This is a genomic window from Xylophilus sp. GW821-FHT01B05, assembly GCA_038961845.1.
GTDB lineage: Bacteria > Pseudomonadota > Gammaproteobacteria > Burkholderiales > Burkholderiaceae_C > Xylophilus.
The window spans coordinates 1641984-2561246 of sequence record CP152408.1 but is presented as its reverse complement, the minus strand read 5'-3'; the positions used below and the strand labels follow the sequence as shown (position 1 = coordinate 2561246).

The window sequence follows — 919263 nt, the reverse complement described above, 5'->3', positions numbered from 1 at the left end:
CGCACGGTGCACCACGTGGGCGTGCCCATCCACTGGGGTTTCAAGGGCGTGACCAAACCCGGGTTTATCGCCAACACGCTCACGCCTTTTGTGGGCGACGGCAATACCAATACGCCGGAATTCAAGACCTTCCTGGTGAAGGTCGAGAAGGTCTAAGGAGGCCGTATGTCCCTGCAATCCCTGGATATCAAGCGCCGCTCTGCCACCACCCTGCCCTCGCCCAGCGTGCGCGCGCCGGCATCGGGCGAGGTGGCCAAGCTGATCGATGTCTCCAAGTGCATAGGCTGCAAGGCCTGCCAGACGGCGTGCATGGAGTGGAACGATCTGCGCGATGAGGTCGGCACCACCAGCGGCGTCTACGACAACCCGACGGACCTGACCGAGCACTCGTGGACGGTGATGCGCTTCTCCGAGTACGAGAACGAGGAAAGCGGCAACCTCGAATGGCTGATCCGCAAGGACGGCTGCATGCACTGCGAGGACCCGGGTTGTCTCAAGGCCTGCCCCTCGCCTGGCGCCATCGTGCAGTACACCAATGGCATCGTGGATTTCCACGAAGAGAACTGCATAGGCTGCGGCTACTGCGTGAGCGGCTGCCCGTTCGATGTACCGCGCATCTCCAAAAAGGACCACAAGGCCTACAAATGCACCCTGTGCTCAGACCGCGTGGGCGTGGGGCAGGAGCCGGCCTGCGTCAAGACCTGCCCCACAGGCGCCATCATGTTCGGCACCAAGCAGGCCATGAAGGACCAGGCCGAGGAGCGCATCGAAGACCTGAAGGAGCGTGGCTTTGCCAAGGCCGGGCTCTACGACCCGGCCGGCGTGGGCGGCACCCATGTGATGTACGTGCTGCACCACGCCGACAAGCCCTCGCTTTACCACGGCCTGCCCGACAACCCGAAGATCAGTCCGATGGTCAGCTTCTGGAAGGGCGCAGCCAAGCCGCTGGCGCTGGCCGGCATCGCACTGACTGCCCTGGCCGGCTTCTTCCACTACACGCGCGTTGGCCCCAACGAGACCAACGAGCACGAGGAAGACGATGCCAATGACGAGGCCATCGAACGCCGCGAGGATGCGGGTGTGGACACCAATCCACTGGCCCAGGTTCACCAGCAGGAGGCTCGCCATGAGCAGCACCCACGAGGCTGAACGCCCCACTGCCCGCGACTTTGCCACCATGCACGACCAGCCGGTGATCCAGCGCTATACGCCCAACGAGCGCAGCAACCACTGGATCACCGCCATCTGCTTTGTGCTGCTGACGCTGTCGGGCCTGGCGCTGTTCCATCCGGCCATGTTCTGGCTTACCGCCCTCTTTGGCGGCGGGCCGTGGACGCGCATCCTGCATCCGTTCATAGGCCTGGTGATGTTCATGTCGTTCATGCTGCTGGTGCTGCGTTTCTGGCGCCACAACTTCCTGGAGCAGAACGACGTGCAGTGGATGCGCCAGATCGGCGACGTGCTCACCAACCGCGAAGAAAAGCTGCCGCCCATCAGCCGCTACAACGCCGGGCAGAAGATTTTGTTCTGGGTATTGTTGGGCTGCATGCTGGGCTTGTTGCTCACCGGGCTGGTGATCTGGCGGGCGTATTTCAGCCACTTCTTTCCCATTGGCGTGGTTCGCGCCGCATCGCTGCTGCATGCGTTCTTCGGCTTTGCCATCATCTGCTCCATCATCGTCCACATCTATGCGGCGATCTGGGTCAAGGGCTCCATCCGCGCCATGACCCAAGGCTGGGTGACCTATGCCTGGGCGCGCAAGCACCATGCAAAGTGGTATGGCGAGGTAGTGGACCGTGAACGCTCGCTGGCGCAAGAGCGGCGTGATGTCTAAACTGGCCTCTCCCTAGTGCACAGCGCCGGGTTTGCCCCGGCGTTTTGTCTTCGGCCTGTTCCTTTATTTTGGACATTGCCTGTGCAACGCATTCTCCAGCCCGGCGAGATCGAAGCCCTCGACCACATCAACTTTCCGCGCGTGCGCCTGCCGCTGCCGGCCACGCTGTTTCAGGAGCGCGCCGCGCGCCTGCGGCAGTTGGCGGATGGCCATGTGATTGCGGACTACCTGCGCTTTGCGGCGCGCCTGGTCGAGGCACAGCAGCACCTGGCATCCCGCGCGCCCACGCCCGCGCCGCTCGACGCCGGCGTGGCGCAGCGGGCCAGCGCCCATGGCATGCCGCTGCTGCCGGCATCCCAGAACCTGCCTGCCGCATGGCACGACACGCTGCGCGCGCTGCTGGCCGAGCTGACAGGCGATGCCGCCGTGCCCGCCGGCTTGTCGCCTGTCTTCACCCAGCTTGCGGCGCTGGACGATGCTGCCCTCGACGCGTTGGCCCGCCAGGTGCTGGCCGACAACATCGGCCGCGAAGAGCTGGCCGCCGCGCCCTTGGTCATGGCCGCGCTGCAGGTGGGGTTTGCCAGCCGCGCCGCCGCGCTGTCCGTGAAGGACGTGCCCTTTGCCGAGCCCGCCACCATCTGCCCCGTCTGCGGCAGCGCGCCTGTGGCCAGCGTGCTGCGCATCGGCGGTGAGGCCGGCGGCCACCGCTACCTGCACTGCGGCGCCTGCGCCACCGAGTGGCACATGGTGCGCGTCAAGTGCAGCCACTGCGAATCCACCAAGGGCGTGCGCTACCAGGGCGTGCAGGGTGCAGAGGCGGAGCCGGCCAGCAAGGCCGACACCCGGCATGCCGTACTGGCCGAGACCTGCGACCAATGCCACACCTACCGCAAGTTGGTGAACCAGGAGCAAGACCCGTTTGTCGACCCCGTGGCCGACGACCTGGCCAGCATCACGCTGGACCTGCTGATGGGCGACACCGAATTTGCGCGCGCCAGCAGCAACCCGCTACTGGCCATAGAGAAACCACTGATTGCCTGATGGATCGCCCCGTCTCCCCAGCCCTGCGCCTGCCCTCGGTCGACCGGGTGCTGGCGGCCGCACCGCTGCAGACGCTGGCCGAGCGCTACGGCCACAGCGCTGTCGCCGATGCCCTGCGCGCCGAATTCGACGTGCTGCGCCCGGCGGTCCTGGCCGGTGAACTGACGCCGCAGGCCATTGCCGACGACGCGCTGGCCGCCGCCTGCGAGCGCCGCCTGGCGGCCCGCTTTGCCCCGCATCTGCGCACGGTGTTCAACCTGACCGGCACGGTGCTGCACACCAACCTGGGCCGTGCCCTGCTGCCCGACGAGGCGGTACAGGCCGTGCTGCAGGCGCTTACGGCACCGGTCAACCTGGAATTCGACCTGAACACAGGTGGGCGCGGCGACCGCGATGACCTGGTCGAAGACCTGTTGTGCGAGCTGACCGGCGCCGAGGCCGCCACCGTGGTCAACAACAATGCGGCGGCCGTTCTGCTCACGCTCAATGCGCTGGCGGCGCGCAAGGAAGTGATCGTTTCGCGCGGCGAGTTGGTGGAGATCGGCGGCGCCTTCCGCATCCCCGACATCATGGCGCGCGCAGGTGCCAAGCTGGTCGAGGTGGGCACCACCAACCGCACCCATCCCCGGGACTATGAAGAGGCCATCACCGCCCGCACCGCGTTGCTCATGAAAGTGCATTGCAGCAACTACGCGGTCACCGGCTTCACCTGCGATGTGGCAGAAGCCGAGGCCGCACGCATCGCCCATGCGCATGGCTTGCCGCTGGCGGTGGATCTGGGCAGCGGCACTCTGGTCAACCTCACACGCTGGGGCCTGCCGCACGAGGCCACGGTGCGCGAGACGATTGAGGCTGGTGCCGATCTGGTCACCTTCAGCGGCGACAAGCTGCTGGGTGGCCCGCAGGCCGGGCTGATTGTGGGCCGCAAAGACCTGATCGCCGGCATCAAGAAGAACCCGCTCAAGCGCGCCCTGCGCGTGGGCAAGCTCACGCTCGCAGCGCTAGAGCCAGTGCTGCGCCTGTACCTGGCGCCCGAACTGCTGGCCGAGCGCCTGACGACGCTGCGCCTGCTGACCCGGCCGCAGGCGCTGATCCAGGCTCGCGCCGAGGCCTTGCTGGCCCTGGTGCAGCAGGCAGTTGGCCCGGCCTTCAATGCCGAAGCCACCCCGCTGTTCAGCCAGATCGGCAGCGGCGCCCTGCCCGTGGATACGTTGCCAAGCCATGGCCTGGCGCTGCGGCCCGCAGAGGGCAAGCGCAGCGGCCGTCAGTTGGCTCGGCTGGAGGCAGCGCTGCGCGCCCTGCCCCGCCCGGTGATTGGCCGCATCACCGACAACGCGCTCTGGCTCGATCTGCGCTGCCTGGAGGCCGCCGACGAAGCCGCCTTCACTGCGCAACTGCCGCGCTTGGCGGAGCTGCTAGCGGCATGATCATCGGCACCGCGGGCCACATCGACCACGGCAAGACCACGCTGGTGCGCGCACTCACCGGCGTGGACACCGACCGGCTCAAGGAAGAGAAGGCGCGTGGCATATCGATCGAGCTGGGCTACGCCTACACGCCACTGGCCAATGGCGACGTGCTGGGCATCATCGATGTGCCTGGACATGAGCGGTTTGTACACACCATGGCCGCGGGCGCCGTGGGCATAGACCATGCGCTGCTGGTGGTGGCCGCTGATGATGGCGTGATGCCGCAGACGCGCGAGCATCTGGCCATTCTGGAGTTGCTGGGCGTCACGCAGGGCACGGTGGCGCTGACCAAGGCGGATCGTGTGCCGCCAGCACGACTGACCCAGGTGCGTGCAGAGCTGCAGGCGCTGCTCGCGCCCACGCCGCTGGCCCAGGCCGAGGTGTTCGAGACCGCCGCCACCCAACCCGCCGACGCTGGCGTTGCTGCACTGCGGGCCCATCTGCACGCCCTGGCGCAGGCCCAGCCGGCACGCCGAAGCGACGGCCTGTTCCGTTTGGCGGTGGACCGCGTGTTCACGCTCGCCGGCCAAGGCACGGTGGTCACCGGCACGGTGTTTGGCGGCACGGCGCGGGTGGGCGACACGCTGCTGCATTCCGCCAGCGGCACGCCGGTGCGCATTCGCAGCATCCACGCCCAGAACCGCGAAAGCGCCACCGGCAGCGCGGGACAGCGCTGCGCGTTGAACCTGGCGGGCATTGCGCGCGAGGCGATTGCGCGCGGCGACTGGATCGCAGACGCACGCGCGCTGCAGGCCACGCAGCGCATCGACGTGCGCCTGCGCCTGCTGCCCGATGCGCCGCCGCTCACGCAGTGGGCGCCGGTGCATGTGCATCTGGGGACTGCGCACCATCTGGCGCATGTGGCCCTGCTGGAGGGCGAGCGCCAGGCGCCTGGTGCGCAGGCGCGTGTGCAACTGGTGTTCGACACGCCTGTTTTTGCCTTGCCCGGCGATCGCCTGATCCTGCGCAACGCCCAGGCCAGCCAGACCATTGCGGGTGGCGGCGTGATCGACCCGTTCGCGCCCGCGCGCAAGCGGCGCAGTGCCGAGCGCTGGGCCTATCTGGATGCGCTGGAGGCCGCAGTGGCGACAGGCGACCCTGGCCCCTTGCTGGCCTGTGCCGCACACGGCTTGCCACGCGCGCTGCTGGTACTGCTGCTGGGGCGTCCGCCCGAACACATCACATTGCCAGACGGATTGATTTCACTGCCCTTGAGCGGCGACGATGCCTTGCTGCTCGCACCGGCTCACTGGGAGCTCTTGCGCAGCCTGGTACTGGCCACGCTGACACGCTTCCACGAGCGCATGCCGGACGAACCCGGTGTGAACACTGCACGGCTGCAGCGCATGGCATTGCCAGGTCGGGTGCAGGCCGAGCATGCGGCGCTATGGCGCGGGTTGGTGGCGGCCTTGCTGGCCGATGGCAGCCTGGCCCAGAGCGGGGCCTGGCTGCACTTGCCGGGCCACCAGGTCACGCTCAACCCCGCCGAGCAGGCCCTGGCAGAACGCGTATTGCCGGCGCTGCTGGCTGGCGGTTTTGACCCGCCCTGGGTGCGGGACTTGGCGCGCGAGCACCAGGCGGCGGAGGAAGCGGTGCGCCAGTTGCTGCGCAAATTGGCACGCAGTGGCGCGGTGTTCCAGATCGTGAAGGACCTGTTCTATGCGTCGGACCAGATAGCAGCGCTTGCGGCCATCGTGGCGCAGCTGGCCGCGCAGGCACCGCGCGGTGAAGTCGAGGCGCATGCGTTCCGCGATGCGACCGGCCTGGGCCGCAAGCGCGCTATCCAGGTGCTGGAATTTTTCGACCGTGCGGGCTACACGCGGCGCGTGCGTGATGCGCATCTGCTGCGGCCTGATGCGGTCTGGGCGGCTTAGGGCCCTCGTCCTACACGGCCTGCGGTTTTCCACCCTGGTCTTTTTGCCCTGCGCCGGTTAAAAAACGCCTCAGCCTGGGCGCTTGCCGCGCCCGGCTTCTTCGTGCGGGATGTCGTTGTTGCAGGTCTGCATACGACAGATGCGCCATGGCCCGAGGGCCGGCTTCGCATCTTCGTGTCGCACGCTCCGGGCTACGGCGTTTGGCATGCCTCATAGCCCAGGAGCCCATCCATGTCTTTTCTTGAAGTTCTGGAGCCCATCGTCCGCACGACGATTGCACCGGCCGCCACCGACACCGACCAGCAAGCGCGCTTTCCGCGCGCCGCCATCGACGCCTTGGGCAAAGCCGGCCTGCTGGGCCTGGTCAGCGCCAAGGAGGCCGGCGGCCTGGGCCAGGGCCTGCCTGCGGCGGCGCAGGTGGTAGAGCGCATCGCGCAGGACTGTTCCTCCACCGCCATGGTGCTCACCATGCACTACGCCGGCACCGTGCTGGTCGAGAAATACGGCCCCATGGAAATACGCCGCGCCATCGCCGCAGGCCGCCACATCACCACCCTGGCCTGGTCCGAGACCGGTACGCGCAGCCACTTCTGGGCGCCGGTGGGTACGGCGCAGGTCGAGGGCGACAGCGTTGTGCTCAATGGCAGCAAGAGCATGGTGACCTCGGCGCGCGAAGCGGACTCTTACGTCTGGTCGTCGCGCCCCGTTGCGGCCGAGGGCGCGAGCACGCTCTGGCTGGTGGACAGCCGTCTGCCCGGCCTGCAGCGCCCACAGCCCTTTGACGGCCTGGGCCTGCGCGGCAATGACTCCGCGCCGGTGCGCGCCGAGAACCTGCGCGTGCCGGCCAACAGCATGCTGGGCGCGGATGGCGAGGGCGGCAACATCATGAACAACGACGAGCTGCCGGTGTTTGCCACGCTGATCGCCTCGGCCTCCATCGGCCTGATGGAAGGTGCCTTGCAGCGCAGCATCGCCCACATCACCGCCAGCCGCTTTGCCGAGAGCGACAGCACGCTGGCCGATCTGCCCACCATCCGCGCCTATCTGGCGCGTGCCCGCATCCGTACCGACCAGGCCCGCGCGCTGCGTGACGACACCTTGGCCGCCATGGCCGGCGGCCGCGCCGACACCATGCTGCGCGTGCTGGAGGTGAAAGCCTCTGCCGCCGAGGCCGCGCTGGAGGTAACCGACACCGCCATGCGCATCTGCGGCGGCGCGGCCTTTCGCAAGGAGGTGGGCATAGAGCGCCTGTTCCGCGATGCGCGCGCGGCGTCGATCATGGCGCCGACATCGGACGTGCTGTACGACTTCATTGGCCGTGCGCTGTGCGACATGCCCTTGGGTTGAGCGGACCATGAGCACACCCCAACCCCTCATGCTCGGCGCGGTGGCCTACGCGCCCAAGGTTGTCACTATCTGGGAAGGCTTCAAGGCCTACTTTGCGGAGCGCGGCTTTGCCTTTGACTACCTGCTTTACTCCAACTACGAGGCGCAGGTAGAGGCCCAGTTTGCAGGCGACATCGCCTTTGCCTGGAACTCGCCGCTGGCCTGGGTGCGCGCCGATCGCATGGCGCGGGCGCGCGGCCAGCAGGTGCAGGCCCTGGCCATGCGCGATACCGACATGGACCTGCACTCGGTGCTGGTAGTGCCCGCCGCCAGCCCGGTGCAAGACCTGGCCGGCCTGCGCGGCAAGACCGTGGGCATGGGCGCCATCGACTCGCCGCAGGCCACGCTGATCCCGCTGGACCATCTGCGCCACGCAGGCAACTTGGTGGCCGGGCCCGACTACACGGCGCGCCGCTTCGACGTGCTGGGCGGCAAGCATGGCGACCACATCGGCGGCGAGCGCGATGCCGCCCAGGCCCTGCTGGCCGGCCAGATCGATGCGGCCTGGATGATTGCGGGCAACCACCGAGCCTTTGCGCATGAAGGCACGCTGCCCGCGGGCAGCACACGCATCCTGGCCACTACGGGCGCCTTCGATCACTGCAACATGACCGTGAGCCCCGGCGTGCCGGCCGAGGCGGCGCAGCGCTTTGGCGAGATCCTGCTGGCAATGGACTGGGGCGATGCCTCCGTGCGCCCACTGCTGGAGCTGGAAGGCCTGAAGGCCTGGCAGCCGGGGCGCAGCAGCGGCTATGCGCTGCTGGAACGCGCCGTGACGCAAGAGCGCTTTTATGACGACCAAGGCCGCATCACCGAACCCGCTTATCGATATTGAAGCCTTGGGCTTTGACGCCGGGGCGCACCTGCTGGTCAAGCACGCCCTGGCCGCGCTGGCGCCGGGCGACGTACTGCGCGTGGCAGGCCGTGCACCGGGCTGGCAGGTGCAGTTGGCCGACTGGTGCCGCAGCCAGGGCCATGCGCTGCAATGGGTGGACAGCAGGGCCCAGGTGCTGCGCGGCGGCGCGCAGGCCGGCCGCTGGCGCGGTGCGGCCGACACTGGCCACAGCGATCCGCATGCCGACGGTGCAGTGGCCGAGCAGGCCGCACCCGGCTGGGGCCTGGCCGCACGCGGCGCGCGGGTAGAGGCGGGCTCGCCGCCCTTCGCCTTCAGGCTCGACCGCAAGCAGGATCTATGGACCGACGGCGCCGCCGACCTCTACGCCCAGGCCGTGGCTGCGCAATGGGACCCGGACCAGGCCATCGACTGGAGCGTGGCCTTCGAGCTGCCCGCGCCGGTGGAGGCGGCCATCGTCCAGCTCATGACCTACATGGTCGAGAACGAGAACGCCGCGCTGCTGGTGCCGGCGCGCTTCCTGGGCCAGCTGCACCCGCACTACCGCGAACTGCAAGCGGCACTGGCGATCCAGGTGGCGGACGAGGCGCGGCACATCGCCGTGTTCACACGCCGCATCCGCCACAAGGGCGGCGAGCCATCGCTGTCCACCGCTGGTGGCCAGGCCTCGCTCAAGAGCCTGCTGGATGAGCCGGACTTTTCTGTGGCGAGCTTTCTGCTATCAGTGCTGGGCGAAGGCACTTTCGTGAACCTGCTGCAGTTTCTGCAACTGCACGCACCTGACCCGCTGACGCGCCAGATCGCCCGTCTGGCCGCACGCGACGAGGCACGCCACGTGGCCCTGGGCATGTCGCACCTGCTGTACCGGCTGGAGCGCGAGCCGGCCTTTCGCCACCGCCTGGCGCAGGCCGTGGAGCAGCGCCACGATGCGCTGGCCGGCAGCAGCGGCCTGAATGAAGAAGTGTTTGACGCGCTCATCCTCATTGCCGCAGGCGAGCTGAGCCCCGCCGCCGTGGCCAGCGGCTATGCGCGGGTGCAGCAGCTCATGCGCGACATGGCAGATGGCCGCTACGCCAAGCTGGTGCGCCTGGGCTTTGAGCGCGCGCAGGCCGAGCGGCTGGCGGCGCTGCACACGCGCAACTTCATGTAGAGCCGCTGCAAGGCCATATTTTTATGAAAAGTGCCTCTAGCCTTTATGCCACCTGGGCTATTAGCTATATATTTTGAAGCATTGAGATGCATCCGCCCCCTACAATTTCCGCAGACCCTCTGGAGGGCATACGCACCCGGTGGTGCGCCCGGGCTTCAAACCCGGTAGGGGGCGTCAGCCGCTCCCTGGTAGGTTCGACTCCTGCTGCCTTCCGCCCTCATCTGGGTTTGTGAGAACCCGCAAGGATTCGCTGCATGGTCCATCCCTCCCCTAGCCCTAGGCTGACCTCGCTCTCGCACGGTGGTGGCTGCGGCTGCAAGATCGCGCCGGGGCTACTGGCCGATCTGCTGCGCCGCAGCAGCCTGCCGCCGCAGTTCTTCCCCGATCTGCTGGTGGGGACGGAGACCGCCGACGATGCCGCCGTCTACCGCATCAACGAGCGCCAGGCCATCGTCGCCACGACCGACTTCTTCATGCCCATCGTGGACGACCCGTTCGACTTTGGCCGCATTGCCGCGACCAATGCGCTGTCGGATCTCTACGCCATGGGCGCCCAGCCCTTGATGGCGCTGGCCATCGTCGGCATGCCGATCAACGTGTTGCCGCACGAGGTGATTGGGCGGATTCTGGAAGGCGGCGAGTCGGTGTGCCGCGCGGCGGGCATACCGCTGGCGGGGGGCCACTCTATCGACTCGGTGGAGCCTATCTACGGCCTGGTGGGCATCGGCATCGTCGACCCGGCGCGGCTCAAGCGCAATGCTTCCGCCCAGGCGGGTGATGTGCTGATCCTGGGCAAGCCGCTGGGCGTGGGCATTCTGTCGGCCGCCTTGAAGAAAGGCGAACTCACGGCTGAAGGCTACGCGGCCCTGATTGCCAGCACCACCCAGCTCAACCGGCCGGGCACGGAGCTGGCGCAACTGGATGCCGTGCATGCGCTGACCGATGTGACCGGCTTCGGGCTGCTGGGCCATGCGCTGGAGATGGCCCGCGGAGCGGGCCTTACAGCGCAGATCGACAGCCGCCGCCTGCGCCTGCTGCCGGGCGTGCAGGCCCTGGCTGACCAAGGCGTGGCGACGGGTGCGTCTGGCCGCAATTGGGCGTCTTACGGTGATGCGGTGGCGCTGCCGCCCGGGGCCACGCCCGCGCTGCGCGCGCTGCTGACCGATCCGCAGACCTCGGGCGGCCTGCTGGTGGCCTGCGCACCCGAGGCTGCGGCCCAGGTACTGGAGCTGTTCGCACGCCAGGGCTTTGCCAGCGCGGCGCTGGTGGGGCGGATGCAGGCCGGGCCGGCGTGGGTGGAGGTCGTTTAGAACGCCGTCAGGCGCCGCCGGCTCTCAAAGTGCCTGGGCGCGCCCGTCACCGGGTCGGTAAAGGCCACGGCCCGCGCCAGCAACTGCAACGGCCGCGAGTAGTCGCCCTCGGGCGGGTCATTGACCTCGGGGTACCAGGCGTCGTTCAGGATGGGCAAGCCCAGCGCCGCCATGTGCACCCGCAGTTGGTGCTTGCGGCCGGTGTGCGGCTGCAGGCGGTAGCGGGCCAGCGCGTCCTGCTGTTCCAGCAAATCGATGCGGGTTTCGGTGTTGGGCTCGCCGGGCACCACACACTCGCGGAAGAACTGCTCGGCCGGCGCCATGCGCAGGCGCAGGGTCATGGGCAGTTGCAGATCAGGCCGCCAGGGGGCGATGGCCTCGTATTCCTTGTCTACGCTGCGTTCGGCAAACAGGCTCTGGTAGGCGCCGCGGTGCTGCGGCTGCACCGAGAACAGCACCAGCCCGGCCGTCTCGCGGTCGATGCGGTGCATGGGGGCCAGCGTGTCCAAGCCCAGGCGCTGCTTCAGGCGCACCAGCAGGCTGCGCTGCAGGTAGGGGCCACTGGGCACCACGGGCATGAAATGCGGTTTGTCGGCGACGACCAGGTGCTCGTCCTGATACAGCACCTCTTCCTCGAAGGGCAGCGCCGGCTCGGTGTCCAGCGTACGGTAGTAGAAGACGCGGCTTTGGGGCCGGTAGGCCGCGGCGGGTGACAGGGGCTGGCCATTTTCATCGACCACCTCGCCCTGCGCCATGCGCTGTGTCCAGACTGCGCGGGTGACGATGGGCAGGCGCTCGGCCAGATAGTCCAGCACCGTGGGCCAGGGACCGGAAGGCAGCGCGACACAGCTCGGGCTCACGCCTGCGCGTGTGGGCAGCTTGCGGGTCTGGCGAAAGAGCTTGGGCACGGCGGGCGATTGTAGGCAGAGCGCTACGATGCCACGACTGCATGACCCATCCCACACCCACAACCAAACCCGAAGGCGGCAACGGCCTGCTCTGGATACTGCTGGCCGTGGCAGTGCTGTTTGCCGTGCTGCGGCCGCGCGCCCCGCTGGACTATCTGCAGTTGGTGGATTGGCAGACGGTGGGCGCGCTGGCTGGCCTGCTGGCCATTACCCAGGGCGTGGAACGCAGCGGCATGCTGCAGTCCGCCGCCCAGCGGCTGCTGACGCATGTGACCGATCTGCGCCAGTTGGCGCTGCTGCTGGTGGCCGTGGCGGCGGGCTTGTCAGCCCTGGTGACCAATGACGTGAGCCTGTTCCTGCTGGTGCCGCTGACCCGGGTGCTGGCCGCGCAGGCGCACCTGCCGCTGGCGCGGCTGGTGGTGCTGGAGGCGCTGGCGGTCAATGCTGGTTCGGCCCTGACGCCCATTGGCAATCCGCAGAACCTGTTCCTGTGGCACCGCTCGGGCCTGGGCTTTCCGGCCTTCATGGAGATGATGGCGCCGACAGTGGCAGTGATGCTGGTCTGGCTCTTCATCGCCACCTGGGTGCTGGTGCCGCGCAGCGCCATAGCGCTCAAGCCCGCAGACGAGCCGGCACCGGTGCGGCCGCGCTTGCTGCTGCTGTCAGGCCTGATGTTTGTCGGCTTTGTGGTCGCGCTGGACCAGCGCTGGTTGCTGGCGGGGCTGGCCGGCGTGTTTGGCGCTTTTCTGCTGTTGGAGCGGCGCGTGCTGCGCGGAGTGGACTGGGCCTTGCTGGCCATCATTGCGCTGATGTTTGTGGACCTGCGGCAACTGGCAGAGCTGCCCGTGATTGCGCAGTGGCTGAACGGCTTGGATATCGGCGCGGGCTGGCGCGCCTATCTGGCGGGCATCGTCGCCTCACAGTTCATCAGCAATGTGCCGGCCGCCATCCTGCTGGACCGCTATGTGCACGACCTGCCCGCGCTGGCGGCGGGAGTGAGCGTGGGCGGCTTTGGCTGCGTGCTGGGCTCGCTGGCCAACCTGATCGCGCTGCGGCTGGCCAAACTGCCAAATGGGCTGCGCGAGTTTCACCGGATCAGCATTCCCTTTTTGCTGGTGTGCGCCGCGACGGCGCTGCTGTTGCGATTGGGCTGACGGCCTAGACCGGCGGCCGCAGCGGCAGCGTGAGTTCTGCCTCCAGTCCCCCGCCCTGGCGATTGGCAAGCACCAGGCGTCCACCGAGCGCCAGGCTGAGCTGGTGCGCAATCGCCAGGCCCAGGCCAGTGCCACCGGTTTCGCGGTTGCGCGAGCCCTCGATCCGGTAGAAGGGCTGCAGTACTGCCTCCAGTTGGTCAGGGGGAATACCGGGCCCGCGGTCGCGCACGGCGATATGCAATTCATCACCGGCACACTCAACAACCACCTGTGCCTGCCCGCCAAACTTCAGGGCGTTGTCGAGCAGGTTGGTCACGACCCGGCGCAGTGCCTGTACGCGGGTGACCAGGGGCGCGTCATGGCGCCCCAAGAGTTCAACCCGCTGGCCGGCATCAGTGGCATCGCAGACCAGCCCGTCCAGCAGCGCATGCAGGTCGACGGCGCGCGGCACCTCTTGCGCGGCTTGCGCGGTACGCGCGTAGGCCAAGCCTTCCTCCACCAGCGCCTGCATGCCGTCCAGGTCGAGCTGCAGTTTGTCGCGCAGCGCGCGGTCAGAGACCAGATCCGCCCGCAGCTTCATGCGGGTGATCGGCGTCTGCAGGTCGTGCGAGATGGCAGCCAGAAGCTGCATGCGTTCGGTCAGTTGGCCTTCGACGCGCTGCTGCATGGCATTGAAGGCCCGCGCCGCCTGCGCCACCTCACGCGGGCCAGCGTCGTCAAGGGGCGGGCCACCGGCCCCTGGTTTGAGCGCGTCGGCGGCTTGCGCCAGCCGCGCCAGCGGGCGAACCGCGAGCCGCACGCCGCCCCAGGCTGCCAAGGCCAGCGCCGCAAACTGCAGCAGAAGCAACAGCACCGTAGTGCGCGACACCGTCGGATGCGGCGGCGTGAGCAACAGCGAAAGTGGCGCCCCGTCGGCCAACCGCAGCGGCAACACCATGGCGGAATCGGTCTGCATCAGGCGGCCGACGCGGGCCGCCCCGATCTCCGCCACCACACTGTGTACCAGTGCTTCGGCCTGATTGTCATCAGCGGGCTTGCCGGGCAATGCTGCGCCCAGCGCATAGCGGTAGTTTTGCCGCGCCAGGCGTGGTAGCCAGGCGGGGCGCTCGGCGGGCGGGACCCGGTCAAGAATGGCCACAGCACTGGCCACATCACGCCCGAGGTAGGCCAGCATCATGCTTTTCCCCTGGTCGCCGCGCTCGCGCAGGATGATCAGGAAGGTGAGCGCATGGGCCAGCGCCAAGCCGCCACACACCACCAGCGCGACGCGGCCGAACAGCGATCTGGGCCACCAGCTCACAGGAAAGCCCGACTCATGGCGGCTCGCCGGCCGCGTGCACTTCAGCGCAGAACACGTAGCCCTCGTTGCGCATCGTCTTGATGTAGCGCGGCTCGCGCGAGTCGTCGCGCAGACGCTGGCGCAGCCGGCTTACCAGCAGGTCTATCGACCGGTCGAAGGCGTCGGCATCGCGGCCCTGCGTGAGATTGAGCAGTTGGTCGCGGGTCAGAACCCGCTGCGGGTGGTCGAGCAGCACGCGCAGCAATCGATATTCACCACCGGTCAGCGGCACCAGGGTGTCCCGCGCGTCCAGCAGATGGCGTGCGGTGGTGTCCAGCCGCCAGTCGCCAAAACGCAGTTCACGCGCCTGCGGCATGGGCTGCAGGTTGGGCGGCAACATGCGCGTGCGGCGCAGCACGGCACGGATGCGCGCCAGCAGTTCGCGCGTGGCGAAGGGTTTTGTCAGGTAGTCGTCGGCGCCCATTTCCAGGCCCAGGATGCGGTCGGCCTCCTCGCTGCGCGCGGTCAGCATCAGGATCGGAACCGGCGCTGCCCGGCGTGCGCGCAACTCGCGGCAGATGGCCAGGCCGTCCTCACCCGGCAGCATCAGGTCCAGCACCACCAGATCGATGCGCGCTGCCGCCAGCACCGCGCGCATCTGTGTGGCGTTGCCTGCCGTGCTCACCCGGTAGCCGCCAGCTTCGAGATAGCGGGCCACCAGATCGATCAACTGCCGGTCATCGTCCACCAGCAGCACGTGGTCAGGGTTCTCCATGGCGGCACGTTAACTGAAGCGCTGGGTCATGGCTGTTCGGCGCGGCGCCAGATTTGTATCGCTCTTTGTCTGCGGCCAGCCCGGACACGCCATGCGACGCAATACCCCGGCCATGAAACATGCGCGATACGCCGGGGCGCTGCAATGGCGGCCTTGTTCCACCCTTTGAGAGTCCACCATGGCCACAACCCTTCGATCCCTCCTGTTCTCGGCCGCCACAGCGCTTGGCTTGGCGCTGGTGGCACTGCAGGCATCCGCGCAACCAGCGTCAGCGCATGACCCGCGTGGCCGCTGGGTCACCGCCAGCGGGAACCTGGTGGTCGAAATCGCCCCGTGCGGCCCGCAGTTGTGTGGCACCGTCGTGCAGGTGCTCGGCAACCGCTCCATGAGCCGGGACGGAGCCGAGATGGCCCCTGTCGATGCCCGCCCTGCACTAGGTATGACGCTGCTGCAGAGCTTCACCCCCACCGAAACGGGCGATGCCACCTTACCCGCCACGGAATGGGACGGAAAAATCTACAACCGCGAAAACGGCAAGACCTACCGCTGCAAGATGTCGGTCACTACCGCCGCCAACGCAGCAGGCGAACTGGTGTTGCATGCCTATGTTGGCATTCCGCTGTTCGGCAGCACGCAGCGCTGGCACCGTGCTGCGGCCGATGCCGCAGCGCCGGCGCAACAGTGAAGGAGCGCCCACCATGCTGCAAACCGCATTGGCGCTGGGCGCCGGTATCGCAACCATCGCCAGCCCCTGCGTACTGCCGATGCTGCCCATCCTGCTGGGCGCAACGGTGGCGCGGTCGGGGAGCGCCAGCGGCCGTTACCGGCCGCTGTTCATCGCGCTGGGGTTCGTGCTTTCCTTCTCTGGCGCGGCCTGGCTTTTTGGTGCGTCCACCCGGGCGCTCGGACTGTCGCCAGACGCGCTGCGCACGGCCAGCATCGTCGTGCTGGCCTTGTCCGGCCTGCTGCTGATCTGGCCCACGCTGCTTGAGCGCGCGATGGCCCCGCTCGGCGGCCTGGCCAATCTGGCGCAGCGCCTGGGGGACCGCGCCGGCACCGGGTACGTCGGGGGCCTGCTCATCGGTCTGAGCCTTGGCCTGCTGTGGACACCCTGCGCCGGCCCGGTACTGGCCTCTATCCTGGCGCTGGTCGCGACCGAGCAGCAGCCCCGGCAGGCTGCGGCCCTGCTGCTTGCCTATGCGGTAGGGGCGGGGCTGCCGATGCTGCTCATTGCCTACGGTGGGCAGGCCGTGACGGCGCGCGTGCGCGGGCTGTCGCGCCATGCCGGGGTGCTGCGGAGAGTCTTTGGCCTTGGGGTCATCGCCACCGCGCTGGCCATGCACTGGCAGGTCGATGCGGCGGCCTCGGCCTGGCTGTCGCGCGCCATCTCTGCGGCGCCCACGGAGAGTGCAGGCACCTCTGCAAACATAGAGGCAACACAGGCGCCGGAATTCACCGGCATAGACACTTGGCTCAACACCGCGCCGCTCACCTTGGCCCAGCTGCGAGGCAAAGTGGTGCTGGTCGATTTCTGGACCTACTCCTGCGTCAATTGCCTGAACACCTTGCCGCAGCTCAAGCGCTGGCATGCGCAGTACCGCGACCAGGGGCTGGTGGTGGTGGGCGTGCATACGCCGGAGTTCGGGTTTGAGCGCGACACCGGCAATGTGCGGGCGGCCATCCAGCGCCTTGGCATCGACTATGCCGTGGCACAGGACAACCGCTACAAGACCTGGACCGCCTGGCACAACCAGTACTGGCCGGGCCTCTATCTGGTGAACCGTGAAGGACGCATCGTCTTCCAGCACGCGGGCGAAGGGGACTATGCGCAGATCGAGCAGCAAATCCAGGCGGCGCTACGCTAATCGACCGGCACCGGCGCCGGTGCGTCACGCGCCGTGGCGGTGCAGCCAATGGCCGCGGCCATGATGAAGGCAATGCCCAGCCATTGCACTGGCGTGGGTAGCTCGGCCAGGATGAAAACGCCGGCCAGGGCGCCCACCGCCGGTTCCAGGCTCAGCAGGATGCCGAAGGTGCGGCGCGGCAGGCGCTTCAGGGCCACCATCTCCAGCGAATAGGGCAGCGCGCTGGAGAAGATGCCCACCAGCAGCCCGGCCACCAGCAGGGACGGGTCTAGCAGCGCGGTGCCGGCGTGCGCGGCGCCGAAGGGCATGGTGACCAGCGCCGCGCACAGCAGGCCGATGGAGGTAGCCTGCCCGCCATGCGCGTTGCCGGCCTTTTGGCCGAACACGATGTACAGCGCCCACAGCGTGCCCGCCCCCAGCGCACAGACCGAGCCCAGCAGATCCGGCCGGGCGGCGGTGCCGTCGAACAGCAGCAGAAAGGCCAGCCCGATCACGGCCAGCCCGACCCAGATGAAATCCGCCCGGCGCCGCGACGACAGCACGGCCAGCACCAGCGGCCCGGTGAACTCCAGCGCCAGCGCAATACCCAGCGGCACGGTGCGCAGGGACAGGTAGAACAGCAGGTTGGTAAAGCCCAGCGTGGCGCCATAGAGGCAGATCCAGAGCGCATCGCGCCGCGCCAGCGGCCTGCGCCAGGGCCGCCACAGCGCCAGCAGGATCACCGCGGCAAAGGTGCAGCGCAGCGCCACCGTGCCCTGGGCACCAATCGCCGGGAACAGGCTCTTGGCAAAAGAGGTGCCGACGCAGAGCGAGATCAGGCTGCCAACCAGGCAGGCCACGGCGACGGGAACAGAGGGCTGGGACAGGCGGAAGATGGACAAGAGCGGCTCGCGGGTGGCGTGAATGGGCGCGGAGGGATGTCAGTGAGCGTAACCCGCCATCATAGAAAGACGGCGGCACTCGCAGCGTCTCAATGAAAGTCCCGGCTGCGCAAACTCTCGCCATCCAGCGCCCCCAGCAGCGCTGACAAGTCCTTGCAGCGACGCGCCAGCAGGTGGCGCACCACGCCCGCGCCCTCTTCTTCCTCGCTGCACTGCCATTGGCCTTCGACGGCCAGCAGGCGGGACTTGAGCAGTGGCTCGCGCTGCGCCTCCAGCACGTGCTGCCAGACGATGATGTTGACCACGCCGGTTTCGTCTTCCAGCGTGACGAACAGCGTGCCCTTGGCCGTGGGCGGGCGCTGGCGCATGGTGACGATGCCGCAGGCGCGCACGCTGCGGCCGTGCGGCACGTTGCGCAGTTGCTGGGCGGTGAGCAGTTGCATGCGCGCCAGCCGTGGGCGCAGCAGTGCGAGCGGGTGGCGGCGCAGGCTCAGGCCCAGCGATGCGTAGTCGCCCACGATCTCTTCGCCCTCCCCGGCCTGGGGCAAGAGCAGCGGCGCCTCGTCTACCGGCGCATCCTGCAGCAGCGCGGGCGTGCGCTGCTGGGCGGTGGCGTCCCAGACCTGTTGGCGGCGGTGGCCGGACAGCGGCAGCAAGGCATCGGCTGCGGCCAGCGCGCGCAGGTCGGCCGGCTCCAGCCGGGCGCGCTGGGCCAGGTCTTCGGTGCTGGTGAAGGGCGCCTTGGCGCGCGCGGCCAGCAGGCGCTGTGCGCCGGCCTGGCTCAACTGGCCGACGCGGCGCAGGCCCAGGCGCACGGCGGGCTGGGCAGCGTCTGGCGCGGCGGGCTCCAGCGTGCAGTCCCAATCGCTCGCCGTGACATCCACCGGCCGCACCTCCACGCCGTGGCGCTGCGCGTCTTGCACCAGCTGCGAGGGCGAGTAGAAGCCCATGGGCTGTGAATCCAGCAGCGCGGCCAGGAAGGCGGCGGGCTCGTGGCATTTGAGCCAGCTGCTGACGTACACCAGTTGGGCAAAGCTTGCGGCATGGCTCTCGGGGAAGCCGTATTCGCCAAAGCCCTCGATCTGCTTGAAGAGGCGCTCGGCAAAACTGCGCTCATAACCGTTGGCTTCCATGCCTTCGACCAGTTTGTCGTGGAAGGCCGAGATGCCGGCGCTGCGCTTCCAGGCCGCCATGGAGCGGCGCAGGCGGTCGGCCTCGTCAGCCGTGAAGCCGGCGGCGATCATGGCGATCTGCATCACCTGCTCCTGGAAGATGGGCACGCCCAGGGTGCGCTCCAGCGCGTCGTTGAGCGCTGGGTACTCGTACTCGATCTTGTCGCCCTTGCGCAGCCGCGCCCGCTGCCGCAGGTAGGGGTGCACCATGCCGCCCTGAATGGGGCCGGGCCGCACGATGGCGACTTCCACCACCAGGTCGTAATAGGTACGTGGCTGCAGGCGCGGCAGCATGGACATCTGGGCCCGGCTTTCGATCTGGAACACGCCCACGGTGTCGGCGGCGCAGATCATGTCGTAGGTGGCGGGGTCTTCTGCCGGCAGGTTGTGCAGCGCCCATTGCGTGCCGCGCCAGTGGTTGACCAGGTCCAGGCCACGGCGCAGCGCACTGAGCATGCCCAGCGCCAGCACGTCGACCTTGATCATGTGCATGGCTTCGAGGTCGTCCTTTTCCCACTGGACGATAGAGCGCTCCTTCATGCTGGCGTTTTCTACCGGCACCAGGCGGGTGAGCTTGGCCTGGGTCAGCACAAAGCCGCCCACGTGCTGGCTCAGGTGGCGTGGGAAGCCCTTCAACTGGGCCGTCAGCCCGAGCCACAGCGTGAGCAGGCCGGGCGCCACCGGCAGGCCTGCGCGCGCCACCGCCTCTTGCAGGCGCTCGGCCTGCAGGTTTTCGTCGAACCAGTAGTGGTCTTTGGCGAACTCGTCCACCAGCGCTGGCGGCACACCCAGCGCCTTGCCCACGTCGCGCAGCGCGCTGCGGGTGCGCCAGCAGATGACGACGGCGGCGATGGCGGCGCGCTCGCGGCCGTATTTGCGGTAGATGTACTGGATCACCTCCTCGCGCCGCTGGTGCTCGAAGTCGACGTCGATGTCAGGCGGCTCACGCCGCTCGCGGCTGACGAAGCGCTCAAACAGCAGATGGCTGTTGGCCGGGTCGACCGCGGTGATGCCCAGGCAGTAGCAGACGGTGGAGTTGGCAGCCGAGCCACGGCCCTGGCACAGGATGTTCTGGCTGCGCGCAAAGCGCACGATGTCGTCCACGGTGAGGAAGAACATGGCGTAGTCCAGCTCGTCGATCAGGGCCAGTTCCTTGTCGAGGTTGGCTTTGATCTTGTCTGGCACGCCCGTGGGGTAGCGCTCGGCCGCGCCAGCCCAGGCCAGGCGGGTAAGGGTCTGCATGGGCGTCTCGCCGCCGGGCACGTTTTCATGCGGGTACTGGTAGCGCGGCTTGATTTCTTCCAGGTCGAAGCGGCAACGCCGGGCTACTTCCAGCGTGTTGGCCAACAGCGCGGACGGGTAGAGGCTGGCCAGTTGATCGCGCGGGCGCAGATGGCGCTCGGCGCTGGGCTGCAGCGCAAAGCCGCAATCGGCCACGCTGCGGCCCTGGCGCACTGCCGTCAGCACGTCTTGCAGGCGCTTGCGTGAGCGCCGGTGCATATGCACGTCGCCCGCCGCGACCAGGGGCAGGCCGTGCGCGGCGCCGGCCTCTTGCAGTGCGGCCAGCCAGAGTGCGTCGTCCATCTGCTGGTGCAGTTCGGCCGCCAGCCATAATTCTTGGTCAAATATGGATCTAGCCCTTGTTGCACCTAGGCTGATAGCTACGGTATCAATAGCATCCGTTGGCAGGCGATTGGGCACATACAGCAGCTCGCAGCCGCGCAGCAGCCGGGCGTTGCGGCGGCCCAGGTCCACGCGGTAGTCGCCCTTGGCGGCGCCGCTGCAGCGCGCGGCGGTGATGAACTCGCACAGATTGCCCCAGCCGTCGATGTCGCGCGCCAGCGCCACCAGGCGAAAGCCGGCATCGGGGAAGGCGAACTCGCTGCCAAAAATTAGGCGCAGCGGTGTGTCATTGGCGGGCTGGGCCGCGGCGCACTCTGCCAGGTGATCGCGCAGGCCCAGGTGCGCGCGCACCACGCCGGCCACCGAGCATTCATCGGTGATGGCCAGCGCGCTATAGCCCAGCGCATGGGCGCGCTCCACCAGCTCATGCGGGTGCGAGGCGCCGCGCTGAAAGCTGAAGTTGCTCAGGCAGTGCAGCTCTGCGTAGGCCGGCGGTACGGGGGCGCTTGGTGGCCGTGGCGGCAGGCGGTAGAGGCTCATGGCGGCTCAGGCGTAGAAGCCCTGCAAGAACCAACGCCCTGCCCCGCCGCCCACAGGCGGGTGTTCCCGAAACACCCAGAGCAGCCCGGCCTCTTCGCTCTCGGCAATGAAGTAGTCGCGCAGCGCGCGCTCTTCTGGCGCGCACCACCAGCCGCTTTCGATGCGCTGCGGGCCGCACAGCAGGCGCAGCGGGCCGTGGTACTGGGGCAGGTCCTGCCCCGCCAAAGGCAAGGGTTGCGGCAGCAGCCAGGGCGGCGCCAGCGCGTCGGCCGTGCTGCCCTCTTGCAGGCCGCCGCCCGCCGCAGCCTTGGCGCCGGCCGGCACCCACTGCTGGCGGCATTCGGGCCGGTGGTCGGCGTGCAGCACCGGCACCTGGACCCGGTCTGCCCCCAGCCTGGCCTGCAGGCGTTCTACCAACTGGTGCAGGCGGTCGCCCTTGGTCTCTTCGCCGGGCAGCAGGCTGGTGGCGGCGCCGGCCCAGGGGTCGGTGTCGATCGAGCGCAGCCGCAGGCGATTGGCCGGCGCCTGCAGCACGCTGCGCGCCAGATGCTCGGCCGTGAGCCGGCGCAGATAGGCCATGTCGCGCGTGGGCTGGGCGGTACGCAGCAGCAGTTGGCCGTGGCGCGGCAGGTCTACGCCGTCCATGCGGCGCAGGTCCAGCGTCCACTCCAGCTCAAACGCGCGCACACCGCGCTGGCGCGCCTGCAGCCAGACCTGCAACTGGGCCAGCAGGCGGTGGGCGCTCCACATCAGCTCGGGTGCGCTGGTGGCCAGGGCGGGCAGCTCCAGCGCGGTATCGAAGGTCTCGGGCAGCGTGCACCAGGGGTAGTGCTCGGGGCGCTCGCCATAGGCGGTGTCGAGCGCATCGAGCAGCGCCGCGCCAAAGCGCCGTGCCAGCCCGGCGCGCGGCAGCGCCCGCAACTGGCGCCAGGTACGGCAGCCCATGTGGGCCAGGGTGCTGGCATGGGCGGCGGCGGCGCTTAGCGTGGCGATGGGCAGTGCGTCGGGCGCATCCCCGCGCCCCAGGCGCAGCCGCGCCAGCGCAAGCAGCCCGGTCGGCCCTTGGGCGCTGCGCAGATGGCCGGCCGCGTCGGCGGCACCAAACACTGCCTCCAGCGGCGCCTGGGCCAGCAACTGCTGAAGCAGTTGCTGGCGGCCGCCCCAGAGGCGCTCAGACACCGACACCTCCAGCAACAGTGCCTCGTCCAGCCGGGCCACGCGCGGCGTGAACTGCAGTGCCCACCAGGCCAGCGGCAGCAGGTCGGGCGTAGCCGGTGCGGCTTCAGCCCAGGGCTGCAGTGCGATCCAGTGCATGGCGGTTAGCCACAGTGCGCAAGGAGGCACGCCGGGTGGATGGAAACGGCAGCACCGCCGCTGGCGCAGGCGCGGCCCGGGCACGGCGGGCGGTGAGCAGCGCTGCCAGCGCTGCGGGATGGGCGGGCAGCCGCAGCTCTGCGTCCACCGGCGGGCCACGGCGCTTGAGTACCTGCACCCGCAGCGTGTCGGTGCCCGCCACTTGCAGCCGCAGGCGCGCGGGCGAGGCATCACGCTCGGCCGACGCATCACGAAAGACAAACAACAACCGCCCCTGCTGCTGCGCCGCCAGTTGCAGGCGCCGCAGCTCTGCGCTGCGCGCGTGGGGCAGCCAGGCCAGCACGGCGCAGACATCGGCGCAGCGCAGCGCCTGCTCGCCAGCCCAGAGCGCGCCGGCCCCGCGCTCTGGCCGCACCAGCAGCAGGCGCGATGCGGGCAGGCCCTGCCCTTGCAGGTAAGGCATAAAAGGCCGCCAGGGCGGCGCCACCAGCACCACCGGCCCCGGCGCCTGGCGCAACTGCTGGGCCAGGGCGGGCAGCAGCAACTGCCACACGTGCTGGCCAGGGCGGGCCTGCAGGATCTCGGTCAGGCTGCCCAGGGGCCAGCCGCCACCGGGCAGCACGGCATCGAGCGCATCAAAGCCCGTGGCCACCACGCCCGCCTGCGCGCTGCCGAGCTGGTCGGCACGCCAGACGGACGCCAGCGGGTCGGGCAAAGCAGGGGTTGCGGGGGCAAGGGCGGGCATGGTGTGGCGCTGAAAGTCGTTCTAGAATACTGTAAATTCATCCAGTATTTCAAGCCGATGATACAAAAGCCCTATGGCACTAGCCGTCACCCGCGCTGCCTATGATGGCCGGCTTGCCTGCTGCCTATAGCCATCTAAAAGATGGCCTCACCGTCTTGCGGAGACTCCGTTTGTTTGACTTCTTCGAGCGCCGCCTCGACCCCTATCCCGCCACCGATCCAACGCCGCCACCCAACAGCTTCCCGCGCTTTGTGTGGGCTTGCACCGCCGGCCTGCGCGGCTGGATCCTGGCCCTGACCTTGTTGACTGCCGCCATCGGCGCCTTTGAGGCGCTGTTGTTTGCCATGCTGGGCCGCGTCGTCGACTGGCTGGGCCACACCGCGCCTGCGCGTTTGTGGGCCGAGCAGGGTTCGACCCTGTGGCTGCTGGGTGGCGTGCTGGCGGGCAGCGTCGTGCTGGTGGGCCTGCAGACCGTCGTCAAGCACCAGACATTGGCGGGCAACTTCCCGATGCGGCTGCGCTGGAACTTTCACCGCCTGATGCTGGGCCAGAGCATGTCCTTCTACCAGGACGAATTTGCCGGCCGCATCTCCACCAAGGTGATGCAGACCGCGCTGGCCCTGCGCGACATGATCTTTACCGTCACCGATGTGCTGGTGTCGATGGCGGTGTACTTCATCACCATGGTGATCCTGGCCGCCAGCTTTGACCTGCAGTTGATCTGGCCCTTCCTCGGCTGGCTGGCGCTGTATGTCGCCGCCAGCTTCTGGTTTGTGCCGCGCCTGGGCAAGGTCGGCAAGGCGCAGGCCGATGCACGCTCATTGATGACCGGGCGCATCACCGATGCCTACACCAACATAGCCACCGTCAAGCTGTTCTCGCACCACCGGCGCGAGGCCGACTTTGCCCGCTCGGCGATGAAAGAATTTTTGCTCAGCGTGCACGGCCAGATGCGGCTGGTAAGCGCCTTCGAGGTCGTCAACCACATCCTCAGCATGGTGCTGATCGTCTCGGTGACCGGGTTGGCGCTGTGGCTGTGGACGCAGGGCACCATTGGCGTTGGCGCGGTGGCCGTGGCCACTGCCATGGCGCTGCGCCTGAACGGTATTTCGCAGTGGCTGATGTGGCAGTTGTCCGGGTTGTTTGAGCAGATCGGCACGGTGCAGGACGGCATGGGCATCTTCACCCGCCCGCGCGCCATCCTCGATGCGCCCAAGGCGCTGCCGCTTACGGTGCCGGCCGGTGCCATCCGCTTCGAGCAGGTGGATTTCGGCTATGGCCGCAGCCGCAAGATCATCGACAACTTCTCGCTCAGCATCCGTCCGGGCGAGAAGATCGGGCTGATCGGCCGCTCGGGCGCGGGCAAGTCCACCCTGGTGAACCTGCTGCTGCGTTTTTATGACGTGGAAGCCGGCCGCATCCTGATCGACGGCCAGGACATCGCCCAGGTCACGCAAGACAGCCTGCGCGCCCATATCGGCATGGTCACGCAAGACACCTCGCTGCTGCACCGCTCGGTGCGCGACAACATCGGCTATGGCCGCCCGGACGCCGACCACACCTTGGTCGAGGCCGCGGTGCAGAACGCCGAGGCGCAAGAGTTCATCGCCGCGCTGGGCGATGCCAAGGGCCGCACCGGCTACGACGCCCACGTGGGCGAGCGCGGCGTGAAGCTCTCGGGCGGCCAGCGCCAGCGCATCGCCATTGCCCGCGTGATGCTGAAAGATGCCCCCATCCTGCTGCTGGACGAGGCCACCAGCGCACTCGACTCAGAAGTAGAGGCCGCCATCCAGCAAAGCCTGTACCGCCTGATGGAAGGCAAGACCGTGATCGCCATCGCCCACCGGCTCTCCACCATCGCTGCCATGGACCGGCTGGTGGTGCTGGAGCATGGCCGCATCGTCGAAGAAGGCGACCACCGCAGCCTGCTGGCGCAAGGCGGCGTCTATGCCCGACTTTGGGCGCACCAGAGCGGCGGCTTTTTGGGGGAAGAGGCGGACGACGAAGCGGCGGTGGCCGAGTCGGCTTAAAGAGCGGCGGCGGCGGCGCCCTGGCGCACGGCGGGCAATTGCTTCAGCAATGCCGGCAGCGCCGCCTGTACCGTCTCCCAGACCACCTCAAGGTTGATGTCGAAGTAGCCATGCGCGATGCGATTGCGCATGCCACGCATGCTGCGCCAAGGCACTTCGGGGTGGGCCTGGGTGAACTCGGCGTAGCTGTCCATCAGCTTTGTCGCCGCCTCACCAATGATGACGAGACTCATGACAACGGCTTGCTGGGTGCGCTTGTCTTCAAGGAAATCGGCTTTGCCCAAGCCCTCGACGAAGCTGCAGGCATCCTTTGCTGCCTGTTGCATATGGTCAAGGTAATCAAGAAGGCGGCCCTCGCTCATACCGGCTGCGCTTCTGCAAGCACCTGAGCACGAAACTTCACCGGCAGGTCGGCGGGGGTCAGCAGATCGACGTGGATGCCCAGCAAGGCCTCCAGCTCGACTTGCAGGCCGCCCAGATCGAACAGCGTTGCGCCTGGCAGCGCATCGACCAGCAGATCGAGGTCACTGCCGTCCTGGTCAGTGCCGCGCAGTACCGAGCCGAAAACCCGCGGGTTTGCCGCGCGAAAGCGGCTGGCCGCTTCACGGACAGCACTTCGCTTGAGTTCAAGCACAAGTGAGGGTCGCATGGGCACTCTCCTGGTCACTGGTGGAATGCAGGCATTTTGCTTGAGTCCGTCTTCCAAAGATGAAAGCATGCGCAAGCTCTTGGCATACGATTTCTTATATGGATACGCCCCACCCCCTGCCCTTCCTCATCATCAAGCTAGGCGACACCCTGGACGCCCTACGCTCTGAGCGCGGCGATTTCGACTGCTGGATTGCCGAGGGGCTGGGTGCCACTGCCGTGCCGGTGCAGGTCTGCGATCCGCGGCGCGGTGATGCGTTGCCGGCGCATGCCAGCATCGCCGGCGCGGTGGTGACCGGCTCGCACGCCATGGTTACGCACCGCGCCGACTGGAGCGAGCGCACGGCGCAGTGGCTGGCTGAAGGTGTTGCCCGTGGCACGCCCTTGCTGGGTATTTGCTACGGCCACCAACTGCTGGCGCATGCGTTGGGCGGTGTGGTGGACGACCATCCGCAGGGCCTGGAGATGGGCAGTGTCGACATTGCGCTGCACCCTGCGGCGTCAGACGATCCGCTGTTCCACGGCCTGCCCAGCCACTTCCGCGCCCATGCCGTGCACCGCCAGACAGCGCTGCGCCTGCCCGAGGGCGCCGTGGCGCTGGCCAGCAATTCGCACGAGCCGCACCATGCCTTCCGCGTGGGCGACTGCGCCTGGGGCGTGCAGTTTCACCCCGAGTTCAATGCCGATGCGATGCGTGGCTACATAGATGCGCTGGCAAGCGACCCGGCGCCGTTGCGCGCAGGCGTGTCCGATACGCCCATCGCCGCCGGCCTGCTTGGCCGCTTCGCCCGCTGGGCCGAGGCACGTGGCTTCGCGCCTTGACCGTCACTCAGCCCAACTGCGGCGCCACCTCGACCGTGATGTGCACCAACTCCTCATGCACCGCGATCAGGCGGCGGAAGTCCTCCGGCTGCGCCGGCCCGGCAGACTGCAGCGCCACGATGCAGGCATAGCGGCCCTTGCCCACGCGCCACACATGCAGGTCGGTGATGGTGGCGGGCACCGGGCTGGCGGCGATGGCCTCGCGCACTTCTTGCACCACGGGGGCATCCATCTCTGCGTCTAGCAGCACCCGGCCGGCGTCGCGCAGCAGGCCCCAGGCCCAGACGGCGACCAGTGCCGCACCGACGATGCCCATGGCCGGATCAAGCCAGGACCAGCCCCAGAGCCAGCCGCCGGCCAGCGCCAGGATGGCCAGCACGGAGGTGGCCGCGTCCGCCAGCACGTGCAGGTAGGCTGAGCGCAGGTTCAGGTCATGGTGGTGGTCGTGTCCATGTCCCTCGTGGTGATGCTCATGTGCATGGCCGCCGCCATGCAGCATGCGCGCGCAGACCAGGTTCACCAGCAGGCCGACGATGGCGATGGCAATGGCCTGCTCGTAGTGAATGGGCTGCGGAGCCACCAGCCGCTCGACCGACTGGAACAGCATCAGAGCGGCAATGCCCACCAGCAGCATGGCGCTGGTGTAGGCGGCCAGCACCTCGATCTTGCCGGTGCCAAAGCAGAAGCGCCGGTCTGCCGCAAAGCGCCGCGCCGCGCCATAGGCCAGCACCGACAGGCCCAGCGCCAGCGCATGCGAGCCCATGTGCCAGCCGTCGGCCAGCAGCGCCATGGAGTTGAAGTACCAGCCGCCGGCGATCTCCGCGACCATCATGGCCGCCGTCAGCCAGACGGCGCGGCGCGTGCTGCGCTCGGCCATGGGGTTGACGACATCGAACTGGTGACTGTGGCTGCCGGGAATGGGGGCGGCAAGGGACATGGCGGGCTCCTGAAGAGTCGCCAAATATACTCCCCCCTAGTATTTTTTCAAGGAACGCGGAGACAATCGCACCATGGGCCATACGATTCGCGATCAGAAAAAACTAGTGGCCCGGGTGCGCCGCATCCGGGGACAGTCCGAGGCATTGGAGCGGGCCTTGCTGGCTGGCGTTGGCTGCGGGCCGGTGCTGCAGCAGATCGCGGCCATCCGTGGCGCGGTGAATGGCCTGATGGCCGAGGTGCTAGACGGCCATCTGCGCGAGCACCTGACCGACGAAAACCACACGCCGCAAGAGCGTGCGGAAGAGCTGGACGAGGTGCTGGGAGTGCTGCGCTCTTATCTGCGCTGAGGATGCGCAGAATTAAAAATGATAGCTATAAGCCCAGGCGTGGCCTGGGCTAAAGCCACTTTTTCCTTAAAAATCCAAAAAGACCTCAGAGCAGCGGTGCGCCAGTCTTGGCCTGCAATGCTTCGCGCGTCACGCCAGGCGCCAGCTCCACCACCTTCAGCCCCTCAGGCACCACATCCAGCACGGCCAGATCCGTGATGATGCGGTCCACCACGCCCACGCCGGTCAGCGGCAGGCTGCAGGTTTTCAGGATCTTCAGGTCTTCGGTGCCGTCCTTCTTCTTGGCCACGTGCTCCATCAGCACGATCACGCGCTTGACGCCGGCCACCAGGTCCATGGCGCCGCCCATGCCCTTGACCATCTTGCCCGGGATCATCCAGTTGGCCAGGTCGCCCTTCTCGCTCACCTGCATGGCGCCGAGGATGCTCAGGTTGATCTTGCCGCCGCGGATCATGGCAAAGCTGTCGTGGCTGCCAAAGATGGACGAGCCAGGGATGGTGGTCACCGTCTGCTTGCCGGCATTGATCAGGTCGGCGTCCACCGTGTCTTCCGTGGGAAACGGGCCGATGCCGAGCATGCCGTTCTCCGACTGCAGCCAGACTTCCTTGTCTGCGGGCACATGGTTGGCCACCAGCGTCGGGATGCCGATGCCCAGGTTCACGTAGAAGCCGTCTTCCAGCTCCTGGGCGGCGCGCGCCGCCATCTGGTCTTGGGTCCAGGGCATGTCAGGCTCCTTTTTTCTTGTCGACGGGAACGGTGGGCAGCGGCACGCCGCTGCCTGCGGCGGCTTGCGCGATGGCGGTCTGGGCCTCGACCTTGGCGGCGGCGGCATCCACCGGCGCAGCGGCCGAGAGCGTGCGCTTCTCGATGCGCTTCTCAGGTGTCGGGTTGAGCACGATGCGGTGCACGTAGATGCCCGGCAGGTGGATGTCGTCGGGCTCAATCTCGCCCACTTCGACGATGCGCTCTACCTCGACGATGCAGACCTTGCCGGCCATGGCGGCGGCCGGGTTGAAGTTGCGTGCGGTCAGCCGAAAACGCAGGTTGCCGGATTTGTCGGCCACGTCGGCCTTGACCAGCGCCACGTCGGGCACCAGCGAGCGCTCCATGACATAGGTCTCGCCGTCGAACTCGCGCAGCTCCTTGCCCTCGGCCACCTGCGTGCCCACACCGGTCTTGGTGAAGAAGGCCGGGATGCCCGCGCCGCCGGCGCGCAGCTTCTCGGCCAGCGTGCCCTGGGGCGTGAACTCCAGCTCCAGTTCGCCCGCCAGGTACTGGCGCTCAAACTCCTTGTTCTCGCCGACGTAGCTGGAGACCATCTTCTTGATCTGCCGCGTCTCCAGCAGCTTGCCCAGGCCAAAGCCATCGACACCCGCGTTGTTGGAGATGACCGTCAGGTCCTTCTTGCCGGAATCGCGCAGCGCGTCGATCAGGGCTTCGGGGATGCCGCAGAGGCCAAAGCCCCCGACAGCGAGCAATTGGCCGTCTTGCACCACGCCTTGCAGCGCGTCACGGGCCGAGGGATACAGCTTGTTCACGACAAGAGCCTCCAAGGGGGAAAAATCGGAAGCCCAGACGATACTACCTATCGCCATACGTAGAAGCGCCTAAGCAGAATCCCGAACGCCTCTTTCGCACACTCCCATCTCATGGACATTGATTACCGCCTGGCCTTCGAGCTGGCGCCCGTGGGCCTGGCGCTGTCGCGCGAGCGCACCATCGTGGATTGCAACCAACAGCTCTGCGACACCTTTGGCGCCACGCGCGGGCAGCTCATAGGCCAGTCCTTTCGCATCCTCTACCCCAGCGCCGACGAATACGAGCGCGCCGGCGAGCGCATCGCCCCGGTCATGAACGCCGCCGGCCGCTATGCCGACGACCGCGTGATGCGCCGGGTAGACGGCCGCCACAAGGGCGAGGTGTTCTGGTGCCACGTCACCGGCCGCGCCTTCGACCGCGCCCAGCCGCATGGCGCCGGCATCTGGAGCTTCGAAGACCTGAGCGCGCGCCGCACCGTGCGGGCCGAGCTCACCCCGCGCGAACGCGAGGTGGCGGCGCACCTCAGCTCGGGCGGCCGCACCTCAAAAGAGATTGGCCGCGCGCTGGGCATCAGCCACCGCACGGTCGAGATCTATCGGGCGCGGCTGATGCGCAAGTACGGGGCCAGCAGCGCGGCGGATTTGCTGCAGCGGCTGATGGCGGGTTGACCCGGCATCGCCAAGCCGGCAAGAACGTTCTCAGCCCTTGCGGTAGCGGATCGCGGATTTGCCCAGCGGCGCCCGGGCCGGCGCAGGTGTGCTGGCGGCGGCGGGGCCGGGCTTCTTCAGGCTGCCGTAGATCTGGTCGGGCGAGGCGCCCAGCGCGCGTGCCGCACGCGCCACCTTGCCGCCGCAGGCCTGCAAGGTGCGCTTGATCTGCTCGGACTGGTAGCTGCGCAATGCAGAGAGAAAGCGCCGCGATGAACCCTTCTGCTGCCGATCCGCCATGGGAAGCCTCCTACGGTGTTTCAAGCGCATTCTTGTCGGGACGCCGCGCCAGCAGCATAGGGTCAGACCCGATGGTCTAACGCTTAGCTGCGGCGCGCCGTGAGCCACTTGCCAGAGGGCAAGGCTTCGGCCGCGATACGCACTTCACCGATCTTGCCAAAGAAGCCGTCGGCGCGGTCGCCATCCCAGGAGCCGGCGCCGACCACCCAGGGCGAGCTGGCAGACAGTGCGGCCAGGCCGGGCACATTGCTGGTGTTGCGCAGCACCGGCGCACCTTCGACATACATCACGGTGTCGTGCGTGCTGGGGTCGTTGACGATGGCAATGTGCACCCAGGTGTCGGCAATGATTTCGCCCGACCAGCTCGCGTCGCCTTCGCGCGCGCCGGTGACGTCGGGCACCACTTCCCACTGCACCTCGCGCAGGCTGGAGATGGCAAACAGCAAAGGCGGGGATTCCGGGTCGCCACCGTCGAAACCGGCCAGGTCGCCGCGCTTGCCGTCGCGCGTCATGATGTTCATCCAGGCGTTCTTTGACTTGTCCCAGGCCTTGTCGATCTTGATGAAGGCCTCGATGGTGTAGCCCGTGCTGGTGAAGGTCTGCGCGTTGATGGCGGCCGTGGTGTCGGTCAGGAAGTAGCTCATGCGCGGCGTGTTCTTGTCGGTGTTCAAGAACGCCACCGAGCCCGGCGCCGCAGACAGGCGGTGGTGGTCGCTGCTCCAGACGATGTCCCCCACTTCTGCGCCGACGATGTCGCTGGTGTTGAGCTGGTCGCGCTTGAGCGGGTTGGCGCCGGTGACGTCGGCGATCTGCGTGCCCGGGGCAATGGCCGCGCCCTCGGCGCCACCAAAGAAGCGCCAGTGCGCCACGGTGGAGGCCACCTTGGGATAGTCGTCGCTGTCCTTGGCCGCCACCTGGACCAGGGCTGCGGGCTCGGTGAAGCCCTTCAGCACCAGGGCCTTGGCCTGGTCCACCAGCGACGAGGCCACGGTGGCCGTGCCGGTGCCGAAGTTCGCATTGAAGCGCGCAAAGCGCTTGGCGAAATTCATGCTGATGTTGAAGGTGTGGTTGGTCTCGGTCAGCACGGCCTGGTCGAACGCATTCAGGGTGTCTGCCGGCTTCATCGGCACCCAGGGCGAGAACGACAGCACCTTGATCAGGTTGTTGGTCAGGTCGAACTCATACAGCCGCATCAGGCCGTTGCCGCCCTGGTAGGCCATCTGGTAGTCCACCACCATTTCTTCGACGGGGTTGCCGAAGTCATTGGTCTTGGTCAGGTGGGCGCCGCCATGGTGGTGGCCGTTGAGCGTCATGAAGATCTGATCGTTGTCGCGGATCAGCTTCTCCCACAGCATCTTGCCGTAGCCGGTCTCCAGCGGGCTCACGGCGTCTGGCGCAATGTTCAGCAACTGGTGGTTGACCAGGATGACGGGCAGCGTGGGGTGCGCGGCAATCACGCTGCGCGCCCAGGCAATGCCCGCATCCGAGATGCGCCAGGACAGCGACAGCACCAGGAACTGCTGGTCTTGCGCCTTGAAGGTGTGGTACTCGTGGAAGCCGGTGCTGTCGCGCTCGCCAAAGGTGGACTGGCGCTGGGCGCGCTTGGTGCCAAACCATTGCAGATAGGGCTCGTTGGCCAGCACGCGCTGGGTGTCGGTGCCGGTGCTGGGACTGAAGTCGTAGTCCACGTCGTTCAGCACGTCGTGGTTGCCGGCCAGGATCGAGTACGGCACCTTGGCCACCTCCAGCACCTGCATGGCGGTGTCGGCCACCTTCCACTGCTCGGGCTTGCCGACCTGGTCCACCACGTCGCCCAGGTGGATCAGGAAAGGAATGTTGAGCTTGGCCGCGTTGTCGGCCACCCATTTGGTCTGCGCAAAGTACGGCTCGCTGCCGTAGTGGCGCTCGTACTGGCTGCTTTCCGTGGACGTGGCGTAGCGTGAATAAAACTGGGTGTCAGGCAACACCGCCAGTGCAAAGCTGGAGATCTGGGCGGAAGCCGCCGTGGCGGCGCCACCGCTGGCAGCGCTGTCATTGCCATCGCTGCCGCCGCCGCAGGCGCTCAGCAAGCCCCCCGATGCCACCGTGGTGGCCGACGCCAGGCCCATTTTCAGCAAGTTGCGGCGATGGAAGCCCCCGCGTGAAATGTCAGGAGTCGACGCGTCGATCTGGGTGTCGGGCGCGGCGCCGTCCGGGCGTTGGGATTCAAAATTTTTCACCAAAGGGCTCACATCAAGGAAGGAAGCGAGCGAATGTATTCAGGACATATGACCTACATATGACGTTTGTAAATGGTCATCAAACACCTGAAAACACCGGCGTGCGGCGCTCTGCGAAGGCCTGCAGGCCTTCGGCGAAATCAGCGCTGGCCTGGCACAGCGCCACGCGCGCCTGGATGACGGCCGTATCAAAAACCTGCCGCGCGATCTCGTTGATCGACTGCTTGATGCCTTGCGCGGCCAGCGGCGCCAGTTGCGCCAAGCGGGCCGCCAGCGCCTGCACCGCCGCAGGCAATTCAGCCGCCGGCAACAACTGGTCCAGGTAGCCCATGGCCAGCAGCGCCTCGGCATCGACCGCCTCGGCCCGCAGAAACAGGCGCTTGCTGGCATTGGTGCCCAGGCGCGACACGTAGCGCACCAGCCCGCTCGGGTAGTAGTGCAGCCCCAGCGCGGCGGCCGGCATGCGCAGCTCCATGCCCTGCACGCCCAGGCGAAAGTCGCAGGCCAGCGCCAGGTCGGTGGCGCCGCCATAGACGCTGCCATTGAGCGCGCAGATGGTCAGCGGCCGCAGCCGCTCCAGCGCGTCGGGCACGGCCTCGAACGCGAGCGGCGTGCCGGCCTGCGCGCCCGGCGCCACGTCAAAACCGCCCACGTGGTAGCCGGCGCTAAAGACCGGCCGCGCGCCCTCAGCCACTGCGGCCAGCACCAGCACGCGCACGGCGGGGTTGGCGTCCACCTGCGCGAAGTGGGCCAGCAGGGTTTGCAGGTCTTCGTCCTGCAGCCGGTTGCGGTGCGCCGGGCGGTTGAGGGTGATGGTGGCCACGGCGCCGTCAATGGACAGCAGCGGCACGGATGGAGCGGGTATGGAAGAAGACATGGCCCGGATTATTCGTTGCCGGACCTGTTGCGTTGCGCCACAAGGTGACAGCACAACTGTTGCACAACGAAACACTGTGCGCCGCAGAGCACGCCGCAGCGCGCCCTGCGGCGCACTGGCATGTGACTTGCCATAAACAACTGCGGCACAACGCATCCGCATCCATTTCGCACTACAGGAGACACCCTCATGGACATGACCGAAATCCGCCACCTTGGCCTGGACAACCCCTACAAGAAGGAATACGGCAACTACATCGGTGGCCAGTGGGTGCCGCCGGTGGACGGCCAGTACTTCGACAACATCACGCCGATCACGGGCAAGCCCTTTACCCGCATCCCGCGCTCCAACGCCAAGGACATCGAGGCCGCGCTGGACGCCGCCCACGCCGCCAAGGCCGCCTGGGGCAAGACGCCCGTCACCGAACGCGCCAACATCCTGCTGAAGTTTGCCGACCGCATGGAGGCCAACCTGAAGCTGCTGGCCGTGGCCGAAACCATAGACAACGGCAAGCCGCTGCGTGAAACCATGGCCGCCGACCTGCCGCTGGCGGTGGACCACCTGCGCTACTTTGCCGGCTGCATCCGCGCGCAGGAAGGCGGCATCAGCGAGATCGACCACGAGACCGTCGCCTACCATTTCCATGAGCCGCTGGGCGTGGTCGGGCAGATCATTCCGTGGAACTTCCCCATCCTGATGGCGATATGGAAGCTGGCACCCGCGCTGGCCGCCGGCAACTGCGTGGTGCTCAAGCCCGCAGAGCAAACGCCCGCCTCGATCCTGGTGCTGCTGGAGCTGGTAGGCGACCTGCTGCCACCCGGCGTGCTCAACGTGGTCAACGGCTTTGGGCTGGAGGCGGGCAAGCCGCTGGCGTCCAGCAGCCGCATCGCCAAGATTGCCTTTACCGGTGAGACCACCACCGGCCGGCTGATCATGCAGTACGCCAGCCAGAACATCATCCCGGTGACGCTGGAGCTGGGCGGCAAGAGCCCCAACGTGTTCTTCGAAGACGTGATGGCCGCAGACGACGCCTTTCTGGACAAGGCGCTGGAGGGCTTCACCATGTTTGCGCTGAACCAGGGCGAGGTCTGCACCTGCCCAAGCCGCGCGCTGATCCAGGAATCGATCTACGAGAAGTTCATGGAGCGGGCCTTGAAGCGCGTGGCCGCCATCAAGCAGGGCCATCCGCTGGACGCCGCCACCATGATCGGTGCGCAGGCCTCGCAGGAGCAGATGGAAAAAATCCTCTCCTACATCGACCTGGGCAAGCAGGAAGGCGCACAACTGCTGGCCGGCGGCGCGCGGCAAGAGCGCCCGGGCGACACCCAAGGCGGCTACTACATCCAGCCCACGGTCTTCAAGGGGCACAACAAGATGCGCATCTTCCAGGAGGAAATCTTCGGGCCGGTGCTGTCGGTGACCACCTTCAAGGACGAGGCCGAGGCGCTGGCGATTGCCAACGACACGCTCTACGGCCTGGGCGCCGGCGTCTGGAGCCGCGACGGCAGCCGCGCCTTCCGCATGGGCCGTGGCATACAGGCCGGCCGAGTCTGGACCAACTGCTACCACGCCTATCCGGCGCATGCGGCCTTTGGTGGCTACAAGCAGTCAGGCATTGGCCGCGAGAACCACAAGATGATGCTGGACCACTATCAGCAGACCAAGAATCTGCTGGTGAGCTACAGCCCCAATAAATTGGGCTTTTTCTAGCCCATCCGGTATGAGTACTGCCACTGCACCGACCCGCGTGTCGGCCACACCGGCCGCCGAGGCGCTGATCGCGCAGTTGACGGCGCAGCATGGGCCGCTGATGTTCCACCAGTCAGGCGGCTGCTGCGATGGCAGTGCGCCCATGTGCTTTGCGCTGGGCGAGTTCATGGTCGGCGACGCCGACGTGAAGCTGGGCGAGATCGGCGGCGCGCCCTTCTACATGAGCCGCTCGCAGTTCGAATACTGGGAGCACACGCATCTCATCATCGACGCCGTGCCCGGCAACGGCGGCATGTTCTCGCTGGAGCGGCCGACCGGGCTGCGCTTTCTGACCCGGTCACGATTGTTCGAGGATGCCGAGTGGGCGGCATTGCCGGCGCTAGACGTGCAGCACTGACGGCCCATACCCAATTGCGTTCCTTCGGCAAGAACCGTTCACGACACCATACCGTTCGGGCTGAGAAGGCGTGAAAAAATCAACTCCCATGCGCCAACAGGCGGCTTGAAGGCCGCGGTGGCCAATTGAACGGGGCGGGGCGAGCTCCTGGCCTCTCGGAGGTCCCAGAGCGCCCAGCCGCAGTCTTGGGGGCCTTGTGGAGGCTGCAGGGCGAGCCTGCAAGCGCGCTCAGTTCACCCCCCGAGCGCAAACCCCAGCGAGCGCATGCGCATCAAGTTATGCGCCAGCGCGTGCCACAGCAGCACCGCGCGTGCCTTCAACTTGCCGCACACATTCAGGCGGTACAAGCCCCGTCGCCTGAGCTGCGCATTGGCGCATTCGATACTTGCGGCGCGGCGCCTGTAGAGCTTCTGGCCCTCGTCACTGGCCATGAACGCGCGCCACTGCGCAATCAACGGTGAGTCACTGGCCTTGGGGCTGAGCGGATCGAAGCCAGGTTTGCGGCTGCGCGAGGGCGGCACCACCGGCTGCGTGCCGCGACGGCTGAGTTCCTCGAGTGCGTCGTACTGGGGGTAGCCACCATCGGCCAGCCAGTGCGTGGGCGTGCGGCCGTAGCGCTGCTCGATCTGGCGATGCATGGGCGCCATCTCATGCATATCGCTGCCCGCGCAGACCACCGCGATACCGGCGATCAACTGCGTGGCCTCGTCCACCAGCACCTGCGCGTTGTAGGCCGGACGGAATCCTCCGTCGGCCATCTTCATCACCCGGGCGTCTGCATCCGTGGTGCTGACCCGCTTGGGCGCGCCTGCGCTGGACTTCGGCTGCGCCTCGCCGCTGGCGGGGCGTGGCTCGGCAGGTGGGGCGTCGGGTTCGGGCAGGGCGCTGGGAGCATCCCCGGCGGGGCTATCACCTACTGGGGCCTGGCCAGACTTGCCTCGCCTGGCACGCGCACTGGCCTTGTTCTTGATCTTGTCGAGTGCGCCCCGCTCGATCTCGCCGAAGGTCTGCAGTGCCCGGGCCAGGCGCTCCTCGCGCTCCCGTGCGGCGCGTTCGCGCGCGGCGGCCTTGCGCCGCGTGCTGGCGCCCGCATCGGCCTCGAGTTCGCTCTTGAGGGCGTTGACCTGGGCGAGCGCCAAGGCATGCAGCTCGCCCAGGCGCTCCTTGCGCCGGAAGCTCGAGGCCTTGGCGTGGGCGCGAACGCGCAGGCCGTCCTGGGCGACTACGTCGAGCGTGACCAGCTTGCGCTCCATGAGCGCGGCGATGCTGCGGGTGAGTTGCGCATCGAGCCATTCGGTGTTGGCTGTGCGAAAGCTCGCCAGCGTGTGGTAGTTGACCCCGACGCCACCGCAGAGCCAGCGGTAGATGTCGTCGCGCTCGCACAGCCGGTCGATCTCGCGGGCCGAGCCCACGCCCTCGACGGTGGCCCACAGCCACAGCGCCATGAGGATGGCCGGATCGATGGCGGGTGCGCCGGCCGAGCCTTGCACCGACTTGACCTGGGCGTAGAGCGGCGCGAGGTCCAGCGCCTGCACAAAAGCCCAGACGCTGCGCGCGGGATGGTCTGCGGCGACAAGGGCATCGAGGTCGCAGGGGCGTAGCTCGATCTGCTGGCGATCGGCGTGCAGCAGGCGTGGCGTGCCTGCTGTGTGCGCCGGCTTTGCTGGCCGTGGCGTTGCAACTACGGCGCCATCTGCGGGCGCTTCGTGGAACAGGGCCGCTTGTTCGGATGTCTTGGGGGCGTTGCTTGCGTTGGCCATTCGCTATCAACGCACGGGGGCGGATATTCGTTCACACCTTCTGAGCTTGTCGAAGCCCTTCGACAGGCTCAGGGCGAACGGCCATGTCAATGCCGCTGCAGGTGCCGATAAACAGTATTGCGCGACACCCCCAGCGCGCGCGCCGCCGCCGACACATTGCCGCCATGTGCGGCCAGCGCCTGTTGCACCGCATCGGTCGCCCGCTCGCGCAAGCCAGCGGGTGGCGGGGGAGCACCGTCAGATGCGGTGGCGTCCAACGCCTCCAGAAAATCCTCGGGCAGGTGGCTGCGGCGGATCAGGGCCTCGCCATCGGCCAGCAGCAAGGCGGTGCGCAGCACGCCGGCCATCTGCCGCAGGTTGCCTGGCCAGCGGCAGCGCGCCAGCAGGGCCTGGACCTCGTCGTCCAGTGCCGGCACCGGCCCGCCCTCGGCGGCGCTCTGCAGCAGGCGCTGCACGATCACCTGCAGATCGGTGCGTTCGCGCAGCGGCGGCAGCCGCACGGTCAGGCCGTTCAGGCGGTAGTACAGGTCTTCGCGGAAACTGCCGGCCGCCATCATCTCGCGCAGGTTGCAGTGCGTGGCGCAGACCACCGCCACATCCACCGGCAGCGGCTGGGCGCCGCCCAGCGGCGTTACCGCGCGCTCTTGCAGCACGCGCAGCAGCCGCGCCTGCAAGGCCAGCGGCATGTCGCCGATCTCATCCAGAAACAAGGTGCCGCCATGGGCCTGCTGGACCAGCCCGGTGCGGCCCTTGCGGCGCGCGCCGGTGAAGGCGCCGTCCTCGTGGCCGAACAGCTCGGACTCGATCAACGCCTCCGGGATGGCCGCGCAGTTCACCGCCACAAAGGGCGCGGCGCGGCGTGGCGAATCTTGGTGAATGGCGCGCGCCAGCAGCTCCTTGCCGGTGCCGGTCTCACCCAGGATCAAGATGGGCACGTCGCGCCCGCGCAGCTTGCCCACGCGCTCCAGCACACGCGCCACCTGCGGGTCGCCGGTGGCCAGATAGCGCAGGCCGGACAGGGGCGGCGCGCCCATACCTGCGCGCGCGGGGCGCAGTTTCACCGCCGGCTCGTGCGCGGGCCCATCGGCCAGCACCCGTACAGGCGGCCGTTGCAACGCCAACCGCGCCATCACCTTCCCGCCGTGTGGCAGGTAGAGCGACAGGATCTGCGCCGGGTCGCGGGCAGCGCTGTCGCGCAGCGCCTCCAGCGCCACGCCAAACAATGCGCCAAAGCTCTGCTCCTGCAAGGCGCGCAGTGACAGCCCTCCCAACTGAAACCGCGCACTGCGGTTGGCCGACAGCAAGCGCCCATCTGGCGTAAAGGCGGCAATGCCCTCCATCAAGGTGCCCAAAAAACCCGCCTGGCTGTGAAAGTGCACGCGTACCGCCTGCGCAAAGCGGGTGTTGAAGAAGTGGTTCTCCACCATTTGGGCCGACATGCGCACCAGCGCCAGCGTGTGCGGGTGGCCGTCGCGGTGGTCGCTGCTGACATCCAGTGCCCCCACCACTTGCCCCATCGGGTCCAGGATCGGTGCGCAGGTGCAGCTCAGGAAGTGGTTGGCGCGCAGGTAGTGCTGGTCGGCATGGACCTGGGTGGCCGTGCCCTCGACCAAAGCGGTGCCGATGGCATTGGTGCCACGGTAGCGCTCCGACCACAGGCCGCCGGGCTGCAGGGCCACACGCTGCGCCTTGGCCAGAAAGTCATCGTCGCCCAGCGCATGCAGGATGGCGCCTTCGCAGTCGGTCAGCAGCACCATGCTGCGTGTGCCGGCGATCTGGCCGTAGAGCGTTTCCATGACCGGGCGCGCATGCACGAACAGGTCGCGGCTGCCATCGAGCAGGTCGGCCAAGTCAGAGCGCGACAGCGGCGCCACGTCGGGCGCGTCTTGCTGCCGCAGGCCAAAGGCCAGCGAGCGCTGGTGCGACAGCGCGATGACATCCTGGCCCTGCACCAGGGGGGCGGGTGAAAGCTCGGTACGCATGTCTCCTCCAAAGAGGCTCACCGTGAAGAGCAGTTCTACGGCGAGGTGAAGGGCACGGTAGCACGGGCAGCTGACAGCGGCGACCGATAGAACCAGCCCGCATCAAGGGCTTTGCGGCACAGCCTTTTGCAAGGCTGGCCGCAATTTAAGAGAAATAGGCCTCTAGCCCTTATTGCATCTGGACTTATAGCTATCTATTTAATAGCTACCTCTTCAGCTTGCGCGCCACGGCCGCGCCATAGGCCGGGTCGGCCTTGGTGAAGTGCGAGACCTGCAGGTCTTGCACGTCCTTGGTCACTTCCTTCAATTCGTCGGCGATGTTGGTGGTCAGGCGGTCTTGCGCGTCGGGCTTCAGCAGGCGGTACAGGTTGCCGGCCTGGGTGAAGTCATCCGACTGGCCGCGCTCGTCGTAGTAGCCCGCTGTGCCCTGCAGTGCCCAGCCCGGGTCGCCGTGGCCAAAGCCGGTGGTGTCGGTGCCGGCGGCCTGGACGTTGGCGTAGTTCTTGGCCGAGTGGTCGTTGCTGACCGACGTGGCCATGGCGCCGTCGCGCTGCTGGTTGTGGAAGGGGCAGCGCGGGCTGTTCACCGGCAGGTGCTGGTGGTTGGTGCCCACGCGGTAGAGCTGGGCGTCGTGGTAGCCAAACAAGCGGCTTTGCAGCATCTTGTCCGGGCTGTAGCCCAGGCCGGGCACGATGTTGGCGGGCGAGAAGCCGGCCTGCTCCACGTCGGCGTGGTAGTTGTCGGGGTTGCGGTTGAGTTCCAGCACGCCCACGGGGATGCGCGGGAAGTCCCCATACGGCCAGACCTTGGTCACGTCGAAGGGGTTCCAGCCGGTCTTCTTTTCCCAGGCCACGGCGGCGGCCTCGGTCATGACCTGGATCGCCACATCCCACTTGGGGAAACGGCCGGCGGCGATGGCGTTGAACAGGTCGCGCTGGGCGTAGTCCGGGTCGCTGCCGGCCAGGCGTTTGGCCTCGTCGGCGCTCAGGTTCTTGATGCCCTGCTGGGTCTTCAGGTGCCACTTGACCCAGACCCGCTCGCCCGCAGCATTGATCAGGCTGAAGGTGTGGGTGCCAAAGCCGTCCATGTGGCGATAGCCGTCGGGCGTGCCGCGGTCGCTGTACAGCATGGTGACCTTGTGCGTCGATTCGGGCGCATGGCTCCAGAAGTCCCACTTCATTTGCGGCGACTTCAGGTTGGTCTGCGGGTCGCGCTTTTGCGTGTGGATGAAGTCCGGGAACTTGATGCCGTCCTTGATGAAGAACACCGGCTCGTTGAGGCCCACCAGGTCCCAGTTGCCGTCTTCCGTATAGAAGCGCAGCGCAAAGCCGCGTGGGTCGCGCTCGGTGTCGGCGCTGCCTTTCTCACCCCCGACGGTAGAGAAGCGCAGAAAGGTCTCGGTTGTTTTGCCCACCTTGTCGAGCAGCCTGGCCTTGGTGTACTGGCTGATGTCGTGGGTGACGGTGAAGGTGCCAAAGGCGCCCGAGCCCTTGGCATGCACCACGCGCTCGGGGATGCGCTCGCGGTTGAAGTGCTGCAGCTTCTCGATCAGGTGAAAGTCCTGCAGCAGCACCGGGCCACGAGGGCCTGCGCTTTGCGAGTTCTGGTTGTCGGCTACCGGGATGCCAGACGCCGTGGTCAGCTTGGGGCTACGGTCATTCTTCTTGCTCATCGGGGGTGCTCCTCTGTTGCGGTGGAAAAAAGCGTTGGATGACAGGTGGAAATGCGCTCCTTATTCAGCAAAAGCAGACAGCCAATGACTCAAGACTTGCCCGCATCGATCTTGCCGCCGGCCACCAGTTGGTTGCGCCAGTCACGCAGCTTGGCTTTCAGCCGCCGTTCGTTCACCGGCCCCATGCGCACCAGCAGCTTCTGGCCGGCGGAAAGCGACTGCAGCGCCGGGTCGGCAAATTCGTAGCGCACCCAAGGCCGCACCGAAGGCACGTCGCCCTTGACCTCGGTCAGTTGCACCGCGATCGGGCCGGTCGGCTCGGGTGTCTGCAACAAGTGGTCTATCACCCCCACCAGGCGGTCGTTGAAATAGCGGCCCGGGTAGCCCAGCTCTTCGTACGCTTCCTGGAACAGCGGGTAGAGCCGGCGGTACAGCGCCACCGACTTGGCCGTGTCCACCGACTCCGCGAACTGCACAAAGGGCGTGTAGCGCGCGGCGTTGTCCAGCGCGATGTACTGCGCCCCGCCCTGCTGCCCGCTCACGCTGAAGCGCTGCGGCGCCGGCTGCACCGGCCACATGCGCGAAGGCGCCTGTTCACGCGTGAGGTTGTCGACCGTGGCCACCGCGCGGCGCACAAAGCCGTCCATCTGCAGCCACGACAACACCGACTTGCGGCTCAGCAGGCCTTCCAGCGCCGAGCCCACGGTGCCGTCGGAGTCGGCCAGCGCCGGCAGCTTGGCGGCGGGCTCTGCGGCCGGCGGCTCGACCGGGAATTGCGGCCCGGCGGGCGCAGCCGGTGCGGGCGCGGGCTCTGGCGGGGTCTCTGGCGCGGCGGCCTGGGGCGGCAGCGCATCCGGCACGGGCGCGCGCTGCTGCCAGTACCACCAGCCGGCAGCGGCGGCCAACAGCAGCACAACAACGGCAATGACGGGCTTCAGGGCAGAAGGCTTTTCACGCGGCGGACGAAAGTCGGAATCAGACATGGGCAATCGCTCCTTCAAAGGCAGGGCCGCCCGCACAACCGCGGGCGCTGTGCGTCCCATGGTAGACCCGGCATACGGCGCCAGCGTGCCGCACGAGCCCTGTGCCGCAGTGACAATAGGTAAGCAAAGGAGACACCCATGACCAGCCGCTACCCGCTTGCCGAACTGCACAAGCTGCCCGACGACATCCGCGCCCGCATCCTTGCGGTGCAAGAGAAAGCCGGCTTCATCCCCAACGTGTTCCTGGCACTGGCGCGCCGGCCGGCCGAGTGGCGAGCCTTCTTCGCCTACCACGACGCCTTGATGGAAAAGGAAGAAGGCCACCTGAGCAAGGGCGACCGCGAGATGATCGTCACCGCCACCAGCGCGGCCAACCAGTGCCTGTACTGCGTGGTGGCGCACGGCGCGCTGCTGCGCATCTACGAGAAGAAGCCGCTGGTGGCCGACCAGGTGGCGGTCAACTGGCGCAAAGCCGACATCACCCCGCGCCAGCACGCCATGCTGGCCTTTGCCATGAAGGTCTGCGACCAGTCGCACGCGGTGGACGACGCCGACTTTGCCGCGCTGCATGCCCATGGTTTTGATGACGAAGACATCTGGGACATCACCGCCATCACCGCCTTCTTCGGGCTGTCGAACCGCATCGCCAGCGTGACCGGCATGCAGCCCAATGCAGAATTTTTTCTAATGGGCCGGCTGCCGCGCGAGAAGAAGGCTTAACTCCTGAATTGATAGCTAATAGCCCAGTCTACACCTGGGCTACAGCCACTTTTTCTTTAAATTTCCGATCGCAGCAGCCCCCACACCATGCGCACCAGCTCGTCTTCAAAAGCCGGCGTGCCCAGCAGCGGTGAATCCTCCAGCGAAGCGCTGCGGATCGCGCCCATCACCGCGCGGGTGATGACAAACATCATGGCCGGGTTGGGCGGGCGCACGCCTGGGGCTTCACCGGTGTCTATCAGTTGCGCCAGTGCCATGGCGTTGCGGTCTGCGCCTTCGCGCAGCGCCTGGGTGATGTTGTCGTGGTGGTCCAGCCGCCAGGCCATGCGGATGAAGGCGCGCCGTGGCCGCGAGGTGCCGCCAAAGGCCTGCACCAGCAGCCGCACCAGCTCGCGCACGGTGGCCCGCACCTCGCGCCGCTCGGCCACGGCGCGGTCCAGCATGGACTGCAGCTCTTGCTGCACCTTGTCGCGCTGGCGGTGGATCATGGCCACCAGCACCGCCTCTTTCGACGGGAAGTACTGGTAGAGCGTGCCAATGGAGAAGCCCGCCTTCTGCGCAATGCGGTTGGTGGTCAAGGCGCCCTCGCCTTCGCTCTCCACAATCTGAGCAGTGGCGTCAAAAATGGTCTCTATGGTGCGCTGCGCGCGCGGCTGCGTGGGCTGTTTGCGCATGCGCGGCGCGGCTTCGCCGGTGCTGGGCTTCTTCATGGCGGGCTCCTGCAAAAACTGAGCACAAGGCGAGTAGCGGCCCGCGCTCAAAACTGAATAATGCTCAGAAACGCGCCGCACATCAAGCCGCGCCGCCACCGGAGAACACCATGCGCCCCACTGCCCCGCCACCTGAACGCCTGATCGTGCGCAAGCTCGAAGTCGACCTGCAACGCGGCTTTGCCCGCCACTGGCATGGCGGGCGCGCCTACCGCACCCAGTTCTTCAACGCGCTGTCGATGAGCTTCCCGGTGGGCGAGCAGTTCTTTATCGATGCGGTGCGCGACGCCGCCCGCGCCCTGCCCGCCGGGCCCGAGCACGACGCCATGCGCGAGACCGTTGCCGGCTTCATCGGCCAAGAGGCCACGCACCGCCGCATCCACGGCCTGTACAACGCCCAACTGGAGCAGCAGGGTTTGGTCAACCGCTGGCAGCACTGGGCCACGGCACGCATCGCGCGCTTTCGCAAGATGGTGAATGACCCGCGCCACGCGCTGGCCGTGACCTGTGCCTACGAGCACTTCACCGCCCTGCTGGCCGACGGCACCCTGCGCCACAGCCGCTGGCTGGACGGCGCCGATGCCGACATGCAGACCGTCTGGCGCTGGCACGCGGCCGAAGAGACCGAGCACAGCGCGGTCGCCTACGACCTCTACCAGGCGCTGGGCGGCAGCCACCAGTGGCGCGTGCGCTGGTACCTGTATGTGAGCCTGGTGTTCGCGGTGGATGCCACGCGGCAGACCGTGTCCAACCTGTGGCATGACCGCACGCTGTTCAAGCCCGGCACCTGGGCCGATGCCCTGCGCCTGTTCTGGGGCCGCGACGGCCTGGTGTGGCGCTGCGCCGGGCCCATGCTGGCTTACTTCCGGCGTGACTTTCACCCCTCGCAAGACGCGCACCCCGTGCCCGCGCAAACCCTGGCCGCCCGTTGGCTGGCCGCGCATGCGGCGGTGCTGCGGCCGGTGCGTGCACCGCAAAGTTAACGCCGCAAGCCCACCCGCTTGGCACGCCAGGCCGCCCCGCCCAGCAACAGCGTCAACAGCCCCAGCATCCACGGCGCATCCACCGGGATCGCGGTCACGCCGCCGCCGGCCACGGCCAGCACGCCCACGCCGCCCGGGTCGGTGATGCTGCCCGGGGCCGGGTCAGAGTCGCCGTCGCCGTTGTCGGTGATGCTGAAGGTGACGGTGTTGCCATTGATCGTGGCGCCCGGCAGCACAAACCAGTGCGCCGTGGCATTGGCCGCCGTGGGGCCAAACTTCCAGTACTGCGCCCCGGCCGGCAGGGCTTGCGGGTAGGTCAGTGTCAAGGTCACGCTGCTGCCGGCGGTGCAGCCGCTGGCGCTAAAGGCAAACACCCCTTGCGGGAAGCTCACCCCCGGCGGCGTGCTGGCCGGGCTGGCAAAGCCGGTGTTGCCGGGCACCAGCGTGCAGCCCGCGCCTCCCCCCGCCAGCGCCGCCGTGGCATTGCCGCCACCAGGCAAGCCGCCGGTGAAGCTGCTGAGGACGAAGCTGGCGGTCACGCTGCGCGCCTGGTCCATCGTGACGGTGCAGGTGCCGGTGCCGATACAGGCACCGCCCCAGCCGAGGAAGGTCGCGCCCGCATCGGGCGTGGCGGTCAAGGTGACGCTGGCTGCGGGCGTGGAGTCGATCGCATAGCCGGCCGTGCAGGCCGCACCACCGGCAGTTGTGCAGTTGGTGATGCTGCCTACAGCGGGCACAGGCGCAGCCCCCGCGCTGACACTGCCTGCGCCCGTCACGGCAACGTCCAGTGTGTAGTTGCCCTGTCGCCGCTCCACCGCACCCAGATCGCAGGCACTGCCCTGCGGGCGGGCCACGCCGCGCTGGTCGCTACCGGTGCAGGCGCCGCCCGCATCGATGACCGGGCTATTGGCCGCCGGCAGCATGGTGGGCGTGGGGCCACCGTTGTCCTGCAGGGGGCCGAGTAGCGGGTCAGCGGTCAACAGCGGGCCGGGGCCGGGGCACGCACCGCCGCCGCCGCCGTCACCATCGCTGGCGCAGCCCCCTTGGATCAGGCTGTTGTTGAAGGTGATCTGGGCGTTGCTACTAGTCCACGCCTGGGGACCTCTGCCAGCCGTATTGCCCCAGAACACCGAGCGGGTCACGCTGGGGCGGCTGGTGGTCGAGCCACCGCCAACGGTGTAGATCGCCCCGCCGTAGTAGACGGCTGAATTGCCGCTGAAGGTGGCGTTGGTGATGGCGGGGCTGCTGCTGCCGCTGGAGTTGCCATAGCTGTAGATCGCCCCGCCGTAGGCGGCTAAATTGCCGCTGAAGGTGGTGTTGGTGATGGCGGGGCTGCTGCTGCCGCCGGAGTCGCCATAGTTGTAGATCGCCCCGCCGTAGGTGGTGGCTGAATTGCCGCTGAAGGTGGTGTTGGTGATGGCGGGGCTGCTGCTGCCGGAGTCGCCATCGTTGAGGATCGCCCCGCCGTAGGTGGCTGCATTGCCCTGGAAGACCAGCCCGGTCAGCAACGGGCTGCACACCCTGCCCGCCCCGCGGCCATTGCAGTAGAGGCCGCCGCCCCAGTTGTTGGAGCCCCCCCCATTCGCCCGCCCCGCCGTCACCGTGAAGCCATCGACCACGGTATCGGCGCTGGTGTAGCTGCCGTTGCCGGTAGTGCGGTCCGTCCCGCCTATGACCAGCACGTGGTAGCTGTTGTCGCTGCTGTCGCCCTCCGTTCCGATGTCGCCCGAGAGCGTGGTGCTGCTGCTATCGCCGCTGCGCTCTGCCAGCGCGGTTTCCCGGCCGGTGAAGCCGCCGTAGAGCTTGAGCGGGCGGTTGATGGCAAAGCTGACCGTGCGGTCGTCGTCGGTGGTGGGTTTGTACAGGCCCTGCTGGACCCAGATCTCGTCGCAGTTGGCATTGCCCAGCGCCGCCTGCAGCGTGGTGGCCGGGGTCCAACTGCTGCCGTCGGCGGCGGCGTCGGCGTCAGCACTGCCGTCGGCGGCCACGCGGCAGATGGCGGCCTGGGCGGCGCCGTGCAGGCCCAGCAGCAGGGCCAGGGGGATGAGGAAGCGGTGCAAGGCGGGCATGGGACGGTCCTGCGCGCGCGCCCGGGATGGACACGCCAATGCCGCCGATGCTGCCCAGCTTGCAACAAGCTGTACATCCCCGAAACTAGGTAGGCCGCTGCCTGGCCGACGCGGTGGCTGCGAGGCGTTCTCGCCGGCCTTGCGTACCAAGCGTGAACCGGCGCTGTATGCAGAGAATCAAAAAAACATAGCGCTATGCCGGTGCATATCCTTCGTTTCAGGTACAAAAGTACCTGAAGTGCAGGATATATGCCGGCTTGCAGCTATTGATTGGCTAGCGCCATCTTCGTGCCACCAGGGCAATCGCATCTAAATAGGGAGCGCCATCCCCAAGAGGTGCTCCAGATAAGACGTGCTCCACCCCGCGCGCTTGCGCTTGGCCTGGACGCCGACCTTCACCGATGTATCGCTCTTGAGCATCTGCAAGGCCATGCTCCGCAGCAGGGTCTGGTTATGCGGGCCCTGGTCCTTATAGGACTGCGCAGCATCCTCGCGCAGGCCCACATCCAGGCTCCAGTGCAACTGGTTCTCCACACTCCAGTGCGCACGGATGCTGTGCGCCAGCACATGTACAGCCGTGTGCGCCGGCAGGCTTGAGGGTAGTAGCTGACTTCTTCGCTCATGGGTTTGTCTGCCCGCTGGCGCTGGCGTACCACCTGTACCACGCTCGATAGCCCCGGCCAGTGGGCTGCAGCCCGCTGCAGCGCCGCAGGAATGGGGCTCACCCGGTAGCTGCGCTGCTCACGCCTCCCATGGCCCACGCAGCTTTCGGCATAGGTATTGCCCTCCTGCGCGTCGCTCACCGCTGCAAAGTGCTTTTGCACGACGCCGTGCATGTGCGGCTGGTTGGCCTTCAGGCTGAGGACATAGTCCGCACCATGTGCGTGTAGTTGCCCGGCAATGCTCTTTTGGCAACCGATGGCATCGATGGTGACGATGCAGCCCTTCAGGTGCAGCAAGCGCAGTAGCTCAGGGATGGCGGTGATCTCGTTGCTCTTGCCATCGACCTTGCGCTGCCCCAGCAGCAGTCCCATGTCGGCGGCCCAGGCGCTGACCATGTGCAGTGCCTTGGGGGCATCGCCCTTGCGGCTGCCGCGTACGCTTTTGCCATCAATGGCAACGCTGCCTTGCACCTGGCCTGCGAGCTGCTGCAGCCAGCGCTGGCAGGCTTGTTCCAGCTCCTGGGCATCGAGCAGGCGAAACACCCGGGCAAAGGTGTCGTGTGAGGCGATGCCCGAGGGCATGGGTACGAAGCGGGCGAACCAGTCCTGGTGCAGTTCCCCAAACTCGGCCACTTCCACCCAGTTGTCTGCCCCTGCGAGGGTGGCGCACAGCGCTATCGCCAGGATGGACTGCAGCTCATGGCGGCGCGTGCGAGGGGTGCGGGGATCGGGGATCGGGGATCGGGGATGCTTTGCAGGTGTTGCAGCAGGCTCATCGGGGTAGCGCTTGGGGGACTCATCAAGCGCTGCAGTTTCCCTCAGCTTGGAGGACCGATTTTTTTAGATGCGATTGCCCTGCGTGAGGGTGCCGGCCTGGGCCGCGCCGGCAACGCCTGCCAGCAACGTCAGGGCCAGAGTGCGGAGTGCGGCGGGCGGGGCGAGAAGGCTAGTGTCGTGTCAAGCGTGAGGTGACGGATGGGTGCGAAGGCATCGGCGTGCAGCGCAAGGCGCAGGCCGCCGCCCAGGCTTTACGCCTGGGCAAGGGCTGCAACGCAGCGATGCGCGGCGAGGGCAAGCGCACACCGGCAGATCATGCTTGACGCGACACTAGAGTTCATGCGGGGCTGCCTTGCGAAGGTTGGCGAAAAGTTTTTGGTCAAAAATGGCATTAACCCATACCCCACCTGGGCTACCAGCTATCAATAGATGAGCATGACCCCGGTGGCACCGGGCCGCAGCCGGTCGGCGTGGGGCCCCGCCTCCAGCATGGCTGGGCGGCTGCAGGTGGCGCAGCAGTCTCCCCCGGCGGCGCCGGGAGGGAAATACCTAGAACTAGGTAATTTGCACGGCGGGTAGCGTGTGCGGTGCCCCCGCCAGCAACGCGGCTACGGCAACGGCCGCGCGCCGTGTAGATCGCCTGGCGCCCGGGTATGGGTGCAGCTCAGGGCGCCAATGCGCTGGCCGGCCAGGGCATGCACAGTGCGACCACGGTCTGGCCGGGCCGGGAGGCCAAGCTGAGGCGGCCGTCCAGGCGCTGCGCGCGCAGGCGCAGGCTGTGCAGGCCGGTGCCAGAGTGCGCCGGGTCGGCGTTGGCGTCAAAGCCCACGCCGTTGTCGGTGACGGTGAGCACCAGGTTGGCCGCGTCTTGCCGGATGTCGATGTCGACCCGGCTGGCGCCGCTGTGCTTGAGCACATTGGTCACGGCTTCTTGCAGCACCCGCACCAGGTCCAGGCCCTGGGCCGCGCGCACCGAGCGCTGGGCCGCGGCGTCGTCAATGTGCCAATGGCAGGCGATGCGCTGGCCTTCGCACAGACGCGTGAGGCGGTGGCGCGGCGGAGCGAGCAGCTCGCCCAGGGCGTGGTCGCCCAACTGCTGGCTGGCGCCGATGTCGACGGTAATGCGCAGTTCGTCGCGCAGCTCCTTCAAGATGCCCAGAAAGCGCGCGGCCGGCACGCCGCCTTCGGCGTGTTCCATGGCGGCGATGCTACTGACCAGGGTGCCGCCCAGCCCGTCGTGCAGGTCATGCGCCAGGCTGTTGCGTTCGGTGAGGCGGGCATTGGCCACCTCCAGCGTGTGCTGGCGCTGCAGGGTGAGGGCCAGTTCTTCGCGGGCGGCAGCGACCTTGGCCGCGAGTTCGTCGCTGAAGCGCTCGATGCGCCCCAGGCTGGCAGCAAAGCGCCAGGCCAGCACCAGGGCCATGCCCAGCATCTCCAGCTGGGAGGTGTAGACGGTGTAGTGGATATCGCTGTTCACCCAGCCGGCCAGCAACAGGATGTCGTGCACGCCGGCGACGATGGACACGGACATGACCAGGCTCAGGATGCGGTGGTCGGTGCGCCGGCTGTACCAGGTGTGCCGCAGCAACAAGAAGCAAGCGCCAAAGAAGGTGAAGCAGACCGACCACGAGATGAGCTGCTGCACGCTGGCAATCTGCGCAACGGGCACCCAGGCTATCAATGCCACGCCAGCGGCCACGGCCAGCCAGAGTGCCCGCTCCAGGCGGCGCCAGCGCTGTTCACAGAAGCGCAGCATGAAGACCAGGAACAGCGCGTTGTGCAGCAAGAACAGCGTGATGACGCCACGGTGCCAGGCGTAGGTGTCGGCGAATGGCCAGGGGCTGGTGGTGTAGTTCTGCAGAAAAATCTGCCACCACCACACCCCGGCCATCAGGCTGAACCAGCCGTGGACCACCTCTTGGCGGCGCATCAGCCACAAGACCAGGAAGAAGCCCCAGAGGGTGAGGGTCATCGCCAGGTTGAAGACTTGTTGGTCGCGGCTTTGCTGCAAGGCCTCGTAGGCGGCCTGGAGCTGCGCCGGGTCGCCCAGCCGCACCGGCCCCAGGCCCGGCCGGTACGCCGCCAGCCCCGACACGCGCACCAGCAGCGTGTTGGGGCCGGCCCGCAGGGTGGGAGCGGAGAGCAGCCAGTAGCGCGGGATGCTGCGGGCGCGGGTAAGCGGCTCGACCAGTTGCGGGTCGCGCCCCAGCAGGCTGCCGTTGAGCGACACCGCGCCGGCCATGCTCAGGTAGTCCAGCAGCAGGCCCAATGGGGCGTCGGTGCTTGCCTGGGACCAGGTCAGCCGGTACCAGACCACGCCGTCAAAGCCGGGCCAGCGCGTGGTCCAGGCATCAGGCAGTGTGGCTTCGGTCCAGCCGGTGTCGGGCGGCTGCTGCGCCGACCAGTCGGCGCGCACGGCTTCGATGCGGTCGAACGCCGGTGCGCTGGCGGCAGCCGGCAGGGCCCACAGCAGCATCAGCAGCGCTGCGGCCCACGCGACCTGCCAGCGGACGCTCTTCATTTAAGGCAGCAGCCCGGAGCCGCGCGCCTCGAACACCGCCTGGGTGCGTGAAGTCACCGCCAGCTTCTTGTAGATGTTCTTGATGTGGCATTCCACGGTCAGCCGCGACAGGGCCAGGCTCTCCGCGATGTCGCGGTTGGTCAGGCCCTGCCCCACCAGGTCGAGGATCTCCAGCTCGCGCCGGCTGAGCCGCGGGCTGGGCACGGCCGGGCGGACTGGGCTTGCCGGGTCCAGCAGCGCCAGGATGCGCTTGGCCACAAAAGGGTCTATCGGTGCGCCGCCGCGCAGCGCGCTGCGTATCGACAGGGCGATCTCTATGTCCTCGCGCTCCTTGAGCAGGTAGCCGGTGGCGCCGGCCTGCAGCGCCGTGACGATGACCTGTTCAGAGCGCCAGGCCGAGACCACCAGCAGCGGCAGGGCCGGGTCGCGCAGGTGCAGTTCGCGGATCAGGTCGATGCCGCTGCCGTCGGGCAGGCCGATGTCGATCAGCGCCATGGCAAAGGGCTGCTCGGCCAGCAGGCCATGGGCCTCGACGATGCTGCCGGCAAAGCTCAGTGCCTCTGCGACATAGCCCAGGGATATCAGGATGGCGGCCATCCGCTCTTGCATGATGGGGTCGTCCTCCACGATGAGCAGCGGGCCGGGCAGCAACGGCTCCAGGGCAGCAGGCGCGGCCGGGGCAGGCAGGTGCGACGAAGAGGTAGGCAAGGTCATAGGCTATGAAGCGGCAAGGCATGCCAGCCTGACACAGTTGGCCCCATCGACCAATCCCTGAAATCAGGTAATTTGCAAGCGCCAAGGGAAATCCCGAGGCTGCTCGTGCACGGATGCTGCAGGCCATGGAGCGGGATCTTTTGACGGGCTTGAATATGAGCGCAGCGCATGGGCCTTGGCCTGCCGAATAAAATCAGTCGCACAGTAGAGCGTGTTATGCACTGCATTTCTGCAGACCTGAAGAAAGTGCATGACATATGGCCCAGGAGCCGGCCAAACCCATAACCCGATTACACGACGAGAAGAGACTTTCATGACCCACGACGAGATCCTTGCCCAGTTCGGTCCCCGCGAAGCCATGGAGTACGACGTAGTTGTCGTCGGGGGCGGCCCCGCTGGGCTGTCTACCGCCATCCGGCTCAAGCAGCTTGCGGCAGAGAAAGGGAGCGAGATCTCCGTCGTGGTGCTGGAGAAGGGCTCTGAGCCCGGCGCCCACATCCTCTCGGGCGCCATCATGGACCCGCGCGCGCTGACCGAGCTGTTCCCCGACTGGAAGGCCATGGGCGCACCGCTGAACCAGCCGGTGACCGAAGACGCCTTCCTGCTCTTTAGCGAGAAGAGCGCCATCCGCACGCCCAACGTCCTGCTGCCGCACTGCTTCCACAACGAGGGCAACTACATCATCAGCCTGGGCAACGTCACGCGCTGGCTGGCGCAGCAGGCCGAGAACCTGGGCGTGGAAATCTTCCCCGGCTTCCCCGCGGCCGAAGTGCTCTACAACGAAGACGGCTCGGTCAAGGGCGTGGCCACCGGCAACATGGGCATAGGCAAGGACGGCGAGCCGACCGAGAACTTCCAGCTGGGCATGGAGCTGCACGCCAAGTACACGGTGTTTGCCGAAGGCGCGCGCGGCCACCTGGGCCGCCAGTTGATCGAAAAATTTGCGCTGGCCAAGGACAGCGACCCGCAAAGCTACGGCATTGGCATCAAGGAGCTGTGGGAGATCGACCCGGCGCGCCACCAGCCCGGCCTGGTGGTGCACGGCGCGGGCTGGCCGCTGGCGGCCGACACCTATGGCGGCGGCTTCCTCTACCACGCAGAAGACAACAAGATCGTCGTCGGCTTTGTCGTGGGCCTGGATTACCAAAACCCTTACCTGAGCCCATTCGAAGAGTTCCAGCGCTTCAAGACGCACCCCAACATCCGCTGGTACTTCGAGGGCAAGGACGGCGCCAAGCCAGCCAAGCGCATCAGCTACGGCGCGCGCGCCATCACGGCGGGCGGCCTGCTGGCCCTGCCCAAGACGGTGTTCCCGGGCGGCGCGCTGGTGGGCTGCGAGGCCGGCTACCTGAACGTGAGCCGCATCAAGGGCAGCCACGCCGCGATCAAGACCGGCATGCTGGCCGCAGAAGCCGCGTTTGACGCCGTCACCGCCGGCCGCCAGCACGACGAGCTGAGTGCCTACCCCGAGGCCTTCAAGAAGAGCTGGCTGTTCGAAGAGCTCAACAAAGACCGCAACTTCAAGACCTGGTTCAAGAAGGGCCGCACGGTCGCCATCATGATGACCGGCATCGAGCAAAAGCTGCTGGGCGGCAACATCCCCTGGACCATCCACCGCCGCGAGGCCGACCATTCGCGGCTCAAGCCGGCCTCGGCCTTCAAGCCGATCCGCTACGCCAAGCCCGACGGCAAGCTGACCTTCGACCGGCTCTCCAGCGTGTTCGTGAGCAACACCAACCACGAAGAAAACCAGCCGGCGCACCTGACGCTGAAAGACCCCACGGTGCCCACGCGCATCAACCTGCCCGAGTACGCCGGCCCAGAAGGCCGCTACTGCCCGGCCGGTGTCTATGAGTTCGTGCCGGACGAAGCCACCGAGGGCAAATCCGACCGCCTGCAGATCAACGCGCAGAACTGCGTGCACTGCAAGACCTGCGACATCAAGGACCCCACGCAGAACATCGTCTGGGTCACGCCCGAGGGCGGCGGCGGGCCGAACTACTCGGGCATGTAATCCACGAAAACCCCGATGCTGCACTGCGGCAGCGCTCCCCATAATGCTTTGCATTACAACAAGGAGACTCCGCATGTCCTTTTCCCCGCGTGCCTTCCCGCATGCCACGCGTGCGGTGCTGTCCGCCGCCGCGCTGGCGCTGCTCCAGGGCCTGCTGCCTGCGGCGGCGCAGGCCCAGACCACCACGCTCAAGATCGGCTACGCCACCTCCAAGGATTCGCACTACGGCGTGGGCTCCACGGTGTTCTGCGACGAGGTCGAGAAAAACACCCAGGGCCGCTACAAGTGCCAGCACTTCGCCAACTCGGCGCTGGGCGGCGAGCGCGAGCAGATCGAGGCAATCCAGCTCGGCACGCTGGACCTGCTCAACACCTCCACCGGGCCGGTCGGCAACTTCGTGCCAGAGATGCGCATCGTCGACCTGCCCTTCCTGTTCCGTGACTACGGCCATGCACGCAAGGTGATGGACGGCCCGATCGGCCAGGGCATGCTGGCCCAGTTCCCCAAGCACGGCATCATCGCGCTGGCCTGGACGGAAAACGGCTTTCGCCAGATGACCAACAGCAAGCGCGACATCGTCAAGCCCAGCGACGCCGCCGGCCTGAAGATGCGCACCATGGAGAACAAGGTGCACATGGAGGGCTACCGCACCTTCGGCATCTTGCCCACGCCCATGGCCTTCCCCGAGCTGTTCGGCGCGCTGCAGCAGGGCACGGTGGACGGCCAGGAGAACCCGGTGCCGGTGATCCTGTCGTCCAAGTTTGCGCAGGTGCAAAAGCACATGTCGCTGACCAACCACGTGTATTCGCCCGCGCTGCTGCTGATGTCGCCGCGCACCTGGAACAAGCTGTCAGACGCCGACAAGCAGGTGTTCCTGGCGGCGGCCAAGAGCGGCTCCACTGCGCAGCGCAAGAAGGTCAACGACGACGAGGAAAACGGCATCGCCCAACTGGAGAAGGCCGGCATGACGGTCACCCGCAACGTCGACGGCGCGGCCTTCCGCGAGGCGATCAAACCCGCCTACGTCAACTACGCCAAGGAGTTTGGCGCGGACAACATCAAGAAGATCCAGGACGTGCAGTGAAGGGCGCGTTCTAACTGCCCCTGTCGCCGCCCGATGGTCACCAAACCGTCGGGCGGCTTTGTTTTGACCTGTCACAAAGAACACGCAACGTGCAAGCCTTCGAACGCTACTTCCTTGGCGCCAACCGCTGGGCGCTGATCCTGCTGCTGGCGGCCATGTCGCTCATCATCTTCGTCAATGTGGCGCTGCGCTACCTCACCAACCAGTCGCTCGAATGGGCCGAAGAGGTGTCGCGCCACATGATGATCTGGCTCACCTTCCTGGGTGCCGGCCCGGTGCTGCGCTACGGCGGCCACATCGCCGTGGAGAACCTGCAGGACGCGCTGCCGCGCGCCGGCGGCATTGCCATCCGGGTGCTGGTGGCGGCACTGCTGTTTGGCTTCTTCGGCTTCATGGTCTGGTATGGCTGGCTCTATATGGAGCGCACCATGTTCCAGCTGACGGCCGTGACGCAGATCCCGTTTGCCTGGATCTATGCCGCCATGCCCATCGGCGGCGTGCTGCTGATCGTGCACCTTCTGCTGGTGGTGCGCGGCTACGTGCTGCGCCGCGAATTTGCATCAGACGAGCACTTCGACGCCAATGCGTCGGCGTCGCTGTAGGGGCTTCGCCATGGATGCAAGCGTTGTTCTGATCGTTTCCGCCTGCGTGTTTCTTGCCATTGGCGTGCCGGTGGCCTTTGCGCTGGGGCTGGCCACTGCGGCCACGCTGATCCTGGCCGAGAGCTACCCGCTGCTGGTGCTGCTGAAAGAGACCTTCACCGGCGTCGACAGCTTTCCGCTGATGGCCGTGCCCTTCTTCATCCTGGCGGCAGAGCTGATGAGCGGCGGCTCGCTGACCGAGGTGCTGCTGAAGTTCGCCGGCCAGTTCGTGGGCCACAAGCGCGGCGGGCTGGGCTATACCAATGTGGTGTCGCTGACCTTCTTCTCAGGCATATCGGGCTCGGCGCTGGCAGATGCGGCGGGCCCGGGCTCGATGCTGATCAAGATGATGGACCGCGCTGGCTACGACCGCTCTTATGCGGCGGCGCTGACGGCTTCCACCGCCATCGTCGGGCCGATCATCCCGCCCTCGATCATCATGATCATCTACGCGCTGCAGGACGAGACGGTGTCGGTGGGCGCGCTGTTCGTCGCCGGGATCCTGCCCGGCATCTTGATCGCGGTGGCCATGTGCGTGGTCAATTTCTACGTCTCCAAGAAGCGCAACTACCGGGGCGATGGCAAGTTGCCGCCGCTGGCCGACATCCTGCGCACCACCTGGAAGGCGCTGCCCGCCATTTTGCTGCCGGTGGTGATCCTGGGCGGCATGCGCGCGGGCTGGTTCACGCCCACCGAGGCCTCGGTGGTGGCGGTGTTCTATGCGCTGATCTGCGGCAAGTACGTCTACCGCACGCTGCAGTGGAAGGCGGTGCCCGAGATCCTCTCGCGCTCGGCGCTGCTGTCGGCCTCGGTGCTGATCATCATCGGGCTGTCGGCCTCGTTTGCCTGGGTGCTGACCATCGAGGGCGTGCCGCAGGCCATGGCCGAATGGCTGGTGGGCATGAACCTGTCGCCGTGGATGTTCCTGATCATCGTGAACGTCTTCCTGCTGCTGTTTGGCATCTTCATCGAGCCGCTGCCGGGCGTGATGGTGCTGGCGCCCATCCTGGCGCCGGTGGCGGTCAAGCTGGGCGTGGACCCGGTGCACTTCGCCATGATCGTCATCTACAACCTCACGCTGGGCATGATCACGCCGCCGGTGGGCGGGCTGCTGTTTGTCACCTGCAACGTGTCCAAGGTGCCGATGACGCAACTGGTGCGCGAGCTGGTGCCCTTCCTCTGGGCGCATGGGGCGGTGCTGGTGCTGCTGACCTTCGTCCCGGCGTTCTCCACCTGGCTGCCAAGGCTGTGGGGCTTCCAATAGCTTGACAGCGGCATACTTGGCGGTTTTGGCTGGCCGTGCGCGCCGGCCACGTTCTTCCAGGAGCCCCGCCATGACCGTCAAATATTCCCGCGAGCACCAATGGATCGACAGCGCCGACCATGAGTCGGCCACCGTCGGCATCACCTTGCACGCCCAGGAGACCCTGGGCGACATCGTGTTTGTCGACCTGCCGGAGATCGGCAAAGTCTTCAAGCAAGGCGAGATTGCCGCCGTGGTCGAGTCGGTCAAGACCGCCGCCGACGTGTTCATGCCAGCGTCCGGCCGGATCGTCGAGGTGAACGAAGCCCTGCGCGACGACCCCGCCCTGGCCAACCGCGACCCTATGGGCCAGGCCTGGTTCTTCAAGGTATCGCTGTCGGACACGCTGGAGCTGGACGCCCTGCTCGACGAGCCCACCTACACGCAGTTCGCCAAGGACGCTTGAGCGGCTCTGTCCCATGGCCAAGGTATCGCAGCACAAGCCCAGGCCGGGTGCCACGCCGCGGCATGAAGAACTGCGGCGGCTGGTAGGCGAGCTGGAGGCGCAGAACAAGGTGCTGCGCTACAGCAGCGCCGCGGCCGAGGGCGCCTCCGAGCGTTTCGAGACCTTGTTTGCCAGCGTGCCACTGGCGCTGATGGTGCTCGACGGGCACGACATGGTGACCCAGGGCAATGCCATGGCGCAGCGCATGTTCCAGCCCACCGAGCGCGACCGCCCGCTGATCTCGCTGATGCCCTTCGTCAGCGCCGGCCATGCGGCCAAGGTCAGGCATTGCTTCGAAGAGGCGCTGCACCAGGGCCACGGCGAGGCAGCCGAGGTGGTGTTCAACATCGGCAATGCCGCCATCACCGGCGACCTGCACGTGCGCCGGCTCGACACACCGCACGAGGCCGGCGACACCACGGCGCATTTCATCTGCGCGGTGGTGGACCAGGGCCCGCTGCTGGCCGAGCGCCGCGCGCTGCAGCAAAGCGCCATGGCGCTGCAAGAGCGCAACGAGCAGCTCTACCAGGGCGAGCGGCGGCTGGAGGCGGTCATCAACTCCGCGCTGGACGCCATCATCTGCGTCGACCAGGACCAGCGCATCACGGTGTTCAACCCGACCGCCGCCGCGCTGTTCCAGTGCTCGCCGGCCGACGCGCTGGGCAGCCCGCTGGAGCGCTTCTTGCCGGACTCGGCCCAGGCGCTGGCCTTTGCGCAGATATCGACCCAGGCGATGCTGGGCGAGCGCACCGCGCGCACCGCAGGCGGGCGCGAGCTGTCGGTGGAGATCAGCGTGTCTTTCGAGCGCCACTCCGGCGGCGAGACCACCACCGTCTTCGCGCGCGACCTGACCGGCCGCAAGAAGGCCGAGGCGCACCGCGCGGTACTGGAGGCGCAACTGCGCGAGTCGCAAAAGATGCAGGCCATGGGCACGCTGGCCGGCGGCATTGCGCATGACTTCAACAACATCCTCTCGGCCATCCTGGGCAATGTCGAGCTGGCCCGGGCCGACCTGAACGCCGACTCGCCCGCCCTGGAAAGCCTGGAAGAAATCGGCAAGGCCGGCCGCCGCGCGCGCGACCTGGTGCGCCAGATCCTGACCTTCAGCCGCAACGAGCCCACCCAGCACGCGGCGGTATCGCTGGAAGACGTGGTGCAGGAAACCGAGCGCCTGCTGCGCGTCACCCTGCCGCCAGCGGTGGGCCTGCACATACAGATCGCCCCCGACCTGCCGCCCGTGGCGGGCGACGCCACGCAGATCGAGCAGGCCCTGCTCAACCTCTGCACCAACGCCATTCAGGCGATAGGCGATGCACGCGGCACGGTGCTGGTAGAGCTCCAGACCACACGCCCCGACGCCCGCCTGTGCGAGCGCCTGGGCCTGGCGCCCGGCGTCTATGCCACGCTGGCCGTGCATGACACCGGCGCCGGCATAGACGCCGCCACGCTGGCGCGCATCTTCGAGCCCTTCTTCACCACCAAGGACGTTGGCAAGGGCACCGGCCTGGGCCTGTCGGTGGTGCACGGCGTGATGCGCAGCCACCAGGGCGCCACCGACGTGCGCAGCGTGCCCGGGCGCGGCAGCGTCTTCACGCTGTACTTCCCGGCCGCCTCTGCCATGGGCCTGCCCCCCCGCAGCACGCCAGAGCGGCCCGCCCCGGCCAGCAACGCCGCCCATTCCGGCCGCCATGTGATGTATGTGGACGACGACCACGCGCTGGTGTTTCTGGTCGAGCGCCTGCTGCGCCGCCGGGGCTTCAGGGTCACCGGGTTTTCTGACCCGCGCGAGGCCGAGCGCGCGCTGCGCGCCGAGCCGCACAGCTTCGACCTGCTGGTGACCGACTACAGCATGCCGGGCTACAGCGGCATCGACCTGCTGCGCGAAGCGCTCAGCATCCGCGCCGACCTGCCGGTGGCACTGGCCTCGGGCTATGTCACCGCCGAGATCGAAGCCGCCGCGCGCGAGGCCGGCGCGCGCGCCCTGATCCACAAACCCAACGACGTGGAAGAGCTGTGCGCCACCGTGCAGCGCCTGGTACAGAAGGGAGATGGTGTCTGAGCCGGCGGCGCCCGAGGCGCTGTACCTAGACGACGACCTGCTGGTGGTCGACAAGCCCGCCGGGCTGCTGGCCGTGCCCGGCCGCGGCCCGGACAAGGCCGACTGCCTCAGCGCCCGGGTACAGGCCGCCTGGCCCGGCGCGCTGGTGGTGCACCGGCTGGACATGGCGACCTCGGGCCTGGTCGTCTTCGCCCGCCATGCCGAGGCCCAGCGCCGCCTGGGCCACGCCTTTGCCACGCGCGCCGTGGACAAGCGCTATGTGGCGGTGGTCGATGGCGCGCCGGCAGCCGCACCGCTGGATGCCGAAGACTGGTCCCTGATAGACCTGCCGCTGGCTGCCGACTGGCCCAATCGCCCGCTGCAAAAGGTCGATACGCAAGACGGCAAACCCAGCAGCACCCACTGGCGCCTGCTGGCCCTGGAAGACGCGGGCCGCGCGGCGCGCCTGGAGCTGGCCCCACTCACCGGCCGCACCCACCAGCTACGCGTGCACCTGCAGGCCATCGGCCACCCGATTTTGGGCGACATGCTCTATGCCGGCGCGGCAGCGCAATTGCGCGCGCCGCGCCTGCTGCTGCATGCTGCGGCCCTGGCTTTTGCGCAGCCCATGAGCGGCGCCCCACTACGCTTCAGCAGCCCCGTGCCGTTCTAGGAACACACCATGACGCTCCCGCACCTCTACATCCTCACCGGCGCATCGCGCGGCATGGGCCGCGCCATGGCCGAGCAATTGCTGCAGCCGGGCCAGCACGTGATCGGCATCTCGCGCAGCACAGACGCGGCGCTGGCCAGCCATGCGCTCCGCTACAAGGTGGTGCTGGAGCAATGGGAGCACGACCTGCAGGACGCCGGCCCCGCCGTGCAGCAACTGCAGGACCGCCTGGCCGGCAGCAGCGCGCCCTGGTCCGGCGCCACGCTGATCAACAACGCGGGCGTGATCCCGGCCGTGGTGCCGCTGCACGACGCGGGTGACGAGGAAACGGCACGCGCCCTGCGCGTAGGACTGGAGGCCGCAATGCGGCTGACCGCCGCCTTTCTGGGCGCCACGCGCAATTGGAAGCTGCCGCGCCGGGTGCTCAATATCTCGTCCGGCCTGGGCCGGCGGCCGATGGCCTCGCAGGCCGCCTATTGCGCGGCCAAGGCCGGCATGGACATGTTCACCCGCTGCACCGCGCTGGACGAAGCCCGGCTGCCCCACGGCGCCCGCCTGTGCGCGCTGGCCCCGGGCGTGATCGACACCGACATGCAACAGCACCTGCGCAGCGCCAACGCCAGCGCCTTCCCCGACCGGGCGCGCTTTGAAGCCCTGCGCGCCGAACACCGCCTGCTGTCGCCACCGGAAGCCGCCACGCGCGTGCTGGCCTACCTGGCACGCGCAGACTTTGGCGACGAGGCGGTGGCCGATGTGCGGGATTGATGCCGGCTAGCTATCGAATAAATAGCTAATAGCCCAGACAGGTATTGGGCTACAGGCACTTTTTCTTCAAATTTCCGAATGCAGATCAGTCTCGGACTACAAGCACCGGAATGTGGACATCCCCCAGCACACGCTGGGTAACACTGCCCAGCACCAGCTTCTCCAGCCCCTTGCGGCCGTGCGAGCCCATCACGATCAGGTCGGCGTCCACGCTGTCGGCGGTTTCGACAATGCCGCGGTGCACGGCGTGGCCTTCCACCACCATCACGTTGGCATCCACGCCCTGCTTGGCAGCCAGCTGTTGTGCGGCTTCCAGTGCGCTGTTGGCTTCGTTGGTGGCGGCGCTCAGGTACTGGTCCTGGCCATAGGCCAGATCGGTGCCCACGCCGGTGAAGGGATAGGGGTCGATCACATAGACGACAGAGACCTCGCTGCCAAAGGCCTTGGCCAGGCCTGCCGCCTTAGCCACGGCCTGCTGCGCGGTATCGGAACCATCGACGGCGACCAGGATGTGCTTGAACATGGTGTGCTCCTCTGTATGGACGACGGCCCCACCCTACACCATCGCCGCGCCAGCAGGAACCCGCGCGATCCCGGTTACATCAAGGGCCTTGGAAGCCGCTGGCGCGGCAAGTCACCACCAGCGTATCGCGATGGCCACCTTCGGCCAGCGGCTGGATCGGGGTGGACTCATGGATCATGCGTGCGTCGTCCAGCAGCAGCACCGACCAGGGCTCGGTCAACGTGAAGCGCTGGCCGCTGGGGCCGGCCGCCTCGAACACGCGGGTTTCGCCGCCCTTGATGCCTTCGCGCCCAATCATGAACACCGCCACCAGGTCCACGCCGTCGCGGTGCGCGCCCTCGGGCGTGGGCCGGCCGATGCCGTCGGTGGTGTCGATACGGAACTGGTGCGCCTCCAGGTACCAGGGCTGCGCGCCGCGCAAGGCGCTGGCCAGGCCACCCAAAGCGCGCAGCAGTTGCAGCCAGCCGGGCGAGGCGACGGTGGCCGGCAGCATGGGCGCAAACCAGCGCTCCATGCCGCCGTGCAAGGCGTTGTACTCCAGCGGCTGCCAGTGCGCGCGGTGCGGCATGTGCGCCACCGTCTGGCCGTCGACCTCGAAGCAGGCATGGCGGCGGCGCCGGTAGCGGCCGCCGTCCTTCAGGTACTGGTCGGTCTCCAGGCTGTCCCAGTCGGTGCGCATGGCCTCGAGCGCCAGCGGGTCGCAGCCGCTCCAGCGGCGCACGTCGGCGGCAGAGAGCACGGCATGGCCGAGCATGCGCAGCTGGGATTCCAGGCGATCAAACGGCGTGTACGGGGGGTCGAACGTGGCGGTCATGCGTCGAGCTTAAACCCAACGGTTTGTTGCAGCCGGCAAGAGCGCTGGTGCATGATTCCCCACATGACCGAACCCGCTCCCACCACCCCGCAGCGCCCCCACATCGTGATCATCGGCTGCGGCTTTGGCGGCCTGGAAGCCGCCCGCGCGCTAAAGGCTGCGCCGGTGGACATCACCCTGGTGGACCGCAACAACCACCACCTGTTCCAGCCCCTGCTCTACCAGGTCGCCACCGCCGGCCTGGCCGCGCCCTCTATCGCCGCACCCATCCGCCACCTGTTCCGGCGCCAGGCCAATGCCACGGTGCTGCTGGGCGAGGTGGTGGGCATAGACCCGACCGCGCGCTCGCTGGCGCTGGCCGACGGCGGCGAGCTGCGCTATGACCACCTGATCGTCGCCGCAGGCGCCACCCACGGCTACTTCGGCCACGACGAATGGGCCGAGCACGCGCCCGGTCTGAAGACGCTGGACGATGCCTTTGCCATCCGCCGCCGCGTGCTGTTGGCCTTTGAGGCCGCAGAAAAAGAAACCGACCCCGCCCGGCGCGCCGCTTGGCTCACCTTCGTGGTGGTGGGCGCTGGCCCCACCGGCGTGGAAATGGCCGGCACCCTGGCCGAGATTGCACGGCGCACGCTGCCGGGCGAGTTCCGCAACTTCGACCCGGCCAGCGCCCAGGTGCTGTTGGTGGAAGGCGGCCCGCGCGTGCTGCAGGCCTTCCCCGAAGCCCTGAGCGAGCGCGCACGCGAGCAGCTCCAGCGCCTGGGGGTAGAGGTGCGCACCAGCGCCCGGGTGACCCAGATCGATGCCGATGGTTTACAGGTCGAATCGCCCTCCAGCCCAGGTGGGACCTTGGCAAGTAGCTACCGAATCAATAGCAAATGCATGATCTGGGCCGCCGGTGTGGCCGCCTCGCCCCTGGGCCGCCTGCTGGGCGAGGCCACGGGCGCGCAGATCGATCGCGCCGGCCGCGTCGTGGTCGAGCCTGATCTATCGCTGCCCGGCCACCCGGAAGTCAGCGTGATCGGCGACCTGGCCGCCGCCAAGAGCTACGTCCCCGGGCAAGAGCCTGCACCAGTGCCGGGCGTCTCACCCGGGGCCAAGCAGATGGGCCGCACCGCCGCAGCCAACATCCTGCGGCGCCTGGCCGGCAGCACCGGCCAGCCGTTTCGCTACGCCGACTACGGCAACCTGGCCACCATCGGCCGCCGCGCCGCCGTGGTCGATCTGGCCTCGCCCATGGGGCCGATCCGCTTCTCGGGCACGCTGGCGTGGCTGTTCTGGCTGTTTGCCCACATCTGGTTTTTGATCGGTTTCCGCAACCGGGTAGCGGTGCTGGCCGACTGGGCCACGGCCTATTTCCGCTACCACCGGCCGGCGCGCATCGTTACCGGCGTGCGGCACCCGCGTGCCGGGGCGGCAGAGGCGCCTGAAGAGGCAGACTGATCGCAGCGCTTCGTATCATCGTGTCTCTTTACATATAGGAGACACACCATGCGCCTGAAGACCGTTCTGCTCCCCCTGTTGGCCGCCCTGGGCCTTGGTGCCGCCCAGCAGGCGCTGGCGGCCTACCCCGACAAACCGATCAAGGTCGTGATCGGTTTCCCCGCAGGCGGCCCGTTGGACCAGCACGCGCGCCTGCTGTCAGACCGGCTGCAGGCGGTGCTGGGCCAGCCCATCCTCGTGGACTACAAGCCCGGCGCCGGCGGCTCGGTAGGCGCAGAGTTCGTGGCCAAGAGCACGCCCGACGGCTACACCCTGATGCTGGGCAACACCGGCGCGCTGGTGATCAACGGCGCGCTCTACCAGCGCCTGCCCTACAACACGCTGCGCGACTTTGTGCCCATCGCCCGCACGGCCCAGCAGCCACTGGCGCTGCTGGTGAACAACGCCGTGCCGGTCAAGACACTGCCGGACTTCATCGCCTATGCCAAGGAACACCCCGGCAAGGTCAACTACGGCTCGGCCGGCAACGGCGGCATCTCGCACCTGGTGCCCGAGATGTTCAAGAACGCCACCGGCACCTTCATGGTCCACATTCCCTACCGTGGCAGCGCGCCGGCCTTCACCGACCTGATGGGCGGCCAGGTGCAGTTCATGGCCGAATCCATCCCGCAGGCCGCCAGCTACGCCAAGCAGGGCAAGGTGCGCGCGCTGGCCGTCACCAGCCGCGAGCGCAACCCCGCCCTGCCCGACGTGCCAACCGCCATCGAGTCGGGCCTGAAGAATTTCGAGGTGGTGGGCTTCTACGGCTTCATGGCCCCCGCCGCCACACCCAAGGACGTAGTCGCCCGGCTCAGCGATGCCTTCCGCCAGGTGCTGTCCCAGCCCGAACTGCGCAGCCGCATGGTGACCCAGGGCGCCGACCCGGCCTTCCTGGGCAGCGAGGACTTCGCGCAGTTCCTGGCGGCGGAGACGCCGCGTTGGCAAGAGGCGGTGAAGGCGTCGGGCGCGCGGATGGATTAGGACCACCCCCAGGCTACGCACTTCGTGTCTTCGCCTCCCCCCTTCGAGGGGGCAACACCTGCGGCCTGGCAAAGCCAGTTCCGCGGTGTTTTTGGCATGACTCAGCTCCGAATTTTTCCGCCGAGCACCGAAGGCCAGGCGCTGCTGACTACACCACGTCGGCAAACAGCTGCGCAGCCGTGATGCTCAGCTCCACGCTTGCCAGCGTCACCACCTCGCCTGCGGCAAAGGGGTGCAGCACCCACAGGCCGTCCTCGCCCTTGCGGTAGACGTCGGTGGCGCGGGTGTCCAGGTCTACCAGCAGGTATTCCTGGAGGCTGGCGATGCTGCGGTAGTGCGAGAACTTCACGCCACGGTCATAGGCGGCGGTGCCGGGCGAGAGCACCTCGGCGATCAGGGTGGGCTCGGTCCTCACCATGGCGCTGGCCTGGTCGGCGGCGCTGCAGGTGACCAGCACGTCGGGATAGAAATAGGCGTTGGCCGTCGCGATGTGCAGGCGCATATCGCTCATATAGGTGCGGCATGGGGTGCCGGTGAAATGCTGGCGCAGGAAGATGTAGAGATTTCCTGCGGCGGTCACATGCCGGTCTTCAGCCCCAGCCATGGCGAACACTTCGCCATCGAGATACTCATGGCGCTCGGGCTGCTCGGCTTCCCAGCTCAGGTAATCAGCCGGACTGAAAGGTTTCTTGGGTACGGGATGTGCCATGGCGTCCTCACGGGGCGGTTCGCACGATTATGCGGCCAGGCCTGCCCTGCGCCTGGCCCATTTCGGTGCACCACGGCCCGGGCCTTGAACCGTTCCGGTGCACATAGCTTGTATACCAGTGGCACGGAATCTGCTGTACCGGTTACATGCCTTCCGCCACCGAGATCAGCAGCCGCATCATCGAAGCCGTGATGGCGCAAAAGCTTGCGCCCGGCACGCGGCTGGGTGAGCAGCAACTGGCCGTGTTGTTTGACTGCAGCCGCACCATCGTGCGCGAGGCGCTCACACGGTTGTCCACGCGCGGCATCGTTACGGTGAGCGCGCGGCGCGGCTGGTTCGTGGTCGAGCCCTCGCAAGATGAGGCACGCGAGGCCTTCGAAGCGCGCCGCGTGATCGAGCTGGGCCTGATCCGCCAGATGCCCAGGATTGGCAAGGACGCCATCCGCCAGCTCAAGCAGCACCTGCAGCGCGAGAAAGCCGCCGTGCGCGGCAGCGACGTGGGCGCGCGCAGCTTTCTGTTGGGCGACTTCCATGTCTGCCTGGCCGACTGCCTGGGCAACCACCTGCTGGCCGACACGCTGCGCGACTTCACCGCGCGCACCACGCTGATTGCCATGCTCTACCAGTCGTCGCACGATGCGGCGCAGTCCTGTGAAGACCACGTGCGCATCGTCGCCGCACTGGAGGTGGGCGACACCGCCCTGGCCGAGCAGCTGATGTCCGAGCACATCGGCACCGTGCAGGCCGCGCTGCGGCTCAAGCCCGTGGCCACCGAAGAAGACCCGCTGCGCGAACTGCGCGACGCATTGGCACCGGTCGCCAAGTCGCCGGCCGGCACCAAGACACCTGTTTCCGAAACCCCCTCCACTTACCTGGGAGCCTTGCTATGACCTTCGCCCGCCGCCCGCTCGCCCTTGGCCTTGTCACCCTCGCCGCTTTCGCCGCCTGCGGCGTGCATGCACAGTCCGCCCTGGACGACGTCATGAAGGCCAAGACGATCAAGATCGCCATCCCGACCGACTACCCGCCCTATGGCTTCGTCGGCACCGACCTGCAGCCCCAGGGCCTGGACATCGACACCGCCCGCCTGATCGCCGCCAAGCTGAGCGTGAAGGTTGAGCTGGTGCCGGTGACCAGCGCCAACCGCATTCCCTACCTGCAGACCAAGAAGGCGGACCTGGTGATCTCCACGCTGGGCAAGAACCCCGAGCGCGAGAAGGTGATCGACTTCACCGCCGCCTACTCGCCCTTCTTCCAGGCCGTGTTCGCGCCCAAGAGCCTGCCGGTCAAGAGCTTTGCCGACCTGGCCGGCAAGAGCGTGGCGGTGACCCGTGGCGCCATGGAAGACCAGGAGCTGTCCAAGGTCATCCCGGCCGGCGTGGACGTCAAGCGCTTCGAGGACAACAACGCCACCATCGCAGCCTTCGTCGCGGGCCAGACGCAGGTGATTGCCACCAGCGCCTCGGTGGCCGGCAACATGATGGCCAAGAACCCGCAGATCGGCGCCGAGTACAAGCTGCTGCTCAAGGAAAGCCCCAACTTCATCGGCGTGGCCAAGGGTGAAGACGCGCTGCGCGGCAAGGTCAACGAGATCCTGGCTGACGCCAAGAAGACCGGCGAGCTCGACAAGCTGTCGCAGAAGTGGCTCGGCCGCCCGGCCGGCGATCTGCCGCAGTAAACGCCCCCGCAAGCTGCACGACAAGGACGCTTCCCCATGCGCATCCAGTTCGACTTTGGCGCGGTGCTGAGCGAGTGGCCGCTGCTGCTGCACGGCATCTACTGGACCATCGGCCTGACCGCCGTGGCCACGGTGATCGGCCTGGCGCTGGGCATTGCCTTTGCCTGGGCGCGCGCCAGCGGCCCCACCTGGCTGCGCTGGGTGGTCGGCACCTATGTAGAGCTGGTGCGCAACACGCCCTTCATCGTGCAGTTGTTCTTCATCTTTTTCGGCCTGCCGGCCGCGGGCGTGAAGCTCTCGCCCGAGACGGCATCCGTGATTGCCATGGTGGTGAACCTGAGCGCCTACGCCACCGAGATCATCCGCGCCGGCATTGCCGCCACGCCGCGCGGCCAGATCGAGGCCGCGCAAAGCCTGGCGCTGGGCCGGGTGCAGATCTTTACGCGGGTGGTGCTGCCGCCGGCGCTGGCCAAGGTCTGGCCGGCCATGACGGGGCAGATCATCATCGTGATGCTGGGCTCGGCCGTGTGCGGGCAGATCTCCACGCCCGAGCTGAGCTACGCCGCCAACCTGATCCAGAGCCGCAACTTCCGCGCGTTCGAGTCCTACATCGTCGCCACGCTGCTCTACCTGGCGCTGGCCATTGCCCTGCGCCGCCTGCTGCAGTGGGCAGGCCCGCGCCTGCTGTTCGGAAAATAAGAGATCGCCATGGTTGAATTCACCCTCTGGGACATCCTGCGCAACCTGCTGCTGGCGGCACGCTGGACGGTGGCCCTGTCGCTGATTGCCTTTATTGGCGGTGGCCTTGTCGGGCTGGCGCTGCTGGTGCTGCGGCTGGCGCGCGGCAAGATCGCGCAGCGCTTTGTGGCCGGCTATGTGCAGCTATTCCAGGGTACGCCGCTGCTGATGCAGCTGTTTTTGGCGTACTTTGGCGTTGCGCTGCTGGGCATAGACACCTCGCCCTGGTTTGCGGCTGCGCTGGCGCTCACGCTCTACAGCAGCGCCTATCTGACCGAGATCTGGCGCGGCTGCGTCGAGGCCGTGCCCAAGGGCCAGTGGGAGGCCTCCGGCAGCCTGGCGCTGTCCTTCTCCGAACAACTGCGCCACGTGGTCTTGCCGCAGGCCTCGCGCCTGGCCATCGCACCCACGGTGGGCTTTCTGGTGCAGGTGGTCAAGGGCACGGCGCTGGCCTCGGTCATTGGTTTTATCGAGCTGACCAAGGCCGGCAGCATGATCTCCAACGCCACCTTCAAGCCCTTCGTGGTCTACAGCTGCCTGGCGCTGATGTACTTCGCGCTGTGCTTCCCCATCAGCCTCTACGCCCGTGTGCTCGAAAGGAAACTCAATGCCGACCGTCGCTGAAACCTCCTCCCCCGTTGTCACCGACGCCGCGCTGCCGCATGCCGCGCCGGGCGCGCCCATCGTCGCCATCCATGGCCTGCGCAAGTCCTATGGCACGAACGAGGTGCTCAAGGGCATAGACCTGCAGGTGGCGCGCGGCGAGGTGATCGCCATCATCGGCAAGAGCGGCTCGGGCAAGAGCACGCTGCTGCGCTGCATCAACGGCCTGGAAGCCTTCCAGGACGGCGCGCTTACCGTTGATGGCCAGCCGCTGGTCTATGACAGCCCGCAGGCCATGCGCGCGCTGCGCCAGCGCGTGGGCATGATCTTCCAGGGCTTCAACCTGTTCCCGCACCTATCGGTGGGCCGCAACATCATGCTGGCGCCCACCCTGGTCAAGAAGAAGTCGCAGCAAGACGCCGCCGAGCACGCACGCAAGCTGCTGGAGCGCGTGGGCCTGGGCGAGAAGTTCGACGCCCGGCCCGAGCAGCTCTCTGGCGGCCAGCAGCAGCGCGTGGCCATCGCCCGCGCGCTGGCCATGGAACCCGGCGTACTGCTGTGCGACGAGATCACCTCGGCCCTTGACCCGGAACTGGTCGGCGAGGTGCTGCGCGTGGTCGAGTCGCTGGCGCTGGAGGGCATGACCCTGCTCATGGTCACGCATGAGATGAGCTTTGCCCGCAAGGTGGCCGACCGCGTGATCTTCATGCACCAGGGCCGCGTGCACGAGGCCGGCTCGCCTGCAGAGCTGTTTGGCAACCCGCAGACGCCGGAGCTGAAGCAGTTCCTGTCTTCGCTGCACGACTGACACTCGGCCGCCGCAGCGCCCGGAACGCCACCAGCGCCGACACCACAGAGATCCCCGCCAGCAGGTACAGGAGCGACTGAAAGGCCTGCGCGTAAGCGGCGTGCAGCACCGGCGCGGGCACGCCCGGCAGCAGTGCTGCAGCCTGCACCAGATCCCCCGCCGCGGCCTGGTGCGCCGCGCTTGCCGTGGCGCCGTGCGGCAACTGCGCCTGCACCAGCGCTGCCAGCAAGGTGCCAACCAGCGCCACCGCAATGCCCTCGCCCGCCACGCGCAAGGTGTTGAAGATGCCAGCCGCCATGCCCGCCTGCTCGCGCGGCACCACGCTCACCGCCAGCCCATCCATCAGCCCCCAGGGCAGCCCGATGCCGCAGCCGATCAACAGCAGCGGCGGCAACAGGGCAGCGGGCGCATCGCCGGGCATCCACTGCGCCAGCCAAGCCAGCCCGGCCGCGCAGCCCAGCAGGCCAACACCCGACAACACGCCCGCCGACACCCAGCGCACCAGCCAGCCCGACAGCAGCGGCACCACCAGCATCGGCCCCGACAGCGCCAGCATCCACCAGCCAACCTGCACCTCGGGCCAGCCTTCGGCGCCGATAAAGCGCAGCGGCAACAGCACCAGCAAGACCACAAAGGACCAGGCCGGCGCCACCGCCAGCCACTGCACGCCGGCAAAGCGCGCGCTACGGAACAGGCGCAGGTCCAGCATCGGGTGCGCCACGCGCAGCTCGGTACGCACAAAGAACAGCAACAAGCCAGCGGCAACCACCAGCAAGGCCAGCACCGAGGCATCAGCCCAGCCCCGCTCCGGCGCGCGCAACACCGCCCAGGTGAACAGCGCCAGCCCCAGGGTGAAGCTGCTGGCGCCCAGCCAATCGACTCGCTGCGCCGCCGCAGCCGGGTTGCGCGATTCGCGCATGGCATAGGCGCCCAGCAAGCCGGCGCCAGCCGTCAGCGCCGCCAGCACCAGGAAGAAGCTGCGCCAGCCCACTCCATGCACCAACGCCCCGGCCAACAAGGGGCCAAAGGCCAGCCCCACGCCAAAGCTGGCGCCCAGCAGGCTGTAGGCGCGCGGCCGCGCCGGCTCGTCGAACACCTGGGCCAGCGCCGCCGGCCCGCTGGAGAGAATGGCCGCCGCGCCCACGCCCTGCAAGGCGCGCAGCAGGTCCAGCGCCACGATGCCGGGCGCGGCCCAGGCCGCGACGCTGGCCGCTGCAAACAGCGCCGTGCCGCTCAGAAACCAGCGCCTGCGCCCCTGCCGGTCGGCCAAGGTGCCAAACACCAGCAGCAGGCTGCCGAATGCCAGCATGAAGGCGTTGTTGACCCACATCAGCGCCTCGGGCCCGGCACCAAACTCCTGGCCGATGGCGTGCAGCGCCACCGCCGCACCGGTAAAGCCCAGCGGCAGACACAAGGCCGCCAGGCAGACCGCGGCCAGGGTCAGCCGGGCCTCCACCCGCGACGGCACAGCGCCAAAGCGGGTGGGCAAAGAGATCGCAGACATGGTTTCTTCCCGTTGTATGTTCAGGGATAGAAGATAAAAACTCTGCAAAATAAGATAAACAGGCCATTCAACCGCTCTTAACGGAATTATTTTCTTCAATGCCCAGCACCGACCATCTCCTGAACGGCCTGCAGGCCTTTGTGCAGGCGGCGGAAACCCGCAGCTTTGTGGCCGCCGGCCAGCGCCTGGGCCTGTCGGCCTCGGCCATAGGCAAGAGCGTGGCCAAGCTGGAAGAAAAGCTGGGCGTGCGCCTGATGCAGCGCAGCACGCGCCGCATCCACCTCACACCCGAGGGCGAGCTGTTCCTGGCGCGCAGCCAGCGCATCCTGGCCGACCTGAACGACGCACGCGAAGAGCTGGCCCACCACATGGACACCCCGCGCGGCCGGCTGCGGGTCAGCCTGCCGGCGGTCGGCTACCGCCTGCTGCTGCCGGTGCTGCCGGAATTCACTGCGCGCTACCCAGACATCGCACTCGACCTGGACTTCAGCGACCGCATGGTCGACGTGATCGACGAAGGCTTCGATGCCGTGGTGCGCAGCGGCCCGCTGCGCGACTCGCGGCTGCAGGCCCGCACCCTGGGCAGCTTTCGCTGGGCCATCGTCGGCACGCCCGATTACCTGGCGCAGCGCGGCACGCCGCAGCGCCCACGTGACCTGCTGCAGCACGCCTGCCTGCAATACCGCTTTGTCACCACCGGCAAGCTGGAGGAATGGCGGCTGCAGGCCGACCCCAACGACCCCGAAGGCCCGCTGCCGCCGCTGCCCGTGGTCCTGACCAGCAGCAACCTGGAGGGCCTGATCCACGCCGCCCTGCGCGGCCTGGGCCTGGCCTTTTTGCCGGACTTCGCCGTGCGCGAAGCCCTGGCCGCCGGCACGCTGCAGGCCGTGCTGGCCGACTACACACAGGACAGCGGCCACTTCTCTGTGCTGTGGCCCGCGCACCGCCAGCTCTCGCCCCGGCTGCGGGTGTGGCTGGATTTCTTGTGTGCGCGGCTGTTTCCGGAGTCGGCTTGATTCGCCCAGCCCCGTTACCCATGGATGCCACGCAAAAGGAACGATGCCAGCCCAGCGCCGTCGAAGCGAGCATGGCTTCTTCCACATTCCCCCGCCGCAGCCTGCTGGCCGTGGCTGCCCTGCTGCCCTTGCTGGCCCGCGCGGGCTACAACATCTGGACGGGCGAATACACGCTGAGCCGGGAGCAGGTCCAGGCCGGCATTGCGCGGCGCTTTCCGGTGAGCCTGCGCTATGCCGAGTTGATCGAGGTGCGCCTGAGCAACCCGCGCATCGCCCTGAACCCGCAAGCCAACCGGCTGACCATCACCACCGACACCTTGCTGCGCAACCCGCTGCTGTTTCCCACGCCCTTGCCGGGCCTGCTGGCGATCAGCAGCGGCCTGCGCTTTGATGCGGCCACGCGCAGCGTGCGGCTGAACGAACCCACCACCGAGCGGCTGGAGCTGCAAGGCCTGTCGGCCAATGACACGCGCAACCTGCAATCGGTCGGCGCCATGGTGGCGCAGCAGGTGCTGCGCGACTACCCGCTGCACACCTTCACGCCCGAGGAACTGCGCTTTGGCAACCGCCCGGTGGAGCTGGGCGCGATCACGGTGACGGATGAGGGCTTGAAGGTAGAAGTGCGCTAGCCAGCCACAACTATCAAATAGATAGCTATAAGCCCAGGCTGCACCTGGGCTAGAGGCATATTTCCCTCAAAACCCGAAAAACCTCAACGCGCCAGCAGCACCAGCGCGATCCCCAGCAAGGCCGGCACGGCCTGCACCCACAGGATCTTGCGGCCCACCGTGGCCGCGCCGTAGAGGCCGGCGACCAGCACGCAGCCCAGGAAGAACAGCTTCACGCCCTCGCCCGCCGGCCCCAGCCACACGCCCCACAGCAAGCCCGCCGCCAGAAAACCGTTGTACAGCCCCTGGTTGGCCGCCAGCACGCGGCTGGCGCGGGCAGACTCCGGCGTTTGCCGGAAGGTGCGCAGGCCGATGGGTTTCTCCCAAAGGAACATCTCCAGCACCAGGATGTAGATGTGCAGCAGGCCCAGCAGGGCGGCCACGGCATTGGCCAATAGAGACATGAAGATCCTCCCGTTGTGCGTCGTCAGTGAATGGCCTCGGACTCTTGCAATGTGCGCCACATCACCTTGCCGCTGCCACTCTTGGGCAGCGCAGCGACCAACTCCACCACGCGCGGTGCCTTGTAGACCGCCATGTTCTCGCGGCACCAGGCAATGATGTCTTCGGGCGTGGTCGCCTCGTGGCCGCGGCGCAGCACCACCACGGCCTTGACGCTTTCGCCGCGGTAGGCGTCGCGCGTGGCGATCACGCAGGCTTCTTGAATGGCGGGGTGGCGGAACATCAGCGCCTCGACCTCGGCCGGCCAGACCTTGAAGCCCGATGCATTGATCATGCGCTTGAGCCGGTCGGTCATGAAGAAGTAGCCGTCTTCGTCCACGCGACCCAGGTCGCCGGTGCGGAAGAAGCGCTTGCCCTCCAGCTCGATGAAGGCGGCGGCGGTGGCGTCGGGGCGCTTCCAGTAGCCCTGGAACACCTGCGGGCCGTGGATGACGATCTCGCCCGCCTCGCCCGTGGGCAGTTCGGCCAGGGTGTCGGGGTCGATGATGCGGGCCTCGGTGCTCATGATGGGGATGCCCAGGCACTGCTGCTTGGGTGCATCTGGCGGGTTGGTGTGCGAGGGCGCGGCGGTTTCGGTCAGGCCGTAGCCTTCGCAGTAGCGCAGGCCAAACTCTTCCAGCAGGCGCTGCGCCACTGGCTGCGGCATGGCCGCCCCGCCGCCGCCGATCTGCACCAGGCTGGACAAATCAAAGCTGGCCATGTTCGGGCTGGCCAGCAGGTCGATCACCATGGTCGGGATGTTGGTCCAGTGGGTCACGCCGTAGCGCGATATCAGGCGGCCCGCCAGGTCGCGCTCCCAGCGCGGCATGATCACCAGCGTGGCCCCGCCGTAGATGGCCGTGTGCATCAGGCTCACGATGCCGGTGATGTGGAACATGGGGATCACCGCCAGCGTCACCGTCTCCGAGCTGCCGCCGCCCCAGTGCGATCCAGAGATCGCGTTGTGCACGACGCCCGCGTGCCGGTGCATGCAGCCCTTGGGCAGGCCGGTGGTGCCGCTGGTGTAGGGCAGCAGCGCCATGTCTTCCGGCCCCGCCGTGTAGGCCGGCGCCGGCTCGGCGCAGGCGATGGCGTCGACCCACGCATGCGCCTGGCCACCATCGAGCTGCGGCGGCGCATGGCGGGTCAGCAGCCATTCGCGCCAGGATTCGGGGGGCGCGTCCGGCCCCTGGATGCCGGCGTCAAAGGCATCGGTGAAATGGGTGATGACCAGGTGCTGCAGCCGCTCCTGCGCCGGCAGCGCGTTGCTGGCGCGCGCCAGCTCGGGTGCCAGGTCGGCAGTGGTGAGCGCCACGCGCGCGTCCGGGTCGGTGATGTAGTGCTTGAGCTCTTCCGCCCGGTTCATGGGGTTGACCGGCACCACCACGGCGTTGGCACGCAGGATGGCGAAGTGCGCAATGACCAGCTGCGGGCAGTTCTGCATGTCCAGCAGCACCCGGTCGCCCTTGCGCACGCCCAGGCCATGCAAAAAGGCCGCCAGCCGCTCAACCTGCTGCGCCACTTCGGCATAGCTCAGGCTGCGGCCAAAGAACACCAGCGCTGCCTTGTGCGGATAGCGCCGCGCAGAGATGTCGAGGTTGTCCCACAGCGAGGTGGCGGGCAATGTCAGGCGGTGCGGCAGGCGCTTGGGCCAGAACGAGTGATGCGGGCGCATGAGGTCTCCTTTGCAGCGCCCTAGCCTAACGTTGCGTCGGTGGACCGGCATTGGGGCCGGCCCTGAAACCCTGGTGCGCGCGTCACCTGCGCGACCTGCGTCAAGCCACCAATCGAGCCGGCAACCAGCCGCGCAGGCTGTTGAAGAAAGCCAGGCCCTCGGCGCGCTGCAGGTCGCCCCGGGTCAGGCGGGTTTCCGTGATGCGGCCGCTGCGCAGCCAGTGCGCGCGGCCTATGCCGGGCAGCAGGCCGGCGCCCAGGGGCGGTGTCAGCCAGTGCCCGTCCAGGCACACGGCGACGTTGCCACGGGTGAACTCGGTCAGTTCGCCCTCGGCATTCCAGAGCAACACATCGAACACCTCGGCACCCGTGGGCGTGAACTGGTCGTAGTGCGCGCGCCAGGTGGTCTTGAAGCGCACAAAGTCAGGGTGGCCGGGCTGCAGCGCTGCACCGGCCAAACGCACGTTCACGGGCACGGCAGACTCTTCCATGTGAAAGGCCTGCGCCTCGACCTGGCCCGCCGCCGTCAGCAGCAGGCGCACGCGCCACAGGCCTTCTGCATGCGCCGTTGCCAAGGCCTGCGCAGCCGCCCGCACTTCAGCGGCGCGCTCGGGAAAGCCGAAGTGCCGGGCCGCATCGGCCATGCGCGCCAGGTGCTCGTCCAGCGCGGGCCAGCGGCCGTCTTGCAGGCGCAGGGTTTCCAGCAGATCGAAAGGCGCCTGGGCGCGCTGCAAGAAAGCGCGCTTGTTGCGCCACTCTTGCCATTCGCCATCCGCCTGGGCGTCTATGGTCACGCCGCTGCCGATGCCGCAGGTGGCGCTGCCGTTGCGGACTTCGACGGTGCGGATCGCCACGCTGAAGGTGGCGTCGCCGCCCGGGCGCAGCACGCCGATGGCGCCGCAGTACACGCCGCGCGGGCCGGGCTCGAGCGAGCGGATCAGCTCGGTCGCACGCACCTTGGGCACGCCAATGACCGAGCCGCAAGGAAAGATCGCGCCAAACAATTGCGCCAGCGTGGTGCCCGGCCGCAGCGTGGCCGTTACGTCGGATGTCATTTGCCAAACCGTGGGCCAGGCACGGGTCTCGAACAGCGCCGGCACCCGCACCGAGAACGGCTGCGCCACGCGCGACAAATCGTTGCGCAGCAGGTCAACAATCATCAGGTTCTCTGCGCGCTCCTTCTCTGACGTGCGCAGGTGCCGGGCCTGGGCCGCGTCGTCCTCTGGCGTGGCGCCGCGCGGCGCGGTGCCCTTCATGGGGCGTGCCAGCACCTGCTGGCCCCGGCGGTCAAAGAACAGCTCGGGCGAGACCGACAGCACCTGCTCGGTGCCGGTGTCGATAAAGGCGGCATAGCTGCCGGGCTGGGCGCGGTGCAGCGCATGGAACAGCGCCAGCGGGTCGCCCGCAAAGCGGCTGTAGAGGCGCGAGGTCAGGTTGATCTGGTAGCTCTCGCCGTCCACGATGGCCTGGTGGATGCGCGCAATGCGGGCATCGAAATCTTCGCGTTCCAGCGAGTCTTGCCAGTCCATCGGCTCCCAAGTGCCGGCATGCGGCTGCTCGGGCCAAGGGGCTGCGGTATCAAAGACGGCGAACCAGGCCAGCGGCCCTTCGGCCGGGTGCACGGCAAAGGCGGCATCAAAGGCGGGCGCCGCCTCGTAGCGCAGAAAGCCTATGCACCAGGCGCCTGCGGCGGCGGCGCCTTCGGCCGCGTCCAGCACACCGCGCACCTCGGCCAGCGTGTCGGCGCGCAGCACCTGCCGGCAGTCGCTGAAAGCCAGGCGCAGTGGCGGCTCGCCGGCGTGGCTGCCAACAAAGTCTATGAAGGCGCTTGGCATCAGCTGTTCAGCAAGGCCCAGGCCTTGTCCAGCCGCTTGACGCTGACCGGCTGCGGCGTGCGCAGCTCTTGCGCGAAGAAGCTCACGCGCAGTTCCTCCAGCAGCCAGCGCAGCTCTTGCATGCGCGCATCGACCTGGCCTTTGCGCTCTGCCGCCAGGCGCCAGTAGCGCTGCTCTTGCGGGCGCAGCTCGGCCAGGCGCTGGGCGTCGCGCGCCGGGTCGGCGCGCAGCTTGTCCAGGCGCAGCGTGATCGCCTTCAGGTAGCGCACCATGTGCTGCAGCTGCGGCCAGGGCGTGGCGGCCAGGAAGTTCTTGGGTACCAGGCGCTGCAATTGTTGCTGGGCGTCGGCCACGGCGTCGGGCTGGATCTTGGTGTCCTTGATCTTGCGGGCGGCGGTGGCGTATTCGGCCAGCACGCCGGCGGCCAGGCGCGCAACTTCATTGGCGATGAGCGTCAGGCGGCCTCGGCCTTCGTCCATGCGCTTTTTGAAGTCTGCGGCGTTGGTGGGCAGCGGGTCGAGCAGGAAGGCGCGGTCCAGTGCCACATCGAGGATCTGCGCACGCAACTCTTCCTGCGTGCCCAGCGGCATGTAGGCGACGGCCATCTTCTGCAGATCGGGCACGTTCTTTTCCAGGTACTTGAGCGCGTCCTTGATCTGCAGAGAAAACAGGCGGCGCAGGCCGGCGCGGTGGCGCGCGGCGGCCATCTCGGGCTCGTCGAAGACTTCGATGCGCACGGCGTCTTGTGCGTCTATCAGCGCCGGGAAACCGACCAGGGTCTGGCCGCCCTTGCGGATTTCCATCAGCTCGGGCAGCTCGCCGAAAGTCCAGGCGGTGTAGCGCTGCTCGGCCGGCGCGGCGGGTGGCGCTGCAGCCTTTGCTGCATTTTTTATAGCTACTTGCCCAGGTGGGACCTGGGCTAGAGGCATATTCGGCTCAGATTTTGATTCCGCCACGCGCAAGCCCGCCAGCGCCTGGAAGGCGCCGCGCGCCTTGGTGCCCAGCTCGGCCTTGAGCGCGGCCAGGCTGCGGCCGGCGCCCAGTTGGCGGGCATGCTCGTCCACCACGCGCAGGTGCATAAACAGGTGCGGGCTGACCATGTCGGGCTTGAAGTCAGCGCGCTTGACGTCGAGCTGGGTGATCTCGCGCACCACCTTCAGCAGCGCATCGACCAGCGCGCCGTGGCCAAAGACTTCAGGTGCGCTCAATTGCTCGGTGATGCGCGTGGCGCTCTCGGGCAGCGGCACCAGGCGCGCGCGCGGCTTCTGCGGCAGGCTCTTGAGCAGGGCCTGCACCTTGTCGCGCAGCATGCCGGGCACCAGCCAGTCGCAGCGGTCTTCGCTGACCTGGTTGAGCACAAACAGCGGCACGGCTACCGACAAGCCATCCTTGGCATCGCCCGGCGCATGCAGGTAAGTGGCGCTGCAATCAACGCCGCCCAGGCGCAGGCTGCGCGGGAAGGCATTGCCGGTGATGCCGGCGGCCTCGTGGCGCATCAGCTCGTCGCGGCTGAGCAGCAGCAGATCAGGCTTCTCGCGCGAGGCCTGGCGGAACCATTGCTCAAAGCCGTGGCCGTTGAAGACATCGGCGGGCAACTGCTGGTCGTAGAAGGCGTAGATCAGCTCGTCGTCCACCAGCACGTCCTGGCGGCGCGCCTTGTGCTCCAGCTCTTCCACCTGGCGAATCAGCTTGCGGTTGGCAGCGAGGAAGGGCAGCTTGGTCTCCCACTCGGTGCCGACCAGCGCCTCGCGGATGAAGATTTCACGCGCATAGGCCATGTCGACCCGGCCATAGACCATGCGCCGGCCGCTGTAGACCACCAGGCCATAGAGCGTGGCACGCTCGAAGGCGACGACCTCGGCCGAGCGCTTTTCCCAATGCGGGTCCAGCAACTGCTTTTTCAGCAGGTGCGCCCCCACCTCTTCCAGCCAGGTCGGCTCGATGTTGGCAATGCCACGGCCATACAGGCGCGAGGTCTCGACCAGCTCGGCCGCGACGATCCAGCGCCCGGGCTTCTTGGACAAATGCGCGCCCGGGTGGCGGTAGAACTTGATGCCACGCGCGCCCACGTACACGTCTTCGTCCTCGGGCTTCCAGCCGATGTTGCCGAGCAGGCCGGCCAGCATGGCCTTGTGCAGATCCTCGTAGCTGGCGGGCTGGCGGTTGAAGACCCACTTCTGCTCGTTCACCACGGTAAGCAACTGGCTGTGGATGTCGCGCCATTCACGCACCCGGCGCACGTTGACAAAGTTCTGCCGCAGCAGTTGCTCGTACTGGCGGTTGCTGATGCGGTGCGTGGCCGGGGCCGCCGGCTGCAGGATGACGGGCGGCGGCGCCATGCGCTGCGCTATCGGCAGCACGGCGGCGCTGGCGCGCTTTTGCGGTGCGCCGCTGGCCACGGCCATCTCGCGCCGGGTGGCGGGCGCATGGCCGCCGCGCGCGTCGTCCAGCCATTTCCACAACTTGAGGTAGCCGCTGAACTCGCTCTTGTCGTCGTCGAACTTGGCGTGCGCCTGGTCGGCCTGGGTCTGCAGCTCCATGGGGCGGTCGCGCACGTCCTGCACGCTGAGGGCGCTGGCGATCACCAGCACCTCTTCCAACGCGCCGCGATCGCGCGCCTCCAGAATCATGCGGCCAATGCGCGGGTCCAGCGGCAAGCGCGACAGCTGGCGGCCGACCTCGGTCAGCTCATTGGCCTCGTCCACCGCGCCCAGCTCGCCCAGCAACTGGTAGCCATCGGCGATGGCGCGGCCCGAAGGCGCTTCCAGAAACGGAAAGCGCGCCACGTCGCCCAGGTGCAGCGACTTCATGCGCAAGATCACACCCGCGAGCGAGCTGCGCAAAATCTCCGGATCGGTGAAGCGCGGCCGGCCAGTGAAATCCTTCTCGTCATAAAGCCGGATGCAGATGCCATCGGCCACGCGCCCGCAACGGCCGGCGCGCTGGTTGGCCGCGGCCTGGCTGATCGGCTCGACCAGCAGTTGCTCTACCTTGCTTCGAAAGCTGTAGCGCTTGACGCGGGCCGTGCCCGCATCCACCACATAGCGAATGCCCGGCACGGTAAGCGAGGTCTCGGCCACGTTGGTGGCCAGCACAATGCGCCGGCCGGTGTGGCCGTCGAAGATGCGGTCTTGCTCGGCCTGCGACAGCCGCGCAAACAGCGGCAGCACCTCGGCGCTGCGCATGACCGGCTGGTGCGACAAGTGCTTGCGCAGGTGGTCGGCGGCCTCGCGGATCTCGCGCTCGCCGGGCAAAAAGACCAGGATGTCGCCCGACTGGCGCGGGTCCTGCCACAACTCGTCGACCGCGTCGGCAATGGCCTCGTCCAGGCCATAGTCGCGCGACTCCTCGAAGGGGCGGTAGCGCTGCTCCACCGGGAAGGTGCGGCCCGACACATAGATGATTGGCGCCGGCCCGTTCTTGGAGGCGAAGTGCTGCGCAAACCGGTCCGCATCGATGGTGGCCGAGGTGACCACGATCTTCAGATCCGGCCGGCGCGGCAGGATCTCGCGCAAGTAGCCCAGCAAGAAGTCGATGTTGAGGCTGCGCTCGTGTGCCTCGTCAATGATGATGGTGTCGTAGGCCTTCAGCAGCGGATCGGTCTGGGTCTCGGCCAGCAGAATGCCGTCTGTCATGAGCTTGACCGAGGCGTCCTTGGACAATCGGTCCTGGAAGCGCACCTTGAAGCCCACGACATCGCCCAGCGGCGTCTTCAGCTCCTCGGCAATGCGCTTGGCCACAGAGCTGGCCGCAATCCGCCGCGGCTGCGTATGCCCGATCAACCGCCCCTGCCCCGGCGGCTTGCCCAGCTTGCCCCGCCCCATCTGCAGCGCGATCTTGGGCAACTGCGTGGTCTTGCCAGAGCCGGTCTCGCCACAGACGATCACCACCTGATGCGCCTCCATGGCGGCGCGGATTTCGTCCCGGCGGGCGGATACGGGAAGGGATTCGGGGAATTCAATGAGAAGGGTCACGGGCGCCATTATCTCACCACACGTAAACACGTGCTACACTTGAATTCGTGCCAACCTTGCAGGTGCCGCCATGACCAATCTGACCATCACCCTTGACGACGCCATCGTGAAGAAGGCCCGCGTGCGCGCCATCCACGAGGGCACCTCCGTCAGCGCCAAGGTGCGTGACTTCCTGGCCGACTATGCCCAAGGCGGCAACCGGCAGTTGGCTGCGGGGCAGGCCTTTATTGCCGCGGCACGCCGCAGCAAGGCCAACAGCGAAGGCGCCCGCTGGAGCCGAGACGACGCCTACGACCGCCCCTATCCCGCGCCAGATGCCACGGGTGTATCTGGCAAAGGCCCATGAGCTGCTTCTTCGACACCAACATCCTGGTCTACACCGTCGATGCGAGTGACCCCGAGCGGCAAGAGAAAGCCATCGACCGCTTCTCCCGCTCCATCACCGAAGGCAGTGTTGTCATCAGCACCCAGGTGCTGCAAGAGTTCTACAACATCACCACGCGCAAGCTGCGCCCGCCTTTAAGCGAGCGCGAGGCGCAACAGCAGGTCAGCAACCTGTGCGCACTAGAGGTGGTGGGCAGCAGTTCGCACAGCATCCTCTCTGCCATGGAGCTGGCGCGCGAACACCGCCTGCAATGGTGGGACGCCCTGATTCTTGAAGCCGCCCTGCGTGCCCACGCGGATATCCTCTACTCCGAGGACGGACAACATGGCCGCCGCTTTGGCAGCCTTACCGTGATCAACCCTTTTCTTGACGCCCCAGCCTGACCCATGTCCGCCGTCTTCAATTTCACCTTCGTCCCCTGGTTTCGCTCGGTCGCGCCCTATATCCACCTGCACCGCGGCAAGACCTTTGTCGTGGCCATCGCGGGGGAAGCCATTGCCGCCGGCAAGCTGCAGACCATTGCCCAGGACATCGCGCTGATCCAGAGCATGGGCGTGAAGATCGTGCTGGTGCACGGCTTCCGGCCGCAGGTCAACGAGCAGTTGCTCGCCAAGGGCCATGAGCCCAAGTACTCGCACGGCATCCGCATCACCGACAGCGTGGCGCTTGATTGCGCACAAGAGGCCGCCGGCCAGTTGCGCTACGAGATCGAAGCCGCCTTCAGCCAAGGCCTGCCCAACACGCCCATGGCGGGCTCCACGGTGCGCATCATCTCGGGCAACTTCCTGACCGCACGGCCCGTGGGCATCGTCGACGGCGTGGACTTCAAGCACTCGGGCCTGGTGCGCAAGGTGGACACGGCCGGCATCCTGCGCTCGCTGGATTTCGGCGCCATGGTGCTGCTTTCGCCGTTTGGCTTCTCCCCCACCGGCGAAGCCTTCAACCTGACCATGGAAGAGGTCGCCACCAGCGTCGCCCTTGAGCTGCAGGCCGACAAGCTGATCTTCCTGACCGAAGTACCCGGCATCCGCCTGCGCCCCACCGAGCCCGAAGGCGAGAACGACGACAACCCGATCGACACCGAAATGCCCCTGGCCACGGCCGAGCGGCTGCTGGCCGAACTGCCCGCGCCGCTGCTGCCGACCGACCCCGGCTTCTATCTGCAGCACTGCGTCACGGCCTGCAAGGGCGGCGTGGAACGCAGCCACATCCTGCCCTTTGCGGTGGATGGCGCGCTGCTGCTGGAGGTGTATGTGCATGACGGCATCGGCACCATGGTCATCGACGAAAAGCTCGAAGAACTGCGCGAGGCCACCGCCGACGACGTGGGCGGCATCCTGCAACTGATCGAGCCCTTCGAGAAGGACGGCACCCTGGTCAAGCGCAGCCGCACCGAGATCGAGCGCGACGCCGACCACTACTCCATCGTCGAGCACGACGGCGTGATATTTGCCTGCGCCGCGCTCTACCCCTATGCCGAGGCCCGCACCGGCGAAATGGCCGCCCTCACCGTCTCGCCACAAAGCCAGGGCCAAGGCGATGGCGAAAAGATCCTGCGCCGCGTCGAGCAGCGCGCTCGCGCCATGGGCCTCAGCAGCATCTTTGTGCTCACCACGCGCACCATGCACTGGTTCTTGAAGCGCGGCTTCCAACCGGTCGATCCAGACTGGCTACCCGAGGCGCGCAAGCGCAAGTACAACTGGGACCGCAAGAGCCAGGTGCTGGTCAAGAAACTGTAAGTCATGCAGCAGCCCTTCCTGACCGCAGCGCTCTACAAGTTCGTGGCGCTGCCCGACTACGCCGCGCTGCAGGCGCCGTTGCTGGCCTGCTGCGAGGCGCAAGGCGTCAAGGGCACGCTGCTGCTGGCAGAAGAAGGCATCAACGGCACCATCGCCGGCCCGCCAGCGGGCGTGCAGGCCGTGCTGGCCTGGCTGCGCAGCGACCCGCGCCTGGCCGACCTGCAGCACAAGGAAGCCAGCGCACAGCTCATGCCCTTCTACCGCATGAAGGTGCGGCTCAAGCGCGAGATCGTGACCCTGGGCGTACCCGGCCTGAACCCGGCCGAGCATGCGGGCACCTACGTCAAGCCACAAAACTGGAACGCGCTGATTGAGCAGCCGGGCGTGGTGCTGGTCGATGTGCGCAACGACTACGAAGTGGCCATTGGCAGCTTCGAGGGCGCGGTCGATCCCCTGACCAAAAGCTTTTCAGAACTGCCTGCCTGGGTCGCGCGTGAATCGCAGCCTGGTGGCGTGCTGGCTGGTGATGGCGCCACCAAGCCGCGCGTGGCCATGTTCTGCACTGGCGGCATCCGTTGCGAGAAATCCACCGCCTACCTGCGCACCCAGGGTTTCGACGAGGTCTACCACCTGGAAGGCGGCATCCTCAAGTACCTGGAGACGGTGCCCGAAGACCAAAGCCGCTGGCATGGCGACTGCTTTGTGTTCGATGAGCGGGTGTCGGTAGGCCACGGCCTGGCGCCGGGCCACCACGAGCTATGCCGCTCCTGCCGCTGGCCGCTGGGCGCAGCGGAGCTGGCCTCGCCGCTGTTCCAGCGCGGCATCAGTTGCCCCTATTGCCACGGCACGCGCAGTGAAGAAGAAATGCAAGGCTTGGCCGAGCGCCAAAAGCAGGTCGAGCTGGCACGGCAGCGGGCCCAGGCGCATATCGGCGCACGCATGCCCGGCAAGCCAGACCCCGATGGCTGAGCTGCCGGTGCTGTATTCGTTTCGGCGCTGCCCCTACGCCATGCGCGCCCGGCTGGCCATCGCCATCAGCGGCCAAGCCTGTGAGTTGCGTGAAGTGGTGTTGCGCAACAAGCCACAGCAGTTGCGCGACGCATCGCCCAAGGCCACGGTGCCGGTGCTGGTGGATACCGACGGCACAGTGCTAGAGCAAAGCCTGGACATCATGTACTGGGCCTTGCAGCGCCATGACCCGGAAGGCTGGCTGGCCCACGATGCACAGGCATTGATTGCCGAGTGCGACGGGCCTTTCAAGTACCACTTGGACCGCTACAAATACCCGGAGCGCTATCCGGGCGCCGATGCCCTGGAACACCGCTGCGCTGGTGCGCAGTTTGTGCTGCGGCTCGACACACAACTGGCCAGGACACCGCAACTCTGTGGCCCGCTAACGAGCCTCGCGGATATGGCCATTGCGCCATTCGTGCGGCAGTTTGCCTTGACCGATGCCGCCTGGTTCAGCACTGAGCCGTGGCCACATGTGCGCGGCTGGCTGGAGGCCTGGTGGTCATCGGCATTGTTCGCATCCGTGATGCAGAAATACCCGCCATGGCAGCTAGGCGACGCACCAATGCTATTTGGTGGTGATGCGCCAAGCTTGCCATCCGGGCAAGCGAAACTCAGCGTGGCGCAGCCTGTTCAGCCACTGCGCTGAGCTGGTCCAGCAAGGGCCACAGATCCGGCTGCTGCGCTTCCTGCTCGGGCGTGCTGCGCAGCAAACCCGTGATCGTGCCGGCCTTGTCTATCAGGCGTTTGGTATACAGCGCACCGGCCGTGCTGCTACTCTGCCCCGACTGCCAATCGCCCTCACCATCATTGACGCTGTAGCGAAAGAAGTAGGCCTTGTCGAGCGCATTGGAGGCAGTGAGCTTGACGCACAGCACCCAACCCGCTGCGCTACCGAGCACTTGCTGCTCACAGCCAAAACGCCCATCGCGCGTCGAGATCAGGCCATTGCCGTTTGCCGTGCTGCTCCCGGTGAACTGCAGGTCCACAACTTCGCTGGTCCAGTTATTACTAGCGGCCGTGCCGGTGGTCATGATCCAAGCGCCCCTGAGGCCAGAAGCATCAGCGGGATAGCCGAAGTTGAAGCGCGAGATGGCGACCTCCGACTCGCCCGGGAAGGTGATGAAGCCGTTGGCTCCATCGACAAAGCGGATCGTCATCTGGCCTGCATTGCCCTTCACCACGCCCGAACGAGGGCCGCTGCCGAAGTAACGGCCGCCTTCGTAGTGAAACAGGTCCGTGCTGAGCCGATTGTTGGCGAGCGTACCCGTGGCTTGGTAGAAGGTCGGCTTGCCGCTGCTGTCATAGGCGTACATGGTCAATGCCAGTACGCCGTTCTGCACATCCACGGTCATGCCGCGGCCGGGCTGGCCATTGAGTTCAGCAGGAATGGCCCAGGTACCAGCCTGTGGCACGAAAGCATGGGCAACGCCCGCAACAAACACCGCCGCAGCGGCAACCAATTTCTTAAGCACGACTAACGCCCCCTCAAAGGTACGAATGGATCTTTGGCTTGCATACCCGCAGAAGCACTGTCGTGCCCTGCATGCTCGGACTTTGTGATGTTTTGCGCGGATTGGACGTATGCCAAATGAGGTACACCGGCCCGCTTGCGTGAAGCCTGTTGATTCCCACCCGACTGGCCATGCCTCCCAGCAACCAGCACGAAGGTGATGCGTTGCCATGCATCACAACCCGCAATTGTAACCAAATACAAATTAATGTAAACATCTTGCATCAAAAATTCCACGCAAGACGTGGCCGCGTGCAGATGCGTTGACTGGCGGGCTGCAGCGTGGAGCCACCGAACCGCGTCATTGATGCGGAGGGAAGGAAGAAGCCGGGGCAAGCCAGTTGGCCTTGGCCTGCCTGAATGGGTGCTTTCGCAATCTTGCGGGAAGCACCGCGAGACACCGCCGTGATCGGTGGGCTCGCTTTGACGGGGCTAGCCTTGCGCTGCCCCGCTGCCGTTACGCGCGGCGAAAACTGCGTGCCAGCAAGACCAGCAGCGCCAGGCCCAGCACGACAAAGGCCACGAATGCCCAGTTGGCGATGGAGCCGCCCAGGAAGGTCCAGTCAATCGCCGTGCAGTCGCCGCTGCCCTTGAAGATCATGGGGATCGCGCGCTTGAGCGGGAAGGTCTCGATCATTCCGTAGAAGTCGCGGCTGCAGGAGGCGAACTCCGGCGGGTACCACTGCAGAAAGCTCTGCCGCGCTGCGGTAAAGGCGCCAAAGCCTGCTGCCAGCACAGCCAGCAAGGCCAGGACCCGGCGGCCGCCACGGCCACGCAGCATGGCCGCAATCGCCGCAAAAACCGCCACCAGGATCAGCGCATAGCGCTGCACGATGCACATAGGGCAAGGCTCCAGCCCCACCACGTGCTGCAGGTAGAGGCCAAAAGCCAGCATGGCCACACAAACCACGCTGATGGCGGCCAGCACCCGGCGCGGGTGCGTGTCAAACAAGGTCCACAAGATCGAATCTCCCAAAGAGTGTGCAATTGTCACGTTCTTTGGGTGGACTTGCGGGCAATGGTTCCCTGCTCAATCGACAAACACGCGCGCGCGCCGCGGCGTCAGCACCACGGTCTCGCCCTCGCGCAGGCCCAGGGCACGGAACTGCTCGGCCGGGATCTGGGCCTCGATCAGCGTGTCCTTGCCATCGCCCACCGCCGCCTTGGGTTCGACGGCCACCAGCTCCAACCGGGCGGTAGGGCCGACCACGATGGCGCGCTCCAGCACAGCGACGATGCCGCGTGCATGGCCGTCTGCGTCTTTCTCGGCACCGGGCGTATAGCGCTGCACATCGAGATCATGCGGGCGCACATAGGCGTAGGCTTTTGCGTCCTGCGCGCCAGCGTGCTCGGGCGCATCCAGCCGGATGCCTTCGACGTGCACCTGGCCTTGGTCGGCGCGGCCATGGAACAGGTTGACGTCGCCCAGAAAACCGTAGACGAAGGGGCTGGCCGGATGGTCCCAGACCTCTTGCGGCGAGCCGCTTTGCTCGACGCGGCCGCTGTTCATCAGCACCACGCGGTCGGCCACCTCCAGCGCTTCTTCCTGGTCGTGGGTGACGAAGATGCTGGTCACGTGCAATTCATCATGCAGCCGGCGCAGCCAGCGGCGCAGTTCCTTGCGCACCTTGGCGTCGAGCGCGCCAAAAGGCTCGTCCAGCAGCAGTACCTTGGGCTCTACCGCCAACGCACGCGCCAGGGCGATGCGCTGGCGCTGGCCGCCGGAGAGCTGCGACGGATAGCGGTCGGCCAGCCAGTCGAGCTGCACCAGGCTGAGCAGCGAGTGCACCTTCTCCTTGATCTGCGCCTCGCTCGGGCGCAGGCTGCGCGGCTTCACGCGCAGGCCGAAGGCCACGTTCTCGAACACGGTCATGTGGCGAAACAGCGCGTAGTGCTGAAACACAAAGCCCACCTGCCGGTCGCGCACATGCACGTCGGTGGTGTCTGCGCCGGCAAACAGGATGCTGCCGGCGTCGGCCGTCTCCAGGCCCGCGATGATGCGCAGCAACGTGGTCTTGCCACAGCCCGAAGGGCCCAACAGCGCGATGAGTTCGCCAGAATCGATGTCCAGGCTCACGTCGCGCAGCGCGTGGAAGTTGCCGAACTGCTTGCTGACGTTGCGGATTTCAATGCTCATGTTCTTCCTTGTTCAGACCAGGGCGCCGGCCTGCGGCCGCTCGGGCGGCAGCTCGGCGATCGCCTTGCGCTCTTGCTCGCTGCGCCACTCCACCACGGACTTGATCAGCAGCGTGACCAACGCCAGCAGCGCCAACAACGAGGCCACGGCAAAGGCCGCCACCGACTGGTACTCGTTGTAGAGAATTTCCACATGCAGCGGAATGGTGTTGGTCTGGCCGCGGATATGGCCCGACACCACCGACACCGCACCAAACTCACCCATGGCGCGCGCATTGCACAGGATCACGCCATAGATCAGGCCCCACTTGATGTTGGGCAAGGTCACATACCAGAAGGTCTGCCAGCCCGAGGCGCCCAGCACCGTGGAGGCCTGTTCTTCGTCATTGCCCTGCGCCTGCATCAGCGGGATCAGCTCGCGCGCGATGAAGGGAAAGGTGACGAAGACCGTGGCCAGCACAATGCCCGGCACCGCGAAGATGACCTTGATGTTGTGGTCCGACAGCCAGTTGCCAAACCAGCCGTGCGAACCAAACACCAGCACATACATCAGGCCCGCGACCACCGGCGACACCGAGAACGGCAGATCGATCAGCGTGGTGAGAAAGGCCTTGCCACGAAACTCGTACTTGGCAATGGCCCAGGCCGCAGCCACGCCAAACACCAGGTTCAGCGGCACCGCGATGGCCGCCGTCAGCAGCGTGAGCTTGATCGCCGCCCAGGCATCAGGCTCGAACAGGCCATCAAAGTAAGGGCCAAAGCCCTTGCGCAGACCTTCGGTGAAGACCGCCGCCAGCGGCAGCACCAGGAACAGCACCAGGAACACCAGCGCGATGCCGATCAGGGTACGGCGCACCCAGGGCGACTCGGTGGTGCCCGCGCGCACGCGGCTCAGGTTGGTGGCCGTGTTGTTGGATGCGCCGCTCATGCTGGCATCCCCGCGCGGCGGCGCTGCCAGGCCTGCAGGCCATTGATGACCAGCAGCAACAGGAAGGAGATCACCAGCATCACCACGGCGACCGCCGTGGCGCCCGCGTAGTCGTACTGCTCCAGCTTGCCGATGATGATCAGCGGTGTAATTTCAGAAATCATGGGCATGTTGCCGGCGATGAAAATGACCGAACCGTATTCACCAATCGCCCGCGCAAAGGCCATGGCAAAGCCGGTGAGCAAGGCCGGCGCGATGGACGGCAGGATCACCTTGGTGAAGGTCTGCAGGCGCGTGGCGCCCAGGCAGGTGGCGGCCTCTTCCAGCTCCTTTTCGGTGTCTTCCAGCACGGGCTGCACGGTGCGCACCACAAAGGGCAAGCCAATGAAGATCAGCGCAATCACCACGCCTGCAGGCGTGAAGGCGAGCTTGATGCCCATGGGCTCGAGGTACTGGCCGACCCAGCCGTTGCCGGCCAGCAAAGCCGTCAGCGAGATGCCGGCGACCGCCGTGGGCAGGGCGAACGGCAAGTCCACCAGCGCATCGACAATCTTCTTGCCCGGGAACTTGTAGCGCACCAGCACCCAGGCCAGCAGCAGGCCGAACACCAGGTTGACCAGCGCCGCCAGCAGCGATGCGCCAAAGGTCAACCGGTACGAGGCCAGGACGCGCGGCGAACTCACCGCGGCCCAGAACTGCTCGCCCGTCAGGCTGAAGCTGCGCAGCACCAGCGCCGACAGAGGCACCAGCACGATCACGCTCAGCCAGAACAGCGTATAGCCCAGCGTCAGGCCAAAGCCGGGCAGCACGCGCTTGGCGCTGCGACGGCCAGAGCGCTGCACCGCCGCAGGCGGTGCGATGGTGGAGGCCGACATTTAGCGGCCGACGGTGTAGAGCTTGTCGAACTGGCCGCCGTCGTTGAAGTGCACCTTCTGCGCTTCACCCAGGCTGCCAAACAGTTCCTGCACCGTGAACAGCTGCAGCGGCTTGAACACGTCGGCGTGCTTCTTCAGCACCGCCGCCGAACGCGGGCGCAGCGCATGCTTGGCGGCAATCTCTTGTGCCTCATCCGAGTACAGCCAGTCCAGGTAGGCCTTGGCCAGTTCGCCCGTGCCCTTCTTGGCCACCGTGCGCTCAATAACCGCCACCGGGTTCTCGGCCACGATGCTGATCGACGGGTAGACCGCATCCACCTTGCCGTCGCCGAACTCGCGGTTGATCGACACCACTTCGGATTCGAAGGTGATCAGCACGTCGCCCACGTTGCGCTGCAGGAAGGTGGTGGTCGCGTCGCGGCCGCCCTTGCCCAGCACCGGCACGTTCTTGTAGAGCTTGCCGACGAACTCTGCGGCCTGCGCGTCGCTGCCGCCCTTCTTCTTCACGTAGCCCCAGGCGGCCAGGTAGGCGTAGCGGCCATTGCCACCAGTCTTGGGGTTGACCACCACCACCTGGATGCCGGGCTTGATCAGGTCGTCCCAGTCCTTGATGTTCTTGGGGTTGCCGTTGCGGGTCAGGAACAGCATGGTCGAGGTGGTGGGCGATGCGTTGTCGGGGAAACGCTTGGTCCAGTCCTTGGCGACCACGCCGCGCTCGGCCAGGAAGTCGATATCGGTGGAGGTGTTCATGGTCACCACGTCCGCGTCCAGGCCGTCGGCCACGGCGCGCGCCTGGGCGCTGGAGCCGCCATGCGACTGGTCGATCTTCACGTCCTTGCCGGTGGTCTTCTTGTACTGGGCAATGAACGCCGCGTTGTAGTCCTTGTAGAACTCACGGGCCACGTCGTAGGAGGCGTTGAGCAGGGTCTGGGCAGAGGCCAGGCCGCTGGCGGCCAGCGCGGCGGCAGCAAGCGCGATCTTGAGTCGGGAGTTCATGCGGATTCCGTTGCGAAGGTGGAAGAAGAAAAAGGGGTGGATGTTACGGGTGTAACGCTCAGCGACAAAGCACCCGTAAGCGACTGCAGCAGCGCCAATCCCAACGGCCAGTCGCCATGGCCGGATTCGACGTTGATGTGGCCGGCCTCCTGCAGGCGCACGAACTCGCTGCCCCACGAGCGCGCATAGGCACCGGCCAGGCGGATCGGGCAGTACGGGTCATTGCTGCTGGCCACCACGATGCTGCGGTAAGGCAGGCGGGCATGCGGCACCGGCGCGAAGTCGCTCAGCACGGCGCGGCGCTCCGGGTCGGCCGGGGCCACCAGCAAGGCGCCGCAGATGCGCTCCTGCGCCTGCGGGCCCAGATGGCTGACTGCTATGCATCCCAGGCTGTGCGCGGCCACCACCACTGGCCCGGGGGCCTCTTGGACGGTGCGCTCCAGCGCGGCCACCCAGGCCTTGCGGCTGGGCGTGACCCAGTCGTCTTGCTCGACGCGGTGGGCATCGGTCAAGTGCGTGGCCCACAGGCTCTGCCAGTGGCCTTCGCCAGAGCCGCGCCAGCCCGGCACGATGACGATGGTGGGCTGTGCGGCGCCGCTGCGCGGGGCCATGGAAGGCGCGGCGCTGCCAGTACCAGTCTGCGGCTCGGCCGCGGATGCCGCTGTGCTGCTCACTTGTTCGGCTGGGGCGTCAGGCGCAGGTAGGGCTTGACGGTCTTGTAGCCCTTGGGGAAGCGCTGGGCGATCTCCGCCGGGTCTTGCAGGCTGGGCAGGATCACCACGTCGTCGCCGTCCGTCCAGTCGGCCGGCGTGGCGACCTTGTGGCTGTCGGTGAGCTGCAGCGAATCGATCACGCGCAGCAGCTCGTCAAAGTTGCGGCCAGTGCTGGCCGGGTAGGTCAGCGTGGCGCGCACCTTCTTGTTCGGGTCGATGAAGAACACGCTGCGCACCGTGGCCGTGGCAGATGCGTTGGGGTGGATCAGGTCGTACAGCTCGGACACCTTGCGATCGGCATCGGCCAGGATCGGGAAGGTGACCGTGGTGTTCTGCGTCTCGTTGATGTCGCTGATCCACTCTTTGTGCTTGCCGACCGGGTCCACGCTGATCGCGATCGGCTTCACGCCACGCTTGGCAAACTCGCCCGACAACGCGGCCGTGCGGCCCAACTCGGTGGTGCACACCGGCGTGAAATCGGCCGGATGGGAGAACAGCACCACCCAGGAATTGCCAGCCCACTCATGGAACTGGATCGTGCCAAGGGAAGATTCTTGCGTGAAATCGGGGGCGGTATCGCCCAGTCGAAGGGTGGCCATCTGCGCTCCTTTGGGATGAATGGAGCGATTGTGGGGAGCGGCCCCTAATAAGAGAACAAATTAATTCTTCTTTCCTTATCGCATTTTTCGCATATGCGCGTGCGGTGATCGCGCGTTTGGAGCGGCGTGGCCGTCACAGCAGAAAACTACTAAATTGATAGCTAATAGCCCAGGCAGCGCCTGGGCTAACGGCATATTTCATCAAAATCCTCAAACCCGTGCGCGGTCGGCCTCAGCCCTGATGGCGCTTGACCCAGGCCACGTACTGGTCCACCCAGGTCTGCAGAAACTTCTTGCTGCCTTCGCCGATATGGCCCTGCCCGTCGAACAGGCCTTCTTTGTTCTGGATAAAGGCCTCTGGCTGGCCCAGCGTGGGCACGTCGAGGTAGGCCAGCACATTGCGCAGGTGCTGTTGCGCCAGTGCAGTGCCGATGGCACCGACCGACACACCCAGCACCCCGGCAGGCTTGCCGGCCCAGGCGTTCTGGCCGTAGGGGCGCGAGGCATGGTCGATCGCGTTCTTGAGCACGCCCGGGATGGAGCGGTTGTATTCCGGCGTGACAAAGAGCAGGCCCTGGGCCGCCTTGACCTCCCCGCGCAGACGGATCACCGCCGCTGCCGGGCTGCCGTCGTCGTCCTGGTTGTAGAGCGGCAGATCGTCTATGCGCAGGTGCTCGAAGGTGAAACCGGCCGGAAACAGCGGCTCCAGCGCACGCGCCAACTGGCGGTTGAGCGAATCCTTGCGAAGGCTGCCGACGACGACTGCAATGCGGTACTGGCTCATGCGGGCTCCAGGAAAAATGGCGGGGCGCCATTATGCGAAGCACCGCATGCCGGCACCATTACAAGATGCATGCGCGAAGCCTGCACATTGCGCAAAGTCGGCTAAGCAGTGCAGGCGCGCCAGCGGCACACTGGCGCCATGAAAGCCCGCCGTGCCGACCAGAACTACCGCGAGCGCGTAGCGCGCGTCGTGGCGGCCATCGTGGCCGACCCGATGGCCGAGCACCGCCTGGAAGACCTCGCGCGCCTGGCGCATTTCTCGCCCTTCCACTTCCATCGCGTCTACAGCAGCATCGCGGGCGAGACCGTGGCTGCCACGGTGCGCCGCGTGCGGCTGGCGCTGGCCACGCGCTTGCTGACGCAGGGCGGCCAGAGCATCACGCAGGTGGGACTGGCGGTGGGCTATGAAAGCCCGCAGGCGTTCACGCGCGCCTTTGGCCAGTTCACCGGGCAGTCGCCGCGCGAGTTCCAGTTGCAGATGCGCGAGGCGAGTCTCGACGTCGGCCCTGCGCTACAGGACAAGGATGCCGGCACACCGTCGCCCGTGCGGATCGTAGAACGCCCCGCACAGCCGGTGCATGCGCTGCTCCATCGCGGGCCCTTCACCACCATCCCTCACACCCACCGGCGGCTGCGTGCGCATATCGGTGCACGGGCCATATCGGACTGGTTTGGCATCTCTTGCGGCGATCCGGAGGTACGGACCGAATTCAGGTACTACGCCGCAGTGGCATCGCCCGACGCCTGGCCCGCGGATGATGCGGAGATCGAGACGCTCGACATCCCCGGCGGCCTCTACGCCGTGCACTGCCTTGCCGGCCCCTACACCCGCATCAACGCCGCCGTGCAGGCGCTCTACACACACTGGCTGCCCGGCAGCGGCTACGAGCCGGACGACCGGCCCACGCTGGAGCACTACCTGAACTCGCCACGCCAGGTCGCGCCGGCCGCACTGCGCACCGATCTGCTGATTCCCATTCGCCCAGCCAGTTGACGCCCCACCTTTGCTCAGGATCTGACATGCCCTTCCTTCGCCTGCTCTTACTCACGGCCCTTGGTCTCTTGGCGACACTCGCCCAGGCCGCCGGCTTCAGCACCATCGAGGTACCGGCCGACGCGCAAGGGCCGGCGCTGCACGGCGCCGTATGGACGCCCTGCGGCACGCCTGACGGCCAGATCAAGCTCGGCCGCGCTGTCATTCCCGGCGTACAGGGTTGCCCGGTCGCAGGCGCGCAGTTGCCATTGATCGTGCTGTCGCATGGATATGGCGGCTCCTTCCTCGGTCATCACGACACGGCCGAAGCGCTGGCCAATGCGGGCTTTGTGGTCGCCGCCATTGGCCACTCGAACGACAACCACCTGATCCGGGGTGGCCCGAACGACAGAGTCCTGGCGCTCGCCACGCGGACCACCGACATCAAGCGCCTGATCGACTACATGCTCCAGCAGTGGCCGGCACGCACTGCCTTGGCGGCAGACAGGATCGGCTTCTTTGGTTTTTCAAGGGGCGGCTACACGGGCCTGGTGCTGGCCGGTGCCCAGCCGGATTTCGAACGGCTCCCTCCCCTGCCAGGGTCCCCCTGCGCGTCGGCGCCAGAAAGCCCGGCCTGCGGCCAGATGCGGCAGAGCTTCCGCGAACTGCTCGCAGCGCCCCTGGCGCATGACGCGCGCATCAGGGCGGCCGTGATCGCCGACCCGCTCAGCATGGTCTTTGATGCCGAGGGGCTGAAGAACGTCACCATTCCAATCCAGCTCTGGGCCTCGGAGCAAGGCGGCGACGGTGTACTGCCCAAGCATGTGGATGCCGTGCGGCGCGGCCTCCCATCACCGCCCGACTACCGGGTACAGCCCGGCTCCGCGCACTTCGCCTTCCTTGCCCCCTGCTCTGCAGCGCAGACTGCGGCAGTGCCCGACATCTGCAAGGACGCGCCAGGCTTCGACCGTGCTGCCTTCCACGACAAGCTGAACGCCGAGGTGCTTGCCTTTCTACGGGCGCAGCTTGTGCAGACGCCCAGACCTTGAAGCCCCTGCGCGAACGCCAAAAGCCCTACGCGTGCAGCCAGCGCGCATGCAACCAACGCGCCAAATGGTCGAGCAGGTAGCCCAGTGCACCGATCAGCACGATCACGGCCATGAGCTCTGAATAGGCCAGGCGATCCCGCGTGTCCAGGATGAAGTAGCCCAGGCCCGCGGAAACGCCCAGCATCTCGGCCGGCACCAGCACGATCCAGATGATGCCGATGGCCAGCCGCACGCCGGTCAGGATGTGCGCCGTGATGCCCGGCAGAATCACCCGCAACACCAGCTCGCGCCGCGTTGCCGACAGGCTGCGCGCCAGCAGCAGCCAATTGGCATCGAGCTGCGCCACCCCTGCGGCGGTGTTCAGCAGGATCGGCCAGACTGCGGCGAACGCCAGCAGGAAGTACACCGGCGCATCGCCCACGCCCAGCACCATCACGGCAATCGGCATCCACGACAGCGGCGAGATCATGCGCAGGAACTGAAACACCGGCGTGGTGGCCTGCGCAAAGCGGCGCCACACCCCGGTGAGGATTCCCAGCGGCACGCCAAAGGCAAAAGCCAGCAGCAAGCCGACCGCCACACGCTGCAGGCTCAGCAGGGTGTGGTACCAGATGTCGGGCCCGGTAACCAGCCGCCACAGCGCCTCCAGCGACGGCAGCGGCGCGAACGCCGCGGCCACCGGCGTGCGCTGCACCAGCAGCGTCGCGCCCGCGGACCACAGCAGCAGCACCAGTGCAATGCCACCCAGCGGCAGCAGGATGCGCCTCACCTCAGGCCACAATGGTTTCGCGCCGCGTGTAGTCGGCCGGCACACCGAACACCTGCGGGCCACCCACGCTCGCGATGGCCTTGCGCACAAAGCGGTCGTCTACCAGATCGCGCGCCACGAACTTCGGATCCAGCGCGTTCAGGAAGGTGGTGTCGCCCTCGACCTTCGTGGCCTTGATGGCGCGCACCAACTCTTCGGTGTAGGACGCGTAGGGGTAAGGCTGGAAGTCGATGCGGTGCTGCGACCACCCCTTGTTGCGTACCACACCGCTGGCCTCGTAGTCGGCATAGTCAGTCGCGGCCAGCACCTTGGCCAGCGTGCGCTGCGGGTGCGGCATGTACTTGTGCTCGCCCGCACTCGACAGCAGCGTAGCGGTTTCCAGCCGGTTGCCGCGCGTCCACAATTGCGCCTTCACGATGGCGCTGGTGACGCGTTGCGCCCATTCGGGTTTGTCGACCACGTCGCGCTCGGCCAGGAAGGTGACGCAGCAGGCATGGTCGCGCCATACGTCGCCGGAGAAGCGCAGGACCTTGCCCACCCCGGCGATCTCGGCCGCTGCGTTGAACGGATCGGCCACGATGAAGCCCGCGATCGACTTGCCCGCCAGCGCCGACACCATCTCGGCGGGCGGCAGCACCACCAGGTTGACCTCCTTCGGACCGATCGCGTTGCCGCGCGCGCGGGTCACGGCGGTCAGCCCCTCCTTGCGCAGCAGATCCTGCAGCAGGATGTTGTGGATCGAATACCAGAACGGGATGGCCACCGTGCGCCCGCCCAGGTCCGCGACCGTCTGCACCTCAGGCAACACCGTCAGGGCCGAGCCGTTGAGGTGGTTCCAGGCCACGATCTTGGCCGGAAATTTCGAGCCGTAGCGCACCCACAAGGTGGCAGGCGAGAGCAGGTGCACCACGTTGACCTGGCCAGAGACAAAGGCCTCGACGATCTGCGCCCAGGAGCGGAACAGCCGCGGCGCCTCTGCCTTCAGGCCCTCCTTCTCGAACAGTCCGCGGCCATGCGCCACCAGCAGCGGCGTGGCGTCGGTGATGGGCAGGTAGCCGATCTTCACGGGCTGATCATCGCCCTTAAAAGCCTGCGCGCGCGCATCACCGGCCGCCAGCAACGGCGCGGCCACGCCCGCACCGACCAGTGCCGAGAGCCGCAGCATGTCGCGCCGTGTCAGGCCGCAGTCGCAGGACGAGGAGGCGCAGACATGCGTGGGGAACGCGTGACCGGGTATGAGGTTCTTCATGCGGTGAGCCTTTCAGGATTGCGGGAAGAGGCAAGCTGCCGCGCGCCGTTCAGCGCAGCCAGAATGTCCAGCCGTAACGCGGTGACGGCGACCGGGTCAGCCTCACGCGGGCGGCCAATATCGACGCGCCATTCGCGCACAATGCGCGCGGGCTGTCCGGACACGGTGCCCATCAGGAGAATGCGGTCGCCCACGGCAATCGCCTCGTCAATGTCGTGCGTGACCAGCAGCGTGGCGGTCTGCCAGCGATGCACCAGCGCTACCAGCAGCTCCTGCATCTCGGTGCGCGTGATGGCGTCCAGCGCAGAGAACGGTTCGTCGGCCAGCAGCAGCAAGGGCTCGCGCGCCAGGGCACGGGCCAAAGCCACGCGCTGTGCCATGCCGCCTGAGAGTTGCCGTGGATACAGGCCGCCCTGCCCCGCCAGCCCTACCGCCGCCAGCGCCTCGTCCACGCGGCGGCGCAGCTCCGCGCGCCCAACCGGGGGCTGGCTGGCGAAGTCCAGCCCAAAGCCCGCGTTGCGTGCGGTATCAAGCCAGGGCAGCAAGCTGGGCTGCTGGAACACCAGCGCCGCACGCGGGTGTGGTGCCCGCAGCGGTTGGTCCATGAAATGCACCTCGCCCGTAGTGTGTGCACCGCCGGGATCTTCCAGACGGCCCAGCACACGCAGCAGGGTGGATTTGCCGCAACCGCTGCCACCGAGCAGGCAGACTATCTCGCGCGGCGCGACCTGCAGCGACACGCCGGCGAACACCGGCGAGCGTGCGTTGTAGCCAAAGCTCAGATCGCGCGCCTGCAATACAGGCAAGGTGCTGCTCATACCACCGCGGCCTGAAAGGCCTGGGCCTGCTTTGCCAATGCCCCCTGCAGTTGCATGACACTGGGCGTCACGATGGGAATGAAAGCGGCCTCGCGCCAGCGCCGCGCGAAGGTCAGCGACTGGTCCCGGTGGTAGGCACGGCCACCGCCTGCTTGCAGCTCCAGCAGCAAAGCCTGTTGCACGATGTCCGCCAGCGCCAGACGCAGACGAAAGAGCGCGGCGGGCTGGGCCACAAAGCGGCCGCCGTCGCGGCTGTCCGCCAGCCCTTCGCGCAACGAGGCCGTTGCAGCGTCCAGCGCCGCCCGCTGGGTGCTTACCGGCGCCTCAAGCACCTCGCGCCCCGCGCCGCCAGTACGCTGCGCGGTCGCAAGCGCCGACCGCGCCAGCCCGATTGACAGCGCGCACTGCAAACCAAGGAAGGCTGGCCTCACGCGCGGCAGGAAGAAGTTTGCGTCCTCGTGAATCAGGTCTGCCGGCTCCAGCAACAGGCTGTCGATGCGCAGCGATGCGGTGTTGCTGCCGCGCAGGGCGATCAGGTCAAGGTCGTCGCTGCGCGTGAGCCCACTGCGCCCCGATACCAATGCGGCTACCACGGGCTTGGCAGTTCCCGGCGCGGCCACCGCAGCCGCCGCAATGAAGCCATCCGGCCGCAGGTTGGTACACCAGGGAACGCTGCCCTGCAAGTGCCAGCCCTGCGCCACCGACTGGGCCGTAATGCCCAGCGTCTCAATGCCGCCCAGGTACTTCATGGCATTGGACAAGCCGGTGGCGCCCGCCTGCGTGCCGGCGAGCAGCAGCGGCAGCCAGCGCTCGCGTAGCGCCGTGTTGGGCGACTGCAGCAAATACTCGATGAAGGCTCGTTGCCCCCAGAACGTGAACGCTGCCGCGAGCGACTCGCCCGCAACAGCCGCTATGGCCTCGACCCCGTCCCATACGTCACCGCCCTGCCCGCCCCACTCACGCGGCACGCCCAGGCCAAACAGGCCTGCGGCAGCCAGGCGTGGCACGACCTCCGGCGCCAGCGCGTTGTCCGCATCCAGCGATTCGGCACTGGACGCGAGCCAGGCGCGGTCAGCCTCAGCCAGCATGCGCCACCCCGTCCTGCGCAAGGTTCTGCGGAAGGTAGGGCTGCAACTGCGGGTTCACCGGGCTTTGTGCAAGGCTGTTGGCGAAGTTGCACAGTGTGGCCAGGCTGATGCCAAGCACCACTTCCAGCGCCTGCTGCTCTGAAAAGCCCGCAAGGCGGAAGGCCACCAGCGCCGCATCGTCCACCGCGCCACGCCGGGCAATGACGGCCTCGGCAAACTCGCGCACGGCATCCAGCCGCGCATCGCCGGTCGGCTGACCGTGCTGCAGTGCCGCGACCGACGCCGTAGATAGTTTGCCCTGCTTGAGCGCCACCGCCGTATGGCCCGCCACGCAAAAGTCGCAGCCGTGGATACGGGCGGCGGTGATCTGCACCACTTCGCGCTCGGGCAGCGGCAGCTCGCCGCGCGCGTTGATCTGCGCAACCGTGAGGTAGGTTTCCAGCGCCTGCGGTGAACTGGCGAGGACGCCGATCAGGTTCGGCAGGAAGCCGTTGTTAGCTTGCGCGCGCTGCACAAAGGCGCGGCTCGCTTCAGGCGCGGTGGCTTCGGTGTGTAGGGTCAGGCGTGCCATTGAGGCTTCTCCGGTGAGGACATGGCACCGATTCTTCGCGCTGCGCGCCCTGCCATCAATGACCGGGCGTCGCGCTTTTGTGCTCGTTCGTGCCGGCCTGGCGCGGGTCGCGCGTGTGGGCACGCTGCCAGGCGCCCGGCTGCTCACCGAGCGTCCGCTTGAAGGCACGCGAGAAAGCCGCATAGGATTCGTAGCCCACGGCCTGCGCCACCTGCCCGATGGATTCACCCTGCTCCAGCCGGCGCGCCGCAAGCTGCATGCGAAGCAGCAGCAGAAATTGCAGTGGCGACTGCCCGCAGGCCTCGCCGAACTGACGAAAAAACGCCGCGCGCGAGAGGTGCACGCGCTGCGCCATGTCCTGCACCGACCAGGGTCGCGCCGGGGCCTGCAGCAATTCCGCCACCAGCGGCGCAAAGCCCGGCCGCCGCAACAGCGTCCACAGTCCGCGTGCATACGGGTCGTTCTTCGCCACGTGGCGCAGGGCGTAGAAGAACAGCAGGCCCGACAAGCGGTCCATCACGGCCGAGGGCTCCGCGGCGCCGCGCCGTGCCTCCTCCAGCATCAGGTCAAACAGAGCACCCACCGACACCATTGCCGGGTCGGCAGCACGCAGTACAAGGCATTGCGGAAAAGCATCCGTCACCAAGCCCCGCATCGCGCCATCGAATGAGAAAAATCCGCAGGCCAGGCCCGTCTCACCCAGCACGCCGCTGGCCGCCAAAGGCTGTATCGGCTGCGCCATGCAGTCGATCGCCGGATCGGCATAGGGTGAGAGGAAATGCGGCACATCGCGCATCAGGAACACGCCGTCGCGCGCCGCCAGCGGCACTGGCGCACTGCCCTGCAGGTGCAGCCAGCAGCGGCCCTCCAGGATCAGGTGAAAGCTCGCGCGTGCATGGCCGGCGGTCGAGGCCCGCCAGCGCCCGCAGTACTGACCCACATGGAAAACGCTGGCATTCCACTCCAGCCCGTCCAGCAGCCAGCCGACGACGCGGTCCGTCTGCACGTTGCCAGCATCGGATATATCTTGCGGATGGTCCGGAACAGGATGAAGCAGCGCCATAGGCTGCGGAGTGTCTAGTCAGGCGGCGCGATTGGCAACGAAGGAGTTGCTTGAAGCTTATGCGCCAGAGGCACACAAGCGGCAATCGTCAAGTCGGACCCGGGCCAGAACGGCCCGGGTCGGATGACAAGAGTGTTCAGCCCTGCCGCCGCTGCCCCGCCAACCGCCGCACCACCGCCACCAGCCGATCAATCTCATCGAAGGTGTTGTAGAACGCCAGCGAAGGCCGCACCGTGGTCTCGACGCCGAAGCGCCGCAGGATGGGCTGCGCGCAGTGATGGCCCGTACGCACCGCGATGCCTTCATCGTTGAGTGCCTGGCCCACCTCTTCGGTGCTGTAGCCGGCCAGCACAAAGGACATCACGCTGGCCTTGTCGGCCGCCGTGCCGATCAAGCGCACACCCGGAATCGCGCCGAGTTGCGCCATGCCATACACCAGCAGGTCGTGCTCGTAGCGCGCGATGTTCTCTATGCCCACCCGGTTCACGTAGTCGATGGCAGCGCCCAGGCCCACCGCGTCGGCGATGTTGCCGGTGCCGGCCTCGAACTTGTTCGGGATCGGCTGGAACACGGTCTTCTCGAAGGTGACGTCGGCAATCATGTTGCCGCCGCCCTGCCACGGGGGCATGTCTTCGAGCACCTCGCGCTTGCCCCAGACCACGCCAATGCCGGTCGGGCCGAACACCTTGTGGCCGGAGAACACGAAGAAGTCGGCGCCGATGTCCTGCACATCCACCCGCATGTGCGAGATGGATTGCGCACCATCAACCAGCGCCTTCGCGCCAGCGCGGTGTGCCAGCTCGACGATCTCTTTCACCGGCACCACCGTGCCCAGCGCGTTGGAGACCTGCGTGACGGCAACGATCTTGGTGCGGTCGTTGAGCAGCTTGCGGTACTCGTCCAGCAACACCTGGCCTTTGTCGTCAACCGGGATCACGCGCAGCTTCGCGCCCTTGGCGGCAGCAAGCTGCTGCCAGGGCACGATGTTGGCGTGGTGCTCCAGGTTGCTGACGATGATCTCGTCGCCCTCGCCCACATGCTGGCCGCCCCAGCTCTTGGCCACGAGGTTGATGGCCTCGGTGGTGCCGCGCACGAAGATCACCTCTTCCACTTCCGGTGCGTTGATGAACTTTCGCACGCGCTCGCGGGCGCCTTCATAGGCGTCGGTGGCGCGCGCAGCCAGCTCATGCGCTGCGCGGTGGATGTTGGAGTTCTCGTGCTCGTAGAAGTAGGCGATGCGGTCGATCACCGACTGCGGCTTGTGCGTGGTGGCGGCGTTGTCGAACCACACCAGTTGCTTGCCGTTCACGCGCTCCTGCAGGATCGGGAAATCGCGGCGGATGGCGTTCACGTCGAAGGGCGGGTGCTGGCCCTGCCCCGCGAGCGGCACCGTGCCATGCGGCGCTGGCTTGGCCGGCGTCACATAGCCGCTGGGCAGCACCACGGCATCGACGAAGTAGTACTTCGGCTCGCCCGACGGTGCCGTTTGCGGCACGGCAGCGCCTGCCGGGGCAGCAGACACGCGCGGTGCCTCGGGCGTGGCAAACGGCTGGCGCGCCAGCGTATCCAGCGAACTGCTACGCCCGCTAGGTGAAGGCTGGCCGTGGTTGTCGCCGAGGAAATAGAACGGCGACGCCGGATGGCGCGCAGCACTGGATGCACCCGCGGCCTGGGCCTCGGGTACGCCCAGCACGGCGCTGCCAAAGCGCGGCTCGTAGGCCGGCACGGTGCTGGTCACCGTATCCGGCAAGCCGTTGGCGGCGGTCGCATGCGGCAGCAGCGCGGGCGCGCGGTTGGCCAGCGACAGCACGGGCGTGGGCGATGCCGGCAACAGGTTGGTGCCAGGCACCTGCCCTTGCGGAATCGGCGTGCCCGGCACGCCAGGGCCGAAGCCCGCCGGGCTCGTCAATGGCGAACCTGGCGGGGCAATATTGACCGGCGCCTGCAGGCCGACCGGGCTGGGCGATTCGCCAGGCAGCGCAGCAAACAAGGCTGTCGCCATGCGTGCAAGCACCGCCGGGTCGAATGGCGCCTCGGGCGCCTGCGGCACGCTCACAGGGGAAGAAGCGGGGGTCATCGCCACGGCTTCTTACTTGTAGGTGTCCGGGTAGTCGTGGTACTTGTTGACCTCGACATCGTCCAGCACCGCCAATGCATCGGTGGTCAGCACGGCGAGCGAGCAGTACAGCGAGATCAGGTAAGAGGCGATGGCGTGGTTGTTGATGCCCATGAAGCGCACCGACAGGCCGGGTGCCTGCTCGCCTGGCAGGCCGGGCTGGAACAGACCGACCACGCCCTGGCGCTTGTCGCCCACGCGCAGCAGCAGGATCTTGCTCTTGCCATCGGCCACCGGCACCTTGTTGGATGGGATCAGCGGGATGCCGCGCCAGGTGATGAACTGCGAGCCAAACAGGCTCACGGTCGGCGGCGGCGTGCCGCGGCGCGTGGCTTCACGGCCAAAGGCAGCAATGGCCAAGGGGTGCGCCAGGAAGAAGGCGGGCTCTTTCCAGACCTTGGTCAGCAGCTCGTCCAGGTCGTCGGGCGTGGGCGCGCCGGTCAGCGGGAAGATGCGCTGCTCGTCCGTCACCTGGGCCAGCAGGCCGTAGTCGGGGTTGTTGATGAGCTCGCTCTCCTGGTTCTCCTTGATCGTCTCGATCGTCAGGCGCAGTTGCTCCTTGATCTGGTCGTGCGGGCTGCTGTAGAGGTCAGAGATGCGGGTGTGCACGTCCAGCACGGTGCTGACGGCATTCAGGTAGTACTCGCGCGGGTTTTCTTCGTAGTCGACGAAGGTGCGCGGCAGTTGGTTCTCGCTCTCCTTGGCGGTGCAGGTGACCTTGATCGACTCGGGGTTCTTGACCTTGTTCAGGCGGTAGATGCCCGCCTCCACCGGCACCCATTGCAGCAGGTGCGTCAGCCAGCGCGGGCTGATGGTCTCCAGCTGCGGAGCGGTCTTGGTGGCATTGGCTAGTTGGCGGGCTGCGTTGTCGCCCAGGGCGGTGGTGCCGCCTACGGTTGCCGTCATGGAAATCTTCCGATCTAGGGGTTGGAAAAAGGAACGGTTCGCAGTGTCTGGTGGCGTCAGCCGGCCATCAACATGCTATAGCCGCCAAGTTGATGCCACGCACGGTACGTGCCCGCGTGATGGCATCGCAATGCCCGAACAGGCCAATGATGTTCACGCCCAGCGCCAGCGCCAGTTTCTCTGCGGTGACCAGCGAGGCAATGGCGCGGCCACGCTCGACCTCGCCCACATAGGAACGGTTCAGGCGGGAGCGCTCGGCCAGCTCTTCTTGCGACCAGCCACGCGCCTCACGCAATTGCCGCACCGCCAAGCCAAAGATCTGGACCAGCTCCGACGCGGTCGCGGCTGGCTCAGGCGCGCGCATCGCCGTCGCTGCGCGATATGGCCTGGGTCACGTGCGCGCCGGGCAGCACATCCTGCGTCAGCCAGACATTGCCGCCGATGGTCGCGCCACGGCCCAGCGTGACGCGGCCGAGGATGGTGGCGCCCGCATAGATGACCACCTCGTCTTCCACCACCGGGTGGCGCGGCAGCCCCTTTTGCAGGTGGCCATCGCCATTGGTGGGAAAGCGCTTGGCACCCAAGGTGACCGCCTGGTACACGCGCACCCGCTGGCCGATCACCGTGGTTTCGCCGATCACGACACCGGTGCCGTGGTCAATGAAGAAGCTGGCGCCAATCTGCGCGCCGGGGTGGATGTCGATGCCGGTCTGCCCGTGCGCCAGCTCGGCCACGATGCGCGCCAGCAGCGGCAGCTCCAGTTGGTAGAGCCGGTGCGCCAACCGGTGGTGGATCATGGCCAGCACGCCGGGGTAGCACAGCAGCACTTCGTCCACGCTGCGCGCCGCCGGGTCGCCGTGGTAGGCCGCCAGCACGTCGCTGTCGAGCAGGCGCCGGATGTCGGGCAGCGATGCCGCAAAGGCTTGCGCGGCGGCTTCTGCCCGCGCACCGATGTCGCCTGCCGCATCGCGGCCCAGGTGGCGCGTCTGGTAGCGCAGCTCAAGGCGGATCTGCGCCAGCAGCGCGTGCAGTGCGGCGTCCAGCGTGTGGCCAACGTAGAAGTCTTCGCTCTCCTGGCGCAGGTCGGTGGGCCCCAACCGCATCGGGAACAGCGCGCCCTTGAGCGACTCCACGACTTCCGCCAGCGCGTCGCGCGAGGGGAACTCGCGCCCGCCGGGCTCGTTGGAGCGGGCCTGCGCCTCGCGCCAGTCCTGCCGCACGGTATGCAGCGAAGCCACGATCTGCTTGATATCAAAAACGGTCACAGGGGATTCTTTCTGGCGGATCGTTGGCAGTCAGCGGGGTCAATCAATCTTGTACCCAGGGCAGGCCATGAAAACGCCAGCCGTCACCCGCACCACGGTGCTGGTGCGTGTCGATCTCGCCCTCGAAGCCTTCTGCCACGTTGAAGACCTGGGTGAAGCCGGCCTTGGTGGCGGCCTCTGCGGCCAGGGCCGAGCGCTTGCCGCTGCGGCACAGCAGCAGCACCACGGCTTCCTTGCCGCCTTCTTGCGCCAGCTTGGCCTCCAGCTCGCGCACAAAGCGCGGGTTGCGCGTCAGGCTGGTGCCGGTGGCCCAGGCCACGTGCAGGCTGCCGGGCACATGGCCGACAAACTTGCGCTCTTCGCCGGTGCGCACGTCGACAAGCGCGGCGGCGCCGGAGTTGAAGAGTTCCCACGCCAGGCCTGGCGGGACGCTGCCGGCATAGGGCAAACCGGTGGAAAGTGCGACGGCACGGGCAGATTCAAGGCCCGGTGCCAGAGTGGTGGATGCGGTGGTCATCATGCGGCTCCTTGTGCCGCAGGCCGTGTCTCTCTCGGCCTGCTATGCACTGAATGTAGGAGTCGCGCCGCACTGCATCAAAGAATAAAAATGGCGGCACTTAGCAGAATTCCACATAAGCAGCAGCCGCTTAGCGCGCCCCTGCGCTACAAGGCAGCGTAACTATCAAATAGATAGCTATAAGCCCAGGCCACACCTGGGCTAGAGGCATATTTCACTAAAAAACCAACTACTGCGAAGCAAACCCTCGAAAGGACTTGTTCTAGCGCGGCTTGCGCGCCACGGGCTTGCCGCCCGGCTTGCCCGAGCCGTTGTCGCGGGGCGGCAGCCCGGTGTGCTGGGTCAGCATGCGGCCCTTCACCGGTGCGGCAGTCGCTGCGGTCTTGAGTGGCGTCGAATTTTTGCGGCGCGCGCTCTGGTAGCTGCCATCGGTCAGCGGCTGGAAGGTCGGGATCAGGTGGTGCTTGCCATTGCCGATCAGGTCGGCGCGGCCCATGGCCTTGAGCGCCTCGCGCAGCAGCGGCCAGTTGTTCGGGTCGTGGTAGCGCAAGAAGGCCTTGTGCAGGCGCCGGCGCTTCTCGCCGCGCACGATGTCAACCGCCTCGCTGTCGCGCGTGATCTTGCGCAGCGGGTTCTTGTTGCTGTGGTACATGGCCGTGGCCGTGGCCATGGGGCTGGGATAGAAGGTCTGCACCTGGTCGGCACGGAAGCCGTTCTTCTTGAGCCAGATGGCCAGGTTCATCATGTCGCCGTCGCTGGTGCCCGGGTGCGCGGCAATGAAGTACGGGATCAGGTACTGCTTCTTGCCCGCCTCGGCCGAGAACTTCTCGAACATCTGCTTGAACTTGTCATAGCTGCCGATGCCGGGCTTCATCATCTTGGTGAGCGGGCCGGTCTCGGTGTGCTCGGGCGCGATCTTCAGGTAGCCGCCAACATGGTGCTGCACCAGCTCTTTCACGTACTCGGGCGACTGCACGGCCAGGTCGTAGCGCAGGCCGGAGCCGATCAGGATCTTCTTGATGCCCTTCAAGGCCCGCGCACGGCGGTAGATCTTGATCAGCGGATCGTGGTTGGTGCCCAGGTTCGGGCAAATGCCCGGGTAGACGCAACTGGGCTTGCGGCAGGCCGATTCGATCTCAGGGCTCTTGCAGCCCAGACGGTACATGTTGGCGGTCGGGCCGCCCAGGTCCGAGATGGTGCCGGTGAAGCCGCTGACGCTGTCGCGGATGGCCTCGACCTCTTTGATGATGGATTGTTCAGAGCGGCTCTGGATGATGCGGCCCTCGTGCTCGGTGATCGAGCAGAAGGTGCAGCCGCCAAAGCAGCCGCGCATGATGTTCACGCTGAAGCGAATCATTTCCCAGGCCGGGATCTTGGTGGCGCCGTCGTGGCTGCCCTGCTCATCCGCATAGCGCGGGTGCGGGCTGCGGGCGTAGGGCAAGTCAAACACGTGGTCCATCTCGGCCGTGGTGAGCGGGATGGGCGGCGGGTTGATCCACACGTCGCGCGCGGTGGCGCCTTCGCCATGCGCCTGCACCAGCGCGCGGGCGTTGCCGGGGTTGGTCTCGAGGTGCAGCACGCGGTTGGCGTGGGCGTAGAGCACCGGGTCGCTGCGCACCTGCTCGTAGCTGGGCAGGCGGATCACGCTGCGGTCGCGCGGCGGCACCTTGAGCTTGACCGAAGGGTTGGCCACGAACTTGATCGGCTGGATGGCCGCGCCGGCCAGGCTGCCAGCGACGGCGCCCTTGCCCTTGGCTGCCGCCTCGGCTTGGGTGGCGACGGCCTGGGCCTCGTCCTCTTTGGCGCAGGTGGCGCCGTTGGCCTTGGCCTGGTCGGACACCATCAGGTAGGGGTTCACATGCGCCTCGACGCGGCCTGGGGCATCGACGCTGGTGGAGTCGATCTCGAACCAGGGCTCGCCCGGCGTCTCGCGCCGCACGAAGGCGGTGCCGCGCACGTCGGTGATTTGCTGCACCGGCTCGCGCGCGGCCAGGCGGTGGGCGATCTCGACGATGGCGCGCTCGGCGTTGCCATACAGCAGCAGGTCGCACTTGGCATCGACCACGATGCTGCGGCGTACCTTGTCAGACCAGTAGTCGTAATGGGCGATGCGGCGCAGGCTGCCTTCGATGCCGCCCAGGATGATGGGCACGTCGTTCCAGGCTTCCTTGCAGCGCTGCGAGTAGACGATGGCCGCGCGGTCGGGGCGGCTGCCGCCCACATCACCGGGCGTGTAGGCGTCGTCGCTGCGGATCTTCCGGTCGGCGGTGTACCGGTTGATCATCGAATCCATGTTGCCGGCGGTCACGCCGAAGAACAGATTCGGCTTGCCCAGCACCTTGAACGGGTCGGCGCTCTGCCAGTCAGGCTGGGCAATGATGCCCACGCGAAAGCCCTGCGCCTCCAGCATGCGGCCGATCACCGACATGCCAAAGCTCGGGTGGTCGACATAGGCATCGCCGGTGACCACGATGATGTCGCAGCTGTCCCAGCCCAGCGCGTCCATCTCGGCACGGCTGGTGGGCAGGAATTTCGCGGTACCAAAACGCGCCGCCCAGTACTTGCGGTAGCTGGTCAGGGGCTTTGCGGCACGCGCGAAAAAGGAAACGTCAACGGGGGCGTTCATCGCGGAGCTTTCTGGGGGGAACCCACGATTTTAAGTCGAGCGCCCCTTTTCCCCTAACGAAAGGGTTTGGGCAACAGGCAAGCACCCCACAACAAGCCCCAGCCCAACCCAAAAACACCACGGATCTGGCTTTGTCAGGCCGTAGAGGGGGTTGGCGGAGGCACGAAGTGCGAAGCCTGGGGGAGAGCTACTGAACAGTCACCTGCCCACGAATCTCCCCGCCCGGATGCTGCTGGGTATGCACATTGACATACCAGCGGCCCGCCAGCAGATCGCTGGCCTGGGCCGGCGTGATCGCAGACACGCCCTCCTGGCTGCCGGTGTAGGGCGCGCCAATCGGCACCAAGACGCCGGCATTGGCGCCCACCGCCGCCGGGCCGTGGAAGTGCGCCGCCGTGGCCGCGCCGCTCAGGCCCGTATAGGTCAGCCGCCAGCGCAGGCTGCCCGTTTCCTTGCTGTACCAGGCCTGCAGCGTGCCCGTGCCTGACGACTGCACCGGCGGCACCTCTGCCGCGCCGGTCAGCGTGGCGCCCAGCGTCACCGGGCTGGAGGAGGTTTTCCACGCAACGCAGCCAGATGCCAAGGCCAGTACGGCGACAGACGCCAGGGCGGCGCAGGCCCTACGGCGGGGTGAGGAAAGCAGGAAGGACATGGCAAATCTCCAAGGGTGGATGAGGCTGCGCACAAGGCAGGGCGCCACGATCTTGCGGCCCGGCCTGCGCCTGTTTGCAACCGTATGCTACCAAGGCCTTGTTTTAGATATTAATTAGATATATCTTATTAAATCTAAATCACATCGAAAGACAGCCATGCTGGATGACTTCTCCCCCGCTGCCGGGCGCGGCGGACGCGGCGGCGGCCGGGTGTTTGGCCATGGCGGCCTGCGCCTGGTGCTGCTGCAGCTCATTGCCGACAAACCGCGCCACGGCTACGAGCTGATCAAGGCCATTGAAGAGCGCCTGGGCGGCCGCTACAGCCCGAGCCCCGGCGTGGTCTACCCCACGCTCACCTTGCTGGAAGAGCTGGGCTACGCCAGCGTCGACACTAGCGAAGGCGGCACCCGCAAGCGCTACACGGTGACAGCCGCCGGCACCGAGCACCTGGCGGCCCAGCGCACAGAAACCGATGCGCTGCTGGCCCGCATGGACGCCACCGACACCGTGCACGGCCTGCGCCCGCCGCCGGTGGTGCGCGCGGTGCAGAACCTGAAGCTCGCGATGCACATGCGCCTGTCCCGCACCCCTCTGACCGAGGAACAGGTGCACGCCATCGCCGCCGTCCTGGATGACGCGGCCCAACGACTGGAGAAAATTGGATGACCGCCCCTCTCACCACCACCGAAGACCCGCGCGCCACGCAGCGCGTGCGCCACGCAGCGCGTGCGCCACGACACACGCTTTCGCCTGCTGACCGTGCGCAGCGCCACGCACCTGACGCCGCACATGGTCCGCGTCACGCTGGCAGGCGACGAGCTGCAAGGCTTTGCCAGCCCCGGCTTTGACGACCACGTGAAGCTCTTCTTCCCCGATGCCGCTACCGGCCGCATCGACCGGCCCAGCATGGGCCCCGACGGCATCAACTGGCCCGGCCCGCGCCCGCAGATGCGCGACTACACGCCGCGCCACTACGACGCCGCTGCTGGCACGCTGACGATCGACTTCGCGCTGCACGACGCCGGCCCCGCCACGCGCTGGGCCGAACAAGCCCAGCCCGGCCAGACGCTGGGCGTGGGCGGCCCGCGCGGCTCCATGCTGATCCCTGCCGCCTTCGACGGCTACCTGCTGATCGGCGACGACACTGCCCTGCCCGCCATCGCCCGCCGGCTGGAAGAGCTGCCCGCCGGCGCACCAGTGACCGTGCTGGCCGAGGTCGACAGCCCGGCGGATGAGATCGCCTTCAGCACCCGCACTGACCTACGCATCACCTGGGTTCACCGCCAAGGCGCCGCGCCCGGCAGCACCTCGCTGCTGCTGGATGCACTGCCCACACTGGCCCTGCCACCGGGCGACTTCCACACCTGGATCGCCTGCGAAACCGGCGCAGCCAAGCAGTTGCGCGCAAGCCTGATCGCCCACCACGGCGCCCGCCCGGCCTGGACCAAGGCGGCGGGCTACTGGCGCGTGGGCAGCGCCGATGCGCATGAGCGCATCGAATAATGGCGAAAAGTGCCTTCAGCCCAATAGACACCTGGGCTTATAGCTATCATTAAAGAAGCGCCATCGGCGTGACCCAGCAGGCGCAGCGCAAAGCAGCAAGAATGTGTGGTTCCCGAATACACACAACGAAAGGCTCTCGCATGTCTCTCCGCCCGCTCGGCCGCTCTGGCCTTCAGGTGTCGCCGCTGACTTTTGGCGGCAATGTTTTCGGTTGGACGGTGGATGAAGCCACCTCCTTCTCCCTGCTCGACACCTGGCTTGATGCCGGCATGAACTTTGTCGATACCGCCGACGTCTATTCGCGCTGGGTGCCCGGCCACAGCGGCGGCGAGTCAGAAACCATCATCGGCAAGTGGCTCAAGAAAAGCGGCCGCCGCAACCAGCTGGTGCTGGCCACCAAGGTCGGCAAACCCATGGCAGACGACAAGGTCGGCCTGCGCCCGGCCTATATCCGCCAGGCGGTGGATGCATCGCTCAAGCGCCTGCAGACCGACCACATCGACCTCTACCAGTCGCACGACGACGACCCCAGCGTGCCGCTGGAAGACGTGCTGGGCACCTTTGGCGACCTGATCAAAGAGGGCAAGGTGCGTGCCATCGGCGCCTCCAACTTCACGGCCGATCGCCTGAAGGAAGCGCTGGACGTGAGCGAGCGCCACGGCCTGGCGCGCTACGAAAGCCTGCAGCCGCTCTACAACCTGTACGACCGCAAGGTGTTCGAAGACGCGCTGGGCCCGCTGTGCCTGGAGCGCAAGGTCGGCGTCATCAACTTCTATGCACTGGCCGCGGGCTTCCTCACCGGCAAGTACCGCACCGAGGCCGATGCCGCCAAGAGCGCACGCGGCCCCAAGACCACCAGCACCTACCTGAACCCGCGCGGCCTGCGCATCCTGGCCGAGCTGGACGAAGTAGCCGAGCGCTACGACGTCACGCCCGGCCAGGTCGCCCTGGCCTGGCAGATCGCCCGCCCCGGCATCACCGCGCCCATCGCCAGCGCCACCTCGCTGCCGCAGTTGAAGGAACTGGTGGATGCCGCGCAGTTGGAGCTGGACGCCGAAGCCATCGAGCAACTGGACCAGGCCAGCGCAGAGACGGCTTAAACCAGCGGCGGTGCTGACGATTCAGGCACCGCCGTTCGCGCCGCATTCATCACCATCGACAAGAAGCTGTAGTAGCCGGTGATGCCGATCAAATCGACCGCGCCGCGCTCGCCAAAGCGCTGCACGGCGCGCGCCCAGGTGGCGTCGGATACGGCCTTGTCGCGGTGCAGTTCCAGGCAGAAGTCATAGACCACGGCCTCGTCGTCCTGCAAACCCTGCGGGCGCTGCCCTTGTGCAATGGCGCGCACCGTCTCCGGCGCCACGCCCTCGCGCTCGGCAATGGGCGCGTGGATCGCCCACTCCACCTGCTGCGACCATTCCCGCGCAGTCAGCAAAATGGCAAATTCCGACAGCCGCTGGCCCAGCACGCTGCGGTAGCGCAGGTACTCGCCCATGCGCTGCGCGTGGGCCATCAGCTCGGGGCTGCGCAGCAGCGGCACAAAGGGTGACACCAAGGCGCCGCGCGGGCCACGGATGATCTCTTCGGCATACTCGCGCTGCTCTGGCGTCCACTGCTCGGGTGGCAGTGGTGGCAGGCGGTCTTCCTGGGTACTGGCGCTCAACGGTAAGCCTCTGGATCGGGCGAGTCGGTAGGCGTGGCAATCACGTTCTTCAGCGCCGCGCCCATGGGGAAGTTGAGCGTGATGTTCTTCGGCGGGATCGGCTGGACAAACCAGCGCTCGTAGATCGGCTTGATCTCGCCGCTGCGGAACAGGCCGGTCAGCACACCATCGGCCAGCTTCTTGAACTCGGCATCGCCCTTGGGCAGCATGATGGCGTAGGGGTCGGCGCTATAGCCCTCGGTGCTCAGCGCAAAGTCGTGCGGCGTGTTGGACACGGCGGCCATGCCGGTCAGCAAAATATCGTCCTCAAAAAAGGCCACGGCGCGGCCCGAGGTCATCAGCAGCATCGAGTCTGCGTGGTCCTTGCCGTAGAGCATGTTCAGGCCCAGGCTGCGCGCGGTGTTCAGGTCACGCACGCGCTTCACGGTGTTGGTGCCGGTGGTCATCACCACGGTCTTGCCCTTCAGGTCGTCCAGCGTCTTCAGGTTGTCGGCCTTCTTGCCAATGAAGCGCGTGGCCACCACGAACGTGGTCACGCTGAAGTTGACGATGGGCTGGCGCTCGGCGTTGTTGACGGTAGAGCCGCATTCCATGTCCACCGTGCCGTTGGACACCAGCGCGATGCGGTTCTGCGAGGTCACCGGCTGCAGCTTGACCTGCAGCGCCGGCAGGCCCAGCTCCTTCTTCACGCCATCGACGATGCGCTTGCACAGCTCGATCGAGTAGCCCACCGGTTGCGCCTTGTCGTCCAGGTAAGAGAAGGGCACCGAGCTTTCGCGGTAGCCGAGCGTGATCTGCCCGCTGTCCTTGATTTTCTTGAGCGTGCCAGTGGGCTCGGCGGCCGAGGCGGCCTGCAGGCCCAGCGTGGCCAGGCAGGCGGCCATCAAGCCATGGCGTAAAAAAGATCCGGGGTGGAATGGGCGGGTCATGGCGTGCTCGTAGGTTGAGGAAGGGAAGTGAAAAGGCTCAGCGGGAAGGAAGACCGTCGATGGCCTGCTGGATGGCCGTCGTCAAGCGGTCGGTGATCTGGTCCAGATCGGCTTCGGACACGATGAAGGGCGGCGCCAGCAGCACGTGGTCACCGCTACGGCCGTCGATGGTTCCGCCCATCGGGTAGACCAGCAGGCCATTGGCCATGGCGCGCTCCTTGATGCGCGCATGCAGCTTCAGCGCCGGATCAAAGGGCTGCTGACTGTCGCGCTCTTGCACCAGCTCCACGCCCATGAACAGGCCACGGCCACGGATGTCGCCCACATGCGGGTGCGCGCCCAGGCGCTGCACCAGCGCCTGGCGCAGGTAGTCGCCGCGCGCACGTACCGCCGCCAGCAGGCCGTCGCGCTGGATCACCTCTTGCACCGCCAGCGCGGCAGCGGCCGCCGTTGGGTGGCCGATGTAGGTGTGGCCGTGCTGGAACAGGCCACTGCCCTGGCGGATCGGCTCCATCAGCGCGCCGCGCGCCAGCACCGCGCCAATCGGCTGGTAGCCGCCGCCCAGGCCCTTGGCGATGGTGAGCAGATCAGGCACCACGCCCTCTTGCTCCACCGCATGCAGCGTGCCGGTGCGGCCCATGCCGCTCATCACCTCGTCGGCGATCAGCAAGATGCCGTAGCGGTCGCACAGCGCCCGCACGCCACGGAAATAGCCGGGCGTGGGCGGCACGGCGCCAGCGGTGGCGCCCACCACCGTCTCTGCCACAAAGGCAATCACGCGCTCGGGGCCGATGCGCTGGAACTCGGCATCCAGCTCGGCCAGCAGGCGCTGGGTATAGGCGTCCTGGGTTTCGCCGGGCTGGCGGTCGCGGTACTCGTAGCAGGGCGCGACATGGCCCACGTCCATCAGCAGCGGCGCGAACTGCTGGCGCCGCCATTCGTTGCCGCCCACCGCCAACGCGCCCAGGGTGTTGCCGTGGTAGCTCTGGCGCCGCGCCACAAAGCGGGTGCGCTCGGGCTGGCCGATCTCGACAAAGTACTGGCGCGCCAGCTTCAGCGCCGCCTCGACCGCTTCCGAGCCGCCAGAGACAAAGTAAACCTGGTCCATCCCCGCTGGCGCATGGCGCACCAGGTGGTCGGCCAGCGCCTCAGACACCTCGGTGGTGAAGAAGCTGGTGTGGGCATAGGCCAGCTTGTCGATTTGCGCATGCATGGCCGCCAGCACGTCCGGATGGGCATGGCCCAGGCAGGACACGGCCGCGCCGCCGCTGGCATCGATGTACTGCTTGCCGTTCTGGTCGGTGATCTGGATGCCCTTGGCGCCCACGGCGGTCAGGGGCGTGGAGCGCAGGGAGCGATGGATGACATGTGACATGAGAGCGCGCGAAGTAAAGCCAGCACAACCCCGCTGTCGGCGGGGAATGAAACACACGATTCTTTAAATTAATCAAAGAAACGAATGTTGCAGACTATAGAAAATTTGGCGCAGTGTTGCAAGCACGTCTTAACCGCAGGGGAATCAGAAGCGCCCCAGCCGTGCGGCCGGGCGCCAGGGCTCAGGCTTTGCCGGGCGCGCGCAGGTAGGCGCCGGAGTCAAACAAGTGCTGCTCGGTGCGCTCGATCTGCTGTGCCACACCAGCGCCGGCATCGGCCACCAGCAGCTCCAGCAGCGCTTCGGTCACGGCCACCGCCGCCGCCACCGAGGGGAAGAATGACGGGCTGGCGACCGAGAACAGCACCGTCACCTCAGCCGCCAGCGCCAGAGGCGAGGCATGGCTGTCGGTCAGCGCGACGATGCGCGCGCCTGCGGCCTGCGCTGCCGCCACCACGGCCAGCACCTCGCGCGAGTACGGCGCAAAGCTGATCGCCACCACCACGTCCTGCCGTGCAATCGGGCGCAGCTGCATCTCCAGCCCGCCGCTCTGGCCGTCGATCAAATGCACCGAATCACGAAACAGGCGGTAGCCATAGACCAGCGAATAGGCCACCGGAAAGCTGGCGCGGAAACCCGCCACATGCACCGCCCTGCCCCGCTTCAGCGCCCGCGCCGCCTCATGCAGCGATGCCGCGCACTGCGCCTCGGTCAGCGCCAGGTTGTTGCGCTGCACCGCAAACATCTCGCCCAGCAGATCGGCATCGCCGCCGCGCGCCGCCAGGCTCTGGGCACGTTGGCCGTAGCCCTCGGCATGCAGGCCCAGGTCCTCGGCAAAGGCAGACTTCAGCGCTGGCCAGCCCGAATAACCCAGCTGCTGCGCCAGCCGCACCAGCGTGGCCGGCTGCGCCCCGGCGCGCTCGGCCAGGGTTCGCATGGAGGCGATCACCACCTCGTTCGGGTGGTCCACCACAAAACGCGCCGCCGCCTGCAGCGTGGGACTGAGCGCCGAAAAGCGCTCCAGCATCAGGTCGCGGGCTTTCATGGGGATATCAAGAGCGTTGGCGCAGAGCTTCGTATAGGCAGACGCCGCTGGCGACAGAGACGTTCAGGCTCTCCACCGCGCCGCGCATCGGGATGCTGATCAAGGCATCGCAGGTCTTGCGCGTGAGCTGGCGCATGCCCGGGCCCTCGGCGCCCAGCACCAGCGCCACCGGGATCTTCAGGTCGGCCTGGTACAGGGTCTGCGGCGCGTCTTCAGCCGTGCCTATGCACCAGATGCTGCGCTCCTTCAGCTCGTTCATCGTGCGCGCCAGATTGGTCACCATGAAGTAGGGAACCGTCTCGGCCGCGCCGCTGGCGACCTTGGCCACGGTCGCATTGACGCCCACAGCGTGGTCCTTGGGCGCGATCACCGCATGCGCGCCGGCGCCATCGGCCACGCGCAGGCAGGCGCCCAGGTTGTGCGGATCGGTGACGCCATCGAGCACCAGCAGCAGCGGCACGGTGCCGGCCTCTTCCAGCCCTTCCAGCAGCTCATCAAGCGAGCGCGCCTGCTGCACCGGATGCACCCGCGCCGCCACGCCCTGGTGGCCCGCGCTGCCGGCCAGCTTGGTGATGCGCAGACCGTCGGATTCGATCAGCCGGGCGCCGGCCTCGGCGGCGCGCTCTAGAAACTGCCGCATGCGCACATCGCGCCGCGTGGCTTCGTAGTAGATCTCGATGATGGAGGCAGGCGCCGTCTTCAGACGCACGCCGACGGCGTGAAAGCCGAAAAGCACTTTGGGGGAGGACATCGGGGGATTATCGCGGGCCGACCGCTGCCGCAACGGCTCGTCAGCTTCTACGAGAATTCCGGGCCTGACTGAACGCTTCGGCGAAGTCGTCCGAGAAGATCTCGGCCAGCGCGAAACGCAAGGCAGCGGCGCGCTCGGCGCCATAGACCTCTTCAAAACAGCTCTGCGCCGTGCGCCACAGGCGGTTGGACTCCGTCAGCTTGGCGCGCCCTGCGGGCGTCAGCGCCACCCGCCGGCTTCGACCATCGAGCGCGTCCTTGGTCTGCACGACGTAGCCGTCACGCTCCAGCGGCTTCAGGTTATGGGCCAGCGCAGACCGGTCGAGCACCATGGCCTGCGCAAGCTCGGTCATGGTGGGGTGCCCCGCACGCTCGATATGCACCAGCACCGACCGCTGCGACACGCCCAAGCCGCAAGGCGCGAGCGCAGCATCGTAGAGCTGCGTCACCCGACGCGTCGCCTTGCGCAGTGCGGCGCCGTTGCAAACGAGAGGATCTTTGGCACTGGCCGGTGGCATGTCGAACTCCGCAATCTTTTGGGCTGCCGCGCACTGCGGCGTCTTGCTGCCGCCTCACGCGCCTCAGGCCGGCCGCCCACTCTAGTCGATCTTGACTGATATTGGCATATGCACCTAGACTCGCGCCGAATTAGTTGCATATGCCAATACTTCGCACGCAGCCACATCTTGCCTGGCCAGGTTTGCCATGAGCTCCCTTCCACAGTCTTTGCCCACCCACAACCCACGCCTGCAGCGCATGCTGGAAGCACCCATTGCCTCCACGCTCATGCGCATGGGCTGGCCGAACATGCTGATGATGCTGGCCCAGTCCTCCACCGGGCTGGTCGAGGCATGGCTGCTGGCCAAGCTTGGCACCGACGTTCTGGCCGGTGTCGCCGTGGTGGTACCAGTGCTTATGCTGATGCAGAACATGTCGCAAGGCGCCATGGGCGGCGGTATCTCTGCGGCCGTGGCCCGCGCACTCGGTGCGGGCAACTCGCCATTGGTTGATTCGCTGGCGCGCCATGCGCTGGCGCTCAACGCCGCCATCGGCCTGGTCTTCGCGGTGTTGCTGCTGTCGTTCAGCACACCGCTGCTCCAGTTGCTGGGGGCACGAGAGGCGGCCCTGGACGCCGCCCGCACCTACGGCCATGTGGTTTTCGCCGCAATACCGCTGATGTGGGTCATGAACGCCCTGGCGAGCGTGATCCGCGGCACCGGCAACATGCTGGTGCCTGGGGCCGTGATCTGCGGCGGCGCGCTGCTGCTGATCCCGGTGTCGGCTGGCATGATTTTCGGCATCGCCCCCCTGCCTGCCATGGGCGTCGCCGGAGGCGCCTGGGCTCTGCTGGTCTATTACGCGGTCGGCTCCTTGGTACTGGGCTGGTACTGCCTCAGCGGACGCAATGCTGCGCGGCTTATCCCCGGCCCGTTGCACTGGGCGCCGATGCGCCGCATCCTGACCGTAGGCGGCCTGGCATGCCTCAACGCCTTGCAGACCAATGGCCTGATAGCACTCACCGCCGCCATGGTCGGCGCCTACGCCGGGACCTCGGCGCTGGCGGGCTACGCCAGCGCGGCGCGCCTGGAGTACCTGCTGATGCCCATCGCCTTCGGCCTGGGCGCCCCCATGGTGGCGCTGGTGGGGGCCAACATCGGCGCCGGGCAGCCCCGGCGCGCCCAGCGCATCGCGCTGACCGGGGGCGCCATGGCATTCGTGCTGGCAGAGATCGTCGGTCTGGTCGCCGCCCTATGGCCCGAGACATGGCTGCGACTGTTCAGCACAGACGAGCAACTGATCAGCGCCGGAGCGAGTTACCTGCGCATCGTCGGCCCCTTCTACGGATTTTTCGCCCTGGGTTTTTCGCTTTACTTTGCCTCGCAGGGCGCCCAGCGCCTGAAATGGCCCTTGCTGGCCGGCTCACTGCGTCTGCTGGTAGCAGCCGGGCTCGGCTGGGTTGGGCTGGTCGCGACCGGCTCCTTGGCGATGCTTTTCGCACTGGGCGCTCTTGCCATGGCTTTGTACGGCCTGCTGGTCCTCTGGTCGGTAGCGTCCGACCATCAGTTCCTGGGCACCCCGGGCGACCAGCGCTAACTGGCTGTTCAGGCGCCCTGCTTGTTTTTCCACTCTGGAGAGTTCTGATGAAGATTCTGGTTGTCGGCGCCGGCGCCATCGGCGGCTACTACGGTGCTCGTCTGCTCCAGGCGGGCGCAGACGTGCACTTTCTGGTGCGGCCCAAGCGCGCCGCATTGCTGGCATCGCGTGGTTTGCGCGTGCACAGCGAGCTGGGCAATTTTTCAGCCCTGATTCAGACGGTCCTTCGGGAGAATTTGAGCTCCACGTACGACCTGATTCTGCTGAGCTGCAAGTCATATGACCTGACAGCCGCCATGGACGACATCCGGGCGGCCGTGGGCACATCCACCGGCATCCTGCCATTCCTCAACGGCCTGTCGGTCTACGACCAGCTCGACGCCAGCTTTGGCCGCGACCATGTGCTGGGTGGCGTGGCCTATATCGCCACGATGCTCGACCGCGAAGCAGATATCCGCCATTTCGGCACCAACGACATCGTGGTGGTGGGCGCGCGGTCTGCCGCCACTGCTACGCTGGCTCAAGATTTTCACGACTTGATCGCGCAGTCGCCTGGCGTTCGCACCTTATCTGCCGATGTCACGCAAGCGCTATGGAACAAGTGGGTGATGCTTGCCGCGGGCGCCATGATGAACTGCCTGATGCGCGGCACCATCGCCGACATCCTGTCCAGCCAGAATGGCGCCAGCCTGATGCAACAGGCCATCGCGGAATGCCGATCGGTTGCCACTGCCGAAGGCCATCCGCTCTCACCCGACGAGGTCCAGCGCCTGGATGCCCGGTTGCTCGACAGACAATCGACCTGGGCCGCATCGATGATGCGTGACATCGCACAGGGCGCGCCACGCCTGGAGGCCGATGCCATCATCGGCGACATGATCGTGCGGGCGGCGCGCCATGGGCTGGAGGTGCCGCTGACACGGACGGCGTATTGCCATCTGCAAGTCTATGCCCACCAGCGCGCGACAGAGTTGGCGGCATCCGACCCAACCCGGTAGCTATTCTATTTATAGCTATAAGCCCAGGCCACACCTGGGCTAAAGGCATATTTCATCAAAAAACTCAGAGCAGAGCGACTTGCCCGGCCTCGATGGTGATGCAGTGCTCGCAGCGCCCGGCAATGGCGCGGTCGTGCGTGACCAGCACCAGCGTCGTGCCGCGCTCGCGATTCAGCTCGAACATCAGCTCCATCACCGTCTCGCCGGTGGCGAAGTCCAGGCTGCCGGTGGGCTCGTCGGCCAGCAGCACCAGCGGCTCGACCACAAAGGCACGCGCCAGCGCCACGCGCTGCTGCTCGCCGCCCGACAACACCTTGGGGTAGTGCCCCAGGCGCTGGCCCAGGCCGACACGGCCCAGCATCTCGGTGGCGGCCCGGCGCGCATCGCGGCGGCCGGCCAGCTCCAGCGGCAGCATGACGTTCTCCAGCGCGCTCAGGTTGGCCATCAACTGGAAGCTCTGGAACACAAAGCCCACCTGCTGCGCGCGCAGCGCGGCGCGGTCGTCCTCGTCCAGCGCAAACATGTCCTGCCCGTTCAGGCGCACCGTGCCGCGCGTGGGCGTATCGAGCCCGGCGATGATGGACAGCAGCGTGCTCTTGCCCGAGCCCGAGGCGCCAACGATGGCGGCAGTCTCCCTGGCCTGCAGTTGGAAGTCGATATCCCGCAGAATGTCGAGCGTGCCGGTCGAATCGCTGACGGATTTGTAGACATGTTCGACCGCAATGATCGCCGGCGCACCAGCATTCGACTCCGACATTGAAAGGCCTTGTGTGTTAGATCGCCGCGACTTTAGCCTGTTTGCCACCAGCCTCGCGCTTCTAGGGATACCCGCCCAGGCCGCCCGGGCGGCCGCGTCCAGGACGGTGCTGGTGCTGGGCGACTCGCTCAGCGCCGAATACGGGCTGGCGCGCGGCACCGGCTGGGTGGCCTTGCTGCAGCAGCGCCTGGCCACACAGCAGATCGCCGCGCAAGTGGTCAACGCCAGCATCAGCGGCGACACCACGGCCGGTGGCCGCTCGCGGCTGCCCGCCCTGCTGCAACAGCACAAGCCGGATGTGGTGGTGATCGAGCTGGGGGGCAACGACGCCCTGCGCGGGTTGCCCTTGTCGGGCACCGAAGACAACCTGACCCAGATGGCCAAGTCGGTGCAGGCCGCCGGTGCCAAGGTGTTGCTGGTCGGCATCCAGGTGCCACCCAACTACGGCAGCGACTATGCGCGCCGCTTCGCGGAGGCGTTCGACAAAGCCGCCAAGGCGACCCGAAGCCCGCTGGTGCCGTTTCTTCTCAAGGGGATTGCCGACGGGCCGAATGCCGTGGCGATGTTTCAGTCCGACCGCATCCATCCGGTGGCCGCAGCGCACCCGATGATGCTGGACAACGTCTGGCCGGCGCTGCGCAAGCTGCTCGGCTAGACGACATAGAGGCGTGGTTTATTCGACCTTGGGCGCGCCGCCGTCAGGCGCCCCGCCATCTGCCGGACCGCCCTGTTGCGCGTCGCTGTCATAACCAGAACCTGGTTTGCGCTCGGCCTTGGCCTTCAGCTTGTCTTCTTTTTTGCGCTTCTTGGCCAGTTCCTTCTGACGCTTCTCATATCCGTAATTCGGTGTAGCCACTCGTTCTTCCGTTTCTGTGCAGCGAACTGCGGTGCACTCAATGTATGCGAAAAATGCGGGCGATCGCCCTTGGGACGAGGCAGCCCGTCGGCCTCACCCCGCAGCAGCCAGTGTAGCCAGCGCCTGCTCCAGGTCAACGCGCAGGTCCTCGCCGGCCTCCAAACCGATGGAAAAGCGCACCAACAGGCCCGCGTGCGGCCAGCGGGTTACCGCCGGATCGCGCATATCGCCGATGTCGTAGGGCACGACCAGGCTGATCGGGCCGCCCCACGAGTAACCGATGCGAAACAGCCGCAAGGCATCGCAGAACGCGTGCACCTGGGCACGCGCGTAGCGTGCATCAAAGACCACAGAGAACAGGCCCGCCGCCCGGTCGCGCCCACCGCATAGCGCCTGCCAGTGCTCATGGCCAGGCGCGCCGGGCAGCGCCGGGTGCAGCACCTGCACGATCTCGGGCCGCCCCTGCAGCCAGCGCGCCAGGCCACGCGCCGTGGCATCGTGCGCGGCATAGCGCAGCGGCAGGCTGGGCAGCGAGCGCAGCAGCGTCTCGGCATCGTTGCCCCCCACGCCCAGGCCCAAGCGCATATGGGTCATGTTGAGCCGCATGTGCAGGCCCGAGTCACGCGTGACGATGCTGCCCATCAGCACATCGCCGCCGCCGCTCGGGTATTTGGTAAGCGCATGCACGGACACATCCACCGCCAGCCCCTGCGCATCCAGCGCAAACGGGTCAAAGGCCAGGCCCGCGCCCCAGGTGTTGTCCAGCGCGCACAGCGCGCCACGCGCCCGGCACAAGCGCACCAGCGCCGGTAGATCGGGGAATTCCATGGTCACCGAGCCCGGCGCCTCCAGCCACACCAGCGCCGTGCGCTCCGACAGCTTGGCCGCCAGGTCGGCCGGGTCCGTTGCGTCGTAGAGCTGGTGGGTGATGCCGTAAGCCTTCAGCTCGCCCTGCACCAGGGACTTGGTTGGGCCATAGGCGTTGTCGGGCAGCAGTACCTCATCGCCCGTTTTCAGCAGTGAAAGCGAAACGGTAGCGATCGCGGCGAGCCCGCTGGGCACCAGCAGGCAATGCCGGCCGCCTTCAAGAGTGGCCAGGCGCTCTTCGAGCAGGAAGGTGGTGGGCGTGCCGTGCAGGCCGTAGGTGTAGCCCTCTTTGTGCTTCCAGTCGCGCGCATACATGGCGGCAACGTCGGGAAAAAACACGGTCGAGGCCTTGTGCACCGCCGGCTGCGGTGCCTCAAAGCCCGTGGGCGGAACGTAGGGATGGTGGATAAGGCCGGTAGAGATATCACGCATCGGCCCATGGTAGCCGCTCGGTTCCGCGGCACCGGCACCTTCAGCCGAAGACCAGGTGTGCCAAGGCCGGGCGCTGCAGCATGCGCGTGGTCCAGGCCTCAGAGCCAGCGCGGCTCGCGCCGCCCTCCTCCCTGTCGCCTACCGGCAAGGCGGACAGGTCCAGCAGTTCCACCCCATGTTGGGCGCACAGGTCGCGCAGCGTGCGGCATAGCCACTGGTGCCGGCGCTGCAGCGGCCGGGTGATGTCGCCAGCCTCCTCGCGCGCGAGCTGTGCCGCATCGAAAGCGGTGATGACAAACACCTGCCGCGCCCGCATGCCCAGCGATGCCAAGGCATCGCTGGCCACCGGCGCGTAGCGGCAGCAGGACGCCAGCCGCAGCACCTCGGCATTGCCCAGGAACACCACCGCCAGGTCGAAGTTGCGTCGCGGAGCCTCACGCGCAGCGCTCGCCGCCTCTGCCAGGCCGGCGGCGGGCTGGCAGGCGTCGACGATGTCCAGGCGCGGATTCAGCGTGGCCAGACGGCGCAGCGCCTGTCGGCTGCGCTCGCCCTCGTCCGGCACATCGACCGTATCGCCTACCGCCAGGACCGCAGGCGCACGGCCCATGCGCAAGATGCCGGCCAAGGTCCGCCCGGCCCAGCCACTACCGTGGGGGCCAGGGCTGGCTGGTGCGTGCAGGGCGTGAGAATGGGGCAGTCTCATATCAGTGCTCCAAGGCGCTGCGCGCCAGCCACGACAACGAAGGGGCCCAGGCCAGGCCACGAGGTGCGGAGCCTGGGAGGCGCCGCATGTCACCCAGCCTGAACGACCAACTGGTTACGCACCTGCTGGACACCATCCACGGCCTTGGCAAGGTCCGCGGCGCGATCCTTGGCGGCCTGCGAGGGTGCCGGGCCGGTCAGCGTGACCTGGCCCTTCTCGGTATCAACGCCGATCTTGAGCGCGCTCAGGTCCGGGTCCTTGGCCAAGGCGGCAGACACCTTCACCGTGATGCTGGCGTCGTCCACTGCGGCCTTGACGGCGGTGCCGGCCTGCTGGGCGTCGGCCTGGATGGCCGGCACCTGCGCTCCGGCCGCAGACAGCGCCGACGAAGCCTGATCCTTGGCATCGGTCGCCGCCTGCTTGGTGCTGTCTATGGCCGCATCGACCTTCTGGCCCACCGTGCTGTTGTCGTCGGCACGGTTGCACCCGGCCAAAGCCAGGCCCGCGCCCACCAGCAGCACGGCCAGCACCTGACGGTGACGTGCAGCGGAATGGGTATTGCATTCGAGAGATGGCATGGGTTCCTCCTGGATAAGGCGCAGGGCTGCGCCGCTATGGTCTCGAGCGGGCGACGGGGTGATCGATCTGCCGCCGATCCGGCTGGACCGGCTCTTTCACCGGTATGGGCGGCTCGCGCGAGGGGGCCTTGTGCGGCACCGACTCGCTCGGATCGGAGGGCTTGGGCGTCGAGACGCCCTCGTTGCCAATGCACATCGGGTCAAGCACCGTCAAAGCTTGTCGGCAGTACGCTTGATCCCATCCTTCACGGCTTCCTTGGCATTGCCATAGGCGGCCCGGGCCTTGCCCTCGGCCTGCTCTGCCAACCCTTCGCCTTGAAGGCGCTGGTTGCCGACCATCTTGCCGGCCAGTTCCTTGATCTTGCCCTTGGCCTGCTCTGCACGGCCTTCGACTTGGTTCTTGTTCATGGCGATTCCTTTCGCTGGTTCTGGATAGATACGGGTGACCTCTGTGGCCCCCTCCAGCGACTCTAGGCAGAGGCCTGGCGCCACCGGGTGGGACGCCGCTGAACCTGCTGTAGGACAAGAAGCGATGGCAACCAGCCCGCCACCTGCTGTGGTAGCGTCGCAAGGCTTGGCTCAGGCGGTATGCGCCGCCACGCCCTTTTCGATTTCAGCCGCCCGTCCAACCTTGACCGCTTTCGCACGCCTGTCCCGCCTGCTGCCATTCCTGCAATGGCCGCGCCCCAGCAAAGCATTGCTGGCCGGCGAACTATGGGCCGGGCTCACCGTCGGCCTGATGCTGGTGCCCCAAGGCGTGGCCTATGCGGCCGTGGCCGGCATGCCGTTGGTCACGGGCATCTATGCCTCGTTGCTGCCGGCGCTGGTGGCGGTACTGTTCAGCTCATCCCAACGGCTCGGCGTAGGCCCGACCGCGCTCACCAGTCTGCTGATAGGCGCCTCGCTCACCGGCCTGGCCATGCCCGGTAGCCCGCAATGGGTGCATCTGGCGGTCTGGCTATCGCTGCTGGCCGGCGGGCTGCAGGTGCTGCTGGGCTTTGGGCGCTTTGGCTGGCTGCTGAGCCTGGTGAGCTCGCCTGTCATGAACGGCTTCACGCAAGCAGCTGCCTGGCTGATCCTGACATCGCAGTTGCCGGCCCTGGTGGGCGCGCACGGTGGCTTTGGCGAATGGGTGCGCGCGCCACAGATTCGCCCTGAAGCACTGGCCTACGGTGTCGGCGCCATCCTGGCGCTGCTGGCATTCAAGCGCTGGGCCTCGCGGGTGCCTGCGGCCATTGTGGTGGTGGGCGCGGGCGGCTTGCTGAGCCTGCTGACGGGTTACGAAGCCCGCGGCGGCGCGGTGGTCGGTCACCTGCCGGCCGGGCTGCCCGCAATCACTCTGCCAGGCATGATCGGGGCCGACACGCTCAGCGCACTGGTGCTGCCGGCACTGGTCATCACGCTGATGAGCTTTCTGGAAACCGCCTCGAGCGCCCGCGTGGACCACCAGCGTTCCGGCACGCGCTGGGACGAAAACCAGGACCTGATCGGCCAGGGCCTGGCCAAGATCACCTCCGGCCTGTGCGGGGCCTTCCCGACCAGCGCGTCGTTCTCGCGCTCGGCGGTCAACCTGTACGCCGGCGCACGCACCGGGTGGGCCACGGTGTTCGCGGTGTTACTGGTACTGATAGCGCTGCTCTGGGTCGCCCCCGCGCTACACCCGGTACCGCAGCCCGTGCTGGCCGCAGTAGTCATTACCGCCATATTCAACCTGATCCGACCGGCGCAATTGCTGGGCCTGTGGCGCATCTCGCGCACGGAAACCGTGATCGGGGTACTGACCTTCGTGCTGACCCTGGCCACGGCTCCGCGCATTTACTGGGGCGTGCTGGCCGGGCTGCTGACCAGCCTGAGCCATTTCCTCTACCAGCGGCTGCACCCGCGCATCATCGAGGTCGGCCAGCATCCGGATGGCAGCCTGCGCGATCGCCACTTGTGGCAGCTCCCGCCGATTGCGCCAGACCTGTACGCATTGCGCATGGATGCAGCGCTGGACTTCGCCTCGGCCAGCACCTTTGAGCGCACGCTGACCGACCATCTGGCGCTGCACCCGGAAGTGCGGCGGGTATGCATCTTTGCCCATCCGATCAACCGCATTGATGTCACCGGCGTGGAGGTCTTTGGCCAATTGCGCCGTCTGCTGCATGCGCGCGGCATCGCGCTGCACCTGAGCGGATTGAAGCTGCCGGTCGATCAGGCGCTGCGGCGCGCGGGCGCGCTGGCCGAAGGCCCTCTGCTGCACAGCTACCGCACCGACACCGAGGCCCTCCAGGCACTTGCCGGGCAACGCACAAGCCCGCTTCCACCATCCACCGAATAAGCCCTGGAAGCCGCACCACTACGCACTTTGCGACAAGTGGTTACTGTTAAACTCCGGCAACTTTTGCCCCAGAACGTGCCGCTATCGGAAGCCCCCCCTCTCGTCGATCTTCGCGATCTGCGCCTGGACGCGGCACGTGCCTTGCTCGAACAGACCGAACCGTCGGCAGCGTCTGCCATGGGGTCGCCCAGCGACTACCTGCAGGACATGATCGACGGCCTGTGCGAGCTCTCCCTGCGTGACCCGCTCACAGGCCTGTCCAACCGGCGGCAATTCCGCGCCGTGCTGGACCGCGAGATCGACCGCGTAGCCCGCAGCGGCGAATTCGCACTGCTGCTGATGCTCGACATCGACCACTTCAAGGTCGTCAACGACACCTATGGCCATCTGGCCGGCGACCAGGTGCTGCAAGCCGTGGCGCGCCTGCTGTCTTCCTGCATACGGCCGATGGATGTGCTGGCGCGCTATGGCGGCGAAGAATTCGCCGTGGTGCTGCCGGGCTGCCAGGCGTCATTCGGGCGGGTGGTCGCCGAGCGCATCCGCAGCGTGATCGAGTCCGCGCCGCTGCGCATCTCGCCCACACTCGAATTGCATGTGACGGTCAGCATAGGCGGGGCCTTTGCCCAGCCCTGGATTCGCTCCACCGCCCTGCTCTGGACCGACCGGGCCGATCACCAGCTCTACTGCGCCAAGGCCCAGGGCCGCAATTGCATTTGCCTGGAGGAGCCGCCCGACAGCACGGTCAGCGCGGAAGAAAAGAGCCTTCTATTCGGCCTTGGGAGCGTCAATACCCCCGAGATCACACTCCAAGCGCCTCTCTCCAGTTCCAGCGGCAGCGCCATTTGAAAGCAAAGGACACATGAGCGACGTGCCGATCCCCTCCCCTGCCCGCCCCGGTGCGCCAACAGCGAAAGTGCTGGCCATCACCAGCGGTAAAGGCGGTGTGGGCAAGACCTTCGTATCGGCCAACCTGGCGGCTGCGCTGGCCCGTCGCGGCCACCGCGTGCTGGTGCTCGACGCCGACCTGGGCCTGGCCAATCTCGACGTGGTGCTCAACCTGCATCCCAAGACCACCCTGCACGACGTCTTCACCGGCAAGGCCTCGCTCGAAAGCGCCATCATCACCGCGCCGGGTGGCTTCTCGGTGCTGCTGGCCGGCTCGGGCATGGTCGAATACTCACGCCTCACCCCCGAGGTACGGACCGAATTCCTGCAGGTATTGCAGAGCATCATCCCGCGCTATGACGTGGTGCTGCTCGACACCGGCGCCGGCATCTCCGACGTGGTGCTGTTTGCCGTCTCGCTGGCCTCCGAGGTGCTGGTGGTGGCAACACCCGAGCCCACCTCGCTGACGGACGCCTATGCCGCCATCAAGGTACTGGCCATGCAGCAGAAGCGCCAGCAGGTGCGCATGGTCATCAACCAGACCACCCGCGCTGGTGATGGCCGGGCCATCACCGGCCAGCTGCAGCAGGTGCTCGACCGCTTCGTGGTACCCGAGACCGGCCGGCCAGTCCGGCTGCTGCATCTGGGCGACATTCCCAGCGACCCTGCCGTGCGCGAGGCCGTGATGCGCCGCCAACTGCTGCTCAACAGCCTGCCCGGTTCACCGGCTGCGCTGGCCGTCGCGCAGTTGGCCAACAAGATCGAGGAAGCAATCATCAGGCGCGCCTGAAGAACCCGCAGATGCAAGAAGGGCCTGGAGGATGCATCCTCCAGGCCCTTCTTGCATCTCATCGACCAGCGCGGGGCCGGCTCAGATCTTCCACTTCTCGATCAGCTTGGTCGGCCCCAGGCTGTCGTAGCTTTCGAAGGGCTGGTGGATCCAGGGATTGGTCGGCAGGAACTCCACCGAATAATCCGGCGTGAAGATCGAAACGCCCTTGGTCCAGATCACGGCGCTGCGCAGCTCGGTGATCGGCTTGTAGCTGTCCTTCAGGTTCTGCATCACCGCCGACAAGGTGTGGCCAGAATCGGCCAGATCGTCCACCAGCAGCACGCGGCCGGCGATCTCGCCCTTGGGCGTGGTGATGAAGCGGGCAATATCCAGATGCCCCTGCACCGTACCGCTCTCAGCCCGGTAGGAGCTGGTGGACATGATGGCCAGCGGCTTGTCAAAAATGCGGCTCAGGATGTCGCCGGGCCGCAGGCCACCGCGCGCCAGGCACAGGATGGTGTCGAACTCCCAGCCCGACTGGTGCACCTTGATGGCCAGCTTTTCGATCAGGCTGTGGTACTCGTCGTAGCTCACATAGAGATGCTTGCCGTCTTCCGTCAGCATGAGAAATGCTCCTGAATTAATAGCTAAAAGCCGGCACCAGCTATGGGCTACAGGCCTTTTTTATTGAAAAATCGTGGTGACCCGCTCAGGCCAGATAGGGGTGCCGCATCATGATCGTGTGGTCGCGATCAGGGCTGGTCGACACCATGTGGATCGGCACGCCCGTGACCTGCTCGATGCGCTGCAGATACAAACGCGCATTGACCGGCAGCTTGTCGTACTCCGTCACGCCAACGGTGGAGTCGCTCCAGCCTTCGATCGTTTCGTAGATCGGCTTGCAACGCGCGATTTCATCTGCGCCCATGGGCAGGATGTCGGTTTCTTCGCCATCCAGCTCGTAGCCGATGCAGAGCTTGAGTTCTTGCAGGCCATCGAGCACATCGAGCTTGGTGATGCACAGACCCGACAGGCCATTGACCTGGGCCGAGCGCTTGAGCAGCGCCGCATCGAACCAGCCGCAACGGCGGCTGCGCCCGGTGGTCACGCCCTTCTCGGCACCCACCGTGCTCATGTGGTAACCCGGGGTACCCGGCGCCTCCCACTCCAGCTCGGTCGGGAACGGGCCGCCGCCCACGCGGGTGCAGTAGGCCTTGGTGATGCCCAGGATGTAGTGCAGCATGCCCGGTCCCACGCCCGCACCTGCGGCGGCATTGCCGGCCACGCAGTTGCTGGAGGTGACGAAGGGATAGGTGCCGTGGTCCACATCCAGCAGCGTGCCTTGCGCGCCTTCGAACAACAGGTTGGCGCCATTGCGGTGGGCATCGTTGAGCTCGCGCGAGACGTCGGCCATCATCGGCTTGAGCAACTCGGCGTGGCGCATGGCCTCGGCGTAGACCGTGTCGTAGTCAATCGGCTGGGCGTGCAGATAGGTCACCAGCACATGGTTGTGCAGGTCCAGCAGCTCACGCAGCTTGGTGGCGAAGCGTTCCGGGTACTTCAGATCCTGCACGCGCAGGGCGCGGCGTGCGATCTTGTCTTCATAGGCTGGGCCGATGCCGCGGCCGGTGGTACCGATCTTCTCGGTGCCGCCCTTTTCGAGGGCAATCTCGCGCGCCACGTCCAGCGCCGCATGGAAAGGCAGGATCAGCGGGCAGGCCTCGCTGATGCGCAGGCGCGAGCGCACTTCAACGCCAGCCTTCTCCAACCCTTCGATCTCCTCGAACAGCTTGGCCGCCGACAGCACCACGCCATTGCCGATGTAGCACTTCACCCCCGGGCGCATGATGCCGCTGGGGATCAGGTGCAGCGCCGTCTTCACACCATTGATGACCAATGTGTGGCCGGCGTTATGGCCGCCCTGGAAGCGCACCACGCCCTGGGCGCTCTCGGTCAGCCAGTCAACCAGCTTGCCCTTGCCTTCGTCACCCCATTGGGTGCCGACCACGACCACGTTGCGGCCGGCAATCGGCCCGTTCGTCTTGCTCATATCGCTTCAGTCAGTTCTAAGGTGATTCAAAGGGCACGCACGGCCCACTGTCCGGCGCCGTCTGGCACCAGTTCGCGATCGCAACGGAATTCGTCGACTTCGCTCTCGTGGCCCGGCATGACGCAGACCACGGTTTCACCGGACGCACGCAGTGCGCCGATGGCTCGGCCCAAGGCCGCATCTTCTGCCCAGGGAGCGCGCACCGCAGCACGCAGCTCGCGTGGCTCCAATACGCTTACCAGTTCGCGCAGGTCCAGGCTGAAACCCACCGCCGGGCGGTTGCGCCCAAATACGGCACCGGCCTCGTCGTAACGGCCGCCGCGCACGATCGCATCGCTGGCGCCCGGCACATACATCGCAAAGCGCGCGCCGCTGTAGTAGGCATAGCCGCGCAGATCCGCCAGGTCGAAGCTGGCGCTGCCGGACGGCAGCGCTGCACCCAGGCGACGCAGGTCGGCCAGCACCGGCAGCAGCGCCGGAAACGCGGCAAACACGCCGCCCGCCTCATCCAGCACCTTGGCATCACCGTACAGGTGCACCAGCGCACGCAGCGCCTCGCGCGCCGGGGCGGGCAGATCCTGCGTCAGCACGGCCAGGCCGCTGGCATCCTTGGCGGCCAGGGCGGCATGCAGCTCAGCCAGGTGCGCCTCAGGCAAGGCAATGCCCTGCAGCAGCACACGCGGGATGCGGGCGTCGCCCAGATCCACCTGCACGCCGTCCAGTTGCGCAGCACGCAAGCAGTCGAGCGTCAGGCGCAGCACCTCCAGATCGGCCTCCAGGCCGGCATGGCCGTAGATTTCTGCGCCAAACTGCAGCGGCTCGCGTGTCGCGTGCGGCCGGCTGGGCCGCGTATGCAGCACCGGCCCGCAGTAGCACAGGCGCGCCACACCATGGCGATTGAGCAGATGGGCGTCGATACGAGCGACCTGAGGAGTGGTATCGGCGCGCAGCCCCAGCATGCGACCGGAGAGCTGGTCAACCAGCTTGAAGGTCTGCAGGCCGAGCGCCTCGCCAGTCCCTGTCAGCAGGGACTCCAGGTGCTCCAGCAGCGGCGGCATGACCAGCTCGTAGCCATAGCCACGAGCAGTGTCGAGCAGGGCACGGCGCAGTTCTTCGATGTGCCGTGCCTCGGACGGCAAGACATCGGCAATGTGATCCGGCAGGACCCAAGCGGACATGGAAAGAGGGAGGCTGTTAAAAACGTGATTCTACCGACACGCCCCGCCCTCTTTTGGGGAATGCCGCATCGGCGATCAGGACAGGAGCCAGAGAAGCACCAGACCGCAGGCCACGCTGATCAGCCCGAAGAAGCGGATCTGGCCATCACGCAGCTGCACCAGCCGGGTGAAGGCCTGGCGCCAGCCACGCGGTGAAGCGAAGGGCAGCAGCCCTTCGATCACCAGGACCAGCGCCACCGCCGTCCAGACGGTATCGAAATCCACCGCCAGGCTCAGGGGCGGGAACGGGCGCCCGCAGCTGGCGCTGCTGCCGAGGCAGGATTGCCACGGAAGGCGCTGAAGAAGTCAGACGAAGACGGATCGACCACCATGAAGTCCCCCTTCTTGCCAAAGCTGGCCTTGTAGGCATCCAGGCTGCGATAGAACTTGGCGAACTGCGGATCACGGCCGAACGCCTCAGCGTATACGCGCGCCGCGTCAGCGTCACCGTCGCCCTTGGTCTTCTGCGCGTCGCGGTAAGCGTTGGCCAGCGTGACTTCGCGTTGACGATCAGCGTCGGCGCGGATCTTCTCGCCTTCTGCGGCACCGGTGGAGCGCAGTTCGTTGGCCACGCGCTTGCGCTCAGCCTCCATACGGCGATAGACGGATTCGGTGATCGCTTCCACATAGTCGACTCGCGTGATGCGCACGTCCACTATGTCCATCCCCCAGGGGCGACCGCCCTTGACCACCTCGATCACCTGACGCTTCACGTCGTTCATGAGGTCGTCGCGCTTGGACGAGATCAGGTCGCGCACCGTGCGGCGATTGATCTCGGTCTGGAACGCATTGCGCACCACGCGGTTGAGCTGCAGCGCGCCTGCGTTCTCGTCCAGGCCGACATTGCGGATGTACTCCGAAGGGTCAGAAATGCGCCAGCGCACATACCAATCGATCACCACACGCTGCTTCTCGGCCGTCAGCATGGATTCGGTGTCCGAGCTGTCGAGCGTCAGCAGGCGCTTATCGATGTAGGAGACGTTCTGGAACGGCGGCGGCAGCTTGAAGTGCAGGCCAGGCTCCGTAATGACGTCCTTGATCTGTCCAAGGGCGTAGACCACGCCGAACTGGCGTTGGTCAACGACAAACAACATGGAACTGAGCAGCGCCAACACCACCAGGATGGACGATGCGATGAAACCGATTCTGTTCACGGCGGCTCCTAGCGGGACTCGCGGTCACGCGTACGGGAAGAGGAAATCTCCCGCGTGCGAGCATCGCTTGAATAAGGCGGCGTCGAAGCCGAGGTCGCGGGCACTGAACCACTGCCCGAAGAAGTAGCAGCTGCTGCTGCGTCGGCGCCTGCGGCCGCCGGGGAAGACTGCATCTGCATGATCTTATCGAGCGGCAGGTACAGCAGATTCGAGCCCTGGCGCGAATCCACCAGAATCTTCGTCACGCCGCTGTAGATGCCCTGCATCGCGTCAAGGTACATGCGATCACGGGTCACCTGCGGCGCCTTCTGGTACTCGGCAAGCACAGAGCCAAAGCGCTGCGCATCACCCTGGGCCTGGGCGACGATGCGCGCCTTGTAGCCGTCAGCCTCTTCCTTGATGCGTGACGCCGAGCCGACTGCGCGCGGCACCACATCGTTGGCATAGGCCGCTGCATCGTTCTTGGCGCGTTCGCGTTCCTGACCGGCCTTGAGTACGTCATCAAATGCAGCTTGCACCTGCTCCGGCGGCCGCACGCCACCCTGTTGCAGGTTGATGCCAACGACTTCCACGCCCACCTTGTAGCGGTCGAGAATGTTCTGCATGAGCTCACGCACGCGCGGTGCGATCTGGTCGCGCTCCTCGGCCAGGGCCGAGTCCATGTTCATCTTGCCGACCACTTCGCGCACCGAGCTTTCAGCCGCCTGCACCACAGCGGCGCTGGGGTCCTTGCTCTCGAACAGATAGGCGCGCGCATCACTCAGGCGGTACTGCACGGCGAACTTGATCTCTACGATGTTCTCGTCCTGGGTCAGCATGGCCGACTCGCGCAAGCCAGTGGACTTGATGATGCTGTCGCGACCGACATCGACCGATCGGATCTGCGTGACGAACACCAGCTCATGCCGCTGGATTGGGTATGGCAGCCGCCAATTGAAACCGGCGCCCACCGTCGACTTGTATTTGCCAAACTGCGTGATGACAGCCTGCTGGCCTTCCTGCACGATGAAGAAGCCCGTCCCCAGCCAGATCAGCACAGCAATGGCACAGATCAGGCCTACACCAAAGCCGGCATTCTTCATGTCGGGCTGGAAGCCACCGTTGCTACCACCGCCATTGCTGCCGTTGCCGCGCCCGCGACCTCGCCCAGCGCCAAGCAGGCCGCCCAGCTTGCGGTTGAAATCACGCCACAGTTCATCGAGATCAGGCGGCCCCTGGGTGCCCCCCTGTGGTCGGCCACGTGGTGGCTGCGGAGGCGGCGCATCATCTTCCGGCCGCTGGCCGTCGTTGCGAGCGCCATCCTCCGGGGTATCGCCGCGGCCCCAGCGTGGGTCGTTCAGGTTGAACATCCCCCTGATACGGCCTGGTATCCCCATCCAGCGCGAGGCCTGTGTTGTGAGAGTCATGCGCAAATTCTCGTTGTCAAGTTGACTGATTGTGCCGAATCAACCGGGAACCTCAGCCAATGACGGATCATTGGCAAGGGTCATCTCCGCACGTCGCGCAGCAGCCGCTGCCGCCAACGCCAGGCGCAGTGCGGGCAAGCCCTCGCCGCTACGCGCGCTCACGAAGATTCGCGGCACCTGTACGCCATCCACCTCATAGTGATCTTCCCGCTGCAACGGCTGCGCTTCTGGCGCCACCGCATCCAGCTTGTTGAAGACCAGCAACTGCGGCACCTCGGAGGCACCGATCTCTGCCAACACCCTCTGCACCTGGGCCATCTGCTCCGGAAAGCCCGGGTTCGACGCATCTACGACATGCAGCAACAGGTCGGCATCCACCGCCTCCTGCAGCGTCGCCTGAAAAGCGTCTACCAGACCGTGCGGCAGATCACGGATGAAACCCACGGTGTCGGACAACGAAGCCGACCCTCCGGCTTCGCCCAGGTAGAGCTGGCGCGTTGTGGTGTCGAGCGTGGCAAACAATTGGTCCGCGGCATAGGCGCGAGCCTTCACCAGGGCATTGAACAGCGTGGACTTGCCTGCGTTGGTATAGCCAACCAGCGATATGTTGAAGGTCTCGCGCCGCTCACGCTGCCGGCGCTGCGTGCCGCGCTGGCGCTTGACCTTCTGCAACCGTTCCTTGGTGCGCTTGATGGCCTCGCCGATCATGCGCCGGTCTAGTTCGATCTGTTTTTCACCAGGGCCGCCGCGCACGCCAGCGCCGCCGGTCTGGCGCTCAAGGTGAGACCAGCGCCGGACCAAGCGGGTGCTGACATACTGCAGCCGCGCCAGCTCGACCTGCAGCTTGCCCTCATGACTGCGGGCGCGCTGCGCGAAGATCTGGAGGATGAGCAGCGTGCGGTCGTTCACCGGCAGCCCGATGTGGCGCTCCAGATTGCGCTGCTGCGCAGGCGAGAGCGACTGATCGAACAGCACCTCGACAGCGCCGTGGTGCTCGGCCAGCATGCGGATCTCGTCGGCCTTGCCGCTGCCCACAAACAACGCCGCGTCGGGCGCCTTGCGTTTGGCGGTGATGCGCGCGACCGGCTCCAGCCCCGCGGTCTGCGCGAGCAGGCCCAGCTCTTCAAGCTCGGCGTCGAAATGCGGCAACCCCAGATCGACCCCCACCAGCAGCACGGGTGCTGCGGCCTGGCCGGGGGAATCGTCGAAGCTCAAGTCAGCGAAGGGACAGGCTCAGTGCCCCGTCCGTCGCAAGTTGTGCAGTGGCTACCGCTCACGCGGCAGCGTCGCCATCCGCGCTGTCGGCGGTGGAGAAGTTCACGGCACGACCCGGCACGATGGTGGAAATCGCGTGCTTGTAGACCATTTGCGTCACGGTATTGCGCAGCAACACCACGTACTGGTCGAAAGATTCGATTTGACCTTGCAGCTTGATGCCGTTGACCAAATAAATGGACACCGGAACGTGCTCGCGGCGCAGCGCGTTCAGAAAAGGATCCTGCAAAAGTTGGCCTTTATTGCTCACGATATTCTCCGTGTTCAAAGAATGTTGTTGTAAAACGTCACCTTACCACACCCCATTCGCTTAACTGGGAATCCATAACGAATTTCCACAAGAAAACAAGGGCACTTACGCCGCTTTTCGGCGCGCAAGAAATCAAGCACGGTCTTTGTCTGCGTACGGATTTTCGGAGGTCTTCATCTCTATGCGCAGGGGCGTGCCGACCAAGTCGAACTCCTTGCGGAAACGGCCCTCAAGAAAGCGCTTGTAGGCATCTGTCACATGCTCCAGCGAGTTGCCATGGATCACGATGACCGGCGGGTTCATGCCACCCTGATGCGCGTAGCGCAGCTTGGGCCTGAACATGCCGCCGCGCTGCGGACTCTGGAACTGCACAGCCTCCAGCAAGAGCCGCGTGAGCACCGGCGTGGACATCTTGCAGGTGGCCGAGCGGTGCGCCTGCGCAATGGAACCCCATAGCGGTCCAAGCCCTTGGCGCTTCTTGGCCGAGATGAAGTGAATGGCGGCAAATTTCAGGAAAGCCAGCCGCGTCTCGATGGAGCGCTGCAGCAGCTCGCGCTGGTAGTCATCCACCGCATCCCACTTGTTCACGGCCAGCACCACGGCACGGCCGCTCTCCAGGATGTAGCCGGCGATGTGCGCATCCTGGTCGGTCACGCCCTGCGTGGCATCAAGCAGCAGCAGCACGACGTTCGCCGATTCGATGGCCTGCAGCGTCTTGACGACCGAGAACTTTTCGATCGCCTCGAACACCCGGCCCTTGCGACGCAAGCCTGCCGTATCGACCAGCTCGAAGCGCTGGCCATCACGCTCGAAAGGCACGCTGATGGCGTCCCGCGTGGTGCCCGGCATGTCGAATGCCACCAGGCGCTCTTCGCCAAGCCAGGTATTGATCAACGTGGACTTGCCCACATTGGGCCGCCCGGCCACCGCGAGCTTGATGACGCCGTTGTCGGCTTCGCCCTCGGCATCGTCTGGGTCGGGCAGGTGCAGCGGCTCCAGTGCGATTTCAACCAGGCTGCGAATGCCCTGGCCGTGCGCGGCGGAGACCGGGTAGACCTCCCCCAGGCCCAGTTCAAAGAACTCGACCAGTTGCATGCCTTCACGCATGCCTTCGGCCTTGTTGGCCACCAGCACGCAGGGCTTGCCCAGGCGGCGCAGGTAGCGCGCGATATCGTGATCCTGCGCCGACACGCCCGCGCGGGCGTCGACCACGAAGACGACGACGTCGGCCTCGGCCACGGCCTGCTGGGTCTGCTTGGCCATCTCCTTGAAGATGCCCTCGGACGCATCCGGCTCGAAGCCACCGGTGTCGATGACGATGTACTCGTGCTTGCCCTGCCGACCATTGCCATAGTGGCGGTCGCGTGTGAGGCCCGCATAGTCGGCAACGATAGCGTCGCGCGATTTGGTGAGGCGATTGAAGAGCGTCGATTTACCGACGTTGGGACGCCCTACGAGCGCGATGACGGGTTTCATGGATCCTGTTCTGGCGGCGCTCAGTCCGGCACGAAGCCGAACACGCCACCGTTCTTCGTCACGACGACCAGCGTGCCGCCCACTTCCACCGGCGCGGTGGTGATGGCGGAGCCGTCGGTCGTCAGACGGTTGAGCGGCGCACCGTCTTCGCGCGCAAAGAAGTGCACCAAGCCATCGCCATCACCAAAGATGACGGAGCGTCCCAGCACCAGTGGCGCGGAGAGATGGCGGTATTGCAGTCGGTCCACGCTCCAGGCGCGTTCGCCATCGCGGCGGCGCCAGGCATTCACGACGCCATTGGACTCGGTACCGAAAATATTGGCGTCGTCGCCATCCACACCGGTATAGCCACTGGCCGGCCGGCTCCAGAGCGTTTGCCCACGGGTGGCATCCACGCAGCCAACGGCCGCCTGGAAGGCACGGGTGCAGATCACGCCATCGCGGCGGTTTACCCGGCCGACCAGGTCCACCAGGCGCTCCACATCATTGGTGCCGCGCGATGCTGCGACGGGCGCCTCCCAGCGCAGGCTGCCGTTGTCGGGATCAAGCCCGGACAGGCGCCCGGACAGGCCAACCACCAGCGTGTTGCCCACCGCCAGCAGCACGCCGCCATGGCGCAACACCAGCGGCTCGCCACCGGGGCGCTGCTGCGTCCACAGCTTGCGGCCGCTCTGCCCGTCATAGGCGGACACCGAGCGGTCGGCTGCCAATACGAATACGCGCCCGCCCGCCACGAGCGGCGCAGTGAAGGCTTCCGCAACCAGCTTGGAGCGCCAGCGCTGCTTGCCTTCTGCAAACGCAATGACCTCGTTGCTGCGGCTGACGACGGCGGTCAAGCTGCCGTCAGTGCCGACGCCTGCAGACAGCGGTGTGCCCGCGCTGGCGCGCCACAGTTCGCGGCCGGTGCGGGCGTCAAGCGCCGTGACCGTGCCGTCGTCGCTGGCCAGCGTCAGGGAGTCGCCGGACACGGCGGGTGCCAGCGAGATGCTGACCGGTGCGATCTTGGCCGTCCAGGCCTGCCGCACACTCACCACGGCCACGTTGGTGCCCAAGGGCTTGGGCCCAACCTTCTTGCTGCCGAACCAGCCACTCACCGTGGAGCATCCCGCCAGGGATACTATCAAAACAATAGCTGACAGCCGGCACCCAACCTGGGCTAGAGGGCTAAAAGGCTTGGATTTTTTTGCAGACGTCACGGCTTTTTCTCCACTGCCGCTGCGGCAGGAGCAACCAGGGATGCACCAGCGCGCGGGTCGACGCCGAGAGCGTTGAGCTTTATTTCGATCAGTTGGCGGTAGTCGCCGCTGTCGTCCAGCGCCTTCCAGGCACGGCTGTAGGCGGCGACGGCCTCGTCCTTCTTGCCTTGGGCCATCAGTACGTCGCCCTTGCGATCATCGGCCAGCGGCACAAAGGACGGCGGGAAGCTGGCATCGAGTTGGCGCATCGCATCGTCATAGGCTTTGGCGTCGAGCAGCACGGCCGCCAAGCGCAGCCGGGCCAGCGCTTGGTAGCCAGCGTCGCCAGACTTGTCTGCGACCCAGCCCAGCGCGCCCTTGGCTGCGTCGATCTGGCCCTTCTCGTAGAGCGTCTTGCCTGCCAGCAGGCCGCCTTGCGAAGCGTAGACAGTACGCCCGAACTTGTCCTTGAGGTCATTGAAGGCGCGCTCCACGCGCGCAGCATCGCCCGCTTGCGCAGCACGGTCGACTTCGTCGTAGAGCACCGAGGCCTGGCTGGCCTGGCGGCGCTGCCAGTACTGGTAGCCATTCCAGGCTGCCAATGCGCCAAACACCACGATCAATACCCAGGTGATGAGCGTGCCCCAGCGTTTCCAGAAATGCTTGAGCTGGTCGAGCTGTTCTTGTTCTTCGAGATCGAGATGGGAGGCCATGAATCGGGTACGTCCTTCGGTTAAGGGCGGGATTGTAGGGTGGGCGCCCAGGCGGCCACGGCGTTGAGCGCCTCCAGGCGCTGGCTGCCGGTACCGTCGCGCAGCGACTTCACGGTGAGCTCGCCGCGCGCCATCTCATCGGCTCCAAAAACCAGCGCATAGGCTGCGCCGCTGGCATCGGCTTTTTTGAACTGCGATTTGAAGCTGCCGAGGCCATCGACCGTGGCGCCGTGCATTTGCACTCGCACGCCGGCGTCCCGCAGTTGCTGGAGCGTGCGCAGCGCCAGCGGCATGGCCTCGGCACTGGGCACGACCGCATAGGCGTCGGGCACGGGCGCGGCAATGGCCGTGCCCTGCTCTTTCATCAGGTCAAGCACACGCTCGACGCCGATCGCCCATCCCACCGCGGGCGCCGGCTTGCCGCCGAGTTGCTCGAACAGGCCGTCATAGCGGCCGCCGGCGCACACCGTGCCCTGCGAGCCGAGCCGGTCGGTCACGAACTCGAACACGCTGAGGTTGTAGTAATCCAGGCCGCGCACGAGTCGCGGGTTGATGGTGTAGGCAACGCCGTTGGCATCGAGGATGGCCTTCAACCCCTCGAAGTGCGCCAGCGATTCGGCACCGAGGAAGTCCATCAGTCTCGGCGCTGACTCGACCACGTCCTTCATCGCAGGGTTCTTCGTATCGAGGATGCGCAGCGGGTTGCTGTGCAGGCGGCGCTTGCCGTCCTCGTCGAGCTTGTCGGCATGTGCCTCGAAGTGCGCGATGAGCTGGGCGCGGTGCTGCGCCCGCTCTGCCGGTTGGCCAAGGCTGTTGAGTTCCAGCCGCACGTCGGTCAGGCCGATCGCCTTCCAGAGCGCGCTCGCGAGCAGGATCAATTCAGCGTCAATGTCGGGACCGGCAAAGCCCAGCGCCTCGACGTCGATCTGGTGGAACTGCCGAAAACGCCCGCGCTGCGGCTTCTCACGCCGGAACATCGGCCCGATGGCCCACAGGCGCTTGCCGCCGTCATAGAGCATGTTGTGCTCGATCGCGGCCCGCACGATGCCGGCGGTGTTCTCGGGCCGCAGCGACAGGTGGTCGTTGTCGCCGTACTTGTCGGAGCGGTCGTGGAAGGAGTACATCTCCTTCTCGACGATGTCCGTCACTTCGCCGATGCCGCGCACGAACAGTGCCGTGTGCTCGAGGATGGGCGTGCGGATGTTGCGGTAGGCATAGCGCGCCATCAGCTCGCGCACGGTGGCCTCAAGCCACTCCCAGCGCGCCGATTCGAGCGGCAATATGTCGTTCATGCCTTTGACGGCATTCAGTTTGTCAGCCATGGATCTGGAGGTATCAGGCCGCGACGGCGTGTTCGCCACCGAAGCGCTTTTCAATGTAGTTTTCGACGAGCTGGTGAAACTCGTTGGCGATATTGTCGCCACGCAAGGTAAGTGCCTTCTCGCCGTCGATGAACACCGGCGCCGCCGGGGCCTCGCCGGTACCCGGCAGGCTGATGCCGATGTCAGCGTGCTTGCTCTCGCCTGGACCATTGACGATGCAGCCCATCACGGCCACTTTCAGTGCCTCGACGCCCGGGTATTTCTTGCGCCACAACGGCATCTGCAGGCGCAGGTAGTCGTCGATCTGCTTGGCCAATTCCTGGAAGGTGGTACTGGTGGTGCGGCCGCAGCCGGGGCAGGCGGTGACACTTGGCACAAAGATGCGCAGGCCGAGCGCCTGCAGAATTTCAGAGGCGATCACCACCTCTTGCGTACGCGACTCACCGGGTTGCGGCGTCAGGGACACGCGGATGGTGTCGCCAATGCCCTCTTGCAGCAGGATCGACAACGCCGTGGCCGACGCCACCGTGCCCTTGGTGCCCATGCCGGCTTCGGTGAGGCCCAGGTGCAGCGGATAGTCGCAGCGACGGGCAAGTTCACGGTAGACCGAAATCAGATCTTGCACACCGCTGACCTTGCACGACAGGATGATCTGGCTGCCGTCCATGCCCATCGACTCGGCCAGCTTGGCGGAATCGATGGCCGAGGTGATCAGCGCCTCGTACATCACCTGCTTGGCATCCCAGGGCGTGGCACGCCGGCTGTTGATGTCCATCAGGTCGGCCAGCAACTCCTGATCGAGGCTGCCCCAGTTCACACCGATGCGCACCGGCTTGTTCCAGCGCATGGCGGCGTCGATCATCTGGCCGAACTGCTTGTCGTGCTTGTCGCCCTTGCCCACGTTGCCGGGGTTGATGCGGTATTTGGACAGGGCCTCGGCGCAAGCCGGGTAGTCGGTGAGCAAGCGGTGGCCGTTGTAATGAAAGTCACCGATCAACGGCACATCAATGCCCATGCGGTCGAGTTGCTCGCGCACATAGGGCACTTGCGCAGCGGCCTCTGGCGTGTTGACCGTCAGGCGCACCATCTCGGAGCCGGCCAACGCCAGCTCCTTCACCTGGATGGCGGTACCAATAGCGTCGACCGTATCGGTATTGGTCATGGACTGCACGCGCACGGGCGCATCGCCGCCAATCGTGACCACACGCGGCCCCCAGACCACACGCGCCTGCCGCGAATGCCGTGGCAGCGGCTGCGCAACGGCAACCGGCAAGGCGCCGGCAGGGGACATCACGGTCATATTCATTTCACCTCGAAGCGCGCCACATTGCTGCGCACAATGGGTGCCAGATCGAACGGCTGGCCATGCACCTGCACCTCGGTGGTATCGGCTCGCCCCACGATGACGGACAGGGGCAATACACCGGTCACGTCCTGCGACTCACCCTCTGCAAGGGTCTTCTGCAGCACGACGGTGCCACGCGCATCCGTCACCTTTACCCAGGACTCCCCCCGTGCGTGTAGAGACAAGGGCACGCCCGCGCCCACAGGAGCTGCGGCGGCTTGCGCCGGCGGCTTGTCGGGCACGACAGGTGGCACAGCGGCGAGTGCAGGCTGGGCTGCAGTGCCGCCGACATCCGCTGGTGCGGCCGGCTCCACCGGCGGCGCGACGGGCGCCTGCACCTCGGCTTCTGTGTGTTCTGCACCCATGCGCTCACGCAGCGCGTCCACCCAGCCATGCATGGTGGCCTGGGGCAGCAGCATGAGCGCCGCCGCCGCCAGCAGCAAGAGCAGCACACCCCACAACAGCGGACGCGGAAACTGCTGCGACAACCCAGCCTTGCGGCCGGTCGCCGAGGGAATATTGCCCGAAAGCGCCCGTACGTCGTCAGCCAGACGCCCTGCCCCCACCCTTGGCAACTGAGCCAGGATCGGCGCTGACTCAACCCGCAGCAGCCGGCAGATGCTGGCCACCAGCGCCCGGGTAAAGGCGGCATCCGGCAGCAGATCAAAACGGTCGGCTTCGATGGCCTCCAGCCGGGCCACCGGGACCTTCAAGGCCGCCGCCAGCGCCGCAATGTGCACGCCTGCGGCTTCTCGCACTTGGCGTAACTGCGCGCCAGGCGCCAGAACAGCCTCAGTTTGCATCTGCACGTCTTCACTCATTGAACGCTCCACGATCCAGGGCCGCACGCTCGGACGACAAGGGAAAACGCTTGCGCAATTGGTCGCCTAGCTGTCCCATGGCAACCTGGTCGCCAAGCCCACGCTCCACCTTGATTCCCAGCCACAGCGACTCTGCCGTCGCGTAGTCGCTGTTGTTGATTCGTCGCATGTAGAACTGCGCCCGCGAAGCCTCGCCCCGCTGGAACAACAGCTTGGCCAGCGTATAGCCTGTGATCGGATTGCCTGGATCGAGCTTGTAGGACTCTGCCAATGTCTGCTCCGCCAGCGCGAGTTGGCCGGCGCGCACCTCGCACAGGCCTTGCGTCATCAGGGTTTTTGCCTTGTCGGCATACGTCGGCTGCGCAGCAGCCTGGCTAAACAGCACGTCGGCCTCGGCATAGCGCTTTTGCTGACACAACAGCCAGCCATGGTTGTGCATGGCATCCGCATCCCGCGGGTTGAGCAGCACGGCGCGCTTGAAGCTGTCCTCGGCCAAGTCGAAATCGCCGAGCCGCATGTAGATCAAGCCACGCAGGTTGTAGGCCTCGCCATAGGTCGGGTCAGCCACCAGCGACTGCTTGATCTCATCAAGGGCAATGGTGGCCTTGTCGCCCTGGAAGTAACTGGCCGCCAGTTCAAGCCGGATGCGCGCGCGGCGCCGTTCGGGTTTCTCATCGGAGGCAGTGACCAGATCCTGACGCTCCGCGGCGGCATCACCGCCCCCCGCAGCGCCGCCAGATCGGCCAGCACAGGCTTGCAGCAAGGCGCAAACCCATAGCGCCAACACCACGCCCCCGAACGCCCGCCCAGCCCTCGACAGGCGCACTGCACACGTCATCTCAAACCTCCTTGGTGGTGCCGGCCACAAACTTGGCCGGCATGAGCATCACGGTACGTTGCCGTGCGATGCGCTCACCCACGCGGGTACGGTCCTTGACGTCTCCGGCCAACTGGCCACAGGCAGCATCGATATCGTCCCCCCGGGTCTTGCGCACGGTGGTAACAATACCAGCATCACTCAGCGCTTTGGCGAATGCCACCACACGCGGCGCAGGCGAGCGCAGCAGGCCGGAAGCCGGGAATGGATTGAAGGGAATGAGGTTGAATTTGCAGGAAACGCCACGCCCGGCGTGCTTGCGCACGAGCTGGATCAACTGCTCGGCATGCTCGGGCTGGTCATTCACGCCATCGAGCATGCAGTATTCGAAGGTAATGAAATCGCGCGGTGCGTGCACCAGATAGCGATTGCAGGCATCCAGCAGCTCGGCAATCGGGTATTTGCGATTGAGCGGCACAAGATTGTCCCGCAGCGCATCGTTGGGCGCATGCAGCGATACCGCCAAGGCCACTGGGCAATCCTCGGCCAGGCGATCCATCATGGGCACCACCCCCGAGGTGGACACCGTCACCCGCCGCCGCGAAAGGCCATAGGCATGGTCGTCCAGCATGGTTCGCAAAGCTGGCACCAGGGCACTGTAATTCTGCAAGGGCTCGCCCATGCCCATCATCACCACGTTGGAGATGACTCGCTCACTGGTGTTGCGGCGCTTGCGCAGGAAGTGCTCGGCATACCAGAGCTGCGCCACGATTTCTGCGGTGGACAGATTGCGGCTGAACCCCTGGTGACCGGTAGAACAGAAGCGGCAGTTCACCGCGCAGCCGGCCTGAGACGATACGCACAAAGTGCCGCGGTCGTCTTCGGGAATGAACACGGCCTCGACCGCGTCACCGGCGCCGACATCAAATAGCCATTTGATGGTGCCGTCCGCCGATACGTGCTCGGCTACGACTGGCAAGGCACGCACTTCGGCTGTGCCCTGCAGCTTTTCGCGCAACGACTTGGCCAGATCGGTCATCTGGCTGAAGTCTGCTGCCCCGCGCTGGTGAACCCAGCGGAACAGCTGCGTGGCGCGAAAGCGCTTCTCCCCCAACCGCTCGCAATAGGCGGCCAGCCCTTCCAGATCGAAGTCGAGTAGGTTGACCGTCATGCAAGCGATAGCCGCCCTTAGCGGCTGTAAACGTTCAGCGAGGGGAAGAAGAAGGAGACTTCAACAGCAGCAGTCTCAGCAGCGTCAGAGCCGTGCACGGCGTTGGCGTCGATGCTATCGGCGAAGTCGGCACGGATGGTGCCGGCCTCGGCCTTCTTCGGGTCGGTGGCGCCCATGAGGTCACGGTTCTTCAGGATGGCGTTTTCGCCTTCGAGCACTTGCACGAACACCGGGCCGGAGATCATGAAGTCCACCAGGTCCTTGAAGAACGGGCGGGCCTTGTGCACGGCGTAGAACTGTTCTGCTTCTGCGCGGGAGAGCTGCACCAGGCGCGCTGCGGCAACCTTGAGGCCGGCGGCTTCAAAGCGGGACACGATCTGGCCGATGACGTTCTTGGCCACGGCGTCGGGCTTGATGATGGAGAGGGTGCGTTCGATTGCCATTGCTGAAATTTTCCTACTGGATACTTGAAATTTTTGCCCTATTGGACAAAGCCGTCTATTTTAGCCTGCGACATTGCTGTCGAGCTGCTCGGACTGGCGCAATACCGCTCACGACGAGGGCTTACAGCGCTTTAACGCCCTCGCCCACCGCGGCGAAAACCACCGCCACCGCCGCCTGCGGGCCCACCTTGCCGCCCGCCCTGGCGCTGCCGGGCAAAGCTATCGGCCCCGATATAGCCCACCGAGGTCTTCATCGGATCCGGTTGACTGGCGCCCCCAGCGTCCTGCCGATCACCACCGCGCGCAGGCTTTCCGGCCTTACCCTTGCCTGCAAAGCGGGCACCCCCACCGGCCCCTGCTGCGGGCGGCAGACCCGCGCCGCGCGGACCACCCTCCCGGCGGTTGCGGTCATTTCCACCACGACCGCCAGGCGCTGCAACCTGAGGCTCGCGCCGCTCAGCGCCAGCCGCCCGCATCAGAGCGTCAATATCGCGCTCGTCCAGCTCCATCCAAGCTCCGCGCTTGAGCCCGCGCGGCAGCAGCATGGCGCCGTAGCGGATGCGGATCAGGCGACTGACCGCGTGCCCGACCGCCTCCAGCATGCGACGCACCTCACGGTTGCGCCCTTCGGAGATCGTGACCCGATACCAGCAATTGGACCCCTCGCCACCGCCATCCTCAATGCTGCCGAACTGCGCCTTGCCATCCGACAGCGAGACACCGTCGAGCAGGCGCTGCTTTTCGTCATTGCTGAGCGCGCCCAGCACGCGTACCGCGTATTCGCGCTCCAGACCGAAGCGGGGATGCATCAACTGGTTGGCAAGCTCACCCGAGCTGGTGAAAAGCAGCAAACCTTCGGTATTCAGATCAAGCCGGCCAACCGATTGCCACTTGCCATGCTGCAGGCGCGGTAGCTTGCGAAACACGGTCGGGCGGTTCTGCGGGTCATCATGCGTGACCACCTCGCCCACTGGCTTGTGATAGGCAATCACACGAGCCGGCGGCGGATCGATGCGAAAGCGGATCGGCTTGCCATTGACCTTGACCTGGTCGCCGTACTGGATGCGCTGGCCGACATGGGCCGGCTCGTTGTTGACGGAAATCCGCCCCTCGAGGATGAGCTGCTCCATCTCCAGGCGCGAACCCAAGCCAGCCTGGGCCAGGACCTTGTGCAGCTTCGGCGTCTCCTGCTGTGGCGCGAGGACCCGCTTGGCGGGCAGCAACACCTCTGCATCGCCCTCCTCCGCATCGAATTTGCCAGAGACCACATCGTCAAAGTTGATTGCAGCAGGCAGGCCCGCTGGCGCCGCCGCCGCGACGGCCTTCACCGCCCCTGCAACCGGCACGCCGCTGGCGTCGTTTGGCTCAGATGCAGCCTCGGCCGCAAGGCCTTTGTGTTCCGGCGGCAACTGGTCGTCGGGAGTGGAATCGTTCATACGGCGTTGGGAGAAGAGGATTGGTCAGGAGCGGGCTCGGAAGCATCGCTGGAAAGGGGTGGCAAGGCCGGCATCGGGTCGGCCACGGGCAACGCGGGCTCATCAGCGTGCGCAGCGGGAGCCGCCTCAACATCACTCCCGTCGATAGCAAGTGCCGCCTGCCCATTGGCATCGGCACCACCAAGGGCTGCACGCATCGCCTCCTCTGCGGCAGCGCTGTCAGCCAAAGGCAATTGATCCAGCGAGGCAATCCCCAGATCGTCGAGAAACTGCCGCGTCGTCGCAAAAAGTGCGGGCCGGCCAACGGTATCCCGGTGGCCGATGGCCTCGATCCAGCCACGATCCTCGATCTGCTTGAGCACCAGGCTGTTGACCGCGACCCCACGAATGTCCTCGATGTCGCCGCGCGTGACTGGCTGACGATAGGCAATGATGGCCAGCGTTTCCAGCACCGCACGGGTATAGCGCGGCGGTTTTTCCGGGTGCAAGCGGTCAAGGTAGGGCCGCATGGCGGGACGACTCTGAAAGCGCCAGCCACTGGCCACCTGAACCAGCTCCACACCACGCTGCACCCAGTCGGATTGCAGATCTTCCAGCAACTGGCGCACCGTATCAGCGCCGATGGCATCGTCGAACAGCACGCGCAACTCACGCAGAGCCAACGGCTGCTGCGAGCAGATCAGAGCGGTTTCGAGGATGCGTTTGGCATCCGCCGTATTCATGGGTCGTCGGTCCGGATGAACGCACGCCGTGCGCAAAAGGGCACTGGTGCGTAGGGGTCGAAAGGCGATGGACGGAGAGCTTTACAAGCCGCCAGGGCATCGGGTCGGGTGCCCTGGCCACATCTTGCGCGAACGGCCGCACGTGGCAAGACCAGTGCTCGGCGTTAGTCTGGATTGTAATCCAGCCCCCACTCGGCAAGGGCCTGCTGCATATCTGCGGGAGGCGCAGCCCGAAAGACCAGCGATTCGCCCGTGACCGGATGCTGAAACGCCAGACGGCAGGCGTGCAGCGCCTGCCGCGTCAAACCCGCGGCCGGCACACCCCCATAGACCGTATCGGCCACCAGCGGATGGCCGATGGATGCCAGGTGCACGCGAATCTGGTGTGTGCGCCCGGTATGCAGCGTGCAGCGCAGCCAGCAGCCCTGCGCCGCGTTCTGCAGCAGCTTGACCGTGGTACGAGCAGTTTTGCCGGCATGCGACGCCAGATCGACCACCGCCATGCGCAGGCGGTTGCGCGGATCACGGCCGATGGGCGCCTCGACATCCCGGGTCACGGCCCCGACCCAGGCCTTGTGGGCCAGGGCCAGGTACTGGCGGCTGACCTCGCGTGCGGCAATAGCCTGCACCAGGGCATCCATGGTGGCACGGCTGCGCGCGACGACCATCAGGCCACTCGTATCCTTGTCCAGTCGGTGCACGATGCCAGCGCGCGGCAACAGGGCCGCGCCAGCATCTCGGCCCAGCAGGGCATTGAGCAGCGTGCCACTCCAGTTGCCGGGCGCCGGGTGCACCACCAAGCCCGCCGCCTTGTTCACCACCAGCAGGTGCTCATCCTCAAAAACCACGTCGAGCGGCAGGCTTTCCGGACGGAACGCCTGGCTTTGCGGCGTCGGGCGCAGTTCGACCTGCAGGGCATCCCCCGCACGGACACGGGCTGCCGCCTTGAGGACCGGCACGCCGTTATTCTGCACCCCTCCCGCAGCCAGCAACTGCTGCAGATAGCTGCGGGAAAATTCGGGCACGGCCAGCGCCAGGGCGCGGTCTACGCGCTGCCCGTGCAGGTCCTCGGAAACGACCACGCGGCGCGTTTCGCTTTCCGGGCCTGGATCGCCCGCCTCCTCCTGGGCATCTTCGAAACCGGTCGGCAAAAGGGGGGTCGATATAATCGGAGAGGTTTTTCTCAAGAAGGTCTTCCGTGATGCGTCGAGTGAAATTATCGGTTCAGCCCATGCTCGCAGTAGCCCTTCTGGCGGGTCTGCTAGCAGGCTGCTCCAGTACCGTCGAGGACAAAACCGCAGGCTGGAGCCCCAACCGGATTTATTCGGAAGCCAAGGACGAACTCAATTCCGGCTCCTTTGACAAGGCTGTGCCCCTGTTCGAGAAGCTCGAAGGGCGTGCCGCCGGCACTGCGCTCGCCCAGCAGGCCCAGCTTGACAAGGCCTATGCCCAGTACAAGGGCGGCGAGCAGGCCCAGGCGCTGGCGACGCTTGACCGTTTCATCAAGCTCCACCCGGCCAGCCCGGCGCTGGACTACGCGCTCTACCTCAAGGGATTGGTCAACTTCAACGACAACCTGGGGCTGTTCTCGTTCATCTCCCGGCAAGACCTCTCGGAGCGCGACCAGAAGGCCGCCAAGGACTCTTTTGAATCCTTCCGCGAACTGAGCACGCGCTTTCCGGATTCGCGCTACACCCCGGATGCGCGCCAGCGCATGACCTACATCGTCAATTCGCTGGCTTTGTACGAAGTACATGTGGCGCGCTACTACTTCAGTCGGGGCGCCTATGTGGCTGCCATCAATCGCGCCCAAATCGCGATATCCGACTACCGCGACGTGCCCGCCATCGAAGAAGCGCTCTATATCCTGATGCGCTCGTACGATGCGCTTGGCATGGCGCAGTTGCGGGACGACACGCGCCGCGTACTCGACAGCAACTACCCGAAGAGCGAATACCTGACGCGCGGCTTCAAGGGAAGTACGGATCCTTGGTGGAAGGTGTGGTGAGCGACTCCAGCTCCGCATAAAAAGCTTCATCCGAATCCAGGCGCCGCATTGGTGGCAGCGCGGCCAGTAGCCGGCGCCCATAGGACATGGTGGTGAGCCGGCTGTCGCCCACGACCAGAATGCCGCGATCCGTTTCGCGGCGTATCAAGCGCCCGGCGCCCTGCTTGAGCGCCACCGCTGCCTCAGGTATCGAATAGTCGCGAAACGCGCTTCGCCCAGCCGCCTCCAGTCGATGGCTGCGGGCCTCGACCAAGGGATCATTCGGCGGTGGGAACGGCAACTTGTCGATCACCACCAGCTGCAATGCATCACCCGGCACGTCGACGCCCTCCCAGAACGAGGCCGACGCGACCAGCACGCAACCACGCGCGCCCTCTCTGCTGCCCTCGCGAAAACGCTCCATCAAGCGCCGCTTAGGCCACTCTCCCTGCACCAGCACCTCGATGGCACCGCTCGCATCAAAGTACTGCCGCAGCGCATCCCCGATGGTGCGCAGGGCGCGCAGCGTGGTCGTCAGCACCAGCGTGCGGCCGCCCAGGCGCTCGGCCGCATCGGCGCACAACCGCGCCAGTGCGGCGGCATGGCCCGGATCGGCCGGGCGCGGCAACCACGACGGTACATAGATGGCCGCCTGCGCCGCATAGTCGAAAGGGCTGCTGACCCGCAGAATGCGCGCCGCCCCCACCAATCCGCAGGGCTCGGTAAACCAGCGCAGCTGCGGGTCGTCGCCCAGTGTGGCCGAGGTAAAGACCCAGGCCCGCGGCCGATCGCCTTGCGCTGGCGCAGCAACAGGCCCCTGCGCCGCTTCATCCGCCTCCGCGGGCAGGCGCAGCAAGCGCGTACGGACCGCGGACGCGATGTCCAGCGGTGACTCGATCAGGCGCAGTTGCGCGCCCACATCCACCCAACGCACGACACCCGTGCCGCAGGCCTCGGCGAAATGCGTGGCTTTGCGCAGCAGCTCCGTGCCGCGTTCATGCAGCCGCTGGAAATCCGGCGCCATCTCGAGGGTCGCCTCCAGCGTCTGCAGGGCCGCTTTGCAGGCATTGCACGCGCCCTGCAGGGCCTCATCCCACTGGAGCTGCGCCACCTCGTCCGGTGCGGCACCAGACCACCGAAGCCTGCCACCAGGCCCGCCGACATTGCCTATCGCCAGCCGCAAATCACGGGCCGCATGCTCGATGGCACGGCCCGCCCCCGGCCAGTCGGCCAGCCCACGCGCAAGCTGCAAACCGGTGGCCAGCAAATCACGCGCGAAATCCAGCAACTGCCCGGTACTGAGCTGCATGCCAAGAAACTGCACCCCCGTCTCATTGAGCTGGTGCGCCTCGTCGAAGATCGCGACCCGCACCGTGGGCAGCAGCTCGGCCATGCCGGACTCGCGCACGGCCATGTCGGCAAAGAAGAGGTGGTGGTTCACCACCACCAGATCCGCAGCCAGGGCATCGCGCCGCGCCAGATTGACGTGGCAGGCGCGCAATTTCGGGCACTGCGCGCCCAGGCAGTTGTCACGCGTGGAGGTGACCAGGGGAATGACTGGCGAGCGCTCATCCAAGCCGGGCAGCTCGGCCAGGTCGCCGGTGCGCGTGGCCTGTGACCATTGCTCGACCTTTGCCAGCGCGCGCGCCACCAACGGATCTGCATCTGCTGACGCCTGCCGGGCACCTTCCAGGCGATGCAGGCACAGGTAGCTGCCCCGCCCCTTCAACAGGGCCGTGCGCACCGGCACGCCCAGCACCTGCACCAGGCGCGGCAGGTCTCGCTGGAACAGTTGGTCCTGCAAGGTCTTGGTGGCGGTGGACACCAAGGCACGCTCCCCGCTGAGGATCGCCGGCACCAGATAGGAGAAGGTTTTGCCGACGCCTGTGCCGGCTTCCACCACCAGCACGCCGCCCTGCGTGATCGTCTCTGCCACGGCCAGGGCCATGTCAGTCTGGCCTTGTCGCGCCAGGAACTGGTCGTCAGCCCGTGCCAGGGGCCCCTCTGGGTGAAACACCTCGGCGACCTGGGGCACCAGGTCTGCCAGCGCGTGTCCCGCGGGCCATTCAGTCAAAGGCGGTGCAACGGCGGGCTCTGGAAGTGGGGTCAAGAAAGGTCCGCCAAAAGATGCTAACGGCTTGGTTTGATAATGGAAGCAGAGGACGAGCACGCAGGCGATTCCGCCCGCATCTACCACCAGCATGAATACAGGTTACCGGCTTGTCGGCACCACCGGCATCCACAAGGGCGACCGCCATTATCAGCAAGACCAGGTCGTGCTGCTGCCCCACGCGCAGAGCCACGGTTGCTTGCTGGGGGTGATCGCCGATGGCATGGGCGGGCGCAGCGGCGGACGCAAGGCCGCCGACCAGGTCATCCTGACCGCGCGGCAACTCTTCGAGCGCTACTCGCCGGCCCAGGACGACCCCGCCGCCTTCTTGCGCAAGCTGGTAGACGAAGCGCATCTGGTCATCCGCTTGATTGCGACCTCGTCCGAGGAGGAGCCGCACAGCACGCTGGCGGCGTTCCTGATCAGCCCACGCGGCGAGTGCCACTGGGTGCACGTGGGGGACTCGCGGCTCTACCACTTCCGCAAGCGCCTACTGGCCTTTCGCACGGTCGATCACTCGTACGTGCAGGCGCTGGTAGACCGCGGTGAAATCAGCGAGGCAGAGGCCGAAAGCCACCCCAAATCCAACATCTTGCTGGGCTGCCTGGGCATGGAGACCGAGCCTCCGGTGGGCACCCACACCATTGATCGCCTGCAACCCGGCGACGTGATCATGGCCTGCAGCGACGGGGTCTGGCACTACCTGCGCCCACACGAGATGGCAACTGCCCTCAGCACCTCAGCACCACGAGAAGCCGTGCAATGGCTGATCGACACCGCCCGCAGCCGCTCGCACGGCAGCGGCGACAACCTGTCGATGGCCGTCATCAAGGTGGAGCCGCTGGACACCGAGGCCTGAGCCTCGCCCCAAAGTCCAGCAAGACAAATTGCTACAAAATATATAGCTTCTAGCCCAGGCCACATAAGGGCTAGAGGCACTTTTCGCTTGAAAAACCTTACGCAAGAAACCGACGCAAGGTGCTTTCAGTGATCAGGGTGGGATGGGCAGTGGTTGCGCCGGCGGCTTGCCGCTGTCCTTCTGCTCCTGCAGCCGGCGCTGCAGCGATTGCCGGCGCGCTTCCGCCGCGCGCTGGTTTTCATCGAAGCGCCGCCGCTGCTCAGGCGCATCGGCCGCGCGCTGCGCGCGGGAGGCCGCGGCATCAGCCTGGCTGCGCTGCTGTTGCGCGCGCTCCGCACGGGCGCGCTCGGCCTGGCCCGGAGCTGCGGCATCGCGCTCCTGGCGCTGACGGTCGGCATCCGCCTGGCGCTGCTCTGGAGACGCCGAGCCCTGGGCGCGCTGGGCCGCACTTTCCTTGTTGCGCAGGTCCTGCTGGCGCTGTTCTTCCAGGCGGACCTGGCGCTCGCGCTCCTTGCGCGCACGCTCGCCATCACGCACGCCCAGTTCCTGCTGGCGCAATTCCCGCAGGGGCACCCGGTAGTGCTCCTTGACGCTGCTCACGCAGTCGTTCACCGCAAATTTCTGATAGCAGGCCGTCTGCTCCGTCAGTTGCCGCGCCTGCAACTGCCCACGGGCCTCTTCAATGCTGCGCAGCTTGGCCTGCGCCACATCCGCTTCGGCAGACGAGGACACGGCATCAGCAGGCACTTGCGCCATGGCAGTGCCGCCGCAGAACAGGCCAACAAGCAGCAAATATTTCATCAGGTCAGGCTCGTGTCGACGGTGCGGCGCTCCAACGCCAGGAATTCCGCCGACTGCATCTCATTGAGGCGCGACACCGTACGGGGGAACTCATGGGCCAGCGGGCCTTCCGTATACAAATCATCCGGCGGGACTTCCGCCGAGAGGATGAGTTTGACACGTCGGTCATACAGCACGTCCACCAGCCAGGTAAACCGCCGCGCCTCGGAGGCCATGCGCACCGGCATGTGCGGCACATTGCTCAGCAGCACGGTGTGGAATTGCGTGGCGATTTCCAGGTAGTCATTCTGCGAGCGCGGGCCGCCGCATAGGGCACGGAAATCGAACCACACCACGCCACCGGCGCGGCGTCGTGCCTGGATCTGGCGCGCCTCGATGGTCAGCACCGGGTCTTCGTCCCGGGTCTCGGCCAACCGATCAAACGCCTCGCCCATCTCCGCGTCGGCCTGCGGCCCCAAGGGCGTGTGATAGAGCTTGACGTGTTCCAGCGTGCGGCTGCGGTAGTCCGTGCCGTTGTCGACGTTGATCACCTCCAGCCGGGTCTTGAGCAATTCGATCGCCGGCAAGATCCGGTCGCGGTGCAGGCCGCCCGGGTAAAGGTCGTCCGGCTTGAAGTTCGACGTCGTCACAAAGCCAACGCCGTTCTCGAAAAGCGCCGCCAACAAGCGGTGCAGGATCATGGCGTCGGTGATGTCTGCGACATGGAATTCGTCGAAGCAGATCAGGCGGTAGCGCTGGGCAATGCGCTCACCCAGGACATCCAGCGGATTGACCGTGCCCTGCAGCCCGGCCAGCTCGCGGTGCACCTCACGCATGAACTCGTGGAAATGCAGGCGCACCTTGCGCTGCAAGGGCACGGCGCTGAAGAAGCAATCCATGAGAAAGCTCTTGCCACGCCCCACGCCGCCGTACATGTAAACGCCGCGCGGAATGTCGATGCGCCCCAGCAGGCGACGAAAAGCGCTGGAGCGCTTCTCTTTGTAGGCCGCCCAATCCTGCGCGCAGCGCTCCAGCGCATCGACCGCACGCTCTTGCGCCGGGTCACTCACAAAGCCGCGCGTACGCAGCTCGGCCTCATAGGCTTCCCGGACAGACATGCGAGCCGCCACCTCAGAAGTTGAGGGTGCGCTTGTCCACCGCCAATGCGGCTTCCTTGGTGGCTTCGGACAAGGACGGATGCGCATGGCAGATGCGGGCGATGTCCTCGGCGCTGGCCTTGAACTCCATGGCCACCACGGCTTCGGAGATCAGTTCGCTGGCCTGCGGGCCGACGATGTGCACGCCCAGGATTTCGTCGGTCGTGGCGTCGGCCAGGAACTTGACGAAACCGGTCGTGTCACCCAGCGCCCGGGCCCGGCCGTTGGCCAGGAAGGGGAAGGAGCCCGCCTTGTAGGCCACGCCGTCAGCCTTGAGCTGCTGCTCGGTCTTGCCGACCCAGGCGATCTCAGGGCTGGTGTAGATCACCCAGGGGATCGTGTTGAAGTTGACATGCCCGTGCTGGCCGGCAATGCGCTCGGCCACGGCAACGCCCTCTTCCTCGGCCTTGTGCGCAAGCATCGGGCCGCGCACCACATCGCCCACCGCCCAGACGTTGGGCAGGTTGGTCTTGCATTCGTCATCGACCACAATGGCGCCGCGCTCGTCGAGCTTCAGGCCGACCTTGTCGGCGTCCAGGCCGATGGTGTTGGGCACCCGGCCGATGGAGACCACCAGCTTGTCGACATCCAGCGTTTGGGCTTCGCCCTTGGCGTTGGTGTAGGCGATGCTGACGCCCTTCTTGCCAGACTTGATCTCGCCGACCTTGACGCCGAGTTCGATCTTCAGGCCTTGCTTGGTGAAGGCCTTGTGGGCTTCCTTGGCGACCTGCTCGTCCACCGCGCCGAGGAAGGTCGGCAGGCCTTCGAGAATGGTCACATCGGCACCCAGACGGCGCCAGACCGAGCCCATTTCCAGACCAATGACGCCAGAGCCGATCAGGCCCAGCTTCTTTGGCACTGCGCCGATGCGCAGGGCTCCGTCGTTCGACAGGATGTTTTCCTCATCGAAGGGCGTGCCAGGCAGCGCGCGGGCGTTGGAGCCGGTGGCGATGATGACGTGCTTGGCGCTGATGGTTTCTTCTGCGGCGCCAGCGACCTTAAGCTCGTAGCCGCCATCCTTCGCAGCAGCGAACGAAGCGCGGCCGTGGAAAAAGGTGATCTTGTTCTTCTTGAACAGGTACTGGATGCCGTCGTTGTTCTGCTTGACGACGGTGTCCTTGCGGCCGAGCAGCGTAGGCAGGTCGAGTTCAACACCCGACACCTTCACGCCGTGTTCGGCAAGGTGCTTGTGGGAGAACTCGAAGTGCTCAGACGACTGCAGCAGCGCCTTGGACGGGATGCAGCCAACATTGGTGCAGGTGCCGCCCAACGCAGGGCCGCCCTTGGCGTTCTTGGCCTCATCAACCGCAGCGACATTGAAGCCCAGCTGCGCTGCACGAATAGCGGCCACATAGCCGCCGGGGCCGCCGCCGATGACGACCACATCAAATTGTTTGGACATTGCGTTCTCTCATTTGCTTGTCACCAGCGCCAGTCGGAAGTCTTTCGCAAAACACCGCGGAACCGGCTTTGCCGGGCCGCTGGTGTTGCCCCCTGAAGGGGGTTGGCGAAGCGACACGAAGTGCGCGAAGACTGAGGGTGAGTTAGATTTAGATATCAAACAGCAGACGCGACGGATCTTCCAGCGCATCCTTCATGGCGACCAGGCCCAGCACGGCTTCGCGGCCGTCGATGATGCGGTGGTCGTAGGACAGTGCAAAGTAGTTCATCGGGCGGATGACGATCTGGCCGTTCTCCACCACGGCGCGGTCCTTGGTCGCGTGCACGCCCAGGATGGCCGACTGCGGCGGGTTGATGATCGGGGTCGAAAGCATCGAGCCGAAGGTGCCGCCGTTGGAGATGGAGAAGGTGCCGCCGGTCATGTCGTCGATGCCGAGCTTGCCGTCTTGCGCCTTCTTGCCGAACTCTGCAATCTTCTTCTCGATGTCGGCAAAACTCATCTGGTCAGCGTTGCGCAGGATAGGCACCACCAGGCCGCGCGGGCTGCCCACAGCAATGCCGATGTCGAAGTAGCCGTGGTAGACGATGTCGGTGCCATCGACCGAGGCGTTGATCACCGGGTACTTCTTCAGCGCATGGACCGCGGCCTTGACGAAGAAGCTCATGAAGCCGAGCTTGACGCCATGCTCCTTGGTGAAGCTGTCCTGGAAGCGCTTGCGCATCTCCATGACCGGCGCCATGTTGATTTCGTTGAACGTGGTCAGGATGGCATTGGTGGACTGCGATTGCAGCAGGCGCTCGGCAATGCGGGCGCGCAGGCGGCTCATGGGCACGCGCTGCTCGGGGCGATCGCCCAGTTCGGCGAAATTGGCGGTCTGCGTCGCAACTTGCGGCAATGCTGCCTTGGGTGCGGCGGCCGGAGCCGGCGCAGCCTTGGGCGCGGCCACGGCGGCCAGCACATCACCCTTGGTGACGCGGCCATCCTTGCCGGAGCCGGCGACATCGCCCACAGCCAGCTTGTTGTCTGCGAGCAGCTTGGCGGCAGCGGGCATGGCAACGTCAGCCTTGCTGCTGGACGTTGCCGCGGCGGCGACCGGTGCAGCAGCCGCCGGAGCAGCGGCAGCAGGCGCCGATGCCGGTGCCGCAGCCGAGGCCTTGGCTTCGGTATCGATGCGCGCGATGACCTGATCAGACACCACGGTGCCGCCGTCAGCGACCACGAGTTCGGTCAGCACGCCGGCCGACGGTGCGGGCACTTCGAGCACGACCTTGTCGGTCTCGATTTCGATCAGGATTTCATCGGCAGCGATGGCGTCGCCGATCTTCTTCTTCCATTGCAGCATGGTGGCCTCGGCCACGGACTCGGACAGCTGGGGAACTTTGACTTCTACGATAGCCATTTGATTTCTTTCGTTTGATCGGGAGAGTGGACTTGGCGTGCGGACTTACTTGGTCAGCACGAAGCCCTTGAGCTTGGCGAACGCACCGTCGACCAGCGCCTTTTGCTGCTCTTGGTGAAGGTGCGAATAGCCCACCGCGGGCGACGCGGAGGCCGCGCGTCCCGAATAGCCCAAACGCTGCCCATCAGCCATGTTTTCGTGGATGTAGTGCTGCACGAAGAACCAGGCGCCCTGGTTCTGCGGCTCGTCCTGGCACCACACGATATCCGTGACGTTGGGGTACTTCTTCAGCTCAGCAGCAAATGCCTTGTGCGGGAAGGGGTACAGCTGCTCGACGCGCAGGATGGCGACATCGTCGGCACCCTTCTCTTCGCGCTTCTTGGCCAGGTCGTAGTAGACCTTGCCCGAGCAGGCGATGACGCGCTTGACCTTGTCGGCCTTCAGATCACGGCTGTCGCCGATGATCGTCTTGAAAGCACCTTGCGTGAAATCGGTGATCGGCGAGGTGGCGTCCTTGTTCCGCAGCAGGGACTTGGGCGTCATGATGATCAGCGGCTTGCGCAGGTCGCGCACCATCTGCCGACGCAGCACGTGGAAGATCTGCGATGCCGTGGTCGGCTGGACCACTTGCATATTGGTGTCGGCCGACAGCTGCATGAAGCGCTCCAGGCGTGCCGAGCTGTGCTCCGGGCCCTGGCCTTCGTAGCCGTGCGGCAGCATCAGCGTCAGGCCGTTGACGCGGCCCCACTTCACTTCACCAGAGGCGATGAACTGGTCGATCACCACCTGGGCGCCGTTGGCGAAGTCGCCGAACTGCGCTTCCCAGATCACCAGGGTGTTGGGGTCGGTGGAGGCATAGCCGTACTCAAAGCCCAGCACCGCTTCTTCCGACAGGATGGAGTCGATGACAACGAAGGGCGCCTGCTTGTCGGCCACGTTCTGCAAGGGCGTGTAGATGCCTTCGTCGAACTTTTCGCGCTTCTGGTCATGGATGACCGAGTGGCGGTGCGTGAAGGTGCCGCGGCCGCAGTCTTCGCCCGACAGACGAATCGGGTAGCCGCTGGCCACCAGCGAGGCGTAGGCCATGGTCTCGCCCATGCCCCAGTCCACGTTCACGTCGCCACGGCCCATGGCAGCGCGGTCGTCGTAGACCTTCTTCACGAGCTGGTGCGGCGTGACCGATGCAGGGATGGTGGTCACGCGTTCTGCCAGGCGCTTCCACTCAGCCAACGGGATGGCCGTGTCACCAGCGTCAGTCCACTTCTTGCCCAGGTAGGGGCTCCAGTCGACTGCGTACTTGCCCTTGAAGTTGGTCAGCACCGGGTCGGCCGTGTGCTTGCCCGCTTCCATGGCGGCGCGGTAGGCCTTGACCATGTCGTCGCCCAGCGTCTCGCCCAGACCTTGGGCCGTGAGCTTGTCGGCGTAGAGCTTTCGCGTGCCGGGGTGGGCCGCGATCTTCTTGTACATCAGCGGCTGGGTGAGCGAAGGCGTGTCTTGCTCGTTGTGGCCCAGTTTGCGGTAGCAGATGATGTCCACGACCACGTCCTTCTTGAATTCCATGCGGAACTCAAGCGCGAGTTGGGTGGCCAGCACCACGGCTTCTGGGTCGTCGCCGTTGACGTGCAGCACCGGCGATTCGATCATCTTGACGACGTCGGTGCAGTACAGCGTAGAGCGGCTGTCGCGCGGATCGCTGGTGGTGAAACCGATCTGGTTGTTGATGACGATGTGCACCGTACCGCCGGTGTGGTAGCCACGCGTCTCGGCCAGCGCCAGCGTTTCCATGATGACGCCTTGGCCAGCAAAGGCGGCGTCGCCGTGCACCAGCACCGGCAGCACCTGGCGGCCTTCTGGGTCACCACGACGGTCCATGCGGGCACGCACCGAGCCTTCAACCACCGGGTTCACGATTTCCAGGTGCGAGGGATTGAACGCCAGGCTCAAATGCACCGGACCGCCAGGGGTGGTCACGTCGGAGCTGAAGCCCTGGTGGTACTTGACGTCACCGCTGGGCAGGTCTTCCGGTGCGGTGTGATCAAACTCTGCGAACAGATCGGCGGGCAGCTTGCCCAGCGAGTTCACCAGCACGTTCAGGCGGCCCCGGTGGGCCATGCCGATCACGATTTCCTGCACGCCCTTGGCGCCGGCATCCTGGATCAGGGCATCCATCGAGGCGATGAAGCTTTCGCCGCCTTCGAGCGAGAAGCGCTTTTGGCCGACGTACTTGGTGTGGAGGAAGCGCTCCAGGCCTTCGGCAGCCGTCAGGCGGTCAAGGATCTGCTTCTTCTGGTCGCCATTGAAGCTGGGTTTGCTGCGAATGCCTTCGAGCCGTTGCTGCCACCACCGCTTCTGGTTCTGGTCGGTGGTGTGCATGTACTCGGCGCCGATGGTGCCGCAGTAGGTCTCGCGCAGCGCATTCATCAGCTCGCGCAAGGGCAGCGTGTCCTTGCCGAAGAAGGTATTGCTGGTGTTGAACACGGTTTCCTGGTCGGCATCGGTGAAGCCGTAGAAGGAAAGCTCGAGTTCAGGGATGTTGTCGCGCTCGGTGCGCTTGAGCGGATCGAGGTCGGCCCAGCGCACACCGACGTTGCGGTAGGCGGCGATCAGTTGCTGGACGGCGGTGCGCTTGCGACCCAGTTCGGAGTCGGCACTGGCAACCACCACCTTGGTCTGGCCCTGCTTGGCGCGGTCGGCAAAGGCATTGACGACCGGCAGGTGCGGCACGTCGCGGGCATCGCTGCCATCCGTGGCCGGCACATGCTGCAGTGCATCAAAGTATTCGCGCCAGTTGTCCGGAACGCTGCCAGGGTTGGCTAGATAGTTCTCGTACATCTCTTCGACATAGGGGGCATTGCCGCCGAAGAGATAGGTATTGCCTTGATAGGCGCTGTAAAGAGACGTGGTCTCACTCATGATGCGCTACTTTCGTTTCCCTTGAGAAAACATTAGCTGGTTTGAAACCTTCCGCGACACGGCTGAACCGGTTGGCGGATGCGACTGTGGCTGTGGAAGGGCCTTGTACGGATGCGGATTGTGCCACTGAAAGCCTTTCCGGCTGGCCCGCATACGTAAGGCTTTGCCTCTGTGTCGGACTTTGACGGATTGGCGCCACAGCTGCGTTTGCGGCAGATTCAAGCGCCGTTAGCTGAGCAGCCTGATCGTTCTTATGCGCGTATGCCCCCACTCGACAGGCGCCGCACGGCCGAGGCACATTCAGGCCAACGTCTGGCGCGGCGCCTATGCCCGCGACCGGACACCGCAGGAGACAGCCCATGCCACGCCCGTCCGCCCCCATGCCCAGGCAGCTTTTCTTCTCCACGCCCGAGCAGCGCCTGGCACTGGCACGCGAGCGCTTCTTTGAGCGCGGCGAGAGGCCCTCGGGCCTCGTCAATGACGCGGTGCTGCAGTCGTGGAGCCGCTGCCTGGCACTGGGACGCAGGCCGCACGAAGAGCCCAACGCCGAGTCAGTGAGCCGCACACGGCTGCATTCGGCGCTGCGACTGAGCCGCCAGTTGCGCGAGGCGTCCACCGGCGGCCTGCAGCAACTGGAGGCCGCCATTGCCGGCACGCCATGCCGGGTGATCCTGACCAATCCCGAAGGCGTGGTGGTCTACATCAGCCCACGTGGCGCGCAACCGCATGAAACGACGATGCTCCGGTTGGGCGGTGTAGGCACGGACCTGTCGGAGGCCAACATGGGCACCAGCGCGCCGGGCATCGTGGCCAAGACCGGGCACGGCTGCTCGGTGCAGGGGGGCGAGCATTTCAGCGAGGCGGTGGGTCGCGTGCATTGCGCGGCCGCACCGATCCGTGACGTGCACGGCCAGCTCGCTGGCGTGCTCGACCTCACGGTAGAAGGGCATGGCTTCGGCTTCGACGCGTTTGCGCTGGTGGGCTCCTATGCCTCCACCATCGAGAACCATCTGCTGCAGTTGCAGTCGGACGACCTGCTGGTGCTGGCCTTCCAGGCTGACCCGAGCCTGCTGGGCACGCCACTGGAGGCACTGGCCGGCGTGTGCAGCGACGGCCGGCTGCGCTGGGTAAATACCACGGCCATACGACTGGCCAGGGCCTCCGCCGGCCAGCCTGTAGCCGATGCGCTCGGCCACGAACTTGGCACGCTGCTGGGACTGTTGCGGCAGTCCCGCCCGCAGCCATTGCGACTGTCCAGCGGACTGACCGTCTGGATGCAGGCGCGCCTGCGCAGCGGCGATGGCGCGGGGCCGCTGCTGCCGGCACCGGTGCCGCAAGCGGCATTGGTGACTGAGCCCCCTGCCCTGACCGCCGAAGCCCCCGCCACGCTCGACATGCAACGCGCCCACCAGATTGCACACACGCTGCAGGCCTGCGGCGGCAATGTGGCACGGGCGGCGCGGCAGTTGGGGGTCTCGCGCGGGCTGATCTACCGCAACATGAAGCCAGCGCCCGCGCCATGTGTTCCAAACGGGAACACTTCCGGCCCTGGGTAATTCCCGGGTTCAGGGGCGTACACCCCGCTTCCTACACTGCCTCGCGTCACCCCGGCGTGACCTGCGCGCCGCGTCCTGCGGCGCCGGACAGCACATCACTGGAGGCAGCCATGAACCTTTCCGACATCCATCACCTTGTCTCGGAGAAAGCGCTTGCGTTCCTGCAGCGTGAGACGCACCCCATGCTGATCGACGGCCAATGGGTAGCTGCGGCAGACGGCCGTACGCTGGAGGTGCTCAACCCCGCCAACGAGCAAAGAATCGCCCGCGTGCCACTGGCCGCCGCCACCGACGTGGACCGTGCCGTGCAGGCCGCGCGCCGCGCCTTCGACTCCGGCCCCTGGTCCCGGCTGCGCCCGGTAGACCGGCAGCGCCTGCTGTTGCGCCTGGCCGACCTGCTGGAGCAGCAGGCCGAGGCCATTGCGCAGATCGAATCACTCGACAACGGCAAATCGGCCGCCATAGCGCAGGCGGTGGACGTGGCCATGGCGGTCGACTTCCTGCGCTTCATGGCCGGCCAGGCCACCAACATCGAGGGCATCACGCGCGATGCATCCATCCCGCACGCGCCGCAGGCGCAGGTGGTGACCTTCACGCGCCGCGAGGCGGTGGGCGTGGTGGCGGCCATCGTGCCGTGGAACTTCCCGCTGCTGATGGCGGTGATGAAGCTGGGCCCGGCCCTGGCGGCCGGCTGCACCGTGGTGCTCAAGCCGGCCGAGCAGACGCCGCTCTCCGCGCTGTTCCTGGGCGAGCTGCTGCAAGAGGCAGGTTTCCCGCCCGGCGTGGTGAACATCGTCACCGGCGACGGCCTGGGCGCCGGCGCGCCGCTGGCGCAGCACCCACTGGTGGACAAGATCAGCTTCACCGGCTCGACCGAGGTCGGCAAGATCATTGGCCGCACCGCGATGGACCGGCTGGCGCGCGTGACGCTGGAGCTGGGCGGCAAGTCTCCCGTGATCGTGCTGGACGACTGCGACCCCGCCACGGCGGCGGCCGGCGCGGCGCAGGCCATCTTCTTCAACCACGGCCAGGTCTGCTGCGCCGGCTCACGCCTCTATGTGCAAAAGAAGATGTTCGACCGCGTGGTGGCCGACGTGGCGCAGATCGCCGCGGCCATGCCGCTGGGCCACGGGCTGGACCCGGCGGCGCAGATGGGGCCGCTGGTCTCGCGCGAGCAACTGGACCGCGTCTGCGGCTACATCGAATCCGGCCGCAGCCAGGGCGCAGAGGTGGTGACCGGCGGCGCGCGTGCGGGCAGCAGCGGCTACTTCGTGCAGCCCACCATCCTCGCCAACGTGAACCACGCCCACCGCGTGGTGCAGGAAGAAATCTTTGGCCCGGTGCTCACCGCCATGCCCTACGACGACCTGGACGAAGTAGCCGCGCAGGCCAACGACACGCCCTACGGCCTGGGCGCCAGCATCTGGTCCAACAACCTGTCGCGCGTGCACCAGTTGATTCCCAAGATCCGCGCCGGCTCGGTCTGGGTCAACTGCCACACCATGCTCGACCCTGGCATGCCCTTTGGCGGCTACAAGCAGTCGGGCATCGGCCGCGACCTGGGGCGCGACTCGATCAATGGCTACCTGGAGACCAAGTCGGTCTATATCGCCATCTAGTCCAGCGCACCAAAAAAGAGGCAGGCGCGGCCTGCCTCCATCCGAGGAGACAAGCATGACCCACGACAAGAAAAGACATCCGCCCCGTTTGATCTGGCTGGCTTGCGCGGCCCTGTGCGCGGCCTCAGCGGCCCAGGCGGCCGGCGGCGCGGCAACGCAGGTGGATGGCGCCTGGATCCAGGCCAACGGCGCCAAGACCGAGAACTGGCCCAGCTACGGGCTTAACTACGCTGAGACCCGCTTCAGCAAACTCGACCAGGTCAACGCCGGCAACGTGAAGAAGCTGGGCCTGGCCTGGTCCTACAACCTTGAATCCACACGCGGCGTTGAAGCCACGCCGCTGGTGGTCGATGGCGTGATGTACGTGAGCGCCGCCTGGAGCGTGGTGCATGCGATTGACGTGCGCACCGGCAAGCAGCTCTGGAGCTTCGACCCGCAGGTGGACAAATCCAAGGGTTACAAGGGCTGCTGCGACGTGGTCAACCGCGGCGTGGCGCTGTGGAAGGGCAAGGTCTTTGTCGGCGCCTTCGACGGCCGGCTGATCGCGCTGGATGCGGCCAGCGGCCAGAAGGTCTGGGAGAAAGACACCATAGCCAACCCCAAGTTCTCCTACACCATCACCGGCGCGCCGCGCGTGTTCAAGGGCAAGGTGTTCATCGGCAACGGCGGCGCTGAGTTTGGCGCGCGCGGCTACATCACCGCCTACGACGCCGAGACCGGCGAGCAGAAATGGCGCTGGTTCACCGTGCCGGGCGACCCGTCGCAACCGTTCGAGAACGAGGCCATGGCCGCCGCCGCCAAGACCTGGGACCCGAGCAACAAATACTGGGAAGCCGGTGGTGGCGGCACCGCATGGGACACGCTCACCTTCGACCCCGAGCTCAACCTGATGTACGTGGGCGTGGGCAACGGCTCGCCCTGGTCGCAGCGCAAGCGCAGCCCCAAGGGCGGCGACAACCTCTACCTGGCCTCCATCGTGGCGCTGGACCCTGACACCGGCAGCTACCAATGGCACTACCAGGAGACGCCGGGCGACAACTGGGACTACACCTCGACCCAGCCCATGATCCTGGCCGACCTGAAGATTGCCGGCAAGCCGCGCAAGGTGATCCTGCATGCGCCCAAGAACGGCTTCTTCTTTGTGATCGACCGCACCAATGGCCAGTTCATCTCGGCAAAGAACTTTGTGCCGGTGAACTGGGCCTCGGGCTACGACAAGAACGGCCGCCCGATCGAGACCGCGCAGGCCCGCCCTGACGGCAAGCCCTTCGATGCCATCCCCGGCCCGTTCGGCGCGCACAACTGGCACCCGATGTCGTTCAACCCGCAGACCGGGCTGGTCTACCTGCCGGCGCAGAACATTCCCTTCAACCTGATGGACGACAAGAGCTGGAGCTTCAACGGCAACACGCCGGGCCAACCCATGTCGGGCATAGGCTGGAACACCGCCATGTTCGCCAACATGGAGCCGCCCAAGAGCAAGCCTTTCGGTCGCCTGATCGCCTGGGACCCGGTGAAGCAGAAGGAAGTCTGGCGCCAGGAGCATGTCTCGCCCTGGAACGGCGGCACGCTGACCACTGCCGGCAACCTGGTGTTCCAGGGCACGGCCGACGGCAGATTTGTGGCCTACGATGCGCGCAACGGCAAACAGCTGTGGGAGGCGCCCACCGGCACCGGCGTGGTCGCAGCCCCCGCCACCTACACGGTGGACGGCAAGCAGTACGTCTCCATCGCGGCGGGCTGGGGCGGTGTCTACGGCCTGGCGCAGCGTGCCACCGAGCGCCAGGGCCCGGGCACGGTCTATACCTTTGTGCTCGACGGCAAGGAGCCGATGCCGGCCTTTGTGCAGCAACAGGCCCAGAAGCTGGTGCAGGGCGTGCCCTACGACCCGAAGGACGTCGCCGCCGGCACCGCGCCGTACGTGAGCAACTGCGTGTTCTGCCATGGTGTGCCGGGCGTGGACCGCGGCGGCAACATCCCCAACCTGGGCTACCTGGATGCCGCCTACATCCAGAACCTGCAGGCCTTCATCTTCAAGGGCCCGGCCGTGGCGCGTGGCATGCCGGACTTCACTGGCAAGCTCAGCAGCGCCGACGCGGACAAGATCAAGGCCTTTATCCAGGGCACGGCAGACGCGGTGCGGCCCAAGGCTGCGGCAAAGTGATCTGGCGGCGCTATGCGCCGAACACCATACTATCAAATATATAGCTACTATCCCAGGCTACACCTGGGCTAGAGGCATATTTCATTAATATTTTGGCTGAATGGGGTCGCCTCCTGTGAACAGGAGCCGCCCCTGGTCGGCATCCGCTGCGAGATGGCCGCGCGCCAGCGCATGATGAAGAAACGGGCCGCAGCCTTGCGGCTGCGGCCCGTAGACCCTGGCTCTGGTCAGTCAGTCCCGAAGTTCCAGCGCCCGGCGATTGAGCCGCAGCGCCGCCAAGGTGCAAATGGCGCCGGAGAGCAGATAGATGCTGACATACGCCAGCCCGAAATTGGCCGACAGGCCCAGCGCCACCAGCGGCGCAAAAGCAGCCCCGATCAACCAGGCCAGGTCCGAGGTCAGCGCCGCACCGGTATAGCGGTACTTGGAGGCGAAATTGGCAGTCACGGCGCCCGCAGCCTGGCCATAAGACAGGCCCAGCAAGGCAAACCCCACCAAGATGAAAACATCCTGCGCAAACGGGCTGCCTCCCAGCAGCACAGGTGCAAACAGGCTGAACACCCCGATCAAGCAGGCCAGAATGCCCAGCGTGCTACGCCGACCGATCCGGTCCGCAATCAGTCCCGAGACGATCATGCCGCCCATTGCGATCACCGCCCCCACCATCTGCACAGCCAGCACGTCGTTGATTGGCTGCGTTGCGTACAAGGCGATCCATGACAGAGGGAAAACCGTGACCAGGTGAAACAATGCGTAACTCGCCAATGCAGCAAACGCACCGATGAACAAGTTGCCACCTTGGGTGCGCACCAGCTCACCCACATTGGTCGGCTCCAGCTCGCGCTCTTCCAGCAGCCGGGCATATTCACTGGTTTCCACCAGCCGCAGGCGGGCAAACAACGCCACTACATTGATCGCAAATGCGACATAAAACGGATAGCGCCAGCCCCACTCCAGGAAGTCCTCCGCCGAGAGCTTGGAGTGCAGGAACAGGAACAGGCCGCTGGCCACCATGAATCCGATCGGCGCACCGAGTTGGCCCAGCATGGCGTACCAGCCACGCCGGTTCTGGGGCGCGGTCAGCGCCAGCAAGGAAGGAAGGCCATCCCAGGCCCCGCCCAGAGCAATACCCTGGCAGAAGCGAAACACCGACAAGAGCACGACCGAAGCGAATCCCAGGCTGGTATAGCCCGGCAAAAAGGCCATGCCTGCGGTGGAGATGCCCAGCAGGAACAGCGCCACCGTCAGTTTGGTGCTGCGCCCCCATCTGCGCTGGATGGCCATGAACGCCACCGAGCCCAGCGGCCGGGCAATAAAGGCGAAGGAGAAGATGATGAATGCATACAGCGTGCCCTCCAGCCGCGGCTCGAATGGAAAGAACACCGCGGGGAACACCAACACCGACGCGATCCCGTAGACGAAGAAGTCGAAATATTCGGACGCTCGCCCAATAACCACGCCAATGGCGATTTCACCCGGGGCAATCCCGTGGTCGCCGTGATCGCCATGGCCAACAGCAGCTGGTGTACCGCGTTCCGCCGCATAGGACGAAAGCTCAGAAGGATCCGGACTCACACTGAACGTCATGCCTGCTCCTGGTTGTGATTCTTGTCTTGTATTGCGCCGCCTGAAACGTCGCAAAATCGCATCGATCTCTGGCTCTCACTATAGGACAAAACGTCCAATTCCCACGGGCCATCAATAGTCGTACATTCGGCAGGTTTTCGCCCTCCGTTTCCCCCTCCTTAGCCCGGCATGCCTCCCCTTAAAAAATTCCGCGGACTGCTCCTGCTTCCTGTCATCGCTCTGTTGGCAGGCTGTAACGCGGTACTGCTGCGTCCATCCGGCGACATCGCGACCCAGCAACGCGACCTCATCTATATCTCCACCGGCCTGATGCTGATCATCATCATCCCGGTGATCGTGCTCACGCTGTTCTTCGCCTGGCGCTATCGCAGGTCCAACACCAAGGCGACCTACTCCCCGGAATGGGACCACTCCACGCAGCTGGAGCTTGTGATCTGGGCCGTTCCCCTGCTCATCATCATCGCCCTGGGCGCGCTTACCTGGATCAGCACCCACACGCTGGACCCCTACCGCCCCTTGAGCCGCCTCGATGCCCAGCGCGAGATCCCGGCAGGCACCAAGCCCCTGGTGGTCGAAGTGGTGGCGCTCGACTGGAAATGGCTGTTCTTCTACCCGGAAGAAGGCATTGCCACCGTGAACGAACTGGCCGCCCCCGTGGATCGGCCCATCACCTTCAAGATCACGGCCTCGTCGGTGATGAACTCATTCTTCATCCCGGCCCTGGCTGGCCAGATCTACGCCATGCCCGGCATGGAGACCAAGCTGCACGCGGTCATCAACGAACCGGGTGAGTTCGAGGGCTTTTCCGCCAACTACAGCGGCGCGGGCTTCTCCGGCATGCGCTTCAAATTCCATGGCCTGAGCAACGGCGACTTCAATCAGTGGCTGCAAAAGGTCAAGGCCGATGGCGGCGAACTGAGCCGTGACGGCTATCTGCAACTTGAGCGCCCGAGCGAGCGCGAACCTGTGCGCCACTACGCTGGCGTGGCCCCGGGCCTGTACGACGCCATCCTGAACCGCTGCGTTGAGAACAATCGCATGTGCATGAAGGACATGATGGCCATCGACGCTGGCGGCGGCCTTGGCATGCCAGGCACCTACAATCTCGCCTCGCTTGACCCCGCGACACGCAATCGCCTGGGCATCGGCGATGCCCCCACCCGAACCTACGTCGCCGCGATGTGCACCGCCAGCGACCCGACCGGCGCCCTGGTTTCGTCCAGCGCCGACCGGCCTCTGTAACACGCCGGCCTGGCAGCCTCTGTTCACCACGCTGCCAGCCCACTGCGCCGCCTCGCGTCGCGTCACTCTTGCTCTCCGGACCTACGATGTTCGACCACCTCGATCTTACGAAGCTCATCTTCGGCCGCCTCACTTGGGAGGCGATTCCGTTTCACGAACCGATTCTGCTGCTGACCTTTGCCGCCGTGGCGCTTGGCGGCTTGGCACTGGTCGGTGCGCTGACCTACTTCCGCGTTTGGGGCTACCTCTGGCGTGAGTGGTTCACCAGCATCGATCACAAAAAGATCGGCATCATGTACATGGTGCTGGGCTTGGTCATGTTGCTGCGCGGCTTTGCCGATGCACTCATGATGCGCCTGCAGCAGGCCATCTCCTTCGGTGACTCGACTGGCTTCCTGCCGCCGCACCACTACGACCAGATCTTCACCGCGCACGGCGTGATCATGATCTTCTTCGTAGCCATGCCGCTGGTCACCGGGCTCATGAACTTCGTCGTGCCGCTGCAGATCGGCGCCCGCGACGTGGCCTTCCCCTTCCTCAACAACTTCAGCTTCTGGATGACCGCCAGCGGTGCTGCGTTGGTGATGATGTCGCTGTTCGTTGGCGAGTTTGCACGTACCGGCTGGCTGGCCTACCCGCCACTCTCCGGCATCCTCTACAGCCCGGACGTGGGGGTTGATTACTACATCTGGTCATTGCAGATCGCAGGCATTGGCACCTTGCTATCAGGCATCAACCTGATCGCCACCATCGTGAAGATGCGCGCGCCCGGCATGAAGATGATGCGCATGCCGGTGTTCACCTGGACCTCGCTCTGCACCAACATCCTGATCGTTGCCGCTTTCCCGGTGCTGACCGCCGTGCTTGCACTGCTGTCGCTGGACCGCTATGCCGGCACCAACTTCTTCACGAACGACTTCGGCGGCAACCCGATGATGTACGTGAACCTGATCTGGATCTGGGGCCACCCAGAGGTCTACATCCTGATCCTGCCGCTGTTCGGCGTGTTCTCTGAAGTGGTCTCCACCTTCAGCCGCAAGCGCCTGTTCGGCTACGCCTCCATGGTGTACGCAACGCTGGTGATCACCATCCTGTCCTACCTGGTCTGGCTGCACCACTTCTTCACCATGGGCTCGGGGGCCAGCGTCAACTCCTTCTTCGGGATCACGACGATGATCATCTCGATCCCCACGGGAGCGAAGATCTTCAACTGGCTGTTCACCATGTACCGTGGCCGCATCCAGTTTGACGTACCCATGCTGTGGACCATCGGCTTCATGGTTACCTTCACCATTGGCGGCATGACCGGCGTGCTGCTGGCCGTGCCCCCGGCAGACTTCGTGCTGCACAACAGCCTGTTCCTGATCGCCCACTTCCACAACGTGATCATCGGTGGCGTGCTCTTCGGCATCTTTGCCGGCATCACCTACTGGTTCCCCAAGGCCTTTGGCTACAAGCTCGACCCGTTCTGGGGCAAGTGCTCGTTCTGGCTCTGGCTGTCGGGCTTCTGGTTCGCCTTCATGCCGCTCTACGTGCTTGGCCTGATGGGCGTCACACGCCGCATGAGCCACTTCGAGGACCCGTCCTTGCAGATCTGGTTCCAGATTGCAGCCTTTGGCGCGGTCCTGATCGCGCTGGGCATCCTGGCCTTCATCATTCAGTTGGTGGTGAGCTTCGTGCGCCGCGAATCGCTGCGCGACCATACGGGCGACCCGTGGGACGGCCGCACACTGGAATGGTCGACCTCGTCGCCTCCGCCCGCCTACAACTTCGCCTTCACGCCCCGCGTGCATGACAACGATGCCTGGTGGGACATGAAGCAGCGCGGCTATGTCCGCCCGAAAGAAGGCTTCCTGCCGATCCACATGCCCAAGAACACTGGCGCAGGCATCATCCTCGCCGGCATGAGCGCCGTCGTGGGCTTTGCCCTGATCTGGCAGATGTGGGCGCTGGCAGGACTGTCCTTTGTTGCCCTTCTGGTTGTGGCCATCAGCCACACCTTCAACTACAAACGCGACTACTACATCCCCGCGGATGAAGTCGTTCGTACCGAAGCCGATCGCACCCGACTGCTGGCCAGCCATGTCTGATATCACCGCCCCCTCCCCTCTCGGCGCCGCGGGCAACCCCGGCACCCCGCACTTCTACGAGACCAAAGAGCACCACGTAGAGAACGGCACCTTGCTCGGGTTCTGGCTCTACCTGATGAGCGATTGCCTCATCTTTGCCTGCCTGTTCGCGGTGTACGCCGTACAGGGCCGCAGCTACGCCGCCGGCCCCTCTGGTGCGGACCTGTTCGACCTGCCATTGGTCGCGCTCAATACCTCGATGCTGCTGCTGTCGTCCATCACCTATGGCTTCGCCATGCTGGAGATGCAGCGCAAGCGCCTGCGCCCAACGCTCGTCTGGCTGGCCGTCACCGGCCTGCTGGGCGCGGCCTTCATCGGCCTTGAGCTCTATGAGTTCGCCCACCTGATCCATGAAGGTGCCGGCCCGCAACGCAGTGCCTTCTTGTCCTCGTTCTTCGCGCTGGTCGGCACGCACGGCCTGCACGTGACCTTTGGCATCGTCTGGCTGATCACGCTCATGTTCCAGCTCAAGAAGCACGGCCTCATCCCCGAGAACCGCCGCCGCCTGATGTGCCTCTCGATGTTCTGGCACTTTCTGGACGTTGTCTGGATCGGCGTCTTCACCTTCGTCTACCTGATGGGAGTGCTGCCATGAGCGCGCACCACGACTCCAACCACCACGACTCCCATGATCACCATGATCATGACGATGGAGCCAGCCACAGCACCCTGAAGGGCTATGCAACGGGCTTCATCCTGTCGGTGATCCTGACGGCCATCCCGTTCTGGCTAGTGATGGCCAAGGTGTTCGACTCGTCCAGCACCACCGCCATGGTCGTGCTGGGCTTTGCTGCCGTGCAGATCGTCGTCCACATGGTGTACTTCCTGCACATGAACACCCGCTCCGAAGGCGGCTGGAACATGCTGGCGCTGGTCTTCACGATCGTGGTCGTCGTCATTACGCTGAGCGGCTCGCTGTGGGTGATGTACCACCTCAACCACAACATGATGCCCATGTCGGTCCACGACATGAAGAACATGCCTTGACCCTGCCAGGACGCAACGCGATGGAGGCCGCTGAGCGCGATCTGCGTTCTGTGGCCTCTTTGTATATCGGGGCCGCATGTGCAGCCCTGCTCTTCGCCGGCTTTGTCGCTCTGGGCACCTGGCAGGTTGAACGCCGGGCATGGAAGCTTGATCTCATAGCCCGTGTTGAACAGCGCGTGCATGCACCAGCAGCCCCTGCCCCAACGCCTGATCAATGGGCGCAGATGAGTGCCAGCACAGATGAGTACCGGCATCTGCGCATCAGCGGCAACTTTCTTCCAGAACACGAAACCCTGGTGCAGGCCACGACCGCACGTGGCGCCGGCTTCTGGGTTCTGGTGCCACTGCGTATGGCTGACGACAGCGTGGTACTGGTCAACCGTGGCTTCGTCCCGCCCGAGGGCCGGGACCGCGCCCTGCGCACATCACCAGAAACCCAGGGCGGGACCACCATTACCGGACTGGTGCGCATGACAGAGCCCGCTGGGGCCTTCCTGCGCCGCAACGATCCAGCCGCTGATCGCTGGTACTCGCGCGATGTGCAAGCCATTGCCCAAGCCCGCGGCCTGACCCGGGTCGCCCCCTACTTTCTGGATGCGGATGCCACAACACAACCAGAGGCCACACTCCCCGGCGTTCCGGTCGGCGGCCTGACGGTCATCAGCTTCCCCAACAGCCACCTGGTCTACGCCATCACCTGGTATGCCCTTGCCCTGATGGTTGCGGGCGCCACGTGGCGCGTTGGGCGTGAGGAGTGGCGTCTACGCAAATGCCGCAGCACGACGCTGGGGACTGACGATGCCAATGCAAAGCGCAAAGTTGCCTCGCAAGATTGACACCAACGGAGCAGGCGCGCAGCCTACCCTTAACGGGGCCGCGCGCCTGGATGATGCGACCGGCCTGAAGAACATGCTGCAGCTGATCCAGCTGCGCTGGATTGCGGTCATCGGGCAGGTTGTCACGATCGAAGTCGCGCACTACGGCTTTGGCATTCGGCTCCCACTCAACAACATGCTGACCTTGCTGGCCTGCCTTGCGGCCTTCAATGTGGCAAGCCAGTTGCGCTACCGCAGTCGACGCGAGGTCACGAATGGCGAGCTGTTCCTGGCACTCCTCGTCGACGTGGGCATGTTGACGGCGCAGCTCTACCTGAGTGGTGGCGCCACGAATCCGTTCACCTTCCTCTACCTGCTGCAAGTCACGCTCGGCGCGGTACTGTTGAAGTCCTGGTCAACCTGGACCATGGTGGCGATCACCGCCGCCTGCCTTGCCGGCCTGGCCCTGTTCGGCAGGCCGCTTGCGCTACCACCCGATCATGACCGCGGCCTGTACAGCCCCTACATCCAGGGCATGCTGATCTGCTTCGCGCTGAATGCTGCCCTGCTGGTAATTTTCATCACCCGCATTGGCCGCAACCTGCGCGAACGCGACGCGCGCCTGGCAGACCTGCGCCAGCGTGCAGCTGAGGAAGAACACATAGTGCGCATGGGCCTGCTGGCCTCCGGCGCCGCACACGAACTAGGCACGCCACTTTCCACGCTGGCCGTGATCCTGGGTGACTGGCGGCATCTGCCGCACTTCAGCTCCGACCCTGAATTGCTGCAAGAAGTCACGGAGATGCAGGCCCAGGTCCAGCGCTGCAAGTCCATCGTGAGCGGCATCCTGCTGTCTGCAGGGGAAGCGCGCGGGGAGTCCTCTGAAGAGACGACGATAGGCACCTTCCTCGACGACTTGGTCGAGGAGTGGCGCGCCACGCGCCCGGTCGTCGCCTTCACCTACGAGAATCGGTTCGGGCACGATCTGCCCATGGTTTCCGACACCGCCCTGCAGCAGATGATCTGCAACGTCCTGGACAATGCACTAGAAGCCTCTCCACGCTGGACGGGCCTGGAAGTCATGCGCAACGCCGACGCCCTGGCATTGATCGTCACGGATTCGGGTCCAGGCTTTGCGCCCGGTATGCTCGCGCAATTTGGCAAGCCCTACCAATCGAGCAAGGGACGGCCTGGCGGTGGCCTGGGCCTGTTCCTGGCGGTCAATGTGGCCCGCACGCTCGGCGGCAGTGTGGCGGCACACAATCGCCCCGAAGGCGGTGCCAGCGTCACCATCACCCTGCCGCTGTCGGCTATCACCCTAGAGGAAGATGAAGGACATGCCAGTTGAGCGCCTGCTGCTGATCGTCGAAGACGATGCGGCGTTCGCCCGCACTCTCGGCCGCTCTTTTGAGCGGCGTGACTACACAGTGGCACTGGCCGCCAGCCTGGAGGAAGTCACCCAACTCCTGCGCGAGCGCTCTCCAGGTTACGCAGTCGTCGACCTCAAGCTGAACGGTGATGCCTCGGGGCTTGCCTGCGTGCAGGCGCTGCACGCGCATGACCCGGACATGCTGATCGTGGTACTGACTGGCTTTGCCAGCATCGCGACGGCGGTGGAGGCCATCAAGCTTGGCGCCTGCCACTATCTGGCCAAGCCATCCAATACAGATGACATCGAGGCGGCCTTTGGCCGATCCACGGGCGATACCGAGGTGGGGCTTACCAACCGCTCCACGTCGATCAAGACGCTGGAGTGGGAGCGCATTCACGAAACGCTGGCGGAAACCGGCTTCAATATTTCCGAGACGGCGCGACGCCTAGGAATGCACCGGCGCACGCTGGCACGAAAGCTGGAAAAGCAGCGCGTCAAGTAACGATTGCGCGCTTCCCACACAGCAGGATTTTCCGCCCATGAGCAAGAGCCAGCAACGAAAAACGGGCTGCAGCTTGTGGCTGCAACCCGTTGATCTATTCGAAGAAATTGGTCGGCGTGGCGGGATTCGAACTCGCGACCCCTTGCACCCCATGCAAGTGCGCTACCAGGCTGCGCTACACGCCGACAAGCCTCATATTATAAGGCGGAATCAATCAGAGACGGCCAGCAACTCTCGAATTTCGAACAATTCCTTGCGCAGGGCCGGAAGGTCATGCAATCCCGACTCTTGAACAAAGTGCGAGGCCTTCAAACCTTGCAAATCCAGCTCCGGCACGGTCCAGGAGGCGAACTCATCTTCAACACCAGGCGGCACCAGCGTCGCCGTCCGCGTACCGCCACGCTCAGCCTGCATCCACTCTTGTAGCTTGCTACGAGCCCCGCTGATCGTGAAGCCCTCGTCATACAACAAGTCCCGTATGCGACGAATCATGAGCACTTCGTGGTGCTGGTAGTAACGTCGATTGCCACGTCGCTTCATGGGACGCAACTGCGCAAACTCCTGCTCCCAGTACCGCAGTACATGCGGCTTCACCTCGCACAGGTCACCGACCTCGCCAATCGTGAAGTAGCGCTTTGCAGGAATGGAAGGGAGCGTCTTGGCCATGGGTTAACAACGAGGCGGGCAATCCGTAAAGGGTACTCCAACTCGTCGCCAGCAGGAAGAACAAGACGTACCCAGTACGGGCTGGTATTCAGCCCTGGATTCGCTCCTTGAGCTTATGGCTCGCATGGAAGGTGACCACACGACGTGCCTGGATGGGAATCGACTCCCCTGTCCGAGGATTACGCCCAGGACGCGGGGCCTTGGTCCGGATCTGGAAGTTGCCAAAGCCCGAGAGCTTCACATCCTCGCCCTCGACCAACTGGGCCGAAACAAGATCGAAGAATGCATCGATCATGTCCTTGGACTCACGCTTGTTCAGTCCGATCTGATCAAACAGGAGTTCGGCCAATTGCGCCTTGGTCAAGGCCGGCATTTCCAGGCTCTCGACAGATAGCATCTTGTCATCGTCCATGCGTCGCTTCTCCTCAGGCACGCAGCCGCGCACCGACCTCGGTAGACAGTGCAGTCAATACGGCTTGAACGGCTGCATCAATGCGCGCCTCATCCAACACCACCTCACCGCCATTGAGGACCAGCCTCAATGCCAGACTCTTCTCGCCCTCAGCCGGCGCGCCAACAGCGACGGACTCCGTCTTTCCCACCTTGGGTCGGTAGATGTCAAAAAGCGTGACGTCGCGCAACACGTCCCCTTGCGCCGCGAACCGCACTGCTGCTTGCACCTGCGCATGCGTCACCGCCTCAGCCACCACCACGGCAATGTCTCGCTCGACATCCTGCTGCTTGGCAACCGGCTGCGGTGTCGGAATCCGGCGCTGCAAGACGGCGGCCAACTCCAATTCGAACAGTACCGGAGCCTGCGAAAATCCGTAGGCCTGCCGCCAGCGAGGATGCAGTTCGCCGACGAACCCAATGGCCTTGCCACCAAGTAACACACGAGCACATCGACCTGGGTGTAACGCCGGGTGCTCGCAGGGCTCGAATACCGGCACAGCCGGCGCCAGCAGCGCCTCGACATCACCCTTCACATCGAAGAAATCTACGGCCGCTTCTGGACGCCCCCATTGCAGCACATTAGCGGCCCCTTGGGCCGCGCCCGCCACGCGCATGGGCTGATCGAAGCCCTGCACGGTGGTGTCGCTGTCGGGAACCGAAGGGTTGCGCAAAAACACCCTGCCGCATTCGAAGACGCGTACGCGCGAGGCCTTGCGGTCCAAATTGAACTTCAGCACCTGCAGCAGGGACCCCAGCAGAGACGAGCGCATGACGCTCATCTGACTCGCAATGGGATTCAGCAGTCGGATCGGCTGGTCATTGCCTGCCAGCTCCCGCTCCCACCGCTCTTCCACAAAGCTGAAATTGATCGTTTCCTGGTAACCGAGCGCGGCCAGCGCGCGCCGCACCGCAAATGGATTGCGTTGAGACTCTGCCCGCAACTGAGGAGTGATCGGTGCAAGCGGTGGCGTGACGGGCAGATTCTCGTAGCCGATCATCCGCGCAATTTCCTCGATCAGATCTTCTTCGAGGGCAATATCGAAACGCCAGGACGGCGGCGTGACCGTCAAAGTCCCGTCACCCTGCGCCGCCACCGGCAAGCCCAGAGCGGTCAGCGCCTCAGCGCATTGTTGCTGGGTCAGCGGCATGCCAATCACCTTGGCGGCACGTGCGGCACGCAGGGTTACCGGTCGCGCAACCGGCATGCTCGGCTGCTGATCAGTGATCGGGCCTGCCTCACCGCCGCAGATCGCCTGCACAAGTGCCGTGATGTGTTCGATGTACTCGACCGTGCGTCCCGGATCCACACCCCGCTCAAAACGGTGACCGGCATCCGTGGAGAAATTGAAGCGGCGCGAGCGCCCCGCCACCGCCCGGGGGTACCAGAACGCGGCTTCGATGTAGATGTTGGTGGTCTCATCTGATACAGCCGTGGCATCACCGCCCATGATCCCGGCCAGAGATTCCACCTGAGCCTCATCAGTGATCACCCCGACTTTTTCATCCAAAGCAACCGTACTGCCATTGAGCAGCTTCAATTGTTCCCCGGAACGAGCCCAGCGTACGGTGAGACCTCCATGCAGCTTGTCGAGATCGAAAATGTGCGAGGGCTGCCCCAACTCGAACATCACATAGTTGGAGATATCGACCAGAGGCGAAACACTGCGCTGACCACAACGCGCCAACCGCTCCACCATCCACGTTGGCGTCGCCGCGCGGGGATTCACTCCACGCACCACGCGCCCCGAAAAACGGCCGCACAGATCGGGGGCATCCACTCGAACCGCCACCTGTTGATCATGTGCCACGGCTACAGCCGGAAACTGCGGAGCCTTTAATGGCGTACCAGTCAACGCAGCGAGCTCGCGCGCAACACCGTACACACTGAGGCAATGCGCCAGATTGGGCGTGAGCTTGAGCGTAAAAAGGGTGTCGTCCAGATTCAGCCAACGGCGAATGTCTGCGCCCACAGGCGCATCCGCGGTCAGTTCCAGCAGCCCCTCATTCGCATCGCTAAGTTGCAGCTCGCTCGCTGAGCACAACATACCGAAGCTCTCCACGCCTCGCAGCTTGCCGACCTTGATCAGAAAAGGCTTGCCATCGTCGCCAGGGGGCAACTCTGCGCCCACCAGAGCGCAGGGCACTTTGATACCTGCGCGTGCATTGGCCGCGCCGCAGACGATGGTCAGCGGCGTGGGTTGCCCCACCCCCACCTGACAGACGCGCAGGCGGTCAGCGTTGGGGTGCTGGATGACCTCGAGGATTTCTCCAACCACAATCTTGTTGAAGGGGGGCGCCACGGGCTGGAGCTCCTCCACTTCGAGGCCCGCCATGGTCAGCGTGTTGGCCAGCGCTTGCGTATCTAGCGGCGGATTACAAAATTCGCGCAGCCAGGATTCCGGAAATTGCATGTTCTCGTTCTCGCTTTTTTGTTCTGATGCGGTCGATCTACTGGAACTGGCGCAAAAAGCGAATGTCGCCGTCAAAGAAAAGACGCAGGTCGTTGACACCGTAGCGCAGCATGGTGAGGCGGTCAGGTCCCATGCCAAAGGCAAAGCCGATGAAGCGCTCGGGATCCAAGCCCATATTGCGGACCACGTTTGGGTGCACTTGACCGGATCCAGCCACCTCTAGCCAACGGCCAGCATTGGGGCCGCTCTGGAACTGGATGTCGACCTCGGCACTAGGCTCAGTGAACGGGAAGAAGCTGGGACGGAAGCGAAGCACCAGATCGTCCGACTCGAAGAAGGTGCGGCAAAAATCGGTGAAAACGACCTTCAGGTCCTTGAAACTCACGTTCTCGCCAACCCAAAGGCCTTCGCACTGGTGAAACATCGGCGAATGAGTGGCATCGCTGTCCACGCGGTAGGTTCGACCAGGCGCAATGACGCGAATCTCGGGCATGGCCTGACCGGCATCGATCAACGCCCGATGGCGCTTGACATGCTGCACCGCATGGCGAATCTGCATCGGACTCGTATGCGTGCGCAGCAGCAGCGGCGCAGCCTCGCTACCGCCTTCGACGTAGAAGGTGTCGTGCATCGAACGCGCCGGATGATCCTCGGGCGTGTTGAGTGCCGTGAAATTGAACCAGTCGGTTTCAATTTCGGGGCCGTCTGCGACGGCAAAACCCATGGAGCCGAAAATGCCCTCGATGCGCTCCAGCGTAAGAGAAACCGGGTGCAAACCGCCCTCGCCTTGACGACGCCCGGGCAGGCTCACGTCCAGTGACTCAGCTTTGAGCTGCCGATCCAGCTCGGCGTCAGCCAGCGCCTGACGGCGGGCGTTGAGCGCAGCCTCAATAGACTGCTTTGCCGCATTGATGACCGCGCCGCGAACCTTCTTCTCCTCAACCGGGAGCGCAGCCATGCCCTTCATCAACTCAGTGATTCGACCCGCTTTTCCCAGAAACTGCGCCTTGGCGTTCTCCAGATCGGCAGGGGTCGCGGCGTCCGCAAAGCTCATTTCTGCAGTGCGAACCAGGGCTTCCAACTCGTTCATAGAATCTCTCGTGAAATGAAAAAGGGCTAGTGCTTGTTGCAAGCCCTAGCCCTTGTTTCTGGTGCACAGCCTACGGCGAAATTCGCCGCAGACTGCCGTCGAACATCAAGCTGCCAGCTTGGCCTTGACTTGTTCCACGATGCTGCCAAAGGCAGCTTTGTCATGCACAGCGAGATCAGCCAGCATCTTGCGGTCGATCTCGATGGATGCCTTCTTCAGGCCGTTGGCGAACTGGCTGTAGGTCAAGCCCAGTTCACGGGCCGCCGCGTTAATACGGGCGATCCACAGCTGACGGAAGACGCGCTTCTTGGTGCGGCGATCACGGTAGGCATATTGCCCAGCCTTCATCACCGCTTGCTTGGCAATGCGGAAGACGTTGCCGCGGCGGCCGCGGAAGCCCTTGGCAAGGGCCAGAACCTTTTTGTGGCGGGCGCGAGCCGTTACACCACGTTTGACGCGAGGCATGTGAGTACTCCTTGTTCGTCTGAATTAAATGCCCATGCCGGGCAGCATCGCGGCCATCGAAACCATGTTGGTTTCGTGAACGGATACCGAACCGCGCAGGTGGCGCTTGTTCTTGGTGGTCTTCTTGGTCAAGATGTGACGCTTGAAGGCTTGACCGCGCTTGACGGTGCCACCGGGACGAACGCGGAAGCGTTTCTTCGCGCTGCTCTTGGTCTTCATTTTGGGCATGTAAATGCTCCTTTTACTTGTGCTCGTGAGGCGCCGCGAAACCTTCGCGGACTTGTTGGCCCCGAGCCACTTTTCGGACAGCGGTTCCCCGCCGTCCTGGTTGGGGATGGTTGCCCTCCCCAAAGCCTCACGCTCGCACGCGAGGCCAATCCTCTTACTCGGCCGATGCCGCTTCTGTAGCGGGCTTGGCCACCACCTTCTTGCGGTTCGGCGCGATCATCATGATCATCTGCCGGCCCTCAAGTTTGGGGAATTGCTCCACGACAATAGAGTCAGTCAACTCTTCGCGAATGCGCTGCAGCAAGGCCATGCCGATTTCCTGGTGCGTGATTTCCCGCCCCCGGAAGCGCAAAGTGATCTTGCATTTGTCGCCTTCAGCCAGAAAGCGACGGATATTGCGCATCTTGATGTTGTAGTCACCATCATCAGTGCCCGGACGGAACTTGATCTCTTTGATCTCGATGACCGTCTGCTTGGCTTTCGCTTCCGCCGCCTTCTTTTGTTCCTGGTACTTGAACTTGCCGTAGTCCATGAGGCGACACACCGGCGGATTCGCCGTAGCAGCGATCTCGACCAAATCGACGTCCAACTCCCCGGCCATGCGCAAGGCATCAGCCAAGCTCACAATCCCCAGGGGCTCGTTCTCAGGACCGGAAAGACGCACTTCCGGGGCCATGATTTCGCGATTCAAACGGTGCTTGCGCTCTTCGCGGTGACGGCGGTCACGAAATTCAGTAGCGATGGCTCAAATCCTTTTCAAGAAACACTACAAAAATTGTAGCAACGACCGTACGGCGGGCGCACAAAAACAACTCTCTCGAGGGCTATCAGTTTTTGAGAGCGATGTCACTTTCGAGATGGCGCTTGAACGCCTCGAGTGACATCACACCGAGGTCTTTGTTGCCCCGGGCGCGCACCGCTACGGCTCCAGCTGCCTTTTCCTTGTCGCCAACGACCAAGATGTAAGGGAGCTTTTGCAACGAATGCTCGCGTATTTTATACGTTATCTTTTCGTTGCGCAGATCCAGCTCCACCCTAAACCCTTGATTTAGCAGAGATTTGGCAATTTCGCGACAGTAGTCCGCTTGCGCGTCGGTGATGTTGAGCACCGCAATCTGCACCGGGGCAAGCCAGGTCGGCATAGCGCCAGCGTGGTGCTCAACAAGCATGCCGATGAAGCGCTCCAGGCTGCCAACGATGGCGCGATGCAGCATGATCGGACGATGACGGGCACCATCTTCGCCAACATACTCCGCCCCCAAACGCTCGGGCATGGATGGATCAACCTGGATGGTGCCGCATTGCCACTGACGCCCGATAGCGTCGCGCAAGGTGTACTCAAGCTTGGGGCCATAGAAGGCCCCATCGCCGGGCGCGATCTGGAAATCGCAACCGGACGCGCGCAGACTGTCTATCAACGCCTGCTCGGCCTTGTCCCAGCTCTCCTCCGAGCCGATCCGCTTCTCCGGACGAGTCGCCACCTTGTAGATGATGTCGGTGAACCCGAAGTCCTTGTAGACACGCTGTAGCAATGCTGTGAAGTCAGCACACTCCTGCTGGATCTGGTCTTCGGTGCAAAAGATGTGACCGTCGTCCTGCGTAAAGGCTCGCACGCGCATGATGCCGTGCAAGCCGCCGGTGGGTTCGTTTCGATGGCACTGCCCGAATTCACCGTAGCGCAGCGGCAGATCACGGTAGCTTTTCACACCTTGATTGAAGATCAGGATGTGGCCAGGACAATTCATGGGCTTGAGTGCGTAGTCGCGCTTCTCGCTCTCGGTCGTGAACATGTTCTCGCGATACTTGTCCCAGTGACCAGTTTTCTCCCACAAGCCCTTGTCCAGAATCTGCGGGCCTTTGACCTCTTGATAGCCGTTGTCCCGATAGACACGACGCATGTACTGCTCCACCTCTTGCCAGATGGTCCAGCCTTTGGGATGCCAGAACACCGTGCCAGGCGAATGCTCATCGATATGGAACAGATCGAGTTCGCGCCCCAAACGCCGGTGGTCGCGCTTTTCCGCCTCCTCGATGCGCTTGACGTAGGCCTCAAGGTCCTTCTTGTCGGCCCAGGCTGTGCCATAGATACGCTGCAACTGCTCGTTCTTGGCATCACCGCGCCAGTAAGCCCCCGACACACGGGTGAGCTTGAAGACTTTCAAAAAACGCGTATTGGGCACGTGCGGGCCACGGCACATGTCGACGTATTCCTGGTGGTAGTACAGGCCCATTGCCTGCTCGTCGGGCATGTCCTCGACCAAGCGCAGCTTGTAGTCTTCGCCACGCGACCGGAACACCTCGATCACCTCGGCGCGAGGCGTCATCTTCTTGACGACGTCATAGTCCTGGGCGATCAGTTCCTTCATACGCTGCTCGATGGCCGCGATGTCTTCTGGCGTGAACGGGCGCTCGTATGAAATGTCGTAGTAGAAGCCCTCCTCGATCACCGGGCCGATCACCATCTTCGCCGTCGGATAGAGCTGCTTGACCGCATGGCCAACCAAGTGGGCCGTCGAGTGGCGGATGATCTCAACGCCTTCCTGATCCCGAGGCGTGATGATCTGCAGCTTTGCATCGTGGTCGATCAGGTCGCTGGCATCTACGAGGACGCCATCCACCTTGCCGGCCACTGTCATCTTGGCCAAGCCAGGACCGATCGAGAGGGCCACATCGGCTACGGATACCGGGCCGGGAAACTGGCGTTGCGAGTTGTCAGGAAGCGTGATCTGAATCATGGTGAATGCAAGAGAAAAACAAAAAAGCGCGGAAGGCCCGCGCTTTTGAGGTTGCAGCAAACGTGCAGGCGCGAACTCTCAGCCGCTAGCGGCCGGTACGGGTCTCCGTCATAGTTCGCGGTGTCATAACCAAATTGCCTTTCTCGCTCTTGCTGATGAAATGTGCGCAAGAGTTTAGCACCCGGGCATGAAAATGCCCGGCACGCAGGCCGGGCACAAGGCCCCAGGGAAGGAGCGGGTCAGTGGAACTGCTCTTCCTCGGTAGAACCAGTCAACGCGGTGACGCTCGACTTGCCGCCCTGGATCGCAGTGGTCACCTCGTCAAAGTATCCGGTTCCGACCTCTTGCTGGTGCGAGACGAAGGTGTAGCCGCGGTCGCGCGCCGCGAACTCGGGCTCCTGCACCTTTTCGACATATGCGGACATACCACGCTGCACATAGTCCTGCGCCAGATCGAACATGTTGAACCACATCGAATGGATGCCCGCCAGGGTGATGAACTGGTACTTGTAGCCCATTGCGCCCAGTTCCCGCTGAAACTTGGCGATGGTCGCGTCGTCCAGGTTCTTTCTCCAATTGAAGGACGGCGAGCAGTTGTAAGCCAGCAGCTTGCCCGGGTGTACCTTGTGCACGGCATCGGCAAACTTCTTGGCAAAGGCCAGATCAGGCGTGCCCGTTTCGCACCACACCAGATCGGCATAGTGGGCATAGGCAATAGCGCGCGAAATAGCCTGGTCAATGCCCTTGCGTGTCTTATAGAAGCCCTCTGCAGTGCGCTCACCGGTCAGGAAGGGCTTATCGTTCTCGTCATGATCACTGGTGATCAGGTCGGCCGCCTCTGCGTCGGTACGGGCAATCACGAGCGTTGGCGTACCACACACGTCTGCCGCCATGCGCGCGGCCACCAGCTTTTGCACAGCATCCTGCGTCGGCACCAGCACCTTCCCCCCCATATGGCCGCACTTCTTGACGGACGCCAGTTGGTCCTCGAAGTGCACCCCGCCAGCACCCGCGCGAATCATGGCCTTCATCAGCTCGAACGCATTGAGCACACCGCCAAAGCCCGCCTCGGCATCAGCCACGATGGGGGCGAAGTAGTCCACATGCCCCTTGTCACCAGGATTGACCCCTTTGGACCACTGGATTTCGTCGGCACGGCGAAAAGTGTTGTTGATGCGTTCAACAACCACCGGAACGGAATCCACCGGGTACAGCGACTGGTCCGGATACATTGACGCATAGCTGTTGTTATCTGCGGCCACTTGCCAGCCGGACAGATAGATCGCTTTGATGCCCGCCTTGACCTGCTGCATAGCCTGCCCCCCCGTGAGCGCCCCCAGGCAATTGACGTAGGGCTCGCTATGCACGAGATCCCACAATTTCTCAGCGCCACGACGGGCCAGGGTGTGCTCAATGGGAAACGAGCCACGCAGGCGGACAACATCGGCAGCGCTGTAGCCTCGCTTGATCCCTTTCCAGCGAGGATCGCTGCCCCATTCCTTTTCGAGCGCAGAGATTTGCTGTTCACGGCTCAGTTGTTCAGTGATGGCTTGCGGCATGTTGACACTCCAGGGTTGATGAAACGACGGATTGGATGCAGGACCTGCAGCCGATTCCCTGGAGACAACTTTAAGTCTTATAAAAGACAAAAAATTGTCTTATGTCTTATACAAGATTTATTATTTTCCTCAATAAAATCAATGATCTATAAATTCAATTTCTCAATAAGAAATTGAATTTCTCATATCAAGAAAATTTAGTGCGCCGCAACATTTCAAAATTTCACGATGCAGAAACGAAGTGAGCGCCATGAAATTACGGGGCATCGGGGCCAGCAACAACCTGCCCCGTGACCGCCGAACCAGGACACAGGTACGTCTCGCGCAAACACAAAGCCACAAGAAAGCCCCACCCTCTACCCAAGGGTGAAAAAGTGCGTTTTCGCTTGGAAACCCGTTTTTTCTCCAGTAGCATGCGCACAGCCAGCGGAGAGGCCGCTTTCTTGCTGGCCATAGGACAAAACCAACTTCCAGATAAGGAAAAGATCATGGCAACTGCAAAGAAAGCACCTGCGAAGGCTCCGGCCGAGAAGGTGACACCGGCAAAGAAGGCGCCCGCTGCGAAGCGCACGCCCAACGCCGCATTCATGAAGGCCCTGACGCCCAGCCCTGCGCTGGCTGCCGTGGTCGGCACGGCTCCACTGCCGCGCACCGAAATCGTCAGCAAGCTCTGGATCTACATCAAGAAGCATGACCTGCAAGACAAGGCTAACAAGCGCAACATCAATGCCGATGCCAAGCTCAAGCTGATCTTCGGCAAGGACCAGGTCTCGATGTTCGAGCTGGCTGCGCTCATTGGGAAGCATGTAAGCTGATCCGCAGCGCTACAAGCAAAAGGCCGGCTCTTGCCGGCCTTTTGCTTGTAGCCGAAGAAAGCGGCCATGGACTCCGCCCCAAATGCATTGCCATGGCAACCGTCTGGCATCACAAAATCCTTGCGCGCAGCAGGCTATCGCCCCGCCCTCTATTAATGCGACGAATTCGCATTTATACTTGGCGCACCCATCCACCTGCCCGCCATTTGCCTTGCCATGATTGTCTGCGTATGCCATCGGGTTTCAGACCGCGAAATTGCCCGCCACGTGCGAGCGGGGCTGAGCTTTGACGACATCCAGTTCGAATTGGGCGTAGCCACGCAGTGCGGCCAATGCGAAAACTGCGCACGCGATGTCGTCGCGCAGTGCAGTGCCTCGCATCCGGTCGCTGCATTGCAACGCGATCTGGGGCCTCATGTCATCCAGCTCTCGCCCGCCATCACGGACAGTCAGGCATGGAACTGCTCTCGGTCCTCGGCGGTAGCCTGATCCTGGTGGCAGGCTCGGCGTGGTGGATATTCCGTAAATAAAACTCCCTGCGCGTGACCGTTTCTGCGGATCGCGCCGCCGACATGACAGTTTCACAACGCTACGTTCCTGCACCACGTATCAGCAGGAATGCCGCCATCGTTGGCGGCGTCGTTCTCTTTCACGTGGCTGTGCTCTGGGCCATCCAGTCGGGCTTGGTGCAGCGCGCCATTGAAGTGATAGTTCCCGCTGAGATCATCAGCGAGATCATCACCCCGCCAGAGCCTCAGATTCCGCCTGCGCCGCCGCCACCAACGCCGAAGCCACCGCCGACTCCCGCTCCGCCGATCAAGAAGGCCCCGCCACCGCCGCCCGCGCCGCGCCCGGTTGCTATTGCCGATCCAACCCCGTCGCCCAATGCCCCGGCTGGTGTGACCACGCCACAGCCGCCAGCACCACCGATCGAGGCTCCAGCCACACCACCCTCACCTCCCCCTGCTCCGCCAGCGCCTCCGGCGCCGCCCCAGATCGTCCTGCCGTCGAGCGACGCCGACTATCTGCAAAACCCAAAGCCTGCCTATCCGCCCATCAGCAAGCGGCTGGGAGAGCAGGGGAAGGTGGAGATCCGCGTTTTGATCAATGCGCAGGGCCAGCCCGAACGCGCGGAAATTTCCAAGTCCAGCGGTTACGAGCGGCTGGACAAGCAAGCCTATGACACGGTCTTGAAGTGGCGCTTTACGCCTGGCAAGCGCAACGGCGTGGCAGAAGCCATGTGGTTCAAGGTTCCGATCAACTTCGTTCTCGAATAATTTCTCTGGAGTATTTATGGATTCGCAATTCGGCCTTGCCAACGTCTGGACTCAGGGCGACTTTGTCATCAAGGCAGTCGCAGTGCTGCTGCTGGGCATGTCGCTCGCATCCTGGGTGGTCATACTGATAAAGGCACTGGATGTCGTGCGCTACAAGAAATTTGCCCGCAATGCCGAAGACTTCTGGCATAGCGAGGACTTCGCCGCCGGCCTGACCAAACTGGGCGCCGATGCGGCCAACCCGTTCCGGCAACTGGCAGTGGAAGGCCGCGAGGCCACGGCCCACCACCGCAACACCAAGGCACACCTGCACGACAGCCTGGACGTGAGCGACTGGGTCACGCGCACGCTGCGCAACGGCATCGACGAAGTGACCGCACGGCTGCAATCCGGGCTGGCCATTCTTGCGTCGGTCGGCTCCACTGCACCATTCATTGGACTCTTCGGCACGGTGTGGGGCATCTACCATGCACTGATGAGCATCGGCACCTCTGGCCAGGCCAGCATCGACAAGGTGGCGGGCCCGATCGGCGAGGCGCTGATCATGACGGCACTGGGCTTGGCCGTTGCCATCCCCGCTGTGCTGGGCTACAACACCCTGGTCCGCGGCAACAAGTCAGTGCTGAGCAAGCTCAACAGCTTCGCCCATGACCTGCACGCTTACTTCGTGACCGGCGCCCGCGTCAACATGAGCGGCTCGGCGACAGTGCTGCCGCTCAAGAAGGGGGCCTGAGATGGCCTTCGGAACGCAGGACGACTCTGACGAGGTGATGAACGAGATCAACATGACGCCCCTCGTGGACGTCATGCTGGTGCTGCTCATCATCTTCATCATCACCGTCCCGGTGATGAAGGATGCCGTCCAGATCGACCTCCCACGCGCCTCGAGCCAGCCCGAGGACGTCAAGCCCGAGACGATACGCCTGAGCGTAGCGGCCGACGGCAGCTACTTCTGGAACGACAGTCGCATCGATGATGCGGACCTCGCGCCGCGGCTGGAAGCCGAAGGCCACAAGACGCCGCAGCCCGAACTGCATATCCGCGGCGACAAGGACGTGCGCTACGAACGTGTTGCCCAGGCCATGTCTGCGGCGCAACAGGCTGGCGTGAAGAAGATCGGCTTCATCACCGAACCGAAGAAGTGACGGTGCGCGCCGGCACGCCGCAGCGCGGCCGGTAGCGCGAAGATACAGAAATACCTGAATTCCTTGCTTGACGCATTTTTGAGAATGGTTATCATTAACCAATCGCGAATTCGCAAAGGAACTCCTCCATGCACGCAAGTACCTCCTCTCAGGCCGCTCTGATGTCCACGCAACAGGTCTATGCCGAGATGTCTCGGACCAGCCTGAACTCTTCCGTCGAGCAGGCGGCCGTGGAAAGTGCAGCGCTGCTACGCGGCCGCAAGGCGGTAGAGATCAGCCACAACGGCTCCATCTACCGCCTGCAAGCCACACGGCTGGGCAAGCTGATCCTGACCAAATAAGTTTCATCGTGGGGCGACTCAAAAGACTTTCACAAGTCTCCAAGGGTCGTTTTTGCTAGCCAACGGTTCGCCGTCCAGCCACGCATTTTTTCCCGCCACCATCGCAAAAAAGCCGACCAACAGGTCGGCTTTTTCATGCTCGCCGCATCCATCTCGCGGCGAAACGCTTACAGGCCCAGGGCGGCAATGCCTGCCTTGCCGATCTGCACATCCTCACTGGACTTCACGCCGCTGACGCCGATGGCACCAATGCACTCGCCATCTTTCAAGATGGGCACGCCGCCTTCCAGCAAGCCCTTGAGGTCAGGCGCCGACAGGAAGGACACCCGACCGCCGTTGACCATGTCCTCATAGCTCTTGCTTTCGCGCCGGCCGACTGCCGCCGTATGCGCCTTGGCCGGAGCGATATGGGCAGAGATGGGGGCCGCGCCGTCGAGCCGCTGCAGCCACAGCAGGTGCCCACCGTCGTCGACGATGGCAATGCTCACCGCCCACTTGTTGCGCAGCGCCTCAGCCTCTGCTGCTGCGGCGATCTTCTTGATGTCGGCGAGTTCGAGTGTGGATTTGGTCTTCATGGAAATAGCCCTCTGGAAGGAAAAAAGCGTGCCAGCATAACCGCGCAATCTGCCGCGCGGGCCTGACAATTCCGCAAAGGTATCCTTACAAAAAGTAGGAAGAAAGCCGGAAGGTCTTTCGGCACAGGCGCGCGGCGGCCTCCGCCTAGAATGGCAAAGCCTGCAAGCACTGCCGCAGGTGGTTGTCTGCGCATCCGCAGATGTTCAAGGAGTAGACATGAACGACCAATTGCAAACCATCGGCCGTACAGGCTACGGCTACGACGTCTCGCAAGAACAGCGCCAGCGGGTCATGCGCAATACCTACTGGTTGCTGGCATTGAGCCTGCTGCCTACGGTGCTGGGCGCCTGGATCGGCGTGCAGACCGGCATTACCCAGTCACTGCGCGGTGGCATGGGCATGATCGTCTTCCTGGTGGGGGCCTTCGGCTTCATGTTCGCGATCCAGAAGACCAAGAATTCCGCCGCCGGCGTTCCCGTGCTGCTGGCCTTCACCTTCTTCATGGGCCTGATGCTGTCGCGCCTGATCGCGATGGTGCTGGGCTTCAAGAACGGGTCGGAGTTGATCATGACCGCGTTTGGCGGCACGGCCGGCGTGTTCTTCGTGATGGCCAGCCTGGCTAGCGTGATCAAGCGTGATCTCTCTGGTATGGGCAAGTGGCTGTTCGTCGGCGTGCTGGTGCTGCTGGCGGGATCGGTGATCAATCTTTTCGTGGGCTCTTCGGCCGGCATGCTGGCCATGTCGGTGGCGGCGATTGGCATCTTCAGTGCCTACATGCTGTACGACCTGAAGCAGATCCTCGACGGCGGCGAGACCAACTACATCAGCGCCACGCTGTCGCTCTACCTCGATCTGTTCAATGTGTTCCAGAGCCTGCTTGCCCTGCTCGGCATCTTTGGCGGCGAGCGCGACTGACGCCCACATCCACGGGCTGCTGCGGCAGCCTGATGACCAAGGCCCTGCGGGGCCTTTTTCTTTGGGTCGGGGGGCTCCGCAGGCCTCCAGTTGGCAAGCCTGCTGCCGATAATCTGGAAGAGTCCATTCCCGACAAAGCCGTTTGCCCCAGCCCATGCCGATCCGACTGCTGTGCCTTGCCCTTCTCGCCTTGCTGGCGGGCTGCGATGTCCCCGGCCTGGGGCCCGACCCCCGCATTGCCCAACGCGAGGCCGATGCCCGGGCCATAGGCGGCGCCTGCCGCTATGCCTTGCGCGGCATAGAGGACTGCTACAACCTGAACCCCAAGGCCACCAAGGCTGCAGTGTTCGCGGGCTGGAAGGACATGGACCAGTACATGCGCGACAACAAGATTGCCGGCCAGGCCTCGGTTATTGGCCCGACGACGGCCAGCGCGGAGGCCGACCCTGAAGCCGGCATCGACAAGACGACGGAGAAGCTGCTGTCCACCCCGCCGCGCCCGCGCCAGGCTGGGCGCGCCGCCGCCCTGTGACATGGCCCGGGCTAGGCCGGCTGCTCCACCAGATCGAACACCGCCATGCTCTCCACATGCGCCGTGTGGGGGAACATGTTGACGGCCCCGGCCGCCGTGCAGCGATAGCCGGCCTGGTGCACCAGCAAGCCCGCATCCCGCGCCAGGGTGGCGGGATTGCAGCTGACATAGACGATGCGGCGCGGCGGCTGCCAGGCGGCGACCGCCGCCGGGTCGGGCAAGGCACCCTGCGGCCAGTCGCCGGACGGCGTCTGGCCCGTGCGCAGCTGATGCAGGTCCACCAGCGCCTTGGCCAATGCAAAAGCGCCTTCACGCGGTGGGTCCACCAGCCATTTTTGCGCGACGCCATCCTGCAGCAGTGCGGCAGGTGTCATCTCGAAAAGATTGCGTGCTACAAATTCAGCAGCACAAAGCCGGCTACCACCCTGGACTTGAGCCACATTTCCTTGATAATTTTCGCGCGAGCGCGCGACCAGCGCCTCGCTGCCTTCAATGCCGAGTACGCTGCCGGCCTGCGTGGCCAGGGGCAAGGTGAAGTTGCCCAGTCCGCAAAACCAGTCGATCACGCGCTCGTCGCGCTGCACATCAAGCAGGCGCAGCGCCCGGCCCACCAGGATGCGGTTGATCTGCGGGTTGACCTGCGTGAAATCGGTGGGCTTGAAGGGCATGAGGATGCCGAACTCGGGCAAGGCATAGCTCAGTGTCGGCACCGCATCGTCCAGCAATCGCACCGTCTCCGGGCCCTTGGATTGCAGCCACCACTGCACGTCGTACTGTGCGGCAAAGGCGCGCAGCCGCTCCAGGTCGGCCGCAGACAGCGGCTCCAGGTGCCGCAGGACCAGCGCCGTGACGCTATCGCCGCAGGCTACCTCGATCTGCGGGCAGGTTTCGCGCGCGTCCATGGTGCCCAGCAAGGCGCGCAAAGGCACCAACATGGCACTCACATGGACCGGCAGCACCTCGCAGCTGGGCATGTCGGCGATATAGCGGCTCTTGCGCTCATGGAAGCCCACCAGCACCGTGCCTTTTTTCTGCACGTAGCGCACGGACAGACGGGCGCGGTAGCGGTAGTGCCAGGCCGGTCCTTCGATCGGCCGCAGCAGCATTTCGGGCCGCACCTTGCCCAGATGCCACAGGTTGTCTTCCAGCACGCGCTGCTTCACGGCCACCTGCGCGCCGGCATGCAGATGCTGCATCTTGCAGCCACCGCAAGACCCGGCATGCAGGCCGAAATGCGGGCAACCCGGGCGCACGCGCTGGGACGACTCGCGGTGGATGGTCGTGAGGTTCGCCTGCTCCCAGTTGTTTTTGCGGCGAAAGCTTTGCGCGCTGACAAGCTCGGTCGGCAATGCACCGTCGATGAACACCACTTTGCCGTCGGCACGGCGGGCAACGCCCTGCGCCTCCAGGTCCAGGGAGTCCACCAGCAAGGCATCGGGAAACAGGGGATCGACCGGGTCACCGGCCAGTTGCGTGTCGCCTGAAGCAACAGAGATTCGTGGAGTCGTGTCAGTCATTTGCCCCGATTGTCTCAGCCCCGGAAACCCCGCTTTTGCGCTGCGCCGAAATGCTGGTGCGCAAATTGCTCCTTTTTCGTTACATCCTTTTACGGGAGACCCTATGCGACCGGATACCGCACCGCGCGCCGCGCAGCCTCTGGCAAACGACGTGTTCCTGCCCTACATGCGCGACGTCTCGCTCTGCGAGCAATCGCTCAAGGAGCTGAACCTGATGTGGCGCATCATCGAGTCCTCGGCCAAGATGAACTGCCCCCAAGAGGCCAAGTCCATCCTGCCGACCATGGCGGCAACGCGCAGCGGCTTCACCAAGCTGGAGCACGAGCTGGTGGAAAGCCTGGTGGAAGAGAAGGTACGCAACGTGATGGCCGGCGTCGGCACCAAGGCGCAATACGTGATCGACATCGTGGTGCGCAATCTCTTCGAGCGCACCGCAGACGTGGGCTTTCTGGCCACCGACCGGGAGCTTTGCAGCTTCGTCGCACAACCGACCGATGACGGCGACATTGCCCGCCTGAGGCTGCGCGAATACCGGGACAAGTACACCGTCTACGACGAAATCATCCTGCTCGACACAGAGGGCAACGTGCTGGTGCAGATCGACCCGGCCACGCCGCTGGAGCACAGCAGCGACCCGCTGGTGGCCGAGACTATCGCCAGCGACACCTATGTGGAGACCTTCCGCCACACCGACCTGCGCCCGACCAAGGAGCGTGCGCTGATCTATTCGCGCCGCATGCACCACCCTGGTACCGGTGCCGTGATCGGCGTGCTGTGCCTGTGCTTCAACTTCGAGCAAGAGATGCAGAGCATCTTCGAATCGCACCGCGACGACGAGAAGCGCTCCAACATGCTGCTGCTCGACGGCTCCGGCCGCGTCATTGCCAGCGCCGATCCGGTGTGGATCCCGACCGGCGCGGTGGTGCCGGTGAACCGCGACGCAGAGCCCAGCCTGATGCTCTACTGCGGGCGCGAATACCTGGTGCGGACCTACGCCTCCGATGGCTACCAGGGCTACCCCGGCCCATCTGGTTGGCAGGGCCAGGTGATGATCCCGGTGGACGTAGCCTTCCACGGCAGCTCCAGCAATGTGCTGGCCGGGCTTGACCCGCTGGTGGCCGAGGGGTTGCTTTCCCACGCCGAGAGCTTCTGCCCACCGCTGCACGACATCATGCAGGCGGCCAAGACCATACAGCGCATCGTCTGGAACGGCCAGGTGATGACCGCAGGCCAGGCCGGCGACATGCAGAAGCTCAAGACCGTGCTCGACCAGATCAGCGAAACCGGCAACCGCAGCAACGCGCTGTTCGCACGCTCGATCCATGACCTCTACCAGACCGTGCTGGCCTCCAGCATGCGCGGGGCAGAGTTCACCTCACACCTCATGGTGGACCTGCTGGACCGCAACCTCTACGAGCGCTCCGACGACTGCCGCTGGTGGGCCCTGACGCCGGAACTGCGCGCCGCCCTGGGCGAGGAACACCCAGACCCGGTGGCGCTGGCACGCATCGGCGAAATCCTGACCTACATCAATGGCCTCTACACCGTCTACACCCGCCTGTTTGTCTATGACCGCCATGGCTGCATCCTGGCGAGCACGGGCAGCGCGGACACGGCCGACGGCACCCCGGTGCTTGGCCGCCACGTAGACGCCGACACACTGCAGCATGTGCTCAACCTGCGCACCTCGCAGGACTACCACGTCAGCGCCTTCAGCACGACGCCACTCTATGAAGGCCGCGATACCTACATCTACCACGCTGCCATCCACCATCTGGACGGCAGCGGCACGGCGGTGGGCGGCATAGGCATCGTGTTCGATGCAGAGCCCGAATTTCACAACATGCTGCGCGCAGGCCTTGCCGGCAAGGCCAACTGCAAGGCCTTCTACCTGAACCGCCAGGGCCGCATCCTGGCCAGCACCGATGAGCACAGGCCCGTAGGCTCCACGCTGGAGGTCGACCCCGACCTGTTGGCCCTGAGCAATGGCCAGAGCCGCTCGCGCATCACGGAAAACGATGGGCAATACGCGATCCTGGCCTGCACGGTGTCCAACGGCTACCGCGAGTTCAAGACCAGCGATGGCTACCGGGAAGACGTGATTGCTGCGGTCTACCACTCCTTCGGCGAGGTGCGCCATGGCAAAGCGCTGGCGCGCAACACGGCGCAGGAAATTGACCAGGAAGGCGTTGCTGCGGACGCCCGCGAGTTCGCCACCTTCTTCTGCCAGGACGCGCTCTACGCGCTGCCCGCAGAGCACGTGCTGGAGGCCGTGCCCTTCTCCGATGTGCGGCTTACGCCCCTCGGCGGCAGCGGCCGCATCGGCATTCTGGGGCTGCAGCGTGCCGACATGCACCAACGCTTCATGTGGGTGTTTGACCTGGTGCAGTTGCTGGGCGGCCAGCCCTCGCGCCCGACAGCGGGCAGCCAGGTGATGGTGGTACGCCACGGCGAGCACACGCTGGGTCTGCTGGTCGACGAACTGCACGCGGTGCCGCAGTTCGACGAGCGCCAGATCATCCGCACGCCGCTGGCCGTGCAAGGCCAATCCATGTTCGCCTCGGAGGTGATCAAGGCCAACCATGGTGATCTGCTGATCCAGGCAGTGAACGTGGAGCGGCTCTTTGCCTGGCTGATCGACGGCAAGTCGCCGGCGCCGCCCCAAGAGATGGAAGGCCTGCAGCTCGCGATGGCGGCCTGAACCCCTCCAGCAGATGCCTGTAGCCGCTGCTGCGGCGGGCAGCTACAGCAGCATATCCCGCACCACGCCATGGCGCGCCAGGTAGCGCCGCAGCTTTTGCAGCGCCTCGTTCTGGATCTGGCGCACACGCTCGCGGGTCAGGCCCAGGCGCTGGCTGAGTGTGTCCAGCGTCTCGGGCTCGCGGTCATGCAGGCCGAAACGGCCATACAGCACCTCGCGTTCGCGCTGGGACAGCGCGTCGATCCATTGGTCCAACAGGCGTTCAACCTCGTGCTCGTGCATGCTGCCGCTGGGATCGGCCGCCGCCTCGTCGCGCACGGTATCGACCAGGGTATAGGCCTCGTCGCTGTGGTCCAGCGACGCGTCGAGCGAACGCGGCGTCTCTGCCATCGCCAGCAGGTCGGCCACCTCGTGCACATCCCGGCCCAGCAAGGCGGCAATGTCCTCCACGCGCGGGCCGTCGGGCCGGCGTGCGGCAAGCTCCGGATCGTTCTCCAGAGCGCGGCGCGCACGCAGCACCTGCTGCAATTCACGCACTACATGCACTGGCAGGCGGATGGTGCGGCCCTGGCTCATCGCCGCGCGTTCCACTGCTTGCCGGATCCACCAGGTGGCATAGGTAGAGAAACGAAAGCCGCGTTCAGGCTCGAACTTGGTGGTGGCGCGCATCAGGCCGAGGTTGCCTTCCTCGATCAGGTCCGCCAGCGGCAGGCCGCGGCCCAGGTAGCCCTTGGCGATGCTGACCACCAGGCGCAGGTTGTGCTCGATCATTGACTGCCGGGCCTCGAAATCGCCAGCACGCGCACGGGTGGCGGTGGCAAATTCCTCTTCGGGCGTGAACAGCTCAGTGCGGCGTACTTCGCGCAGATAGTGCGCCAGGGTATCGCCACCTTCCGGGGAGTCGAGGAACTCCTTGGCGTTCAGCTCTGGTTCGGGCGAGGCTGCTGCATCGTCATGCTCTGTCGTGCCGGGCGCCTTGGCAGCAGGGGCAGCAGCGGGGCGGGAGCGAGGAACGCTGCGCCGCCCCATTCGGTCACCGCGCGGCCAGGTAGCGCGAGGGATCGACCGGCTTGCCCTGCCGGCGGATCTCGAAATGGAGCTTGACCCGCCCCCCTTCGCTGTCGCTATTGCCCATCTCTGCGATCTTCTGGCCACGGCGCACCGTCTGGTCTTCCTTGACCAGCAGGGTCTGGTTATGCGCGTAAGCCGTCAGATAGGTGTTGTTGTGCTTGAGGATGATCAGGTTGCCATAGCCGCGCAGGCCAGCGCCCGCGTAGACCACGCGCCCGTCCGCTGCAGCCAGCACCGGATCACCGGCCTTGCCGCCGATGTCGTAGCCCTTGTTCTTGGCTTCGTCGAAGGTGGCAAGCAGGCTGCCGCTGGCAGGCCAGATGAAGGCGACTTCGTCCTCGCTGGCCGCGCCCGGTGGCGGCGTGACCGGCGCCACCACGCCAGGTGCAGCGGCACCCGGTGCCGGCGTATGGGCCGCGGGTTGCGCCGGCGGCAGCGGTGTACCCGTGACTGGTGCGCCACTGGGCCTGTCCGTCGTCGGGGCTGGCGCGGGAGCCTGGGCCACCTGGGTCGGTGCCGGCGGTATCACGCGCAGCACCTGACCGACCTCGATCAGGTCGGGGTTGTCCAGGCTGTTCCAGCGCACGATGTCGCGCCAGTTCTGGTTGGTCTCCTGCCCGATCTTGCGCACCGTGTCACCGGGCTTGACCGTGTAGTAGCCAGGGCGCCCGGCATTCTCGGCCCCGGGCAGCGGCTTGAGCGGCGCAGCCTCCACCACGGCAGGTGCCTGGGCCGAGCCAGGAGCAAAAGCCCCGGCGCCAAGGCCCCGATCCTCCACCGGCGGGGCGCGACGGGGCTTGTCGGTAGAGCATCCGGCAACCACCGCCGCGATGGCCAGCATGCCCGTTGCCACCCACATCCGTCCGCGCATTCCTAGCATAAGCATCCCTTTAAGCAATCCCCGATTTTAGGGGGACAAAGCGCACGTCTTCCAAGACGCTCTGTTTCAAGCCGTGCCGCGTGTGATCGATCACGACCAGCGCCTGTCGGCCGCCACGCATACCCATGGGCGCGACCAGGCGCCCCCCCAGGGCGAGCTGGGCGCACCAGGCGTCCGGCAGTGCCTCGCCGCCCGCCGCGGCAATGATGCCGGCATAGGGCGCGCCCTTGGCATAGCCCGCCATGCCGTCGCCAAACAGCAAGTGCACGTTGGGCAGGCGAAAGGGCCGCAGATTCTCACGCGCCTTGTCGTGCAGGCCACGCAGCCGCTCGATGCTATAGACCTCGCGCGCCACACGGGCCAGCACGGCCGCCTGGTAGCCGCAGCCGGTACCGATCTCCAGCACACGCCCCAGCCGCCCGTCCTGCACGCCTTCGGCGCCCAGCAGCAACTCGATCATGCGCGCCACCACGCTGGGCTTGGAGATGGTCTGGCCCAGTCCGATCGGCAGGCTGGTGTCTTCGTAGGCCTGGTTCACCAGCCCCGAATCGACAAAACGATGCCGCTCGACAGCGCCCATGGCCTCCAGCACGGCCGGCGAACTCAGACCTTGAGCCGCCAGTTTTTGCAGCATGCGCAGGCGCACGGCGCCGGAGTCCAGGCCCCAGCCCGCAGGCGCTGGTGGTGCAGCCTGATTTTTTAAGTGATTTATGCCATTTACCGAGGCTGGGCGCCGGCTTTCAGCTACTTTTTTTATAGCGATCGCAGGTTTGCTTCCTGGCAACGAAGAGGACGCCAGCCTTGCCGGGAAACGCGGCCGCTCGTTCATGCCGTGGCCCTTGCCGCGTCGGCACCCGAATCGGCAGCCAGCGCACCGTCCAGGCGGGACACCGTCTGCCCCCAGTAGCCCAGGTTGTCGTGGTCGGTCAGATCGACCTTGAGCGGCGTCATGGCCACATGGCCCAGAGCTGTCGCGTGGAAGTCCGTGCCTTCGGCATCGTCCTTGGCCGGGCCGGCATTGCCGATCCAGTACATGGTTTCGCCGCGCGGGCTGTTCTGTGTGATGACTTGCTCGGCCGCATGGCGCCGGCCGAGCCGGCACAGGCGCAGCGGCTTGAGCTCCGACAGCGGTCGGTTCGGGATGTTGACGTTGAGCAACCAAGGCGTCTCGCCAATGAGCTGCTGCGCGATCATCCCGCCGATGATCTCGCGCGCCTTCTGCGCTGCGGCCTCCAGTTCAATCCAGCCCTTCTCGACCTGCGAGAAGGCAATGGACGGCACGCCAAAAAGAAAGCCTTCCATGGCCGCGCCGACCGTGCCGGAGTAGATGGTGTCGTCGCCCATGTTGGCGCCGTTGTTGATGCCGGACACCACCAGATCGGGCCGGTAGCCAAGCAAGCCGGTCAGCGCGATGTGCATGCAGTCGGCCGGGGTCCCGTTGACATAGCGAAAGCCGTTGGCGGCGGTGTGCACATAGAGCGGCGAATGCAGCGTCAGGGCATTGGACTTGGCGCTGTTGTTGTGCTCGGGGGCCACTACCTCGACGTCGGCAATGTCCTGTAGCGCGCGGTGCAGCGCCACAATGCCGGGCGCCTGGAAGCCGTCGTCGTTGGAGATGAGGATTTTCATGGGCAAAACAGGGTGCAACGGATTGTAGGTGGCACGCCGCCTCCATGACGGCGCGTCGCACGAGGGACAAAGGCCTTTTGCCACGCGCTCCTATGATCGCGCGGCCGACCACCCTGAATTGACGGAGACACCCCATGCATGCCTGGCTTTGCGAAGACCCGACGGGCGTTGATGCGCTCGCCTGGAAGGAGCTCCCCACCCCCACGCCCGCCGCGGGCGAGGTGCTGATCGAGATCCGAGCCGCCAGCCTCAATTTCCCTGATCTGCTGATCGTCCAGAACAAGTACCAGATGAAGCCCGCCCTGCCCTTTGTGCCGGGCTCGGAGTTCGCCGGCGTGGTGCGCGCGGTAGGCGATGGCGTGACCCATCTGCGCCCTGGGCAGAGCGTTGCCTGCCTGCAAGGCACCGGCGGCTTCGCAACCCATGTGCTGGCGCAGGCGGCGCAGTGCCTGCCATTGCCTGAGGCCTTCGCCCACGTGGACGCCGCCGCCTTCATCATGACCTACGCAACCTCGCACCATGCCTTGCTCGACCGCGGGCAGTTGCAGCCCGGCGAGACGGTGCTGGTGCTTGGCGCAGCGGGTGGCGTGGGGACGGCAGCCATCCAGATCGCCAAGGCCGCAGGCGCGCGCGTGATCGCGGCAGCGTCGTCGGAAGAGAAATGCGCGCTGTGTCGCAGCCTCGGGGCCGATGCCAGCATCGACTACAGCCAGCAGGACCTGCGTGGCGCGCTCAAGGAACTCACCAGCGGCAAAGGCCCGGACATCGTCTATGACCCTGTCGGCGGTGATCTTGCCGAGCCCGCCTTTCGCTCCATTGCCTGGCGCGGCCGCTATCTGGTCGTGGGTTTTGCTGCAGGGCCGATACCGGCATTGCCGCTGAACCTGCCGCTGCTCAAGGGCGCCTCTATCGTCGGCGTCTTCTGGGGCGGCTTTGCCAAGCAGGAGCCGCAGCGCAATGCAGCCATGATGCAGGAGCTTGCCGGCTGGTACGCGCAGGGCCGGATCAAGCCGGTGATAGACCGCACCCTGCCCATGGGCCGCCTCAAGGAGGCTTATGGCCTGATGGGATCGCGCAGCGTGAAGGGCAAGCTGGTGATGGTCAACGAGTAGGCCGGCCAGGGCCTGCCCTCAGGCGGCCTTTGCTGCCGCCAACCGCTCTTGCAACGCCTCAGGCCGCATGGGACACGCAAAGTAGTAGCCCTGGGCATAGGTGCAATGCAGGTGGCGCAACCGCTGCGCCACCGCCTCGGTTTCCACCCCCTCGGCCAGCACATTCAAGCCCAGACTCAACGCCAGCGAGATGATGCCGCGCACGATGGCCGCGTTGTCGGGGTCATCGATCAGGTCGTGCACAAAGGATTGGTCAATCTTGATCTTGTCGAACTTGATGCGACGCAAGTAGGCAAAGCTCGAATAGCCGGTACCGAAGTCGTCTATCGACAGTTTCACGCCCAGCGCCTTGAGCTGGCGCAGCATGGCAGATACGGCTTCGCCGTCGTGCAGCAACACGCTTTCGGTCAGCTCCAGCTCCAGCTTGTCAGGCGGAATACCCGACGCCACCAGAGCCTCTTCCACCTGCTGCAGCAACACGCCGCGCTGGAACTGGCGCGCCGACAGATTGACCGCCACCATGAGTTCGGTATGGCCAGCATCGTGCAACGCCCGCAATTGCTGGCAAGCCGCCCGCAACACCCAGGCGCCCAGCGACACGATCAGGCCACTGTCCTCAGCCAAGGGAATGAAAACCCCGGGCGGCACGCTGCCATGCTCAGGATCGTCCCAGCGGCACAAGGCCTCGACGCCGATCGTGCGCCCGCTGGAGAGATCCACCAAGGGCTGGTATTCCAGCCGCAGGCCCGAGGTATCCAGGGCATGGCGCAGCGCAGCCTCCAGACGCAGGCGCGCCAGCGCCTCCTCATTCATGGCGCCCGCGGCAAACTGGTAGGACGCACGGCCATTTCGCTTGGCCGCATGCAAGGCCGAATCGGCGCGGCCAAACAGGGTGTCAAAGCTGTCGCCATCACCCGGATACACCGCCACCCCCACAGAGATCGAGATGCTCATGGGCAGGTTGGCCACCGCCAGCGGCTCAGCCACGGCCTCCATCAGCGCCTGCGCGCTATGCGCCGCCTCTGCCGTGCCCTGCACTCCCGGCAACACCACCAGGAATTCATCTCCACCCAGACGCCCTACCAGTGCCAGCGGGCCGGCGGCAGCGGCCAGCCGCTGCCCCACGGTACGCAGGATCTGGTCACCTGCGGCGTGGCCAAGCGAATCATTCAGGGTCTTGAAATGGTCGACATCGATCACCATCAGCGCCAATTGGCTGCCCTGCACCTCGGCGCGGTCGAGCGCGAGCGTGGCGCGCAACGAAGACTGGGCCCGATTGGGCAGGCCGGTGACGATGTCCTGCGTAGAGAGCGTCGCGATCTTCGCCTCTGCCGCCTTGGTTGAACTCAGGTCTGATAACACGGCCACGTAATGGCCGATCTCGCCGCTAGTACGGTCGCGCAGCACCGACAGCGTGAGCCACTGGGGAAATACCTGGCCGCTCTTGCGCCGGTTCCAGACCTCGCCGCTCCAGCGGCCATGGTTCTCCAGCATCTCCCACATCTCACGGCTCTGCGCAGCATCCTGCTGGCCTGCGGCCAGATCGCGCGGATCGAGCCGAAGCGCCTCTTCCTGACTGAAACCTGTGATCTCGCAAAAGGCCGGATTGACCATGACCACACGCAAGTCAGCGTCCGCCATGAGCACGCCATCAGTGCTTTGGTCCAGCATGCGCCCCGCTAGCACCAGCTTGGTGGACGCACTGCGGATCTCCGTGATGTCACGTCGCACCACCAGCAAACAACTGCGTGCGCCGTCTGGAAGAAAGGATGGAACACGAAGCACCTCGAAGTACCGCGGTCCCCGGCGCTCGTCGAACACCATCTCTTCAATCTGCGATGGCGCCCCCTGCTGCCAGGCAAATTCCTCGTGCAGCGCAGCCTTGCGCATGGCATCTGCCGCCGGGTGGCCTTGCTCCGCAAGCTTGAAATTGCTCACGCCCTGGTATTGGTCAAGACCGAAGTGCTGCAGAAATGCCGGATTGGCAAACAGCCAACGGCCATCACCATCCTTGAGGCACACCATGTCCTGCTGGTGATCGAACAGGAATCGCAGCAAGCTCGGATCAAGATCAGCAGCCAGCGCCTGCATGCTGTTGGAGAGCGAGGCTGCGCCCACGCCCGAGGCAAGGGACGGGGGCAATCGATATTCTTCAGGTATCGAGGGCAGCAATTGGCGGCTCATTTCCGGGTCCTTCCATCCGGCAGCGCGAGCTTCGCGGTGCATGAACATGTCGATGTCCGCCGCAGCCCGGACGGTCCGCACGGCAAGTCCTCATCGCACCGGCCACTATACAAACAAGCATGCGCCTCACGCGGCCTCGCCAGAAAATTTATGCGGCGAGGACTGCCGTTCACTTGGGCACATACAGAGCATCACTCACTGGCCGAGCCTTCAGATGCCTTGCCGGGCAGGTTGCCACCCGGTTGCGGCTGCAGCCATTGTTCGGCCACCACTTGGCGAAAGAAGTCACGGTCCATCCATAGCCACAACATGATCGGCGCAAGCGTCGGCAATACGAGCGTGCCGAACTGGTAGCCAAAGCCTATGCTTTCCAGTTGCCATTGGTCGATGCCAAGCGCGGCTGCGCCTCCCGCAGCGGCCATGGCCATCTGCTTGAGCAGATCGAAAACAAGGCTGAAGGCCTGGAACGGCAGCAAGAGCAAATAGCCGACGACGGCGCGTCGCCACAATCCGCGGCTGCGTGCAGCCAGCAACAAGGCCAGGAGGATAGGCAGGCCATACGCATAGTGCGCGGTTTTCGCATCCACCATCAACTCTCCACGCGCGCCGGAGGCCGCTCCCGGCACCCGCACTTCAATGCGGGTGTCCGCCTCGATCAGGCCAGGAGTCAGTCGCACGGTACGAACCCAATATGGCGCCGCCTGCTCAAGCGCGACCTGCGCCAGGAAGCCGACAGGCTGCGAAGTCCAACGTGAGACCGTCATCCACCCGGCGGTCAGCACAAGCAACCATGCGATGGCCGCAAGAAAGAAGCGAGAGAGGCGCGATGTGGTCAACATTGGTGGTCGTCTCTTAAGAAGCTGCATCAGCGGCAGGAGCATGGCATTGAGACCCCGGTATGGGCAAGGCCAATCCGCCGATTGTGGCGCCCCAGACAGGACCAACATGGCCAACAGGCAGCGCAAAGCCCGCGCGCAACAAAACACGCGAACGCCGCAACGTCCCAGAGGGACTGACAAGGAACAAAAGCGGAAGTGGCAGGCCCGGTGGACATTTGCTCCCGTGGCGGGAAGTCCGGACTGCCTTGGCTATCGGATCGACAGCCCTAAACAGGGAAAAATACTGGGGTGGCTGATGGGGTACCACTGACCACTCAAAATCACTTCGCCTTACTAGGTAAGCAACAGGCTGCTACACAGCGCTGTGTGACAACCAGTGTATCAGGCTGGGCTTCCTCTTAAGCCTCACCGTATCCCAAGCCAGCCCCCGTTGACACGTGAGAAGCCCCTTCACGCCGAAACCGCTCGCACGGCGTCTGCCCGGCCAGCCGCCCTACAAAGCGCCCCGGGAAGAGCTCTTTCCGACCGGCGGTACTGCAAGACACTCGGCTACATTGGACAGACTTGGACAGACTTGGACAGACGCATGCAAGCGGTTCACCAAGAAAGGCATCGCCACTGGATGCGATAGCCTTCAGGCGAGGGTGCACCGCCGCGTCACAGACTTACGCAATGGACCAAACATTCGCCCCACCGACCCACTTACCTTGGTTACATCTTAGGGTTGCCTCGGCGCTCCGCCTCAGCTAGTAACTACCTAGGTCGTCAACGGTTCCATTAAGTACAATACCATCCTAATTTCGTACTTTTTACGGATTTTAGGACGCCCAATGAAAGTACTTTTCGAGACCAAAAAGGTCCAGAAGTCTGGTCGTATCGCCTTGAGTGAGCAAGTCTTGCGTAATGCTGGGCTGCAAGAAGGGGCCCCTGTCGATGTCTTCTTCGATGCATCGTCAAAATGCATCATCCTGCAACGCCCAGCTGACGCTCCAAAAGAAGCAAGCGAGCCAGCCACCTCCGCAACCAAACAAAAAAGAAAGCTTAGCAATGTCGCTTGAGCAGCGCTTCTCCGGGCATGAGTCGTTCGTTTGCCGTTACGGATGGCTCTCGAAGGTCTACCGTGCCGTATCAACTCAGCAAAACGTGCTGAAGGACGACCTCGAATCCATGGGCACCCTCGGCATTGGGCGCAACATGGTCAAGTCAATTCAGTTCTGGGGCGAGGCAACCGGCGTCATTGAGCCCAATGGTGAAGGCGGCCATCAACCAGGACCTGTCGGGCTAAAGCTAATGTCCGCCGGCGGATGGGACCCATACCTAGAGTCACTCGAGTCGCTATGGCTAATTCACTGGTGGCTGGCCTCCTATGCGGATATGGCCGCATGGAATGAAGTGTTTGCAGAGGACGGCGTGAAGCAGTTTGACCGCAAGGGCCTCATCGATAGGCTGACACTGCGTGCAAGCGAAAAACCTCGCCCGCTAGCGTCAAGCACACTAGAACAGCACGCTAGCATCTTCCTGCAGAGCTACCTAAAAGAAGAGCGAAGCAATGACGATACTTCGTGGTGTCCGCTGCAAGACCTAGGACTGCTCACGTTTAAAGCCGGCGAGGATGGAAAAACTAATTTCCAGGTTGCGAATCGTAACCCGCAAGGCCTGACACTTCGGGTCTTCGCTGTGTGTGTGCTGAACTACGTTCGGCACAACGGGCTGAATGCCAAAAGCATCGCTCTTTCTGAGCTCGTTCAAGGAGTGCGCTCGCCAGGAAGAATTCTGTGCCTCGACGAGCTTCTCATACGCCGAATGATAGATGACCTCGCAGCAGGCCTTCTGCAAGGCTGTCTTCGCTTTAATGACACCGCCGACACCCAAAGCATCGTTGTTACTCTTCCCAATGCACCGGAGGAACTCCTGCTGGTCGCCGACTATGAGGCCCTCAATGCCTGAATTCATTATTGAAGAGCTTGCTGTAAGCGAGGGCTCCGTCCGCTCCATCTCTCTAGAGAGAGACCTGTACGAAAAAACTGCGTTGCAGCGATATCTAGTGACACCTTCTGTCGTCACCGCCTTGAATCAACTAGGTCGAGCTCTAGTCTCTGATTCACCACAGCGCGCATGGCGCGTTGTTGGGCCATATGGCAGTGGCAAGTCTGCGCTTGGTGTTGCTGTTGGGCAGCTCTGCGCTGGCCCAGGTCACTTCGCCTCTATTTCCACTGCGCTAAAAGCGCAGTCCCCAGCAACTCACGACCTATTCAAAAAACTAAATCGATTCCCGGTCGCATTGGTGGGTTCGCGACTCTCCTTAGGTGTTGCACTTGGACGGGCCCTTCAGCAAGGGCTGGAACGCTGGCAAGAAAACAAGTCCGCCAAGAAGTTTCAGCAGCGATTGAACCTCACAAACGGGCAATACGACGGCATTCCGCTCAACGCTGCCGTGAGCCAGATGGTTCACGACTTTGCAGATGCTGCGAACGAAAGCGGATTTCACGGGTTGCTCATCATGGTGGATGAGCTAGGAAAGTTCGTAGAGCATGCAGCGCTCTTTCCCGCTGAAGGCGACATCATGGCACTACAGCAGCTCGCCGAAAGCGCGTGCGGTAGTGGTGATATGCGTTTGTCAGTAGTGACGTTTCTTCACCAGCACATGTCTGCGTACGCAGATGGCCTTGGCAAGACCCTGTCAGATGACTGGGAGAAAGTAGCCTCTAGGTTTGAGGAAATCCCGTTCGATGAACCTATAGAGCGCTATGCGCGGTTTGCTGCGCACGCCCTCGGCGTCTCAGCCAAGCTGAAGAAAAACGCCACGCTTGTCTCGAAGGCGAGAGCTCTGTTCAAAGACTCGCTGCAGAGCGGCCTATTGAAAGCACATTCAGCAGACGAAAAGCAATTGTTCGCCGCCGCGGAGCAGTTGTATCCACTCCATCCAACCGTAATTGCGTCTATGGCAATGGTGGCAAAGCGAATGGGCCAGAGCGAACGGTCCTTTCACGCCTTTTTGAACGGAAATGAACCGTTTGGCCTCCGTGACTTTGCTGGGCGCACAAAAGCTACCCCAGATTCCTGGTACAGGCTAGACAGCCTCTGGGACCACCTAGCCAGCTCAAACAGTCTTCGTTTTAGGGAGCGGAACGCCGAACGCCGTTGGCTCTTCGCTAAATCTTGTATTGCGCGTGAGCACGCGGACAGTCTAAAGACCAAGGTACTTAAAGTCGTAGCAGTCGGGGAGCTCGTTGAACGACACCTGCGCATTCAAACTTCCCTTACATTCATTCAAGAAGCGCTAGACGACATTCCAGCTAGCGCAATCGCGCAAGCGGTAAGTGAGTTGGTGAAAGCTGAAGTGCTTCAATCGCGTCGAGACGGAGCACAGATTGCCACGGCCGTCCCTGAGCTAGCGAACATCGACGCACTCTTTGAGGAGGCGAGTCGAGAAAAAGAGGCAACGCTCATCACTCGTGCTCTATCTACGGCGTTAGCCTCAAGACCAGTGGTTGCGAACCGCCACTACGACACTACTGGAACACTCAGAACCCTTGCCATCCTCGTCGGCTCCACGGACGGCTGGCCGGATACACCAAAACTCAACCCGGACGGAGGTAATCCCGACGGATGGCTTAAGGTAGTCATCGTCGGACCAACTAGCCGCGAATTAAAGCAAGCCACAGACCAATGCAAACAACAGAGTGACCCGCTTGAACTTTCCGTTTGCCTCCAGCCAGACATAGCAGCACGTCAAGCGCTAGCGCAGTATGCTATTTGGCTAGCTGTATCACTGAAACTCAAAACCAAGCAACTGGACCCTTGGGCGAATGAGTATGTTGAACGTCAGCTCGCAACGATGCGCGATGCCGTTGACCTAGTTACATCGCAACTACTGACAAACCAGCTCAATCAAGAAGGTGCATCGAATTTCTGGCGTAAGGGACAGAAGGTGCCGGCAAAGGCCGCACGGAATCTGAGCCAACTTGCGTCATGGCTATTTGACGAACAATTCCCGGAAGCACCGAAATTAGTAAACGAACTCATCAACAAGGAACGGCCCGCCTCCGCAATTGTCCTCGCCCGCCAGCGAATGTTTGACGTATTCCTCTCTGGAAATCCGGAGCAACAGATTTGCGGACCGAAAGAATTTCCGCCCGAGCGCCTAATTCATCAAACCCTTCTTGTTGAGTCTGGCATGTGGCAGGTCAACGATGGACGCTGGAAGCTAGTGGCGCCGAAGCCAGGCGCTGCCGTCGATGTATCGCCGCTTTGGGCCACCATTACGGAAGCGTTGGGGAGAGGACCGAGTCTGTATTTCTCTGACCTGATTGAAATTCTCGCCGCTCCGCCCCTTGGGGTGCGCGCTGGCCCAGCTGGAATCTGGGCGGCGTTGTACCTTCTCATAAACAGGGGTACATGCGCCGTCTTTGAACGGGGTAGTCTCATCCTCGAGATGACTGCAGAACATCTACATCGGCTGTTCAAGGCTCCTCATCTCTTCGAGCTACGCGAAATGACTGCGAGCGAGGTCAACCGTGCGTTGCTCGACGACTACGTAGCCGCTCTGGCGACGGTGGGGGTGCGAGTCGATGGCGAAGCCACGGTGCTGGAAATAACTCGTGCCGTCTATCGCTGGATTAGTCGACTGCCTAACTTTACCATCGAGACCAGTACTCTGGGTAAAGACACAGTGCTATTCCGCACGCACATTCAGCGGTCGCGCGACCACATCGACCTATTGTTGCGAGCGTTGCCAAATGTGCATAAAGAAAGCAAATCCAAGCAAAGCTATCGCGAATGGGTCGCGGCTGCGCTGGCTGACCTTGGCGGTTGCTACCGCCGCTTACAAGACGAGGTTGCTACCATCCTTGGCACGTCTTTCGAGATTGCGGGAACCTTACCGCGCGTGCGCCAACAACTTCAAAAAGAATGCAGTTCGGCAAGCGCCGACTTAGCTGAGTCCAACCTTCGTGCATTTGTCCTACGTTGTGCCGACATCACTCTGCCCGACGAGCGTTGGCTCGACTCCCTGGCCAGTCTCATTGTGCACAAGCCACTCGACGCTTGGGTCGACTCAACTATCACGCAATTTGAGATGGCCGTGATTGACCTTTGTGGGCAATACAAGCGATGGGCGAAGCTTGTAAGTCACCGAGTTCGCAATCCAGTTATGGGGGAACGTTACGTATCCGTTACGATGACTCTACCTTCAGGACACGAGGAGGCAGTATTCGTCGTCGCCGACCCAGCTGCAAAAAGAATGGCTGAGGAGTTACTCTCAATGTTGGAGGCGAAGCAGACGGGCTCACGCGAGCAAATGCTGGCAGCACTTGGGCAAGCACTGCTGACGCTGCAGGCGTCTACCCATTCATCTAGCGAGGAAAATATAGATGTCCAACAAAAAGCCAGTTAGGCACATCCTGAGTTTGTCTGGAGGTAAGGATAGCGCGGCGTTGGCCATCTATATGCGCGACCGAGTGCCTGAGATGGAGTACATCTTCAGCGATACCCTCAAGGAGTTGCCGGAGACCTATGAGTACCTAGACCGCATCTCCAGCTTCCTGGGCAAGCAAGTCATTCGGCTAAACGCGGACCTCGGGTTCGACCATTGGTACCACATGTACGGTGGAATGATTCCATCCAATCACCGCCGTTGGTGCACACGTGCATTGAAGCTCAAGCCATTTGAGCAGCATTGCGGGGATGACGAGGTCATCAATTACGTTGGACTTCGTGCCGATGAGGAACGCAGCGGTTATATCAGTCATAAACCTAACATTACGGCTGTCTACCCATTCAAGGAAGACGGGCTAATCCTGCGTGATATTGAAGGCATTCTCAAGAGTTCAGGGGTTGGCATGCCCCCATACACCAAGTGGGGTCGAACCAGGTCAGGTTGCTTCTTCTGCTTTTACCAGCAAAAAATTGAGTGGGTAAAGCTTAAGGAGACCTATCCTGACCTCTACGAAAAAGCGAAGGAATATGAGGTTCCATACGAAAAGACCGGCAACTTTTTCACCTGGAGCCGTGGGGAAAGCCTCGCAGAAATGGAGAAGCCCGAACGGGTCGAACAAATCAAGCGTGAACATATCATCCGCATTCACCGAAAAGCTGCGCGTAAGGAGAACGCCACGCTAATGGAAGTTTTCTCCAGTGCAGAAACGGCCGAAGAGCCAGATGAAGACGACGACCAAGGCTGCTTGGTTTGCCAGCTCTGAAAGTCATCGAATGTCCTTTGTTGTCACTGCGAGAACAATTCTCCATCTTGGGTCCGACCTGATATCTTCGGACGGCGTTGCAATTTATGAATTGGTAAAAAATGCGATAGATGCAAAGTCACGAGAACCAATCGAAATTGTCTTTGATGTCGTGATAAAGCAAGCCGACTTTGCGACTTGCATAAATCTCACAAAGAATGACGCCGACAAATCACTACAAGACCTAAAGTTGGCGTTCAGGTCGAAAGTGAATCTTGAGGCTGATGAAGCCTTGAAGTCAGAATTTCTACAAGCCATCGGGTCATCACAATCGCGCGAAGAGCTACTAAAAAATGCGACCAATGCATATAAAAGCACCAGTCGCATAGTTTTTACTGACTCAGGGTCAGGCATGTCGGCCACAGACCTGGCGGACATCTACTTAACAATCGGCACGACTCATCGCGCCAAGCAAGTGCGTGCGTCTATCGCGGATGGGGACGAAAAGCCTCCATACTTAGGAGAAAAGGGGGTGGGTCGCCTTTCCGTAATGAGACTAGGTTGGCGAGTGAAAGTCGAAACGGCAACCGACAATGATGAGATTACGAATATCTTAGAAATCGATTGGCGCAAGTTCGAAGAAGCAGACGATGCTGACGCTTCTTCTATTCAACTTCGCCCCGTGCCCGGTCGACCCAAGCCCGTAGGGCCAAAAACTTCAGGGACAATTATTACGGTATCCGACCTGAGGTCAAGTTGGGACGTACCGCGGCTTCAGATTGTCGCACGTGATGACATTGCGCGAATGGCCGACCCATTCTCCGCTGAGGATGGTCGGCGATTCAGGCTAAAAATGTCTCTTAATGGCGTGAACGTCAGCTCACCTCGAAACATTGCCAAGGAACTACTCAAAGAAGCTCATGCCAAATGCATTGGAAAGTACTTTTTTGATGAATTAACGGGAAAACCAGCACTAACGGCAACAATCGAAACTGACCTTTATGATGGTGAACCAAGGGATTTTAGTTTTGATTTGACCGACCTACTCTCGATTTCTGGTCTTAAAGAAAATGGGCAGCCATGGACGGTACTAAAGACTCTGGGCCCATTTGAGTTCGAACTGTATTGGTTCAATCGACAAAGACTCAAAGCAATTCCCGACATCGGAGCAAGAAAAGACGTAGGGGCTTTGATAAAAGCCTGGACGGGCATCGGACTTTACAGAGATGGATATCGCGTTCTGCCATATGGAAGTGAAGGCGATGACTGGCTCCGCTTGGATATGGAGGCCCTGTCAGCAAGCGGCTACAAGTTAAACACAAAGCAGCTCATTGGGCGTGTAAAAATTGGCCGAATAAAAAACCCAGCACTTATTGACCAAACAAATCGACAGGGACTAATAGAGTCTCCAGAACGAGATGCGTTAATTTCAATAATGCACGAATTAGTTTCGGCCTGGTGGCACGACTATCTCAATGATGCAATCAAGAGTCAAAAGAAAAAGAATGAACTCAGCTACGACCCAGTAACAGAATCAACTGTGGTGGAATCATTAGAGCTTCGCGCCACAAATTCGATTAAAGAAATTCGACGCAGCTACACTGGCGAAGGCCGTTTACTGGCTGAAGTAAAAGACGCTTTCCTGGAAATCAAGGATGCGCATCAACGAGCAGTTGAGCGCATCGGTGCAATTGAGGAAGAAAAAGAACGACTCACTCAACTCGCAGGAATTGGATTACTTGTCGAAATGATTGCTCATGAATTGGCCCGGGCAACTGAGCTGACGCAAGCAACGTTAAAAGATTTGAGCAGAAAGAGTATAAGTGCGGATGCAACTGCAGCGCTAAAAACTCTTGGCACACAAATCAAGGTAATTCAAAAAAGACTTGTTGCACTTGAACCTTTATCAATTTCCGCAAGATTTCGCAGAAGTAGGCAAAGCCTCCTTCCAATACTAAAATACATTTTCGAAGGCCATATTTCTCAATTTGGGGAAGAACGCCACAACATTGCCTACACCATCACCTCGCAGGAAAGCGATATTCATGGATTCATTATCGAGGGACACTTTGTTCAGATAATTGAGAACTTAATCATAAACTCTGTTTACTGGATGGATGTGCATAAAAAAGAGCATCCGAATTTCGAACCAAAAATCCTAGTTGAACTACTTTCCCACCCACCACGGGTAAGGTATTTCGACAATGGACCGGGCATTCCTAAAAATAGAATCGACACGGTGTTCGACGCATTTTTTTCCACAAAAAAAGGAACAGGTTCTAGAAGACAAGGGCTAGGACTCTATATCGCGCGACAGAATGCTGAAGCAATGGGGGGGGCCTTGTCACTGATTGATTTAGGGCACCAACATCCTAATCGCTATAACACCTTTGAGTTAGAACTAAAAGAGGAAGCTAATGGAGCTTAAGGATGTCTTTACGGCAGGCGGCGTTAACTGTGCGCACATCGTTGATGACGCTTATGATGCTACGCCCACCTGGAAATTAAGTGACGAAGTAATCCAGAGCTTTATTGAAGCAGCATCTGACGAGGACTTTCTCAAAACGGCAGAGCTTTTTGATTGCGACTCAAACGAAGACGAAATTAGCAAGCAACTTCGCTACTCAGATTCTTTTGGACAATTATATAAAGCAAATTTTGAACTTACTCCAAATGCAAAAAATGCAATTTTTGGAGATTTCGAAAAATTTAGAGATGGCAAGCGTAAGCTACTAGAGCCTCTAATTGAACTCTTAGAAAAAGAAGGGATAACCACTCTTTTATTTGGCGCTGATTATGATATCAGCACAGCACCTATTCCGCAGCTTCTCTTTGTAGATTTAAAGCTCCAAGAAAGCAGTTTGACGTTCGACCATACAGATGCAGTTAGGATTGTTCAGAAACAACAGGTGACATATCCGAGCAGTAAGCCTTTCGTTTTTCTAATGTCATCATTGGAAGTACAGCTTCCACAAATGCGCGAACCCTTTCGGCGAGATGCCAAGCTATTTCAATCTGAATTTGAGGCAATTAAAAAAGATTCTTTAGCGGATACTGAAAACGTTAAAGTAATGCTGGCAGCTTACACAAGAGCAATGCCACAAACAAATACACTTCGCGAAAGCGTAAGTCAATTAAACGATTCATTTAACGAAGCTTTAAAGAACGTCACATCCGAACTGCGCGCCTTAGATTTAGCCGATTACTTTGCCGTTTTTCATAACACAACAAGCGTAGAAAAAACGACTCTTGGCGTTTACATCATTGAATTACTTCTTGAGTATATATCTCATGAAATTGAGGGCACTGATGCCATCTGGAAATTACATGATGGACTGCAAGATTTAAAACTTCAAAAATTACCTCGTGCCAGATTTGGATTGACTCTACCAGCCGCTCAACTTTATTCTGCTGGAATGCTTCATTCAAAGAAGCGCTTACTTGCGGAAGAGAATATTGGCCGCGGCCCAAATAAAGGTTATTTTTATTTAGGTGACATTTTCTGGGAAACTCCTGAAGCTAATCACGCTCTTCCATCGAAAGCATATGTTGTAATAACTCCAGCTTGCGACATCGCTCGCCCTGAAAGCATGGTTGAAAGCCTTATGCTCTGTGAAGGCGATGTGACTGCTTTTGTTCCAGGAGCTATTCCAAATGTGCGCGATGCGTTGCCAGTGGTCGTAGTAAGAAATCCTAAAACCGGGCAGGATGTGCTTATCAACTGGGATAAATCCAGTTTAAAAATTTGGGATGAAGGTAAGCGGGCTACATTTAGGACTAATCAATGCACCTACGAGAGAATTGGGAGATTACGACCGGTATATGCTCTTCAACTCCAACATGCTGTCACATCAAACTTAAGCCGAATTGGAACTCAGAGACCCCCGAGCATTCTTGCACCCCGTCATATTCGCTGTTATGTGAGCGGGGGTAATAGTCGCTGGAAGATTTTATATAACAGTCCCGGCATTGATGCAGGCGCTCTTGCTGAGCTAACAGTTGATGGCGAATCGTCAGTAACCTATATACTTTCTGACCCAACGATACACGAAATTTTACGCTCACTGAAAACGTGGATGGCAGAAAATCCCAATGCCCAAAGTGTTTCCGATTTGATGAAAATTGACGGTGATGAGGTAGTCGATGCCCTGCAGGGATTCAAACAAAATGTACCAAAGCCCGATGGTGACCGTCACGATGTGACAGCATATCCACTAAATCAAGTTAATGGAATTGGTAAGCTGGTCGCTTTTTTGCCAAGCCGGAATGCCACCTCTCCATTCAAAGATATTAGGAATTCATCAAGAACGAAAAAAGACAGAGAAACCAGATTTCTCATCGTTTTCGAAGACAAACCGGAAATTCAAGAGCCTGACGATATAGCCCCGAATGACGGTCCGTCCAATACCAACCTTAATGGAGATACTACAGCCCTTTCCGTAGTGGAACCTGCCGCTGCACCTACAGCTGTCGTATAGACGAATGAGGCAGTGTTGTTGATATTAGAGTGAGCTGTGCAAGTATGGGACTCTTCGGGCTCGAGTGTCTACTAGGCGAGAAACCCTATAGCGGCCCGTATTCACTTTTTTAGCTTGGCGCTCCTGAAATGAAAAAAACTTAGAGCCCCCTTTGCTACGCCACCCCATATGTAGCGATACACCTGGGACACCTCACTCCTTTTTGCAGTACCGAGCAACGGCGCTTTTGGAGATACCGAGAACTTTTGCAATCGTGCGGCAGCTCTGGCCTTCTTGAGCGAGCGTCCTTGCTTGCGTTGCCTTGGCCTCGAACACTGCAAGCCATTCCGGCCTAGTAGGCTTACCCTGCAGACGGCGCTTCACTCTCGCACGCTCTGTGTCCCTTGTCGTCGCCGTCTGCTTGCTGATGATGGCCTTCAGTTCACGCTCTTCGGAAGGGTCTATCGACAGGAGTTCAATCAGTCGCTGATTGGTCCACTTGTATTTGGGCGACACCTGCTTGCCTTCAAACTCTATCGTCTCGCCGCGCGCGGAAGCACGGGCCTTGTCCATGACGGTAGAGACGCAGCTTCGCAATTCATCATGGGACCAGCTCGGCGCGAATTCGGACCTCAGTGCGTACAGCTCGGCTTCTAGTTCCCACAGCGTGCAGCAGTCCGCCAGGAAGCAGGCGGCCAGGAACATGAAGGTGTTACGATGTCCTGCTGGCACGCCCTGCCCCCATGCCGGGTTGGACCAGCGTATGGAGACCAAGGTGCGCAGGTCTGCCAGCCGGTCCCAGGCCAACTGCGACACAGGCAGCGCACGCAAACAACTTTGGCTGCGCGACCGAGCCTTCGAGGGACGGATTTTGGCTATCGTGGCTTGAGCCAGCAGGCGAGCTTCGTGCTCGACCTGCCAAGCCTTGCGGTCCTCTTCGATTTGCCCTCGTGTCTTGGGAAGGATGGTGTCCGCAAATTCATCCCAGGCGTAGCCGACCACCCCTGATGGCAGCGGTTCGCCGCCGAGGGTTGGTACCCGGGTCATGTGGGTTACTCGCACCAGTTCGCCCGAACGAGAGTTGATAGTTCCGGTCAACCGCAAAACCCGTGAGCAGTCCAATGCTCCTGGGTCGGCGCCAAGGTCCTCCAGACGTGTCTGTAAGGTTTGCTGGACGCGAGACCAGCGTGGCAAGGCTGCGCTCTCTGCTGGCCTCGCAAAGAGCCATTTCACCTGCAGGCCACGGCCGGAGCTGACGACCATGCTAGGAGGTGGTATCCCTAAATCGTCGCATGCGGTCAGCAGCCGTTGCGTCAGTATTTCCGGGGACAAGCCACGCAAGGCTGGCAGCTTGTAGGTGTCGAGGTCGATAAAGCACAACGGAATGCGCTTGAGCCCGACTTTGCGCCGACCGGGCAGAAAGAACTCACACTGACCTAGCCAGACATCGGTCTCCCCCCGCAGGCGGTCCATCCAAAACGGCAACTCTGACAGCATGAACGTGGTCTGCTTGCGCACGCCACCATCTTGGCGCAGAACCGACACAAATCCGCTGCGCGCGGGGTCGTGGTAATGCAGAGGCTCGTCGTAGCCGACGTCCTCGAGGAGCTGCAGTTGTGCAGTCATCGCTTTTTCTCCGAAGGGCGGATAAAAAGTGATGGCTATTTGATGATGTAGTCTTCACGTTTCACCCGCACCGCCCCTGCCTCTCATGCCCGCCAAAGCGAAGAGTCAGGGGCGTTGGTTTTAGGGCCACGCCACGCGGCCCGTACCTCGGGTCTAGCCAGCCGGTTTTATCTAGCTTCGCGCGCTCACCCAGTCAAACCGCTGCAGCGCCGTGCGCAAAGCTTTGTGAGCTTCATTGATTCCCTTCCACAAGGCTCCCACATCGGGGTGTCCCTCAGGCGCGTTGGCCCGCCTGGGGTAACCGCCCGCCTCCACAAATACGCACGCTCGCTCCAATGCAACCCGAGCTTCCGCCACGCTATCCCTGGGCTCAGTGGTCACCACGCCTCGCAGCACGGCTACCACCGTGTCAATTTCCGCTTGCGAAACCGGTCGGTCCTGGCTGCGTCGCATGGCCTCCCTGAGCGCCTCTGTCGCCGACCGCAGCGGCCGCAGCGGGTCCACCAAGCTTTCTTGCGCTTGCCGCTCCGCCTCCGCCAGAAGGGCTCGGTTAGGCGTAAACACCTCTGCTTCCAGACGTTGCATCTCGTAGTCACGCAGCGGCTCAGACTGCGATGTGAAGTCAGCGGGTAGTGCCGTTGCCCTCAAGGGGATTTGCCCGACCGCTCGCTCTTCGAATATGAAAGCGGCCGGGGTACCTGGCACTTTGACTTGCTTGCGACGGAAGAGCTTGATGACGGTTTTACGTTTTCGGATGATGAAGGCCATGTTTTCTCCAAGGAGTCGTGAAGGGGATGCGCCGTATAGCAACAGGTGCGCGAAACACCCGCCACCTGGGGCCCGTCGTTATCAGCCACTGCGGACGCTCACGACAGGCCACAGGCGTTGGCCGCCCCCGGCCACGTGAACGCGCACGCTTCGAATACCCTCGCCTTTGAGCAGCCGGCCATCTGCAACACCCGGCCCGACGACACCAAACGGTCAGCCTCGAACGCACCCGCAGGCGGACGGCGCGGCGTCCAGCCGCGTGCCTCCTCGACACGGTGGCAGCGAGAACGAGGGACAAACGGCCTGAAGAATCATTCAAGAGGAGACGCCTGACGCGACCGCCCGAGCTGAGGCGGGGTGCACCCCCGCCGCCGTCCTGCGCGTGAGGCTTTGGGTGGACCGGTCCGGCTCGTCAGAGACGGACGGCGTTCCCGTCGGGGTCCCCGTGCGGGGCTCAGAAACTTTCATTTCTGCCCCGCATGGGGCCAACGGGCCGGCAGGCACGCAGGAAGAAGATTTGGGCCGGCGACCTTTGGTCGGCGGCGGGGGTGCGCGCCGGCGAAGCCGGAGACAGGACAGTCGCTTTGAGCGTACGTCGCGACGGAAACGTGAAGGACGCGCGCCCCAGCGCGCGAGGCGGGACAAGGGGAAAGCACAGTTGACCCCTGCTCTTGGCACGACGTGCCGCAAGACCCCGGCCGCACACCGCAGGTCGGTATCGCGTGGTGGTTGGTCTATTGCGATGGCCTATCGCAATGGACTTCACGACGGCTCGCTATAGGTGGCAAAGCCACCCTCACGCTTGAGCGTCGTGCGACCAGTGGCCCTGAACACGCTCAGCTACCCCAAAAACTCTCATGAACGAACGAGACAATCAACAGGTCTCCCCAACAGGGGCGCTCCACGATAGCGATGAGGATGTATCGGAGGCCCCCCATGAGGGGCGCGCCACGCGCGCCCCGAAGCCCGGTTTAACAGGCGCTTCGCCGCACCAGGGCGCGAAGAGCGCACCAACCGTGGCGCGGACACCGCGCCCCCGTGTCGACCGCGGTCTGACCCGAGAGGTCTCGGCCCACGCGCTCCGGGCGCGCATTCAGGAGCGGATGTTGGCCGCCATTCACCGCTTTCGTGTTGTGCGCACGCTTGACCTGACGGCTTTGTGCTTCCCGGAACGCAACTTCAAAGCAGCCCTGGTGGCCGCGCAACGGGCGATGCGTCAGCTCAAAAAGAACATGTTCGTCCGGCCGTTCATTACCGACCGCAAACAGCATGTCTACGGCCTCACCCCAGCAGGCGCACAACAGCTGCACGAACAAGGGTTGGTTGGAACGGCCTCGGTGCGGCGCGTAGCCGACATGACCAACCCCGAGCACTTGCTCTGGGCCAACTTCCTGGTGATGTGTTGCGAGGCCCGCGGACTCTCGGCGCTAACCGAGACTGAACTCCTGCGTGATGCTCGCTTGAAATCCAAGGGAACAAGTGCTGGCCACGGCCAGACGAACGCACCTGCCATGCCGTCCTTGATGGACGTGCCACAAGCTGCGGGTAGTTCTAAGCATTGGCGCTTGCGCCCGGACGCCATCTGCTACGAGCCCGATGGAGCAACATGGTTTGAAGTCGACCGCAGCCGACGCGGGGCGGACCGTGTCGCCAAACTTGGGGGCCTGATTCGCTGCATCGGACGCTCGCTGAAGAACGGCGAGTCGCTTCGACGCGTAATTCTCTTCGCGAAGACGGCTCGTGTCTGGAACACCGACCTGGCGGCATTGCGCAGCGTGGGCATTGAACTACGTCCAGATGCCAAACCACCGGTCGGTGACCCACCCGGAACGGTGTACTACACCGAGGCGCCTCAAACTGAAGCCAAGGTACGTTGCTTCACTATCTCGGGTTTTCGCAAACATCGCCAAGCAGATGGCCGCACTGCGGAACGCCTCGAGGTACTTGGATATGTCATCGTGCAGGTGCTGCCACTCAATCTTGCGCGCTTCCGTGTCGATGTGCGCAATCGAGAGGGATGCAACGGATGGTTTGACGAGAACTATCTCCCCTACGCCCGTCCCGTTGGTATGGCACCCTGGGCGGTGCCGACATCACCGTTGTTGGAAGGCGAAGGCTGTTGGTAGGCGGTCGCTATAGGTTGGTGGATGGGCTTTCCATCCATCAACCTACAGGACATCAACATGCAAGCATTTGGCAACGTCGCGACGGCGGCGGTCAGAAAAGAATCCAAGACCACGGGCCGCGCGTACTACGAGTTCCGCATTTGCGAGAGCACGCGCGGGGTGGACAAAGACCCAACCTGGTACACGGTTCGGGTCATGAAGGATAACAATCCGCGTTTCGCCAAGGGCGACTTCGTCAAAGTCACCGGCAAGCTCAAAGCGGACTTTTATCTGTCACGCGAAGGCAAACCCACCGGCACCCTGCTCATCATTGCGTTCGAAGCCGTGAAGCTGGCCAAACCAGCCGCACAACCGGCGGAAGCGCCAGAAGGTAGTTGATTCAAAGCGGCCCTCGTGGCCGCTTTACTCTTTGCAGAAGCCCCGTGAGATTCCTAGCCCCATGCAATCCAAGGGAGGTGCTCACCCCCCTCACTGTGAAAAGATTATCAGTTGCTGCAGCCAGCATGGGTCGCCACTTGAATTGACCAAAACGGTTGCACTTGCGACATCGAACCATCTCTTGTCGCTACACGCAGTGCAGGATGTACTGCGACTAGGACATATGCTATGAAGGAATCGGAACGCAGCAGCGCTACACGACGAGTTAAACGAGACAAGTCAGAACGGATGCTGGAGTTGCTGGTGGCAGAAGCCATCAGGCGCGGCGACAGTTTGACCGACTTGGCGCGCCATCTCGGTGTCAGTTATGGGCGCTTGGCGCAATGGCGCCGGGGCGAGGGAAGCATTCGAACCGCGCACCCCCAGGTGCTGACGGCGGCGGCACACTACCTTCGGATACCCAAGGTGTTGGCACTGGCGTTCGCAGGCTACATAAGCTTGGAGGATTTGCAATGGCCCTCACCTCTCGCACAGGAGCAGCGATTGCACGTCGAACTGCAGCTCATCGCGGCTCATCCCATGGTGGGGCCGTTTGTTCCCTACAGCCTCGGCACGGCACCATTGGAAATCAGAGCGTTTGTGGTCTTCTTGTTTCGGGAGTTTCAGGCGAGTGAGTCGTCAAGACAAGCGCCGTGGTTCGCCGGCATCCGCGATGCTTTGAATCTTCTCGATGCCGCCCAATCGAACCGTGATGGTTAGTCCATCGATTTTGTCGTCAAAATCTGAACGCCCCTCCGGGGGCGTTTTTCAATTGCACAGACCAAAGTCGCGCTGTACAGCAACGTTGTCGAGACTTTCAGGTGCGCCATAGAAGCGTCCCGGTCCATTTCCAATCGAGCTCAAGCGCAACGTTCGCGATGACCCAGTTGATTTCTGGACCGCTCATCCAATGGTGCCTCCGCGCCAACGCGCGCCCGACACGCTCTAACACCTTGTCGGTGGAAAGGTCGGCTTGGCCGGCTAGCAATTGGCGACAATGCGCGGGCAACACCCGGACATACTCGGCGCAGTCCGCATGGCGCACATGCAGTTCCTCTTCCGAGGCTCCGACGATGAAGCGCCCGCCGACGAAGTTTGCATTGAACTTGGGTTGCGTCCCCGGCACTGTGGCCACGCCGCAGGGCCTCGGAAAATCCTCGGGCACCACTCCTCCATGGAAGGGCGTTTCGACACTATCGCCGTCGTCCGTCATGCTGGCTCGCTCGCGGCGTTCACCTGCTGAGGCAGCCCATGCAGAAGTGGCCCGCTGAACCACCTGGCCCCGTTCATGAAACGGTGCTTCATATTGCAGCGGCTTTCCTAAGATGGCACTTCATGCAGGGAAGCATGGGGACTGCTCATTTGCGACGTTTGGCATGACCCGATACTGCCGCAATCGCTTTGGACGCTCTCTCAACTGTGAATCGCGGTGAAGTTTCAGCGGTGCTCGCAGGTCCGGCCAGGCTTTGCGTGCGGTTGCCTTGGGGTGATTGAGCCGTGCTGGCTTGCGATGCTGCTGCGAGCCGCACATCAATGTCACGCTGGCCGGTGATAAGGCGTGATGCCATTTCGGCGAGTATCCATCCAACGGTTCTGAATCGCAGCGAGCCTTCGGGCACGAGTCCTTGCGCCTGGGTCCCATCCACATGCGTCAAGACCGCCATCCAGTCGGCGCTATTGACGGATACGACCGTTGCTGGGTCGGCACTGGAGTTTGTGGCAAAAAACTGAGCCCTCGCCTGTTTCCATAGTAATGGCTGAACAAATGGGATTTCTCCGATGGCAGGCTCGGTCACTGCCGCGATGACCATGGCGAACGCCAAGTCCCAGGCATCGACAAACGGGAGGTGCATGTGACGTGGCATTACTGGGGCGTGGTCGAGCGACACCAATACCGTATAACTCGGCGCAAATCGCCCCACCGGCCACACGCTGACCGTTTCGTGACGACCATCGAGCGCTTCGACGTCCACAACGATGAGACCGACCGGCAAATCGGCAGGGGCGTCTGGGTAGCGGGCAATCTGTTCGCGCATAGGTTCTCCTTTTTGGAAAACACTATGCGACTGCTCGCTATGAAACCCAACTTCACATAAGCTCATTACGGTTTAATGGTCCGGTATTCTGCACGCCGGCACGCAGAGCATCTGGGGTGCCGCACATCGATTTTTGTCGGATAAAACCGCGAACTCCGCCCGAGCCAGCATGACCCATAAGCTATCTACATCACCGCGCACGGACATAGCGGTGATAATTTTGCCAGTCGAGCAGGCTAGGCATATCTCGATGCGCATGGTCCACGCACGGTGGCGGCTGAGGCAATGAAGGTGGATACTGGCGTTTCGCGACTATCCACGCACCCCATGTAGCCGCACTACTTGATTCCGACTTCCAGCTACATGTCCCGCATTCGAATGCATTGCCGCGATTTCGAGCCTTCGACTTGTAAACTTACTTATTTAGCTTCATCGCGAGAAAGCTCCAGCGATACAGCGCCTTTACCTGGCTCCCAGGGTAGCGCCGGAATGGGATAAAAAGGCACCTGTCTGAAATATTGCGCCAACTGTTCCAGCGGCAAATCAGAACCGTATCCATCAGTTACCGCGCCATCACCCGTCGTGTGGCCCAGAAGGCGTCGCAAGTATTTGGAAGGCACCCGTCCAGCTTCCAGCAAATCTTTCATCGTGTGGCGGAACGAGTAAAGCACCTTACGTCGGTCTTGGATACCAATCGCACCTTTGTAGCGACCGAAAAACTTGGTAAAAGAACCTCCAAGCTTGCCATGCCAATCTTTCTTCAGAGTGGGGAAGAACATCACCTCGCCCTGGCCGCGAATCCATTCAACGTAATGCAGCAATCCTAGTTCAAGCAACTGAGACGCCACCGGCACACGCCTTTCCGACTGGGCGCTCTTCAGGGTCCGTCGATGACTATCGGGGACTTCGCTTTGCAGCAGGTCATCATCTTCCTGGCTGGGTCGGTCAGTGATGGTTAAGTAGTAGCCCCAGTCAGGGTCTTGACGCAAGTCCGAAAGCGCAAGGCCCGCGACCTCCTCTGGTCGGGCGCCGGTGAAGTACATCAACAAGGGAATCCAATAGCTCGCCTCGCTTGACTGGCCTCTGGAACGTTTGTGCTCCCGGTAAATGCATCTTTCCCTTGGCAACCTTAAATATGGCCCGAACTTTGCGCAGCCGCTCGTTGATGGTTTTGGCTGCGAGCCCATGCTCTTGCATGGAATCGACAAAGCGAGCCATGTCTTCCTCCTTAACAAGGGCCGGCGAAGCCGCCCGACCGCCCTGGCAGTTGTCCATGTATGCCTTGAGTCCCTTCCAGGCTGTCTGCGCCGCAACCCACGTTGCCTTGGGTCGGTTGGTGACAATGTCGCGCCAAACTTGGAAGACCTTGTCCCAAGTCGGAAGGCCGGGGTCCGCTGGCGCGCGCTCTGGTGCAATGACCTCGAGTGGATGCTTGACTGCGGGCACCGCGACGTCTGTTCGAACCACCTCGCCGCGCTGACGAGCCAGTTGCTTGTCGAAGGTCTCCACGATAGTCCGAAGAAAAACGGAGCCGGCACGCTTGGCCTCCATTTCGTCTGGGACGAAATCCAAGCCGCATAACGACAAAAAGCTGCGCAAAGCCGGAACTACCTCAAGCCCCTTGCCGCGGGCCAGCAATTGACCAAATTCTTGACGTTGTGTGGAGAGGTGCTCGCCCAGGGCATCGAAGTCTTCGTCATCGAGTCCCACTTCGCGCTGCTTGTCGTCAGCGAGCAGGACCTGCCGAGACCAGAACTGCGCCAGGCTCCGCAATTCCTCGTCGGTCAGCTTGCTGACCCGCTTTGTGTTCATTGACGCGTTCGAAAGCGTCAACCGTTTGCGGGCTGCCTCGAATTCAGCTTCGATTTTTGTCAGTTCGAAGTGGGCGCGCGTCTTGGCCACCCGCAAATCGGAAGTGCCTAGACTGCGGACGATGTCCGTTTGGTGGGCTGGATAGGCTGCCCGAAGGGCTGCGGGAATACGGCGGCGCACGTATTTCATGCCGTGCACGCCTCGCTCAAAAAGATAGTCGCTGGAGGTTGCTTTTTTCATAGTCTGTTTCACTTCGTTGTGTGACAGACCGTGTAGCAAGTGCTTCAGGCACCTAAAGCGAAAAGTGCCTGATTCCGTTAGAAATCAAGCACTTACTGCGTTATAGCGAAATTTTGGGGTGGCTGATGGGGCTCGAACCCACGACAACAGGAATCACAATCCTGGACTCTACCAACTGAGCTACAGCCACCGTAGTAAGAAAGAAATTATAGCGCGAATCAGACGGGCACCCACAGATCTTTTCTGTGGGTGCTGAGCACGCGCACTACCCGGCTACCGAGGGCGCGGGCTTGTCGGCCTTGATACGCACCTTCATCTGCTGCTTGAGCAGCTCATAGTAGGCAGCAGCCTCGGCGGCTCCCCACGATTGGGCCACACGTGCACGGTCGCGCTGTGCCTCCTCGCCCGTCGGCGGCGTCCGCGGCTCGACCTTGTTCAGGCGTACCACGGCATAACCGTCGGCGGCCAGGTCAACGCCCGTGAAAACCGGCAGATTGGCCGCTGGCATGCGCATGACAGCGCCCACCACCGCAGGCGACTGCTGCAAGGGCTGGCTGCGCGAGACCGTGATCGCAGCCGGCATGCTTGCGCTTGCCGGCGCTGCCTTCCAGGCAGCGAGCTTGGCCTCGCCATCCTGGCGGGCCAATTCGGCAGCGCGCTGATCGGTAGCGAGTCCGCGCACCCGGTCACGCACAGCATCCAGCGCTGGCGTCTGCGCAGCGCTGTAACGCGCGATGCGCGCAGCAGCAAGCTGGTTCGGGCCAATTTCGATGGCTTCGGTGTTGCGTTTCTTCTCGATTGCGTCAGGAGAGAACAAGGCCTCGAGCAAGCGTGCATTGGCAAGCGCACCGACAGCTCCGGGCACGGGCGTACGGATCACGTCCTTTGCCGTTCGCACCGTCAGCTTGAGCTTGTCGGCGGCTGGCTGCAGGCTGTCGGCTTGCTCGTACACAGCGTTGGTGAAGGTCTCAGCCGCTTCGGCGAAGCGCGCCTGCGCCTGTTGCTGGCGCAGTTCCGCCTCCAGCTCGCCGCGCACTTCGGCAAAGCTCTTCTGCTTGGCCGCCTTGATGTCATCCAACTGGATGATGTGGTAGCCGAAATCGGATTCGACCAAGTCGCTGATATCACCCTTCTTCATGGCAAACGCTGCTTCCTCGAAGGGTTTGACCATGGCGCCACGCGCGAAGAAACCCAGATCGCCACCGCTGGGGGCAGAGCCCGGATCCTGCGAGTTCTTGCGTGCCACGTCGGCAAAGGTAGCGGGCGCCTTGCGCACCTGGACCAGCAATTGCTCGGCATGGGCCCGCGCCTTGTCACGCTCGGCCTGAGGGGCATCCTTGGGCACCGAGATCAGGATGTGGCTGGCGCGACGCTCTTCCTGATTCGCCAGGCGCGCCTGGTTCTGCGCATAGTAGGCCTGCAGGTCTTGGTCGCTGACGGTAATGCTGCGCTTCACGCTGTCCAGGTCCAGCACCAGGTATTCAACGTCCGCCTGCTCCGGCACGCGGAACTGGGCCAGATGATCCTGGTAGTAACGCTGCAGATCCGCATCGGACAAGCTGACCTTGGAGACGAAATCCTTGGGGTTGAAGCTTGCAACCTGGATGTTGCGCCGCTCATAGAACGAATCCAGCGCCAGGCTGGACTCCGCACCTGTGGCAAAACTGGTTGTTGGCACGGCCTCCACCACCTGGCGCAGGGCCAGTTCGGCACGTACGCGGGACTCGTAGATTTCGGGCGTCATGCCCTGGCTCGCCAACGCATCGCGGTACTGCGCCATGTCGAGTCGGCCGTCGGCCCCTCGCATGCTGGCGATGACCGGGTCGTCATGCAGGACGCGCGCCAGGCGGGCATCGCTGGGCAGCACATGTTCTTTCTCAGCCACCGCGCGCAGCACGCGCTCGCGCACCAGGCGCTCCAGCGTGCTGTAGCGCGCCTCTGGCGACTCCAGCAGGCGGGAGTCCAGATTGGGCATCTGCGCGCGCATGCGCTCGACATTGCTACGGTGCGCGGCATCCCACTCGCCCTGCGTCACGTCATGGCCATCCACGGTAGCAACAGCCGCGCTTTGCTCCATGGAGCGCCGGTAGCCGTCGACACCGAACAACACGAAAGACGGAATGATCAGCAAGAACAGCACGACCATCACGATCTTGGAGTGCTTGCGGATGGACTCAAACATGGCGGATCTTTCAACAACAGCGCGAGAGCGGATCGGATAAAGAAAAAGGCGAACAAATTGTTCGCCTTTTCATGTCGGTGGTGGTGGGTGCTGAGGGGCTCGAACCCCCGACCTACGCCTTGTAAGGGCGCCGCTCTACCAACTGAGCTAAGCACCCCACCTAAACCGGATCTCAGTTCAAAGCATCCTTCAATGCCTTGCCTGGACGAAACTTGGGTACTTTAGCAGCCTTGATCTTGATGGTTTCACCAGTGCGCGGATTGCGGCCGCTGCGTGCAGCGCGCTTGCCCACGGCGAAGGTGCCGAAACCCACGAGCGAGACGGTGCCGCCCTTTTTCAAGGTGGTCTTCACGGCGCCGATGGTGGACTCCAGCGCGCGGGTGGCAGCAGCCTTGGAGATGTCGGCGTGCTTGGCGATGTGCTCGATCAGTTCGGTTTTGTTCACAGGAACCCCTCTGAAGAAATATGGCGTTGACCGGGTGTCGGTGGAATCTTGACCTCCCGTATCGGCGGGTCCCTGAGGGACGGCTAGGCGATTTGGGAAGGGGCTGCGCGCGATGCGCAGCGAATGCAGATTAAAGCGATGGACCCTGGCGGTGTCAACAGACTTGCCGTCTTGCAACGGCGCGGAGCCGGGATTCTAGACGTTTTTCAGGCCGGCCCCGATCACAGCGCCGATGCGATGGCGCGCCCCAGATCCGAGGTCGATGCCGTACCGCCAATATCGCGCGTGCGCGGTGCGCCGCTCTTCGGGTCGAGCACCTTCTCGATCGTCGCCAGAATGCCGTCGTGCGCCTCCTTGTGACCCAGGAACTCCAGCATCATGGCGCCGCACCAGATCTGCCCGATCGGATTGGCAATACCCTGCCCTGCGATGTCCGGCGCTGAGCCATGCACGGGCTCAAACAGCGATGGGAACTTGCGGTCCGGGTTGAGGTTGGCGCTGGGCGCTATGCCGATGGTGCCGGTGCAGGCGGGCCCCAGATCCGACAGGATGTCGCCAAACAGATTGCTGGCCACCACCACGTCGAAGAAGTCCGGCCGCTGCACGAAATGCGCGGTGAGGATGTCGATGTGGAACTTGTCCACGTTCACGCCCGGGTAGCCCTTGGCCATCTCGGCCACGCGCTCATCCCAGTAGGGCATGGTGATCGCAATGCCGTTGGACTTGGTGGCGCTGGTCAGGTGCTTCTTGGGCCGCGTCTGGGCCAGCTCGAAGGCGAACTTGAGCACCCGATCCACGCCGATGCGCGACATCACGGTTTCCTGCATGACGATCTCGCGCTCGGTGCCCGGGTACATGCGCCCGCCGATGCTGGAGTACTCGCCTTCGGTGTTCTCGCGCACGATGTACATGTCGATCTCGCCGGGCTGGCGCGGGCTGCCGTCACGGCGCACCACAGGCGCGATGATGCCGGGCATGAGGCGTGCCGGACGCAGGTTGACGTACTGGTCGAACTCGCGCCGAAACAGCAGCAGCGAGCCCCAAAGCGACACATGGTCGGCGATCTTGTCAGGCCAGCCGACAGCGCCGAAGTAGACCGCATCGTGGCCACCGATCTGCTCCTTCCAGTCGTCCGGCAGCATCTTGCCGTGGCGCTCGTAGTAGTCCCAGCTCGAGAAGTCGAAGTGGTCGAACTGCAGGTCGATGCCGTACTTGCGCGCTGCGGCATCGAGCACGCGCACGCCTTCGGGCATGACCTCCTTGCCAATGCCGTCGCCGGCGATGACGGCGATGCGGTGCTTCTTGCGGATGGGCTGAACCATGACGGGGTCTCCTGTTGAAAGTCAAAAAGGTGGTCGTTAGGCGCGGGTAGCGCCAAAGAATGGCAAGGCCTGCGCCAGCAAGGCTTGCGGTGCTTCTTCGGCGATGTAGTGACCGCAATCGAGCGCAACGCCCTCTACCTGCAGTGCGCGCTCACGCCACAGCGCGAGCACATCGAAGCATTGGCCGACCGCACCATGGCGGCCCCAGAGCACGCGCAGCGGTTGGGCCAGCTTGCGACCGGCAGCGATGTCTTCGCGGTCGTGCACCAGATCAATGCCGGCCGAGGCGCGGTAGTCCTCGCAGATGGCCTCAGCCGAACCGGGAATGGCCATGCAGCGCTCGTACTCGGCCAGGGCTTCGGGTGCGAAGGCGCCCAGGCCGGCGTGGCGCTTGCCCATCACGCTGCGCAGGTAGCGCACCGGATCGGACTCGATCAAGGCCTCGGGCAGCGGCGGCGGCTGGATCAGGAAGAACCAGTGCCAATAGGCACGCGCAAACGCCTCGGAGGTGTTCTGATACATGGCCAGGGTGGGTGCAATGTCCAGCAACATCAGGCGCTCCACGGCGTCCGCATGGTCCGCCGCCAGCCGATGCGCCACGCGAGCACCGCGGTCGTGCGCCAGTACCTGGAAGCGGTCACAACCAAAGTGCTGCATGGCGGCCAGCGCATCCCGTGCCATCTCGCGCTTGGCATAGGCAGCATGGTCCGCCCCGCCCGCAGGCCGGCCGGCATCGCCGTAGCCGCGCAGATCCGGCATGACCAGGAAGAAATGCTGCGCCAGCACCGGCGCCACGCGGTGCCACATGGCATGCGTCTGCGGATGGCCGTGCAACAGCAGCAGCGGCGAGCCGCTGCCGCCCGCCCGGCCGCTGATGGCCACGCCGTCGCGCTGGAGGGAGAAGGGAGCGAAGGCTTCGAGCATGGCTGAATTGTGCAAGCCGCTGGTCGCCCCATCAAGCAATAATCAGGCAATCAATCATTGCCCAAAAGGAATGAATCATATGGAGCGCAGCGATCTGGAGCTGGTACTGGCGGTGCGCGATCGCGGCAGCCTGGCGGCGGCGGCCGCCGCCCTGGAGGTGGTGCCATCGGCCATCACGCGGCGATTGGCGGCGCTTGAGGCGCAGATCGGACACCGGCTGTTCGAGCGCACCACACGCCGTGTCACGCCCACGGCGGAAGGCGAAATGTTCTGCAGCCATGCAGCCACCTTGGTACAGGGCTTTCGCACACTGGAAGCGGGCCTGCGCGAGCGCCATGCGGAACCCGTGGGTCGCATACGGTTGGCCGCCACTTTTGGCTTTGGCCGCCTGTGGGTCGGGCCGGCCGTAGCGGACTTCCAGGCCCAACACCCGGGCGTGGATGTCCAGTTGCACCTGACTGAGCGCCTGCCAGACCTCGAATCCGAAGGCTTTGATGCTGCGGTATGGCTCTGGGCACCGCGGGCACGGCACGCAGCGGGCTGGACCACGCGCCTGCTGGCACGCAACCAGCGGGTCTTGGTGGCAGCGCCCAGCTACTTGGCGCAACACCCTGCCCCCACGCACCCCGATGAGTTGCAGCAGCACCAATGCCTGGTGGTGCGCGAGAACACAGGGCAGGAGGAGCCACGCGCAGATCACTGGTCGCTGCAGCGTGACCGGCGCGCAGTACAGGTGCGGGTGCGGGGCGCCTTGTCATCCAACTCGGGCGAGTTGGCGCGCGATTGGTGCCTGGCCGGCCACGGCATTCTGTTGCGCAGCCTGTGGGACGTGGCGCCGCAGATCGCCGATGGGAGCCTGGTGCGTGTGCTTCCGGCCTGGGCCGGCCATGATGCCGACATCCATTGGCTGGCGCCGCACCGGCCGCAAATGCCGCGCCGACTCAGGCTGCTGCTGGACTTTATGGCGCTGCACTTTCGCGGTGCGCCGTGGAGGCCTTGAAGGCCTTGAAGGCCTTGAAGGCCTTGAGAAGGCTACCGCACCCGCGCGCGGATCTCGGGCAGCGCCTTCTGCAGGTAGTACACCATCGACCAGATGGTGAGCACTGCTGCGATCCAGATCAGCACCGTACCCCAGAGGTGGGTGTCGATGACGCGCAGCACCCGCCCGTCATAGAGCAGGAAGGGGATCGCGATCATCTGCACCATGGTCTTGACCTTGCCCAACATGTGCACCGCAACGCTGCGCGAGGCACCGATCTGCGCCATCCATTCGCGCAGGGCCGAGATGGCGATTTCACGGCCGACGATGATCAAGGCCACGAACACGTCGGCACGGTGCAGATAGACCAGCACCAGCAGCGAGGCGCAGACCAGGAACTTGTCGGCCACCGGGTCAAGGAAGGCACCGAAGGAAGAAGTCTGGTTCAACCTGCGCGCCAGGAAGCCATCAAGCCAGTCGGTGGCGGCGAACACAACGAACATCACCGTGGCGATGAGGTTGCGCATGGGCTCGGACAAAGGCAGGTAAAACACCCCCACGATCAACGGAATCGCGATGATCCGCGTCCAGGTCATGATGGTGGGAATGGTCCAGAACATGGGGCGATTGTGTCACGCGCAGCCCCGGCACGGCACCGAATCAGTGCAGCGCCCGGTAGATCTCTTCCGCCAGCTCGCGCGAAATGCCCTCGACCCGCTCGATATCCTCCACGCTGGCTGCGGCCACGCCGCGTACGCCACCGAAGCGCTGCAGCAGCCGCGCACGCTTTTTGGCCCCTATGCCGGGAATGTCTTCGAGCTGGCTGCCGCCCACGCGCACCTTGGCGCGGCGCGCGCGCATGCCGGTGATGGCAAAGCGGTGCGCCTCGTCGCGGATCTGCGCCACCAGCATCAGCGCGGCCGAGTCTCGGCCCAGATAGACCTTCTCGCGGCCGTCGGCAAAGACCAGCTCCTCGAGCCCGACCTTGCGGCCCTCACCCTTCTCGACGCCAACGATCAGCGCCAGGTCCAGGCCCAGTTCCTCGAACACGCTGCGCGCCATCGAAACCTGGCCCTTTCCACCGTCGACCAGCACCAGGTCCGGCATGCGTGCCGATCCGCTCGATGGATGGTCTGGGTCTTCTGATGCACGCGCCGCTTCGGCCAGCTTGGCGTAGCGGCGGGTCAGCACCTGGCGCATGGCGGCGTAGTCGTCGCCGCCGGTGATGCCGTCGATGTTGTAGCGACGGTACTCGCTGTTCTGCATCTTGTGGTGGTGGAACACCACGCACGAGGCCTGGGTCGATTCACCCGCCGTATGCGAAATGTCGAAGCATTCGATGCGCAGATCGTCCAGGTTGTCGGGCACCAGATCCAGCGCATCAGCCAGCGCGCGGGTGCGGGCCTGCTGCGAGCCCTCCTCCGCCAGCAGGCGGGCCAGTTGCAGGTCGGCATTGGTCTGCGCCATCTCCAGCCAGATGCGGCGCTGCTCGCGCGGGTTGTGTACGGCAGATACCTTGGTGCCGCTTTGCTGCGTCAAGGCATCGACCAGAGCGCGGTCTACCGCATGGCTGGTGATGAGCGCTGGCGGCACGGGCACGCCCAGGTAGTGCTGGGCGATGAAGGCTTCGAGCACCTGCACTTCGATCGGCGGCAGCACAGATGCGGTGTCCGAGCCTTCGTCGATTTCAACCGCCAGCACGGCGGCGGCGTCTTCCACATGCACGGGGAAGTAGGGCCGGTCGCCCAGGTGCCGCCCGCCGCGCACCATGGCCAGGTTGACGCAGGCGCGCCCGCCCTGGACCTTGACGGCGAGGATGTCTACGTCGCGGTCGGTGGCGGTCTCTATCGACTGCTGGTGCAGCACGCGCGACAGCGCGCTCATCTGGTTGCGCAGCTCTGCCGCCTGCTCGAACTCGAGCTTTTCGGCGTGGGCCATCATGCGTTGCTCCAGCGCGCCCATCACCTCTTGCGTCTCGCCGCGCAGAAAGCGCTCGGCATTGGCCACATCCACGCCATAGGCCTCGGGCGAGATCAGGTCCACGCAGGGGCCGGTGCAGCGCTTGATCTGATACAGCAAGCAGGGCCGCGTGCGGTTGCTGAAGACCGTGTCTTCGCAGGTGCGCAGGCGAAACACTTTCTGGATCAGTTGGATCGACTCCTTCACCGCCCAGGCGCTGGGAAAGGGGCCGAAGTAGCGGTGCCGCTTCTCTACCGCGCCGCGGTAATAGGCCATGCGCGGGAAGGTGGTGGCCGGTGATGCGGCACCGCCGCCGCGGTGATCCGGGTTGCCGGTGATCTTGAGGTAGGGGTAGCTCTTGTCGTCGCGGAAAAGAATGTTGTAGCGCGGGTGCTGGGTCTTGATCAGGTTGTTTTCCAGCAGCAGCGCCTCGGCCTCGGAGCGCACCACGGTGGTCTCCATGCGCACGATCTTGCCGATCATGTGGCCGATGCGCGTGCCGCCGTGGTTCTTCTGGAAGTAGCTGGAAACCCGCTTCTTCAGGTTGGCCGCCTTGCCTACATAAAGCAGCGCGTCGCTGGCGTCGAAATAGCGGTAGACACCTGGCAGCGCGGGCAGCGCCGCGACTTCACTCAGCAATTGGTCGGAATGCACGTCGGACATGGCGCCTATTGTGGCCGTGCCAGCGCTGCCCCATCAGCGCTTCACGCCATAGCGCTCGTGGTAGCGGTGGCACAGCTCCACCAGGTCGCCAAAGGCGATCCCCAGCGTGCCGGCGGCGATGGCAACGGGGCTGCCGCACAGGCGCAGGTCGGCATCGGCCAGGGTGCGGCGGACGGCCGGCGTGGCGGCCAGGTATTTCTGCGGGTCGGTCACTTGCAACACCAGCGTGAACTGATGCCGCACCTTGAGCACGGCCAGCCCAGTGATATCGGCCCATGGAATGCGGCCGGCCTGCGCGCTGCTGATGTGGTCCACCACGCCCTCGGCGTCCAGCACCAAGCCGGGCGAGCGGTCGGCCCAGCGGCGCTGGCCCAGCACGGCGCAGGCGATTGCGCCCAGCAGCGCCAGCCCGGACAGCACGCGCAGAGACGTGAGGCTCTCAAAGTGCGTCTGCGCCGCCAGCCATGCGGCGTCACACGTTACCAACCAGATGGCCAGCAGCACCAGCACGCCGGCCGCCAGTAAAAGCAGCACGGCCTTGGCGCGGCTGCGGGGAATGGCGTGGGTGTCTATAGCAAGCGTGGCAGATGTCATGGCGCGGATTATCCGTGTCGCCCCATGACCGGCCAGGCGCGGACAATGCGCGCCAAAGGACGGCGCATGCACTGGGATATTTTTTGCAAGGTGATAGACAACTACGGCGACATCGGCGTGTGCTGGCGCCTGGCCGCGGACCTGGCGGGCCGTGGCGAGCAGGTGCGGCTGTGGGTGGATGACCCGGCCGCGCTCGCCTGGATGGCACCGCAGGGCGCAGCCGGCGTGACCGTCGTGCACTGGACGCCTGGCACCCTGCACCCGCCAGGCGATGTGGTGGTCGAGGCCTTTGGCTGCGACCCGGAGCCGGGCTTTGTCGCCGCCGCAGTGGCTCGTGGCCAGGCGCCGGTCTGGATCAATCTTGAATACCTGTCGGCCGAAGCCTATGTGGAGCGCTGCCACGCCCTGCCCTCGCCCGTGATGCAGGGCCCGGCTGCGGGCTGGACGAAATGGTTCTTCTACCCCGGCTTTGGCCCGGCCACCGGCGGCCTGCTGCGCGAGCCCGGGTTGGCGGCGCGGCAGGCCGGCTTTGACCGGGCGGCGGCGCGTGCCGCGGCCGGCGCCAGTCCAGAAGAACTGCTGGTCAACCTGTTTTGCTATGAGCCGCCTGCCCTGCCCGCGTTGCTGCAGCGCTTGCAGCAAGGCTCGCAGCCTGCGCGGCTACTGGTTGCAGCAGGACGCAGCCGGGTGGCGGTAGAAACGGCTTTTTTGAATGAAATATGCCTCCAGCCCAGGCAGGACCTGGGCAAGCAGCTATCAATTTCATACCAACCGTATGTCGTGCAGGACGCCTTCGATGAGCGCCTGTGGCTGGCCGACCTGAATTTTGTACGGGGCGAAGACTCGCTGGTGCGCGCGCTCTGGGCCGGCCAGCCCTTTGTCTGGCACATCTACCCGCAGGCCGACGGCGCCCATGCGGACAAGCTCGAAGCCTTCCTCGACTGGCTGCAAGCGCCTGCGGGGCTGCGCCAGTTCCATAGGGTATGGAATGGCACGGCCGATGGCCCGCTGCCGGCCTGGGACCTGCCCGCCTGGCAGGCCTGCGCCCTGGCCGCGCGCGCCCGGCTGTTGGCGCAGCCCGACCTCGTCACGCGGCTGCTGGGGTTCGTGAAGGAAAAACGTTAAAATCCGAGGCTTTGCGCAATTCGGGCAGCGTCTGTAGCACGTGCCTGGTGGCGCCCCCGCCGTCCCGCAGCCAGGCGTTTGCCCGCTGAGTACGGCCTGCAACCCAGCCCCAACAGGCCCAACCTATGAAAATCGCTCAAGAAATCCGCGCCGGCAACGTGATCATGCACGGCAAGGACCCGATGGTCGTCCTCAAGACCGAATACAGCCGCGGCGGCCGCAACTCTGCCACCGTGCGCATGAAGCTCAAGAGCCTGATCGCCAACTTCGGTACCGAAGTGGTGTTCAAGGCCGACGACAAGATGGACCAGATCGTGCTGGAGAAGAAGGACTGCACCTACTCCTACTTCGCCGACCCGATGTACGTCTGCATGGACAGCGAATACAACCAGTACGAAGTCGAAGCCGAGAACATGGGCGACGCGCTCAACTACCTCGAAGACGGCATGGCTGTTGAAGTGGTGTTCTACGACGGCAAGGCGATTTCGGTCGAACTGCCGACCAGCGTCGAGCGCGAAATCACCTGGACCGAACCCGCCGTCAAGGGCGACACGTCCGGCAAGGTGCTCAAGCCCGCCAAGATCGCCACCGGCTTCGAAGTGCCGGTGCCGCTGTTCGTCTCGCAAGGCGACAAGATCGAAATCGACACCCGCACCGGCGAATACCGCAAGCGTGTCTGAGGCCCGGCCTCTTCGCACAAAAGGCTCCTTCGGGAGCCTTTTTTTACGCCTGCATCAGCCCGGTCAGGCGGGGCCGTCTCCGGCCGGCCCGCGTTGAAGGGCGGCGCCTGGGCGTATTCCAGCGTCGATGCCGGCGGTCAACACATGGCCGTCGCGCGCCACGGCCTGATCAGAGATCAGGAATCAGCCGCTTGCCCAAGCTCACCGCTTCGTCCTGGGCATAGCCCAGCCGGCGGTAGAAATCGAGCACGGCGGTATTACCGGTGCGCACCTGCAGGTTGATCTTGGGGCAGCCACGCTCGATCAACAGACGCTCGGCCTCGGCCATCAGGCGCCGGCCGATGGACAGGCGCTGCCGGCCGGGCGCCACAGCAAGGTAGTAGACCCAGCCGCGGTGGCCGTCGAAGCCGACCATGGCCGTGCCCACCAGTACCTCGCCCTCGACCGCAGTCAGGAACAACTCGGGCTGCTCAGTCAGCTTGCGGGCGATGTCCTTGTGCGGATCGTTCCAGGGCCGCACCAGGCCGCAGGCCTGCCACAAGGCCACCACGGCGGCCTCGTCGGCTGGGGCATAGGGCCGCAGCGATACGTCTGGGGCCAGCATGCTCAGGGCTTGAGCAGCGTCTTCAGCACGTTCTGCAGCCGGCGCGCGCTTTGCGCGTCGCTGGCACTGGCCAGCACCTTGGCAGCGTCCTCACCCCAGGTCTGGGCCGGGGACGGCGCGTTGCGGCGCGTGAGCAACTGCAGTTGCAGCATGCGGCGCGCACTGAGGTGGTCGGCCGGCGACGGCACTTCGGCGGCCATCTCCAGGCGCAGCAGCGCTTCTGCGGCATCGCCCTTGTCTTGCGGCGCGGCGCCCAGTGCCTGGGTCCAGGCGCTGCGCGTGGCCGGGCTGACGCGGTTGCCCAGCTCTTGCGCGCTCGGGATGGCGGCGGCGTCGCGCTTGTCCCAGGCGTCGAGCAGATGCGTCAGGGCTTCGCCATGGGCCTGGGCCGCGAGCTTGCGCAGCGTGGCCTGGGCGTGTTCGAGCGCATCGCGCTGGGCGCGGAAGGCGGTGTCGCCCAGGCGCGGGCCACGGTCTTCGCGCTCCGGGCGATCGCCAAAGCGGCCACCGCGATCGTCCGGGCGCCCCGGGCGGCCGGCGTCGCGCGGGCCACTGCTGCGGCCATCGCGGCTGTCACGGCGATCGCCGAACTTGCCGCCACGGCCGGGCACGGCCGGCTCGGCCTTGCGCATGCCGGGGCGGTCGTCGCCACGCACTGCCACCACGGGCTTGGGCGCTGGCTTGGGGGCGGCAATCGGTGCCGGAGCTTCTGCAGCGGCAGCGTCGGGCGCTGCGGCATCGGGCTCGGCCGTTGCTTCACCTTCTATAGCAGCCTGCCCTTGCTCCGCCTGGGCTTCAGCCGGTTTTTGTGATTTTTCTTCACCCGCAGCCGTAACGGCGGCAGCCGCAGCGGCTTGGCCGCGCAGGGCGGCGTCAAGCGCGGCCATGGCGGCGCGGATCTTCTGGGCGTCGCCGCCCGCATTGGCGGCTTCCAGCGCCTTGGAGGCGTCGAGCACCACGCGGTCGTGTTCGCTCAGCGCGGTGGTGGCGCGTTCACGCTCGGAGGTCTTGCGGTTGAAGGCCTCGTCAATGGGTTTGCGGAAGGCGTCCCAGAGCTTCTGCTCCTGGCGGCGGTCCAGCGGCACCGATTGCGCCTCGGCCTGCCAGCGTTGCTGCAGCGCCTTGACGGCGTCGATGCGCAGCATGGGCGCGGCGCCAATGACGGTGGCTTCTTCGATCATGGCGTGGCGCACGGCCAGGCTTTGCTTTTGTGCGGCTTCCAGCGGCGCGGCGGCGGCGGCGTGGGCTTCCTTCCAGAGCGGCTGGATTTCGGCAAAGGCCTTTTCGCCCAGGTGGCCGGCATCGCGCCAGCGGTCGGCAAACTGGTGCAGGCCACGGCTGAGCGACTTCAGGTCACCGCTGGCGGCCTGGGCGGCACCCCAGGCCTTGAGTTCTTCGATCAGCGCCAGGCGTTGGGCCTTGTGCTCGGCGGCGTCGGCCTTGACCTTCTCCAGCCAGGCCTCGACCACCTTGTGGGCTTCGTTGCAGGCTTCGTCGAAGCGCTTCCAGAGCGCGTGGTTGGACGGGCCGCCCTGGTCGGTCTGCTTCCATTGCTCGCGCAACTGGCGCAGGGTTTCCTGCATCTTGCGGCCACCCAGGGCCTGGCCGTCGGGGCGCTTGGTCAGGCCCTCGGCCTTGGCGACCAGCTCTTCGCGCAGCTGGTCGGCGCGCCAGCGCTGCCAGCCTTCGAGCTCACCGGCGGCCGACAGTGCGGCATTCACCTTGGCTTCGAGCGCCGGATCGATATGGCGCCCGTGTTCCTTCAGAACACCGCGCAGTGCACCAGCGGCGCCGGCGCTGGCCTTGCCATGGCCTTCGGCGGTTTCCTGCTCCAGCTTGGCGACGGCCTCGGCCACGGCCTTGCGGGCCTTGTCGCGCACGGCGGGGTCGATCATCTTGACGCGCGGGGCACGGGCGGCAGCGGGGGCGTCGCCAGGAGCGGCGCCATCCGCAGCGGCTTCACGCGCCGGGCCACCACGTGCCAGCGACAGCTCTTCGGCCCAGACCGGTACCGGCGGCAGCGGCGCGGCGGCGTCGGCGGCTGCGGCACTGGCTTGTGCAATGGCGGCCTGGAAGGCGTCCCAGACCACCAGCAGTTGGGCCTTGGAGGCGTCGAGCTGCGGCGGGAACTTGGCTTCCACGCTGGGCCAGGCGGCGTCGCCCGCGATGGCGGCGGCCTGCTCTTGCCAGTGGCCGATGTCGGCGCTCAGCGTGCCCAGCGCGGCCTCGGCGTCGCGCCAGGGCTTGGTGGACAGCACTTCGATGCGCTGGGCCAGCAGCACGGCGGCTTCGCGCTGCACTTGCACGCGGTTCTGCAGGTCTTCGATGACCTTGACGCGGTCGGCCAACTGCACCTTGAGCGCGGCCAGCGGCTCGCGGCTGAGCGGCGCGCCAGCCTTGGCGGCATCACGCTGCCAGGCCAGGGCGTCGGCGATGTTGAGCTTGGATGCCTCCAGCAGCACGCGGGCCTTTTCGGCCCATTCGGCGGCGATGACTTCCTGGCCCTTGGCGCGCTTGATCTCGTCGAGCTTCTCGCGCAGGGGTTTGGCGGCGCCCTTGTCGCGCACGCTCAGTTCCTTGAAGACTTCCTGGATTTGCTCGGCCGAGGGTTGGCGCGTAAGCCACTCGCGCACGCGCGAGGCGCGCTCGCCCGAGGTAGCTGCCGAGAAGGCGCCACCCGTCAACGCGTCCAGCGGATGCGCTTCAGGGGCAGCCTTGGCCGGGGTCGGATTCACGTCGGATGCGTCGGACATTTTGTTGCGGGAGGAAAAAGGAAACATGGGAATGAGGAAGGGCGCACCAGGCGCCACTGCGCCGCAAAGCGCGGGGGAAAACACGGCCACGGGCCCGTGGCCGGCCGCCGCCGATGTGGCGGGGCAAAGGCGCTATTTTCACCGCCTTTTGGCCCGGCCCGTGAAACCCTCAAATAGAGAGGCTTGCCAGCCCCCTCAGCGCGTGGCCAGACTCAGCTCCGCATGGGGTGTGAAACCGTTCGCATCGGCCACCCGGCGCGGTGCGCCGACAAACAGCCGCTCGATGGCCACGCCCTGCTGGGCCAGGTAGTCGCGCACCGCCGTACCGCGCTGCACGGCCAGGGTTTGCAGGCCGTCGTCGCTGACATCGATCTGTGCCAGCAGCATGCGCTCCATCTCTTCCTGGGGCAGCGACTTGGCCATGCCGATCAGGTTGCGCGGCTTGTCCGGCAGCTCGGTGCGGTCGTAGAGCTTGCGCAGCAGCTCGGGGGCCTCCTCGGGCGTGACGCTGATGTCGGCCGCCGACGGCACCGCCTGCTGCCCCGGTGCCTGGCGCAGGCCGCGGCGCTTTTCCTGGCGCAGCAACTGCTGCAGCCGCACGCGGCGCACGCCGTCGGCCTCGGCCTCGCGGCTGACGGTGCCGGTGACGGTCAGGCGCAGGCCCGGGCGCTCGGTCAGCGCCTTGGCGACCTTGGCCAGGTCTTCCTTGGCCGCGGCCGACAGTTCGGCGCTGCCGGGCGCAAACGGCACATTGGATGCCTGCTCGGCACCACCGCCCCCGCCCAGAGCGCTGGAGAGCAGCGAGAAGGGCGAGGTCACCGCACGCACGATCAGGTTGACCAGCGCCTTGAAGATCACCGGCGCCAGGCTGAACTGCGGGTCGTTGAGCGAGCCGCTGATGGGCAGATTCAGGTCGATCACGCCGTTGCGGTCGGCCAGCAGCGCGGCCGCCAGGCGCACCGGCAGGCTGGTGGGTGCGCCGTCGACCTGCTCGCCAAACACCAGTTGGCGCAGCACGATCGAGTTCTGTGCCGTGAGCTGGCCGTCGGGCTGTATGCGATAGGCCACGTCTACGTCCATCTTGCCGCGCTCAATGCCGTGGCCGGCGTACTTCACTGAATAAGGAGACAGCGGCGGCAGCTCCAGGTCGCGCACCTTGCCCTTGATGTCCAGCGCCAGCGGCTTGACAAGCGGATTGAGCTGGCCGCTGATGTCCAGCGATGCCGTGCCCTCGGCCTTGCCACGCAGCTCCAGGTCGGCCATGGCCGGCGCGGCGCCGCCTGCGGGCCGCTCGGAAGAGAAGCCGCCGAGCTGGCCTTGCAGCTCGCTCAGGTTGGCGCTGTAGGAAGGCTTCACAAACTGATCAGAAAACTGCACCTGGCCGTTCACGAAGCGCGTGGGGCCGATGTGCACGATCGGGGCAAGAGAAGGCTTTTCAGCATCATTTTGGCCTCTAGCCCTTTCTGCACCTGGGCTACCAGCTACAGAAACAGGAGCATTCGGCGTTTGCTTCACCACATCCTGCAGGTTGATGCGGCCAGTCGGGTCAATGGCGATGCGGGCAAAGAAGTCGCTCCAGGTCGTGGCCTTCACGTCCACCTGCAGCGCGCTGCCAGGCTTGGAGCTGGCAGAGACGCCGCGCAGGTCCAGCGTCTTCCAGCCCAGCAGCGAAGACGCGCTGCCGGAGAAAGCCCCCGCCGAAAGCATGCCGCGCGACGAGGGGCCGGCCGGGCGCACCTGGGACGCCGGCGCGGTGGCCGGCGCGAGTGGCGCCGCGCTCAGGATGCGGGTGTCTTCCAGCAGCGCATCGCCCTGCACCTGCCAGGCGGGGCCGCGCGCCTCGTCGGCATAGCGCACCTGGCCGGTGAAGCCCACGTCGGCGCGGGCGACCTGCACATTGAGCAGGTCGCTGAAGTAGGAATCAAAAGCCTGCAGCGGTAGCTGCTTGGCCTCGACCCGGCCCTCCAGCGCAAGCGGCATCAGCGCCGCCGTGCCACGCAGGTGCAGCGAGCCCCCACGCGCGGCTGAGCGCCGGCCGCGCGCCGACGCGGCGTCGGCAGCTTCGGCCACGCGCGCCGTCAGCTCCACTGGCGACGGCGCCGCGCCCTTGGCCAGCGGCAGCGCCAGCTTGGCCAGGGACAGCTTGAGTTCCGTCAGGTCCACCGCGACCGGCTGCGGCCGGCCCGCATCGCGGAAGCGCACCACGCCCTGCGACACCTCCAGCGCGGCCAGGTTGATGGTCCACGGCGCCTCGGCCTTGACCTTGGCGGCAGCGGCGGCGGCCGGGGCTGCTGCCGCTGGCGGCAGCCAGTCCTCGAACATCCAGTGGCCCTGCGCGTTGCGGGCGACATCTATCTGTGGCGCGGTCAAGGCCACCTGGGGCAGCAGCACGCTGCGCCGGGCCGTGTCCACCTTGGTGCCGTCGAGCTGCAAACGGCCCAGGCCGGCCAGGGCCTTGCCGCCCTGCTCCAGCGCCAGCTTGTCCAGGCTCAGCGTCTTGGCCTCGACCGTGGCGCCATCGGGCGTCCAGGCCAGCGCCAGTTCGGTATCGAGCATGCCGCCCAGCGTCGGCTTCAGGTAGGGCTTGAGATAAGGCGCCGCCCAGGCCAGCGGCAAGCCGGCCAGCTTGGCCGTGACATGGCCGCCATCCAGCGCCACCTCGCCCTGCGCGGCCAGGCGCGCACCGGCGGCCGGGGCCACCGCGCCACGGCCCTTGGGGGCGGGCGCGTCTGGGCCGCTGAGTTGGGCTTCGAGCTGGACCGGCACCGGCTTGCGCAGCGGCCAGGCCAGGTCCTTGAGCGTGAACTGGACGTCGTGCAGGCGCAGCGGGCGAGTCGCGCCAACGGCGGCGTCGGTCCAATCCACCGCGCCGTCGCGCACCTGGGCCTGGGCCAGCGTGATGGCCCAGGGGGCAGGTGCTGGTGCGCCTGCGGCGGCAGGCGCTGCGGGCGCGGGCGCCGACGGCGCCGGCATGCCGGCAATACGGCCATCCGCCAGGCGGCGCAGTTGCACGCGCGGGCCCACCAATGCGATCTGGTCTATCGCCACTTCCTGCGCCAGCGGGCGGACATGGGCCAATTGCACGTCCAGTTGCTCGGCCTGCAACAGCGGCGCGCCCTGCCCGTCCACCGCCGCCAGCCGGTGTGCCGTGACCCGGCCACGGATGTCGAGCGTCGTGGCCTCGGGTCCGGCCGCCTGGGCAAACGCAAACTGCAGGTCTGCGTCCAGCACACCCGCCGTCAGGCGCACCGGCAGGCCAGCGGGCCAGTAATCCAGATAGGGCGCCAGGTCCAGGCCCTGGAAGCGCAGCGTGGCCTCGCCTTTGCGTACCTCGGCAAAGGGCGTGGCCTGCGCCGCGCTGTCAAAACGGCTGCCGTCGAGCGTGAAGGCCAGGCGCGGCTGCGCCGCTTGATCGCGCTCGCGCTCCAGGCTGCTGAGCAGGGGCAGGCTCAGGGCCATGTCGCGCACCTGGTGCAGGCGGCCGCGGTCGTTGACATCCACCGCGCCGGCACTGAGCTGCACGTCGTGCAGCGCGAACTTCACCGGGGCCGAATCCGGGTCCTTGGGCGCGGCCGCCACACGGGCCAGGATGTCGTCTATGTCGTAATGCCCCCCGCCCGTGTGGGCGAGGCGCAGGTACGGGGAATCGATGCGCAGGGTGTTGATCACCGGCGCCAGGTGCAGCAACGAGGACGGCGCGATGCGCACCCGCAGATGGCTGACGGTGAGCTGCGGCGCGGCTTCTGGCTGGGCGCCGGCCACCGCCAGGTCCTGCAGGGACAGCTCGAAGCGCCAGGGCCGGAAGATGATGCGCCCGGCCGTGATCGCGCGCCCCAGATGCGCCTCGCCCTGCACCTGCATCTGGTGCCGCACCAGTTTCGGCACGCCCCACCAGGCCAGGGCCAGCAGCACGCACAGCGCAGCCAGGACATAGCCGGCAGCCCGCAGGCAGCGCAGGGCCATGGGAACGGAAGGACGCCATTTCATGGCAGCAGGCTCACGCATGGGCAGGGAATCCGGTGAAAGTGGCAGGCACGCCGGCGAAATGAAAAGGCCAGCAAAAAGCCCGGTCGGGAGGCTTGAAACCTGACCCGCCGGGCTCGACGGCGGGCATAAAACCCATGGCCGTCTGGTGTCGCATGAGGGAGGGACAAGTCCCCCATGCGCAGGGGGCAAGAGATTGCCCCCAGGAGGGACCGGCGCTCTGCCGCGGCAAGCCCTTGAAGAGGCCAATCGCGGCGTCCTGCCGGTAAAGCGTCCGATGGCTCGGACGGCTGGAAGATAGCAAAGCTGCGGGAGGGCTTCAAAGCGGATTTTTCAATGGTGCGCCAGCACATCATTGCCTCTTTCATTCGGAAACATCAGTGTTACAGCATTGTCCCGCACCCAGCGGCAGACCTTGTTTCCGAGCTGTTTCAAATTGCAGTTATGACATAAAGGGACATTTCTTTATGCTTGACTTGATATTTGGAAGCCTCCTAGAATCCGCCCGCTCCCGAGTCCGGGACCCTTAACCCGCTGCCGACCCAACGGCTAAGTCGATTCGTCGCCCCTCAACCAACCCCTGCCGCTGCTGCAGGCCTGGCGCGAATCCGATGGCGACCCAATCCAAACGAGGATCCCTTTCCACGAAGTTCGTGTCTGACGCGCAGCTTCCACTGGATGGGTTTCTTGCGTAGAAAGGAACAGCTATGACAGCGTCAGGAAGAGTGGCCAAGGCCCTGCGAACTTTTACCGCAGATGTCGCCGAGGGCTTCTTCGAAATCACGCACAACAGTTTTGCCCTGCTGGGCCTTGTACTGGTTTTTGCCGTCGTCACGCTCACTGTGCGTGCCGATCTGCGCGAGACCAGCGAGGCCCATTTGATGGGCTGGCTGGAGGCCCGCAAGGTCGAAATGATCGGGCTGCCGATCCAACGCGATGCCGTAGAGCGCGCGACGGCAGCCAACCCCAAGGAACTGCCCAAGGCGCAGGCGGCTGTGGCCTATTGGCTCAGCAAGAAGTACCGCGTGGCGCCCGAGCCCATCAGTGCGCTGGTGGTCGAGGCTTTCGAGACCGGTGCCCGCACCAAGCTCGACCCGACCCTGATTCTGGCCGTGATGGCGGTGGAATCGGGCTTCAATCCGTTTGCGCAAAGCCCCGTGGGCGCGCAGGGCTTGATGCAGGTGATGACCCAGATCCACACCGACAAGTACCAGAACTTTGGCGGCCAGATGGCGGCCTTCGATCCGGTGACCAACCTGCGCGTGGGCGTGAAGGTGCTGCAGGAATGCATCGCCCGCGCCGGCTCGCTGGAAGGCGGCCTGCGCCACTACGTGGGCGCGGCCAACCTGCCCGACGACGGCGGCTACGCCGCCAAGGTGCTGGCCGAGCACAGCCGCCTGCGTGCCGTTGCCAGCGGCAAGTCGGTACCGCTCAATTCGCCCATGGTGACGCCGCCGCCCTCCAGCACCACGCCGCCCCCGTCGCTGCAGGTCACGGCACCGCCCGCCCCCGCCGCTGCCAGCAAGATCGTGGCACTGGCCGGCGACGAGGTGGATGCACTCGGCGCACGCTGAGCCTCTGCTGCAGTCATGCGCTAAAATCCCGCAGGTACGCGACTGGCGATAGGCGCGGCGAGCGCCTTCAACGGGCTTCGCTGCCGCTGACGTGGAACAACCGCAGGGCCCGCGCCCTCGACAACCACTGGGAAGCGTACCGCCCGGCTGCCTGCCGGCTTATTTTTCTGCAGGCACCGGAGTGTTTCAGCCGTTCGCCTGGGCAGCCCTTGTTTTCAAAGCAGGGACCATCGTCTTTCAGGACTGCCGCATGTACCACCGCAACCTCCTCGTCGAGCAAATCGACCCCGAAGTCTTTGCCGCCATCCAGGCAGAGAACGCACGCCAGGAACACCACATCGAGCTGATCGCGAGCGAGAACTACGCCTCGCCAGCCGTCATGTGGGCCCAGGGCACGCAGCTCACCAACAAGTACGCCGAGGGCTATCCCGGCCGCCGCTACTACGGTGGTTGCGAGCACGTGGACGTGGCCGAGCAGCTCGCCATCGACCGCGTGAAGCAGCTCTTCGGTGCCGACGCCGCCAACGTGCAGGCGCACTGCGGCGCCTCCGCCAACGAGGCCGTGTTCCTGGCCTTCCTCAAGCCTGGCGACACCATCATGGGCATGAGCCTGGCCGAAGGCGGTCACCTCACGCACGGCATGCCGCTGAACATGAGCGGCAAGTGGTTCAACGTCGTGTCCTACGGCCTGAACGACAAGGAAGAGATCGACTACGACGCCATGGAGCGCAAGGCCCACGAGTCCAAGCCCAAGCTGATCGTGGCCGGTGCATCCGCCTACAGCCTGCGCATCGACTTCGAACGCTTCGCCAAGGTGGCCAAGGACGTAGGCGCGATCTTCATGGTCGACATGGCGCACTACGCCGGTTTGATCGCCGCAGGCGTCTACCCCAACCCGGTGCCGCATGCCGACGTGGTCACCTCCACCACCCACAAGAGCCTGCGCGGCCCACGCGGCGGCATCATCCTGATGAAGGCCCAGCACGAGAAGGCGATCAACAGCGCCATCTTCCCCGGCCTGCAAGGCGGCCCGCTGATGCACGTCATCGCCGCCAAGGCCGTGGCCTTCAAGGAAGCACTGCAGCCTGAGTTCAAGGTTTACCAGCAGCAAGTGGCCAAGAACGCGCAGATCGTTGCCGAGACGCTCACGCAACGTGGCCTGCGCATCGTCAGCGGCCGCACCGAAAGCCACGTGATGCTGGTCGACCTGCGCGCCAAGGGCATCACCGGCAAGGAAGCCGAAGCCGTGCTGGGCAGCGCCCACATGACGATCAACAAGAACGCCATCCCGAACGACCCGGAAAAGCCGATGGTCACCAGCGGCGTGCGCGTCGGCACCCCGGCCATGACCACCCGCGGCTTCAAGGACGAAGAAGCGCGTGCCACGGCCCACCTGATCGCCGACGTGCTCGACAACCCGCGCGACCCGGCCAACATCGAGGCAGTGCGCGCCAAGGTACACGCCCTGACCAGCCGTTTCCCCGTCTACGGCTAATCCAGCACCATGAAGTGCCCGTTCTGTGCCCACCCGGATACGCAAGTCGTCGAGACCCGGGTGGCCGAGGACGGGACTTCGGTGCGCAGGCGCCGCCAGTGCGGTGCCTGCGACAAGCGCTTTACCACCTATGAACGGCCGGACGTCAGCCTGCCTGCGCTGGTCAAGAAAGACGGCCGGCGCGTGGACTACCGGCGCGAGAAGCTGCGCGCCTCCATGAACCTTGCGCTGCGCAAGCGGCCGGTGGGCGTGGAGCAGGTCGATGCAGCAGTGGAGCGCATCGAGGAAACCCTGCTCTCCCTCGGCCTGCGCGAGCTGCCGTCCAGCCGCATCGGCGAACTGGTGATGCGCGAATTGAAGCGGCTCGACAAGGTCGCCTACATCCGCTTTGCCAGCGTCTACCGCAGCTTCGAGGATATCGACGAGTTCAAGACACTGGTCGATGAAGTGCGGCGCTAGGAGCCTGTCGGGCTTGGAACGTCGAAAGCGAAAATCGGCCCCAGCGAGGACAGTTTTTGCCGGATTTGCAGACCCATAGCACAGCTATGGGACAAAAAGACGGTGAAAAATGGACCGCTGCGGTCGATTTGCAGCCGACGCTTTCCAAGCTCGACAGGCTCCTGGGCCGCGCATGGCAGGCACGGTCCCTGCGTGCGATAGTGGCTGATCAGCCTGCCTTCGCGCCCTGCGCTCCCCATGACGCCTGCCTCTCTGCTTCCCCTGCTGCGCCGCCTCTGGGCGCGGGACACCTTTGTCTACAGCCTGCGCGTCTTTATCGCGCTCAGCACCGTCATGACGCTGTGCTGGACACAGGGGCGCATGGAGCTGGTGATGCCGGTGTTCCTGGGCATCATTGCCTGCGCGCTGGCCGAGACCGACGACAACTGGCTGGGGCGGCTGCGTGCGCTGCTGGTCACGCTGGGCTGCTTTGGCGCGGCCGCGTTTGCGGTGCAGTGGCTGTTCCACCACCCATTGCTGTTTGCGCTGGCACTGCCGCTGGCGGCGTTCTGCCTGACCATGCTGGGCGCCATAGGCGAGCGCTACCGCGCCATCGCACAGGCCACCCTGATCCTGGCGCTCTACAGCGCCATTGGCACCGAGCACCTGGCCGCCGGCAGCACGCCGACCTGGCAAGAGCCGGCGCTGCTGTTGTCGGGCGCGGCCTGGTACGGCCTGCTGTCGGTGCTGTGGGCCGCCCTGTTCGCCCACCAGCCGGTGCAGCAGAACCTGTCCCGGCTCTACCAGGTGCTGGGCGACTACCTGCGGCTGAAGTCCACGCTGTTCGAGCCGGTGCGCGGCATCGACGTCGAGCGCCGCCGCATTGCGCTGGCGCGGCACAACGGCGAGGTGGTGCAGGCGCTCAATGCGGCCAAAGAGAGCCTGTTTCGCCGCCTGGGCAGCACGCCGCCGGGGCGCCGCATGGGGCGCTACCTGAGCCTGTACTTCATTGCCCAGGACGTGCACGAGCGCGCCAGCTCCTCGCACGAGGCCTATGGCGAGCTGACGGATGTGTTCTTCCACAGCGATGTGATGTACCGCTGCCAGCGCCTGCTGGCCCTGCAAGGCGGCGCCTGCGAGGACCTGGCCGAGGCGATCCGGCTGCGCCAGCCCTTTGAGAAGCGCGGCGGCAGTCTGCAGGCCATGGCCGACCTGCGTGCCGCCATCCAGCACCTGCGCCAGCAGCCCGCCCCGGATGCCGACGGCGTGCGCTGGCGGCGCCTGCTGCGCTCGCTGCAGGCGCTGGCCGACAACCTGACGGCGTTGGACACGCAGCTGGCCAGCGCCAGCCGCCCGCCCGCGCAAGATGCGCAGCGCGACAGCAGCCTGTTCGATCGCTCGCCGCGCACCGTGCGCGATGCGCTGGAGCGCGTGCGCGCGCAGTTCACCTCAAGCTCGGCCCTGTTCCGCCATGCGCTGCGGCTGGCGCTGGCCTTGGCTGCGGGCTTTGCCGTGCTGCACCTGATCCATGTGCGGCAGGGCTACTGGATTCTGCTGACCACGCTCTTCGTGTGCCAGCCCAACTACGGCGCCACACGGCTGCGCATGGTGCAGCGCGTGGCCGGCACCATTGGCGGGCTGGTGACGGGCTGGGCGCTGCTGCAGCTATTCCCCAGCCTGCTGCTGCAGTCGGTGTTTGCGGTGGTGACCGGCATTGCCTTCTTCGCCACGCGCAAGACGCGCTATGCCTTTGCCACGGGCGCCATCACCCTGCTGGTGCTGCTGGGCTTCAACCAGGTGGGCAACGGCTATGACCTGATCGTGCCGCGCCTGGTGGACACGGTGGCTGGCGCTTTGATTGCCGGCATAGCGGTGTTCTTTGTGCTGCCCGACTGGCAGGGACGCCGGCTGGAGAAGATCGCGGCCCAGGCGATTGCCGCCAGCGCGCGCTACCTGCAAGAGATCATGGCGCAGCACGGCAGCGGCAAGCGCGACGACCTGGCCTACCGGCTGGCGCGGCGCAACGCCCACAACGCCGATGCCGCCCTGTCCACGGCCCTGGCCAACATGGTGCAGGAGCCGAGCTTCTTCTACCGCGGGGCCGAAGCCGGCATCCGCTTCCTGGTGCAGTCACACACCTTGCTGAACTATGTATCGGCGCTGGGCGCGCATCGCCACGCGCTGCCGGGTGATACCGGCCAGGCGCTGGTCGGGCGCACCGCCGGCTTCCTGGCGGGCTCGCTCGCGGACATTGCCCAGCACTTGGCCTCGCACCAGGCGCCTGCGCTGGAGGATGCCGAGGCGCTGGAACTGGCGCAGGCCCTGGAGCAGTTGCCAGAAGAGGCGGACGAAGCCAGCCGCCGCATGCAGATCCAGTTGGCGCTGATCTGCCGCCAGATGGGCCCGCTGCGCGTCTGGGCGGCCAGGCTCGCGGCGCCGCCTGCAGCAGTCCCGGCTACCGCGCCGCGCTGACCGGCGGCACCGCCAGCACCACGTCGCCGCACTGGGCGCGGTGGCGCAGGGCGTGCTCCATGACCACCAGCGCCAGCAGCGCCTCGGCGATCGGGGTGGCGCGAATGCCCACGCAGGGGTCGTGCCGGCCCTTGGTCACTACTTCCACCGCCTGGCCGTGGATGTCGATGGAGTTGCGCGGGCTGATGATGGAGCTGGTGGGCTTGATGGCAAGCGCAACCTCCAGATCCTGCCCGGTGCTGATGCCGCCCAGCACGCCGCCGGAATTGTTGCTGTCAAAACCCTCAGGCGTGATCGAGTCGCCGTGCGTGGTGCCGCGCTGGGTCACGCTGGCAAAGCCGGCGCCAATCTCCACACCCTTGACCGCGTTCAGGCCCATCATGGCGTGGGCGATGTCGGCGTCGAGCTTGTCGTACAGCGGCTCGCCAAGGCCCACCGGCATGTTGTGCGCGGTGACGCGCAGGCGGGCGCCGCAGGAGTCACCGGCCTTGCGCAGCGCGTCCATGTAGTCCTCCAGCGCCGACACGTCGGCCACCGGGGCGAAGAAGGGGTTTTCGCTAACGTGGCGCCAGTCTTCGAACGGGATCACGTGGTCGCCGATCTGCGTCATGCAGCCGCGAAACACCACGCCGTAGCGCTGCAGCAGCCATTTGCGCGCCACGGCACCGGCGGCCACGGTGGGCGCGGTGAGGCGTGCGGAAGAGCGGCCGCCACCGCGCGGATCACGAATGCCGAACTTGTGCCAGTAGGTGTAATCGGCATGGCCGGGGCGAAAGCTCTGGGCGATGGCCGTGTAGTCCTTGCTGCGCTGGTCGGCATTGCGGATCAGCAGCGCGATCGGGGTGCCGGTGGTTTTGCCTTCGTAGACGCCGGAGAGGATCTCCACCGCGTCGGGCTCGTTGCGCTGGGTGACGTGCCGGCTGGTGCCGGGGCGGCGACGGTCCAGCTCGGGCTGGATGTCGGCCTCGGACAGCTCCATGCCGGGCGGGCAGCCGTCGATGACGCAGCCTATGGCCGGGCCGTGCGATTCGCCGAAGTTGGTGACAGAGAAAAGGGTGCCAATGGTGTTGCCGCTCATAGGGCGGCGATTATCCCATCGGCCTCGCTCATCCGGCCGCGCCGGCCAATTGCGGCAGCGCACGCGGCTGCGGCACCGCGATGTGCTGGGCCGGCAGCAGGTCGCCGTCGCGCAGTTGGAAGACGCCGACCATCTCCGTCATCTGCGCCGACTGCTCGCGCAGGGCCTGGGCGGCGGCGGTGGCCTCTTCGACCAGGGCCGCGTTCTGCTGCGTCATGCGGTCGAGCTGGGCCACGGCCTGGTTGACCTCGCCTATGCCCGTGGCCTGCTCGGTGGTGGCAGCCACGATCTCTTCCATGATGTCGCTCACGCGGTGGATGGCGCCGACGATCTCGCCCATGGTGCTGCCCGCGGTCTGCACCAGGGAAGCGCCGGCCTCCACCTTGTCGCCAGAGGCGCCGATCAGGCGCTTGATCTCTTTGGCGGCCTCGGCGCTACGCTGGGCTAGGCTACGCACTTCGCTGGCGACCACCGCAAAGCCACGGCCCTGCTCGCCGGCGCGCGCGGCTTCTACCGCAGCATTCAGCGCCAGGATGTTGGTCTGGAAGGCGATGCCATCGATCACGCCAATGATGTCGGTGATCTTGCGCGAGGCTTCGGTGATGGCCTGCATGGTGCTGACGACCTCGCCCATCACCGCGCCGCCGCGCGACGCCGCCTCGGAGGCCGAGCCCGCCAGCAGGCGCGCCTGGCGGGCCGCGTCGGCATTCTGGGCCACGGTGCTGGTCAGGTGCTCCATGGAGGATGCGGTCTGCTGCAGGCTGCTGGCGGTCTGCTCGGTGCGCAGGCTCAGGTCCTGGTTGCCGGAGGCGATCTCACGGGAGGCGGTGGCGACGTTGTCGGTGGCGCCGCGCACGCCGCCCACCACTTGCGCCAGGAAGGCGTTCATCTGGCCCAGGGCGCGCTGCAGCTCGCCGAACTCGTCGCGCCGCGTGCTGGCGATCTGCTGCGTCAGGTCGCCGGACGCAATGGCCTGCGCCAGGCCCACCGAGCGCGCCAGCGGGTCGCGGATGGAGCGCACCAGCAGCGCCGCAACGCCCATGCCCAGCAAGACCACCACCAGCGCGCCGATGCCGCCGGCCATGGCCAGGCGCTGGCCGGTGGCAGCGGCCTCGGCCGTGACGGCTTCGGAACGCTCCTGGCGGATGCGCACGTAATCCTGGATGGCGCCAAGGTAGGCGTGGGCAGCGGGCTGGTAGGCGCCCTGCAGCTTGGCAGCCACCACGGAGCCGTCGCCGGACTCCTGAGCCTCTAGCAGGATGGCGGTTTTCTCATGCAGGGTGACGGCGATCTTGTCGATCTTGTCGAGCTGGGCGCGGCCGACTTCGGTGTCTTCGGCGGCGCCGAGCTGCTCGCGGAACTTGAGCACGGCGGCAGCGGTTTGCGTCTGCTCGTCCTTGAACATGTCGGCCACCGTCGGGTCGGCGCTCAGCGCGCCGGCCATGGTCTTGGCGATGCTGGTCTCCGACATACCGCGCCACTGCAGCGCCTTGGCGATCAGCTCGTGCTGGCGCGAGGCCTCATGGGCGGCCTCGGCATTGCGGGCCTGGGCTTGCCAGTAGGTCAGTGCGGCAATGGCCAGCATGGCGGCCAGCAGCAAGACGATGGCTCCCCAGACCTTGCGGGCGACACGCATGTTTTCGAAGAAGCTCACGATGTGGATCCGTCCTGTGGCAAGTGGAGCCGACGGCTCCCATGCAGATACAGCAAGAGGCGTACCTGCATGGACTTATCGGCCAAAAGCGGCGCGACTTTACGCGCCGGCGTGCGGCATGGGCCAATGCCAAAGAAAAACAGGCTTATACACAATATGCATAAGCCTGTTGCGCATGCAGATAAGCGTCAGTTGGGCTCTTCTGCGCCTTCGGGCCAGTCGCGGATGTAGGCCTTGAGCATCTTGTTCTCGAAGTTCTGGCTGTCCACCACGGCCTTGGCGACGTCGTATAGGCTGATGACGCCCATCAGCACCTTCTGGTTCATCACCGGCATGTAGCGCGCGTGGCGGTCCAGCATCATGCGGCGCACTTCGTCCAGTTCGGTCTCGGAGGTGCAGGTGAGCGGGTGGTCGTCCATGGCGGAGCGGACCAGCGTGGTGCCGATGCTGCCGCCGTTCTTCACGATGCTCTGGATGACTTCGCGGAAGGTGAGCATGCCCACCAGATCGCCCAGCTCCATCACGACCAGCGAGCCAATGTCGCGCTCGGACATGATGCTCACGGCCGTGGCAAGCGGCTCGTCAGGGGTGACGGTGTAGAGCGTATTGCCCTTGACGCGCAGGATGTCGCTGACTTTCATGGGGGGTCTCCGTGGGGGTGGCGCCGATTGAATATAGCCCACAATCATCCAGATTCCACCCGCCAGCGCGTAGCCGCAAGCGGGTACAAACCAGGAGACTGCATTGCCCGGCTATTCCGACCCCGGTTTCGACACGCTTGCGCTGCACGCGGGCGCCTCGCCCGACCCCGCCACCGGCGCGCGTGCGGTGCCGATCCACCTCACCACGTCCTTTGTCTTCGAGTCCAGCGACCATGCGGCGGCGCTGTTCAATCTGGAGCGCCCGGGGCATGTGTATTCGCGCATCAGCAACCCGACCAATGCGGTGCTGGAGCAGCGCGTGGCGGCGCTGGAGGGCGGTGTTGGCGCGATTGCCACGGCCAGCGGCCAGGCGGCGCTGCATCTGTCGGTGGCCACGCTGATGGGCGCGGGCAGCCACATCGTGGCGTCGACGGCGCTGTATGGCGGTTCGCAAAACCTGCTGCACTACACGCTGCGGCGCTTTGGCATCGATACCACTTTTGTGAAGCCAGGCGACATTGACGGCTGGCGCGCGGCGATCCGGCCCAACACCAAGCTGCTGTTTGGCGAGACGGTGGGCAACCCGGGGCTGGATGTGCTGGACATCCCCACGGTGAGCGCCATTGCGCACGAGGCCGGCGTGCCGCTGCTGGTGGATTCGACGCTGACCTCGCCCTATCTGGTGAAGCCCTTCGAGCTGGGTGCGGATTTGGTCTACCACTCGGCCACCAAGTTTTTGTCGGGCCACGGCACCGTGATTGGCGGCATCGTGGTGGATGCGGGCAGCTTTGACTGGGAGGCGTCGGGGCGCTTCCCCGAGCTGACGGCCGCCTATGACGGCTTTCATGGCATGACCTTCAGCGAGGAGTCGACCGTAGGCGCCTTCTTGCTGCGCGCGCGACGCGAGGGCCTGCGCGACTTTGGTGCCTGCATGAGCCCGCACACCGCCTGGCTGATCCTGCAGGGCATAGAGACGCTGCCGCTGCGCATGGAGCGGCACATGGCCAATACCGAGCGCGTGGTGGAATTCCTGGCCAGCCACCCGCTGGTGGCGCGCGTGGGCCACCCGCTGCTGGAATCGCACCCCAGCCATGCGCTGGCCCAGAAGCTGCTGCGCTTTGGCGCGCGCGGGGCGGGCTCGGTGTTCAGCTTTGACATCAAGGGCAACCGTGAGCAGGGCAAGAAATTCATCGAGACGCTGCGCATCTTCAGCCACCTGGCCAATGTGGGCGACTGCCGCTCGCTGGTGATCCACCCGGCCAGCACCACGCACTTCCGCATGAGCGACGAGGCGCTGGCCGGCGCTGGCATTGCGCAGGGCACGATCCGCCTGTCGATTGGCCTGGAAGACCCGGCCGACCTGATCGACGACCTGAAGCGCGCCCTGAAAGCCGCAGAAAAGGCAGGCGCCTGATGCAGATCGACGTTCTGGGCCACAGCAGCTATTGCTACACCGGCGGCAAGCCCTTCGACCCGGCCAAGCCGACCGTCGTGTTTTTGCACGGCGTGCTCAATGACCACAGCGTGTGGATCTTGCAGACGCGCTACCTGGCGCACCACGGCTGGAACGTGCTGGCGCCAGACCTGCCCGGCCACTGCCGCAGCGCCGGCGCGCCGCCCGCCAGCGTGGAAGACGGCGCGGCCTTTGTGCTGGCGCTGCTGGATGCGCTGGGCGTGGCGCGCGCGGCGCTGGTGGGGCACAGCTTTGGCTCGCTGATCGCGCTGGAGGCGGCTGGCCGCGCGCCGGAGCGCGTGTCGCACCTGGCGCTGGTCGGCACCGCCTTCCCGATGCCGGTGTCGCCGGCCTTGCTGCAGGCCTCGCAAGACGCGCCGCTCAAGGCCATCGACATGGTCAACACGTTTTCGCATTCGATGCTGGCGCCGCCGCCCTCCACGCTGGGGCCGGGCACCTGGCTGTATGGCGGCTCGCGCGCGCTGATGCGGCGTGTGCTGCACAGCAACCGCAAGGCCAACGTGTTTCACACCGGCTTCAGCGCCTGCAACAACTACCGCGCGGGCGAAGAGCGCATGGCCCAGGTGCGCTGCCCGGTGCTGTTTGTGCTGGGCGAGCAAGACCAGATGACGCTGCCGCGCATGGCCGAGCCGCTGGTGCGCGCGGCGGCCAACGCCACGGTGGTGCGCCTGCCCACCGGCCACGCGCTGATGTCGGAGGCGCCCGACGGCGTGCTGTTTGCGCTGCGGGACTTTTTAAAATAGATAGCAGCATGCCCAGGTGCAACCTGCATTTCAGGCATAAAACTACCTGAAGTGCAGGATATACGCCGGCTTACAGCTCCTATATCTATAGCACCTCTTCCAGCCGCAAGCGGGACAACTGGGCCTTCTCCCACAGGTGCCCCACCGCCAACGCACGCGGCAGCAAGAGCCTGTGCACCAGCGGCGCGAGCGGCGTGCGCGCCGGGTCGGCCAGCAGCACATTGCGCGACGGGGTGTCGTCGCCCTCCTCCCGCAGTTGGCCGGTCCAATCGAGCGCGCTCAGGGTTTCCAGCACCGGCTGCAGTTGCAGCGCATCCACCTTCAGCGCCTGCGCCAGCTCCACCGTGGTACGGCCCGCAACGCCGGCCTGCTGCGCCGCGCGCAGTTGCTGCAGCACCTCGATCGCCAGCTGAAACTGCCAGCCGTGCGCGCCGGCACGCCGCGCCACGCCGGTCAGCAGGCTGGGCAAATAGGCCGTCACCACCGCGCCCAGCAGCACGATGACCCAGGCCACATAGACCCAGACCAGCATGATCGGCACCGCCGCAAACGCGCCGTACATCACCGAGTAGGTCGGCACCGCCTTGATGTACAGGCCCAGCAGCTTCTTGGCCGCCTCGATGCCGATCGCCACGAACAGGCCGCCGACCCAGGCGTGGCTCCATTTCACGCGCGTGTTGGGCACGTAGTGGTAGAGCGCGGCCATGCCGGCGGCCAGCAGCACAAATTCCACCGAATCCAGCAGCAGCCGCAGCCCGCCCGGCAGGCCCGCCACCACGTCGCGCGACTGCGACACCGCAAACGAGGTGATGGACAGGCTCACGCCCAGCACCAGCGGCCCGAGCGTGATCGCGGCCCAGTAGATCAGCACCCGCTGCCCCAGCGGGCGCGGCCGGCGCACGCGCCAGATGGCGTTCAGCCGCTGGTCGATGGTGAGGATCAGCGCCAGCGCCGTGATCAGCAAGAAAGACAGCCCCACCACCCCGAGCCGGCTGGCCTTGCTGGCGAACTGGGTCAGGGAGCCCAGCACCTGGCGCGCAATGCCCTCGGGCACCAGGCTGGCCACCAGCCAGTGCTGCAACTGCTCTTGCACCTGGCGAAACATGGGGAAGGCGGTGAACACCGCCAGCGCCACCGTGAAGAAGGGCACCAGCGCCAGCACCGTGGTGAAGGTCAGGCTGCTGGCGGTGAGCGCGAGCTGGTCTTCGCGGAAGCGCTCGCGCAGCGTGAGCGCGGTCACGCGCCAGGGGAAATGGGATAGGTCGTGCAGCAGCGCCTCGACCCGTGCCCGCAAGGCATTCGGCAGGGCTGCGCGCAAATGGTTGAGAGGCGGGGGCGCAGACATGGTCCCGTATGATGCCATCGCCATGATGACCCCCACCCCTCCCGTACACCAGGCCGTGCGCCGCACCCGCTGGCTTGCCGTGGGCAGCCTGCTGGGCCTGATCGTGCTGTCGCTGGCGTGGGAACTGGTGCTGGCGCCGCTGCGGCCGGGCGGCTCGTGGCTGGCGCTGAAGGCGCTGCCGCTGTGCATTCCGCTGGCGGGCCTGCTCAAGCACCGCATGTACACCTATCGCTGGGTGAGCCTGCTGGTGTGGCTGTACTTTACTGAGGGCGTGGTGCGCGCCTGGGGCGACCCGGCGCCGGGCAACTGGCTGGCGCTGATCGAGATCGCGCTGTGCCTGCTGCTGTTTGTGGCCTGCGCGCTGCACGTGCGGCTGCGCCTGCGCCACGCGCGGCAGGCCGCGGCCAGCGCCGCTAGCCTCCCGGCGTAATGCCCGGGTAGCGGCACAGCGCCGCCGCCTGCGCCACGATGGCCGCGCGAAACACCTGCGCCGCCGGCGACAGCGAACGCCGTGGCCGCCGCAGCACCACCACCTGCCGCGTCACCTGCGGCTCGGCCAGCGGCTTGAAGCCCAGGCCCTGCAGCACTGGGTGCTGCGCAATCAGCGCCGGCACCAGCGCCACACCCAGGCCCTGGCTGATTGCCTGCTGCAGCAAGACCGTGTTGGACACGCGCAGCGCCGGCTCCAGCACGCTGGCCGGCATGCCGGGGGCGGCACTCAGCAGCTCGTGGATCGCCGTGTCGGTGGTGTAGCCGACAACGGTGTGCTGCGCCAGTTGCGCAGCCAGCAGGCGGCGCCGGCGTAGCAAGGGCTCGTCGGGCAAGGCCAGCAGGCCCATCACATCGCGCAGCAACGGCTCGGCCTCCAGGTGGCGCGCGCCGGCATGCCAGCCGCCTACGCCGAAATCTGCCAGGCCTTCGCGCACCCAGCGCACCACGGCATCACCGCCCTCCTCGTGCAGCGCCACCCGCACGCCGGGATAGGCCTGGCGCAGCGCTGGCAAACAGGGCATGACGATAGTGGCCAGCACCGAGGGCGCGGCGACGATGCGCACCTCGCCCTCCTGCAGCGAAGACAAGTCGCCCATGCGGCGCATGCCCTGCTCCAGCGTCTCCAGCGCGGCCAGCACGTCCTGCAAGAACACCGCGCCGCCTTCGGTCAGCCCCACGGTGCGCGTGGTGCGGTCCAGCAGGCGCAGGCCCACCGACTCTTCCAACTGGCGGATCGACTCCGACAGCGCCGACTGCGTGATGAACAGCCGCCGCGCCGCCGCCGCAAACGAGCCGCAGCCCGCCACCTCGGCAAAAGCGCGCAACTGGCGCAGGCTCACATTGTTCGGAAATACCCGCATAAACCTTCGAATTCTTCAAATTGCTGCAAGTCTAGCCCGGCGGTAAGCTTGGCCGATCTGTGATTGGAGACACCATGATTCCCGCCCTGCTAGAAGCCCTGCGCACCATCGTTGGCGATGCCCACGTGCTGACCCACCACCACGACCCCGCCATCGACCTCGCCGCCTGGGAGCAGGACTGGCGCAAGCGCGTGCGCGGCAAGGCGCTGGCCGTGGTGCGCCCTGGCAGCACGGCCGAAGTCGCCGCCGTGGTCAAGGCCTGCGCCGCCGCCAACACGTCCCTGGTGCCACAAGGCGGCAACACCGGCCTGGTGGTGGGCGGCACGCCCGACGGCAGCGGCACGCAGGTGGTGCTGAGCCTGACCCGCCTGAACAAGGTGCGCGCGGTCGATGCCGCCAACCTCACCATGACGGTAGAGGCCGGCTGCATCCTGCAAAACTTGCAGGACACGGCCGAGAAAGCCGGCCTGCTGTTCCCCCTGAGCCTGGCCGCCGAAGGCAGCTGCACCATTGGTGGCAACCTGGCCACCAACGCCGGCGGCACCCAGGTCGTGCGCTACGGCAACGCGCGCGAGCTGTGCCTGGGCCTGGAAGTGGTCACCGCCCAGGGCGAGATCTGGGAAGGCCTGACCGGCCTGCGCAAGGACAACACCGGCTACGACCTGCGCGACCTGTTCATCGGCAGCGAAGGCACGCTGGGCGTCATCACCGCCGCCACCATGAAGCTCTACCCGCAGCCCGCCGCCTCGCTCACCGCCTGGGCCGCCGTGCCCTCGCTGGAGCACGCAGTGACGCTGCTCGGCCTGGCGCACAAGCAGCTCGGCGCGGGCCTGACCGGCTTCGAGGTGATGGGCCAGTTCGCGCTGAGCCTGGTCGGCAAACACATGCCGCAGCTGCGCGTGCCCTTCCTGGGTGACGAGGCCTCGCCCTATTGCGTGCTGCTGGAAAATGCCGACAGCGAATCCGAAGAGCACGCGCGCCAGCGCTTCGAGCAGTTGCTGGAAACCGCCTTCGAACAAGGCTGCGTCAGCGACGCGGTAGTGGCAGAGAACCTCACGCAAGCGCACCAGCTCTGGCATGTGCGCGAAAGCATCCCGCTGGCGCAGGCCGAGGAAGGCCTGAACGTGAAGCACGACGTCTCCATCCCGGTGTCGCGCATCCCCGAATTTGTCGCCACCACCGACGCCCTGCTGCAGCGCGAAATCCCCGGCGTGCGCCTGGTCAACTTCGGCCACCTGGGCGACGGCAACCTGCACTACAACGTGCAAGCGCCGGCCACGGGCGATGTGAAGGCCTTCCTGCGTGACTATGAAGAGCGCGTGAACATGCTGGTCTATGAGTCGGTGGCGGCCTTTGACGGCTCGATCTCGGCCGAGCACGGCGTGGGCGAGCTGAAGGTCGACAAGCTGCCGCACTTCAAGCCCGCCGTGGCCCTGGACATGATGCGCGCCGTCAAGCGCGCGCTGGACCCGGAGAACCTGCTGAATCCGGGGCGGGTCGTGCGCATATAATATGCGCATATTTTTTGGAGAACTGCCATGCTGCAATTCGACAAAGCCCCCAAGAAAGCCACCAACCTTTCGCTCAACGCCAAGACGCTGGAGATGGCGCGCGAGCTCGGCATGAACGTCTCGCAGACCGTCGATGCCTTGCTGGCCGAAGAAGTAAAACGCCGCTATTGGGAGCAGTGGAACGAGCGCAACAAGGGCGCCGTCGCCGCGCACAACGCGCGCATCGCCCAGCATGGGCTGCCGTTGGCCAAGTACCGCAGCTTTGGCCACTCGCTGGGTGATGGCCGCGAAGACGGCGAAGACGCCGCCTGACATGCCGCGCTTCGACGTTTACGCCAACCCCGACAGCAGCGAGAAGAAGCAGATTCCCTTCTTCCTCGACGTGCAGAACGGCCACCTGGACGGCCTGAGTACACGCGTGGTGGTGCCCCTGTGGTCGGCCGAGCTCTTGCCCGTTCGCGCCGAGGGCCTGCACCCCGAATTCGAGGTGGCGGGCCAGCGCGTGGTGATGGACACCCCCTCCATTGCCGCCGTGCCTGCAGCCATCCTGCGCCGCGTCGTGGACAATCTGGCGGCACAGCAGTTGAGCGTCCAGAACGCGCTCGACACCCTCTTCGGGAGCTACTAAGCGGGCAGCCGCCCGGCTCCCTCAATTGATCAGCAGCGCACAACCAGGCTGGAAATGAACTCACCCACTGAAAGGCTGCAGCAGCGCCCCGTCCGCACCCAGTACGAAGACTTCGTGCGCCATGTCCTGGCGCACGGCGTGCAAAAAAGCGACCGCACCGGCACCGGCACCACCAGCGTGTTCGGCCACCAGATGCGCTTCGACCTGAGCGAAGGCTTCCCGCTGGTCACCACCAAGAAGGTGCACTTGCGCTCCATCATCCAGGAGCTGCTGTGGTTCCTGACCGGCTCCAGCAACAACAACTGGCTGAAAGAGCGCGGCGTCAGCATCTGGGACGAATGGGCACGCGAAGACGGCAGCCTGGGCCCGGTCTATGGCGTGCAATGGCGCAGCTGGCCCACGCCCGATGGCGGCCACATCGACCAGATCGCGCAGGTGATCGACACGCTCAAGCAAAACCCCGATTCGCGCCGCATCATCGTCAGCGCCTGGAACGTGGCCGAGCTGGACAAGATGGCCCTCATGCCCTGCCACGCCTTCTTCCAGTTCTACGTGGCGCCGCCGCAGGCAGCAGGCGAGCGCGGCAAGCTCAGCTGCCAGCTCTATCAGCGCAGCGCAGACATCTTCCTGGGCGTGCCCTTCAACATCGCCAGCTACGCGCTGCTGACCCACATGGTGGCGCAGCAGTGCGACCTCGACGTGGGCGACTTCATCTGGACCGGCGGCGACTGCCACATCTACAGCAATCACCACGAGCAGGTGGCGCTACAGCTCTCGCGCGCGCCCTACCCCTACCCCACGCTGCACATCAAGCGCCGGCCGGACTCCATTCTTGGCTACGAGTACGAAGACTTCGAGGTCAGGGACTACGAATGCCACCCCGCCATCAAGGCGCCAGTGGCGGTATGAAGATCAACCTGATCTTCGCCCGCGCCGCCAACGGCGTGATCGGCAAGGACAATGCCATGCCCTGGCACCTGCCGGAGGACATGGCGCATTTCCGTGCGCTCACCCAAGGCCATCCGGTGATCATGGGCCGCCGCACCTGGGACTCGCTGCCGCCGCGCTTTCGGCCGCTGCCGGGGCGTAGCAACATCGTCATTACCCGTCAGGAAAATTTTGACGAAAAAGGCGCTAAGCCGGCATCCAGCCTGGGCCAGGCGCTACAGTTATGCGAGCAATCCGCCGAAGTGTGGGTGATTGGCGGCGCGCAGATCTACGCGCTGGCCCTGCCGCTGGCCGACCGGGTGGAAGTGACCGAGATCCATCAAGACTTCGAAGGCGATGCCCACGCCCCGACGCTGGGCCCCGAGTGGCAAGAAGCCGCACGCGAAGCGCATGTGGCCGCCAACGGCCTGCCCTTCAGCTTTGTGCGCTACGAGCGCCGGGCTCGTTAAGCGGCGCCAGCAAACCAGCCAGATCCTCTTGGCTGAACTTGGGCACCGCTTCCCCGTCGCTGCCCAAAACACCCTCGGCCAATAGCGCCTTGCGCGCCTGCAGCTCCAGCATGCGCTCTTCGATGCTGCCCTCTGCCACCAGCCGGTAGACAAACACCGGCCGTGTCTGGCCGATGCGGTGGGCGCGCGCCGTCGCCTGCTGCTCTACCGCCGGGTTCCACCAAGGATCGACATGCACCACCGTATCGGCCGCCGTCAGGTTGAGCCCCGTGCCGCCAGCTTTCAGGCTGGCCAGCAGCAAGGGCACCTCTCCATTCTGAAAGCGCTGCACCAGCGCGCCGCGCTGCGCCGGTGGCGTCTCGCCTGTCAGCGCCAGCCAGGGCAGGCCGAGCCGGTCCAGCTCGGCGCCGATCAGCGTGAGCATGGTGGTGAACTGCGAGAACACCAGCACGCGCCGGCCCTCCTCCACCAAGGCCGGCAGCATCTCGCACAAGCGCTCCATCTTGGCGCGCTCCATGCCCGGCGGCGTGGCGGTGCTGCGCAGCAGATGCGGGTCGCAGCAGACCTGGCGCAGCTTGAGCAGGGCATCCAGCACCGCGATCTGCGCGCCGGCAAAGCCGCTGCGCTGCAGAACGCGGCGCACCTGCTTGTCGGCCGCCACGCGCACGCTCTCGTACAGGTCGCGCTGCATGCCGAGCAGCGGCACGCGCTCTATGTTTTCGGTGAGCGGCGGCAGCTCGGTCGCCACCTCGTCCTTGCGGCGGCGCAGGATGAAGGGGCGCACCCGGCGCGCCAATAGTTCAGCACGCAAGGTCTCGCCGTTGACCTCGATCGGCTTGCGCCAGACACGCTGGAACTGCCGCGCATCGCCCAGAAAGCCCGGCATCAAGAAATCAAACTGCGCCCACAGCTCGCCCAGGTGGTTCTCCAGCGGAGTGCCGGTCAGGCATAGCCGGTGCCGCGCGCGCAGGCGGCGCAGGGCGCGGGCGCTGCGGGCGGCGGGGTTCTTCACGCTCTGCGCTTCGTCCAGCACCAGCAGGTGAAAGGCATGGGCGCGCAGCCGGTCCAGGTCGCGCCACAGCAGCGGGTAGGTGGTGATGACCAGATCGTGTTCAGGGATGCGCGCAAAGGCCTCCAGGCGCTCTTCGCCCTGCAGCGCCAGCACGCGCAGCGAGGGCGCCATGCGCGCGGCCTCGGCCTGCCAGTTGAAGACCAGCGAGGTCGGCACCACCACCAGCGCCGGCAGGTCGAGCCTGCCCGCATCGCGCTCGGCCAGCACATGGGCCAGCGCCTGCGCGGTCTTGCCCAGGCCCATGTCGTCGGCCAGGATGCCGCCCAGGTGCTGGGCGCGCAGGTACTGCAGCCAGGCCAGGCCTTGCAACTGGTAGGGCCGCAGCGTGATGGCCAGGCCGGGCGGCGGTGCCACCGGCGCGGGCGTGCCTGCCGCGCGCAGACGGCGCGCCAGCAGTTGCAGGCCTTCGTCACCCTGCAGTTGCCAGCGGCCTTGCGGGCCGGCGCGCGCGGCCTGGTCTGCTACCAGGCCCTGGTGCAGCGCGTCGAGCCGGTGCAGGTCCCAGCCGCCCAGCGCGATCGGCCCGGGCGCGCGGCGCGGGTCGGTCAGCAGATCCAGCATGGCGCCGACGATGGCCTTGAGCGGCGCGGCCGGCGCCTCGATGCGGCGGCCGCCGGGCGCGCGCAGCAGCACCGGCTCGGCGTCGTCCATGGCCCTCACCTGGCGTGCATCGCGCCAGCGCTTGTCGCGCCGCAGCAGGTCAGCCAGCAGCGGCGCCAGGTCCAGCGATTCGCCTTCTACCTCCACACCCAGCGTGAGCAGCCACGAGCCCTCGCGGCGCGACAGGCCTAGCGGCGCCACGGCAGGCGGGCGGCCGCGCATGGGCTCGGCGGGGGTTTTGCCGGCGATGTCGCCGGTGTCAGGGTCAAGAATCAGCCGCCACTGCGTGACTGGCACGCTCTCATGCGCAAAGCCGGGCCGCACCACCACGGCCCAGCCCTCGGCCTGCAGGGCCGGCAGGCGCTCGGCCCAGAAGTCGCCAAAGTCTTCTTCGCGCAGCAGCGACCAGAAGGGCCCGGCATGCGGCCGCGCGGCGTCTTCGCTGCGCCATTGCAAGGCGTCAACCGACACCGGGTGCAGGCCCAGGCCCCAAAGCGTGTCGCTGGCTAGGGCTTCGGCGGAGAGGTCGCGAGCAAAGGGCTGCTCAGCCTCGCCCGGCGCAGGCCGGGGCGCCAGGATGGAGGTGGGCGCAGGTGTTTCCCAATGCTGGCCGCCGGCTAGCGTATAGGTCCAGTCGATGCAGGCCAGCGTGACGCTGTCGCCACGCGGCCCGAAAGGGCCCTCCGGCCGCATGCCCAGCAACCCGTCGCCGCGGCCCAGGGTCTGCAGCGTGAGGCGTGGACGAAAGCGGGCCGCCGAGGGCAGGCTCACCTCTATTCGACGCGCAGCACCGAGTGCGGCTTGAAGCCCAGGTCCGCCGCCTTGCCCTTGCGGCCACGGTTGCCACGCGCGTTGTTGAGGCTGCGGATCTCCAGCGTCTCGTCGCGCGGCTTGGCGCCACGGCCTATGCCTTCGATGCGCACGCTGCGGGTGTAGGCCGCGGCGCCGGCCAGGGTGTCCTTGGGTTCCAGGTCGATCAGCATCAGGCCGCGACCACCCTTCTCCATGAGCTTCAGCTCGGTGATTTCGAAGGTCAGGATGCGGCCACCGGTGCTGGCGCAGGCCACGTGCGTGGCGGCGGCCAGCACGCTGCTGGGCAGCATGGCCAAGCTGGGGCGGCACAGGGTCTCGCCCTGGCCCAGGGAGACAAAGGTCTTGCCGCCCTTCTGGCGCGACACCATGTTCTCGACATTGGCAATAAAGCCATAGCCGCCCGAGCCTGCCAGCAGCAGCGCCGCACCGGTGGGCCCGGCAAAGTAGTGGGCGATCTGCGTGCCGGATTCGAGCTCGATCAGCGTGGTCACCGGCTGGCCGTCGCCGCGCGCATTGGGCAGCGCCGCCACCGGCAGCGAGTAGACGCGGCCATTGCTGCCAAACACCAGCAGCAGGTCGACCGTGCGGCATTCGAAGGTGCCGTAGAGCCCGTCGCCGGCCTTGAAGGCAAAGCCCGCAGCGTCATGCCCGTGGCCGCCGCGTGCGCGCACCCAGCCTTTTTCAGACACCACGACGGTGACGGGCTCATCGACCACGCGCACCTCGGCCACGGCGCGCTTGTCGGCCTGGATCAGGGTGCGGCGCGCGTCGGCAAACTGCTTGGCGTCGGCCTCGATCTCTTTGACCATGAGCCGGCGCAATGCGGCCGGGCTGCCCAGGATTTCTTCGAGCTTCTTCTGCTCTTCGCGCAGCGCGGCCAGCTCTTGCTCGATCTTGATGGCTTCCAGCCGCGCCAGTTGGCGCAGGCGGATTTCCAGGATGTCTTCGGCCTGCCGATCCGACAGGCGAAAGCGTTCGATCAGCGCCGCCTTGGGCTCGTCGGCCTGGCGGATGATGGCGATCACCTCGTCGATGTTGAGCAGCACGGTCTGCCGCCCTTCGAGGATGTGGGCGCGGTCCAGCACCTTGTCCAGGCGGTGCCGCGTGCGGCGCTGCACCGTCTGCTGGCGGAACTCGATCCACTCCAGCAGTATCTGCCGCAGCGACTTCTGCACCGGCCGGCCGTCCATGCCGATCATGGTCATGTTGATCGGCGCGGAGGTCTCCAGCGAGGTCTGCGCCAGCAGCGTGCCAATGAGGTCGGCCTGCGGCGTCTTGCTGGTCTTGGGCTCGAACACCAGGCGCACGGCCGCGTCCTTGCTGGACTCGTCGCGCACGCCATCGAGCACGCCCAGCAGGCTGGCCTTCAACTGCACCTGATCGGTAGAGAGCGCCTTCTTGCCGGCCTTGACCTTGGGGTTGGTCAGCTCCTCGATCTCTTCCAGCACGCGCTGCGAGCTGACGCCGGGCGGCAGCTCGGTGACGACCAGGTTCCACTGGCCGCGCGCCAGCTCTTCGATCTTCCAGCGCGCGCGCACCTTCAGGCTGCCACGGCCGCCACGATAGGCGTCGGCAATGTCCGAGGCACTGCTGATGATCTGGCCGCCGCCCGGGTAATCGGGGCCGGGCACCAGGGCAAACAGCTCTTCGTCCGGCATCTGCGGCGTCTTGATCAGCGCCACGCAGGCGTCGGCGATCTCGCGCAGGTTGTGGCTGGGGATTTCGGTGGCCAAACCCACGGCAATGCCCGATGCGCCATTGAGCAGCGTGAACGGCAGGCGCGCCGGCAACTGGCGCGGCTCTTCGGTGCTGCCGTCGTAGTTGGGGATGAAGTCGACCGTGCCCTGGTCGATTTCTTCCAGCAGCAGGCGCGTGATCTTGGCCAGGCGCGCCTCGGTGTAGCGCATGGCCGCGGCGCCATCGCCGTCGCGGCTGCCGAAGTTGCCCTGGCCGTCGATCAGCGGATAGCGCTGGCTGAAGTCCTGCGCCATGCGCACCAGCGCGTCATAGGCCGCCTGGTCGCCATGCGGGTGGAAGCGGCCCAGCACGTCACCGACCACGCGCGCGCTTTTGACCGGCCGCGCGCCATTGACGGCATTGGCGCCGCTGAAGCCCAGGCCCATGCGCTCCATCGAGTACAGGATGCGGCGCTGCACCGGCTTCTGGCCGTCGCAGACGTCGGGCAGGGCACGGCCCTTGACCACCGACAGCGCGTATTCCAGGTAGGCACGCTGGGCATAGGCCCCAAGGTTGGGAGATTCGTCGGGGTCGCTTTGGCGCGCGAGGTCGAGGGTGGCTTGGTCGCTCATCGGGAATGGGTCAAGGGGAAAGGTCGCCGTTGCGCAACGGCAGATCGTCGGAAGAGGCCCGGGCCTGCAGGCGGGATGGCGGGACGCTGCGCTGCGCGGCCTCCGGGGCCAGGCCCGGCAGTTCCATGCGCACGCGCTGCGGCGGGCCGCCGGTCGCGCGCAGGGGCACTGGCTGCAGCGCACGGTAGATCTGCATCACCGTCTTCACGTAGTTCTGGGTTTCGCGGAAGTTGGGAATGCGGTTGCCGGCGCGCTGCACCGCGCCCTCGCCCGCGTTGTAGGCGGCCAGCGCCAGTTCGGTCTGGCCGGGAAACAGGTCCAGCAGGTAGCGCAGGTAGCGCGCACCGGCGCCGATGTTGACCGACGGATCGGCCAGTTGCCGCGCCACTGGCGCCTGCGGCCGTGGTGCAACGCCATAGCGCTGGGCGGTGGCCGGCATGACCTGCATCAGGCCGACGGCGCCGCGCGGCGACACGGCCTGGGCGTTGAAGCCGGACTCGGTGACGATCAGCGCCTGCAGCAGCGCCAGGTCAATGTCGTGCTCTTCGGCGGCGGCGCGCAGGTAGCGGCGCACCGATTTATAGGACGGCGAAATGTCGAAGAAGGTCTGCAGCTTCTCCAGCGCGCCAGAGGCGGCCTCGACCGGCGCGGCCGCCAGGTCGCGGGTGTCATAGCTATCGCCAGCACGGAAGAACAGCTGGTAGCGCGGGTCCACCTGCTCGGCGGCGAAGTGGGCGGTGCCCGCCTCGTCCACAAAGCCCCACACATCCGCCCAGGTCGAATGCTGCAAAAAGCATAGCAATAAGCCGGCTAGCAGCCTGGGCTTGAGGCCTAAATGGCTTAAAAAGTGGGGTAATCTCGGCATGGCGGGCTCATTCACACCTTCTCAGATGTCGATCTCCACCGCATCGCCGTGCAGTTCCATCAGCTCGCGGCGCGCCGCGGCTTCCCCCTTGCCCATCAGCTTGGTGATGAGTTGCTCGGTCTGCAGGAAATCCATCGCCCCCAGCTGCACCGGCAGCAGCCGGCGGGTATCAGGGTTGAGCGTGGTTTCCCACAATTGTTCCGCGTTCATCTCGCCCAGCCCCTTGAAGCGGCTGATGGTCCAGGCGCCTTCCCGGACACCCTCCTTGCGCAGTTTGTCGAGCGTGGCGTTGAGCTCGCCCTCGTCCAGCGCGTAGACCTTGGCGGCCGGCTTCTTGCCACGCGCCGGCGCGTCGATGCGAAACAGCGGCGGCCGCGCAACATACACGTGGCCGGCGTCGATCAGCTTGGGGAAGTGGCGGAAGAACAGGGTCAGCAGCAGCACCTGGATGTGCGAGCCGTCCACGTCGGCGTCCGACAGGATGCAGACCTTGCCGTAGCGCAGGCCGGACAAATCAGGCGTGTCGTTCGGGCCGTGCGGATCGACGCCAATGGCCACGGCGATGTCGTGTATTTCGGTGTTGGCAAACAAACGGTCGCGCTCCACCTCCCAGGTGTTGAGCACCTTGCCGCGCAGCGGCAGGATGGCCTGGCTTTCCTTGTCGCGGCCCATCTTGGCGCTGCCGCCGGCGGAGTCGCCCTCGACCAAAAACACCTCGTTGTGGGCGGTGTCGCGGCTTTCGCAGTCGGTCAGTTTGCCGGGCAACACGGCCACGCCCGAGCCCTTGCGCTTCTCGACCTTCTGGCCGGCTTTTTGCCGCGTTTGCGCAGCCTTGATGGCCAGCTCGGCCAGCCGCTTGCCGTACTCGACGTGCTGGTGCAGCCACAGCTCCAGCGCCGGGCGCACAAAGCTGGACACCAGCCGCACCGCGTCGCGCGAGTTGAGCCGCTCTTTGATCTGGCCCTGGAACTGCGGGTCCAGCACCTTGGCGCTGAGCACATAGCTGGCACGGGCAAACACGTCTTCGGGCAGCAGCTTCACGCCCTTGGGCAGCAGCGCGTGCAGCTCGATGAAGCTCTTGACGGCGTTGAACAGGCCGTCGCGCAGGCCGCTTTCATGCGTGCCGCCGGCGCTGGTCGGGATCAGGTTGACATAGCTCTCGCGCACCGGCGCGCCGTCTTCGGTGAAGCCCACGCACCAGCTCGCGCCCTCGCCTTCGGCAAAGCTCTCGTGCTGGCGATCGGCAAAGCCCTCGCCTTCGAACAGCGGGATCACCGGATCGGCGTTGAGCGTCTGCATCAGGTAGTCGCGCAGGCCGCCCTTGTACTGCCAGCTCTGGGTGTCGCGGGTCTTCTCGTTGATCAACGAGACCGTGACACCCGGCATCAGCACCGCCTTGCTGCGCAGCAGATGCGTCAGTTCGCCCATGGGCAGCGCGGCAGATTCGAAGTACTTGGCGTCAGGCCAGACCCGCACCGAGGTGCCTTGCTTGCGGTCGCCTTCGCCCGAAGTGCGCGTGACCAGCGGCTCGATCACATCACCCGCGCTGAACACCAGGCGCGCGGCCTTGCCTTCGCGGTAAGAGGTGGCCTCCAGCCGCGTAGACAGCGCATTGGTGACCGACACGCCCACGCCATGCAGGCCGCCCGAGAAGCTATAGGCGCCGCCCGAGCCCTTGTCGAACTTGCCGCCGGCATGCAGGCGGGTAAAGACCAGCTCGATCACCGGCGCGTTTTCTTCCGGGTGCAGGCCGAAGGGAATGCCGCGGCCGTCGTCCTCGACGCTGACCGAGCCATCCGCGTGCAGCGTGACCTTGATTTTTTTGCCGTAGCCCGCCAGCGCCTCGTCGGCGGCGTTGTCGATCACCTCCTGCACGATGTGCAGGGGGTTGTCGGTGCGGGTGTACATGCCCGGACGTTGTTTGACCGGCTCCAGTCCCTTGAGGACGCGGATGGAGCTTTCCGAATAGACGGGAGGAGTTGCCATGGGTGCGGATTGTAGTGAGAAGATACTGGATGCTCATACAGCATCGTCAGGAACCGGTTGGCGGGGCCTCGGACGGAAACACCCGCGCACCCAGAAAATCGATGAAGGCACGCAGCTTGGGCGACGGGTAGCGGCCAGACGGCCAGAGCGCATGAAACGTGAGCGTGTGCGGCGCCAGGCTGTCATCCAGCACCGTGCGCAGCCGCCCTTGGGCCAGCTCCTCTCGCACCGCGAAGTCTGGCAAGCATGCAATGCCCAGGCCACGCAGCGCAAAGCACAGGCGGGTTTCGATGTTGTTGCAGATCATCGAGGTCGGCAGCTCCGGCATGGCCGCGCCGGCAACACCAGTCGCCGGGCGCAAGGGCCAGACTTCCAGCTTGCCGCTGTTTGGAAAGCGGTAGTGCAGACAGGCATGGCCGGCCAGATCGGCCGGCTGGGCAGGCGCGCCGCGTGCCGCCAGGTAGGCAGGGGACGCCACCAGCACCTGCGAGAAGCTCCCCAGGCGGCGCGCTGACAGTCGTGAATCGGCAGGCTCGCCGGTGCGCACCACGGCATCGAAACCTTCCTCGACCACGTCCACCAGCCGGTCGGTGAAATCCAGGTCAAGCTCGATCTCCGGGTAGGCCGCCATGAAATCGGCCAGCACCGGCAGCAATAGCGCGCTGACCAGCGGCAGGCTCACCCGCAGCCGGCCGCGTGGCGCGCCTGCCGTGTGCGACAGCTCCAGCTCGGCCGCCTCGATCTCGGCCAGCACCCGCCGGCTGCGCGCCAGGAACAGCGCGCCCTCTGCCGTGAGCGTGATGCTGCGCGTGCTGCGGTGAAACAGGCGCACGCCCAGCCGCTCTTCCAGCCGCGCCACGCGCTTGCCCACGGCCGAGGCCGACACGCCCAGCAGCCGCCCGGCCGCCACAAAGCTGCGCGTTTCCGCCACCTGCACAAAAACGGTGAATCCACTGAGGCTGTCCACGATGCGCTCCATTGCGGACATTGGCATCCGCAGAGACTGGAACTCTAACCCTCTTTTTCCGGAGTGGGATAGCTCCTATGGTTCCGGTCTGTGTCACTACTGCCTGGAATTTCCGTGTCTGCCCTGCCTATCTCCCCCGATCCGCTCGACCATCGCGTCGATGCGGCCCTGGACCTCGCCTTGGCCGAACAACGCCTGGTCGGCGCCGTCGTCCTCATTGCCCAGGACGGACAAACTGTCTACCAGCGTGCCGCAGGCTGGGCCGACCGCGAAGCCCAGCGTCCGATGCGTGAAGACGCGCTGTTCCGACTGGCCTCGGTGTCCAAGCCCATCGTCTCCACCGCCGCCCTGGTGCTGGTGGCGCAAGGCCGCTTGAGCCTGGACGACACTGTGCAGCGCTGGTTGCCCGACTTCCACCCCACCCTGCCCGACGGCGGCCCGGCGCAGATCAGCGTGCGCCAATTGCTGACCCACACCGCAGGCCTGGGCTACCGCTTTCTGGAGGCCGATGCCAACGGCCCCTACGCCCGCGCCGGTGTGTCGGACGGCATGGACCGCTCCGGCATCAGCCTGGCAGAGAACCTGCGCCGCATCGCCAGCGTGCCGCTGCTCTACGCACCCGGCAGCGCCTGGGGCTACTCCCTGGCAACCGATGTGCTGGGCGCCGTAATCGAGAGCGTGAGCGGCATGCCGCTGGCCCAGGCAGTGCACACGCTGGTAACCGAGCCCCTGGGCCTGCGCGATACCGGTTTTGCCGTGGCCGATGCGGCCCGGCTGGCCGTGCCCTACGTCAACGACGCCCCGGCGCCACGCCGTATGCCGGCGCAAGTGACGGTGCCCGCTTTCGAGGGCACCGTGGGCATCCGCTTCGAACCGGAGCGCGCCTTCGATACCGACGCCTTTGCTTCCGGCGGCGCCGGCATGGTCGGCAGCGCCGGCGATGTCCTGCGCCTGCTGGAAGCCTTGCGCGCCGGCGGCGCACCGTTGCTGCCCGCCGCGCTGGTAGACAGCATGGGCCACAACCACACCGGCGCCTTCGGCCCACCCGATGCGCCAGGCGCCGGCTTCGGTCTGGGCTTCTCGGTGCTGCACGACCCGCAGCCCACGGCCTCGCCAGAATCGCCCGGCACCTGGCGCTGGGGCGGCGCCTATGGTCACTCCTGGTTCGTCGACCGGGCGCGCGGCCTGAGCGTGGTCGCCTTCACCAACACCGTGTATGAGGGCATGTCAGGCCGCTTTGTCACCGACTTGCGGGATGCCGTCTATGGCCGATAACAGCCTTGCCATCCCCCGGGGCGCAGCTACCGTGCCCACGCCGACCCGGCTCCCGCTGGCCGGCCTGCTGGGCCTGGCGGCCGCGGGCTTCATCACCATCCTGACCGAGGCCCTGCCCGCCGGGCTATTGCCGCAGATGAGCCGCGACCTGGGCGTGTCTGAAGCGCTGGTCGGTCAGCTCGTCACCATGTATGCCCTGGGCTCGCTGCTGGCGGCCATTCCGCTGGTGGCGGCCACCCGCAGTTGGCGGCGGCGCCCGCTGCTGCTGATTGCGATTGGCGGCTTTGCCATCGTCAACAGCATCACGGCGTTCTCGCACCACTACGTGCTTACGCTGGGTGCGCGCTTCTTTGCGGGCGTGTTCGCCGGGCTGCTGTGGGCCCTGGTGGCCGGCCATGCGGCACGCATGGTGGCGCCGGCGCAGAGGGGCCGGGCCATTGCCGTGGCCATGCTCGGGACACCGCTGGCCTTGTCGCTGGGCATCCCGGCCGGTACCTTCCTGGCCACGGTGACAGGCTGGCGCAGCAGCTTCGGCATCATGTCGGTGCTGACCGTGCTGCTGCTGGGCTGGGTGCGCTGGAAGGTGCCGGACTTCCCCGGCCAGCCTGCCGGGCAGCAACTGGGGGTGCGCCGCGTATTCACGCTGCCGGGCGTGCGGCCGGTGCTGTTCGTGATGTTCGCCTTTGTGCTCGCGCACAACATCCTCTACACCTATATCGCACCCTTCCTGCTCCAGGCTGGCCTGGCAGATCGTGTCGATCTGGTGCTGCTGGTGTTTGGCGCGGCCTCGCTGCTGGGCATCTGGTTCACCGGCCATTGGATCGACCGCAGGCTGCGCCGGCTGGTGCTGGCCAGCACGGTGGCCTTTGGCCTGGCGGCCCTGGCACTGGGCCTGTGGAGCAGCACACCGGCCGTGATCTACGCCAGCATCGCCATCTGGGGGCTGGCCTTTGGCGGCTCGCCCACGCTGTTCCAGACCGCGTCGGCCCACGCCGCGGGCGATGCGGCAGACGTGGCCCAGTCCATGGTGGTCACGGCCTGGAACCTGGCGATTGCCGGCGGCGGCCTGGCCGGCGGCCTGCTGCTGGGCATGTTCGGTACGGACTCCTTCCCCTGGGCCTTGTGCGCCCTGCTGGCGGTGGCGTTGGGCGTGGCCTGGCACGCCCGTGGCCACGGCTTTCCGCCGCCGGGGCATTGATGCGCGGCGGGCATCGATGCCCGCTGTAAATGTCAGCAATCAAAGGGACTCCCCGCTGCCGCCGCGCAGCGCATCTGGCTACATTCAAGAGATGTCCGCCCCCGCCCAAGCTCTGTCCCTCAGCCGCGTCCTGCTTTGCGGCGCCGCCATCGTTACCCTGTCCATGGGCATACGCCACGGCTTCGGCCTGTGGCTGCAGCCGGTCACGCAGGAAATGGGCTGGACGCGGCAGACCTTCTCGTTCGCCATTGCCATCCAGAACATCGCCTGGGGTGTGTTCGGCATTTTTGCCGGCATGGTGGCCGACCGCTTTGGCGCGTTCCGGGTGCTGGTGGCGGGCGCGTTGCTGTATGCGCTGGGGCTGGCCGGCATGGCGCTGTCGCCCACACCGCTGATGTTTGCGCTGAGCGCAGGCGTCACCATCGGCGCGGCGCAGGCCGGCACCACCTATGCCGTGATCTACGGCATCCTGGGCCGGCAAATCCCGGCAGAAAAACGCTCCTGGGCCATGGGCGTGACGGCCGCGGCCGGCTCCTTTGGTCAGTTCCTGATGGTGCCGGTCGAGGGCCAACTGATCGCCCAGTTCGGCTGGCACCAGGCCTTGCTGGTGCTGGCGGCGCTGGTGCTGCTGGTCGTGCCACTGGCCATCGCGCTGCGCGAACCGGGGTTTTCCGGTGGCGGCACGCGGCCCGCGCGCGAGCAAACCATTGCCCAGGCGCTGGGCGAAGCCTTTCGCTACCCCAGCTTCCTGCTGCTGATGGCGGGTTACTTTGTCTGTGGCTTCCAGGTGGTGTTCATCGGCGTGCACATGCCCAGCTACCTGCGCGACCAGGGCCTGCCGCCGCAGGTGGCCAGCTATGCGCTGGCGCTGATCGGCCTGTTCAACGTGGTCGGCACCTATGTCGCGGGGACGCTCGGCCAGCGACTGGCCAAGCGCCACATCCTGTCCTTCATCTATGCGGCGCGGGCCGTGGTGATCACGGTCTTCCTGCTGGTGCCCATCACGCCGGCCAGCGTCTATGTGTTTGCGGCCGTCATGGGCACGCTGTGGCTGTCCACCATCCCGCCGACCAATGCGGCGATCGCGCAGATCTTCGGCATCCAGCATTTGTCCACGCTCAGCGGCTTCGTCTTCCTGTCGCACCAGGTCGGCTCCTTCCTGGGCGTGTGGCTGGGCGGGCTGCTCTATGACCGCACCGGCAGCTATGACGTGGTCTGGAAGATCTCGATCGCCCTGGGCGTGTTCGCCGCACTGGTGAACCTGCCGGTGCGCGAAGCGCCGATCCGCCGGCCAGTGGCGGGGCTTGCATGAAGCCGGCACAACGGATCGCCAGCTACGCAGCAGCACTCGCCGCGCTTGGCGCAGTCTTTGCGCTGTATGTCCAGCCCGACTTCCTGGTGCTGCTGGCAGATCGGCTGTGGGCATGCTTCTGAGTCCGGGGACCACGACGCCGTCTGACTGGATCCTGCGCTGGGCACACCTGGTGCCGCCCCGCGGCCCGGTGCTGGACGTGGCCTGCGGCAATGGCCGGCACCTGCGCTGGTTTCATGCACGAAATCACCCTGTAGCCGGCGTAGATATTAGGCAGGAAGCTATCGAAAGCGTAGCAAACCTGGGCGAGATGCTGCAGGCCGACATCGAGGCCGGCCCTTGGCCCTACGCCGGACGCCGCTTTGCCGGCGTGGTGGTCACGAACTACCTCTGGCGCCCCCTGCTGCCGGCCATCGTCGACTGCCTGGCACCAGACGGCGTGCTGCTGTACGAAACCTTCTCAGCCGGCAACGCCGCCTATGGCAAACCGTCGCGGCCCGACTTCCTGCTGCAACCCGGCGAACTGCTGCAGGCCTGCGCCGGCCTGCGCGTGGTGGCCTATGAAGACGGCTTTCTGCCACTGCCCTCGCCGCGCTGCGTGCAGCGCATTGCCGCAGTGCGCCTGAGCGACGACGCGCCGCCTGCGTTAGTGTGAGAACGTAAACACGTTCTGAGGAACGGAACCAAGCGGCCGCATCTTCAGTCCACTGCTACTTGTCCCTAGAACGTCCAGGCCCATGCCGACGCAGCCGACGGCTAAAATCCGCGATTACTCGACAGACAGGCACCCTCCCAGGACATGACCACCCCTACCGGCCCCATTACAGGCAGCATCGTCGCCCTCGTCACCCCCATGCACGAGGACGGCAGCGTGGATTACCCCACACTGCGCAAGCTGATCGACTGGCACATCGCAGAGGGCACGGACTGCATCGGCGTAGTCGGCACCACGGGTGAATCCCCCACGGTGGACGTGGAAGAGCACCGCGAGATCATCCGCGTCTCGGTCGAACAGGCCGCCGGGCGCGTGCCGATCATGGCCGGCTGTGGCGCCAATTCCACCAAGGAAGCCATCGAGCTGGCCAAGTACGCCAAGGGCGTGGGCGCCGACTGCCAGTTGCAGGTCGTGCCCTACTACAACAAGCCGACGCAAGAAGGCCAGTACCAGCACTTCAAGGCCATTGCCGAAGCCGTCGGCGATCTGCCCACCGTGCTTTACAACGTGCCTGGCCGCACCGTAGCCGATATGGCACATGACACCGTGCTGCGCCTGGCCCAGGTGCCCGGCATCGTCGGCATCAAGGAAGCCACCGGCAACATCGAGCGTGCGCAATGGCTGATCCGCGAAGTCCCCAAGGGCTTTGCCGTCTACTCGGGCGACGACCCGACCGCAGTGGCCTTGATGCTGTGCGGTGGTCAGGGCAATGTCAGCGTCACTGCCAACATCGCGCCACGCCTGATGCACGAGCTGTGCGTGGCCGCCATTGCCGGCGACGCGCGGCAGGCCTTGCAGATCCAGATGCAGTTGCTGCCGGTGCACAAGCACCTGTTTGTCGAGGCCAACCCCATCCCGCTCAAGTGGGTCATGGAGCGCATGGGCCTGTGTGGCGGGACCATGCGCCTGCCCATGACGCGCCTTGCCGCCGCCAATGAACCCGTGGTTGAGCAGGCGCTGCGCGCCAGTGGCCTGCTTTGATTCTCCGCACCGAAGCGCTCTCACCTTCACCCAACGCAAGGGATTTTTCCGTGACCCGCATTGCACCTGTCGCCCGCAACATTGGTTTGCTGGGCTTGGCCTTGGCCCTCTCGGCGTGCTCGGTACTCGAGAACGACAAGATCGACTACAAGAGCGCCACCCGCACCAACAAGTCCACCCTGGACGTGCCGCCTGACCTCACCCAACTCACACGCGACACGCGTTATGCGCTGCCCGCCGGAGCACCGGTCTCGGCCAGCGGCTTCGAGGCCGCGCAAGCAATCGCGGCGCCATCCAGCGGTGCCAATGCGGCAGCATCGAGCATCGGCGACGTGCGCATCGCGCGCGACGGCAATACCCGCTGGCTGGTGGTCGACCGCCCCGCGGACAAGCTGTGGGACCCGGTGCGCGACTTCTGGATGGAGAGCGGCTTCCTGCTCACCATCGACCAGTCCAACCTGGGCATCATGGAAACCGACTGGGCCGAGAACCGCGCCAAGCTGCCGCAGGACATCATCCGCAGCACGCTGGGCAAGCTGATCGACTCGGCCTACTCCACCGGCGAGCGCGACAAGTTCCGCACCCGGCTGGAGCGCACCAGCGACGGCAAGACCGAGATCTTCATCAGCCACCGCGGCATGCAAGAGGTCTACTCCGACAAGGTCCAGAAAGACCAGACCGTGTGGCAACCGCGCCCGGTCGACCCGGAGCTGGAGGCCGAATTCCTGCGGCGCCTGATGGTCAAGCTCGGCGGCGCCACCGAAGTGCAGTCCAAGCAATTGCTGGCCAGCGCCCCTGAAGTGCGCAGCACCGTGCGCGTAGCCAGTGACAACGGCGCGCCCGTGGTGCAGCTGGACGAGAACTTCGACCGCGCCTGGCGCCGTGTCGGCCTGACGCTGGACCGCACCGGCTTCACCGTCGAAGACCGCGACCGCAGCCAGGGCCTGTACTTCGTGCGCTACGTGGCACCCAATGCCGACAAGAAGGACCAGGGCTTCCTCGGCAAGATCTTCAACCGCAACCCCGACGCCTCCGCGCCGGTGAAGTACCGGATCTTTGTACGCGGCCAGGGCAACGCCACGACCGTACTGGTACAAGACACCAACGGTGCGCCCCAGGCCTCTGCCGATGCCAGCCGCATCGTGCAGGTCATCGCCGACGATCTGAAGTAGCGCTCCGGGCTGGGCGAACCCTTCGCCCAGCCTGCGCGTTACCCCATCAGACATGCTGCGCTTGCGCAACCTGGGCAGTGGCAGCTCAGGCAATGCGACCCTCATCGAGGGCCGCGGCGGCATCCACACCACACGACTGCTGGTGGACTGCGGCCTTGGCATTCGCCACCTCGGGCAGCGCCTGGGCGCCGCGGGGCTGGCGCCCGACGACCTCGACGCGATCTTCATCACGCACGAGCACGCCGACCACATCGGTTGCGCACAGGCGCTGGCGCTGCGCCACCGCATCCCGGTCTGGATGAGCCACGGCACCCATGTGGCGCTCGGCGCCCCTGACTTCGACGGCCTGCTGCAGATTGCCCACGACCTGCAGCCGATCGCCCTTGGCGCCATTGAGCTGCGCCCCTTCACCGTGCCCCATGACGCACGCGAGCCACTGCAGCTACGCTGCTCTGACGGAGCCTTGCACCTGGGCGTGCTGACCGATCTGGGCCATGCCAGCAGCCATGTGATTGAGCAATTGCAAGGCTGCCATGCGCTGATGCTTGAATCCAACCACGATCCGGAGCTGCTGGCGCAGTCGCGCTACCCGGAATTTCTCAAGCGCCGTGTTGGTGGCCGTTATGGCCACCTGGCCAATGCAGCAGCGGCTGCACTCGCACAGCGCCTGCAGCACCCTGGGCTGCGCTGGGTTGTGGCCGCCCACCTCAGTGAGCGCAACAACCGCCCGGAATTGGCCCGCGCCGGCCTGGCTGCGGCCCTGGGCTGGGAGCCGCAGCAAATCCATGTGGCCGACCCTGTGACCGGAACCGATTGGCTGGATATCCAATAAAAAAGCCACCTTGCGGTGGCTTTTTTACAAACGCTTGTAGCGCGCAGATTACTTCTTGGCGGCTTCTGCTGCAGCATCGGCAGCTTTCTTGGCAGCCTCGCTGGCGGAATCTGCGGCGCTGCTGGCCGCACTCGCCGCGTTGCTGGCTGCATCTGCAGCGGCGCCAGCAGCGGCACCTGCTGCATCCGCCGCTCCGGCAGGACCTGGGCCAAGAGACGCGCCAGGGACAGCCGGCGAAGGAGCGGCTGGAGCTGGTGCTTCAATCGGGGCTGGAGCCGGTACAGGCGCTGGCTCTTCCTTTTTACCGCAGGCAGCGAGGGCCACGGCAGAAACCAGAGTGGCGAGAACGAGCGAGTTCTTCATATCGAGATTCCTTTGGAATGGATAAAACTTGAAACTGCCGGCGTCGTGTACCGCGAACCTTGCCGCGAATATCACCGGTGCGTCGGCTCATTTTCTGCACTAACCAAAAATCGATTGTAGGGGTTCGTATCAATATCAGCCCGTGCCGAAACAGTCCATTTCAAATGGACATCCCGGCTTTTCCACACTGGGTTTGATTCGCCGTCATTCCTCATAAACCCAATATCGACGCGGGAAAAGCGCTGCTGCTGCGCAGCAAATGCCCTTCGATCGCTTCGCGCAGGCCCAGGCGCCGCTCGGGCTCCCGTCCGCAAACCGCCACACAACGCGCCGCGTCTACCCGGCGCATGACCCAATCGGGCGACCAGAATGCGCTGGGCAGGTCTGATACCGCCGCATGGCTGCGGCGGCAACTCACGATCGCATCCCATTGCCGGCGCCATTGCAGCAAACGCGGATGGCCCGTCTCCAGGCGGGCATAGCTCGCAGCCAGCAGCGTGATGCGCCGCCCCGGCCGGGACCAGCCCTGCAGCAACTCGACGGTAGCCGCCTCCCCCAGCCGCCAGTCGGCGAAGTCCGCGTCGACCAACACCAGCTCGGGCCAGCCCTGCTCCTGCGCCGCGCGCAAGCCATTGCGAACGGCATCCTGGAAAGCGACACGCCCCTCGATGCGGCCCTGCGGTAAGGCGAGCGTGGCCGGGCCGGCTGTCATGCGGGCTCTGCGGCCTCGTGCAACCAGCCGGCCTCACCCCAGGACGACAGCAGCTCACGCGCATCGACACTCGCCGCAGCCACCTCCGCGGCCGTCAGCCCGCGCGCATCGGCCAGGCGCTGCATCAGACGCGCATCGCGGCCCGCAGCACGGTAGCTCTCGCCGTTGATGAAGATGTGGCGCGGGTCGTAGAGCATGCGGGTACGCCGGTCCAACCGAACTGCCGCAGGCAGCACCAGTGCCGCGCCCTCATCGAACCAGACCTGCGGTTTGGGCTCGGTCAGGTATTCACCCAAGGCGCGCGGCAGGGCATCGCGGTCGCGCAGCAAATCCTCCAGCGCCGATCGGGCGAAGGCCTGCAGCGCCTCCGGCACCGCCCCCGGGGCCGCCACGGCGGGCTGGCCGGCATCGGCATACAGCCGCTCACTGGCATCGGCCGCGTCTTCGGCCAGTCGCTGCAGCAGTTCCTGCGCCAGCTCGTTCTCGCGCGGCGCGCGAAAGCCGATGGAGCAGGTCATGCATTCGCCCTCAGCCGTGCCGTCGTGGGCATAACGCGGTGGCAGGTACAGCATGTCGCCCGGCTCCAGCACAAATTCCTGCTCAGGCGTGAACTGGGCCAGGATCTTCAGCGGCACATCCTCCTGCAGCGTCAAATCCTTCTGCCGACCTATGCGCCAGCGGCGCCGGCCATGCGTCTGCAGCAGGAACACGTCATAGCTGTCGAAATGCGGCCCGACGCCCCCGCCATCGGTGGCGAAGCTGATCATCACATCGTCGAGCCGCGCATCCGGCACAAAGCGAAATTGCTGCAACAGGCGATGAGCGCCGGCGTGGTGCAGGTCCACGCCCTGCACCAGCAGCGTCCAGTCGGGCGCCGCCAGCGGCGGCAGAGCGCGGCGCGCCAGCGGGCCACTGCGCATCTGCCAGCGGCCGTTGGTGGCGCGGATCAGGCGCGACTCCACGTCATCGCGCGCCGCCAGCGCCAGCAACTCGGCCCGGGCAGGCAGCCATGCCTGCGGGTCGGGCACAGCCTGACGGATCAGCAGGGGCTTGCGCTGCCAATGGCGGCGCATGAAAAGATCAGGGCTGAGGCCGCCCAGCAGGGCCAGCGGCAAAGAGGTATCCATGGAATTGGGGCACAGCCGCGCGTGGCGGCAAGGGCAGAGTCGAACTGCGACAATTCTCGTATGGAAATCTCGGAACAATGCGTGGTCGCTCTGACCTGGAAACTCACCGACACCCTGGGCGAGGAACTTGACGTGCTGGACAGCCCCGTCGAATTTCTCGTGGGTGGCGACGATCTACTCAAGAAAATAGAGGATGCACTGCAAGGCCATGTGGTCGGCGATCAGCTCAAGCTGCATATCGAGCCGGAAGAGGCCTTTGGCGACTACAACGACAAGATGCTGTTCCTGGAGCCTCGGAGCAACTTCCCCGCTGAGCTGGAGGAAGGCCTGACCTTCGAAGGCAGCGCACTGCCGCCCGGCACCAACCCCGATGCGCCCCGCGACGCGCTCTATACGATCGCAGAGATCTACCCCGAACACATCGTGCTCGACGGCAACCACCCGCTGGCCGGCATCGCCATTCGCCTGGAGCTGAAGGTGGAAGGCGTGCGCGAAGCCACGGAGGAAGAAATCGGGCGCGGCACCGCCGGCACCGGCTTCTTCCGCGTGCAGCCGCAAGCGCCTGGCAACTCGACGCTGCACTAAATTTCATTCCAAACAAAAAGGGCTGCCACGGCAGCCCTTTTTTGATGGGTCGAGCCGATCAGAAGCGCTGGATCTGACCGTCCTGGATACGCACGCGATCGCCAATGCGCAGATCGCCCGGCGACGGCACATCGAAGGCCCGGCCACTGCCGTTGTCCAGTTGCACCGAGACCCGGTAGGTCTGGACGATGGGGCCGCGCTGATTGCCTTCAATCTGGTTGCCGGCAACCGCGCCGCCTACAGCGCCGATACCGGTGGCCAGCGCCCGTCCGCCACCGTGACCGATCTGGTTGCCCACCACGGCACCCAGCACGCCGCCAAGGAGAGCGCCAGCACCAGAAGGCGCCCGCGCCTGCTCCGACTGCATGACCTCGATATTGCTGATGCGGCCGTACTCCATATGAGACGGCCGCGGCTGTTGCTGCTGGTAGTAGGGCGCGGGTTGCGCCACAGGTGCCGGATAGGCGACCGGATACGGCGCTGGCCGGGCGTCATAGGGAACGGCGACGCAGGCCGTGAGAGATGCCACGGCAAGGGCGCCGAGGGCTATGGAAAGGCTGCGGGTAAGCTGGGCCATGCTGAACTCCTGTCCTGTATAGGTCGTGTACGGTCTTCGTCAGGTAGACCCGACACTCATCTGAAAAATTAGGCCGGTCCGCCCAACATCGCCCCATCGGGCAAGCGCCTGAGGGCACGTCGGATGTACAACGCACCGATAGTAGGAAACAGCCGACGCGCAGGCACGAAGACCGGGCAAATAAGCGTTACCAGGTGCGTCCTGGCCATCAGCCCCGGCCGGTCGAGCCGTAACCACCCTCGCCGCGTGGTGACACCGGGAACTCTTCCACCACCCGGAAACGCGCCTGCACCACCGGCACGATCACCAGTTGCGCGATGCGCTCCATCGGCGCAATGGTGAAGGCTGTGTCGCTGCGGTTCCAGGCGCTCAGCATCAATTGGCCCTGGTAGTCGCTGTCGATCAGGCCGACCAGATTGCCCAGCACGATGCCGTGCTTGTGACCCAGACCCGAGCGCGGCAGGATCAGTGCGGCGTAGGCCGGGTCGGCCAGGTGAATGGCGATGCCGGTCGGCACCAGTTGCCAGGCGTTGGGGGCCAGCTCCAATGGAGCGTCCAGGCAGGCACGCAGGTCGAGGCCAGCGCTACCGGGCGTGGCGTAGGCGGGCAATTGGTCCGCCATGCGCGGGTCGAGGATTTTTACGTCTAGTTCCATATTCAAGTCATCAGGCTGCCGCACCGATGCGGGCAGCAATCTCGGCCACCAACTGGCGCGCCAGCACCAGCTTGGAAGCTCGTTCGGTCGGCTGCGCACCCTGCGCATCGACCAACAGCAATTGGTTGTCGTCCTGGCCAAAAGCAGCCGGACCGATATTGCCGACCAGCAGCGGAATGCCCTTGCGCTCGCGCTTGGCCTTGGCATGGGCCGCCAGGTCGTGGCTCTCGGCAGCAAAACCGACGCAAAAGAGTTGGCCGCTGCGCGCCCGCTCGCTCTGGGCCAGGGTCTGCAGGATGTCGGTGTTCTCGACAAACTCCAGCACCGGCGTAGCGCCAGAGCCATCCTTCTTGATCTTCTGCGTGCTGGGCGCCGCAGGGCGCCAATCCGCCACCGCAGCAGTAGCGACAAAAACGGTAGCCACATCAGCGGCCGCCACCGTGGCATCGAGCATCTGGCGAGCCGACTGCACGTCGATGCGACGCACGCCGCGCGGCGTCGGCAACGCCACGGGGCCGGCCACCAAAGTCACCTCGGCGCCCGCCTCGCGCGCAGCACGGGCAACGGCAAAACCCATCTTGCCGGATGAATGGTTGGTGATGCCCCGGATCGGGTCGATGGCCTCAAAAGTGGGGCCTGCCGTGACCAGCACATGCTGGCCGGCCAGCCGCTTGGGCTGGAAGTGGGCGATCAGGTCTTCCAGCAGCTCGGCTGGCTCCAGCATGCGCCCGTCGCCGGTTTCGCCGCAGGCTTGCAGGCCATTGCCCACGCCCAGCACCACGGCGCCATCGGCCGCCAGTTGGGCCAGGTTGCGCTGCGTGGCCGGGTGCAGCCACATCTCGCGGTTCATGGCGGGCGCCACCAGCAGCGGTACGCTTGCCACGGGCCTTGCCAGGCACAGCAGGCTCAGCAATTCGTCGGAGCGGCCCTGCACCAGGCGGGTGATGAAGTCCGCGCTGCAGGGCGCGATCAGGATGGCGTCGGCCTCGCGCCCCAGGTTGATGTGGGGCATGTTGTTGGGCTCGCGCGCATCCCACTGCGAGCCATAGACCGGGCGCTGCGACAGCGCCTGCATGGTCACGGCGGTGATGAAATGCTCGGCCGCTTCGGTCATCACCACCTGCACCGTGGCGCCGGCTTTCACCAACAGGCGGCAGAGCTCGGCCGACTTGTAGCAGGCGATGCCGCCGGTCAGGCCGAGGACGATGTGTTTGCCGGAAAGGTCCATGCGCTGCGCCCGGAGAAGGGGGTAAACCAAGGGAGCGGGCAATGTAGCAGACCGTTGCAGCGGCCAGGACTGGTCTGGGCCGACCTCTATAATCTCGCTTTACCACCTCCCGGGAAGCAAGGCTCCCGACCCGACATGACCAAATTCGTCTTCGTCACCGGCGGTGTGGTGTCTTCCCTGGGCAAGGGAATCGCCTCAGCCTCCCTTGCCGCGATCCTCGAATCGCGGGGCCTCAAGGTCACGCTCATCAAGCTCGATCCCTACATCAATGTGGACCCGGGCACCATGTCTCCCTTCCAGCACGGCGAGGTGTTCGTCACCGACGACGGCGCCGAAACCGACCTGGACCTGGGCCACTATGAGCGTTTCGTCGAAACGCGCATGAAGCGCACCAACAACTTCACCACCGGCCGGATCTACCAGTCGGTGCTGGAGAAGGAGCGCCGCGGCGACTACCTGGGCAAGACCGTGCAGGTGATCCCGCACATCACCAACGAGATCCAGGAATACATCAAGCGCGGTGCGGGCTTTGACACGCCCGATGCAGTCGATGTCGCCATCGTCGAGATCGGCGGCACGGTGGGCGATATCGAATCATTGCCCTTCCTGGAAGCCGTGCGCCAGATGAGCCTGCGCATGGGCCCGAACAACACCGCCTTCGTGCACCTGACCTACGTGCCCTGGATTGCGGCTGCAGGCGAGCTCAAGACCAAGCCCACCCAGCACACGGTGCAGAAGCTGCGCGAGATCGGCATCCAGGCCGACGCCCTGCTGTGCCGCGCCGACCGCCGCATTCCCGAAGACGAGCGCGCCAAGATCTCGCTCTTCACCAACGTGCCCGAGTGGGGCGTGATCTCGATGTGGGACGTGGACACCATCTACAAGGTGCCACGCATGCTGCACGAGCAAGGCCTGGACGGCCTGATCTGCGACAAGCTGCGCCTGAACACCCCGCCGACCAGCCTCAAGCGCTGGGACGACCTGGTGTATGAAACCGCGCATCCGCAGCACGAGGTGACCATCGCCATGGTTGGCAAGTATGTCGACCTGTCGGACAGCTACAAGTCGCTGAACGAGGCGCTGCGCCATGCCGGCATGAAGAACCACGCACGGGTGAAGATCGAGTACGTCGACTCCGAAACCATCGCGCCCGACAACGTCGCGCGCCTGGCCCAGTACGACGCCATCCTGGTGCCCGGCGGCTTTGGCAAGCGCGGCGTGGAAGGCAAGATCTGCGCGGCCCGCTTTGCCCGCGAGCACAAGCTGCCCTACCTGGGCATCTGCCTGGGCATGCAGGTGGCCACCATCGAATACGCGCGCCATGTGGCCGGCCTGAAGGACGCCAACAGCACCGAGTTCGAACCGGCAACACCCTGCCCCGTGATCGCCCTGATCACCGAGTGGAAGGACGCCGACGGCACGATCAAGACGCGCACGGCCAGCTCTGACCTCGGCGGCACCATGCGCCTGGGTGCGCAAAGCTCCGACGTGGCCCCCGACACGCTGGCGCACGAGATCTACGGCGACGTGGTGACCGAGCGCCATCGCCACCGCTACGAAGCCAACGTGAACTACCTGGACCAACTGCGCCAGGCTGGTTTGGTGATCTCTGCCCTGACGCAGCGCGAGCAACTGACCGAGATCGTCGAGCTGCCGCGCGCGGTGCACCCCTGGTACATCGGCGTGCAGTTCCACCCCGAATTCAAGTCCACGCCCTGGGATGGGCACCCGCTGTTCAATGCCTTTGTGAAGGCGGCTCTGCAGCATCAGGGCGCGGACAAGAAGGCTCTAAAGGTCGTTGCATGAAGCTTTGCGGATTCGACATCGGGCTCAACCAGCCCTTCTTCCTGATCGCCGGGCCCTGCGTGATCGAGTCCGAGCAATTGCAGATGGACACGGCCGGCACGCTGAAGGAAATCACGACGGCGCTCGGCATCCCCTTCATCTTCAAGAGCAGCTTTGACAAGGCCAACCGTTCCTCGGGCACCAGCTTTCGCGGCCCGGGCCGCGAGAAGGGCCTGGAGATCCTGGCCAAGATCAAGCGCGAGCTGGGCCTGCCGGTGCTGACCGACGTGCACACCGAGGACGACATCACCGAGGCCGCCAAGGTGGTCGACGTGCTGCAGACGCCCGCCTTCCTGTGCCGCCAGACCGACTTCATCCGCGCCGTGGCGCAGTCGGGCAAACCGGTCAACATCAAGAAGGGCCAGTTCCTTGCGCCGCACGACATGAAGAACGTGATCGACAAGGCCCGCGCCGCCGCCAAGGAGGCCGGCCTGCCCGAGGACAGCTTCATGGCCTGCGAGCGTGGTGCGAGCTTTGGCTACAACAACCTGGTGTCGGACATGCGCAGCCTGGCGATCATGCGCGAGACCGGTGCCCCGGTGGTGTTCGACGCCACCCACTCCGTGCAATTGCCCGGCGGCCAGGGCACCAGCTCGGGCGGCCAGCGCGAGATGGTGCCGGTGCTGGCACGCGCGGCCGTGGCGGTGGGCGTGGCTGGCCTGTTCATGGAAACCCATCCCGATCCGGCCAAGGCCTTGTCGGACGGCCCCAACGCAGTGCCGCTCAAGCACATGAAGGCGCTGCTGGAAACGCTGGTGGCGCTGGACGACATCACCAAGAAAAACGGTTTTCTCGAAGAGAGTTTTGCAGCATGAGCGGCTACATCATTGCCTACGTCGAAGTCACCAACCCGGTGCAGTACGAGGACTACAAGAAGTGGTCCAGCGAAGCCATGCGCGTGCACGGTGCCGAGGTCTGCATCCGTGGCGGCCAGGTCGAGGTGATCGAGGGCGACTGGTCGCCCTCCCGCGTCGTCCTGCTGAAGTTTCCGAGCTTCGAGGCCGCCAAGGCCTTCAGTGCCTCCCCTGAATACGAAAAGGCGCGCGCGTCGCGCCAGGGCGCAGCGATCATGCGCATGATCGCCGTCGAAGGCTTCTGACCGACGGCCCTTCGTGCCCGGCTTTGGCTTCCGTTTTTTTAGCATCCAAGGAAAAGAGAAGAACGCATGAGTGCAATCGTTGACATCGTCGGCCGCGAAGTACTGGACAGCCGCGGCAACCCTACCGTCGAATGCGACGTGCTGCTCGAATCGGGCGTGATGGGCCGCGCCGCCGTGCCCTCGGGCGCCTCCACCGGCAGCCGCGAAGCCATTGAACTGCGTGACGGCGACAAGAGCCGCTACCTGGGCAAGGGCGTGTTGAAGGCCGTCGAGCACATCAACACCGAAATCTCCGAGGCCGTGCTGGGCCTGGACGCCTCCGAGCAGGCTTTCCTGGACAAGACCCTGATCGACCTCGACGGCACCGACAACAAGGGCCGCCTGGGTGCCAACGCGATGCTGGCCGTGTCCATGGCTGTGGCGCGCGCCGCAGCCGAGGAATCGGGCCTGCCGCTGTACCGCTACTTCGGCGGCATGGGCGGCATGCAGTTGCCGGTGCCGATGATGAACGTGATCAACGGTGGCGCACACGCCAACAACAGCCTGGACCTGCAAGAGTTCATGATCATCCCGGTCGGCGCGCCCAGCTTCCGCGAAGCCGTGCGCTATGGCGCCGAGGTGTTCCATGCACTCAAGAAGATCCTCAACGACCGCGGCATCAGCACGGCCGTGGGCGACGAAGGCGGTTTTGCCCCCAGCGTGGAAAGCCACGAAGCAGCGATCCAGCTGATCCTCGAAGCCATCGACAAGGCCGGCTTCACCGCGGGCGAGCAGATCGCCCTGGGCCTGGACTGCGCCGCCAGCGAGTTCTACAAGGATGGCAAGTACGTGCTGGCTGGCGAAGGCCTGTCGCTGTCGGCCGAGGAATGGACCAGCATGCTGGCCACCTGGGTCGACAAGTACCCGATCATCAGCATCGAAGACGGTATGGCCGAAGGCGACTGGGACGGCTGGAAGCACCTGACCGAAGTGCTGGGCAAGAAGGTGCAGTTGGTGGGCGACGACCTGTTCGTCACCAACACCAAGATCCTGCAAGAAGGCATCGACAAGGGCATTGCCAATTCGATCCTGATCAAGATCAACCAGATCGGCACGCTGACCGAAACCTTTGCCGCCATCGAGCTGGCCAAGCGCGCAGGCTACACGGCCGTCATTTCGCACCGCTCGGGCGAGACCGAGGACAGCACCATTGCCGACATCGCCGTGGGCACCAATGCCGGCCAGATCAAGACCGGCTCGCTCAGCCGCAGCGACCGTACCGCCAAGTACAACCAGTTGCTGCGCATCGAAGAAGACCTGGGCGACATCGCCTACTACCCGGGCCGTGCTGCGTTCTATAACTTGAAATGACACACCCCCAGGCTGCGCGCACTATGTGTCGCTTCGCCAACCCCCTTGCAGGGGGCACATCCAGCGGCCCGGCAAAGCCGGCTCCGCGGATGTCTGCGCACGGCCTGCTCTGCAGCCTTCGGTGTCGCCTACCGTCTCAAGCCGCCCTGGGGCGGCCCAGAGGGGCCTAGCGTCCTATGGTGAACAGGGCCGTTCCCATCGTACTGATCGCCGTGCTGGCGCTGCTGCACAGCCAGCTTTGGTTTGGCCGTGGCAGCGTGCCTGACGTCAAGCAGATGCAGCGCCGCATCGAGGCGCTCAAGGAATCCAACGCGCAGGCGCAATTGGTCAATGAGCGGCTGACCTCCGAGGTCGAGGACCTCAAGGGTGGCCTGGACATGGTCGAGGAAAAGGCACGCAGCGAACTGGGCATGGTCAAGCCCAACGAGATCCTGGTCCAAATCGCTAGATAAGGCACACCCCCAGGCTTCGCGCACTTCGTGTCGCTACGCCAACCCCCTTGCAGGGGGCACATCCTGCGGACTGGCAGAGCCAGATCCGCGGATGTCTTGGCTTGGCCTGCTCTGCGGCCTTTTGTGCGTAGCACCATTACGAAGCTATATGGCCGACCTTTTCACTGCCGAAGCCTTCACCCTTTGGGGTGCGCCGACCACCTGGGTGGAGGTGCTGGCCTTTGTGCTGGCGCTGTGGATGGTGCGCATGAACATCCGCGAAATCCACTGGGGCTGGCCGCTGGCTATTGTCAGTTCGGTGCTGTATTGCGGCGTGTTCTGGCGCAGCCGGCTGTATGCGGATGCCTCTTTGCAGGTCTTTTTTGCCGTGATCGCCCTCTGGGGCTGGGCGCAGTGGCTGCGTGGCCGGCGAGGAGACGGCGCGCCGCTGGCGATTGCGCGGCTGTCCTGGCGCGGACGCGGGATCGCGGTCTTGGTCACGCTGCTGCTGTGGCCGGCCATTGGCGGCTTTTTGCACCATTTCACCGACAGCGACGTGCCCTGGTGGGACGCTTTCCCGACAGCGCTGAGCCTGGTCGGGCAGTTTCTGCTGGGCCGCAAGTTCATCGAAAACTGGCTGGCCTGGCTGGTGGTGAACGTGGTGAGCGTGGGCCTGTTCGCCTACAAGGGCCTGTGGCTGACGGTGCTGCTGTATGTATTGTTTGCCGCCCTGAGCGTGGTCGGCTGGCGCGCCTGGCAGCGCCGTGCGGCGCTGGTGCCCGCATGACGCCGCCGCCCGCCATTGCCTTGCTGGGGGCCGAGAGCACCGGCAAGACCTCACTTGCCGACGCCTTGGCCGCGCACTTGCGCGCGCAGGGCTTGCGGGTGGCGCTGGTGCCCGAGGTGCTGCGCGCCTGGTGCGAGCGCGAGGGCCGCACGCCGCGCCCGGACGAGCAGCAGGCCATCGCCGAAGAGCAGGCACGGCAGGTGGACGATGCCGGTACCGTCGATCTGGTGATTGCCGACACCACGCCGGTAATGACTGCGGTCTACAGCGACCTGCTGTTTGAAGACCGCTCGCTCTATGCCTTTGCGCTGCAGCACCAGCGCCGCTATGCAGTCACCCTGCTGAGCGGCCTGGACTTGCCCTGGGTGGCGGACGGCCTGCAGCGCGACGGCCCGCATGTGCGCGAGCCGGTGGACGCCATGGTGCGCGCGGCGCTACAGGGCGCGAGCCTGCCCTTTCAGGTGATCTACGGCCAGGGCGACGAGCGGCTACGGCAAGCGCTTATAGCTATAAATAATATAGCTATAAGCCCAGGCCCCGCCTGGGCTAGAGCCACTTTTTCCTTAAAAAAAGAAATGCCCGCCAGTTGGGCCTGCGAAGCCTGCAGTGATCCAGACTGCGAGCACCGGCTGTTTGCCCGGCTGCTGGCAAAGCGGCAGCCGTAGCGCTATTGCACCGAGTTGCTGGCCGGTGGCAGCTGCGTCGGGCCGGTGAAGATCTGCGCGGCGTCCACCGGGTCGAAGCGGTACTGCAGGCCGCAGAACTCGCAGCCGACCTCGATCTCACCGCGCTCCTGGATGATGCCTTCGGCCTCTTCCGCGCCCAGGCTGCGGATCATGTTGGCCACACGCTCGCGGCTGCAGGTGCAGGCAAAGCGCGGGCCGGTGGCGCCGTCTTGCGGCACGAAGCGCAGCAGCTTTTCTTCCCAGAACAGGCGGCGCAGGATGGTGTCCACGTCCAGCGTCAGCAGCTCTTCGCGCGTCAGGCTGGCGGCCAGGTGGGAGATGCGGTTGTAGTCCTCGTTGTGGCCGATCTCGGCCTCGTTCTCGGCGCTGACCATGCTGCCTTCGAGGTTGCGCTCGCCCTGCAGCGGCATGCGCTGCACCAGCAGGCCGGCGGCCACCTTGTCGTCGGCGGCCAGTACCAGGATGGTGTCGAGCTGCTCGCTCTGCAGCATGTAGTGCTCCAGCACCGTGCTGAGCTTCTGCAACTTCTCGCGCCGGTCGCCAAACAGCGGCACCACGCCCTGGTAGGGCTGCTGGCCCGGGAACTTGTCCTTGGGGTCGAGCGTGATCGCGCAGCGGCCCTTGTTGTGCACATTGACCATGTCGCTCAGGCGCGCGTCGGGCGGTATCTCGCCCATCACCGAGGCGGTGGCGCGCAGGCTCAGGTCGGACTGCACCTCGGCTACCGCCAGCTTGAGCGGGCCGTCGCCAAAGATCTGCAGCACCAGGGCGCCGTTGAACTTGATGTTGGCCTGCATCAGCACGCCGGCTGCGGCCATCTCGCCCAGCAGCTCGGTCACGGGCAGCGGATAGGCGCCGGTGCTGGTGTTGGAGGCGCGGCGGCGCAGGATCTCGGTCCAGGCGTCGGTCAGGCGCACGATGGCGCCGCGTACCGGCATTCCGTCGAAGATGAATTTATGGAGTTCGGACACGCGGCTTTCCTGCTGGCAAAACAAACGGGCGGCCGAAGCCGCCCAATAACCGCCAATTGTAGAAAAAGCCGGCGGCCACCGCACCCCGGGCCGACAAAACCCCGCGCTACTTCAGGGCCCTGCCTGCCGCAGCGCCCAGCGGCAGGTGCAGCTGAGACGGCACAAACAGGCCGGTGTTGTCGTCCCGGCCCTGCAGCAGGTAGCGCGTGGCGGGCTTGCCGTAGTCACGCACGGCCTGGGCCGAGAACTGGCCGATGGCGGTCTTGGGGTCGCGCAGGCGGTTGATGATGAGCACCTTCTGCGTCTCCGGGAAGTCGGCCATCATGTTCTGGTCGCCCTCGCTGTCGCCAGCGACAAAGGCCGGCCCATAGCCGTAGCGGCTGACCAGGAAGCGCTGAATGTTCTTGGTCTTGCCCGGCCCCTGGGTCTGGTCGTAGCCGTGGCGGTAGTCGGGCTGGATGGCACCGGCGGCATCGCGCTCCAGCTCCATCGCAATGACGTGGTCGGCCTGCACACCGTAGCCAAAGGCCGGGTTGGAGGCGATCTCGCGCACCACATCGACGAACGACGCCGAGCACACCCAGATGTCAAAGCCCGCACCGCGCAGCCGCGCATAGAGGTCTTGCATCTCAGGCACCAGGCGCAAGCCGTTCTTCCAGCTGACCGAGACCACGCCGGCCTGGCCGGGCAGCGCGGCCGGGGTGGTCCACTTCACTTTCTCAACCGGTTGGCCCAGTTGCCAGGCTGCGGTGTCGGCGGTGAGCTGGCGCACCTGTGGCTCGGTCATGCCGGCGAACAGGTAGGTGACCCAGGGGTAGGCGGTGTCGTGGTCGAAGGTGTCGCCAATGGCCTCGTACAGGTAACGCAGTTTGGTGATGAAGGCCGCGTAGTGCGGGCTCTTCTGCACCTCGGCCAGCGACTGCGTGCCGCGCAGGCCGCTGTAGTGCTGATAGAGCCAGCTGTAGCTGGCGACGATGTCGGGCGCGATGCTGTCGATGCTGACTGGCTGGCCCGCCGCATTGTTGTAGGCCGGCAGGAAAGGCGTGCGCGGGATGTTGCGGCGCAAGGCCACTTCCAACTGGGCCGGCGTTGCGCCAAAGCGCAGGTTCTCCAGCTGGTAGATCAGCGTGGCTTCCTCGATGTCCAGGAAGATGCTGGTGTTGTCCCAGTCAAACACCGCATAGGGCGGCCGTGCTGCGTCATAGCCCGCGCTGCCCTTGCCCAGCCGCGCAATCATGGCGTCGAGCTGCTGGCGGTTGAAGGCATCCCAGCGGCCCGCCGCCAACGGCTGGGCTGCGGCTTGGGTCGGCGCGACGGCGGTCGGCGCCGTGCTGCAGCCAGCGGCCAGTACGGCGGCCAGTGCCAAAGGAAGAAGGCGGTGAAGAGGCAAGGAGCGCATGTCAGGCATTCAGGACAGAGTGGGGACGGAAGCAGGGATCAGGGGCAGCACGGCATCGCTCTCGTCCTTGAGTGCGACGCCGCTCAGGCCCAGGCGCTGAGACTGGCGCAGCAGCCAGGCCAGCTTGCGCGCAGCCGAGAGATAAGACAGCCCCTCGGGCCGCACATTGGAGATGCAGTTGCGCTCGGCGTCGTGGCGGCCACGTCGTGGGCCGTGCGTCAGGTACAGGCCCAGGCTGTCGGGCGAGCTGAGCCCCGGGCGCTCGCCGATCAGCATGGTGGACATGCCGGCGCCCAGGATCTCGCCCACCTCGTCGGCCACGGCCACACGGGCCTGGGTGACGATCACCACCGGCGTCTGCGCGCCGGCGACAGGCCATTGCGCGCGCAGCGCCTCCAGCAAGGGCAGCGCATGGCGCTGCACGGCAAGCGAAGACAGGCCATCGCCAATCACCAGGCACAGCTCGGGCTTGCCGGGCAATTGGGATGCCTGGGCGCGCAGTTGCTGCGCATCGTCTTCGTGCAGTTGCCGCCCCAGGTCCGGCCGGCGCAAATAGGTGGTGCGGTCGGGCGCCCGGCTGCGGGCGCGCAGCACCTCCCAGCCGGCCAGGCGCAGGCCGACCTCCAGCAGATCGACGTTGAGCGGCGCATGGATGGCGTCGCGTGCCATGGCATGGGCCCAGCCAAAGCGCAGCGACTCGTCCGTGGGCGTGGCCACGCCGGCGCGGCCCAGCGCGATGCGCGCCGGCGTGGCGCTGCGCCATTCGGTCCACGGGGTGGCAATCAGGCCGGTGTTGTCCTGGCTCATCGCAGCACCTCGCCCATGCCCGCCAGCAAGCGGTGCCCGGCGCTGGGCGGCAGCAGGCGCCCGCCGGCTCCGGTGATCTGCATGCGCTGCAGCCAGGCCTCGAACTCGGGCGCGCGCTGCAGGCCCAGGGTCTGGCGCAGAAACAGCGCGTCGTGAAAGGACGTGCTCTGGTAGTTGAGCATGATGTCGTCCGCGCCCGGCACGCCAATGACAAAGCTCAGGCCGGCCGCGCCCAGCAGCACCAGCAGCGTGTCCATGTCGTCCTGGTCGGCCTCGGCGTGGTTGGTGTAGCAGACGTCGCAGCCAATTGGCAGGCCCAGCAGCTTGCCGCAGCAATGGTCTTCCAGGCCGGCACGGATGATCTGCTTGCCGTCATACAGGTACTCGGGCCCGATGAAGCCGACCACGGTGTTGATCAGCAGCGGCTGGTAGCGCCGCGCCAGGGCATAGGCGCGCACCTCGCAGGTCTGCTGGTCTACGCCGTGGTGGGCATTGGCCGACAGCGCACTGCCCTGCCCTGTTTCGAAATACATCACGTTGTCGCCCACCGTGCCGCGCCCCAGGGAGCGGGCAGCAGCCCAGGCTTCGTCCAGTATCTCTGGCGTGACGCCGAAGGAGCGGTTGGTTTTTTCGGTACCGCCTATGGACTGGAACACCAGATCCACCGGCACGCCGGACTCAATCAACTGGATGGTGTTGGTGACATGGGTGAGCACGCAGCTCTGCGTCGGAATCTCGAAGCGCTGGATCAGCTCGTCGAACATGCGCGACAAATCCGCCAGCACCGGCATGCTGTCAGACACCGGGTTGATGCCGATCACCGCATCGCCCGCGCCGTACATCAGCCCGTCGAGCGTGGAGGCGGCCACGCCGCGCAAGTCGTCCGTTGGGTGGTTGGGCTGCAGGCGCACGGCCATGTGGCCCGGCAGGCCGATGGTGTTGCGAAAGCGCGTGACCACCCGGCACTTGCGCGCCACGGCGATCAGGTCCTGGTTGCGCATGAGCTTGCTCACCGCCGCCACCATCTCGGGTGTCAGGCCCGGCGCCAGGGCGCTCAGCGCCTCGGTCGTGGCCGCGTCGCCCAGCAACCAGTTGCGGAAATCGCCCACCGTCAGATGCGATACCGGCGCGAAGGCGGCAGCATCGTGGCTGTCGATGATCAGGCGGGTGATGTTGTCTTCTTCATACGGAACCAGCGCTTCGTTCAGGAAGGTCTTGAGCGGCAGCTCGGCCAGCACGTAGCGCGCCGCCATGCGCTGCTGCGCGGTGGCCGCGCCCACGCCCGCCAGGTAGTCGCCCGAGCGCGCCGGGCTGGCCATGGCCATGACCTGCTTCAGGTCATCGAAGGCGAACACCTGGCCGGCGATGGTGGTGCGGTAGATGGGCATGCTGCGTCAGCCGCGCGTGGCCAGCAGCTCGTCGGGCTGCACCTGGGCGCGGCGGCCAGCCGTCAACAAAAAGTAGACATAGGCCAGCGCCATCAGCCCCAGGAACAGCAGCGCCAGCACGCCGTTGAACCACACCATGGCGCCCAGGCAGGCCACGCCCAGCAGCAGCGCAATGAGCGGGAACACCGGGTAGAAAGGTGCACGGTAGGAGCGCTCCAGGAAGGGCTCGGCGCGGCGCAGCTTGAACAGCGAGGCCATGGACATGATGTACATCACGATGGCACCAAACACCGACATGGTGACGATGTTGGCCGTGAGCGTCTGGCCGCCAAAGCTGATCCATTGGTCGCTGAAGATGGCCGCGATCCCCACCACGCCACCGGCCAGCAGCGCGCGGTGCGGCGTCTGGAAGCGCGGGCTGAGCGCGGCAAAAGCACCCGGCAGATAGCCTGCACGCGCCAGCGCAAAGATCTGCCGCGAATAGCCCATGAGAATGCCGTGGAACGAGGCCACCAGCCCGAACAGGCCAATCCACACCATCATGTGCAGCCAGCCGCTGTTGGCGCCCACCACCGCCTTCATGGCCTGCGGCAGCGGGTCATTGATATTGGCCAGCGTGCGCCAGTCGCCCACGCCGCCGGCCATCAGCATCACGCCAAAGGCCAGGGTCACCAGCGTCAGGATGCCGGCGATATAGGCACGCGGGATGGTGCGCTGCGGGTCGCGCGCCTCTTCCGCCGCCATGGCCGCGCCCTCGATGGCCAAGAAGAACCAGATCGCGAACGGGATCGAGGCAAAGATGCCGGAGAGCGCGGCGCCATCAAACACATTGCTGCCAGCCCAACCGTTGGCAACGAAGTTCGCCAGCGACCAGCCCGGGGCGACTACGCCCATGAACACCAGCAGTTCGAAGATGGCCAGCAGGGTCACCACCAACTCGAAGGTGGCTGCAATGCCCACGCCCACCCAGTTCAGCGCGATGAAGACGACATAGGCGCCGGTGGCGATGTACTTCGGGTCCACGCCTGGGAACTGCACATTCAGGTAGGCCCCGATGGCCAGCGCAATGGCCGGTGGCGCAAAGACAAACTCCACCAGCGTGGCAAAGCCGGCGATAAAGCCCCCGGTCGGCCCGAAGGCGCGCCGGGCATAGGCAAATGGGCCGCCGGCGTGGGGAATGGCGGTGGACAGCTCGGTGAAGCTGAAGATGAAGGTGGTGTACATCGTCGCCACCAGCACGGTGGCCACCAGGAAACCCAGCGTGCCGGCCGTGGCCCAGCCGTAGCTCCAGCCAAAGTACTCGCCCGATATCACCAGCCCCACGGCAATGCCCCAGAGGCGGAACGGGCCCAGCACTTTCTGCAGGTGCGCGGGGGCGGATCGAGGTGTGGTCATGGTGGCTTCCCTGAAAAACGCGGCGCCGCCATTTGCGGGCGCCCAGCCAGGATTGCAGCAAAGCCCGGCCGGGGCCGCTATCCGAAATCGGAAATCCGCCGCCCGGCGCGCTGCTTTTTTCCACTTTGGGATAGCCGACAGCGGGGCCAACGGCACTTTTCTTGCTTGGACCCTGGCACACACCCCGACAACACGCACCGTGATGCCCTCCTTCGGCCATATGGGCCGCATCCCCACCGACATGCCCGCAGCCTGGTCCCTGGACCAACTGCGCTACGAAGTGCGCGCCAGCGGCGACGTGGACGAGCATGCCGGCAACATCTCGGCCTGGCAGCAGGAGTACGACCAGCTGTCCTGCGGGCGCTTTGCCGGCCAGGTGCGCGAGCTGTGGATCGACGGCCCGCGGCTGCAGGTCTTCCACGAGCACACGGCCCAGGAAACCAGCCAGCAGTGCATGCCCTGGCAAGGTGCGGTGTGGTTCGGCATCTCTGACGCCCGCCACCGCGAGCCCCTGCATTTCTGCGGCACGCAGCACAGCAACGCCGACAGGACCGTAATGCGCGCCCGGGCCCGCGACGGCTTTGCGCTGCGCACGCCGCGTGATTTCGGTATCTACGGCGTCGTCATGGACGAAGACTGGCTGCACGCCCAGGCCGACGCCCTGGGCCTGGCGCCACTGCCCAGCCTGGCCCAGGCAGCGGCGATTGCCCCCGCCGTGCACACCGCCCTATGCCAGACCATCGAAGCCCTGCTGCGCCTGGGCAGCAGCGGCGAAACAGGCCAGGCCTGGGGCCGGGTGGCGCTCAACGCCCTGTTGTCCCACCTGCTGCGCCTGCTGGCCAGCACTGGCGACGAGAGCGCCGCCCTGCCCGCATTGCGCGCCAGCCAGCGCCGCTTTGCCACGGTGATGGCCGCGCGTGAACTGGCCAGCCGCCCCAACCACGAAGCCCTGAGCGTGGATGATCTGTGCGCCCGCCTGCACCTCACCCGGCGCACGCTGCAGAACCACTTCCAGAGCGTGGTGGGCGAATCACCCGCGGATTTTTTGAAGGCCGTACGCCTGAACGCCTGCCGGCGCCACCTGCGCGAGGCCAGTACGACAGCGCAAACCGTGCAGGACGTGGCCGCCCAATGGGGCTTCTTCCACATGGGCCATTTCTCGCAGGACTACAAGCTGATGTTTGGCGAGCTGCCATCGCAGACGCTGCGGCAGCCGCCGACGCGGCATTAGCCGATGCGGTGTAAGCCGCTCTTGAAGCGGCGCGCATTCTCCACATAGTGCCGGGCGCTCTGCCGCAACCCTTCGATCTGCTCCGGGCTGAGCTGCTTCACCACCTTCGCCGGGCTGCCGATGATCATCGAGCCGTCCGGGAACTCCTTGCCCTCGGTCACCAGCGAACCGGCCCCGACCAGGCAGTTCTTGCCGATGCGGGCCCGGTTGAGCACCACCGCGCCGATACCGATCAGCGTCTCGTCGCCAATGGTGCAGCCGTGCAGCATGACCTGGTGGCCGACCGTGACGTTGTCGCCGATGGTGAGCGGCACGCCGGCATCCGTATGCAGCACGCTCAGGTCCTGGATGTTGCTGCCACGGCCGACACGGATCAGGTCGCTATCGCCGCGCAGCACCGTGCCGAACCAGACGCTGGCGTCCTCGCCCAGCTCTACATTGCCCAGCACCTGCGCACTGTCGGCCACCCAGGCCGAATCGGCGATGCGGGGCACGGTTCCATCCAACTCATAGATAGCCATCGGGGGAGTCTCCTTGGGAAAGGGGCATTGTAGGAACGCGCCCACAAGGTGGAAACCTAGAATCGACCCTCGCTTTTGCCTCGCCCCCATCCATGCCCACGCTCCGCCACCGCGCCCTGTCCGTTCTCCAGCAGTCTGATCCAGACCGCAAGGCCGAGTTGGCGCGCGGGCTTGGGGCCGGCTTGCCAAGTGGCGCGGCACTGGTGCTGGAAGAGCCCGCAGGCCTGCCCGGCCGCCCGGCATTGCCGCCATTGGTCGGCCATACCAAGGTCAAGCAGCGCTCCATCGCCACGCCCGAGGGGCGCGCCATCCTGCTGCATGCGCTGGCGCATATCGAGCTGAACGCGATCGACCTGGCCGCCGATGCCGTCTGGCGCTTTGCCGGCATGCCGGATGCGTTCTACGAGGACTGGGCGCAGGTGGCGCGCGAAGAGGCCTTGCACTTCCAGCTGCTGCGCGACCATCTGCAAGGCCTGGGTTACCGCTATGGCGACTTCCCGGCCCACAACGCGCTGTGGGAGATGGCCGAGCGCACCCGCCACGACGTGCTGGCCCGGGTTGCCTTGGTGCCGCGCACCATGGAGGCACGCGGGCTCGACGCCTCGCCTGCGGTGCGGCAAAAGCTGATCTCGGTCAGCGACCGGGCCGGCGCGGCCATCATCGACATCATCCTGCGCGACGAGATCGGCCATGTGGCCGTCGGCAACCGCTGGTATGGCTGGTTGTGCGCACAGCGCGGCCTGGAGCCGGTGGCCACCTATGCCGAGCTGACCAAGACCTACCAGGCACCACGCCTGCGTGGGCCCTTCAATCTGCCCGCACGGCAGGCGGCGGGCTTCACCGAGGCCGAGTTGCAGGCGCTGGTCGCCACGATCCCCTGAGCCTCACCGACTCTTCATAGAATGGGTCCGCCCCAACCGATTCACGCCCCGCCGCCTCACTGAAAGTTCCATGCTGCCTTCCATCGCCACCGAAACTGCACGCTCCGCCGCCGGGTCTTCGGCCATCATCGCCCGCCAGGCCATCGTCAATGCGCAGCAGGCCATCGTGGGCTATGAACTGTTCGACCGCTCGCAAGGCGCCGGCGCCCATACGGCGGCCAGCGACGTCACGCTGATCTTCCATGCGCTCTCGCATGCCGGCACCGAAGACCTGATCGGGCGCCTGCAGATCTTCATCAACTGCACCCACCACAGCCTGGCCGGCGGCCACCTGGAGCTGATCCAGCCCGACAAGGTGGTGCTGGAGCTGCCGCCGCTCGACCGGGCCGATGCGGACGACATCGAGAACCGCGTGCCCATGCTGGCAAGCCTGCGCGAGCGCGGCTTCCAGCTCGCCTTCACGCCCGACGTGCTGGACGAGGTCTACCGACCCTGGCTGGCGCTGGCCGACTACATCAAGTTCGACATCGCCCGCATGTCGCCGGCCGACATGGCCGAGCGCGTGCGCCGCGCCCAAACACAGTCCACGGCCGAGCTGGTCGCCGAGAAGGTCGAGACCGCCGAGCAGTACGAGGCCGCGCGTGCGCTGGGCTTTGGCCTGTTCCAGGGTTACTGGTTCGCGCGGCCTTCGGTGGTGGAGACACGGCTGGTGTCGCCGTCGCAGATCGCCACCATCGAACTGGTGAACCTGGTACGCCGCCAGGCCAGCACCGCCGAGATCGAAGAGGTGCTGAAGAAAGACGCCGGCCTGGCCTTCAACCTGATGCGGCTCATCAACTCTTCGGGCTTCGGCCTGGCACGCGAGGTCCACTCCTTCCGCCAGGCGGTGATGATCCTGGGCCTGAACAAGCTGTTCCGCTGGGCTGCCCTGCTGCTGCTGGCCTCCAAGAACGGCACGCCGCCCTCGGTCAGCAGCATGGCGGTGGTGCGCGGCCGGCTGATGGAGCTGCTGGTGGGCGAGCGCCTGCCGCAAGAGCAGCGCGAGCATGCCTTTGTCGTTGGCATCTTTTCGCTGCTGGACGTGATGCTGGGCATGTCCATGGAAAAAGCCCTGCAGTTGCTGACGCTACCGCAGCCCGTGGTCGATGCCCTGCTCCACCACACCGGCGCGCTGGGCACCTACCTGCAGCTCACCGAAGCCTGCGAGACCGGCGACGACCAGGCCTTCACCCAGGCGGCGGACGCGCTCGGGCTCAGCAGCCAGGAGGTCAACTGGGCCCACCTGCAGGCGCTGGCCTGGTCCGACGGCTTGCCAAGCGCACCCTAAAAACGACACCGCCCGAAAGGCGGCCGATTTCAGGGGGTCAACCGCGCCGGGTCCGTAAAATCTGCTTTCGCCAGAAACACATTCGAACACCGGACCGGCACGCATCCCATGACCTCCGAGACCTCCGTCAGCATCGAAGCAAGCCCCCTCGACCATCAGGCCAGCGACAGCCCCGCCCCGGTCGGCATGATTGCCCGCCAGGCCATCGTCGACCACAAGCGTGCGGTGTTCGGCTATGAGCTGTTCGACCGCTCCACCCAGGCGCACGGCCACACCGCGGCCTCGGACGCGGCCCTGCTGTTCAACGCCCTGTCCGGCGCCGACGCGGAAATGCTGATCGGCCGCAAGACGGTGTTCATCAACTGCACACACGAAAGCCTGGTGGGCGCCCACCTGGAGTTGATCCACCCCGAAAAGGTGGTGCTGGAGATCCCGACCTTGGCCGGCGACCCGCCGGAAGAGATTGCCGCGCGCGGCCAGGTATTGCAAAAGCTGCATGAGCGGGGCTTTCGCCTGGCCTTCAACCAATCCGTGCTGAAGAAGGCCTACCTGCCCTGGCTGCCGCTGGCCGCCTTCGTGAAGCTGGAGATGAACGCCTTCAAGCCGGAGATGGCCGAACCGCTGGTGCAGTTGGTGCGCAAGCACACCAAGGCGCAGATCATTGCGGAGAAGGTCGAGACCGTCGAGCAGCACCGCCTGATGGCCGACCTGAACGTGCCGCTGTTCCAGGGCTACTGGTTCGCCAAGCCCACGCTGGTGCAGACCAAGACCATCCGGCCTTCGCAGGCGACGATCCTGCAGTTGATCAACCTGGTGCGCAAGCAGTCCGAAATCGCCGAGATCGAGGAACTGCTCAAGCGCGACCCGACGCTGTCCTTCAACCTGCTGCGCTTCATCAACTCTTCGGGCTTTGGCTTGAACGTCGAAATCACCTCGTTCCGGCACGCGGTGATGATCCTGGGCATGAAGAAGCTGTTCCGCTGGGCAGCCCTGCTGCTGACCACCTCGCGCGACGGCACGCCGCCGGCGCTGGGCAGCACGGCCGTGGTGCGCGGCCGGCTGATGGAGCTGCTGGCGGCCGAGCTGATGCCGGCCGAAGAAAGCGACAACGCCTTTGTCGTCGGCGTGTTCTCGCTGCTCGACAGCATGCTGGGCTTACCGCTGGACCAGGCATTGGAATCAGTGGCGCTGCCGCAGCCGGTGCTCGATGCGCTGCTGCGCCGCACCGGCGTATTCGCGCCCCTGCTGGCGCTGACCGAAGCCTGCGAAAGCGGCGACGACAAGACCTTTGCCGAAGCCACCGAGGCGCTGGCCTTGTCCAACCACCAGGTGAACTGGGCCCATCTCAACGCGCTGGCCTGGGCCGAAGAGCTGGAATCGGCGGGCTGACAGGTTCAATCTGTCTTGATGCCCGCTGCGGAAATGATGCGGGCGTTGGCCGCGGATTCCGCCGCGATCTGTTTCGTGAAATCAGCCGCGCTGCCGCCAGCCGGCATGTTGTCGGCGGCGGTCAGCTTGGTGCGGATGTCTGCCTGCGCCAGGGCCGTGTTGATCTCTGCGTTCAGGCGCTCCAGCACTGCGGCTGGCGTGCGGGCCGGCGCGAAGATGCCAAACACCGAAGATTGGTTGGCCGGCGCGTAGCCCAGCTCGGCCAGCGTTGGCACCTGCGGCAGGTTCTCCAGCCGGGCCGGCGCGCCCACCGCCAGCGGCCGCAGCTTGCCGGACTTGATCTGCGCATCCACCGCCGGGCCGGCATTGGTGGACAGGATCTCGAACTGGCCGCCGAGCGCATCGGTCATCTGCTGGCCACCGCCCTTGTAGGGCACGTGCGTGACCGAGACCTTGGCGCTGGCCATGATCTGCTCCAGCATGATGTGGCCGACCGAGGCCTGCCCCGACGTGGCCCAGCGCACCGCGCCGGGCTTGGCGCGCGCCTCTGCCAGCAAGGCGCGGAAATCTGGCGCGCTGCTGGCCGAGGTGGCCAACAGCAGCACCGGCGAATACATCACGCTGGCCACCGGCGCGATGTCGCGCACTGGGTCGAAGGGCGAGCGGCCCAACAACGGGTTGAGCGCCAGCGGGCTGATCGACGAGAAGCCGATGGTGTAGCCATCCGGCGCCGCCTTGGCCACTGCATCCATGCCAATGCTGCCGCTGGCGCCGGCCTTGTTGTCGACCACCACCGTCGTGCCCAACTGCTGGCCCAGCCGCTCGGCCAGCGCTCGCGCCACGTTGTCGCTGACGCCACCGGCCGGGTAGGCCACCACCAGGCGGATCGGTTTGCCCGCAGGCCAGGCCGGTGCCGTGGACTGGGCATGGCCCAGCAGCGGCAATAGGAAAAGAGTGGCAACAAGGGCGCGGCGGGCAGGCGAAGTCATCGGACGAGGCTCAAAAAGTCAGAACAAGGGGAAGGCGCGCGTCTCAAAGACCAATTTCAGCTGGCTTTGAGGCCGCGCGTACGGATCAGGCTCGACCATTTTGCGTTGTCCTCGCGCACGAAGTCGGTAAAGGCCTGCGGCCCGAGCGGATGCACCTCGGCACCGGCGGCAGCAAAGCGGGACTTGACGTCGGCCTGGGCCAGCACGCGCGTCAGCTCGGCGGCCAGGCGCTCCACCACCTCGCGCGGCATGCCGGCGGGGCCGACCAGGCCCTGGAAACCAACCGCCTCCATGCCAGGCAGGCCCAGCTCGCGCACCGTGGGCACATCAGGCAGTTGCGGGTCGCGCGCCGGGCCAGTCACCGCCAGCGCCTTGAGCTTGCCGCCCTTGATCTGCGGCAGCAGCACGGTGCCGGCATCGATCAGGATCTGCGTCTGCCCGCCTATCAGTTCCTGCACCGCAGGCGCGCTGCCCTTGTAGGGGATGTGCGTCATGTCCAGCTGCGCCACCTGGTTCATCAGCTCGCCGTTCAGGTGGGTGGAAGTGCCAGTGCCGCCAGAAGAGAAATTGACCTTGCCGGGCTGCCCCTTGGCCCAGGCGACGAACTCGCGCAGGTCGTGCGCCGGGTGGTCGGGCCGGGTCACGGCGATGTAGCTGCCCTGGCTGATCTGGCCGATGTAGGTGAACTGCTTGAGCGGGTCATAGGGCATCTTGGGCTGCAGGTAAGGCGCGATGGCAAACGGCCCGGTATTGGCCAGCAGCAGCGTGTAGCCGTCAGGCGCGGCGCGCACCAGTTCGCCCGCAGCCAGCATGCCGCCGGCACCAGGCTTGTAGTCGACGATGACCTGCTGGCGCAGCAGTTCCTGCAGCGGCTGCTGCACCGTACGCGCGGCAAAGTCCACGCCGCCGCCGGGCGGGTAGCCGACGATCAGGCGGATGGTCTTGGCCGGATAGGCCTGCTGGGCCAGCGCCGGCAATGCAGCAGTAGCAAGCAGGCCGGCAATGGCGTGGCGGCGGTTGAGTTGGTGCATGGAAGTTCTCCTCTTTGGATCAATTTTCTAGGTTGGAAAGTACAAAAAGCCGCGGAGCAGGCCATAGGCAAACCGCCGCGGAACTGGCTTTTCCAGGCCGCAGGCGGTGCCCCTGCAAGGGAAGCCTGGGGGGGCAGCATCTACCCCCTCGGATGGTGCTGCTGGTGCAGCGTCTTCAGCCGCTCACGCGCCACGTGGGTGTAGATGGTGGTGGTGGAGATATCGGCGTGGCCCAGCAGCAGTTGCACGGCGCGCAGGTCGGCGCCGTGGTTGAGCAAGTGGGTGGCGAAGGCGTGGCGCAGGGTGTGTGGCGACAGCTTGCCGTGGATGCCGGCGGCCAGCGCATGCTTGTGCACGATGAGCCAGAAGGCCATGCGCGTCATGCCGGCGCCCAGGCCGGTGACAAACAAATCCTCGCTCTGCCGGCCCGCCAGGATGGCCGGGCGGCTCTCTGCCATGTAGCGGGTCAGCCAGTCGCGCGCCAGCATGCCGAAGGGCACCAGGCGCTCTTTGGCGCCCTTGCCGGTGACACGCACGATGCCGTCCTGCATCGACAGCTCGAACACGCGCAGCGCCACCAGCTCGCTCACGCGCAGGCCGCTGGCGTAGAGCAGCTCCAGCATGGCGCGGTCGCGCAGGCCCAGCGGCGTGCTGGTGTCGGGCGCGGCCAGCAGGGCCTCGACCTGGGGTTCCGTCAGATTGCTGGGGTTGCGTTGCGGCGTGTGCGCGGCCAGCAGGCGCAGCGTCGGGTCGGCGCTGATGGTGCCTTCGCGCAAGGCCCAGTGGAAGTAGCGGCGGAACACCGTCAGGCGGCGATTGGCGGTGGTGGGCTTGGTGGCCTCGTGCTGCTCGGCGAAGTAGCCCTGCAGGGTTTGTTCGGTCGATTCATCCAAGGCCGGCCCCTGCGCCTGCAGCCAGGCGGCATAGAGCGAGAGATCGCGCCGGTAAGCGGCCAGGGTGTTGCGCGAGAGCCCGTCTTCCAGCCACAGCGCGTCGATGAAAGCGTCGATGCGGTGCTGGCTGGGCGTGGTGGCGGTCATGCGCCGACCATAGCAAAAAAGGCCGCAAAAAAGCCGCCGGCACAGGGCACGGCGGCTTTTTGATGGGCGCCCCGCACGGTGGCGGGCGCGGCTCACTCCAGCGTGAGCTTTTGCTCGGTCACGACCTTCTTGTAGATCGCGTATTCGTCCTTGATTTCCTGGGCGAACTGGGCCGGCGTGTTGCCGATGACGATGGAGTCGGTGTCCTCGATGCGCTTGCGCACGGCCGGGTCTTCAAGTGCCTTGCGCACCGCTGCATTGAGCTTGTCGACGATGTCCTGCGGCATACCCTTGGGGCCCAGGATGCCGTAGTAGGCCATGCGGTTGACGGGCTCCAGGCCCACTTCCTTGAAGGTGGGCACATTGGGCAGCGCGGCCAGGCGTTGCGGCGCCGACACCACGATGGGCACCAGCCGGCCGGCCTTGATGAAGGGCAGTGCGGAGGGCAGGTTATCAAAGATCATCGGCACCTGGCCGGCCACCGTGTCGTTCAGGGCCGGGCCCGCGCCACGGTAGGGGATGTGGGTGACGAAGGTGTGGGTCAGGCTCTTGTAGGTCTCCATCAGCAGGTGGCCAATGCCGCCCGCACCAGAGGACGAGTACGAATACTTGCCCGGCGACTTCTGCAGCTCGGCCACGAACTCCTTGTAGTTCTTGGCCGGGAAATTGGGGTTGACCGCGATGATGTTGGGCGTCGCGGCAATGTTGATGATGGGCGTGAAGTCGGTCACCGGGTTGTACGGGACCCTGGGATTGATGGCCGGATTGGTGGCCGTGCTCGACACTGTGGCCAGGCCCAGCGCATAGCCATCAGGTGCGGACTTGGCCGTATCGTTGGCGCCAACGATGCCGCCGCCGCCGGCCTTGTTCTCGACGATGACGGGCTGGCCCAGCACCTTGCCCAGCGGGTCGGCAATGACGCGGGCAATGATGTCGGTGGTGCCGCCGGGCGCGAACGGGACAACCAGCCGGATCGGCTTGTTCGGGTAGCCCTGCGCAAAGGCCGTGCTCGTGACAGCAGCCATGGCAGCAAGCACCACAAGGTTTCGACGTTGCATAAACACACTCCTCATAAGATTTCGAAACAAGCGCTTGATGCTAATGCGCGCAGCCGCCGCCCTCCCCCCATCAGGGCGGCCAATTTCCTGGGGAAAACCCGTGGTGCGGTGCACAAAAAAGGCAGCAGCGCGGCGCCCGCAAGACGGCTGCTATCCTGCCCGCCGTGAACTACGCGCTGCTGCTCTTCCCCGACTTCTCCCTGATCCTTCTTGGCTACCTGATCTGCCGCTTCACGCCGCTCAATCGGCCCATCTGGGAGGCGGTGGAGGCACTGGTTTACTACTTCCTGTTCCCGGTCCTGCTGTTTCACTCCATCGTGCGCAGCCCGCTGGATTTGCGCGCGGCCTCGGACCTGATCGCCGCCGGGCTGCTGCTGGGCCTGGTGGCCGTGGTGCTGGCCTATGCCCTGCCCAAGCTGCCCTGGCTGGGCCCGCGCATTGACCACCGCGACGCAGCGGCCAGCGCGCAGGTGGCCTTCCGCTTCAACTCCTTCATTGCGCTGGCGCTGGCCGAGCGGCTGGGCGGGCCGCAAGGTTTGCAGATGATCGCGGTGCTGATCGGCCTGTGCGTGCCGCTGTTCAATATCGCTGCAGTCTTGCCGATGGCTCGGCACGGTGGCCACCGCGTGCTGGGCGCCATCGTGCGCAACCCGCTGATCATTGCCACCACGCTGGGCCTGGTCTGCAACCTGGTCGGCCTGCGCGTGCCGGACTGGCTCACGCCCACCTTCGTGCGCATTGGCAATGCCTCGCTGGCGCTGGGGTTGATGTCGGCCGGCGCCGGCATGCAGTTTGCGGCGATGGCCGGTGGCGCGCTGCTGGCCTCTGCGGTGCTGTCGATCCGCCATCTGGTGCTGCCGCTGGTGGCCGTTGTGCTGGCGCGGCTGCTGCGGCTGGAGAGCGCGCAGGCGACCATGCTGATGGCGTTTTCTGCCCTGCCGACCGCCTCTACCTGCTATGTGCTGGCGCAGCGCATGGGCTACAACGGGCCGTATGTGGCGGGGCTGGTGACGCTGTCCACCATCCTCGGCGTGCTGAGCCTGCCGTTTGCATTCTGGCTCGCATCAAGCTATTGATTTAATAGCAATATGCCGGCACCAGTATTGGGCTACAGGCACTTTTCTTCAAATTTTTTGGGTTCCAGCGCCCAGGCCACGTGCTCGCGCACCAGCGCATCGGGGTGCTCTGTGCGGCGTTGCAGCGCGGCGCGCTCGGCCTCGCCGCCCGCACCTGAGCGCAGCGCATTGCCCAGCGCCACCGCCACATTGCGCAGCCAGCGCGCGTGGCCGATGCGGCGGATCGGGCCACCTTCGGTGCGGCGCAGGAAGTCGTCCTCGCTCCAGTCCATGAGGGCCGCCAGCGGCTGGCCGAACAAACCGGGGCGCGCGTCGAAATCCGCCAGCGTGGCCGGCCGCGCGTACTTGTTCCAGGGGCAGGCCAGTTGGCAGTCGTCGCAGCCGTAGATGCGGTTGCCGATCAGGGGCCGCAGCTCGAGCGGGATCGGCCCGGCGTGCTCGATGGTCAGGTAAGAGATGCAGCGCCGCGCATCCAGCCGCTGCGGCGCGATGATGGCCTGTGTCGGGCAGACGTCGATACACGCGCGGCACTGGCCGCAATGCGCGGTGACCGGCGCGCTCGCGGGCAGTGGCAGGTCGAGGTAGATCTCGCCCAGGAAGAACATCGAGCCGCCCTCGCGGTTCAGCACCAGCGTGTGCTTGCCGCGCCAGCCCTGGCCGCTGCGCGCGGCCAGCTCGGCCTCCAGCACCGGCGCCGAATCAGTGAAGGCGCGGTGGCCGATGGGGCCCACCTCTTGCGCGATGCGCTCGGCCAGCTTTTGCAGGCGGCTGCGCAGCACCTTGTGGTAGTCACGGCCCCGGGCATAGACCGAGACGATGCCTTCGGTGGGGCGCTCCAGCCGTGCAAATTCAATGCCCTGCCAGCCCTCTGGCGTGGCCATGGGCAGGTAGTCCATGCGCACCGTCAGCACGCTGACCGTGCCCGGCACCAGCTCGGCCGGCCGCGCGCGGCGCAAGCCGTGCGACTCCATGTAATGCATGCTGCCGTGGAACCCCTGCTCCAGCCAGGACACCAACCCCGCTTCAGCGGAGGACAAATCCACCCCCGTCACGCCGATTTGGGAGAATCCCAGTTCGCGTGCCCATTCCTGAATCCGAGAGAAGAGTTGTTGACTGCTGCTGTCCATCACCCCGGAATTGTAGAAACCAGCCCCGCTGCCCCGCCACAGGCCGCGGGCACGCTGCTTTGGCGCAGCGAGGACGACACCGCCGCCTTCGCCCAACGCCTGGCCGCGCTGCCGGCATTGCGCAACGCCTTCATCGCGCTGCACGGCGACCTGGGCGCGGGCAAGACCACCTTTGTGCGGCATCTGCTGCGCGCGCTGGGCGTGCAGGGCCGCATCAAGAGCCCGACCTATGCGGTGGTGGAGCCGCACGAGGCGGCCGATGGTCTGGCGGTGTATCACTTCGACTTCTATCGCTTCGATGACCCGCGTGAATGGGAAGACGCAGGCTTTCGCGACCTGTTCGCCGGCCCCGGCCTGAAGCTGGCCGAGTGGCCCGAAAAAGCCGAAGGCGTGCTGCCCGTGGCCGACCTGGACCTGCGCATCGAATCCGACGCAGAAGGCCTGCGCACGGTGCACCTCATTGCCGGCAGCGCTGCCGGCCAGACACTGCTGGAGACCATCGCGGCATGACAGGCAACCGGAAACCTCCCGCCCCGCCCACGCGCCGCCGCGTACTGCAATCGGGCAGCCTGGTGCTGCTGCTGGGCGCGGCCGAGATCGCGCGCGGCGCCACCATCGTCGCCGTGCGGGTCTGGCCCGCGCCTGAATACACGCGCGTCACCATCGAATCAGACGGTGCGCTGGTGGCCAAGCAGTTCTTCGTGGCCAGCCCGCCGCGGCTAGCGGTGGACATCGAGGGCATCGAACTCAACCCCGCGCTGCGCGAACTGGTGGCCAAGGTGAAGGGCGACGACCCCTACATCGCCGGTGTGCGCGTGGGCCAGAACGCGCCCAACGTGGTGCGCCTGGTGCTGGACCTGAAACAGCCGGCGCAACCGCAGGTGTTCTCGCTGCCGCCCGTGGCCGCCTACCAGCACCGGCTGGTGTTTGACCTGTACCCGCAGCAGGCACTCGACCCGCTGGAAGAGCTGATCGCCCAGCGCCTGCAGGACACGCAGAGCCAGGCCAGCGTGGCAGCAGCAGCGCCTGCCGCAGCGCCCGACCCCATCGGCGACCTGATCGCGCGGCAGATGGAGCACCCGCGCCCGGTGCCCGGCCTGCCACCGGCCACCCCGGTGCCGCCGGTAGTGGTGGCCAAGGCGCCGCCCTCTGCCCCGGTGGCGCCCGGCAGCCCGCCGCCCAGCCGCACCCGCACCGACCGCCTGATCATCGTCGCCATCGACCCCGGCCACGGCGGCGAAGACCCGGGCGCGACCGGTGCCAGCGGCACGCGCGAAAAAGACGTGGTGCTGCGCATCGCCCATCTGCTGCGCGACCGCATCAACGCCACCACGCTCAACGGCAACCCGATGCGGGCCTTCATGACGCGCGACGCCGACTTCTTCGTGCCGCTGAATGTGCGCGTGGAAAAGGCCCGCCGCGTGCAGGCCGACTTGTTCATCAGCATCCACGCCGACGCTTTCACCACGCCGGCGGCGCGCGGCGCCAGCGTGTTTGCGCTGAGCCAGCGCGGCGCCTCCAGCTCGGCCGCGCGCTGGCTGGCCAACAAGGAGAACGCGGCCGACCTGATCGGCGGCGTGAACGTGGCCGGCGTGCGCGACGCCCACGTGCAGCGCGCCATGCTTGACATGAGCACCACCGCGCAGATCAACGACAGCCTGAAGCTGGGCTCTTCCATGCTCGGCCAGATCGGCAAGTTTGCGCGGCTGCACAAGAACGAGGTCGAGCAGGCCGGCTTTGCCGTGCTGAAGGCGCCCGACATCCCCAGCGTGCTGGTGGAAACCGCCTTCATCAGCAACCCCGAGGAAGAAGCCCGCCTGCGCGACCCGGCCTACCAGCAGCAGTTGGCCGACGCGCTGATGCGCGGCATTGCCGGCTACTTCTCGCGCAACCCGCCGCTGGCGCGCAGCCGCACGCTCTGAACCCTGAGGAGCGTGCCCGCCGCGAGACGACAGGCCTCGGGGCACTTCTCCTACATCATGGGAAACCCTGATTCCCTACGGTGGATGTCTGGGCCTTGGCCAAGGGCGAAACCCGCCATGCCGGAGCCCCCGCCCAAACTACAGAGGTGACCACCATGAAAACCAAACTGCTTCTCTCCGCAGCCGCGGCAGCCCTGATCAGTCTCACGGGCTGCGCCAACAACCAGCAACTGGGTACCGGCACCGGCGCCGTGCTGGGTGGCGTTGCCGGCAACGCCCTGTTCGGTGGCACCGCCGGCACCGTGGGCGGTGCGGCCGCTGGCGCCCTGATCGGCAACGAAGTCGGCCGCCGTCAAGACAATAAGAACTACGGCTACTGAGCCCCGCGCTGCGGCGCATGAATGAAAAAAGGGCCTCTTCAAGAGGCCCTTCTTCCATGTTGCGCTGGCTCAGCTCGCCGCAGATGCCTGCCGCCCGGCGCGCCAGGCGCCAAAGATGGCGATCAGCCCCGGGATCAGGATCATCCCCCAGATGATCTTCTCCAGGTTCTGCCGCACCCAGGGCAGGTTGCCAAAGAAATAGCCGGCCACGCAGATGCCCACCACCCAGAGTACGGCGCCGCCGATGTTGAAGGCGGTGAAGCGGCCACGGTGCATGGCCGCCACGCCGGCCACGAAGGGCGCGAAGGTGCGGATAAAGGGCATGAAGCGCGCCAGCACGATGGTGATGCCTCCGTAACGCTCATAAAAGGCATGCGCCTGGTCGAAGGCGCGGCGGTTGAACAGGCGCGAGTTCTCCCACTGGAACACGCGCGGCCCGATGTGCCGGCCGATGCTGTAGTTGCACTGGTCGCCCAGGATTGCCGCTACCAGCAACACCGGCACCGCAATGCCCAGGTGCAGCAGGCCGGCACCGGCCAGCGCACCGACGATGAACAGCAGCGAATCGCCCGGCAAAAAGGGCATCACCACCACGCCGGTTTCCACGAACACGATCAAAAACAGCAGCGCATAGACCCAGGCGCCGTAATGCACGACGAAGGCCTCCAGGTAGCGGTCTATGTGCAGGATGAAGTCAATGGCAAGCGCGATCAGGTCCATGGGGCTCCTAAGGTCAACCCGCGATTATCTGGGCTATGGGCCACGGCCTAAAATCATCCGGTGAACGCCGTCCTGTCCCCTCGCCCCCGCCGCCCCATCCTTGAACTACCCGACGAGCTGATCAGCCAGATCGCCGCCGGCGAGGTGGTCGAGCGGCCTGCATCCGTGGTGCGCGAGCTGGTGGACAACGCGCTGGACGCCGGCGCCACCCAGATCACCGTGCGCCTGCTGGCCGGCGGCGTGCGCCTGATCGCGGTGGAAGACGACGGCGGCGGCATTCCGCAGGCCGAGCTGCCGGTGGCGCTCAAGCGCCACGCCACCAGCAAGATCGCCAACCTGCACGAGCTGGAATCGGTCGGCACCATGGGTTTCCGTGGCGAGGCGCTGGCGGCGATTGCGTCTGTATCAGAGCTGTCGCTGCTGTCGCGCCCGGCCGACCAGGCCAGCGCCTTTCTGCTGGACGGCCGCAGCGGCGAGCTGCGCCCGGCCGCGCGCGGCACCGGCACCTCGATCGAGGTGCGCGAGCTGTTCTTCTCCACCCCGGCGCGGCGCAAATTTTTGAAGACCGACGCCACCGAGCTGGCCCACTGCATCGAAGCCGTGCGCCGCCATGCGCTGGCGCGGCCCGACGTGGGCTTTGCCATCTGGCACGAAGGCCGGCTGGTGGAGCAATGGCGCCTGTGCACCGGCACGCCAGAAGAGGCCCAAGACCGCCGCCTGGCCGACGTGTTGGGCGAAGATTTCTTGCAGCAATCGGTTGCCGTGGAGTACGCCAGCCACGGCGTCACCGTGCGCGGCCGTGCCGGCATCCCGGATGCGGCGCGCGCGCGGGCGGATCACCAGTTTTGCTACGTCAACGGCCGCTACGTGCGCGACAAGGTGCTGACCCACGCCGCGCGCAGCGCCTACGAAGACGTGCTGCACGGCCAGCGCCAGCCGGTCTATGCGCTGTACGTAGGCATAGACCCAACCCGCGTCGACGTGAACGTGCACCCGACCAAGATCGAGGTGCGTTTTCGCGACAGCCGCGAGGTGCACCAGGCGGTGCGCCACGCCGTGGAAAACGCCCTGGCCGCACCGCGCGCCGGCACCGATGCCATCGCCACGCTGCTGCCGGCGGCAGACACGCCGCCAGCCGTGGCACCCACCTCTTCTGCATTTTTTGAACAAAAAGTGCCTGAAGCCCAGGAGTGGCGCCGGCAGTCAGCTATTAATTTTGCAGCACCCACGCCGCAAATAGGTGTGCGCGTGTCTGACCTGCAGGCACTGTGGCAGCCGGCAGAAAGCCCCGCCCCCGTCGCAGCCCCTGCGCCCACACCGCTGGCCGATGCGCCGCAGGACTGGCCGCTGGGCCGCGCGCTGGCGCAGCTGCAGGGCATCTACATCCTGGCCGAGAACGCCCAGGGCCTGGTCATCGTCGACATGCATGCGGCGCACGAGCGCATCGTCTACGAGCGGCTCAAGCAGCAGATCGACACCGACGTGATCGCCAGCCAGCCGCTGCTGATCCCCGCCACCTTTGCCGCCACGCCGCACGAAGTGGCCACGGCCGAGGCCTGCGTCGAGGTGCTGCGCACTTTGGGCCTGGAGATCACGCCCTTTTCGCAGCGCACCCTGGCCGTGCGCGCCGTGCCCACATCGCTGGCGCATGGCGATGCGGTAGAGCTGGCGCGCAGCGTGCTGGCCGAGCTGGCCCAGCACGACGCCAGCACCGTGGTGCAGCGCGCCCGCAACGAGCTGCTGGGCACCATGGCCTGCCACGGCGCGGTGCGCGCCAACCGCCGCCTGACGGTGGAAGAGATGAACGCCCTGCTGCGCCAGATGGAGGCCACCGAGCGCTCGGATCAATGCAACCACGGCCGCCCGACCTGGCGCCAGTTGTCGGTGCGCGAGCTGGACGGGCTGTTCCTTCGCGGGCGCTGAGTTCAGGCGTCAGCGTCAGTGACGTCCAATCCCGCCAGAAGCTGACGCGCACGCACTTCGGCCTGTTGCGGGTCCGGCACGACCGAGAAATGCAGGCCAAACGCCGCCGCGATCACCACCGCCTGCGCGCGCTTGAGCACCCGCTTGCTGTGCTCGGGCTCGACCGAGACGAAGCCGCGGCAGCACAGGGCCAGGGGCTTCTTGTGCGCTTTCAGCCACATGGTTTGCGCTTTTTGGTCTTCATGCGCGGGATGCTCGGCGCTGTCCAGGAACACAAAAACAAAAGGCTCGCCGTGCGCCAGCAGCGCCTCCATTTCCATGATCCATTGGGGCGCGTAGCCGTGCGGCAGAAGACTGCCCCGGATGCGCACGATCGGGAAATCAGCCACGTGGTAGAGCTTGAAGTCGTCCGGATTCATCGAGTCACTCCTCTTTTGTTGGGGCAGCAGACCCAGAACTGCCGCGAGCGGCCTCGCCAATAAAAACCCACACCGTGCCGACCAGCGCCACGCCGCAGACACCATAAAAGGCCGCCCAGCCCACAAGCGGGATCAGGCCCGGCAGACCGAACAAGGCCAGCGTGCCAATAAAGCGCCCCACGCCGTAGAGCAGCGCGTAGTCGGTCGCCGCTTGGTGGCCGCGGGCCCAGGCCAGGATGGAGGCGCCAAGCACGATGTAGATGGCGCTGACGCAGGCGCCGATCAGCACGGCGCCGGCCATCGCCACCCCCGGCATGTACTGGGCATAAGCCCAGGCGGTGAGCGCCGTGCTGGCAAGGCACAGCAGCACTAGCGCCCACAGCACCTTGGGCCGGGCAAGGCCTTGCATCAGCCAAGGCGCGATGGCGGATGCAGCCAGATTGGCCAGCGGCGCCATGGTGCCCAGCACCCAGCCGATGCGCTCCAGCGGCACCTGCAAGTCCACCAGCATCAGCCGATTGAAGTTGAACAGCGCCATCAGCGCGCAAGTCACCAGCGAGATCTTCAAGAGCCGGCGCTGCATCGCCGGCTGCCGCAGCGTGGCAAGCAGCCTGGGCCGCACTGGTGCCTGGGCTTGGTGGGCGGCGTCGCGCCGCACCAGGGCCAGCACCGGGACGGCTGCGAGTGCGATCAGTGCAGCTATCGACACAAAGGTCCACTGCCAGCCCAGCGTTGGGAACAGCCCCACCAGCACGCCACCGCCCAGCACCGCCCCCAGCGACAGGCCGCCCACCTTGGCGGCGGCCGCCAACGGCCGCTGCTCCGCGTGCACCTGCTCGACCGTCAGCGCATCCAGCGCCAGGTCCATCGTCGCCATCGACACCGTGGTGGCCAGCCCCAGCGCGATCTGCAGGGCCGGCGGCCAGGCTTCGCCAGCGGCCAGCGCGGCGACCAGCACCACCGCCAGGCCTTGCGCGGCCGTGATCCAGCCGGTGCGGCGGCCCAGCCAGGGCATGCGCCAGCGGTCCACCCAGGGCGCCCACAGAAAGGCCACGCCAAAGGGGATGTAGAGCGCAAACACCCAGCGCATGGCCGCCAGCTCGACACCACGCGCGCGCAGGATGGTGGCCACACCGCCCTGCACAAAGCCCAGCACCACGCCAAGCGACACATACATCAGCGCAACCGCCAACAACACCGGCACGGCGCCGCGCTGCACATGGCGATCCAAGGACAGGGATTGCCTCATCACGTCAGAACCTCAGCGTGGCGCCCAAGCCCGCGATGCGCCCCTGCCCCACCCGCACCGAGCTGACGCCTGGTCCCCAGGCCTGGCCAGCCACCGCGTACTGCTTGTTGCGCAGATTCCAGGCAAAGCCGTAGAACTCCCAGTTGCCGTGTTGCCAGCCAAGCCGCGCGTTGAGCACGCCGTAGCCGGGCAGCATGAAGCTTTCACGGACATCGACGGCGCGCGCGCCCACGTACTGCCAGGCCAGGGCGGCCTTGATCCGGCCCGGCAGGCCCAGCGCTTGTGCGGGGGCCTCGAACTGCCCGCCCAAGCTGGCCGTCCAGCGCGGCACATTGGGCACGCGGTTGCCCGACAGCGCGCCGGTGGCGCTGCCGGTGGGCACATCCACCAGCTCCGCATGCGTGTAGCCGGCGCCGCCGGTCAGCTTGAAGGCGCGGGTGATCTGCGCCTCGGCCTCCAGCTCGGCGCCGCTGCTGCGGTAGTCCAGCGCGGCGGGTGTGAACAGCAGTGCACTGGGGTTGAACACGATCAGGTGGCCGTTCTTCACGTCGTTGTGAAACAGCGCGCCATTGAGCGTGGCGCGCCGGTCCAGCCACTGCGACTTGAAGCCCAGCTCATAGGTCCAGCTGGTGGATGTCGGGAACGGTGACTCTTGCTTGCCCGTGGGGCTGTTGACCGAGGTCGCCGGGTAGCCTGCGGCCACTGCGCCGCGCGACACCGTGGCGTAGGTCATGAGCGCAGGCGTCCAGTCGTAGGAGAGGCCCGCGCGGCCGGTGGTGAAGCTGTCGACCAGGCGGCTTTGCTGCAGCCAGTAGGGCACGACCGCAGCGCTGCCATTGCCGACGAACTGGTAACTGGCGTCCTTGCTCTCGCGCGTGTGGCGCAGGCCCAGCGTGGCCTTGAGCGCCTGCGTCAGGGGCAGCGTCGCCTCGCCGAACACCGATGCGCTGCCGCTGCGGATGCGGTTGGTGAAGGCACCGTTCTGCGTCGCAAAGTTGAAGGCCGCCGCCGAGGCCTGCGACGTGGTGTCGTTGCCAAAGGATGAGTGGAAGTAGTTCACGCCGGCGGTCCAGGCCAGCGCGCTGCCCTCAACCGAGCTCAGGCGCAACTCCTGCTGCCAGGTCTTGTCGCGGAAGTTGATGGCCGCGTAGTCGGCATAGGGCACATCAAACAGCGACTGCGGGCGGCCGGTGAGCGCCGAGTAGATCAACCCATCGGTCATGTCCATGGGCTGGAAAGAGCGCGAATCCTCGTAGCTGGTCAGCGAGGTGAGCTTGAAGCGCTCAAAGCCATGTTCGACCTTGAGGCTGGCGCCGGCGTCACGCGAGCGCACTTCGCGCCGTGGGTTGACGGCGCTGCGCGGGAACTGCGGGTCTTGCTTCCAGATGAAGTTCGGCGCCGAAGACTGCTGCTTGTCATAGAAACCAACGAAGCTCACCGTGGTGTCGTTGCCCGGCGTCCACAGCAGCGAGCCGCGCAGGGCACCAATCTGCACCCGGCCGTCCTTGCCGCCGAGCGCGACGTTAGGGATGTTGCCGTCGAGGTTCGAATAGCGCACAGCCAGGCGGCCCGCCAGTTGCTCGGACAAAGGGCCGTTGGCCACGATCTCGCCCAGCCGATAGCCATGCGAGCCGACCTCGGTGGTGGCAGAGAAGCCGCGCTTGAAGGTGGGCAGGTTCGGGATCACGTTGATCGCGCCGCCCTGCGTGTTGCGGCCCAGCAGCGTGCCCTGCGGGCCGCGCAGCACTTCAACGCGGTCGATGTCCATCAGCACCGGGGCCGCGCCGTAAACGGAACGCGGCGCGTCGTTCATGTACATCACGACCGAGGTGTCGTCAGGCGACAGCGGTGCCAGGGAGCCCACGCCGCGCAGATTGAACACGTTTGAATTGAGCCCCACGCCATCGACAAAAGACAGGTTGGGCGTAGCGCGCGCCAGCCCGGCATTGCCGACGACGGGCGAGGCCTGGGTGGCCAGATCGGCGCCCTGGATCGCCTTGATGCTGATCGGCACCTCTTGTGCGCTTTCAGCCCGGCGCCGCGCGGTCACGGTGACCGCCTCCAGGGCGTCAGGCTCGTCCGGCTGCGCGGCGGCGTGATCGGGTTGGGCCAGCACCAACGCGCAAGCCAAAGCAGCCCAGACACCGGTCGGCCGGCGCACCATGGCGGCGCGCTGGGACGGTGGTGGACAGGGGGAAAACGTCATGCCGGGTTCCTTCTTGTGGCGGCGAGGCCAGCAATTTATTGAATGAGAAATCTTCGCAATTGTATTGACTGAACAATCAGTCAGTCAACAAACCGACCAATTTGCGATAGCTAGAATCAGCGCCCTACCGGAGGACCCCATGGCCGAACTTCGCCCCACTTTCACCACCATGGATGCCCGCGACAACATCCTCGAAGCGGCACTGGCCGTGTTTGCGCACAGCGGTTTCAGCGGCACGACCATGCGCGACATCGCCCAGCAGGCCGGCGTGTCGCCCGGGCTGATCCACCACCACTTCAAGGACAAGGAAAGCCTGTGGAACATGGTGGGCGAGCGCATCACCGACGACTTCGCCGCCTCCACCGGCGACTTTCTGGCCGAGCCCCTGGAGATCGACGAAACCACCGTCCCCAAGCTGGTGGCCAACTACATGCAGTACTGGAAGACGCACCCCAGCGCGCTGCGCTTCCAGCTCTGGCGCGTGCTGGGCGCGCCCGACGCCGAGCGCAAGGCACGTTCAGAGCGGCTGAACCGCACCTATGTCCCGGTCTTTTCCAAGGCGCAGCAGGCCGGCTTTGTGCGCCGCGACATCCCGGCCGGCCAGGCCATGTTCACCACCGGGGGCCTGATCCAATTCTGGCTGCACAGCCGCCTGGAAGCCAACGACGCCATTGCCGCCGGCGGCGAGACGCCCCCCGATGACGAGACGTTTCTGCAATACGTGCTCAGCCTGATCCTGGTACGTAAGCACATATAGACACATATGTAAAACACCCGCCTGCCTTCAGTGGCACAGGGTTTGCATGTATGTAAGAACGCAGCGCCAAGACGTTGTAGGGGAAACTTTATCCGGCCTTCCACGATCGACCATCACCATGACTCCACGCTCGCTGCTTGCGCCCGTCGCTGTCGCCATCGTCGTTCTTGCCGGTTGTTCCACGCTTGACTACAAGCAGCGGGAATGGATCTTCCAGCCCAGTGACCGTGCCTGGGGCAATGCCCAGGCCGCACCGGACATGCAAGACGTCTGGATCGACTTCCAATCCCAGGCCGAAGACACGCCCGCGCGCCTGCACGCGCTCTGGCTGCCGGCCGCCACGCAGCCCAACCTGCCCATGGCCCTGCCCGCCGAGCACCAGGCCAACGGGCCGCCGGTGCTGCTGTACCTGCACGGCGCGCGCTGGAACGTCAACGGCTCGGCGCAGCGCATCCGCCGCATGCAGGAAATGGGCTTCTCGGTGCTGGCCATCGACTACCGTGGCTTTGGCAAGAGCAGCGCCGGCCTGCCCTCCGAAGCCACCGCCGCCGAAGACGCCCAGGCCGCCTGGGACTGGCTGGCCCAGCGCTTCCCCGGCCGCTCGCGCTACGTGTTCGGCCACTCGCTGGGCGGCGCCATCGCCATCGACCTGGCCACCCGCGTCCCGGATGCCAGCGGCGTGATCGTCGAAGGCACCTTCACCAACATCGCCGACGTGGTGAGCAGCTTCAAGTGGGGCTGGCTGCCGGTGTCGATGTTCATCACCCAGCGGTTTGAGTCCATCGAAAAGGTCAAGAGCATCCGCGCGCCGCTGCTGGTGGTGCACGGCTCGGAAGACAGCCTGATCCCCGCCGCGCTGGGCCGCCGTCTCTTCAACGCCGCCACAGGCCCCAAGCAGTTCGTGCTGGTGGAAGGCGGCTCGCACTACAGCACCAATTCAGTCGGCGAGTCGCAGTACCGCACGGCACTGCACCAGTTGTTCGGGCTGGATACGCTGCCGCAGCGCGCGGCACCGGGGCTGGTGCCACCCGCCCCGGCCACCATCGCCGCCAGCGAGTAAGAACGGCGGCCCGGCGCGGCGGGCTCTGCTACCCTCGCCCGCATGTCTCTTCTCTCCCCCGCGGGCACGGCCACCGACGCCGCCCGCGCGCTGCCGGCGATCTGCCTGGCCGGCCCCACCGCCGCAGGCAAGACCGCCGCCACCCTGGCCATCGCCCAGCACCTGGCGCCGCGCTGCGCGGTGGAAATCATCAGCGTCGACTCGGCCCTGGTCTACCGCGGCATGGACATTGGCACGGCCAAGCCCAGCGCCGCCGAGCGCGCCGCCGTGCCGCACCACCTGATCGACATCCGCGACCCGCTGCAGGCCTACAACGCGGCCGAGTTCGTGGCCGACGCCGAGCGGCTGATGGCCGAGATCCGCGCCCGTGGCGCCCTGCCCTTGCTGGCCGGCGGCACCATGCTGTACTTCAAGGCGCTGTTCGACGGCCTGGACGATCTACCGCCCGCCGACGCCAGCGTGCGCGCCACGCTGGAGGCCGAAGCCGCCACCCGCGGCTGGCCCGCGCTGCATGCCGAACTGGCCCAGGTCGACCCGGTCACCGCAGCCCGCTTGCCGCCCCAAGACAGCCAGCGCATCCAGCGCGCGCTGGAGGTCTGGCGCCTCACCGGCCGGCCGCTGTCGGATTTCCACAGCACTAGCAAAAACATAGCTAGAAGCCCAGGTGCAGCCAGGGCTACAGCCCTTATTTCCTTGGAACCCGCAGAACGCAGCTGGCTGCACGCCAGGATTGCCGAGCGCTTCGACGCCATGCTGGCCGGCGGCTTCATCGACGAGGTGCGGGCGCTGCGCGCGCGCGGCGATCTCTCGCCCGAGCTGGCCTCCATGCGCTGCGTGGGCTACCGGCAGGCCTGGGAGGTGCTGGACGGCAGCGCCCCCGCCGCCGAGCTGCGCGACCGCGGCATCTTCGCCACGCGCCAATTGGCCAAGCGCCAGATCACCTGGCTGCGCAGCATGCCGCAGCGGCACGCGGTGGCCGCCGATGCGCCGGATGCGCTGGCGCAGGTGCTGCGGCAGGTCGATGCGCTGCTGGGTGCCGTGCCATGAGCGGCCTCTCCATTCGCGGCCTGGCCAAGCACTACGGCAGCGGCGCGGCGGCCGTGCCGGTGTTTGCCGGCGTCAGCTTTGACGTGGCGCCGGGCGAGTTCGTGGCCATCGTCGGCCCCTCGGGCGTGGGCAAGTCCACCCTGCTCAACTGCCTGGCCGCACTCGACACCTGGGACGCCGGCAGCGTGGCGCTGGGCGGCACCGACCTGTCCACGCTCAACGAAACCCAGCGCGCCCTCTGGCGCCGCCAGCACGTCGGCTTTGTGTTCCAGGCCTTTCATGTGCTGCCGCACCTGGATGTGGCGCAGAACGTGGCGCTGCCGCTGATGCTGTTGCAACAGGCCAGCGAGCCGCGCGTGGCCGAGATGCTGCAGGCCGTGGGCCTGCATGGCCTGGGCGCGCGGCTGCCGCAGCAGTTGTCGGGCGGGCAGTTGCAGCGCGTGGCCATTGCGCGTGCGCTGGTGCACCGGCCCAGCCTGCTGCTGGCCGACGAGCCCACCGGCAACCTCGACCCCGGCACCGCCGCGCAGGTGATGGACCTGCTGCTGGCGCAGACGCGGCAGCATGGCGCGGCGCTGGTGCTGGTCACCCATTCGGATGCCGCCGCTGCACGCGCCGACCGTGTGCTGCATCTGCAGAGCGACGGCATTGCACAGGCTCCCACCAACCCATGAGCGACACCCACCCCGCACCCAGCCGCGCGCGCCGCGTGCTGCTGGCCGCCAGCATCGTGCTGATTGCCTTCAACCTGCGGCCACTGTTTGGCAGCCTGTCGGTGCTGCTGCCCGAGATCATGGCCAGCACCGGCCTGAGCCCGGCGGGCGCCAGCCTGCTGACCACGCTGCCGGTGCTGTGCCTGGGCCTGTTTGCGTTCCCGGCGCCGGCGCTGGCGCGGCGCTTTGGCACCGAGCGCACGCTGCTGGGCGCGCTGCTGTTGCTGGTCATGGGCACGCTGCTGCGCGGCCTTGGCAGCCTGCCGCTGCTGTTTGCCGCATCGGCCATGGGCGGCGCGGGCATTGCCGTTGGCAATGTGCTGCTGCCAGGGTTGGTGAAGCGCGACTTCCCCCGGCAGGCGCCACTGCTGACCGGCTGCTACACGCTGGCCATCTGCGCCGGCGCGGCCAGCGCCACCGGGCTTACCGTGCCGCTGGAGCGCGGGCTGCTTGGCGGCTCGTGGCAGGCGGCGCTCGCGCTTTGGGCGCTACCTGCGGCGGCGGTGGTACTGCTCTGGGCGCCGCAGGCCTGGGCTGCCCGCAGCCACCCGCAGCATGCCGGCCCGGCCAGGCCCAGCCTGTGGCGCAACCGGCTGGCCTGGCAGGTCACCTGCTTCATGGGCCTGCAGTCGGCGCTGGCCTATGCCGCCATTGGCTGGCTGGCGCCCATCCTGCGCGAGCGCGGGCTGGAGGCGGCCAGCGCTGGCTATGTGGTGGCCGCCTCTATCGGCATTCAACTGCTGACCTGCTTTGTCACACCGACCATCGCCACGCGGCGGGCGGACCAGCGCGCCATCGGCATCGCCACCACGCTGCTGACCACGGCTGCGTCGCTGGCCTTTTTGTTTGCGCCGTTGGAGGGCGGGCTGGTCTGGCTCTGGGCCGCGCTGCTGGGCGCGGGCCAAGGCGGCGCCTTTGCGCTGGCGCTGAGCCTGATCGTGCTGCGCAGCCCGGATGCGGCCACTGCCGCACAGCTCTCGGGCATGGCGCAGGGCGCGGGCTATTTGATATCGATCAGCGGCCCGCTGCTGGTGGGCCTGCTGCGCGGCTGGACGGGCAGCTTCGATGCCTCCGCCCTGCTGTTCATCACGCTGGGTGTGCTGCTGGCCATGAGCGCCGCCGGCGCCGGCCGGGCGCTGCTGGTGCGGCCGGCGCTGCCCTGATTGCCGGCCATGCTGGCACTGCTCAAGACCTTCTCGTGGCAGGAGATCCGCCACCAGCCCTGGCGCCATGCGGTGGCCGTGCTGGCGGTGATGTTGGGCGTGGCGCTGGCGTTTTCGGTGCAGCTCATCAACAGCTCGGCGCTGGATGAGTTCGCGCAGGCGGTGCGCACGGTAGACGGCCAGCCCGATCTGCAACTGCGCGCGGTGCAAGAGAGCTTCGACGACGCGCTGTTTGGCCCGCTCGCGCACCGCACCGACGTGGCCTCGGCCGCGCCGGTGCTGGAGCTGCCGGCCACCGCCCAGCACGCCGACGGCACACGGCTGAGCGTGCGCGTGGTGGGCGTCGATGCGCTGGCCATGGCACGCACCGCGCCCAGCCTGCAGCCGGTGCTGCTGGAGGGCGCTGACCGGCTCGATCTGTTCGCGCCCGATGCGGCCTTTCTCAACCCCGCAGCCCTGCAGGCGCTGGGCCTGGCCGGCAGCGCCGCCGGCACCCCGTTCACGCTGCAGGACACACGCCTGCACCTGGCAGGCACGGTGAGCGCGGGTGGCGCACCGCTGGTGGTGATGGACATTGCGGCGGCGCAGGCGCTGCTCCAGCGCGCGGGCCGGCTGTCGCGCATAGACCTGCGGCTGGCGCCCGGTGCGTCGCGTGATGCCTTGGTTAAAGCCGTGGCCGGCCTGCCTGGCGTCGTCGCGGTCACGCCGGGCGACGCCGCAGCGCGGGTGGGCGACCTGTCGCGCGCCTACCGGGTCAACCTGACGGTGCTGGCGCTGATCGCACTCTTCACTGGCGCCTTTCTGGTGTTCTCGGTATTGGCGCTGGGCGTGGCCAAGCGCGCGCCGCAATTCGCGCTGCTGGGCGTGCTGGGCCTGACGCCGCGCGGCCGGCGCACGCTGGTGCTGGCCGAGTCGCTGGCGTTGGGCGCACTCGGCAGCGCGCTGGGCCTGGCGCTGGGCACCGCTTTGGCCGCGCTGGCGCTGCGTGTGTTGGGCGGCGACCTGGGCGGCGGCTACTTCGCGGGCGTGGCGCCGGCCCTGCACTTCAGCCTGCCGGCCGCGCTGGCCTATGGCGCGCTGGGCGTTGCCGCAGCGCTGGTAGGTGGCTGGTGGCCGGCGCGCGCCGCCGAGCGCCTGCCGCCAGCGCAAACCCTGAAAGGGCTGGGCCTGGGCACCAGCACCGGCCTGCACCCGGCCTGGCCGCTGGCGCTGCTGGGCGGCGGTGTGGCACTGGCCTTCTTGCCGCCGCTGGCGGGCGTGCCGGTGGCCGCCTATGCATCGGTTGGCCTGCTGCTGGTGGGCGGTATCACCGCCCTGCCCTGGCTGATCGCGCTGCTGCTGGACCGCCTGCAGCCGCTGGCCGCGCGGCGCCTGCTGCCGCTGCTGGCACTGGAGCGCGCCCGCCGCATGCGCGGCAGCGCCGCCGTGGCGGTAAGCGGCGTGGTGGCGGCACTGGCACTGGCCGTGGCGCTGACGGTGATGGTGGCGAGCTTTCGCGGCTCGGTGCTGCAGTGGCTCGATACCGTGCTGCCGGCCGACCTGTACCTGCGCACCGGCAGCACGCCCAGCACCAGCACGCAAACCTTCCCGCCCGCGCTGGTGGATGCGGTGGCGCAGTTGCCCGGCGTGGCGCGGCTGGAGCCGCAGCGCATCGTGCGCCTGCAGCTCGACCCGGCCCGGCCGGCCGTGGCGCTGCTGGCGCGGCCACTGCACAGCATGCCGGGTGGCGTGGCCGCCGTGTTGCCGCTGCGCGCGGCGCCGCTGCCGGTGCCGCCGGGGCGCATAGGCATCTATGTGAGCGAAGCCATGGTGGATTTGTATGGCGCCCGGCCGGGCCAGGACTTTGCGCTACTTTCTGAGGCTTTTATGCCTGAAGCCCAGGCGGCAGGCCGGCCTATAGCTCTATTTTTTGTAGCAGGCGTGTGGCGCGACTATGTGCGCCAGTTTGGCGCCATCAGCATCGACCGTGACGACTTCATTCGCCTGGGCGGCGACCGTGCCGCCAACGACCTGGCGCTGTGGCGCGCCCCCGGCACCGACGCCGCCGCGCTGCAGCAGGCGGTGCGCACGCTGGCCGAGCAGGCGTTGGGCGCCGGCACGCCGCTGGAATTTGCGGCGCCCGAGGCCATCCGCGCCAGCTCGCTGCGCATCTTTGACCGCAGCTTTGCCGTCACCTACTGGCTGCAGGCCGTGGCCATTGGCATAGGCCTGTTTGGCGTGGCGGCCAGTTTTGGCGCGCAGGTGCTGGCGCGGCGCAAGGAGTTTGGCCTGCTGGCGCACCTGGGCCTGACGCGGCGCCAGATCCTGGCCGTGGTGGCGGGCGAAGGCGCGGCCTGGACGGGCACCGGCGCGGCCGCGGGCATTGTGCTGGGGCTGGCGGTATCGGTGGTGCTGGTGCAGGTGGTGAACCCGCAGAGCTTTCACTGGACCATGGACCTGCGCGTGCCCTGGCTGCGCCTGCTGGCGCTGGCGGCGGCGGTGGCTGCCGCCGGCACGCTGACGGCGCGCATCGCCGGTGGCGCCGCAGCCGGGCGCGATGCGGTGCTGGCCGTCAAAGAGGATTGGTGAAAAAACCTATTGCCAAGGGGCAAGGGCGTTACACGAAACGCATCAAGTTGGCGCCGACGCGGTCGAAATAGGTCTGTCACCTGGGCGTCGCACGCTCCCAGGCACGGCACTACAGACACGCTCTCCAGCACCAACCCGCCTACGCCATGGACCTCTCCAAACTCAAGATCAGTACCCGGCTGTCGCTGGGCTTCGGCATTGTCCTTGCCTTTCTACTGACACTTGCCACTGTCGGGGTCGAGCGCCTGGGCATGTTCAAGGAGAACATCACGGTCATCACCGAGGTGAACAACCCTGAAGCGCAATTGGCCAACCAGATGCTCACGATCGTGCTGCGCCAGGAAGTGGCGCTGCGCAATCTGGGCCTGATGAACGACATGGCCGACATGAAGCCAGAGGCCGACCTGCTCGACCAATTGGCCAAGGACTACGACGCGGCCGAAGCCCGGCTCGACAAGATGTTCAGCACCCTGCCCTGGACCGAGCCGCCCGAGCGCGCGCTGATGCAGAAGATCAAGGACCAGAAGGGGCCGGCACTGCCCGTGATCAAGAAGGCGCTTGAACAAGGCCTGGCCAATCAGTTCGAGCTGTCCACCGTCACCCTGCTGAAGGAACTGGGCCCGATCAACAAGGAGCGCACCCGCACGCTGACCGAACTGGTCGACCTCGAGAACCGCATGAACGGTGAAACCGCCAAGCAGACCGCGCAAGACGCCAACGCTGCGCGCGCCCTGATCCTGGTGCTCGCCGTCATCGCCCTGCTCGCCGGTGCGGCGGCCGCCGTCTTCATCACCCGCAGCATCCTGCGCCAGTTGGGCGGTGAGCCGGGCGATGCCGTGGTGGTGGCCCAGGCCATTGCCGAAGGCGACCTGTCGCGCAATATCCCGCTGCGCGCAGGCGACCAGCACAGCATCATGGCCGCGCTGGCCACCATGCAGGAGAGCCTGCGCCGCATCATTGCCGACGTGCGCGGCAGCACCGGCGCCATCGCCACGGCATCGGCCCAGATCGCCAGCGGCAACCACGACCTGTCGAGCCGCACCGAGCAGCAGGCCAGCTCGCTGGAAGAAACCGCCGCCTCGATGGAGCAGATGACCGCCACCGTGCGCCAGAACGCCGACAACGCCCAGCAGGCCAACCAGTTGGCCGTATCCGCCTCCTCCGTGGCGCAGCAGGCCGGCGACGTGGTGCAGCAGGTGATACAGACCATGGATTCGATCCATACCTCTTCGCGCCGCATCGTCGACATCATTGGCGTGATCGACGGCATTGCCTTCCAGACCAACATCCTGGCGCTGAACGCCGCAGTGGAAGCCGCCCGCGCCGGCGAGCAGGGCCGTGGCTTTGCCGTGGTGGCCAGCGAAGTGCGCAGCCTGGCGCAACGCAGCGCAGCCGCCGCCAAGGAGATCAAGTCGCTCATCGACGACTCGGTGCGCAACGTCGAAACCGGTGGCGCCCAGGTCCAGCAAGCCGGCACCACCATGGCCAACGTGGTCGGCAGCGTCAAGCGCGTGACCGACATCGTCGGCGAGATCGCCGCCGCCAGCAGCGAGCAGCGCCAGGGCATCGAGCAGGTGAACCAGGCCATCACGCAGATGGACCAGGTGACCCAGCAAAACGCTGCGCTGGTGGAAGAAGCCGCCGCCGCCACGCAGTCCATGGAATCGCAGGCGCGCAACCTGCAACTGGTGGTGGGCACCTTCCGCCTGCAGGCGGGTACAGAGCCAGCCCCTCAAGCAGCAGCGATCGCCGTTGCACCTGCAACACCGGTGCGCGCCAAGCCAGCAGCTACGCCAGCGCCGGCAAAGCTGCGCGCCAAACCCGCCGCCTCGCCTGCCCCCGCTGCACCGCGCGCCGTGGCACTGGCCGGCGATGCCGACGACGACTGGGAGAAGTTTTGAAGCACCCCCAGGCTACGCGCTTCGCGTCTTCGCCTCCCCCCTCAAGGGGACACATCCTGCGGCCCGGCTAAGCCGGTTCCGCCGATGTCCTGGCATGGCCTGCTCCGCGGCCTTCTGGGGCCGGTGTTGCATGCGGTGTGACGGTCAAGGAAGACCATTGGCAAGGCGAGCGCCTGCGACAATCCGCGCATGCTGCACGCCCCCTCTTCCTCCTGGCTGTATGAGGCCATCGCCCGCATCGAAGCCGACTACCAACGCAGCGCCGATACGCACCTGATCCCGCTGCCCTTGCCCGGCCATGCCCGGCACGGCATCGACCTGTACCTGAAGGATGAGTCCACCCATCCCACGGGCAGCCTCAAGCACCGGCTGGCGCGCTCGCTGTTCCTGTATGCGCTGTGCAATGGCTGGGTGCACGAGGGCTCGACCATCGTCGAGGCGTCGAGTGGCTCCACCGCCATCAGCGAGGCCTATTTCGCGCGCCTGCTGGGCCTGCCCTTCGTGGCGGTGATGCCGCGCAGCACCTCGGCCGAGAAGATCGCGCAGATCGCCTTCCATGGCGGCCGCTGCGAGTTCGTGGACAGCGCCGCCCAGGTCTACGAGCACGCGCGCGCCGTGGCGCTGCAGACCGGCGGCCACTACATGGACCAGTTCACCTATGCCGAGCGCGCCACCGACTGGCGCGGCAACAACAACATCGCCGAGAGCATGTTTGCGCAAATGTCCTGCGAGCGGCATCCGGTGCCGCGCTGGATCGTGGTCGGTGCGGGCACGGGCGGCACCAGCGCCACCATCGGCCGTTATGTGCGCTTTAGGCGCCACGCCAGCCAGGTTTGCGTAGCCGACCCGGAGGGCTCGGTGTTCAGCGCCTACCACCGCACGGGCGACGCCAGCCTTACCGCGCCCGGCTCGCGCATAGAAGGCATAGGCCGGCCCCGCGTGGAGCCCAGCTTTGTGCGCAGCCTGGTGGACCGCATGGAAGAAGTGGCCAATGCAGACTCCATCGCCGCCATGCGTTGTCTGTCGGAGCTGCTGGGCCGCCGCGTGGGCCCCTCCACCGGCACCAACTTCGTCGCCATGCTGAGCCTGGCGCAAGAGATGCGCGCAAGGGGCGAGACCGGCTCGGTCCTGTCGCTGCTGTGCGATGCAGGCGAGCGCTACCTGCCCACCTACCACGACCCGATATGGGTGGCGCAGCACCTGGGCGACTGCAGCGCGGCGCGCGCGCGGCTCAACGCGCTGCTGGAGTAGCGCGTGCCCTCCCTCTGGTCGCGGCGGCAAGGGCTTGGCTTTCTGGCCGCTACGCTGCTGAGCGCGGGGCACTCAGCCCAGGCGCTGCCAGCACGGCAACTGGTGTTCCCCCACGACCTGGGCGCGCACCCGGGCTTTCGCACCGAGTGGTGGTACATCACCGGCCACGCCAGCAGTGGTGGGCGCAGCTTTGGCTTTCAGCTCACCTTCTTTCGCTCACGCGTGGCCGCCACGCAGCAGCTGGCCTCGCGCTTCGCCGCCAAACAAATCGTCTTCGCGCATGCCGCCGTGACCGACCTGCAAGCCGGCCGCCTGCTGCACGACCAGCGCATCGCGCGCTGGTCCGGCCAGCCGCCGCATGCCAACAGCGCCGACCTGGCTGCAGCCAGCGAACAAGACACCGATCTGGTGCTGGGCAACTGGTCCCTGCGGCGTGGCACTGACAGCCTCTACCGCGCGCACTTGCCCACCAGCGACTTCACGCTGGACCTGCAGTTCCGCGAAACCCAGCCGCTGCTGCTGCAAGGCGATGCCGGCCTGTCACGCAAAGGCCCGGACCCGGCGCAGGCCAGCTACTACTACAGCCTGCCGCAACTGGCCGTGAGCGGCGCGCTCACCGTGCAAGGCCAGCGCTTCGCACTCGACGCGCCCAGCGAGCGCGCCGGCGTCGCCTGGCTGGACCACGAATGGAGCGACGAACTGCTGCACCCCGAGGCCGTGGGCTGGGACTGGATAGGCATCAACCTGTTCGACGGCAGCGCCCTCACCGCCTTTCGCCTGCGCCGGCGCGACGGCAGCACGCTATGGGCTGGCGGCTCGTTCCGCGCACGCGGCGGCGCAGCTCAACCCTTTGCGCCCGAGGCCGTGCGCTTCATGCCCGGCCGCAGTTGGCGCAGCCCCCACACCGGCGCCAGCTACCCCATGGCCTGGGACATCACAACACCCGCCGGCCGCTTCAGCCTGCAGGCGCTGCTGGACGACCAGGAGCTGGATAGCCGCGGCTCCACCGGCTCGGTGTATTGGGAAGGTCTGTCAGAGCTGCACGATGCAGCGGGCGCGGTTGTGGGGCGGGGGTATCTGGAGATGACGGGGTATGTGACGGCACTGCGGCTGTGAGGGGCCATCGCCGCCAGGCCCGGCGGACACAATTACGATACATGGCTTACATACTCGAAACAGAGCTAGAGGGGCCATGAATATCCAGAAGTACTTTCCACTATTGGCGTTGGCACTGGCTGCGTGTGGCGGTGGCGGCGGAGGGGACAGCGCCCCACCCGAGCCCACGCCCGCACCCACAGGCCGGGTCGCCCTGGAAATCGTGGCCGGCCCGATCGGGGAACGTGCCAGTTTGTCCTCCGACCCGCAGCGGGGCTGCACGGATGGCGCAGCCGCAAATGCCGTGATGGGTTCCAGCATGTCGCTGGCCGCGGCGGCCGATGGGCAGTCGCTCTACACCGCCGAGCAAGGCGCCTGCGACTCCCGCTTCCGGGTACGCAGGCTGGATCTGGCGGCCAAGACGGTCACCACACTGGCGACCGGCGCTGACATTCCGGCGCAAGAAGCCCCTGGGCCGTTCCAGCTGCAGAGCTTCCTCAGGCCAACTGCCATCGCCCAGGCGCCGGACGGCACCCTGGCCATTGCCGACAGCGATGTCTTCTCCGGAGGCCTGACGACGCCGTCGGGCAGGGAAAGGCAAGGGCTGGGGAACGGCGTCTGGCTGTTGTCGCCAACCGGGCAGTTGCGCCAGCTTGCAGGGTTTGAAAAACCCGCATCGACCCCGCTGGCGGACGGAAGCGGCCCGCAGGCAGTTTTCCAGTCCATCACGGTCATCTGCGCGGGCGCACAGGGGGAGTTCTACGTCAGCGACCTGGGCCGGGTGCGCCAGATCTCCGCCAACGGCGCAGTGACCACCCTGGCGAACGCCGAGGGCCGGAATTTCGAGGGGCTGTACTGTGGCCAGCAGGGAAGAAACCTGACGTTTTCCGTTGCTGCAGACGGCCAGCGCAAGCCGTTCGAGCTACAGGCGCAGCGCCTGTTCGACACGCCCTCGGGCGTGGCTGGCCTCTACAGCGCCATGGCCGGCGCGGACAGCGCATGGGTATCCAGCCCCGCAGGCGGGACGCTGTTCCTGATGGGGCTGGCGGACGGCCGCGTTCTTCCGGGCTCCACGCTGGTCACGGCAGGACTCATGGTCGCCGGCGAGCGCTACACACCGAACTCCTCTGCGCTCCGCGCGGCGAACGCGGGTGTGGCGTACCTGCCGACCGCCTACTCCATCGTTCGGCTGACCTACCAGTGAGCGCCCTTCAGCCCATGTCGGGCTGGCGCTTGGGTTTTTTGATAAAAAGTGGCTTTAGCCCAGGTGCCGCCTGGGCTAAAAGCTATATTTTCAATAGCACAAGTCGACGCATACCGGCACGCATTCAGAGCCCTGAGGCAACACCAACCAGCGCGGCTCACGCGCCACGACCTGCGCGGCGGCGGCACGGACATGGGCAATCGCCCGCGTGCTGACTTCGGTCAATGCCTCGGCCCGGCGGGTGACGATGCCGATGGAGCGCTGCGGTGCGTCCTCGATCTCGGTCACGCAAAAGCCGCCACCCGCCAGCAGCGGCTGTATGCCCAGGTAAGGCATGACGGCAATGCCCACACCCTGGCGCACAAAGCCGCCAATGGTGATGGTCTGGTCGAACTGCATCTTGGGGCGAAACTCCGCGTCGCGCGCCATGAAGGCCGCAATCATGTACTTCTTGGCCGTGCTGGCGTCGGTCATGGAGATCAGCGGCAGGTCCACCAAATCGGCCAGCCGCGCAACCGGCCCCAGGCGCTGCGACAGTGCGCCGGCCGACAGCAGCACAAAGCGGTCGCGCAGGATTTCCTCATACAGCAACTCAGGCTTGGAAGGGTCGGCCGAGGCCAGCGCGAAGTCCACCTGCCGCGTCAGCACGCGCTTGAGCGTAGCCTCGGACGAGCCATCAAACACCGTGACCGCCACCCCGGGCCAATCCTGCTCCAGCGCCTGCACCGCCTCGGGCAGCAGCACGGTGGCCAGTGAGGGCAAGGCGGCGATGTCCACCTTGCGCGCCTCGCTTGCAAGCAGCCGCTGCATGGCCGCCAGGCCGTTGTCGTAGTCGTCCACCACGCGCCGCGCCAGCGGCACCAGGGCCGTGCCCTCGGGCGTGAGCAGAACGCTGCGGGTAGAGCGCCCGAACAGCGCCAGGCCCAGCGTTTCTTCCAGCTCTTTCACGATCTTGCTGAGCGATGGCTGGGTCATGTGGAACTGCTCGGCCGTACGGCTGAAGTTCAGCGACTGCGCCAAGGACAGAAAGATGCGCAACTGACGAGGGGCCACATTCATTCCGTGATTCTATGAATCGATAGCACATTGGAATTTCCCAAGCGCAGGGCCGCTCCCTAGCATCCGCAGCATTCATTCACCAAGCCATGCAGCTCAAAGGAGAGACATCGAATGCTGGACCTGAACGGAAAAGTCGCCCTGGTCATGGGCTGCGGCTCGGTCGCCGAGGGCTGGGGCAATGGCCGTGCCACCGCGGTGCTGCTGGCACGCCAGGGCGCCCGCGTCTACGGCACCGACCTGCAAGCCGCCAACGCCCAGACCACGCACGCCGCCATCACGGCCGAAGGCGGCACCGCCCACGTGGCGGCCTGCGACGTGACCCGCGCAGCCGACGTGCAACGGGTGGTGGATGACTGCCTGGCGCGCTTTGGCCGCATCGACATCCTGGTGAACAACGTGGGGCTGTCCCAACCCGGTGGGCCGGTGGAGATGGATGAGGAGGTGTGGGACCAGCAGTTGCAGGTCAACCTCAAAGGCGCCTTTCTGTCGTGCAAGCGCGTGCTGCCGCTAATGCAGGCACAGGGCGGCGGCTCGGTCGTCAACATCTCGTCGGTGGCGGGCCTGCGCTACATCGGCAAGCCCCAGGTCGCCTATGCCGCGGCCAAGGCCGCGCTGATGCAGTTCACCCGCACCACCGCCGTGATCCACGCGCCGCAGGGCATACGCCTGAACTGCGTGGTGCCCGGCCTGATGCACACGCCGCTGATCGAAGGCCTGGCCGCCAAGTACGCGGCCGGCGACACCGAGGGCTTCATCGCCCACCGCAACCGCCAGGTGCCCATGCAGCGCATGGGCGACGGCTGGGACGTGGCGCACGCCGTGCTGTTTCTGGCCGCAGATGAGAGCCGCTACATCACCGCGACCGAGATCGTGGTCGATGGCGGCCTGGTCGCGGCCACGCGCTAACCAAGCCCCCAAGCCCATCAAAAAAAGAAGGAGACAAACATGCACAAGCTCATCCGTACCACCGCCCTGCTGCTGGCCGCGGCGCTCGCTGCCGCCAGCCCCCGGGCAGAGCCCTATCCCATGCAGCCGATACGCCTGATCGTGCCCTTTGCGCCCGGCGGCGCGGTAGACCAGGTCGCGCGCGTGTTGAGCCAGCCGCTGTCGGAGCGGCTGGGGCAACCGATCGTGATCGAGAACCGGCCCGGCGCCAGCGGCGCCGTGGGCGCGGGCGAGCTGGCACGCGCCAAGCCGGATGGCTACACGCTGCTGCTGGCGCTGGATTCGCAGGCGGTCAACCACCACATGGTGAAGAACCTGCGCTTCGACACCTTCAAGTCTTTTGACTACCTGAGCCTGCTGGTCACGCTGCCGCAGGTGCTGGTGGTGCGCAATGGTGTGCCCGTCCACACGGTGCCCGAGCTGATCGCCTACATCAAGGCGCATCCGGGTCTGTCTTACGGCTCGGCCGGCACCGGGTCGGCTGGCCACATCAACAGCGCATCGCTGGTTACCGCCTATGGTGTGGAGGCCACGCATGTGCCCTACAAGGGCGCGGGCCCGCTGCTCAACGACCTGCTGGGCGGGCATATCGACTTTGCCTTTGCCGGCCTGTCGGTGATGCTGCCCCACATCAAGGCCGGCAAGGTGCGCGCGATTGCGATCAGCTCGGCCCAGCACAACCCACAGTTGCCCGGCATCCCCACGGTGGCCGAGTCCCTGCCCGGCTTCGAGATTCCGACCTGGGTCGGACTGGTGGCGCCGGTCGGCCTGCCGCCCGAGGTGCAGGAGCGGCTGCTGACCGCCGTGCGCCAATCGCTGGAGCTACCCGATACCCGCCAGCGCCTGGCCGACAGCGGCTTTCAGATCCAGGCCAGCACGCCAGCGGCTTTTGCCCAGCGCGTAAAGAAGGATTCAGACGCCATGGCAGAACTGGTGCGCCGCAAAATCATCACCCCCGAGTAAGACGTTTCAAGGAATCAAGCAGATGGCTCGCCTCCCCTACGCAGACCTGCAACAAGCCGACATCCGCCCGCTGGCAGAGCGCATTGCCGCCGAGCGCGGCAGCGTGCTGCACCTCTACCAGATGCTGCTGCACAGCCCGCCCGTGGCCAGCGGCTGGCTCAACTACCTCACCGCCATCCGCCAGCAGAGCAGCCTGCCCGGCGCCCTGCGCGAGCTGGTGATCATGCGTGTCGCCGTGCTCAACGGCGCACCCTATGAGGCCGATCAACATGCACCCATTGCCTTGAAGGAAGGCGTCACGCAAGCGCAACTGGATGCACTAGGCCATTGGGAGACCGCGCCCTGCTTCGATCCCACGCAGCGCGCCGTGCTGGCCTATACCGATGCCATGACCCGCGACGTGCAGGTGCCGCCGGCTGTGTTTGGCGCGGTGCAGGCGCTGCTGGAGCCGCGCCTGCTGGTGGAACTGACCGCCACCGTCGCGGCCTACAACATGGTGTCGCGCTTTCTGGAGGCGCTGCAGATCCACTCGCATGACGCGGTGGGTGTGCTGACGGCAAGCTGAGCGCGGCACTCACGCCAACCTGCACTCACTCTGCAAGAGCCGTTCGGGCTTGTCGAAGCCCTGCCACGCATCACCAAGCCCTTCGACAGGCTCAGGGCGAACGGAGCAGACTCTATCGCCCCGTGCGCAGCCTCAGCTGATTGGGCAGCGGCACCGAGCGGTGCAACACGTCCTCCGCCAGCCAGACCGCGCCGCGCCGTGCGCGCTCGGCCACGGTGGGCAGGGGGATCTGCTGGTAGTCGTCGTTGAAGACTTCAAAGCTGTAGTCGCCACGGTAGCCCAGGCGGTCCAGGCGCAGCACCCAGTCTGCGACCTGCGCGCTGTGCACGCCCTCGCCCGGGAACACGCGGAAGTGGCGCGCGGTGGTGATGCGCTCTTCCACCGAGCGGATCTCGTTCCACATGAAGTCGGCCAGTTGCACCAGGAAGATCTTGTCCGGGTCGATCTCGTCCAGCAACTCGGCCGGGGTCTTGGTGGCAAAGGCGTGGAACGAGTCCAGGCCCAGGCCCAGGTTGGGCATGTCGGCACGACAGACGATGTCCCAGGCGGACGGAAACTCGTTGATGTGGCGGCCCCAGGACAAGCCCTCGTAAGCCACCTTCACGCCCAGCGGCAGCGCCAGCATCGCCAGCTTGCGCAGGTCGCGCGCGATCACTTCTGGATCGTCGGTGGCGTGCACCGAGGTGGACGAGCAGATCAGCAGCACCTTGGAGCCCACCGCATGGCACATTTCCAGCATGGCCTTGGCGATGTCGACCTTGTAGTCGTGCAGGTGGCCCGACAGGCCTTCAAAGTCCCGCAGCACCTGAAAGCCGGTCACGCGCAGGCCGCTGTTGCGCACCACCTCAATCGCGGCCTCGACGCCCTCGGCGTGGCCGGTGAGGTCGCGTGCGGACAGCATCACCTGCGAGAAGCCCGCCGCGCGGATGGCCGCCAGCTTGGCTGGCAAGGTACCGGCCAGCGAGATGGTGTCCATGCCAAAGTCACGGATGTTGAGCGGCATGGAGACATCCGGCGCCACGCGCACCGGCGCTGCCGGCGCCGCCACGGGAATGAGCAGGCTCACAGCCGGCTCCTTGCGGCCACCGGGTCGCCCGTGGGCTCTTCGTGCTGCACCAGCTCAAACATGGCCGAGCCCAGGTAGGTGCGGGTGAGCGCGCCACGCAATTCAGAGTGCACGCCCTGGGATTCGACAAAGCTCACGCCGCGCCCGCGCAGCGCGGCCACGCTGGCCAGCACGTCGGGCGTGCCCAGGCCCACGCGCTGCAAAGACTCTTCGCCCTGCACGTCAAGAATGCCCGGCTCGGGCTCAATCAATTGCAAAAAGAACTTGCCGCAGGGGCTGCGCAGCACGGCACCCTTGGGCAGCACGCCAAAGCGCACTTCGTCGGGCAGCAGCTCGAAGCCGAACAGCTTGGAATAGAACTCGATCCAATCGGCCATGCGGTCATTGCCGATGTACTGGACCACGCCAAACCAGTGCAGGTTGGTGAGCGCGGGCGGGTGCATGTCTACCGTCGGGATCGGCGTGAAGTCGACGTCGTAGATGGAGAACTGCTCCCAGCGGTCCACAAAGTAGATGCGGCTGGCGCCCACGCCGTGGATGGCGGGGATGTGCAGCTCCATCGGCGCGACCTGGGCCGGCACCGGCCAGGCGCCGCGCTCCAGCACGTAGCGGTAGGCGGCGGCGGCGTCGCGCACACGCAGCGCGATGGCGGCGATGGCCGGGCGGTCAGTAGGCTCGGCCGCGCGCGGTATGTTGGCGGCATGGGCGTTGACCACCACGTTCATGTCGCCCTGGCGGTAGAGCAAGACCTCACGCGAGCGGTGCCGCGCCACCGGCCGGAAACCCATGGTCTCCAGCACCTGGCCCAGCGCCTGCGGCGTGCTGGTGGCGTATTCGATGAATTCGATGCCGCACAAGCCCAGCGGGTTGACGGAATCGGACAGGGGTTCTCGGGCGGTAGCGTTCATGCGCAATGGGATCCTTGGTCTTTCCTGCCAATCATGGCATAGCGCCAGACACGCGAACAGGCAGAAACGGCGAGCCTACTCCACGGCATCCAAGGCCTGCAGTGGCCCCAGGTCTTCGCCGGGATTGCCGTTGGCGGCATAGCCGCCATCCACCGGCCAGACCGCGGCGGTGACAAAGCCCGAGCCCGGCTCGGCCAGGAAGCCGACCACCCGCGCGATCTCCTCAGGCCGCGCCCAGCGGCCCACGGCCGAGCGCTGGGCAAACAGGTTGTAGTCGAGCGTGCCAAGCCGCATCTTCTCCTGCAGCACCTCGGTCAGCACGTAGCCGGGGGCGACGGCGTTCACCGTAATGCCGTGGCGGCCGTTCTCCAACGCCAGCCCGCGTGTGAGGCCGGCAATGGCGGCCTTGGCGGTGGAATAGGCAGTGCGGCGCTGCAGCCCCACCAGCCCAATCACCGAAGACAGGTTGACGATGCGGCCAAAGCGCTGCGCACGCATGCCCCGCAGCACCGCCGCGCACATGATGGCACTGCCGGTGACATGCACCGCCAGCATGCGCTGCAGATCGCTGATCGGCAGCGTGTGGTGGTCTGCAGACACGCGCTGCATGATGCCGGCGTTGTTCACCAGCACCGCGACCGGGCCCAGTGCCTCGGCCACGCAGGCGCAAGCAGTGGCCACGCCGGCTTCATCGGTCACGTCCGCAGCCAGTGCCAGGGCGCGCACGCCATGCGTGGCGGCCAGCTCGCGGGCGAAGTCTTCGGGCGCCTCCAGGTCGAACAACGCCAGATCGGCGCCGCGCGCGGCCAGGTCGCTGGCGATGGCGCGGCCGATGCCGCGCCCTGCGCCGGTAACCAGCGCCACGCGGCCAGCCAGGGGGGCCGTGGCCGGCGCGCTCACAGCACCTTGCCCGGGTTCAGGATGCCCTTGGGGTCCAGCGCGGCTTTAAGCGTGTGCATCAGCGCGATCTGCTCGGGCGATCGCGCGTGGCCCAGCCAGCGGCGCTTGAGCGTGCCTATGCCGTGCTCGGCCGACACGGTGCCGCCGTACTGCTGCACCAAACCGTAGACCACTTCTTCCACCGCATCCTTGGGCTGCACGGCGGCGCCTGGCACGGCGGCGACGATGTGCACGTTGCCGTCGCCGATGTGGCCGTAGAACACGGCCTGGCAGCCGGGCACCTGCTCGGCCAACTGCGCCTTGCAGGCGCGGGCGTAGTCGTCCATGGATGCCACCGGCAGGCCGATGTCAAAGGCCAGGTGGCCAGGCCAGAGCTGGTGCAGCTCGCCGCAGGCGTCGCGCACGCCCCACAGCGCTTTTTCGTCGGCCAGCGACTGGGCGACGACGGCGTTGGGCACGGTGCCGTCTTCCAGCAGCTTCTCCAGCCAGGCTTCGAAGCGCGGCAGGTCGGCTGCCGGGTCGGTGCCCAGGGCCTCGATCAGCACGTAGGCGCCGTAGCGCGTGTCGTCGCCGGCAAAGGGGTTGCGCGCACGCAGGTCGCTCACGGCCAGGTCCCAGTAGTCGGGCCACATCACTTCAAAGGCCGACAGCAGCGGGCCCAGGCCGCTGCGCGCGGCCGCCAGCAGCTTGAGCACGGTGCCGTAATCCTCGGCCGCGCACATGGCGACCATGCGCGAGCCCGGCTTGGGGAACATGCGCAGCACCACGCGGGTGATGATGCCCAGCGTGCCTTCGCTGCCGATGAACAGGTGCTTCAGGTCAAAGCCCGCGTTGTTCTTGATCATCTTGTTGAGGCTGGTGACCACGGTGCCGTCGGCCATGACCACTTCCAGGCCCAGCACCATCTCGCGCGCCATGCCGTAGCGGATCACGCGGTTGCCGCCGGCGTTGGTCGACAAATTGCCGCCAATGGCGCAGGAGCCGCGCGCGCCCAGGTCCAGCGGGCAGAAGAAGCCGGCCGCATCGGCCGCCTGCTGCACCGCTTCCAGCGGCGTGCCTGCCGCCACGGTCATGGTGGCGGCGGCGGGGTCGATTTCTTCGATGCCGGTCAGGCGCTCCAGCGACAGCGCGATCTCGCCAGGGCCGGCGCGGCCGCCGCCGCACAGGCCGGTCAGCCCGCCTTGCGGCACCACCGCGATGCCGTGTGCGTGGCAGATGCGCAGCGCGGCGGCCACGCCGGCCGTGTCGGCCGGGCGCACCACGGCCAAGGGCGCGGTGGCGGGCAGGCCGCTGTAGTCGTTGCGGTTGCGCGCCGGCACGTCGCCGCCGGCCATCACCGCCACGGGGCCGAGAAGGTCGCGCAGCGCTTGCAGCGCGGCGCTGGCGGCAGCAGCCGGCGCAGAAGGAATGGCGGAAGAAGCGAGGGCACTCATGGTGAGTTATTCAAAAAAGGAATTAAAAGAAATACGACGTTTTTTGAAGCCTAGGTCCCATACCGGCTATCAAGCTCTTGGTGCTGAGCCAAGCCCACAAGATCAGAGAATTTTGCATAACTTAGCAGCGCCTGCGCACTGCCACGCGGCGTGCCGTCGCGGCGCAGGGCGGCCAGCGCGTCGGCCATGGCCTTGGCGGCGCTGAACAGCGCGGTGACGGCGTAGAAGACCAGCGAGAAGCCCATGTCCTGCAGATCCTGCGCGGTAAGCACGGTGGTCTCGTTGCCATCCACGATGGAGACGACCTTGGGGCCTTGCACGGCGCGCGCCACGGCCTCGACCTCGGCGATCTTCTTGATGCCGTCGACAAAGACCAGGTCCACGCCGGCCTCCTGGTACAGGTGGGCGCGGCGCACGGCCTCTTCGATGCCGGCGGCCGGCAGCGCGTCGGTGCGGCCAATGACCAGCAATGGGTCGCTGCCGCGCGCCTCTAGTGCGCAGCGCAGGCGCAGCACGTTTTCTTGCGCGTCCATCAGGCGGATGCCGGCCATCTGGCCGCAGCGCTTGGGCGCCACCTGGTCCTCCAGGTGCAGCGCGGCAACGCCGGCCTGCACGTACTCACGCACGGTGCGGTGGATGTTGGAGGGGCCGCCGTAGCCGGTGTCGGCGTCGGCAATGACCGGGATGTTGACGGCGCGCACCATGTCGCGCGCGTGGGTGCTCATCTCGGTCTGGCTCAGCAGGCCGATGTCGGGCTGGCCCAGGCGGCTGGCGGTGGCGCCAAAGCCGGTCATGTAGATGGCGGGGAAGCCGGCCTGCTGCACCAGCCGGGCGGCCAGTGCGTCGGGCGCGCCGGGCGCCATGACGATTTCGCCGGATTGCAGGAGCTGGCGCAGTTGTTGGGCTGGGTGCATGGCAGTGGGAAGAAAGAAGTTAGGCGCCCTGGCGCGCAAGGCGCGCCGGCGCGGTGAACAGCCCGTTGTCGGTGGCCAGCCGGAAGGCATCAACCGTGCGGCCGATGTGCTCTTGCAGCAGCGTGCGCAGGCCGTCGAAATCGCCGGCATCGATCAGCGCGATCACCTGGCGGTGCTCGGCCAGCGACACCTCGCGCGAGTCAAAGAACTGCTTGGACATGGCCGTGCGCAGCGCCGATATCTTGCCGGCCACCAGGCCGTAGGCGTCGCCCAGATAGGGGTTGCCGCAGTGGGCAAACAGCGCCTCGTGGAACTGCGAGTCGGCCCGGCCGTAGCGCACGTCGTCATCGGCCTGGGTGGCAGACAGCATCTCGTCCAACACCGCCTGCAGCGCGGCCAGCAGCGCGGCGCGGTGCAGCGCATGGCCGCGCTGGGCGGCCTGCACTTCCAGCATCACGCGGAAGTCGCAGATGGACTGCACGTCCTGCTCGGTCGGCTGGAACACAAAGCTGCCGCGCTTGGGGCGGATCTCCACCAGGCCGGTGGTTTGCAGCAGCGTGAGCGCGTCGCGCACCGGCGTGCGGCTGACGCCGAAGGATTCGGCCAGCGTCTCCTCCGAGATCATCTGGCCCAGCGCGAACTCGCCATCAATGATGGCCTGCCGCACGCGGCTGGCCACGATCTCGGTGAGAGACTTGGGCATCTCGATATCGAATTTACGCGTCATGCGGCACTCCGGTTGGCGTGTGGCGGGAAAGATTCCAAATCAATTTTCCATGGCGCCCGCGCCGCCCGCGGGACACACAACACAACGGTGCCAAAGGCCGCGGAGCGGGCCATGCCGGGAACACGGTGGAACCGGCTTTGCCGGGCCACTGGTGTTGCCCCCTGCAAGGGGGTTGGCGAAGACGCGAAGCGCGTAGCCTGGGGGCGTTTCATGTCAGTTGAATACCAGGCCACCGTCGATATTGATCGACTGGCCGGTCATGTAGTCTGCCGCGGGCGAGGCCAGGTACAGCGCCAGGCCGGCCACGTCTTCAGGTGTTTGCGCACGGCCCATGGGCACGGCCTCGACCCGGCGCGCGAAGGCCTCGCCTTCCTGGCCGTTTTGCAGCGTGCTCAGGTCGCGGTCTATGCGCTTCCACATGTCGGTGGCCACCAGGCCGGGGCACAGCGCGTTGACCGTGATGTGCGGCGCCAGGCTGGCGGCGGCCGACTGCGTAAGGCTGATGACTGCGGCCTTGCTGGCACGGTAAGGCGCCAGGTAAGGCGCCATCGGCCCGCCGCCGTAGCGCCCGGCGATCGAGGCCATCGCCAAAATCTTGCCGCGCGGGCGCCCCGGCGCCAGCGGCGCCTGCTGCAGCATCTGCCGCGCCGCTGCCTGCATGCACAAAAAGCTGCCCTTGACATTGACCGACAGCACCGCGTCCCAGTCCTGCGGCGCCACTTCCATGAAGGGCTTGACCTGCACCATGCCGGCATTGCACACCATCAGGTCGAGCCGGCCGAAGGCGGCGGTGGCTTCTGCCACCAGGCGCTCGCAGGCGGCGGCATCGGTCACGTCGGCTTCTATGGCCAGCGCCTGGGCGCCTTCGGCGCGCAGCTCTGCACACACCGCCTCGCAGGCCTGCAGCCGCAGATCGGCCACGGCCACGCGCGCGCCGGCACGGGCAAACTGCAGCGCCAGGCTGCGGCCAATGCCCTGCGCGGCGCCGGTGATGGCAACGCTCAGGCCGGCCAGTGCTGCGGTGGAAATCGCCGCGCTCACTTGGCCGTGGCCCGGATGCGTTCAAGCTCAGTGCTCACCGCGGCCATGGTGTCTTCACCCACCGCCTTGGCCTGGGCCAGGTACACATCCTTGACCTTGTCGCGCATGCGCTGCAGCTCGGCCGGGCTGACCTCATTCACCTGCATGCCCTGCTTCTTCAGGCCGGCGATGACAGCCGCATCCTGCTCGCGGCCGACGCGGCGCGACTCTTCGCGGCCGGCGGCGGCGCATTCGCGCATGGTGGCCTGCTCTTGCGGCGAGAGCTTGTCGAACTGCTTCTTGGAATACAGCACGGCCAGCGGGCTGTAGGCATGGCGGGTGATGGAGAGGTACTTTTGTACCTCGTAGAACTTCATGTTCTCGATCAGCGCCACCGGGTTCTCCTGGCCATCCACGGTGCGGGTTTCCAGTGCTGAATACACCTCGGAGAAAGCCAGCGGCGTCGGGTTGCTGCCCAGCGCGCTGAAGGTGTCGAGGAACACCTTGTTCTGCATCACGCGCATCTTCACGCCGTGCAGGTCTTCCCAACGCGTCACCGGCCGCTTGGAGTTGGTGACGTTGCGAAAGCCGTTTTCCCAGTAGGCCAGGTTGACCACGCCCGCGCCCTCGAATTTGGGGCCAAACGACTGGCCGACCTTGCCGTCCAGCACCTGGTCGGCCTCGTGCTCGTTGGAGAACAAAAAGGGCAAGTCAAACACCGCCAGCTGCGGGATCGCGCCCACCAGCGGTGCGGTCGATGTCAGCACCATGTCGAGCGAGCCGGTGCGCACCTGCTGCGAGGCCGTGGTGTCATTGCCCAGCGCGCCGTCGTAGTAGGTCTGCAGCTTGAGCTTGCCACCGGACTTGTCGGCGGCGCACTGCGTCATCTTGGTGATGCCAAAGCTGATCGGGTGGCCCTTGCTGACGCCTGAGGACACGCGCACGCTGCGCGCCTCGAACTGGGCATGGGCCAGGCCGGTACAGGCCAGCGCGGCAAGCGCCACGGCGCCAATGCGGGAACGGGACGGGAACATGGTCAGTCTCCTTTTTTTGATTGGGGAATAGCTAGAAAGTCAGCCAGCGCAGGGGCGTGAGCACGATCTGCGGGAACAGCACCAGCAGGAACAGCACCGCCAGCTCGGCTATCAGGAAGGGCATGATTCCGCGCATCAGCTCGCCCATGCTGATCTTGGCGGCGCCGCACACCACGTTGAGCACAATGCCCACCGGCGGCGTCACCAGGCCGATGGCGTTGTTCATGATGAACAGCACGCCAAAGTAGACCGGGTCTATGCCGGCCTCACGCACCAGGGGCATCAGCACCGGGGTCAGGATCAGCAGCGTGGGCGCAAAGTCCAGCGCCGTGCCCACGATCACCACCAGCAGCATCATGATGGCCATCAGCAGGATCGGGCTGTCGATGAAGGGCTGCAGCAATGCGCTGACCTGCTGGGGAATGTCAGAAGCGGTAATGAGCCAGCCCGACACCAGCGCCGTGGCAATCAGGAACACCACCACTGCCGTGGTCTTGGCAGCCGTCACCAGCAGCGGGTAGATGTCACGCCATTTCAGCTCGCGGTAGACGAACATGCCCACCACAAAGGCATAAACGGCGGCGGCCACTGCTGCCTCGGTCGGCGTGAACACGCCAAACTTCATGCCGCCCACAATGCCGGCCGGCATGATCAGCGCCCAGATGCTGTCAAAGGCAACCTTGGCACGCTGGCGCATGGGCATGCGCGGCAGCACCGCCACCTCGTCCTTGCGCGCCACGATCATCCAGGCCACCAGCAGCGACACGCCCATCAGCAGCCCCGGCACGATGGCCGCCATGAACAGCTTGCCGATGGAGACATTGGCCACCACGCCAAACACGATCATGCCGATGGACGGCGGCAGCACCGGCGCGATCACGCCGCCGGCAGATATCAGCCCGGCCGCACGCGGGATGTTGTAGCCGGCCTGCCGCATCATCGGAATCAGCATGGTGGCCAGCGCCGCAGCGTCGGCCGCGGCCGAGCCCGAGATGGCCGCCATGATCACCGCCGCCACGATGGCCACCACGCCCAGGCCGCCACGGATATGGCCGACCCAGGCCAGCGCAAAGTTGACGATGCGCTTGGAGATGCCGCCGGCGTTCATCAGCTCGCCCGCCAGCATGAAGAAGGGGATCGCCAGCAGCGGGAAGCTGTCGGCGCCTTCGATGATCTTTTGCGACAGGATGGTGGTGTCCACCGAACCCTGCAGCATCATCAGCGCCGCGGCGCATACCAGCAGCGCAAAGGCGATGGGCATGCCCAGCGCCATGGCGCCCAGCAGCGAAAAGACAAAGACGCTGATCGTCATGCGCGTTCTCCCCGCAGGACCTGAACCGGAGCAGGCTGCGCGGCGTGGTCGTGGACCACCTCCTCGCTCTCCTGCACCGCGATCAGCTCGGCATCGGTGATCTTCCCGCTCAGGATGCGCCAGAGCTTGTGCAACGCCAGCAGGCCTATGCCCAGGCTGGTGAAGTAGCCCATGCCAAAGACCCAGATCAATGACATGCCAGTGACCGGCGCCATCGTGGTCAGGTTGACCTCATGCTGGCGCCAGGTGCCCCAGAAGAACATGGCGCAGCAGGCCAGGATCAGCGACTCGCTCAAAAACAGGCACACCAGCTTGCCGCCACGCGGCAGCCGCGCCACCAGCGTGTCCACGCCCAGGTGCGCGCCTTCGTGCATGGCAACCACGGCCCCCACGAACACCAGCCAGATAAAGCAAAAGCGCGACAACTCCTCCGACACCACGATGCCCGAGTCAAAGCCGTAGCGCAGCACCACGTTGCCGAACACCATCACCACCATGGTGACCAGGCAGACGGCCAGCAATAGCTCCAGAAAGCGCATGAAGCGCTCCACCCATGGGTTCTTCACCATGCGAGCACTCCCGCACACCCGGCCGGGCAGCGCCGGGCGGGCCATGGCACGGCCATGGGAGATCCAGGGAAATACGGCAAGCGGAAGGTCGCGGGCACCATGTTTGTCTCTCTCTTTTGGAATGGGAATGGCGGACCGGCGGATTGTTGTATGTAAGGTTCGGTATGCAAATAAGGGAAAACCTGGGCACTTTTTTGCAAACGCCCGCGCTTGGGCAACAAAAAAGCAGCCCGAAGGCTGCTTGCTTATGGCGCATGGGCTTGCGCTAGGAGGGCTCGCTGCGGCGCCGCCAACGGCCAAAGAAAGCGATGATCTCGCCCATCACGCCGCGCCGAAACGCCAGCACGCAGATGACGAAGATCAGGCCCGTGACCATGGTGACCGACTCGCCCAGGGTGTTGAACCAGTCGATGGTGGTGAGCGCGGCCAGCAGGTTGCCCAGCTCGCCAATCTTGTTCTCCAGCAGCACCACGATGGCCGCGCCGACGATCGGGCCCGACAGCGTGCCTAGGCCACCAACCAGCGTCATCAGAATCACCTGGCCCGAAGCGCTCCAGTGCACATCCGACAAGGTGGCAAAACCCAGCACCAGGGTCTTGAGCGAGCCCGCCAACCCCGACAGCGCGGCCGACAGCACGAAGGCCAGCAGCTTGAAGCGGTGCGTGTCGTAGCCCAGCGATATGGCGCGCGGCTCGTTTTCCTTGATGCCCTTGAGCACCTGCCCGAAGGGCGAGTGGATGGTGCGCGCAATCAGCAAAAAGGCCAGCACCACGATCACCAGCGCCACGTAGTACATGGTGAGATCGCTGGACAGATCCAGCACGCCGAACAGCTTGCCGCGCGGCACGCCCTGCAGGCCGTCTTCGCCGCCGGTGAAATGCGCCTGCAGACAGATGAAGAACAGCATCTGCGCCAGCGCCAGCGTGATCATGGCGAAGTAGATGCCCTGGCGCCGGATTGCCAGCAAACCAAACAGCCAGCCCAGCGCCGCGCCGGTGGCCGTGCCCAGCAGCAGGCCCACCTCCGGCGTCAGCCCCCAGACCTTCATCGCCTGGCCGGCCACATAGGCCGAGCCCCCCAGAAAGGCCGCATGGCCAAAGGACAGCAGGCCGGTGAAGCCCAGCAGCAGGTTGAAGGCGCAGGCAAACAGCGCGAAGCACATCAGCTTCATCACGAAGATCGGGTAGGCCCCCACGAAAGGGGCCACCAGCAGGGCCAGCAAAAGCAGGCCATAGACGACGGTGGAGATTCTCTTCATGCTGCGGCCTTATTTCTCTTTGCCGAACAGGCCCGCAGGGCGGGTCAGCAGCACCATGACCATGATGACGAACACCACGGTAGACGAGGCCTCGGGATAGAACACCTTGGTGAAGCCCTCGATCACGCCCAGCCCCAGGCCGGTCAGGATGGAGCCAAGGATGGAGCCCATGCCGCCGATCACCACCACCGCAAACACCACGATGATCAGGTTCTGCCCCATTAGCGGCGAGATCTGTATCACCGGCGCGGCCAGCACGCCGGCGAAAGCGGCGAGCGCACAGCCGAAGGCGTAGGTCAGGGTGATCATCAAAGGCACGTTGACGCCAAAGGCCTCGACCAGCCGCGGGTTCTCGGTGCCGGCGCGCAGGTAGGCGCCCAGCCGTGTCTTCTCGATCACGAACCAGGTGGCAAAGCACACCACCAGCGAAGCCACCACCACCCAGGCCCGGTAGTTGGGCAGGATCATGAAGCCCAGGTTGGTGGCGCCGTCCAGCAGCTCCGGCGCGTCATAGGCCAGGCCTGAGACGCCATAGACCGAGCGAAACGCGCCCTCTATCAGCAGCGTCAGCCCCAGGGTCAGTAGCAGCCCGTAGAGGTGGTCCAGCTTGTAGATCCAGCGCAGCAGCAGCCGCTCGATCAGGACGCCAAAGACGCCCACCAGCACCGGCGCGGCCGCCAGCATCACCCAGTAGCTGATGCCGAAGTAGTTCATCGCCATCCAGGCCAGGATCGCCCCCATCATGAACAGCGCACCATGCGCGAAGTTGATGACGTTGAGCAGCCCGAAGATCACCGCCAGCCCCAGGCTGAGGATGGCGTAGAACGAGCCATTGACCAGCCCCAGCAGCAGCTGGCTCAGCAAGGCGGGAAGAGAGATGTTCATGGGCGAAGCTTCACCGGGCCTGTTGTTTCTTCTTCAAGGGGCCGCCGTGCGCGGCCCGGGGTTTACTTCCAGAGACTGCACTTGGTCTCGGCCTTGGTGGTGAACACCTGCTCGCCCGGCAGCTTGGCCACGACCTTCAGGTAGTCCCAGGGCTTCTTGGATTCGGCCGGCGACTTGGCTTCGACCAGGTACATGTCGTGGATGAAGCTGCCGTCGGCGCGGATCTGGCCCTTGCCGTAGAAGTCATCGATCTTCATGCTCTTCAACTGCGCCATCACCTTGTCGGCGTCTGTGGTCTTGGCTGCGGCCACGGCCTTCAGGTAGGTCATGGTGGCGGAATAGTCGGCTGCCTGCACGTCGGTTGGCATGCGCTTGGTTTTCTCGAAGAAGCGGTTGCCGAACTTGCGCGTGTCGTCGTTCAGGTCCCAGTACCAACTGGTGGTGTGCAGCAGGCCCTCGGTGTTCTTCAGGCCCAGGCTGTGGATGTCAGACAGGAACACCAGCAGGCCGGCGATCTTCATCGTCTTGTTGATGCCAAATTCCTTGGCGGCCTTGATCGAGTTGATGGTGTCGCCGCCTGCGTTCGCCAAGCCCAGGATCTGCGCCTTGGAGTTCTGCGCCTGCAGCAGGAAGGACGAGAAGTCCGATGCATTGAGCGGATGCCGCACCGCGCCCAGCACCGTGCCGCCATGCTCCTTGACCACCTTGGTGGTGTCGGCCTCCAGTGCCTGGCCAAAAGCGTAATCGGCGGTCAGGAAGAACCAGCTCTTGCCGCCCTGCGCGACCACGGCCGCACCCGTGCCCTTGGCCAGCGCCACCGTGTCGTAGGCATAGTGCACGGTGTAAGGCGTGCAGGCCTCGTTGGTCAGTGCGGAGGTGCCCGCACCGTTGTTGAAGTAGACGCGCTTCTTCTCTTCTGCCACCTTGGCCGTGGCCAGCGCGGTGCCGGAATTGGTACCGCCAAAGATCATGGTGACACCCTGCGTGTCTATCCATTCGCGGGCCTTGGAGGCGGCGATGTCGGCCTTGTTCTGGTGGTCGGCGGTCAGCAGCTCGATCGGCTGGCCCAGTACCTTGCCGCCGAAGTCGTCAATGGCCATCTGGATGGCCGTGGCCCCGCCCTTGCCTTCCACATCGGAGTAAAGGCTGGACATGTCGGTGACGAAGCCGATCTTCACCTTCTCCTGTGCCTGTGCGGCCTGCGACGCCAGGCCCGCAGCGGCGAGCGTCAAAGTGAGAGCTGTCAAGCGATATTTCATGAGGGTCTCCTGTTGGATAGTGTTGTCAGACGGCAAGAATCAAACGTTCAGCAACTCATGCAGCAGCGGCATCTTGCTTTCCAGCTGCGCGGATACGAACTGCAGGGCGATGCGGCCGTGCTCCATCACATAGAAGCGGTCGGCCAGCGGCGCGGCAAAGTGGAAGTTCTGCTCCACCATGACGATGGTGTAGCCCTTCTGGCGCAAGGTGACGATCATGCGGGCCAGGGTCTGCACGATGACCGGCGCCAGGCCTTCCGATATCTCGTCGAGCAGCAGCAGGCGCGCGCCCGTGCGCAGGATGCGCGCCACCGCCAGCATCTGCTGCTCGCCACCTGACAAGCGCGTGCCAGGGCTGTGGCGGCGCTCGGCCAGGTTGGGGAACATGGCGTAGATCTCATCCAGCGACATGCCCGCGCCGACACCCTTGCCCGCATCCTTCAGCACCGGTGGCAGCAGCAGGTTCTCTTCACAGCTCAGGCTGGCGAAGATGCCGCGCTCTTCCGGACAGTAGCCGATGCCGCAATGGGCGATGCGGTGCGTGGCCATCTCCACCGTCTCCACGCCGCCGACCTTGACCGAGCCGGTACGGCGCCCGACCAGGCCCATGATGGCGCGCAGCGTCGTGGTGCGGCCCGCGCCGTTGCGCCCGAGCAGGGTCACGACCTCGCCCGGTTGCACCAGCATGTCCACGCCGTGCAGCACGTGCGATTCGCCGTACCAGGCCTCGAGGTTGCTGATCTCCAGTGCCGGCACCGGATCGGAGGAGACGATCATCATCCGTGCGCTCCCTGCAACTGGCCTTCAGTGGTGCCCATGTAGGCCTCCATCACCAGCGGGTTGCGCGAGACTTCCGCGTAAGGCCCCTCTGCCAGCACCGCGCCACGCTGCAGCACGGTGATGGTGTCGGCAATGGTCGACACCACGTTCATGTTGTGCTCCACCATCAGCACGGTGCGCCCCGCAGCCACCTTCTTGATCAGTTGGGTCACACGCTCGACATCCTCGTGGCCCATGCCCTGCGTGGGCTCGTCGAGCAGCATCAGCTCGGGCTCCATGGCCAGCGTGGTGGCGATCTCCAGCGCGCGCTTGCGGCCGTAGGGCAGGTTCACGGTTTCCTCGTGCGCCAGCTCGCGCAGGCCGACTTCGTCGAGCAGCTCCAGCGCGCGCCCCTCTAGCTGCGCCAGGATGCGCTCGCCGCGCCAGAACTGGAACGACACGCCCAGGTGCCGCTGCAGCCCCAGCCGCACGTTCTCGAGCAGCGTCAGGTGCGGGAACACCGCCGATATCTGGAACGAACGGATGATGCCCCGGCGCGCGATCTGCGCCGGACGCTCGCGCGTGATGTCCTGCCCGTTGTAGACGATGCGCCCGGAGGTCGGCTCAAGGAACTTGGTCAGCAGGTTGAAGCAGGTGGTCTTGCCCGCGCCGTTGGGGCCTATGAGGGCATGGATGCTGCCGCGCCGCACCGCGAGGTTTACCGAGTTCACGGCAGTGAAGCCCCGGAATTCCTTGGTCAACTGCTCGGTCTGCAGGATCAAATCGTCGGTCATGCGCAATCGGCTCCCTCAGAGTTGGCCCCGGGTGGAAAGAGGTGCTGCGTTGCAGCGCAAGCAGCACCTCGGTGAATGTCTTCCATCCTAGGGAGCGCACGCAGCCTCGTGTATTGGGACAAGTGCCTATGCGTGCAGCGCAGCATTGCGACCCATTTGCAGCGCACCGTAGTCCCGTGCCTACAGGCAGCAAGGCGACGCGCCTATTCGGCCAGACCCAACGCCTCCCTAGAGTTCATTCAAGGCCCGGCCACGCAGACGAAAACCGGGCTTTCCCTCAATCCATCCGAAGGAGATACGCATGAACAACGACCGCATTGCCGGCAACTGGAAGCAGTTCACCGGAAAGATCAAGGAGCAATGGGGCAAGCTCACGGACGACGATCTGGACGTCATCAAGGGCAAGCGCGACCAGTTGCTGGGGCGCATCCAGGAACGCCACGGTGTCCATCAGGACGAGGCCGAGCGCCAAGTCACGGAGTGGCACAAGCGCAACCCGGATTTCTTCTTCGAGAAATCCTGACCAGGCAGCCTCGACCACTATTCGACGTCACTGGCATGACAACCGCATGCTGTAGCCGGGTATTGAATATCGGTGAAGAATAGCCCTCTCGAAACGCAGGCGGCGGGGAAGACCGACTTCCCCGCCGCTCGCTTTTTTCATGCCGTACAGGAGCGCCGGTGATGCAGGATGTCCCACCCACTTCGGCCGCGCGGACATCCCCGCGCGCGACATGGCAACAGCGCTATGCGCAGGTACGCGGGCACACGCTGGCGCTGGTGGCCCCGCTCTCGGCCGAGGACCAATGCGTGCAGTCCATGCCGGACGCCAGCCCGGCCAAGTGGCACCTGGCGCACACCACCTGGTTCTTCGAGACGGTGGTGCTGCCGCAAGGGCAAGCTGATTACCGGCCCTTCGACGCACGCTTTCTTTACCTCTTCAACTCTTACTACGAGGCCCTGGGCCCACGCCACCCGCGCCCGCAACGCGGCCTGCTCACGCGGCCCTCGGCAGCAGAGGTGCAGGCCTACCGGGCCCACGTCGATGCGGCGATGGAGCGGCTGATCCAGCACTGCGACGATACGGCCTGGGAACGGGTACGCCCCCTGCTGCTGCTTGGCCTGCACCATGAGCAGCAGCACCAGGAATTGATCCTGACCGACCTGCTGCATCTGCTGTCCTGCAACCCCCTGCTGCCCGCCTATGACCGCGCATCGGCGCCGGCGCTACGGCTGGCGGCATCGCCGCAAGCGATGCGCTGGCTGGCCATGCCGGGCGGCGTGCTGTCCATCGGCCACCAGCCCGATGCGCGCGACGACGATTTTTCCTTCGACAACGAAACGCCACGGCACGCGGTGCTGCTGGCGCCCTATGCCATCGCAGACCGCCTGGTGACCTGCGGGGAATACGCGCAGTTCATTGCCGATGGCGGCTACCGCCGGCCGGAGTACTGGCTGTCCGACGGCTGGGCCACGGTGCAGGCGCAAGGCTGGCAGGCGCCCCTCTACTGGATTCGGCCAGACGACCCGCGCGTGGCGGCGCTGCACGGCCTGCCGGTCGCCCCCTGGTATGTGTACGGCCTGCACGGCCCGCGCCCGCTGGACCCCGATGCACCCGTCAGCCAGTTGAGCTTCTACGAAGCCGCAGCCTATGCCGAATGGGCCGGCGCGCGCCTGCCCACCGAGCAGGAATGGGAGGCTGCCGCCAGCACCCCAGGCCTGCAACAAGCCACCGGATTCGTGTGGCAATGGACGCGTTCCTCGTACGACCCCTACCCTGGCTTTCGCCCGTTGCCTGGGGTGGCCACCGAATACAACGGCAAGTTCATGGTCGGCCAGTTGGTGCTGCGCGGCAGCAGCATCGCCACGCCCGAGGGCCACACCCGCCCGAGCTACCGCAACTTCTTCCCGCCTGCCACACGCTGGCAGTTCTCTGGCCTCCGACTTGCAAAGGATGCAGCATGACCCCGCTTCACCCCGCCATCTCTGCCGACAGATCCCGCACGGCGCGCAAGCGCCACGCAGACTCCGACTTCGCGCGTGACCTGCTGGTCGGCCTGTCATGCCGACCGCGCAGCATTTCCCCCAAGTACTTCTACGACACCGAGGGCTCTGCCCTGTTCGACCGCATCTGCACCTTGCCCGAGTACTACCCGACCCGCACCGAATGCGCGCTGCTGGCACAGCACGCTGGCGCCATCGCGCAGTTGGCAGGCCCGCGCGCGGAGATCGTGGAGTTTGGCGCCGGCTCGCTGCACAAGGTGCGGCTGCTGCTGGACGCCATGGAGAGCCCGGCGGGTTACCTGCCCATCGATATATCGGGTGAGCACATGACGGCCGCGGCCACCGAACTGCGCCGCGCCTATCCAACGCTGAACGTCAGCCCCCTGGTGGCCGACTACACGCAGCGTCTGCTGCTGCCCGCCCCCGCAGCCGGCAGCGGCCGGCGGCTGGGCTTCTTCCCGGGCTCGACCATAGGCAACTTCTCCCCGGAAGAAGCAGAGCGCTTTTTGCGACTGGCGGCGCAGGTGCTACGCGGCGGCGCCCTGTTGCTGGGTGCCGACCTGGTGAAAGACCCGGCGCTACTGCATGCGGCCTACAACGATGCCGAAGGCGTAACGGCAGCCTTCAACCTGAACCTGCTGGCACGCGCCAACCGCGAGCTAGGCGCCGACTTCGACCTTGACGCCTTCAGCCACTGCGCCTTCTACAACGCACCCCACCAGCGCATAGAGATGCACCTGGTCAGCCAGCGACCGCAGCAGGTCGGCATCTGCGGCGAGACCTTCTCTTTCGATGAAGGCGAGACGCTGCACACCGAACACTCGCACAAGTTCACGGTGAATGGCCTGCATGCCATGGCGGTTCGCGCGGGCTTTCGCCCCGGGCCGGTATGGACCGACCCAGGGCGACTGTTCAGCGTGCACTGGCTGCAAGCGCCAGCGGGCTGATCAATGAGCGCCTGCTGCTGCGTCCGCGCTGTTGGCAGAGGGCGCAGCCGGATGTGCCAGCCATATCAAAGGCAGCAGCAACAAGAAGATCACCGCCGACGCAAAGAAGATGTCGTTGGCCGCCAGCATGAAGGCCTGCTGGTCGATCAGGCGGTTGATCTGCGCCAGCGCCTGCTCTTGGCTCAAGCCACCGGCTGTCAGGCCACTCAATGCCGTAGTGGCCGCGCTGCTGCCCAGGTTGATGGACTCTGACAACTGCGCATGGTGCAGCGCCGCCCGGTTCTCCCACACGGTAGTGACCACCGATGTCCCGATGGCGCCCGCCGTGATCCGCACGAAGTTCGACAAACCCGAGGCCGCGGGAATACGCTCCGGCGGCAGGCCCGACAGCGTGATGGTCACCAGCGGCACAAAGAAGAAGGCCATCGCCACGCCCTGGACCAGCGTCGGGATCAGGATGGTGATGATGTCTGCCTGGGTATTGAAGTGCGAGCGCATCCACAGCACCAAGGCGAACACCAGAAAGGAAAAGGTCGCGTAGCGGCGCGGGTCCACCTTGCCGATGGTCTTGCCCACGAGCGGCGACAGCAAGACCGCAAACAAGCCCACCGGCGCCGTCACCATGCCCGCTTGCGTGGCGGTGTAGCCCATGTACTGTTGCAGCCACAGCGGCAGCAGCACCACGTTGCCAAAGAACAGGCCATAGCCCACTGACGTGGCCACCGTGCCCGCCCAGAAATTGCGGCGCGCAAACAGCGACAGATCCACCACCGGATGCTTGTCGGTGAACTCCCAGATCAGGAAGAAGGCCAGGCCCACCACCGCCACGACTGCCAGTGTCACCACTGTCGCGGAATGGAACCAGTCGTGCTCCTTGCCCAGGTCCAGCATCACCTGCATGGACCCGACCCAGATCACCAGCAGCGCAAGTCCTATCGAGTCGATGGGCAGCTTGCGCACCGGGCTTTCACGGTGTCGGAAGATGCCCCAGGTGACCGAGGCCGCGAGGATCCCCACCGGAATGTTGATGTAGAAGATCCACGGCCAGGTCATGTTGTCGGTGATCCAGCCCCCCAGCAGCGGCCCCATCACCGGCGCCACCAGCGTGGTCATGGCCCACATCGCCATCGCGGTGCCAGCCAGGGCTTTCGGATAGCTGGCCAGCAGCAGCGTCTGCGACAACGGAATCATCGGCCCGGCCACGAAGCCCTGCAACGCGCGAAAGGCGATCAAGGTCTCCATGTTGGGCGCCAGCCCGCATAACCACGAACTCAGCACGAACAGGATCACGCTGGTAATGAACAGGCGCACCTGTCCGAAGCGCTGCGACATCCAGCCCGTGAGCGGCACCGCAATCGCATTGGCCACGGCAAAACTGGTGATGACCCAGGTGCCCTGCGTCGGGCTCACGCCCAGGTCGCCGGCGATGGCCGGCAGGGACACATTGGCGATCGACGTGTCCAGCACATTCATGAAGACGGCAGCAGACAGGGCAATGGTGCCCCAAGTGCGCGCCGAGCCTTCCAGCGGAGCGTGCGCCGCAGGCGTTGAGGCGGAAGCCATTGGCTAGGCCCTCACTCCGCACTGCTGCCTGCGTGCGCCGGCGCCTTGGCCAGCACGCGCGGGGCCAATGTGGCCTTGGTCGATGAAGACGCCAGCGCGCGGTCAGCCCCGCCCCCGAGGTTTGCTGCGATCACACGCTGCACCTCGGCTGCCGCGCCTTCGTCCAGGCGGTGATAGACCTCGGTCTGGGACAAGGCGGCCGCCGCCGAGCGTGGGGCGTCGGCCAGCATCTTGCCGTCCTTCTGCGAGACATCTATCTCTGCATCCATGGACAGGCCCACACGCAGCGGGTTCTTCTGGATCTGCTCCGGGTCCAGCGCGATGCGCACCGGCACACGCTGCACCACCTTGATCCAGTTACCGGTGGCGTTCTGCGCCGGCAGCAGCGCAAAGGCCGCGCCGGTGCCCACGCCCAGGCCTTCGACCGAGCCCTTGTATTCGACCTTCTTGCCGTAGACATCGGCAATCAGCTTCACCGGCTGGCCAATGCGGATGTTGCGCAACTGCACTTCCTTGAAGTTCGCGTCCACCCAGACCTGGTTCAGCGGCACCACCGACATCATCGGCGTGCCCGCGGCCACACGCTGGCCCAGTTGCACGGTGCGTTTGGCAACGTAGCCGTCCACCGGTGCCGGCATGTCGGAACGCTGAGTCGCCAGATAGGCCTCGCGCACCTTGGCCGCGGCGGACAGCACCGAGGGATGGTCTTCCACCCGGGTGCCATCGGTCATGGCCTTGTTGCTGGCGAGCTGCTCGCGCGCCGTGGTCACACCCGCTTGCGCGGCCGCCAGTGCGCTCTTGGCGTTGTCGAGCTGGGTGCGCGCATGGTTCAGTTCCTCCTTGGACACGGCGCCATTGCCCGAAAGCGCCAGACGGCGGTTCAGATCGTCATTGGCCCGCGCGATGTCGGCCTGCGCCTTGGCGACGTCGGTCTGGCGCACGGTGATCTGCGCTGCCAGCGAGCCATTGTTGACATACAGCGTGCGCGCCTGGCGCACGCTCTGGGCCAGGTTGGCCTCGGCCTGCGCCAGCGCCACACGGGCATCGGCCGGGTCGAGCCGGACCAGCGGCTGGCCGGCCTTCACGAAGTCGGTGTCGTCGGCCATGATGGCCATGACCGTGCCCGCGACCTGCGGCGTGATCTGGATCACGTTGCCCTGCACATAGGCGTTGTCGGTGGACTCGTAGTGGCTGGCCACCAGGTATTCGTAGGCGCCCCAGCCGGCGCCTGCGAGCACGACGATGACGGCGAGCGTGGTCAGCGCCTTGCGGCGTTTAGGGCTGCCCGCCGACTCAGCGGCGGAAGCTTGTTGTTGCGGTGCGTTCATGATCGACTCCGAAATCTTCGAGGGGTATTCAGGGGTGGGCAGCAGCGGACACGGAGGCCACGGGCGGCAGGTCGCCAGCGACATAGCCACCACCCAGCGCACGCATCAGGGCCACCTGGTTGTCAAGGCGGCGTGCGGCCAGGTCCACCGCCTGGCGGCGCTGTGCCAGCACATTGCTTTCAGCCGTCAGCACATTGAGGTAATTGCCCAGGCCCGCCTTGTAGCGCTGCACGGCGATGGCATAGGCGCCTTCGGCCGCGGTCTGGGCCTGGCGTTGCTCGGTCTGCTGCAGCCCGATGGAGCGCGAAGACGCGACCTGATCGGCCACGTCATGCACGGCATCAATCAGGCTTGCGTTGTAGCTCTCCACTGCCGCGTCCAGATCTGCGGTCTTGCCGCGCAGATTGGCACGCAGCCGGCCTGAATCGAAGATCGGCAGGCGGATCGCCGGGCCCACGCTCCACTCGCGGCTGCCGCCCTTCAGGAAATCGTCAAAACCCAGGCTATTCAAGCCAACAAAGGCCGTCAGATTCACGTCCGGATAGAACTCGGTCTTGGCCACGTCCACGTCCTTGAGCGCAGCCTCTACACGCCAACGCGCAGCCGCGATATCGGGCCTGCGGCCCAGCAGGTCGGCAGGAATCACGGCCGGCACGGCCACGCCTTGCACGCTGTCCAGCGCTGGCGCAATGAGGCTTTGCGCAGCCTGCGGCTGGCCGATCAACGCGCCGATGGCGTTGCGGGTCAACGCGATCTGCTCATGCAGGGACTCCATCTGCTGGCGTGCCTCGGGCAGGCCGCCTTCGCTCTGGCGCTGCTCCAGTTGGGTGTCCAGGCCGGCAGAGACGCGGTCGCGCACCAGTTGCAGGGTTTCCTTGCGCTGCTCCAGCGTGCGTTCAGCCACCGCCAGTTGCGCCTGCAGCCGGGACAGCTGCAGGTAGTTACGCGCCACATTGCTTGCCAGCAGCAACCTGGCTGCCTGCTCGTCGGCCTTGGCGGCATTGGCCGACCCCAGCGCGGCCTCCAGCGCGGCGCGGTTGCGGCCGAAAAAATCAAGTTCCCAGCTGCCCGTGGCGCGCGCCGTGGCCATGTTGTAGGTGCCGCCACCCAGGGGCGCGGGATAGATGCCATTGGCGCTGAAATGCTGGCGCGTGGCGTCCAGGCCGCCGTCAAGCCGGGGGCCTTCGGCTGCGCGGGCGGAATCGGTCACGGCCTGCGCACGCGCCAAGCGGGCCTCGGCCTGCTTCAGGCTGGGGCTATTCACCAGCGCCTTATCCACCAGGCCGTCGAGTTGGGCGTCGCCAAAGCCGCGCCACCACTCGGCCGGCACGGCAACGTCAGCAAACAGATCCGGCGTACCAGTTGCGGCAGAAGGCAAGCCCAGCGACACACCGTCGCGCATCTGCGCATGCGGCGCAATGCCGGACATGTTGGCGCAGGCGGTCAGGCCCAGCGCCACCACCAGCGTACCGAGATACAGCAAGGCACCGCCACGGCCATGGCGGGCCGGCGCTGCGACCGAGGACAAAACAGTGTTGTTGTTCATGATGCAGAGCTCCCTTCGGAGACGATTGGTGCATTCGATGCCAGCGGCACGACATTGGTCAGGAGACGTGCCAGAAAACCCTTGAGCTGTTGGTACTCCTCGGCACTGAACCCTTCTGCGGCCACGCCCTGGACCCTGTCCAGGATGGCCGGAATCTGCGCAGCGGCGACCAGGCCCTCGGCCGTCAACTCGAGATTGACCACGCGCCGGTCCTCCACCGAGCGGCAGCGCCGGCACAGGCCTTTGGCCTCCAGCCGATCCAGCAGACGGGTCATGGCGCCTGCATCCAGATGGCAGCCCCGGGCCAGCGCCGCCACCGTGCAGTCCTGGTTCAGGTACATGCGCAGCAAGGGCTTCCATTGCGCGTCGGTCAGCCCCAAGGGCTCCATTTGGCGCTCGATTTCGCCGGCGACCAAATTCACGATCCGCCGCATCTGGTAGCCGATGCTTTCCTCTGTCGGCAGTGCGTAGCAGAACGCGGGTACCTCGCCCGCCGCAGGGATGCCGGATGCAGTTTTGATTTCACTCATGCCCGAACAATAACTGCCTAGGCATCATTTGTCAAGATGCTATTTGTACAAGCAAACTTTGACCCAGCAGGTGGGCCGCGACGAAGAGTTGCACTGAATTACAGTCAGGCCATGAAACTCTCCTCCATGCCCCCTCAGCAGCTGATGCTGCGCGGCCTTGCCTGTGCACTGATTGGGGTCGCGGTCCTGCTGGCGCCGCACCTTCTTTCTTCCCCCTCCCTGCGCGCGGCAGTGGCGGACAGCTATTGGGTGGGGTGGATCGCCCTGGCGCTAGGCGCTGGCCTGCTGGTTGCAGGCTGGGTAAAGCAGGGCCGCAACAAGCGCTAACACCACGCGCCCAAGAGCGAGAAAAAGCAAAATGCTGCACCGCAACAAAATGCTTGCTTTCGGTGCACGATGTTCTATACTTCGCTCATGTTGCACCGCAGCAATGCATGCGACAGAACCCATGGGGCAGGGAACATGCCCGAACGTCTATCCATTTTTTAGAGGAGTTTGTGATGCCCCTGACCGCTGACCAATTGCTGGCCGCCCACAAGGCCAATGTCGAAACCCTGTTCTCTCTGACCGCCAAGGCCTTTGAAGGCGTCGAGAAGCTGGTGGAACTCAATGTCACCGCCTCGCGCGCTGCACTGTCCGACGCTGCCACCCATACCCAAGCCGTTCTGAGCGTGAAAGACGCACAGGAACTGGTCGCACTGCACGCCAGCCTGCTGCAGCCGCTGGCCGAAAAGACCGCCGCCTACAGCCGTCACCTGTATGACATCGCCTCGGGCACCGGCGCCGAATTCGGCAAGGCCGCTGAAGGCAAGGTTGCAGAAGCCCAACAAGCCTTCACTGGCTTGGTGGACAACGCCGCCCGCAACGCCCCCGCAGGTTCCGAAACCGCCGTGGCCGTGCTCAAGAGCGCAGTAGCTGCTGCCAACAATGCATTCGAATCGGTGCAAAAGGCTGTGAAGCAGGCCAGCGACGCAGCTGAAGCCAACTTCAATGCCGTGTCTTCCACTGCAATCAACGCTGCCAAGAGCAGCTCTGCCACGGCGACTGCCGCTGCTCGCAAGCGCTAAGCTGCGCCGCCTCTGAAAAGAGGCCGCCTCCCCCATGCCAGTCGGTATTGCCGGCTGGCATTTTTTTTGGGGCGATCGAATCGAATCACAGACGCCGCATGCCGGCATTTACCATCGGCGCTGCCTTCTTCCTTCTGCAGCAGCCTGCTGGTCTCGATGAAGCTGCCGCTGGTGCAGAACTTCCTTGCCATTGCAATTGCCGCAGTCGTCGGAGGCGTCGCGGTTGCGCTGATCAAGCACAAGTCGTCGGCCCCTTCGCACAGCTACGACGCGGGCGCAGTCGGGCAGCGGCTTTGATGCTCGACCTGCTGAGGGTGGGCTATTTGATGGCGAAATCTACTTAACAGCCTCCCCTCTGAGACGCAGCTCGGCGACGGACTGAAGCCGATGACTTGCTCTACGTCCGCCGTCAAGCTTCGGTGTCGATGACCAACTCGGTCGGCACCGCTTTGTCGATCTCGCGCAAAAATCCAAGGAACTCTTGATGTCGATGACGCGGCTTGCAAGTGGCGAGTACGGCGCCGTTGAGGACATTCAAGGCGGCGAATAGCGTGTGTTAGTGCCGATGCAATCTTGACCAGCCAGCAACTGCAGGCCGACATCGGCTTGGTCGAGCGTCGGCTCTCGCAGCAGATGCGGGAAATACCGGCCTGCAAATCTGTCGCCGAAATCCCCGGCGTTGGCCCTCTTACGGCAACGGCGGTCGTCGCCAGCATGGGCACGCCGATATCGTTCAAAGACGCTCGGGAGTTTGCTGCATGGATCGGCTTGGTCCCTCGCCAGACCGGCACCGGTGGGCGGATACGGCAGCTGGGCATCAGCAAGCGCGGCGATGCTTACCTGCGAACGTTGCTGATGCACGGTGCTCGAGCAGTCGTGATCAGATCCAAAGACGGCCCGACATGGCCATGGCAGCAGGCATATCAGCTTGCACTACAGGCCGGATATAGGACTGCAACCCTGCCTCCTGAATCGTCACACACACGGGTTCTTGCAAACCGAGAGGCGCCCATACAAGCATCTCCCTCGGGACATACAACTGCGAAGGGCCAAAACCACGAATTTTCTCAATTGATCAATTGACATCACCGATAGGTCAATCTACCATCGCGGCTCGGGCATCGATCAAAACAACGGGGACGACACATGTGGAAACTCGCATTCACTTTGGCGGCAGCTTTGGGGCTATTGGCTCCCGCATCTGCAGATACTTTTCCCGCCAAACCGGTACGCCTGATCGTGCCATTCCAAGCCGGTGGCTCAGATCAGCTCTACCGTGCGTTGGCAGTAGAACTCTCAAACACGTGGAGGCAGCCCGTGATTGTCGAAAATCGGCCGGGCGCAGACTCCCTCATCGGTGCCGAGTTTGTGGCGCGCTCCCCGGCTGACGGATACACGCTGCTAGCAACCGTTGACACCACTACGGTCATCAACCGATTCCTCTACAAAAAGCTACCGTACGACCCCGACAAAAGCTTCGCACCGATTTCGCTACTCGCGCAGACTGACTTCTTCATCGTCGCGAATTCGAAGTTTCCGGCTTCGAACCTGCGAGAGTTAATCGACTACGCCAAAGCAAATCCCGGCAAGGTGTCCTTCGGTTCGTTCGCTCGCGGGAGCCAGGCGGACCTCATGATCCACGCCATCAACAAGCGTGAGAAAGTCGACATCTTGACTGTTCCGTACAAGGGTGTTTCCCTCTCGATCGGGGCAGCACTCGCGGGCGATGTGCAGTTGGCAAGCGGCGGGTACGGTGTAGTCGGGCAACACTTCAAAGCCGGTAAGCTGAAGCCCATCGCGATGGCCGGCAAGGCCAGGGACAGCTTCTTTCCCGATGTCAGCACGACCGCCGAACAGGGCGCTCCTTATGCGCTCGCCAGCATCTGGTACGGCTTATATGCGCCTGCGGGCACCCCCGAAGTCATCGTCCAACGAATCAGCCAGGACGTCAGAGCTGTACTTCAAGATCGAGAGTTCGCGCAGAAGCACATGGTGGCTCATGGCCTGACTCCAGTCGCGAGCACTCCGCAAGGATTGGCCGACCGCATCGCGGCCGATGTCAAGCTCACCGCTGACCTCGTCGAGAGTGCCAACATCAAGCCGGAATAAGAGCGGGTACGCGCTCACCAGGAGACCTTTATGAGTACCCGTTTTGCAAAATGCGAGTCGATTGCGGACCTCTATGTGCGCAACTGCAGCTGGATTGGACTGCGGTCGTTTTTAGTCGATGACCAGGGCGACAGCTTGAGTGGCGACGAGGCCCTCGATCAGTCGCTGCGATTCGCCTCCGCATTGCGCGAGGCATCACTGGTCCCCGGTGATGTGGTCGCCTTTCTCTGCCTGGGTTCGGTGTCGCACATGGCCGCCTGGTACGGCACGTTCACTGGCGGCTACGTCGCCGCCAACCTGCACACGAGAAACAGTTCGGTCGCTCAACTTGCCGAAGCGCTGCAATGGCTGGGCGCAAAGTTCGTCGTGCACGACGCAGAGTTCACATCGGCCATCGCTGCGGCCGTCCACGAGACCGGCCTCCCCATCCGGACGCTGGCACTCGACGACGGGAAAAGCTGGAAAGCGCTCCTCGATGCAGCCCAACCTCTGGCTTACGCACGCGAACGCCCCGACCCGGACGCCGTGGCAGCAGTCATTCTTTCATCGGGCAGCACAGGAAAGCCAAAGGGTGTCATGCACAGCCAAGCATCCTTGCTGGCCTGTGCCCTCGCGGGTCAGGCGCTCCTGGAGGGCATCCACAGGCATGACACGATCCTGATCCCCATGAACCCGTCCTTTGCCGGTTGGGTCATGTTCGTTCTGCCAGCCTTGGCCGGTCGATCGCGGCTATTGCTCGTCCGGCGCTTCGAAGCTGCGAGTGTTGTCGAACTTGCGGAGCGAGAGCGCGTCACGATCTTGAACATGGTGCCCACGATGTGGCGCATGGTGTTCGACGTCATCACCCCGGAGCGGGACTTCACTTGCGTGCGTCTGACCTGCGTGGGTGGAGAGCTTCCGACGGCTGACGACATCTCGCGCATCACAGCGCGCTTCTGCCCTCGTGTGACGGCGATCTACATGGCAGGCGAGTCGGGCAACGGCTGCGCAGTCACGGTGACTGCAGACGACATGGCCGAGGGCCAGAAGCTCGGTTCAACCGGTTTGCCCACGATTGGTGCTGACGTGCGCATCGTGGCTCTAGACGGTTCAGTCGACGACGTGTTGCCGCCCGGCGAATTGGGCGAAATCGTCGTCACCGGCTCCACGGTAGCGCTAGGCTACTGGCGCGAGCCCGCACTGACCGCGCTGAAGTTCGTAGACGGCTGGTGGCGCAGTGGTGACATGGGGTGCCTCGACAACAGCGGCTATCTTTGGATGAGTGGCCGGGCTGACAACGTCATCAACACTGGCGGCATCAAGGTTCACGCGGAAGAAATCGAGGCCGCGATCATGTCGCTGGATGGCGTGTCGTCATGTGTGGTTGTCGGATGCAAGGACGCGAAGTTCGGGCAGAGGGTCGAGGCGTACGTCGTCACGACCCGTCCGGATGTGTCCGCCGATTCAGTCAGGGCTCATCTTAAAGACGTGCGGCAGTTGAGCGCCTACAAGGTCCCGAAGGCCTTTCACTTCCTCACGGCCATGCCCACCGGCTTGACCGGCAAGGTCGACCGGCGCGCGCTGCAGCTTCGGAGCGAGTCGCAATGACCGGGCCATTGAGCGACCTCACCGTCGTAGAGTTCGCGGGGCTCGGCCCAGGCCCGTATGCGGCCATGCTGCTCGCGGACATGGGTGCAACCGTGATCCGCATCGAACGACCGGGCGCGCAGACCGCGCGGCCGACGGCGATTTCCCAGCGAGGTCGTGCGAAGCGGTACGCCGCCGACCTTAAGAGCTCGGAAGATCTCGCGTGCGTCCGCAAGCTCGTCAGCCGCGCCGATGCTCTGATCGAGGGATTTCGTCCGGGCACCATGGAGCGCTTGGGCCTTGGACCCGAAGTTCTGATCGCAGAAAACCCGCGACTCGTTTACGGGAGGGTGACGGGCTGGGGACAGGCCGGCCCGCTCATGGCGACCGCGGGCCATGACATCAACTTCATCGCTGTCACGGGTGCGCTCGCAGCGATAGGACCACGAGAGCGGCCCGTCCTCCCGTTAAACCTGATCGGAGATTTTGCCGGAGGATCGATGTTCCTCGTCAGCGGCATCCTGGCAGCGTTGATGGCGGCGCGCCGCACCGGAAGAGGCCAGGTGGTCGATGCCGCAATGTGCGACGGAATCGTTTCGCTAATGACTGCGATCCACGAGCAGATCGCCGATGGCGAATGGACAGATGCGCGCGAATCGAACCTGTTCGATGGCGGCCTGCCCGATTACAGCGTCTACGAGTGCGCCGACGGCAAATTCATTGGGGTCGGTCCGCTCGAAGAGCCCTTCTACACCAAGCTGTGCGGCGCGGTGGGCCTCCCCTCTGCTCCGAAGCGTCATACGCCGGCGGATCGCAAGGCCCTGGCGGAGACGTTCTCACGAATCTTCAAAACGCGCACCCGCGACGAGTGGAGCGCGCTGCTCGAGCAGGGCGACCACTGCGTGTCGCCCGTTCTGAGCTATCTGGAGGCGCCGCGCCATGCGCACCTCGCCGCGAGGGGCTCATTCGTCGAGATCGACGGCGTTTGCCAATCGGGTCCGACGCCGCGCTTCTCTCGGGATATCACGCATCCGTCAGCGGGCGCACGTCATCCAGTGCCCATTGCGAAAGCCATGACTGCGGATGTGAACCGGTGATCTTTAGCGGCCGCAACCGGTCGTGATGTGTTTTTCTTTCAATCAAACAGGAGCTGCAAATGAGCAAATCGCGAAACGCAAAATACTGGCACGAGTTCAAGATCGGCGAAGTGATCGAGACGGGCGGCCGTACCATCGAGAGCGGTGATGTGAACCTCTTCGCCGGCCTCTCGGGTGATTTCAATCCCGTTCACGTGAACCAGGTGTATGCAGAGAAGGGGATGTTCGGGGTCCGCATTGGCCACGGCCTCCTGACGCTTGCCGTCACGTCCGGCCAGATGAATCAGACCGGAATGTTCGAAGGAACGACCATCGGCTTCCTCGGGATGGACAACGTGCGCTTCTCCAGTCCCGTACGCTTTGGCGACACCGTGCTCACGACTGCCACGGTCACCAGCACGCGCGAGTCGAACAAGCCGGGCCGCGGTATCGTGGCAATGACCATCACCACAAAGAACCAGCGCGGCGAAACCGTCCTGACATACGACCAGGCACTGCTGATGGCCGGCGAGCCCGCCTGAAAGGCTAGCCACGATGACTGCCGACCGCCCACTGCCTGTACCCACGCCCGAGACCGCCCACTTTTGGGAAGGCACGCGCGTCGGTGAACTTCGGCTTCAAGCCTGCTGCGATTGCGGCAAGACCTACTTCCCTCCCAGGCCCTTTTGTCCTGCGTGCACGTCCAGGCACGTCGACGTGATTCGGGCCAGCGGGCGAGGCACGCTGCATAGCTACATCATTTCCCATTTGCCAGCGCCCGGCTTCCAGCCTCCCTACACCATTGCAGTGGTAAAGCTGGAAGAAGGACCGCAGATGATGACGAACATTGTGGGAACCCCTTGTGATCCCGAACTGTTGCCGCTGGATCATCCCGTAGAGGTCACGTTCCATGCCTTAGACGACAAGATTTCGCTGCCAGCTTTCAGACTATCTGGGAATGTGCAATGAACCGCGCTCGTGCAGCGGTCGTCGGCGCCGCCGAAACGACCGAGATGGGGAAGCTTCCGCACATGTCGCAGCTGCAACTGCATGCCGACGCCGCGTTCAATGCGCTGGCGGACGCGGGGCTTAAGCCGGCGGACATCGACGGGATCGCGACTACGGGTGAAACCCCAGAGTCGCTCGCGCTCTACCTGGGCATTACCCCCACCTGGATCGACGCGACCGGGGTGGGCGGGTGCTCCTTCATGATGCACGTGCGTCATGCGATGGCAGCCATCGAGTCGGGGCTGTGCCGCCACGTCCTCATCACACACGGCGAGAGCGGACGCTCTCGCATTGCCGCAGCCGGGTTTCCCCACCCGGTGGCCGGCAGCCTGCCGCAGCAATTCGAAACGCCGTTCGGCACCTACGGCCCGCCAACGATGTTCACAATCCCGGTGCTGCGTTACCTGAAAGACCGTGGCTACGAACAGGAAGATTTGGCCCGCGTCGCCGTCGTCCAGCGAGAATGGGCGGCGCTCAACCCGCGGGCCAGTCAGAAGGCGCCGATCAGCGTCGACGACGTGATGGGCTCGAAGATGATCGCGTATCCGTTCCGGATGCTGATGTGCTGCCTGGTCACTGACGGAGGCGGTGCCATCGTGCTGTCTTCCGCCGAGCGAGCAGCCGACCTTCACGACCGACCGGTCTACGTGATCGGCACCGGCGAAAGCGTCGAGGGCAACATGATCAGTCAGATGGAGGACTTCAGCTCCTCCAGAGCTTTTCGCGTGTCGGGAAGCAACGCTTTCGCACAGGCCGGTATCACCCACAAAGACGTGGATCACCTGATGATCTACGACGCGTTCGCGCACCTGCCGCTGTATGGCCTGGAAGACCTTGGGTTTTGCCAGCCCGGCGAGGCGGCGGAGTTCATTCGTGAAGGCCATACGCGCCCAGGCGGCAAGCTACCGATGAATACGAACGGCGGCGGGCTCAGCTACATGCATTCGGGCATGTATGGCATGTATGCGCTGCAGGAAAGCATCCGCCAAATGCGCGGGGTCGCGCCTGCGCAGATTCAAGGCGCGAAGATTTCGGTGACTCATGGCGTTGGCGGCATGTTCGCAGCGAGCTCGACAATCATCTTCTCCAACGAGAGAACCTGAACGATGTCTACTTTCGAGATGCGTTTCACCCGAGGCAAATTTCCCGTCGGCGGCGGCTACCCGGGCCACCGGCCCGGCACGAGGACCGACGAGAAGCTCGGCATGATCTGCGAGTACGACGTGCCGGTCACGATGCGCGACGGCGTGAAGATCTACGTCGACATCTTTCGCCCCTTGAAAGAGGGCCACTACCCCGTCGTCCTGGCCTGGGCGCCCTATGGCAAGCATGCCGCCGCGGAAGACTACTACGCGATGCTTCCGGGCTGCGGGCAGTCAAAAGCACTGCACTCCGAATACGGCATGTTTGAAGGACCCGACCCTGCGCACTGGTGCCCGCACGGTTACGTCATCGTGAAGGTCGACCCGCGCGGCGCGTGGGGCTCCGAAGGGGACCTGACCTTCATGAGCCCGCAGGAGGCGCTGGACGGCTACGACGTTGTCGAATGGGCCGGCACGCAAGCCTGGAGCAGCGGCAAGGTGGGGATGAACGGCGTCTCCTACCTGGGCTGGACCCAGTGGAAGATCGCCTCCATGAACCCCCCGCACCTGGCCGCGATCAATCCATGGGAAGGTGCAAGCGACTTCTATCGCGAGCTGTGCTTCCATGGGGGTATCCGCAGCAATTTCACGGCGATGTTTCCGGGAACCATGTGCAGGCCCACAAGGCGTGCGGAAGACCTGCTCGCGATGTGCAAGGAACATCCGCTGTTTGATGATTACTGGGCAAGCAAGAACGCTGACCTCGAGAAGATCACTGTGCCTGCATTCGTCGTTGCGAGCTGGTCCGACCACGGCCTCCATACGCGCGGAACGTTCGAGGGCTACAAGAAGATCTCATCGAGAGAAAAGTGGCTGCGGGTGCACGGCCGCAAGAAGTGGGTGGACTACTACGCCCACGTGGAGATGCAGCGGCAGTTCTATGACCGGTTCCTCAAGGGCATCGACAACGAGGTCAAGTATTGGCCCAAGGTCAACCTGGAGATCAGGGAACGTTCGCACGTCGGCAACTTTCGAGCAGAGAACGAGTGGCCCCTGGCGCGCACGGTCCACACGCCACTATTCCTCGGCGCGCCAGGGGGAAAACTCAGCACAGAGCCATTCAAGGAGGCCGCAAAAGCCACCTACTGCGTCGACAACCCAAAGGACAAGAGCCAGCACGCCGCCTTCGAAATGACGTTCACCCAGAAGACGGAGCTGACCGGTCATGCAAAGCTCAAGCTCTGGGTCGAAGCCGAAGGCGGCGACGACATGGACTTGTACGTGGTGCTCGACAAGATCGACCGCAGCGGAAACAGGGTTCCGCTTCCCTCGCAGAGCGCCTATGACCTTGGCCCGGTCGCCTACGGCTGGCTCCGCGTGTCCCATCGGGAACTGGACCAACAGCGCTCCACGCCCTCGCAGCCAGTGTTGCTGCACCGCCGAGAAATCAAGCTTGCGGCCGGTGAAGTCTTGCCTGTGGAGATCGAACTCTGGGCTGCGAGCATGTTGTTCGAACCGGGCGAGCGTTTGCGCGTCACGGTGATCGGCAGCGACCTGCACGCGCAGGAAGCTTGGGAGCATGACGCGGTCCGCACTGTCAATCGCGGCATGCATGTGATCCATACGGGCGGCCCCTACGACTCGCACCTACTCGCGCCAGTGATCCCGACCAGGTAGCAGCCAGACTCAGGACCTGGACTTCGCTTCCAGGCCCTTGAACAGCACTTCAAGCAAGGTGTCACTGAGCGAGGAAACGGCTTCGGGATCGGTGGGCATTTGCCCATACACCTCATTGAGCAACCGACTCAGCGTGAACGTGAGGACGCAGGCACCGACAATAATGTTCGTCACATCTCGCACCGGCAGCTTGCGCACCACCCCTGCCGCGACTGCCGATTCGATCGCAGCATTGAAGGTCGCGTAACCGCGGACCATGAAGCGCTTTGCAAGCCACTTCAGGCGGGGCGAATCGTTCATGCCCTCATGAATGAGGATACGCGTCAGGTCAGGCTCCGCTGCATTGGCAGAGATGAAACGCCGCAGCATCACTTTGAGACGAGAAAGATCATCCACGTCGCGCAGATCTTCCATGTTCAAGGAGAACATGTTCCCTCGCGCATGCATGAGGTGCTCCACTGCCGCCATCCAGAGCTTTTCCTTCGTGCCGAAGTGGTAGTGCACCATTGATTGAGTGAGGCCGGCGGCAGTTGCCACGGCTCCCGTACTGACCGCATCGAAGCCATGCTGCGCGAAAAGCGCCACTGCAGCTTCGAGCAGCCGCTCAGCAGGCATTTCAGGCATCGGCGCCGCAGCAGGCGCCGATCGGCGCGGCGCGAACTTCGGTTTGGCAAGAAGAGGAGCGTCAGAATTCCGTTTCATTGGTAGCCATTGTAGATTGGCGAATCGAATTTCTAGATAGATCGATCTCGTTGCGAGAAAGTAGAAGATTGCCACCCTACCGCGTTACGTCTCGAGGGATCGTTTGCAAGCTCTCCGGCGGTGCAGCGGGGCTAGAAAGTTGACGCCATCTGTCCGCCATCGACCACGATGCTTTGACCAACGATGAAGCTTGCGTACTGGCTGCACAGGAATGCGCACAGCGCACCCACGTCGCGTGCGTCGCCGAGCTTCTGGGCGGGTATGCCCACCTGCGCAATCCAGCGGTCGATTTCCTGTTTGTGAGTACTGCCGTTCTGCTTGGCCAGGCCTTCGAAACGGTCCTGCATGGCAGCGGTATGGAACATGCCGGGAAGGATGTTGTTGATGGCGACGTTGCTCTTGGCCAAGCCACTGGCGATGGCCGACGAGTAGTTGCACAACGCGGCGCGCGGTGGGCCGGAGAGCAGTCGACTCTCGTGGGGCCGCTTGGCTGCGATCGTCCCAATGTTCACGACACGCCCAAAGCCCCGGCTCGCCATGCCGCCGACGGTTGCACGCATGAGTTCGACCGGGCCAAGGAGCGTGGTCGAGAGCGCGTCAATCCATTCCTCGGGCTCGGGTTCGAGGTAGCTCGAGAGGAAGCGCGGTGGCGAACAGGTGATCACCAAGATATCGGGCTCCGGGCAAGCGGAGAGCAAGCTGGCGCGGCCGGCAGCGCTGCCATGATCGGCAACGACAGGGACGACCCGTGCACCTGTCTCCTTCGATATCTCTGCGGCTGCCGCATGGAGGCGCGCCTCGCCACGCGCCGATAGATAGAGCTCGACGCCGGCCGCGGCCAGCGCCAACGCACTTTCTTTGCCCATCCCGACGCTGCCGCCGGCCACGATCGCCTTTTTTCCTCGGATTCCCAGTTCCATGCATTGCCTCTTCGCTTGATCCAATGAATTGCCGCGTTAGGCACTGCATGCGGTCACGCGCCGTAACTTGACATTGTGGATCGAACAATCTACCAAGTAAATAGATCTATTTGCATACTAGCTAGACTCACGCAGGCGTAGAAACCTGCCGACGTGCGGCCCGAGCACTTCTAAAGACGATCCGCCCGCGCCGCTTGTAAGCTCGAGGGTTTTCGAGAGCAGCAACACGCGCGCCGATATCAGCGTCGGCGTCGTTCCTCCGCGCTTCCCGGCTGATTCGTCGCCCGGAGCCGCCGCTCCAGTGCTCGGCGAAGCCTTGGGCGTCACACGGCACATCACCGTGCAATCGCTCGATGTGACGTGTGCGTTTTACGAGCAGATTCTCGGGTTTCAACGCATCAATGTTCCCGGGCGCCCGACCCTCCCCCAGCGCATGGGCGAGCGCCCCGGTACGCGACAAGCAGCGACGACGCCCAATAGATAATACTATTGACACTACAAATAGACCAATCTACAGTTCGAGCCCTAGGAGACACGTTGCGATGTCGTCGCCAGCCTCTGCAGGCGGGCCGGCTGTCGACTGCGAAAGAAAAAAGGTGCCGAGATGAACTGGAAATTCGTTCTGATGGGTCTGCTGTTGGCGTGCTTCGGCTCGCACGGGCAAGCGGAGTCCTTCCCCCAGAAGCCTGTCAAGATCATCGTGCCCTACCCGCCGGGCGGCATGGACATCCTCTACCGTGCAGTCGCTGCGGAGCTGTCGAACAAATGGGGGCAACCCGTCATCGTCGAGAACCGCGCCGGCGCTGATTCACTCATCGGAGCCGAAGCGGCAGCCAGAGCGGCCCCGGATGGCTACACCCTTCTCGGAACCGCCGACTTCACGTTCATTGCGAACCGATTTCTCTACGCCAAGCTGCCGTACGATCCCGACAAGAGCTTCGTACCCGTCTCGCTGATCGCTCAGACCGAGATGTTCCTTGTGGCCAACCAGAACTTGCCAGTCAAGGACTTGCGCGAACTCGTGGCCTATGCGCGTGCCAATCCCAAGCAACTCAGCTTCGGCTCGTTCTCGCGCGGCAGCCAGGCGGATCTCGCCTTCTCAGCGCTGAACAAACGCGAGGGGATCGACGTGCTTGCCGTGCCCTACAAAGGCGTCGGGCCGGCCATGGCAGCCATCGCGGGCGGAGAAACCCAGCTGGGCATGGGCGGCACCAACGTTGCCGCTCCCTTGATTCAGGCCAAGAAGATCAAGGTCCTGGCCATGACCGGCAGTGCCAGGCATCCGCAGTTTCCTGACGTTCAAACCGCCACGGAACAGGGGTTTCCGTATTTGATCTCGCGCCTTTGGTACGGCTTGTTCGCCCCTGCCGGAACGCCGCAGCCGATCGTGAACAAGATTAGCGCCGACATCCAAAGCATCTTGTCGAACCAGGAATTCGTCGAGTCAAAGATCACCAGCCGCGGCATCCAGGTCTTGAGTGGCAAGTCGGAAGACCTGTCGAAGCGATTGAGCGAGGACGTGGCGCGCGGTGCGCAGGCGTTCAAGGAAGCCGGCATCAAGCCGGAGTGACCCAACTCCCCGATTTAATTTGTGCAAAGGACCCCGGACATGTTGAACACGATCAGCTCGGAATCCCGCCTGGATTCATCTCCACCGCCGACGGATGAAGGGACCATCCGGACCGACCTTGCAGCGTGCTACCGACTCGCGGCACATTTCCGCATGACCGACATGACGTACACGCATATTTCGGCCAGGCTGGACCGCGGCGAAGCGTTCCTGCTCAACGCCTTCGGCTTGTTGTTCGAGGAAGTGTGTGCATCCAATTTGGTCAAAGTCGACGCGAAGGGCACCATCCTGCACGACCCCACGGGCGCGGGCGTGAACGCTGCCGGATTCGTGATCCACAGCGCCGTGCACGCGGCGCGCCACGATGTCCGCTGCGTGATGCACACCCACACCGCAGCAGGCATGGCGGTGTCGACACATCCCGAGGGCTTGCTTCCGATCACCCAGCACGCGATGCGCTTTCACAACCGGATCGGCAGGCACGCCTACGAAGGCATCGCGGTCGACCTTGCCGAACGCGAACGATTGGCGAAGGACCTGGGCGGGCACAACGCCATGATTCTGGAGAACCACGGCATGCTGACCTGCGGCGCCACGGTCGCCGAGGCTTTCGGCAACATGTACTACCTCGAACGTGCCTGCCAGGCACAGGTCGCTGCGCTGGGCGGTGGCGTCAAACCCCTGACGCCTTCGGCGGATGCGATCCAGAAGACGGCGCTCCTGTTTCACGAGAATCGCTCGAAGGCGGACACGCGGGACTGGCCGCCCTTGTTGCGCATGCTCGACCGGGCCGACCCTTCGTACCGCAACTAGCCAGAGACTGGGCAGAAACGATGATTCGCATTGTGGGTCCGGTGCGTGCCGAGCCGCTCATGCGGCAGATCGCAGGCTTGCTTGCGCATGCAGGCAGACCAGCCGTGGTCACGGCGACCGAAAGCCGCGACCTGCTCAGCTTGAGCAACATGACGGGCACGACCCTGCTGGTTTGCTTGATGGTGCCGTGCGGTGCCAGGGAAATGGCTGCGATGCCAGGGCTACGAGGAATCGTTTCGCCGCTCGTGGGCTACGACTGGATCGATATCGACGAGGCCACGCGCCGCTCCATCTGGGTGGTGAATGGCGAAGTCCGCGAGAGCCGCGAGAGCATGGCCGAAGCCACGATCATGCTCATGCTCACCCTGCTCTATCGGCTGCGCGAGACCGAAGCCGAGCTTCGCTCGGGCGGCGACCGCGTGCGCAACCGCAGCATGTTGAAGGGTCGCACGGTTGGAATCGTGGGCTACGGTGGCATCACGCGAGAGATCGTCCAGCGTCTCCAATGCTGGCACGCGAACATCCTCGTGCACACGCGCGAAGCGCCGCCAGATGCACCGGGCGTTTCGTTCGTCTCGCGCGACCACCTGCTCGCCGTCAGCGACGTGGTGTTGCTGATGACACGCCTCGACGACGCGAACCGACACCTGCTCGACAAAGGCCGCCTGGAATGCATGAAGCGCGGCGTGCTGCTGGTGAATACGGCGCGGGGCGGCCTGGTGGACGAGACCGCGCTGGTGGAGGCACTGGAGTCCGGCCAGGTCGGTGCCGCCGCACTGGATGTCTTCGAAGTGGAACCGTTGCCGTCCGATCACCCGTTCAGGCGCTTGCCCAACGTCATCCTGACACCGCACTCCGTAGGGCACACAGCCCAGATGCTGGAGCGGATACCGCACGAGGCTGCGGCCAACATCATTCGATTGCTGGACGGGCACATTCCCGACAGCTGCAAGAACAGGCAAGCAATGGTGAAGCCCGTCCCGCTTAGTGCGGGCCCATGCGCTCGCAGTCCACCAAGTGCTTGAAGGCATGCACCGCTGCGGAAATCGTCCGCTCATCGGCATACAACCAGAACAGGAGAAAACGAATGCAAGGCAAGATCGCCATCGAAGAGCACTGGGAATTCCCGGAAGTCGACACCACGGGAACATGGGGTTTCATCGACCCGACGTACTTCGCGGACCTGAAACTCCGGCTGCTCGATGTGGACCGTCGGCTCGACGACATGGATGCCGCAGGAATCGACATCTCCGTGCTGTCGCTGACGCAGCCAGGCATTCAGGAGATCGACAGCAAAGAGGCTGCCATCGACGCAGCACGGCGCATGAACGATTACGCTGCCAACACGTTGGTCCGAAAGAATGCGGCGCGTCTGAAGACATTCGCCTGCGTTCCCCTGCAGGATCCGGAGGCCGCAGCCCTCGAAGCCAAACGCGCTTGCACGGAATTGGGTAGCTTGGGCATCCTGGTCAACGGCTTCACCAATGTCGGCCCCGATACCGCGCGCTATCTGGACAATCCGGTCAACTTGCCCTTCTGGCAGCAGATCAGTGAACTCGGTGTTCCGGTCTACCTCCATCCGCGCATGCCGTTGCCCAGTCAGCGCAAAAGCTACGAGGGCTATCCAGGGCTCGCCGGATCGGCTTGGGGCTTCGGCATTGAGACAGCAACCCACGCGTTGCGCCTGATGCTCAGCGGTCTGTTCGACCGCTTCCCTTCCGTCAACGTCATTCTGGGCCATCTGGGCGAGGGACTGGCCTTATCGCTCCCGCGAGTGGAACATCGGCTACGGCACCAACTGGCGAGCGCGCATGGCCCGCATCTGCGTACGCCCATGGACTACCTGCGCGAGAACTTCTACGTCACCACGTCGGGAACGTTCAGGACACAGGCGCTGCAGCACACCATGAGCGAGATGGGCGTGGATCGCGTCCTGTTTTCAGTGGACTACCCCTACGAATCGATGCACGAGATCTCGGACTGGTTCGACAACTGTTCGATCAGCCCAAACGACAAGCGCAAAGTCGCGTCGGAGAATGCGCGCCGAATCCTGGGGCTCTCGACAACCAATTGACCGACGCGAGGGGCCGGTGAAACCCGGCGGTTGAAGACCGGCTCGCGCTTCTCGAGAACGCCCGGACACCGTCCGCGCGGGCGCCTGGCCCACGGCCTGCAGGCCGGCGCGTCCTCGTCAACACGCCCGCGGTGATCGGCCCGGAGACGCCATTTGGAGCGGCTAACAAAACCATGTCATCGTCAAACACCTGATCGGCGTTTGACGCTGCACGGGTCGAAACAAGAACAAAGAGATCAGCGCAGCGCTGTTCAAGAAGATCGCACCGCTGTTGCCGGTAGTCGTGGCCTCGACCAAGGGCGGTCACCCGCGAGTGAGCGACGAGATGGCCCTCAACGGCATCCTGTTCGTGCTACGCACCGGCATCCCATGGGAGGAGTTGCCTCAGGAGCTGGGCTTCGGCAGCGGCATGACCTGCTGGCGACGTCTGCGTGACTGGCAAGCCGCGGGCGTGTGGCATCGCCTGCATCTGCTGTTGCTCGATGAGTTGCGCGGCGCCGGCAAGCTGGACTTCAGCCGAGCCAGCATGGATGCGGCCAGCGTGGCCAGCCCCCGGGGGGCCGATACACCGGCCCCAACCCGACGGACAGGGGCAAGCTCGGCAGCAAGCGCCACATCATCACGGACCGCCAAGGCATCCCGCTGATCTTTCGCGTCACGGGCGCCAATCGGCATGACTCGGTAGTGTTCGAGCAACTGGTCGATGCCTTGCCGAAGGTGCGCGGCTGTCGCGGTCGGCCCAGGCGCTAGCCGCACAAGTTGCATGCCGACAAGGGCTATGACTTTGCGCGTTGCCGCGCCCACCTGCGCAAGCTGGGCATCACGGCGCGCATTGCCCGGCGTGGTATCGAGCGCAATGACCGGCTCGGGCGTCATCGCTGGGTGGTCGAGCGCACACACGCCTGGTTGGCTGCCTTCGGCAAGCTGCGTACTCGCTTCGAGCGCCGCATCGACATTCATATCGCGCTGCTTTCTCTGGCTTGCTGCGTCTCGTGAGCTGGCCAACCTTGCGCTCAAGCGCAGCGATCTTGGCTTCGTACTCCGCGATGACCGATGCTTCGGCCTCTTCGGTGCTGAGCTCGCCCCGGTCGTACTGCGCCAGCCACAGCTGAATCAGATTGGTCGACAGGGTGTACTTCCTGGCCGCATCACGGCGCCCGATGGCGCCACTGCGGATGTCCTGGCACAGCTGGATCTTGAACTCCGGCGCGTGGCGCCGATACAGACCTCTCGATGACATGACCTTCTCCTAGTTGAAGGCCCGGCCAGCGTATCAGTTCTGATCTGCCCGATGGTCCAGCCCCAGGGGTTCACTCCACTGACGGATCGATATTTCTATTTGTTCGTCATGCGATCCGAGTCGGGTTTGACCTGAGTCCGCCAGTGCGCAGCCTCCGCTGGACAAACTCGGAGATCCCCCTGCCCGTGCTACGCACCGCCTCGCCCGTGCATGCAGGGAAAACGATAACATGATTTGATAAACAAATAGCATTATCGACCCTATCATTTTGTCTATTCTTTTATCGTAGCCGGCAAGTCGATCATGCGTCGTTTGGCATACCGGCGCCGCGCACTCGTTCACTCATAGAAAAACGAACTCATGTCAACCAACTCATCCTTGCAGGCCACTCAAAGTTCACCTGCATACCCGATCGCAGAGAAATTGATCCGAACCGATCTCGCGGCCTGCTACCGGCTCGCTGCGCACTTTCGGATGAGCGACCTCACGTACACGCATATTTCCGCGCGGCTTGAAGGCCGCGAGGAGTTCCTTCTCAACGCGTTCGGACTGACGTTCGAAGAGATCTGCGCCTCCAATCTCGTGAAAGTGGACCCGGCCGGCGCGATTCTGGAAGACCCGGTCGGCGTCGGCATCAACGCGGCTGGCTTCGTGATTCACAGCGCGATTCACGCCGCGCGGCCGGACGTCGTCTGCGTCATGCATTCCCATACTGCGGCCGGGATGGCCGTATCGGCACACCCCGACGGCTTGCTGCCGATCACCCAGCATGCAATGAAGTTCCACAACCGGATCGGCCGCCATTCCTACGAGGGGATTGCCATCGACTTGGCCGAGCGTGAAAGATTGGCTCGCGATCTAGGCGACCACAACGCCATGATTCTTGAGAACCACGGACTGCTCACCTGCGGCAGCTCCGTGGCTGAAGCTTTCGGGAACATGTATTACCTCGAGCGCGCTTGCCAGGCACAAGTGGCTGCGCTCAGTGGTGGCACGAAACCCTTGATGCCATCGCGAGACGCGATCGAAAAGACGTCGAGCCTGTTCTATGAGCACCGCACGCAGGCCGATTCGCGCGACTGGCCGCCTCTGATGCGTTTGCTGGACCGAATCGACCCGTCGTTCCGAGCTTAGTGTTCCGTGGGCTCTGCACGATCTGAATCCAACAGATTGCGCACTGCGCACGCACCCCATGAGACAAAAAATGATCCGATCTAAAGTTCTTTCGGCGGCGCTCGCTGCGTTGCTCTGCGCAACCAGTGGCATCACCAGCGCGCAAGGAGCGAACCAACCCCGGAACGCGGGCCCCGTGGCAGAGTGGCCTCAGAAACCCATCCGCATCATTGTTTCATTCACGGCCGGCGGGCTCGCGGACATCATGGCGCGAACAATAGGCAACTTGATGGCGCAGAGCACCGGGCAACCGGTCGTTGTTGAGAACAAGCCCGGCGCCAACGGGAATCTGGCTGCGGACTACGTCGCCAAATCGCCGGCCGATGGCTACACGATGTGCCTGTGCTCGACCGTCATCGAATCAGTGAGCCCGTTCCTGTACGAGAAGATGAGCTTCGACCCGCAGAAGGACCTGGCTCCTGTCACGGCCGCAGGGCGCATTCGCCTTCATCTGGTCGTACGCGCGAACTTGCCGGTTTCAAACGCTAAGGAGTTCGTCGAGTACGCAAAGGCGCAGCCCAAGCCACTGACCTTCGGATCGGTCGGCATCGGAAGCACGCCCCATCTCTTGGCGGAAATGTTCACCGGATTCGAGGCGCTGCACGTTCCTTATAAAGGCGGTCCGCCCGCGATTCAGGACCTAGCGGCAGGCCATCTGGATTTCTTCATGGACGGCGGCGTGTCCTTTCCGTTCGTGCGGGAGGGAAAACTTCGAATGCTGGCAGTCTCCAGTGCTCAAAGGTCACCGCAGTTTCCCCATGTGCCGACACTTGGCGAACTGGGCTATCGAGATCTAGATTTCGATTCCTGGTTCACCATCTACGCGCCGGGATCCACCCCGCCGAGCCTGATTCAACGACTGAATCACGAACTGACCGCAGCACTGTCCGATGAAGGCTTGCGCAAACGCTTCATGGAGATTGGAGTGGAAGCTCAAGGCTCGTCCCCCGAGCAGATCAAGGCGATCGCCGACCGGGAGCGGCAGGCTTTCGGACGCGTGATCAAGGAAAGCCGCATCAAAGTCGACTGACGTCGACAGCGCAGCCATCCCTGCAGGCTGCGTGAATACACATGCATAGCCAACGACTCCAATGAAATTGAAAATGCGAACTCAGACCATGCCCCGATTGCTCATCAACGGCGAGTTGCTGGAGGGACAGAGATCCAGCGAAGTCGTCAATCCCGCGACTGGCGCAGCGTTCGCCACCGTAAGCATCGCGAGCGAGGCGCAGCTTGATCAAGCCGTGCAATCAGCCTCTGACGCCGCGCCGAGGTGGGCAAGAACCGAATGGGCGCATCGCGCCTCGGTGCTCAGCTCGCTCGCCGTTTGCATCCGCGACAACGGCGAAGAGCTGGCGCAGCTGATCACGTTGGAGCAGGGAAAGCCGCTGGCCGGATCCCGACGTGAACTGCAGTTCGCGGCTGCTGCCTTCGAGTCGGTCGCGCGCTTGCGTCTAGAGCCACAGCCGTATGAGCGCCAAGCGAATCGATCCATCACGGGCTTTCGCTCGCCACTTGGCGTGGTAGGTGCGATCGCGACATGGAACTATCCCCTGATGACGATGGCATCCAAGATTTCCGTAGCCTTGATGGCAGGGAACACCGTCGTTCTGAAACCCTCGCCGAACACTCCCATTGCAACACTGCGATTCGGCGAGCTTGTCCGGCATCTGCTGCCCGCAGGCGTGTTGAACATCATCACGGATGCCAATGACCTAGGTGCGTTGCTAGTGCGCCATCCGAAGATCGATCTGGTGTCGTTCACAGGCTCCACCAAGGTGGGACGGCAAATCGCCCGCGAAGCCGGCAACGACGTCAAGCATCTGGTGCTTGAACTGGGGGGGAATGACGCCGCCATCGTACTGTCGGATTCCCATCCAACCCAGATCGCAGATTCCATTTTCAGGGCAGCCTTTCAGAATGCCGGGCAGACCTGTCTTGCCATCAAAAGGCTGTACGTGCACGAGCGCATTTATGCACAACTGACCAACGAACTGGTGCTCAGGGCCCAGGCCGCCGTAGTGGGCGATGGCATGGACGCTCGCACGCAGATCGGCCCGGTCCAAAACCAGGGGCAATACGCTCGCGCGCAGGCCATCATTGACGCAGCACGGCAAGAAGGCGTTGTTGCCGCCGGAGGTGAAACGCACGGCCCCGGGTACTTTGTGCGCCCAACCATCGTCACCAACATCGCAGACGGGTCGCAGCTTGTCGATGACGAGCAGTTCTGTCCGGTTCTTCCCATCATCCGATTCAGTGACGAAGAAGATGCCCTCGAGCGCGCCAACGCGTCGTCCCTTGGGCTGGGCGGCTCGGTGTGGTCGCCCGATGTCGAGCGGGCAGGTGCGTTGGCCAGGCGCCTGGAAGTTGGAACGGCGTGGGTGAACAACCACATGGACATCAGCCTGAATGCCCCCGTGGGCGGTGTCAAGCAGTCGGGCTACGGCGTCGAGTTCGGCGGTGCCGAGAGCCTTGCCCAGTTCACTCGCGAGACCGTGCTGCATCTACCGTCTGCTTGAACGTGCCTTCATCCCTTGCCCCCTCGGCCTCGGTCAGGCTTATCGCTGGCCCAGCCATTGACTGACAGTTTGGAAAGAAAGTGACCATGTTCGACTACATCGTGGTGGGCGCCGGATCTGCTGGGTGCGTCGTGGCAAACCGGCTGACGGCGGACGGCAAGCACTCCGTCGCGCTGCTGGAAGCAGGCCCGTCTGATCGAAGCGGAATGTACCGCCATCTCACGCGCATCCCCATGGGCATGATCGCACTTATGCGCCAGACCGCGACGCATTGGGCCCATGAACTGCTCGTCGGCGATGCTTCGAAGCCCGAACGCCGGGTTCCGAGTCCGCGTGGCCGCATTGCTGGCGGTACAAGCGCCATCAATGGCATGCTGTATCTGCGCGGACATCCTGAGGATTACGACGCCTGGGCCGAAGCGGGCAATTCAGGATGGAGTTTTAAAGACGTGCTCCCCTTCTTTAAGTGCCACGAGAATTTCGAGGACGGAGCATCTACCTACCATGGCAGCGACGGCGAACTTCGTGTCGAAGGCATCAAGGACCTGCACCCGCTTTCTGCGTCGTTCATTCAGTCGGCAGTGAATGCCGGGTACCCGTTCAACGGTGACATGAACGGAGCGTCGATTCATGGCTTTGGCCGTCACCATCTGACCATGACCCGAGGTGAGCGCCTGACCAGCGCACGTGCCTTCCTTCATCCTGCGATGGAGCGCAAGAACCTGCACTTGATGTGCAACACGGTCGTTCAAAAGCTTCTGATCGAAGACGACCATGTCGTGGGCGTTTCCGTCTTGCGGGACGGCATGATGGTCGATTTGCGCGCGAGCAAGGAAGTCATTCTGTGCGGCGGAACCATGAATTCGCCCCAACTTCTTATGCTTTCTGGAATCGGTGATGCACAGGAGCTGAACGCCGCCGGAATCACAGTTCGACATGTGCTTGCGGGCGTGGGCCAGAACTACCAAGACCATGCCTGCGCCCTGGTGTCCGCCAGCGAGAGGGGGCACAAGAGCATCGGACTCACATTCGCGGGTGCCCCGAGCCTGGCCAATGCGCCCTTAAAGTATTTGTTTCGACGTAAGGGCGTATTGGCCGAAAGTGTGATCCAGTGTGGAGGTTTTCTCAATCATGACGGGCAGTCGAAAAGTCCGACCATCAAGCTTGAGTTCATGCCGATGCTGAGGACCATCGGTTCCGTGATCCCGAGGCAGCATGGGTTCAATGTGTTCGTTGCCCTGCTGCGTCCGGCGAGTCGCGGCCGGCTACGCTTGCGATCGTCATTGGCGGCCGACCTGCCGATCATCGAGCCGCACTTCTTTGAAGATCCGGCGGACATGGATGTGCTGATCGAAGGACTTCGCATCACTCGGCGGATTCTTGGTCAGGCACCGCTGGCTCACCAAATTCTTGATGAGATCCGACCAGGTCGACAAGTCCAGAGCGACGTAGAGCTGCGCGACTACGTGCAGAACAACTTCGGCACGACCTATCACCCGGTGGGCACTTGCAAGATGGGCCCCTCCACCGACCGTGGGGCAGTAGTCGACCATCGCCTGCGCGTGCACGGACTTAGAGGGCTGAGGGTCGCCGATGCTTCGATAATGCCTACGATCGTGTGCGCCAACACTAACGCGCCATCAATGATGATTGGTGAGAAGGCTGCGTCTTTGGTGCTGGATGACGTTGACTGAAAAGGTTCAGAGGCCCGCTGTTGTCCACGTTGGCGTGACTTCCCAGACCTTTGAAAAGCACCTCGATCAACGTGTCACTGCGATCCGGCGTCACGGTGAGAACTTCTCCTCTTACGAGGTCGAAGCCGAAGTGACTGCACAGGCGAGCAGTCCGGCAGCGGTCTGAGGAAAGTGGTGGCGATCCCGCTGACCTACGAAGCGTTGGCGTTCGGTCGCCGGTTCTCGGTGGATGTACACGCTGTACAAGATGACGGAAACATCCATGCCGCTGGTCTCCGCGATGAATCCTACTTCAACCGGCTCCTGCGGCAGGCTGCGGGCGGGTGTCGAGGCGCGGCTCGTGGACGCGCACGATTTCGATGTGGCAGCGGGCGACCGCGGAGAGCTCGTGCTGAGGACAGAACAGCCGTCGGAGCTGACGCAGGGCTACTACAAGGATACGGCTGTCACTGCGCGCGCCTGGCGCAGTGGATGGTTTCACACGGGCGACAGCTTTCGGTTTTTGCGAGACGGAGACTATTACTTCGTCGACCGGCTGAAGGATGCCATTCGCCGCCGTGGTGAGAACATCCCGTGCGCATCGTGCCCGAGCTTCCCAATACGCCGATCCAGAAGGTCATGAAGCACGTGCTTCGGGATGAGGGGCTGACCGCAGATACGTGGGACCGCGAGCAGCATGGCGTCTTCATCCGCCGCAAGAAATTCGAGCGCGCCATCTTCCGGCACGCCAACAACAGAGGAAACACATGCAAGTAGCAGAAGCTCTTAATGCGCGGGTGTCCACCCGCGCCTTCCTGGACAAGCCCGTGCCGGTCGCGCTCGTCAAGGACATCCTGGTGGCGGCGGGCCGCTCGCCGTCGGGTGGCAATCTCCAGCCCTGGCACATATGGGCACTGACTGGAGAAACACTCAACCGCTTTCGGTCGCTCATCCGGGAGCGCGCGGTGGATCTGCCCATGGGCGAAGGCACCGAGTACAAGATCTATCCGCCGGACCTGTCGGAGCCCTACAAGACCCGAAGGTACAAGAACGGGGAGGATCTCTACCGCGTGCTGGGAATTCCGCGCGAAGACAAGGAGGCACGCAAGGCCCAGTTCAAGCGCAACTTCGAATTCTTCGGGGCGCCGGTGGGGCTGATCCTAACGATCGACCGCCAGATGCAGCCCGGGCAGTGGGCCGACCTCGGCATGTACCTGCAGTCGGTGATGCTGCTCGCGCAGGAACGCGGCCTGAACACCTGCGCCCAGGAGGGCTGGGCACTGTGGCACAAGTCGATCGGCGAGTTTCTCGGTCTGCCGCCGCACCTGATGGTGTTCTGCGGCATGGCCCTGGGCTACGGCGACGCGTCGCACCCCGTCAACTCCCTGCGCACGGACCGGGCCCCCGACGACGAATTCCTGACGATCCTGGAATGAGTGCGCCTGCCCTGGCGCGCGCAGGGGTGCTGTGTCTGCCATGACGATGCAAAGGATTCTGATCGCGAACAGAGGCGAGATCGCCATCCGGATTGCCCGGGCGGCGACCGATCTCGGATTGCAGTCCGTCGCCGTGTATTCCGAAGACGACGTGCAGGCGCTGCACCGCCTGCGGGCCGACTGCTCCGTAGCACTCGCCGGCAGCGCCGCGCCGCCTATCTGAACACCGTGCGCGGCACATCAGGCCACGTCAGCGATGTCGTTGAAGCCAACAGCCTCCTGCACGGGGAGGAGGTCGATGCCTTTGGGGACGCCGGCTACCAGGGAGTAAGCAAGAGGCCCGATGCCAAGGCGGGCGTGCAGTGGCACATCGCCATGCGCCCATGGTTTGCGCTATCCAACCTGTGGACGGTGCGCGGCAAACTGCTGGGAGCGCAGGCATGAGTGCGCCTGCGAAGGGGCGAAAGAGCTCAAAAGGGCTGCATTGCGGCAGAAATGACCACTACTGCACCCCGCTGGCGGCTTCGCGCTGCCGCCACGCGACCTTATAGAAGAGGATTCCAACTGCTCAGAGCACTACCTCGTTCGGCTCTGCTTTATGCAGAACTTCCCCAGCGGATGTTGCTATCCCTTGCCATGCGACGACGGGCCGCTGGCGCCCGCGAGCCGCGCGATCTGGAAAACATTCTCTGGCGAAACCTGAACATAGTCATTCAGCCCCCCGGAACGCATGATCGGATACGCCTCTGCCGTCTGATAGACGCCGTCTTTCAGAAGTGCCATGTCTATGTACACGCCCACCACTTCGCCCAGCACCAGCCAGCCACCTACCTTTTCGCCCGCGGTGTTTCGGAATTGCACGATGTCGATCACCTTGCATTCCATGGCTGCGCGGCTTTCGCCCACCCTCGGGACGTTGACCATGCGGCCCGCCACCGCTGTGAGGCCGGCGAAGGGGAATTCGTCCTCTCCATGCGGAAGCGGTGCCGAGGTCTGATTCATCTGATCGCCGAGTTCTCGCGTGACCAGGTTCCAGGTGAACTCGCCCGTTTCCGATGCGTTCTGAACGCTATCTTTCCAGGCGATCGAAGAAAATCCGATGATCGGTGGATCGTAGTTGAACGCATTGAAGAAACTGTAGGGTGCGAGATTGACCCGCCCCTGGGCGTCGCGTGACGAGATCCAGCCGATAGGCCGCGGCGCTACCAGCGCATTGAGCGGGTTGTGGCTCAGCCCGTGACCCTTGGCGGGCTCGTAGTAGTGAAAGTCTCGAACGGTCATCTGGGAGCCTTTCTGTAGCGGCGCTATTGCGCCACCAAATGAAGCGTCTTGGCGATATTGATGAACTTTTCGTTCTCTGCACGCAAGAAGGTCGCGGCCTGCGGGGGGGTCATGGAGTCCAGCTTGCGCAAACCCTGCGCGGTTGCGAGCGCCAGGAATTCCGGACTGTCATTCCATTCTCGAAAGGCCGTGCTCAGGCGCGCAGCGACGGAATCGGGTGTGCGTGCGGGCGTGAACAGGCCGGTCCAGATGCCGAACTCGAAGTTCTTGAACCGATCGTCCTCGCTCAGCGTCGCCAAGTTCGGCAGGAGCGGATGCCGCTTGGGGCTCGCGATGGCGATGGCCTTGATGCGCCCGGTCTGAATCATTCCCAGAACTGGTCCCGCAAGCGGGACAAAGGCGAGGTCCACCTCTCCGCCGCCGACGGCCGTGGCAATTGGAGCGATGCCTTTGTAGGGCACCTCCAGCAACTTGGCGCCGACACGCCCCTGGAATTCAGCGGCCGCGAGATGAGCGAGCGTGCCTTGACCCCAATGGGCGATGGAAAGCTCCTTCGCGTCAGGCTTTTGCAACTGTTCGACGAGTGCGTTGAGGGTGTTGAAAGGCCGGTCGGGATGGCTGACGAGGACCATGTCCGCAATCCCGAACGAACCAATGAGCTTGAAGCTGTCGAACGTGTACTTGGCCGAAGCGACCGTGAGCGGCGCCACAACGAAGTCCGGACCGGCGGTTGCGAGCAAGGTGTATCCGTCGGGCGACGCGTTCAGCACGTTCATCGCCGCGATGGAGCCGTTCGCGCCAGGCATGTTGTCAACCAGAAGAGACTGTCCAAGGGCGCGCTGCAGCACGGGTACGGATGGCCGCACTGAGGCGTCGACGCCAAACCCGGCAGGATAGGCAACCTTGATCAGGATGGGCTTGTTCGGATAGGGCTGCGCGTTGGCGGTGGCCGCGGCACCACAAAGCGCGACCGCAACAAGGGCGGTCTCAAAGAGTCTGCGGATCGGTGTTTTCATGTTTGTCTCCGTGCGCCAGTCGAAAAGGCCGGCAAAGTGTTGTGATCAGCCATGTCATGGATGCTGCACAGTCAATCTGAGGCGGTGACCCTCCCTTCAAGGCTGCAGTTCAGCGAGGCGTAGACGCTCTTTTCAAAATCGTAGAACAGGTCAAGGGTTCTCGGGTCCGCGAACGGCAGAGCCTGCGTCATGGCCAGGCCTGCGATGCTCAGACTGGGGTCGATCCAGAAGTACGTGTTGACCAGTCCCGCCCACCCCAGGCTGCCGGGGCTGCGGCCGGTGGGCGCCGCGCCCTCGTTGACCATGAAGCCCAGGCTCCAGGTGGTGGGCACGCCAGGGAAAAATTCCACGTCGCGCGAGAAAAAGGGGATCTGCGTTGGCAGCTTCCTCACGCGAAGCGCACCCATGGCATTGCGCGACATCAGGGCCACCGTCTCCGGCTGCAGGATTTGGTTGCCATTGCCCTGCCCCCCATTGAGGATCATGCGCATGAACTTCAGGTAATCGTTGGCTGTGGAGTACAGGCCCGCGCCGCCCGATTCGAACTCGGGATCTTGCACTTTGCCGAGATCGATCACCGACAGTTTTCCGTCATCGCCGCGCAAGTGCATGCCTGCAAGTCGAGTGCGCATGGCCGCGCTGATCTTGAACGCCGTGCTGTCCATGCCCAGCGGACCTGTGATGCTGCGTTGGAAGTATTCACCCAAGCTCAGGCCGCTGGCGGCCTCGACAAGCTGGCCCACCCAATCGATGCCTAAGCCATATTCCCAGCGCGTGCCGGGGTCAAAGCACAGAGGCACGCGCAGCGCCGCTTTCTGTCCCGTCAGCACGCCGGGGATGTTCTGTGTTCGGCAGAAGCGCCCAAGGTTCGCATTCCATATCTCATAGGCGAACCCGGACGTGTGGGTGAGCAGATGCCGCAGAGTGAGCTGCCCCTTGGCATCACGCAGCAGGGGCACACCATTCGCGTCCCAGCCCTGCAGGACCTTGAGAGCGCCCAGCTCGGGGACAACTGCGGCAGCTGGATCGTCCAAGCTCAACCTGCCCTGCTCGACCAGTTGCATGGCTGCGGCGCTCGTGATCGGCTTGGTCATGGAGGCGATGAGCATCACCGTGTCCAGGTCCATTGCGGCGGTGGCGCCGAGCGTGTGCACTCCCTGCGCTCCGACGTAGAGGGTCTGATCGCGAGTAATCACCGCAGCAGCTACGCCGGCTGTGTCGCCGGATGCCACGGCACGGGCCAGCACGGAATCGGCGCCCGCCTTCAGTACGGTGGTTTTTTCTGGTGGCACGCTGAAAGCCGCAGCCGGCAAGGTTGCCAGTGTTGCGGTTGGCCCGAGGAGTGTTCTGCGAACTTGTGCCAAGTTTTGTCTCCGTGCACAGGCCAAGAAGGGCAAGGTGCTGTGGCTGAACAGTCATTCGTTGGGGCTTGGTCAGCTGCGTCAGCTCCGAGCCTGTGTGCATGTATCGCCTACGCCACAAAACGATCGTTTAACAAACGAAGGCTATGTCATCCCTCACTTTGCGTCAACCAGGATTTCCTCCATGGAATCGGTGAAGCGCTGAGCGCATACGCGGAGCACTGCATCGGCACGGACATGACCGTGCGGCCACGAAGGTTTCAAGTACACGAGGCTCCAAACGCGGCGCCTCCGACACAGTCATTGGCACAGACGCAACCCGTATCTGTCAGAAACCCATTCGTGGCACTTCCAAGCAAGTGGTGGCACTGCGCTGCAATCCGCAACGGCTTTGCTCCGAGAGACTGGGGGCCTCAATAGCCCACCTTCCACGGAGACACAAAATGCCCGTCATTGTTTGCGAATGCAAGGCCGGAATCCCAGTTGGCGTCAAGGCCAAGATGGCCGCCGAGTTCACCAGCGCGATCAGGGAAATCATCCTCTCGCCGCTCGACCTGATCAGCGTCGTCTTCCATGAAGCCGCGCCCGAGAACACCTACCGTTCGGGAGAGGCCACTTCCGAAACGCTGATCTTCTGCCACATACGTGATGGGCGCAGCGACGGCGCCGTACTCTCGCTGGCCAAAAGGGTGAGCTCGATCTGGAGCGCGTGCACCGGGGCGTCAGAGGACGAAGTCGAGGTTCTCGTCGCGCTTTATCCCGCCAAGTACGTCGTGCGTGGCGGTGAACGCCTGATGGAATGGCACATCAGCACGGAAAAGGACGACATCGCCTTACCCGAAGCAAATCCGGTGACTGCGATTGCATGCAGCCAGATTTTCGAACAGATGCTGCCGTCCAGCGAGGAACCCACATTGCTGGAGCGCCGCATCGTCGAGGTGCTAATGTTGCGCCCGGGTCGCTTTCGGACGGTAGAGGAAGTGGCCTCAGTTTTGGGATTGACGGTGCGAACGCTTTACCGCCAGATGCAAGCCCAGGAGCTTTCATACCAGCGTCTGGTCGACGAACTGCGGATCAAGCTGGCTACCGACTTCCTGCGGCATACCGACTTCTCGATCGAGCAGATCGCAGAGCAAACCGGCTTTTCGGACGCGTCCAATTTCAGACGCGCGTTCAAGCGTTGGACAAGTTCGACGCCGTCAGAACTCCGAGAATCGACCAGACGCCAAGCACGCGACGGCTTGAGTTGATCTCGGCGAATCTACTTCGCAGAGCGCGGTCGTGCTGACCGCGACGCGCGCGCCGAGTGGGAGATGGCGCATGCCGCTTAAAGACGCGATAGGCTTTGTTGCACTGATGTGCCGCGCTCCACGATTTACAGGCTTGTCCGGGATGGCAATTTGAAACTCGTCACTGTCGGGAAACGCGCCAGCCGCATTACCGAAGTGAGCTTGCAGCAGTACTTAGAAGCTCGCGGCGCGGTTACCCTTTGAGGGTCAATCAAGCGCGCTTGATTCGGGTAGCCAGATGGGTAGCTAGAACAAAAACTAGCCACCCCATACTTTCCAACCAATTGAATAGAACGATATTTTCCATTTATGAAAATCGCAACCTGGAACGTCAACTCCCTCGCTGTCCGCCTGCCGCAGGTGCTGGACTGGCTGGCCGCCAATCCGGTCGATGTGCTGTGCCTGCAGGAGCTCAAGCTGACCGACGACAAGTTTCCGTTCGATGCCTTGCAAGCGGCCGGCTACCAGAGCGCGGCGTTTGGGCAGAAGACCTATAACGGCGTGGCCATCCTGAGCCTGGCGCCGCTCACCGACGTGGTGCGCAACATCGCCAGCTTCGAGGACCCGCAGTCGCGCGTGATCGCAGCGACGGTGCAAACGCCCGAGGGGCCGCTGCGCGTCATCAACGGCTATTTCGTCAACGGCCAGGCGCCGGGCAGCGACAAGTTTGCCTACAAGATGCAGTGGCTCGACGCGCTGCACGCGCAGGTCAAGGCCGAGCTGGCGGCGCATCCACGGCTGGTGTTGCTGGGCGACTTCAACGTGGCCCCTGAGGACCGCGACAGCTTCGACCCGGAAGGCCTGCGCGAGACCATTCACCACACCAGCGAGGAACGCGCGCATTTCCGCGCGCTGCTGGAGTTGGGGCTGACCGATACCTTCCGCATGTTCGAGCAGCCGGAGAAGAGCTTCTCGTGGTGGGACTACCGCATGCTGGGCTTCCAGAAGAACCGTGGCCTGCGCATTGACCACATCCTGGTGAGCGAGGCGCTCAAGCCCCTGGTGACGGCCTGCCGCGTGGACCGTGCGCCGCGCAAGAACCCGCAGCCGAGCGACCACGCGCCAGTGGTGCTGGAAGCCTGAAACTATCAATTTAATAGCTATCATCCCAGTCTGCACCTGGGCTAGAGGCATATTTCATCAATATTTTGTAACTACTCAGGTCCCCGGATTCGCTAATAGACAATAGCGGCAATGCCCAGCCACCCGAGCCAGCCCGACCTCCCAGCGTTGCCCGATCTCAGCACGCTGAGCCACGCGCAGAAGGACGAACTGATCAGGATGCTGTGGCCGCTGCTGGGGCAGGTGCAATCGCTCACCGCCCAGCTCGCAGTGATGCAAGCGCGCATCACCGAGCTCGAAGCCCGGCTGGCCCTCAACAGCCGCAACTCCAGCAAGCCGCCCTCCAGCGATGGCCTGGCCAAACCCGCCCCGAAGTCCCTGCGCCCCAGCGGCCAGCGCCCTCTAGGCGGCCAGAAGGGCCACGGCGGCCACACGCTGCGCCAGAGCGCCGAAGTCGACCAGGTCATCACCCACCAGAGTGCCCCCCGCTGCAACGCCTGCCAGGAGTTGCTGGCCCAGCACGAGGTCATCGCCCAGCGCCAGGTCTTCGAACTCCCGGCGCTGCGCGCCCAGGTCATCGAACACCAACTGATCCGCTCCACCTGCCGCTGCGGGGCCGTGCACCAAGGCAGCTTCCCCGAGGGCATCAGCGCTCCCACGCAATACGGCCCCCGGGCCAAGGCCCTGGCCGTGCATTTGAACCAGCACCACCTGGTGCCCCTGCAGCGCACCTGCGAGCTCCTGCGCGACGCCTTTGGCCTGCCCCTGTCCCAAGCCAGCGTGCTGGCCTTCTGCCACCAGGCGGCCCAGACCCTGGCGCCCACGGTAGCGGCCATCGGGCAGGCCGTACAAGGCGCCCCCGTTGTGCACGCCGATGAGACCGGTATCCGGGTCAAGGGCACCCTGGCCTGGTTGCACTGCGCCGTCACGGCCTCGCTGACGTGGCTGGGGCTGCATGCCAAGCGTGGCAGCGCAGCCTTCGAAGCCCTGGGCATCCTGCCCGGCGTGCGGGGCACGCTGGTGCACGACGGGCTGGCCAGCTACAAGGGGCTGGACTGCACGCACAGCCTGTGCAATGCGCACCACCTGCGGGAGCTGACCTTCGTGCACGAGCAGATGGGCGAGAGGATCTGGGATGGCTGGGCGCGCGAGATGATGGAGCTGCTGCTGCAGGCGCAGCGCGAGGTGGCGCAAGCAGACTCACCACTTCCGCTGGAGCGCCAGGCCTGGTTCGAAGCGCAGTGGGAACAGTTGCTGCAGCGCGGGGAGCGGCTGCACCCGGAGGTCTTGCCCTCGGGGGCGCCCCGCAACAGACAGGGCCGCCACCAGCAGAGCAAGGCGTTCAATCTGCTCAAGCGCCTGCGCGTGCACCGCCGCGAGGTCTGGCGCTTCATGACCGATGCGGACGTGCCTTTTACCAACAACCTGGCCGAGCAGGCCCTGCGCATGTCCAAGGTCCGACAGAAGGTCTCGGGCTGCTTTCGCACGCGGGAGGGGGCCGATACCTTCTTTACCCTGCGCTCCTATCTGGCCACTATGCGCAAGCAGCGCGCCTGCCTCTTTGACTGCCTCATCAGTGTCTTCTCGGGGAACACCAGGCAGCCTGTGCTGTAGGGGCGATGCTGTTCGGTTGCCTGCGCTCGCCCTGCACCGTTCGGCGGGCCTGCCGCTGTACGTAGGCCCCAGGCTTCGACCACCTCTGCCCTCAGGGGGCTGAGTAGTTACAAAAATTTCAGTCCATGCCGCCAGCATTGCTGCGGCCCAGCATGAGAGGCACGGCTTTTATAATTTTGGCCTCCCCCGTCCCTGCGTCCCGCTTCCGGATCAGCCGCCGCCACATCTCAGCATCTGCCTGACGGGATTTGTCCATCCCTTGCTGGGTTTCGCGTGGCTGCGCACTATTACCAGGAACTGCTGAAGTACTTCTCGCGCAAGCTGCGGGACCAGCATGCTGCGGCCGACGTGGTGCAAGAGGCCTATGCACGCGTGCTGGCGCACCAGCAGGCCGGCCAGCCGGTGGAGCATGCGCGCGGGCTGCTCTACCGCACGGCGCGCAACATCCTCATCGACCAGGAGCGCCACGACGCCGTGCGCGCACCCGAGACCGATGCCGTGCTGGCCGACATGCCCGCCCCGGCGCAAAGCCAGCCGGAAGAAATCTACGCCGCCACGCAACGCGCGCGCCAACTGGTGGCTGCCATCGAGGCCCTGCCGCCGCGCTGCCGCGAGGCCTTCATGCTGCACCGCTTCGAGGGCCTGTCACATGCCGAGGTGGCCGCGCGCATGGGCATATCGCGCAACATGGTGGAGCGCCACATCATGCTGGCCGTGCTCGCCTGCAAGCAGCACCGGGACCAGCCCGAGGCCCCAGCCGGGCGCTGACCTCAGGTTTTTCACGCCCCATTCGTCTACCTAAAAGAAGCCCCCGCTTTCGCCATGCCCCACCGCCGCCCTCCTCGCCACCATGCCCTGCCGGCAGCACATGAGGCAGAAGACCCGCTCGCAGGCCTACCGGCCGCAGAGGCGGCGGCGCTGCAATGGCTGGTGCGCCGCGCCGATGGTCTGGATGCGGCCAGTGAAGCGGTATTCAACGCCTGGCGGCAGGCTGACCCGGCGCACCAAGCGGCTTATGACGCGCTGGCCACTACCTGGCAGGCCATGGACGAGATCCCTGCCGTCGAGATTGACCGGCTCCAAACCCATCTGGCGCCCGCCACGCGGCGCGCACGCCGGGGCTGGCGCCTGCCGCGCGCGCTGGTGGCTGGCGTGGCCGTGGTGCTGCTGGGCGGCTGGTTCGCCTGGCACCAGTGGCAGCAGCCGGTGTTCAGCCAGCACTACGCCACCACGCGCGGCCAGCAGATCCAAGCCGCGCTGCCCGACGGTAGCCGCCTGCAGTTGGACAGCACATCAGAAGCCGACGTGCGCCTTTACCGCCAGCGGCGCGAGGTGCGCCTGCCCGAAGGCCAGGCCTTGTTCACCGTGCAGGCCGACGCCGGCCGGCCGTTCGACGTGCTGGCCGGGCCGATGCGCATCACCGTGGTGGGCACGCGCTTCTCGGTGCGCTACACGCCATCGCTAGGCGACGGGCAGGTCCGGGTGGCGGTGGAGCAAGGGCGCGTGCGCGTGGCCCGGGCCGTGGATGGCACCGCCGCAGACACGCTGGAGCTGACTGCCGGCCAGACCGTGGCCGCCGACCGACTGGGCCACCTGGGCCCGGTCGGCCAAGTCAGGGCCGAGGGCATCGCACCCTGGAGTGACAAGCGCATCAGCTTCGACAACACGCCACTGGCCACCGTCCTGGCCGAGCTGGAGCGCTACGGCAGCACCGGCGTGCAAGTGCGCGACCCAGCCGTCGGCGCCCTCGCGGTCACCGGCAGCGTGGACCTGCAGCGCATCCACAACTTCATCCGCAGCCTGCCGCAGGTGCTGCCGGTGCAACTGCGCCTGCAAAACGGCGTGACCGAGATCGTGCCGCTGCAGCGCTAAAAAATCTTTTCGGGGTGACATCAGGTTAGGGCGCAGTGGCCCGTCTTCTTTATGGATAGCACCTGATTCGTGTTCGCATTCCATTCATCAAGAGAGCCCGCATGCACCCGTTTCGCAGCGCCACCAGCGCCCCCATCCTCGCCCCCGCCCGTAACCGACTCCGTTCCCGTTTGGCCCTGGCCGCCGCACTGGCCATCAGCGCCAGCGCCGTGCAGGCCCAACCCGCCAGCAACACGCCGACCGACATCACCATCAGCGCCCAGCCGCTGGCGCAGGCCCTGAATGAGCTGGCGCGCCAGGCCCGCGTCACCCTGGTGGTGGCGCCAGCGCTGGTCGCGGGCAAAAGCGCGCCCGCCCTCTCCGGGCGGCTCACCCTGGAGCAGGCGCTGGAGCGGCTGCTGGCCGGCAGCGGCCTGCAGGCCAGCGTAGACGGCTCGACCGTGGTGGTGCGGCCCGCACCCGCCAGCTCCCACACCAGTCTGGCCGAGGTCACCGTGGCCGCCAATGCCGAGCGGGAAACGCCCTGGGGCACGCTGCACGGCTACATCGCCAAGCGCGGCGCCACTGCCACCAAGACCGACACGCCACTGATCGAAACGCCGCAATCCATCTCGGTCATCACGCGCGACCAGATGGATGCGCAAGGCATCCAGACCGTGGAGCAATCGCTGCGCTACACCGCCGGCGTGCTGACCGAGATCACCGGCTACGACCTGCGCTATGCCAGCCTGAACATCCGTGGCTTTGATGCCTCTCTCTACCGCGACGGCCTGCGGGTGTTCAAGACCGGCACCTACGGCGACTGGCTGGCCGACCCGCAGGCGCTGGAGCGGGTCGAGGTGCTGAAGGGCCCGTCTGCCGTGCTCTACGGGCAAGGTGGCCCGGGAGGGCTGGTCAACCAGGTATCCAAGCGGCCCACAGCCACGCCGATCAACGAGGTGACGGTTTCGGCCGGTAACCATGACCGCTACCAAGCCGCGTTTGACATCGGGCGCCCGCTCAACGATGACGGCAGCCTGCTGTTTCGCCTGAACGGCCTGGTGCGCGACAGCAAGACCCAGACCGATTACTCGCAGGACAACCGGCTGTTCATCGCTCCCGCGCTGACCTGGAAGCCCTCGGCCCGCACCACGCTGACGGTGCTGGCCGACGTGACCCGCGACCGCATGACGCCCAAGAGCTGGTGGCCCAACCAGTCGCTGCTCAACAACTACGCGCAGGGCAAGATCCCTGTGCACACCTTTGCCGGCGAGCCGAGCTTTGACCACTACAACCGCGACATGACATCGATCGGCTACCTGCTCGAGCACCAGTTCGACGACAGCCTGACACTGCGGCAAAACCTGCGCTACGCCCACTACACGCTGGACTACCAGCATGTCTACGCCACGGCCGTCCGCAATGACAACCGCAGCGTCAACCGGGCTTCGCTGATCTCGCGCTCGACCAGCAGCACGACCACCGTCGACACCCATGTGCAAAAGGATTTCAGCAGCGGCGCGTTGCGGCACAAGCTGCTGGTGGGTTTTGACTACCAGGACTTCTCAGGCCGCGAAGACCTTGGCTTTGGCAACGCCCCCACGCTGGACATCTTCAACCCGGTCTACGGCACGCCCTTTACTGCACCGGTGACCGCGCGCAATACCGCAGACGTGCGCCAGTACGGCCTGTATGCGCAAGACCAGTTGCGGCTGGGCCGCTGGATCGTAAACGGTGGCCTGCGCCATGACCGCGCCGACACCGAGCGCTCCGCCGGCACGGCGCAGGTATCGGCGCGCGACGGCAAGACCACCGGCAGCACCGGCCTGCTCTACCTGTTCGACAGCGGCCTGGCGCCCTATGCGAGCTACGCCACCTCCTTTGTGCCGGTGGTTGGCACCAACTACAGCATCACGCCCCAACCCGAGACCGGCAAGCAGTTTGAGGTCGGCATCAAGTACCAGCCGCCGGGCAGCGACAGCTTCATCACCGCCTCGCTGTTTGACCTGCGCAAGCAGAACGTGACCACGCTCGACCCCAACAGTGCCGTGCTGCGCGTGCAGACCGGCGAGGTGCGCTCACGCGGGTTGGAGCTGGAGGCCAAGACCCGCCTGGCGCGCAGTGTGGACCTGATCGCCAGCTACACCTGGCTGGACGCCTGGGTGTCGCGCAGCAACGACCCCAGAGAGCTGGGCAAGAGGCCGTTCCAGACCGCGCGCAACACCGCCAAGCTGTGGATCGACTACGCCTTCCAGAACAACGCCCTGCGCGGCTGGGGTGTGGGCGGTGGCGTGCGCTACACCGGGCCGACCGTGGCCGATACCTACAACCAGTACTTCAACGCGGGCTACACCTTGTTCGACGCCGCCGTGCACTATGGCGCGGGGCCGGTGCGCTTCTCGCTGAACGTGGCCAACCTGGGCAACAAGATCAGCACCGCCAACCGTGCGCAGTTCTATGGGCAGGCGCGCACGCTGACGGCCACGCTGGGCTATCGCTGGTGATTCCAGGATGCTATTAAACATATAGCTACTAGCCTAGGCTGTACCTGGGCTAGAGGCATTTTTTCTTTAAATTCATCATGACGCACCGGCTGGCCGGTGCGTTGTGCTCGCGCACTCAGAACGCCGGGATCACCGCGCCCTTGTACTTGTCCTGGATGAACTTGCGGGCCTCTGCCGTGTGGAGCGCGGCCACCAGCTTGGCGATGGCCGGCGAGTTCACGTTGTCCTTGCGCGAAGCGATGAAGTTGGCATAGGGCGAATTGCGGCCGTCTTCGATGAAGAGCGCGTCCTTGGCCGGATCAAGCTTGGCCTCTAGCGCGTAGTTGGTGTTGATCAGCGCCAGGTCCACGTCCGGCAGCGCGCGCGGCAGTTGGGCCGATTCAAGCTCACGGATCACCAGCTTCTTTGGGTTGTCCACGATGTCGCGTGCGGTGGACTTGATGTTGGACGAATCCTTGAGCTTGATCAGCCCCTGCTTGGCCAGCAGCGACAGCGCGCGGCCCGAGTTGGAGGGATCGCTCGGGATCACGATGATGGCGCCGTCGCGCAGCTCCGAGGTCTTCTTGATCTTCTGCGAGTAGGCGCCGAAGGGCTCGATGTGCACGTCGCTGTTTGGCACCTCGACGATGTCGGTCTTGCGGTCCTTGTTGAAGGAGTCCAGGTACGGCCGGTTCTGGAAGAAGTTGGCGTCCAACTGCTTGTCGCTCACGGCGATGTTTGGCTGCACGTAGTCGTTGAACACCTTGACCTGCAGATCAACGCCCTGCGCCTTCAACTGCGGCCGGATGAATTCAAGAATCTCGGCGTGCGGCACCGGCGAAGCGGCTACGCGCAACACCTCTTGCGCCTGCGCGGTGGCGCCCAGGCCGGCGATAGCAAGCGTCACTACGGACAACGCGCGTTGGAATGAAAGCAACATGATTCTGGAGTCCCTCAAAGATGGATGTGGTCAGCCCGCTCTCTTCAAACTGAGAAAGCGTGGTGCCGCAGATTAGCCGCGCGGCCTCGCCGCCCTAGCGACGAATTGGCGCTTTCATATTCGTTTTTTGCATGCGGCTGCATGCAATGCATGCCCCTCCGCTCATGCGCGCATTGGCTAAGCAACTCCAGAAGCCTTCTTTGGCAAGCGCGCCGCCCACGCGTAGCCTGCTGCTTCCTTCCCCACCGAGGAATCCGCAGATGAACGATCGTTTGAACCCTGCGCGCGCATCGCGCTCCGCCACCGTGAAGGCCGGCCTCGACCATCCCGTGATCGACACGGATGTCCACGTCAACGACTACGCCCCTGTGCTGGAGGACTATGTGCAGCACTACGGCGGCAGCAAGCTCGTCGATGCGCTGCGCAAGTCGCTGGGCGGCCGCTACGCCACGCGCAATGGCGGCGGCAAAGACTGGTACCAGCAGACGGCCGAAGAGCGGCAATTCCATCGCACGCTGCGCGCGCCCTGGTGGGCGCGTGTGACGCGCAACACCTACGACCTGGCCACCTACACCCTGCCCGCGCTGCTCTACGAGCGCCTGGGCGAGCAAGGCTCGGACTATTCGATCCTGTTCCCCAACGACGTGCTCTCACCGGCCGCGGCCGGCAGCGAATACCGCCAGCCGCTGCACCGCGCCATCAACCACTTCCATGCCGACCAGTACCGCCCCTACGCCGACCGCCTGACACCGGTGGCGGGCATTCCGCTGCACACGCCGCAAGAGGGCATTGAAGAGCTGGAATTCGCGGTCAAGACGCTGGGCCTGAAGGTGATCAATATCGCCGGCGGCGTGCGCCGGCCCATACGCGCCATCGCCGAGAAGTACCCCGCCGCCGAGCACCCCGAGATTGCCAAGCAGGTCGGCTACATCGACTTCTACGGCATCGACAGCGAACACGACTACGACCCGTTCTGGGCCAAGGTAATTGAGCTGGGCGTACCCGTCACCACGCACTACGGCAGCCAGGGCTGGACCGGCCGGCAGTCGATCAGCAACTACATGAACAACCACGTCGGCCACTTCGCCGACGGCTCGCAGGCCTTTGCCAAGGCGCTGTTCTTTGGCGGCGTGACGCGGCGCTTTCCGGGCCTGCGCGTGGGCCTGCTAGAAGGCGGCGCCGACTGGGGTTCGCACGTCTACACGCACCTGGTGGACCGCTGGGAAAAGCGCAACAAGAACGCCGTGCGCAACTACGACCCGGCCGAGGCCGACATCGACTTGCTCGCCTCGCTGTTCGAGCGCTACGGCGCCGACTTGCTGAAAGGCCGCACGCTCGACAAGTCGACGCTGCTGCGCGACAGCCTCGGCATCTCAGCATTGCCACACAGCCGCGAGCCGAACGAGTCAGAGATCGACGACTTCGCCCTCGCCGGCATCGAGAAGGTGGAAGACATCCGCGACCGTTGGGTCAACAACTTCTACTTCGGCTCCGAGGCCGATGACCGCACGGTGGCAGCAGCCTTCAACACCAAGGTGAACCCGCTGGGCGCAAAGATCAACGCGATCTGGTCGTCCGACGTGGGGCATTGGGACGTGCCCGAGTTCACCGAGCCGCTGGCCGAAACCTGGGACCTGGTGCAGCAAGGCGTGATCTCCGCCGTGGACTTCAAGGCCTTCGTGTTCGACAACCCGCACCGCTTCTATACCGAAGCCAATCCGCGCTTCTTCGAAGGCACCGAGGTCGGCCGCAAACTCGCCGCGAAAGACGTGAAGTGAACCGAATTCGCACCGTGATCGCCGGCCTGCGCTACTAGACCACACCCTTAGCCTTGCTGGCAGCCACCACCGCGCAGGCCACGCCCGACACCATCCGCATCGACGTCGCCAACACGGGCGGCGGCGATCCCGTCAGCTAGTGATCAACGCGTGCGCTGCTGCGCGACGAACTCCGGCGTCACCGTCCCCTGCTTGTTGCCGAACTGCGCCATGACGTAGTTGGCGAGCGCAGCGACTTCGGTGTCGGTGTAGGCCTTGCCGAAGGCCGGCATGTAGACCTCGTTGTCGCCCACGCGCATGCGCACGCCCTGCAGGATCATCTGCGTGACATTCGAGCCGCCCGGATCGTTCACGCCGCGCGTTCCCAGCAGCGATGCATGGCTGGTCTGCTGGCCCTGCCCATTCCATTGATGGCAGCTCGCACAAGCCGCCGCGAACAGCCTGAGCCCCTGCTCGTGGCCTTCGGCCGTACTGGATGCAGGCGCGGCCGCAGTGGCCACCACGGCCCATGGCGCCTTCGCATCGACATCGATCGGGTCCTTGCCCGACTTCGCGGGCACCGTGCGCAGGTAGCTCACAAGCGCCGCGGTGTCCTCGGGCTTCAGGTACTGCAGGCTGTGCTCCACCGCCTCGCCCATCGGGCCCGAGGCCGAACCGCGCCCGTCGGCATGGCCGGTCGTGAGATAAGCCGCAAGCTCGGCATCGCTCCAGGCGCCGATGCCGTTCTTCGGGTCCGACGTGATGTTGTAGGCGCGCCAGCCCTGGATCGATTCGCCCGCCAGGTCGTTGCTCGATTCCAGCGCGAAGCCGACGTTGCGTGGCGTATGGCATTCCGCGCAATGCCCGAGCGCCGTGGCGAGGTACTTTCCCTGGTTCCAGGCGAGCGGTTTCGAGGCGTCGGCCTCGAAGCGGCTGCTCTTGAAGAAGGCTGCGGTCCAGAAGCCCATCGCCCAGCGCTGGTTGAACGGAAAGCCCAGGTCGGCCTCCTTGTTCGGCTGACTCACCTTGGGCAGACTGAAGAGATAGGCCTTGATCGCCAGCACGTCCTTGCGGCTCAGCGCGGTGTACGCGGTGTACGGAAAGGCCGGATACAGGCGCTCGCCGTCCGCGCGCACGCCGTCGTGGACCGCGCGCACGAACTGGTCGTCGCTCCAGTTGCCGATGCCGGTGGCCGGGTCCGCGGTGATGTTTGACGAGTAAATCGTGCCGAAGGGCAGCACGAAGGGCACGCCGCCCGCGAAAGGCTGGCCCTTGCCGGCGACCGTGTGGCAGGCGATGCAGTCGGCCATCTTGGTGAGGTATTCGCCGCGCACCAGTTGGTCGGCATCGGCAGGCGCCCCGGCCAGCACCGGCGCCTCACCCTCCGACTTGTCGGTGCGATTGAGGAACACATACAGCCCCGCGCCGATCACGAACAGCACGACCACCAGCTTGAGAAGTCGCTTCATGCTGCGCTCCTTTCGTCCTGCCCGCCGGACCCGGTACGGGCGATCTTCTTCTTCAGCGCCTCCTTGTCCTGCGCTAGCAGCGCGCGGTTCACCGGCAGCGACCGCAGCCGTACGCCCGCCGCCGCGAAGATCGCGTTCGCAAGCGCCGGCGCCGCAATCGCGGTGCCGACCTCGCCGAGCCCGCCGGGCGCTTCGCCGCTCTTGATCGTGTGCACCTCGATCGGTGGCGATTCATTGATGCGCAGCGTTCGGTAGTCGTGGAAGTTGCTCTGCTCGATCGCGCCCTCGCGCACGGTGATCTCGCTGAAGAGCGCGGCACTGAGCCCGAACAGCAAACCGCCCTGGACCTGCGCCTCGATCGAGCTGGCATTGACCGCGATGCCGCAGTCGAGCGCGACCACCGCGCGCCGCAGGCGCACCTCGCCCTGCGGCGTGACCTCCACTTCGACCATGGCGCAGACCCGGCTGCCGAAGGGATCGCCCACGGCCACGCCGCGTCCCACGCGCGCCGGCAGCGTGCCCTGCCCCCAGCCAATCTTGCTGGCCGCCAGGTCGAGCACGGCGAGCGTGCGCGGATTCTTCTGGAGCAAGGCGCGCCGGTAGGCCACCGGATCCTTCTTCGCACGCTGCGCCAGCTCGTCAATGAAACTCTCCAGCACGAACAGGTTGTGCGTCGGCCCCACGCCGCGCCACCAGCCGACATTGAGGCCGGGCGGCATGTCGTGCCTCACCCACTCGACCTTCAGGTTCGGCAGGTCGTAGCAGGGCTCGGCGACGCATTCGATCAGATCGCCGTCCATGCCGTCCTTGCCCATGGCCGGGGGCGCCCAGCGGCCCAGCACCGTGCCGCCCGCGATGCGGTCGCCCAGCCAGAGGATCCGGCCCTCGCCGTCGACCACGGCCGAGATGTCGTCGTGGTACATCGGGCGCACGATGTCGTGGCGGATGTCTTCCTCGCGCGTCCACACCACCTTGAGCGGATAAGGCACCTGTTTGGCGAAGGCCACGGCCTGCTCCACCGAATCGGTCTCGAGCCGGCGGCCGAAGCCGCCGCCCAGATACTGGTTGTGCAGCACCACCTTGTCTTCGGCTAGGCCGGTGATCTTGGCCGCCACGCTCACGCAGCGCGTCGGCACCTGGGTGCCTACCCAGATCTCGCACTGGTTGGGCCGCACATGCACCGTGGTGTTGAGCGGCTCCATAGTCGCGTGCGCCAGCATCGGCAGGTCGTAGGTCGCCTGCACCAACGTGCCCTCGGGCCGCTTGCCGATGTCCTTGCCGACAATCGCCTTGTCCTTGGCCAGCGCATCACTCAGCGCCGTACGCAGCTTCTGCGTGGTGAGCTCGGCGTTCTGCCCCGGTGTCCACTCGATCTTCAATGCTTCGAGCCCGCGCTTGGCGGCCCAAAAATGCTCGCCCACCACGGCGACCGCGTCATTGATGCGCAGCACGTCGATCACGCCGGGGATGGCACGCGCCGCCTTGTCGTCCACCGAGGCCAGCACGCCGCCGAAGGTGGGACAGGCCCTGACCGTCGCCACCTTCATGCCCGGCACGCGCACATCGAGGCCGAACTGGGTCGTGCCGTCGACCTTGCCGGCGGAGTCGACGCGCCTCAGCGGCTGGCCGATCAGCCTGAAGTCCTTCGGCTCCTTGAGCGTCACCTTGGCCGGCATCGGCAACTTGGCGGCTGCACCGGCGAGCGCGCCGAAGCCGAGTTGCCGCTTGGACGCCGCATGGCTCACCACGCCGCGCGCCACGGTGCACTCCGCGGGATCGACCTTCCATTGCGCTGCGGCGGCCGATACCAGCAGCGTGCGCGCCACGGCGCCCGCCTCCCTCAGCACCCCGTAGGTGGCACGCGTGCTGGTCGAACCGCCGGTGATCTGGCCGCCCAGCAGAGGGATGCCGTAGAGCGCCTCGTTCGGCGGCGAATGCTCCACGCGCACCTGGTCGAGTTCGACGTCCAGCTCCTCGGCCAGCAACATCGCTGAACCGGTGTAGATCGCCTGCCCCATCTCGACCGTCGGCATCACGAGACGCACGCTGCCATCGGTATCGATGCGAACGAACGCATTCGGTGCGAATGCGGGGTTGCCGTCCGCGAGCGCGACGGCGGCGTCGGCCGGCTGCTGCCGCGCGTTGATCGCGGCGAAAGCCTTGCCGGTGCCGAACCAGGTGAAGGCCAGCGCGAGGCCGCCGGCCTGCAGGGCGTCGCGGCGGCTGATGCCGGCCGGTTTCATGATGCGCTCCTGGCGGGCATCGCCACGATAGACTGCAGCACTTCGGGCTTGCCCGTGGCCGCCTGCTTGATCGCGGCGCGGATCCGCGAGTAGGTACAGCATCGACAGACATTGCCCGACATCGCCACGTCGATGTCGGCATCGCTCGGGTTCGGCGTGCGCTGGATCAGCGCGGCCGCCGACATGATCTGGCCGGACTGGCAGTAGCCGCACTGCACCACGTCGACCTCAAGCCAGGCCTTCTGGATGCTCTGGCCCGCCGGCGTCTGCGAGATCGCCTCGATGGTGGTGATCTTGCGCGTGCCGACCGACCCGACCGGCAGCACGCAGGAGCGCACGGGTTGGCCGTCGAGATGGACGGTGCAGGCGCCGCACTGGGCGATGCCGCAGCCGAACTTGGTGCCGGTAAGGCCGACGATGTCGCGCAACACCCAGAGCAGCGGCATGTCATCGGGCGCGTTGACGGCAACGGGCTTGCCGTTGATGTGGAGGTCGGTCATGGGCCTAGTCCTTTTTATGAACTCATCGCGGAGTGCACGCGAACCATAACTCAACTTTGAAGAACGCGCCTGGGATGAATTCAAGGCGCCGAGGCGGATCGCTCCGGGCCGGCCGGGATCAGGACTGGGAGCACAGGTCCGTGCAGCTCCCCCGGATGTACTCACCCGTCAGCCCGTAGCCACGCACCCTTTTCGCCGCCACCGTGATGGCGGGATTGGCGCCCAGTTCGATCGAGGGGATACCCGGCGGCTTCATCGCGCTGGTGCTGCCGGAACTGCGGCGCGGGAGGCCGAGCTCCCGCCGGTTTAACCGGCCGCTCTCTCCTTGGGCTCGCCCAGTGACAACATCAGCCGGTTGGCCCAATTGAAGAAAGCCGCGCCTTGGATGACGTCGGTAATCGCCAGGTCGTCCAGGCCCTGCGCGCGAAGCTGCTCGATGTGCTCGGGCCCGAACGTGGACGGTGTGGACGACAGCGCAACGCTGGCCGCCACGATCGCATTCCAGCGCTCGCCCAGGTCGGCCTTCACGCCCTCATCCAGCAGGCGCTGCACGTCGTCTGTGCGCCGGGAGAAATGCGAAGCAAAGCGCGCATGCACCGACGCGCAGTAGATGCAGCCGTTGTAGCGCGAAGCCGCCGCAGCCGAAAGCTCGCGCTCGGCGCGCGGCAAGCCGGCTTCGGGGTTGTAGAAGATGTCCTTGTCGGTGCGCGTGCGTGCGCCCAGGATGTCCGGGTCGCGCGCCAGCAGGCGGAAGTACGGCGACTTGGCACGGGCCGCGTCCACCAGGCCGGCAAAGTGCCGCTCGGTCAGCTCGGCCTCGGGCAGCGGTTCAAGCCAGGGCAGCCATTCGAGCTGCGCCTGCGTGAAGGCATTGGGGTGCGTGTTGTCGGGGGGGCTCAGGGCCGATTCGGCGGTCATGGGGTTCCTTGGATCAATCGACAAAGGTGACGGGGCGTTGCGCCAGCGCCTGCAGGCCGGTGACGACACGGATCTGGAACGCAAGAAAAGCCACGAGCTGCGACAGAGTCACGATCTCCGTGCTGGACCACCCCGCATCAAGCAGCGACTGCAGCGCCGCCAGGCTCGCGTCACGCGGGTGAAACACGAGCAGGTGCGCATGCACCAGGGCCGCCGAAAGCCGCTCGCCCAGCACCGCACGGTACGCGTTACTCACCGCGTAGACAGGGCCGGCCGTGTCCTCGGCGCTGAGCAGGCCAGCGGGATAGCGGCCGTACGGCCCTTTGGCAGCACCCCGCTTGGCTTCGGCGGCAACGGCCTCGGCCACACCGGCGCGAGGGCCATGCGCGGTCAGGCCTTCGGCATAGAAGCGCGCCACGTCGGACTGCCCATGCAGCCCGGCAACGAAGGCCGCAACGGCAAAGCGGTCGGCGATCTCGAGATGCCCGAACACGGGTGGCGTAGGCGCGAACAGCGCGAGATAGCTCTGCTGCGCCTGTGCACGCGCCTGCTCGCGCTGCGCACGGACACGGTCAAGGTGAGTGCCCGGCGCGATGCCGACAAGCTGGTCTATGACGTCAGGCACAGCGGACACAGAAGGAGAAGCGATGGCGCTCATGAGGTCCAAGCTAGAGAAGTGCAAGGGAGCTTGCAAGAGATTGAGGGGCCGGCACACCCACATGGCGCGCCCAGCCCATGGCTGGCGCAACCACAGTCGCGGTCAGTTCGATGGAGCGCAGGATCGCCTCCTGCGGCGGATCGACGGAGTGCACCTGGCAGACCAGATCGGTCACGCGCGCGAGCGTGCTGTCGGCGCGCAAGGAGGCAATCACGTCGTCGGGCGACCCCACATGCACGTCGTAGGCGGCTATCAGTTGCTCCAGCGGAGCGTCTGGCCTTGCACGGTCCTCGATGCCGATTTTTTCCGATGCAGCGAAGCGGGCTGCCGAGCGGCGCAGCCCGATGTCGGCCAGGCGCAACGCCTCCTTGCGGGTAGCCGCCACGAAGACGCTGCGCGAGCCCACGATGCGCGGCTTGCCGCCGGGTGGAAGCGCGGCCAGATAGGCGTCAATGATCGGGTTCTGGATATCGGCAAGCGATGCGTCGGGTGCCTGCTCGGGGCGCGGCTGTGTGCGCGACAGCATCAGGCCGTCGCCGGCCTCCCCTGCGCGTGTGCCGCCGCTTACGGAGAACGTGGCCTGCCAGATGCGGCCCAACAGCTGCGAGGCCGCGGGGTACAGCGTATCGCCGCCCGCCAGCGGCTGGCCGGCCCAGGCCGCGCGCACTGCGGCGAGCTGCCGCGCGAAGAGCGCCGAGCGATCGTTGCCGTCCAGCCCGAAGGCCGCAAAGGATTCGGGCGTGCCGCCCGTCCCCACGCCCACCTCGAGCCGCCCGCCGGAGAGCAGGTCCAGCACGATCGCATCCTCGGCCACGCGCACCGCGTTCTCCAGCGGCAGCGTGACGATGCCGGTGCCCAGGCGGATGCGCCGCGTGCGTGAGGCTACATAGGCCAGAAAAACGAAGGGCGACGGCAGTCCGCCCTCGTGCTCGTGAAAGTGGTGCTGCGCCACCCAGGCGGAATCGAAGCCGAAGGCCTCGGCATGGGCAATCTGCGCAGCGACGAGGCGGTAGCGCTCAGCAGCCGTGGCATCGTCAAGCAGACGGCTGAAGAAGCCCAGGCGAAGTGGGCGCGGAGAGGGGGAAAGGCCAGACATCCAAAGAAGACCAGGTTGTCGAAAACTTCCGAGTCTTGCCCGCAACCACCGCCCAGGGGAAATCTGGTTTTCGCGCTTGTTTATGCAAATTGCAAGCATCTCCCTGTCGCTCGTACCCATGGCACTGCATCGGCAGCCTCACCTCCGGTGATCGACCCTGCGCGCCAGCCGTTCCCCAACGAACTGGATCACGGACACCAGCGCGATCAGGATCACGATCACCTCGAACATCACGCGGGTCTCGTAGCGCTCGTAGCCGTAGCGGATCGCCAGGTCGCCCAGCCCGCCGGCGCCCACCGCACCGGCCATGGCCGATGCGTTGACCATGGCGATCACGCTGACCGTCATGCCGCCGATGATGCCGGGCAGTGCCTCGGGCAGCAGCACATGCCGCACGATGTGCCAGCGCTTGCAGCCCATGGCACGCGCGGCCTCGATCAAGCCGCCATCGACGTCGTTCAGGCTGACCTGGGCAATGCGCGCATAGAACGGGATCAAGTTGGCCGCAAGCGGCACCACGGCGGCCCAGGTGCCAAGCGTGGTGCCGACGATGAAGCGGGTGACCGGCAGCAGCGCCACCAGCAGGATGATGAACGGGATGGCGCGGCAGATGTTCACCACGATCGACAGCGCCTTGTGAAAGCGCGGCCGCGGGTACAGATTGCGCGGCGCCGTCACCGTCAGCACCACGGCCAGCACCAGACCCAGCGTGATGGCGATGAAGGCCGACACGCTCACCATCGCCAGCGTCTGGAAGAAGGCCTGGACGTACTTTTCAATCAGTGGTGTGGACATAGCCCAGTACCTCGATGCGATCAGCCGACAAGGCAAGCCGCGCAGCCTCTTTGTCGAAAGGATGCTCCGCGCTGGCCGGCACGGCCACCAGCAGCCGGCCCTGCGCATGCCCGCGGATGCGGTCCAGGCCGCCATGCAACCATGTCGCGCCAGGGCCAAGCGCCGCCAGCGCCTCGAACGGCACGCCCTGCGGGCGCGAGGCGCCGTCAAAGCCCAGGCTCAGCACAAGCTTGCCCGGGCGCCCGTCCAGGCCCCCAACATCAGGCACCAGCGCTGCGGCCAGGTCGGGCGGCAGGTCATGCAGCAACGGCTGCAGCAGCGCGCGCGTAGCGTCGGCCTGTGGCTTTCCAAACACCCGCCATACCTCGCCAAGCTCAACAAGGCGGCCCTGGTCGAGCACCAGCACGCGGTCGCATACCTCGCGGATCACCGCCATGTCGTGCGTGATGAGCACGACCGTCAGGCCGAAGTTGCGGTTGATCTCGCGCAGCAGCGCAAGGATGGACTGCGTGGTTTCGGGGTCTAGCGCCGAAGTGGCCTCGTCGCACAACAGTATCTGCGGTTGATGCACCAGCGCTCGGGCAATGCCGACGCGTTGCTTCTGGCCACCTGAGAGCTGCGCCGGATAGACATCCGCCTTGTCGCCCAGGCCCACCAACTCCAGCAGTGCATCGACACGCTCGCGGATGCGGGCCGGCGCCACGCCCGCCACCTTCAAAGGCAGCGATACGTTGTCGCGCACGGTCTTGGCCGACAGCAGGTTGAAGTGCTGGAAGATCATGCCGATGCGGCGGCGCAGATGGACCAGCGCATCTTCGTCCAGCCCGCCCACGTCAACGCCATCGACATGCACGCTGCCGCCGCTGGCCGCCTCCAGCGCATTGATGGTGCGCAGCAAGGTCGACTTGCCAGCGCCGCTGCGCCCGATGATGCCGAACACCTCACCACGGGCAACCGCAAAGGACACGGCCTCCAGCGCCTTCACGGGGCCCGCCGAGCCCGCGTATTCCTTGCGGACCTGGTCGAAAACGATGTGGGCTGCCTCTGCAGCCACTGCTTCGGTGTTCACAAGGTGTGAAGAAACCGTAGCGAGCGCGTAGTAGGTTTATTCATACCTTGTCAGAAGACGGGCAGGACCGAGCCCTGGTACTTGGTCTGGATGAACTTGCGAACCTCCTCTGACTGATAGGACTTGACCAGCGTCTTGACCCACGGCGCATTCTTGTCCTGCTCGCGCACGGCGATGATGTTGACGTAGGGGTTGTTCTCTTTCTTCTCTACCGCGATGCCGTCGCGCGTGGCGATCAGGCCAGCCTGGTAGGCGAAGGTGTTGACGATGGCGGACGCATCCACGTCCTCCAGCGAGCGGGCGAGCACTACCGAGGCGGCCTCCACCAGTTGCACCTTCTTCTTGTAGGCCGTGACGTCCTTCAGCGTGGCCGTTCCCACTGCGGGATCGAAGCCGTCGCGCAGGGTGAGCACGCCTTGGTCGCGCAGCACCACGAGCGCGCGTGTCTGGTTGCTTGGGTCATCAGGAATGCCAAGCTTGGCGCCGTCCGGCAGATCCTTGAAGGCCTTGAACTTCTTCGAATAGAAGGCGATGGGCGAGATGTAGGTCGTGCCCACGTTGGCCAGCTTGTAGCCACGCTGCTTGATCTGGTCGTTCAGGAAGGGAATGTGCTGGAACGAGTTGGCTTCGAGGTCGCCATTGTTCAGCGCCTCGTTCGGGCTGGCAGATCCGGTGATGACGATGGCCTTCACGTCGAGGCCGTTCTGCTTGGCAACCTTGGTGACCACCTCCCAGATCTCTTCATCGACGCCGCCGCGCACACCCACGCGCAGCGTCGTGGTCTGGGCCACGGCGGTGGTATGGATCCACAGGGCGGTAGAGGCCAGGGCAAGCGCACCGACGGCGCGCAACACATTGCGTTTCTGCATGAGTCTTCTCTCTGTTCTTGAAGTTTTTGATGGCAAGTGGCCGCCGCCAGCATGGCGGCGGCCCAGGCGCTTAGAAGTCCGCGCCGCCGAAGCCAGGCTGCCCGCCGGCAGGTGCTGCCGCTGCGCCTTCTTCCTTCGGCGCCTCGGCCACGATGGCCTCGGTCGTCAGGATCAGGCTGGCCACCGAGGCGGCGTTTTGCAGCGCGGTGCGCGTGACCTTGGCAGGGTCCAGCACGCCTTGTTCGACGAGGTCGCCATAGGTGCCGTTGGCGGCGTTGTAGCCGTAGTTGCCCTTGCCTTCGAGCACCTTGGCCACGACCACGCTGGCCTCTTCGCCGGCGTTGGCCACAATCTGGCGCAGAGGCTCCTCGATCGCGCGCAGCACCAGCTTGATGCCGGCATCCTGCTCGGCGTTGTCGCCCTTGAGCGTGCCCGCCGCCAGCACCGCCTGCTTGGCACGCAGCAAGGCCACGCCGCCGCCAGGCACCACGCCTTCTTCCACGGCTGCGCGCGTAGCATGCAGGGCGTCCTCGACACGTGCCTTCTTTTCCTTCAGCTCAACCTCGGTGGCCGCGCCAACCTTGATCACCGCCACGCCGCCTGCGAGCTTGGCCACGCGCTCTTGCAGTTTTTCGCGGTCGTAGTCGCTGGTGGCGTCGTCGATCTGGATGCGGATCTGCTTGACGCGCGCCTCGATGTCGCCGGCTGCGCCCGCGCCATCGATGACGATGGTGTTTTCCTTGCCCACCTCGATGCGCTGCGCCTGGCCCAGGTCGGCCAGCGTCACCTTCTCAAGCGTCAAACCCACCTCTTCGGCAATCACCTTGCCGCCCGTGAGGATGGCAATGTCTTCGAGGATGGCCTTGCGGCGGTCGCCAAAGCCCGGAGCCTTCACCGCCACCACCTTCAGGATGCCGCGGATCGAGTTGACGACCAACGTGGCCAGCGCCTCGCCCTCGACCTCTTCGGCAATGATCAGCAGCGGGCGGCCGGCCTTGGCCACCGCTTCGAGCGTGGGCAGCAGATCGCGGATGTTGCTGATCTTCTTGTCGAACAGCAGGATGAAGGGGCTCTCCAACACCGCCACCTGGCGCTCGGGGTTGTTGATGAAATAAGGCGACAGGTAGCCGCGGTCAAACTGCAGGCCCTCGACCACGTCAAGCTCGTTGTTGAGCGACTTGCCGTCTTCCACGGTGATCACGCCCTCCTTGCCCACCTTGTCGATGGCATTGGCAATGATCTGCCCCACATCCCAGTCGGAATTGGCCGAGATGGCGCCGACCTGTGCAATCTCCTTGCTGGTGGTGGTGGGCTTGGCCAGGGTCTTGATCTCTGCAACCAGCGCGACCACGGCGCGGTCAATTCCACGCTTCAGGTCGGCCGGATTGAGGCCCGCGGCCACGTACTTGAAGCCTTCGCGCACGATGGCTTGTGCCAGCACGGTGGCGGTGGTCGTGCCGTCACCGGCGTTGTCGCTGGTGCGCGACGCGACTTCCTTCACCAGTTGGGCGCCGATGTTTTCGTAGCGGTCCTTGAGCTCGATCTCTTTCGCGACCGAGACGCCGTCCTTGGTGACCGTAGGTGCGCCAAAGCTGCGCTCGAGCACTACGTTGCGGCCCTTGGGGCCGAGCGTGACCTTGACCGCGTCGGCCAGGACGTTCACACCACGAACGATTTTTGCGCGGGCGTCATCAGCGAACAGGACGTGTTTGGATGCCATGGGTGCTTCTCTCCGGATGGATCAACAGAATTTGAAATGGACAGGCTTGTGCTTCAGGCTTCGAGCACGCCCAGAATGTCTTCTTCGCGCAGCACCAGGACTTCGTCGCCGCCCAGCTTGACGGTCTGGCCGCCGTACTTGCCGAAGATCACCTTGTCGCCCGCCTTGACGTCTGGCTTGACGCGCTCGCCCTGGTCGTTGCGCTTGCCGGGGCCCACAGCCAGCACTTCGCCTTGCTCTGGCTTCTCACCCGCCGAATCGGGGATGACGATGCCGCTGGCAGTTTTGGTTTCAGGGTCGCTGCGCTTGACGATGATGCGATCGTGCAGAGGACGGATGGATGACATGGGAATCGAACTCCTGGGATGAAACTGTTTTTGCGACGCATGCGCGAACAGTGGGTCCCAGGGGGCAGCACTCTTCTGCGCATGCTGCCAATCTTCGAAGGATGCTTCTCGACAGAGAAGGACTCTTTTCGCAGAAGCTATCTCGTGCAGCGACAAAGCCGCAGCCAGGCAGACCGGTGCTCCCCCGGGCATCGGTCACTTGAAGCTGGAATCTCAGCCCAGGCTCGGATCGCGCTCTGGCCCCGCCACCACACCCGCATCGTGCAGGCGGCCAATGGCGGCGCCATCCAGGCCCAGCACCTCGTGCAGCACCTGGTCGGTGTGCGTGCCCAGCAAGGCCGCAGGTGTGGTCGGCTCGCGCTCCATGGCGGGCGCGCGCACTGCGGCACCTGCGGTCAGGTGCTCGCCAATGCCTGGCGTGGCCATGCGCTCGAACACCGGGTTGGCGGCACTCACGCGTGCATCGTGGGCCAGCAGCTCGCCCACCGTGCTGTAGCGGCCCCAGCAGACTTTGTGTTGTTCCAGCACGGCCTCTGCATCGGCCTGGCTGCGGGCCGCAAACCAGGGCTCGACCAGTTCCGCAATCGCATCGCGGCCTTCGAAGCGCTGCGCCTCGTCGGCAAAGTCCAGGCCGCTGCGCTGCTGCAGTTCGGCAATGGCCTGCTCGATGCCGCAGGCCTTGACCAGTGCCTTCCACTGCCCGGCCGAGATCGCCGCCACCATCACGCGCTGGCCGTCGGCTGTGCCAAAGTCCCGGCCGAAAGCGCCGTAGAGGTGGTTGCCGATGGAGGGCCGCTCTTGTTGCAGCAGCTCGGCCTCGGCCAGCACGCCCAGGTGCGACAGCATGGTGAAGGCCATGTCGGACAGCGCCAACTTCAACTCCGCCCCCGTGCCGGTGCGGCGCCTGTGGTCCACCGCCGCCACCACGGCAAAGGCCGCCTGGTAGGCGCAGGCAATGTCCCAGGCCGGCAGCACATGGTTCACCGGCCGCTCACGCGAGCCGCCGCCGGTGATGGCCGGGTAGCCGGTGGCGCAGTTCACCGTGTAGTCCACCGCGGTGCTGCCGTCGCCGTTGCCCTGGATGGTGCAGCTGATGAGGTCGGCGCGCCGCTGCGCCAGCACCTCGTGCGCGAGCCAGGGTGTGCCGATGTTGGTCAGCAGCACGCCGGCATCCGGCCCGGGCGCGGTGGCCAGCGCCTGGATCAGCTCGCGGCCCTCGGGCTTGCGCAGGTCGATGGCGACCGAGCGCTTGCCTTTGTTCAGCGCCGTCCAGTACAGGCTGCGGCCCTTGCCATCGGGCTGCGGCATGCGTGGCATGCGCGCGTAGTCGATGCCGCCGCCAATCATGTCGACGCGAATCACGTCGGCACCAAACTGCGCCAGCGTCAGGCCAGCAAGTGGCGCGGCGATGAAGGCCGAGCTTTCGATGACGCGCAGCTTGTTGAGGAAGGGGTAGGTCATGGCCTCAGGCGCTCTCGAACACCGCCGCCAGTCCCTGCCCGCCGCCAATGCACATGGTCTCCAGCCCGTAGCGCGCGCCGCGCCGCTGCATCTCGCGCAGCAGCGAGGTCATGATGCGCACGCCCGTCGCGCCCACAGGGTGGCCCAGCGAAATACCGGAGCCGTTGACGTTGAAACGCTCCGGATCATTCCAGCCCCAGCCTTTGGCAACCGCAAGGGCCTGGCAGGCAAAGGCTTCGTTCAGCTCGACCAGGCCCATGTCGTCAAAGCCCAGACCATTGCGGCCAAACAGCTTCTTCACCGCTGGCACCGGGCCTATGCCCATGTGCGAAGGCTCGCAGCCTGCGGCGGCCCAACTGTGCAGGTAGCCGATGGGCGTGAGGCCCAACTCTTCGAGCTTGTCTTCAGCCACGATCAGGCAGGCCGCAGCCGCGTCGTTCTGCTGGCAGGCATTCCCTGCGGTGACGGTGCCGTCCTTCATGAGGGGCTTGAGCCTGGCGAGTTGATCGAGGGTGAGGTCGGCGCGAATGCCTTCGTCGCGGTCCACCACCAGCGCGTCACTCTTGCGCTGCGGCACGCTGACCGGCACCACTTCTTCGGCGAACTTGCCGCTGGCCCAGGCGGCGGCCGCGCGCTGGTGGCTGCGCAGCGCAAAGGCGTCGGCTTCTTCGCGGCTGATGTTGTAGTCGCGCGCCAGGTTCTCTGCCGTTTCGATCATGCCGCTGATGCGGCCAAAACGCGCCTCGGGCTGCGAGCGCTCGCGGCCGCGCTCCAGGCGGTCGTGGAACCTGACGCTGCCAGCGCGCTTGCCCCAGCGCATGTCGGTGCTGTAGTACTCGACATTGCTCATGCTCTCGACGCCACCGGCCATGACCACGTCGGCCGCGCCGGTCTGCACCATCATGGCGGCCGTGGCGATGGCCTGCAGGCCACTGCCGCAGCGGCGATCCAGTTGCATGCCCGCAACCTCGATCGGAAAGCCGGCCTGCAATGCCACCCAGCGGCCGGTGCAGGGCACCTCGCCATTGGCGTAGGAGTGGGCGAAGACCACGTCTTCGATCAGGGCCGGGTCCAGCCCGGTCTGCGCCACGACGGCGCGGGCGACGATGGCACCCAGCTCTTCGACCGGCACGCTGCGCAGCGCACCGCCAAAGGCGCCGATGGGCGTGCGCAGGGGGGAGACGATGGCGGCTCTTTTCATGGTGCTATTCCTGGTGCAATGCGTTGGGGAAGTTGGGCGCCTCCTTGGCCAGGAAGGCGCGCACGCCCTCTTTGGATTCGGCCGAGGTAAAGACGCGCTCAGACAACGGCAGCGCGGCGGCAATGGCCGCGTCTTCCGTTGTGTCGAATGTCAGATCGATGGCCTGCTTGCACAGCGCCAGCGCCAGCGGCGGGCGCTGCGCCAGCGTGGCGGCCAAGGCCAATGCGGCATCCAGCGCCGTACCCTGCGGCACCACGCGGTTGATCAGGCCCCAGGCCAGCGCGGTGGGTGCATCGATGGGCTCGCCGAGGAACATCAGCTCCTTGGCCCGCCCCTCGCCCACCCTGCGCGTGACCCGCACCGGGCCGCCGCTGCCGGGGAAAACGCCGAGCTTGATCTCAGGCAGCGCAAAGCGCGCGGCTGCGTCGGCCACGATCAGGTCGCAGCACACGGCGATCTCCAGCCCGCCACCATAGGCCAGGCCGTTGACGGCAGCGACGGTGGGTTTGGGGAAATCGTCCAGGCGCGCAAACACCTGGTGCTGCAGTTCGAGCTTCTCGGGCCCGATGCGGCCGGGCTGCATCAGTGGCTGGAACTCGGCAATGTCCGAGCCCGCGCAGAAGGCGCGCGTACCGGCGCCGGTGACGACCACCGCGCGCGCCGTGGCATCGGCCGCCAGTGCATCCAACGCGCGGCCCAGCGCTTCGGTCAAGCCACGAAAGACGACGTTGAGCGGCGGGTTGTCCAGCGTGAGCACGGCTACGCCGTCGGGCTGCACGCGGCACTGCACGGGTTCAGCCATAGCGGCCCCCGGTCACATGCAGTACTTCGCCGGTGATGAAGCTGGCGCGCTCGGATGCCAGGAAGGCCACAGCATTGGCAATGTCCTCGGGCTTGCCCACGCGCTTGATCGGCTGCATGGCGATAGCGCGCTCCTTGATGGTCTCGTAGGTGGGCAGGGCCTGCACCATCTCGGTTTCCATGAAGCCGGGGGCCACACAGTTCACGGTGATGCCGTAGCGCCCTTCCTCAATCGCCAGCGCCTTGGCCATACCGATCAGCCCGGCCTTGGCGGCCGAGTAATTGGCCTGCGTGGGGTTGCCAAAGTGTGCGCGCGAGCTGATGTTGATGACTCGGCCCCAGCCCTGCTCAATGAACTTCGGCATCACGGCCTTGCAAGCCAGGAAGGCGCCCTTGAGCATGACTTCCATCACCAGGTCCCAGTCGTCTTCGCTCATCTTCACCAGGTACTTGTCGCGCGGGAAGCCGGCGTTGTTGACCAGGATGTGCACGCCGCCAAAGTGGGCAATGGTCTCGTCCACCAGGCGCTGCACTTCAGCGCCCTTGGTGATGTCGGCAACGATGCAGTGCGCCTGCAGGCCATCGGCGCGCAGTGCGGCGGCGGTGGCCTCGGCCTGCTCTTGCAGGATGTCGGTGATGACGACCTTGGCGCCCTCTTGCGCCAGCCGGCGCGCGGTGGCGGCGCCCAGGCCGCGGGCCGAGCCGGTGACGATGGCAACCTTGCCATTGATCTGCAAATCCATTTGAAAACTCCTTCGTTGATTCGATTCAGGCGAGCTCGATGCGGCCTGCGTTGAGCACGAGCACGCCGCGCTCCAGCGCGGTGGTGCGCAGCGACACCACGCTGCCGTCGCGCCACAGCTCGGTGCGCAATATCTCGCCCGGCAGCACCGGCGCGGTAAAGCGCACGCGCATGCCGCGCACGGCCACGGCGTCGTAGCCCAGCACGGTCTTGAGCACCGCATGCAGCGCCACGCCCATGGTCGCCAGCCCATGCAGGATGGGCCGCGAGAAGCCTGCAGCCTGCGCCACGGCCGGGTCTGCATGCAGCGGATTGAAGTCGCCATTCAGGCGGTACAGCAGCGCGGCCTGCGCCAGCGTGGGCAAGTCGCAGACATGGTCGGGCGCACGCTCAGGGATGACGTGCGGCGCAGCCAGCGGCAGGCCATGCGATCCGCCAAAACCGCCATCGGCGCGCAGCATGGTGGTCTGCGTGACGGTGGCCAGCAGCGTGCCGGTGGCGGCATCGGTCACGCGCCGCTGCAGCAGCATCAGCGCGCCTTTGTCTGCGCCCTTGTCGTGCAGCCCGACCACGCGGGTATGGCCGATCACGCGGCCTGCTGCGGGCAGCGGCTGGTGCAGTTCAATGGCCTGCTCGGCATGCACCAGCTTTTGCCAGGTGATGCCGGTATCAGGCTGGTCGGCCCAGAAGCCGCTGTAGCCCAGCACGTTGGCCAGCGTGGGCAGCGCCTGCAGGCCGCCTGCGGCGCGCTCGTAGACGTAGCGCAGCTGCCCCGCATCAAGCGGGTCGGCGCCCAGGCCGCAGCCCAGGGCATAGAGCATGCTGTCGTGCGCGCTGTAGGCCTGCTCTACCGGGGCGAATGGGCGAGACAGCAGGTTCTGGGGATCGAGAGGCATGGCGATTGCTCCGCTTTTTGTAGCTACAAGCCCAGTCAGCACCTGGGCTTTGGCCACTTTTCTTCTAAAAATTGGAATTACGCCAAAGCCTCTGCCACAACTGGCGACTCGGCCGCTGGCGTGGCGAGCAGCAACTCGATCACCGCATCAGCCGCGTAAGCGCCCTGCCCTGCTGGCAAGGCAAACACCGGGTTCAGGTCGATGGACTGCAAGCGTGGCCCAGCCTGGTGCGCAAACACCGACAGGCGCGCCAGCATCGCGGCCAATGCCTTCACATCCACCGGCGGCTTGCCGCGCGCGCCCAGCAGCAGTGGCGCGCCCTTGATGGAGCGGATCATCTTCTCGGCCACGTCTTCGCCAAACGGGCACTGCTGCAGCACCACGTCCTTCATCACCTCGACAAAAATACCGCCCAGGCCAAACATGGCCACCGGGCCAAACACCGGGTCGCGCTGGATGCCCAAGATGCATTCGACGCCACCGCTCAGTTGCTTGGCGACCAGCACGCCTTCGATGCGGGCAGCGGGTGCCGCCCTCTTGCCGCGCGCTATCAAGGTGGCAAAGCCGGCGCGCACCGCGTCTACGTCAGCTACGTTCAGCAGCACGCCACCAATCTCGGATTTGTGCAGGATGTCGGGCGACAGGATCTTCATCACTACGGGCCAGCCCAGCGCCTCGGCCGCAGCCACTGCCACCTCGGCCGTGGCACAAGAGCGCTCGGGCGCCACCGCAATGCCGGCTGCGGCCAGTACGCGCTTGGCCTCGGCCTCGCTCGGCGTATCCGCTGGCAGCGCCATCTGTGGCACCACTGGCGCGGGCAGGCCCGGCTGGCGTGCAAAGGCATCGCCAAAGCGGCCCATGGCCTCGATCGCAATCACCGCGCGCGCCGGGTCTTCGAACACCGTGAAGCCGTCTTCCTCGTACTGGCGCACGCGCTCTTTCGAGGCCAGGATGGACAGCACAAACAGTCGGTCCGGGTGCTTGTCGCGCACGGCCTTGAGCTGCGCGCGCAAGCCATCCGCGATAGAGGCCGCGCCCACGGTGTAAGTGAAAAAACCCAGGATGGACTGGTAGCCGCCCTCTTGCACCACGGCCTCGGCAAAGCGGCCGGCAATGCTCAGGTCGTTCATGAACTGCGCCGTGCAGTCCACCGGGTTGCGCGGCGCGGCGAAGGGGATCAGCGCCTTCAAGTGCTTTTGTGCGGCGGCCGGCATCTCGGGCATGGGCAGGCCCACCACCTCGGCCGCGTCGGACACGATCACGCCAGCGCCGCCGCTCACCGTGATCACGCCTAGCGAGTTGTTGACCGGATAAATGCGCCGCGTGGCCAGCCGCGCCACGTCCAGCATGTGCTCGGTGGAGCGGGCGCGTACCACGCCATAGTCGGCCAATACGGCATCAGTCACCGCGTCGTTGCCGGCGATGGAGGCGGTATGCGACTGCGCCGCGGCGCTGCCGACCGCGCTGGTGCCCACCTTCATCATCACCACCGGCTTGCGCGCGCGGCGCGCGGCCTCCAGCGCCGCCAGCAGGCGCTGGCCGTCGCGGATGCCTTCTGAGTAGACGGTGATCACATCGGTATCACCGTCCTCGACAAAGGCCTGAACCAAATCACCCAGGGTGATGTCGCATTCGTTGCCGCTCATCACGCAGGACGAGACGCCAATGCCAAATTCGCGCGCCAGCCCCAGGATGTGGCTGCCATAGGCGCCCGACTGGCTCGCTATGCCCACGCGGCCCGGCTGCGGAAAGCCCATCTCCACCACCGAGGTGAAGCTGCCATAGAAGCCGATGCGCGGGTTGAGCACGCCCAGCGAGTTGGGCCCCAGCAGGCGTATGCCACTGGCGCGCGCCGCGGCCACCATCTGCTGCTCCAGCAGCGCGCCCTCTTCGCCCATCTCGGCAAAGCCGGCAGAGAACACGATGGCCGCCGGCGTGCCGCGTGCGCCCAGGTCCGCCACCACCTGCGGCGCCAGCCTGGCCGCGACGGCGACGATGGCCACGTCCGGCGTCTCAGGCAACGCAGCCACGCTGGCAAAGGCCGGCAGGCCCTGGATGCTGGGCCGGTTCGGGTTGACCGGCATCAGCCGCCCCTGGTAGCCCTGGCTGAGCATGTAGCTGAGCGGGCGGCCACCGATGCGCAGCGCGTCGTCAGACGCGCCAATCACGGCGACGGAGCGGGGGTTCAGGAGGCGGCTGAGGGCGTGGCTGGCAGGCATGGGACTGAGCGGGTTGGCAGGGATGACGAAGAGCGGCCCGGGTCATTCGACCTTGGCGCCAGAGGACTGGACCACCTGGGCCCAGCGGTCGATCTCGGAATGGATCAGCGCGCCGAACTTCTCCGGCGGCGTCCAGGCGGCCTCGAAGCCCTGGGCCTCGAAGCGCTTCTTCATCTCCGGGTCGGCCAGCACCTTGCGGATCTCGGCGTTGAGCTTGTCGATCACCGGCTTGGGTGTGCCCGCGGGCGCCATCAGACCGTTCCAGACGCCCACCTCAAAACCCGGCAGGCCGGACTCGGCCACGGTGGGTACATCGGGCAGTTGCGGCGAGCGCTTGGCGCTGGTGATGCCGATGGCGCGCAGCCGGCCACCCGCCACCTGCGGTGCGGCCGACAGCATCAGGTCCATCACCAGTTGGGCATTGCCCGACATCACGTCCTGCATCGCCGGCATGCTGCCGGTGTAGGGGATGTGGGTCATCTTGATGCCCGCCATGGACGCCAGCAGCTCCGCCGCCAGATGGGTAGACGAGCCATTGCCGGCCGAGCCGAAATTGATCAAGTTGGGCTTGGCCTTGGAGGCGGTGATCACGTCAGCCACCGTCTTGTAGGGCGAAGATGGATTCACCATGACCAGCAGCGGGCCGCTGGTGAACTCGGTCACCGGCGCCAGGTCGGTCCGGATGTTGTAGCGCAGGTTCTTGTAGAGCGAAGGCGCGATGGTGTGGCCAGTGGTCACCAGGATCAGCGTGTAGCCGTCGGCTGGCGCGCGCGCCACCTGCTCGGCCCCCAGGTTGCCCGAGGCGCCAGGCTTGTTCTCGACGATGACCGGCTGGCCCATCGCATCGGTCAGTTTCTGCGCCACCAGCCGGGCCACGATGTCGTTGGCGCCACCGGGTGCGTACGGCACGACGATCTTCACCGCCTTGCTCGGATAGCTGTCGGCCCAGGCGCTGCCCGCAGCGGCAGCGGCCGTGAGAGCGAAGAAGAAGCCTGTTGCCAGGCGGCGATGGATCTTGCGGATCTTGCTCATGGATATGTCTCCTTGGGTGGCGGGGCGGGGTGCGGCCTACTCGGCGGTGGCCTTGGAGGCCTTCACGACCTCACCCCATTTGGTGATCTCGGCGCGGGTGAACTGGCCAAAATCCTGCGGCGTCTGGCCGGCCACGGCAAAGCCCTGGGCCGCGAATTTTTCTTTCACCTCCGGCTCGGCCAGCACCTTCTGGATCTCGGTGTTGAGCCGGGCGACGATGGCCGCCGGAGTCTTGGCGGGCGCGAAGATGCCGTTCCAGGCCGTGGCCTCGAAGCCCGGCATGCCGGACTCGATCATGGTCGGCAGGTTGGGCGCGGTGGGCACGCGCTGCGCGCTGGTCACGGCCAATGCCTTGAGCTTGCCGGCGGTCACGAAAGGCATGGCACTGAGCATGGTGTCGAACATGAAGTCGACCTGCCCGGCCATGGTGTCGGTCAGCGCGGGACCGCTGCCCTTGTAGGGCACGTGCTGGGCATCCATGCCACTGCGCGACTTGAGCATCTCGCTCGCCAGGTGGGTCGACGCACCCACGTTGGAAGACGCGAAGTTGAGCGGCTTGGTCTTGGACAGCGCGACCAGCTCACTCACATTGGAGGCCGGCAACCGGTTGTTGACCACCAGCACCAACGGCCCGGTGGTCAGGCGCGACACCGGCGCGAAATCACGCAGCAGGTCGTAGTTGAGCGTGGGGTAAAGCGTGGCGTTGATCGCCTGCGTGGTCGAACCCAGCAGCAGCGTATAGCCATCGGCAGGCGCCTTGGCGACGAAGTCGGTGCCGATATTGGCGCCGCCGCCGGGCTTGTTGTCCACGATGATGGGGTGACCCAGCCGCTCACCTAGCCGCTGCGCGACCACGCGCGCCACCGTGTCGGATGGCCCGCCCGCAGACACCGGCACCACCAGCTTGATCGGCCGCTCGGGCCAGTTTTGGGCCTGGGCTGCGCCCGTTGCCGCCAGCAAGCCAGCAGCGGCCAGAACGCTGGCGCAGTGGCGCCTTGAAAGCATGAATCGCATGTTTGTCTCCGTCTTTGTATGAACCAAAGCACAAGGCCGTTCACCGGCCTGCTTGCGCTTGGGTGCACCCTGCGGCAGGTATGCACGCCGCATCGTAGGCAGGCTTCCATATCTGATCCAATACTTTGGATGCAAGCTTCGATACACACGGTGTATAGATGGACCTCAGACAACTGAAGCAATTCGTGGTGCTGGCCGAAGAGCGGAGCTTTCGGGCGGCGTCCGAGCGGCTGTTCATGGCGCAACCGCCGCTCTCGGTGGCGATCCGCAAGCTCGAAGAGGAAATAGGCACGCCGCTGTTCGTGCGCAGCTCGCGCGGAGTGCGCCTGACACCTGCGGGCCTGGGCGCTTTGGAATCAGCGCGCCGCTGCCTCGATGCTGCGGCAGATGTGGCCACCAATGCGCGCTCCGCCGTGGCTGGCGAGGTCGGCACGCTGCACATCGGCTTCAGCGGCTCGGTGACCTTGCGCCTGCTGCCACGGCTGGTGCGTGCCGTCAGCCAGCGCTACCCGAATGTGCGCCTGGAGTTGCGAGAGGGCACGAACCAGGAATTGCTGGCATTGGTGGAGGCGCGCACGCTGGACCTGGGCTTTGTCCGCGTGCCCACCAGCCGGCCGCCAGACGTGCTGTTTCACCCCATAGAGCAAGACGCGTTCTGCGTCGCCCTGCCCCCCGGCCACCCGCTGGCCGCGCAAGAGATGCTGTCGCTGCACGACCTGGGTGGCCAGCCCTTTATCGGCTACGCCCCCTCACCGGTCGGCGGCCTGCATGCGGCGGCAAGCCTGCTGCTGCAGCGCGCAGGCGTGGCACCCCACATCACGCAAGAGGCGGTTCAGGTGCAAACGGTATTGGGATTGGTCGCCAGCGGCCTTGGGCTGGCGTTGGTGCCTGCCGCCAATACGCCGCTGCAATCGTCGGCGGGGGCGGTGTTCAGGCCACTGTCGGATCTGCCGGCCGACGCATCGATAGGCATCGCACTGGCCCGGCATTCCCGCAGTGAGAACCCGGCCGTGCAACGCTTCCTGCAGACCATTGCGGCCGAGGAAGCGGGGGACACAGGAGACGCCGCCGAAGCGGCGCCGTAACCGGACTATTCCAGCCCCAGTTCCTGGATCTTGCGCGTGATGGTGTTGCGCCCGATGCCGAGCTTTTGCGCGGCCTCGATGCGGCGCCCACGGGTGCTGGCCAGCGCGGTCAGGATCAGGCGCGACTCGAAGCGGCGCGACAGCTCATCCCACACGTCGTGGCGGCCCTCGCCAAGCAGGGCCAGCGCCTCGGCCTCCAGGCCCTGCTCCCAGCCCGGACTGGCCGGCACCGCTTCCACGGCAAGAGGGGGCGCCATCTCGCTCGTGAATACCGCGCCTGCCGGAGCATCGGCCAGTACCGCCACCGGCTGCGCCAGGGTGGGCGCTGTCGGCAGGGATGTCAGCGGCATGGAGTGAAACTCCGTGCCAGACACCTCGGGCGGCAAATCCTTGGGCTCGATCACCTGTGCTGGCGCCATCACGGTCAGCCAGTGGCAGATGTTTTCCAGTTGCCGCACATTGCCCGGGAAGCCAAAGCTGCCGAGCCGCACCAGCGCGGAGTCGGCAATGCGCTTGGGCTCGACACCCAACTGCTTGGCGCTTTGCTGCAGGAAGTGCCGCGTGAGCATGGGCACGTCCTCGCGCCGCTCGCGCAGCGCCGGCAGGCGCAGCCGGATCACGTTCAGGCGGTGGAACAAATCCTCGCGGAACACGCCGTCTTTCACGCGCTGTTCCAGGTCCTGATGGGTGGCAGCGATGACGCGCACATTGGCCTTGACGGCGTTGTGTCCACCCACACGGTAGAACTGCCCGTCCGACAACACGCGCAGCAGCCGCGTCTGCAGGTCAAACGGCATGTCGCCGATTTCGTCGAGGAACAGCGTGCCGCCATCGGCCTGCTCGAAACGGCCGCGGCGCATGGTTTGCGCGCCGGTGAAGGCGCCGCGCTCATGGCCGAACAGTTCGGACTCCAGCAGGTCCTTGGGGATGGCCGCGGTGTTGATCGCCACAAACGGCCCGTTGGCGCGCGGCGAATGCTTGTGCAGCGCACGCGCCACCAGTTCCTTGCCGGAGCCGGACTCGCCGGTGATCATCACCGTTACGTTACTTTGTGACAGTCGCCCGATGGCACGGAACACGTCCTGCATGGCCGGCGCCTGGCCCAGCATCTCGGGCGTGGCGGCCATGCGCTCTTCGGCCACTTCTTCGCGCTGGCTTTCTTCCACGGCGCGGCGGATCAGTTCCACCGCCTTGGGCAAGTCGAAAGGCTTGGGCAGGTATTCAAACGCGCCGCCCTGGAAGGCCGATACGGCGCTGTCCAGGTCAGAGAACGCGGTCATGATGATGACCGGCAGGCCTGGAAGCTTTTCCTTGACCTTCTCCAGCAAATCGAGGCCAGAGCCACCCGGCATGCGGATATCGCTCACCAGCACCTGCGGGCCCTGGTTGTCGACATCGTCGTCCTGGGTTTCTTCCAGCGCTGCGAGCACTTCGCGCGGATTGGTGAAGCTGCGGGTGGGCAGGTCTTCGCGCAGAAGCGCTTTCTCCAGCACGAAGCGGATGGATTGGTCGTCGTCTACTATCCAGATCGGCTTCATGTCTTGCGCTTACCTCAGGTCAGTTTGTTATGGATGTCAGGGCAACGGGATCAATAACTTGAAATCCGTCCTCCCCGGGACACTGTCGCACTCGATCAGGCCATGGTGCTGCTGGACAAAAGTCTGTGCCAGCGTCAGCCCCAGGCCGGAGCCGCCCTCCCGTCCCGACACCAGCGGGTAGAAGATACGGTCCTTGATCGAGTCCGGCACGCCGGGCCCGTTATCGATGACATGCAATTCCAATGCCAGTCGGTAGCGCTGCTTGCCGAAAGTGATCTGGCGTGCGATGCGCGAGCGCAGAACGATCTGCGCATCGCCCTCGGCAATGCGTTCGGCCAGGGCCTGCGCCGCGTTGTGCGTGATGTTGAGCACGGCCTGGATCAGTTGCTCTCGGTCACCGCGAAACTCCGGGATCGAGGTGTCGTAGTCGCGCACCACCCGCAGCCCGCGCGGGAATTCGGCCATGATCAGCGAGCGCACTCGCTCGCAGACCTCGTGGATGTTGACGTCACCCACCACATGCGGCCGACGGTGCGGCGCCAGCAGACGGTCCACCAATGTCTGCAGCCGGTCGGCCTCGTGGATGATGACCTGGGTGTACTCGATCAGGTCGCGCGACTCGATCTCCATCTGCAGCAGCTGCGCCGCACCACGGATGCCACCCAATGGGTTCTTGATCTCATGGGCCAGATTGCGGATCAGTTCCTTGTTGGCCTGCGCCTGGTCGATCAGGCGCTCTTCGCGGTCCTGCTTGGCCTGCAGCTCCAATGGCAGCAACTCGACGATGGTCTCGCCGCGGCGCTCGGTCTGGGCCACGATCACATGGACCGGGAAGGTCTCCTGGTTGGCACGCCGCACCAAGGCTTCGTAGCGCAACGCAGAGAACTCGTTGTCGGCCGCCCCCTCAAGCGCGTTGCGCAGGATATGCGGCTCGGTGAAGAAGTCGCTGAAGGGCGTGCCCTGTATGGTCCGGCGCGAGATGCCGATGGCGTCTTCCAACGCCGCGTTGGCAAAGATGACCGAGCCATCGGTGCGCACCACCGCCACTAGCGTGGCCAGCAGGTCGAAGGCTTTGTAGCGCGCCGCGCGCGAAGCGAGCTTGGGCACTCCGGGCAAGCGTAAATTCATCGTGACGACGGTAGCCTCGCTATCTCGCGCTTGATGCCGGCAATGTCGGCCTCGTTGCGCGCCACACTGGCCTTCAGCTCGGCAACACGGTCGCGATAGCGCCCGTCATCCCCGGCCTCGGATGGCTGCCGCTGGGGCTGGCCGTTGTTGTACTGGCGTACCAGGTCCGTCTGCCGCGCTTCGGCACGGCGCAGTTCGCCTTCCAGAATGGCGCGGGCATCCGAGTCGCGGGCTCGCTGCTCGGATACATCGACGCGCGGGGCGTTGGACGGCGCGGTAACCACACTGCTGCTACTGCCGCCACCGCCGCTCGACGCTGCCGGCCGAGTGCCCTGGATGATGGTGATGTTGCCGCCCTCGACCAGTTTGCAGCCACGCTGCTTGGCGCTGGCAGCGTTGTTGGTGTACTCATTGCCACAACGGTAGATACGGTCCTGGGCCACGGCCGGAAGGCCCGCCAGCACCGCTGCGGCAGCGACAAGGGAGACAAGAAAAGGGTGTGTCATGCAGTATCTGCTGAAGGGCCTGGGCCCCAGCCGGAGAAGTTCGCCAGTATCGTGCAAATCCTTGTCGGCACACACAAAAGCCATGCAAAGCCGCCAAGAACCAGCAATGCCGAAGAAATGAAAAAAGGCGGCCGAAGCCGCCTTTTGATCTTGCCGTAAGCAGGATTACAGCGAGTAGTACATGTCGTACTCGACCGGGTGGGTAGCCATGCGCAGACGCGTGACTTCGCCCATCTTCAGCTCGATGTAGGCGTCGAGCATGGAGTCGGTGAACACACCACCCTTGGTCAGGAAGGCACGGTCCTTGTCGAGGTACTCGAGCGCCTGGTCCAGGCTGTGGCAGACGGTCGGCACCAGCGCGTCTTCTTCCGGCGGCAGATGGTACAGATCCTTGGTCGCGGCTTCGCCCGGATCGATCTTGTTTTCCACGCCGTCCAGGCCGGCCATCATCAGGGCCGAGAAGCACAGGTACGGGTTGGACAACGGATCGGGGAAGCGCGCTTCGATGCGGCGGCCCTTCGGGTTGGCAACGTAAGGGATACGGATCGAGGCCGAGCGGTTCTTGGCCGAGTAGGCCAGCTTCACCGGGGCTTCGAAGCCGGGCACCAGGCGCTTGTAGCTGTTGGTGCCAGGGTTGGTGATGGCGTTCAGGGCACGGGCGTGCTTGATGATGCCGCCGATGTAGTGCAGCGCGAATTCCGACAGGCCGGCGTAGCCGTCGCCTGCGAACAGGTTCTTGCCGTCCTTCCAGATGGACTGGTGCACGTGCATGCCGGAGCCGTTGTCGCCAACCAGTGGCTTGGGCATGAAGGTAGCCGTCTTGCCGTAGGCGTGGGCCACGTTCTGCACCACGTACTTCAGCAGTTGGGTCCAGTCGGCGCGCTGCACCAGCGTGCTGAACTTGGTGCCGATTTCGTTCTGGCCAGCGCCCGCCACTTCGTGGTGGAACACTTCAACGGGAATGCCCAGGGATTCAAGGATCAGGGACATCTCGGCGCGCATGTCTTGCGTGCTGTCGACCGGGGGCACCGGGAAGTAGCCGCCCTTGACGGTCGGGCGGTGGCCCTTGTTGCCGCCTTCGATCTTGGCGCCGGTGTTCCAGGGAGCTTCGTACTCGTCGATCTTGTAGAAGCAGCCCGACATGTCATTGCCCCAACGGATGCCGTCGAAGATGAAGAATTCGGGTTCCGGACCGAAGAAAGCGGTGTCGCCCAGGCCGGAGGCCTTCAGGTAGGCTTCTGCGCGCTTGGCGATGGAACGCGGATCGCGGTCGTAGGCCTTGCCGTCGCCCGGCTCGAGCACGTCGCAAGAGAGCAGCAACGTGGTTTCTTCAAAGAAGGGGTCGAGGTTGGCGGTGTTCGGATCGGGCATGAGCAACATGTCCGAGGCTTCGATGCCCTTCCAGCCTGCGATGGACGAACCGTCGAATGCATGGCCCGAGCTGAACTTGTCTTCGTCGAAGTGCGACACGGGCACGGTGACGTGCTGTTCCTTGCCACGGGTGTCAGTGAAACGGAAGTCAACAAACTTGACTTCGTTTTCCTTCACCATCTTCATCACGTCTGCGACGGTCTTAGCCATCAAGAATCTCCAGTTGAATGCGCGTTGAACAAAATGCGACAGGGGTAGGAATGCAGTTTCTGTGCCAAACGTGGTGCATGGCCGATGTCTGTGCAACCCGCTATTCTGCCTTGCCGCGACAGGGGTTTGGGACAGCCGCGCCCTGCCAACCAAGGTTTACATGAGGCGCGCCAAGAGAATGACCCACATTGGTGCAAACAAGGGTTGCACCAAAATAATGCATCAAGGACGCACCAATTCAGGGCCAAACTTCAGATCGAAGCTTTCCAGGCCCTGCCGCAGGGCCGGGTAGGCAAGGTTCACCGCCTCTTCCGGGCCTTTGACGCCCAGCTCGATATGGCGCCCGTATTCCGCATGGTCCACGCTGGGCAGGCTGAAGACCTTGACCTTGGGGTGCTGCGCCTCGATCTGCTCCATCAGCGGCGTGAGCGCCGCCTCCATCGAACCAAAGATCACCACCGAGCGTTCGAGCTGCGTGTGCAACTGATGCAGATGGCTGTAGTGCTGGTCCAGCACCCATTCCATCATCGGCCAGGCCATTACCGGAAAGCCCGGCACGAAATGCACGCTGCCGCCTCCGGCACCGTGGCAGCTGAAGCCCGGGATCTTGTTGTAGGGATTGGGAATGATGCGGGCGTGCTCAGGGAACACGCCCATGTTCAGCCGGTGCACGTTGTCGTGGCGGTCTGGCTCGTAGGCGATGCCTTGCTCACGTGCCGTGTCCTGCATGCGCTCACGGATCAAGGCCTCGGCCTCAGGGTGCAGGCGCAGCGGCTCGCCGAGTGCGCGTGCGGCGCATTGCCGCGTGTGGTCGTCCGGCGTGGCGCCAATGCCGCCACAAGAAAACACCACGTCCGACGTGGCAAAGGCTCGCGCCAGCGTGGCCGTGATGCGGTCAGGCGCATCGCCCACGTACTCGGCCCAGGACAGCTGCAGCCCGCGTGCGCCGAGCAATTCGATCAGCTTGGGCATGTGCTTGTCGGCGCGCTTGCCCGACAGGATTTCATCGCCGACGATGACCAGCCCGAATACGGGCGGCCCCTCCAGCGCCGGGCGCGGCTGGTGGGCCGGGGAATGGGTCGTGGGGGTGATCGGGGGCGTCTTTGGCTGATTCATTCAGCCATCGTAGCCGCTACGGCCGTCCGTTCAGTGACTGCACTCCGTACGCGCGCAGCTCTTGCAGCGCGGCCAGGCAGTAGTGCAGAAACCAAAGTGCAGAGAAGGCAAACACCATGGTGTAGATCCAGACGGCAACGAGGGTGAGCGGCAGCAGCAAGGCCACAAACAGCGCGCCCGACAACCACACCACGCCTGGCGCCGCGCCCAGGTAGCCGCAGATGATGCCCATCGCCAACAACCGACCGCCGTGGCGGCGGAAGATGGCTCGGCGCTCTTCAGTGCTTGCATGCGCTGCCAGTGCATCAAAGGCCATGACCCGGTAGGTGAGCCAGCCCCAGATCAGCGGCGGCAGCACCAGGATCAGCGGCGGCACCAGCCAGAGCGGCACCGACAGCACCAGCGCAACAAGCGCCGCCAGCGTGGAGCCAACCGACCACAGCAGGCTCTGCACAAAAGAGGCGCCACGGCGCCGTTCCAGTTGCGGGAAACGCCGCCCGGCCACCAGCCCGAGCAAGGCCGGCGTCATGGCCAGCGCCACCACCAGCAGCGCGGCCAGTATGACCAGCGGCAGCACGGCCAGTACCACCAGCAGCGGCGCCAGCATGGCATCGGCACGGCCCATGCCCATTCCCCGCAGCCAGGCCCAGAAATCTTGCAGCAGGCCTGCGCCGGTAAGCCAGGCGCTGGTCCACGCCACTGCGCCCTCCCAGTAGAAATGGCCCAGCAACCAAGCGCCCGCCACGATGGCAAACAAAGGCAGCAACGACAGCGCCAACACCCGCGGCTGCAGGCAGTCGGCCAAGGCCCGCCGGAAAGCGTCGAACACGCCTTGCATGCTGTTCAGCCCCGGCCCAGCAGTCGCTTCAGGCCCAGCCACTGCTGGGCCCAGAAGCCGCGCCCGTAGTCGCGTATTTGCCCCGCAGCGTTCGGCTCGACTTGGTCGCGGATGCCGGTGGGGTCGTAGCGATGATCGAAGTTGGCGGTGCCAAACAGCATGTCCCACCAAGGCAGCAATACGCCGAAATTGCGGCCACCGAGCCGGCGACGGCCGGACTGGTCCACCGTCTCATGGCCAATGCCTATGCTGTGGTGCAATCGGTGAAAGCGCGGGCTGACCCACAGCCGCTCGCCCACGCTACCAAACCACAGGCGCAGGTTGGCATGCTGGAAGTTCTCGCTCAGTTGCATGATGGCCACCACGGCCACGAACTGCCCCGGCGCGATGCCGATCAGTTGCGCCACCACCACGACGATGCAGTCATGCAGCAATGAATCCAGCAGGTGGTTGCGGTTGTCGCTCCACATCGTCATCTGCCGCTGCGAATGGTGCAGCGCATGCAGTTGCCACCACCAGTTCAGTTGGTGCTGGCCGCGGTGGATCCAGTACTCCAGGAAGTCGAAGGCCAGCAGGTAGAGCAGCAGGCTGAACAAGGGCTGATCCGTCACGCCAGGCCAGACCTCATCCAGGTGGAAGGTGCTCAGGCCCTGCACCCGCAGTGTGCCAAACCACTCGTCAAAGAACGGGTCCACCAGGAAGAACAGCGCCACCCGGAACAGACCCAGCCGGTGCAGCAAGGTATAGAGAATGTCGACCCGGATCGCCGCCCGGTCCTGCACTGGCTCAACTGGGCGCCAGCGCTGCAGCGGCCCGATCACCGCCAGCAGCACCGTGATCTGCAGCAGGCCGACCAGCAGCCAGCCGGTGGCGTCATAGCCGTCTTCCAGCAGGCTGGCCAGGCCCAGTGCAAACATCGCCGGCTGCACCAGGGTTTCGAACAGCCACTGTTGGGCCAAAGCGAAAGTGTTCGACAAAAATTCCATCAGCGTGGGGGATGCTGGGCGATCCAGGCGCGGTAGTCCGGGTGCTCCCGCAGCGTGGCAAAACAAAAACCCTTGGCCTGCAGGCCAACGATCAGGGGCTCCAGCACGGCCGGTGCCCAGGGGTCCTTGCGCGACCAGATGCCCAGGTGGGCCAGCAAGATGTCGCCGGGCCGGATGTCGCGCAAGGCCTTGTCCAGCAGGGCCTGGTTGCTGAAGCGCTCGCTCGGCAGCTCATCGCCCAGAAAGCCTGCAGGCGCCCAGCCGACATGGGCATAGCCACAACTGCGCGCGGCCGCCAGCAGGGCTGGCGACGTCTTGCCGCCCGGCGCCCGGAACAGCGGCAGGGGCGCCTGCCCCGTGACTTCGCGCAGGCGGTCCTCGGAGCGGCGAACCTCCTCGCAATAGCCCGCCGCATCCAGCACCAGATCGCGCCCCTGCTGCGGCCCGGCGGAGGGGCGGATGCGAAAGCGCTGCGGATGCGTGGCGTCGGCCGGAATATCGCCGCGCCAATAGGCATGGTCGTAGGTATGCGAGGCAAAGGCGTGGCCCTCGGCGGCGCGCGCGCGCCACCAAGGCGCCCAGTGCTGGCCCAGGCTGCCATCGCCCTCCTTCGTGGCCTCGTCAGCCGCGAAGAAGGTCACCTTCACGTCGTGCCGGCGCAGCACGTCGGCCACGAGCGGCGCAATGGCCATGTGGCCGGTGTCAAAGGTCAGGTATACGGGCTTGCCGCAGCTTTCAGAGCCATTTTGGCCTGTAGCCCAGGCTGCAGGCCGGCATATAGCTATCAATACAATAGCAACTGCAAGAATGGAGGCCTGGCGCGGCAACCGCCGCGGGCGCTCAGCGCGGCGCGTGGTCCAGCGTCCAGACACCATGGGGCGACTTTCCGACCTTGACCTGCCGCACCACCTGGCGCGTCTGGGTGTCGATCACGGTGAGCTTCTTGGCCCAGCGCGAGGTAACCAGGATGAAGCGGCCATCAGCCGAGATATCCATGCAGTCCGGCCCGCCCGGCGCGGGATAGCTGGCCACCACCTTTTGCTCCTGCCAGTCGAGCTTGCTGATGGTGTTGGCCACGCGATTGCTCACATAAACGTGGCGCCCATCGCCCGCGCTGCGGAAGGCGTGCGCGCCCTTGCCGGTGGGGATCGTCTTCAGCAGGCGCGGCGCAGCGCCAGAGACGTCATACACCTCCACCCCGCTGCCGCCGGTCAGGCCAATGAACAGCGTGCGGTCATCCGGCGTCAGGAACACGTCGGCCGGCATGGGGCCGGTGCCGGTGCGCCACTTGATGGTCTGGGTCTGCATGTCGATGGCCACCAGCTCGTCGCTGTCTTGCATCGTCGAGTAGAGCGTGCGGCTCTTGCTGTCGATCCACAGATGGCTTGGCGTGCGCGCCGTGGCCACACGCTTGGCCAGCACCAAGTCACGCCCGTCCCAGCGGTAGATATCGATGTGGTTGAGCCGGTTGGCCGCCGTCACGAACCACTTCATGTCCGGCGAGAACTGCAGCTGGTACGGGTCAACGATGCCGCGCACCGTGCGCTGCACCTCGGCGGTCTTTGGGTCTAGAAAGGTCAGCGAATCACTGAGCGCGTTGGCCACGATCAGCGAGCGCTCGTCGGGCGTCAGGTAGAGGTGGTGCGGCTCCTTGCCCGTGGCAATGCGACGCACCTCGGTCCAACTGACGGGATCGATGACGCTGACATCCGCATCCAGCGAATTCAGCACGAAGATCGGATGCCGTAACGACGGTACCGCCGCAGCCGGCGCGGAGGCCACTTGCGCTTGCAGCGGCATGGCCAGCAGCCCCGCCAGGAACGCGACGGCCAACGCAGCAGGCGCTGAAAAACGAACGAGAAACATCAAACCCCACTGCATTCCAGATAGCCGGCCAGTGTAGCCGGGCCCACTGCGCGATCGGCCTGGGGTAAAGACGGTTACCAAAGCCTCAGGGCCGCAGCAGCGCAAGCTCTTCCGGACCCAGCCAGCGCCAGCCGCCGGGCGGCAGATCGGCCGGCAGCTCCAGGCCGCCGATGCGCGAGCGATGCAGGCCTTCCACGCGGTTGCCCACCGCCGCCAGCATGCGTTTGACCTGGTGGTATTTACCCTCGGTCAGCGTGAGACGTAGATGCAGCGATTCGCCGGGGGTGCCGACGATCTCGCAGGCCGCCGCGCGCACCGGCTTCGGGTCATCATCCAACACCACACCGGCCAACAGCTTGGCCACCTGCCCCTCGTCCAGCGGATGTTTTGCCGTCACCTCATAGACCTTGGGCACATGGTGCTTGGGCGAACCCATGCGGTGAATGAACTGGCCGTCGTCGGTCAGCAGCAGCAGCCCCGTGGTGTCCTGGTCCAGCCGGCCAATCGCCTGCACGCCCTGCACCGCCCCCTTGCTCGGGCGCAGCCGCAGAGGCGACGGCAATAGCGTGTAGATGCTGGGATAGGTCGAGGGCTTCTGCGAGCACTCCGTGCCCGCCGGCTTGTACAACATCAGATAGGCTTTGGCATGGACCTGCCACTCAACACCTTGCACCCGCAGGCGCAGGCCCTCAAGCGCAAATTCGGCCCAAGGATCTGTGCAATCGGCAAAAGCGCTGCCCTCTTCCCGGGTAAGAACCTGCACATGGCCCTGCTGCACCAGGCCGCTGCACACGCGGCGCGTACCAAAGCCCTGGCTGAAAAGAATGTCCTGGAGTTCCATCGCGTCAAAGTCACCCAACCCACAGGCACCGATGCGGCGCTGCGGTCAAATAAAAAAGCCTACGAACGGCATCCGCAGGCTTTTCAGAAAATGGGATGCATTCTACGTGCGTGATGGCGGCACCCCCGCCTGCCTGCCAATGCGGCAACCCGAGACGGCGTCAGCGCACTATGGCCTGTTGATCTCTTCCGGCGCGCACCTGGAGCTAAAACCGGTTATCGCCACCCCCAGGCATACGCCCGCGTAGAACGCCGGGGCCGACTCCACTCCACCCTCGGGCCGCTGGAAGACCAAGCCCGTCAAGAATCCCCAAGCATTGACCTTGAAGTCCTGGGTACGGTAAGCCCCTCGGGTCGAATTGGCGCAGCTGTATGTCCCCCTGGATTCGATTCCGTCACCAACAGGAACATATGTTCCGGTGTATTGACATACCGGTGTGGCCTGCCCAAGAGGAGTCTGGCTCATGGTGAATTCGCCGTTCCTGGCGCTGATCCGAAGCGTCTGGGTCTCGAATGTCGGCTGCCCAGGCGAAGGTGGTGCGCTGAATGCCAGCGAGAAACTGTTGTTGAACCTTCCGGCAAGGTTTTCATACTGGAGCCGCGAGATGCGTTGCGGTTGCTCGCCAGGCAGGGTGATCGAACCCACGGTGGGGGAGTCAAACAAGATCGCAACCTTCCCCGCGCTGCCAGCAAGCTCCGCGTCGCGTTGCGAACCGCCAAGTGCAGTGCCACCCTGGTATTCGACCAGATCTCCCTCAAAGCCGTTGCCCACCTGCACACCGCTTGCTTGCAGAAACACCGCAGACCCGTCAGCGCGGTAGCCGAAATACGAAAGGACAAGCAAATCTCCGCCCTGCTTGTCAAGCTGGAAGCCACGACCAGGCTTGCCATTCAATTCCGCATCAAAACCCCACACACCAGGCGATGGCTGCACCGGCAAAGCCGCGTTGGCAAATGAGTTGAAAAGCAGGGCCACCGCCGCTGCAGACAAAAATCTGGACATGGTTCTCCTCATAGGGCAATTTGAGACTTTGGATACAGTGACCATGGCCAGCGCCACCCAACCCTTGCCACCAAATCCAATGCTCCATTCTGCAGGCACTCCGGCCGCACAGAAACCCATGTGAGAAACCCACACCCATCGCTCTTGCCATGAAACAGCAAAGCAAGACGGAAATAAAAAACGGAAGCCGTTGATTTCCAACGACTTCCGTCTAGGTGAATGGTGGAGCTGGGGGGATTCGAACCCCCGTCCGCAAGCCTTCTTCGCACAGATCTACATGTTTAGCGGTCTGATTTAAGTCTCGCCACCGGTGTCGCGCAGTCGCACGCTACACCGGCCGCCAGTACCCTATTTTCTTGCCCCGACCCAAGGTACCCGGATCGGAGCCAGCCCATGTAATTATCTTTGCAGCCGGGAGGCGCTAGATTGCTCTAGAACCCCCTTGCCCAGCCCATCGGCCTGCTGTTGCAAAGCTCACCGGCAATTAAGCGGCGAGTGCGAAACGTTCGTCGTTTGCAGTTAGTTTGTTTCAGTCTGATTTACGAGCGCACTGAGCTCGACATGCACCGCTGCGATTCCGAACCCACGTCGAAACCAATGCAGCCCCAAGCTCGCTATTTTAAGCCCTTGGCAGCCATTGCAAGAGCTCTTGCGGCAAATTGATGACAGCATGCGCATCCCAGGTGGCTGGGCCGCCCTTGTGGCCGAGGTAGCCCCAACCCGCCGCCACAGTCGCCATGCCGGCGGCGCGGCCAGCGATGATGTCGCGCTCGTCGTCGCCCACGTACACACAGCGGGACGGCTCCACCCCCATGCGGCGCGCGGCCTCCAGCAGCGGCGCGGGGTGCGGCTTGGCATGCGGCGTGGTGTCGCCGCTGACCACGGCGCGTGCCGGCGTCAGCAAGGGCATGGCCCGTACCAAAGGATCGGTGAAGCGCGAAGCCTTGTTGGTCACGATGCCCCAGGGCAGCCCGAGGGTGGCCAGCGCCTGCAGCAGGTCGGTCACGCCATCGAACGCGTAGGTGCACTCGGTCATGCGGCGCTCATAGTTAACGAAGAACTCCTCGCGCATGGCGGCAAAGTCGGGATGCTCGGGCGTCATGCCAAAAGCCTCCGCCAGCATGCCCCGGGCGCCAGCACCCGCCATGGGGCGATAACGCTCCAGCGGCAGCGAGGGCAAACCGCGCACGGTGCGCATCTGGTCGGCCGCAGCCCCCAGATCCGGCGCGCTGTCTATCAGGGTGCCATCAAGGTCGAACAGCACGGCATGGATATCAGAGAACTGAGCCATTACTCCGCCACCGCCGGACGCCGGGTCGCCATAAGGTAGTTGACGCTGGTGTCGTCACTCAGCCAGTAACGGCCCGTCAGCGGGTTGTGCTGCAAGCCACGCGCATGGTGCGCCTCCAGGCCCGCCTCGCGGCAGAAACCTGCCAGCTCACTGGGACGGATCAGCCGCGCGTACTCATGCGTCCCGCGCGGCAGCAGATTGAGCAGGTACTCCGCCCCCAGAATTGCCAGCAGGAAGGACTTGGTGTTGCGGTTGATGGTCGAGAAAAACACCCAGCCTCCCGGCTTCACCAGGGTGCTGCAGGCGCGCACGATGGAAGCCGGCTCAGGCACATGCTCCAGCATCTCCATGCAGGTCACAACGTCGTACTGCCCGGGCTGCTCAATGGCCAACGCCTCGGCACTCACCTCACGGTACTCCACGCCACCGGTCTGTGCCTCCAGCGCATGCAGGCGTGCCACCTTGAGCGATTTGGAGGCCAGGTCTATGCCCAGCACCTGCGCCCCGCGACGCGCCATGGCATCAGCCAGGATGCCGCCGCCGCAGCCCACATCCAGCACCTTGCGACCAGCCAGAGCGGCGCTGGACTCGATCCAACCCAGCCGCAGCGGGTTGATCTGGTGTAGTGGCCGAAACTCGCTTTCCGGGTCCCACCAACGGTGGGCCAGCTCGGAGAATTTGGCCAACTCGGCCGGATCAACATTCAGGTTTGCGCTCATAACTGCATTTTCCACGACCAAGAATGAAAAAAGCCCGCAAGCCGAAGCTTGCAGGCTTTTTGTTAATCCTGGAGGGATTAGTTGGCGCGGGTACCGACCACTTCGATTTCCACGCGGCGGTTTTGGGCGCGGCCGGCAGCAGTCTTGTTATCTGCAACTGGCTGGCTCTTGCCCTTGCCTTCGGTGTACACGCGGTTCTTCTCGATGCCCTTGGACACGAGGTAGCCCTTGACGGCTTCAGCGCGGCGGACCGACAGCTTTTGGTTGTAGGCAACGGAACCAACGGAGTCGGTGTGACCGACAGCGATGATCACTTCGAGGTTGACACCCTTGACCTTGCCGACCAGGTCGTCCAGCTTGGCGCGACCTTCTGGCTTGAGCACAGACTTGTCGAAGTCGAAGAACGCATCAGCAGCGTAGGTCACCTTGCTGGCGACCGGCGGTGCGGGCGCTGCGGGTGCTTGCGCAACCGGGGGTGCCGGCGGAACAACAGCAGGTGCAGGAGCAGCGGCTACGGGAACCAGAGCACCGTCGCAACCCTTGGCTGCAGTAGCGGGGGTCCAGTTGGCATCGCGCCAGCAGTACTCATTGGTGCCGTTCTTCCACACCAGTTCGCCCGTGCCGTTTTGCCAGTTGTCGATCGTGCTGCCGTCGTTGGCTGCAGTGACACGGGTCTGGGCGCCAGCGGCGGAGGCGAGCGCTGCAGCGGCAAACAACATCGCTACTTTGTTCAGTTTCTTCATGGTTCTCCTCTTGGGGAAAAAGCCGCAGCCGCGCTGCGATTTCAGTACGTCGTCAGTGACCATCACCAAAAACGTTGAATTCATTGTGCCATAGCCCCCTGGGGAATCGTGGCCAAAACGGCACGCCTATCGTAGGACGGCGACTCATTCACGGCTTTGTGTTGCGGCTGCACGACAGCGACTTGCCCGTAAAATCGCCCCTCCTTCCGCCGTAAAGCCCGCTCTTCATGACCCAGTTCGCCAAAGAAACGCTGCCCATCAGTCTTGAAGAGGAAATGCGGCGCAGCTACCTCGATTACGCCATGAGCGTAATCGTGGGGCGTGCGCTGCCTGATGCACGTGATGGCTTAAAGCCGGTGCATCGCCGCGTGCTGTTCGCCATGCACGAACTCAACAACGACTGGAACCGGCCCTACAAGAAGTCGGCCCGTATCGTCGGCGATGTGATTGGTAAATATCACCCGCACGGCGACAGTGCGGTGTACGACACCATCGTGCGCATGGCGCAGGATTTCTCGCTGCGCCACATGCTGGTCGACGGCCAGGGCAATTTCGGCTCGGTCGACGGCGACAACGCCGCGGCCATGCGCTATACGGAAATCCGCCTGGCCAAGATCGCCCACGAGATGCTGGGCGATATCGACAAGGAAACCGTCGACTTCGGCCCCAATTACGACGGCAGCGAGCGGGAGCCGCTGGTACTGCCGAGCAAGCTGCCCAACCTGCTGGTCAACGGTTCGGCCGGTATCGCGGTGGGCATGGCCACCAATATCCCGCCGCACAACCTGAACGAGGTGGTGGACGCCTGCCTGCACCTGCTGCGCCACCCCGAGGCCACCATCGATGATTTGATGGAGATCATCCCAGCGCCCGACTTCCCCACGGCCGGCATCATCTACGGCATCAATGGCGTGAAGGACGGCTACCGCACCGGCCGCGGCAAGGTGGTGATGCGCGCCAAGTGCCACTTCGAGGACATCGATCGCGGCCAGCGCCAGGCGATCATCGTGGACGAGCTGCCCTACCAGGTCAACAAGAAGACCTTGCAGGAACGCATGGCCGAGCTGGTGCACGAGAAGAAGATCGAGGGCATCAGCCACATCCAGGATGAGTCGGACAAATCCGGCATGCGCCTGGTGATTGAGTTGAAGCGCGGCGAAGTGCCCGAGGTGATCCTCAACAACCTCTACAAGCAGACCCAGCTGCAGGACACCTTCGGCATCAACATGGTGGCGCTGGTGGACGGCCAGCCGCGCCTGTGCAACCTGAAGGACCTGATCTCGGTCTTCCTGCAGCACCGCCGCGAAGTGGTGACGCGTCGCACCGTGTTCGAGCTGCGCAAGGCGCGCGATCGCGGCCACGTGCTCGAAGGCCTGGCGGTGGCGCTGGCGAACATCGATGACTTCATTGCCATCATCCGCAGCGCACCAACGCCGCCAGTGGCCAAGGCCGAGCTGATGGCACGCCCGTGGGACAGCAAGCTGGTGCGCGAGATGCTCACCCGCACGCGCGCCGATGGCGGCGTGATCAATGCCGACGACTACCGCCCTGAAGGCCTGGAAGCCAATTTCGGCATGGGCGGCGATGGCCTCTATCGCCTGTCCGAAACCCAGGCCCAGGAAATCCTGCAGATGCGCCTGCAACGCCTGACCGGGCTGGAGCAGGACAAGATCGTCTCCGAGTACAAGGATGTGATGTCGGTCATCGAAGACCTGCTCGACATCCTGGCCAAGCCAGAGCGCGTGTCGGCCATCATTGGCGACGAACTGACCACCATCCGGACCGAGTTCGGCCAGAGCAAGCTCGGCGCGCGCCGCAGCCTGGTGGAGCACAGCTCCTTTGATCTCTCCACCGAAGACCTGATCACGCCGACCGACATGGTCGTGACGCTCAGCCACACCGGCTACATCAAGAGCCAGCCGCTGAACGAGTACCGCGCGCAAAAACGCGGCGGCCGCGGCAAGCAGGCAACGCAGACCAAGGAAGACGACTGGGTCGACCAGCTCTTCATCGCCAACACGCACGACTACATCCTGTGCTTCTCCAACCGCGGCCGGCTTTACTGGCTCAAGGTCTGGGAAGTGCCGGCGGGTTCGCGCGGCTCGCGCGGTCGGCCGATCGTCAACATGTTCCCGCTGCAGGAGGGCGAGAAGATCAATGTGGTGCTGCCGCTGACCGGCGACAAGCGCACCTTCCCCGCCGACCAGTACGTGTTCATGGCGACCTCGATGGGCACGGTCAAGAAGACCGCGCTGGACGAATTCAGCAACCCGCGCAAGGCCGGCATCATCGCCGTCAACCTCGATGAAGGCGACTACCTGATCGGCGCCGCACTGACCGACGGCCAGCACGATGTGATGCTGTTCAGCGATGGCGGCAAGGCCGTGCGCTTCGACGAGAACGACGTGCGCCCGCTCGGCCGCAACGCCCGTGGCGTGCGTGGCATGACGCTGGAAGACGGCCAGGGCGTGATCGCCATGCTGGTGGCGGAAGACGAGCAGCAATCGGTGCTGACCGCCACCGTCAACGGCTACGGCAAGCGCACGCCGATCACCGAATACACCCGCCACGGCCGTGGCACCAAGGGCATGATCGCCATCCAACAGAGCGAGCGCAACGGCAAGGTCGTCGCCGCCACGCTGGTGCATGCCGACGACGAGATCATGCTGATCACCGACCGCGGCGTGCTGGTGCGCACCCGCGTCTCTGAGATCCGCGAGTTGGGCCGCGCCACGCAGGGCGTGACGCTGATCGGGCTGGACGAGGGCTCGCGCCTGTCCGGGCTGCAACGCATCGTCGAGAACGATGCCAACCCAGGCGCCGCCGAAGAAGGCGACACGGGCACCGAGACGCCGGACGGCAGCAGCCCGTCTGACGGCGACGACGCCAGCTGATTACCCGCCCCTGTCGCGCGGCAACCATGCCGCGCGACACTACATTTTTTATAGCTATAAGCCGGCGCCAGTCAACGGCTTAAGGCATATTTCATTAGAAATTGGTTGCGAGCCCGATGACCCGTCCCTACAACTTCTCTGCCGGCCCGGCAGCCATCCCCGAAGAAGTGCTGCAGCAAGCTGCGGCCGAGATGCTCGACTGGCACGGCAGCGGCATGAGCGTGATGGAGATGAGCCACCGCGGCAAGGAGTTCATCTCGATCTACCAGCAGGCCGAAGCTGATCTGCGCGAATTGCTGGCGGTACCTGCCAACTTCCGCATCTTGTTCATGCAAGGCGGTGGCCTGGCTGAGAACGCCATCGTGCCGCTGAACCTGTCGCGCGGCGGTACGGCGGACTTTGTCGTCACCGGTAGCTGGAGCCAGAAGTCGATCAAGGAGGCACGCCGCTACTGCAGCGCCAACGTGGCGGCGAGCGGCGAGGCCGATGGCTTCCACAGCATCCCGAACCCGGCCAGCTGGAAGCTGAGCCCCGGCGCGAGCTACCTGCACCTGTGCAGCAACGAGACCATTCACGGTGTCGAATTCCAGCAGTTGCCTGACCTGAAGGCGCTGGGCAGCGATGTGCCGCTGGTGATCGATTTCTCGTCCCACGTCGCCTCGCGGCCGGTGGACTGGTCGCGCGTGGGCCTGGCCTTTGGCGGCGCGCAGAAGAACCTCGGCCCGGCCGGCCTGACGCTGGTGGTGGTGCGCGAAGACCTGCTAGGCCACGCCCTGCCCGCCTGCCCAAGTGCCTTCGACTACAAGGTGGTGGCCGAGCACGAGTCAATGTTCAACACGCCGCCGACCTGGGGCATCTACATCGCCGGCTTGACCTTCCAGTGGCTCAAGCGCCAGACCGAAGGCGGCCTGCACGGCGTTGCCGCACTGGAAGCCCGCAACATCGCCAAGGCCAAGCTGTTGTACGACGCCATCGACAACTCGCAGTTGTATGTGAACCCGATCGACCCGGCCTGCCGCTCGCGCATGAACGTGCCCTTTTTGCTGCGCGACGAAAGCCGCAACGAGGCCTTCCTGGCCGGCGCCAAGGCACGCGGCCTGCTGCAGCTCAAAGGCCACAAGTCGGTCGGCGGCATGCGCGCCAGCATCTACAACGCCATGCCCCTGGCGGGCGTGCAAGCGCTGGTTGATTACCTGCACGACTTCGAAAAAACACAGGCATGAGCGAACTACCTACCGGACTCACCCTGGCCGATCTGCGCGTGCAGATCGACTCATTGGATGCACAACTACTACGCCTGCTCAATGACCGCGCGCGCGTGGCCGAGCAGGTGGGCGAGCTCAAGAAACGCGAAGGCACGCCCTTCTTCCGCCCGGACCGCGTGGCCCAGGTGATCGAGAAGATCCAGACCACCAACCCCGGCCCACTCAAGAGCCAGCACGTGGCCGCCGTCTGGCGCGAGATCATGTCGGCCTGCCTGGCGCTGGAGTCGCCGCAGCGGGTGGCCGTACTCGGCCCGGCCGGCACCTTCTGCGAGCAGGCTGCGGTCGAATTCTTTGGCGGCGCAGCCGACTTGGTGTACTGCGCCAACTTCGACGAGGTGTTCCACGCCACGGCCGCCGGTAGCGCGCAGTACGGCGTGGTCGGCGTCGAGAACTCGGTCGAGGGCGTGGTCACCCGCTCGCTCGACCTGTTCCTGCACACGCCCACCCACATCGTGGGCGAGGTCAGCCTGCTGGTGCGCCACAACCTGCTGCGCCAGAGCGATTCGCTCGACGGCATCGAGGCCGTGCTGGCCCATCCGCAAGCGCTGGCGCAGTGCCAGGCCTGGCTGTCCAAGCACCTGCCGCATGCCGAACGCCGCCCGGTGTCCAGCAATGCCGAAGGCGCGCGCCTGGCTGCCACCAACCCGGCCTGGGCTGGCATCGCGAGCGAGCGCGCGGCCACGCAGTTTGGCCTGCACATCGTGTCCCACGCGATCCAGGACGACGCCTACAACCGCACCCGCTTTGCCGTGATCTGCCTGCCGCAAACGCTGGCCACGCCACCGGCCACGGGCAAGGACTGCACCAGCCTGGTGGTGTCCGTGCCCAACCAGCCCGGCGCGGTGCACGACCTGCTGATGCCGCTGAAGAACCACGGCGTGTCCATGACCCGTTTCGAGTCGCGCCCGGCCCGTACTGGCCAGTGGGACTACTACTTCTACATCGACCTCGACGGCCACCCCTCGCAGCCCAACGTGGCCCAGGCGCTGGAAGAACTGCGCAAGATCTGCGCGTTCTACAAGGTGCTGGGCACCTACCCTGTAGGTAGTTGAGATGTTCGAGCAGCTAGGCCTTATCGGCTGCGGCCTGATGGGCGGCTCGTTCGCGCTGGCGCTCAAGCGCGCCGGCCTGGTCAAGCGCGTGGTGGGCTACAGCAAGTCGCCCACGACCACAGAGCGCGCTCGCCAGTTGGGCATCATCGATGTCGAAGCGCCCTCGGCGCTGCTGGCCGTGGCCGGCGCAGATCTGGTGCTGTTGGCCGTCCCGGTTGCCGCTACTGAATCCACACTCAAGGCGATACGCCACCTGGTCACGCCGCAAATGCTGGTGATGGACGTTGGCTCCACCAAGTCCGACGTGGTGGAAGCCGCGCGGCATGCGCTGCGCGACCGCATTGGCTCCTTTGTGCCGGCACACCCTATTGCAGGCGCCGAAACGGCCGGCGTCGGCCACGCCCATGCCGACCTCTACCGCGACCGGCAGGTGATCCTGACGCCAATAGAGCGCACCCTCACCGCCCAGTTGCAGCGCGCCACCGCCGTCTGGCAGGCGCTGGGCTGCCGCGTGCGCCAGATGGCGCCCGAAACCCACGACGCGGCCTTTGCCGCGGTCAGCCACCTGCCGCACCTGCTGGCCTTTGCCGCCGTTAACGCCATCACTGACCAGCCGCAGGGCCAGGAATTTCTCAGCCTGGGCGGCCCGGGCTTTCGCGACTTCACCCGCATTGCCGCCAGCGACCCGGTGATGTGGCGCGACATCCTGCTGGCCAACCGCAACGAGTTGCAGCGCCAGTCGCACGCCTTCCAGACGGCGTTGGCCGCGCTGGAAGAAGCCATGGCGCGCAACGACGGCGCCGCCATCGAGGCCCTGATCGCCCGCGCCAACGACACGCGCAGCGCCTGGCGCATGGGCACTGCCACCGCTCCCGAGTAACGCATGTACGCCACCGAATTCCTCGACCTCCCCGCGCTGGCCACGGCCGGCGGCAGCATTGAGCTGCCCGGCTCCAAGAGCATCTCCAACCGGGTGCTGCTGCTGGCGGCCCTGAGCGAGGGCACGACCGAGGTCCACGACCTGCTCGACTCCGACGACACCCGCGTCATGCTGGCTGCGCTGGCCCAGCTCGGCTGCGGCGTGGATCGCACCGGTAGCAGCGTAGCCATCACCGGCCTGGGCGGACGAGCGCCGACGGCGCCGGCCAAACTGTTCCTGGGCAACGCGGGCACGGCCATGCGCCCGCTGGCAGCGGCGCTGGCCATCCTGGGCGGCGATTTCACGCTGGAAGGCGTGGCCCGCATGCACGAGCGGCCAATTGGCGATCTGGTCGATGCACTGCGCGCGCTCGGCTGCAAGATCGACTACCTCGGCAACCCGGGCTTTCCGCCCTTGGCGATTGGTCAACCCGCACTGAAGCTGGATGCGCCCATTCCGGTGCGCGGCGATGTCTCCAGCCAGTTCCTGACGGCGCTGCTGCTGGCGCTGCCACTAGTCGCCCGGCAGGACATCGTGATCGAAGTCCAAGGCGAGCTGATCTCCAAACCCTATATCGAGATCACGCTCAACCTGCTGGCGCGCTTTGGCATTGCCGTGCAGCGCGACGGCTGGCAGCGCTTCACCATCCCCGCCGGCAGCCGCTACCGCTCACCAGGCAGCATCCATGTCGAGGCCGACGCCTCCTCTGCTAGCTATTTCATAGCTTTAGGCGCAATATCCACGCCGGCTACAGGCCAAAAAAGCATAAAAATCCAGGGCCTGGGCGAGGACTCGATCCAGGGCGACATCCGCTTTGTAGAAGCCGCCCGCCTGATGGGCGCACAGATAGCCAGCGGCCCCAACCACCTGGAGATCACACGCGGCGCCTGGCCACTGAAGGCGATCGACCTCGATTGCAACCACATCCCCGACGCGGCCATGACGCTGGCGGTGATGGCGCTGTACGCCGACGGCCCCAGCACACTGCGCAACATCGCCAGCTGGCGCGTCAAGGAAACCGACCGCATCGCCGCCATGGCCACTGAGGCGCGCAAGCTCGGCGCCACGGTGGAAGAAGGCCCGGACTGGCTGCGCATCCACCCCCTGCCCGCCGGCCAATGGCGGCCGGCCAGCATCCACACCTATGACGACCACCGAGTGGCAATGTGCTTCTCGCTGGCCGCCTTCAACCCGGACGGCGTGCCGGTGCGCATCCTCGACCCGAAATGCGTGGCCAAGACCTTCCCGGACTACTTTGAGGCGCTGTTCAGCGTCACCCAGACGCCGGTCGAGCGCATTCCCGTGCTCTGCATCGACGGCCCGACGGCCTCTGGCAAGGGCACGGTGGCCGCCGCCGTGGCAGAGCAACTGGGCTACCACTTCCTTGACTCCGGCGCCATGTACCGCATCACCGCGCTGGCGGCACTGCGCGCGGGCCTGGCCATAGACCCGGCGCACGAGGCCGCCATCGCCCTGCTGGCGCGCAGCCTGCCCGTGCGCTTTGCCGCCGGCCGCGTCTGGCTGGGCACGGACGACGTGACCGAAGAAATCCGCACCGAGGAAGCCGGCATGAATGCTTCGCGCGTCTCGGCCCTGCCCGCCGTGCGCGAAGCGCTGGTCGCGCTGCAGCACGGTTTTCGCCAACTGCCCGGCCTGGTCGCCGACGGCCGCGACATGGGCACCGTGATCTTCCCCGGCGCCAGGCTCAAGGTCTACCTGACCGCCAGCGCCGCCGAGCGCGCCGAGCGGCGCCATAAGCAGTTGATTTCTAAGGGAATTTCGGCTAATATCAGCGAGCTTCGTGCCGACTTGGAAGCGCGCGACCTGCGGGATGCCTCTCGCAGCGTTGCACCACTCAAGCCGGCACAAGACGCCCTGTCACTGGACAACTCCGGCTTGACCATCGAGCAATCGGTCGAGCAGGTACTTGCCTGGTGGCAGGGCAAACAGCCTTTCGACGCCTTGTCGGCTGGCTGACACGGTCCCTTGCAGTTCCCGCCGCGCAGCATGCGCACAGACTGCAGGGGTTCACAACCTAACCGCGGCAACCCCGCACACCACTGCCGCACACAGCCATAAAAACGATAGCAATTCCGCTGTCGGAAACCTGTCGTGCGGATAGGAAAATCCATGTCTGAATCTTTTGCCGCCCTTTTTGAAGAATCGTTGCAGCGCTCTGAAATGCGCGCAGGCGAAGTCATCACCGCGGAAGTCGTGCGCATCGAGCACAACTTCGTCGTGGTCAACGCCGGCCTCAAGTCCGAAGCCTACGTGCCGCTCGAGGAATTCAAGAACGACAAGGGCGAAGTCGAAGTCCAGGTCGGCGACTTCGTCTCGGTGGCCATCGACGCCATCGAAAACGGCTACGGCGACACCATCCTCTCGCGCGACAAGGCCAAGCGCCTCGCCTCGTGGATGAGCCTCGAGAAGGCCCTGGAATCCGGCGAATTCGTCGTCGGCACCACCAGCGGCAAGGTCAAGGGCGGCCTGACCGTGCTGGTCAACGGCATCCGTGCATTCCTGCCGGGCTCGCTGATCGACACCCGTCCGGTCAAGGACCTGACCCCGTACGAGAACAAGACCCTCGAATTCAAGGTCATCAAGCTCGACCGCAAGCGCAACAACGTCGTGCTGTCGCGCCGTGCCGTGGTGGAAGCCTCCATGGGCGAAGAGCGCGCCAAGCTGATGGAAACGCTGAAGGAAGGCGCCATCGTCAACGGCGTGGTCAAGAACATCACCGAATACGGTGCGTTCGTGGACCTCGGCGGCATCGACGGCCTGCTGCACATCACCGACATGGCATGGCGCCGTGTCCGTCACCCTTCGGAAGTGGTGACGGCTGGTCAAGAGATCACCGCCAAGATCCTCAAGTTCGACACCGAAAAGAACCGTGTCTCGCTGGGTCTCAAGCAAATGGGCGACGACCCATGGATGGGCGTTTCGCGCCGCTACCCGCAATCGACCCGCCTGTTCGGCAAGGTCACGAACATTGCCGACTACGGCGCGTTCGTCGAACTCGAACCCGGCATCGAAGGCCTGGTGCACGTGTCTGAAATGGACTGGACCAACAAGAACATCGCCCCGAGCAAGCTCGTGTCCCTGGGCGACGAAGTCGAAGTCATGGTCCTCGAAATCGACGAAGACAAGCGCCGCATCAGCCTGGGCATGAAGCAGTGCAAGGCCAACCCATGGCAAGAGTTCGCGCAAAACACCAAGCGCGGCGACCGCGTCAAGGGCCCGATCAAGTCGATCACCGACTTCGGCGTGTTCGTGGGCCTGGCTGCCGGCATCGACGGCCTGGTGCACCTGTCTGACCTCTCGTGGAACGAAACCGGCGAAGCCGCCGTGCGCAACTACAAGAAGGGCCAGGAAGTCGAAGCCATCGTGTTGGCAGTGGACGTGGACCGCGAACGCATCTCGCTGGGCATCAAGCAGCTCGACTCCGACGAATTCACGACCTTCACCACTGTCAATGACAAGGGCCAGATCGTGACCGGCAAGGTCAAGACCGTGGATGCACGTGGCGCCGAGATCGAACTCGCCGACGGCATCATCGGCTACCTGCGCGCCAGCGAAATCGGCCGTGACCGCGTGGAAGACGCGCGCAACGTGCTGAAGGAAGGCGACGAAGTCACCGCCGTGGTGGTCAACGTGGATCGCAAGACCCGCAACATCCAGCTGTCGATCAAGGCCAAGGACATGGCTGACGAACAAGGCGCGATGGCCAACCTGAGCCAGCAATCGTCGCGCGAAAGCGCCGGCACGACCAGCCTGGGCGCCCTGCTGCGCGCCAAGCTGGACGGCAACAACAGCTAAGTCAGAGCACCGGGTGCACATGGCGGCCCAGCCGCCTGCGTACCCGGTCGCGCTTTCCGCCCGTACTCTTTGCACCGCTCTTCATGACCCGCTCCGATCTCGTCGAGGAACTCGCCGCACGCTTTGGCCAACTGGCCCATCGCGATGCGGAAACGGCCGTCAAGACCATCCTGGACGCGATAAGCGATGCTCTGGTGCGCGGGCACCGCATCGAGATCCGTGGCTTTGGCAGCTTCTCGGTCAACCACCGGCCGCCGCGCATGGGGCGCAATCCCCGTAGCGGCGAAAGCGTGGCGATTCCCGAGAAGCGCGTCCCCCACTTCAAGCCAGGCAAGGGCCTGCGCGAGGCGGTGGATGAACGCACTGCACAATTGCTGCAGGCGCCAGAGGCTGCAACCCGGCGCTGATGACCAGCGTCGCGTCAAGCGTGATCTGCCGGCGTGCACTTGCCCTCGACGCGCATCGCTGCGTTGCAGTCCTTGCCCAGGCTTCAGCCTGGGCTACGGCCCGCGCCTTGCGCTGCACGCCGATGGCTGCGCGCACTTCCGTCACCTCACCGCTGACACAACACTAGAATCTCCCCGTCACGCACGAGGAGACGATGAAATACCTCTCGTGGCTGCTCAAGGCAGCCATTTTTTTTACGCTGTTCGCTTTCGCCCTGAATAACCAGCAGGAGGCGACGGTCTACTTTTTCTTCGGCACCCACTGGACCACCTCGCTGGTGCTGGTGGTGTTGAGTGCCTTTGCGCTCGGCATCGTGGTGGGCGTGCTGGGCATGGTGCCGCGCTGGTGGACGCACCGCAGCGCCGCTCGCCGTGCACACCTGGCCACGCCACCCGCGGCGGCTCCGGCTGCTCCCGCGACCGAGAGCCCTCCTCCCATTACCCAGATCCCGCATGGACTTTGATATCGGGCTGGGCTGGATCCTGCTGGGCCTGCCGGTGGCCTTTGTGCTTGGCTGGTTCGCCTCGCGCTTTGACCTGCGCCAGCTTCGCATGGAAAACCGGCAGGCACCCAAGGCGTATTTCAAGGGCCTGAACTTTCTGCTCAACGAGCAGCAAGACCAGGCCATCGATGCCTTCATCGAGGCGGTGCAGAACGACCCGGACACCTCTGAGCTGCACTTTGCGCTGGGCAACCTGTTTCGCCGCCGCGGCGAATACGAACGTGCCGTGCGCGTGCACCAGCATCTGCTGTCGCGTGGTGACATCAACCGCGCCGACCGGGAGCGGGCCCAGCATGCGCTGGCGCTCGACTACCTCAAGGCCGGCCTGCTCGACCGCGCGGAAGAAGCCCTGCGCCGACTGGAAGGCACGCCCTTCGAGGAACAGGCCCGCCTGGCGCTGCTGGCCATCTACGAACGCTCGCGCGACTGGCAGCAGGCTGCCGCCATCACCGAGCGGCTGACCGCCTCCGGCCAGGGCAACTTCAGCACCCGACGTGCGCACTACCTGTGCGAGCAAGCTGCCACCCAGGCCGCGACCGGCCAGGTCGATGCGGCGCGGGCGCTGCTGGAGCAGGCCATGGCCTCGGCGCCCACGGCACCGCGGCCACGCATCGAGCTGGCCGCCCTGCAATTGCAGGCGCGCCAACCGGCGGCAGCCTTCGACACCTTGCGCACGCTGGCCGACGTCGCCCCCACTGCGCTGCCACTGGTGGCCGCACAGTTCGTTGAGGCGGCACAGGCCTGCGGTCGCGCCGATGCGGCGCAGGCACTGCTGACCGAACGCCACGCCGAAGAGCCCTCGCTCGACGTGCTCGACGCCATCGTGACGCTGCAGGGCGGCGCCGCCAGCGGCCCGGCGCGCGACTGGTATGTGCGCCACCTGGAGCGCGAGCCCTCGCTGGTGGCCGCCGCCAAGTGGCTGGCCGGCGAGACGCTGGAGCAGGAGCAGTTCCACCCCGTGGTGCAACGCGCGCTGGAGCACGCCACCAAACCGCTGACCCGCTACCGTTGCGCAGCCTGCGGCTTCGAGGCCAAGCAGCACTTCTGGCAATGCCCGGGCTGCCAGACCTGGGACAGCTACCCGCCGCGCCGCGTCGAAGAACTTTAAACATCCGAAAGGCCGCCCATGCTGAAGAAGATCCTGCTCGCTGCCGCAGCGTTCTGCGCCCTCCAGGCCTTCGCAGCGGTCGACGTGAACCAGGCCCGCGCCATGGATCTGGACGGCATCAAGGGCATAGGGCCGGCCACGTCAGACCGCATCCTCAAAGAGCGCGAGAAGGCGCCATTCAAGGACTGGGACGACTTCATCGCGCGGGTCAAGGGCGTGGGCAAGGCCAGTGCCCGCAGGTATTCGACAGAGGGCCTGACGGTCAACGGCCAGCCCTATCCGCAGGAGCCGCATCCGGCCGCCCCTGGCGCAGCGGCCAACTGAAGCAGCAGCACGCACCGGCCGGGTGCACCTGCAAGCCGGGGCAAAGACCCCGCAAACCGACCGGCGCAAGAGCAGACAAGAGGGGGGTGCCCACTAGAATCTGCGGCGAATGTCACAACTCCTTGCGCTTGTCATCCTCCCCTTTGCCGGCAGCCTGATCGCGGCCTTGCTGCCAGCCAACGCGCGCAACCGCGAGTCGACGCTGGCAGGCCTGATCGGCCTGTGGTGCACCATCCAGACCGCACTGTATTTCCCACGCATCGCCAACGGCGGTGTGATCCGCCAGACCTTCTCGTGGATCCCCTCGATCGGGCTGGAGTTCTCGCTGCGCATGGACGGCTTTGCCTGGCTGTTCTGCATGCTGGTGCTGGGCATAGGCACGCTGGTGGTGCTGTACGCGCGCTACTACATGTCGCCGGCCGACCCGGTGCCGCGCTTCTTCTCTTTCTTCCTGGCCTTCATGGGTGCGATGGCCGGCGTGGTGCTGTCGGGCAACCTGATACAGATCGCCTTCTTCTGGGAACTGACCAGCCTGTTCTCCTTCCTGCTGATCGGCTACTGGCACCACCGCAAGGATGCACGGCGCGGCGCGCGCATGGCGTTGACGGTGACCGGCACTGGCGGGCTGTGCCTGCTGGCCGGCATGCTGCTGCTGGGCCACATCGTGGGCAGCTACGACCTGGACGTGGTGCTGGGCGCAGGCGATGTGGTTCGTGCCCACCCGCTCTACCTCTGGACCCTGGTACTGATACTACTGGGCACGCTGACCAAGAGCGCGCAGTTCCCGTTCCAGTTCTGGCTGCCGCATGCCATGGCGGCGCCCACGCCGGTGTCGGCCTACCTGCATTCGGCCACCATGGTGAAGGCGGGCGTGTTCCTGATGGCGCGGCTGTGGCCGGTGCTATCGGGCACGGATGAATGGTTCTGGATCGTGGGCGGCGCGGGCGTGTGCACGCTGCTGCTGGGCGCCTATGCGGCGATGTTCCAGAACGACCTCAAGGGGCTGCTGGCCTACTCGACCATCTCGCACCTGGGCCTGATCACGCTGCTGCTGGGCCTCAACAGCCCGATGGCCGCGGTGGCCGCCGTCTTCCACATCCTGAACCACGCGACCTTCAAGGCTTCGCTGTTCATGGCTGCGGGCATCATCGACCACGAAACCGGCACGCGCGACATCCGCAAGCTCAGCGGGCTGTTCCGCGCCATGCCGATCACCGGCACGCTGGCCCTGGTGGCCAGCGCGGCCATGGCGGGCGTGCCCTTGCTCAACGGCTTTTTGTCCAAGGAAATGTTCTTTGCCGAGACGACCTTCGTCAGCGCCTCGCGCTGGATAGAGATCGGCCTGCCGGTAGCCGCCACGGTGGCCGGCATCTTCAGCGTGGCCTATGCGCTGCGCTTTAGCTGGGGCGTGTTCTTTGGCCCGCGTGCCACCGACCTGCCGCACGAACCACACGAGCCCCCGCACTGGATGCGCGTGCCGGTCGAGCTGCTGGTGCTGGCTTGCCTGGTGGTCGGGGTTGCGCCGCAGTTCTCGGTTGGCCAGGTGCTGGGCGCCGCCGCCCAACCCGTGGTGGGCGGGCCATTGCCGGAGTACAGCCTGGCGGTATGGCATGGCTTCAACCTGCCGTTTGCGATGAGCCTGGTGGCCCTGGCCGGTGGCGTGCTGCTGTACCTGGTGCTGCGCCGCCTGATGGCCAGCGGCCGCATCAGCCACCCGCCGCTGGTCGGACTGCTGGATGGCCAGCGCATCTTCCACGGCCTGCTCACGCTGCTGGGCTTGCTCGGCCGCAGTGGCCGGCGCCTGCTGGGCACGCGCCGCCTGCAGCCGCAGCTGCGCTGGCTGGTGGCCGCCGCCGTGGTGGCCGGCGCCGCCGCGCTATGGGGCCGCGGCCTGCCGTTTGGCGACCGCGCGCTGCTGCCGGTGTCGCCCACCTTCCTGTTGCTCTGGCTGATCGGCATCACCTGCGCCATCGGCGCGGCCTGGCAGGCCAAGTACCACCGGCTGGCGGCGCTCACGCTGCTGGGCGGCGCTGGCCTGGTCAGCTGCATCACCTTCATGTGGTTTTCTGCCCCCGATCTGGCGCTGACCCAGCTCACCGTCGAAGTGGTGACCACCGTGCTGGTGCTGCTCGGGCTGCGCTGGCTGCCGCGCCGCATCGAGGTGCCGCGCGCCTTTGCCCAGCAGTCGCGCCGGCAGCGGCTGCGGCGCGTGCGCGACCTGCTGCTGGCGCTGGCTGCGGGCGGCGGCATGGCGCTGCTGGCCTTTGCCATGATGACGCGGGACTTCCCTCAGAGCATTTCGCAGTTCTTCCTGGAACGCGCGCTGACCGAAGGCGGTGGCACCAACGTGGTCAACGTCATGCTGGTGGACTTCCGCGGCTTCGACACCTTTGGTGAGATCGTGGTGCTGGGCATCGTGGCGCTGACCGTCTACGCGCTGCTGCGCCGCTTCCGGCCGGCCGGCGAAACCATGCAGCTGCCGCCGCAGCAGCGCAACCAGGCCGAAGGCACCTCCACCGACCTGATCAACCCGCGCAACGCGGCCGACACCGCCGTGGGCTACCTGATGGTGCCGGCCGTGCTGGTGCGCCTGCTGTTCCCGCTGGCCGGCGTGGTGGCGGTCTACCTGTTCCTGCGTGGCCACAACGAACCGGGCGGCGGCTTTGTCGCCGGGCTGGTGATGTCGGTGGCGCTGCTGCTGCAGTACATCGTGTCGGGCACGCAGTGGGTAGAGGCGCATCTGCGGCTGGCGCCGCGCCACTGGATTGCCTACGGCATCCTCACGGCCGTAGCCACGGGCGTGGGCTCGTGGTTCTGGGGCTACCCCTTCATGACCACGCACACCATGCATCTGCACTTGCCGCTGCTGGGCGACATGCATATCGCCAGCGCCCTGTTCTTCGACATTGGCGTGTTCACGCTGGTGGTGGGCGCGACGCTGCTGATCCTGACCGCGCTGGCCCACCAGTCGGTGCGCGCACATCGCTATTCGGCGCGCGACGATGATGACGAAGAAGGCGTGCAACTGCCCGGCACTGCCGACCACCGCGGAGAACCGTCCTGATGGAAATCGTGCTGGCCATCGCCATCGGCGTGCTCACCTCCTCCGGCGTCTGGCTGCTGCTGCGGCCGCGCACCTTCCAGGTCATCATGGGCCTGTCGCTGATCGCCTATGCGGTCAACCTGTTCATCTTTGGCATGGGCCGGCTCTCGATAGACCGCGAGCCGGTGCTGCTGCCGCACCTGCCGGCCACGCTGCAGCACTATGACGACCCGCTGCCGCAGGCCCTGGTGCTGACCGCCATCGTGATCGGCTTTGCCATGACGGCACTGTTCCTGGTGGTGATGATGGCGTTGCGCGGGCTGTCTGGCTCCGACCACGTGGACGGCACGGAAGACCTGGGCAAGAACCTGGCCCCGGCCGGTGAGCTGGAGGACGGCCGATGACCGCCTGGCTGATGCCGCACCTGCTGGTGGTGCCGATCCTGCTGCCCATGGCCACCGGCGCCCTGATGCTGCTGCTGGGCGAAGAGCAGCGGCGCCTCAAGGTCGCAATCAACCTGTTTTCCACCGCGCTGTGGTTTGCCATAGCCATCGCCCTGCTGCGCTGGGTCGACGGCCAGGGCCAGGCCGGCCAGGCCGCCGTGGGCATCTACCTGCCCGGCAACTGGCAGGCGCCGTTTGGCATCGTGCTGGCGATCGACCGCTTGTCGGCGCTGATGCTGGTGCTGGCCGGCCTGGTGGCCTGTGCCTCGGTGCTGTTTGCTGCGGCGCGCTGGCACCGTGCCGGGGTGCACTTCCACCCGCTGTTCCAGTTCCAGCTGATGGGGCTGGCCGGCGCCTTTCTGACGGCAGACCTGTTCAACCTGTTCGTGTTCTTCGAGATCATGCTGGCCGCCTCCTACGGGCTGCTGCTGCACGGCTCGGGCCGCATCCGGGTGCAGGCCAGTCTGCACTACATCGCCATCAACCTGGCCGCGTCCTCACTGTTCCTGATCGGCGCCTCCATGCTGTATGGCGTGACCGGCACGCTCAATATGGCGGACCTGGCGCTGCGCATTCCGCAGGTGGCAGCGGCCGACCGTGGCCTGCTGCATGCCTCAGCCGGCATCCTGGCGGTGGCCTTCCTGGCCAAGGCGGCGATCTGGCCGCTCAACTTCTGGCTGGTGCCGGCCTACAGCGCGGCCACGGCGCCGGTGGGCGCGCTGTTTGCCATCATGAGCAAGGTCGGCCTCTACACGCTGCTGCGGCTGTGGACGCTGCTGTTTTCGGCAGACGCCGGCGCCTCGGCCTTCTTTGGCGGCAACTGGCTGATCGCGGGCGGCATGCTGACCCTGGTGTTTGGCGCCGTGGGCATGGTGGCCTCGCAGAAGCTTGGCAACCTGGCCGGCTATGGCGTGGTGGTGTCTTCCGGCACGCTGCTGGCGGCCTTTGGCTTTGGCCAGAGCGCGCTCACGGCCGGGGCGCTGTACTACATGCTGTCGTCCACGCTGGCGGCCTGCGCGCTGTTCCTGGTGGTGGACCTGATCGAGCGCTGGCGCAACGATGGCGCCACCTTCGCGCCGCATGAGCAGGGCGACCACGCGCCCTTCCTCTCACCCGACCTCAAGCCGCTGGTGGGCATCAACCTCGACGAAGAGCAGCAGGTGCTGATCGGCCGGGCCATTCCCGCGGCCATCGCCTTCCTGGGCCTGGCCTTCATGGGCTGCGCGGTGCTGATCGCCGGGTTGCCGCCGCTGTCGGGCTTCATCGGCAAGATGGCGATGCTGTCGGCCCTGCTCAACCCGCTGGGCCTGGGCCATGGCATTACCGATGTGGCCGGCGTGCCGGGGATCTCCAACACGCCGGGTGCGCCGCAATGGACGCTGCTGGCACTGGTGATCGGCTCGGGCCTGTTGAGCCTGATCGCCATGAGCCGCGCCGGCATCCGCCATTTCTGGGCGGCGCAGGGGCGCGGCGTGCCAACGCTGCGCATTGCCGAAGGCGTACCGATCGGCGCACTGCTGCTGGGCTGCGTGCTGCTGACGGTATTTGGCGGCCGGGCGCTGCGCTATACGCAAGACACGGCCGACGCGCTGCGGCAGCCACAGGCCTACCTGCAGGCGGTGATGCAGGCGCGGCCCGTGCCCAACCCGCAGAAGCCGGCGGCAACACCATGATCCGGCGCCTTGTCCCCCATCCGCTGCTGTCGGCAGCCCTGTTCGGCCTGTGGCTGTTGCTGGTGCAGTCGCTGGCCCCGCCTTCGCTGGCGATGGCGCTGCTGATCGCCATTGCCGGCCCGCTGCTGACCGACAGCCTGCGGCCGGCGCCAGTACGCGTGCGCCGGCCCTGGACGGCCTGCCGGCTGCTGGCCACGGTGCTGGCCGATGCCCTGCGCTCCAACCTGCAGGTGGCCTGGCTGCTGCTGACGCGGCGCGCCAGCGACATCCCCTCGGGCTTCGTCCACGTGCCGCTGGAACTGCGCGACCCGAACGCGCTCGCGGTGCTGGCACTGATCCTCTGCGCCACGCCGGGCTCGGCCTGGGCCGAGCTGGCGCTGGACCGCAGCGTGCTGCTGTTGCATGTGTTCGATGCGCGCGATCCGGCCCGGCTGGTGGCCGACATCAAGCAGCGCTACGAACGCCCGCTGATGGAGATCTTCGAATGAGCCCCTTCCTGATCTGGTCGCTGTGGACCGCCATGGGCTGCCTGGCGCTGGCCATGGCCTGCTGTCTGCTGCGCATGCTGCGCGGGCCCACCGCCCAGGACCGCGTGATGGCGCTGGACACCTTCTACATCAACGGCATGCTGGCCATGCTGGTGCTGGGCCTGCGCTATGGCAGCAGCATGTACTTCGAAGCGGCCATGCTGATCGCGCTGTTCGGCTTTGTCGGCTCCACCGCCATGTCCAAGTTCTTGCTGCGCGGCGAGGTGATCGAATGATCCCGGCAGCGCTGCCCTTCTGGGCCGAGATCGCCGTGGGCCTGCTGGCCTTGCTGGGCAGCCTGTTGGCGCTGCTGGGCTCGGTCGGCGTGCTGCGGCTGACGAGCTTCTTCCAGCGCATTCACGCCACCACGCTGGGCGCCACCATGGGCTGCTGGTCGCTGGTGGCCGCGACCATCATCTACTTCTCGGCCCGCGAGGGCACGCTGTCAGTGCACGCGCTGCTGATTGCCATCTTTGTCGCGCTGACGGTGCCGGTGACCACCATCTTCCTGATGCGCGCGGCGCTGTTCCGGGCGCGCCGGGCCGGGCGCACCGATGTGCCGCAAGGCCTGGGCGATGGCCCGGCAGGCGACGCTCAGTAGCTACAAAATATATAGCTAATAGCCGGCGCCAGTCCTGGGTTTCAGGCACTTTTCTTCATAAATTCAGCTGCCCGCGCTGCCGCGTGCGGATAGGGCCTCTCGGCTTGCGGCGATACTGCGCGCTCCGCCGTATTCGTCCCGCCCCGCCGCCATGCTTCCCGTCATCGCCATCTGCATCGGCGCCAGCATTGGCGCCCTCTCCCGCTGGGGCCTGGGCCTCTGGCTGAACACCCATGCGACCACCGTGCCCTGGGGCACGCTGGCCGCCAACCTCATCGGCGGCTACCTGATCGGCATCTGCGTGGCGGTGTTCCAGAGCCTGCCGCAGCTCGACCCGGTGTGGCGCCTGGCACTGGTGACCGGCTTCCTGGGCGGCCTCACGACCTTCTCCAGCTTCTCGGCCGAGGTGGTGGGCATGCTGCTGCAGCAACGCCTGGCCCTGGCCTTTGGCACCGCCTTGCTGCACGTGGCCGGCTCGCTGCTGCTGACGCTGGCAGGCGTCTACACTGCTACGTTTTTTCTAGCACAAAGCCGTTGACCCACCTGGACTTCAGGCCATTTTGACCAATATTTTCGGTAGCGGTGCAGGCTCAGCCTCGCGCTGCCGCAGCGCCGCTTCGCGCTCGGCGACGTAGCCCCGGGTGAGCGGCACGGCCTCTTGCCGGCGCGCCAGCTGGATCTGGAAGATGGCGATGTCCTGGTAGCGAAAGGCCGTCTCCGACATCGACAGATAAAACTCCCACATGCGGCAAAAGCGCTCGTCATAAAGCTCGCGCGCCTCTTCGCGCCGCGCCAGAAAACGCTCGCGCCACAGGCGCAGGGTGCGCGCGTAGTGCAGGCGCAGGATCTCGATATCGGTCACGACCAGGCCCGAGCGTTCTATCGCCGGCGTGCACTCCGACAGCGATGGCAGGCTGCCGCCAGGAAAGATGTACTTCTCTATCCACGGGTTGTTGAAGTCCGGCACGTCAGAGTTGCCGATGAAGTGCAACAGCATCACGCCATCGTCTTCCAGCAGCTCGTAGCACTGGCGAAAAAAGGCGTCGTGGAACTTGTGGCCCACGTGCTCGAACATGCCCACCGAGACGATGCGATCAAAGCGCCCTTGCGTGGCGCGGTAGTCTTCCAGCCGGTACTCCAGCGCGTCGGGCTGCGGCGTGGCGGCGCGCAGGCGCTCGGCCTCGGCGATCTGCTCGGTCGACAGCGTGATGCCGGTGACATGGCCCGCGCCCGCCACCGCCGCCAGGTAGCGCGACAGCCCGCCCCAGCCGCAGCCTATGTCCAGCACGCGCTGGCCCGGCTCCACCAGCAATTTGGCCGCGATGTGGCGCTTCTTGGCCAGTTGGGCCGCCTCCAGGTCCTGCTCGGGCGACTCAAAGTAAGCGCAGGAATACTGCCGATCCTCATCCAGGAACAGGCGGTAGAGCCGGTCGTCCAGGTCGTAGTGGTGGGCCACATTGGCACGTGCCTTGGCCGGCAGGTTGCGCTGCAGAAAGCCGCGCAGGCCCATGCGCACCCGGTCCAGCACGCGCACCGCCAGGCCGGGCCGCACCTGCTTGGAATCGCGCAGCAGCAGCTCGAGCAGGTCGTAGACGCTGCCCTGCTCCACGCACAGGCGCTGGTCCATGAACAGCTCGCCCAGTTGCAGATCCGGGTCGCGCAGCAGCGCACGCACGGCGGCGGCATCGGTGAAGCGGATCGCCACCTGCGGCGTGCCGCCATCGCCCAGCTCCAAGCGCCGGCCCGAGGGCAAGGCAATGGTCAAAGAACCGCGCCGGACCAGCGGCGCCAAGGCCCGGGCGAGTAAGCGTTCGGTAAAGTTCTGCAACATCCCCGCAGTGTGCCGCAAGCACGGCGGGGACGATCAGGCGTCGCCTGTAATTCGGTCGCGCTTCGCTAGCGAAGGGAAGAAGCGGAACCACAGCAGCGCCACAGCCACCGTCCCCACACCACCCAGCACCACCGAGCCGACCGGCCCCAGCAGCGCGGCCGTGGCGCCGGATTCGAATTCACCCAGCTGGTTGCTGGCGCCGATGAAGACCGAGTTGACCGCGCTGACCCGGCCGCGCATGGCGTCGGGCGTCTCCAGCTGCACCAGCGTCTGGCGCACCACCACGCTCACCATGTCTGCGCCGCCGGTCACGGCCAGCGCCACCAGCGACACCCAGATGTTGTGCGACAGCCCAAACACCAAGGTCGCCACGCCAAACAGCGCCACCGCGCCCAGCAAGGACACGCCCACGCGCCGCTCCAGCGGCCAGCGCGTGAGCACGATGGACATGGTCAAGGCCCCCACTGCCGGCGCCGAGCGCAGCAGGCCCAGGCCCCAGGGCCCGGTATGCAGGATGTCGCGCGCGAAGATCGGCAGCAGCGCCACCGCGCCGCCCAGCAGCACCGCGAACAGGTCCAGCGACACCGCGCCCAGCACCGGTTTGCGCTGCCAGATGAAGCGCACGCCCGCCAGCAACGTCTGCACCGACACCGGCTCGCGCGGCGCTGGTGCGTGGGCATAACGCACCTGGGAGATCAGCACGCAGCCGATCACAAACAGCACCGTGCAGGTGGCGTACACCGCAGTCGCCCCCGCCACGAACACCAGCCCACCCAGCGCCGGCCCACCGATGATGGCGGCCTGCTGCCCGGCCGACGAGAAGGCCATGGCACGCGGCAGCATCAGTGCCGGCACCAGCATGGGCGTAAGCGCCTGCTGCGCCGGCATCTGAAAGGCGCGCGCCATGCCCAGCAGCACCGACAGGCCCAGCAACAGATCGCGTCCCACCCAATGGCCTTGTGTGGCCAGCACCAGGGTCAGCGCCACCACGGCCTGCGCCACCAGGCAGGCAGCCACGATGCGGCCACGGTGCACGCGGTCGGCCACATGGCCGGCCACCAGCGTCAGCAACAGCGCCGGCGCGAACTGGTAGAGCCCGACCAGGCCCAGGTCCCAGGCACTGCTGGTCAGCTCGTACATCTGCCAGCCCACGGCCACCATCAGCATCTGCTGCCCTGCGGTGCCAAAGAGCCGGGTGGCCCAGAAACGGATAAAGGCGCGTTCTTGTAGCAGGTCGCGGAATCGATAGGCTGGCGCAGTCATGGCGCGCGAGCATAGTGCAAGCGGCTGACTGCTGCCGGACCTGCGCGCCCCCGCCGCATCCCCGACAATCGGCGGAATGGACAACACCCACAACCTGAACGACCGCCGCATCGCCGATGCCTGGGCAGAACTGCAAGCCTATGCCGACAGCGGCAACGCCCTCCAGGCCGACGCCTACCGGCTGGCCTTTTCCGACCCGGAGTTTTTGATCCGCCGTGAAACCCGCGGCATCCGCCTGCAGCTGGAAATGCTCAAGCCCGACCTGGAACAGCAGGCCCAAGGCATCGACAACACCATCGTCGTCTACGGCAGCGCGCGCTTCCTGCCGCCGGACGAGGCCCAGGCGCTGCTGGCCTCCGCCGAGGCCGCAGGCGACGCAGACGCAGTAGCCGCTGCCCGCCTGAAGGTGAAAAACGCCCACTACTACGAGCAGGCCCGCCTCTTTGCCCGGCTAGTGGCCACCGACAGCCTGCCCCGCCCGCGCGAAGAGCAGCTCTACATCTGCACCGGCGGCGGCCCCGGCATCATGGAAGCCGCCAACCGCGGCGCGCACGAGGCCGGCGCACTCACGGTGGGCCTGAACATCGCCCTGCCGCACGAGCAGAGCGGCAACCGCTTCATCACGCCCAGCCTGTCGTTCAAGTTTCACTACTTCGCGCTGCGCAAGATGCATTTCATGATGCGCGCCAAGGCGCTGGTGGCCTTCCCCGGCGGCTTTGGCACGCTCGACGAGCTGTTCGAGGTGCTGACGCTGGTGCAGACCAAGAAGTCGCGGCAAGTGCCCATCGTGCTGTTCGGGCGCGACTACTGGACGCGCCTGATCAACTTCGACGTGCTGGTGGAAGAAGGCACGATCTCTGCCGCCGACCTGAAGCTGTTCCACCTGACCGACGACCCGCAAGACGCCTGGGACTACATCCAGGCCTTCTACCGGCTGTGATCCTGCTGCTGCGCGGCCGGCAGGCCGTCGCGCAGCGACCAGGCGGCGCGCGAGCCGCCGCCTATCACCAGGCCCACAATCCAGAACACGCCTGATATCCCCACCACCGCGCCGGCCGCGCCAAACAGAACGGGCATGACTACGCTCGAGGCATTGATGGTCATCAGCCGCAGGCCCAGCGCCTCGCCGTGGCGCGCATGCGGCGTCACCTGGTGCAGCATGCTCATCACCATGGGCTGCACTGCGCCCAGCGAAAAGCCCAGCAGCACCGAGCACACACCCATGGCAAAGGCCGAAGGCAGCAGCGGGTAGACCGCAAAGAGCACGGCCGTGACAATGCTGGAGGTGGCGATCACCGCCCACTCGCGCACCCGCGCAGCAACCAACGGCAACACCAGGCGCACCACGGCCGCCGCCACCGCAAACACGCCCAGGATGGTGCCGATGGTGGAGGCACTGAAGCCGCGCTCGTGGCCAATCAGCGGCAGCACGAAGGTATGCACGTCCCAGCAGGACGACTGCAGCCAGTTCACGAACAGCAGGCGCCTGAACATGACGACGCGCAGCAGGTCCCAGACGCGCGGCTTGGGGCCTTTGCCCGACTGCGGCGCCACCACCACCGGCGGCAGTTCGCGCGTGCGGCGCGCCATGTACCAGCACACCAGCGGCAGGCCGGCCATCACGGCAAACGCCGTGCGGTAGCCCGCATGGTCGATCAGCAGCCCGGCCGCGAACGGCCCGACAAAGTTCGCCACCGCAGGCGCAATGCCCAGCCAGCTGAACACCTGCTTGAGCTGCGTGGCGCTTTCGGCGGCACGGCCGACATGGCGCTGCAGCGCGATCACCGCCGTGCCGGTAGCGCCGCCGGTGAGCAGGGCCGCCAGGCACAGCACCGGATAGATCGGGAATGCAGCCGCACTGCCCGCACCGATCACGGCCGCCACCACCGCATAGGACAGCGGCCGGCGCAGGCCATGCCGGTCGGCAAAGCGGCCCGCCGGCAGCGCAAGAAAGACCTGCGCCAGCGCGAACAGCGCCAGCAGGCCACCCACCGCAGCCGGGCTATCGCCCTCGGACAGCGCCAGCAGCGGCGCGGTCATGCGGGTGCCGGCCATGGCGGCGTGCAGAAAAACCTGCGCCAGGATCAGGCGGATCAGCTCAGGCGTCATGGGGCGGGCTCGCCCTCTGCCTCGTCGTCGGTGGCCGGCAGCAATGCCTGGGCCTGCGCATCAGGCAGCGCCTCGACGTTCTTCAGCGCGCGGCGCATCTGCCGGGTGCGGGTGTCGGCCTTGTCCAGCGTGTCGGCGGCCTTGTGCACCTGCTCGCGGATGCGCACCACCCATTCGCCGTAGCGCTCGAACTCGGTCTTGACCGCGCCCAGCACGCGCCAAACCTCCGACGCCTGGCGCTCCAGCGCCAGCGTACGAAAGCCCATGTGCAAGCTGTTGAGCATGGCCAGCAAGGTGGTCGGGCCGGCCAGCGTGACGCGGTAGTTGCGCTGCAGCGCATCCATCAGGCCGGGCCGGCGCAGCACCTCGGCGTAGAGGCTTTCAATCGGCAGGAACAGGATGGCGAAATCGGTGGTGTGCGGCGGCGACAGGTAGCTCTCGGAGATGGTTTTGGCCTCGGCACGGATGCGCGCCTCCAGCGCCTTGGCGGCCGCCTCGGCGCCTGCGGCGTCGGCGCGGTCATGGGCGTCCAGCAGGCGCTCGTAGTCTTCGCGCGGGAACTTGGCGTCGACCGGTAGCCAGACCGGTGCGCCATCGTCGCCACGGCCGGGGAAGCGAATGGCAAAGTCCACGCGCTGGCCGCTGCGCGGCCGGGTCTCGACCTGCTTGCCGTACTGCTCCACCGTCAGCACCTGCTCCAGCAACGCCTCCAGTTGCACCTCGCCAAACATGCCGCGCGTCTTGACGTTGGTCAGCACGCGCTGCAGGTCACCCACGCCATTGGCCAGCGACTGCATCTCGCCCAGGCCCTTGTGCACCTGCTCCAGCCGGTCGGCCACCTGCTTGAAGCTTTCGCCCAGACGGGTTTCCAGCGTGTTCTGCAATTTCTCGTCTACGGTCTGCCGCATCTCGTCGAGCTTGGCGGCGTTGGACTGCTGCAGTTGCGCCAGTTGCGTCTCCAGCGTGGCGCGCACCTCGGCCATGCGCCGCGCGTTGGATTCAGACAAGCCCTGCAGTTGCGTGGCCAGCGTGTTCTGCAGCAACGTGAGCTGCTGCGCAAAGGCATCGATCTGCAGGTTCTGCGTGCGTATGGCTTCTGCGCTTTGCGCGGACAGGCTGCGCTGCAAGGTGGCAAAGGCCTGCGCCAGCTCCTGCCGGCCGCTGCGCGCGTCGCCTGCCAGTTCACGGCGCAGTTCGCGCTCGCCGCGTTCGCTGCGCTCACTGGCGCCGTCGATGGCGCTCAACAACTCATCCCGCCCCTCGCTCCCTGGCCGCCGCAGCAGCAACACGACCAACAACAACACATTGACAAGCGCCAGTAGCAACAGCGCCCAACGCTCCAGGCCGATGTCGGTCAAACCGCCCTCCCCGCCACCGTATTGACCGGCGTAAGCGGGCCATCGCCATGGAAGAAGGCAATCAGGTTGTCCGCCGCCAGCCCGGCCATGGCGCGCCGGGTCGGCACCGTGGCGCTGGCGATGTGCGGCGTGAGCACGACGTTGGTCAGCGCCAGCAGATCAGGGTGCACGCGCGGCTCGCCCTCGAACACGTCCAGCCCGGCGGCGGCAATGCGGCCTTCGCGCAGCGCAGCCGCCAGTGCAGCGTCGTCCACGATGCCGCCGCGCGCAATGTTGATCAGGGTCGCAGTGGGCTTCATCAAGGCCAGCTCTGCTGCGCCAATGGCATGGTGCGATGACGCGCTGTAGGGCAGCACCAGCACCAGGTGGTCGGCCGTCTGCAGCAGCTCTTGCTTGTCGACATAGCGCGCCTTGCATTCGGCCTCCAGCGCCGGGGCCAGGCGCGAGCGGTTGTGGTAGACCACATTCATGCCAAAGCCATGCGCGCCGCGCCGGGCTATGCCCTGGCCGATGCGGCCCATGCCCAGGATGCCCAGCGTGCTGCCATGCACATCGGCACCGGCAAACATGTCGTAGCGCCAGCGCTTCCATTCGCCGCGGCGCAGGAAGTGCTCGCTCTCGGTAATGCGGCGCGCGGTGGCCATCAGCAGCGCAAAGCCGAAGTCGGCCGTGGTCTCGGTGAGCACGTCGGGCGCGTTGGTGCCCTGCACGCCGGCCGCGCTCATGGCATCGACGTCGAAGTTGTTGTAGCCCACGGCCATGTTGGCGCAGATGCGCAGCTCCGGGCAGGCCGCCAATACGGTGGCGTCGATGCGCTCGCTGCCGGTGGTCAGCACGCCCTGCTTGCCCTGCAGGCGCGCGATGAGTTGCGCGGCGTCCCAGGCTTCGTCCGCCTGGTTGTGCTCGACCTCGAAATGCTGCGACAGCAGCGCCACGGTTTCAGGAAACAGCGCGCGTGCCAGAAGAATGCGGGGCTTGCTCATGTCGGGGAAGTCTCCTATCAGAAGAAAACAAAGCTCATGACCAGGAACAGCGGCACCAGGATGGCGCCCGACCAGGCCATGTAGCCAAAGAAGCTGGGCATGCGGATGCCCCGGCTCTCGGCAATCGCCTTGACCATCAGGTTGGGCGCGTTGCCGATATAGGTGTTGGCACCCATGAACACAGCGCCGGCCGAGATCGCCGCCAGCGTGGGCGCGAAGTGGCTCATGAGCGTGGCCGCGTCACCGCCCGCCGTATTGAAGAACACCAGGTAGGTCGGCGCGTTGTCCAGAAAAGAACTGAGCACCCCTGTTGCCCAGAAATACATGACCGGGTCAGGGCTGCCGTCGGCACGGGTCACGGCCGTCACCACTGCGCCAAAGGGCCCGGCCGTGCCGGCGCGCAGCATGGCGATCACCGGGATGATGGTCAGGAAGATGCCGGCAAAGAGCTTGGCCACTTCCTGCATGGGCGCCCAGTTGAACTGGTTGTCTGCATGCACCCGGGCCGGCGTGATGGCCAGCGACAGCAGCGTGATCGCCACCAGGCCGATATCGCGCAGCAGGCCGGGCAGGCCGACCTCGGTGCCGAACACGTTGAACATCACCGGCGACTTCCACAGCCCGCTCATCAGCACCAGGCCGACGACGCCGCCCAGCAGCCAGAAGTTGATGGCGCCATCGAAGCCGAAGGCGGGCGTATCGGGTGTCGGGTCGCGCGGCAGCACGCCCTCGCGGCCGAAGTACCAGCGGTCGATGGCAAAGAACAGGGCCAGCAACGTGCCGACCAGGAACAACGTCTCTGGCAGCAGGTGCGAAACGGTCCAGAAGAAGCTCACGCCCTTGAGGAAACCCAGGAACAGTGGCGGGTCCCCCAGCGGCGTGAGCGAGCCGCCAGCGTTGGAGACGATGAAGATGAAGAAGACGATGACATGCGCGCGGTGCTTGCGGTTGTCATTGGCCCGGATCAGCGGCCGCAGCAGCAGCATGGAGGCACCCGTGGTGCCCATGAAGCTGGCCAGCACCGCGCCTATGGCCAGGATGGCGGTGTTGAGCCCCGGGCTGCCATGCAGGTTGCCCCTAATGAAGATGCCGCCCGACACCGCGAACAGCGCAGCCAGCAGCAGGATGAAGGGCAGGTATTCCGCCAGCAGCGCATGCACCAGGTTCACGCCGGCCGTCGATACGCCAAAGGTCCAGGCAAAGGGCAGCAGAAACAGCAGGCCCCAGCCCGCCGCCACCTTGCCGAAGTGGTGGTGCCAGAAGGCGGGCGCCACCAGCGGCACCAGCGCAATGGACAGCAGCAGGCCCGCAAACGGCAGGCCCCACCACGCGGCCAGCGTGGCGCCGTCCAGATCGGCGGCCCGCGCCAAGGCCGGCAGCAACAACAGGCAGGCGGCGACCGCAGCACGGCTGCAGGGCTTGGCATGGCGCATGGGCGCGCTCCTTGGGAAAGGGAAAGGGAGTGCGCTCAAACCGGCGAAGGGATCTCAAACACCTGCCGCAAATAGGCCAGGTATTTTTCGTCGTCGCACATGTTCTTGGCTGGCGTGTCCGACAGCTTGGCCACCGGCTGGCCGTTGCAGCGCACCATCTTGATGACGATCTGCAGCGGCACGTGGGCCGGCGGGTCGCCCAGGTCGTTGGTCAGGTTGGTGCCAATACCAAAGGCCAGCTGGCAGCGCCCGTTGAACTGCTTGTACAGCTCGATGGTGCGCGGCACCGTCAAGCTGTCGCTGAAGATCAGGGTCTTGGTGCGCGGGTCCACACGGTTGTGGCGGTAGTGCTCCAACAGGCGCTCACCCCAGGCAAACGGGTCGCCACTGTCGTGGCGCGCGCCATCGAACAGCTTGCAGAAGTACATGTCGAAGTCGCGCAGGAAGGCGCTCATGCCGTACACGTCCGACAGCGCAATGCCCAGGTCGCCGCGATACTCCTTGGCCCAGGTCTCAAAGCCAAACACCTGGCTGTCACGCAGCCGCGGGCCCAGCGCCTGGCAGGCCTGCAGGTACTCGTGCGCCATGGTGCCCAGCGGTGTCAGGCCCAGTTGCATGGCATACAGCACATTGCTGGTGCCTGCGAACTGGCCTTGCGGCCCGGTGCCCAGCCGGCCCGACAAGGTAGACAGGACCTCTTCATGCCAGGTGCGGCTGAAGCGCCGGCGCGTGCCGTAGTCGGCAATCTTCAGCGCCTGCAGTCCCTCGCCCTGCAACTGCATGATCTTTTGCTCCAGCCGCGCGCGGCCGTTGCCAAGGTCTGGCGTGGGCTGGGTGTTGCGGAAGTAGACCTCGTTGACGATGGCCAGCACCGGGATCTCGAACAGGATGGTGTGCAGCCACGGCCCTTCGATGGTGATGTCGATGTCGCCCGAGGGCAGCGCAGTAATGGTGATGTTGCGTGGGTTGAGCTGGAACAATCCCAGGAAGTCGACGAAGTCGCTCTTGATGAAACGCATGGAGCGCAGGTAGGCCAGCTCGGCCTCCTGAAAGCGCAGGCCGCACAGCGCCTGGACCTCTTCGCGGATCTCGGCCGCATAGGGTGCCAGCGCCACTCCCGGCGTGCGGCAGCGAAAGCGGTATTCCACGTGCGCCCCGGGGAACTGGTGCAGCACGACCTGCATCATCGTGAACTTGTAGAGGTCGGTATCGAGCAGGCTGTTGATGATCATGGTGCGGTGCAGATCAGGCCGATGCGCCGAAGGCGATGCGGGGCCATCGGGCATTTTCGCATCCCGTGCACAAGCCTGCAGCGCGAGTGGCATCAGGCTTGGAATTTGCATGCCACACTCCCTGCGCTCGAGCGCCGCCACACGGCGCCGCGCACATACCAAAAACGTCTTTGTCTCGCAGGAGGAATTCACCGATGACCCTATCCCCTCAATCCACGTCCACCAAGTCCAGGCACACGCACTGGCGCGCCACACCGCCGCTGCTGGCCCTGCTGCTTGCATTGGCTGGCTGCGGCGGCGGCAGTGGTGATGGCCCCCCCATCCCCGTCGACACCGCGCAGAACTCCTGCACGCTCAGCACCGACACGGGCAGCGTCGTGGTCGGCTCCGGCCAGGCCGGCGACCCGTCCGCCCCTGAACCTGCCAGCGGCTACCGCCTTGGCAAGACCGCCGTCTACGCCACCAAGTACATGGTGGTCACCGCCAACCCCCTGGCCTCCAAGGCCGGTTGTGATGTGCTAAAGAACGGCGGCAGCGCCGCTGATGCAGCCGTGGCCGTGCAAACCGTGCTGGGCCTGGTCGAGCCGCAATCCTCTGGCCTGGGCGGCGGCGCCTTCATGCTGTATTACGACGCCCGGACCAAGAAGGTCCAGGCCTATGACGGCCGCGAAACCGCGCCTGCCGCTGCCACAGAAAACTACCTGCGCTGGGTCAGCGACACCGACCAATCCCTGCCCCAGCCCGGCGGCGCGCGCGCCAGCGGCCGCTCCATCGGCACACCGGGCGCTGTCCGCATGCTGGAGCTGGCCTGGCGCGACCACGGCCACCGCCCCTGGAGCGAGCTGTTCACCCCGGCCATCGGCCTGGCCACCGACGGCTTCCTGATCAGCGGCCGCATGGCTGACGCCATCGCCGGCGGCGCCACCGGCCTCAAGCGTGACGCCGAGGCCACTGCCTACTTCTTCAACGCAGACGGTAGCCCCAAGGGCCTGGGCACGCGCTTGCGCAACCCGGCCTATGCCAGCACGCTCGGCACCATCGCCGCGGGCGGCGCCAACGCCTTCTACACCGGCCCGGTGGCAGCGGGCATCGTCGCCAAGATCAAGGCCACCAGCGGCGGCTCGCCGGCCGTGGCCATCACGCCCGGCCTGACCGAGCTCAGTGACCTGGCCAACTACCAGGCCAAGCGCCGCGACCCGGTCTGCACCACCTACCGCGACTACTGGGTCTGCGGCATGTCGCCACCTTCGTCCGGCGGCATCGCCGTGGCGTCGGCGCTTGGCGTGCTGGAGAACTTCAACCTGGCCCCGCTCAAGCCCACCGGCAGCCTGGCCGAAGGCGGCAAGCCCACGGTGCAAGGCGTGCACCTGGTGAGCGAGGCCGAGCGCCTGGCCTATGCCGACCGCGACAAGTACGTGGCCGACACCGACTTCACGCCCCTGCCTGGCGGTAGCTGGAACACGCTGCTGAACAAGCCCTACCTGAAGAGCCGCGCTGCGCTGATCGACACCACCAAGAGCATGGGCACGGCCCAGGCAGGCGTCTTCGGCTCGGCGGCGCAGGGCGTGTCGCTGATCGAAGAGCGCGGCACCACGCACTTCACCATCGTCGATGCCGCCGGCAACGCGGTAGTGATGACGACCACGGTGGAAGCGGGCATGGGCTCCTACCACTTCACGCAGGGCTTCATCCTGAACAACCAGCTGACCGACTTCTCGGCCGCCCCGACCGACAGCGCTGGCCTGCCCGTGGCCAACAAGCTCGAAGCCGGCAAGCGCCCGCGCAGCTCGATGGCGCCCACGCTGGTGTTCAAGAAGGCAGCCGACGGCTCCATGGGCGACTTCCTGATGGGCACCGGCTCGCCAGGCGGCGGCACCATCATTCAGTACGTCACCAAGACCATCGTCGGCGTGCTCGACTGGGGCCTGGATGCGCAGCAAGCCACCTCGCTGGTGGACTTTGGCGCCAGCAATAGCGTCACCACCAGTCTGGGCGGCGAGCACCCGGTGCTGGACATCACAAACGGGGGCAACAACGACCCGCTGATCGTCGGCCTGCGGGCGCTGGGCCACACCGTGTCCACCTCGGCGCAATCCAGCGGCATCGGTACCGTGATCAGCACCACGCGCAATGGCGGCCCGGTGCTGCAGGGCGGCGCCGACCCGCGCCGCGAAGGCATCGTGTTGGGTAACGCTAACTAGAGCGACAAGGGGGCCTGCGGTATGAACTGCAGCGCCCCCAACACCTCGCGCAGCCGGGCCGGCAAAGGCACCGGCCGGCGCGAGGCCCGGTCCACGTAGACGTGCACAAAATGGCCGCGCGCAGCCGTCAGCTCGCCGCCGGCCGCAAACAAGCCCACCTCATAGCGCACGCTGGACGAACCCAGTGCTGCCACGCGTATGCCGGCCTCCACCGCATCGGGGAAGGCAATCGGCGCAAAGTAATTGCACTGCGTCTCTATCACCAGCCCTATGGTCGCGCCGCCATGGATGTCGAGCGCGCCCTGCTCGATCAGGTGCGCATTCACCGCCGTATCGAACCAGCTGTAATAAACGACGTTGTTGACGTGGCCATACACATCGTTGTCGGCCCAGCGCGTGCCGATGGCGCGAAACGCGCGGTAGGCACTGCGCGGCTCAGGCGCGGGCCGCGTGGCGGAGGAAACGGGCGAGGTATTCATCGCGCCGGATTCTGCCAGCCGGCGCAGCAGGCAGGGCCGCGCACGCGGGACAGCGGCGCCCGCGCAGCAAAACTATGAAATAGATAGCTATAAGCCCAGTCCGCACCTGGGCTAGAGGCATATTTCATCAATATTTTGTAACTACTCAGGTCCCCGGATTCGCTAATAGACAATAGCGGCAATGCCCAGCCACCCGAGCCAGCCCGACCTCCCAGCGTTGCCCGATCTCAGCACGCTGAGCCACGCGCAGAAGGACGAACTGATCAGGATGCTGTGGCCGCTGCTGGGGCAGGTGCAATCGCTCACCGCCCAGCTCGCAGTGATGCAAGCGCGCATCACCGAGCTCGAAGCCCGGCTGGCCCTCAACAGCCGCAACTCCAGCAAGCCGCCCTCCAGCGATGGCCTGGCCAAACCCGCCCCGAAGTCCCTGCGCCCCAGCGGCCAGCGCCCTCTAGGCGGCCAGAAGGGCCACGGCGGCCACACGCTGCGCCAGAGCGCCGAAGTCGACCAGGTCATCACCCACCAGAGTGCCCCCCGCTGCAACGCCTGCCAGGAGTTGCTGGCCCAGCACGAGGTCATCGCCCAGCGCCAGGTCTTCGAACTCCCGGCGCTGCGCGCCCAGGTCATCGAACACCAACTGATCCGCTCCACCTGCCGCTGCGGGGCCGTGCACCAAGGCAGCTTCCCCGAGGGCATCAGCGCTCCCACGCAATACGGCCCCCGGGCCAAGGCCCTGGCCGTGCATTTGAACCAGCACCACCTGGTGCCCCTGCAGCGCACCTGCGAGCTCCTGCGCGACGCCTTTGGCCTGCCCCTGTCCCAAGCCAGCGTGCTGGCCTTCTGCCACCAGGCGGCCCAGACCCTGGCGCCCACGGTAGCGGCCATCGGGCAGGCCGTACAAGGCGCCCCCGTTGTGCACGCCGATGAGACCGGTATCCGGGTCAAGGGCACCCTGGCCTGGTTGCACTGCGCCGTCACGGCCTCGCTGACGTGGCTGGGGCTGCATGCCAAGCGTGGCAGCGCAGCCTTCGAAGCCCTGGGCATCCTGCCCGGCGTGCGGGGCACGCTGGTGCACGACGGGCTGGCCAGCTACAAGGGGCTGGACTGCACGCACAGCCTGTGCAATGCGCACCACCTGCGGGAGCTGACCTTCGTGCACGAGCAGATGGGCGAGAGGATCTGGGATGGCTGGGCGCGCGAGATGATGGAGCTGCTGCTGCAGGCGCAGCGCGAGGTGGCGCAAGCAGACTCACCACTTCCGCTGGAGCGCCAGGCCTGGTTCGAAGCGCAGTGGGAACAGTTGCTGCAGCGCGGGGAGCGGCTGCACCCGGAGGTCTTGCCCTCGGGGGCGCCCCGCAACAGACAGGGCCGCCACCAGCAGAGCAAGGCGTTCAATCTGCTCAAGCGCCTGCGCGTGCACCGCCGCGAGGTCTGGCGCTTCATGACCGATGCGGACGTGCCTTTTACCAACAACCTGGCCGAGCAGGCCCTGCGCATGTCCAAGGTCCGACAGAAGGTCTCGGGCTGCTTTCGCACGCGGGAGGGGGCCGATACCTTCTTTACCCTGCGCTCCTATCTGGCCACTATGCGCAAGCAGCGCGCCTGCCTCTTTGACTGCCTCATCAGTGTCTTCTCGGGGAACACCAGGCAGCCTGTGCTGTAGGGGCGATGCTGTTCGGTTGCCTGCGCTCGCCCTGCACCGTTCGGCGGGCCTGCCGCTGTACGTAGGCCCCAGGCTTCGACCACCTCTGCCCTCAGGGGGCTGAGTAGTTACAATTCCCCCACCACAACCGGCAGCAGCTCGCGCACGGTTTGCAGCAGCAGCGCCTGCAGGCGCTCGGCCGGGGCCTCCAGCGCGGCCTGGGTGCGGTAGAGCGACAGGCCCAGCCCCGGCAAGGGCGGCAGGCCGCTGCGGGCCGGGTCCAGCAGGCACAGGGAAGCCGGCAGGCCGATGCGGGTGCGCAGCGTCAGCCCCAGGCCAGAGGCTGATGCCGCCCACAGCGCGGCCACGCTGGCGCTGCTGAAGGCCGGGCGCCAGGGAATGCCGGCGCCGTCGAGCGCGGCGGTGGCGATCTCGCGCAGCGGGCATGGCGCGTCGAGCAGCACCAGGGGCAGCGGCTCGCCAACCGGCACCGGCTGCGTGGCGCTGCCGGCCGGCCCGATCCAGTGCAGGGGCAGCTCGGCAATGTGCTGGCCGCCCGGGCCGGGCGGGCCGCAGTCCCAGGCCAGGGCCAGATCCAGCGTGCCGGTGGCGATGGCCTCGCGCAGCTCGCTGCTGCGGGCTACGCGCACGTCGATCTGCACCCGGGGATGCGCGCGGGCGAAGCGGCCCAGCACGTCGGGCAGCAGGCGCTCGCCAAAGTCTTCTTGCAAGCCCAGGCGCACGCGGCCTTGCAGGTCGGTGCCGCGCACGGCGGCCACGGCCTCGTCGTTCAGGTCGAGCATGCGGCGCGCGTAGGCCAGCAGGGTTTCGCCGGCCTCGGTCAGGGCCAGGCCGCGGCCGGCCTTGCGCAGCAGCGGCGTGCCGGCCTGCTCTTCGAGCTTCTTCAGCTGCGCGCTGACGGCCGAGGTGGATCGCCCCAGCCGGTCGGCCGCGCGGGCGTAGCTGCCCAGCGCCATGCCGGTGGCAAAGCTGCGCAGCACATCGATGTCGAGGTTGATCGTGCCCATGGCAACCATCCTGTTTAACAAAACCGTAGAGCCTGAATTTTCTGATATTCAGGATCAACGCGCAGCGCAAGACTCCCCATCCCTGATACCGCGCTGGAGTTTTCGATGCCGCACCGCCCTGCCCTTGCCCCCGTGTTTGACCGCCGCCACCGCTGGAAGGTGCTGGGCGTGGGCGTGGCAGCCAATGCCTGCTTCTCTGCCGCCATCAACGGCTTGCCGACGGCTGCCGTGCTGGTGCGCTCTGGCTACCAGTTGGACAACGCCGCGCTGGGACTGGTGCTGGGCCTGATGGGCCTGGGCGTGGCGCTGGGCGAGCTGCCCTGGGGCCTGCTGACCGACCGCTGGGGCGACCGGCCGGTGCTGCTGCTGGGCCTGGGCAGCACCGCCGCCGCGCTGGCGGCCATGGCGCTGTGGGGTTCCCCCTCCGCCGGCCATGTGCCCGGGCTGGCGCTGCTGGCCTGCGGGCTGCTGCTGGTGGGCTTGCTGGGCGGCAGCGTCAACGGCTCCAGCGGCCGCGCGGTGATGACCTGGTTTGGCCCCGAGGAACGCGGCCTGGCCATGAGCATTCGCCAGACCGCCATCCCGCTGGGCGGCGGCCTGGGCGCGCTGGTGCTGCCGGCGCTGGCCCTGCACCAGGGTTTTGCGGCCGTGTATGCGCTGCTGGCCACGGCCTGCGTGGTGACGGCCATGCTGACCTGGCGCTGGCTGCATGAGCCGGCCGGGCCTGTTGCCACGGCGGCCGTGGCCGATGCCGGCAGCCCCGCGCCCGGCCCGCTGCGCGACCGCCAGATCTGGCGCCTGGTGCTGGCCATTGGCATCCTGTGCGCGCCGCAATTTGCCATCCTGAGCTTTGGCACGGTGTTTTTGCACGACGTGCTGCATGCCGGCACCGCCGTCACCACCGCCGCCATGGTGGCGCTGCAGACCGGCGCCATGGTGATGCGCATCGCCAGCGGCCGCTGGACCGACCGCCACGGCCACCGGCGCGGCTACCTGCGCGCCTGCACCGGCCTGAGCGTGCTGCTGTTTGCCGTGCTGGCCGCAGCCGCGCTATATGCCGGCCGCGCCGTGCCGCATACCGCGTTGACGGTGGCAGTTGCCGTGTGGCTGGCGCTGGCCGGCACCTGCGTGTCGGCCTGGCACGGCGTGGCCTATGCCGAGCTGGCCACACTGGCTGGCGCGCGCCGCGTGGGCACGGCGCTGGGCATGGCCAATACCGCCGTGTTCGTGGTCTGCTTTGCCACGCCGCTGGCGATCGGCCAGGGGCTGCCGCTGGCGGGCTGGGGCGGCGTGTGGCTGGGGGCGGCGTGCTGCGCGCTGGCGGCGCTGCCGCTGTTTGCTCTTGCGCGCGGGCAGCGTCAGGCAAAGCTGCGGAACACCTCGTCCAACTGCGCCACATAGCCGCGCTTGGCCTCGTCCGAGGCAAAGCTGCCCTCAAACGCATTGCGCCCCAACTGGTAGGCGTGCCGCGCGGTCAGGCCGGTGGCGGCGAAGGTCTGCAGGAAGTTGTCGTTCATGTAGCCGCCGAAGTAGGCGGGGTCATCTGAATTGACGGTGGCCACCAGGCCTGCGTCCAGCAGCGCGCCCAGGTTGTGGTCGGCCAGGTCGGGGAAGACGCAGAGCTTCTGGTTGGACAGCGGGCAGACGGTGAGGGGAATGCGCTCGCGTGCCAGACGCGCCATCAGGTCCGCGTCGTGGATGGCCTGCACGCCGTGGTCTATGCGCTCTACCTGCAGCACGTCGAGCGCGCTCCAGATATAGGCCGGCGGGCCTTCCTCGCCGGCGTGGGCGACCAGGCGCAGGCCCAGTTCGCGGCTGCGCGCGAAGACACGGGCGAACTTCTCGGGCGGGTGGCCCAGCTCGCTCGAATCCAGGCCGACGCCAATGAACTTGTCGCGAAACGGCAGCGCCGCCTCCAGCGTGGCAAAGGCGTCTTCCTCGCTCAGGTGGCGCAGGAAGCACAGGATCAGCTCGGCGTCTATGCCGAAGTCGGCCTTGGCATCCGTGCAGGCGCGGTGCAGGCCATGGATCACCGTCTGCATCGCCACGCCGCGCGCAGTGTGGGTTTGCGGGTCAAAGAACAGCTCGGCGCGCAGCACCTTGTCGGCCGCAGCGCGCACAAAGTAGGCGCGCGCCATGTCGTAGAAATCCTGCTCCTGCAGCAGCACGCTGGCGCCGGCGTAGTAGATGTCGAGGAAGCTCTGCAGGTCGGTGAAGGCGTAGGCGCTGCGCAGCGCATCGACGCTGGCATAGGGCAGCGCCACGCCATTGCGCTCGGCCAGCGCAAAGATCAGCTCGGGCTCGAGCGAGCCCTCGATGTGGATGTGCAGCTCGGCCTTGGGCATGGCGCGCAGCAGATCGGGCAGGCGGGCGGGGGAAATGGCGTCGGGCGCGAAGGGGAAGTCCGTCATGGCAAGGCAGGTCTCAAAAGAACACAGGGAAATGCCTTGCAGGATACGTGCAAGCTTTTACGGCCTTGGTGGCGGATTTGTATGGGGGCGCTATGGAAATCGTGAATGGGCGGGCTGTGTGGCCTCCGCGCACAGGCCGAAACTACTGAATTGATAGCTAATAGCCCAGGTGGCGCCTGGGCTAGAGGCACTTTTCATCAAAATCCCCCGCCGCGCCGGCTCGCGGCGCGCGCCTTTCGCCTGCTCACCCAGACCAAGAGGCCCGTGCCACACAGCAGGGCCACGGCCAACCCTGTGATGCAGACCAGCACGCGCCCCCACCAGCCCAGGATGCGGCCGGTGTGCAGCGGGTACTGCCAGATCAGGAGCCGGTCTGCGGCCGAGCCGCTGTCATAGCCGCTCATGCCCTTGAGCGCGCCGGTCTGGTCGTCGATGAACACCTGCTCGTAGCGCAGCCGCAGCAGGCGCTCGCGCATGCCGTCTTCCTTGAAGGCGATGCGGTAGGCGCCAAGCTGGGGAATGTGGCTGGCGTACCAGGGCAGGAACGGCTGCGCGGTGGGCGGCAGATGCGCCCGCGCACGCTGCACGGCCTCTTGCGTGGCGAATGCGGGCGGCGCCAGCGGCGGGGCGCGCCGCGGCAGTGCCTGCACGGGGTGCGGCGTGATCGGCGCAAACCAGCGCACAACGGGCCGGAACACCTCGTCGCCCAGGTTGAAGTAGACGCCGGAGACCGCCAGCAGCACGGCGGCCGGCAGGCTCCACAGCCCGGCCGCGCGGTGTAGATCGAAATTGGTGCGCGACCAGGATGCGCCGCGCTTGATCTGCCAGGCCGGCACCCAGCGGCGCCAGAAGCCGCCGGCCCAGCTTGCGGCCCTGGGCAGGGTCAGGCAGGCGCCCACGAGCGAGGACAACAGCCACAGCAGCGCCATGCCGCCCGTCAGCCACATGCCCCATTTGCCGGGCAGGTGGAACTTGCGGTGCAGCACGTCCAGGAAAGCCATCAGGTGCAGGCGGTCGATCTTGAAGGCGCCCCATTGGCGCTGGCCCAGCACGGCGCCTGTGGCGGGGTCTATGAACAAGCGGTCGAAGCCCAGCGCATGGGGCTTGCCGGTGGCGGGGTTGATGCGCGGGACGATCCGCAGCTCAAGCGATTCTCCCGGCTGCCCGTCGAGCGGAAACTGGCCCACGCGCAGCCGTGCGTCCGACTGTTCCACGCGTGCAATCAACTCGTCTGCCGGCAAGGGCGGCCGGGCATGGCCGGTGCGCATCAGCCCGGGGTTGAGCCAGGCGTCAAGCTCGTGCTCGAACGCGATCAGGCTGCCCGTGAGCGCGTTCACGAGCAGCAAGGCCATCAGCACCAGGCCGCAGCAGCGGTGCAGGGCCACCCAGAGCTTGCGCCCCATGGGCTGCCTACCAGCGGTGTGTGTAGCTGACGGTCAGCACGGCGCCGGCGGCCGGCAGGCGGCTGTTGTTGTTGCCGCTGCGCAGCAACTGGCTGTAGAGCGGCAGGTAGTACTTGTTGAACAGGTTCTGCACGCCCACGGTCACCGTGTTCTTGTTGTCCAGCTTGTAGCGGGTCACCAGGTCTACGGTGTAGTAGCTCTTCACGTCGGCCCGGGCAAATTGCGTGCGGCCATCGGCCAGGCGGTAGTCCTTGGCGCCGAACCAGGTCAGCATCACCCGCGTGCTCCAGCGCGCATCGGGTTGGTACTGGACATAGCCGGTGAGCTTGAGCGGTGGAATGCGGTAGCCGGTCATGGGCCGGGAATCGGTCGCGCCCTGCGGGGTTTCGCGGCCCTGCATCCAGGTCAGCGTGCCGCCGGTGGCCCAGATGTCCCTATCGCCATAGTGATCGACCGTGGCCTCCACGCCGCGAATGCGCTCGCTGGTGCGGGTCAGCACCAGGCCGTTGTTGAAGGACTGCACAGCCCCCAGGTCGGAGCTTGAGCGGAACAGCGCCAGCGAGCCCGTGGTGCTGGCAAAGCGCCCGCGCCAGCCGATCTCGTAGTTGTCGGTCTTGACCGGCTCCAGTTGCGAAGAGTTGATGTCGAAGCCCGCCTGCGCATTGCGAAGCTGCAGACCCACATCAGGCAGATCAAAGCCCTGGCTGAACGAGGTGTAGACCTCATGCCCCGCAAAAGGCTTGAACGCCAGGCCGGCGTTGTGCATCACGGCGCTGTAGCTGACCTCGCCGCCCTTGACCGTGGCCGGGTTGGCCAGCCGGGACTGGGACAGCGGCTGGAAGTCGTCGAACGAGGCACTGGCCCGCTCGTAGCGCAGGCCGGCCTCGGCCGACCACTGGTCGTTGAACTTGTGCTGCAACTGGCCGAAAGCGCCCAGGCTGCGCGTCTTGGTCCAGGGCAGGTACATCTGCTGCTTGACGGTGCGAAAGACCAGGCCGCCGCTGGCGTCGTAGATGGCCGGGTCGAACACGTCGATCGGCATGTTGCTGCGCTCCTGGATGAAGTCCGCGCCCCACATCAGCCGGCTGTCGCGCGCCGCCCCCAGCGGGGTGTCTATGGTCACGCGGCCACCAAAGACCTTGTCGTTCTGCATGACCTGGTCGACGTTGCCGCCCCGGTTGGCATTGCTGCGCAAGTCGGATGGCGCAAAGCGCGTGCTGTTGTCGCGGGCATAGGCCAGCACCGACAGCGAGCTGCCCCACAAATCCTTGTGGTCGTAGTTAACGCTCAGCATGGTGTTCTCGACCTGGTTCTGCTCGGCCAGGTCCAGGCCCTTGATGGCCCGTGCCACAGTGCTGCCCAGCGGCGTCCTGGAGACGGCGGGGTCGCTCGCGTAGTCGGTGTTCTGCCTGGCGCGCAGATGGTTGGCGGCAAACTGCAGGCGCTGGTTGGCGTCTATGCGCAGGCCGATCTTGCCGCCCAGGCTGTAGGTGTTGGAGTCGAACAAATCCCCCTGGCTGGCGTCGGGCGCCACGCGGTCGCCATGGCCGTCATAGGAGCCGCCGATGCGGCGGTAAGAGGCATCGACCTCGTAATCAACCACCTCGCCACGCCCCGAGAAATATTGCTGCACCTGGGCGCCCATGCCTTCGCGGCTCAGGTGCGACAGCGCCGTGTCCATGGACACCGTGGTTTCCGCCACGGGCGTGCCGCCCACGGGCCGCGTCGTCACCGACACGATGCCGCCGGTCGCGCCGCTGCCAAAGATGGCGTTGCTGCCGCGCAGCACCTCGATGCGCTCGATGCGGCTGGGCTCGATGTTGATCAGGTTGCGGGAAGAGTCCCGGTTGGTGTTGAGCGGAATGCCGTCGACCAGCACCAGCACGTTGCGCCCGCGCAGGGTCTGGCCAAAGTCGGTGAGGTTGCGGCTGGAGTCCGACAGCCCCGGCACGCTCTTGGTCAGCATGGCGGCCAGGTTGGGCGAGGTGGCGCGCAGGTCGTGCAGCTCCTGGTCTTCGATGACCGTGAGCTGGCGCGTGGGCTGCATCAGGTTGCCGCCGATGCGCTGGGTCATCACGGTCACCTCGGACAGCTTGGCGGGCTCGGCCGGGGCCGGGGGCGGGCTTGCTTCTGCCGCGGTCTTGCGGCGGATGCTCAGGGCCCCGTTGGGCGTGGTGTCCACCGCCAGATCGGTGCCGGCCAGCGCCTGGCGCACGGCATCGTCGGCCGACAGCATGCCCTTGACGGCTGGGGCCTGGCGCCCGCTGATGAGCGCCGGGTCGGCCACGATGGCGCGGCCGCTCTGCTGGCCGATGCGGGTCAGCGTGGCGCCCAGCGGGCCGGCCGGAAGGTCCAGGGCTGCTGCCGGCCCGGCGGCGTGGGCGACTGCTGCGAGTTGGGCGCAGGCCAGCACGGCTACGGCTGCGACATGGCTGAGCTGCGGGCGGATTGACTTGCCGGGATGCATGGAGAGGGTTCCTTTGGTTGGGTCTTCCATAGCCTTGTGGAACGAACCCGCGGAACCCCTCACTCTTTTTTCAGGTTTCTGCAATGGCGCTATGCCTGCCGCAAATCGATAGCGACCATCCAGTCGCCGTAGCGCCGCACACGCAGCGCCAGCGTGTGGGCCAGGGTCTGCAGGACCTGGTCAACATCGCCCAGCGGGAACACGCCAAACACCCGCAGGCCAGCGGCAGCGGGCGAAATGCGGATGAAGCCGGCGTGGTAGGGGCGCAAGTCCTCGATGACCTCGCCCAAGGGCGCGTCGTCCACCGCCAGCATGCCGCCGGACCAGGCGGCGCGGTTGGTGGCGCTGCCTTCCATGCGCTGGATGCGCTCGGCAGAAAAAGCCGCGCCCTCGCCCTCCTGCAGCCTGGCGCGCTGGCCTTCGCGGGTCTCGAGCTCCACGCTGTGTTCCAGCACCACGACCTGGGTCTGGCCATCGCGCAGGCTGGTGAGGAAGCGCGTCCCGAGCGCCCGTGCGCGGCCATGCGCCGTCTGCACGACAAAGGGCCGCGCCGCATCCGGCGCCACCGTGGCAATGATTTCTCCCGCCCGCAGATGCAGCAGCCGCAGGCCATCGCCAAACGCGACATCCGCCGCCGACCGGGCGTTGAGCAGCACGCTGCTGCCGTCGGGCAATGCGAACCGGCGGCGCTCGCCCGTGCCGGTGCGCAGGTCGGCCATGTGTTGCCCGATGGGCGCGAAGCGATCCGCCACCAAGGCTGCGGCACTCCCCACACCGGCCAGCGCCAGCACGCCGCGCAGCATCTTGCGGCGGCGCGCATGCAGCAGCGTCTGCTGGGCCGCCTGGATCTGCCCGGGCGAGCGTGAGCCGAGTTCACGCACGACGGCAAACGGGCTCTCCAGCAGGCTGGCCACGCGCCGCCAGGCCTGCTGGTGCGCGGCATCGGCGGCGCGCCACTGCTCGAAGGCCAGGCGGTCCGCCTCGGTCGCGGCACCGGACTCCAGCCGGACCTGCCAATGCACGGCCTCGTGCAGCACGCGCTCGGCGAGCTCGGGCCTCACGAGGTCCATTTCAGGCATTGCAGCAGCGCGCGCTTCATGTAGCGCTCCACCGTGGCCAGCGAGACGCCAAGCTGCGCCGCGATCTCGGGGTAGGTCAAGCCGTCCAGCCGGCTGTAGAGAAACGCGGTCTTCACCGGCAGGGGCAGGCTGTCGAGCGCGCGGTCGATCTGCTCGATGGCCTCGACCAGCAAGGCGCGTTCCTCGGCCGACAGCGCCACGGACTCCGGCAGGTGCATCAGGGTCTGCAGATAGGCGCGCTCCAGGTCCTGCCGGCGCCACAGGTGGAACAGCACCCGCTTGGCAATGGTGGTCAAAAAAGCCCTGGGCTCGCGGATCTCGGCCGTGCCGCCCTGCTCCACCACCTGGACAAAGGTCTCGGCCGTCACGTCCTCGGCATCGGCGCGATTGGACAGGCGGCGTTGCAGCCGGCCCAGCAGCCACGGCTGGTGCGCCTTGTAGAGCGCCTCCAGAGCGGGGAACGATGGCAATGCGGCAGACACGGTGAGCTGAGGGTTTTGGGAGCAGGCCGGAGGAAATAAGCGGGACGCGCGGGCGCGCCCAGACGCCGCAGCCCATGCGCACCATCAATAATGGTTCTCATTTAAATTATAGATTGCCAGGCTTCCAGCCCCAGCAGATCACGCAGCGCCACCGCACCGGCGCCGGTGATCGTCAACGCACGGGCGCCAGCCTTGCGCGTCAGCCAGCCTTGGTCCAGGCAGTGCGTGCAGATCAGAGCGCCCAGCTTGCCCGCGAGGTGCGACTTGCGCTCGCTCCAGTCCAGGCAGGGACGGCAATACGGCCGCGCCCGGGTGGTGGGGACAGTCTCCAGCGAAATTCCCCAGCGCTGCAACACCTGCGCCGCATCCGCAGTCACCAACCCCGCATCGCCCTCGAAAACTATCGCGCCATCGGCCTGCAGCCGCTCGGCAATCGCCAGGCCGAGCCGCCCTGCGATGTGGTCGTAGCACATGCGCGCCGTGCGCATGGCCTCGTCGCGCGGGCCGGCCACCACGGTGCGGCGGGAGTGCGCATCGCCGGCGATCCGCATGATGCCCTCCAGCACCTTGGCGACCTCGGCCGACGCCAGCCGGTGGTAGCGGTGCCGGCCACGCTGCTCGACGCACATCAGCCCCGCCTCGACCATCTGCGCCAGGTGGCTGCTGGCCGTGGGCGGCGACACGCTGGCCGCGCGGGCCAGCTCATTGGCGGTGAGCGAGCGGCCGTCCATCAGCTCCAGCAGCATCGCGGCGCGCGCGGGCTCGCCCACCAGTGCGGCGATACGGGCGATTTGATTGGTGTTCATGCAGGCGCCAGCTTAAAGGAGGGCCGGCGGGGAATGCTTCGCTCTGCAACGAAGCTTCGGGGCATGTGGCGACGCCACCATCGGCTGTCTTGGGTCTCTAAAACTTCATCTCCATGCACGCTTCCACCCTGCCAGCACCCGCCCGTTCCTACGGCCATACCGTTGTGCGCGCCGCCTTTGTGCTGGCCGTGTTTGGCTGGGGCGTCGGCTTTTATGGGCCGCCCATTTTTCTGCACGCGGTGGTGCTGCGCACCGGGTGGCCGCTGTCGCTGGTGTCGGGCGCGGTCACGCTGCACTTTCTGCTGGGCGCGGGCGTGGTGGCCTGCCTGCCGCGCATCCACCGGCGGGTGGGCATAGCCGCTGCGACAGCGGGCGGGGCCGTCGCGCTGGCCATTGGCATCGTGGGCTGGGCGACGGCCGTGCAGCCCTGGCAGTTGTTGGTGGCCGCAGCGCTGACGGGCGGCGGTTGGGTGCCGCTGGGCGCGGCGGCGATCAACGCCATCGTCTCGCCCTGGTTTGTGCAGCAGCGCCCGATGGCGCTGGCCAAGGCCTACAACGGCGCCAGCGTGGGCGGCGTGCTCTTCTCGCCGCTGTGGGTGGCCTTGATCGGGAGCCTTGGCTTTGTGGCGGCATCAGTCGTGGTCGGGCTGGCCATGCTTTTGGTGGTGCTGCCGCTGGCGTGGCAGGTTTTGCCAAAGACGCCCGCCAGCCTAGGGCAAGCCGCCGATGGCGCGGCCACGGCAAGCGCCGCCATCGCTGCACCCGCCCTGCCCCGCCGGGCGCTGTGGCGCGACCGGGTATTTGTGACGCTTGCCGCCGCGATGGCGCTGGGCCTGTTTGCGCAGATCGGCCTGATCACGCAGCTCTACTCGCTGCTGGTGCCGCGCATGGGCGCGCAGGCCGCTGGCTGGGTGATGGCCCTGGCTACCGCCTGCGGCATTGCGGGCAGAACGCTGGTGGCCCGCCTGCTCGGGCCCGGCACCGATAGGCGCCTGGTCGCCTGCGCCAGCTACGGCATCCAGGCCGTGGGCACTGCCGTGCTGTTGGTGGCCGGGGCGCACGCACTGCCGCTGGTGGTGCTGGGCGTGCTGCTGTTCGGGCTGGGCATAGGCAATGCGACCTCGCTGCCGCCGCTGATCGCGCAACTGGAATTTTCCCGCGAAGAGGTGCCGCGCGTGGTGGCCCGCAGCGTGGCGCTATCGCAGGCACTGTATGCCTTTGCGCCCGCCAGCTTTGCGCTGCTGCTGGTGCATGGCGGTGCCGCTGCGCCAGCCTTGGGGCAAGGCACGGCCACCTACTTTGGCGCGGTGCTGTTGTGCCAGGCCCTGGCGATTGGCTGCCTGCTGGCGGGGCGCGTCGGGCGAACTACAAAATAGATAGCTAGTAGCCCAGGCTGCGCCTGGGCTAGAGGCATATTTAACCAATAAAACTTAACGCAGGTGGGTGGTTTACGCCCTGGGTAAAAAATAGCCTTTGACGCAGCCTTCGTCGCGGACCGCTATCTGGATGTGGTTCTTGTTGAAGAAGCCGGAGCCCGGATACGCCTCCTGGCCTTCATGAAACCCAGATCGCACGGTCTGGTAGGCAGGCAAGTTCACTCTTTTTGCCGTACGCAGCCGGTGCGCGTGCTCAATGACGGCACAGTCCAGACGACGGAAGACGCGGTCTTTGTTCTTGCCGTCGTTCGTGGGCATCTGAACGCCCATCAGGTTCATGTCAAAGGCAAGCTCTTCGTGAGCACGTGCAAGCTCCGCGAGAGCGGGCTGATCAAAGAGGTTCAGGCAAAGGCCCAGATCAATGACGGCGCCGATCACGGCAGGCTTCTTGCCCTTGATCTTCTTCCAGCGCATCCTGGTCGCCGAGAATTCCAGCGCCCGCTCTGGGTCGTTTTCCCAGAAGTAAATGCCACGGCCCAGCCAGTCGTAATCGTTTTCGCTCTTGGCGAGGTGAGCGTTCGGGCTGTTCAGGATTGCTTTGACCGTGTCCTCATCGGTCCCATGGAACCCAAGCACCCAATTGGGCAGCCGCTGGTACAACTCAGCCGCCGAAGCGCTTGGCCAGCTTTCCGCCAGGCGTCAAGACACCTTGCTGGATGTAGAAAGCCTTCAGTTTTGCAGGGTCCTTGCGTAGCGAAGCCATGGCCTGTCCAACTCGCTCCGACATATCAGGGTCGCCGAGGGTCTTGCTGACCAGCCGGCCATTGACCACGCGCACGCCCGATCGTTGCGCTTTCCCCTGAACGGGTGCCGCAAAGTCGTTTGTTGCAATCGCGTGGCTCACATGTCGCTCCTGAATCACCATTGACAGAGGTGTCAACGAAAGAAATTAGAGCACATTGCTAAAAACCAATCAAAAAGCGCTTAGGAAACCGCATCGCTCATCGAAGTGTTCAAAAGCTTCACAGAAACATCCGTTCAGGGAAATCTGAATCTCCCGCTTCTACCACCCGCTGCACCGCCGCACGCAACCACCCCAGCCCCGCATCACCCTGCGTGCGGCTGTGCCAGACCTGCTCGAAGGCGAACGGGGCCAGCGCCAGCGGCGCCTCGCGCACGGCCAGCACGGCTGCTGTTTGCAGCGGCAGTGCGCGCCGCGCCACGGTAAGGATCAGGTCGGTGCCTGCGATCACCATGGGCGCCACCGTCCAGTGCGGCAGGCGCAGCGCGATGCGCCGGGCCAGGCCCTTGCGCGCCAGTGCGGCATCGACCTCGGTCGCGACCTCTGTATCGCCCGCAGCCACCAGCACGTGCGGGCGCGCCAGGTAGGCCTGCAGCGTCAGCGGGGCATCGGCGGGCAGCGTGGCCGGGTCCAGCGCGCAGACAAAACGCTCGTTGAACAGCGTCTCGCGCCGCAGGCTTTCAGGCAGTTGCGTGAACACGCCCAGCGCCAGATCGATCTCGCCGTCTGCCACGCCGGCCGCCATGGCCGCCCGGCTGGCGTAGACCAGGTCCAGGTCCACTCCAGGCGCCTCGGCCCGCAGGCGGCGCAGCAGCCCGGGCAGAACGATGGCCGCACCGTAATCAGACGCCGCCAGCCGAAACACCCGCCGAGCCGAGCCAGGCGCAAACACCGCGCCGCCCAGCACCGAGCGGATGTGCTGCAAGGCATCGGCCAGCGGCCGCGCCAATTCCAGCGCCCGCGCCGTCGGCTGGAAGCCGCCCCGGCCACGCACCAGCAAAGGATCGCCCAGCAAGACCCGCAACCGAGCCAGCGCATGGCTCACCGCCGGCTGGCTCATGTGCAGGCGCTCGGCCGCGCGGGACAAGTGCCGCTCGGCCAGCAGCACCTCCAGGATGGTCAGCAGATTGAGATCCACCGAGCGCAAATTATTCATTCGCTGCATGTTTCACTGACAAAACAAGAATTGGTATTAAAGATAGCGGCATACCAAACTCCAGGCAACACGCATCTATCTGGAGCAACACCATGAACACACAAACCTCTTTGCTGGCCCTGTTGGTCTCATTGGCAGCCGGGGCCGTAGTGCCGATACAGGCCGGCGCCAACGCCGCGCTGGGCCGTGGCCTGGGGCACCCGCTCTGGGCCACGCTGGTATCTCTGGCCGTCAGCGCCGTGGCCGCGGTGGCCGTGGTCCTGCTGCTGCGCGTGCCCGCGCCAGACTTCTCGCAGGCCACCCAAGGCCCGGCCTGGACCTGGCTGGGCGGCATCGTCGGCGTGTTCTACATCACCGCCGCCCTGGTGCTGGCCCCCCGCATAGGCGCCGGCGCCTTCATGGCCACCGTGATCGCGGGCCAGTTGCTGGCGGCGCTGGCGTTTGACCACTACGGGCTCTTTGGCTTTGCTGCGCGTGCTGTTACGCCGGGGCGGTTGGCGGGGGCTGGGTTGATTGTGGTGGGGGTGGTGGTTATGCAGTTTTCGAGTAGTGCTGTGGCGGCGGTTAAGGGTGGGTGAGTATGTGGCGGCCCGCTTGGCGTTGTGTGTGTGGCGGCGAGGGGCCCGGAGCGGCCTTCGATTAATGGCTGTTAACGACCCACAAGAGACATTCATCCGGCAACCTCAAAGCGGTCTGTCATGCTCCGAAACCCATGGTGTCCAGCGGGCTGACCGTTCTGCCCGCACACTTTCAGCACATGCGTGTAGATCATGGTGGTCGACACATCGCTGTGGCCGAGAAACTCCTGCACCGTGCGTATATCGGTGCCAGATTGCAGCAAGTGCGTGACAAAGCTGTGGCGCAGGGTATGCACAGAAACGGGCTTGCAAATGCCCGCCTGGGCCACGGCCCTCTTGATTGCGCGTTGCAACCGCTCTTCAAACAAGTGATGGCGGCGTTCAGAGCCTGTGTGCGGGTCGATGTAGAAAGTCGGCGATGGAAACAACCAGAACCACCCCCAGGTACTGCCGACCCGAGGATATTTTTGCTCCAGTGCATGCGGTGTTTGCACACCGCCGCGCTGCGCCTGCCGGTCCTCTTCCCAAACATGACGGGCGTGCAAAAGCTGCTGACGCAATGCGGGAGCCAAAGCACGCGGCAACATCACCACCCGATCCTTGTTGCCCTTGGCTTCGCGCACGATGATCACATGGCGGTCAAAGTCCACATCCTTGATGCGCAGCCGCAGCCCCTCCATCAGGCGCATTCCCGTGCCGTACAGCAGTTGCGCCAAGAGACGCATGTCCGAGTTGAGAAACTGGAACAGCGCGGCCACTTCCTCCTTGGTCAGCACACTGGGAATGCGGCGCTTTTGCGGCGGGCGGCTCACGCCATCCAGCCAAGGCAAATCGATGCTCAGCACTTCCCGATATAGAAACAACAACGCGCTGAGGGCCTGGTTGTGCGTGGATGCCGATACCCTGCGCTCGGTGGCCAGCATGGTCAAAAAAGCCTCCACCTCTGGCGCACCCATGTCACGCGGATACCGCATACCTCCGGCGCGGCCATGCCAACGAATGAAAAAGCGTACCCAATACAGGTAGGCCTTCTCGGTGCTGAGGCTATATATAGTGCCGGTAACGAACACGCTCCCGGACTTGGTCCAACAGTCGTGTGGAGCGCAAAACAGGTGTGCCGGGTTTCATGGGATTTTTATACCTGTGTTTTTGCACAGCGTATCGATCGCCAACCCAGGCTGCAAGCCACTTTCAGTAGGAAGCCGTGCCCAGAATATCCCGCCTCGTCCAGCTTATTCCGCAGGTTCTGCGGGATATATTGCGTTAGCCACTACAGGGGAAGTATTTTGGCCGATCAGCTTCAGAAATCTCGTCGTCAAATTCTCGTCCAGCTCGAGAGCATCCTCGGCAACGCCTGCTACAACGGAAACATCCAAAACTATGGTCCTGGCGGCGTACGAGAAGCCGAAGGTCGCAGCTTTCGTTATCCACTAACTCTGCGACTACCCGATGGCTCCAAGCAAAAGGTTAGCTCCGGCACCATTCCTGGATCCGTCTCAGACGACGCTCTTCGTAGTGGCTACTATGCTTTTGGCGCCAACCAACTCGATATAATTTCCGCACTCGATCGCATGCTCAAATATCTCGAGCAGCACCACGGCCTTGTCATCGCCGACGGTGGCTAACCATTCGTTCAAGGCGGACGGCTTCGCCGCCGCTTAACTCCAGCGTTAGGCCTCACAATCCTCATCATGCCCGATCAATCCCACCTAGATTCCCGATACTTCGTAGACTCTTGCGTTTACAACTGTCCATTTTGCAATCGCAGAAATGTCGCTTACGTGGTTAGCGCGAAATTTCGGTTCGATTGGACGGATGCAAAACCTTGCTTTGGTTACATCACAAGGTGTTCGTCGTGCGAAAACGATTCGATGCATTTGGCCTTCGTAGAAATTGAAACCAAGTACATCGGGACCGTACGGAACGAGCCCGAGTTTCGATTCGAGATTGACGATGATGATTGCGTTCTGGACGAAGCCTTCTTTTATTCTGTTCCCACGTCGTTCTTCGCCCTCGACGACAGAATTCCACGAGTGCTCCGGCAATTATTGACTGAAGCCGAAGGCTGCCTTAAGAGTAACTTTTTGACAGGTGCTTCCGCCTGCGCCAGAAAATTGGTTTATGAACTTGGCGTTCTTCACAAGGCAGCTGGCGAAAACTACGAGGATCGCATTAAGTCGTTGAAGGGCCTTCATCCTGAAGTCGAGCCGACTTTTTTTGACACCCTTCTGACCATTCAGCAGGTCACGAGCACTAAGGTCCACGAGAACGCTTACGACGGATGGGAGTCTCGGCATCTTCGATTAATCCTGCTTGCGCTATCGGACGTACTTCACGAGCTGTATGTAGTTCCAGCTCTTCGCGCTGATCGCAGAGCCGCCGTTCTGGCGCTAAAGGAGAAACTCGTTCCCAACAGGCCGGAGTGACCGCGCCGTGAGGCCTAGGGATGTCCTGCAAAACACGATTTGCAATGTGACATCCCCTACGCGTGATCTCAATCGTGGATTCCAGGGGCGCATGCCCCTCTCAGAAGGGTCTGCCGCCTGCTTTCCGGTGCATCCAGGGCCTTTTTGACCCTCCCCCGCACCACACAGGCGCACCGATCCCCTCAATCCTTCACCCCATCAGCCGGTAGCGCGCCATCCACAGGTTGGACAGGGCGAACAGCGTGTGCAACTGCTGCGTGTTTTTCTTCAGCCCCCGGTAGCGCACCTTGGTGTAGGCGAACTGGCGCTTGATGACCCGGAACGGGTGTTCCACCTTGGCGCGGATGCCGGCCTTGAGCTTTTCGAGCTGGTGGACCAGTACATCGGATACCTTGTCTTTGCTCAGCTTCTTGCGCTTGCCTGGCTTCATGGCGATGTGCCAGGTGACGCTGTCCTTGGCATCCGGGCGCTTGCCGATCCCCTGGTAGCCAGCGTCCCCGAAGGCGTCTGTTTCCTGTCCGTGCAGCAGGCTGTTGCCTTCGGTGACGTCGCCCACGTGGCCGGAGCTGCCGCGCACGGTGTGGACCAGGCCAGAGTCTGCATCTACCCCGATGTGGGCCTTCATACCGAAGTGCCACTGATTTCCCTTCTTGCTCGAGTGCATCTCGGGGTCGCGTGCTTTGTCTTTGTTCTTGGTGGAGCTGGGGGCTGGGATCAGCGTGGCGTCGACGGCCGTGCCTTCCTTGAGCAACAGGCCTTTGCTCTCCAGCAGGGTGTTGACGGTGATCAGGATCTGTTCGGCCAGCTTGTGGCGCTCCAGCCGGTGGCGAAAGCGCAGGATGGTGCTTTCATCGGGCAGGCGACCATGGGCGTCCAGGCCCGCGAACTCTCGGTACAGGGGGATATCGAAGAGGGCCTCTTCCATCGCCTGGTCCGACAGGCTGAACCATTGCTGGATGAAGTGCAGCCGCAGCATGGTCTCCAAGGCAAAGGGCGGGCGGCCTGTGCGTCCTTCGCTGTAGTACGGGGCGATGAGATCGACCAAGGACGCCCACGGCACCACCTGGTCCATCTCCTGCAGGAACACCTGCTTGCGGGTCTTCTTCGTGCTCAGGTTCAGGTCCAGGCCGGCTTGCTTCATGGGCGCCGAGCATGCCTGAACAAACGGGCGCATCCAGATGCGCGGGGGAGTTTTGCAGGATGTCCCTAACCGGTCGTTCCACCTGACGTCCCTCGGCAAGCCTCGGTCCGCAGGTGAACTTCAACGTTAGCGTCACTTTTATTGGAGTGGTTTGCGCATATGCTGCATTTCAGTGATATACAAAAGAAGCCTGTGGCAGATCAGCTGCTTGTGTTCTCAGACGCCTATCTTGATTCAGCTGCAGCTCTTTGCAAGATGATGTGTGGCGCCAAAAATGAGGCCAACTATGCACATGGGGCCGTAGTTATGTCCCTCACTTTCCACGCACTCGAACTCTTCCTGAAGGCAGCAATTGTTAGAAAGGTGCCTGACGAATCGTTTGGCAAAGGCCTTGGCCACGACCTTGACCATCTTTACAAACGGTACTCTGAGCTTTACCCCGGTAAGCCAATGGAGTTCGATCTACCGTTTAGACAAGAGCCACTCGATGTCTCAGCGCTTGCTTCCCAGTTTGGCGAAGACTTTCTCACCGAAGTTAAGAAGCAAAGCAAGTCCATGCCTCAGGACCAACTTCATCGTTATCCTATTAACCTCAGAGGAGATGAGTGGCGAGCTGCTCTTGGCTTTGAACCTTATTCATTTAGCTTGGTACTTCAGAAGTTGAGGGATGAACTTGGCACGATTAGGAAAAATATGCCATTTGCTAACCCGGCATTGCGGCCGACCGCCTTCGGCGGCGCCTGAATTTAGTCGTTAGACGTCACTAGCTAGACTTACCCATACAACTTCATCGAGGGAGATGGAAATGCCCGATTCATACGCGTACATCATTTCCAACAACAAAATTGAGCCGATCCTCTCGCGAGTGCGATCGGCCGCTAAGCCAGAGCGATTCAGTCGCGAGACGCTTGCCACGTGGGGCTTTACCGCCTCCAACGACCGGGCCATGGTCTCGGTAATGAAGGGGTTGGGGTTTCTTACCGACTCAGGTGCACCAACCGAACACTATGACCGCCTGCGAGATCCAAACGACTGGCGTTACGTGCTCGGCGAAAGGGTTCGTGCGGCATACCCTGATCTTTTCGCGATCGACGCAAATATGAACTCTGCCCCTGAAACCGAAGTTAAGGGCGCAATGCTTCGGATCACTGGGAAAGATGAGGAAACGGTCAGTCGTTACTACGCCACGTTTAAGACTCTCGCCTCTCTAGCGAAGTTTGAACCCAAGCTTGGTCGAGATGCAGTTAAGCCAGCGCCGGAGGAGCCCGAAAGCCCAGTCAAGCTAAGGCTCGAGGCTGTCTCGGATGAACCAATACACCGTCGGCGTTCTGAGTATCACTACAACATTCAGATCCACCTGCCCGTAACGACGGATATCACCGTCTACAACGCGATTTTCAAGAGCCTCAAAGAAAACCTCGGGGTGTAGTCGTGCTCAAACAATTCGTTTTCAACGCAATGCTGGCAGAAAACTCGCTTTCCCAGCTCAATGAGCATGGAATCTCCGTCCGCGGTAGCGTTGCGACACCACCAACTATCAATGTAGAAGAGGCAGGCTTTAGTCCCCGTGTCGTCTATGAAGCCACGCAGATGGCATCTGTTTTCATGGCTTTCTTCTGCTTGGAGAATTCTGTCCGCGAACTGATAACCGAGCGTCTGCTTGCTCGTGTTGGAACAGATTGGTGGTCTTCCGCCGTGCCGCAGAAAATCAAAACCGCCGTAGAGAAGCTGAAAGAGAAGGAATCCGACGCTCGCTATCACACCCCGCGGTCTGCGGCGTTGATCGGGTACACCATGTTTGGCAACTTGGGTCAGATCATCATTGCAAACTGGGAGAACTTCTCCGACCTTTTTCCGGATCAAGCCTGGATCATGTCCCGCTTCAACGATCTGGAGATGTCTCGAAACATCATCATGCACACGGGCACACTTCCTCAGATCGAGATCGATCGCATTGAAAGCATCGTTCGCGATTGGATTCGACAGGTCGGCTAGAGAACTCTCAAGGTGCGAGGGTGATGTCTAACTCATCCATCGAGAGGACGTCACCCGGCAAGCCGGGCGCCGTCTCTCATGTCAAACGTTGAGCGTCCGCTTCGACATCAAACCAATACCTGCTCCTGGCCGATAGCCGTCCATACGCGCAAAAAAGGCCGCTCACAGGCGGCCTCCTTAAACAAGCGCAGAGCCCCGCCCCCCCACCAAAGACACCGCAGATCCGGCTCCGCCGGTCTGCAGGTGTCGCCCCCAGACGGGGGTTGGCGAAGACGCGAAGCGCGCAGCCTGGGGTTGAACTCAGTTACCCGGAACCTTGCCTTCCACGCCCTTGACGTAGAACTTCACGCCGCTCAGGAAAGCGTCATCGGCGACGGCATCCTTGGCCAGCACTTCCTTGCCGGTGTTGTCGACGATGGGGCCCTTCCAGATGCTGTAGGTGCCTGCCTTCAGGCCGGCCTTGATCTCTTCGACCTTGGCCTTGGTTTCTGCTGGCACGTCTTCGGCGATGGAGACGATGTCGATCGCGCCTTCCTTCACGCCCCACCAGCTTTGGCCGGTGGTCCAGGTGTTTTCCAGCGCGTCCTTGACGGCCTTGGAGTAGTAGGGCTGCCAGTTGATGATGGCCGAGCCCAGATGCGCCTTGGGGCCGTAGGCGGTCATGTCGGAATCCCAGCCGAAGGCGCGCTTGCCCTTTTCTTCAGCGGTCTTGAGCACAGCCGGCGAGTCGGTGTTCTGGAACAGGATGTCGGCACCGCCGTTGATGAGCGAGGTGGCGGCTTCGGTTTCCTTGGGCGGGCTGAACCATTCGTTGACCCAGACCACCTTGGTCTTGACCTTGGGGTTCACGCTTTGCGCACCCAGCGTGAAGCTGTTGATGTTGCGGATCACCTCAGGGATGGGCACCGAACCAACCACGCCCAGGGTGTTGGACTTGGTCATGGCACCGGCGATCACGCCAGCCATGTAGGCGCCTTCGTAGGTGCGGCTGTCGTAGGTGCGCATGTTGGCCGCGGTCTTGAAGCCGGTGGCGTGCTCAAACTTCACGTCAGCAAAGTCAGGTGCCAGCTTGAGCATGGGCTCCATGTAGCCAAAGGTGGTGCCGAAGATCAGCTTGTTGCCTTGCGTGGCCATGTCGCGCAGCACGCGCTCGGCGTCGGCGCCCTCGGGCACGCTCTCTACGTAGCTGGTGACGATCTTGTCGCCAAACTCTTCCTGCACGGCCTTGCGTGCCTTGTCGTGCGCAAAAGTCCAGCCGCCGTCGCCCACCGGGCCGACGTAGGCAAACGCCACCTTGAGCGGGTCAGGCTTGGCCGGCGCGGGGGCCTCGGCGGCGGGTGCCGGCGCTGGAGCCGGTGCCGGGGCTTCCGTCTTGCCGCAGCCGACAAGCGCGGCAGCGGCCACGGCGGACAGCGCGGCGACTTGCAGCAGGGAGCGTTTGGACAGATCAGTCATGTGCATCTCTTTCAGGAGGTTGGTGTTGTTGCAAGAAGAAACCGGTGGATCATGAGCCAGGATGGAAGGGCTTGCCAAGCGATGCCGGCATGTTGATGCGGATCCACGCCGGGTTGCGCGAGATCAGCGCCAGCACCACGATGGTGGCCACATAGGGCAGCATGCTCAGCAACTGGCTGGGCACATCCACGCCCATGCCCTGCAAATGGAACTGCAGCATGGTCACGCCGCCGAACAGGTAAGCCCCCAGCAACACCCGTGCCGGGCGCCAGGTGGCAAAGGTGGTGAGCGCCAGCGCGATCCAGCCACGGCCAGCCACCATGCCCTCGACCCACAGCGGCGTGTAGACGGTGGCGATGTAAGCCCCCGCCAGCCCGCACAGCGCGCCGCCGGCCATCACGGCAGCCAGGCGGATGCGCCGCACCGGGTAGCCCAGCGCATGCGCGGACTCGGGCGACTCACCGACCGAGCGCAGCACCAAACCGGCGCGCGTGCGGTACAGGAACCAGATCAGTGCCAGCGCCAGCGCCATCGCCAGGTAGACCAGCGGATGCTGGCGGAACAGCGCCGGCCCGATCAGCGGGATGTCGCCCAGCACCGGCACCGCAAAGCGGGTGCTCTCTGGCAGCTTGGCCTGCACGTAGCCAATGCCGACAAAGGCCGAGAAGCCCGTGCCAAACAGCGACAGCGCCAGCCCGGTGGCGTACTGGTTGGTGTTGAGCCAGATCACCAGCACGCCAAAGATCGCCGCCAGCAGCGCGCCGGCCGCCATGCCGGCGATAAAGCCCAGGGTGAAGCTGCCGGTATGCACGACGGTGGCAAAGCCGGCGATGGCCGAGCACAGCATCATGCCCTCGGCCCCCAGGTTGACGATGCCGGCCTTCTCGTTGATGAGCAGGCCGAGCGATGCCAGCGCCAACACGGTGCCGGCCGACAGCGTGGCCGCCAAAAGCAGTGCGTAGGATTCCATCAGCGCCCCCCCGCCACGGCTGGTGCGCGGGGCTGCCAGCGCACGCGGTAGGCGATCAAGGTGTCGCAGGCCAGCAGCGTGAACAGCAGCAGGCCCTGGAACACGCCGGTCAGCGACTTGGGCAGGCCCAGGCGCGACTGCGCCAGTTCACCGCCGATGTAGAACATGCTCATCAAGATGGCCGACAGCACCATGCCCACCGGGTGCAGGCGCCCGACAAAGGCGACGATGATGGCGGCAAAGCCGTAGCCCACCGGCACGTAAGGCGTGAGCTGGCCGAGCGGCCCGGCCACTTCCAGCGCGCCGGCCAGGCCGGCCGCCCCACCGGATACCAGCAGCGCAATCCACAGCGCCTTGCGCGACGAAAAGCCCGCATAGCGCGCCGCCGCCGGCGCCAGGCCGCCGACCTGCTGCGCAAAGCCGGCCTTGGTGCGGAACAAAAAGATCCACAGCGCCGCCGCGCCCAGCAGCGCAATGATCAGGCCAATGCCCATGCGCGAGCCCTTCATCAGCCGGGGGATCTGCGTCACCGCATCAAAGCTCTTGGTCTGCGGGAAGTTGTAGCCCATGGGGTCTTTCCAGGGCCCGTAGACCAGGTAGCCCAGCACCAGCACGCCCACGTAGACCAGCATCAGGCTCACCAGGATTTCGTTGGCGTTGAACTTGTCGCGCAGCAGCGCCACCAGCCCGGCCCAGGCCATGCCGCCAGCGGTGCCCGCCAGCAGAATGGCCGGCACGATCCAGGGGCCGGTGGTCTTGTCGGCCAGCAGCGCCACGCCGCCTGCGGCGACCGCGCCAATGACAAACTGGCCTTCGGCGCCGATGTTCCAGACGTTGGAGCGAAAGCACACCGCCAGCCCCAGCGCAATGAGCAGCAGCGGCGTGGCCTTGACCATCAGCTCGCCCAGCGCGTAGCTGGTTTTGATGGGCTCCCAGAAAAACACCTGCAGCCCGCGCACCGGGTCTTTGCCCAGCGCCATGAACAGCAGCACGCCGATGACGACGGTCACCGCCAGCGCCAGCAATGGCGAGCCGTAGCTCCAGTGTTTGGAGGGTTGCGGGCGGGGTTCGAGCTTAAACATGGCTCGCCTCCTCCGCAGCTACCGCTGCGGGGGCATCCCACAGGCCGCTCATCCACTGGCCGATCTTCTCGACCGTGGCATCCGCACGCGCGATGGAGGGCGACAGATGGCCCTTGGCCATCACGTGCAGGCGGTCGCTGATCTCAAACAGTTCATCCAATTCTTCACTCACTACCAGTACCGCGCAGCCGGCATCGCGCAGGGCCAGGATCTCGCCCCGGATCTGCGCTGCCGCGCCCACGTCCACGCCCCAGGTGGGCTGCGAGACGATCAACAGTTTGGGCTTGGCGTCGATCTCGCGGCCGACGATGAACTTTTGCAGGTTGCCGCCCGACAGGGATCGCGCCGCCGCGTTGGGGCCGCCGGCCTTGACGTGGAAGCGGGCAATGATGTCGCGCGCCTGCTGCTCTAGTGCGCCCAGCTTGATCCAGCCGCCACGGCCGACCGCGTTGCCGCGCGTCAGCAGCAGGTTGTGCGCCAGGCCCAGCGTGGGCACGGCGCCGCGGCCCAGCCGCTCTTCTGGCACAAAGTGCAGGCCCAGCGCGCGGCGCGCGCCGGGCGCCAGGCGGCCGGCGGGCTGGCCCGCTACTTCGACCATGGCCGGCGCAGCGCGCGTGTCTTCACCCGACAGCGCATACAGCAGCTCTTTTTGCCCGTTGCCCGAGACGCCGGCAATGCCGACCACCTCGCCCGCGCGCACCTCCAGTTGCACATTGCCCAGATCCACGCCAAAGGGCGACTCGCGCGTGAGCGTCAGGCCCTGCACGCGCAGCACCGGCGCGCCCAGCTTGGACGGGCGGTGCTGCAGCGCTGGCGGCTCGGCGCCAATCATCAGGCGCGAGAGCGAGGCATTGGATTCTTCGGCCGGGTTGCACACGCCGGTGACCTTGCCGCCGCGCAATACCGTGCAGGCGCTGCACAGCTCGCGGATCTCGTGCAGCTTGTGGCTGATGTAAAGGATGCTGCAGCCCTCGCTGGCGAGCTTCTTCAGCACCACAAACAGCTTCTCTACCGCCTGCGGTGTCAGCACCGAGGTGGGCTCGTCAAGAATCAGCAGCTTGGGGTCGGTCAGCAGCGCGCGGATGATTTCCACACGCTGCATCTCGCCCACCGACAGCGTGTGCACCGGCCGCGTCGGGTCTATGTCCAGGCCGTACTCTGCCGCCTTGGCGGTGATGCGGCGCGTGACCTCGGCCAGCGCCTGCGATTTGTCCAGGCCGAGCCAGACGTTCTCGGCCACGGTCAGGGTGTCGAACAGGCTGAAATGCTGGAACACCATGCTGATGCCCAGCGCGCGTGCCTCGTGCGGGTTTTTGACCTGCACGGCGCGGCCGTTGAAGTGGATGCTGCCTTCGTCCGGCTTGACCGAGCCGTAGATGATCTTCATCAGCGTGGACTTGCCCGCGCCGTTTTCGCCGAGCACGGCATGCGTCTCACCCGGCTGCACCGTCAGCGATATGCCGCTGTTGGCCACCACCGCCGGGTAGCGCTTGGTAATGCCCGCCAGCACCAGGCGCGGCGGGGAGGAAGAAGGATTCATGCGCGGAATTGTCTCAGCCGACTTGCGGCTGACGTTTTTTATATAAAAAGTGGCCTAAACCTAGGCCACACCTGGGCTACTAGCTATTCTTTTCGGAGCGATGCCGCCACCGACTTGACCCGCTCGCGCAGCCAGGCACCCGAGGTCGATGTGTGGGTGCGGGCATGCCAGAGCTGGTAGTACATGAGGCGGGGGAAATCGATCGGGGGTTTGAGGATGACGAGCGGGGCGGAACCGAGGAAGCGCTCGCAGTACTGGCGCCCGGTAGTCAGCACGAGCAAGCTCTGGGCCACCATGGCCGGGATCAGCCCGAAATGCGCGCAGCGCGCCGTGATGTTGCGCTGCAGGCCCAGCGTATCCAGGTGGTCGTCGATCACGCCGCGCGCGCCCGGGTGCGTGGGCGTGGGCGCCACGTGCTCGGCGTCCAGCCAGGCGGCCTGGTCCCAGCCGCGCCGCGCGGCGGGGTGGTCGGCATTGACCAGGCACACCACCTCGTCGCCAAACAGGCGGCCCATGTGCAGGTCTTCGGGCAGCTCGCGCCAGTTGCCGATCACCAGGTCCACCTCGCCTTGCGACAGGTGGGCGTGGTAGTGGGCGTCGGCCGACAGCGGGTAGATCTCTATATGGCAGAGCGGCGCCTGCGTCTTGATCTGCGCCACCAGTTGCGGCAAAAAAAGCGGGTCGAGGTAGTCGCTGGCGGCAATGCGAAAGGTGGTGCTGGCGCTTTGCGGGTCAAAGCCGCGCGCGTCGGTAAACAGCACCTCGGCCGCACGCAGGATGCGCGCCGCGGGCTCGACCATGCGCAGGCCGGTGTCGGTCGGGATCATGCCGGCGCCCGAGCGCACCAGCAGCGGGTCGCCCGCAAGGTCGCGCAGCCGCTTCAATGCGGCAGACACCGCCGGCTGGTGCATGCCCAGGCGGACGGCGGCCCTCGAAACGCTGCGCTCCATCAACACGGTATGCAAGACCCTTATGAGATGGAGGTCGATCTTGTCGAAAAGGGCTTGGTCTCTCATAGCAGTGCCTGCATTCTCGTCATATGCCATCGCGTATGGCAGGGCGCGCAATGCCGCGCCAAAGACGATGTGGGGGGAGGCGGCACTGTACCTGCAGATACCGCGCCCTTGCGCCCCTTGCGCCACCTGCAGGCGCCGGCCCCGGTTCAGGCCGCCAGGTGCAGGCCGGGGCCGCCTCGGGCCGGGCCGGGCGCGCCAAAGGCCCTGGCGCGTGCCGCCTCGGCCGGGCTGGCTTCATCAGACGCTGGGTGCAGCGGCACCGCCGTCGGGGCCGACCAGTGGTCGTGCTCCTTGCTGCAGGCATACACCAGGCCCTGGTGCGCGCTGGCCGTGCGCCAGGCCACGTACAGGTGGCCGTCCTCGCCGGCCATGACCGCCGGGGTGCTGCGGGTGATCTGGTCGCCGCTGATGCGCTGCGGCTCGGTCCAGCTCGACCCGTAGTGGCTGGAGCCGTCGTGCACCGCATAGACCGGCCGATGGGCATGGGCCGAGCACCAGACCATGTAGAGCCTGTCGCGCCACACCGCCACCGCCGGGCCGGACTCCGAGGCGTGGACGCCCGCGCCCGCGATGAACGCACCCTGCCAGTGGATGCCGTCATTGCTCACGGCATACACCAGTTGGTCCTGGTAGATGGCGCGCCAGAAGACATAGAGCCGCCCCCGAAAGCTGGCAATGGACGGGCAGCTGTGCGTGGCCATGCGCACGCCGTCGCACTGCAGGCGCCATGTGCCCTCGGCGCCGTCGATGGGGGCCACGCAGACGCTGCCCTCGCCATCGGTCGCCTTCCAGGCGACCCAGGCCTGGCCCTGGAACTCGCACATGGCGGGCGCTTCTGCCTCGGCCTCGGTGCCGTCCAGCACCTGGGCCAGCCCCTGCCGGCGGCCACCGGCACCAGGGACCGCCTTGCGGTAGACCAGCCGGTTGCTGCAGGCCGCGCGCCATGCCATGTACACCGGCCTGCCAACCGCCGCCAGCGCAGGGCCGACCGCGCCCGGGCCATCGCCCGGCGTGGCCTGCATGGCATCTGGCGGAATATTGCAGCGGATGATGCTGCGCGCCTTGTCGGCATCCAGGCCGTCGAGCATCACGATGCCGGCGGCCGCGCCACGGTAGCGCGCGCTGCCATGCGGCTCGGCATCGCCCGGCGTGCCCGGCTCGGCGTCGGGCACCGCCTGGGTCACGACAAATCTGGAGGGCTGCCAGCCGGCGTGCACAAGATCGGATACGCGGTGCGGCGCGGCGGGCTCCGCGTGGGCGTCATCGGACCACGGCGCCCCCAGGCAATCGCGCGGCCAGAGCATGTCTGCATGCTGGGCGACCACGCTGCTTTCGTTTTCTGTGCCATAGACCACGATGGCGCGGCCGACGCCGGCAAATTCAGGCTCCAGGTATTCCAGGCTCAGCCGCGCCCCATGCGCCGGGTTCACCAGCATTTTCCCCAGGCGCTTGCGCAGCATATTCACCACCTCGACATGCTGCTGGCCATTGACGCCATGAAAACCCCGGAAATCAATAATGACCACTTCCCGGGTATTGGCGCGCAAAAATACCTCGACCTGCTCCAGCGCGTCAGATACCCGAATGCTGCGAAACGAATGGCACAGCGCCGGCGCGATTCTCTCGGGGCTCATCGAGGGGCCCAGCAATACCTCGCCGGCCACGCGCAGGTCCAGGTAGCGGGCGCCGGCATTCATCTGGTCCAGCAGCGAGCCGGCCTGCGACATCGTCCAGTCGCGCACGGTGGCTTGCAAGCCGCGCGCAAAAAGCGCACGCACAACGGGCGATGCATCGGGGGTGAGCTGCAGCTTGGCGCCCTCGGCCGGGATGCCGTAGGTGCCGGCCCCGTGGGTGCCCGGAAGCGCCATGCGGCACAGCGGAACACGCAGAAAATCCTTGATCTTCAGCTTGTATGCCAGATCGTGCATCCACGTTTTTTCATGGTATTCCACCCGCTGCTCCCGTAAATCGCAAGAGGACTGGATGGCCATATTCACCATTAGCCCAAATACCCCTCTTGCTCGACGCCAAAAAATAATGCGGCCGTGCCCAATATGGGAATTTTCAAAAATCTAACGTTGTGTAACCATTTTCTCAATTACATACTATTACCGTGATTTTTCAGGGGTGTGAATTTCTCTCATCCAGCGCCAAAAAACAGCGCCATGCAGCGGCACCTGCGGCCGGCTCATAGCACCGGCGGCATCGCCGCTATACCCAGCGGCTTATGCTGCTGCCACAGGCCCGGCCTACCCTCGGCAAGGCCTCTTCTTTTCCCCACGACCTGACCGCATGACGACGACCCGCCCTCTTCACTTCATCCGCCGTGGCAAACGGGTGACGCTGCACAACGTGCCGCCCGACCGCACCCTGCTCGACCTGCTGCGCGAAGACCTGCATTGCACCGGCACCAAAGAGGGCTGCGGCGAGGGCGACTGCGGCGCCTGCACCGTGGTGCTGGGCGAGCGCACGCTGCGCGAAGACGGCAGCGCCGCGCTGGAATACCGCGCCATCAACAGCTGCATCCGCCTGGCGCATTCCATCAACGGCATGGCGCTGTGGACGGTAGAAGACATCGCCGCCGCCGACGGCACGCTGCACCCGGCGCAAGAAGCCCTGGTGCAGTGCCACGGCAGCCAGTGCGGCTTCTGCACGCCGGGCTTTGTCATGAGCCTGTTCGGCATGTACCAGAAGCGCGTGTGCCAGGGCGAGACCATTACCCGCGCCGTGGCGCAAGAAGACTTGTCGGGCAACCTGTGCCGCTGCACTGGCTACCGCCCCATCCTGGACGCAGCCCAGCAGATGGCGGCCCTGCCAGCAGTGCCGGTGGACGAAGCTGCGTTGCTATTAAAACTAGAGCTATTAGCCCAGGCAGCACCTGGGCTAGAGCCCGATTTCATTCAAAAACCCACCTACCACGCCCCCACTACCCTGCCCGAGCTGCTGGCGCTGCGCGCCGCCCGGCCGCAGGCGCAAGTAGTGGCCGGCTGCACCGACGTGGGCCTGTGGGTCACCAAGCAGCACCGCCAATTTGCCGAGGTGCTGGACCTGACCCGCACGGCCGAGCTGCGCCGCATCGTGCGCACGCCCGGCAGCGTGCGCATTGGCGCGGCCGTGACGCTGCAAGACGCCTACGCCGCGCTGGCCGCAGACCGGCCGCAGCTGCACGGCTTTGCTGCGCGCTTTGCCGGGCTACCGGTGCGCAACTCGGGCACGCTGGGCGGCAACGTGGCCAATGGCTCGCCCATTGGCGATTCGATGCCCTTGCTGATCGCGCTCGGCGCCCAGGTGGTGCTGGCCAGCGTGCGCGGCGAGCGCAGCCTGCCGCTGGAAAACCTCTACACCGGCTACCGGCAGAACGTGATGGCGCCGGATGAGCTGCTGGCCTATATCGACGTGCCGACGCCAGCCGCAGGCGAGTTTTTGCGCGCCTACAAGATCAGCAAGCGGCAGGACGACGACATCTCTGCCGTCTGCCTGGTGCTGAACCTGGTCTTGCACGGCGGCGTGGTGCAGCGCGCATCCATCGGTGCCGGCGGTGTCGCCGCCACACCGGCACGCGCGTGCCAGGCCGAAGCCGCGCTGGCCGGCCAGCCCTGGACGGCCGCCACCGCACGCGCCGCCGGCGAGGCGCTGCAGGCCGAGTTCCAGCCCATCTCTGACATGCGCGCATCCGGCGCGTACCGGCGCACGCTGCTGGCCAGCCTGCTGCAGCGCTACTGGCTGGAGAGCCAGGGCCTGCAGCAGGTCAGCCTGGACACGCTGCAAATTGCGGAGGCCGCATGAACGCCAAAGAACATTCGCCAGATCTGCCTGCGCTTGCAGCCACGGCAATCGCACCCGACGCCGCAGCGCCCTCCCCCGCCACGCGCGCGGCCGGCCGCTCGCAGCCGCACGAAAGCGCGCGCGCCCAGGTCGCCGGCGGCGCCACCTATGTCGACGACATCCCCGAAGTGCGCGGCACGCTGTACGCCGCGCCCATCCTCTCCAATGTGGCGCACGGCCGGCTGCGCGGCGTGGACACGGCCGCCGCCCTGGCCATGCCCGGCGTGCGCGACGTGCTGCTGGCCGACGACGTGCCCGGCGACAAGCTGCTGGCCGCCTTCGGCCATGACGAGCCGGTGTTTGCGTTTGAGACCGTGCAGCACATCGGCCAGGTCATCGGCCTGGTAGTGGCAGAAACCGTGATGCAGGCGCGCCGCGCCGCGCGCAAGGTGGTGCTGGATATCGAAGTACTGCCGGCCGTGCTGTCGCCGCGCGCAGCGCACGCCGCGCAAAGCTATGTGCTGCCGCCGGTCACGGTGCAGCGCGGCGATGCAGAAAAAGCCATGGTCGCCTCGCAGCACCTGCTGTCGGGCGAGCTGGAGGTGGGCGGGCAAGAGCACTTCTACCTCGAAGGCCAGGTGGCCTATGCGCTGCCGCTGGAGCAGAACCAGTGGTGGATTCACTCCAGCACCCAGCACCCGGGCGAGGTGCAACACTGGGTGGCGCATGCGCTGGGCATAGACAACCACGCGGTGCGGGTGGAATGCCGGCGCATGGGCGGCGGCTTTGGCGGCAAAGAAACGCAGGCCGGCCACCTGGCCGTATGGGCCGCGCTGGCCGCGCGCAAGACCGGCTACCCCGTCAAGCTGCGGCTGGACCGCGACGACGACTTCATGGTCACCGGCAAGCGCCACCCCTTTGCCTACGACTGGCAGGTGGGCTTTGATGACACCGGCCGCATCACCGCGCTGGACCTGAGCATGCTGGTCAACTGCGGCTTCAGCGCCGATCTGTCGGGCCCGGTGGCCGACCGCGCCGTGTTCCACGCAGACAACGCCTACTTCCTGAGCGACGTGGTGATCCGCAGCTACCGCTGCAAGACCAACACGCAGAGCCACACCGCGTTTCGCGGCTTTGGCGGGCCGCAAGGCGTGATCGTGATCGAGGCCATCCTGGGCGACATCGCGCGCCACCTGGGCCTGGACGCCTTCGACGTGCGCATGCGCAACCTCTACGGCATCACCGAGCGCAACGTCACCCACTACCAGATGCAGGTAGAAGACAACATCCTGCAGCCCTTGCTACTGAAACTAGAGCAAACAGCCCAGTACCGACAACGGCAAAAGGCCATTTTGGCTTGGAACGCCGCCAACCCGGTGATGAAGCGCGGGCTGGCGATTACGCCGGTGAAGTTCGGCATCTCTTTCACCGCCACGCTGTTCAACCAGGCCGGCGCGCTGGTGCACGTCTACACCGACGGCAGCGTGCAGGTGAACCACGGCGGCACCGAAATGGGCCAGGGCCTGAACACCAAGGTGGCGCAGATCGTGGCCGACGAACTGGGCGTGCCCTTTGCGCGTGTGCTGGTCACCGCCAGTGACACCGGCAAGGTGCCCAACGCCAGCGCCACCGCCGCCAGCAGCGGCACCGACCTGAACGGCCGCGCCGCCCAGTACGCCGCGCGCAATGTGCGCGACAACCTCGCCAGCTTCGTCTGCGGCCTGGACAGCTGCGGCGCCGGCGCCATCCGCTTCGAAGACGGCCAGATCATCTCGCCCAAGGCCACGCGCAGCTTCGACGAAGTGGTGGGCATGGCCTACGCCAACCGCATACAGCTGTGGAGCGACGGCTTCTACCGCACGCCCAAGATCCACTACGACAAGCACACCCTCACCGGCCGCCCCTTCTACTACTTTGCCTACGGTGCCGCCGCAACAGAGGTCGCCATAGACACCCTCACCGGCGAAAGCCGCGTGCTCAAGGTAGACATCCTTCACGACGTAGGCCGCAGCATCAACCCCGCCATCGACATCGGCCAGATAGAAGGCGGCTTTGTGCAAGGCATGGGCTGGCTCACCACCGAGCAACTGGTGTGGAACGACAAAGGCCTGCTCAGCACCCACGCCCCCAGCACCTACAAAATCCCCGCCACCGGCGACATCCCCGAGCACTTCAAGGTAGACCTCTGGCCCGAGCCCAACCGGGAAGACAACGTCTTCGGCAGCAAAGCCGTAGGCGAGCCGCCCTTCATGCTGGCCATCAGCGTGTATGAGGCGCTGCGCAATGCGATTGCGGCTGCGCGGGGTGGGGATGAGGATGGGGAGCGGCAGCCGGTGCGGTTGGAGGCGCCGGCTACTGCGGAGAATGTTCTGCGGGGGTTGGGTGGGGTTTGAGGGGGACGGTGCGAGCCGTGCTTGACCCGTGGGATGCCGGAGAGCTACTGGACGGTGACCGGGGTCAAGAGTTTGGGCTGAATGTCTGCGGCTGGTGGGCGCGGTCGTTGCAATGACTGCAGTCACCCTGTGCAATCGGAGAAGACCAGGCATTTACGATAGGCGCTCAACGCGATGACCCACTCCGACCTTCCTACTCTAGGCAGGGTGGAGGCACTACTAGACGAGGCGCTACCAATGGCCAAGCTACCCAAGACCCCAACAGAGCGCGCTGTCGCAAAAGCAGCCAAAGCAGCACGCCAACTGGTGCACGAGCGTAAAGCCATTGCGGCCAGTGGATATGCGCTGTCGGACTTGAACAAGACGCGCACCGCGCGCGCGAAGGTGCACAAAGGCTTTGGGCAAACGTAGGATGGATGAGCGCCTGCGTATTCCACCCGCACCGCTAGACCTGAGGTAGCCGAGCAAGCGTGGCGGCGCCTTCTCTAACGTCACTATTTGAGGGGATAAGCAAAGGGCAAAATTTAGCCTCGCCGGGGTGGCGCGAAACTAGCGCCACCCTTGGTGGGCAATAGTCTTCTTCTTTCCGTCTTCCAGAATCACCGCGTCATCCCAAATCTTCTCCAGCACCAATCCCCCTGCACCTTTCACCTCTTTGCGAATGTTGTCCAAGGTGTTGGTCCCGGCTTTGACCATCTCGGTGCTATACCTGAAAACGATGCGCGAACTCAGATGACCACCGATGCGGTACGTTAGATAGCCGTCTTGCCCAACAGGCAATACCTGATCCATGGACTGCTAGAGAGCTAATGAAACCTGCGGCTGGAGAGCAGGGTCGTTGCAACAGCAGCCAGCAGGGTCAAGCATTCGGCGGCTCCGGTGGACTTTGCTCAGCGGGCAAGCTTGCCCGCTGCGCCCACCGCAGCAGACCGAGGGCGTACGAAACATAGTAGCCAGCAAGAGTGCCGAAGATCGCCAAGGTAAGGGGACTGCCGACAAAGGCGGCATGTGACGACGCTGGCACGCCGAAGAGATATAGCTGCACAAAGCGATAGCCGATGCGGCCAATGAAGAGCACAGACAAGGCAATCCCAAGGTGAGCGCTTGGGACGTAGAAAAGGCCAAGCGGTGTTTCTTCGAACTTGGTAAGGCGAAGACCATAGAAGCCCAGCGCTACGCCAAGACCGATACCAGCCGGCAACGCGAGCAGACTTGCCGGATGCGCCAGTGAGCCAAGCGAAATCAGCACAAGCAGCACGGGAAACAAGACGACTGTCGCGCGGGCACGCCTGCGTGAGAACAGCTGGCGTCCCACCATTCGGCGAACGCGCGAGTACATGCGCCAGACGACGAGCATTGCTACGCCAAACGAGACGAGCAAAGAGGGATGAGGTGTTGTGACCATGATGATGGATGTAAATACCTACCGCTTGACTTGCCTAGACCGCCGAAGGCGGGCCGCTTGACCGGCCGCCTCATCCGATCGAGCGGCTGCTGACGTGGAACTGTACAAAGCGCGCAAATGCGCTTCAATGATCTCAATTTTTCGGGCTGCAGGGCTATGTATTGTCCAGATACAGCCCGATCCGGTCTGTGGTCCATGTCGCCACACCTGTTCCGAAGAAGTCCGCATCCTCCGTCCAAACAGGGCAGCCAAGCACCATCGCACAAGCCAGCACCGGCCAGTCGTCGGCATCGCGCATTTCGATGCGCCGCAGCGCTTGCTGCTGCAGCCCACCGTAGACGTCCATGTCCACGGGGTGAACGATGCGTTCCAGGGCATCAAGCACCAGCATGGCGGGGATCGGATCCACACTACGTTTTTGTAGCAGCGCAGGCAGGTATTTCCGTGCGTCCGCATACGCCACATCAGGGGCGAAGAACTTGACAGTGGCGGCATGTGCCTGAATAAGTTCGCGCACCCGCGTGCCAAGCACCGCGCGGATCAGTATGTTGGCATCCAGAACGATGGCCGCGCTGCTCATTTGGCCTTGGCGCTGGGGACGCTTTTCTTACGGGCTTTCTTGAAGTCGGCAACGACGCCCTCTATGTCCACGCCCTGCGCAGATAGCAGCTTATCGAGTGACTGGCTCGCTTTCTGGAGCGCCACCAAATCCGCCTCGGCTTGGCCGTGCACGGGGATGAAGTAGCCGACCGTCTGGCCGTGGCGAGTCACAGCAACAGGGCGGCTTGCCGCGATGTACTCGGCCAAGTCCGCACGGAACTCGCGAATTCCTACCTTTGTAGCTTCCATGGCCGCACTCCTGCGTTGTGAATCAATGTGTACACATTTTAGTCTGTGCGATGACGGCCGCCAAAGCGCATGGGCTATGGATGCGAGATGGAGGGCGAAGAAGTTTGGCCGATGGCAACAGTCACCATGCAACAAGAGCATATGTTTGACGGCGTTGGACCTGTCCTGAGCGGCCATCGGCCCAAGACCGCTCCGAGCCCACAGTCGCAGTGGCCATGACGCTGATGCCGCCGCGTAGGCCCCCGAACCCGACAACGTAGCCACAGCCTCTATCTGGGGCAACAAGGTGCGCCAAGCCGAGACGCAGCCCCTTCACCTCAAACCACACACCCCGCCGTCACAGCCGCATCCACCCCCGCCACGTCATGCCGCGACTTCCCGCCCGACACCTGCACCAGCGCGCTCGGCTGCACGCCGTTCTTCACAGCCACCACCTCAGCCATGATGGACAGCGCGATTTCTGCCGGCGTCTTGCTGCCTATGTACAGGCCCGCCGGCCCGTGCAGGGCCTGCAGCGCGGATTCGGGCAAGTCGAAGTGGGTGTGCAGCCGCTCGCGGCGGTGGGTGCTGTTGCGGCGTGAGCCTATGGCGCCTACGTAGAAGGCCTCGGACTGCAGGGCGTCTATCAGGGCCAGGTCGTCAAGTTTTGGATCGTGCGTGAGGGCGACGACGGCGGTGCGTGCATCGGGCTTCAGGCGGGCGACCAGATCGTCGGGCATTTCGTGGCTGACCGCCACGCCCTGCAGGCTCCAGCTGGCGCGGTGTTCTTCGCGCGGGTCGCAGACGATCACCTCGAAGCCCAGGCTCAGCGCCATCTGGCACAGGTAGCGCGAGAGGTCGCCGGCGCCGATCACGATGAGGCGGGCCTGCGGGCCCAGGTAGGTGGTGAGCTGGCTGTCGTCCAAGCTTGGCACGCCGTCGCGCCGGCCTGGGTGCAGCGCCACCTGGCCGGTCTGCAAATCCAGCACCCGTTCGGTGCTGCGGCGCTGCTGGCAGGCCAGTAGCAGCTCATCCAGCCGGCTGTGCGCGGCCAATGGCTCCAGCACCAGCTCTACCGTGCCGCCGCAAGGCAGGCCAAAGCGGTGCGCCTCGTCGGCGGAGATGCCGTAGCGCAGCACGGTGGGTGTGAGCGTGGCGCAGGCCGCCTGTATGCCGCCTTGCCGAATGCGGTGGATCAGGTCGTCCTCGATGCAGCCGCCCGATACCGAGCCGACCGTCTCGCCCCGGCCATTGATGGCCATGAGCGAGCCGGGTGGTCGGGGCGATGAGCCCCAGGTGCGTGCCACGGTGACCAGCACCACGGGCAGGCCGGCCGCCTGCCAGCGCTGCGCGCTGCGCAGGACCAGCGTGTCGAGGTCTTCCATGCCGTCCATGCGGGGCCGCCTATGCCAGGTTGAAGGGCAACTGGCGCAGCCGCTTGCCGGTGAGCTGTGCGATGGCATTGGCAAACGCGGGCGCCAGTGGCGGCAGGCCGGGCTCGCCCATGCCGGTGGGTGCGTCAGCGCTGGGCACGAGGTGCACCTCGAATTCGGGCACGTCGGTGATGCGGGGCACGGCGAAGTCGCCGAAGTTGCTCTGCTGCACCTCGCCGTCCTTCAAGGTGATGGCGCCGCCTGGCAGGCACATCGACAAGCCCATGACGGCCGCGCCCTGCACCTGCGCCTCTACGCTGCGCGGGTTGATAGCCAGGTTGCAGTGCACGCCGCTGGTGACGCGGTGCAGCACCGGCTGGCCGTCTTTGACCGATGCCTCGACCACGTAGGCCACCACGGTGTTGAAGGACTCATGCACCGCCACGCCCCAGGCACGGCCGGCGGGCAGTTGCCGCTTGCCGTAGCCGCTCTTGTCTACCGCCAGTTGCAGCGCGGCGCGGTGGCGCGGGTGCTTGCTGCCAAAGAGCTGCATGCGGTAGGCCACCGGGTCTTGCTTGGTCGTGCGGGCGATCTCATCGATCAGGGTTTCCATCACGAAGGCGGTGTGGGTGGAGCCCACGCTGCGCCACCACAGCACCGGCACGTTGACATCGGGGTGGTGCACGGTCAGGCGCATCGGCACCGGGTACGGGTCGCGCATGCCTTCGGTGGCCGTGCCGTCGATGCCGTCCTTTATCTGGAACGACTCGAAGACAGAGCCCTTGGTGATGGATTGCCCCACGATGACGTGGTCCCAGGCCAGGACCTTGCCCTTGTCGTCGAAGCCCACGTGCGCGCGGTGCAGGTGCATGGGGCGATAGTAGCCGCCCTTGATGTCGTCCTCGCGGCTCCACAGCAGGCGCACCGGCACGTTCAGGCCGGCGGTGCGCATGGCCTTGGCGACCTGGCAGGCCTCGATGACGTAGTCGTAGGTGGTCGAAAAGCGCCGGCCAAAGCCGCCGCCCGCCATCTGCACATGCAGCTCGACCAGCTCGGGCTTGATGCCCAGCACACGCGCTGCTGCGGCGGCGTCCAGGCCGGCGCACTGGGAACCCATCCACAGCTCGGCGCGGTCGCCCGACAGCTTGACGGTGCAGTTGAGCGGCTCCATGGGGGCATGGGCCAGGTAGGGGAAGACGAACTCGGCTTCGATCTGCCGGGGGGCCTTGGCCAGCGGCGCCATGTCGGCGTCGAACTTGCGCGGGCCCGGCTTGGTGGCCAGTTCGCGGTACTGGACCAGTTGCTTCTCGCTGTCCACCTTCTCTACGGCGGAGGTGTCCCACTGCAGCTTGAGCGCGTCGCGGCCCTGCTTGGCGGGCCAGTAGCCGTCGGCCACCACGGCCACGCCTTCGGCGCCACGGTCCAGCGGTATGCGCAGCACGGCCTTCACGCCCTTGATGGCGCGCGCCGCGCTGTCGTCCACCGAGGACAGGCGGGCGCCAAATACCGGCGGGTGCGCCACCACGGCCGTGAGCTGGCCGGGGTGCTTCACGTCGATGCCGAAGTCCTGGCGGCCACTGCTTTTGGCGCTCGCGTCCAGGCGGGTGGTGGGCTGGCCGATGAGGCGGAAATCCTTGGGGTTCTTCAGCGTGACCTTCTCGGGCACCGGCAGGGCCATGGCGGCTTCTGCCAGCTCGCCGTAGCCCAGCTTGCGGCCACCCGGGCCCAGCACCGTGCCGGCCTGGGTGCGCAGCGTGGCTGGGTCGACCTTCCAGCGCGCCGCAGCGGCAGACAGCAACATGGAGCGGGCGCGGGCGCCCAGCTCGCGGTACTGCGTGAAGCTGTTCTTGATCGAGTTGGAGCCGCCGGTCAGGTGCATGCCAAAGACCGGATCGAAGTAGGCGGAATCATTGGTGCCGCTCTGGCCGCGCACCAGGCTCCAGTCGGCGTCCAGCTCTTCGGCCAGGATCATCGGCAGGCCGGTATGCACGCCCTGGCCAAACTCCAGCCGGTTGATGGTCACGGTAACTTCACCGTTGGGGGCAATCTGCACAAAGGCCGACGGCTGTTGCGTGGGCTTCAAGCCGCCAGCGGCCGGCGCGCCGGCCTGGGCCGTTGCCAGCAAGGGGAAGGCGCCGAGCGCAAAGCCACCGGCGCCGGCCATCTTCAGAAAGCTGCGGCGCGGCAGCGTGGCCGTGTCCAATGCCGGCTCCTGGGCCAGCAGGCGCTGCATGATTTGTGGCAAGTCGCTGTAGTCGATATTGGGCAACATGGCGGCTCCTTCAGGCGAGGGTGGTGGCGGCATCGGCCACCGCGGCGCGGATGCGGGCGTAGGTACCGCAGCGGCAGATGTTGCCGGCCATGGCCGAGTCGATCTCGTCGGGGCTTGGCTTCTTGCCGCGTGGCAGCGATTGCAGGAAGGCCGTGGCGCTCATGATCTGGCCGCTCTGGCAGTAGCCGCACTGCGCCACGTCGTGCTTGACCCAGGCGGCGTGCACAGCAGCACCGACCCGGTCGCTGCCGTCGGTGGCGGCTTCGATGGTGGTGATCTTCTTGCCCTCGGCCGCCGAGATGGGCGTGATGCACGAGCGGATGGCTTGGCCGTCCAGATGCACGGTGCAGGCGCCGCACAGCGCGGCGCCGCAGCCAAACTTGGTGCCGGTCAGGCCCAGCGTGTCGCGCAGGGCCCAGAGGATGGGGGTGCCGGGGTCAAGGTCGACCGAATGTTCACGGCCATTGATGTTGAGGGCGCTCATGTGCAGATCTCCGTGTGGGGGATGGATGAAGCTTGTCGGCCGGTGCGGCGGGCGATCACTTCGCGCCGTCCAGCACCCATTGCGCAAGCGCCTGCAGGTCCGCATCGGGGACCTGGGCCTGCGCCGGCATGGGCATGGCGCCCCACTTGCCCGAGCTGCCGCCCTTGATGCTGGCGGCCAGCTGCGCGGCCGTGGTCTTGCCATCGCCGTACTTGGCGGCAATGTCCTTCCACGAGGGGCCCACCACCTTGGTCGCCGGCTGGTGGCAGGCCACGCAGGTGTACTTCTGCGCCAGCGCCTGGCTGGCCATGGCGGCGGCCGGCCAGGCGGCGCTCACGCCAATACCCAGCGCAACAACGAGAGCGGCGGCCAAGGAGGGCCGGGGGGCGGCGGAGCGGCCAGCGCCGCACGACGGGTTCCAGTCTTTGGTCATTTTTTTCATCCTTTTGTGGGGGTGCGCTCGCGCGCCTGGGCCGGTCTGGGGCCGGCTTTTTGCGGTGTACGGCGAAGAGCGGCGAGCAGTGTGTCCATGTGTGCGCGAGGGGCGCCAGCCAGTGTCTGCCCAAGAGGGCCTGTATCGCTTGCCGAATCCGCGCCAGTTCTTGCCTGAAACGACGAATCTGCGTTGAAAAGGCGGGCGCGCGCCCGGGCCAGCGCTAGACTTTTTTGCAGCACCTTCGAGAGGATTCACATGGGATCGCCCAGCCTGCCCCCGCCAAGCGAGGCCGCGGTTCTGGACAAACTGGTCCGGGCCATAGCCAACACTGCCCAAAACGATGGCGACCACATGACGGCCATCCCGGCGCTCTCTGTACACCGCCGCAGTTCCGCGACAGCGCCGATGCACTGCATCTACGGCTTTGGCGTGGCCATCGTTGCCAGTGGCAAGAAGCGCGCGGCACTCGGCGACGAGGTCTTCAACTACTCCGCCGGTGAATCGCTGCTGACGACGGCCGAGCTGCCGGTGGTCGCGCATGTCACGCAGGCCAGCGCGGCTGAACCCTATCTGGGCGTGATGCTGAGGCTCGACCCCAAGGCCATTACACAAACCGCCGCCGACATGGCTTTGCCGCAGCCGCAAAAGGAGCAGCACGGCTATCGGGCCATGTCGCTCGGCGATATCGAGCCTGCGCTGCTGCGCACGGTGACGCGCCTCGTCGAACTGCTGGACGAGCCCCAACTGATCCACCAGGTGGCGCCGCTGATCCAGCAAGAGGTCATCGTGCGCCTGCTCTCCGGCCGCCACGGCCCGCAATTGCAGCGCCTGGTGGCGGCCGGCTCGCCGGGCTACCAGGTGGCCAGGAGCATGACCTGGCTCAGGCTGAACTTTGCGCAGCCGGTCAGCGCAGACGAGCTGGCGGCCTCGGCACACATGAGCCCATCGACCTTCCGCCAGCACTTCCGCGCCGTGGCCGGCATGAGCCCCATGCAATACCTGAAGCAGCTGCGCCTGCAGGAGGCCCGGCAACTGATGCTGAACCAGGGCCTCGATGCCGGGACCGCAGGGATACGCGTGGGCTACGAGAGCGCGTCGCAGTTCAGCCGGGAATATGCCCGGCTGTTTGGCGCGCCGCCGCTGCGCGACATCAGGCGCATGCGGGATTTGCCCCGGATGAACACTGCGTGATCTGCACCCGCGATGGCCTATCGGCAAACGGTTCGTCAAATTTGGACTCAAGGGCGCCGTTCAGTTCACTCAGGCATGCCGCGCGACGTCGATCACGAGCTTGCCGAAAGGCCCGCGGTCGAGGTGGTCCAGCGCGGCGTGCAGGTCAGCGAACGCGTAGCGCGCGTCAATCTCCGGCGTGATGCCGGTGGCATCAATGGCGCGGACGAAATCCTCCAGCGCACGCCGATGGCCCACGCTTATGCCTTGAATCGTTGGAGACTTCAGCAGCAACGGCCCCGCCGAACACGAGATGTCGAACCCATCCTGCACGCCGATCACGGCGATATGCCCGTGGACGGCAACCGCTTGAAGCGCCTTCTCAAGATGCGCGCCGCCGACGGTTTCCAGGATCTGGTCTGCGCCGCGGTTCGCCGTCAGGCGCCAGACCGCCTCGACCCAGTCCTCGGCACTGCGGTCAATGGCGTGGTCCGCGCCGAGCTTCTTCGCTCTTTCAAGCTTGGCTGCCGAGCCAGAGATGACGATGACCTCAGCCCCATGGGCCTTGGCGATCTGCAGGCCAAAAATTGCCACGCCGCCGGTGCCCTCGACCAACACCGTCTGCCCCGCACAAAGCTTGCCGCGCTCCACCAGCGCGAACCAGGCGGTGAGCCCTGCGCATGGCAGCGTGCTTGCCTGCGCGTCATCCAGCGAAGCAGGCGCACGAACAAACCAGTCTTGCGGAAAGGCCACCTGCTCTGCCAGCACACCGGGGTAAGCGCCACCAAGCGCCAGGTAGGGCGCCGTGCGCGCATCGCCCAGCGGCTTGCCCTCAATCCAGCCCGGCGAAAACGTCGAGATCACCCGGTCCCCCACCTGGAAACGGCCCGCCCCTTCGCCCACCGCGATCACCGTCCCCGCAAGGTCTGACCCGGGCGTGAAGGGAAAGGCAAGATCCAGACCCATGCCGGTCTCGATCATCAGCTTGTCGCGATAGTTGAGCGATACGGCGGCCACCTCAACCAGTATCTCGCCCCGTGCCGGCTGCGGTGCCTCGACCTCGGCAAGCTTCAGGCTCTCCCGGCCAACGGCGTTCATCTGCCAACGTCTCATAGTCTTCCTCATCCATTTTTCCTTTCAGTTCGAACATGCCATCCGCTCTTACCTGAGCGCATTCACTTCGGCTCTGACCTCATCCAAAAGCTGCTCACGGCTCATCTGCCAATAGATGCGGCCGCGGCGCAGGAAGACGTGGTGGACAAACCGCCCACCGTGTGCCTCGATCCGCTTCGAAAAGGCATCAATCTCCGTCTGTTCAAAGCGGCTGTTGCCAGTCGTGAAGAGCACGACCTCCTTGTCTGTCAGGTCGGTTTGCTCCACATAAGCCCACAGCGGCGTTGCGGGCCGGAACATCCAGGTCGGCGAAACCAGGAAGACGCGACGCGCAGGAGCCAGGTCGATGGGCTCGACCTCGATATGCGGAAGCGTCTGTCCATTCGCATCCAGCACGGCCTTGCCCTGGCCTGAGAAATCAAGCGGGTACTCCCGCGCACTGATCCGTGCAATCGGGGCGTTGAAGCTGCGCGCGATCTCGCGTGCGACAGCCTCCGAGTGCCCTGAGCGCGAGTAATACACCACCGCGACCTTGCGGTTCGGTTCGTCTGTTGGTGCGTAAGCAGCGCTCGAGGCATAGCTCTGGTCCTTCACCGCCATGGCAACGAAGGCAGTAACCCCGAGCACGGCGGCCACCACGGCGAACAGGGCCAACTGCTTGCTCCCGGTCATCCGCCGTGTTGCCTGGTGGTGGCTAACTGCAGCCGCGAAGATCGCGGGCCGTTCAGCAGTCATGGCTCACTCGGCCCGATTCGCGCGGGCCGGAATGTGCGGTGGCGCGGCCTGGAGCTTGAACCAACCCGGAGTAGCCTCGATCACGGACCACAGCTTTGGCGGAATGGCGGCCTGCGCAAGCTCCGCCGGGATCAGCGCGGTGTCGATCTGTTCATCCAGGCCGTTCTGCGCAAGCTCCACCCAATCCGGGTTCATCACCAGGGCCTGACCGAGCGCGACAAGAGGCAGGCTAAGACCCAGGGCCTGCCTGGCCTGAGTGGGCAGCCGGATCTGCCCGGCAGCAATGACGGGCACGCGCCCGCCGACGCGCTCCAGAATCAGCTTCGCCGTCGTTTTGTCGCCAGTGCCTCCGGTTGGCACGGTGTCAAGAATGCTCGCCAACGAAACGTGGAGATAGTCGATGCCGCTGTCGACAAGCCTGTCAACGAGCACGTAGGTATCGTCAATCCGCAATCCGCCCTCGCCCGGCTCGTCCGGCGAAACCCGATAGCCAAGAAAGAAGGGCCGGGTGGCATGGGCCTCGATGACCCGTCGCACCTCTTGCACCACAGCCAACGGGAAGCGAATACGGTTCTCAAGCGAACCACCCCACCCATCTGCCCGCTGGTTGAACCTTGGCGAGAAGAAGTTCTGAATCAGAAAGCCGTGGGCACCGTGCAGTTCAATGCCATCAAACCCGGCCTCGATGGCGCGTCGCGTCGCATCGCCAAACGCCCGAATGACGTCCAGGATCTCGCTGTGGGTCAGCGCGCGCGGTGTGAGCGCCGGCACACCGAAGTGACCCGCCTCGGTACGCACGGCGCTGGCGCTGACGAGTTCGCCGCCCGGCACCAAGCCCGGCACAGCCTTGTTGCCCGCATGAAACAACTGGAGAACCGCGGGTGCGCCACCGCTCTTTGCGGCCTCTGCCAAGCGCTGCAGGCTTGGAATGAAGCTATCGTCGTAAGCGGCAAATTCGTCGGTAAAGCCGATGCCGTTTGCCAGGACGTGCGAGCACCCAGTAATGACGAGCCCGACCCCATTCACCCGGCGGCGATAGTAGGCAAGCTCCTCGTCGGACACCGTCCCGTCTGCATTGCCAGCCCAGGTCGTCATGGGCGCCATCGCCACGCGGTTGCGCAGAACAATGCCCTTGGCGAAGGCGAGCGGTTCGAACAATTTTTTCGATTCTTGATTCATCCGGGTACCTGTTAAATCCATCTTGAAGCTATCAATCACAAGCTCGCCAAATGCTGTTTCAGGCGGCTCATATCACGACTTATTTGCGGAGCCTTCATGACATCGAAAGAGCCGAACACCGGCAGAACCTCGATGCCGCAGAACTTGTAGACAGCAGTCGTCGCGGAAAACAGATCCTCCAGAGACCGGCCCGCATGCAGCTGTTGGTTCTTGTCGTCAAATGCCTCTTTGGGCGTATTCATCGTCAGTGAAAGCAGGAACTGCTTGCCCTGCAGCTTTCCGCCCGTGCCGTATTGCTTGCCCGGGTCACCCGGGGCCCTGCCATCGCCGCTGATAAAGCTTTGTTGAAGCATGCCGGCCGTGAACACTTCATCGACGTATTTCTTGTAGATCCAGGGCGGTCCAAACCAGAACATCGGCGACTGGGTGACGATGATGTCTGCCCATAGATGCTTCTGAACCTCTGCGCCGACGTCGTAGCCCTGCTCGATGTAAGTCTCCCGGACCTCGTAGCCCTTCTGCTCCATCTCATCCTTGATCAAGGCCGCCAACGTGCGGTTGAGCCGGCCCTCACTGATGCCCGGATACTTCTGGTGGGCGTTGATGACGAGGACCTTCTTCGTGGCGGTTCGAGGGGCCGCTTCTGCGGCACTGGCGGCAATACCCGGCAGCAAGGCCGCAGCCGCCGCGACCATCCCGGTCTTGATGAATTCACGACGATCACGCCCGGCTGCGTCATCCGCCTCAAGCGGTTCGATAGGTGGCTTGCTCATCAGGCGCCGTCATGGGCAAGCGAAGAAGACAGCTCGCGATGCGCATTGGCCTGGTCGAGCAAGGCCTTTGCCTTGGCCTCGAAGGTCTGCACCGCATCGGCGCCAGCAGCGAAGCGGGCCGGCGGCACGTCAAGCGCTGCGAGCTGCACAATGGCCCGCGCAAGCCTGGCAGGGTCCCCGCCCTGCTTGCCGTCCATACCACTCCAGGCACTGACGGTTTCCCGGGTTCGCTGGGCATAGTCGCCGATGGTGGGCTCGGCGTACGTGGTGGAGCCGGCGCTCAGCAGTTCGGTGCGGAAGAAGCCGGGCTCGACCAGCATCGTGCGGATACCAAACGGTTCGATCTCAGGGATGAGCGACTCGGTCCACCCTTCGATGCCGAACTTCGCCGCGGCATACGCCGTGCAGAACATGCCACCAGCGATGCCTGCGGTCGACGAGATGTTGATCAGCAAGCCAGAGCGCTGCTTGCGCATCACCGGCAACACGGCGCGCGCAACGTTCATCGGGCCAAACAGCAGCGTCTCGATCTGGCTGCGAACCTGCTCAGTGCTGAGCTCTTCAAAAAAGCCCGCGTAGAAATTGCCCGCGTTGTTGACCACAGCGTCGATGCGCCCGAACTTCTCGATGGCCTTTGCCACCGCTGCCTGCGCAGCTTCGGGGCTGGTGACGTCGAGCTGGATGCTCAACAGCTGATCGTGCTCGCCAACGGCCGCGGTGACCTTCTGCGGATCGCGTCCGGTGGCAACAACAGCGTGGCCGGCGGCCAGCGCGGCCTTGGCAAGCTCCACGCCCAAACCACGGCCCGCACCGGTAATGAACCAAACTTTCTTTTCAGACATGGTGTTCTCCTAGATATGACTGTCGAACCAATCCAGCACCAGCTTGGGGTTCTGGCCGAAGTAGTTGTAGCCCTGGAATCGCTGGTCGGTTCCTTCGATCCAGAACAGCTTCTTGTCGCGGGAGGACAAGGTGTCGTAGATCTCCTGGACGTTGGAGGGCTTGGTCAGGAAGTCGTCGCGTACCTGCGCAACGAGCGTCGGGACGGTGACGGCCTTTGCGTATTCCATGGGCCAGACATCCGCCAGGTGATAGCCGGTACGCTTGTGGAAGGCCGCGTCAAACAGCGCAACCCCATTGGCGACCTTCTGGTTCTCCACCGCGGTCTCGACAAACACACGCGGCGTGACAGGCTGCAAGGCAATCATCGCCTTGACGTGCGCGAACTCCTTGGGGTGTTTCTTCATGCCGACGATGCTGGCGTTGGCCCCCAGGCAGCGGCTGTAAAGCGCTGTGCGCATGTTCTTGGTATCGGGGCGCGATTTGGCGTAGCGCAGTGAACCGATCACGTCCCGGTACTCGAGCACGCCATGGCCGTTGACCCCGCCGCTGCCCATTCCGCTGCGGCCATGGTTGCGAATGTCGTAGGCAATGATGTTGTAGCCAGCGTCGTGCAGGATCTTGTATTCCGGCAGGAAGTTGACCTCGAAGCCACCAAAATCCTTCCAGGGGTCAAGGTGCCCTGGATAGCCATAGCGGTTGCAAGGCATGGGGTGGTTGCAGATGATCAGGCGGTCAGATTTGGCCGGGATGAACCAGCCCTCGATCGTCACGCCATCCATTGCCGGGAAGAAGATCTCTTCGTACTCCATGCCGTACTCATTCGGCCACCGCAGGATGGGCGTACGGGTGGAATGCGCCATCAGGTCGGCAAGACCGTTGATGAACTCTTGTGACTTTGCGTCGCCCATGGCGATGTCCTTCACTGCCTGGTTCTCTGCGGCCAATGCACCGCCCGAGCCGGCAATCAGCAGAGGCGTGGTGGCCAAGGCGGCGCTCGCCCTCAGCAGATTGCGCCGGCCATGCGAGGGGATGGCTTGCGGCTCAAGATGGGGCTCACTTTGCTTGCTCATGCCATGTTTCCTGGTATCAGGTTGAGGCTTGTTTCCAGCTGCACTTACTGCTGCGGAAAAGGAGCAAACCCTTCCGTGATGACGACTGAGCCCTCGGTCGCTGCAATGCGGAATTGCTTCGCCGCCGTGTATTCGGGCGAGTGGTAGAAGCGCTGGGCATCCGCCAGGCTGGGGAATTCGGCGATGGCCATGACCGACTTTGGCTTGCCCTCCACAGCGGTCGCGTTCAGGTTGAACACGATGATCTTCCCGCCGAATTTCGGGGCGAGCGAGCCCGCTGCATCCATGTAGCGCTGGTAGCCAGCCTGGTCGTTGATCTGGTAGTTGGCAATCATGTAGCCAAGAGGCTGGGCCTTCTGCGCATAGCTGAATGCTGCGAAGGCCATCGCAACGGCAGCGATTGCACCGGTGATGAGCTTTTTCATTTGGACGTTTCCTCAGTTGGATTTGCAGCTATCGGGAAAACCGGCAGTCGGTCTTCCGTCAGTCGCAAACGAACTGTAGGGACGGGCATTAAAAAGAAAAAGCACCTAACACCGCATGCCTTTTGAAGGAATGCTTCAAGACCGGAGCGGCAAAACCCCCGTCACGGCCCCGAAGATCTGAGACCGCCCGTCAGCGGCGCCCGAACATCGGCGAGCTCCCGCTCGCCAGCGCCAAGCCCTGCGCACAGGCCTGTAGCTGCGGCGCGAGCAGCGCCATGCGCTCTGGCGTCATGCGCACCGACGGCCCGGCGATGCTGACGGTGGCGATGGGCTCGCCGCTGCCCTCCTGGCGGATGGCGGTGGCCATGGCGCTGGTGCCGGCCTCGTAGGCATCGAAGACTACGGCGTAGCCGCGCTCGCGGGTTTCTTCTACCTGGGCCATGAGGGCGCGCAGGGTCTGGGGGGCGCCGGGGCCCATGTCGCGGGTGCGCTCCATGCCTTGGGCGGCGATCAGCTCCAGCGCGCGCTCGTCGCTCACGGCAGCCAGCCAGGCCAGGCCGTTGGCGGTGGCGGGCAGGTAGACGTCCAGGCCGGCGTCTGGGTCATAGCGCAGGCCGGTGCGTGCGCCTTGCGCCTTGGCGACCCAGGTGAGTTGATTGCCTTCGATCACGGCCAGGCGCACCAGCTCGCTGCTGGCTTCGGCCAGGTCGTCCAGCAAGGGCTGGGCGGCGTCGGTGATGCCGGTGGCGGCCAGGTAGCTCAGGCCTAGCGATGCCAGCTTGACGGTCAGCAGGTATTGCGAGGTGTTCGGGTCCTGCTTCACGTAACCGGTGTCCTTCAGGTCGGCCAGCAGGCGGTGCACCGCCGTGCGCGGGATGTCGAGCCGGTCAGCCACCTCGGACATGGGCAGGCCCTGCACGTTGCGCGCCAGCAGTTCGACGATGGAAAGAGCGCGGTCACGCACAGAGGCCATGGGGTTTCCTGAGGGGTCAATGCGGCTGTTTGCCGCGTGGCAGAAATCCTACCCCAGCTGGTTTGGCATTCCATTTGGAATGAAAACTCGGGTTTACCCCATAAATGAAATAGTAATCCACTTGGTAACCTAAACCAATCAAGACCGGATTGCCGGACTTTAGCCCCATGCGCCCAGAGGTTCCCCCGTGAAGATCGCCATTGACTCGTACAGCTACCACCGCTACTTCGGTGAGATTTACCCCGGCCTGGAGCAGGACCCGGGCTCGCGCATGACGATGCACGACTTCCTCCTGCGCGCCCATGCGCTGGGCGTGGCCGGGGTGTCGCTGGAGTCCTGCTTCTTTCCCAACCCAACGGCCGAGGCGGTCACGCAACTGCGCAACCAGCTCGATGCGCTTGGGCTGGAGCGGGTCTGGGCCTGGGGCCACCCGGCCGGCCTGCGCTCGGGCGATGCACCGCACGAGGTGGCCGACCTGAAGCGCCACACCGAGATCGCCGCCGCCATTGGCGCCAAGGTGATGCGCATCTGCTGCGGCGGCCGGCGCACCCGGCCGGCCAACTGGGCCACGCACAAGGCCAAGCTGCTGCCGCTGCTGCAGGACGCGGTGGCCCACGCCCGCGCGCATGAGGTGGTGCTGGCGATAGAGAACCACATCGACTTTTTGGCTGACGAGCTGGTGGAGCTGGTGGAAACCATAGCCTCCCCCTGGCTGGGCGTGTGCCTGGACACCGCCAACAACCTGCGCCTACTGGAGGACCCGGCCGTGGCGATCGAGAAGCTCGCGCCCTACACCCGCGCCACGCATGTCAAGGACATCACGGCCCAGCGCGGCAACCCGCGCGAATTTGCCTTCTGGCCCAGCGTGCCGGTGGGCCAGGGCCTGATCGACATGCCGCGCGCCTTCGAAGCGCTGCGCAAGCAGGGCTACACCGGCCTGCTGGCACTGGAGATCGATTACCTGCACCCGGCCTATCCCAACGACGAGCAGGCCGTGGTCGACAGCCTGAACTACATGCGGGGCCTGTTGGGCTAGCCCCAATGCTGTTCGGTCAGTTCCGTTCGCCCTGAGCCGGTCGAAGGGCTGGTAGCTACGGCACCAGGCTTCGACGAGCTCAGCCCGAACGGGGGTATTGATTTAACTGACCAGCATTGGGCACCGCCCCGCCCTGCCAACCTTCAATCAACGGAGACATAGAGATGCGAGCGTCCCCCCAACTCAACATCCAGGAGTTCCTGGATTCGCGGCCCTTCGGGCCCTTCCAGTGGAAGATCCTGCTGCTGTGCCTGACCATCCTGATCCTCGATGGCTTCGACATCGTGGCCATGGGCTTTATCGCGCCGGCGCTGGTGGCCGACTGGAAGATTCCGCGCGAGGCGCTGGGCCCGGTGCTGAGCATGGGCCTGTTCGGGCTGGCGATTGGCGCGCTCGCAGGTGGCCCGCTGGCCGACCGCTTTGGCCGGCGCAAGGTGATCATTGCCTCGGTGTTCTTCTTTGGCGTGATGAGCCTGGCATCGGCCTGGTCGCCCAACATCGCAGTGCTGTCGGTGCTGCGCTTTCTGACCGGCCTGGGCCTGGGCGCATCGCAGCCCAACGCGGCCACGCTGGCGTCTGAGTACGCGCCCAAGAAGTACCGCTCGCTGATGGTGACGGTGGTGTATTGCGGCTTCACGCTGGGCGCGGCGGGCGGTGGCTTTATTGCCAACTACCTGATCACCACGCACGGCTGGGCGTCGATCCTGGCAGTGGGCGGCGTGGTGCCGATGGCCTTCGCGCTGGTGCTGTGCTTCACGCTGCCAGAGTCGGCCAAGTTCCTGGCCGTGAAGCAGGGCGGGCGTGCCGCGCTGGAACGCATCGTCAACCAGATCGCACCGAACACGGTGAATGCATCCACCACCATCGTCACAGCCGAGCGCGTGCAAGCCGGCAAGGGCGCGATCAAGCTGATCGTCTCCAGGCCGCACACCGCCGTCACGGCGGCGCTGTGGGTGGGCTTGTTCATGAACCTGCTGACGGTGTACTTCCTCAACAGCTGGCTGCCGATCATGGTCAAGGACGATGGCTTCTCGCTGGCCGATGCGGCGCTGGTTGGCGCCATGATGCAGGTCGGCGGCACGCTGGGCAACATCGTGATCGGCTGGGAGATGGACCGCTTCAACCCGCACAAGGTGATGATGGGCACGCTGCTGGGCGCGGGCATCTTCACCATTGCGCTGGGCAACTTGAACCCTGATCTGTACGGCCTGATGGCGCTGGTGTTCATGCTGGGCTTTTGCATCAACGCCACCAACACCGGCTGGACGGCCATGTCCGCCAACTACTACCCCACCGAAATGCGCGCCACCGGTACCAGTTGGATGACCGGCATCGGCCGCTTTGGCGCGATCAGCGGCGCATCGATTGGCGCGGTGCTGCTGAGCTTCCAGTGGAACTTTGGCCAGCTGTTCCTGGCGCTGACGGTGCCGATCGGCATCGCCATCGTGGCGGCCTATGTCAAGGGACGCCAGAGCGCGGCGAGTGCTGCCTCTGCGCACTGAGGGGCACTTGATGCCTGACGCATTGCTGATCCCCAGCCCCACCGGCGCCACCCGCTGGTTCGCCCACCTGGGCGACCCGGTGGCGCAGGTGCAGGCGCCCATGCTGATGAACCGCCTGTTCCAAAGCAAAGGCGTAGACGCCGTGATGATCGCCGTGCACACCAAGCCGGCACAACTGGCGGCCGTGGTCGACGGGCTGCAGCGGGTAGAGAACCTGGCCGGCATCCTGGTGACCATCCCGCACAAGTTCGCCATCTGCGCGCACGCGCAAAAGGCCAGTACCACGGTGCAGCTGGCCGGCTCGGCCAATGCCTTGCGGCGCGAGCCTGATGGCAGCTGGTTCGCAGAAAACTTCGACGGCCTGGGCTTTGTGCAGGGCCTGCGCGCGCAAGGGCATGACCCTGCCGGCCGGCGCGTGGCGCTGTTTGGCGCGGGTGGTGCCGGCGTGGCGATTGCGGCAGCGCTGGCGCAGGCCGGCATCACCCACCTGAGCCTGACCGACACCCGCCTGCCGCAGGCCAATGCACTGGCCGCGCGCCTGAATGCCTACCGGCCCGGCATCGCCACGGCAACGGCTGCGCCGGCGCTGCACGGGGCGGATCTGGTCATCAACGCCACGCCCATCGGCATGCGCGCAGAAGACCCGCTGCCCTTTGCGATTGACGATCTGCCAGCCCACGCCGTGGTAGCCGACATCATCATGAAGCCGGCAGAGACGACCCTGCTCAAGGCCGCTGCGCAGCGCGGGCTGGCGGTGCACGCCGGCCTGCACATGCTGGCGCCGCAGATCGGCATGTATGGGGAATTCTTCGGGGTTTGCTGAAACCCAAAAACTATTAAATTGATAGCTAATAGCCCAGGCTGCACCTGGGCTAGAGGCACTTTTTCCTTAAATTCCGCAATTCCCCCATTCGCCCTGAACCGGTCGCTGGGCGCTGGCCTGCTACAGATCCAGTTCCGGGTAGCAGCGGAAGATGCCTTCTTCATTGAAGGCAATGCGCCGCTCGCTGCGCAGGTAGGCCGCCACCTTGGGCAGCGCCGCCACGCGCTCATGCAGGCCGACCACGCCGGGCGTCTTGGCCAGCACGCGCGCCGTGGCCTTGGGAAACGCATAGCGCAAGCCCTCCACGCACTGGAACAGCGACAGGTCGGCATAGCTCAGCTTGCCGGCCACCAGGTGCCGCTGTCCGGCCGGGTTGCGCGCCACGATGCTCTCCAGCCAGTTCAGGAACTTGGGCAGGCGCGTGCTGCAAAAGGCCTGGGCGCGGCGCAGCGCCTCGGGCTTCTGGTCTTCGTAGTACAGGCCGGAACCAACCGGGTGGTGCGTGTCATGCGCCTCCACCACCAGATCGCACAGCGTGAGCTGGATCTGGTGCGTCCAGATGCGCGCCTGCTCGCTGCGCGCCACCAGCTTCAGCTCAGGCGCCAGGTACTGCAGGATGGCTGCGGTCTGCCCGACCAGCACGTCGCCATCCTTCAGGAAGGGCATCGCAAAAGGCGGATGCACTACCTTCTTGCCCTCCAGGTAGCGCTGGCTTGCCGGCAGCCCCTGCCCCTCTGCCTCGGGGCCGCGGGCCACGTCGATATAGGGCGCGCCCGCCGCCTCCAGCGCCAGCCGGATGAATTCGCCGCGGCCCTGAATGCCGGGCCAGTAATGAAGTTCGTATGCCATGGCGGGGACTATAGGGCCGCCACCACGGTCCCCGACAATCCACCCCATGCCCGCCCCGCAAGCCGCCGACCATCCGCCCCCAACCGACCTCCCCTCTGCCCTGGCCATGATGGCCCGGCTGCAGCAGGCGGCGCAGGCCAGCGGCGTGGCCCTGCGCGCCCCACCGCCCGCGCCCACCAGTTGTTGCGGCCGTGGCTGCAATGGCTGTGTGTGGGAAGGTTGGCAGGCGGCCGTGCTCTATTGGCGTGATGAGGCCTTGCTGCGCTTGTCTGACTGAGCCGCCAGCGGCTCCTGGAACAACTCCGCCACCACCCCGCGCAACCAGGCACCGCCCGGGTCGGCCTCAAAGCGCCGGCTCCAATGCAGGCCAACGAAAAAGTCGCGCAACGGGAACTCGGGCTCGACGATGGCGTAGCCCCCTTCCTCTGCGAAGTTGCGCGCGATGTTGCGCGGCATGACCACGGCCAGGTCGGTGGCGCGCACGATGCTGGGCAGCACCATGAAGTGGTCGGTGACCAGGCGCAGCCGGTCTTCCAGGCGCAGCAGTTGCAGGATGCGCAGCGTGTCGGCATGGCTGCGCACGGCGACGAAGTCCAGCGTCTGCAGGTCGGCCAGCAGGGCGTCGGCGCGGCGCCGCTTGCGCGTGAACGGGTGGCCTTCGCGCAGCAGCACGATGTAGCGGTCGCGCAGCAGGTCTATGCGCTGCGTGTCGCGCACCTCGGGCAGGTAGCCCACGGCCAGGTCGATGTGGCCGCTGTCGAGCGCGCCGGCGATCTCGGCCACCGGCAGCGGCGCGGTTTCTATGCGCACATGCGGCGCGCGCTGCCGCAGCGCGGCCATCAGCACCGGCAGGAAGCGGCCTTCGCCGATGTCGCTCATGTGCAGCCTGAAGCTGCGGCGCGACTGCAGCGGGTCGAACTGCTCTGACTCACCAATCGCCTGCTCCAGCGCCGCCAGCGCGCCGCGCACCATGCCGGCCATGCGCTGCGCGCGCGGCGTGGGCGCCACGCCGCCGGGCGCACGCACAAACAGCGGGTCGTGCAGCAGCGCGCGCAGGCGCGACAGGCCCTGGCTGGCCGCCGGCTGCGTCAGGTTCAGCAGCTCGGCCGCGCGGCTGACATTGCCGCTGCGGTGCACCGCATCGAACAGGCGCAGCAGGTTCAGGTCGATCTCGTTGATATGCATGAGATTGATATTGGATAGTGCGCTTATTTTATTGATGGATGTTGCACCCGCCTGCACACTGCCCCCACAACAAGAGGAGACAGCCATGCAGAACCACCCCCTCCGGCGCGCCGCCGTGGCGGCCACCCTGATGCTTCTGGCCGCAGCCGCTGCGGCCCAGCAGGCGCCCGCGCAGGAAGAACCCTTCTGGGCGCGCGGGCGCCCCAAGGGCGACACCGCCCAGCGCATGGCGCCGGTGCCGGCCTTTCCCATTCCCACCGCTGCAGCGCAATTGCCCGTGGCAAAAATGAAGCTGCCGCCCGGCTTCAAGATCGAGCCCTGGGCCAGCGGCCTGCTCGATGCGCGCGCGCTGCGCCAGGGCGACCAAGGCACGGTCTTTGTCAGCAGCCGCTTTGTCGGCGGCAAGGTCTATGCGGTAACCGACCAGGGCGGCAGCCGCCAGGTCAAGACCGTGATCGACAAGGTGCAACTGCCCACCGGCATCGAGTTCCACAAAGGCGCGCTCTACCTGGCCACGCCACAGCGCGTGCTGCGCTACGACGGCATCGAGGCCAGGCTCGACAACCCCGGCACACCCACGGTGGTCTACGACAAGCTGCCCGGCGACGTGCCGCACGGCTGGAAATACCTGCGCATCCACGACGACAAGCTCTATGTGCCCGTGGGCGCGCCCTGCAACATCTGCGAGCCGGGCGACGACCACGCCGTGATCCTGCGCATGAACCTGGACGGCAGCGGCGTGGAGACCATTGCGCGCGGCGTGCGCAACACCGTGGGCTTTGACTTCGAGCCCGGCAGCGGCGCGCTCTGGTTCACCGACAACGGCCGCGACTGGCTCAGCGAAGACCTGCCGCACGACGAGCTGAACGTGGTCAGCGCGCCGGGCCAGCACTTTGGCTTTCCGTACTGCCACCAGGGCGACTTCACCGACCCCGAATTTGGCTGGGGCAAGCGCTGCGAGAACTACCGCAAGCCAGTGGCGCTGCTGGGCCCCCACGCGGCGGCGCTGGGACTTAACTTCTACACCGGCAGCATGTTCCCGCCCGAGTACCGCGGCGCCATGTTCATCGCGCGGCACGGCCCCTGGAACCGCACCAACAAGTACGCCGACGTGCTAGTGGCCTGGCCCGACGGCAAGGGCGGCGTGGCGCGCACCGAGCCCTTCCTGACCGGCCTGGTGGAGAACAACCGCTACCTGGCGCGCCCGGTCGATTTCCTGGTGCTGAAGGATGGCTCGATGCTGGTCAGCGACGACCACAACGGCGCCATCTACCGCATCAGCTACAGCGGGACCTGAGAGCGTGTTCAGGATCTGTATGGGGATTGCGCTGGCCCTGTGCTTCGCCGGCCCGGCCACAGCACAGCCGGCCAGCGACTACGCCCAGCGCTATGCCAGCCTGTGCGCCGCCTGCCATGGCACGCAGGGCCGCAGCCAGATGGCCATGGCGCCATCGCTGGCCGGCCAGCCCAGCTTCTACGTGGCCACGCAGTTGTTTCTGTTCCGCGATGGCCGGCGCGACAACGCCGCCATGACGGCAGTCGCCAAGACGCTGACGGACGACGACCTGCGCGGCTTCTCTGACCACATCGGCGCCATGCCGGCCGCCAGCGCCACCGCCACCGCCACGGCACCCACGCCCGCTGCCGACGCCACCCGCATGGCACGCGGCAAGACCCTGGCGCAGCAGCACCTGTGCGCCAGTTGCCACGGCGCAGACTTCAGCGGTGGCGAGCAGGTGCCGCGCCTGGCGCAGCAGCGCGAGGACTACCTGAGCACCACGCTGCGCGAGTTCCAGTCTGGCCAGCGCGCCGGCTACACCAATGCCATGGCCGAGGCGCTGCGCGGCATCGCGCCGGCTGACCTCGACACCCTTGCCTACTACCTGGCCCGCTTTGGCGCGCCGGCACGCTGATTCTTCCCCCCGCTCCAAGCAAGCCCATGTCCCACCCCGACGCCCTGCCCTCTTCCGCCCTTGCCGCCGGCAACACCACCACCGTGCGCGAAGCCGTGCTCAACCTGCTGCGTGCCTTTGGCATGACCACCATCTTTGGCAACCCGGGCTCGACCGAGCTGCCGCTTTTCCTCGACTTCCCTGAAGACTTCCGCTACGTGCTGGGCCTGCAAGAGGCGGTGGTGGTTGGCATGGCCGACGGTCACGCGCAGGCCACGCGCAACGCGGCCTTCGTCAACCTGCATTCGGCCGCCGGCGTGGGCCATGCCATGGGCAACATCTTCACGGCCTTCAAGAACCGCACGCCGATGGTGATCACCGCCGGCCAGCAGGCGCGCTCGATCCTGCCGTTTGACCCATTTCTGTTCTCGGGCCAGGCGACCGAGCTGCCCAAGCCCTACGTCAAATGGAGCATCGAGCCCGCGCGCGCAGAAGACGTGCCGCTGGCCATCGCCCGCGCCTACTACATCGCCATGCAACAGCCGCAGGGGCCGGTGCTGGTGTCCATCCCGGCCGACGACTGGACCCGGCCCTGCGAGCCGGTGGCGCCGCGCACCGTCAGCACCGAGCACCGGCCCGAACCGGCCGTGCTGGCGCAGATCGGCGCCGCGCTGGACGCGGCGCAGCGCCCGGCCTTTGTGGTGGGCGCTGCGGTAGACCGCAATGGCGCCTGGGATGCCGTGCGCGCGCTGGCCGAGCGGCACCGCGCCGCCGTCTTTGTCGCGCCCATGTCCGGCCGCAGCGGCTTTGCCGAAGACCACCCGCAGTTCGCCGGCTTCTTGCCGGCCATGCGCGAGAAGATCGTTGGCCTGCTGGCCGGCCACGACCTGGTGTTTGCGCTGGGCGCGCCGGCCTTCACCTACCACGTCGAAGGCTTTGGCCCGCACCTGCCGGCGGGCGCGGCGCTGGTGCAACTGACGGACGACCCGCAAACGGCCGCCTGGGCGCCGGTCGGCACCTCTGCGGTCGGCAGCATCCGCCTGGGCGTGGAAGACCTGCTGGCCCGGCCCGCGCCCACCACGCCGCGCAGCCTGCCCACGCCGCGCACGCCCGCGCCGCGCGCCACACCAGAGGGCGAGCGCATGTCGGTCGCCTGGCTGCTGCAGACCCTGGCCGAGCTGCGCGCGCCGGATTCGGTGATCGTCGAAGAATCGCCCAGCGCCCGCTCGGTGATGCACCGCTACCTGCCCATCCTGCAGAGCCAAACCTTCTACACCATGTGCAGCGGCGGCCTGGGCCACAGCATGCCGGCGGCCGTGGGCGTGGCGCTGGCGCAGCCGCAACGGAAGGTGATCGCGCTGATCGGAGACGGCTCGGCCATGTACTCGATCCAGGCGCTGTGGAGCGCGGCGCAGCTGCAGTTGCCGATCACCTTCGTCATCGTCAAGAACCGGCGCTACGCCGCACTGCAGGAATTTGCGCCCACCTTCGGCTTTGCGCCCGGCGCGCAGCTGCAAGGCTGCGATCTGCCCGACATCGACTTCTGCGCACTCGCACGCGGCCAGGGTTGCGACGCGCTGCACGTAGGCAACGCCCATGCGCTGCACGGCGTGCTGCGTAGCGCACTGGCCGCCACCCGGCCCACGCTGGTCGAGGTCGAAGTGGCCTGAGCCATTCACTCATAAAACAGGAGACACATCACATGCGCCCGCACCAGAAATTTAAAGAAAAAAGGCCTCTAGCCCAGGCTGCACCTTGGCTATTAGCTCTCATATTAGGAGCATCAACACCATTCGCCGCGCTGGCCCAGGCCTACCCGCACAAGCCGGTGAAGGTCATCGTCAACTTCCCGCCCGGCGGCGCGGCCGACCAGATCGCGCGTGCCGTCACCCTGCCGCTGCAAGAGGCGCTGGGCCAGCCGGTGGTGGTAGAGAACCGCGCCGGCGCAGGCGGCAATATCGGCGGCGAGGCCGTGGCCAAGGCCGTGCCGGATGGCTACACGCTGCTCATGAGTTCGGGCGGCATGGTGTCGATCAACCCGGCCATCTACCCCAAGATGAGCTTTGATCCGGCCAAGGACCTGGTGCCCGTGGCCGCCGCCGCGCGGGTGCTGGTGTTTCTAGAGGCCAAGCCCGACTTCCCGGCGCAGACGGTGCAGGAGCTCATCGCCTACGCCAAAGCACACCCCGGCAAGCTCAGCTACGGCTCGCCCGGCAACGGCAGCTCGCCGCATTTGGCCGGCGAAATGTTCCGCGACATGGCCGGCGTCGACACCGTGCACGTGCCCTACAAAGGCGCCGCGCCCGCCATGCAGGATCTGCTGGGCGGCCAGATCGATTTCATGTTCGACCCCGGCATTGGCCTGACCCACGTGCGCGCCGGCAAGCTCAAGCTGCTGGCCGTTGGCAGCCCCAAGCGCTCCAGCGTCTTCCCCGACGTGCCCACGCTCGACGAGGCCGGCCTGAAAGGCTTCGACGCCGACAGCTTCTTTGGCTTCTACGCCCCCGCCGGCACAGCGCCCGAGGTAGTCGCCAAGCTCAACCGCGAGATCAACAAGATCCTGGCCACCCCCGCCTTCAAAGACCGCCTGGCCAGCCTGGGCGGCGAGCCCGCGCCCATGACGCCTGCAGCGTTTGGCGCCAAGGCGCATGAGGATGCGGTGCGCTTTGGCAAGCTGATACGGGAGCGGGGGATTCGGGGGGATTGAGCAGGCCCGGCACCGGCGGGGCGGACCTGGCCCCACCTGCCTGGCTCACGCACGTTTACGTCTTGCTAACGCACGCAAGATACGCTTGGTAACTTTCCAGATACCAACCGGATACTCCCATGCAAGCTTGCTCTGCTCCTGCGGCCATGGCCAGCACCTCCCTTGGGCCTGCCGCCCCACGCCCTCTCTGGCGCTGGGCATTCTTCTGTTTCTGCTGCCTGTGCCTGCTAGGGCTGTGGCACCTGCCCGCGAAAGCGCAAAACGCCAATGACGGGTTTGACCCCAACGCCAACAGCACGGTGTACAGCCTGGCCGTGCAGCCCGACGGCAAGGTACTGGTCGGGGGCAATTTCACCCAGCTGGGCGGCCAGACGCGCAACCGCCTGGCCCGCCTCAACGCCGATGGCTCGCTGGACACGGGCTTTGATCCCGGCGCCAACAGCACGGTGTACAGCCTGGCCGTGCAGCCCGACGGCAAGGTACTGGTCGGGGGCAATTTCACCCAGCTGGGCGGCCAGACGCGCAACCGCCTGGCCCGCCTCAACGCCGATGGCTCGCTGGACACGGGCTTTGATCCCGGCGCCGACAACCTGGTCCTCAGCCTGGCCGTGCAGCCCGACGGCAAGGTACTGGTCGGGGGCTTTTTCACCCTGCTGGGCGGCCAGACGCGCAACTACCTGGCCCGCCTCAACGCCGATGGCTCGCTGGACACGGGCTTTGATCCCGGCGCCAACAGCCTGGTGTACAGCCTGGCCGTGCAGCCCGACGGCAAGGTACTGGTGGGGGGCGGTTTCACCCAGCTGGGTGGCCAGACGCGCAACTACCTGGCCCGCCTCAACGCCGATGGCTCGCTGGACACGGGCTTCAATCCCGGCGCCAACAGCACGGTGCTCAGCCTGGCCGTGCAGCCCGACGGCAAGGTACTGGTGGGGGGCAATTTCACCCAGCTGGGCGGCCAGACGCGCAACAGCCTGGCCCGCCTCAACGCCGATGGCTCGCTGGACACGGGCTTCAATCCCAGCGCCAACAACTCGGTGTACAGCCTGGCCGTGCAACCCGACGGCAAGGTACTGGTCGGGGGCCTTTTCACCCAGCTGGGCGGCCAGACGCGCAACCGCCTGGCCCGCCTCAACGCCGATGGCTCGCTGGACACGGGCTTTGATCCCGGCGCCAACGACCTGGTACTCAGCCTGGCCGTGCAGCCCGACGGCAAGGTACTGGTCGGGGGCTTTTTCACCCTGCTGGGAGGCCAGACGCGCAACTACCTGGCCCGCCTCAACGCCGATGGCTCGCTGGACACGGGCTTTGATCCCGGCGCCAACGACCCGGTGTACAGCCTGGCCGTGCAGCCCGACGGCAAGGTACTGGTGGGGGGCGCTTTCACCCAGCTGGGCGGCCAGACGCGCAACCGCCTGGCCCGCCTCAACGCCGATGGCTCGCTGGACACGGGCTTCAATCCCAACGCCAACAACTGGGTGTTCAGCCTGGCCGTGCAGCCCGACGGCAAGGTACTGGTGGGGGGCGCTTTCACCCAGCTGGGCGGCCAGACGCGCAACCGCCTGGCCCGCCTCAACGCCGATGGCTCGCTGGACACGGGCTTTGATCCCGGCGCCAACGACTGGGTGTACAGCTTGGCCGTGCAGCCCGACGGCAAGGTACTGGTGGGGGGCTTTTTCACCGAGCTGGGCGGCCAGACGCGCAACCGCCTGGCCCGCCTCAACGCCGATGGCTCGCTGGACACGGGCTTCAATCCCGACGCCAACAGCATGGTGTACAGCCTGGCCGTGCAGCCCGACGGCAAGGTACTGGTGGGGGGCTTTTTCACCCAGCTGGGCGGCCAGACGCGCAACTACCTGGCCCGCCTCAACGCCGATGGCTCGCTGGACACGGGCTTTGATCCCAGCGCCAACAGCACGGTACTCAGCCTGGCCGTGCAGCCCGACGGCAAGGTACTGGTGGGGGGCTTTTTCACCGAGCTGGGCGGCCAGACGCGCAACCGCATCGGCCGGTTGAGCGTGCCCGAGGCTGCCTTGCAGGCGCTGGAGCTGTTGCCAGACCGCGCCCGCCTGCGCTGGTGGCGTAGCGGCAGCGGGCCCGAGCTGGCGCAGGTGCGCTTTGCGGTGTCGCAAGACCAGGCCAGCTGGACCAACCTGGGCGCCGCCACCTATGTGCCCGGCGGCTGGGCGCTGGATGGCCTGGATGCCGCCGCGCTGCCGCGCAACCGCAACCTGTGGCTGCGTGCCGAGGGCATGGCCAGCGGCGGCTACTCGAATGGATCAACCTCACTTCACCGCTCGGTGCGCCAGGTCTATCTGGCCGCCCCCACCGTCACGCCCAGCGTGAGCGGTGCCGGTGGGCAGATCAGCCCGGCCACGCCACAAGTGCTGGACCTGGGCAGCGTGCAGCAGTTCACCCTGCAGCCCGCCAGCGGCTGGCGCATAGCCAGTGTTGGCGGTACCTGCGGCGGCACGCTGGTGGGCAGCACCTACACCACGGCCGCGATGGCGCAGGACTGCACGGTGGTGGCGCAGTTTGCACAGTCGGGCTACAGCGCGCCCAGCCCCGGCGGACAGGGCACGCTCACCACCGATATCCAGGGCAACACTTGCGCCTTCGACACGGTGAGCTACCCGGCGGCACCAGCCACGCTGCCGCCGGGCGCCACGGCCATGCCCCATGGCCTGCTGAGCTTCCAGGCCACCTGCGACCAGGCCGGCCGCACGCTGTCGCTGCGCCTGAGCTACCCCGGCAATGCCCTGCCGGCCAACGCGCAGTACTGGAAGTACGGCCCCACGGCGCAGCAGCCGCAGGACCACTGGTATGCGCTGGACGCCAGCCAGGTGCAGATCACGGGCAACACCGTGACGCTGAGCATCACCGACGGCGGCCCCGGCGACAGCGACCTGGCGGCAGACGGCCGCATCGTCGACCCAGGCGGCATTGCCATCATGGCTGCGGCCGGGCCGGTAAACCCAACGGCCATCCCCCTGCTGCAGCCCTGGATGCTGGCAGCCATGAGCCTGGCACTGGCCATGCTGGGCGCGCGCGGGCTGCGGCGGCGGTAGGCGCCTGGCTTGCAGGCACGCCCGCCGGGCTGAGCGGGCGGCGATTTCTGCTTTCACAAAAAAGATAGCAGCAGCCCCTGGTAGATCCTGCATTTCAGATAAAAAAGCACCTGAAATGCAGAGGAATCACGGGCTATAAGCTACAAAATCAGTAGCGCACGGAAATCATTGACGTTGGTATTGGTCGGCCCCGTCACCAGCAGATCCCCCAGCGCCTCGAAGTAGCCATAGGCATCGTTGCGCTCCAGGTGCTCGGCCGCTTTGCGCCCGGCAGACAAGAGCGATCCCTGATCCGCCTGCCGCTGCGCTCGGCCCAGCTCCTGCCGTCAGCAAGACCCGAGAACGACCGAACACATCACAAGACCTTGAAAGGAATGGCTATAAGAAGGTGTTTACGAACTCTATGGGATCGCGCAAGCATCTTGGCGGGATGACGGGTCGCAAACACGTTCTAAGCGGCCAGCAATGCGGCCAGATGCTGACGTCCAAAGAAGGCCTGTCAGTTCTGCGCATCCCCTATCGCAGCCCCGTAGAAGGTTTTGAAAACGTCGATGCCATGGTCCACTTTGGCCAGAATGGCTTTCTCACTCATTGGCTTGCCAACGCCAAGTTTGACCTTCAGGCTGGTGGAACCCATCCAGAGAGCCGTCAAGTCCTCTGCCGCCTGGGCATTGTTCAGGGGGCGCAGGCATCCCAGATCAACGCCGGTCGTCAGGAGTTGCATCAGTAGTCGGTTCCACCGGCCAGGGCCCGCCTCATAGAACCGATGGGGCAACTGGGGAATTCGCTTGGCGCCATGCGCAATCAGGCGGTCCCACCCGGATACGTCCGTTTGGTTGACAAAACGGACGTACTTGGCGCCAAAGCTGCGCAGCACTTTCGCGAACGTGGCACCTGGCCGCACCTGAATGAAGTCGTCCGCAATAACCTGCTCCGACTCTCGCCGGATGACCGCCTCAATCAGCTCATCTTTATCCTTGAAGTTCGCGTAGAGCGTTGCCTTCGCAACGCCAGCGGCTGCGGCGACCTCGCCCGTGGTGACATCTACACCGCAGTCGAGTAAGAGCCCGCGAGCGGCAATCAAGATGGCGTCGCGCTTGCTGGCGTCCTTAGGGCGACCACGGGTACGAGGGCTTGGTTCGGTCATTTTTTCAGTGAAAGAAGTCCTGCGAGGAGCAGGCCGCCCACGACGGTAATGTGCTCCAGGGCGATGTGAAATTCTGCCGTGCGTTTTGGTTCAGAGAAGGTCCAGAAGGCGTGCCCGATGGGAATGGTCAGCAGCGTGAACACGGCAAGCGCTCCGGCGCCAAGCCAGCCCAGCCCGCGATAGTCCGAGATGAGCAGTGCCGAGCCAATGAGCTGCGTTGCAATCGTCGCGACCGCAAATGCCACCGGCGCGGGCAGCTTCTCCGCGACCATCTCGTCGACGATAGCGCTGAAGTTGAACAGACCATAGAGGCCCGCCATCCAGAAGAACGTTGTAAGGACTACACGAAAAGCCACCAATGTGCCTGGGTGGTCGGCAACTGCTGCAAGAAGTTGAGTCATGGCAATCAATAATTAGTAGACCCCATAGTCTACAAAATATTTATCAGACTGAATGGTCTGTTATTGATTGGGGGCAAAGACAGGGCCTGCGAGGTTTGGCAAGTGCCTGAGTAGCGGAATCGGCACCTCGGTGGGCAAGCGTCCACGTCTTCAGCAACCTCGCCTTCTACGGCAGCCGCGCAGCACTACCATCTAGTCGGCAGTGGAGGAGGACTCCCGCAAGCTGGCGAAGTACTGGGTGGGGGACTTCCCCAGAGCCTTCTTGAACATCGTGATGAACGCCGTCACCGAGTCATAGCCCAGAAGTCCTGAGACTCGCTGAACCGACTCGCCGTTGGCCAAATGTCGAAGGGCAACTATGAGATGAAGTTGCTGGCGCCAGCGACCAAATGTCAATCCCGTCTCGCGCACAACGAGCCGCGCCAAGGTCCTGTCGCTCATCGCCAGGCGCGCTGACCATTGCGACAGCGTGGTCCGGTCAGCCGGGTCCGCCGTCAGCGCATCCAATATGCGCTTGATGCTTGGCTCCTGCGAAATTGGGAGGTGCAGTTGTTCAATGGGTGCCGCTGCCAACTGGTCCAGAAGCACGGAGACCAGCCTGTCGGTCGAGCTGCCCCGGCTGTAAGCAGGCTCCTCTTGGGCGAGATGGCGAATCAGTTCACGGATCAGAGGTGTGATCGCCAATGTGCAGCAGTTGTCGGGCATGCGGACCGCGCCAGGCTCGATGAACAGAAAGTAGAGCTGGGCGTTGCTGGACGCTCTGCTGCTGTGGGGCGTGCCACCCGGTATCCAGACCGCGTGCTGCGGCGGCACGAACCACAGCGCCTGAGGAACCTCGCAAGTCACCGATCCTTGCAGCATCAGGATCAACTGCCCTTTGCGGTGGCGATGCAGAGGGTGTTCGGACTGCTTGCCTTCCACATGAACCCGCACAGCGACGGCAGCCTGCCCGAAATGATCAGAGTTGAAGTCATCGGGGGTGCTGACGCGGGGCCTGGACGGTGATGTCATTTTTTAGTGATCATTGGTCAATTCTTCTATATTAATTAAGTCGCAGCTTACCTAAAGTCGGAAGCCCTTTTCCGAGCTTCTTCTTTTCTGTGACCTTTTCAATGACTCAACGGGCGCCGTCCAACATGGCCCTGATCGCTGGAATTCTGCTTCTCGCCATGAATCTCCGCGCACCGTTTACAGGCTTGGCCCCCGTCCTGACCTTTATTCAAAGTGACTTCAGTCTCAGCACAGCGGCTGTAGGGGCACTGACGTCGCTGCCGTTGCTCGCCTTTGCCGCTTTCTCTCCGGTGAGTCCGGCCATCGCAAGAAAGTTCGGGCTTGATCGCACGATTCTTGGAGCATTAATGCTCATCGCGCTGGGCATCGTTATGCGCTCCACCGGCTCCATGTGGCTGCTTTACTACGGCACCGCCGTTATTGGCATTGGGATAGCGTTTGGAAACGTACTGCTGCCGAGCCTGGTCAAACGTGATTTTCCGGGGCGTGTTGCATCGCTCACAGGTGCCTACGCATTGACGATGGGTGCCGGCGGTGCGCTCGGCTCGGCGCTGGTCGCCCCAATGACCCAAGCGTATGGATGGCAACTTGCTCTTGCGGCATTCATCCTTCTGCCCGCAATTGCTCTGGCAGCTTGGGCGCCACGGCGCAATGCGCCTGCGAAGAGCACTCCCGTCAGCGTCCGGCATGGGCGCTCAGCGAACATGTGGCGCTCCGCGTTGGCATGGCAAGTGACGCTGTTCATGGGTTTCAACGCCATGATTTTTTACATAGCCGTCAGCTGGCTTCCCACAATTTTGGTAGACCAGGGCCTGTCCGCCACCCAAGCGGGCTCCATGCATGGCGTTTTGCAGCTCGCTACCGCCATCCCTGGCTTGATTCTGGCCACCGTCATCAGGCGAATGCCAGACCAGCGGCCCGCGGCCATTTCCGCAAGCCTGATCTGCGCAGTTTCTATGCTCGGGCTGATTTTTTTACCGCGCTTGGCGTTGGTCTGGTCTGCGTTGCTCGGGTTCGGTAGTGGGGCAAGCATGATTCTTGGCCTGACATTCATCGGCCTGCGCACCCGATCCGCTGAAGAGGCTGGTGCTCTTTCAGGCATGGCGCAAGGCATTGGGTACCTCATGGCTGCCGCTGGCCCCATGGTATTGGGCGCCATTCGCGATTGGCAGCAGGGCTGGACTGCCGCGCTGACGGTGGCCGCAGCTATTGCGATCCTGGGTGCCTGTGCGGGGATGCTCGCAGGGCGAAACGCACACGTTGGGGATTGATACGCTGACCAGCCGTCGCCCGCCGCAGAAGGCTCTCGCCAGCATCAAGTAGGGCGTGCTCTGCGCAGCGACATAAAGGAGGCGGTGGAAGACCGGGCAGCGCAACACCGAGCCCGGCGCATCCAAGCGCCACGCCCCAAAATCACAACACCAGCAGCGCCCGAAAATCGTTCACGTTGGTATTCGTAGGCCCGGTCACCAGCAAATCCCCCAGCACCTCGAAGTAGCCATAGGCATCGTTGCGCTCCAGGTGATCCGCCACCTTGCGCCCCGCCGCCAGGCCGCGCGCCAGTGTGTCGGGCTGCACGAAGGCGCCGGCGTTGTCCTCCACGCCGTCGATGCCATCGGTATCGGCCGCCAGCGCCCAGACATTGGGCTGGCCTTGCAGCGCGGCATCACGCGCGCAGATCCAGCGCGCTCCACGCCTTGAAGACCTCGACCTGCTTCTGCAGCCAATCCGCAGGCACGTTGCTCGTTCCCCAATGGTGCAGACGGCCCGCCGCCTCGCCGATGTTCCACAGGTGCCGCAACTGTACAAAAAGCGGTAGCGCAGCCAAGTCGCAGTCGCTCACCTCGCCGCCGCCCGCCCGATAGCCGCGCAGGTAGTGCACCCAGCGCTCCCGCAACGCGTCGTCTGCTTGCTTGAGGCTCTTGCGATTCAGGTACGACCACGGCAGCACGCTCAGGTCGTATGCCAGGAAGCCCGGGCCTGCATCGTCGAAGTCGAAGAGTACGGTTTTCTTGGCGCCGGCCGCGTCCGTCGCCACATGGTTGTTGAAGCCATGCATGTCACCGTGGCACAGGACACGCGTGAGCCCCTCTTCGGCTGCAATCAGCTCTGCAAGCAGGCGGGCCACCAGTTGGCTGTATGTCTCCAGCAACTCGGTGGTCATTTCTGGATGTGCCGCCAAGTGCATCAGCGTCCTGCCGGCAAGATGGTGGCCGTCCAGCGCGTAAAGGCTAGGCGGCCCAGCGTAGCCCTGCGCCGCAGCATGCACCCGCGCCAACGCACGGCCGGTCAGTTCGAACTCGTCCAAGGACTCGGGCGTGACGCCCTCAGCATGGCGAAACAGAAGCAACGCACGCGGGCCTTCGGGGAACTGCAATTGAACGTGCGTGCGTTTGTCTGCTGTCAGCACCGCCGCTGCGACCTCTGCGCCTTTGGCCGCCAAGTGCGCCAGCAGTGCAACTTCGAAATCCACGTTGAAGCCGCCTCGCGGCCGGATCGAGCACAGCCGTGCCACGTACTTGCTTCCGTCGACCGACCGAAGCGCGTAGTTGTCGTTCAGCCCGCGACGAATCAGGTGGCACTGCTGCACCGCAATGCCATGGTGCTGGGCTACCCAGCTTGCGATGGAGTCGGCGGCTGTGGTGGTGTGGGTGGGGACAAGATGGGGATTGTGTTTCTGGCTATCGGTCATGGGTCAATGGCCGTCCGGTCAGACGCTTCGATAAGGCGGTTCGCCCATTTTCGACTTGCTGCTGACAAGGCCAGGAATGAGGAAACAGCCAATGGCTGCTTTGGGCCCAAAGCCGACTTTGCGGGGCCTCCAAGGCGGCCGTTCGTACAAGTGACGCGATGACAGTTATACCCCGTCGCGGGGGAAGCCGATGAACTCCGGTGGTACCGCTGCGGTTAGCCAAACGCCATTGTTTGAGAGGAAGAACAACTGCCCGCTTAAGTGCATTGCCTTCGCGTTCACCAACAGGACGCAAGGCTTACCGTGGCGTCGGCCTACGCTTTCTGCCGTCTGCTCGTCTGGCGACAGGTGCACATGCTGTCTCTCCATCGGCTGTAGACCATTGCTCCGAATTAACTCAAGGAACCGAAATGCAGTTCCATGAAACAATTGGTTTGGCGGCTCCTGGGGCGGCAGCCCAAGGTCTATCTCAACGGAATGGCCCTGATTGGCGCGAATGCGCTCTCTGTCGTCGCTGAAAACAAACCGTTGCTTATCGCTGCTGGCCACAATCTGACTTAGCGATTCCCGATTCAGTGCAACGCCGTTGGCATTCGCTCGTTCCAAAAGAACGTCAACCTGCGCCCATCCAGCGCCGTCCAGTGACAATCCGATTTTTTCTGGTGCATGACGAAGTACAAGACTTAAAAACTTGCTCTTTTCAATCACGCTGTTCATACCAATTGTTCCTCTAGTCCTGCCACTCACGGTTCTCCGGAATCATGCTTTTAATTCGCCAGTCTTCAAGGCTTGCAAAGATTGCGGTTCCAGGCCATGGCGGCTTTTGCCTCCCTTGCCAGACAAGATGAACCTGAGCAACGCGGCCTGTACCGTCCTGCAGCTCGAAAAGTGCATCGTCGCCGTTGCCACGGCCGATGAGTTTCACTGGAACCTGGTGCAGTTCATGACCCCGGCTCGTTTCGCGAGCAAGCTGCTCCGCGAAGGTACGAAGGTAGCCGTCGTCCGCGCCAGCGGTCGATGTCCAAGGTTCAAGCCAATCCGTTTCTTGCATCTCAATAGCCAAATTTTCTGTGCCGCTCCATTTGCAAGCTGACTGGGTGCACGAGGCGAAGGTCAGCTTCTGGCCGAATTCTGCCCCAGGCTTTGGAAGCAAAGGGCCAGTTGCCGCCCGTGATTTCGCGCAGGTCGGCGACCGCTTTGCGGCGGTCCTGTTGATCGGATTTCTGACGTGCGGGACAGCTATGGGTCCAGAAGCTGCCACTTAGGTGCTGGACACGATGCAATGTTATTGAGGGAGGCTACATGGGCGGCGAGAGAGAAGGCGCAAAGGCGGCTCGCAAAGATATTCGACGTTTCAAGGAACACATAAATTCAGCACGCCTTGCTCCCGATCAGTGAGACAAAATGTCCAGTGCTACTCGACCACTGGTTTGCTACTATCGAGATAGATAGTGTCAATTAATAGCCATAAAATACTCAAAGATGGATTTTTTCCCTATATTCTTCATTGCATTCAAGGTTCTTGTGTTCGGCACGGGCATGTTTTTCGCCATCAAGTGGCATTACGATCAAGGGAGAAAGAAGAAAAATGAAACCGGCGGACAGTAAGCGCTCGCAGAACACATCCTTGACGCCTCAAATCACAACACCAGCAGCGCCCGAAAATCGTTCACGTTGGTATTCGTAGGCCCGGTCACCAGCAAATCCCCCAGCACCTCGAAGTAGCCATAGGCATCGTTGCGCTCCAGGTGCTCGGCCACCTTGCGCCCGGCGGCCAGGCCGCGCGCCAGCGTGTCGGGCTGCACGAAGGCGCCGGCGTTGTCTTCCACACCGTCGATGCCATCGGTATCGGCCGCCAGCGCCCAGACGTTGGGCTGGCCTTGCAGCGCCTGCGCCAGGCCCATGCAGAACTCGCCGGCGCGGCCGCCGCGGCCTTTGGCGGCGCCGGGCTGGCGTGGGCGGATGGTGACGGTGGTTTCGCCACCCGACAGGATCACGCAGGGCCGCGCAAACGGCTGGCCGCGCAGCGCCACGGCGCGTGCCAGCGCGGCATGCACCTTGCCGACCTCGCGCGACTCGCCCTCGATCTCATCGCTCAGGATGTACGCGGGCAGGCCGGCGGCGCGCACGGCATCGGCGGCCGCCTCCAGCGACTGCTGCGGCGCGGCGATCAGTTGCACCACGTGGCCGTCGAACAAGGCGTCGCCGGGCTTGGGGGTTTCCAGCGTGCCGTCTTGCAGGCGCGCGCGCACGGCGGCCGGCACCTCGATGCCGTAGCGCGCCAGGATGGCCAATGCCTCGGCGCAGGTGCTGGCATCAGGCACGGTGGGGCCGCTGGCGATGATGGACGGGTCGTCGCCCGGCACGTCGCTGATCGCCAGCGTCACCACGCGCGCCGGCGCGCAGGCCGCCGCCAGGCGCCCGCCCTTGATGCGCGACAGGTGCTTGCGCACGCAGTTCATCTCGCCAATGTGCGCGCCCGATTCCAGCAGGGCGCGGTTGATGCGCTGCTTGTCTTCCAGCGTCAGGCCCTCGGCCGGCAAGGTCAGCAAGGACGAGCCGCCGCCGGATATCAAACACAGCACCAGGTCATCGGCCGTCAGCCCCTGCACCATCTGCAGCATGCGCTCGGCAGCGGCCAGGCCGGCCGCGTCGGGCACCGGGTGCGCGGCCTCGACCAGCTCTATGCGCTCGGGCAGGCCGGCCGGGCGCTCAGGGATGTGGTGGTAGCGGGTGACGACCAGGCCCGACAGCGGCGCGCTGGCCGGCCACAGCGCCTCCAGCGCCTGCACCATGGCGCCGCCGGCCTTGCCCGCGCCGATCACCACGGTGCGGCCCTTGGGAGGCTGGGGCAGAAACGGCTCCAGCGTGTGCAGCGGTTGGGCGCGGCGCACGGCCACGTCAAAGAGGTGGCGCAGGAAGGCGCGGGGGTCGGTGCGGAAGTCGGTCATGGCGCGCGGCTTTGTCTCGGTTGGTCAAAACAGCCTGGGATTTTGCCCGGTAGCCAACAGCGCCCCCAGGGGCGCTGTCATGGCCACGTCACGCGCCTGCCACACCATGGGCAGGCCCATGCTTGCCGCTCCTGCCACCGCTCCATTGCATTCCATGCCCGCTGTGCAAAGGCACAAGGAGGCACGCGTGCTCGCGCGGCTGATGCGCTACCACCAGTTGCATGCGGTGTTCCAGCCGCTGGCAGATCTGCGCACCGGCGCGGTCTATGGCCACGAGGCGCTGATCCGCGGCCCGGTCGACACGCCCCTGCACCCGCCCGACGCACTGCTGGCCCTGGCGCGGCGCGCCGGCATGGCGCAGGCCTTTGAGCTGTTCTGCCTGCAGACGGTGCTGGCCGAGTGGCACCGCGCCTGCGGCACTGGCAGGCTGTTTGTGAACATTGGCGCCGACGCGCTGGTGCAGGCGGTGCAGCGGCATGGCCGCGACGCACTGCTGGAGACACTGCGCGGCGTGCGCATGGACCCGCGCCAACTGGTGCTGGAGATCACCGAGCACGAGCGCGTGCCCGACCTGGAAGCGCTGCGCACTGTGGCGCAGCAGGTGCACGCCTGCGGCGCCATGCTGGCGCTGGACGACTTTGGCGACGGCCATTCCAGCTTGCGCGTGTGGTCTGAGCTGCGGCCGGACTTCGTCAAGATCGACAAGTACTTCACCCGCGGTGTGGGGCAGGAAGACAGCGGCCCCGAGAAGCTGCAGGTGCTGCGCGCCATACAAGGCATTGCCGACATCTTCGGCACGCGCCTGGTGGCCGAGGGCATAGAGACGGTGGAAGAGCTGCGCGCCCTGCGCGAGCTGGGCATATCGCACGGCCAGGGCTACCTGCTGGGCCGCCCGGCGCTGGCGCCACGGTTGCGGCTGGAGGCCGCCGCCACCATTGCACTGTCCACCGGCCCCGCCATGCCGCCCATGCTGCCGCAACGCCCGGCGCGCCCCGGCGTGCTGCGCGGCCTGGCGCTGATCGATGCGCCAGCGCTGCCGCCCGACACCTCGCACAACGACCTGGCTGCGCTGTTCCACGCGCGCAGCGAGCTGCATGCGGTGGCACTGGTGGAAGGCGACCGCCCGGTGGCGCTGGTGAACCGCCAGCAGTTCATGGACCACTACGCCACGCTGTACTTTCGCGAGGTGCATGGCAAGAAGCCCTGCATCACGCACGCCAACCGCTCGCCGCGCGTGATCGAGCTGGACGACGACATAGACGACCTGATCGCCATCCTGACCTCGCACGACCAGCGCTACCTGAACGACGGCTTCATCGTCACCGAGCAAGGCCGCTACGCCGGCCTGGGCACGGGCGAGCAACTGGTGCGCTCCGTGACCGAGGCCCGCATAGAGGCCGCGCGCCACGCCAACCCGCTGACCTTCCTGCCTGGCAACATCCCGATCAACCTGCACATCGAGCGCCTGCTGGGCAGCGGCACGCCCTTCGTCGCCTGCCACGCAGACTTGAACGACTTCAAGCCCTTTAACGACCACTACGGCTACTGGCGCGGCGACGAAATGATCCGCCTGGCCGCGCGCCTGTCCGTGGCCCATGCCGACCCGCAGCGTGACTTTGTCGGCCATGTGGGCGGCGACGATTTCATGGTGCTGTTCCAGAGCGTGGACTGGCGCCAGCGCTGCGAGCGCATCGTGGACGACTTCGCCGAGCAGGCGCTGGCATTGTTCGACCCGGCGGCGCGCGCTGCCGGCGGCATCCACGGTGAAGACCGGCAAGGCCTGCCGCGCTTCTTCCCGTGCACCACGCTGTCCATAGGCGCGGTGCCGGTCGGTTGCGGCGCCTTCCGCCACGCAGACGAAGTCGCCAGCCTGGCCGCGCTGGCCAAGCACGACGCCAAGGCCGGCCGGCTGCGGCTGTTTGTGCGCGAAGTGGGTGGCGCGGGGCTGCGGCGCAGCGCCTAGGAACTCGAATTCTTGCGAGTCACCGGTCCTAGCGCAAACGCAGCCGGTAACGCGCAGCAAGCGTGGCGATCACGCTGAACATTGCGCCAACGATCACGTAGAAGGTCACGGCCAGCTTGTTTCCGGTGGCGGCGATCAGCCAGGTGATCGTCATGCCGGCAAAACCGCCAAAGATCATCACGCCGATGTTGTAGCTGAGGGACATGCCAGAGCCGCGTGTCTGGACCGGGAAGATGTCCGACAGCAGTGCCGGCATCGCCGCAAAATACATGCTCATCAGCAGGCCGATGGTGCCTTGCACCAGGAGCAGGTTGACGAAGCTCGGGTTGCGCGACAGCCAGGCGAACAGCGGATAAGTCACCAGCACGAACAGCACGCTGCTGCACAACATGAACGGCGTGCGGCCGTACTTGTCAGACAGATGGCCCACCAATGGCGAAAGCAAAAGCATGAGCAGGCCCGCCAGAATGGTGGCGCTGAACGCTGCGGTAGAGGTCATGCCCAGTTGCTTGACGGCATAGGTCGGCATGTAGACCACCAGATAGACCGACACGGTCGCCATGATGACGCTGCCTGCGCCGATCAACAGACGCAGTTTCTGCCCCGTCATGATGTCGCGCAGGGGTGAGCTGGTGGCGTCGGCCTGGGCGAATTCGGGCGACTCGTCCAGATTCTTACGGATGTAGTAGCCGGCAGGCCCGATCAGCAGGCCGAAGAAGAAGGGAATGCGCCAGCCCCACGACTCCAGTTGCTCGGTAGAGAGCTGCGACGACAGGAGCGCGCCAAAAACGGCGGCCATCACAATGCTGAGGCCCTGGCTGGCGACCTGCCAGCTAGAGAAAAAGCCGCGCCGATGCGGTGCATGCTCAACCAGAAACGCCGTCGAGCTGCCGAACTCTCCACCGGCGGAAAAGCCTTGCAGCAAGCGTGCGACGACGATACCGGCCGGCGCCCACAAACCGATTTGCGCATACGTCGGCATGACGGCGATCAGCAGTGTGCCGATCATCATCAGCAAGATGGACAGAGTCAGTGCGGCCTTGCGGCCCACGCGATCGGAATAGGAGCCGATGACGATCGCGCCCAGCGGACGCATGAAGAACGCCACCCCGAAGGTAGCAAAGGTGATCATCAGCGATACGGTCTGGTTCTCGGTCGGGAAGAACAGCTTGGCGATGGTGACCGCCATGGCGCTGTAAATCAGGACATCGAACCACTCCAGCGCATTGCCGATCGACGATGAAATCACCGCTCGCCAGGTTTGCGGGTGCTGTTTGAATTCCACTTCGGCAGACGTGACGCCGCCAGTACCACCAGAAGGTAAAGTACGTCGCATCGTTGAATCTTTACTCATAGATCACTTCCTTTTCTACTGCTGGATCAATCTGATATAGGCCAAACACGATTCGGGCGGCAGGGGCCTTGCTTATTTCGAAAAGCTTGGCATGGGGTCCAGCAAGCGCAAAAGAAAAGCTTCGCATTGCGCCACCTGCTCCAGTGCCACGAATTCATTCGGTCGATGTGCCTGCTCGATGCTGCCCGGGCCGCAAACTACGGTCGGGATCCCGGCGCGCTGGAACAGGCCTGCTTCGGTGCCGTAGGACACGGCTCCGGTGGCCTTGGTGCGCGACAAGGCTGCGGCCAACTGAGCAATCGCATCGTGCTCTTTGGTGCTCAGCCCAGGCGCGGAGGCCAGCCATTCGAAGGCGATCTTTGCGTTCGGCTCTACAAGCTGCATTTCAGGCAGCAGCCTGGCGGCGAAATCCTGGACCTCCTGGTACAGGTGATTGGCATCGACGCCGGGCATGGTGCGCGCCTCGAATTCGAAGTTGCACTCTTTCGGCACGATATTGGCGGCCAGGCCACCGCGGATCAGGCCGGTTTGCATCGTGGTGTAGGGCACGGTGAAGCCGTAATCGCGCGTTTCCAGCTGCGCGAAGCGGTCCGCCATCTGACGGATGTAGACGATGATGCGCGCCGCATATTCAACCGCGTTCACCCCCAGAGTGGTGTAGCTGGAATGCGCTTCACGCCCGGTGATGCAGCAGCGAAAGCGATGCGTTCCCTTGTGCGCAATGACTGGCTGCATGGATGTTGGCTCGCCCACGATGCAGCCCGCCGTCTTCAGGTTCAGGTCCTGCAGATCGGCGATCAGGCCCTGCACGCCGATACAACCCACCTCTTCGTCATACGAAAAGGCAAAGTGCAGCGGCGCGTCCATCTTGGCGGCCAAAAACTTCGGTGCCAGTGCCAGTGCCGTAGCGATATAGCTCTTCATGTCGCAAGACCCGCGGCCGTACAGCAAGCCATCCTTGATGGTGGCTTTGAACGGATCCGTGTCCCAGGCCTGGCCTTCGACAGGCACCACGTCGGTGTGGCCGGACAAGATCAAGCCAGGCTTGCTGCCTTCGCCGAGCGTGGCAAACAGATTGGCTTTCTTGCCGGTGGCGTCGTAGGTCAGCCGCGAGCGCACGCCCAAGCCGGCCAGGTAGTCGCGTATCCATTCGATCAGGCCGAGGTTGGAGTCGCGAGAGACGGTCGGGAACGCAATCAGGCGCTCGATCATTGCCAGGACGTCGGGCGACGGCTGCAGCAACGCAGGTGAAGTGGTGGTGTTCATGGGATTCCTTGTGGCGAGGTCGCCGCGGGCGCAGGTTCCAGCCTGGCTCAGGTGGCAGGAAAGTTGCATGCGCTCCGATGGCGCACTGCTTTCATGCGCGGGGCCTTGTGATGTTCTGACTTCGGGTTTGCCCCATTGGCTGAATTTTATTCATACAATTCATCGCCATAACCCGCCTAATTTTCTGTCGAAGCTTATTTTATGGAGAACCAGGCTGTAGACAGGATGCAAAATAGTGAGTTATTGGATAAAAATAATTCATGCAGATAAGCCTTAAGCAGGTTCACTACTTTCTGGCGGCTGCCGAGACGGGCCAGTTCTCAGCGGCAGCCGCCAAGGTCTACGTCACCCAGACGGCCATCACCGCCGCCATCAAAGAGCTGGAATCCAGCCTGGGTCTCAAGCTGTTTTTGCGGCATCACGCCTCGGGCGTGTCACTCACGGTAGACGGGCAGAAGTTCCTGCACCATGCCTACAACATAGTGGCCGCAGTCAACTCGGCCATCCATGACCCGGGCTTGATGCGCCAGGACGTTTCAGGCCGCGTTCGTCTGGGCGCCACGCCTTCCATGCTTGGCTCCTATGTGGTGCCAGCCATTGCACGGTTCTCACGCGCCTATCCGCAAATTGAAGTGGAGGTGATCGAGCTGGAACGGCCGGCGCTGGAAAGCGCCCTATTGCGCGGCGAGGTCGATATTGGCGTGCTGTGGCTCATTAACCTTGATGAACCAGGTGCGTTCGGCACAGTGCCCTTGACGAGGTCGCGCCGGCAGTTGTGGCTGCCCGCGTCGCACCCGCTACTGAACAAGCGCAATATTTCCTTGAGCGACATCCGTGAGCTGCCCTACGTGCTCTTCAATGTCGATGAAACCCCGCGCAACACCCTCTTGTTCTGGAAGCAAGCCGGATTGGAGCCCAACATTCGCTACTGTGTCAGCTCGGTTGAGGCGGTACGCAGTTTGGTCGCGCAAGGGATGGGCGTGACGATACTGTCGGACGTAACTTATCGCCCGTTTTCCTGCGAAGGTCTGCGGATCGAGGCACGCTCATTGATTGACGGATTGCCATCGATCGAGATTGGCTTGGCCTGGGATATCAAGGGTCCGCTCTCAGGCGCAGTGGATGCGTTCAAAGTGTTTATGCAACTCACGTTCAGCGGCCCGGGCCTGGACGTCAAGTTTGTCTAGTTCAGCGCAAAGCCAGCCCCGGCGCGCGCCCTGCCACGCTCTTGCCGCCCGCATTGCCCTCTTCCAGGTGGCGGAACTTGAAGCTGCCCACCACCTGCAGCAGCCGTGCAGCCTGCTGCGTCAGGCTGTCGGCAGCGGCGGCAGATTGCTCTACCAGCGCGGCGTTCTGCTGCGTCATTCGGTCGAGCTGCAGCACCGAATGGCTGACCCGGCCAATGTCGCCCGACTGCCCCGCCACCGCCTGGCTGATGCCGCCCACCATTTCGGACACGCGCTGCGCGCTGCCCACGACCTCGCCCATGCTGCGGCCGGCGTCGGCCACCAGTTGCGTGCCACGGTCGGCCCGCTCCAGCGATGCCGCTATCAGGCCGCGCACCTCATGTGCCGCCTGCGCGCTGCGCTGCGCCAGCGCGCGCACCTCGGCCGCCACCACGGCAAAGCCGCGGCCCTGTGTGCCGGCGCGCGCCGCCTCGACTGCGGCGTTGAGCGCCAGGATGTTGGTCTGGAAAGCAATGCCATCGATCACGCCGACGATGTCGGCAATGCGCTGCGCGCTGTCGTGGATGGCATCCATGGTCGACACCACCTGCGATACCACCTGGCCGCACTGGCCGGCCATCTGCGAAGCCGCTGCGGCCAGCTCGCGCGCCACGGTGGCCTCTTGCGCACTGTGCTGCACCGCGCCGTCTAGCTGCTCCATCGAGGCCGCCGCCTCTTGCAGGTGCGAGGCGGTGCGTTCGGTGCGCCGGCTCAGGTCCTGGTTGCCTGTGGCGATCTGCAAGGTGGCGGCCGACACGCTCTCGGCCGCCTGGTGCACCGCCGCCACTGCGGCATCCAGCTGCAGTAGCGCGCGCCGCAGCGCCACACCAGAAGGGCTGCACACGGCCACCGCATGCACGTCCAAAGACAGTTCGCCGCTGGCGTCCAGCGCGCACAGGGCTTGCAGCTCGGCCGACTCCAGCGCGTCGGCGCGCATGCGCTGCGCCATGAAGATCTCTACCCCGGTCTGCACCACGACAAATGCGGCGTGGACCAGGATGCGGCCGAAGTCCGGCTCACTCAGGCAGTAGAAGGGCAAGCCCGCCAGTTGCAGCCGGTCGAACGCAATGTGGTGCACCGCCACCAGCGCAGCGGCAAAGACGATGGGCCGCCAGTCGCGGTAGGCCAGCAGAAAGGCCAGCAGCACGAAGACGCCAAAGTGATACTCCAGCGCGCCCATGGCCAGTTGGATCTGCAGCCCCACCAGCCCGACTCCGGCCAGCGCCATGGCCATGCGCGCCCACAGCCGGCCCGCAGCCAGCAGGTAGGCCAGCAGCGCGCCACCCAACAGCGGCAGCCCCCAGGCCAGGGCCGTGCCCGGCCGGCCGTACACCAGGCCCAGCCACAACGCCACGCCGGTGCCCAGCGCCAGCACCGCCAGCAAGAGCTGGTCTGCCCGGCGGCCAATCACACGCAATGCCGCCTCGCCAGCGGCAGAGGTCGAGAACCGGGGCTCGGACACAGGCGACATGGGAAGGCTCCTTGGGCTGGTGTCTTGACACGTGCAACGTGTGGCGGATCTGTGCGCGGCACCAGTGTCGCGTCAAGCATGATCTGCCGGTGTGCGCTTGCCCTCGCCGCGCATCGCTGCGTTGCACGCCGATGCCTTCGCACCCATCCGTCACCTCACGCTTGACGCGACACTAGGCATGCAGCACAAGGCATGCGCCGCCATTGGTGGCACTTTGTGTGCGTTGTAAGAATTTGCGTTCCGCCGGTCGATTGCAGCGGATTACAGGGGCAGCGCCCCTTGCGGCCTTCAGCCCATTCAGCCCATGGCCAACTGCAGCGCCAGCGCGTTGTGCCGCTGCACCAACGGCGCCAGCTCCAGCGTGGCCAGTTGGCCCTCGCGTACCACGACGCGGCCATTGACCACCGTCCACGCGGCCTGCGCGCTGGCGCACAACAGCAGTGCGCCGACCGGGTCATGCAGCGCGCCGCCGGCAAAGGCCAGCGTGCGCAAATCAAACAGCGCCAGGTCGGCGCACATGCCGGGCGCGAGGTGACCGATGTCAGTGCGGCCCAGCACCTCGGCGCCGCCACGGGTGGCCAGCGCCAGCGCATCGCGTGCCGTCATCTCGGCCGCGCCGTGGTCGCAGCCAAAGGGCTCCAGCGCACGGCCCACGCGTGCCAGCAGCATGGCCTGGCGCGCCTCGCCCAGCATGTGGGCGCCGTCATTGCTGGCGCTGCCGTCCACGCCCAGGCCCACCGGCACGCCCGCATCCAGCATGCGCCGCACCGGCGCAATGCCAGAGGCCAGGCGCATGTTGCTGCAAGGGCAGTGGGCAACACCGGTTTTGCTGCGCGCAAACAGGCGGATGCCGGCCTCATCGAGCTTGACGCAGTGCGCATGCCAGACATCGCGGCCGACCCAGCCCAGGTCTTCGGCGTACTCGGCCGGGGTGCGGTTGAACTTCTCGCGGCTGTAGGCGATGTCGTGGTCGTTCTCGGCCAGGTGCGTGTGCAGGCGCACGCCGTGGGCCCGCGCCAGCGCGGCGGATTCGCGCATCAAATCGCGGCTCACGCTGAAGGGCGAGCAGGGCGCCACTGCGATCTGCAGCATGGCGCCGTGCGCGGCGTTATGGTGCTGCTCGATCAGGCGCTGCGTGTCGCGCAGAATGGCGTCTTCCGCCTCGACCAGCGCATCGGGCGGCAGGCCACCCTGGCTCTGCCCCACGCTCATGCTGCCGCGCGCGGCGGTAAAGCGCATGCCGATGGCGGCTGCGGCCTCGATGCTGTCGTCCAGCCGCACGCCGTTGGGGTAGAGGTAGAGGTGGTCGCTACTCGTGGTGCAGCCCGACAGCAGCAGCTCGGCCATCGCCACCTGGGTCGATACCCGCACCATCTCAGGCGTGAGCCCGGCCCAGATCGGGTACAGGCCGCGCAGCCACGAGAACAGCTCCGCATCCTGCACCGCAGGAATCGCCCGCGTGAGCGACTGGTACATGTGGTGGTGCGTGTTGACCAGGCCCGGCACCACCAGGTGGCCGCGCGCGTCGATCACCTCATCCGCGCTCTGCGGCAGATCGGCGGCGGGGCCGATCGCCTCCACCACGTTGCCGCGTATGAAGACCGAGGCGTCCCGCCACTCGCGGCGGGCGTCGTCCATGCTGGCAACGCAGCTGGCGTTGCGGACCAGCAGGGTGCTCATTGCGTGTTGGCGCCACCCAGAAACCAGCGGCCTATCAGCGCCCGTTCTTCGTCCGTGATGTGCGTGGCATTGTTCATGGGCATGGTCTTGGTCAGTACCGCCTGCTGGTAGACCGCCGGGGCGTGCAGCTTCAACTGGTCGGGCGAATCCAGGCGCACGTTCTTCATCTGCATGGCAGCGCCGTGGCACAGGTAGCAGCGCTGCTCCAGCACCCTCTGCACTTCTGCATAAAAAACGGGCTTAGCCCTTATTGCACCTGGGCTACCAGCTATTGAAACCGTAGCAGACGGCGGCGGTTTCATCCAGACGATGGTGCCCACGATCACCGCCACGCCCACCAGTGCATAGGGCAGCGGATGGCGGTTGCGGCCCAGCTTCCAGCCGTGGCGCATGACGAAGAACTGGCGGATCGCCGCGCCCGCAAACATCATCAAAATCAGCACCAGCCAGTTCTGCGGATGGCTGTAGGTAAAGCTGTAGTGGTTGCTGAGCATGGCAAACAGCACCGGCAGCGTGAAGTAGGTGTTGTGCACGCTGCGCTGCTTGCCGCGCTGGCCGTGCACCGGGTCTACCGGCTGGCCGGCCTTGATTGCGGCAATCACCTTCTTCTGGCCCGGGATGATCCAGAAGAACACGTTGGCGCTCATGCTGGTGGCGATCATGGCGCCCACCAGCAGGAAGGCGGCGCGCCCGGCAAACCAGTGGCAGGCCAACCAGGCAGCGGCGCACACCAGCAGCGCCACCAGGGCGCCGACGATCTTGTCGCCGTTCTTGCGGTGGCCAAACAGCTGGCAGATGCCGTCGTACAGCATCCAGAACACCACCAGGAAGGCAAGCGCCACGCTGATGGCGGCGCCCGGCTGCCAGTCCATCAGCGACTTGTCGATCAGGTAGGTGCTGGCGTTCCACAGGTAGCTGACGGTGAACAGCGAGAAGCCCGTGAGCCAGGTGCTGTAGCTCTCCCAGAAGAACCAGTGCAGGTGCGGCGGCAACTGCGGCGGCTTTACCGCAAACTTGACCGGGTGATAGAAGCCGCCGCCGTGCACGGCCCACAGCTCGCCGGTGGCGCCCTGGCGCTTCAGTTCCGGGTCCTCGGGCGGCGTGAGGCTGCTGTCGAGAAAGACGAAGTAGAAGGACGAGCCAACCCAGGCAATGGCGGTGATGACATGGACCCAGCGCAGCAGCAGGTTGGCCCAGTCGAGAAGATAGCTATCCATGTTCTCTGGCCATGCAGGGCATGGCACGTTGAGGAGCCTGCTCACCACTGCGGGCGCTCTGAGCAGCAATGGCCGCGAACCCGGGGCATTGATGTGCCCCCTGCTCCGCTGCGACCTGTACACGCGAGTGTATGCAATCTGGCGCCGCTAAAGCGCTGTTGCTTAACCGTCGCCTGACGTAGAAACCAATTGCAATAACTGTGCCGCCACCGCCACCGCGATCACTTCAGGCTCCTTGCCGTGGATGCCCGGCACGCCTATCGGGCAGGTGACCTGGGCCAGCTCGGCGTCGGTAAAGCCGCGCATCTCCAACCGGTGGCGAAAGGTCGCCCACTTGGTCTTGCTGCCGATCAGGCCAATGAAGCGCAGGTCGCCCAGCGCCCGCTGGCGCAGCAGGCAGGCCGCGACGATGTCCAGATCCTCGGCGTGGCTGAAGCTCATCACCAGCACGTGCGATCCGGCGGCCAGGCCGGGCACGGCGGCCTGCACCGGGTCGGAGTGTTCGCAGGCCACGTCCTCGGGCGTATCGGTGGGAAAGATGCCGTCTCGGCTGTCTATCCAGGTCAGGGCAAAGGGCAGCGGCGCCAGCACGCGGGTCAGCGCCGCGCCCACATGGCCACCGCCAAACAGCGCCAGCGGGTGCTGCGGCGCGCGCAGTTGCTGGCGCAGTGCCGGCACATCAGGCGCGGCCACACGCTGGTAGCGCAGATGCACCACGCCGCCGCAGCACTGGCCCAGGCTCGGGCCCAGCGCGTAGCGGCGCGATTCGGCCGGCTGCGCTGTGGCTAGGCGCGCGCGCGCTTCATCGATGGCATCAAATTCAAGCCGGCCGCCGCCTATGGTGCCGACCAGGCTGTCTGCAAACACAGCCATCCAGGTGCCGGCCTCGCGCGGCACCGAGCCTTGGGTAGACTCCACGCGCACCAGCACGGCGGGCTCTTGGGCCAACTGTTCGAGCATCCGTTGCAATGTGTCCAAGCGTGTTTCCTCTGTCTGCATTCTGATCCGAAGGCCCTCGCCCCATGCCTCCCAAAGCATCCCGCCGTCCCTGGCTGCTGGCCATGATGTCCAGCGCCGTGGCAGCCCTTGTCGCCGCCTGCGCCCCGCGCCGCGAAGCCCCCGGCGAACCCGGCGCACAGCCGACCACCGGCGGCCCTGCGCCCATCAGCCAAGGCCCGGCTCCCGCCTCCAACGCCAGCACGCCGCGTGCCTACCGGCAGGACGGCGCCGCGCACATCTACGCCCTCAATGCCCATCGCATCTACCCGGGCCGGCTGCCGCCGCTGCTCTATGCCATCGGCACGCTACAGATCTACCTGGATGCCAATGGCCGCGTCACCCGCCTGGACTGGATGCGCGCCCCACGCCACGCACCCGAGGTGGTGGCCGAGATCGAGCGCACCGTGCGCCAGGCCTCGCCCTTCCCGGTGCCGGCACGCCTGGGCAAGGTGGTCTACACCGATACCTGGTTGTGGGACAAGAGCGGCCGCTTCCAGCTAGACACCCTGACCGAAGGTCAGGAGTAGCTCAGGAGCCGCGGTAAGTCGAGTAGCTCCACGGGCTCACCAGCAGCGGCACGTGGTAGTGCTGCCGCGTGTCGGCCACGCCAAAGTCGAGCTTCACCTTGCCCAGGAAGTTGGGCTGCGGCAGCGCCACACCGCGCGCGGCAAAGTAGGCCTCTACGTCGAACTCCAGGCGGTAGGTGCCGGCGCGCAGATCGCCGTCGCTGTAGAGCGGGCCATCGGTGCGGCCGTCCTTGTTGAGGACCAGGCGCTTGACCAGCGTGGCGCTGTCGCCCTCGGTGGTGTAGAGCGCAACGGCCATGCCGGCCGCGGGGCAGCCGTGCATGGTGTCGAGGACGTGGGTGCTGAGGCCCATGGCGGTTCCTTGGCGGAGAGGTGGACGGCTTTGCAGCGCAATTTGGTGAACCAAAAGTGTATACACTTTCTGCCGCTGCCACTATCATTTCCGCCATGGAGACCTCTTCCACCAGCACCATCGTCGACGCCCTGACCCGGGCCATCGTCGAGCACCGGCTGCACCCGGGCACCAAGCTGGCGGAGCAGAAGCTGGCGGATCACTTTGGCGTCTCGCGCACACTGGTGCGGCAGGCGCTGTTCCAGTTGTCGCAAAACCGGCTGGTCACGCTCGAGCCCGCGCGCGGCGCCTTCGTGGCCGCGCCCTCGGCCGATGAGGCGCGCCAGGTGTTCGCCGTGCGCCGCATGGTCGAGGCCGGCATGGCACGCGAATTTGTGCGCGGCGTGACGCCCGCGCGGCTCAAGGCCTTGCGCGCCCATGTGGCGCTGGAGAAGGCCGCGGTGGACCGCGAAGATGTCTCTGGCCGCACCGAGTTGCTGGGCGACTTCCATGTGCGCATGGCCGAGCTGATGGGCAACGAGGTGCTGGCCCAGCTACTGGGCGATTTGATCTCGCGCTGCGCGCTGATCACGCTGATGTACCAGTCCTCCAGCGCCGCCGCGCACTCTTACGCCGAGCACGCCGAGATCGTCAAGGCGCTGGCCGCGCGCGACGAAGACCTTGCGGTGCAGCTCATGGACGAGCACCTGCTGCACGTCGAGCAAAGCCTGGTGTTCGACCGCAAGCTGCCCAGCAATGATTTGGCAAAAGCCTTGGCATAACTCCCCACGCCCTTCCACCATGACCGTCTACGACTCCACCCTTCCCTACCCACGCGACCTGGTCGGCTACGGCCGCAACCCGCCGCAGGCGCAGTGGCCTGGCCAGGCGCGCATTGCGGTGCAGTTTGTCCTCAACTACGAGGAAGGCGGCGAGAACGCCACGCTGCATGGCGACGCCGGCTCAGAACAATTCCTGTCGGAGATGGCCAACCCGCCCAGCTTTCCCGACCGGCACCTGAGCATGGAAGGCATCTACGAATACGGCTCGCGCGTGGGCGTCTGGCGCATCCTGCGCGAGTTTGAGAAGCGCGGCCTGCCGCTGACCGTGTTTGGCGTAGGCATGGCGCTGCAGCGGCACCCTGAGCTGACGCAGGCCTTTGTCGAGCTGGGCCACGAGATCGCCTGCCACGGCTGGCGCTGGATCCACTACCAGGGCGTGGATGAGGCCACTGAGCGACAACATTTGCTGCTGGGCCTGGACACGATCCAGAAGATGACAGGCACCCGCCCGCTCGGCTGGTACACCGGCCGCGACAGCCCGCGCACCCGCCGCCTGGTGGCCGACGAGGGCAGCACGCTCTACGACAGCGACTACTACGGCGACGATCTGCCCTTCTGGATGAAGGTGCAGAAGAGCGACGGCACAAGCGTGCCGCGCCTGGTCGTGCCCTACACGCTGGACACCAACGACATGCGCTTTGCACTGCCGCAGGGCTTTAGCCAGAGCGATGACTTCTTCACCTACCTGCGCGACAGCTTTGATGCGCTCTATGCCGAAGGCGCGGAGTCGCCCAAGATGCTGAGCGTGGGCATGCACTGCCGCCTGCTGGGGCGGCCGGGGCGGATCGTGGCGCTGCAAAAGTTCCTCGACCACATCGCGCGGCACGATCGCGTGTGGGTGTGCCGCCGCATCGACATCGCGCGGCACTGGCAGGCCGTTCACCCCTATTCTGAAAGCGCCTGACCATGGCACTCACCCTGGACCAACTCAACGCCGCCACGCCGGTCGATGCCGCAAAGTTGCTAGACGGCCTGTACGAGCATTCACCCTGGATCGTCGAACAGACCGTGGCCGCTGCCGCGCCCTTTGCATCGCTGGCGCACTTCAAACATGCGCTGGCGCGCACCGTGGCCGCTGCGCCCGCTGAAGCGCAGTTGGGCCTGATCCGCGCCCACCCGGAGCTGGCCGGCAAGGCCATGGTGGCGCAGGCGCTCACGGCGGAATCGACCCACGAGCAGAGCAAGGCCGGCCTCACCCAATGCACGCCAGAAGAGTTCGCGCGCATCCAACAGCTCAATGCCGACTACAACGCGCGCTTTGGCTTCCCCTTCATCCTGGCGGTGCGCGGGCCGCGCGGCGCGGGCCTGGGCCGGCAGCAGATCATCGATACCTTTGCACGCCGGCTGCAGAACCACCCGGACTTCGAGCGCGCCGAGGCGCTGCGCAACATCCACCGCATTGCCGAGATCCGGCTGGGCGACAAGTTTGGCGTGGCGCCGCTGCTGGGCGACACGGTGTGGGACTGGCAGGAAGAACTGGCCCAGTACAGCGACCCCGGCTTTGCCGAGCAAGGCCAGCTCACCGTCACCTACCTGACCGAGGCGCACCGCGCCTGCGCCCGCCGCATCGCGCAGCAGATGCGCGACTGCGGCTTCGATGAGGTCAGCATCGATGCAGTGGGCAACGTGGTCGGCCGCTACCACGGCAGCGATCCTGCGGCCAAGGCATTGCTTACCGGCTCGCACTACGACACCGTGCGCAACGGCGGCAAGTACGACGGCCGCCTTGGCATCTACGTGCCCCTGGCCTGCGTGCAAGAGTTGCACCGCCAAGGCAAGCGCCTGCCCTTCGCCATTGAGCTTGTGGGTTTTGCGGAAGAAGAAGGCCAGCGCTACAAGGCCACCTTCCTGGGTTCTGGCGCGCTCATTGGCGACTTCAAGCCCGCCTGGCTGGACCAGCAGGATGCCGACGGCATCAGCATGCGCGCCGCCATGCAGGCCGCCGGCCTGCCCGGCACGCTGGAATCCATCGCGGCGCTGCAGCGCGACGCTGCCCGCTACCTGGGCTTTGTGGAAGTGCATATCGAACAAGGCCCGGTGCTCAACGAACTGGACCTGCCGCTGGGCATCGTCACCTCCATCAACGGCAGCGTGCGCTGCGTGTGCGAGGTGATTGGCACGGCCAGCCACGCCGGCACCACGCCCATGGCACGGCGCCGCGACGCCGCCGCCGCCGTGGCCGAGCTGGCCCTGTACCTGGAGCAGCGCGCCGCGCAAGACGGTGACTCGGTTGGCACCATCGGCATCCTGCAAGTGCCCAATGGCTCGATCAATGTGGTGCCCGGGCGCTGCCGCTTCACGCTGGACATGCGCGCCCCCAACGACGTGCAGCGCGACGCGCTGGTGGCCGACGTGCGCACGGCCCTGGCCGACATCTGCGCGCGCCGCGGCGTGCACTACACGCTGGAGGAAACCGAGCGCGCCGCAGCCGCGCCCAGTGCGCCCGCCTGGCAGCAACGCTGGGAGCAGGCCGTGGCCGCGCTGGGCCTGCCGCTCTACCGCATGCCCAGCGGCGCCGGCCACGACGCGATGAAGCTGCACAAGCGGCTGCCGCAGGCCATGCTGTTTGTGCGCGGCGAGAACTCCGGCATCAGCCACAACCCGCTGGAAAGCACCACCAGCGCCGACATGGACCTGGCCGTCCATGCCTTCCAGAACCTGCTGGCCCAACTGGCCGCCGACACCCCTACCTGACCCCATGACCGCATCCACCACCGACTACGACCGCCTCGACGCCTGGATCGACGCGCACTTTGACGAAGAAGTGCGCTTTCTGCAGGAGCTGGTGCGCGTGCCCACCGACACGCCGCCCGGCAACAACGCGCCGCATGCAGAGCGCACGGCCGCGCTGCTGCAAGGCTTTGGCTTCGAGGCTGAAAAGCATCCCGTGCCCGAGGCCGATGTGCGTGCCTACGGCATGGAATCCATCACCAACCTGATCGTGCGCCGCCGCTATGGCGAGGGCCGCACCGTGGCCCTCAACGCCCACGGCGACGTGGTGCCGCCCGGCGAAGGCTGGACGCATGCGCCCTATGGCGCAGAGATCAAAGACGGCAGCCTCTACGGCCGCGCCACCGCCGTCAGCAAGAGCGACTTCGCCAGCTTCACCTTTGCCGTGCGCGCGCTCGAATCCTTGGGCGCGCCGCTCAAGGGCGGCGTGGAGCTGCACTTCACCTACGACGAAGAGTTTGGCGGCGAGCTGGGCCCGGGCTGGCTGCTGAAGCAGGGCTTGACCAAGCCCGACCTGCTGATCGCCGCCGGCTTCTCTTACGAAGTGGTGACCGCGCACAACGGCTGCCTGCAGATGGAGGTGACGGTGCACGGTAAGATGGCGCATGCCGCCATTCCAGACAGCGGCGTCGATGCGCTGCAGGGCGCGGTCGCGATTCTGAACGCGCTGTATGCGCAGAACGCGCAGTACAAAAAGGTGCAATCGCAGGTCGAAGGTATCAACCACCCCTACCTGAACGTGGGCCGCATCGAAGGCGGCACCAACACCAACGTCGTGCCCGGCAAGGTGGTGTTCAAGCTGGACCGCCGCATGATCCCCGAAGAGAACCCGGCCGAGGTCGAGGCCACGATCCGCCAGGTGATCGCCGATGCCGCAGCCGGCGTAGCCGGCATCAGCGTGGACATCCGCCGCCTGCTGCTGGCGCGCTCCATGCGGCCGCTGCCGGGCAACCAGCCGCTGGTGGACGCGATCCAGAAGCACGGCGCGCAGCTCTTCGGCCAGCCCATCGCGGCCATGGGCACGCCGCTCTACACCGACGTGCGCCTGTACGCCGAGGCCGGTATCCCCGGCGTGATCTACGGCGCCGGCCCGCGCACCGTGCTGGAGTCGCACGCCAAGCGCTCGGACGAGCGCCTGCTGTTGGAAGACCTGCGCCGTGCAACCAAGGTCGTAGCCCGCACGCTACGCGATCTTCTGGCATGAAGCTGCGCTGATGGCCTCTTCCTCGCCCACCTGGCCCATCCCCGAAGACGAAATCGAGGTCACGGCCATACGCGCCCAGGGCGCGGGTGGGCAAAACGTCAACAAGGTCTCCAGCGCCATCCATTTGCGCTTTGACGTTGCGGCATCGTCCATGCCAGAGGAACTGAAAGAGCGCCTGCGCGCCCTGCCCGACCGACGCATCACCGCTGCCGGCGTGGTCATCATCAAGGCGCAGCGCCACCGCACGCAGGAGCAGAACCGCGCCGATGCACTGGAGCGCTTGCAGGCGCTGGTCGACGAGGCCGCGCTGGTGCAGATCGTGCGCAAACCGACCAAGCCCACGCGCGCATCAGTGCGCCGCCGCGTGGAAGCCAAGGTGCGGCGGTCCGAGACCAAGGCCTTGCGCGGCCGGCCGGGCCACGACTAAGAGCCATCCCTTTCAAGGTCTTGTGATCTGTTCGGTAGCTCTCGTGTCTTGCTGACGGCAGGAGCCGAGCGCAGCGACGGCCCGCGTGGCTGTCCCGGGCCCCCTCGGGATGCGCCGAGGAGCACAGCGGCAGGCGGATCAGGGATCGCTCCTGTCTGAGCGAAGCGAGTTTGAGCGAGACCCCGCCTGGCGCGAGCACCGCAGGTTGCCCCGGAGCGAAGCGCAGGGGACGCAGCACGTGGGGTCGCCTTCTCTTTGGTGACTTTCTCTTGGGCGTTCGCCAAGAGAAAGTTACTCGCCCGCCGGGGCGAACTCCCGGCACCCGCCGCATGCAAGGCACACAGCGCCGAGATATCTCAAAGACCTTGAAAGGGATGCGACTAAGAGCTCGCACCGTACACCGGCTCACCCAGGTTCAGCATCAGCCGGTTGGCCCAGGCGAAGATGGCCACGGCGTGGAACAGGTCCAGCACTTCCAGGTCCGACAGGCCAGCCGCGCGCACGGCTTGCAGTTGCGCGGCGCCAAACTGCTCGGGCCGCAGGGTGAGGTCTATCGACAACTGCACGATGGCGCGCTCGCGGGCGTTGGTGCCTGCGCCCTGTGGCTCGGTGAACACTTGATAGATCACGTCGTTGCGCTTGGCGAGCTGCTCGAAGCGCTGGGCGTGGACCGAGGCGCAGTAGACGCAGCCATTGACGCGCGAGACCACGGCGCTGGCCAGTTCGCGCTCGGCGCGCGACAGGCCGCCGGGCGCGTACATGATGGCGTTGAAGACGATCGAGCGCTCTTCGAGGATGCGCGGCTGGTGCACCAGCACGCGGTAGTAGTCCGAGGTCTTGGCCTTGGGGTGGCTGGTTTCCAGCACCGCCATCTGGGCGGGTGTGGCCTCTTCCAGTTTCACCACCGGCAGCCAGGCCTTCCAGCCCAGGGTTTCGCTGGTGTAGCCGTTGACGCGCACCGGCTCGCCGGGCTTGGGCAGATTGGCCGGGTGCACGAAAGGCTCGGTCGGTGCATCAGCCACGGCCGGCGCGGCCGATGCGCCATCGCCTGCCGCCACCAGGGCCTGCAGGCCGGCCACCACGCGCAGTTGGTAGGCGACGAAGGCGATCAGTTGCGCCAGCGCAATCACCTCGGGCGTGGCCAGGCCGGCGGCGGGCAGCTTGAGCAGCGCGGCCTGGTCGCCATCCACCGGGCGCTCGGTCAGGGTGCGGGTGAAGGCGAGGATGGCTTGCAGGCGCGCATCGCCGGTGGCAGCCTGGCCCGCCAGCGCGGCCTGTTGCGGCGCGGTGAGCGCAGGCAGCGCCAGCAGGCGCTCGCGGTAGTGCGCTTGCAGCAGCGCGCTGCCGGCCAGGCGCGCGATCTCATGGGCGGCCAGCAAGCGCTCGGCCAGCGAAGGGCCGCCTAGCGCCGGATCAAAGATGCTGTCGTAGCTGCCCTGCGTGGCGGCCACGACCTTGTCGCGCTGGTGGCGCACGGCATGCACGGCGCTGGTGGCGGGCAGCGGCACCAGGGTGTCGACCAGGTCGGCCGTGGAGATGGATGAGGACATGGCGAAGTCTCCAAAATTGCTTGCAATAAAAATTTATACGTTTTAGGCCTCTAGCCCAGGTGCAGCCTGGGCCGCTAGCTCTAGAAAACGTAGCACGCCCTGCCAGGATGATTCGTCCGCATGGGCATTGGCAGCGGGTGCGCCGCCCGTGGTGCTGAGGCGTTTGGACACCGGATGCGCGTAGACCAGCTGCGTGGTCGGCACATAGGGGAAGACGATGGAATGCCCCGCGCCTTCAAAGTCCAGGTGCTCCACCGCGTGCGGGTGCTGGAACTGCGCCAGCCGCTCAGTGACCATGCGGCTGTACAGGCTGGAGGGCCAGGAGCCATCGTCGGTGGCCGACAGCAGCAGCACCGGGCCGCGGATGTTCTCCACGCGGATGCGCGCGCGCTCGACCGCGTCCGGGTCTTGCAGCGCGGTGAGCAGTGCGTTGGCATGGCGGCGTGGCTGCGGGCCTTCGTCCCAGGGCGCCCAGGTGGCGGTACGGTTGTTTTCCCACAGATGCGGCAAGGGCTGGCCGCGAAAGATCCAGGCCGGGCCTTCACGACCGGTAGCGGGGTTGCAGGCGTTTTGCGCGCTGTGCACCACGGCGCCGGGCACATAGCCGATGACGGCAGAGACCTGCTCAGGAAACAGCGAGCCCAGCAGCAGCACCAGCTCACCGCCGCGCGATTGGCCGCTCAGGGCGACGAAGCCATGCAGCGGCCGCAGCGTGCGGTGCATCCAGGCCAGCGCGGTTTCGAAGTATTCAAGGTGGGTGTCAGAGATGTAGTCCGAGCGCCCCGGCGCCTTGAAGTAGCCCAGTGCCAGCGCGGCGTAGCCGTGCGAGGCATAGAGCGCGGCGCGCGGCTCGTTGATGCCGCCGCCCGAGCCGTTGAGCACCAGCACCGCCGGGTGCGGGCCGGGGCCCGAGGGCAGGAACAGCGTGCCCACCAAGCCCTCTTCGCGCACCTCGCGCCGGGTCACGCCGGCGGCCGCCAGGCGCTGCACCAGTGGCCCCTGCCAAGCCGTAGCGCCTGCGCGCTGCACGGTTACCTCGGTGGTCAGCGCCGCCGCCGGTTCGGCGGCAAACACCTCGCGTGGCGCACCGGCCTGCTCGGGCGCTTGCGACCAGATCAGGCCCATCGCGTCTACGCCGGCATAGCTGCCCGCGAGCGGCGCGTCGCACTGCAGATCCACCCTGCCCTGCGCGTCGGCGCGGAAGCTGGCGGCCGAGCGCCAGACCACGCCCGGGCCGCGCACAGTGCGGGTGCCGATCGTGATCTCTTCACCCGACGTCAAACCGCTCACGGTGATGTGCCGTGGCACATCGATCAGTGCGTCTTCAGGCGTGATGCTCAGCATGGCGCGGCCTTACTTGGCGACCTTGGTCACTTGCAAGGCGGTGGTGCGGTCGCTCAGCAGCGGCACCACCTTCAGGCCCTTCTTGGCGGCCCAGATGTTCTGGTAGTGGAACAGCGGGATCTGGCCGACGTCGTCGGTCACCAGCTTGACCGAGTGGCGGAAGATGGCCTCGCGGCGCTTGGCGTCGAACTCGACCGTGGCCGCGTCCAGCGCCTTGTCCACGGCCTCATTGCTGTAGCGGCCCCAGTTGTTGGCGCCGCGTCCACGCTTGGCGTCGGTGGTGGCCAGGGTCTGCAGCAGGCCGTAGCCGGCCTCGCCCGTGCCGTTGCCCCAGGCGATCACGCTCACGGCAAACTCGTTCTTGTTGGCGCGGCTGGAGTACACGGCCCAGGGCACCACCTCGACCTTGGTCTTCACGCCCACGCGGCTCCAGAACTGGGCCACGGCCTGCACCGTCTCGGGCGCCTGCGGGTAGCGGTCGCCCGGCACGTGGATGCTGATCTGGAAGCCCTGCGGAAAGCCCGCATCCGCCAGCAGCTTCTTGGCCTGCTCGGGGTTGTAGGCGATGTCCTTGACGTCCGGGTTGTAGCCAAAGCTGCCCTTGGGCATCCACTGGTTGGCCTCGGTCACCGTGCCCTGCAGGATGCGGTCGACGATGGCCTTGCGGTTGATCGACACCGACAGCGCCTCGCGCACGCGCACGTCCAGCAGCGGGTTCTGCGCCAGCGGCTTGCCGGCGTTGTCGGTAATGAACTCATTGGGCCCGGGCTTGAAGCTGGGTTGCAGCAGCAGCGCGCGCAGGCCGGGGTAGGTGTAGACGCTGACGGTGGGCGTCTTGCGCAGCTTCTCTACATCGGTCACCGCGACCTTGTCGATCACGTCCACATCGCCCGCCAGCAGCGCCGCCGTGCGCGCCGCGCCGTTGTTGATGAAGCGGTAGTTGACCTTCTCCCACAGCGGCTTGGGGCCGTAGTAGCTGGGGCTGCGCTCGAACACCGTGCGGTCGCCCGGGGTGTAGGAGATGAACTTGTAGGGCCCGGTGCCCACCACGGCGCGGCCGGCGTTGTAATCCTCGGTCTTGGACTTTTCGCCGATGTGCTTGCTCACGATGTAGATCGATGAGATCTCCAGCGGCAGCATCGGGTTGGGCGTATTGGTCTTGATGATGACCGTGCTCGGGTCCTTGGCCGTGGTGGACTCCACCGTGCGCAGGGCGCCAGCGTAAGAGGCCACCGAGCCCGGCACGCTACGCGCGCGCTGGAACGAAAACACGATGTCGTCCGCGGTGAACGGCGTGCCGTCCTGCCACTTGACGTCGGTGCGCAGCTTGAATTCCCAGGTCTTGTCGTCCAGCGTCTTCCAGCTCGCGGCCAGGCCAGGCTCAAGCTTGCCGCCATCGCGCGAGGCGACCAGCGAATCCCAGAAGTGCAGCGCCAGCGAGCGGTCGCCTGCGTGGTTGTTGAGCTGCGGGTCTACCGACGAGATCGGGTCGGCAAAGCCGATCGACAGGGTCTGGGCCGAGGCGGCCGTGCCCACGGCCAGCAGGGCGGCGGCGATGACGGAAAGCTTGCGATGGTGCATGGCGATACCTTTCAAAGAAAAATCATGGATGACGATGTGCGGCACGCCGCTTCAGTCCCGGAGTCGACACCGTTCGCGGTACATGAGCCACAAAGGTGCAGAAGGCCGCGGAGCAGGCCATGCCAGGACATCCGCGGAACCGGCTTTGCCGGGCCGCTGGATGTGCCCCCTTGAGGGGGTTGGCGAAGACGCGAAGCGCGTAGCCTGGGGGTGTTCATTTATTCAAATGGCAGGCGCTGATGTGGTTGATGGCGATGCCGCGCAACTGGGGTACTTCCGTACTGCAGCGCGGCATGGCCTGCGGGCAGCGCGGATGGAAGTGGCAGCCCGAGGGCGGCGTGATCGGGCTCGGGATCTCGCCGCGAATGGTGCTGAAGCGGGTGCGGCGCGTGGAGATGCGCGGGATCTCTGCCAGCAGCGCCTGCGTGTAGGGGTGGTTGGGCCTGGCAAACAGCTCTTCCACCGGCGCGCTTTCCACCACGCGGCCCAGGTACATCACGGCCACGCGGTCGCACACATGTTCGACCACACCCAGGTCATGGCTGATGAACAAATAGGCCAGGCCCAATTGGTCGCGCAGGTCCATGAACAGATTGAGGATCTGCGCCTGGATGGACACGTCCAGCGCCGCCACGGCCTCGTCGCAGATCAGCATGGAAGGCTGCACCGCCAGCGCCCGCGCAATGCCGATACGCTGGCGCTGGCCGCCGCTGAACTGGTGCGGGTAGCGATGGCGCAGGCTGGGGTCCAGGCCGGCGCGCTGCAACTGGGCGGCAACGTAGTCGTCTTCACCCGCAGCGTCAGTCAGCCCGTGCAGGCGCGCCGCCTCGCCCACGATGCGCGACACGCGCAGGCGCGGGTTCAGGCTGGCGAACGGGTCCTGGAACACCATCTGCACGCGCAGGCGCGCAGCCAGGCGCTGCTCGGCGTTCAGGCTGTCGAGCGGCGCGCCGTTCACCAGCACCTCGCCCTCGGTCGGCTCCAGCAAGCCGGCCGCAATGCGGCCCAGCGTGGACTTGCCGCAGCCGGATTCACCGACCAGGCCCACTACCTCACCCGGGCGCACGGCCAGGTCCACGCCATCCACCGCATGGGTGACCACGGGCGGCTTGGACCAGCCCAGGCGCCGCAGCGCCCGGCCCAGTTTTCCCGGCGGCGGCTGCGCGCCAAAGCGCTTGGTGACGCCTTGCATGTCGATCAGCGGTAGATCGCTCATGCTGCGGCCTCCGCAACAGGCGCTGCGCCGGGATGAAAGCAGCGCACCAAATGCGAGGGCGCGTCTGCACGCGGGCGGCTCATGTCGGGCAGGGTATTGCAGACAGCGCTGGCACGCGCGCAGCGCGGCGCAAAGGCGCAGCCCGCAGGCATCTGCAGCAGGTTGGGCGCCATGCCGGGAATCTGCCGCAGCCGTGCGCCGCGCCGGTTGGCGCTGGGCAGGCTGCCGATCAGGCCTTGGGTGTAGGGGTGCTGCGGGTGGTCCAGCACCTGGTCCACGCTGCCGTGCTCGACGATGCGGCCGGCGTACATCACGGCGATCTCGTCAGCCAGGCCGGCCACCACCGACAGGTCGTGGCTGATCCAGATCAGCGAGGTGCCGCTCTGCTGCACCAGCTTCTGCATCTCCGACAGGATCTGCGCCTGGATGGTCACGTCCAGCGCGGTGGTGGGCTCGTCGGCAATGATCAGGTCCGGCCCGTGCAGCATGGCAATCGCAATGGCCACGCGCTGGCGCATACCGCCCGACAACTGGTGCGGGTAGGCGCGCAGCCGGTCTTCGGGGCTGGGGATGCCCATCAGCGCCAGGGCATCGGCCGCCTGCTGGCGGGCCACGGCGTTGGACACCTTGCGGTGGGCGTGCACGGCTTCCATCATTTGCGTGTCGACGCGCAGCACCGGGTTGAGCGTGGCCATCGGGTCCTGGAAGATCATGGCGATGCGGTTGCCGCGCAGCGCGCGCCGTTCGCCTGGTGTGAGCTGCACCAGGTCCTGCCCCTTGAACAGCACCTGCCCGCCCTCGACCCGCCCCGGCGGATCGACCAGGCCCATGATGGAAAAGCCGGTAACCGATTTGCCCGAGCCCGACTCGCCCACCAGCCCCAGCACCTTGCCGCGCCCCAGCGTGAAGGACACGCCATTGACCACCGGCAGCACGCCGGCGCGGGTGTGGAAGCGGGTCTGCAGATCGCGCACTTCCAGCGTGATGTCGTGCGTACTCATTTCTGCAGCCTTGGGTTGAGTACATCTCGCAACTGGTCGCCTACGAGATTGATCGCCACGATGGTGGCCAGCAGTGCCACGCCAGGGAAGAAGCTGATCCAGTATTCGTTGGACAGCAGGTACTGGTAGCCGTTGGAAATCAGCAGGCCCAGCGATGGCTCGGTGATGGGCACGCCCAGGCCCAGGAAGGACAGCGTGGCCTCCAGCGTGATGGCGCGCGCGATCTGCAGCGCGCCTATCACCAGCAGTGGCGGCAGGCAGTTGGGCAGGATGTGGCCGGTAAGAATGCGCCACTGCGGAATGCCCTGGCCACGCGCGGCCTCTACGTATTCGCGGTTGGTTTCCACCAGCGCCTGGCCGCGCGCGGTGCGGGCGTAGTAGGCCCACTCCAGCAGCACCAGGGTCAGCACCACGTTGCCCACGCCCTTGCCCACATAGGCCAGGATCATCAGCGCCATCAGGATGGTGGGGAAGGACAGCAGCAGGTCGACCAGCCGCATCAGCACGGCATCGACCTTGCCGCCCGCATAGGCGGCCAGCAGGCCGACCAGGGTGCCGATCACCGCCGCCACCAGGGCCGAGCCCACGCCCACCACCAGGCTGATGCGCAGGCCGTAGACGATGGCCGAGTACAGATCCCGCCCTTGACCATCGGTGCCCAGCCAATAGGTGTAGCCGCCCTCGCTGCTGGGCGTGCCGGGATGCAGGCGCGCGTCCATCACGTCGAGCTGCATCAGGTCGTAGGGGTTTTGCGGCGTGATCCAAGGGGCGGCCAGTGCGGCTAGCACCACCAGGACCAGCACCACCAGCCCGGCCACGGCCACGCGGGAGCGCAGAAAATCCGCGCCCACGCGCCACCAGATCGAATGCTCGTCGAAAGTCTTGCTGCGCAGCGGCTTCATCGCGCGGCCTCCAGCCGTACCCGTGGGTCCAGCAGCTTGTAGAGCAGGTCCACCACCAGGTTGAGCGTGACGAAGATCACCACCACCACCATCAGGTAGGCCACCACCACCGGTCGGTCCAGCGAGTTGATGCTGTCGAGGATGAGCTTGCCCGCACCCGGCCAGGCGAAGATGGTTTCAGTGACCACAGCGTAGGCAATGGTCGAGCCCAGCTCCAGCCCCAGCACGGTGACCAGCGGGATCATGGTGTTGCGCAGCACATGCATGACCACCACGCGCGTGTTCGACAAGCCCTTGGCGCGCGCGAACTTCACATAGTCCTGCGGCAACACCTCGCGCACGCCGGCACGTGTCAGACGCAGCACCAGCGATATCTTGAACAGCGCCAGGTTGAAGGCCGGCAGTATCAGGTGGTGCAGGCCGTCTAGCGTGAGCCAGGACCACTGCACGCCAAGCAGCGCGCGCGTCTCGCCACGGCCGCTGGCCGGCAGCCAGCCCAGCTGCACGCTGAACACCATGATGAGCATCAGCGCCACCCAGAAGGCCGGCAGCGAGAAGCCGACGATGCTCACCGCCGTGACCGCCTTGGACAACGGGTGGTCCGGCTTCATGCCCGCGTACAGGCCCAACGGCACGCCGATGACGATGGCCAGCAGCAGCGCCGCCACGGCCAGCTCCATGGTGGCCGGCAGGCGCTGCAGGATGAGGCGGATCGCGTCTTCCTGGTAGACAAAGCTCTTGCCCAGGCTGCCATGCAGCGCGCCATCAATAAAGGCCAGGTACTGGCGCCACAGCGGCTGGTCCAGGCCCAGGCGGGCAATGGCCTGCAGCCGCTCCTGCTGGTTCATGTCGTCGCCGATCAGGATGTCCACCGGGTTGCCGATGGCATGCAGGCCGATGAAGACGATGACCGTCATCAACAGCACGACCAGCGCGGCCTGGCCGATACGGCGCAGCAGCCAGCCGGTCATGGCAGGTGCCCCCCCAGGCTTGCCACTGCGTGTGCAGCGCCACCCCCCTCAAGGGGACCCGCGCCTTCGGGCGGCCGTGCGGCGCTCGCCTCTCCTTCATAGGCCGGAAAGGCCGCCGGCGTCCACTCGTCGCCATCCAGCTCGGGCTCGCTGTAGCGTTCCATGGCGGTGAAGTGCGCCTGCGCGTCCTCGGCCAGCAGGCGGGCAGCCAGGCCACGGGCCAGGCGCTGCGCACCGTCGCTGATCTGCGGGATGTCGCCAGCGGCTGCGCCCTGCGACAGCGAGGCCGCGTAGTTGAAGCAGTGCACATGGTCCAGGCCGGGGCAGGCGCCGGGCGTTTTCTCCTGGAACTCGAACAGGGGGCCGAGGTCAGGGGATTCGGCCAGCTCGGCATCGTCTTCGCCCACCGGCGCCGTGAAGCGGTCGCGCCACAGCCGCACCTGCGGCGCGAAGGCGGCAAATTCGGGGCGCAGGCTCCAGTCGGAGCGAAAGCCGGTGCAGAAGATGATGAAGTCGGCTGCCAGCGGGCCTTTGGCGGTGTCCAGTCGCAGCGCGCCGTCGGCCCGTGGCGTCACCGAGAGCACCGGCGCGCCAAGATGGAAATACGCATTCGGATGGCGCGACACACGCAGCGTGCTGCCGTGCGGCGGCGGCACCTGCTGCACGTTCAGGTAATGGCGGAAGCGCCACTTCCATTCATCGGGCAACTGCCAGAAGCCGTGCGCCATGCCCGGGCTGCCCGCGCCCTTGCCACGGTTGATGCGCGGCAGGTCGGCGCGGCGGATCAGCAGGTCGACGCGAGCGGCGCCGCCTTCCAGCGCCGTGGCCGCACTGTCCATGGCCGAGGCGCCGCCGCCGATCACGGCCACGCGCTGGCCGCGCAGCTGCGCGCCGTCCCAGACATCGGCCGAATGCGCCCAGCGCTCGCGCGGCAGGGCCTGCGCCCAGTCCGGCACCCAAGGGCCGCCCAGGCCGTCGCGGCCAGTGGCCAGCACCGCGTGGCGGGCCAGCACGCGGTAGGCCGCGCCGCCAGCGGCTTCATCGGCCAGGTCCAGTTGCACCAGGCCATCGGCACGCGGCTGCAGCGCCTGTACGCGCTGGCGGTTGTGCACGTCCAGCCCCAGCACCTGGCGGTACCAGCGCAGGTAGTCGGCCCATTGCAGGCGCGGGATCTTGTCCAGCGCGTCCCAGGCCGGCAGGCCGAACTGCGCCTCGAACCAGGCGCGGAAAGTCAGCGCCGGCAGGCCCAGCGCCGGGCCGGTCAGCTCCTTGGGCGAGCGCAGGGTTTCCATGCGCGCGGTGGTGGCCCAGGGGCCTTCGAAACCAGCCGGGGCGCGGTCGAAGATGCGGGCGCGCACGCCCAGGTGGGTGAGCGAGGTGGCCAGCGCCAGGCCGGCCATGCCACCGCCGACGATGGCCACGTCCAGCACATCCGCGCCGTCTTCGGTGCGCTGCGGCACCCAGCGCTTAGCCGGCAGGTTGAGCCACTGCAGGTCCTGGCGCAGGCGCGCTTCCAACGCGGCAAGGCCTGTGGCGGCAGATGAATGAGAGAGGGATGGGCTCATATGTGTTTCATGCCTTGCCATACAGGCTCTGCAGCAGTGATCCGTGCGCGTCCGGGGCATGCTGCACAAAGCCCGGCAGCGCCGAGGCCACGTCCAGCAGCGCATCGGCCACGGCCTGCACCGCCACCGTCACCGGCTGCGATTGCGGCGTGATCACGCCAAAGAAGAAGGGAATGTCGGTGTCCAGCGGCCGTACCACCACGCCCTCGAAGGGGGTGCCCGCGGCCGTGATCGGCTCCAGCACCGCCACGCCCAGGCCGGCGCGCACGGCCGCCAGGGCATTGACCGATGAGTTGGTTTCTATGGCGTTGTGGCCGGCCTCGCCCCAGCGGCCGGCGCGCAGCAGGGCGCGGTCCAGGCGGCCGCGCAGGCGGAATGGGTTGCTCATGGTGATCAGGCGGCGCGCGGCCAGCGCGGCCAGCGGCACCACGGCCTCGGCCGCCAGCGGGTCGTCCTGCGGCAGCACGGCCACGCAGGCGACCTGGGCGATCCAGTGCACCTGCAGGCCACGGTGCTCCAGCGGCAGGCTGGTGGCGCCCAGTTGCACGGCGCCGGTCAGCACCTCGTGCACCACCTGCTCGGGCGAGGCGCTGCGCAGCTGGATGGCGGCACCGCCGGTCTGGGATTCGATGCGCTTGAGCGCCTGCGGCAGCAGGCCCACGGCCAGGGCCGAGGTGGCCGCCAGCCGCAGCGGCTGCGCCTCGCCACGGGCGATCTCGGCGGCGCGGCGCTTGATCTGGCGCAGGCTGCCCAGCGCGCGCTCCACATCCTCATACAGCAGAAAGCCCTGCTCCGTCGGCGTGACGCGCGGGCCGCCGCGCGTGAACAGCGCATAGCCGATCTCGGCCTCCAGCTCTTGCAGCAGGCGGCTGACTGCGGGCTGCGAGCGGTCGAGCAGGCGCGCGGCAGCGGTCACGCTGCCGCTCGACATCACGGCGGCGAAGGCTTCAAGCTGGCGAAGTTCCATGGGGCCTAATTATTCGTATTTAGAAATCATGACGCATCAGTATGTGAATTACAAATACTTAAACAGCATGAGCACATATGAAAAAAGCGCAGCCCGCCAGCCGCCTGGCACGGAAGCTGCGTAATTTTCGGCAGAGAGTAGAAGCGTTCACCGTGCTTCGCGCAGCCTGCCCCCGCTTGGTGCAACTGCCGGACCACGGCCGGAAATTGCTCTCGAAGCGCGCACAGCCGCAGTGCTTCGAGATGCCATGGATGCCGTTCAGCCTGCACGGCCCATTCCACTCGAACTCTGCCGCCTGTGCGTTCCAACCCGTTTCCTGGAGCGCCCCGCCATGCACCGCCGTTCACTCCTCCGCGCCGCCGGCGCCAGCACCCTTGTTGCCGCCACGCCCTTCGTGCGCGCGCAGGGCTCGCTGCAGAAGTTCAAGTTCAACCTGGGCTGGAAGGTCGAGGCCACGGCCGCCGGCTTTCTGCTGGCGCAGCAGCGCGGCTATTACAAGGACGCCGGCCTGGACGTGGCCATAGACACCGGCAACGGCTCGGCCGCAGCCATCAGCCTGGTGGGCAGCGGCGCCTATGACTGCGCCTCGGCCGACCTGGCGACGATGATCGAATTCAACGTCAACAACCCCGGCGCCAAACTGGCTGCGGTCGCCATCCAGTACGACCTGAACCCCAACGCCATCCTGGTGCGCAAAGACGGCCCGATCAAGACCCCGGCGGACCTGGCTGGCAAGACCATCCTGGGCCAGCCCTTCAACGCCTCGCGCAAGCTGTTCCCGGCTTTTGCCAAGGCGCAAGGTTTTGATCCATCCGGCGTGAAGTGGGAGAACGTGTCGCCCGACATTGGCGACACGCGCTTCGTCAAGGGTGACTTCGACGCCTCGGCCTACTTCTATTTCACCGGCCTGCTCAACCTCAAGCTGCGCGGCATGGGCCTGGACCAGATCACCACCTTTCGCTTCTCCGACTACGGCATGAAGTCCTATGGCAACGGCCTGGTCGCCAACAGCAAGAGCATGGAGCAGCAAGACGCCATGAAGGCCTTCGTCAAGGCCAGCACGCGCGGCTGGATCGACGCCATTGCCGACCCAAAAGCCGGCGCTGCTGCCGTCAAGGCGCGCGAGCCGCTGGCCAACGAAGAGATCGAACACGAGCGCCTGAAGCTGGTGGTAGACGGCAGCATGAAAACGCCCGACACCCGCGCCAACGGCTGGGGCGCGGCCACGCCAGCGCGGCTGCAGGCCACCATCGACGAGACCGTGGCCGCCTTTGGCCTGAAGGGCACGCTGGCCGTGGCCGACATGTGGACTGATCGCTTTCTGCCGGCTGCTGCGGATCGCAAGCTCAAGGCTTAAGCGCATGGGCATTCCCGTCATCGACCTGCACGACGCGCTGGCACCCGGCGGCGCGCGCAGTGCCGACGTGGCCGCGCAGCTGCGCGCAGCGGCCATGGAATCCGGCTTTTTCTATGTGCGCCAGCACGGCGTGGCGGCAGCGCTGGTAGAGCGTCAGTTCGGCATCACGCAACAACTGCTGGATCTACCCGCCGCCACACGCCAGGCGCTGGACATGCGCCACTCGCCCACCATGCGCGGCTTTGAGAACATCGGTGCGCAGACGCTGGATGCAGATGCCCGGCCAGACCTGAAAGAGAGCTTCTACTGCGGCATGGCCTACCCCGACAACCATCCTTACGTACAGGCTGGCTACCAGACCTATGGCGGCAACCAGTGGCCCGCCGAGCTGCCCCATGTGCCGGCGGCATGCGAGGAGTACATCCAGGCCATGCTGGCCCTGTCGTGCCGGTTGATGCAGCTGATGGCGCTGTCACTGGACCTGCCCGAAGCCTACTTCGACGGCAGCAGCGAGAACCCCATGCTCACGCTGCGCATGGTCCGCTACCCGCCGCACCCGGCCGATGCCGATGCGCGCACATTCGGCGCCGGCGCGCATACCGACTGGGGCGCCATCACCATCCTGGCGCAAGACGGGCATGGCGGGCTGGAGGTCTGCATGCCCGATGGCAACTGGGTGCCAGCCACGCCCATGGCCGGCTGCCTGGTCGTCAACCTGGGCGACATGATCCCGCGCTGGACCAATGGCCGCTACCACTCCAACCCGCACCGCGTGCGTAACATGCACTCGGGCGGCGCACCGCGCTACTCGATCCCCTTCTTCTACGAGCCCGGCTACTTCGCGCGCATAGAACCCGTGCCGGGCACCGTGCCGGCCGGTGAAGCACCGCGCTACGCGCCCTGCACCGCCGGCGAGCACCTGCGCGAGATGTACGCCAAAACGTATGGACTAAAGGAGCCCGCATGAAGCTGTGGTTCAACCTGCTGTGCCACGACATCGAGGCGCAGATGCAGTTCTACCGCCACCTGCTGGGCTGGCAAGAGGCCGAGCAGAGCCGCTCGCCGATCTACCGCGCGCTGCATTCCGAGGGCGTGCAGTTTGGCTTCAACGCGCGGCCGGCCTACGCGCTGCTGGACCTGACCGACCGCGCACCGGCTGCACACAGCACCGCGCCCGTCACCGCCTACGCCACCTTCATGCTGCCCACGCCCACGGCGGTAGACGACGTGGCCGCGCGCATCGGCAAGCTGGGCGGGCGCGTGCTCAAGTTCCCCTATGCCACCTACTACGGCCAGTGGCAGGCGGTGCTGACCGACCCGGAGCAGCATGTGTTCCGCGTCAGCGCAGAAGCGCTGCCGGCCGGCGTGCAAGCCGCTGCCGCGCCGCGCTAGTTCCACAATTTCCCGTTCCCCGAGAGTAGAAGCGATTCAACCGTTCCCCACGGCAGGTCATTGCTCTTGTTCCTCCCCTGAAAGGACCTCTCCATGCTCACCACCCGCCAACCCGTGTTCAGAAAGTTCTGGCATGCCGTCATGCCGCTCACCGATCTGGCCGACGGCCCCAAGCCCTTCACCCTGCTGGGCGAGAACATCGTGCTGTTTCTGGATGGCGACGGCCAGCCCGCCGCGCTGAAGGACCGCTGCTGCCACCGTACCGCCAAGCTGTCCAAGGGCTGGTGCCACGAGGGCACGCTGCAGTGCGGCTACCACGGCTGGCAGTACGACCGCAGCGGCCGCGTGGTCGGCATCCCGCAGATGGATGCCGGCCAGCCGATCCCGCCGGGCTACTGCACGCCCGCCTACCACTGCACCGCGCGCTACGGCTATGCCTGGGTGGCGCTGGAAGACCCGATAGAAGACATCCCCGCCATCCCCGAGTTTGGCGCCGAAGGCTGGCGCACCATCTTCCAGTTCTACGAAACCTGGGACACCAGCCCCATGCGCGCGCTGGAAAACTCCTTCGACAATTCGCACTTCAGCTTTGTGCACCGCGCCACCTTTGGCGTGGCCTCGCAGCCCAAGCCCAGCAGCTACGAGCTGGTGGAGTCGCCCACCGGGTTCTACGCCGAGACGACCATCCCCGCCAGCAACCCGGAGAAGTTCCAGCGCATCAGCGGCGTGACCGATGCGGTCACCACGCGCCACATGCGCAACGCCTACTTCCTGCCGTTCTCGCGCCGGCTGGACATTGAATACCCCTCCGGTGTGCGCCACATCATCATCAACTGCTTCACGCCCATAGACGACGGCCGCATGCAGCTGTGCCAATGGCTGTTCCGCAACGACACGGAAGCAGATTGCCCGGCGCAGATGCTGATCGATTTCGACGACGCGGTGACGCGCGAGGACAAGGACATCCTCGAATCCACCGACCCCGACGCCGTGATCGACACGCGCCGGCGCGGCGTCGAATACTCCATGGCCAGCGACAAGCCCGGCATGCTGATCCGCAAGAAACTGATGGAGCTGCTGGCCCGCCACGGCGAGCCCGAAGTGCACCGTGGCAATGTCGCCAGCATCCCCATCGTGGCAGCCACGCCGGCCTCCTGCAGCGCCATGGCTGCCGCCAAACCCATCGCAACACCCGTGGCACTGGAGGCCGCAGCATGAACGCCAACACTCCGAACAGCCTGCTACCCGAACCGGTCGAACTCGACGAGCGCGACGGCCTTTATCTGCGCCGCGCCATCGCCCTGGCCGACCATGCCCGCAGCCTGGGCAACCGCCCCTTCGGCGCCGTCGCCGTGCTGCCCGACGGCACCGTGCTGGACGAGGCCTGGAACGCCACCTTCGAGACCGGCGACTGCACCGCGCATGCCGAGACCTCGCTGGTACGCAAGCTCTCGCCGCGCTTCAGCCGCGACGTGCTGGCGCAGGCCACGATGTATGCGTCGGGCGAACCCTGCGTGATGTGCGCCGGCGCCATCTTCTGGTCGGCCATAGGGCGCGTGGTGTACGGCATAGACGCGGTGCGCCTGCGCGTGTTCCGGGGCGATCGCGCCGATCAGGTGGATGCCGAGCTGTTCTGCCGCGACGTGTTTGCGGCGTCACCCAACCCTATCGAATGCGTGGGGCCGGCGCTGCTGGAAGAAGCCAGCGCCTCGCATGTGGGCGCATGGAAAGCCTGAGGCGAAATTTAGAAGAAAAGTGGCTGAAACGCAGGCCACTCTAGGGCACATAGCTATTATTTAAATAGCATCAAGCCGCAACCTTGACGCCCTTCCAGAAGGCGATGCGGCCGCGGATTTCTTCGGCGCCGGACTTGGGCTCGGGGTAGTACCAGGCGGCGTCGGTGTTCAGCTCGCCATCCACCAGCAACGAGTAGTAGCTGGCCTGGCCCTTCCAGGGGCAGGTGCTGCGGTGGTTGCTGAAGGTGACAAAGTCGCGGTTGAGCGACTCGGGCGGGAAGTAGTGGTTGCCTTCGACCAGTACGGTGTCTTCGCTCTCGGCAATGGTCTTGCCGTTCCAGGTGGCTTTCATGGGGTCTCGCTTCGCAGTGGTAAGGGCGCAGCATAGCGCCCCCAGCCCGGGTCGGCGGCAAAGCGCGCCGCCAGGAAATCCAGCAGGCTGCGCAGCGCCGCCGGCATCTGCCGGCGCGAGCTGTAGATACCGTGCACGCCCAGCATCGGCGGCTCAGCCTCGGGCAGCAGCGCCACCAGCGTGCCTGCGGCAATGTGCGGCGCCGCCGCATACGCCGGCTGCATGCAGATGCCCGCGCCCGCTATCGCCGCATGCAGCAGCGCGGTGGCGTCATTGGCGCTGAGCTTGCCGCCGACCGGCACGGCCACCGGCTCGCCAGCGCGCGTGAAGTTCCACAGGCTCTTGCCAAAGTAGGTGTAGGTCAGGCAATCGTGCAGCGCCAGGTCTTCTACCCGGCGCGGCGTGCCGCGCGCGGCCAGGTAGCTGGGCGCGGCGCACACCACCGAGTGGCAGTCCGCCAGCCGCCGCGCGATCAGTTGCGGGTCCAGCGCATTGCTGATGCGGATCGCCAGGTCGATGCGCTCTTCCACCAGGTTCACTGCCTGGTTGCCCAGCACCAGGTCCACCGCCACGCGCGGGTACTGGCGCAGGTAGTCGGCCATGGCGCGTGCCAGCCAGTTCTCGGCCAGCGAGGGCGCACAGGCGATGCGCAGCATGCCCTGCGGGCCGTCTGCGCCCTCGCCCGCCGGGTGTGGCATCTGCTCTGCCAGCGCCAGCAGCTCGCGGCAACGCGGCAGCAGCTCTTCGCCCGCCGGGCTCAGGCCCAGGCGCCGGGTACTGCGGTGCAGCAGGCGCGCGCCAGCCCAGCGCTCCATCTGCGCCAGGTAGCGCGTGGCCATGGCGCGCGACATGTCCAGGCGCTCCGCAGCAGCGGTCAGGCTGCCGCTGTCCACCACGGCGACAAACACCTGGGTGGCAACGATGCGGTCCATGCGGGCTCCTTATTTGATCGATTCAGGCAACAAATCATTGCATGACAAGGGATTTTCATACCGTTTCATGCAACCTACCATGCAGGCCTTGCTTCAACGAGCCATCCAATGACCACCCTGCACTACCTGTTCGACCCCTTCTGCGGCTGGTGCTATGCCGCAGCACCGCTGGTGCGCGCCGCACGCGCCCTGCCCGGCCTCACCTTGGCGCTGCACGGCGGCGGCATGATGGCCGGCGGCAATGCGCAGCGCGTCACGCCGCAATTGCGCGACTACGTGATCCCGCATGACCGCCGCATTGCCACCATGAGCGGCCAGCCCTTTGGCGACGCCTACTTCGACGGCCTGCTGCGTGACAGCACCGCCGTGTTTGACTCCGAGCCGCCCACCACCGCCATCCTTGCCGCCGATGCCTTGGCCGGCCGTGGCGCAGACATGCTGCAGCGCCAGCAGCAGGCGCACTACGTGGAAGGCCGGCGCATCGCCGATCCCGCCGTGCTGCGCGCGCTGGCCACCGACATCGGCCTGGACGCCACCGCCTTCGAGCAGGCCTTTGCCCAGGCCAGCGGCACGCCCACGCTGCAACACATCAGCGCCAGCCGTGCACTGCTCAAGCAGTTGGGCGCACAAGGCTTCCCCAGCTTTGCGCTGGAGGCCGAAGACGGCTCGCTGGAACTGCTCGACGCCGGCCGCTACCTGGGCCGCGCCGAGGACTGGCAGCAACTGCTGACCGCGCGCCTGCCCGCTGCAGCGACAACGGACGCATCCCTGCCGCTGTGCGGCCCGGACGGCTGCGCCATCTAGATTTCTCTCACCCATCCACCAGGAGCAACTCATGAAGATCGCCATCATCGGAATCACCGGCCGCGCCGGTTCACGCATCGCCACCGAACTGCTGGCCCGTGGCCACCAGGTCACCGGCATCGCCCGTGACAGCAGCAAGGCCGCTGCCCAACCCGGCCTGGCCCTGCACAACGGCGACGCATCGCAGCCCGCCACGCTGGCGCCGCTGCTGGCCGGCCACGACGCCGTCATCAGCTCCACCCGCTTCGACGGCAGCGACGCCAACCAACTGCTGCAGGCCGTGCACCAGGCCGGCGTGCCACGCCTGCTGGTGGTCGGCGGTGCCGGCAGCCTGGAGATCGCCCCCGGCAAGGCACTGGTGGATGCCGAAGGCTTCCCCGCCGCCTACAAGGCCGAAGCCCTGGGTGGCCGCGCCTTCCTCAACCGCCTGCGTGAGGAAAAATCCCTGGCCTGGACCTTCCTTTCGCCCTCGGCCGAGTTCAACCCGGGCGAGCGCACCGGCCACTTCCGCCTGGGCGGCGACCAGTTGCTGGCCGACGCCAACGGCAAGAGCCATGTGTCGATGGAAGACTACGCCATCGCCCTGGCCGACGAGGTAGAGACGCCGCGCCATACGGGCAAGCGGTTTACCGTGGGGTATTGAGGCGCGCCCCTGTACTCGCGTGGCATATGCAGGCACAAGGGAATGTTTTGATAGTTAGGCAGTCATTGACTAATGACTAGCAAATGCAACAAACTTGATGGTGGATGAAGCCCCCATCAAGCCCCACGCATGAGCAAGCCACCCTGGCATTGGCCGGGCAGCGCCCGCTGCTGCGCGCGCGAGACCTGGCAGAGCAGGGGCTGCCCACTGCGGCACTCAGCCGACTGGTGGCAGCAGGCAAGCTGGAGCGTGTCGCTCGCGGCGTCTACAGCCTGCCAGGCCGTGCGCTGAGCGAGCACCACTCCCTGGCCCAGGTCGCCCTGCGCGTACCGCAGGGCGTTGTCTGCCTGCTGTCCGCACTGCGCGTCCACGGCATCGGCACGCAGGCCCCCTTCGAGGTCTGGCTGGCCATCCCGCATCACTCGCCCACCCCGCGGCTTGACCAGCCAGCGCTGCGCGCCATGCGCATGTCCGGGCCGGCGCTGACCGAAGGCGTCGAGCACCTGCAAATCGATGGCGTGCAGGTTCCTGTCTTCAACGCCGCAAAGACCGTTGCCGACTGCTTCAAGTACCGCAACAAGATCGGCCTGGACGTGGCGCTGGAAGCGCTGCGCGATGGATGGACGCAGCGCAAGCTGACGATGGATGCGCTGTGGCACTACGCCACCATTGACCGCGTGAACAACGTGATGCGCCCCTACCTCGAGAGCATCACAGCATGAAGGCCCACTCGCGGTGCGAAGCGCCAAGGGGCGTCCATGCGCAATAACCGCGCAGCCTCCATTCGCGCACGCCTCAAACAGCATGCTGGCAGCGCACGGCAGGACTTCAACCTGACGCTCACGCACTACGGCCTGGAGCGACTGCTGTACCGGCTGTCCATCTCTCCGCATGCGCCCAACTTTCTGCTCAAGGGCGCCCTGCTGTTTGCCCTGTGGTACGAGCATCCACACCGGCCAACACGCGATGCCGACCTGCTGGGCTTCGGCCCCGACCACATCGACTCCGCCGTGGCGGCGTTCCGCGATGTCTGCCTGATCGCAGTCGATGACGGCGTCGCGTTCGACCCTGCCGCCTTCCACGCCGAGTGGCCTGAGCGAGGCCTTCGCGACCGACGCGACCAAGCGGCTGCAATGGGCCGCTTTTCTGAAGAAGAACCGCCTCGATGCAGTCTCTTTTGAAGCCATCGTCACACGGCTGCAGGAAGCGTTTCAGAAGGCCGGGGTCTTCTGATGCGTGTGTGCTTCAAAGTGGTGCTTCACCCGCACCACCACCCCTCAAAGCCCCTGCCTGGCAGGTGAATCCTTCACCAAACGACACGCCCGCTTCAACATGCAAATCGAACTCGACGACCTCTCGCGCCCCGCCGTGCACGCGCTGCTGAGCGAGCATCTGGCCAACATGCATGAGTTGACGCCAGCAGACCGGGTGTTCGCGCTGGACTTGTCAAAGCTGCGCTCGCCCGACATCAGCTTCTGGACGGCCTGGGACGGCGAAGTGCTGCTGGGCTGTGGCGCGTTGAAGGAACTCTCGCCAACGCACGGCGAGATCAAATCCATGCGAACCCCGGCAACACAACGCCGCCGCGGTGCCGGCCGCGCGGTGCTGCAGAAGATCATCGAAACGGCCAGACAACGCGGCTACGAATGGCTGAGCCTGGAGACCGGATCGCACCCGGCCTTCCAGGCTGCGCAAGGGCTTTATCAGAGCGTTGGCTTTTCGTACTCCGGGCCCTTTGGGGCCTACCAGGAAGACCCACACAGCGTGTTCATGGCCTTGCAGTTGGCCGAGGGCGCGGCTTCGCCTTGCCGCTCGCCCTCAACAGCTCATGCCCCCAGCAAATAGATGCCGTTCGCGCCGGTCGGGTTTGCACCGGCGGCTGGGCCGATGATTTCCTCGAACTGTGTCTTCAGCCGCTCGATGCGATAGCGGTCCAGCATGAAGCGGTGGAATGCCTGCGGATCTGTGTTGTAGCTCGCCGGGGCGCCATAGCCGCCCGGCGCCGGCACGTCGCGGCGCGCCGACCACTGGCTGGTGCGTGCCACGGTGGCTTCCTTCGAGCACATCCAGCTCAGGTACAGGCGCGCCGCCGCCTTGTTCGGGGCCTCGCGGAAGATCGCGGCCGTTTGCCCCCATGACTGGAAGACGTCGCGGCGCGGCAGTTGAAAGCGCAACGGGCTGCCACTGGCCTGCACGAGTGGCGCAGAGACGGTGAAGCTGGCGGCCTTCTTGCCGTCCCGCACGACCAGGCGCGCCGGGGCTGTGCCGCGAATCCATTGCACGTCCTGCTTCAGCAGCCGGTCCACGTACTCCCAACCGTGGGCCGCAACAATGCGATCGAAGATGAACAGCACAGCGTCGTCGTCGTGCGGATAGGTCAGCACGAGCCGTCCGCGCAGCTTGGGATCGAGATAGTCCAGGGCGTCGCGTGGCGCATCTGCTTCGGCGATCAGGTTTGCGTTGGTGACGTTGCTGAACGCGATCACACCGATCGCGACGAAGGCACCATCCGGGTCCTTGAACTCGGGCAGGATCGCGTCCCAGTCGAGCGGCTTGTAGTGGAGCAATTGCCCCTCTGACTTCCAGCGGTCGTAGTCGTGCAGCGTCTGCAGATGGGCCACGTCGCATTCAAGCCGGCCGCGTGCCAGCTGTTGGTCGATGCGGGCATCGTGGTACTTGCTCAGGTCAGGCAGGATCCTGGCGTTCATGCCAGGGAAGCGCGCCATGAATGACTTCTCCAGCGCGACCTGCGAGTCGGCAGTGTCGCCGCCCGCATAGACGACCAGCTTGCCGCCCTCGGCCAGCGCGGCACGATGCAGCTCGTCCAGGCTGCGGGTCTCCGCCTCTGGCGCCAGACGATGTGGCACGGGGTCGGCCAGCGCACTGGTTGCGGCGGCGCCAAGGGCCAGCCCCAGCAGGTGCCTGCGGTGCAGGTGGGGTTGCAGATCACGCATCACGAACAGCTTTCTTCAGTTTCACGTTGATTGAAGGCGTGGAGTGTTGTCGCAGCCGCTCACCAAAACAAACAAACAATCGGACGGTGCTTTCAAGCGCGGCTTGATAATTTCCCCATGCCGCTGACCCGCTTCACCTTGCGCCAAGTCGAGGCCTTTGCCCTGGTGGCCGAGCTGCACAGCTTCAGCAGCGCTGCAGAGCGGCTTGGCCTGACGGCGCAAGCGGTCAGCCAGCTTGTCGCCGAGCTTGAGGCAACGCTGTCGTTCCGGCTGTTCGACCGCACGACCCGGCGCGTCGACCTTTCCAGCGCGGGGCGCGACTTCCTGCCCTCTGCAGAAACCATGTTGCGGCACATACGTGCTGCCGAAGGTGCCGCCAACGATGTGCGCAACCGCGCCGCCGGCGTCGTACGCATCGGCGCGCCACTCGCCATCGCTGCCACGGCCATCCCGGCGGCAATCAAGGCCTATGCAGCCTTGCGCCCCAAGGTGGTCGTGCGCATCCGCGACATCTCGGTAGACGCGCTGGTCGACGCGGTCGCCGGAGGCGACGTGGACCTTGCCCTTGGCCCCGACCTCGTCACCCCGCCCGACGTCGGCCGCCAGGCCTTGTTCGACAGTCCGTGGGTTCTCTGGTGCTCGCCCGCACACCCGCTGGCCCGGCGGCGCAACGTGAACTGGTCCGACCTGCGGCAAGTGGCGCTGGTCTCCGCCGGGCGCGACCACGAGCGCAGCGTTGCCCAGATGCGCGTCAATGCGCCCGACGATGTGCGCGTCACGCCGGTCGATGTGGTCGACAACGTGACCACAGCACTCGGCCTCGCCGTGCAGGGACTGTCGGCCACCTTGGCACCGGCCTACATCGGCGAGCTGGCCAAGGCCTTTGGATTGAAGATGCTGCGCGTGCTCGAACCCGAGACGGTGCGCAGCGTGTGCCTCTACACGTCACATTCGCGTGCGCTATCGCCGGCCGCAGAGGGCTTTGCCGAACATCTCGCCGCATGGCTGCCAGGCTGGCCGCATGACGCCGGAGCCGGCCCGGGCGCTCGCCCCTCGCCAGTGCGAGCACGGCGCCAGGGCTCGCCATAGAGAGGGGCGCACACCCCGCTCACTTGAAGACGGCTGGGCGCGGGATAAATTCAAAATCTATAGCTAATATCCCAGGCAGGACCTGGGCTAGAGGCATATTTCACCAATATTTCTATATCCACAAAAAGGCCCCCAGACACGCGCAGCCACTATCCTCCAGGGCTTCCCCAAGCCGACACCACCACCATTCCCGCATGAAGAGAAGAAGCTTCCTGGGCAGCGCACTCGGTGCCGCCCTGCTCTCGCCCGCCGCGCAGGCGGCCGGCCTGAAACCACTGGGCGCGCCGCAGGCCTTCGACACCGCCTGGCTCAAGGAGCGCGCCCGCACGCTGGCAGCAGGGGCCTGGCAGGCGCCGGCGGCGCAGGTGCCCGACAGCGTGGCCGCGCTCGGCTTCGACGAGTACCAGGCGATCCGCTTCCGGGACGACCACGCGCTGTGGGGAGACGACCCGGCGCTGCTGTTCCACGTCAAGCTGTTCCACCTGGGCATGTACTTCAAGCGCCCGGTGCAGATCTATGAAGTGGCCAGCGGCCAGGCGCAAGAGCTGGCCTACGACCCGGCCCTGTTCGACTACGGCAACAGCCACCTCGACGCCGACATGCTGCCGCAGGACCTGGGCTTTGCCGGCTTTCGGCTCAACTTCCACACCGCGCCGCGGCAGGACGTGGCGGCCTTCCTGGGCGCGAGCTACTTCCGTGCCGTGGGCGGCACGCGGCAGTACGGCTTGTCGGCGCGCGGCGTGGCGGTGGACACCGCCGTGGCGCGCGATGAAGAGTTCCCGGACTTCATCGAGTTCTACATCGAGCGCCCCGCCACCGGTGCCGCCACCATCGTGGTCCACGCCTTGCTCGACTCGCCCAGCATCACCGGCGCCTACCGCTTTGCCATCACGCCCGGCGACACCCTGGTGATGGACGTGGATGCCGCGCTGTACCCGCGCACGGCCATAGAGCGCCTGGGCCTGGCGCCCTGCACCAGCATGTACCAGACCGGCGAGAACGACCGCCGCATGGCCCGCGACTGGCGTCCCGAGATCCACGACTCCGACGGCCTGGCCATGCACACCGGCGCTGGCGAATGGATCTGGCGGCCGCTGGTCAACCCGCCGCAACTGCGCTTCAACGCCTTTGCCGACAACAACCCGCGCGGCTTTGGCCTGCTGCAGCGCGACCGCAACTTCGAGCATTACCAGGACGACGGCGTGTTCTACGACCGCCGGCCCTCGCTCTGGGTAGAGCCCACCGCCGGCTGGGGCAAGGGCACGGTGGACCTGGTCGAGATCCCCACCACCGACGAGACCTTCGACAACATCGTCGCCTTCTGGGAGCCCGCGCAAAAACCGAAGGCCGGCGACGAACTGCTGCTGGGCTACCGCCTGCACTGGGGCAATGACCCAGCACCCTCGCGCCCGTCGCTGGCGCGCTGCGTGGCCACCCGCACCGGCCTGGGCGGCGTGGTCGGGCAGCCGCGCAAGTATTTCTCCTGGCGCTTCGCGGTGGACTTCGCGGGCGGCAACTTCGCATTGGTAGACCCGGGCACCACGGTAGAGGCCGTCATCACCGCCACGCGCGGCAAGCTGGAAATCACCTCGGCCCGGCCACTGGCATCGGTAAAGGGCTGGCGCGCCATGTTCGACATCGTGCCGCCCGACACCAGTACCGAGCCGATTGGCCTGCGCATGTACCTGCGCGCAGATGGCCAGGCTTTGACCGAGACCTGGGTGTACGAATGGACGCCGCCGCCGGCGGCAGAGCGGCCGCGCTAGGACCCACTCTTTCAAGGTCTTTGAGATATCCCTGCGCTGTGTGCCTTGCAGGCGGCGGGTGCCGGGAGTTCGCCCCGGCGGGCGAGTCCCGGCTCCCGCCGTCAGCAAGGCAACAGAACTATCAAATAGATCACAAGACCTTGAAAGGAATGCCGCTAAGCCCCCTTCTTGCCCGCCAGCCGCACCTCATCCCCCGCCGTGCGCGACAGCCCGCGCACATCCAGCATGGCCAGCAGCGACAGCACGCCCATGGCGACAAAGGCCAGGCGGAAGTCGGCCAGCGATGGCACGCTGCCCACATCGCCCGTGAGCAGCGCGGCCAGCCGCAGCACCACCGCGCCCAGGGCGACGCCCATGCCCATGGCCATCTGCTGCGACATGTTGAGGAGCGTGTTGGCGCCGCTCATGCGCGGTTGCGGCACGTCGGCAAACGCGAGCGAGGCCAGCGTGGTGAACTGCATCGAGCGTGACAGGCCGCTGATGAACAGCACCAGCACAATGACCCAGACCGGCGTGGCCGGCGTCAGCAGCGCGCAGACAAAGATCGACAGCGCATTGATCAGGCCATTGCCCAGCAGCACCGTGCGAAAGCTGAAGCGCCGCAGCACCGCACCGGTCATGGGCTTCATCGCCAGATTGCCGGCAAACACCGCCAGCACCAGCATGCCGGCATGGAACGCATCCAGGCCAAAACCCAGCTGGAACAGCAGCGGCAGCAAAAACGGTATGGCGCCAATCGAGATGCGAAACAACGAGCCGCCATACACCGTGACCGCATAGCTCGGCACCCGCAGCGCCCACAGATCCACCAGCGGATGCGCATGGCCGCGCGCATGGCGCAGCGCCCACCAGCCCAGCAGCAGGCCCGCCACCAGCGCCACTACTGCCGCCGTGCCGTGGCCGCCGTGGCTCAGCAGTTCCACGCCCGCCATCAAGGCCAGGCAGGCGCTACCGGTCAGCACAAAGCCCACGGCGTCGAAGGGCCGGCCCGCACTGCCCTGGCCCTTGGGGATCAGGCGCAGCGCAAACACCAGTCCCAGCAAACCCAGCGGCACATTGAGGAAGAAGATCCAGTGCCAAGACCAATGCGTGGTGATGAAGCCGCCCAGCGGCGGCCCCAGCACCGGAGCGGCCAGGCCGGGCCAGGTGATGGTGGCGATGGCGCGCATCAGCCCGCTCTTGGGCGTGCTGCGCAGCACCACCAGCCGGCCCACCGGCACCATCATGGCGCCGGCTGCGCCCTGCAGCACGCGCGCCGCGGTGAAGCAGCCCAGGTTCGGGCTGATGCCGCACAGCACGGAGGCCAGCGTAAACAGCACGATGGCCGCCGCAAACACCTTGCGCGCGCCCAAACGGTCGGCCACCCAGCCGCTGGCCGGGATCAGCACTGCCAGGGTCAGGATGTAGGCCGACACGCCTATGCTCATGTCCACCGGCCGCACGCCAAAGGATGCGGCCATCTGCGGCAGCGCGGTGACGATCACCGTGCCGTCCAGGTTCTCCATGAAGAAGGCTGCCGCCACCAGCAAGGGCAGCGCACCGCCACCGCGCGCGGCCGTGCCTTCTGCGGTGGCTGCGGGCTTCATGACCGGCGCGCAGCGCGTTCGTAGGCCAGCGACCAGCCAAAAACACCCAAGCCGCCCAGCGCCAGCAACGCCCCCACCCAACCCGTGGATGTCCAGCCCAGGCCGGCGGTAATCGTCACGCCGCCCAGCCAGGCGCCCAGCGCATTGGCCATATTGAAGGCCGAGTGGTTGAGCGCAGCGGCCAGGGTCTGGGCTTCGCCAGCCACGTCCATCAGACGGATCTGCAGTGCCACCGCCAAAGCACCAATGGTGCCGACGAAGAACACCGTGACCGTGGCCGCCAGTGCATGCGAGGCGGTGAAGCAGAAGGCCGTCAACACCAGCACCGCCCACAGCAACACGCCACCAATGGTGCGCATCAGGTTGCGGTCTGCCAGCCGCGCGCCGATCACATTGCCCGCCACCATGCCCAGCCCCAGGACCGCCAGCACCAGCGGCACGCGCGAGGGCGACATGCCAGCCACCTCGATCATCGTCGGCTTGATGTAGCTGAACACCGAGAACAACCCGCCAAAGCCGATGGCGCCAATGCCCAGCGTGAGCCAGACCTGGCCGCGGCGCAGCGCGCCCAGTTCGCGCCAGGGGCTGGCGCCGGGCTCGGGCGTGCTGTCGGGCACATGGCGGCGCACCAGCCAGGCCGCCAGCAGCCCGATGGCGCCCACCAGCGCAAAGGCTGCGCGCCAACCCAATGCCTCGCCCAGCCAGGCCGACAGCGGCACGCCCACCACGGTGGCCACGGTCAACCCCATCATCACCGAGGCAATGGCACGCCCGCGCCGCCCCGGCGGTGCCAGGCCTGCGGCCACCAGTGCGGCCACGCCAAAGTAGGTGCCGTGCGGTAGCCCGGCCATGAAGCGCAGCAGGTTCAGCGACAGGTAGCCCGGCGCCAGCGCGCTGGCGAAGTTGCCAGCCGCAAACACCAGCATCAGCGCCACCAGCAGCGCGCGCCGGTGCCAGCGCGCCAGCAGCACGGCCAGCACCGGCGCCCCGACCACCACGCCCAGCGCATAGGCGCTGATCACATGGCCGGCCTGGGGAATGCTCACGCCCAGGTCATGCGCCACCTCGGGCAGCAGGCCCATGATGGCGAATTCACCGGTGCCAATGCCAAAGCCGCCGACGGCCAGCGCCAGCAGGGCTGCGGCATGCTTGTCGCCCTCAGGCCGGGTGTGGGCGCTGCTGCGCGAAGAAGCGGCCGACGGCGTATCGGCGGCCGTCTGGGGGGCGGAAGAAGAGGACATGCGGGGAGTAAAGAGGCAGAGACCCCGCCGGCCCAAAGACAGGTCCGGCATATACGGGTAACCCCGTATTTTGCGTGAAGCCCCAAGAGCCCGCTTGACGCGACACTAGATCGCCACGAGCCGCCGCACGCCGTCGCGCTGCATGTCTGCCCCGGCGCCACGCGCAATCACCTCGCCGCGCTCCATCACCAGGTAGGCATCGGCCAACTCTTCGGCAAAGTCGTAGTACTGCTCCACCAGCAGGATCGCCATGGGCTGGCCGTTCAAGCCCTCATTGGCCAGCATGCGGATCACGCGGCCTATGTCCTTGATGATGCTGGGCTGTATGCCCTCGGTCGGCTCGTCCAGCACCAGCAGCTTGGGGCCCGCAGCCAGCGCCCGCGCAATGGCCAGTTGCTGTTGCTGCCCGCCCGACAAATCACCGCCGCGCCGGTACAGCATCTGCTTCAACACCGGGAACAGCTCATAGAGCTGCGGCGGGATGGGCGTGCTGCCCGGCTTGGTGGCCAGGCCCATGCGCAGGTTCTCTTCCACCGTCAGCCGCGCGAAGATCTCGCGCCCCTGCGGCACAAAGCCTATGCCGGCGCGGGCACGTTCATACGGCGTGGCGCGCTGGATCTCGCGGCCCTCAAAAACGATGCTGCCGCTCTTGATGGGCACCAGGCCCATGAGCGACTTGAGCAGCGTGGTCTTGCCCACGCCGTTGCGGCCGAGCACGACGGTCACTTCGCCGGCCTTTGCCGTGAGGCTGACGTCACGCAGGATGTGGGAGCCGCCGTAGTACTGGTGGAGGTTTTGGGTGGTCAGCATGGGGTGGGCTTTGTGCGTTGGCATGGGATACCGCGGCTTCCGACTGGAAAGCTGGGGTTGCCTTGCAGGCGGCGGGTGCCGGGAGTTCGCCCCGGCGGGCGAGTAACTTTCTTTCGCGTCGCCGAAAGAAAGTCACCATGGTCGCGAAGCGGGGCTGCGCTCACTTCGCAAAGCGAAGTTATGCGACAGACCAAAGGGCGACCCCACTGTGGCGGTCCGGCTTTGCCGGACTGCTCTGCGGTGCTCGAAGTCGGCAGGCGGCTGCGGAACTCGCTTCGCTCAAACAGTCCTCGCCGTCCCTTCGCTGCGCTGCGGGCAACCTGCCGACTCCTCCGCTCCTCGACGCCACAGAGGGGACCCGGGACTGCCACACGGGCCATCGCTTCGCTCGGCCCCTGGCGCCCCCACCCCTGCCCTCCCCCAAAGGGGGAGGGAGTGTGGAAGTTGGGCCATTCGGTGTTCGGTATTACCCCCTCCCCCGCTGGGGGAGGGTTGGGGTGGGGGCCGGCTGTTGGATGTTCAGGCTGTCCCCCGCCGTTGGCAGGGCCGAGCAGCACAGCGACGGGCGGGTCAGGGATCGCCCTTGTCTGAGCGAAGCGAGTTTGGGCGATACCCCGCCCGGCGCGAGCAGCGCAGGGAAGCCCGCAGGGCCCCTGGCTCCGGCTCGCCTTTCTTTTGCCTACTTTTCTTTGGCGAAGCAAAGAACAAGTAGGTCGCCCGCCGGGGCGAGTCCCGGCACCCGCCGCCTGCAAGGCAGCGCCTAGACCAACAACAAAAAACAAACCCTCAGCGCCCAAGATAAACCTCAATAACCCGTTCATCCGCCTGCACCTGATCCAAGGTCCCCTGCGCCAACACAGCCCCATCACACAACACCGTCACGATGTCCGAGATGGTGCGGATAAAGCTCATATCGTGCTCCACCACCATCAGCGAATGCTTGCCCTTGAGACTCAGAAACAGCTCCGCAGTGCGCGCCGTTTCCTCATCGGTCATGCCGGCCACGGGCTCGTCGAGCAGCAGCAGCTTGGGGTCTTGCATCAGCAGCATGCCGATCTCCAGCCACTGCTTTTGCCCGTGGCTGAGCGTGCCCGCCATGCGCGCGGCGCTGTCGGCCAGCTGGATGGTGTGCAGCACCTCGACCAGGCGGTCTTTCTGCTCGGAATCGAGCCTGAAGAACATCGAGGCCTGCACGCCCTTGTGCGTCTTCAGCGCCAGCTCCAGGTTCTCGAACACGCTGAGCTGCTCGAACACCGTGGGCTTCTGGAACTTGCGGCCTATGCCCAATTGGGCAATGTCGGCCTCCTTGTGGCGCAGCAGGTCTATGGTGCTGCCGAAGAACACGGTGCCGCTGTCGGGCCGGGTCTTGCCGGTGATGATGTCCATCATCGTGGTCTTGCCCGCGCCGTTGGGGCCGATGATGCAGCGCAGCTCGCCGGGCGCGATGTCCAGCGACAGATTGTTGATGGCCTTGAAGCCGTCGAAGCTCACGCTCACGTCTTCCAGGTACAGGATGCGGCCGTGCGTGATGTCCACCTCGCCCGGCACCGCCACGCGGCCAAAGCCGGCCTCTCGGCCACCGGAGGCAGTGTTGGCGGCCAGGCGCTGCGCGCCTTGTTCCATGAGGTCGGGGGTCATCGGGCAGCCTCCGTCACCGGCGCGCCAGGAGCACTCTTGATCTGACCGGCTTCACGCGCCACGCTTTCGCGCAGCGGCGCCGCCACGGGCACGGCCTTGCGCCGCGCCAGCCGGCGCCACAGGCCCACCACGCCATCGGGCAGGAACAGCGTCACCGCGATGAACAGCGCGCCCAAGAAGTACAGCCAGAATTCAGGTGCCACTACGGTCAGCCAGCTCTTGGCACCGTTGACCAGGAAGGCGCCCAGGATCGGCCCCACGAGCGTGGCGCGGCCACCAACCGCCGCCCACACCGCCATCTCGATGGAGGCCGCGGTGCTCATCTCGCCCGGGTTGATGATGCCCACCTGCGGTACATACAACGCCCCGGCCACGCCGCACATCACGGCAGAGATGACCCAGATCGTGAGCTTGTAGGGCAGCGGGTTGTAGCCGCTGAACATGACGCGCGTCTCTGCATCGCGTATGGCCTGCAGCACGCGGCCGAACTTGCTGCCCACCAGCCAGCGCGCGAACAGGAAGAAGCCCAGCAGCGTGCAGCCTGTGAGCACGAACAAGGTCATGCGCATGCCTTGCGTGGCAATCGGCAGGCCCAGGATGCGCTTGAAGTCGGTGAAGCCGTTGTTGCCGCCAAAGCCGGTCTCGTTGCGAAAGAACAGCAGCATCGCGGCAAAGGTCATGGCCTGCGTGATGATGGAGAAATACACGCCCTTGATGCGCGAGCGAAAGGCAAAGTAGCCAAACACGAAGGCCACGACGCCCGGCACCGCCACGACCAGCACCAGCGTGGCAATGAAGCTGTCCGACAGCGCCCAGTGCCAGGGCAGCTCCTTCCAGTCCAAAAACACCATGAAGTCGGGCAGGTCGCTCTTGTAGTTGCCGTCGCGGCCGATCTGGCGCATCAGGTACATGCCCATGACATAGCCGCCCAGCGCAAAGAACACACCGTGGCCCAGCGACAAAATGCCGGTGTAGCCCCAGATCAAGTCCATGGCCAGCGCAACGATGGCGTAGCACATGATCTTGCCGACCAGCGCCACGCCGTAGTCGCTCAGGTAGAGCGCGCTGCCGGGCGGCAGCCACAGGTTCATGACCGGCGCCAGCGCGCATACCGCGATCAGCGCAATGAAGAAGGCGCTCCAGCCCTTGCGGGTCAACAGCGGCGCCTTTGGCGGGAGGATGGAGTGATTCATGGGCACGGAAGCGAACGGGTGCGTGGATTTCTCAAGTGCGTAGCCTGGGGGTGTTTCATGCCTCTCGTCCTTTCATCGCAAAGATGCCCTGCGGCCGCTTCTGAATGAAAACGATGATGAAGACCAGCACGGCGATCTTGGCCAGCACCGCGCCAGTCCAGCCCTCCAGAAACTTGTTGAGAATGCCCAGGCCCATGGCCGCGTACACCGTGCCGGCGAGCTGGCCGACGCCGCCCAGCACCACCACCATGAACGAATCCACGATGTAGCCCTGGCCCAGGTCCGGCCCCACGTTGCCGATCTGGCTCAGCGCGCAGCCCGCCAGCCCCGCGATGCCCGAGCCCAGCGCAAATGCATAGGTATCGATGCGTGCCGTGTTCACGCCCATGCAGGATGCAATAGGCCGGTTCTGCGTAACACCGCGCACAAACAGGCCCAGCCGCGTGCGGCCAATCAGCCAGGCCATGGCCAGCAGCACCAGGCCAGCAAAGATGATGATGCAGATGCGGTTCCACGGCAGCGCCACGTTGCCCAGCATGGTGAAGCCGCCGCTCATCCATGACGGGTTCTCTACGCCCACGTTCTGCGCGCCAAATACCGTGCGCACCAGTTGCTGCAGCATCAGACTGATGCCCCACGTGGCCAGCAGCGTCTCCAGCGGGCGGCCGTAGAGGAAGCGGATCACACCGCGCTCGATCACGGCGCCGACCAGCGCCGATGCCAGAAAGGCCACCGGAATCGCCGCCACCAGGTAGCCGCCAAACCAGGCCTCGGGCAGGTAGCGCTGGAACAGGCCCTGCACCACGTAGGTGGCATAGGCGCCGATCATCATCAGCTCGCCATGCGCCATGTTGATGACGCCCATCAGGCCGTAGGTGATGGCCAGGCCCAACGCCGCCAGCAGCAGCACCGAGCCCAGGCTGATGCCGCTGAAGACCGCGTTGATGCGGTCGCCCCAGACCAGGCGGCCATCGATGCTGTGCACGGCAGCCAGCAGCGCGGCCTTGACGCCAGCGTCCTCTTCCTTGGCCAGGCGCTCGTTGAGCAAAAGCTTGACCTCGGGGCTGCCGCTGTCCGCCAGGCTGGCGGCCGCTTCGAGCCGGTGTGCCTTGTCTGCGCTGTCGAGCATGCTGGCCGCGCGCACGCGCTCCAGCTTGGCCTTGATGGCCGGCACCTGCTCGGCCGCCAGCGCCTTTTCCACCAGCGGCAAGCGTGATTCGTCGGGTTCGTTGAGCAGCACCTGCACCGCGTCGCCGCGCACCTTGTCATCCGGGCTGGCCAATTGCAGTGCGGCCATGGCCGTGTCGAGCGTGCTGCGCAGCAGGTTGTTGTTGACGACATCCTCGGCGTCGTCGGGCAGCTTCAGTTCAGCACCCGTGACCGGGTCGTAGCCCTTGTCGTCCTTCATTAGGTAGACCTGGCTGGCCGTGGTCTTGACGGCATCGTCGGCCATGGCCTGGAAGAAGGCCACGGTCTTGGCGTCTGCGCTCAGCACCGCCTGGTTGATGGCGGTCACGCGGTCGTCGGTGTCGCCGGTGGCCATGGCCGTGGCCTCGGCCGGCGTCAGCGCGTGCGCGGCGCCTGACAACAGCAAGGCGGTAATCAGCGCGGCCTGGATCGATTTCCGCAGCATCAGGAACCTCGGTTGGACATGGTCGAAAGAATCAAGAGAAAAAGGCCCGCCCTCCATGCGGGGAGCGGGCCCGTGCATGCCTATGGGACAGCTCAGGAGGCAGACTTGCCAGCCGGGTAATCAGGCTTCTTGTCGTTGCCTTCGATGAAGGGGCTCCAGGGCTGGGCCTTGATCGGTGCCGGGGTCTTCCACACCACGCCAAACTGGCCGTCGGCCTTGATCTCGCCAATGAACACGGGCTTGTGCAGGTGGTGGTTCTTCGGGTCCATCTCGACCGTGAAGCCGTCCGGCGCCTTGAAGGTCTGGCCGGCCATGGCGGCCACCACCTTGTCGGTGTCGGTGCTCTTGGCCTTCTCCACGGCCTGCTTCCACATGTGCATGCCGATGTAGGTGGCTTCCATCGGGTCGTTGGTCAGCGGCTTGTCCATCTGGCCGGGCAGCTTCTGGGCCTTGGCGTACTCGCTCCACTGCTTGATGAAGGCGGTGTTGGTCGGGTTCTTGACCGACATGAAGTAGTTCCATGCGGCCAGGTGGCCCACCAGCGGCTTGGTGTCGACGCCGCGCAGCTCTTCTTCGCCCACCGAGAAGGCGACCACCGGCACGTCCTTGGCCTTCAGGCCGGCATTGCCCAGCTCCTTGTAGAAGGGCACGTTGGAGTCGCCGTTGATGGTGGAGATCACCGCCGTCTTGCCGCCCTGCGAGAACTTCTTGATGTCGGCGACGATGGTCTGGTAGTCGCTATGGCCGAAGGGGGTGTACTTCTCGTCGATGTCCGCATCCTTCACGCCCTTGCTTTTGAGGAAGGCGCGCAGGATCTTGTTGGTGGTGCGCGGGTAGACGTAGTCGGTGCCCAGCAGCACGAAGCGCTTGGCGCCGCCGCCGGCCTTGCTCATCAGGTATTCCACCGCAGGGATGGCCTGCTGGTTGGGCGCGGCACCGGTGTAGAACACGTTCTTGGACAGCTCTTCGCCCTCGTACTGCACGGGGTAGAACAGCAGGCCATTCATTTCCTCGACCACCGGCAGCACCGACTTGCGGCTCACGCTGGTCCAGCAGCCGAAGATCACCGCCACCTTGTCCTGGCCCAGCAACTGCTTGGTCTTTTCTGCGAACAGCGGCCAGTTGGAGGCCGGGTCGACGATCACCGGCTCCAGCTGCTTGCCCAGCACGCCGCCCTGGGCGTTGATCTCGGCGATGGTCATCAGCGCCATGTCTTTCAGCGCTGTTTCTGAGATCGCCATCGTCCCCGACAGCGAATGCAGGATGCCGACCTTGATGGTGTCGGCGGCAAAGGCCGGCGCAGCGGAAAGACTGGCCAGCGCGACAGCGGCGGTGAGCGCCTTGAGGGTAAATCGACGTTGCATTGCATCTCTCCAGAGGTAGGGATTGGGTCGCCGCCCGGCTGCCCGACGGGGCAGCCATGTGTGGCGATGGGAGGGATGCTATGGACGGCGCCCTGTATGCGAAATACGCCGGGTGGCGTATGCGGTCTCGCTAGCATCCCTTTCAAGGTCTTTGAGATATCCCATGCTCTTTTGCCTTGCAGGCGGCGGGTGCCGGGAGTTCGCCCCGGCGGGCGAGTAACTTTCTCTTGTGTCGCCAAGAGAAAGTCACCAAAGAGAAGGCGACCCCGCTGTGGCGGTCCGGCTTTGCCGGACTGCTCTGCGGTGCTCAGAGTCGGCAGGTGGCTGCGGAACTCGCTTCGCTCAAACAGTCCTCGCCATCCGCGCTACGCGCGGCAACCTGCCGACTCTTCCGCTCCTCGACGCCACAGAGGGGACCCGGGACAGCCACACGGGCCATCGCTGCGCTCGGCCCGGTATTGCTCCCTCCCCCACTGGGGAAGGGTTGGGGTGGGGCCGGCTGTTCGGCTGTCCCACACCGTTGATGAAGCTGAGCAGATCACGAGCCCTTGAAAGGGATGGTCTCACTAGCACGCGGCTTGGCGACCAGTCCCTGGCGACTCAAAGGCCCTGCTGCCAATATGCTGTCACCGACCGTCACACGCGGCACGCTGGAATGGAATAGGGTCGCCGCTTTGCTATTGACCTCTACCGCCATGACTACTGCACTCGGCTACGCCGCAACCGCCCCCACCGCCGCCCTCGCCCCCTTCAGCTTCGAGCGGCGCGCCCCCGGCCCGCTGGATGTGGCGCTCGACGTGCTGCACTGCGGCGTCTGCCATTCAGACCTGCACACCGCGCGCAACGAATGGCACAACACCGTCTACCCCACGGTGCCGGGCCACGAGATCGTCGGCCGCGTCACCGCCGTGGGCGATCTGGTCAGCAAGTTCAAGGTGGGCGACCTGGTCGGCGTGGGCTGCATGGTCGACAGCTGCCAGCACTGCCAGCCCTGCGCCGATGGCCTGGAGCAGTACTGCGACAACGTCTTTACCGGCACCTACAACGGCCCCGAGCAGGGCACCGGCGGCAACACCTACGGCGGCTACTCCGACCACATGGTGGTGCGTGAATCCTTCGTGCTGAAGATCTCGCACGACGAAGCCTCGCTGGCCGCCGTGGCGCCGCTGCTGTGCGCGGGCATCACCACCTACTCGCCGCTGCGCCAATGGAACATCGGCCCGGGCAGCAAGGTCGGCATCGTCGGCCTGGGCGGACTGGGCCACATGGGCGTGAAGATCGCCGCGGCCATGGGCGCGCACGTGGTGCTGTTCACCACCACGGCCAGCAAGCGCGAAGACGCGCTGCGCCTGGGCGCCAAGGAAGTCGTCGTGTCCAAGAACGCCGACGAGATGGCCGCGCACACCGGCAGTTTTGACTTCATCCTCAACACCGTGGCCGCGCCGCACAACCTGGATCCCTTCCTGGCCCTGCTCAAGCTCGACGGCACCATGACCCTGGTCGGCGCCCCCGACAGCCCGCACCCCTCGCCCACCGTGTTCAACCTGATCCTGAAGCGCCGCCGCCTGGCCGGCTCGCTCATCGGCGGCATCAAGGAGACGCAAGAGATGCTGGATTTCTGTGCCCAGCACGGCATCGTGTCGGACATCGAAACCATCCGCATGGACGAGATCAACACCGCCTATGAGCGCATGTTGAAGAGCGACGTGAAGTACCGGTTTGTGGTGGACATGGCGACCTTGAAGGCGGCTTGAACGCCGACGGCCAGCCTGAAACTACCAAATAGATAGCTACAAGCCCAGGTGGCACCTGGGCAAAAGGCATATTTGACCAATATTTAGGCTAAACCCCCAACACCCGATTCCGCTCGCCCCGAAACCGCGCCGCCTGCGCCGCGATCCAGGCCTGCACCAGCACGGTATGCGCCGCCGGCTGCGGGGCCGAGACGAAGTGGTACGACGCCCTGGATAGCACCGGCAGCGCAAAGGGCGCCACCAGCCGGCCGGCCACCAGGTCGTCCAGCACCAGGGCCGCGCGGCCCATGGCCATGCCCTGGCCCGCCAGCGCGGCGGCCAGGGCCAGTTGCGACAGGTTGAAGTGGTGGCCCAGCTCCAACTGCGGCACCTGGGCCCCGGCCTGGTGCAGCCAGTGCTCCCATTCCTCAAAAGGGCTGGCGCCGATCCAGGCGCTGGTGTCGTGCAGCAGCATGGGTGCGCGCAGGTCGGCGGGGGTGCGCAACGTGGGGTGGGCGGCGAGGAAGGCCGGGCTGGCCACCGGCAGCAGCCATTCGTCCAAAAATTCGGTGGCCTGCAGGTCGCGGTAGTCGCCCAGGTCAAAGCGCACGGCCGCGGCCACGCCGTCGCGCGCCATGCGCTCGCGGTCCAGCACATGGAATTCGCCCATGACCCGCAGCCCGACCTCCGGGTGGGCGCGAAAGAAATCACCCAGGCGCGGCGTGAGCCAGCCCATGGCAAAGGATGGCGCACAGCTCAGCGCCAGCGGGCGGTCGTCGCGCGGCGGGCTGCGTAGTTGCGCCAGCGTGCCTTCCATGGCCTGAAAGGATTCGCGCAGCACGGTCGCCAGCCATTGGCCCTCGGGCGTGGGCAGCAGCGCGCGCGGCGTGCGCAAGAACAGCGGGCGCTGCAGCCAGTCTTCCAGGTGCTTGACCTGCTGGCTGACCGCACCCTGGGTAATGCACAGTTCCGAGGCGGCCTTGGTGAAACTCATGCACCGGGCCGTGGCCTCGAAGCACCGCAACCATGCAAGCAGCGAAGGTGTAAGGCGAATGTCCATTTGGCTATTAGTCCAGCTAATTGACGGACGACTATAAATGCGTTGCGGGGCACAGCGGGGCATCCAACAATGGCGGGCCCTGCTCTACCCCCATTGCCATGACTGATCTTTGCGCTCCGCTCGACCACCTGAAGAGCGGCCGCCCCGTGCTCTGGACCTCGGATCAGCGCGGTCGCGGGGGGCACCGGCTGAGCATTAGCAGCGCTGATGTTGATGCCACGGTCGCCCGGCTCGCCCGCTTTGCGCCGCTGCTGGCAGAACTGTTTCCCGAGCTGGCCCCAAGCGCCGGCGTGATCGAGTCCGAGCTGCTGCCGGTGCCCCGGCTGCAGCAGGCGCTGGGCATGGCACCAGACTTTGGCACCCTGCTGGTCAAGGCCGACCATGCGCTGCCAGTGGCAGGCTCGATCAAGGCGCGCGGCGGCATCCACGAGGTGCTGGAGCATGCCGAGGCACTGGCCCAGCGCCACGGCTTGCTGGCGCTGGATGGCGACTACCGCAGCCTGGCCTCGGCCGAGGCGCGCGCGCTGTTCGCCCGCCACCAGGTCGCCGTGGGCTCTACCGGCAATCTGGGCCTGGCGATTGGCGTGATGGCCTCGGCGCTGGGCTTTCAGGCCGTGGTGCACATGTCGGCCGACGCCAAGGACTGGAAGAAGCAGCGCCTGCGCAACCGGGGCGTGGAAGTGGTCGAGCACGCCGGCGACTACGCAGAGGCCGTGGCCGCCGGCCGCCGCGCGGCCGATGCCGACCCGGCCTGCCACTTTGTGGATGACGAGCGCTCGCTCTCGCTGCTGCTGGGCTATGCGGCGGCCGCGCCGCAGCTGGCGCGCCAGCTCGACGCCCTGGGCCGCAAGGTAGACGCCGCGCACCCGCTGTTCGTCTACCTGCCCTGCGGCGTGGGCGGCGCCCCGGGCGGCATTGCCTTTGGCCTGGCGCAGATCTACGGCCCGCACGTGCACTGCTTTTTTGCCGAGCCCACGCGCTCGCCCTGCTTCATGCTGCAGATGCTGGCGGGCACGCCGGCGTTCAGCCACCTGGGCGCCAACCCCTCGGTCTACGACATCGGCCTGGACAACCACACCGAGGCCGACGGCCTGGCCGTGCCGCGCGCTTCTGAACTAGCCGCCGCCGCGGTGCGCCCGCTGCTGGCCGGCGTCTACACGGTCGAGGACGAGGCGCTGTTCCCGCTGCTGTACCAGGCTGCGGCCACGGAAAACATCCGCATCGAACCATCAGCCGCCGCCGGCCTGCCCGGTCCCGCCATGCTGCGCGACAGCGCTGCCGGCCAGGCCTATCTGCGCCAGCACCGGCTGGAGGCGCTGATGCCCCAGGCCACGCACATCGCCTGGACCACCGGCGGGCTGTTTGTGCCCGACGAGGAATACGCCCGCTTCCATGCGCGCGGCGCCGCCGTGCCACCTCTTTCCCCCGTCACCCCAACCCCCAGCAAAGCGCACCCATGAAACACACGTCCTTCCTTGCCTGCGCCGCCCTGGCGACCATGGCCGCCCTGACCGCATCGGCCCCAGCCTGGGCCGATGCGGCCTACCCGTCGCGCCCGATCCAGTTGGTGATCCCGTTCCCGCCGGGCGGCGCCACCGACGTGATCGGGCGCATGGTGGCCAAGGCGCTGGGCGACAAGCTGGGCCAGCCCGTGGTGGCCGACAACCGGGCCGGCGCGGGCACCATCATTGGCGCGGGCTTTACCGCCAAGGCGCCGGCTGACGGCTACACGCTGCTGATCAGCTCGGGCACCACCTTCACCGTCAACCCGGCGATCCAGCCCAAGCTGCCTTATGACCCGGTGAAAAGCTTTGAGCCGATCGGGCTGGTCGGCCGCACCGGCCTGATCCTGCTGGCCAGCAAGGACACCCCCGCCAACAACCCGAAGGAGTTCGTCGCGCTCGCCAAGGCCGCGCCGGGCAAGTACGCCTATGCCTCCTTTGGCACCGGTACCACCGCGCAGTTCGCGGGCGAGCTGATCCTGCACGCCACCGGCACGCAGCTCACGCACGTGCCCTACAAAGGCAGCGCACCGGCCATGACCGACCTGATGGGCGGGCAGGTGCCGTTCTCGGTGGACACCGTCTCGGCCGCCATCCCGCAGCTCAAGACCGGCAAGATCAAGGCGATTGCCGTCACCACCGCCAAGCGCTCGCCCCTGCTGCCCGATGTGCCGACCTTTGCCGAGTACGGCTTTGATGTGGATACCGACACCTGGATCGCCGTGGTGGCGCCGCACGGCCTGCCGCCCGAGGTCAAGGCCAAGCTGGAGAAGGCCCTGGCCGATGCCGTGGCCCTGCCGGAAGTGCGCCAGAAATTTGTCTCCATCGGGCTGGAGGCCACCTACAAGAACGGTGCGGCCGTGAGCGCCATGATCGAGAAAGAACTGCCCGTGATGCGCGCCGTGGCGCAGCGTGCCAAGATCCAGGCCGAATGAAAAACGACGCCCCGCCGATCACCGCCACGCCGCAGCTCTTGACCCTGGCGCCGGCCGCCGTGCCGGGCGCGCCGCTGGCCAGCGTGGATACCCCCGCGCTGCTGCTGGACCTGGCCGCGTTCGAGCGCAACCTGGACCGCATGCAGGCCGCAGCCGTTGCCGCCGGCGTGCAGCTGCGCCCCCATGCCAAGGCGCACAAGACCCCGGCCGTGGCGCTGGCGCAGGTGGCGCGCGGTGCGGTTGGCATCTGCTGCCAGAAGGCGAGCGAGGCGATCCCCTTTGTGCAGGCCGGCATAACCGACATCCACATCAGCAACCAGCTGGCATCGCCCGCCAAAGCCGTGCTGCTGGCGCAACTAGCCCAGCACGCACGCATCAGCGTGTGCGTGGACGACGCCGCGCAGATCAGCGCCTTGGCCGGCGCCACGCATGCCGCAGGCAGCCAGCTGGGCGTGTTCGTAGAGATCGACATCGGCCAGGGCCGCTGCGGCGTGGCCGATGCCGACGCCGTGCTGCGCCTGGTGGAGCAGATCGCGCAGCACCCGCAGCTCAGCTTTCGCGGGCTGCAGGCCTACCACGGCAGCCTGCAGCACCTGCGCGCCCATGCCGAGCGCCGCAGCCGCGCGCAGCAGGCGGCCGAGCGCACGGGCCAGGTCGTGGCAGCACTGGCAAAGGCCGGCGTGGCTTGCCCTACCGTGACCGGCGGCGGCAGCGGCAGCGTGGAGTTCGACCTGGCCAGCGGCGTCTACACCGAGGTGCAGCCCGGCTCCTATGCCTTCATGGACCGCGACTACGGCGACAACGAATATGCCGGCGCCCTGCGCTTCGAGCACGCGCTGTTCCTGGCCACCACGGTGATGAGCGCCACCACCCGTACGCATGTGGTGACCGATGCCGGGCTCAAGTCGCTGGCGGTGGACTCCGGCCTGCCCGCCATCTGGCAGCAGGGCGCGGCCAGCAGCACGCTGCGCTATGTGCAGGCCAATGACGAGCACGGCATCGTCCAGCCCATAGACGATGCAACGCTGCCGCCCTTGGGCAGCGTGCTGCAACTGGTGCCCGGCCACTGCGACCCCACCTTCAACCTGCACGACGAGCTGGTCGGCTTCCGTGGCGACGTGGTCGAATCCGTCTGGCCCATCAGCGCACGCGGGCTCAGCCGCTGAGCCATTTCCATCCAAGAGACAAAGCATGAACCCCGAAGACATCGTCGCCCTCCCCGCCACCGAACTGCGCCGCCTGGTCGGCGCCAAGCAGTTGTCGCCGGTAGAACTGCTGGACGCCTGCATTGCCCGCATCGAAGCCGTCAACCCCTACGTCAACGCCGTCACTGCCACCTGCTTTGAGCGTGCCCGGGGCGAGGCCCGCGCGGCTGAAAAAGCCGTGCTGAGCGGCGCGCCGCTGGGCCTGCTGCACGGCCTGCCGCTGGGCGTGAAGGACCTCGAAGAAACCGCCGGCCTGCTGACCACCTACGGCTCGCCCATCTACCGCAGCAATGTGCCCGCGGCCGACAACCTGCTGGTGTCGCGGCTGCGCGCGGCCGGCGCCATCGTCGCCGGCAAGACCAACGTGCCCGAGATGGGCGCCGGCGCCAATTCGCGCAACCCGGTCTGGGGCGCCACCGGCAATCCGTTCAATCCCAACCTGAACGCGGGCGGCTCTTCGGGCGGCTCGGCCGCCGCGCTGGCGCTGGACATGCTGCCGGTCTGCACCGGCTCGGACACCGGCGGCTCGCTGCGCATCCCGGCCGCCAAGTGCGGCGTGGTGGGCTTCCGGCCCTCGCCCGGCGTGGTGCCCAGCTCGCGCAAGCCGCTGGGCTGGACGCCGATCTCCGTCGTCGGCCCCATGGGCCGCACCGTGGCCGATGCCTGCCTGCAACTGGCCGCCACGGCGGGCCTGTCGGCCAGCGACCCGCTCACCTACGAGCTCGATCCCCTGTCCTTCCTGCTGCCGCAGAACGTAGACCTGGGCAAGCTGCGCGTGGGCTACACCGAAGACTTTGGCGCCTGCGCGGTGGACGACGGCATACGCGCCGTGTTCCGCGACAAGATCGCCGCCATGAAGCACCTGTTCCGCAGCTGCGAGCCGATCAACATCGACCTGGGCGAGGTGCACCGCTGCTTCGACGTGCTGCGCGCCGAGGCCTTTGTGGCCGGCATGCGCGAGGCCTATGAGCGCGACCCGTCCAGCCTGGGCCCCAACCCGCGCGCCAACTACGAGATGGGCGCGGCCATGCGCCTGCTCGACTGCGCCTGGGCCCAGGCCGAGCAGACCAAGATCTTGAAGCGCTTCCAGGCCGCGTTCGAGCAGTTCGACGTGATCCTCGCCCCCACCACGCCGGTCTCGCCCATGCCCTGGACCGAGCCCTACGTGGCCGCCATCAACGGCGAGCAGCAAGAGAACTACTACCGCTGGCTGTCGCTGACCTATGTCACCACGCTGACCACCCACCCCGCGCTCAGCCTGCCCTGCGGCACCGACAGCGCCGGCCTGCCCTTTGGCCTGCAGATCGTCGGCCGCTTCCGTGCCGACCGCCACACACTGGGCGTGGCCCACGCCATGGAACAAGCCTTTGCCGGCAACGCCGCGCTGCGCCGCCCTATCCCCGACGCCAGCAAGCTGCGCCACGCCGAGCCGGCGTTGAACTCCATCGTGACTGCGCCGCCGATCCTGGATGCAAAGGTGAGCACTGGCACCGCATCGGTCGTCTGATATGAACCGCTACGACTTCGCCATCATCGGCGCCGGCATCGCCGGTGCTTCCGCCGCCTACGAGATCTCTGCCCACGCGCCCACCGTGCTGCTGGAGCGCGAGGACCAGCCCGGCTACCACACCACCGGCCGCTCTGCCGCGCTCTACATGGAGAGCTACGGCACGCCCGCGATCCGCGCGCTGACGCGGGCCAGCCGCCCCTTCTTCGACGCTCCGCCCGAAGTCTTTGGCAGCGACCCCATCCTCACACCGCGCGGCGTGCTGCATGTGGCCGGCCCGGACCAGGGCGCGCTGTTTGATGCCGCCTGGCAGGACTTGTCGGAGCGCGGCGGCGACGTGCAGCGCGTAGCGCGCGACGCGCTGCTGGCCGCCGTGCCCTGCCTGCGGCCCGAGGCCGCCGCCATGGGCATTGCCGAAGGCGGCGCCAGCGACATCGACGTGCATGCGCTGCACCAGGGCTACCTGCGCGGCTTTCGGCGCCGGGGCGGCCAGTTGCGCACCGATGCGCATGTCACCGGCCTGCAGCGCAGCGACGCTTATTGGACGGTGACGCTGGCCGACGGCAGCGCGCTGCAGGCGCGCCACATCGTCAACGCCGCCGGCGCCTGGGCCGACACCGTGGCCGACCTGGCCGGCGTGGCGCGCATCGGCCTGGAGCCACGCCGCCGCACCGCCTTCACCTTTGCACCGCCTGCGGGCGTGGACGTAGCGCATTGGCCGGCCGTGGTCGGCATCGACGAAAGCTATTACTTCAAGCCCGACGCCGGCGTGCTGCTGGGCTCGCCTGCCAATGCCGACCCGGTGCAGCCACACGACGTGGTGCCGGAAGAGCTGGACGTGGCCATCGGCATCCACAACATCGAGCAGGCCACCACCATGAGCATCCGCCGGCCGCACCGCAGCTGGGCCGGCCTGCGCTCCTTCGTGGCCGATGGCGACATGGTGATCGGCTGGGAGCCGCAGCAGGAAGGCTTCTTCTGGCTCGCCGCCCAGGGCGGCTACGGCATCCAGAGCGCTGCCGGCGCGGCCCAGTTGGCGCGCAGCTTGTTGCTGGGGCAGGCCTTGCCTGAAGTGCTGCGGGCCGAGGGCGTGGAGCCGGCGCGGCTGGCACCCGAGCGCCTGCGCTGAGGGGCCGTCTGGCCGGCTCCTAGTGCAGGGGGAAGGACGGCTCGGCCGCCAGGGAGGCGAGAAAACGTTCGGCCATCTTGCTCAGGCCGGCCTCGCTCCAGAACGCCCCCACGCGGCGTTCGCTCCATGACTCGGCCAGCGGGATCAGGCGAATGCCCATCTCCGCCTGAAATCTGCAGGCAAAGCTCCAGGGCATGACACCGACGCCGATGCCCGCCGCCGCCATTCGGCACAGCGTCTCCAGGTCGTCCACTTCCACGCGGCGGTTGACCCTTCGGCCCAGCATCTGCACCTGGGCATCGACAAAGCGCTGCAGCGCAGAGCGGGTGCCAAAAGCCAGCATGTCGAATTCGAGCAGCTCGGCGAAGCACACCTGCCGCTGATGCGCCAGGGGATGGCTGGGCGCCACCACGGCCACGAGCCGGTCCACGAAAAGTGGCTTCACCTGCAGGTCTTTGTGCGCCTCACCCAATGCCGAGATGCCCACCGCCACCTCGTGCCGCAGCACCATCTCCAGGGCATCGGTGCTGGTGACCTCCTTCAGGACCACATTCACCCCCGGGTTCTCGCCAAGAAATCGGATGAGGGGCTCTTTCAGGAAGTGCGATAGCGCGACCGAATTCGCGGCAACGCGCACTTCGCCCTGCAGGCCCTGCGCCAGCCGGTCGAGCTCTTGCGCCAAACCATCTGCGTGCCCGAGCATGGCCTGCGCATGCCGCAGAAGCGTAGCGCCCGCGGCCGTGGGCACCACGCCGCGGGGCCGGCGCTCGAACAGCACGGCGCCCGTGGATGCTTCCAGCATCTTCAGCCGCTCGCTGGCCGAGGCCACCGCCAAATGCACCGAGGCCGCACCGGCCGTGATGCTGCCCGTGTCGGCCACCGCCACCACCAGGCGGAGATCTTGTAGATCGAGCTTGAGCATGTCTCTCCTCTTGTGAGCTGGTCGTGGGCGCCGGTGCAGGAAACATGCCGCTTCGGCGTTGCCGAAAGCAGTCGAAGGAAATTCCAGATTGTGATGCGCCGAGTGCCCGGCGAGCATAGCCATGCAGCTGCTTGGCCCCTCAAGCCGCACATCCTGGAGAAGACATGGCAAACGTCAGATTGATTGCAGTTGCCCTGCTTGGAATGGTCCACATCGCCTGTGGCGCAGCAGAGGCAAATGCACCGGGCTATCCGGAGAAGCCGATCCACCTCATTGTGGGTTTCCCGCCCGGCGGGGGCGCAGACACGGTCACACGCCTGATCGGGCAAAAGCTGGCAACGGAGCTGGGGCAGCCGGTCATCATTGAGAACAAGCCCGGCGCTGGCGGCTCCATAGGCTCGGACTATGTCGGCCGTGCCGCTGCCGACGGCTATACGCTGCTGGTCGGGCCGGCCAGCCACGTGATTGCGCCCAACTTCTTCAAAGTGAGCGTTGACCCTGTGACGGGCTTCGTCCCGGTCAGCCAGATGGTGAATGCGCTGATCGTGCTGGCAGCGTCTGGCCGCAGGCCTGAGGCGGACTTCCAGACCTTCCGTGCCAACGTCCAGAAAACGCCCTCTCTTGGTGCCATCGCCAGCTCGGGCTCGGGCACCGTGTTCCACCTGTCTGGCGCTCGACTGGGACATGATGCGGGCATGCCGCTGCAGCATGTTCCGTACAAAGGTGGAGGCCCCGCGGTCGTTGATCTGATCTCCGGGCAGGTGCCGATCATGATCGATACCTACTTCACGTTCCGGCCCTTTGTGGCCTCCGGCAAGGTCAAGCTGTGGGCCACCTTGGGCAGTACGCGCTCCAAGCTGCTGCCCGATGTGCCGACACTGGCCGAACTGGGCTACCCCGGTGTGGTGGCCGAAAACTGGTACGGGCTGTTTGCCCCGGCGGGCACGCCGGCGCCGATCATCGGCACGCTGGCCGCCGGCATCAAAAAGGCGCTGTCGGACCCGGAGACCATCGAGAAACTTGCGGCACAAGGCGCAACCCCGGTGGGAAGCTCGCCCGCGCAATTCGGCGAATTTGTCAGGTCCGAGAGCAAGAAGTGGGCTGACGTCGTCAAGACCAACAACATCAAAGTGGATTGAAAAAGGAGATCCCGAATGGAAAACACCTACGAACTGTCAAAGAGCGACTTGGTACAGCACGCGATCTCCGAGATGTCCCGGCATTTCGGAGACGGCCCCCAATGGAGCACCCGGCAGCGGCTCGCGCTGCTCTGCCGCATGGTGTATGCCTGCGGCCACGACTCGGGCATGTCGGGCCAGATCACCGTGAGGGGGCCGAAACCCCACACCTACTACACCCAGCAATTTGGCATCGGCATGGATGAGGCTACGGCCGAGAATCTGCTGTTGGTTGACGAAGACCTCAATGTGCTCGAAGGGGACGGGATGGCGAACGCGGCCAACCGCTTCCACATGTGGATCTACAACGAAAAGCCGTCGGTCAACTGCATCGTCCATACGCATCCATTCCACGTCGTCGCCTTGTCGCTGCTGGAGGTACCGCTGGAGGTCTCCTGCATGGACTCGGCCGTCCTCTATGACAACTGCGCCTTCCTGCCCCACTGGCCCGGCATACCTGTCGGCAACGAGGAAGGCGAGCTCATCTCCGGCGCGCTGGGCGACAAGAAGGTCATCCTGCTGGCCCACCACGGCCAACTGGTGGCAACGCACTCGATGGATGAAGCCTATGTACTCGCCCACCAGGTCGAGCGCACCGCCAAGCTGCAACTCACGGCCATGGCGGCGGGCACCTTGAAGCCGATCGACCCCGACAAGGGCCGGGAGGCGCGCGACTGGATCCTTACGCCCAAGCGTACGCAGCGAACCTTTGAGTACTACGCACGCAAGCTTCTCCAGTCGGACAGCAGCTTCATGGGTGAGGGCCGGTTCGGCAGTTAAAGCCTTGAGGCGCCGGATGCCCTGCGCCCCACGCGCCTTTTCGCGCCGCACTACCATGCTGCGGTGCCCACCCTCCAAACCCTTCTTGTCACCTACGGCGTGCTGCTGGTGTTTGGTGGCGTGCTGCTGCAGCAGGCCGGGCTGCCGATTCCCACCTCGCCGCTGCTGGTCAGCGCCGGCGCGCTGTGCGCGCAGGGGGCGCTGTTCTGGCCGGTGGTGCTGCTGGCCTGCGTGCTGGCCTGCCTGATCGCCGACAGCGGCTGGTACTGGGCCGGCCGCCGCTACGGCACGCGCCTGCTGGGCAGCATCTGCCGTGTATCGCTGTCGCCCGACTCCTGCGTGCGCCAGACCCAGCAGCGCTACCAGCACGCCGGGCCGCGCGTACTGCTGGTGACCCGCTTCCTGCCTGGCGCCAGCGCGCTGGCCATCGTCATGGCCGGGCAAAACCGCACGCCGCTGCGCCGCTTCCTGCCCTATGACGTGGCGGGCGCGGCGCTTTGGGCGGGCACGGCGCTGGCGCTGGGTGCGCTGTTTTCGCGGCAGGTGGGCCTGGTGCTGGACGCGCTCGACCGCTGGGGCCGCCTGGGCCTGCTCATGGCCGGTGCGGCGCTGGTGGCCTACATCAGCTGGCGCTGGCTGCAGCGCCGCCACCTGCGGCGGCGGCTCAGCCACATCCCGCGCCTGCCCGCCGCCGACTGGCTGCGCTGGCAGGCCGAGGGCCGCGACGCGGTGCTGATCGACGTGCGCCCCAACGCCCCGGCGCGCCTGCCCGGCGCCCGCAGCTTTGACATGCGCCACCCGATCACCGCCCTGGAGCTGGACCCGGCGGCCGCGCACGACATCGTCGTCTACTGCGCCTGCCCGCACGAGATCTCGGCCGCCCTGCTGGCCGAGCGCCTGCACAAGGCAGGCTTCGAGCGGGTCTGGGCACTGGAGGGCGGCTATGCGGCCGCTGCCGGCTACCAGGCCCCGCCGCATACGGCCTCTGCTCTCGCACCCGCCGACTAGCGCGGGGCGCGGCTGCACCCGGAGGTCTTGCCCTCGGAGGCGCCCCGCAACAGACAGGGCCGCCACCAGCAGAGCAAGGCGTTCAATCTGCCCAAGCGCCTGCGCGTCACCGCCGCGAGGTCTGGCGCTTCATGACCGAAGCAGGCGTGCCTTTTGCCAACCCAGCTGCATCCTGGGCTATCAGCTATCAATAAATGAGTGCCCTTGGCCCTGCCTGTAGCCCACCCGCCTGGCACGCCAAGCCGCCCCGCCCAGCAACAGCGTCAACAGCCCCAGCATCCAGGGCGCATCCACCGGGATCGCCGTCACGCCGCCGCCGGCCACGGCCAGCACGCCCACACCGCCCGGGTCGGTGATGGCGCCCGGGGCCGGGTCAGAGTCACCGTCGCCGTTGTCGGTGATGCTGAAGGTGACGGTGTTGCCATTGATCGTGGCGCCCGGCAGCACAAACCAGTGCGCCGTGGCATTGGCCGCCGTGGGGCCAAACTTCCAGTACTGCGCCCCGGCCGGCAGGGCTTGCGGGTAGGTCAGTGTCAAGGTCACGCTGCTGCCGGCGGTGCAGCCGCTGGCGCTAAAGGCAAACACCCCTTGCGGGAAGCTCACCCCCGGCGGCGTGCTGGCCGGGCTGGCAAAGCCGGTGTTGCCGGGCACCAGCGTGCAGCCCGCGCCTCCCCCCGCCAGCGCCGCCGTGGCATTGCCGCCACCAGGCAAGCCGCCGGTGAAGCTGCTGAGGACGAAGCTGGCGGTCACGCTGCGCGCCTGGTCCATCGTGACGGTGCAGGTGCCGGTGCCGATACAGGCACCGCCCCAGCCGAGGAAGGTCGCGCCCGCATCGGGCGTGGCGGTCAAGGTGACGCTGGCTGCGGGCGTGGAGTCGATCGCATAGCCGGCCGTGCAGGCCGCACCACCGGCAGTTGTGCAGTTGGTGATGCTGCCTACAGCGGGCACAGGCGCAGCCCCCGCGCTGACACTGCCTGCGCCCGTCACGGCAACGTCCAGTGTGTAGTTGCCCTGTCGCCGCTCCACCGCACCCAGATCGCAGGCACCGCCCTGCGGGCGGGCCACGCCGCGCTGGTCGCTACCGGTGCAAGCGCCGCCCGCATCGATGACCGGGCTATTGGCCGCCGGCAGCATGGTGGGTGTGGGGCCGCCGTTGTTCTGCAGGGGGCCGAGTAGCGGGTCAGCGGTCAACAGCGGGCCGGAGCAGGTGCCGCCGCCGGTACCACCGCTGGCGCAGCCCCCTTGGATCAGGCTGTTGTTGAAGGTGATCTGGGCGTTGCCATCAGTCCACGCCTGGGCACCGTTACTGCCAGCCGTATTGCCCCAGAACACCGAGCGGGTCACGCTGGGGCGGCTGGTGGTCGCGCCATCGCCAGTGGTGTAGATCGCCCCGCCGGTGGCGGCTGAATTGCCGCTGAAGGTGGCGTTGGTGATGGCGGGGCTGCTGTTGCCGGAGTTGCCGGTGTTGTAGATCGCCCCGCCACTGCCGGTGGCTGAATTGCCGCTGAAGGTGGTGTTGGTGATGGTGGCGCTGCTGTTGCCGAAGCCGCCATAGCTGTAGATCGCCCCGCCGTTGCCGGCGGCTGAATTGCCGCTGAAGGTGGTGTTGGTGATGGCGGGGCTGCTGCTACCGGAGCGGCCATAGTTGTAGATCGCCCCGCCGCTGGCGGCTGAATTGCCGCTGAAGGTGGTGTTGGTGATGGCGGGGCTGCTGCTGCCGGAGGTGCCATGGTTGAAGATCGCCCCGCCGCTGGCGGCTGAATTGCCGCTGAAGGTGGTGTTGGTGATGGCAGGGCTGCTGCTGCCGCCGATGAAGCCATCGTTGACGATCGCCCCGCCGAAGGTGGCTGCATTGCCCTGGAAGACCAGCCCGGCCAGCAGCGGGCTGCACACCTTGCCCGCCCCGCTGCCATTGCAGTAGAGGCCGCCGCCCCAGCCGTTGAAGCCCACCCCATTCGCCTGCCCCGCCGTCACCGTGAAGCCATCGACCACGGTATCGGCGCTGGTGTAGCTGCCGTTGCCGGTAGTGCGGTCCGTCCCGCCTATGACCAGCACGTGGTAGCTGTTGTCGCTGCTGTCGCCCTCCGTTCCGATGTCGCCCGAGAGCGTGGTGCTGCTGCTATCGCCGCTGCGCTCTGCCAGCGCGGTTTCCCGGCCGGTGAAGCCGCCGTAGAGCTTGAGCGGGCGGTTGATGGCAAAGCTGACCGTGCGGTCGTCGTCGGTGGTGGGTTTGTACAGGCCCTGCTGGACCCAGATCTCGTCGCAGTTGGCATTGCCCAGCGCCGCCTGCAGCGTGGTGGCCGGGGTCCAACTGCTGCCGTCGGCGGCGGCGTCGGCGTCAGCACTGCCGTCGGCGGCCACGCGGCAGATGGCGGCCTGGGCGGCGCCGTGCAGGCCCAGCAGCAGGGCCAGGGGGATGAGGAAGCGGTGCAAGGCGGGCATGGGACGGTCCTGCGCGCGCGCCCGGGATGGACACGCCAATGCCGCCGATGCTGCCCAGCTTGCAACAAGCTGTACATCCCCGAAACTAGGTAGGCCGCTGCCTGGTCGGCGCGGTGGCGGTGGGGCGTTCTGGCCGGCCTTGCATGCAAATCGTGAACACGTGCCGCATGCGGGAAATCAAAAAACATAGCGCTATGCCGGTGCATATCCTGCATTTCAGATACAAAAGTGCCTGAAGTGCAGGATATCCGCCGGCTTGCAGCTACTAATTAAGTAGCGCCACTTCCACGCCACACGCGTGCACCGCCATCGCCAGCGACACCGCCGCCTGCAAGACACAAGATCTGCCAACAGATCACACGGCACAGGGGAGCTGAGTGGCCACCACTTTTGGCAACTACTCAGCTTCCCGTACCGTTCGGGTCGAGCTTGTCAAAGCCCTGCCACGCATCACCAAGCCCAACGACCGGCTCAGGGCGAATGGGGCGTGAGTAGTTACCAGAAACCAAAGACTGCGCGCACGCCCCTTTCATGTTGGTTTGGCACAACCCGGCGCCCGGGCGAAGCAGGCCCTTCTTGCCATGTCTTGCGCTGCCAAAATACAATTGCGAACAATTCGCATCTATATTTGGCGATCGGCCAGATCTTTCCAGCATGCCAGCGGCCGCCCCTCCCCTCCAGGCAATCGAAACCCTCTACAGCGACCACCACGGCTGGCTGCGGGGCTGGTTGCGCAAGAAGCTGGGCAACGCCTTTGACGCGGCAGACCTGGCGCACGACACCTATGTGCGCGTCCTGGTTTCGGGCTGCACGCCGCAGCCCGAGCAATCACGCCGCCACCTGAGCCAGATCGCCAATGGCCTGGTCATTGACCTGTACCGCCGCCGCCAGATCGAGGCCGCCTACCTCGAAGCCCTGAGCCTACAGCCCGAGCGGCAAGCGCCATCGGAAGAAGCCCGCGCCCTGGTGATAGAGGCCCTGGTAGAGATCGACACCATCCTGCACCGCCTCCCGGGCAAGGCGCGCACGGCCCTGTTGCTGTGCAAGCTCGACGGCCTGAGCTACCGCGAGATCGCCGCCAAGCTGCAGGTGTCGGTCTCGTCGGTGGAGAAATACATCGCCGCCGGGCTGCAGGCCTGCTACCAGGCGCTGTACGGGTCGCACGCCTGATGGGGCAAGCCCAAGCCCAGCCAACGCCTATCGATCCCGCGATAGTCCAGCGCGCCGCCGAATGGATGGCCCGGCTGTGGTCGGGCGAGGCCAGCGACGGCGACCGCGCCGCCTGCGCGCAGTGGCGTGCCGCCCACCCCGACCACGAGCGCGCCTGGGGCCGCCTGCAGGTAATGGAAGACAAGCTCCACAGCCTGCCGACGGGCATTGCGCGCCACGCCCTGCGCGAGCCCGCCGTGGCGGCCTACGCCGCGCGGCGCCGGGTGCTGCAACTGCTCGGCCTGGCCGCGCTGGCGGGCGGCGTGGCCTACACGGCGCGTGAGACCGAGGCCTGGCAGTTCGCCGCCGCCGACTTCAGCACGCGCACCGGCGAGATCCGCGAAGTAACGCTGCCCGACGGCACGCGCATCGTGCTCAACACCGCCACCGCCATCGACCTGCAGTTCAGCGAGCAAGAGCGCCTTGTGGTGCTGCGCGCGGGCGAAATCCTGGTCACCACCGCGCCTGACCCGGCCACGGTGCACCGCCCCTTCCGCGTGCAAAGCCGGCACGGCACGGTAGAGGCGCTGGGCACCCGCTTCACGGCACGGCAAGACGGCGATGTGTCGCGCGTCGCGGTGTTCGAGGGCGCTGTAGAGATCCGCCCAGCGCATGGCGCGGCCCTGCGGCTCAACGCCGGGCAGCGCACGGCCTTCTCCGCCGAGCAGGTGGAGCCGCCCGTGGCCGTGCAAGAGAGCGCCGCGGCCTGGTCGCGCGGCCTGCTGGTGGCAGAGAACATGCGCGTGGCGGATTTCCTGGCCGAGCTGGGCCGCTACCGGCCCGGCCTGCTGCGCTGCGCCCCGGCCATTGCCGAGCTGCGGGTGAGCGGCGTCTTCTCGCTGCGCGACACCGACCGGGCCCTGCTCAACCTGACGCTGGGCCTGCCGGTGGATGTGGTCTACCGCACGCGCTACTGGGTGGCCGTGAGATCGCGGTGAGGGCGCGCTGAGCCACGCGGGAAGATTTATTTTGAAAAGGCATTGAGGGTTTTGCCTTCTCGTTCGGAAGACCTATTGAGCAACTCATCCATCTTCCGAACCGAAAGACCCCGTCATGGCATGCCGCCGCACGCAACAGCAGATTTCTTCCCCGCCCGCCCACACCCCTGACCGCCGCACGCCAACACTGGCATTGAGCGCCGCCGCCGCAGCGGTACGGGCGACCTTCCTGATGGGCCTGGCGCTCGGCGCGCTGGCTGGCACCGCAGCTTCGGCGCAGGCACAAACCGCGGGCATGGCCGAGCCGCAGCGCAGCTACCGCATTCCGGCCGGCCCGCTGGACCGCAGCTTGAACAGCTTTGCCAGCGCGGCGGGCGTCGAACTGTCAGTCAACGCCGCCCTGATCCAGGGCAAGACCAGCAGCGGCCTGGCCGGCAGCTTCACGGTGCAGGAAGGCTTTGCCGAGCTGCTGCGCGGGCAGGGCCTGCAGATCCTGCGGGGCGCCAACGGCGCCTACTCCTTGCGCGCCGCCGCTGCCACGGAGCGTGAAGACGCCCGCGCCATGCCCGCCGTGACGGTCACCGCCAGCGCCGAGCAGGAAAGCGCCACCGGCCCCGTGCAAGGCTATGTCGCGCGCCGCAACCTGACGGCCACCAAGACCGACACGCCCAACATCGAAACGCCGCAGGCGCTGAGCGTCATCACGCGCGACCAGATAGACGACCAGGGCGCCGCCCCCGCGCTGCAAGACGCCCTGCGCTACACGCCCGGCCTGATCGGCACGCGCGGCGTGAACCTGACCGACGATTCCTTCAACATTCGCGGCTTTGCGGCCGGGCTGGCAACCTCATCCAACACGCCGGTGTTCCGCGACGGCCTGCGCCAGGCGCCGGCCATGTATTCGTCCACGGTCGAGGCCTACGGCCTGGAGCGCATCGACGTGCTGCGCGGCCCGGGCTCGGTGCTGTTCGGGCAGGTGACGCCCGGCGGCGTGATCAACGTGACCTCAAAGCGGCCCACCGATACGCCCCTGCATGAGATCGACGTGCAGGCCGGCAGCTACGACCACAAGCAAGTGGGCCTGGACCTGGGCGGCCCGCTGGGCAATGAAGGCGTGTGGAGCTATCGCCTCACCGCCATGCTGCGCGACTCCAACACCCAGACCGACTACATCCCCAACAAGCGCGAATACCTTGCGCCGGCGCTGACCTGGCGCCCTTCGGCCGACACCTCGCTAACGCTGCTGGCCACCTACCAGCACACCCGCACCGCCTACAACTGGGGCCTGCCGGTGGCCGGCAGCCTGCTGGCCAACCCCAACGGCCAGCTGCCGCGCAGCCGCTTCACGGGGGAGCCGGGCTTTGACAAGTACGACACCAAGACCTGGTCGCTGGGCTACCTGCTGGAGCACCGCTTCAACGACACCTGGAGCCTGCGGCAGAACACGCGCTACTACAAGTCCGACATGGTCTGGGACTCGGCCTACGGCAGCGGCCTGCAGGCGGCCAACCAGCGCCTGCTGAACCGCTTTGGCTTTATCCGCGCCGACCAGTACAAATCCTTCAACGTCGACACCCAGCTGCAGGCCAAGTGGCGCCACGGCGCTTTCGAGCACACCACGCTGGTGGGCATCGACTACGCCAGCATTCCCTGGGTGCGCAACGAGCGCCGCGGCACCGTGGCGGCGCTGGACCTGTTCAACCCTGTGTACGGTGCCGTGGTCACGCCCAACGCGCAGTCCAGCCGTATCCTCGACACCGACACCACCCAGACCGGCCTCTACCTGCAGGAGCAGCTCAAGATCGACAAGCGCTGGGTGCTGCTGGCCGGGCTGCGGCAGGACTGGGCGCGCAGCAACATCAGCGGCGTGCTCACCAACGGATCGGCCAACAGCCCGACCAGCCAGGTCAGCATCCGCAACAACGTGCAGGCCGCCACCGGCCGCGTGGGCGCGGTCTACCTGTTCGACAGCGGGCTGGCGCCCTACGCCAGCTTTGCCACCTCGTTCGAGCCCGAATCCGGCAGCCTGGACTACAGCAACAACCCGTTCAAGCCCACCAAGGGCCGGCAGTACGAAGCCGGCGTGAAGTACGAGCCCAAGGACCAGCCCCTGTCGCTGACCGCCTCGGTGTTCGACCTGCGCCGCACCGACGTGCTGACCGCCGACCCCAGCCACGCCGGCTACTCGATACAGACCGGCGAGATCACCTCGCGCGGCCTGGAGCTGGAGGCCAAGGGCAAGCTCAACCGCAACCTGGAGCTGATCAGCGCCTACACCTATACCGACGCCAGGATCACCCGCAGCAACAGCGGCGACCAGGGCACCGTGCCCTCGGGCATCCCGCGCCACAACCTGGCGCTGTGGGGCGTGTACAAGTTCACGCAAGACGGCTGGCGCGGCGTCAAGATCGGCGCCGGCGCACGCCGCATCATCGGCACCAGCGGCTATGTGCTGGGCAGCACGCCCACCCCGGCCGAGCTGCCCGCCTACAACGTGGTCGATGCCATGGTGAGCTACGAGAACGCCTCGTGGCGCCTGTCGCTCAACGTCAACAACCTGTTCGACAAGAGCTACATCCAGTCCTGCTACTACGCCACCACCAGTTGCTTCTACGGCGAGGGCCGCAGCGTGATTGCACGCGCCACCTACCGCTGGTGAGCGTGATGAAGTGGATGGCGCGCACGCACTTCGTGGTGCTGCACCGCTACCTGGGGCTGGCGATGGCGGCGTTCCTGCTGATCGCCGCCATCACCGGCAGCCTGCTGGCCTTCAACGACGAGCTGGACGCCTGGCTGGCGCCGCAACTGTTCGTCGCGCAATCGCCGCCCGGCGCGCCGCCGCTCGACCCCTTCGCGCTGCGCGAGCGGGTGCAGCAGCAGGTGGCGCCGCAGGGCCGCGTCGATGCCGTGCTGTTCAGGCTGGGCGGCGGTGCCACGGCGCGCTTCCCCGTGGCGCCCAACCCGGACCCGCGCACTGGCAAGTTCCATGTGCTGGGCTATGACGAGGTGTTTGTGGACCCGCACACCGGCCAGATCCAGGGCCGGCGCGCGCGCAACGGCATCAGCCTGCGGGCGGAGCAGCTGATGCCGCTGGTCTACAAGCTCCACCACTCGCTGGCCCTGCCCGGCGTCTGGGGCACCTTGCTGCTGGGCGTGGTGTCTTTGCTGTGGACGCTGGACTGCTTTGTCGGCGCCTACCTGACCTTCCCCAAGGCCCGCCCCTTCCTGCCCAAATGGAAGCCGGCCTGGGCCATCAAGTGGCGGGCCGGCGCCTACCGCGCCACGCTGGATCTGCACCGCGCCGGCGGCCTGTGGCTGTGGGCGGTGCTGCTGCTGTTTGCGTGGTCCAGCGTCATGTTCAACCTGCGCGATCCGGTGTACCGGCCGGTGATGGGCATGGTCTTGCCCTTTGACGATTCATGGCGCAGCGTGCCCCTGCGCGCCAAGCCGGTGCTGCGGCCCAGCCTTGACTGGCAGGCCGCGCACGCCGCCGCGCGCACCGCCTTGCAAGGCATGGCCGCAGAGATCGGCTTTGTGGCCGATGCCGAAGAGCGCCTGGCGCTGGACCGGCGCCGTGGCGTCTACGCCTACATGGTGCATTCGTCAGTGGACCTGCGCAGCGATGCCGGCAACACCGCCGTGCTCATCGATGCCGATACCGGCGAGCTGCGCGGCCATTGGCTGCCCACCGGCGGCACCCTGGGCAACACCGTCAGCAACTGGATGGGCGCGCTGCACATGGCGCAGGTGTTTGGGCTGCCCTACCGGATCTTTGTCGCCCTGCTCGGCGTGGCCGTGGCCATGCTGAGCGTGACCGGCGTGCTGCTGTGGTGGAAGAAGCGGCAGGCCAGGCGGATAGCGCGGGCCCGGTGATCACAGGCTGCCGGCAGACGCGCTACGCTGCGCTCTTTCCCCATCCACTGGAGCCCGCCCATGTCACCGACCCGCACCCTCACCTTGGCCATAGCCGCCGTCAGCACCGCACTGCTGGTGGCCTGCGCGCCGCTGCCCCGCAATGCCGGGGCCCAGGCCACGCCCCAGCAAGAGGCCAACCGCCAGGCCGTGCTGGCCTTCTATGAAAAAGGCCTGAACCAGAAAGACGCCGACGCCGCCCTGCAGTACGTGGGCAACCGCTACGTGCAGCACAACCCTGGCGCGCAAGACGGCCCCGAGGGCTTCCGCAAGTTTGTCGCCTTCCTGCGCGAGAAATTTCCGCAGTCGCGCAGCGAGATCAAGCAGTCCTTCGTCGACGGCGACTACGTGATCCTGCACGTGCACGCGGTGCGCGCGCCGGGCGAGCGCGGCAATGCCATCGTCGATATCTTCAAGCTGGAGAACGGCAAGATCGTCGAGCACTGGGATGTCGTGCAGCCCATTCCGGAGAAGGCCGCCAACACCAATGGCATGTTCTAAGAACCATTCCTTTCAAGGTCTTTGAGATATCCAGGCTTGGTTTGCCTTGCGGGCGGCGGGTGCCGGGAGTTCGCCCCGGCGGGCGAGTAACTTTCTCTTGTGTCGCCAAGAGAAAGTCACCAAAGAGAAGGCGACCCCACTGTGGCGGTCCGGCTTTGCCGGACTGCTCTGCGGTGCTCAGAGTCAGCAGGCGGCTGCGGAACTCGCTGCGCTCAAACAGTCCTCGCCGTCCCTTCGCTGCGCTACGGGCAACCTGCCGACTCTTCCGCTCCTCGACGCCACAGAGGGGACCCGGGACTGCCAGTCGGGCCGTCGCTGCGCTCGGCCTTTGTCTCTGCATTACTCCCTCCCCCGCTGGGGGAGGGTTGGGGTGGGGGCCGGCTGTTGGATGTTCAGGCTGTCCCACGCCGTTGGCAGGGCCGAGCAGCGCAGCGACGGGCGGATCAGGGATCGCCCTTGTCTGAGCGAAGCGAGTTTGGGCGATACCCCGCCCGGCGCGAGCAGCGCAGGGAAGCCCGCAGGGCCCCTGGCTCCGGCTCGCCTTTCTTTCTTTGGCGAAGCAAAGAACAAGTAGGTCGCCCGCCGGGGCGAGTCCCGGCACCCGCCGCCAGCAAGACACCCAAACTACCGAACAGATCACAAGACCTTGAAAGGGATGGTTCTAAGACCGTGTTTGCGATCTCTATGGGGTCGCGCCAGTGTCTTTGCGGGTTGGAGTGAAATCGGGCGCGAATTCGAAAGCCGTGGCGCGGAAGTGACGCTACTTAATTAATAGCTGCAAGCCGGCGAATATCCTGCACTTCAGGTACTTTTGTACCTGAAACGAAGGATATGCACCGGCATAGCGCTATGTTTCTTGATTTCCCGCATGCAGCACGTGTTCACGATTTGCATGCAAGGCCGGCCAGAACGCCCCACCGCCACCGCGCCGGCCAGGCAGCGGCCTACCTAGTTTCGGGGATGTACAGCTTGTTGCAAGCTGGGCAGCATCGGCGGCATTGGCGTGTCCATCCCGGGCGCGCGCGCAGGACCGTCCCATGCCCGCCTTGCACCGCTTCCTCATCCCCCTGGCCCTGCTGCTGGGCCTGCACGGCGTCGCCCAGGCCGCCATCTGCCGCGTGGCCGCTGACGGCAGTGCTGACGCCGACGCCGCCGCCGACGGCAGCAGTTGGACCCCGGCCACCACCCTGCAGGGCGCGCTGGGCAATGCCAACTGCGATGAGATCTGGGTCCAGCAGGGCCTGTACAAACCCACCACCGACGACGACCGCACGGTCAGCTTTGCCATCAACCGCCCGCTCAAGCTCTACGGCGGCTTCGCCGGCACGGAAACCGCGCTGGCGCAGCGCAGCGGCGGCAGCAGCAGCACCACGCTCTCGGGCGACATCGGAACGGCGGGCGACAGCAGCGACAACAGCTACCACGTGCTGGTCATAGGCGGGACGGGCGCTACCGGCAACGGCAGCTACACCAGCGCCGATACCGTGGTCGATGGCTTCACGGTGACGGCGGGGCGGGCGAATGAGGATTCGTCTCCTCACTTCTACGGCGGCGGCCTCTACTGCAATGGCCGCGGGGCGGGCAAGGTGTGCAGCCCGCTGCTGGCCGGGCTGGTCTTCCAGGGCAATGCAGCCACCGTCGGCGGGGCGATCCTCAACGATGGCAGCTCCGGCGGCAACAGCAGCCCCGCCATCACCAACGCCACCTTCAGCGGCAATTCAGCCGCCGTCAGCGGCGGGGCGATCTACAACTTTGGCTACTCCGGCGGCAACAGCAGTCCCGCCATCACCAACACCACCTTCAGCGGCAATTCAGCCACCAACAGCGGCGGGGCGATCTACAACTTTGGCTACTCCGGCAGCAGCAGCCCCGCCATCACCAACACCACCTTCAGCGGCAATTCAGCCGCCGGCAACGGCGGGGCGATCTACAACTATGGCGACTCCGGCAACAGCAGCCCCGCCATCACCAACACCACCTTCAGCGGCAATTTAGCCTCCACCGGCGGGGCGATCTACACCTTTGGCCTTGGCTCGACCAGCCGCCCCAGCGTGACCCGCTCGGTGTTCTGGGGCAATACGGCTGACAGTAACGGCGCCCAGGCGTGGACCGTGGGCAACGCCCAGATCACCTTCAACAACAGCCTGATCCAAGGGGGCTGCGCCAGCGGTGGTAGCAGCGGCGGCGGCGGCACCTGCTCCGACCCGCCGCTGACCGCTGACCCGCTACTCGGCTCCCTGCAGAACAACGGTGGCCCCACGCCCACCATGCTGCCGGCGGCCAATAGCCCGGTCATCGATGCGGGCGGCGCCTGCACCGGTAGCGACCAGCGCGGCGTGGCCCGCCCGCAGGGCAGTGCCTGCGATCTGGGGGCGGTGGAGCGGATCGCCCAGGCCGACCATGCCCTGAGCGTGGCCGCCAGCGGCCCGGGCCGGGTCAGTGCGGCGGCCTTGCCTGCCCCGATCAGCGGCAGCATCGCCCAGTGCCGCGCGGCCAGCGGCAGTTGCAGTGCGAGCTATACCGCCATAGAGACGACCCCGCAGGTCAGCGTCACCCTCACGGCCACGCCCGATGCGGGGCAGGTCTTCACCGGCTGGGGCGGGGACTGCATTGGCACGGGCACCTGCACGGTGGCGATGGACCAGGCGCGCAGCGTGAGTGCGGCCTTTGCCTTGCTGAGCTATACCGGTACGGCGCCTGGCGGCACGGGCAGTACCACGGCGGTGCTGGACAGCGATGGTGCGGGCTGCGTGCTGGACCCGGCGGCGGCATCCTTTACGGCCCCGGCCAACCCGCCGGCCGGGGTGACGTTCCCGCAGGGGGTGTTTGCCTTCCGCGCCACGGGCTGCACCAGCAGCGTGGCGGCGCCGGCGGTGCTGACGGTGACGCTGACCTACCCGCAGGCCCTGCCCCCCGGGGCGCAGTACTGGAAGTTTGGCCCGAGCGCGGCCAACCCTGTGCCGCATTGGTTCGTGCTGGCGGGCGCCACCCTCAACGGCAATACCGTGAGCTTCCAGCTCACCGACAACGGTGACGGCGACAGCGACCCGGCCCTGGGCAGCATCACCGACCCGGGCGGCCCGGGCGTGCTGGCGGTGGCCGCTGGCGGCGTGACGGCGATCCCGGTGGATGCGCCCTGGATGCTGGCGCTGTTGACGCTGTTGCTGGGCGGGGCGGCCTGGCGTGCCAAGCGGGTGGGCTACAGGCAGGGCCAAGGGCACTCATTTATTGATAGCTGATAGCCCAGGATGCAGCTGGGCTAGAGGCATATTTCATTCAAAAACCGTAACTACTCACGCCCCGTTCGCCCTGAGCTTGTCGAAGGGCCACTCCAAGGCGCGCCCTGGCTTCGACAGGCTCAGCCCGAACGGATGGAGAGAGCAATCTGAGGCAGGTACCTAATCAGGCCTATTTTCTTCAAAAGTTGCCAACTACCCAGGTCCCACACCGAACGGTGTGAAGAGCGCCCGACCGGTGTAGCCGGCGCTACCCCTCGAACTGCGGATGCAGCTGCCGGATGCGCGTCATGGCCATGCCGGCGGCTGCCGTGCGCGTCTCCACGCCCAGCTTGGCGAGGATGCGCTCCAGGTGCTTCTTCACCGTGGCCGGGCTGGCGCCGAGGATGTCAGCGATGTCGCGGTTGATCTTGCCCTTGACGACCCAGTAGAGCACCTCGGCCTCGCGCGCGGTGAGCTTGAAGGACAGGCTCATGGCCTCGATCACGGCGGCGTCGTTGGCCTCGCGCATGATGATGAGCCAGTCGCCGCCCACCTCTTGATCGCCGGTCTGGCGGTGCAGGCGAAAGCTCAGGCGCCTGGCGCCCAGCTCGAAGGACAGGCGCGGCGGCTCGATCTGGCGCTCGGCCTCGGCCAGGTGGCGGCGCAGCCAGTCCAGCACGGGCGCGGGCGTGGTCGGGGCGCTGGTGCCGAAGTAATCCAGCAGCAGGTCACGCGCCAGCGGCGTCTGCCACATCAGGCGGCCGTCTTCGGCGCGCACGGTGATGCTGGCGTAGCCAAAGGCATCGAGCGCATTGCGCGCCTGGCCGGCCTGCTGGGCCTGCTGGCGCTTTTCGCGCGCGCCCTGCAGGTGCACGTTCATGCGCGCCAGCACTTCCTTGGGCTTGATCGGCTTGGTGACGTAGTCGACGCCGCCGGCCTCCAGTGCGGCCACCAGGTGCTCGGTCTCGGTCAGGCCGGTCATGAAGATGATGGGGATGTGCGCCGTGGCCGGCGTGGCCTTGAGCCGGCGCGCCACCTCGAAGCCGTCCATGCCCGGCATCATGGCGTCGAGCAGCACGATGTCGGGCCGCGCCTGCGCGGCGCGTGCCAGCGCCGCCTCGCCGCTGGTGGCCACCAGCACGGTGTAGCCGGACTCGTCCAGCGCGTCGTGCAGCACGGCCAGGTTGTCGGGCACGTCGTCCACGATCAGCACCAGGTCGGTGTTGGCGCGGTCCAGCGTGCGGGCCAGGGCGGGCGCGCCGGTGTCAGGCAGAGGTGGAAGGGGCAGCGGGTCCATCGGTGGGGCGGGCCGGGTCGGCAAGGGCGAGGCGACGGCCGATCGTCTCGAACTGGAATTGTCGCGCCAGCGCGCGCATCTCTTGCACAAAGGCGGCGCAGCCGGGTTGCTGCTGCTCGATCTCGTCCAGGGTGTTGAGGATGCCGCGGTAGTAGCCCAGCTCGACCACCTCGCGCAGCGCGGCGCAGGCGGCGGCGTCGGGCAATTGCAGCGCGGCCTGCGGCGCAATTGGTGCGGCCGGCGGCTCGGCGTGCCAGGCAATGGCCAGGTGGCGCTCCAGCCAGTCGAGCAGCTCGCTGTGGCGCACGGGCTTGACGATGAAATCCTCGGGCCGTATGCCGACGTCGTTGTCCAGCCCCTTGTCAAAGGCGTTGGCCGACACCACCGCCACCTGCACGCCGGCATGGCCGGCCGCGCGCAGGCGGCGGATGGTCTCCCAGCCGTCGATGCCGGGCATGGCCAGGTCCATGAGCACCGCGTCGGGCCGGTAGCCGGCGGCCAGCAGGTCCAGGCAGTCGTGGCCGCTGGCGGCCGTGCGCAGCTCAAAGCCCAGCGGCTCCAGCAGGTGCACCAGCAGCTCGCGGTCGGGCTCCTCGTTGTCGACCACCAGGATGCGGCGGCGCGGGCCGTCGTAGCCGCGGCGCGGCGCCTTGGGCGCAGCCACGGGTGCGGCGCGGCCGGGCTCGGCATGCACCTCGGGCAGAAACAGCCGCACGCGGAAGGTCGAGCCGCGCCCGGGTGTGCTGTCCACCGTCAGCTCGCCGCCCATCAGGTCGGTCAGCATCTTGGCGATGGTCAGGCCCAGGCCCGCGCCCGGTGCCGCCGGCGCGGCGGCGCTGCCGGATGACGCACCGCGCGTGAAGGGCTCGAACACCTGGGCCAACTCGTCGGCCGACATGCCGGGGCCGGTGTCGGCGATTTCGATCACCGCCATCTCGCGCACATGGCGCACCGCCAGCCGCACCTCGCCCTGCGCCGTGAACTTGATGGCGTTGCCGATCAGGTTGATCAAGATCTGCCGCAGCCGGCCTTCGTCGGCGCGCACCGTCTCGGGCAGGCTGCCCTGCACGTCGAAGCGAAACGCCAGGCCCTTGGCCTGCGCCTGCGGCTCGAACATGCCGGCCATCTCGTGCAGGCAGTCGGCAAACTGCATGGGCTTGACCGCCAGCGTGAGCTTGCCGGACTCGATGCGGGCGATGTCCAGCGTGCCCTCGATCAGCGACAGCAAATGCTCGCCGCCGCGCTTGATCACGCTCACCGCCTGGCGCCGGTGCGGCGGCACGGCCGGGTCTTCGCCCATCAGCTGCGCATAGCCCAGGATGCTGTTGAGCGGCGTGCGCAGCTCATGGCTGATGGCGCTGATGTAGCGGCTCTTGGCCTGGTTGGCCTGGTCGGCCACGCGGCGCGCCTCTTCGGCCACCACGCGCGCCTGCTGCAGCGCGCGGTCGGTGCGGCGGTGCGACTCGACCTCTTCCACCAGCAAATGGGTCTGGCGGTTGGATTCTTCTTGCGCCACACGGCGGCTCTGGTGCGCCAGCACCAGCCACCAGGCGACCACGCCAGAGATCACCAGCAGCGCCATGTAGGCCTTGAGAAAGCCGGTGCGCAGCGCGGCCTGCGCCCCATGCACCACCGATTCGCCCAGCGCCCGAAGTTCCTGGTGATACAGCAGGCCAAACACCACGCCCAGCAGCGGCACGATCACCAGCATCAGCAACAGGAAATGGCCCAGGCCGGTGTCGAGGTAAGGCCAGATGCGGCGCGGCAGCAGCCAGCGCAGCGTGGCCGACCATTGCGACGCCAAACTGGCGTGCGGCTTGCACAGGTCGCCGCAGCGCGCATCCAGCGTGCAGCACAGCGAGCAGATGGCGCCACGGTAGGCCGGGCACTGCGCCATGTCCGGGCCTTCGTACTCGCGCTCGCAGATCACGCAGCGCAGCGTGCCGCCCAGGTAAGCCCCTTCTTGCGGCTGGCGCGCCAGGTAGTAGCGCCCGCGCGTGGCCCAGGCAATCAATGGCGAGGCCACAAAGGCCGTGCCCAGCGCGATCAGCGCCGAAAACGCCTGCGCCATGGGCCCGAACACGCCCAGGTGCGCCGCAATCGACAAGGCTGATGCCAAGCCCATCGCGCCCACGCCCACCGGGTTGATGTCGTACAGGTGCGCGCGCTTGAACTCTATGCCCGGCGGCGACAGGCCCAGCGGCTTGTTGATGACCAGGTCGGCCACCACCGCCATCATCCAGGCGATGGCGATGTTGGAGTACAGGCCCAGCACATCGCCCAGGGCCTCGAACACGTTCATCTCCATCAGCATGAAGGCGATCAGCGTGTTGAACACCACCCACACCACGCGCCCCGGGTGGCTGTGGGTCACGCGCGAGAAGAAGTTGCTCCAGGCCAGCGAGCCGGCGTAGGCGTTGGTGACATTGATCTTGAGCTGCGACAGCACCACGAAGATGGCCGTGGCCGCCACCGCCAGCCCGTAGTGCGGGAACACGTACTCGTAGGCCGCCAGGTACATCTGGTTGGGGTCTACCGCGCGCTCGGCCGGCACCATGTGCGATATCGCCAGCCAGGCCAGCAGCGCGCCGCCCAGCATCTTGACCACGCCCAGCAGCACCCAGCCCGGGCCGCCGCCCAGCACGCCCAGCCACCAGCGCCGCGCCTTGCCGGGCTGGCGCTCGGGCATGAAGCGCAGGTAGTCGGCCTGCTCGCCCATCTGCGTGATGAGCGCAATGCCCACCGTCAGCGCCGCACCAAACAACGGCAGATGAAAGCCGGCACCCGCGCCATTTTCACCACCGTAGTGCACGATTCCAGAAAACGCACCAGGATCGCGCACCAGCACATAGGCAAAAGGCACCACCAGCATGCACAGCCACAGCGGCTGGGTCCACAGCTGCAGCCGGCTGATGACCGACACGCCATGCGTCACCAGCGGAATCACCACCAGCGCGCACAGCAAATAGCCCCAGCGCGGCGGAATGCCCAGCGCCAGCTCCAGCGCATAGGCCATCACCGCCGCCTCCAGCGCAAAGAAGACGAAGGTAAAACAGGCGTAGATCAGCGAGGTGATGGTCGAGCCGATATAGCCAAAGCCCGCGCCGCGCGTGAGCAAATCCATGTCGACGCCGTAGCGCGCCGCATAGATGCTGATCGGCAGCCCCGCCAGGAAGATGATCAGCCCGGTCGCCAGGATGGCCCAGAAGGCATTGGCCACGCCGTACTGCACCAGCAGCGTGGCCCCCACCGCCTCCAGGATCAGGAAGGACGCCGCGCCAAACGCGGTATTGGCCACCCGCCACTCCGACCACTTGCGAAAGCGCCGGGGCGTAAAGCGCAGCGCGTAGTCCTCCATGGTCTCGCTGCCGACCCAGCTGTTGTAGTCGCGGCGGATCTTCACCACGCGCTGCAGCGGTGCCTGCGGGCGCGGCGGCTCGTCTGAGGGGGTGGACAGCGGGGCTTGGGCGGACATGGGCGTGGAGGGATGGCCCCACTACGGTGCAGCATCCGTGCCACCGCTGTCAGCAAAGTTGGCAGCTATTAAATATGTAGCTATCAGCCCAGTCTGCACCTGGGCTAAGGCCATATTTCATCAATATTCAGGCTAAGCGGCTTTCAGCTCCGGCGCAGGGAAGTCCGCCGCCACACTGATAAAGCTCGCTGTTCCCTGTTCGATCAAAAGTACCGAATCGGCGATGGCACGGACGGTCGCAAGATCATGCGTAATGAACAACACCGCGATCTGCGCCTCGCGTTGCAAGCGGCTGAACAGCGCCAGCACGCTCTGCCCCACCAGCGGGTCGAGTGCCGAGGTCGGCTCGTCGCAGACCAGCACGGTGGGCTCGGCAGCAAAAGCGCGCGCAATGCAGACGCGCTGCTTTTGTCCACCAGACAGCTGATGGGGATATCGGTCCAGGATGGCCGCATCAAGCTCCACCTGCTCGGCGAGCGCGACGATGCGTTGCTCGCGGGCTTCACCACGCAAGCCGAAGTAGAACGTCAAGGGCCGGCCGATGGCCTCGCGCACGGTATGGCGCGGGTTCAGCGCCACGTCTGGCAGTTGGTGGATCAACTGGACAGCACGCAGTTCTGCCTTGCTGCGCTTGCGGTAGTCCGCCGCCAACAGACGCCCGTTCACCCATACGCGCCCCGAGCTCGGCCGCAGCAGCCCGCTCACCACGCGCGCGAGACTCGATTTACCCGAGCCCGACTGCCCCACCACGGCCAGCGTACGACCTGCGGGAATCCCGAACGACACATCTTTCAGCACCGGCACGCCGTTGGCGTAGCTCGCGGTGACATGCTCGACGGCAAGCGCCTGCGGTAGCTCTGCAAGGCCTTCATCCACCACATCGCAAGCCGCACGCGCCACGTGCGACACGTTCAGCAGGCGCTGCGTGTAGTCGCTTTGCGGGGCTTCGATGACTCGGCGCGTCGGCCCGTACTCGACCATCCGCCCGTCGCGCAGCACCAGCATGTCGTCCGCAATGTCAGCGACGGTTGCGAGGTCATGGCTGATATAGAGCGCCGCCGTGCCGGTCTTGTGCAGCGCATGGCGTACGGTCGCCAGCACCTGCTTGCGCGTGTCGGCGTCGAGCGCGGTGGTTGGCTCGTCGAACACGATCACATCGGGTGAACTGCAAAGCGCCATCGCCGTCATCGCGCGCTGCAACTGGCCGCCCGATACCTGGTGCGGGTAGCGCTGGCCAAACCGCGCCGGGTCGGGCAGTCCCAGCAGCTCGAACAAATCCACCGCCCGCATGGCCGCATCGCGCGCCGACATGAGCCGCCGCGCCACCGCCGTCTCCACGACCTGATCCAGCAGCCGCATCGACGGCGTGAACGCAGCCGCCGCCGATTGCGCAACGTAGGCAATGCGGGTGCCGCGCAGCAGGCTCAGGCCTTGCTCGCCCAACGTGAGCAGATCGGTGCCGCCCAGTGCCATCCGGCCACCGGCATGCCGCAGCCCGGCACGAAAGTGCCCAAGCGCGGCCAGCCCCAGTGTGGATTTACCCGCCCCGGATTCGCCAATGATGCCCAGAATGCGTTTGCGCTCGAGCGTGAACGAAACCTGATCGAGTACGCGCCGCGTAGTGCCACGGGCGTTGAATGCATCGATCGTCAGATCGCTGGCAGAAAGCACGATATCGCTCATGCCGTCCCTTCGCGCCGATGGGAAATCCAGTCGAGCAGCGCATTGATGCTCAAGCTCAGCAAGGCGATGGCCGCACCGGGAATCAAGGCGGCCCAGACGCCGAAGAGCACGCCGTCCTTGTTCTCCTTGGCCAGGCTGCCCCAGTCGGTCGCCGGCGGCTGCAGCCCCAGCCCCAGAAATGACAGCGTTGAAATCAACAGCACCGCAAACACAAGGCGCAAGCCGAATTCCGCAACCAGCGCTTGCGCCACGTTGGGCAGTACCTCGCGAAAAATCAGCGCGATGCTTCCCTCCCCTCGCAAACGCGCCACCTCGACATAGTCGAGCGCGCCCGCGTCTGCGGCCAGCGCCCGGGCCACGCGAAAAACCCGCATCGCTTCCAGCGCCGCGACCACCAGGCACACCGTCGCAGCGCCCGACGGCACCACCGACAACACCACCAGCGCAAATACGAGCGTTGGAATCGACATGAACACATCGTTGATGCGCGACAGCGCCGAGTCGACATGGCCGCCCCGCAAACCGGCGAAGAGCCCCAGTACGCCGCCGGTGGCGAACGCCAGCACGGTCGACAACGCAGCGAGCCCCAAGGTGGTACGCGTGCCGAAGATCAGGCGCGACAGCGCATCACGCCCGAGGTTGTCGGTGCCGAGCCATGCCTGCGACGACGGCCCGTCCCAGTTCCCTCCGACGATGTCGTTGATTCCGTGCGGCGCCAGCCACGGAGCCAGCAGCACCAGCAATGCGCAGGCGAGCAGAAACGCGAGTGACAGATAAGGGGTGCGCCTCACCGCGGATACCTCAGGCGCGGGCTGGACGCGAGCGCGATGATGTCGGCGGTCAGATTGAGCATCACGTAGATGGCGCCAAAAATGACGCCGCATGCCTGGACGGCCGGCACATCGCGCTTCACCACGCTGTCGACCATGTACTGCCCAAGGCCCGGGTAGACAAAGATCGTCTCGACGACAACCGCGCCCACCATCAGATAAGCAACATTGAGCGCAATGATGCTGGCAATCGGCGAGACCGCGTTGGGCAATGCATGCCGCCAGATCACGCGAGCGCGCGATAGCCCCTTGAGTTGCGCCATCTCGACAAACGGCTGCGCCATCAGGTCAGTCAAGGCCGTGCGGGTCATGCTGGCCATGTGGCCCAGAATCGCCAGCACCAGCGTGGCGCAAGGCAATGCAAGCGCCGCCATGCTGGCGGACAGGCCCTGCGATGCACCGCCCGCAGCACTGCTCGGCAGCCATTCAAGTGCGACCGAGAACACGAGGATCAGCAGGTACCCGGTAAAAAACTCCGGCAGCGCAACCGACAGCCGCATCACGGAGATGATCGCGCGATCAATCCAGCCGCCGCGATTGAGCACGGCCAACATGCCGAGTGCGAGCGATGCGGGAATCGCGATCGCCGCCGCACTGGCCGCGAGCAGCAGCGTGCTCGCCAGGCGCGGTGCGATGCTCTGCGCCACGCTGGTACGCGTCGTGTAGCTGATGCCCAGATCGCCGTGCGCAAGCTGCCCGAGCCAGCTACGGTAGCGTTCAAGCACGGGCCGATCAAGGCCAAGCTCATGCTCCATCGCCTGCACGGCGGACGGCGTCGCAGACTGGCCGAGGATGGTGGCGGCGATATTGCCCGGCAGCAGATTGGTCCCGGCAAAGATCAGGGTCGCGGCCGCAAACAGCGTCACCACACCCAGCGCCATGCGTCTTGCCACCAGAAGCACCAGTGGCGCGATGCGGTAGTTGCCGCCCCGCGCCCACACACCCGCGCTCAACTCGCGAACCATACCTTCTCCGCCGCACGTGAACCGACCTCGCCGGGGATGTCGATATAGCCGCGCAGGTTCGAGCGTGCCGCCCGCAAGGAGTCGGCATACAGCGGGATCACCGATGCACCCTGCTCGCTATAGAGCACCTGAATGTCGTGATAGATCTGCTTGCGGCGCGCTTCGTTGGTTTCCGCCCGCGCTGCGGCAACGAGCTGGTCGAAGGCCGGGTTCTTCCACTTCGATTCGTTCCACGGCGCGTCAGACACGCAGATCATCGACAGATAGGCGTCGGCGGTCGGCCTGTTCTGCCACGACGATGCGCAGAAGGCCTGCTTCATCCACACCTGGGTCCAATAGCCGTCGGCAGGTACACGGTTCACGCTGAACGGGATCCCGGCCTTGCTCGCCGAGCGCTGATACAACTCGGCAGCGGACACCGCCCCATTGAAGGTCGCCCCATCGGCCGCCGACAACACGATCGGCTGGGACACCCCCGACTTCTTCCAGTAGAACGCCGCCTTGTCCGGGTCGTAGGCGTGCTTCGGTATGTCGGCGGTGTAGAAGCGATTCGACGGATACAGCGGGTTGTCGTTGGCGACCGATCCATAACCACCGAGCAGCGATGTGCGCAACTGCTCGCGATCGATTGCGTACTTGAGCGCGGTGCGGACGTCATTGTTGTTGAACGGCTTCTGGTCCGCCAACATCGGGAAGAGAATGTTGTAGGTATCGCGAGCGCGGTACAGGCGAATGGCGGACACCGACTCGATCCGTTTCGTCAGGCGCGGCTCCAGGCGATGGATCAGATGCACCGAGCCGCTCAACAGCGCGGCAACGCGCGCCGCGCTGTCGTTGTAGGCCACCGTCTCGACCGAATCGACGAAGCCGCGGCCCGTGTCCCAGTAGTTCGCATTGCGGCGTGTCAGCACGCGCACACCCGGCTGGAATTTTTCGAGCACGTAGGCGCCGGTGCCTATGCCCTTGTCGAAATCCGCGCCCTTGGGCGTGATGCCGAAATGCACGTCGCCCAGCAGATAGGGGAAGTCGACATTGGGCGCATTCAGCTTGATCGTGATCTCGCTGGGGCCGGTCACCGCGATGTCCGTTACCGGATCGAGATAGCTCTTGGCCGCAGACTGCGAGTCTTTGCCGCGATGGTGGTTGAGCGAGTACACGACATCGTCTGGCTCCAGCGTCTTGCCGTTGTGGAACTGCACGCCGCGCCGGAGCTTGATGACCCACACGCGCGCGCCTTCGCGGCTGTCCCAGCTCTCGGCAAGGCCGGGGCGCAGCGAGCCGTCGTCGTTCAGATCGGTCAGCGTGTTGAAGATCTGCCGCCCGACGCTGTACATGTAATCTTCAAAGTAGAACGCGGGATCGATCCGGTCGCTGCTCGAAGCGGTATCGACACCGAGCACCAGGTGGCCGCCGCGCTTTGGTGTTTCAGCCGCGTACGCGGGTGCGCCGAGCAATGCAGAACCAGAGAGCGCCGCCGCCGTGGTGCCGGCGCGCTGCAGGAAACGGCGACGCGCAAAGTCGTCGGGGCGCAGCGAATCATCGCTGACATAGTCAGATTGCATGGTGAGACAGATGAGAAGAGAGGGGGCGACTTGCGCGATTACAGGGATTCGGCGCGCACCGCGCTGGCCAGCAGTTCGATGTGCTCGGGGCCGACGCCGCAGCAGCCACCGATGATCGACGCGCCGGCGTCAGACCAGCGGCGCGCAAAGGCTGCATAGCCAGCCGGCTGCAGATCCTCGCGCAAGGCACTCAGGCCAGCGTTGGCCGCGCCGCGCTGGCGCTCGGGAACAAAGGTGTTCGCATACACCCCCAGGGCGATGTCGGCCTTCGCCGCATCCCGCGCAAGCCGTGCGGTACGCACCGCCGCTTCCATGATTTCCGCCTGGCTGCAATTGAACAGGAAGGCTTTGGCGCCTAGCGCCAGCGCCACGGCCAACGCCGCCTCGATGCTCTCCCCCGAGCGCAGCGTGGGGGCAACGCGGCCCGCGACGATCGCCTCGACATCGGCGGTGTCGTCGAGCGTGAACGACAGCCAAAGCGGCCGCGTATCACTGCCCAGTGCTGCATGTGCCGCCACAGCTTCGGCGGTGGAACTGAGCGTCTCGCCAAGCCACAGGTCAACGTGGGGCGAAAGGCCTTCGACCAGCGTCTTCAACAAGGGGGCTGCAGCGGCGGCATCGAACAAATCGGGGCGGTAGGAGCCAAGCACCGGCGGCAACGAGCCCGCCACCTGCACCGGGTGCTGGCTTGCGCCGGCCGCGGCCCGTGCCAGGCTGCCGGCACGATCGGCAAGCTCCCGTCCACGCGCGGCAAACCGCTCGTCGCCGATATGGAAAGGCACCACCGCATAGGAGTTGGTCGTGATGGTGTCTGCACCTGCGCGCACAAATGAATCGTGGGCGGTACGCACAAATTCGGGTGCCTCGATCAGCGCAAGGGCTGACCATTCAGGCTGCTGAAACGGCGCACCGATCCGCAAGAGTTCACGGCCCATGCCACCATCCAGAATTCGTATCGCCATCGCTTGTTTTCTCGAAAAAGGCAGCATGGTACCTATCAAAGCGCAAACAGAAAACGAAGCATTCTTCCTAAGCATATTCAGTCGGCCACACGCGGCCGGCAAAGCCGCATAGCTATTAAATATATAGCTATAAGCCCAGTCGGCACCTGGGCTCAAGGCATATTTCATCAAAAACATGCGTCTGCCCGGTGCGCAGCCAGCCATCCCAGGGTTTGCACCCTTGCCCCCACGGCAGAAGAGGTATTGAGGCACAATCGCGCCTTGGCCAGCGTGGCGTGATCATTGCATCGCCCCGCCGGTCACACACCACACCTCCATGCGCCGCGCCCCCTCGCCCCAGCTGCTTGTCAGCGCCCTTCTGATGCTCGTGCTGGCTTTTGCCGCGCTGGCCGGGTCGGGCTGCAAGCGGCCGTCCGGGCAGCCGCCAACGGCCATCGTGCTGCCGGCACTGAGCATGGCGGCGGCCGAGCAGGCAGACGAGCTCTTCGTCTTCGAGCACCCCGAGCTCAGCACCGCCGACCTCAACGCCGTGGCGGCGCAGGTGGCGCTGGATACCCAGGTCAGCAACGATGACCGCACTGAAATGATCGAGTGGGCGCCCACCGCGCGCGCCACGCTTGTTGCATCGCACGGCCAGCCGCCGGCCGCGCCCCAGGGCTACCCACGCCCATCGCTCCAGGATCTGCTGCGCCCGCCCAGGGCCTGATCCCCAGCGCGCGTCGTTCTGGCGCGCGCAGCCATCCCTTTTCGTGTCCGTGATGCCGGGTGTGCCGGCACGCGTCCCTCGCACGCCCCGCGTGCCCTGACCGAATCGCCTCGGCAACGAGGCGGCATCGCCATGCCTTATCGAGAAATTTCTTCGCGCACCGTGCCCACGGTGCTCCTGGCCGCGCTTGGCCTGCTGCAGGCCGCCACGGCCGCTGCCCAGACGCCGGCCGCACGCGCACAGGCGCTGGATCTGCCGGCCGCAGCCGCCTCCGGCGCCGCCGCAGCCACGCCTGACAGCAGCCTGCCCCGCATCGGGCTGGATGCGCTGACCGACACCGTGCTGCTCTACAACCCGGGCCTGCTCGCGGCCCAGCGCTCGCGCATGGCGGCCACGGCCGGCGTGCAAAGCGCTGGCGCACTGCCCAACCCACGGCTGGAGTACGGCCGTGGCGACCAAAGCGCGCGCTCTGCCGGCAGCATTGGGGGCCGGGTGCAGACCATAGGCGTGTCGCAGTTGATCGAAAACCCCGCGCTGCGGCGCGCCCGCGTGGATGCCGCCCAGTCCGGCGAGCGCGGCAGCACCCAACTGGTTGCCGTGGCGCGCAACGAGCTGGTGGCCCAGGTGCGGCTGCGCGCCTACGACTACCTGCTGCGCCAGTCCGAGGCCGCCGCCGCTGGCGAGGCGCTGGCCTTGCTGGAGCAGGTCAACAGCCGGGTGCGCGCCCGCGTGGCCAGCGGCGAGGCGCCGCGCTACGAGCTGATCAAGGCCGAGGCAGAAATCATCAACGCCCGCTCGCAGCAGCAAACCGCGCTGCTGCAGGCCGAGCAGGCCGCCATCGTGCTCAACCGGCTGGCCGCCGGCGCCCTGCCCCCGCGCTGGGCGCTGGACGCCGCGCTGGACGATGGCCGCCCCGCCCCCGATCTGGCCCTGCTGCGCCAGCAGGCGCGCGACGACAACCCCGAGCTGCGCGTGCTGCGCGCCGAGACCGAGCGCGCCCAGGCCCAACTGGACGGCGCACGCGCCGGCCGCTGGCCCGGCGTGGAGCTGCGCTACAGCCAAAGCCGCGACCCGGACGTGAAGCAAAACATCCTCGGCGTGAGCCTGCAGATCCCGCTGCTGGACCAGCGCAGCGGCCCCATTGCCGAGGCCGGCGCCGAGCTGGAGCGCGCACGCGGCCGGGTCGAAGGCCGCGAGGCCGAGCTGGAGCAGCAACTGCTGCAGGCCAGCAAGTCGCTGGAGATGGCGCAGCTGCGCGCCCAGGCCCTGAGCGAAGGCGCGGTGCGCGACGCCGAAGCCGCCCTGCGCGTGGCCGACGCCGCCTACCGCTTTGGCGAGCGCGGCATTCTGGATGTGCTGGACGCGCAGCGCGTGCTGCGCTCGGTGCGCGCCGACCTGCTCACCGCGCGCTACCAGGTGCAGGCCGCGCGTGTGGACCTTGACCTGCTGGCCGGCCGCTGGGCCGAAGCCCCCGCCGCCACCGCCCCCGTGCCCTACGCACGCTGACCCCATTGCCCTTCGAGGACCCGACCATGTTCCGTTCAATCCCCCGTCTTCCCCAAAGCCGCAGCGCGCAGGCCGCACTGCTGTTGTGCGCCGCGCTGCTGCTGCAGGCCTGCGGCAAATCCGACACGGCCGCGCCAGTCGCGGTGAGCCCGCCGGCCGACCCGATGCTGGTGCAGGTGCCGCCGCAGATGGCGTCCAACTTCAAGGTTGCGCCGCTGCGCACGGCCGAGATCGCCACCGTGCAAGAGGTAGCTGGCCGCATCGAGGCCAATGAGCGCCTGCTGTCGCGCATTGGCGCATCCGTTACCGGCCGCGTGACCGAGGTGCTGGCCGAGCTGGGCGACAACGTGCGCGCCGGCCAGGCGCTGGCCCGCGTCGCCAGCCCCGAGCTGACGCAGGCCCAGCTGGCCGTGCTGCGCGCCAACGCCTCCAGCGCGCTGGCCAGCCGCGCGGTGGAGCGCGCACAGCAGTTGATACAGGCCGACGTGATCGGCACGGCCGAGCTGCAGCGCCGCGAATCCGAACTGGCGATTGCCCGCGCCGAGCTGCGCGCCGCCACCGACCAGTTGCGGCTGATGGGTGTCTCCAACGGTGAGGTAGAGCAACTGCGCCGCCAGGGCACGCTGGCCACGGCCACCGTGGTCAGCGCGCCGCGCGCCGGCGTGGTGATAGAGCGCACCGTGAGCCAGGGCCAGGTGGCCCAGCCGGGCGACCCGCTGTTTACCGTGGCCGACCTGGGCACAGTCTGGGTCGTGGGCGCGCTGCCCGAACAGGCTGCCAGCACGGTAGAGGCCGGCCAGTCGGTGGAGATCGAGGTGCCCGCGCTGGGCGGCACCCGCCTCACCGGCAAGATCGTCTACGTCGGTGCCACGGTGCAGGCAGAGACGCGCACGGTGGCCATCCGCACCCAGGTGGACAACGCCAACCGCTCGCTCAAGCCGCAGATGCTGGCCACCATGTACATCTCTGCCGCGCCCAAGAAGGTGCTGGCCCTGCCCGCCGCCGCCGTGGTGCGCGAGAACGACCGCGACCACGTCTTTGTGCAGGCCGGCGATCAGCAGTACCGCCTGACGCCGGTGGAACTTGGCCCGCAGAGCAATGGCGTGCGCCCGCTGCTGCAGGGCGTGAAGGAAGGCACGGAAGTCGTCGTCGATGGCGCCTTCCACCTCAACAACGAGCGCAAGCGCGCAGAACTGGAATAAGCCCATGATCACTTCCCTGATCCGGGCCGCACTGAGCCAGCGGCTGCTGGTGGTCGTGCTGGCGCTGGTGCTCTGCGCCTTCGGCCTGCGCGAGGCCACGCGCCTGTCGGTCGATGCCTTCCCCGACGTCACCAACGTGCAGGTGCAGATCGCCACCGAAGCCCCGGGCCGCTCGCCCGAGGAGATCGAGCGCTTTGTCACGGTGCCGCTGGAAATCTCCATGACCGGCCTGCCGGGGCTGACCGAGATGCGCTCGCTCAACAAGAGCGGGCTGTCCATCATCACCCTGGTCTTCACCGAAAAAACCGACGTGTACTTTGCGCGCCAGCTCGTCACCGAGCGGCTGATCGAGGTCACGCCGCGCATGCCGGCCGGCATCGTGCCGGTGCTGGGACCGGTATCCACCGGGCTGGGCGAGGTCTACCAGTACACGCTGGACCACCCCGACGACGGCGAGCGCGCGCTCACGCCCGAGGAACTGGCCGAGCGCCGCACCATCCAGGACTGGGTGGTGCGCCCGCTGCTGCGCTCCATCCCGGGCGTGGCCGAGATCAACTCGCAAGGCGGCTACGTGCGCCAGTACCAGGCGCTGGTAGACCCGGCGCGGCTGCGCCACTACGGCCTGTCGGTGCAGAAGGTGGTGGACGCGATTGCCGCCAACAACTCCAACGCCAGCGGCGGCTTCTTGCCAGTGGCCACCGAGCAGTACCTGATCCAGGGCGTGGGCCTGATCCGCACGCTGGATGACATCGGCAACATCGTGGTGAAGGAAGAAAAAGGCGTGCCGGTCTTCGTGCGCGACCTGGCAGAGGTCAAGCTGGGCCATGAGGCGCGCCAGGGCGCGATCATCAAGGGCGGCTATACCGAGTCGGTGTCGGGCATCGTGCTGATGATGCGCGGCGGCAATGCCAAGGAGGTTGTCACGCGGGTGAAGGCGCGGGTGGACGAAATCAACGCCAAGGGCATGCTGCCCGGCGGCCTGCAGATCAAGTCCTTCTATGACCGCACCGACCTGGTCGACTCGGCCCTGTGGACGGTCGGCAAGGTGCTGATCGAAGGCATTGCGCTGGTGGTGGTGGTGCTGTTTGTGTTTTTGGGCGACGTGCGCTCCAGCCTGATCGTGGTGGCCACGCTGATCATCACGCCGCTCACCACCTTCATCATGATGAACCGCTACGGCATCTCGGCCAACCTGATGTCGCTGGGCGGCTTGGCGATTGCCATCGGACTGATGGTGGACGCCACCGTGGTGGTGGTGGAAAACGTCTACCACCGGCTGGGCCAGATGAAGGAAGGCGGCGCCTCCAAGGTGCGCACCATCCTGCAGGCCACGAGCGAGGTGGCCACGCCCACCATCTTCGGCATCCTGATCATCATCCTGGTGTTCTTGCCGCTGATGACGCTGCAGGGCATCGAGGGCAAGATGTTCGGCCCGCTGGCGCTGACCATTGCCATATCGCTGTTTGTCTCGCTGCTGGTGTCGCTGTTTCTGTCGCCGGTGCTGTGCTCTTACTTCCTGAAGGTCAAGCCCGGTGCGGGCGACCACGACACGCGCGTGATCGCCTTCATGAAGCGGCACTACCTGCGCCTGCTCGACGGCGCCAGCGCGCGCAGCCGGCTGACGCTGGGCGTGGCGGTGTTGCTGCTGCTGGGCTCGATGGCGCTGTTCCCCTTCCTCGGCAAGTCCTTCATGCCGACCATGAAGGAAGGCGCGCTCACGCCGCAGATCAACCGCGTGCCCAGCATCTCACTGGACGAATCCATCCGCATGGAAATGGACGCGATGAAGCTGGTGGCCTCGGTGTCGGGTGTGAAATCGGTGGTGTCCAAGCTCGGCCGTGGCGAGTCGCCAGCCGACCCGGCCGGCCCGAACGAGTCGGACCCGATCGTGCTGCTCGACCCCGACAGCAAGCGCAGCCAGGACGAGATCGACGAGGAAATCCGCGAGAAGCTGTCGACCATCCCGGGCGTGCAGATCGTGCTGTCGCAGCCGATCTCCGAACGGGTGGACGAGATGGTGACGGGCGTGCGCTCGCAGGTGGCAATCAAGGTCTTTGGCGACACCCTGCCTGAGCTCAAACGCGTCTCCGAGCAGGTCGCGCGCATCCTGAAAGACGTGCCGGGCAGCCGCGACATCCGCATCGAGCGGCTGTCCGGCCAGCAGGCGCTGATGGTGGACATCGACCGCAAGGCCATCGCCCGCCAGGGCCTGAACGTGGCCGACGTGCAGGCCATCATCGAGGCCGCCATTGGCGGCAAGGTGGTGACCACGCTGTATGAGGGCGAGCGCCGCTACGCCGTGGCGGTGCGCTTCCCCGAGGGCGCGCGCAACTCGGCCGAGGCCATCGGCAACACCATGCTGCCCACGCCCGACGGTGCCCAGGTGCCGCTGTACAGCGTGGCGCGCATCCAGCTGATGGACGGCCCGGCGCAGATCAGCCGCGAAAGCGGCAAGCGCCGCGTGGTGGTGGGCGCCAACGTCGAGGGCCGCGACCTGGCCGGCTTCGTGGCCGAGGTGCAGCAGCGCATCGACCGCGAGGTGCAACTGCCAGAGGGCTACTACTTCGAGTACGGCGGCCAGTTCGAGAACATGGAGCGCGCCATGGCCACGCTGGCCGTCATCGTGCCGCTGACCATTGCCGCCATCTTCTTCCTGCTGTTCATGCTGTTCAAGTCGGTCAAGCTGGCCGGGCTGATCATTCTGGTGCTGCCCTTTGCCTCCATCGGCGGGCTGGTCGGGCTGTTCGTCACCGGCGAGTACGTGAGCGTGCCGGCCTCGGTGGGCTTCATCGCGCTGTGGGGCATTGCGGTGCTGAACGGCGTGGTGCTGGTCAGCTACATCCGCAAGCTGCGCGAAGACGGCTACGACGTGGCCGCCGCCGTGCGCGAAGGCTGCGTGCAGCGCTTCCGCCCGGTGATGATGACCGCCACCGTCGCGCTGCTGGGCCTGGTGCCCTTCCTGTTTGCGACCGGCCCGGGCTCGGAAGTGCAACGGCCACTGGCCATCGTGGTGATCGGCGGGTTGATCTCGTCCACGCTGCTGACGCTGGTGGTGCTGCCTACGCTGTACCGCTGGTTTGATGAAAAGCCTTTGGAGGCTTAAGCCATAGAGACAAGCGTGGCGTCCAAAGCGCCACGCTTCCAACCGCTTATCTGGAGAACACCATGAAAGAAATCCGCGCCATCGTGCGCCCCAGCCGCATCGACCGCCTGCGCGACGCGCTGCGCGCCATCCCCAACTTCCCCGGCGTGACCCTGTTCAAGGCCGAAGGCTTCACCGCCCCCGCCGCCGTCGACAAGCGCACCGTCAAGCAGGAGCTGACCGACTTCTCGGACAAGATCATGCTCAGCGTGCTCGCCGAAGACACCATGGTCCCCGTGATCCGCGAGGCCATCATCGAGAGCTGCCACACCGGCAACATCGGCGACGGGCTGGTGTGGGTGGTGGACATTGGCGAGATGCACCGCATACGCGATCGCAGCGTGTACGAGTGACAACTATCAAATAGATAGCTAACAGCCCAAGCGGGTCCTGGGCTAAAGGCATATTTCATGCCAAACCCCGTACCGCGCGCTACAGCGTGGTCTTGAGCAGCGGCCCCTTGAACAGGATCGGCCCGGTCGGGCCGCTGCCGGGCGGGACACCGCCCTTGGGCTCCAGCGAGATGGCCAGCGTGGGCACGGGCGCGACCTCGCCTTCGGCGGCGGTCAGGCGCACCAGCGGGCCTTCGCCGATCACGCCCAGCGACTTCGGGCCACCGGACACCGGCAGCGCCCAGAGCTGCAGCGAGCGGTCGGATGCCTCCTGGTAGCTGCCCACGCGCTTGAGGGTGAGCGAGCGCTTGGCCGGGTCGAAGGTGACCAGCACCGAGGCGCTGGCCTTGTCGTCTTGCAGCACGGCCACGTATTCCACCTGGGACACCGATTGCAGCTGCGCCAGTTGCACGCCGCTCTGGTCGAGCTGGTGGTCCAGCCGCACACCGACCGCCACGGCGGCGACGGTGGCCAGCGCGCCGGCCAAAGCCGCGCCGCGCCACAGGCCGAGCGCGCGGCGCAGGCGCTGCAGCAAGGCGTCCGATGCGGTTGGTGCTGCCGGCACGCGCCGCACCTGCAGCGCCGCCAGATCGTTTTCTATGCGCTTCCAGACATTGGGGCTGGGCAGATCGGCGGGCTGCAGCTCGGTGAGCGAGGCAAAGCACTCTTGCCACAGCAGCGCGCGGGCGCGCACGCCGGGGTTTTCGCGGGCCAGGGTCTCGAAGCGGCGGCGGGCGCCGCCGCGCAGCGTGCCCAGCGCATGGCTGGCCGCCAGTTGGTCGAGCAGGTCGGGGTGGTCGCGCAGGTTCATGCGAACCTCTGCATGCAGTGGCGCAACTGCTCTATGCCGCGCCGGATCCAGGTCTTGACGGTGCCCAGCGGCAGCTTGAGCTGCTCGGCCAGCTCGCCGTGGCTCAGGTCGCGCAGGTAGGCCAGGCTGACCACTTCGCGCTGCTTGGGCTCCAGCCGCGACAGGCACTGGCGCAGCGCCCAGGCCTGCTCGCTGGCGCTGGCGGCGTCAGACGGGTCAATGCCCTCGCCGGCCATGGTTTCTTGCAGGTAGTCGTCCAGTTCCTGGTTCTGGTCGACGCGCTCGCTGCTGCGGCGGCGCAAAAAATCCAGTGCGCGGCTGCGCACGACCACGCCCATCCAGGCCATGGGCGGGCTCAGGCTGACGCGGTAGTCGGCCGCTATGCGCCAGATGTTGAGGTAGGCGTCTTGCAGCGCGTCTTCGGCCCATTCGCGCTTGCCGGTGACGCGCAGGGCAACGCCGTAGAGGCGGGACGAGGTCAGCTCGTACAGCTCCCGCAGGGCGGCGGCTGCGTCCTGGTCATGGGTGGCGATGCGTTCCATAAGATCGATCAGCGCCTGGTCGGGGTGGTCTGCAGCCATGCACGATTGTGGTCCATGGCTGCCTTACGCGGCAGAGCGGCGCTTGGATGCGTGCCGCCCTCGCCTAAAATTGCGGGTTTTTCCCAGCCGGAACCCCGGCGGGGAAGCCGCCATTCCTCCCATCACCTCCAACCCCAGCCTTCCATGACCACCGAAAAGATCGACGGCGTGTCCGTCTCCACCCAGGCCAGCGTGTACTTTGACGGCAAATGCGTGAGCCATGGCATCACCTTCCCGGACGGCACGAAGAAGTCGGTCGGCGTGGTGCTGCCCGCAACGCTGACTTTTGGCACCGGCGCCCCTGAAATCATGGAATGCGTGGCCGGCAGCTGCGAATACAAGCTGGCCGGCAGCGACAGCTGGGTGAAGTCTTCGCCCGGCGAGAAGTTCAGCGTCCCCGGCAACTCGAAGTTCGAGATCCGCGTGACCGAAACCTATCACTACATCTGCCATTTTGGGTAAACCCCCAGGCTTCGCGCACTTCGTGTCGCTTCTCCAACCCCCTTGCCGGGGGCGATACCAGTGGCCCGGCGAAGCCGGTTCCACGGTATCCGCGGCGCAGAGTCGTGCCACGAATGCCATGAACCATTGAACCGCGCCACCCCCAACGGAACTCCCATCATGTCGACCATCCTCCAAAACGTTCCCGTCGGCCAGAAGGTCGGCATTGCCTTTTCGGGCGGCCTGGACACCAGCGCCGCCCTGCACTGGATGAAGCAAAAGGGCGCCCTGCCCTATGCCTACACCGCCAACCTGGGCCAGCCCGACGAGCCCGATTACGAAGAGATCCCGCGCAAGGCGATGCAGTACGGCGCCGAGCTGGCCCGCCTGATCGACTGCCGCAGCCAACTGGCGGCCGAAGGCCTGGCCGCGCTGCAGGCCGGCGCCTTCCATATCTCGACCGCGGGCGTGACCTACTTCAACACCACGCCGCTGGGCCGTGCCGTGACCGGCACCATGCTGGTGGCCGCCATGAAGGAAGACGACGTCCACATCTGGGGCGACGGCAGCACCTTCAAGGGCAATGACATCGAGCGCTTCTACCGCTACGGCCTGCTGACCAACCCGAGCCTGAAGATCTACAAGCCCTGGCTGGACCAGACCTTCATCGACGAGCTGGGCGGCCGCGCCGAAATGTCGGCCTTCATGACCGCCGCCGGCTTTGGCTACAAGATGTCGGCCGAGAAGGCCTACAGCACCGACTCCAACATGCTGGGCGCCACGCACGAGGCCAAAGACCTGGAGCTGCTGAGCAGCGGCATCAAGATCGTGAACCCGATCATGGGCGTGGCTTTCTGGAAGGAAGAAGTCGCGGTCAAGGCCGAGACGGTCAGCGTGCGCTTCGAGGAAGGCCGCCCGGTCGCGCTCAATGGTGTGGAGTATTCCGACCTGGTCGAGCTGATTTTGGAGGCCAACCGCATCGGCGGGCGCCACGGCCTGGGCATGAGCGACCAGATCGAGAACCGCATCATCGAAGCCAAGAGCCGCGGCATCTACGAAGCCCCCGGCCTGGCGCTGCTGTTCATCGCCTACGAGCGCCTGGTGTCCGGCATCCACAACGAAGACACCATCGAGCAGTACCGCGACAACGGCCGCAAGCTGGGCCGCCTGCTGTACCAGGGCCGCTGGTTCGACCCGCAGGCCATCATGCTGCGCGAAACCGCCCAGCGCTGGGTGGCGCGTGCCGTCACGGGTGAGGTCACGGTCGAGCTGCGCCGCGGCAACGACTATTCGATCCTGAACACCGAATCGGCCAACCTGACCTACAAGCCCGAGCGCCTGAGCATGGAAAAGGTGGAAGACGCGCCCTTCTCCCCCGCCGACCGCATTGGCCAGCTGACCATGCGCAACCTGGACATCATCGATACCCGCGACAAGCTGGGCATCTACCTGAAGACCGGGCTGCTGTCGTCCAGCGCCGACGCGGCCGTGCCGCAACTGGGTGGTTCGGGCAAGCCGGGCAAGAAGGACTGATCCGGTTGCCGGCTGCCGCGAGAGGGACAAAAGCCGGCCTTGTATAGCTGTTACGCAAGCCCCCTCAGAGTTCTGCCCCTCTTGAGGGGATGGGAGTTGCTGTGACTATCCAGGGCTCATGCGAATGCCATCGATGGCGTGGCTCACCTATCGGCGCGCAAGAATTGAACGCGGACCATTGATCGGGTGGAAACAAGTCTCCGAGCATCCGCTCGAACCCGTACGCCGTCAGGGGCTGATGTCCGGAGAGTTATCCCCTGCCGCTGGACCACACTGAGCCATCATCCATTGTCCGCGCTCATTGCTCTGCGGAACAAGGTACGTAACAGGGTCCTGAGTGCTGCGCCCGTCCAGCGGCTGCTTGGATGCCTTCAATTCTGCAATCCGCTGCGGCACGATCACGTCCTCTTTGGGCAACGACACGTTGAAGACTTTCTCGCGATTTGGCCAGCCACCAGAAGACGTAAATGATGAGACGAAAAGGAAATTAGGCGTTCCAATCCGAGAGCGAACGACTACTGGACATACCAAGTTTCCACCCGCCGCATTTTCGGTTTTGCAAACTAGATGACCCGTGCTCCGATTGAGAATGTCGCAACCCCGATCGGTGACGAACAGCTTGGCTGGATAATTCCCCCATCCGGCCTTTTGCAGCATCGCTTTTGAAATGGAAGTCATCCCTCCCGTCCCCACCAACAGCAAGATGGCCGCCAGAAAAGCAGAGGCCAATACGATGCTAATCACCTCCAGAGCTTTGATCCGGACCACAAGTATCGTGACGACGGAGGCATACACCGTCCACAGCACAATGGTAGCTGCGAGATCGCTCACGGCCTGGCTTTCTGGCAAGACGATCAGGAGCGACGCGACAACCAAGTAGGCCGTAAGAACAGTCAGAACGAACGAATTCCACGCAAGCGTCCCCCCTTCAGAAATCAACGTCGTCCGACTCGAAATCGAACGACGCAAGGTCCACATTCGAACGCCGGCCAGAACAGGTCCCAGTGTCATCAATAGCGTAGCGACATATCCAGCACGGCCTTCCCAAAATTGGAACCAGGTTATGGAGGCCCAAAGCAAGAGTGAGACGCTTATGCCAGGCACCACGTAGATGAGCACCGACCACCAGTCCGATTGCCACGCGGGAGCATTGGGTTTGGAGCGGGTCAGCCATCCGCCAGCCATCGGCATGGCAGCGAGGAAAAAGATAAGTAAGAGGCCGCCCAAAGCGATAGTTCCCAGCAGAGGCAACATACTGGGAACATCAAGTTGCGGCAGTTCTCCGATGCCCCAGAAAACAGGCACCAGCAAAAAGGAGCCGAAGATCAATACCGCAGTACTGAGGACCTTGAACGGGTTCTGCTTAAAGTAATCGGCGAGCCACGTGATCAGTGCAGCGAAGGGGCGAGTAGGACTTTGGGCCACGCGTGCGCGCCGTAATCGTTTGGCGGGGGAGCGCTTCAAAAATAGCATCTTGTTGAAAATTACTGGCTTTCCAGTTTTATTGCAGAGCTACGGAGCTGCGCATGATCCTAGCAAAAGCGCGGCTAGAGCTTCGGTCCAGATCTTGCTCACTTGAAATTCGTTCAGGCTGGGATATGTGCATCCGTCGCGGCCGGCCGCTCTTGACGGAAGTTGAGGTCAACAAAAGCGACAAATCCACCTTCGGGTGGATTTGTGGGGAGAATCAGCCTCGATCCCAGAAAAATCCTAGACTTTTAGCTATATATTTTATAGCTCCGCTATTCGTCAAACCACGACCGGCTCCGGCTCCAGGCGGATGCCAAAGCGCTCATACACGCTGGTCTGGATCGCCTTGGCCAGGGTCATGACCTCGCCGCCGGTGGCGCTGGTGGCCGTGCGGGCCACGCCGCGGTTGACCAGCACCAGCGCCTGCTTCTCATAGACGCCGGCATTGCCGACCGACTTGCCCTTCCAGCCGCAGGCGTCGATCAGCCAGCCCGCAGCCAGCTTGACCGTGCCGTCGGGCATGGGGTAGTGCACGATCTTGGGCTCGCGCGCGATGATGTCGGCGCACTGCTCGGGGCTGACGGTGGGGTTCTTGAAGAAGCTGCCGGCATTGCCGATCACGCGCGGGTCGGGCAGCTTGGCGCGGCGGATGTCGCAGACCCAGTCAAACACCTGCTGCGGCGTGGGCGCGGCCACGCCCTCTTCCTGCCGGCGGCGCTCCAGATCGAGGTAGCCCAGCTCGGGCTTCCAGGGCCGCGGCAGCCGAAAGCGCACGCGCAGGATCAGCGCCCGGCCCAGCAGGCCCAGGTCATTGGGGCCGGCGGCCGCGTGCTTGAACACCGAGTCGCGGTAGCCAAAGGCGCACTGGGCGGCGTTCAATGTAAAAACGCGGCCGGTCTGCAGGTCGATGGCGTCGAGCGAATCAAAGCGGTCTTGCAGCTCGACGCCATAGGCGCCGATGTTCTGCACCGGCGCGGCGCCCACGGTGCCGGGGATGAGGGCCAGGTTTTCCAACCCGGGCAGGCCTTGGGTGATGGTCCAGGCCACGGTGTCGTGCCAGACCTCGCCGGCGCCGGCCTCGACCAGCCAGCCGCGCTCGCCGTCTTCCAGCACGCGCCGGCCTTTCACCTCGACCTTGAGCACCAGCGGGCGCACATCGCCGGTCAGCACGATGTTGCTGCCGCCGCCCAGCACGAACTTGGGCAAGGCCGCCATGGCGGGGTCAGCCAGCAACGCGCGCACGTCGTCCTCGCCCGCCACGCGCACCAACTGGTGCGCCCGCGCGACGATGCCGAAGGTGTTGTAGGACTGAAGGGGAACGTTCTTCTCGACTAACATCCCTGGCATTTTCTCACTCTCCTCCGCCCCGCATGGCAGCCCTCCCCCTTCGCCCCGCCTGCCGCTTGCGCCGGGCCTCCCTGGCTTGCTGCGCAGCCGCGCTGGTGCTGGGCATGGCGCCCGCCCGGGCCGCGCCGCCAGCGGTAAGCCTGGCCGGGGTGCTGGGCAAGAAAGCGCTGCTGGTGGTCGATGGCCGGACGATGGCGCTGGCACCGGGCGAATCGACACAGGGCGTGCGGCTGCTGGCCGTGGGCCGCGAAGACGCGCAGGTAGAGGTCGAAGGCCACCGCATGCAGCTGCAGCTGGGCGGCACGCCGGTGCAGGTAAGCGCCGCCGGCACTTCCGGCCGGGGCACGCGCATCGTTTTGGCGGGCGACAGCGCGGGCCACTTCTTTACCCAGGGCAGCATCAACGGCCAGGGGACCCGCTTCGTGGTGGACACCGGCGCCAGCCAGATCGCCATGGGGCAGGACGAGGCCGAGCGGCTGGGCCTGCGCTACCGCGACGGCCAGCGCGCGGCCGTGGGCACCGCCAACGGCGTCACGCAGGGCTGGCGCATCCGGCTGGCGCTGGTGCGCATCGCCGACGTGGAGGTGTATGACGTGGAAGCCATGGTGACGCCGCAGCCCATGCCCTTCATATTGCTGGGCAACAGCTTCCTGAACCGCTTCCAGATGACCCGCACCAGCGACGAGATGGTGCTGACCCGGCGCTTCTGAGCCAGGCCACCCGCCCCGGGCCCGTTCCGGGAGGGCCGGCCTTTGGCATAACATCGCGTGCTGTTTCTGAATATTTCTGGAGTGTTTGTATGCCGTCTTTCGATACCGTTTGCGAAGCCGACCTGGTGGAGGTGCGCAACGCCGTCGACAACGCAGCCAAGGAAATCAGCACCCGCTTTGATTTCAAGGGCACCTCCGCGGCCCTGGAGCTGAAGGAGAAGGAAATCACCATGTTCGGTGACGCCGACTTCCAGCTGGCCCAGGTTGAAGACCTGCTGCGCAACAAGCTCACCAAGCGCAATGTGGACGTGCGCTTCCTGGACAAAGGCAAGGTCGAGAAGATCGGCGGCGACAAGGTCAAGCAGGTGCTGAAGGTGCGCAACGGCATCGAGGCCGAGCTGGCCAAGAAGATCCAGCGCCTGGTCAAGGACAGCAAGCTCAAGGTGCAGGCCGCGATCCAGGGCGACTCGGTGCGCATCACCGGCGCCAAGCGCGACGACCTGCAGGCCACCATGGCACTGCTGAAGAAGGACGTGGCCGACGTGCCTATCAGCTTCAACAACTTCCGCGACTAAGAACCGCCCCTGCCAGCCGATGGCAACCCACCCGACCGCCATCCCAGCCCCAGCCGACGATTCCGGCGAAGACCTGCTGAGCCTGTGGGCCGACCTGGAGTCGGGCCTGTCGGTGGTGCTGACGCGGCCCTTCAACGTGCAGGACTTCCCGCAGAAGGTGCTGCAGTACGACCGCTGGATGCAGGCGCTGGTGCTGCAGGATCTGGATACGGCGCTGTACCTGCTGTTTCAGCTGGCCTCCACCTCGTCGGTGGGCTACAGCGCCTCGCACGCGCTGGTCTGCGCCGCGCTGTGCCACATCGTGGCCGACGAGCTGAAGCTGCCGCGCAACGAGCGCGATGTGCTGGTACATGCGGCGATGACCATGAACATCGCCATGACCGATGTGCAGGACCGCCTGTCCGCACAAAAAGAACGCCCCAACGCCCAGCAGCGCATGGTGATCGAGCACCACGCCGCCGACGGCAGCGCCCTGCTCACGCGCCTGGGCGTGACCGACAGCACCTGGATCGACGTGGTGCGCCAGCACCATGCGGCCAGCGACCACGCCACGGGCCTGACCGAGATGGCGCCGGCCGACCGCCTGGCGCATGTGCTGCGCACCATAGACCGCTACGCCGCCATGATCAGCCCGCGCACCACGCGCACCGGGCGCAGCGCGCTGGACTCGGTGCGCGCCATCCTCGACGGCCGCGACGACTACCGTGACGAGGTCGGCTACGCCCTGGTGCGCGCCGTGGGCCTGTGCCCGCCGGGCACTTTTGTGGAGCTGGACAACGGCGAGACCGCCGTGGTGGTGCGGCGCAGCGAAACCGCCAACCAGCCGGTGGTCGCGGTGGTGCTGGATGCCCAGCGCCAACCCATGCGCCGGCCGCGCCTGCACCGTGTGTCGGCCGGGTCACCCCGCATCCGCTCGGCACTGACCCATGCGCAACTGGGTGCGCCGCTCAACTACCGGGTACTGCTGCAGATCGGCGTGCAGGCCAGCCGCCACATTGCGGCGCTGGATGCGGCGCGGCCGAAGCCGCAGTCTTAAGAACGTGTTTGCGATCTGTATGGGGATCCCATAGAGATCGCAAACACGCTCTAAGACGACCGGGATTTTCCAGCGCGGGAGCCTAGGCGAGATTCAGTTCCGGCCAGCAAGCGCCGGATGTTCTCGCGGTGGCGCCAGGCCAGCAGCAGCCCCATCACCACCATGGCCGCGGTGATGCGCACATCGGCCGTCCAGGCCACGCCGTCGCCAAACCAGTAGAAGAAGGGTGCGAACACCGCCGCCACCAGCGAAGCAAAGGACGAATAGCGGAAGAACACCGCCATGACCAGCCAGCTCAGCGCCGCCGCCAGGCCCAGCAGCGGCTGTATGCCCAGCAGCACGCCCAGCGCCGTGGCCACGCCCTTGCCGCCCCGGAAGCGGAAGAACACCGGGTACAGATGCCCCAGGAAGGCCGCCAGCCCCACCAGCGCCACGGTGCCGCCGTCCAGGCCCCAGGCCGGTCCCCACCAGCGCACCAGCATCACCGGCAGCCAGCCCTTGGCCGCGTCCAGCAGCAGCGTGGCGATGGCCGCCGGCTTGCTGCCCGAGCGCAGCACATTGGTGGCGCCAGGGTTGCCGCTGCCGTAGCTGCGCGGATCGTCCAGGCCCATGGCCCGGCTGACGATGACGGCAAACGACAGCGAGCCGATCAGGTAGGCGGCGACCGTGGCCAGGATGGGAAGAAGAAGGTCCAAGGCGTTTGTCTCGCAGGGAGTGCCGGCATGCAGTGCGCCGGCAAGAGGAGGAAGCCGGCTATTCTGCCAGCGCGCAGTGCACCGGCTGCGCGCCCAGCAACTGCACGCAGACCTGCGGCTCCAGCCCCACCAGGTAGCCGCGCCGCCCGCCATTGATGCAGATGCGCGGCAGCGCCAGGATGCTTTCCTCTATGTAGACCGGCATCTCGCGCCGCGTGCCAAAGGGCGAGGTGCCGCCCACCAGGTAGCCGCTGTGGCGATTGGCCACCTCAGGCTTGCAGGGCTCGACCGACTTGGCACCGATCTGCCGTGCCAGGTTCTTGGTGGAGACGGTGCGGTTGCCATGCATCAGCACCAGCAACGGCTTGGCGTCCTGGTCCTGCATCACCAGCGTCTTGACGACGCTGAACGGGTCCAGCCCCAGCACCTGGGCGCTGTGCTGCGCACCGCCATGCTCCAGGTACTCGTAGGGATGCTCGGTGAACGCCACGCCGTGCGCACGCAGCAGCTGCGTGGCGGGCGTTTCGGAGACGTGCGATTTCTTGGCCATGGATCAATTTGCAGGATCGCGGATCTCCCAGCGGATCTTGTCGATCTCAGCCAGCACCTCGGGCGACAGCTTGGTGCCCCAGGCATTGATGTCCTCATCCAACTGCGCCACCGTGGTCACGCCGATGATGGTGCTGGCGACCTGCCACTTGGTGTAGCAGAAGGCCAGCGCCAGTTGCGTGGGCGTCAGGCCGTGCTGGCGCGCCAGGGCGTTGTAGCGGCGCGCGGCCACCAGGGCTTCGGGGCGGCCCCAGCGCTGCTTGCGTACCGACTCGTAACTGGCGATGCGCGCGCCCTTGGGGGCGTCGGGGCCGGTGGGGCCGCTTTGGTCGTACTTGCCGGTGAGCAGGCCAAAGGCCAGCGGCGAGTAGGCCAGCAGTGATACGCCCAAGCGGTGCAGGCTCTCGTCCAGCGCGTTCTCTACGCCGCGGCTGATCAGGCAGTAGACGTTCTGCACCGAGGCCACGCGCGGCAGGCCGTGCGCCTCGGCCAGGCGCACAAACTCATGCACGCCATAGGGCGTCTCGTTGGACAAGCCAATGGCGCGCACCTTGCCGGCCTTGACCAGGCCGGCGAGTGCGTCGAGCTGCTCGTGGATCGAGGTCTGCGTGCGTTCCTGGGCCGGGTCGTAGTAGAGCTGGCCAAAGGCCGGCACATGGCGCTCAGGCCAGTGGATCTGGTACAGGTCGATGACGTCGGTCTGCAGGCGCTTCAGGCTGGCGTCGCAAGAGGCAACGATGTCGGCCGCCGTCATGCCCTGCCCTTCGCGTACCCAGGGCATGCCGCGCGAGGGGCCGGCCACCTTGGTTGCCAGCACCAATTTTTGGCGCACACCGGGGCGGCGCGCAAACCAGTTGCCGATGATGGTTTCAGTCGCGCCGTAGGTCTCCTTGCGCGCGGGCACGGCGTACATCTCGGCGGTGTCCAGGAAGTCGATGCCGCGCTCCACTGCGCGGTCGAGGATGGCGTGGGCATCGGCCTCGGCGACCTGCTCGCCGAAGGTCATGGTGCCCAGGCAGATGGGGGAAACCTGCAGCTCGCTCTGGCCCAGGCGGACCGGCGCAAACGCGGACGAAGAAGAAGAGGAAGAAGTACTCATGCGCAAATTACAGCAGGTTTGGCAGCGGCTTGTCGGCAGTCGGAGATTGCAAGCAAAAAGTGCCTCCAGCCCTTTATACACAAGGGCATATAGCTATATTTTTGGAAGCAATGCCTGCTGACGCTGTCCGCCAGCGGACTGCCTTTGCGCAGCAGCGTCCCTATGATCCCAGCGCTATGTACCAAGCCCGCCGCCACGCCGACAACCGCTTTGTTCCCCTGCGCCATCTGCGCTACCACGTGCGCACCTGGGGCACGCCGCAGCCCGGCGTGCCGCCGCTGGTGCTGGTGCATGGCTGGATGGACGTGGGCGCGTCCTGGCAGTTCGTGGTGGACGCCATGGCAGAAGACCGCTTTGTGATTGCGCCGGACTGGCGCGGCTTTGGCCTGACCGAGGTGCCGCCGACCGATCAGTTCTGGCATGCCGACTACCTGGCCGACCTCGACTTTCTGCTCGATGCCCTGGTGCCCGAAGGCCCGGTGGACCTGGCCGGCCACAGCATGGGCGGCAACGTGGCCATGCTTTATGCCGGTGTGCGGCCACAGCGCATTCGCCGCCTTATCAACCTGGAAGGCTTTGGCATGCCGGCGATGCGCGCCGACAAAGCACCCCAGCGCCACGCGCAGTGGATCGACGAGCTGAAGGCGCTGGAGCGCGGCGACAAGGCACTCAAGCACTACGCCGATGTAGACGGCGTGGCCCGCCGCCTGATGCGCACCAACCCGCGCCTGACACCCGACAAGGCGGCCTGGCTGGCGCAGCACTGGGCGCGCCCGGTGACGCTGGCCGACGGCAGCACGCAGTGGCAGATCCTGGGCCATGCCGCGCACAAGGTGATCGGTGCCCAGGTCTACCGGGTGGAAGAAGCGCTGGCCCACTTCGCCGCCATTACCGCGCCGGTGCTGGTGCTGGAGGCGTCAGACAACGAGATGGAACGCTGGTGGGGCGGGCGCTACATGCTGGCTGAATTCCACGAACGCCTGCGCGCCGTGCCGGACTGCCGCCGCGCGCTGGTGACCGATGCGGCGCACATGCTGCACCACGACCAGCCGGCACAGGTGGCTAAGCTGATCGAAGACTTCTTGCGCTGAAGTCAGCCGGCCGAGCTGCCGCGCGCTGCGGGCTTGGCCGGTGCCTCTTCATCGTGGATCGGCGCATAGCCCGGCCCAAAGGACACATCGCCCAGCCGCCAGCCCGCCGGCCGGCGGAAGGCGCCCCAGAAGCGCTTGAGCGTGTGCCACTGCATGGCTACCAGACCACGCTCGTTGTCGGCATCGACCACCGGGTCGCTCACGCCCGTGGGGCGCAGCGGCGCGCCGTAGAGCGCGGTGCCAAACAGGCGGTCCCACACCGACAGCACCTGGCCGAAGTTGCAGTTGTGCAGGGTGGGCCGATCCGGGTCACGCAGCATGTGGTGCAGGCGGTGAAAGCGCGGGCCCACCAGCAGGCGCTCGCCCACCCAGCCGATGCGGCCCAGGCGCAGGCGCACGTTGGCGTGCGAGAAGTTCTGCACCAGCTCGCTCAGCAGCCCCAGCAGCGCAAACTCAGACGGCTCCACGCCCAGCGCCAGCCCCACCGTGGCCAGCAGGAAGGACTGCAGCATGCCGTCCAGGTAGTTGCCACGGTCATTGCTCCAGCAGCTCATCTGGCGCTGGCTGTGGTGCATGCTGTGCAGCGCCCACCACCAGGGAATGGCGTGCTGGGCGCGGTGCATCCAGTAATAGAAGCAGTCGTAGGCCACGTAGTAGACGAAGAACATCGCAAACGGATGCTGCTCGAACCACGGGAACCAGTGTTTGAGCCCGCTCGGCTCGGCCGTCGTGGGGCCACCGCCCAGCAGGTGCGCGAAGGGCATCAGCACCAGAAAGCTGAACAGCGGGAACAGGCCCAGCAGCATCAGCAGCGTGTAGTGGCGGTCTACCGTGGTCAGGCGCCGGTCCTCCCAGCGCTCGGCCGGCAGCAGGCTCTCCAGCGGGCGAAAGATGCCGGCAATGATGAAGAGCTGCAGCGCGGCGATCAGCAAGGCCTCGGCAATTTCGCGCGGATCACCGGCCGCCTCGCCGATGTGCAGCAGCGTCAGCGCCGGGACGACCAGATGGCCGCTGGCCCAGGAAATGGCATCGGACCAGAGCAGAGACAAGGACAGCATGGTGGTGAAAAGGTGCGGCAGGCAGGGCAAGCCCGCCATTCTGGCACCGACCACAGAAATTCAAAATGTATAGCACAAATCCCAGGTGGTACCTGGGCTAGAGGCCTATTTCATTCAAACTCAGTGAACGAAGCCGCCCTTGATGAAGCGCACCGGCTCGGCGTCCATGCGGGCGATCAGTGCGCCCATGCCATCGGCCACGGGCGCGGCGGGCGCCTTGGCAGCGCTGGTCTCGGTGCGGCACAGCAGGTCGGAGGCAGACCAGTCGGCCTTGCCCGGCTCGCCGCGTGCGCGCAGCCAGCCCGCGCGGTCGGCGATGAACTGGGTGCCGGCCAGGGCCTGGGGCGAAGTGCCGGCCACCAGCGCCAGCGCCTGCCAGGCCTCGGGCGCGTCGGCCACGCAGTCGATGCCTGCCGGAGCCGTGCCGCCGCTGCGCAGCAGCACGGTGGTGAGGCGCGGGTCTTCCAGCACCGGGGCGGCGGGCTCCGCTCCCGCCACGACGATGCGCAGGCGCTGCCCATGCCAGGCAGAGGCCGGCCGTGGCGCCCGGCCATCGCAGCGCACGCTGAAGTCGGGCACGCCTATCGGCTGCGCCCAGAGCCCGGCCACGCGCAGGCCCTGCCCTGCCCCAAGAGCCTTCATGTAGTCGATCAGGGACCAGACCTGGTCGTCGCGCAATTGGCCATCAAAGCCGGCCATGGTGGTGGCGCCACGGCGGTCGCGCAGGCCATGCAGGATGCGCCAGAACAAATCGCCATCGGCGCGCCGCCACAGCAGCGGCCCGGCCAGGTCTGGCGGCCAGACTGGCAGCGCCGCGGCCTGCGGCCCCTGGCCCCGGCCATCCGCGCCGTGGCAGGCCAGGCAGTGCTGCGTGTACAAGGCCTGCCCGCGCACCACTGACGCTGCCGTGAAACCAGTGGGCGAGCGGTGAAAGCTGGTGGGGTCGGCCGGTGCCAGGGCCACATGGGCATCGGGCCAGGGCGCGAGCACCAGCAAGGCCAGTGCGCCACCGCCCAGCAGCACGCGCGCCACGCGGCGGCGCCAGAAGACCACAGTCAGCAGCAAGGCCAGCACGGCAGCGGCCAGCAGCACCAGCGACAAGGCCAGTTGGCGCGCCTGCCCCAGGTCTATGCGCAGGGTTTCACCCGCGATGCGCCAGGCAAAAGGCCAGGCCGGCTGGCCATGGCTGTCGCCGGCCAGGCCCAGCGCATGCAGCAGCGCGAGCAGGCCCGACTGCGCGCCCTGCAGCAAGGCGAGCAGGCCGTTCAGCCAGTCTTCGGTGGAGATCACAGTCGGCCCCGTGGGGCATTACCAGCTTGCATCGAGCCCCAGATGGCGCAGCGCCTGGTGGCGCAGTTCGGTCAGGCGCGGGTCGCCGCGGTGGCGCGGGTAGGGCAAGTCCACCTTCAGCTCGGCTGCGATGCGCGCGGGCCGGTCGCTGAAGACGATGACGCGCTGCGCCAGAAACAGCGCCTCTTCCACATCATGCGTGACCAGCAGCGCCGAGAAGCCTTCGCGCTGCCACAGGCTCACCAGCTCGCTCTGCATCTGCAGGCGGGTCAGTGAATCGAGCTTGCCCAGGGGTTCGTCCAGCACCAGCAGTTGCGGGTCGTTGACCAGGGCGCGCGCCAGCGCCACGCGCTGCGCCATGCCGCCAGACAGCTGGTGCGGAAAGGCCTGGGCGAATTCCGTCAGGCCGACCAGGCGCAGCGCGTCGTCCACCCGCGCCTGGCGTTCCTTCAAGCGGCCCTGCGCCTGCGGGCCCAGGGCCACGTTGTCGCGCACCGTGCGCCAGGGGTAGAGGGTTGGGTCCTGGAACACCACGATGCGCGACGGATCGGGCCGGGTGATCAGCTCGCCGTCTTGCGTGATCTCGCCCGCGGTGGCCGGCTCCAGGCCCGCGACCAGGCGCAGCAGCGTGGACTTGCCGCAGCCGCTGGGGCCCAGCAGGGCCACGAACTCACCGGGCGCGACCTGCAGGTCTACGCTGTCGAGCACCTGCAGCACGCCGCTGGGCACCTTGAACCAGTGGCTGACATTGCGCGCCTCGATCTGCGCGCCGCGCTGCGCGGCTTCTGCCTGCGGGCGGGCGGTGGCGGTATCTACCATTTGACGGTCCCTTTTTGCCAGGACAGCGCCCGGTCGCGCACGGTGAACAGCAGCGTGATCAGGCCCGAGCACAGCACGGCCATGACCAGCAGCGCCGCATACATGTTGGCGTAGGCAGCCCAGCCCTGCGCCCACTGCAGGTACCAGCCCAGGCCGGCCTTGACGCCCATCATCTCGGCCGTGACCAGGGTCGAGAACGAAGCGCCCAGCGCCATGAACAGGCCAACAAACACCTGCGGCAGCGCCGCCGGGATCGCCACGCGCAGCACCAGGAACCATTCCGACGCGCCCACCGTGCGCGCCACGTCGTAGTAGCTTTTGTTGACACCGGCCACGCCCGACCAGGTCAGCACCGCCACCGGGAAGAACGATGCCAGCGCGATCAGGAACACCGCCGCCGCATAGCTCGACGGCGCAAAGAAAAAGGCCAGCGGCAGCAGCGCCGAGGCCGGCACCGGCCCCAGAAAGCGCAGCAGCGGATGCACCCAGTAACCGGCAATGCGCGACCAGCCGATCCACACGCCCGTGACAAAGCCCACCAACGCGCCCAGCACAAAGCCGTTGGCCAGCAGGCGCAGCGAATGCAGCGTGGACAGGCCGAGCCGGCTCCAGTCTTCGTAGGCCACATCGATCAGGCTTTGCGGCGGGGCAAAGAAAGGTGGCGGCAGCAGCGCGAGCTTGGCCGTCAGCAGCTCCCACAGCGCCAGCAGCAGCGGCGCGGCAATCAGCCATTGGCCGGCCGGGCGCAGGCGCTGGCCCACGCGGTTATGTCCGCCCCACAGCGCCACGGCCGCGAGCGCAAACGCCAGCACCAGCAGGGTCGTGCCCAGCTCGTTGGTGAAAGCCCAGTCGCTGAAGCCCACCACCTTGTTCGGCCAGTAGAGCGTGAGCAGGCCCACCAGCGCCCAGGCGCCAGCGGCCAGCAGGCCGGTGCGCCAGAGGCGTGGTGGCACGGGGGTCTGCAGGGCGGCGGGTGCGGCCGTGCGCGCGGCGGGCGCCTGCCGCGCGGCAGGGCTGCTGGGTAGCGCCAGCGAGGCGTCTGCGGTCGTCGTGCTCATCGCGTGCTCCTATAGCTCAGGCCAGCACGTCGAGCGCGATGTGGTCGGCGAAGCGCACCGGGTCCGTGCTCTTCTTCAGGATGCCGGCGGTCTGGAAATCGCGCGCAAAAAATTCGACCTCGTCGCGCAGGTTCTTGCCGGTGGGGTGGTGCTTGTAGTTGGTGCTGTTGAACAATGCTTGCAGCTCTTCCTGCGACACCTTGGAGTACTTGGCGTAGATACGCGCGGTCTCGTTCGGGTTCTCGACCACGAAGTCAGAGGCCTGCGCCAATGCCCGCACCACGGCTGCTGCGGCTGGCTTGTCGTTGCGCACGAACTGGCCGCGCGCGCCGATCACGCAGCACAGCTTGTCGGCGTACTCGCCAATGCCGCTGTTGCCGATTTCGGCGAACACGCCGGGGTTGCGTTTCTCGATCAGGAACAGGTTGGGGTCGCCGTCGGCAATCGCCTGGATCTCCCCCTTCTTGGCGGCCACGTCCAGCAGGTCGGCCGGGTAGACGCGCCATTCCACATCCTTGCCAAGGCCCCTCTTGGTCAGGTGGATGTCAAAGAAATTCTTGGCCGGGCTGTTCTGGTCGCTCACGCCAATGACCTTGCCGCGCAGGTTGCGCTCATCAGCCACGCCGGCCTGCTTCACCCCCACCAGCCGCAGGCAGCCGCCATGCAGGCTGGACACCACCTTGACATCAAAGCCCGCCTCCAGCGGCTTGAGCCAGCGGTGGATCAGGCCCGCGCCCACGTCAGCCTTGCCGGTGGCCAGCGCTTCCAGCAACTGGTCGGCAGAACCGGCCCAGTTCAGCGACTCGACTTCCAGCCCGTTCTTCTCAAAAAAGCCGCGCTCGATCGCCACCGGGATCGGCGACTGGCAGTAGCCCGATTGGCTCCAGGCAAAGGTGATCTTCTTGAGCGGCTGCTGCGCCCAGGCCCGCACGCCCAGCACGCCGGCAGAGCCTGCAATGCCGGCGGCAGCGGCGCTGCGCAGCGCTGTGCGGCGGGAAACGGAAGGGGTGGGTCGCAGCAGAGTCATCGGGGTTCTCCAGCAATGAAAGATTGCTGCCACGGTAACTAGCGCTTGCGGGGCTTACAACGGATAAAGATGCATGTGCTTATCTGCAAAATCTTTGGGGGCTTCGAGACTGCTAGCTATCCCTGCGCTGTTTGCCTTGCTGGCGGCGGGTGCCGGGAGTTCGCCCCGGCGGGCGAGTAACTTTCTCTTGTGTCGCCAAGAGAAAGTCACCAAAGAGAAGGCGACCCCGCTGTGGCGGTCCGGCTTTGCCGGACTGCTCTGCGGTGCTCAGAGTCGGCAGGTGGCTGCGGAACTCGCTTCGCTCAAACAGTCCTCGCCATCCGCGCTACGCGCGGCAACCTGCCGACTCTTCCGCTCCTCGACGCCACAGAGGGGGCCCGGGACAGCCACACGGGCCATCGCTGCGCTCGGCCTTTGTCTCTGCATTACTCCCTCCCCCGCTGGGGGAGGGCTGGGGTGGGGGCCGGCTGTTCGGCTGCCCAACGCCGTTGGCAGGGCCGAGCAGCGCAGCGACGGGCGGATCAGGGATCGCCCTTGTTTGAGCGAAGCGAGTTTGGGCGATACCCCGCCCGGCGCGAGCAGCGCAGGGGAGCCCGTAGGGCCCCTGGCTCCGGCTCGCCTTTCTTTTGCCTACTTTTCTTTGGCGAAGCAAAGAACAAGTAGGTCGCCCGCCGGGGCGAGTCCCGGCACCCGCCGCCAGCAAGGCTCACCAACACGGATATCTAAAAAACCTCGACGTGCCAGACCTAGGCAAGTACATCCGCCGTCACATGCGCAGCAAACCGCTGCGGATCCGTACTGCCCTTAAGCACCCCCACCGACCGAAAATCCTGCGCATAAAAAGCCACCTCATCCCGCAGGCTGCCACCCACCGGATGGTGGCCATGGGTGAGCGTGCCCAGCAGCGCCTGCAGGTCCTCCACCGACACCTTGGGCGAGTACTTGGCAAACAGCTTGGCCGACTCGTTGGGGTTGTCGGCCACGAAGTCCGAGGCCTGCAGGATGGAGCGCACCAGCGCGGCGACGGTGGCGCGGTCTTTGCGCACCAGCTCGCCGCGCGCGCCGACGATGCAGCAGACCTTGTCGCGGTACTCGCCCGAGAGGTTGGTGGCCAGTTGCACGTAGCGTGCCTTGTTGCGCTTCTCTATCAGGTAGATGTTGGGATCGCCGTCGGCGATGGCCTGGATCTCGCCCTTGTCGACTGCGATGTCGAGCAGGTCGGCCGGGTACTGGCGCCAGGTGACGTCGCGGTCAGCGTCTATGCCGTTCTTCTTGAGCAGGATGGAGAAGAAGTTCTTGCCCGGGCTGGCGATGTCAGACACGCCTATGGTCTTGCCCTTGAGCTTTTGCAGGTCGGTCACCCCCGCCTCTTTCACGCCCACCAGGCGCACGCAGCCGCCGTGCGAGCTGCCGACGATCTTCACGTCGAAGCCCGACTCCAGCGGCTTGAGCCAGCGGTGCACCATGCCCACGGCGGCGTCGGCCTTGCCGCTGGCCAATGACTCCAGCAACTGGTCGGTCGAGCCGGTGTAGTTGATCAGGTCCACCTGCAGGCCGTTCTTCTCGAAAAAGCCGCGCTCCTGCGCTATCACCACCGGCGACAGGCAGAAGGCCGTGGCGTTCCAGGCAAAGGTGAGCTTGCGCGGCTGGCTCCAGGCGCGGCTCGACAGCATCAGCGCCGGTGCGGCAATGGCCGCTGCGCCGCCGGCCTGGAGCAGGCCGCGGCGCGACAAGATGGGGTGGTGTGGCATGGTCCTCGCTCCTTCTTTATCAGTCGAGCACATCCGGCTCTGCTGCCACCAGCCCTTCATACAAGGCCTCGAACGAGAACAGCGCGCCACCCGGGCGGCCAACCTGCTCGTGGGTCAGGCGCGCGGTCTCTGGATCGATCGGGATCGGCGTGCCGGCGGCCTCGGCCAGCAGTTGCACGTGGCAGGCGTTCTCCAGCGCGATGTACCACCAGGCGGCAGCCTCCACGCTGGGCCCTACGGTGAGGATGCCGTGGTTCTTCAGGATCGCGGCCTTGCGATTGCCCAGCGCCTTGGCAATGCGAAAGCCCTCGTCCGTCTCCAGCACCACGCCGCGGAAGTCGTCGAACAGCGCGTGGTCTTCATAGAAAGAGCAGCCGTCTTGCGTGAGTGGGTCCAGCAGGCGGCCGAGCGAGGACCAGGCCTTGCCGTAGGTGGAATGGGTGTGGGCCGCGGCAATGACGTCGGGCCGGGCCTCGTGCAGCGCGGCGTGGATGGCGAAGGCGGCGCGATTCAGCGGGCGCTTGCCGACCACGATCTCGCCCTGGGCGTTGACCAGCAGCAGGTCTGACACGCGGATGCGCGAGAAGTGCAGGCCAAAGGGGTTGACCCAGAAGTGGTCGTGCAGCTCCGGGTCGCGCGCGGTGATGTGGCCGGCCAGGCCCTGGTCGAAGCCATAGCGCGCAAACAGGCGAAAGGCCACGGCCAGGCGCTGCTTGCGGTGCTGGCGCTCGGCCTCCAGCGTGGCGCGCGGCGGGATCTCGTCGAACCAGTCGCGCCGCTCGATCACGGGGTTGCGCAGGCGCTCGATGCTGGGCGGGAAGGTGGACGTGCTGGGGCGTTCTTCAATGACAGTGGACATGATGGGTTCTTGATGGATATGGATCAACCGGCCAGCGCCGACAGCACCGCACCAAAGCGGCGGTCCCAGAACGGCGCCACGTTGGCCGGGCCGTCGAGCACGCCCAGTTTGAGGAAGGTGTCGGCCACCTCCTGGTGGCTGCGCACGGTGGCGTCGGTGACGGGCACCAGCGCGTAGTCGTCGCTGCGGCCGTTGAAGAGTTCGACCAGGTCGCCCACCGGCACCCGGGTATCGGCCGACTGCGCGCGCGCATAGGCCAGGTAGTTGCCGTTGGCCCAGGCATAGGCTTTTTGCAGGCGCAGAAGAAAGTCGGCCGTGGCGGCGCGGCGCAATGGGTCGTCCAGCGCGCGCGGGTTGGCATAGACCGGGAAGTTGCCCGACAGGTAGCCCTTGCCGGTCTTGAGCACCCTGCCCCCAAACCTGAGGCGCCCAAGCTGCCCGTTGTAGCCGTAGATGGCCCAGGCATCGAGGTCGCCGCGCGCAAAGGCCGACAAGCCATCGGCCGGCGTCAGGTTCACCGCCTGGATATCGTTGAAGCCAAGGCCCACCTCGGCCAGCTGCTTGGCCAGGTAGTAGTGGGCCGTGGTGGCGCGCACATAGCCGACGCGGCGGCCCTTTAGATCGGCGATGGAGCGGATCGGCGCATCCTGGCGCGCCAGCGTGACCTGGCTGTTCAGGTCCTCGTGGATGGCGGCAATGAAGCGCACCGAGGCGTTCTGCCGCGCCGCGAAGATCGCCGGGATCTCGCTGCCCGAGCCCACATCCAGCGCATCGCCGTTGATGGCCTCGATGTGCAGCACGCCGTTGTTCAGCTCGCGCCAGTCGATGCGGTAAGGCGTACTGGCCAGCCCGGCGGATTCCAGCAGCGGCCGCCACAGGCCCTTGTAGGTGGCCACGCGCAGGCTCACACCCGACAGATCGGTGCTGGCCGCGCCAGCAGGCAGCGCCAGCAGCGAAGCCCCCGCCGCTGCGGCCGTGGCCTGCAGCCACTGGCGGCGCGAAAAGGCTGGGGAGGATGAGGGCATCGACAGCTCCGGGAAAGCTGCAGACCTTATCTGCGCACCGCCGCGCGCCCAAGGAATGAAAACGCAGTTGCTTATCTGACGCCAGCAGTTGGCCGCCGCGGCGCAGCTCATGCGGTTCCCGGATATGCATGCTCCCGAATATTCCTCGTCGCCATCAATGCCCGTCTCTAGAGTTCCGTGCCTTGTCCACTGGAAGTCCGAAGAGAACCATGCATCGCCGCCACCTGTTGACTTCCACCGCACATGCATCACTGGCCTTGCTGGCCCTGGGAGCGGGCCTGCCGGCTGCCGTGCAGGCACAGGCCGCACGCTCGGCGCCCTTCCCTGCCGGCACGCCGGTGCGCGGCGGCATCCTGAACGTGGCAGTGGCACCGGAGCCGACCATCCTCACCTCGGCCTTCAACACCACCATGAACATCGGCCAGGTGTCGAGCAAGGTGCTGGAAGGCCTGGTCAGCTACGACCTGGACCTGCGGCCAGTACCCGCGCTGGCCACTGCGTGGAACGTATCGCCCGACGGCCTGGCCATCAGCTTCAAGCTGCGCGAAGGCGTGAAGTGGCATGACGGCCAGGACTTCAGCTCGGCCGACGTCAAGTACACGCTGGAAGAGGTGTGGAAGAAGCTCCACCCCTTCGGCCGTGCCGCCTTTGCCAACGTGACCCAGGTCGAGACACCTGACCGCACGACGGTGGTGATACGCCTGTCTTCGCCCGCGCCCTATGTGCTGAACTACATCAACACCTATGGCGCGCAGATCCTGCCCAAGCACCTGTATGAGGGCAAGGACGTGCTCACGCACCCGGCCAACTCGGCCCCGGTGGGTACCGGCCCCTTCGTCTTCAAGGAGTGGGTCAAGGGCAGCCACGTGCGGCTGGAACGCAACCCCAACTACTGGGGCCGCGACGCCCAGGGCGTGCAGCAGCCTTACCTGGATGGCGTGGTCTTCAAGTTCATCCCGGACGCCACGGCGCGCACCGTGGCGCTGGAGGCGGGCGAGCTGGACGTGGCGCTGGGATCGAGCATCCCGCCGTCCAGCCTGAGCCGTTTCCGCGACCCGCAGAAGTACACCATCAACCTCGACGATGGGCGCTACCTGTCGACCATCTTCCTGACGCAGTTCAACGTGCGCCGGCCCTACTTCCAGGACAAGCGGGTGCGCCAGGCCTTTGCCCATGCGATCGACCGCGATGCGCTGCTGAAGGTGGTGTTCCTGGGCTACGGCAAGGCCGCGACCGGGCCGGTGCCTTCGTCGGTGGTCAACTACTACAGCGACGATGTGCGCCGCTACCCCTACGACCTGCAGAAGGCCGCCGCCCTGCTGGACGAGGCCGGCCTGAAGAAAAAACCCGACGGCAAGCGCCTGCAGCTCACGCTCGACTACGACGCCGGTGCCGGCGTGTCGGCCACGCGGCAGGCGGAATTCATCAAGCAGTCGCTGGCCCGGGTGGGCGTGGACGTAGAGCTGCGCGCCGGCGACACCGCCAGCTACCTGCGCCGCATCTTCACCGAGCAAGACTACGACCTGATGGTCTCCAGCCTGCACCGCCTGCCCGACCCAACGCTGGGTGTGCAGCGCCTGTACTGGACGCAGAACATCCGCAAGGGCGTGCCGTGGACCAATGGCTCGGGCTACTCCAACCCCGAGCTGGACAAGGTGATGGAGGCCGCCGCCGCAGAGGCCGACCCGGCGCGGCGCAAGGCCTTGATCCGCCAGTGGCAGCAGATCGTGCAGGAAGACGTGCCGCTGCTGGAGCTGGTCGAGCAAACCTGGGTGACCGTGGCCTCGCGCCGCTTCCACAAGACCAGCACGCAGGGCGATGGCCTGTTTGCTTCTTATGCCGACGCCTGGCTCACGCCGAAATGAAGCGCCCCCCAGGCTACGCGCTTCGCGTCTTCGCCCCCCCTTCCAGGGGCACATCCAGCGGCCCGGCAAAGCCGGTTCCGCGTATGTCTGCGCATGGCCGTGCCTTGCTGTTTCGTACGCTGCGGGTGGCATGCAGCGCTATGGATGGCTGAGATGAAGCCCACTTCTGCTCACAACGCTTGGCGCTTTCTGCGGCGCCGCTTGCCGCAGGCGGTGCCAGTAGTTGTGGGCATTGCGCTGCTCAACTTCCTGGTGCTGCAGATCGCGCCGGGCGACGTGGTGGACGTGCTCGCGGGCGAAGCCGGCGCGGCCACACCCGAGACCATGGCCCAGTTGCGCGCCAGCTTTGGCCTGGACCAGCCGGTGGCGCTGCAGCTGTGGCACTACCTGGGCCGGCTGCTGACGCTGGACCTGGGCTTTTCCTACCGGCAGAACATGCCGGTGCGCGACCTGATCCTGGACCGCCTGCCGGCCACGCTGCTGCTGATGGTGGCGGCCATGGTCATTGCGCTGGTGCTGGGCGTGGCCTTGGGCGTGCTGTCGGCGCGCAAGGTGCATGGCTGGGTCGATCACCTGGTGTCGGTGGTGGTGCTGGTGGCCTATGCCCTGCCCACCTTCTGGCTGGGCCTGATGGCCATCGTGCTGTTCTCTGCCCGCCTGGGCTGGTTTCCCTCGGGCGGCATGGTCGACGTGGCCGCCGCCCACACCGGCTGGGCCCGGGTGCTGGACATTGCCTGGCACGCGGTGCTGCCGGCCTGCGTGCTGGCCACCTTCTATCTGGCGATGTACGCCAAGCTGATGCGCAGCTCCATGCTGGAGATCTACGGCGCGGACTTCATCCGCACTGCGCGTGCCAAGGGCGCGTCTGAGGCCCGCGTGACCCTGGCGCATGCGCTGCGCAACGCACTGCTGCCGGTGGCCACCATGCTGGGCTACCAGGTGGCCTCGCTGCTCAGCGGCGCGGTGCTGGTGGAGTCGGTGTTCTCCTGGCCCGGGCTGGGGCGGCTGGCTTTTGAGTCCATCCTGGCACGTGACCTGAACCTGCTGCTGGGCATTCTGCTGATGAGCGCGGTGCTGGTGACGCTGATCAATATCGTGGTGGACGTGCTCTACGCCTTCCTCGACCCACGGGTGCAGCTGGCATCGGACGCCACCCCGTCAGCACCGGCACAGGGCCTTTCGCCATGAGCCTGCCCGTAGACGCTTTTCCGCTGGCGGCGGCCGCAGTGCCCCGCCCTGTGTCACGCCGCGCGCAGTTTGTGCGGCGCCTGCTGCGCAATCCGGCGGCTGTTGTCGGCGCGGCGCTGCTGCTGGTCGCGTTGTTGGCTGCCGTCGCTGGCCGCTGGTTCTTCCCGGGTGACCCGTGGGACATGGCCGGCAGCCCGCTGCTGTGGCCGGGCGAGGACCCGGCCCACCTGCTGGGCACCGACTTCATGGGCCGCGATCTGGCCACCGGCCTGGTCTCAGGCGCGCGCGTGTCGCTGCTGATCGGCCTGGTCAGCACGCTGGTCGCCACTGGCGTCGGTATTGCGGTGGGCGCGCTGGGCGGCTACTACCGTGGCTGGGTGGACACGGTGCTGATGCGCATCACCGAGGTGTTCCAGACCGTGCCCAAGTTTGTGCTGGCCGTGGTGCTGGTGGCCTTGTTCAAGCCTTCGGTGGCAACCGTGGTGTTCTCCATCGGGGTGGTCTCCTGGCCGCCCACGGCACGGCTGGTGCGTGCTGAATTCTTGGCGCTGCGCGAGCGTGAATTCGTGCTGGCCGCGCGCAGCGCCGGCATGGGCGACCTGCGCATCATCCTCGGCGAGATCCTGCCCAACGCACTGCCGCCGGTGATCGTCGTATCCACGCTGGCCGTGGCCACCGCCATCCAGACCGAGGCCGCGCTGGCCTTCCTGGGCCTGGGCGATCCCAACGTGATGAGCTGGGGAACCATCATCGGCAGCGGGCGCGAACAGGTGATAGACGCCTGGTACATCTGCGGCCTGCCCGGCGCGGCCATCGTGCTCACCGTACTCGGCTTCACCCTGCTGGGTGAAGGCTTGAACGACGCCCTCAACCCACGGCTGCGCGAACGCTAGCCGCCTGCATCAACTCGTCCCCCATGCCTTTCGAACCAGACCTCTCCGACCCGCTGGTCGCCCGTGCCGCCGCATTGCGCGCGGCCTTCCACACCGACGCCGCCGCGCGTGACCAGGCCGGCGGCCGCCCCACCGAGCAGGTGCGCCTGCTGCGCGAGGCCGGCCTGCCCAGCGCCCAACTGCCGCGTGAATACGGCGGCGAAGGCGCCAGTTGGCTGTCGGTGCTGCGCGCCGTGCGCGAGCTGGCCCGTACCGACGGCTCCATGGCCCACCTGTACGGCTACCACCACATGCCGATCCACACCACGCTGGCCTACGCCTCGGCCGCGCAGAAAGAGCGCTGGCTGCGGCCCACGGTGCAGCAGCAGTGGCTCTGGGGCAACTCGGGCAATGCGCTGTCCAAGACCTCCACCGCGTGCCGCGCGCCGGCGCAAGACGGCTGGCTGCTGGATGGCTTCCGGCCCTTCTCCAGCGGCAGCCATGTGTGCAACCTGCTGCACCTGCTGTGGGAAGACGAGCAGGGCCGGCGCAGCAGCGCCGTGGTGCCCAGCGACCGCGCCGGCATCATCATCGAGGACGACTGGGACGGCATTGGCCAGCGCCAGACCGGCAGCGGCACGGTGCGCTTCAACGCGGTACACATCCACGACGACGAGGTGCTGGGCCAGGCCGGCAACCCGCTCACGCCCTTTGCCTCGCTGGTGTCGCTGCTGCAGCAAAGCGTGCTGCTCAATGTGTTCGTGGGCAGCGCCCAGGGCGCGCTGGAGCAGGGCCGCGAATACACCACCACGCAGTCGCGCCCCTGGATCCACTCCGGCGTAGAGCGCCATGTGGACGACCCCTGGATCCAGCGCAAATACGGCGAGCTGACCATACGCACGCTCGCCGCCACAGAGCTGGCCGACCAGGCCGCGCGCAGCCTGGACACGGCCTATGCCCACGGCCCGGCGCTGACGCTTGAGCAGCGCGGCACAGCGGCGATCGACATCGCCACCGCCAATCTCTATGCGGGCGAGGCCGGCCTGGCCGTCTCCAATGATGTGTTCGAGCTGATGGGCGCGCGCTCGGCCACCGTGGGCAACGGCTTTGACCGCTTCTGGCGCAACGTGCGCACCCACAGCCTGCACAACCCGGCTGAGTACAAGAAGCGCAGCGTCGGCCATTGGCTGCTGACCGGCGAATCGCCCGTGCCCGCCATGTACCGCTGATGAAGCTCACCAAAATGTCCGCCAACCTCGCCTACCTCCCCACGCCGGCCAGCCTGCCCGACTTGTTCGCGCCCGCCACCGACAACCCCTGGATCGCGCGCGCCGTGGCGCTGCGCGACATCTTTGCCACCGACGCCATCGAGCGCGACCGCGCCGGCGGCCGGCCGGTGGAGCAAATCCGGCTGCTGAAAGAGCAGCGCCTGCTGGCACTGCTGCTGCCGCGCGCATTGGGTGGCGAGGGCGAGCCCTGGTCCACCGCGCTGCGCATCGTGCGCCTGTTCTCGCAGGTCGATGGCTCGCTGGGCCATTTGTTCGGCTACCACTATTCCGCCCTGGTCGGCCTGCGCCAGCGCCGCGTGCCGCAACAGGCCGAAGACCTGTGGCGCCGCTCGGCCGCCGGCAACTGGTTCTGGGGCAATACCGCCAACAGCTTCTCGCGCAGCCTGTTCGGCCGGCAAGAGGGCGAGTGGTTTGTACTGGACGGCTACCGGCCCTTCAGCTCGGGCACGCACGTGGCAGACATCATTGCCGTGGCCTGGGAAGACCAGCCCGGCGACCACGGCCTGCGCCGCTTCGCCGCGATCCCGGCCAGCCGCGAAGGCCTGGTGATCGAAGACGACTGGGACGGCATAGGCCAGCGCCAGACCGGCAGCGGCCGGGTCAGCTACCACGGCGTGCGCATCCACCAAAGCGAGGTACTGGGCGCACCGGTGCCGCTGCAGGCCACCAGCGCGCCCACCGAGCCCTACCGCACCCTGACGCCGCTGCAGCAGCAAAGCGTGCTGCTCAACGTCTACCTGGGCACGGCGCAAGGCGCGCTACGCGCCGCGCGCAGCTACACCACGCAGCATGCACGGCCCTGGCTGCACTCGGGCGTGGAGCGGCATATCGACGACCCCTGGGTGCAGCGCCAGTACGGCGAGCTGTGGACCCAGACCCGCGCCGCCACCGCCCTGGCCGACCGCGCGCTGGCCGCGCTCGACCACGCCTGGGCACAGGGCGAGGCACTGAGCGCCGAGCAGCGCGGCGAGGCCGCCGTGGCGATTGCCGCAGCCAATGTGCTGGCGGGCGAGACCGCCCTCAAGGTCACCAGCGAGATCTTCGAAGTGATGGGCGCGCGCTCGGCCGTGCGCAGCCACGGCTTTGACCGCTTCTGGCGCAACGCGCGCATCCACACCCTGCACAACCCGGCCGAATACAAAACCCGCAACGTCGGCCGCTGGCTGCTGGGCGAAGGCCACCCAGAACCAGGAACCTTCCAATGAGCGCCCCCAAGCCGCGCCAGCTGCACCTCAACATCAACGCCCTGCACTCGGGCTTTCTGCCCTCGGCCTGGCGCCGGCCGGAGAGCGACCCGGCCGCCTTCATCGATGTGCAGCACTACATCCGCACCGCGCAGATCGCCGAGGCCGGCACTTTCGACGCCATGTTCCTGGCCGACAACGCCGCCATTGCCGACCAGATTCACTTCCGCCCCATCACCGCGCTGGAGCCCACGGTGCTGCTGGCCTGCGTGGCCTCGGCCACCACGCACCTGGGCCTGATCGCCACCGCCTCCACCAGCTACAACGAGCCCTACAACATCGCCCGGCGCTTTGCCACGCTGGACCACGTAAGCGGCGGGCGCGCCGGCTGGAACATCGTCACCACGGCCGACCTGCCCTCAGCCCGCAACTTTGGCCGCGACGCAGCGGTAGACCACCGCCAGCGCTATGCCCGCGCGGCAGAGTTCACCGACGTGGTCAAGGCGCTGTGGGACAGCTGGGAAGACGACGCCTTCATCGGCGACAAGGCCGCTGGCCGCTTCGTCGACCCGGCCAAGGTGCACGCCATTGCGCACCGCGGCGAGCACTTTGCGGTGCACGGCCCATTGAACCTGCCGCGCACGCCGCAAGGCCACCCGGTGCTGGTGCAGGCCGGCGCCTCGGCCGACGGGCGCGACCTGGCGGCGCGGCATGCAGAAGCCGTGTTCTCTGCATCCCAGTCCTTTGACGAATCGCGCGCCTACGCACATGACCTGCGCCAACGCGCCGAGGCCTTCGGCCGCGGCCCGGCGGCCGTCAAGGTACTGGCCGGGCTCACCACCATCATCGGCGCCACCGAGGCCGACGCCATCCGCCGGCGCGACGATCTGATCGATGCCATTCCCTGGGACTACAGCCTGACGCGCCTGGCCGGCATCCTGGGCATCACACCTGACCGATTGAAGCTCGACGAGCGCCTGCCCGAGAACCTGCCGCTGCCCGCGGGCGGCAACGGCAACCACACCTTCTTCCACGCCACGCTGGCCACCGCGCGGCGCGGCAACTTCACCGTGCGCGAACTGATCCGCGAGCTGGCCGGCGGCGGCGGGCATCGCGTGATCGTCGGCACGCCCGAGCAGATCGCGGCCGACATCGAGCACTGGTTTCTGGGCGGCGCGGCCGACGGCTTCAACCTCATGCCCGACACCTTGCCGCACGGGCTGCAGGATTTTGTCGACGGCGTCGTGCCTATCCTGCGCCGGCGCGGCATCTTCCGCAGCGCGTATGAGGGCCGCACCCTGCGCGAACACCTGGGCCTGCCCCGGCCAGACAGCCGCTACGCGGCGCCGCGCCAGGCCGCCTGAACCCTGCACAGCAGACCATGATCGACATCGACATCCCCGGCTTTGGCCACTTGCAACTGGAGCACCTGGTCTCTGACTACAACGGCACCCTGGCGCTCGACGGCCAGTTGCTGCCCGGCGTTGCAGAGGCGCTGACGGCCATCTCTGCGCACTTGCAAGTGCACATCGTCACCGCCGACACCTTTGGCCTGGCGGCGGCGCAACTGAAAGGCCTGCCGGTCGAGCTGTCCATCCTGCCGGTTGAAGGCCAGGCCGAGGCCAAGCGCGACCTGGTACGCCAACTGGACGCCGAGCGCGTGGTGGCCATAGGCAATGGCCGCAACGACCGAAAGATGCTGCACACCGCAGCCCTGGGCATTGCGCTGGTGCAGCAGGAGGGCGGCGCGCTAGAGACCCTGCTGCAGGCCAACGTCGTCGCCACCTCGGTGCTGCAGGCGCTGGAGCTGCTGCAGCAGCCACGGCGACTCACCGCCACGCTGCGCTCATGAATATTGGCCAAATAGGCCTCTAGCCCAGTACCCACCTGGACTTATAGCTATAAAAAGCTGAGCACAAGGAGATTTTTCATGGCACGACGCACCGGCACCATCGCCCTCGGCGCCTTCCTGTACCCGGCCGGCCACCACATCGCCGCCTGGCGCCACCCCGACGCCAAGGCCGACGCGGGCGTGGACTTTCGCCACTACGTGGCGCTGGCGCAGGCAGCCGAGGCGGCCAAGTTCGACCTGGTGTTTCTGGCCGACGGCGTGGGCACGCGCGGCGATGACGTCGAGTTTTTAAGCCGCACCGCGCACAGCTACCAGGCGCAGTTCGAGCCGATCACCCTGCTATCGGCCATTGCCGCGCTTACCGAACGCATCGGCCTGGTCGCCACCGCCTCCACCAGCTTCAACGAGCCCTACCACGTGGCGCGCAAGTTCGCCTCGCTGGACCACATCTCGGGCGGCCGCGCGGGCTGGAACCTGGTCACCACCTCCAGCGAGCACGAGGCGCGCAACTTCAACCGCGACCAGCACATCGCCCACGCCGACCGCTACGCGCGCGCGGGCGAGTTCGCCGACGTGGTCACCGGCCTGTGGGACAGCTGGGAAGACGACGCCTTTGTGCGCGACAAGGCCAGCGGTCGCTTCTACGACCCGGCCAAGCGCCACGTGCTGCACCACCGTGGCACCCACTTCACGGTGCAGGGGCCGCTCAATGTGTCGCGCTCGCCGCAGGGGCACCCGGTGGTGGTGCAGGCCGGCTCGTCAGAGGCCGGCAAGGACCTGGCCGCGCGCACCGCAGAAGTCGTCTTCACCGCCCAGCAAACCTTGGCCGACGCCACCGCCTTCTACGCCGACCTGAAGGGCCGCCTTGCCGCCTACGGCCGCCAGCCCGAATCGCTGAAGGTCATGCCTGGCGTGTTCCCCGTGCTGGGCCGCAGCCGGGCCGAGGCAGAAGACAAGTTCCAGCAACTGCAGGAGCTGATAGACCCGGTGGTCGGCCTGGCCATGGTGGCCGGCCTGACGGGTGGTTTTGACCTGTCGGGCTACCCACTCGATGGCCCGATCCCGCCCCTGCCCGCTACCAACGCCAGCAAGAGCCGCCAGCAGTTGATGCTGGACCTGGCCCGGCGCGAAAACCTCAGCATCCGCCAGCTCTACCAGCGCGTGGCCGGCGCGCGCGGCCACTGGCAACTGGTGGGCACCGCGCAAGAAGTGGCTGACCAGTTGGAAGAGCGCTTTGTGCACTACGGCGCCGACGGCTACAACGTCATGGCCCCCACCCTGCCCGGCGGCCTGCACGACGTGACCGAGCTGCTGCTGCCCGAGCTGCGCCGGCGCGGCCTGTTCCGCACCGATTACCAAGGCCGCACGCTGCGCGAGCACCTGGGCCTGCAACGCCCGGCGCACCCCGCGCAACAAGCGCGTGCCGCTATCCCTTCACTCGCCCTGGCCGCCACAGCATGACCACAGCCACACAAGACCCCGACGCCCTCGCCCGCGAAACCCTGCGCCTGCTCGGCCCCGCGCCCGACAACTGGGTGCCCAGCCATCCGGGCATAGACCACAACGTTGCCGTCATCGGCGGCGGCCAGACCGGCAGCGCCATTGCCTTTGCGCTGCGGCGCGCCGGCATAGGCGGCAGCACGGTGATCGACGCCGCCGTAGACGCCACGCAGGCCGGTGTCTGGCGCACCCGCGCGCGCATGCACAAGCTGCGCACGCTCAAGAACCTGGTGGGCCCCGAGCTGGGCATTACCGCGCTCGGCTTTCAGGCCTGGTTCGAGGGCCGCCACGGCGCCGACGCCTACGCCGCAATCGACCGCATCCCGCGCACCGCCTGGGCCGACTACCTGGCCTGGTTCCGTGAGTTTCTGGCCATCGACGTGCGCTACGGCACGCGGCTGCTGCGCATAGAGCCGGCGCCAGATGCGGCCGTGCCGCACCTGCGCCTACACCTGGAGGTGCAAGGCCAGCCCCGCATAGAGACCGCACGCAAGCTGGTGCTGGCCAATGGCGTGGCCGGCAACGGCGCGCCCTTTGTGCCGCCCTTCCTCACCAGTGCGATTGACGCCGGCCTGGCCGCGCACACCGGCCATGCCATCGACTTCGCCGCCCTGGCGGGCAAGACCGTGGCCGTGATCGGCGCCGCAGCATCGGCCTTTGACGCCGCCGCCGTGGCGCTGGAGGCCGGTGCCGCCGCCGTGCACCTGTTTGCGCGGCGCGACCACATCGCCGCCCAGCCGGTGGCCAAGCTGCGCGGCTACCCCGGCATCTACGACAACTACCTGGCCCTGCCCGACGCCACGCGCTGGCAGCAGGCGCTGCGCTACCGCCGCGCCGGCTCCACGCCGCCGGCGGATTCGCTGGCGCGCGTGCTGCAGTTTCCGCAGTTCCACCTGCACCTGTCGGCGCCCTGGAGCGGGGCGCAGGTGCAAGGCGAACAAGTCCTCACCCAGGTGAGCGGGGAAGACTTCCGCTTTGACTTCGTGATCGCCGGCACCGGCTACAGCACCAACCCGTCAGACCGCCCCGAGCTGGCCGGCATCGCCCCGCAGGTGCTGCGCTGGCGCGACCGCTTCACGCCGCCCGCCGGCCAGCGCGACGACGAGCTGGGCGCCTCGCCCTACCTGGGCGCCGGCCTGGAATATCTGGAGAAGACGCCCGGCAGCGCGCCCTGGCTGCGCCACATTCATATCTACAACCCGGCCGGCTATGCCAGCGTGGGCCTGCCCCTGGGCGACGTGCCCAGCATGCGGCGCGACATCCCGGCGCTGGTGCGCCGCCTGAGCGAAGACCTGGCCCTGGCCGACCTGCCCCTGCACGAGGCCCGCATCGGCGCCGACGTACCGCCAGACTTCGACGCCACGCTCTACGGCCAGGCGCTGTGGCGCGGCCACCAGCCCGTCGAGGCTTGAGGCGAGCCCACGCCAGCGCACCGCCAGCAGCCTGGGGGTGGGCTCACTCAAGCCGCCAGGCGCCGCTCTGCGCGCGGCACGGCGTCGATCAGGCTGCGCGTATAGGGATGCTGCGGCCGCTCCCAGATGTCATGGTGGCTGCCGGATTCGACGATGCGGCCGCCGTGCATCACCAGCACGCGGTCGGCGATGTAGCGCACCACGGCCAGGTCGTGCGAGATGAACAGGTAGGCCAGGCCAAACTCCTCTTTCAGCTCCACCAGCAGATTCAATATCTGCGCCTGTACCGACACGTCCAGCGCAGACACCGGCTCGTCCAGCACCACCAGTGCCGGCTGCACCACCAGCGCCCGCGCAATGCCGATGCGCTGGCGCTGCCCCCCAGAGAATTCGTTGGGGTAACGCTGGCCCGCATCCGCCGGCAGGCCCACCCGGTCGAGGATGGCCGCGATGCGCTGGCGCCGCTCCTGGCGCGACACGGTGCCGTGCACGCGCAGCACGGTGTCAAGAATGTCGAACACGCTGCGCCGCGGGTTGAGTGACGCGTACGGGTCCTGGAACACCATCTGCACCTGGCGCCGCCAGGGCTTGAGCGCGCGCTCGGACAGCGGCGCGATGTCGGTGCCGCCCAGCACGATGCGGCCCGCCGCCGGCGCCACCAACCGCAGCAAGGTCTTGGACAGCGTGGACTTGCCGCAGCCCGACTCGCCCACCAGGCCCAGGGTTTCGCCCGCGCCGATCTCGAACGACACGCCATCCACCGCTCGCAGCACGCCGCCATCGCCCCGTGGGTAGTCGGTGCACAGCTGCTCCACCCGCAGCAGCGGCGGCGCGCCGGCCACGGCCCGGTGCGCGGCCCGCGGCGCCGCCGGTGGCGTGTGCAGCACAAAGCGGCGCTGCTGCGTTGCCGGGTCGTGCCGCACCTGGATCTCGGGCAGCCGGGCCGCGCTGTAGTGCAGCCCGCGCCCGGCATGCAATGAGGCGCCCAGCAGCCCGCGCGTGTAGGCATGGGCCGGCGCGGCAAACAAGCGGGCGGTGGGTGCTTCCTCCACCTTCTCGCCGCCAAACATCACGGCCACCCGGTCGGCCCACTGCGCCACCACGCCCAGGTCATGGGTGATCAGCAGCAAGGCCATGTCCAGCTCGCGCCGCAGGCCATCGAGCAGTTCCAGGATCTGGGCCTGGATGGTCACGTCCAGTGCCGTGGTCGGCTCGTCGGCAATCAGCAGTTGCGGCCGGCAGGCCACCGCCATGGCGATCATCACGCGCTGGCGCTGCCCGCCGGATAGCCGGTGCGGGTGGTCGTCGATGCGGCGCTGCGGCTCGGGGATGCGCACCAGATCCAGCAGCTCCAGCGTGCGGGCACGCGCCGCAGCGGCCGACAGGCCCTCGTGCAGGCGCAGCGTCTCGGCGATCTGCGCGCCTATGGTGTGCACCGGGTTGAGCGAGGTCATCGGCTCCTGGAACACCATGGCCATGTCGCGCCCGCGCAGCGCCCGCAGCTCGGGCGGCGGCAGCTCCAGCACCTCGCGGCCAGCAAAGCGGATGCTGCCGCGCAGCGTGGTGCCAGGCGCCAGCAGCCGCAGCAGCGCCAGCGCCGTGGTCGATTTGCCACAGCCGGATTCACCGACCAGCGCCAGCGTCTCCCCGCGCTGCAGCGACAGGTCCAGCCCGCGCACCGCCTGGACCGGCCCCTGCGAGCCATGGAAGACGATATCCAGGCCGCGTACGTCAAGCAGCGGCGTGGAGGGAAGCACGGGGTGGATGGTCATAGGCGCAGGGCAATGCCCCCGGGCACCAGCGCCCGGGAGTGCAGCGGCATGCTACGGACGGCCGCGCCCGCCGGTCCACCAAGAAAAACGCCTAAGCAAATGCCTTTTGCGGCCATCGCCCGCACCAATGCCGCCTGGCAGCGCAAGGCCATCCGAAAGGACAGAGCCCGCATGAGAAAATCGCCGGTTCATCCCCAATTGCACCCTCAGGACAACAAAATGGAAGCAGAACGCATCAACCTCATCGGCAACACCCTGGCGGACCTGGCAGTCCGGACCGCCGAGTTACGGGGGTATCTTTGACTTCGATGCCAAAAAAGAACGCCTGCGTACGGTAGACGCCTCGCTCGAAGACCCGGCCGTCTGGAACGACCCCAAGCGCGCGCAGGAGCTCGGCAAGGAGAAAAAGTCGCTCGACGCCGTCGTGGTGCTGCTGGAGAAGCTCACCCGTGAGCTGGCCGACAACGCCGAACTCTTCGAGATGTCCAAGGAAGAAGGCGACGACGACGGCCTGGCCGCCATCGAGGCCGATGCCGCGGCGCAAGCCAAGGACATCGAGCAGCTTGAATTCCGCCGCATGTTCAACAACCCGGCCGACCCGCTCAACTGCTTCCTGGACATCCAGGCCGGCGCTGGCGGCACCGAGGCCTGCGACTGGGCCAGCATGCTGCTGCGCCAGTACCTGAAGTACGCCGAGCGCAAGGGCTTCTCCACCCAGGTGGAAGACGAAACCCCGGGCGACACCGCCGGCATCAAGAACGCCACCATCAAGATCGACGGCGAGTACGCCTTTGGCCTGCTGCGCACCGAGACCGGCGTGCACCGCCTGGTGCGCAAGAGCCCGTTTGACTCCTCCGGCGGCCGCCACACCAGCTTTGCCAGCGTCTTTGTCTACCCTGAGATTGATGACTCGATCGAGATCGACATCAACCCCTCGGACGTGCGCACCGACACCTTCCGCGCCAGCGGCGCCGGCGGCCAGCACATCAACAAGACCGACTCGGCCGTGCGCCTGACGCACATCCCGACCGGCATCGTGGTGCAGTGCCAGGACGGCCGCAGCCAGCACAGCAACCGTGACGTGGCCTGGAAGCGGCTGCGCTCGCGCCTGTACGACCACGAGATGCGCAAGCGCCAGGAAGAGCAGCAAAAGCTCGAAGACAGCAAGACCGATGTCGGCTGGGGCCACCAGATCCGCAGCTACGTGCTGGACAACAGCCGCATCAAAGACCTGCGCACCGGCGTTGAAATCTCTGCCACGCAAAAGGTGCTGGACGGCGATCTCGACCCCTTCATCGAAGCCTCGCTCAAGCAAGGCGTGTAAGGCCTAGCGCCACCAGGGCAACGACACTGGGGCGCCGGCTTTTTTCCATTCCGTTTCTTTTTCTCGGGAGTCCCCATGCTGCGTGAAGGCCAACCCAATGCCATCCACCGTGCCGACTACGCGCCACCCGCGTACTGGATCGACACCGTCGATCTGGCATTCGACCTCGACCCCGCCAAGACCCGGGTGCTCAACCGCATGCGCCTGCGCCGCAACCCCGACGTCGCGGCCCAGCCGCTGCGCCTGGACGGCGAAGAGCTGAACCTGGCCCGCGTGCTGGTCAACGGCCAGGGCACCTCCTTCAAGATCGACGGCGACCAGTTGGTGCTGGAGAACCTGCCCGAAGGCCCGGACGCCTTCGACCTGGAGATCTTCACCACCTGCTGCCCGGCCAAGAACACCAAGCTGATGGGCCTGTTCGTCAGCCAGGACACCTTCTTCACCCAGTGCGAGGCCGAGGGCTTTCGCCGCATCACCTACTTCCTGGACCGCCCGGACGTGATGGCCAGCTACACCGTCACGCTGCGCGCTGACCGTGGCCACTACCCGGTGCTGCTGTCCAACGGCAACCTGGTGGAAGAAGGCACGCTGGCCGACGGCCGCCACTTCGCCAAGTGGGTCGACCCCTTCAAGAAGCCCTGCTACCTGTTCGCGCTGGTGGCCGGCAAGCTGGTGGCACGCGAGCAGCGCATTCGCGCGCGCAACGGCAAAGAGCATTTGCTGCAGGTCTTCGTGCGCCGCGGCGACCTCGACAAGACCGAGCACGCGATGAACTCCCTCATCCACTCCATCGCCTGGGACGAGGCCCGCTTTGGCCTGCCGCTGGACCTGGACCGCTTCATGATCGTCGCCACCAGCGACTTCAACATGGGCGCCATGGAGAACAAGGGCCTCAACATCTTCAACACCAAGTACGTGTTGGCCAGCCCGGCGACGGCCACCGACGTGGACTTCGCCAACATCGAATCGGTGGTGGGCCACGAGTACTTCCACAACTGGACCGGCGACCGCGTCACCTGCCGCGACTGGTTCCAGCTGAGCCTGAAAGAAGGCCTGACGGTGTTCCGCGACCAGGAATTCAGCCAGGACCTGTGCGCTGACCCGTCGGCACGCGCCGTCAAGCGCATCGAGGACGTGCGCGTGCTGCGCACCGCCCAGTTCCCCGAGGATGCCGGCCCCATGGCGCACCCGGTGCGGCCCGACAGCTACATCGAGATCAGCAACTTCTACACCGTCACCATCTACGAGAAGGGTGCCGAGGTCGTGCGCATGATGCAGACCCTGGTCGGGCGCGATGGCTTCGCCAAAGGCATGACGCTGTACTTCGAGCGCCACGACGGCCACGCCGTCACCTGCGAAGACTTTGCCCAGGCCGTGGCCGACGCCAACCCGCAGTCCGAGCTGGCGCGCCTGCTGCCGCAGTTCAAGCGCTGGTACAGCCAGGCCGGCACGCCGCGCGTCAAGGCCGAAGGCCGCTACGACGCCGACGCCCGCAGCTACACCCTGACCCTGTCGCAAAGCTGCCCGCCCACGCCCGGCCAGCCCGACAAGCAGCCCTCCGTCATCCCGGTGCAGCTGGGCCTGCTGGCACACGACGGCCGCGCACTGCCGCTGCAACTGGCGCACTGGGCCCAGCCTGAGGCCGGCTCGCGCCTGTTCGTGCTGACCGAAGCCAGCGAGACCTTCCAGTTCGTCAACGTCGATGCCGCGCCCGTGCCCTCGCTGCTGCGCGGCTTCTCGGCCCCGGTGATCCTGGACATCGACTACGCCGACGCCGACCTGCTCACCCTGCTGGCGCACGACAGCGACCCCTTCAACCGCTGGGAAGCCGGCCAGCGCCTGTCGCTGCGCCGCGCTATCAATGCAATAGCTAATAACCCAAGCGCAGCAAGGGCTGAAGGCATATTTGATGCAGAAGTCCTGGATGCGGCCTACATCGACGCCATGCGCAGCGTGCTGCGCCACCCCGCGCTCGACGCCGCCTTCAAGGAACTGGTGCTGACCCTGCCCTCCGAGGGCTACATCGCCGAGCAGCTCGACGTGGTCGATCCGCAGCGCATCCACGCGGTGCGCGAAGCCATGCGCGCCCAGCTCGCCACCGCCCTGCAGGCCGATTGGGCCTGGGCCTGGGAGCAGCACCAGCACAACGGCGCCTACACGCCCGACCCGCTGTCCTCCGGCCGCCGCGCGCTGGCCGGCCTGGCGCTGTCGCAGCTGTGCCTGGCGGCGCGCACGTCTGAAGACACGGTCTGGCCCGGCAAGGCCTACCAGCGCTTCAAGGACGCCGACAACATGACCGACCGCGCCAACGCGCTGCAGGCCCTGGTCGGCAGCGGCCACGCACTGGCACAGCCGGCGCTGGAGCGCTTCCATGCGCTGTTCAAGGACGAGGCGCTGGTGCTGGACAAGTGGTTCTCGCTGCAAGCCGGCGCCCCTGACCGCGGCGGCGATATCCTGCCCGCCGTGAAGAAGCTCATGGCCCACCCCGACTTCAGCCTGAAGAACCCCAACCGCGCACGCAGCGTGATCTTCAGCTTCTGCAGCGCCAACCCCGGCGCCTTCCACCGTGCCGACGGCGCCGGCTACGCCTTCTGGGCCGAGCAGGTGAAGGCGCTGGACGCCATCAACCCGCAGGTCGCCGCCCGCCTGGCGCGCGCACTCGACCGTTGGAGCAAGCTCGCCGAGCCCTACCGCCAGCAGGCACGCGACGCCATCGCCCGTGTTGCTGCTGTGCCCACCCTCAGCAAGGACACGCGCGAAGTGGTCGACCGTGCCCTGACCAATTGACCCCCACAAGGAACCCGACATGGCCCAAAAAATCAGCCTGACCCGCTACCTCGTCGAGAAACAACGCACCGACGGCCACATCCCCGCACAGCTGCGCCTGCTGCTGGAAGTGGTCGCACGCGCCTGCAAAAGCATCAGCCAGGCCGTCAACAAGGGCGCGCTCGGCGGCGTGCTTGGCACGGCTGAGAGCGAGAACGTGCAGGGCGAGGTGCAGAAGAAGCTCGACATCATCTCCAACGAGGTGCTGATCGAAGCCAACGAATGGGGCGGCCATCTCGCCGCCATGGCCAGCGAGGAAATGGACAGCATCCACCTCGTGCCCAGCCGCTATCCGCAGGGCGAATACCTGCTGCTGTTCGACCCGCTCGACGGCTCCAGCAACATCGACGTCAACGTCAGCATCGGCACCATCTTCAGCGTGCTGAAGAAGCCGGAAGACCACCCCGGCGTGCAAGAGGCTGACTTCCTCCAGGCCGGCAGCAAGCAGGTCGCCGCCGGCTACTGCATCTACGGCCCGCAAACCACCCTGGTGCTGACCGTGGGCGACGGCGTGGCCATGTTCACGCTCGACCGCGAGCAGGGCAGCTTCGTGCTCACGCAAGAAGACGTGAAGATCCCCGCCGACACCAAGGAATTCGCGATCAACATGAGCAACATGCGCCACTGGGACGCCCCGGTGAAGCGCTACATCGACGAATGCCTGGCCGGCACCGAAGGCCCGCGCGGCAAGGACTTCAACATGCGCTGGATCGCCAGCATGGTCGCCGACGTGCACCGCATCCTCACCCGCGGCGGCGTCTTCCTCTACCCCTGGGACAAGCGCGAACCCGAAAAGCCCGGCAAGCTGCGCCTGATGTACGAAGCCAACCCCATGGGCTGGCTGGTAGAACAAGCCGGCGGCGCCGCCACCGACGGCCGCCAGCGCATCCTGGATATCGCCCCCACCAAGCTCCACCAGCGCGTATCCGTGGTGCTCGGATCAAAAAATGAGGTCGAGCGCATCACCAGCTACCACAGCACGCTATAATCTTGGGCTTACGCCGGTGTAGCTCAGTCGGTAGAGCAGCTCATTCGTAATGAGAAGGTCGGGTGTTCGATTCATCTCTCCGGCACCAAATGACAAGCCCCTGATTCGCAAGAGTCAGGGGCTTTTCTGTTTTGGCGCCGTCCACCGGCCCTACGCGCGCCGGCCTTGCCGGAACCCGCCCAGGCCCGCTACGCTGCTGCCCTCATCAGGAGCACCATGCACCGCCGCCACCTCCTCCAACTGGCCATCGCCGCCAGCAGCGCGTCCGCCCTGCCACGCTGGGCGCAGTCGGCCACGCTGCGCCCGCGCAGCAACCCGTTTGCGCTGGGCGTGGCCAGCGGCGCGCCCGACCATGAGGGCTTCGTGCTGTGGACGCGGCTTGTGGCCGGGCCGGGCGAGGCGCTGCAGGGCGCGCACCAGGTGCGCTGGGAGATTGCCGAGGACGAGGCCTTCCGGCGCATCGTGCGCAGCGGCCAGTCGCCGGCACTGCCCGAGCTGGGCCATGCGGTGCACGTGGAGGTGCAGGGCCTCGCGCCTGACCGCTGGTACTGCTACCGCTTCATGCTGGGCGACGCGGTCAGCCCTGTCGCCCGCGCCCGCACCATGCCGGCGCCGCAGGTGCTGGCCGCAAGGCTGCGCTTTGGTTTTGCGTCCTGCCAGCGCTGGGAGCATGGCTACTACGCGGCCTGGCGCCACCTGGTGGCGGATCAGCCCGACCTGGTGCTGTTCCTGGGCGACTACATCTATGAGTACGCCATGCCGCGCAACCCCAGGCAGGCGCTGGCGCGCAGCCAGCCGCTACGGCGCGCACAGACCCTGGCCGACTACCGCGAGCGCTACGCCCTGCACAAGAGCGACCTAGACCTGCAGGCCGCGCACCACGCCTGCCCCTGGATCGTTACCTGGGACGACCACGAGGTAGAGAACGACTACGCCGGCCTGAACGGCATGGCCGCGCCGGCCGACTTCCTGGCGCAGCGCAATGCCGGCTACCAGGCCTTCTACGAGCACATGCCGCTGCGTGCCAGCGCGCTGGTGCATGGGCTGGGCGGGCTGGGCCGGCTCGATGGCGTGCGGGTGCACGAGCGCTACGCCTTCGGCCGCCTGGCGCGCTTCCACGTGCTGGACACGCGCCAGTTCCGCGACATCCAGGCCTGCCGCAGCCCAGGCACGCCGGCCCAGGGCGCGGTGCGGGCCGACGCCTGCCCGGCGCTGGACGATCCGGCGCGCAGCCTGCTCGGCCCGCAGCAAGAAGCCTGGCTCGATGCCGGCCTGGCGCAGGACGCGCGCGACGGCGCCACGCGCTGGAGCGTGCTCACGCAGCAGACGCTGTTCTCGCCGCGCCACTACGGCGCGGCCGGCCGTGGCCCGACCCCCACCGACTGCTGGGACGGCTACCCGGCCGCCCGCGCCCGGCTGCTGGGCTCCATCGCCCGCCAGGCGCCGCGCAACCCGGTGTTCGTCGGTGGCGACATCCATCAGAACTATGTTTGCAACGTGCATGCCGACAGCAAGCGCAATGACACGCCGGTGGTCGCCAGCGAGTTCTGCGGCACCTCGATCACCTCGTATTCGGGCGCCACGCAGCAGAAGGTCGATGCGCTGGTGCAACGCAACCCGCAGGTGCTGTTCGCCAATTGCGAGAAGCGCGGCTACGCGCTGGTCGACCTGAGCCCCACGCGCTGGCAGACCACGCTGCGCGCGGTGGACGACCCGCTTCGGGCGGATTCGGGCATCTCGACCCTGGCGCAGTTCGTGGTGGAAGACGGCCGGGCCGGCGTGATCCGGGCCTGACCGGATAATCCGAGGGTGACCATCCCCTCGTCTTTCATCCAGGAACTCCTCGCCCGCACCGACGTCGTCGAGATAGTCGGCCGCCATGTCCAGCTCAAGAAGGGCGGCGCCAACTTCATGGGGCTGTGCCCCTTCCACGGAGAGAAATCACCCTCTTTCTCGGTCAGCCCGACCAAGCAGTTCTATCACTGCTTTGGCTGCGGCGCGAGCGGCGACGCGATCAAGTTCCTGATGGAGCACACCGGCGCCAATTTTGTCGAGGCGGTGCAGGACCTGGCCCAGCAGATCGGGCTGGAAGTGCCGGACGAAGACGTCTCGCCCCAGGACAAGGCCCGCGCTGCGGCCCAGCGCCAGAAGCAGGCCACGCTGGCCGATGTGCTGCTCCAGGCCGGCGATGCCTACCGCAAGCACCTCAAGGCCTCGCCACGCGCGGTGGACTACCTAAAGGGGCGCGGCGTCTCTGGCGTGGTGGCGGCGCGCTTTGGCCTGGGCTATGCGCCGCCGGGCTGGCGCACCCTGGCCAGCGCGTTCCCCGCCTATGACGACCCGCTGCTGGCCGAAAGCGGCCTGGTCATCGTCGGCGAAGAGACCGAAGGCGTGCCCGAATCCGAGCGCAAGCGCTACGACCGCTTCCGCGACCGGGTGATGTTCCCGATCCGCAGCATCAAGGGCGACTGCATAGGCTATGGCGGCCGGGTGCTGGGCGACGAGAAGCCCAAGTACCTCAATTCACCCGAAACACCGGTGTTCAGCAAGGGCCGCGAGCTGTATGGCCTGTTCGAGGCCCGCGCCGCGCTGCGCGAATACGGCTACGTGCTGGTCACCGAAGGCTATATGGACGTGGTGGCGCTGGCGCAACTGGGCTTTCCCAATGCCGTGGCCACCCTGGGCACGGCCTGCACCACCGAGCATGTGCAAAAGCTGTTCCGCTTCACCGAGACGGTGGTGTTCAGCTTCGACGGCGACGCCGCCGGCCGGCGCGCGGCGCGCAAGGCGCTGGACGCCGCCCTGCCCTTTGCCAGCGACACACGCTCGGTGAAATTCCTTTTCCTGCCGGCCGAGCACGACCCGGACAGCTTCATCCGCGCCCACGGCCAGGAGGCCTTTGCCCAGCATGTGACAGACGCCGTGCCGCTGAGCCGCTTCCTGCTGGAGGCCGCGCGCGAAGGCTGTGACCTGACCACCGCCGAAGGCCGCGCCCACATGGCCAGCAATGCCCGCCCGTTGTGGAGCGCGCTGCCCGAGGGCGCGCTGCGGCTGCAGCTGATCGGCGAGATCGCGGCCGAGGTGCAGTTGGACGCTGGCGGCCTCTCCACCCTGTGGGCCGGCGCCGCAGCGGCCGATGCCGCGCGCCGGCCGCGCCAGGCCGAGCGGCGCGCGCCCGCGCCAAACGCGGCCACCCATCCTGACGACGGCGGGCCGCCAGTCTGGGACGGCGGCGGCGAGTCATGGTCCCCGCCCGACTTCGACAACAGCTACCACGCCCCTGCCCACCCACGCAGCCGGCGGGCGCCGCCCATGGGCCGCCCCGAGCATGCCGCCCGCCTGCTGCTGACGCACATGAGCGCACTGGAGACGCTGTCGCACGACGACCACGTGATGCTGGGCGAGCTGCCGGCGCCGCTCGGCCCGCTGTTCGTCTGGCTGGAGCGCGAGCTGCATGAGCACGGCCCGCGCCCCTGGGCCGCCCTGCGCGAGGGCCTGCGCGGCCACGAGAGCGAAGAGGCGGCGGCCCGCATCATGACCGGCGACCACGCCGAGACGGCGACAGAGGCCGACCCGAAAGAGCTGCGCATGGAACTGCGCGGCCTGCTCGACCTGATGCTGCGCGAGCGCATCCAGGTCCAGCAGCGGGAGGCCATTGCGGCGGCGGCCACCGATCCGGCGGCCCTGCAAAGGTGGCGCGAGCTGGAAAAACAGCGCCAGGCCCTTGACTCTGCCCGCCTTGCCCCCAGTTGAAATCCAGTCGCGCGCTATAATGCGCGGTTAGCTGACGGCAAGAGCGACAGCAGTACCTCCGGACCAGGCCAACCGTGACATACGCGCACAACCGGCCCCCCACCGCAAGGGCTGCACTCCAAATGATCGCCCAGACATCTTGCCGTCCGAGGATTACTCCTCACCTGAAGTAAAGCAGTCGGCCCTGCCACTGCCCGCTCACCCGCGCCGGGATACGTGGCGCCTTGCATTTCCTTTGTGTTCGTCTTTGATTCCGAGGTCCTCATGCCTTCTCAAAAGCCCGCGAAGTCTGTCAAGCCCGCCGCTCCCGCCAAGACTGTTACAAAACCCGCAGCCGGCAAGGCGAAAGCCACCGCTGCCAAGTCCGCAGCCCCACGCGCCTCCACCGCTGCGGCCAAGAAAGCCAAGCCAGTGACCGTATCCAAGTCCACGACCTCGAAACTCCTCGCCGCCGCCGATGAATTGCTGAAGAACGCCGCCAAGGCAAGCAAGGCCGCAGCCGCAGCCAGCGGCGACGAAGCCCCCAAGAAGAAGGCTGGCCGCCCGCCCAAGGCCGCCGGCACCGCCACTGCCGTCAAGACCGCTGCTGCCAAGCCCGGCCGCAAGCCCAAGGCCAAGGCTGGCTCCGAGGATGGTGACGACACCGACCTGTCCGACATCGAAGCCGAGTTCGAGGAAGAACCCGCGGTCGCCGACCCCGCCGGAGCCGCCGCTGCTCCCGCCGAGAAGGTCAAGCCGCTGCGCATGAAGATCAGCAAGGCGAAGGAACGCGCCTTGATGAAGGAATTCGGCCTGGACGAAACCGTCCTGTCCGAAGAAGACATGGCCAAGCGCCGCTCGCGCCTGAAGACCCTGATCACGCTGGGCAAGACGCGCGGCTACCTGACCCAGGTCGAAATCTCCGACCACTTGCCCGACAAGCTGGTGGATGCCGAGACCATGGAAGTCGTGGTCACCATGTTGAACGACATGGGCGTGGCGGTGTACGAGCAAACGCCTGACGCCGAGACCCTGTTCCAGAACAACGTGACGCCCACGGCCGCCACCGTCGAAGAAGCCGAAGAAGAAGCCGAAGCCGCCCTGTCCACCGTGGACAGCGAATTCGGCCGCACGACCGACCCGGTGCGCATGTACATGCGTGAAATGGGCACGGTCGAGCTGCTCACGCGCGAAGGCGAAATCGAAATCGCCAAGCGCATCGAAGGCGGCCTGCAGGCCATGATGGAGGCGATCTCTGCATCGCCCGCGACCATCGCCGCCATCCTGGCCATGGGCGAGGAAATCCGCGAGGGCAAGGTCGTCATCTCCACCATCGTGGACGGCTTCTCCAACCCGAACGAGGCCGACGATTACGTGGCCGAAGAAGACTTCGACGAGTTCGACGAAGAAGACGACGACGACGGCAAGGGTGGCTCCAAGGCGCTGACCAAGAAGCTCGAAGAACTCAAGCGCGAAGCACTCACCCGCTTCGACAAGCTGCGCGAGCTGTTCGAGAAGATCCACAAGATCTACGACAAGGAAGGCTACGGCACGCCGGCCTACACCAAGGCCCAGCAGGCACTCAGCGAACAGCTGATGACCGTCCGCTTCACCGCCAAGACCATCGAGAAGCTGTGCGACCTGGTGCGCGGGCAGGTGGACGACGTGCGCAAGAAAGAGCGCGAGCTGCGCCGCATCATCGTGGACAAGTGCGGCATGCCACAAGAGACCTTCGTCAAGGACTTCCCGCCCAACCTGCTCAACCTCAAGTGGGTCGAGAAGCAGGCCGCCGCCGGCAAGCCCTGGAGCACGATCATGGCGCGCAACATCCCGCCGGTCCAAGAGCTGCAGCAGCGCCTGATGGACCTGCAGTCGCGCGTGGTCGTGCCGCTGCCTGAGCTGAAGGCGATCAACAAGCGCATGAACGAGGGCGAGGCCGCGTCGCGCAACGCCAAGAAGGAAATGATCGAGGCCAACCTGCGCCTAGTGATCTCCATTGCCAAGAAGTACACCAACCGCGGCCTGCAGTTCCTGGACCTGATCCAGGAAGGCAACATCGGCCTGATGAAGGCGGTGGACAAGTTCGAATACCGCCGCGGCTACAAGTTCTCGACCTACGCCACGTGGTGGATCCGCCAGGCCATCACGCGCTCGATCGCCGACCAGGCGCGCACCATCCGTATCCCGGTGCACATGATCGAAACCATCAACAAGATGAACCGCATCAGCCGGCAGCATCTGCAGGAGTTCGGCTTCGAGCCCGACGCCTCGATCCTGGCCGAGAAGATGGAGATCCCCGAGGACAAGATCCGCAAGATCATGAAGATCGCCAAAGAGCCGATCTCCATGGAAACGCCGATCGGCGACGACGACGACAGCCACCTGGGCGACTTCATCGAGGACGGCGCCAACACCGCGCCTATCGAAGCCGCCATGCAGGCCGGCCTGCGCGACGTGGTCAAGGACATCCTGGACGGCCTCACGCCGCGCGAAGCCAAGGTGCTGCGCATGCGCTTCGGTATCGAGATGTCGACCGACCACACGCTGGAAGAAGTCGGCAAGCAGTTTGACGTGACGCGTGAACGCATCCGCCAGATCGAAGCCAAGGCGCTGCGCAAGCTGAAGCACCCGAGCCGCTCGGACAAGCTGCGCAGCTTCATCGACACGCTGTAAGCCTGCTGCCGCCCATGCCCAGTCTTTGGGCATAAAAAGCGCCTGGAGCCCTTGTTGCACAAGGACCAGGCGCTATTTTTTTGTGAGCGCGGTGTTCAGCTGCCGGCGGCTTCGGGCAGCGCCCGCGCCTGCAGGCTCTTGACGTAGTTGTCGCGCGTGCCGGTAACGTGGGCGCACATCAGCGCCTCGAAGGCGCTGAAGTCACCGGCGCTGAACAGCGCGCGCATCTGCTGGTGCTGCTGCAAGCCCTGCGGGTGCAGGATGTCGCCAGGCGCGGAGAGGTGGGTGCGCAGCACCGCTATCTTGGCGGCGGCGGTGTCGTAGGCCGCCTGCAGGTAGGGGTTGCCGCAGTGCTCGAAGAAGGCCTCGTGCAGGCGCGTGTCGGCGCGGCCGTAGCGCACCGCATCGCGCGCCTCGGTGGCCAGGCGCATCTCGCCCAGCGCCTGGTCCAGCGCTGCCTCGGTGGCGGCCTGCGCGTTGCGGTGGGCCAGTTGCGCGGCGCGCGGCTCGACCACGCAGCGGAATTCGCAGATGGCGGCGATGTCGCCCTCGCTCGGCTCGAACACATAGGTGCCGCGCTGCGGAATGATCACCACCAGCCCCAGGCGCTGCAGCTGGTTCAGCGCCTCGCGCACCGGCGTGCGGCTGACGCCGAAGGATTCGGCCAGGGTTTCCTCGGCCATCAGCTCACCCAGCCCGAACTCACCACTGACGATGGCCTCGCGCAGGCGCTGCGCCACCAAGGTGGCGAGTGATTGGGGCTGACTGATCTGGAAGCGCTTGGAAGTAGGGGGCACAGGGGTCGATCAGCGAAGGTGGCAGCCGGGAGTGGTGCAAAAGTTTGCCAGAAAGCCAAAGGCCCGCTTGCCTGGGCTGCGGACTGTTTTCAGGGAATATACCAGTACCTTAGTGCCTTACATACAAGCTTAATAGGCGCAACTTCCTGACCACTGCGCATGAAACCGCCCTTCCCTGCTCCCAACCTTCCGGCCGTCGTGGCCTTGCTGGACCTGCAACAGCGCCTGGGCCCGACGGCCGTGCTGCTGGGCGCCGATATCCCGGCCCGCAACGGCAACGACTGGGGGCCGCAGCCGCCGCAGCCGCCACTGGCGGTGGTGCGGCCGCGCGATGCGCAAGAGCTGTCAGACGCGGTGCGCAGTTGCACCCATGCCGGCCTGCCCATGGTGGCGCAGGGCGGCCTGACCGGCCTGTGCGCTGGCGCGCGGCCAGAGGCCGGCTGGGTAGCCTTGTCGCTGGAGCGCATGGTGGGCGTGGAAGAAATCGACCCGGCCAGCGCCACGCTCACGGTCTGGGCCGGCACGCCGCTGGAGGCGGTGCAGCGGGCGGCCGATGCCGCCGGCTTCTTCTTTGCGCTGGACCTGGGCGCACGCGGCTCGTGCTCGATCGGCGGCAACCTGTCTACCAATGCGGGCGGCAACCGCGTGATCCGCTACGGCATGGCGCGCGAGCTGGTGCTGGGCCTGGAAGTAGTGCTGCCCGATGGCACGGTGCTGACCAGCCTGAACAAGATGCTGAAGAACAACGCCGGCTATGACCTGAAGCACTTGTTCATTGGCAGCGAAGGCACGCTGGGCATCATCACCCGCGCCGTGCTGCGGCTGCACCCCAAGCCGGCCTGCAGCATGGCCGCCCTGTGCGCGGTGGACGATTTCGACCAGTTGCTGGGCCTGCTGGGCGCGGCGCGCAGCGGCCTGGGCCCGCTGCTGTCGGCCTTTGAGGTGATGTGGCCCGACTACTGGGAGGTGGTGACCGGCCGCATGGGCGTGCGCTCGCCGGTGGCCGGCGGCCACCGCTACTACGTGCTGGTGGAGGCGCAGGGCGCCGACCCGGTGGGCGACCCGCCGCGCTTCCAGCAGTGGCTGGAGCACCTGCTGGAGCAAGGCCTGCTGGCCGATGCCGCGGTGGCGCAGTCGGTGGCCGACACGCAGGGCTTCTGGGCGCTGCGCGATGCCTGTGCTGAATTCAACATCGCGCTCGGCCCCCACGTGGCCTACGACGTGGGCCTGCCGGTGTCGCGCATGGAGGAATATGTCAGCCGCTGCAAGGCCGCGCTGGCAGCGCAAATCCCGGGCTGCGAGAGCGTGTACTACGGCCACATCGGCGACGGCAACCTGCACCTGATCGCCTGGGTGCCCGGCCTGCCGATCAACGCCCAGCCCAAGGCCGCGATGGACGCGGTGATCTACGGGCTGGTGCAGGAATGCGCGGGCTCGGTGTCTGCCGAGCACGGCATAGGCACGGTCAAGCGCGCCTGGTTGGGCCATTCGCGCACGGCAGAAGAGATTGCGTTGATGCAGACACTCAAGCGCGCATTGGACCCAGCCGGCCTGCTCAACCCAGGAAAAGTGGTGGCCATCTGAATTGGTTTTGCTGCAGTTGAGTTCCCATCCAAAAAAAGGAGACATGACATGACCCGCACACCCCGCATCGCCACACTGGCGCTGGCCGCATTACTCGCGGCCGGCGCCGCCCATGCGCAGTTCAAGGAGCGCACCATCCGCGTCTCCAACGGCGTGAGCAAAGAGCACCCCATGGGCAATGGCCTGGCCAAGATGGGCGCCTGCACGCTGGAGAAATCCGGCGGCAAGCTGAAGATTCAGGCCTACTGGGACGGTGCGCTGGGCAGTGATTTGACGTCTACCCAGAGCGTGCGCAGCGGCTCGCTGGAGATGGTCATCACCTCTACCGCGCCGGTGGTGGCCATCGTGCCGGCGCTGGGCGTGTTCGACCTGCCCTTTCTGTTCAACACCGCGCAAGAGGCCGACCAACTGCTGGACGGCAAGGCCGGCGAATGGTTCTCGGACAAGCTGCCGGCCGTGGGCCTGGTCAACCTGGCCTGGTGGGAGAACGGCTTTCGGCACACCACCAACTCCAAGCGCCCGATCACCCGCACCGAAGATTTCGAGGGCGTGAAGATGCGCGTGATGCAGAACAACATCTTCATCGACACCTTCAAGACCCTGGGCAGCAATGCCGTGCCCATGGCTTTCAGCGAGGTCTATTCCGCGCTCGAGACCAAGACGGTAGACGGCGAAGAAAACCCGCTCTCCAACATCGAGAACATGAAGTTCTACGAGGTGCAGAAGTACCTCACGCTGACCAAGCATGCCTACAGCCCGACGCTGGTGCTGTTCTCTAAAAAGCTGTGGGACACCATGTCGCCGCAGGAGCATGCCGCGCTTAAAGACTGCGCCGTGCTGGCCCGCGAGGAGCAGCGCCGCGCCAACCGCGAGATGGAGGCGCGCAGCGTAGACAAGCTGCGCGGCTACGGCATGGCCGTGAATGAAATCAGCCCGGCAGAGATGCAACGCATCCGCGAGCGCACCAAGGTCATCTACGAGCGCCATGCCAAGGCCATTGGCGAAGAGGCGATCACGCTGGTGTCGAACGAACTGAAGCGCATCCGTGGCAACTGAACACACATCCCCCACCACGGTACTCGCGGGCCAGGTCGCCTGGGTCACGGGCGGCGGCAGCGGCATAGGGCTGGCCGGCGCCACGGCGCTGGCGCAGGCCGGCTGCCGCGTCGTCATCTCTGGCCGCGACCCGGCCAAGCTCGAAGCCGCCCGGCTGCAGGCCGAGGCCGGCGGCGCACCGGCCGGCGCCATCAGCACCGCGCCGCTGGACGTGGCCGACGCCGCTGCGGTCGCGCGCGTGGCCGCCGCGATCGAGGCCGCACACGGCCGCGTCGACATCCTGGTCAACAGCGCCGGCATCAACTTCAGCAAGCGCTACTGGGGCGAGACCGATGCCGCTACCTTTGGCGAGGTGCTGGGTGTGAACCTGCACGGCGCCACCTACTGCACGCTGGCGGTGCTCAAGGGCATGCGCGCGCGGCGCGTGGGCACGGTCATCAACGTGGCCTCTTTTGCCGGCTGGCACTACGAGTACATGACCGGCCCGGCCTACACCGCCAGCAAGGCGGGGCTGATGGCGCTTACGCATTCCTTCAACATCGAGGAATGCGTGAACGGCCTGCGCGCCACCGCGCTGTGCCCAGGCGAAGTCGCCACGCCGATCCTGAAGAAACGCCCGGTCGAGCCCAGCGCCGCCGACAAGGCCCGCATGCTGCAAGAGGCCGACATGGGCCGCACCATCCGCTTCATCGCAGAGCTGCCGCCGCATGTCTGCGTCAACGAGCTGGTGATCTCGCCCGTGTGGAACCGCACCTATGTCGCCGGCGAGGCGCTGCAGCGCAAGCCCGCATTGCCCTGATCCCCATCCCCTTTCTTTTTCACAAAGCCCTGCCGTGTCTGCCCTGCCCCAACCCATCCTGTCCGCCGACCTGTCCCACCCTGTGACCGCGCCCTTCCATGGCATCTGGCCGGCCCTGCTCACGCCGCTGACCGAGACCCTGGCCATCGACGTGCCCGAGCTGGCGCGCCATGTGCTGGCCTTGCTGCACGCGGGCTGCCAGGGCGTGACGCCCTTTGGCACCACCGGCGAGGGGCCGTCTTTCAGCGTGGCCGAGCGCATTGCCGCCATCGATGGCTTGGTGGCGCACGGCGTGCCGGCGCACAGCATCCTTATCTCGACCAGCTGCGCTGCGCTGCCGGATGTGCTGGCGCTCACGCGCCATGCGCTGGCCATCGGCGCGCATGGCTGCCTGATGCTGCCGCCCTTCTTCCTGAAGGGCGTGCCCGACCAGGGCGTGATCGACGCCTACCGCCGGGTGATCGATGCCGTGGCCGACCCGCGACTGCGCATTTACCTGTACCACATCCCCCAGGTGGCGGGCGTGGGCCTGAGCCATGCGGTGATCCGTGCGCTGAAGGCGCGCTACCCGCAGACCATCGTCGGCATCAAGGACAGCGGCTGCGACCGCGCGCATTCGCTGGCGCTGGCCGATGCCTTCATGCCGCATGTGATGGTCTACGTTGGCAACGAGCCCGACCTGCAGACGCTGGGCGCGCGCGGCAGCCAGGGCGCGGTCAGTGGCATTGCCAACGTGCTGCCGCGCCTGGTGCAGCGGCTGGTGGGCGCGCATGCATCGCCCGGCGCTGCGGCCGACCTGCAGCGGGTGCAGGCCTTTCTGGCGATCCTGGGCGGCTATGGCATGACCGCCGCCTTCAAGGGCATCATGGCCCACACCACTGGCCACGCCGGCTGGCGCCGCGTGCGGCCGCCGCTGGTGGCGTTGGAGGATGCTGAGTACACGCGGCTGGTGGCACAGATCGACGCCTTCGGCATACGCCCCGGGCAAGACTGATGCACGCCGCCGCCCTGAGCCCACCCGACGTGGTCTGCGTCGCCAGCTGGAACGCCGACCTGGTGGCCCACGTGCCACGGCTGCTGGCGCGCGGCGAGACGCTGCGGGCCACTGGCTTCGACATCGGCCCGGGCGGCAAGGGATCGAACGCAGCCGTGGCCTGCGCGCGCCAGGGGGCACGCGTGGCATTGATCGCGCGTATCGGCGACGACGAATTTGGCCGCATGGGCCAGGCACTGTGGGCGCGCGAAGGCATTGCCACGCAACACGTGGCCTGCGTGCCGGGCGAGCGCACCGGCGTCGCGCAGATCCTGGTCTATGAAGGCGGCGACAACAGCATTGCCGTGTTCCCCGGCGCCACCGATGGGCTGCGCGCCACGCACGCCACGGCGGCGGCGGGTGCGCTGGCTGGCTGCAAGGTGGTGATGGCCTCGTGCGAGGTGCCGCTGGACTGCACGCTGGAGGCCTTTCGCATTGCGCGTGCGGCGGGCGCGCTGACCGTCTTCAACCCGGCGCCGGCACGCGCCCTGCCCGACGCGCTGCTGGCGCTGGCCGACGTGCTCACGCCCAACGAAACAGAGCTGCATGCGCTGGCCGGCAACGCCGCCAACCACGACGCTGCGGCCCGCGCGCTGCAGGCACGCGGCGCCGGCGCCATCGTGGTCACGCTGGGCGCATCAGGCTGCGTGCTGTACCGCCCCGGCCAAGCGCCGCTGCACATCGCCGGCCACGCAGTGACGGTGGCCGACACCATAGGCGCGGGCGACACCTTCACCGGCGCCCTGGCCGCAGCGCTGGCGCGCGGCGACGCCCTGGCCGAAGCCGTGCGCCACGCCAATGCGGCGGGTGCGCTGTCGGTGCGCGGGCACGGCGCCATCGCCGGCATGCCGCAGCGTGCGGAGGTGCTGGCCTTGCTGGAGCAGGAACTGGGAATTTTGAAGAAAAGTGCCTGAAGCCCAGGTGCAGCCTGGGCTACTAGCTACCATTTACATAGCACTCGCTACAAACGACGGCGCCCGGCGTGGTAGCGCCCGGTGCCACGCGTAAGCACCACGTCGCCCGCCACCACGTCGCCCGGCTCGTATTCAGGCTGGCCCGCAATGCGCGCGTAGAGCGGGCCAAAGTCGATCTTGGCCAGCTCCAGCAAATCCTCCAGCCGGTCCAGCACAAAGTAGCTCTCTTGAAAGTCGTCGATGCGGTAGCGCGTGCGCATGACCCGCTCCAGCTCAAAGCCAATGCGGTTGGGCGAGGCATCGTCCAGCGCAAACACGCTCTCGGTATAGGACGACGCAATGCCCGAGCCATAAATGCGCAGCCCATCGGCCTGCTGCACCAGCCCAAATTCCACCGTGTACCAGTAGACCCGCGCCAATTGCGGCAACACGCCCAGTTGCTGCGCGCGCCGCCCGCCCTGGCCATAGGCCTGCACAAAGTCGGCGATCACCGGGTTCATCAGCATCGGCACATGGCCGAACACGTCGTGGAAGACGTCGGGCTCTTCCAGGTAATCCAGCTGCTGCGGCGTGCGGATGAACTGGCCTGCGGGGAAGCGGCGGTTGGCCAGGTGGTCGAAGAACACCTCGTCGGGCACCAGCCCGGGCACCGCCACGATTTGCCAGCCGGTGTGGCGCATCAGCACTTCGCTCAACTGCTCGAAGTTGGGAATCTGGTCCGCCCCGATGGGCAGCGTGCGCATGCCCTCGACAAACGCCTCGCAGGCCCGGCCCGGCAGCAGCCCGCTCTGCCGCTCGAACAGCGTGCGCCACGTGGCGTGCTCCTGCGGCGTGTAGCGCGCCCAGCCCTGGTCGATGGTCCAGTCCGCCCGCTCGGGCCGACCGGCCTCGCCAGCGGCGGCGCCGTGCAATGCGGCGGGGGTTGTCTCCAATGTGGCGGCCATGCGGCATTCCTGTGTGGCGTTGTGTGGTGCCACTCTAGTCGCGTGGGGAGGCAGGTTGGGTGCAAGTTGTGGCAACCGAGGCTATGTCAGCGCAGGTTTGCTGCGCCAAGACAGTTGGTGAAGTAGCGAAAGCGCAAGAATGGTCGTCCATTCGGGAGTGCACGGCCTTTAACAGGCATTCCCCGAGCAGTTAGCAGCTGTATCAACCCGAAAAATCGCATACATTGGCCCCGCGATTTTTAAGGAGCGACTGCTGTAGCCCAGTCCGACCCATCCAATATGGGAAATTTTATGAATATCAGTTCCTGCTCTCCCCCAATGTTGCCAGCGGGTACACCTACCCAGATGCGAGCGGCGCGCGGACGGTCTCGCGCGATCGGTCTTATTTCCTTGTGCTTGGCCGCGCTCGGCGCGCTTCCTTGGGCAGCCTATGCGCAGACAACGTTCGACTTCTCCACCGGCTGGACAGGCACAGGGGCGAACGTGACTTACCAGACGACGCCGTTCACGACGACGAGTAAGGGCACGCCGTTCACACTGCAAGCGCCAAGCGGCTCTGGCATGTACCGGCTGGTGCCAGTGTCCAGCACTGTGAATGGTGCTGCTGCCGCAGACGCTGCGCTTGCACTAACCAGCGGAACCGTAGATGCGCTTCTCAATCACAACCCGAATTTTTCCGGCAGCGTCACCAACTTCTCGGTTTTGTCGCAGACCATGACTTTGAACGCCGGGACGTATTCTTTTGCATGGGCTCTGAATGTCACCGATCCCGGCTTCAACGACGGTGCCCTGTTTTCTATTTCCGGAAGCGGCATGCAATACATTGAGTCGCTGGCCCGGGCAGGTGGCCCGGGTGACACGACCGGGCCATCGCCAAATACCTACGTGGCTTATAACTACGATCCGGCCATGGGAGTTACACCTTGGCTGACGACTACCTTCAATATCGCCACAACCGGCACCTACCGTGTCAGCTTTGCCACTTACAACTGGGGCGATCAAGCGGTTCCCCCGAACTTCTTCGTCGCCAGTACGCCGGGCACTTACACGGGCAATGCCTTGGCAGGCACCAACGCCCCGCCGCCTGTAACCGCGTCGAACAACAGTATTCCTACGCTCAGCGAATGGGGCCTGATCATCTTGTCTTTGCTGATGGCGATGTTCGGTGCTGTGTACGCTCGAAAGCGCAGTTGATCGCCCGTTCTTTTGATTTTTCGAGCCCGCTGTGAGCGGGCTTTTTTTCGCCTTCTCGAACGCTCAACTGGCGCTTCCAACGCTTACCAGGCTGCTGAAATACCCAACGCGAATGCGTGGCGCATCGCTCGGGCTGTTTGAATTGTCATCTCGCCCTTTCGCATCGTGAACTCCTGGCTCTCTTCGAGGCTGATTTCATCGTTTTGAGCCCGTTTCCCCGCGCTTTTCATCTCTCACGCTGTTTGCAGGCGGATTTGTCCCAGCCTGCGCATGCGTGTGAGGTTGTAGGCGGCCATCGTCAGCACAAAAATCTGATCCACGCGCTGGAGTCCACGCACCATGACTTGGCGAATGCGTCCCACCGTCTTGGCCCAGCCAAAGCCTTGCTCGATGAGTTTTCTCTTCTGCGCCGAGATGGCATACCCCGCACTGGCGGCAATCGTGTCCGGCACCGCCGAGCGACGCCCCGCTTGCGCAGGGTGAACAGGCTTTCGGTGAAGGTGTCGGCTCCGCGCATGGTGTGGACTTTGGATCGCTCAAGGAATAGATGTCAGCATACGGCCCCACCGGGGCCTGCTTGGAACAACGCGGAGGTATTTCAGCAGCCTGTTATGCGGCACCGGGTTCAGGACCTGCGGTCGGCCCACATTTGATTTTCCTGGACGGCAATGCTCCGGGAATTTCCTGTAGCTTGTGCAAACCGTATTAGCCTATCCATCGACTCTTCGTAAGCCATTGCTCACTTCAAACAAAACGCCAATACCTATGAAGCTTTTGGCAAAATGATCGCTTAACAAAAACACAAGGATGCACCAACCATGTGGTTCCGTTTCTTGCAGCCCCTGATCATCGGCTTATCGGTAGCAGCTGTCACTTTTATTGCCTGCCTTGCGTTATCGCAGTTTTTCTTTGCGCTCCTGCCACTCAAAAGCCAGGGGAGACTTGGGATAGATATTTATTCCTTGTTCGCAGTCCTTATGCTTTTCTGCCCATCTTTTTCTGCAGGATATGTAGCAAGAAAGAATGGCGCATTTTATGGAATCCTTTTATCCGGTATACCCATGCTCCTGTTGTCCTTGGTTAACTATGGATTCCCAATAGGCTTCTACATAATGTTTATTTCACTAGCCGTCGTGGGCGGCCATTGCGGGCAACTTTTGGCATTAAGAAAACGTCTATCCTGATATCCGGCCCAAGCCAAAACCACAAGCTCCAATCACCATGCCCAGCCCTGTAGTAATACGCCCCATCCAGCCAACTGACCTCCATGCCTGGCAACCGCTCTGGGATGGCTACAACGCCTTTTATGGCCGCGAGGGCGATACCGCCTTGGCAGCAGAGATCACAGCGGCAACATGGACGCGCTTCTTCGACCCGAATGAACCCGTCTTCGCGCTGGTGGCCGAGTCAGATGGCCAGTTGCTAGGGCTCACGCACTACCTGTTCCACCGCAGCACCACGCGGATCGAGCTCACCTGCTATTTGCAAGACCTGTTCACCGCGCCCGATGCACGGGGCCGTGGAGTTGGTCGATCGCTGATCGAGGGCGTGTACCAGGCAGCAAAGGCGGCAGGAATCAAGCGGGTCTATTGGCAAACCCACGAGACGAACGCTGCTGGCCGCATGCTTTACGACAAGGTGGCCAAGCATGCGGGGTTCATCATCTACGGGCATGACGTATGAGGGGCGCACGCCTCCTGCCAGCAGCCGCGCCGCAATTGCCTTGCGATCCTGGACGCCAGAAATGAACCCCTCGCCCATCTCACCGCATCTGCCCAAAGGCCTGTGGGCACTTGCAGCGCTGTACTGCATTGCCAGCCTGATTCACTTCGCCCACAACGCCGAATACATCGCGTTCTACCCCAACATGCCGGGCTGGCTCACGAGAGAGCAGGTCTACCTTGTGTGGCTGGCGATTAGCGGCTTCGGAGTCGTTGGCATCGCCCTCGCCGCAGTAGGTTGGCGCATGGCTGCCGCCGCATCCCTTGCCGCCTATGGCGCATTCGGTCTTGATGGGCTGGGCCACTACGCGCTGGCGCTGTGTTCAGAGCACAGCCTTGCCATGAACCTGACCATAGGCTTCGAGGCGGTCACGGGCGTGCTGCTGGCCATTGCGGCATGCTGGTGCGTTGCGCGGCAGGCGCGGTTCAGGTTCTGGCGCGTGGGCGCCTGAGTTTTTCATCGAGCGGCCCCACCCAAGGCTGGCCGCCTCCATCAAACCTTGAGTCACCCCGGACTAGCCATGAAAAAAACCGCTCTTGAGATCTACGCGCTCCTCGTCTGTTTTGTGACGGTGATCTGCTTCGCGATCGCCTTCGGCCTTGCGGCTTATGGACTGGTCGGGATTGCCAGCCCCAGCTTCACGATGTCATCGTTCACCTATGCGCAGTACCAAACGAACGACGCGTTCTGGAATGTGCACAGCGGCCCTGCCCCCTCTCGCCGGGGCACCGATGACACGCCCAAGGAACGTCCGAATGAAGCAGCGCTGACGAAGCAGCGTGAGGCAGCGTACGACAGGGCACTCTCAAGCGAGCGCCGCGACAACCTTCAGTCGGTCGTCAAGTCGCTCATCGTCATATTCATCGACGTGATCTTGGGACATCCTGCAAAACTCCCCCGCGCATCTGGATGCGCCCGTTTGTTCAGGCATGCTCGGCGCCCATGAAGCAAGCCGGCCTGGACCTGAACCTGAGCACGAAGAAGACCCGCAAGCAGGTGTTCCTGCAGGAGATGGACCAGGTGGTGCCGTGGGCGTCCTTGGTCGATCTCATCGCCCCGTACTACAGCGAAGGACGCACAGGCCGCCCGCCCTTTGCCTTGGAGACCATGCTGCGGCTGCACTTCATCCAGCAATGGTTCAGCCTGTCGGACCAGGCGATGGAAGAGGCCCTCTTCGATATCCCCCTGTACCGAGAGTTCGCGGGCCTGGACGCCCATGGTCGCCTGCCCGATGAAAGCACCATCCTGCGCTTTCGCCACCGGCTGGAGCGCCACAAGCTGGCCGAACAGATCCTGATCACCGTCAACACCCTGCTGGAGAGCAAAGGCCTGTTGCTCAAGGAAGGCACGGCCGTCGACGCCACGCTGATCCCAGCCCCCAGCTCCACCAAGAACAAAGACAAAGCACGCGACCCCGAGATGCACTCGAGCAAGAAGGGAAATCAGTGGCACTTCGGTATGAAGGCCCACATCGGGGTAGATGCAGACTCTGGCCTGGTCCACACCGTGCGCGGCAGCTCCGGCCACGTGGGCGACGTCACCGAAGGCAACAGCCTGCTGCACGGACAGGAAACAGACGCCTTCGGGGACGCTGGCTACCAGGGGATCGGCAAGCGCCCGGATGCCAAGGACAGCGTCACCTGGCACATCGCCATGAAGCCAGGCAAGCGCAAGAAGCTGAGCAAAGACAAGGTATCCGATGTACTGGTCCACCAGCTCGAAAAGCTCAAGGCCGGCATCCGCGCCAAGGTGGAACACCCGTTCCGGGTCATCAAGCGCCAGTTCGCCTACACCAAGGTGCGCTACCGGGGGCTGAAGAAAAACACGCAGCAGTTGCACACGCTGTTCGCCCTGTCCAACCTGTGGATGGCGCGCTACCGGCTGATGGGGTGAAGGATTGAGGGGATCGGTGCGCCTGTGTGGTGCGGGGGAGGGTCAAAAAGGCCCTGGATGCACCGGAAAGCAGGCGGCAGACCCTTCTGAGAGGGGCATGCGCCCCTGGAATCCACGATTGAGATCACGCGTAGGGGATGTCACATTGCAAATCGTGTTTTGCAGGACATCCCTTGCTTCTCTTGCATGGGCGGATAGTCCGGCGCGAGCGCAGAAGCGCGGCCTGAGGCCGCCGCAAACCCCGCTCAATCCATCTTCACATTCGCGTTCTTCACCACCTGCGCCATGCGCGCCAGCTCGCTGCGGAAGAAGGCCGCAGTGGCCTCGGGCGGCGTGGCCTTGATGGTGTAGCCCTGGGCGATCAGCGCGTCGCGCGCCTCGGGCATGGCCACGGCGGCCTTGAAGCCTTCGTACAGGCGCGTGACCTCGGCCTGCGACAGGCCGGCCGGGCCGATGGCGGCGATCCAGCCTTCCAGGGCGTAGTGCGGCAGGCCCTGCTCGGCAATGGTGGGCACATCGGGCAGCGAGGACACGCGGGTGGTGGTGGTGACGCCCAGCGCCCGCAGCGCACCGGATTTGATGTGCGGCGCGGCCGGTGCCACGGCCACCACGGCGAGCTGTACCTGGCCGCCCAGCACGTCATTCATCAGCGGGCCCATGCCGCGGTAGGGTATGTGCTTGATCTCGACCTGGGCCTCGCTCACGAACATCTCTGCGCCCAAATGCAGGATGGTGCCGTTGCCGGATGAACCGTAGTTGAGTACGCCGGGTTTGGCCTTGGCCAGCGCGATCAGCTCTTGCACATTCTTGGCCGACAGCGAGGGGTTGGCCACCAGCACGAAGGGCGTGGCGCCAATCACGGTGATGGGCGTGATGTCGGCAATGGCGTCGAACGGTATGGACTTGTAGACGCTGGGGTTCACCACGTGGTTGTTGGAGACGATGCCTATGGTCTGCCCGTCCTTGGCCGCGCGCACGATCTGCGCGGTGCCGGTGATGCCGCCGGCGCCGGGCAGGTTCTCTATCACCACCGGCTGGCCCAGCGCCTTGGACACGCTGTTGCTGATGGCGCGCATGGCGCCATCAGCGCCCGAGCCCGCCGACAGCGGCATGATGACCCGCAGCGGTTTGTCGCCAAGCTGCGCCAGCACGCTAGCGGGCGCCGTCAGCGCGCTGGCAGCCAGGGTGGCGAAGGCGCGGCGGCCCAGGGTGGGAGTGAAGAAGGTGCGCATGGTGTTTGTCTCGTCATCGTTATGGGGAAAGCGGCGTACCAGATCCCGTTCGGGCTGAGCTTGTCGAAGCCCTTCTGCAGGCTTCCTTCGACAGGCTCAAGGCGAACGGGTTTTCATCTTTGGACACAAAGCCGGATCACGCCGCGGCAGCGCTCCCGTGCAGCGCGGCGATGCCTGCGGCGTCATAGCCCAGTCCGGCCAGCAGCTCTTGCGTGTGCTCGCCCAGCGTGGGCGGCTGCAGGCGCACGCCCAGGCGCTGGCCGGCCATGTTGAAGGGCAGCAGCGCGGCCCGGGCGGTTTCGCCGGCGCGCTCGCCGTCGGGCAGGCGGATGTCGGCCAGGCCGCCGGTGGCGCGCAGGTGCGGGTCGTCAAACAGCTCTTCTGGCCGGGCGATGGGCGCAAACGGCAGGCCGCGCGCCTCGAAGGTGGCGGATAGTTCTTCTACCGTGAACGCCGCCAACCGCGCCCGCAGCGTGGGCAGCAAGGTGGCACGTGCGTGCACTCGCAGGTTGTTGGTGGCCAGCGCCGGGTCGGCCTTCAAGTCGGCAAAGCCAAAGGCGTCGCAGAAGATGGCCCATTGCGCGTCGCTCACCGCCGCCAGAAATATCTGGCCACCGTCTTTCACCGTGAACACGTCATACACGGCCCAGGCCGAGATGCGATCCGGCATGGGCGCGGCCGCCTGGCCGGTGATGGCGTACTGCAGCATGTGCTGGCCCACCAGAAACACGTTGTTCTCGAACAGCGCGGACTGCACCTCTTGCCCTGCGCCGGTCGTCATGCGCTGCATCAGCGCGCCCAAGGCGCCGATGGCGCCGAACATGCCGCCCATGATGTCGTTCACGCTGGTGCCCGCGCGCAGCGGGTCGCCGGGGCGGCCTGTCATGTAGGCCAAGCCGCCCATCATCTGCACCACCTCATCCAATGCGGTGCGGTGCTCATACGGGCCGGGCAAAAAGCCCTTGTGGCTGACGTAGACCACACGCGGGTTGACCTGGCTCAGGGCGGCGTAATCCAGCCCGTACTTGGCCATGGTGCCGGGCTTGAAGTTCTCGGCCACCACGTCGGCCGTGCCGCACAAACGGTGCGCCACCTCCAGCCCGCCGGGGGTGCGCAGGTCCAGCGCAATGCTTTTCTTGTTGCGGTTGAACATGGGGAAGAAGCCCGCGCCCGCGCCCAGCAGGTGGCGGGTGCGGTCGCCGTCTATGGGCTCGACCTTGATGACCTCTGCCCCCATGTCAGCCAGCACCATGCCGCAGGTCGGGCCCATGACCATGTGGGTGAATTCGACGACGCGTATGCCCTCCAGCGGCAAGCGGTGCGGGGAGGCGGAAGGGGCGGCGGCAGCAGTGGTGGTGGTCATGCGCAGGTAGCAGGTTCAGTCAGAGAGTGGGAGGCCGGCAGAAAGGTCTTGGGGAAGCCGGCGCGCCAGAGTGTGCCCTGCAATGTTTCGCCCTCCAGCCAGCCAGCGATGCGCTGGCGCAGCGCCAGCAGCGCGGGCAGGTCCAGGCCGGTGGCCACGCCCATGCTCTCCAGCATGAAGGCCAGGTCTTCGGTGTTGACGTTGCCGCTGGCGCCGGGCGCATGCGGGCAGCCGCCGATGCCGGCCAGGCAGGCGTCGAAGCGCTGCACACCCACCTCCAGCGCCGCATAGGCATTGGCCAGCCCCATGCCGCGCGTGTCGTGGAAGTGCGCGCACCAGAGCCGCTCGCCCGCGATGCGGCGCGCCGCTTCGAACAGGTCGCGCACGGCGCCGGGGTTGGCATAGCCCACGGTGTCGGCCAGGCTCACGCGGTCGGCGCCGGCGTCGAGCAGGCCTTGCAGGCAGCGCAGCACCTCGGCCGGCGCCACCTCGCCTTGCAGCGTGCAGCCAAAGGCGGTACCGATGCCGCCATCGATCAGGGTTTTGGAGCCCGCAGCGTCGCGCGCGGCGCGGATGCGGCCAACCTCGGCAATCACCTCGTCCGGCGTCTTGCGCAGGTTGGCCAGGCTGTGGGCATGGCTGGCCGACAGCGGCACGACGATGGCGTCGGCACCCTGGGCAATGGCCAGCTCTGCCCCCTTCAGGTTGGGCACCAGCACCGAGGCAAACAGGCCGGGCAGCGTCTGGGCCTCGGCCAGGATGGCGGCGGTATCGGCCAGTTGCGGCAACAGGCGCGCGGGGACGAAGGAGCCCACCTCGATCTCGCGCAGGCCGGCCGCGTAAGCGTCGTGCAGCCAGGCGATCTTGTGCGCGGTCGGCACCACGCGGGCAATGCTTTGCAGGCCGTCGCGCAGGCCGACCTCCCGCAGGATGGCGCGGCGCGGGCGCGCGGCGGGGGCGCTGGAAGGCAGGCTCATGTCTTGTTGTCTCCGTGGGAACGGACACCAGTTTAGGTATTCCCGATGGATTCAGAAAATCAATCTCGGAAGGTTTAGGATTCCAATCCGGAACACCTAAACATCCACAACATTCTCCAAGCCCACAGCGCCCGGACCTGCGCAATCCGCACCAGGAACACCGTGGAACCGGCTTTGCCGGGCCACTGGTGTTGCCCCCGGCAGGGGGTTGGCGGCCACACGCAGTGGGCAAGCCTGGGGGCGAGCGATATACATGCGTGATCTGGACCTGACCAGCCTGCGGCTTTTTGCGGCGGTATGCGAAACCGGCAATATCGCCCGCGCCGGCGAGCAGCAGCGCATTGCCGGCTCGGCCATCAGCAAGCGGCTGGCGCAGCTGGAGCACAGCGTGGGCACGCCGCTGCTGCTGCGCAAGCGGCGTGGCGTGGTGCCCACGCCGGCGGGCGAAACCCTGCTGGAGCACACCCGCGCCATGCTGGCCGGCATGGACCGCATCGAGCGCGACATGGCCGCCTATGCCACGGGAGTGCGCGGCCAGGTGCGGGTGCTGGCCACCGCATCGGTGCTGGCCGAATCCCTGGCCGATGACGTGGCCGCCTTTTTGCAGCTACCAGCACACCGCGACATCCAGGTCCACATGGAAGAACAGGTCAGCCCGGGCGTGGTGCGCGGCATCCGCGAGGGCAGCGCATCGCTTGGCATCTGCTGGGACGCGGCCGACCTGCAAGGCCTGCAGGCGCGCAGCTACCGCCGCGACCACCTGGCCATCGTCACCTACCCGGGCCACCCGGTGGCGCAGCGCGAGCGCCTGTTTTTTGCCGAGGCGCTGGACTACGAGTTTGTCGGCATGCCGGCGCTGAGTGCCGTGCAAGTGGTGCTGCAGCGCGCCGCCGCCATCGCCGGGCGGCCGCTGGTGCACCGCATGCTGGTGTCCAACTTTGACGCCGCGCTGCGCGTGGTGCGCGCCAAGCTGGCGATCAGCATCGTGCCGGTGGAGGTGGCCGAACCCTATGCCTCCACCTACGGCCTGCGCGTAGTGCCGCTGACCGACGACTGGGCCAGCCGGCGCTTTGCGATCTGCTTCAGGGATTTGCAGACGCTGCCGCCGGCGGCGGCGCTGCTGTTGGCGCATCTGGAATCAGTCGTCGAAGGCGCACCTTCGAGATAGCGCGCCTACCAGTTGTTGTCCTTTGGCTCTGCCGCTTTCGGAGCGTCAGCAGCGACTTCCTTCTGCGCCTTGCGTTCTGCCCGCGGTGCCGGCGCATTGGACTTGGCCGTGGGTTGCCGTGGCGGCGCTAGCTCGCTTTGCGCCACCTGCGCTGCGGGCGCCACCTGGGCAAGTTGCGCGCGCAGTTCGATAGCGCCTGGCGTGAAGGTCTTGCCTGCAAGGGCGGCTCCGCCCTCCTCCAGCGTCCCGTACGAGGTCTGCGAAGACACCCGGTCCACGCGGATGGTGCCTGCAGGCACTTCGTTGCGACCCAACGAGCGTCCCGTCTGGGGATCCTTCAACTCCTCCCCAAGGAACACCGCCTTCCAGCGTTGTCCCACCTGCAGGGACTCGCCCCCCTGGCTCAGGACCACCTGGTCGCCATTCAGCGCGACCACGGATACCGGGAATATCTCTGTGACGATGGCGCTGCCGATCCGGCCGGAGAGCGAATCCATCATCTCCGCAGCCATGTTCTTGCCATCGATCACGCGCGGCATGGTGCTGGGATCAGCAGACGCGAGCTTGTGCTCGAAGCTGTCGGACATGACGACCTCACCCGTCGTTGCATTCAGCAGCCGCAACGTGATGCGCCCACCGCCGGAGTATGAGACCAGCTCACGGTCGGACATGCGCAGCTTGCGGACCGACTTCGGGTACTCAAAGCGCTCGATCGTCGGGATCAGCAGCAGATCCGTAGCCAATTGCTGGCCGATGCGCGCCGTATCTTGCACGCGGACGTTGCCACTATTGATGTGATCGATCTCCGCCTGGATATCGCTTCCGAACTCACGGTCCAGCACGATGAAGCGCTTGGTCTGGGTCAGGATGTCGGAGAGACGGGCACGCACTGCACGCGCAACCTCGTCGGCCGGCACTGCGTTGTCACCCACCGGGTAGCCCTTGGCCAGCGTCTTGGGAAGGACAACCACGATCTTGGGCCGCCCTTGCTCCTCAGGCGCGCGGTACTGGGCGATGTCGGCGCGTATGCGCACCTTCCAGTAGCTCCGCATCTTGCGGGAGGTCACGTCGGACGAGTAGGAGCTCGGACCTTGGCGGACATCGAGTTTGGCGCTCTCGCTGTAGACGGCCGAGCCGGAGTACGAACCCGAAGCGCTGACACTGGCGTCGCCGACGCGCGCGCGCTCGTCTGCACTGGCCTTGGCGTTTGTGGAGCCGTCGGAGGATGCCGAAGAGGAATAGCTGAAGCCGCCATCGCTCGCGCGCACCTTGGAGATGAGTTCCTCATCAACCTTGTCGATCTCCTCTTGCGAGAGCACCTCATAACCCAGGATGAGGCCTTGAGACCCTGCGACCACCTGCTGCATAAAGGCCTCGGTGCGAACGGAAGCCGCATTGCGGCCGTCCACTGTCACGTCCAGACCGCCACGCAGACTCTGCAACTGGCTGGCCACCTTCACGCCATTGACCTGTGCCACTGCCGATTGCAGCGCAGACACCGTGGCGAGTTCCGGGGTACTGCCGACCGCCTCTACCTCGCGACTGACCTTGGCAACACCACCAAAATCCGGCGCGGCGCGCTTTGGGGGTTCCGGCGCAGGTGCCGCCGCCACAGATGGCGCAGAGGCCGGCACCTCGACCGCCGCCTTCTCGGACTCCTTCTCGCCGCAGGCAGACAGCAGAGCCATCGCCAAGGTCACGACACCAACACCTACACGTCTTTGCATATCTGGCTCCGCCATCACTCCGGGTTTGAAAGAATCAGAGAAGGCTGGTCGCGTCGCTGGGGACCTCTACACCGTTGTGCCGGGCGAAGTCGATCGCGCTCTTGAGCGAGTCCGTGAGGTTGGCAGCGCTGGTGGGCAAGCTTTTGACAACGTAGACCCCCGACTGGAGCTTGGGCAGTTGCAGGAGCGAGGCGCTCGACAGGCCGGAGGAGAAGTTCTGGACGTCGCCCCGCATGCCCACGTACTTCTTCGCACCCAGAACCAGCGCCGCCAGGCCTTGGGCGTACTTGGCCTTGGCCTCGCTGTCCTTGAGTGTGGCACCGGCCTTGGTGGCTTCAGCGATCGCTTGTGCGTTCGCGCTGATGGCTTTGTCCTGGCCTTCGATATCGCTCGCGGACATCGAATCGGACGTGGCCGCAGCGTTCACCGACAGGTTCTTGATGCCCAGGGCTTCGGCCATGTAGGTATTGGCGCTCAACACGTCCTTGCCCGCCGCCACGTAGTTGCGCACCAGTTGGTCCTGTTGCCCCGTAAGGTCGGTGCTGGCGCCGCCGCTGGAAGAACCTGCGAGGGATTTGACGGAACCGAGGACGTTGCCGAACTGAGCAAAACCGGCGGTGGGAACAAGCATGGCGACGGAGATCAATGCAGCGATGACGGACTTTTTCATGTCGAATTCTCTAGAGATTGGAAAAGGAGGACGCGGTCAAGCGTGGCAGGTGCGCGCACCCACCACAGATGGAGGAGGTGATGGGGTGGTCAGCGCAGACCCATGGTGGCCATGCGGCTGGAGAGCTCCTGCGCAGCACTGTTGGCCGCCAGCTTCAGTGCATTGCCGCGCGCTTCGTCTTCGGTCGGGCCAACACCTGCGTAGGCGACAGGGCCCACGGCCACGCGCGTACGTGGAATGGGCTTGGTGACGTCCAGGACCTTCGCGTTAACCGTGACCGAGACGCGCAGCAAGCCCGTCTGCGGGTCCTTGTCGGCAAGGCCCACGTCCAGCGTACCCAGCGCGATGTAGGGCACCTGGTTCTCCTTCATCCCTGCGGCGATGGCCTTGAGCGTCTTGGGCTGCAGGTCGTTGCCGGACTTGTAGTCGTTCTCGACATCTGCGACCTTGAACGCAGAGGACTCGACCATGGCAGCTTCGATCACGTCATAGCCCGCTTGCGAGAACTTGGAGACAAAGACCTGGTTCAGGTTGGCACTGGGCAGCAAACGCCAGGTGGATTCGCTCGCGCGCCGCGTCGTGCTGCCGCCGGTCTCCGACGTCACGCTCGACTTCTCGGATGCGTTCACGTTGAGGCTGACTTCGCGCACGGAAGAGTCACTGGTGCTGATCTGCGACCTGCCGATGGACTCGCCTTCCGTGGTCTTATTCTTGAGACCCGCCTGCTGCGTGGCGGAGCCAGAGAACTGGGCGCTGTTGTCCTGCCGCTTGTAGACACGATCGTCGAAGGACTTGACCGAATCAACCTGGCGCGACACGAACACGAAGCTCATGGCCGACTTGTCGCCCTCGGCTGCCTTGCCGATGGAAGACCCAGCCTGGACGGCGTTACGCAGATTGGCCACGTTGAGCGACACACGAACCACGACGGTGTACTGGAAATCCCGCGGATCGTCGGTTTCTGCAATCACCGTGCTGTCCAGGATGTAGCGACCCTGGTCCTCCAGCAGCTTCGTACGAATACCGTCGAAGTTGGCGGACTCCGACTGCCCGGCCTCGGCGTAGTAAGCCTCCACCGCCTTGAGCATCGCTTCCTGCTTGGCCTTCTGCTTGACAGCCGCCGGCACTTCCTTGCGGTCGAAGGTGCCGATGGATTCCTTGTAGTTGATAGAGAACTGACCTTTCGCCTGCTGGATCTGCGCGCCTGCGTGCAAAGCAAACGTCGCCACCATGAGGGCAATGAGGTACCGAATTACTTGCATAGCCTGAACAACTCCCTGGTTTGTGAAATCTGCTGGTCAATTCCCTTGGCGGAAGCAGCGCTCTTGAGCCACTTCTCATCGCCCTTTCCATCAATTACCGCAGCCAACTTGTTGAACGTCAGGTTCAACGCGTCGTAGAAGTGCGGGAAGTCGTCCACGTACCTCTGGCTGGCGGGAATGACCCGGGTTTCGCCGTTCTTGAGCCCCGTATCCAAATAAAGCTTGTTGCTCAGGGGCTCCACGATCCGCATCGTCGAATAAGCGCCATAGACAAAGCTGGTTGCGCCGTTCTCCACCTCGCTGAACTTGATCTTCTTGAAGCCGGAAATCTCGGCGCTGATCTCGTAGTCAGGCTTGGGCAAGGTCAGGTCGAATACCGAGCCGTCAGAGATGCTCATCGACATGGTGTTGCCGATCGCATAGCCTTTGGCATAGGGAACGATGGGAACACCGGCGCGTGCGGACAAGGCCTCACTGATCAGATCGGCGGCCCAGGTTTCTGCGGTCCCGGGCTCGGACTTGAGATAGGCGGGCAGCACCTCTAGCGCTTCGGGCTTGAGCTGCACGTTGGTCACCTGGAGATAGCGCGAGACCTGGGCAGGCAATTCGGCATGCGCCACCCGGTCGGAGAAACGCGCGAGTATTCCGGGCTTGCCGCTCGCACCCACGTAGACCAGCCGCACACGGTCCTGGATCTCACTCTGGGTTGGCGAATGGTCGAAAACGTCGATGTAGGCGAAGCTCAGCGGGTATGCACGCACCACATTCATCGACTTGAAGTCGAAGAACATGGACTGCCCCCGGACGAGCACCATCAGCTTGTACACGCTCCCGAACGGCTCGACGGAGACGGTTTCGTTTCCGATCACCAGCGCGACGGCCAATGCTTGGTCGCGGCCCTTTAGTTCATCGATGCGATCGACGATCTGCAGATGCTGCGGGGCATTGGCCTGAAGTTGTTGAGCGATCAGTTGCCGGATGGGCACGCCGTCAGACATTTGCGCCTGCTCATAGCGCCGCGAGTAGGGAAAGCGCGATGCGATCGTGCTCTGCGCACCAGAGTATGCAAAGCCGGCAAACGCAACTTCTACCTGCTGCGCCAGTACCGTTCGCCAAGGCGCCAGAAATAGCACCAGAAGGATGAGTAAGGCGCCCCATCTGGCCGGCCCATGACATTTGACCGTACGGCCCAGACGTGTGCCCGGAGTGGAGGCCGTCGATATATCCACTTGCTCACCTGCTGCCGAAAAACCCGCAGCAAAACCTATGTCCACGACCCATCTCCCCTTTTTTATGTCTAGTCCATCATAACAATTAGACAGACAAGTGACAATTAAACACATATCAAATCAAAGACCGCTTCCGCGCTCTATCGCTTTGCGGAAATGCGCGCCGATGGCAGTGGTCTTCGCCATGGAAGAGGTACCGCGGAGATGTGTTTTGCACACACAAAAAAAAAGCGACCGCCACTACTGGCAGTCGCTCCTTTTCCGCTTTGATCAGCGGCCGATCAGTCGGCCATCGTCACCCACTCGATCATCGCCGCCCCTACTTCGACTTCACAGCGCCGGCCTTGCGTCCGCGTGAGGCCGGCTTGGCCGGCACGCTTCCTCCGTGCTCGGCCCACCAAGCCATGAGCGCCTCCATCGTCGGGCCCAGCCCACGGGCCTTTTGCGTCATTTCGTACTCGACGCGCGGCGGCACTTCCGCGAACACGGTGCGCGACACCAGGCCGTCTGTCTCTAGCTCACGTAACTGCGCCGTCAGCATGTGCTGAGTGATGCCAGGAATGGCCTTGCGCAGTTCCCCGAAGCGGTAGATCCGCTGGTTGAGCAACCACATGATTTCCAGCTTCCATTTGCCTGACAGCAGGGCAAATGCGCGGCGCATTTCCTCGTGCATGTTGATCCCGGCGTTTTCATTAGTCTGGTTTTTCATACTAAGCACCAATTTTTCATCCTACTTGTCAGTAATTATCTTAGGCGACATCCTTGCTGCATATCGAACTTCAATGCTGATTAGCAAAACGCCATGGCTACTACCTACATCTACTGGATCAGCACCGCGCTGCTGTCGCTGCTGTATTTCGCTTCTGCCTCCATGTACATCGCCAAGGGTGACTTTGTGCGCAAAGCGCAGGCGGATTTGGGCTATTCAGCCCCACTGCTGGTGCCGTTCATGATCGTCATCAAGCTGCTCGGGCCCATTGCAATCCTGTGGCACTTCAACGTGGCGCTCAGCGATCTCGCCTACGCCGGCATCTTCTATCACCTGATCTTGTCCGGCCTGGCGCACCTGGGTGTTCGCAAGCCCAAAGGCGCCACTCCAGCGGCGCTGGGGCTCATCTTCCTGGTCGCCTCCTTCGCGACCCAAAACGCGGCCCGCGAACTTCAATCGCCTTACGCGCCTGCAGCCGCAGCGATCCAGGCGCCCCTCAACTAACGGACATGCATATGACCCGACTCAATGGAAAAGTAGCCATCGTCATGGGCGGCGGCCGAGGTATCGGCCGCGCCACCGCCAGGCTGTTTGCAGCCGAATGCGCGAAGGTGGCGGTTCTCTCGCTGACACAGGCGAATATCGATGCTGTCGTGGCCGACATCGAAGCCGCAGGCGGCACGGCCATCGGCGTTCGCTGCGACGTCCGCGACGCGGATCAGATCAAGGCCGCCGTGGACAAGGTGGCCGCTACCTGGGGTGGCATCGACATCCTGGTGAACAACGCGTTCGATCCGTCTGCGGTGTTTTCCCCTGTGATCGAGCTTTCGGCCGAACAGCTCCAGCGCAACTTCGACATCGGGCCAGTCGCCTACCTGCGGACCATGCAGGCCTGCTACCCGCACCTGAAAGCCAGCGGCGAAGGCCGTGTCATCAATCTGGGCTCGGCAGGCGGCCTGCTCGGCATGGTGGGGTATGCGCCCTATGGCATGGCAAAGGAGGCAGTCCGCGCCCTGACACGCGTCGCCGCGCGTGAATGGGGCGCCGACAAGATCACCGTCAACAACGTCATGCCGATTGCCGACACCTTTGGCAGCGACAGGCCACCCTTGCCCAACGTGTTCGATCGCAATGGATCGCCCGAAGAGGACATTGCGCCGGTGATTCTGTTCCTCGCCACCAAGGATGCGCAGTTCATCACCGGCTACAGCCTCACGCCCGATGGCGGGATGGTCATTGACGCCGCGCGCTGAACTCGCGCGCTGGCTTGGGCAAAGCGATGTTCCAAAGCTGCTCATACGGGCTGAGCCTGGCTATCTCTTGGCCAATCGCCTGTACGACGTCGCCAAAGTTTGCGCGGCTAGGCCGCGCAAAAACTGGGGGGGTCTATCTCACGCGGCCAGCGCGCGCATCTCCGCGATGAGATCCGCCTTGCCCTCAAAGCCAATGCCCGGCAGCGGCGGCAGGGTGACGTAGCCGTCTTGCACCTTCACCCCATCGGGGAAACCGCCGTAGGGCTGGAACAGATCGGGGTAGCTTTCATTGCCGCCCAGGCCCAGGCCAGCGGCGATGGCCAATGACATCTGGTGGCCGCCGTGCGGGATGCAGCGGCTGGGGGACCAGCCGTATTCCTTGAGCATGTCCAGCGTGCGCAGGTACTCGACCAGGCCGTAGCTCAAGGCGCAGTCGAACTGCAGCCAGTCGCGGTCCTTGTGCATGCCGCCGTGGCGGATCAGGTTGCGGGCGTCCTGCATGGAGAACAGGTTTTCTCCCGTGGCCATGGGGCCCTTGTAGACCTCGCCCAGCTTGGCCTGCAGCTCGTAGTCGAGCGGGTCGCCGGCTTCCTCGTACCAGAACAGCGGGTACTGCGACAGCGCCTTGCCGTAATCGATGGCGGTCTGCAGGTCGAAACGGCCATTGGCATCCACCGCCAGTTGCTGGCCGGGGCCGAGGATCTTCAGCACGGACTCGATGCGCTCGCAATCTTCGGCCAGCGTGGCGCCGCCGATCTTCATCTTGACCACCGAGTAGCCACGCGCGAGGTAGCTCTCCATCTCTTTCTTCAGCCCATCCAGGCCCTTGCCCGGGTAGTAGTAGCCGCCAGCGGCGTAGACAAAGACGCGCGGGTTGGCCGTGCCGTTGCCATAGCGCTCGGCCAGCAGTTGGTACAGCGGCTTGCCGGCGATCTTGGCGGTGGCGTCCCACACGGCCATGTCGATGGTGCCGACCGCCACCGAACGCTCGCCGTGGCCGCCGGGCTTTTCGTTGATCATCATGCGGGCCCAGATCTTGTGCGGATCGAGGTTGTCGCCGCTGTCGTCCAGCAGGCTGGCCGGCTCGGCCTCCAGCAGGCGCGGCAGAAAGCGCTCGCGGATCAGGCCGCCTTGGCCATAACGGCCGTTGGAGTTGAAGCCGTAGCCCACCACCGGCTTGCCGTCGCGGATCACGTCGGTGACGACGGCCACCAGGCTCAGCGTCATCTTCGAGAAATCAATGTAGGCGTTGCGGATGTCCGACTTGATCGGGCGGGTGGATTCGCGGATGTCGACGATCTTCATGGTCTTGGCTTTGCAGGATGGCAGTGAGGAATTAGTGAGGCAGCGACGATCCGCCGCAGATGGCGATGTCCTGCCCGGTGATGGCTGCCGCTGGTGGCGACAGCAGGTAGCCGACCAGCGCCGCGATTTCTGCGGGCTGGATCAGACGGCCGATGGGTGGCAGGCGCGGCGCGCTGCCGGCGCGGGCCGGGTCTTGCAGCATGCCGGTGGCCGTGGCCGCGGGCGAGACGACGTTGACGGTGACGCCCTGCCCCGCCACCTCGGCCGCCCAACTGCGCGCCAGCGCGATCAGCGCCGCCTTGGTGGCCGCGTACTGGCCGCGCCCGGGCATGCCCTGGGCCACGCGGCTGCCGATAAACACTACGCGCCCCGTGCCGCGCGCGGCCATGGCCGGCACGATGGCATCGGCCAGGCGCGTGGCGGCGTCCACATGCAGGCGCCACATCAGCTCGCCACCGGCGTGGTCCAGACTGCCGAGCGGGCCCACGCGCAGCACGCCGGCGGCATGCACCAGCGCATCCACGTCGGCCAGTTGCGCGGCGGCGCGGGCAATGTCGGCGCCCTGGCTGAGGTCCACCTGCACATGCTGGAAGGCCGCCTGTGTGATGGCAGGCGCGGACACATCCAGCCCACTCACGCGCCAGCCATCGGCCAGCAGCGCTTCGGCAATGGCGCGGCCTATGCCGGAGCTGCTGCCGGTGACCACAGCATGCCGCATGCCAGTACTCACGCTTCCCCCTTCGCGGAACACCGCGGAACCGGCTTTGCCGGGCCGCTGGTGTTGCCCCCTGCAAGGGGGTTGGCGAAGCGACACGAAGTGCGCGAAGACTGGGGGTGTACCCGCCTACTCGACATGGATTTTTCCTTCGGTGATGATTTTTTGCGCGCGTTCCATATCACTGGCCTGGAACTTCACGAAGTCCTGCACGCTGCCCGGCGTGAGCAGCAAGCCTTGCTCCTGCAGCTTGTCCTTCATGTCGGTGGCCAGGGCCTTGTTGACTTCGGTGTTGAGCCTGGCCGTGACATCGGCCGGCAGCTTGGCCGGGCCCCACAGGCCGTACCAGCTGTAGAACTCGTAGCCGGGAATGGTCTCGCCCACGGTGGGCACATCCGGCAGGTTGGGCGCACGCGTGGCCGAGGTGACGGCCACCACGCGCAGCAGGCCGCTCTTGTGGTACTGCAGCGATCCCAGGATGGGGTCGATAAAGCCGTCGATCTGCCCGCCGATCAAATCCTGAAAGGCCGGCGCCGTGCCCTTGTAGGGCACGATCAGGTAGTCCAGCTTGCCGGCGCGCTTGAGCAGCTCGGTAGACAAATGCCCGGCTGAGCCGATCGAGCCAACCGCAAAAGTCATCTTGCCCGGGTTGGCCTGCGCGTAGCTGATGAGCGACTTGATGTCGGTCACCGGCAGGTTCTTGTTGATGGACACCGACAGCGGCGCCTTGGCCACCAGCGCCACCGGCGTGAAGTCTTTCACCACGCCGTAGGGCACCGACTTCATGGTCATGGGCGCGGTGACAAAGGTCGATGCGTTGAACAGCAGCGTGTAGCCATCGGCCGGCGCCTTGGACACCACGTCGGCGCCGATGATGCCGTTGCCGCCCGGGCGGTTTTCGATGATGAAGCTCTGGCCGGTCTGCTCGCCCAGCTTCTGCGCCAGCAGGCGCCCCACGGTGTCCAGCGTGCCGCCCGGCGGGAACGGGATGATGACCCGCACCGGCCGATGCGGGTAGGCCTGGGCCCGCGCCGCCAAAGGCATGAACGCTACCAAAAGTAGAGCTATAAGCCCAGGCAGCACCTGGGCCAGAGCCACTTTTCTCTTAAAAAACCTGCTGCACCGGTGGATCGCTTGCATGGCCGTGTCTCCTGTTATTTTTTTGGATGCGTGCTCAGCGCTGCGGCAAGCCAGCGTGGCGCAGCGCGGCGCGCAGGGCATCCATCTCTTTGGCGGTGGGCGCCTCGGTCGGTGGGCGCACGGTGGCGTCGTCCAGCACACGGGCCAGGTACATGCCGCCCTTCATGCGCGCATGCGCTTCGCCGGTGGGCTCGCCGCCGCCGTAGACGGCATCTTTCAGCGGCGTGATCAGGGCTTGCACCTCGATCGCCTTCTTCAGGTCACCGGCCTTCACCGCGTTCCACAAATCGATGATGAGTTGCGGGATGAAGGTGGCAAAGCCCACCAGCGCGCCGTCCACGCCCTGCACCATCGAGGCCAGCAGGTATTCGTCGTGGCAGGTGAGGATGGCTTTGCTGGCGTCGGCCTCGCGGATCGCCTGGATGTCGCGGGCGTATTTGTTCATGTCGCGCTGGCCGACCTTGAAGGCCTGCAGGTAAGGCAGGCGCGCCAGTTCGGCCAGCAGTTGCGACGAGTAAGAGGCGCGCGTCCATGCGGGGTAGACGTGGCAGACCAGGTCCAGCTCGGGCGCGGCTTGGTGGATGGCCTCGAAATACTGCAGCGCATGGCCGGGCGTGAAGCCAAAACGCAGCCAGTGGTGCGGCGGCATCACGTCCAGCGCGGCGGCGCCGGCGGCCTTTGCCATGCGTGCGTGTTCGGCGGCCTCGGCCAGGCCCTCGCAGACGATGGACGAGATCACCGGCATGCGGCCCTTCAGCTCATCCGCCACGATGCGGGTGACCTCGGCGCGCTCGGTGGGCGTGAGCGAAAACACTTCGCCGGTGTGGCCATTGGTCATGACCGCCACCACGCCCTCGTGGCCGGCAAGCCAGGAGGCGAGCTTGCGCAGCGCGGGCTCGTCAATGCGGTGGTCAGGCGTGAAGGGGCAGGAAATGGCGGGGATGATCCCGCGATAATTCGCGATGGCAGGCATGCTGTCTCCGGGTGTCAGGTGATACGCAGGCCGCATGATTCCCCGGTGGAGACAGCCGGTCCAATACTCGAATCGCATACATCTATCGCATGGGCCCCGGCAACCGACCGCTAGACCTCGAATGGCTTGAAGACTTCCTGGCGCTGGCCGACAGCGGCAGCTTCTCGCGCGCGGCAGAGGCCCGCGCCATCGCCCAGCCCGCCTTCAGCCGCCACATCCGCGGGCTGGAGGATTGGGTCGGCGTAGAGCTGTTTGACCGCAGCGCCCACCCGGCCGCACTCACCGCCGCGGGCAAGCGCTTTCTGCCGCTGCTGGAAGACGTGCTGGCCAGCCTGGAGGCCGCCCGCATCAAGGCCCGCGCCGCGCACGAGCAAGCCGCCGCCAGCCTGCGCTTTGCCGCCACGCATGTGTTGTCGCTGACCTTCTTCCCGCGCTGGCTCAGCGGTGTGGAATCACGGCTCCAGGTGGGCCCGATCCAGATGGTGTCCGACAGCTCGCAGGCCTGCGAAGACCTGATCCTTCAGCGCCGCGTGCAGTTTTTGCTGTGCCACGGCCACCCCGATGTGCCGGGCCGGCTGGACGAAGCGCAGTACCCGGTGCTGCGCCTGAGCGATGACGTGCTGATGCCCGTCACCGCCGCCGACGCGCACGGCCAGCCGCGCCACGCCATAGCCAACGCCGTAAACAACGCCAACACGCCGCTGCCGGTGCTGGCCTACAGCGAGGCCAGCGGCCTGGGCCGCATCATGCGCGCCCGCATGCGCGGCGCCTTTGGCGAGGCGCCCTCCCCGGCCCTGCCCAACGTGAACGTGGTCTTTACCGCCCACCACGCCGTACTGCTCAAGACCATGGCCCTGGAAGGCCGTGGCGTGGCCTGGCTGCCGCGCAGCCTGATCGCAGAAGAGCTGCAGCGCGGACAGTTGGTGGAAGCCGGCGGCGAGCCATGGCAGGTGCCGGTGGAGATCCGCCTGTACCGCCAGCGTGCCGAGATGGCGGCGGCGGCAGAGGCGCTGTGGGCGCTGGCGGGCCAGGGAATCGCAGGCTGAAGGCGCTACCTCAATAGTGCGGAGGTAGTTCGTCGCGCAAGTTTCGCGTGGCGCCGCCACCCTCCGGCATTTGCTGCCGCAACTGGGTGACCTGCAGCACCAGACTGTCGATCTGCTGCTGTTGCCGGTAGATGGTGAGGTTGAGCTGGTCCAGCAGGTCTTCGGTGAAGCTGGCCTTGATTTCGAGGTCGGTCAGGCGCTGGTCGGTGGTGTGGGAAGGGTCCATGGAGCGTATTGGACCGGAAATCCCGCCGCCAGCAGTTAGAGTGCGGGCACAAATCCTGACTACGTCGCCCCTGCTCCCCTCCATGTCCAATCTCGTCGTCCACGGTGGCACGCCTTTGCGCGGTCGCATCACGCCCTCTGCCAACAAGAACGCGGTGCTGCCGATACTCTGCGCCACGCTGCTCACCCGCGAGCCGCTGCGCCTGCACGGCGTGCCCGACATCACCGATGTGCGCAAGATCCTGGAGATCTTCCGCACCCTGGGCAGCGAGGTGCGCATGGACCACGTCAGCGGCACGCTGGAGCTGCACCACCGCAGCACCCACTTTGACGCGGCGCGCCACCGGCTGCCGGAGGAAATGCGCTCTTCCATCATGCTGATACCGCCGCTGCTGGCGCGCTTTGGCATCGCCCGGCTGGAGGACAACATCAAGGGCTGCACGCTGGGCGTGCGCGAGATCGATCCGCATGTGGACGTGTTTCGCCGCTTTGGCGGCCAGGTCGAGCGCGCGGAGGGCTCTTTGCTGGTGCGCTGCGCCGGGCCGCTGACGCCGACCGACCACTGGCTGGACTACGCATCGGTCACCACCACCGAGAACTTCGTGCTGTGCGCGGCGGCTGCAGGCGGCACCTCGACCCTGACCAATGCGGCCTCCGAGCCGCATGTGCAGGAGTTCTGCCGCTTCATGGCGCTGATCGGCGTGCGCATCGAGGGCATGGGCACTTCGCGCCTGACGGTGCATGGCGGCCAGGCGCTGCAGGGCGGCGAGTTCCGGTTCGACGAGGATTTTCATGAGATCACGACCTTCCTGGCACTGGGCGCGATCACCGGCGGCGACGTCGTGGTGCGCAACAGCGCGCCCGAGAACTTTCCGCTGATTGACCGCACCTTTGCCAAGTTTGGCGTACAGATCACGCACGAAGACGGCTGGTCGCGCGCCCACTGCCCCGGCCCGCTGCAGGTGCAGACGCCCTTCACCAGCAACGTGCTGACCAAGGTCGAGGCCGCGCCCTGGCCCTACTTCCCGGTGGACCTGCTGCCGATCTTCATTGCGCTGGGCGTGCGCGCGCAGGGCAACGCCATGTTCTGGAACAAGGTCTACGACGGCGCCATGGGCTGGACCGGCGAGCTGTCGAAGTTTGGCGCCCACGTGTTCCAGTCCGACCCGCACCGGCTGGTGACTTTTGGCGGCAGCCCGTTGACGCCGGCGGTGGTGGAGAGCCCCTACATCATCCGCGTGGCGATTGCGCTGTTCATGGTCGCCGCCAGCATCCCGGGCCGCTCAGAGATCCGCAACGCCACCCCGATCCGCCGCGCCCACCCGCGCTTTGCCGAGAACCTGCGCAGCCTGGGCGCGCAGGTGGAATGGACCAACGAGGAATAAGGCGCACGAGACGCCTTTCATCAAAATAGATAGCTAGAAGCCCAGGCTGCACCTGGGCTAGAGCCACATTTCCTTAAGAAGTGCGCACTACCGCCGGCACGCGCTCCAGGATGAAGTCGATAAAGGTCCGGATCGCGCGCGTGTGCTGGCGGTTGGGCATGTAGAGCATGAACATCTGCGTGCCGAAGATGGAGAGGCGCCAGTCGTCCAGCGTGGTCAGCACCTCGCCGCGGCGCATGTCTTCGTTCACCACGTAGTCAGGCACCAGGCCTATGCCCAGGCCGGCAAGAATGGCCTGGCGCAGGAACAGGAAGTTCTCGGAGATCAGCGTGGGCTCCAGCACCACCTCGCGCCTTGTCTCGCCCTGGTAGGCAGATACGCGCAGTTGCCGGCCGATGACGGCGGCGGTGACCACCGGCGCGCCCTGCAGCTCGTCCAGCTGCGTGGGCAGCGGGTGCTTGGCCGCGTAGTCGCGTGACGCACAAGCCACGTAGCGCACCGGCCCCAGCGCGCGCGCCACCAGGTTCTGCGGCGGCTCGGGGATCACGCGGATCGCAATATCGACCTCGTCGCGCAGCAGGTCTTCGATGCGGTTCTCAAACACCACGTCCAGCACGATGCCCGGGTACAGGCGCTTGAAGTCGATCAGCCAGTCAGCCATGACCAGTTGCCCGTAGCCGCTGGGCACGCTCAGCCGCACGCGGCCCTGCAGGCCTTCGCCCAGCGTGGTGACGGATTCGCGCGCGGCCAGCAGCTCGGTCTGGATGGCCACGCCGTGCTGGTACAGGCGCAGGCCGATCTCGGTCGGCTCGGCGCGGCGGGTGGTGCGGCGCACCAGTTGCGCACCCACCGAGCGCTCTAGCTGGTTCAGGTGGTAGCTGACATTGGCGCGGCTCATCTTGAGCCGGCGCGCCGCCGCGCTGAGGTTGCCGGCGTCGAGGATTTCCACCAACAGGGTGAGCGATTGAACGTCCATGCACCAGATTGTGTCAAAAATCCTTTGACAGTCTGTCAACTGGCTATGCAATTGTCAAAGAGCCGATGCGGGCAAAGAATGAGGGGCTAAGCCCAATACTGTTCGGTTGGTTCCGTTCGCCCTGAGCTTGTCGAAGGGCTAGTAGATGCGGGCCCAGGCTTCGACAAGCTCAGCCCGAACGGGGGTATTGATGTGACTGAACAGCATTGGGGCCAAGCCCCCAATCACCAGGCAAGAGACAAACAAGCACATGGCCACCACCCCCAGCTCCAGCAGCCCCACCACGTCTTCCGGTCCCGTCACCTTTGCGCGCCATGGCGACGTGTTCGTGGTGACTATCGACAACCCGCCCGTCAACGCCCTGGGCGTGGAGGTGCGCCGCGGCCTTGTGGCTGCCATTGAAGCGGCCGAGGCCGACAGCGCCGCCAAAGCGGTGCTGATCGTCGGCGCGGGCCGCAACTTCATCGCGGGGGCCGACATCCGCGAGTTCGGTAAAACGCCGCAACTGCCATCGCTGCCCGAGGTCTGCCTGGCGATTGAGAACTGCAGCAAGCCGGTGGTTGCCGCCGTCCACGGCGCCGCGCTCGGCGGCGGGCTGGAAATTGCGCTGTCGGCGCACTACCGCCTGGCATCGCCCACCGCCAAGCTGGGCCTGCCCGAAGTGGCGCTGGGCCTGCTGCCCGGCTCGGGCGGCACGCAGCGCGCGCCGCGCCTGATCGGCGCCAAGCCCGCGCTGGAATTGATGTTGAGCGGCCGCCACGCCGGCGCAAAGGAAGCCCTGCCGCTAGGCCTGATCGACCGCCTGGGCAACGACGCCGACGCGCTGGCCGAAGGCCTGGCCTACGCGCAAGAACTGGTCGCCGCCAACGCGCCCGTGCGCCGCACGCGTGAAGCCACCGGCCTGGCCGATGTGGAAGCCAGCCGCGCCGCCCTGGAAGCCGCGCGCGCCGACACCGCCAAGAAAAGCCGTGGCCTGTTCTCGCCGATGAAGATCATCGAAGCCGTCGAAGCCGCGCTCACGCTGCCCTTTAACGAAGGCATGGCGCTGGAGCGCAAGCTGTTTCTGCAGTGCATCGACAGCCCGCAGCGCGCCGGCCTGATCCACGCCTTCTTTGCCGAGCGCGAAGTGCTGAAGGCCCCTGAAACCAAGGCCGCCAAGCCGCGCGCATTGGAATCGGCCGGCATCATTGGCGGCGGCACCATGGGCGCGGGCATTGCCGTGGCCATGCTCGACGCGGGCCTGCCCGTGACCATGGTCGAGCGCGACGAGCCCAGCCTGGCGCGCGGCCGCCAGCATGTCGAGAAGGTGTATGACGGCCTGATCAAGAAGGGTCGCATGACGCCCGAGGCCAAGGCTGCGGTGATGGCGCGCTTCAGCGGCTCGACCAGCTACGACGCGCTGGCGCAGGCCGACATCGTGGTCGAAGCGGTGTTCGAGGACATGGCCGTGAAGAAGGCCGTGTTCGCCGAGCTTGACCGCGTGTGCAAGCCCGGCGCCGTGCTGGCCACCAACACGTCTTACCTCGACATCGACGAGATAGCGGCCAGCATCCAGCGCCCGCAAGACGTGCTGGGCCTGCACTTCTTCTCGCCCGCCAACATCATGAAGCTGCTGGAGATCGTGGTGCCGGCCAAGGTCAGCGCCGACGTGGTCGCCACCGGTTTCGCGCTGGCGCAAAAGCTCAAGAAGGTGCCGGTGCGCGCCGGCGTGTGCGACGGCTTTATCGGCAACCGCATCCTGGCCGTGTACCGCCAGGCCGCCGACCACATGATGGAAGACGGCGCATCGCCCTACGAGATCGACGCGGCGCTGCGCAACTTTGGCTACCCGATGGGCCCGTTCCAGGTGGCCGACCTGGCCGGCGGCGACATTGGCTGGGCCACGCGCAAGCGCAAGGCCGCCACGCGCGACCCGCAGGCACGCTATGTACAGATTGCCGACCGCATCTGCGAGCGCGGCTGGTTCGGCCAGAAAACCCAGCGCGGCTACTACCTGTACCCCGAAGGCGCCCGCGCCGGCCAGCCCGACCCGGAAGTGCTGGCCATCATCGACGCCGAGCGCCAGCGCGCCGGCATCACGCCGCGCGCCTTCACCGAAGAAGAAATCTTGCGCCGCTACATGGCCGCCATGGTCAACGAAGGCGCCAACGTCGTGCACCAGCGCATTGCGCTGCGCCCGCTCGACGTGGACGTGACCTTCCTCTACGGCTACGGCTTCCCGCGCCATCGCGGCGGCCCCATGAAATACGCCGACACCGTGGGCCTGTCCCAGGTGCTGGCCGACATCCGCGAGTTCGCCAAGCAAGACCCGGTCTTCTGGAAGCCTTCGCCGCTGCTGGTCGAGTTGGTCGAACGCGGTGCGGACTTCGCCAGCCTCAATCAATCCGAATAAAAAGCCAAGGACATCCGCCATGCGTGAAGCCGTCATCGTTTCCACCGCCCGCACCCCGCTGACCAAGGCGCACCGCGGCGAGTTCAACATCACCTCGGGCGCCACGCTGGCCGCCTTCGCGGTGAAGGCCGCCGTCGAGCGCTCGGGCCTGGACCCGGCGCTGATCGAGGACGCGATCCTCGGCTGCGGCTACCCCGAAGGCACCACCGGCCGCAACATCGCGCGCCAGAGCATCGTCCGCGCCGGCCTGCCGATCAGCATCGCCGGCACCACGGTGAACCGCTTCTGCGCCTCGGGCCTGCAGGCCATCGCCATGGCCGCCGGCCGCATCGTGGTGGACGGCGCGCCGGCCATGATTGCGGGCGGCGTCGAAAGCATCTCGCAGATCCGCAGCCGCAGCGCCACCGATGCCGGCGACAACGGCATGGACCCATGGATCGTGGAGCACAAGCCCGCGCTCTACATGGCCATGATCGAAACCGCCGACATCGTGGCCCAGCGCTACGGCATCAGCCGCGAAGCACAAGACCGCTTCTCGGCCGAGAGCCAGCGCAAGACCGAAGAGGCGCAGATCGCCGGCCGCTACAAGGGCGAGATCGTGGCCTGCACCACCACGATGGCCGTGACCGACAAGGAGACGAAGGAAGTTACCTACCGCGAAGTCACCGCCACCGAAGACAACTGCAACCGCCGCGGCACCACCTATGAGGCGCTGACCAAGCTGAAACCCGTGATGGGCGAAGACAAGTTCATCACCGCCGGCAACGCCTCGCAACTGTCCGACGGCGCATCGGCCTGCGTGCTGATGGAAGCCAAGGACGCCGAGCGCGCCAACCTCAAGCCGCTGGGCGTGTTCCGGGGCCTGGCAGTGGCCGGCTGCGAACCTGACGAGATGGGCATCGGCCCGGTCTTTGCGATCCCCAAGCTGCTGGCGCGCCACGGCCTGAAGGTGGACGACATCGACCTGTGGGAACTCAACGAAGCCTTTGCCTCGCAGTCGATCTACTGCAGGGACTTGCTGGGCATTCCGTCGGAGCGCCTGAACGTGAATGGCGGCGCGATCTCCATCGGCCACCCCTTTGGCATGACCGGCGCACGCCTGGCGGGCCACGTGCTGATCGAAGGCAAGCGCCGTGGCGCCAAGTACGCCGTGGTCACGATGTGCATTGCCGGCGGCATGGGCGCCGCCGGCCTATTCGAAATCTATTGAACTGTGGCTCACCCCCAGGCTTCGCGCACTTCGTGTCGCTTACGCCAACCCCCTTCCGGGGGCAACACCAGCGGCCCGGCAAAGCCGGTTCCGCGGTGTTTTCGCATGAATACGTCCAAACGCAACTAAGAGATACGACATGGACCTGAACTTCACCCCAGAAGAAGAAGCCTTCCGCGCGCAAGTGCGCGCCTTCCTCGCCGACAAGCTGCCCGCACGCCTCTCGGCCAAGGTCAGCGGTGGCCAGATCCTCGGCAAGGCCGACATGGAAGAGTGGCACGCCACCCTCAACGCGCATGGCTGGCTGGCCAATCACTGGCCCGAGCAGTACGGCGGCCCGGGCTGGACGGCGGTAGAGAAGTTCATCTTCGAGAACGAATGCGCGCTGGCCTTTGCGCCGCGCGTCGTGCCCTTTGGCGTGAACATGCTCGGCCCGGTGCTGATCAAGTACGGCAACGAGGCGCAGAAAAGCTACTGGCTGCCGCGCATCCTGAGCGGTGCCGACTGGTGGTGCCAGGGCTACTCGGAACCCGGCGCGGGCTCTGACCTGGCGGCGGTAAAGACCTCGGCCGTGCGCGGCACCGATGCGCAGGGCGAGCACTACATCGTCAACGGCCAGAAGACCTGGACCACGCTGGGCCAGCACGCCAACATGATCTTCTGCCTGGTGCGCACCAACCGCGAGGCAAAGAAGCAAGAGGGCATCAGCTTTTTGCTGATCGACATGAACTCGCCCGGCGTGGAAGTGCGCCCGATCATCACGCTCGATGGCGAGCATGAGGTGAACGAAGTCTTCTTCTCCGACGTGCGCGTGCCGGCCGAAAACCTGGTGGGCGAAGAGAACAAGGGCTGGACCTGCGCCAAGTACCTGCTGACCTACGAGCGCACCAACATCGCGGGCGTGGGCTTCTCGGTGGCCGCGCTGGAGCAGCTCAAGGGCATTGCCGCCAAGCAGACCAAGAACGGCAAGCCGCTGAACCAGGACCCAGCCTTTGCCGCGCGCCTGGCGCGTGTCGAGATCGACCTGGAGAACATGAAGACCACCAACCTGCGCGTGATCGCTGCCGTTGCTGGTGGCGGCGTGCCGGGCGCGGAAAGCTCGATGCTGAAGATTCGCGGCACCGAGATCCGGCAAGAGATCTCGTCGCTGACGCGCCGTGCAATGGGCGTCTACGGCCGGCCTTTCGTCGAAGAGGCCCTGCATGACGGCTATGAAGGCGAAACCTTCGGCCCGGCCTACGCCAAGGCCGCCGCGGCGCGCTACTTCAACAACCGCAAGCTGTCGATCTTTGGCGGCTCGAACGAAATCCAGAAGAACATCATCTCCAAGATGATTCTTGGTCTGTAAATGGCACACCCCCAGGCTGCGCGCACTTCGTGTCGCTTCGCCAACCCCCTTGCAGGGGGCAACACCAGCGGCCCGGCAAAGCCGGTTCCGCGGTGTTCCTGGGTTGGGCCCGTTTTTTATGCCGCGCGTGTTCGCGCGGCATGTGTCGCGCAGAGCGCGGTGGAGAACTGAAATGAATTTTGAACACACCGAAGACCGGCGCATGCTCGCCGACAGCCTGAACCGCTTCATCGCTGAGCAATACGCCTTTGATGCACGCGACCACATTGCCAAGTCGCAGCACGGTTTCAGCAAGGAAATCTTCCAGCAGTTTGCAGAACTGGGCGTGATCGGCGCGCTGTTTACCGAGGCCGATGGCGGCTTTGGCGGCGGCGGCTTTGACATTGCCGTGGTCTTCGAAGCACTGGGCCGTGGCCTGGTGGTCGAGCCGCTGCTGGGCGCGTTGATGGTCGGCGAGGCGATCAGCGCCGCCGGCAGCGCTGCGCAGAAAGAGAAGCTGGCCGACATCATCAGCGGCAGCACCGTAGCGGCCTTTGCACACGACGAGGCCGACACGCACTACGAGCGCACGCGCGTGGCCACCCGCGCCGAACGCAGCGGCAATGGCTGGGTACTGAACGGCGCCAAGGCGGTCGTGGCGCAGGGCGAGCAGGCCGACCTGTTCCTGGTCTCTGCCCGCAGCTCGGGCCAGGTGGACGACGAAGCCGGCATCTCTCTCTTCCTGGTGCCCGCAAAGACCGCCGGCCTCACGGTGCGCGGCTGCCCCGCCGTCGACGGTGGCCGCGTGGCAGAACTCACGCTCGATGGCGTGACGCTGGGCGCAGACGCGCTGCTGGGCGCAGAAGGCCAGGGCCACGTGGCACTGGAGCGCGCCATCGGCCGCGGCGTGCTTGCGCTCAGCGCCGAGGCGCTGGGCGCCATGGAAGCGGCCAAGACCGCCACGCTCGACTACCTGCGCACGCGCAAGCAGTTCGGCCTGCTGATCGGCAGCTTCCAGGCGCTGCAGCACCGCATGGCAGACCTGCTGCTGGAGATTGAGCAGGCGCGCTCGACCGTGATCAATGCAGCGGCTGCCATCGACAGCGAAGACCGCGTGACGCGCGAGCGCGCACTGTCGGCCGCCAAGTTCAGCATCGGCCGCATCGGCGCGCTGGTGGCAGAGGAAAGCATTCAGCTGCACGGCGGCATCGGCATGACCTGGGAGCTGCCGCTGCCGCACTACGCCAAGCGCCTGGTGATGATCGACCACCAGTTGGGCGACGAAGACCACCACCTGCAGCGCTACATCGCGCTCGGTCAAGCATCTGGCCAGGAGACTGCAGCATGAAGGGCACGCTTCCGCTGGCGGGCATCCGCGTACTGGACCTCTCCCGCGTCCTCGCCGGCCCCTGGTCGGCCATGGTGCTGGCCGACCTGGGCGCAGAAGTCATCAAGGTCGAGATCCCCGGCCGTGGCGACGACACGCGCGACTGGGGGCTGCGCGTGGGCAGCACCGAAACCGCCTACTTCAACAGCGTCAACCGCAACAAGCGCTCGATCACGGTCGATCTGCAGACGGCCGAAGGCCAGGAGATCGTGCGTGCGCTGGTGAAGAAGAGCGACGTGGTGATCCAGAACTTCAAGTACGGCGGGCTCGACAGGATGGGCCTGGGCTACGCCCAGCTCAGCAAAGAGCAGCCGGGCCTGATCTTCTGCTCGATCACCGGCTACGACAGCACCGGGCCAGAGGCCACGCGCCCCGGCTACGACCTGGTCGTGCAGGGTGAAACCGGGCTGATGGCCATGAACGGCGAGGCCACCCAGCCACCGCTGAAGTTTGGCGTGGCGGCGGTTGACCTGTTCACCGGCATGTACGCCGCGCAAGCCATGCTGGCCGCGCTGTACGAGCGCGAGAAAACCGGCAAGGGCCGCAACATCGAGATGGCGCTGTTCGACTGCGGCCTGATGATCACCGCCTACTACGGCCTGGAGGCCCTGCTGCTGGGCCAAGACCCGCCGCGCTACGGCAATGCCCACCCGTCCATCGTGCCCTACGGCGTGTTCGACGCCGAAGACGGCCCGGTGGTGATCACGGTGGGCAACAACGCGCAGTTCGCGCGCTTCTGCACCGACGTGATCGAGCGGCCCGACCTGGCCGCCGACGAACGCTTCAAGACCAACGTCCTGCGCGCCGCCAACCGCGACGCCCTGGTGCCCGAGATCCTGCGCGAACTGGGCCAGCGCAAGCGCCAGCTCCTTCTGGAGCGACTGACCCGCGCCGGCATCCCCTGCGGCGAGGTGCTGGGCCTGCACGAGGCCATGACTTCCAAGCGCGCCACCGAGTCCGGGCTGGTAACCACCCAGCCGCACCCCGAGGCCGGCAGCGTCAACGTACTGGCGCCGCCCTACCGCTTCGACGGCGAACGCCTGCCGGTGCGCAGCGCGCCACCGCAGTTGGGCGAAGGCACGCGGGAGGTGTTGCAGTCGCTGCTGGGCTTGTCTGAAGACAAGGTGGCGCAGTTGCAGAGGGATGGGGTTCTTTGATGTCTTGAAGGCTCTTCAGGGCCTCCAAAATTTCAAGGCTTGCTTGCCTTGCAGGCGGCGGGAGCCGGGAGTTCGCCCCGGCGGGCGAGTAACTTTTCTCTTGTGGTCTGCCCAAGAGAAAGTCACCAAAGAGAAGGCGACCCCGCTGTGGCGGTCCGGCTTTGCCGGACTGCTCTGCAGTGCTCAGAGTCAGCAGGCGGCTGCGGAACTCGCTGCGCTCAAACAGTCCTCGCCGTCCCTTCGCTGCGCTACGGGCAACCTGCCGACTCCTCCGCTCCTCGACGCCACAGAGGGGACCCGGGACAGCCACACGGGCCATCGTTGCGCTCGGCCCGGTATTGCTCCCTCCCCCGCTGGGGGAGGGTTGGGGTGGGGGCCGGCTGTTCGGCTGCCCCCCGCCGTTGGCAGGGCCGAGCAGCGCAGCGACGGGCGGATCAGGGATCGCCCTTGTTTGAGCGAAGCGAGTTTGGGCGATACCCCGCCCGGCGCGAGCAGCGCAGGGAAGCCCGTAGGGCCCCTGGCTCCGGCTCGCCTTTCTTTTGCCTTTTCTTTGGCGAAGCAAAGAACAAGTAGGTCGCCCGCCGGGGCGAGTCCCGACTCCCGCCGCAAGCAAAACACCAGCACTATCAAATAGATAGCTATCAGCCCAGCCTGTACCTTGGGAAAATGCACTTTTCATTCAAAATCGCCGCCCAAGCTCAAGGCCGCGACGGCTGAGACAGCACCCACTCCGCCAACACCGCCGCATCCGCCTCAGTCACCAGCGACTGGCGCGGCATGATGACCCGGCCCCATGTGCCCACGCTGCCGTTGCGGATCTTTGCGGCGACCTGCTGCGGCGCGGCGGGGTCGTTGCGGTAGCGCTGCGCGATCTGCGCAAAGCCGGGGCCGATCTGCTTGTGGACCATGCCGTGGCAGGCCATGCAGCCGTTCTTGCGGGCCAGCACCTGCGCCTGTTCCGCAGTGGCGGCCAACCCGAGAGCAGGCAGCAGCAAAGACGCCAGAAGCGCAGACGCTAGATGCCGCAAAAACTTTTTGAAAGAAAAGTGCCCGCAGCCCAGGCAGGGCCTGGGCATATAGCTATAAAACATATAGCAAACCTTACCCGCCACGCCTCAGCGCGCCACGCCCAGCAAGCGATCCACCAAGTCCGGCGCGTCGCGCAGGCTCTGCGCCGTGCCCGCGTGCACCACCGTGCCATGGTCCAGCACCACGGCGTGGTCGGAGATGGCCAGGATGGCCTGGGGGTGTTGCTCGACGATGATGGCGGCCAGGCTTTCTTCGCGGGTGATGCGGCGGATGGCGCGCAGCAGCTCTTCCACGATGATGGGCGCCAGGCCTTCCAGCGGCTCGTCCAGCAGCAGCAGTTGCGGGTTGAGCACCAGCGCGCGGCCCACGGCCAGCATCTGCTGCTCGCCGCCCGACAGCTGGTTGCCCAGGTTGCCCTTGCGCTCGGCCAGGCGCGGGAACATGCGGTAGACGCCCTCCGGGTCCCACTTGCCGGGGCGCGCGACGGCAGTCAGGTTCTCGTGCACGGTGAGCGACTTGAAGATGTTGCGCTCTTGCGGCACCCAGCCAATGCCGGCTGCGGCGCGCTGGTGCGGTGCCAGCTTGTGCAGCGCCACGCCGCCCAGCGTGATGCTGCCGCCATGCTGCTGGGTGGCACCGGCCAGGGTGTTGATGAAGGTGGTCTTGCCGGTGCCATTGCGGCCCAGCAGCGCCAGGGTTTCGCCCGCGCCCAGGCTGAGCGATACACCGTCGATGACCACGGCCTCGCCGTAGCCGGCACGCAGGTTTTCTACTTTCAACAGCTCAGCCATGTGCCGCCTCCTGCTCGGTGCCGTGGCCCAGATAGACCTCTTTCACACGCGGGTCAGCGGCGATCTCTTCAGGGCTGCCTTCTGTCAGCAGCGTGCCGTTGACCAGCACCGTCATGCGATGGGCGAAGCTGAAGACCAGGTCCATGTCGTGTTCGATCAGCAGCACCGACACATCGGCCGGCAGCGCTGCCACGGTCTGCAGCAGCTCTTCGCGCTCGCCGGCCGGCACGCCGGCGACGGGCTCGTCCAGCAGCAGCACGCGCGGCTCGCTGGCCAGGGCGATGGCGATCTCCAGCAGGCGGCGCTTGCCGTAGGCCAACTGGCGCGTGGGCTGGGTGGCGACCTCGGCCAGGCGGAACTGCTCCAGCAACTCGCCGGCGCGCGCGGCCACCGCCGCGTTGTGGCCCACCGGCTGCCACCACTTGCCCCCCAGGCCGCGGCGCTGCGCCACCACCAGGGCCAGCGTTTGCAACGGCGTCATGCTGTCGAACAGCTGGTTGATCTGGAAGGTGCGCACCATGCCGCGCTGCACGCGCTGGTGCGGCGCCAGCGCGGTGATGTCTTCACCGTCGAGCAGGATGCGGCCCTCGCTGGGGCGCAGCACGCCGGTCAGGATATTGACCAGCGTGGTCTTGCCCGCGCCGTTGGGGCCTATCAGTGCGTGGCGCGCGCCCTTTTGCAGATCAATGCTGACGTCGTTGGTGGCGACGATGCCGCCAAAGCGCATCACCAGGCCCTTGGCCGAAAGTACCGCACTCATGCCTTGGCTCCCTTCGCCTTGCGGAACCAGGTCTGCGGCCGCAGCAGGCGCTCGCGGCCGACCAGCACCAGCAGCACCAGGATCAGGCCGATCCAGAACATCCAGTACTGCGGCGTGATGGACGAGAGGCTGTCCTGCAGCACCTTGAACACGATGGCGCCGGCAATGCCGCCATAGAGCCAGCCGATGCCGCCAATGACCAGCATCAGCAGCACATCGGCCGAGCGGTCAAAGGCCAGCACATCGAGCGAGGCAAAGCCCGTGGTCTGCGACAGCAGCGCACCGGCAGCGCCGGCGATGGCTGCCGCCACGGTGTAGACCACGGCCAGCCGCGACACCACCGGGATGCCGATGGCCGAGGCGCGCAGGCGGTTGTCGCGGATCGCCATCAGCGTGGCGCCAAAGGGCGAATGCACGATGCGGCGCATCAGCACAAACAGCAGCAGGAACACGCTGAGCGAATACCAGGCCGCCGTGCGCCCGTACAGGTCAAAGTCGAACAGGCCCAGCACGGGGCCCAGCACCACGCCCTGCAGGCCGTCGGCGCCGCCGGTCAGCCAGTCGAGCTTGTTGGCCAGCTCCAGCAGCAGCAGCGCCGTACCCAGCGTGACCATGAGCCGGGTCAAATCACTCCCGCGCAGGATGGTGAGGCTGGCCACCGCGCCCAGCACCGCCGTGGCGGCCACGGCCACCAGCAGGCCCACGGTCGGGTCAGGCATGACGTGCTTGGCAAACAGCGCCGCGACATAGGCGCCAAAACCGAAGAAGCCCGCATGGCCCAGCGACACGATGCCGGTGTAGCCCAGGATCAGGTCCAGCGACACGGCAAACAGCGCGACGATGGCGATCTCGTTCACCATCAGCGCATGCTGCGGCAACAGCAGCGGCGCGGCAAAGGCCAGCGCCCACAACACGAATTCCCACACCCGTGGGCGCGAGCTGGCGCGCAGGGCGGCCTGGTAGCGTTGTGCGTCCATCAGCGGCCGCCTTTCCGGGTGAACAGGCCTTGCGGGCGCCAGAGCAGGATCAGGATCATCAGCAGGTAGACGGTGAAGGCGCCCATCTTGGGGATGTAGTACTTGCCGGCCACGTCGGCAATGCCCAGCAGCAGCGCGGCCGCCAGCGGGCCGGTGATGGAAGACGTGCCGCCCACGGCCACCACGATCAAAAAGTAGATCATGTACTTGAGCGGGAAGGTCGGGTCCAGCCCCAGGATCTCGGCACCCAGCGCGCCGCCCAGGCCGGCCAGGCCCGAGCCCATGGCAAAGGTCAGCAAGAACACCACGTTGACGTTGATGCCCAGGCCCGCAGCCACGCGCGGGTCATCCACCGCAGCGCGCAGGCGGCTGCCAAAGCGGGTCTTGGACAGCAGCAGTTGCAGCACCACCGTCAGCAGCGCGCAGATGGCGATGATGAAGATGCGGTAGTGGCCCATGCCCAGCAGCAGCGCGCCGTCGCCGATCTCGGTGCGGCCGCGCAGCCATTCGGGGATCTGCACGTTCTGCTGCGAGCCGCCGATGAAGTAATCCACCCCCGCCACCGCCATGAAGGCCAGGCCGATGGAGAACATCACCTGGTCCAGGTGCGGCTTCTTGTACATGGGCCGGTACAGCGTGCGCTCCAGCAGCGCCCCCAGCGCAGCCGTCAGGATGAAGGCCAGCGGCAGACACGCCAGAAAGGGCAGGCCCAAGCGCTGCATGGCCAGCACCGTGATGTAGCCGCCCGCCATGGCGAAGGCGCCATGCGCCAGGTTGATGAAGTTCATCAGGCCCAGCGTGACGGCCAGGCCGACCGCAAGCACAAAGAGCAGCATGCCGTAGGCAATGCCGTCGAAAAGTATGGTCAACATGAGAGCAACTTACCAGAGTGCCGAACGGCCACAGCGCAGCCGACGGCCCTTACCAGGAACACCGCGGAACTGGCTTTGCCAGGCCGCTGGTGTTGCCCCCGGCAGGGGGTTGGCGAAGACACGAAGGGCGAAGCCTGGGGGCGAGCTACTTCTTCGCTGGATCCTTGACTTGTTTGATCGAATCAAATTCGACGTTGTAGAGCTTGCCGTCCTTCTTCTCGACCTTGCGCAGGTAGACATCCTGGACCACGTCACGGGTTTGCGGGTCAATGGTGATCGGGCCGCGCGGGCTCTCGAAGCTCTGGCCCTTCATGGCGGCCAGCAGTGCCGGGCCGTCGCCCTTGCCGTCGGTGGCCTTGAGCGCCTGGTAGATCACGTGCATGCCGTCATAGCCGCCCACGGCCATGAAGTTGGGGCGCATGCCCTTGTTGGCCTTCTCGAAGGCGTCGACAAACTTCTTGTTCACGTCCGAGGGGTGCGCGGCCGAGTAGTGGTGCGAGGTGACCACGCCCAGTGCGCCGTCGCCCATGTCGTTGAGCTGGTCGTCGTCGGTCACGTCGCCGGTGGCGATCATTTTGATGCCGGCCTTGTCCAGGCCGCGCTCCAGGAACTGCTTCATCACCGCCGCGCCATTGCCCGAGGGCACGAAGACGAACAGCGCATCGGGCTTGGCATCACGCACCTTTTGCAGGAAGGGCGAGAAATCCGGGTTGCGCAGCGGCACGCGCAGGGATTCGGTCACCTCGCCGCCGTTGGCGGTAAAGCGCTCCTTGAAGAATTTCTCGGCGTCCAGGCCCGGGCCGTAGTCCGACACCAGGGTGACCACCTTCTTGATGCCGTTCTTGGGCGCCCAGTCGGCCATGGAGACGGTGACCTGCGGCAACGTGAAGCTGGAGCGCACCACGAAGGGCGAGGCCTCGGTGATGCTGGAGGTGGCCGCGGCCATGACGATCTGGGGCGTCTTTGATTGCGTAGCGATGGGCGCCACGGCCAGTGCCAGCGGCGTCAGACCAAAGCCGGCCAGCACGCCGACCTTCTCGTTGACCACCAGCTCTTGCGCGATGCGCTTGCTGACATCGGGCAGGCCGGTGTCGTCCTTGATGATCAGCTCGACCTTGCGGCCGGCCACGGTGTCGCCGTTTTGCGCCATGTACAGGCGCGCGGCGGCTTCGATCTGGCGGCCGGTGCTGGCAGCCTGGCCGGTCATGGGCAGGATCAGGCCAATCTTGAAAGGCGTGGCCTGGGCAAAGACCGGCGCGCTCGCCAGCGAAGCGGACAAGGCCAGCACGGCGAGGCCGGTGGCATGGAGGGCGTGGCGACGTTGCATGAGAGGTCTCCTGATGAAAAACGGGGCGGCGCCCATGGCGCCGGGGCGATGCATTGTCGTGGCACGGCGCAGGATGGCGCTCAGGCAAAAGTACCTAGGCCGGCGCGGCAGTGCACGACTATCAAAAGAGCTGCGCGATCATCGCGCAATGAAGCGAGGCTGAGAAGAATCGCTCAGACCGTATCCGGCCGCCAGGCCGAATCCAGCGTCACCGCCCCGACCACGCGCGAGACGCAGGCGCAGATGCGGCGGTTCTCGGCCTTCTCGTGCTCGCTTAAAAACACGTCGCGGTGGTCGATCTCGCCCTCTACCGCCAGCACATCCATGGCGCACAGGCCGCACTCGCCGCGGCGGCAGTCCGACAGCGTCTGCACGCCGGCACCTTCCAGTGCGTCGATCAGGCTGCAGCCGGCCGGCACCATGATGTCCAGCGCATGGCGCGGCAGCTGCACGCGAAAGGCCTGCGGCGCGAAGCGGCCGCTGCTGCCAAAGGTCTCGAAGCGCAGGTTGGCCGCCGGCCGGCCGGCGGCCTGCCAGGCGTGGCGCGCGGCATCCAGCATGGGCACCGGGCCGCAGACCAGCATCTGCGCGCCGGGCGGCAACGCGGCAATCTCAGCCGCAAAGTCGATCATCTCGCCCCTGCCGGAGATGCGCACGGCCAGTGCCTCGCCCAGCAACTGACTCAGCTCCACGCCATACGCCTGCTCTTCTTCGCTGCGCACGCCGTAGAGCATGCGCACTGGCGCACGCGCGCCGGGCTTTTGCGCCTGCAGCGCCTCGGCCATGCGCAGCAGCGGCGTCACACCGATGCCGCCCGCCACCAGCAGGTAGGCGCTGGCGCTCAGGTCCAACGGAAAGTGGTTTTGCGGGCCGGATACCGGCAGGCGCTCGCCCACGGCCAGGCGCCACATGGCGAGCGAGCCGCCACGGCCGTCGTCCAGCCGCTTCACGGCAATGCGCCAGGCGGTGCCATCCGGCGTGCCGACCAGTGAATAAGAACGCGTCTGCGGCCGGCCATCGACCAGCACCTGGACCTGCAAATGGCTGCCCGGCGCCCAGTCACCGCAATTGGCGGCGCCATCGTGCGCGGGGCGCAGCAAGATTTCACGAACGGTCGGGGTCAGGTCGCGGACGGCCGTGACGACGGCATCGGTCCAGGTGGCATTGGTACGCATGGGAATGTCTCGTGGGGATTTCTAGAAACGTGGTCAGCGGCGGCGGATCAGCTGCACGCCGGGCATCTGGTGCACCTGTGGGCGCATCACCGCCTCGCGCAGGTTGCGCTGGGCAATGCGCGAGTGCTCGCGCATGATGGCCTCGGCCCGACCGCCCTCGCGCCGCTCTATGGCGTCTAGCACCTGCACATGCTGGTCTTGCGCCACCACCAGCATGTCGCGCGCGGCGGGCGACTGCGCCTGCACCGCGACAAAGCCCGAGGGCGAGGCAAAGGGCAGGTGCGTGATGCGGTCCAGCTCGCGCGTCAGGAAGGGGCTGTCGGCCATCTCGCCCAGCAGCGCATGGAACTGCGCATTCAGCGCCACATAGCGCGTGAAGGCATCGTCGCCCAGCACGGGCGGCTCCAGCAGCGTGTCGATCTGGCGCAGGCACTGGCGCGCCTCGGCCAGCACCACGGCGGCCACGCCGCGCTCGGCCGCCAGCCGCGCGGCCAGGCCCTCGACCGTGCCGCGCAGCTCGATGGCTTCGGACACGTCGCGCTCGGAGAAGGTCTTGACCGCGTAGCCGCCGTTGGGCAGCGCCTGCAGCAGGCCTTCTTGCTCCAGCCGCATCAGCGCGGCACGGATAGGCGTGCGCGAGACGCCCAGCTTCTCGACCAGCACCAGCTCGGCAATGCGCGCGCCGCCGGGCAGCTCGCCGGCCAGCACCATCTCGCGCAGCCGCAACTGCGCCTTGACGGCCTGGCTGGAGCCGGCGGCGTCTTCGGGGGTCAGGGCGGGATCAGGCCGCACGGCGGATCGGGATGATGGGTGAGCCGGCGCCTGGGGCTGGCCGTTCCTTGGCCACCAGGCCATCGATCAAACGCCGCGCCCACATGGCGCCGGCGTCGATGTTGAGGTTGTAGAACTTGTGGTCCGGGTGCTCGTCTATGGCTTTTTGCTGGGCTTCGAGCACCAGTTCGTCTTCGCGGAAGATGCCGGCCACGCCTTCGCGCAGTTCGTGTGTCAGGCGCTGCTCGCCCAGGCAGTAGTTGCGCGAGAAGGCCCAGAAGTAGAGGCAGGTCTTGTCGGTCTCGGGCGTGATGGTGTTGAGCACATAACCGTTCACGCCCTTGCTGCGGTCGCCAGCATCGTCACCGTGCGGCACCGCGCCGCTGCCGGCCTCGGCCACGCCAACGTCGATGTTGACGGTGCACGGCCCCTCGAAACGGATGATCTGCCAGCGGTCCACCTTGCCGGTGTAGCCGCGCGCATGGCGGATCTGGCCGGCCCAGAACGGCGGCGCGTCGATGTTCTCCATCCAGCGCGTGACGGTGGCGCTGCGGTCACCGTGGGTGGCCACAAAGGGCGCCTCGGCCACCTCGCGGTTGCCGATGGAAGAGCCATGCACAAAGGTCTCGTGCGTGAGGTCCATCAGGTTGTCGACCACCAGGCGGTAGTCGCAATGCACACGGATCATCTTGCCGTCGCCGGCCCAGGCCGGGTCGTCGTTCCAGTGCATGTCGGGGATCAGCGCCGGGTCGGCCTTGGCCGGGTCGCCGGGCCAGACCCAGGCAAAGCGGTGCTTCTCCACCACCGGAAAGGCGCGCACGCAGGCCGAAGGGTTGAGCGTTTCCTGGCTGGGCATGTGGGTGCAGCGGCCCTGGGCGTTGTAGACCAGCCCGTGGTAGCCGCAGGTCACCTCATCGCCATCCAGCCGGCCCATGGACAAGGGCAGCAGCCGGTGCCAGCAGGCGTCTTCCAACGCCGTGATCTGGCCAGCAACGGTGCGGTAAAGCACCATTTTCTGGTTGCAAATGGTGCGCGGCAGCAGCGCGCGCTTGACCTCTACGTCATAGGCGGCGGCGTACCAGGCATTCAGCGGGAAAGACGGCGTGGGCGTGTTCATGAATACCCAATGTATACAGAAATGCCAAAAAATCCAGCAGATTTGGCCAATACAAGGGAAAACACCAAGCTCCCTGTATTCATGTACTCCGCGAATTGATGATCTACGATGATGGACGTTTAGTCCCAGTTTTCCCACTACGCGAAGTGAGCCAGTCCCCGCCCGCCCCAAAGGCCGCGGAGCAGGCCAAGCGCAAACATCCGCGGAACCGGCTCTGCCGGGCCGCCGGATGTGCCCCCTGCAAGGGGGTTGACGAAGCGACACGCAGTGCGCGAAGACTGGGGGTGTTCCACAAGCCCTGGAGATTCCATGACCCATCCCGTCCTGCCCGCCCGCTACGACCATGTCGGCAGCTTCCTTCGCCCCAAGTACCTGCTGGAAGCGCGTGAGCAAAAAGCCCAGGGCAAGATCAGCGCCGAAGAGTTGCGCGCCGTCGAAGACAAGGCGATCACCGAGATCGTGAAGTTCCAGGAAGACGTGGGCCTCAAAAGCATCACCGACGGCGAATTCCGCCGTACCTACTTCCACGTCGACTTTCTGGAGCAGCTTGGCGGCGTCAAGAGCGACATCCCGGTGACCATCCAGAAGCCCGATGGCACGCAAGAGCTGGCCCCGCCGGTGATGCGCGTGATCGACAAGGTGCGCCATGCCAAGAACATCCAGCTGGCCGACTTCGAGTACCTGAAGAGCCAGGTGGCGGCCGGCAACACGCCCAAGGTCACCATCCCCTCGCCCACCATGCTGCACTTCCGTGGCGGGCGCGCCGGCATCAGCAAGCAGCACTACCCCGAGCTGGATCCCGAGTTCTACGACGACGTGGCCAAGGCCTATGGTGACGAGCTGCGCAGCCTGGCCGCCGCCGGTTGCACCTATGTGCAGATGGACGACACCAACCTCGCCTACCTGTGCGACGAGAAGATGCGCGAGGCGGCCCGCCAGCGCGGCGACGACCCGAACGAGCTGCCGCACCGCTACGCCGCCTTCATCAACAAGGTGGTGGCGCAAAAGCCCGCCGGCATGACCCTGGCCATGCACCTGTGCCGTGGCAATTTCAAGAGCACGCACGCCGCCAGCGGCAACTACGAACCTGTGGCCGAGGCGCTGCTGTCCGAGATGGACCTGGACGCCTACTTCCTGGAGTACGACGACGACCGCAGCGGCGACTTCAAGCCCCTGCGCTACCTGCCCAAGGGCAAGACCGTGGTGCTGGGCCTGGTCACCACCAAGTTCGGCCAACTCGAAGACAAGGACGACCTCAAGCGCCGCATCGACGAAGCCGCGCGCTACGCGCCGCTGGAGCAACTGGCGCTGTCGCCGCAGTGCGGCTTCAGCAGCACGGTGCACGGCAACGACATCGCCGTGGAAGCCCAGCGCGCCAAGCTGCGCCTGGTGATCGACACCGCGCGTGAGGTCTGGGGCGACCGCTGATCGGTTGACTTTGCCCTGAGCTTGCCAAGAGGCGGCAAGCTTGGTCAGCACAAGGGTGGTGACGGCAGCGCATGGCCTTGCGTCTAATTGAATGAGAAGAAATCTCATTTACAATAATGCCCTGCCACCCGCCCAGACTCATCCTGCGCGGACCACCACCCCGCTTCATGAGACACACCGCCCACCCCACCATCTGGTTGGGCCTGGACCTGCGCTGGGCCTACCAAAGCCTGCTGCCCGCCATCTGGCGCAGCACCTATTGCGTGCACCGCGCGCAAGACGTGCTGCACGACGCCTTCCTGCGCTATGCGCTCAGCGGCCGCCATGCGGGCATCGCTCGGCCGCATGCCTACCTGCGCACCGTGGTGCGCTCGGTGTTGGCGGACCACGCAACCGATGCCCAACGCTACGTGGCGCTGCCCATGCCGGGCGACGCCGACACTGGTTCCACGGTGCAGGGTGAAACGCTGGACAGTGCCTTCACCGCGCCATCTGCCGAGGCGCTGGCCGACCTGCAGCAGCGCCTGACTGCCGTGCAACGCGCCATCGAAGGCCTGCCGCCCCGCTGCCGCGAGGTGTTCTGGCTGTGCCGGATAGAGGGGCACACGCAGCCCGAGATCGCCACCCGGCTGGGCATCAGCCTGAATATGGTTGAGCGCCACCTGATGCGCGCCCTGCTGGACCTGCGCGCCGCGCGCGACCTGCTGCAGCGATGACCTCAAGCGTCCGCGCGGAAGCCGCGCGCTGGTTCACCCGCATGCACGGCACAGCCGGTGGCCCAGCCAGCGCAGCCAATACATCAGCCTGGCGCGCCTGGCTGGCAGCCAGCCCCGAACACGCGCGTGAATACGCCGCCTTCGAAGCACTGTGGCGGGACTTTGACTCTGCCCCACGCGCCCATGCCCTGGCCGATGCGGCGCAGCGGCTGGCCGGCCAGCGCCGCCAAGTCCGCCGTCGCACGGTGGTCAGAGGCACGCTAGGGTTTGCCGGCCTCGGGCTGCTTGGCCTGCTCGGCCGCCACGGCTGGAATGCCTGGCAGGACAGCGCCACCTACGCGCAGGCACGCGAAAGCGGCATCGGCGAACGCGTCACGCTCACGCTGCCCGACGGCAGCACCCTGGCATTGGGCCCGGACAGCAGTGCGGCGCTGCGTTACAGCCGGCGCCAGCGCGCCGTGGTGCTGCAGCGCGGCGAGGCCCTATTCGACGTGGCCCGCGACGCAAGCCGCCCCTTCGTCATCGACGCCGGCAGCGCCCGCATCATCGTGCTCGGCACGCGCTTTGTCGTAAGCCGCCTGCCGGGGCTGGTGCGGGTGAGCGTGGCGCACGGCAGCGTGCAGCTGGCGGCGCAAGCCGGTGGCACTCCCCTGTTACTGCAGGCGGGCGAGGTGGGCGAGCTGGCCGACGACGCCAATGCGCTGGCCTTGCCCCAACGCGTGCCGCGCAATGCACAAGACGCCTTCGCCGCCACCGAGCGCGACCTGGTCATCTTCGACCAGGCCAGCCTGGGCGAGATCGCCGCCACCCTCTCGCGCTGGCGCCGCCAGCCGGTGCGCACCGATGCACCGGCTGGCAGCGGCCCGCGCATCACGGCGGCGGTGCAGGCGCGCGATGTGGAGGGCTTCCTCCTGGCGCTGCCGCGCATCGCCGCCGTGCGGGTGCAGGAGCGCGACGGCAGCACCTGGCTGTCCAACCGCCCACCACCGCCCTGAAAAAAATCGACTACGGACATCAGGGATAGCACGCCCTTCTCCGTCAAACAGGACATCGACACCTGTTTTTATCTACGGAAGAAGCTCTCACATGCACCGTCCCCCTCTTGCCCGGCCGCGCCTTGTCGCCCTGGCCTGCGCCGCCGCGCTCACCGCCGCCCTGGCCCAGGCCGCACCCGCAGACATCGACCTGCCCGCTCAGCCGCTGCCCGACGCCATCAAGGCCCTGGCGCGCGCCGCCGGTGTCAGCATTGCGGCAGATAGCGCCCTGCTCGCAGGCAAGACGGCGCCCGCCGTACGCGGACGGTTGGAGCCGGCAGATGCACTCGCCCGCCTGCTGGCGGGCAGCGGGCTGGAGGCCATGGCACAGCCACAAGGCGGCTGGCTACTGCGCCGGGCAGGCACCGAACGCACGAGCACATTGCACGAGGTGCGGGTAACGGCCAAGGGCGAAACCGCTGACGGCCCGGTGCACGGCTACGTCGCCCGGCGCAGCGCCACGGCCACCAAGACCGACACGCCGATCATCGAGACGCCGCAATCCATCTCCGTCATCGGCCGCGAGGAAATGGAGGACCGGGGCGCGCAGAACGTGATGGAAGCCATGCGCTACACCGCAGGCATCGTGACGGAGAGCTACGGGCTCGACCCGCGTGGCTTTGACTACATCAAATCCCGCGGCTTCAGCACCACCAACTCAGGCCAGTACCGCGATGGCTTGCGCCTGTACGGCAGCGACTTTGCGCTGTTCAATGCCGAGCTGTACGGGCTGGAGCGGCTGGAGATACTGCGCGGGCCGTCTTCGATGCTGTTTGGCCAGGGCGATGCGGGCGGCGTGGTTAACTGGGTCAGCAAAAAGCCGACGGAGGAAAGCCGCCGCAGCGCCCAGTTGCAACTGGGCAATCACGACCGGCGCCAGTTGTCAGCAGACCTTGGCGGGGCACTGAATGAGGACGGCTCGCTGCTCTACCGCCTGCCCATCGTGCTACGCGACAGCCACTCCCAGTACACCTACAGCAACGGCGCGCGGCAACCCGATGACCGTGTCTACCTGGCCCCTTCGCTGACCTGGAAGGACGGCGCGAGGACCTCCGTCACCCTACTGACCGAGTTCATGGACGACCGGCGCGGCACCCACTTTGGCCCCTACCAGATCCCCTACGGCGAATCGACCGGCGTCAGTGCGGGCGACCCGGCCTTTGACCGCATGCGGCAGCGCCAGTCCATGATCGGCTACCAGCTCCAGCACACGCTCGCTAGCGATTGGACCTTCAGCCAGAGCCTGCGCTACATGAACAACGACGTGGACTACCGCGCGCTCACGGGCTACGCCGTACAGGACAACAGCCTGTACCGCTACCTCTACGCCGCCAGGCAAGAGGTCTCGCAGTGGGCCGTGGACAACCGGCTTGAAGGGCGCGTTGACTTCGCCGGCCTGCAGCACCGGCTGCTGCTAGGGCTGGACTCCTACCGCGTGCGCAACCGCGTCGACACCTTCTACTCGGCCGCCATTCCTCCGGTCAACATGCTGGCGCCGGTCTATGGCCAGTCCATCGACATGCCCTCGACCCCCAGCACCAGCACGCGCACCAAGCTGCGGCAGACCGGCATCTATCTGCAGGACCAGATCGATCTGGGCGCGCAATGGCGCCTCACGCTGGGCCTGCGCCGGGACGAGACCCGGCAGGACACCTACAACCTGATCGCAGCAGACCAGCAGAAGCAGAGCGACCAGGCCACCACCTACCGCGTGGGCGTCTCTTACGTGCAGAACCCACAGCTCGTGCCCTATGCGAGCTACAGCGAATCCTTCCTGCCCAACACGGGAACCGGCTACGGCGGCCAGGCCTTCCAGCCCTCGCGCGGGCGGCAGTACGAAGTCGGCATGAAGTACGCCCCGCCACAATCGAATGCGCTCTTCACCATTGCCGCCTTTGACCTGCGCAAGAGCAATGTGCTGACCAGCGATAGCGCCCATGCCTGCACCCAGGTGCCAGACGATCCTGCCTGCGGCACCTACCAGAAGGCCGAAGGCGAGGTGCGCACGCGCGGCGTGGAGCTGGAAGCCAAGGCCAATCTGCGCAGCGGGCTCAACCTGGTGGCCAGCTACACATGGCTGGATGCAGAGATCACGCGCAGCGCAGACGGCAACGCCGGCCGCCGCCCGCTCGACGTGCCGCGCCAGCATGCTGCGCTCTGGCTGAACCAGCGCGTGTCCGCATTGCCGGGACTGGAAGTGGGCCTGGGCGCGCGCTACATGGGATCGACCTACAGCGACAGCCTCTACCTTGCGCAAGTGCCGTCCTACCGCGTCTTTGATGCTGCCCTGCGCTACCGGATCGACCCGCAATGGAACCTGGCCGTCAACGTCAGCAACCTCGCGGACAAGCACTATGCGACCACCTGCCCGCTCGGCACCTGCTATTACGGCCCGCGGCGCACCATGCTGGCCACACTGTCCTATGACTGGTAGGCGCCGACTGGCGGGCGCATGGCTCGCCGCCCTGCTCCTGCTGCCGTGCCTGCTGGCAGCCAGCGCCTCGGCGCAGGAGCCGGTAAGCCTGCCCGGCACGCGGCAGATCAGCTTCATGGCCGGGCCCGCCAATGACCGGGAGTACCGGCTGCTGGTCAGCGAGCCGGCCGGCAAGCGCGTCCCACGCGCCGGGCATCCGGTGCTGTTCGTGCTGGATGGCAATGCCCACTTCGCGGCCTTCCACGATGCCAGGCGCGCGCAAAGCGCCTTCGCAGAAGCCATCGTGGTTGGCATCGGCTACCCGACCACCTTGCCGCACGACTTCCTGCGGCGCTCCTATGACTTCTCCCCCGCCGTCACGCCGGAGCGCAACAGCCCGCCCCAGGGTGGCGACGATGAGCTGCTGGGCACGCTGGAGCGGGTCATCGCCGAGCTGGGCCAGCGCTACCCCATCGACCCGCAGCAACTGAGCCTGTTCGGCCATTCATTTGGCGGCATGTTCGCCATGCATGCGCTCTTCACGCGGCCGGCCCTGTTCAGCCATTACGTCGCGGCCAGCCCGTCGCTGTGGTGGAACGATCACTACCTGTTGGCGCAAGAGCAGGCTTTTGCCCGGCGGGTGGAATCAGGTGACTGGAGCCCCCGGCACCAAAGCCTGCTGCTGATCGTGGGAGAACGCGAAACGCCCCAGGACATCCAGGAGCTGGAGGCCTTAGAGCGCCGGCTCCAGCCGCTCTCCCGCTGGGGCTTGCGCACAGCCAGGCACCTACAGCCCGACGAGGACCACATGTCACTGCCGGCCAGCATCGCGCCGCGTGTCTTGCGGCAGGTTTTCACGGCACGGCGCAGGTGAGACGTGGCATGCGGGCGCGCACCATAACTATCAAATAGATAGCTAATAGCCCAGTAAGGACAAGGGCTAAAGGCACTTTTTCCTGATTAGGTACCTGCCTCAGACATGCGGAGGATGAGCAGAGGCTGGGGCTTGGTAGTAACAGCGGCGCGCAGCAAGCGAGCAGGCATGGAGGAGAGATCAAAGCGGCGGTTGAATCGATACGCAAACTCCGCCAGATAGCGCGCCGCATACTTGGCATGATCAAACGAGTGGTAGGTACCCGCCAGCGCGGTCTTCAGATTGCCTAGCATCGTGTTGACCCAGCGCAGTTCGGGCTTCTTAGCCGCCTCCCGTCCGCCACCGGTCACGTAGCGCTCGTGGGTAGCGCCGATCTGGCGCACCTGCGCAAAGCTGCGCAAGCCATCGGAGACCACGTGGGCCGTGGGAGCCAGGCTCTCTGTGGCCCAGACCTTGAGCGCCTCGTTCGTGAAGGCTGCAACGGGACTCAGGCGCATAAACCTCGGATGGCCTTCGGTATCGGTCTGCACCGCTGCCACAAAGGCTGACTTGCGCCAGGCCCCGCGCCCGCCGTGGATATGGCCGGCACGCTCGCCGCCCAGATAGGCGTCATCAATCTCCACCCGCTCATCCAGACGCCGCGGCGCCTCGCGCAACAGCATGGTCTGCATGAGCTTGTGCTTGACCAGCCAGGCCGTCTTGTAACTCACGCCCAGTTGGCGCCCCAAGGCCAGCGCGCTGATGGAGTTCTTGTGCTGGGTCATCAGATACATCGCCAGAAACCACACCCGCAGAGGCAGCTTGGTGTGCTCAAACACCGTGCCGACGATGCTGGAGGACTGGTAGCCACAGATCAGGCACTCCCACAGCTGGCGCCCATGGCCATTGCGCGTTTGAAACGAGCGTGAACATCCGCAGTGCGCGCAACGCCAGCCCTGGGGCCAGCGGGAGGCAAAGAGAGCGCTCTCGCACTGCTCCTCGTTGCCATAGCGCTCGTGGAACTGCAGCAGCGACAGGCCGGGCTGGAACTGGATGAGGTTCATGGACATGGGATGCCTCGCAGATAACTGGACATAAATCCAGTATCAAACATCCCAGCCAGAATTCAAGTCAGTCTGAGGCAGGTACCTAATCAGGCACTTTTTATTCATAAACCATCTGGCGGCCATGCCATTGCGCTGGCCGCCAGGGGCGGCGCTGACCAGTACCGTGGGGCCACGCCTGCCCCCTTCGCCCGGCCCGGCACCCAGCGCCACCGCTGGCTACACTCGCGGCACATCCCCCTTCCCTGCCGCGCCCGCGGCAAGCCCATGTCTGAACGCCAGCCGTCCGAGATCGCCCGCGAAACCCTGAAGCAGCTGGCGATCCGCAAGCTGGTGCCCTCGCCCGAGAACTACCAGGCGCTGTACGAGGAGATCGCCGGCAGCGCATCGCCCGGGGCGTTTCCTGAAGCCGCGCTGCGCCGCATCATGCAAGGCCTGCCCGGGCAGACGCCGGTGCAGAAGCGCCTGCTGACGCAGTTTGGTGCGGCGGTGGAGCAGCGCAGTTGGCCCGAACTGCAGCGCGCCCTGCACGGCTATGCCCAACTGGGCCTGGGCGCGGCAGCGGCCGATGCGGCGCCGCCTGCACCGCCCGCGCCCCTGCTGCCCACTGATCTGCTGGAACAGACCGCGCGGCTGGTCGAGAACATCCTGCCCGCGCTGGGCCCTGACGATGCCCGGCTGCAGGAAGGCGCCGCCCAACTGCTGCAGGCGCTGCGCCAGCCCGCGCCGGATGCGGCGGCGCTGCAGTCCATGCTGGGCAATCTGGCGTTCCGGTTGTCGTTTGCGGCCGAAGACCAGGCCGCCGTGCAGAAGGCGCTGCTGGAGTCGCTGCAACTGGTGTTCCAGAACATCAGCGAGCTCAGCACCGACGACCGCTGGCTGCGCGGCCAGGCCGATGCGCTGAAGGAAGCCGCCACACCGCCGCTGTCGCTGCGCCGGCTCGACGATCTGCAGCGCCGCCTGAAGGACGTGATCTTCAAGCAGTCCGAGGCCAAGGCGCGCAGCCTCGACGCGCAAGAGCAGATGAAGCAGATGCTGGCGAGCTTCATCGCCCGCCTGTCGCAGATGGCCGAGAGCAGCGGCATCTACCACGGCATGGTCGAGCGCTGCGCCGACCGCCTGGGCGCGGCGCGCTCGCTGGAAGAGATTGCACCGGTGCTGCAAGAGGTGATCACCGCCACCCGCGCCATGGCGCTGGACAGCCGCGTGCACCGCGACGAGCTGCAGGCGCTGCAAGAGCGCACCGCCGCCACCCAGACCGAGATCATCCGCCTGCAGCAGGAACTGGTGCAGGCCAGCGCCCAGGCCCGGCACGACCCGCTCACCGGCGCGCTCAACCGCCGCGGCCTGGACGAGGCCATGGAGCGCGAACTGGCACGCGCACGCCGCAGCAGCACGCCGCTGTGCCTGGGCCTGCTGGACATAGACAACTTCAAGAAGATCAACGACCGGCTCGGCCACGACAACGGCGACGCGGCGCTGGTGCACCTGGCCGACGTGGCGCGCGCCTCCATGCGCACCCAGGATTCGCTGGCGCGCCACGGCGGCGAGGAGTTCGTCGTGGTCATGCCAGACACCTCTCCCACCGCCGCCGTCGAGGTGCTGCAGCGCCTGCAGCGCGAGCTGACCAAGCGCTTCTTCCTGGCCAACAACGAGAAGGTGCTGATCACCTTCAGCGCCGGCGTGTCGGCCCTGTCCGCCCAAGAGACCCCGGCCGATGCATTGCGCCGCGCCGACCAGGCCATGTACCTGGCCAAGCGCGCCGGAAAAAATCGCGTGATGCTGGCGTAGTTCACGCACACCCCCAGGCTACGCGCTTCGCGTCTTCGCCAACCCCCTTTGCAGGGAGCACATCCAGCGGCCCGGCAAAGCCGGTTCCGCGGATGTCTGCGCATGGCCTGCTCCGCGGCCGTTGATCTTCGCCCCTGGCAGTCGGGAAACAGTCCTACCGGGTTCACGGCTGTACCGCGCCATACTGGTGCGCATGGCACGCCTGCACCTCGAATGGCTTCCCTCGCTCTCGCAACACATGCTGTTCGGCACGCTGGCCGTGCTGGCTTATGTGGTGACCACGCGCGCGCGCCACGAGCAGCGCGCGCCTTCCTCCGCCATTGCCTGGGTGCTGGGGCTGGCGCTGCTGCCCTACCTGGTGCTGCCGATGTACCTGCTGTTTGGCTCGCGCAAACTGCGCCCCGCCAGCCTGCCGCGCGTGCGCCGCGCCACGCCTTCCGGGCACTGGGCGCCCGAGCTGATCGAGAGCTTTGGCCTGGCGCCGCCTTCGGCCTGCAGCGTGCGCCTGCACCAGGACGGGCGCGAGGCGCTGGCCGCGCTGTGGGACACGATCTCGCTGGCGCGCTCGCGGCTGGACATCTGCACCTTCCTGATCGGTGACGACGACATCGGCCGCGAAACCGTCACGCGGCTGGCCGCGCGGGCGCGCGACGGCGTGCGGGTGCGCGTGATGCTCGACGGCTTTGGCGCCCTGGTGGCACCGCGCCGCTACTTCGACGAGCTGCGCGCCGCCGGCGCCGAGGTGGCCGTGTTCCGCCCCTTCCTGAGCCTGCGCAGCGTCGGCCCGCGCAACCTGCGCAACCACCGCAAGCTGCTGATCGCCGACAACGCCTGGCTCTGGTCCGGCGGGCGCAACCTGGCGGCCGAATACTTCACCGGCCGGCCCGGCGAGGCACCGTGGACGGACCTGTCCTTTGACCTGCACGGCGGCGTGGCGGCGGCCGCCGCGCACCAGTTCGAGCAAGACTGGGCCTCGGCCCGGCGCCAGCCGCCGCGCCCGGTGGCACGCCCGCCCGAGGCACCGCACGGCGCGCTGGCGCAGTTCCTGCCCAGCGGCCCCGACCAAACCGAAGACACGGCGCAGGCGCTGCTGATAGACGCCTGCTTTCGCGCGCAGCAGCGCATCCTGGTGGTCACGCCCTACTTCGTGCCCGACAACTTCCTGTGCGACGCCATGCGCCTGGCCGCGCGCCGTGGCGTGCAGATAACGGTCGCGCTGCCCACGCAATCCAACCACCGGCTGGCCGACTTTGTGCGCACCCGGCCCATGCGCGAGCTGGCACGCACCGGCGTGCGCTTTCGGCTGCTGCCGGCCATGGCGCATGCCAAGGCGGTGGTGGTGGATGACGTGCTGGCCATGTGCGGCTCGATCAACTTCGACCTGCGCAGCCTGCTGCTCAACCACGAGGCGGCGGTAGTGTTCTACAGCGAAGAGGAAATCGCCTGGCTGGAGCGCTGGATCACCGCCCTGGCCGCCACCGGCAGTGACTTCGACGCCAGCCCGCCCGGCCTGCTGCGCGACATCAGCGAAGGCCTGCTGCTGACGGTGGCCTTCCAGCTCTAACCCCTTTCTTTCCACATGCTCCACCCCGCTGAACTGCTTCAGGACTACGGCTACTACGCCGTCTTTTTTGCCGGCCTGCTGGAGGGCGAAACCATTCTGCTGCTGGGCGCCTACGCGGTGCACGAGGGCTATCTGCGCATGCTGCCGCTGATCGCCTGCGGCGCGGCGGCGGCCTTTCTGTCAGACCAGTTCTACTTCTTCCTGGGCCGGCACAAAGGCCAGCAGTTGCTGCAGAAGCATCCGAAGATGCAGGCGCGCTTCAACCGCGCCGTGCGCTTTGTTGCGCGCCACCCCACGGCCACGGTGCTGCTGATGCGCTTTGCCTGGGGCCTGCGCATTGCCTTACCGGTGGCGCTGGGCATGACGCGCATGCGTGCAACCTTCTTCGTGCCGCTGAGCGCGGTTGCCTCGGTGCTCTGGGCCACGGTGGTGGTCTTGCTCGGCGTCTGGGTCAGCGAGACGCTGAAGTCCCTGGTCGGCAGCCTGCGGCCCTATGAATTGGTGCTGATCGGCACGGCCGCAGTCATAGGGCTGCTAGTGGCCATCCGCCATATCCGGATGGCGTGATGAAGCGCTGGCGCATCCTGCTGCTGGCGGCATGCGTCTGGCTGCCGGGCGCGGCACAGGCCGCCGACACGCTGCGTATAGGCTCCAAGCGCTTCACTGAAAGCTACATCCTGGCCGAGGTGCTGGCCCAGCAGGCCGCCACTGCCGGCGCCGCCACGCGCATATCGCAGGGCCTGGGCAACACCGCCATCGTCTATGCCGCGCTGCAAAGCGGCAGCATCGATCTCTACCCCGAGTACACCGGCACCATTGCGCAAGAGATCCTGCGCCAGCCCGGCGCCACCAGCCTGCCCGCGCTGCGGCAGGCGCTGGCGCCGCTGGGCCTGGGCGTGGCGATTCCGCTGGGCTTCAACGACGGCTATGCGCTGGCGGTGCGCGCCGACGACGCCGATCGCCTGCAGCTTCGCACGCTGGCTGACCTGGCGCGCCACCCCGAACTGCGGCTGGGGCTGTCGAACGAGTTCATCGGCCGCGCCGACGGCTGGAAGGGCCTGGCCGGCCACTACCGGCTGCCGCAGACACCGCAGGCGCTGGACCATGGCCTGGCCTACGAGGCGCTGGCGCGGCGGCAGGTGGACGTGATCGACATCTACACCACCGATGCGCAGATAGAGCGGCGCGGCCTGCGCGTGCTGCAGGACGGCGATGGCTACTTTCCGCGCTACGACGCGGTAGTGCTGTACCGGCTCGACGTGCCGCAGCGCTTTCCCGCCGCCTGGGCCGCGCTGCAGCAGTTGGAGGGCCGGATTGACGAGGCACGCATGATCCGCCTCAACGCCCGGGCCGAGGTCGACGGCGCGCCCTTCGATGTGCTGGCGCGCGAAGTGCTCACGCCCCACACGGCAGACGCGCCCGCCGCGACGCGCGGCTTTCTTGGCAAGCTGCTGGGCCCCGACCTGTGGCGCCTGACGCGCCAGCACCTGGGCCTGGTCGCCGCAGCCGTGGCGCTGGCCGTGTTGGTGGGCGTGCCGCTGGCAGTGTTCGCCGCGCACCGGCCCCGGCTGCGCACACTGCTGCTGGGCGCGGCCGGCCTGCTGCAGACCGTGCCATCGCTGGCGCTGCTGGCCATGCTGATCTCTTGGCTGGGCGTGATCGGCACCGTGCCAGCGTTGATGGCGCTGGCGCTTTATGCGCTGCTGCCGGTGATGCGCAACACCGCTACCGGCCTGGCCGGCGTGCCCCAAGGCCTGCGCACCGCCGCACTGGCGCTGGGTATGACGCCGGGCCAGCGCATGCGGCTGGTCGAGCTGCCGCTGGCGCTGCCGGTGCTGCTGGCCGGCGTGCGCACCGCCACGGCGATTTCCATCGGCACCGCCACCATCGCCGCCTTCATAGGCGCGGGCGGCTATGGCGAGCGCATCGTCACCGGCCTGGCGCTGAACGACCGTGGCCTGCTGCTGGCCGGCGCGCTGCCGGCTGCGCTGTTGGCGCTGGTGAGCGAAGCGCTGTTCGAGCTGCTGGAGCGTGCGCTGCGGCCACGGGAAAATTTAGAAGAAAAGTAGCCAGATCCCCCTATACACGCCGGCTATTAGCTATATATTTCATAGCATCACCACCTGCGATACATCGGGCTCCCGCTGGGTCGGGATGAAGCGCTCGAAGCGCAGGCTCTCCATGTTGAAGATGCCGACCCTGTCGTTGGCCTGGCTGACAAAGGCCAGCGGCTGGTGCGGGTGGTAGCTGAGCGCGATGGCGCGGGAATCCATGGGCACGTGCGCCAGCTCTTTCAGCGTGGCCGGGTCCACCACCGACAGGCTGCGCTCGCCGTAGTTGGTGACCACCAGCCGGCCGTCGCGGTACAGGTAGAGGCGCGTGGCGTCGTCGCGCGAGGGGGCGCGGCGCACCACCTGCATGCTGTCGGTGTCGATGGCGCACAGCGTGTTGCTCCAGCGGCAGGTGACGTAGAGCGTTTTCTCGTCCGCACTCAGCGCATAGCCTTCGGGCTTCTCGCCCGGCGCGCAGGCCACCGGCACGGCGGCGGCATCGTGCGGCCGCACCTTGGTGACGGTGTGCGACAGCAGGTTCATGGCATAGGCCGTCTGCCCGTCGCGGGTCAGCGCGAACAGATGGCTCTTGATGCCGCCTACCGACACCGCGCGCCGCGGGGCGCTGTCGGTCTCGGGCTTGTCGATGACGACGAGCTGGGCGCGGTCTTCGCTCAGCACATAGAGCCGGCCGGCGGCGTCCATCTGCATGCCATGCAGCCGGTTGAAAGGCGCGATATCGATGGTGCGCGCCAGCCGCCGCGCCTGGATGTCGATCTGGAAGATCGACGTGCCGCCATGGCCCAGGTGGCCCGATGTCTCCACGCCGTAATGGCCGACATAGGCATAGCGCCGCGCGGCGTCCACCACGAACTCGTGCGGGAACTCGCCCAGCGCAATGCTGGCCATGCGCTCACCGCTGGCAATGTCGTAGTAGCTGAAGCAGTGGCTGCACTTTTCCACCAACAGCAGGGTTTCCTGGGTCATGGGTGTTGCGTTCTTTCGGTAGGAAGAGCGATGCGGTAGAAGCGCAGCGCATTGCCGCACATCACCGCATGGCGCTGCGCCGGGCTCAGGCCGTCCAGCATGCGGTGCACGCCGGTGACCAAGTCGTGGTAGCCAATGCGCAGGCCGGCCACCGGGAAGTTGCTGGCAAACATGCAGCGCTGCCAGCCAAAGATGGCGACGGTGTCGCGCACGATGCGGGCGTTGGCCTGCCAATCCCAGGCCTGGTCGCGCAGGCCAAATTCAGACAGCTTCACATGCACATTGGGCTGGCGCGCCAGCACCTCCATGCCGCTGCGCCACAGGCGCAGGCCCTCTTCGCTGCGGTCCCAGGCAAAGCCATGGTGGTTCAGCACGATGGGTATCTGCGGGAACAGACGCGCCACCTCGGCCGCCTCAGGCAAATGCCAGGCCGGCACCCGCAGGTCCCAGCTCAGGCCATGCCGGGCCAACAGCGAGAAGCCGCGCAGCCAGGCCTCGTCCTGCATGCTGCCGGGCTGGCCGCGCACGCTGTGCGCGGGCGTGGGCGCGGTCACCGGCTTGCTGCGAATGCCGCGCACCAGGGGGTAGGCGCAGTGCTGCTGCAAGCGCTCTTCGGTATCGGGGCGGTCGAACCAGACATGGGCCACCACGGCATTCGGGAAGCCGTGCGTTGCATGCACCTGGTGCAGCCAGGCGGTTTCGGCCACCTGCTGGTCGCGGGAGCGTTCGGCTTCCACATGCACCGTGGCCAGCACCGTAATGCCCTGGGCCGCTTGCCGGTAGTGGGCGGGCAGGAAGTCCTGTTGCAAGGCGCGGTGATCGCCCAGGAAGAAAGCCTGGGCGTCGTAGGCTTCCTGCAACCAGGGGTAGTGGCCCCGCGACAGATCCCAGAGATGGTGGTGGGCATCGACGACCTCGAGACCGGCGTCGATGCCCTCCGCAGCCAGGAGCAGATCAGCGCTCACAGCGTGCCGGCAGGGCCAGGGCGATCAGTGCGGCGATCACCAGCGACACCGCCAGGCTGATCACGCCCACGTTGGCGCTGTACTGCTGGATGAGAACGCCCACCGCATAGGGGCCGCAGAAGCCGCCAAGGTTGCCCAGGGCGTTGATCAGGCCGCGTGCGCCGCCGGCGGTCTCAGGGCTGCAGAGCTTGGGCGGGATGGTCCAGAACACGCCGGCCGCCGCCTGCAGGAAGAAGCCGCTGCCGATCAAGAACAGATAGGACAGCCAGATGGTCGCCTGGTAGTGCACCGACAGGAAAAGGCACAGCGCAAAGCCCAGCAGCGGTGCCGCCACGAAGGCGCGGCGCTGGCCGGTGCGGTCGGACCAGTAGGAGGTGGTCAGCATGCCGCACATGGTGCCGATGTAGGGCAGGATGGCCAGCATGCCGACCTGGCCCATGCCGCCGTGGGTGAGGTTCTTCAGGATGGTCGGCAGCCACAGGGTGTAGCCGTAGATGCCCACCTGGTAGAAGAAATTCAGCGCGATCAGCTGCCAGATGATGGGGTTGCGCAGCACCGCACCGAAGGAGGCCGAGACCACCGCGTTGCGAGCCGCAGCCTCGCGCTCCTCGCGCAGGGAGCTCAGGATGTAGTCCTTCTCTTCCTTGGAGATCCAGCGGGCCTTCTCCGGGTTATCGCAGGCAAAGGGAACCCAGATGGCCAGGAACAGCAGCGAGAGCGCGCCGGTGATGAAGAACAGCCAGCGCCAGTCCCACATCTGCAGTACCACGCCCGACAGTGGCGCGGTGATCATGCCGGCGATGGGCACGAACATGATGACCATGGCGTTGGCCCGGCCGCGCTCGCGGTCCGGAAACCAGTTGCCGACCATGGTGAGCACCACCGGCAGCATGCCGCCCTCGGCCACGCCCAGCAGGAAGCGCAGGGCGAGCAGTTGCCACGTCTCGGTGACGAAACCGGTCAGCACCGAGATGACCGCCCAGCTCACCAGCGACCAGGCGATGAAGCGCTTGCCGCCGCCCAGCGCGGCCAGCCGGCCGCCGGGGATCTGCAGGAACAGGTAGCCGACGAAGAAGATACCGCCGGCCAGGCCCGCCATGCTGGCGGTGATGCCCAGGTCGCTGCTCATGCCCCCGGCCATCGCGAAAGCGATGTTGACCCGGTCCATATAGGAGATGACGCAGGCCAGCAGGATGGGCGGGATGATGCGCAGCCAGCGGCTGCTGGGCACGGACGAATCCATCGCTGCCGCGGGCAGCGTGTGAATCAGGGTATTCATGTTGTCTCCGACTTGTTGTTTGTGCTTTCGGGGTCCGGGCGCCTATGGCCCGGTAGCTTTCTCAGTGCTGGATCACGACCAGCCCATCAGGCTCGCGGCCGGTGTCGAAGGCGTGCTGCAGCTCCAAGGTCTGCAGGTCCAGCCGGGCGACGGTGTTGTCGTTCAGCGGGATGTAGGCCAGGTCCTGGGCGGGGTCGAAGGCCAGGGCGATGGGCTTGTGCACCGTGGGCACCCGGCCCAGCTCGCGCAGGGTGCCGGGCTCATAGATGCCGATGGAGCGCTCGCCGTAGTTGGTCACAAACAAACGGCCGTCGCGCGAGAGGTAGATGCGGGTCGGGTCTTCGCCGGTGGGTACGGTGGCCAACACTTCCATGGTGGTGGCGTTGAGCATCGACAGGGTGGCGTCGTCGCGGCTGGCCACGTAGAGGATGGACTCGTCGCGGCTCAGGCAGCAGCCTTCCGGACGGCCGCCGACCGAGGCAGGCACCGGGGGCTGGCCGGCGTCGTGCGGATGCACCCGGGTCACGGTGTGCGAGCCGAGGTTGGTCACGTAGGCGACCTCGCCGTCGCGGCGCAGCACGAAGAGGTGGCTCTTCACGCCCCCCACCGGAACGGCGCTTTTTGGCGTTTGCTGCTGGTGCGGCTGGTCGAAGACCAGCAGCATGTTGTCGTGCTCGCTCAGGGCGTAGACGCGGTTCTGCCGGTCAATCTGCAGGCCGTGGATGCGGTTGTAGGGCGCGCAGTCCAGGCTGGACACGTGTGTGCCCTGGGCGATGTCGACCACGAAGACCTCGTGGCCGCCCAGTCCTTCGTGAGCGTAAGTCTGCACGCCGTAGTGGCCGACAAAGGCGAAGCGGCCTTCGGAGTCCACCACGAACTCGTGGGGATAACTGGGCAGTTGGGCGCTGAAGGCGCGGGCGCCGGTGTGCAGGTCGTAGCCGCTGAAGCTGTTGCCGAATTTCTCGACGAGCACGGCCTTGGGGGATGTGGTCATGGGGTTTGTCTCCGCAATCCTGTTGAAGTTGTAGAACGTGTTCAGCGCGCCCAGCGCAGCACCAGCGGATCAAGCCGCCGCGCCGTCTCGATCAAGCCCTTGCGCACCTCCGGATGCAGCCCCGGCCACGGGTGGCGCGGTGCCTCGCAGGCGATGACGCCGCCCTCTTTCATCAAGGCCTTGGCCGCGAGAAAGCCGGCCTGCCGGTTCTCGTAGTTGATAAGGGGGAGCCAGCGCTGGTAGAGGTTGAAGGCCTGGTCACGGTCGCCGCTGCGGTGCGCTTCGATGATGGGTCGAATGCCGTCGGCAAAGGCGCCGCCGGTCATGGCGCCTGTGGCCCCGGCGTCCAGGTCAGGCAGCAGGGTGATGGCTTCTTCTCCGTCCCAGGGGCCTTCTATGGCTTCTCCGCCCAGGCGGATGAGTTCGCGCAGCTTGCTGGCAGCGCCTGCGGTTTCGATCTTGAAGTAGCTGAGCTGCTCGATCTCCTTGGCCATCCTGGCCAGGAAGGCGGCCGACAGCACGGTGCCGCTGGCGGGGGCGTCTTGCACCATGATCGGAATCGATACCGCATCCGACAGCCGGGCGTAGAACTCAAAGATCTGCGGCTCGGGGAAGCGGAAGCTGGCGCCGTGATAGGGCGGCATCACCATCAACATCGCCGCGCCCATGTCCTGCGCGCGGCGGCTGCGCTCGGCGCAGACCTGGGTGCTGGTGTGGGTGGTGGTGACGATCACCGGCACGCGGCCGGCGACGTGTTCCAGCACGGCGCGGGTGAGCACTTCGCGCTCGTCATCAGAAATCAAGAACTGCTCGGAGAAGTTGGCGAGGATGCAGATGCCATCGACGCCGGAGTCGATCATGAAGTCTATGCAGCGCTTCTGGCTGGGCAGGTCGAGCGCACCGGCCTCGGTGAAGGTGGTGGGCGCTACCGGGAAGATGCCGCGGTAGCGTGGCTGGGAAAGGCTTGGGCTCATAGGGTGGACGGTGGCATAGGGTGGATGTCACTCCGAAAAGCACCGCGGAACCGGCTTTGCCGGGCCGCTGGTGCTGCCCCCGGCAGGGGGTTGGCGCAGCGACACGAAGTGCGCGAAGCCTGGGGGCGAGCTACTGGATATCGAATTGGTCGAGGAACTCGGTCTTCAGCGTCAGGCCCAGGCCGGGCACGTCGTCCTTCAACTGCACAAAGCCGTTCTCTGCCACCGGCTCACCGTCGAAGATGTAATAGAACAGCTCGTTGCCCACTTCCACGTCGAACATGGGGAAGTACTCGGCCATGGGCGATGCGATGGTGCTCATGGTCAGGTGGTAGTTGTGCATCTGGCCCGCATGCGGAATGACCGGCACGCTGTAGGCCTCGCACAGTGCATTGATCTTGTGCGCCGCGGTGATGCCGCCCACGCGGTTGGTGTCGTACTGCACCACGCTGACCGCCTTCTTGTCGAGCAACTGCTTGAAGCCGTAGAGGCTGAACTCGTGCTCGCCGCCAGAGATGGGGATGCTGGTGAGCTGGTTCAGCTCGGCATAGCCGTCTATGTCGTCGGCGATCACCGGCTCTTCTACCCAGCGCGGCTGGAACTTTTCCAGCTTGGGCAGCATGCGCTTGGCGTATTCCAGGTTCCAGCCCATGTAGCACTCAAGCATCAGGTCACTGTCGTAGCCGATCACTTCACGGATGGCTTCGACCGCCTTCAGGTTCTCTGCCACGCCCTTGGTGCCATGCGCCGGGCCGTAGCCAAAGCGCGACTTGAACATGGTGAAGCCCTGGTCCAGAAACTTCTGCGCCTCGTCCTGCATTTCCTTCAGGTCGGTGCGGTAGAGCTTGCTGTAGTAGCAGGGAATTTTTTCCTTGGTGCGGCCGCCCAGCAGCTTGAACACCGGCTTGTTCACGCTCTTGCCCAGGATGTCCCAGATGGCCAGGTCTACCGCCGAAATCGCCGCCATGGTCACGCCCTTGCGGCCCCAGGCGTGGGTGCTGCGGTACATGCGCTGCCACAGGTATTCGTAGTCCCATGGGTCCTGGCCAATGACCAGCGGCGCCAGGTACTGGTCGATGATGGCCTTGGCAATGGCCGGTGCCAGCGCCACATTGCCCAGGCCGACGATGCCGTCATCGGTCTCGATCTCCACCACCGTCCACGAATGGAAGCGGAAGGTGCTCATGCTCTCGGTGTTGGAGTACACCAGGTCCATGGCGTTGGAGCAGAAGTTGCCCTGCGGCGGAACGGTCTTGCCCTTCCATTGGAAAACACGGGCGCGGACGGACTTGATCTTCATGGCGATATCTTTAAGGGGGATGGAAGGGATCAGGCGGCGGCAAGCGCCTTGCTGCGTTGGGCAATACCCATGCGGCAGGCGATCTGGAAGGCTTGCCAGGTGGCTTCGACACTGGCCTTGCCCTGGCCCGCGATGTCATAGGCGGTGCCGTGGGCCGGCGTGGTGATGGGGATGGGCAGGCCGCCCTGCACCGTGACGCCGCGGCTGAAGCCCAGCAGCTTGATCGCTATCTGGCCCTGGTCGTGGTACATGGTGACGATGGCCTGGTACTCGCCGGCCTGCGCCTTCAAAAAGATGGTGTCGGCTGGGAACGGGCCGTGGAAGGGTGCGTCGGTGGGCCAGCTGCGTGCCTGCAGCGCCTTGACGGCCGGCGCGATGATGTCGATCTCTTCGCGCCCGCAGACACCGCCGTCGCCGCCATGCGGGTTGAAGGCCGCAATCGCCACCTTGGGCGCCGCAATGCCGCTGGCCAACAGCGAGCGGTAGATCAGCTCAGACGCCTGCTGGATGCGCTCCACGCTCAGGTAGCTGGCCACATCCTTCAGGGGCACATGCGAGGAAATGCGCGAGGTCCACAGGTCACCCAGGGTGTTGAACTCGCAGAAGTAGCCAGTCACGCCCAGGTGCTGGGCGAAGTGGTGCAGCTCGTCTTCATGCTGCATGCCACCGATCTTCATGGCCTGCTTGTTCAGCGGCGCGAAGCAGATGGCGTCGATGTCGCCGGCCAGGGCTGCGTCCATGCAAAGGTCCAGCACCTGCAGCACCGAGCGGCCGCCGGGCGCCTCGGCGCGGCTGCGGTGCACATCGGCCTGGGCCACGGTGTCTACGGCCAGGAAGGCCGGGCGCGCGCTGCTGGCGCGGCCACGCACTGCGGCCAGGGAATCGATGGCGTCGGTCGCCACCTGCAGGCCGGCGATCTGCTGGCCTTCTTCCCACAGCCAGCGGTCACCCACCAGCACGATGTTGGCGCGCTGCGCGGCCTCGGGTTTGGCCAGCAGGCGCGCGATCAGCTCGGCGCCAATGCCGGCGGGGTCGCCCAGCGTCAGGGCCAGCACGGGCTTGTCGGAAGAGGTCATGGGCTCAGTCAATCCTGATCTGGTTCTTGCGGATGATGTCGCCGTAGCGTTTGAACTCGGCGTCGTGAAAGGCGGCGAACTGCGCCTGCGTCATGGGTGCGATCTCGGCGCCCACGGCCTCCAGGCGGGTCTTGGTCTCGGGCATGGCGAGCACCTTGTTGACCTCGTCATGCACCTTTTGCTGCACGGCCTTGGGCGTGGCAGCCGGCATGTAGATGCCGTACCAGGCGCTGACCTCCACCGTGGGGAAGCCGGCCTCGGCCATGGTCGGCACGTTGGGCAGTTGCGGGTTGCGTTTGGCCGTGGTCACGGCCAGCGGGCGGATCTTGCCGTTCTTGATCTGGCCAATGACCGAGGGCATGGTGTCAAAGCTCATCTGCACCTGGCCGCCGACCAGATCGATCAGCGCGGCGCTGCTGCCCTTGTAGGGCACGTGCACCAGGTCCACGCCGGCCGCGTCCTTGAACATTTCGGCGGCGATGTGCTGGGTGCTGCCGGCGCCGCTGCTGGCGTAATTGATCTTGCCGGGCTCTTTCTTGGCCAGCGCCACCAGCGCCGGCACCGAGTCGGCCGGCAGGCCGTTGGTGACCACCAGCACGTTGGGCACGGCACCCACAAAGGCCACCGGCACCAGGTCGCGGTTGCTGTCGTAGTTGAGCTTGAGCAGGTGCGGCGCAATCGCATGCGCGGTGACCACGCCCATCACCATGGTGTGGCCGTCAGTGGCCTTGGCGGTGACATCGGCGGCGAGGGTGTTGGAGACGCCCGGGCGGTTCTCCACGATCACGGATTGCTTGAGCAGCGGCCCGAGCCGGTCGGCCACGGCGCGCGCCATGGCGTCGGTGCCGCCGCCGGGCGCGGAGCCCACGAGGATGCGCACGGTGCGCGTAGGCCATTCCTGGGCGGTGGCGCACAGCGGCGCGAGCAGGGCCAGCGCCATGGCTGGCATTGCGAATCGGCGAAGCATTGTCTTGTCTCCTGGATGTGCAGGCAGTGCACTTGTTTATGCCGCCATCGTAGGAAAACAAATGATGTCCGTAAAATGAAATGACCTGATGGATTGATATCCTCAGGTTATCAATTCAATGAGCACAGCCGACCCCGACTCCCCCACTCTTTTGCTCAACCGCCTGCGCATGCGCCAGGTGGCGCTGCTGCTGGCCGTGGAAAGCCGGGGCACGCTGCGCGCCGCGGCGGCCGAGCTGGGCATGACCCAGCCCGCGGCGACCAAGATGCTGCACGAGCTGGAGCACACGCTGGGCCATACGCTGTTCGACCGCGTGGGCCGCGGCCTGCGCCTGAACCCGGCTGGCACCTGCGTGACCCAGCACTTTCGCGGCATGCGCGGCGGGCTCGAAGCCCTGCGCCGCGAGCTGCAGGCGCTGCAACTGGGCAGCGCGGGCAAGCTCTTCATCGGCAGCATCATGGCGGCCTCGCCGGCCGACCTGACGCATGCGCTGATCCGCCTGAAGGCGCTCTACCCGTTCCTGACGGTGGAGATCGCGGTGGGCACCAGCGACCGGCTGATGGAGCAGCTGCGCGAAGGCCAGCTCGACATGGTGATCGGCCGCATGCCGGGCCGCAGCGGCGGCGACTGCGTGTTCCGCCCGCTGGGCGATGAGGCGCTGTCGGTGGTGGTGTCGCCCAAGCATCCTTTGGCCGGGCGCGCCAAGCTGCAGTTCGCCGAGCTGCAGCCCTACCCCTGGATACTGCAGCCCGCCGGCAGCCCGATGCGCGACGTGATCGAGCAGGAATTTGCCACGCACCACTTGCCGCTGCCACCGGGCCTGATCGAGACCGCATCCATCCTGACCACCACCAACCTGATCGCCCGCACCGACATGATCGCTGTCATCCCGTGGTCGATTGCGCAGCGTTACGAGCAGCACGGCCTGCTGCGCGTGCTGCCCTACGCCATCCACCACCGGCTGGCCGCCTACGGCAGCATCGTGCGGCGCGACCGGCCGGCGTCAGCCGCGTTGCAGCATTTTCTGGAGCTGCTGCATACGCCGGCATAGGTTCGTAACTACTCTGCTCCCCACCGTTCAGGCTGAGCTTGTCGAAGCCCTGCCACCTCACCACCAAGCCCTTCGACAGGCTCAGGGCGAACGGGGGGAGAGTTACACGAACCCAAACAAAAAAGGCCGGCAGCCCATAACGGGCGCCGGCCTATAGCTATTAATTTAATAGCTATAGGAGCACAAGCGATTTACGCCAGCGTGTACGCCGTCTTCACCACGGTGAAGAATTCCTGCGCGTACTTGCCCTGCTCACGCGGGCCGTAGCTGCTGGCCTTGCGGCCGCCAAAGGGCACGTGGTAGTCCACGCCCGCCGTCGGCAGGTTGACCATCACCATGCCGGCCTGGCTGTGGCGCTTGAAGTGGGTGGCGTACTTCAGGCTGGTGGTGGCAATGCCGGCAGACAAACCAAACTCGGTATCGTTGGCGGTGGCCAGGGCTTCTTCGTAGTCCTTCACCAGGATCACGCTGGCGACCGGGCCAAAGATTTCTTCGCGGTTCACACGCATGCCCTTGGTGGTGTCGGTAAGCAGCGTGGGCGCCATGAAGAAGCCCTCGTTGCCGCTGCCGGTGTGGCAGGCCACGCGGCCGCCGCCGGCGTACACCGTGGCGCCTTCGGCCTTGCCGATCTCGACATAGCTCAGGTCTTGCTCCAACTGCGCCTGGCTCACGACCGGGCCCACGTCGGTGCCGGCGATCAGCGCGTCACCCACCTTGATCTTGTCCATGCGCGCCTTGAGCGCCTCGATGAACTTGGGGTAGATGCCCTGGGTAACGATCAGGCGGCTGGAGGCCGTGCAGCGCTGGCCGGTGGAATAGAAGCAGCTCTGCGCGCTCAGCTCTACCGCCTGCGCCAGGTCGGCGTCGTCCAGCACGACCTGCGGGTTCTTGCCGCCCATCTCCAGCTGCACCTTCTTGTGGCTTTCAACGCAAGCCTGGGCAATGCGCCTGCCCACGCCGGTAGAGCCGGTGAAGCTGATCGCGGCAATACCGGGGTGCTTGACCAGCGCATCGCCAATCACGCTGCCACGGCCCATCACCAGGTTGAAGACGCCGGCCGGGATGCCGCTGCGGTGGATGATGTCGGCCAGCGCCCAGGCGCTGCCGGGCACCAGGTCGGCGGGCTTCAGCACCACGCAGTTGCCAAAGGCCAGCGCCGGGGCGATCTTCCAGGCCGGGATGGCGATGGGGAAGTTCCACGGCGTGATCAGGCCGACCACGCCGATGGGCTCACGTGTGATTTCCACGCCGATGTTGGGGCGCACCGAGGGCAGCACCTCGCCCGCCAGGCGCAGGCATTCGCCGGCAAAGAACTTGAAGATCTGGCCGGCGCGGGTGACTTCGCCAATGCCCTCGGGCTTGGTCTTGCCCTCTTCGCGCGAGAGCAGCGTGCCCAGCTCTTCCTTGCGCGCCAGGATTTCATTGCCGATCTTGTCGAGCGCGTCGCTGCGCGCCTGGATGCCGCTGGTGGACCAGGCCGGGAAGGCGGCCAGCGCGGCCTGCACGGCGGCGTCGACCTGGGCGGCGTCGCCCTGGGTGTACTCGGCAATCACGTCGGCCAAGTGGCTGGGGTTGCGATTGGGGCTGGCACTGCTGCCGGCCAGCCATTCGCCGTTGATCAGGTTCAGGTGTGGTGCGTTCTGCGTCATGGAGGATCCTGGTTGTCGCATGAGAAATGCGCCGCGACGCTACCACGTCGCGACGCATCGTGTGATGACGGCCGAATTATTGGGGGCCGAGCGTGGCAATCAACGCGGCCAGTTCCGCCACCTCGTTGGCCTTGAGGTCGGTCAGCGGCGCGCGCACCGGGCCGGCGTCGTGGCCGACGATCTTGGCGCCGGCCTTGACGATGCTCACCGCATAGCCCTGGCCCTTGTTGCGGATGTCCAGGTAGGGCATGAAGAAGTCCTTCAGCAGGCGGTGCTGGGTGGCGTGGTCGTCGGTGCGCACGGCCTCGTAGAACTGCATCGCCGTCTTGGGGATGAAGTTGAACACCGCAGACGAATACACCGGCGTGCCCAGTGCCTTGTAGGCGGCGGCGTAGACCTCGGCCGTGGGCAGGCCGCCCAGGTAGGCGAAGCGCTCGCCCATCTTCATGTAGATCGAGCTCATCAGCTCGATATCGCCAATGCCGTCCTTGAAACCGACCAGATTGGCATTGCGCTCGGCCAGCCGGGCCAGGGTGTCAGGCTTGAAGCGGCTCTGGCCGCGGTTGTAGACGATGACGCCGAACTTCACGCTCTTGCATACCGCCTCGACATGTGCCGCCAAGCCTTCCTGGCCGGCTTCGGTCAGGTAGTGCGGCAGCAGCAGGATGCCGTGGGCGCCGGCCTTCTCTGCGGCCTGCGCGCATTCGATGGCAAAGCGCGTGGGGCCGCCCGCGCCAGCAATGATCGGCACCACGCCGCGGCAGGTGTCGACCGCGGTCTTGATGATGCCGGGGTACTCGTCGCCGGTCAGCGAGAAGAACTCACCCGTACCGCCGGCCGCGAACAGCGCGCTGGCGCCGTAGGGAGCCAGCCACTCGAGACGCTTCTCATAGCTGCTTTTGTTGAAGTCGCCGTTCGCGTCGAAGTCGGTCAACGGGAAGGACAGCAGGCCGGAGCCCATGATGGATTTGAGTTCCTGGGGATTCATGGTGTGAGTCGTCGAGAGCTAGGGAAGAAAGAAAACAGGGGAGCCATTGCAGAACACAGATACAGCGGCACAAAAGGCCGCGGAGCAGGCCATGCGCAAACATCCGCGGAACCGGCTCCGCCGGGCCGCTGGATGTGCCCCCTCGAGGGGGAAGGCGAAGACGCGAAGCGCGTAGCCTGGGGGTGCTCCATTTCAGTCGATCTTGAGCTGCGCGTCGGCGACCACCTTGGCCCAGCGCGCGCGCTCCTTGTTGAAGAAGGCGTCCTGCTCGGCCGATGTCATGGTCACCACCTCGGCGCCCTGCCCGGCCAGGCGCGAGCGGATCTCGGGCGAGCGGATGATGCGCACCAGCTCCTGGTGCAGGCGCTCGACGATGGGCGCCGGCGTGCCCTTGGGCACCAGCATGCCCTGCCAGGTGCCGGACTCATAGCCCGGCACGCCTTGCTCGGCAATGGTCGGCACGTCGCCGATCAGCGGCATGCGCGTGGATTTGGACACGCCCAGGATCTTGAGCTTGCCGCTCTGCACAAAGGGCAGCGTGGCCAGCATGCCGTTCATCAGGATCTGGGTCTGGCCGGCCACCGTGTCTTGCACCGCCTGCACGCCGCCCTTGTAGGGCACGTACTGCCAGCGGGCGCCGCTGGCGCGCTCCAGCGCCACGCCGGCCAGGTGCGGCGCGCTGCCGGTGGCGGTAACGGCAAAGTTGAGGTCGCTCTTCTTCGACAGCGCCACCAGCTCCTGCAGGTTGTTGGCCGGCACCGAAGGGTGCACCACCAGCAAATGCGGCGAGTAGGCCAGCATGGTCACGCCGCGCAAGTCCTTGGACGGGTCAAAGGACAGGCGCGTGTAGACCGAGGGCGTGATGGCCAGCGCGCCCACATCGCACAACAGCAGCGTGTAGCCGTCAGGCGCGGCGCGGGACACGGCCTCGGCGCCCAGGTTGCCGTTGGCGCCGGCGCGGTTCTCGACGATCACGTTTTGCTTCAGCGCCTCGGACAGCGGCTGGCTCAGCGCCCGCGCAATGATGTCGGACGACCCGCCCGGCGGGTAGGGAACGATCAGCTTGATCGGCCGCGCGGGCCAGGCTTCGGCCGCCAGGGCGGGCGCGCCAACGGCAAGCGCGCCCAGCGCGGGCAGGGTACGGGTCAGCAAGGTGCGGCGGGAAAAAGTCATGTCATCTCCTGTTGTTGGGCTGGCCTGAGACCGCTGGGCGGCATTTTGGCGCGCGCCTTGGCATGTCATCAGTCATCGTACAACTAGAGAATCAGAAAGTCCAGCCATGAGCGCCCCGGGAAAGCCCCCGGTGCGCCGCCTGTCTTAGGTGCTGCTGCGCGCCGCCTCTTGCGCGTGGCGCAGGCGCTCGCGGCTGTTGGTGAGATGCAGGCGCATGGCGGCGCGGGCCGCGTCCGGGTCCTGGCGCGCGATGGCCTCGTAGATCTCGGCGTGCTCGCGGTTGACCTTCTGCAGGTAGTCGGCCTGGTCTTCTGGTGCCACGCGCGTGGCGGTGATGCGGGTGCGCGGAATGATGGCCGTGCCCATGTGGCGCAGGATGTCGGCGAAGTAGCGGTTGCCGGTAGCCAGCGCAATCTCGTAGTGAAAGCGGAAGTCCGGCGTGACGGTATCGCCCTGCCCTGCCATGGCCACGCCAAACTGCTCCAGCGCCTCGCGCATCACCTGCAGATTCGCCTCTGTACGGCGGACGGCGGCCAGGCTGGCGGCCTCGGTCTCCAGGCTCACGCGCAGCTCCAGCACCTCCAGCGCGTCGATCGATGCCGGCACGTCGGCCGGGTCCAGCCGCAGCAGGCCGGGCGTGGGCGCATCGAGCACAAAGGTGCCCACGCCGTGCCGCGTCTCGACCAGGCCGGCGGCCTGCAGGCGCGACAGCGCCTCGCGCACCACGGTGCGGCTGACGCCGTAGGTTTGCATGATGGCGGTCTCGGTCGGCAGCTTCTCGCCGGGCCGCACCAGGTGCGCGCCGATGCGCCGGCCGATGTCTTCCACCAGCGCCAGCGCCAGCCCGCGCGGACGCCGCACGAAGCCCGCCGCAAGCTCGGCTTGTGGCGCCGCAGCATCTGTAGAAAGCCCCGTTGACATGCGCATGATGGGCTGATGATAATGGCCCAAGCTTGTAAGACAACATATAACAAACGGTACGGAAAGTTCCGATGAGTCAAGAGACAAACCAGGCGCCCAGCCCCTCTTCCCCCGCCCACCTGCCGGCCGAAACACGTCTGGATACCCTGCTGCTGACCGGCGCTGCCGGCGGCCTGGGCCAGGTTCTGCGCGAACGGCTGCGGCCCTTTGCCCGGGTGCTGCGCTTGTCCGACATCTCCCCCATGGCGCCGGCAGCAGGCCCGCATGAAGTGCTGCAGCCCTGCAACCTGGCCGACAAGCAGGCGGTAGACGCGCTGGTGCAGGGCGTAGACGCCATCGTGCACCTGGGCGGCGTCTCGGTAGAGCGGCCGTTTGAAGAGATCCTGGACGCCAACATTCGCGGCACCTTCCACATCTACGAGGCAGCGCGCCGCCATGGCGTGAAGCGCGTGGTGTTCGCCAGCTCCAACCACGTGATCGGCTTTCACAAGCAGACCGACACGCTGGACGCCGCCTCCCCGCGCCGGCCCGACGGCTACTACGGCCTGTCCAAGTCCTATGGCGAGGACCTGGCGCAGTTCTACTTCGACCGCTACGGCGTGGAGACGGTGAGCATCCGCATCGGCTCGTCCTTCCCCGAGCCCCGGGACCGCCGAATGATGAGCACCTGGCTCAGCTACCGCGACCTGACCGAGCTGGTGCGGCGCGCGCTGTTCATGCCCGGCGTGGGCCACACCGTGGTTTATGGCGCATCGGCCAACCGCGATGTCTGGTGGGACAACCACGCCGCCGCGCGCCTGGGCTTTGTGCCGCAGGACACGTCGGAGGTGTTCCGCGACAAGGTCGAGCAGCAGCCCATGCCCGCCGCCGACAACCCCGTGCGCATCTACCAAGGCGGTTCCTTCACCGCCGCCGGCCCATTTGAGGACTAAATGCCCCCCAGGCTTCGCGCTTCGCGTCTTCGCCAACCCCCTTCCAGGGGGCACATCCAGCGGCCCGGCAAAGCCGGTTCCGCGGATGTTCTGGCGTGGCCTGCTCCGCGGCCTTCTGTGCCTTTGTGATTCATGCGCTGCGGGCGATGCCAGCGCCAGGCAGCACACCCTCCGAGTTTCATTCCTAACTGCACACCAGAAAGAGAGACAAACATGAAACTGCACCGCACCTTGCTTGCACTTGCCGCGGCGGCCCTGGTGCCGCTGATGGCGCAGGCCACCGAGTTCCGCTCGGCCGACATCCACCCCGACGGCTATCCCACGGTCGAGGCGGTGAAGTTCATGGGCGAGCGGCTCAAGGCGCTGTCTGGCGGCAAGAACACGATCCGCGTCTACAACAACAGCTCGCTCGGCGGCGAGAAGGACACCATCGAGCAGGCCAAGATCGGCGCGCTGGCTTTGGTGCGCGTGAACATCGGCGCGATGAACAACATCTGCCCCGAGACGCTGGTGCCGACCATGCCCTTTTTGTTCCGCTCGGTCGAGCACATGCACAAGGTGCTGGACGGCCCGGTGGGCGAAGAAATCCTCAAGTCCTGCGAGAAGCAGGGCTTCATCGGGCTGGCCTACTACGACAGCGGATCGCGCTCCATCTTCACCGCCAAGAAGCCGGTAAAGAGCTTTGCCGACATGAAGGGCCTGAAGATCCGCGTGCAGCAGTCCGACCTGTGGGTGAGCATGATCGAGGCCATGGGCTCCAACGCCACGCCCATGCCCATGGGCGAGGTCTATACCGGCCTGAAGACCGGCCTGATCGACGCCGCAGAAAACAACTACCCCACCTACGAAAGCGCACGCGCCTTCGAGGTCGCCAAGTACTTCACCAAGACCGAGCACTCGATGGCGCCAGAGATGCTGCTGTTCTCCAAGCGCGCCTGGGACCGCCTCTCGGCCGAAGAACAAAAGCAGATCCGCCAGGCCGCCAAGGAATCGGTGCCCTACATGCGCAAGATGTGGGCCGACCGCGAGATCAAGTCCTATGAGATCGCCAAGGCCGGTGGCGCCGAGTTCATCGACATCGACAAGGCCCCGTTCCAGGCCGCGATGAAGCCGGTCTACGACAAGTTCATCACCGACGCCCGGCTGAAGGACCTGGTCCGGCGCACGCAGGAAACGCAGTAGTTCCAGCCGCAGCAAGAGCAATAGTCAATTGCTTCATTTTTAATAGCTAGTAGCCCAGGTGCAGCCTGGGTTACAGGCACTCTTTCTTTAAAAACCATGTACACCCGCCTCTGCCGTGCGCTGGCCCGCGCCTGCATGTGGCTGGGCATCTGCGGGCTGGTGGCGCTGATCTGCGCCGTCAGCTGGCAGGTGTTCGGCCGCTATGTGCTCAACAACACGCCCACCTGGGCCGAAAGCCTGGCGCTGCTGCTGGTGCTCTACGTGACCATGCTGGGCGTGGCTGTTGGCGTGCGCGACGCCGGCCACATCGGCCTGGAATCCTTCCTGGTGCTGGCGCCAGACCACGTGCGCATCAAGATGGAGTTTTTGATCCACGTGCTGGTGCTGATCTTTGGCGCGGCCATGGCCTGGAACTGCGCCTCGCTGGCCGAGTCGGTGTGGGACTACCGCCTGCCCACGCTGCCGCTGTCGGAGGGCTGGAAGTACGTGCCGGCCAGCATTGCCGGCGTGCTGATCGTGATGTTCTCCATCGAGCATTTGATTGCCCTCGCGAAGGGCCACGAAGTCGAACCCTCCTGGAGCTGAGCACGCCATGACGATCCCGCTTCTTATCCTGAGCCTGAGCTTCACCCTGTTCCTGCTGCTGGGCGTGCCGGTGGCGTTTTCCATCGGGCTGTCGGCCCTGTGCACCCTGCTGTATGAGGGCCTGCCGCTGGAGGTGGGCTTCCAGCAGATGACCTCGGGCATGGGCATCTTCTCGTTCCTGGCCATTCCGTTCTTTATCTTTGCCGGCGAGCTGATGCTGTACGGCGGCATTGCCGACCGCATCGTGCTGCTGGCCAAGAACCTGGTGGGCCACGTGCGCGGCGGCCTGGGCATGTCCAACGTGGTGGCCTGCACGCTGTTTGGCGGCGTGTCGGGCTCGCCGGTGGCCGATGTGTCGGCCATGGGCGCGGTGATGATCCCGATGATGAAGAAGGAGGGCTACCACGCCGACTACGCGGTCAACGTGACCACGCATGCGGCCCTGGTCGGCGCGCTGATGCCGACCAGCCACAACCTCATCATCTATTCGCTCGCGGCGGGCGGCAAGGTGTCGATTGCGGCGCTGATCCTGGCCGCCCTGCTGCCGGCGGCCATCCTCACCTTCAGCAACCTGGCCGCGGCCTACCTGGTGGCCGTCAAGCGTGGCTACCCAGCCGGCAGCTTCCCGGGCTGGCACATCGTGGCGCGCTCGCTGGCGGCGGCGCTGCCGGGGCTGTTCGTGGTGGTGCTGATCCTGGGCGGCATCCTGTCGGGCGTGTTCACCGCGACCGAGTCGGCTGCCGTGGCCGTGCTGTATGCGCTGGCGCTCACGGTGCTGGTCTACCGCTCGCTCAAGTGGGAGCACTTCATCAAGGCTGCCGCCAAGGCGGTGCGCACCACCGGCGTGGTGCTGCTGCTGATCGGCATATCCAGCACCTTCGGCTACCTGATCAGCCTGTACGGCGTGGCCGAGCTGACCGGGCAGATGCTGTCGCGCATCACCACCGAGCCGTGGCTGATCTTCTTGATGATCAACATCATCCTGTTCTTGCTCGGCACCTTCCTGGACATGGCCGCCACCATCCTGCTGTGCACGCCAATCTTCCTGCCGATTGCGCAGCACTACGGCATGAGCTCGGTGCAGTTCGGCATCGTGCTGCTGATCAACTGCGCGCTGGGGCTGAACACGCCGCCGGTGGGCACCACGCAGTTCGTTGGCTGCGCCATTGGCGGCGTGTCGGTGGGCGCGGTGATGCGCACCATCTGGCCCTTCTATGGCGCGCTGATCTTCGCGCTGATGCTGGTCACCTTTGTGCCGGCGTTCTCGATGTGGCTGCCAAGCATGTTCATGGTGGTCAGGTAAGAGCTCAAAAAAACTAAGGAGACAACGACATGAAGAAGCACCTGCAACAAGCCCTGGCGGCGCTCGCCCTGGGCGCCGCCTGCGCGGCTCCGGCCCTGGCGGCCGACAGCGACTTTCCCAACCGCACGGTCGAGCTGCTGGTGCCCTACCAGCCCGGCGGCGGCACCGACGGCCTGGCGCGCGCCTTTGCCGACGCCAGCCGCAAGCACATGTCGCAGAGCATCGTCATCGTCAACCGCCCCGGCGCGGGCGGCGCCATCGGCTGGACCGAGGTCATCAACGCCAAGCCAGACGGCTACAAGCTCGCCGTGCTGACGGTAGAGCTGCTGACCCTGCCGCACCTGGGCCTAGCCAAGTTCAGCTACGACGACTTCCAGCCCATCGCCCAGCTCAACGCCGACCCGGCCGCGATCACGGTGAAGGCCGATGCGCCGTGGAACACGGTGGAAGAGTTCCTCGCCGCCTCCAAGAAAGACCCGGGCGCGGTGCGCGTGGGCAATTCAGGCAATGGCTCGATCTGGCACCTGGCCGCCGCCGCGCTGGAAGACAAGACCGGCGCCAAGTTCAACCACATCCCCTTCAACGGCGCGGCACCTGCGGTGCTGGCGCTGCTCGGCGGCCACATCGAGGCGGTGGCGGTCAGCCCGGCCGAGGTCACCACCCACGTGCAGGGCGGCAAGCTCAAGATCCTGATGGTGATGGCCGACAAGCGCGTGAAGGGCTTCGAGAAAGTGCCAACCGCCAAGGAGCGCGGCATAGACCTGTCCATAGGCACCTGGCGCGGCCTGGGCGCGCCCAAGAACACGCCGCCCGAGGTCATGGCCCGGCTGCGCGACATCACCGCCAAGACCGCCGCCGAGCCACTGATGCACGAGGTCATGGACAAACAGAACCTGGGCTATGTCTACACCGACGGCACCGTCTTCAAAGACACGCTGGCCAAGGACAACGCCTACTTCAAGGAGCTGATCACCAAACTCAACCTGAAGCCATGACCGCCCCTGCAAAACCATTCCAACACCACCGGGACTTCCCATGCGCACGACATCCGTTTCCCCATCCACACGCCGGCGGCGCCACGGCGCGGCACTGGCCGCTGCGGTGATGGCCGCCAGCATCGCGCTGCCGGCCAGCGCTGCCACCTATGTCTACGTGTCCAACGCCGACAGCCAGGACATCTCGGTGCTGGCGCTGGACCGCGAACGCGGCCAGTTGCAGCCGCTCGACACCGTTGCCGTAGGCGGCTCCGTGATGCCGCTGGCCGTCAGCCCGGACAAGCGCTTTCTGTACGCAGCACTGCGCTCCCAGCCCTACCGCGTGACCAGCTTCGCGATTGAGCCCAGCAGCGGCAAGCTGCGCAAGCTGGGCGAAGCGCCGCTGGCCGACAGCATGGCCAACATCGACACCGACCGCACCGGCCGCTGGTTGTTCGCCGCCTCTTACCCCGGCCACAAGATCACCGTCAACAGCATCGAGAAAGACGGCAGCATCGGCCCGGTGCAGCAGTTGATCCGCACCGCGCCCAACGCGCATGCCATCCACGCCGACGCCAGCAACCGCTACGTGCTGGCCACCAGCCTGGGCGGCGACAACGTGTCGAGCTGGCGCTTCGACGCCGACACCGGCCTGCTCGCCGCCAACGACCCGCCACTGCTCGCCGCCAAGCCCCAATCCGGCCCGCGCCACTTCGTGTGGGACAAGGCCCAGCGCTTTGTCTACCTGGTCGATGAGCTGGACGCCGGCCTGCACGTGCTGGCCTGGGACGCACAACGCGGCACCCTGCGCGAGCTGCAAGCCACCACCACCCTGCCCGCCGGCTTCACCGGCAAGCCCTGGGCCGCCGACCTGCACCTGACGCCGGATGGCCGCTTTTTGTATGCATCCGAGCGCACCTCCAGCACGCTCTCCACCTTCAAGGTTGATGCCGCCACCGGCCTGCTGCAGCCCCTGGGCCAGACCCCCACAGAGAAGACTCCGCGCGGCTTCGCCATAGACCCCAGCGGCCGCTACCTGATCGCCTCGGGGCAAGACTCACACGCCATCACGCTGTATGCAATCGACGGCGCCAGCGGCGCGCTGAAGCCGCTGCAGCAACTGGCGGTGGGGAAGAATCCGAATTGGGTGGAGATTGTGGATTTGCCTTGAGTTGTCTGAGCTTGGGAAAGAACTCCCAAGGCGCAAGTGGCGGCAGCAATAATCGGCTAGCAACGATCTTCTGAGCAGCCCTTCCCATGAGCGCCCCTCTCTCACCCAGCACGACCGCCATTTATCTGTACGGAGCCGAGGCCACATATGACGGATGTGGTGACTTTGAGTGGGAGAGCCCCGCTTTGGGTGCCAGACACAAGCTCATCCTGTTCCTGCCTCAAAGCGATAGAACCTCCCGGGAAGATTTGGCCGCATCGGAGCTTGCGAGGTTCGGCTTTGTCAACATAAGCCTTCTTGCTGGGCAGCCAATCGATGTCGAGTCGCTGAACGACCCAAGGATGCATGCGTTCAAGAAGCACTATGAAGGCGCCTTCTCCGAAGGAAGCTCCCTGGTGTGGTACCCGTAGCTGCGGACCCTGGTAGAGATTTCATGGGGCGCCGCCCTGGTCCTCCGACAGGGCATCTTCCACAGTAACAGCCAAAGGCGTGGTCGGCCTTCCGATCAACCGGCTCAAGTCGCCGGCTTCGCAATACACGTCGCCGTGGGCTGCGCCGGTGTCGGCCAGGGCCAGCGTGTTGGCGAGGCTTTCGGGCAGGCCGTAGCTCACCATCAGCGCGCGATAGTCGGCTGGCGGCAGGTCGACATAGGCCACCGGGCGGCCGGATTGTCTGGATATCTCTGCGGCCATCTCTGTCAGCGTGAAGCTGGTGTCGCCGGCCAGCTCGTAGATGGGCTTGGGTGCGTCGCCAGCGCTCAGCACGGTGGCCGCCGCCTCGGCATAGTCGCTGCGGCTGGCACCCGAGATACAGCCGTTCTTCGCGCAGCCATAGAGCGTGCCCTCTTGCACGGCAAAACCGGCGCTCATGGTGTAGTTCTCGGTGTACCAACCGTGCCGCAAAAAGACATGCGGCACGCCGCTTTCCCTGATCATGCGCTCGGTCTCGCGGTCTTCGCTGGCATAGGGAACGCTGGATGTGTCGGCCCTCAGCATGCTGGTGTAGGCGATCAGCTTGACGGTGCCGCTGCTTCTGACGGCATCGATCACGGTCTTGTGCTGGGACGTTCTGGCGCCGACCTCAGGGGCCGAGATCAGCAAGACCTTGTCGACGCCCTCCAGCGCTGCCGGCCATTGCTCGGGCTGGTCATAGTCGGCCAGGCGCACCTTGACGCCGCGGGCCTGCAGGTTTGCCACCTTCACGGGATGCCGCACGCCGGCCACGATCTGATCGGTGGGCATTCTTGCCAGCAGATGTTCGATCACCAAGCTGCCAAGGTGGCCCGCTGCGCCAGTTACCAGGATCATGAAAGTCTCCAGTCAAAAAGTTTTTTTCTTCAGCCGCCAGCGCCGGGGGCGGCGGACTTTGTCACCGCTGCACTGCGGCTCTCTTCATCCCAGCCACCGCCCAGCACCTTGTACAGCGTGACCAGGTTGGACACCCGCGACAGGCGCGTGCCGATCAGGTTCTGCTGCGCGCTGTAGAGCGAGCGCTGCGAGTCCAGCACCGAGAGGTAGCTGTCTATGCCGCGCGAGAAGCGTGCGCGTGACAGCTCGTCGCTCTCAGTCGTGGCGGCCACCAGTGACTGCTGCGCCTCCAGCTGGTGGTCGATGGTGCTGCGCTGGGCCAGCGCATCAGACACTTCGCGGAAGGCCGTCTGCACTGCCTTCTCGTACTGGGCCACGTTGATGTCGCGGCTGATTTTGGCGATGTCGAGGTTGGCGCGGTTGGCGCCGCCATCGAAGATGGGCAGCGAGATCTGCGGCATGAAGCTCCAGGTGCCCGAGCCGGCGCGGAACAGGTCCGACAGGGCCGCGCTCGACGAGCCCGCCGAGGCGGTCAGGCTGATGCTGGGATAGAAGGCCGCGCGCGCCGCGCCGATGTTGGCGTTGGCGGCCTTGAGCGTGTGCTCGGCCTGCAGGATGTCGGGCCTGCGTTGCAACAGCGCCGAAGGCAGGCCGCTGGGCAGCTCGGGCAGTGCGTTGAGTGAGTCGGCCAGACTGATGGGCATCAGCTCATCCGGCACCTCCGAACCCACCAGCAGCACCAGCGCGTTGCGGTCTTGCATGACCTGCGCGGTGTAGCTCGCCACGTCGACGCGCGCGCTGTCAACGCTGGTCTGCGCCTGCCGCAGCGCCAGCGCCGTCATGACGCCGACCTCGAAGCTGCGCTGGCTGAGCCGGTACGACTCGCTCTGGCTTGCCAGCGTGCTGTACGCCAGCGCCAGGCGCTCCTGGTCGGCAGCAAACGTCAGGTAGGCGTTGGCCACCTCGGCCACCAGGCTGATGTGCGTGCTGCGCCGCGCCTCTTCGGTGGCCAGGTACTGCTCCAGCGCCTGCGTGCTCAGGCTGCGCACGCGGCCGAACAGGTCGACCTCGTAGGCGCTGACGCCCACGCCCGCGCTGTAGCTATGCGCGACCAGCGTTTGGCCGGTGCTGGACAACGCGGCCGGCGTGCGGCTGCCGCTGCCGCTCCCCGTGGCGTTGACGCTGGGGTACAGGTCGGCCTTCTGCACGCGGTACTGCGCACGCGCCTTCTCTATGTTCAGCGCCGCCACGCGCAGGTCGCGGTTGTTGGCCAGCGCCAGCGCCACCACCTGGCGCAGGCGCTCGTCGGCGAAGAATTCGCGCCAACCGATGTCGGCCGCCGCAGCGGCGTCAGCCGGTGCCGGCACGGTCACCGGGTAGGCGGCTGGCACCGGCAGCGCGGGCTGCTCATAGGCGGGCATCAGGCTGCAGCCGGCCAGGGCCGCCGTGCAGGCAAGGGTGATCCAGGTCAAGCGGGTCATGTCAATGGCCTTCCAGCAAGGGGGTATCGGTGCGCGTCTGCGTGGCTGCGGGCTTGGGCCGCTTCTCGAACAGGCGGCGCACGATCACGAAGAACAGGGGCACGAAGAAGATCGCCAACACCGTGCCCGAGACCATGCCGCCGACCACGGCCGTGCCCAGCGCGTTCTGCGCGCCGGCGCCGGCGCCCTTGCCCAGCATCAGCGGCAGCACGCCCAGGATGAAGGCCAGCGAGGTCATCAGGATCGGGCGCAGCCGCATGCGCGCGGCGGTCAGGGCCGCCTCGGCCACGCCCATGCCCTGGGCCGCCAGGTCCTTGGCGAATTCGACGATCAGGATGGCGTTCTTCGACGCCAGCCCCACCGTTGTCAGCAGGCCGACCTGGAAGTACACGTCGTTCATCTTCCAGGTCAGCAGCGCACCGACCAGCGTGCCCAGCACGCCCAGCGGCACCACCAGGATCACCGAGAACGGGATGGACCAGCTCTCGTACAGCGCGGCCAGGCACAGGAACACGACCAGGATGGAAAGCGCATATAGCATGGCCGACTGGCCGCCTGCCGCGCGCTCCTGGCGCGAGATGCCGGTCCACTCGTAGCCGATGCCGGGCGGCAGCTCGGCCGCGTGGCGCTCCACCAGGTCCAGCGCCTGCCCGCTGGACAACTTGCCGGGCATGGCCATGCCCAGGATCTCGACCGAGGGCACGCCGTTGTAGCGCTCCAGCCGCGGCGAGCCAGAGCTCCAGCTGGCCGTGGCGAATGCGTTGAACGGCACCATCGCTCCGCTGCTGTTGCGCACGAACCAGTTGTCGATGTCGCCCGGCAACATGCGGAAGGGCGCATCGGCCTGCAGGAAGACCTTCTTCACCCGCCCCTTGTCAATGAAGTCATTGACATAGCTGCTGCCCCAGGCAGCCGAGAAGGTGTCGTTGACGTCAGACATGGTCAGGCCCAGCGTGCCCACCTTGTGCTCGTCGATATCAAGCCGGAACTCGGGCGTGTCTTCCATGCCGTTGGGCCGCACCGCCACCAGGCCGGGCTCCTTCTTCAAGGCGCCCAGCAACTGGTTGCGCGCCTTCATCAGCGCGTCGTGGCCCAGGTTGGCGCGGTCCTGCAGCATCAGGTCAAAGCCGCTGGCGTTGCCAAGCTCAGATACGGCTGGCGGCGCAAAGGCAAACACCGTGGCGTCGCGCAACTGCGCGAAGTAGCCCATGGCCTTGTTGGCCACGGCCGCGGCCTTCAGGTCGGCGCGCGTGCGCTCGCCCCAGGGCTTGAGCTTGACGAAGGCAAAGCCGGTGTTCTGCCCGCTGCCGGCAAAGCTGAAGCCGGCCACCGAGAAGATGGAATCGACCGCATCCTTCTGGTCTACCAGGAAGTGGTGCTCGACCTGCTCGATCACTTTCAGCGTGCGCTCCTGCGTGGCGCCCGGCGGCAGTTGCACCAGCGCAAACAGCGAGCCCTGGTCTTCGTCCGGCAGGAAGCCGGCCGGGATCTTGGCGAACACAAAGCCCACCATCAGCACCAGCACCGCGTAGCCCGCCATGTAGCGCCAGCCACGGCCAATCATGTGCCGCACCACGCCCTGGTAGCCACGGTTGCTGCGGTCGAACAGGCGGTTGAACGCGCCAAAGAAGCCGGTGGTGGCCAGCGCGTGGCCCTTCTCCACGGGCTTGAGCAGCGTGGCGCACAGCGCGGGCGTAAGCACCATCGCCACCAGCACCGACAGCGTCATCGCCGACACGATGGTGACCGTGAACTGGCGGTAGATCACGCCGGTCGAGCCTCCAAAGAAAGCCATGGGCACGAACACCGCCGCCAGCACCATCGCCACGCCCACCAGCGCGCCGGTGATCTGCCCCATGGACTTGCGCGTGGCCTCGAGCGGCGACAGCCCCTCCTCGCTCATCACGCGCTCGACGTTCTCGACCACCACGATGGCGTCATCCACCAGCAGGCCAATCGCCAGCACCATGGCCAGCATGGTCAGTGTGTTGACCGAATAGCCAAAGGCCGCCAGCACGCCGAAGGTGCCCAGCAGCACCACCGGCACGGCGATGGTCGGGATCAGCGTGGCGCGGAAGTTCTGCAGGAACAGGTACATCACGCAGAACACCAGCACGATGGCCTCGATCAGCGTCTTCACCACCTCTTCGATCGAGATGCGCACGAAGGGCGTGGTGTCGTAGGGCTTGATCACCTCCACGCCCGTCGGGAAGAACTTGCGCAGTTCGTCCACCTTGGCGTCGATGCCGCGCACGGTGTCGAGCGCATTGGCGCCGGTGGCGAGCTTGATCGCCAGGCCTGCCGCCGGCTTGCCGTTGAAGCGGCTGACGTTGGCGTAGTTCTCGCTGCCCAGCTCGATGCGGGCCACGTCGCGCAGGCGCACGGCCGAGCCGTCGGCCTGCGTGCGCAGCAGGATGGCCTCGAACTCCCCCGCCGTCTTCAGCCGCGTCTGCGCGGTGATGGTGGCGTTGAGCTGCTGGTTCTGCACCGCAGGCAGGCCGCCCAATTGCCCGGCCGACACCTGCGCGTTCTGCGCCTGGATGGCGGTCTTCACGTCGAGCGGCGTCAGCTTGAAGCTGTTGAGCTTGCTCGAATCGAGCCAGATGCGCATCGCGTACTGCGCACCAAACAGCGTGGTGTCGCCCACGCCTTCGACGCGGCTGATCGCGTCCTGCACATTGGCCGCCACATAGTCGGAGAGGTCGGCACCGCTGAGCTTGCCATCTTGCGACACAAAGGCCAGCACGTTCAGGAAGTTGCTGGCCGACTTGGTGACCTGCAGGCCCTGCTGCTGCACTTCTTGCGGCAGCAGCGGCGTGGCCAGCGACAGCTTGTTCTGTACCTGCACCTGGGCGGTGTCGGGATCGGTGCCGTTCTCGAAGGTCAGCGTGATGGTCACGCTGCCGGTCGATTCGCTGGTGGAAGACATGTAGGCCAGCCGGTCCAGGCCCTTCATCTTCTGCTCGATGACCTGGGTCACCGTGTCTTCCAGCGTCTTGGCAGAGGCGCCCGGGTAGCTGGCCGATATCGCAACCGCCGGCGGTGCGATGGTGGGGTATTGCGCGATCGGCAGGGTCTTGATGGCCATCACACCCGCCAGCATCACGATGATGGCAAGTACCCAGGCGAAGATCGGGCGATCGATGAAAAAACGAGCCATGGTGCTGAACTCCTGGCGCGCGTCAGTTGGCCGCCGCGTGCGCGGGGACACTGCTGGCCAGCTTCGCTGCCGGCACCGTGGCCAGCGGCACGACCTTCACCGCCTGGCCCGGCTGCGCCTTCTGCTGCCCTTCCACCACCAGGCGGTCGCCGGCCTGCAGGCCGGAGCTCACCAGCCATTGGTCGCCAATGGCGCGCTCGGTGGTGATGGCCCGCGATTCAAGCTTGCCATCGGCATCCACCACATAGGCCACGGGCTTGCCGGTGGCGTCGCGGCTGACGGCCGGCTGCGGCACCAGTAGGGCCTGGTCGTTCACGCCCTCTTCCACCACGGCACGCACATACATGCCGGGCAGCAGGTCGGCCTTGGGGTTGGGGAACACCGCGCGCAGGGTGATGGCGCCCGTGCCCTGGTCCACCGTCACGTCAGAGAACTGCAGCTTGCCGGTGAGCGGGTAGGTGCTGCCGTCTTCCAGCAGCAGCTTGACGACGGCGGAATTGGCGCCGCCGCCCTTCAGGTCGCCCTGCGCCAGCGCACGCTTTAGCCGCAGCACCGCACTGCTGGACTGGGTCACATCGACATAGATCGGGTCCATCTGCTGCACGGTGGAGAGCGACGTCGCCTGGTTGGCCGTGACCAACGCCCCCGGCGTCACCGATGACTTGCCAATGCGCCCGCTGATCGGCGACACCAGCCGGGTGTAGGCCAGGTTGATGCGCGCCGTCTCCAGCGCGGCCTTGGCTGCGGCCACGTCGGCCTCGCCTTGCTGCAGCGCCGCCGAGGCGTCGTCCTGGTCTTGCTGGCTGACGGCCTTGATCGCCACCAGCTCGCTGTAGCGCTCGGACTTCAGCCGCGTCGTGCGCAGGCTGGCCTCGCTCTTGGCCAGCGTGGCGCGCGCGCTGTCATAGCTGGCCTGGTAGCTGGCCGGGTCGATCTGGTACAGCGGCTGGCCCGCCTTCACCAGGCTGCCTTCCTGAAAGCTGCGCGCCTGGATCAGGCCGGTGACCTGCGGGCGCACGTCGGCGATCTGGTAGGGCACGGTGCGGCCCGGCAGTTCGGTATCGAGTGCAAGGCGCTGCGGCTGCACCACCTGCACGCTGACCTGCGGCGGCCCCGAGGGCCCGGGCGGCGGGCCACCCGGAGGGTCTCCGCAAGCCGTGAGCAGCACCGACACCAGCACAAGCATTGCGCTGCCGCTGGCCAGGGAATGGGTCGAAGACATGAGGAAAAGCTCCTTGCACAAGGCGTAAAGGCTGCGTCCACCATCTGGATGCAGCCTCGTTTAAACATACTCGCAAGTTCAGTATAAGCTTTGACTACAATGAAATGCAACCCAATAATGAACTCACGAGTTCAAAATAAAGGCATTGACGTGAGAGTAAAAACCGAGGCAAAGAGGGAATCGATCCTGGAGATCGCGGCGCAGGTGTTCCAGGAAATGGGCTACGAACGGACGTCGATGGACGAGATCGCCGCGCGCATGGGCGGCTCCAAGGTCACGCTCTACAGCTACTTCCCGTCGAAGCAGGATCTGTTTCTGGGCGTCACCATCTACATCGGCAACCGCCACCTGGGCCCCGCCTTCGACGAGCTGGTGCCGGGCGCGGCCGACCTGCCGCGCGTGCTGCGCCGCTTTGGCGAAAAGTTCGTGTCCTTCATCTGCACACCAGAGGCCACCGGCGGCTACCGCATGGTGGTGGCGCAGGCCGGCACCACCGACATCGGCCGCCGCTTCTTCGAGCTGGGGCCGCAACGCGGCGAGGCCACGGTGGCCGCGTTTCTTCAGGCAGAAATGGAGAGCGGCCGGCTCAAGCAGGCGGACCCAGCGATTGCGGCCATGCACCTGCAGGGCTTGCTGAGCAGCGAAACCATGAACCGCACCCTGATGGGCGTAAGCGCCGCACCCACACGCCAACAGATCAAGCAGATCGTCGAACGCACGGTGGCGGTGTTCTTGGCGGCGTACGCTGCCTGAGCATCCTCAAAAATGATAGTGCCATGCCCAAGCACTATCTTCACTTCAGGTACAAAACTGTCTGAAACGTAGTTTTCACCTGGACATTAAGCTATTCATTCAATAGCACTCAAATGACCACCCGCTGGCGCTAAAGCCCCAGCAGCCGCACCGCATTGCCCTTCAGGATGCCGGGCATCACCTCGGGCTTGAAGCCGGCTTCTTCGAAGTCCTTCATCCAGCGCTCGGGCGTGATCAGCGGGTAGTCGCTGCCAAACAGAATGCGGTCCTTCAGCAGCGTGTTGGCGTACTGCACGAGCTGCTTGGGGAAGTACTTGGGGCTCCAGCCCGACAGGTCGATCCAGACGTTGGGCTTGTGCGTGGCCACGCTCAGGGCCTCGTCCTGCCAGGGGAAGCTGGGGTGGGCCATGACGATCTGCATGTCGGGGAAGTCCACCGCCACGTCGTCCAGATGCATGGGGTTGCTGTACTCCAGCCGCAGGCCGCCGCCGCAGCGCATGCCGCTGCCGATGCCGCTGTGGCCGGTGTGAAAAATCGCCGGCAACTTGTGTTCGTTGATCACCTCGTAGATCGGCCAGGCCATCTTGTCGTAGGGGTGAAAGCCCTGCACCGTGGGATGGAACTTGAAGCCCTTCACGCCGTGCTCTTTTATAAGCCGCTCGGCCTCGCGCGCGCCCATCTTGCCCTTGTGCGGGTCGATGCTGGCGAAGCACATCATCATGTCGCTGTTCTTCTGCGCGGCCTCGGCGATCTCTTCGTTGGGGATGCGGCGGCGGCCGAGTTTTGACTCGGCATCCACGGTGAACATCACCAGGCCGATCTTGATCTTGCGGTAGTAGTCGATGGTCTCCTGGATGGTCGGGCGGCGGCCATTTTTGAAGTACTTATCCGCCGCGCGGTCGTACTCCTCGCCGTAGTTGTCGAAGGGGTTCCAGCAGCTCACTTCGGCGTGGGTGTGGATGTCTATGGCGATCAGGTTTTCGTGGTCCATGGGTGTCTCCAGCGCAATGCTTTCTCAGGGTAAATACTGTGCAACAAGATGGGTTCACCCCGTTGAACTAGTTATTTTTTATAACAATAATCCACTCATTTGGCAAATATCTCCATGACATCTTCCAACGCTTCTTCTTCCTTCGTCCAGCTGGAGCTGCGCGGCCCGGTCGCCATCGTGCGGCTGGCGCGCCCGGCCAAGCGCAATGCGCTGTCTGATGGCGTGATCCTGGCGCTGCGCGACACCTTCGACCATTTGCCTGACACCGTGCGCGCCGCCGTGATCGACGGCGAAGGCCCGCACTTCTGCGCCGGCCTGGATCTGTCGGAGCTGAAAGAGCGCGACGCCGGCGCCGGCCTGCACCATTCGCGCATGTGGCACGCCGCGCTGGAGCGGGTGCAGTTTGGCCCGGTGCCGGTGATTGCGGCGCTGCATGGCGCGGTGGTGGGCGGCGGGTTGGAGCTGGCCAGCGCCTGCCACATCCGCGTGGCCGACAGCAGCACCTTCTACGCGCTGCCCGAGGGCTCGCGCGGCATCTTCGTGGGCGGTGGCGGCTCGGTGCGCATCCCCAAGCTGATCGGCGCGGCGCGCATGACCGACATGATGCTGACCGGCCGCGTCTACAACGCAGAAGACGGCGAGCGTGCCGGCTTTGCCCAGTACCTGGTGCCCGAGGGCACGGCCTTTGACAAGGCGCTGGAACTGGCTGCGCGCGTGGCCGAGAACGCACCGCTCACCAACTACGCGCTGATGCACGCCCTGCCCCGCATTGCCGAGCAGCCAGCCGACCAAGGCTTCTTCACCGAAGCGCTGATGGCCGCCATTGCCCAGAGCGCCCCCGAAGCCAAGGAGCGCGTGCGCGCCTTCCTGGATGGCAAGGCCGCCAAGGTCGCCAAGAGCTGAGTCCATCAGCCGCACCAAAGGAAGGAAACCCATGAGCGAGACAAACACCCTGGACCGGCCCGCCACGCCGGCGGCGCCGCGCTACCGCCACGTGGAGTTCGGCATCACCCAGGCCACGCTGCAGCAGGGCGCGCCGGGCGTGCAATACCTGGAGGCCGAGCTGCCACTGGCGCCCTACGCGCACCGCATGACCGACCGCCTGCTGCACTGGGCTGCGACCACGCCAGACCGCAGCTACATCGCGCGCCGCCGCCGCAATGCCGACGGCAGCACCGGCGACTGGGTGCACGTGAGCTATGCCCAGGCGCTGCAGCATGCGCGCAGCATTGGCCAGGCACTGCTGGCACGCGGCCTGTCGGCCGAGCGGCCGGTGGCGATCCTGAGCGAGAACAGCATCGAGCACGCACTGCTGGCGCTGGGCTGCCTCTACGCCGGCATTCCGCACTGCCCGGTGTCGCCCGCCTACTCCACCGTGAGCCAGGATTTCGACAAGCTGCGCCATGTGCTGGGCACGCTCACGCCGGGCCTGGTGTTTGCCAGCGACGCCAAGCGCTACGCCCGCGCCATCGAGGCCGTGGTGGGCGCCGACGTGGAAGTGGTGCTGGCCGAAGGCACGCTACCCGGCCGCGCGAGCACGCCCTGGGCAGAGCTGCTGAGCACCCCCGCCACGCCGGCCGTGGATGCCGCCATGCACGCCATCCACCCGGGCACCATCACCAAGTTTTTGTTTACCTCAGGCTCCACCAAGAACCCCAAGGCCGTGGTCAACACGCACCGCATGTGGTGCGCCAACCAGCAGCAACTGCTGCAGTCCATCCCGGCGCTGGCAGCAGAGCCGCCGGTGCTGATCGACTGGCTGCCGTGGAACCACACCTTTGGCGGCAACCACAACGTGGGCATCGTGCTCTACAACGGCGGCACGCTGCACATCGATGACGGCAAGCCCACGCCCGCCGGCATGGCCGAGACCCTGCGCAACCTGCGCGAGATCGCACCCACCATCTACTTCAACGTACCCACCGGCTTCGAGGCCATCGCCCAGGCCATGCAGGACGACGCGCTGCTGCGCCGCACCTTGCTGTCGCGGGTGAAGATGTTCTTCTACGCCGGCGCCGCGCTGGCCCAGCCGGTGTGGGACAGCCTGCACCGCACGCAAGAGGCCGAGGTGGGCGAGCGCATCGTCATGGGCACCGGCCTGGGCATGACCGAGTCCTCGCCCTTTGCGCTCTACATCACCGGCCCCGAGGTCACCTCGGGCGACCTGGGCCTTCCGGCCGCGGGCATCCGCATCAAGCTGGTGGAGGTCGATGGCAAGACCGAGGTGCGCTACCGCGGCCCCAACATCACGCCCGGCTACTGGCGCAACGACGAAGCCACGCGCGATGCTTTCGATGAAGAAGGCTTCTTCTCCACCGGCGACGCCGTGGCCTGGATAGACCCGGCCAACCACCACCGCGGCCTGCGCTTTGATGGCCGCATCGCAGAAGACTTCAAGCTCGCCACCGGCACCTTCGTGAGCGTGGGGCCGCTGCGCGCCAAGATCGCCGCCGTCGGTGCGCCCTATGTGCAGGACGCGGTGCTGACCGGCATCAACCTGAAGGAGGTCGGCGCCCTGCTGTTCCCGACTCAGGCCTTGCGCGGGCTGTCAGGCCTGCCGGCCGGCACCTCGATGGAAGAAGTCGCCGCCAGCGCCCCCGTGCGCCAATGGCTGCAGCAGTTGCTCGACACCCTGGCCACCACCGCCACCGGCAGCGCCAACCGCATCGCGCGCGCGCTGATCCTGAGCACGCCGCCCTCCATCGACCTGGGCGAGGTCACCGACAAGGGCTCGATCAACCAGCGCGCCGTACTCAAGCACCGCGCTGCGCTGGTCGATGCGCTGCACGACGGCAGCGCACCCGGCATTGCCCAACCCACCGCCCGTTAAACACAAAGGAAGCGTCATGCAATTGCAAGGACAAGCCGCCCTCGTCACCGGCGGCGCATCGGGCCTGGGTGAGGCCACCGCACGCGAACTGGCCCGCCTGGGCGCCAAGGTGGCGGTGCTGGACGTGAACATCGAACGCGCACAGAAAGTCGCCGCCGACATCGGTGGCGTGGCCTGCGGCTGCGACATCACCGACACCGCCAGCGTGGAGGCCGCGCTGGCCCATGCCGCCGCCGCGCACGGCCCGGCACGCCTGCTGATGAACGTGGCCGGCATAGGCAGCGCCAAGCGCGTAGTACAAAAAGACGGTTCTGCCGCGCCGCTGGACGCGTTCGAGCGCGTGATCCGGGTCAACCTGCTGGGCACCTACAACATCAGCCGCCTGTTTGCCGCAGCCTGCGCCAAGCTCGATCCGCTGGACGGCGGCGAGCGCGGTGTGATGCTGTTCACCGCATCGGTCGCGGCCTTTGACGGCCAAGTGGGCCAGCAGGCCTACAGCGCCTCCAAGGGCGGCTTGGTCGGCATGACATTGCCCATGGCGCGCGACCTGGCGCAGCACGGCATCCGCGTCTGCACCATTGCGCCCGGCCTGTTTGCCACGCCCCTGATGCAAGAACTGCCCGAGGCCGTGCAAGAGGCACTGGCCAAGTCCATTCCCTTCCCGCCGCGCCTGGGCAAGCCCGAAGAATTCGCGCAGCTGGCCGCGCACATCGTGCAGAACGGCCACCTCAATGGCGAGGTGATACGGCTCGATGGCGCACTGCGCATGGCGCCACGCTAGACCGCCCCGCGACGGAAATGAATTTGGCGCAGCAGCACTGACTGCCGCGCACACAGAGTGCCACCGCACATGCCGCACCGACCGGGCGGCATTCATGGGGATAGGCGCCCATGGTCCAGGCTGCGCACGACGGCCAGGCCAACCCGCGCCACGACAACGAGGAGACGAGACGATGACAAGCAACAAGAGCACCCGCAGGAACTGGGCCGCTACCCGGGCCGGCCTCGCCGCCCTGGCCGCCGGCGCCGCGCTGGCGCCGCTCGCGGCGCATGCCCAGGGCACACCGCCCACGTCGAGCGTCAGCATCTACGGCTTGCTGGATGTAGGTGTGGAATACATCGACAAGGTCGGTGCAGGCGCCGGGCACCTGACGCGCATGCCCAGCAACACCGGCACGCTGCCTTCGCGCCTGGGCTTTCGCGGCTCGGAAGACCTGGGCGGCGGGCTGCGCGCCGTGTTCACGCTGGAAATGGGCATCGCCCCCGACCAAGGCACGCTGGGCCAGGGCGGCCGCGGCTTTGGGCGGCAGTCCTATGTGGGTCTGGCAGGTCCCTGGGGCAGTGTCATGCTGGGCCGCCAGTATTCGATGCTGTTCTGGGCCGTGCAGGATTCCGACGTGATCGGGCCGGCGGTGTATGCCATCGGCTCGCTCGACGCCTACATTCCCAACTCACGCGCCGACAACGCCCTGGCCTACCGTGGCAGCTTTGGTGCGTTCTCGGTCGGTGCGCAGTACAGCCTGGGACGCGACACGGTCAACGCCGGCCCCAGCCCCGTCGGCACCAATTGCGCGGGCGAGAGCTCCACCGACAAGTCGGCCTGCCGCCAGTGGTCCTTGATGGCCAAGTACGACACGCCGCTGTGGGGCGCCGTGCTGTCCTATGACACCCAGCACGGCCGCACGCCGGCCTCCAGCACCGACCTGATCTTCAACAACCTCAACAGCAGCGACAAGACCGACCAGCGCCTGCTGCTCGGCGCCTATGTGCAGGTGTCGGACGTGAAGATCGGCGGCGGCGTGTTGCGCCGCGAGAACGACGGCGACGCCGTCAAGCCGCGCAGCAATCTCTGGTACCTGGGCGCCTCTTACCCGCTCAGCTCGCAGTTGACGCTGACCGGCCAGGTGTCCACCCTGCGCTACAGCGACGTGTCCGACTACAACTCATCGCTGATCGCGGCGCGACTGCTCTACAGCCTGTCCAAGCGCACGGCCATCTACGCGCAGTACGGCCACATCCGCAACCAGCGCCTGGCCGCGGTATCCGTGAGCGGCGGCGCCGCAGGCAGCAACCCTGCCGCCGGTGCCTCACAGAACGGCGTGAACCTGGGTGTGCGGCACGCCTTCTGACCGCACGCCACCCCTTTCATTCCAAGGAGACAAGCATGACCACCCGCCGCGATTTCGTCCGCACCCTAGGCGCCGCCGCCGCGCTCGGCCCCCTGTTGCAACTGCCGGCCAGCGCCCAGGCGCTGGAGCAGGTGCGCATCTTCTACGGCTTTCCGCCCGGCAGCTCGGGCGACAGCGTGGCGCGCCGCGTGGGCGAGAAGCTGGCTGGCAGCGCCTACACCAAGAACGCGGCGGTGGTCGACAACAAGCCCGGCGCCGGTGGCCGCATCGCGCTGGAGTCGCTCAAGGCCTCGCCGGCCGATGGCTCGGTGCTGGCACTGGCGCCGGTGTCGGCGCTGTCCACCTACCCGCACATCTACAGCAAGCTCAGCTATCGGCCCGAGGACTTTGCGCCGGTATCCATCGGCGCGGTGATGCACCACGGCCTGGCCGTCGGCCCCATGGTGCCGCCCGAGGTGCGCACGGTGCAGGACTTCATCGCCTGGGCCAAGGCCAACCCCAAGGACGCAAGCTACGGCTCGCCCGGTGCGGGATCGCTGCCGCACTTCCTGGGCGCGCTGCTGGGCATAGAGACGCATACCGAGCTCAAGCACGTGCCTTATCGCGGCTCCATCCCTGGCGTGACCGACACCGTGGGCGGGCAGATCGCCGCCATGATGACGCCCAGCGGCGACTACCTGCCGCACATCAAGGGCGGCAAGCTGCGCGTGCTGGCCACCTCGGGCCGCCAGCGCTCGCCCTTCCTGCCTGACGTGCCGACCTTTGCCGAGCAGGGCCTGCCCGGCCTCACGGCAGAGGAATGGTTTGGCTTCTACGCCCCGGCCCGCACGCCGGCAGCCACCCTGGCCGCGGCCAACACCGCGATCAACCAGGCGCTGCGCGAGAAGTCGGTACTCGACAGCCTTGCCGTGGTCGGGCTGATCGTGCAGGGCTCCACGCAAGAGGCCATGGCCGCCTCGCAGCAGGCCGAGTACGAACGCTGGGGCCCGCTGGTGAAAAAGATCGGCTTCAGCGCAGAGTCATGAGCCCCCCCCCAGGCTACGCGCTTCGCGTCTTCGCCAACCCCCTTGCAGGGGACGACACCAGTGGCCCGGCAAAGCCGGTTCCACGGCGTCTTCGGGCTTTGGCCGCGTCGTGCTCATGCGCCGCGGACAAGCGGATGCGCGCCATGGCCTTTCGAGGGGAAATCCGGGGACCGTTGCAAGCCCGCATGCCGTATGGTGCGGGCACCATTTCCAGCTTGATGCTGCAGGAGACTTTTTCGTGAAACTCACCCGTACCGCCCTTGCCGCCGTGCTGCTTGCCGCCTTCGGCGCCGCGCATGCAGACATCACCATCGGCGTCGTGCAGCCGCTCACCGGTCCGGCCTCCGGCCTGGGCATTCCGGTCAAGAACGCCATCGCGCTGTGGCCCAAGACCATTGCCGGCGAGAACCTCAAGGTGATCGTGCTGGACGACGCCAGCGACCCCACCGCCGGCGTCAAGGCCACGCAGCGCCTGATCACCGAAGACAAGGCCGACGTGATCGTCGGCTCCACCGCCACGCCGGTCACCATCCCGATGGCCGACGTCACGGCTGAGTCCGGCACACCGCAGCTGTCCACCGCACCGGCCGGCCTGCCGCCGGGCAAGGACAAGTGGCTGTTCCGCTTGCCACAGTCCAACGGTGTCATGGCCTTCGCCATGGTCAACCACATGAAGAAGCAGGGCGTGAAGACGGTCGGCTTCCTGGGCTACACCGACGCCTACGGCGAGCTGTGGCTGAAGGACTTCAGTGCCGTGGCCGAAAGGAACGGCATCAAGGTGACCGGCGTAGAGCGCTTCGCCCGCGCCGACACCAGCGTGACCGCGCAGGCCTTGAAGCTCACCGCCGCCAACCCTGACGCGATCCTGATCGTGGCATCGGGCAGCGGCGCCGGCATGCCGCAAAAAGCCATCATCGAGCGCGGCTACAAGGGCAAGGTCTACCAGACCCATGCCGCCGCCACGCGCGACCTGATGCGCACCGCCGGCAAGGACGCTGACGGCACCTTCGTCGTCTCCGGCCCGGCCGTGATCGCCGAGCAGTTGCCCGACAGCCATCCCTCCAAGCAGATGGCCATCGCCTTTGTGCAACAGTACGAGAAGGCCTACGGCCCGGGCTCGCGCAACCAGTTCGCGGGCCATGGCTCTGACGCGCTGGTGGTGCTGGAGAAGGCCGTACCGATTGCCCTCAAGAAGGGCAAGCCCGGCACGCCAGAGTTCCGCGCCGCGCTGCGCGACGCTTTTGAGACCATGGGCCGCACCGTGCTGGCACATGGCGTGCTCGACTGGACGGCGCAAGACCACTGGGGCTACACCAACGAGACCGGCGTGATGCTCAAGGTCGTCAACGGCGAGTTCAAGGTCGAACAGTAAATTTCCTCTCCCTTTTCGGGCGGCCGGGTCTGTACAGGCTTGGTCGCCCGCTTGTTTTAAGAACCCACGCCTCCCCCTTATGGACTTCTCCATCGCCAGCATTCTTCTGCTGGACGGCCTGACCAACGGTGCGATCTACGCGCTGCTGGGCATGGCCATTGTGCTGGTCTTCACGGTGACCCGCGTCATCTTCATCCCGCAGGGTGAGTTCGTGGCCTATGGCGCGCTCACGCTGGCGATCTTCCAGACCGGGCAGGTGCCCGGCACCGTCTGGCTGCTGCTGATCGTGGCCGCAGTCGCCGCGCTGATGGATCTGGCCGCAGGGCTGCGCGAAGGGCGCGGTGCCGGTGCGGCACTCAAGGCCGGGCTGCGCACCTTTGCCGCGCCGGCCGTGATCGCGGCGGTGTCGGCCTGGGCCGCGCCGCATGGCCTGCCGCTGCCGGTGCAGGCGCTGCTCACGGTCTGCATCGTCACCGCCTTCGGCCCGCTGGTCTACCGCGTGGCCTACCAGTCGCTGGCAGGGGCCAGCACCCTGGTGCTGCTGATCGTCTCGGTTGGCGTGCACCTGGCCATGACCGGCCTGGGCCTGCTGTTCTTCGGTGCGGAAGGCTTTCGCAACCCACCGTTCTGGGACGTGCGCTTTGCCGCTGGCCCGGTCAACTTCAGCGGCCAGACCATCATCATCTTTGCGGCCTCGGCGGCACTGATCGTGCTGCTGTGGCTGTTCTTCGAGCGCAGCCTGTACGGCAAGGCGCTGCGTGCCACGGCCGTGAACCGGCTGGGTGCGCGGCTGATGGGCATCTCGTCACAAAGCGCGGGCCGACTCACCTTTGCCATGGCCGGCCTGATCGGCGCGCTGTCGGGCCTGTTGATCGGCCCGACCACCACGGTGTTCTATGACTCGGGCTTTCTGATCGGGCTGAAGGGCTTCGTGGCGGGCGTGATCGCCGGCCTGTCCAGCTACCCCGGCGCGCTGCTTGGCGCGCTGGCGGTGGGCGTGATCGAGGCCTTTGGCTCGTTCTGGGCCAGTTCCTTCAAGGAGGTGATCGTGTTCACCATCGTGCTGCCGGTGTTGTTGTGGCGCTCATTGCGCAGTGGCCCGGACGAGGAGCATTGAGATGACCAGCACCACCCTGCCCTCTTCCCCCGTGGCCACGCGCAGCCTGCCACGCCGCTTCGGCGCCCTGGCGCTGGTCGCGGTGCTGATCTCGCTGCCGCTGCTGCCCCTGCCGGATTTCTGGATCATCCAGCTCAACTACATCGGCATCTACGCGCTGCCGGTGCTGGGCCTGGTGCTGCTCACCGGCGTGGGCGGCCTCACTTCCTTCGGCCAGGCGGCCTTTGTCGGCATAGGCGCCTACACCACGGCCTACCTTACGGTGAACCTGGGCCTGTCGCCCTGGCTCACGCTGTTCATCGGCCTGGGGCTGACTGGCATCAGTGCACTGGTGATTGGCGCGATCACGCTGCGCATGTCCGGCCATTACCTGCCGCTGGCGACCATTGCCTGGGCGCTGTCGCTCTATTACCTGATGGGCAACCTGGACGCGCTCGGCAAATACGACGGCATCCTGGGCGTCAAGGGCCTGCAGTGGTTCGGGCTTGAGATCGGGCAACTGCGCGTGTTCTATGCGCTGGTGTGGGCGCTGGTGCTGCTGGCCGCGTTTGCGCTGATCCGGCTGCTGGATTCGCGTACCGGCCGTGCCATTCGCACGCTGGCCGGCGGCACGCAAATGGCCGAGGCCATGGGCATCAACACGCTGCGCCACAAGGTCGGCATCTTTGTGCTGGCAGCGCTGTTCGCCTCTGTCTCGGGCTGGCTGTTTGCGCACTTCCAGCGCACGGTCAACCCATCGCCCTTTGGCCTGAAGATGGGCATCGAGTACCTGTTCATGGCGGTGCTGGGCGGCGTGGCCCAGGTCTGGGGCGCAATTGCCGGCTCGGGCATCGTCAAGCTGCTGGAAGACCAGTTGCAGGTACTGCTGCCCAAGCTGATCGGCACCAGCGGCAGCTACGAGGTGATCGTGTTCGGCATCCTGCTGGTGCTGGTGCTCAAGTACCTGCCCGACGGGCTCTGGGACTTTGTCGACCGGCGCCTGCCGCGCCCACCGCGTGCGGTCGATTGGCAAGACGCCGAGCCACTGCCCGCGCGCGCGCGCCCGGCGCCGGGTTCGGTGGTGCTGCAGGTGGAGGCCATACGCAAGACCTTTGGCGGGCTGGTGGCGGTGAACGACATCAGCTTTAGCGCCCGTGCGGGCGAAATCGTCGGCCTGATCGGGCCCAACGGCGCGGGCAAGTCCACCACCTTCAACCTGATCACCGGCGTGCTGTCCCTCTCTGGCGGCGCGGTGCGCTTTCGCGGTGAATCGGTCGGTGGCCTGGGCGCGCGGCGCATTGCGCAGCGCGGTGTCTCGCGCACCTTCCAGCACGTGAAGATGATCGCCGACATGACGGTGCTGGAGAACGTCGCCTTGGGCGCGCACCTGCGCAGCCGCAAGGGCGCGCTGGCCGCCATGCTGCGCACCGACCGCACCGAAGAGCGCCGCCTGTTCAAAGAAGCCCAACGCCAGCTGGAGCGCGTGGGCATGGGCGAACACCTGCACCAGCTCGCCGGCAACCTGGCCATGGGCCAGCAGCGCCTGCTGGAGATCGCCCGCGCGCTATGCGCCGACCCAGCCCTGCTGCTGCTCGACGAGCCCGCCGCCGGCCTGCGCCACAAAGAGAAGCAGGCCCTGGCCGCCGTGCTGCGCCAGCTGCGCGGCGAAGGCATGGGCATCCTGCTGGTGGAACACGACATGGGCCTGGTGATGGATGTCTGCGACCGGCTGGTGGTGATGGAATTTGGCACGCACCTGATGGAGGGCACGCCCGCCGAAGTGCAGCAAAGCCCCAAGGTTCGGGCGGCTTACCTGGGAACAGAACACTGATGGCCACGACGACGACATCCACCCCACTGCTGCGCGTGCGCGGCCTGCGCGGCGGCTATGGCCGCGCCGAGGTGCTGCACGGCATCGACCTGGACGCCGCGCGCGGCAGCGTGGTGACCGTGATCGGCCCCAATGGCGCGGGCAAATCCACCTTCCTCAACACGCTGATGGGCGTGCAGCCCGGCACCGGCACGCTCGAATACGAAGGCCGCCCCATCGGCGCGCTGCCGCTGGAAGAGCGCGTGATGCTGGGCATTGCCCTGGTGCCCGAGAAACGCGAGCTGTTCGGCAGCATGCCGGTGGAAGACAACCTGCTACTCGGCGGCTTTCGCCAGCGGCGCCTGGGCAACCGGCAGTGGCGCAGCCAGCTCGACGAGGTCTATGCGCTATTCCCGCGCCTGAAAGAGCGCCGCGCACAGCTTGCCGGCACGCTCTCGGGCGGCGAGCGCCAGATGCTGGCCGTGGGCCGCGCGCTGATGTCGCGCCCGCAACTGCTCATGCTGGACGAGCCCAGCCTGGGCCTGGCGCCGCTGGTGATCAAGGAGATCTTCCGCACCATAGAGACCCTGCGCCAGTCCGGCGTCACCATCCTGCTGGTCGAGCAAAACGCCCGCGCCGCGCTGGAGGTGGCCGACCAGGGCTATGTGCTGGAGATGGGTGAGATCGGCCTGCACGGCCCCGCGCGCGAGCTGGCCACCGACCCGCGCGTGATCGACACCTACCTGGGCGCTGCGCGGCCCGCGGCCTGACCCATCCGCCCCCACAAAGCGGCGCCCACTGGCCCTGCCGGTGGGCGCCGCTTGTGTTTACTCGCCCCGTTCTCAGCTAGGGAAACTCCTGATCACCTTGTCGCTTCGGGCTCCTATATTAGTTATGGAAAATAACTTTTTTCCATAACCATTCAGGGCATAGACCCTGCACTGCGAAGGAGACATTTCTCATGTTCCAGCACCCCATTCCACGCCGCCGGCCCGCCGCCTGGCTGGCTGCCGCCGTCCTGCCAGTGGTCGCGCTCGGCGCCTGCGGTGGCGGCAGCAGCGGCAGCTCACTGCCGCAGCTTGCCGCGGCCACCCCTGCCACGCTCCAGTCCTGCGCCGACCTGGCCAGCCGGTTTGCGTATGCCAACACCAGCATCACCGCGGCAACCCTGGTCCCTGCGGGCACGCTGCAGGTCGCTGGCAAGAGCATTGGCGAGCATTGCCGGCTCACCGGCAGCATGTACAACCGCGTGGGCCCGGTCGATGGGCAGAACTACGCCATTGGCTTTGAGATGCGCCTGCCGCGTAACTGGAACGGCCGCTTCTTCTACCAGGCCAATGGCGGCATCGATGGCAGCGTCGTCACCGCCACCGGCGGCATCAACGGCGGCGGCGCGCTGGACAACGCGCTGAACATGGGCTTTGCGGTGCTGAGCTCTGATGCCGGCCACGTCGGCTCCATGGGCCCCTTCTTCGGCATCGACCCGCAGGCCCGGCTCGACTACGGCTACCAGGCCGTGGGCAAGCTCACCCCCATGGCCAAGAGCGCGCTGCAGGCCGCCTACGGCAAGGGGCCGGACCGCTCCTATATCGGCGGCTGCTCCAACGGCGGGCGCCACACCATGGTCGCGGCCTCGCGCTACGCCGATCAGTACGACGGCTTCCTGGTCGGTGACCCGGGCTTTCGGCTGCCGCTGGCGGCCATCGCCAACATCGCAGGCGCGCAGAAGTACGCAGCGCTCGCCAGTACGCCGGGCGACCTGTCGACCGGCTTCACCACGGCCGAACGCACGCTGGTGTCCAACGCGGTGCTGGCCAAGTGCGACGCGCTCGACGGCGTCAAGGACGGCCTGGTCCAGGACGTGGCCGCCTGCCAGACCGCCTTCCAGCTCGACCGCGACGTGCCGACCTGCAGCGGCGCGCGTGATGGCAGTTGCCTGAGCTCGGCACAGAAAACCTCCATTGCCTCGCTGTTCAGCGGCGCGACCACCAGCGCCGGCGCAAAGATCTACACCAGCTTCCCGTATGACGCAGGCTTGGCCACGACCGGCTGGTCCACCTGGAAGTTCAACAACCCGCTGGTCCTGGACTCGGGCGGCGTGGCCGTGATCTGGGGTGTGCCGCCGCAAACCGCCGCCACCTTCAACGGCCCGAACTTCGCCCTGACCGGCAACATCGACAACATGCTGAGCAGCGTCGGCGCGACCAACAGCCTCTACACCGAGTCGGCCCTGTCCTTCATGCTCCCGCCCAACCTCAGCGACCTGTCGGCACTGCGCAACCGCGGCGCCAAGGTGATGCTCTACCACGGCACCAGTGACCCGATCTTCTCCAGCGACGACACCGCCCAGTGGTACGACGCGCTGCGCGCCGCCAACAACGGCGCAGCCAACACCTTTGCGCGCTACTACCCGGTGCCGGGCATGAACCACTGCTCGGGCGGCCCGGCCACCGACCAGTTCGACATGCTCACGCCCCTGGTCAACTGGGTCGAGAAAGGCCAGGCGCCAGAGGCCGTGACCGCCTCTGCGCGCGGTGCAGGCAACGCTGCCGCGGTGAATGCAGACGTGCCGGCCAGTTGGTCCGCCAGCCGCAGCCGACCGCTCTGCCCCTATCCGCAAGTGGCGCGCTACAAGGGCAGTGGTGACGTAGAGAGCGCCGCCAGCTTCAGCTGCCAATAAGCCCAAAGCCGGCAGCCCCCTGCCGGCTTTGTTGCCACAATCCGTGGCATGCCTTCTTCCAAAAAGCCTTTGCCCCCGCCATCCGTGGACCAGGTCGACACCCGGCACCTCCAGGAGTTGGCGGGCTACAACGTGCGGCGGGCCTCGCTGGCGATCATGGATCGCTTCGCCCACCACATGCAGCAGCACGACCTGAAGGTCGCCAGCTTCTCGGTGCTGTCGCTGATCGCGCACAACCCGGGCATCACCTCGCGCCAGCTCTGCGCCACGCTGGCGATCCAGCCGCCCAACCTGGTGGGCATCATCAACGACCTGGACGCGCGCGGCCTGCTGCAGCGCCTGCCGCATCCCACCGACGGCCGCGCCGTCGGCCTGCACCTGACCGATGACGGGCTCGACCTGGAAGCGCGGGCCGAGACCACGGCCCGCACGCTCGAGGTCGAGGCCACGCAGCGCCTGAGTACCGCCGAGCGCAAGACGCTGATCCGCCTGCTGCAGAAAATCTACGTTTAGCCCAGACACTGGCGCCCAGCCCAGGCGCCGGCCATTAGCTATTAAACTTGTAGCATTTGCCGATGTGGGCTATATTGCCCCTTCACGTTCCCGTCCCTTCGCGCCATAGGAGAAACTGCGCATGAGCTCCAAAGAAAACGCATCCATCTACCAGCTGTTCGACCTGCTCGAATCGCGCTACGCGATGCGCGTGCTCTGGGCCCTGAAAGACGGCCACCACCAAACCTTCCGCCTGCTGCAAGACAGCGTGGGCGGCATCACGCCCAACACGCTCAACACGCGCCTGAAAGAGCTGCGCGAAGCCGGTCTGGTACTGCACGGCGGTGACGGCTACGCCACCACCGAAGCCGGCAAGGACCTGCTCAAGCGCCTGAGCGACCTGCACGCGTTTGCCGGCCGCTGGGTGCAGACCCTGCCCAAGAAGGCCTGAGCGGCGGCGGCCGGCCATAGGTCGGCACGCCCTTCCCCCAGCAACCGGGCCCTGCCCGGATTTTTCACGTCATTTTCGGCCGAAGCCGTTGCCTGGCGCCGGCTTATAGCTATTATTTGTATAGCACATCTTTCAAAGGACACACCATGGCATTCACCACCACCGCCTCCGGCCTGCAGTACGAAGACACCCAGATCGGCGAAGGCGCCGAAGCCACTGCCGGCAAGCAGGTCAGCGTGCACTACACCGGCTGGCTCTACAACGACGGCACGCAAGGCGCCAAGTTCGACTCCAGCCGCGACCGCAACAGCGCATTCCAGTTCTCGCTGGGCGCCGGCCAGGTGATCAAGGGCTGGGACGAAGGCGTGCAAGGCATGAAGGTGGGCGGCCAGCGCACGCTGATCATCCCCGCCAACCTGGGCTACGGCGCACGCGGCGCCGGTGGCGTGATCCCGCCAAACGCCACGCTCAAGTTCGACGTGGAATTGCTCGGCTGAACTTCGGCTCGCCCCCAGGCTACGCACTTCGTGTCTTCGCCAACCCCCTTCTGGGGGCTGAGCCCGTACACGAAAGGTCCGGTGGACCTTTCGTGACTGGCGAAGGGCCGGGCCACTGGCCCGGCGCGGTCTGCAAGGCACCGCCAGCGGCCTGGCAAAGCCAGTTCCACGGTGTTTCTGGCGTAGGTCGCTAGCCGTTTAGCGCCTGATCCAGCGGCGCAAACTTGGTGGCGCCCACCGCATCGCGGATCTTGGGGGCCAGTTGCCGCAGCTCTTCCAGCCCGCTTGCCGCCTCCACCGCCAGATTGAGGCGAAAGCCGCGCAAGCCCAGCTCGGCCGTCAGCGCCGTCGCCACCGCATAGGCATCGTGGTAACGCTGCGTCGACGTACGCGACAGCGCGACAACCGGCTCGGGCACGGCCCGCACATCGGGCAATACCTCTTCCAGCAGGCCTGCGTCGACCATCGCGCTTACGTCCTGCTCTGTCACGCCCATACCGGCCGTGGCCTGCAGTACCTCCACCAATGAATGCTGGCCGTCGAACAGGATGAAGGCCGAGCGCTGGCGTGGCGCCAGCGGTACCGAGCGGTCCTTGAGTACGCGCAGGCCAACGGCGGTTTTGGTCAGAATCATGTGGCCCCCTTGGTTGGTGATGAGATCAGTGATCCCGCGGCCCGACCTGGCTCGCGAGCCAGGTTACCAGCAGGCCCACCGGCACGCCGAACACGCCGGCCAGCCCGGGCTGAATGTCCCACCACAAGCTGCCGTGGCCGGTCAGCCCGAACCAGCCGCGCAGCATGGGCGCGTGCACCAGCATGTAATAGAGCGTGGTGCCCAGCCCGGCCAGCATGCCGGCCACCGCACCGGCACGGCTGGCGCCGCGCCAGAAGATGCCCAGCACCATGGCCGGCACAAAGGCCGATGCGGCCAGCGAGAACGATGCCGTCACCAGCGACAGGATCTCCGCCGACTTCAGCGCCGCCACAAAAGCCGCGAGCATGGCCACGCCCAGCAGCACGAACTTGGTCAGGATCACGCGCTGCTCGGGTGATGGCGCGCGACGTATCTCTTGCAGCGCCATGTCGCGCACCAGCGCATTGCTGATGGTGAGCAGCAGGCCATCCGCGGTGGACAGCGCCGCCGCCAGGCCGCCGGCCGCCACCAGCCCCGACACCACATAAGGCAGGCCGCCCAGCTCGGGCGTGACGAGCATGATCATGTCTGCGCCCAGGCGGATCTCGCCAAACTGCAACAGGCCGTCGCCGTTGATGTCCTCGATGGCCAACAGCGATGAATCCAGCCGCGTCCACTGCGTGATCCAGCCCGGCAGCGCGTCGAAGCGTATGCCCACCAGGTTCTGCATGACCTCAAACTTCACCAGCACTGCCAGCGCCGGCGCACTGATGTAGAGCAGCGTGATGAAGAACAGCGACCATGCCACCGAGCTGCGCGCCGCCGCCACCGAAGGCACGGTGTAGTAGCGCGTCAGCAGATGCGGCAGGCCGGCCGTGCCCACCATCAGGCAGAACATCAGCGCCAGGAAGTTGCGCCGCGAAATGTCGAAGGCCTCGCGCTGCGCGGGCGAGCCGTCCGGGTCACCGGCAAAGGCCTGCAGGTGCGGCGGCAGGCCGCCCAGCGGGCGGGCGCGCTCGTAGTCCTCGCGCATGGCGCGGCTCCAGCGGGCACGCGCCACATCGGCATTGGCTGGCAGCGCGCTCAATTCACGGCTGGCGGCCATCACCTCGCCCACATCGGCATTGCCCTGGCGCAGCAGGCGCAGGCGCTCTTGACGGCGCTCGCGCTCTGCCGCCAGCGAGCCATCGACATCGCGCAGCCGGGCCTCGTAGTCTTGCGCGCGCTGCAGGTAGAGCGCCGCCACCTCGCGCTCGGCGGGCGAGGCGCGCAGTGCGTCTTCCAGGCTGCCGATCTTCTCCAGTTGGGTGCCATAGACCAGTGGCGCCAACGGGTTGCCCAACTGCTTGTAGGCCAGCCACGACACCGGGATCAGGAAAGCCAGCAGCAGCACCACGTACTGCGCCACCTGGGTCCAGGTGATGGCGCGCATGCCGCCCAAGAACGAGCACAGCAGCACGCCGCCCAGGCCCAGCATGATGCCGATCTCGAACTGCACGCCGGTCAGGCGCGAGGCGATCAGGCCCACACCGTAGATCTGCGCCACCAGGTAGGTGAAGGAACACAGCACCGCCGACAGCGCCGCAATGCGCCGCGGCCAGCGCCCGCCATAGCGCACCAGGAAAAAGTCGGGCACGGTATAGAGCCCCATAGCGCGCAGCTGTGGCGCGATCAGCATCGCCACCAGGCAAAAGCCGCCGGTCCAGCCCAGCAAATAAGCCAGCCCACCCGCCTGCCCCTGGCTGCCGGAGAAGCCCTGCAGATACAGCGCGCCGGCCAGGCTCAGGAACGAGGCTGCGCTCATCCAGTCGGCGGCGGCGGCCATGCCGTTGTACATGGGCGGGATGCGCCGGCCGGCCACGTAGTATTCCTCCGGGTCGGTGGTGCGGCCCCAGATGCCTATGGCCGCATAGACCATGACGGTCACGAACAGGAACACCGGCCCGATCCAGTGGCGCGACAGGCCCTGCCGCTCGGCCCAGCCCAGCAACAGCAGGAAGGCGATCACGCCGCCAACGTAGGCGATGAAGATGCCGTGCAGGCGCCGTGTGCCGGCCGGGGAATAGCCGCCGTCCGACGCCATGCGCTCAGGAAGCCCTTGCCGCAGCGGCCCGGCGCTCGGCGCGGTTCAGTACCGTGGCATAGACCACGACCACCGCGATGAAGACCAGCAAGGCGCCCTGCGCCGCCATCCAGTAGCCGAAGGGCCAGCCATTGACGTTGAACTGCAGCGCCCGCGCGTGGTAGCAAACACCGAAAGACACCGCGCCCCAGACCAGCAACAGCACGGCCCGCAGGCGCCAATGGCCGGGCGGCGGCAGATTGACCATGGCGGGCACGGGTGGCGCCCCCTCTATCGGTGGCGCAGGCGGGAATGCAGGAAAGGCCATGTCCCATCATCGCCGCGCCAGCCGGTGCGCGCCTCGGTATTTGCGAGCAAGCCCCAGCTAAGCCCGCACACAGTCACCGCCGCTGCGCCGGGCCTGCTGCAGCAGTTCGTCGGCCCGCTGCAGCCAGGACTGAATGCCTTCCATGTCCGGCCCTATCGCGCAGACGCCGAAGCTCACGGTCAGGCGCTCGCCCGCCAGTAGTGGCCGGGCGTCGAGCATCCAGTGCAGCCGCTCGACCGCGCACCGGCCGCCTTCAAGGTCGGTATCGGGCAGCAGGATGCCGAAGCGGCCGGAGCCGCGACAGCCCCGGATGTCGGTCGAGCGCAGCCGTGTGCGCAGCAGATGCCCGAAGGTCCGCAGAGCCTGGTCAGTGGCGGCCTGGCCGCGCAGGTCCTGAACGGCGCGCAGGTGGTCCAGCTCGGCCGCGACCAGCGTGGCCGTGCCGCCCGTGCTGCGGGTGAGCTCGAAGTTGGCCTGCAGCAGCCACTCCCAGTGCTCGCGCAGGTAGAGGCCGGTCAGTGGGTCGCGGACCTCTTGCGGCTCGGCACGCCGGACCGGCCTGAAGTGGCGGGATTCAGCGCCGCCCATGACGGCTCCTCAGCGCCACGGCCCTTGATCTGCCCATTGCTGGAACTGTTTCCATGTCCGGCCCCTCCCTGGGTGTGATTTCAGGTCAATATGTTATCTACTATCACGCAAACGTGACACAGACTATCACACACCCACGCACGGACTTCCTACCGTCGGAAGATGCCCGAAAAGACTCCCCACCCGGAGGCAGAGATCTTTGCAAGGCGCCTGCGCCAAGCCCTCGCCTCCGCCGGTATTGCGCCCTCTCCCACCACGGTCGCCCATGAATTCAATCTGCGCTATTGGGGCAAGGGCGTATCGCTCTATGCCGTACGCAACTGGCTCATGGGCATCTCCATTCCCACCCAGGACAAGCTGCGCGTGCTGGCACAGTGGCTCGACGTGCCGCCGCAGGAACTGCGCTTTGGCACAGAAGGCGGCATGGTGAGCGCGCGCGAGCCCGAAGCGTTGACGCGCCGCCTCACGCCCCTGGACCAGGCCATGCTGACGCGCTACCTGCGTCTGACGCCCCAGCACCGCCACCTGGTGCGCGACATGGTCGAGGCGCTGCCGGTGGCGCAGGAATAGGCAGGCGCCCGCTCAGCGCGGCGCACCACTTTCGATATCTGCCGCAAATTTCTGCAGCAGCCGCACCAGCTCGGCAACGTCCTGCGGCTCCCAGTTTGCGAATATGGCCCGCCCGATGCGCTCCCGCGCGGCGTCCACGGCATCGGTCATGGCCTTGCCCTTGGCCGTCACGATGGCTTCTCGCACTCGGCGGTCTTCGGCGCCTTCCTGGCGCAGCACCAGGCCCAGGCTTTCGAGCTTTGCCACTTGCCGGCTGACCGTCGTGTAGTCGCGCCCGACACGGTCGGCCAGCTCCACCACTCCGATCGGCCCGAGCCGCTCTACCCCCACCAGCAGCGGAAACAAGGCGCGGTCCAGCGAAATGCCCGCCTCCCGCACCATCGCCTCGTCGCGCTGGGGGCGGTTCATTTCGCCCACGATGGTGAGCAAGGCGCCGTGCAGGACTCTTAATTGCGTGGATATATGTGCATCTTGCACATTTTTTTGGGATGCCATAGCATTCACTCCTTTATGTGCATATTACACACATTGGAGTTCACCATGACAAAGCATCTTTCAGTCGACGTCCTGATCTGCGGCGCTGGCGCGGCCGGCCTCACGCTTGCAATCGACCTGGCGCGGCGAGGCCTGTCCTTTCGCCTGATCGAGAAAATGGACGGGCCTTTCCGCGGCTCGCGCGGCAAGGGCATACAGCCGCGCACGCAGGAAGTCTTCGAGGATCTGGGCATCCTCGACCGGGTCGTCGCGGCTGGCGGCCTGTATCCACCCCAGCGGGAATACCGCGCCGACGGCAGCTATGCCGAGTCGCTAGTCATGGAGCATGAGCCCGCGACGCCCGCCGAGCCCTATCACCTGCCACTGATGGTGCCGCAGTTCCTGACCGAGGGCGTGATGCGCGAGCGCCTGACCGAATTGGGGCAGCGGCCGGCGTTCAGCTGCGAGCTGATCGGCTTCGAGCAGGACCAGGACGGCGTGACGGCGCGGCTGACCGGCCCGGCAGGCGAGGAAACCATTCGCGCGCGCTATCTGGTCGGCGCCGATGGCGGGCGCAGCTTCGTGCGGCATGCGCTGGACGTCGGCTTTCCGGGCAAGACGCTGGGCATGCGCGCGGTGGTAGCCGATGTCGTGCTGAGCGGACTGGGACGAGAGGCCTGGCACCGATTCAACGCAGCGGGGATGGACACGCAGGTAGCGCTGTGCCCGCTCGCCGGCACCGAGCTGTTCCAGCTGCAGGCCGCCATCCCGCTGGAAGGCGATGTCGATCTCTCCGCCGCAGGGCTGAGCGCCATGGTGGCCGAGCGCACCGGCCGCAATGACATCCGCATCCAATCGGTCTCCTGGGCCTCGGCCTTCCACATGAACGCGCGCCTGGCCGAGCGCTACCGCGTCGGCCGCGTGCTGCTGGTGGGCGACGCCGCACACACCCATCCGCCAACCGGCGGCCAGGGGCTCAATACCAGCGTCCAGGACGCCTACAACCTCGGCTGGAAGCTGGCGGCGGTGGCCGGCGGCGCATCCGACACCTTGCTCGACAGCTACGAGGCGGAGCGCCGCCCCGTCGCGGCCGGCATGCTCGGCCTTGCCACCAAGCTGCTCGATGCCGCCAAGCGCGGCGATATGCGGCGCGGGCGCGAGGTCCACCAGCTCGACATTGGCTACCCCGGATCCCCATTGGCACTGGAGCAACCCGCCCGTACCCAGGGCCTGCTCGCGGGCGACCGGGCGCCGGACGCTCCCATCATGGGCGCCGCCGGCCAGCCGACGCGCCTGTTCGAGCTGTTCAAGGGCTCGCACTGGACCTTGCTGGGCTACGAGGCGCAAAGCCCCGCCGTGCCAGCGCGGCCAGGCCTGCACATCCACACTGTTGGCGCACACGGCGATCTGCGCGACGAAGGCGGCCACTTCCACCAAGCCTATGCCCTGAGGCCCGGTGATGGGGTACTGGTGCGCCCGGACGGCTACATCGGCGCGATCGTGGCGGCCAGCGATGCCGAGGCGCTGGAGCGCTATCTGGGCGCGGTGGGCCTTGGCGCATAAGCAAAAAAGGCGGGCCGCTTGCGCGGTCCGCCTTCTATTGCATGGAGCCCGGGGCGTCAGCCGGCCAGCTGCTTCCAGGTGTCGATCACGCTGTCGGGGTTGAGCGAGATCGAGGCAATGCCTTCATCGGCCAACCACTGGGCGAAGTCCGGGTGGTCGCTAGGGCCCTGGCCGCAGATGCCCACGTACTTGCCCTGTGCCTTGCAGGCCGCGATGGCTTTGGACAACAGCGCCTTGACGGCCGGGTCGCGCTCGTCGAAGTCGGCGGCCAGCAGCTCCAGGCCCGAGTCGCGGTCCAGGCCCAGGGTGAGCTGGGTCAGGTCGTTGGAGCCGATCGAGAAGCCGTCGAAGAATTCAAGGAACTGCTCGGCCAGGATGGCGTTGCTTGGCACCTCGCACATCATGATGACCTTGAGCTCGTTCTCGCCGCGCTTCAGGCCGTGCTCGGCCAGCAGTTGCGTGACGCGGTCGGCCTGGCCCAGCGTGCGCACGAAGGGCACCATCACCTGCACATTGGTCAGGCCCATGTCGTTGCGCACGCGGCGCATGGCCTCGCACTCCATGGCAAAGGCCTCGCGGAACTCGGCGCTCACGTAGCGCGCGGCACCGCGGAAGCCCAGCATCGGGTTTTCTTCTTCCGGCTCGTAGCGGCTGCCGCCAATCAGCTTGCGGTACTCGTTGGACTTGAAGTCCGACAGGCGCACGATCACCGGCTTGGGCCAGAAGGCCGCCGCAATGGTGGCCACGCCTTCGGCCACCTTGTCGACGTAGAAGGCCTTGGGGCTGGCATGGCCACGGGCAACCGATTCCACCGCCTTCTTCAAATCGACCGCAACGTTCGGGTAGTCGAGGATGGCCTTGGGGTGCACGCCGATGTTGTTGTTGATGATGAATTCCAGCCGGGCCAGGCCCACGCCTTCATTGGGCAACTGGCAGAAGTCAAACGCGAGCTGCGGGTTGCCCACGTTCATCATGATCTTGGTCTTGATCGGCGGCATTTCGCCGCGCACGACTTCGGTCACCTCGGTCTCGATCAGGCCGTCATAGACCAGGCCGGTGTCGCCTTCGGCGCAGCTCACGGTCACCAGGGTGCCGTCTTTCAGCAACTCGGTGGCGTCGCCGCAGCCGACCACGGCCGGGATGCCCAGCTCGCGCGCGATGATGGCCGCGTGGCAGGTACGGCCGCCGCGGTTGGTGACGATGGCGCTGGCGCGCTTCATCACCGGCTCCCAGTTCGGGTCGGTCATGTCGGTGACCAGCACGTCGCCGGGCTGGACCTTGTCCATCTCGCGGATGTCGTGCACCAGGCGCACCGGGCCGGTACCGATCTTCTGGCCAATGGCGCGGCCTTCGGCCAGCACGGTGCCGGTGCCCTTCAGCTTGTAGCGCTGTTCGGCCTTGCCGGCTTGCTGGCTCTTCACCGTCTCGGGGCGGGCCTGCAGGATGTAGAGGTGGCCGTCGGTGCCGTCCTTGCCCCACTCGATGTCCATCGGGCGGCCGTAGTGCTCTTCGATCACCAGGGCGTACTTGGCGAGCTGCTCCACATCAGCATCGGTCAGCGAGTACCGGTTGCGCTGCTCGGTCGGCACGTCGATGGTCTTGACCAGCTTGCCGCTGGCGGCTTTTTCCTCGGCCGTGGCGAAGGTCATCTGGACCAGCTTGCTGCCCAGGTTGCGGCGGATCACGGCGCGATTGCCGGCGCGCAGCATGGGCTTGTGCACGTAGAACTCATCCGGGTTGACGGCGCCCTGCACCACGGTTTCGCCCAGGCCGTAGCTGGAGGTGATGAAGACGACCTGATCAAAACCCGATTCGGTGTCGATGGTGAACATGACGCCAGCCGCGCCCAGATCGGAGCGCACCATGCGCTGCACGCCGGCCGACAGCGCCACCACGTCGTGGGCAAAGCCCTTGTGCACGCGGTAGCTGATGGCGCGGTCGTTGTAGAGGGAGGCAAACACTTCCTTCATCTTGTGCAGCACGTCTTCGATGCCGACGACGTTGAGGAAGGTTTCCTGCTGGCCGGCAAAGGATGCGTCGGGCAGGTCTTCAGCCGTGGCAGACGAGCGCACGGCAAAGCTGGCTTGCGTGTTGCCGGCAGACAGGGTGGCGAAGGCTTCGGCAATCGCCTTTTGCAGGTCGGCTGGGAAGGGCTGGGCCTCGACCATGGCGCGGATTTCTGCGCCGGCTGCGGCCAGCGCGCGCACGTCTTCGGTGTCGAGCGCGGCCAGGCGCTTGCTGATGCGGTCGGCCAGGCCGTCGTGCGCCAGGAACTGGCGGAAGGCGTGGGCCGTGGTGGCAAAGCCAGTCGGCACCCGCACGCCCTGGGGCAACTGCGAGATCATTTCGCCGAGGGAGGCGTTTTTTCCGCCTACCGACTCGACGTCGGTCATTCTCAGGTTCTCAAACGGTACGACCAGGGCGGTCGCGTCAAAGCGTGCAGACATGGGAGAGCTCCAAAGGTTGAATCCTGGCATCCGGGCGCGCGTGCACCAGCGGCCGTGCGGACACGGCGACTTTGGTGTTCTTCTAGGAGGTCGGGGCGGAGCATGGCGCGAATTCGGATAATCGGCCGGATTGTAGGCTGCGCCTTCGCTTCCTGCCGTACCCACCACCGCCCCGCCTCCCTCTGGAGCCCCATGCACACTCGCACCGTTTTTTACATTTCCGACGGCACCGGCATCACGGCCGAGGCCTTTGGCAACGCCATCCTGTCGCAGTTCGAGTTCAAGCCGCGCCATGTGCGCCTGCCCTTCATCGACACCGCGGACAAGGCGCACCAGGTGGTGCGGCAGATCAACCACGTGGCCGAGGTCGAGGGCAACAAGCCCATCGTCTTCACCACGCTGGTGAACATGGAGGTGCTGCACGTGGTGCGCGACGGCTGCAAGGGCATGCTGCTGGACATGTTCGGCACCTTTGTGCAGCCGCTGGAGAAAGAGCTGGGCATCAAGTCGCTGCACCGCGTGGGCCGCTTCAGCGATGTCTCCAAGAGCAAGGAATACAACGACCGCATCGAGGCGATCAACTTCAGCCTGGCCCACGACGATGGCCAGAGCAACCGCGACCTGGAGTCGGCCGACGTGATCCTGGTGGGTGTCAGCCGCAGCGGCAAGACGCCGACCTCGCTCTACCTGGCGATGCAGCACGGGCTGAAGGCAGCCAATTACCCGCTGATCCCCGAAGACTTCGACCGCCGCCAGTTGCCGCCGGCGCTGGTGCCGCACCGCAAGAAGCTGTTCGGCCTGACCATCCTGCCCGAGCGCCTGTCGCAGATCCGCAGCGAGCGCCGCCCCAACTCCAAGTACGCCGACCTGCTCAACTGCCGCCAGGAGGTGGCCGAGGCCGAGGCCATGATGCGCCGCGCCGGTATCCGCTGGCTGTCGACCACCACCAAGTCGATCGAAGAGATCGCCACCACCATCCTGCAAGAGGTGCGGCCAGAGCGCCTGGAGTATTGAGGCGCGGCCACCGCTTGATTTTGGCAAAAAGTGCCTCTAGCCCAGGCTGCGCCTGGGCTAATAGCTATATATCTAATAGCACCATGGTTTGCCGGCCACCTGCGAGGTGGCTCAAACGGCAAACAGCAGCCGTCCGCCAGGCCCCCAGATGCCTTCGGGCCTGGCCCATCGCGCTGCGGCCTGCGCGGCCTCGTCCGCCAGCAGCGCCGCCAACACCTGCGCCGGGACCGGCCGGCTGAAGTGGTAGCCCTGCACCACGTCGCAGTGCAGCGCCTGCAGGCAGGCTAACTGCTCGCCGTTCTCCACCCCTTCGGCCACCACGCCCAGGCCCAGGCTGCGGGCCATGACCAGGATGGCGCGCACGATGGCGTGCATGCCGCTGTCCTGTGCCATGTCGCGGATGAAGGCCTGGTCGATCTTGATGCGGTCCAGTGGCAGGCGGTTGAGCATGCCCAGCGAGGAATAGCCCGAGCCGAAGTCGTCTATGGAGAAGCGGATGCCGCGCTCGCGGCAGGGCCGCATGAAGTCGCGGACCACGTCCGGGTTCTGCATCATGGTGCTCTCGGTGATCTCCCACTCCAGGCAATCGGCCGGCACGCCCTCGGCGTCTATCGTGGCCAGGAAGTCGGCGAGGAAGCCCGGCTCCTGCAATTGGCGCAGCGACAAATTGAGGGCCACGGTGATGCGCGGCAGCCCCTGTGCCTGCCACTGCTGCAGGTCGCGGCAGACCTGCGCAATGATCCAGCGGCCCAGCGGCTGGATCAGCAGCGTGCGCTCGGCCAGCGGGATGAATTCCATGGGTGATACCAGCCCGCGCTGCGGGTGCTGCCAGCGCACCAGCGCCTCGACGCCGACGATGCGGCCCGTTGCCACGCTGACCTGCGGCTGGTAGTGCAGCACGAACTGCTGCTGCTCCAGCGCAATGCGCAGCTCGACCTCCAGCGTGTGGCGGTTCTCGTGGCCGGCCTGCATCGACGGGTGGAACAGGCGGTAGCCGCCGCCGCTCTCCTTGGCCTGGTACATGGCGACGTCGGCATGGCGGGTGAGTTCGCCACGATCGCTGCCGTCGCGCGGATAGACGCTGATGCCAATGCTGGTGCGCACGAACAGGCGCTGGCCGTCCAGCTCGAATGGTGCCTCCAGCAGCGTCTGGATCTTCTGCGCCACCTTGGCCGCGCCGGTCGGCCCGGCCGAGGGCAGCAGCACCACGAACTCGTCGCCGCCCAGGCGGCCCACGGTATCGCCCTGGCGCACGCCCTGCTCCAGGCGCCGGCCGACCTGGCGCAGCAACTGGTCGCCGCAAGCGTGGCCGAGCGAGTCGTTGACCAGCTTGAAGTCGTTCAGGTCCAGAAACAGCAGCGCCAGGTTGCCGCCCTGCTCGCCCGCTTGTGCAATGGCCTGGTCGATGCGCAACTGCACCAGCGTGCGGTTGGGCAGATCGGTCAGCGGGTCGTAGTGCGCCAAGAAGCGGTGCCGCGCCTCGCTGTGGCGCAGCAGCTCTTCTGCGGCGATCAGCTCGGTGATGTCGTTCCAGGCGCCGACGATTTCGCCGCGCCCGTCGGGGCCGGGCGCGGGCACGCGGCGGGCGCGGTCGCGGATCCACTTCCAGTCGCCGTCGGCGCAGCGGAAGCGGTACTTGCGCAGCAGCGTCTCTTGCGGGCCGATGCCGCGCTTCTCCTGCACGATGGCCTCGCGGTCGTCCGGGTGGATGTGGTCGATCCAGAAGTCGGTGCGGCGCACGAAGGCCTCGGGCGCATGGCCGAGCAGCTCCACCACGCTGTGCGAGACAAAGCGCATGCCAAAGTCGCCATCAGGCGCACAGACATAGAGCGTGACCGGCGCGTGGCGCAGCAGGCGCTCCACGTCGAAGAGGGCATGCGTGGCGATGGGGGCGGAAGCGGAGGCGAGGGTCATGTCGGGCGCGGTTCTGCAAGCTTGTTACAGAAGCCGCAGTACACCCCGGCCGCGTAAAAAAGGGAAAGGAGGATTTCTTCTTTCCATATGCTGGCTCAGCTCGCTGGCGGCCAGGTCAGTGCCGGGTGCCCCTCCAGCGCCTCGGTCAGAAAGTCGACAAAGGCCCTTACCTTGGCCGGCACATAGGCGCGGTCGCGGAAGCACACGAAGAAGTCCAGCGTGCCATCGACGAACTGCAGTTGCCCGCGCCGGCCGGGGCGCAGCGACAACGCCTCCAGCCGCCCCTGCGTCACCAACGGGCCGGCCACGAAGCTGCCGAGCCAGGCAATGCCGGCGCCATGCACGGCCATCTGCGCCAGCGTGTCGACATCGTTGGCGACGGCCGCCATGCGCAGCGGCGGGTCGGTGCGCTCGCCGTTGCGCTGGAAGGGCCAGCGCATGAAGCGGCCATCGACCTCGCGCCGGTAGAGCAGGCAGGCGTGCTGCAGCAGGTCTTCGGCCACGGCCGGGCGGCCATGCGCGGCCAGGTAGGCGGGCGCGGCGCACAGCACGCGGGGCACGGCGGCGATCTTGCGCACCACCATGCCGGGCTCCAGCGCGTCGCGGTAGCGGATGCCGATGTCCACGTCTTCCTTCAGTGGGTCGACGTGGCGGTCCACCATCAGCAGCTCCAATTGCACCTGCGGGTGGCGCGCGATGAAGGCCGGCAGCAGCGGCGCCAGCACATGCAGGCCAAAGGCCGTGGCGCAAGACACGCGCAGCCGGCCCTGCAGCGAGCCGTGCAGCAGCGACAGATCGGACTGCGCCTGCTCCAACTGCTCCAGCACCGGCGCCACGCGCGCCAGGTAGTGCTCGCCGGCCTCGGTAAGTGCCATGGAGCGCGTAGTGCGGGTCAACAGCCGCGTGCCCAGGTCGCGCTCCAGCCGCGCGATGTTCTGGCTGGCGGCTGCGGGCGTGATGCCCAGTTGCCGCGCTGCGGCGGCGATGCTGCCGCCCTCCAGCGCCTTGACGAAGGTTTCTATGGCGCGCAGGTTCGGCATAAAAACTGATGAATCGAAATATTGATTCGATACTTTAGCTTGGGAGTGCAGGAACCCGCGCAGGGCTACCGGCCATGCGGCCACGTGCCTACAGTGCGGGCACGGTAGATGCATCCGCCTCTGCCATTCCCTCTCTGTCCATTTCCATGTCCACCTTGCCGACCTCCCCCACCCGCCCGCAGCGCCGCAAGCTGCACCGGCGCCTGGCGCCCATCGCCTTTGCTTTTTATATGTCCAGCATCATGGCCTTCCTGATGTGCTGCGTGATCGTTGCCGCAGAAGGCGGTTTTGGCGGCGGCTTCATCACCCGGGTGCTGCAGGCCTATGCGCTGGCCATGCCGGCCGCGTTCTGCTGCGTGATGCTGGTGCGGCCGCTGGTGATCCGGCTGGTGGCGGCCACGGTGCATCTCTGAGGTTTCTGGTTACTATATTTTTTATAGCTATAAGCCCAATCCTCGCCTTGGCTTAAGGCACTTTTTCTTAAAAATTGCACGCTGGGCCTGACACTACCCAAACAGGTACTGCACCGCGCCATCCGCGCCCTGCACCCGTTGGCAGGGCGTGGCCCAGACATCGGCGATCAGCGCCGGCTGCAGCACCTGGGCCACCGGCCCGTGGGTGCAGCCCGCGCTGCCGCCCAGCACCAGCGCGTCGTCGGCATAGCGCAGCGCCAGGTTCAGGTCGTGCAGCACCGCCACCACGCCTATGCCCTGCTGCCGTGCCCAATCGCGCGCCAGGCGCATGGCCTGGTGCTGGTGCGACAGGTCGAGCGCGGCGGTGGGCTCGTCCAGCAGCAGCCAGCGCGCTGCCCCACCGGCCAGCGGCGACCAGATCTGCGCCAGCGCGCGTGCCAGGTGCACCCGGGCCTTCTCGCCGCCCGACAGGCTATGCATGCCGCGCTGCGCCAGGTGCGTGACCTCGGTCGCGGCCATGGCCTGCGGGACGATGCTGGCCTCGCCCTGATCCGGCTGGCGCCGGTGCGGGAAGCGGCCCAGCTCGACCACGGCCTGGGCCGTGAACTCGAACGCGACCGCGCTCTCTTGCGCCATTACCGCGCGCCGCAGGGCCAGCGCGGCGGCGGGCTGGCGGTGCACGGGCGCGCCGTCCAGCAGCACGGCGCCCGCATGCGGCGCGCGCTGGCCGGCCAGCAATGACAACAGGGTCGATTTGCCCGCGCCATTGGGGCCAAGGATGGCCGTCACCCGCCCGGCCTGCAGCCGCGCGTTGACGGTGGCCAGCACGCGATGGCCGTCGGCCGATACCGCTGCAGCGTCACACACCAGCGTCATGCGCTGCCCCGGAAGCGGCGCAGCATGGCCAGGAACATCGGCGCGCCGATAAAGGCGGTGAGCACACCCAGCGGCAGCTCGGCCGGCTGCACCGCCGTGCGCGCCACCGCGTCGGCCGCCAGCACCAGGGCCGCGCCCAGCAAGGCCGCGCCGGGCAGCACCACGCGGTGGTCCGGGCCGACCACCAGGCGCACCCAGTGCGGCGCGATCAGGCCGACAAAACCGACGATGCCGGTAGTGGCGGTAACCGCGCCCACCGCCAGCGCGCAAGCCAGCACCGCGCGGCGCTTGACCCGCTCCACCGGCACGCCCAGCAGCGCAGCCTGGGCCTCGCCCAGCGCAATGGCATTCAGCGGCCGCGCCAGCGTCAAGCCCCATGCCACGGCCACCGCGACGATGCTGCCCACCAAGGCCACCGCGCTCCAACGCGCACCACCCAGGCTGCCCAGCAGCCAGAACTGCAGGTTGCGCAATTGCTCGTCGGTAGCCAGAAAGCTGAGCCAGCCCAGGCCGGCGTTGGCCAGCGCGTTCACCGCGATGCCGGCCAGCAGCATCAGCCCCATGCGCGTGGCGCCACGGCTTTGCGCCAATGCATAGATCAGCGTGGTCACCGTCAGGCCGCCAGCAAAGGCCATCAACACCAGGCTCCAGCTGCCCAGCGTGTGCGGCAGGCCCGGCCACCAGTAATTGCTGGCGACGATGACCGCTGCCGCCGCCAGCGCCGCGCCACCGCTGACGCCGACCAGCCCCGGGTCTGCCAGCGGATTGCGAAACAGGCCCTGCATCAGCGCGCCCGACAAGCCCAGCCCAGCGCCCGTGGCAATGCCCAGCAGCAAGCGCGGCAGGCGGATATTGAAGAACACCAGCGACTCGGCCGAGGCGCCGGGCGTGCCTGTTATGGCTTCACCCAATAGGCGCAGCAACTGGACCGGCGTGATCGGATAAGCGCCGCTGGCGCTGCCCGCCACCACGGCGGCAAGCAACAACAGCGCGCCCAGGGCCAGGGCGGCCCGTGGCGACAAACGCCAGCTCATATCTTGGCTGTCAGCGCCAGTGCCCGCTCATGCACCTCGCGCACCACGCCCGGCAGGCGCGGGCCAAAGCCCAGCATGCGGTTGGCCTCCATGGCCAGCAGCGCGCGGCGGCGGAAGGCCGGCGTCAGCGCCAGTTCGGGGCGCTGCCAGAAGGCGGCCTCGCCGCCCTGCGCGTCTATGCCCTGGGTGCTGGTCAGGACCAGGTCTGGCGCGGCGCTGGCCATGGCTTCCGCGGTCATGGCGCGGTAGCCCTCAAAGCCCTGCATCACGTTGATGCCGCCGGCAAAGCGGATCAGCGCGTCGGCGGCGGTATTGCCGCCGGCCACCTGCGGGCTGGCCGCGTGGGCCAGGATGAACAGCATGCGTGGGCGGCGCGTGGCGCCCGCCACCTGCTGGCGCACTGCGGCCCATTCGGTATCGAGCCGGGCTTGCAGGGCCGTGGCATCGGCCTCGCGCGCGGCGGCGCGGCCCACGGCGCGCAGCTTGCGCTGCACCTCGTCCCAGCTGTGGTCGGCCTGCACCAGTTCCACCTGCACGCCGGCGCTGCGCACCTGGTCCAGCACCACGGCCGGGCCGGCCTCGGTGGTGGCAACTACCGCATCGGGCCGCAGCGACAGCAGGCCCTCGGCCGACAGCTGGCGCATGTAGCCGACCTTGGCCGTGCGCTGCGCGGCGTCGGGATAAAGGCTGGTGGTGTCGGTGCCGACCAGCAGCGACTCGGCGCCCAGCGCATAGACCATCTCGGTGATGGCACCACTGATGGCGACCAAACGGCGTGGCCGCGCGGCCGGCTGCGCCTGCAGCAGCGCCGGCACGGCCAGCAGGCCACCGGCCATGCGCTGCAGCGCGACGCGACGTGCGGGCGTGCTCATAGCTGGCCCGGCAGGCGCGCGACGATGTGGCGCCAGTCTTCGCGCTCGGCCTGGCCGGGCTTGCGCGCGCCAAAGAACATGGCCATCAGCTCGCCGTCGTGGTCAAAGGCTTCGACCGAGGTGACATGGCCGTCGTCGGTCGGCTTCTCTACCACCCAGACGCTGGCGATGCGGTCTTCGCGCAGGTGCAGGTTGAAGCCTTCGTCCAGCACATTGATCCACTCGGCGCCGGGCGCAGACATGGGCACGATGCGCTGCACCGGCCCGGTATGGATCTGGATGCAGCCGCCGCTGCCGACAAACACCATGATCGGCGTGTCGTCGGCCGCAGCCAGCAGCAGCAGGCGGCGGATCGCGCTGTTGTCCAGGCGCCGGGCAAAACGGCCTTCGACCAACCTGAAGCCCTGCTGCCGCTCGACGCCAAAGCGGCGCGTGATGCCGAAGAACTCGTGCGTGTCGCGCATGCCGGCCCAGGCCTCGGCAAAGCCTGCGGCGTCGATGGCGCTGTCGGGCTGCGGTGGCACGGGTGCGGGCGCGGCGGTAAAGACATAGCCCGCGCTGGGCTGTGCGAAGCGCGCCACCACCGCATCGAACGCGGCGCGGTCGCTGGCCTCGCGCAGGTAGATCTTGTGCACGGCCAGGCCATGCGGGTCGAAGAACTGCAGGCTTTGCGCCGGTGGCGCGGCCGGGTCGCGGCCGGGCTCGGTCACGGCAAAGCCGGCGTGCCAGCGTTGGAAGAAAAGGCGCAGATCGATCTCTTCGCCCAGCGCCAGGCCGACGTGGCCGGTGCTTGAGACCTTGCGGTAGACACCGGTTTTCTCGTGCACGGTGGATTCATTGCGTGTCAGCGCCATCAGCGGGCCGCAGGCCTCCAGTGCCTGCAGCAGCTCCACCCAGGGCCCCGCCAGCGGCACGGCGCGCAGCGGGTAGTCGTGCTGGCCGGCATGCGCGGCAATGGCCGTGCCCTCGGGCAGGCCCAGGCTCTCGGCCGCGTCCTTGGCGCGCTTGCCGCTGGCGCGCGCGGCCTGGAAGCGCGCGCGCACGTCGGGCGCGGGCGGTGCGGCGCTGGGTACGAAGGGCGCGGGTGCGGCGCTGGCGACAGTTGCGCTCATTGCAACGCCTCCGGCGCCACATGCCACAGCTCGCGCGCTGGCGCTTGCGCGGCCACCGCGCCGGCATCCACCAGGCCGTCCAGCCCGGCCTGGCGCAGCCAGCAGGCCTGCAGGTTCTCGACCGCGGTGCGAAAGTGCGGTGTAAAGGCCGCATGCCGCGCCAGGCATTGCAGGCGCACGACCACCTTGCGCGCCATGGTCTCGCGGTGCATGTCGCAGCAGGCCTGCGCATGGCCGGTCATGAGGGCCAGCGTGCCGACCAGCAGGGCTTCGGTGCAGGCGATGTCTTCGTCGCGCACGCTGTCGGCGTCGGTGTCGGATGGCGTCGAGGGAGATGTCATGCAAGGGCTCCGTGCAGGGAAATCAGAAATCGGCCACCAGCGAGACGCGCGCATAGCGGCCCGGCTGGGTATAGGCGTCCAGCACCGTCGACGTGGCGGCCAGGCCGTTCACGTTGGTCCAGTTCCAGTACTTCTTGTCGGTGAGGTTGTAGATGCCGGCCGTCAGGCGCAGGTCTTTGCGGATGCGCCACTGGCCGCTCAGGTCCAGCAGCGTGGCCGAGGGCGTGGCGAACTGCGTGGCGCCGTCGATGTCGCTGGCCTTCTTGGCGGCGATATGGGTCAGGTCGATGCGCGCCGCCCAGGCCGCCGTGTCGTACCTGGCGCCCAGGTTCAGGCGCGACGGGTTGATGCTGTTCACGGGCTTGCCGGTATCGCTGTCGCGGCCCCGGGTCTGGCCGTAGCCAAAGGGCATGCTGACGCTGCCACCGGCCAGCCGGCCCCAGTCCACGTTGCCCTTGACCTCGAAGCCGCTGATGCGCACGCGGTTCAGGTTGACCGACTGGAACACGGCCGGGTTGGTGGGCGTGAAGGCTCCGCCGACCTGCTGGTTGTCGACGATGAAATCCTTGAAGCGGCCGGTGAAGGCTGCCACGTCGAGCGACACGCGCTCCATGCGACCGCGCGCGCCCAACTCGATGTTCTGGCTCTTCTCGGGCTTGAGATTGGGGTTGGCAATGCTCTGGTAGTTGGCGATCGGGTTGGCAAAGAAGCCATTGACCTGTCCCGCCGTCGGCGCCTTGAAGCCCGAGGCGTAGTTGCCGTACACGCTCCAGATCGGCGTGGCGCGGTAGAGCACGCCCAGCTTGGGCGAAGTGGCCGAGCCCGACAGCGACTGGGCCGGCGACGGCGCGGTATAGCCGGCCTGGCTGGCGTCGATGCTGAAGTGGTCAAAGCGCAGGCCGGGCGTGATGCTCCAGGGGCCGGCAATGATCTCGTCCTGCAGGTAGAGCGCGCTGCTGCTCTCCTTGGTGTCGGGGAAGCGCTTGAGCGGATAGGTTTCGCCTGCCGGTGGCGTGACGCCGGTCTGCAGGTTGGCCACCTTTGATTGCACGTAGTCAAAGCCATAGGTGAGTTTTTGCACCAGGCCATTGCCCGAGCGCAGCAGCTTGCCCAACTGCAGGCCGGCCTGGGCCGTGTGCTCCTGGTAGTGCGTGTTGCGGCTGCGGTCGTCGGCGGTGTAGCGGTCCTGGAACTGGAACTCGTCCGAGCGCGCGTTCTGGTAGCTCAGCACCGCCTGGACCTCATCGGCCACCAGCGCGTCGAGCTGCCAGCGGCCATTCCAGGTCAGCCGGTCCCGCGTCATGCGGGTGCTGGCGGTGGCGCCGATGACCGACGTGCTCGCCAGCGGCGGCTTGGCGATGTTGGATAGCAGCTCGTAGTCGGCCTTCTTCTCTACATGCTCGTAGGTCAGCACATGCTTTTGCCCGCCGCCGGGCGTGAGCACCACCTTGCCGAGCAGCGAAGTGCTCTTGTCCTTCTCGGGGTTGGGCGTGGTGCGGTCGGTGTTGGCAGCGTCGTTGCTGCCCTTGTTCTTCAACGCGTCGGCACGGCCGACATTGGCGCCCAGCATCCAGGCCACGGTCTCGTTGGGCCGGCCGGCCAGCGTTGCGCCCAGGTGCTTGCCCTTGTCGTCGCCGTCATAGCCAACAGCGGCGCTGCCGCCAAAGGTCTTGCCGTTCTTCAGGTAGTCGTCCGGCTCCTTGGTGATGAAGTTGACCAGCCCGGCGATGCCGTCCGAGCCGTACAGGGCTGAGGTTGGCCCCTTCACCACTTCGATGCGCTTGACCAGCCCGATGTCGAGGTAGTCGCGGCCAATGGCGCTTTCGCTCTGGAACGTATAGCTGCGCGGCTGGCGAATGCCGTCGACCAGCATCAGCACGCGATTGCCGTCGAGCCCGCGAATGTTGAAGCCGGCGTTCTGGTCGCGCCCGGTCTGCGCGCCAATGGTGAAGCGCGCCGGCGCGCGCTGCACCGACACATTGGGCATGTCGCGCGCGGCGTCGCGGATGTCGCGCACCTGCTGCGCTTCGATCTGCTCGGCGGTCAGCACCTCGATGCTGACGGGCAGCTCGTCCGGGTCCTGCTCGTTGCGCGAGCCGCTGATGACCATCTCTTTCAGCGCAGGCGCGGCAGGCGGCGTCTGCGCCTGGGCGCCAGGAGCAAAAGCACAGGCCAGCAGCCAGGCAAGAGGATGGAGACGGAACGCCGGAGGGCGATGAGCAAGACGGGCCACGGTGCGCTTTCGGTTCTGCAACGGATGTTGAACAGAGCTGGCTATGCGACGGCAATGGGCGCACCGGCTGGCTGGGAGGTGAAATATTGTATGAGAATAATTCTCAATTAACAATAAGTTCGAGACAAGCAAAAGCCCGCGTCCGTGGCAACGGAGGCGGGCTTTGCTTGCTTGGCTATCAAACTATGAAATTTATAGCTATAAGCCCAGGCTGCACCTGGGCTAGAGGCATATTTCTCTCATAAACCATCCAGCGCAATCAGGCTGGTGCCGACGTTCTGATCAGGTGGTCGAATGCACTCAAGGCCGCCTTCGCACCATCGCCCGCTGCGATGATGATCTGCTTGTAGGGCACCGTGGTTGCATCCCCCGCCGCGAACACGCCCGGCACCGAGGTCTGGCCCTTGGCATCGACCACGATCTCGCCGTGCTTGGACAGCTCGACCGTGCCCTTCAGCCAATCGGTGTTGGGCACCAGGCCGATCTGCACGAACACGCCTTCCAGCTCCACGCGCTGCTCGGCGCCCGAGACGCGGTCCTTGTAGACCAGGCCATTGACCTTCTGGCCGTCGCCGGTGATCTCAGTCGTTTGCGCCGACACCGCCACCACCACATTGGGCAGGCTGCGCAGCTTGCGTTGCAGCACCTCGTCGGCGCGCAGTTGCTCGCCAAACTCGATCAGCGTGACATGGCCGACGATGCCGGCCAGGTCGATGGCCGCTTCGACGCCCGAGTTGCCGCCGCCGATCACCGCCACGCGCTTGCCCTTGAACAGCGGGCCGTCGCAATGCGGGCAGTAGGCCACGCCCTTGTTCTTGTACTCGGCCTCGCCGGGCACGTTGATGTTGCGCCAGCGCGCGCCGGTGGAGATCACCAGCGAGCGGGTCTTGAGCGAGGCGCCGTTGGCCAGCTTGACCTCGATCAGGTCCTTGCCCGGCACCAGGGCCTCGGCGCGCTGCAGGTTCATGATGTCCACGTCGTAGTGCTTGACGTGCTGCTCCAACGCGACGGCGAACTTCGGCCCTTCGGTTTCCTTGACCGAGATGAAGTTCTCGATGCCCATGGTGTCCAGCACCTGGCCGCCAAAGCGCTCGGCCGCCACGCCGGTGCGGATGCCCTTGCGCGCCGCATACACGGCCGCTGCCGCGCCGGCCGGGCCACCGCCCACCACCAGCAGGTCGTAAGGGGCGCGCGCGGCGATCTTTTCCGCCTCGCGGGCCACGGCGCCGGTGTCGACCTTGGCCAGGATTTCTTCCAGCTCCATGCGGCCCTGGCCAAAGCTGGTGCCGTTCAAAAACACGGTGGGCACGGCCATGATCTGGCGCTCATTGACCTCGTCCTGGAACAGCGCGCCGTCGATGGCGGTGTGCTTGATGTTGGGGTTGAGCACCGCCATCAGGTTGAGTGCCTGCACCACGTCGGGGCAGTTCTGGCAGGTCAGCGAGAAGTAGGTCTCGAAGTGGAAGTCGCCCTGCAGGTTCTTCACCTGCTCGATGGTGTCCTGCGCCGCCTTGGACGGGTGGCCGCCCACTTGCAGCAGCGCCAGCACCAGCGAGGTGAACTCATGCCCCAACGGCAGGCCGGCGAAGCGCACGCCCGTGTCCACGCCGGGGTTGGTGATGAGGAAGGACGGCTTGCGCTCGCCGTCGTCGCTGCGCTCGACCACGGTGATCTTGTCGGTCAGCGAGACGATGTCGGCCAGCAAGCCCTTCAGGTCCGCGGACGCCTTGCCCTCGTCGAGCGAAGCGACGATCTCGATCGGCTTGGTCACCCGTTCCAGGTAAGCCTTGAGTTGGGTTTTGAGCTTGGCGTCCAGCATGATAGTTACTCGCTATTTAAATTCAGTATCGATAGTTAAGGCTTGTCGGCGGAAAAAAAAGCCCGGGCGCACCCGGGCTTTTTGAGGCGCGAGCCTGAGAGCGTGTCCACGGTCTGTATGGGGTCCCCATAGAGACCGTAGATACGCTCTTAGATCTTGCCAACCAGGTCGAGCGACGGGGTCAGGGTTTCAGCGCCTTCGGTCCACTTGGCCGGGCAGACTTCGCCAGGGTGGGCGGCAACGTACTGGGCAGCCTTGACGCGGCGCAGGGTTTCGGTGGCGTCACGGCCGATGCCGTTGTCGTGCACTTCGATGGTCTTGATCTTGCCTTCCGGGTCGATCACGAAGGTGCCACGGTAAGCCAGGCCAGCGTCTTCGCCTTCTTCGATCATGACCTGGAAGAAACGGGCCAGTTGGCCGCTCGGGTCGCCGACCAGCGGGTACTGCACCTTGGCGATGGTGTCGGAGGTGTCGTGCCAAGCCTTGTGGGTGAAGTGGGTGTCGGTGGACACGCCGTAGATCTCCACGCCCAGCTTCTGGAATTCAGCGTAGTGGTCAGCCAGATCGCCCAGCTCGGTGGGGCAAACGAAGGTGAAGTCGGCCGGGTAGAACACCACCACAGACCACTTGCCCTTGAAGTTCTGCTCGCTCACCGGCACGAACTTGCCGTTGTGATAGGCGGTGGCCTTGAATGCGCGAACTTCAGCGTTGATCAGAGACATTGAGCTTTCCTTGCAATGGGTTGGGAAACAGACAAGCGTCGAGCATAGTAGACCCCACCCCATCAAGCCAATTAATTGAAGGTATGCATCTGATTGGCATCCTCTATGAAGGCGTCATCAAAGCGTCGACTTTGGGGGACAAGTGATAACGCCTATCAACCTCAGCCGCAGACACACCGCCCGCGCATGGGATTACCTTGTCGCTGTCATGGGCAACGCGCACAATCCGGGCCAATCCAGACACTACACAAGGGAAAAAACATGAAGGGCGATGCACAAGTCATCCAGCATCTGCAGGCACAACTCAAGAACGAGCTGACTGCGATCAACCAGTACTTCCTGCACTACCGCATGCTCAAGCACTGGGGCTTCGACAAGCTGTCCAAGAAAGAGTACTCAGAATCCATCGGCGAGATGAAGCACGCCGACTGGCTGATGGACCGCATCTTCATGCTCGACGGCCTGCCCAACCTGCAGGACCTGGGCAAGCTCACCATCGGTGAAGACGTGCCCGAGATCCTGCGTGCCGACCTGGGCCTGGAATACGGCGCCCAGGCCACCATCAAGGCCGGCATGGCCCACTGCGAAAGCGTGCGTGACTACGTCTCGCGCGACCTGCTGCAAAAGATCCTCGACGACACCGAAGAGCACATCGACTTCCTGGAAACCCAGATCGAGCTATCCGAGAAGGTCGGCATCCAGAACTATCTGCAATCGCAGATGGGCGAGATCGAATAAGAAGAGTCAACCAATAGCAAAAACGGCCGCGTCCGACACCCGTCGGGCCCGCCCCACGATGACATTCAAACGGAGCCTTGGGCTCCGTTTTTTTGGTCAAAACTGTCCCATGCCCAGCAATCCCACCATGCTGCCGCCAAACAGCAGCCACAGCGGGTGGATGCGCGTCTGCCAGGCCAGCGTGGCGGTAATGGCGGTGATGACGGTCAGCAGCAGGTTCAGGTCAGAGGCCTCGGCGATGAGCGCGGCGCTGGCGGCCACCAGGCCGGCCGTGACCGGCAGCAGGCCGGTCTGGATGTGGCGGCGCCAGGGCTTGTCTTTCAGGCGCTCCCAGGCATGCAGGGCCAGCACCGTCAGCAGGGAAGATGGGCCAAACTTGGCCAGCGTCGTCACCAACATGCCGTAGAACCCGGCCACGTGCCAGCCGACCAGCGTGACCACCATCAGGTTGGGCCCCGGCGCGGCCTGGCCCAGCGCAAACAGGGCACTGAACTCTTCCGCGCTCATCCAGTGGTGCACCTCGACCACCTGGCGCTGCATCTCGGGCAGGATGGTGTTGCCGCCGCCAAAGGCCAGCACCGACAGCTGGGTAAAGATCTGCGCCAGCGCAAGCAGGGTGTCGTTCATTTCGCCACCTTTGCGGTCAGCCAGATGCTGATGGGTGTCAGCGCCAGCATGGTCCACAGCAGGGGCAGGCGCAGGACGGCGATGGCCACGAAGGACACCATGGCAATGGCCGCCAACAGCGGCTTCTTGCGCAGCGGCAGCGCGATCTTGATCGCCATCGACACCAGCAAGCCGGCGGCGGCCGCGGCCAGGCCGGCAAACAGGTGTTCGACCTGCGGGTCATGTTGGTAGCGCTCATAGACGATGCCCAGCATCACGACGATGGCCGAGGGCGCGGCGATCAGGCCCAGGATGGCGGCCACGGCGCCCCTCACACCCCTGAAGCGCATGCCTATCGCCACCGACAGATTGATGATGTTGCCGCCCGGCAGGAACTGGCACAGGCCCAGCAGCTCGGTGAACTCGACATCGGTCAGCCAGCGGCGCCGCTCCACCACCATGCGGTGCGCCAGCGGCAGCGCGCCGCCAAAAGCCGTCAGGCCCAGCATCAGAAAGCCCAGGAACAAGGCCCTTGCGGTCGGCACCTCCGACTCATGGGCCGGGGTGGCGCCAAGTGTGTTTTCCATGCTTATGTCTTGCCCTTGGTTTCATCGTCTGCATCAACAGAGGGCGAGATTAGCCACGCAGTGCCATCTTGTCTAATATATGAAACCAACAAAAAACATATCTAAAACATATGTCATCCATAGACCTGCGCCTGCTGCGCTACTTCATCGTCGTCGCCGAGGAAGGCCACCTGACGCGGGCCGCCCAGCGCATCGGCATCCAGCAGCCACCACTGAGCCAGCAGATCCGCGTGCTGGAGCATGAGCTGGGCGTGACGCTGTTCCGGCGCCTGCCGCGCGGCATGGAGTTGACCGACAGCGGCCAAGCCCTGCTGGTGGATGCGCGCGCCATCCTGGCGCAGGTGGCGCAAAGCATAGAGAGCGTGCGCCGCATCGCGCAGGGCGAGCGCGGCCGCATCGCCATCGGCTTTACCGAATCCGCATCGCTGCACCCCTTTGTGCCGGCGGTGATCCGCGCCTTTCGGCAGCAGGCACCGGGCGTGGCGCTGACGGTGGAAGAGAGCAACACCGCCGACCTGGTCGAGGCGCTGCGCCACAAGCGCATCGATGTGGCCTTCATCCGCTCGCCGGTGGGCGATGCCTCTGGCCTGGTGATAGAGACCGTTCTGGTGGAAGACATGGTGGTCGCCCTGCCCGCCACGCACCCGCTGGCGGCAGACCGGCGGCGCAAGAACATCGAGCTGTCGGCGCTGGCGGCGGAGACCTTCATCTTCAACCGCAGGCCGAGCGGGCCGGGCCTGTACGACGCCATCATCGCGGCCTGCCGCGCGGCCGGCTTCAGCCCCGTGGTGGAGCAGGAGGCGACCAAGAACCTCTCTACCCTGAACCTGGTGGCCGCCGGCTTTGGCGTCTCGATCGTGCCGGCCTCGATGACGCACGTGGTGCTGGACGACGTGGTGTATCGCGGCCTGAAGACCAGCCACGGCCTGCAGGCGCCGCTGCACCTGGCCTGCCGGCAAGAGGAGCCATCGGGCGCCGTGGCGCGCATGGTGGCCGTGGTGAGGGCGCAGGCAAGCGTTCCGCGCCCGTAGACAATCGGCGCAGCCCACAAGGACCCTGTCATGCCCGTTGCGCTTTCCTTTGCCGATATCCAGTCTGCCGCCAACCGCCTGCGCGGCGAGGTGCAAGACACGCCCTGCCTGCATTCACGCACCCTCTCCGCCCTGCTCGGCTGCGAGGTCTACCTGAAGTTCGAGAACCTGCAGTTCACCGCCTCCTTCAAGGAGCGCGGCGCACTCAACAAGCTGGCGCAACTGAGCGCGCCTGAGCGCGCAGCCGGTGCGCTGGCGGTGTCGGCCGGCAACCATGCGCAGGGCGTGGCTTACCACGCGCAGCGCCTGGGCATTCCGGCGACCATCGTGATGCCGCGCTTCGCGCCTGCCGTCAAGGTAGAGAACACGCGCCGCTTTGGCGCCACCGTGCTGCTGCACGGCGAAACCTTCGATGACGCGCGCGCCTACGGCCTGGCGCTGGCCGCCGAGCGCGGGCTGACCGTGGTGCACCCATTCGACGATGCGGCCATCGCTGCCGGCCAGGGCACGGTAGCAATGGAGATGCTGGCGGCCCAGCCCAGCATCGACACGCTGGTGGTGCCGATCGGCGGCGGCGGGCTGATCGCCGGCATGGCCACAGCGGCGGCTGCGCAGCGCCCGGGCTGCCGCGTCTACGGCGTGCAGACCGAACGCTTTCCCAGCACCTGGAACGCGCTGAACAAGGAGCCGCGCCCCATGGGCAGCGCCACCATCGCCGACGGCATTGCCGTGAACGCGCCGGGCGCGGTGACGCTGCCGGTGATACGCGAGCGCGTGGCCGACGTGCTGCTGGCCTCTGAGGGCGACGTGGAGCAGGCCATCCTGATGCTGCTGGAGATCGAGAAGACGGTGGTGGAAGGCGCCGGCGCCATCGGCATTGCCGCCCTGCTGCGCCACCGCGAGCTGTTTGCCGGCCGGCATGTGGGCCTGGTGCTGTCGGGCGGCAACATCCAGCCGCTGGTACTGGCCGGCATCATCGAGCGCGGCATGGTGCGCTCGGGCCGCTTGGCGCGGCTGCGGCTGGACGTGCGCGACGTGCCCGGCGCGCTGGGCGACATCGCCCACCTGCTGGGCGAACTGGGCGCCAACATCGACCAACTGCAGCACCAGCGCGCCTTCACCGCCTTGTCATTGGGGCGGGTGCAGGTCGAGGTGGTGGTGCAGACACGCGACGCCGCGCATGTGGAGCAGATCATTGCGGCGCTGTGCGCACATGGCTGCCCGGCCGAGCGCATGGCCTAACTCCCGCGCACATTTATTGATAACCATTCTCGTTTATTTACAATGCGCTGACATCGCAAGCCACAGACTCGCATCAGTTCGACCAGGTAGCCAGCGGTATTCCCACCCGCACCTTCCACCTGGAGTATCCCGATGCCTGCGACGCCGCTGCGTTCGACCCTGGGCCGCTTTTGCGCGCCCTTCCCTGCCCATGCCCTTGCCGCCGGCGCCCTGCTGGCCCTGGGTAGCCTGCTGCCCGGCGCCGCCAACGCGCAATCTGAGCAGTCGCTGTCGACGGTCACCGTGACCGATGGCGCCGAGACCGCCGCCGGCCCGGTCACTGGCTTTGTGGCGCGGCGCGCGGCCAGCGCCACCAAGACCGATACCCCGCTGATAGAGACGCCGCAGGCGATCTCGGTGGTGACGCGCGATCAGATCGAGGCCCAGGGCGTGACCACGCTGCGCCAGGTCACCGGCTATAGCGCTGGCGTGGTGTCGAGCTATTTCGACAGCCGGGTCGACAGCTTCACCGCTCGCGGCGGCGCGGTGACGCAGTACCTTGACGGCTTGCTGCGCAGCTACGGCACCTACAACAGCGCGCGGCCTGACCCGTACACGCTGGAGCGCGTGGAGCTGCTGCGCGGGCCGTCCTCGGTGCTGTACGGCCAGGGCCAGATCGGCGGCGTGCTCAACCTGGTGTCCAAGCGGCCACAGGCCGAGGCGCAGCGCGAGGTGCAGGTACAGCTCGGCAACTACGGGCGCAAGCAGGTCGCCGTAGACCTGACCGGCCCGCTGGACGCAGAAGGCAAATGGCTCTACCGCCTGGTGGCGGTAGGCCGCGACAGCGGCACGCAGGTCGACCACGTGCCCGACGACCGCGCGCTGATTGCGCCCTCCCTCACCTGGCGCCCCAGCGCCGACACGTCCCTGACGCTGCAGGCGGTACGCCAGCGCGACAAGAGCGGCTCGTTGATCGGATTCTTCCCCTGGCAGGGCACGCTGCTGCCCAGCGCTTACGGGCAGATCCCTACCTCAGCCTTCATCAGCGAGCCGGGCTGGGACGCCTACAACAGCAGCCAGACCTCTTTTGGCTACCTGTTCAGCCACCGCCTGAACGACAGCTGGACCCTGCGCCAGAACCTGCGCAACACCGAAAGCAAGGTGGACTACCGCACCCTCTACACCAGCTTTGCAGCCGACGCTGCCACCGGCCGGCCCGCACGCCCAGTGTTCAACGCCGACAACCGCACGCTCAATCGCGACCTGTACCAGTACTTCAACACCGGCCGCACGCTGCAGATCGACAACCAGGCCGAGGCCAGGTTCAGCACCGGCGGCCTGCAGCACACCGTGCTGTTCGGGCTGGATGCGCAGCACAACAAAACCGGCCAGGCGTCCGGCCGCGGCAGCGCAGCGCCCATAGATGTCTACAACCCGGTCTACGGCAACTACAGCCCGCCGGCCGCGCTCACCCGCCAGCCGGGCGTGACGCAGCGGCAACTGGGCCTGTATGCGCAGGACCAACTCAAGTGGGACCGCTGGGTGGTCACGCTGGGGCTGCGCCATGACCGCGCCAGGACCGACACCGAAGGGCGCCCCGCCGCCGCTGCGGATGACAAGGCCTGGAGCAAGCGCGCCGGGGTGGCCTACCTGCTGGACGGCGGCTGGGCGCCCTACCTGAGCTACGCCGAATCCTTCTACCCGTTGGGTGGCCTGGACGTCTACGGCACGCCCTACAAGCCCCAGCGCGGCAAGCAATGGGAGGCTGGCGTGAAATGGCTGCCGGCCGATGGCAGCGTGTCGGCCTACGCCGCGCTCTACAAGCTGCGCGACACCAACCGCAAGACCACCGACCCGACCAACCCGCTCAACAGCCTGCAGATCGGCGAGGTCGAGGTCAACGGGCTGGAGCTGGAGGCCAAGGCCAGCCTGGACCGGCACTGGGACTGGACTGCCGCCTACGCCTGGACCGATGCCAAGGTGTCGCGCAGCAATGCGGCCGACCTGGGCAAGCGCCTGTCGGGCGTGCCCGAGCACAGCGCCTCGCTCTGGCTGATGCACCGTTTCTCCAGCGCCGGACGCGCGGGCTTCTCGGCCGGCGCCGGCTTGCGCTACCTGGGCGAGACCTGGGATGGCACCGACACGCTGCGCACGCCCGCAGTCACGCTGCTGGACGCCATGCTGGCCTACGACCAGGGCGACTGGCGGTTGGCGCTCAACGTCATCAACCTGACCGACAAGGTGCAGCTCACCACCTGCTTGACACGCGGCGACTGCTTCTATGGCCAGCGCCGCACCATGACGGCCACGGCCACCTACCGCTTCTGACGCCGGCCGCGTAACGGCTTGGAACGCGCCCCCGCAGCGGGCTCGCTATGGTGGCCGCAGCAGCGCCATTGGCGCGCTGCCTGGAGCGTTGCAGCCATGCAGTACAAGGATTACTACCAGACCCTGGGCGTGGCGCGCGACGCCAGCGCCGACGACATCAAGAAGGCCTATCGCAAGCTCGCGCGTGAACACCATCCGGATGTCTCGGGCAACGCCGCCAGCGGCGAGAAGTTCAAGGAGATCGGCGAGGCCTATGCCACGCTGAAAAACGCAGAAAAGCGCGCAGCCTACGACGCGCTGGGCCAGCAGCCTGCGGGCCAGGAATTTCGGCCACCGCCGGGCTGGGATTTTGGCGGGGCACGCGGCGCGCCGGGCGCGGGCAGTGCCGATGCACAGGCCTTCGAAGACCTGGACCTGGCCGACCTGTTTGCGCAGATGGGCGCGGCGCGCGGCGGCTTCCAGCCGCGTGCCGAGCAGCCAGAGCCGGGCGAGGATTTCGACACACCGGTGGCGGTCAGCCTGGAGGACGCGTTTCACGGCAGCACCCTGCATCTCGACCTGTCCATGCCCGAGCCAGACGAGCATGGCCGCCTGCGCCACGTCACCCGCACGCTGGAAGTGCGCGTACCGCCCGGCACGGTCGAAGGCCAGAAGCTGCGCCTGCGCGGCCGTGGCGGCAAGGGGCGCAACGGCGGGCGTGACGGCGATGTCTACCTGCACGTCACGCTCAAGCCGCACGCACTGTTCCGCGCCAGCGGCCACGACCTGTACCTGGATTTGCCGCTTGCGCCCTGGGAAGCGGTGCTGGGCACCGAGGTCGAGATCCCCGCGCCCGGCGGCGCACTGCTGCTGACCGTGCCGCCCGGCACCCGCGCCGGCCGCAAGCTGCGCCTGGCCAAGCGCGGCCTGCCGCGCGCGGGCGGCACGCCCGGCGACATCCTGGCCGTGGTGCAGATCGACGTGCCACCCCACCCCAATGAGCGCGAGAAGGAGCTGATGGCCGAGCTGGCCAAGGCATCCACCTTCAGCCCCCGCGCCCACTTTGCCAAGGAGACTGCGCGATGAATGCCGACACCTCCAGCGTCTCACTCGACGAACTGGCCCAGGCATCCGGCCTGAGCGAAGCCGAACTGCGCGACCTGGTCGGCTACGGCGCCCTGGTGCCGCACGAGCCCGCCAGCACGCGCTGGACCTTCAGCAGCCACAGCACACTCACGGTGCGCACCGCCAGCCGCCTGCGCAGCGACCTGGATCTGGACCTGTACGCGGTATCGGTCTGCCTGCGCTACCTGGACCGCATCGAGGCCCTGGAGCAGCAGTTGCGACACTTGCAGGCGCAACTTCCAGGCGGGCGCTGATGCACGGCGCTGGTGTGTTCAGCCGGACTTCGGCTTCAGGCCATCTGCGGCAGATAGCTGGGCCGGACCGCATGATGCCGCGTCAGACCTGCCAAGCGCCAGCATCGACCAGTTGCCTTCACCGCGCTGTCATTGAGGCGGGTGCAGATCATCGCGGCGCTGTGCGCGCACAGCGGCCCGGCCGAGCGCATGGAATGAGCGGCGGGAACGTCTAGGCGTCGTCGTTCTAGGTCGCGGGCTTTTGCCGGAAGAGTCCAGGCAGCACCGGTGCGCCTGATCTCGGTCTCGCCCTGTACAAGGGCTTCCTCGTTCGTCAGGCGAAGTCAAAGCGGTCGAGGCGCATGGGCTTTGTCCATGCCACGACGAAGTCGCGCACGAAGCGCGCCTGCGCATCGCTACCCGCTTCAGCGGCAACACGGCCCAGGCCTTGCGCAAGGCCGCCCTGGCCGGGCTCGGCATCGCGCTGCTACCCAATACGGTTGTCCGGCTCGACCTTCACGCGGGCCTGCTCGTGCCGGTGCTGCCTGAGTACTGGCGCAAGGGCTACGGCCTGCATGTGCTCTACCCGAGCCGGCGGCATCTACCGCTTGCGGTGTCGGCCTTTACCGACTTGGTCGTCCGCAAGCTGACCGACCTCAAAACGGCATCGCTCGCTCGCAACGCACAGTCCATCCGCAAGCGGCGGTGACGCCGTTGATGCTCGCGGATCGGCCCATCAGCGCGCCAGAAACGCAAGCGCCTTGGGCACGAAATCAGCGTGGAACTGAAACACCGCGCCGTGCCCGGAGTCGGGGTAGATGATGAGTTCACTATTGGGCAGGCGCCGCGCCAGGTCGTGCGTGTTCTTGCTGGGAACCATGCGATCGCTGTCGCCGTTCGCCACGAGGACAGGGTGATTGACCTTTGACAGGTCCGCGGGCGTCTTCTGGCCCCACAGGCGCAGCGCCTTCAGTTGCGCCTGCAGCGCGGCCACGCTGATGGCCTTGTCACGGTTCTCAGAGCGCTCCTTCAAGCGCTGCAAGAACGCCTTGCCGGCACGGATTCCATCAGCGGTCCTGGTGAAGAACAGGAACTGCTTCGGGTCCTGGAAAGTGAGCAAACCCCGGAGCATGTCGATATAGGTTACGCGCGCCACCTTGCTGATGCCCTCGCCCCCTGCCGGGCCGGTGCCGGTGATGATCATCTTGCGCACCAGTTGCGGCTCCATCAGCACGATCTCTTGCGCGATCATGCCGCCCAGCGAGAAGCCAAAGAGGTCGACCTGGCCCAGGCCCATGGTCTTGATGAAGGTGATTGCGTCCCTGGCCATCTGCTCCATTGACTCGGCCGGCGCCCCGCTTGTTGCGCCGACACCCCGGTTGTCAAAGGTGATGACGCGATGCGTGGCCGCGAGACCGTCGATGACGCGCGGATCCCAATTGTCCAGCACGGCCGCCAGGTGGATGAGGCAGACCAGGGGCGGGCCGGGATTGTCCACCCCCAGCTCCCGGTAGGCGAACTTCACGCCACCGCCCGTGACCGTCTGCGTTGGCACGTTCGCCCACGTGACCTGCAATTGTTGTGATGTGCGCATGTTGCTCTACCTTCGCGGTGTTCATGGGGATAGCCGGGCCGGCCCGGTGGCCATCAGGCCGCCTGCGGCAGGTAGCTGGGCCGGGCCGCCGTCAGGCCCAGCTTGACTTGCAGGGTGAGGTCATCGGCCAGCACCTCATCGAGGCCCAACTCAAGCCCATCGAGCGCGCGTTTGACGATCTGCTCGGGGCTGGACTTCGGCACATCGAAGCCACGCGTGAGGTCGGTATCAACATAGGCCATGTGCAGCCCCAGCACCTGCGTCTTCTGCGCTGCCAGCTCATGGCGCAGGGCATTGGTGAGCGACCAGGCGGCCGACTTGCTGGCCGAGTAGGCGGCCAGTTCGCCACCGTTCACCCAAGAGGCCACCGACAGCACATTGAGAAACGCGCCGCCACCATTGGCCTTGAGGATGGGCGCGAAGGCCTGGCTCAGGCGCAGCACGGCGAAGAAGTTGGTCTCGAAGATGCGGCGTGCCACCTCTTCGCTGTCTGGCGCAAGAAAGCCGCCCGGCTGGGCAATGCCGGCGTTGTTGATCACCAGGGTCACATCCGACGCCAGTGCGGCAGCGGCGGTCACGTCTTGCGGCTGGTTGACGTCGAGTTGCAGGGGCTGAACCCCAGCTTGCGTGACGACCACGGGGTTGCGCGCACCCGCGTAGACCTTGCGGGCTCCGCGGGCCAGCAGCGCTTGTGCGAAGGCCAGGCCAATGCCGCGATTGGCGCCCGTGACGAGGGCAACAGCGTTTTCAATCTTCATGGGAATCTCCGGTGTGTGAAACAAAAATCACTTGATCTTGATGACGACCTTGCCCTTGGCGCGGCCGGCTTTGACGTAGGCCAGGGCCTCGTTGGTGGCTTCGAACGGGAAGACCTTGTCGATCACCGGGCGGATGGCGCCGGCATCGATCAGTTGGGTGATCTCGCGCAATTGGCTGCCCTCCGCCCGCATGAAGAGGAAGGAGTAGCCAAGCCCCAAGCCCCGGGCCTTGCGCCTGACCCCGGCGCTCAGTAGGCGGATGACCAGTTGCACAAAGCCTGGCGCGCTGCGCGCCTTGGCAAATTCCGGGTCCGGCGGGCCGGAGATGGAAATGAGTTCGCCGCCGCTCCTGAGTACGCGCAGGGATTTGTCCAGCGTCTTGCCGTCCTGGCTGTTCAGGACCACGTCATAGCCGTGCAAGACGTCTTCGAAGTCCTGCGTCTTGTAGTCGATGACCACATCCGCACCCAGGCTCTTGACCAGCGCGACATTGCTGGTGCCCGTGGTCGTGGCCACGGTGGCGCCCAGGTGCTTGGCCAACTGGATGGCGATGGTGCCCACGCCGCCAGAGCCGGCCTGGATGAAGACCTTCTGCCCCTTCTGCAGGCCGGCCTGCTCGACCAGTGCCTGCCAGGCCGTCAGGGCCACCAGGGGGATGGATGCCGCTTCCTCCATCGTCAGGCCGCGCGGCTTGAGCGCCAATGAGGCTTCCCTGACGGGAACGAACTCCGCGAAGCTGCCGATGCGGAAATCATCCACCCGCGCATAGACCTCATCGCCCAGCTTGAACTGCCGCGCACGCGGCCCGAGCTTGACGACCACGCCCGCCACGTCGTGCCCCAGCACCAGGGGCAGGCGGTAGGGCAGGATGAGCTTGAACTCTCCGTCGCGGATCTTGGAGTCCAGCAGGTTCACACCTGCGGCGTGGACTTCGACCAGGACCTCGTCGGCGCGCAGTTCCGGCGTGGGTATGTCTGCCGAGCGCAGCACGGACTTCTTGCCGTAGCGGTCGAGAACGAATGCTTTCATGGTGTTTCCTTACTCCTCGCGTATCCAGGTTTGTGATCGGCCCAGAACGGGCACGCCGATGTAGCCGCGCACGCTGAGCTTCTTGCCCTTGTCGGCCAGCTGCACTTTGCTGCTATAGACCTTGCCGTTGTCCGGGTCGAGAATCTGGCCGCCGGCGTATGCGTCACCATCCTTCACCAGGCCATTCGATGGAGCCCGCTTGCTTCAAGCGCAGTCTGGCCATGGCTCCAGCGCTTGCAGCCGCTTGGGCCGTGAACAGCGGCTTGAGGGGGGTGGGGAGCATATGAGTTCCTTTTTTTATGATTGGCTTGCCGGATGCGCGCGACATGCAGGAACAGCACTCATGCGTTGACGTCAACGACGGTACGGCCTCGGACTTGTCCCCCGAACAAGCGCTCAACGACCGCGGGCACCTCGGCCAGGCCAACCACATGTGTCGTTCGCGCGAGCTTGCCCAGATCAAGATCCCGCGCCAGCCGTGACCAAGCTTCGATGCGCACCGACTGGGGCGCATTGACCGAATCAATGCCGGCAAGCGTCACGTTGCGCAAGATGAAAGGCAGCACCGAAGCCGGCAGATCCAGGCCCTGGGCCAGGCCGCAAGCGGTGACCACGCCTCGATACTTTGTTTGTGCCAGCACGTTGGCCAGCGTGTGGCTGCCGACCGAGTCGACAACGCCGGCCCACCTTTCGCTGGCTATCGGCGCCCCCGGTTCTGAGAGCGTCCGGCGATCGATGATGTCGGCGGCGCCCAGGCTGCGCAGATAGTCGCTTTCCTCCAGCCGCCCTGTGGAGGCGACGACCCGGTAGCCCAGACCCGACAGGAGGGCGATGGCGATGGAGCCGACGCCGCCATTGGCACCCGTCACGAGAATGTCGCCCCGCTCGGGCGTGAGCCCGCCATGCTCAAGCGCCAGCACCGACAACATCGCTGTGTAGCCCGCTGTCCCGATGGCCATCGCGTCCTTGGTGGACAAGACGTCCGGGAGCTTGATCAGCCACTCACCTTTCACGCGCGCCCGCTGCGCATAGCCACCGTGATGGGTTTGGCTCAAGCCCCAGCCATTGGCGACGACGCGGTCGCCCGCAACGATGCCGGGGTAGGAGGAAGACTTGACTGTGCCAGCAAAGTCGATGCCGGGAATCAAGGGGAACTGGCGAATGACGTCCGCACGGCCGAGAATGGCCATTGCGTCCTTGTAGTTCACGGTGGAGTAATCGACGTCGACCACGACGTCCCCGGGCATGAGGTCTGGCTCACTCAGCGAGACCACGCTGGTTGTGATCTTGGCTCCTGTCTTGCTGGCGAGCAGTGCTTGGAATGTCATCGTCTTCTTTCAAGTGGAGTGTTATCAAGGACAGCGTGCGAAACAGCTAGCCGCCTAGGCTTGGAGCCGCAGGTCTTTGCGCACGCCCGCATCCAGCACGCTGGCCGGCGCAAACCGGCGCAGCAGGCGCATGCGGCGGGCCAGGCCCGGGGCGTAGCGAATCTTGGGGTGAACCGCTGTGGCCGCTTGCAACACGATGTCTGCGACCACCTCGGGGCCGTCGGCGCCTACCAGCACTTCCTTGACGCGCTTCTCTACGCCGGCGCGGATCTCGCGGTACACGTCCAGCGGGGCGTCGGGCTTTATCAGGTTGGCATCGAAGGGCGTGTTGATGTAGGCCGGCTCGACCAGCGAGACGTGGATGCCCTGGGTGCGCAACTCATGGTCCAGCGCCTCTGAGTAGCCCGCCACCGCATGCTTGGTGGCCGAGTACAGCGCCATATAGGGCATGGGCAGAAAGCCCAGCACCGAGCCCAGGTTGATGATGCGCCCGCTCTTTTGCCGGCGCATGTGCGGCACGACGGCGCGGGTCATGCGGACCAGGCCGAAGAAGTTGGTATCGAAGATCGCCTGGGCCTGCTCGATCGAGCTTTCTTCGGCCGCAGCCGGCGCCACGCCAAAGCCGGCGTTGTTGACAAGCAGGTCGATGCGGCCTTCGCGCTCCATCACCTGCTGGACGGCGGCCTCGACCGATGCGTCACTGGTCACATCAAGCGACAGCATCTCGAAGTTGCGCTGGCCCGCCTGGCCACCGCGCCGGCTGGTGCCGTAGACCTTGTAGCCCGCCTGCGCCAAGAGCTTGGCGGTGGCTTCGCCTATGCCCGACGAGGCGCCGGTGACCAGGGCAACTTTGCTTTTCGTGTTCATGGTGTTTCTCTATCGGCGTGTGGTTGGGGGGCTTGCCGCATGCCGTTTACAGCAACTGGCATTATGATCATCATATTCAATGACGAGCAAATAGGCAGCGTCAATCGGCGCGTTTAGTTTTGCGCGGGGAGCAGGTGCTGCAGCGCGGTTTCGCGCAGGCGGTCGGCCAGTGCGGGCTCATCGACCGCGCGCGCCAGCAGCAAGGCGCCGACCATGGTGGAGATGGTCACCAGTGCCTGTTCATGCGCGCCGGGCTGACCCCAATCGGGTGACTGGCGCGCGGCAAGGTCCACCATGGCCTTGATGTGCCGGGTGGCCACGCGGCGCACTTCAGGCGCCTGGCGCGGCGTCTCCGAACCCAATGCAGCAAGCGGGCAGCCGGTTTCCGCCTGCTCCTGGTGTTCTTTGGAGAGATAGCCACGGAGCATGTATTCCAGGGCTTTATCAGTCGGGGCGCTGGCCACCATCTCTGCGGCTATGGCCGCGGACTCGGCGCAGGCCCGGGAAGAGGCCTCTGCCAGCATGGCCTCGCGTGACTCGAAATGTGCATAGAAAGCGCCATGCGTCAGGCCGGCCTCTTTCATGATGTCGGCCACGCCCGTGCCGTCATAGCCGCTGCGGCGGATGGCGCGCGCGGCGGCCGTCACGATGCGCTCGTGCGAGGCCTCCTTGGCGGCGCTTCTGGCGTTGGCTTTTGAGTTTCGCATGATGTTTATCATATTAAATTTTGGAAAACCACGCCAGCCCAGGTGCCATCAGCCATCAGCGAACTGCTCTACCAGCAGGCTGCGCAGCCACTGGTTGCCCGGGTCGCGGTGAAAGCGCGCGTGCCAGAACACGTTGATGCCTATCTGCGGCAGTGGCACCGGGTGCGCTCGCCACACCAGGCCAAAGGGCTCGGCAATGCTTTGTGCCAGGCGCTCGGGCACGGTTGCCACCATTTGCGTTGACCGCAGGATGTGGCCAATCGCCACGTAGTGCGGCACCGTGAGCCGCACCCGGCGCACGATGCCTTGCGCGGCCATCAGCTCGTCGGCCTGGCCGTGGCCGGTGCCGGCGGCCTTCACCAACAGGTGCTCGGCTGCGCTGAAGTCTTTCAGCGTCAATTTCTTGCGCGCCGCCAGCGGGTGCGCCTGGCCAAACAGACACACATAGCGCTGGCGAAACAGGCTGCGCTGGAACATGCCGGCCTTGAGCTGCGGTAGCAGGCCTATGGCCAGATCGACCCGCGCCGCCTCCATCTCGTCGCGCAGGTTGACGGCCGTGTTGCGCACGGTGCTGATGGTCACGCCCGGCGCGGCCCGGGAGAGCGCCTCCATCAGCAGCGGCGTGAAGTAGATCTCGCCGATGTCGGTCATGGCCACGGTGAAGCTGCGCGTGCTGGTCGCCGGATCGAACTGGGCCTGTTGGTTGAGCGCGCTGTGCAGCGAGCCCATGGCATAGGCCACCGGCTCGGCCAGTTGCAATGCGAAGGCGGTGGGCTCCATGCCGCGCGCGGTGCGCAAAAACAGCTCGTCGCCCAGCAGCCGGCGCAGCCGCGCCAGCGCATTGCTGATGGCGGGCTGCGACAGGCCCAGCGTCTCGGCCACCGCCGACACGCGCTTCTCGGCCAGCATGCGGTCGAACACCAGCAGCAGGTTGAGGTCTATGTCCCGGAGTTCCATATCGCACCTTTGGATGCCAACCATACCGTCACGAATTGCAGGCAAATGGCAAAACCAGCAATTATCAGCGACGCCATATGGATATTTATTTTTGCCCGAAACGCAGGCGTAGCTTGCCAATACCTGCGAGCCAGGCTCCAGTGTATTCAATCAGCCGCATTATTCCCGGATTCCCATTAATTTTCGGATTGGCTCTTATTGCGATCCAGGGAAAAATCGCAGCAGTCCGACGCAATGAAAGCGATATTCTTGCACAGCTCCACTGGTCCATCCACACGGTACATGGCGCTATATGAAATCGAGGGAAGCGGCGGATCCGATCTAACGGCCACCAACTTGCTGCGCTCGGTCAGGGACAGGAAATAAACCGGCAGGTTTGCAATCCCCAGGCCGGCCATGGCCATTCCGCTCAGCGCGGAGTTGCTATTGCTCGATAGATGCTCTCTTGGCACTACGCCGTGGCCTGCCATCCACTGAAGCACCAGATCCCCGATATATGAATCTTCATTCAAGGTCAGCACGACCATATCCTGAAAAGCCGCCAGGGGAAGCGGGCCTTTTGCCGAGTGGATATCAGAGCTAGCCATCCATACCTGTTCCGATCGACCAATATCCTTCTGAACGATACCGTTCGTGCTTTTGTGAGCTGCAACGCCGGGGACGATTATCAGGTCAACCTCCGCGGCGGCAAGCTGCCTCTTCAAATTGACGCTCGAATCTACCCGCGGCACCAAGGTGACGTGTTGGTATTTCAACTTAGAAGCCGCCATGAAGGCAGGCAACCAGGTAAGGGCAATTAATTCGGTCACGCCTATCAGCAAGCGCCTTGAGACTGGCCTGTCAGCGAGCATGAATTCTTCGAGAGCCATGTGCAAACGAAGAATTTCAGAACTCCTGGCCAATACCTCACGCCCCCTGTCGGTAAGGCGGGCGCTTCGCCTCGTCCTATCGAAAATCTGGAGATTGAATGCGGCCTCCACCTCCTGCACCCTCTTGGAGATGGCGGCCTGTGACGTGCACAGCTTTTCGCCCGCCAACTCGAAGCTACCCAGTTTCTCAACCCAGTAAATGGCCTCCATTTGTTTGATGGTCAGCATGGCGAAATGGGCCCTTGGAATTTCAATAAGAAACCCATAACAAAAAGTTATGAGAATTCACAAAATTATATCGCTTTTTATTTTCATTGGCAAACCATAGGATCCATCAGACCTGAAGACTTTCATAAATTCGTACAGCCGTTTATGCCCACCCTTACCCCCGCACCAGACGGGCGCCCAAGAAAACCCGCATTTTTGCTACCTCCAGGCGCAATCGATTCGCACTTTCATGCTTTTGGCCCACCAGAGAAATATCCATTTCATCCGCAAAGCAAATATACGAGCGAGCGCTCATCGATCGACGAATATTTTCATCTGCAGACTGCCCTTGGATTATCCAGAGGAGTTTTTGTCAGCGGCGGCGGCTATGGACCTGATTTCCGCTACCTTGCCGACACCTTGAGGATTCACAGCGATCGCCTGCGTGGCGTAGCACTGCTTCCTGAGAACGTGAGCACCGCTGACCTGAAGCAGCTTGACTCAACAGGGGTGCGTGGCGCCCGCTTTGCCAGCCCCGCCCATGGCGGCGTTATGCCGGTTTTCTCTAAAAAAGTGGCCCGGCTTGTTGCCGATTTCAATTGGCATATCCAGTACTACCCACATGCCAGCGACTTCATCGACATGATTCCGAAGTTGATGGATTTGCCAAATATTATTGTATTGGACCATTTTGCATCGATACCCGCCGCAGGCGGGGTTGGCCAGCCAGCATTCAAGATGCTATTGAAAATGCTGGATACCGGGCGCGTCTGGGTCAAATTATCCGGGCCAATGCGCTGTACAGAAAAAGAGCCCCCGTACAGAGATCTCACACCAATCGCGCGTGCACTGGTTGCTCACGCCCCCGACCGCCTCGTGTGGGGCTCCGACTGGCCTCATGTGAATATGAATGGGAGAACCATGCCAAATGATGGCGATCTTCTAGATGAGCTGGCCGACTGGATACCCGATGAGAACCAACGCAACAAGGTGCTGGTAGAAAACCCGTCCAGACTATACGGATTCTAGATAAATAAATAATCAACGGAGACAAACAATGAATATACCAACCGCCCTGCATAAAGCCATAAATATAATTTTCATTGCCGTGGCAACCATGCCTCTGGCGCTGCATGCGCAAGCCATCTATCCGGCGCGCCCCATAAAACTCGTTGTGGGATTCGTGGCAGGAGGCCCCTCGGACGTGCTGGCCCGAATCATTGCGCACGAACTCAATACAAGCCTCGGCCAGGCGGTCATTGTCGACAACCGCCCAGGCGCCGATGCGAATATCGCCATGGAAACGGTTGCCCGGTCGGCGCCGGACGGCTACACGCTCATGCTTGCGCAGAGCGGCATGACCATTAATCCGGCCATGTACTCCAATTTCAAGCTGAAGCCCGACAAGGACTTCACACTCATCGGCATGATCGGCGAGGCTGCCAATGTTCTCGCCGTGAGCAGCAGCGTGCCCGCCCGGTCGGTCGCGGAATTGATCGACTACGCCAGGAAAAATCCAGGTCGATTGAATTTCGCGTCAAGTTCCAGTCCGACGCGCCTGGCTTCAGAGATGCTCAACAGCATGGCCGGGACAAAGATAGAAATGGTTCCCTACAAGGGCACCCCTCCGGCCATTACCGACCTGCTGGGCGGAACAGTGCAAGTGATGATCAGCAGCATCACCACCTTCCAGCCGCAGAAGCAGGATCCACGTCTGCGCTTCCTCGCCACGACCGGAAGCACGCGTTCAGCCCTCTTGCCTGAATTGCCAACGGTCTCGGAAAGCGGCTTGCCGGGATATGACGCAGTGACGTGGTACGGACTGGCCGGCCCGGCCAATCTTCCCGCCCCGGTGGCGCAAAAGCTTGAGCGGGCGTTGGCAGCCGCGCTGGTCAAGCCGGAGGTGCTGCGGCAGTTGGGCAATCTAAGCATCAACGTCACGCGAAAGAACCCAGCAGAAATGGCTGACTTTCTTCAACGCGATCTCGCCAAGTGGACCGATGTCGTTACGAAATCGGGCGCGAAAGTTCAATGAACCCAGCGGATTGAAAGCATTTCAATCCGACCAAACGCCACCCCCGCCTTCTTCGACCCTGCCGTCATATGAGTAACGGCCAGGAGTGGAATGCCGCATCTGAACCCCATGGCAATGAAGAAACAAAACCTCTCGGACGCTCCTCGTGAATTGAATCCCCTGGATGCAGCGAGGAATTTCAGCCCGGCCCTGAGAAGCATGCTGTCTCTTGCTGATTTTGATGAGGCAGCTCGAAAACTCCTGCCCACGCCGCTCTACGCCTATGTGTGCGGCGGGGTAGAAGACAACCGCTCGCGCCAGGGAAATCTGGACTCATTTCTCGGATATGAGTTCCAGCCCCGCGTTCTTACCGACGTTTCCCGGCGCACAAGCACAACGACGCTATTGGGAAAGCGCTATAGCGTGCCCTTCGGAATAGGCCCCATGGGTATTTCGGCATTGATCGCCTATGACGGCGACAGGGTGCTTGCCAAGGCTGCGGCGGCGGAAGAAATACCCATGGTATTGAGCGGAGCATCACTGACATCAATGGAAGATGTCTTGCAGGCGGGCCAAGGCCACCCCTGGTTTCAAGCCTATCTTCCGGGCGACAAAGGAATGATAGAGGCCTTGGCCAGCCGCGCGGAAAAAGCAGGATACGAAAATCTGGTGCTTACCGTGGACACCGCGGCGCGGGCGAACCGGGAGAACAATATCCGTGCGGGCTTCTCTACTCCGTTGCGCCCGAGCTTCAGGCTTGCCTATGAAGGTGCCACCCACCCGCGCTGGCTGATAAATACATTCTTCAGAACACTTCTGAAGTCTGGAATACCCAGCTTCGAAAACACAGAAATGGGACGCGGGGTTCCCATTATCTCGACACAGGCGACCCGCCAATTCAATCGTGACAACTTGAATTGGGAGCATGTGGAATTCATGCGCAAGGCTTGGCGCGGCAACCTGATTCTGAAGGGCATATTGCACCCGGAGGATGCCCGCAAGGCCGCGGCGCGGGGAGTCGACGCCATCGTTGTCTCGAATCACGGCGGCCGGCAGCTCGACGGCGCGGTGGCGCCGTTGAAGGTTCTTGAATCCGTCGCGGCAGCCTCGGGGGCAATGGCCGTTATCTACGACGGCGGCATTCGGCGGGGCGGCGATGTGCTTAAGGCATTGGCGCTTGGTGCGAATTTTGTATTTGTGGGCCGACCGTTCATCTATGCAGCTGCCGTGGCTGGCGAAGCCGGCGTCAGGCATTGCGTCTCGCTCCTGAAAGAAGAGGTGCGAAGAAACATGGCATCCCTGGGCATTACGAGCATCGCCCAAGTAAACAAATCCATCCTATTGCCATCGGACCACCTTCGCTAATTTTAAATAAATGGAGACCAATATGAAAACGAATAGGCGCAACTTTATATCAGCTTTAGTGGCAGTCGTATCGACCATGCCCTTCTCGATGCAATCCGCCATTGCAGCGGGGTATCCGGACCGGCCGGTGCGCATCGTCGCGCCCTATGCGGCGGGTGGCACGACGGATTTCATCACTCGATTATTTTCGCAGAGCCTGCAGCATGAGCTAGGTGGGAGCTTCATCGTTGATAACCGGCCCGGCGCCGGAGGAAATATCGGCAGCAATATGGTGGCAAAGGCGCCGCCGGACGGCTACACCCTGCTAGCGGGATCACTCTCTACGTTTGCGCTGAATGCCGCGGTTTATTCCAACCTGGGCTACGACCCGCTGACTGATCTGATTCCGGTTGCGATCACCACCATCGTGCCGGGCGCCATTGTGGTTTCTCCGTCGCTGGGCGTGCATGACTTGAATGGTCTGGTGGCCTTGATGAAGGCAAATCCGAACAAGTTCAACTATGGATCTGCGGGCAATGGCACTTCCAGCCACATCGCGCTGGCCCTGTTCCTGGAGCAGACAGGAACGCAGGCAACCCATGTCCCATATAAAGGTGTATCCCAGGCGGTTGTCGATCTGCTTGCCGGCAACATTTCAATTCTCTTCACGTCGCCAACGACAGTTTTGGAGCACGTCAAGCAGGGCAAGCTTATAGCGCTGGCATCCGTTTCCCCCAAGCGCCTGAAAGCCTTGCCGAATGTGCCAACAGTTTCTGAAGCGGGATTCCCGAAATTCGATGCCTATTCATGGAACTGCCTTTTCGCGCCCAAAAACACGCCAAAGAAAATCACCGATGCCATTTTCAAGGCAATCGACAAAGCCTTGAAAGATCCAGGCGTCCTGCATCGGCTTGAAGAACAGGGGATGTTGCCAGTCACGCAGCAAACGCCGGAATCAACCGTGAACTACACGCGCAGCGAATATGCCCGGTGGGTTCCATTTGTCAAGAGCATGAATATCAGGACAGAGTGATAAAATGACCATCTTGCAGAAAGTTGCCGTCCAGCCAGGCCTGACCGAAGCAGTACGCCTGGCGCTCGCCCCTACTGGCGTGTTGCGGGTTGGCGTATATCGGGGCAGTCCTTCTTCCTATCTTCCAGACACCGACGCCGAACGGGGCGTGGGCTTCTTGATGGGACGTGCGTTTGCCGAATATCTCGGCGTCCCGTTCGATCCAGTCGTGTTCCCGAAGAATGCCGAGGTATTGGCGGCGCTGGAGCACGGCCGGCTGGACCTGGTTTTCACGAATGCAACGGCCGACAGGGCCCGGGCCATGGATTTCTCCCCGCGCCTGCTGGACGTGGAGAAAAGTGTGCTGGTGCCGCCAGGATCGGCCTATCCGAGTCTGGAATCACTAAGGGGCGTGCCGGCTCGCATCGGGATCAACGTGGGGAGCACGACCGGGGCGGAGTTGGCCAAGGTTTACCCATCTGCCCGCCTGATTCCCGTGCCCACCTTGCAACAGGCTGCGGACATGCTGGACAGGAAGGAGCTTGATGGGTTTGCCACCAACAAGGCCATTCTGTTTGAGGTGGCGGACAAGGTACCAGGCTCGAAAGTGCTTGCCGGTGCATGGGGCCTGGAACATTTCGCGCTCGGCATCCCCTTGAGGCGCGATGCAGGGCGCAGCATCCTGACGCGCTTCGCCCACTTCGCGCTGTCTAGCGGTCTATTGCACGACGCCGTGCTTGCCTCGCGCCTGCGAGGTACTGTGGCGCCCAACTCCTAGCCCAGACGTGGCGGGGATTTGCAGCGCCGCCCTGGGCATGGGCCGGCAAAGCCGACAGGCAAGGTGTGGTCTGCATTATTCACTGCAGTGATATAGCCAATTCACGAAATTCTATTGGCCAATGCGGCGGGGCTGCGCATCATGGGACAGCAACAACAAGAGACAAGCCCCATGACCGACCCAATCGCCGTGTTCCCCACGGCCCTGCGCTGGGAAGACGAGAACACCAGCCGCATCCCCTTCATGGCCTATACCGGCCCAGAGCAGCACCAGCGCGAGCTGGAGCGCTTCTTCTACCGCGCGCACTGGTGCTACGTGGGCCTGGAGGCCGAGATACCGCAGCCGGGCGACTTCAAGCGCAGCGTGGTGGGCGAGCGCTCGGTGATCATGACGCGCGCCGCCGATGGCGCGGTGCACGTGGTGGAGAACGTCTGCGCGCATCGCGGCATGCGCTTTTGCCGCGAGCGGCAGGGCAACAGCAAGCAGTTTGTCTGCCCCTACCACCAGTGGAGCTACACGCTGGAGGGCGACCTGCAAGGCGTGCCTTTTCGCCGTGGCGTGAAGCAAGACGGCAAGGTCAACGGCGGCATGCCGGCGGACTTCAATACCGCCGAGCATGGCCTGAACAAGCTCAAGGTGGCCGTGCGCGGCGGCGTGGTGTTTGCGTCTTTCGACCATGACGTGGAGCCGCTGGAAGACTTCATGGGACCGGCCATCCTGGGCTACTTCGACCGGCTCTTCAACGGCCGCAAGCTGAAGATCCTGGGCTACAACCGCCAGCGCATTCCAGGCAACTGGAAGCTGATGCAAGAGAACATCAAGGACCCGTACCACCCGGGCCTGCTGCACACCTGGTTCGTCACCTTCGGGCTTTGGCGCGCGGACAACAAATCCGAGCTGAAGATGGACGCGCACGGCCGCCACGCCGCCATGATTTCCACGCGCGGCCAGGCCGGCAAAGCATCGCAGGTCACGCAGGTGTCGAGCTTCAAGGAGAGCATGCAGCTGAAGGACCCGCGCTTTCTGGACATCGTTCCTGAGCCTTGGTGGAACGGCCCGACGGCGGTGATGATGACGCTGTTCCCCAGCGTCGTGCTGCAGCAGCAAGTCAACAGCGTCTCGACCCGCCACATCCAGCCGGTGGGCCACGGCGCTTTCGATTTTGTGTGGACGCACTTTGGCTTTGAGGACGACAGCGAAGAGATGCAGCAGCGCCGCCTGCGCCAGGCCAATCTGTTTGGGCCGGCGGGCTTTGTGTCGGCTGATGATGGCGAGGTGATCGAGTTCTCGCAGCAGAGCTTTGAGAGCAAGCCCTACCACCGCACGCTGGCCGAGCTGGGCGGGCGCGAGGTGGGCGATACCGACCACATGGTGACCGAGACCTTGATTCGCGGCATGTACCGCTACTGGCGCCAGGTGATGGAAGCATGAAGCTCGACGCCAACGCTTACCTGGAGCTGGCGCAGCTCTACGCCGACTACGCCCACGCCGTCGATTCCGGCAATTGGGACCTGTGGCCGGCCTTCTTCACCGAGCAGTGCAGCTACCGGCTGCAGCCGCGCGAGAACCACGAGCGCGGCCTGCCGCTGGCGACCTTGTCTTTTGAGAGCCGCGGCATGCTGGAAGACCGCGTCTACGGCATCCGCGAGACGCTGTTCCACGACCCCTACTACCAGCGCCACGTGGTCGGGCTGCCGGTGGTGCGCGCGGTAGACGCGGATGGCGCCATCCACAGCGAGGCCAACTACGCGGTGTTCCGCACCAAGCTCGACCAGCCCTCTACCGTGTTCAACGTGGGCCGCTATATCGACACCGTAGTGCGCACGGCGGAGGGTCTGAAATTCTCCAGCCGGCTGTGCGTTTACGACACCGAGTTAGTGCCCAACTCCATCATTTACCCCATCTAAAAGCCGCCCATGAGCACACTGACCTGGACCGATGCCGCCGCGCTAGACGAGCTGTTTCCCGACGAAGTGATGGCACTGGACTTCGAGGGCGGCCACGACATCGCCTTCTACCGCCTGGGCGATGAAGTCTGGGCTACTGCCAACACCTGCACCCACGGCCGCGCCCGTCTGTGCGACGGCTTTCTGGAGGGCCATGAGATCGAATGCCCGCTGCACCAGGGGCGCTTCGACATACGCAGCGGCAAGGCGCTGTGCGCGCCGCTCACCGAAGACCTGCGGACCTACCCGGTGAAGATCGAAGAAGGCCGGGTGTATGTGGTGCTGGACTGATGCCTCTGCAGCGCACTACTAAATAGATAGCATATAGCCCAGGCAGCACCTTGATTTCAGATACAAAACTATCTGAAATGCAGGAACGGCCTGGGCATATAGCTATCTTTTTATGGATGACCGACCTGCACCAGCGCCTTCTGCGTGATGGCGCTGAGCGTGCCGCGCGTGGTGATCACCTCTGGGTCCAGCGGCACCAGGATCAGCGTGCCGGTGTCGCGCGCCAGCGCACGCAGCAGCGCGGGCTCGAACTCTTCCGTGCGCACCACCTTCTCGGCCGCGTAGCCGTAGGCCTGGGCCAGCAGGCAGAAGTCGGGGTTGTGCAGGCGCGTGCCGCTGTTGCCGCCGACGTGGGTCGGGTACTCGCGCTCCTGGTGCATGCGGATGGTGCCGAACATGCCGTTGTCCAGCAGCACGATGATGCTTTTGCCGCCGTGCTGCACGGCGGTGGCCAGCTCTTGCCCGTTCATCAGAAAGTCGCCATCGCCGGCAATCGTGAAGGCGGTGCGGCCGGTGGCAATGCTGGCGCCAATGCCCGCCGGCACGCCATAGCCCATGGCGCCTGATGTGGGCGCGAGTTGCGTCTTGTGCCCCTTGGCAATGCCGTGGTGGCGGAAGAAGCGGTGCACCCAGCTGGCGAAGTTGCCGGCGCCATTGGTCAGCACCGCATCGGTGGGCAAATGCTTTTGCAGCGTGGCGACGATGGCCGGCATGTCGATGTCGCCCGGCAGCTTCTGCGGCTGCAGGTTGCCCAGGTAATCGGCAGCAGCGGCGCGTGTCCAGTCGGCCCAGGGCACGGTCTTGGGTGGCGCCAGCGCAGCCAGCGCGGCGGCCAGCGGCGCGGGGCTGGCGTTGATCGCCAGGTCGGCCTGGTAGACGCGGTTCAACTCATCGGCGCCAGCGTGCGCATGCACCAGCGTCTGCACCGGGCGCGGCGCGGCCAGCAAGGTGTAGCCGCCGGTGGTCATCTCGCCCAGGCGCGGGCCCAGCGCCAGGATCAGATCAGCATCGCGCACGCGCTGGGCCAGCGCCGGGTTGATGCCAATGCCCACGTCGCCCGCATACAGCGCGTGGTGGTTGTCAAAGGTGTCCTGGAAGCGAAAGGCATTGCCCACCGGCAGTTGCCAGGCCTCGGCAAAGCGCTCCAGGTCTTGCGCGGCGGCCGGCGTCCAGCCCGGGCCACCGGCGATGACAAAGGGGCGCCGGGCCTGCAGCAGCAGCTCGCGCAGGCGGGCGATAGAGCCGGCATCGGCACCAGCGTGCACCGCTTCCACGCGTGGCAGCGGCAGGGCATCCACCGTCTCGCGCAGCATGTCTTCGGGCAGCACCAGCACCACCGGGCCGGGGCGGCCGGCCATGGCGGTGGCGAAGGCGCGGGCGATGTACTCGGGGATGCGCGAGGCGTCGTCAATGCGCTCCACGCGTTTGGCCATGCCCTTGGTGCTGGGGCCGAAGAAGCTCTGGAAATCCACCTCCTGGAAGGCTTCGCGATCACGAAAATCGCTGCCCACGTCGCCAATGAACAGCACCATCGGCGTCGAATCCTGGAACGCCGAATGCACGCCGATGGAGGCATTGGTCGCCCCCGGCCCGCGCGTGACAAAGCACACGCCCGGCCGGTTGGTGAGCTTGCCGTGGGCTTCGGCCATGAAGGCCGCGCCGCCCTCTTGCCGGCAGGTGACAAAGCGGATGCGGTCCTGGTAGGTGTGGAAGCCATCGAGCACCGCCAAGTAGCTTTCGCCCGGCACGCCAAAGACGTGGGTGGTGCCTTGTGCGGCAAGGCATTCAACGATCAGGTGTCCGGCAAGCTGACGGGTCATGGGGGTCTCTTGGGTATGGATGTGGAACGGGGGCCAACCTGGAATTATGTCTAGCCAATCAGCGCCTGGATCGCCTGCCATTGCGCCTCGGTCACCGGCGTGATCGACAGGCGATTGCCCTTGCGCAGCAACTGCATGTCGGCCAGCGCCGGTTGGGCGCGCAGCTCGGGCAAGGCCAGCAGGCGTGTCTTGCGCAGGGCCTGCACATCGACCAATTGCCAGCGCGGCGCGTCAAGCTTGGCGGCCGCGTCGAAGTAAGGCGATGCGGCGTCGAACTGGGTCGGATCGGTCTTGCTGGCCGAGGCCACGCGCGCCAGGCCGGCAATGCCCGGCTCGGCGCAACTCGAGTGATAGAACAGCACGCCGTCGCCCACCCGCATGCCGTCGCGCATGAAGTTGCGCGCCTGGTAATTGCGCACGCCGATCCAGGGCACGGTGCGCTCGGGCGCGGCCAGCGCGTCGTCGATAGAGCACTCTTCGGGCTCGGATTTCATCAGCCAGTATTGCTTTGCCATGGGTGAATTGTGTTGCCCTGCAGGATTGCAAAGCAAGGCCTACAATCCGTCCGCCTCGACATTCCATCGAGGCACAAGCGTTCTCAGGGCAGGGTGAAATTCCCTACCGGCGGTGATGGCGGGATCAAACCCGCACAAGCCCGCGAGCGCCGGCCGCCCGCCAGGGTGGCCGGGTCAGCAGACCCGGTGTGATCCCGGGGCCGACGGTCATAGTCCGGATGAAAGAGAACGCGCGCCGCCCGGCCAGGGCGCGGGCCAATGGCTCGCGCCCCGGCTGTGCCGGCCCGCGTACGCCCTGACTTTCTGGTCCACCCGATACACAGCAAGCCAACGGGCAATTCCATGAGTCAGTCTGACCAATCCTCCGCATCGTCCCCCCGCCTCTCGCCTGCGCCGCGCATTGCCTATGTGCAGGCCGGCTGGCATACCGACATCGTCGACTGCGCGCGCGACGCCTTCCTGGCCGAGACCGCGCGCCAAGGCGTGCCGGCCAGCGCCATCGACATCTTCAGCGTGCCCGGCGCGTTCGAGATCCCGCTGCACGCCCAGGCCCTGGCCCGCACCGGCCGCTACGACGCCATCGTGGCCTGCGCGCTGGTGGTGGATGGCGGCATCTACCGCCACGACTTCGTCGCCACCGCCGTCATCGACGGCCTGATGCGCGTGCAGCTCGACACCGGCGTGCCGGTGTTCTCTGCTGTGCTCACGCCGCACCACTTCCACGAGCATTCGGAGCACCGCGATTTCTTCCGCGCCCACTTCCGCGTGAAGGGTGCCGAGGTGGCCAATGCCTGCCTGCGCACCGTGGCGGGCCTGCGGGCGCTGACAGCCGCATCCTGAGGCTGGGCCGGCGCTATTCGTCATATGGTTAACTACGGGCATGGAAATACCCGATGACACCACCCCCGGCCCGCGCTCGCGCGACGCCGAGCGATCGCAGCAGGCCATCCTCGACGCGGCCACGGCCGAGTTCGCGCAGCACGGCCTGGCCGGTGCGCGGGTAGACCGCATCGCCGAGCAGGCGGGCCTGAACAAGCGGCTGATCTACTACTACTTCGGCAGCAAGGATGATTTGTTCCTGGCGGTGCTGGAGGCCTCATATGCGCAGATCCGCGCGGCCGAGCAGCAACTGCACCTGCAGGACATGCCGCCCGCGCAGGCGCTGCAGCGGCTGACGGAATTCACCTGGGACTACTACATCGCCCACCCCGAGTTCCTGACCTTCCTCAACAGCGAAAACCTGCACCAGGGCCGGCACCTGGCCAAGTCGCAGCGCGCCCAGGACGTGAACTCGCCCCTGGTCGAAACCCTGGGCAACATCCTGGAGCGCGGCCGGCAGGATGGCTCGTTCCGCGGCGGCATAGACCCGATGCAGCTCTATGTCTCGATTGCCGGCATGGCCTACTTCTACCTCTCCAACCGCTACACGCTGTCGGCCATCTTCGCGCGCGACCTGATGAGCCCCAAGGCGCGCCGCGAGCGCCTGGCCCATATGTGTGACGTGGTGCTGGGCTACGCACTAAGAACCTAGGGCCTGCCCAATTGACGCGGCCCACGCCGCGTTCCTAGAATCCGCCCAATTAACCAAAGAGTTAATTGAGCGGACAGATGGATGCGCCCGCCAGGGCGATCTCCCTTGTCTGCTCGTGTGCCGCTTTCACACGCGTCCAACCACAGGAGACAAGATGAACATCCACTCACACTGCGCGCGCGCCCTGCTGGCCGCAGCCCTTGCGGGCAGCGCCGCCCTGCCCTTTGCCGCCCTGGCGCAAGGCAGTTACCCGAACAAGCCGATCCGCGTGATCGTGCCCTTCAGTGGCGGCAGCACCACCGACATCATTGCGCGCGCCATCGCCGACAAGATGGGGCAGAGCATGGGCCAGACGCTGGTGATAGACAACCGCGGCGGCGCCAGCGGCACCATAGGCGCGGCCGCCGTGGCCGCCGCGCCGGCAGATGGCTACACGGTGATGATCCAGTCGTCCTCGCACACGGTGAACCCGTCCACCTTCGCCAAGCTGCCCTACGACACCACGCGCGACTTTGCCGGCGTCACGCCGATCTCTTCACTGCCCAATGCGCTGGTGATCTCGCCCGCGAAGAACATCAGGACATTGCAGGAGCTGCTGGCCACGGCGCGCGCCAAGCCGGGCAGCCTCAACTTCGCATCGGCCGGCCAGGGCAGCGCCACCCATCTGAACGCCGAGAAGTTCAAGATGGCCGCACAGATAGACGCCACCAACATCCCCTTCAAGGGATCGGCCGAGGCCGTGAACGAAGTGCTGGCGGGCCGGGTCGACTACTACTTCTCGCCGGTGGCGCCGGTGATCGGCCAGATCAAGGAGGGCCAGTTGCTGGCCCTGGCCGTGGGCTCGCCCCGGCGCTCGGCCGCGCTGCCCGACGTGCCCACCACCACCGAGGCTGGCGTGCCGGGCTCTGAGTTCAACTTCTGGATCGGCATGATGGTGCCGGGCAAGACGCCGCGCGACATCGTCAAGCGCCTGCACGACGAGGTCGAGAAAGCGCTGGCCACGCCCGAGGTGAAAGAGCGCTTTGCCCGCCTGGGCGCCGAGGCCTGGACGCTGCCGCCCGAGCAGTTCGACAGCTACATCCAGCAAGAGATACAGAGCAATGCGCAGTTGGTGAAGGCTGCTGGCATTGCCCAGCAGCAGTAGCGGCCCCGCTTGGCCGTAAAGCCTGGTTGTCGGTTTTCCGATATGGGGCGATAGCGCTTTGCTGACCCGGCCCGGGGGACCAAGGGGGCCGTCTTCCCGGGCCAGGGCGTACGAAAGCACGTGGGCGCCCGCATAAACATGAACTAAAGTTCATTTAATACTAGGGTTTCACCTAGTTAAATCGGGTTGATGATGCACTATTGTGCATTCGCCTTCCAGGAGTTGGCACCCACCGCGCTCCAGCCCAGCGTCCCACGACGAAACGTCCTTCGCCCCCTCCGGAGATCACCGATGACAACCGCAAATGTGCGTGATGCAGACGCAGCACGCGTCCGCCTCTCGCTCTTGTTCTCGCTCGCCGCCGTTTCGGCGCTCTCTGCCTGCGGAGGTGGAGATGGCTCGCCCGCTCCGGCGCCGGCGCAGACTGCGCTGGCGTGCGACGACTCGATGAAGACCGCGTTCAAACCCGATGCGAACACGACCGTCTTGCTTGTCAAGGCGTTCAAGAAAGGCGATCCGCTTGCACTCTCGGGAACGCCGGCTTCGCCAGCACCGCCGACGGCCGCAAACGACTTGTGCCTCGTCAAGCTGAACGTCGGCCCAGGCAACCCCGGACCCGCCAGTGCGCCTTCCACGTCGCCGGGCATCGGGATCGAGGTGTGGCTTCCGACAGCCGCCAACTGGAATGAACGCATCCACAACTTGGGCAACGGCGGCTGGGCCGGGGGCGTTCAAGGAGACATCACCCGCATCGATGGCGGGTCAGGAGCCGCACCCGGACTGGCGGGGACAGAAGGCTCGGCCGTCTCCAGCAGTGACGACGGCCACGCGGGGAGCATCCCCGCTCTCGATGCGTCTTTCGCCATGAACCCCGACGGAACCATCAACTCGACGCTCTGGCAGGACTTCTCGGAGCGAGCGCTCCACGAGCAGGCCGTCAAGACCAAGGCACTGGTCCAAGCCTACTATCTCCAGCCGCAGAAATATGCGTATTGGGATGGCTGCTCGACCGGTGGCCGCCAAGGCTACAAGGAGATCCAGAACCATCCCACGGACTACGACGGCTACCTGGTCGGCGCGCCAGCCTTCAACTGGAGCAAGTTCATCACCGCAGAGTTGTACCCGCAGATCGTCAACCAACGCGATCTGGATGGGGTCGGGCCGACCGCTGCGCAAGACGCGTTGGTCAGCGGATCGGCCGTCAGCGCATGCGACGTCGTCGGCGGCCAGCATCTGGGCTACGTGCAGGATCCCTCCGCGTGCGCGTACGACCCCACCAAGGACGCGTCCGTCCTTTGCGCAGGAACGACGGGCAATGGGGTCACCGGAACGAATGCGACCGCTGCATGCGTGAGCCCTGCCCTGGCGCGGGCGTACAACAAGTATTGGTTCGGCCAGACCTCCGACGGCTCTGCGCCAGAGCCAGCGGCCAATAACGGGTTCAACGCGTTTCCCACTGGCAACCAACTCTGGTTCGGGCTCACACGGGGCACGAACACCTTGTCCCTCGCCGGGCCCGCCGCGTTCCCCATTGCCAGCGACCAGGTTGCGCTCGAGCTGCAAAAATCGACCCTGGCGGGGCCGTTCTTCACCAATGCCACTGGCAACGGTGCCAACGGATGGATGAATCTCTCGTATGGCGCGTTGGCGAACGCGTTCGATCAAGGCATCAAGCTGCAGCCCTTCTTCGGCAACATCAACACAGACAACGCAGACCTGAGCGGGGTCAAGCAGTCGAAGGCAAAGATCCTGCACTACCACGGGCTGAGCGACGGCCTGATCTTCCCGCAGGGATCGATCAACTACTACACGCGGGTCGCCAACCTCGACGGCGGCTTTGCCAGCACGCAGCAGTACAACCGGCTCTTCTTGATCCCCGCAATGGGGCATTGCGGCGGGATCGGGTCGCAAAGCGGAACGGCCGGGCCGGCGGCGACCGTCAATTCAGTGCCCCTGCCGGCCACAGGCCAGCTGTATGCGGCGATGACGGACTGGGTGGAGAAAGGCACGGCGCCCGCATCGCTCACCATCAAGTCGGCCGACGCGAGCGCGAGCCAGCTGCTTTGCCCGTATCCGCAGAAGCCAACTTACAGCGGCAGCGGTGCGATCAACGCCACGGGAAGCTATGCCTGCAAGTAGCCGTTTGCCGGTTGCAGAAAGAGGCGCGTGCCTGGGCGCGCGGGAAGCGGCGCGGCGCTCCAGTGCGCGGGCCATGCCAGCATTTCAGGTTTGCCTAAATTTGTGGGCAAGCCAATGGCCCAGGTACCGCCTGGGCTCTGATAAATGGTTTTGCATTAGGCGGCATGCTTGCCCGGACATCGGAAAGACCTTGATCAGAAGCTGTGGCGGATGCCCAGGTCCAACCCGCTCCAGCCGGCGTTGGCCACCCCGGCCACGCCGCCGCCCGAAACCGCCGCGCCATTGCGGTTGCGGATGTGCGAAAGCGTGCTGTAGACCGCCGTGCGCTTTGACAAGTTGTAGACATAGCCCACGGCCAGTTGCGTGGCCTGGCGTTCGGTCGCCGCGTTGTTGTGGATGCGGCTGTAGGCCAGCGGGATGTAGCCCGCGCCCAGCGGCACCGTGGCGCCCAGCAGGAAGCCGGACGAGCGGTTGGGCGCGGCGATCTTGTCCTTGCGGTCCTGAAAGATCTGCGCCATGGGTTTGATGAAGCCCAGGTTGTAGGACGCAGCTGCGTTGGTGGTGGATACGTCGCCCGAGAACAGCGAGGTCTTGCCATGCGACAGCGCCACATCCAACGCGCCCGCGGCATAGCCGGCGCGAAAGCCCGCGTAGTTGCCATCGCGCTTGGTGCCATTGGCTGCGGCCGAGCCGTTTTCCCCCATGGCCACCATCGCCTGCCCGTAGAAGCCGCCCAGCCGGGGCAGAACGTAGCCGATGGAGTTGGAGGCGCGCAGCGCCGTCTGCACGGTCGACACCTGCGACAGATTGCCCTGGATGATGTTGGCCGCCGAGCCCGCGCCGGCGGTGCCAAAGGGATCGAAGAAGGTCAGGTTCCAGTAGGTCGGCGTGAAGTCCCGCCCCAGGCGCAACTCGCCCAGCGAGGTGTGCGCCAGGCTGACGGTAGAGCGCCGGTTAAACACCAGCGCACCGCCCGTGGCCGCCACCGTCTGGTTGTTGGCCGAGATGGCGCCGCCCGTGCCGGTGTCCACATTCAGCCCCATGTCCAGCACAAAGCCGGCAGACCAGCCGCCGCCCAGGTCTTCGGTGCCGCGAAAGCCCAGGCGGCTGATCTGGTTGCCGCCCGTGCCCAGCAAGCGGTTCACCGAAGCGCCGCCCTGGCTGGCGCGCTGCGCGGTGGCATCGACCACGCCAAACAGGCTGACCGACGACTGCGCCGCTGCGGGCAGTGCAATGGCAGTGGCCATGCCGGCCAGAAAAATCACCCTCTTCATCCTCGTCTCCTCTGTTGATGGCAAAAGTGCCTTGCATTCACACAATTAACTAAATGGATAATTGCGGCGCGAGCTTAGCCACCAAGCAGGTACAAAGACCTATAGAAAACCCTTTGAAGAAGGCAAATTTGTTCTTATCAGCAACGAAACATGGGGTTTGCGAGGACGAAGACGGATTGACTCTACAAATCCGGATGCCATACATTCACCATTTAGTGAATTAAGGCGAGACCTGGAAGCAATCGCCCCCTTCACGAAAGACCCGCATCCACCCCAGTTTCAACAGAGAGGCAGCTCCCTCATGGCCACCCAAAGACTCGGACTCATCATGCATGGCGTCACCGGACGCATGGGCATGAACCAGCACCTGATCCGCTCCATCTGCGCCATCCGCGCGCAAGGCGGCGTCACGCTGTCCAACGGCGACAAAGTCATGCCCGACCCGATCCTGATCGGCCGCAACGCCGAGAAGATGGAGGCGCTGGCCAAGAAGCACGGCATTGCGCGTTGGGGCACCGACCTGGATGCGGCGCTGGCCAACCCGGAGGACAGCATCTTCTTCGACGCCGGCACCACGCAGATGCGCCCCACGCTGCTGGCCAAGGCCATCCGCGCCGGCAAGCACGTGTACTGCGAGAAGCCGATCGCCACCAATCTGAACGAAGCGGTAGAGATCGCGCGCCTGGCAGAAGCCTCAGGCCTGAAGCACGGCGCGGTGCAAGACAAGCTCTTCCTGCCCGGCCTGCGCAAGCTCGACATGCTGCGCCGCGCCGGCTTCTTCGGCCGCATGCTCAGCGTGCGGCTGGAGTTTGGCTACTGGGTGTTCGAGGGCGACCTGCAGCCCATCCAGCGCCCGAGCTGGAACTATCGCAAGGAAGACGGCGGCGGCATGATCCTGGACATGATGTGCCACTGGCGCTACGTGCTGGACAACCTGTTTGGCGAGGTGAAGTCGGTCTCGTGCATAGGCGCAACGCACATCCCCAGGCGCTGGGACGAAGCCGGCAAGCCATATGAAGCCACCGCCGACGACGCGGCCTACGCCACCTGCGAACTGACCGGCCACAACGGCGAGCCGGTGATCGCGCAGATCAACATGAGCTGGGTCACGCGCGTGCGCCGCGATGACCTGGTCACCTTCCACGTCGATGGCACCGATGGTTCTGCGGTGGCCGGCCTGTCGAGCTGCCGCGCCCAGTCGCGCGTGGCCACGCCGCGCCCGGTGTGGAACCCGGACGAGAAGCAGACCATGAACTTCTTCGACCAGTGGCAAGAGATCCCAGACTCGCAGGCCTACGACAACGGCTTCAAGATCCAGTGGGAACACTTCATTCGCCACGTGGTCGAGAACGAGCCCTACAAGTGGACGCTGCCCGAAGGCGCCAAGGGCGTGCAGTTGGTCGAGGCCGCCCTGGCATCGTGGAAGGACCGCCGCTGGGTCGACGTGCCCGCACTGAAGGTCTGAAGCGCCATGCCTCTTTCGCTGAACCTTCCCGTTGCGGGCGGCACGCTCGCGCCCTATGCCCTGCGCGGCAGCGCGCCGGTGAAGCCCGATGCGGGCGTCAAGTTCAACCGCATCGCCTACTCGGCCGCGCACGTGGTCGCCGACCCGCTCGCGGCCATCGACCCATGGCTGCAATGCGCGGTCGACTGGGACGCCACCATCGCCTACCGCCGGCATCTGTTCTCGCTCGGCCTGGGCGTGGCCGAGGCCATGGACACGGCGCAGCGCGGCATGGGCCTGGACTGGCCGACCTCGCTGGAGCTGATCCGCCGCTCGCTCGACGCCGCCCAAGACGTGCCGGGCGCGCTGGTGGCATCGGGCTGCGGCACCGACCACCTGGACATCGACAGCGTGAAGAGCGTGGACGACGTGATCCGCGGCTACGAAGAACAGATGGCCGCCATCGAGGCGCTCGGCGGCAAGCTCATCGTCATGGCCAGCCGCGCGCTGGCCCGCGTGGCCAGGAGCCCGGCCGACTACGAGCGCGTGTACGACCGCATCCTGAGCCAGGCAAAGCAGCCCGTGGTGCTGCACTGGCTGGGCGACATGTTCGACCCTGCGCTGGCCGGCTATTGGGGCACGAAGGATGTCGATGCGGCGATGGACACGGCGCTGGGCATCATCGCGGCGCACCCGGACAAGGTCGACGGCATCAAGATCTCGCTGCTTGACAAGGACAAAGAGATCGCGATGCGCCGGCGCCTGCCAAGCGGTGTTCGCATGTACACCGGCGACGACTTCAACTACGCCGAGCTGATTGCCGGCGACGGCTTTGGCAGCGAGCCCATGCACGGCAAGAGCGATGCGCTGCTGGGCATCTTCGATGCCATCGCGCCCGCGGCCAGCGCGGCCCTCGGGGCATTGGCGCAGGGCGACGAGAAGAAGTTCCACGACATCCTCGGCCCCACCGTGCCGCTGTCGCGCCACATCTTTGCGGCGCCCACGCGCTTCTATAAAACCGGCGTGGTGTTCATGGCCTGGCTCAACGGCCACCAGAAGCACTTCACCATGGTGGGCGGCCAGCAAAGCACACGCTCGCTGCAGCACTTGGCCGAACTGTTCCGCCTGGCCGACGCCGCCAACCTGCTGCAGCAGCCAGCGCTGGCGCTGCAGCGCATGAAGACGCTGCTGGCCCTGCACGGCATCGACTGACATCCGCAAAAGGCACCTCATGAGAAAAATCGACAGCTACGCCCACATCTTCCCCAAGGCGTATTTCGACCGCATGGCCGCCATGGCCAAGGACAAGGGCGCCATCAAGCGCTGGCTGACCATCCCCGTGCTGTACGACCTGGACGCGCGGCTGCGCATGATGGAAGGCTTCCCCGGCTACCAGCAGATCCTCACCCTCTCCAACCCGCCGATCGAGCTGATCGCGGGCCCGGATGAATCGCCCGAGCTGGCGCGCCTGGCCAACGACGGCATGGCCAAGATCCGCGACGACCATCCCGAGCAGTTCCCCGCCTTCGTCGCATCGCTGCCCATGAACAACGTGCCCGCAGCGCTTGAAGAGATGGAGCGCGCCATCGTGCAACTGGGTGCGCGCGGCATCCAGGTGTTCACCAACGTCAATGGCCGCCCGCTGGACGAGCCCGAGTTCTGGCCGATCTTTGAGCAGGCCGTGCGCAAGTACGACGTGCCGGTGTGGATGCACCCCGCGCGTGGCGCCGGCATGGCCGACTACGCCAGCGAGAAAAAATCCAAGTACGAGATCTGGTGGACCTTTGGCTGGCCCTACGAGACCAGTGCGGCCATGACGCGCATGGTGTTCTCCGGCTTCTTCGACCGCCTGCCCGAACTGCGCGTGATCACCCACCACATGGGCGCCATGATCCCGTTCTTCGACGGCCGGGTCGGCCCTGGCCTGGACCAGTTCGGCTGCCGCACCTCGGACGAGGACTACGAAGGCCTGCTCAAGAGCATGGCCAAGCGGCCGGTCGATTACTTCCGCATGTTCTACGCCGACACCGCGCTGGCCGGTGGCCGCTCGGGCCTGCGCTGCGGGCTCGACTTCTTCGGCCCAAAGCAGGTGCTGTTCGCCACCGACTGCCCGTTCGACCCCGAGGGCGGCCCCATGTTCTTGCGCACCATCCCCGAGGCCATCGACTCGCTCGGCCTGTCGCAGGAAGACCAGGACGGCATCTACTTCGGCAACGCCTTGCGGCTGCTGAAGCTGCCCTGCTGCTAAGCCGCCCATACAAGAACAAAACGGAGACAAGCATCATGAAGAAACTGCTAGCCGCCCTGGCCCTGCTGGCCACCGCCCTCAGCCCCCTGGCGGCGCATGCGGACACCTACCCATCGCGGCCGGTCAAGATCATCGTGCCCTATGCCGCGGGCGGCACCGTCGACCTGGTGGCGCGCGTGCTGGCCCAGCAGTTGTCCGAGCAGATGGGCCAGCCCTTCATCGTGGACAACCGCGCCGGCGCCAGCGGCATGATCGGCAGCGAGGCCGCATCCAAGGCGGCAGCAGACGGCTACACGCTGCTGCTGCAATCGCCCACGCTCGTCGCCAATGCGCTGATGAGCCGCAACGTGCCCTACAACGTGACGCGCGACTTCACGCCGGTGGCGCTGCTGGGCTCCGTGCCCATGGTGCTGCTCGCCTACCCAGGGCTGCCGGTGCACTCGCTGCAGGACTTTGTCGCTGCGGCCAAGGCCCAGCCCAAAGCCTATTCCTTCGGCACCTCGGCGCTGGGCTCGCCCATGCACGTGGCGCTGGAGGCGATCAAGGCCGAGACGCAACTGCAGATCCCGGTGGTGGCCTACCGTGGCACGGCGCCGGCGCTCAATGACGTGTTGGGTGGGCAGGTCAGCGCCATCATCGACGCCATTCCGTCGTCTTACCCGCATATCACCAGCGGCAAGCTGCGCGCGCTGGCCGTGACCAGCAAGGCGCGCGTACCCTTGCTGCCCGATGTGCCCACGGTGGCCGAGTCCGGCCTGCCGGGCTTCGAGCTCGTAAGCTGGTACGGCCTGTGGGGCCCGGCCAAGCTGCCGCCCGAGATCGCCAACCGCCTGGCAGCCGAAGCCGCCAAGGCCATGAAGTCGCCGCTGGCCGCGTCCCGCCTGGGCGTGCAGGGCTTTGCCGCAGATGGTGGCTCGCCACAGGACTTTGCCGCCTACATCGCGAAGGAAAGCGCTACCTACGAGCGCATCGTGAAGAAGGCCAACATCCATATCGACTGAAACCCTCGGCTTCACCCCACCATGCGCGACTTCTCCCACGACCACCACTGGCTCTCGATCAACACCGCCACCGTGCGCCGCCAGCGTGGCACCGAGGTGCCGCTGGGCACCATCATCGACCAGTGCGCGGAGCGCGGCATCCGCGCCATCAGCCCCTGGCGCGACCAGGTCGCCACCGCCGGCCTGGAGCAGGTGGCAAAGCAACTGAAGGCGCACGGCATCGGCCTGTCGGGCTATTGCCGCGGCGGCTTCTTTCCCGCGCCCGATGCGGCCGGCCTGAAGGCCGCGCTGGACGACAACCGCCGCGCCATCGACGAGGCCAAGACGCTCGATGCGCCCTGCCTCGTGCTGGTGGTCGGCGCCCTGCCCGGCGCGCTCGACGGCAAGGCAGCCTACAAGGACATGGCCCGCGCGCGCGGCGAGGTGCGCGACGGCATCGCGGCATCGCTCGAATATGCGCGCGAGGTCGGCATGCCGCTGGCCATAGAGCCGCTGCATCCCATGCAGGCAGCCGATCGCGCCTGCATCAACACGCTGGAACACGCGCTGGACCTGTGCGATGAGCTTGACCCCGGCAAGAGCGGCATGCTCGGCGTGGCGCTGGACATCTACCACGTATGGTGGGACCCCAAGCTGCAACAGCAGATCGCCCGCGCCGGCCGCGAGCGCCTGCTGGCCTACCACGTGTGCGACTGGCTCACGCCCACGCGCGACCTGCTGAGCGACCGCGGCATGATGGGCGACGGCGTGGTCGAGCTGAAGAAAATCCGCGGCTGGGTCGAAGACGCCGGCTTTGCGGGCTTCAGCGAGGTAGAGATCTTTTCGCAGCGCGACTGGTGGCTTCGGAGCGCCAGGGAAACACTGGACACCTGCATCGAACGGCACCGCAGCGTGGTCTAGCTAACCCAGCCGCTCCGCCTTGTACAGCCGTGCCTGCAAGGCCGTATCGAAGCGCGCAAAGAATTTATCGGTCAGCGAGCGCGAGGCGCCGCTCAGCAGCCAGCGGCCGATCTGCGCCACCTTGCCGCCCACCTGCGCATCGACCACGTAGCTCAGCGTGCAGCCTTCGCCCTCTGGCGTCAGGGTGACCTGCGCACGGCCCTTGCCAAAGCCGGCGACACCGCCCTGCCCCTCGAAGTTGAGTGTGTAGCGCTGAAGGGGTTCAACATCCGTCAGCAGGATGCGGCCCGAGAACCTGGCCGACACCGGGCCGAGCTTGAGCAGCATGCCCACGGCGAAGTCGCCCGGGCCCGTGGCTTCGACCTGGTCGCAGCCCGGGATGCAGGCCTTGAGCACGTCGGCGTCATTGAGCGCGTCCCAGGCTTGTTGCTGGGTCGCGGCGATATAGCGGTTGCCTTGCAGGTCCATGGGCCTAGTGTCGCGTCAAGTGTGATGTGACGTGTGTGCGCGAAGGCATCGGCGTGCAGCGCAAGGCGTAGGCCGCCGCCCAGGCTAAAGCCTGGGCAAGGACTGCAACGCGGCGATGCGCGGCGAGGGCAAGTGCACGCCGGCAGATCATGCTTGACGCGACACTGGTGTCGTCTTCTTCGCCACGCTGCGCAGGCACTCCACCAACTGCTCGGTGCTGGGCGTGCGGCGGCGCCCGCGCAGGGTGATCAGGCCTACCGGCGGCGACTCCACCGGAATAGGCAGCGCCAGCACCTTGACCATGCCCAGCGACGCGAAGTGCTTGGCCACCGAGCGCGCCATGAAGGCCGCCGCGCCGCGCTTGCGCAAGAATTCCAGTTGCGCCAGGAAGGACGCCGTCTCCACGATGTCGGCTGGCGGCTGCAATCCAAAGCGGTAGAAGGTCTGGTCCAGCTTGACGCGCAGCGATGCCCAGGGCGGCGGCATCACGCAGGGGATGGCGGCCAGGTCGGCCCATTGCGGCCGGCGCTTTCTGGCCAGCGCATGCTCGGGGTGCACCACGGCCTGCATGGGCTCTTCGTACAAAGGCTCGGTCTCCAGATCGGGCGCGGCATAGCCGGGCTCCAGCCGGCCCACGAACAGGTCCAGCTCGCCCATGCGCAGCTTGGGCAACAGGCGGGTCAGGTCGCCCTCTTCCACCAGCACGGTGGTCTGCGCCGAACGGGCCTTGAGCAGCTCGACCGCGCGCGTCAGCAGCACCGGCAGCGCCACCACCATCGCGCCCACGCTGGTGCGGCCGGCTGCGCCGCTGGCCACGGCAGCGATCTCGTCACGCGTGCGGTCGTAGTCGGCCAGCACGGTGCGCGCAAAGCGCACCACGCTGTCGCCATAGGGCGTGGGCTCGGTACCGCGGGTAGAGCGCTCGAACAAGCGCAGGCCAAACATGCGTTCAACCTCGGCCAGGGTCTTGGACACCGCCGGCTGGGTGACCGACAAAAACTCCGCCGCGCGGCCCAGGTGGCGGAACTGGTCAAGGGCCACCAGCAATTGCAGGTGGCGCAGCTTGAGGTTGGAGCGCAGTACGCGGTCGATCTGGGTCATGGGGTATTGCGGGCTTTTGTCTTCATAACCAGATGGACATGAAGCCAGTCCGCTATTTCATTGGATGGCAATGATTGTCTGCTGAAGAATCCACTCCGCGTATTTCTATAACGACAGCTGGAGACAAACATGCCCCTCAACCACCCCCTGCAGCGGCGCCAACTCCTTGTGGGTGGTGCCAGTGCGGCCGTGCTGGCCGCCACCACCGGCCGCGCGTTTGCCGCTGGCTACCCCGAGCGCCCGATCAGCTTCATCTGCCCTTGGCCCGCAGGCGGCACCGCGGACCGCTCGATGCGCGCCATCTGCCAGGCCGCCGCACAGGTGCTGGGCCAGCCGGTGGTGCTGGAGAACCGCGCCGGTGCCTCCGGCATGATCGGCACCAAGGCGCTGGCCATGGCCCGGCCTGATGGCTACACCATTGGCCAGATCCCGATCTCGGTCACGCGCTTCTCGCAGATCGGCAGCGTGCAGCTCGACCCGCTGAAAGACCTGAGCTACCTGGCCCGCACCTCGGGCCAGACCTTTGGCATTGCGGTGCCGGCCAGTTCGCGCTTTCAGTCGCTGCGCGACATGGTGATCTACGCCAAGAGCAACCCCGGCCGCGTGACCTACGCCCACGCCGGTGTGGGCGGCGCCACGCATGTGGGCATGGAGCAGTTCGCGCAGGCCGCGGGCATCGAGCTGAACGCGATTGCCTACAAGGGCGGCTCGGCCGCGTTGCAGGACGTGCTGGGCGGGCAGGTCGACATGCTGGCTGACTCCAGCTCCTGGGCGCCGCACGTGGAGGCCGGCAAGCTGCGCCTGCTGGCCACCTGGGGCGAGCAGCGCACGCCGCGCTTCAAAGACGCGCCCACGCTGAAAGAGCTGGGCTACGACGTGGTGGTGGAAGCCCCCAACGGCATAGGCGCGCCCAAGGGCCTGCCGCCCGCGGTGGAGAAGCGCCTGCGCGATGCCTTCCGCATCGCCGTGAAGAGCGAAGAATTCAAGCAGGTGGCCGATGCCATCGACGCACCCGTGATGTACCTGGACGGCCCCGACTACGAGAAGTACGTGCGCAGCGTGTACCGCCAGGAAACCGATCTGATCCAGAAACTCAACCTCAAGGAGCTGATGCAGAAGGGTTGATGGTGAACTGAAAAGCCGTCACACCTTCTGCTGTTTCCCATGACCGCCAGCCCCCTGCTCCGCCTGCATCCCCACGACAACGTGCTGGTGGCCAAGACCCCGATTGCGCTGGGCGAGACCATTGCCGCATTCGGCGTGCGCGCCCGCGCCCAGGTGCCCGCCGGCCACAAGATCGCCGCGCAACGCATTGCCGCCGGCACGCCGGTGAAGAAGTACAACACCGTCATAGGCGTGGCCGCGCGCGACATCGAGGCCGGTGACTACGTGCACAGCCACAACCTGCGCCTGATGGACTTCGAGCGCGACCCGGGTTTTTGCCAGGACGTGCGGCCGGTGGACTACCTGCCCGCCGCGCAGCAGGCGAGCTTCCAGGGTTTTGTGCGTGCCGATGGCGGCGTGGGCACGCGCAACTTCATCGGCATCCTGTCGTCGGTCAATTGCTCGTCCACCGTCATCAAGCGCATTGCCGCGCATTTCACGCCCGAGCGGCTGGCCGCCTTCCCGCATGTGGACGGCGTGGCCGCCTTTGCGCAGACCAGCGGCTGCGGCATGTCATCGCCCAGCGAGCACTTCGACGTGCTGCGCCGCACCCTGGCCGGCTATGCGCGCCACCCCAACCTGGCCGGCGTGCTGATCGTGGGCCTGGGCTGCGAGCGCAACCAGGTCGACTCCCTGGTCGATTCACAAGGCCTGCAGCAGGGCAAGCTGATGCGCACGCTGGTGATGCAAGAGGTGGGCGGCACGCGCGTCACCATCGAGGCCGGCATCCGCGCCATCGAAGAGATGCTGCCCGAGGCCAATGCCGCGCGGCGCCAGGCGGTCAGCGCCCGCCACCTCAAGATCGGGCTGGAGTGCGGTGGCTCGGATGGTTTCTCGGGCATTACCGCCAACCCGGCGCTGGGCGCGGCCATGGACATCCTGGTGCGCCACGGCGGCACCGCCATCCTGTCGGAGACGCCCGAGATCCACGGCGTTGAGTACATGCTCACGCGCCGCGCCATCACGCCCGCAGTGGGCCAGAAGCTGCTGGACCGCCTGGCCTGGTGGGAGCGCTACACCGCCGGCCAGAACGCACAGTTCAACGGCGTGGTCGGCCACGGCAACCAGGCCGGCGGCCTGGCCAACATCTTCGAGAAGTCGCTGGGCTCGGCCATGAAGGGCGGCACCACGCCGCTGCAAGCGGTGTACGAATACGCCGAGCCGATCGATCAAAACGGCTTTGTCTTCATGGATTCGCCGGGCTACGACCCGGTCGCCTGCACCGGCCAGATTGCCAGCGGCGCGCAGCTGATCTGCTTCACCACCGGGCGCGGCTCGATGTTTGGCAGCAAGCCCGCGCCCACCATCAAGCTGGCCAGCAACACGCCCATGTACCGGCGCCTGGAAGAAGACATGGACATCAACTGCGGCGTCATCCTCGACGGCGAGCTGGACGTGCCGCAGATGGGCCAGCGCATCTTCGAAGACATCCTGCGCCATGCCTCCGGCACGCCCACCAAAAGCGAGCTGCTGGGCCTGGGCGACCACGAGTTCGTGCCCTGGCACCTGGGCATCGTCAGCTAAACACCTCAACCTTCATGCCCGCACACAACCCCTTCAAAGCCGCCCTCGCCGCGCGCCAGCCGCAGGTCGGCTTCTGGCTTTCCATGGCCTCGCCCTATTTGTCGGAAGTGGCCGCCACCGCCGACTTCGACTGGCTGCTGATCGACGGCGAGCACGCGCCCAATGACCTGCACAGCACGCTGGCGCAACTGCAGGCCGTGGCGCCCTACCGCGCCCAGCCCGTGGTGCGCGCGGTGCACGGCGATACCGCACTGATCAAGCAACTGCTGGACATAGGCGCCAAGAACCTGCTGATCCCCATGGTCGACAGTGCCGAACAAGCGCGCGCCCTGGTCTCTGCCACCCGCTACCCACCGCAAGGCATACGCGGCGTGGGCAGCGCCGTAGGCCGCGCCTCGCGCTGGAGCGCCCGCAGCGACTACCTGGCCGTGGCCGATGACGAGATCTGCCTGCTGGTGCAGGCGGAGACCGTGGCAGCGCTGGGCCAGTTGGAAGCGATCTGCGCGGTTGATGGCGTGGACGGCGTCTTCATCGGCCCGGCCGACCTGGCGGCCTCCATGGGCCACCGGGGCAACCCTGGGCACCCCGAGGTGCAGGCGGCGATCGAAGCCGCGATCAAGACCATCGTGGCTTCTGGCAAGGCGGCTGGCACGCTCACGTCGGATGCCGCGTTGGCGCGTCGCTACCTGGAACTGGGCTGCACTTTTGTGGCAGTGGGGGTGGATGTGCTGGTGTTTGCTGGCGCTGCGCGGCGGCTGCGGGCGGAGTTTCTGGGTGGCGCGGCGCCGGCTGCGGTGGCTGGTGCTGCCTACTGAATCTCAAGGTCTTTGAGACTCCTGGCTTGCTTGCCCTGCAAGCGGCGGGTCACACGGAAGGTGGAAACGACCCTTTGATTGCAAAGGATCGTTTCAGGTGCGGTGTCACTGCCCCTCATCGGGGCGACATGACCAATGACCCCCCCGAATCTGTGACACCACAATGGAAACTACGAGATCAACTCAACGAGCGCTTTGGGTCGAATCAATCGGCATAGTCTCCCGACGCCTTGATGACCGGTGCCCACCGCTGGATCTCCTTCAACAGAAAACGCTGGTGGCCCGCCGCGCTTGAGCGCTCGTCCGTGACCGGCTCGATCCCGGCGTCAAACAACTGCTGCCGGTAGGCGGTGCCGTTGACCACGGCCGATAGCGCTGCGGAGATTTTTTCGGTGACCTCGGCTGGCGTGCCTTTGGGCGCATACAGGCCGTACCAGACCGTCAACTCATCCAGGGCAATGCCGAATTTCTCCATCGACGGCGTCGTCTCGAGCGCGGTGCCCTTGAGTGGCTGGCGAACCGTGACGGCAAGTGCGCTGACCTTGTGCGCCTGGATCTGCGGCATGGCGTTGGCCGTGAGATCGCACATCAGGTCGACTTGGCCGCTCAACAGATCCAGCATGGCTGGACCGGTGCCTCGATAGGGGATGGTGGTCATCTGGCGCTTGAGCGCAGATTGCAGCAGCAGGCCGCAAAGGTGCGATGCAGAACCCATCCCCGCGTTGGCCAAGGTCACTTGGGGTTGTTTGGCCATCCATCGCTGCAGATCGGCCACACCTCCTGTTGCGATTTCGGGGCGGGAGATCAGTACCAAGGGAGACTCCGCCACCACCCCAAGGGCCTCGAAGTCCAGGGCGGGATTGAAGTCGAGCTTCCGGTACAGCGCAGGCGCCGTAGCCATGTGGACATGGTCGATCAAAAGGGTGTAGCCGTCCGGTGCCGCACGCTTGACCGCGGCCGCGCCGATATTGCCGCCTGCGCCCCCCTGGTTCATCACCACCACGCTTTGGCCTAGCAGTGCTTGCAGGTGCGCACCGATCTGGCGCGCGAGCTTGTCCATCGGCCCGCCTGCGGCATAGGGGACCACCAGGGCGACTGGCCGCTCCGGGTAGCGCGCCTGGGCATTGCCCAGCATCAGCAGGGGCAGCACCAGGGACATCAGCAACCGAAGCCGTGTCGATAGCTGGCTCATGATGCCACCCCCAGTTTCTGCGCTGCGAGGCCCACCGCCGCGGCACGGATGGCATGGCGCGCACGCGTGGCATCCAGGCAGCGCTGGACGATCTCGGGCGGCGAGGTGGATGGCGTGCCCCCCTCGAATGGTGGCTCGGGGTCGTACTCGATCTGCAGCTGAATCTGCCGGGCCGCGTCTTCATCGAGCATGACCCCGACGGCTTTCAGCGCCATGTCGATGCCGGACGTAACGCCGCCCGACGTGAGGATGTTGCCATCCACGCACATCCGGGCATCACTGCGAATGGCGCCGAAGGCCGGCAGGAACTCGCGGGCCTGCCAGTGGCACGACGCGTGCTTACCACGCAGCAGGCCGGCAGCGCCCAGCAGCAGTGATCCGGTGCAGATGCCGAGGATGTAGCGGGCGGTTCTGGCCTGCTCGGCGGTGAAGTCCACCCAACGCTCGTCGTTCAGGACGTCGTCGGTCCCGGGCCCGCCGGGCACGACCAGCAGGTCGCAGGGCTTGGCGGTAGCGAACGTGGCGGTGGGCAGCATCACCAGGCCACGATCCGAACGCACGGGGTCCATCGTTGCGGACACGAAGTCGATGTTTGCGCCAGGAACGCGCGCAAGCACCTCGTAGGGCCCGGTCAGATCGAGTTGCGTAAGCGCAGGGAATAGTAGAAAGTTGACTTGCATGAATGACCTCCGAAAGACCTCAACGATAGAAATCAACGGGGCATCCGGTGTGCCAAAAACAGGCCGTACTGCGCCAATCGATATCGTTTTCCTGGTGTTCGAAGGCTTCCAGCCCATCGACCTGGCGGGGCCGTGGCAGGCGTTTTCCACAGCCAACGACGAGCTGGGGCACGCACGCTATCGGCTGAGGACCTGCGGCACGGCAAGCGTTGCCGCCTCGACCGATGCCGGGCTGCGCCTCCAGGTGGATCTCGACCTGGAGCAGTCCTTGTCCTCACCTATGCATACGGTCATCGTGCCCGGGGGCGAAGGCATTCACCGAGCGAGTTCAGACCCGCAGATGCTCGACTGGGTCCGCGCACAGGACGCTCTGTCGCAACGCACCTGCAGCGTCTGCACCGGGGCATTCCTGCTGGCGGCGGCGGGCTTGCTCGATGGATGCAGGGTCACGACGCACTGGCGCTCAGCAGCGCAGTTGCAGGGGCGCTTTCCGAAACTCATCGTCAACGACGAGTTGATCTTCTGCCAGAGCACAAAGTATTGGACGACCGCCGGCGTCAGCGCGGGCATCGACCTGGCGCTCACCCTCATCGAGAACGACTGCGGCGCGCGCCTTGCTCAGAAGGTGGCCCGCAGGCTTGTGGTCTATCTCAGGCGCGGCGGCGACCAACGCCAGTACAGCCAGACGCTGCGCGCGCAGGACCGCGCGGAAGGTCCGTTCTCGGAGCTTGTCGGGCAAATGGAAGCCCGGCTGTCGCACGCCTGGTCCATCGACGAAATGGCCGACATCTGCAACATGTCGCGCCGGACTTTCCAGCGCAAGTTCAAGTCAGCCTTCGGCATCCCGGCCCTGGAAGTGTTGAACAACCTCCGCGCTGAACGCCGCGAGGTGGTGCAACGATCCGGGCGCCACTCACAAAAGCAGATGGATCGGTTGCTGCAAGATTCTTAGAGTCATCCCTTTCAAGGTCTTGCGACCTGTTCGGTCGTTCTCGTGTCTTGCTGACGACAGGAGCCGGGCCGAGCGCAGCGATGGCCCGTGTGGCTGCCCCGGGCCCCCTCGGGATGCGCCGAGGAGCGCAGCGGCAGGCGGATCAGGGATCGCCCTTGTTTGAGCCGAAGGCGAGTTTGGGCGAGACCCCGCCTGGCGGGAGCACCACAGGTTGCCCCGAAGCGCAGCGCAGGGGACGCAGCACGTGGGGTCGCCTTCTCTTTGGTGACTTTCTCTTGGGCGTTCGCCAAGAGAAAGTTACTCGCCCGCCGGGGCGAACTCCCGGCACCCGTCGCCTGCAAGGCGCACAGCGCAGGGATATCTCAAAGACCTTGAAAGGGATGATCCCTAGAGTCAATAACGGGCCGATATCGGCCATCGCACCGTGTGGATCTGCTTGGCGCCCTACGCCGCCGTCCATCAAATCAATAGCAGCATGCCGGCGTAAAACAACGGCTACAGCCATTTTTCATTCGCAGATTCAAAAATCAGCGCCCAGCCCCAAAAAACCTCAAGCCGGCACCAACAAAGTCCGCCGCGCCCGCCGCACATTGAAGGCGCTGGCAATCAACACCCCCTGCACCAACGCCAGCCCCAGCAGCACGCTGCGGTACTGCCCGTTGTCCATCAGCGCGCCAAACAGCAGCGGCGACAGCGCCTGGCCAATGTCCAAGCCCGCATACACCACGCCATAGACGCGGCCGGTGGCGTTCTCTGGCGTGGAGCGCTTGACCAGCAGGTCGCGCGAGGGCCCGGCGATGCCGGCGAAGAAGCCCATCAGCCCGAACAGCACCGGCACTGCCAGCGGCGGCATGTCGAGAAAGCCCAGCGCCAGGGCAACGCAGGCGGCCACGCCAAAGCCTGCGCCCACGATGCGCTCGCAGCGCGCCGGGTCAGAAGCCAGGAAGCCGCCCAGCACCATGCCGCCGGCACTGCACACCATGTAGATGGTCAGGCACATCGCCACCAATGCCACCGGCACTGCGTGCAACTGGCGCGCGGCCTCGGGCGCGAAGGCCTGCACCACGCTGAGCGATGCGGCATAGAAAAAGAAGAAGCCAAAGCACATCCACACCGCCGGAATGCGCAGGAAGGCCATGCTGTGCTCGGCCGGGCCGGTGTGGCTCGTAGCCTTTGGCACGGCCTTTTTCTCCAGCGACAGGTGGCTGCGGTTGAACCACAGCAGCAACAGCACGGCCAGCGCCAGCACGCCCGCCGCGCCCATGGCCACGCGCCACGAGAAGGCCACGGCCAGCGGCACGACAAAGGCTGGCGCCAGCGCCCAGCCCAGGCTGCCGGTGATGCCGTGCACGCTGTAGGCATGGCCCAGGCGCGTCGGCGCCACCTTGCGGTTGAACAAGGTGTAATCGACCGGGTGGAACACGCCATTGCCCATGCCGCCCACTACCGCGCAGACCAGCAGCATCCAGTAGCTTTGTGCCAGCGCATAGCCAAACGCCGCCAGCGCCAGCAAGGCCAACCCGGCAAACAGCACCGGGCGCGGGCTGTAGCGATCCACGATGAAGCCCGACAGCGCCTGCACCGCGCAAGAGACAACAAAGAACACGGTCAGCACAAAGCCCAGCTCGGCGTAGCCAACGCCGAACGCGTCCTTCAGCCACGGGAACAGCGGCGCCAGCAGCAACTGGCTGAAGTGGCTGATGCCGTGGGCCAGGCCGACCAGGCCGATCAGGGTCGCGTCCTGGCGCAATGCGGGGGTGGAGGGCACAGAGCCCATGGAGGAAGTAGCCATACAAAGATGCGGGCAACGCGGTGGGCCGCGCGCAAGAGGGACATTCAGGAGCCACGATGGTAGGCGTGCCCGCTGCGGCAGAATTGCGACAAAGCGACAACTTTTAGCGAAAACATGCCAACCCAGCCTCCCCGCGCCCAACCCCGCCGCGCCACGGTGGCGCGCGCGCCTGCTGGCCCGAAGGTGGGCTCGCTCACGCCGCACCTGTTCCCGCCCACGGCCGAGCGCCCGGTGCGTGCCAAGCGGCGCGTGCTGGCGGCAGAGACCGTGGTGCAGCCGCACCACCACCCGTGGCCGCAGCTGACCTTCTCCACCACTGGCCTGATCCGCATGGGCACGCAGAGCGGCACTTACATCGTGCCGCCTTCGCGCGCGGTCTGGGTGCCGGCGGGCGTGGAGCACTCCATCACCGTGGTGGAAGACGCCGAGCTGCGCACGGTCTACCTGCGCTTGGCCGACGACGCCTGGGCGCCCTGCTGGCAGCAGTGCCTGGTGCTGGAGATGAGCGAGCTATTGCGCGCTTTGGCGCTGGCGCTGGACACCACGCCCGACGGCGCGCGGCCATCGCCGGACACCGCCCTGCGCCAGCGCGAGGCCCTGCTCTGGCCGCTGCTGTGCGACGAACTGCAGCGCGCGCCGCAGGTGCGCATGGGCGTGCCGCTGCCGCATGCCGAGCACGGCGACAAGCGCCTGCGCGCGCTGTGCGAGGCAGTGCTGCAGGCGCCGGCGCGGCGCGCCACCTTGGCCGTCTGGGCGCGCGAGGCCGGCGCCAGCGAGCGCACCATGGCGCGCCTGTTCCGCGATGAGCTGGGCACCAGCTGGCAGCAGTGGCGCCAGCAGGCCTTGCTGGCGCATGCCCTGCCGCTGCTGGCACGCGGCATGCCGGTGGGCCATGTGGCGGCGGTCAGCGGCTATGCCAGCGACAGCGCCTTCACCGCCATGTTCCGCGCCGCACTGGGGCGCTCGCCACGGCATTTTCAGAACAAGGCGGGGCTTGCCGCGTAGCCCGCGCTATACGCGCTCGAAGATCGCCGCAATGCCCTGACCACCACCAATGCACATCGTCACCAGCGCATAGCGCCCACCGATGCGGTGCAGCTCGGCAATCGCCTTGGTGGTGATGATGGCGCCGGTCGCGCCCACCGGGTGGCCGAGCGAGATGCCCGAGCCGTTCGGGTTGACCTTGGCCGGATCGAAACCCAACTCCTTGATGACCGCGCAGGCCTGCGCCGCAAAGGCCTCGTTCGACTCGATCACATCGAAGTCGCTGACCTTCAAACCCGTGCGCTCCAGCACCTTGCGCGTGGCCGGCACCGGGCCTATGCCCATGTAGGCGGGCTCGACGCCGGCGTGTGCGTAGCCGACCAGGCGTGCCAGCGGCTTCAACCCCAGTGCCTTCACGCGGCCGCCTTCGGCCAGCACCACGGCGGCAGCGCCGTCGTTGATGCCCGAGGCGTTGCCGGCGGTGACCAGGCCGTCTTTTTTGAAGGCCGGCTTCATCTTGGCGAGCGATTCGACCGTGGTGTCGGCACGCACATGCTCGTCGGTGTCGAACAGCACCACGCCCTTGCGCGTCTTCACCTCGACCGCAACGATCTGCTCCTTGAAGCGCCCCGCCGCAATGGCCGCGGCCGCGCGCTGCTGACTGGTGGCGGCCAGAGCGTCTTGCTGCTCGCGCGTGATGCCGTAGCGCGCGGCCACGTTCTCGGCCGTGATGCCCATGTGGATCTTCTCCCACGGGTCGTGCAGGATGCCGAGCATGTAGTCGAGCAGCACCGCGTCGCCCATGCGCGCGCCGTAGCGTGCCGCCGTATCGAAGTAAGGGCCGCGGCTCATCGATTCCGAGCCACCGCCGATGGCGATGTCGCAATCACCCAGCGCAATCGCCTGCGCCGCCGACACGATGGCCTGCAGGCCCGAGCCGCACAGGCGATTCACGTTGAAGGCCGGCGTCTCTATCGGGCAGCCGGCATCTATGGCGGCGACGCGGCTGAGGTAGGCGTCCTTCACGTCGGTGGGAATCACGTTGCCCATGACCACGTGGCCAATGGCGTCGGGCGCCACGCCGCTGCGCTCGATGGCCGCCTTGACCGCCGTGGTGGCGAGCTGCGTATTGGGCACATCCTTCAGCGCGCCGCCGAAGGTGCCGATGGCGGTACGGGCGGTGCCGACCACGAAGATGTCGCGTTGGGTCATGGTGTGGATCTCCTGGATCGAAAAGAAAATGAGGTTCAGCGGCCAGTGAAGGTGGCCGGTTTCCTGTCGAAAAAAGCATCGATGCCGATGCGGAAGTCGTCGGTGGCCGCGCAGGTGCGAAAGGCGGCCGACTCGGCATCCAGCTGGCTCGCCAGGTCGCGCCCGAACGCGCCGCGCATCAGGCGGCGCAGGTTACCCAGCGCCGCGGTCGGCCCCTTGGCCAGCCGCTGCGCCAGCGCCATCGCCTCGGCCTCGAGGTCGGCTGCCGGCACCACGCGGTTGATCAGCCCCATGCGTTCGGCGGCGGCGGTGTCGTAGCTGTCGCCAAGCATCGCGATCTCCAGCGCGCGGCGCATGCCGACCAGGCGCGGCAACGCCCACGACGCGCCCACATCGCAGCTGGTGCCGATGTTCACGTAGGCCAGGTTGAAGCGCGTGCCTTCGGCCGCGAGCACAAAATCGGCCTGCAGCATCAGGCTCAACCCCGCGCCGGCGGCCACCCCGTGCACCTGCGCGACCAGCGGTGCGTCCATCGCGTCGAGCACGGTCAGCGCCTCGTGCAGCGGGCCAATCAGGTCGGAGGCCAGTTCACGCACAGCAGAGAGAAAGGCGCGCGCCATGGGCGGGTCAATGGCGTTGAGGGCCGCCGGCCGGTTGAAGCAGATCACGGCCACCGCGCCGTGGCGCTCGAGCAGTAGGGGGAAATTTGTGGTCATCTGGACTTTCGAGTTTCAGCAAGCGTAGCGCGTGCCGTAATCCAGCGCGTCGCGCGCAGGCCGTCTTTGCCTATGTGTCGGACGGGTGCAAAGACAACATCGCTGAACGCCCGCGCGCCCTGACCGACTTCGCCATCAGCCGCAGCAGAGTCGAACACATGCTCGATCCGCCCCCTGCTCGATCTCCGAAGCAAGTGGGCAGTCATCGGCACCCGTGTCGAGGCCAACTGGCACTGGACCGAGCGCATCCTCGAGTCCGAGGCCAGAGCCTGCGATGGGTGCTGGACAAGGCCACGCGGCCAGACCAGTTGACAAGGCAGCGGTTATCGACCCCGGATGCAATGACTAGTGTCGCGTCAAGCGTGAGGTGAAGGATGGGTGCGAAGGCATCGGCGTGCAGCGCAAGGCGCAGGCCGCAGCCCAGGCTTTACGCCTGGGCAAGGGCTGCAACGCAGCATGCGCGGCGAGGGCAAGCGCACACCGGCAGATCATGCTTGACGCGACACTGGTGCCGGACCGATATTTCTCACATCGCTACCCCCTCACATCCGCTCATGTCCCTATACGCTAGGTCAGGTCCGCTCGATGCCAGCGAAGGTGCGCAAAACCTCGTCCGCATGCGTGGTGGGATCGTATGGTGGGTTGCCAATGCCGTGGGAGGTGGGTTCCGCGGTCACCATGCCCCAAAGCCGGTCACGTCTTCCTGCGGCGAAGTCAAGGAGGGCGTCGCGGACGAATGTGTCCCGGGTGGCTTGCTCGTCGGTGTGTCCGGGGCGTTGCTGGCCGACGATGCCGTACATCTCCGTGCCGTGCACGGCTGGCGCACCCTCGACAGGACCAACGGCGAGCAAGTAGGCCTTGCCGCCTGCGGCGGCGTGAGCGAGTGCTGCGCGGGCGGCGGGTAGGGTGAAGAAGTAGTCGGTGAAGAGGGCCCCACGGACCTCGACCGGCGTGCGTCCGTTGACGTCGTATGCGGCAACGATGCGCCGGGCACGGCTTCGGGGAATGCGTGACTTCGCTACAAGCTCGTCGACGAGGTTGCCGATGCTACCCGGGTCGAACTTTTTGGTCGCGTTGATGACCCACCAGTCTGCCTCATTCGTCGCTGTGCTGAGGAGGATGTCGACGTCGCGGTGACGTCCGGATTCGAGTACACGCAGCGGGGTGCCGGCGAGCACGGCCCCGGTCTGCGAGTGGTCGTTCACGATGCCGATCGTGGTGTTGTCGATGCCGTGCCGATCGCCGATGTCGCGCGGGCTGACCTTGATGAGTGTCTCGGCAAGAAGCTTCGCATCCAGCGAGAGCAGTTGTTGTGGATCGTCCGCGATGCCGAGTTCAGTCAGGAACGTGACCGCGAGTTCTTCGGCCCACCAGGCCGGAACGATCCGGGATGCACCGCCGGAAAACGCCGCGAGACGACGGTAGAGCCCATCGGCGGCCGGCGCGGCAAGGAGCCCGATCGTGGAATACGCGCCGGCACTGTGTCCGGTGACGGTGACGTTCCGAGGATCGCCACCGAAGCGGGCGATGTTCTCCTGCACCCATCTGAGCGCGGTGATGATGTCTTGCAGGCCGAGGTTGGTGGCGTCCGCGAACGCGCCCCCGTACTGGGAGAGCGAGAGCCACCCGAACGGACCGAGCCGGTAGTTCAGGGATACCCCGATGGCACGGCCCGTCGCGGCGAGACCCGAAGCATTCGAGGTGGTCTGGGTGTTCGCGCCAACTTCGAACCCGCCGCCGAAGATGTAGACGATCACGGGGAGCGGTTCGTCCCCCGCGTCTTCAGGTGCCCAGACATTGAGGTTCAGACAGTCCTCGCTGAATCCGCCGTCCGCCTCCAGCCAGCTGGTGTCACCGGCTTGCAACGGGGCGGGTCCTTTCTTGTCGCAGGGAAGGTCCGGGTTAAATGGCAGAAGGGCGGGTCGGCGGAAACGCCCCGCAGTGGCATAAGGAATGCCCAGCCAGGAGCGGACCGCATGGGTCGTGGTATCAGTCAATTTTTCACCTAAGGATGTCCTGCAAAACACGATTTGCAATGTGGCATCCCCTACGCGTGATCTCAATCGTGGATTCCAGGGGCGCATGCCCCTCTCAGAAGGGTCTGCCGCCTGCTTTCCGGTGCATCCAGGGCCTTTTTGACCCTCCCCCGCACCACGCAGGCGCACCGACCCCCTCAATCCTTCACCCCATCAGCCGGTAGCGCGCCATCCACAGGTTGGACAGGGCGAACAGCGTGTGCAGTTGCTGCGTGTTTTTCTTCAGCCCCCGGTACCCCGATGTGGGCCTTCATACCGAAGTGCCACTGATTTCCCTTCTTGCTCGAGTGCATCTCGGGGTCGCGTGCTTTGTCTTTGTTCTTGGTGGAGCTGGGGGCTGGGATCAGCGTGGCGTCGACGGCCGTGCCTTCCTTGAGCAACAGGCCCTTGCTCTCCAGCAGGGTGTTGACGGTGATCAGGATCTGTTCGGCCAGCTTGTGGCGCTCCAGCCGGTGGCGAAAGCGCAGGATGGTGCTTTCATCGGGCAGGCGCCCATGGGCGTCCAGGCCCGCGAACTCTCGGTACAGGGGGATATCGAAGAGGGCTTCTTCCATCGCCTGGTCCGACAGGCTGAACCATTGTTGGATGAAGTGCAGCCGCAGCATGGTCTCCAAGGCAAAGGGCGGGCGGCCTGTGCGTCCTTCGCTGTAGTACGGGGCGATGAGATCGACCAAGGAAGCCCACGGCACCACCTGGTCCATCTCCTGCAGGAACACCTGCTTGCGGGTCTTCTTCGTGCTCAGGTTCAGGTCCAGGCCGGCTTGCTTTATGGGCGCCGAGCATGCCTGAACAAACGGGCGCATCCAGATGCGCGGGGGAGTTTTGCAGGATGTCCTTTACGGCGACGGCGGCGCCGCACGACTTCCTGAATCTGACCGGCGGAGCGATCGGCAGCATGATGGCCGTTTCGATCGGCGCCGCGGTCGCCTGCCCGGACCGAAAGGTCATCACACTCCAGGGCGACGGCAGCGCAATGTATATCCTTCCGGCCCTGTGGACGCAGGCACGGGAGAAGCTCAACGTGGTGACCGTCATCTATGGCAACCGTGCCTACAGCATCCTGAATAACGAGCTGGATCGGGTCGGTGCGACCCACCGCGGCAGCAACGCCGCGTCGTTGATCAGTCTCGAAAATCCCTCGATCGACTGGGTGCTCCTCGCCGCCGGGCTCGGCGTGAAGGCGGTCAGGGCGGAGTCGCGGCAAGAGTTCGAGGACGCGTTTGCCGCCGCAATGCGCGAGCCCGGACCACTGCTTATCGAGGCCATCCTGTAGCGGAGCAATCGGGATCGCGCAGGTTGCATGCCCCCGGAGCCCTTCGATCGCACGCCTGATGCCGCCAGTGGAGTACTTCCTCTGCGTGCGGTGTCCCTCAGTTGAACGAAGCCGAGCGACGGCTACGAGATCTTCCGTGTACAACCGCTTTGCAAAGCACGACGCAAACAAGTGCGTCGTCCTTGAAACAAGCGGCGCACCCCTCTATACAGTCGCCAGAAGCGCTTCCTTTTCCTTCAAGTGCTCGCGAAGCCGGCTGGCATAGTCTTGCGTGACGGCGGCCTGGATGCTCGGACGCCGCGCCAAGGCGAGACGCCAGTTTGCCACCCGCTTCAGCCCATCAAACACATGATGGGTGGGCTCGAAGTCGAGGATGTCGAAGTAGCGAAAGATCGGGGCCATGACGGCATCCACCATGCTGAAGCTTTTTCCAGCGAAGTAAGGGCCGTCCAACATCTCGCCCTCAAACCGTTCCAACTTCTTCCTGAAGGCAGCAGCTTTGGCACGGGCTGTCTCGTGGTCGGTGGCGTTCAGAAAGCCCCATGCATCCGACAACGCAGCAGAAGCGAATTCGATCCATGCACGATGTTGTGCACGAAGCAGCGCATCCTGCGGATGCAATGCCGGACTGGGTTGCAGATCCTCGAAGTATTCGCAGATAGCGACGCTTTCGAACAAAACGGACTCGCGTCCGTCGGCGTGCAAAACCTTGAGCAAAGGAACCTTGCCCATTGGAGAAATGGCGAGAAACCAGTCTGGCTTGTCGTGAAGATCAACATTGACCCGCTCGAAGGCGATCCCTTTTTCGTGCAACACGATGGCGACGCGCTGGACGAAGGGGCAGAGAGGATGACTGATAAGTGTCAACTGTGTTTGTGACATTGGAAGAAGCCCAGTAAAAACAAGGCCCCCACGGATGGGGGCGGTCGCGCGGCAGATTCGTTTGGTCTTACGACTTCAAAAACTCTTGGGTCGAAACCGCATTGCCGTAGAAGGGCAAGATGTCCGTCAGGAACGAGGCCTGCCGCTCCTGCGTGAAGGCCGCAGACGCGTCGTAGATGACGTTGGTGTGGTAGCCAAGGTCGTGCGCATTGCGCAGCGTCGATTCCACGCATTGGCGCAAGGCAAAGCCCATCAGGTAGATAGCTTCGATCCTGTTGTTGCGCAAGTAGCTGTCCAGCGTGGTGGCGGCAAAGGCACTGCTGCCGCCGGTGCGCTCGGTGATCACATGCTCACCGGCAACGGGCTCGAAGCCTGCGAAGAATTCCGTCTACTCGTCGAGGAAGGATGTCGAAAGCGTGCGCATGAGAAAGTTCCTTTTGAGTGTGGATTGCAATCAGCCGTTGAGCGTGCGCCCGCCGTCGACGATGATTTCGGAGCCGACCGTCCAGCGGGACTCGTCGGACGCCAGATAGAGGACCGCCTTGGCGACTTCCTCCGGCGTGCCGAAGCGGCCCAACGGAATGGTGGCGGCGATGTCCTTGTTGAGCTGCTCACGATAGGCGTCGGGAATGCCGAGCTTGTCGTACAGCGGGGTTTCGACCGGGCCAGGGCTGACGGCGTTGACACGAATGCCGCGCCCGAGCAGTTCGCCCGACAGCGTCTTCGACATGTTCAGAAACGCAGCCTTGGTTGCGGCATACACCGACGAATTCTGCGAGCCGACGTGCGCGCTGACCGAGGTGTTGAGCACCACCGATGCGGGGTTCGCGAAGACCGGCAGCAAAGCCTGGATCAGAAAGTACGGCCCCTTGACGTTGATGCCGAACGAGCGATCGAACGCTTCTTCCGTCCACGCTTCGATCGGGATCCAGACGGACACCCCCGCGTTGAGGAAAGCGATGTCGAGCTGGCCGTAGCGCGCCTGGACGGCTTGCGCCAAATCCTTCTGCGCGGCCACGCTGGCTGAATCGGCGCGCAGCACCAGCACTTCGCTGCCCAATTCCGCCTGCGCCTTGGCGAGGGAATCGGGATTGACGCCGGTGACGATCACGCGCGCGCCTTCGGCGAGGAATTGCTTGGCCGTTTCGAGGCCGATGCCGCTGGTGCCGCCGGTGATGAGAGTACGTTTGCCTTGCAAGCGGGACATGAAATTCTCCTTGGGTGTTCGTGGCCAACCACCATGGCTGACCTGCCGTGGGATGAACTATGAACCCATGCTCACAATTAAATAAGTTCCTGTTTTTGCATAGAATTCATTCCGTTTATGCATGAATTGGAGTGTCGCTTTGGACCGATTTCTGTTGATGAATTGCTTCGCTCGCGCCGTGGAGACGGGCAGCTTTTCCGCCGCGGGTCGCGACCTGGGCTTGGGACAACCGAACGTCAGCCGGTACGTGGCGGCACTGGAAGACCATTTGCACACCCGGCTGCTGCATCGATCAACGCGCAAGCTCGCCCTCACGCCGGAGGGAGAGCGCTACTACGCGGAAGTCCGGCGCATCCTTGACGCCGTGCACGAGTCAGAGTCGTCGTTCAAGGAGAACGTGGATCCGTCCGGATTGCTGCGCGTTGCCTGTCCGACCGCGCTGAGCTATGCATTCGTGTTGCCGCATGTGCCCACCTTCCTGGAGCGCTACCCGGGATTGACGCTGGATCTCCAGACCAATGACCGATATGTCAATCTGGTCGATGAAGGGGCTGAACTCGCGATCCGGATCGGACACCTGGCAGACAGCGCACTGCGCGCGCGCCGCATTGGCTTGTTCGATCGCGTGTGCGTTGCCAGCAAGAAATATCTGGCTCAACGCGGAGTGCCCAGCACGCCCGATGACCTGCGCGGGCACGATTGCGTGATCTACACCCTGCTGTCGTCCGGTGCTACCTGGCGTTTCCGGGATACCGAAGTTCCGGTCACCGGCAGGCTTCGGGTCAGCTCCCCCGAGGCCGCGCGCGAATCTGTCAACGCGGGGCTGGGCGTCGGATACGGGCCGGAATGGCTGTTCGAGGAAGGGCTGAAGAACGGCAATTTGCAATTGCTGTTGACGGAACATGCCAACCCGCCTGTGCCCATACAGATCGTTTATGTGGCAAACAGACTTCTTCCGAAGCGGGCCATCGTGTTCATGGATTTCATCGCCGAAGCATTTTCAAAGGTTCCCGCACTCAACGTCCGCGAATGAGTTGCCTCATATTTCGACTCTTCACAGACACAGTGCTCGCTATCACTGCATCAAGAGCATCTTCGACGACCATAGCGGAAGTCTGTCTTGATGCTTTGTGGATCAGCATTGCAAACCGTGTTTGCAGGACATCCTTGGTACAGCCTACGTTTGAGACATGAACAATGCTGAAACACAGGCCACACACCGACATGTAGCTATCTAATCAATAGCGCTTATTTCACGCCAGCACGGCCTCCACCGCCAGTGCCACCGCCGCCAGGCGCGCGTCATCGCCGCGCACCGAGGACAGCATCAGCCCCACCGGCAGCTCGCCCGCGCGCTGGCACGGCAGGCTGAAGGCGCAGCCGTCCAGGAAGTTGATGGCAAAGGTATTGCGCAGCAGCAAGCCGTTGGTGCGGAAGAAGGCCTCGTCCGATGCCACCAGCGCAGCGATCTCTGGCGCCACGATGGGCACCGTGGGGCAGACCAGCGCGTCGAAGCCTTCCAGGCGCTGCTCCACACGCGCGATCCAGTCCTGCCGCGCGTCCTGCATGGCGATGTAGTCGGCCGCACTGGCGCTGGCGCCGGTGTCTATGCGCAGCGCCACGCGCGGGTCGAACTGGGCGCGCTTCTCTGCCAGGCGCGTGCGGTGCACGGCATGCGCCTCGACCGCAGAGAAGCCGCCCGGCGCGTTGATGCGCGAGATCTCCGCCAGCTCGGCCAGCGGCAGCTCGACCACGCGCGCGCCCGCCGCCGACAGGCGCTGCAGCGCCTGCTCAAAGGCCTGGGCCACGGCCGGATCGATGGCGTCGAACATCAGTGTTTGCGGCACGGCCAGGCGCAAACCATCCAGCGGGCGGCGGCGCACGGCCAGCGGTGTGTCGGCAATGGCGGCGTCGGCCAGCAGGCAGTCTTCCACGCTGCGCGCCATGGCGCAGACCGTGTCCAGCGTGCGCGACAGCTCAAACGCCCCGGTACGCGGCACGCGTGACTGCGTACTCTTGAAGCCGACCAGCCCGCACAGCGCCGCCGGCACGCGGATCGAGCCGCCCGTGTCCGAGCCCAGGCCGGCCACCGCCAGCCCCAAGGCCACCGACACCGCCGCGCCAGAAGACGAGCCGCCCGGCACGCGCGCCAGCTGCGCATCCGCCGGGTTGCGCGGCGTGCCGTAGTGCGGGTTGATGCCCACGCCCGAGAACGCGAACTCGGTCATGTTGGTACGACCGACAAGCGCCGCGCCCTGCGTGCGCAGGCGCGCCACTGCCGCCGCATCAGCCGTCGCAGCGGGCTCGCCACGGCAAGCGATGGAACCCGCCAGCGTGGTGGCGCCGGCCACGTCATACAAATCCTTCACCGACACCGGCAGGCCGGCCAGTGGCGGCAAGGCCACGCCCGCGGCCTGGGCCGCATCGGCATGGCGCGCCGCGGCCAGGGCGGCGTCGGCATAGAGGGCCGTGAAAACGTGCTGCGCGGCCGGCGCGGCAGCGCCTTCCAGGGCTTGCTGCACCAGGGCTTCGTGCGTGAGTTCGCCGCGTGCAATGCGCGCGCGCAGGGAGGCAATCGTCGGGGTCATGTCGGGGTTCCGGTGAGGGCGTGTTGGGGCTTCATTTCAAGTTGCGTCACTCAACAAAAAACCGTTCGGGCTGAGCCTGTCGAAGCCTGGGAGCCATTCGACAAAGCTCAGGACAGGCTTTCGACAAGCTCAAGGCGAACGGTTCTATCTGTGAACGCGAGACCGTATCAAGCGACCACGGGCAAGGCCGTGACCGCATAGCGGTGCACGATACACCGGCCACTGCGCGGATCGCGCAGCGTCAACTCCATTTCCAGCGCCGGGCGAATGCCACGGCCTTGCGCATCGGGCAGCGCGCCCAGCGTGCCGCAAGACAGAAAAGTGCCCTCGGCCGCTTGCGCGCCGCCGGCACCAAAGATGCCATCGCGCAGCGACTCCAGCGGCCGCATCGCGGCCAGCGTGCCGCGCTGGTAGTCCACCCACTGGCCGTCTTCCAGGATGTGCGAGCTGAGCTGCAACTCGTCCTGGTAGGCGGCGACATCGGCCCAACGCCAGGCCTCGGTCGCCACCGGCTTGGCGCACATCTGCTTGGAGACGGCGACCGAATAGGTCTCCACCCGGCGGTCGGTGTGGTCCGATCCCACCGTCAGCCACCATTCGCCCTCGGCAAAGAACAGCACCGGCTCGGCCTCGCCCGAGCTGTCGGGGCCCAGCGCCTCGACCTGCGCGGCCTGGGTCAGCAGCGCGGCGCCGGCGCGGTAGTACAGCGGCACGGCCGAGGGCCGGGGCACGCCGAGCGCCTCCAGCTCGGAGATATGGTGGTTGATGGCGGCGGCGTCACGGCCGGTCCAGCCGGCGATGACGAAGCGTGTGGGGGCGACGGCGATGGTGCGTGGGGCACCGGTGGCGGCTTGCCAGAGGAATTGCAGTTGAAGGGGCATGGCACGCAGTGTTGTCCTGCGCGCCCCGACGGATCAAACGGGAAATTTCGTGTGTTGGTGATAGGAAATTCTGATGCACTGAGATGGAGCGTCCTTGTGCGTCATGTCAGGGCTTTGGGCTCTGAGTGCGAGGCCTTTGAGATTTCCAAGACTGCTTTGCCTTGCTGGCGGCGGGAGCCGGGAGTTCGCCCCGGCGGGCGAGTAACTTTCTCTTGTGTCGCCAAGAGAAAGTCACCAAAGAGAAGGCGACCCCGCTGTGTCGGTCCGGCTTTGCCGGACTGCTCTGCGGTGCTCGGAGTCAGCAGGCGGCTGCGGAACTCGCTTCGCTCAAACAGTCCTCGCCGTCCCTTCGCTTCGCTGCGGGCAACCTGCCGACTCTTCCGCTCCTCGACGCCACAGAGGGGACCCCGGGACTGCCAGCCGGGCCGTCGCTGCGCTCGGCCCCGGCACTACTCCCTCCCCCGCTGGGGGAGGGTTGGGGTGGGGGCCGGCTGTTTGCTGCCCACCGCCGTTGGCAGGGCCGAGCAGCGCAGCGACGGGCGGACAAGGGATCGCCCTTGTCTGAGCGAAGCGAGTTGGGGCGAGTCCCGGCTCCCACCGTCAGCAAGACACAAGACCTACCAAACTGAGCACAAGCCCGGCCCTCACCGCTGAGAAGGCAGCTCGCGCGGCTCCACGTCGGTCACATCCGCCGCCTTGCGCGCGGGCTCGGCCGCGCGCCTGGGCGACCACTTGCCGGCCGCGCTATAGGCCTGCCTGGCCTGCTGAAAGCGCGCGCCCGGGTTCAGGCCCATGTGCCAGGGCGCCACCGGCCGGCCGGTGAGACGCGCCCAGGTGCGGCGCAGCCCCCACAGGCACAGCAGCACGGCCACTACAAACAGCACGCACACCGCCAGCACCACGGCGGCGGCCACCAGGGCCAGGCGCAGCACGACGCGGACGATGCCCGCAATGAAGTTGTCCAAACCAGTCACTCGAATTCTTTCCTGTTGGGGCCAGGCCGCCGCGCTCAATGTGCGGGTTCAGCCATGCCGAAATGGAACACGCCGGGCTCGCGCACCGGGTCGACATCCACCGGGATCACATCCTTGGGAGCGAAGCGGCCTTCCAGCAGCAGCTTCGACAGGGGATTTTCGATCCTTTGCTGGATGGCGCGCTTCAAAGGCCGCGCGCCGAACACGGGATCAAAGCCGACCTTGGCGATTTCGGCCAGCGCCGCGGGCGATACCTGCAGCGTGAGGTCGAGCTTGGCCAGGCGCTGCTGCAGCGTCTTGAGCTGGATCGCGGCGATGGATTCGATGTTCTTGGCATCCAGCGCGTGGAACACCACGGTCTCGTCGATGCGGTTCAAGAACTCGGGCCGGAAGTGGTTCTTCAGCTCGTCCCAGACCACGTCCTTGATGTCCTCATACGACTGCCCGACCATGGCCTGGATGTGATGCGAGCCGATGTTGCTGGTCATCACGATCACCGTGTTCTTGAAGTTCACGGTGCGGCCCTGGCCGTCGGTCAGGCGGCCGTCGTCCAGCACCTGCAGCAGCACGTTGAAGACGTCCGGGTGGGCCTTCTCGACCTCGTCCAGCAGCAGCACGCTGTAGGGCTTGCGGCGCACGGCCTCGGTCAGGTAGCCGCCCTCCTCAAAGCCCACGTAGCCGGGCGGCGCGCCGATCAGGCGGGCCACCGAATGCTTCTCCATGAACTCGCTCATGTCGATGCGGATCAGGTGGTCTTCGCTGTCGAACAAAAAGCCCGCCAGCGCCTTGCACAACTCGGTCTTGCCCACGCCCGTGGGGCCAAGGAACAGGAACGAACCTGTGGGCCGATTCGGGTCACTCAGGCCCGAGCGCGAGCGGCGGATGGCATTGGCCACGGCGGCAATCGCCTCGTCCTGGCCGACCACGCGCTCATGCAGCTTGTCTTCCATCACCAGCAGCTTGTCGCGCTCGCCCTGCATCAGCTTGGCCACGGGGATGCCGGTGGCGCGCGCCACGACTTCGGCGATTTCTTCCGCGCCGACCTGGGTGCGCAGCAGCGTGGGGGCGCTGGATTTTCCCTTGCTGGTCTCTGCCGCCTGTGCTTCCTTCAGGCGCTTTTCCAGCGCCGGCAGTTGGCCGTACTGCAGCTCGGCGACCTTGTTGAAGTCGCCCTTGCGGGTGTGTTCATCGATCTGGAACTTGAGCTTGTCGATCTCCTCGCGCACCTGCGCGCTGCCCTGGGCCTGGGCCTTCTCGGCCTGCCAGATCTCGTCGTAGTCGGCAATTTCCTTTTGCAGCTTGGCGATCTCTTCCTCGATCAGGCCAAAGCGCTTCTGCGAGGCTTCGTCCTTTTCGCGGCGCACGGCCTCGAGTTCGATCTGCAACTGGATCAGGCGGCGGTCGAGGCGGTCCATCACCTCGGGCTTGGAGTCCATCTCGATCTTGATCTTGGCCGCGGCCTCGTCGATCAGGTCGATGGCCTTGTCGGGCAGGAAGCGGTCGGTGATGTAGCGGTCGCTCAGCTCAGCCGCGGCCACGATGGCCGGATCGGTGATGTCGACGCCGTGGTGCACCTCGTACTTCTCCTTGAGGCCGCGCAGAATCGCGACCGTGGCCTCGACGCTGGGCTCGCCCACCAGGATCTTCTGGAAGCGGCGCTCAAGTGCGGCGTCCTTCTCGATGTACTTGCGGTATTCGTCGAGCGTGGTGGCGCCCACGCAGTGCAGCTCGCCACGGGCCAGCGCGGGCTTCAACATATTGCCCGCGTCCATCGCGCCTTCGGCCTTGCCGGCGCCGACCATGGTGTGCAGCTCGTCGATAAAGACGATGGTCTGGCCCTCGTCCTTGGCCAGCTCTTTCAGCACGCCCTTCAGGCGCTCTTCGAACTCGCCACGAAACTTGGCGCCAGCCAGCAGCGAGGCCATGTCCAGCGACAGCACGCGCTTGCCCTTGAGCGAATCCGGCACCTCGCCGGCAACGATGCGCTGGGCCAGGCCTTCGACGATGGCCGTCTTGCCCACGCCGGGCTCGCCGATCAGCACCGGGTTGTTCTTGGTGCGGCGCTGCAGCACCTGGATGGCGCGGCGGATCTCGTCGTCGCGGCCAATCACCGGGTCCAGCTTGCCCAGGCGGGCGCGCTCGGTCAGGTCCAGCGTGTATTTTTTCAGGGCTTCGCGCTGGCCTTCGGCGTCGGCGTTGTCCACGCCCTGGCCGCCGCGCACGGCGTCTATGGCCGATTCGAGCGACTTGCGGGTCAGGCCGTTGGCGCGCGCCATCTCGCCGGCGTCGCCCTTGGCGTCGGCCACGGCCAGCAGGAACAACTCACCCGCGATGAACTGGTCACCGCGCTTGAGCGCCTCTTTCTCGGTGGCCTGCAGCAGGCTGTTCAGGTCACGGCCGACGCTGACGTCCTGGCCCTGCACTGCGGGCAGCTTGCGGATCGCTGCCTCGGCCGCCGCCTGCAGCCCGGCCACGTTGGCGCCGGCGCGCTGCAGCAGCGCGCGCGGGCCCTCGTCCTGCCGCAGCATGGCCGCCAGCAGGTGGGCCGGCTCGATGTAGGCGTTGTCGTTGGCCAGCGCCAGGCTCTGGGCGTCGGCCAGCGCTTCCTGGAACTTGGTGGTGAGTTTGTCTTGTCGCATGGGATGGAATCTCCGTCTGCCGTTGCAAATGGGGCTGCACCAGGGCGATTCAAGCACCGGTCCGTTTACGGACCGTAACTGACCTTACCAACGATAAGTAGCCGTCGCTGTCACCCTGCGTTGGTCGCCAAACCAGCAACGGGTCGCATCGCAGTTGGCCATATAGGTCTTGTTGGTGAGGTTGCGCAGGTTCAGCGCCAGCTCCCAGCGGCTGATGTCATAGCCCAGCAGGGCATCGACCAGCGTATAGGCCGGCACCTTGGCCGGCGCCGCCTCTTCGTCGCCCCGGTTGGAGCCTACATAGCGCACGCCCATGCCCAGTTTCAATCCATTGCTGAAACGGTAGTCGGTCCAGAGGGACAGCTGGTTCCTGGAGACAGCTTTCAGTTGCTTGCCCACCTCGCTGGCATTGGCGCTGGCGGTGACATCGGCCTTGGGCGTCCAGGTGTAGGCCACCGACATGTTGAGCCTGCGCACCGGGGACACCAGGGCCTCCAGCTCCAGGCCGCGCACCGTCACCTCGCCTGTTTGCTTGGCCACACCATTGCCGTCATAGCTGATGTAGTTGCGGCGGCGCAGGTCGAAGATGGCGGCACTGTAGCTGTCCTTGCGCCCGGCGGGCTGATAGCGCACGCCCGTCTCGTACTGGCGGCCGGTCTCGGCCTTGAACGGGCTGCCCGATACCGGGTCAATGGTCGCGGTGGGCGTGAAGGATTCCGAATAGCTCACATACGGAGCCCAGCCACCCGGCGCCAGATAGACGATGCCGGCGCGCCCGCTGAACTTGTTGTCATTGATGCGTGTGATCTCGCCTGCGGAGCGGTCGTTCAGCGAGCTGCGGGCCATGTCATAGCGGCCACCCAGCGTGGCCACCCAGCGCTCGTTCCACTTGATCTGGTCCTGGAAGTAGAGCCCCGTCTGCTTCAGGCCGGTATAGGTGTTGATGAAGGGCTCATCGGGATAGGTGAAAGGCCCCGTGTAAGACGGCGCATAGGCATCCACCACGCCACCATCGCCGCCGTAGAAAGACAGCTGATCGACGGTGGTGCGCTGGTAGTCCAGCCCCACCAGCACGGTGTGCTGCCAGTCGCCCAGCGTGACGCGGGCCTGCGCCTGGTTGTCCATGGTGAAGGACTTGAGCTTGTCGCGCGAGGCAAACACCACGCGCTCCAGTTGCCGGAAGTTGGCGGGATCGTTGGCGTTGTCCGGGTTGACCGTGACAAAGCTCGGGGCATGCCAAACCTGCCGGATATTGCCGTCGAGCTGGCCAAAGCGCACGTTCTGGCGCAGCGTCCATACGTCATTCGGGCGGTGCTCCAGCTGGTAGCCAATGCCCCACTGCTTCTGGCGCTGCCGGTTGAAGTTGGCGTCGTCAATGAAGTTGCCTACCGGCAGGTACTGCCCGCTGGGCGTGGGCACCAGCGTGCCCTGCGCCGGCCAGACCCGGCGGGTGATGCCCGCGTTGATGTTGGTGTAGTAGCCCAGGGCCGTGAGCGTGGTGGCACCCGAGGGCTTCCAGGTGAGCGAGGGCGCGAGATACAGGCGGTCGTCCGGCATGCCGGCAAACTGCAGTTGCGCATCCCGCGCCAGGCCGACAAAGCGGTACAGCAACTGGCCCTCTTCATCGATGGGGCCCGAGAAATCCACCGCCACCTGGCGGGTGTTGTGGTTGCCGAGCTGCGTCTGGATCTCATGCAGGGGCTCTTCCGTGGGCTTCTTGCTGACCACGTTGACCAGGCCGCCGGGCGGATTCTGGCCATACAGCACAGAGGCCGGGCCGCGCAGTATCTCGATGCGCTCGGTGCCATAGTTTTCGGTGCGCCACACGCCATACCAGCCGTTGTTGCGCAGCGGCATGCCGTCCAGGTAGTAGCCCGGCGAAAAGCTGTCCATGCCGCGGATATTGATCCAGCTGTCAAAGCGCGAATCAGCGCCCGTGGGCGCAACCACGCCGGGCGTATAGGCCAGCGCCTCCCGCACATTGGTGGCGCCCATGGCGCTGATGCGGTCCTGGGTCAGCACCGAGATCGACTGCGGCGTCTCGATGATCGGCGTGTCGGTCTTGGTGGCCGTGGCGCTGCGCTTGGCGATGTAGCCGCGCACCGGGCCGGTGGCGGTCTCGCGTTCTTCATTGGCCGTTACCCGCACCTCTGACAGCGTCGCCGCACCGGCCGCGGGCGCTGCCCGAACCAGCACCGTGCTGCCCTCCAGCGTCGCCACCAGGCCGCTGCCGGCCAGCAGGCGGTCCAGCGCCTGGCGCGGCGTCAGTTGGCCCGCGACGGCCGGGGCGAGCTTGCCCGCCACCAGCGCGGGCGGAAAGCTCAGCTCCAGGCGCGCCTGCCGGGCCAGTTCGTTCAGCGCCGCCCCCAAGGGCTGGGCGGCGATTGCCAGCGCTACCGGTGCGGCCGCAGCCTGGGCGTGCGCTGCGCCGATGCCGCCGGCCAACAGTGCCGCCAGGGCCAGGGGTGCGAGCTTGAAATGCGGGTTCCGCATGGGTGCCATCTCCAATGAAAAGCAGGTGAATAGAAATCAGTCCTACTTATCTAGACGCACCAGCTTTTGCGATCCTCATGTCCATCCGCCAACTTTTTTGAGCCGGGGTCAGCGGATGCCGACCACTTCCGTGACATTGCCACGCTGCGCCAAGCGCACCGGCAGTTGCTGCGGCAGCGCCTGCACAAAGCTGCGGAAGTTCTTCAAGCTGTAGCTGCCGCCCACGCGCAGCGCCGCCACGGCCGGGTCGCGCACCAGCACGCCGGTGCTGCCGTAGCGTTCGAACTCGGCCAGGGCCTGGGCCAGCGGGATGTTGTCGAAGCTGACCCGCCCATCGCGCCAGGGCGCGGCGCTGCCGGGCGGTACGCTGGCCACGGGGCGCAGTTGGCCGCTGCTGTCAGCCGCAACAGCCTGGCCGGCCGTCAGCTCGACGCTGCCCTCGCCCTGCACGCGTGCCACCCGCACGCGGCCCTGCTCCACCACCACCTGCGTCTCGCCCTCGCCCATGCCGCTGCGCGTGTGGCGCACCGAGAAGCGGGTGCCGACCACGGTGATGCGCAACGCGCCGGCCAGCACGTGGAAGGGCCGCGACGGGTCGGCCTGCACCGTGAAGAAGGCCTGCCCCTCGGGCAGGCGCACCTCGCGCCGGTCGCGAAACAGGCGCACCTCGGCCTGGGTGCTGGTGTCGAGCAGCAGGTGGCTGCCGTCAGGCAGCTCGGCCTGCAATTGCTGGCCGCGCGCGGTGGCGTAGTTTTTCTCGAAGGTCGGCTGGCGGCGCCAGTAGTCCCAGCCCCACCAGCCGCTGCCCGCGACGGTGAAGGCCACAGATGCCGCAGCGGCCTGGGGCAGAAAGCGGCTGATGTCGAGCATCCACGCCCGGCGGCCAGGGGACACCGGGCGTGGTGTGCACGGCTGCGTGGGCGGCGCGGCCAGCGCCTTGAGCGAGCGCCGCTCGGCGGCCGGCATGTCGCGCAGGCGGCCAAAGGTGCCGTCCAGGTCCTCGTAGGCGGCCTGGTGCGACGGGCTCTGGGCCAGCCAGGCGCGCAGCTCGTCTTCAGCGGCGGCGTCAAGGCCGTTGCGCTGGCGCGCGACCCAGGTGGCGGCCTCGATGTCGAGCGGGTCTTGCCCTTGCGCGAACTCGGCGTACTCGCGCTCGTCCAGGTCGTCCTGGACCTGACGCGGATCGGAGGAAGCTGGCTGGTTCATGGGTACGACAAAGGGGCCTTATGGATATAGACGCACGAGCCCCATCGAATCCTCACCTCTTGCAAGACATTCATTGGCGGCCCATCAACTGGCGCTCGCACAGCTTGCAGGCCAGCATGCCGCGCACGATGTGCTTCTCGACCATGCTGCAGGAGATGCCCATGCGCGCGGCGATCTGCGCGTGCGGCAGGTCCTCAAACACATGCAGCAGAAATGCTTCGCGGCAGCGAGGCGGCAGCGCCTCGATGGCGGCGACATAGGCGCGCACCACCTGCATCGAGGCCAGCGCCTCTTCGGGCTGCAAGTGCCGTGGCGCGGCGGGTTGGTCGGACTCGGCCAGTTCGTCGATGTCGTCGTGCTGGCGCACCTGGGCGCGGCGGTGCCGGTCCACCAGCAGGTGGCGGGCGATCTGCCGCAGCACGGCCTGCGGCTGCAACATGGAGACGCCGCCGCGCTGCGCCGCCAGAAAGCGCGCATAGGCCTCCTGGACCACATCGCGCGCGGCGTCGGTGTCCTTGACCGCATGGCTGCAAAAACGCAGCAGGTCCTGGTAATAGCGTGCGACCACAGTTGTTCCAGCCAATGGATGAGCAATGCCCGTCGTGTGGTGGCTGAGATGTGGCGGCGGCTGGATCTGTAGCGCGGGGGGAGACGGGGCGGCGGATTATAGAAGCCGGGCCCCAACGCCCTCGGTGCCCGGGTCTTCCGCTGATAGGCTTGTAGCGGTATGTTTCAGGGTCTGAGAACGTGTTTACGATCTCTATGGGGTCCCCATACAGATCGTAAACACGTTCTTACAGGTACACGGCATCCGGCTTGCATGTGCCCCCGGCCTCTTCCATTTTTGGAGTCTTTTCCTATGTTCTCTGCACAACGACGCACCCTGTCGCTGGCGCTTGGCGCCCTGCTGGCCACCGGCCTCTTCTCGGGCGCGGCCCAGGCGCAAACGCCGATCCGCCTGCTGGTCGGCTTCCCGCCCGGTGGCGGCACCGACGCCATCGCCCGCACCCTGGCCGAGAAGCTGCAGCCGCTGCTGGGCGCAACCGTGATCGTAGAGAACCGCGCCGGCGCCGGCGGCCAGATCGCCGCCCAGGCGCTGAAGGCGGCCCCGGCCGATGGCCACACCTTCTTCGTCACGCATGACCACACCATCTCGGTGCTGCCGCAGGTGGTGAAGAACCCGGGCTTCGACCCGGCGCGCGACTTCGTGCCGGTGGTGGGCTTTGCCACCTTCGCCAATGCGCTGGCGGTGTCGGGCAGCACGCCGGCGCAAAACTTCAACGACTACGTGGCCTGGGTCAAGGCCCAGGGCGGCAAGAGCAGCGTGGGCATTCCGGCGCCGGCCAGCACGCCTGAATTCACGGTGAAGCTGGTGGCCGAGAAGTACAAGCTCGACCTGCAATCCGTGCCCTACCGTGGCAGCGCGCCCATGCTGGCCGACATGCTGGGCAGCCAGATCGCCGCAGGCATTGGCTCGGTGCCCGACTTCATCGAGAACCAGAAGGCCGGCAAGGTGCGCATCCTGGCCGTGGTGGGCGACAAGCGCCAGCCGCTGCTGCCGGATGTGCCCACCTTTGCCGAGCTGGGCCTGAGCGGGCTCGATGACATGCCCTACTACGGCGTGTTCGCCCCGGCCGGCACGCCGCAGGCGGTGCTGGACCGTTTCTCTGACGCCGTCGCCAAGGTGCTGGCGCAGCCCGACGTGCGCGAGCGCTTCACCAACCTGGGCCTGTCGGTGCAGTACCTGCCGCAGCCGCGCTTCACCGCACTGGAGAAGGCCTACACCCAGGCCTGGACGCGCATCATCAAGACCTCTGGCTTCCAGCCCCAGTGAAAGGCGGCTCCATGCGCCTGAGCGCCCTTGCTGCGGCGCTGGCTGCGGCCTGCCTGGCCAGCGCCTGCGCACCGCTGCCCACCACCTCGGCGCAAGAGGTGGGCGACATCTGGCCCGGCTACGTCAAGGGCTACCTGCCGCCCGGCGCCTTGCCCGACAGCCTGGCGCTGCTGCCCGCGCCGCCAGCGCCGGGCTCGGCCGCCTGGGCCGCAGACGTGGCCAGCTTCCATACCCTGGCGGCTTTGCGCAACACGCCGCGCGGCGCGCTGGCGGTGCGGGATGCGGATCTGCACTTTCCGGCGGCGGCGCAAACCTTCTCCTGCGCGCTGGGCGTGCCGGTGTCTGACACCGCCACGCCGCACCTGAACATGCTGCTGCGCCGCACCCTGGGCGACGCAGCCCTCAGCACCGACCGCGCCAAAGAGCACTACAAGCGCCCGCGCCCCTTTGCCGTGCTGAACACGCCCAGTTGCACGCCAAAGGAAGAGGCCGAGCTGGCCAAGAACGGCTCCTACCCTTCGGGCCATTCCTCCATTGGCTGGACCTGGGCATTGGTGCTGGCCGAGGTGGCACCAGAACGCGCCGATGCGCTGCTGCAGCGCGGCCGCGCCTTCTCGCAAAGCCGTGGCATCTGCGGCGTGCACTGGCAGAGCGACATCGAAGCCGGCCGCCTGATCGGCGCGGCGACGGTGGCAAGGCTGCAGTCGAACCCGGTGTTTGCCACGCAGTTGGGTGCGGCGCGGCAAGAGGTGGCTACCGCACGTGCCCAGGGCGCCAAGCCGGCGGGCGACTGCGCGGCGGAGGCGGCGGCCATCGGGTCATCGGCCAGGCTGGCGCCTTGAGCGGGAATAGGTAGCTATCTAATAGATAGCTACCTCCCCTAGTCCAGCCTACGTTTCAGCCACTTTTCGTTCTAAAAACCGTTCAAGCTTCAAGCGGCTTCTTGGCAGTCTCGCGGGCCACCAGCAGCGAGGCCAGCGTCAGCCCCAGCGCCACCACGACATAGCAAGACACCACCACCGTATTGCCATAGGACTTGTACAGCGTGGCGATGATGAGCGGTGCAAAGCCACCGCCGACGATGCCGGCCAGCGTGTAGGCCAGCGACGATCCGGCGTAGCGCACGCGGCTGGGGAACTGCTCGGTCACGAAGGCGGCTTGCGGGCCGTACATCATGGCGTGGATCAGCAGGCCGCCGACCACCGCCGCGCAGATGGCCAGCGGCTGCGCCTTGTCCATCAGCACAAAGAAGACAAAGGCCCAGACCATGCCCAGCAGCGCGCCGGCAATGTAGACCGGCCGGCGTCCCAGGCGATCAGACAAGGCGCCAAAGTACGGCACCGCCAGCGCATTGCAGGCCGCGCCAATCATGGTCGCCGTCAGCGCCATGGGCCGCGACAGGTGCAACACCGTGGTCACGTAGGTCAGCGTAAACACCACCACCAGCGCATACAGCACGTCAGAGCCGATGCGCGAGCCGCCGGCCACCAGCAGGCGGCGCCAGTGCTGGGTCAGCACCTCTTTGATGGGGGTCTTGGCGGTGGCCTTTTTCTCTTCCATCTCGCGGAACACCGGGGTCTCGTCCACACCGCGGCGCAGCCACAGGCCAAACAGCACCAGCGCCACGCTGGAGACAAAGGGAATGCGCCAGCCCCAGGACAGGAAATCCTCAGGGCTCAGGAAGGCCGACACCAGGGCGATGAAGCCGGTGCCGATCAGCGTGCCGCAAGACGGCCCGACCTGCGTGAACGATGCGTTGCGGCCGCGCTCATTGGGCTTGCCGTGCTCCATCGACAGCAGCACCGCGCCGGCCCATTCGCCGCCCAATGCCACGCCCTGCACAAAGCGCAGGGCCACCAGCGCCACCGGCGCCCAGATGCCCCAGCTGGCATAGGTCGGCAGCAGGCCCATCAGGCCGGTGGCCACACCCATGATGACCAGCGTGGCCACCAGCACGAAGCGCCGTCCCAGGCGGTCGCCCAGGTGGCCAAAGACGATGCCGCCCAGCGGCCGCGAGATATAGCCCACCGCATAGGTCGAGAAGGCCAGGATGGTGCCGGTGAGTGGGTCGAACGAGGGGAAGAACACCGCGTTGAAGACCAGCGCGGCCATCAGGTTGTAGACGGTGAAGTCGTACCACTCCAGCGTGGTGCCGACCGAGCTCGCCATGGCGAGCCGGCCCATCTTGGGCGCGGCGTGGGAGGAAGAGGAAGGGGCAATCACAGGATTCACGGCACTCATGGAAGACTCCGTTTCAGCAGACAAAAATCAGGCCAGATCGGCCGCGGCCAGCTTCCAGCCCAGCGCATAGCGCCAGGCGGCTGCGGCATCGGCCTGCAACAAATCGGCGGCGCTTGCCAGTGCGGCATCGCTGCCCGCGTCGTGGCTGGTTTCCACCACCAACATCGGCTGCAGCACGCGGCCTTCGGTCTGCTCCTTGGGCAGCGGCGTGCTCAATGCCACGTCGGGCACCAGCAGATAGGACTGCACAAAGCCCGGCAGCGCCGCCAATTGGCGGCCCGCGTCGTGGGCCTGGGCGACCAGCGCGGCGCGGTCATCGGCCAACGGCAAGGGCAGCACGACAACGCGGCTGCCGCTGCCAAAGCCCACCACAGCCTCTACCGCGCACACGCGGCGCACCGGCTGGCGCATGCGGTCCAGGTTGGTGACGGACCACGGCGTTTGCTGGCCAAAGGCGGCGCGGTAGGCGGGCGAGGTGAAGACATCGAGCGCGGCCGTGCGGTACAGCCCCAGGTATTTGCGGCCGCCCTGCAGCGACTGGTAGCGCGCACCAGACAAGAAGCCGGGCACGCGCACGCGCTCTTCCACATGCTCGCGGTCGTACCACTGGTTGTAGTCGGCATCGTCGGCCGCATCGACGTCGGCAGCGACGAAGAGCATGCCGTGCACGGCCAGACCAGTGGGGGAAAGGGAAACCATAGCGACTCCTGAATGACAGCCTTCGAAAAGAAGGCGCGATCATCAGTCGCAGGCCGGGTCGGCCACAAACGGGTTTTTCTAGCCCGCTGGCAACAAAATTACTTGTCGGGTTTTAAGGAGTTTTTGCACCAACTAGGGGTTGGCCCGATGGTCCCGCGCCCCATACCGATGCATCCAACGACAAGGTAAATTGATCCGAGGCACGACAAGCCAGCTCAGCCACCAAACGGATCGCATCCGAATCCGCCGCGTCCAGATGGCTCACCACGATGCGCTGCGGCGGCAGCGGCGTGTCGCAGTCGATCACGCGCAGGTGGCCAGCGGTGATGTCGTCCAGCACCGGCGGCAGTGGCACCAGTGCATTGCCAAAGCCCGAGCGCACCAGCCGCACGATGGCGGCGATGGAGCTCACGCAGTGCACCTTGCCCAGCGGCATGCCGGCCTCGCGGTGCAGGTACTTGAGCGCCTGGTGCGGCTGCGAGCCCGGGCTCATGGTCAGCACCGGCTCCTGCAGCAAGTGGGCGATGCGGCCCTCGCCTTCCACTGCCGGCCGGTGGCCCGCCCCTACCCAGCCCATGGGCATGGGCAGGCAGGGCGTGCTGACGATGCCGGCGCCGCCGATGTGGTCGGTCTGGAAGGCGATGTCGAGCGAGCCCTCGCGCAGGCTGCGATGCAGCGCCAGCGTGGTCTCGGAAGTCAACTGCACCTCGATACCCGGGTAGGTCGAGCGCAGGTTCTGCAGAAAGCTCACCAGCCAGGTGTGCACTACCGTCTCGATCGCGCCGATACGCACCAGGCCCAGCATCTCTTCGCGCGGGCGGCCCAGCGACACGATCTCGCGTCGCAGCTCCAGCAGGCGCTCGCCATAGTCGAGCAGGCGCAGGCCCACCGGCGTCAGTCGCAGGTCGCGCGGATCGCGCTCGAACAGGCGCGCGCCAATGTCCTGTTCCAGCGATGCAATGCGGTTGGACACCGCCGCCTGCGTGATGTGCAGCCGGTCTGCCGCCGCGCGAAAGCTGCCCAGCCGCGCCACCCACATGAAGGCCTCGACAAAGCGCGTATTCATGCTGCCGGCCCGACCACGCCCCAACGCGCCAGCGCCGCGTCGTCGCTGGTGCGGGCATCGACCCAGCGTGCGCCGGACGGGGTGCTTTCCTTCTTCCAGAACGGCGCCTGGGTCTTCAGGTAGTCCATCAGGAATTCGCAGGCCTGGAAGGCCTCGCCCCGGTGCGCAGAGGCCACCGCCACCAGCACGATCTGGTCGCAAGGCTGCAGCAGGCCCACGCGGTGGATGACCCGCGCCGCGCGGATGTCAAAGCGCGCATGCGCCGCATCCACCATGGCCTCGATCGCCTTCTCGGTCATGCCCGGGTAGTGCTCCAGCTCCATCGCAGATACCGCCTCGGCCCCACCGCGGTCGCGCACCGTGCCGACAAAGCTGCACACCGCGCCCACACCGCCATCGCCCGCGCGCAAGGCCGCCACCTCGGCGGACAGGTCGAAGTCGGCAGTCTGGATGGAGACACGGGTAGCAGCGTTGCGCGGGGACGTCATGCGGCGGATTGTGGCACTGGCCCCTCTGGCGCGGCCCTTTCCGCCTTTTGCCTTGCCCTGGTATCCGGCGTAAGCCTTCGGCCAGAAATGCAAAATAATGCTGAAAACCCTAGGTTTTGCGCCTTGCCGGCAAGTTGATTTATGCAATATATTGCATAAATCCGCACCACATCCTGGTCACGCGGTTTTGGCGGCAACCCATCGCCAGCGCCCGAACAGGGCAACGCCGCCCAGCAAGGCCTATCCGGCCCGCCTGTGGAAACGCGACCTCTCACCCCACACACACAACGGAGACTCCCCATGAAAACCAATCACTGGCGCCGCCGCGGCCTGATGTCATTTGTTAGCGCTGTCGCGCTGGCCGCCAGCGCGACTGGCTGCGGCGGCAGCAGTGCCTCCACACCACCCATTCCGGACAAGTCCGCGCTGGCCCAGGCCTGCGCCGGCCTGCAGGGCAAGGTGGTCAGCGCCAGCACCATCGGCATTGCCAGCGGCGCGGGCACCATCACCTCGGCCAGGCTGGTGCCGGCCGTCAGCACGGCGCCCGCCTTTGCGGAGTACTGCCAGGTGCTGGGGGCGATCGCGCCGCTGACGGCGGCGGCGGATCCGATCAAGTTCCAGATCAACCTGCCAACCACCTGGAACGAGAAGGCGGTGATGGTCGGCGGCGGCGGCTTCAACGGCTCGCTGACCGACGCAACAGCCGCCCTGCGCGACGCCGCGCCCGGCCAGCCCCAGCCCATCACGCAGGGCTTTGCCACCTTTGGCACCGACTCCGGCCACGACGCCAGCAGCTACGTCAACACCGACCCGGCCAAGTTCGCGCTCAATGACGAGATGTTCCTGAACTTCGCCCACCAGGCCTACAAGAAGGTGCGCGACGTGGCCCAGGAAGTGATGCAGGCCTACTACCTGCGCAAGCCCGCGCGCCAGTACTTCTACGGCGGCTCGGAAGGCGGCCGCGAAGGCCTGACCATGGCGCAGCGCTACCCCGCCGACTTCGACGGCATCGTGTCGGTGGTGCCGGTGATCCACTGGACCGGGCTCTTCAATGGCTTCATCAACTACACCCTGCCCCAGTTCAACGGCGGCGCGCTAGGCGCAGCCAAGATCAGCCTGGTGGCCAATACCGTCAACGCCGCCTGCGACGGCCTGGACGGCATCGCGGATGGCGTCGTCAGCAACTACCTGGCCTGCCCCGCCAAAATCGACCTGCAGGCCCTGCGCTGCGCCGCCGGCGCCGACACAGGCAACAGCTGCCTGTCGGACGCCCAACTGGCCACGCTCAACGCTGCCTACGGCCCGACCGTGATGCCCTTTGCGCTGGCCAACGGCCTCACCACCTACCCGGGCCGCCTGTACGGCGGGGAGATCCAGGCCGGTGGCGAAGGCATTGCGCGCTGGGTCAGCAATGGCGCCACGCCGTCACTGCCGCCCACGGCCAACGATGGCCGTGGCGTGATCTACGGCAGCAGCTACGCGCGCTATGTGATCGCACGCGATGCCGGCTTTGACATACGCGGCTACACGCCACAGAAGTTCCAGCAACGCATCCAGGAGGTGTCGGCCTTGATGGACTCGACCAACCCCGACCTGTCGGCCTTCTACGCGCGCGGCGGCAAGCTGATCATTCGGGAGAACAGCGGCGACTGGGCACAGAGCCCGCTGGCCGGCATCCAGTACTACCAGAGCGTGGTGGCGCGCATGGGCGCATCCGAGGTCGACAAGTTCATGCGGCTCTACGTGTCACCCGCCTCCTCGCACGGCGGCTCGGCGGCCAGCCTCACGACCGGGACCGAAGTGCCGACCAACCACGACCTGCTGAGCACGCTGGATGCGTGGGCCAGCGGCGGCACCGCGCCGGCTGATGCGCTGACCCAGGTGCGCAACGCCAAGACCGCACCATTCGCCACCATCGCCACGCGCCCCATGTGCCGCTACCCGGCCTACCCGCGCTATGTGGCGGGCGGTGATCCGCTGCAAGCGTCCAGCTACCAGTGCGTGGCCTCGGCGCCTTGAAAGGCCTGCGCGCTTCTTCACGCATGGCCACACCTCGGCGCTGCCGCAGGTGCTGAAAAAGCCGGGCTTCGGCCCGGCGCGCGACTGCGGGCCCGTGGCCGCCCCAGTCGCGCCCTGATTCCCTCCCCCACAAGCAGCCCTGCGCCGCAGCGGCAAGCCATCCCGCATCAGCCTGCCCGGCCCGGGCGCACGGCGCCAGCGCTCGCCCAGAGTTGCCAATCCAAAAAAATGAGAAACAATTTCATTATTGGAAAATCTTTCCAATATTAGTACCATGCGGGCCGCGACAGCCGCATGGGAAGTGGCGCCTGCGCCGTGCCGGGCACTCCCTGTTGTCGCCCGTCAGCCATCACAAACAAGGAGACCATCTTGAAATACTCGGTACCACCGATCAGGTTCGCCGCCACGACCTCAGCCATGCTGCTGGGCATCACGGCCTGCGGAGGCGGCTCGGACGCCCCGGCCGACAGCGCCAGCGCAGACAGCTTCGACGCCTACTACAACGTCTGCCGCGGTGTTGATCCGGCCTGCTACAACGAGTGGGGCGCATTTGCCAGCACGCCCAACCGGGTACTGGTCTATTCGCGCACGGCCGGGCCGCGGCATGCCAACCTGGGCACGCCCATGGCGCAAGGGCTGAACCCCGCCATGAACGCCGACAACGTCATGCAGGCAGGCCTCAAGCGCATGCTGGAGGCGGCCGACATCAGCGTCGACTGGACCGAAGACGTCACCGTCATCGCCAACCGCATCAACAACTACAAGGCAGTGATCTTCGCCAGCTCCAACCGCGACACGCTGTGGAACGAGGCCGCCACCTCCAGCAACGACGCCGCCCGCACCGCACTGCGCAACTACATGCGCCGGGGCGGCGGCTTCGTCGGCCTGCACAACGCGTTCGGGGCGGAATACAACTGGCCCTACTACGAAGGGCTGCTGGGCAACGCCAACTTCTACAACCACGCGCCCAACCGCAACGGCGACGTTGAAATCATGGCCGACGACCCCTCCACGCAGGGCGTGCCGGCGCGCTTCGCGTTCCAGGACGAGTGGTACAACCTCACGCCCTTCCCGACCAAGGTGAAGTTCCTGGCCAAGGTGGACACGTCCACGCTCAACCCGCTCACGGCCGCCCCGCATCCGGGCCACAAGGACTTCCACCCGGTCGCCTGGTGCCAGTACTACGACGGCGGCCGGGCCTGGCTGACCACGCTCGGCCACAACACCCATTCCTTCCAGGCCAATTCCAGCGGGCCCGGTGCGGACGCATTCCAGAAGCTCGTGGTGCAGGGCATACGGTCGGCCATGGGGCTCACGCCCTTCTGCACCGGCGGCGGCAGCGGCACCGTCACGGCGGCGCAGTAAACGCAGCAAGAACAAGAACACACCAGGCCTGGAGACACCATGCGATCCATATCCGTACCCATACTTGCGCTTTCCACCACCGCGCTTGCGGCCGCCCTGCTGCTGCACGGCTGCGGCGGCAGCGATGGCGCGCCCGGCAACACCCAGGGCGCCGCCGCCGACCTGCTGCACTGCTGCACCGCCGGCGACAAGGACTTCCCCAAAGTGGGCGGCAACCTCGGCAACCAGAACTACTCGGCGCTCACGCAGCTCGACCAGCAGCGCGTGGGCCAGCTCGGCGGGGCCTGGGTCAACCGCATCGAAGGCGGCCTGTCCAGCGGCACCAACCAGAGCACCACGGTGGTGGTCGACGGCGTGATCTACATCGAGTCGGCGCCGGGCAACGTGATCGCCGTCGATGGCAAGACCGGCGCAACCAAGTGGAAATGGACAACGCCCTACGGCGTCATCACGCGCCGGGGCGTGGCCGTGGCCAAGGACCTGGGCCTGGTCTATACCGTGGCCAACGGCAACCGGCTGGTGGCACTCAAGCTGGACAGCGGCGAGGTCGCGTGGATCAAGCAGTACCCCACCGATGCCGGCGACGCCAACTACCTTGGCGCCGTGCAGAAGGTGGCGCTCGTCTACCACAAGCGCCGCCTCTACATAGGCACCAACGACGGCAACCGCGGCGCGGCCTTCTCGGCGGACGCCACCAACGGCAATGTGCTGAACATGTTCTGGGGCGTGCCGCGCCCGGGCGAGATGGGCTACGACACCTGGGGCGGCGCCGAGGAAGCCAACCGCACCGGCGCCACGCCCTGGATTCATCCGGCGGTGGACCCGGACCTCAACCTCGTCTACTGGACCTTCGGCAACGTGCGCGGCGGCTCGTCACAAGACGGCTCCAAGCGTCCCGGCCTGAACCTGTTCGCCAACTCCATCGTGGCGCTGGACCTCACCACCGGCGCCTACAAATGGCACTTCCAGTCGGTGCACCACGACATCTGGGACATGGACAACGTGATGGCGCCGGTGCTGGCCGACGTGCGCATCGACGGCCGCGACCGCAAGGTCGTGATCTACGGCAGCAAGAGCGGCATGTACTACATCCTCGACCGCAAGGACGGCAGTGCGCCGCTCGGCATCGACGAGCGCCCGGTCAAACAGGACCCGCGCCAAGCCACCTGGCCGACACAGCCCTTCCCGCGCCAGGGCGGCTTCACCGAAAGCTGCATCGTGCAGCAGCCGCTGGGCACGCAGGTGCCCGGCGACCCCAACCGCGCCGTGCCCAACTACCAGACCGGCTGCCTGTATGACCCGCACTGGGACACGCCCCTGCTGTCGATACCAGGCCATGGCGGCGGCGCCAACTGGAACCACCAGTCCTTCAGCCCGCGCTCGGGCCTGGTCTACACCGGCCTGGGCTACGCCGGCGCGGCGCACTCGCTGAGCGAGGCCAGCAACGGCCTGCGCCCGCCGGGCTCCTACATGACCGGCGCGGTGGTGGCGGTCGATCCCGCCACCAACCTGGTGCGATGGAAGAAGCAAATGCCCTATTCGCTGGCGCATGGCAACGGCATTCTCACCACCGCGGGCAACCTGCTCTTCATCGGCCAGCCCGACGGCAACCTGCTGGCCATGGCGGCAGACAGCGGCGCAGAACTCTGGCGCTTCCAGACCGGCGCCTCCATCAGCGCAAGCCCCATCACCTACGAGGTCGGCGGCGAGCAGTACATCGCCGTCTACGCGGGCGGCAGCTCCATCCCCTACAGCGACGCACCGCGCGGCGACTTCCTGTGGGCCTTCAAGGTCGGCGGCACGGTGCCACCCGCAGCCACCCCCACCCCGCCGCAGGTCCGCCGGCCGGTGTCAGGCAGTGCCGTCGAAGGCGCAGCCCTGCCCACGCCCAACACGGTGTTCCTGGGCCGCGTACAGACCACGGCCAACGCCCCCGGCACCACGGAATCCACCGCCGTGAACGCGATGACGCCCACCTGGATGCGCGTGCCCGTCAACACCACCGTGACCTTCCGCAACCCAACCGGCAACACCGGCGTGCACTGCGCCACGCAGTTCTTCGAGGGCCTGTTCAATGTGCGGCTGGCACCCGGCGAGTCAGCGCAGTACACCTTCGACAAGCGCGGCGAGTACTTCTACAACGACTGCTACAGCCCCCGGGCTACGGGCAAGATCGTGGTGTATTAGTCTTACTGTGTCATAAATGAAATAATGCGATCCTCTAGTCTTCGCACCGGAGGATTGATGAATGCAGTCGAGCGCTTCGATAGCTACCTGGAGCACCTGAGCGCAGGCTTGGGTCACACGGATCGGCATGCAGGCCTTCGTGGGTACTGCACGGGCCTGATGCTTCCCTTGTCGCGCAAGAGCGTAGAGCCCATGGCCGCGCGGGTGGATCCGACGCATGCCAGCGCGCGGCACCAAGCACTGCACCACTTCGTGGCCAAGGCCGACTGGTCTGACACGCAGATGCTGCGGCGGGTGTGCCAGTGGGTGATGCCCAGGATGGACTTCAGTCAGGGTGGCTGGTGGATCATCGACGACACCGGGTTCCCGAAGAAGGGTCGCCACTCGGTCGGGGTCACTCGTCAGTACTGCGGGATGCTGGGCAAACAGGACAACTGCCAAGTGGCCGTGAGCATCTCGCTTGCAAGCAAACAGGGCAGCCTGCCCGTGGCTTGGCAGCTGTACCTGCCCGAGGACTGGGCGGCAGATGTTGAACGCCGCGCCAAGGCTGGCGTTCCCGAGGAGGTTCGTTTCGCCACGAAGACGCAGATCGCGCTGCAGCAATTGCGCACGTTGCTGGACGAAGGTGCACCCCGCCACTGCGTGCTGGCCGATGCTGGCTACGGCGTGGACAACGCTTTTCGTCAGGCACTCAGCGATATGGGCTTGCTCTATGCGGTAGGTATCACATCTGCCGTCGTGGTCTGGCCGCCTGGCGTTCAGCCGCTGCCACCCAAGCCTTACAGCGGCATGGGCCGGCCGCCAGTGATGCCCAGGCGAACGGCAGCGCTACAGCCCATGAGCGTCAAGGCATTGGCGCAGTCCCTGCCAAGCCGAGCGTTCCAGGACATCAGTTGGCGCGAGGGAACCAACGACACATTGAACGGCCGCTTTGCGGCCGTGCGAGTGCGCCACGCCGGCGGCAATACGGGCAAGGCACGCCTGCGTCCCGAGCAGTGGCTGCTCATCGAGTGGCCAGCAAGCGACGTTGAGCCGAGCAAGTACTTCCTGTCCACAATGCCAGAAGACACGCCGATCAACGACTTGGTCGACGTTGCCCATCAGCGTTGGCGCATCGAGCGCGACTACCAGGATCTGAAGCAGGACTTCGGTCTCGGCCACTATGAGGGCCGAGGGTGGCGGGGGTTTCACCACCATGCCGCCTTGAGCATCGCGGCCTACGGGTTCCTCATGGCTGAACGCCTCGTCGCCGACAAGTCTGTCGGCGGTAAAAAAAACTTCATCGAACGCCAAGTGCCTGCCCTTCCCGAGGATTACGTCCCCCGCGGCAGTCCTGCGCGCGCAGCGCCACGTGCCGACGTCGATCACTACACTGCGCCATCGACTGAGCTATCAGCTGATCGCTCGTCTCGGCCAGTGCCCCTGCTGCGGAAGGGCAAGCGCAAAGCTACTCTTGTGACACAGTAAGATTAGGCCCACCCCCAGGCTGCGCGCTTCGCGTCTTCGCCTTCCCCCTCAAGGGGGCACATCCTGCAGACCGGCGGAGCCGGATCTGCGGATGTTTGCGCTTGGCCTGCTCCGCGGCCTTATGTGCCTTTTGGGTGTGTGCGCTGCTGGCGGTGCGTGTTGTTGTGTATTGAGCCCCCCAGGCTGCGCGCTGCGCGTCTTCGCCTTCCCCCTCAAGGGGGCACATCCTGCGGCCTGGCAAAGCCAGTTCCGCGGATGTTTGCGCATGGCCTGCTCCGCGGCCTTTTGTGCCTTTTGGGTTGTGCGCGCTGCTGGCGGTGCGGGTTCGGTGGGGACTCCCGTGGGCTCGCCTGGGCTCTCAGCGAAAGCTCACGGAACACCGCCGGTGGGCGCTGGCTCCTCGGGCGCCGCCATTCCCCCCACGGTGGCCATCGCTCGATTCATATTGATCTGTTCTATGCGCGGGTCCGGATGCTCATAGAGTCGCAAGAGATCGGAATAGGAAAGCTGTGCGGTGACCACTGCTCCAACAGAGTAATAGGCCACGGATTTCCTTGCGTCCTCACCAAACGCGCTGGCGATGTCCTCAAAGTTTCTTCTCAATGAATCCTCCTGCGACTGCCGCGCGGCGGCGCTCAGGATTCCATGCCGAGGGGTATAGCCCGGCTGCCGCTTAAGGCTGATGGACACCGCAATGGGCCCTTCGCGCCTGGCAGTGGCCAGCGCCTCGTCATCCACTACCAGCACCGGGTTGGAAAACACCACTCTGTTGTTGGCCTTGTCTATGGGCCGGATGGACACGATGTCCTCCCTGTTCTTCAGCTCGTACAGGCCTTCGATGGTGATGCTCGCATCCAGCGAAACATGCTCCCCGCCAACGCCGATCGACGGATTCCCCGCAAGGTCATGGCCCCGCAAAGCAGCAGGCGACAAGGAGTCCACGAATCGCCGCTTCACGTCGATCGCATCCTGGATGGCGCCCGCCGGCACCGAGAAGATGGAGTTCCCATCCCGCCCCAGTTCCCACCGCCAGGCCGGGCTCGCGGGAATCAGGTTCACCCTTGCCACGCCCTCATGCAGGATCTCCTGCTCGATCCTTCTGAGGTCGCCATAGGGATCGTAGATACGCCCCTTGTCATGGGCAGGCATGATCGATCGCACGCCCGGGCTACGCTGAAGCCCATCGAGCCCGGCCTGGGTGACGTAGATATCCATTCCCCCCAAACGACTGCGCCATACGGCCGCCTCCAGGTATTCGCCTTTTATGGAGTCCAGCACGGCGTTCTCTCCTGCAGAGAAGTCCAGCGTGCGTCCTGCGCGGTTGGCCTCCATCAGATCAGCGATGGAGTTCTTCACCTTCAAGCCCACGGAGACGTGGAAGTACCTGCTCTTTGGCGGTGCCGAATCAACGATGGATTTCGCCACCTCCGAAATGCTTGGCTCCATGGCATGTGCATGCGCGCAGGAAAGCAGGCCCGCGATGCCTGCCACAAGGGCCATGCGCATCGCCCTCGCCTTCCCATGAGAACTGCCCCGTTCAAGCGCTCCAGCAAGCATGGCCACACCTCTTTCTCAAGAATGGAACACGACCATAGCGGCTTTTTTCTTCATGGCGAATGAATCCGGACGATGTGCATGGGCTCATGAAAAACACGCACAGGCCCTAGAATCCCGCCGATGCCTCGCCACCCACACCCCCTTCGCACCGCCGCCCCGCGCGCGGCTGCTGGCGTGCGTGGCGCGGGCAAAGCGAAAAAACCAAAGCTCATCTGACCGGAGCTGCGGTTCCGTCCTCGGATGAGCGATGGAACCGCCCTTTCTCCCCTTCTTCTTTCCCTCTGGGCTTTTCGTACGCGCGCATCCGATGGCGGTTGTCCCTCGGTCGTTTCCTTGCAAAGGATGACAGCGTGCCTACTTCTCTTGCCTCCCCCGCCACCGGCTTTGCCGGCCTGTGGATTCCCCTTGTCACGCCCTTCGCCAATGGCGCGGTGGACCATGCCGCGCTGCGCGCGCTGGTGCAGCGCCTGAAGCCCACCGGCATTGCCGGGTTTGTGGCCTGCGGCTCGACGGCAGAAGCCGCGGCGCTCGACGAGCATGAGCAGCTCGCGGTGCTGGACACGGTGCTTGACGCCGCCGCCGGCCTGCCGGTGGTGATGGGCGCCAGCGGCTACCACCTGGGCCAGATGCGGGACTGGATCAGCACCATCACCAACCGGCCGCTGGCCGGCCTGCTGCTGCCCGCGCCCAGCTACATACGGCCGGCGCAAGAGGGCCTGCTGCACTGGTTTCGCAGCCTGGCCGACGCCAGCCCGGTGCCCGTGATCGTCTACGACATTCCCTACCGCACCGGCGCCACGCTGACGCGCGAGACCCTGCTGGCGCTGGCCGCACACGCCAACATCCGCGCCGTGAAGGACTGCGGTGGCGACCCGCTGAAGACGGCGGCCCTGATCGCCGATGGCCGGCTGCAGGTGCTGGCCGGCGAGGACGCGCAGATCTTCGGCACGGTGGCGCTGGGCGGCGCGGGCGCGATCGCGGCCAGCGCGCACTGGCAGACCGGGCGTTTCGTCGAACTGCTGCAACTGCTGGCAGCGCAGCGCCTGGAGGCAGCGCGGCGGCTGTGGCACGAGCTGCTGCCGTGGATGGAGCTGCTGTTCGCCGAACCCAACCCGGCGCCGATCAAGGCCTTGCTGGCCCGGCACGGCCTGCTGCGCAACGAGCTGCGGGCGCCGATGCAGCAAGCCTCGGCCGGGCTGGCGCAGCGGCTGGCGGCAGCCCCTTGGGAATAAATAGATAGCAGGTAGCCCAGGTATCTCCTGCATTTCAGGTACTTTTATACCTAAAGTGTACGATACACGCCGGCTACCAGCTATCAATAAAGAAGCGCCCTCACCCGCCCGTCACGGGCGGGAAGAAAGCCACTTCCGCGCCGTCTTCCAGCGCGGTGGCTTCGCTGCACAGCACCTGGGCCACGGCCACGCGCACCGCGCGGCTGCGCGCCAGGCTCTCGGCCCAGGCGCCGCCGCGGGCGATCAGCTCGTCGCGCAGGGCGCCGGCCGTGGCGGCGTCGGTGCGCAGCGTCTCCTGGCCCGTGCCCACGGCCTCGCGCACCGAGGCGAAATAGCGCACGCTGAGCGTCTTCATGCCATCAACTCCGCGAAGGGCAGGAACTGCACCAGATCGCCATGCGCGATGGCCGTGCCCGCCGGGTTGTCGACCAGGCCATCGCCCCAGACCATGGAGGTCAGCACGCCCGAGCCCTGGTGCCCGAACAGCTCCAGGCCGCCCTGGGCATTGCGCGCCACGCGCAAGAATTCACGCCGGCGCTCGGCCTTGCCCCAGCTGAAGTGCGCGGGCAGTTGCAGCGGCGCGGGCGCGACTTGCGTGGCGCCCTGCAGCTTGAGCAGAAAGGGCCGCACCAGCATCAGGAAGGTGACAAAGCTCGACACCGGGTTGCCCGGCAAGCCGATGAAGTGCGCGGCGCCCACTCGGCCATAGGCAAAGGGCTTGCCCGGCTTGATCGCCATCTGCCACAGCGTGAGCGTGCCCAGCGATTGCACGGCCGGCTTCACATGGTCTTCCTCACCCACCGACACACCGCCGCTGGTCAGGATCAGGTCATGCGACTCGGCCGCGCCGCGCAGTGTCTGCACCGTGGCGTCGAGCTGGTCGGGCACGATGCCCAAGTCGCTCACCTCGCAGCCGGCGCGCTGCAGCAGCGCGCGCAGCAAGAAGCGGTTCGAGTTGTAGATGGCGCCCGGCGGCATTTGCGCCGGCGCCACATCGCCCGGCATGACCAGCTCGTCGCCGGTAGAGAACAGCGCCACGCGCGGCCGCCGCGCCACCTGCAACTGCGCGCGGCCGATGCTCGCGGCCAGGCCCAGTGCAGCAGGCGCCATGCGCGTGCCGCGCGCCAGCACCACGGCGCCACGCGTCACGTCTTCGCCCGCACGGCGGATCGCCAGGCCCGGCTGCGGCGCGATGCCGATGCGCACGGCATTGGTGGCCGGCAGCGCGGTGCACTGCTCCTGCATCACCACGGCATCGGCGCCCGGCGGAATCGGCGCGCCGGTGAAGATGCGCGCGGCCGTGCCCGGCTGCAGCGGCTGCGGTGCCTGGCCGGCGGCAATGCGCTGCGATACCGGCAGCTCGGCACCAGGCGCTGCGCAGTCGGCGCTGCGCACGGCGTAGCCGTCCATGGCGCTGTTGTCCTGCGGCGGCACCTGCAGCTCAGACACAAGGTTTTCGGCCAGCACGCGCTGGTCGGCATCGAAGGTGGAGACGGTCTCGGTATCCGCCAGCGGCGTGGCATGCGACAGCAGCTCGGCCAGCGCGTCGTCGAGCGTGGTCAGGGTCTTGCGCGGGCTGCCGTCGAGCAGCGGCGGCGCGGCGTTGGGGGCAATGGGTTCGGACATCTGGCGATTGTCACGCCAAGCGCCCAACCCTTTAAGGCGCCTGGTAGCTGAAGCGCGCGCCGTTCTCGACCAGCCAGCGCGCAATCGCCGGCACATCGTTCAGATCCAGCAGCGGCAGCGCCGTGGGCACGGGCAGCGCGGCGGGTGCGTCGGTGGCAAGCGCCAGCACGGCGGGGTCCTGCGGGTAGCGCGCCGGGTGGCCAGCGTAGTCGGCCGTGGGCGCGCGCCAGATCTCTATCTTGGGCAGGTCGCTGCCGCGAAAGCCTTCCACCAGCAGCCAGTCCACCGTCGGGTCGATCTCGGTGATCAGCGCGTGCACCTCGGGCTCTTGCGGCGCCGGGTATTCGCGCATCAGTGCCAGCCGCACATCAGAGGCCACCAGCACCTCGCAGGCGCCGGCCTTGCGGTGGCGCCAGCTGTCCTTGCCCTCGTGGTCAATGTCGAAGCGGTGGTGCGCATGCTTGAGCACCGCCACCCGCGCGCCGCCGGCCACCAGCAAGCCGATCAAGGGCTCCAACAATGTGGTCTTGCCCGAGCCGGAATAGCCGGCAAAGCCGACGACATTCATGCCATCAATCGCAGTGCTGCACGATGTATTGTTTGACGATGGCCGCATCCGCCGGCAGCACCGTCACCCGCTTGGGCAGGGATTCGATGCCTTCGAACTGCTTGGGCCGGTCCGGCTCGCAGCCCAGGGCTTCGACGATGGTGGCGGCAAACTTGATCGGCAGCGCCGTCTCCAGCACCACCATGGGCACGCCGGGCTGCAGGTACTCACGCGCCACCTTCACGCCGTCGGCGGTGTGGGTGTCGATCATGGTGCCAAAGCGCTTCCAGGTATCGCGGATGGTGTCCAGGCGGTCGGCATGCGTGCTGCGGCCGCTGACAAAACCGTACTTGCCGGCAGCATCCGCAAAGGCGGCATGCGCATGCAGCTCGAACTTGCCGCTGCTGCCCAGGTCGTCGGCAAACAAGCGCTTGAGCGCTGCACCATCGCGGCCCAGCAGGTCGAACACAAAGCGCTCGAAGTTGCTGGCCTTGCTGATGTCCATCGACGGGCTCGAGGTCTCGTGCGTATCGGCGCTGCTGCGCACGCGGTAGACACCGGTGCGGAAGAACTCGTCGAGCACATCGTTCTCGTTGGTGGCCACCACCAGGCGCTCGATCGGCAGGCCCATCATGCGCGCCACATGGCCGGCGCAGACGTTGCCGAAGTTGCCGCTGGGCACGGCGAAGCTCACCTTCTGCTCGTCGCTACGCGTAGCCTGGAAATAGCCTGCGAAGTAGTAAACAACCTGCGCCAGCAACCGCGCCCAGTTGATCGAGTTGACCGTGCCGATCTTGTACTTGCGCTTGAACTCCGCGTCATGCGACACCGCCTTGACGATGTCCTGGCAGTCATCAAACACGCCTTCGATGGCGATGTTGTGGATGTTGGCGTCCTGCAGGCCAAACATCTGCGCCTGCTGGAACGGGCTCATGCGGCCGTTCGGGCTGGTCATGAACACGCGCACGCCCTGCTTGCCCTTCATGGCGTGCTCGGCCGCGCTGCCGGTGTCGCCGCTGGTGGCGCCGAGGATGTTCAGCTCCTCGCCGCGGCGGCCCAGTTCGTACTCGAACAGGTTGCCCAGCAGCTGCATGGCCATGTCCTTGAAGGCCAGCGTCGGGCCGTTGGACAGGGCCTCCAGATAGAAGCCGTCTTCCAGCTCGCGCAGCGGCACGATCTCTTTCGAGCCGAACACCGCCGCCGTATAGGTCTTGTCGCAGATCGCCGTCAGGTCAGCGGCCGGAATGTCGTCGATGTAGAGCGACAGAATCTCGAAGGCCAACGCCGCATAGCCCTGGCCGTCATAAATGCCGCGCCACTTGGCCAGCGTGGCCGCATCCACCTGCGGATAGGCCTCCGGCAGGTACAGCCCGCCATCAGGCGCCAGGCCCTCCAGCAGGATTTCACAAAAACGCTTGCGGTCGGGGTGGCCGCGGGTGGAGAGGTATTGCATGGCGGTCAGGAAGCGTCGGGGCAGATCAGGGCCACCCCGGGGAAGTAGGTGCGGACACGTGTCGCGTCGCGCGTAAGCAGTGTCCAGCCTTCGGCCAGGGCATGGGCACCAATGAAAAAGTCGGGCAAGGTAGCACTGCGCGCGCCGCCCGCCGCCCGGTAGGCCTGGTGGGCGCGCGACGCGGCAAATGCCGCGCCCAAGGGCACCGGCCGTACGTCGATGGACACATCCGCCAGGAACGCATCCAGCTCAGACTGGCCGGCAAAGGTACGGGCGATTTCGGCATACACGATGGCGTTGATGGCCAGCCCATCGCGCTGGCGCGCAAGCCCCAGCGCCTGAGCGCTCCAGTCCGCCCATTCGCCTTTGTCTTCGATCAGGTCGATCAGCACGTTGGAGTCGATCAGGATCATCGATTCCAGTCGTCGCCGCGCGTCTCGCGCATGATTTCGTCGGCCGTCATGCCCGACACACCGGTGCCGCGCCACTTGAGAAAAGGGTCCTCGCCATCGGGCTGGCGTACCGCAAACATGCGCACGCTGCCATCCGGCAGCGGCTCATAGTCCACCGACTGCCCCGGCTGCACACGCAGATGCTGGCGAATGGCTTTGGGCACCGTGACCTGGCTCTTCACCGTCAGGGCATAGCTCATGGAAGCACTCCAAAAGTAATACCTTCCATTGTATTACCCCGAGAAGTATTACGCCAATTCTTCCTTGCGAATCCGCACGATGGGCGCCAGCACCGTCGGCAGCGCCTGCACCTGGGCGATCACCGCATCCATCGTGCCTTCGCGCGTGTCGTGCGTGAGGATGATCAGGTCGGTCTGGGCTGCGCCCTCGCCGCCCACTTCGTCGGATTCGCGCTGCAGCACCGCGTCGATGCTGATGCCGGCCTCGGCCAGCAGGCCGGTGACCTTGGCCAGCACGCCAGCCTGATCGGCCACGCGCAGGCGCAGGTAGTAGCTGGTGACCACGTCGGCCATGGGCAGCACGCGCAGGTCGCTCATGGCGTCGGGCTGGAAGGCCAGATGCGGCACGCGATGGCCCGGGTCAGCGGTGTGCAGGCGGGTGATGTCGACCAGGTCGGCAATCACCGCGCTGGCGGTCGGCTCGCTGCCGGCGCCCTTGCCGTAGTACAGCGTGGTGCCCACGGCATCGCCCTGCACCACCACCGCGTTCATCGCGCCTTCCACATTGGCGATCAAGCGCTTGGCCGGCACCAGGCTCGGGTGCACGCGCAGCTCGATGCCCTGCGCGCCGCGCTTGGTGATGCCCAGCAGCTTGATGCGGTAGCCCAGTTGCTCGGCGTACTTGATGTCCTGCGCGCCGAGCTTGGTGATGCCCTCGACATAGGCCTTGTCGAACTGCACCGGGATGCCAAAGGCAATCGCCGACATCAGCGTGAGCTTGTGCGCGGCGTCCACGCCTTCGATGTCGAAGGTCGGATCGGCCTCGGCATAGCCCAGGCGCTGGGCCTCTTTCAGCACGGTGTCGAAGTCCAGGCCCTTGTCGCGCATCTCCGACAGGATGAAATTGGTGGTGCCGTTGATGATCCCGGCGATCCACTGGATGCTGTTGGCGGTCAGGCCTTCGCGCAGCGCCTTGATGATCGGGATGCCACCGGCCACGGCCGCCTCGAAGGCCACCATCACGCCCTTCTTGTGCGCGGCCTCGAAGATCTCCGTGCCATGCACCGCCAGCAGCGCCTTGTTGGCCGTGACCACGTGCTTGCCGGCGGCAATCGCCTCCAGCACCAGTTCACGCGCCAAGTCGTAGCCACCGATGAGCTCGATCACGATGTCGATATCGGGGTTGCGGATGATGTCGCGCGGGTCGGCCACCACGGCAGCCGCATCGCCCACGATGGCCAGCGCCTTGGCCTGGTCGCGGCGCGACACCGCCACGATCTCGATGCCCCGGCCTGCGCGTCGCGTGATTTCTTCCTGGTTGCGACGAAGGACTTCGAACACACCGCTACCCACGGTGCCAATGCCCAGCAGGCCTACTTGAATCGGTTTCATATCAACTTTTGGAACAAAATGGGCTCTAGCCCAGGCGGCGCCTGGACTAGGCGCTACGTTTTAGTTACGACATGACTTGGGTACAAGTCAGTCTGCACTAGAGCTCGCCTTGGAGGCTCGCTTGCGATAGCTCTCAAGGAAGCGCGCAATACGGCCAATGGCCTCGCGCAGATCATCCTCGTGCGGCAGGAAGACGATGCGGAAGTGATCCGTCGTCGGCCAGTTGAAGCCCGTGCCCTGCACCAGCATCACCCGCGTCTCTTGCAGCAGTTCCAGGAAGAACTGCCGGTCGTCAGCGATGGGATACACCGCCGGATCAAGCCGCGGGAACATATAGAGCGCGGCCTGCGGCTTGACGCATGTCACGCCGGGGATGGCGGTGATCAGCTCATAGGCCAGGTCGCGCTGGCGGCGCAGGCGCCCGCCCGGGCCCACCAGGTCGTTGATGCTCTGGTAGCCGCCCAGCGCAGTCTGGATCGCCCACTGCCCCGGCACGTTGGCGCACAAGCGCATGTTCGAGAGCATGTTCAAGCCCTCGATGTAATCCTGCGCAGCACGCTTGTCGCCCGACAGCACCAGCCAGCCGGCGCGGTAACCACAAGAGCGATAGCTCTTGGACAGCGAATTGAAGGTCAGCGTCAGCACGTCTTCCGACAAGCTGGCAATCGCCGTGTGCTTGACGTCGTCGAACAGCACCTTGTCGTAGACCTCGTCCGCAAAAATCACCAGGCCGTGCTGGCGCGCGATCTCGACGATGCTCTTCAGCAAGGCATCGGAGTACAGCGCGCCGGTCGGGTTGTTCGGGTTGATCACCACGATGCCCTTGGTGCGCGGCGTGATCTTGGCGCGGATGTCGTCCAGGTCAGGCATCCAGCCGTTGGCTTCGTCGCAGCGGTAGTGCACCGGCGCCCCGCCCGACAGGCTTGTCGCCGCGGTCCACAGCGGGTAATCGGGCGCCGGCAGCAGCAGCTCGTCGCCATCGTTGAGCAGCGCGTTGGTCGACATCGCGATCAACTCCGAGGCGCCATTGCCCAGGTAGATGTCATCCAGCGTCACGCCCTTGATGCCCTGCTCCTGGGTGTAGTGCATCACCGCCTTGCGCGCCGCAAAAATGCCCTTGCTGTCCGAGTAACCCGCCGAATTCGGCAGGTTGCGAATCATGTCCTGCTGGACTTCCTCGGGCGCATCAAAACCGAACACCGCAAGGTTGCCGATGTTGAGCTTGATGATCTTCTGGCCTTCTTCCTCCATCTGTTTCGCGCGGTCCATGATGGGACCGCGGATGTCATAGAGAACGTTGGCAAGCTTGGCGGATTTCTGGATGGCCTTCAAAGTCCCTCCGGGGGTGTGCAAGAGCGGGGAAACCTATAATTGAACCACAAGTCCCACCCGCCTTCCCGGCCCCGCGCCCCTCCCTCTCGCCCCCACATCCCATGAAACTGCAGCCCGATAAATTCGACGTGCCAGCCATCAGCGGCTATGGCCCGGGCTGGATCGCGGTGGACGGCGAGCGGATCGAAGCCAGCGTGGTGATCAGCTCGCGCGGGGAGCGGCTGGCCTGGAACTGCAGCCGCTTCGAAGACCTCACGGCCGAGCACTTTGCGCTACTGGCAACGCTGGATGCAGAACTGGTTATTTTTGGCAGCGGCCAGCGCAACCGCTTTGCGCCGCCAGCCTGGCTGCAGCCCCTGATTGCGCGTCAGGTCGGCCTGGAGGCCATGGACACCGCAGCGGCCTGCCGCACCTACAACATCCTGGCCGGCGAAGGCCGCCATGTGGTTGCCGCGCTGCTGCTGGAAACCACCATCAACCCCTGACGCCTACAGGCCCATATGGCCGCAAAACTGCGGCCAAAGCGGTAGATGGTAAAATCGCAGACTGCGGTTGGGGGCCAGAAGGAAGGGCCAGGTGAAAACCTGGCGCTCGTCCCCCGGCTTTCAACGACCACATCCTGGCACAGGAAATAGAACTCATATGGCGATCGTTGTCAACAAGCCCATTCCCGAATTCGAAGCGAACGCCACGAACGGAATCAAAGTATCCAACACTTCCCACCTGGGCCACACGGTCGTACTGTACTTCTACCCCAAGGACAATACACCGGGTTGCACCACGGAAGCGATGCAATTCCGTGACCGCTACAAGGACTTCGTGAAGGCCGGCGCCACCGTGTTTGGCGTCTCGCGCGACAACATGCGCTCGCACGATGAATTCAAGGCCAAGCTCGAGCTGCCCTTCGAACTCATCGCCGACACCGAAGAAAAAATGTGTCACATGTTCGGCGTGGTCAAGAACAAGATCATGTACGGCAAGAAGGTCAAGGGCATCGAGCGCAGCACCTTCCTGATCGGTGCCGATGGCCTGCTGGCCGCCGAATGGCGTGGCCTGAAGGTGCTTGGCCACGTGGATGAAGTGCTCGCCGCGGTCAAGGAAATCAACCGCAAGGCTGCTTGATCTGCGGGCCTGCGCTACGGAATTTCTGAATTTGCAACGCGGCGCATTCCCGGCCAGCCGGGACATGGCGCTCATGCATAATGAATTCATGACGCAGGCCATTACTACCGCGCTCACCACCAAAAGCCGTCTGGGTTTCCAGGCGGCTTTTTTGTTTTTCGTCCCGCCCTCCCTTGTCCTTTTCGCGAGCTGAACGCCCATGCCCCTGCCTCCCGCTCCCACGAAACGCGCTGCCATTCTTCCTGTTGAAGCCTATGACACGCCGGACCCCGCAGCCTCCAGCCGCGCGGTCGGACGACGCCCCGCTGCGCCACGCAACGACACCCCGGTGGAATTGCATGCCGTACCCGCTGCCAATAGCGCGCCAGCCGACGCACCTGCGGCCGCCACGCCGCCCACGGCGTCCCTGCTGACGGCACACCCCAGCGGCAAACGCCCGCATGCGCCATCAGCGCAAGCCTCGGCACCAGCGCAGACCGAGGCGGCGCCACGCCCCTCAGCCCGTGGCCGCACGCGACCGGCCCCTGCCCCCGCCGTTGTCGCGGTGGCGCCAGTTGCGACGCCAGCACCAGCCCCCGCTGCGCCGCCACAGGCCACGTCCAGCGGCCGCGCGCGCAAGACGCGCACCGCTGGCGCGCCGAGCAAGCTCTTTGTGCTCGACACCAATGTGTTGCTGCACGATCCGATGTGCCTGTTCCGCTTCGAGGAACACGACATCTTCCTGCCGATGATCGTGCTGGAAGAGCTGGACGGCCACAAGCGCGGCATGACCGAAGTGGCGCGCAACGGCCGCCAGGCCAGCCGCACGCTCGATGCACTGGCTGGCGCCCAGGGCGCCGACATCGCCAAGGGCCTGAAGCTCGACGCCACCGGCCACCGCGAAGTCGGCGGCAGCCTGTTCTTCCAGACCGAGCCGCTCAACTACGCACTGCCCACCAGCCTGCCCCAGGGCAAGGCAGACAACCAGATCCTGGGCGTGGTCGAGGCGCTGCGCGACAAGTTCGCGCCGCGCGAGGTGGTGCTGGTGTCCAAGGACATCAACATGCGCGTCAAGGCACGCGCGCTCGGCCTGGACGCCGAGGACTACCAGAACGACAAGGTGCTGGAAGACGGCGACCTGCTGTACTCCGGCGCGCTGGCGCTGCCGCCCGACTTCTGGATCAAGAACGGCAAGAGCGTCGAGAGCTGGCAAAGCGGCGGCAGTACCTACTACCGCATCGCCGGCCCCGTGGTGCCCAGCCTGATGGTCAACCAGTTCGCCTACTTTGAGGCACCGGGCGAGCAAAGCCTGTACGCCCGCGTTACCGAGATCCGCGACAAGACGGCGGTGCTGCAGACGCTGAAAGACTACGGCTCGGCCAAGAACGCGATCTGGGGCGTGAACACCCGCAACCGCGAGCAGAACTTCGCGATGAACCTGCTGATGGACCCGGAGGTTGACTTCGTCACCCTTACCGGCACGGCCGGCACCGGCAAGACGCTGATGGCCCTGGCCGCCGGCCTCACGCAGGTGCTGGACGACCGCCGCTACACCGAGATCATCATGACCCGCGCCACCGTGAGCGTGGGCGAGGACATCGGCTTCCTGCCCGGCACGGAAGAAGAAAAGATGGGCCCCTGGATGGGCGCGCTGGACGACAACCTCGAATTCCTCGCCAAGGGCGACGGCGGCAACGCCGGCGAATGGGGCCGCGCCGCCACCAACGAGCTGATCCGCTCGCGCATCAAGATCAAGAGCCTGAACTTCATGCGCGGCCGCACCTTCCTGAACAAGTACGTGATCATCGACGAGGCGCAAAACCTCACGCCCAAGCAGATGAAGACGCTGATCACCCGTGCCGGCCCCGGCACCAAGATCATCTGCATGGGCAACCTGGCGCAGATCGACACGCCCTACCTCACGGAAGGCTCCTCGGGCCTGACCTTTGCGGTGGACAAGTTCAAGGGCTGGCCGCACGGCGGGCACATCACGCTGGCGCGCGGTGAGCGCTCGCGGCTGGCCGACTTCGCCAGCGAGGTGCTGTAAGGCACACCGGAGAACACGCCATGGGAATCGGATGGATGACCGCGCTGAAACTCGTCCCCTGGGGCGATGTGATCGAGGCCACGCCCAAGATCGTGAAGGGCGCGAAGAAGCTCTTCACCTCCACGCGCGAGGCCGCCAGGCCCGCCGCGGGCGGCGTGGCGACGGTGCCACCCGACAGCAACGACCCGGCGGCCATCGCCCAATTGGCGCATGCACTGCAGGCGCAAGTAGCGGCACTGGAAAAAGAGCAGCGTGACTCGGCCGAGCTGATTGCCTCGCTTGCGGAGCAAAACGCACTCATCGTGAAGGCGGTCGACGCGCTGCGAAAGCGCGTGCGCCTGCTGAGCGCCGTCTGCATCGTGCTGCTGGCCAGCGTCACGATGCTGGTGGTCTGGGCGGCGCAGCGCTGATGCACACGCCGTAGCACTATCAAATAGATAGCTAAAGGCCGGCGCCAATCCTTGGCTTCCGGCCTTTTTTCTTTAAATTTTCAGAAATCCCCGCCACCGCCAGAGGCCAGGCTCTCAAACCGGGTCAGCGGCTTCAGGAAGGCCAGCTTGACGGTGCCGGTCGGGCCGTTACGCTGCTTGCCGATGATGACCTCGGCCACGCCCGGCTCCTTGCTGTCCTTGTTGTAGTAGTCGTCGCGGTAGATGAACATGATGATGTCCGCGTCCTGCTCGATGGCGCCGGATTCACGCAGGTCAGACATCATCGGGCGCTTGTCGGTGCGCTGCTCGACCGAGCGGTTGAGCTGCGACAGCGCGATCACCGGGCACTGCAGCTCCTTGGCCAGCATCTTCAGGCCCCGCGAGATTTCGCCCAGCTCGGTGGCGCGGTTGTCGCTGCCGCTGGAGCTGGAGCCGCTCATCAGCTGCAAATAGTCGACCACGATCAGGCCGAGCTTGCCGCACTGGCGCGCCAGGCGCCGGGCGTTGGCGCGCAGCTCGCTGGGCGTAAGGCCCGGCGTCTCATCGATGTGCAGCGACACGGTGCGCAGCCGCTCGATGGCCTCGGTCAGGCGCGGCCATTCGTCGTCGCTGAGCTTGCCGGTACGCAGATGGCCCTGGTCGATGCGGCCGATAGAGCCCACGATACGCACCGCCAGCTGCGAGGCGCCCATTTCCATCGAGAACACCGCCACCGGCAGGCCCTCGTTGAGCGCCACGTGCTCGGCGATGTTCACCGCAAACGCGGTCTTGCCCATGGACGGCCGCGCCGCCAGCACCACCATGTCGCCGGCCTGCAGGCCCGAGGTCATGCGGTCCAGGTCGATGAAGCCGGTCGGCACGCCGGTGATGTCGTTCGGGTTGTCCGCCATCTCCTGCACACGGTCGAGCAGCTCCACCACCAGGGTGTCCATGCTCTGGAAGCCCTGCTTCATCCGCGAGCCTTCTTCGCCGATGTTGAAGATCTTCTGCTCGGCCTCGTCCAGGATCTTGGCGACCGGCCGGCCCTGCGGGTTGAAAGCGTTGGTGGCGATCTCGTCGCTGGCCGTCACCAGCTTGCGCAGGATGCCGCGCTCGCGCACGATTTCCGCGTAGCGGCGGATGTTGCTGGCGCTGGGCACGTACTGGGCCAGCTGGTTCAGGTACACCAGCCCGCCCACTTCCTCGGCCTTGCCCTGGCTCTGCAGGTGCTCAAAAACCGTGATCACGTCGGCCGGTTTAGAGCCGTTGATCAGCACGCTGATGGCCGTGAAGATCAGCTGGTGCTCAAAGCGATAGAAGTTGTCTTCTTTAAGCAGGTCGCCCACGCGGTCCCAGGCGCCGTTGTCCAGCAGCAAGCCGCCCAGCACGCTGGATTCCGCCTCGATGGAGTGCGGCGGCACGCGCAGCTGCGCCACCTCGTGGTCGGTGGAGGAGTCGCGAGAGCTGAAGCTGGAGACGGCGGGCATGGATTTCTTTGGGGGCATCGCATCCTACGGCGCAAACGCGCAAGCGGCTGTGGATAAAGCTGGGCACAAAGCGTGCACCGGCGGTTGATTGCACGGGACAAGCTGTGGACCCAAAACAAAAGCCGCCCGAAGGCGGCTTTTGCAAAGGCGGTGGACAGCGCTTACGCGGTCTCGCCGTAGACGGTCACGGTGATTTCAACCGTTACGTCGGTGTGCAGTTGCACGCTGACGGTGCTGTCGCCAACGGTCTTGATCGGACCGTTAGGCAGGCGCACTTGCGACTTGGCAAGCTTGTAGCCGTTCTTGGCCAGTTCTTCAGCGACGTCAGCATTGGTGACCGAACCGAACAGACGGCCATCAACGCCGGCCTTCTGGGTCAGCTTGACGGTCGTGCCGGCGAGCTTCTCGCCTTGGCCTTCGGCTTCCGCCAGCTTGGCGGCAGCAGCCTTTTCGAGTTCGGCGCGCTTGGCTTCGAACTCAGCCTTGGCGGCAGCGGTGGCGCGGCGGGCGCGGCCTTGCGGGATCAGGAAGTTACGGGCGTAGCCGTCCTTCACCTTGACGATTTCGCCCAGGGTGCCGAGGTTCACGACCTTGTCGAGCAGGATGATTTGCATGACAGGGGCTCCTTAGTTGGACTTGTGCTGGTCGCTGTACGGGACCATGGCCAGGAAGCGTGCGCGCTTGATGGCGGTGTTGAGCTGACGTTGGTAGATCGCACGGGTGCCGGTCAGGCGCGCCGGGGTGATCTTGCCGTTTTCGCCGATGAAGTCACGCAGGGTGTCGACATCCTTGTAGTCGATTTCTTCGACGCCGGCGACGGTGAAGCGGCAGAAGCGCTTGCGCTTGAACAGCAGCGACTGGGTGTTGCGCTTCGGGCGCTTGTCTTTGTTGAATTTCTTGAACGTGGCCATGGCTGGACCTCTCGAAAATTAATCTTGCTGGAATTCCTGGATATGCAGGACGGCATGCCTGCCGTTGCGGGGAGTGGCCAAAAAGCCGCTGAAGCGCCAGATGCTGCCGACCGCCTGCTTGGCAAGCCGCTCAGCGGTAGAGCCGAAAGCGACCGCCTTGATGGCTGCTTTCACATCCCGCGGCTGGCCGGCTTCTGTGATCTTTGACTCGTGTTCGAGTCGCAGATCCAGTGCGGGCAGCCCGGCGGGTGTGTAGCGCATGGCGTTCACTTCGGCGATGCTGGCACCCAGGATGACCTGGTTTTCCACTCCGTCGCCGGGCCTTAACGGTCCCGGTCGCCCCGGTCGTTGCGCTCGCCGCGGTCCGGACGCTCGCCGCGTTCGCCGGAAGCGGCGAATTCAGCTTGCTGGGCCTTGCGCGCTTCTTCGCGCTCGACGGTCTTCATCATCGAAGACGGGCCGGTGTCGGCCTTCTTGCGCAGCACGGTCAGGTGACGCAGCACGGCGTCGTTGAACTTGAAGGCATGCTCCAGTTCAGCCATCACGGCCTGATCAGCCTCGATGTTGATGCACAGGTAGTGGGCCTTGGCCAGCTTGTTGATGAGGTAGGCCAGTTGACGGCGACCCCAGTCTTCCACGCGATGGACCTTGCCACCGCCAGCGGTGATCATGCCCTTGTAGCGCTCAAGCATGGCGGGAACCTGCTCGCTTTGATCCGGGTGGATCAGCAGGATGATTTCATAATGACGCATAGACTCTCCTTGTGGCTGGGCCGTCGTTGCCGAAAGATCGACGGCTTGGGATAACAGTCGCCCGCTGCGTCAAGTAGCGGTACGACAAGGCAAAGCCGGCGATTATAGCGCGCTATTTATGCGGCTACATTTCTTGCATTCGCGGCAACCGTAGCCATCTGCAAAAAGCCCGCCCATGTCACAAATCGCAAAACCATGCTCTTGAAAAGGTGGATAGCCGCCGTCAAGTTGCGCGCGTGTCAACCTGAAACGTCTGTTGAACTGATGACCGAGAACACCCAACCCCATTCCGACCTGCCCGCCAACGCCAGCCCCGAAGAGATCGAGGCGGCCCTGCACGCCAACGCTGCTGACGCCCTGGCTACCGCCCAGGCCGAGCTGGCCGCCCTGCAGGCCAAGAGCGCCGAGCTGGCCGACCAGTTCCTGCGCGCCAAGGCCGAGGCCGAAAACGCCCGCCGCCGCGCAGAGGATGAGATCGCCAAGGCGCGCAAGTTTGGTATCGAGAACTTTGCGGAAAGCCTGCTGCCGGTGGCCGACAGCCTGGACGCCGCCCTGGCGGTGAAGGACGCCACCCCCGAGCAACTGCGTGAAGGGGCCGAAGCCACGCTGCGCCAGCTCACCGCGGCGCTGGAGCGCAACAAGGTGCTGGCGATTGCGCCGGCCGCCGGCACCAAGTTCGACCCGCACCAGCACCAGGCGATCAGCATGGTTCCGGCCGAACAAGAGGCCAACACGGTGGTGGCAGTGTTGCAAAAAGGCTACTCCATTGCCGACCGCACGCTACGGCCAGCGCTGGTCACGGTGGCCGCACCCAAGTAAGAAACCGGTTTTTTCGTGGATGCCGCGAGGGCGGCACTGCGCGATGGGCCTGGGACGGCCCTTGAATCGCGCGAAGTTATCCACAACTCGGCTCTAAGCCAAATAAACACGGCGGCAACGCCAACTCACATTTCAGATCAGGAGAAATCTCATGGGCAAGATCATCGGCATCGACCTGGGCACCACGAATTCGTGCGTCGCCATCATGGAAGGCAACACCACCAAGGTCATCGAGAACGCGGAAGGTGCGCGCACCACGCCTTCCATCGTCGCCTACCAGGAAGGTGGCGAAATCCTCGTCGGCGCCTCTGCCAAGCGCCAGGCCGTGACCAACCCGCGCAACACGCTCTACGCGATCAAGCGCCTGATCGGCCGCAAGTTCACCGAGAAGGAAGTGCAGAAGGACATCGACCTGATGCCCTACAAGATCGCTGCCGCCGACAACGGTGACGCCTGGGTGGAAGTGCGCGGCGAGAAGATCTCTGCCCAACAGGTCAGCGCCGACATCCTGCGCAAGATGAAGAAGACCGCCGAGGACTACCTGGGCGAAGCGGTGACCGAGGCCGTGATCACGGTGCCCGCCTACTTCAACGACGCCCAGCGCCAAGCCACCAAGGACGCTGGCCGCATCGCCGGCCTGGATGTCAAGCGCATCATCAACGAGCCGACCGCCGCTGCACTGGCCTTTGGCCTGGACAAGAACGAAAAGGGCGACCGCAAGATCGCCGTGTATGACTTGGGCGGCGGCACCTTCGACGTGTCCATCATCGAGATCGCCGACGTCGACGGCGAGAAGCAGTTCGAAGTGCTGTCCACCAACGGCGACACCTTCCTGGGCGGTGAAGACTTCGACCAGCGCGTGATCGACTACATCATTTCCGAGTTCAAGAAGGAACAAGGCGTCGACCTGAGCAAGGACGTGCTGGCCCTGCAGCGCCTGAAGGAAGCCGCCGAGAAGGCCAAGATCGAGCTGTCTTCGTCTGCCGCCACCGACATCAACCTGCCCTACATCACGGCAGACGCCAGCGGCCCGAAGCACTTGAACATCAAGCTCACGCGCGCCAAGCTGGAAGCACTGGTGGAAGAGCTGATCGAGCGCACCATTGCGCCTTGCCGCACCGCCATCAAGGATGCTGGCGTGTCCGTCTCCGACATCCATGACGTAATCCTGGTCGGCGGCATGACCCGCATGCCCAAGGTGCAGGAGAAGGTCAAGGAATTCTTCGGCAAGGAACCGCGCAAGGACGTGAACCCGGATGAAGCCGTGGCCGTGGGCGCCGCCATCCAGGGCCAGGTGCTGTCGGGCGACCGCAAGGACGTGCTGCTGCTGGACGTGACGCCGCTGTCGCTGGGCATCGAGACCATGGGTGGCGTGATGACCAAGATGATCACCAAGAACACCACGATCCCGACCAAGTTCGCGCAGACCTTCTCTACCGCCGACGACAACCAGCCGGCCGTGACCATCAAGGTGTTCCAGGGCGAGCGCGAGATCGCCTCGGGCAACAAGGCGCTGGGCGAGTTCAACCTGGAAGGCATCCCGCCGGCACCGCGCGGCACGCCGCAGATCGAGGTGTCCTTCGACATCGACGCCAACGGCATCCTGCACGTGGGCGCCAAGGACAAGGGCACGGGCAAGGAAAACAAGATCACCATCAAAGCCAACTCCGGCCTGTCGGAAGAAGAAATCCAGCAGATGGTGAAGGACGCCGAGCTCAACGCCGCCGACGACAAGAAGAAGCTCGAACTGGTGCAGGCGCGCAACCAGGGCGAAGCCTCGGTCCACAGCGTGAAGAAGAGCCTGGCCGAGCACGGCGACAAGCTCGACGCTGGCGACAAGGAAGCGATTGAAGCCGCCGCCAAGGATTTGGAAGAAGCCCTGAAGGGTGAAGACAAGGCCGCAATCGAAGAAAAGACCACGGCACTGATGACCGCCAGCCAGAAGCTGGGCGAAAAGGTCTATGCCGCAGAGCAAGCCGCCCAGGCTGCTGCAGGCGCCGCCGCCGGTGGCGAGCAGCCGCAGGCACAGGCCTCTGCTGCTCCGCATGACGACAACGTGGTCGATGCCGAGGTGAAGGAAGTCAAGAAGGGCTGAGCAAGCCCCCTCGATGCGCCGCGCAGGGTTCTGAAAAGGGCCGGCGCGGCGTTCCCGTTCCAGTGAGCAGGCTTGGAAAAGATGGCGAAAAGAGATTACTACGAGGTCCTCGGCCTTGCGAAAAACGCAAGCGAAGAAGACATCAAGAAGGCGTATCGCAAGCTCGCGATGAAGCATCACCCGGACCGCAACCAGGGTGACGCGAGCAAGGCTGCCGAAGAGAAGTTCAAAGAGGCCAAAGAGGCCTACGAAATGCTCTCCGACGCGCAAAAGCGGGCCGCCTACGACCAGTACGGCCACGCCGGCGTGGACCCGAACATGCGCGGCCCGGGCGGCGCTGGCGCGGAAGGCTTTGGCGGCTTCGCCGAGGCCTTTGGCGACATCTTCGGCGACATGTTTGGCCAGCAGCAGCGCGGCCGGGCCGGCGCGGCCGGTGGCCGGCAGGTCTACCGTGGCGGCGACCTCAGCTACGCGATGGAAATCACGCTGGAGGAAGCCGCCAAGGGCAAGGACGCGCAGATCCGCATCCCCACCTGGGACAACTGCGACACCTGCCACGGCAGCGGCGCCAAGCCCGGCACCAAGCCAATCACCTGCACCACCTGCAACGGTGCCGGCTCGGTGCAGGTGCGCCAGGGCTTCTTCAGCGTGCAGCAGACCTGCCCACAATGCCGCGGCACCGGCAAGATCATTCCCGAGCCCTGCACCGCCTGCCATGGCCAGGGCAAGATCAAGCGCCAGAAGACGCTCGAAGTACGCATCCCCGAAGGCATCGACGACGGCATGCGCATCCGCAGCACCGGCAACGGCGAGCCCGGCACCAATGGCGGGCCCTCGGGCGATCTGTACATCGAGATCCGCGTGAAGAAGCACGAGATCTTCGAGCGCGACGGCGACGACCTGCACTGCCAGGTGCCGGTGAGCTTCATCACCGCCGCGCTCGGCGGCGAGATCGAGGTGCCGACCATCGGCGGCAAGGCCGCCATCGACATCCCCGAAGGCACCCAGGCCGGCAAGCAGTTCCGCCTGCGCGGCAAGGGCATCAAGGGCGTGCGCGCCAGCTACCCCGGCGACCTGTACTGCCACATCGCGGTAGAGACGCCGGTCAAGCTGACCGAGCACCAGCGCAAGCTGCTGAAGGAGTTGGACGAGTCCCTGAAGAAGGGCGGCGGCCGGCACTCACCCAACGGCGAAAGCTGGACGGACAAGCTGAAGAACTTGTTTAGCTAAAGCCCGCCCCAGGCCCAGCCCAAAGCCCGCCGTGACCACGGCGGGCTTTTTTATTCGCAACTCCTGAATTGATAGCTACATGCCCAGGTGCAGCAAGGGCTAGAGGCCTAAAAGGCTTAAAAACTTCTGTCGCAGCCGACGGCGAGCGGCATAGCTGCCATCGCATACCACGACGACAAAGGGCATTTTTAAGGGGGAAAATACAGCCCACGTCGCCAGACACGATGGCCACGACACATAAACCCCATGAACTCCCTCGACCGCAGCTTTGCGCGCCGCATCGACCTGACCTCGCTCCAGCTCTTCGTGGCGGTGTGCGAGCAGGGCAGCATCGGGCGCGCGGCCGAGCAGGAGTTCATTGCGGCATCGGCCGTCAGCAAGCGCCTGTCCGACCTTGAAGCCACCGTTGGCGCGCCGCTGCTGGAACGCCACAGCCGCGGCGTGCGCCTGACCGCCGCCGGCGACAGCCTGCTGCACCACGCGCGCAGCCTGCTCTACGGGCTGGAGAAGATGCAGGGCGAGCTGCAGGAGTACGCGGGCGGCGTGCGCGGCCATGTGCGCATCCACGCCAACATTTCGGCCATCGTGCAGTTTTTGCCCGAAGACCTGGGCTCGTTCGCACGTGCGCACCCCGAGGTCAAGATCGACCTCGAAGAACACCTCAGCAGCGAAGTGCTCGACGCCGTGCGCCAGGGCGCAGCCGACATCGGCATCTGCCGCCTACCCACTGGCGGCGGCGCCAATGGTGTCGCCGAGACGCTGCAGCGCCGCAGCTACCGCCCCGACCAACTGGTGCTGGTGGTGCCGCAGGGCCATGCGCTGGCCGGCCGCTCCGCCATTGCTTTTGAAGACGCACTGGACTACGACATCGTCAGCCTGCAGGCGCACAGCAGCCTGAGCCTGGCCATGCAGCAGGCCGCCGCGGCCGCAGGCCGCACGCTCAAGCTGCGCATCCGCGTCACCGGCCTGGACGCCATGTGCCGCATGATCGACAACGGCCTGGGCATAGGCGTGCTGCCCGAGCGCGCCTTCACCCTGATGCAGGGCGTGGGCCGGCTCCGCGCCGTGCCGCTGACCGACGCCTGGGCGCAGCGCGAACTACAACTGGTGGCACGCGATTTCGACGCGCTACCCACCACCGCACGCATGCTGGTCGAGCACCTGACCAGCGCAAGCACACCATAATTTCCACCCCACGAAAGCAAGAGACTCCACCATGGGACGCACCCTCTACGACAAGATCTGGGACGAACACGTCGTCCACACCGAAGAAGACGGCACCGCGGTGCTCTACATCGACCGGCACCTGGTGCATGAAGTCACCAGCCCGCAGGCCTTCGAAGGCCTGCGCGAGGCCGGCCGCAAGGTCTGGCGCGTGAGCTCCATCGTCGCCACCGCCGACCACAACACGCCCACCACCGGCTGGGAGCGCGGCTACGACGGCATCACCGACCCGATCAGCAAAGAGCAGGTCACCACGCTCGACAAGAACATCGCCCAGTACGGCGCGGCGGCCTTCTTCCCCTTCCTGCACAAGCGCCAGGGCATCGTGCACGTGATCGGCCCAGAGAACGGCGCCACCCTGCCCGGCATGACCGTGGTCTGCGGCGACTCGCACACCTCCACCCACGGCGCCTTCGGCGCGCTGGCGCACGGCATCGGCACCAGCGAGGTCGAGCACGTCATGGCCACGCAAACCCTGCTCGCCAAGAAGGCCAAGAACCTGCTGGTGAAGGTGGAAGGCACGCTGGCCAATGGCGTGACCGCCAAGGACATCGTGCTGGCCATCATCGGCAAGATCGGCACCGCCGGCGGCACCGGCTACACCATCGAATTTGGCGGCGCGGCCATCCGCGCGCTGAGCATGGAAGGCCGCATGACGGTCTGCAACATGGCGATCGAAGCCGGCGCCCGCGCCGGCCTGGTGGCGGTGGACCAAAAAACCATCGACTACGTGCGTGGCCGCCCGCTCTCGCCCACCGGCGTGGAATGGGACCAGGCAGCGGCCTACTGGAAGACGCTGCACTCCGATGCCGACGCCAAGTTCGACACCGTGGTCGAGCTCGACGCCAGCCAGATCGTGCCGCAGGTCACCTGGGGCACCTCGCCCGAAATGGTGCTGGGCATAGACGCGCGCACGCCCGATCCGGACAAGGAAAAAGACGCCAACAAGCGCGGCGCCATTGAGCGCGCGCTGACCTACATGGGCCTGGAGCCAGGCAAGGCGCTGAACGACATCTATGTCGACAAGATCTTCATCGGCTCTTGCACCAACAGCCGCATCGAGGACATGCGCGAAGCCGCCGCCGTGGTCAAGAAACTGGGCCAGAAAGTCGCCAAGAACATCAAGGTGGCCATGGTCGTGCCCGGCTCCGGCCTGGTGAAGGAGCAGGCCGAGCGCGAAGGCCTGCACGAGATCTTCAAGGCCGCCGGCTTTGAATGGCGCGAGCCCGGCTGCTCGATGTGCCTGGCCATGAACGCCGACCGGCTGGAACCCGGCGAGCGCTGCGCCTCCACCAGCAACCGCAACTTCGAAGGCCGGCAAGGCGCGGGCGGGCGCACCCACCTGGTGAGCCCGGCGATGGCGGCAGCGGCCGCCGTGCACGGCCATTTCGTCGACATCCGCACCTTCGCCTGAACCGGAGACACAGCATGCAGAAATTCACCGTGCACCAAGGCCTCGTGGCCCCGATGGACCGCGAGAACGTCGACACCGACGCCATCATCCCCAAGCAGTTCCTGAAGTCGATCAAGAAGACCGGCTTTGGCGTGAACCTGTTCGACGAATGGCGCTACCTGGACCACGGCGAGCCCGGTCAAGACCCGGCCAGCCGCAAACCCAACCCCGACTTCGTACTGAACCAGCCGCGCTACCAAGGCGCCTCCGTCCTGCTGGCGCGCAAGAACTTCGGCTGCGGCTCCAGCCGCGAGCACGCGCCCTGGGCGCTGGACCAGTACGGCTTCCGCACCATCCTGGCGCCGAGCTTTGCCGACATCTTCTTCAACAACAGCTTCAAGAACGGCCTGCTGCCCATCGTGCTGCCCGAGGCCACCGTGGCCCAACTGTTCGACGAAGCGCTGGCCTTCCCCGGCTACCAGCTCACCATCGACCTGGAGCGCCAGGTCATCGTCAAACCTCAGGGCGAAGAGATCGCCTTCGAGGTCAACGCCTTCCGCCGCTACTGCCTGTTGAACGGCTTTGACGACATCGGCCTGACGCTGCGGCACACGGACAAGATCAAGGCCTTCGAGGCCGAGCGCCTGGCCAGCAAGCCCTGGCTTGCGCACACCATGGTGGGTTAAGAATTTTTAACGAAAAGTGGCATTAGCCCAGGTGCAGACTAGGCTTATAGCTATAAAAAACTGAGCAAACAGCAATGAGTATGAAAATCGCAGTTCTCCCGGGTGACGGCATCGGCACCGAAATCGTCGCTGAAGCGGTCAAGGTCCTGAACGTCCTCGACCTGCCACTGGAGCTGGAAACCGCCGTGGTCGGCGGCGCCGCCTACGAGGCGCACGGCCACCCGCTGCCCGACAGCACGCTGAACCTGGCCAAGTCGGCCGACGCCATCCTGTTTGGCGCCGTGGGCGACTGGAAGTACGACAAGCTGGACCGCCCGCTGCGCCCCGAGCAGGCCATCCTCGGCCTGCGCAAGCACCTGGGCCTGTTCGCCAACTTCCGCCCGGCCATCTGCTACGAGCAACTGGTGGGCGCCTCCAGCCTCAAGCCCGAGCTGATCGCCGGGCTGGACATCCTCATCATCCGTGAGCTGACCGGCGACATCTACTTCGGCCAGCCGCGCGGCCGCCGCATTGCCACCGACGGCCACTTCCCCGGCGCCGAAGAAGCCTTCGACACCATGCGCTATTCGCGCCCCGAGATCGAGCGCATCGCCCACGTCGCCTTCCAGGCCGCACGCAAGCGCAGCAAGCGCGTGACCAGCGTGGACAAGGCCAACGTGCTGGAAACCTTCCAGTTCTGGAAAGACGTGGTGACCGAGGTCGGCAAGGAGTACCCGGACGTCGAGCTTGACCACATGTATGTCGACAACGCCGCCATGCAGCTGGTCAAGGCACCGAAGAAGTTCGACGTGGTGGTCACCGGCAACATGTTCGGCGACATCCTCTCGGACGAAGCCGCCATGCTCACCGGCTCCATCGGCATGCTGCCCTCGGCCAGCCTGAACAGCAAGAACCAGGGCCTGTACGAGCCCAGCCACGGCAGCGCGCCGGACATCGCGGGCAAGGGCATTGCCAATCCTTTGGCTACAATACTGTCCGCTGCCATGATGCTCCGCTTCTCCCTCCAACAAGCCGACGCCGCCGACCGTATCGAGTCCGCGGTGCAGGCTGTGCTTGCCCAGGGGCTGCGCACTGCGGACATCTTCTCTGCCGGTACGACCAAGGTCGGCACCCGCGAGATGGGCGACGCCGTCGTCGCAGCAATCACCAAGACGACCATTAAAGGCTGATACAGCCCGGTTCGTCGCGCCCCCTCCCCGGCCGCACGAGCCGGGCGAAAACAGGTTCTCCCCCACTTTCTGTTTTTGATGCAAAGGGCAATGTGATGAGCAAGGTAGGCAATCTCGTAGGACTGGTTGGCTGGCGCGGCATGGTCGGCTCGGTGCTGATCGACCGCATGCAGGCCGAAGGCGATTTCGACGTCATCGAGCCGGTTTTCTTCTCCACCTCCAACGCCGGCGGCAAGGCCCCGGCGCAGGCCAAGAAGGAAACCGTGCTGCAGGACGCGCACGACATCGACGCCCTGAAGCGCTGCGACATCATCATCACGGCCCAGGGCGGCGACTACACCACCGAGGTCTATCCCAAGCTGCGCGCCGCCGGCTGGAGCGGCTACTGGATCGACGCCGCCTCTACCCTGCGCATGAAGGACGACGCGGTCATCGTGCTCGACCCGGTCAATGACGGCGTGATCCGCTCGGCGCTGGCCAAGGGCGTCAAGAACTACATCGGCGGCAACTGCACCAACTCCATCCTGCTGATGGGCGTGGGCGGCCTGTTCAAGGCTGGCCTGGTCGAGTGGGTCAGCTCCATGACCTACCAGGCGGCCTCGGGTGGCGGCGCCAACCACATGCGCGAACTGCTCAAGGGCATGGGCGTGGTACACGGCGCCGTGGCAGAAGAACTCGCCACGCCGTCGTCGGCCATCCTCGACATCGACCGCAAGGTCGCGCAGACCATCCGCCAGGACGTCCCGACCGAATACTTCGGCGCGCCGCTGGCCGGCGGCCTGATCCCCTGGATCGACGCCCAGCTGGAAAACGGCCAGTCCAAGGAAGAGTGGAAGGGCCAGGCCGAGGTCAACAAGATCCTCGACACCCCCGCCGTGATCCCGGTCGATGGCCTGTGCGTGCGCATCGGTGCCATGCGCTGCCACAGCCTGGCGCTGACCATCAAGCTCAAGCGCGACCTGCCGCTGGCCGAGATCGAAGCCATCATCAAGTCCGGCAACCCCTGGGTGAAGTGGGTGCCGAACGATCGCGCCATCACCGTCAAGGAACTGACGCCGGCTGCCGTCACGGGCGGGCTGGAGATCGGTGTGGGCCGGGTGCGCAAGCTCAACCAGGGACCGGAATACATCTCGGCCTTCGTGATTGGCGACCAACTGCTGTGGGGCGCGGCCGAACCGCTGCGCCGCATGCTGCGCATTCTGCTGGGCGCCTGAGCGCGCATGCTGCGTTGCAGCGGAACCACAAAGTGGGCACCCGCTGCGCTTCCGTGTGAACAGGGCCTCGCGGCGGCGGGCCGTCGCCTTGTCACGAAAAATCATTGATGCTATGGTGCCTCGCTGCATAAGCAGTGTGAGGGCTTGTAACGACATGACGATTGAAGATCGGACGGCCATGAGTGCCGGGACAGCCGGAAGAGAGAACGTACCGGCACCCCGTCGGGCCGCCCGCCCTCAGCGCCTTGCAGCAGTCGCTGCGCTGGTGTTGGGCAGCGTCGTATCTGGCAACGCCAGCGCCTTGGCATTGGGGCGCATGACCATCCAATCGGCGCTGGGCGAGCCCTTGCGCGCCGAGATCGAAGTCCCTGAAATCTCTGCCGGCGAAGCCGAATCGCTGAGCATCCAGCCGGCGTCTGCTGCCACCTTCCGCAGTTCGGGCGTGGAATACAACCCCGCGCTGGCCGGCCTGCAGTTCACCGTAGGCCAGCGGCCGGATGGCCGCACCGTGGTGCGCGTCTCCAGCCCCCGCGCCATCAACGACCCCTTTCTTGAAATCCTGCTGGAAGCCAGCTGGAACGGCGGCAAGGTCTCGCGCAGCTACACCCTGCTGCTGGACCCCCCGGCCAACAGCCGCCCGCCCGCGCAGGCCGCGATCGCGCCGCAGGTCGCCGTAACGGCACCACCGGCACGGCCACCTCTTGCCGCGCCTGCCCCCTTGGCACCGGCGCCAGCGCCAGCCCCCAGCATTGCCAATGCCACGCCTCCAGCGCCTGCACCAGCCCGCACGCCAACCCGGCCCGTAAGCCCGCCCCCGTCGGCCGCGCCACGCGGGGCCGCGCCGGCAGCAGAAGTCACGGTGCGCCCAGGCGATACGGCCGGCCGCATCGCCGCGGCCAACAAGCCGGCCAGCGTCTCGCTCGACCAGATGCTGGTCGCGCTGCTGCAGGCCAACCCGGATGCCTTCATTGGCAACAACATCAACCGCGTGCGTGCCGGCGCCGTGCTGGAAATGCCCGACGCCAGCCAGGCCAGCGCCACGCCGCCCGCCGAGGCGCGCCGCATGGTGGTGGCACAGAGCCGCGACTTCAATGAATTCCGCCGTCGCCTGGCCAGCCGCGCACCAACCGCCGACGTTGGCACGCCCCAGCGCGCCGCCAGCGGCAGCGTGCAGACCGAGGTCGAGGATCGCCGCCCGGCGGCCACCACGCCAGACCGCCTGACCCTCTCCAAGGGCTCGGTCGGCGCCGCCGCCGAAGCCGACCGCGTGGCGCAGGCCAGCCAGGCACGCGACAGCGCTGCCCGCACAGCAGAGCTGTCCAAGAACCTGAGCGAGCTCAACCGCCTGGGCGCAGCCGCCACCGCGGCGGCGCCGGCAGAGCCCCCGGCCGCAACGCCAGCCCCGGCGCCCGCCAATGCACCAGCGGCTGTGGCCGCGACACCCGCCCCCGAGGCAACGCCCGCAGCCCCGGAAGCCGCTCCCGCGCCCGCAGCAGCGGCGCCCGCCACAGCCCCCAAGGTAGCCGTCACCCCGCCGCCAGCCCCAGCGCCGGAAGAAAACAGCCTGCTGGAAGACCCCCGCACCCTCGGCCTGCTGGGCCTGGTGGCGGCCTTGCTGCTGGCCCTGGTGGGCTACCGCGTGCTGAAGCGCCGCCGTGCCGCACAGCAGGACAGCAGCTTCCTGGAAAGCCGCATGCAGCCGGACTCCTTCTTCGGCAACAGCGGCGGCCAGCACGTGGACACCAACGATGCACGGCCCTCGGTGATCTCCACCACCTACTCGCCCAGCCAGCTCGACGCTGGCGGCGACGTGGACCCGCTGGCCGAAGCCGACGTCTACCTGGCCTACGGACGCGACCTGCAGGCAGAGGAAATCTTGAAGGAAGCGCTGCGCCTGCACCCTCAGCGCACCGCCCTGCATGCCAAGCTCGCCGACATCTACGCCAAGCGCAAGGACGTGACCGCCCTCAATGCCCTGGCCACCGATGCCCAGCGCGTGACCAAGGGCGAAGGCGAGGACTGGGGCCGCATCCTGGCGCATGGCCGCGAGCTCGATCCCGCCAATCCGCTGTACCGCGCAGCAGACTCCGAAGCACGCCTGGTCGTGCCGGTAGTGGCAGCAGCCGCCGCCGCATCGGCTGCCGCCGTCGTGACCGCCCCGCTACCCGACACCCCACCCGTAACCGCACCGGCCGCAGAGCCGCTCGCTGACGCCAAAGCCGAAGAAGTGACACCGCCCTCGTTAGACCTGGATTTCGCCAGTTTCCCGATTCCCGCCCCCGCACCACCGGCTGCGCCTGCTGTGAGCACGAACGACGACTTTTCGCTCGACTTCATGCTCGACGACGACGCAATCGCCGCTCCGCCAGCAGCCCCCGCACTCCAGACCCCAGCCGCAGCGCCTGCAGTGGCCAGCAATGCGTTTGAGTTCGACCTGGACGGGCTCAGCCTTGATCTGGGCCCCAGCACAGACAGTGCCGCCGAAACCGCCTCCAAGGACAGCGCCCCGCCATCCGCCGAAGACGCACTGGGCACCAAGCTTGCGCTGGCCGAAGAGTTCAACGCGATCGGCGACGCCGATGGCGCACGCCACCTGATCGAAGAAGTGCTGGCCGAATCCACCGGCAGCCTGCGCAGCCGCGCCGAGCGCATGCTGGCGGAGATGGGCTGATGCCACGGCTGGCGCTAGGCGTCAGCTACAGCGGCCAGGGCTACAACGGCTGGCAAAGCCAGTTGTCGGGCAACACCATCCAGGACCGGCTCGAACACGCACTCAGCCAGTTCGCGGTGCAGCCCGTCTCCACGGTCTGCGCCGGCCGCACCGACACGGGTGTGCACGGCCTGATGCAGGTGGTGCATTTCGACACGCCGCTGGACCGCGACATGAGTTCCTGGGTGCGCGGCACCAACCGCTACCTGCCGCCCGACATCGCCGTGCAATGGGCGCAGGCGGTGCCGGACAGCTTCCATTCGCGCGGCTCGGCCATCCGCCGGCGCTATGCCTATGTGCTACTGCAATCGCCGGTACGGCCCAGCGTGGATGCGGGCCGCGTGGGCTGGGCTTATCGCCCGCTCGACGGCGATGCCATGCGCGCCGCCGCCCTGCACCTGCTGGGCGAACACGACTTCACCTCCTTGCGCGCATCCGCCTGCCAGGCGCGCTCGCCCATCAAGACGCTGCACCGCGCCGACATCACGCGCCGTGGGGCAGAAGACAGCCCTACCGCCTACTGGCGCTTCGAGTTCGAGGCCAACGCCTTCCTGCACCACATGATCCGCAACATCATGGGCTGCCTGCTGGTGATCGGCCAGGGCCAGCAGCCGCCGGAATGGATGCGCGAGGTGCTGGCGGCCCGCTCGCGCGATGCGGCCGCGCCTACCTTTTCGCCCGACGGCCTGTACTTCCTGGGCCCGGTCTACGAGCCGCACTGGGGCCTGCCGACACAGACGGCGCCCTATGATTGGCTGCCATGAGCACTGACACCCCGACACCGCAAGTCCCCCTGCGCACACGCATCAAGATCTGCGGCCTGACGCGCGAGCAGGACGTGGACGCAGCCGTGGCTGCCGGGGCCGATGCGGTTGGCTTTGTGCTCTACGACAAAAGCCCGCGCCATGTGACGCCCGAACGCGCCGCCGCGCTGGCCGCGCGCCTGCCGCCCTGGGTCACGCCGGTGCTGCTGTTTGTCAATGAAGACGCGATGCGGGTGGTGATGGCCTCGGCCCGGGTCGCCGGTGCCATGCTGCAGTTCCATGGCGACGAAAGCCCCGAGCAATGCGAGGCCGCCTCGCAAAACGGCCTGCGCCCCTACCTGCGCGCCGCCCGCATTCCCCTGAACGCGAATGCCCCGCGCTTTGACCTCGTAAAATACGCGTCCGATTACGCCCGCGCCCGGGCCATCCTGCTCGACGCCCATGTCGAGGGCTATGGCGGCGGCGGAAAGACATTCGATTGGTCACTTCTTCCTCCAAGCGTCGACGCTCACCTCGTCTTGAGTGGTGGACTCACACCTGCAAACGTGGGCGATGGCATCGCCGCGCTGCGGCCGCGCGCCAGAACGCTCGCGGTTGACGTCAGCTCCGGGGTTGAGCTTGATGGCCACAAGGGCATCAAGGACCCCGCAAAGATCCAAGCCTTCGTCGCGGCCGTGCGTGCCGCCGACGCCCGGCTTTCCGCCATCCAGTAGCGGCGCCCCGTGGGGCGCTGCCCACTCCACCGGGATTCACACATGTTTGCCTACCAGCAGCCGGACGCGTCCGGCCACTTCGGCGTCTACGGCGGCACCTTTGCCAGCGAGACACTCACCCACGCCATCCAGGAACTGCGCGACGCCTACGCCAGGTACCAGCACGACCCGGAGTTCCTTGAAGAATTCCGCTATGAGCTGGCCCACTTCGTCGGCCGGCCCTCGCCCGTCTACCACGCCGCACGCACCAGCCGCGAGATGGGCGGCGCGCAGATCTACCTGAAGCGCGAAGACCTGAACCACACCGGCGCGCACAAGATCAACAACGTGATCGGCCAGGCCATGCTGGCCCGGCGCATGGGCAAGCCGCGCGTCATCGCCGAGACCGGCGCCGGCCAGCACGGCGTGGCCACGGCCACCATCTGCGCGCGCTACGGCCTGGAATGCGTGGTCTACATGGGCAGCCAGGACGTCAAGCGCCAGAGCCCCAACGTCTACCGCATGAACCTGCTGGGTGCCCAAGTGGTGCCGGTGGAGTCCGGCAGCAAGACGCTGAAGGACGCGCTGAACGAAGCCATGCGCGACTGGGTCACCCATGTCGAGAACACCTTCTACATCATCGGCACCGTGGCCGGCCCGCACCCCTACCCGACCATGGTGCGCGACTTCCAGAGCGTGATCGGCACCGAATGCCTGGTGCAGATGCCCGAGTTCCTGAACGGCGGCCAGCCTGATGCGGTGGTGGCCTGCGTGGGCGGCGGCAGCAATGCCATGGGCATCTTCTATCCCTACATCCCGTTTGAGAACACGCGCCTGATCGGTGTCGAAGCCGCGGGCGAAGGGCTGGATACCGACAAGCACTCGGCCTCCATCCTGCGCGGCAGCCCGGGCGTGCTGCATGGCAACCGCACCTACCTGCTGCAGAACGATGACGGCCAGGTGACCGAAACCCACAGCATCAGCGCCGGCCTGGACTACCCCGGCGTCGGCCCCGAGCACGCCTACCTGGCTGACATCGGCCGCGCCGAATACGTCGGCATCACCGACCAGGAAGCGCTGGCGGCCTTCCACTACCTGTGCCGCACCGAGGGCATCATCCCGGCACTGGAATCCAGCCACGCCGTGGCCCACGCCATGAAACTCGCCAAGACCATGCGGCCGGACCAGTCGATCCTGGTCAACCTCTCGGGCCGGGGCGACAAGGACATCGGCACCGTGGCCGACCTGTCGGGCGCGGACTTCTATGACCGGCCCTCGATGCGCGGCCACGTGGTGAAGGGAGCATGAGCATGAGCCGTATCGCTGCTACCTTCCAGAAACTGCAGGCCCAGGGCCGCAAGGCCCTGATCCCCTATGTCACCGCCGGCTTCCCCTATGCCGACATCACGCCCGAGCTGATGCACGGCATGGTCGCCGCCGGCGCCGACGTGATCGAACTGGGCGTGCCCTTCTCCGACCCCATGGCCGATGGCCCGGTGATCCAGCAAGCCGGCGAACGCGCGCTGGCGCTGGGCGTGGGTACGCGCCAGGTGCTGGAAATGGTCAAGACCTTCCGTACCCAAGATACCCAGACACCCGTGGTGCTGATGGGCTATGCCAACCCCGTGGAGCGCTACAACGGCGTACACGGCGCGGGCGCCTTCGTCCGTGATGCTGCGGCGGCCGGCGTGGACGGCGTGCTGGTGGTGGACTACCCGCCCGAGGAATGCGCCGACTTTGCCGCCCAGCTCAAGGCCCATGGCCTGGACCTGATCTTTCTGCTCGCGCCCACCAGCACCGAGCAGCGCATGGCCCAGGTGGCCGAGGTCGCGGGCGGCTATGTCTACTACGTGTCGCTCAAGGGCGTGACCGGCGCCGGCCACCTCGACACCGCCGCCGTGGAAGCCATGCTGCCGAAGATCCGCCAGCACGTGAAGATCCCCGTGGGCGTGGGTTTTGGCATCCGCGATGCGGCCACTGCCCAAGCCGTGGGCCGCGTGGCCGACGCCGTGGTGATCGGCACCCGCATCATCCAGTTGATCGAGCAGCAGCCGCGCGATGGCGTGGTGCCGGCGGCCCGGGAATTCCTGGCCGGCATCCGGCAGGCCCTGGACGCGTAAAATCAACAGCTTACGGGGCGCTATGCGCCCCGGCTGCCCTCTACCTTCCAGACATCCGGAGAACCTGCATGAGCTGGCTTGAAAAGCTTCTTCCCGCCAAGATCGCCCAGACCGACCCAACCGAGCGCCGCCAGGTGCCCGAAGGGCTCTGGATCAAATGCCCGAGCTGCGAAACCGTGCTCTACAAGACCGATCTGGAGCACAACCAGAACGTCTGCCCGAGCTGTGGCCACCATCACCGCATCGGTGCGCGCACGCGCCTGGACGGCTTCCTGGACCCTGAAGGCCGCTACGAGATCGGCCAGGAAGTGCTGCCGGTCGATGCGCTCAAGTTCAAGGACAGCCGCAAGTACCCAGAGCGCCTGAAAGAGGCCCTGGAAAACACCGGCGAGACCGATGCCCTGATCGTCATGGGCGGCGCCGTGCACAGCATCAACGTAGTGGCGGCCTGCTTCGAGTTCGACTTCATGGGCGGCAGCATGGGCAGCGTGGTCGGCGAGCGCTTCGTGCGCGGCGTCGAGACCGCCGTCGAGCAAAAGGTGCCCTTCATCTGCTTTACCGCCACCGGTGGTGCGCGCATGCAGGAAGGCCTGCTGTCGCTGATGCAGATGGCCAAGACCAATGCCGCGCTCACGCGCCTGGCCAAGAAGGGCCTGCCCTACATCAGCGTGCTGACCGACCCGACCATGGGCGGCGTCTCGGCCGGCTTTGCCTTCGTGGGCGACATCGTCATCGCCGAGCCCAAGGCGCTGATCGGCTTTGCCGGCCCGCGCGTGATCGAATCCACCGTGCGCGTAACCCTGCCCGAGGGCTTCCAGCGCGCCGAATTCCTGCAGACCAAGGGCGCCGTCGACTTCATCTGCGACCGCCGCCAACTGCGCAAGACCGTGGCCAGTTCGCTGGCCATGCTGCAACGGCAGCCGGCTGACGCGGTGGAGTGACTGGAGTGGGAGCCCCCCGGCTTTTCATTCCGCTTCGCTCCATGTAATTCGCCACCCCCCAGGGGGGAGGCAGGCCGGCTTGGGAGCGGCCCGGCGCCGGCCTCGGAGCCCCCCGGCCGCGCTCGCTTCGCAGGCCCGTCCGGCCCCTCTGTCACTACAGCAGCCGCAGCACCTCGCCCTGCAACCCACCCAACACCATCGCCAGAATCTGCAGCAGCACCAGCGCCACCAAGGGCGAGAAGTCGAAGCCGGCTATGGCTGGGAGGTGTCGGCGTAGCGGGGCCAGCAGGGGTTCGCACAGGCGGTCGACGATGGGGCGCAGTGGCGAGTGCGGCTGCACCCAGGACATCACGGCGTAGATGATGAAGAGCGCGGTGAACATCGACACCGCCAGTTGCGCCAGCACGAAGAGCGCAATCACCGGCAGGTAGACGGCCGGGGTGACCGCACCCAGCAGTGCCCACAGCGCCGCGGTCTTGGCCAGCGCCAGCAGGTAGGCGGCCAGCAGGCTGGACACATCCCAGCGCCCCAGCGGCTTCACTATGCGCCGCAGCGGCATCACGATCCAGTCCGTGACCGCAAACACCAGCCGGCCCACCGGGTTGCCGAAGGGCACGCGCTGGGCCTGCATATGCAGCCGCAGCAGGCAGGCGCCACCGATAAAGGCCACCGCGATCTCCAGCAGAAACGAGACGATTTGATAGAGCATGGACAGGCGCCGGACAGGGGTGGATCAGGCGTGGGATGATAGCTGCCGATGCCGCACCAACTGAGCCTCACCTCACTGCCATTGTTCCCTTTGGGAAGCGTTCTTTTCCCCGGCGGCCTGTTGCCGCTGCGCATCTTCGAGGTGCGCTACCTGGACATGATCCGCCGTTGCCACCATGCCGGCGCTCCGTTCGGCGTGGTGGCGCTCACCGAAGGCAGCGAGGTGCGCCGCGCCGGCGCAGGGGCCGAGGCCTTTCACCACGTGGGCACGCTGGCCACCATCGACACCATGGAAAGCCCGCAACCGGGCCTGCTGCTGGTGCGCTGCACCGGCACCCAGCGCTTCCAGGTACAACGGCAAGAGCAACTGCGCCATGGCCTGTGGGTGGCCGACGTGCTCCAGATGCCGGGCGACCTCGCCGTACCGGTGCCCGAGGATTTGCTGCCGGTGGCCGACGCGCTGCGCCAGTTGATCGGCACCCTGGAACAGCGCCCGCACCCTCCCGAAGCCCCACCACTGCCGCTGGCGCCACCTTGGCGGCTGGACGACTGCGGCTGGGTCGCCAACCGCTGGTGCGAGCTGCTGCCGATGCCACTGGAATTGCGCCAGCGCATGATGGCGCTGGACAACCCCGTGGTGCGCCTGGAACTGGTCGGCGACATGCTCGCGCGCGCCGGTATCACGCCTTAACTTTGTGGCCCTCGCCACAAAACTAAAATAGCGGGTTACGCCCGCATCCGGGCGCCTGCCCTTCACACCTTCCATGTCCGAACAGAACCGCCCCGCCACCGCCCCTGCCGCGCCCGCCACCGACGAGAACCAGTTGATCGCCGAGCGCCGCGAGAAACTCAAGGCGCTGCGTGCCGCCCAGGCCGGGGGCGCCGGCGTGGCCTTCCCCAACGACTTCAAGCCGGCTGACCGCGCCACCGCCTTGCAGGCCGCACATGGCGATACCGATGCCGAAGCGCTGGAAGCGCAGGCCGTCCCGGTCAGCGTGGCCGGCCGCATGATGTTGAAGCGCGTGATGGGCAAGGCCAGCTTCGCGACCGTGCAGGACGCGACCAGCCGCATCCAGCTCTACGTCACGCGCGATGCGCTTGGCGAAGAGCTCTACGCCGACTTCAAGCGCTGGGACCTGGGCGACATCGTCGGTGCCGAAGGCACGCTGATGAAGACCAAGACCGGCGAGTTGTCGATCAAGGTCACCAGGCTGCGCCTGCTCACCAAGAGCCTGCGCCCGCTGCCCGACAAGTTCCACGGCATGGCCGACCAGGAGCAGAAGTACCGCCAGCGCTATGTCGACCTGATCACCGACGAAGACGCACGCAAGCGCTTCACGGCGCGCAGCAAGGCCGTGAGTGCGCTGCGCGAATTCATGGTGGCCAACGACTTCCTGGAAGTCGAAACGCCCATGCTGCACCCGATCCCGGGCGGCGCCAACGCCAAGCCCTTCAAGACGCACCACAACGCGCTGGACCAGGAGATGTTCCTGCGCATTGCGCCCGAGCTCTACCTGAAGCGCCTGATCGTCGGCGGCTTCGAGCGCGTGTTCGAGATCAACCGCAGCTACCGCAACGAAGGCATCTCGGTGCGGCACAACCCGGAATTCACGATGATGGAGTTCTACGCGGCCTACTGGAACTACCGCGACCTGATGGACTTCACCGAGACGCTGATCCGCAACATGGCCGAGAAGGCCACGGGCAGCCAGCAGCTCAGCTACGGCGGCAAGCCGGTGGACCTGTCGCAGCCCTTCGAGCGCCTGACCATCCGTGAAGCCATCGTCAAGTACACCGAGGCTGGCGCCAATGTCGATGACGCCACCTGGCTCACCAACGCCGTGAAGAAGCTTGGCCTGACCGAAGAAAAGCACCGCCTGGCCGGCCGCAGCCTGGCCAGCCTGCAGGTGCTGTACTTTGAAGAGACGGTGGAAGAAAAGCTCTGGCAGCCGACCTTCATCATGGAGCACCCGACCGAGATCAGCCCACTGGCACGCGCCAACGACGAGCGCCCCGAAGTCACCGAGCGCTTCGAGCTCTACATCACCGGCCGCGAGTTCGGCAACGGCTTCAGCGAGTTGAATGACGCCGAGGACCAGGCCGCGCGCTTCAACGCCCAGGTCGCGGCCAAGGACAGCGGCGACGACGAAGCCATGTTCTACGACCACGACTTTGTGCGTGCGCTGGAATACGGCATGCCGCCCACTGGCGGCTGCGGCATCGGCATCGACCGGCTGATGATGCTGCTGACCGATTCGCCCAGCATCCGCGATGTGATCCTGTTCCCGGCCCTGCGCCGCGAGGGCTAGTACGGCTTCGCAATCAAAGCGATAACGGCGTTGCTTCGCCTTGCCGTGCTGCAGCACTGTCTGCGGCTTCGCGCCTTGTTCTCACTTCGATTGCAAACCCGTATGGGGCGCAGCGCCCGCGATACCAGCCGTTGCAGTTGTCACCGGCCCTGGCGGCATCATCCGTCAGCGAGCCACCCGGGCCGGGCGTTGACCATGGAAGCGCCCGACGACACCCGAAGGAGCGCCCGCAACCCGGAGGCTCTCCATGCAAAAAACCACCCCCGCCGCTGCCCTTGCCCCCTATACGGGTGCAGCCGGACTGGCACTGGTCGCCCTGGCGATCACCGCCTGCAACGCTCCCGCGCCCCCTGCCGAGCCCGTACAGGCCCCGCCCGCAGCCATGGCACCGGCGCCGGCCCCCGCCGTAGTCCAGGCGCCCGCAGCGGCGCCCCCCGCCCCCCGGCCGGCCTACGCCGCGCCAGCACCTGCCTATAGCGCAGCGCCAACCCCGGCACCGGCCTATGTCGCGCCCCCCGCCGCCAGCTATGCCGAGCCGGCGCTGGAGCAGCCGCCCCCCGTGGTCGTGGCCTGGGCGCCGCCGCCGATGCGGGTCGAGGTGCCACCGCCCCAGCCCTCGCCTGATGCCTACTGGATCGGCGGCTATTGGGCCTGGCAGAACGACTGGGTCTGGGTGCCGGCACGCTGGTCCCGGCCGCCGCGGCCAGAGTACGCCTGGGTCCAGCCCTATTACGAACACCGGGACAACCGGGTGATCTTCGTCAACGGCTTCTGGGCACCGCCGCGCTATGCCTTCCGGCCGCCGCCACCCACACTGAACCTGCAGGTCAATGTCGGCGGAATCGGCATGCAAGGCCTGCTGCCGCTGGGCCCGCAGGGCATCTTCGTGCCGCCGCCACCGGGCTCGCGGCCGGGCTACATCGTGTCTGCGCCGCTGGGCACGCCGCCCGCCGTGGTGCTGGGCGCGCCGCCGGTCATCGCCACCGGCATGCGCATCGAGGGCAATGTGCACAACCGCATGACGCAGATCAACCAGACCACGACGACGATCAACAACCGCAACATCACGCAGAACATCGTCAACAACCACGTGACCATCATTGCCCCGGCGGGTGCCACCAGCGCTGGCCGCGCCTTCCGGGCCGATGTGCCGGCGTCGGCCCACCTGGCCGCCGCCATGGCGCGCCCCGGCGAGGCCGCGCCCGCAGCGCAGGCGCAAATGCCGGTGCAGATGCCAGCGCACAACCCCGCGCCGGCACCGCAAGGTGCGCCGCCCCCCAGGCTCGCCGAGGCACCGGGGCGTGGCTCGCCGCCCTTCGCTGGTGCTCAGCCCGAGCGGCCGCCACATGCAGCCGTGGCCCCCTTTGCCCCGCAAGCCACGCGACCGCCAGAACGGCCCCGCCCCCCGGTACTGGCCGCCGAGCATGGCCCCACCACATCGCCGCAGGCGGCGCCCGCGGCCCGCCCGCCCGAACGGCCGCAGCCCCCGGGGCGCCCACCGCAGGCGGCCACGCCTCAGCATGTGCCGCCTGCCGCACCGCCGCACATGCAGCAGCGCCCCGAGGCTGCCGCCCCACCCCGCCCCCATCCGGCACCAATACCCGTGGCGGCGCCGCACCCGCGGCCCGCGCCACCACCTCCGCAGCACCACGCTGCCCCGCCTCCGCCGCACGCGGCGCAGCCGCCCCGCGCGGCAGCGCCGCGGCATGAGGACAACCGCGGGCACGGCGAGCACGAGGGCAGGCCCGAGCAGCGCTGACCCCGCTCGGCAGAATGGCGTTGCGCGGCGGGAAAGGCGCACAGACAATCGCCGGGCCCGCTCCACCCCACCCTGCTCGCCGTCCATGCGGCGGATACGCCATGTGCTCTTCGCCCGTCATCGCGCTTGATCCCGCCGCGTCCGCCCCCGCGCAGGCCAGCACCTTTTCCGTGCTGGTGGTGGAAGACCACGAAACCACGCGCAGGCTGCTGGTCAAGGAACTGCAGCAGGCAGGCGTCGGCCAGGTGCTGGAGGCCGGCCGCGGCGACGAGGCGCTGGCGCTGTTCCGAGCGCACCGGCCCGATCTGGTGCTGCTGGACGTGGTGCTGCCCGAGCAGGACGGCTACTGGGTTGCGCAGCAAATGCGCGGCACCGAGAACGGCGGCGGCTGGACGCCCATCATCTTTCTGTCAGCGCGCGACAGCGACCTCGACCTCTGGCGCGGCATAGAAGCCGGTGGCGACGACTACCTCACCAAGCCGGTCAAGCCCATCGTGCTGCGCGCCAAGCTGCATGCGATGCGGCGGCTGGTGGACATGCGCCGGCGCCTCACCACGCTGTCGGAAGAACTGCACACGGCCAACCGCCAACTCAACCAGATGGCCGAGCACGACGCCCTCACCGGCCTGCTCAACCGCCGCGGTTTCGACCGCGTGCTGCACCAGGAGATCGCCGCCGGCTGCCGCGAAGGCACGCCGCTGACCTTGATGCTGTGCGACCTGGACTACTTCAAGGCCTACAACGACCGCCTGGGCCATGTGCAGGGCGATGTCTGCCTGCAGCAGATCAGCCGACTGCTGAACGAGGTCTGTGCCCGGCCGCGCGACGTGGCGGCACGCTATGGCGGCGAAGAATTTGCGCTGATCCTGCCCAACACGCCACGCTCGGGCGCCATGACCTTTGCCCGCGCCCTGGCCGAGGTGCTGCGCCGTGGCGCGCTGCCGCACCCGGACTCCTCCCTTGGCGGGCTGGTAACCCTGTCAGGCGGCATCACCACCTGCGTGCCCGGTGCCGGCACCAGCGCCGAGGCCATGGTGATGCGGGCCGACGAAGCGCTCTACGCTGCCAAGGCGCAGGGACGCAATCGCTTCTTCAGCTTTGAGATGCAGATGGACACGCTGGAGCAGCGACAACATTAGGCTCCCCCCAGGCGACGCACTTCGTGCCTTCGCCATCCCCTCCGGGGGCAACACCGGCGGCCCGGAAAAGCCGGTTCCGCCGTGTTCTTGGTTGGGGGGCTCGCCCAGAAGAATTTTGGCTAAATATGGCTTTAGCCCTTACTACACCTGGGCTTTATGCTATCAATATTGCATCAAGGCAGCAGCGCCAGCGCCTGCTGGTAGGCCGGGTCGTACATCAGCTCGTCCCAGCCTTGCGGCACGGTCTCAGGCAGCAGGGCCAGGCGGCGCGATTCTGAGCGGGCATCGGGCTGCCAGCGGCCGGCCCGCTGGGCTTGCGCCAGGCCGTCGATCAGCTCGTCCACTGCCTGGCCATCGCCCAGGCTCTGGTTGCACAGCAAAACCAGATCGCAGCCGGCCTGCAGTGCCGCCAGCGCGGCGTCGGCGTAGCTCACCAGCGCACCGTCGATGCGGCGTGCGCCTTCCATGCTCAGGTCGTCGCTGAAGATGGCGCCCAAAAAGCCCAGGCGGCCGCGCAGGATGTCTTGCAGCCATTTTTCAGAGAAGCCGGCCGGCCGGGCGTCGACCTTGGGGTAGATGACATGCGCCGGCATCACGCTGGCCAGGCTGGTGGACAGCCAGTCGTAGGGCGCGGCGTCGTCGGCCAGGATGGCCTTCAGGCTGCGGCGGTCTACCGGCACCTCGGTATGCGAATCTGCCTTGACAAAGCCATGCCCCGGAAAGTGCTTGCCGCAGCTGGACATGCCGGCGCGCAGCAGGCCGTGCACCAGGCTCTTGGCCAGCAGCGCGGCTACGCGCGGGTCGCGGTGGAAGGCGCGGTCGCCGATCACACCGCTTTCGCCATAGTCCAAATCGAGCACCGGGGTGAAGCTGAAGTCCACGCCGCAGGCGCGCAGCTCGGCCGCCAGCACATAGCCCGTGGCCGTGGCGGCATTGGTAGCGGCCATGGCGTCGCGCATCCACAGCTCGCCCAGCGCGCGCATCGGCGGCAGATGCGTGAAGCCGTCGGTGCGAAAGCGCTGCACGCGGCCGCCTTCGTGGTCGACGGCGATCAGCAGGTCGTCACGCACGGCCTTGATGCTGGCGGTGAGCGCCAGCAACTGCGCGCGGTCTTCCCAGTTGCGCGCAAACAGGATCACGCCACCGACCAGCGGGTGGGCCAGGCGGCGGCGGTCGGCGGCGGTGAGCGCGGTGCCGGCGATGTCGATGATGAGGGGAGCGTGTTCGGTCATGGTGCAGGGGGCGTTTGTTCAACCACCACAAAGGTGGCGGCGTAATCGGTTTCGTCGGTGACGGTGACGTGGGCGTGGAGGTGGCGCGCCTCGAACCATTCCTTCAGCGCGCCGTGCAGCACGATGGCCGGCTTGCCGCTGGGCTGGTTGACGATCTCGCATAGGCTCCAGGACATGGGCGACACCATGCCCAAGCCAATCGCCTTGCTGAAAGATTCCTTGGCCGAGAAGCGCGTAGCCAGGTAGCGCAGGCCACGGTCCGGCCAGCGCGCGCTGCGGGCGCGCCAGGTGGCCATTTCCTGCGGGCCCAGGATGCGCTCGGCAAAGCGCTCGCCGTGGCGCTCGAAGCTACGGCGAATACGGCGGATATCGCAGATATCCGTGCCGATGCCATAAATCATTTGGCCCCCCGGCTTGCCACTACGTGTGCTTCGCCACCCCCCAAGGGGGAGGCGCGGCTCGCCTTGGGGCGGCCCGGCGGCGGCTTGGCGTTGGCCCCCTGGCTTTTCACTACGTGTAATTCGCCCCCCCCCAAGGGGGAGGCGCGGCTCGCCTTGGGGCGGCCCGGCGGCGGCCGCATATCACGCAAACGCTTCATCGATGCACCGCTGGTAATCACGCACCGCCGCCGCATAGCCCAACTCCATCGCATCGGATATCAGCGCATGGCCGATCGAGACCTCTTGCACACCCGGCACGGCGCGCAAAAAGTCGGCCAGGTTATTGCGGTTCAGGTCATGACCTGCGTTCAGGCCCAGGCCGGCGTCCTGCGCGGCGCGGGCGGCATCGGCAAACTGCGCCAGCACGGCGGCCTGCTGCGGCGTGCCCCAGGCGCGGGCGTAGCTTTCGGTGTACAGCTCGACCCGGTCGGCGCCGATGGCTTTGGCGGCAGCCATGGCGGCCGGCACCGGGTCCATGAACAGGCTGACGCGCACGCCCAGCGCATGGCATTCATCGACCAGCGGGCGCAGGCGCACGGCGTCGTCGGGAAAGCTCCAGCCGTGGTCGCTGGTGGGCTGGTCCATGCTGTCGGGCACGAAGGTGGCCTGGTGCGGGCGCACCGTGCGGATGAAATCCATCAGGTTGTGGAACGGGTTGCCTTCGATGTTGAACTCGGCCTGCGGCCAGTCCTTGAGCAGCGCAGCCAGATCGCCCACGTCGTGCGCGCGGATATGGCGCTCGTCCGGCCGCGGATGGATGGTGATGCCCTGGGCGCCGGCCTGCAGGCACAGCTCGGCAGCGCGGGTGACGCCAGGCAGGCCCACGTCACGCCGGTTGCGCACATAGGCCACCAGGTTGATGTTGGCAGAGAGCTGGGTGCGCGGGGTGCGGGTGTTCATAGCAGTTGTCCATTGTGCTGCGCACGAAATCCAAAATCAGAAGGCCGCGGAGCAGGCCAAGCGCAGACATCCGCGGAACCGGCTCCGCCGGGCCGCTGGATGTGCCCCCTTGAGGGGGGTTGGCGGAGACGCGAAGCGCGCAGCCTGGGGGTCATACCATGCCTTGCAGGTCCACCATCATCTGCCGCGTGCGCAGCGTGGCGACGCCGCAATGGTAGTGCAGCAGTTGGCGCAGTTGGGGCTTGAGCTCTGCCGCTGCGGGCGCAGCGGCACGCAGCGTGGCAGTGAAGGTTTGTGCATCGTCCAGCCCGCGCTGCAGCGCCTGCCACTGCGCGCCAGTGAGCGCGGCGCGCTCGTCCGGGCCGGCCTCGCCCAGGCCGCCTTCGGGCGTGAGCGCGTAGCGCGCGGCGGCGGTCAGCGGTGCCTGGGTGGCGGTCTGCAGGCTCAGCGCCGGCAGCAGGCCGATCTCGCGCAGCAGCAGCAGCTCGAAGGCGCGTAGCACCGGCTGCAGCGCCTCGCCGTGCTCGGAGGCCAGCACCCGCACCACCATGCCGTAGGCGTCGAACAGCGCCGGGTGCGCATCGTCGCGCGCCAGCAGGCGGATCAGCAGCTCGTTGAGGTAGTAGCCCGACAGCAGCGCATCGCCGCTCGGCATGACGTGGCCGCCGGCCCATTCGGCGCCCTTCAGGGTGTGGATCTCGGCGCCCTCCCCGGCCGCGGGCGTCCAGGTCAGGCGCAGCGGCTGCAGCGGCAGCAGCACCGGGCGAAAGTTGGAGCTGGGCTTCTTCGCCCCCTTGGCCACCAGCGTCACCCGGCCATGCGTGCGGCTGAAGGTGTCGAGGATCAGGCTCGACTCGCTCCAGTTGTAGTGGTGGAGGATGAACGCGGGCTCGTCCGAGATACGACGGGCAGCGGCCATGTCAGGCGAAAGACGAGATCACTCGTAGCCAAAACTGCGTACGCGGGCTTCGTCATCGGCCCAGCCAGAACGCACCTTGACCCACAGCTCCAGAAACACCTTGCAGTCCATGAGCTTCTCCAGCTCCTGGCGGGTTTCGGTGCCGATGCGCTTGAGGCGTTCGCCCTTGTCGCCGATCACCATGGCCTTGTGGTTGTCGCGCTCGACCACGATGGTGGCGGCGATGCGCAGCATGCGTTTGTGGCTCTTGCTGGCCTCTTCCTCGAACTTGTCGATGACGACGGTCGAGGTGTAGGGCAGCTCGTCGCCGGTGAAGCGGAACAGCTTCTCGCGCACGGTTTCGCTGGCCAGGAACTTCTCGCTGCGGTCGGTCAGCTCGTCCTCGGCATACCACCAGGCCTGCTGCGGCAGGTACTTGGAGCAGATGCCGAACAGGCGCTCGATGTCGCCCTTGCTCTTGGCCGACATGGGCACAAATTCGGTGAACGGATGGCGCTCTTGCATGCTCTTGAGCCAGGGCGCGATCTCTGCGCGGCGATGCACCATGTCGAGCTTGTTGGCCACCAGCAGCACCGGGATGCCGGGCTTGAGCAGGGACAGCACCTTGGCGTCGCCCAGCGTGAAGCTGCCGGCCTCGACCACAAACAGCACCAGGTCCACGTCGCCGATGGCGCCCATCACCGTCTTGTTGAGCGACTTGTTCAGCGCCGTGTTGTGCCGCGTCTGGAAGCCGGGCGTGTCAACAAAGATGAACTGCGTGTCGCCCTGGGTCTTGATGCCGGTGATGCGGTGGCGCGTGGTCTGCGCCTTGCGCGAGGTGATGCTGATCTTCTGCCCCACCAGCGCGTTCAGCAGCGTGGACTTGCCCACGTTGGGCTTGCCGACGATGGCGATCACGCCGCAGCGCTGGGCCTCGGGCGCCACGCTGGCGACGCTTGCTGCGCCGGGCTTGGCCGCCGCCAGCATGGCGTCCAGAGATGCGTTTTCCGCATTTCCTGGGGCTGCCATTTTTTGGTCAATTTCGGTTGAAGCCGGCGTATCGCCTGGGCCTTCAGCTACTTTTTTCGCAGCGTCATTCATGAGTTTTTCGCTTTCAGGTAGGCCAACATGGCGGCGGCGGCGGCTTGCTCGCCCGCTCGGCGCGATCCGCCGATGCCGCGCTCGGCGTGGCCGAGTTCGACGACCTCGCATTCCACATCGAAGGTCTGGCGGTGCGCAGCGCCCAGGGTGGCAACCACGCGGTAGGCAGGCAACTTCATTTTGCGACCCTGCAACCACTCCTGCAACTCGGTCTTCGGGTCCTTGTCGGCGGCCTGCATCTGGGGTGTGATGTCGACGTCGGCAAACAGCCGGTGCACCAGGTTTTCAGCGGCGGTAAAGCCGGCATCGCGGTAGACCGCGCCGATGATGGCCTCCAGCGCGTCGGCCAGGATGGAGGGGCGGCGCGGGCCGCCCGAGCGGGCCTCGCCCTCGCCCAGGCGCAGCACATCGGGCAACTGCAGGTCCAGCGCGATGCGGTGCAGCGTCTCTTGCCGGACCAGGTTGGCGCGCACGCGCGACAGATCGCCCTCGGCCAGCGTGGACAGCCGGCTGTAGAGCAGGTCGGAGATCGCCAGGTTGAGAACCGAGTCGCCCAGGAATTCCAGCCGCTCGTAGTGGTCGCTGGCATAGCTGCGGTGCGTGACGGCACGCAGCAGCAATTGGGGATCGGAGAAATGGTGCTGCAGGCGGTCCTGCAAGGCGGCCAGGGCCGCGGAAATGGAAACTGCCACTCTGTCTGCTACTTGGAACTGCCGGTGTAATGCATCAGCAAGTAGGCCGGGCCGACCAGATGGAATTGCTTGCTGTAGTCGAAAGAGACGCGGTAGCCATCGCCCACGCGCGTGATCTCCAGGTCCTTGCCGGACACCGAGCTGATGTCGTCGATGGCGCCGGCGCGCTCGAAGTCGGCGCGGATCTCAGCCACCGAGCCCTGCCGGCTGGCGCGCTGCGCCGCCTTGCTGATGGCCTGGAACTCGATCGCGCTGGGCACGACCTGCATGCCGATGAGCACGGCACAGAGGCCGACAACCACAACGATGACCAGACCAAGAAAGCCGATGCCGCGCTGGCGCTGAAGGCTGAGGGTTCGCATGCCGGTTCTCCGCAAAAGTGAAGAGGAAAGGTCGCGCATCAATTGAAGCCGCCGATGCGCTTCAGGTTACTGAAATTCATCCAGACAAAGAAGGCCTTGCCGACGATGTTGGCGTCTGGCACAAAGCCCCAGTAGCGCGAGTCCAGCGAGTTATCGCGGTTGTCGCCCATCATGAAATACTGGCCCGCCGGCACCTTGCAGGTCACACCCTCGACGGTATAGCTGCAGTTGTCGCGGAAGGCAAAGTTGGATGCGCCGGGCACATAGGCCGGGCGGTCGGCGTCGGTGATGATGCGGTGCTTGTGCTCGCCCAGCTGCTCCTCGAACTGCTTGAAGTAGCGCATCGCGTCTTCCTCGAAGAACTCGCCCGCCGCGCTGGTCGCCACCGGCTGACCATTGATCGTGAGCCGCTTGTTCAGGTAGGCCACCTCGTCGCCCGGCACCCCGACCACGCGCTTGATGTAGTCCATGCTGGGCTGCGGCGGATAGCGAAACACCATCACGTCGCCACGCTGCGGCGGCGTGCCTTCGGTGATCTTGGTGTTGATCACCGGCAGGCGGATGCCGTAGTGGAATTTGTTGACCAGGATCAGGTCGCCCACCAGCAGCGTCGGGATCATCGAGCCCGACGGAATCTTGAACGGCTCGAACAAGAAGGAGCGCAGCAGGAACACGATGGCGATCACCGGGAACAGCCCGGCCGTCCAGTCCAGCCACCAGGGCTGCATCAGGATGCGGCCACGCGCCTGCTCCAGGTCGGCGGCCTCGGCGCCATCGACCTTCTTGATGCCCTGGCGCGTCAGCTCTTCGCGGCGCGCCACCATCGAGGCCTCCAGCGCAGCGGCGGCGCGGCGGCGGCGCGGCAGAAACGCAAAGCGCTCACCCAGCCAGTACGCGCCGGTCACCAGCGTGGCCAGCAACAGCAGCAGAGCGAAATTGCCCTCGATAGCGCCAAAGTACCAGGCACCGACGTAGCCGACAAACGCGGCCAGAATCACGGAAGTAAGGAACTGCATGGGATTTTTCTTGTGGATCAGTCTTCGACCTGCAGGATGGCGAGGAAGGCCTCTTGCGGCACTTCGACCGAACCGATCTGCTTCATGCGCTTCTTGCCGGCCTTTTGCTTCTCAAGAAGTTTGCGCTTGCGGCTGATGTCGCCGCCGTAACATTTTGCCAGCACGTTCTTGCGCAGCGCCTTGATGGTTTCGCGCGCAATGATGTTGGCGCCAATGGCGGCCTGGATCGCCACGTCGTACATCTGGCGGCTGATGATCTCGCGCATCTTGCCCACCACGGCGCGGCCGCGGTACAGACTCTGGCTGCGGTGCACGATGATGGACAGCGCATCGACCTTCTCACCGTTCAGCAGGATGTCGACCTTGACCACGTCCGACGCCCGGTACTCCTTGAACTCGTAGTCCATCGAGGCATAGCCGCGGCTGACCGATTTGAGCTTGTCGAAGAAGTCCAGCACGATCTCACCCAGCGGCATCTCATACGTGAGCATCACCTGGCGGCCGTGGTAGGCCATGTTCATCTGCACGCCGCGCTTCTGGTTGGCCAGCGTCATCACCGCGCCCACGTGCTCTTGCGGCATATACAGGTGCACCGTCACGATCGGCTCGCGGACTTCCTGCAGCCGGCCCTGGTCGGGCATCTTGGACGGGTTCTCGACCATCATGACCTCGCCGTCGCCCTTGACCACCTCATACACCACGCTGGGCGCGGTGGTGATCAGGTCCTGGTCGAACTCGCGCTCCAGCCGCTCCTGCACGATCTCCATGTGCAGCAAGCCCAGGAAGCCGCAGCGAAAGCCAAAGCCCAGCGCCTGCGACACCTCGGGCTCGTAGTGCAATGAAGAGTCGTTGAGCTTGAGTTTCTCCAGCGCGTCGCGCAGCGCGTCGTACTGGTTGGCCTCGGTCGGGTAGAGCCCGGCAAACACCTGCGGCTGGATTTCCTTGAAGCCCGGCAGTGCCTCGGTGGCGGGGCCGAGGTTGTTCGGCAGCTTCTTCTCCAGCGTGATGGTGTCGCCCACCTTCGCCGCCTGCAGCTCCTTGATGCCGGCAATGATGTAACCCACCTCGCCCGCCTCCAGCGATTGCCGCGGCTCGTTGGCGGGCGTGAACACACCCAGGTTGTCGGCGTTGTAGACCGTCTCGGTCGCCATCATCTTGAAGCGCTCACCGCGCCCCAGGCGGCCGTCGACCACACGCACCAGCATCACCACGCCAACATAGGTATCGAACCAGCTGTCGACGATCATGGCGCGCAGCGGCGCGTCGGGCTTGCCCTTGGGCGCCGGGATCTTGGCGACGATGGCCTCCAGGATCTCGTCGATGCCCATGCCGGTCTTGGCCGAGCACGGGATCGCATCGCTCGCGTCAATGCCGATCACGTCTTCCACCTCGGCCTTCGCGTTCTCTGGATCGGCCTGCGGCAGGTCCATCTTGTTGAGCACCGGCAGCACTTCAACGCCAAGGTCCAACGCGGTGTAGCAGTTGGCCACGGTCTGCGCTTCAACACCTTGCGAAGCATCGACAACGAGCAACGCGCCTTCACATGCAGACAGCGAGCGCGACACTTCATACGAGAAGTCGACGTGGCCCGGTGTGTCGATCAGGTTGAGGTTGTAGACCTGCCCATCGAGTGCCTTGTACTGCAGCGCAGCGGTCTGCGCCTTGATGGTTATCCCACGCTCTTTTTCGATGTCCATCGAGTCAAGAACCTGCGCTTGCATGTCACGTTCTTCGAGACCACCGCAGCGCTGGATCAAGCGGTCTGCAAGGGTCGATTTGCCATGGTCGATGTGCGCAATGATCGAGAAATTTCTGATGTGGTTCATCAACGGGAACACTTAAGTGATTGAATTTATTCGGAGCGCACAAAGAAAAAAGGGCGCGTCGAGTGGTGACGCGCCCTGAACCAACAATCTATGGCAACTGCGATAGTTGGAGCTTCATTGTAGGCAAAAAGGCCAAAACGTACAGCGGAAAGCGGGCCAAAAAAGGGCGGTTGCACGCTGGCAACGGAAAATCTATCCACAATTTATCCACAGTTTGTGCAAAAGCCTTTCTGGACAAGTTGTGGGTGATCTGTGGATCGCCTGTGCACGGTTTGGGGTCTGTACAGAGGGCAATCTCGGGGTCGCCGGCGGCGCCCAGACAAGTGCAAAAGCGGCGTGATTCTAACCTTGTGAAACGCCGGCCAGAGATTGAAGTTAGCACCTGCAAACTTCAATTCACGACCAGCGGGCAGGGTTGAAAAGACCTTATCCGCCAGATTTGACCCGGGTTTTATGCCCGCTTATCGCCCCCGCCCCGCTCAACGCACCGGCCGGATCAGGGCGTACTGCGCCCATTCACCACGGCGCACCAGCACATTGACCGGCTTGCTGCGGTCCAGCTTGGCCACGATGGCCTCGAAGGACTTGACGCCGGTGACCTCGGTGTTGGCCACCGCCAGGATGACATCGCCCTCGCGCAGGCCGGCGCGTGCAGCGCCCTCCACGGCGGCATCGACCCGTACGCCGCCCTTGAGCTTGAGCTCCTTCTTCTGTGCCGCGCTCAGGTCGCTCACGGCCAGGCCCAGCACCTTGCCGGCGCTGGAGGACTGCGGTGCCGCCTCCTCCTTCTCTGCGGGCTTGCGCGCCGCCGGCTGGTCTGACTCGACCTCGGCGATGGTGATGGCCAGGTCGCGCGTGGCGCCACGCCGGAACACCGTCAGCGTGCTCTTGGTGCCAGGCTTGGTGCTGCCGACCAGACGCGGCAGATCGCTGGTGCGCTCGATGGTCTTGCCGTCGAACTTGAGGATGATGTCGCCCGCCTCCACGCCTGCCTTCTCGGCCGGGGAGGCGCTCTCGACGCCGCTCACCAAGGCGCCCTGGGCCTTGCCCAGCCCGATGGATTCGGCCACGTCCTTGGTCACCTGCCCGATCTGCACACCGATGCGGCCGCGCGAGACGCGCCCGGTCTGGCGCAGTTGCTCGCTGACGTTGATCGCCTCGTCGATCGGGATCGAGAAAGAGATGCCCATGAAGCCGCCCGAGCGCGAGTAGATCTGGCTGTTGATGCCGACCACCTCGCCGCGCATGTTGAGCAGAGGCCCGCCGGAATTGCCCGGGTTGATCGCCACGTCGGTCTGGATGAAGGGCAGGTAGTCGCCGGTATCGCGCTGCTTGGCGCTGACGATGCCCGCGGTGACGGTGTTCTCCAGGCCGAAGGGCGAGCCGATGGCCATCACCCATTCGCCCACCTTGAGCCGGCCCAGGTCACCAATCTTCACCGCCGGCAGCCCGGTGGCGTCGATCTTGACCACGGCGACATCGGTGCGCTTGTCGGCGCCGATGATCTTGGCCTTGAACTCGCGCTTGTCGGTGAGCGTGACCATGACCTCGTCGGCGCCATCGACCACGTGCGCGTTGGTCATCACGTAGCCGTCGGCCGACAGGATGAAGCCCGAACCCACGCCGCGCGGCTGCTCTTCTTCAGGCTGCGGGCGCTGGGGCCGCTGCTGGCGCGGCGTATTGGGCATGGGGATGCCGAAGCGCTTGAAGAATTCGCGCATCTGATCATCCGCCGCCGTATCGTCGGAGCCCGAGCGTGCCGCGACCTTTTCCAGCGTGCGGATATTGACGACCGAGGGGCCGACCTGCTCGACCAGGTCGGTGAAGTCCGGCAAGGCCCGGACCACCGGCGCGGCAGGAGCCGCAGGAGCCTGCTGGGCCGCCGCAGGGGACGGCGGCAGCAAGGCCAGAACCGATCCCAGCGCCAGCGCACCGGCCGCACCCACGCAGCCTTGCAGTTTGCTCTTCAAGCCATCGTGCAACAACATCTTCTACCTTTCAGACAGGAAGCCCGACCGCAGCCGGGCAACGACAAAAACAACAGATATGTGAAACGGATTGCGGCGAAAGGTTCAACGCCGCGAGCCCGGTGCAGGCGCTACAGCCCGCTACCGGTCAAGGCCGGCGTTCAAGCGACTGGGCAAAGGCCTGCAGCGTCGCCACGGGCACTTCGCCCACCGCCGTCAGCCACCAGTCACCGGCGATGCGCTGCGACAGCATCTGCGTGACGCCGACGGCCACCTGCGACTCCTGGCGCGGCTGCGGCCCATAGGGCTCGATGAACAGCGACACCGTGGCCAGGCCATCGGAGAAGATCCAGTGCACCGTGCGCGACACCGAAGGCGCCGTGCGCCGGTAGCAGCTGACCGGCTGGAAGCCGGGAATCGGGTCCTTCAAGCTCCAGCCCTCGTCGGCGCCGGTGGTCTTGGTCACTTCCAGCCGCTCGACCTTGTAGCCGGCGGTGTTGTTCATCATGCGGACCAGTTGGTCCATGCGCAGCGGCGCGCCCATGTCCAATTCAGAGAAGGCCGCCTGCTCCAGCACCCGGCCATCCGCCGCCAAGGTCTGCAGTTGCACCACCAGGCCCGACTTCTTCTCGGTCCAGAGGCGGTAGCCATAGCGCATGCCATCCTTTGGCACGACCTGGACCACATCGGTGTCGAGGCCCGCCACCCGCTGGCCGCCCAGCACGCGCGCGCTGTAGAGGCCCGCTACCGAGGCCTCGCCCACGCGCAGCAGGTTGGGGAACAGGCCAAAGGAGTCGCGGCGCTCGGAGCGCGCCAGGCGCAGCTCGGGCAGGAAGGTGATGACCTCATCGTTGCGCCGGAAGGTCGAACGCGGCGTCCCGGTCAGGGATTCGACGCGCTCGGCCTGCTGGTTGCCCTCGCACACATGCCAGATGCGGGAGCTGGACATGCCGCCATTGGCCGACAGCACGACAAGCGTGCCCACGTAGGAGCGTTTTCTGGAGGCTTCATGGCCACGGATCAGCCACTTGACCACGTCGCCTTCGTCACCGGCCCGTGCTGCGGGCGCAGCCTGGGCGACCGGCCCGGGATCGGGCGCAGCCGCCATCGCGGGCTCGCTGCCGAGCAGCAGCCCCCCAGCCAGCACGGCACATGCAAGCTGCGGCAGCCGTGTCGGCCATACGAAGGAAAGCGACAGCAGATCCCGCACCCTGGCAACCTCAGCGCGCCCGGCCTTCGAAGCTGGCATTGCGCACAAAGCCCGGCGCGGTCTGCAGCGTCGCGCCGCCCACGGCCTGGTTGTGCGCGGCCAGGAACTCGTCCAGGCGCGGGTTGCGCAGCATGACCTGCGGCGCCGTGTCATTGCCAGCCAGCACGAAAGACGGCACCGGCGTGTTGCCCGGGCCAGCCAGGGTGGCGACCGCCTGTTGCGGCGGCGTGCCACTGTCGGCCTGCTGGGCCACGACGGCCGCCGCTGGCACCTGCGCCAGCGTGGCACCGGCCGGCGCAGCGCCGTCCAGCGTTGCAAAGGAATTCCAGCCAATGGCCGCCACCGCCGCCAGCGAGGCGAAGCCCGCCACCATCTTCCAGCGGAAGCTGTCATGGTTGGCCGCCTCACGCACGGGCATGGCCTGCGCCACAGGCGCCAGTTCGACAGCCTCGGCGCGCACCGGCGGCGGCTCGGCGGCAAGCCGCGCCTGCAGCCGGTCGACAAAACTGCGGTCGGCCGCGCCCTGGGCCAAATCGGGTGAGCGCAGCACGTCGCCAATCAGGTGGTAGGCATGCCACTGATCGCGCGCCGCCGCATCGCGCCCAAGCCGCTCCACGGCGCGCGCGAAGGCATCGCCCTGCAAGGCGCCGTCAGCCAGTGCAGAAAGCTCTTCAGATTCGTTCAGCATGTCGTTCATGGTTGTCACCTGTCAGCCGCAGCATTCATGCAATCGTCAGATCACCACCGCTTGCCGCTCTGGTTTTCCAGAAGCGGCTTGATCTTGGCGGAGATGGCTTCGCGCGCACGGAAAATCCGCGAACGCACCGTACCTATCGGGCAATTCATGGCTTCCGCGATCTCTTCGTAGCTCAGGCCTTCGATTTCGCGCAGTGTCACGGCC

Annotated in this window: 829 protein-coding genes, 5 tRNA genes, 1 other RNA gene, 14 pseudogenes and 2 riboswitches (2 of these 851 running past the window's edge); of the genes and pseudogenes, 398 read left to right on the top strand and 451 right to left on the bottom strand. The window is 65.9% G+C overall.

Going from position 1 to position 919263, the window contains the following annotated elements:
• The 11 genes from fdnG to selD form a co-directional block, all read left to right on the top strand.
• Window positions 1-156: the 3' portion of a formate dehydrogenase-N subunit alpha gene (gene fdnG / locus AAFF27_11970; GenBank protein ID XAH25857.1), read on the top strand. It extends 2913 nt beyond the left edge of the window; 156 of the gene's 3069 nt are visible here — the last part of the coding sequence; the start codon falls outside the window, past its left edge; its stop codon occupies window positions 154-156.
• Between the two features lie 9 nt (window positions 157-165).
• Complete coding sequence (gene fdxH / locus AAFF27_11965; GenBank protein ID XAH25856.1) at window positions 166-1149, top strand: formate dehydrogenase subunit beta; 984 nt, start codon at window positions 166-168, stop codon at window positions 1147-1149.
• Between the two features lie 28 nt (window positions 1150-1177).
• A complete protein-coding gene (locus tag AAFF27_11960) occupies window positions 1178-1834 on the top strand; it encodes a formate dehydrogenase subunit gamma (GenBank protein XAH26224.1) in 657 nt (218 codons plus the stop codon).
• 81 nt (window positions 1835-1915) lie between these two features.
• A complete protein-coding gene (gene fdhE, locus AAFF27_11955) occupies window positions 1916-2875 on the top strand; it encodes a formate dehydrogenase accessory protein FdhE (GenBank protein ID XAH25855.1) in 960 nt (319 codons plus the stop codon).
• A complete protein-coding gene (gene selA / locus AAFF27_11950; GenBank protein XAH25854.1) occupies window positions 2875-4302 on the top strand; it encodes an L-seryl-tRNA(Sec) selenium transferase in 1428 nt (475 codons plus the stop codon). Before fdhE ends, selA begins: the two co-directional genes overlap by 1 nt.
• Window positions 4299-6218, top strand: a complete 1920-nt coding sequence (gene selB, locus AAFF27_11945; protein XAH25853.1) for a selenocysteine-specific translation elongation factor — start codon at window positions 4299-4301, stop codon at window positions 6216-6218. The genes selA and selB overlap by 4 nt, the downstream gene beginning before the upstream one ends.
• 231 nt (window positions 6219-6449) lie before the next feature.
• Complete coding sequence (locus AAFF27_11940) at window positions 6450-7565, top strand: acyl-CoA dehydrogenase family protein (GenBank protein ID XAH25852.1); 1116 nt, start codon at window positions 6450-6452, stop codon at window positions 7563-7565.
• A 7-nt stretch (window positions 7566-7572) separates the two neighbouring features.
• Window positions 7573-8439 (top strand): PhnD/SsuA/transferrin family substrate-binding protein, encoded by an 867-nt coding sequence (locus AAFF27_11935; protein XAH25851.1) that lies wholly within the window; start codon window positions 7573-7575, stop codon window positions 8437-8439.
• On the top strand, window positions 8396-9607 hold the full coding sequence (locus tag AAFF27_11930) for a ferritin-like domain-containing protein (protein XAH25850.1): 1212 nt from the start codon (window positions 8396-8398) through the stop codon (window positions 9605-9607). The genes AAFF27_11935 and AAFF27_11930 overlap by 44 nt, the downstream gene beginning before the upstream one ends.
• A 121-nt stretch (window positions 9608-9728) precedes the next feature.
• A tRNA-Sec gene (locus AAFF27_11925) sits at window positions 9729-9821 on the top strand.
• 40 nt (window positions 9822-9861) lie between these two features.
• A complete protein-coding gene (selD, locus tag AAFF27_11920) occupies window positions 9862-10917 on the top strand; it encodes a selenide, water dikinase SelD (GenBank protein ID XAH25849.1) in 1056 nt (351 codons plus the stop codon).
• Here selD and AAFF27_11915 read toward each other — a convergent pair.
• A complete protein-coding gene (locus tag AAFF27_11915) occupies window positions 10914-11825 on the bottom strand; it encodes a pseudouridine synthase (protein ID XAH25848.1) in 912 nt (303 codons plus the stop codon). The two genes, selD and AAFF27_11915, sit on opposite strands and share 4 nt — an antisense overlap.
• A 41-nt stretch (window positions 11826-11866) precedes the next feature.
• On the opposite strand from AAFF27_11915, the gene AAFF27_11910 reads away from it, so the two are divergent.
• On the top strand, window positions 11867-12979 hold the full coding sequence (locus tag AAFF27_11910; GenBank protein ID XAH25847.1) for an SLC13 family permease: 1113 nt from the start codon (window positions 11867-11869) through the stop codon (window positions 12977-12979).
• A gap of 4 nt (window positions 12980-12983) precedes the next feature.
• On the opposite strand, the gene AAFF27_11905 is transcribed toward AAFF27_11910, so the two are convergent.
• Window positions 12984-14279, bottom strand: a complete 1296-nt coding sequence (locus AAFF27_11905; protein XAH25846.1) for an ATP-binding protein — start codon at window positions 14277-14279, stop codon at window positions 12984-12986.
• Window positions 14280-14292: 13 nt separating this feature from the next.
• Complete coding sequence (locus AAFF27_11900) at window positions 14293-15033, bottom strand: response regulator (GenBank protein XAH25845.1); 741 nt, start codon at window positions 15031-15033, stop codon at window positions 14293-14295.
• Window positions 15034-15211: 178 nt separating this feature from the next.
• Here AAFF27_11900 and AAFF27_11895 point away from each other — a divergent pair, with 178 nt between their 5' ends.
• Together AAFF27_11895 and AAFF27_11890 are read left to right on the top strand one after the other, a co-directional pair.
• On the top strand, window positions 15212-15718 hold the full coding sequence (locus AAFF27_11895; GenBank protein ID XAH25844.1) for a DUF2147 domain-containing protein: 507 nt from the start codon (window positions 15212-15214) through the stop codon (window positions 15716-15718).
• A gap of 13 nt (window positions 15719-15731) precedes the next feature.
• On the top strand, window positions 15732-16898 hold the full coding sequence (locus AAFF27_11890; GenBank protein XAH25843.1) for a cytochrome c biogenesis protein DipZ: 1167 nt from the start codon (window positions 15732-15734) through the stop codon (window positions 16896-16898).
• Here AAFF27_11890 and AAFF27_11885 read toward each other — a convergent pair.
• The 4 genes from AAFF27_11885 to imuA form a co-directional block, all read right to left on the bottom strand.
• Window positions 16895-17779: a DMT family transporter gene (locus AAFF27_11885; protein XAH25842.1), complete on the bottom strand. Its 885-nt coding sequence runs from the start codon at window positions 17777-17779 to the stop codon at window positions 16895-16897. The two genes, AAFF27_11890 and AAFF27_11885, sit on opposite strands and share 4 nt — an antisense overlap.
• A gap of 89 nt (window positions 17780-17868) precedes the next feature.
• Window positions 17869-21114 carry an error-prone DNA polymerase gene (locus AAFF27_11880; protein ID XAH25841.1) on the bottom strand — a complete coding sequence of 1082 codons (3246 nt, stop codon included), beginning with the start codon at window positions 21112-21114 and terminating at the stop codon, window positions 17869-17871.
• Between the two features lie 6 nt (window positions 21115-21120).
• Window positions 21121-22428, bottom strand: a complete 1308-nt coding sequence (locus tag AAFF27_11875; GenBank protein XAH25840.1) for a DNA polymerase Y family protein — start codon at window positions 22426-22428, stop codon at window positions 21121-21123.
• The gene (imuA, locus tag AAFF27_11870) at window positions 22397-23173 is read right to left on the bottom strand and encodes a translesion DNA synthesis-associated protein ImuA (protein XAH25839.1); all 777 of its coding nucleotides are present in this window, start codon (window positions 23171-23173) and stop codon (window positions 22397-22399) included. The genes AAFF27_11875 and imuA overlap by 32 nt, the downstream gene beginning before the upstream one ends.
• 170 nt (window positions 23174-23343) lie before the next feature.
• On the opposite strand from imuA, the gene AAFF27_11865 reads away from it, so the two are divergent.
• Entirely contained in the window at window positions 23344-25203 is a 1860-nt protein-coding gene (locus tag AAFF27_11865) for an ABC transporter ATP-binding protein (protein XAH25838.1), read from the top strand.
• On the opposite strand, the gene AAFF27_11860 is transcribed toward AAFF27_11865, so the two are convergent.
• Both AAFF27_11860 and AAFF27_11855 read right to left on the bottom strand, forming a co-directional pair.
• Complete coding sequence (locus tag AAFF27_11860; protein ID XAH25837.1) at window positions 25200-25565, bottom strand: DUF86 domain-containing protein; 366 nt, start codon at window positions 25563-25565, stop codon at window positions 25200-25202. The genes AAFF27_11865 and AAFF27_11860 overlap by 4 nt on opposite strands.
• A complete protein-coding gene (locus tag AAFF27_11855) occupies window positions 25562-25852 on the bottom strand; it encodes a nucleotidyltransferase family protein (GenBank protein XAH25836.1) in 291 nt (96 codons plus the stop codon). Before AAFF27_11855 ends, AAFF27_11860 begins: the two co-directional genes overlap by 4 nt.
• A 98-nt stretch (window positions 25853-25950) precedes the next feature.
• On the opposite strand from AAFF27_11855, the gene AAFF27_11850 reads away from it, so the two are divergent.
• Window positions 25951-26673: a glutamine amidotransferase gene (locus tag AAFF27_11850; protein XAH25835.1), complete on the top strand. Its 723-nt coding sequence runs from the start codon at window positions 25951-25953 to the stop codon at window positions 26671-26673.
• Between the two features lie 7 nt (window positions 26674-26680).
• Here AAFF27_11850 and dmeF read toward each other — a convergent pair whose 3' ends face one another.
• Window positions 26681-27610, bottom strand: coding sequence for a CDF family Co(II)/Ni(II) efflux transporter DmeF (dmeF, locus tag AAFF27_11845; GenBank protein ID XAH25834.1), 930 nt, complete (start codon window positions 27608-27610; stop codon window positions 26681-26683).
• Between the two features lie 73 nt (window positions 27611-27683).
• Between dmeF and AAFF27_11840 the strand changes: the two genes are divergently transcribed.
• Window positions 27684-27959, top strand: coding sequence for a metal/formaldehyde-sensitive transcriptional repressor (locus AAFF27_11840; GenBank protein XAH25833.1), 276 nt, complete (start codon window positions 27684-27686; stop codon window positions 27957-27959).
• A gap of 85 nt (window positions 27960-28044) precedes the next feature.
• Here the strand turns inward: AAFF27_11840 and AAFF27_11835 are convergent, their stop codons facing one another.
• Together AAFF27_11835 and AAFF27_11830 are read right to left on the bottom strand one after the other, a co-directional pair.
• Window positions 28045-28683 (bottom strand): CoA transferase subunit B, encoded by a 639-nt coding sequence (locus tag AAFF27_11835; protein XAH25832.1) that lies wholly within the window; start codon window positions 28681-28683, stop codon window positions 28045-28047.
• Window position 28684: 1 nt separating this feature from the next.
• Window positions 28685-29497 (bottom strand): CoA transferase subunit A, encoded by an 813-nt coding sequence (locus AAFF27_11830; GenBank protein ID XAH25831.1) that lies wholly within the window; start codon window positions 29495-29497, stop codon window positions 28685-28687.
• 111 nt (window positions 29498-29608) lie between these two features.
• Between AAFF27_11830 and AAFF27_11825 the strand changes: the two genes are divergently transcribed.
• The gene (locus tag AAFF27_11825; protein XAH25830.1) at window positions 29609-30166 is read left to right on the top strand and encodes a PAS and helix-turn-helix domain-containing protein; all 558 of its coding nucleotides are present in this window, start codon (window positions 29609-29611) and stop codon (window positions 30164-30166) included.
• A 30-nt stretch (window positions 30167-30196) separates the two neighbouring features.
• On the opposite strand, the gene AAFF27_11820 is transcribed toward AAFF27_11825, so the two are convergent.
• From AAFF27_11820 to AAFF27_11810, 3 genes are all read right to left on the bottom strand, one after another.
• Complete coding sequence (locus AAFF27_11820) at window positions 30197-30445, bottom strand: helix-turn-helix domain-containing protein (GenBank protein ID XAH25829.1); 249 nt, start codon at window positions 30443-30445, stop codon at window positions 30197-30199.
• 83 nt (window positions 30446-30528) lie between these two features.
• The gene (locus AAFF27_11815) at window positions 30529-32553 is read right to left on the bottom strand and encodes a LamG-like jellyroll fold domain-containing protein (protein XAH26223.1); all 2025 of its coding nucleotides are present in this window, start codon (window positions 32551-32553) and stop codon (window positions 30529-30531) included.
• Between the two features lie 190 nt (window positions 32554-32743).
• On the bottom strand, window positions 32744-33541 hold the full coding sequence (locus tag AAFF27_11810) for an enoyl-CoA hydratase/isomerase family protein (protein ID XAH25828.1): 798 nt from the start codon (window positions 33539-33541) through the stop codon (window positions 32744-32746).
• 189 nt (window positions 33542-33730) lie between these two features.
• On the opposite strand from AAFF27_11810, the gene adh reads away from it, so the two are divergent.
• Complete coding sequence (adh, locus tag AAFF27_11805) at window positions 33731-35251, top strand: aldehyde dehydrogenase (protein ID XAH25827.1); 1521 nt, start codon at window positions 33731-33733, stop codon at window positions 35249-35251.
• 10 nt (window positions 35252-35261) lie between these two features.
• A complete protein-coding gene (locus AAFF27_11800; GenBank protein XAH25826.1) occupies window positions 35262-35648 on the top strand; it encodes a DUF779 domain-containing protein in 387 nt (128 codons plus the stop codon).
• Between the two features lie 233 nt (window positions 35649-35881).
• Here the strand turns inward: AAFF27_11800 and AAFF27_11795 are convergent, their stop codons facing one another.
• The 4 genes from AAFF27_11795 to AAFF27_11780 all read right to left on the bottom strand — a co-directional run bounded on the left by AAFF27_11795 (window position 35882) and on the right by AAFF27_11780 (window position 42045).
• Window positions 35882-37279, bottom strand: coding sequence for an IS1182 family transposase (locus AAFF27_11795; GenBank protein ID XAH26222.1), 1398 nt, complete (start codon window positions 37277-37279; stop codon window positions 35882-35884).
• Window positions 37280-37494: 215 nt separating this feature from the next.
• A complete protein-coding gene (locus AAFF27_11790) occupies window positions 37495-39390 on the bottom strand; it encodes a sigma-54-dependent Fis family transcriptional regulator (protein ID XAH25825.1) in 1896 nt (631 codons plus the stop codon).
• 205 nt (window positions 39391-39595) lie between these two features.
• On the bottom strand, window positions 39596-41062 hold the full coding sequence (locus AAFF27_11785) for a catalase (GenBank protein ID XAH25824.1): 1467 nt from the start codon (window positions 41060-41062) through the stop codon (window positions 39596-39598).
• A gap of 89 nt (window positions 41063-41151) precedes the next feature.
• Complete coding sequence (locus tag AAFF27_11780) at window positions 41152-42045, bottom strand: DUF3014 domain-containing protein (GenBank protein XAH25823.1); 894 nt, start codon at window positions 42043-42045, stop codon at window positions 41152-41154.
• A 138-nt stretch (window positions 42046-42183) separates the two neighbouring features.
• On the opposite strand from AAFF27_11780, the gene AAFF27_11775 reads away from it, so the two are divergent.
• Window positions 42184-42765, top strand: coding sequence for a peroxidase-related enzyme (locus AAFF27_11775; protein XAH25822.1), 582 nt, complete (start codon window positions 42184-42186; stop codon window positions 42763-42765).
• Between the two features lie 56 nt (window positions 42766-42821).
• Here the strand turns inward: AAFF27_11775 and AAFF27_11770 are convergent, their stop codons facing one another.
• Window positions 42822-43475 (bottom strand): TetR/AcrR family transcriptional regulator, encoded by a 654-nt coding sequence (locus AAFF27_11770; GenBank protein XAH25821.1) that lies wholly within the window; start codon window positions 43473-43475, stop codon window positions 42822-42824.
• Window positions 43476-43585: 110 nt separating this feature from the next.
• On the opposite strand from AAFF27_11770, the gene AAFF27_11765 reads away from it, so the two are divergent.
• Complete coding sequence (locus AAFF27_11765) at window positions 43586-44458, top strand: metal-dependent hydrolase (GenBank protein ID XAH25820.1); 873 nt, start codon at window positions 43586-43588, stop codon at window positions 44456-44458.
• Here AAFF27_11765 and AAFF27_11760 read toward each other — a convergent pair.
• The gene (locus tag AAFF27_11760; GenBank protein ID XAH25819.1) at window positions 44455-46527 is read right to left on the bottom strand and encodes a choice-of-anchor U domain-containing protein; all 2073 of its coding nucleotides are present in this window, start codon (window positions 46525-46527) and stop codon (window positions 44455-44457) included. The two genes, AAFF27_11765 and AAFF27_11760, sit on opposite strands and share 4 nt — an antisense overlap.
• Window positions 46528-46922: 395 nt before the next feature.
• Window positions 46923-47924 carry an ISAs1 family transposase gene (locus AAFF27_11755; GenBank protein ID XAH26221.1) on the bottom strand — a complete coding sequence of 334 codons (1002 nt, stop codon included), beginning with the start codon at window positions 47922-47924 and terminating at the stop codon, window positions 46923-46925.
• A gap of 233 nt (window positions 47925-48157) precedes the next feature.
• Between AAFF27_11755 and AAFF27_11750 the strand changes: the two genes are divergently transcribed.
• The gene (locus AAFF27_11750) at window positions 48158-48289 is read left to right on the top strand and encodes a hypothetical protein (GenBank protein XAH25818.1); all 132 of its coding nucleotides are present in this window, start codon (window positions 48158-48160) and stop codon (window positions 48287-48289) included.
• A gap of 341 nt (window positions 48290-48630) precedes the next feature.
• On the opposite strand, the gene AAFF27_11745 is transcribed toward AAFF27_11750, so the two are convergent.
• Window positions 48631-50487, bottom strand: a complete 1857-nt coding sequence (locus AAFF27_11745; protein ID XAH25817.1) for an ATP-binding protein — start codon at window positions 50485-50487, stop codon at window positions 48631-48633.
• Window positions 50488-51201, bottom strand: coding sequence for a response regulator transcription factor (locus tag AAFF27_11740; GenBank protein XAH25816.1), 714 nt, complete (start codon window positions 51199-51201; stop codon window positions 50488-50490).
• A 313-nt stretch (window positions 51202-51514) separates the two neighbouring features.
• Here AAFF27_11740 and AAFF27_11735 point away from each other — a divergent pair, with 313 nt between their 5' ends.
• The 8 genes from AAFF27_11735 to AAFF27_11700 all read left to right on the top strand — a co-directional run bounded on the left by AAFF27_11735 (window position 51515) and on the right by AAFF27_11700 (window position 60164).
• Window positions 51515-53215: an electron transfer flavoprotein-ubiquinone oxidoreductase gene (locus AAFF27_11735; protein ID XAH25815.1), complete on the top strand. Its 1701-nt coding sequence runs from the start codon at window positions 51515-51517 to the stop codon at window positions 53213-53215.
• Between the two features lie 73 nt (window positions 53216-53288).
• Entirely contained in the window at window positions 53289-54299 is a 1011-nt protein-coding gene (locus AAFF27_11730) for a TRAP transporter substrate-binding protein (protein XAH25814.1), read from the top strand.
• Between the two features lie 89 nt (window positions 54300-54388).
• The gene (locus AAFF27_11725; GenBank protein ID XAH25813.1) at window positions 54389-54901 is read left to right on the top strand and encodes a TRAP transporter small permease; all 513 of its coding nucleotides are present in this window, start codon (window positions 54389-54391) and stop codon (window positions 54899-54901) included.
• Between the two features lie 10 nt (window positions 54902-54911).
• A complete protein-coding gene (locus AAFF27_11720) occupies window positions 54912-56204 on the top strand; it encodes a TRAP transporter large permease (GenBank protein ID XAH25812.1) in 1293 nt (430 codons plus the stop codon).
• Window positions 56205-56274: 70 nt separating this feature from the next.
• The gene (gene gcvH / locus AAFF27_11715) at window positions 56275-56649 is read left to right on the top strand and encodes a glycine cleavage system protein GcvH (protein ID XAH25811.1); all 375 of its coding nucleotides are present in this window, start codon (window positions 56275-56277) and stop codon (window positions 56647-56649) included.
• 13 nt (window positions 56650-56662) lie between these two features.
• Entirely contained in the window at window positions 56663-58747 is a 2085-nt protein-coding gene (locus AAFF27_11710) for an ATP-binding protein (protein ID XAH25810.1), read from the top strand.
• Window positions 58737-59399, top strand: a complete 663-nt coding sequence (locus AAFF27_11705; GenBank protein ID XAH25809.1) for an RluA family pseudouridine synthase — start codon at window positions 58737-58739, stop codon at window positions 59397-59399. Before AAFF27_11710 ends, AAFF27_11705 begins: the two co-directional genes overlap by 11 nt.
• 9 nt (window positions 59400-59408) lie before the next feature.
• Window positions 59409-60164 carry an SDR family NAD(P)-dependent oxidoreductase gene (locus AAFF27_11700; GenBank protein XAH25808.1) on the top strand — a complete coding sequence of 252 codons (756 nt, stop codon included), beginning with the start codon at window positions 59409-59411 and terminating at the stop codon, window positions 60162-60164.
• 85 nt (window positions 60165-60249) lie between these two features.
• Here the strand turns inward: AAFF27_11700 and AAFF27_11695 are convergent, their stop codons facing one another.
• Window positions 60250-60687: a universal stress protein gene (locus tag AAFF27_11695; protein XAH25807.1), complete on the bottom strand. Its 438-nt coding sequence runs from the start codon at window positions 60685-60687 to the stop codon at window positions 60250-60252.
• 79 nt (window positions 60688-60766) lie between these two features.
• A complete protein-coding gene (locus tag AAFF27_11690) occupies window positions 60767-61501 on the bottom strand; it encodes a 2OG-Fe dioxygenase family protein (protein ID XAH25806.1) in 735 nt (244 codons plus the stop codon).
• A gap of 63 nt (window positions 61502-61564) precedes the next feature.
• On the opposite strand from AAFF27_11690, the gene AAFF27_11685 reads away from it, so the two are divergent.
• Both AAFF27_11685 and AAFF27_11680 read left to right on the top strand, forming a co-directional pair.
• Window positions 61565-62944, top strand: coding sequence for an NAD(P)/FAD-dependent oxidoreductase (locus tag AAFF27_11685; protein ID XAH25805.1), 1380 nt, complete (start codon window positions 61565-61567; stop codon window positions 62942-62944).
• Window positions 62945-62992: 48 nt separating this feature from the next.
• Window positions 62993-63964: a tripartite tricarboxylate transporter substrate binding protein gene (locus tag AAFF27_11680; GenBank protein ID XAH25804.1), complete on the top strand. Its 972-nt coding sequence runs from the start codon at window positions 62993-62995 to the stop codon at window positions 63962-63964.
• Between the two features lie 148 nt (window positions 63965-64112).
• On the opposite strand, the gene AAFF27_11675 is transcribed toward AAFF27_11680, so the two are convergent.
• A complete protein-coding gene (locus tag AAFF27_11675; GenBank protein ID XAH25803.1) occupies window positions 64113-64673 on the bottom strand; it encodes a Uma2 family endonuclease in 561 nt (186 codons plus the stop codon).
• Window positions 64674-64819: 146 nt separating this feature from the next.
• On the opposite strand from AAFF27_11675, the gene AAFF27_11670 reads away from it, so the two are divergent.
• Genes AAFF27_11670 through AAFF27_11650 form a run of 5 tightly spaced genes read left to right on the top strand, consistent with a single transcriptional unit; the run spans window position 64820 to window position 68500 of the window.
• Window positions 64820-65563, top strand: a complete 744-nt coding sequence (locus tag AAFF27_11670) for a GntR family transcriptional regulator (GenBank protein ID XAH25802.1) — start codon at window positions 64820-64822, stop codon at window positions 65561-65563.
• Complete coding sequence (locus AAFF27_11665; protein XAH25801.1) at window positions 65560-66351, top strand: transporter substrate-binding domain-containing protein; 792 nt, start codon at window positions 65560-65562, stop codon at window positions 66349-66351. Before AAFF27_11670 ends, AAFF27_11665 begins: the two co-directional genes overlap by 4 nt.
• Window positions 66352-66387: 36 nt before the next feature.
• Window positions 66388-67050, top strand: coding sequence for an amino acid ABC transporter permease (locus AAFF27_11660; GenBank protein XAH25800.1), 663 nt, complete (start codon window positions 66388-66390; stop codon window positions 67048-67050).
• 9 nt (window positions 67051-67059) lie between these two features.
• A complete protein-coding gene (locus AAFF27_11655) occupies window positions 67060-67713 on the top strand; it encodes an amino acid ABC transporter permease (GenBank protein ID XAH25799.1) in 654 nt (217 codons plus the stop codon).
• Window positions 67697-68500, top strand: coding sequence for an amino acid ABC transporter ATP-binding protein (locus AAFF27_11650; protein XAH25798.1), 804 nt, complete (start codon window positions 67697-67699; stop codon window positions 68498-68500). Before AAFF27_11655 ends, AAFF27_11650 begins: the two co-directional genes overlap by 17 nt.
• On the opposite strand, the gene AAFF27_11645 is transcribed toward AAFF27_11650, so the two are convergent.
• On the bottom strand, window positions 68397-70004 hold the full coding sequence (locus AAFF27_11645) for an MFS transporter (protein XAH25797.1): 1608 nt from the start codon (window positions 70002-70004) through the stop codon (window positions 68397-68399). The genes AAFF27_11650 and AAFF27_11645 overlap by 104 nt on opposite strands.
• Before the next feature lie 98 nt (window positions 70005-70102).
• Here AAFF27_11645 and AAFF27_11640 point away from each other — a divergent pair, with 98 nt between their 5' ends.
• Window positions 70103-71020, top strand: coding sequence for a LysR family transcriptional regulator (locus tag AAFF27_11640; GenBank protein XAH25796.1), 918 nt, complete (start codon window positions 70103-70105; stop codon window positions 71018-71020).
• 71 nt (window positions 71021-71091) lie between these two features.
• Window positions 71092-71649: a DUF1439 domain-containing protein gene (locus AAFF27_11635; protein XAH25795.1), complete on the top strand. Its 558-nt coding sequence runs from the start codon at window positions 71092-71094 to the stop codon at window positions 71647-71649.
• 83 nt (window positions 71650-71732) lie between these two features.
• On the opposite strand, the gene AAFF27_11630 is transcribed toward AAFF27_11635, so the two are convergent.
• From AAFF27_11630 to hrpA, 4 genes are all read right to left on the bottom strand, one after another.
• A complete protein-coding gene (locus AAFF27_11630; protein XAH25794.1) occupies window positions 71733-72092 on the bottom strand; it encodes a DUF1304 domain-containing protein in 360 nt (119 codons plus the stop codon).
• A gap of 23 nt (window positions 72093-72115) precedes the next feature.
• On the bottom strand, window positions 72116-73804 hold the full coding sequence (locus tag AAFF27_11625; GenBank protein ID XAH25793.1) for a long-chain fatty acid--CoA ligase: 1689 nt from the start codon (window positions 73802-73804) through the stop codon (window positions 72116-72118).
• A gap of 100 nt (window positions 73805-73904) precedes the next feature.
• Window positions 73905-75638 (bottom strand): aminodeoxychorismate synthase component I, encoded by a 1734-nt coding sequence (gene pabB / locus AAFF27_11620; protein XAH25792.1) that lies wholly within the window; start codon window positions 75636-75638, stop codon window positions 73905-73907.
• Window positions 75638-79621: an ATP-dependent RNA helicase HrpA gene (gene hrpA, locus AAFF27_11615; protein XAH25791.1), complete on the bottom strand. Its 3984-nt coding sequence runs from the start codon at window positions 79619-79621 to the stop codon at window positions 75638-75640. The genes pabB and hrpA overlap by 1 nt, the downstream gene beginning before the upstream one ends.
• Before the next feature lie 61 nt (window positions 79622-79682).
• Between hrpA and AAFF27_11610 the strand changes: the two genes are divergently transcribed.
• The 5 genes from AAFF27_11610 to AAFF27_11590 are packed head-to-tail and all read left to right on the top strand — an operon-like array spanning window position 79683 to window position 83396.
• Window positions 79683-79958: a DUF6364 family protein gene (locus tag AAFF27_11610; GenBank protein ID XAH25790.1), complete on the top strand. Its 276-nt coding sequence runs from the start codon at window positions 79683-79685 to the stop codon at window positions 79956-79958.
• The gene (locus tag AAFF27_11605) at window positions 79955-80380 is read left to right on the top strand and encodes a PIN domain-containing protein (GenBank protein ID XAH25789.1); all 426 of its coding nucleotides are present in this window, start codon (window positions 79955-79957) and stop codon (window positions 80378-80380) included. The genes AAFF27_11610 and AAFF27_11605 overlap by 4 nt, the downstream gene beginning before the upstream one ends.
• A gap of 3 nt (window positions 80381-80383) precedes the next feature.
• On the top strand, window positions 80384-81736 hold the full coding sequence (argA, locus tag AAFF27_11600; protein XAH25788.1) for an amino-acid N-acetyltransferase: 1353 nt from the start codon (window positions 80384-80386) through the stop codon (window positions 81734-81736).
• Window positions 81737-81739: 3 nt separating this feature from the next.
• Entirely contained in the window at window positions 81740-82705 is a 966-nt protein-coding gene (locus tag AAFF27_11595; protein XAH25787.1) for a rhodanese-related sulfurtransferase, read from the top strand.
• Window positions 82706-82745: 40 nt separating this feature from the next.
• Window positions 82746-83396, top strand: a complete 651-nt coding sequence (locus AAFF27_11590) for a glutathione S-transferase (protein XAH25786.1) — start codon at window positions 82746-82748, stop codon at window positions 83394-83396.
• Here the strand turns inward: AAFF27_11590 and AAFF27_11585 are convergent.
• The 9 genes from AAFF27_11585 to AAFF27_11545 all read right to left on the bottom strand — a co-directional run bounded on the left by AAFF27_11585 (window position 83362) and on the right by AAFF27_11545 (window position 91291).
• Window positions 83362-84222, bottom strand: coding sequence for a hypothetical protein (locus AAFF27_11585; GenBank protein ID XAH25785.1), 861 nt, complete (start codon window positions 84220-84222; stop codon window positions 83362-83364). The two genes, AAFF27_11590 and AAFF27_11585, sit on opposite strands and share 35 nt — an antisense overlap.
• A gap of 495 nt (window positions 84223-84717) precedes the next feature.
• On the bottom strand, window positions 84718-85224 hold the full coding sequence (locus AAFF27_11580) for a disulfide bond formation protein B (GenBank protein XAH26220.1): 507 nt from the start codon (window positions 85222-85224) through the stop codon (window positions 84718-84720).
• Between the two features lie 66 nt (window positions 85225-85290).
• On the bottom strand, window positions 85291-86397 hold the full coding sequence (locus tag AAFF27_11575; GenBank protein XAH25784.1) for a sulfate ABC transporter ATP-binding protein: 1107 nt from the start codon (window positions 86395-86397) through the stop codon (window positions 85291-85293).
• Window positions 86398-86409: 12 nt separating this feature from the next.
• Window positions 86410-87324: a sulfate ABC transporter permease subunit CysW gene (gene cysW / locus AAFF27_11570; GenBank protein XAH25783.1), complete on the bottom strand. Its 915-nt coding sequence runs from the start codon at window positions 87322-87324 to the stop codon at window positions 86410-86412.
• Window positions 87321-88199 carry a sulfate ABC transporter permease subunit CysT gene (gene cysT / locus AAFF27_11565; protein XAH25782.1) on the bottom strand — a complete coding sequence of 293 codons (879 nt, stop codon included), beginning with the start codon at window positions 88197-88199 and terminating at the stop codon, window positions 87321-87323. Before cysT ends, cysW begins: the two co-directional genes overlap by 4 nt.
• Window positions 88200-89195, bottom strand: a complete 996-nt coding sequence (locus AAFF27_11560; GenBank protein XAH25781.1) for a sulfate ABC transporter substrate-binding protein — start codon at window positions 89193-89195, stop codon at window positions 88200-88202.
• The gene (locus AAFF27_11555; GenBank protein ID XAH26219.1) at window positions 89192-89806 is read right to left on the bottom strand and encodes an alpha/beta hydrolase; all 615 of its coding nucleotides are present in this window, start codon (window positions 89804-89806) and stop codon (window positions 89192-89194) included. The genes AAFF27_11560 and AAFF27_11555 overlap by 4 nt, the downstream gene beginning before the upstream one ends.
• 59 nt (window positions 89807-89865) lie before the next feature.
• Complete coding sequence (locus tag AAFF27_11550; GenBank protein ID XAH25780.1) at window positions 89866-90507, bottom strand: peroxiredoxin; 642 nt, start codon at window positions 90505-90507, stop codon at window positions 89866-89868.
• Between the two features lie 232 nt (window positions 90508-90739).
• Complete coding sequence (locus AAFF27_11545) at window positions 90740-91291, bottom strand: NAD(P)H-dependent oxidoreductase (GenBank protein XAH25779.1); 552 nt, start codon at window positions 91289-91291, stop codon at window positions 90740-90742.
• Between the two features lie 138 nt (window positions 91292-91429).
• Here AAFF27_11545 and AAFF27_11540 point away from each other — a divergent pair, with 138 nt between their 5' ends.
• Window positions 91430-92284 (top strand): GyrI-like domain-containing protein, encoded by an 855-nt coding sequence (locus AAFF27_11540; protein ID XAH25778.1) that lies wholly within the window; start codon window positions 91430-91432, stop codon window positions 92282-92284.
• Window positions 92285-92310: 26 nt separating this feature from the next.
• On the top strand, window positions 92311-93312 hold the full coding sequence (locus AAFF27_11535; GenBank protein ID XAH25777.1) for a dienelactone hydrolase: 1002 nt from the start codon (window positions 92311-92313) through the stop codon (window positions 93310-93312).
• Window positions 93313-93337: 25 nt separating this feature from the next.
• Here AAFF27_11535 and AAFF27_11530 read toward each other — a convergent pair whose 3' ends face one another.
• From AAFF27_11530 to AAFF27_11470, 13 genes are all read right to left on the bottom strand, one after another.
• A complete protein-coding gene (locus tag AAFF27_11530) occupies window positions 93338-94093 on the bottom strand; it encodes an ABC transporter permease (protein ID XAH25776.1) in 756 nt (251 codons plus the stop codon).
• A complete protein-coding gene (locus tag AAFF27_11525; protein ID XAH25775.1) occupies window positions 94083-95330 on the bottom strand; it encodes an ABC transporter substrate-binding protein in 1248 nt (415 codons plus the stop codon). The genes AAFF27_11530 and AAFF27_11525 overlap by 11 nt, the downstream gene beginning before the upstream one ends.
• A complete protein-coding gene (locus AAFF27_11520; protein XAH25774.1) occupies window positions 95327-96148 on the bottom strand; it encodes an ABC transporter ATP-binding protein in 822 nt (273 codons plus the stop codon). Before AAFF27_11520 ends, AAFF27_11525 begins: the two co-directional genes overlap by 4 nt.
• Window positions 96145-97236 carry an acyl-CoA dehydrogenase family protein gene (locus AAFF27_11515; protein XAH25773.1) on the bottom strand — a complete coding sequence of 364 codons (1092 nt, stop codon included), beginning with the start codon at window positions 97234-97236 and terminating at the stop codon, window positions 96145-96147. Before AAFF27_11515 ends, AAFF27_11520 begins: the two co-directional genes overlap by 4 nt.
• Window positions 97226-97807: a carboxymuconolactone decarboxylase family protein gene (locus tag AAFF27_11510; GenBank protein XAH25772.1), complete on the bottom strand. Its 582-nt coding sequence runs from the start codon at window positions 97805-97807 to the stop codon at window positions 97226-97228. The genes AAFF27_11515 and AAFF27_11510 overlap by 11 nt, the downstream gene beginning before the upstream one ends.
• A gap of 55 nt (window positions 97808-97862) precedes the next feature.
• A complete protein-coding gene (locus tag AAFF27_11505; GenBank protein ID XAH25771.1) occupies window positions 97863-98813 on the bottom strand; it encodes an AraC family transcriptional regulator in 951 nt (316 codons plus the stop codon).
• 193 nt (window positions 98814-99006) lie between these two features.
• On the bottom strand, window positions 99007-100947 hold the full coding sequence (locus tag AAFF27_11500; protein ID XAH25770.1) for a family 2A encapsulin nanocompartment cargo protein cysteine desulfurase: 1941 nt from the start codon (window positions 100945-100947) through the stop codon (window positions 99007-99009).
• A gap of 12 nt (window positions 100948-100959) precedes the next feature.
• Window positions 100960-101892 (bottom strand): family 2A encapsulin nanocompartment shell protein, encoded by a 933-nt coding sequence (locus AAFF27_11495; GenBank protein XAH25769.1) that lies wholly within the window; start codon window positions 101890-101892, stop codon window positions 100960-100962.
• A 67-nt stretch (window positions 101893-101959) separates the two neighbouring features.
• On the bottom strand, window positions 101960-102256 hold the full coding sequence (locus AAFF27_11490) for a helix-turn-helix transcriptional regulator (GenBank protein XAH25768.1): 297 nt from the start codon (window positions 102254-102256) through the stop codon (window positions 101960-101962).
• Window positions 102243-103157 carry a serine O-acetyltransferase EpsC gene (epsC, locus tag AAFF27_11485; GenBank protein XAH25767.1) on the bottom strand — a complete coding sequence of 305 codons (915 nt, stop codon included), beginning with the start codon at window positions 103155-103157 and terminating at the stop codon, window positions 102243-102245. Before epsC ends, AAFF27_11490 begins: the two co-directional genes overlap by 14 nt.
• A 43-nt stretch (window positions 103158-103200) precedes the next feature.
• The gene (locus AAFF27_11480) at window positions 103201-103674 is read right to left on the bottom strand and encodes a rhodanese-like domain-containing protein (protein ID XAH25766.1); all 474 of its coding nucleotides are present in this window, start codon (window positions 103672-103674) and stop codon (window positions 103201-103203) included.
• Between the two features lie 262 nt (window positions 103675-103936).
• The gene (locus AAFF27_11475) at window positions 103937-106300 is read right to left on the bottom strand and encodes a YgiQ family radical SAM protein (protein ID XAH25765.1); all 2364 of its coding nucleotides are present in this window, start codon (window positions 106298-106300) and stop codon (window positions 103937-103939) included.
• 187 nt (window positions 106301-106487) lie between these two features.
• On the bottom strand, window positions 106488-106952 hold the full coding sequence (locus tag AAFF27_11470; GenBank protein ID XAH25764.1) for a CHRD domain-containing protein: 465 nt from the start codon (window positions 106950-106952) through the stop codon (window positions 106488-106490).
• 157 nt (window positions 106953-107109) lie between these two features.
• Here AAFF27_11470 and AAFF27_11465 point away from each other — a divergent pair, with 157 nt between their 5' ends.
• The 3 genes from AAFF27_11465 to AAFF27_11455 all read left to right on the top strand — a co-directional run bounded on the left by AAFF27_11465 (window position 107110) and on the right by AAFF27_11455 (window position 109556).
• Entirely contained in the window at window positions 107110-107619 is a 510-nt protein-coding gene (locus AAFF27_11465; GenBank protein ID XAH25763.1) for a PadR family transcriptional regulator, read from the top strand.
• 60 nt (window positions 107620-107679) lie between these two features.
• Window positions 107680-108456, top strand: a complete 777-nt coding sequence (locus tag AAFF27_11460) for a siderophore-interacting protein (protein XAH25762.1) — start codon at window positions 107680-107682, stop codon at window positions 108454-108456.
• 140 nt (window positions 108457-108596) lie between these two features.
• Window positions 108597-109556 carry an aldo/keto reductase gene (locus AAFF27_11455; GenBank protein ID XAH25761.1) on the top strand — a complete coding sequence of 320 codons (960 nt, stop codon included), beginning with the start codon at window positions 108597-108599 and terminating at the stop codon, window positions 109554-109556.
• Here the strand turns inward: AAFF27_11455 and AAFF27_11450 are convergent.
• From AAFF27_11450 to AAFF27_11425, 6 genes are all read right to left on the bottom strand, one after another.
• The gene (locus tag AAFF27_11450; protein ID XAH25760.1) at window positions 109553-110119 is read right to left on the bottom strand and encodes a carboxymuconolactone decarboxylase family protein; all 567 of its coding nucleotides are present in this window, start codon (window positions 110117-110119) and stop codon (window positions 109553-109555) included. The genes AAFF27_11455 and AAFF27_11450 overlap by 4 nt on opposite strands.
• Window positions 110116-111048, bottom strand: a complete 933-nt coding sequence (locus AAFF27_11445; protein XAH25759.1) for an amino acid ABC transporter substrate-binding protein — start codon at window positions 111046-111048, stop codon at window positions 110116-110118. Before AAFF27_11445 ends, AAFF27_11450 begins: the two co-directional genes overlap by 4 nt.
• A gap of 37 nt (window positions 111049-111085) precedes the next feature.
• Window positions 111086-112423 carry an aspartate aminotransferase family protein gene (locus AAFF27_11440; protein ID XAH25758.1) on the bottom strand — a complete coding sequence of 446 codons (1338 nt, stop codon included), beginning with the start codon at window positions 112421-112423 and terminating at the stop codon, window positions 111086-111088.
• Window positions 112424-112604: 181 nt separating this feature from the next.
• Window positions 112605-113465: a MurR/RpiR family transcriptional regulator gene (locus tag AAFF27_11435; GenBank protein XAH25757.1), complete on the bottom strand. Its 861-nt coding sequence runs from the start codon at window positions 113463-113465 to the stop codon at window positions 112605-112607.
• A 7-nt stretch (window positions 113466-113472) separates the two neighbouring features.
• Window positions 113473-114216 carry a 23S rRNA (guanosine(2251)-2'-O)-methyltransferase RlmB gene (gene rlmB / locus AAFF27_11430; GenBank protein ID XAH25756.1) on the bottom strand — a complete coding sequence of 248 codons (744 nt, stop codon included), beginning with the start codon at window positions 114214-114216 and terminating at the stop codon, window positions 113473-113475.
• 40 nt (window positions 114217-114256) lie between these two features.
• Window positions 114257-114733, bottom strand: a complete 477-nt coding sequence (locus AAFF27_11425) for a MarR family winged helix-turn-helix transcriptional regulator (protein ID XAH25755.1) — start codon at window positions 114731-114733, stop codon at window positions 114257-114259.
• A gap of 187 nt (window positions 114734-114920) precedes the next feature.
• Here AAFF27_11425 and AAFF27_11420 point away from each other — a divergent pair, with 187 nt between their 5' ends.
• On the top strand, window positions 114921-116309 hold the full coding sequence (locus AAFF27_11420; protein ID XAH25754.1) for an MATE family efflux transporter: 1389 nt from the start codon (window positions 114921-114923) through the stop codon (window positions 116307-116309).
• A 47-nt stretch (window positions 116310-116356) separates the two neighbouring features.
• Window positions 116357-117307 (top strand): 2-dehydropantoate 2-reductase, encoded by a 951-nt coding sequence (locus AAFF27_11415; protein ID XAH25753.1) that lies wholly within the window; start codon window positions 116357-116359, stop codon window positions 117305-117307.
• Between the two features lie 64 nt (window positions 117308-117371).
• Here the strand turns inward: AAFF27_11415 and AAFF27_11410 are convergent, their stop codons facing one another.
• The gene (locus AAFF27_11410; protein XAH25752.1) at window positions 117372-118064 is read right to left on the bottom strand and encodes an ATP-binding cassette domain-containing protein; all 693 of its coding nucleotides are present in this window, start codon (window positions 118062-118064) and stop codon (window positions 117372-117374) included.
• On the opposite strand from AAFF27_11410, the gene AAFF27_11405 reads away from it, so the two are divergent.
• A complete protein-coding gene (locus AAFF27_11405; GenBank protein XAH25751.1) occupies window positions 118030-118719 on the top strand; it encodes an arylesterase in 690 nt (229 codons plus the stop codon). The two genes, AAFF27_11410 and AAFF27_11405, sit on opposite strands and share 35 nt — an antisense overlap.
• A gap of 18 nt (window positions 118720-118737) precedes the next feature.
• Here the strand turns inward: AAFF27_11405 and AAFF27_11400 are convergent, their stop codons facing one another.
• The 5 genes from AAFF27_11400 to AAFF27_11380 form a co-directional block, all read right to left on the bottom strand.
• A complete protein-coding gene (locus tag AAFF27_11400; GenBank protein ID XAH25750.1) occupies window positions 118738-118920 on the bottom strand; it encodes a hypothetical protein in 183 nt (60 codons plus the stop codon).
• A 93-nt stretch (window positions 118921-119013) separates the two neighbouring features.
• A complete protein-coding gene (locus AAFF27_11395) occupies window positions 119014-120219 on the bottom strand; it encodes a PLP-dependent transferase (protein ID XAH25749.1) in 1206 nt (401 codons plus the stop codon).
• A 40-nt stretch (window positions 120220-120259) separates the two neighbouring features.
• Window positions 120260-120922 carry a hypothetical protein gene (locus AAFF27_11390; GenBank protein ID XAH25748.1) on the bottom strand — a complete coding sequence of 221 codons (663 nt, stop codon included), beginning with the start codon at window positions 120920-120922 and terminating at the stop codon, window positions 120260-120262.
• Between the two features lie 89 nt (window positions 120923-121011).
• Window positions 121012-121500 (bottom strand): BON domain-containing protein, encoded by a 489-nt coding sequence (locus AAFF27_11385; GenBank protein ID XAH25747.1) that lies wholly within the window; start codon window positions 121498-121500, stop codon window positions 121012-121014.
• 210 nt (window positions 121501-121710) lie between these two features.
• Window positions 121711-121908, bottom strand: coding sequence for a CsbD family protein (locus AAFF27_11380; protein XAH25746.1), 198 nt, complete (start codon window positions 121906-121908; stop codon window positions 121711-121713).
• A gap of 223 nt (window positions 121909-122131) precedes the next feature.
• Between AAFF27_11380 and AAFF27_11375 the strand changes: the two genes are divergently transcribed.
• From AAFF27_11375 to AAFF27_11365, 3 genes are all read left to right on the top strand, one after another.
• Complete coding sequence (locus AAFF27_11375; protein ID XAH25745.1) at window positions 122132-123820, top strand: SulP family inorganic anion transporter; 1689 nt, start codon at window positions 122132-122134, stop codon at window positions 123818-123820.
• 75 nt (window positions 123821-123895) lie between these two features.
• Window positions 123896-124666, top strand: a complete 771-nt coding sequence (locus tag AAFF27_11370; GenBank protein ID XAH25744.1) for a GGDEF domain-containing protein — start codon at window positions 123896-123898, stop codon at window positions 124664-124666.
• Window positions 124667-124679: 13 nt separating this feature from the next.
• Window positions 124680-125495 (top strand): MinD/ParA family protein, encoded by an 816-nt coding sequence (locus tag AAFF27_11365; protein ID XAH25743.1) that lies wholly within the window; start codon window positions 124680-124682, stop codon window positions 125493-125495.
• 81 nt (window positions 125496-125576) lie between these two features.
• On the opposite strand, the gene AAFF27_11360 is transcribed toward AAFF27_11365, so the two are convergent.
• From AAFF27_11360 to AAFF27_11265, 20 genes are all read right to left on the bottom strand, one after another.
• The gene (locus AAFF27_11360; protein ID XAH25742.1) at window positions 125577-126101 is read right to left on the bottom strand and encodes a phosphoribosyltransferase family protein; all 525 of its coding nucleotides are present in this window, start codon (window positions 126099-126101) and stop codon (window positions 125577-125579) included.
• 85 nt (window positions 126102-126186) lie between these two features.
• Window positions 126187-127527 carry an adenylosuccinate synthase gene (locus AAFF27_11355; protein ID XAH25741.1) on the bottom strand — a complete coding sequence of 447 codons (1341 nt, stop codon included), beginning with the start codon at window positions 127525-127527 and terminating at the stop codon, window positions 126187-126189.
• A gap of 26 nt (window positions 127528-127553) precedes the next feature.
• The gene (locus tag AAFF27_11350; GenBank protein ID XAH25740.1) at window positions 127554-128705 is read right to left on the bottom strand and encodes an ATP phosphoribosyltransferase regulatory subunit; all 1152 of its coding nucleotides are present in this window, start codon (window positions 128703-128705) and stop codon (window positions 127554-127556) included.
• Between the two features lie 75 nt (window positions 128706-128780).
• A complete protein-coding gene (locus AAFF27_11345) occupies window positions 128781-128969 on the bottom strand; it encodes a DUF2065 domain-containing protein (GenBank protein XAH25739.1) in 189 nt (62 codons plus the stop codon).
• A gap of 8 nt (window positions 128970-128977) precedes the next feature.
• Entirely contained in the window at window positions 128978-129898 is a 921-nt protein-coding gene (locus AAFF27_11340; protein ID XAH25738.1) for a protease modulator HflC, read from the bottom strand.
• 8 nt (window positions 129899-129906) lie between these two features.
• Window positions 129907-131304, bottom strand: a complete 1398-nt coding sequence (gene hflK / locus AAFF27_11335) for an FtsH protease activity modulator HflK (GenBank protein ID XAH25737.1) — start codon at window positions 131302-131304, stop codon at window positions 129907-129909.
• Window positions 131305-131343: 39 nt separating this feature from the next.
• Entirely contained in the window at window positions 131344-132519 is a 1176-nt protein-coding gene (hflX, locus tag AAFF27_11330; protein XAH25736.1) for a GTPase HflX, read from the bottom strand.
• Between the two features lie 58 nt (window positions 132520-132577).
• A complete protein-coding gene (gene hfq, locus AAFF27_11325) occupies window positions 132578-132829 on the bottom strand; it encodes an RNA chaperone Hfq (protein XAH25735.1) in 252 nt (83 codons plus the stop codon).
• Between the two features lie 132 nt (window positions 132830-132961).
• Complete coding sequence (gene der / locus AAFF27_11320; protein ID XAH25734.1) at window positions 132962-134305, bottom strand: ribosome biogenesis GTPase Der; 1344 nt, start codon at window positions 134303-134305, stop codon at window positions 132962-132964.
• 20 nt (window positions 134306-134325) lie between these two features.
• Entirely contained in the window at window positions 134326-135444 is a 1119-nt protein-coding gene (gene bamB / locus AAFF27_11315) for an outer membrane protein assembly factor BamB (GenBank protein XAH26218.1), read from the bottom strand.
• 53 nt (window positions 135445-135497) lie between these two features.
• Window positions 135498-136193 (bottom strand): tetratricopeptide repeat protein, encoded by a 696-nt coding sequence (locus AAFF27_11310; protein ID XAH25733.1) that lies wholly within the window; start codon window positions 136191-136193, stop codon window positions 135498-135500.
• Between the two features lie 20 nt (window positions 136194-136213).
• Window positions 136214-137515: a histidine--tRNA ligase gene (hisS, locus tag AAFF27_11305; GenBank protein XAH25732.1), complete on the bottom strand. Its 1302-nt coding sequence runs from the start codon at window positions 137513-137515 to the stop codon at window positions 136214-136216.
• 13 nt (window positions 137516-137528) lie between these two features.
• Complete coding sequence (gene ispG / locus AAFF27_11300) at window positions 137529-138806, bottom strand: flavodoxin-dependent (E)-4-hydroxy-3-methylbut-2-enyl-diphosphate synthase (GenBank protein XAH26217.1); 1278 nt, start codon at window positions 138804-138806, stop codon at window positions 137529-137531.
• 11 nt (window positions 138807-138817) lie between these two features.
• On the bottom strand, window positions 138818-139663 hold the full coding sequence (locus tag AAFF27_11295) for a helix-turn-helix domain-containing protein (GenBank protein ID XAH26216.1): 846 nt from the start codon (window positions 139661-139663) through the stop codon (window positions 138818-138820).
• A 10-nt stretch (window positions 139664-139673) separates the two neighbouring features.
• Window positions 139674-140519 (bottom strand): type IV pilus biogenesis/stability protein PilW, encoded by an 846-nt coding sequence (gene pilW / locus AAFF27_11290; GenBank protein XAH25731.1) that lies wholly within the window; start codon window positions 140517-140519, stop codon window positions 139674-139676.
• Window position 140520: 1 nt separating this feature from the next.
• Entirely contained in the window at window positions 140521-141669 is a 1149-nt protein-coding gene (gene rlmN / locus AAFF27_11285; protein ID XAH25730.1) for a 23S rRNA (adenine(2503)-C(2))-methyltransferase RlmN, read from the bottom strand.
• A gap of 17 nt (window positions 141670-141686) precedes the next feature.
• Entirely contained in the window at window positions 141687-142112 is a 426-nt protein-coding gene (ndk, locus tag AAFF27_11280) for a nucleoside-diphosphate kinase (protein XAH25729.1), read from the bottom strand.
• A 131-nt stretch (window positions 142113-142243) separates the two neighbouring features.
• Window positions 142244-143548 (bottom strand): pseudouridine synthase, encoded by a 1305-nt coding sequence (locus AAFF27_11275; protein XAH25728.1) that lies wholly within the window; start codon window positions 143546-143548, stop codon window positions 142244-142246.
• Window positions 143545-144270 (bottom strand): SMC-Scp complex subunit ScpB, encoded by a 726-nt coding sequence (scpB, locus tag AAFF27_11270; GenBank protein ID XAH25727.1) that lies wholly within the window; start codon window positions 144268-144270, stop codon window positions 143545-143547. Before scpB ends, AAFF27_11275 begins: the two co-directional genes overlap by 4 nt.
• A gap of 164 nt (window positions 144271-144434) precedes the next feature.
• A complete protein-coding gene (locus AAFF27_11265; protein ID XAH26215.1) occupies window positions 144435-145421 on the bottom strand; it encodes an RluA family pseudouridine synthase in 987 nt (328 codons plus the stop codon).
• 50 nt (window positions 145422-145471) lie between these two features.
• Here AAFF27_11265 and AAFF27_11260 point away from each other — a divergent pair, with 50 nt between their 5' ends.
• A complete protein-coding gene (locus AAFF27_11260; GenBank protein ID XAH25726.1) occupies window positions 145472-146278 on the top strand; it encodes an outer membrane protein assembly factor BamD in 807 nt (268 codons plus the stop codon).
• On the opposite strand, the gene AAFF27_11255 is transcribed toward AAFF27_11260, so the two are convergent.
• Window positions 146241-148205: an ATP-dependent DNA helicase gene (locus AAFF27_11255; GenBank protein ID XAH26214.1), complete on the bottom strand. Its 1965-nt coding sequence runs from the start codon at window positions 148203-148205 to the stop codon at window positions 146241-146243. The two genes, AAFF27_11260 and AAFF27_11255, sit on opposite strands and share 38 nt — an antisense overlap.
• A gap of 253 nt (window positions 148206-148458) precedes the next feature.
• Between AAFF27_11255 and AAFF27_11250 the strand changes: the two genes are divergently transcribed.
• Window positions 148459-149226: a protein phosphatase 2C domain-containing protein gene (locus tag AAFF27_11250; GenBank protein XAH25725.1), complete on the top strand. Its 768-nt coding sequence runs from the start codon at window positions 148459-148461 to the stop codon at window positions 149224-149226.
• Window positions 149227-149358: 132 nt separating this feature from the next.
• Here AAFF27_11250 and AAFF27_11245 read toward each other — a convergent pair whose 3' ends face one another.
• The 5 genes from AAFF27_11245 to AAFF27_11225 form a co-directional block, all read right to left on the bottom strand.
• Window positions 149359-150027 (bottom strand): hypothetical protein, encoded by a 669-nt coding sequence (locus AAFF27_11245; protein ID XAH25724.1) that lies wholly within the window; start codon window positions 150025-150027, stop codon window positions 149359-149361.
• Entirely contained in the window at window positions 150027-151124 is a 1098-nt protein-coding gene (zapE, locus tag AAFF27_11240; protein XAH25723.1) for a cell division protein ZapE, read from the bottom strand. The genes AAFF27_11245 and zapE overlap by 1 nt, the downstream gene beginning before the upstream one ends.
• A 13-nt stretch (window positions 151125-151137) precedes the next feature.
• On the bottom strand, window positions 151138-152565 hold the full coding sequence (gene lpdA / locus AAFF27_11235; GenBank protein ID XAH25722.1) for a dihydrolipoyl dehydrogenase: 1428 nt from the start codon (window positions 152563-152565) through the stop codon (window positions 151138-151140).
• A gap of 148 nt (window positions 152566-152713) precedes the next feature.
• Window positions 152714-153964, bottom strand: coding sequence for a 2-oxoglutarate dehydrogenase complex dihydrolipoyllysine-residue succinyltransferase (gene odhB / locus AAFF27_11230; GenBank protein XAH25721.1), 1251 nt, complete (start codon window positions 153962-153964; stop codon window positions 152714-152716).
• A 45-nt stretch (window positions 153965-154009) separates the two neighbouring features.
• Window positions 154010-156877, bottom strand: coding sequence for a 2-oxoglutarate dehydrogenase E1 component (locus tag AAFF27_11225; protein XAH25720.1), 2868 nt, complete (start codon window positions 156875-156877; stop codon window positions 154010-154012).
• A 359-nt stretch (window positions 156878-157236) separates the two neighbouring features.
• On the opposite strand from AAFF27_11225, the gene AAFF27_11220 reads away from it, so the two are divergent.
• From AAFF27_11220 to AAFF27_11210, 3 genes are all read left to right on the top strand, one after another.
• Window positions 157237-158433 (top strand): helix-turn-helix domain-containing protein, encoded by a 1197-nt coding sequence (locus AAFF27_11220; protein XAH25719.1) that lies wholly within the window; start codon window positions 157237-157239, stop codon window positions 158431-158433.
• A 110-nt stretch (window positions 158434-158543) separates the two neighbouring features.
• Window positions 158544-160052, top strand: coding sequence for an aldehyde dehydrogenase family protein (locus tag AAFF27_11215; GenBank protein ID XAH25718.1), 1509 nt, complete (start codon window positions 158544-158546; stop codon window positions 160050-160052).
• Window positions 160053-160107: 55 nt separating this feature from the next.
• The gene (locus tag AAFF27_11210) at window positions 160108-162216 is read left to right on the top strand and encodes a PQQ-dependent dehydrogenase, methanol/ethanol family (protein ID XAH25717.1); all 2109 of its coding nucleotides are present in this window, start codon (window positions 160108-160110) and stop codon (window positions 162214-162216) included.
• A gap of 231 nt (window positions 162217-162447) precedes the next feature.
• On the opposite strand, the gene AAFF27_11205 is transcribed toward AAFF27_11210, so the two are convergent.
• Window positions 162448-163803, bottom strand: a complete 1356-nt coding sequence (locus AAFF27_11205; protein XAH25716.1) for an MFS transporter — start codon at window positions 163801-163803, stop codon at window positions 162448-162450.
• 168 nt (window positions 163804-163971) lie between these two features.
• Here AAFF27_11205 and cyoA point away from each other — a divergent pair, with 168 nt between their 5' ends.
• From cyoA to AAFF27_11170, 7 genes are all read left to right on the top strand, one after another.
• On the top strand, window positions 163972-165045 hold the full coding sequence (gene cyoA, locus AAFF27_11200) for a ubiquinol oxidase subunit II (GenBank protein XAH25715.1): 1074 nt from the start codon (window positions 163972-163974) through the stop codon (window positions 165043-165045).
• Between the two features lie 86 nt (window positions 165046-165131).
• Window positions 165132-167135, top strand: a complete 2004-nt coding sequence (cyoB, locus tag AAFF27_11195) for a cytochrome o ubiquinol oxidase subunit I (GenBank protein ID XAH25714.1) — start codon at window positions 165132-165134, stop codon at window positions 167133-167135.
• Window positions 167128-167769, top strand: a complete 642-nt coding sequence (gene cyoC / locus AAFF27_11190) for a cytochrome o ubiquinol oxidase subunit III (protein ID XAH25713.1) — start codon at window positions 167128-167130, stop codon at window positions 167767-167769. Before cyoB ends, cyoC begins: the two co-directional genes overlap by 8 nt.
• A complete protein-coding gene (gene cyoD, locus AAFF27_11185) occupies window positions 167766-168161 on the top strand; it encodes a cytochrome o ubiquinol oxidase subunit IV (protein XAH25712.1) in 396 nt (131 codons plus the stop codon). Before cyoC ends, cyoD begins: the two co-directional genes overlap by 4 nt.
• Before the next feature lie 20 nt (window positions 168162-168181).
• Window positions 168182-168997 carry an SURF1 family protein gene (locus tag AAFF27_11180; protein XAH26213.1) on the top strand — a complete coding sequence of 272 codons (816 nt, stop codon included), beginning with the start codon at window positions 168182-168184 and terminating at the stop codon, window positions 168995-168997.
• Window positions 168960-170324 (top strand): ATP-binding protein, encoded by a 1365-nt coding sequence (locus AAFF27_11175; GenBank protein ID XAH25711.1) that lies wholly within the window; start codon window positions 168960-168962, stop codon window positions 170322-170324. Before AAFF27_11180 ends, AAFF27_11175 begins: the two co-directional genes overlap by 38 nt.
• Window positions 170314-170850, top strand: a complete 537-nt coding sequence (locus AAFF27_11170; protein ID XAH26212.1) for a response regulator transcription factor — start codon at window positions 170314-170316, stop codon at window positions 170848-170850. The genes AAFF27_11175 and AAFF27_11170 overlap by 11 nt, the downstream gene beginning before the upstream one ends.
• A 108-nt stretch (window positions 170851-170958) precedes the next feature.
• Here the strand turns inward: AAFF27_11170 and AAFF27_11165 are convergent.
• From AAFF27_11165 to aceA, 10 genes are all read right to left on the bottom strand, one after another.
• A tRNA-Pro gene (locus AAFF27_11165) sits at window positions 170959-171035 on the bottom strand.
• A 25-nt stretch (window positions 171036-171060) separates the two neighbouring features.
• Window positions 171061-171516, bottom strand: coding sequence for a MerR family transcriptional regulator (locus AAFF27_11160; protein ID XAH25710.1), 456 nt, complete (start codon window positions 171514-171516; stop codon window positions 171061-171063).
• 88 nt (window positions 171517-171604) lie between these two features.
• Complete coding sequence (locus AAFF27_11155; protein ID XAH25709.1) at window positions 171605-171928, bottom strand: integration host factor subunit alpha; 324 nt, start codon at window positions 171926-171928, stop codon at window positions 171605-171607.
• A 13-nt stretch (window positions 171929-171941) separates the two neighbouring features.
• A complete protein-coding gene (gene pheT / locus AAFF27_11150) occupies window positions 171942-174380 on the bottom strand; it encodes a phenylalanine--tRNA ligase subunit beta (protein ID XAH25708.1) in 2439 nt (812 codons plus the stop codon).
• A 37-nt stretch (window positions 174381-174417) separates the two neighbouring features.
• Window positions 174418-175470: a phenylalanine--tRNA ligase subunit alpha gene (gene pheS, locus AAFF27_11145; protein XAH25707.1), complete on the bottom strand. Its 1053-nt coding sequence runs from the start codon at window positions 175468-175470 to the stop codon at window positions 174418-174420.
• Between the two features lie 105 nt (window positions 175471-175575).
• On the bottom strand, window positions 175576-175935 hold the full coding sequence (gene rplT / locus AAFF27_11140; protein XAH25706.1) for a 50S ribosomal protein L20: 360 nt from the start codon (window positions 175933-175935) through the stop codon (window positions 175576-175578).
• 24 nt (window positions 175936-175959) lie between these two features.
• Complete coding sequence (gene rpmI / locus AAFF27_11135) at window positions 175960-176163, bottom strand: 50S ribosomal protein L35 (protein ID XAH25705.1); 204 nt, start codon at window positions 176161-176163, stop codon at window positions 175960-175962.
• A gap of 154 nt (window positions 176164-176317) precedes the next feature.
• Complete coding sequence (infC, locus tag AAFF27_11130; protein ID XAH26211.1) at window positions 176318-176905, bottom strand: translation initiation factor IF-3; 588 nt, start codon at window positions 176903-176905, stop codon at window positions 176318-176320.
• Window positions 176906-176990: 85 nt separating this feature from the next.
• Window positions 176991-178898, bottom strand: coding sequence for a threonine--tRNA ligase (gene thrS / locus AAFF27_11125; GenBank protein ID XAH25704.1), 1908 nt, complete (start codon window positions 178896-178898; stop codon window positions 176991-176993).
• Between the two features lie 239 nt (window positions 178899-179137).
• Entirely contained in the window at window positions 179138-180457 is a 1320-nt protein-coding gene (gene aceA, locus AAFF27_11120) for an isocitrate lyase (GenBank protein XAH25703.1), read from the bottom strand.
• A 488-nt stretch (window positions 180458-180945) separates the two neighbouring features.
• Between aceA and AAFF27_11115 the strand changes: the two genes are divergently transcribed.
• The 6 genes from AAFF27_11115 (at window position 180946) to AAFF27_11090 (ending at window position 184035) form a co-directional block, all read left to right on the top strand.
• On the top strand, window positions 180946-181272 hold the full coding sequence (locus tag AAFF27_11115; protein ID XAH26210.1) for an SWIB/MDM2 domain-containing protein: 327 nt from the start codon (window positions 180946-180948) through the stop codon (window positions 181270-181272).
• 216 nt (window positions 181273-181488) lie between these two features.
• On the top strand, window positions 181489-181761 hold the full coding sequence (locus tag AAFF27_11110; protein XAH25702.1) for a (2Fe-2S)-binding protein: 273 nt from the start codon (window positions 181489-181491) through the stop codon (window positions 181759-181761).
• Between the two features lie 83 nt (window positions 181762-181844).
• Complete coding sequence (locus AAFF27_11105; GenBank protein ID XAH26209.1) at window positions 181845-182549, top strand: energy transducer TonB; 705 nt, start codon at window positions 181845-181847, stop codon at window positions 182547-182549.
• A 16-nt stretch (window positions 182550-182565) separates the two neighbouring features.
• Window positions 182566-183282, top strand: a complete 717-nt coding sequence (locus AAFF27_11100; protein XAH25701.1) for a MotA/TolQ/ExbB proton channel family protein — start codon at window positions 182566-182568, stop codon at window positions 183280-183282.
• Between the two features lies 1 nt (window position 183283).
• Window positions 183284-183694, top strand: a complete 411-nt coding sequence (locus tag AAFF27_11095) for a biopolymer transporter ExbD (GenBank protein XAH25700.1) — start codon at window positions 183284-183286, stop codon at window positions 183692-183694.
• Window positions 183695-183882: 188 nt separating this feature from the next.
• Complete coding sequence (locus AAFF27_11090) at window positions 183883-184035, top strand: hemin uptake protein HemP (GenBank protein XAH26208.1); 153 nt, start codon at window positions 183883-183885, stop codon at window positions 184033-184035.
• A gap of 167 nt (window positions 184036-184202) precedes the next feature.
• Here the strand turns inward: AAFF27_11090 and AAFF27_11085 are convergent, their stop codons facing one another.
• The gene (locus AAFF27_11085) at window positions 184203-184610 is read right to left on the bottom strand and encodes a heme-binding protein (GenBank protein XAH25699.1); all 408 of its coding nucleotides are present in this window, start codon (window positions 184608-184610) and stop codon (window positions 184203-184205) included.
• Between the two features lie 217 nt (window positions 184611-184827).
• Between AAFF27_11085 and AAFF27_11080 the strand changes: the two genes are divergently transcribed.
• Together AAFF27_11080 and AAFF27_11075 are read left to right on the top strand one after the other, a co-directional pair.
• Window positions 184828-185526: a Bax inhibitor-1/YccA family protein gene (locus AAFF27_11080; GenBank protein XAH25698.1), complete on the top strand. Its 699-nt coding sequence runs from the start codon at window positions 184828-184830 to the stop codon at window positions 185524-185526.
• Between the two features lie 154 nt (window positions 185527-185680).
• Window positions 185681-186058 (top strand): hypothetical protein, encoded by a 378-nt coding sequence (locus AAFF27_11075; GenBank protein XAH25697.1) that lies wholly within the window; start codon window positions 185681-185683, stop codon window positions 186056-186058.
• 11 nt (window positions 186059-186069) lie between these two features.
• Here the strand turns inward: AAFF27_11075 and rlmD are convergent, their stop codons facing one another.
• Window positions 186070-187575 (bottom strand): 23S rRNA (uracil(1939)-C(5))-methyltransferase RlmD, encoded by a 1506-nt coding sequence (rlmD, locus tag AAFF27_11070; protein ID XAH25696.1) that lies wholly within the window; start codon window positions 187573-187575, stop codon window positions 186070-186072.
• Between the two features lie 103 nt (window positions 187576-187678).
• Here rlmD and AAFF27_11065 point away from each other — a divergent pair, with 103 nt between their 5' ends.
• Entirely contained in the window at window positions 187679-190276 is a 2598-nt protein-coding gene (locus AAFF27_11065) for a chemotaxis protein CheW (GenBank protein XAH25695.1), read from the top strand.
• A gap of 42 nt (window positions 190277-190318) precedes the next feature.
• On the opposite strand, the gene rpoS is transcribed toward AAFF27_11065, so the two are convergent.
• Genes rpoS through surE form a run of 4 tightly spaced genes read right to left on the bottom strand, consistent with a single transcriptional unit; the run spans window position 190319 to window position 193856 of the window.
• A complete protein-coding gene (gene rpoS, locus AAFF27_11060; protein ID XAH25694.1) occupies window positions 190319-191305 on the bottom strand; it encodes an RNA polymerase sigma factor RpoS in 987 nt (328 codons plus the stop codon).
• 4 nt (window positions 191306-191309) lie between these two features.
• Complete coding sequence (locus tag AAFF27_11055; protein XAH25693.1) at window positions 191310-192206, bottom strand: peptidoglycan DD-metalloendopeptidase family protein; 897 nt, start codon at window positions 192204-192206, stop codon at window positions 191310-191312.
• A 31-nt stretch (window positions 192207-192237) separates the two neighbouring features.
• On the bottom strand, window positions 192238-193056 hold the full coding sequence (locus AAFF27_11050) for a protein-L-isoaspartate(D-aspartate) O-methyltransferase (protein ID XAH25692.1): 819 nt from the start codon (window positions 193054-193056) through the stop codon (window positions 192238-192240).
• Window positions 193053-193856, bottom strand: coding sequence for a 5'/3'-nucleotidase SurE (surE, locus tag AAFF27_11045; GenBank protein ID XAH25691.1), 804 nt, complete (start codon window positions 193854-193856; stop codon window positions 193053-193055). Before surE ends, AAFF27_11050 begins: the two co-directional genes overlap by 4 nt.
• A 134-nt stretch (window positions 193857-193990) precedes the next feature.
• Here surE and AAFF27_11040 point away from each other — a divergent pair, with 134 nt between their 5' ends.
• Window positions 193991-194968, top strand: coding sequence for an NADPH:quinone oxidoreductase family protein (locus tag AAFF27_11040; protein XAH25690.1), 978 nt, complete (start codon window positions 193991-193993; stop codon window positions 194966-194968).
• 18 nt (window positions 194969-194986) lie between these two features.
• Here AAFF27_11040 and AAFF27_11035 read toward each other — a convergent pair whose 3' ends face one another.
• Entirely contained in the window at window positions 194987-197110 is a 2124-nt protein-coding gene (locus AAFF27_11035) for an EAL domain-containing protein (protein ID XAH25689.1), read from the bottom strand.
• A gap of 233 nt (window positions 197111-197343) precedes the next feature.
• The gene (locus AAFF27_11030; protein ID XAH25688.1) at window positions 197344-198033 is read right to left on the bottom strand and encodes an exosortase H-associated membrane protein; all 690 of its coding nucleotides are present in this window, start codon (window positions 198031-198033) and stop codon (window positions 197344-197346) included.
• A gap of 788 nt (window positions 198034-198821) precedes the next feature.
• Between AAFF27_11030 and AAFF27_11025 the strand changes: the two genes are divergently transcribed.
• The 6 genes from AAFF27_11025 to AAFF27_11000 are packed head-to-tail and all read left to right on the top strand — an operon-like array spanning window position 198822 to window position 208648.
• Entirely contained in the window at window positions 198822-199049 is a 228-nt protein-coding gene (locus tag AAFF27_11025) for a hypothetical protein (GenBank protein XAH25687.1), read from the top strand.
• Entirely contained in the window at window positions 199039-199938 is a 900-nt protein-coding gene (locus AAFF27_11020; protein XAH25686.1) for a DUF4007 family protein, read from the top strand. The genes AAFF27_11025 and AAFF27_11020 overlap by 11 nt, the downstream gene beginning before the upstream one ends.
• Entirely contained in the window at window positions 199931-203386 is a 3456-nt protein-coding gene (locus AAFF27_11015) for a hypothetical protein (GenBank protein ID XAH25685.1), read from the top strand. Before AAFF27_11020 ends, AAFF27_11015 begins: the two co-directional genes overlap by 8 nt.
• The gene (locus AAFF27_11010) at window positions 203364-204191 is read left to right on the top strand and encodes a phosphoadenosine phosphosulfate reductase family protein (protein XAH25684.1); all 828 of its coding nucleotides are present in this window, start codon (window positions 203364-203366) and stop codon (window positions 204189-204191) included. The genes AAFF27_11015 and AAFF27_11010 overlap by 23 nt, the downstream gene beginning before the upstream one ends.
• Entirely contained in the window at window positions 204151-206598 is a 2448-nt protein-coding gene (locus AAFF27_11005; protein XAH25683.1) for an ATP-binding protein, read from the top strand. The genes AAFF27_11010 and AAFF27_11005 overlap by 41 nt, the downstream gene beginning before the upstream one ends.
• Window positions 206588-208648 carry a hypothetical protein gene (locus tag AAFF27_11000; GenBank protein ID XAH25682.1) on the top strand — a complete coding sequence of 687 codons (2061 nt, stop codon included), beginning with the start codon at window positions 206588-206590 and terminating at the stop codon, window positions 208646-208648. Before AAFF27_11005 ends, AAFF27_11000 begins: the two co-directional genes overlap by 11 nt.
• A gap of 192 nt (window positions 208649-208840) precedes the next feature.
• On the opposite strand, the gene AAFF27_10995 is transcribed toward AAFF27_11000, so the two are convergent.
• The gene (locus AAFF27_10995) at window positions 208841-210253 is read right to left on the bottom strand and encodes a hypothetical protein (protein XAH25681.1); all 1413 of its coding nucleotides are present in this window, start codon (window positions 210251-210253) and stop codon (window positions 208841-208843) included.
• Window positions 210254-210424: 171 nt separating this feature from the next.
• Entirely contained in the window at window positions 210425-211021 is a 597-nt protein-coding gene (locus tag AAFF27_10990) for a hypothetical protein (protein ID XAH25680.1), read from the bottom strand.
• A 1106-nt stretch (window positions 211022-212127) separates the two neighbouring features.
• On the opposite strand from AAFF27_10990, the gene AAFF27_10985 reads away from it, so the two are divergent.
• The 3 genes from AAFF27_10985 (at window position 212128) to AAFF27_10975 (ending at window position 214284) form a co-directional block, all read left to right on the top strand.
• Entirely contained in the window at window positions 212128-213147 is a 1020-nt protein-coding gene (locus AAFF27_10985) for a replication-relaxation family protein (GenBank protein XAH25679.1), read from the top strand.
• 57 nt (window positions 213148-213204) lie between these two features.
• Window positions 213205-213525, top strand: a complete 321-nt coding sequence (locus AAFF27_10980) for a single-strand-binding protein/primosomal replication protein n (protein ID XAH25678.1) — start codon at window positions 213205-213207, stop codon at window positions 213523-213525.
• A 228-nt stretch (window positions 213526-213753) separates the two neighbouring features.
• Window positions 213754-214284, top strand: a complete 531-nt coding sequence (locus AAFF27_10975; protein ID XAH25677.1) for a hypothetical protein — start codon at window positions 213754-213756, stop codon at window positions 214282-214284.
• Window positions 214285-214381: 97 nt separating this feature from the next.
• Here the strand turns inward: AAFF27_10975 and AAFF27_10970 are convergent, their stop codons facing one another.
• The 10 genes from AAFF27_10970 to AAFF27_10925 all read right to left on the bottom strand — a co-directional run bounded on the left by AAFF27_10970 (window position 214382) and on the right by AAFF27_10925 (window position 222525).
• The gene (locus AAFF27_10970) at window positions 214382-214777 is read right to left on the bottom strand and encodes a hypothetical protein (protein XAH25676.1); all 396 of its coding nucleotides are present in this window, start codon (window positions 214775-214777) and stop codon (window positions 214382-214384) included.
• A gap of 145 nt (window positions 214778-214922) precedes the next feature.
• Complete coding sequence (locus tag AAFF27_10965) at window positions 214923-215600, bottom strand: hypothetical protein (protein XAH25675.1); 678 nt, start codon at window positions 215598-215600, stop codon at window positions 214923-214925.
• Between the two features lie 419 nt (window positions 215601-216019).
• Entirely contained in the window at window positions 216020-216643 is a 624-nt protein-coding gene (locus tag AAFF27_10960) for a hypothetical protein (protein XAH25674.1), read from the bottom strand.
• Window positions 216573-217652 carry a DUF6538 domain-containing protein gene (locus AAFF27_10955; protein ID XAH25673.1) on the bottom strand — a complete coding sequence of 360 codons (1080 nt, stop codon included), beginning with the start codon at window positions 217650-217652 and terminating at the stop codon, window positions 216573-216575. Before AAFF27_10955 ends, AAFF27_10960 begins: the two co-directional genes overlap by 71 nt.
• 114 nt (window positions 217653-217766) lie before the next feature.
• Window positions 217767-217842, bottom strand: a tRNA-His gene (locus AAFF27_10950).
• A 75-nt stretch (window positions 217843-217917) separates the two neighbouring features.
• Window positions 217918-219834 carry a SurA N-terminal domain-containing protein gene (locus AAFF27_10945; protein XAH25672.1) on the bottom strand — a complete coding sequence of 639 codons (1917 nt, stop codon included), beginning with the start codon at window positions 219832-219834 and terminating at the stop codon, window positions 217918-217920.
• Window positions 219835-219915: 81 nt separating this feature from the next.
• Window positions 219916-219991: transfer RNA gene (locus tag AAFF27_10940), tRNA-Val, on the bottom strand.
• Window positions 219992-220006: 15 nt separating this feature from the next.
• A complete protein-coding gene (locus AAFF27_10935) occupies window positions 220007-220456 on the bottom strand; it encodes an HU family DNA-binding protein (protein XAH25671.1) in 450 nt (149 codons plus the stop codon).
• A 44-nt stretch (window positions 220457-220500) separates the two neighbouring features.
• A complete protein-coding gene (locus AAFF27_10930; protein ID XAH25670.1) occupies window positions 220501-221601 on the bottom strand; it encodes a tartrate dehydrogenase in 1101 nt (366 codons plus the stop codon).
• 36 nt (window positions 221602-221637) lie between these two features.
• Window positions 221638-222525, bottom strand: a complete 888-nt coding sequence (locus AAFF27_10925; protein XAH25669.1) for an alpha/beta hydrolase — start codon at window positions 222523-222525, stop codon at window positions 221638-221640.
• Between the two features lie 79 nt (window positions 222526-222604).
• Here AAFF27_10925 and AAFF27_10920 point away from each other — a divergent pair, with 79 nt between their 5' ends.
• Window positions 222605-223525: a LysR family transcriptional regulator gene (locus AAFF27_10920; GenBank protein ID XAH25668.1), complete on the top strand. Its 921-nt coding sequence runs from the start codon at window positions 222605-222607 to the stop codon at window positions 223523-223525.
• A gap of 32 nt (window positions 223526-223557) precedes the next feature.
• Here the strand turns inward: AAFF27_10920 and pgsA are convergent, their stop codons facing one another.
• The 3 genes from pgsA to AAFF27_10905 are packed head-to-tail and all read right to left on the bottom strand — an operon-like array spanning window position 223558 to window position 226720.
• Complete coding sequence (gene pgsA / locus AAFF27_10915) at window positions 223558-224124, bottom strand: CDP-diacylglycerol--glycerol-3-phosphate 3-phosphatidyltransferase (protein ID XAH25667.1); 567 nt, start codon at window positions 224122-224124, stop codon at window positions 223558-223560.
• A gap of 40 nt (window positions 224125-224164) precedes the next feature.
• Window positions 224165-226126 (bottom strand): excinuclease ABC subunit UvrC, encoded by a 1962-nt coding sequence (uvrC, locus tag AAFF27_10910; GenBank protein XAH25666.1) that lies wholly within the window; start codon window positions 226124-226126, stop codon window positions 224165-224167.
• 33 nt (window positions 226127-226159) lie between these two features.
• The gene (locus tag AAFF27_10905; protein XAH25665.1) at window positions 226160-226720 is read right to left on the bottom strand and encodes an STM3941 family protein; all 561 of its coding nucleotides are present in this window, start codon (window positions 226718-226720) and stop codon (window positions 226160-226162) included.
• Window positions 226721-226786: 66 nt separating this feature from the next.
• Between AAFF27_10905 and earP the strand changes: the two genes are divergently transcribed.
• Entirely contained in the window at window positions 226787-227845 is a 1059-nt protein-coding gene (gene earP / locus AAFF27_10900; GenBank protein ID XAH25664.1) for an elongation factor P maturation arginine rhamnosyltransferase EarP, read from the top strand.
• Window positions 227846-227970: 125 nt separating this feature from the next.
• Window positions 227971-228525, top strand: coding sequence for an elongation factor P (gene efp / locus AAFF27_10895; protein XAH25663.1), 555 nt, complete (start codon window positions 227971-227973; stop codon window positions 228523-228525).
• A 169-nt stretch (window positions 228526-228694) separates the two neighbouring features.
• Here the strand turns inward: efp and AAFF27_10890 are convergent, their stop codons facing one another.
• The 3 genes from AAFF27_10890 to AAFF27_10880 form a co-directional block, all read right to left on the bottom strand.
• Window positions 228695-229129 carry a GNAT family acetyltransferase gene (locus tag AAFF27_10890; GenBank protein ID XAH25662.1) on the bottom strand — a complete coding sequence of 145 codons (435 nt, stop codon included), beginning with the start codon at window positions 229127-229129 and terminating at the stop codon, window positions 228695-228697.
• Between the two features lie 2 nt (window positions 229130-229131).
• The gene (locus tag AAFF27_10885) at window positions 229132-231909 is read right to left on the bottom strand and encodes a DUF349 domain-containing protein (GenBank protein XAH25661.1); all 2778 of its coding nucleotides are present in this window, start codon (window positions 231907-231909) and stop codon (window positions 229132-229134) included.
• 168 nt (window positions 231910-232077) lie between these two features.
• Window positions 232078-235869 carry a DUF748 domain-containing protein gene (locus tag AAFF27_10880; GenBank protein ID XAH25660.1) on the bottom strand — a complete coding sequence of 1264 codons (3792 nt, stop codon included), beginning with the start codon at window positions 235867-235869 and terminating at the stop codon, window positions 232078-232080.
• A gap of 704 nt (window positions 235870-236573) precedes the next feature.
• Between AAFF27_10880 and AAFF27_10875 the strand changes: the two genes are divergently transcribed.
• From AAFF27_10875 to yccS, 4 genes are all read left to right on the top strand, one after another.
• Window positions 236574-237440 (top strand): lytic transglycosylase domain-containing protein, encoded by an 867-nt coding sequence (locus AAFF27_10875; GenBank protein XAH25659.1) that lies wholly within the window; start codon window positions 236574-236576, stop codon window positions 237438-237440.
• Window positions 237441-237468: 28 nt separating this feature from the next.
• Window positions 237469-237651, top strand: a riboswitch (ZMP/ZTP riboswitch).
• A gap of 39 nt (window positions 237652-237690) precedes the next feature.
• The gene (glyA, locus tag AAFF27_10870; GenBank protein ID XAH25658.1) at window positions 237691-238935 is read left to right on the top strand and encodes a serine hydroxymethyltransferase; all 1245 of its coding nucleotides are present in this window, start codon (window positions 237691-237693) and stop codon (window positions 238933-238935) included.
• A gap of 9 nt (window positions 238936-238944) precedes the next feature.
• Window positions 238945-239394, top strand: a complete 450-nt coding sequence (gene nrdR / locus AAFF27_10865) for a transcriptional regulator NrdR (protein XAH25657.1) — start codon at window positions 238945-238947, stop codon at window positions 239392-239394.
• Between the two features lie 237 nt (window positions 239395-239631).
• A complete protein-coding gene (gene yccS, locus AAFF27_10860; protein ID XAH25656.1) occupies window positions 239632-241845 on the top strand; it encodes a YccS family putative transporter in 2214 nt (737 codons plus the stop codon).
• Here yccS and aroC read toward each other — a convergent pair.
• The 3 genes from aroC to AAFF27_10845 form a co-directional block, all read right to left on the bottom strand.
• Window positions 241829-242923, bottom strand: a complete 1095-nt coding sequence (aroC, locus tag AAFF27_10855) for a chorismate synthase (GenBank protein XAH25655.1) — start codon at window positions 242921-242923, stop codon at window positions 241829-241831. The two genes, yccS and aroC, sit on opposite strands and share 17 nt — an antisense overlap.
• 28 nt (window positions 242924-242951) lie before the next feature.
• Window positions 242952-244577 (bottom strand): methyl-accepting chemotaxis protein, encoded by a 1626-nt coding sequence (locus AAFF27_10850; protein ID XAH25654.1) that lies wholly within the window; start codon window positions 244575-244577, stop codon window positions 242952-242954.
• A 188-nt stretch (window positions 244578-244765) separates the two neighbouring features.
• Window positions 244766-245218: a CBS domain-containing protein gene (locus tag AAFF27_10845; GenBank protein XAH25653.1), complete on the bottom strand. Its 453-nt coding sequence runs from the start codon at window positions 245216-245218 to the stop codon at window positions 244766-244768.
• A 103-nt stretch (window positions 245219-245321) separates the two neighbouring features.
• Here AAFF27_10845 and AAFF27_10840 point away from each other — a divergent pair, with 103 nt between their 5' ends.
• Window positions 245322-246632: an O-acetylhomoserine aminocarboxypropyltransferase gene (locus tag AAFF27_10840; protein XAH25652.1), complete on the top strand. Its 1311-nt coding sequence runs from the start codon at window positions 245322-245324 to the stop codon at window positions 246630-246632.
• Window positions 246632-247435, top strand: coding sequence for an alpha/beta hydrolase (locus AAFF27_10835; protein XAH25651.1), 804 nt, complete (start codon window positions 246632-246634; stop codon window positions 247433-247435). The genes AAFF27_10840 and AAFF27_10835 overlap by 1 nt, the downstream gene beginning before the upstream one ends.
• 85 nt (window positions 247436-247520) lie before the next feature.
• Here AAFF27_10835 and AAFF27_10830 read toward each other — a convergent pair whose 3' ends face one another.
• A complete protein-coding gene (locus AAFF27_10830; GenBank protein XAH25650.1) occupies window positions 247521-248780 on the bottom strand; it encodes a YhjD/YihY/BrkB family envelope integrity protein in 1260 nt (419 codons plus the stop codon).
• A gap of 25 nt (window positions 248781-248805) precedes the next feature.
• Here AAFF27_10830 and AAFF27_10825 point away from each other — a divergent pair, with 25 nt between their 5' ends.
• The gene (locus AAFF27_10825; protein ID XAH26207.1) at window positions 248806-249210 is read left to right on the top strand and encodes a DUF2069 domain-containing protein; all 405 of its coding nucleotides are present in this window, start codon (window positions 248806-248808) and stop codon (window positions 249208-249210) included.
• Here AAFF27_10825 and AAFF27_10820 read toward each other — a convergent pair.
• Window positions 249194-250132: a LysR family transcriptional regulator gene (locus AAFF27_10820; GenBank protein XAH25649.1), complete on the bottom strand. Its 939-nt coding sequence runs from the start codon at window positions 250130-250132 to the stop codon at window positions 249194-249196. The two genes, AAFF27_10825 and AAFF27_10820, sit on opposite strands and share 17 nt — an antisense overlap.
• A gap of 74 nt (window positions 250133-250206) precedes the next feature.
• Between AAFF27_10820 and AAFF27_10815 the strand changes: the two genes are divergently transcribed.
• The 5 genes from AAFF27_10815 to AAFF27_10795 are packed head-to-tail and all read left to right on the top strand — an operon-like array spanning window position 250207 to window position 253668.
• Window positions 250207-251643, top strand: coding sequence for an FAD-binding oxidoreductase (locus AAFF27_10815; GenBank protein ID XAH25648.1), 1437 nt, complete (start codon window positions 250207-250209; stop codon window positions 251641-251643).
• 27 nt (window positions 251644-251670) lie between these two features.
• On the top strand, window positions 251671-251955 hold the full coding sequence (locus AAFF27_10810; protein XAH25647.1) for a type II toxin-antitoxin system CcdA family antitoxin: 285 nt from the start codon (window positions 251671-251673) through the stop codon (window positions 251953-251955).
• 1 nt (window position 251956) lies between these two features.
• Complete coding sequence (locus tag AAFF27_10805) at window positions 251957-252271, top strand: CcdB family protein (protein ID XAH25646.1); 315 nt, start codon at window positions 251957-251959, stop codon at window positions 252269-252271.
• 54 nt (window positions 252272-252325) lie between these two features.
• Window positions 252326-253180: a thymidylate synthase gene (locus AAFF27_10800; protein ID XAH25645.1), complete on the top strand. Its 855-nt coding sequence runs from the start codon at window positions 252326-252328 to the stop codon at window positions 253178-253180.
• Window positions 253177-253668, top strand: coding sequence for a dihydrofolate reductase (locus AAFF27_10795; GenBank protein XAH25644.1), 492 nt, complete (start codon window positions 253177-253179; stop codon window positions 253666-253668). The genes AAFF27_10800 and AAFF27_10795 overlap by 4 nt, the downstream gene beginning before the upstream one ends.
• Here AAFF27_10795 and AAFF27_10790 read toward each other — a convergent pair.
• The 5 genes from AAFF27_10790 to AAFF27_10770 form a co-directional block, all read right to left on the bottom strand.
• On the bottom strand, window positions 253634-256111 hold the full coding sequence (locus AAFF27_10790) for a DEAD/DEAH box helicase (GenBank protein ID XAH25643.1): 2478 nt from the start codon (window positions 256109-256111) through the stop codon (window positions 253634-253636). The genes AAFF27_10795 and AAFF27_10790 overlap by 35 nt on opposite strands.
• A 2-nt stretch (window positions 256112-256113) precedes the next feature.
• The gene (parC, locus tag AAFF27_10785; GenBank protein XAH25642.1) at window positions 256114-258462 is read right to left on the bottom strand and encodes a DNA topoisomerase IV subunit A; all 2349 of its coding nucleotides are present in this window, start codon (window positions 258460-258462) and stop codon (window positions 256114-256116) included.
• A gap of 10 nt (window positions 258463-258472) precedes the next feature.
• Entirely contained in the window at window positions 258473-259252 is a 780-nt protein-coding gene (locus AAFF27_10780) for a lytic transglycosylase domain-containing protein (protein ID XAH25641.1), read from the bottom strand.
• A 96-nt stretch (window positions 259253-259348) separates the two neighbouring features.
• Window positions 259349-261313, bottom strand: a complete 1965-nt coding sequence (locus AAFF27_10775) for a DNA topoisomerase IV subunit B (protein XAH25640.1) — start codon at window positions 261311-261313, stop codon at window positions 259349-259351.
• Window positions 261314-261359: 46 nt separating this feature from the next.
• The gene (locus AAFF27_10770) at window positions 261360-262280 is read right to left on the bottom strand and encodes a LysR family transcriptional regulator (protein ID XAH25639.1); all 921 of its coding nucleotides are present in this window, start codon (window positions 262278-262280) and stop codon (window positions 261360-261362) included.
• Window positions 262281-262409: 129 nt separating this feature from the next.
• Here AAFF27_10770 and AAFF27_10765 point away from each other — a divergent pair, with 129 nt between their 5' ends.
• The 8 genes from AAFF27_10765 (at window position 262410) to AAFF27_10730 (ending at window position 269765) form a co-directional block, all read left to right on the top strand.
• A complete protein-coding gene (locus tag AAFF27_10765; protein ID XAH26206.1) occupies window positions 262410-263555 on the top strand; it encodes a serine hydrolase domain-containing protein in 1146 nt (381 codons plus the stop codon).
• Window positions 263545-264753: an MFS transporter gene (locus AAFF27_10760; GenBank protein XAH25638.1), complete on the top strand. Its 1209-nt coding sequence runs from the start codon at window positions 263545-263547 to the stop codon at window positions 264751-264753. The genes AAFF27_10765 and AAFF27_10760 overlap by 11 nt, the downstream gene beginning before the upstream one ends.
• A 91-nt stretch (window positions 264754-264844) precedes the next feature.
• A complete protein-coding gene (locus AAFF27_10755) occupies window positions 264845-266065 on the top strand; it encodes an MFS transporter (protein XAH25637.1) in 1221 nt (406 codons plus the stop codon).
• Window positions 266062-266187, top strand: a complete 126-nt coding sequence (locus AAFF27_10750; GenBank protein ID XAH25636.1) for a hypothetical protein — start codon at window positions 266062-266064, stop codon at window positions 266185-266187. The genes AAFF27_10755 and AAFF27_10750 overlap by 4 nt, the downstream gene beginning before the upstream one ends.
• On the top strand, window positions 266178-266720 hold the full coding sequence (locus AAFF27_10745; protein XAH25635.1) for a methyltransferase domain-containing protein: 543 nt from the start codon (window positions 266178-266180) through the stop codon (window positions 266718-266720). The genes AAFF27_10750 and AAFF27_10745 overlap by 10 nt, the downstream gene beginning before the upstream one ends.
• A gap of 144 nt (window positions 266721-266864) precedes the next feature.
• Window positions 266865-267761 carry a 4-hydroxy-tetrahydrodipicolinate synthase gene (dapA, locus tag AAFF27_10740; GenBank protein ID XAH25634.1) on the top strand — a complete coding sequence of 299 codons (897 nt, stop codon included), beginning with the start codon at window positions 266865-266867 and terminating at the stop codon, window positions 267759-267761.
• A 59-nt stretch (window positions 267762-267820) separates the two neighbouring features.
• Complete coding sequence (gene bamC / locus AAFF27_10735; protein XAH26205.1) at window positions 267821-268933, top strand: outer membrane protein assembly factor BamC; 1113 nt, start codon at window positions 267821-267823, stop codon at window positions 268931-268933.
• Between the two features lie 52 nt (window positions 268934-268985).
• A complete protein-coding gene (locus AAFF27_10730; protein XAH25633.1) occupies window positions 268986-269765 on the top strand; it encodes an MBL fold metallo-hydrolase in 780 nt (259 codons plus the stop codon).
• 48 nt (window positions 269766-269813) lie between these two features.
• Here the strand turns inward: AAFF27_10730 and AAFF27_10725 are convergent, their stop codons facing one another.
• From AAFF27_10725 to AAFF27_10715, 3 genes are all read right to left on the bottom strand, one after another.
• Complete coding sequence (locus tag AAFF27_10725) at window positions 269814-270128, bottom strand: hypothetical protein (GenBank protein ID XAH26204.1); 315 nt, start codon at window positions 270126-270128, stop codon at window positions 269814-269816.
• A gap of 211 nt (window positions 270129-270339) precedes the next feature.
• Window positions 270340-270840, bottom strand: coding sequence for a hypothetical protein (locus tag AAFF27_10720; protein ID XAH25632.1), 501 nt, complete (start codon window positions 270838-270840; stop codon window positions 270340-270342).
• A complete protein-coding gene (locus AAFF27_10715) occupies window positions 270837-271967 on the bottom strand; it encodes a cupin domain-containing protein (GenBank protein ID XAH25631.1) in 1131 nt (376 codons plus the stop codon). The genes AAFF27_10720 and AAFF27_10715 overlap by 4 nt, the downstream gene beginning before the upstream one ends.
• A gap of 60 nt (window positions 271968-272027) precedes the next feature.
• On the opposite strand from AAFF27_10715, the gene AAFF27_10710 reads away from it, so the two are divergent.
• Window positions 272028-272552 carry an FKBP-type peptidyl-prolyl cis-trans isomerase gene (locus tag AAFF27_10710; protein XAH25630.1) on the top strand — a complete coding sequence of 175 codons (525 nt, stop codon included), beginning with the start codon at window positions 272028-272030 and terminating at the stop codon, window positions 272550-272552.
• Window positions 272553-272610: 58 nt separating this feature from the next.
• Here the strand turns inward: AAFF27_10710 and AAFF27_10705 are convergent, their stop codons facing one another.
• The 3 genes from AAFF27_10705 to coaBC form a co-directional block, all read right to left on the bottom strand.
• Complete coding sequence (locus AAFF27_10705) at window positions 272611-273129, bottom strand: glycine zipper 2TM domain-containing protein (protein ID XAH25629.1); 519 nt, start codon at window positions 273127-273129, stop codon at window positions 272611-272613.
• Between the two features lie 208 nt (window positions 273130-273337).
• Window positions 273338-273784 (bottom strand): dUTP diphosphatase, encoded by a 447-nt coding sequence (gene dut / locus AAFF27_10700; protein XAH25628.1) that lies wholly within the window; start codon window positions 273782-273784, stop codon window positions 273338-273340.
• A 10-nt stretch (window positions 273785-273794) separates the two neighbouring features.
• Window positions 273795-275012 carry a bifunctional phosphopantothenoylcysteine decarboxylase/phosphopantothenate--cysteine ligase CoaBC gene (coaBC, locus tag AAFF27_10695; protein ID XAH25627.1) on the bottom strand — a complete coding sequence of 406 codons (1218 nt, stop codon included), beginning with the start codon at window positions 275010-275012 and terminating at the stop codon, window positions 273795-273797.
• Between the two features lie 135 nt (window positions 275013-275147).
• Between coaBC and AAFF27_10690 the strand changes: the two genes are divergently transcribed.
• The 7 genes from AAFF27_10690 to AAFF27_10660 all read left to right on the top strand — a co-directional run bounded on the left by AAFF27_10690 (window position 275148) and on the right by AAFF27_10660 (window position 281189).
• Entirely contained in the window at window positions 275148-276818 is a 1671-nt protein-coding gene (locus tag AAFF27_10690; GenBank protein XAH25626.1) for a CTP synthase, read from the top strand.
• Entirely contained in the window at window positions 276815-277672 is an 858-nt protein-coding gene (gene kdsA / locus AAFF27_10685; protein XAH25625.1) for a 3-deoxy-8-phosphooctulonate synthase, read from the top strand. The genes AAFF27_10690 and kdsA overlap by 4 nt, the downstream gene beginning before the upstream one ends.
• Window positions 277669-277956, top strand: a complete 288-nt coding sequence (locus AAFF27_10680; GenBank protein XAH25624.1) for a DUF1330 domain-containing protein — start codon at window positions 277669-277671, stop codon at window positions 277954-277956. Before kdsA ends, AAFF27_10680 begins: the two co-directional genes overlap by 4 nt.
• A 66-nt stretch (window positions 277957-278022) precedes the next feature.
• A complete protein-coding gene (gene eno / locus AAFF27_10675; protein XAH25623.1) occupies window positions 278023-279306 on the top strand; it encodes a phosphopyruvate hydratase in 1284 nt (427 codons plus the stop codon).
• 176 nt (window positions 279307-279482) lie between these two features.
• On the top strand, window positions 279483-279758 hold the full coding sequence (locus tag AAFF27_10670) for a septum formation initiator family protein (GenBank protein XAH25622.1): 276 nt from the start codon (window positions 279483-279485) through the stop codon (window positions 279756-279758).
• 148 nt (window positions 279759-279906) lie between these two features.
• Entirely contained in the window at window positions 279907-280524 is a 618-nt protein-coding gene (gene pnuC / locus AAFF27_10665) for a nicotinamide riboside transporter PnuC (GenBank protein XAH25621.1), read from the top strand.
• Window positions 280521-281189, top strand: coding sequence for an ATP-binding protein (locus tag AAFF27_10660; GenBank protein XAH25620.1), 669 nt, complete (start codon window positions 280521-280523; stop codon window positions 281187-281189). Before pnuC ends, AAFF27_10660 begins: the two co-directional genes overlap by 4 nt.
• 2 nt (window positions 281190-281191) lie before the next feature.
• Here the strand turns inward: AAFF27_10660 and AAFF27_10655 are convergent, their stop codons facing one another.
• From AAFF27_10655 to eat, 5 genes are all read right to left on the bottom strand, one after another.
• Complete coding sequence (locus tag AAFF27_10655) at window positions 281192-282181, bottom strand: Hsp33 family molecular chaperone HslO (GenBank protein ID XAH25619.1); 990 nt, start codon at window positions 282179-282181, stop codon at window positions 281192-281194.
• Between the two features lie 106 nt (window positions 282182-282287).
• Entirely contained in the window at window positions 282288-283580 is a 1293-nt protein-coding gene (locus tag AAFF27_10650) for an HAD family hydrolase (GenBank protein XAH25618.1), read from the bottom strand.
• A 9-nt stretch (window positions 283581-283589) separates the two neighbouring features.
• Window positions 283590-284387 carry an ethanolamine ammonia-lyase subunit EutC gene (gene eutC, locus AAFF27_10645; GenBank protein XAH25617.1) on the bottom strand — a complete coding sequence of 266 codons (798 nt, stop codon included), beginning with the start codon at window positions 284385-284387 and terminating at the stop codon, window positions 283590-283592.
• Complete coding sequence (locus tag AAFF27_10640) at window positions 284384-285775, bottom strand: ethanolamine ammonia-lyase subunit EutB (protein XAH25616.1); 1392 nt, start codon at window positions 285773-285775, stop codon at window positions 284384-284386. The genes eutC and AAFF27_10640 overlap by 4 nt, the downstream gene beginning before the upstream one ends.
• 6 nt (window positions 285776-285781) lie before the next feature.
• A complete protein-coding gene (gene eat, locus AAFF27_10635) occupies window positions 285782-287170 on the bottom strand; it encodes an ethanolamine permease (GenBank protein ID XAH25615.1) in 1389 nt (462 codons plus the stop codon).
• Window positions 287171-287372: 202 nt separating this feature from the next.
• Between eat and AAFF27_10630 the strand changes: the two genes are divergently transcribed.
• Complete coding sequence (locus tag AAFF27_10630) at window positions 287373-288401, top strand: helix-turn-helix domain-containing protein (protein ID XAH26203.1); 1029 nt, start codon at window positions 287373-287375, stop codon at window positions 288399-288401.
• Here the strand turns inward: AAFF27_10630 and AAFF27_10625 are convergent.
• Entirely contained in the window at window positions 288398-288922 is a 525-nt protein-coding gene (locus AAFF27_10625) for a gamma carbonic anhydrase family protein (GenBank protein ID XAH25614.1), read from the bottom strand. The genes AAFF27_10630 and AAFF27_10625 overlap by 4 nt on opposite strands.
• Window positions 288923-289014: 92 nt before the next feature.
• On the opposite strand from AAFF27_10625, the gene AAFF27_10620 reads away from it, so the two are divergent.
• The 3 genes from AAFF27_10620 to AAFF27_10610 all read left to right on the top strand — a co-directional run bounded on the left by AAFF27_10620 (window position 289015) and on the right by AAFF27_10610 (window position 292519).
• Window positions 289015-289803, top strand: a complete 789-nt coding sequence (locus tag AAFF27_10620; protein ID XAH25613.1) for a ferritin-like domain-containing protein — start codon at window positions 289015-289017, stop codon at window positions 289801-289803.
• A gap of 70 nt (window positions 289804-289873) precedes the next feature.
• Window positions 289874-291130: an HDOD domain-containing protein gene (locus AAFF27_10615; protein XAH25612.1), complete on the top strand. Its 1257-nt coding sequence runs from the start codon at window positions 289874-289876 to the stop codon at window positions 291128-291130.
• 108 nt (window positions 291131-291238) lie between these two features.
• Complete coding sequence (locus AAFF27_10610; GenBank protein ID XAH25611.1) at window positions 291239-292519, top strand: HDOD domain-containing protein; 1281 nt, start codon at window positions 291239-291241, stop codon at window positions 292517-292519.
• Between the two features lie 5 nt (window positions 292520-292524).
• On the opposite strand, the gene AAFF27_10605 is transcribed toward AAFF27_10610, so the two are convergent.
• The 4 genes from AAFF27_10605 to AAFF27_10590 all read right to left on the bottom strand — a co-directional run bounded on the left by AAFF27_10605 (window position 292525) and on the right by AAFF27_10590 (window position 296637).
• Window positions 292525-293508, bottom strand: a complete 984-nt coding sequence (locus AAFF27_10605; GenBank protein XAH25610.1) for a tripartite tricarboxylate transporter substrate binding protein — start codon at window positions 293506-293508, stop codon at window positions 292525-292527.
• Between the two features lie 56 nt (window positions 293509-293564).
• The gene (locus AAFF27_10600) at window positions 293565-294539 is read right to left on the bottom strand and encodes a tripartite tricarboxylate transporter substrate binding protein (GenBank protein XAH25609.1); all 975 of its coding nucleotides are present in this window, start codon (window positions 294537-294539) and stop codon (window positions 293565-293567) included.
• A 140-nt stretch (window positions 294540-294679) separates the two neighbouring features.
• On the bottom strand, window positions 294680-295579 hold the full coding sequence (gene xerD, locus AAFF27_10595; GenBank protein ID XAH25608.1) for a site-specific tyrosine recombinase XerD: 900 nt from the start codon (window positions 295577-295579) through the stop codon (window positions 294680-294682).
• 92 nt (window positions 295580-295671) lie between these two features.
• Window positions 295672-296637, bottom strand: coding sequence for a tripartite tricarboxylate transporter substrate binding protein BugE (locus tag AAFF27_10590; protein XAH25607.1), 966 nt, complete (start codon window positions 296635-296637; stop codon window positions 295672-295674).
• A 164-nt stretch (window positions 296638-296801) separates the two neighbouring features.
• Between AAFF27_10590 and AAFF27_10585 the strand changes: the two genes are divergently transcribed.
• Window positions 296802-297713: an AEC family transporter gene (locus AAFF27_10585; GenBank protein XAH25606.1), complete on the top strand. Its 912-nt coding sequence runs from the start codon at window positions 296802-296804 to the stop codon at window positions 297711-297713.
• A gap of 32 nt (window positions 297714-297745) precedes the next feature.
• Here the strand turns inward: AAFF27_10585 and queG are convergent, their stop codons facing one another.
• On the bottom strand, window positions 297746-298807 hold the full coding sequence (gene queG, locus AAFF27_10580) for a tRNA epoxyqueuosine(34) reductase QueG (protein ID XAH26202.1): 1062 nt from the start codon (window positions 298805-298807) through the stop codon (window positions 297746-297748).
• A gap of 15 nt (window positions 298808-298822) precedes the next feature.
• On the opposite strand from queG, the gene tsaE reads away from it, so the two are divergent.
• The 3 genes from tsaE to AAFF27_10565 all read left to right on the top strand — a co-directional run bounded on the left by tsaE (window position 298823) and on the right by AAFF27_10565 (window position 301142).
• Entirely contained in the window at window positions 298823-299350 is a 528-nt protein-coding gene (gene tsaE, locus AAFF27_10575; protein XAH25605.1) for a tRNA (adenosine(37)-N6)-threonylcarbamoyltransferase complex ATPase subunit type 1 TsaE, read from the top strand.
• Window positions 299347-300762, top strand: a complete 1416-nt coding sequence (locus AAFF27_10570; GenBank protein ID XAH25604.1) for an N-acetylmuramoyl-L-alanine amidase — start codon at window positions 299347-299349, stop codon at window positions 300760-300762. The genes tsaE and AAFF27_10570 overlap by 4 nt, the downstream gene beginning before the upstream one ends.
• A 155-nt stretch (window positions 300763-300917) precedes the next feature.
• The gene (locus tag AAFF27_10565) at window positions 300918-301142 is read left to right on the top strand and encodes a glycine zipper 2TM domain-containing protein (GenBank protein XAH25603.1); all 225 of its coding nucleotides are present in this window, start codon (window positions 300918-300920) and stop codon (window positions 301140-301142) included.
• 69 nt (window positions 301143-301211) lie between these two features.
• Here the strand turns inward: AAFF27_10565 and AAFF27_10560 are convergent, their stop codons facing one another.
• Window positions 301212-301862 carry a DedA family protein gene (locus AAFF27_10560; GenBank protein XAH25602.1) on the bottom strand — a complete coding sequence of 217 codons (651 nt, stop codon included), beginning with the start codon at window positions 301860-301862 and terminating at the stop codon, window positions 301212-301214.
• 60 nt (window positions 301863-301922) lie between these two features.
• Here AAFF27_10560 and mutL point away from each other — a divergent pair, with 60 nt between their 5' ends.
• Window positions 301923-303785, top strand: coding sequence for a DNA mismatch repair endonuclease MutL (gene mutL, locus AAFF27_10555; protein ID XAH25601.1), 1863 nt, complete (start codon window positions 301923-301925; stop codon window positions 303783-303785).
• A 2-nt stretch (window positions 303786-303787) separates the two neighbouring features.
• On the opposite strand, the gene AAFF27_10550 is transcribed toward mutL, so the two are convergent.
• The 3 genes from AAFF27_10550 to AAFF27_10540 are packed head-to-tail and all read right to left on the bottom strand — an operon-like array spanning window position 303788 to window position 307659.
• Window positions 303788-304204 carry a hypothetical protein gene (locus AAFF27_10550; protein ID XAH25600.1) on the bottom strand — a complete coding sequence of 139 codons (417 nt, stop codon included), beginning with the start codon at window positions 304202-304204 and terminating at the stop codon, window positions 303788-303790.
• A gap of 4 nt (window positions 304205-304208) precedes the next feature.
• The gene (locus AAFF27_10545; GenBank protein XAH25599.1) at window positions 304209-305453 is read right to left on the bottom strand and encodes an MFS transporter; all 1245 of its coding nucleotides are present in this window, start codon (window positions 305451-305453) and stop codon (window positions 304209-304211) included.
• Between the two features lie 4 nt (window positions 305454-305457).
• Entirely contained in the window at window positions 305458-307659 is a 2202-nt protein-coding gene (locus AAFF27_10540; GenBank protein XAH25598.1) for a TonB-dependent receptor, read from the bottom strand.
• 139 nt (window positions 307660-307798) lie between these two features.
• Here AAFF27_10540 and AAFF27_10535 point away from each other — a divergent pair, with 139 nt between their 5' ends.
• The 10 genes from AAFF27_10535 (at window position 307799) to AAFF27_10490 (ending at window position 320418) form a co-directional block, all read left to right on the top strand.
• Window positions 307799-308416 carry a TetR/AcrR family transcriptional regulator gene (locus tag AAFF27_10535; GenBank protein ID XAH25597.1) on the top strand — a complete coding sequence of 206 codons (618 nt, stop codon included), beginning with the start codon at window positions 307799-307801 and terminating at the stop codon, window positions 308414-308416.
• A 118-nt stretch (window positions 308417-308534) separates the two neighbouring features.
• A complete protein-coding gene (locus tag AAFF27_10530; protein XAH25596.1) occupies window positions 308535-309476 on the top strand; it encodes an alpha/beta fold hydrolase in 942 nt (313 codons plus the stop codon).
• Between the two features lie 42 nt (window positions 309477-309518).
• Window positions 309519-310523, top strand: coding sequence for a tRNA (adenosine(37)-N6)-dimethylallyltransferase MiaA (gene miaA / locus AAFF27_10525; protein XAH25595.1), 1005 nt, complete (start codon window positions 309519-309521; stop codon window positions 310521-310523).
• Window positions 310520-311197: an ABC transporter ATP-binding protein gene (locus AAFF27_10520; protein ID XAH25594.1), complete on the top strand. Its 678-nt coding sequence runs from the start codon at window positions 310520-310522 to the stop codon at window positions 311195-311197. Before miaA ends, AAFF27_10520 begins: the two co-directional genes overlap by 4 nt.
• Complete coding sequence (locus AAFF27_10515; GenBank protein XAH25593.1) at window positions 311194-312399, top strand: MFS transporter; 1206 nt, start codon at window positions 311194-311196, stop codon at window positions 312397-312399. Before AAFF27_10520 ends, AAFF27_10515 begins: the two co-directional genes overlap by 4 nt.
• Before the next feature lie 9 nt (window positions 312400-312408).
• The gene (locus AAFF27_10510; protein XAH25592.1) at window positions 312409-314967 is read left to right on the top strand and encodes an FtsX-like permease family protein; all 2559 of its coding nucleotides are present in this window, start codon (window positions 312409-312411) and stop codon (window positions 314965-314967) included.
• 146 nt (window positions 314968-315113) lie between these two features.
• Window positions 315114-316868: a methyl-accepting chemotaxis protein gene (locus tag AAFF27_10505; GenBank protein ID XAH25591.1), complete on the top strand. Its 1755-nt coding sequence runs from the start codon at window positions 315114-315116 to the stop codon at window positions 316866-316868.
• A 189-nt stretch (window positions 316869-317057) separates the two neighbouring features.
• Window positions 317058-318119, top strand: a complete 1062-nt coding sequence (locus AAFF27_10500) for a PLP-dependent cysteine synthase family protein (GenBank protein XAH25590.1) — start codon at window positions 317058-317060, stop codon at window positions 318117-318119.
• Between the two features lie 54 nt (window positions 318120-318173).
• Window positions 318174-319235, top strand: a complete 1062-nt coding sequence (locus AAFF27_10495; GenBank protein ID XAH26201.1) for a lipocalin-like domain-containing protein — start codon at window positions 318174-318176, stop codon at window positions 319233-319235.
• A 76-nt stretch (window positions 319236-319311) separates the two neighbouring features.
• The gene (locus AAFF27_10490; GenBank protein XAH25589.1) at window positions 319312-320418 is read left to right on the top strand and encodes a hypothetical protein; all 1107 of its coding nucleotides are present in this window, start codon (window positions 319312-319314) and stop codon (window positions 320416-320418) included.
• 90 nt (window positions 320419-320508) lie between these two features.
• On the opposite strand, the gene AAFF27_10485 is transcribed toward AAFF27_10490, so the two are convergent.
• The gene (locus AAFF27_10485; protein ID XAH25588.1) at window positions 320509-321477 is read right to left on the bottom strand and encodes a LysR family transcriptional regulator; all 969 of its coding nucleotides are present in this window, start codon (window positions 321475-321477) and stop codon (window positions 320509-320511) included.
• A 111-nt stretch (window positions 321478-321588) separates the two neighbouring features.
• Between AAFF27_10485 and AAFF27_10480 the strand changes: the two genes are divergently transcribed.
• Genes AAFF27_10480 through AAFF27_10470 form a run of 3 tightly spaced genes read left to right on the top strand, consistent with a single transcriptional unit; the run spans window position 321589 to window position 323950 of the window.
• Window positions 321589-322383: an SDR family NAD(P)-dependent oxidoreductase gene (locus AAFF27_10480; protein ID XAH25587.1), complete on the top strand. Its 795-nt coding sequence runs from the start codon at window positions 321589-321591 to the stop codon at window positions 322381-322383.
• Between the two features lie 39 nt (window positions 322384-322422).
• Complete coding sequence (locus AAFF27_10475; GenBank protein ID XAH25586.1) at window positions 322423-323385, top strand: tripartite tricarboxylate transporter substrate binding protein; 963 nt, start codon at window positions 322423-322425, stop codon at window positions 323383-323385.
• A gap of 22 nt (window positions 323386-323407) precedes the next feature.
• Window positions 323408-323950 (top strand): carboxymuconolactone decarboxylase family protein, encoded by a 543-nt coding sequence (locus tag AAFF27_10470; GenBank protein XAH25585.1) that lies wholly within the window; start codon window positions 323408-323410, stop codon window positions 323948-323950.
• A gap of 112 nt (window positions 323951-324062) precedes the next feature.
• Here the strand turns inward: AAFF27_10470 and AAFF27_10465 are convergent, their stop codons facing one another.
• The 15 genes from AAFF27_10465 to AAFF27_10395 form a co-directional block, all read right to left on the bottom strand.
• Entirely contained in the window at window positions 324063-324953 is an 891-nt protein-coding gene (locus tag AAFF27_10465; protein ID XAH26200.1) for a sugar phosphate isomerase/epimerase family protein, read from the bottom strand.
• Window positions 324954-325012: 59 nt separating this feature from the next.
• Window positions 325013-325924: a VOC family protein gene (locus tag AAFF27_10460; protein XAH25584.1), complete on the bottom strand. Its 912-nt coding sequence runs from the start codon at window positions 325922-325924 to the stop codon at window positions 325013-325015.
• 75 nt (window positions 325925-325999) lie between these two features.
• A complete protein-coding gene (locus tag AAFF27_10455) occupies window positions 326000-326824 on the bottom strand; it encodes an SDR family oxidoreductase (GenBank protein XAH25583.1) in 825 nt (274 codons plus the stop codon).
• Window positions 326821-328257 (bottom strand): FAD-binding oxidoreductase, encoded by a 1437-nt coding sequence (locus AAFF27_10450; protein XAH25582.1) that lies wholly within the window; start codon window positions 328255-328257, stop codon window positions 326821-326823. Before AAFF27_10450 ends, AAFF27_10455 begins: the two co-directional genes overlap by 4 nt.
• Window positions 328258-328307: 50 nt before the next feature.
• Window positions 328308-329171: an isocitrate lyase/PEP mutase family protein gene (locus AAFF27_10445; GenBank protein ID XAH25581.1), complete on the bottom strand. Its 864-nt coding sequence runs from the start codon at window positions 329169-329171 to the stop codon at window positions 328308-328310.
• Between the two features lie 19 nt (window positions 329172-329190).
• Entirely contained in the window at window positions 329191-329898 is a 708-nt protein-coding gene (locus tag AAFF27_10440) for a GntR family transcriptional regulator (GenBank protein ID XAH25580.1), read from the bottom strand.
• 213 nt (window positions 329899-330111) lie between these two features.
• Entirely contained in the window at window positions 330112-330939 is an 828-nt protein-coding gene (locus AAFF27_10435) for a glucose 1-dehydrogenase (protein ID XAH25579.1), read from the bottom strand.
• Window positions 330936-331952: a TRAP transporter substrate-binding protein gene (locus AAFF27_10430; protein ID XAH25578.1), complete on the bottom strand. Its 1017-nt coding sequence runs from the start codon at window positions 331950-331952 to the stop codon at window positions 330936-330938. Before AAFF27_10430 ends, AAFF27_10435 begins: the two co-directional genes overlap by 4 nt.
• A 31-nt stretch (window positions 331953-331983) precedes the next feature.
• Window positions 331984-333264, bottom strand: coding sequence for a TRAP transporter large permease subunit (locus AAFF27_10425; GenBank protein ID XAH25577.1), 1281 nt, complete (start codon window positions 333262-333264; stop codon window positions 331984-331986).
• The gene (locus tag AAFF27_10420) at window positions 333261-333833 is read right to left on the bottom strand and encodes a TRAP transporter small permease (protein ID XAH25576.1); all 573 of its coding nucleotides are present in this window, start codon (window positions 333831-333833) and stop codon (window positions 333261-333263) included. The genes AAFF27_10425 and AAFF27_10420 overlap by 4 nt, the downstream gene beginning before the upstream one ends.
• 265 nt (window positions 333834-334098) lie before the next feature.
• Window positions 334099-335091, bottom strand: a complete 993-nt coding sequence (locus AAFF27_10415) for a branched-chain amino acid ABC transporter permease (GenBank protein XAH25575.1) — start codon at window positions 335089-335091, stop codon at window positions 334099-334101.
• Between the two features lie 9 nt (window positions 335092-335100).
• Window positions 335101-335976, bottom strand: coding sequence for a branched-chain amino acid ABC transporter permease (locus AAFF27_10410; protein XAH25574.1), 876 nt, complete (start codon window positions 335974-335976; stop codon window positions 335101-335103).
• A gap of 62 nt (window positions 335977-336038) precedes the next feature.
• On the bottom strand, window positions 336039-337235 hold the full coding sequence (locus AAFF27_10405; protein XAH25573.1) for an ABC transporter substrate-binding protein: 1197 nt from the start codon (window positions 337233-337235) through the stop codon (window positions 336039-336041).
• Between the two features lie 39 nt (window positions 337236-337274).
• Window positions 337275-338012: an ABC transporter ATP-binding protein gene (locus AAFF27_10400; GenBank protein ID XAH26199.1), complete on the bottom strand. Its 738-nt coding sequence runs from the start codon at window positions 338010-338012 to the stop codon at window positions 337275-337277.
• The gene (locus AAFF27_10395; protein ID XAH25572.1) at window positions 338012-338788 is read right to left on the bottom strand and encodes an ABC transporter ATP-binding protein; all 777 of its coding nucleotides are present in this window, start codon (window positions 338786-338788) and stop codon (window positions 338012-338014) included. The genes AAFF27_10400 and AAFF27_10395 overlap by 1 nt, the downstream gene beginning before the upstream one ends.
• Window positions 338789-339089: 301 nt before the next feature.
• Here AAFF27_10395 and AAFF27_10390 point away from each other — a divergent pair, with 301 nt between their 5' ends.
• From AAFF27_10390 to egtD, 3 genes are all read left to right on the top strand, one after another.
• A complete protein-coding gene (locus tag AAFF27_10390; protein ID XAH25571.1) occupies window positions 339090-339311 on the top strand; it encodes a CsbD family protein in 222 nt (73 codons plus the stop codon).
• 161 nt (window positions 339312-339472) lie between these two features.
• Window positions 339473-340753 carry an ergothioneine biosynthesis protein EgtB gene (gene egtB, locus AAFF27_10385; protein XAH25570.1) on the top strand — a complete coding sequence of 427 codons (1281 nt, stop codon included), beginning with the start codon at window positions 339473-339475 and terminating at the stop codon, window positions 340751-340753.
• The gene (gene egtD / locus AAFF27_10380; GenBank protein XAH25569.1) at window positions 340750-341739 is read left to right on the top strand and encodes an L-histidine N(alpha)-methyltransferase; all 990 of its coding nucleotides are present in this window, start codon (window positions 340750-340752) and stop codon (window positions 341737-341739) included. Before egtB ends, egtD begins: the two co-directional genes overlap by 4 nt.
• On the opposite strand, the gene AAFF27_10375 is transcribed toward egtD, so the two are convergent.
• The 4 genes from AAFF27_10375 to AAFF27_10360 are packed head-to-tail and all read right to left on the bottom strand — an operon-like array spanning window position 341740 to window position 346706.
• Entirely contained in the window at window positions 341740-343302 is a 1563-nt protein-coding gene (locus tag AAFF27_10375; protein ID XAH25568.1) for a DHA2 family efflux MFS transporter permease subunit, read from the bottom strand. It abuts the gene before it with no gap.
• A gap of 11 nt (window positions 343303-343313) precedes the next feature.
• Complete coding sequence (locus AAFF27_10370) at window positions 343314-344630, bottom strand: HlyD family efflux transporter periplasmic adaptor subunit (GenBank protein ID XAH25567.1); 1317 nt, start codon at window positions 344628-344630, stop codon at window positions 343314-343316.
• A 28-nt stretch (window positions 344631-344658) separates the two neighbouring features.
• On the bottom strand, window positions 344659-346176 hold the full coding sequence (locus AAFF27_10365; GenBank protein ID XAH25566.1) for an efflux transporter outer membrane subunit: 1518 nt from the start codon (window positions 346174-346176) through the stop codon (window positions 344659-344661).
• Window positions 346173-346706: a MarR family transcriptional regulator gene (locus AAFF27_10360; GenBank protein XAH25565.1), complete on the bottom strand. Its 534-nt coding sequence runs from the start codon at window positions 346704-346706 to the stop codon at window positions 346173-346175. The genes AAFF27_10365 and AAFF27_10360 overlap by 4 nt, the downstream gene beginning before the upstream one ends.
• A gap of 111 nt (window positions 346707-346817) precedes the next feature.
• Between AAFF27_10360 and AAFF27_10355 the strand changes: the two genes are divergently transcribed.
• The 3 genes and pseudogenes from AAFF27_10355 (at window position 346818) to AAFF27_10345 (ending at window position 348070) form a co-directional block, all read left to right on the top strand.
• On the top strand, window positions 346818-347033 hold the full coding sequence (locus tag AAFF27_10355; GenBank protein ID XAH25564.1) for a hypothetical protein: 216 nt from the start codon (window positions 346818-346820) through the stop codon (window positions 347031-347033).
• A gap of 173 nt (window positions 347034-347206) precedes the next feature.
• Entirely contained in the window at window positions 347207-347773 is a 567-nt protein-coding gene (locus tag AAFF27_10350; GenBank protein ID XAH25563.1) for a phasin family protein, read from the top strand.
• Window positions 347774-347917: 144 nt separating this feature from the next.
• Window positions 347918-348070: pseudogene (locus AAFF27_10345) on the top strand (MFS transporter).
• A 133-nt stretch (window positions 348071-348203) separates the two neighbouring features.
• On the opposite strand, the pseudogene AAFF27_10340 reads toward AAFF27_10345, so the two are convergent.
• A pseudogene (locus AAFF27_10340) lies at window positions 348204-348326 on the bottom strand (IS630 family transposase).
• Between the two features lie 53 nt (window positions 348327-348379).
• Here AAFF27_10340 and AAFF27_10335 point away from each other — a divergent pair.
• The 8 genes and pseudogenes from AAFF27_10335 (at window position 348380) to AAFF27_10300 (ending at window position 356291) form a co-directional block, all read left to right on the top strand.
• Window positions 348380-348661 (top strand): annotated as a pseudogene (locus tag AAFF27_10335) (transposase).
• 258 nt (window positions 348662-348919) lie between these two features.
• Window positions 348920-349882 carry a tripartite tricarboxylate transporter substrate binding protein gene (locus AAFF27_10330; protein XAH25562.1) on the top strand — a complete coding sequence of 321 codons (963 nt, stop codon included), beginning with the start codon at window positions 348920-348922 and terminating at the stop codon, window positions 349880-349882.
• A 30-nt stretch (window positions 349883-349912) separates the two neighbouring features.
• Window positions 349913-351469 (top strand): class I adenylate-forming enzyme family protein, encoded by a 1557-nt coding sequence (locus tag AAFF27_10325; GenBank protein XAH25561.1) that lies wholly within the window; start codon window positions 349913-349915, stop codon window positions 351467-351469.
• A gap of 8 nt (window positions 351470-351477) precedes the next feature.
• Window positions 351478-352545, top strand: coding sequence for a CaiB/BaiF CoA-transferase family protein (locus tag AAFF27_10320; protein ID XAH25560.1), 1068 nt, complete (start codon window positions 351478-351480; stop codon window positions 352543-352545).
• 59 nt (window positions 352546-352604) lie between these two features.
• Window positions 352605-353066, top strand: coding sequence for a MaoC/PaaZ C-terminal domain-containing protein (locus tag AAFF27_10315; GenBank protein ID XAH25559.1), 462 nt, complete (start codon window positions 352605-352607; stop codon window positions 353064-353066).
• Between the two features lie 13 nt (window positions 353067-353079).
• Window positions 353080-353493, top strand: a complete 414-nt coding sequence (locus AAFF27_10310) for a Zn-ribbon domain-containing OB-fold protein (GenBank protein XAH25558.1) — start codon at window positions 353080-353082, stop codon at window positions 353491-353493.
• On the top strand, window positions 353490-354635 hold the full coding sequence (locus tag AAFF27_10305; protein ID XAH25557.1) for a thiolase: 1146 nt from the start codon (window positions 353490-353492) through the stop codon (window positions 354633-354635). The genes AAFF27_10310 and AAFF27_10305 overlap by 4 nt, the downstream gene beginning before the upstream one ends.
• A gap of 3 nt (window positions 354636-354638) precedes the next feature.
• Window positions 354639-356291 (top strand): CocE/NonD family hydrolase, encoded by a 1653-nt coding sequence (locus AAFF27_10300; GenBank protein ID XAH25556.1) that lies wholly within the window; start codon window positions 354639-354641, stop codon window positions 356289-356291.
• A 9-nt stretch (window positions 356292-356300) separates the two neighbouring features.
• Here the strand turns inward: AAFF27_10300 and AAFF27_10295 are convergent, their stop codons facing one another.
• Window positions 356301-356993, bottom strand: coding sequence for a TetR/AcrR family transcriptional regulator (locus AAFF27_10295; GenBank protein ID XAH25555.1), 693 nt, complete (start codon window positions 356991-356993; stop codon window positions 356301-356303).
• A gap of 131 nt (window positions 356994-357124) precedes the next feature.
• Window positions 357125-357913, bottom strand: coding sequence for an SDR family oxidoreductase (locus AAFF27_10290; GenBank protein ID XAH25554.1), 789 nt, complete (start codon window positions 357911-357913; stop codon window positions 357125-357127).
• Between the two features lie 604 nt (window positions 357914-358517).
• On the opposite strand from AAFF27_10290, the gene AAFF27_10285 reads away from it, so the two are divergent.
• The 14 genes and pseudogenes from AAFF27_10285 to AAFF27_10220 all read left to right on the top strand — a co-directional run bounded on the left by AAFF27_10285 (window position 358518) and on the right by AAFF27_10220 (window position 370855).
• Window positions 358518-359483 carry a tripartite tricarboxylate transporter substrate binding protein gene (locus AAFF27_10285; GenBank protein XAH25553.1) on the top strand — a complete coding sequence of 322 codons (966 nt, stop codon included), beginning with the start codon at window positions 358518-358520 and terminating at the stop codon, window positions 359481-359483.
• Between the two features lie 39 nt (window positions 359484-359522).
• Window positions 359523-360296: a class II aldolase/adducin family protein gene (locus tag AAFF27_10280; protein ID XAH25552.1), complete on the top strand. Its 774-nt coding sequence runs from the start codon at window positions 359523-359525 to the stop codon at window positions 360294-360296.
• Window positions 360297-360316: 20 nt separating this feature from the next.
• Complete coding sequence (locus tag AAFF27_10275; protein ID XAH25551.1) at window positions 360317-361321, top strand: NAD(P)-dependent oxidoreductase; 1005 nt, start codon at window positions 360317-360319, stop codon at window positions 361319-361321.
• Window positions 361322-361383: 62 nt separating this feature from the next.
• Window positions 361384-362370 carry an amidohydrolase family protein gene (locus AAFF27_10270; protein ID XAH25550.1) on the top strand — a complete coding sequence of 329 codons (987 nt, stop codon included), beginning with the start codon at window positions 361384-361386 and terminating at the stop codon, window positions 362368-362370.
• A 235-nt stretch (window positions 362371-362605) separates the two neighbouring features.
• Window positions 362606-363366, top strand: a pseudogene (locus AAFF27_10265) (IS5 family transposase).
• Between the two features lie 604 nt (window positions 363367-363970).
• Window positions 363971-364744: a class II aldolase/adducin family protein gene (locus tag AAFF27_10260; protein XAH25549.1), complete on the top strand. Its 774-nt coding sequence runs from the start codon at window positions 363971-363973 to the stop codon at window positions 364742-364744.
• Between the two features lie 70 nt (window positions 364745-364814).
• Window positions 364815-365813, top strand: a complete 999-nt coding sequence (locus AAFF27_10255; GenBank protein XAH25548.1) for a tripartite tricarboxylate transporter substrate binding protein — start codon at window positions 364815-364817, stop codon at window positions 365811-365813.
• A gap of 61 nt (window positions 365814-365874) precedes the next feature.
• A complete protein-coding gene (locus tag AAFF27_10250; protein XAH25547.1) occupies window positions 365875-367302 on the top strand; it encodes an aldehyde dehydrogenase family protein in 1428 nt (475 codons plus the stop codon).
• A gap of 86 nt (window positions 367303-367388) precedes the next feature.
• Window positions 367389-368996, top strand: a complete 1608-nt coding sequence (locus tag AAFF27_10245; GenBank protein ID XAH25546.1) for a GMC family oxidoreductase N-terminal domain-containing protein — start codon at window positions 367389-367391, stop codon at window positions 368994-368996.
• Between the two features lie 208 nt (window positions 368997-369204).
• Window positions 369205-369618 (top strand): annotated as a pseudogene (locus tag AAFF27_10240) (AMP-binding protein).
• Window positions 369615-369752 carry a hypothetical protein gene (locus AAFF27_10235; protein ID XAH25545.1) on the top strand — a complete coding sequence of 46 codons (138 nt, stop codon included), beginning with the start codon at window positions 369615-369617 and terminating at the stop codon, window positions 369750-369752. Before AAFF27_10240 ends, AAFF27_10235 begins: the two are co-directional and overlap by 4 nt.
• Window positions 369743-370411, top strand: coding sequence for a nitroreductase (locus AAFF27_10230; protein ID XAH25544.1), 669 nt, complete (start codon window positions 369743-369745; stop codon window positions 370409-370411). The genes AAFF27_10235 and AAFF27_10230 overlap by 10 nt, the downstream gene beginning before the upstream one ends.
• Before the next feature lie 40 nt (window positions 370412-370451).
• Window positions 370452-370634 carry a biotin carboxylase N-terminal domain-containing protein gene (locus AAFF27_10225; GenBank protein ID XAH25543.1) on the top strand — a complete coding sequence of 61 codons (183 nt, stop codon included), beginning with the start codon at window positions 370452-370454 and terminating at the stop codon, window positions 370632-370634.
• Window positions 370631-370855 (top strand): annotated as a pseudogene (locus tag AAFF27_10220) (hypothetical protein). Before AAFF27_10225 ends, AAFF27_10220 begins: the two are co-directional and overlap by 4 nt.
• A 180-nt stretch (window positions 370856-371035) precedes the next feature.
• Here AAFF27_10220 and AAFF27_10215 read toward each other — a convergent pair.
• From AAFF27_10215 to AAFF27_10205, 3 genes are all read right to left on the bottom strand, one after another.
• Window positions 371036-371692, bottom strand: coding sequence for a flavin reductase family protein (locus AAFF27_10215; GenBank protein ID XAH25542.1), 657 nt, complete (start codon window positions 371690-371692; stop codon window positions 371036-371038).
• 23 nt (window positions 371693-371715) lie between these two features.
• Entirely contained in the window at window positions 371716-372708 is a 993-nt protein-coding gene (locus tag AAFF27_10210; protein ID XAH25541.1) for a tripartite tricarboxylate transporter substrate binding protein, read from the bottom strand.
• 71 nt (window positions 372709-372779) lie between these two features.
• Window positions 372780-374072: a serine hydrolase domain-containing protein gene (locus AAFF27_10205; protein XAH25540.1), complete on the bottom strand. Its 1293-nt coding sequence runs from the start codon at window positions 374070-374072 to the stop codon at window positions 372780-372782.
• A gap of 440 nt (window positions 374073-374512) precedes the next feature.
• Here AAFF27_10205 and AAFF27_10200 point away from each other — a divergent pair, with 440 nt between their 5' ends.
• The 7 genes from AAFF27_10200 (at window position 374513) to AAFF27_10170 (ending at window position 382389) form a co-directional block, all read left to right on the top strand.
• Window positions 374513-375319: a helix-turn-helix domain-containing protein gene (locus AAFF27_10200; protein XAH25539.1), complete on the top strand. Its 807-nt coding sequence runs from the start codon at window positions 374513-374515 to the stop codon at window positions 375317-375319.
• A 108-nt stretch (window positions 375320-375427) separates the two neighbouring features.
• A complete protein-coding gene (locus AAFF27_10195) occupies window positions 375428-375562 on the top strand; it encodes a hypothetical protein (GenBank protein ID XAH25538.1) in 135 nt (44 codons plus the stop codon).
• A 105-nt stretch (window positions 375563-375667) separates the two neighbouring features.
• The gene (gene xth, locus AAFF27_10190; protein ID XAH25537.1) at window positions 375668-376441 is read left to right on the top strand and encodes an exodeoxyribonuclease III; all 774 of its coding nucleotides are present in this window, start codon (window positions 375668-375670) and stop codon (window positions 376439-376441) included.
• 111 nt (window positions 376442-376552) lie between these two features.
• Window positions 376553-378034: an IS66 family transposase gene (locus AAFF27_10185; protein ID XAH25536.1), complete on the top strand. Its 1482-nt coding sequence runs from the start codon at window positions 376553-376555 to the stop codon at window positions 378032-378034.
• A gap of 273 nt (window positions 378035-378307) precedes the next feature.
• On the top strand, window positions 378308-378802 hold the full coding sequence (locus tag AAFF27_10180) for a sigma-70 family RNA polymerase sigma factor (protein ID XAH25535.1): 495 nt from the start codon (window positions 378308-378310) through the stop codon (window positions 378800-378802).
• A 54-nt stretch (window positions 378803-378856) separates the two neighbouring features.
• Window positions 378857-379906: a FecR domain-containing protein gene (locus AAFF27_10175; protein XAH25534.1), complete on the top strand. Its 1050-nt coding sequence runs from the start codon at window positions 378857-378859 to the stop codon at window positions 379904-379906.
• A 101-nt stretch (window positions 379907-380007) separates the two neighbouring features.
• The gene (locus AAFF27_10170) at window positions 380008-382389 is read left to right on the top strand and encodes a TonB-dependent siderophore receptor (GenBank protein XAH25533.1); all 2382 of its coding nucleotides are present in this window, start codon (window positions 380008-380010) and stop codon (window positions 382387-382389) included.
• A gap of 115 nt (window positions 382390-382504) precedes the next feature.
• Here AAFF27_10170 and AAFF27_10165 read toward each other — a convergent pair whose 3' ends face one another.
• On the bottom strand, window positions 382505-383308 hold the full coding sequence (locus AAFF27_10165; GenBank protein ID XAH25532.1) for a MetQ/NlpA family ABC transporter substrate-binding protein: 804 nt from the start codon (window positions 383306-383308) through the stop codon (window positions 382505-382507).
• Between the two features lie 260 nt (window positions 383309-383568).
• On the opposite strand from AAFF27_10165, the gene AAFF27_10160 reads away from it, so the two are divergent.
• The gene (locus AAFF27_10160; protein ID XAH25531.1) at window positions 383569-385086 is read left to right on the top strand and encodes an amidohydrolase family protein; all 1518 of its coding nucleotides are present in this window, start codon (window positions 383569-383571) and stop codon (window positions 385084-385086) included.
• A gap of 143 nt (window positions 385087-385229) precedes the next feature.
• Here the strand turns inward: AAFF27_10160 and AAFF27_10155 are convergent, their stop codons facing one another.
• The 19 genes from AAFF27_10155 to AAFF27_10065 all read right to left on the bottom strand — a co-directional run bounded on the left by AAFF27_10155 (window position 385230) and on the right by AAFF27_10065 (window position 406115).
• Entirely contained in the window at window positions 385230-386534 is a 1305-nt protein-coding gene (locus tag AAFF27_10155) for a cytochrome c (protein XAH25530.1), read from the bottom strand.
• Window positions 386531-388777, bottom strand: a complete 2247-nt coding sequence (locus AAFF27_10150; protein ID XAH25529.1) for a molybdopterin cofactor-binding domain-containing protein — start codon at window positions 388775-388777, stop codon at window positions 386531-386533. Before AAFF27_10150 ends, AAFF27_10155 begins: the two co-directional genes overlap by 4 nt.
• Complete coding sequence (locus AAFF27_10145; protein XAH25528.1) at window positions 388774-389277, bottom strand: (2Fe-2S)-binding protein; 504 nt, start codon at window positions 389275-389277, stop codon at window positions 388774-388776. The genes AAFF27_10150 and AAFF27_10145 overlap by 4 nt, the downstream gene beginning before the upstream one ends.
• 306 nt (window positions 389278-389583) lie before the next feature.
• A complete protein-coding gene (locus tag AAFF27_10140; protein XAH25527.1) occupies window positions 389584-390195 on the bottom strand; it encodes an alkylhydroperoxidase domain protein in 612 nt (203 codons plus the stop codon).
• Between the two features lie 13 nt (window positions 390196-390208).
• Window positions 390209-390853, bottom strand: coding sequence for a CMD domain protein (locus AAFF27_10135; GenBank protein ID XAH25526.1), 645 nt, complete (start codon window positions 390851-390853; stop codon window positions 390209-390211).
• Between the two features lie 10 nt (window positions 390854-390863).
• Entirely contained in the window at window positions 390864-391949 is a 1086-nt protein-coding gene (locus AAFF27_10130; protein XAH25525.1) for a putative FMN-dependent luciferase-like monooxygenase, read from the bottom strand.
• 138 nt (window positions 391950-392087) lie between these two features.
• Window positions 392088-392744, bottom strand: coding sequence for a methionine ABC transporter permease (locus AAFF27_10125; GenBank protein ID XAH25524.1), 657 nt, complete (start codon window positions 392742-392744; stop codon window positions 392088-392090).
• Window positions 392725-393813, bottom strand: coding sequence for an ATP-binding cassette domain-containing protein (locus AAFF27_10120; protein XAH25523.1), 1089 nt, complete (start codon window positions 393811-393813; stop codon window positions 392725-392727). The genes AAFF27_10125 and AAFF27_10120 overlap by 20 nt, the downstream gene beginning before the upstream one ends.
• A gap of 50 nt (window positions 393814-393863) precedes the next feature.
• Window positions 393864-394682, bottom strand: a complete 819-nt coding sequence (locus tag AAFF27_10115; GenBank protein ID XAH25522.1) for a MetQ/NlpA family ABC transporter substrate-binding protein — start codon at window positions 394680-394682, stop codon at window positions 393864-393866.
• Between the two features lie 70 nt (window positions 394683-394752).
• Window positions 394753-396402: a chaperonin GroEL gene (gene groL, locus AAFF27_10110; GenBank protein ID XAH25521.1), complete on the bottom strand. Its 1650-nt coding sequence runs from the start codon at window positions 396400-396402 to the stop codon at window positions 394753-394755.
• Window positions 396403-396455: 53 nt separating this feature from the next.
• Window positions 396456-396749, bottom strand: coding sequence for a co-chaperone GroES (locus tag AAFF27_10105; GenBank protein ID XAH25520.1), 294 nt, complete (start codon window positions 396747-396749; stop codon window positions 396456-396458).
• A 213-nt stretch (window positions 396750-396962) separates the two neighbouring features.
• A complete protein-coding gene (locus AAFF27_10100; GenBank protein ID XAH25519.1) occupies window positions 396963-398210 on the bottom strand; it encodes a CoA transferase in 1248 nt (415 codons plus the stop codon).
• 4 nt (window positions 398211-398214) lie between these two features.
• Entirely contained in the window at window positions 398215-399411 is a 1197-nt protein-coding gene (locus AAFF27_10095; GenBank protein ID XAH25518.1) for an acetyl-CoA C-acetyltransferase, read from the bottom strand.
• A gap of 4 nt (window positions 399412-399415) precedes the next feature.
• Window positions 399416-400213 (bottom strand): enoyl-CoA hydratase-related protein, encoded by a 798-nt coding sequence (locus tag AAFF27_10090; protein XAH25517.1) that lies wholly within the window; start codon window positions 400211-400213, stop codon window positions 399416-399418.
• Window positions 400206-400955 carry a 3-oxoacyl-ACP reductase FabG gene (gene fabG / locus AAFF27_10085; protein XAH25516.1) on the bottom strand — a complete coding sequence of 250 codons (750 nt, stop codon included), beginning with the start codon at window positions 400953-400955 and terminating at the stop codon, window positions 400206-400208. The genes AAFF27_10090 and fabG overlap by 8 nt, the downstream gene beginning before the upstream one ends.
• A gap of 25 nt (window positions 400956-400980) precedes the next feature.
• Entirely contained in the window at window positions 400981-401850 is an 870-nt protein-coding gene (locus AAFF27_10080; protein ID XAH25515.1) for a MaoC/PaaZ C-terminal domain-containing protein, read from the bottom strand.
• Between the two features lie 77 nt (window positions 401851-401927).
• Window positions 401928-404069: an acetate--CoA ligase family protein gene (locus AAFF27_10075; GenBank protein ID XAH25514.1), complete on the bottom strand. Its 2142-nt coding sequence runs from the start codon at window positions 404067-404069 to the stop codon at window positions 401928-401930.
• 42 nt (window positions 404070-404111) lie between these two features.
• On the bottom strand, window positions 404112-405101 hold the full coding sequence (locus AAFF27_10070; GenBank protein ID XAH25513.1) for a tripartite tricarboxylate transporter substrate binding protein: 990 nt from the start codon (window positions 405099-405101) through the stop codon (window positions 404112-404114).
• 36 nt (window positions 405102-405137) lie between these two features.
• Window positions 405138-406115 carry a tripartite tricarboxylate transporter substrate binding protein gene (locus AAFF27_10065; protein ID XAH25512.1) on the bottom strand — a complete coding sequence of 326 codons (978 nt, stop codon included), beginning with the start codon at window positions 406113-406115 and terminating at the stop codon, window positions 405138-405140.
• 158 nt (window positions 406116-406273) lie between these two features.
• Here AAFF27_10065 and AAFF27_10060 point away from each other — a divergent pair, with 158 nt between their 5' ends.
• Window positions 406274-407200 (top strand): LysR family transcriptional regulator, encoded by a 927-nt coding sequence (locus AAFF27_10060; protein ID XAH25511.1) that lies wholly within the window; start codon window positions 406274-406276, stop codon window positions 407198-407200.
• A gap of 5 nt (window positions 407201-407205) precedes the next feature.
• Here the strand turns inward: AAFF27_10060 and ntrC are convergent, their stop codons facing one another.
• The 15 genes from ntrC to ompA form a co-directional block, all read right to left on the bottom strand.
• Window positions 407206-408738 (bottom strand): nitrogen regulation protein NR(I), encoded by a 1533-nt coding sequence (gene ntrC, locus AAFF27_10055; protein XAH25510.1) that lies wholly within the window; start codon window positions 408736-408738, stop codon window positions 407206-407208.
• Window positions 408739-408774: 36 nt separating this feature from the next.
• Window positions 408775-409845, bottom strand: a complete 1071-nt coding sequence (gene glnL / locus AAFF27_10050) for a nitrogen regulation protein NR(II) (protein XAH25509.1) — start codon at window positions 409843-409845, stop codon at window positions 408775-408777.
• Window positions 409846-409862: 17 nt separating this feature from the next.
• The gene (locus tag AAFF27_10045) at window positions 409863-410372 is read right to left on the bottom strand and encodes a hypothetical protein (protein XAH25508.1); all 510 of its coding nucleotides are present in this window, start codon (window positions 410370-410372) and stop codon (window positions 409863-409865) included.
• A gap of 165 nt (window positions 410373-410537) precedes the next feature.
• A complete protein-coding gene (gene glnA / locus AAFF27_10040; protein XAH25507.1) occupies window positions 410538-411953 on the bottom strand; it encodes a type I glutamate--ammonia ligase in 1416 nt (471 codons plus the stop codon).
• Between the two features lie 222 nt (window positions 411954-412175).
• The gene (locus AAFF27_10035; protein XAH26198.1) at window positions 412176-412925 is read right to left on the bottom strand and encodes a molybdopterin-binding protein; all 750 of its coding nucleotides are present in this window, start codon (window positions 412923-412925) and stop codon (window positions 412176-412178) included.
• A 160-nt stretch (window positions 412926-413085) separates the two neighbouring features.
• Window positions 413086-413907 carry an EI24 domain-containing protein gene (locus AAFF27_10030; GenBank protein ID XAH25506.1) on the bottom strand — a complete coding sequence of 274 codons (822 nt, stop codon included), beginning with the start codon at window positions 413905-413907 and terminating at the stop codon, window positions 413086-413088.
• Window positions 413908-413912: 5 nt separating this feature from the next.
• Window positions 413913-414893 (bottom strand): sterol desaturase family protein, encoded by a 981-nt coding sequence (locus AAFF27_10025; protein ID XAH25505.1) that lies wholly within the window; start codon window positions 414891-414893, stop codon window positions 413913-413915.
• Window positions 414893-415768: a polysaccharide deacetylase family protein gene (locus AAFF27_10020; protein XAH25504.1), complete on the bottom strand. Its 876-nt coding sequence runs from the start codon at window positions 415766-415768 to the stop codon at window positions 414893-414895. Before AAFF27_10020 ends, AAFF27_10025 begins: the two co-directional genes overlap by 1 nt.
• Window positions 415734-416693, bottom strand: coding sequence for a beta-propeller fold lactonase family protein (locus tag AAFF27_10015; GenBank protein XAH26197.1), 960 nt, complete (start codon window positions 416691-416693; stop codon window positions 415734-415736). Before AAFF27_10015 ends, AAFF27_10020 begins: the two co-directional genes overlap by 35 nt.
• A gap of 151 nt (window positions 416694-416844) precedes the next feature.
• A complete protein-coding gene (locus tag AAFF27_10010; protein ID XAH25503.1) occupies window positions 416845-417600 on the bottom strand; it encodes a 16S rRNA pseudouridine(516) synthase in 756 nt (251 codons plus the stop codon).
• Window positions 417601-417768: 168 nt separating this feature from the next.
• Window positions 417769-418803, bottom strand: coding sequence for a hypothetical protein (locus AAFF27_10005; GenBank protein ID XAH25502.1), 1035 nt, complete (start codon window positions 418801-418803; stop codon window positions 417769-417771).
• 19 nt (window positions 418804-418822) lie between these two features.
• Window positions 418823-419209: a transfer-messenger RNA gene (gene ssrA, locus AAFF27_10000) on the bottom strand.
• 12 nt (window positions 419210-419221) lie between these two features.
• Window positions 419222-419893, bottom strand: a complete 672-nt coding sequence (gene gph / locus AAFF27_09995) for a phosphoglycolate phosphatase (GenBank protein XAH25501.1) — start codon at window positions 419891-419893, stop codon at window positions 419222-419224.
• A complete protein-coding gene (gene ubiG, locus AAFF27_09990) occupies window positions 419893-420612 on the bottom strand; it encodes a bifunctional 2-polyprenyl-6-hydroxyphenol methylase/3-demethylubiquinol 3-O-methyltransferase UbiG (protein XAH25500.1) in 720 nt (239 codons plus the stop codon). Before ubiG ends, gph begins: the two co-directional genes overlap by 1 nt.
• A gap of 77 nt (window positions 420613-420689) precedes the next feature.
• A complete protein-coding gene (gene ompA, locus AAFF27_09985) occupies window positions 420690-421355 on the bottom strand; it encodes an outer membrane protein OmpA (GenBank protein ID XAH25499.1) in 666 nt (221 codons plus the stop codon).
• Window positions 421356-421582: 227 nt separating this feature from the next.
• Between ompA and gyrA the strand changes: the two genes are divergently transcribed.
• The 17 genes from gyrA (at window position 421583) to crcB (ending at window position 440507) form a co-directional block, all read left to right on the top strand.
• Window positions 421583-424249, top strand: a complete 2667-nt coding sequence (gene gyrA, locus AAFF27_09980; GenBank protein XAH25498.1) for a DNA gyrase subunit A — start codon at window positions 421583-421585, stop codon at window positions 424247-424249.
• A gap of 116 nt (window positions 424250-424365) precedes the next feature.
• A complete protein-coding gene (gene serC, locus AAFF27_09975; GenBank protein XAH25497.1) occupies window positions 424366-425472 on the top strand; it encodes a 3-phosphoserine/phosphohydroxythreonine transaminase in 1107 nt (368 codons plus the stop codon).
• Entirely contained in the window at window positions 425469-426566 is a 1098-nt protein-coding gene (pheA, locus tag AAFF27_09970; GenBank protein ID XAH25496.1) for a prephenate dehydratase, read from the top strand. The genes serC and pheA overlap by 4 nt, the downstream gene beginning before the upstream one ends.
• Window position 426567: 1 nt before the next feature.
• Window positions 426568-427446, top strand: coding sequence for a prephenate dehydrogenase/arogenate dehydrogenase family protein (locus tag AAFF27_09965; GenBank protein XAH25495.1), 879 nt, complete (start codon window positions 426568-426570; stop codon window positions 427444-427446).
• A gap of 3 nt (window positions 427447-427449) precedes the next feature.
• Window positions 427450-429462 (top strand): bifunctional 3-phosphoshikimate 1-carboxyvinyltransferase/cytidylate kinase, encoded by a 2013-nt coding sequence (locus AAFF27_09960; GenBank protein XAH25494.1) that lies wholly within the window; start codon window positions 427450-427452, stop codon window positions 429460-429462.
• Between the two features lie 153 nt (window positions 429463-429615).
• On the top strand, window positions 429616-431301 hold the full coding sequence (gene rpsA / locus AAFF27_09955) for a 30S ribosomal protein S1 (protein XAH25493.1): 1686 nt from the start codon (window positions 429616-429618) through the stop codon (window positions 431299-431301).
• Between the two features lie 83 nt (window positions 431302-431384).
• Window positions 431385-431708, top strand: a complete 324-nt coding sequence (locus AAFF27_09950; protein ID XAH25492.1) for an integration host factor subunit beta — start codon at window positions 431385-431387, stop codon at window positions 431706-431708.
• Between the two features lie 194 nt (window positions 431709-431902).
• A complete protein-coding gene (locus AAFF27_09945; protein XAH25491.1) occupies window positions 431903-432211 on the top strand; it encodes a LapA family protein in 309 nt (102 codons plus the stop codon).
• Window positions 432201-433358, top strand: coding sequence for a lipopolysaccharide assembly protein LapB (gene lapB / locus AAFF27_09940; GenBank protein ID XAH25490.1), 1158 nt, complete (start codon window positions 432201-432203; stop codon window positions 433356-433358). The genes AAFF27_09945 and lapB overlap by 11 nt, the downstream gene beginning before the upstream one ends.
• A gap of 18 nt (window positions 433359-433376) precedes the next feature.
• Window positions 433377-433682 (top strand): DUF655 domain-containing protein, encoded by a 306-nt coding sequence (locus AAFF27_09935; GenBank protein ID XAH25489.1) that lies wholly within the window; start codon window positions 433377-433379, stop codon window positions 433680-433682.
• 109 nt (window positions 433683-433791) lie between these two features.
• Window positions 433792-436746 carry a monovalent cation/H+ antiporter subunit A gene (locus tag AAFF27_09930; protein XAH25488.1) on the top strand — a complete coding sequence of 985 codons (2955 nt, stop codon included), beginning with the start codon at window positions 433792-433794 and terminating at the stop codon, window positions 436744-436746.
• Window positions 436746-437129 (top strand): Na+/H+ antiporter subunit C, encoded by a 384-nt coding sequence (locus AAFF27_09925; protein ID XAH25487.1) that lies wholly within the window; start codon window positions 436746-436748, stop codon window positions 437127-437129. Before AAFF27_09930 ends, AAFF27_09925 begins: the two co-directional genes overlap by 1 nt.
• Window positions 437126-438841 (top strand): monovalent cation/H+ antiporter subunit D, encoded by a 1716-nt coding sequence (locus tag AAFF27_09920; GenBank protein XAH25486.1) that lies wholly within the window; start codon window positions 437126-437128, stop codon window positions 438839-438841. The genes AAFF27_09925 and AAFF27_09920 overlap by 4 nt, the downstream gene beginning before the upstream one ends.
• On the top strand, window positions 438841-439329 hold the full coding sequence (locus tag AAFF27_09915; GenBank protein XAH26196.1) for a Na+/H+ antiporter subunit E: 489 nt from the start codon (window positions 438841-438843) through the stop codon (window positions 439327-439329). The genes AAFF27_09920 and AAFF27_09915 overlap by 1 nt, the downstream gene beginning before the upstream one ends.
• Complete coding sequence (locus tag AAFF27_09910; protein XAH25485.1) at window positions 439326-439604, top strand: K+/H+ antiporter subunit F; 279 nt, start codon at window positions 439326-439328, stop codon at window positions 439602-439604. Before AAFF27_09915 ends, AAFF27_09910 begins: the two co-directional genes overlap by 4 nt.
• Window positions 439601-439969 carry a monovalent cation/H(+) antiporter subunit G gene (mnhG, locus tag AAFF27_09905; GenBank protein XAH25484.1) on the top strand — a complete coding sequence of 123 codons (369 nt, stop codon included), beginning with the start codon at window positions 439601-439603 and terminating at the stop codon, window positions 439967-439969. The genes AAFF27_09910 and mnhG overlap by 4 nt, the downstream gene beginning before the upstream one ends.
• Before the next feature lie 151 nt (window positions 439970-440120).
• A complete protein-coding gene (gene crcB / locus AAFF27_09900; protein XAH25483.1) occupies window positions 440121-440507 on the top strand; it encodes a fluoride efflux transporter CrcB in 387 nt (128 codons plus the stop codon).
• Between the two features lie 12 nt (window positions 440508-440519).
• Here crcB and AAFF27_09895 read toward each other — a convergent pair whose 3' ends face one another.
• Window positions 440520-441734, bottom strand: a complete 1215-nt coding sequence (locus AAFF27_09895; protein XAH25482.1) for a cyclopropane-fatty-acyl-phospholipid synthase family protein — start codon at window positions 441732-441734, stop codon at window positions 440520-440522.
• A gap of 99 nt (window positions 441735-441833) precedes the next feature.
• The gene (locus AAFF27_09890) at window positions 441834-443063 is read right to left on the bottom strand and encodes an MFS transporter (protein ID XAH25481.1); all 1230 of its coding nucleotides are present in this window, start codon (window positions 443061-443063) and stop codon (window positions 441834-441836) included.
• A 76-nt stretch (window positions 443064-443139) separates the two neighbouring features.
• On the opposite strand from AAFF27_09890, the gene AAFF27_09885 reads away from it, so the two are divergent.
• Complete coding sequence (locus AAFF27_09885) at window positions 443140-444003, top strand: TIGR00730 family Rossman fold protein (GenBank protein XAH25480.1); 864 nt, start codon at window positions 443140-443142, stop codon at window positions 444001-444003.
• On the opposite strand, the gene AAFF27_09880 is transcribed toward AAFF27_09885, so the two are convergent.
• Genes AAFF27_09880 through pncB form a run of 5 tightly spaced genes read right to left on the bottom strand, consistent with a single transcriptional unit; the run spans window position 443991 to window position 450178 of the window.
• Complete coding sequence (locus AAFF27_09880; GenBank protein ID XAH25479.1) at window positions 443991-445172, bottom strand: MFS transporter; 1182 nt, start codon at window positions 445170-445172, stop codon at window positions 443991-443993. The genes AAFF27_09885 and AAFF27_09880 overlap by 13 nt on opposite strands.
• Window positions 445169-446530, bottom strand: a complete 1362-nt coding sequence (gene rmuC / locus AAFF27_09875) for a DNA recombination protein RmuC (protein ID XAH25478.1) — start codon at window positions 446528-446530, stop codon at window positions 445169-445171. Before rmuC ends, AAFF27_09880 begins: the two co-directional genes overlap by 4 nt.
• Window positions 446527-447513 carry a D-glycerate dehydrogenase gene (locus AAFF27_09870; protein ID XAH25477.1) on the bottom strand — a complete coding sequence of 329 codons (987 nt, stop codon included), beginning with the start codon at window positions 447511-447513 and terminating at the stop codon, window positions 446527-446529. The genes rmuC and AAFF27_09870 overlap by 4 nt, the downstream gene beginning before the upstream one ends.
• Before the next feature lie 17 nt (window positions 447514-447530).
• Window positions 447531-448946 carry a sodium:proton antiporter gene (locus AAFF27_09865; protein XAH25476.1) on the bottom strand — a complete coding sequence of 472 codons (1416 nt, stop codon included), beginning with the start codon at window positions 448944-448946 and terminating at the stop codon, window positions 447531-447533.
• Window positions 448947-448981: 35 nt separating this feature from the next.
• Window positions 448982-450178 carry a nicotinate phosphoribosyltransferase gene (gene pncB / locus AAFF27_09860; protein ID XAH26195.1) on the bottom strand — a complete coding sequence of 399 codons (1197 nt, stop codon included), beginning with the start codon at window positions 450176-450178 and terminating at the stop codon, window positions 448982-448984.
• Between the two features lie 194 nt (window positions 450179-450372).
• Here pncB and AAFF27_09855 point away from each other — a divergent pair, with 194 nt between their 5' ends.
• Window positions 450373-452379 (top strand): gamma-glutamyltransferase family protein, encoded by a 2007-nt coding sequence (locus AAFF27_09855; GenBank protein XAH25475.1) that lies wholly within the window; start codon window positions 450373-450375, stop codon window positions 452377-452379.
• Here AAFF27_09855 and AAFF27_09850 read toward each other — a convergent pair.
• Window positions 452376-452858, bottom strand: coding sequence for a thioesterase family protein (locus AAFF27_09850; protein XAH25474.1), 483 nt, complete (start codon window positions 452856-452858; stop codon window positions 452376-452378). The two genes, AAFF27_09855 and AAFF27_09850, sit on opposite strands and share 4 nt — an antisense overlap.
• A 181-nt stretch (window positions 452859-453039) precedes the next feature.
• Between AAFF27_09850 and AAFF27_09845 the strand changes: the two genes are divergently transcribed.
• Complete coding sequence (locus tag AAFF27_09845) at window positions 453040-454521, top strand: IS66 family transposase (protein ID XAH25473.1); 1482 nt, start codon at window positions 453040-453042, stop codon at window positions 454519-454521.
• A gap of 107 nt (window positions 454522-454628) precedes the next feature.
• Here the strand turns inward: AAFF27_09845 and AAFF27_09840 are convergent, their stop codons facing one another.
• Window positions 454629-455528: a LysR substrate-binding domain-containing protein gene (locus AAFF27_09840; protein XAH25472.1), complete on the bottom strand. Its 900-nt coding sequence runs from the start codon at window positions 455526-455528 to the stop codon at window positions 454629-454631.
• A gap of 105 nt (window positions 455529-455633) precedes the next feature.
• Between AAFF27_09840 and AAFF27_09835 the strand changes: the two genes are divergently transcribed.
• Window positions 455634-456929, top strand: a complete 1296-nt coding sequence (locus AAFF27_09835) for an MFS transporter (GenBank protein XAH25471.1) — start codon at window positions 455634-455636, stop codon at window positions 456927-456929.
• Here AAFF27_09835 and AAFF27_09830 read toward each other — a convergent pair.
• The 6 genes from AAFF27_09830 to AAFF27_09805 all read right to left on the bottom strand — a co-directional run bounded on the left by AAFF27_09830 (window position 456887) and on the right by AAFF27_09805 (window position 464176).
• Window positions 456887-457939, bottom strand: coding sequence for an adenosine deaminase (locus tag AAFF27_09830; GenBank protein ID XAH25470.1), 1053 nt, complete (start codon window positions 457937-457939; stop codon window positions 456887-456889). The genes AAFF27_09835 and AAFF27_09830 overlap by 43 nt on opposite strands.
• A gap of 197 nt (window positions 457940-458136) precedes the next feature.
• The gene (locus AAFF27_09825; protein ID XAH25469.1) at window positions 458137-459342 is read right to left on the bottom strand and encodes a PepSY-associated TM helix domain-containing protein; all 1206 of its coding nucleotides are present in this window, start codon (window positions 459340-459342) and stop codon (window positions 458137-458139) included.
• Between the two features lie 7 nt (window positions 459343-459349).
• Window positions 459350-461809, bottom strand: coding sequence for a TonB-dependent receptor (locus AAFF27_09820; protein ID XAH25468.1), 2460 nt, complete (start codon window positions 461807-461809; stop codon window positions 459350-459352).
• 89 nt (window positions 461810-461898) lie between these two features.
• Window positions 461899-462879, bottom strand: a complete 981-nt coding sequence (locus AAFF27_09815; GenBank protein ID XAH25467.1) for a FecR family protein — start codon at window positions 462877-462879, stop codon at window positions 461899-461901.
• Window positions 462867-463370 (bottom strand): sigma-70 family RNA polymerase sigma factor, encoded by a 504-nt coding sequence (locus AAFF27_09810; protein ID XAH25466.1) that lies wholly within the window; start codon window positions 463368-463370, stop codon window positions 462867-462869. Before AAFF27_09810 ends, AAFF27_09815 begins: the two co-directional genes overlap by 13 nt.
• Before the next feature lie 101 nt (window positions 463371-463471).
• On the bottom strand, window positions 463472-464176 hold the full coding sequence (locus tag AAFF27_09805; protein ID XAH25465.1) for a helix-turn-helix transcriptional regulator: 705 nt from the start codon (window positions 464174-464176) through the stop codon (window positions 463472-463474).
• Window positions 464177-464289: 113 nt separating this feature from the next.
• Here AAFF27_09805 and AAFF27_09800 point away from each other — a divergent pair, with 113 nt between their 5' ends.
• Window positions 464290-465552 carry an MFS transporter gene (locus AAFF27_09800; GenBank protein ID XAH25464.1) on the top strand — a complete coding sequence of 421 codons (1263 nt, stop codon included), beginning with the start codon at window positions 464290-464292 and terminating at the stop codon, window positions 465550-465552.
• Between the two features lie 72 nt (window positions 465553-465624).
• Here AAFF27_09800 and AAFF27_09795 read toward each other — a convergent pair whose 3' ends face one another.
• From AAFF27_09795 to AAFF27_09785, 3 genes are all read right to left on the bottom strand, one after another.
• Window positions 465625-466212: a hypothetical protein gene (locus tag AAFF27_09795; GenBank protein XAH25463.1), complete on the bottom strand. Its 588-nt coding sequence runs from the start codon at window positions 466210-466212 to the stop codon at window positions 465625-465627.
• 1 nt (window position 466213) lies between these two features.
• Window positions 466214-466456, bottom strand: coding sequence for a hypothetical protein (locus AAFF27_09790; GenBank protein XAH25462.1), 243 nt, complete (start codon window positions 466454-466456; stop codon window positions 466214-466216).
• A 118-nt stretch (window positions 466457-466574) separates the two neighbouring features.
• Window positions 466575-467510, bottom strand: coding sequence for a LysR family transcriptional regulator (locus AAFF27_09785; protein XAH25461.1), 936 nt, complete (start codon window positions 467508-467510; stop codon window positions 466575-466577).
• A gap of 92 nt (window positions 467511-467602) precedes the next feature.
• Between AAFF27_09785 and AAFF27_09780 the strand changes: the two genes are divergently transcribed.
• Window positions 467603-468088 carry a DMT family transporter gene (locus AAFF27_09780; GenBank protein XAH25460.1) on the top strand — a complete coding sequence of 162 codons (486 nt, stop codon included), beginning with the start codon at window positions 467603-467605 and terminating at the stop codon, window positions 468086-468088.
• A 118-nt stretch (window positions 468089-468206) separates the two neighbouring features.
• Here the strand turns inward: AAFF27_09780 and AAFF27_09775 are convergent.
• Window positions 468207-469216 (bottom strand): annotated as a pseudogene (locus tag AAFF27_09775) (integron integrase).
• 158 nt (window positions 469217-469374) lie between these two features.
• Here AAFF27_09775 and AAFF27_09770 point away from each other — a divergent pair.
• Window positions 469375-469713, top strand: a complete 339-nt coding sequence (locus AAFF27_09770; GenBank protein ID XAH25459.1) for a hypothetical protein — start codon at window positions 469375-469377, stop codon at window positions 469711-469713.
• 246 nt (window positions 469714-469959) lie between these two features.
• The gene (locus tag AAFF27_09765) at window positions 469960-470514 is read left to right on the top strand and encodes a hypothetical protein (GenBank protein ID XAH25458.1); all 555 of its coding nucleotides are present in this window, start codon (window positions 469960-469962) and stop codon (window positions 470512-470514) included.
• Between the two features lie 190 nt (window positions 470515-470704).
• Here AAFF27_09765 and AAFF27_09760 read toward each other — a convergent pair whose 3' ends face one another.
• On the bottom strand, window positions 470705-471655 hold the full coding sequence (locus AAFF27_09760; protein XAH25457.1) for an IS5 family transposase: 951 nt from the start codon (window positions 471653-471655) through the stop codon (window positions 470705-470707).
• Between the two features lie 159 nt (window positions 471656-471814).
• On the opposite strand from AAFF27_09760, the gene AAFF27_09755 reads away from it, so the two are divergent.
• The 3 genes from AAFF27_09755 to AAFF27_09745 all read left to right on the top strand — a co-directional run bounded on the left by AAFF27_09755 (window position 471815) and on the right by AAFF27_09745 (window position 473650).
• A complete protein-coding gene (locus AAFF27_09755) occupies window positions 471815-472399 on the top strand; it encodes a hypothetical protein (GenBank protein ID XAH25456.1) in 585 nt (194 codons plus the stop codon).
• A gap of 61 nt (window positions 472400-472460) precedes the next feature.
• A complete protein-coding gene (locus AAFF27_09750; GenBank protein ID XAH25455.1) occupies window positions 472461-473084 on the top strand; it encodes a DUF5343 domain-containing protein in 624 nt (207 codons plus the stop codon).
• A 2-nt stretch (window positions 473085-473086) separates the two neighbouring features.
• A complete protein-coding gene (locus tag AAFF27_09745) occupies window positions 473087-473650 on the top strand; it encodes a Swt1 family HEPN domain-containing protein (protein ID XAH25454.1) in 564 nt (187 codons plus the stop codon).
• A 300-nt stretch (window positions 473651-473950) separates the two neighbouring features.
• Here the strand turns inward: AAFF27_09745 and AAFF27_09740 are convergent, their stop codons facing one another.
• The 6 genes from AAFF27_09740 to AAFF27_09715 all read right to left on the bottom strand — a co-directional run bounded on the left by AAFF27_09740 (window position 473951) and on the right by AAFF27_09715 (window position 481641).
• A complete protein-coding gene (locus AAFF27_09740; GenBank protein XAH25453.1) occupies window positions 473951-475105 on the bottom strand; it encodes a BMP family ABC transporter substrate-binding protein in 1155 nt (384 codons plus the stop codon).
• Window positions 475106-475154: 49 nt separating this feature from the next.
• Complete coding sequence (locus AAFF27_09735) at window positions 475155-476075, bottom strand: ABC transporter permease (GenBank protein XAH25452.1); 921 nt, start codon at window positions 476073-476075, stop codon at window positions 475155-475157.
• Entirely contained in the window at window positions 476075-477157 is a 1083-nt protein-coding gene (locus AAFF27_09730) for an ABC transporter permease (GenBank protein ID XAH25451.1), read from the bottom strand. Before AAFF27_09730 ends, AAFF27_09735 begins: the two co-directional genes overlap by 1 nt.
• Window positions 477150-478697, bottom strand: coding sequence for an ABC transporter ATP-binding protein (locus AAFF27_09725; protein XAH25450.1), 1548 nt, complete (start codon window positions 478695-478697; stop codon window positions 477150-477152). The genes AAFF27_09730 and AAFF27_09725 overlap by 8 nt, the downstream gene beginning before the upstream one ends.
• Window positions 478698-478780: 83 nt before the next feature.
• The gene (locus AAFF27_09720; protein ID XAH25449.1) at window positions 478781-479713 is read right to left on the bottom strand and encodes a LysR family transcriptional regulator; all 933 of its coding nucleotides are present in this window, start codon (window positions 479711-479713) and stop codon (window positions 478781-478783) included.
• 146 nt (window positions 479714-479859) lie between these two features.
• Window positions 479860-481641, bottom strand: a complete 1782-nt coding sequence (locus tag AAFF27_09715; GenBank protein ID XAH25448.1) for a hypothetical protein — start codon at window positions 481639-481641, stop codon at window positions 479860-479862.
• A gap of 364 nt (window positions 481642-482005) precedes the next feature.
• Between AAFF27_09715 and xdhA the strand changes: the two genes are divergently transcribed.
• The 3 genes from xdhA to AAFF27_09700 all read left to right on the top strand — a co-directional run bounded on the left by xdhA (window position 482006) and on the right by AAFF27_09700 (window position 486282).
• The gene (gene xdhA / locus AAFF27_09710) at window positions 482006-483499 is read left to right on the top strand and encodes a xanthine dehydrogenase small subunit (protein ID XAH25447.1); all 1494 of its coding nucleotides are present in this window, start codon (window positions 482006-482008) and stop codon (window positions 483497-483499) included.
• Window positions 483496-485871: a xanthine dehydrogenase molybdopterin binding subunit gene (gene xdhB / locus AAFF27_09705; GenBank protein ID XAH25446.1), complete on the top strand. Its 2376-nt coding sequence runs from the start codon at window positions 483496-483498 to the stop codon at window positions 485869-485871. Before xdhA ends, xdhB begins: the two co-directional genes overlap by 4 nt.
• 174 nt (window positions 485872-486045) lie before the next feature.
• Entirely contained in the window at window positions 486046-486282 is a 237-nt protein-coding gene (locus AAFF27_09700; protein XAH25445.1) for a hypothetical protein, read from the top strand.
• Between the two features lie 138 nt (window positions 486283-486420).
• Here AAFF27_09700 and AAFF27_09695 read toward each other — a convergent pair whose 3' ends face one another.
• The 8 genes from AAFF27_09695 to AAFF27_09660 all read right to left on the bottom strand — a co-directional run bounded on the left by AAFF27_09695 (window position 486421) and on the right by AAFF27_09660 (window position 492666).
• Window positions 486421-486663 (bottom strand): hypothetical protein, encoded by a 243-nt coding sequence (locus AAFF27_09695; protein ID XAH25444.1) that lies wholly within the window; start codon window positions 486661-486663, stop codon window positions 486421-486423.
• Between the two features lie 67 nt (window positions 486664-486730).
• Complete coding sequence (locus AAFF27_09690) at window positions 486731-487276, bottom strand: hypothetical protein (GenBank protein XAH25443.1); 546 nt, start codon at window positions 487274-487276, stop codon at window positions 486731-486733.
• Window positions 487277-487430: 154 nt separating this feature from the next.
• Window positions 487431-487856, bottom strand: coding sequence for a PIN domain-containing protein (locus AAFF27_09685; GenBank protein XAH25442.1), 426 nt, complete (start codon window positions 487854-487856; stop codon window positions 487431-487433).
• Window positions 487853-488125, bottom strand: coding sequence for a type II toxin-antitoxin system Phd/YefM family antitoxin (locus tag AAFF27_09680; protein XAH25441.1), 273 nt, complete (start codon window positions 488123-488125; stop codon window positions 487853-487855). Before AAFF27_09680 ends, AAFF27_09685 begins: the two co-directional genes overlap by 4 nt.
• A gap of 317 nt (window positions 488126-488442) precedes the next feature.
• Complete coding sequence (locus tag AAFF27_09675; GenBank protein ID XAH26194.1) at window positions 488443-489489, bottom strand: XdhC family protein; 1047 nt, start codon at window positions 489487-489489, stop codon at window positions 488443-488445.
• Between the two features lie 19 nt (window positions 489490-489508).
• Window positions 489509-491749, bottom strand: a complete 2241-nt coding sequence (locus tag AAFF27_09670) for a xanthine dehydrogenase family protein molybdopterin-binding subunit (GenBank protein XAH25440.1) — start codon at window positions 491747-491749, stop codon at window positions 489509-489511.
• Between the two features lie 10 nt (window positions 491750-491759).
• Window positions 491760-492233, bottom strand: a complete 474-nt coding sequence (locus AAFF27_09665) for a (2Fe-2S)-binding protein (protein ID XAH25439.1) — start codon at window positions 492231-492233, stop codon at window positions 491760-491762.
• A gap of 55 nt (window positions 492234-492288) precedes the next feature.
• Window positions 492289-492666, bottom strand: a complete 378-nt coding sequence (locus AAFF27_09660) for a c-type cytochrome (protein XAH25438.1) — start codon at window positions 492664-492666, stop codon at window positions 492289-492291.
• Between the two features lie 354 nt (window positions 492667-493020).
• On the opposite strand from AAFF27_09660, the gene AAFF27_09655 reads away from it, so the two are divergent.
• Window positions 493021-493860 (top strand): AraC family transcriptional regulator, encoded by an 840-nt coding sequence (locus AAFF27_09655; GenBank protein ID XAH25437.1) that lies wholly within the window; start codon window positions 493021-493023, stop codon window positions 493858-493860.
• A 69-nt stretch (window positions 493861-493929) separates the two neighbouring features.
• Here the strand turns inward: AAFF27_09655 and AAFF27_09650 are convergent, their stop codons facing one another.
• From AAFF27_09650 to AAFF27_09615, 8 genes are all read right to left on the bottom strand, one after another.
• Window positions 493930-494964: an NAD(P)-dependent alcohol dehydrogenase gene (locus AAFF27_09650; GenBank protein XAH25436.1), complete on the bottom strand. Its 1035-nt coding sequence runs from the start codon at window positions 494962-494964 to the stop codon at window positions 493930-493932.
• Window positions 494965-495000: 36 nt separating this feature from the next.
• Window positions 495001-495687: a hypothetical protein gene (locus tag AAFF27_09645; GenBank protein ID XAH25435.1), complete on the bottom strand. Its 687-nt coding sequence runs from the start codon at window positions 495685-495687 to the stop codon at window positions 495001-495003.
• Between the two features lie 3 nt (window positions 495688-495690).
• Window positions 495691-496866 (bottom strand): NADH-dependent flavin oxidoreductase, encoded by a 1176-nt coding sequence (locus AAFF27_09640; GenBank protein ID XAH25434.1) that lies wholly within the window; start codon window positions 496864-496866, stop codon window positions 495691-495693.
• Window positions 496867-496901: 35 nt separating this feature from the next.
• Window positions 496902-497639 (bottom strand): NAD(P)H-dependent oxidoreductase, encoded by a 738-nt coding sequence (locus AAFF27_09635; protein XAH25433.1) that lies wholly within the window; start codon window positions 497637-497639, stop codon window positions 496902-496904.
• On the bottom strand, window positions 497639-498481 hold the full coding sequence (locus AAFF27_09630) for an SDR family oxidoreductase (GenBank protein XAH25432.1): 843 nt from the start codon (window positions 498479-498481) through the stop codon (window positions 497639-497641). Before AAFF27_09630 ends, AAFF27_09635 begins: the two co-directional genes overlap by 1 nt.
• A gap of 9 nt (window positions 498482-498490) precedes the next feature.
• Window positions 498491-499552: an alpha/beta hydrolase gene (locus AAFF27_09625; protein ID XAH25431.1), complete on the bottom strand. Its 1062-nt coding sequence runs from the start codon at window positions 499550-499552 to the stop codon at window positions 498491-498493.
• Window positions 499553-499596: 44 nt separating this feature from the next.
• Window positions 499597-499977 carry a DUF1330 domain-containing protein gene (locus AAFF27_09620; protein ID XAH25430.1) on the bottom strand — a complete coding sequence of 127 codons (381 nt, stop codon included), beginning with the start codon at window positions 499975-499977 and terminating at the stop codon, window positions 499597-499599.
• 190 nt (window positions 499978-500167) lie between these two features.
• The gene (locus AAFF27_09615) at window positions 500168-500950 is read right to left on the bottom strand and encodes an IclR family transcriptional regulator (GenBank protein XAH25429.1); all 783 of its coding nucleotides are present in this window, start codon (window positions 500948-500950) and stop codon (window positions 500168-500170) included.
• Window positions 500951-501137: 187 nt separating this feature from the next.
• Between AAFF27_09615 and AAFF27_09610 the strand changes: the two genes are divergently transcribed.
• From AAFF27_09610 to AAFF27_09600, 3 genes are all read left to right on the top strand, one after another.
• On the top strand, window positions 501138-501986 hold the full coding sequence (locus tag AAFF27_09610) for a sugar phosphate isomerase/epimerase family protein (protein ID XAH25428.1): 849 nt from the start codon (window positions 501138-501140) through the stop codon (window positions 501984-501986).
• Window positions 501987-502150: 164 nt separating this feature from the next.
• Entirely contained in the window at window positions 502151-503488 is a 1338-nt protein-coding gene (locus tag AAFF27_09605; GenBank protein ID XAH25427.1) for an aromatic acid/H+ symport family MFS transporter, read from the top strand.
• Between the two features lie 10 nt (window positions 503489-503498).
• Window positions 503499-504311, top strand: a complete 813-nt coding sequence (locus tag AAFF27_09600) for a shikimate dehydrogenase (GenBank protein ID XAH25426.1) — start codon at window positions 503499-503501, stop codon at window positions 504309-504311.
• 120 nt (window positions 504312-504431) lie between these two features.
• Here AAFF27_09600 and AAFF27_09595 read toward each other — a convergent pair whose 3' ends face one another.
• On the bottom strand, window positions 504432-505160 hold the full coding sequence (locus tag AAFF27_09595; protein ID XAH25425.1) for a glutathione S-transferase: 729 nt from the start codon (window positions 505158-505160) through the stop codon (window positions 504432-504434).
• Window positions 505161-505206: 46 nt separating this feature from the next.
• Here AAFF27_09595 and AAFF27_09590 point away from each other — a divergent pair, with 46 nt between their 5' ends.
• Window positions 505207-505437, top strand: a complete 231-nt coding sequence (locus AAFF27_09590) for an oxidoreductase-like domain-containing protein (GenBank protein XAH25424.1) — start codon at window positions 505207-505209, stop codon at window positions 505435-505437.
• On the opposite strand, the gene AAFF27_09585 is transcribed toward AAFF27_09590, so the two are convergent.
• On the bottom strand, window positions 505398-506345 hold the full coding sequence (locus tag AAFF27_09585) for a LysR family transcriptional regulator (GenBank protein ID XAH25423.1): 948 nt from the start codon (window positions 506343-506345) through the stop codon (window positions 505398-505400). The two genes, AAFF27_09590 and AAFF27_09585, sit on opposite strands and share 40 nt — an antisense overlap.
• An 85-nt stretch (window positions 506346-506430) precedes the next feature.
• Here AAFF27_09585 and AAFF27_09580 point away from each other — a divergent pair, with 85 nt between their 5' ends.
• The 5 genes from AAFF27_09580 to AAFF27_09560 all read left to right on the top strand — a co-directional run bounded on the left by AAFF27_09580 (window position 506431) and on the right by AAFF27_09560 (window position 514009).
• Window positions 506431-507642: a PQQ-dependent sugar dehydrogenase gene (locus tag AAFF27_09580; GenBank protein ID XAH25422.1), complete on the top strand. Its 1212-nt coding sequence runs from the start codon at window positions 506431-506433 to the stop codon at window positions 507640-507642.
• A 19-nt stretch (window positions 507643-507661) separates the two neighbouring features.
• On the top strand, window positions 507662-508258 hold the full coding sequence (locus tag AAFF27_09575; GenBank protein ID XAH25421.1) for a c-type cytochrome: 597 nt from the start codon (window positions 507662-507664) through the stop codon (window positions 508256-508258).
• A 26-nt stretch (window positions 508259-508284) separates the two neighbouring features.
• Entirely contained in the window at window positions 508285-509907 is a 1623-nt protein-coding gene (gene mdlC / locus AAFF27_09570) for a benzoylformate decarboxylase (protein XAH25420.1), read from the top strand.
• Between the two features lie 32 nt (window positions 509908-509939).
• Window positions 509940-510944: a tripartite tricarboxylate transporter substrate binding protein gene (locus tag AAFF27_09565; protein ID XAH25419.1), complete on the top strand. Its 1005-nt coding sequence runs from the start codon at window positions 509940-509942 to the stop codon at window positions 510942-510944.
• Window positions 510945-511063: 119 nt separating this feature from the next.
• Window positions 511064-514009, top strand: coding sequence for an IPTL-CTERM sorting domain-containing protein (locus AAFF27_09560; protein ID XAH25418.1), 2946 nt, complete (start codon window positions 511064-511066; stop codon window positions 514007-514009).
• Between the two features lie 140 nt (window positions 514010-514149).
• Here AAFF27_09560 and AAFF27_09555 read toward each other — a convergent pair.
• The 4 genes and pseudogenes from AAFF27_09555 to AAFF27_09540 all read right to left on the bottom strand — a co-directional run bounded on the left by AAFF27_09555 (window position 514150) and on the right by AAFF27_09540 (window position 516568).
• A pseudogene (locus tag AAFF27_09555) lies at window positions 514150-514284 on the bottom strand (MOFRL family protein).
• A gap of 224 nt (window positions 514285-514508) precedes the next feature.
• On the bottom strand, window positions 514509-515156 hold the full coding sequence (locus AAFF27_09550) for a TetR/AcrR family transcriptional regulator C-terminal domain-containing protein (protein XAH25417.1): 648 nt from the start codon (window positions 515154-515156) through the stop codon (window positions 514509-514511).
• Window positions 515153-515557, bottom strand: coding sequence for a DoxX family protein (locus tag AAFF27_09545; protein ID XAH25416.1), 405 nt, complete (start codon window positions 515555-515557; stop codon window positions 515153-515155). The genes AAFF27_09550 and AAFF27_09545 overlap by 4 nt, the downstream gene beginning before the upstream one ends.
• A 192-nt stretch (window positions 515558-515749) precedes the next feature.
• Window positions 515750-516568, bottom strand: a complete 819-nt coding sequence (locus tag AAFF27_09540) for a helix-turn-helix transcriptional regulator (protein XAH25415.1) — start codon at window positions 516566-516568, stop codon at window positions 515750-515752.
• 125 nt (window positions 516569-516693) lie between these two features.
• Between AAFF27_09540 and AAFF27_09535 the strand changes: the two genes are divergently transcribed.
• On the top strand, window positions 516694-517839 hold the full coding sequence (locus AAFF27_09535) for an MFS transporter (protein XAH25414.1): 1146 nt from the start codon (window positions 516694-516696) through the stop codon (window positions 517837-517839).
• 142 nt (window positions 517840-517981) lie between these two features.
• On the opposite strand, the pseudogene AAFF27_09530 reads toward AAFF27_09535, so the two are convergent.
• The 5 genes and pseudogenes from AAFF27_09530 to AAFF27_09510 all read right to left on the bottom strand — a co-directional run bounded on the left by AAFF27_09530 (window position 517982) and on the right by AAFF27_09510 (window position 522211).
• Window positions 517982-518230, bottom strand: a pseudogene (locus tag AAFF27_09530) (MOFRL family protein).
• 4 nt (window positions 518231-518234) lie between these two features.
• A complete protein-coding gene (locus AAFF27_09525) occupies window positions 518235-519260 on the bottom strand; it encodes a phosphotransferase (protein XAH25413.1) in 1026 nt (341 codons plus the stop codon).
• Window positions 519261-519425: 165 nt separating this feature from the next.
• Window positions 519426-519977 carry an RNA 2'-phosphotransferase gene (locus AAFF27_09520; GenBank protein XAH25412.1) on the bottom strand — a complete coding sequence of 184 codons (552 nt, stop codon included), beginning with the start codon at window positions 519975-519977 and terminating at the stop codon, window positions 519426-519428.
• 13 nt (window positions 519978-519990) lie between these two features.
• Window positions 519991-520311 (bottom strand): hypothetical protein, encoded by a 321-nt coding sequence (locus AAFF27_09515; GenBank protein ID XAH25411.1) that lies wholly within the window; start codon window positions 520309-520311, stop codon window positions 519991-519993.
• Between the two features lie 589 nt (window positions 520312-520900).
• Complete coding sequence (locus tag AAFF27_09510; protein ID XAH25410.1) at window positions 520901-522211, bottom strand: glycerate kinase; 1311 nt, start codon at window positions 522209-522211, stop codon at window positions 520901-520903.
• A 154-nt stretch (window positions 522212-522365) separates the two neighbouring features.
• On the opposite strand from AAFF27_09510, the gene AAFF27_09505 reads away from it, so the two are divergent.
• A complete protein-coding gene (locus tag AAFF27_09505; GenBank protein XAH25409.1) occupies window positions 522366-524174 on the top strand; it encodes a phosphodiesterase in 1809 nt (602 codons plus the stop codon).
• 28 nt (window positions 524175-524202) lie between these two features.
• Here AAFF27_09505 and AAFF27_09500 read toward each other — a convergent pair whose 3' ends face one another.
• Both AAFF27_09500 and argE read right to left on the bottom strand, forming a co-directional pair.
• Window positions 524203-525528, bottom strand: a complete 1326-nt coding sequence (locus AAFF27_09500) for an MFS transporter (GenBank protein XAH25408.1) — start codon at window positions 525526-525528, stop codon at window positions 524203-524205.
• Between the two features lie 72 nt (window positions 525529-525600).
• On the bottom strand, window positions 525601-526794 hold the full coding sequence (argE, locus tag AAFF27_09495) for an acetylornithine deacetylase (GenBank protein XAH25407.1): 1194 nt from the start codon (window positions 526792-526794) through the stop codon (window positions 525601-525603).
• Window positions 526795-527054: 260 nt separating this feature from the next.
• Between argE and AAFF27_09490 the strand changes: the two genes are divergently transcribed.
• Complete coding sequence (locus tag AAFF27_09490) at window positions 527055-527981, top strand: LysR substrate-binding domain-containing protein (protein XAH25406.1); 927 nt, start codon at window positions 527055-527057, stop codon at window positions 527979-527981.
• 1 nt (window position 527982) lies between these two features.
• Here the strand turns inward: AAFF27_09490 and AAFF27_09485 are convergent, their stop codons facing one another.
• The 4 genes from AAFF27_09485 to xdhC all read right to left on the bottom strand — a co-directional run bounded on the left by AAFF27_09485 (window position 527983) and on the right by xdhC (window position 533348).
• Window positions 527983-529491, bottom strand: coding sequence for a methyl-accepting chemotaxis protein (locus AAFF27_09485; protein XAH25405.1), 1509 nt, complete (start codon window positions 529489-529491; stop codon window positions 527983-527985).
• A 297-nt stretch (window positions 529492-529788) separates the two neighbouring features.
• Window positions 529789-531171 carry an 8-oxoguanine deaminase gene (locus AAFF27_09480; GenBank protein XAH25404.1) on the bottom strand — a complete coding sequence of 461 codons (1383 nt, stop codon included), beginning with the start codon at window positions 531169-531171 and terminating at the stop codon, window positions 529789-529791.
• A complete protein-coding gene (locus AAFF27_09475; GenBank protein ID XAH25403.1) occupies window positions 531168-532388 on the bottom strand; it encodes a urate hydroxylase PuuD in 1221 nt (406 codons plus the stop codon). Before AAFF27_09475 ends, AAFF27_09480 begins: the two co-directional genes overlap by 4 nt.
• Window positions 532389-532550: 162 nt before the next feature.
• The gene (xdhC, locus tag AAFF27_09470) at window positions 532551-533348 is read right to left on the bottom strand and encodes a xanthine dehydrogenase accessory protein XdhC (GenBank protein ID XAH26193.1); all 798 of its coding nucleotides are present in this window, start codon (window positions 533346-533348) and stop codon (window positions 532551-532553) included.
• Window positions 533349-533410: 62 nt separating this feature from the next.
• On the opposite strand from xdhC, the gene AAFF27_09465 reads away from it, so the two are divergent.
• On the top strand, window positions 533411-533914 hold the full coding sequence (locus tag AAFF27_09465; GenBank protein XAH25402.1) for a hypothetical protein: 504 nt from the start codon (window positions 533411-533413) through the stop codon (window positions 533912-533914).
• 1 nt (window position 533915) lies between these two features.
• Here the strand turns inward: AAFF27_09465 and uraH are convergent, their stop codons facing one another.
• Window positions 533916-534266, bottom strand: a complete 351-nt coding sequence (gene uraH / locus AAFF27_09460) for a hydroxyisourate hydrolase (protein XAH25401.1) — start codon at window positions 534264-534266, stop codon at window positions 533916-533918.
• A 95-nt stretch (window positions 534267-534361) separates the two neighbouring features.
• On the opposite strand from uraH, the gene AAFF27_09455 reads away from it, so the two are divergent.
• The 5 genes from AAFF27_09455 to arfB are packed head-to-tail and all read left to right on the top strand — an operon-like array spanning window position 534362 to window position 539448.
• Window positions 534362-535027: a GntR family transcriptional regulator gene (locus AAFF27_09455; protein XAH25400.1), complete on the top strand. Its 666-nt coding sequence runs from the start codon at window positions 534362-534364 to the stop codon at window positions 535025-535027.
• A 19-nt stretch (window positions 535028-535046) separates the two neighbouring features.
• On the top strand, window positions 535047-535991 hold the full coding sequence (puuE, locus tag AAFF27_09450; protein ID XAH25399.1) for an allantoinase PuuE: 945 nt from the start codon (window positions 535047-535049) through the stop codon (window positions 535989-535991).
• Window positions 535992-535993: 2 nt separating this feature from the next.
• Window positions 535994-537781, top strand: a complete 1788-nt coding sequence (gene uraD / locus AAFF27_09445; protein ID XAH25398.1) for a 2-oxo-4-hydroxy-4-carboxy-5-ureidoimidazoline decarboxylase — start codon at window positions 535994-535996, stop codon at window positions 537779-537781.
• 4 nt (window positions 537782-537785) lie between these two features.
• On the top strand, window positions 537786-539021 hold the full coding sequence (locus AAFF27_09440; GenBank protein XAH25397.1) for a M20/M25/M40 family metallo-hydrolase: 1236 nt from the start codon (window positions 537786-537788) through the stop codon (window positions 539019-539021).
• A gap of 10 nt (window positions 539022-539031) precedes the next feature.
• A complete protein-coding gene (gene arfB, locus AAFF27_09435) occupies window positions 539032-539448 on the top strand; it encodes an alternative ribosome rescue aminoacyl-tRNA hydrolase ArfB (GenBank protein ID XAH25396.1) in 417 nt (138 codons plus the stop codon).
• Window positions 539449-539828: 380 nt separating this feature from the next.
• Here the strand turns inward: arfB and AAFF27_09430 are convergent, their stop codons facing one another.
• The 9 genes from AAFF27_09430 to AAFF27_09390 all read right to left on the bottom strand — a co-directional run bounded on the left by AAFF27_09430 (window position 539829) and on the right by AAFF27_09390 (window position 550545).
• Window positions 539829-540998 (bottom strand): peroxidase-related enzyme, encoded by a 1170-nt coding sequence (locus tag AAFF27_09430; GenBank protein XAH25395.1) that lies wholly within the window; start codon window positions 540996-540998, stop codon window positions 539829-539831.
• A gap of 42 nt (window positions 540999-541040) precedes the next feature.
• The gene (locus AAFF27_09425) at window positions 541041-542342 is read right to left on the bottom strand and encodes an acyl-CoA thioesterase/bile acid-CoA:amino acid N-acyltransferase family protein (GenBank protein ID XAH25394.1); all 1302 of its coding nucleotides are present in this window, start codon (window positions 542340-542342) and stop codon (window positions 541041-541043) included.
• Window positions 542343-542351: 9 nt separating this feature from the next.
• A complete protein-coding gene (locus tag AAFF27_09420) occupies window positions 542352-543923 on the bottom strand; it encodes an ABC transporter substrate-binding protein (GenBank protein ID XAH25393.1) in 1572 nt (523 codons plus the stop codon).
• Window positions 543924-544137: 214 nt separating this feature from the next.
• Window positions 544138-545139, bottom strand: coding sequence for an ABC transporter ATP-binding protein (locus AAFF27_09415; protein XAH25392.1), 1002 nt, complete (start codon window positions 545137-545139; stop codon window positions 544138-544140).
• Window positions 545136-546140, bottom strand: a complete 1005-nt coding sequence (locus AAFF27_09410; protein XAH25391.1) for an ABC transporter ATP-binding protein — start codon at window positions 546138-546140, stop codon at window positions 545136-545138. The genes AAFF27_09415 and AAFF27_09410 overlap by 4 nt, the downstream gene beginning before the upstream one ends.
• Window positions 546137-547042 carry an ABC transporter permease gene (locus tag AAFF27_09405; GenBank protein XAH25390.1) on the bottom strand — a complete coding sequence of 302 codons (906 nt, stop codon included), beginning with the start codon at window positions 547040-547042 and terminating at the stop codon, window positions 546137-546139. Before AAFF27_09405 ends, AAFF27_09410 begins: the two co-directional genes overlap by 4 nt.
• Window positions 547039-548013, bottom strand: a complete 975-nt coding sequence (locus tag AAFF27_09400; protein XAH25389.1) for an ABC transporter permease — start codon at window positions 548011-548013, stop codon at window positions 547039-547041. The genes AAFF27_09405 and AAFF27_09400 overlap by 4 nt, the downstream gene beginning before the upstream one ends.
• On the bottom strand, window positions 548010-549578 hold the full coding sequence (locus tag AAFF27_09395) for an NAD(P)/FAD-dependent oxidoreductase (protein ID XAH25388.1): 1569 nt from the start codon (window positions 549576-549578) through the stop codon (window positions 548010-548012). The genes AAFF27_09400 and AAFF27_09395 overlap by 4 nt, the downstream gene beginning before the upstream one ends.
• 7 nt (window positions 549579-549585) lie before the next feature.
• Entirely contained in the window at window positions 549586-550545 is a 960-nt protein-coding gene (locus AAFF27_09390) for a LysR substrate-binding domain-containing protein (GenBank protein ID XAH25387.1), read from the bottom strand.
• Between the two features lie 331 nt (window positions 550546-550876).
• Between AAFF27_09390 and AAFF27_09385 the strand changes: the two genes are divergently transcribed.
• From AAFF27_09385 to AAFF27_09365, 5 genes are all read left to right on the top strand, one after another.
• Window positions 550877-551902 carry an ABC transporter substrate-binding protein gene (locus tag AAFF27_09385; GenBank protein ID XAH25386.1) on the top strand — a complete coding sequence of 342 codons (1026 nt, stop codon included), beginning with the start codon at window positions 550877-550879 and terminating at the stop codon, window positions 551900-551902.
• 4 nt (window positions 551903-551906) lie between these two features.
• Window positions 551907-552869, top strand: a complete 963-nt coding sequence (locus AAFF27_09380) for a 2-oxoglutarate and iron-dependent oxygenase domain-containing protein (protein XAH25385.1) — start codon at window positions 551907-551909, stop codon at window positions 552867-552869.
• Window positions 552866-553294, top strand: coding sequence for a VOC family protein (locus tag AAFF27_09375; protein ID XAH25384.1), 429 nt, complete (start codon window positions 552866-552868; stop codon window positions 553292-553294). The genes AAFF27_09380 and AAFF27_09375 overlap by 4 nt, the downstream gene beginning before the upstream one ends.
• 93 nt (window positions 553295-553387) lie before the next feature.
• Entirely contained in the window at window positions 553388-554512 is a 1125-nt protein-coding gene (locus AAFF27_09370) for an aromatic ring-hydroxylating dioxygenase subunit alpha (GenBank protein XAH25383.1), read from the top strand.
• On the top strand, window positions 554509-555030 hold the full coding sequence (locus AAFF27_09365) for a nucleoside deaminase (protein ID XAH25382.1): 522 nt from the start codon (window positions 554509-554511) through the stop codon (window positions 555028-555030). The genes AAFF27_09370 and AAFF27_09365 overlap by 4 nt, the downstream gene beginning before the upstream one ends.
• Window positions 555031-555100: 70 nt before the next feature.
• Here the strand turns inward: AAFF27_09365 and AAFF27_09360 are convergent, their stop codons facing one another.
• Together AAFF27_09360 and AAFF27_09355 are read right to left on the bottom strand one after the other, a co-directional pair.
• Window positions 555101-555382: a DUF427 domain-containing protein gene (locus AAFF27_09360; GenBank protein ID XAH25381.1), complete on the bottom strand. Its 282-nt coding sequence runs from the start codon at window positions 555380-555382 to the stop codon at window positions 555101-555103.
• On the bottom strand, window positions 555379-556314 hold the full coding sequence (locus tag AAFF27_09355; GenBank protein XAH25380.1) for a LysR family transcriptional regulator: 936 nt from the start codon (window positions 556312-556314) through the stop codon (window positions 555379-555381). Before AAFF27_09355 ends, AAFF27_09360 begins: the two co-directional genes overlap by 4 nt.
• A gap of 108 nt (window positions 556315-556422) precedes the next feature.
• Between AAFF27_09355 and AAFF27_09350 the strand changes: the two genes are divergently transcribed.
• The 5 genes from AAFF27_09350 (at window position 556423) to AAFF27_09330 (ending at window position 559606) form a co-directional block, all read left to right on the top strand.
• Window positions 556423-557118 carry a DsbA family protein gene (locus AAFF27_09350; protein XAH25379.1) on the top strand — a complete coding sequence of 232 codons (696 nt, stop codon included), beginning with the start codon at window positions 556423-556425 and terminating at the stop codon, window positions 557116-557118.
• Between the two features lie 31 nt (window positions 557119-557149).
• Window positions 557150-557761: an NAD(P)-dependent oxidoreductase gene (locus tag AAFF27_09345; GenBank protein ID XAH25378.1), complete on the top strand. Its 612-nt coding sequence runs from the start codon at window positions 557150-557152 to the stop codon at window positions 557759-557761.
• A 104-nt stretch (window positions 557762-557865) separates the two neighbouring features.
• Window positions 557866-558483 carry a type IV toxin-antitoxin system AbiEi family antitoxin domain-containing protein gene (locus AAFF27_09340; GenBank protein ID XAH25377.1) on the top strand — a complete coding sequence of 206 codons (618 nt, stop codon included), beginning with the start codon at window positions 557866-557868 and terminating at the stop codon, window positions 558481-558483.
• A gap of 36 nt (window positions 558484-558519) precedes the next feature.
• A complete protein-coding gene (locus AAFF27_09335; GenBank protein XAH25376.1) occupies window positions 558520-558942 on the top strand; it encodes a nucleotidyl transferase AbiEii/AbiGii toxin family protein in 423 nt (140 codons plus the stop codon).
• A gap of 151 nt (window positions 558943-559093) precedes the next feature.
• Entirely contained in the window at window positions 559094-559606 is a 513-nt protein-coding gene (locus tag AAFF27_09330) for a GNAT family N-acetyltransferase (GenBank protein XAH25375.1), read from the top strand.
• On the opposite strand, the gene AAFF27_09325 is transcribed toward AAFF27_09330, so the two are convergent.
• Entirely contained in the window at window positions 559588-560715 is a 1128-nt protein-coding gene (locus AAFF27_09325) for an ABC transporter substrate-binding protein (GenBank protein XAH25374.1), read from the bottom strand. The genes AAFF27_09330 and AAFF27_09325 overlap by 19 nt on opposite strands.
• Window positions 560716-560832: 117 nt before the next feature.
• On the opposite strand from AAFF27_09325, the gene AAFF27_09320 reads away from it, so the two are divergent.
• Together AAFF27_09320 and AAFF27_09315 are read left to right on the top strand one after the other, a co-directional pair.
• The gene (locus AAFF27_09320) at window positions 560833-561804 is read left to right on the top strand and encodes a LysR family transcriptional regulator (protein ID XAH25373.1); all 972 of its coding nucleotides are present in this window, start codon (window positions 560833-560835) and stop codon (window positions 561802-561804) included.
• 194 nt (window positions 561805-561998) lie between these two features.
• Entirely contained in the window at window positions 561999-563570 is a 1572-nt protein-coding gene (locus AAFF27_09315; GenBank protein ID XAH25372.1) for a glucan biosynthesis protein D, read from the top strand.
• 155 nt (window positions 563571-563725) lie between these two features.
• Here the strand turns inward: AAFF27_09315 and AAFF27_09310 are convergent, their stop codons facing one another.
• From AAFF27_09310 to urtA, 7 genes are all read right to left on the bottom strand, one after another.
• Window positions 563726-565156, bottom strand: coding sequence for an MFS transporter (locus AAFF27_09310; protein ID XAH25371.1), 1431 nt, complete (start codon window positions 565154-565156; stop codon window positions 563726-563728).
• Window positions 565153-566397: an MFS transporter gene (locus AAFF27_09305; protein ID XAH25370.1), complete on the bottom strand. Its 1245-nt coding sequence runs from the start codon at window positions 566395-566397 to the stop codon at window positions 565153-565155. Before AAFF27_09305 ends, AAFF27_09310 begins: the two co-directional genes overlap by 4 nt.
• 105 nt (window positions 566398-566502) lie before the next feature.
• The gene (gene urtE / locus AAFF27_09300) at window positions 566503-567207 is read right to left on the bottom strand and encodes an urea ABC transporter ATP-binding subunit UrtE (GenBank protein ID XAH25369.1); all 705 of its coding nucleotides are present in this window, start codon (window positions 567205-567207) and stop codon (window positions 566503-566505) included.
• Between the two features lie 786 nt (window positions 567208-567993).
• Window positions 567994-568845 carry an urea ABC transporter ATP-binding protein UrtD gene (gene urtD, locus AAFF27_09295; protein XAH25368.1) on the bottom strand — a complete coding sequence of 284 codons (852 nt, stop codon included), beginning with the start codon at window positions 568843-568845 and terminating at the stop codon, window positions 567994-567996.
• On the bottom strand, window positions 568842-570038 hold the full coding sequence (gene urtC / locus AAFF27_09290) for an urea ABC transporter permease subunit UrtC (protein ID XAH25367.1): 1197 nt from the start codon (window positions 570036-570038) through the stop codon (window positions 568842-568844). Before urtC ends, urtD begins: the two co-directional genes overlap by 4 nt.
• A 55-nt stretch (window positions 570039-570093) precedes the next feature.
• Window positions 570094-571671, bottom strand: coding sequence for an urea ABC transporter permease subunit UrtB (urtB, locus tag AAFF27_09285; GenBank protein ID XAH25366.1), 1578 nt, complete (start codon window positions 571669-571671; stop codon window positions 570094-570096).
• A gap of 92 nt (window positions 571672-571763) precedes the next feature.
• Window positions 571764-573035 carry an urea ABC transporter substrate-binding protein gene (gene urtA / locus AAFF27_09280; protein XAH25365.1) on the bottom strand — a complete coding sequence of 424 codons (1272 nt, stop codon included), beginning with the start codon at window positions 573033-573035 and terminating at the stop codon, window positions 571764-571766.
• 695 nt (window positions 573036-573730) lie between these two features.
• Between urtA and AAFF27_09275 the strand changes: the two genes are divergently transcribed.
• A complete protein-coding gene (locus tag AAFF27_09275; protein XAH25364.1) occupies window positions 573731-574789 on the top strand; it encodes an NAD(P)-dependent alcohol dehydrogenase in 1059 nt (352 codons plus the stop codon).
• 88 nt (window positions 574790-574877) lie between these two features.
• Here AAFF27_09275 and AAFF27_09270 read toward each other — a convergent pair whose 3' ends face one another.
• Complete coding sequence (locus AAFF27_09270; GenBank protein XAH25363.1) at window positions 574878-575828, bottom strand: LysR family transcriptional regulator; 951 nt, start codon at window positions 575826-575828, stop codon at window positions 574878-574880.
• A gap of 98 nt (window positions 575829-575926) precedes the next feature.
• Between AAFF27_09270 and AAFF27_09265 the strand changes: the two genes are divergently transcribed.
• The 5 genes from AAFF27_09265 to AAFF27_09245 are packed head-to-tail and all read left to right on the top strand — an operon-like array spanning window position 575927 to window position 582106.
• Window positions 575927-577288 carry a D-serine ammonia-lyase gene (locus AAFF27_09265; protein ID XAH25362.1) on the top strand — a complete coding sequence of 454 codons (1362 nt, stop codon included), beginning with the start codon at window positions 575927-575929 and terminating at the stop codon, window positions 577286-577288.
• The gene (locus AAFF27_09260; protein XAH25361.1) at window positions 577285-578265 is read left to right on the top strand and encodes a tripartite tricarboxylate transporter substrate binding protein; all 981 of its coding nucleotides are present in this window, start codon (window positions 577285-577287) and stop codon (window positions 578263-578265) included. The genes AAFF27_09265 and AAFF27_09260 overlap by 4 nt, the downstream gene beginning before the upstream one ends.
• Window positions 578262-579431 (top strand): DSD1 family PLP-dependent enzyme, encoded by a 1170-nt coding sequence (locus AAFF27_09255; protein ID XAH25360.1) that lies wholly within the window; start codon window positions 578262-578264, stop codon window positions 579429-579431. The genes AAFF27_09260 and AAFF27_09255 overlap by 4 nt, the downstream gene beginning before the upstream one ends.
• Before the next feature lie 25 nt (window positions 579432-579456).
• Entirely contained in the window at window positions 579457-580977 is a 1521-nt protein-coding gene (locus AAFF27_09250) for an amidase family protein (protein XAH25359.1), read from the top strand.
• Between the two features lies 1 nt (window position 580978).
• The gene (locus AAFF27_09245; protein XAH25358.1) at window positions 580979-582106 is read left to right on the top strand and encodes an FAD-dependent oxidoreductase; all 1128 of its coding nucleotides are present in this window, start codon (window positions 580979-580981) and stop codon (window positions 582104-582106) included.
• A gap of 19 nt (window positions 582107-582125) precedes the next feature.
• On the opposite strand, the gene AAFF27_09240 is transcribed toward AAFF27_09245, so the two are convergent.
• On the bottom strand, window positions 582126-583028 hold the full coding sequence (locus AAFF27_09240; GenBank protein ID XAH25357.1) for a LysR family transcriptional regulator: 903 nt from the start codon (window positions 583026-583028) through the stop codon (window positions 582126-582128).
• A 131-nt stretch (window positions 583029-583159) separates the two neighbouring features.
• Here AAFF27_09240 and AAFF27_09235 point away from each other — a divergent pair, with 131 nt between their 5' ends.
• From AAFF27_09235 to AAFF27_09225, 3 genes are all read left to right on the top strand, one after another.
• Complete coding sequence (locus AAFF27_09235) at window positions 583160-584167, top strand: tripartite tricarboxylate transporter substrate binding protein (GenBank protein XAH25356.1); 1008 nt, start codon at window positions 583160-583162, stop codon at window positions 584165-584167.
• 15 nt (window positions 584168-584182) lie between these two features.
• Window positions 584183-584986: an aldolase gene (locus tag AAFF27_09230; GenBank protein XAH25355.1), complete on the top strand. Its 804-nt coding sequence runs from the start codon at window positions 584183-584185 to the stop codon at window positions 584984-584986.
• 63 nt (window positions 584987-585049) lie between these two features.
• Window positions 585050-585994 (top strand): VTT domain-containing protein, encoded by a 945-nt coding sequence (locus AAFF27_09225; protein XAH25354.1) that lies wholly within the window; start codon window positions 585050-585052, stop codon window positions 585992-585994.
• Window positions 585995-586174: 180 nt separating this feature from the next.
• On the opposite strand, the gene AAFF27_09220 is transcribed toward AAFF27_09225, so the two are convergent.
• On the bottom strand, window positions 586175-588436 hold the full coding sequence (locus AAFF27_09220) for a choice-of-anchor U domain-containing protein (protein XAH25353.1): 2262 nt from the start codon (window positions 588434-588436) through the stop codon (window positions 586175-586177).
• Window positions 588437-589090: 654 nt separating this feature from the next.
• Between AAFF27_09220 and AAFF27_09215 the strand changes: the two genes are divergently transcribed.
• The 6 genes from AAFF27_09215 (at window position 589091) to AAFF27_09190 (ending at window position 598235) form a co-directional block, all read left to right on the top strand.
• Complete coding sequence (locus tag AAFF27_09215; GenBank protein XAH25352.1) at window positions 589091-589606, top strand: sigma-70 family RNA polymerase sigma factor; 516 nt, start codon at window positions 589091-589093, stop codon at window positions 589604-589606.
• Complete coding sequence (locus tag AAFF27_09210; GenBank protein XAH25351.1) at window positions 589606-590583, top strand: FecR domain-containing protein; 978 nt, start codon at window positions 589606-589608, stop codon at window positions 590581-590583. The genes AAFF27_09215 and AAFF27_09210 overlap by 1 nt, the downstream gene beginning before the upstream one ends.
• 115 nt (window positions 590584-590698) lie before the next feature.
• A complete protein-coding gene (locus AAFF27_09205) occupies window positions 590699-593242 on the top strand; it encodes a TonB-dependent siderophore receptor (GenBank protein ID XAH25350.1) in 2544 nt (847 codons plus the stop codon).
• Between the two features lie 5 nt (window positions 593243-593247).
• Complete coding sequence (locus AAFF27_09200) at window positions 593248-594456, top strand: PepSY-associated TM helix domain-containing protein (GenBank protein XAH26192.1); 1209 nt, start codon at window positions 593248-593250, stop codon at window positions 594454-594456.
• 60 nt (window positions 594457-594516) lie between these two features.
• Entirely contained in the window at window positions 594517-594996 is a 480-nt protein-coding gene (locus AAFF27_09195; protein ID XAH25349.1) for a nuclear transport factor 2 family protein, read from the top strand.
• A 1037-nt stretch (window positions 594997-596033) separates the two neighbouring features.
• The gene (locus AAFF27_09190) at window positions 596034-598235 is read left to right on the top strand and encodes a choice-of-anchor U domain-containing protein (protein XAH25348.1); all 2202 of its coding nucleotides are present in this window, start codon (window positions 596034-596036) and stop codon (window positions 598233-598235) included.
• A gap of 247 nt (window positions 598236-598482) precedes the next feature.
• Here AAFF27_09190 and AAFF27_09185 read toward each other — a convergent pair whose 3' ends face one another.
• From AAFF27_09185 to AAFF27_09155, 7 genes are all read right to left on the bottom strand, one after another.
• Window positions 598483-599511 (bottom strand): response regulator transcription factor, encoded by a 1029-nt coding sequence (locus AAFF27_09185; GenBank protein ID XAH25347.1) that lies wholly within the window; start codon window positions 599509-599511, stop codon window positions 598483-598485.
• Window positions 599480-602986 carry an ATP-binding protein gene (locus tag AAFF27_09180; protein ID XAH25346.1) on the bottom strand — a complete coding sequence of 1169 codons (3507 nt, stop codon included), beginning with the start codon at window positions 602984-602986 and terminating at the stop codon, window positions 599480-599482. The genes AAFF27_09185 and AAFF27_09180 overlap by 32 nt, the downstream gene beginning before the upstream one ends.
• Window positions 602987-603118: 132 nt before the next feature.
• A complete protein-coding gene (locus AAFF27_09175) occupies window positions 603119-604669 on the bottom strand; it encodes an ABC transporter ATP-binding protein (GenBank protein ID XAH25345.1) in 1551 nt (516 codons plus the stop codon).
• Window positions 604666-605460: an ABC transporter permease gene (locus AAFF27_09170; GenBank protein ID XAH25344.1), complete on the bottom strand. Its 795-nt coding sequence runs from the start codon at window positions 605458-605460 to the stop codon at window positions 604666-604668. Before AAFF27_09170 ends, AAFF27_09175 begins: the two co-directional genes overlap by 4 nt.
• Window positions 605457-606464, bottom strand: a complete 1008-nt coding sequence (locus tag AAFF27_09165; GenBank protein ID XAH25343.1) for an ABC transporter permease — start codon at window positions 606462-606464, stop codon at window positions 605457-605459. The genes AAFF27_09170 and AAFF27_09165 overlap by 4 nt, the downstream gene beginning before the upstream one ends.
• Entirely contained in the window at window positions 606449-608026 is a 1578-nt protein-coding gene (locus tag AAFF27_09160) for an ABC transporter substrate-binding protein (GenBank protein ID XAH25342.1), read from the bottom strand. Before AAFF27_09160 ends, AAFF27_09165 begins: the two co-directional genes overlap by 16 nt.
• A 38-nt stretch (window positions 608027-608064) precedes the next feature.
• Window positions 608065-609165, bottom strand: coding sequence for a homocysteine S-methyltransferase family protein (locus AAFF27_09155; protein XAH25341.1), 1101 nt, complete (start codon window positions 609163-609165; stop codon window positions 608065-608067).
• Window positions 609166-609304: 139 nt separating this feature from the next.
• On the opposite strand from AAFF27_09155, the gene AAFF27_09150 reads away from it, so the two are divergent.
• The 5 genes from AAFF27_09150 (at window position 609305) to AAFF27_09130 (ending at window position 615897) form a co-directional block, all read left to right on the top strand.
• Entirely contained in the window at window positions 609305-609694 is a 390-nt protein-coding gene (locus AAFF27_09150) for a hypothetical protein (protein ID XAH25340.1), read from the top strand.
• Between the two features lie 132 nt (window positions 609695-609826).
• Window positions 609827-611200, top strand: a complete 1374-nt coding sequence (locus AAFF27_09145) for a TolC family protein (GenBank protein XAH25339.1) — start codon at window positions 609827-609829, stop codon at window positions 611198-611200.
• A gap of 26 nt (window positions 611201-611226) precedes the next feature.
• Complete coding sequence (locus AAFF27_09140) at window positions 611227-612402, top strand: efflux RND transporter periplasmic adaptor subunit (protein XAH25338.1); 1176 nt, start codon at window positions 611227-611229, stop codon at window positions 612400-612402.
• A gap of 4 nt (window positions 612403-612406) precedes the next feature.
• On the top strand, window positions 612407-615505 hold the full coding sequence (locus tag AAFF27_09135; GenBank protein ID XAH25337.1) for a CusA/CzcA family heavy metal efflux RND transporter: 3099 nt from the start codon (window positions 612407-612409) through the stop codon (window positions 615503-615505).
• A 62-nt stretch (window positions 615506-615567) separates the two neighbouring features.
• On the top strand, window positions 615568-615897 hold the full coding sequence (locus tag AAFF27_09130; GenBank protein ID XAH25336.1) for a P-II family nitrogen regulator: 330 nt from the start codon (window positions 615568-615570) through the stop codon (window positions 615895-615897).
• A gap of 79 nt (window positions 615898-615976) precedes the next feature.
• On the opposite strand, the gene AAFF27_09125 is transcribed toward AAFF27_09130, so the two are convergent.
• A complete protein-coding gene (locus AAFF27_09125; GenBank protein ID XAH25335.1) occupies window positions 615977-616747 on the bottom strand; it encodes an anti-sigma factor in 771 nt (256 codons plus the stop codon).
• Complete coding sequence (locus AAFF27_09120; protein XAH25334.1) at window positions 616744-617328, bottom strand: sigma-70 family RNA polymerase sigma factor; 585 nt, start codon at window positions 617326-617328, stop codon at window positions 616744-616746. Before AAFF27_09120 ends, AAFF27_09125 begins: the two co-directional genes overlap by 4 nt.
• Window positions 617329-617472: 144 nt before the next feature.
• Between AAFF27_09120 and AAFF27_09115 the strand changes: the two genes are divergently transcribed.
• Together AAFF27_09115 and argG are read left to right on the top strand one after the other, a co-directional pair.
• Window positions 617473-617790 (top strand): pyrimidine/purine nucleoside phosphorylase, encoded by a 318-nt coding sequence (locus AAFF27_09115; GenBank protein ID XAH25333.1) that lies wholly within the window; start codon window positions 617473-617475, stop codon window positions 617788-617790.
• 159 nt (window positions 617791-617949) lie between these two features.
• Entirely contained in the window at window positions 617950-619302 is a 1353-nt protein-coding gene (gene argG / locus AAFF27_09110; GenBank protein ID XAH25332.1) for an argininosuccinate synthase, read from the top strand.
• 228 nt (window positions 619303-619530) lie between these two features.
• Here argG and AAFF27_09105 read toward each other — a convergent pair whose 3' ends face one another.
• Both AAFF27_09105 and murB read right to left on the bottom strand, forming a co-directional pair.
• A complete protein-coding gene (locus AAFF27_09105) occupies window positions 619531-620766 on the bottom strand; it encodes a hypothetical protein (GenBank protein ID XAH25331.1) in 1236 nt (411 codons plus the stop codon).
• A gap of 285 nt (window positions 620767-621051) precedes the next feature.
• A complete protein-coding gene (gene murB, locus AAFF27_09100) occupies window positions 621052-622110 on the bottom strand; it encodes a UDP-N-acetylmuramate dehydrogenase (GenBank protein XAH26191.1) in 1059 nt (352 codons plus the stop codon).
• Window positions 622111-622142: 32 nt separating this feature from the next.
• On the opposite strand from murB, the gene AAFF27_09095 reads away from it, so the two are divergent.
• The 3 genes from AAFF27_09095 (at window position 622143) to AAFF27_09085 (ending at window position 624440) form a co-directional block, all read left to right on the top strand.
• The gene (locus AAFF27_09095; GenBank protein ID XAH25330.1) at window positions 622143-622829 is read left to right on the top strand and encodes a TIGR02281 family clan AA aspartic protease; all 687 of its coding nucleotides are present in this window, start codon (window positions 622143-622145) and stop codon (window positions 622827-622829) included.
• 89 nt (window positions 622830-622918) lie between these two features.
• Complete coding sequence (locus AAFF27_09090) at window positions 622919-623404, top strand: YajQ family cyclic di-GMP-binding protein (GenBank protein XAH25329.1); 486 nt, start codon at window positions 622919-622921, stop codon at window positions 623402-623404.
• A 19-nt stretch (window positions 623405-623423) separates the two neighbouring features.
• A complete protein-coding gene (locus AAFF27_09085; GenBank protein XAH25328.1) occupies window positions 623424-624440 on the top strand; it encodes a phosphodiesterase in 1017 nt (338 codons plus the stop codon).
• Window positions 624441-624490: 50 nt separating this feature from the next.
• Here AAFF27_09085 and plsY read toward each other — a convergent pair whose 3' ends face one another.
• Genes plsY through AAFF27_09070 form a run of 3 tightly spaced genes read right to left on the bottom strand, consistent with a single transcriptional unit; the run spans window position 624491 to window position 626783 of the window.
• Window positions 624491-625135 (bottom strand): glycerol-3-phosphate 1-O-acyltransferase PlsY, encoded by a 645-nt coding sequence (plsY, locus tag AAFF27_09080; protein XAH25327.1) that lies wholly within the window; start codon window positions 625133-625135, stop codon window positions 624491-624493.
• Window positions 625136-625193: 58 nt separating this feature from the next.
• The gene (locus tag AAFF27_09075; GenBank protein XAH25326.1) at window positions 625194-625685 is read right to left on the bottom strand and encodes an aminoacyl-tRNA deacylase; all 492 of its coding nucleotides are present in this window, start codon (window positions 625683-625685) and stop codon (window positions 625194-625196) included.
• Between the two features lie 3 nt (window positions 625686-625688).
• A complete protein-coding gene (locus AAFF27_09070) occupies window positions 625689-626783 on the bottom strand; it encodes an aldo/keto reductase (protein XAH25325.1) in 1095 nt (364 codons plus the stop codon).
• A gap of 176 nt (window positions 626784-626959) precedes the next feature.
• On the opposite strand from AAFF27_09070, the gene AAFF27_09065 reads away from it, so the two are divergent.
• Window positions 626960-627874 carry an alpha/beta hydrolase gene (locus AAFF27_09065; GenBank protein XAH25324.1) on the top strand — a complete coding sequence of 305 codons (915 nt, stop codon included), beginning with the start codon at window positions 626960-626962 and terminating at the stop codon, window positions 627872-627874.
• 2 nt (window positions 627875-627876) lie between these two features.
• Here the strand turns inward: AAFF27_09065 and AAFF27_09060 are convergent, their stop codons facing one another.
• From AAFF27_09060 to AAFF27_09025, 8 genes are all read right to left on the bottom strand, one after another.
• A complete protein-coding gene (locus tag AAFF27_09060; protein ID XAH25323.1) occupies window positions 627877-628932 on the bottom strand; it encodes a sterol desaturase family protein in 1056 nt (351 codons plus the stop codon).
• A 120-nt stretch (window positions 628933-629052) separates the two neighbouring features.
• Window positions 629053-630222, bottom strand: coding sequence for a cytochrome c (locus AAFF27_09055; protein ID XAH25322.1), 1170 nt, complete (start codon window positions 630220-630222; stop codon window positions 629053-629055).
• Between the two features lie 18 nt (window positions 630223-630240).
• Complete coding sequence (locus AAFF27_09050; protein XAH25321.1) at window positions 630241-631041, bottom strand: ABC transporter ATP-binding protein; 801 nt, start codon at window positions 631039-631041, stop codon at window positions 630241-630243.
• On the bottom strand, window positions 631035-632099 hold the full coding sequence (locus AAFF27_09045; protein ID XAH25320.1) for an ABC transporter permease subunit: 1065 nt from the start codon (window positions 632097-632099) through the stop codon (window positions 631035-631037). The genes AAFF27_09050 and AAFF27_09045 overlap by 7 nt, the downstream gene beginning before the upstream one ends.
• Window positions 632100-632115: 16 nt before the next feature.
• Window positions 632116-633126 (bottom strand): ABC transporter substrate-binding protein, encoded by a 1011-nt coding sequence (locus tag AAFF27_09040; GenBank protein XAH25319.1) that lies wholly within the window; start codon window positions 633124-633126, stop codon window positions 632116-632118.
• A 746-nt stretch (window positions 633127-633872) separates the two neighbouring features.
• Window positions 633873-634877 carry an ABC transporter substrate-binding protein gene (locus AAFF27_09035; protein XAH25318.1) on the bottom strand — a complete coding sequence of 335 codons (1005 nt, stop codon included), beginning with the start codon at window positions 634875-634877 and terminating at the stop codon, window positions 633873-633875.
• Between the two features lie 19 nt (window positions 634878-634896).
• Window positions 634897-635736 (bottom strand): class II aldolase/adducin family protein, encoded by an 840-nt coding sequence (locus tag AAFF27_09030; GenBank protein ID XAH25317.1) that lies wholly within the window; start codon window positions 635734-635736, stop codon window positions 634897-634899.
• Between the two features lie 23 nt (window positions 635737-635759).
• Window positions 635760-636761 (bottom strand): ABC transporter substrate-binding protein, encoded by a 1002-nt coding sequence (locus AAFF27_09025; protein ID XAH25316.1) that lies wholly within the window; start codon window positions 636759-636761, stop codon window positions 635760-635762.
• Between the two features lie 209 nt (window positions 636762-636970).
• Between AAFF27_09025 and AAFF27_09020 the strand changes: the two genes are divergently transcribed.
• From AAFF27_09020 to AAFF27_08980, 9 genes are all read left to right on the top strand, one after another.
• Window positions 636971-638626, top strand: a complete 1656-nt coding sequence (locus AAFF27_09020) for an ABC transporter substrate-binding protein (protein ID XAH25315.1) — start codon at window positions 636971-636973, stop codon at window positions 638624-638626.
• 153 nt (window positions 638627-638779) lie between these two features.
• The gene (locus AAFF27_09015) at window positions 638780-639814 is read left to right on the top strand and encodes an ABC transporter permease (protein XAH25314.1); all 1035 of its coding nucleotides are present in this window, start codon (window positions 638780-638782) and stop codon (window positions 639812-639814) included.
• A complete protein-coding gene (locus tag AAFF27_09010; GenBank protein XAH25313.1) occupies window positions 639811-640707 on the top strand; it encodes an ABC transporter permease in 897 nt (298 codons plus the stop codon). The genes AAFF27_09015 and AAFF27_09010 overlap by 4 nt, the downstream gene beginning before the upstream one ends.
• 23 nt (window positions 640708-640730) lie before the next feature.
• Window positions 640731-641915, top strand: a complete 1185-nt coding sequence (locus AAFF27_09005) for an acyl-CoA dehydrogenase family protein (protein ID XAH25312.1) — start codon at window positions 640731-640733, stop codon at window positions 641913-641915.
• Window positions 641915-643180, top strand: a complete 1266-nt coding sequence (locus AAFF27_09000) for an acyl-CoA dehydrogenase family protein (protein XAH25311.1) — start codon at window positions 641915-641917, stop codon at window positions 643178-643180. Before AAFF27_09005 ends, AAFF27_09000 begins: the two co-directional genes overlap by 1 nt.
• The gene (locus AAFF27_08995) at window positions 643177-644523 is read left to right on the top strand and encodes an LLM class flavin-dependent oxidoreductase (GenBank protein XAH25310.1); all 1347 of its coding nucleotides are present in this window, start codon (window positions 643177-643179) and stop codon (window positions 644521-644523) included. Before AAFF27_09000 ends, AAFF27_08995 begins: the two co-directional genes overlap by 4 nt.
• Before the next feature lie 17 nt (window positions 644524-644540).
• Window positions 644541-645011, top strand: coding sequence for a hypothetical protein (locus AAFF27_08990; protein XAH25309.1), 471 nt, complete (start codon window positions 644541-644543; stop codon window positions 645009-645011).
• Window positions 645012-645089: 78 nt separating this feature from the next.
• Window positions 645090-646472, top strand: coding sequence for an LLM class flavin-dependent oxidoreductase (locus tag AAFF27_08985; protein ID XAH25308.1), 1383 nt, complete (start codon window positions 645090-645092; stop codon window positions 646470-646472).
• Window positions 646469-647923, top strand: coding sequence for a SidA/IucD/PvdA family monooxygenase (locus tag AAFF27_08980; GenBank protein XAH25307.1), 1455 nt, complete (start codon window positions 646469-646471; stop codon window positions 647921-647923). The genes AAFF27_08985 and AAFF27_08980 overlap by 4 nt, the downstream gene beginning before the upstream one ends.
• A gap of 47 nt (window positions 647924-647970) precedes the next feature.
• Here AAFF27_08980 and AAFF27_08975 read toward each other — a convergent pair whose 3' ends face one another.
• Window positions 647971-649695 carry an ABC transporter ATP-binding protein gene (locus AAFF27_08975; GenBank protein XAH25306.1) on the bottom strand — a complete coding sequence of 575 codons (1725 nt, stop codon included), beginning with the start codon at window positions 649693-649695 and terminating at the stop codon, window positions 647971-647973.
• Window positions 649696-649794: 99 nt separating this feature from the next.
• Between AAFF27_08975 and AAFF27_08970 the strand changes: the two genes are divergently transcribed.
• The 8 genes from AAFF27_08970 to rpoD all read left to right on the top strand — a co-directional run bounded on the left by AAFF27_08970 (window position 649795) and on the right by rpoD (window position 661238).
• Window positions 649795-649998, top strand: a complete 204-nt coding sequence (locus AAFF27_08970; protein XAH26373.1) for a hypothetical protein — start codon at window positions 649795-649797, stop codon at window positions 649996-649998.
• Window positions 649915-651019 (top strand): peptide chain release factor 2 gene (prfB, locus tag AAFF27_08965; GenBank protein ID XAH25305.1). Its coding sequence is split into 2 segments (ribosomal slippage): window positions 649915-649995 and window positions 649997-651019, totalling 1104 coding nucleotides; the frame shifts between segments, so codons are not numbered across the junction. The genes AAFF27_08970 and prfB overlap by 84 nt, the downstream gene beginning before the upstream one ends.
• 75 nt (window positions 651020-651094) lie before the next feature.
• Entirely contained in the window at window positions 651095-653806 is a 2712-nt protein-coding gene (gene pepN, locus AAFF27_08960) for an aminopeptidase N (GenBank protein ID XAH25304.1), read from the top strand.
• 19 nt (window positions 653807-653825) lie between these two features.
• Entirely contained in the window at window positions 653826-654833 is a 1008-nt protein-coding gene (locus AAFF27_08955) for a class 1 fructose-bisphosphatase (protein XAH25303.1), read from the top strand.
• Between the two features lie 12 nt (window positions 654834-654845).
• A tRNA-Thr gene (locus AAFF27_08950) sits at window positions 654846-654921 on the top strand.
• 128 nt (window positions 654922-655049) lie between these two features.
• Complete coding sequence (locus AAFF27_08945) at window positions 655050-656627, top strand: alkaline phosphatase D family protein (GenBank protein ID XAH25302.1); 1578 nt, start codon at window positions 655050-655052, stop codon at window positions 656625-656627.
• A gap of 15 nt (window positions 656628-656642) precedes the next feature.
• Complete coding sequence (dnaG, locus tag AAFF27_08940; protein XAH25301.1) at window positions 656643-658586, top strand: DNA primase; 1944 nt, start codon at window positions 656643-656645, stop codon at window positions 658584-658586.
• Window positions 658587-658850: 264 nt separating this feature from the next.
• Window positions 658851-661238 (top strand): RNA polymerase sigma factor RpoD, encoded by a 2388-nt coding sequence (gene rpoD, locus AAFF27_08935; protein XAH25300.1) that lies wholly within the window; start codon window positions 658851-658853, stop codon window positions 661236-661238.
• 95 nt (window positions 661239-661333) lie between these two features.
• Here the strand turns inward: rpoD and AAFF27_08930 are convergent, their stop codons facing one another.
• Window positions 661334-662035 (bottom strand): GntR family transcriptional regulator, encoded by a 702-nt coding sequence (locus tag AAFF27_08930; GenBank protein ID XAH25299.1) that lies wholly within the window; start codon window positions 662033-662035, stop codon window positions 661334-661336.
• Between the two features lie 159 nt (window positions 662036-662194).
• On the opposite strand from AAFF27_08930, the gene AAFF27_08925 reads away from it, so the two are divergent.
• Genes AAFF27_08925 through AAFF27_08905 form a run of 5 tightly spaced genes read left to right on the top strand, consistent with a single transcriptional unit; the run spans window position 662195 to window position 667421 of the window.
• Window positions 662195-663619, top strand: a complete 1425-nt coding sequence (locus AAFF27_08925) for an FAD-binding oxidoreductase (GenBank protein XAH25298.1) — start codon at window positions 662195-662197, stop codon at window positions 663617-663619.
• Window positions 663620-663667: 48 nt separating this feature from the next.
• On the top strand, window positions 663668-664675 hold the full coding sequence (locus AAFF27_08920) for a TRAP transporter substrate-binding protein (GenBank protein XAH25297.1): 1008 nt from the start codon (window positions 663668-663670) through the stop codon (window positions 664673-664675).
• Window positions 664665-665474 carry an SDR family oxidoreductase gene (locus AAFF27_08915; protein ID XAH25296.1) on the top strand — a complete coding sequence of 270 codons (810 nt, stop codon included), beginning with the start codon at window positions 664665-664667 and terminating at the stop codon, window positions 665472-665474. The genes AAFF27_08920 and AAFF27_08915 overlap by 11 nt, the downstream gene beginning before the upstream one ends.
• Window positions 665475-665508: 34 nt before the next feature.
• A complete protein-coding gene (locus tag AAFF27_08910; protein XAH25295.1) occupies window positions 665509-666468 on the top strand; it encodes a dihydrodipicolinate synthase family protein in 960 nt (319 codons plus the stop codon).
• On the top strand, window positions 666468-667421 hold the full coding sequence (locus tag AAFF27_08905; GenBank protein XAH25294.1) for a ribokinase: 954 nt from the start codon (window positions 666468-666470) through the stop codon (window positions 667419-667421). The genes AAFF27_08910 and AAFF27_08905 overlap by 1 nt, the downstream gene beginning before the upstream one ends.
• Window positions 667422-667468: 47 nt before the next feature.
• On the opposite strand, the gene phhA is transcribed toward AAFF27_08905, so the two are convergent.
• Entirely contained in the window at window positions 667469-668365 is an 897-nt protein-coding gene (gene phhA, locus AAFF27_08900; protein XAH25293.1) for a phenylalanine 4-monooxygenase, read from the bottom strand.
• 291 nt (window positions 668366-668656) lie between these two features.
• On the opposite strand from phhA, the gene AAFF27_08895 reads away from it, so the two are divergent.
• Complete coding sequence (locus AAFF27_08895; protein XAH25292.1) at window positions 668657-669559, top strand: IPTL-CTERM sorting domain-containing protein; 903 nt, start codon at window positions 668657-668659, stop codon at window positions 669557-669559.
• A gap of 233 nt (window positions 669560-669792) precedes the next feature.
• Here AAFF27_08895 and AAFF27_08890 read toward each other — a convergent pair.
• Window positions 669793-670029: pseudogene (locus tag AAFF27_08890) on the bottom strand (transposase).
• A 348-nt stretch (window positions 670030-670377) separates the two neighbouring features.
• Between AAFF27_08890 and AAFF27_08885 the strand changes: the two are divergent.
• The 5 genes from AAFF27_08885 (at window position 670378) to AAFF27_08865 (ending at window position 673174) form a co-directional block, all read left to right on the top strand.
• Complete coding sequence (locus tag AAFF27_08885) at window positions 670378-670743, top strand: hypothetical protein (protein ID XAH25291.1); 366 nt, start codon at window positions 670378-670380, stop codon at window positions 670741-670743.
• Between the two features lie 37 nt (window positions 670744-670780).
• Window positions 670781-671242 carry a GNAT family N-acetyltransferase gene (locus tag AAFF27_08880; protein XAH25290.1) on the top strand — a complete coding sequence of 154 codons (462 nt, stop codon included), beginning with the start codon at window positions 670781-670783 and terminating at the stop codon, window positions 671240-671242.
• Between the two features lie 61 nt (window positions 671243-671303).
• On the top strand, window positions 671304-671732 hold the full coding sequence (locus AAFF27_08875; protein ID XAH25289.1) for a hypothetical protein: 429 nt from the start codon (window positions 671304-671306) through the stop codon (window positions 671730-671732).
• A 69-nt stretch (window positions 671733-671801) separates the two neighbouring features.
• Window positions 671802-672227, top strand: a complete 426-nt coding sequence (locus tag AAFF27_08870; protein ID XAH25288.1) for a hypothetical protein — start codon at window positions 671802-671804, stop codon at window positions 672225-672227.
• A complete protein-coding gene (locus tag AAFF27_08865) occupies window positions 672224-673174 on the top strand; it encodes an IS5 family transposase (GenBank protein XAH25287.1) in 951 nt (316 codons plus the stop codon). The genes AAFF27_08870 and AAFF27_08865 overlap by 4 nt, the downstream gene beginning before the upstream one ends.
• A gap of 245 nt (window positions 673175-673419) precedes the next feature.
• On the opposite strand, the gene AAFF27_08860 is transcribed toward AAFF27_08865, so the two are convergent.
• From AAFF27_08860 to AAFF27_08850, 3 genes are all read right to left on the bottom strand, one after another.
• Complete coding sequence (locus tag AAFF27_08860; protein XAH25286.1) at window positions 673420-674406, bottom strand: tripartite tricarboxylate transporter substrate binding protein; 987 nt, start codon at window positions 674404-674406, stop codon at window positions 673420-673422.
• A 136-nt stretch (window positions 674407-674542) separates the two neighbouring features.
• Entirely contained in the window at window positions 674543-675769 is a 1227-nt protein-coding gene (locus tag AAFF27_08855) for a CoA transferase (GenBank protein ID XAH25285.1), read from the bottom strand.
• Window positions 675766-676746 carry a hydroxymethylglutaryl-CoA lyase gene (locus AAFF27_08850; protein XAH25284.1) on the bottom strand — a complete coding sequence of 327 codons (981 nt, stop codon included), beginning with the start codon at window positions 676744-676746 and terminating at the stop codon, window positions 675766-675768. Before AAFF27_08850 ends, AAFF27_08855 begins: the two co-directional genes overlap by 4 nt.
• Window positions 676747-676999: 253 nt before the next feature.
• Here AAFF27_08850 and AAFF27_08845 point away from each other — a divergent pair, with 253 nt between their 5' ends.
• Window positions 677000-677914, top strand: a complete 915-nt coding sequence (locus AAFF27_08845; GenBank protein ID XAH25283.1) for a LysR family transcriptional regulator — start codon at window positions 677000-677002, stop codon at window positions 677912-677914.
• Window positions 677915-677919: 5 nt separating this feature from the next.
• On the opposite strand, the gene AAFF27_08840 is transcribed toward AAFF27_08845, so the two are convergent.
• From AAFF27_08840 to AAFF27_08820, 5 genes are all read right to left on the bottom strand, one after another.
• Window positions 677920-679641 carry a CsgG/HfaB family protein gene (locus AAFF27_08840; GenBank protein XAH25282.1) on the bottom strand — a complete coding sequence of 574 codons (1722 nt, stop codon included), beginning with the start codon at window positions 679639-679641 and terminating at the stop codon, window positions 677920-677922.
• 34 nt (window positions 679642-679675) lie between these two features.
• Window positions 679676-680311, bottom strand: a complete 636-nt coding sequence (locus tag AAFF27_08835; GenBank protein ID XAH25281.1) for a hypothetical protein — start codon at window positions 680309-680311, stop codon at window positions 679676-679678.
• An 89-nt stretch (window positions 680312-680400) separates the two neighbouring features.
• The gene (locus AAFF27_08830; protein XAH25280.1) at window positions 680401-681573 is read right to left on the bottom strand and encodes a hypothetical protein; all 1173 of its coding nucleotides are present in this window, start codon (window positions 681571-681573) and stop codon (window positions 680401-680403) included.
• Complete coding sequence (locus AAFF27_08825) at window positions 681564-682847, bottom strand: hypothetical protein (protein XAH25279.1); 1284 nt, start codon at window positions 682845-682847, stop codon at window positions 681564-681566. The genes AAFF27_08830 and AAFF27_08825 overlap by 10 nt, the downstream gene beginning before the upstream one ends.
• Before the next feature lie 274 nt (window positions 682848-683121).
• Entirely contained in the window at window positions 683122-683511 is a 390-nt protein-coding gene (locus AAFF27_08820) for a helix-turn-helix domain-containing protein (protein XAH25278.1), read from the bottom strand.
• Between the two features lie 93 nt (window positions 683512-683604).
• Between AAFF27_08820 and AAFF27_08815 the strand changes: the two genes are divergently transcribed.
• On the top strand, window positions 683605-684015 hold the full coding sequence (locus tag AAFF27_08815) for a DoxX family protein (protein ID XAH25277.1): 411 nt from the start codon (window positions 683605-683607) through the stop codon (window positions 684013-684015).
• Window positions 684016-684026: 11 nt separating this feature from the next.
• Window positions 684027-684764: an SDR family oxidoreductase gene (locus tag AAFF27_08810; GenBank protein ID XAH25276.1), complete on the top strand. Its 738-nt coding sequence runs from the start codon at window positions 684027-684029 to the stop codon at window positions 684762-684764.
• Window positions 684765-684902: 138 nt separating this feature from the next.
• On the opposite strand, the gene AAFF27_08805 is transcribed toward AAFF27_08810, so the two are convergent.
• The 4 genes from AAFF27_08805 to AAFF27_08790 all read right to left on the bottom strand — a co-directional run bounded on the left by AAFF27_08805 (window position 684903) and on the right by AAFF27_08790 (window position 688897).
• Entirely contained in the window at window positions 684903-686069 is a 1167-nt protein-coding gene (locus tag AAFF27_08805) for a mandelate racemase/muconate lactonizing enzyme family protein (GenBank protein ID XAH25275.1), read from the bottom strand.
• Between the two features lie 31 nt (window positions 686070-686100).
• On the bottom strand, window positions 686101-686787 hold the full coding sequence (locus tag AAFF27_08800) for an SDR family oxidoreductase (GenBank protein XAH26190.1): 687 nt from the start codon (window positions 686785-686787) through the stop codon (window positions 686101-686103).
• Window positions 686788-686913: 126 nt separating this feature from the next.
• On the bottom strand, window positions 686914-687828 hold the full coding sequence (locus AAFF27_08795; GenBank protein ID XAH25274.1) for a tripartite tricarboxylate transporter substrate binding protein: 915 nt from the start codon (window positions 687826-687828) through the stop codon (window positions 686914-686916).
• Window positions 687829-687958: 130 nt separating this feature from the next.
• Entirely contained in the window at window positions 687959-688897 is a 939-nt protein-coding gene (locus AAFF27_08790) for a dihydrodipicolinate synthase family protein (GenBank protein ID XAH25273.1), read from the bottom strand.
• Between the two features lie 89 nt (window positions 688898-688986).
• Here AAFF27_08790 and AAFF27_08785 point away from each other — a divergent pair, with 89 nt between their 5' ends.
• Window positions 688987-689943, top strand: coding sequence for a LysR family transcriptional regulator (locus tag AAFF27_08785; protein XAH25272.1), 957 nt, complete (start codon window positions 688987-688989; stop codon window positions 689941-689943).
• A 10-nt stretch (window positions 689944-689953) separates the two neighbouring features.
• On the opposite strand, the gene AAFF27_08780 is transcribed toward AAFF27_08785, so the two are convergent.
• Window positions 689954-690169, bottom strand: coding sequence for a SlyX family protein (locus AAFF27_08780; GenBank protein ID XAH25271.1), 216 nt, complete (start codon window positions 690167-690169; stop codon window positions 689954-689956).
• 82 nt (window positions 690170-690251) lie between these two features.
• On the opposite strand from AAFF27_08780, the gene AAFF27_08775 reads away from it, so the two are divergent.
• Entirely contained in the window at window positions 690252-691553 is a 1302-nt protein-coding gene (locus AAFF27_08775; GenBank protein XAH25270.1) for a UDP-N-acetylglucosamine 1-carboxyvinyltransferase, read from the top strand.
• A 73-nt stretch (window positions 691554-691626) separates the two neighbouring features.
• On the opposite strand, the gene AAFF27_08770 is transcribed toward AAFF27_08775, so the two are convergent.
• Entirely contained in the window at window positions 691627-692529 is a 903-nt protein-coding gene (locus AAFF27_08770) for a LysR family transcriptional regulator (GenBank protein ID XAH25269.1), read from the bottom strand.
• Window positions 692530-692779: 250 nt separating this feature from the next.
• On the opposite strand from AAFF27_08770, the gene AAFF27_08765 reads away from it, so the two are divergent.
• The 5 genes from AAFF27_08765 (at window position 692780) to AAFF27_08745 (ending at window position 700002) form a co-directional block, all read left to right on the top strand.
• The gene (locus tag AAFF27_08765; GenBank protein ID XAH25268.1) at window positions 692780-694921 is read left to right on the top strand and encodes a 3-hydroxyacyl-CoA dehydrogenase NAD-binding domain-containing protein; all 2142 of its coding nucleotides are present in this window, start codon (window positions 692780-692782) and stop codon (window positions 694919-694921) included.
• 19 nt (window positions 694922-694940) lie between these two features.
• Window positions 694941-696131: an acetyl-CoA C-acyltransferase gene (locus AAFF27_08760; GenBank protein XAH25267.1), complete on the top strand. Its 1191-nt coding sequence runs from the start codon at window positions 694941-694943 to the stop codon at window positions 696129-696131.
• Window positions 696132-696270: 139 nt separating this feature from the next.
• Window positions 696271-697479: an acyl-CoA dehydrogenase family protein gene (locus AAFF27_08755; GenBank protein ID XAH25266.1), complete on the top strand. Its 1209-nt coding sequence runs from the start codon at window positions 696271-696273 to the stop codon at window positions 697477-697479.
• Window positions 697480-697651: 172 nt separating this feature from the next.
• Window positions 697652-698806 carry an acyl-CoA dehydrogenase family protein gene (locus AAFF27_08750; GenBank protein ID XAH25265.1) on the top strand — a complete coding sequence of 385 codons (1155 nt, stop codon included), beginning with the start codon at window positions 697652-697654 and terminating at the stop codon, window positions 698804-698806.
• On the top strand, window positions 698803-700002 hold the full coding sequence (locus AAFF27_08745) for a CaiB/BaiF CoA-transferase family protein (GenBank protein ID XAH25264.1): 1200 nt from the start codon (window positions 698803-698805) through the stop codon (window positions 700000-700002). Before AAFF27_08750 ends, AAFF27_08745 begins: the two co-directional genes overlap by 4 nt.
• Window positions 700003-700700: 698 nt before the next feature.
• On the opposite strand, the gene AAFF27_08740 is transcribed toward AAFF27_08745, so the two are convergent.
• The 9 genes from AAFF27_08740 to AAFF27_08700 form a co-directional block, all read right to left on the bottom strand.
• Window positions 700701-700997 carry a c-type cytochrome gene (locus AAFF27_08740; protein XAH25263.1) on the bottom strand — a complete coding sequence of 99 codons (297 nt, stop codon included), beginning with the start codon at window positions 700995-700997 and terminating at the stop codon, window positions 700701-700703.
• Window positions 700998-701117: 120 nt separating this feature from the next.
• On the bottom strand, window positions 701118-701822 hold the full coding sequence (locus AAFF27_08735; GenBank protein ID XAH25262.1) for an ABC transporter ATP-binding protein: 705 nt from the start codon (window positions 701820-701822) through the stop codon (window positions 701118-701120).
• On the bottom strand, window positions 701815-702582 hold the full coding sequence (locus AAFF27_08730) for an ABC transporter ATP-binding protein (GenBank protein ID XAH25261.1): 768 nt from the start codon (window positions 702580-702582) through the stop codon (window positions 701815-701817). The genes AAFF27_08735 and AAFF27_08730 overlap by 8 nt, the downstream gene beginning before the upstream one ends.
• The gene (locus AAFF27_08725) at window positions 702579-703559 is read right to left on the bottom strand and encodes a branched-chain amino acid ABC transporter permease (GenBank protein ID XAH25260.1); all 981 of its coding nucleotides are present in this window, start codon (window positions 703557-703559) and stop codon (window positions 702579-702581) included. The genes AAFF27_08730 and AAFF27_08725 overlap by 4 nt, the downstream gene beginning before the upstream one ends.
• Window positions 703559-704431: a branched-chain amino acid ABC transporter permease gene (locus AAFF27_08720; GenBank protein XAH25259.1), complete on the bottom strand. Its 873-nt coding sequence runs from the start codon at window positions 704429-704431 to the stop codon at window positions 703559-703561. Before AAFF27_08720 ends, AAFF27_08725 begins: the two co-directional genes overlap by 1 nt.
• Window positions 704432-704576: 145 nt before the next feature.
• Window positions 704577-705758 (bottom strand): ABC transporter substrate-binding protein, encoded by a 1182-nt coding sequence (locus AAFF27_08715; GenBank protein XAH25258.1) that lies wholly within the window; start codon window positions 705756-705758, stop codon window positions 704577-704579.
• 173 nt (window positions 705759-705931) lie between these two features.
• On the bottom strand, window positions 705932-706933 hold the full coding sequence (locus tag AAFF27_08710) for a PDR/VanB family oxidoreductase (GenBank protein ID XAH25257.1): 1002 nt from the start codon (window positions 706931-706933) through the stop codon (window positions 705932-705934).
• 33 nt (window positions 706934-706966) lie between these two features.
• Window positions 706967-707725, bottom strand: coding sequence for a GntR family transcriptional regulator (locus AAFF27_08705; GenBank protein XAH25256.1), 759 nt, complete (start codon window positions 707723-707725; stop codon window positions 706967-706969).
• Window positions 707715-708821, bottom strand: coding sequence for an aromatic ring-hydroxylating dioxygenase subunit alpha (locus AAFF27_08700; GenBank protein ID XAH25255.1), 1107 nt, complete (start codon window positions 708819-708821; stop codon window positions 707715-707717). Before AAFF27_08700 ends, AAFF27_08705 begins: the two co-directional genes overlap by 11 nt.
• 309 nt (window positions 708822-709130) lie before the next feature.
• Here AAFF27_08700 and AAFF27_08695 point away from each other — a divergent pair, with 309 nt between their 5' ends.
• The 5 genes from AAFF27_08695 (at window position 709131) to AAFF27_08675 (ending at window position 715286) form a co-directional block, all read left to right on the top strand.
• A complete protein-coding gene (locus AAFF27_08695) occupies window positions 709131-710249 on the top strand; it encodes a 5-methyltetrahydropteroyltriglutamate--homocysteine S-methyltransferase (GenBank protein ID XAH25254.1) in 1119 nt (372 codons plus the stop codon).
• Between the two features lie 167 nt (window positions 710250-710416).
• Entirely contained in the window at window positions 710417-710965 is a 549-nt protein-coding gene (locus AAFF27_08690) for an RNA polymerase sigma factor (protein XAH25253.1), read from the top strand.
• A complete protein-coding gene (locus tag AAFF27_08685) occupies window positions 710962-711960 on the top strand; it encodes a FecR domain-containing protein (protein XAH25252.1) in 999 nt (332 codons plus the stop codon). Before AAFF27_08690 ends, AAFF27_08685 begins: the two co-directional genes overlap by 4 nt.
• A 91-nt stretch (window positions 711961-712051) precedes the next feature.
• Entirely contained in the window at window positions 712052-714433 is a 2382-nt protein-coding gene (locus AAFF27_08680) for a TonB-dependent siderophore receptor (protein ID XAH25251.1), read from the top strand.
• Window positions 714423-715286 (top strand): alpha/beta hydrolase-fold protein, encoded by an 864-nt coding sequence (locus AAFF27_08675; protein ID XAH25250.1) that lies wholly within the window; start codon window positions 714423-714425, stop codon window positions 715284-715286. Before AAFF27_08680 ends, AAFF27_08675 begins: the two co-directional genes overlap by 11 nt.
• Window positions 715287-715372: 86 nt before the next feature.
• Here AAFF27_08675 and AAFF27_08670 read toward each other — a convergent pair whose 3' ends face one another.
• Complete coding sequence (locus AAFF27_08670; GenBank protein XAH25249.1) at window positions 715373-716335, bottom strand: IS1595 family transposase; 963 nt, start codon at window positions 716333-716335, stop codon at window positions 715373-715375.
• A 261-nt stretch (window positions 716336-716596) separates the two neighbouring features.
• Here AAFF27_08670 and AAFF27_08665 point away from each other — a divergent pair, with 261 nt between their 5' ends.
• The 4 genes from AAFF27_08665 to AAFF27_08650 all read left to right on the top strand — a co-directional run bounded on the left by AAFF27_08665 (window position 716597) and on the right by AAFF27_08650 (window position 721753).
• Window positions 716597-718120: a GGDEF domain-containing protein gene (locus tag AAFF27_08665; protein XAH25248.1), complete on the top strand. Its 1524-nt coding sequence runs from the start codon at window positions 716597-716599 to the stop codon at window positions 718118-718120.
• 193 nt (window positions 718121-718313) lie between these two features.
• Window positions 718314-719684 (top strand): phospholipase D-like domain-containing protein, encoded by a 1371-nt coding sequence (locus AAFF27_08660; GenBank protein XAH25247.1) that lies wholly within the window; start codon window positions 718314-718316, stop codon window positions 719682-719684.
• Window positions 719685-719699: 15 nt separating this feature from the next.
• Window positions 719700-720251: a DedA family protein gene (locus AAFF27_08655; GenBank protein ID XAH25246.1), complete on the top strand. Its 552-nt coding sequence runs from the start codon at window positions 719700-719702 to the stop codon at window positions 720249-720251.
• Entirely contained in the window at window positions 720251-721753 is a 1503-nt protein-coding gene (locus AAFF27_08650) for a glycine betaine ABC transporter substrate-binding protein (GenBank protein XAH25245.1), read from the top strand. Before AAFF27_08655 ends, AAFF27_08650 begins: the two co-directional genes overlap by 1 nt.
• Before the next feature lie 39 nt (window positions 721754-721792).
• Here the strand turns inward: AAFF27_08650 and AAFF27_08645 are convergent, their stop codons facing one another.
• The 8 genes from AAFF27_08645 to AAFF27_08610 form a co-directional block, all read right to left on the bottom strand.
• Window positions 721793-722722, bottom strand: a complete 930-nt coding sequence (locus AAFF27_08645) for a YncE family protein (protein XAH25244.1) — start codon at window positions 722720-722722, stop codon at window positions 721793-721795.
• On the bottom strand, window positions 722719-723687 hold the full coding sequence (locus AAFF27_08640) for an amidohydrolase family protein (protein XAH25243.1): 969 nt from the start codon (window positions 723685-723687) through the stop codon (window positions 722719-722721). Before AAFF27_08640 ends, AAFF27_08645 begins: the two co-directional genes overlap by 4 nt.
• Window positions 723677-724966 (bottom strand): MFS transporter, encoded by a 1290-nt coding sequence (locus AAFF27_08635; GenBank protein ID XAH25242.1) that lies wholly within the window; start codon window positions 724964-724966, stop codon window positions 723677-723679. Before AAFF27_08635 ends, AAFF27_08640 begins: the two co-directional genes overlap by 11 nt.
• Before the next feature lie 61 nt (window positions 724967-725027).
• On the bottom strand, window positions 725028-725960 hold the full coding sequence (locus AAFF27_08630) for a YncE family protein (protein ID XAH25241.1): 933 nt from the start codon (window positions 725958-725960) through the stop codon (window positions 725028-725030).
• Window positions 725961-726001: 41 nt separating this feature from the next.
• On the bottom strand, window positions 726002-726934 hold the full coding sequence (locus tag AAFF27_08625; GenBank protein XAH25240.1) for a dihydrodipicolinate synthase family protein: 933 nt from the start codon (window positions 726932-726934) through the stop codon (window positions 726002-726004).
• Between the two features lie 130 nt (window positions 726935-727064).
• Window positions 727065-728234 (bottom strand): L-rhamnonate dehydratase, encoded by a 1170-nt coding sequence (locus tag AAFF27_08620; GenBank protein ID XAH25239.1) that lies wholly within the window; start codon window positions 728232-728234, stop codon window positions 727065-727067.
• 29 nt (window positions 728235-728263) lie between these two features.
• A complete protein-coding gene (locus AAFF27_08615) occupies window positions 728264-729310 on the bottom strand; it encodes a 4-hydroxythreonine-4-phosphate dehydrogenase PdxA (GenBank protein XAH25238.1) in 1047 nt (348 codons plus the stop codon).
• Between the two features lie 4 nt (window positions 729311-729314).
• Window positions 729315-730259, bottom strand: a complete 945-nt coding sequence (locus AAFF27_08610; GenBank protein ID XAH26189.1) for a tripartite tricarboxylate transporter substrate binding protein — start codon at window positions 730257-730259, stop codon at window positions 729315-729317.
• 136 nt (window positions 730260-730395) lie between these two features.
• Between AAFF27_08610 and AAFF27_08605 the strand changes: the two genes are divergently transcribed.
• A complete protein-coding gene (locus AAFF27_08605; GenBank protein ID XAH25237.1) occupies window positions 730396-731328 on the top strand; it encodes a LysR family transcriptional regulator in 933 nt (310 codons plus the stop codon).
• Window positions 731329-731519: 191 nt separating this feature from the next.
• Here AAFF27_08605 and AAFF27_08600 read toward each other — a convergent pair whose 3' ends face one another.
• From AAFF27_08600 to AAFF27_08585, 4 genes are all read right to left on the bottom strand, one after another.
• On the bottom strand, window positions 731520-732977 hold the full coding sequence (locus AAFF27_08600) for an aldehyde dehydrogenase family protein (GenBank protein XAH25236.1): 1458 nt from the start codon (window positions 732975-732977) through the stop codon (window positions 731520-731522).
• 76 nt (window positions 732978-733053) lie between these two features.
• Window positions 733054-733965, bottom strand: a complete 912-nt coding sequence (kdgD, locus tag AAFF27_08595; protein ID XAH25235.1) for a 5-dehydro-4-deoxyglucarate dehydratase — start codon at window positions 733963-733965, stop codon at window positions 733054-733056.
• Between the two features lie 192 nt (window positions 733966-734157).
• Window positions 734158-735138 carry a tripartite tricarboxylate transporter substrate binding protein gene (locus AAFF27_08590; GenBank protein ID XAH25234.1) on the bottom strand — a complete coding sequence of 327 codons (981 nt, stop codon included), beginning with the start codon at window positions 735136-735138 and terminating at the stop codon, window positions 734158-734160.
• A 144-nt stretch (window positions 735139-735282) separates the two neighbouring features.
• Window positions 735283-736059, bottom strand: coding sequence for a FadR/GntR family transcriptional regulator (locus tag AAFF27_08585; protein ID XAH25233.1), 777 nt, complete (start codon window positions 736057-736059; stop codon window positions 735283-735285).
• A 71-nt stretch (window positions 736060-736130) separates the two neighbouring features.
• Here AAFF27_08585 and AAFF27_08580 point away from each other — a divergent pair, with 71 nt between their 5' ends.
• From AAFF27_08580 to AAFF27_08550, 7 genes are all read left to right on the top strand, one after another.
• Complete coding sequence (locus tag AAFF27_08580; protein XAH25232.1) at window positions 736131-736991, top strand: NAD(P)-dependent oxidoreductase; 861 nt, start codon at window positions 736131-736133, stop codon at window positions 736989-736991.
• Between the two features lie 213 nt (window positions 736992-737204).
• Window positions 737205-738173 carry a TRAP transporter substrate-binding protein gene (locus AAFF27_08575; GenBank protein ID XAH25231.1) on the top strand — a complete coding sequence of 323 codons (969 nt, stop codon included), beginning with the start codon at window positions 737205-737207 and terminating at the stop codon, window positions 738171-738173.
• Between the two features lie 96 nt (window positions 738174-738269).
• Window positions 738270-738758 carry a TRAP transporter small permease gene (locus AAFF27_08570; GenBank protein XAH25230.1) on the top strand — a complete coding sequence of 163 codons (489 nt, stop codon included), beginning with the start codon at window positions 738270-738272 and terminating at the stop codon, window positions 738756-738758.
• A gap of 7 nt (window positions 738759-738765) precedes the next feature.
• Entirely contained in the window at window positions 738766-740061 is a 1296-nt protein-coding gene (locus tag AAFF27_08565; protein ID XAH25229.1) for a TRAP transporter large permease, read from the top strand.
• Window positions 740062-740090: 29 nt separating this feature from the next.
• A complete protein-coding gene (locus AAFF27_08560; protein ID XAH25228.1) occupies window positions 740091-741056 on the top strand; it encodes a tripartite tricarboxylate transporter substrate binding protein in 966 nt (321 codons plus the stop codon).
• Between the two features lie 109 nt (window positions 741057-741165).
• Complete coding sequence (locus tag AAFF27_08555; GenBank protein XAH26188.1) at window positions 741166-742206, top strand: lactonase family protein; 1041 nt, start codon at window positions 741166-741168, stop codon at window positions 742204-742206.
• An 86-nt stretch (window positions 742207-742292) separates the two neighbouring features.
• On the top strand, window positions 742293-742616 hold the full coding sequence (locus tag AAFF27_08550) for a hypothetical protein (protein XAH25227.1): 324 nt from the start codon (window positions 742293-742295) through the stop codon (window positions 742614-742616).
• Window positions 742617-742637: 21 nt separating this feature from the next.
• Here AAFF27_08550 and AAFF27_08545 read toward each other — a convergent pair whose 3' ends face one another.
• The 4 genes from AAFF27_08545 to AAFF27_08530 are packed head-to-tail and all read right to left on the bottom strand — an operon-like array spanning window position 742638 to window position 749376.
• Window positions 742638-743513 carry an SDR family oxidoreductase gene (locus AAFF27_08545; GenBank protein XAH25226.1) on the bottom strand — a complete coding sequence of 292 codons (876 nt, stop codon included), beginning with the start codon at window positions 743511-743513 and terminating at the stop codon, window positions 742638-742640.
• Window positions 743514-743542: 29 nt separating this feature from the next.
• Window positions 743543-744994, bottom strand: a complete 1452-nt coding sequence (adeC, locus tag AAFF27_08540; GenBank protein XAH25225.1) for an AdeC/AdeK/OprM family multidrug efflux complex outer membrane factor — start codon at window positions 744992-744994, stop codon at window positions 743543-743545.
• Window position 744995: 1 nt separating this feature from the next.
• Complete coding sequence (locus AAFF27_08535; GenBank protein XAH25224.1) at window positions 744996-748154, bottom strand: efflux RND transporter permease subunit; 3159 nt, start codon at window positions 748152-748154, stop codon at window positions 744996-744998.
• Window positions 748155-748176: 22 nt separating this feature from the next.
• Entirely contained in the window at window positions 748177-749376 is a 1200-nt protein-coding gene (locus AAFF27_08530; GenBank protein XAH25223.1) for an efflux RND transporter periplasmic adaptor subunit, read from the bottom strand.
• 150 nt (window positions 749377-749526) lie between these two features.
• Between AAFF27_08530 and AAFF27_08525 the strand changes: the two genes are divergently transcribed.
• A complete protein-coding gene (locus AAFF27_08525) occupies window positions 749527-750129 on the top strand; it encodes a TetR/AcrR family transcriptional regulator (protein ID XAH25222.1) in 603 nt (200 codons plus the stop codon).
• Window positions 750130-750259: 130 nt separating this feature from the next.
• Here AAFF27_08525 and AAFF27_08520 read toward each other — a convergent pair whose 3' ends face one another.
• A complete protein-coding gene (locus AAFF27_08520) occupies window positions 750260-751120 on the bottom strand; it encodes an amidohydrolase family protein (GenBank protein ID XAH25221.1) in 861 nt (286 codons plus the stop codon).
• Between the two features lie 114 nt (window positions 751121-751234).
• On the opposite strand from AAFF27_08520, the gene AAFF27_08515 reads away from it, so the two are divergent.
• From AAFF27_08515 to AAFF27_08455, 13 genes are all read left to right on the top strand, one after another.
• On the top strand, window positions 751235-752023 hold the full coding sequence (locus AAFF27_08515) for a crotonase/enoyl-CoA hydratase family protein (protein ID XAH25220.1): 789 nt from the start codon (window positions 751235-751237) through the stop codon (window positions 752021-752023).
• A gap of 31 nt (window positions 752024-752054) precedes the next feature.
• Window positions 752055-753950: a feruloyl-CoA synthase gene (locus tag AAFF27_08510; GenBank protein ID XAH25219.1), complete on the top strand. Its 1896-nt coding sequence runs from the start codon at window positions 752055-752057 to the stop codon at window positions 753948-753950.
• A gap of 16 nt (window positions 753951-753966) precedes the next feature.
• Window positions 753967-754731: an SDR family NAD(P)-dependent oxidoreductase gene (locus tag AAFF27_08505; protein ID XAH25218.1), complete on the top strand. Its 765-nt coding sequence runs from the start codon at window positions 753967-753969 to the stop codon at window positions 754729-754731.
• 172 nt (window positions 754732-754903) lie between these two features.
• Window positions 754904-756079, top strand: a complete 1176-nt coding sequence (locus AAFF27_08500) for a porin (protein XAH25217.1) — start codon at window positions 754904-754906, stop codon at window positions 756077-756079.
• Between the two features lie 35 nt (window positions 756080-756114).
• Window positions 756115-757104 carry a Bug family tripartite tricarboxylate transporter substrate binding protein gene (locus AAFF27_08495; GenBank protein XAH25216.1) on the top strand — a complete coding sequence of 330 codons (990 nt, stop codon included), beginning with the start codon at window positions 756115-756117 and terminating at the stop codon, window positions 757102-757104.
• A 238-nt stretch (window positions 757105-757342) separates the two neighbouring features.
• Window positions 757343-758476, top strand: coding sequence for an ABC transporter substrate-binding protein (locus AAFF27_08490; GenBank protein XAH25215.1), 1134 nt, complete (start codon window positions 757343-757345; stop codon window positions 758474-758476).
• A 79-nt stretch (window positions 758477-758555) separates the two neighbouring features.
• The gene (locus AAFF27_08485; protein XAH25214.1) at window positions 758556-759593 is read left to right on the top strand and encodes a branched-chain amino acid ABC transporter permease; all 1038 of its coding nucleotides are present in this window, start codon (window positions 758556-758558) and stop codon (window positions 759591-759593) included.
• 1 nt (window position 759594) lies between these two features.
• The gene (locus AAFF27_08480; protein ID XAH25213.1) at window positions 759595-761403 is read left to right on the top strand and encodes a branched-chain amino acid ABC transporter ATP-binding protein/permease; all 1809 of its coding nucleotides are present in this window, start codon (window positions 759595-759597) and stop codon (window positions 761401-761403) included.
• Window positions 761403-762152, top strand: a complete 750-nt coding sequence (locus AAFF27_08475; protein XAH25212.1) for an ABC transporter ATP-binding protein — start codon at window positions 761403-761405, stop codon at window positions 762150-762152. The genes AAFF27_08480 and AAFF27_08475 overlap by 1 nt, the downstream gene beginning before the upstream one ends.
• Before the next feature lie 191 nt (window positions 762153-762343).
• The gene (locus AAFF27_08470; protein XAH25211.1) at window positions 762344-764062 is read left to right on the top strand and encodes a tannase/feruloyl esterase family alpha/beta hydrolase; all 1719 of its coding nucleotides are present in this window, start codon (window positions 762344-762346) and stop codon (window positions 764060-764062) included.
• Between the two features lie 48 nt (window positions 764063-764110).
• Window positions 764111-764575, top strand: a complete 465-nt coding sequence (locus AAFF27_08465; protein XAH25210.1) for a MarR family transcriptional regulator — start codon at window positions 764111-764113, stop codon at window positions 764573-764575.
• Between the two features lie 121 nt (window positions 764576-764696).
• Window positions 764697-765005: a helix-turn-helix domain-containing protein gene (locus tag AAFF27_08460; GenBank protein XAH25209.1), complete on the top strand. Its 309-nt coding sequence runs from the start codon at window positions 764697-764699 to the stop codon at window positions 765003-765005.
• A 146-nt stretch (window positions 765006-765151) separates the two neighbouring features.
• Window positions 765152-765502: an FKBP-type peptidyl-prolyl cis-trans isomerase gene (locus AAFF27_08455; protein ID XAH25208.1), complete on the top strand. Its 351-nt coding sequence runs from the start codon at window positions 765152-765154 to the stop codon at window positions 765500-765502.
• A 190-nt stretch (window positions 765503-765692) separates the two neighbouring features.
• Here AAFF27_08455 and AAFF27_08450 read toward each other — a convergent pair whose 3' ends face one another.
• The 4 genes from AAFF27_08450 to AAFF27_08435 are packed head-to-tail and all read right to left on the bottom strand — an operon-like array spanning window position 765693 to window position 769114.
• The gene (locus AAFF27_08450) at window positions 765693-766136 is read right to left on the bottom strand and encodes a hypothetical protein (protein ID XAH25207.1); all 444 of its coding nucleotides are present in this window, start codon (window positions 766134-766136) and stop codon (window positions 765693-765695) included.
• Between the two features lie 25 nt (window positions 766137-766161).
• Complete coding sequence (locus AAFF27_08445; protein XAH25206.1) at window positions 766162-768219, bottom strand: VC_2705 family sodium/solute symporter; 2058 nt, start codon at window positions 768217-768219, stop codon at window positions 766162-766164.
• 4 nt (window positions 768220-768223) lie between these two features.
• Window positions 768224-768526: a sodium/substrate symporter small subunit gene (locus AAFF27_08440; GenBank protein XAH25205.1), complete on the bottom strand. Its 303-nt coding sequence runs from the start codon at window positions 768524-768526 to the stop codon at window positions 768224-768226.
• Between the two features lie 57 nt (window positions 768527-768583).
• Window positions 768584-769114: a GGDEF domain-containing protein gene (locus AAFF27_08435; GenBank protein ID XAH25204.1), complete on the bottom strand. Its 531-nt coding sequence runs from the start codon at window positions 769112-769114 to the stop codon at window positions 768584-768586.
• 162 nt (window positions 769115-769276) lie between these two features.
• Between AAFF27_08435 and AAFF27_08430 the strand changes: the two genes are divergently transcribed.
• Complete coding sequence (locus AAFF27_08430) at window positions 769277-769684, top strand: hypothetical protein (GenBank protein XAH25203.1); 408 nt, start codon at window positions 769277-769279, stop codon at window positions 769682-769684.
• A 12-nt stretch (window positions 769685-769696) separates the two neighbouring features.
• Here AAFF27_08430 and AAFF27_08425 read toward each other — a convergent pair whose 3' ends face one another.
• Window positions 769697-770179 (bottom strand): MarR family winged helix-turn-helix transcriptional regulator, encoded by a 483-nt coding sequence (locus AAFF27_08425; protein ID XAH25202.1) that lies wholly within the window; start codon window positions 770177-770179, stop codon window positions 769697-769699.
• A 45-nt stretch (window positions 770180-770224) separates the two neighbouring features.
• Between AAFF27_08425 and AAFF27_08420 the strand changes: the two genes are divergently transcribed.
• Window positions 770225-771721: an FAD-dependent oxidoreductase gene (locus AAFF27_08420; protein ID XAH25201.1), complete on the top strand. Its 1497-nt coding sequence runs from the start codon at window positions 770225-770227 to the stop codon at window positions 771719-771721.
• Window positions 771722-771777: 56 nt separating this feature from the next.
• Here AAFF27_08420 and ppsA read toward each other — a convergent pair whose 3' ends face one another.
• Complete coding sequence (gene ppsA, locus AAFF27_08415) at window positions 771778-774168, bottom strand: phosphoenolpyruvate synthase (GenBank protein ID XAH25200.1); 2391 nt, start codon at window positions 774166-774168, stop codon at window positions 771778-771780.
• A 192-nt stretch (window positions 774169-774360) separates the two neighbouring features.
• Between ppsA and AAFF27_08410 the strand changes: the two genes are divergently transcribed.
• Window positions 774361-775182, top strand: coding sequence for a pyruvate, water dikinase regulatory protein (locus AAFF27_08410; protein ID XAH25199.1), 822 nt, complete (start codon window positions 774361-774363; stop codon window positions 775180-775182).
• A gap of 111 nt (window positions 775183-775293) precedes the next feature.
• Here AAFF27_08410 and AAFF27_08405 read toward each other — a convergent pair whose 3' ends face one another.
• The gene (locus AAFF27_08405) at window positions 775294-777096 is read right to left on the bottom strand and encodes an EAL domain-containing protein (GenBank protein ID XAH25198.1); all 1803 of its coding nucleotides are present in this window, start codon (window positions 777094-777096) and stop codon (window positions 775294-775296) included.
• Window positions 777097-777191: 95 nt separating this feature from the next.
• Window positions 777192-778136: a LysR family transcriptional regulator gene (locus tag AAFF27_08400; protein ID XAH25197.1), complete on the bottom strand. Its 945-nt coding sequence runs from the start codon at window positions 778134-778136 to the stop codon at window positions 777192-777194.
• A gap of 146 nt (window positions 778137-778282) precedes the next feature.
• Between AAFF27_08400 and AAFF27_08395 the strand changes: the two genes are divergently transcribed.
• The gene (locus AAFF27_08395) at window positions 778283-778549 is read left to right on the top strand and encodes a DUF2798 domain-containing protein (protein ID XAH25196.1); all 267 of its coding nucleotides are present in this window, start codon (window positions 778283-778285) and stop codon (window positions 778547-778549) included.
• 93 nt (window positions 778550-778642) lie between these two features.
• On the opposite strand, the gene AAFF27_08390 is transcribed toward AAFF27_08395, so the two are convergent.
• The 8 genes from AAFF27_08390 to ahpC form a co-directional block, all read right to left on the bottom strand.
• Window positions 778643-779425, bottom strand: a complete 783-nt coding sequence (locus AAFF27_08390; GenBank protein XAH25195.1) for a heme ABC transporter ATP-binding protein — start codon at window positions 779423-779425, stop codon at window positions 778643-778645.
• A complete protein-coding gene (locus AAFF27_08385) occupies window positions 779422-780459 on the bottom strand; it encodes an iron ABC transporter permease (GenBank protein XAH25194.1) in 1038 nt (345 codons plus the stop codon). Before AAFF27_08385 ends, AAFF27_08390 begins: the two co-directional genes overlap by 4 nt.
• Window positions 780456-781331, bottom strand: a complete 876-nt coding sequence (locus AAFF27_08380) for an ABC transporter substrate-binding protein (GenBank protein ID XAH25193.1) — start codon at window positions 781329-781331, stop codon at window positions 780456-780458. Before AAFF27_08380 ends, AAFF27_08385 begins: the two co-directional genes overlap by 4 nt.
• The gene (locus AAFF27_08375) at window positions 781328-782443 is read right to left on the bottom strand and encodes a ChuX/HutX family heme-like substrate-binding protein (GenBank protein ID XAH25192.1); all 1116 of its coding nucleotides are present in this window, start codon (window positions 782441-782443) and stop codon (window positions 781328-781330) included. The genes AAFF27_08380 and AAFF27_08375 overlap by 4 nt, the downstream gene beginning before the upstream one ends.
• Window positions 782440-782784 carry a hypothetical protein gene (locus tag AAFF27_08370; protein ID XAH25191.1) on the bottom strand — a complete coding sequence of 115 codons (345 nt, stop codon included), beginning with the start codon at window positions 782782-782784 and terminating at the stop codon, window positions 782440-782442. The genes AAFF27_08375 and AAFF27_08370 overlap by 4 nt, the downstream gene beginning before the upstream one ends.
• Before the next feature lie 22 nt (window positions 782785-782806).
• Window positions 782807-785017, bottom strand: coding sequence for a TonB-dependent hemoglobin/transferrin/lactoferrin family receptor (locus AAFF27_08365; GenBank protein ID XAH25190.1), 2211 nt, complete (start codon window positions 785015-785017; stop codon window positions 782807-782809).
• A gap of 259 nt (window positions 785018-785276) precedes the next feature.
• Entirely contained in the window at window positions 785277-786836 is a 1560-nt protein-coding gene (ahpF, locus tag AAFF27_08360; protein ID XAH25189.1) for an alkyl hydroperoxide reductase subunit F, read from the bottom strand.
• 149 nt (window positions 786837-786985) lie between these two features.
• Window positions 786986-787558 carry an alkyl hydroperoxide reductase subunit C gene (gene ahpC / locus AAFF27_08355; GenBank protein ID XAH25188.1) on the bottom strand — a complete coding sequence of 191 codons (573 nt, stop codon included), beginning with the start codon at window positions 787556-787558 and terminating at the stop codon, window positions 786986-786988.
• Between the two features lie 261 nt (window positions 787559-787819).
• Between ahpC and bfr the strand changes: the two genes are divergently transcribed.
• Window positions 787820-788296 (top strand): bacterioferritin, encoded by a 477-nt coding sequence (bfr, locus tag AAFF27_08350; GenBank protein ID XAH25187.1) that lies wholly within the window; start codon window positions 787820-787822, stop codon window positions 788294-788296.
• Between the two features lie 96 nt (window positions 788297-788392).
• Here the strand turns inward: bfr and AAFF27_08345 are convergent, their stop codons facing one another.
• Both AAFF27_08345 and AAFF27_08340 read right to left on the bottom strand, forming a co-directional pair.
• Window positions 788393-788923 (bottom strand): chromate transporter, encoded by a 531-nt coding sequence (locus tag AAFF27_08345; protein XAH25186.1) that lies wholly within the window; start codon window positions 788921-788923, stop codon window positions 788393-788395.
• A complete protein-coding gene (locus AAFF27_08340; protein ID XAH25185.1) occupies window positions 788920-789489 on the bottom strand; it encodes a chromate transporter in 570 nt (189 codons plus the stop codon). Before AAFF27_08340 ends, AAFF27_08345 begins: the two co-directional genes overlap by 4 nt.
• Before the next feature lie 110 nt (window positions 789490-789599).
• Here AAFF27_08340 and AAFF27_08335 point away from each other — a divergent pair, with 110 nt between their 5' ends.
• The 6 genes and pseudogenes from AAFF27_08335 (at window position 789600) to AAFF27_08310 (ending at window position 796115) form a co-directional block, all read left to right on the top strand.
• A complete protein-coding gene (locus tag AAFF27_08335; protein XAH25184.1) occupies window positions 789600-790520 on the top strand; it encodes a LysR family transcriptional regulator in 921 nt (306 codons plus the stop codon).
• Between the two features lie 30 nt (window positions 790521-790550).
• Window positions 790551-791762 (top strand): threonine ammonia-lyase, encoded by a 1212-nt coding sequence (locus AAFF27_08330; protein XAH25183.1) that lies wholly within the window; start codon window positions 790551-790553, stop codon window positions 791760-791762.
• 132 nt (window positions 791763-791894) lie between these two features.
• Window positions 791895-794069, top strand: a complete 2175-nt coding sequence (locus AAFF27_08325; GenBank protein XAH25182.1) for a TonB-dependent siderophore receptor — start codon at window positions 791895-791897, stop codon at window positions 794067-794069.
• 18 nt (window positions 794070-794087) lie between these two features.
• On the top strand, window positions 794088-795134 hold the full coding sequence (locus tag AAFF27_08320) for a J domain-containing protein (GenBank protein XAH25181.1): 1047 nt from the start codon (window positions 794088-794090) through the stop codon (window positions 795132-795134).
• The gene (locus AAFF27_08315; protein XAH25180.1) at window positions 795131-795427 is read left to right on the top strand and encodes a chaperone modulator CbpM; all 297 of its coding nucleotides are present in this window, start codon (window positions 795131-795133) and stop codon (window positions 795425-795427) included. Before AAFF27_08320 ends, AAFF27_08315 begins: the two co-directional genes overlap by 4 nt.
• A 385-nt stretch (window positions 795428-795812) precedes the next feature.
• Window positions 795813-796115: pseudogene (locus tag AAFF27_08310) on the top strand (LysR substrate-binding domain-containing protein).
• 27 nt (window positions 796116-796142) lie between these two features.
• Here the strand turns inward: AAFF27_08310 and AAFF27_08305 are convergent.
• From AAFF27_08305 to AAFF27_08265, 9 genes and pseudogenes are all read right to left on the bottom strand, one after another.
• Window positions 796143-797000, bottom strand: a complete 858-nt coding sequence (locus AAFF27_08305; protein XAH25179.1) for an alpha/beta hydrolase — start codon at window positions 796998-797000, stop codon at window positions 796143-796145.
• A 53-nt stretch (window positions 797001-797053) separates the two neighbouring features.
• Window positions 797054-797758, bottom strand: coding sequence for an SDR family oxidoreductase (locus AAFF27_08300; protein XAH25178.1), 705 nt, complete (start codon window positions 797756-797758; stop codon window positions 797054-797056).
• A 27-nt stretch (window positions 797759-797785) separates the two neighbouring features.
• Window positions 797786-798787, bottom strand: a complete 1002-nt coding sequence (locus tag AAFF27_08295; protein XAH25177.1) for an NADP-dependent oxidoreductase — start codon at window positions 798785-798787, stop codon at window positions 797786-797788.
• A gap of 9 nt (window positions 798788-798796) precedes the next feature.
• Window positions 798797-798973, bottom strand: a pseudogene (locus AAFF27_08290) (DUF2147 domain-containing protein).
• A 155-nt stretch (window positions 798974-799128) separates the two neighbouring features.
• The gene (locus tag AAFF27_08285) at window positions 799129-800115 is read right to left on the bottom strand and encodes an MDR family oxidoreductase (protein ID XAH25176.1); all 987 of its coding nucleotides are present in this window, start codon (window positions 800113-800115) and stop codon (window positions 799129-799131) included.
• A 54-nt stretch (window positions 800116-800169) separates the two neighbouring features.
• The gene (locus AAFF27_08280; GenBank protein ID XAH25175.1) at window positions 800170-800982 is read right to left on the bottom strand and encodes an oxidoreductase; all 813 of its coding nucleotides are present in this window, start codon (window positions 800980-800982) and stop codon (window positions 800170-800172) included.
• A 113-nt stretch (window positions 800983-801095) separates the two neighbouring features.
• Entirely contained in the window at window positions 801096-801701 is a 606-nt protein-coding gene (locus AAFF27_08275; protein XAH25174.1) for a TetR/AcrR family transcriptional regulator, read from the bottom strand.
• 36 nt (window positions 801702-801737) lie between these two features.
• On the bottom strand, window positions 801738-802646 hold the full coding sequence (locus AAFF27_08270) for a LysR family transcriptional regulator (protein XAH25173.1): 909 nt from the start codon (window positions 802644-802646) through the stop codon (window positions 801738-801740).
• A gap of 176 nt (window positions 802647-802822) precedes the next feature.
• Entirely contained in the window at window positions 802823-803743 is a 921-nt protein-coding gene (locus AAFF27_08265; GenBank protein XAH25172.1) for a LysR family transcriptional regulator, read from the bottom strand.
• Between AAFF27_08265 and AAFF27_08260 the strand changes: the two genes are divergently transcribed.
• The 8 genes from AAFF27_08260 to AAFF27_08225 all read left to right on the top strand — a co-directional run bounded on the left by AAFF27_08260 (window position 803726) and on the right by AAFF27_08225 (window position 811107).
• Window positions 803726-804751 carry an amidohydrolase family protein gene (locus AAFF27_08260; protein XAH25171.1) on the top strand — a complete coding sequence of 342 codons (1026 nt, stop codon included), beginning with the start codon at window positions 803726-803728 and terminating at the stop codon, window positions 804749-804751. The genes AAFF27_08265 and AAFF27_08260 overlap by 18 nt on opposite strands.
• A gap of 28 nt (window positions 804752-804779) precedes the next feature.
• Complete coding sequence (locus AAFF27_08255; GenBank protein ID XAH25170.1) at window positions 804780-805757, top strand: tripartite tricarboxylate transporter substrate binding protein; 978 nt, start codon at window positions 804780-804782, stop codon at window positions 805755-805757.
• A 108-nt stretch (window positions 805758-805865) separates the two neighbouring features.
• Entirely contained in the window at window positions 805866-807101 is a 1236-nt protein-coding gene (locus tag AAFF27_08250; GenBank protein XAH25169.1) for an alpha-hydroxy acid oxidase, read from the top strand.
• An 88-nt stretch (window positions 807102-807189) separates the two neighbouring features.
• On the top strand, window positions 807190-808113 hold the full coding sequence (locus AAFF27_08245) for a tripartite tricarboxylate transporter substrate binding protein (GenBank protein ID XAH25168.1): 924 nt from the start codon (window positions 807190-807192) through the stop codon (window positions 808111-808113).
• A gap of 4 nt (window positions 808114-808117) precedes the next feature.
• A complete protein-coding gene (locus tag AAFF27_08240) occupies window positions 808118-808870 on the top strand; it encodes a transporter substrate-binding domain-containing protein (GenBank protein XAH25167.1) in 753 nt (250 codons plus the stop codon).
• A gap of 171 nt (window positions 808871-809041) precedes the next feature.
• Window positions 809042-810301, top strand: coding sequence for an aromatic ring-hydroxylating dioxygenase subunit alpha (locus AAFF27_08235; GenBank protein XAH25166.1), 1260 nt, complete (start codon window positions 809042-809044; stop codon window positions 810299-810301).
• A complete protein-coding gene (locus AAFF27_08230; GenBank protein ID XAH25165.1) occupies window positions 810298-810777 on the top strand; it encodes an aromatic-ring-hydroxylating dioxygenase subunit beta in 480 nt (159 codons plus the stop codon). The genes AAFF27_08235 and AAFF27_08230 overlap by 4 nt, the downstream gene beginning before the upstream one ends.
• A gap of 9 nt (window positions 810778-810786) precedes the next feature.
• Window positions 810787-811107 (top strand): non-heme iron oxygenase ferredoxin subunit, encoded by a 321-nt coding sequence (locus AAFF27_08225; GenBank protein XAH25164.1) that lies wholly within the window; start codon window positions 810787-810789, stop codon window positions 811105-811107.
• A gap of 110 nt (window positions 811108-811217) precedes the next feature.
• Here the strand turns inward: AAFF27_08225 and AAFF27_08220 are convergent, their stop codons facing one another.
• Window positions 811218-812927, bottom strand: a complete 1710-nt coding sequence (locus tag AAFF27_08220; protein XAH25163.1) for a thiamine pyrophosphate-binding protein — start codon at window positions 812925-812927, stop codon at window positions 811218-811220.
• Window positions 812928-812977: 50 nt separating this feature from the next.
• A complete protein-coding gene (locus tag AAFF27_08215; protein ID XAH25162.1) occupies window positions 812978-813442 on the bottom strand; it encodes an EVE domain-containing protein in 465 nt (154 codons plus the stop codon).
• Window positions 813443-813517: 75 nt separating this feature from the next.
• Window positions 813518-813676: riboswitch (FMN riboswitch) on the top strand.
• A gap of 108 nt (window positions 813677-813784) precedes the next feature.
• Here AAFF27_08215 and AAFF27_08210 point away from each other — a divergent pair.
• The 4 genes from AAFF27_08210 to AAFF27_08195 all read left to right on the top strand — a co-directional run bounded on the left by AAFF27_08210 (window position 813785) and on the right by AAFF27_08195 (window position 818256).
• Entirely contained in the window at window positions 813785-814282 is a 498-nt protein-coding gene (locus AAFF27_08210) for a 6,7-dimethyl-8-ribityllumazine synthase (protein ID XAH25161.1), read from the top strand.
• A 40-nt stretch (window positions 814283-814322) separates the two neighbouring features.
• Window positions 814323-814973, top strand: coding sequence for a TetR/AcrR family transcriptional regulator (locus AAFF27_08205; protein XAH25160.1), 651 nt, complete (start codon window positions 814323-814325; stop codon window positions 814971-814973).
• A 154-nt stretch (window positions 814974-815127) separates the two neighbouring features.
• Window positions 815128-816117, top strand: a complete 990-nt coding sequence (locus tag AAFF27_08200) for a tripartite tricarboxylate transporter substrate binding protein (protein ID XAH25159.1) — start codon at window positions 815128-815130, stop codon at window positions 816115-816117.
• A gap of 291 nt (window positions 816118-816408) precedes the next feature.
• On the top strand, window positions 816409-818256 hold the full coding sequence (locus tag AAFF27_08195) for a tannase/feruloyl esterase family alpha/beta hydrolase (GenBank protein ID XAH25158.1): 1848 nt from the start codon (window positions 816409-816411) through the stop codon (window positions 818254-818256).
• A 194-nt stretch (window positions 818257-818450) separates the two neighbouring features.
• Here AAFF27_08195 and AAFF27_08190 read toward each other — a convergent pair whose 3' ends face one another.
• Complete coding sequence (locus AAFF27_08190) at window positions 818451-819530, bottom strand: porin (GenBank protein XAH25157.1); 1080 nt, start codon at window positions 819528-819530, stop codon at window positions 818451-818453.
• A gap of 301 nt (window positions 819531-819831) precedes the next feature.
• On the opposite strand from AAFF27_08190, the gene AAFF27_08185 reads away from it, so the two are divergent.
• From AAFF27_08185 to AAFF27_08165, 5 genes are read left to right on the top strand one after another with little or no spacing between them, the layout of a single operon-like run.
• Window positions 819832-820995 carry a Gfo/Idh/MocA family oxidoreductase gene (locus tag AAFF27_08185; protein XAH25156.1) on the top strand — a complete coding sequence of 388 codons (1164 nt, stop codon included), beginning with the start codon at window positions 819832-819834 and terminating at the stop codon, window positions 820993-820995.
• A gap of 6 nt (window positions 820996-821001) precedes the next feature.
• Window positions 821002-822186, top strand: coding sequence for a dihydrodipicolinate synthase family protein (locus AAFF27_08180; GenBank protein XAH25155.1), 1185 nt, complete (start codon window positions 821002-821004; stop codon window positions 822184-822186).
• Window positions 822187-822205: 19 nt separating this feature from the next.
• Complete coding sequence (locus AAFF27_08175; protein XAH25154.1) at window positions 822206-823222, top strand: amidohydrolase family protein; 1017 nt, start codon at window positions 822206-822208, stop codon at window positions 823220-823222.
• Between the two features lie 35 nt (window positions 823223-823257).
• Window positions 823258-824223 (top strand): tripartite tricarboxylate transporter substrate binding protein, encoded by a 966-nt coding sequence (locus AAFF27_08170; protein ID XAH25153.1) that lies wholly within the window; start codon window positions 823258-823260, stop codon window positions 824221-824223.
• A gap of 21 nt (window positions 824224-824244) precedes the next feature.
• Entirely contained in the window at window positions 824245-825123 is an 879-nt protein-coding gene (locus AAFF27_08165; protein ID XAH25152.1) for a sugar phosphate isomerase/epimerase family protein, read from the top strand.
• Here AAFF27_08165 and AAFF27_08160 read toward each other — a convergent pair whose 3' ends face one another.
• On the bottom strand, window positions 825124-825591 hold the full coding sequence (locus AAFF27_08160; protein ID XAH25151.1) for a carbon monoxide dehydrogenase subunit G: 468 nt from the start codon (window positions 825589-825591) through the stop codon (window positions 825124-825126).
• 147 nt (window positions 825592-825738) lie between these two features.
• Window positions 825739-826692: a LysR substrate-binding domain-containing protein gene (locus tag AAFF27_08155; protein XAH25150.1), complete on the bottom strand. Its 954-nt coding sequence runs from the start codon at window positions 826690-826692 to the stop codon at window positions 825739-825741.
• Between the two features lie 129 nt (window positions 826693-826821).
• On the opposite strand from AAFF27_08155, the gene AAFF27_08150 reads away from it, so the two are divergent.
• Genes AAFF27_08150 through hpaI form a run of 3 tightly spaced genes read left to right on the top strand, consistent with a single transcriptional unit; the run spans window position 826822 to window position 830195 of the window.
• Entirely contained in the window at window positions 826822-827817 is a 996-nt protein-coding gene (locus AAFF27_08150; GenBank protein XAH25149.1) for a tripartite tricarboxylate transporter substrate binding protein, read from the top strand.
• A gap of 39 nt (window positions 827818-827856) precedes the next feature.
• On the top strand, window positions 827857-829380 hold the full coding sequence (locus AAFF27_08145; GenBank protein XAH25148.1) for an altronate dehydratase family protein: 1524 nt from the start codon (window positions 827857-827859) through the stop codon (window positions 829378-829380).
• Window positions 829381-829394: 14 nt separating this feature from the next.
• Window positions 829395-830195: a 4-hydroxy-2-oxoheptanedioate aldolase gene (hpaI, locus tag AAFF27_08140; protein XAH25147.1), complete on the top strand. Its 801-nt coding sequence runs from the start codon at window positions 829395-829397 to the stop codon at window positions 830193-830195.
• 205 nt (window positions 830196-830400) lie between these two features.
• Here the strand turns inward: hpaI and AAFF27_08135 are convergent, their stop codons facing one another.
• Entirely contained in the window at window positions 830401-831354 is a 954-nt protein-coding gene (locus AAFF27_08135; GenBank protein ID XAH26187.1) for a tripartite tricarboxylate transporter substrate-binding protein, read from the bottom strand.
• A 29-nt stretch (window positions 831355-831383) separates the two neighbouring features.
• Window positions 831384-832067, bottom strand: a complete 684-nt coding sequence (locus AAFF27_08130; GenBank protein ID XAH25146.1) for a DJ-1/PfpI family protein — start codon at window positions 832065-832067, stop codon at window positions 831384-831386.
• On the opposite strand from AAFF27_08130, the gene AAFF27_08125 reads away from it, so the two are divergent.
• Entirely contained in the window at window positions 832066-833019 is a 954-nt protein-coding gene (locus AAFF27_08125) for an AraC family transcriptional regulator (protein ID XAH25145.1), read from the top strand. The two genes, AAFF27_08130 and AAFF27_08125, sit on opposite strands and share 2 nt — an antisense overlap.
• Before the next feature lie 550 nt (window positions 833020-833569).
• Here AAFF27_08125 and AAFF27_08120 read toward each other — a convergent pair.
• Window positions 833570-834811, bottom strand: a complete 1242-nt coding sequence (locus tag AAFF27_08120; GenBank protein ID XAH25144.1) for an MFS transporter — start codon at window positions 834809-834811, stop codon at window positions 833570-833572.
• A gap of 114 nt (window positions 834812-834925) precedes the next feature.
• Here AAFF27_08120 and AAFF27_08115 point away from each other — a divergent pair, with 114 nt between their 5' ends.
• Window positions 834926-835816, top strand: a complete 891-nt coding sequence (locus tag AAFF27_08115; GenBank protein ID XAH25143.1) for a helix-turn-helix transcriptional regulator — start codon at window positions 834926-834928, stop codon at window positions 835814-835816.
• 6 nt (window positions 835817-835822) lie between these two features.
• Here AAFF27_08115 and AAFF27_08110 read toward each other — a convergent pair whose 3' ends face one another.
• The 4 genes and pseudogenes from AAFF27_08110 to AAFF27_08095 form a co-directional block, all read right to left on the bottom strand.
• On the bottom strand, window positions 835823-837007 hold the full coding sequence (locus tag AAFF27_08110; protein ID XAH25142.1) for an acetyl-CoA C-acyltransferase family protein: 1185 nt from the start codon (window positions 837005-837007) through the stop codon (window positions 835823-835825).
• A gap of 35 nt (window positions 837008-837042) precedes the next feature.
• A complete protein-coding gene (locus AAFF27_08105) occupies window positions 837043-837723 on the bottom strand; it encodes an enoyl-CoA hydratase-related protein (protein XAH25141.1) in 681 nt (226 codons plus the stop codon).
• Between the two features lie 572 nt (window positions 837724-838295).
• On the bottom strand, window positions 838296-839720 hold the full coding sequence (locus tag AAFF27_08100; GenBank protein XAH25140.1) for a carboxylesterase/lipase family protein: 1425 nt from the start codon (window positions 839718-839720) through the stop codon (window positions 838296-838298).
• A 272-nt stretch (window positions 839721-839992) separates the two neighbouring features.
• Window positions 839993-840529, bottom strand: a pseudogene (locus tag AAFF27_08095) (IS5 family transposase).
• A 59-nt stretch (window positions 840530-840588) separates the two neighbouring features.
• On the opposite strand from AAFF27_08095, the gene AAFF27_08090 reads away from it, so the two are divergent.
• The gene (locus AAFF27_08090; protein ID XAH25139.1) at window positions 840589-841032 is read left to right on the top strand and encodes a thiamine pyrophosphate-dependent enzyme; all 444 of its coding nucleotides are present in this window, start codon (window positions 840589-840591) and stop codon (window positions 841030-841032) included.
• A 204-nt stretch (window positions 841033-841236) separates the two neighbouring features.
• Here the strand turns inward: AAFF27_08090 and AAFF27_08085 are convergent, their stop codons facing one another.
• The 3 genes and pseudogenes from AAFF27_08085 to AAFF27_08075 all read right to left on the bottom strand — a co-directional run bounded on the left by AAFF27_08085 (window position 841237) and on the right by AAFF27_08075 (window position 843121).
• Window positions 841237-841914: a glutathione S-transferase family protein gene (locus AAFF27_08085; GenBank protein ID XAH25138.1), complete on the bottom strand. Its 678-nt coding sequence runs from the start codon at window positions 841912-841914 to the stop codon at window positions 841237-841239.
• Between the two features lie 67 nt (window positions 841915-841981).
• Window positions 841982-842287, bottom strand: a pseudogene (locus tag AAFF27_08080) (isochorismatase family cysteine hydrolase).
• An 81-nt stretch (window positions 842288-842368) separates the two neighbouring features.
• Window positions 842369-843121 carry an SDR family oxidoreductase gene (locus AAFF27_08075; protein ID XAH25137.1) on the bottom strand — a complete coding sequence of 251 codons (753 nt, stop codon included), beginning with the start codon at window positions 843119-843121 and terminating at the stop codon, window positions 842369-842371.
• 139 nt (window positions 843122-843260) lie between these two features.
• Here AAFF27_08075 and AAFF27_08070 point away from each other — a divergent pair, with 139 nt between their 5' ends.
• Window positions 843261-844154 carry a LysR family transcriptional regulator gene (locus tag AAFF27_08070; protein ID XAH25136.1) on the top strand — a complete coding sequence of 298 codons (894 nt, stop codon included), beginning with the start codon at window positions 843261-843263 and terminating at the stop codon, window positions 844152-844154.
• A 220-nt stretch (window positions 844155-844374) separates the two neighbouring features.
• Here the strand turns inward: AAFF27_08070 and AAFF27_08065 are convergent, their stop codons facing one another.
• The 7 genes from AAFF27_08065 to AAFF27_08035 all read right to left on the bottom strand — a co-directional run bounded on the left by AAFF27_08065 (window position 844375) and on the right by AAFF27_08035 (window position 854470).
• The gene (locus AAFF27_08065) at window positions 844375-845709 is read right to left on the bottom strand and encodes an amidase (GenBank protein XAH25135.1); all 1335 of its coding nucleotides are present in this window, start codon (window positions 845707-845709) and stop codon (window positions 844375-844377) included.
• 167 nt (window positions 845710-845876) lie between these two features.
• On the bottom strand, window positions 845877-846590 hold the full coding sequence (locus AAFF27_08060; GenBank protein ID XAH25134.1) for a DUF2848 family protein: 714 nt from the start codon (window positions 846588-846590) through the stop codon (window positions 845877-845879).
• Window positions 846591-847234: 644 nt separating this feature from the next.
• Complete coding sequence (locus AAFF27_08055) at window positions 847235-847564, bottom strand: hypothetical protein (protein XAH25133.1); 330 nt, start codon at window positions 847562-847564, stop codon at window positions 847235-847237.
• 35 nt (window positions 847565-847599) lie between these two features.
• Window positions 847600-850203: an ATP-dependent chaperone ClpB gene (gene clpB / locus AAFF27_08050; protein XAH25132.1), complete on the bottom strand. Its 2604-nt coding sequence runs from the start codon at window positions 850201-850203 to the stop codon at window positions 847600-847602.
• Between the two features lie 84 nt (window positions 850204-850287).
• Entirely contained in the window at window positions 850288-852696 is a 2409-nt protein-coding gene (locus tag AAFF27_08045; protein XAH25131.1) for a TonB-dependent siderophore receptor, read from the bottom strand.
• Window positions 852697-852804: 108 nt separating this feature from the next.
• Entirely contained in the window at window positions 852805-853902 is a 1098-nt protein-coding gene (locus tag AAFF27_08040; protein XAH25130.1) for a FecR domain-containing protein, read from the bottom strand.
• Between the two features lie 70 nt (window positions 853903-853972).
• Window positions 853973-854470 (bottom strand): sigma-70 family RNA polymerase sigma factor, encoded by a 498-nt coding sequence (locus AAFF27_08035; GenBank protein ID XAH25129.1) that lies wholly within the window; start codon window positions 854468-854470, stop codon window positions 853973-853975.
• 291 nt (window positions 854471-854761) lie between these two features.
• Here AAFF27_08035 and AAFF27_08030 point away from each other — a divergent pair, with 291 nt between their 5' ends.
• Together AAFF27_08030 and AAFF27_08025 are read left to right on the top strand one after the other, a co-directional pair.
• Entirely contained in the window at window positions 854762-855736 is a 975-nt protein-coding gene (locus tag AAFF27_08030; GenBank protein XAH25128.1) for a Bug family tripartite tricarboxylate transporter substrate binding protein, read from the top strand.
• 11 nt (window positions 855737-855747) lie between these two features.
• Window positions 855748-856578: a phosphatase PAP2 family protein gene (locus AAFF27_08025; protein ID XAH25127.1), complete on the top strand. Its 831-nt coding sequence runs from the start codon at window positions 855748-855750 to the stop codon at window positions 856576-856578.
• Between the two features lie 82 nt (window positions 856579-856660).
• Here AAFF27_08025 and AAFF27_08020 read toward each other — a convergent pair whose 3' ends face one another.
• The 4 genes from AAFF27_08020 to AAFF27_08005 form a co-directional block, all read right to left on the bottom strand.
• A complete protein-coding gene (locus AAFF27_08020; protein XAH25126.1) occupies window positions 856661-857977 on the bottom strand; it encodes an MFS transporter in 1317 nt (438 codons plus the stop codon).
• Between the two features lie 27 nt (window positions 857978-858004).
• Entirely contained in the window at window positions 858005-858676 is a 672-nt protein-coding gene (locus AAFF27_08015) for a hypothetical protein (GenBank protein ID XAH25125.1), read from the bottom strand.
• A 112-nt stretch (window positions 858677-858788) separates the two neighbouring features.
• On the bottom strand, window positions 858789-859742 hold the full coding sequence (locus AAFF27_08010) for a LysR family transcriptional regulator (GenBank protein ID XAH25124.1): 954 nt from the start codon (window positions 859740-859742) through the stop codon (window positions 858789-858791).
• Window positions 859739-860230, bottom strand: coding sequence for a molybdenum cofactor biosynthesis protein MoaE (locus AAFF27_08005; GenBank protein ID XAH25123.1), 492 nt, complete (start codon window positions 860228-860230; stop codon window positions 859739-859741). Before AAFF27_08005 ends, AAFF27_08010 begins: the two co-directional genes overlap by 4 nt.
• Window positions 860231-860530: 300 nt before the next feature.
• On the opposite strand from AAFF27_08005, the gene AAFF27_08000 reads away from it, so the two are divergent.
• The 4 genes from AAFF27_08000 to AAFF27_07985 all read left to right on the top strand — a co-directional run bounded on the left by AAFF27_08000 (window position 860531) and on the right by AAFF27_07985 (window position 867268).
• Window positions 860531-862249 (top strand): tannase/feruloyl esterase family alpha/beta hydrolase, encoded by a 1719-nt coding sequence (locus tag AAFF27_08000; GenBank protein XAH25122.1) that lies wholly within the window; start codon window positions 860531-860533, stop codon window positions 862247-862249.
• A 369-nt stretch (window positions 862250-862618) separates the two neighbouring features.
• Window positions 862619-863614, top strand: coding sequence for a ThuA domain-containing protein (locus AAFF27_07995; GenBank protein ID XAH25121.1), 996 nt, complete (start codon window positions 862619-862621; stop codon window positions 863612-863614).
• 39 nt (window positions 863615-863653) lie between these two features.
• Window positions 863654-865801, top strand: a complete 2148-nt coding sequence (locus AAFF27_07990) for a PQQ-binding-like beta-propeller repeat protein (GenBank protein XAH25120.1) — start codon at window positions 863654-863656, stop codon at window positions 865799-865801.
• 57 nt (window positions 865802-865858) lie between these two features.
• The gene (locus tag AAFF27_07985) at window positions 865859-867268 is read left to right on the top strand and encodes an IS701 family transposase (GenBank protein XAH25119.1); all 1410 of its coding nucleotides are present in this window, start codon (window positions 865859-865861) and stop codon (window positions 867266-867268) included.
• 369 nt (window positions 867269-867637) lie between these two features.
• Here AAFF27_07985 and AAFF27_07980 read toward each other — a convergent pair whose 3' ends face one another.
• Window positions 867638-868774, bottom strand: a complete 1137-nt coding sequence (locus AAFF27_07980; GenBank protein XAH25118.1) for a hypothetical protein — start codon at window positions 868772-868774, stop codon at window positions 867638-867640.
• Window positions 868775-869175: 401 nt separating this feature from the next.
• On the opposite strand from AAFF27_07980, the gene AAFF27_07975 reads away from it, so the two are divergent.
• Entirely contained in the window at window positions 869176-870057 is an 882-nt protein-coding gene (locus tag AAFF27_07975) for a dihydrodipicolinate synthase family protein (protein XAH25117.1), read from the top strand.
• 100 nt (window positions 870058-870157) lie between these two features.
• Here the strand turns inward: AAFF27_07975 and AAFF27_07970 are convergent, their stop codons facing one another.
• The 8 genes from AAFF27_07970 to AAFF27_07935 form a co-directional block, all read right to left on the bottom strand.
• Window positions 870158-870412: a MoaD/ThiS family protein gene (locus AAFF27_07970; protein XAH25116.1), complete on the bottom strand. Its 255-nt coding sequence runs from the start codon at window positions 870410-870412 to the stop codon at window positions 870158-870160.
• Window positions 870409-871683, bottom strand: a complete 1275-nt coding sequence (gene glp, locus AAFF27_07965; protein XAH25115.1) for a gephyrin-like molybdotransferase Glp — start codon at window positions 871681-871683, stop codon at window positions 870409-870411. The genes AAFF27_07970 and glp overlap by 4 nt, the downstream gene beginning before the upstream one ends.
• A 31-nt stretch (window positions 871684-871714) precedes the next feature.
• On the bottom strand, window positions 871715-872251 hold the full coding sequence (gene mobB / locus AAFF27_07960) for a molybdopterin-guanine dinucleotide biosynthesis protein B (GenBank protein ID XAH25114.1): 537 nt from the start codon (window positions 872249-872251) through the stop codon (window positions 871715-871717).
• Between the two features lie 4 nt (window positions 872252-872255).
• On the bottom strand, window positions 872256-873683 hold the full coding sequence (gene thrC, locus AAFF27_07955; protein ID XAH25113.1) for a threonine synthase: 1428 nt from the start codon (window positions 873681-873683) through the stop codon (window positions 872256-872258).
• Window positions 873684-873688: 5 nt separating this feature from the next.
• On the bottom strand, window positions 873689-874096 hold the full coding sequence (locus tag AAFF27_07950) for a PIN domain-containing protein (protein XAH25112.1): 408 nt from the start codon (window positions 874094-874096) through the stop codon (window positions 873689-873691).
• The gene (locus AAFF27_07945; GenBank protein ID XAH25111.1) at window positions 874093-874335 is read right to left on the bottom strand and encodes a hypothetical protein; all 243 of its coding nucleotides are present in this window, start codon (window positions 874333-874335) and stop codon (window positions 874093-874095) included. The genes AAFF27_07950 and AAFF27_07945 overlap by 4 nt, the downstream gene beginning before the upstream one ends.
• A 48-nt stretch (window positions 874336-874383) precedes the next feature.
• On the bottom strand, window positions 874384-875706 hold the full coding sequence (locus tag AAFF27_07940; protein ID XAH25110.1) for a homoserine dehydrogenase: 1323 nt from the start codon (window positions 875704-875706) through the stop codon (window positions 874384-874386).
• 87 nt (window positions 875707-875793) lie between these two features.
• Entirely contained in the window at window positions 875794-877038 is a 1245-nt protein-coding gene (locus AAFF27_07935; protein ID XAH25109.1) for a pyridoxal phosphate-dependent aminotransferase, read from the bottom strand.
• A 101-nt stretch (window positions 877039-877139) separates the two neighbouring features.
• Between AAFF27_07935 and AAFF27_07930 the strand changes: the two genes are divergently transcribed.
• From AAFF27_07930 to AAFF27_07915, 4 genes are all read left to right on the top strand, one after another.
• Complete coding sequence (locus tag AAFF27_07930; protein XAH25108.1) at window positions 877140-877523, top strand: Mth938-like domain-containing protein; 384 nt, start codon at window positions 877140-877142, stop codon at window positions 877521-877523.
• A 157-nt stretch (window positions 877524-877680) separates the two neighbouring features.
• Window positions 877681-878160, top strand: a complete 480-nt coding sequence (locus AAFF27_07925) for a peroxiredoxin (GenBank protein XAH25107.1) — start codon at window positions 877681-877683, stop codon at window positions 878158-878160.
• 199 nt (window positions 878161-878359) lie between these two features.
• On the top strand, window positions 878360-880186 hold the full coding sequence (locus AAFF27_07920; GenBank protein XAH25106.1) for a PhoH family protein: 1827 nt from the start codon (window positions 878360-878362) through the stop codon (window positions 880184-880186).
• Between the two features lie 20 nt (window positions 880187-880206).
• Window positions 880207-880596 (top strand): hypothetical protein, encoded by a 390-nt coding sequence (locus AAFF27_07915; GenBank protein XAH25105.1) that lies wholly within the window; start codon window positions 880207-880209, stop codon window positions 880594-880596.
• 80 nt (window positions 880597-880676) lie between these two features.
• On the opposite strand, the gene dnaB is transcribed toward AAFF27_07915, so the two are convergent.
• The 5 genes from dnaB to rpsF form a co-directional block, all read right to left on the bottom strand.
• Window positions 880677-882083 carry a replicative DNA helicase gene (gene dnaB / locus AAFF27_07910; protein ID XAH25104.1) on the bottom strand — a complete coding sequence of 469 codons (1407 nt, stop codon included), beginning with the start codon at window positions 882081-882083 and terminating at the stop codon, window positions 880677-880679.
• Window positions 882084-882244: 161 nt separating this feature from the next.
• On the bottom strand, window positions 882245-882697 hold the full coding sequence (rplI, locus tag AAFF27_07905) for a 50S ribosomal protein L9 (protein ID XAH25103.1): 453 nt from the start codon (window positions 882695-882697) through the stop codon (window positions 882245-882247).
• A gap of 12 nt (window positions 882698-882709) precedes the next feature.
• The gene (rpsR, locus tag AAFF27_07900) at window positions 882710-882994 is read right to left on the bottom strand and encodes a 30S ribosomal protein S18 (protein ID XAH25102.1); all 285 of its coding nucleotides are present in this window, start codon (window positions 882992-882994) and stop codon (window positions 882710-882712) included.
• Window positions 882995-883012: 18 nt separating this feature from the next.
• The gene (gene priB, locus AAFF27_07895) at window positions 883013-883303 is read right to left on the bottom strand and encodes a primosomal replication protein N (protein XAH25101.1); all 291 of its coding nucleotides are present in this window, start codon (window positions 883301-883303) and stop codon (window positions 883013-883015) included.
• Between the two features lie 14 nt (window positions 883304-883317).
• Window positions 883318-883746, bottom strand: a complete 429-nt coding sequence (gene rpsF / locus AAFF27_07890; protein ID XAH25100.1) for a 30S ribosomal protein S6 — start codon at window positions 883744-883746, stop codon at window positions 883318-883320.
• Window positions 883747-884010: 264 nt separating this feature from the next.
• Here rpsF and grpE point away from each other — a divergent pair, with 264 nt between their 5' ends.
• The 14 genes from grpE to accD all read left to right on the top strand — a co-directional run bounded on the left by grpE (window position 884011) and on the right by accD (window position 900803).
• A complete protein-coding gene (grpE, locus tag AAFF27_07885) occupies window positions 884011-884565 on the top strand; it encodes a nucleotide exchange factor GrpE (protein ID XAH25099.1) in 555 nt (184 codons plus the stop codon).
• A 151-nt stretch (window positions 884566-884716) separates the two neighbouring features.
• Window positions 884717-886660 (top strand): molecular chaperone DnaK, encoded by a 1944-nt coding sequence (gene dnaK / locus AAFF27_07880; GenBank protein XAH25098.1) that lies wholly within the window; start codon window positions 884717-884719, stop codon window positions 886658-886660.
• A gap of 81 nt (window positions 886661-886741) precedes the next feature.
• Window positions 886742-887890, top strand: coding sequence for a molecular chaperone DnaJ (gene dnaJ, locus AAFF27_07875; GenBank protein ID XAH25097.1), 1149 nt, complete (start codon window positions 886742-886744; stop codon window positions 887888-887890).
• Between the two features lie 246 nt (window positions 887891-888136).
• The gene (locus tag AAFF27_07870) at window positions 888137-889075 is read left to right on the top strand and encodes a LysR family transcriptional regulator (protein XAH25096.1); all 939 of its coding nucleotides are present in this window, start codon (window positions 888137-888139) and stop codon (window positions 889073-889075) included.
• Window positions 889076-889106: 31 nt separating this feature from the next.
• Window positions 889107-890528, top strand: a complete 1422-nt coding sequence (gene leuC / locus AAFF27_07865; GenBank protein ID XAH25095.1) for a 3-isopropylmalate dehydratase large subunit — start codon at window positions 889107-889109, stop codon at window positions 890526-890528.
• 14 nt (window positions 890529-890542) lie between these two features.
• Complete coding sequence (gene leuD / locus AAFF27_07860; protein XAH25094.1) at window positions 890543-891193, top strand: 3-isopropylmalate dehydratase small subunit; 651 nt, start codon at window positions 890543-890545, stop codon at window positions 891191-891193.
• Between the two features lie 80 nt (window positions 891194-891273).
• Window positions 891274-892362 (top strand): 3-isopropylmalate dehydrogenase, encoded by a 1089-nt coding sequence (gene leuB / locus AAFF27_07855; protein ID XAH26186.1) that lies wholly within the window; start codon window positions 891274-891276, stop codon window positions 892360-892362.
• Window positions 892363-892457: 95 nt separating this feature from the next.
• Entirely contained in the window at window positions 892458-893576 is a 1119-nt protein-coding gene (asd, locus tag AAFF27_07850; protein ID XAH25093.1) for an aspartate-semialdehyde dehydrogenase, read from the top strand.
• Window positions 893577-893892: 316 nt separating this feature from the next.
• Window positions 893893-896247, top strand: coding sequence for a FimV/HubP family polar landmark protein (locus tag AAFF27_07845; GenBank protein XAH25092.1), 2355 nt, complete (start codon window positions 893893-893895; stop codon window positions 896245-896247).
• Window positions 896247-897050, top strand: coding sequence for a tRNA pseudouridine(38-40) synthase TruA (gene truA / locus AAFF27_07840; protein XAH25091.1), 804 nt, complete (start codon window positions 896247-896249; stop codon window positions 897048-897050). Before AAFF27_07845 ends, truA begins: the two co-directional genes overlap by 1 nt.
• Window positions 897047-897763 carry a phosphoribosylanthranilate isomerase gene (locus tag AAFF27_07835; protein ID XAH25090.1) on the top strand — a complete coding sequence of 239 codons (717 nt, stop codon included), beginning with the start codon at window positions 897047-897049 and terminating at the stop codon, window positions 897761-897763. The genes truA and AAFF27_07835 overlap by 4 nt, the downstream gene beginning before the upstream one ends.
• 42 nt (window positions 897764-897805) lie before the next feature.
• Complete coding sequence (gene trpB, locus AAFF27_07830; protein ID XAH25089.1) at window positions 897806-899050, top strand: tryptophan synthase subunit beta; 1245 nt, start codon at window positions 897806-897808, stop codon at window positions 899048-899050.
• 2 nt (window positions 899051-899052) lie between these two features.
• Window positions 899053-899862, top strand: coding sequence for a tryptophan synthase subunit alpha (gene trpA, locus AAFF27_07825; protein XAH25088.1), 810 nt, complete (start codon window positions 899053-899055; stop codon window positions 899860-899862).
• A gap of 68 nt (window positions 899863-899930) precedes the next feature.
• Entirely contained in the window at window positions 899931-900803 is an 873-nt protein-coding gene (gene accD, locus AAFF27_07820; protein ID XAH25087.1) for an acetyl-CoA carboxylase, carboxyltransferase subunit beta, read from the top strand.
• A 154-nt stretch (window positions 900804-900957) separates the two neighbouring features.
• On the opposite strand, the gene AAFF27_07815 is transcribed toward accD, so the two are convergent.
• Window positions 900958-901512, bottom strand: coding sequence for a YggT family protein (locus AAFF27_07815; protein ID XAH25086.1), 555 nt, complete (start codon window positions 901510-901512; stop codon window positions 900958-900960).
• Between the two features lie 48 nt (window positions 901513-901560).
• Here AAFF27_07815 and AAFF27_07810 point away from each other — a divergent pair, with 48 nt between their 5' ends.
• The 4 genes from AAFF27_07810 to AAFF27_07795 all read left to right on the top strand — a co-directional run bounded on the left by AAFF27_07810 (window position 901561) and on the right by AAFF27_07795 (window position 906718).
• A complete protein-coding gene (locus AAFF27_07810; protein ID XAH25085.1) occupies window positions 901561-902202 on the top strand; it encodes an LON peptidase substrate-binding domain-containing protein in 642 nt (213 codons plus the stop codon).
• A gap of 73 nt (window positions 902203-902275) precedes the next feature.
• Window positions 902276-903820, top strand: a complete 1545-nt coding sequence (gene lysS / locus AAFF27_07805) for a lysine--tRNA ligase (protein XAH25084.1) — start codon at window positions 902276-902278, stop codon at window positions 903818-903820.
• Window positions 903821-904067: 247 nt separating this feature from the next.
• The gene (locus AAFF27_07800; GenBank protein ID XAH25083.1) at window positions 904068-905579 is read left to right on the top strand and encodes a hypothetical protein; all 1512 of its coding nucleotides are present in this window, start codon (window positions 904068-904070) and stop codon (window positions 905577-905579) included.
• Window positions 905580-905680: 101 nt separating this feature from the next.
• The gene (locus AAFF27_07795; protein XAH25082.1) at window positions 905681-906718 is read left to right on the top strand and encodes a diguanylate cyclase; all 1038 of its coding nucleotides are present in this window, start codon (window positions 905681-905683) and stop codon (window positions 906716-906718) included.
• A gap of 173 nt (window positions 906719-906891) precedes the next feature.
• Here the strand turns inward: AAFF27_07795 and nagZ are convergent, their stop codons facing one another.
• From nagZ to rpoE, 13 genes are all read right to left on the bottom strand, one after another.
• Window positions 906892-907950: a beta-N-acetylhexosaminidase gene (gene nagZ, locus AAFF27_07790; GenBank protein ID XAH25081.1), complete on the bottom strand. Its 1059-nt coding sequence runs from the start codon at window positions 907948-907950 to the stop codon at window positions 906892-906894.
• Window positions 907947-908351 carry a holo-ACP synthase gene (acpS, locus tag AAFF27_07785; GenBank protein XAH25080.1) on the bottom strand — a complete coding sequence of 135 codons (405 nt, stop codon included), beginning with the start codon at window positions 908349-908351 and terminating at the stop codon, window positions 907947-907949. Before acpS ends, nagZ begins: the two co-directional genes overlap by 4 nt.
• Window positions 908352-908531: 180 nt before the next feature.
• Window positions 908532-909290 (bottom strand): pyridoxine 5'-phosphate synthase, encoded by a 759-nt coding sequence (locus AAFF27_07780; protein XAH25079.1) that lies wholly within the window; start codon window positions 909288-909290, stop codon window positions 908532-908534.
• 151 nt (window positions 909291-909441) lie between these two features.
• Entirely contained in the window at window positions 909442-910209 is a 768-nt protein-coding gene (gene recO, locus AAFF27_07775) for a DNA repair protein RecO (protein XAH25078.1), read from the bottom strand.
• An 18-nt stretch (window positions 910210-910227) separates the two neighbouring features.
• Entirely contained in the window at window positions 910228-911175 is a 948-nt protein-coding gene (gene era / locus AAFF27_07770; protein ID XAH26185.1) for a GTPase Era, read from the bottom strand.
• Between the two features lie 110 nt (window positions 911176-911285).
• Window positions 911286-911969 carry a ribonuclease III gene (rnc, locus tag AAFF27_07765; protein XAH26184.1) on the bottom strand — a complete coding sequence of 228 codons (684 nt, stop codon included), beginning with the start codon at window positions 911967-911969 and terminating at the stop codon, window positions 911286-911288.
• Window positions 911970-911989: 20 nt separating this feature from the next.
• Window positions 911990-912343 carry a DUF4845 domain-containing protein gene (locus AAFF27_07760; protein XAH25077.1) on the bottom strand — a complete coding sequence of 118 codons (354 nt, stop codon included), beginning with the start codon at window positions 912341-912343 and terminating at the stop codon, window positions 911990-911992.
• Window positions 912344-912381: 38 nt separating this feature from the next.
• A complete protein-coding gene (gene lepB, locus AAFF27_07755) occupies window positions 912382-913359 on the bottom strand; it encodes a signal peptidase I (GenBank protein ID XAH25076.1) in 978 nt (325 codons plus the stop codon).
• Window positions 913360-913376: 17 nt separating this feature from the next.
• Entirely contained in the window at window positions 913377-915185 is a 1809-nt protein-coding gene (gene lepA, locus AAFF27_07750) for a translation elongation factor 4 (GenBank protein ID XAH25075.1), read from the bottom strand.
• A gap of 479 nt (window positions 915186-915664) precedes the next feature.
• Window positions 915665-917173 carry a DegQ family serine endoprotease gene (locus AAFF27_07745; GenBank protein ID XAH25074.1) on the bottom strand — a complete coding sequence of 503 codons (1509 nt, stop codon included), beginning with the start codon at window positions 917171-917173 and terminating at the stop codon, window positions 915665-915667.
• Between the two features lie 127 nt (window positions 917174-917300).
• A complete protein-coding gene (locus AAFF27_07740) occupies window positions 917301-918362 on the bottom strand; it encodes a MucB/RseB C-terminal domain-containing protein (protein XAH25073.1) in 1062 nt (353 codons plus the stop codon).
• 10 nt (window positions 918363-918372) lie between these two features.
• Window positions 918373-919059: a sigma-E factor negative regulatory protein gene (locus AAFF27_07735; protein XAH25072.1), complete on the bottom strand. Its 687-nt coding sequence runs from the start codon at window positions 919057-919059 to the stop codon at window positions 918373-918375.
• Between the two features lie 41 nt (window positions 919060-919100).
• On the bottom strand, window positions 919101-919263 hold the 3' end of the coding sequence (gene rpoE, locus AAFF27_07730; GenBank protein XAH25071.1) for an RNA polymerase sigma factor RpoE. It continues 464 nt past the right edge of the window; only the last 163 of its 627 coding nucleotides appear in the window; its start codon lies off the right edge, out of view; its stop codon occupies window positions 919101-919103.

Coding starts and splice junctions, on each gene's coding strand:
- AAFF27_07915 (XAH25105.1), top strand. CDS start 880,207: ATGGGAATCGGATGGATGACCGCGCTGAAACTCGTCCCCTGGGGCGAT.
- AAFF27_10975 (XAH25677.1), top strand. CDS start 213,754: ATGAAGGAATCGGAACGCAGCAGCGCTACACGACGAGTTAAACGAGAC.
- AAFF27_11515 (XAH25773.1), bottom strand. CDS start 97,236: ATGCTGGCTGAGGCTGACCGCGCCTGGCTCGCGTCCAGTGCCGAATCG.
- pabB (XAH25792.1), bottom strand. CDS start 75,638: ATGCCAAGCGCCTTCATAGACTTTGTTGGCAGCCACGCCGGCGAGCCG.
- AAFF27_09630 (XAH25432.1), bottom strand. CDS start 498,481: ATGTCTGAAAAGAAAGTTTGGTTCATTACCGGTGCGGGCCGTGGTTTG.
- AAFF27_09680 (XAH25441.1), bottom strand. CDS start 488,125: ATGGAAGCTACAAAGGTAGGAATTCGCGAGTTCCGTGCGGACTTGGCC.
- AAFF27_09265 (XAH25362.1), top strand. CDS start 575,927: ATGACTGATCTTTGCGCTCCGCTCGACCACCTGAAGAGCGGCCGCCCC.
- AAFF27_08860 (XAH25286.1), bottom strand. CDS start 674,406: ATGCGCACCTTCTTCACTCCCACCCTGGGCCGCCGCGCCTTCGCCACC.
- AAFF27_08945 (XAH25302.1), top strand. CDS start 655,050: ATGCACCGCCGCCACCTCCTCCAACTGGCCATCGCCGCCAGCAGCGCG.
- AAFF27_08895 (XAH25292.1), top strand. CDS start 668,657: ATGAATATCAGTTCCTGCTCTCCCCCAATGTTGCCAGCGGGTACACCT.
- AAFF27_08650 (XAH25245.1), top strand. CDS start 720,251: ATGAAGCGCTGGCGCATCCTGCTGCTGGCGGCATGCGTCTGGCTGCCG.
- AAFF27_10720 (XAH25632.1), bottom strand. CDS start 270,840: ATGACAGCCGGCCCGGCCACGCTCGCCTTACCGCAGGGCCGCATCGAG.
- AAFF27_08045 (XAH25131.1), bottom strand. CDS start 852,696: ATGCGGAACCCGCATTTCAAGCTCGCACCCCTGGCCCTGGCGGCACTG.
- AAFF27_08460 (XAH25209.1), top strand. CDS start 764,697: ATGAGCTCCAAAGAAAACGCATCCATCTACCAGCTGTTCGACCTGCTC.
- AAFF27_10225 (XAH25543.1), top strand. CDS start 370,452: ATGACGATGCAAAGGATTCTGATCGCGAACAGAGGCGAGATCGCCATC.
- pncB (XAH26195.1), bottom strand. CDS start 450,178: ATGATCATCAACAGCCTGCTCGATACCGACCTCTACAAGTTCACGATG.
- AAFF27_11575 (XAH25784.1), bottom strand. CDS start 86,397: ATGAGCATTGAAATCCGCAACGTCAGCAAGCAGTTCGGCAACTTCCAC.
- AAFF27_11560 (XAH25781.1), bottom strand. CDS start 89,195: ATGAACTCCCGACTCAAGATCGCGCTTGCTGCCGCCGCGCTGGCCGCC.
- AAFF27_09760 (XAH25457.1), bottom strand. CDS start 471,655: ATGAAGCAAGCCGGCCTGGACCTGAACCTGAGCACGAAGAAGACCCGC.
- AAFF27_09175 (XAH25345.1), bottom strand. CDS start 604,669: ATGAGCGATATCGTGCTTTCTGCCAGCGATCTGACGATCGATGCATTC.
- AAFF27_09085 (XAH25328.1), top strand. CDS start 623,424: ATGGCAACCCACCCGACCGCCATCCCAGCCCCAGCCGACGATTCCGGC.
- AAFF27_09755 (XAH25456.1), top strand. CDS start 471,815: ATGCTGCATTTCAGTGATATACAAAAGAAGCCTGTGGCAGATCAGCTG.
- AAFF27_08090 (XAH25139.1), top strand. CDS start 840,589: ATGTCCTTTACGGCGACGGCGGCGCCGCACGACTTCCTGAATCTGACC.
- AAFF27_09140 (XAH25338.1), top strand. CDS start 611,227: ATGTTCCGTTCAATCCCCCGTCTTCCCCAAAGCCGCAGCGCGCAGGCC.
- AAFF27_09700 (XAH25445.1), top strand. CDS start 486,046: ATGACCCACTCCGACCTTCCTACTCTAGGCAGGGTGGAGGCACTACTA.
- AAFF27_08265 (XAH25172.1), bottom strand. CDS start 803,743: ATGCTGACCATCAAACAAATGGAGGCCATTTACTGGGTTGAGAAACTG.
- AAFF27_08550 (XAH25227.1), top strand. CDS start 742,293: ATGAGCGCCCCTCTCTCACCCAGCACGACCGCCATTTATCTGTACGGA.
- yccS (XAH25656.1), top strand. CDS start 239,632: ATGACGCCTGCCTCTCTGCTTCCCCTGCTGCGCCGCCTCTGGGCGCGG.
- AAFF27_10060 (XAH25511.1), top strand. CDS start 406,274: ATGGACCTCAGACAACTGAAGCAATTCGTGGTGCTGGCCGAAGAGCGG.
- AAFF27_08010 (XAH25124.1), bottom strand. CDS start 859,742: ATGAATACGCGCTTTGTCGAGGCCTTCATGTGGGTGGCGCGGCTGGGC.
- AAFF27_10480 (XAH25587.1), top strand. CDS start 321,589: ATGCTGGACCTGAACGGAAAAGTCGCCCTGGTCATGGGCTGCGGCTCG.
- AAFF27_07870 (XAH25096.1), top strand. CDS start 888,137: ATGAACTCCCTCGACCGCAGCTTTGCGCGCCGCATCGACCTGACCTCG.
- AAFF27_09750 (XAH25455.1), top strand. CDS start 472,461: ATGCCCGATTCATACGCGTACATCATTTCCAACAACAAAATTGAGCCG.
- acpS (XAH25080.1), bottom strand. CDS start 908,351: ATGATTTATGGCATCGGCACGGATATCTGCGATATCCGCCGTATTCGC.
- AAFF27_09960 (XAH25494.1), top strand. CDS start 427,450: ATGTACGCCACCGAATTCCTCGACCTCCCCGCGCTGGCCACGGCCGGC.
- AAFF27_08425 (XAH25202.1), bottom strand. CDS start 770,179: ATGGCATCCCAAAAAAATGTGCAAGATGCACATATATCCACGCAATTA.
- trpB (XAH25089.1), top strand. CDS start 897,806: ATGTTTGCCTACCAGCAGCCGGACGCGTCCGGCCACTTCGGCGTCTAC.
- AAFF27_09735 (XAH25452.1), bottom strand. CDS start 476,075: ATGGAATCCTACGCACTGCTTTTGGCGGCCACGCTGTCGGCCGGCACC.
- AAFF27_10405 (XAH25573.1), bottom strand. CDS start 337,235: ATGAAATATCGCTTGACAGCTCTCACTTTGACGCTCGCCGCTGCGGGC.
- AAFF27_08875 (XAH25289.1), top strand. CDS start 671,304: ATGAACCCCTCGCCCATCTCACCGCATCTGCCCAAAGGCCTGTGGGCA.
- AAFF27_09890 (XAH25481.1), bottom strand. CDS start 443,063: ATGACTGCGCCAGCCTATCGATTCCGCGACCTGCTACAAGAACGCGCC.
- AAFF27_10885 (XAH25661.1), bottom strand. CDS start 231,909: ATGTTTCCTTTTTCCTCCCGCAACAAAATGTCCGACGCATCCGACGTG.
- AAFF27_09035 (XAH25318.1), bottom strand. CDS start 634,877: ATGCCACACCACCCCATCTTGTCGCGCCGCGGCCTGCTCCAGGCCGGC.
- AAFF27_08760 (XAH25267.1), top strand. CDS start 694,941: ATGCGTGAAGCCGTCATCGTTTCCACCGCCCGCACCCCGCTGACCAAG.
- AAFF27_11890 (XAH25843.1), top strand. CDS start 15,732: ATGCTGCAAACCGCATTGGCGCTGGGCGCCGGTATCGCAACCATCGCC.
- AAFF27_11690 (XAH25806.1), bottom strand. CDS start 61,501: ATGACCGCCACGTTCGACCCCCCGTACACGCCGTTTGATCGCCTGGAA.
- AAFF27_10620 (XAH25613.1), top strand. CDS start 289,015: ATGCCCACGCTCCGCCACCGCGCCCTGTCCGTTCTCCAGCAGTCTGAT.
- AAFF27_08160 (XAH25151.1), bottom strand. CDS start 825,591: ATGGACCTGCAAGGCAACCGCTATATCGCCGCGACCCAGCAACAAGCC.
- AAFF27_08370 (XAH25191.1), bottom strand. CDS start 782,784: ATGACATCTCCCTCGACGCCATCCGACACCGACGCCGACAGCGTGCGC.
- AAFF27_10015 (XAH26197.1), bottom strand. CDS start 416,693: ATGCCGCTGCAAGCGCAAGTGGCCTCCGCGCCGGCTGCGGCGGTACCG.
- fabG (XAH25516.1), bottom strand. CDS start 400,955: ATGGATTTGCAGATCAATGGCAAGGTTGCCATCGTCACCGGCTCGGCC.
- cyoA (XAH25715.1), top strand. CDS start 163,972: ATGCCTCCCCTTAAAAAATTCCGCGGACTGCTCCTGCTTCCTGTCATC.
- AAFF27_11640 (XAH25796.1), top strand. CDS start 70,103: ATGCCCAGCACCGACCATCTCCTGAACGGCCTGCAGGCCTTTGTGCAG.
- AAFF27_11025 (XAH25687.1), top strand. CDS start 198,822: ATGAAAGTACTTTTCGAGACCAAAAAGGTCCAGAAGTCTGGTCGTATC.
- AAFF27_10125 (XAH25524.1), bottom strand. CDS start 392,744: ATGTCCACACCACTGATTGAAAAGTACGTCCAGGCCTTCTTCCAGACG.
- AAFF27_10600 (XAH25609.1), bottom strand. CDS start 294,539: ATGCACCAACTCAACCGCCGCCACGCCATTGCCGGCCTGCTTGCTACT.
- AAFF27_08870 (XAH25288.1), top strand. CDS start 671,802: ATGAAAAAAACCGCTCTTGAGATCTACGCGCTCCTCGTCTGTTTTGTG.
- AAFF27_11825 (XAH25830.1), top strand. CDS start 29,609: ATGGACATTGATTACCGCCTGGCCTTCGAGCTGGCGCCCGTGGGCCTG.
- AAFF27_11065 (XAH25695.1), top strand. CDS start 187,679: ATGCGACCGGATACCGCACCGCGCGCCGCGCAGCCTCTGGCAAACGAC.
- AAFF27_10690 (XAH25626.1), top strand. CDS start 275,148: ATGACCAAATTCGTCTTCGTCACCGGCGGTGTGGTGTCTTCCCTGGGC.
- rplI (XAH25103.1), bottom strand. CDS start 882,697: ATGCAAATCATCCTGCTCGACAAGGTCGTGAACCTCGGCACCCTGGGC.
- glyA (XAH25658.1), top strand. CDS start 237,691: ATGTACCACCGCAACCTCCTCGTCGAGCAAATCGACCCCGAAGTCTTT.
- AAFF27_10185 (XAH25536.1), top strand. CDS start 376,553: ATGCCCAGCCACCCGAGCCAGCCCGACCTCCCAGCGTTGCCCGATCTC.
- odhB (XAH25721.1), bottom strand. CDS start 153,964: ATGGCTATCGTAGAAGTCAAAGTTCCCCAGCTGTCCGAGTCCGTGGCC.
- AAFF27_11420 (XAH25754.1), top strand. CDS start 114,921: ATGAGCTCCCTTCCACAGTCTTTGCCCACCCACAACCCACGCCTGCAG.
- AAFF27_07800 (XAH25083.1), top strand. CDS start 904,068: ATGCAAAAAACCACCCCCGCCGCTGCCCTTGCCCCCTATACGGGTGCA.
- AAFF27_10955 (XAH25673.1), bottom strand. CDS start 217,652: ATGAAAAAAGCAACCTCCAGCGACTATCTTTTTGAGCGAGGCGTGCAC.
- AAFF27_08605 (XAH25237.1), top strand. CDS start 730,396: ATGAGCACAGCCGACCCCGACTCCCCCACTCTTTTGCTCAACCGCCTG.
- pgsA (XAH25667.1), bottom strand. CDS start 224,124: ATGTTCTGGACCATTCCCACCATCATGACCTGGACGCGGATCATCGCG.
- AAFF27_10350 (XAH25563.1), top strand. CDS start 347,207: ATGCCCCTGACCGCTGACCAATTGCTGGCCGCCCACAAGGCCAATGTC.
- AAFF27_08125 (XAH25145.1), top strand. CDS start 832,066: ATGAATGACCTCCGAAAGACCTCAACGATAGAAATCAACGGGGCATCC.
- AAFF27_09840 (XAH25472.1), bottom strand. CDS start 455,528: ATGGGCACGATCAACCTCGACATCGATGTGCTGCGCAGCTTTGCCACC.
- AAFF27_10705 (XAH25629.1), bottom strand. CDS start 273,129: ATGGCCCAGCTTACCCGCAGCCTTTCCATAGCCCTCGGCGCCCTTGCC.
- AAFF27_09210 (XAH25351.1), top strand. CDS start 589,606: ATGGGGCAAGCCCAAGCCCAGCCAACGCCTATCGATCCCGCGATAGTC.
- AAFF27_10890 (XAH25662.1), bottom strand. CDS start 229,129: ATGCTGGCCCCAGACGTATCGCTGCGGCCCTATGCCCCAGCCGACGAG.
- selA (XAH25854.1), top strand. CDS start 2,875: ATGGATCGCCCCGTCTCCCCAGCCCTGCGCCTGCCCTCGGTCGACCGG.
- AAFF27_08025 (XAH25127.1), top strand. CDS start 855,748: ATGCGCCTGAGCGCCCTTGCTGCGGCGCTGGCTGCGGCCTGCCTGGCC.
- AAFF27_08195 (XAH25158.1), top strand. CDS start 816,409: ATGACAACCGCAAATGTGCGTGATGCAGACGCAGCACGCGTCCGCCTC.
- AAFF27_08635 (XAH25242.1), bottom strand. CDS start 724,966: ATGAATACCCTGATTCACACGCTGCCCGCGGCAGCGATGGATTCGTCC.
- crcB (XAH25483.1), top strand. CDS start 440,121: ATGCTTCCCGTCATCGCCATCTGCATCGGCGCCAGCATTGGCGCCCTC.
- rlmN (XAH25730.1), bottom strand. CDS start 141,669: ATGACGGTCAACCTACTCGACTTCGATCTGGAAGGGCTGGCCGCCTAT.
- egtB (XAH25570.1), top strand. CDS start 339,473: ATGCAGGATGTCCCACCCACTTCGGCCGCGCGGACATCCCCGCGCGCG.
- AAFF27_08720 (XAH25259.1), bottom strand. CDS start 704,431: ATGTTGACCATACTTTTCGACGGCATTGCCTACGGCATGCTGCTCTTT.
- AAFF27_08735 (XAH25262.1), bottom strand. CDS start 701,822: ATGGCTGAGCTGTTGAAAGTAGAAAACCTGCGTGCCGGCTACGGCGAG.
- AAFF27_08660 (XAH25247.1), top strand. CDS start 718,314: ATGGCACGCCTGCACCTCGAATGGCTTCCCTCGCTCTCGCAACACATG.
- AAFF27_10370 (XAH25567.1), bottom strand. CDS start 344,630: ATGAACGCACCGCAACAACAAGCTTCCGCCGCTGAGTCGGCGGGCAGC.
- AAFF27_08135 (XAH26187.1), bottom strand. CDS start 831,354: ATGTCCCTGGTGCTGCCCCTGCTGATGCTGGGCAATGCCCAGGCGCGC.
- AAFF27_10605 (XAH25610.1), bottom strand. CDS start 293,508: ATGACTTCGCCTGCCCGCCGCGCCCTTGTTGCCACTCTTTTCCTATTG.
- AAFF27_10930 (XAH25670.1), bottom strand. CDS start 221,601: ATGGTTCAGCCCATCCGCAAGAAGCACCGCATCGCCGTCATCGCCGGC.
- AAFF27_09550 (XAH25417.1), bottom strand. CDS start 515,156: ATGACCGAACCAAGCCCTCGTACCCGTGGTCGCCCTAAGGACGCCAGC.
- earP (XAH25664.1), top strand. CDS start 226,787: ATGCACTGGGATATTTTTTGCAAGGTGATAGACAACTACGGCGACATC.
- AAFF27_11635 (XAH25795.1), top strand. CDS start 71,092: ATGGCTTCTTCCACATTCCCCCGCCGCAGCCTGCTGGCCGTGGCTGCC.
- AAFF27_09315 (XAH25372.1), top strand. CDS start 561,999: ATGAAGAGAAGAAGCTTCCTGGGCAGCGCACTCGGTGCCGCCCTGCTC.
- AAFF27_08085 (XAH25138.1), bottom strand. CDS start 841,914: ATGTCACAAACACAGTTGACACTTATCAGTCATCCTCTCTGCCCCTTC.
- AAFF27_11510 (XAH25772.1), bottom strand. CDS start 97,807: ATGGCACGCCTGACCCTACACACCGAAGCCACCGCGCCTGAAGCGAGC.
- AAFF27_09370 (XAH25383.1), top strand. CDS start 553,388: ATGCTCACCACCCGCCAACCCGTGTTCAGAAAGTTCTGGCATGCCGTC.
- AAFF27_09230 (XAH25355.1), top strand. CDS start 584,183: ATGGAAAACACCTACGAACTGTCAAAGAGCGACTTGGTACAGCACGCG.
- AAFF27_09515 (XAH25411.1), bottom strand. CDS start 520,311: ATGCAAGAAACGGATTGGCTTGAACCTTGGACATCGACCGCTGGCGCG.
- AAFF27_11105 (XAH26209.1), top strand. CDS start 181,845: ATGACAGTTTCACAACGCTACGTTCCTGCACCACGTATCAGCAGGAAT.
- AAFF27_11385 (XAH25747.1), bottom strand. CDS start 121,500: ATGCCATCTCTCGAATGCAATACCCATTCCGCTGCACGTCACCGTCAG.
- AAFF27_10795 (XAH25644.1), top strand. CDS start 253,177: ATGAAGATCAACCTGATCTTCGCCCGCGCCGCCAACGGCGTGATCGGC.
- AAFF27_11015 (XAH25685.1), top strand. CDS start 199,931: ATGCCTGAATTCATTATTGAAGAGCTTGCTGTAAGCGAGGGCTCCGTC.
- AAFF27_09830 (XAH25470.1), bottom strand. CDS start 457,939: ATGACGGACTTCCCCTTCGCGCCCGACGCCATTTCCCCCGCCCGCCTG.
- rlmD (XAH25696.1), bottom strand. CDS start 187,575: ATGACTGACACGACTCCACGAATCTCTGTTGCTTCAGGCGACACGCAA.
- AAFF27_10275 (XAH25551.1), top strand. CDS start 360,317: ATGATTCGCATTGTGGGTCCGGTGCGTGCCGAGCCGCTCATGCGGCAG.
- xdhA (XAH25447.1), top strand. CDS start 482,006: ATGACGACGACCCGCCCTCTTCACTTCATCCGCCGTGGCAAACGGGTG.
- AAFF27_10115 (XAH25522.1), bottom strand. CDS start 394,682: ATGCAGAAACGCAATGTGTTGCGCGCCGTCGGTGCGCTTGCCCTGGCC.
- AAFF27_11445 (XAH25759.1), bottom strand. CDS start 111,048: ATGACCCGCCCATTCCACCCCGGATCTTTTTTACGCCATGGCTTGATG.
- AAFF27_10230 (XAH25544.1), top strand. CDS start 369,743: ATGCAAGTAGCAGAAGCTCTTAATGCGCGGGTGTCCACCCGCGCCTTC.
- AAFF27_11435 (XAH25757.1), bottom strand. CDS start 113,465: ATGAAAGCCCGCGACCTGATGCTGGAGCGCTTTTCGGCGCTCAGTCCC.
- AAFF27_08725 (XAH25260.1), bottom strand. CDS start 703,559: ATGGACGCACAACGCTACCAGGCCGCCCTGCGCGCCAGCTCGCGCCCA.
- AAFF27_09355 (XAH25380.1), bottom strand. CDS start 556,314: ATGGACCGCATCGTTGCCACCCAGGTGTTTGTCGCCGTGGTGGACAGC.
- AAFF27_08240 (XAH25167.1), top strand. CDS start 808,118: ATGACCATCTTGCAGAAAGTTGCCGTCCAGCCAGGCCTGACCGAAGCA.
- AAFF27_11840 (XAH25833.1), top strand. CDS start 27,684: ATGGGCCATACGATTCGCGATCAGAAAAAACTAGTGGCCCGGGTGCGC.
- AAFF27_10500 (XAH25590.1), top strand. CDS start 317,058: ATGCTGCACGCCCCCTCTTCCTCCTGGCTGTATGAGGCCATCGCCCGC.
- AAFF27_11255 (XAH26214.1), bottom strand. CDS start 148,205: ATGGCCCTGGCCGTGGCAGAGACGATCACGCAGGGCGGCGTGCTGGTG.
- AAFF27_08980 (XAH25307.1), top strand. CDS start 646,469: ATGACCACAGCCACACAAGACCCCGACGCCCTCGCCCGCGAAACCCTG.
- puuE (XAH25399.1), top strand. CDS start 535,047: ATGACCGTCTACGACTCCACCCTTCCCTACCCACGCGACCTGGTCGGC.
- AAFF27_11085 (XAH25699.1), bottom strand. CDS start 184,610: ATGAAGACCAAATCCACACTCGAACTCGCCGACATCAAGAAGATCGCC.
- AAFF27_11730 (XAH25814.1), top strand. CDS start 53,289: ATGTCCTTTTCCCCGCGTGCCTTCCCGCATGCCACGCGTGCGGTGCTG.
- pheT (XAH25708.1), bottom strand. CDS start 174,380: ATGCAATTTCCGGAATCCTGGCTGCGCGAATTTTGTAATCCGCCGCTA.
- AAFF27_08495 (XAH25216.1), top strand. CDS start 756,115: ATGACCACCCGCCGCGATTTCGTCCGCACCCTAGGCGCCGCCGCCGCG.
- AAFF27_09785 (XAH25461.1), bottom strand. CDS start 467,510: ATGAATAATTTGCGCTCGGTGGATCTCAATCTGCTGACCATCCTGGAG.
- AAFF27_10490 (XAH25589.1), top strand. CDS start 319,312: ATGAATATCCAGAAGTACTTTCCACTATTGGCGTTGGCACTGGCTGCG.
- AAFF27_09945 (XAH25491.1), top strand. CDS start 431,903: ATGAAATACCTCTCGTGGCTGCTCAAGGCAGCCATTTTTTTTACGCTG.
- AAFF27_08690 (XAH25253.1), top strand. CDS start 710,417: ATGAGACACACCGCCCACCCCACCATCTGGTTGGGCCTGGACCTGCGC.
- AAFF27_10535 (XAH25597.1), top strand. CDS start 307,799: ATGGCCGAACTTCGCCCCACTTTCACCACCATGGATGCCCGCGACAAC.
- AAFF27_08410 (XAH25199.1), top strand. CDS start 774,361: ATGCACACTCGCACCGTTTTTTACATTTCCGACGGCACCGGCATCACG.
- AAFF27_11810 (XAH25828.1), bottom strand. CDS start 33,541: ATGTCTTCTTCCATACCCGCTCCATCCGTGCCGCTGCTGTCCATTGAC.
- AAFF27_09125 (XAH25335.1), bottom strand. CDS start 616,747: ATGAACCTGCGCGACCACCCCGACCTGCTCGACCAACTGGCGGCCAGC.
- AAFF27_11540 (XAH25778.1), top strand. CDS start 91,430: ATGAAAGCCCGCCGTGCCGACCAGAACTACCGCGAGCGCGTAGCGCGC.
- AAFF27_07945 (XAH25111.1), bottom strand. CDS start 874,335: ATGAGCTATGCCCTGACGGTGAAGAGCCAGGTCACGGTGCCCAAAGCC.
- AAFF27_08275 (XAH25174.1), bottom strand. CDS start 801,701: ATGATAAACATCATGCGAAACTCAAAAGCCAACGCCAGAAGCGCCGCC.
- AAFF27_11960 (XAH26224.1), top strand. CDS start 1,178: ATGCACGACCAGCCGGTGATCCAGCGCTATACGCCCAACGAGCGCAGC.
- AAFF27_10920 (XAH25668.1), top strand. CDS start 222,605: ATGGAGCGCAGCGATCTGGAGCTGGTACTGGCGGTGCGCGATCGCGGC.
- AAFF27_10295 (XAH25555.1), bottom strand. CDS start 356,993: ATGAAACGGAATTCTGACGCTCCTCTTCTTGCCAAACCGAAGTTCGCG.
- AAFF27_09675 (XAH26194.1), bottom strand. CDS start 489,489: ATGGAAGACCTCGACACGCTGGTCCTGCGCAGCGCGCAGCGCTGGCAG.
- AAFF27_08560 (XAH25228.1), top strand. CDS start 740,091: ATGAAGAAGCACCTGCAACAAGCCCTGGCGGCGCTCGCCCTGGGCGCC.
- aceA (XAH25703.1), bottom strand. CDS start 180,457: ATGCCGCAAGCCATCACTGAACAACTGAGCCGTGAACAGCAAATCTCT.
- AAFF27_07985 (XAH25119.1), top strand. CDS start 865,859: ATGAATGCAGTCGAGCGCTTCGATAGCTACCTGGAGCACCTGAGCGCA.
- AAFF27_09030 (XAH25317.1), bottom strand. CDS start 635,736: ATGTCCACTGTCATTGAAGAACGCCCCAGCACGTCCACCTTCCCGCCC.
- AAFF27_10105 (XAH25520.1), bottom strand. CDS start 396,749: ATGTCATCCATCCGTCCTCTGCACGATCGCATCATCGTCAAGCGCAGC.
- AAFF27_09160 (XAH25342.1), bottom strand. CDS start 608,026: ATGCAATCTGACTATGTCAGCGATGATTCGCTGCGCCCCGACGACTTT.
- AAFF27_11940 (XAH25852.1), top strand. CDS start 6,450: ATGTCTTTTCTTGAAGTTCTGGAGCCCATCGTCCGCACGACGATTGCA.
- AAFF27_11910 (XAH25847.1), top strand. CDS start 11,867: ATGACCCATCCCACACCCACAACCAAACCCGAAGGCGGCAACGGCCTG.
- AAFF27_08230 (XAH25165.1), top strand. CDS start 810,298: ATGAAGCTCGACGCCAACGCTTACCTGGAGCTGGCGCAGCTCTACGCC.
- AAFF27_10100 (XAH25519.1), bottom strand. CDS start 398,210: ATGACCTACCCCTTCCTCAACAAGCTGCGCGTCATCGAAAGCTCGGCC.
- AAFF27_09270 (XAH25363.1), bottom strand. CDS start 575,828: ATGGACATTCGCCTTACACCTTCGCTGCTTGCATGGTTGCGGTGCTTC.
- mobB (XAH25114.1), bottom strand. CDS start 872,251: ATGAATGTCGTCGGCTTTGCCGGCTATTCCGGCTCGGGCAAGACCACA.
- AAFF27_08345 (XAH25186.1), bottom strand. CDS start 788,923: ATGAACGACACCCTGCTTGCGCTGGCGCAGATCTTTACCCAGCTGTCG.
- AAFF27_08180 (XAH25155.1), top strand. CDS start 821,002: ATGCCTCTTTCGCTGAACCTTCCCGTTGCGGGCGGCACGCTCGCGCCC.
- uraD (XAH25398.1), top strand. CDS start 535,994: ATGGCACTCACCCTGGACCAACTCAACGCCGCCACGCCGGTCGATGCC.
- imuA (XAH25839.1), bottom strand. CDS start 23,173: ATGCCCGCCCTTGCCCCCGCAACCCCTGCTTTGCCCGACCCGCTGGCG.
- dmeF (XAH25834.1), bottom strand. CDS start 27,610: ATGTCCCTTGCCGCCCCCATTCCCGGCAGCCACAGTCACCAGTTCGAT.
- eno (XAH25623.1), top strand. CDS start 278,023: ATGAGTGCAATCGTTGACATCGTCGGCCGCGAAGTACTGGACAGCCGC.
- thrS (XAH25704.1), bottom strand. CDS start 178,898: ATGATTCAGATCACGCTTCCTGACAACTCGCAACGCCAGTTTCCCGGC.
- AAFF27_11605 (XAH25789.1), top strand. CDS start 79,955: ATGAGCTGCTTCTTCGACACCAACATCCTGGTCTACACCGTCGATGCG.
- AAFF27_09405 (XAH25390.1), bottom strand. CDS start 547,042: ATGAAGCCGCTGCGCAGCAAGACTTTCGACGAGCATTCGATCTGGTGG.
- aroC (XAH25655.1), bottom strand. CDS start 242,923: ATGAGCGGCAACACCATTGGCACCCTTTTCTCTGTCACCAACTTCGGC.
- AAFF27_09490 (XAH25406.1), top strand. CDS start 527,055: ATGCAGATAAGCCTTAAGCAGGTTCACTACTTTCTGGCGGCTGCCGAG.
- AAFF27_08215 (XAH25162.1), bottom strand. CDS start 813,442: ATGGCAAAGCAATACTGGCTGATGAAATCCGAGCCCGAAGAGTGCTCT.
- AAFF27_09065 (XAH25324.1), top strand. CDS start 626,960: ATGTACCAAGCCCGCCGCCACGCCGACAACCGCTTTGTTCCCCTGCGC.
- AAFF27_10355 (XAH25564.1), top strand. CDS start 346,818: ATGAAACTCTCCTCCATGCCCCCTCAGCAGCTGATGCTGCGCGGCCTT.
- AAFF27_10430 (XAH25578.1), bottom strand. CDS start 331,952: ATGTTCCCGTCCCGTTCCCGCATTGGCGCCGTGGCGCTTGCCGCGCTG.
- AAFF27_08555 (XAH26188.1), top strand. CDS start 741,166: ATGGCCGCCAGCATCGCGCTGCCGGCCAGCGCTGCCACCTATGTCTAC.
- egtD (XAH25569.1), top strand. CDS start 340,750: ATGACCCCGCTTCACCCCGCCATCTCTGCCGACAGATCCCGCACGGCG.
- AAFF27_08500 (XAH25217.1), top strand. CDS start 754,904: ATGACAAGCAACAAGAGCACCCGCAGGAACTGGGCCGCTACCCGGGCC.
- AAFF27_09015 (XAH25314.1), top strand. CDS start 638,780: ATGAAGCCCACTTCTGCTCACAACGCTTGGCGCTTTCTGCGGCGCCGC.
- AAFF27_08810 (XAH25276.1), top strand. CDS start 684,027: ATGACCCGACTCAATGGAAAAGTAGCCATCGTCATGGGCGGCGGCCGA.
- AAFF27_11655 (XAH25799.1), top strand. CDS start 67,060: ATGGTTGAATTCACCCTCTGGGACATCCTGCGCAACCTGCTGCTGGCG.
- AAFF27_10515 (XAH25593.1), top strand. CDS start 311,194: ATGAGCGACACCCACCCCGCACCCAGCCGCGCGCGCCGCGTGCTGCTG.
- AAFF27_09455 (XAH25400.1), top strand. CDS start 534,362: ATGGAGACCTCTTCCACCAGCACCATCGTCGACGCCCTGACCCGGGCC.
- AAFF27_10530 (XAH25596.1), top strand. CDS start 308,535: ATGACTCCACGCTCGCTGCTTGCGCCCGTCGCTGTCGCCATCGTCGTT.
- AAFF27_10150 (XAH25529.1), bottom strand. CDS start 388,777: ATGAAACCGGCCGGCATCAGCCGCCGCGACGCCCTGCAGGCCGGCGGC.
- AAFF27_09935 (XAH25489.1), top strand. CDS start 433,377: ATGCTGAAGAAGATCCTGCTCGCTGCCGCAGCGTTCTGCGCCCTCCAG.
- AAFF27_11790 (XAH25825.1), bottom strand. CDS start 39,390: ATGCGTACCGAGCTTTCACCCGCCCCCCTGGTGCAGGGCCAGGATGTC.
- AAFF27_11095 (XAH25700.1), top strand. CDS start 183,284: ATGGCCTTCGGAACGCAGGACGACTCTGACGAGGTGATGAACGAGATC.
- ubiG (XAH25500.1), bottom strand. CDS start 420,612: ATGAGCGCAAACCTGAATGTTGATCCGGCCGAGTTGGCCAAATTCTCC.
- AAFF27_08220 (XAH25163.1), bottom strand. CDS start 812,927: ATGACCCGTCAGCTTGCCGGACACCTGATCGTTGAATGCCTTGCCGCA.
- AAFF27_09155 (XAH25341.1), bottom strand. CDS start 609,165: ATGTTTTTGATGAAATATGCCTTGAGCCCAGGTGCCGACTGGGCTTAT.
- AAFF27_10395 (XAH25572.1), bottom strand. CDS start 338,788: ATGACCGACGATTTGATCCTGCAGACCGAGCAGTTGACCAAGGAATTC.
- AAFF27_09050 (XAH25321.1), bottom strand. CDS start 631,041: ATGGTAGATACCGCCACCGCCCGCCCGCAGGCAGAAGCCGCGCAGCGC.
- AAFF27_11630 (XAH25794.1), bottom strand. CDS start 72,092: ATGTCTCTATTGGCCAATGCCGTGGCCGCCCTGCTGGGCCTGCTGCAC.
- AAFF27_08060 (XAH25134.1), bottom strand. CDS start 846,590: ATGCCCCTTCAACTGCAATTCCTCTGGCAAGCCGCCACCGGTGCCCCA.
- AAFF27_11205 (XAH25716.1), bottom strand. CDS start 163,803: ATGACGTTCAGTGTGAGTCCGGATCCTTCTGAGCTTTCGTCCTATGCG.
- AAFF27_10750 (XAH25636.1), top strand. CDS start 266,062: ATGAAGCCGGCACAACGGATCGCCAGCTACGCAGCAGCACTCGCCGCG.
- AAFF27_08570 (XAH25230.1), top strand. CDS start 738,270: ATGTACACCCGCCTCTGCCGTGCGCTGGCCCGCGCCTGCATGTGGCTG.
- AAFF27_11440 (XAH25758.1), bottom strand. CDS start 112,423: ATGTCACATGTCATCCATCGCTCCCTGCGCTCCACGCCCCTGACCGCC.
- AAFF27_09725 (XAH25450.1), bottom strand. CDS start 478,697: ATGAATCCTTCTTCCTCCCCGCCGCGCCTGGTGCTGGCGGGCATTACC.
- AAFF27_09420 (XAH25393.1), bottom strand. CDS start 543,923: ATGCACCATCGCAAGCTTTCCGTCATCGCCGCCGCCCTGCTGGCCGTG.
- AAFF27_08790 (XAH25273.1), bottom strand. CDS start 688,897: ATGCCTGCCATCGCGAATTATCGCGGGATCATCCCCGCCATTTCCTGC.
- AAFF27_08150 (XAH25149.1), top strand. CDS start 826,822: ATGCCCCTCAACCACCCCCTGCAGCGGCGCCAACTCCTTGTGGGTGGT.
- cysW (XAH25783.1), bottom strand. CDS start 87,324: ATGAGCGGCGCATCCAACAACACGGCCACCAACCTGAGCCGCGTGCGC.
- AAFF27_09805 (XAH25465.1), bottom strand. CDS start 464,176: ATGAACACCAATCAAATCGCCCGTATCGCCGCACTGGTGGGCGAGCCC.
- AAFF27_10165 (XAH25532.1), bottom strand. CDS start 383,308: ATGTTGCTTTCATTCCAACGCGCGTTGTCCGTAGTGACGCTTGCTATC.
- AAFF27_11935 (XAH25851.1), top strand. CDS start 7,573: ATGAGCACACCCCAACCCCTCATGCTCGGCGCGGTGGCCTACGCGCCC.
- AAFF27_08190 (XAH25157.1), bottom strand. CDS start 819,530: ATGAAGAGGGTGATTTTTCTGGCCGGCATGGCCACTGCCATTGCACTG.
- AAFF27_10010 (XAH25503.1), bottom strand. CDS start 417,600: ATGGAACTCCAGGACATTCTTTTCAGCCAGGGCTTTGGTACGCGCCGC.
- AAFF27_08590 (XAH25234.1), bottom strand. CDS start 735,138: ATGACTTTTTCCCGCCGCACCTTGCTGACCCGTACCCTGCCCGCGCTG.
- AAFF27_11695 (XAH25807.1), bottom strand. CDS start 60,687: ATGTTCAAGCACATCCTGGTCGCCGTCGATGGTTCCGATACCGCGCAG.
- efp (XAH25663.1), top strand. CDS start 227,971: ATGAAAATCGCTCAAGAAATCCGCGCCGGCAACGTGATCATGCACGGC.
- AAFF27_08210 (XAH25161.1), top strand. CDS start 813,785: ATGAGTCAGTCTGACCAATCCTCCGCATCGTCCCCCCGCCTCTCGCCT.
- AAFF27_10170 (XAH25533.1), top strand. CDS start 380,008: ATGCACCCGTTTCGCAGCGCCACCAGCGCCCCCATCCTCGCCCCCGCC.
- AAFF27_08200 (XAH25159.1), top strand. CDS start 815,128: ATGAACATCCACTCACACTGCGCGCGCGCCCTGCTGGCCGCAGCCCTT.
- AAFF27_10200 (XAH25539.1), top strand. CDS start 374,513: ATGCCCGTCATTGTTTGCGAATGCAAGGCCGGAATCCCAGTTGGCGTC.
- ispG (XAH26217.1), bottom strand. CDS start 138,806: ATGTCCCCTGCCGGCGCCTTGCCGGTTGCCGTTGCGCAGCCGCTGCCA.
- AAFF27_11610 (XAH25790.1), top strand. CDS start 79,683: ATGACCAATCTGACCATCACCCTTGACGACGCCATCGTGAAGAAGGCC.
- AAFF27_11675 (XAH25803.1), bottom strand. CDS start 64,673: ATGGCACATCCCGTACCCAAGAAACCTTTCAGTCCGGCTGATTACCTG.
- cyoC (XAH25713.1), top strand. CDS start 167,128: ATGTCTGATATCACCGCCCCCTCCCCTCTCGGCGCCGCGGGCAACCCC.
- groL (XAH25521.1), bottom strand. CDS start 396,402: ATGGCATCCAAACACGTCCTGTTCGCTGATGACGCCCGCGCAAAAATC.
- AAFF27_09320 (XAH25373.1), top strand. CDS start 560,833: ATGCCGCTGACCCGCTTCACCTTGCGCCAAGTCGAGGCCTTTGCCCTG.
- AAFF27_09650 (XAH25436.1), bottom strand. CDS start 494,964: ATGAGGAAGACTATGAGACGTTGGCAGATGAACGCCGTTGGCCGGGAG.
- AAFF27_09245 (XAH25358.1), top strand. CDS start 580,979: ATGAACCGCTACGACTTCGCCATCATCGGCGCCGGCATCGCCGGTGCT.
- murB (XAH26191.1), bottom strand. CDS start 622,110: ATGTTAGTCGAGAAGAACGTTCCCCTTCAGTCCTACAACACCTTCGGC.
- AAFF27_10425 (XAH25577.1), bottom strand. CDS start 333,264: ATGACGATCAGCGTCTTTGTCTTTTCGCTGCTGGGCGCCATGGCGCTG.
- AAFF27_11735 (XAH25815.1), top strand. CDS start 51,515: ATGACCCACGACGAGATCCTTGCCCAGTTCGGTCCCCGCGAAGCCATG.
- AAFF27_11215 (XAH25718.1), top strand. CDS start 158,544: ATGAACCTTTCCGACATCCATCACCTTGTCTCGGAGAAAGCGCTTGCG.
- AAFF27_09520 (XAH25412.1), bottom strand. CDS start 519,977: ATGAACAGCGTGATTGAAAAGAGCAAGTTTTTAAGTCTTGTACTTCGT.
- AAFF27_11875 (XAH25840.1), bottom strand. CDS start 22,428: ATGCACTGGATCGCACTGCAGCCCTGGGCTGAAGCCGCACCGGCTACG.
- AAFF27_11535 (XAH25777.1), top strand. CDS start 92,311: ATGCCCTTCCTTCGCCTGCTCTTACTCACGGCCCTTGGTCTCTTGGCG.
- AAFF27_11000 (XAH25682.1), top strand. CDS start 206,588: ATGGAGCTTAAGGATGTCTTTACGGCAGGCGGCGTTAACTGTGCGCAC.
- AAFF27_08565 (XAH25229.1), top strand. CDS start 738,766: ATGACGATCCCGCTTCTTATCCTGAGCCTGAGCTTCACCCTGTTCCTG.
- AAFF27_08880 (XAH25290.1), top strand. CDS start 670,781: ATGCCCAGCCCTGTAGTAATACGCCCCATCCAGCCAACTGACCTCCAT.
- nagZ (XAH25081.1), bottom strand. CDS start 907,950: ATGACCGAACACGCTCCCCTCATCATCGACATCGCCGGCACCGCGCTC.
- AAFF27_08305 (XAH25179.1), bottom strand. CDS start 797,000: ATGCGCACATCACAACAATTGCAGGTCACGTGGGCGAACGTGCCAACG.
- AAFF27_10440 (XAH25580.1), bottom strand. CDS start 329,898: ATGACGCGTAAATTCGATATCGAGATGCCCAAGTCTCTCACCGAGATC.
- AAFF27_08795 (XAH25274.1), bottom strand. CDS start 687,828: ATGCCTTTGGCGGCGCGGGCCCAGGCCTACCCGCATCGGCCGGTGCGG.
- AAFF27_08250 (XAH25169.1), top strand. CDS start 805,866: ATGGCAATGAAGAAACAAAACCTCTCGGACGCTCCTCGTGAATTGAAT.
- pheA (XAH25496.1), top strand. CDS start 425,469: ATGAGCGAACTACCTACCGGACTCACCCTGGCCGATCTGCGCGTGCAG.
- AAFF27_10215 (XAH25542.1), bottom strand. CDS start 371,692: ATGACCGTTCGAGACTTTCACTACTACGAGCCCGCCAAGGGTCACGGG.
- AAFF27_10095 (XAH25518.1), bottom strand. CDS start 399,411: ATGAAAAGAGCCGCCATCGTCTCCCCCCTGCGCACGCCCATCGGCGCC.
- AAFF27_08575 (XAH25231.1), top strand. CDS start 737,205: ATGAAACTGCACCGCACCTTGCTTGCACTTGCCGCGGCGGCCCTGGTG.
- AAFF27_10285 (XAH25553.1), top strand. CDS start 358,518: ATGAACTGGAAATTCGTTCTGATGGGTCTGCTGTTGGCGTGCTTCGGC.
- AAFF27_08120 (XAH25144.1), bottom strand. CDS start 834,811: ATGGCTACTTCCTCCATGGGCTCTGTGCCCTCCACCCCCGCATTGCGC.
- AAFF27_10365 (XAH25566.1), bottom strand. CDS start 346,176: ATGAACAACAACACTGTTTTGTCCTCGGTCGCAGCGCCGGCCCGCCAT.
- AAFF27_09480 (XAH25404.1), bottom strand. CDS start 531,171: ATGAGCACCCTGCTGGTCCGCAACGCCAGCTGCGTTGCCAGCATGGAC.
- phhA (XAH25293.1), bottom strand. CDS start 668,365: ATGGCCGCCACATTGGAGACAACCCCCGCCGCATTGCACGGCGCCGCC.
- AAFF27_10570 (XAH25604.1), top strand. CDS start 299,347: ATGACAGGCAACCGGAAACCTCCCGCCCCGCCCACGCGCCGCCGCGTA.
- AAFF27_09385 (XAH25386.1), top strand. CDS start 550,877: ATGCACCGCCGTTCACTCCTCCGCGCCGCCGGCGCCAGCACCCTTGTT.
- AAFF27_08710 (XAH25257.1), bottom strand. CDS start 706,933: ATGCGTACCAATGCCACCTGGACCGATGCCGTCGTCACGGCCGTCCGC.
- AAFF27_08075 (XAH25137.1), bottom strand. CDS start 843,121: ATGTCCCGCTTGCAAGGCAAACGTACTCTCATCACCGGCGGCACCAGC.
- AAFF27_08380 (XAH25193.1), bottom strand. CDS start 781,331: ATGAGCACGCCCGCACGTCGCGTCGCGCTGCAGCGCATGGCCGGTGGC.
- rpoD (XAH25300.1), top strand. CDS start 658,851: ATGCCTTCTCAAAAGCCCGCGAAGTCTGTCAAGCCCGCCGCTCCCGCC.
- AAFF27_10390 (XAH25571.1), top strand. CDS start 339,090: ATGAACAACGACCGCATTGCCGGCAACTGGAAGCAGTTCACCGGAAAG.
- AAFF27_11075 (XAH25697.1), top strand. CDS start 185,681: ATGCCGATCCGACTGCTGTGCCTTGCCCTTCTCGCCTTGCTGGCGGGC.
- AAFF27_10470 (XAH25585.1), top strand. CDS start 323,408: ATGGCTCGCCTCCCCTACGCAGACCTGCAACAAGCCGACATCCGCCCG.
- AAFF27_08820 (XAH25278.1), bottom strand. CDS start 683,511: ATGAAAAACCAGACTAATGAAAACGCCGGGATCAACATGCACGAGGAA.
- AAFF27_08700 (XAH25255.1), bottom strand. CDS start 708,821: ATGAACACGCCCACGCCGTCTTTCCCGCTGAATGCCTGGTACGCCGCC.
- AAFF27_09430 (XAH25395.1), bottom strand. CDS start 540,998: ATGTCCTCATCCATCTCCACGGCCGACCTGGTCGACACCCTGGTGCCG.
- AAFF27_08225 (XAH25164.1), top strand. CDS start 810,787: ATGAGCACACTGACCTGGACCGATGCCGCCGCGCTAGACGAGCTGTTT.
- AAFF27_11100 (XAH25701.1), top strand. CDS start 182,566: ATGGATTCGCAATTCGGCCTTGCCAACGTCTGGACTCAGGGCGACTTT.
- AAFF27_10080 (XAH25515.1), bottom strand. CDS start 401,850: ATGCCTCTCGATCCCCAGAACCTGCTGTCTCGCCCATTCGCCCCGGTA.
- AAFF27_11055 (XAH25693.1), bottom strand. CDS start 192,206: ATGTGGGTGGCAACGGGCATGCTGGCCATCGCGGCGGTGGTTGCCGGA.
- AAFF27_09930 (XAH25488.1), top strand. CDS start 433,792: ATGTCACAACTCCTTGCGCTTGTCATCCTCCCCTTTGCCGGCAGCCTG.
- AAFF27_11220 (XAH25719.1), top strand. CDS start 157,237: ATGCCACGCCCGTCCGCCCCCATGCCCAGGCAGCTTTTCTTCTCCACG.
- AAFF27_11455 (XAH25761.1), top strand. CDS start 108,597: ATGTCTCTCCGCCCGCTCGGCCGCTCTGGCCTTCAGGTGTCGCCGCTG.
- AAFF27_09135 (XAH25337.1), top strand. CDS start 612,407: ATGATCACTTCCCTGATCCGGGCCGCACTGAGCCAGCGGCTGCTGGTG.
- AAFF27_11030 (XAH25688.1), bottom strand. CDS start 198,033: ATGCTCCTGCCGCTGATGCAGCTTCTTAAGAGACGACCACCAATGTTG.
- AAFF27_10020 (XAH25504.1), bottom strand. CDS start 415,768: ATGGTGTCTGGACGCTGGACCACGCGCCGCGCTGAGCGCCCGCGGCGG.
- AAFF27_08520 (XAH25221.1), bottom strand. CDS start 751,120: ATGGACCACGAAAACCTGATCGCCATAGACATCCACACCCACGCCGAA.
- AAFF27_08375 (XAH25192.1), bottom strand. CDS start 782,443: ATGAGCGCAACTGTCGCCAGCGCCGCACCCGCGCCCTTCGTACCCAGC.
- AAFF27_09615 (XAH25429.1), bottom strand. CDS start 500,950: ATGGCCTCTGTGCGTGACCGCGCTCTTTCCATCGTCGAACTGCTGGCG.
- AAFF27_08505 (XAH25218.1), top strand. CDS start 753,967: ATGCAATTGCAAGGACAAGCCGCCCTCGTCACCGGCGGCGCATCGGGC.
- AAFF27_08955 (XAH25303.1), top strand. CDS start 653,826: ATGGCCCAAAAAATCAGCCTGACCCGCTACCTCGTCGAGAAACAACGC.
- lapB (XAH25490.1), top strand. CDS start 432,201: ATGGACTTTGATATCGGGCTGGGCTGGATCCTGCTGGGCCTGCCGGTG.
- AAFF27_10965 (XAH25675.1), bottom strand. CDS start 215,600: ATGCGCGAACAGATTGCCCGCTACCCAGACGCCCCTGCCGATTTGCCG.
- AAFF27_07745 (XAH25074.1), bottom strand. CDS start 917,173: ATGTTGTTGCACGATGGCTTGAAGAGCAAACTGCAAGGCTGCGTGGGT.
- AAFF27_08800 (XAH26190.1), bottom strand. CDS start 686,787: ATGCGGCATGCTGTGGTCACCGGCAGCAGCTCCGGCATAGGCCGCGCC.
- AAFF27_11050 (XAH25692.1), bottom strand. CDS start 193,056: ATGAACGAGCGGCCGCGTTTCCCGGCAAGGCTGGCGTCCTCTTCGTTG.
- AAFF27_09205 (XAH25350.1), top strand. CDS start 590,699: ATGGCATGCCGCCGCACGCAACAGCAGATTTCTTCCCCGCCCGCCCAC.
- AAFF27_09375 (XAH25384.1), top strand. CDS start 552,866: ATGAAGCTGTGGTTCAACCTGCTGTGCCACGACATCGAGGCGCAGATG.
- AAFF27_09525 (XAH25413.1), bottom strand. CDS start 519,260: ATGACCGATAGCCAGAAACACAATCCCCATCTTGTCCCCACCCACACC.
- AAFF27_11040 (XAH25690.1), top strand. CDS start 193,991: ATGCATGCCTGGCTTTGCGAAGACCCGACGGGCGTTGATGCGCTCGCC.
- AAFF27_08745 (XAH25264.1), top strand. CDS start 698,803: ATGAAGGGCACGCTTCCGCTGGCGGGCATCCGCGTACTGGACCTCTCC.
- thrC (XAH25113.1), bottom strand. CDS start 873,683: ATGCAATACCTCTCCACCCGCGGCCACCCCGACCGCAAGCGTTTTTGT.
- AAFF27_10710 (XAH25630.1), top strand. CDS start 272,028: ATGGAAATCTCGGAACAATGCGTGGTCGCTCTGACCTGGAAACTCACC.
- AAFF27_08005 (XAH25123.1), bottom strand. CDS start 860,230: ATGACGTCCCCGCGCAACGCTGCTACCCGTGTCTCCATCCAGACTGCC.
- AAFF27_09395 (XAH25388.1), bottom strand. CDS start 549,578: ATGAGCCCATCCCTCTCTCATTCATCTGCCGCCACAGGCCTTGCCGCG.
- AAFF27_09845 (XAH25473.1), top strand. CDS start 453,040: ATGCCCAGCCACCCGAGCCAGCCCGACCTCCCAGCGTTGCCCGATCTC.
- AAFF27_11260 (XAH25726.1), top strand. CDS start 145,472: ATGCGTCGAGTGAAATTATCGGTTCAGCCCATGCTCGCAGTAGCCCTT.
- AAFF27_10175 (XAH25534.1), top strand. CDS start 378,857: ATGCCCCACCGCCGCCCTCCTCGCCACCATGCCCTGCCGGCAGCACAT.
- xdhC (XAH26193.1), bottom strand. CDS start 533,348: ATGCTCGAACAGTTGGCCCAAGAGCCCGCCGTGCTGGTGCGCGTGGAG.
- AAFF27_10330 (XAH25562.1), top strand. CDS start 348,920: ATGTGGAAACTCGCATTCACTTTGGCGGCAGCTTTGGGGCTATTGGCT.
- AAFF27_07920 (XAH25106.1), top strand. CDS start 878,360: ATGCCCCTGCCTCCCGCTCCCACGAAACGCGCTGCCATTCTTCCTGTT.
- AAFF27_07990 (XAH25120.1), top strand. CDS start 863,654: ATGCGATCCATATCCGTACCCATACTTGCGCTTTCCACCACCGCGCTT.
- AAFF27_08655 (XAH25246.1), top strand. CDS start 719,700: ATGCTCCACCCCGCTGAACTGCTTCAGGACTACGGCTACTACGCCGTC.
- mnhG (XAH25484.1), top strand. CDS start 439,601: ATGATCCCGGCAGCGCTGCCCTTCTGGGCCGAGATCGCCGTGGGCCTG.
- AAFF27_10715 (XAH25631.1), bottom strand. CDS start 271,967: ATGGATACCTCTTTGCCGCTGGCCCTGCTGGGCGGCCTCAGCCCTGAT.
- pnuC (XAH25621.1), top strand. CDS start 279,907: ATGGCCGACCTTTTCACTGCCGAAGCCTTCACCCTTTGGGGTGCGCCG.
- AAFF27_10140 (XAH25527.1), bottom strand. CDS start 390,195: ATGACCGCCGAATCGGCCCTGAGCCCCCCCGACAACACGCACCCCAAT.
- dapA (XAH25634.1), top strand. CDS start 266,865: ATGACCACCCCTACCGGCCCCATTACAGGCAGCATCGTCGCCCTCGTC.
- AAFF27_10625 (XAH25614.1), bottom strand. CDS start 288,922: ATGGCTATCTATGAGTTGGATGGAACCGTGCCCCGCATCGCCGATTCG.
- AAFF27_09020 (XAH25315.1), top strand. CDS start 636,971: ATGCATCGCCGCCACCTGTTGACTTCCACCGCACATGCATCACTGGCC.
- AAFF27_09560 (XAH25418.1), top strand. CDS start 511,064: ATGCAAGCTTGCTCTGCTCCTGCGGCCATGGCCAGCACCTCCCTTGGG.
- AAFF27_08905 (XAH25294.1), top strand. CDS start 666,468: ATGCACGCCGCCGCCCTGAGCCCACCCGACGTGGTCTGCGTCGCCAGC.
- AAFF27_11490 (XAH25768.1), bottom strand. CDS start 102,256: ATGCGCGCGCCTGAGCCAGCCGCGACCGCGTCGGAGCTGGTCCAGATC.
- AAFF27_08990 (XAH25309.1), top strand. CDS start 644,541: ATGATCGACATCGACATCCCCGGCTTTGGCCACTTGCAACTGGAGCAC.
- AAFF27_11410 (XAH25752.1), bottom strand. CDS start 118,064: ATGTCGGAGTCGAATGCTGGTGCGCCGGCGATCATTGCGGTCGAACAT.
- AAFF27_08395 (XAH25196.1), top strand. CDS start 778,283: ATGTCCACCTTGCCGACCTCCCCCACCCGCCCGCAGCGCCGCAAGCTG.
- arfB (XAH25396.1), top strand. CDS start 539,032: ATGGCCTCTTCCTCGCCCACCTGGCCCATCCCCGAAGACGAAATCGAG.
- AAFF27_08855 (XAH25285.1), bottom strand. CDS start 675,769: ATGACCACCACCACTGCTGCCGCCGCCCCTTCCGCCTCCCCGCACCGC.
- AAFF27_10960 (XAH25674.1), bottom strand. CDS start 216,643: ATGTACTTCACCGGCGCCCGACCAGAGGAGGTCGCGGGCCTTGCGCTT.
- AAFF27_08465 (XAH25210.1), top strand. CDS start 764,111: ATGCCTTCTTCCAAAAAGCCTTTGCCCCCGCCATCCGTGGACCAGGTC.
- AAFF27_10460 (XAH25584.1), bottom strand. CDS start 325,924: ATGAACGCTACCGCCCGAGAACCCCTGTCCGATTCCGTCAACCCGCTG.
- AAFF27_08695 (XAH25254.1), top strand. CDS start 709,131: ATGACCCATCCCGTCCTGCCCGCCCGCTACGACCATGTCGGCAGCTTC.
- AAFF27_11625 (XAH25793.1), bottom strand. CDS start 73,804: ATGCGCCCGCATCACTCGTTCTGGCCCAAGCGCCTGCCGCACCGCCTG.
- rplT (XAH25706.1), bottom strand. CDS start 175,935: ATGCCTCGCGTCAAACGTGGTGTAACGGCTCGCGCCCGCCACAAAAAG.
- AAFF27_09165 (XAH25343.1), bottom strand. CDS start 606,464: ATGGTTCGCGAGTTGAGCGCGGGTGTGTGGGCGCGGGGCGGCAACTAC.
- AAFF27_11590 (XAH25786.1), top strand. CDS start 82,746: ATGCGCGCCCGGCTGGCCATCGCCATCAGCGGCCAAGCCTGTGAGTTG.
- rpmI (XAH25705.1), bottom strand. CDS start 176,163: ATGCCCAAAATGAAGACCAAGAGCAGCGCGAAGAAACGCTTCCGCGTT.
- AAFF27_09595 (XAH25425.1), bottom strand. CDS start 505,160: ATGGCATACGAACTTCATTACTGGCCCGGCATTCAGGGCCGCGGCGAA.
- AAFF27_08680 (XAH25251.1), top strand. CDS start 712,052: ATGCACCGTCCCCCTCTTGCCCGGCCGCGCCTTGTCGCCCTGGCCTGC.
- hflK (XAH25737.1), bottom strand. CDS start 131,304: ATGACTCTCACAACACAGGCCTCGCGCTGGATGGGGATACCAGGCCGT.
- AAFF27_11525 (XAH25775.1), bottom strand. CDS start 95,330: ATGAAGAACCTCATACCCGGTCACGCGTTCCCCACGCATGTCTGCGCC.
- AAFF27_09920 (XAH25486.1), top strand. CDS start 437,126: ATGACCGCCTGGCTGATGCCGCACCTGCTGGTGGTGCCGATCCTGCTG.
- AAFF27_07925 (XAH25107.1), top strand. CDS start 877,681: ATGGCGATCGTTGTCAACAAGCCCATTCCCGAATTCGAAGCGAACGCC.
- AAFF27_08715 (XAH25258.1), bottom strand. CDS start 705,758: ATGCAACGTCGCCACGCCCTCCATGCCACCGGCCTCGCCGTGCTGGCC.
- AAFF27_11225 (XAH25720.1), bottom strand. CDS start 156,877: ATGAGTGAGACCACGTCTCTTTACAGCGCCTATCAAGGCAATACCTAT.
- AAFF27_08585 (XAH25233.1), bottom strand. CDS start 736,059: ATGTCAACGGGGCTTTCTACAGATGCTGCGGCGCCACAAGCCGAGCTT.
- AAFF27_09440 (XAH25397.1), top strand. CDS start 537,786: ATGACCGCATCCACCACCGACTACGACCGCCTCGACGCCTGGATCGAC.
- AAFF27_09640 (XAH25434.1), bottom strand. CDS start 496,866: ATGAATCAAGAATCGAAAAAATTGTTCGAACCGCTCGCCTTCGCCAAG.
- accD (XAH25087.1), top strand. CDS start 899,931: ATGAGCTGGCTTGAAAAGCTTCTTCCCGCCAAGATCGCCCAGACCGAC.
- AAFF27_09010 (XAH25313.1), top strand. CDS start 639,811: ATGAGCCTGCCCGTAGACGCTTTTCCGCTGGCGGCGGCCGCAGTGCCC.
- AAFF27_09260 (XAH25361.1), top strand. CDS start 577,285: ATGAAACACACGTCCTTCCTTGCCTGCGCCGCCCTGGCGACCATGGCC.
- kdgD (XAH25235.1), bottom strand. CDS start 733,965: ATGAATCCCCAGGAACTCAAATCCATCATGGGCTCCGGCCTGCTGTCC.
- pheS (XAH25707.1), bottom strand. CDS start 175,470: ATGAACGAGTTGGAAGCCCTGGTTCGCACTGCAGAAATGAGCTTTGCG.
- AAFF27_10450 (XAH25582.1), bottom strand. CDS start 328,257: ATGAGTGCCCTCGCTTCTTCCGCCATTCCTTCTGCGCCGGCTGCTGCC.
- AAFF27_10300 (XAH25556.1), top strand. CDS start 354,639: ATGTCTACTTTCGAGATGCGTTTCACCCGAGGCAAATTTCCCGTCGGC.
- AAFF27_08450 (XAH25207.1), bottom strand. CDS start 766,136: ATGATTCTGACCAAAACCGCCGTTGGCCTGCGCGTACTCAAGGACCGC.
- AAFF27_08445 (XAH25206.1), bottom strand. CDS start 768,219: ATGGCGTCGGACGGCGGCTATTCCCCGGCCGGCACACGGCGCCTGCAC.
- trpA (XAH25088.1), top strand. CDS start 899,053: ATGAGCCGTATCGCTGCTACCTTCCAGAAACTGCAGGCCCAGGGCCGC.
- hpaI (XAH25147.1), top strand. CDS start 829,395: ATGCCCGCACACAACCCCTTCAAAGCCGCCCTCGCCGCGCGCCAGCCG.
- AAFF27_08670 (XAH25249.1), bottom strand. CDS start 716,335: ATGTCCATGAACCTCATCCAGTTCCAGCCCGGCCTGTCGCTGCTGCAG.
- AAFF27_09485 (XAH25405.1), bottom strand. CDS start 529,491: ATGTCGCCTGTGTCCGAGCCCCGGTTCTCGACCTCTGCCGCTGGCGAG.
- AAFF27_08600 (XAH25236.1), bottom strand. CDS start 732,977: ATGACGCAGAACGCACCACACCTGAACCTGATCAACGGCGAATGGCTG.
- AAFF27_09670 (XAH25440.1), bottom strand. CDS start 491,749: ATGTTGCCCAATATCGACTACAGCGACTTGCCACAAATCATGCAGCGC.
- AAFF27_09565 (XAH25419.1), top strand. CDS start 509,940: ATGCGCCCGCACCAGAAATTTAAAGAAAAAAGGCCTCTAGCCCAGGCT.
- AAFF27_08205 (XAH25160.1), top strand. CDS start 814,323: ATGGAAATACCCGATGACACCACCCCCGGCCCGCGCTCGCGCGACGCC.
- AAFF27_11180 (XAH26213.1), top strand. CDS start 168,182: ATGGAGGCCGCTGAGCGCGATCTGCGTTCTGTGGCCTCTTTGTATATC.
- AAFF27_09715 (XAH25448.1), bottom strand. CDS start 481,641: ATGCACGATCTGGCATACAAGCTGAAGATCAAGGATTTTCTGCGTGTT.
- AAFF27_11470 (XAH25764.1), bottom strand. CDS start 106,952: ATGTCCTTCCTGCTTTCCTCACCCCGCCGTAGGGCCTGCGCCGCCCTG.
- AAFF27_08770 (XAH25269.1), bottom strand. CDS start 692,529: ATGGACGTTCAATCGCTCACCCTGTTGGTGGAAATCCTCGACGCCGGC.
- AAFF27_09365 (XAH25382.1), top strand. CDS start 554,509: ATGAACGCCAACACTCCGAACAGCCTGCTACCCGAACCGGTCGAACTC.
- AAFF27_11745 (XAH25817.1), bottom strand. CDS start 50,487: ATGAAGAGCGTCCGCTGGCAGGTCGCGTGGGCCGCAGCGCTGCTGATG.
- AAFF27_10035 (XAH26198.1), bottom strand. CDS start 412,925: ATGCCCAAGCTGATCGAATTGCTCGGCGCACGCGGGCTGCAGCTGTCC.
- rpoS (XAH25694.1), bottom strand. CDS start 191,305: ATGGGGCGGCGCAGCGTTCCTCGCTCCCGCCCCGCTGCTGCCCCTGCT.
- AAFF27_10680 (XAH25624.1), top strand. CDS start 277,669: ATGAGCGGCTACATCATTGCCTACGTCGAAGTCACCAACCCGGTGCAG.
- AAFF27_09660 (XAH25438.1), bottom strand. CDS start 492,666: ATGACCAAAGACTGGAACCCGTCGTGCGGCGCTGGCCGCTCCGCCGCC.
- AAFF27_09340 (XAH25377.1), top strand. CDS start 557,866: ATGAAGCCCCCATCAAGCCCCACGCATGAGCAAGCCACCCTGGCATTG.
- AAFF27_09425 (XAH25394.1), bottom strand. CDS start 542,342: ATGCTGAGCATCACGCCTGAAGACGCACTGATCGATGTGCCACGGCAC.
- AAFF27_10270 (XAH25550.1), top strand. CDS start 361,384: ATGCAAGGCAAGATCGCCATCGAAGAGCACTGGGAATTCCCGGAAGTC.
- AAFF27_11020 (XAH25686.1), top strand. CDS start 199,039: ATGTCGCTTGAGCAGCGCTTCTCCGGGCATGAGTCGTTCGTTTGCCGT.
- AAFF27_10550 (XAH25600.1), bottom strand. CDS start 304,204: ATGAATCCGGACGACTTCAAGCTCTACCACGTGGCTGATTTCCCGATC.
- AAFF27_10835 (XAH25651.1), top strand. CDS start 246,632: ATGCAGATCGACGTTCTGGGCCACAGCAGCTATTGCTACACCGGCGGC.
- AAFF27_08405 (XAH25198.1), bottom strand. CDS start 777,096: ATGACCCTCGCCTCCGCTTCCGCCCCCATCGCCACGCATGCCCTCTTC.
- AAFF27_11720 (XAH25812.1), top strand. CDS start 54,912: ATGGATGCAAGCGTTGTTCTGATCGTTTCCGCCTGCGTGTTTCTTGCC.
- AAFF27_10760 (XAH25638.1), top strand. CDS start 263,545: ATGGCCGATAACAGCCTTGCCATCCCCCGGGGCGCAGCTACCGTGCCC.
- AAFF27_08775 (XAH25270.1), top strand. CDS start 690,252: ATGTCCAATCTCGTCGTCCACGGTGGCACGCCTTTGCGCGGTCGCATC.
- AAFF27_10925 (XAH25669.1), bottom strand. CDS start 222,525: ATGCTCGAAGCCTTCGCTCCCTTCTCCCTCCAGCGCGACGGCGTGGCC.
- urtB (XAH25366.1), bottom strand. CDS start 571,671: ATGCTGCGGAAATCGATCCAGGCCGCGCTGATTACCGCCTTGCTGTTG.
- AAFF27_10820 (XAH25649.1), bottom strand. CDS start 250,132: ATGCGGGTATTTCCGAACAATGTGAGCCTGCGCCAGTTGCGCGCTTTT.
- AAFF27_08580 (XAH25232.1), top strand. CDS start 736,131: ATGAGTCAAGAGACAAACCAGGCGCCCAGCCCCTCTTCCCCCGCCCAC.
- eat (XAH25615.1), bottom strand. CDS start 287,170: ATGACCACACCTCGATCCGCCCCCGCGCACCTGCAGAAAGTGCTGGGC.
- AAFF27_08255 (XAH25170.1), top strand. CDS start 804,780: ATGAATATACCAACCGCCCTGCATAAAGCCATAAATATAATTTTCATT.
- AAFF27_10065 (XAH25512.1), bottom strand. CDS start 406,115: ATGCGATTCATGCTTTCAAGGCGCCACTGCGCCAGCGTTCTGGCCGCT.
- AAFF27_08440 (XAH25205.1), bottom strand. CDS start 768,526: ATGGCCTTTCCTGCATTCCCGCCTGCGCCACCGATAGAGGGGGCGCCA.
- AAFF27_11850 (XAH25835.1), top strand. CDS start 25,951: ATGGATACGCCCCACCCCCTGCCCTTCCTCATCATCAAGCTAGGCGAC.
- AAFF27_09075 (XAH25326.1), bottom strand. CDS start 625,685: ATGGCCAAGAAATCGCACGTCTCCGAAACGCCCGCCACGCAGCTGCTG.
- AAFF27_08970 (XAH26373.1), top strand. CDS start 649,795: ATGCCTTTTGCGGCCATCGCCCGCACCAATGCCGCCTGGCAGCGCAAG.
- AAFF27_08835 (XAH25281.1), bottom strand. CDS start 680,311: ATGAAAAAGTCCGTCATCGCTGCATTGATCTCCGTCGCCATGCTTGTT.
- AAFF27_11670 (XAH25802.1), top strand. CDS start 64,820: ATGCCTTCCGCCACCGAGATCAGCAGCCGCATCATCGAAGCCGTGATG.
- AAFF27_09120 (XAH25334.1), bottom strand. CDS start 617,328: ATGGCTGCAGACCACCCCGACCAGGCGCTGATCGATCTTATGGAACGC.
- AAFF27_11785 (XAH25824.1), bottom strand. CDS start 41,062: ATGAGCAAGAAGAATGACCGTAGCCCCAAGCTGACCACGGCGTCTGGC.
- AAFF27_08480 (XAH25213.1), top strand. CDS start 759,595: ATGACCAGCACCACCCTGCCCTCTTCCCCCGTGGCCACGCGCAGCCTG.
- AAFF27_11355 (XAH25741.1), bottom strand. CDS start 127,527: ATGAGCAAGACGAACGGGCCGATTGCCGGCCGCAACGTGGTCGTGGTC.
- AAFF27_11010 (XAH25684.1), top strand. CDS start 203,364: ATGTCCAACAAAAAGCCAGTTAGGCACATCCTGAGTTTGTCTGGAGGT.
- AAFF27_11880 (XAH25841.1), bottom strand. CDS start 21,114: ATGAGCCTCTACCGCCTGCCGCCACGGCCACCAAGCGCCCCCGTACCG.
- gyrA (XAH25498.1), top strand. CDS start 421,583: ATGACCCAGTTCGCCAAAGAAACGCTGCCCATCAGTCTTGAAGAGGAA.
- AAFF27_11665 (XAH25801.1), top strand. CDS start 65,560: ATGACCTTCGCCCGCCGCCCGCTCGCCCTTGGCCTTGTCACCCTCGCC.
- AAFF27_09255 (XAH25360.1), top strand. CDS start 578,262: ATGAAAAACGACGCCCCGCCGATCACCGCCACGCCGCAGCTCTTGACC.
- AAFF27_09190 (XAH25348.1), top strand. CDS start 596,034: ATGCCCGCCTTGCACCGCTTCCTCATCCCCCTGGCCCTGCTGCTGGGC.
- AAFF27_08015 (XAH25125.1), bottom strand. CDS start 858,676: ATGGTTTCCCTTTCCCCCACTGGTCTGGCCGTGCACGGCATGCTCTTC.
- AAFF27_09625 (XAH25431.1), bottom strand. CDS start 499,552: ATGAGCAAGCAAAGTGAGCCCCATCTTGAGCCGCAAGCCATCCCCTCG.
- AAFF27_08665 (XAH25248.1), top strand. CDS start 716,597: ATGTCTGAACGCCAGCCGTCCGAGATCGCCCGCGAAACCCTGAAGCAG.
- AAFF27_09095 (XAH25330.1), top strand. CDS start 622,143: ATGGCAGCCCTCCCCCTTCGCCCCGCCTGCCGCTTGCGCCGGGCCTCC.
- AAFF27_09185 (XAH25347.1), bottom strand. CDS start 599,511: ATGGACCCGCTGCCCCTTCCACCTCTGCCTGACACCGGCGCGCCCGCC.
- AAFF27_09600 (XAH25426.1), top strand. CDS start 503,499: ATGCCTGACGCATTGCTGATCCCCAGCCCCACCGGCGCCACCCGCTGG.
- AAFF27_08685 (XAH25252.1), top strand. CDS start 710,962: ATGACCTCAAGCGTCCGCGCGGAAGCCGCGCGCTGGTTCACCCGCATG.
- AAFF27_11740 (XAH25816.1), bottom strand. CDS start 51,201: ATGACCTTGCCTACCTCTTCGTCGCACCTGCCTGCCCCGGCCGCGCCT.
- AAFF27_08030 (XAH25128.1), top strand. CDS start 854,762: ATGTTCTCTGCACAACGACGCACCCTGTCGCTGGCGCTTGGCGCCCTG.
- AAFF27_10505 (XAH25591.1), top strand. CDS start 315,114: ATGGACCTCTCCAAACTCAAGATCAGTACCCGGCTGTCGCTGGGCTTC.
- AAFF27_08165 (XAH25152.1), top strand. CDS start 824,245: ATGCGCGACTTCTCCCACGACCACCACTGGCTCTCGATCAACACCGCC.
- AAFF27_11705 (XAH25809.1), top strand. CDS start 58,737: ATGGTGTCTGAGCCGGCGGCGCCCGAGGCGCTGTACCTAGACGACGAC.
- AAFF27_09865 (XAH25476.1), bottom strand. CDS start 448,946: ATGCGCCATGCCAAGCCCTGCAGCCGTGCTGCGGTCGCCGCCTGCCTG.
- hrpA (XAH25791.1), bottom strand. CDS start 79,621: ATGGCGCCCGTGACCCTTCTCATTGAATTCCCCGAATCCCTTCCCGTA.
- AAFF27_10375 (XAH25568.1), bottom strand. CDS start 343,302: ATGGCTTCCGCCTCAACGCCTGCGGCGCACGCTCCGCTGGAAGGCTCG.
- AAFF27_11770 (XAH25821.1), bottom strand. CDS start 43,475: ATGAAGAAGCCCAGCACCGGCGAAGCCGCGCCGCGCATGCGCAAACAG.
- AAFF27_07835 (XAH25090.1), top strand. CDS start 897,047: ATGAGCACTGACACCCCGACACCGCAAGTCCCCCTGCGCACACGCATC.
- AAFF27_08400 (XAH25197.1), bottom strand. CDS start 778,136: ATGCCGAACCTGCGCGCCATAGAAACCTTCGTCAAGGCGCTGGAGGGC.
- zapE (XAH25723.1), bottom strand. CDS start 151,124: ATGTCTGTCCGGGAAGCCTATGAGGCCGAGCTGCGTACGCGCGGCTTT.
- AAFF27_09605 (XAH25427.1), top strand. CDS start 502,151: ATGCGAGCGTCCCCCCAACTCAACATCCAGGAGTTCCTGGATTCGCGG.
- AAFF27_11815 (XAH26223.1), bottom strand. CDS start 32,553: ATGGGCCTGGCGTCGGCCACCACGGTGGCATCGGGGGGCTTGCTGAGC.
- AAFF27_09400 (XAH25389.1), bottom strand. CDS start 548,013: ATGACCGGCTGGCTGCTGCGCCGTATCGGCCAGGCCGCGCTGGTCGTG.
- AAFF27_09220 (XAH25353.1), bottom strand. CDS start 588,436: ATGCCCGCCTTGCACCGCTTCCTCATCCCCCTGGCCCTGCTGCTGGGC.
- AAFF27_07795 (XAH25082.1), top strand. CDS start 905,681: ATGTGCTCTTCGCCCGTCATCGCGCTTGATCCCGCCGCGTCCGCCCCC.
- rlmB (XAH25756.1), bottom strand. CDS start 114,216: ATGTCCTCCCCCAAAGTGCTTTTCGGCTTTCACGCCGTCGGCGTGCGT.
- AAFF27_11295 (XAH26216.1), bottom strand. CDS start 139,663: ATGCAAACTGAGGCTGTTCTGGCGCCTGGCGCGCAGTTACGCCAAGTG.
- AAFF27_08885 (XAH25291.1), top strand. CDS start 670,378: ATGTGGTTCCGTTTCTTGCAGCCCCTGATCATCGGCTTATCGGTAGCA.
- AAFF27_08455 (XAH25208.1), top strand. CDS start 765,152: ATGGCATTCACCACCACCGCCTCCGGCCTGCAGTACGAAGACACCCAG.
- adeC (XAH25225.1), bottom strand. CDS start 744,994: ATGACCCGCTTGACCTGGATCACCCTTGCCTGCACGGCGGCCCTGGCC.
- AAFF27_11415 (XAH25753.1), top strand. CDS start 116,357: ATGAAGATTCTGGTTGTCGGCGCCGGCGCCATCGGCGGCTACTACGGT.
- AAFF27_08185 (XAH25156.1), top strand. CDS start 819,832: ATGGCCACCCAAAGACTCGGACTCATCATGCATGGCGTCACCGGACGC.
- AAFF27_09885 (XAH25480.1), top strand. CDS start 443,140: ATGGACAACACCCACAACCTGAACGACCGCCGCATCGCCGATGCCTGG.
- AAFF27_11550 (XAH25780.1), bottom strand. CDS start 90,507: ATGGCCACCCTTCGACTGGGCGATACCGCCCCCGATTTCACGCAAGAA.
- AAFF27_09005 (XAH25312.1), top strand. CDS start 640,731: ATGCCTTTCGAACCAGACCTCTCCGACCCGCTGGTCGCCCGTGCCGCC.
- AAFF27_07950 (XAH25112.1), bottom strand. CDS start 874,096: ATGATCCTGATCGACTCCAACGTGCTGATCGACCTGATCGAAGACAAA.
- AAFF27_10315 (XAH25559.1), top strand. CDS start 352,605: ATGAGCAAATCGCGAAACGCAAAATACTGGCACGAGTTCAAGATCGGC.
- xth (XAH25537.1), top strand. CDS start 375,668: ATGAAAATCGCAACCTGGAACGTCAACTCCCTCGCTGTCCGCCTGCCG.
- AAFF27_09335 (XAH25376.1), top strand. CDS start 558,520: ATGCGCAATAACCGCGCAGCCTCCATTCGCGCACGCCTCAAACAGCAT.
- AAFF27_08020 (XAH25126.1), bottom strand. CDS start 857,977: ATGAGTGCCGTGAATCCTGTGATTGCCCCTTCCTCTTCCTCCCACGCC.
- AAFF27_09360 (XAH25381.1), bottom strand. CDS start 555,382: ATGAAAGCCACCTGGAACGGCAAGACCATTGCCGAGAGCGAAGACACC.
- AAFF27_09820 (XAH25468.1), bottom strand. CDS start 461,809: ATGCATCCCGGCAAGTCAATCCGCCCGCAGCTCAGCCATGTCGCAGCC.
- AAFF27_10590 (XAH25607.1), bottom strand. CDS start 296,637: ATGCAACGTCGAAACCTTGTGGTGCTTGCTGCCATGGCTGCTGTCACG.
- AAFF27_08475 (XAH25212.1), top strand. CDS start 761,403: ATGGCCACGACGACGACATCCACCCCACTGCTGCGCGTGCGCGGCCTG.
- AAFF27_09575 (XAH25421.1), top strand. CDS start 507,662: ATGGGGATTGCGCTGGCCCTGTGCTTCGCCGGCCCGGCCACAGCACAG.
- AAFF27_10305 (XAH25557.1), top strand. CDS start 353,490: ATGAACCGCGCTCGTGCAGCGGTCGTCGGCGCCGCCGAAACGACCGAG.
- AAFF27_11800 (XAH25826.1), top strand. CDS start 35,262: ATGAGTACTGCCACTGCACCGACCCGCGTGTCGGCCACACCGGCCGCC.
- AAFF27_09535 (XAH25414.1), top strand. CDS start 516,694: ATGGCCCTGATCGCTGGAATTCTGCTTCTCGCCATGAATCTCCGCGCA.
- AAFF27_10045 (XAH25508.1), bottom strand. CDS start 410,372: ATGACACACCCTTTTCTTGTCTCCCTTGTCGCTGCCGCAGCGGTGCTG.
- AAFF27_11115 (XAH26210.1), top strand. CDS start 180,946: ATGGCAACTGCAAAGAAAGCACCTGCGAAGGCTCCGGCCGAGAAGGTG.
- AAFF27_09390 (XAH25387.1), bottom strand. CDS start 550,545: ATGGAACTTCGCCAGCTTGAAGCCTTCGCCGCCGTGATGTCGAGCGGC.
- AAFF27_08170 (XAH25153.1), top strand. CDS start 823,258: ATGAAGAAACTGCTAGCCGCCCTGGCCCTGCTGGCCACCGCCCTCAGC.
- AAFF27_09250 (XAH25359.1), top strand. CDS start 579,457: ATGAACCCCGAAGACATCGTCGCCCTCCCCGCCACCGAACTGCGCCGC.
- AAFF27_11350 (XAH25740.1), bottom strand. CDS start 128,705: ATGTCCGCTTGGGTCCTGCCGGATCACATTGCCGATGTCTTGCCGTCC.
- AAFF27_11710 (XAH25810.1), top strand. CDS start 56,663: ATGGCCAAGGTATCGCAGCACAAGCCCAGGCCGGGTGCCACGCCGCGG.
- AAFF27_11005 (XAH25683.1), top strand. CDS start 204,151: ATGAAGACGACGACCAAGGCTGCTTGGTTTGCCAGCTCTGAAAGTCAT.
- AAFF27_10615 (XAH25612.1), top strand. CDS start 289,874: ATGCTGCCTTCCATCGCCACCGAAACTGCACGCTCCGCCGCCGGGTCT.
- AAFF27_11860 (XAH25837.1), bottom strand. CDS start 25,565: ATGAGCGAGGGCCGCCTTCTTGATTACCTTGACCATATGCAACAGGCA.
- AAFF27_09070 (XAH25325.1), bottom strand. CDS start 626,783: ATGAGTACTTCTTCCTCTTCTTCTTCGTCCGCGTTTGCGCCGGTCCGC.
- AAFF27_10670 (XAH25622.1), top strand. CDS start 279,483: ATGGTGAACAGGGCCGTTCCCATCGTACTGATCGCCGTGCTGGCGCTG.
- ompA (XAH25499.1), bottom strand. CDS start 421,355: ATGAAGAAACTGAACAAAGTAGCGATGTTGTTTGCCGCTGCAGCGCTC.
- AAFF27_10130 (XAH25525.1), bottom strand. CDS start 391,949: ATGTCTGGCCTTTCCCCCTCTCCGCGCCCACTTCGCCTGGGCTTCTTC.
- AAFF27_10135 (XAH25526.1), bottom strand. CDS start 390,853: ATGAGCGCCATCGCTTCTCCTTCTGTGTCCGCTGTGCCTGACGTCATA.
- AAFF27_09545 (XAH25416.1), bottom strand. CDS start 515,557: ATGACTCAACTTCTTGCAGCAGTTGCCGACCACCCAGGCACATTGGTG.
- AAFF27_10905 (XAH25665.1), bottom strand. CDS start 226,720: ATGACATCTGCCACGCTTGCTATAGACACCCACGCCATTCCCCGCAGC.
- AAFF27_11700 (XAH25808.1), top strand. CDS start 59,409: ATGACGCTCCCGCACCTCTACATCCTCACCGGCGCATCGCGCGGCATG.
- AAFF27_10400 (XAH26199.1), bottom strand. CDS start 338,012: ATGATCGTCTCCTCCGATCCGGTGCCGGCACTGGAGATCAGCAACCTC.
- AAFF27_09500 (XAH25408.1), bottom strand. CDS start 525,528: ATGAGTAAAGATTCAACGATGCGACGTACTTTACCTTCTGGTGGTACT.
- AAFF27_10830 (XAH25650.1), bottom strand. CDS start 248,780: ATGTCTGCGCCCCCGCCTCTCAACCATTTGCGCGCAGCCCTGCCGAAT.
- AAFF27_10160 (XAH25531.1), top strand. CDS start 383,569: ATGAACGATCGTTTGAACCCTGCGCGCGCATCGCGCTCCGCCACCGTG.
- miaA (XAH25595.1), top strand. CDS start 309,519: ATGTCTCTTCTCTCCCCCGCGGGCACGGCCACCGACGCCGCCCGCGCG.
- dnaK (XAH25098.1), top strand. CDS start 884,717: ATGGGCAAGATCATCGGCATCGACCTGGGCACCACGAATTCGTGCGTC.
- leuD (XAH25094.1), top strand. CDS start 890,543: ATGCAGAAATTCACCGTGCACCAAGGCCTCGTGGCCCCGATGGACCGC.
- AAFF27_10745 (XAH25635.1), top strand. CDS start 266,178: ATGCTTCTGAGTCCGGGGACCACGACGCCGTCTGACTGGATCCTGCGC.
- AAFF27_10660 (XAH25620.1), top strand. CDS start 280,521: ATGACGCCGCCGCCCGCCATTGCCTTGCTGGGGGCCGAGAGCACCGGC.
- selB (XAH25853.1), top strand. CDS start 4,299: ATGATCATCGGCACCGCGGGCCACATCGACCACGGCAAGACCACGCTG.
- leuC (XAH25095.1), top strand. CDS start 889,107: ATGGGACGCACCCTCTACGACAAGATCTGGGACGAACACGTCGTCCAC.
- parC (XAH25642.1), bottom strand. CDS start 258,462: ATGAGCGACCAAGCCACCCTCGACCTCGCGCGCCAAAGCGACCCCGAC.
- AAFF27_09720 (XAH25449.1), bottom strand. CDS start 479,713: ATGAGAGACCAAGCCCTTTTCGACAAGATCGACCTCCATCTCATAAGG.
- argA (XAH25788.1), top strand. CDS start 80,384: ATGTCCGCCGTCTTCAATTTCACCTTCGTCCCCTGGTTTCGCTCGGTC.
- AAFF27_08755 (XAH25266.1), top strand. CDS start 696,271: ATGGACCTGAACTTCACCCCAGAAGAAGAAGCCTTCCGCGCGCAAGTG.
- AAFF27_11250 (XAH25725.1), top strand. CDS start 148,459: ATGAATACAGGTTACCGGCTTGTCGGCACCACCGGCATCCACAAGGGC.
- AAFF27_10810 (XAH25647.1), top strand. CDS start 251,671: ATGCTGCAATTCGACAAAGCCCCCAAGAAAGCCACCAACCTTTCGCTC.
- AAFF27_11090 (XAH26208.1), top strand. CDS start 183,883: ATGTCTCGGACCAGCCTGAACTCTTCCGTCGAGCAGGCGGCCGTGGAA.
- AAFF27_08925 (XAH25298.1), top strand. CDS start 662,195: ATGAAACCGCCCTTCCCTGCTCCCAACCTTCCGGCCGTCGTGGCCTTG.
- AAFF27_09910 (XAH25485.1), top strand. CDS start 439,326: ATGAGCCCCTTCCTGATCTGGTCGCTGTGGACCGCCATGGGCTGCCTG.
- AAFF27_10880 (XAH25660.1), bottom strand. CDS start 235,869: ATGAAATGGCGTCCTTCCGTTCCCATGGCCCTGCGCTGCCTGCGGGCT.
- AAFF27_09090 (XAH25329.1), top strand. CDS start 622,919: ATGCCGTCTTTCGATACCGTTTGCGAAGCCGACCTGGTGGAGGTGCGC.
- AAFF27_08430 (XAH25203.1), top strand. CDS start 769,277: ATGCCCGAAAAGACTCCCCACCCGGAGGCAGAGATCTTTGCAAGGCGC.
- AAFF27_10845 (XAH25653.1), bottom strand. CDS start 245,218: ATGAAAGTCAGCGACATCCTGCGCGTCAAGGGCAATACGCTCTACACC.
- adh (XAH25827.1), top strand. CDS start 33,731: ATGGACATGACCGAAATCCGCCACCTTGGCCTGGACAACCCCTACAAG.
- AAFF27_08105 (XAH25141.1), bottom strand. CDS start 837,723: ATGACCACAAATTTCCCCCTACTGCTCGAGCGCCACGGCGCGGTGGCC.
- AAFF27_08850 (XAH25284.1), bottom strand. CDS start 676,746: ATGAGCCTGCCTTCCAGCGCCCCCGCCGCGCGCCCGCGCCGCGCCATC.
- ahpC (XAH25188.1), bottom strand. CDS start 787,558: ATGTCTCTGATCAACGCTGAAGTTCGCGCATTCAAGGCCACCGCCTAT.
- AAFF27_08485 (XAH25214.1), top strand. CDS start 758,556: ATGGACTTCTCCATCGCCAGCATTCTTCTGCTGGACGGCCTGACCAAC.
- AAFF27_11495 (XAH25769.1), bottom strand. CDS start 101,892: ATGACGGCAACCGTAGGCGGCACCACCGCCCTGGGCGACAACGCAGCC.
- AAFF27_11210 (XAH25717.1), top strand. CDS start 160,108: ATGACCCACGACAAGAAAAGACATCCGCCCCGTTTGATCTGGCTGGCT.
- rpsR (XAH25102.1), bottom strand. CDS start 882,994: ATGGCCACGTTCAAGAAATTCAACAAAGACAAGCGCCCGAAGCGCAAC.
- AAFF27_10145 (XAH25528.1), bottom strand. CDS start 389,277: ATGACCGACCTCCACATCAACGGCAAGCCCGTTGCCGTCAACGCGCCC.
- AAFF27_08510 (XAH25219.1), top strand. CDS start 752,055: ATGAGCGAGACAAACACCCTGGACCGGCCCGCCACGCCGGCGGCGCCG.
- AAFF27_08675 (XAH25250.1), top strand. CDS start 714,423: ATGACTGGTAGGCGCCGACTGGCGGGCGCATGGCTCGCCGCCCTGCTC.
- AAFF27_09780 (XAH25460.1), top strand. CDS start 467,603: ATGAACACACAAACCTCTTTGCTGGCCCTGTTGGTCTCATTGGCAGCC.
- AAFF27_10730 (XAH25633.1), top strand. CDS start 268,986: ATGCTGCGCTTGCGCAACCTGGGCAGTGGCAGCTCAGGCAATGCGACC.
- clpB (XAH25132.1), bottom strand. CDS start 850,203: ATGCGACAAGACAAACTCACCACCAAGTTCCAGGAAGCGCTGGCCGAC.
- recO (XAH25078.1), bottom strand. CDS start 910,209: ATGGCCGCTGCCCGTCGTATCTCGGACGAGCCCGCGTTCATCCTCCAC.
- AAFF27_08155 (XAH25150.1), bottom strand. CDS start 826,692: ATGACCCAGATCGACCGCGTACTGCGCTCCAACCTCAAGCTGCGCCAC.
- AAFF27_09215 (XAH25352.1), top strand. CDS start 589,091: ATGCCAGCGGCCGCCCCTCCCCTCCAGGCAATCGAAACCCTCTACAGC.
- AAFF27_08620 (XAH25239.1), bottom strand. CDS start 728,234: ATGAAGATCAAGTCCGTCCGCGCCCGTGTTTTCCAATGGAAGGGCAAG.
- AAFF27_10945 (XAH25672.1), bottom strand. CDS start 219,834: ATGTTTGAGTCCATCCGCAAGCACTCCAAGATCGTGATGGTCGTGCTG.
- AAFF27_11395 (XAH25749.1), bottom strand. CDS start 120,219: ATGCGTGATATCTCTACCGGCCTTATCCACCATCCCTACGTTCCGCCC.
- AAFF27_09815 (XAH25467.1), bottom strand. CDS start 462,879: ATGGACCTCGTGAGGCCCGAGCTCGCCGAGCGCGTGCTGCACGAGGCC.
- AAFF27_10650 (XAH25618.1), bottom strand. CDS start 283,580: ATGCGCTCCTTGCCTCTTCACCGCCTTCTTCCTTTGGCACTGGCCGCC.
- AAFF27_09540 (XAH25415.1), bottom strand. CDS start 516,568: ATGACATCACCGTCCAGGCCCCGCGTCAGCACCCCCGATGACTTCAAC.
- AAFF27_11110 (XAH25702.1), top strand. CDS start 181,489: ATGATTGTCTGCGTATGCCATCGGGTTTCAGACCGCGAAATTGCCCGC.
- AAFF27_11820 (XAH25829.1), bottom strand. CDS start 30,445: ATGGCGGATCGGCAGCAGAAGGGTTCATCGCGGCGCTTTCTCTCTGCA.
- AAFF27_08115 (XAH25143.1), top strand. CDS start 834,926: ATGCCAACCCAGCCTCCCCGCGCCCAACCCCGCCGCGCCACGGTGGCG.
- AAFF27_08830 (XAH25280.1), bottom strand. CDS start 681,573: ATGCAAGTAATTCGGTACCTCATTGCCCTCATGGTGGCGACGTTTGCT.
- serC (XAH25497.1), top strand. CDS start 424,366: ATGACCCGTCCCTACAACTTCTCTGCCGGCCCGGCAGCCATCCCCGAA.
- AAFF27_08245 (XAH25168.1), top strand. CDS start 807,190: ATGCAATCCGCCATTGCAGCGGGGTATCCGGACCGGCCGGTGCGCATC.
- urtD (XAH25368.1), bottom strand. CDS start 568,845: ATGACCCCCGACCTCATGGAACAAGGCGCGCAGCGCCTGGCCGCCAAC.
- AAFF27_10545 (XAH25599.1), bottom strand. CDS start 305,453: ATGAGGCAATCCCTGTCCTTGGATCGCCATGTGCAGCGCGGCGCCGTG.
- AAFF27_07735 (XAH25072.1), bottom strand. CDS start 919,059: ATGAACGACATGCTGAACGAATCTGAAGAGCTTTCTGCACTGGCTGAC.
- AAFF27_09240 (XAH25357.1), bottom strand. CDS start 583,028: ATGCTCAAGCTCGATCTACAAGATCTCCGCCTGGTGGTGGCGGTGGCC.
- AAFF27_10445 (XAH25581.1), bottom strand. CDS start 329,171: ATGCACCCAGCCCAACAACTGCGCCAGCTCCTGCAATCCGGCGAAATC.
- AAFF27_09590 (XAH25424.1), top strand. CDS start 505,207: ATGCCCGCCCCGCAAGCCGCCGACCATCCGCCCCCAACCGACCTCCCC.
- gph (XAH25501.1), bottom strand. CDS start 419,893: ATGGCTCAGTTCTCTGATATCCATGCCGTGCTGTTCGACCTTGATGGC.
- AAFF27_11475 (XAH25765.1), bottom strand. CDS start 106,300: ATGAACGCCCCCGTTGACGTTTCCTTTTTCGCGCGTGCCGCAAAGCCC.
- AAFF27_07980 (XAH25118.1), bottom strand. CDS start 868,774: ATGCGCATGGCCCTTGTGGCAGGCATCGCGGGCCTGCTTTCCTGCGCG.
- AAFF27_11275 (XAH25728.1), bottom strand. CDS start 143,548: ATGAACGATTCCACTCCCGACGACCAGTTGCCGCCGGAACACAAAGGC.
- AAFF27_08545 (XAH25226.1), bottom strand. CDS start 743,513: ATGATCCTGGTAACTGGCGCAGCGGGCCACCTTGGCAGCTTGGTGATC.
- argE (XAH25407.1), bottom strand. CDS start 526,794: ATGAACACCACCACTTCACCTGCGTTGCTGCAGCCGTCGCCCGACGTC.
- fdxH (XAH25856.1), top strand. CDS start 166: ATGTCCCTGCAATCCCTGGATATCAAGCGCCGCTCTGCCACCACCCTG.
- AAFF27_09180 (XAH25346.1), bottom strand. CDS start 602,986: ATGTCCGCCCAAGCCCCGCTGTCCACCCCCTCAGACGAGCCGCCGCGC.
- AAFF27_10210 (XAH25541.1), bottom strand. CDS start 372,708: ATGAAAACACCGATCCGCAGACTCTTTGAGACCGCCCTTGTTGCGGTC.
- AAFF27_10775 (XAH25640.1), bottom strand. CDS start 261,313: ATGGCAACTCCTCCCGTCTATTCGGAAAGCTCCATCCGCGTCCTCAAG.
- AAFF27_09475 (XAH25403.1), bottom strand. CDS start 532,388: ATGGATAGCTATCTTCTCGACTGGGCCAACCTGCTGCTGCGCTGGGTC.
- AAFF27_08840 (XAH25282.1), bottom strand. CDS start 679,641: ATGCAAAGACGTGTAGGTGTTGGTGTCGTGACCTTGGCGATGGCTCTG.
- AAFF27_09925 (XAH25487.1), top strand. CDS start 436,746: ATGGAAATCGTGCTGGCCATCGCCATCGGCGTGCTCACCTCCTCCGGC.
- AAFF27_07845 (XAH25092.1), top strand. CDS start 893,893: ATGACCATCCAATCGGCGCTGGGCGAGCCCTTGCGCGCCGAGATCGAA.
- AAFF27_09130 (XAH25336.1), top strand. CDS start 615,568: ATGAAAGAAATCCGCGCCATCGTGCGCCCCAGCCGCATCGACCGCCTG.
- AAFF27_08920 (XAH25297.1), top strand. CDS start 663,668: ATGACCCGCACACCCCGCATCGCCACACTGGCGCTGGCCGCATTACTC.
- cyoD (XAH25712.1), top strand. CDS start 167,766: ATGAGCGCGCACCACGACTCCAACCACCACGACTCCCATGATCACCAT.
- dnaB (XAH25104.1), bottom strand. CDS start 882,083: ATGCCCGCCGTCTCCAGCTTCAGCTCTCGCGACTCCTCCACCGACCAC.
- AAFF27_09310 (XAH25371.1), bottom strand. CDS start 565,156: ATGAAGCCCGCAGCCACCGCAGAAGGCACGGCCGCGCGCGGTGGCGGT.
- AAFF27_08815 (XAH25277.1), top strand. CDS start 683,605: ATGGCTACTACCTACATCTACTGGATCAGCACCGCGCTGCTGTCGCTG.
- AAFF27_09060 (XAH25323.1), bottom strand. CDS start 628,932: ATGCTGTCCTTGTCTCTGCTCTGGTCCGATGCCATTTCCTGGGCCAGC.
- AAFF27_08270 (XAH25173.1), bottom strand. CDS start 802,646: ATGGAACTCCGGGACATAGACCTCAACCTGCTGCTGGTGTTCGACCGC.
- AAFF27_08865 (XAH25287.1), top strand. CDS start 672,224: ATGAAGCAAGCCGGCCTGGACCTGAACCTGAGCACGAAGAAGACCCGC.
- AAFF27_09325 (XAH25374.1), bottom strand. CDS start 560,715: ATGCGTGATCTGCAACCCCACCTGCACCGCAGGCACCTGCTGGGGCTG.
- AAFF27_10485 (XAH25588.1), bottom strand. CDS start 321,477: ATGAATGTGGCCCCTCGTCAGTTGCGCATCTTTCTGTCCTTGGCGCAG.
- AAFF27_08435 (XAH25204.1), bottom strand. CDS start 769,114: ATGGGCGGCGCTGAATCCCGCCACTTCAGGCCGGTCCGGCGTGCCGAG.
- AAFF27_09045 (XAH25320.1), bottom strand. CDS start 632,099: ATGAGCACGACGACCGCAGACGCCTCGCTGGCGCTACCCAGCAGCCCT.
- AAFF27_11520 (XAH25774.1), bottom strand. CDS start 96,148: ATGAGCAGCACCTTGCCTGTATTGCAGGCGCGCGATCTGAGCTTTGGC.
- cyoB (XAH25714.1), top strand. CDS start 165,132: ATGTTCGACCACCTCGATCTTACGAAGCTCATCTTCGGCCGCCTCACT.
- AAFF27_08040 (XAH25130.1), bottom strand. CDS start 853,902: ATGAACCAGCCAGCTTCCTCCGATCCGCGTCAGGTCCAGGACGACCTG.
- AAFF27_10610 (XAH25611.1), top strand. CDS start 291,239: ATGACCTCCGAGACCTCCGTCAGCATCGAAGCAAGCCCCCTCGACCAT.
- AAFF27_10825 (XAH26207.1), top strand. CDS start 248,806: ATGACCCCCACCCCTCCCGTACACCAGGCCGTGCGCCGCACCCGCTGG.
- leuB (XAH26186.1), top strand. CDS start 891,274: ATGAAAATCGCAGTTCTCCCGGGTGACGGCATCGGCACCGAAATCGTC.
- AAFF27_09665 (XAH25439.1), bottom strand. CDS start 492,233: ATGAGCGCCCTCAACATCAATGGCCGTGAACATTCGGTCGACCTTGAC.
- AAFF27_08145 (XAH25148.1), top strand. CDS start 827,857: ATGACCGCCAGCCCCCTGCTCCGCCTGCATCCCCACGACAACGTGCTG.
- lpdA (XAH25722.1), bottom strand. CDS start 152,565: ATGTCCAAACAATTTGATGTGGTCGTCATCGGCGGCGGCCCCGGCGGC.
- AAFF27_10415 (XAH25575.1), bottom strand. CDS start 335,091: ATGAAGAGAATCTCCACCGTCGTCTATGGCCTGCTTTTGCTGGCCCTG.
- AAFF27_11835 (XAH25832.1), bottom strand. CDS start 28,683: ATGCCCTGGACCCAAGACCAGATGGCGGCGCGCGCCGCCCAGGAGCTG.
- AAFF27_09835 (XAH25471.1), top strand. CDS start 455,634: ATGCCGCACCGCCCTGCCCTTGCCCCCGTGTTTGACCGCCGCCACCGC.
- AAFF27_09825 (XAH25469.1), bottom strand. CDS start 459,342: ATGGGGCGCAAGCTCTGGGTGGCCCTGCACCGCTGCTGCGGCCTGGTG.
- AAFF27_09275 (XAH25364.1), top strand. CDS start 573,731: ATGACTACTGCACTCGGCTACGCCGCAACCGCCCCCACCGCCGCCCTC.
- AAFF27_10800 (XAH25645.1), top strand. CDS start 252,326: ATGAACTCACCCACTGAAAGGCTGCAGCAGCGCCCCGTCCGCACCCAG.
- AAFF27_10815 (XAH25648.1), top strand. CDS start 250,207: ATGATTCCCGCCCTGCTAGAAGCCCTGCGCACCATCGTTGGCGATGCC.
- AAFF27_11685 (XAH25805.1), top strand. CDS start 61,565: ATGACCGAACCCGCTCCCACCACCCCGCAGCGCCCCCACATCGTGATC.
- AAFF27_08845 (XAH25283.1), top strand. CDS start 677,000: ATGCGTGATCTGGACCTGACCAGCCTGCGGCTTTTTGCGGCGGTATGC.
- AAFF27_11895 (XAH25844.1), top strand. CDS start 15,212: ATGGCCACAACCCTTCGATCCCTCCTGTTCTCGGCCGCCACAGCGCTT.
- AAFF27_08335 (XAH25184.1), top strand. CDS start 789,600: ATGTCATCCATAGACCTGCGCCTGCTGCGCTACTTCATCGTCGTCGCC.
- AAFF27_09025 (XAH25316.1), bottom strand. CDS start 636,761: ATGCCCTCATCCTCCCCAGCCTTTTCGCGCCGCCAGTGGCTGCAGGCC.
- ppsA (XAH25200.1), bottom strand. CDS start 774,168: ATGTCTGCACGCTTTGACGCGACCGCCCTGGTCGTACCGTTTGAGAAC.
- AAFF27_11930 (XAH25850.1), top strand. CDS start 8,396: ATGACGACCAAGGCCGCATCACCGAACCCGCTTATCGATATTGAAGCC.
- AAFF27_10725 (XAH26204.1), bottom strand. CDS start 270,128: ATGAAGAACTCGCTCGTTCTCGCCACTCTGGTTTCTGCCGTGGCCCTC.
- AAFF27_09145 (XAH25339.1), top strand. CDS start 609,827: ATGCCTTATCGAGAAATTTCTTCGCGCACCGTGCCCACGGTGCTCCTG.
- AAFF27_09585 (XAH25423.1), bottom strand. CDS start 506,345: ATGCATATCAACGAGATCGACCTGAACCTGCTGCGCCTGTTCGATGCG.
- AAFF27_09350 (XAH25379.1), top strand. CDS start 556,423: ATGACCACCCTGCACTACCTGTTCGACCCCTTCTGCGGCTGGTGCTAT.
- AAFF27_08315 (XAH25180.1), top strand. CDS start 795,131: ATGAATGCCGACACCTCCAGCGTCTCACTCGACGAACTGGCCCAGGCA.
- grpE (XAH25099.1), top strand. CDS start 884,011: ATGACCGAGAACACCCAACCCCATTCCGACCTGCCCGCCAACGCCAGC.
- AAFF27_10995 (XAH25681.1), bottom strand. CDS start 210,253: ATGACTGCACAACTGCAGCTCCTCGAGGACGTCGGCTACGACGAGCCT.
- AAFF27_10075 (XAH25514.1), bottom strand. CDS start 404,069: ATGCCTGCCAGCCACGCCCTCAGCCGCCTCCTGAACCCCCGCTCCGTC.
- AAFF27_10520 (XAH25594.1), top strand. CDS start 310,520: ATGAGCGGCCTCTCCATTCGCGGCCTGGCCAAGCACTACGGCAGCGGC.
- AAFF27_08730 (XAH25261.1), bottom strand. CDS start 702,582: ATGAGTGCGGTACTTTCGGCCAAGGGCCTGGTGATGCGCTTTGGCGGC.
- AAFF27_10030 (XAH25506.1), bottom strand. CDS start 413,907: ATGCAAGGCGTGTTCGACGCTTTCCGGCGGGCCTTGGCCGACTGCCTG.
- AAFF27_11680 (XAH25804.1), top strand. CDS start 62,993: ATGCGCCTGAAGACCGTTCTGCTCCCCCTGTTGGCCGCCCTGGGCCTT.
- AAFF27_11360 (XAH25742.1), bottom strand. CDS start 126,101: ATGCTGACGGAAGACGGCAAGCATCTCTATGTGAGCTACGACGAGTAC.
- scpB (XAH25727.1), bottom strand. CDS start 144,270: ATGAATACGGCGGATGCCAAACGCATCCTCGAAACCGCTCTGATCTGC.
- AAFF27_09690 (XAH25443.1), bottom strand. CDS start 487,276: ATGGTCACAACACCTCATCCCTCTTTGCTCGTCTCGTTTGGCGTAGCA.
- AAFF27_09000 (XAH25311.1), top strand. CDS start 641,915: ATGAAGCTCACCAAAATGTCCGCCAACCTCGCCTACCTCCCCACGCCG.
- AAFF27_07810 (XAH25085.1), top strand. CDS start 901,561: ATGCCGCACCAACTGAGCCTCACCTCACTGCCATTGTTCCCTTTGGGA.
- AAFF27_09950 (XAH25492.1), top strand. CDS start 431,385: ATGACCCGCTCCGATCTCGTCGAGGAACTCGCCGCACGCTTTGGCCAA.
- AAFF27_09150 (XAH25340.1), top strand. CDS start 609,305: ATGCGCCGCGCCCCCTCGCCCCAGCTGCTTGTCAGCGCCCTTCTGATG.
- AAFF27_11310 (XAH25733.1), bottom strand. CDS start 136,193: ATGGCCTCCCATCTCGATCTCGAAGAACAAGAACAGCTCGACCAGCTC.
- dnaJ (XAH25097.1), top strand. CDS start 886,742: ATGGCGAAAAGAGATTACTACGAGGTCCTCGGCCTTGCGAAAAACGCA.
- coaBC (XAH25627.1), bottom strand. CDS start 275,012: ATGGACCTTTCCGGCAAACACATCGTCCTCGGCCTGACCGGCGGCATC.
- glp (XAH25115.1), bottom strand. CDS start 871,683: ATGTCCGAACCCATTGCCCCCAACGCCGCGCCGCCGCTGCTCGACGGC.
- AAFF27_08985 (XAH25308.1), top strand. CDS start 645,090: ATGGCACGACGCACCGGCACCATCGCCCTCGGCGCCTTCCTGTACCCG.
- AAFF27_11380 (XAH25746.1), bottom strand. CDS start 121,908: ATGAACAAGAACCAAGTCGAAGGCCGTGCAGAGCAGGCCAAGGGCAAG.
- AAFF27_08065 (XAH25135.1), bottom strand. CDS start 845,709: ATGACCCCGACGATTGCCTCCCTGCGCGCGCGCATTGCACGCGGCGAA.
- AAFF27_09465 (XAH25402.1), top strand. CDS start 533,411: ATGCCTCCCAAAGCATCCCGCCGTCCCTGGCTGCTGGCCATGATGTCC.
- AAFF27_11465 (XAH25763.1), top strand. CDS start 107,110: ATGCTGGATGACTTCTCCCCCGCTGCCGGGCGCGGCGGACGCGGCGGC.
- AAFF27_09410 (XAH25391.1), bottom strand. CDS start 546,140: ATGAGTACGCACGACATCACGCTGGAAGTGCGCGATCTGCAGACCCGC.
- AAFF27_08975 (XAH25306.1), bottom strand. CDS start 649,695: ATGACCATCCACCCCGTGCTTCCCTCCACGCCGCTGCTTGACGTACGC.
- AAFF27_10360 (XAH25565.1), bottom strand. CDS start 346,706: ATGAGTGAAATCAAAACTGCATCCGGCATCCCTGCGGCGGGCGAGGTA.
- cysT (XAH25782.1), bottom strand. CDS start 88,199: ATGTCGGCCTCCACCATCGCACCGCCTGCGGCGGTGCAGCGCTCTGGC.
- AAFF27_11545 (XAH25779.1), bottom strand. CDS start 91,291: ATGAGCCAGTACCGCATTGCAGTCGTCGTCGGCAGCCTTCGCAAGGAT.
- AAFF27_07815 (XAH25086.1), bottom strand. CDS start 901,512: ATGCTCTATCAAATCGTCTCGTTTCTGCTGGAGATCGCGGTGGCCTTT.
- AAFF27_10990 (XAH25680.1), bottom strand. CDS start 211,021: ATGGCCTTCATCATCCGAAAACGTAAAACCGTCATCAAGCTCTTCCGT.
- AAFF27_10290 (XAH25554.1), bottom strand. CDS start 357,913: ATGGAACTGGGAATCCGAGGAAAAAAGGCGATCGTGGCCGGCGGCAGC.
- ntrC (XAH25510.1), bottom strand. CDS start 408,738: ATGAAGCCGATCTGGATAGTAGACGACGACCAATCCATCCGCTTCGTG.
- uraH (XAH25401.1), bottom strand. CDS start 534,266: ATGGGCCTCAGCACCCACGTCCTCGACACCATGCACGGCTGCCCCGCG.
- AAFF27_10025 (XAH25505.1), bottom strand. CDS start 414,893: ATGGAATTTTTGTCGAACACTTTCGCTTTGGCCCAACAGTGGCTGTTC.
- AAFF27_09855 (XAH25475.1), top strand. CDS start 450,373: ATGACCCTATCCCCTCAATCCACGTCCACCAAGTCCAGGCACACGCAC.
- AAFF27_10090 (XAH25517.1), bottom strand. CDS start 400,213: ATGGCTGAACCCGTGCAGTGCCGCGTGCAGCCCGACGGCGTAGCCGTG.
- dut (XAH25628.1), bottom strand. CDS start 273,784: ATGGAACTAGACGTAAAAATCCTCGACCCGCGCATGGCGGACCAATTG.
- AAFF27_11160 (XAH25710.1), bottom strand. CDS start 171,516: ATGGCCAAGACGCTCCCTTCCATTCCTGCAAAGCGCTACTTCACGATT.
- AAFF27_10255 (XAH25548.1), top strand. CDS start 364,815: ATGATCCGATCTAAAGTTCTTTCGGCGGCGCTCGCTGCGTTGCTCTGC.
- AAFF27_08785 (XAH25272.1), top strand. CDS start 688,987: ATGGGCCCCGGCAACCGACCGCTAGACCTCGAATGGCTTGAAGACTTC.
- AAFF27_08515 (XAH25220.1), top strand. CDS start 751,235: ATGACATCTTCCAACGCTTCTTCTTCCTTCGTCCAGCTGGAGCTGCGC.
- AAFF27_11645 (XAH25797.1), bottom strand. CDS start 70,004: ATGTCTGCGATCTCTTTGCCCACCCGCTTTGGCGCTGTGCCGTCGCGG.
- AAFF27_07760 (XAH25077.1), bottom strand. CDS start 912,343: ATGCGAACCCTCAGCCTTCAGCGCCAGCGCGGCATCGGCTTTCTTGGT.
- AAFF27_09635 (XAH25433.1), bottom strand. CDS start 497,639: ATGAGCAAGCCACCTATCGAACCGCTTGAGGCGGATGACGCAGCCGGG.
- AAFF27_08530 (XAH25223.1), bottom strand. CDS start 749,376: ATGTCTTCGACCCATTCCCTGGCCAGCGGCAGCGCAATGCTTGTGCTG.
- lepA (XAH25075.1), bottom strand. CDS start 915,185: ATGAACCACATCAGAAATTTCTCGATCATTGCGCACATCGACCATGGC.
- AAFF27_07940 (XAH25110.1), bottom strand. CDS start 875,706: ATGAAACCGATTCAAGTAGGCCTGCTGGGCATTGGCACCGTGGGTAGC.
- AAFF27_08470 (XAH25211.1), top strand. CDS start 762,344: ATGTTCCAGCACCCCATTCCACGCCGCCGGCCCGCCGCCTGGCTGGCT.
- AAFF27_09380 (XAH25385.1), top strand. CDS start 551,907: ATGGGCATTCCCGTCATCGACCTGCACGACGCGCTGGCACCCGGCGGC.
- AAFF27_08995 (XAH25310.1), top strand. CDS start 643,177: ATGAGCGCCCCCAAGCCGCGCCAGCTGCACCTCAACATCAACGCCCTG.
- AAFF27_09305 (XAH25370.1), bottom strand. CDS start 566,397: ATGTCCTCTTCTTCCGCCCCCCAGACGGCCGCCGATACGCCGTCGGCC.
- AAFF27_08110 (XAH25142.1), bottom strand. CDS start 837,007: ATGACCCAACGCGACATCTTCGTGGTCGGCACCGCCCGTACCGCCATC.
- urtE (XAH25369.1), bottom strand. CDS start 567,207: ATGCTGACCACCCAAAACCTCCACCAGTACTACGGCGGCTCCCACATC.
- AAFF27_09040 (XAH25319.1), bottom strand. CDS start 633,126: ATGACTCTGCTGCGACCCACCCCTTCCGTTTCCCGCCGCACAGCGCTG.
- urtC (XAH25367.1), bottom strand. CDS start 570,038: ATGAATCACTCCATCCTCCCGCCAAAGGCGCCGCTGTTGACCCGCAAG.
- kdsA (XAH25625.1), top strand. CDS start 276,815: ATGAAGCTTTGCGGATTCGACATCGGGCTCAACCAGCCCTTCTTCCTG.
- uvrC (XAH25666.1), bottom strand. CDS start 226,126: ATGTCCGACGTGCATTCCGACCAATTGCTGAGTGAAGTCGCGGCGCTG.
- AAFF27_10420 (XAH25576.1), bottom strand. CDS start 333,833: ATGGTGAAGAACCCATGGGTGGAGCGCTTCATGCGCTTTCTGGAGCTA.
- AAFF27_10280 (XAH25552.1), top strand. CDS start 359,523: ATGTTGAACACGATCAGCTCGGAATCCCGCCTGGATTCATCTCCACCG.
- eutC (XAH25617.1), bottom strand. CDS start 284,387: ATGAGCCAGGACAACACCGGCCTGATTGCCACCCCGTGGACCGAATGG.
- selD (XAH25849.1), top strand. CDS start 9,862: ATGGTCCATCCCTCCCCTAGCCCTAGGCTGACCTCGCTCTCGCACGGT.
- AAFF27_09870 (XAH25477.1), bottom strand. CDS start 447,513: ATGAGCAAGCCCCGCATTCTTCTGGCACGCGCGCTGTTTCCTGAAACC.
- AAFF27_11080 (XAH25698.1), top strand. CDS start 184,828: ATGAACGACCAATTGCAAACCATCGGCCGTACAGGCTACGGCTACGAC.
- AAFF27_08175 (XAH25154.1), top strand. CDS start 822,206: ATGAGAAAAATCGACAGCTACGCCCACATCTTCCCCAAGGCGTATTTC.
- AAFF27_07970 (XAH25116.1), bottom strand. CDS start 870,412: ATGAAGACGCTCAGCGTGCGCTATTTCGCCTCGGTGCGCGAGGCCGTG.
- AAFF27_08280 (XAH25175.1), bottom strand. CDS start 800,982: ATGAACACGAAAAGCAAAGTTGCCCTGGTCACCGGCGCCTCGTCGGGC.
- AAFF27_10475 (XAH25586.1), top strand. CDS start 322,423: ATGCACAAGCTCATCCGTACCACCGCCCTGCTGCTGGCCGCGGCGCTC.
- AAFF27_08645 (XAH25244.1), bottom strand. CDS start 722,722: ATGACCCAGGAAACCCTGCTGTTGGTGGAAAAGTGCAGCCACTGCTTC.
- gcvH (XAH25811.1), top strand. CDS start 56,275: ATGACCGTCAAATATTCCCGCGAGCACCAATGGATCGACAGCGCCGAC.
- AAFF27_08300 (XAH25178.1), bottom strand. CDS start 797,758: ATGAAGATTGAAAACGCTGTTGCCCTCGTCACGGGCGCCAATCGCGGC.
- AAFF27_08325 (XAH25182.1), top strand. CDS start 791,895: ATGCCTGCGACGCCGCTGCGTTCGACCCTGGGCCGCTTTTGCGCGCCC.
- AAFF27_11760 (XAH25819.1), bottom strand. CDS start 46,527: ATGCCCGCCTTGCACCGCTTCCTCATCCCCCTGGCCCTGCTGCTGGGC.
- AAFF27_08130 (XAH25146.1), bottom strand. CDS start 832,067: ATGCAAGTCAACTTTCTACTATTCCCTGCGCTTACGCAACTCGATCTG.
- AAFF27_11425 (XAH25755.1), bottom strand. CDS start 114,733: ATGCCACCGGCCAGTGCCAAAGATCCTCTCGTTTGCAACGGCGCCGCA.
- argG (XAH25332.1), top strand. CDS start 617,950: ATGTCGACCATCCTCCAAAACGTTCCCGTCGGCCAGAAGGTCGGCATT.
- AAFF27_10250 (XAH25547.1), top strand. CDS start 365,875: ATGAAATTGAAAATGCGAACTCAGACCATGCCCCGATTGCTCATCAAC.
- AAFF27_09415 (XAH25392.1), bottom strand. CDS start 545,139: ATGAGCGATCTACCGCTGATCGACATGCAAGGCGTCACCAAGCGCTTT.
- hisS (XAH25732.1), bottom strand. CDS start 137,515: ATGGCTGACAAACTGAATGCCGTCAAAGGCATGAACGACATATTGCCG.
- AAFF27_11245 (XAH25724.1), bottom strand. CDS start 150,027: ATGAAATATTTGCTGCTTGTTGGCCTGTTCTGCGGCGGCACTGCCATG.
- AAFF27_09765 (XAH25458.1), top strand. CDS start 469,960: ATGCATTTGGCCTTCGTAGAAATTGAAACCAAGTACATCGGGACCGTA.
- AAFF27_11780 (XAH25823.1), bottom strand. CDS start 42,045: ATGTCTGATTCCGACTTTCGTCCGCCGCGTGAAAAGCCTTCTGCCCTG.
- AAFF27_11765 (XAH25820.1), top strand. CDS start 43,586: ATGCGCCCCACTGCCCCGCCACCTGAACGCCTGATCGTGCGCAAGCTC.
- AAFF27_10540 (XAH25598.1), bottom strand. CDS start 307,659: ATGACGTTTTCCCCCTGTCCACCACCGTCCCAGCGCGCCGCCATGGTG.
- AAFF27_10310 (XAH25558.1), top strand. CDS start 353,080: ATGACTGCCGACCGCCCACTGCCTGTACCCACGCCCGAGACCGCCCAC.
- AAFF27_11170 (XAH26212.1), top strand. CDS start 170,314: ATGCCAGTTGAGCGCCTGCTGCTGATCGTCGAAGACGATGCGGCGTTC.
- AAFF27_10235 (XAH25545.1), top strand. CDS start 369,615: ATGAAGCACGTGCTTCGGGATGAGGGGCTGACCGCAGATACGTGGGAC.
- AAFF27_09580 (XAH25422.1), top strand. CDS start 506,431: ATGCAGAACCACCCCCTCCGGCGCGCCGCCGTGGCGGCCACCCTGATG.
- AAFF27_11405 (XAH25751.1), top strand. CDS start 118,030: ATGATCGCCGGCGCACCAGCATTCGACTCCGACATTGAAAGGCCTTGT.
- AAFF27_10970 (XAH25676.1), bottom strand. CDS start 214,777: ATGACGGACGACGGCGATAGTGTCGAAACGCCCTTCCATGGAGGAGTG.
- AAFF27_09195 (XAH25349.1), top strand. CDS start 594,517: ATGTCACCGACCCGCACCCTCACCTTGGCCATAGCCGCCGTCAGCACC.
- AAFF27_08330 (XAH25183.1), top strand. CDS start 790,551: ATGCCCGTTGCGCTTTCCTTTGCCGATATCCAGTCTGCCGCCAACCGC.
- xerD (XAH25608.1), bottom strand. CDS start 295,579: ATGACCGCCACCACGCCCAGCCAGCACCGCATCGACGCTTTCATCGAC.
- pepN (XAH25304.1), top strand. CDS start 651,095: ATGCTGCGTGAAGGCCAACCCAATGCCATCCACCGTGCCGACTACGCG.
- AAFF27_08625 (XAH25240.1), bottom strand. CDS start 726,934: ATGAGCCCAAGCCTTTCCCAGCCACGCTACCGCGGCATCTTCCCGGTA.
- AAFF27_10875 (XAH25659.1), top strand. CDS start 236,574: ATGACAGCGTCAGGAAGAGTGGCCAAGGCCCTGCGAACTTTTACCGCA.
- rpsA (XAH25493.1), top strand. CDS start 429,616: ATGTCTGAATCTTTTGCCGCCCTTTTTGAAGAATCGTTGCAGCGCTCT.
- lepB (XAH25076.1), bottom strand. CDS start 913,359: ATGCAGTTCCTTACTTCCGTGATTCTGGCCGCGTTTGTCGGCTACGTC.
- AAFF27_10410 (XAH25574.1), bottom strand. CDS start 335,976: ATGAACATCTCTCTTCCCGCCTTGCTGAGCCAGCTGCTGCTGGGGCTG.
- AAFF27_08780 (XAH25271.1), bottom strand. CDS start 690,169: ATGGACCCTTCCCACACCACCGACCAGCGCCTGACCGACCTCGAAATC.
- urtA (XAH25365.1), bottom strand. CDS start 573,035: ATGCAACGTCGATTTACCCTCAAGGCGCTCACCGCCGCTGTCGCGCTG.
- AAFF27_11900 (XAH25845.1), bottom strand. CDS start 15,033: ATGGAGAACCCTGACCACGTGCTGCTGGTGGACGATGACCGGCAGTTG.
- mdlC (XAH25420.1), top strand. CDS start 508,285: ATGTCCCACCCCGACGCCCTGCCCTCTTCCGCCCTTGCCGCCGGCAAC.
- nrdR (XAH25657.1), top strand. CDS start 238,945: ATGAAGTGCCCGTTCTGTGCCCACCCGGATACGCAAGTCGTCGAGACC.
- AAFF27_09850 (XAH25474.1), bottom strand. CDS start 452,858: ATGAATACCTCGCCCGTTTCCTCCGCCACGCGGCCCGCGCCTGAGCCG.
- rpsF (XAH25100.1), bottom strand. CDS start 883,746: ATGCGTCATTATGAAATCATCCTGCTGATCCACCCGGATCAAAGCGAG.
- AAFF27_08420 (XAH25201.1), top strand. CDS start 770,225: ATGACAAAGCATCTTTCAGTCGACGTCCTGATCTGCGGCGCTGGCGCG.
- AAFF27_08805 (XAH25275.1), bottom strand. CDS start 686,069: ATGAAGATCGTCGACATCCGCGAATCCACCCGCCCGATCAAGTCGGAC.
- ndk (XAH25729.1), bottom strand. CDS start 142,112: ATGGCAATCGAACGCACCCTCTCCATCATCAAGCCCGACGCCGTGGCC.
- AAFF27_07930 (XAH25108.1), top strand. CDS start 877,140: ATGAAACTGCAGCCCGATAAATTCGACGTGCCAGCCATCAGCGGCTAT.
- AAFF27_09655 (XAH25437.1), top strand. CDS start 493,021: ATGACGGCCATCCCGGCGCTCTCTGTACACCGCCGCAGTTCCGCGACA.
- AAFF27_08340 (XAH25185.1), bottom strand. CDS start 789,489: ATGGAAAACACACTTGGCGCCACCCCGGCCCATGAGTCGGAGGTGCCG.
- AAFF27_10630 (XAH26203.1), top strand. CDS start 287,373: ATGCCCTCCTTCGGCCATATGGGCCGCATCCCCACCGACATGCCCGCA.
- AAFF27_08535 (XAH25224.1), bottom strand. CDS start 748,154: ATGGCTCGTTTTTTCATCGATCGCCCGATCTTCGCCTGGGTACTTGCC.
- AAFF27_07780 (XAH25079.1), bottom strand. CDS start 909,290: ATGAACACCCGCACCCCGCGCACCCAGCTCTCTGCCAACATCAACCTG.
- AAFF27_11775 (XAH25822.1), top strand. CDS start 42,184: ATGACCAGCCGCTACCCGCTTGCCGAACTGCACAAGCTGCCCGACGAC.
- AAFF27_11365 (XAH25743.1), top strand. CDS start 124,680: ATGAGCGACGTGCCGATCCCCTCCCCTGCCCGCCCCGGTGCGCCAACA.
- AAFF27_10245 (XAH25546.1), top strand. CDS start 367,389: ATGTTCGACTACATCGTGGTGGGCGCCGGATCTGCTGGGTGCGTCGTG.
- AAFF27_09645 (XAH25435.1), bottom strand. CDS start 495,687: ATGACTGCTGAACGGCCCGCGATCTTCGCGGCTGCAGTTAGCCACCAC.
- AAFF27_09200 (XAH26192.1), top strand. CDS start 593,248: ATGAAGTGGATGGCGCGCACGCACTTCGTGGTGCTGCACCGCTACCTG.
- AAFF27_10465 (XAH26200.1), bottom strand. CDS start 324,953: ATGCCGCTCAACATCCGTGACTTTGGCATGGACACCATCTCGCTGGCC.
- pilW (XAH25731.1), bottom strand. CDS start 140,519: ATGACGTGTGCAGTGCGCCTGTCGAGGGCTGGGCGGGCGTTCGGGGGC.
- AAFF27_09115 (XAH25333.1), top strand. CDS start 617,473: ATGACCACCGAAAAGATCGACGGCGTGTCCGTCTCCACCCAGGCCAGC.
- AAFF27_09965 (XAH25495.1), top strand. CDS start 426,568: ATGTTCGAGCAGCTAGGCCTTATCGGCTGCGGCCTGATGGGCGGCTCG.
- AAFF27_10755 (XAH25637.1), top strand. CDS start 264,845: ATGTCCGCCCCCGCCCAAGCTCTGTCCCTCAGCCGCGTCCTGCTTTGC.
- AAFF27_11155 (XAH25709.1), bottom strand. CDS start 171,928: ATGGACGATGACAAGATGCTATCTGTCGAGAGCCTGGAAATGCCGGCC.
- AAFF27_11555 (XAH26219.1), bottom strand. CDS start 89,806: ATGGCCCCGCGCAGCGGCGCCGCACAGCCCACCATCGTCATCGTGCCG.
- AAFF27_09800 (XAH25464.1), top strand. CDS start 464,290: ATGCACGCTTCCACCCTGCCAGCACCCGCCCGTTCCTACGGCCATACC.
- AAFF27_10155 (XAH25530.1), bottom strand. CDS start 386,534: ATGAAGCGACTTCTCAAGCTGGTGGTCGTGCTGTTCGTGATCGGCGCG.
- AAFF27_11480 (XAH25766.1), bottom strand. CDS start 103,674: ATGACCACCGCATCCACCACTCTGGCACCGGGCCTTGAATCTGCCCGT.
- AAFF27_10805 (XAH25646.1), top strand. CDS start 251,957: ATGCCGCGCTTCGACGTTTACGCCAACCCCGACAGCAGCGAGAAGAAG.
- AAFF27_08630 (XAH25241.1), bottom strand. CDS start 725,960: ATGACCACATCCCCCAAGGCCGTGCTCGTCGAGAAATTCGGCAACAGC.
- AAFF27_10510 (XAH25592.1), top strand. CDS start 312,409: ATGCTGGCACTGCTCAAGACCTTCTCGTGGCAGGAGATCCGCCACCAG.
- AAFF27_08000 (XAH25122.1), top strand. CDS start 860,531: ATGAAAACCAATCACTGGCGCCGCCGCGGCCTGATGTCATTTGTTAGC.
- AAFF27_11660 (XAH25800.1), top strand. CDS start 66,388: ATGCGCATCCAGTTCGACTTTGGCGCGGTGCTGAGCGAGTGGCCGCTG.
- glnA (XAH25507.1), bottom strand. CDS start 411,953: ATGGCTAAGACCGTCGCAGACGTGATGAAGATGGTGAAGGAAAACGAA.
- AAFF27_09330 (XAH25375.1), top strand. CDS start 559,094: ATGCAAATCGAACTCGACGACCTCTCGCGCCCCGCCGTGCACGCGCTG.
- AAFF27_10980 (XAH25678.1), top strand. CDS start 213,205: ATGCAAGCATTTGGCAACGTCGCGACGGCGGCGGTCAGAAAAGAATCC.
- AAFF27_08765 (XAH25268.1), top strand. CDS start 692,780: ATGGCCACCACCCCCAGCTCCAGCAGCCCCACCACGTCTTCCGGTCCC.
- AAFF27_08750 (XAH25265.1), top strand. CDS start 697,652: ATGAATTTTGAACACACCGAAGACCGGCGCATGCTCGCCGACAGCCTG.
- AAFF27_09740 (XAH25453.1), bottom strand. CDS start 475,105: ATGACTGATCTGTCCAAACGCTCCCTGCTGCAAGTCGCCGCGCTGTCC.
- AAFF27_08390 (XAH25195.1), bottom strand. CDS start 779,425: ATGACGCTGGTGTGTGACGCTGCAGCGGTATCGGCCGACGGCCATCGC.
- AAFF27_08615 (XAH25238.1), bottom strand. CDS start 729,310: ATGACCTCTTCCGACAAGCCCGTGCTGGCCCTGACGCTGGGCGACCCC.
- AAFF27_10640 (XAH25616.1), bottom strand. CDS start 285,775: ATGCCCATCTACCGCACCACCATCGCCGGCCAGGTGTTCGCCTTCGAT.
- era (XAH26185.1), bottom strand. CDS start 911,175: ATGCTGGCGGCGGCCAAGCCCGGCGCAGCAAGCGTCGCCAGCGTGGCG.
- AAFF27_08235 (XAH25166.1), top strand. CDS start 809,042: ATGACCGACCCAATCGCCGTGTTCCCCACGGCCCTGCGCTGGGAAGAC.
- AAFF27_08295 (XAH25177.1), bottom strand. CDS start 798,787: ATGAAAGCATTCGTTCTCGACCGCTACGGCAAGAAGTCCGTGCTGCGC.
- AAFF27_10565 (XAH25603.1), top strand. CDS start 300,918: ATGAAAACCAAACTGCTTCTCTCCGCAGCCGCGGCAGCCCTGATCAGT.
- AAFF27_10560 (XAH25602.1), bottom strand. CDS start 301,862: ATGGACCTGATCGCGCTTGCCATTGACTTCATCCTGCACATAGACCGC.
- AAFF27_09685 (XAH25442.1), bottom strand. CDS start 487,856: ATGAGCAGCGCGGCCATCGTTCTGGATGCCAACATACTGATCCGCGCG.
- AAFF27_09510 (XAH25410.1), bottom strand. CDS start 522,211: ATGACCGACTTCCGCACCGACCCCCGCGCCTTCCTGCGCCACCTCTTT.
- AAFF27_09880 (XAH25479.1), bottom strand. CDS start 445,172: ATGACGCCTGAGCTGATCCGCCTGATCCTGGCGCAGGTTTTTCTGCAC.
- AAFF27_11855 (XAH25836.1), bottom strand. CDS start 25,852: ATGCGACCCTCACTTGTGCTTGAACTCAAGCGAAGTGCTGTCCGTGAA.
- AAFF27_10260 (XAH25549.1), top strand. CDS start 363,971: ATGTCAACCAACTCATCCTTGCAGGCCACTCAAAGTTCACCTGCATAC.
- AAFF27_09730 (XAH25451.1), bottom strand. CDS start 477,157: ATGTTTAAGCTCGAACCCCGCCCGCAACCCTCCAAACACTGGAGCTAC.
- asd (XAH25093.1), top strand. CDS start 892,458: ATGAGCAAGGTAGGCAATCTCGTAGGACTGGTTGGCTGGCGCGGCATG.
- AAFF27_08610 (XAH26189.1), bottom strand. CDS start 730,259: ATGCCAGCCATGGCGCTGGCCCTGCTCGCGCCGCTGTGCGCCACCGCC.
- xdhB (XAH25446.1), top strand. CDS start 483,496: ATGAACGCCAAAGAACATTCGCCAGATCTGCCTGCGCTTGCAGCCACG.
- AAFF27_09345 (XAH25378.1), top strand. CDS start 557,150: ATGAAGATCGCCATCATCGGAATCACCGGCCGCGCCGGTTCACGCATC.
- AAFF27_09695 (XAH25444.1), bottom strand. CDS start 486,663: ATGGATCAGGTATTGCCTGTTGGGCAAGACGGCTATCTAACGTACCGC.
- AAFF27_11175 (XAH25711.1), top strand. CDS start 168,960: ATGCCAATGCAAAGCGCAAAGTTGCCTCGCAAGATTGACACCAACGGA.
- AAFF27_11500 (XAH25770.1), bottom strand. CDS start 100,947: ATGACCCCCGCTTCTTCCCCTGTGAGCGTGCCGCAGGCGCCCGAGGCG.
- AAFF27_10325 (XAH25561.1), top strand. CDS start 349,913: ATGAGTACCCGTTTTGCAAAATGCGAGTCGATTGCGGACCTCTATGTG.
- lysS (XAH25084.1), top strand. CDS start 902,276: ATGTCCGAACAGAACCGCCCCGCCACCGCCCCTGCCGCGCCCGCCACC.
- AAFF27_10070 (XAH25513.1), bottom strand. CDS start 405,101: ATGAGCAAGATCCGCAAGATCCATCGCCGCCTGGCAACAGGCTTCTTC.
- AAFF27_11390 (XAH25748.1), bottom strand. CDS start 120,922: ATGAGACTGCCCCATTCTCACGCCCTGCACGCACCAGCCAGCCCTGGC.
- AAFF27_11595 (XAH25787.1), top strand. CDS start 81,740: ATGCAGCAGCCCTTCCTGACCGCAGCGCTCTACAAGTTCGTGGCGCTG.
- AAFF27_08285 (XAH25176.1), bottom strand. CDS start 800,115: ATGACATTCCAAGCACTGCTCGCCAGCAAGACAGGAGCCAAGATCACA.
- bfr (XAH25187.1), top strand. CDS start 787,820: ATGAAGGGCGATGCACAAGTCATCCAGCATCTGCAGGCACAACTCAAG.
- AAFF27_09620 (XAH25430.1), bottom strand. CDS start 499,977: ATGAAAAAGCTCATCACCGGTGCAATCGCTGCCGTTGCGATGGCCTTC.
- ahpF (XAH25189.1), bottom strand. CDS start 786,836: ATGCTGGACGCCAAGCTCAAAACCCAACTCAAGGCTTACCTGGAACGG.
- surE (XAH25691.1), bottom strand. CDS start 193,856: ATGAAAATCCTCATCTCCAACGACGACGGCTTCCAGGCGCCCGGCATT.
- AAFF27_08385 (XAH25194.1), bottom strand. CDS start 780,459: ATGAGCTGGCGTTTGTCGCCACGGGCCGCCCTGGCCCTGGGCGCGCTG.
- AAFF27_09505 (XAH25409.1), top strand. CDS start 522,366: ATGCCCGCTGTGCAAAGGCACAAGGAGGCACGCGTGCTCGCGCGGCTG.
- der (XAH25734.1), bottom strand. CDS start 134,305: ATGAAACCCGTCATCGCGCTCGTAGGGCGTCCCAACGTCGGTAAATCG.
- AAFF27_11650 (XAH25798.1), top strand. CDS start 67,697: ATGCCGACCGTCGCTGAAACCTCCTCCCCCGTTGTCACCGACGCCGCG.
- truA (XAH25091.1), top strand. CDS start 896,247: ATGCCACGGCTGGCGCTAGGCGTCAGCTACAGCGGCCAGGGCTACAAC.